The following is a 922,746-nucleotide window of genomic DNA, read 5'->3' on the forward strand; positions in this document are numbered from 1 at the left end:
AAGGAACTGTCCAGTATTTAGAAGATTGCGCGCGCGAAGCTGGGTTAGCGACGGCGTTTGTTTATGTCGAAGATATTGGTGCGACGGAAGATGGTCAGTTCGTGGATGCAGATGACAGAGCGATTCGTTGGATGTTCAAGCTTTATCCGTGGGAGTTTATGTTTGAAGAGGAATATGCGAAATACCTAGCGACCGCGAAAGTGAATTGGTTAGAACCCATGTGGAAGTCGATTCTATCCAACAAAGCACTTTTACCGTTATTGTGGGAGCGCTTTCCGAATCATCCTAATCTTTTACCTGCCTATTTTGCTAACGATTCAAAAGCGAACACTTTGAAAGACTATGTAATCAAACCACTATTCTCTCGAGAAGGCGCGAATATTGAGATCGTCAAAGGTGGGAAACGCATACTCAAAACAGCAGGGCCTTATGAATCTAAATTCAATATCGTCCAGCAGTATCGTCCGTTACCCAAGTTTGGGCAAAGCCATACATTAATTGGCAGCTGGTTAGTCAACGATAGAGCCGCTGGGATTTCGATTCGGGAAGACACTAGCTTAGTCACGCAAGATATGGCGCGATATATTCCACATGTGATTTTAACATGATCAAAAAAGCTCTCCATCCAGAGAGCTTTTGTCTATTCTGCGGTTCAATCTTGATGGTCGACAGCGTTGTGTCTTATTGTTCTTCAGCTAATGCAACACCACGCTGAGTAAGACCACATAGCATCACTGGCATGGCATTGAAGATCTCTTCAAACTGTTCTAAGCCTTCCATGCCTTGTTCTGCCAACGTTTCAATGGTCGTTTCTGGATCGTAAAGCATCGTAAGAGAAAGCAAAACACCGCCGAGCAGAGCATTATCTTCGCTGTCCTCTGGCATTAGCGTTTCCCAGTCATCACGAGCAAGTTGCCAACCTTGTAATACACCTTCACAGAAATCACGGGTCTGGCTTGTTACAATATCTTGTTCATCTAACGCGCATCCTTCAGGCCACTGCCAAGATCCTTCTAGAAGAGCAGGACGAGTTTGGTTCCACATTTGTACAATCTCATCAATGTATTGCTCTAATTGCTCACCGTCAGTAAATGGCGCTGTTTCTTCACCACCCCATAAGAATGGCAACCACTCTTGAGGCATTAATACGTTTGGCGCAGCAGCCATCGCTGTTACAAAGCCTTGAGTTTTTGCTAGGTTTAGTAGTTTACCGTCAAGTTCTGGGAGAGAAAGGATGTCTTGTAGTTTCAAAATAGAATACCATTTGTTAATGGGCTGGTTGATTGCGCTCATCTTACCAATCAATTTGTGATAAATCGATATTAGGGAATGATTCACAGACATCTATGGAAATTCGCTCATCACTTAGAAAAAAAGCATTCTCGCCCTGACACTGTACCTGTGTTTCTTTATCGCAACGATTGGTTCTGTTGCCTATTTGGTTGTCGAGCCTCCGGTTAGGCAAAAGCTAGAGCAAAACCTAGAGTTACGCACCCAACTCCTTGCTCTAGAGATTAAAGAGCCTCTCCTTAGCTCTACCGGTGTATTGAGTAGCCTTGCAGGACTCGCCCAGGGGACTGAAAATATTCAATCTCTCAACACGACAATTCCGCATATTCTCCAATTGAGTGATGAGATGCTCGTCAGTGGTGGCGTATGGCCTAAACCAGAACTCAAAGCTGAACAATGGCGATATAAAAGCCTATTCTTCAACAAAAACAGTGATGGCGGTATTGACCAAATTCACTCCTACAATAATCCTGAATCTGGCGGCTATGATAATGAACCATGGTATAAGGCAGCTGCTGACGCGCCAGTTGGTTCTGTGAGTTGGTCTACGGTTTATATCGACACTTTTACTCAGGTTCAGATGATTACGGCGTCTTCCCCATATTATCAAAACGGTCAATTCGCTGGCGTTGTAACGGTAGACTTATCACTTGATGCACTTTTTCAGTTTATTCGAGAGCACACGAACCTGCATTCTTTAGGTGTGGTGGTTCGCGATGCTGACTCGAACGTGATTATTGAGCACAACTTCCAACTAACAGACGAAATTTATGTCAGTGAGCTTGATTTTGGAGAGTTCGATTGGCGCATGGAAGTTGTCAACGCGAAAGCTAAAGTAGCCGATCAAGTGTTTGAACAAGTCATGAGTGTTGAGGGAGGATCATTCCATTCTTACTCTTGTGTGTACTGGTCGGGTATTACTTGCTGAATCGTTACATTGTCGAACCGATTGTCCGTATTGCCGCTAAGATTGATGACTCGAAAACTGGCGGGATCATAGACATTGATTACGATAGCGAAGATGAAATTGGACAGCTCATCGAGAAGTTCAATGAAAAAACCATCTATCTAGAGCAAGAGAGAATAAAAGCCCAGGCTTCGACGAACGCTAAAACGGCATTTTTAGCCACATTATCCCATGAGATTCGTACGCCAATGAACGGTGTATTAGGAACTGCTCAGATATTGTTAAAAACGCCACTCACCGATGATCAACGTAAGCACCTGAGAACACTTTATGACTCAGGTGATCATATGATGACGTTACTTAATGAGATTTTAGATTACTCAAAAATTGAGCAAGGACATGTTGAATTCGAAAATACGCCTTTCCCAATTGAGTCGATCATCGGCAGCATAAAAAGTGTTTATCAAACACTATGTGCAGAAAAAGGCCTTCGCTTTAGAGTCGTGTCTCATTTACCAACAGGGCGCTGGTACAACAATGACAAAGCCCGTCTGCGCCAAGTATTGTTTAACCTACTAAACAACGCTGTCAAGTTCACCGACCGAGGCATCGTAGAGGTAGAGCTGACAGAGAAATCGAGCAAGGCAGGTACCAAGCTTATTCTCGCGGTGAAAGATACGGGTATCGGTATTTCTCAAGAAGCGCAAAAACGCATTTTCCGTCCTTTTGAACAAGCGGAGTCCTCGACGACTAGGCGGTTTGGTGGTACAGGGCTTGGTTTGGCGATAGTAAAAGAAATTGCCGAGCATATGGGAGGGCATGTGATTGTACAGAGTCAAGAGAATGTCGGGACAACCTTTACCGTCGAGATCGCGCTTACGCCTTGTGAGCCTGGGAAAGTGGAAGCAGTCAATACACATAAGCTGAATTGCAAAGGTTTGAAAGCGCTCATTGTCGAAGACAACCGAACAAATGCGATCATTATGGAAACTTTCCTAAGAGCCAAAGGCTTTGAGTGCACAAGTGTTGAAAATGGTCAGCTTGCCGTCGATGAGGTGGCCGTTCAGTCATTTGATTTGATATTAATGGACAATCATATGCCTGTTCTTGATGGTGTTGGGGCGATATCAGCCATTCGAGCGATGAGTTCGCCTGTAAAGTCGGTACTGATCTTTGGCTGCACAGCGGATGTATTCAAAGAAACACAAGAGCGCATGATAAATGTAGGAGCCGACCACATAATTGCGAAACCAATTGTGGAGTCTGAATTAAATGATGCGTTGTATCTCCATGCAGCACGTTTATACCAATACCAGTCGGACTTTGGTGATAATACAACGGATATCCTTGATGCGGAAAAGTGGCTACTAAACTTCTATGTTGCTCTAGATAATGGTCATCTCAACGAAGCGCTAGAGGCTATTTCAGCGATTATTGCTCAAGTCACCCCTGATGCTAATAAAGACGTTTCTTTAGTTGCCGAGCGAATAAGGCGTAACTTAAAGCGTCAGCAGTCTCCAAACCAAGATGATATCGATACATTAACGCTCTTGCTCGCATCATCATAGCTTAATCCATATAGCGCGATTCAACGCAATCATGAATTGTCTTTACTCTTCATACCTAACCTTAGCTGAATCGTCTGTTTTTTCCTTACTTTCAATGAGCTTAGCGCTGCTGTTGGATTCTGTCATAAGAGAAACGGTGCGGCTCTCAGTTGCGCTCACATCGGGAATACTCTGAATTTTTACAACTCAGTAGCATAAGTTATTAGAATGATCGTTTATTCCCCGAACTTTATCCTAACCCTCCATCCAAACAATCACTTATCCCACTTTTTGTGTAAGTTAAATCCGTATTTTTCTACCATTTTTACGTCATTTTAAGCGTGTTTAGTTGTTAGTGGTGAAAAAAACTACTTTCATTTTAAAAAATGGTTATAAATTTACAACTTGATTTCAAATACAGTGCCATGCGCTGCTTTTTATGTGATTTAATTGTCTTATTAACTGGTCATGTATTTGTTTGATGGTTGATAGTTTTATTTTGTTTATTATTGGTAGTATTTAATTTTAGGAGCTGGTTAATGAAGTCTCGTGGACCATTTTGTATTCGTCACGCCGCAGCGGATACCTTTGCTATGGTTGTTTTTTGCTTTATCACAGGGATGATTGTCGAGATTTTGATTTCAGGGATGACGTTTGAGCAATCTTTAGCATCACGTACACTATCTATTCCAGTGAATATTGCTATTGCTTGGCCGTATGGCGTTTTTCGTGATTGGGTACTACGTCAGGGTAACAAGGTATCGCCGTCTTCATTTATGAAAAACGTATCTGATCTGGTCGCTTATGTGCTTTTTCAGTCTCCAGTTTATGCGGGAATTTTATTCGCAGTTGGTGCGTCTACAGACCAAATAGTGACCGCGGTGACAAGTAACGCCATTATTTCTTGCGGTATGGGTGTGTTGTATGGGTACTTCTTGGACATGTGCCGCCGTTGGTTCCGTGTTCCCGGTTATTCTCAAGGCATCTAAATGCCCCAGTTTTGCTCAATTTAGTTACTTAGTGAGCAATCGAGTGGAAAAGGGCGCTTTTTTTTATGTTTAGCCTTGACCATCAGGCACATAATCATTAAATTAGCGCCTCGTTAGCCAATGATGCTAACCAAAAATTGATTCGGTGAGTTGTCCGAGTGGCTGAAGGAGCACGCCTGGAAAGTGTGTATACGGCAACGTATCGAGAGTTCGAATCTCTCACTCACCGCCACATTCTATAAGCCCTTGTAGTGTAAGAACTTCTTATAATACAGGGGTTTGGTGTTTTAATGTAAGCTGCCTACTGGTACAAAGAGTAGGTACAATGTCGAACATCATGGCAAGTCCTTATAAGCATCCCCAAACTGGTGTTTACTACTTTAGAATGGCTGTCCCCAAAAAGCTGGTTCCTATAATCGGTAAGACAGTCTTCAAGAAATCTCTTCAAACGAAAAACCTTTCTGAAGCAAAGCAGCGCTTTCCTCAGCATCTTGATGATGCGCTCAAGCAAATCGACTTCGCTAATTTAAAGCTATCTAATTCATCTGATATTGAGCTTAATGTCCGTGATTGCGCGATCATTGCCGAGCGTTGGTATCTGCGTGTCAAAGATGAGGTTGATGGTAATGGTAACTATGATTGCTATCTTCGATATGAATGGTATGGCGTTGAGGGCGATAAGCGTCTCCACGTATTCGGCTTGTCTGACACATTTGAGTTTAGTGGTCTAGATGCGTCAAAAGCTACTGAAGAAGAATACCAAGAGCTTTTGGAAGGCTTGATGCGTATTTCGGTGATTGCGAACGCTTGTTTCGGTTTATTCCGAACACCTTAACCAGCACTTTTTCTCTTTCCCTATTTTTACTCTAAGTGTTCGGATTGCGCCAGTTTTCTCATTGATTCTCCTCCCAGTTCTATTCGATGACTATTGTGAACTAGACGATCCATTAGAGCGTCAGCGACAGTGGCGTTGCCGATCATGTTGTACCATTCTTTTACTGGTAACTGGCTGATGACGATTGTGCTGCTGTTTTGGTAACGATCTTCAAGTACTTCTAACAAGTGACCAGCATGCTCTTGAGTCAGTTTTTCCATCCCCCAGTCGTCGAGGAGTAGTAAGCCTTTCTTAGCCAGCGACTGAAGTTGTTTTTGATAACTACCATCCAGACGACCTGCGGTCAGGTCATCGAGCAAGCGAGTTAATCGGTAGTATCTGACCGTTTGCTGTTGGTCGCAGGCGCTGGTTGCCAGTGCGCAACCAAGATACGTTTTACCTGCGCCTGTTGGGCCTGTGATCAAGATGTTCTGGTGCTTGTGCAGATAGCCACCCGTTAGCAGTTCGCTCATCTGCTTGCGGTTGAGGTTTCGTCCCTCCTTGTAAATAAGTTGGCTCGGCTGAGCATCCACTCTCAGCTTGGCTTGTCGTTTCAGGCGTTGGATTTTGGTTTGATTGCGATTCAAGATTTCACTTTCCAGAAGTAGGCTTAACCTCTCCTCGAAGTCCAGCTCTGCGTAGGTGGTCAGTTGCTCTTGTTGCTGCTCTAACGCTTTCGCCGCATGACTTAAGCGCAGGGTTTTGAGTTGGTCATTCAGTGCGTTCATATCCTTTCTCCTAGTGATAACAGTTCGGGCCACGAACATTGCTGTGAACAAGGTTCGGCGTATTCGCTTTATCTTTACTCAGGTGCCCCTCACGATTGTTCTTGAGTAGATTGTTGACGAAGGTGTAATTGGGTTTTGTCAGCATCAATGCATCTTTACAGGCTTGTTCTAGGCGCGACTCGCCATAGGTTTTACTCAGATTGAGCAGCCCAAGACAGGAACGATAGGCCTGCTCTGGATGAGGTTTGGCGTTCAGCATCTTATTGACGACTTCTCGGGTGGCTGGGCCGATATTGGCTCCCCAGTTGAGCAAGCGTCCAGGCGACCACTTTTGATGTTGATGGTTACTCGGCATGTGCTCTGGTTGAGTGCTGTTTCCACGTTCCCTTTGGCTGCGTGGATGTTGAGCGATCAAGTTACCTTGGTGGTAGATCTGCACCAGACGGTTGGAGGCTTCCAGCTCGACATGGTGGCCAACCAGTTGATGGGGAACCGAGTAGTAGTGACGGCGATATTCGATGTGATAATCAGGCCCAACTTTGGCTCGCTTGGTTTCGGTATAGAGATATCGCTGTTTAGGAAGGGGCTTTAACGCGGGTTTATCGAGTTTGTCGAACAGTGCTTTGCGGCTCGCACCATACTGCTTCATCTCACGTTCGTTTAAGTCATTCATAAGCTCACGGATGGCGAGGTTCAGCTCTTTAAAGGTATGGAAGGTTTGATGGCGAAGTCGCATCATGATCCAACGTTCCACTAGGAGGACGGCATTTTCTGCTTTGGCTTTGTCTTTCGGTTTGTAGGGGCGAGCTGGCATCACGGCAGTTTGATAATGATTTGCCAGTTTTTGATAGCTTTCATTAAGCCTCGGTTCATAACGGTTAGGTTTGCTGACCGCGCTGCGTAGATTATCGGGAACCAAGAGATGGGGGACGCCACCGAAGTGCTCGAAGGCATTGGCATGCGCCTCTAACCAGTAAGACTTCCCTTGGCTGGGGAAGGCTTCCACATAGGTGTAGTTGGACGCGCCTAAGCTTGCTACGAACACTTCTGCTTCGCGCACTTCACCTGTATCAGGGTTGACCACTTGAAGCCGAGGCCCACAGTAATCGATAAACAGCTTATCACCTGCAACATGGAGCTGACGCATACTGCGCTTTTGGGTTTTGAACCAACGAGTGAAGTGCTCGCAGAACTGAGTGTAAGCGTAAGCTTGCTCTTGATATTGCTCATGGTACTCCTGCCACAATAACATCTTTGTCATGCCTTTACGTTTGAGTTCGACAGCGTACTGAGCGAAGTCTGGCATAACCTTGTCTCGACTGGCTTGCTTCGAATGATATAGGGCTTTGGTAAGGTCCGTATCACTGCAACCTTCTGGGAGAGGCCAGCCTATCTGACTTTGCTTAAAGCGAGCGACAAGCTCTGAGACTGTTGCAAGGCTGACATTGAGACAACTAGCAATACTACGGTAGGACAACCCACACTCGTACTTAAGGCGTAATATCTCTTTGATTTTGTTCATTGGAGTTCTCTTTTTAGCCATTGTCGCTTCCTTACGTTCTTGTTTAAGAAGTAAAGAATAGCGAGCTATTGATTTAAAAGAGAAAAAGGAAGGATTTCGGGCATTCCGAACGCGGTTTTCGCTATTCCGAACGCTGATTTCGGAGTTCGCTTAAAAGTGTTCGGATAATCGCGGAATGTACGTTCGGATTAAACCGAAATAGGTGTTCGGGTCATACCGAAATGGCTGTTCGGAATGCTCCGAAATACGCAGCTTGAAAGATTTCATTGAAGAACAGCTAAAGATAGAAGGTTTAGTTGTATGTGAGACAAGCGCTTCATATAGACGTTTGGTTTACGCTTTTTACGATTACGCCCGTCGAGTTGAGTCTCTCTGTTTGGCTCGTCACAAGCGAGACTTTGGGTATGAGCCAGTGGCCACTCCAATCGCTAGTGAGCCCCTTTCAGTGTCTAAGCCTGATAAGATACCGTCTAGGGTTTTGAAACCATCTCAGAACTCCATTTCGAGCCTATTGAAGCGTTACCTTGAGTCTGCATCTATTAATGGCAAAGCTTCTCAATCCTTGGCAGAGGTTGAGTCTCAGATAGAGCGTCTTATAGAGATAATAGGGGATCTAGACGTTGCTGATGTAACGAGAGGTCATATCTCAAAATACAAAGATACCCTGTTACAATTACCTAAGTCTAAAGCTAAAGAGATTAGAAACAAATCAGTACCTGAGCAGCTTGAGCTTGTTAAGACAAAGGGGCTCGAAACAATAGCTCCTTCAACCGTTAAGACTATTCTCAGAAAGACTTCTCCTGTATTTGGCTATGCTGTTGAGCTTGGTCTGATAGACGTCAACCCATACAAAGGTGTAACACTTCCTAAAGTGCAGAATAAGTCAGCGGTTGCCGAAGCTAAAGGCTTTAGCCCTAGTGAGATCAACCAGTTATTTCAGTTTGATATATTCACTGACGCTACTGCTAATAAGCCTTATGGCATGGCTTGTTATTGGGTACCACTTCTATGCAGGTATACGGGCTCTCGGATTGAAGAAATGGTTCAACTTAGAAGGTCAGATATACAACAGTCAGACGAAGGTATTCATTTTATTTATGTTCGTGAGGGTGAAGAGCAGAACGTAAAAAACGTTAAGTCAGTTCGACAAGTACCGATTCATGATCATCTCATTGATTTGGGCTTTTTGGATTATGTGGCGTCCTGTGGAGAGTTTCTATTCCCTGAGCACAAGCCAAACAAACACGGTAAAAGGTCTGGTGCTATTGGTAAGTGGTGGAGTAAACAGGTCAAGACGTTAGGCATAACCAAGCAGCCATCACACTCGTTTAGGCACTCTTTGAGAACAGCTTTGCGTGGCCTAGGAGTGGTTGATTCTGTTAGTGATGCTATCACTGGTCACGCTCCGGCTAATATCGGAGCAGCATACGGTACGGTTGATATTAAGGCTAAGAAGAAAGCAATAGACTGTTTGCCTAGGTTGGCTGTCCCACGTCTTTGGTAGTTTTTCGTTAATGTCTTTACACTGTTGTGTACACCTAAAGTCTCCCCACTGTACACACGTGTACACTTTGGTTTGAATTGGCCCGTAGGCCTTGTGGTATAAGGCTTACGAGCTCACAATGTCATTTCTAAAAGTCGTAGTTTTCGGTTACGTTAGGGGCTTTATTTCCACTGTTTTGATCTTGAATACTCCCTTCGATACTCCCAGCTTGTTCCAGCCACTTACTCCGTTGAGATATCGAGATACCTAATTGAGATCCCCTAGTGACCTTTCTTAAACCTTCCCTGAAGATATCCTCTCCAAAGAACTCAACGAGGCGGCTGATGCTATTTGAGACGTCTTTAATTTGCTTTTGCTCCCACTGCTCATCATCTTTGTCAGATATATCATCCTTGCCCTTAAAAGCATCTGAGAGACGTCTAATCTTCGGGAACCCCTTAGAGTCCCAGCAGCTTTGGGGTAGGTAATAACGTGACTCCAAGCCAAACTTGAGGTCTTCAACAAAGCTCTCTAGGTCGTTCATCTCGATGTCAGTCCCTAATGCTTCTTTACAAGCTTTTAAGCCGTTAGCAATGTGTGCAGCCTGACCACGACTACATCCAACAATCTCACATACTTGAGAGACGCTTAGGTCAAACTCTCGGTTAACAATTAGCTTGCGAAACTTAGCTTGCATTGCTTCATCTTTAGTAACTCCAACCCCATGTGCTTGGTTGACATCTTGGGCTGCTGAGAATGCTTCAGCATAAGTACGATTTTCTATGATCAACGAGTTAATCATCAATTCAGCATCGGGGTTTTCTTCAAGGTACTTCAGACAAGCTCCAGTGCGGTGAAAACCATCCACTACGTAATACTTATCATCAACCACAAAAACAGTGATAGGCTGCCTTATAGGCTGTCCATTACGAAGGTCTTCAAGAATCTCCTTGCTTTGGCTCTCTTGCTTAATCTCTTGCGCTGAACGTACTCGTTTGTCTTTTATGAGTTCAACGTCACGGGCTTGCATCGCGGGATCGAGTATGAGAGTTCGAGGGTCTAAATACGCAAATCTGCTATCTGCCATGAATTGATTCATAGTGTGTTATGTACCTGTAGGTCTATGACTGATTATTAATGTTTCTCTTTTTGGTTTGATTGGAACCCTAGAAGGGGGAGGGTTCGGGGTAATGCGAATCCATCACGATTGCACTGCCCAGTTATTTTTACACAATATGTGCGCTTGGTTTTTTGATTTTTGCTTACTTGAGGTTTGTTGATAGAGCTCTTTGTACCGTTGAAAGAGAGACTCCTACTTGAGCTGCTATTTTCCTTAAAGACATTCCTTGTGAGCGTAGCTCAGCGATACGCTGGTGGTTAGTTGTGTTAGTTGGTCTACCTTTATATTTCCCTGCTGCTTTAGCTTTCTCAATGCCTTCCTGACGTCTTTCCTGAATCATTGCTAACTCGAATTGAGCTACAGCTCCTAGCATGTTCAGCATGAGCTCAGACATATGATCGCTTCCACCAGCATTAAAGCTTAGGTTTTCCTTGTGGAATCTCACGCTAACACCTTGGTTAGTCCAGTCGTTTATTAGCTGCTTTAAATCAACCAAATTACGCGCTAGGCGGTCGATGCTATGAACGTGGATTGTATCTCCTTCTCGAACGTAGTCTTTAAGAGCTTCTAATGCTGGTCGTTTAGTTGAGCCACCACTGCATTTATCTGTAAAGCTCTTATCAAAGGGGATACCAGAATCTGTAAGTTGACGGTCTGTATTTTGGTCTGTGGTCGAAACACGTAGATAAGCTATGTGTGCCATTAGGTGTACCCGTTTAACTCTAAGATGTTAGAAATCTTATTGTGGTCACAATTTTAATTCAACCCTAATGGGTACTGTTTGATCAAGGTTTGACCGTAGTCGTTTGGGTATACCTAATGGGTACATATTTCATGATTTTGGGTCAAAGAGATATAACCTACATCGTTGAGAGCAAGTCATCTATTTGAGTCTACAAACCATTTTGTAGATGAGAACGAACAACTTTTGTAATATCCCATACCGAAGCATCAAAGCCTTTCTGTAGAATTGATACCTGATCTTTACTATTGGTCTCAGCCCATTTAATTGTATCTTCAGGATACGGATCAACGACTAAAATAGGGGAGTTACTTTTAGTTAGTGAACCCCAGATATGCTCGTCATGAGGGATATATTTGATTCCAACAAGAACTATAAGTCTGGATGAGTCTACCAAATCAGCGTACTTGTTTTGGATACTCTTGATTAGTCCTTGATTGACCACAATTCTTTTGTCTTTGTTGTACATCGAGAGTACAGGACTAACGTCTCCATGCTTTGGATTGTTGCACCAGTTTTTTATTTCATTGTGCGTTTGAACTGCCTCAGTCTTTAGCCCTTCAACGTATGCCCCTACTCCTGTCATAATATTACCACTCATCTGCAATCCATCTAGTTGGGGTAAGAAGTTTGAAGAGCCATGTGGTTTGAGTAGATTTACCCCATTTCCTTCACAATTATAGTCAACTTGAAATCCTCTAGACCAAAGAGCTTGTTCAATCAATAAGTCATAGTTGAGGGTTACTATGTTGATATCATTGATGTTGCTTTTTAGCTTATTAAATAATCTCACATAGGCATTTTCATCTGTTATTGAAAATGAAGATAGATAGCAAGCTAGCTCTTTTTGAATTGGATTTATTATTCGGTTGTCGTCAGGCACTTTTGCCATTCCCGCTTCAAACCCTTCGTCTATAAAGACTTTCTGTGTTGTTTTATCTAATCTAGAGAAAGCTCCGTCTAATTTTACTAGGTCATTAAACAGGTAGTTTCCAAGAGGTGGGTTGTTGGGGGTACAGCGTCCAGAGCCGTAGCTTGCTCCCGCCCCAAAAATAAATGTAATCATGTTAAAGAATCCTTCATATTGACCAGGTTAAGCTTAATGTTTTGCCTGCATGGTGAGGTGCATAGTTTTAATCTATATGAAACATAAGTCTTAAGGAAGGCATGAAAGAAGCGTAGTACAAAAATCTGGTACAAAATAGGAAACTAGCTTATATTTAACTTGTTGATTTTTAATGTTTTAAACATGGTAGCTTGCAATCGAGAGTTCGAATCTCTCACTCACCGCCACATTTGAGCCCTAGCAGAAATGCTGGGGCTTTTTCGTATTACGCGACAAGTTCAATCCCAGAGCTGTATATCGTATTGATTTTCAATTACTCATTGAGTCGGCAAGCCCTTCAAAAAGCCTCCTTTTTTATTCATCTTTTGTTACACATTTTCCGTACAGGTAGTGCGTTTTTATTCGCATGTTGTGATGAGCGTTCCTTATTAAATTTTCCATAAAATCAATTAATTGTTGAAATTAGAACGCTTGTCAAAAAGTCATCAGATATCATGTTTAATAGAGTCTTTTACCTAATGGGATACTCTATTTGTTTGATATAATTTCTGGCAGTTTGTATACCATAATTAAAGAGAGTCTATTCATGTTCCAGAACTTAACGATCAAGCAGAAGATAGTGATTCCGCTGTCACTGATTATTGGATTGTTTATTGTGAGCTCTGTATTAAACGTTATGACAAGTTGGAAACAATCTGAGTTGAGTGAAACACTTAACGAACAGATAGTGCCGAACTTATTAACGATTGAGGATGCTTACCGCGATCTTTACCAAGCTACATCTGCAATCCAAGGTGTTGCTCTTTCTGATACTCAAACCGATATTGACCACCACATCGGTGAATACAAAGACAACGCATACAAAGCGCTGCCACGTATGGAGAAAATGATTGAGCTATCGCAAGCTGGCGTGATGTCTTCTTCACACGGTAATGAAGTGAGAAAGCTTGTCTCCCTAGGTGAAAAATGGTTGGCGAGTTATGAAGCGATGTTGCGTTTACCTCAATCACAATGGCTTGGTTACTACAACGAACACAAACACACCTTTGAAAATCAGTTTATCGAGGTAAGAGCGCAACTTAATGTTGTGAAAGATGCGATAGAAGAAAAACAAAGCCTATTGAAAGATGAAATCTCAGCAGCCGCAACAAGAGCTCAGGTAATTCTTGAAGCGGGCATTGTGATTGTTATTCTGGCCGCTATTGCGATGGCGTTTTTGTTGTTGCAAACCGTCGTGAAGCCTATCAACGATATCAAAAATGCGATGACAGAAATTGCTTCTGGTGAAGGTGATTTAAGCCAGCGAATCGACGTGAAAACACAAGACGAAATTGGCAATTTAGCGAACGCGTTTAATCAGTTTGTGTCTAAAATCCAAGCGACAGTTTCTCAAGTAATTGAAAGTTCGAATACCTTGCGTAATGAGATGGAAAATCTTAGCTCGTTGACCACGACCATCGCGAACTCGACCGTTTCACAGCAAAAAGACAGCGAGGCGGTAGCAGCGGCAGTGCATGAGATGCAAGTCACCAGCAGAAATGTCAGCGATAGCGCCAACGAAGCTGCGGTTGCAAGCCAGACTGCGAATGATGAACTTACCAATACCAATGTTATTTTGGATCAAACCGTTAGCTCAATTCGTAGCCTCGCAAGTGAAATCGAAAGTGCAAGCCACGTCATTAACACATTGGATCATGATGTGAGTAACATTGCTTCTGTATTGGATGTCATTCGTGGTATCGCAGAGCAAACGAACTTATTGGCGCTTAACGCAGCGATTGAAGCGGCTCGTGCAGGAGAGCAAGGGCGAGGCTTTGCTGTTGTAGCAGATGAGGTTCGCTCGTTAGCCAGTCGCACACAACAGAGTACGGGTGAAATCCAAACCATGATTGAAAAGCTACAATCTGGTGCGGGACAAGCCGTAGAAGTGATGCGTGGTAGCCAAAATAGCAGTGATGAAACAATTCAATCGGCAGGGAGAGCGAGTCAATCCCTTTCTGAAATCTTAAACGCGATTTCACGTATGAACGAGATGAACACACACATTGCAGCGGCTGCAAGCCAGCAAAGTACGGTAAGTGACGAAGTAAATAGCAACGTACAAGGCATTGCAGATAGCAGTACATCTATTGTGGAAATCGTAAACCAAGCGCAAGCATCTTTAGCCATGTTATCAGAGCAAACCCAGCGCTTAGATCATCAGGTTAGTCAGTTCAAAGTATAAGCTGAGAACTGCAGTCTCACTGACGAAATAACCCGCTTCTGAGCGGGTTATTTTTTAGATAAGGGTCGAACCTGACTTGTGAAGGCTCGACTATATTTACATCCCTCTTTTACTTAACTTTGTATACCAGAGGTGCAAATAATCCTAGACAGCGGTGACAAACTCTGTACAGCGTGATGATGCTTTTATCATCACTTTTGCTGCTTTTTAACCATTGCAATTGCTCACAGGAAAGTGTGATTTCCAACCCAAAATCTTCAAATTTGAGAACTTCATTACACCTTTACCATAAACGTTTTTCGTAAGCGTATAGAACTGTAAATTTTGTTGTATGTACAACACTGGGTAATTATCATCCTAATTAATTTGTTCTGGATATACATCCGTTAGTCATCATTAAGTCATTCTAGAAGTTTTTAGCAAGGAATCTTGAAGGCTTGTAGGTAAAAGAGAGAAAAATTCATGAGACGTAAAACCACGCTATCTCTGCTGATTGCGTCGAGCCTTTTTGTGGTTGGATGTCAACCTAGCGAAGAAGGATCGAGCCAAGGTAGTGGTCCTGCGCCCGCAACCGAAGTTGAAGTGTTAACGGTGGAACCAACTCGCCAAGCGTTAACTGTCGAGTTGCCAGGTCGTAGCCGTGCATTCAAAGAAGCGGAAGTTCGTCCGCAAGTTACAGGCATTATTTCAGAGCGAAATTTTGTTGAAGGGGGCCTTGTTGAACAAGGACAGTCCCTATATCAAATTGATGATTCATCATTTCAAGCGGATTTGCTGAGCGCTGAAGCGGAATTAATCCGAGCTCAAGCAGCGGCAGAATCGACCCATGCCACAGTGAAGCGTTACAGAACCTTGATCACCAAAAAGTCCATCAGCCAACAAGATTTGGATGAAGCAGAAGCAGCATACAAGGAAGCGCAAGCACAGGTCCTAGTCGCAAAAGCTAAGATCAATACGGCAAAAATCAATTTAGATTACACGCAAGTGAAAGCTCCGATTAGCGGTGTGATCGGTAAATCGAGTGTGACGGCGGGTGCGTTGGTTACGGCTAACCAAGCAGCCAAATTAGCGACCATTCAGCAGCTTGATCCTATCAACGTTGATATTGTGCAATCATCCGCGCAACTGCTGCGTTTAAAAGCGGCTCTTTCCCAAGGTCATATGCAAGAAGATGACTCTGCGCAAGTTACATTGATGCTTGAAGATGGCAGCACGTACGAACATAAAGGCACGATGAAATTTACCGAGGTCAATGTGAACGAAAGTACGGGTAGCGTGACGCTTCGTGCTGAATTCCCAAACCCTGACGGTTTGTTACTACCAGGAATGTTTGTTCGTGCGACGGTCATTACTGGTGTTGACCCTGACGCGATTCTGATACCACAAAATACCGTTTCTCGCGATGCGACAGGCAAAGCGACAGTGATGATGGTGAATGGTGAGAACAAAGTGGAAGCGAGACCAGTGAAGACAGCCGAAGCGATCAATAATCAATGGCGTATTATTGATGGTTTAAACGCGGGCGATAAAGTCATTACTGCTGGGTTACAAAAGGTAGGTCCAGGCAGCCCAGTAACTATCCAAAACGGTGAACAGGAGTAATCATGGCACGATTTTTTATCGATCGTCCGGTATTTGCTTGGGTTCTCGCAATTCTAACGATGTTGGCGGGGGTAATGTCATTATTCAATTTACCCGTCTCGCAATACCCAACGATTTCACCGACAACGATCACCATCAGTGCTCGTTATCCAGGTGCATCAGCGAAAACCGTTGAAGACTCGGTAACGCAGGTTATCGAGCAAAATATGACGGGATTAGATTATCTTCGCTACCTATCATCGAGCAGTGATGCATTCGGTAATGCGACAATTACCCTGACGTTTGATAGCGAAGCTGATCCTGATATCGCGCAAGTACAGGTGCAGAACAAGCTGCAATTGGCATTGACATCATTGCCGATGGAAGTACAAAACCAAGGTATCGTCGTGAATAAATCCAATACGGCGTTTCTCATGGTGGTGGCAGTTTATTCTGAAGATCCTGACTTTACAGAAAACGATATCGGTGACTTTGTTGTAACGAATATTCAAGACCCGATAAGTCGTGTAACTGGCGTAGGACAAGTGCAGGCGTTTGGTGCGCAGTATGCGATGCGAGTTTGGCTGGATCCATTTAAGCTTACGCAGTTCAACTTGACCGCAATCGATGTAGCAAATGCTATCAGTGAACAGAACGCGCAAGTTTCTTCAGGTCAACTTGGTGCAGCACCTGCGCAGGAAGGCCAGCTGTTGAATGCAACGATTTCGTCTGCAAGTCGTTTGAGCAGTGTGGAAGAGTTCCAAGACATCATTCTTAAGTCTGACGCCAGCGGTTCGAATGTTTATTTGAAAGATGTGGCTCGTGTTGAACGTGGTGCAGAAAGTTATGATATTCGAGGCCAATATAATGGCTTCCCAGCATCGGGTTTAGGTATTTCATTAGGTACTGGTGCAAATGCGCTTGAGACAGCCAATGCGGTGAAAGAGCGTTTAGAACAACTGAGTGCAACGTTCCCAGAAGGGTTGCAGATTGCTTACCCATTTGAAACGACGCCATTCGTCAAAGCCTCGATTCAAGAGGTGGTTAAAACGCTGTTAGAAGCCATTCTGCTTGTGTTCTTAATCATGTACCTGTTCTTGCAGAACTTCCGTGCGACGATCATTCCAACGATCGCAGTGCCTGTCGTATTGCTCGGAACCTTCGCTATTTTGTACGCGACTGGATTTAGCGTAAACACGTTAACCATGTTCGCGATGGTTCTGGCTATCGGTTTGCTGGTGGATGACGCCATCGTTGTGGTGGAAAACGTCGAGCGTGTGATGCATGAAGATGGTTTAGAGCCCAAAGAAGCGACCAAAAAATCGATGGGGCAGATCACTGGTGCCCTGATTGGTGTGGGGTTGACGCTTTCAGCGGTATTCGTCCCTATGGCGTTTATGTCTGGTTCTACAGGGGTTATTTACCGTCAGTTCTCGATAACCATTGTGGCGGCGATGACACTTTCAGTTTTGGTAGCGATAATTCTGACTCCAGCATTATGTGCAACATTACTGAAAAAAGGCGATGCTGAGCTTCTAGAAAAGAAAGGCTTCTTTGGCTGGTTTAACCGCAAGTTTGATGCGATGACAGCTGGCTATGAAACCGGCGTTGCTAAACTCCTCAAGCGCACAGGTCGTATGTTGGTTGTATTCTTGGCAATGAGTGCAGGTGCGGGCTGGCTGTTTATGAACCTTCCGACGTCATTCTTGCCGGATGAAGACCAAGGCACGGTATTCTCAATGGCCATTTTGCCGCCTAACTCAACGCAAGAGCAGACGGAAAAAACACTTGAGAAAATGCGCGACTTTTACCTTGTGGATGAGAAAGACAACGTGAAATCCGTCTTCTCCGTTGCGGGCTTTAGTTTTGCAGGCCAAGGCCAAAACATGGGGATGGCATTTATCGGTCTGAAAGATTGGTCAGAGCGTGAAGCGCCGGGTGCTGATGCAGCTTCCATTACTGGTCGAGCGATGGGGTACTTCTCAAGCATCAAAGAAGCACTGGTGTTTGCATTTGCACCTCCTGCGATTCAAGAATTGGGTAACTCGACAGGCTTTGATTTCTATCTTCAAGATTCGTTGAACAAAGGTCACGACGCATTAGTCGCTGCGCAAGGTCAACTGCTTGGCATGGCTGCACAAAACCCGAAACTTGTCGGTGTTCGTCCGAACGGTCAAGCAGATGCGCCAATGTACAAAGTGAACATTGACCACGTTAAACTGCGTGCTCTGGATGTTAGCATTAATGACGTCAACCAAATCCTGTCAGCGGCATGGGGCGGAGCGTACATTAACGACTATATTGATCGCGGTCGAGTGAAAAAAGTCATGATGCAAAGTGATGCGGAATACCGTATGCAGCCAAAAGACTTCGATTCGTGGTACGTGCGTAACTCAAAAGGTGAGATGGTGCCTTTCTCTGCCTTTGCGAGCGGAGAGTGGACGTATGGTTCACCTCTTTTGCAGCGTTTTGATGGTTTGCCAGCGATGAATATCCAAGGCGGCGCAGCTCCTGGCGTCAGTACTGGTGAAGCCATGGCAGAAATTGAAGCAATGGTAGAAAAGCTACCAGAAGGCTTCACGGTGAACTGGAATGGTATTTCGTATGAAGAGCGCCTTTCCGGAAACCAAGCGCCAATGTTATATGCGCTGTCTATCCTCGTCGTATTCTTAGTTCTCGCCGCTTTGTATGAAAGTTGGTCAGTACCTTTCGCCGTGGTGTTAGTTGTGCCTCTTGGTGTGCTTGGTGCTGTGCTCGCGGTAATGACGCGAAGTATGGACAACGATGTATTCTTCCAGGTGAGCTTATTAACGACGGTCGGCTTGGCAACTAAAAACGCCATTCTGATTGTTGAGTTTGCGAAAGATTACTACGAGAAAGGCGCTGGCCTTATCGAAGCAACCCTGCATGCCGTTCGTGTTCGTCTGCGCCCAATTATTATGACATCGCTTGCCTTTGGTCTAGGTGTAGTACCGCTTGCTATCAGCTCTGGCGTGGGCTCAGCAGGTCAAAATGCGGTAGGTACTGGTGTACTTGGTGGCATGATCAGTGCGACGCTCTTAGGTATATTCTTTGTGCCAATCTTCTTTGTGGTGGTTGAGCGATTGTTTGATCGACGTGCGAGAAAAGAATCGGAGGCAGAGTTGTCTGAGACTAATCCTAAACCTGCTCAGCAAAGCGAGTAAGACTTGGTTGCTGTAACTGAGTTATACTGGTGATAATAAACACGATAAAAGGGCGCTTCGGCGCTCTTTATTTTATGTTTTCACTTGGTGGCTACCGTCTTTGACGCAAACTTGAAGGGGGGCGTTTTGCCTTATGCAGAATCTGTTTATTCCTTCCGACCGAATGAAAGCCTAAAGAAGAACAAACGACGATGAAAGATCAGAAAATCTCCCCAATTTCCGTTTTGGATCAAAGCCCTATGTTTGTCTGCGGTGTGATGCAGCGAATGTACCGCAATCGTGCTCAAGCCGAGCTCTCTCGGCAAAATTTGATGACACTAGAAATGGCAAGTGCACTGGCCGCTTTGGAAGAGTTTCAACCCATGAGTCAGCAAGCGTTGGCTGACGCGGTTCGAACTGAGCGAAGTGTAGCAAAGCGAATGGTGGATAATTTGGAAAAGCGAGGGTTTGTTCAAGTTTCTAAAAGTAAATCGAATCAGCGTCTCAAAATGCTCAGCATGACAAAAGAGGGGGCAAACGCTTTAAAGCAAGTGCATCAAATCATGACGAATTTACAGAAAGAATTTTTTGCTTGTTTGTCTGAATCAGAAGCGAGTGAGTTTTTTCGTTTGGTAAGAAAGCTTACTTTTGCAAATCACGACCAGTAGCTTATCTTAATGCTATCTAGCGCGCCTTTACTGTATTGGTGAGCAATTATATTAAGTCGTAAAACTTAAGAAATAGAATGCCCAAAGTACACGTGACGGTAGAAAGTACCGTAGTGAGTGCGATGATATTTGCGGCTAATATGGCATTGCCTCCCATCGAACGTGCCATGACATAACTGGCTGCTGCCACTGGGGAAGCGTTCATAAAGAAAAGAATACCTAACTCAATTCCTCGAAAACCTACTAAGTAAGCACCAATAGTGATCATTACGGGTGCCACGATGAGCTTGTAACTGCTTGCAAACCAAGATGGACCTTTCTCTTTTCTCATCAAGCTAAAATCGAGTGAGCCGCCCGTACACAACAGCGCTAAAGGTAATGTCATTTTGGACAAGTAGTCCCCTGCATCAATAACAACATTCGGCACTGGAATAGAGAGCAAATAGAAAGCCATCCCTAGGACGATTGAGATTATCAGTGGATTCCTCGTCAGTGTTCGGCCCATCATTTTTGCGGCTTGTGGGACAGAAGTTGCGCCTTTGGGAGATAAGCAAATTACCGCTTGGACGTTGTAAATAAACGTGGTGACCGCGACATAAAGCGCTGCTAACGCCACACCTTGAGAACCATACGCATTGGCAACGTAAGCGATGCCAATAATACCTGTGTTTGCTCGAAACCCACCCTGGATAAGAACACCTTGGTCAGGCGATGCTTTGAACAGAAGCTTGACCGAAAGGTAGGTGAAAATGAAAAACGAAATGCTAGCGATGACGCCGAAATTGACAAAGCCACTCGCCGCGGAAAAATCGTGTTCTGAAGCCACAATACTGACAAATAACATCGCAGGTAGCGTAACTTGAAACACCAGTTTGGAGCCTACTTCGATAAAATTATCGTTGATCAGCCCTATGCGTTTGAACATCACGCCAAGTATTAACATTAAGCAGATAGGGCCGGTTATCGACAAAGAGAATTGCAACTGATGTAGAACAGCTTCCATGTAAGTACCCGCAGCAAAAGAAAAATATTCCTGCTGTCTATTAAGCCATAAACTCTGGGAGACAGGACAGAAAAGTGATGAAATTTTCCTCTTTTGTTGTTTCCAGAACCATTTGCATTCCAAGTTATGGACGAGGTCCCAGTTTAACAAAGCTGTACTGGTTCTATGCGCGATATGTTGGTTTACTACTTATCGTGATGCATCCACATGCGTATTAAATAAAAGGGTTGGTCATTGTGGTTATGGATAGGAGTTCATCGATGAAAAGGAAACACAACAAAACCGTACTTTGTGCATTTGTCTCAGGTTCGGTGTTTGGTGCAGCTTTAGTCATTGCGATGTCTTTACCAATGTAATCGTTTCTGTAGGCTCTTTGAATACTTACGCTAATTCAATACAAAAACAGATTGAGTTCAGCTTGATGTACTGTTAGTTTGAAAACATGAAAATACACGTTAGCCCTTCATCAACAACCTTATTTTGGTGGCGCTCTAAATAGAGCGGCACGGAATACTCACATTCTTAAGCTGCTGGATGGTAGCTAAGAGTGTTTGATCTTTTTATCTCCAGTAGCGATCTATTAAATACTTGGAGATAAATATGAACACCATTCAAAGTACACCACAGCGTGAAATTATCCTGACCGGCGATCGAGCGACAGGTCCGTTACACCTCGGGCACTATGTCGGTTCATTGCAACAACGAGTCAAATTGCAAACGGAGCATGAGCAAACGATCTTAGTCGCAGATATGCAAGGTTTGACGGATAACGCGCATAACCCATCAAAGGTATCCTCTAATATTCTCAATGTCGTTGCAGATTATTTGGCTGTTGGTATCAACCCCGCTCAAACTACGATCACGTTGCAGTCTCAAATACCAGCGTTAGCAGAGTTAACTATGTATTACAGCAATCTTGTCTCTATTGCGCGTTTAGAGCGTAATCCCACGGTTAAAAATGAGATACAGAGTAAAGGCTTTGAACGCTCTATTCCTGCTGGCTTTTTAACGTATCCAATTTCTCAAGCTGCCGATATTACGGGGTTCCACGCGACGTTGGTTCCGGTAGGTGATGACCAACTGCCGATGTTGGAGCAAACTAATGAAATCGTAAGAAAAATAAACCACCTGGGTGGAAAAGAGGTTCTTAGAGAATGCCGTCCATTACTTAGTGATGCACCTCGTTTGCCGAGTACTGATGGCAAAAATAAGATGTCTAAAAGCATGGGGAATGCAATCAACCTAGGGGCGTCTGAAAAAGAGATTTCTGCGGCGGTGAAATCTATGTATACCGACCCCAATCACCTGAAAATTGAGGACCCTGGCCAAGTCGAAGGGAATATTGTATTTACCTACCTCGATGCTTTTCATCCTGATAAAAACTATGTCGAACAGCTAAAAGACCATTATCGACGAGGTGGGTTAGGTGATGGTTTGACCAAGAAAGTGTTAGAAGAATGCCTACAAGAGATGCTTCGCCCTATTCGAGAAAAGCGCGCTATGTATTTGAATGATAAAGCACAACTGATTGATATTTTAAAACATGGTAGTGAGCGTTCTCGCGAGAAAACCGAAAAAGTGCTATTTGATGTGAAAGATGTATTTGGTTTAAATTTGTTCTGAATTAAAAGTAGAGAGTTGAACATAAGGCACGACGGCTGAACATAAGGCACGACGGCTGAACATAAGGCACGACGGCTGGTTAGCAACGTGCCTTTTTAAGTTCCCAGTCAGTCAAAGCGCATTGTTAAGAAGAAAAAATTCACGACGAAAATCCGCGACTTCTTGTTGGTAATAGCTTTGCCATTCCGGTTCTGACAAATTCGAATGGCTTGTGGCTCTCTCTTTTCTGAGCCTGGACTCAAGTTGTTGCAATGCTTGTTGGTAACCTCTGACTTGCTCTTTTTGCTCGGCAATTTGTTGTTCACGAGCGTGAATCTCTTCGCTTTCGTCCTTCGTTAAGTAAGTTTTTTGCAGCTCTGCGATGATAGTTTGGCGATCTGGAAATCTCATACTATTAGGAATCAGGGTGACCGCACGCTCATATTTTTCCCGGTCGCTTGTTAGCCCGATAGCATCTGCATGTTCTTGCCAGTCAATAGTGAGTTGCTCGAAAGCTCGCAAAAAGTTATCTGGGCTTTGAGTGTCCAGCTTTTGGGCTTCTAAGTTGAAATCGTACAGCGCGAACTCATCCGCGAAAATAACATCAGCCAACTCGCCCCAAATGCCTCTTGCCTCGGCTTTAAGTTGTGCAATACGTGAGGCTAGTGGTTGTTGCTCATCAAACAACAAATTACCCACACTTTCTTGCCATTGACTGTTGAGTTGATGGTAGCTCGCCAAAAGTTGAAATCGTGCTGAAGATAAATAAGGCTCGAGCAAGGCTAACTGTTCCTCACAGTCGCGGTTCGACATGCACTCATGCCAAAATGACTCAAGCTCTGCGACGAGTTCTCTCCCTTTGAGCAGAGTTAGTCTCTCAGTCGTTATTTGAGTCGCAGAAGGGAGCTCTGCGGTCTGTGGTGAAGCATCTGCACTGGGAGCGATATTGCTTGTTTTTAGTGAGGTACTGGGGACGTTCTTATTTTTTGTCTTTGGAGCAGAAGCCGACACGGCCGCTTCTTGCTGCCCATCTTGACTGAAAGTTAAAAACATCATGCCCGCCATAATGGCGGACATGATTATCAACGCGATTTTCTTCATGGCTTGATTGTTGCGCTAACTGGGAAATGGTCAGAAAGATTGTAGTGTTTCCATAAACTCTCTGCGGTTGTGCGCGGCACGTCTACACGGTTGTCATTGAATGATTTCACCCCGTATTCACTACTCACCATAACATAGTCAAGGTATTCCACGTTTTCGCCACCTGATAACGCTTCACCTGCGAAGTTATTGATGCGGGGATCAAAGGTTGACTCCGTGTATCCAGAATACTGAGGCTCTATGGCGCTTAAGTTAGCGATCATTTGTTGGTAGTCACCAGGGAACTTTCTTTTGTTTACGTTAAAGTCGCCGCTATATACCACAGTTTCGTTTGAAGGAATGTTGAGAGATTTAGCGAGTGCGCGGATTTGTTTGAACTGGCGCTGACGATACTCGCGAGCGGTGTCTGTATCGAAAGATGCGGTATGGGTAGCAAACACATGGTAAGCCTGACCACCTTTAATAATTTCCGCATAATTCACGCCTTTGTCGGCAAAGCAGTCTGTGCCAGAGCAGTCGGGGAAGACATATTGCGCTTCATTCACGATAGGATAGCGACTGACAATGATCACCCCACCATCATGAATATTAACGCCTTCTTTATCTAACATTTTAGTTTGGTACGGATATTCCTTAGCTAACTCACGTAGGAATGCTTCACGACCGCTTGCAAACACTTCTTGCAGCGCTAATACATCATAACCTTTGACGTATTGAGGAATCAGTTCGTAACGATCACCGATGTGCGATGCAATAGCCGTAAGAGCCCAGATGTTGTAAGTCATCAACTTAAGGTTTTGTTCTTCGTTATCGACAGATTCATTTACTTTGCTTGGCGTGATCGTGTAATAAAGATCGTCGTATCGAGCGGTACTGTCTGACTTAAATGCCAGTTCGGTTTCTCGGATGCCAAAAGCGTTAGTGTTGACACGATGAATATCACGATCATCTTTAAGAGATAAATCGACATCGGCCGCCGATAAGCCATATTCAATGGTTGAATTATACCAATGACCTTCCATGACCTGATTGAGTGTTATGCTTTCACCTTTAGGGCTAGAAACCACAGTTTCAAAACGGTAAGTTTGGTTGGATTTCACGCCTTCCCAACGATTGAAGCTCAATACAGGTTTGGTTTCCCACGGACCAAGTACTTGTACATGTTGCTGCCACTCTTCTCCATATTGAAGTAAATCACTGCCTTCGTGCTTTACTTGAATAGTTAAAGACTGATCAGAGTTATTGGTTAGATAAACATCTGTATCTGCAATGCTTGGCAATGCCACCAAGCCACTTAATAAAAGACCCCACTGCGATAATTTCATCTTATTTTTCCATCATTTGAACTAGAGCAATCATTCTTGTTTATAAATATTACTTGCACGTTAAATATGGATGACATCGAAGCCAGTACTAAAAATTGTTATCAGAATGTGATCTTTATTCAATGGTGAGGAGTCGGGGTAGAGAGTTAATGGTTGCTTAAGCGGTTGTAAATAATAGCGATGGTTAACGAATCGTACTCACTGCAATCAAGTTGTCATCTTCGCTCTATAAGTTGTGCGGCGTCATTCATCCAGCCACATGGCTAGAACTTAAATTGATAGATGGAGCACCATGGCTAGAGCAGTAAATCCAATCGATGAAACCATCATTAAATTACTACAAGACCAAGGTTTGATTAGAAGCGAAGCAGAAGCTCGTTTAAAGAAAGAGGTATACCGCTTACAGCCTAATGAGATTGAAAAAGTCAAAAATTATGCCCAGCACTTTGGCATCAACGCTAAAGAAAAACTCATCGATGAGATCTTAGAGTTGCGCCGGGAAGCGCTCATAAAAAAATGTAGACACAATACGGAGCATGCGAGCCTATCTCTAAAATAGCACGTGATAAAAATATCAATTACTGGTCAAGATTTGATCTTTCAGGCCGATGTATATAAGAGCGCTCAATGATATCGAGCGCAAAAAACAGTGTGTTTTAGAGGTTAAGCTTTCACTTAAGTGAGAGGTTTGGAAAGGCTGTAGGGAGAAAGTGCATGCGTATTAAAGACTTAAGTGTCGTAAAGAAAATATCGGTTAGTTATTTAACCGTTTTTGCCGTGTTTGGTTTAGTGTCAGTAATGTTGGTACAAGGTTTGTTAACACTGAATAAAGACATCTCAGTGCTAACGGATAAAAGCTTACCTTCTGTTGCGATTTTGAAAGGTATCCAAGTTGATATTACTAAAGTGCGCAAAGATGAGTTCTCTTTATTGCCAAACGCAAATCATCCCAAAATTGGTGAGTGGTTAAAAGGCCTCGACCAATGGCGTTCTGATGTGCAGGCTGGTATTGCAGAATACGAAAAGCTCGACCTTAATCAGCGTGAAACGCAGTCTTTTAACGTTTTTAAAGAAACCTGGAATCAATACATCAAAGAAACGAAGACTTACAACGCACTGCTAAGTCAAGGTGATGCTGAAAGTGCAAATGATGTGATTTTATCGAGTTTCGATACCTACTCAAAAGCGTTGAGTAGCTTGGATGATACCCTCGCGTTGAACGATGAGTTGGTGAATTTGATTGGCGAAGAAGTACAAAATGAAGCGGCGTTTACACAATACAGCGCTGCTGTTGGTGCGCTTGTCGTCGCATTGGTCATGGTAATGTCTGCCATGTTGCTTTCTCGAGTCATTTGCGGGCCTGTTGATCGAGCATTGGAATTCGCTTCTAAAATCGCCAAGGGTCAATTGAATAATCAAATCGACGAAAGTGAATTGAGCAAAGACGAGTTAGGAACGTTGCTCAAAGAGCTTGTCGGTATGCAAACAAACTTACATTCGCTGGTTTCTGAGATTAATGACTCAACGATTCAGCTAACGGCAGCAGTAGAGGAAGTGAGTGCTATTTCTTCTCAGACTGCTTCTGGTATGCAAAATCAACAAATTGAACTTAGCTCGGTGGCTTCTGCGATGACAGAAATGCAAGCTGCTGTAAGTGAAGTGGCACAAAATACCGAAGTTGGCGCGACCTCCGCTTACTCGGCAACGGAAGTGGCAAAGCAAGGAACGGCGACGTTACAACAAACTATCGCAGTAATTGAGCGTGTATCACATACGATCCAAGAGTCAGATGAACTGGCACGTGAGCTTGAATCTAGCTCAAACAATATCAATGTGGTCGTAGATGTGATCCGCGGGATTGCGGAGCAAACAAACTTGTTAGCACTGAACGCCGCAATTGAAGCCGCTCGGGCTGGTGAACAAGGACGTGGGTTTGCTGTTGTGGCAGATGAGGTTCGTTCTCTGGCGCAACGCACTCAAGACTCCACTTCACAAATTGTGGAAATTGTTAATCAACTACAAGAGAGCAGCAGCAAAATAGGGCATTCAAGCCGTGATTGTCAGGAGGGGATTTCTCAGTGTGTTGAGCAAGTCAATGACGCTGATAGCCAGATAAAAGAAATTGAACATTCTGTCGATAACATAGCGCAAATGAGCACACAAATTGCAACGGCGTGCAGCGAGCAGAATTCTGTATCCGAAGAACTGAATCGAAGTGTGGAGCATATTAATAGTGCTTCAACAGAGATGGCTGAGGGAGCTTCGCAAACGGCTGTGGCTTGCCAGCAGATCAGTAGCCTAGCGCACAACTTGAAAACTCGAATGGGTTCTTTCCAGCTCTAGTTGTTGTGTTTCAGCTTTATTCCTAACCTCATTGCTACAAAAAATAAGCCGGACGAAATGTCCGGCTTATTTATTCTCTGTCTATATAAATAAGTTCAGAGCATGCTCAATCTTGGGAGAATATGCTCGCTAGGCTGGAATACCACTATGGAACTTAAAATCTGTATCTGGCGTAGAAATTAAATCCGCCTCAACTCGGCCAAAATAGGCTATGCGTTCGCTGATGTCTTTGCCCGCGATTTGCTCTGCCAATACTAGATAATCTTGATAGTGGCGTGCTTCTGAGCGCAGTAAAGAAACGTAGAATTTTGCGATATCGTCATCCATATGTGGTGCTAGTTTGGCAAAACGCTCACAAGATCGGGCTTCGATGTACGCACCAATGATGAGCTTATCGATCAGCGTTTCCGGTTCATGAGTCTTCATATGCGAAATGAGCCCTTTAGCATAGCGACTTGCTGGAATATTTTTATACTCAATTCCACGACTTTCCATGATCTCTAAAACTTGATAAAAGTGGTGTAACTCCTCTTTAATCAAAAGCACCATTTTATCGATCAAATCTTGGCTGTACGGTGAGTTGGACTTAGCCATGATCGCTTTGGAAATATTGCTCTTACCTTTTAAAGTTTCTAGTGAGCCTACATTGCGATAAGCAAAATCTTCATAGGGTTTAAACCAGTCAAGCAGAGCATGTGAACTGGATTGGTCAACGGCATACTTACGAATTAAAAACATCGCAGATTGGCCAGCTTTTAGCTCACACAGTAGGTGGTCTAATAAAATGGTTTGAAGGTTTTCTGGTTTTTTTGCTTCCTCTACCCATTCATCAGGTGTGCTGCATTGCAGAAATTGGTTAATGGGAGCAAGAAGATCTTGATAGGCGTCTAGATTCATCATTTTAGTTTTAGTACTTCACATTCTAATTGGGCATATCCGCTATCTTACGGATAGAAAAAAGGCTGCGATTGCAGCCTTTATTGACCTTAAGTGAATGTTACCACTTTTTCTTCTCGCCGAAGAGTGCTTCCATGTCATTGTCGCGCTCTTTATCGGCGATCTGCTGCATTTCGGCATCACTTTTATCTTGGCGTTTTTTATCTAGGTCGCCCAGCATGTCTTCAAGCTTCTGTTTCGCTTGAATAGAGTAGGGATCGCTCTTTGTACTCAATGCATCGATACCTTTGCGTAGCAGTTGAAGTGCTGTGCCAGGTTGACCTCGAGCAATAGAGTCGTTTGCTCTTTTGATGACGTTTTCGATGTTGATACGAATCTGCATCGTTTCTAAACGCGCATTTTCAGCGACATAAGTCTGGGTGTCGATACGGCCTTTATTGTGTTCGTTACGGATAGTATCGCGAAGGCGCTTCACCAACTTAAGCATGACGATGGCTTGTTTATCACTGCTAGGCATTTTGAACGTGGTACTCTCGCCAGTGGGACCATTCTCTTTCAGTTGCTCAATCTGTTGCTTCATGTTTTCGATACGTTGAGCAAGCTGCTTATTCTTCGGGTCAAGCTCATGCATGCTTTCTAGCGCGTCAAGAATACGATTGTTTAGACATAGCAACAGCTCCTTGCTAAAAGGGATATGGTGCGCATGACCAATCAACTCTTCAGTGCCATCAATCAAGGCAACATAGCGTGCGGACTCCTGTCTTTTCGCAGTCTCTACCTTGACCTTATACTGCAACATAATGTTATAGCCTAGGATCAACACCAGTAGGATGGCTACCAAAGCGATTATTAAACCAATATTCATATCTTTGCGTCTGCTTTACTTTTCTACGGCTAGCGTTAAAGAATACATGAATCTTATCTTACTCGGCACCCTATTTGTTTGATTATTTTGTCTCTCCCACGTTTTAGCTACTGATAGAAGTCACATCATAGAAATTCAGTCATTTATTGGCTCAACTTTGTGCATATTGTTTCTATGTTGAGGATTATCAGTATGTGATTGAGGTATAAGTTAGAAATTACTGTTCATTTCGATTTGAACGCGTTATAACTAATTATTATATCGCTCGTCCGAGTGGCCAATAAATTCTCTCATGAACAAGTAAGGGATTACGATGAAACTGCAGCAGCTGAAGTATATTGTTGAGGTTGTAAACCATAATCTGAATGTATCCGCGACGGCAGAAAGCTTGTATACCTCTCAGCCAGGTATCAGTAAGCAGGTTCGGTTGCTGGAAGATGAGTTAGGCATTCAGATTTTTGAACGTAGCGGTAAGCACTTAACACAGGTGACACCTGCTGGTGAAGAAATTGTACGTATCTCTCAAGAAATTCTCGCTCGTGTAGAAAGTATCAAAGCTGTAGCAGGGGAGCACACCCACCCAGAAATGGGGACGCTGAATATCACCACGACACATACGCAAGCGCGTTATGCTTTGCCGGATGTCATCAAAGGTTTCACTTCTCGCTACCCAAAAGTGTCATTACACATGCATCAAGGTACGCCGTCACAAATGTCTGAGGCAATTGCTAAAGGTACGGCGAACTTTGCGATTGCGACAGAAGCGCTTCACTTATATCAAGATGCCATCATGCTGCCTTGTTATCACTGGAACCGTTCAATTGTCGTCCCCAAAGATCATCCATTAGCGAAGAAAGATAAAGTAACGATCAGCGACCTTGCCGCTTATCCATTGGTCACTTATGTGTTTGGTTTTACGGGCCGTTCAGAGTTAGATACCGCATTTAATCGTGAAGGTTTAACCCCGAGAGTGGTGTTCACTGCAACTGATGCGGACGTTATTAAAACGTATGTTCGCATGGGTATTGGTGTTGGTGTGATTGCGAGCATGGCTGTGGATGAAGAGCAGGATAGTGATTTAGTCGCAATAGATGCGAGCCATTTATTCGGGGCTAGTACGACAAGTATTGGCTTCCGTCGCGGCACATTCCTGCGCTCATACATGTTCGATTTTATGGAACGCTTTGCTCCTCATTTAACTCGCCCAGTGGTAGAGCAGGCGATTTCGTTGAAATCTAATGCAGAAATCGAAGAGATGTTTAAAGACATCGAGCTCCCGGTGAGATAACACTTCATTGATGTTTCGATTCCCTCTACAATGCGTTCGTTGTAGGGGGAGTTATGAAAACGCAATTTCAATTTATTAATGACTGCTTATTGGAAAACGAATCGCTATGGCGGTTTGAACCATTTAAAAGTAGCATTCACACCTCATTACCTTGGCAAGAGCAACACCCTCAGTTGTGCCAGTGGTTAGTGTCTCTTTCTCCCTCTCAAATCGAAGAGTATAAAGCGGAACCTGAACTCGCCTTAAAAGCGATAAGCGCGTTCGTGCCTCAACTCGAACAACTCGCTTATCACACGCGTTTAGAGTCTTTAACCTTAAATGGTTTGGCACTCGCTCGTGGTTTAGACAACGGCATTCCCGGACGTAAGCTGGAGCAAATCAGCTCGATGGGTGAAGCTGCAATTCAACAACACTGTGGCGAAGAATGGTTAGAGTGGTGTTCAGGGAAAGGTTATTTAGGACGAATCCTGGCAACACAAACCGATCAGCCTGTGACCAGTTTCGAATATCAACAAGCACTGTGTGATTCAGGGCAACAAGCTGCGAATGAACACCATTGGAAAATGACGTTTATTCAAGGTGACGCGTTTGATAGCAAAGCAAAAGCGGTATTCAAGCCAACGCAACACGCGGTGGCACTGCATGCGTGTGGTGACCTCCATGTTCGTCTAATGCAGTACGGCAGTGAGAATGGGATTGCTGCGATGACCATCTCACCTTGTTGTTATCACTTGATTCAGTCGGAACAATACCAGCCGATGTCGAAACCGGGGAGGGTTTCTTCTCTCTCATTGTCTAAGCAAGAACTGCGTATCCCGTTACAGCAAACGGTGACAGGGGGAGCGTGTACGTCGCCATCGTCAGCAGGAAATGGTGTTTCGTCTTGGCTTCGATTTGATTACTCGACGAGCGTTAGGCATGGCAGAATATCAACCTGTCCCCAGTATTCGTAAGTCGCAATTAAGTGAAGGCTTTGAATCTTTGTGTCGCTGGGCGGCGGAGCAGAAAGGTATCGTTCTTTCTCAAGAAATCGATTTCGATCATTTTGAAAAGTTAAGCGAACAACGCTTCTGGCAAATGGAGAGAATGAGCTTAGTGCAACTGGTTTTTCAACGTCCATTGGAGATCTGGCTCGCATTGGACAAAGCACTTTATCTTGAAGAACGTGGTTATCGTGTTAGATTGTCAGAGTTTTGCCCTAAATCAGTTACACCTAGAAATATTTTAATTTGCGCATATAAGAATTAGTTATTTTTTATAGCTAAACGCTCTATATGAAAAAGCCCACTTATGCGTGGGCTTTTGTAAACAAAACGTGACAAATTGTGTTTTATTTTGTCATTAATTGAACATAGCGATAGCTTGAGTTGGTTCAACGTATTCCAAGTCAAAGCTTTCTGCTACTTCTTTACATGTTACTTTCCCGTGAATAACATTTAGACCTTCAAGGAAGCCTTTGTCTTCTAGAAGTGCCTCACGGTAGCCTTTGTTTGCGAGTTTCACAATGTAAGGGAGTGTTGCATTGTTCAATGCGAAAGTTGAAGTACGTGCAACCGCACCAGGCATATTTGCTACGCAGTAGTGAACCACTTCATCAACGATGTAAGTTGGATCTGCGTGGGTTGTTGCGTGAGATGTCTCGAAACAGCCACCTTGGTCAATAGCCACGTCAACCACTGCCGCACCAGGTTTCATCTTAGCAATGTGCTCTTTTGTTACCAGCTTAGGCGCTGCTGCACCAGGAATTAGAACGGCACCGATAACAAGGTCAGCTTCTAGAACATGCTTCTCGATAGCGTCTTCAGTAGAATAAACCACTTTAGCGCGACCTTGGAATTCTTCGTCAAGCTTACGAAGTGTATCTACGTTACGGTCTAGAATGGTTACGTCAGCGCGAAGACCAACAGCCATACGAGCTGCGTTTGCACCAACAACACCACCACCAACGATGACGACTTTCGCTGGCTCAACACCAGGTACGCCACCTAGTAGCAGACCACGACCGCCGTGTGATTTTTCCAATGTTTGCGCGCCAGCTTGGATAGACATCCGACCTGCCACTTCTGACATTGGTGCTAACAGTGGCAAACGACCCATATTATCTGTTACAGTCTCATAGGCTATACAGACAGCTTTGCTCTTGATTAGCTCATCAGTTTGTGGAAAATCTGGTGCTAGGTGTAAATAAGTAAATAAAATTTGCCCTTCGCGGAGCATTGCTCTCTCTACTGCTTGGGGTTCTTTTACTTTTACAATCATGTCTGCTTGCGCGAATACGTCTGCAGCATGAGGGAGAATGGATGCGCCGACAGCGATGTAATCATCGTCTGAAAAACCAATGCCGGCACCTGCATTGGTCTCAACTAAAACTTGGTGACCATGTGAGATGAGTTCTCTCACGCTTGCTGGGATCATACCAACACGATATTCGTGGTTCTTGATTTCCTTAGGTACGCCAATGATCATCCTGTATCCTCTTTCTATAATGGTTGTATTAACTGTTTGTAGGGTGTTATTGTCGAATTAATAACTAGTATAGTTATAGATTTGTAAAATTTGGCACCAAATATTAAAAAGTTGTAGTATATTTTTTTGCAAGGAAGTAATGAGGTGGAATAAAAAATGGCAGACAACTATAAAAAGCCGTCCAAGGAACTAGACCGTATCGACCGCAACATTCTTAATGAACTGCAGAAAGACGGTCGTATTTCAAACGTTGAGCTTTCAAAACGTGTGGGACTTTCTCCAACGCCATGTTTGGAGCGTGTACGTCGCTTAGAGCGTCAGGGTTACATCACAGGATACACTGCATTATTGAATCCGCAGTTCCTGGATGCGTCACTATTAGTATTCGTTGAGATTACATTAAACCGTGGTGCGCCGGATGTATTTGAGCAGTTTAACTCAGCTGTTCAAAAGCTAGACGACATACAAGAGTGTCATCTTGTATCAGGTGACTTTGACTATCTTCTTAAAACCCGTGTATCAGATATGGGTGCTTACCGCCGACTATTGGGCGATACGTTACTACGTCTACCTGGCGTAAATGACACTCGCACATACGTTGTAATGGAAGAAGTGAAACAATCTAACCAGCTTGTGATCAAAACTCGTTAATTTCTTGCAAAGAAAGCGGTATATGCTTCCGCTTTCGCCAGAGAGTAATTGGGTTTTTCTCTTTGATATGGTTAAATCAATTTACCGAGCGGCTTGATGCCGCTCGGAATGTTTTGCAATTTCCTATTTCATTTCCATATTCAAGTTGATTTATGTTCAAAGAGAACGCAAAGAAAGTCGAAACCATTATCAAAACCAGTGAAGAGCCCCAGTCTTCACGCTTAAATGGCTTCCAACGCTTAAAAGAGTGCTGCTTTATCGTTGGCGTTCTTAGCTCGGTATTGCTTGCGGTTGCACTATTTACCTTCAGTCCGGCCGATCCTTCTTGGTCCCAAACCGCATGGGGAGGGGAGATCGACAATGCTGGTGGCCTTTTCGGCGCTTGGCTTGCGGACACACTATTCTTCACATTTGGCTCTCTCGCTTATCCAATCCCTTTCTTGCTAGCTGCGGCTGCATGGGTGATTTGCCGTAAACGAGGAGAAGATGAGCCAATTGATTTCATGTTATGGGGTACGAGGTTACTCGGCCTTGTCGTCCTTATAATGACTAGCTGTGGTCTAGCCGATATTAATTTTGATGATATTTGGTATTTCTCGTCCGGTGGTGTCGTCGGAGATGTGTTGTCTAGCCTAGCTTTACCTACATTGAATGTACTTGGCACGACATTGGTACTGCTGTTCTTATGGGGAGCGGGTTTTACTCTCTTTACTGGCATCTCATGGCTTAACATCGTTGAGTGGCTTGGAGATCGTGCATTAGCGCTAATTGCGGCGCTTGCAAATAAGATAAGAGGCTCTGAGCAAGAAGTTTTAGAACCTCAGCTAGATGAGTTCGTGGAAGATAAAGTCTCTACGCCTAGACATAACGTAGACCATGACATTGATGATGAGCCGCTTCCTCATTTAACGGCGTTCGATGTCGATGAGCCGAAAGAATCGGCGCCTGCACATGAGTATCCTATTTATATGCCGCAAGCTAAACCTGAGAAGCCAGCGGAACAAATGATGGTGGAACCAACGCCACCACAACGCAAGGCTACGGTTAATGCTGCGCCAGTTTATGCTCAACCTGAGCACCAAACGCAACCTGTCCATGCGGTGAATACTGATAACGTTGACCCGCTTCTGGAGCGTACCAAGCAGCTGAATGTCACGATAGAAGAGCTTGAAGCTGCAGCGCAACAAGCAGATGACTGGGGAACTGAAGAACAGGTAGCCCCATCATTTGCAGATACTTACTCTTCCTATGTAGAGCAACATACAGCTACAGAAGAACCGATCAGTGTTGAACCAGATTATGCGGAGTATGAACAATTTGAAGCAGAACAAGTACAGCAGCCAAGTCTTGAGCATCCTGTGCATGAAGAGCCTGTAATTGATTCCGCTGCGCTAGATAGCATCACGGAGCAAACAGAATCGAGTCAACACATTGAACCTACGATCTCTGATTTTGACGTGTTAGACGATGAAGACGAAGTGGAGTCACAGTCTGTACAACAAGTACAGCCAGCTCCAACAACACCTCATCAGCAAGTGGCAACACCTTCAACAACATTTGAACCTGCACTTCAAAAAGCGGAGGTTGAAGAGGTTCAAGACGGCGACGAAGATGTAGCGGCATTCCAAGACATGGTTTCTAGTGCGCAAGCCAAAGTAGCCGCGACACAGAACCCATTTTTGGTACAGAAAGAAGAAAACTTGCCTGTTCCAGAAGAGCCACTTCCAACGCTCGAGTTGCTTTACCATCCAGAAAAACGCGAAAACTTTATCGACCGAGATGCTCTAGAGCAGGTCGCTCGATTGGTTGAGAGCAAGCTAGCGGACTACAAAATCAAAGCCGACGTGGTGGGGATTTATCCTGGTCCAGTGATCACTCGCTTCGAGCTTGATTTGGCACCGGGGGTAAAAGTAAGCCGTATTTCCGGTCTTTCAACTGACTTAGCGCGTGCCTTGTCTGCGATGGCGGTACGTGTTGTAGAAGTTATCCCTGGCAAGCCTTACATTGGTTTGGAACTGCCAAACATGAGTCGTCAGACGGTCTATTTATCTGATGTAATCAGTAGTCCTCAGTTTGAGCAAGCAACGTCACCAACAACGGTTGTGTTAGGTCAAGACATTGCGGGCGAAGCTGTTGTGGCCGATCTTGCGAAGATGCCTCACGTGCTAGTAGCAGGTACAACTGGTTCTGGTAAGTCGGTGGGTGTGAACGTGATGATTTTGAGCATGCTATATAAAGCAGGTCCAGAAGATGTGCGCTTCATCATGATTGACCCGAAAATGCTAGAGCTTTCTATTTACGAAGGTATCCCTCATCTTCTTTCTGAAGTTGTGACTGATATGAAAGACGCATCAAACGCTCTACGTTGGTGTGTGGGTGAGATGGAACGTCGTTATAAGTTGATGTCGGCATTGGGCGTTCGTAATGTGAAAGGCTTTAACGAGAAGTTGAAGATGGCAGCAGAAGCAGGCCACCCAATTCATGACCCATTCTGGCAAGAAGGCGACAGTATGGATACGGAACCGCCATTGCTAGAAAAACTGCCGTATATCGTTGTTGTTGTCGATGAATTTGCTGACCTGATGATGGTGGTGGGTAAGAAGGTAGAAGAACTGATTGCACGCTTGGCACAAAAGGCGCGTGCGGCAGGTATTCATCTAATTCTTGCGACTCAACGTCCATCGGTGGATGTTATCACGGGTCTGATTAAAGCGAATATTCCAACTCGTGTTGCGTTTACGGTATCGACTAAAACGGACTCTCGTACAATCCTAGATCAAGGCGGTGCAGAATCACTGCTTGGTATGGGTGATATGTTGTACTTACCACCAGGCTCAAGCCATACGACTCGTGTTCATGGTGCGTTTGCATCAGATGACGATGTTCATGCTGTTGTAAACAACTGGAAAGCGCGTGGTAAACCGAACTACATTGAAGAGATCATCAGTGGAGATCAAAGTCCAGAAAGCTTATTGCCAGGCGAGCAAATGGAAGCGGATGAAGATGTAGACCCACTCTTCGATCAAGTCGTTGAGCACGTGGTTCAATCACGTCGAGGTTCGGTTTCCGGTGTTCAGCGCCGATTTAAGATCGGTTACAACCGTGCCGCCCGTATTGTTGAGCAACTCGAAGCACAAGGTATCGTGAGTGCACCGGGTCACAACGGTAACCGCGAAGTTTTGGCTCCTGCGCCACCAAAAGATTAATGAACTTGTGTTACTCACCTCAGTCCAACAGAGGTGAGTAACTTTAGGTCTTTGACCCTCTGATAGGTATCTGAATGAAAAAACGATTTTCAGCGAAATTTTTCTCAGCGCTAGTTTTAAGCGTTTCTTTCTTCTCAGCTGCGAATGCAGCATCTCCCAAAGATGAACTCAATAAACGTCTCGCAATGAACGAAGGTTTCAGTGCCGATTTCTCCCAGCAAGTGATCAGCCCTGAAGGTGAAACGGTAATGGAAGGTGAGGGCACGGTTGAAATCGCTCGTCCAAGTTTGTTCCGTTGGAGTACGACTTTCCCTGATGAAAACCTTTTAGTATCTGACGGTAAGACGTTGTGGTATTACAGCCCATTCATTGAACAAGTAAGCATTTACTGGCAAGAGCAAGCGACCGAGCAAACACCATTTGTGCTGTTAACTCGCAATAGAGCAAGCGATTGGGATAACTATAAGATTTCTCAGAAAGGTAATGAGTTTACGCTCATTCCAACGGCAATTGACTCTACTCAAGGCCAATTCCAGATTAATATTGATGCAAAAGGCGTAGTGAAAGGCTTTAACGTCATTGAGCAAGATGGTCAGAAAGGGCTGTTTACTTTTAGTAATGTTAAGCTTGGTAAACCAAAGGTAGACAGATTTACATTCACAATTCCAGATGGCGTGGAAGTGGATGACCAAAGGAATTAATTGTTAGTGAGTAATTACACGTTAGATTTCTCAGGGGACGAAGATTTTCGTCCCCTTGCTGCTCGTATGAGACCACAAACTATCGAACAGTATATTGGACAGCGGCATATTTTAGGTCCGGGTAAACCCCTACGCCGAGCGCTAGAGGCCGGACACATTCACTCGATGATTTTGTGGGGACCACCTGGCACAGGTAAAACGACATTAGCGGAAGTGGCAGCAAACTATGCCAGCGCCGAAGTTGAGCGTGTATCTGCGGTGACGTCTGGCGTTAAAGAGATCCGGGCTGCGATCGACAAAGCGCGTGAAAACAAAATGGCAGGTCGCCGCACTATCTTATTTGTGGATGAGGTGCATCGCTTTAACAAATCGCAGCAAGATGCGTTTTTACCGCATATTGAAGACGGTACGGTTACGTTTATTGGTGCGACCACAGAGAACCCTTCGTTTGAGTTAAACAACGCATTACTCTCGCGTGCTCGCGTTTACAAGTTGACTTCTCTTGACCAGAGCGAAATATCGCTGGCGCTTGATCAAGCGATTAACGACAAAGAGCGCGGTTTGGGTAATACACCAGCAAATTTCGCCGACAACGTTCTAGATCGCTTAGCAGAGCTAGTGAACGGTGATGCTCGCATGTCTCTTAACTACCTTGAGCTGCTATACGATATGGCAGAAGACAATGCGCAAGGTGAAAAAGAAATCACGCTTAAGTTGCTTGCGGAAGTGGCAGGAGAAAAGGTCTCTCGCTTTGATAACAAAGGTGATATCTGGTACGACTTAATCTCTGCGGTTCACAAATCCATTCGTGGTTCAAATCCAGACGCCGCTTTGTATTGGGCTGCACGTATGATCGCTGCAGGTTGTGATCCGCTCTACATCGCTCGCCGATTACTTGCGATAGCATCGGAAGATGTCGGCAATGCGGACCCTAGAGCCATGCAAGTTGCACTCTCCGCGTGGGACTGTTTTACACGCGTTGGTCCAGCAGAAGGTGAACGCGCGATTGCGCAGGCGATCGTTTACTTAGCGTGCGCGCCAAAAAGTAATGCGGTGTACGTGGCATGGAAACAAGCGCTCACAGATGCTCATAACTTACCTGAATATGAAGTGCCTCATCACCTTCGAAATGCACCTACCAGTTTGATGAAAGACATGGGTTATGGAGCAGAGTATCGTTATGCTCATGATGAGCCGGGTGCCTATGCAGCCGGTGAGCAATATTTGCCACCAGAAATGGCGGATCGTAAGTATTATCAGCCAACAAATCGCGGTCTAGAAACCAAAATCGGCGAAAAGTTAGATTACTTGGCTAAATTAGACGCAAATAGCCAACAAAAGCGCTATGAAAAGTAGGCGTTTTTGGATACATTTGTTCAGTAAATTTTTTTAACGCGTACGCTTGGAAAGTGCGCGTGATTTCACAACAAAAAGCATAGGATTAACAATGCTGGATTCTAAATTACTTCGTACAGAGCTGGATGAAACAGCTGCTAAACTGGCGCGTCGTGGCTTTAAGCTAGACGTAGAGACTATTCGTAAACTTGAAGAACAACGTAAGTCCATTCAAGTAGAAGTAGAAAATTTACAATCCACGCGTAACTCCATCTCCAAGCAAATCGGCCAAAAAATGGCAGCAGGCGACAAAGAAGGCGCAGAAGAGATCAAGAAACAAATCGGTACTCTAGGTAGCGATCTTGATGCGAAGAAAGTTGAACTTGAGCAAGTAATGGCTCAACTAGACGAATTCACGCTTTCTGTACCAAACATCCCTGCTGATGAAGTGCCAGATGGTAAAGATGAAAACGACAACGTCGAAATCTCTCGTTGGGGTGAGCCTAAGACTTACGACTTCGAACTAAAAGACCATGTTGACCTAGGTGAAATGGGTGGCGGTCTAGACTTCGCAAGTGCAGTTAAGATCACTGGCGCACGTTTCATCGTGATGAAAGGCCAATTTGCTCGTCTACACCGTGCAATCGCTCAGTTCATGCTAGATCTTCACACAGAAGAACATGGCTACACTGAAATGTACGTACCTTACCTAGTAAACTCTGACAGCCTATTCGGTACTGGCCAGCTTCCTAAGTTCGGTAAAGACCTTTTCCACACAGAGCCTCTAGCGGAAAAAGTAAACGACGAAGAGCCACGTAAACTGTCTCTAATCCCTACTGCAGAAGTACCTGTAACAAACCTAGTTCGTGACACGATTTCTGACGAAGCGGATCTACCAATCAAGATGACAGCTCACACGCCGTGTTTCCGTTCAGAAGCGGGTTCATACGGTCGTGATACTCGTGGTTTGATTCGTATGCACCAGTTCGACAAAGTTGAGCTAGTACAAATCACGAAGCCAGAAGATTCAATGAATGCGCTAGAAGAGCTAACAGGTCACGCTGAGAAAGTTCTACAACTTCTAGAGCTTCCTTACCGTAAAGTGGTTCTTTGTACAGGTGACATGGGCTTCGGCGCTCGTAAAACTTACGACCTAGAAGTTTGGGTTCCTGCTCAAGAAACTTACCGTGAAATCTCTTCATGTTCTAACATGTGGGACTTCCAAGCTCGTCGTATGCAAGCGCGTTTCCGTCGTAAAGGCGAGAAGAAACCTGAGCTTGTACACACGCTAAACGGTTCTGGTCTAGCAGTTGGTCGTACCATGGTTGCTATCCTAGAAAACAACCAAGAAGCAGACGGTCGCATTGCAATCCCTGCAGTACTTCAGAAGTACATGGGCGGCGCAACGCACATCGGTTAATGCATTAGCCACTAGAACACCAAAACCCAGCCATAGTGCTGGGTTTTTTGTTATTTGCGTCGAGTGAAAATACGTTGTTATGTAATTAGCACACGCAATAGTGAAGAGCTCGCCCAGAATCTAGCAGTACGAGACAAATGATATTTTTCTAAACGGTTTTTCACGTGACAAGCTAATAGCATCATTTGCCCTTGTTGTTAAACGTTATGCCAGTAAATCATCTTTCATTGCTTGTTATTTTTGCGCTTACTTTGCTCGTTAGTAAGAGTGTTATCGCAAGTGAACTTATTCAGCCTCAATACTTAGATAGTGAGCGAACCGATCGCTTTTTCGCGCGCGAAATAGCGCAACCTTCCAAAGAAAATATGCAACTTCGTAACTCACTCGATTGGGGCTATGAACTTGAATTGAAACGTGCATCTGATGAAGAAAAACTAGTATCTAATTGCCAAGACTTAGCTACGGCATACTCTACAGGCTTTACTGCGGCAAAAGCCTATGAATACGGCGCGTTTAAAGCATATTTAACTCAGTGCCAAACATGGAGTGAGATGGCAAAGTTAGCTGCCTCTAAGCGCTCATTTATATCAGACTTTAAGTTAGACGATACCTTTCCTAATTTCGCTCCAAGTGCACTTGCTTTTGTTATTTCTGACGAAAGTGCAGAGAAAGCAAAGACACTATCAACGTGGGATGAAGCAGACCATATCCAAAGAACTCAGGTCATCAGTGAAGTCAGAGCAGAGTATTACGATTCGACTGATGGCTTTCAGGTTATTACCGTTACCGCAAAAGGTGATTACAACGCTGACGGCATCGAGGATATCGTTATTGAGAAAGAGAATAGTGTACTCAGTGGCTCGTATTCATCTTCACACGGATATGTATTAACCCGTATGTCTGAACAAGCGCTATTTACAGTGTTGGCTGAATGGTAATGAAACGATTGGCGGTCACTTTGGGTTTAAGTGTTGCGATGATGAGCACGTTTGCTGTTGCTAACACCTCGCCCAGAAAAGTCTTTGAATGCTCAGTGAACCAAACTATGAACTTTAGTATTTTTATAGAGCAAGGCAAAGGTGGGATTATCTTTGATGAGTCCATTGAGAATCAAAGCTCTGTTTTACAGCGGATAAAACCTCAAGATTATCGTGTTGAACATTATCATCGAGCGTTGGTAGATGAGAAGTCACTGGCATTTAGTATTGGTGAGCGCGTTATATTGGTCAGTGAGTACTTTAGCGAGGAGTTTGATGAAGTAGAGAAGGTACTCAGTGTTACTTTGAGAGAGCCTGAGCAAACGCAGTATTTTGAATGCGAGGAAGGGAGTATGAGTAACCTTGCATTGCTTTTTCATGAGAGTGCCGAATAATCGATTACAGAATAATTATTACCAAAACGTAATAGTGTTTTCGAATTTACCCTAATTATCTTGTTATTTGTAATCGATATAATCATCCACCTTACCACGGTAAGTAGATTTTCTCATTCAAGTAACGAGGAGGGCTTATGGCCGTAGGGTGGGCAAGTGACGATAGCGTTAGCCAACAAATTCAAAATACCATCGACGACGAGATTTCCCGTGTTCGTGGCAATATTAAACGGGGCGAAAGTGCTCACTATTGTGATGAATGTGGAGACGAGATACCTGAAGCGCGTCGAGTTGCAATGAAAGGCGTTCGTTTGTGTATCGAATGTCAGTCAACTATCGAATTGTTCTCTCAACGCCAAGTATTATTTAATCGACGAGCGAGTAAAGACAGTCAACTTCGATAGCTTTACTGCTCTAATAAATAAAGAGACGGTTTGAGTCTCATACTCAAACCGTTTTCATGTTGAATTGAACTATGAAGCGAAGCAGTCTTTGCGTTGTAACGCAGCATCAATCGCATTCACTAACTTTTCAATATCTTCCGGCTTGCTGATGAACGGCGGCATCATATAAATCAGTTTTCCAAATGGACGAATCCAAACACCGTGCTCAACAAAGAGAGCCTGGATGGTTTCCATATTCACAGGGCGATGCGTCTCCACTACGCCAATAGCACCCAACCAACGGGTGTTTTTCACCAAGTCGTATTCTTCAAGTTTTGGTAGTAACTCAGAAAACAGCGTTTCAATTTGTTGGGTTTGTTGCTTCCAATCACCTTGCTCGATCAATTCCAAACTTGCAGTAGCTACAGCACAAGCGAGTGGATTCCCCATAAAGGTTGGACCGTGCATAAAACAACCAGCATCACCACCACAAACAGTGTCTGCTACGTGTTTGCTCGCGAGGGTCGCAGAGAGGGTCATGTAGCCGCCAGTGAGTGCTTTCCCGACACACAAAATGTCTGGTTGAATATCTGCATGTTCGCAGGCAAACAATTTGCCTGTGCGTCCAAAACCGGTAGCGATCTCATCTGCAATCAATAACAAACCGTATTTGTCGCAAAGTCTACGCACGCCTTTGAGAAATTCTGGATGGTAGATGCGCATGCCACCTGCGCCTTGAACGATAGGCTCTAGGATCACCGCAGCGAGTTCTTGATGATGTGTTTCAATCTTGTGCTCAAAGTCAGCAAGATCTTCAGATTTCCACTCATCCCAAAAGCCACAAGTTGGCGACTCCGCAAAGATATGCTCAGGCAGAAAGCCTTTGTAGAGAGAGTGCATGGAGTTATCAGGATCGGTTACCGACATGGCCGCAAAGGTGTCACCGTGATAACCGTGTCGTAAAGTAAGAAACTTCGGTCGGCGTTCACCTTTTGCATGCCAATATTGCAGTGCCATTTTTAAGCTGACTTCTACGGCAACGGAGCCTGAATCGGCAAGGAATACATGTTCAAGATTACTTGGCGCTAGGGAAGCAACTTCTTACACAAACTGATTGCTGGCTGGTGGGTAATCCCGCCAAACATCACGTGAGAGACTTGATCGATTTGCTGGTGAGCCGCTTGATTTAAGTGCGGATGGTTATAGCCGTGGATCGTCGACCACCAAGAAGACATGCCATCGACAAGCTCAGTACCGTCTTCCAGTTTAATGTGAACACCATTTGCCGATGCCACTGGGTAGCAGGTCAGAGGTGTCAATGTCGAAGTGTAAGGATGCCAGATATGTTGGCGGTCGAAGGCGAGATCCATGTGCGATTCCAATAATAGTTGAGATTGAAAAGTAAACAGATGTAAACTTTGTTCTTTTGTGTTGTGTTGACAGTTTATCGAGACTCAGTAGACTGTCAACACAACAACAAAAGTGACTAAAGGAATACACGTGGAAGTTCGTCATAACTGGACGCATGCTGAAGTGCGCGATCTCATGGAAAAACCATTCATGGATCTCCTATTCGAAGCGCAACTTGTACATCGTCAATATCAACAAACCAACCATGTTCAAGTAAGCACGCTTCTGTCGATTAAGACAGGTGCTTGTCCAGAAGATTGTAAGTACTGTCCTCAGAGTGCTCGTTACACCACAGACATCGAGAAAGAGCGTCTGATGGAAGTAGAACGCGTACTCGATGCTGCGCAAAAAGCCAAAAATGCTGGTTCTACTCGATTCTGTATGGGTGCAGCATGGAAAAACCCGAAAGAGCGTGACATGCCGCATTTGACCGACATGATCAAAGGCGTGAAGGGCATGGGTTTAGAAACGTGTATGACATTAGGCATGCTGACGCCAGATCAAGCAAAGCAATTGGCAACTGCTGGTCTGGATTACTACAACCACAACCTAGATACCTCACCTGAGTTTTACGGCAACATCATTACCACACGTACTTACCAAGACCGTTTAGACACTTTGTCTCACGTTCGTGATGCTGGCATGAAGATCTGTTCCGGTGGCATCATCGGCATGGGTGAAAGTGCTAACGACCGAGCAGGTTTGTTGGTTGAACTGGCTAATTTGCCAGTACATCCTGAAAGTGTGCCAATCAACATGCTGGTTAAGGTGAAGGGTACACCATTGGAAGAAGTGGACGACGTTGAGCCGTTCGACTTTATTCGTCTGATTGCAATAGCACGAATTATGATGCCCCAATCCGCAGTCCGTTTATCGGCTGGTCGTGAAAACATGAACGAACAAATGCAAGCGCTGTGTTTTATGGCGGGTGCAAACTCCGTCTTCTATGGTTGCAAACTTCTGACCACGCCAAACCCTTCTGAAGACAAAGACATGATGCTGTTCGACAAGCTCGGCATTAACAGCCAAGAGGTGTCTCAAAAACCTGATGAAATCGAAGAAAACGAGTTGCTGGATCGCGTCGTAGAGCGCGTTGCTGCTCGTCCGACAAAAGACGACCTTTTCTACGATGCCAGCGTTTAAATCTCGTATCGAGTCCGCCCTTGCCGATCGTAAAGCGCAGGGGCTGAATCGTTCGATGAATGTGGTGTTTTCCGGCAACCAATCGATTTTGGAATACGAAGGCAGACGCTACATCAACTTCTCAAGTAATGATTATTTAGGCTTGGCCAATGACCAAGCGCTCGTTCGTGCTTGGCAGCAAGGCTTGAGTGTATACGGCAGTGGCAGTGGTGCATCTCCAATGGTCACAGGTTTTAGTGCCGCGCACAGCAATTTAGAAGCGGCACTAACAGAATGGCTGAGTTACGAAAGGGCAGTCCTGTTTGGCTCTGGATTCAGTGCTAACCAAGCTTTGTTATTCACCTTGCTAGAAAAATCAGACGTACTCATCCAAGACCGTTTGAACCATGCCTCTTTGATGGAAGCGGGGGCGCTGTCACCCGCTAAGATGAAGCGCTTCAAGCACAATGACATCGAACACCTGAAGTCGCTGATTAATAGCGAAGACAACCATCTAGTTGTGACTGAAGGGGTATTCAGCATGGACGGTGATTGTGCCCCACTTGCTGATATAGCTGAAGTCGTTAGCAGTCATGATGCTTGGTTCGCCGTCGATGATGCACACGGTATCGGCGTTCTTGGCCAATCTGGTGGTGGTTCTTGCGAGTTGGCAGCGGTTAAACCCGAGATACTGATCGTGACTTTCGGCAAAGCGTTTGGTATGTCTGGCGCGGCTATTTTATGTGACCACTCAACGGGAGACTTTTTGACTCAGTTTGCTCGTCACCATGTGTATTCCACGGCGATGCCTCCGGCACAAGCCTACGCGCTAACGCATGCGGTTTCTATGGTTCAAGAACAGTCTTGGCGACGTGAAAAGCTTTCAGAGCTTAGTGAAGTGTATCGAGATAGTCTCAGCGATCTGGAGGGCTTTGTTGAGACTCAGACTTCGATCAAGCCGTTTGTGATTGGTGAATCTGAACTGGCTTTGCAGGTTGCGAGTGCTTGTCGCCAAAACGGTATTTGGGTTACCGCTATTCGCCCTCCAACAGTACTGAAAGGGACGTCTCGTCTTCGAATCACACTCACTGCTAATCACACTAACGAACAAGTTAAAACGCTTTCAATGGCATTGAAGCAAGCATTAGGAACACAGTAATGGATAATGCAGAGCAAATGAAGTTGGATTGCTTACTGCCTAATAAACAAGCGATCGCTGCTTCCTTTAGTAAAGCAGCTAACACGTACGACAAACATGCCGCTTTCCAGCGTGATGTCGGCCATCGCTTACTAGACAAACTTCCGAATGACTTAACTCATCAACGTGTTTTGGATTTAGGATGTGGTACGGGCTATTTTTCTCAACTTCTTCAAGAGCGTGGCGCTGAAGTGTTTTGTGTGGACATCTCTCAAGAGATGTTAAGCAAAGCTATGGTGCGCTGTGGCCATGAACGAATGAATTATGTGCTAGCCGACGCAGAAAACTTGCCTTTCGACGATACAAGCTTCGACTACGTATTCTCTAGCTTGGCTTTGCAATGGTGTGCCGATTTAAGTTATCCCCTGAGAGAAGTTCGTCGTGTACTAAAAGCTAATGGGAAGGCGGCTTTTTCTACCCTAGCTGAAGGGTCACTGTGCGAGTTGCGAGCATCATGGAAAAAAATTGATGCATATCAACACGTCAATAACTTTCTATCGCTCAATCAGGTAAAAATTGCGTTAGCGCAATCTCGATGTGACAACCATCAACTAGACTTGACCACCATCACAGTTTGGTACGACTCAGCATTTTCAGTTATGCGCGACCTCAAAGGTATAGGTGCAAATCACGTAAGCGGGCGCTCACATGGTTTAACCAGTCGAGAGACTTTGTTGCAAGTTGAGCATGAGTACCAAGCGTTTAAAAATGATCAAGGTCTTCTACCTGCAAGTTATCAGGTTTGTTTTGGAGTAATACATCTATGATTGATGCTTTTTTTATTGCTGGTACGGATACTGATGTAGGAAAAACGGTAGCGTCTAAAGCCATTTTGCAAGCGTTGGCAGCAAAAGGACTAAACACTATTGGTTATAAACCATTGGCAGCAGGGAGTGATAAGACTGAAGCTGGATGGCGTAACTCTGACGCCTTACATTTGCAAGCGGCCGCGACACTTGATGTCGCTTATGATGATGTGAATCCATACGCTTTAGAATTGCCAGCTTCTCCTCACATCGCGGCAAAACATGAACATGTCGAAATAAAATACGAACTCCTCAGTGAAAAGCTGGCTCAACACAAGCAGCAAGCTGATGTCGTTCTCGTTGAGGGCGCTGGTGGTTGGCGTGTGCCTGTGTCAGATACCGACTGTTTATCTACTTGGGTACAAGCAGAGCAGTTACCCGTGGTCTTGGTGGTTGGTATTAAATTAGGTTGTTTGAGCCATGCTTTACTCACGGCTGAGAGTATTAAAGCGGATGGCTTGAATCTTGTTGGTTGGGTGGCAAACCGAGTTAACCCTGGCACCGAGCACTATGCTGATATTATCGAGATGCTTGAAGCGCGTATCGGTGCGCCTAAGCTTGGCGAAATCCCATACATTCCAAGTGCTAAGCGCAAAGAGCTAGGCAAGTACATTAATGTCGAGCCTTTGCTAAATACTGACTGATTGTGTTTAAAATACTAAAAACCAAAGGGCTGCGTAATGCAGCCCTTTTTTATTGGTGTAATCTATAACATCAGATTACTTATCTTGGCTAAGCCCCATCAATGCTTGCTGTGTTTCTGCAACACGCTGAGACATATGATGATCGGTTGAAATACCAAGTTGTTGCTTCGCCTCATCCTCTGAGATGCCTAGATGACAACGTAGTAAATCAATAGCCATTTGATAGTCGTTAGTTTCTACCATGGTTTTTCCCTCAATACATGGAAGTTTTGAGCTCACCTAATGCACCTTTTCATGTACTTAGAGTGGCTCTGTTTTGTTCATCTCACTTGAATCTAGCATGTCCATGTCGCCGCACAATAAGACCAAAGTCTATAGCGGGGCTAACATACTGTTTTTGGTCTAGTAAAATATTTCTAGCTAAGTTGCCTAGAGGTGATAGATTTAACATCAAGGTCATCCATTGATAGATGAGGTGCGATTCAAAGTACTTTTCATTACGGAAAGGAATGAATATGAATGGAGGTAATGGCTTTTATCAGCACGTGCCTAGAAATCGCTTGAACATAATCTTTCAGTCTCGAAAACAAATGTTGCAATTTATTGCTTAACCTTGTTTTTATCGCGGATAGACTATATCTATAACGCACGGAGCATGAAACTTAGCGGAATTGGCTTTTACAGCGATTACCACCTGTTCCTTATAACAATCCGTTTTAAAAAAACGATAAGCTTCCTCGGAGAAAAGTAATGAAGCGAATTATGTTATTCCTAGCAACTAACCTAGCTGTCGTGCTAGTGCTTAGTGTTGTTCTGAATATTGTTTACGCTACCACTGGAATGCAACCTGGCAGTCTTTCTGGTTTGCTAGTTATGGCCGCCATATTTGGTTTTGGTGGTGCACTGATTTCGTTGATGATGTCAAAGGGCATGGCACTGCGCTCGGTTGGCGGTATGGTCATTGAAAGTCCGCGTAACGAAACTGAGCATTGGTTAGTCGAAACTGTGGGTCGTCAAGCTCAGCAAGCGGGTATTGGTATGCCAACGGTGGCTATTTATGACTCACCAGATATCAATGCATTCGCGACGGGTGCAAAGCGAGATGACTCTCTTGTCGCGGTTTCCACTGGCCTTTTACACAATATGACCCGTGATGAAGCAGAAGCGGTACTGGCCCACGAAGTGAGCCATATTGCAAATGGTGACATGGTCACGATGACATTGATGCAAGGCGTTGTGAACACGTTTGTTATCTTCCTATCCCGTTTTATCGCCAATATTGTGGCATCGAACGATGATGAAGAAGGTCAAGGTACAAACATGATGGTTTACTTCGGTGTATCTATGGTGCTTGAGCTAGTGTTTGGTTTCTTAGCAAGCTTTATTACCATGTGGTACAGCCGTCATCGCGAATTCCATGCTGACGCAGGTGCTGCTCACTTAGTTGGTAAAGAGAAAATGATCGCAGCATTGGAACGTTTGAAGATGAGTCACGAATCTCAACTTGATGGCACAATGATGGCGTTCGGTATCAATGGCAAGCAGTCATTGACTGAGCTACTGATGAGCCACCCTCCGCTAGATAAACGTATTGCAGCGTTACGTAGTCAGCAATACTAGTTGTAAAAAACTGACAGCGCACACGAAAGTAATCGTTAATTTCCTGAAAAGGCTTGGTTTTGACCAAGCCTTTTTTTGATCGATTGATCGCTTGCGAGATTCATCACGTATCTACCTACAGAAACAAAGTTATACAAAATAATTTTTGTACAACTTTTAAAGAATGAACTATCTTGTACATATAATAATTTTGTACAACTTGATGGGCATGTAGGAGTAAACACATGGACATACAGTCTGTTGGCAATATCTATCAAAAGCTGAATAAAGCGAACTTACATCTGCTTAAAGACGTATATCACCAAGATGTCGTCTTTGAAGATGCTGCTCATCGTTTAGAGGGGTGGCCTGCACTTTCAGATTACTTCACATCATTATATGCCAACGTCATAAGCTGTGACTTTGTTATCCACGAACATCAACAAGTCGGAGATACGGGCTTCCTAACGTGGACCATGGATCTTCAGCATCCCAAACTTCAAAAAGGTGCACCTATTCTCGTTAATGGTGTGTCGCATCTTAAATTCAGCGAAGGCCAAGTTATTTATCACCGAGATTACTTTGATCTCGGAGAAATGCTTTACGAAAACTTACCTTTACTTGGCTCAGTCGTAAAAACCATCAAGCAGAGGTTAGGACAATGAACAATACTATCTTAATCACTGGCGCTACCTCCGGAATAGGGAAGCAACTGGCTTTAGATTACGCGAACTCTGATTGGAGCGTTATTGCTTGTGGGCGAAACAAAGACGTTCTTGCTGAATTGGGGGCTGCTTCTTCTAATATCCATACATTGCAGTTTGACGTGACAAACCATGAACAAACTCAGCAGGCGCTGTCCAGTTTGCCTTTCACGCCGAGTACCTGGGTTTTTAATGCAGGGGATTGTGAGTATATGGACAACGGTGTGGTTGACGCGAAACTCATGGCGCGTGTGATGAATGTAAACGTCGTTGGTGGTGCCAACTGCGTAGAAGGTTGCCAACCACACTTAGATAAAGGGCATCGCATCGTTATCGTGGGTTCTATTGCTTCAGAAGTCGCGTTACCAAGGGCTGAAGCCTACGGCGCTTCTAAGGCCGCTGTGAGCTACTTTGCTCGCACATTAGCTGTTGATTTGAAGAAGAAGGGCATTCAAGTGGTGACCGTGTTCCCGGGCTTTGTGGAAACCCCGTTAACTGACAAAAATGACTTCGAAATGCCGATGATTATTTCTACGCGGCAAGCCTCCAACTCTATCAGAAAACAGTTGGCTGCCAACAAGACTCACATCTATTTCCCCGCGAGGTTTACCAGTATTTTACGTTTTATCTCGTTACTTCCATACAGTTGGCAAGCTCGCCTAACTGCTAAACTCGTGTCATAAGAAGGAATAAAAATGAAAACAGCAGGAAGAAAGAAGATAGCGATTGTGGGGACCGGAATTTCTGGCCTTACGTGTGGTTACTATCTACATAAAGAGCACGATGTCACCGTATTTGAAGCTAACGATTACATTGGCGGGCACACCGCGACGGTGGATGTAAAACTCGATGGTAAAGAATATGCGATTGATACGGGCTTTATCGTTTACAACGATCGCACTTATCCTAATTTCATCAAAATGATGAACGAGATTGGTGTCGAAGGATTGCCAACCCAGATGAGCTTCAGCGTAAGGAACGACGGCAATGGCTTGGAATATAACGGTCACACCGTGTCGACATTATTTGCTCAAAAGCGCAATTGGGTAAATCCTAAGTTCTATCGTTTTATCTTCGAGATCCTTCGTTTCAACAAACTTGCCAAAAGCGTCGCTAGCAAACAATCGAGTCATTCTCAGACGCTAGGTGAGTTTCTTGATGAGCACAACTTCAGTACTTTCTTTTCAGATAACTACATTTTGCCGATGGGCGCTGCAATTTGGTCTTCGACTTTAGCGGACATGCGCGCATTTCCGCTGATGTTTTTCCTTCGCTTTTTCTTAAATCACGGATTGCTTGATGTCACTAACAGGCCGCAATGGTATGTAATTAAAGGTGGCTCTCGTGAGTACATTCCACCTTTGACTCAAGGTTTTATCGATAAAATTCGACTCAATAGTCCGGTAGTAAAAGTGCTCCGTAGTGAGAATGGTGTGGGTTTAAAAGTTAACGGTGAAATGCACTGGTTTGATGATGTCATCTTTGCTTGTCACAGTGATCAAGCGATGAACATGTTAGGTGACATTAGCCCAGTCGAGCAAGAGGTGCTGGGTAATATGGCTTATCAAGCGAATGAAGTGGTGCTTCACACTGATACGAGTTTACTTCCAAAGCGTAAAGCGGCGTGGGCTTCGTGGAACTACCTACTGGAGGGCAGTGAAGACGAACAGCAACGTCTCCCTTCGCTTACTTACAACATGAATATTCTCCAACATGTTCAATCTGAGCACACATTCTGTGTCACGCTAAATAGCACTGAGCAGATCGAACCGAGCAAAGTATTACGGACGTTTACCTATCACCATCCAGTGTTCTCCACCGACTCTATCGCTGCACAGCAACGTAAAGAAGAGGTGCAAGGGCTGAACAATACTTGGTTCTGCGGCGCTTATTGGTACAACGGTTTCCATGAGGATGGCGTTCGCAGCGCATTGGACGTAGTGAAAGGGCTTGAAGAGAAATATCGCGTTCAAACTGCTGTCAACTTAGAAAAAGGTGCAGCGTGATATGGATAGCCAAATGAACAGCCAGTTGTTTGTTGGCAACGTTCGACATCGCAGGTTCACGCCGATAAAACATGAATTGAACTACTCATTGTTTATGCCAGCTATTGACGTCGATGAGCTAAAAAAACTAGAGGAAAAAGTTTGGGGGTTTGGCTCTCGTTGGTGGCATTGGGCACGCTTTAAACGCAGTGACTATGTTGGTGAGGGCTGTTTAAAGGTGGCCGTACACGACAAAATTGAAGAGTTAACAGGCGTTCGTTGTACCGGCAAAGTCATCGCTGTTTGTCATTTGCGCTATTTAGGACTTTATTTTAGTCCGGTGAATTTCTACTACGTTTATAACAAAGAAGGGGAATGGAAATACCTCTTAGCTGAAGTCAGCAATACACCTTGGAACGAGCGTCATTACTACGCAGTCGCTGCTGAGCAAAACGATGAAAACTTTGGATGGGAACAAGAGAAAGCCTTTCATGTTTCTCCGTTTAATCCAATTGACCAACAGTATCATTGGAAGATTAAACCACTGACGGACAAGTTAAGGATTCATCTTGAATGCCACAAAAGCGAAAAGCACTTTGATGCGACGATGACAATGAAAGCTCAAGTGTTTTCGAGCAAAAGCCTATTGAAGTGTTTGATCGTTACGCCAATACAGACGGTAAAAGTAATGGTTGGTATTTATTGGCACGCATTAAAACTTTGGGTGAAAGGCGCGCCTTTTTATTCTCATCCTAAATATTCAACACACGACGAAATAGAAGCCGACACTAAAAAAACAGACAAAAAAAATAAAAAGCACAAGGAGAATTCTGCATGTTAAATACCAGTTCTATGACATTGCCGCGCAAATTGACGACAACACAAAAGGCGGCTCGCGGAGTTATTTTTCAATGTCTGCAAAAAATGGAAATCGGCTGCTTAACTGTTATTGAAAGCTTTAAGACGGAAACGAAAGAAAGAAGCGAGCGCTTTAATGCGCCCAACGGTGAATACAGCGGTCAGCCTGTTGTGGCGACGATTGAGGTAAAGCATCCTGGCTTTTACTCGCGAATCTTGCAAGGTGGCAGCATTGCGGCGGGTGAGGCTTATATGGATGGTTGGTGGGACAGCCCGGATCTAACCTCGTTAATGAAACTTATGGCTCTCAATATGCGAGCGCTAGATAAACTTGAAGAGAAAGGAAGTTGGCTGACTAAAATACTGTACAAGTTCAGTCATTGGACCAACCGCAATTCTCAAGAGAACTCTCGTAAAAACATTCATGCGCATTACGACTTGGGCAACAATTTGTACGAGTCATTTTTAGACGACAACATGCTGTACTCATCGGCATTATATGTGCAAGACAACGATACTTTGGAACAAGCGCAAATCAACAAAATGGATCGTTTGTGCCAGCAACTTGAGCTTCAACCATCCGATCGAGTGATTGAGATCGGTACAGGGTGGGGGGCTATGGCCATTTACATGGCAGAGCAATATGGTTGTCATGTAACGACAACGACGATTTCTGAAGAGCAGCATGCTTACGCTGAACAAAAAATTAGAGAGCGAAATTTGGGCGACAAGATCACTCTATTAAAACAAGACTATCGAGACCTTTCGGGTCACTACGATAAGTTAGTCTCGATAGAAATGATCGAAGCGGTTGGAAAACAATTTTTGCCTTCCTACATCAAGCAATGCCAATCATTACTCAAGCCGGGTGGTTTAATGGCAATTCAAGCCATCACTATCGCTGACCAGCGTTATGATTACTACAGTAACAACGTTGACTTTATCCAGAAATACATCTTTCCAGGTGGGTTCTTACCTTCGGTTACATCTTTAACTCAAGCTGCGACCAAATACAGTGACTTGGTGGTGAGAGACTTATTTGATATTGGTCTGGACTATGCGAAAACCTTGAGCGAGTGGCACTCTAGATTTAATCAAGCTGAAGATCACGTACGCTCTCTCGGTTATGACGACCGCTTTGTCCGCATGTGGCGCTACTACCTTAGTTATTGTGAAGGTGGGTTTTTAGCTCGAAGTATCAGTGCCGTTCACATGACATTCCAGCGACCTTAAACCGTTATGAAGTTGCTGATTGCCTCTACATGGTTCCAGCTCTGTTGGTTCTCTGCAGTGCTTGGGACCTATCAATGGCAGTGGCTAACACTGATCTTAACATTTATTACTCTTGTCTATTGTTGGAGGACGGACGCTTCTGCCTTGAAGCACATCGCGAGTATCGTTTTGGCGGGTGTAGTGCTCGATACGCTCAATCAACAGTTTTCTGTTTTTGTCTTTCCAACACAATGGTTACCCATTTGGTTGTTGTGCCTTTGGGTTCTGTTCTCTTGGTATGCCTATCAGCTCAAGCCTGTTTTGTACCGTTTCCCAAAAATCTACGTATCAATTGTAGGTGGCGTTGGAGGAACCGTCAGTTACTACGCCGGTTACAAGCTCCAAGTCGTTGAATATGGATTTAATACCAGCGTTACGTTGGTCATTCTATTTGCTGAATGGTTTGCCATGACGCTTTTGATACTCAAGGTATACGGATATGAAAAGCTTGAAGAGAGATTTAACCCAGAGGCTGATTAAGGTAGTTGCTTCTCTAGTAGTTATGGGCTCCTTTGCTCTACAAGCTCAGCCAGTTGGAAACAGTGAAAACGCAGATAAGATGTCGAGTTGGAAGGGGTGGAAAACCGTCGGTGAGGCACAACTCACATGGTTCATCTTCGATATATATCAGTCTCGACTAAGAGCACCTGATGGAAAGTTTATTGTAAATGGCGATGTATCACCACACCCTCTGGCATTGGAAATTAACTATCAAAGAGACATCAGCAAGCAGCAGTTGCTTGATGTAACTGATGAGCAATGGGCAAAACTTGGTTTTACTGAATCATATCGAAAAAGTTGGATCAGTGAGCTAAACCGTATGTTCCCTGATATAAAAAAAGGGGATGAGCTTACTTACTTAACCGATGGTAAAACTGGTCAGCTTCTTTACCGACAAGCTGGCATTGCACAAATCAAGACAGTCGGCTTCGTTCAAGATGAGCGAATGAACGATGCGTTTTTGTCTATATGGTTGTCACCTAATACAGAGTTCCCAAAACTTCGAAAACAATTAATAGGGCAGGTTAGATAGTGCTTAAACGAATTTTAAAATCAGTCGCCTTGGCTGCTGCAGCCTTACTTTCAGCATGCTCAGCAGATATCGATAATTATCAATCATCTACACCGACTTTTGATTTATTCGGCTATTTTGAAGGCGAAACAAAGGCGTGGGGGATGGTCCAAGACTACACTGAACAACAAACTCGTCGTTTTGAAGTCGACATCGTGGGTACTGTGGAAGGTAACACGTTGACGCTGGTGGAAGACTTTGTGTTTGATGATGGAGAGGTTGACCAGCGAATTTGGGTTATTACCAAATTAGAAGATGGACGCTATGAAGGTAAAGCAGAGGATATTATTGGTGTAGCAACAGGGGCAGAGCAAGGCAATGCGTTGCAGTGGCGGTATGACTTTGAGTTGCAAATGGATGACTCAACAGTAACGGTCGCTTTTGATGATTGGCTTTATCGTCAGGACGAGAAGCATGTTTTCAACCTCACCAAAATTAAAAAGTTTGGTATAGAGGTCGGGACAATAACCTTATTCTTCCAAAAACAGCCATAATAGTTGAGGGGTTTACCCTCTTGCATTACTACCAAATAACCAAAATTATTTCTTCCTAACTAAAAAGGTTGACGCTTTCACGTCAACCTTTTCAATTGCAGATAATCAAGGTGTGATTACAGCTTATCTGTCAGGTCAACCGCTTGACCAATGTAGTTCGCTGGCGTCATCTCTTTCAGACGTGCTTTCTCGTGTTCTGGAAGCTCAAGACCGTCGATGAAGTTGCGCATTGCTTCGCCGTCTACACGCTTACCACGAGTTAGCTCTTTTAGCTTCTCGTATGGCTTCTCGATGCCGTAACGACGCATAACTGTTTGTACTGGCTCTGCTAGTACTTCCCAGTTCTTATCTAGTTCAGCAAGAAGCGCTTCACGGTTTACTTCTAGCTTGCTGATGCCTTTAAGCGTTGAAGTGTACGCGATAATAGCGTAGCCAACACCAACACCAAGGTTACGTAGAACCGTTGAGTCAGTTAGGTCACGTTGCCAACGAGAGATAGGCAGTTTTTGTGCTAGGTGGCCGAATACTGCGTTCGCAAGACCTAGGTTACCTTCTGAGTTTTCAAAGTCGATTGGGTTAACTTTGTGCGGCATTGTTGAAGAACCGATCTCACCAGCAATGGTTTTTTGCTTGAAGTGGCCTAATGCAATGTAACCCCAAACGTCACGATCGAAGTCAATCAGGATAGTGTTGAAACGAGCGATAGCGTCGAACAGCTCAGCGATGTAATCATGCGGCTCGATTTGTGTTGTGTAAGGGTTCCAAGTTACGCCTAGAGACTCTGTAATGAATTCTTCAGAGAACTTGTGCCAATCTAGCTCTGGGTAAGCAGAAAGGTGTGCGTTGTAGTTACCTACTGCACCGTTGATTTTCGCTAGGATCTCAACGTTTTCGATTTGCTTGAATTGACGCTCCATACGGTACGCCACGTTTGCCATTTCTTTACCCATTGTAGATGGAGAAGCAGGCTGGCCGTGTGTACGAGATAGAAGAGGAATGTCGCGGTATTCAACTGCGAGTGCTTTGATAGCGTCAATTAGGTTACGGATTTCTGGAAGAATCACTTGCTCACGTGCTTCTTTTAGCATTAACGCATGAGAGGTGTTATTGATGTCCTCAGAAGTACATGCAAAGTGGAAGAACTCATTAACAGCGTGCAGTTCAGGAACGTCTGCTACTTTCTCTTTTAAGAAGTACTCAACCGCTTTAACGTCGTGGTTAGTTGTACGCTCGATTTCTTTAATACGGCGTGCATCTTCTTCAGAGAAGTTAGCAGCAAGGTCGTCTAGGAATTGGTTAGCTTCTGCGCTGAATGCTGGCACTTCTGCAATTTCAGCAGTAGCCGCTAGCTTCTGTAGCCAACGAATTTCTACGATAGTACGGTATTTTAGTAGACCGTACTCGCTGAAAATTTCGCGTAACGCAATCGTCTTACTTCCGTAACGGCCGTCTACTGGTGAAACAGCAGTCAATGCTGACAGTTCCATGATGTTCTCCTGAATTGGGTTTCTAAATTTCGTGAGCGTTATACCAATAACTGTGGCAATTGTCACGAATATTGCGCAAACGTTTGCGCGGGATTTGTTTTATTCGAAAAAAGTAGCTCGCGATAAACGCGAGCTAGCAGAGTATTCTACATTCTGGCTAACAGGATTTGAGCCTGTTCGACCATTTTCTTTCGGCCAAAAATTAGATGACGACGTTTACCGCCTACTTGGCGCCACAGAACAGCACTACGAATGCCAGATAGCAGTAGAGCACGGACTTTGTGTTGGCTGGCCGTTTGTTGCAGTACAGAAGGCGTGCCTGTTACTTGAATGCGTGGTCCAATAGGGCTAACAACATCCAAGTAGATGCTCGCTAAATTGCTGATCATTTGATCATCTAGCAGTTCAAAATGCTCTGACTGGCGCTTGACCATCTGGATACGGTCACCAAGCTGGGACATGGCATCGTTGCGAGCACTTAACTTACGTTCTAGCGCCATCAAGCTAATGATGTAACGAGTGATCTCACTGCCTGATGGGGTGCTATCAATCCCTTTAACCAGACACTCCAGACCGAGCTTTAGATCGGCTTCGCGACCGAATACGCCAACGGTGTTAGCAGGGTTTGTGCTCAAAATAGCGTTGATTGATGTTTCAAAAGCATCTTGATCACAATGCCCGTTTCTCGCAACTTGTTGAACCAAAGCGACAGCTTGGCAAATACCAGCGAAAGCGATAGTACGGTCATAAAGTGTATTCGCCACGTAACGACTCCTAAGCTTGAGAATATTTAATGCGTTGCTCGATGATGCCGCCACCTAGACATACGTCATCTTTATAAAACACTGCTGATTGACCAGGCGTCACTGCAATTTGTGGTTCATCAAAGATCACTTTAATGTTTTCATCATCGATCGGGATGATTGTACAAGGAATATCTTCCTGACGGTAACGAGTTTTCACTGTGCACTTCATAACATCGCGAATTGGCTCACGATCTACCCAGTGAAGTTGTGACGCAAGTAGACCTTCTGATTTTAGCATCGGGTGGTCTTTACCTTGGACTGCGATTAGCACGTTACGCTCTAGGTCTTTTTCACCGACAAACCACGGCTCTTCGTTACCACCGCCGCCTTTACGGCCACCGATGTGTAGACCTTTACGCTGACCTAGTGTGTGGTACATCAAACCTTGGTGTTGACCGATCACTTCGCCTTCTGGCGTTTCGATATTACCAGGCTGAGCAGGAAGGTAACGACCTAGAAAGTCGGTAAATTTACGCTCACCGATGAAACAAATACCTGTCGAGTCTTTCTTCTTCGCTGTTACTAAACCTTGCTCTTCCGCAATACGGCGTACTTCAGGTTTCTCTAAATCACCAACAGGGAAGAGACTACGGCCAATTTGTTCGTGGCTTAGTGTATAAAGAAAGTAGCTCTGGTCTTTGTTGCCATCTAGGCCACGCAACATCGCTGGTTTCTCACCGTTATCCGGGAAAGAGCGACGTACGTAGTGACCCATTGCAATGTAGTCAGCATCAAGCACTTCATCAGCGAATTCTAGGAACGCTTTGAACTTGATTTCTTTGTTACAAAGAATGTCAGGGTTCGGTGTACGACCTGCTTTGTATTCAGCAAGGAAGTACTCAAATACGTTATCCCAGTATTCGGCAGCAAAGTTGATGGTGTGTAGATGAATGCCTAGCTTGTCACATACTGCCTGAGCATCAGCAAGATCTTCTGCTGCTGTACAATATTCTTCGTTGTCATCTTCTTCCCAGTTCTTCATGAACAGGCCTTCTACTTGGTAGCCTTGTTGCTTGAGAAGATACGCAGAAACAGATGAATCAACGCCGCCGGACATACCGACGATGACTTTCTTTTGGCTGTTATCAGACATTACTAAACACCACTTAAATAAACGGGATGCAGATTCTATCAGAATCCACAGACCGGTGACAGATCCGAGATCGAAATCACAATTCGTTTCGCTGCATTTTTCTTCAACAGAAATTCGAACGGGCAATTTCGCAAGTATAGAAGAGGTATATATGGCATAGTTGGCAAAAATCCAAGAGGAAAGTCCAAATGACCGAAGAAAACCAGTTTATGCAAGAAGCCGAGTTGATTGAAATTGTTGAAAACCAACTTGAGGACGGCAATCCATTAAAAGTTAAAGAGACGCTAATGCGCTTAATGATGACAGGGACACCTAGAGAAGAAGCGGTTGCAATGATGGCATGTGCCATGTCGATTGAAATTTTCGATGTGATGAAAAATGAAGGTGAGTTCAACCTAAAGCGTTACTGCGAGCACCTTGAGCAACTGCCAGATCTAAGTTTTATGGAAGGTGAATAAGGAGTCTAGAAGAAAAAAGTGGCTAGCAAACGTTTGCTATAATTGCTTTTATTGCCGCTTTATTATTAGCGGTATAGAATCCGTTCTCCTTTTCATCCCCTTACTCAGACTGACAATATGAAATTTCCTGGACAACGCAAATCGAAGCACTATTTTCCTGTTCATGCTCGTGACCCGCTGGTGAGCCAAGCACAAGAAAGCAAGAAGATGACGCGCACTCACATCATTGGTATTGACCAAACTTTGGTTGATATTGAAGCTAAAGTTACAACGGATGTGATTGAAAAGTACGGTCTGAGTAAAGGTCACTCTTTGGTTATTGATGACGAAAGAGCAGAAGAGTTGTACCAGCAACTTAAAGAAGAGAACTTAATTACCAATGAGTATGCGGGTGGCACAATTGGTAACACGCTACACAACTACTCTGTGCTAGCAGATGATCGCTCTACGCTGCTTGGAGTGATGAGTCAGGATATCAAAATTGGTAGTTATGGCTACCGTTACCTTTGTAATACATCAAGCCGCATGGACTTGAACTATCTACAAGGTGTTGATGGCGCTATCGGTCGTTGTTTCGCTCTTATTACAGAAGATGGTGAACGTACTTTTGCGATCAGTGAAGGGCAAATGAACCAACTGCATCCTGATAGCATTCCAGAAAAAATCTTTAAAAATGCATCGGCGCTTGTACTAACGTCATATTTAGTACGTTGTAAAGAAGGCGACCCAATGCCTGAAGCAACAATGAAAGCGATTGAGTACGCGAAAAAGAATGATGTACCTGTTGTTCTGACTCTTGGGACGAAGTTCGTTATTCAAGATGACCCGAAATATTGGCAAGAATTCATTCGAGATAACGTTTCAGTCGTTGCGATGAATGAAGATGAAGCAGAAGCTCTGACGGGTGAGTCAGACCCACTTGCTGCATCTGATAAAACACTGGAGTGGGCAGATCTAGTATTGTGCACCGCGGGGCCTGTAGGCCTATTTATGGCAGGTTATACGGAAGATAGCGCGAAGCGCGAAACTTCTTTGCCATTACTTCCGGGGTCAATCGCTGAATTTAATCGCTATGAATTTAGTCGTCCGGCGAAAAAAGATACATGTGAAACACCAATAAAAGTGTACTCACATATCTCGCCATATATGGGTGGTCCAGAAAAAATCAAGAATACCAATGGTGCAGGTGATGCTGCGTTATCTGCTGTTCTTCATGATATGGCGGCAAACAAATACCATAAAGAAAATGTGCCTAATTCAAGCAAGCACAGTAACGAATATTTAACTTACTCTTCTTTTTCTCAAGTATGTAAATACGCAAACCGTGCGAGCTACGAAGTTCTCGTGCAACATTCTCCACGTTTGTCACGTGGGCTTCCTGAGCGAGAAGATAGCCTAGAAGAAGCATACTGGGAACGTTAATACACAGTAGTTTAATTAACCATTCTATAACTAAAGTAAAAGGCGCATTAAAAAATGCGCCTTTTTTATTTGTAATGAACCAAATAAAAAAGGCTCCCATTGGGAGCCTTTTAAAAATAGCGCGGATTTAGATCAGGAAATCATCCAGAGATTTACCTGCATCAAGTTGCTCTTGAATTGCAGAAGGTGTACGACCTTGGCCTGTCCAAGTCTTCTCATTACCGTTTGAGTCTGTGTATTTGTATTTAGCTGGACGAGGTGCACGCTTCGCTTTGCCTTTCGTCTTAGTTTCGCCAGATAGCGCAGTAATAAGCGCTTCTACGTCAATACCGTCTTGAGCAATTTTCTCTGCGATCTCTGCTAGCTTAGCTTCTTGCTCAGCTTGTGCTGCACGTTCTGCTTCTTCTGCTTCACGACGCTCTTCTACGACAGTAGTTAGTTTATCTAGAGCTTCTTCCAATTGTTCTAGAGTCAGCTCACGAGAAAATGCACGAAGGCTACGGATATTTAGAAGGGTTTTAGTCAGCTCTGACATAACGATTCCTATTAAAAGGTTAATGTGTTGGGCACTTTTTATCGTTACGATTAAATAATGCCAATCTATAAATAAACAAAGAGTCCTTATATTTAACTTTATCTTTTCCTTATGTGCAAATACTAAATCAAGATTTTGTTTAAATTTAGCTATTTTTTTAAAGCAATAAATATTATTACACTCGAAATAAATCTTATTAGATGAGAATTGAAATCAACACTCGTTATTGTATAGAGATAGAGCCAGCTTGGTTTTTATAAAAAAAGTTGAGTTATTACTTAAAAATATGAAGCGTCCATCTTTGATGGAGTGTCATATATCCTTAATTTATTGATACAAGATAAACCATGATATTTTTAAGGTAGTAATAATGTTTCATAAATAACAAAATTGATGTGATTTCAGTTGCACAAAACTAACTTGAAGTAGACAAGGTTTATAAATTATCTCAGTCATTATTTATTTGTTTAATTTAGTTTGATGTGTTGCATTGACTCTCATCATAAGTACAATGGCTGCTACCTGATGCAATATTGCAGACAATTTGTTGTTAATTTGTACAGTTAGTGGTTAATTGTTTGTTGTTGCCGTAGAGGCGCGGTCTCGAAGAGTAGCTATTATTGGGGTGATGCCAATGAATAATAGTGGAAGGCGAAGATTGCCGAAGTAAGTAACTCATCAAAGTTACTTGCTGGGGTTGTATCTGAAAGGAACAACACTGCCATAGTATATATTCACATTAAACTATGGAGCGCTACTGTAGGGTTGGGTGGAGTGTTCGCTTCCCTGTCGCTAAGTTCAACATGAGCACGTATCGTATGCTACGTGACTTGTCTGCAGTAGATCTCTAGCCAAACTTTGGTTTTTGAAGATCATGAATTTAATAGATTTTTCTAGTTCTCCTGTTTCATTATTGCCACCTATTGTCGCTTTGACTTTGGCGATTCTGACTCGACGTGTATTAGTTTCCTTAGGTGTAGGTATCGTGCTGGGTGCGGTTCTACTTAATAGCTGGTCTATCGGTGATACCGTTAGTTACGTGAGTTCTCAAGTTTCTTCTGTCTTTATTGAAGATGGCGGAATTAACACTTGGAACATGAGCATTGTTGGTTTCCTAATCTTATTAGGTATGACAACTGCATTATTAACGCTATCTGGTGGTACTCGTGCATTTGCCGAATGGGCACAATCTCGAGTGAAGAGTAAACGCGGCTCCAAACTTCTTGCTGCCTTTTTAGGCGTATTCATTTTTGTCGACGATTACTTTAACAGTCTTGCTGTTGGTGCCATTTCTCGTCCAGTAACCGACCGTTTTTATGTGTCTCGCGCGAAGCTTGCGTACATTCTAGACTCAACTGCTGCACCAATGTGTGTGATCATGCCTGCTTCTAGCTGGGGTGCTTACATTATTACGATTATCGGCGGTATCTTAGTCTCACATGGGATCACTGAGTATTCGGCTCTTGGCGCGTACGTTCGTCTTATTCCAATGAACTTCTACGCAGTTTTTGCACTGCTTATGGTGTTTGCTGTGGCGTGGTTTGGCCTCGATATCGGTAAGATGCGTGAGCATGAAATCTCTGCATCTCAAGGCCGCGGCTTTGATAAAGACAAAGAAAACGACTCGCAAGAAGCGCATGATCTAAACGAAGAGCTAGATATCCGTGAAAGCGAAAAGGGTAAAGTGTCAGACTTGGTACTTCCTATCGTGACGCTGATTATTGCGACTATCGCTTCTATGCTTTACACGGGTGGCCAAGCATTGGCTGCTGACGGCAAAGAGTTTGCGCTTCTAGGTGCGTTTGAAAATACAGATGTAGGCACATCACTAATCTACGGTAGCTTGCTTGGCTTAGCTGTCGCATTATTTACTGTTGTGAAGCAAGGTCTTCCAATGGGTGAAATTGCACGCACACTATGGATTGGTGCTAAGTCTATGTTTGGCGCGATTCTAATCCTAGTATTTGCCTGGACTATCGGTTCGGTTATCGGTGATATGAAGACGGGTTCTTACCTTTCTACAATGGCTCAGGGCAATATCAATCCACATTGGCTACCGGTTATCCTATTCTTGTTGTCTGGTCTAATGGCATTTTCAACAGGTACTTCTTGGGGTACGTTCGGCATTATGCTTCCAATCGCGGGTGATATGGCTGGTGCAACCGATCTTGCGCTAATGCTCCCAATGCTAAGTGCAGTTTTAGCCGGTGCCGTTTTTGGTGACCATTGTTCACCTATCTCCGATACCACTATTCTGTCGTCGACTGGTGCACGTTGTAATCATATTGATCACGTATCGACCCAGTTGCCTTATGCATTGTCCGTGGCGCTAGTTTCCTGTGTTGGCTTCATTACTTTGGGGATGACTGCGTCAATTGCATTCTCATTCATTGCTGCATCAATCACATTTATTATTGTATGTGGAGCACTTTCTTGGTTGTCGAAGTCTAAAATGGCATCGTGCCAAAATGTCTAGTACAGCTCAGTATTTTTAATTTAATAAAGAGGAAGCTCCGCTAAATTTAGCGGAGCTTTTTTTTAACGCGATTTAGGTGAGGGGGCAATCGCGTTTTTGGGGATAATCGTTTCGTGTTAAAAGCGAGCTATTTGTGTTCTGAGCACTCCTTTCTGTGCTGTGATAGAAAATCTATCAACCGACTTCTTCTTAGCTCTAAGCAAAGACTATGCCTAGTTTAAGCTGTTGATTTTAAAGGCGGTAATGTCAAGAGATTTATGATGAGGGGCTAAGTAAATGATATATGATGAGTTGTCTGTTACACAGTGTCACGTTACACCTGTACAGCAACTAAACATTTAAGTTGTATTTCTTTATTAGACGATAAAGCGTTGTTCTTGAAATACCAAGATGACGTGCAGCCGCACTCATATTGTGCTTATTTTCTTCGATAGCTTGCAGTAGGTAGTCAAGATCAATTTGGTCCACTGAAGGGAGTAATTGCCTTTCATTATTATCAAGGCCCAAGTCAGCGACGAGAAGCGTGTGATCTTCACACATGACAATCGCTCGTTGAATTACATTTCGCAGTTCTCTTACGTTACCTGGCCAACGATGCTTGAGGAGCTTGGCTTTCACTTTATCCGACATTTTTTGTACCTGACCATGAGACAAATCTGTCAAGAAGTGTTCTGATAACATAAGGATATCTTTCCCACGCTTTCTCAGTGGAGGAATAGTTAATGGCAAGATATTAAGCCGATAGAATAAATCTTCACGGAATCCACCTTGTACAACCTCATTTTTCAAATCCACGTGGCTCGCAGCAATGACTCTACAGTCGACGTCAATGAATTTATCAGCGCCGACTTTATGGATTTGCTTACTCTCTAAAAAGTGCAGAAGGTGGATTTGTAGATCCGGCGGCATATCACCAATCTCATCTAGGAATAGGGTACCTTTATGCGCTTTTTGAATAAAACCGATACGATCTGAAATCGCTCCTGTAAATGCTCCTTTTTCGTGACCGAAAAGTTCGGACGCAATAAGACCACTTGGAATTGCGCCGCAGTTAACTTCAACAAAAGGTGCCGAGTGTCTGTTCGACAACTGATGAATAAGACGAGCACAGAGACCTTTGCCCACCCCTGTTTCACCCTGAATGAGTACTTCAGCATCACATTGAGCGTACTTTTGGATTGCCGTGCGAAGTTCTTGGATACATGCACTATTGCCGATTAATGGGTATAGTGTTGTATCGCTGAAATCCACAGCTTGTTTGTTACTACCGTTACGCAGTTTCATGGTTAATCACTATTTTTTGCCCCACTCAAATAATAGTTTTGAATGAGTCGTCTCAAACGTGAGTGGATGTCTCTTTATTGAGAATGATGTCAATTACTAAGGGCGGTGAGATCTAAATAGTTGTTTTGATGAAAATTCATACTATTCTTCTTTTTCTTTAAGAATAGGGTTGAATAGAAACCTAATTTCTACCCTGATACTCAACTGAAATTAAATTTAAATCCTTTAAAATCAAGTGATTATAAAAAACATCTAGAAAATGTTAAATTCAGTATTGAAAAATATAGAATCCTTGGTTAGTGTGGTTACTAACGAAGCAACTCAATAGAGCCTTAAATAAGTATGCGTAATTTTGTAATGAACATTCATCACCATCATCACCCAATCTAGTCTTTCGGGCGATGTACGCATACCCGGGAGGCAGGAAACTCCCGGAGGTGAAATCAAAGTAAAAGTAGATTTTAAACCCTCGGGAGACTCCAATCTCTCGAGGGTTTTTTAGTTTTATTAATTCAAAAATTACTTAGATATCAAAATCTTGCACAGGGAAAAAGCAATGCAAACACAACGCTTAAGAATCGCAATTCAGAAAAAAGGTCGCCTTAGCAAAGAGAGCCAAGCTCTGCTAAAACAGTGCGGCGTAAAATTTAATGTAATGGGTGAGCGTTTAGTGGTTCACTCGGAGAACATGCCAATTGATTTGCTTTTGGTTCGTGACGATGACATCCCTGGCTTGATCATGGATGGTGTTGTTGACTTAGGTTTCATTGGTGAAAATGAATTGGAAGAAGTTCGTCTAGATCGTAAAGCTCTGGGTGAACCATGTGAGTTTGTACAACTTCGTCGACTTGACTTTGGCGGTTGTCGCTTGTCTATCGCTATCGACAAGGATGAAGAGTACAACGGTCCACAAGACTTAGCCGGTAAGCGTATTGCCACAACTTACCCTCAACTCCTAAAAGCTTACATGGATGAAGCAGGCGTTCCATTCTCCACATGTATGCTAACTGGCTCTGTAGAAGTTGCACCTCGCGCAGGTCTAGCTGACGCTATTGCTGATTTGGTATCGACTGGCGCAACGTTAGAAGCGAATGGCTTAAAAGAAGCGGAAGTGATCTTTAAATCTAAAGCGACGCTGATTCAACGTATCGGTGAGTTTGATGCAGACAAAACAGCACTGATTGAAAAACTACTGACTCGCATGCAAGGCGTACAACAAGCGAAAGAGTCTAAGTACATCATGCTTCACGCACCAGCTGAAAAGCTCGATCAAATCAAAGCACTACTTCCTGGTGCTGAGGATCCTACGGTTCTTCCTCTTTCTGCAGATAAGCAGAAAATGGCTGTTCACTTAGTGAGTTCTGAAAACCTGTTCTGGGAAACCATGGAACAGCTAAAAGAGTTAGGCGCTAGCTCAATCCTAGTGCTACCAATTGAAAAAATGATGGAGTAAACATCATGAGAACAGTCGTTTGGCAATCTTTAAGTGAAGAGCAGCAAGATTCGATCTTAGAACGTCCTGCTATTGCAGAAAGTGCAAATATCACTGCAGCAGTGTCTGAGGTTATCGCTAAAGTTCGAAATGAAGGCGACTCTGCTCTCAACGAGCTGACAGAAAAGTTTGATCGCGTTAAACCTGAGTCCATTCGTGTTTCTTCTCAGGAAATTAAAGCCGCTTCAGAGCGCTTGTCTGAATCAATGAAAAACGCATTAGAGCAAGCTTATGCCAATATTTCTAAATTCCACAAAGCGCAAAAGCCACAGCCAATTAAAGTCGAAACTCAACCGGGTGTGCTTTGTGAACAGGTAACACGTCCAATTCAAAAAGTGGGTTTGTACATTCCTGGTGGTAGCGCGCCATTGCCATCGACGGTTTTGATGCTTGGCGTGCCTGCGAAAATTGCTGGCTGTCGTAAAGTTGTGCTTTGCTCTCCGCCTCCAATCGCTGACGAGATCCTTTACGTAGCAAAATTGTGTGGCATTGATGAAGTGTACAACGTCGGTGGTGGTCAAGCTGTTGCTGCAATGGCATATGGTACAGAGACCGTATCAAAAGTTGATAAGATTTTTGGCCCGGGTAACGCTTACGTGACGGAAGCAAAGCGTCAGGTGAGCAATGATTTCCGTGGCGCAGCGATTGATATGCCAGCGGGTCCTTCGGAAGTTCTTGTGATTGCGGATGAAACAGCGGACCCAGATTTTATTGCGGCGGACCTTCTAAGTCAGGCAGAGCATGGACCTGACTCTCAAGTTGTACTTGTGACGCCATCAGCCATTATTGCAGATCAGGTGACAGATGCCGTTCGTCGTCAATTGAAAGAGTTGTCTCGTTCAGAGATTGCAGAAAAAGCGCTCGCATCGAGTTTAATCATTATTGCTGAATCGATCACCCAAGCGATCTCTATTTCTAATTATTATGGCCCTGAGCACTTAATTGTTCAGACTAAGAACCCACGCGAGCTTCTGCCTCTATTAGACAACGCAGGTTCGATCTTCCTTGGGGATTGGTCGCCTGAATCTGCAGGTGATTACGCATCGGGCACTAACCACGTTCTTCCTACTTACGGTTACACACGGACATATTCAAGCTTAGGTTTGGCTGATTTTTCTAAACGAATGACGGTTCAAGAGCTTTCAGCTGACGGTCTTAAAAATCTTGCGCCAACGGTTGTCACCATGGCTGAAGCAGAAGGTCTGGACGCCCACAAACGTGCTGTTACTATCCGTGTAGAAAAATTAGCAAGTAAGTAAGAATAAGAGAGTAAAGAGATGGAAAAGCTAGCGCGTAAACAAGTCCAACAACTAACACCTTATCTTTCGGCTCGCCGAATTGGTGGTACAGGTGACGTATGGCTGAACGCCAACGAATCGCCATTCAACAATGAATACAAAACAGACTTTGCTCGTCTTAATCGTTACAGCGAATGCCAGCCGAAAGAACTGATTTCTGCTTACGCCGCGTATGCTGGAGTGAAGCCAGAACAAACGCTGACTTCTCGCGGTGCAGATGAAGGTATTGAGTTATTGATTCGTGCTTTCTGTGAACCGGGTGAAGACGCGATTTTATACTGCCCACCGACTTACGGTATGTACGCCATCAGTGCAGAAACCATCGGTGTAGAGCGCAAAACGGTGCCGCTAACGTCAGATTGGCAACTAGACCTCGCAGGTATCGAAGCGAGCCTGGATAACGTGAAACTGGTTTTCGTATGCTCGCCAAACAACCCAACGGGTAACTTAGTTAAGCGTGACGATATTGTCTCTCTGCTTGAGATGACAAAAGACCGCGCAATCGTGGTCATGGACGAAGCGTACATCGATTTTTGTCCAGAAGCGTCAACAGTAGATTTACTGGCAGAATATCCAAATCTAGCGATTCTGCGTACTCTGTCGAAAGCATTCGCGCTTGCAGGTCTGCGTTGTGGATTTACGCTTGCGAACGAAGAGCTGATTAATGTACTTCTTAAAGTTATCGCACCTTACCCAGTACCGGTGCCAGTTGCAGAAATTGCTACTCAAGCGCTCTCAGAAGCAGGATTAGCGCGAGCGAAGTTCCAAGTTCTCGACTTGAACGCAAACCGAGCTTACTTACAAGTTGGTTTGTCGATGATTCCGGGTCTGGAGGTTTTTGAAGGGTGGGGTAACTACTTATTGGTGAAATTCCCAGATGGCGATGCTCTTTTCAAAGCAGCTTGGGATACGGGCATTATCCTGCGTAACTCGCCAATTGAGAACTGCGTGCGTATCAGTGTTGGTAACCGCGACGAGTGTGAAAAAACACTGGGTTTCATTAGAAACTACTATTCATAAATAGAATCTCAACGTTCTCGGTTTATGCCGAGAACGAAACAAGATTAGTAATAAGGAAGTTCGAGTGAGCAAGCAACAAAAAATCCTATTTATCGACCGAGATGGCACGCTGATTGTTGAGCCACCGATTGATTTCCAAGTTGACCGCTTGGATAAGTTAAAACTAGAGCCATTTGTTATCCCAAGCCTGTTGTCGTTGCAGGATGCTGGATACCGTCTAGTGATGGTCACTAACCAAGATGGTTTGGGTACTGACAGCTACCCACAAGCTGATTTTGATGCACCGCACAACATGATGATGGAGATCTTCGAGTCTCAAGGTGTGAAGTTCGATGACGTGTTGATTTGTCCTCACTTTGAAGAAGATAACTGCTCTTGCCGTAAGCCTAAGCTAGGCATGGTGAAAGAGTACCTTCAAGGTGGCAAAGTTGATTTCCAAAACTCTGTCGTGATTGGCGATCGTCAAACCGATCTTCAACTTGCAGAAAACATGGCAATTCGTGGTATTCAATACAACCCAGAAACCATGGGTTGGAAACAGATCCTGAAAGATCTGACGGTGAAAGCTCGTGTTGCTGAAGTTATTCGTACCACGAAAGAAACGGACATCAAAGTTGCGGTTAATCTTGATGAGCAAGGCGGTAACGATATCTCAACGGGTCTTGGTTTCTTCGACCACATGTTGGATCAAATTGCGACGCACGGTGGATTCCAGATGGTGTGCAAAGTAGAAGGTGATCTACACATTGATGATCACCACACGGTCGAAGATACCGCTCTTGCGTTGGGTCAAGCATTGAAAGAAGCACTGGGTGACAAACGTGGTATTGGTCGCTTTGGCTTTAGCCTGCCAATGGATGAGTGCTTGGCACAATGTGCACTAGATCTATCTGGTCGTCCTTACCTTAAGTTCGACGCGCAGTTTAGTCGTGAGCAAGTGGGGGACCTTTCAACAGAGATGGTGGTTCACTTCTTCCGTTCTTTAACTGACACACTAGCGTGTACACTGCACCTTTCTTCTGCGGGCAACAATGATCACCACATTATTGAGAGCCTATTTAAAGCGTTTGGTCGCACTCTGCGCCAAGCAATCAAAGTAGAAGGCACTGAGCTACCAAGTAGTAAAGGCGTACTTTAAGGCTAACCTTAGCAAGGAGAAAAACAGTGACAGAACAGAAAGTTGTCATTATCGATACTGGCTGTGCCAACGTCTCTTCGGTGAAGTTTGCTATTGAACGCCTAGGTTATGACGTAACGATTTCAAAAGATCCACAAGTTGTATTGGCGGCTGACAAGCTATTTCTACCGGGCGTGGGAACCGCCAGTGAAGCGATGAAGAACCTAGAAGAGCGAGACCTTATCAGCTTGGTAAAACAGGTAGAAAAGCCACTGCTAGGTATCTGTTTAGGCATGCAATTGCTTGGCAAAGTGTCTCAAGAAAAAGGCCAGAAAGCAGACGAGTTAGTTGAGTGTCTTGGACTTTGTGATGGCGAAGTGAAGCTGCTTCAAACCGGCGATTTGCCACTGCCGCACATGGGGTGGAATACCGTTTCTGCAAAAGCAGGCAATCCGTTATTCAAAGGTATTGAAGAGGGTGAGTACTTCTATTTTGTGCACAGCTTTGCGATGCCAGTTGGAGACTACACCATTGCTGAATGTGATTACGGAAATCCATTCACTGCTGCGGTTCAAAGCGGCAACTACTACGGTGTGCAGTTCCACCCTGAGCGTTCTTCAAAAGCGGGCGCGAAGCTTATTCAAAACTTCTTAGAATTATAAAAGGGATTTAGTGTGATTATTCCAGCTCTTGATTTAATTGAAGGACAGGTGGTTCGCCTTTATCAAGGTGATTACGGCCAAGTAACCGAGTACAAAGTCGACCCAGCAGAGCAGTTCAACTTGTACCACCAAGCCGGTGCTAACTGGCTGCACTTGGTGGATTTAACTGGCGCGAAAGACACGACAGCACGCCAGCTTGCTTTGATTGCAAAGCTACTAGCAAGCACGCCAGCGAACATCCAAATCGGTGGTGGTGTGCGTACAGAGCAAGACGTGATTGATCTGTTAGAAGCTGGTGCTCAGCGTGTTGTCGTTGGCTCTACAGCAGTAAAACAGCCAGAGCTTGTGAAAGGTTGGATGGAAAAATACGGCGCAGAGAAAATCGTTCTCGCGCTAGACATCAACATCGACCAAGACGGCACGCGTAAAGTGGCGATCTCTGGTTGGCAAGAAGATTCAGGCGTGACTATCGAAGCTCTAATCAACGATTACCTGACGGTAGGTCTACAACACGTGCTTTGCACGGACATTTCTCGTGACGGTACGTTAGTAGGTTCAAACGTTGAGCTTTACGTCGACCTATGTAAACAGTACCCACAAGTGCAGTTCCAATCTTCAGGTGGCATCGGCTCATTAGCGGATATCGAAGCGCTAAAAGGCAGCGGTGTGGCTGGCGTGATTGTCGGTCGTGCACTATTAGATGGTAAGTTCACAGCAGAGGAGGCATTTGCATGCTGGCAAAGCGAATAATTCCATGTCTTGATGTTCGTGATGGACAAGTGGTGAAGGGCGTCCAGTTCCGTAACCACGAGATCATTGGCGACATCGTTCCTCTGGCGCAGCGTTATGCAGAAGAAGGCGCTGACGAGCTTGTGTTCTACGATATTACTGCTTCAAGTGATGGTCGTGTCGTCGATAAAAGTTGGGTCGCTCGCGTTGCTGAAGTGATTGATATTCCTTTCTGTGTGGCTGGTGGAATTAAATCAGCAGAAGACGCAGCGCGCATTCTTGAGTTTGGTGCAGATAAGGTGTCTATCAACTCACCTGCATTGGCGAACCCGCAACTGATTACTGACCTTGCTGATAAGTTTGGTGTGCAATGTATCGTCGTTGGTATCGATTCATACTACGACAAAGAGACAGGTAAGTATCAGGTTTACCAGTTTACTGGCGATGAAGAACGCACCAAAGCAACCCAATGGGAAACGCGTGATTGGGTGCAAGAAGTACAAAAACGCGGCGCTGGTGAAATCGTACTGAACATGATGAACCAAGACGGTGTGCGTAACGGCTACGATATTGAACAACTTAATATGGTGCGTGAAGTGTGTAACGTGCCATTGATTGCATCGGGTGGTGCAGGTGCTATGGAGCACTTTGCGGAAGCATACCAAAAAGCAAATGTGGATGGCGCGCTTGCCGCGTCGGTATTCCACAAACAAGTCATCAATATCGGTGAATTAAAGCTGTATTTGAAACAACAAGGCATTGAGGTACGACTATGAGTGTGAAAGCCGCCGAAGTAAGTTCGCTAGCTGAGCGAATCAACTGGGAAAAGGTGGATGGTCTGGTACCTGCCATCGTACAAGACTTCCAATCAAGCCAAGTGCTGATGATGGGTTACATGAACCAAGATGCGTTGGCAAAAACGGGCGAAACAGGTCAAGTGACGTTTTTCTCTCGTACCAAGCAGCGTCTTTGGACGAAGGGGAGACCTCCGGCAACGTATTGCAACTAGTGAACATGCAGCTAGATTGCGACAACGATACGCTACTGGTAAAAGTGAATCCCATTGGTCCTACGTGCCACTTGGGTAGCACAACTTGCTGGGATGTGGACCCTCAAGAGGAGTCACAAATGGTGTGGCTTCATCAACTTGAGCAGCTATTGGCTGCCCGCAAGAGTGCCGACCCAGATTCCTCTTATACTGCCAGTCTTTATGCCCGTGGCACCAAGCGTATTTCGCAAAAAGTGGGCGAAGAAGGCGTTGAAGTCGCGCTTGCGGCGACGTCGGGCGATAAGGCGGAGTTAGTGTGTGAATCAGCAGACTTGATTTACCACTTAATGGTATTGCTTCAAGACCAAGGCTTATCGATGAATGACGTAGTGAACAAGTTGAAAGAACGTCATAAGTAAACTTGCTTATAGATAAGTGAAAGCCCCTATGCTCTCGAGTCTAGGGGCTTTTTTTAATTTAGTGTTCTTGATTCGGGGGTAAAAACCGGCAACAGTGCTGGTGGCGATTAGATTCTGAATCACGCTCGTCCCTCGCTGTTCAGAATGACGGTATATTTTCTAATGGTATTTGAAGTCGCGTTATCTATTTCAAACGAAAGTACATATTCACGTTATTCCGACGAGCTTAGGTGAGATCATAAATCTCATTAAAGCGAGCTCAATAAGCTAAGCGTGGATGCCTTTACCCACAACACTTCTTAAACTTCTTACCGCTTCCGCAGATACACGGATCGTTACGACCTAGCTTTAGGCTACTAACTGGCTGGCTCAATCGTGGATCCTGTTCTGGTTCTTCTTCTGGCTCTTCTTCAGGAAATGTGCCGTCAATGTAGTACCAAAGCCCATTTTCTTTTACGAAGCGAGAAAGTTCTGTCATACAGTAGCGTTTGCCGTCTTCATCAAAATAAGCGCTAAACTCGACAAAGCCTTCATTGTCATTACTGCCAGCTTCTGTTTTTAATACTTCAAGTTTGCACCAATCGCTGTCGATAGATTGGGCAATGCCTTCTCGTTGTTCTTCTGCATTACAGCTTGGGTGGTACGTGTTCACCACGTAATCTACTAGACCTAACACATGCGCACTGTAACGAGAGCGCATTAACTGCTCCGGAGTGGTAACGTCAGCATGGTTATTGTGGGCAATTTCACAACACTGTTGGTAGGTGCGGTTAGAGCCGCAAGGACAAGAAGAAGCCATAAAATGAAATCTCGATTAATTAAGCGGTAAAAACAAACAACCTCACATAAGTGAGGCTGCAGTATTCTTTGGGGCATTATAGCGATTTAGGGCGTTTGAGACAGCAGTTCTTGAGCCCACTCGGTAGATTGATTAAAAGCGTCTGCTAATTGAGGCTCGGTTAATTTAAGAACGGTGCAATACCGCTCAGCTAATTCCCAGTCTGCTTGTTCGTAGGCGATCGTCATTGAAAGTAAGTGGCCAAGTACGCCTTTTCGACTGGTTAATGCGAGTTTTATATCTTCGTCAACGGGGATATCTTCAATGACATCCGAGAGCGGTTGATCGAGCAAAGATCCGAGTAAAGAAAACATGCCTGTCAAAAAAGCCTGCCCAGGGTCATACCTAGTGTTCATTTGACTAAGTAACAGTTCACACATTCTTGCACGCTGAATCGCCAAGGAGTAAAGAGAATCTGGTTTATCTTCTTGAACGGACGCAATGGCAACTAAGGAAATAAAGCGTCGTAGTCGCTCTTCACCCAGATAAATAAGCGCTTGTCTGAACGACTTAATCTTGGTCGTTAATGTATAGCCTGAATTAACGTAAGTAAGCAGCTTGTATGATAGCGTCACATCAATCGAAAACAGACGTTCCACTTCATTGAAATCGATAGGCTTATCAGCAATCTCTTTACACAGCTGGATGACTGTCAGAAATGCGGGATTCAAACGTTTTTTCTGGATCATCTCAGGCTTGCTGAAAAAATATCCCTGAAAGTAGTTAAAACCTGCTTCTAAAGCTTGCTCAAATTCTTCATAGGTCTCAACTTTTTCAGCAAGAAAGTCGATTTTAAATGGGCTTAATGCCTGAATAAAAATAGCGGCTTTCTTGATCGGTACGAGTCGAATGTCAAACTTGATCATGGAAACATATGGAAGAAAACGTTTCCAAGCCTTCGTCGGCACAAAATCATCTAAAGCAATTTTGTATCCGCACTCATGCAGGTGCTTGATGGCTTCTAGCAGCTCCTCTGTCGGTTCACAATCTTCAAGGACTTCAATGACGAGAGACTCTTTGGGAAACAGAGTTGGGACCAGATTCACCAAGCTTTGATGCGGAAAGTTAACAAAGCCAAGTTTGTTCCCTAATGTGTTGTAATGCGTCGACAAAAAATGATCGGATAGCAGTCGACTAGTAGCCAGCTCTGGTTCTACTTCAGGGAAGGTATTTTTAGGACCGTCTCGAAAGAGAAGTTCGTAACCTATGGTTCGTTTTTCTCTATCCAGAATCGGTTGGCGAGCTACGTAAGAATACTTCAATTAGGTACTTCGTTCTGTTTAACTTAGTATTATGATAATAGCGATTTTTTACAAAATATCTACGACTTGAGCGTGAATCTTCTACACGCTCTACATGCTTAACGCAAATTCTGTTTGAATGGTCTCGTTTGTAGGTCAAAGCCATCAGAATTTACTTGTAAAACTGAGCCTTGCGTATACCAATCCCCTAAAACTATCCGGGTCTTTTTAACGCCATCGACGTCAAAAAAATGTGTATTCGGGCGATGAGTGTGACCATGAATCATTAAGTTGACGCAATTCTGAGACATCACTTTCTCGACTTCATTTTGATTGACGTCCATGATGTCCAAAGGCTTGCTCATTTTATCATCACGAATATCGGATTGAACTTTTGAGACAATTTTCTTCTTAATAAACCAAGGAATGTGATTAAACAGCCATTGCAACCAAGGTTGATGAACAGTCTTACGGAATTTTTGATAATCAATGTCGTCAGTACACAGGGTGTCACCGTGGAGAATAACCGCTTTAGTACCATAAAGGTCTATGAGGCTAACTTCTTCCAGTAATGTAATGCCTGTCTCTTTACAGAAGCGTTTTCCCAATAGGAAGTCGCGATTGCCCTGAATGAAATAAACAGGAACGCCAGTCTTTGTTAGTTGCTGGAACTCTGTACGGATTTGATTGGCAAAAGGAGTTTTGTCATCGTCTCCAACCCAAAACTCGAACAGATCGCCTAATACATAAAGTGCATCGGCTTTCGTTGCTTCTGTTCGCATGAACGTCACAAAACATTCCGTAATATCCGGACGCGATGGGGTGAGGTGAAGATCGGAAATAAATAATGTTGTCATAGAAATAAGGGGAAGCGATGCCTCCCCATTAACTTATCTCTTAGAAATAATTCTTACGAATTATTCTTCAATTGTTGTACCAGTGATTACTACGTCCTCTAGAGGTACGTCTTGGTGCATGCCGTAAGAACCAGTGCTAACGCCTTTGATCTTATTTACGATGTCCATGCCTTCTACAACTTCACCGAATACACAGTAACCCCAACCATCTAGGCTTTCGCTACGGAAATCTAGGAATGTGTTGTTGTTTACGTTGATAAAGAACTGAGAGCTTGCTGAATGCGGCTCCATAGTACGCGCCATAGCAAGTGTACCCACTTTGTTGCTTAGGCCGTTGTTTGCTTCGTTCTTGATAGGTGCACGTGATGCTTTTTCACGTAGACCAGGTTCCATGCCACCACCTTGGATCATGAAACCGTCAATAACACGGTGGAAAAGAGTGTTGTCGTAAAAGCCATCGCGGCAGTACTGAAGGAAGTTTGCGCTAGTCTCTGGCGCTTTCTCTTCGTTTAGTTGAATCTTGATGTCACCAAAATTAGTGTGAAGGGTGATCATGCTACTTTCCTTTACTGTGTTGTGTTGAGCCCGAGATTCTAGCCTAAGTTCTAGTGCATTAAAAACTCAGGAAGAGGAAATTCTTCGTTTTGTGCTTGAAGTTTAGCCGATTATCGTTTTATCGGTTAATTGCTATTACCTAACCAGGTCGGAGTTGATATACTCGACCTTCTTTTATTCATTCACAATCATAGATAGAGATCATGTTAAAGATATATAACACACTCACAAGACAGAAAGAGGAATTCAAACCAATTACAGCTGGCAAAGTCGGCATGTATGTCTGTGGAGTTACCATCTACGATCTCTGTCACATCGGTCACGGTCGCACTTTTGTCTCCTTTGACGTGGTATCACGTTACCTTCGTTACCTAGGTTACGATCTAACGTTTGTACGCAACATCACAGACATCGATGATAAGATCATTAAACGTGCGGCTGAAAATGGCGAGTCTTGTGACTCATTGACCGAGCGCTTGATCGGTGAAATGCACGCAGACTTCGACGCATTAAACATGAAGCGCCCAGATATTGAGCCTCGTGCAACCCAGTTTATTCCAGAAATCATCGAACTTGTTCAAAAACTGATTGAACGTGGTTTTGCTTACGTTGCGGATAATGGCGATGTAATGTTTGAGGTTCGCAAGTTTGACGAATACGGCAAACTGTCTAAACAAGATTTGGATCAGCTGCAAGCGGGCGCGCGCGTTGATGTCGAAACAGCCAAACGCAGCCCACTAGACTTCGTTCTTTGGAAGATGTCTAAACCAGGTGAACCTACGTGGGAATCACCATGGGGCCCTGGTCGTCCAGGCTGGCACATTGAATGTTCTGCTATGAACTCTTCAATCCTAGGTGATCACTTTGATATTCACGGTGGCGGCTCTGATCTTCAGTTCCCACACCACGAAAACGAAATCGCGCAATCATGCTGTGCACACGACACTAAGTACGTAAATACTTGGATGCACAGTGGCATGGTGATGGTAGATCGCGAGAAGATGTCTAAGTCTCTAGGCAACTTCTTTACTATCCGTGACGTACTTGGTCACTACGATGCAGAAACGGTTCGTTACTTCCTTATGTCTGGTCACTACCGTAGCCAGTTAAACTACAGCGAAGAGAACCTAAACCAAGCACGCGCTTCGCTTGAGCGTCTATACACTTCTCTACGTGGTTTGGATCTAAATGCTGCTCCTGCTGGTGGTGAAGAGTATGTATCTCGCTTTACAGCAGCGATGAACGATGACTTCAATACGCCAGAAGCGTACTCAGTTCTGTTCGACATGGCGCGCGAAGTTAACCGTCTGAAAACAGAAAACCTAGAGAAAGCGAGCGAGCTAGGTGCGCTAATGCGTGAACTAGCAGATGTGATCGGTATTCTTCACCAAGATCCAGAAGCCTTCCTAAAAGGTGATGCAGGTAACGATGATGAAGTGGCTGAAATCGAAGCTCTTATCAAGCTGCGTAACGACTCTCGCGCTGCGAAAGATTGGGCGAATGCAGATATGGCTCGTGACAAACTGACCGAAATGGGCATTGTCCTAGAAGATGGTCCAGAGGGCACAACGTGGCGTCGTAAATAATTGAATTTTCAATTTTAAAGGGCTGATAATTCAGCCCTTTTATTTTCCATTTCCATAAATTAAAACTTTAACTTTAGGTAATGCTCTGTGGCTCAGATGTATTTCTATTACTCAGCAATGAATGCGGGTAAATCAACAACGCTTCTTCAATCCTCTTTCAACTATCAAGAACGCGGCATGACGCCAGTTATTTTTACGGCTGCACTAGATGATCGCTTTGGTGTTGGTAAAGTGAGCTCTCGTATTGGTCTTCAATCTGATGCACATTTGTTTCGTCAGGATACCAATTTATATCAAGAGATCGCAGCTCTGAATGAGGTTGAGAAACGTCACTGTATTCTTGTTGATGAGTGTCAGTTCTTGTCGAAAGAGCAGGTTTACCAACTTACTGAAGTTGTTGATAAACTGCATATTCCAGTATTGTGTTACGGCCTTCGCACCGATTTTCTAGGCGAACTTTTTGAAGGCAGTAAGTACCTGTTATCTTGGGCAGACAAGTTGGTTGAGCTCAAAACGATCTGCCACTGCGGTCGCAAAGCGAATATGGTTATTCGTACCGATGAACATGGCGTGGCGATTAAAGAGGGCGATCAAGTTGCGATCGGCGGTAACGACAAATATGTCTCCGTGTGCCGTCAGCATTACAAAGAAGCACTCGGTAAATAATCCGTATTAATACAGAAAAGCCACCGTAATCGGTGGCTTTTTGTTGTCTGCTAGAAAGGGCTTAGACTAAGTCAAAACCAAATCTCTCTAGCAAAAACTGATAAGATGATTCTACCTGCGGAGGGATGCTTTGCTCGGTTTGAAATCCTTTCTCTGGATAGCTTTTTACACGAGAGAAATCTTCCATTAGTGCTTCTAGCACCATCATTAATGGCATGTCTTCATTAATATACTCAAAAAACGGATGAGCCGTAGAGCTTACTTGGAGCTGGGAGTAGGGTGACTGCCACTGTTTTTCAAATGTCGCTATAGCTCTGCGTTCCATAAATGGTTTTTGCACCAGAATAAACGATGAGCAATGTTTTCCTTCCTCTTTCAATCGCTGCTCAGTAAAGCGAACGTTTTCTCCACTGTTGGTGGATTCAGTTTCGAGCAAAATTGCTTCACTGGGCACACCTGACATCTTGGCAATCTCGGCAAAAGTTTCCGCTTCGCTTTTTTCAAACAGTCCATCGGTAAAACGACCTTCTCCTCCTGAAAATACAATCAAAGGCGCTAACTTTTGGTGGTACAGATTTGCTGCATGTTCTGCTACACGCACATCGTTACTGCACATCACAAACAAACAGTCTGCGGGTTTCAGCTCATGTTTGAGTTGCATGTAATCCCAAAGTGTTTCTATGTGTCGATAGAGTTTCATAGCGCGTCCAAAGTTGAGTTGAAATGAAATTGATAGCCAAGTGAGAGTAGTTTGTCTGCGAGAATGCGCTTATCTGTTTGTTCTGTGACTGGTGGAAGAGGTATCTCACTTTCGCTCTTATTTATAGCGGCTTGGTAGAACTCCGCCTTGCTGACGGTATGCGGTGTGGTCACGTTAATGACTTGGTTACTTAAATTATCTAAAGCAAATTTGACCGCCGATACCGCATCGTCTTGATGAAGCATATTAGCAGGCGCTTTACGACTGACTTGTTTTAGTCTCATTGCAAAGCGAGAAGGGTGCCTGTCTGGCCCAATTAGCCCGCTACAACGCATAATGACGAAGCTAATATTAGAGTCGATAACATGCTGCTCGGCTTGCAGCATAATACGTGCATTGTCAGAGAAATAAGGGCTGTCGGCTGCTAAAGAGAGTGACGCATCTGCTTCTTCCATATCAGAAGCTAGGTTGGGATACACCGTTGTAGAGCTAATCATAACGAGCTTTTCAACGTTGTTTTGCTTTGCTGCGTTTGCGAGCATTTGCCATTGTTGGGCGTATTCTTGTCCGCGTCCTTTGCGAAAACCAGGGGGAAAAGCACCGACAACGTGAGTAATTTGATGTTGCTTAAGCAACTCATCTAGCCGTTTCGCCGCGTTAAGTTGATTAAAATCGAATAATGCGGAGTGAGTTAATGAAGCGGGTAACTCGTTTAACCGAGCTTGGTTACGACGGGTAACGACAACGTGGTGTCCGTCTTTCATCAAAGTTTCTGCTAGCGGAGTTCCGAGCCAGCCTGCACCTACGATCAATGTATTTGCCATTTGGGTCTTCCTACTTACTTACTTATTTATGTCTGCTCGAATAGATTGAGCAGCTCTGCTTTGGCTTGTTGATGGAGGGGATCTGAATGCCATTTCTGATGTTGAATAAGGTCAACATTGACTTGCCAAGCCAGCTTTGTGAAATCATCCCCAACTCTTTTCAGTGTGTTCGGTGAATACGCGACTAAATGCTCCGGAAGAAAGCACCAACCAAACCCTTTATTCGCTAATTCCAACAAAATATAGTAGTTATCAGCGTACCAGATATCCGGGCTGAATGCTTGATTGAGACCACATGGCTCTGCGTTTTTGGAGCGTATGACCAGTTGACGATGTTGTTTGAGTTGATCAATGTGAGTGACGCGTTGCTGTGCCAGAGCGTGTGTTGAAGAGACATAGACATCGAACGCAATGTTACCAAGATTAGTGAAATCGATATGTCTCGGCATTTGTAAGTCACTCAAAATAATCCCAGTAGTGGCGCGCTCCGATTTGACCAATTCAATAATATCCGGACTTGAAGCAGTCAAGCATTCAACTTGCAAATGTGGAAAGCGTTGCTCTAAATTTTTTAGCACGTCGGGCAAGCGAGTCAGAGGAATCCCTTCATCAATGGCTAAAACCAATTTATTAGTTGGTGTTGAAAAAAGCTGTGATGCTCTGTTGTTTAATCGGTCTAGTTGGCTGATTGCCGCTTGTGCATAAGGTATGAGCGCGAGGCCACTCTCGGTTAATTTCGGATATCGACCAGAGCGATCAAATAGATCAACACCACAGTCGACTTCCATATTTATGATGTGTTGGCTGACTACGGATTGAGCTCGCCCCAGTTTTCTTGCCGCGCCTGAAAACGATCCGGTTTCTGATGTAGCAATGAAAGCTTGCAGTTGTTCGATGGTAAACATATCGCTTTTGCCGATGGTATCTAACTTTTTGTTATCTGAATAATAGATAAAATTCTAAGCATTGAGTAGAACTATTTGGACAGAGAAATATGACTCGTAACGAACGAATTTTTCATGCAGTACTTTTTGAGTTAATCGCACTCGCGATCATTGTGCCAGCGGCTTCATTGATCACCGGAAAGGGATCGAGTGATCTCGCGTTAGTTGGGATTGGGTTGAGCATGTATACCGTTGTGTGGAATTACATCTACAACTTGTACTTTGATAAGTGGTTTGGCAGCAATCGAACTGAGCGAAGTTTAGCAATGCGTTTTGGGCATACAATTGGATTCGAGGGAGGGTTGATCTTTATCTCTATACCCGTCATTGCTTGGTTCTTAGAAATTACGCTTCTCCAAGCTCTGGTGTTGGAAGCTGGCTTCCTAGTGTTCTTCCTATTTTATGCCACAGGCTTTAATTGGTTGTATGACAAGGTGCAGCCATTTAGCAAAATGAAAAAACGATTAGCACCGCAGGTTTCGGCAGGAACAAAATGCAGGGACCAATAAAAAAACGCCACCGAATTCGGTGGCGTTTTTGTTCAAATTACACAGAAAGGACTCTTAAAATCTTATCCGCATGCTCTGCGACTTCAATACCTTCATCTGTTAAATAACCACCATCAGGCTGTGTACAAAGTTGCTTCTCGTATAGACGAGCAACGGCTGCCTGCATTTCTTCTGACGCGTCTGTATGAACTTTAATACCAGTTGCAGCACTACTTAGGTCGAACTGAAGAAGTAGGTTCAATTCGGCGATATGTTCAGCTGAATATTTCATAAATGATTCCTTTACGCTTTTTTTACCAAGCTAGTCTGAAAAGAAGAGTTGAGCAACATTAAACGATAAGAAGTGTTAAGTATGGCGCTATCAGGCTGATATAACGCAGGATCTTTGTTCGAAAGACAGAATACTTGTTAAGTATCAATGATAGTTACGATTGCGAATGATAGTTGACCTTTATCGGTTGATCTCTCGATAACAACATTTTTAGTAAACATGTCAAATAGCGCTTGAAAAAGTAGGGAAATGGAGCGATTATCCGCGCCTCTTTAATTGTTTCTAAATGTTACACCACAATGAACTTCAATCAGTTTGACTCACTATTACCGCCTCAGGCTGCGGAACGCGCGGCTGAAGTGGGGGTAGGTAAAGCAACTAAAGCACCGATCAAATCTTTTTTATTGGCAATTTCTGCCGGACTTCATATTGGTATTGCGTTCATCTTTTACACCACGGTGACAACAGGTGCAGGCGACCTTCCATGGGGTATTACCAGGCTAATCGGTGGCCTAGCCTTCAGCCTTGGTTTGATTCTTGTTGTCGTTACAGGTGGTGAGCTTTTCACTAGCTCAGTATTAACATTGGTAGCGCGAGCGAGTGGAAAGATCTCGTGGCAAGCGCTAATCAAAAACTGGTTTGTAGTTTATTTCGGCAACATGGTTGGCGCTCTTTTGTTGGTAGCATGCATGTTGGTCACCAAGCAGTATATGTTTGATCACGGCCAAGTTGGCCTCAACGCGATGGCGATCTCTCAACACAAATTGCACCATGGTTTCTTTGCTGCTGTTGCGCTTGGCATCATGTGTAACGTGCTGGTGTGTATTGCTGTTTGGATGACGTTTAGTGGACGTACATTAACTGACAAAATAGCGGTCATGATTCTGCCAGTAGCTATGTTCGTGTCGGCAGGTTTCGAGCACTGTATTGCGAACATGTTCCAAGTCCCCATGGCGATTGGAATCAAATATTTTGCACCGGAAGCATTTTGGCAAATGACAGGGGCGGATATTGCAAACTATGCGGACTTAAACATGATGGGGTTCATCGTAAATAACCTTATCCCTGTAACGATAGGGAACATCATTGGTGGCGGTGTATTCGTTGGTATGTGGTATTGGATGATTTATCTACGTGATGAAGACAAGCATTTACGATAAATCTAAAAGAATAAAAGAAAGGCGAGCCAAATGGTTCGCCTTTCTTTTATTCATGTCGATAAGTTTCACACAAATCGAGTGAGTTAAATCAGCTCTTCATTGATGCCAAAATCGGTTGGGAGCCAATGAGAAGTCACTTCCTTTGGTTCTTGAACGAGCCAGTCCAGAGGTGCATCGGATAGGAGTTCATCGTAATTTTCTTTGATCATTAAGACATCCATGTACGTCTCTCCAAGTTTGTGGTCACTATCTTTACTCTAAAATTAGAATATGTCAGGCAAGTGATCAAAGCATGACGATTAGATTGATCACTTATGTTACTATGTTTCTGGTTGCGTATGGGTTTAGGGTGTTTATCCACATTTTCTGTGGATAACCTGTCTCAAAGGCCGTGCGTATCTAAACTTGCAAAGAAAATTTCATAAAATTAGAGGCTTATACTCGAGATAATTCTGTCTGACTTTTCTCCAGAAAGCGTCTTGATGAATGTTTAAAGAATGGATGAGTTATTCAGTTAAAAGTGCGTTTGACTTGATAATACAAGCCCTTCCACTGGCTTTGTTCACACGCTTAAACTATCTATGAGTTTTGGTAGGTTCTGGTTGTTGGATTTTTATTTTGATCCGGCCTTCTTTCGTTTGTACCCAGCTCAGTGTCATCTCCAGCGTAATAGCGACGGAGGTACTCAACATGACGAAAATAGCCAGCATAATCACCAACTGATATTTAATTGCAACCATCGGGCTTGCGCCACCTAGAATTTGACCAGTCATCATGCCTGGCAAGGTAACCAGCCCTGTAGTGGCCATAGAGGCTAAAGTTGGAGCAAGTGACTTTCTAAGGGCCTCTTGAATGAAGGGGAATGATGCATAACGAGGAGAGGCACCAAGTGAGATAGCAGCCTCGTATTCTGATTGTCTCTGTTCAAAAGCCGTAAATAAATTCTGCAGTGCGATGATGTTACTACTTAAGCTGTTACCCAATAGCATGCCCGCAAGTGGGATCATGTACTGGGCGTTGTAAATAGGGGATGGCTGTACTAGGCCTGCGGTAATCGCTATAAGAAGTGGAATTAGGCCACAGGTTAAGCCTGTAAGAAGAGGAAGCATAAGTGGCTTTTTAGGCAGGCGAGCTTTTCCTGCAATTGAGCTTGCACCAATCAGTAACATGATGGCAAGCCAAAGTATATTGACCAGTAAGCTGTTTAATTGAAAAAGATACTCTAAATACACGCCAATCAATATGAGCTGAAGTGTCATACGAATAACACTGATGATCGTGTCTTTCGCAATCCCTAATTTGTAGCGGGCATTAATAAAGAAGGGAACCAACAAAATCAGACCAAACAATGCCAGTTTGGTCCAACTTATATCCACCACGCTATCCATAATCGCTCCTCGAAAATCCGCGAATAATTGTAACTAAGCTCCTCCTTTATATGAACATCAATGTGCATTTTTTGATGTTCTCAACGTAAACCTTTACCGCTATTCTCGTCATTATTTTGCATCATTTTATTCACAACTGATTATCTTTTGACGGGTTTTTAAGCCAATTTATGACCCGTTAATTACTATCCAAATGTAACTTATGTTTGGTAAATGTTGTTGTTTTAACAATTGGTTAAAAGACTTATTTTGTCACATCTGTTCATGTTTTTTAATAAATAACATCAATCAATCACATCTCTGGATGAGCTCAAAAAAGTGTTGAATTACAAGGCCTGAGAGCTCTTATTTGATTGAACCTTACTATTAGTATGGTCTAACATTTTCCATTAGAGATTGTAAAAAACTTAAGCTTGGTTACGCGGGCTTTTCAATAACACTAGATACAAAATAGGCAAATGTATGAGTGATGTTAATAAAATTGAGAGTGGTGAAAAACGCTCCCTGGAGTGGAAGTCGTTCCTCTTCATTGCAGTTGTTCTCTTCCCAATTCTGAGTGTGGCTTTTGTCGGCGGTTACGGGTTCATCGTTTGGATGTTGCAAGTGTTCTTCTTTGGACCTCCAGGCGCGCACGGCATGTAAGCCTGTGAGCTCATAACCACACTTTTGAAAAGATTTTAAGAGAGCAAATAATGAAATCATTAATCATTAAACTGTGGCGTACCATGACGCGCCCAGCTGTACATATCAGCCTAGGTGTGCTGACTATGGGCGGCTTCATTGCTGGTGTTATCTTTTGGGGTGGCTTTAACACCGCTCTAGAAGCAACCAACACAGAAGAATTCTGTATTAGTTGTCACACAATGCGTGACAACGTGTACGTTGAGCTGCAAGAAACGGTTCACTGGAAAAACCATTCAGGCGTTCGTGCTACTTGCCCTGACTGTCACGTTCCTCATAACTGGACAGACAAAATTGCTCGTAAAATGCAGGCATCTAAAGAGGTATTTGCACAGGTATTTGGCAACTACGACGAACCGGGTGTGTTCGAAGAGCGTCGTATCGAACTTGCGAAACACGAATGGGATCGTTTCTCGGCAAACAAATCTTTAGAGTGTAAGAACTGCCACAACTACGAATCGATGGATTTCGAGCAAATGTCCCCAACCGCTCGTATCCAAATGAAGCAAGCAGCAGAGAAAGATCAAAGCTGTGTTGACTGTCATAAAGGTATCGCGCATAACCTGCCAGCAGGTATGGACAGCATCGGCGGTATCGTGGGTGACCTAGAAGGTATGACTTCAAATACAGATTACTCAGTAGGTCAGCAACTAGTGAGTGTTCGTCACCTACCTATTTACTTTGATGCGCAAGGCACTAAAGAAGCCGGTCTTCTTAACCCAGCATCGACCGTTAAAGTTCTTGAAGACAAAGGCGAGTTTGTTGAAATCGAAATCGATGGCTGGCGTAAAGCGAAAGGCTTTGGTCGCGTAATTCAAGAAGACTTCGGTAAGAACATTGCGACTGCGTCTCTGATGAAAGAAGCAGCGACAGACAGCAACATTGTGACGACTGGTGAGAAAAAAGTGGATGAGCTAACGGGTCTTCCATGGGAAAAAGTGGCAGCGAAAGTATGGCTTAAGAAAGAGTCTATGCTGAACGACATCAATCCTGTTTGGGAAAAATCTCGTGAAGCGTACAAGACCAATTGTTCTGTATGTCACACTCAACCTGCGGAAGCGCACTTCGACGCGAACACCTGGCCAGGTATGTTCGACGGTATGTTGGCGTTCGTTAACCTAGATACAGACAGTGAAGCCCTGATCTTGAAGTATCTACAGAAACACTCTTCAGATTATGCTGAAGGTCACCACTAATAAGCGTCGGATTGGAGTAATTTAAATGGCTATTACACGAAGAAGTTTTCTTAAAGGTGTAGCAACCACAAGTGCAGCGTCAGTTATTGGTCCTAGCTTATTGGCGTCAGCCTCTGCCAATGCTGTTGAGACGACAGGTACTTGGAAAGTAACAGGTTCTCACTGGGCGCGTTCCGCGCCCACATCTACGCGGGTAAAGTTCAAGAGATCAAACCGCTAGAGCTAGACAAAAACCCAACTGAAATGCTAAACGGCATCAAGGGCATTATTTACAGCCCTTCACGTGTGCGTTACCCAATGGTTCGTCTAGATTGGTTGAAGAAACACAAATATAGCGCGGATACTCGCGGTAACAACCGTTTCATCCGCGTGACTTGGGATGAAGCGCTAGATTTGTTCTACCGTGAACTAGAACGTATTCAAAAAGACTACGGTCCATGGGCGCTACACGCAGGTCAAACGGGTTGGAACCAAACAGGTTCATTCAACAACTGTACCGCGCACATGCAACGTGCAGTGGGTATGCACGGCAACTTCATCACGAAAGTAGGTGACTACTCGACGGGTGCAGGTCAAACCATCATGCCTTACGTACTTGGTTCAACCGAAGTTTACGCACAAGGTACGTCTTGGTCTGAAATCCTAGAGAACTCTGACAACATCGTTCTTTGGGCTAACGACCCAGTGAAAAACCTTCAAGTAGGTTGGAACTGTGAAACGCATGAGTCGTTCAAGTACCTAGCACAACTAAAAGAAAAAGTAGCGAAAGGTGAGATCAACGTTCTATCTGTAGATCCAGTGAAGAACAAGACTCAGCGCTACTTAGAGAACGATCACTTGTACATTAACCCGCTGACAGACGTAGCGTTCATGCTTGCTGTGGCGCACGTGCTGTACAACGAAGACTTGTACGATAAGAAGTTCATTGATACATACTGTCTAGGCTTTGAAGAGTTTATTCAATACGTTCAAGGTAAGACAAAAGACAAAGTAGAGAAAACACCAGAGTGGGCTGCGGCTATCTGTGGCGTGAAAGCGGACAAGATTCGCGAATTCGCGCGTATGCTAGTAAGTGGTCGTACACAGATCCTGATGGGTTGGTGTATCCAGCGTCAAGAGCACGGTGAGCAACCATACTGGGCGGCGGCTGTGGTTGCTGCAATGGTTGGTCAAATCGGTCTACCTGGCGGTGGTATCTCTTACGGTCACCATTACTCAAGTATCGGTGTACCTTCAACTGGTTTCGCGGGCCCTGGTGGTTTCCCTCGTAACCTTGACCAAGGTATGAAGCCGAAGTGGGACAACAACGACTTTAACGGTTACAGCCGTACTATCCCAGTTGCACGTTGGATCGACTGTCTGCTAGAACCAGGCAAAGAGATCAACTACAACGGCGGTAAAGTGAAACTGCCAGACTTCAAGATGATGGTGATCTCGGGTTGTAACCCATGGCACCACCATCAAGATCGTAACCGCATGAAGAAAGCGTTCCGCAAACTTCAAACGGTTGTAACGATCGAGTTTGCTTGGACTGCAACATGTCGTTTCTCGGATATCGTTCTACCTGCGTGTACGCAATGGGAACGTAACGACATCGACGTATACGGTTCATACTCGAACAAAGGTCTGATTGCAATGCATCGTCTCGTCGATCCATTGTTCCAATCTAAGCCTGACTTCCAAATCATGAGTGAACTAACTCAGCGTTTTGGTCGCCGCGAAGAATACACTCGTGGTATGAGCGAGATGGAATGGATCGAAAGCCTTTACAACGATTGTAAGAAAGCGAACGAAGGTAAGTTTGAAATGCCAGAATTCAATGAGTTCTGGGAGAAGAGCGTACTAGACTTCGGTGAAGGTAAACCTTGGGTTCGTCATGCGGACTTCCGTAAAGACCCTGAGCTTAACCCACTAGGTACGCCGTCTGGTTTCATCGAGATCACGTCTCGTAAGATCGGCCGTTACGGCTACGAACACTGTCAAGAACACCCAATGTGGTTCGAAAAATCAGAGCGTTCACACGGTGGCCCTGGTTCAGATAAATACCCATTCTGGTTGCAGTCTTGTCACCCAGACAAGCGTCTGCACTCTCAAATGTGTGAATCTGAAGAGTTCCGTGCAACTTACGCGGTGCAAGGTCGTGAGCCTGTTTACATCAACCCAGCGGATGCGAAAGCGAAAGGCATCAAAGACGGTGACTTAGTGCGCGTATTCAACGGTCGTGGTCAGCTATTAGCTGGTGCTGTTCTTACTGACAGCTACCCACGTGGCGTTATTCGTATCGAAGAAGGTGCATGGTACGGTCCTCTAAACGAGAAAGAGGGCGCAATCTGTACTTACGGTGACCCTAACACGCTAACGCAAGACATTGGCTCTTCTGAACTTGCGCAGGCGACTTCTGCGAACACATGTATCGTAGACTTCGAGAAGTTCACCGGCAAAGTACCGCCAGTGACTTCATTCGGTGGTCCAATCGAAGTTGCTTAATTAATGCAATTCACATCAATCGAAATACCAGCCTTCGGGCTGGTATTTTTTTAACCAAAATTTCAGTGAGCGTTATCTCAATAATAAATTTGTGATGCTAAACGACAGTAGGATTCGTGACGTCGATAACGAATTGGGTGGGACAAGCAGGGGATAATGAACCAAGCTAAACAATAATAATTAAGTGAGTAGACTCTTTATGGCTCAGAGCATTCAATTGGCAAATCACATTGAGATCACTGTGAATAACAACGACCTCCAAGTTGAAGTTGAGGGTAATCAATTACATTTTTCTTTTGCTGGGCTTCACAATAAAACGTTTACCGACCGTGAAGTGTTGTTCGAGATGCCGTTTTTATACGAGCACGAGGCCAACGTGATTGGTGATGGCTTCCAAATGCTAGCGCAAACAGCGGGAACGGTTAGCCATCCCGTTGAGATTGGTCGCTGTCCAGACAACAACCCTTCTTATCGAATCTATCCCAAAGATGCCCCTAAGCGTTACTACAACTATTTAGTGGTGGAAGGCTCGGCTGGCTATACCTTGTTTGGCTTTACTTCATGTCACCGTTTTGCGGGCTATTTTGATGTTGTCCTGCGTGATGGACATTGGGTTTTATCGGCCGCGATTGATGGTGAGTTTACTCAAGTGGCGGATTGGGAAAGTAATCAACTTGAATCCGTGGCGGTACTCTGTGGCCAATCTCTGTCTGAGCTTTATCAAATCTATGGCGAGATGATTGCAGAGCATCATCCTGTTCGCCAAGGTGTGACACAAGATGCGCCTGTCGGTTGGTGTTCGTGGTATGCCTACTACGCAGACGTGACAGAGCAAAACATCATGCAGAACGTTGATTGCATGCAAGATAAGCTTGAAGACCTAGAGTGGGTACTTCTGGATGATGGCTATCAAGCCTTTATGGGCGATTGGTTAATCCCATCGGATAAGTTTTCTGGTGGTGTGAAAGAGCTCATTCATAGTATCCGTGCAAAAGGCAAAAAGCCGGCGATTTGGATGGCCCCTTTATTGCTCAACCTGAGTCGGAGATCTTCAAACAACACCCAGAGTGGTTTGTTCGTCACAAAGATGGAAGCTTACTTAAAGCAGAAGATGTCACATACGGTGGTTGGCGCTGCACGCCTTGGTACATACTTGATACCTCAAATCCAGAAGTGCAAGACCATCTGACGAATGTGGTCTCTGTCATGAGACAAGAGTGGGGCGTTGAATTGTTCAAGCTAGACGCGAACTATTGGGGCACCTTGAAAGGTGTGCGTAAACAATCTGGTATTACAGGCGTTGAGGCGTATCGCTTAGGAATGGAAGCGATTGCTAAAGGCGCTGGTGATGCGTGGCTTTTAGGTTGCAACGCGCCAATGTGGCCATCTCTAGGGCTTGTGGATGCAATGCGTGTTTCTGATGACGTAGAACGCCATAGTCGTCGTTTCGAGCAGATAGCCAAAGAAACCTTTTACCGTAGTTGGCAGCATCGAAAACTGTGGCAAATTGATCCGGATTGCGCGACATTCACGTCATTAGCTAATCAAGCTGCATCCAGAGAAGAGTATGAATTTCATCGCACGGTGTTATTGGCGTGTGGTGGTTTGCTGCTGTCTGGCGATCCGCTCCCTGAGATTACGCCATTTGCAAAGAAGACATTGGCTAAGCTCATGCTACGTCAACAACGTAACCAAGAGTCAGCAAAGTTCACGGCTTTGAGTTTAAATCATGCGTTTTTAAAGCTAACGACGAAGAATGACCTTCATTGCTTGTTTAACTATGCCAGCTACGGGGCGATGGAATTTACGCTGACGTCTGATCAACCGATGGATTGGTATGATTACTGGACAGGAGAAAAGCTAAACCAAGAACCTTGTCAGTTATTAATGGTGAGCGTGGATAAAGGGTTAAATGCGAAAGCGATCGTCACGGCATAACGTGCAGCAAATCGTTCGATTATAAAAACAAGAAAGGGGCCTACTGTGGCTCCTTTCTTATTTTGACGTCCTGAGCGTTAGAACTCGAATAAAAAGTAATACCCGTATCCAACAATAAACGCAGGAATGGACGAATAAATAGTCGCGACCAAAGCAGCTTTCGGTGCCATTGCAATGGCGGGGAATAGGGCGTCACCATCGTTAGAAATCGCATTGGCCAGTTGCGCAGAAAGTGGAGCTGCACCAGAGATGTACAGGCTGGTGACTAAAATTTGCGGTCCGCAACCAGGTAGCATACCAATGGCTAAGCCAGCTAATGGCATCCATATCCCCCAATGAGAAAAGGTTTCTACGAGGTCGATTCCAGAAAAATAGGTCGTCAGTTCAAACGCCAGAAACGCCACGATCACCCAAGCACTGACGAAGTTTGTGTCTTGAGCCGCTTTTTGAATTGGGTGCGAGTCCACAATTTTTTCATCTTCAGAGACCGTTGACTGATAATCGCCGAGCTCTTTTGTCATCGCCCACAACGACATTGTGATCACCGCGAAGATAGCGCCCAGCCATTCAATGGTATTGGCCTGCAAAGACAACAGCTGATTAATATCGATTTGGAAAGACATTAACACAGCGACGACACTAGCAGGCACAATAAGCCATTTCCAAAATGCGCCTTGTAGATTGATTGCACGTTGTTCAAGAGGCGTGTGTCGGTCTGTCTGGTGTTGGCAACAAGCATGTGTTTGAGGTGCTTCTTTTGGCTCTGGACGCAGAAAGTTATCAGCATGAAAAGCATTAACGACCAGCCCTGAAAGAGTACCCACGATTATGCCTAATCCAACCACGCCTAATCCAACACTTGGTTTGGCGGCAAGAAGTAAAAAGGCAGCGTCACCCATTGTTGAAGTAAGTACCGCGACAATCGCACCAAATCCCACTCGGCCACTAATAAATTGCGTTGTCACAACAATAGCGCCACCACAGCCAGGCAAAGCACCCAATAAAGAAGCAAAGAAAACCTGATGATTACGCGAGCGATGGTAGAGCTCGGTAATTCGATTGGTTTTCGACATAAAGTTTGAAAGATAATGATAAATAGCCAATGTGGCAGCAACATAGCATGACACCGCCCAGAATGAGTCGGATAGCGTCTGTACGGCAACGTCACGTGTATTTTCATTGCCTAGCAAAATGAGCATGACGATAGGGATCAACAATCGCTTATAAGCTAAACGAAACTGAGTAGGCTGAAACAACTGTTGTGCAGAGTGTAAAAATTGGGTCGCGTTCATCGTTTACTCAAATGCAAATAGGAATAATTATCATTATATGTAAATGAGATTTATTCGCAATAGCATTGTGAACTTTTCTTCGTGTCAAACTCTCTGAAATCAGGTAAAGTATCGGCCTTTGTGAGCAAACACGCCCTAATTAACTGTATTAGGCGGCGTATAAAATTGACTTGAATAGGAAGAAACATGATTCTAGTTGTAGGTCATAAGAACCCAGACAGTGACAGTATTTGTAGTGCACTCGTTGCAACTGAACTTCTAAAAGCGCGTGGCGTTGAAGCTATGCCAATTCGCCAAGGCGAAATCAACCGTGAAACTCAGCACATCCTAGAAGTTGCTGGCGCTGAAGTTCCTGAGCTTCGCACATCAGTTGCGGGTGAGACCGTTTGGCTAGTAGATTACTCAGATCTAGCACAAGCACCAGACGATATCGCAGAAGCTGAAATTGCGGGTATTGTTGACCACCACCGCCTAGGTGACGTGATGACAGTAAACCCAATGGAAGCATGGATCTGGCCTGTTGGTTGTACCAACACTGTTCTATTCAACATGTTCAAGATTGAAGGTCACGCGATTACTCCACAAATCGCTAAGCTAATGATGTCAGCAATTCTATCTGACACAGTAGGCTTCGCTTCTCCAACTTGTACACAAAAAGACAAAGATGCCGTTGCTGAGCTAGCGATAATCGCAGACGTACAAGATGTTGACGCATTCACTAAAGATCTTCTAATTGCTAAGACAAACATCGAAGGTCTATCTGCGGCTGAGCTTGTTGAGAAAGACCTTAAAGGTTACCCATTCAACGGTCGTGACGTAGTGGTTGGTCAGGTTGAACTTGCAACTCTTGAGCAAGTTGACGGTATGATCGAAGCACTAGAAGCAGACCTAGAATCTCGTTGTGAGAAAGATAACCTAGCGTTCGCTGCCGTAATGCTAACAGACATCACGACTGCTCAAACTCGTCTTCTATATAAAGGTGAGTGGGCTGAGAAGCTTGTTAAGCACGAAAAAGACGGCATGCTAATGATGGAAAACACGCTAAGCCGTAAGAAGCAAGGTTGGCCTTGGCTTCAAACTGAGCTAGCTTAATTTTCTAGCATATACTTTAAATGCCCGCCTAGCTGCGGGCATTTTTCTATGGGAAATAGGAGACGAATATGTCTGAGCAACTGACCCAAGAGCAGATGGATACCATCAATCGTTACAACGAAGAGCAACGTTTAAAGTACTGCGTAAAAGAGATTGTGGCGAATCGTAAAGTTTGGATTCTGAAAGATGAACATGGCTGTGTCATGTTAAATACAGAAGATGATGATTGTGTACCAGTATGGCCAAACGAAGAGTTTGCTTTGCAATGGGCGAATGGTGATTGGGAAGATTGCGAGCCAGAAGCGATCTCTCTAAACAAGTGGCACAGTCGTTGGACCTCTGGTCTAGAGGATGACGAGCTATCGATTGTTGTATTCCCAAATCAAAATGAAGAAGGGGTCGTATTGTTTCCTGACGAGTTTGATTTTGAACTGCGCAAACAAGCGAGCCGCCGCTAATTTTTTGATTCGTGTCCATTTAATAAAGAAGCCTGCTTTAACGCAGGCTTCTTTACATTTGAACGATGACATCTTTGATAGGCTATTTTGTTTGGTGGCTTGGCGCCTTATAGAAGTGGCTTTCGACTAGGCGTTGAGTAATAGGATGCTCGGGATGAGTCAATACCTGGTTGGTTTCGCCAAACTCGACCACTTCACCTTCATGCATCACCATCACTTTGTCAGTAATGTGCTTAACAATGCCAATGTGTTGAGATACATACACAAATGACAATCCCATCTCTTCTTGCAACTCGAGGAATAAGTTAATGATCTGTGAGCGCATTGCCATATCCAAACCGTTTAACGCCTCGTCAGCGACAATGATGGAAGGTTGAAGAATAAGCGCACGAGCTAAACACACACGCTGTTTTTGACCTGCCGCTAGCATTTGTGGGTAAAAATAGGCGTGTTCAGGCAACAATCCGACGCGGAGTAGGGTGTTCTTCACACGCTGCATGCGTGCATCTGGCGGCATGTTGGTATTTCGCTTTAATGGGCCTTCCAAAATACGGCCAATCTGGATACGCGGGTTGAGCGATGTGTTTGGATCTTGGAAAATCATGCGAATGAGCTTACAGCGTGTTGCGTAATCTTTGTGCTCCAAACGTTCGCCATTCACACGGATCTCTCCGGAGCTTGGCTCTACAACGCCTGCAAGCATACGGGCAAGAGTGGATTTTCCTGAACCGTTTTGGCCAATAAAACCGATAGTTTGCCCCGGCTCTAACGTAAAGCTCACCGGTTTGACAGCCTCATTAACCTGACGTTTGAATAGTCGGGAGCGCGTAACAAACTGCTTCGATAAATTATCGACTTCAAGTAACGCACTCATGACTTTTTCTCCGTGTTCAATGGAAAGTGGCAGTTAAATTTATGATTCTTAATTCGTCTGGTGTGTGGAATTTCAACACATTGTTTCTGCGCATACGGACAACGTGGACCGAGTCGACAACCGATTGGCAGATGCTGCAATGGCGGAATCGAGCCCGGTAGGGATTGGAGTTTTTGCTTGTGTGGTACCCAATCATTAAAGTCTGGCATCGCTTTAAGCAAGGCATCTGTATACGGGTGCTTGGGTGCTGCAATGATTTTACTGGTATCGGCAGACTCTACCGACTGACCACAATACATTACCGTAATGCGGCCCGCCCATTGTGTGATGGTTGCTAAGTCGTGACCGATAAGCAGAATAGTCGTGTTATTGAGCTGGTTCATACGGCTCAATAAACGCAATATTTGCGACTGGGTAATCGGGTCCAAGTCGTTCGTTGGTTCATCTGCGATTAGCAACTTTGGTTTGGTCGCTATCGCCATGGCAATCATGACTTTTTGGCACTCACCATCAGTCAGTTCATAAGGGTAGCTACCCATTAAACGCTTGTGATCTTTAATGCCTACTTTATGCAGAAGCGCGATGGCTTGTTTTTTACGCCATTTAAATCGCTCCCACCATTTCCCTTCAAACGCGCGAGATGGGATGGACTCGATCAATTGACGTCCCACTTCTTCTGAAGGATCAAGACAGGTTGATGGCTCTTGGAAGATCATCGCAATATCACGGGCAATGACACGTCGACGCTCTTTTGGCGTAAGCTGAAGCAAGTCAATATTGCCAAGGCGCATACGGTCCGCGGTAATGCGCCAGTTATCTTTACTTACCCCAACAATCGCTTTTGCAACCAAGCTTTTCCCTGAACCAGACTCACCTACAAGACCACGAATTTCGCCTTCATTCAAAGTTAGGCTCATTCGGTCCACGGCTTTGACCAACCCTTGAGGGGTTTCGATCTCAATAGTCAAATGTCGAATATCTAACAACGGCATTATTCGATCCCCGCATTAAGCGCTTGACGTACACCTTCACCTACTAAGTTTAGGGTAATAACGGTAAACATGATGGTTAGGCCGGGTAGGGTTACGGTCCAAGGTGCAATATAAATCAACTCGACAGAGTCACCTAATATCGCTCCCCACTCAGTACTTGGTGCTTGTGCGCCTAAGCCAAGAAAACCCAGCGCAGTAATATCTAAAATCGCAGCAGAGAGCGCGAGTGTGATTTCAGCAGCAATGACCGTCAATATGTTGGGAAGAATTGAACTCCACAACAAGTAGAAATCGTTCGCGCCATCAAGACGTGCCGCCATAATGTAGTCTTTTTCAACTTCGGTGTGGACTGCGATATAAACGGAGCGAATAAAACGCGGAATCAAAGCCAAGCAGATCGCGAGTAAAATGTTGAACCCACCAAAACCTAGAAATGCCACAAAAATGATCGCTAATAACAACGAGGGAATCGACATTACAGTATCGAGCAAGTGATTGAGGGTACTCGACAGTAAGCCTTTCGTCATACCTGCTAATACGCCAATCAAACAACCTACGACCGCGGCAATCGCAGTGATGGCAACGGCTGCACCAAATGTAAGTTGAGAGCCCATGATCAAGCGTGACAGAATGTCTCGGCCTAAGTCATCGGTTCCCAAAAAGTAATCAACCGTTCCAGCTGGGGCCCATGATGGCGGCACAAGCAATTCGCCTGACTGTGCTTGGGCATCAAACGGCGCAAGCAGTGGCGCAAAAATGGTAATTAGGACGATAAATACCAAGCACCATAGGCCAAACATGGCTAGCCCGTTGGCGCGGTAACTTCGCCAAAATCGCTCAAACTGAGTTGGAATGCGCTCTTCCTGATAAACGTTATTTGTTAGCATACCATTCCTTTCGAACTAGAGGGTTAATCATCGCGCCAATCAAATCAGAGAGAATATTAGCGGTGAGAACCAAAGTCGCAAGTACCATCACGCCAGCTTGGATTGATGCATAATCTTGGTTTGCCAATGCATCTAACAACCAACGACCAATACCCGGCCAGTTAAAAATAGATTCAGTGATGATAGCCAAGGTAATCATACTGGAAAGCTGAACACCGACTTTGGGGATGATAGGCGGTATCGCATTACGCAAGACATGTTGAGTTACGATCTCGCGGTTAGAGAGACCTTTGATTCTCGCTGCACGAATGTAGTTTTGGCTCATCACTTCCGCCACCGAAGAACGCATTAGTCCGACAACCTGCGTGGTTGGAGCCAAAGCGAGCACCAAACATGGCAGCACCATATGCTCAATGACGCTTTGCAGTGCGTGAGCGCGGTATTCACCTTTCGCCATGAATGCATCGATAATGGCAAATCCGGTTACATGATCAATTTCGTAAAGCAGGTCATACCGTCCTGCCACGGGAAAGAGTTGGTATTCCAATGAAAAAACCATGATAAGTAACAAAGCCACCCAAAAAATTGGAGCGGAATAACCAGACATCGACATGAATGAAATGCTGGTGTCGAGCCATTTACCTTGCTTCATCCCAGCCACGGTTCCAAGCGGAATGCCGATCAAAAGGGACACCAAAAAGGCAAAAAAGCACAGTTCCAAAGTGGCAGGGAATACGACGGCGAGCTCGTCATAAATCGCGTTGCCGTTTTTACTTATGCCAAAATCAAGCTGAGAAAGGTTGATTAAGTAAGTTTGCCAACCAGACCAAAAATCAACGTTTGCCCAGTGCGAGAGAGGGTCAAGGCGCAGCAGAGAAAAGCCCACTAACGTGAGGATCATCAAAGTGATGAAAAATAGGTTAAAGCGTCGAACGGTATACCAAAACATCAGTGAATTCTCTCAACTCTATCAAACGGTTGGGCATTGAAAGGGCTTGATTTGAAGCCTGTCAGTGATTTGTCGTGAACACGGAATTGCACACCATGTGCCAGAGGAATTACCGGGAATTCTTGATTTAAAATGTTCTGCGCTTGGCGATATAGGTTCAGACGGTAACGCGGTTCTTGAGTTTCCAATGCCAAATCGAGTAAGAAATCGAAATCATCGTTACACCACATCGATACGTTGAGGCCAACGCGATCAGACTCACAAGATAATAACGGGCGGAAAAAGTTGTCAGGGTCCCCGGTATCACCAATCCAACCAGTTAAAAGTAAATCGATGTCGTTGATGTTCTCTAAATCCACACGTTCGAATCTATCATCGGTTAGCAACGTTAACTCAACCCCAATATCGGCAAAATTCGCTTGGATTAGCTCCGCGGTCTTGCGAGGACTTGGGTTAAAGGCGCGTGGTTCAAGTGGTACCCACATGGTCAGCTCTAGACCGTCTTCATAGCCAGCATCACGGAGTAGTGCTAATGCATAGTTACGGTCATAACGAATTTTTACGCTGTCCTTTTGATAGGCCCATGAATTAGGCGGTAGCAATGTATAAGCTTGCGAGCCAGTTCCGTAGTAAACCGAATCTAAAATGTTCTGACGGTTAATCGCTAAGTTAAGTGCTTGGCGGACGCGAGCATCACTAAGTGCGGTGGTTTCAGTGTTGATCGCAATAAAGGAAACGTTGTTGGCTGGCGTAGCAGTTAGCTCAAGATTGTCATTTTCTTGAATAATGGGTATTTGGCTTGAAATAGGCGAAGAGAGCACATCACACTCGTTTCTTAAAAGTTTCGCCAAGGTACCAGTGCCTCGATGAGAGATATCGAACACCACTTGTTCCATTTTCGCGGGTGACTTCCAGTAGTTAGAGTGACGTTCCAAACGAATCAAGTCGTTCACTTGGTATTCTTTTAGCTGATATGGGCCGGTACCGATAGGAAGTTGGTCGATTTCTTCTTTATGATCTTTTGCTGCCAGTTGCTGTCCGTACTCCGCAGACAATATGACAGCATGGCTGGTGGCAATATTTGCCAAGAAGGAAAAATTTGGCTGAGATAAGGTAAACCTTACCGTATGCTCGTCAATCGCAGTCACGTTTTGCAGCAGGTTTTGAAAATCTAACCCTGCAAACCATGGATAAAAACCACCACCTACTTGGTGAAAAGGATGGTCTACATCAATGATTCGCTTGAAGCTAAATACCACATCCTTTGCATTCAATGGGCGAGTGGGAGTGAACCAGGACGTGGTTTGGAATTGAACATTACGTTTAAGCTTAAACGTGTATTCCGTTCCTGACTCATTCACAGACCAACTTTCAGCGATATTTGCTACTGGCTGATGTGATTTAGGATCGAGCGTGAGCAGCGTATCGTACAACTGCGGGCTCAGTGCCTCTGCGGTAATACCGCTATCAATAAGCTGAGGGTTAAACGTGGTTGGCTTACCTTGTCCGCAAAACACAAAGCCAGCTTTGCGAATGTCATTGTGGTCAATTTCATCACCACAAGCGGTCAGTAGGCTAATCCCAATAAGGCTCAGCGATAATCTTATAAAAGCATTCATAATATGAAATGTTCATTGGATCTTGCTTGTTTCATTTGATCTTACTCTTTCAGAGCTAACAAGCGAAAATGATCTCGCTAATTTATCACCTTTGTGAACTCGCTCCAAACATAAAATCCATACACTGTAAGGTGTTATGCTTGAAAGACATACAAATTAGAGCGCTGTCACTCGCTCGCTAACCGATCAAGCACCTTCGACCTAGCTAGCTTTGCCCGACTAAACCATATTTTCTAACCATCCCTCGTAATTGGTGGTAGCTCAAACCAAGTAGCTCGGCTGCTTGTCGTTGATTAAACTTGGCTTCTTCCAATGCGCGATTGAGTAAGTGGATGTCTTGCTCTTCTTGCCACTGTTTATAGTCTAGAGGGAATTGAACTGCGCTGCTTGGTGCTTCCTCTTCTTGCTGCTGTTCGGCTTGCTCGGCATTATGACCAAGCGTGTTATTCCAAACTGTTTCAAAAGGATTGAAAATCAGTTCATCAATTGGATCGGCATTGAGACCATGTTGGTAAATAGCACGTTCAATCACGTTTTTTAGTTCACGGACATTACCTGGCCATTCATATTCAAGAAGCGAATGCTGTGCTTTTGAGGTAAAACCGACAAAATATTCGAGCTGAAGTTCACGGCACATCTTCATCGCGTAGTGCTCTGCTAAAGACAGGATGTCTTCTTTTCGTTCACGAAGAGGAGGCAGCATGATGACGTCAAACGCTAAACGATCGAGTAAGTCGGCACGGAAATCACCTTGTTCCGCCAATTTTGGTAAGTCCGCATTGGTTGCACAAACAAGTCGAACATCCGCATTGAGAGCGGTATGACCGCCAACTCGTTCATATTCACCATATTCGATGACACGCAACAGCTTTTCTTGAACTAAAAGGGGCGCGGTGGCTAGTTCGTCAAGAAACAAAGTGCCGCCTTCGGCGCGTTCGAAACGTCCTTTATGCTTGCCCTTAGAGCCTGTAAAGGAGCCGGACTCATGACCAAATAGCTCTGAATCTATTAGTCCTTCGCTTAAGGTCGCACAGTTGAGTGATAGTAGTGGCTTATCCCAACGTCTTGATAAATAATGCAAACGCTGAGCGATGAGCTCTTTACCCGTTCCTCGTTCACCAATAATGAGGACTGGACGCTCAATAGGCGCAAGTTGTGATACTTTATCTAGTACGGCGAGAAAAGCAGGTGATTCACCAATCAGGTTTTGCTTCATAAAGTCCTTCTTATTTAACAGCCGAGCCATGATTTACATATGGAGTTGGTGAATTTCACCAACAGTTGGTGAAAAACATCATAGCATAATAGTGCACAACGACAACAAAATGCATAAGTTTCTGATTTTAAATGTAATTTTAAGTTGGCATGCTACTTGTAATGTATTCAGGGAGACACAAGGTCAATCACCACCTTGTCGAGTTTTAATAGGAAAAAAGAGGAGTTCCGTTATGGGTATTTTTTCTCGATTTGCAGATATCGTTAACTCAAACATCAGTGCATTGCTGGACAAGGCGGAAGATCCTGAAAAAATGATCCGTCTTATCATTCAAGAAATGGAAGACACACTTGTTGAAGTGCGTACTAACTCGGCTAAAGCGATTGCAGACAAAAAAGAGTTGGCTCGTAAAGTTGAAACGTTAGAAGAGCAAATTGGCGAATGGAGCCAAAAAGCGAGCCTAGCGTTGGTAAAACAGCGTGAAGATTTGGCTCGTGCAGCGTTAATTGAAAAGCAAAAGCTTGAGCAAGTGATTAAAGGTCTTCACACTGAACAGACGTTAGTAGAAGAAACGATCGACAAGCTTACAGGCGAGATCGGTAAGTTAGAAAGTAAAATTGCAGAAACGCGTGCAAAACAGCAAGCACTAGCAATTCGTAACCAAACAGCCTCTAACCGTCGTGATGTGCAAAAACACCTGCACACTAGCCGTACTAATGAAGCGATGGCGAAGTTTGAGCAGTACTCGCGTAAAGTGGATGAAATGGAAGCGGAAGCAGATTTGTACGCACAAACTGGTAATGCAAAATCGCTAGAGCAAGAGTTTGCAGAGCTTCAAGCTCAAGACGAAATCGAAAAAGAGTTGGCAAAACTGAAAGAACAGATGTCATCACAAGATAAATAAGAGAGGAGCCATTTATGTCGACATTTTTATTTGCAGGACCAGCAATTGTCTTTCTGATCTTTGTCGCTCCTCTATGGCTCTTCTTACACTATCGCAGTAAACGCAAAACGGATAGTGCTCTGTCGAGCCAGGATCTGGAGCGTCTTCAAGTACTATCTGAAAAAGCGGAAGCGATGCAGTCCCGAGTTGATACATTGGAGCGCATCTTGGATGCTGAGTCACCAACATGGAGACGCAAGTATGACTAATCGAGAGCTGTATCGTGACCCAGTAAATGGCAAAATCTCCGGTGTTTGTGCCGGAATTGCCAACTACTTTGGTGCAGAAGTTTGGTTGATTCGTATTGTAGTGATTTCTGCAGCGCTGTTGGGTGGTACGTTTTTGGTGCTGTTAGCATACGTCGCGATGGCGTTTATGTTAGAAAAGCAACCAGTGACGTATTCTGAAAATATCCGAGCGCAACAAGAGCACACACTTAAAAGTAAGCCTTGGCAGAAAGGACAAAGTCCGGACCAATTGCTCAGTGTGTTGGAACGCGATTTTGACCGTCTTGATGGCAAAATCCGTAACATGGAAGCGTATGTTACGTCTGATACATATAGGGTGAATCGGGAGTTCAGTAAGCTCTAAACACTCCGCATCCAAAGAAGATTTAAACGAAGCAGGTGCAAAGCCTGCTTTTTTGTCACAAATTACTAATTTTAAAGCACTATTAATCTTTTCAACTCTGGAAGTTCGCCCAGAATTCATCTACTTTAAAAATAATCCCTTAATTTTTTATGGATGAATGTAATGAGAAGATTGCTCATTCCTGTCGCCATCTCGGCTGTGTTGTCGGGGTGTGGTAAAGAACTTCCCCCTGTTCCAGAACCTGAATCCCGCCCCGCAAAGCTATTTACAGTATCTGTTGGCAATGCCCAATTTGAACGACACTTTCCTGCCACGACGGAAGCTGGTGATAAAGCGGTACTGACGTTTCGAGTTCCTGGACTTCTTCAAACGATTGAGGTGAATGAAGGTCAAGTCGTCAGCAAAGGCGATGTATTGGCTTCATTAAACCCTGATGAATATGCTCTGCTTGAACAGCAAGCTCGGGCAAATTTCGCGCTCGCAGACGTGCAGTACAAGCGATACCAAAAGTTACGCAAAGACCAAGTGGTGTCCGAACAAGATTTTGATGAGGCAAAAGCGAATCACAATTCAGCCAAAGCTCAGTGGAATCAAGCAAAGGCAAATTTAAGGTATACCAAACTTGTCGCGCCATATGATGGTACGATTTCATATATTCCAGCAGAAAACCATGAGTATGTTGCCGCAAAAGAAGGCGTGATGAATATTCAATCTAACCAACTTCTTAAGGTGATATTCCAAGTCCCTGACTATCTGCTAAATCGTTACACCCAGGGTAGCGATGTCTCTGCCAGAATGGTCTTTGACGCTTTCCCCGAGCAGTCATTTGACTTGACCTTTCAAGAAATCGATACAGAAGCAGATCCTAAAACCGGTAGTTACAAAGTCACTATGGTTATGGAGCGACCAGCAGAAATAGGCCTTTTACCGGGCATGTCTGGTAATGCTTACCTCCTATCTAAAAATGCTGGTGCAACAAAAATTCCTAATTCCGCGCTGCTAGAAGAGAACGGCAAAACATACGTTTGGCGTGTCGATGAGCAAGGTATTGTGTCCAAAGCCGCAATTAAGATGAATGACAAAAATCAAGTGTTAGCTGGGCTTAACGATGGCGACCAAATCATTATCTCGGGTGTCAGTGTAATTGAACCCGGAATTAAGGTAAGAGCGTGGATTAAGGAAAGAGGGTTGTAATATGAAAGGAATCATCTCTCTAGCGACTTTACTTGCAACGCTTTTTCTCGTTGGCTGTGGGGATAAGGCGCCAGAAAAAGAGCTCGAAACGCCACGAGTTAGGGTTACGTCATTAGCGGGAAACAAGGTGGATGACAACTTGTACTTCCCAGCGGTTGCGAATGCAGCGGATCGCTCTCATTTGAGCTTCAGAGTGGCAGGAGAAGTCAGCCGCATCATGGTAAAAGAGGGCGATAAAGTCACGAAGGGTGATGTTATCGCAACGTTGGACCCTACGGACTATGAGTTGGATGTAGATAATGCGAGTGCGCGTTTTTCTGTTGTTGACAGTCAGTATCGCCGTTCACGTCCTTTGGTTGATAAAGGCCTATTAGCTAAGTCTCAGTTTGATGAAATTGCAGCACAACGACAAATCGCTCTGGCTGAGCTTAAGTTAGCGAAACTCCGTTTATCATTTACTACCTTAAAAGCGCCTGTGGATGGGATCATTTCTCGAGTTAATATCGAGCAATTCGAAAATGTCCAAGTCGGACAGCATATCGTCAATATTCATAGTTTGGAGCGAGTAGAGGTGCTGATTCAACTTCCAGACCGGCTCTATGTGAACCAACCGCCAACGGAAGAAAGACTTACCGCGATAAAAGCATTGGTGCGCGTCCCTAGTGGTAACGAGTACAACGCGACCGTGAAAGAATTTACGACTGAGCCAGACCCAACCACAGGCACGTTTACCGTCACATTATCGCTTCCTATGCCGGAAGAAGAATACATCCTAGATGGGATGGCAGTTGAGGTGACCTCCAAAGATAAGAACGTTGGCTTGGATCTCAATTTAGGAATTAATGTTCCTATTGAAGCCATTTTCAATGCGGACGGTGACGAGCTGGGGCGGGAAAACAAATTTGTTTGGGTACTGAATGATGACAATACGGTATCGCGCAGACAGGTTCGAGCAGGTAAAGCATCTAAAACATCCATTCAAATCCTTGATGGTCTCATGCTGAAAGACAAAGTTGTGATTGCCGGTGTTTCTCGGTTAAGGGATGGCATGAAAGTGGAAGTGATACAGGAAATGGCTACGCAGGAGGCCGGTCTATGAGCGATCTTAATAAATCAGTGCCTCAAAGTGATGATGATGTGACCGGTATTGCTGCGTACTTCATCCGAAATCGTGTCATCAGCTGGATGGTCGCACTGATCTTTTTGATTGGTGGTATCGCTGCATTCTTTGGGTTAGGGCGTCTTGAAGACCCTGCTTTTACCATCAAAGATGCCATGGTGGTGACCTCTTATCCTGGTGCGACGCCGCAACAAGTCGAAGAAGAAGTGACTTATCCGATCGAAAAAGCGATTCAGCAGCTTACTTATGTTGATGAAGTGAATTCGATTTCTAGCCGAGGATTATCGCAAATCACAGTCACGATGAAGAACAATTATGGCCCTGATGATCTGCCACAAATCTGGGATGAGTTACGCCGTAAAGTGAATGACCTTAAAGGGACGTTGCCTCCGGGTGTGAATGAACCTCAAGTGATCGATGATTTTGGTGATGTTTACGGGATTTTGTTAGCGGTGACTGGCGACGGTTATAGCTACAAAGAGCTACTGGATTACGTTGATTACTTACGCCGAGAGCTCGAACTGGTTGATGGCGTGAGTAAAGTTTCGGTATCCGGGCAACAGCAAGAGCAAGTTTTCATCGAAGTATCGATGAAAAAGCTGAGCAGTATAGGACTTTCCCCCGATACGGTCTTTAATCTTCTCTCGACGCAAAACGTGGTTTCTGACGCAGGGGCGATCAGAATTGGTGACGAGTACATCAGAATTCAGCCGACTGGCGAATTCCAGAGTGTGGATGAGCTAGGCGATTTGTTGATTACTGAGTCGGGAGCTCAGGGGCTCATCTTCTTGAAAGATGTAGCGGAAATAAAACGTGGTTATGTAGAAGTCCCGAATAATATTATTAATTTTAACGGCAGCCTCGCACTAAACGTGGGTGTTTCTTTTGCTGAAGGCGTCAATGTCGTTGAAGTCGGAAAAGCGTTTGATCATCGCCTTGCAGAGCTAAAGTACCAACAACCTGTCGGTATCGAAATCTCGGAAATTTACAGTCAGCCTAAAGAGGTGGATAAATCGGTTAGCGGTTTTGTTGTCAGCTTGGCTCAAGCCGTCGGTATCGTCATTATCGTACTTCTGTTCTTTATGGGGCTACGTTCAGGTCTGCTTATCGGTTTGATTTTACTGCTGACGGTGTTGGGTACGTTCATTTTCATGAAGTATCTCGCGATAGATTTGCAGCGGATTTCATTAGGTGCCTTGGTTATCGCGTTAGGTATGTTGGTGGATAATGCGATTGTCGTGGTTGAAGGGATTTTGATTGGTACTCAAAAAGGACGAACTCGACTCCAAGCGGCGACTGATATCGTTACCCAAACCAAGTGGCCATTACTTGGGGCAACTGTGATCGCGGTAACTGCATTTGCGCCTATTGGGCTGTCTGAGGATTCGACGGGTGAATACTGTGGCACTTTGTTTACGGTTCTGCTGATCTCATTGATGTTGAGTTGGTTTACCGCTATCTCGTTGACACCGTTCTTCGCTGACATCTTCTTTAAAGGCCAGAAGATTAAACAAGGTGAAGGGGAAGAAAATGATCCATATAACGGGGTTATTTTCGTTATTTATAAAAAATTTCTCCAGTTCTGTATGCGCCGTGCTTGGTTTACCGTTGTGGTGCTGATTGCGGGATTAGCGGCAAGTGTTTATGGGTTCACCTTTGTGAAGCAAGCGTTTTTCCCATCGTCGACAACGCCTATTTTTCAGTTAGATGTATGGATGCCGGAAGGAACTGATATTCGCGCCACCAACACAACGCTTAAAGAGCTAGAACGTTGGTTAACCAAGCAAGAGCATGTTGACCATATCACGACGACCGCGGGTAAAGGCTTACAGCGCTTCATGTTAACGTACGCGCCCGAGAAAAGTTATGCGGCTTATGGTGAGATAACCACTCGTATGGAAAATTACGAAGCGTTGAAACCATTAATGGCGAAGTTTCGAGAGTATTTAAAAGCCAACTACCCAGAAATCAATTACAAGCTCAAACAGATTGAGTTAGGTCCAGGTGGTGGTGCAAAAATTGAAGCGCGCATTATTGGCTCTGATCCAACCGTCCTTCGTACGATAGCCGCTCAGGTCAAGGACATCATGTACGCCGATCCTCAGGCAACAAATATCAGGCATGATTGGCGTGAACGAACCCAAGTTCTTGAACCTCAGTTTAACGAGAGTCAGGCACGTCGCTATGGCATTACCAAATCGGACGTCGATGACTTCTTGTCCATGTCATTCTCTGGAATGACAATAGGCCTCTACCGAGACGGCACGACGCTCATGCCTATCGTGGCTCGTTTACCTGAAGATGAACGCATTGATATTCGTAACATTGAAGGCATGAAAATATGGAGTCCAGCACAGAGTGAGTTTATCCCACTTCAACAAGTCACAATGGGTTACGACATGCGTTGGGAGGATCCTATCATCGTACGTAAGAACCGTAAGCGTATGCTCACTGTGATGGCAGACCCTGATCTTCTAGGTGAAGAAACCGCATCGACGTTGCAAAAACGTTTACAGCCCCAAATCGAAGCGATTCAAATGCCTCCTGGCTATTCACTAGAGTGGGGTGGTGAATACGAATCTTCAGGTGATGCTCAAGAATCGCTGTTTACTACCATGCCAATGGGGTACTTGTTCATGTTCTTGATCACTGTATTCCTATTTAACTCTATCAAAGAGCCACTCATTGTTTGGCTTACCGTGCCGCTGGCGTTAATTGGTGTCACCACCGGTTTGTTGGCACTCAACACGCCGTTTGGTTTTATGGCATTGCTCGGCTTCTTAAGCTTATCGGGAATGGTGCTCAAAAATGGCATCGTATTACTGGACCAAATTGAAATAGAAATGAAATCGGGTAAAGAGGCTTATGATGCGGTCGTTGATGCTGCGGTAAGCCGTGTTCGTCCTGTGTGTATGGCTGCAATCACGACGATCCTTGGTATGATCCCACTATTACCAGATATTTTCTTCAAACCAATGGCGGTTACGATTATGTTTGGTTTGGGCTTTGCGACAGTCCTGACACTGATTGTCGTGCCAGTGTTGTATCGTTTATTCCATAAAGTGGCAGTACCGAAACAGGCTTAGTGCTACTGATATAACGATGAAAAGTATCGCGCCTCTAGCTCATCAGTTAGAGGCGCTTTTTAAGGAAGAATAATGACAGAACAAAAAACGTGTGCGTGGGCGATGAATCACCCATTGGAGCGCGAATATCATGATTCCGAATGGGGCGTGCCAGTATATGACGACCAAACCCTGTTTGAATTTATTACGTTGGAAGGTGCGCAAGCTGGGCTTAGTTGGATTACCATTCTTAAAAAGCGCGAAGGATATAGAGAAGCGTTCGAGAACTACGACCTAGATGCGTTGGAACAAAGAAATGAAGAACGTGCTGAATACATCGTGGAAAACTTCGATGTTGTAAGGCATCGCGGAAAGATTAACTCGGTTTTCAGTAATGCCAAAGCGGCCAAAGCGTTAATTGCTGAATACGGAAGTTTATCAGACGCGTTGTGGCAGTTCGTGGACGGCGAACCAATCATTAATCAATGGCAACATATGAGTGACGTGCCAGCTTCGACAGAGCAATCCAAAGCCATGAGTAAATTCCTTAAAAAGAAAGGCTTCAAGTTTGTCGGTGAAACCATCTGTTATGCTTTCATGCAAGCCGTTGGCATGGTGGATGACCATATCGTTGGATGTCCTAAAAAGCAGAATAAGTAACGTTTGGCTTGTTCTGTTTATATCGTTAATTCTGGCTATCATGGATACGTTCCAAAGCTTCGATTCGACGCCATTGAGCTGCATCGAAGCTTTGTTTTCTTAAAGCAATGATTTCTGCCTGTTTTTCATCTTGCCCTAGAGAATCCCTATTCAGAATATCTTGACGCTGTTTTAAGTAAGTGGCGAGTTGAGTCTCAAATGATGCTCTTTGCTCATCAAGCTTTTGCAGCCTTTGCGCTCCAGCGTCTCCCACCAGTGCAACACGGGCGATGTACTTATCTTGTGAATCAAGCTGAGAAGCTTGCTCGAGTTGCTCCGCTAATGCGTTATTGCGTTCACTTTCTCGGATATAATCTGGTTGTTCTGATAGCGCTTGATTGAGAAGGTGTGTTTGACTCTCGATATCCGATGCCTGTTTTTTAATCGTCAGCTTTTCCAATGCAAGTTGGCGAAGTCGGTTTTCTTCGTCAAACAATTGAGCTATCTGGACCTCGCTAAAGTATTGAAGCTGTAAGTTCAGTATTGCTTCATTCAGCATGGTTAACTGTTCAAGCGTTAGGTGGTTGTGCTCAAAAGGCTCTAATGCAGAGAGTGCTTGCTTGTAGGAAAGGTAGGTCTGAAAAAGTTGAGCATCAATATTCAGTGTTTGCTTTGCTAAAGTGTCATCATTGACTTCCGCTTTGATCGTATCGAGATCTTCTTCGCCCAGCCGGCTAAGAGAATATTCGAAGAAGTCTTTTGGGGAAGAGACATCCGCGGCTATATCTTGCTGAGATGGCGAATGGTTAGAGGCTATCTCTTGTTGTTTGTCGCTTTGCAACAGAGAAAGCGCTCCCACGCCAAATATCGAGAGCAGGATAAAAGTGGTGAGAGCGACTTTCTTCATTGTGATGACCTCTTATAAACCTTGAAGTTTGAGACGATTTGCATGTTGGCGATAAAGCGTGACTGGATCGGTTTCAAAAAGATGATGAATACCGAGTAGGCCGTTAATTTCATCCAAATGGTTCATTTGATAATCATCACGTATGACTTTGCCTAAATGTGTGCTGCACGCACCAACTAATCCATCATTTGGCCCATCAAAGGCTAAGCCAAGTACCATCATGGCAGCGTCAGTCGGATCGAAAACGTTTGTAAAAGTGGATGATCCGGTCCATGAGTAGTAATAAACGCCATTTGAAGCTAGCAAGTCGCCATTACCACATTCGCTAGTAGGCACTCCCTCTGGGTAGTGCTGGTTAAACGCTAATGATCCTTCCGTGGTCAAGGCTGCTAATGAGGCCAAAGGGTCTTGGTCGAGATCAGAACCGCCTGATAGAAGATTAATAAGAGTGGTTAAGCCTTGCGCCAGTTTTACCGCGAGCTGCTCGCTACCAGAACCCTCAGATACGGTGCCACGAACTAAATCTGCCACTTTAGACCCTTTATTAACGCCACCGATACTCGTAACTGATGCGACTAGGTCAGGACGGACAGAGGCGACGTAGCGCGTTGTTGGACCACCATGACTGTGACCGATGAGATTGACTTTCTCTGCGCCTGTTGCAGCAAGTAAGGTTTCTACTTGAGCAAGCAGCTGCTCCCCTCGAACTTCGCTGCTGTTGGTCGCGGATACCTGCGCTACATAAACTTTAGCGCCGTCTTTCGTTAAGGAATGTGGTATTCCGAAAAAGTAATCTACGCCTGCGAGGGTATCAAAACCAAATAATCCATGAACCAGAACAATCGGATACTTGGTTTGGGTATAACCCGTTGCGGCGTGTACGGTGGTTATTGGGACGGTAATTAAGGTAAAAAGCATTAGCGCTATGAATTTGAGTTTCAAAACTATCTCCTTGTGGTATGACCTCTTATGAATGATAAAAAGTAGGAGAGAAACTCTAAATTTGGAAAGTCTATTTGTGGCACATTATTTCATTCTGTGACTGCTCAATTGAAAAACAACACAAATGATTAACATTAACGAATAGCTGGTGAGAATGTTAGATAATTTTAATTAAGTCAGCGAGTTATAAAAACGCCCCGCGAAGCAGGGCGATTCAATTACTATTTTAGAGAGACTTCTTTTTCTAAAATTAACGCGTTATAGCGTGCAAAACCAGCCTCTAGATCGGCGATCAAGTCATCCACGTCTTCTAAGCCAATATGAATTCGAACTAAAGTGCCCTCAAAGTGTGGGTGCGCTACGGTTCTCAAGCTGTTAAAGCTCTTTGGTTCGTTAGCAAGAATGAGGCTTTCATACCCGCCCCAAGAATAACCCATACTGAAGTGTTTCATACCGTCAAGCAGAGCAGTCGTCGCTTTTGGATAAGACGTTTTGAGAACAAATGAAAACAAGCCGTTTCCACCAGTGAAGTCACGTTTGAAAAACTCATGGCCAGGGCACGATTCCAATGCTGGGTGGCGGACATGATCAACTTCCGGACGAGAAGCTAGCCACTTCGCGACTTTCAAGCTACTTTCTGCGTGTTGTCTTAGGCGAACATCCAGCGTGCGAATACCACGAAGGCCTAGGTATGCGTCGTCAGGAGAAACGCACTGACCCATCAAGTAGCTTTGTTCGCGCAGTTGGGGCCAGTATTTTTCGGAAGCTACGGCTGTACCTAACATTACATCAGAGTGACCAACTATGTATTTGGTGGCGGCTTGAATGGAAATATCGACACCATGTTCAAATGGTGAGAAGTTCACGCCAGCTCCCCATGTGTTATCAAGCATCACAATAATATCGTGCTCGTGAGCAATGCGCGCCAATGTTGGTACATCCTGCACCTCCATTGTGACTGACCCCGGAGATTCTAGGAAAAGGACTTTGGTATTTGGTTGAATCAAATCACGAATACCTTCGCCGATCATCGGATCATAATAGGTAGTTTCGATGCCCATTTTCTTCATGATGGTATTACAAAAATCACGAGTTGGTTCGTAACAAGTGTCCACCATCAGAATGTGATCGCCAGTTTCGACGAAAGAGAGAATCGCATTTGAAATTGCTGCCGTGCCACAAGGGTAGAGAGCACAACCTGATCCACCTTCAATCTCAACCATTGCATCTTGAAAAGCGAAGTGCGTGTTGGTGCCACGGCGACCATAAAATAATGTTTTATTGGTGCGGTTCATGGTGGCTTGGTTCTTCTCTGCAACCGTGTTGAATACCACGGTTGAAGCGCGTTGAACGGGTGGGTTTACAACACCGTTTGTCCACTTTTTATCGCGGCCAGCGGTAATGAGCTTGGTTTTTTTGCCCTCTGACATAAAAGTTCCCTGTCTTAAATATTACGATTTTGATTATTTAAAACATGGACGACATAACGTTTGCAAGGGAAAAGTCAACTATCACCCAATAATAGCCGAGATTATCGAGTGAAGGCGTCAAAGCTGAAAGGTTGAGTTGTAGTCTTAGAGTGTATCGCTAAGGTGGAAAACGTAAGTAGAACAAACCTCCAGCAAGATGTTTGAAGCGCTGGAGGTTTTTTAGTCGGTGTATTTGAGGTATTAGAGGAGTGGATTGAAGAGATAGAACACTCGCTCTAAGAATCGAGAAAATAGGCTTCTTTTCTCCCATTCTTCCAATACAACAGTGTGAGATTGCTTAATATAGCTATCTTGTAACCAAGACATTTGCTTGGTGAACTCTTCGTCATCAACAGCGAGGGTCACTTCGAAGTTCAGCCACAAGCTGCGCATATCCATGTTTACGGTGCCAACTAAACAGAATTGGTCGTCAATTACGACAGATTTTGTATGCAGCAAACCACCATAAAACTCATAAATCTTGACCCCTGCACACAAAAGCTCACTATAAAACGCGCGTGACGCCCATTGCACCATCATCGAGTCATTTTTATGTGGAATAATGAGTTCAACATCAATGCCTCGTTGTGCTGTCATCTTTAACGTTTCAAGTAAGTCTGCATTGGGCACGAAATATGGCGTTGTAATTCGTACCGAGCGATTGGCTTGGTTGATTGCCAATGTTAATACTTGATAGATCAGATATTCCGGCATACCAGGGCCAGAAGGCACAACCTGAATAGGGTGTTGGAATTCACTCTCATCGATCTTGCATTCAGGTAGTCTCGGTAAATGACGTTCGCCAGTTTCGACTTCCCAATCCCAACAGTGGATAGCACTCAATACGTTTACCGTTGGTCCCGTAATGCGAACCATGATGTCCACCCAATGCCCGACGCCACTGTTTTGTTTGAAGTAAGCCGGGTCAACCAAGTTCATTGAACCTGTATAAGCAATTTCATCATCAATTACGATGATCTTGCGATGCTGGCGAAGATCAAGACGACGTAAGAAAATACGCCACATCTTCACTTCTAGCGCTTGAATAACTTCAATTCCAGCATCCTGCATCATTCGATACCAAGGACTTCTGAAAAAACGTGGACTACCTGCTGAATCGAGCAATAGTTTGACATCTACGCCGCGTTTAGCCGCTTGGATAAGTGCAGAAGCGATAGAGTCAGCCAAACCACCTGGATGCCAAATGTAGAATACCATTCGAATACTGCTCTGCGCGTTTTCGATGTCTTCAATAATGGAATGCAAAATCTCATTAGGTGACTGTTGCAGCGACAATGTATTACCGCTCAATGCGGGAAGACCAAGGCGGTTGTTACAAAGTTCATCAATTCGGTAGATGTGCCTTCCCATCGTTTCTGGGTTGTGCGCGTTACAGTCGTTCAACTGACTGAACCACTTCTCGAATGGTGTAAACATCTCTTTCGCACGTTCGGCCCGTTTTCTGCCTAAGTTCAGTTCACCGAAGAGGAAATAACACGCGACACCCAGAACGGGAAGGATATAAATGATCATTAGCCAAGCTAAAGACACGCTCACTGCACGGCGCTTTAAAACGACACGAATGGTCACACCTGCGACCAGTAACCAATATAGCCCGATGCCAGCTAAAGTAAGAAAGTGATAAAACTTGTCCATATACGCTCAGAGTAATATGCCCTTCTAGGATATTAAGCATAAAAGTGGGTTGGGGGAATAGATTTCCCATTTAGACGTGGGATTGACCTTATATGAGGAACGAATTTCATAACAGCTGATTCTGTTATTTTAATGTGAAAAATAAGGCCATTCTTTAACTTTTGAACAAAAAAGCAGCATTTAACCTGCGTAACTCGACACTTGTGCGATAAATGTACTTTTTTGGGGTTCCAATTTTAAAGGGGAGCTGCTTTACTTTCTAGACATAGTGCGTCGAACGCTTATTTTATAAGTGTACAATAATTTTTACATAAACTTTTTAGACGCCTATCTCTATGCATACACAACAAACTAATTTTGGAGAAAAAGCGTGGCTACAACTAATACAGCAGCACCACGTGATACGTGGGGTCTAAACTAGGCTTCGTAATGGCAGCAGCGGGTTCCGCTGTCGGTTTAGGCAATATATGGAAATTCCCTTACACAGCGGGTGAGAGTGGCGGCGGTGCATTCGTTGCTATCTACCTTATCTTTGTTATTTTTATCGGCTTTAGCGTGATGCTGACAGAGTTCGCTATTGGTCGTAAGACAGGTCTTTCTGCCGTAGGTGCATTCAAAACAACTGACCGACGCTGGACGTTCACTGGCGTTATGGGAGTCTTCAGTGGTCTTTTGATCATGGGCTTCTACCCAGTGGTTGGTGGTTGGGCATTGGCCTACATCTTTAAAGTGGGCGGTGGTCTACTCAGCGCGCCAGAAGCAATTGGCGACAGCTTTGGCGGTTTCATCTCAGATCCGATTCAACCTTTAATGTGGATGGGTGTTTACCTGTTCCTTAACGTCATGATTGTGATGAAAGGGATTTCGGGTGGTATTGAGAAAGCCGGTAAGGTTCTGATGCCGCTTCTGTTCTTAATCCTAATCGTTGTTTCTGTTAAAGGCTTGATGCTGCCAGGTGCAATGGCTGGCCTTGAGTTCTTATTCATGCCGGACTTTTCTAAAGTCGACAGCAACGTGGTTCTTGCTGCACTAGGGCAGGCGTTCTTCTCACTTAGCTTAGGTATGGGTTGTATGATGACGTACGGTTCTTACCTGAAGAAGAAAGAGAACCTAGTTCAAACAACCGGCATGGTTACAGCGATGGATACTGGTGTCGCGATTCTTGCTGGTGTTGCTATGTTCCCAGCTATGTTTGCCTTTGGCATGGAGCCTGCGGCAGGCCCTGGTCTTGTATTCGTTGTCGTTCCTCAACTATTTGCTGAAATGGGCGGTGTGATTGGGTTGCTATTCGCGTTGCTATTTTTCATCGGCTTGACGGTGGCGGCATTAACTTCTTCAGTATCACTATTGGAAGTTGTCGTGTCTTACCTAATCGATGAGAAAGGCATGAAGCGCTCTAACGCTGTTCTGTCTGCAAGTGCAGTTATGGCGGCATTATGTATTTTTGCGTCACTATCGTTAGGTGGAATGGGACCAACGCTGTTTGGTACAGGTGCCTTTGATATCTTCGACTTGCTAACGGACAAAATCTTCTTAGCGGTTGGTGGTATGTTGGTTTGTATCTTTGCAGGATGGCGCCTAAGCCGTGCTGAGCTAGAAAAAGAGATCACTAATGACGGCGAAGTATCTTTCCCGCTATTTGGATTGTGGTACAACTTAGTTAAATACCTGATTCCTGTTGCGATTGCTATTGTTGCCTTCATGGGGATTAAGTCTGGCTTTGACAGTGGCAAAGGTGAAATCATGCTGCTGGGTATCGCAATCATTGGTCTTGCTGGTATTTTCTCTAGAAAGCTCTAGCTCAGGCCTTGGGGCAAGCCTCGATAGCTTTGTCCGATAACTTATGTATACTGCTGGCTCCAAACGTGGAGCCAGTTTTTTATGTTCGATATTCTACATACCCATCCCGATTTTCTGATCATCAATAAGCATCCCAACGTCTCTGTTCATAAAGACGATGGCGACACAATGCTGCTGCAAGAAGTGGCTAAGCAGAGTGGTGATGAGCAGCTCTATCTTATCCATCGCTTGGATAAAATGACATCGGGTATTCTGCTCCTCGGACGCAACGCCAAAGCGGCCAGTGCGTTATCGCAAGCCTTCGCTGACCGCCAAGTGGAAAAGTTCTATCTGGCGATTGGCTCTAAAAAGCCGAAAAAGAAACAAGGTTTGGTCGTTGGTGATATGGAGCGTTCGCGCCGTTCATCATGGAAGTTGGTCAACAGCAAAAATAACCCAGCCGTCACCCAGTTTTTCTCTCTTGCGGCAGAGCCCGGAGAGCGCCTATTTTTATGTAAGCCACACACTGGTAAAACGCATCAAATCCGCGTGGCATTAAAATCGGTTGGCTCAGGTATTGTTGGTGACCCGATTTACAATGCAGGCAATGAGGCTGATCGCGGTTATCTGCATGCATTTTCACTTTGCTTCCAATACCGAGATGAGCAATATCGCTTTGTTTGCGACCCACGAGAACACAAAATGCTTGGTAAAAAATGGCACAGTGAGACCGTCTCTCAGGGTTTGGATACTTGGCTTTCCCCTTGGGAACTTAACTGGCCTACGATCAAATAACCGTCACAAAGAAAACTAATAAGAGAACTCGATGCAAGCATCACAACTTCCGCTGTTCTTTCAGCATCTAGAAACCGAGCTCGCGCAAGCTCCTAACGAAATTCGTCGACTGTTTCATGGTCGTGGCCGTCGTTTTGAGGGCCTAGAGCAAATCACCTGTGATTGGTTACAAGGTCAGTTGATTATCAACTTGTTTAAAGAAGTCGACGACGCGTTTCTCGCTGAGCTGAAAAGCGGCCTCAATGTGTTGGCACAATCACAACTGTGGGCAGACAAGCAAGGTCGCACTATGGTTCTTCAGCACCGTTATGCCGATGGTGCGCCTTCAGAAGTGCTTGTCGGTGAATTAGACGCTCGCCCTGTCGTTGAAGAAAGCGGTTTGAAATACCAATTGGATATTGGCCGCAACCAAAACTTCGGTCTGTTTTTGGACATGCGCTACGGTCGTGATTGGGTACGGGAAAATGCGAAGCATAAAAACGTGCTTAACTTGTTTGCTTACACGTGTGGCTTTTCTGTCGCTGCCATTGCGGGGGGCGCAGATAAAGTGGTTAACGTCGACATGGCAAAAGCGTCGCTGTCTAAAGGTCGTGAGAACCACAAGCTAAATGGTCATAACATCAACCAGGTAAGCTTTATGGGGCACGATATCTTTAAATCGTGGGGTAAGATTAAAAAATCTGGTCAGTATGACTTGATTATCATCGATCCGCCTTCATTCCAGAAAGGCAGCTTTGCGCTGACGAAAGATTACAAAAAGATTCTACGTCGACTGCCGGATTTGTTGGCAGACGGCGGTCAAGTGGTGGCATGTGTGAACTCGCCATCTGTGACAAGCGACTTCTTGATTGAAAGCATGAAAGAAGAAGCGCCAGAGTTGACATACCGTGAGCGTCTGGATAACCCACCAGAGTTTATGGACGTAGACAGCGAAGCTGCATTGAAAGTGTTGTTATTCAGCTAAAAACTCTCTGTCGCAATAGAAGAAAAATTAAACAAAAAGCGCCGCGAAACATCTAAACAGACGTATCGCGGCGCTTTTTTGTATTTGGAAAACTAACCAAGCTGCACTTCAAGATCCGCTTCGATGGTTGATGAGCAGGCGAGCACATAGCCTTGTTCAATTTCTTCTGGCGTTAGTGTTTCTAGGCTGGTGGAAGAGACGTTGCCTTGACGAACCTTGCATTTGCACGAGCCACAAATGCCGCTACGACAAGCGACGATTAATGGTAAACCTGCGCCTTCAAGCACATCGGCCAGTACCTGACCTTTTTGCGCATCGATGGTTTGAGCAAAGTCAGGAACAGAAACACGAACAACTTCATCGGAGACCGATGTTTCTGCGCCAGTCGCAGGCGTAAAACTCTCTTGGTAGAAGTTCGTCATGTCAAAACCAAGGTCATTCAAATAGCCGTGAACATCTTGCATGAACTGACTTGGACCACACAGGTAAACGGTGCGTTGCTTGAAATCAGGAACAAGCTCTTTAAGCCAGTTGGCATTCAAACGACCTTGTGGGTGTGACGTTCCTTCGCGGTTTTTAAGCAACAGCTTTAAATGGAAGTTGGGATACACAGCGTCGAACGTTTCTAGCTGATCGTAGTAAATCGTCTCTTCTGGGCTGCGTGCGATATGAAGAAATGCGATGTCCACATCGTTGTCGTTTTCATCTTGATTACTCAGCCAGTGCTTTGCCATCGAAAATACGGGCGTGACGCCGCAACCTGCACTGATAAGCAAGGCTTTTGTTTCGCCATCACGTAAAACGGGTGGATGGTCAATGCAGTTAAATTCGCCCGCTGGTGGTAATGCTTGAACGGTATCACCAAGCAGCAGCGAGTCAACGATGTAGTTCGATACTTTACCGCCAGATACTCGTTTGATGGTGAGTTGAAGGTGATCGTCTTCATTGATCGAGCTGATTGAATAGGCACGAAACTCCATTTTTCCATCAATTTCGACGCCCAAGTTAATAAACTGGCCAGGCTTAAACTGAAACAGAAGTGATTCGGTTAGTTCGGCCAATTTGATGCTGACTGTGTCGTGTGTTTCGAAGTATTTGTCGATGCAACGGAGCGTGACGGGTTGGTTACCTTGCCATTCAAAAAACATAACAATCTCTTTGGTTGTGGCTATTTTTAGTTCGAAATAGAGAGCGCCTCCACGTAAGGAGGCGCGTAACAAGCAGGTTTATTAAGCTGCTAGGATGGCTTTTAGATCATCCTGAACATTGCCAATACTGCGCATATCGAACTTCTCTTGGATGATGGCGATTAGGTTTGGCGTTAGGAATGCCGGTGCAGTAGGGCCTGTGTAAATGCCTTTCACGCCCAATGCAAATAGCGTTAGCAAGATAACGATCGCTTTTTGCTCGAACCAAGAAAGCACAAGCGTGAGTGGTAGCTCATTGATGTCACAGTCAAACTCTTTCGCCAGTGCAAGTGCAAGCTGGATTGCTGAGTAAGCATCGTTACATTGGCCCACATCCAATAGGCGAGGGATGCCGTTGATATCGCCGAACGTATTCTTGTTGAAGCGGAACTTACCACACGCCAAGGTCAGGATTAGCGTGTCTTCTGGCGCTTCAGCCGTAAAATCGGTGTAGTAACTGCGTTCCGCTTTATCACCATCACAACCGCCGACTAGGAAGAAGTGTTTGATGTTGCCTTGCTTCACTTGGTCGATAACCGCAGGGGCGGCGTTCATCAGTGCATTGCGACCAAAACCAACCGTGATGTGGTGTTCGATTTCATCGTGTTGGAAACCGTCTTGCGCTAGCGCACATTCAATCACTTGGCTAAAGTCATTGCCTTCGATGTGAGCCACTCCAGGCCAGCCAACAATACTGCGGGTGAATAGACGGTCTGCGTATTGACCCACATTTGGATTCAACAAACAGTTTGACGTCATTACGATTGCACCAGGGAAGTTGGCGAATTCTTTCTGCTGGTTTTGCCATGCGCTGCCGTAGTTACCGACAAGATGAGAGTATTTCTTCAGCTCAGGGTAGCCGTGTGCAGGCAGCATTTCACCGTTGGTGTAAACGTTAATGCCTTTGCCTTCAGTCTGTTGCAGGATTTTTTCTAGGTCGTGCAAATCATGGCCAGAAACAAGAATACACTTGCCTTTTACTGGCTTGACGTTCACCGTAGTTGGTTCTGGATGACCGAAGGTCGTTGTTTCACCTTGGTCGAGCATTTCCATCACTTTATAGTTCATCAGGCCAATGCGCATTGAGCAATCAAGTAGTTCACCGAGATCTTCAGGATCAGTACCTAACCACGCCATGATTTCATGGTATTCGGCATAGATATCGTTGTTGGTTTGCTCAAGAACACGTGCGTGCTCCATGTACGCGGCTGCACCTTTAAGTCCGTATAGGCAAAGTAGGCGTAGGCCAATAACATCTTCATGCAGTTGGTCTTTACCACGGTTAACCGCGACTTGAGGAGCAAATGCCAGGATTGCTTCTGCACTGTTTGGCAGCTCAAAGTGAGCAACCGCAGGAATGTCAGCGACTTCGGTATCGGCAAGCGTTGCTGCCGACATCACTTGCTCTTTTAGCAATGCTTTATACGTTGCAGCTTGAGAAGTTAACTCCAGGGTACGTTCAGGGTCGAAGTTAACGTTCGTCAATGTAGAGAAAAATGCCTTGGGTGCCCATTGGTTGATTTCATCGTTAATGATATTGAATTCAAGTGCTTTTGATGCCCAAAAAGAAACCCCTTGCAGTGTGTAAACCAACACGTCTTGTAGGTCTGATACTTCAGAAGTTTTGCCACACATGCCTTGTGCAAAAGAACAACCTTTAACAGCAGGGGTTTGAATTGTCTGTTCACATTGAATACAGAACATATTGGGTTCTCCAGTGATTGTTTTAATAGTCGTGATGTTGACCACTAGAGAGCAGAATGCGTGCCAATTGTTATCTTATTGATTTATATTTAATTTTATCGTTTTTAGATGAGTGGTTGATGTAATTAAGACAACGCAGTTGATGTCTTAATTACATCGACTTCTTGTGGTTAGTTATTTATTGATCCCGAGCTTTTTACCCATCCGATATAAGTTCCCGCGATCCATTTGTAAAAACTCCGCTGCTTTTGCCCAAACGCCACCAGTTTGGCTCAAAGCATGTTCAATTAAATCACGCTGATAGCTTTCTATTAGCTCTCGCATTGGTTGGCTTTCTTTAGGCAGATAATGCGATGTGTTTTTTACATCATCGATAGCCAATGAGGTGTCGAAATGGTTAAGCATGATCGTGCTTGCGCCTTGTTGAATGGCGTGTAAAGCCGCGCGAGTTAAAGTGTGTTCGAGCTCGCGCACGTTTCCGTACCAAGGTAAAGGCTCCAGTTGAGTCAACACCTTAGGATGAACGTGCAGATTGGGTGCATTGAATTGTTGGCGTACTTTTTCCAACAAATATCCTGCTAAAACAGGAATATCACCGTCACGGGCACGCAGTGGGGGACTTGGATTGGGAACACGTTCAAACGGTGGAAAAGGTCTGCTCGAAACGTGCCAGCTTCGACCTCTTTTTCTAATTGTCGATTGGTCGCGGCGATGATGCGCACATTGACCATCAAATGCTGATCGCTACCTACTCGTTGTAGCTCGCCTTGCTGAATTACGCGCAGCAATTTTGCCTGTAAAATCAAAGGCAGTTCGCCCACTTCATCGAGGAAGATAGTTCCGCCGTCTGCCAGTTCAAACTTACCGGCGCGGTGGCTATTGGCTCCAGTGAATGCGCCTTTGACATGACCAAACAGTTCACTCTCTGCCAACCCTTCAGGCAGGGCTGCACAGTTTACGTAGATCATCGGCTTATCGCTACGATGAGATTGCGCGTGCACCGAGTGCGCGACCAGTTCTTTACCAGTACCGGTCTCTCCTGTGATAAGTACCGCGTAATCCGATTGAGCAACGGTCGCAATGTTGTTTCGTAACTGGTTGATCTGCTGGCTCAAGCCTACCATTTCGCCATGTTGGGAACGGGCTTGTTGGATAAGGGTTTGAGTGACGCTTTTCTGCTTTTGGTTTTGTGCTTTGAGCGCTTTTAATTGAGCAATGTTACGCAATGTCGCAGCGGTCAAAGCCGCCAAGGTTTCGATAGCGACAGGGTCAATGTCATCAAACGCGCCCACCGTTAGGGCATCCATCGTTAGTGCGCCAACAAGTTGGCCTTCCACATACAAGCTAAAGCCCATGCAATCGTGTACATCAATGCACTGGTCTTCGGTTAATAGTGTGCCGTCAAAAGGATCAGGCAGTGAACAATCGGCATCGAAACGCACCGGTTCACGGCTATGAATAATGGCATCTAAGCGTGGATGTGCTTTGGGGAAATAGCGACGACCTAAGACCGAGCTGGATAAGCCTTTTACCGCGACAGGAGTCAGAAACCCATCCTCATCGAAGATAAACAGGCAGCTCGCATCACATGGGAATACTTGCGCGACCCCATCAATGAGGTTTTGATATTGCTGCTCGTGAGAGCGATTAGAGCTGAGGTTTAGCGCGATATTAAGGAGTACGTGGTCAACAGTCGGTGTCATAACAAGCCCAAAGTTATCTGGAATGGGCTCATGCTAGCAATTTGATGTCATTTGAACATCGAAAGGTGTGGGAGATTGATGTTCCATTGACGACGATCAAACTTGATACAAATAGAATCGCGCAAGCCGATGAGTAAGCAACGTACGCTTGCGCGGATTAAGCTCTTTGAACCAAAACAGCAGACCAATGGAAAGGAGTAACCGTGTTCAAATTAGCGAGGAACAACCCTTGCTTCATTGCCAGACATGTTGATTTGAACGGCTTGGCCTGGCTGAAAAATCATGTTTGGGTTTGCTTCTTGAACGACAGAGATTATTTTTCCATCCTCTAAGCGAATAGTAAGATTCACACCATTTCGTTTCGCGGTTGCTTCAGCGGCTTTACTGCCGGCATAACCACCCAGCAGACCCCCACCAATGGCTGCGATATCCGAGCCAGAGCCGCCCCCGACTTTTGAGCCTAATATACCACCCACGGCGGCACCAGCGATTGTGCCTATGGCGTTGGATTGGGTAGAGGCATCAATGGTTACTGGTTCAACTTTTTCTATCGTTCCGTAGTAAACCTGCTGAACTTTGCGCGTGTCTGAAGAGCCGTATGCATCTCCGTACGGGTTAGGTGAGGTACAGCCGCTAAGCATAACAATACAAGACATGATGAGCAGCATACCTAGCTTGACGTATTTTTTCATATAGCCTCCGAATGATTTCTCTCCATCCAAAGAGTATATACCCCAATTTAATGTGTGCTTTAGTGTTTTATAAAACAGTGACTTAGCGGCTGTTCTCTCAAGAAAACGTGAACTTCTAAGTGGTTTAATGGCCTTTAAGCGTATGAAACCCAGAGTAAATACGTGTGAATGTGGTAAACCAACATGCTGCACCAAAGATATAAGCAATGACGGCAAAGTGTTGCGGTAGCAAACAAAATAGCACCAAACAACCAATGGTTTCAGTGCCTTCGGTTAAGCCGCTCATGTAGTAGAGAGATTTGTGTTTATATACCGGATTATCGATGCCTTGTTTTCCTGCCATGATGGCAAAAGCCAAAAAGCTACTCCCAGTGCCGACGAAGGAAAAAATCAAAAATGCCCCTGCAATGGCATTTTGTTCTGGGGTTGCCAACACAAAACCAAAAGGAATCAAGGAATAGAACAGAAAATCCAAGCTGATATCGAGAAAGCCTCCGGCATCGGTAATGCCTTGAATCCTCGCCAGTGCGCCGTCTAATCCATCACAGATTCTGTTCAGCAAAATAAACAGCAACGCCAACAAGTACTGTTCGGCGATCAAAGCCGGTAGGGCAAAGCAGCCAAGCACAAAGCCAAATACTGTCGTTTGATTTGCGGTGATGCCACATTTGTTGAGGTATGTCGCACTGAGTGCCAGCGGTTTGCGGATGAGCTTTATACTCAGGCTATCAAGCATGGTTTGTCTCCCATGGCCAGTTTAGGCAGCGGCTGCCATCAGGAATATCATCCTCATCGTGCGTTACCATCAAAGTAGGGATGTTCGCTTGCTGTAATTGTTCGACTACCCAATTGCGAAATTGTACACGCAGGTCTTTATCCAACTTGCTATAGGGTTCATCAAGTAGCGCAACTTTCGGCTTTGCCAGCAGCATACGAGTCAATGAGATACGGGCGCGTTGTCCTCCGGAGATTTGATCTGGGAAGGATTCGGCAAGTTTGGTCAATGCAATGTTCTTCAGTGCTTGCATGGCGTGTGCTTTACGCTCCTCACCTTTGATTGAGTTTGGTAGCGCGAATGCAAGATTCTCCCACACCGTTAAGTGAGGGAAGAGCAAATCTTCTTGGAACAGAATACCAACCTGACGCTTATGTGCAGGGAGGGCATCCAACTGTTCGTTATCAAGCGTAATGGAGCCAGAGTATTTGAACTCGGCGGAGAGGTGTCCAGCAATGGCATCCAACAAAGTGGATTTACCACAACCGCTTGGTCCCATCAGAGTAACAATTTCACCTTTCTCTACAGTCATGTTGAACGCTGAGAAAAGCGTGTCGCCATTGGTTTTACGGATGGCGAGGTTTTCGAGACAAAGACTCATTCAGTAGTAAACCTTTTATAGACAAGCGGCGATACTTCACGTGTAAGCGGCTTAGTAGTATCGCAAAAGAGAAGAACAAGAATGGCAGCAGAGCTTGCCAAATGGCGTAAATCGCGGTGACACGTCGGTCAAAACCACTGGATAGCGCAACGGCTTCGGTTGTGATGGTGCTAATGCGCCCAGCACCTAGCACCAGTGTCGGTAGGTATTGCGCCAGACTTACGCTAATACCGACCGCCCATGCGAATGCAATCGCAGGTAGGAGGATTGGCAGTTTCACTTTTAACCAAGCTTGCATCGGTGATTTACCCAAGCTGAGTGCGACGCGAGTTAAGCCGTTATCGAAGCTGCGCCACGGCCCGTCTAGCGAGAGGTAAATAAATGGGAATGAGAAGAACACATGCGCCCAGCATACCCAAAAGAAATACGCGTTACTGTTTAAGTACAGCGTCACTACTTGCATACCGAATAGCACGGATAGCTGAGGAATCAGCATTGGGATGGCGATGATGTAACCGGGCACCTGCCAGCGATAACGAAGGCGATACTCATGTGCGATCAAGGCAAGAGCTAGAGCGACGGTCGCGCTGATAACGGCAATCAGCATGCTCTGTTCCAGCGTGCCAAGAATGCTGTGCCATTCGTATTCCCAAAAACGCAGGCTATAGCGGCTCGGTAGTAAATCTGGAAAGCGCCAGCGTTGAGCAAAGCTCCATACCACCATGAGTGGAATCATTAGAAGTGCGAGTAGCGCAATCAGTGAAAACAGGGTCTTACCGGGTAAACGAAACCCGTTTCGACCAGAGTACTGCCAGCGTTTGAAGCCTTTGGTGATACACCATTCTATCAAGCGTGCAAATCCAATCAAAAGGCTAGCGATCGCAAACAACACTACCGCGCCTGCGGCAGCTCTTGGTAGTATCGATAAATCAGGGTCGTTAAACCACTGCCACACTAAAACCGCAAACGTTGGTGGGTTGGTAGGGCCAATAATCAATGCAACATCGACAACCGACAAGCTGTAAGCCAATACCGCCAGCATTGGAAAGCGCAGTTTTGCTATCCACTGTGGGAACACGCATTTCCACCACGCTTGCGCCGAACTGTAGCCCATCGAATGACTGACTTTTTCAATCTTATCGACTTTCAATTGCTGAAGAATTGGAATACTCATCAACAATAAAAACGGCACTTCTTTAATCGCAAGCATGATGATCAAACCGAGTGCATGCGGATCTTTAATCAGCAATGCTAAGTCATTCACCGTTTGCGCATTGGGATCGTAACCAAACAGTTGGTTGAGAACCCTAACGCCCATACCAGTTGGGGCAAACAAGAACGCAAAGCCAATCGCAAACGCTACGTGCGGCATGGCAAGAAGTGGCGAGAGGCTTACTTCAATTTTTCGCCAAAACTTGCTGCCCCACGATGCTTGCAAAATCGCAAATGTGATCAAGCAAGCCAAGTAGCTACTGAAAATGGCAGAGTAGAAAGTAAGCCCGATGGATGTCCAAACACCCTCCCAATCAAAAACAGCGTTAAAGCCATCTAAAGAAAAGTGGTGCAAGCCGATAGGAGGCACATAACCGAGCGCAGAGACCACCACTCCGAGTAGTCCCGGAATGGTAGGCAAAATACAAACTGCGATAATGACTAAATATAGCGCTCTTAACATGGGCTCTTATTAATTTCCGTAGCGTTTCAACCATTCTTTTTCTAAGGCAGATTGCCAGCTTGGATGCGGCTCAGCGATAGATTTGAATTGTTGAGTATTTTTAGCCGAACCGGTTAGGTATTGGCTGCTTAGCACTGAAGGATCGCCCCAGATGTTAAGGTTACCTTTGCGAGATTGTGCTTCAGGGCTCAATAAAAAGTTTATCGCAACTTGCGCACCGGCACTGGCATTTGCGTTCCAAGGAATCGCTAAGAAGTGAATGTTTGAGAGTGCACCTGCGTCCATCGCATACGCTTTGGTGCTTTCTGCAAGATTACCGCTCGACTGCGCAGAGAAAACCGCGTTCGGGTTAAAGGTAATTGCCAGGTCAGTCTGACCATCATCCAGTAGTTGAAGGGTTTCTGCTGTACCGCCTGGAAACTGTTTACCACCGCGCCAAGCGACTTTATGGAACTCATCTAGGTAAGCCCATAGCGGTTGAGTAACTTGTTCAAACGTGTCATCGGTAACTGGTTGTTGCAGAGCAGGGGCGTTGTTAGACAGTTCAATGAGTAATGCTTTAATAAAGCTTGTGCCATGAAACTCTGGTGGGCGAGGGTAAGTTAGGCGATTTGGAAACGCCTTTGCGTAACTCAGCATTTCAGCAAATGATCGAGGAGGGTTATGCAGGGTTTGCTCATCATGGATAAACACTAATTGCCCCGCACCCCAAGGTGCTTCCAAACCTTCAGTCGGCTCTGAAAAATCCACATCAATTGGCAATGATTTATCGACGTATTGCCAGCTTGGCAAACCTTCAACAAAAGGACCAAACAGCAATTGGTTATCCTTCATTGATTTGAAGTTTTCGCCATTGATCCAAACCATATCAACACTGCCACCGCTGTTTTTACCTGCGGCTTTTTCTGCGATAAGTCGAGTGGTGGTCTCAGAAATATCGGTGACTTTAACGTGGTTTAGCGTCACGTTATAACGCGATTTTAGCTCTCTACTCGCCCACTGGATGTAGCGATTAATTTCTTGGCTTCCGCCCCAAGCATGAAAGTAGACGGATTGTCCGTCGGCTTGTTGTTCGATTTTTTGCCATTCACTAGCAACCGATGAGTTGGCAAAAGAAGATGTCGCGAAAGTGGTGGCTAAAATGCCAACGGTACTGAGTAGCTTTTTCATATCTATTCCGTGTTATGTCTTTTTATTCTCGTTTCCGGCGTTATTGACGTCTAAACAAGTCGCTCCGCTTTGTTACAAGGATAGTAATCCATCTCTCTCTATTATCAATGCCAATCCCAAACGGAATCACTCATTGATTCAAAGAATTATTCTCAATGTGAAGCAAAACGAAGAAAGGACAATTCTGGTGTCGTTTTAGGTATACAAGAGCGGACCGCTTGTTTGACGATATTCTTTCAAGTAATTGAAAATTATTGTCCTCAAGCAACTTCGATATGTTGATTTGGAAGACTGAACCCGCGTCGTAGACGTGGCGTTGAGGGCGTAAAGAGGGAAAGAGGTTGTCGTTGTAAACGATTTTGCTAACCGAAACGTGCGAAACAGACATCCTGCCTGCTTTGATATGGATTAGGAGGCATAAAAAAAGCAGCCATTTTATGGCTGCTCTTAGAATATGAAATGGGACTTAGTTTACCCAATCACGCAACTGAAACGTTAGTTCGTGATCGTCATTTTTAAGCATTAGCCCTTCTTTGGTTAGCGTTATATCACTCCATTCAGTAAGAGTTTCAGACATTGCTTGCTCAATTTTCATTTGGTCATCCATACACATCTTCATGGTCATTCCCATTTTTTCGATGCGTAGTTGATTGTTTTTTAGTTCAGCTTGACCAAAGAAGTTGTTACACCCCGCGTTACCATTTGCAGTCAGATTTTCTCCGATTTCTAAGCGAGGCGCTTGCTGACGTTCTTTTAATTCGATGTTTTTACCATCAATCTGAACCAGCTCCCAATTATGGTGCTGTAAATCTTGAGCCGTAATTTCTTTCACATTGTCACCGTTGCTAGCACATGCAGTCATAAGAACAGGAAGAGAGATTGCTGTAACTAACGTTTTTAGGCTAAGCTTCATTTTATAGACTCCGTTTTTAGAAAACGTGGTAAGTATAGGTAATAAAACACTGTTTTTGTCAGCATAAGGTAATAGTTTCGTATTACTGTGACAGAGTCCAGTTTATATACTCAAACGGCTTCAAGGTGCAAGATGTATAGCACTGTTGGGAGCGTATATTGAAGTCGTTATAATATCATTACAGCACAGCGAGCAAAAAACGGTTAGAGCATGGAGCAACTAGAGTTTTTTACCGTCCCAAACCCTTGCGTTGGTATTTGTAGTGTGGACGAAAAAGGGTATTGCAAAGGATGTATGCGTAAAAGAGAAGAGCGATTTAACTGGCTCACTTATACGCCTGCTCAACAGTTGCATGTAATTAAGCTATGCCGTCAGCGCTATAGAAGAAAGGTATTGGCAGGGAAGGGGAAGGCAGAAGAGTCTCAAGAAGAATTATCACCACAGCAAAATCTCTTTTAAATTTCGAATTATCCCGGCTCGGCAATAATCAATGATGAGCCGGGACTGTATTAGCTCTTACTATGCGGTGCGTGTAAGGCAAACTCGTTAAATTAGCGCTACTTCATTGACCAACGGTCACTGACCCATCCCCCAGCATGTTCGTCAAAGTGGCTTCCTGAAAATCGATGATTGAATTCAACATCTAATTTACTTGTCGGGCGTTCATCCATCAGCTGATGAATGTATCTCGCCATAGGATCCGTGCAAGCTTCGCGCTCTCTACGGGTAACCACTTCTTTGATCATTTGAAGTCTGTAGCTATTGCTGGCTCGTTTCATTTTTGACCTCCTGAACTCGATGGCAGCAGTTTGAACATATTGACGTCCAGATCGCTGCTCATTGGTGAACGCTTGGCGGCGAATCACCTTCGTTTTAGGTCAAAAAGACAAATTGTTTGAGAGCAGTGTTTGTAACGCCATTCACATCTTTCCTAGAATCATCCACTAAGCTACGAAACTTCATAGCGAAAAGTCAGTTGATGAATCTGTATTTTCGAAAGACCTTATCAAACATAGAAGCCCAGCACATGGGCGTCAACAACACAAATGAATAATTTTTGAACACTTTATGAAGGGCGATAATTTTCAGCACTTTAACGAAAATAAAAAAACCGAAGCGTCACGCTTCGGTTTTTAGGGAGGCTCTGACGGAACAACTTCTAAAAGCTCTTCACGTCAGAGTGTAAGGTGTTTTTAGCTATTAGTTGCTGGGCAACCTTTCACAGCTTGACCGTTACTGAAGTACTTGATGTTTTCTAAGTTCTTGTTGTAGCTATCCGCAGAGATCTGTGGGTTATTTACGAAGAACTCACGTAAAACGTATGCATCGGTTAGCTGGGTAGATTGAACATCGATGATTGGATAGTTATCGCCACCAGCAGCACTGAAGCTGATTACAGAGAATGTGTACGTTGCGTCTAGATCGAAGCCTTTATCGTTAATGTCGGTAATGGTTACTGAGCCAGCATCACAATCTACATCTAAAGTGATGTTATCTAGTTGAGCGTAAGCACCAGAGCCTGCAGATTTCGTTGCTACGACATCAAGGTACTCTTTTACTTCTTGACCAGTCATTGTCGCTTTAGTCACGAAGTTACCGAACGGCTGGACTGTAAGTACGTCACGGTAAGTGATGTCACCATCTTGGATTGAATCACGCACACCGCCAGAGTTCATCACACCAAAGTCAGCATCTACCGTTTTGTAAGTACGGTATGCCTCGCCTAGTAGGTGACCTAGATTAGTTTGCTGAGAGCGAACTACGTTACGATCACCTTCTAACTTACCCGTCGTATTAGAAATCTTCTCATCTAATAACTCTTGACCTTGCTGTTGGTATGGCAGTAGTAACGCTTTTACCGTCGCATCTTGTTGAATGCGTTCACCGATCACTTCATCGTTGTCGTCCAAAAGGTTTACAGGAATCAGTGCGTAATTCGCTAAGTGAAGCTTGCCGTCGTAATATTCGAAGTCCGCACGACCCACATATTTACCCCACTCATGCGCTTGCATAATCCAAGTGCCTTTTTGTTGGTCTGGCGCGCAATCATCACCAGGTTTGAAATCAGCATACTCATTGGTACCTGGCTCCATACACACTGGGTTTTGTGAGTGACCACCGATGATAGCGTCTAGTTGTCCCTCTTCAAGAGAGCGAGCGAGCTTCACGTCCCCTGGTGCTTCACTACCATTATTACCATCTTGGTAGTGACCCATGTGCGTCGTTGCAAATACTAGATCTACTTTTTCGTTTTCTTCGATTTCCTTAAGTACTTTTTTGATTTCAACTTGAGGGTCTTCGAAGTGGATGTTTGATACGTTGTCTGGATTGACTAGCTTCGCCGTGTCCTGGGTGGTTAGACCAATTACAGCGATCTTAAGGCCGTTGATAGTAAATACTTTGTAAGGGTCGAAGTAACGCTCATTGGTATCTTTCTTATAGATATTCGCAGCCAGCATAGGGAAGTCAGCTAGCTCAGCTTGCATATCGAGAATATCTAGTGAGTTATCAAACTCGTGGTTACCGACAGCCATTGCATCGTAACCAAGTAGGTTCATCCCTACGAAGTCTGGAACCGCATCTTGCATGTCTGATTCTGGTACGCCGGTATTAATATCACCGCCAGACAGCAGAATGGTTTCACCGCCTTTTGCTTCGACTTCTGCGCGAATAGATTCGATTAAAGTGTGACGCGCAGCCATGCCATATTCGCCGTCGCTGTTATGCCAAAAGCGACCGTGGTTATCGTTAGTGTGGAGAACGGTGAACTTAGTACAAGAATCTGCAGTCTCGCAGGTTACTGGAGAATTATCGCTGTCTGAGCCGCATCCTGCTAGCGCAGCGCCCACTGCCATTACCAAAAGAGATTTGGAAAACTTCATAAGGGATCCTTTCTTTGTGATTTTGTTATTGTTACGGCGTGAAATATACGGAATTAATGTGAAACTTTAGTGATCTATCTCTTATTTATACTTCTATCGGAGAAATGAATTAATAAGCCTGCAAACTACGTCTCCAATTAAACAGAAATAGTTTTTAGTATATTGAAATTAGAGGGAGGGGGTTATTTTGTGAAGTGGCCAATTGAATGAATGTGGTTTGTGTGAATCAATGCGCATTTTTGCGAAGTATAGCGCTGATTTTGGTGATTATTTTGCCAAGTTCATGTTTTTCTTAGCAGCTATGACACAAATCGTTATAAATTTTCGCTCTGATGATGAGGGAAATGTTTTGTATATAAAATGATCACTGTAAAACCCAAACTCGTTTGATCTTGGCTTACTCTGTTTAATACAACCAGAAAGGGTATTTCTCTCTGTACTATAATTGCGACCGTTTAGAAATCTTATGCCTTAGATATCGTTTATTTATTCTTATTCGATACCTTACCGTGTTTATCTCGCTTTCGATACCCGGATGTTAAAACAAATAGATTCAATCTAATGAGCGAAAGTGAAACGTAAATAACGAGGCGTTTTCTTCGGATATTACGATGTGCACTATCATTGAATTAATGAAAATGAAATGGAGTAATGTAAAGCGTTGCATCTGTGGCTGCTCGCTTTGAGCTTCGATTTAAAGAGTAGGGTTGAAAGAATTTGTAAGTGGTGAATTTTAAGAAAGGATAGTAATGAGATACACAGTAAGGAACGCAGTCAGAGAGGAAGCAACTCAAATCGCCAAGATACATGTTGATTCGTGGCAGGTAGCATACAAAGGGTTAATGCCACAGAGCTACATCGATCAGTTTACGATTGAGCGCCGAGAAAGGATGTGGACGCGAGTCATGACTGAGCAACTGGCCCAATTGATCGTCGTTGAGAGACAAGGGGAAATCGTCGGCTTTTTAAGTTACGAACTACCTAACCACACCTGTGAAGATAAAACGGCGTGGGTAACATGTTGCTATGTCTCTCCTTTGCATTATGGGCAAGGTGCAGGGAGTGCATTGTTAGATGAACTAGAAACGCGTCTACTCTCTACGCCCGTTATGCAGATAAGCCTGAAAGCACTGGATACCAATAAACAGGGGCTTAACTTTTACAAGAAGTGTGGTTTTGTACGTACTGGAGAGGAAGAGACGGAAATCATAGACCGTATGACGCTGACGGATCTCACTTTAGTGAAGTACATTGCCCGTTCGTAAATCAATTGTTATATGCCACATATAGTAAAACCCCGGAGGTGGTAAGACTCCGGGGTTTTGAAATTTTTTAGATGTCTCGGTTGGTAAGTCCGATTATCTTTAATGCAAAAGGTTTGGATTTAATCCGATTAATTCCTTGGTAGGGAATTAGATACGGATGAAGTCCATGTGTTCAACTTTTGGCTTGAACGCGTGACGTTGAACGTCTTGTGGCTTAACTTTAACTTCTTTGCCATCGATAACTAGAACTAGGCCTTCGTAGAATTCAGGCTTGTCCATTTGGTTTACGATGTCGTCGTGGTTAAGAACGATAGCTACTGCTGCTTCTTCACCGCCGTATACAACTGCAGGGAATTTGCCAGCGTGACGTAGGCGGCGGCTCGCACCTTTACCTAGTTCAGTACGTACTACTGCTTCGAATTTCATAGTATTTACTCTCAAATTAGTAAAAATCAAATGTTCACAATCAACAATGCGACCTTGTTGTTCGTGGTAAAGCTTGAAACAGGAACTGTTCAAGCGAGCGCGGATACTATCATTCCACTTATAAATGGGCAACCCAAATCGTATCCAAATCAACAAAAAGGTATGATTTGGCTAGGTGTAAGGCTATCCCTTTTAACGCCTTGCTTGGATTTTGTTCACATCGGCTTCATTTTCATCGGTTTACTAATCATGGTCCGAAGAACAAAGTTTATGCGTTATATGCTTTATGTTCGGCTGAGATGCAAGACTAAAGATGCTTTTAAGCCACCTAAAGCGCTCGCTTCCAGTGTTAATTGACCTCGGTAACTGTGTGCCATTTCACTGACTATATTTAGACCAAGACCTGACCCAGGGGTTGCTTCATCCAATCTAACACCTCTCTTGATTACTTGACTCAGTTTCTCTTTAGGGATACCTGGTCCGTCATCTTCAATGATGATGTGTATATTGTCTTTATCCTGAGAGGAGTGCACACGAATCATGTTGTTGGCCCACTTATAGGCATTTTCAAGCAAGTTACCCAGCATTTCGTCGAGATCGGTCTGCTCTACCGCTACATTCAGCTCTGAATCAAGTTCATTAATTAAGGAGATATCTCGGCTCGCATACACTTTATCAAACGCCATTGAGATAGCATCCACACGCTCTGCTGGGTTCGATTTCACTGATAAAATATTCATAGACCCCGCCATGCGGGCACGGCCCAGATGGTAATCGATATGATCTTGTATTTGATTGATCGGAGTACGCAGGCGGGATTGCGTATCAGGTTCTAACGTCTGCACTTCATTTTTTAGGACAGAAAGTGGGGTTTTTAGCGCGTGTGAAAGATTGCCTGCATGATTCCTAGCTCGTTCTAACAATTCCTGATAATGGAAAAGCAGAGCGTTGAGGTCGAAGATAAGAGGAGAAATCTCTTTCGGATAGGTTTCTTCTAGACTCTTTTTGTTACCAGACTTCAGCTCGGCCAACTCTTTTTGTAACTTTGTAAGTGGACTCAATGACCATGCAATTTGCAGCAAAATGACGGCAAGAACCCCTGCGAATAATAAGCCTAAAATAAGCCAGAGTTGCCCGATTAGCGTTTGCAGGGTGCTTTTGATAGGCTCTTCGTCAATACCAATAATGATATGGATAGGCCCATCGTAATCTGGTAAGTACAGAGCTTTTTCTATGGTAATCAGCCTTTCGCCTCTCGCGCCGTAAGCATCGTTATCCAGACCTTTGTATTCGATTTTTTTGTCCCACAAAGAACGAGAACGCTCGAGACTCGTCTCAGTGGAGGCACTCCAATATAAACCACTGTAAGGTCGGTTAAATCGAGGATCTGAGAGCAGAGCAGCGAGTGAGAGGTGCCCAGTCTCATCGACTTCTAACTGAGCGGCGATTTCATCCATAAAAATGCTCAGCTGTGAGCGAGTGTCGTCAACCATATAGTTGTACACTTGGGTCGGTATCGTCACACCAGCTGCGAGGATCATTGCCGTCAACCAAACGATCGCCGCTAAAACGAGGCGACTTTTGATACTCAGTCGTTTTATTGCGTTCAACGGTAGCCTGTTCTTATTCGGCATTTAATTGGTATCCCAACCCTCGGACAGTTTTGATGATCTTTGGCGCGATTTTTTTGCGAATTCGGCCGATAAAAACTTCGATTGTGTTGGAGTCACGATCAAAGTCTTGTTTGTAAATGTGCTCGACGAGTTCGGTGCGAGAAATTACTTTTTCTGGGTTATGCATAAAGTAAGCGACCACTTTATACTCCAGTGCCGTTAAGCTTACTGCTTGCCCTTGCCACATTACTTTAGAAGTGCGCGTATCTAAGCTCAAGTCGCCAATTTGCATCACAGGAGAGGCGTTACCTGATGCTCTTCGTAGTTGTGCGCGAATACGAGCGATAAGCTCAACCATTTCAAACGGCTTAGTTAGGTAATCGTCTGCACCTGCGTTTAGACCTTCAACTCTCTGCGTTAGGGTATCGCGAGCACTCAGGATAACGACAGGGGTATTGATGTTTTCATCACGAATGCCTTTTAGCACGGTGAGGCCATCCAATTTCGGCAGTCCTAGATCAAGAACAATAGCGTCCCATTCTTCCGATGTCGCGCGATACAGAGCGTCTATGCCATCTTGAGATAATTCTGGTACCCAGCCGGTACTTTCTAATGTTTCGATGATTTGCTCGCCTAAACGAGGGTCATCTTCAACGACAAGTATTTTCATATTGGTGATTCTTATTATGTTTGGAGTGTTATCGACGTAAGCTACGCATTGAGTCGGGATTACGCATTAGACCAGTTTAGTTGTTTTGTGGCTTTAACGCTTTGTTAAAGCTGCGACCTTTGATCTCAAGCATTTCCAGCGTGGCGGCGTCATACTCAACTTTCAGGACGCTATTGTTGTACAGGATTTTCAATTCATACACCCAAGCATCATCATCTTCTTCAAGCTCGACCTTGATGATGCGGCCGTATAGGTCGTTTTCTACTGCGGCGTAAAGGTCCGAAAATGGTCGTATATATCCTTGTTGAACCGCGCGATAGACCTCATCTTGATCTTCATCGAATTCAATACGTGTTCCAGGCTTTTCGACATCTTGCACGATGGCGTGACCATTTTGTGATGCATAGTAGTCGTCATGCTTGGCGAAACTTGGTGCACACATCAATGTCGTGATAAGGCCGAAAAGTAACGCAGAATGTTGAGAAGTCGTTGCTTTATACATAGTCAAACCTTTTCTAGAACGTTAGCCGCAGTATATCGGATATAGATGAACAGAGAGTGAATCATCGAGTTCAGTTTTACTAAATGTTGCAGAGGTTATTTCAACTCGTCTTCAAAAATTTTGTCTCGCAATTTCCAAAAGCGACCGGATTTCCTTGCAATAACAAACTGAGGCAAACGGAAACGATGTTGATTGGCAACAACACGTGTCGGTGAAGCCTCTTCAAAAGGGCGATGCTTGTCTGCCAAGTGAGGGCGCACAAATTGGTCTTTAAACGTTTGTTTTTGTTTTTTGGTACTCAATGACCAAAACTCATGAACTAACGCATTGCCTTCGCCTTGGTATGGTTCGCCAGAATATGTCACCTTGAGTTGAGATTTACCATCACTGGACTTGAATACTGACAGGTCCATTTCTGTGCATTCAAATATCAATGCATCTTTCAGATTAAGGGCTTCTTTTAATTTTTTATCTGGATCAACAAGCGTTGCGTCACACTCATGACAAATGCGCGCAGCAATATCGTTGTCGGCACCACATTCACCACAGTATTTGGCACGAAAACGGTAGCCACAGTGTTCACGCTCGCCTGTGTCTTCATCTTCAAAGTAACCCTGGCAACGTCTGCCAAAGTGTTCAACCAAGAAACCGTTACTATCCAATTTCCCCCAGAAGTTGTTATTGAATCCGCAAGCCGGGCAGGGAATCGTGATAATTTCACTGTCAGAGTCTGGTTTGGGATCACCGACTTCAGGTTGGTATAAATCGTAGCTGTTGCCTGCGTAATCAAGCACTAAACATTCTGATTTTCCGTCTGATAAGCGTAATCCTCGCCCTACAATCTGCTGGTATAGACTGACTGACTCTGTTGGTCGCAAAATCGCGATTAAATCGACATGCGGCGCATCAAACCCGGTAGTCAGTACCGAAACATTGACCAAATATTTTATTTGACGATTCTTGAACGCTTGGATGATCGCGTCGCGTTCCGGCGTAGGTGTATCACCAATGACGATTTCAGTTTCGCCTTCTGGCAGTAAACTGCGGATCTCTTGTGCGTGTCGGACAGTCGCGGCGAAGATCATGACACCTTGACGTTCTCTCGCATATTGCATGATTTGCTCAACAATTTGCGGAGTGGCGCGCTTGGCTTTATCGATCACCATGTCCATTTCTGCTTCTTTGTAGCGTCCGGTGTTTGCGGGTTTCAGTTGCGAGAAGTCGTAAGACAAAACGGGCGCGTCCATCATGCGGGCTGGAGTGAGGAAGTTTTCGTCGAGCAAGTAACGGATCGGCAGTTCGAAAATACAATCGCGGAAGAATCGAGGCTCTTCGGTGCGTACTTGACCTCGGGTGTGATACTGATAAATCCAGCCCATTCCTAAACGATAGGGCGTTGCAGTTAGTCCCAGAACCTTAATGCCTGGGTTCAGTTCTCGTAAGTGAGTAATAACTTTTTGGTAGCTGCTGTTTTTGTCATCCGGCACACGATGGCACTCATCAATAACGAGCAGAGAAAACTGGTTTTTGAACGAATCTAAGTTACGTACGACCGATTGAACCGAAGCAAACACGACTTGCTGGTCAGTTTCTTTTCGCCCCAATCCTGCTGAGAAGATGGAACCTTTTAAACCATAACCTTCATACTTCGCGTGGTTTTGCTCGACCAGCTCTTTTACGTGGGCAAGGACTAACACTCGTCCTTTCGCAAGGCGAGCAAGCTCTGCGATCACCAAGCTTTTTCCGGCACCAGTAGGCAGCACGATCACTGCTGGTGTCGAGTGTTTACGAAAGTAGTGAATGACTGCTTTAACCGAGTCGGCTTGATAAGGGCGAAGTGTGTACATGAAAATATGTGAAATTGCTCAACTATTCGAACGAGGAACGCTATAATACCTGACTTTTATACCCAAGTGACCTTTAAACCGAGATTTGGAGGTTACTTGGGTATAATTCAATGAGGTATTCATGCGTTTAGATAAATATTTGTGTGACGCTCTGGGTGCAACACGCAAACAGGCAACAAAGATCATCAAAAGTGGTGACATCACCGTTGACGGTGAGGTTCAAAAAAGTGGTGCATTTAAAGTACCTGAAGGTGCGGAAGTAATGTGGGAAGACCGTGTTATTGGTGCTCCTGGCCCTCGTTACATTATGTTGTACAAGCCTGCTGACTTTGTTTGTTCACATGAAGATGGCTACAACCAAACTGCATTCGCATTGCTCGATGAGCCTAAAATTGAAAACCTTCACTTTGCGGGCCGATTAGACGTCGACACAACCGGTTTGGTGTTGATTACGGATGATGGTAAGTGGTCTCACCGCATTACCTCACCGAAGCATAAGTGTGAGAAAACGTACCGTGTTTGGCTTGTCGATGCGATTCAGCCTGATTACGCGGAAAAGCTCGAACAAGGCATCATTTTGCGCAATGAATCAGAAGCAACATTACCTGCTCGTTTGGAGATCGTGAACGAGGCAGAGAATGAAGTATTGTTAACTATTGTGGAAGGTAAGTATCACCAAGTGAAACGCATGTTTGCGGCGTTAGGAAATAAAGTTGAGTACTTACATCGTGAGCGTATTGGTTCGATTGAACTCGATGAGGCACTAGAACCTGGTGATTATCGCTACCTCACGCAGGAAGAAATTGATTCTATTTGGAATTAATTATCGGTATGGGAAATTCTTTAGTTCCCAATTGGAACTAGTTTTTTGGTAGGAATTGGCTCAAAATTAATTTTCCTACCAAAATTAGTGCCTAGACAATTCCGGTGTGCTTACTCATCTGAGTGATATGCCTTTGCATTTAGCTGAGCCATGCATACTCTTATTGCAAAGCATTCGGCTGTGGTGAATAAATGGTGGAATCAATTCCATCATTTTTACTGCATTGTGTTTATTTCCCATAAACACACTTCGCTTTCACACGCTTTTCTATGTCGAGTTCGTCAAGGTCACACCTTGGTACATATTTGCCCTTATGATTCTCGAACGTTGATAGAACAGGCCTTTGGCTTCTAGATATCAGCGATATGAGAACCGTCCGTTACGTTCACTTTGCTCTGAAAGTATTGACGAAAGGGCTCCAACAAGAGGTAAAAGAATGACAGAAAAAGCTCAAAGTGCTCCGCAATCCCAAATCAGTTTTCTATTGTTTCTTGTATTGGGAGCGATTGGTGCTTTGACGCCTTTGGCGATCGACATGTATTTGCCTGCAATGCCAACCATCGCGAAAGATTTGGGTGTTGCGCCTGGCGCGGTTCAGATTACGTTGACGGCTTATACGGCAGGTTTTGCGATTGGCCAGTTAATTCATGGGCCGCTTGCCGATAGTTTTGGCCGTAGACCTGTACTGATTTTGGGTGTGCTTTTCTTTGGATTAGCGGCGGTAGTGAGTGCGACCACAAACGGCATCGATGCATTGACTTATGTGCGAACAGCGCAAGGTTTTGCTGGCGCGGCAGCGGCTGTCATTATCCAAGCCGTCGTGCGTGACATGTTTGACCGTGAAGACTTTGCTCGTGCAATGTCTTTCGTCACCTTAGTGATCACCATGGCACCCTTGGTCGCGCCTATGATCGGTGGTCACTTAGCTATCTGGTTTGGTTGGCGTTCGATCTTTTGGGTGTTAGCCATTTTCGCTGTGGTGGTAATTCTACTGGTACTTTGGAAAATTCCAGAGACGCTGAAACCAGAAAATCGTCAGCCGCTTCGTTTTCGCACTACGATGAGAAACTACGCCAGATTATGCTCCAACCCTGAAGCGATAGGTTTGATGCTTTCTGGAGCGTTTTCATTTTCCGGAATGTTTGCATTTCTGACCGCGGGTTCGTTTGTTTATATTGATTTATATGGTGTTCGACCAGACCACTTTGGTTATTTATTTGGTTTGAACATTGTGGCGATGATCATCATGACCAGTATTAATGGTCGCTTGGTGAAGAAAGTTGGCTCTCATGCCATGCTTCGTTTTGGGTTGTTCGTGCAACTTTTGGCGGGGATTGGTTTATTCGTAAGTTGGTTAATGGACTTCGGATTATGGGGCATCGTACCTTTTGTTGTGCTGTTTATCGGTACATTGTCGACGATAGGTAGTAACGCGATGGCGCTGCTTTTAAGCGGCTACCCATCAATGGCGGGTACAGCATCGTCTCTGGCGGGGACGTTAAGATTCGGTATCGGCTCATTGGTTGGTGCGCTGGTGGCATCACTACCCGGTAATGTTGCTTGGCCGATGATCATTGTAATGTTTGCTTGTTCTGTGCTTTCAGCACTGTTTTATTGGACTTTAGGAAGAAAGGCGTAATGTCGAATTACACCAAAGAAATTCAAAACTTAGTTAACTCAGCACTTGAAGAGTTAGATCAAGAGCATCGCTCAGGTAAGTTAGCCAATGCCCCTGTTGCGAATAACCATTATTTAGTGCGCTGGGTTACCAAAGCACTTAAATCTCAGCGTTTCGGTCGAGCCGTAGGCGATGACTTAACACGTTGGCAAAAAGCGGGTCGTTCAAAGGGTAATGACGCTGGTTTGTTGTTTATCTTCAAGCGTATTTCCGCTTTTTACGCTCAGTTTTTTCCTGAAGGTGAAGAGTCCAAAGTAATAAAAGACTCCGATATTGAATCATTTCTTGATTTGATGGAGCAAGCTGGCTGGGAAGTATCAACGTCTGAGCAACTTGTTGGTTGTGGCAAAATCCAAATCTTCACGGAAGGTCAAAACTCTTTGGCGCTATGTGCAGATCAATGCGAAAGCTGCTTCGACGGCGAGCTGCTCGTCAAACCAATGAGCTGGTTTGTACGTGGCAACCATGCTGAGTTTGTTGAGAAAGCAGCGCAAGCGGGCTTTATGGTGCATAAAGTGACGGACTACAAATCGATGGTGAAATACCACGGCGAGTACCTTATCTTTCCTGCAAACGAAGGTAACCAATTGGCTGAGATTCCGTTGAGCTTCCAAGCTTAATCAACTTATCACAGCAGTAGAATTGAAATACGAAAGCATCAGGCGTTTGAAACGTCTGATGCTTTTTTTGTTACGTCACTCTGTGTTTAAAAGCGATATTTCCAATAGACGCCGCCATATAAACCTTCATAGCTTTGCAAAACGTCGCCTATCGTTTCGGTTTCGTTATTAAACAAGTAATCCTCTTCTGAGTAGTCTTCATAACGGAGGTTAAGCTGCACGTTTTGATTTTCAGATACTTCATAGTCAGCGATGACTTCAAATCGGTACGAGTTCGCCTCGTTATCAGGATATTGGTAGCCACCAGATGTGGTTGACGATTTTCCATCAGCTTGGCTGTAGCTGTAATCAAACGAGATAGAAAGTTTGTCGTCTAGTAGCTGCTCTTTACTCACACCAAAGCCAATGGTTGTGATGTCATCTTTGAGTTTGGTGGTGTAGCGGTTCCAACCGACAACGTCAGAGTTTGCTTGTTGTTGCTCGGAGCGGATGATCTGTTGATTGTAAAAAACATGCCCGTTTAGTCCGTCGAGTAAATTGAAGTTGACGCTGATATCGTAGCCGTAATCTTCTCCTTCGCTTAAACCTATATCGGGTTTAGCATAGTCGTCGTTTCCGTACCAAAGCTCAGCAAGTAACTGGACATCGCTTGTTACGTCATAGCTGCCGTCGCCACGGAGCTCAATCCTCTCTTTGTCGGCTAAATAGTATTGGCGCAAATTAGGCGAGTCGCTGCTGTCGTCCTGCCAATCAGAGCCATCGCGAAAAGAGTAGGAGACTTTACCACCTAATTGCCACGGTCTATTTGGTCGGTACTGGGCCCCAACAAAAACGCGTTGTTCATCGGTACGTTTCCTATCAGCATAACTTCGCTCATCTTGTCTAAAATGGTAACCCGTATTCACTTTTACATCAGAAGTAACACGATACTTGAGTGTTGCTTCCAGTTTGGTTTTGGTGTGGTCGTATTTTTCTCTCGTCGATCCGATGATGGTGTTTCTATCGGAGTTATCGTCTTTATCTGAATAGTCCGCAGAAATGGCGAAAGCAGTGTCTCGCGAAAGTTTGTTGTGGTAATCCGCGCTCATTTGCCAAGTGTTGGTTTCGCCATGGAATGTATTGGAGTTAACAGGGGACTGTGGAAACGGATTTAACCCGCCTTCAGAAGACGTCTGTGACCAAAGTAAGCGGCCACTGAACGTTTGTTGATTCAACCGATAACTCCCCGTGACAGCGAGCTGGTGAAAGTCGTTGTCAGGCTCATACGCGAGGTGGTTAGCGTAAGGATTCGTAGTGCTGCCGTAATAAAGTGCGGACTTGTCATTTCTAAAAAACGAGCCGCGATACGCAATATCCACCAGCCACAAATCTTCCATGTAGCTTACTCCTACTTGAGTATTTAAGGTTTCATGGTCGACGTTTTTGGGTATGGATCCCGGCGCGTTGGCGTAACCCGGAATGGTCGATGAATAAAGCGAAGTTGTGCCTTCTTTACGTTCGTGCTTCATGGATGCATATGGCTTCCATGGCGTATGTGGTGTGTACTTGAGTTCTAACTTAAACGTCTCTCGCGTCACTGAGTTTTCATATTTCGATAGGTCACCACTGACGAGTGCATCCTCTCTTGGATGATACGCACTGAGTGAGGACTGATTCCAGAAATACGGCGTTTCACTATAACTGCCGAGGACACTTAATCCGTCGTACTGGCCCATTTCCCACTGCAGTAAGAAGCGTTGCAAACCAAGATCTTCGACGACGATTCGATTGTAGAACCCATCGTCTTCATATTGTTCGATATCGGCGTTTAGGCTCGCGTTAAAGTGTTTGTTGTCAGAGTTTGTACCGTAAACGGGTGGATTCCAATTATAGAATCGCGAGGAACCATTGTTGTTAAGGTAACCGACGCCAGCGCTGACTTCTCCACTCCACGTGCCGTCGCTGCTGCATTCACTGCACTGCCAGCGGCTAGTGTCGGCTGGTTGAGAATGTTGTAACGAATAATCGTTGGCGTGCGCTTGCACAGCAAAAGCAAGGGAAATAGCGATGCACAGTTGAGATAGTTTCATGCCTCCCTCCTAATAACTTAATGTTTGACCACGTGGGTGGTTAGAGCCATGCACTTGATTGTGGCAGTTCAAACAACTTCCGCCGCGCACTCTCAAGTCGTTTTCAGGAATGGCTACGTTTGCATGTGGCACACGGTGACATTCCTGACATAGCATTGGCAGCCGTTTATTGAGCAGGGCTTTGTTCACTGAACCATGAGGTGTGTGGCAGGATGTACAATCTTCAGTTACAGGCTCATGCTCCCATAAGAATGGGCCGCGTTTTTCTGCATGACACTCGTAACAAGCGTTATTGACGGTTGACCAGTTCAGGCTTGCTTCATTTAATGCCTTATGTGGATTGTGGCAGCTAGAACAAGTCATGACGCCGTCAATGATAGGATGACGACTGCGTTTGTGGATATCCGATTTGGTGCGGGAGTGGCAATCGGTGCATTTGTCTGCTTGCATTTCGGCAACCATCATCGGATCGTTTTTTTGATGCAGTTGGTGACAGCTTGCACAAGACAGACCTTCAAAAGCGTGTTCACTGCTATGCCAAGTCGAGCGTTTCGCATCTTGGTGGCAAGATAAACACACGCTGTTTTGCTTTTCGGCCGGAACAGGGGAGTTTGGCCTAAAGGTGATCATCGGCTCACGAACTTGTCCTTTTCGCGGATTGCGCGCGTGATTGTTTGCTGGGCCATGGCATGCTTCACATTGTTTATCATTCATTGGCCCATGCAAGTTCGCTGACTTGCCGTGGATGTTGTCGAAAATACCGGTTGCAGGTTTGTCTGAGGTATCGTCATGGCAACGAAGGCAGCCATCTGCTCCACGGCGTGAGTATTTCCCCTCAGAAAATTTGGTGTCCAATATAGTTTCAATTTCTTCTTGAGTTAACGTCGCCGCTTTGGGTTCTGGCTCGGCGACATCTTCCGAACTGACGGTGAAGATGACGCCTAACCCAAGTATCCCAGTTACCAACCACCGCAGAAACATTGCTTTCATAGCTCTTCCTTTTCTTATCCTTAATTGTCAAAGCATTGTGTTCAATGACGAATTCAACGGTAGTCGTATACCTTGTGAACCTTATCTACCCCTTGTGACTGACCAATGGCATGGCAAGTTGCACATTGTTCGGAGCCCGTTGCTTGTGCTGCTGTGTCTGCTCCAAATACCGCGCCGTGATTTAGCATATGGTTCAGAGGCGCATCTCCTGCCACGGTATCCGGGTCAGCATTAGCTAAAGATGACTCTAGGTGACACGCGCCACAGGCGACTAATGCAGGACTAAAGTACCTACCACTCGCCAGAGAAGGGCGCGTATTTTGTTGGCTAGGTAAGTTGTATTGAGCATTGGTATGGCAGGCCTCACAGTTGTTGGCTGCGCCAGGGAAAGGCGCTTCACCGCTATGAGCGGAGCCAAAGTCGTGGAATGAGTGCACGTGGTACTTTAGATCAGCCGCCATTCCAGGATAAAACGCAGAACGTTCAGAGTTATGGCAATTTTTACATTGTTGGAAGTCGGTGGCGGCATGTGGATGCTCACCCAGCTTATGGATAGTCAGCTCTTTGTGACAATCGTTACACGATGAAATGTCCGCGCCCACTGGCAGTTTGTGTTGCTTGTTGATACCAGACACATCAAACGAGCCGGATGCGTTATTGGCGGCAATGACGAAAGGTGATTTGATAAGATCGATGCCTTCAAACGTGACGCATTCGGCGAGCTCGCCATCTCTACGGTTAGCGCAAAGTGGCATGTCGGCGATGTTAACCGTCAACGTAGAGTTGGAGATTGGTTTAATCGCAGCGTCAGTGAAGTCTTTATGACACAAGAATAAGCCTTCACCTTGAGCCTCACAGCCGTCACCAAGTGCGCCATCATCGGCGACGTTGAGACTGTTGTTTGCAACCATCGGACCTTGGCCGTTATCCCAGTTCAGCAACAAATTGAGGTGCCCATGTTCATTAATGAAAGGGGTCAGTTCGTTGATGGAGCCAATACCTGAGCCCGCTTTCGACACTCTTAGTTCAACCTCAAACTGGTCATCAATAAATCGCGCGCTTTCAACGTTGATTTCAAGCGAATCACGTGCCTTTGCAAGATTCTCTAAACGCATTACGTGAACAGTTTTAGCACTTCGGCTCGCGTCTTGGCCGATGATTGGATCGCCATTGTCATCTCGGTCATAAGGTCGGTGACAGCCCGAGCAGGAGTTTTGTGGCTCGCCGTTTCTTACCCAAGCCGTACCGACTTGGTTATCATGCGCGCCTCTGTCTCGGTACAAGTGACAGGTCTCACAGGCAACTTGGCTCGGGTGTTCAAACCAATTGTTGGCGTCTGATGCTTTCGCGACATCGGTTGAATGGCAGGTTGTACAGTTGCGGGAATCTTGCGGGAAAGGGGTGCCTTCAATGACTAAACCATTGATGTCGGTAACGAGCACGTCATTCTCGTCGACAGGCTGTTTGTAAGTGTCGGTGTTATTTCTGTCGCTACCTAATTTGAAAACATTACCGTGGTATTGATGAACAACGGCAGCGAGAGGGCGTCTGGATGGCGCAGCGCTAGGGTTACTGTCATTGTGGCAAGCGGTACAAACGGCAATGTTGTTATCAATTGAGCGATAACCCGGTCCATGATGAAGCGGTTCGCCCATATGGCAGTTTTCGCAGGTGCCTTTTTCTATTACATTGCGAGAGACAACCGCATCTGAACTTTCTTGCGGCACCCATTCAAACACGTAGGTAAAACCGTTGCCTTGCTCGCCATACGCCATGACGATTCGGTGGAGTTTATCCGCATCCCAAGCGATAAAACCATTGTTGCTAGAAGAGTCGGCAGTATAAGGATCGTACACTTTCAAAACGTCAGGAATGGCAAACGTGTAGCGATACCCCTCGTCTGTTTTTACTAGTGTTCCATCCCAAACACTCTCCATGCTGGCACGGTTATTTGCGGTATTACTTGAGTGATGGAAACTCTTCCAATAAGTGTTGCCATGGCGCCCATTGAAGGCAAAGGCTGGATCGCTCGAGTTTTGTGTATCGACACGAGAAGGCATTGCTTTAAGAAGTGCGATGCGAAAATCTTTCGTTTCGTCTAGCTCATGAGGTCTGCCACTGCCGTCTTTAACGGTAAAATCGACCACCAGTTTGGTTTCTCCGGTTTCTTGAGTGACCAATGATGGCTTGGAAACACTGATCTCGAAATCACCAACTGCAGGTGGCGGTGTATTCTGATCGTTTTTGCTGTCTGGACCACATCCGGTGAGCAGTAAAATAAAAAATATTAATGTCGCGTTCGACTTTAAACCGTTCATAGTCCCTCTCGATTCGTCCTAAAGTAAGTGGGAATGCGTTGGAATGGTTAAATATCTCAATAAACAATTGATTGAAATATTAATTTTATATTCAAGCCAAAAGCAAAATATCCATATTTACATCGCTTGAATAAATCGAAATACATGGCTTGTAAGAGTATAGACGCAATATGAAATATTATAAAAATAAACCGCTTTTTCTATGTGTGAATTTTTGATTTTAAATTATTATGCTTTTAAATCAATTGTTTGTATTGAAGTTTGTTGTTCTTGAAGAGGTCGGTGCAGAAAAAGTAAGGGTATTGAACTACGCTACTTTAAATGGTTGACGGCTTAATATTTTTATCTTGGATATCGTTGGTTTTAAGTCGCGTTTATAAAATGATTTTCTTATCGTTTATTCGCTGTCTGGTTTTGATTAACAAAGATAATTACTACGGAGTCAGTCTAATATGCACCAACTAATTAAATTATCTCTAAAATTTTCCTCGGTGTTAGCCATTAGCTCAGTTTTGGCCTCCCACAGTTTAGCGTCACCAAGTGAGCTAATTTCACAACATGAATGTGAAGCTTGTCATGGGCCAAACGGTGTTAGCTCAGACACGAATATTCCTACCATCGCAGGGATTCCCGAATTCAATTTTTTTGACCAGATGCTACGTTACCTAGAAGGTAGGCCTGCAAATTCTGTTAGTCACGCTTACGGAGACACGAGCAAAAAAGGCGACATGGTGTCGATAGTTAAATCTTTATCTGAGGCGCAGATTGAAGAGTTAGCAAAACATTATGCTGGGCTCGAGTTTGTGCCAGCTAAGCAGTCTTTTGATCAAGCGTTAGCGATGAAAGGTAAGGCTATCCACGCGAAAAGTTGCGAGAACTGTCATTCGGATGGTGGCAGTAACGCTCTGGATGAAGCTTCGATTTTAGCTGGTCAGCAGAAGGGCTATCTCGCCACTACGTTGCAACAGTTTAAGCAAGGCAAACGCTCCGTTGATAAAAAAATGGACGAAGCATTCAAAGGGCTTAGTGCCGATGATTTAAATGCGCTCGTTGAATACTATGCGAGTTATCGCTAGCGCTGTTTTGGGATGAACCCCGATGAGTTTATGGCGTAAACCAAACAGGAAGTGGATGCTCGGCATACCAATTGGTGGCTTGTTGGCGTTTATCCTTGGTGGGTTGGCAGTTAGTGTTTTTCACTTTGGTATGGATTACACCAATCGCAACGAGTTTTGTTATAGCTGCCACATTGGGATGGATGCGATAGTTGAGGAGTATCAAGCATCCCCACACTTCAAAAATGCTCAGGGTGTGGTTGCCGCTACGTGCAGTGATTGCCATGTCCCTAGGGAGTTTTTTGCCAAAATAGCATTGAAAATCGGCGCTACAGCAGATATCTATCACAAACTGACTGGTGATATTACACTTGAGAATTTCGAGGCAGAACATCGTCCGAGATTAGCAGCTGAAGTTACAAAGCAGTTTATCGAGAATAAATCAAAACAGTGTCGATATTGCCATTCCGTTGACAAGATGGATTTCGAAGCGCAAGGACGAACCGTTGCGCGTCGACATCAAATGATGGAAAGTCGAGAGCAATCGTGCATTGATTGCCATGCGGGGATTGCTCATCACCTACCTATTTCTCTAGATTCTCCAGAGACTGTCCCACCTGAGGAGTAATACTGATACTTTCGGCTTCTTTCGCGATGGCTTTGACCATGCCTTTGAATATGAATAGATGGGCTGGCATCATGGCAAACCAGTAAAGCAGCCCGAGAAACCCCTGTGGGTGCCACCAAGCGGTGATATCCAGTTCTCGTTCATCACCATGGTCTTTGATGGTAATTTCTAAACGTCCAAGCCCTGGGCCTTTCATCCCAAAAAACAGTGAGAGGAACTGATTTTCTTCGCAGCGAATCACTTTCCAAGAGTCAATAAAATCGCCGACTTTGAGCTCCGGCCCCGGAGGAGAAACGCGAATCGGTTTCCCGCCACCAAAAAAGATGTCGAGCCATTCACGTGTGCGCCACAAAATGTTGGCAAAGTAATAGCCTTTTTCGCGACTCCCGATTTTTTGAGCCACTTTCCATAATGCCGCAGCGGAGGCTTGAGTTTTTATGCTCGCACCGGCTTGTTTTGGGTAGTAGCCATACCCCGGTTGCCATCGACGAAGTGCCGCTGGCTCAAAGCCCCAAACATTACTGCGCACAAACGTGCCTTCATCTTGAATGGTATCGGATACCGCTTGCTCGTAGTTGATCAGCGTTTGCGGAAATCGTGCTTCAATCGCTTTGGAATCGGCAATGTAGTCATGCTCTAACCCCGCGAGTAATGCTTTGCCGATGTTTGCAGGTACAGAGGTGACCAAGCCGAGCCAGTACGATGCCATTTTTGGGGTAAGCAACGGTGTCGACCACAGCCGATAAGGCTTGTTGGTGATTCGGCAAATGACTTTAAACTGCTCACGGTAGCTGAGTGTATTTGGCCCACCAACTTCATAAATTTGGTTTTCTTCTGGGGGTGATGCTTCGGCCAGCTGCAATAAATAGTGATTGAGGTTGGGTAGGGCAATAGGGTTGGCTTTTGAGTCGACCCATTTAGGCGCGATCAAAATAGGTAAGTTGTAGACAAAATCTCGCATGATCTCGAAAGCCGCGGAGCCGGGGCCAATGATGACGCCAGCACGCAATTCAGTTACTGGAACACCGGATTGTCGAATGATCTTTCCAGTGGCTTTACGAGCGGCTAAATGACGCGAGTTTCCGGTTTGCGGTTGGATGGCACTTAAATAAATGACATGTTTGACACGGCTTTGCTCCAATGCGTATTTAAAGTTCAAAGCAAGGTTTAGCTCGTACTCAACAAAGTCATCGCCTTGTGCCATTCCGTGCACTAGGAAAAATACCAAGTCAAAATCGTTCACCACAGCGAGCGTGGCTTCTGCGTCAGCTAGGTCCAGATACCGCAACGTTAAATTAGGATGGGGCCGAGTCCTTGACTCCAAATAATCGATATGTCGCGCCGCAGCCGTGACGGCGTAACCTTTGTCTAAAAGTAACGGAAGAAGTTGAGAACCAATGTAACCCGAGGCGCCTAGCACCAACACTTTTTTCATTATCTGTCCTTTTAATCGTTGGTGGAATAAACACCACAGAGTATAATCATGAGACACTTTCCCCATTCTATCAATAAGTTGTCGTTGGAGCGCTTGTGACTTTTCTCTCTCAACTCTCAATACATGCAGATAAAGCATTCTTACGTCGCTTATTCGCGATCGCGCTACCAATTACACTGCAAAGCATGATGTTTTCTAGCCGAAGCCTCGTTGATGTGCTTATGCTCGGCCAACTTGGTGAAGCTGAAATAGCCGCTGTTGGGGTAGCGGCGCGCGCGACGTTTGTTACTACCATCATGTTAGTTGGGGTGACGACGGGTGGTGCATTACTGACCGCACAATATTGGGGGGCAGGCGATAAAGTCGGGGTACGTCGCAGTACCGCTTTAACATGGATGATAGCCATGGTGTTTGCCGCCATTGCCGTTGCTTTGTTTGTTATTTTCCCACAGCCAGTTATGAAACTGACTACAGACTCACAAGAAGTGATTGAGTTAGGAGCCAGCTATCTAATTATTTCATCCGTTAGCATGTTTGCTGTTGCGTGTGTCGCTAGTATGTCGGTGGGCTTGAGAGCGATGCACCAACCGGGGCTGAGCACATTTTTTAGTGGCATAGGCATTCTGTCTAATGTTTTCCTCAACTGGGTGTTAATTTTTGGTCACTTAGGTTTTCCTGCTTTAGGGATTACAGGGGCAGCCATTGCAACGGTTATCAGTGGCGCTATCGAAGTCGGTTGTCTATTTGGCTATTTATGGCTGAAGAAACACATAATTGCATTTGGTTGGGATGATATACGCGCAGGTTTGGTTTTAGACAAAATAACGCGTTTCTTGAGCCTTTCCTTACCGACCACATTTAACTTTTTGGCATGGGCTGGTGGATTGTTCGCTTACCATGCCATCATGGGGCAAGCGGGTGTGCAAGGTTTGGCAGCGTTGTCGGTGATGACGCCCGTTGAGTCAATCGCTCTCGCTATGATGATTGGCCTATCGAATGCAGCTGCGGTTTTAGTGGGTAACCAACTCGGCGCGAAAAACTTTGAACCTGTGTATTACCAAGCTTGGGCTACGGTCATTTTGAATGTGTTTATCGCATTTGTGGTCGCTGTTGTATTGATAGTGTCCAATCAATGGATCCTTAATGCGTTTAGTGCACTGACAGCGGATACTCGCCAGTTAGCTGAACAGTTTATGGTGATTCTTGCTTTAGGTGTCGTACTACGCTCGGTGCCGATGATGGTCATTGTTGGGGTATTACGTGCAGGTGGTGACGTTAAGTTTTGTTTGTATCAAGACATTCTTGCGCAGTGGGTGATCGGGATTCCACTCGCGGCATTTGCAGCGATTCAGCTCGGTTGGGACCCACAGTGGGTTTACTTACTCTTTTTGACCGAGGAAGTTGTGAAGTGGACGATTTGTCTGCCAAGAATGGTGAGCCGAAAATGGATGAAAAACCTTATCGGTCAATAGAGGTAAACAGAGCTTTCTGCAGCTGCAAAAATCTGCTCAATACGTCAACAAAATTAGGAACAGAAAGTGAATCGAGTTGCATTTGTACTCTCATAGTGTGATCAAGCATTCAAAATACTTTCTACTAACAGGATTTTAGTGTAGATTCTGATCCCAATTTTTAAATACCATCCGAGCGGCATAATCAATGTTAAAACTGTCAGACCTATGTAAAGGCTATGTAGACGGGGGAGAATTTCACCCTGTATTACAAGGGGCAGAATTAACATTACAGCAAGGTGACCAAGTCGCTCTGATGGGAGAAAGTGGTTCGGGTAAAAGTACTTTGCTGAACTTAATTGCCGGACTGGATACTGCAGACTCTGGTGAAGTTCAGTTTCCAAATTTTGCCATGCATGATGCGCCAGAGCATTTGAGAACCCTTTATCGCCGCAACAATATTGGTAATATCTTCCAACAGTTCAACCTGCTTCCTACGCTCAATATTGCCGACAATATTCGTTTTTGTCGTCAGTTAAAAGGTTTGCCAGAAGATAAAGAGTTGTGGCGTCAAATTCTTTCTGCTCTGGATTTAATGCCTCTGCTAGGCCGTTACCCGGAAGAAGCATCTGGTGGTCAGCAACAACGTGCTGCTATTGCTCGCGCACTCTATATGGAACCTAAAATCCTACTCGCTGATGAGCCTACTGGTAGCCTAGACGAGCGAAACGCAGAAGCGGTAATGCGCTTATTGACGAGTCTCGCTCGCCAACTGGAGTGTACTTTGCTGTTAGTGACGCACAGTGAAAAAGTGGCGGCCCATATGGAAGGTAAGATTCGACTTCAAGGAGGGCAACTACATGTTATGGCCCGTAGTTAAGGCACTACTCGGCCATTACCGTCGTTACCCACTACAAATTATTCTTGTCTGGCTAGGGTTAACCTTAGGCGTGTCCCTTCTTGTTGGTGTTACTTCTATCAATCAGCATGCAAAACAAAGTTATGCGACAGGAGAAAAGCTTTTCTCCAATCCTTTGCCATACCGAATCCGAACTAAACACTCTGCCAATAAAATCCCTCAAGGTTTCTATATCCAGTTGCGTCGAGCTGGGTTTAACCAATGTGCGCCGTTTGACGTGCTGCATCTAGATGCTAAAACCGATATGAGCTTGATGTTGGTGGGGATTGATCCTGTCGCGATGATTCCATTGCAGCAAGGCAAATCTTTGGGTGAGATGCCCGTTCTATCATTAATGAAACCTCCTTATCCCATTCTAGTCAGTCAAGATTTGGCCGCTTACATGAGTTGGCAGGATGGGGACTTTATTGAGATGAATGACGGAAGTCGTCTCGGACCGATTCAAGTCGATAAAAACAAAATGCTCTCTGGGACTCGGCTGGTTACCGACATCTCATTACTGCGTATGCTCAAGCGGAGCTCAGGTTTGTCTGCGATTTCTTGTGGTGAAATGCCAGAGGAAAAGCTAATAGCACTGAAAAATATGCTACCTAATGGCATGACGCTCGTTAGGAATACGCGCACGGAGCTTGAGTCGTTAACTAATGCATTCCACATGAACCTCACCGCGATGGGGATGCTGTCATTTTTGGTCGGGTTGTTTATTTTTTATCAAGCGATGTCTTTGTCATTTATTCAGCGACAACGTTTGGTGGGTATTTTGAGACAGACGGGGGTCAACGGAACGCAGTTGGCTCAAGCATTGTTGTTAGAGTTGTCGTTGCTCGTCTTTATTGCGTGGGCGTGTGGTAACTTTTTTGGTTTGATCTTGGCAAATGAACTGATCCCTGCAGTCTCATCGAGCCTGAGCGATTTGTACGATGCCAACGTAGGCTTAACAATAGGATGGTCTTGGCAGTCCAGCTTATATAGTCTGATCATGGCAGCGATGGGCGCATTAATATCGTGTTTGTGGCCATTGATTCGTTTGTTGAAGTCACAGCCAATTCGTCTATCTTCTCGACTGTCATTAATGCGATTTGCAGGGCGTGAGTTCTCTTGGCAGGCTCTTGCTGCGTGTGCGTTTTGTGTCGCGGCAATCGCAGTGTATCAAGCACCGAAAACACAAGAAACTGGCTTTGCCATTATTGCGCTGATGTTGGTTAGTGTGGCCTTGTTCATGCCATTTATTATGTGGCATATGTTCCAGAGCTTTTCTTACACCATGCGTTGGGTACGTGTTCGTTGGTTTTTTGCCGATGCGGCTGCGAGCATGAGTTATCGCGGTGTGGCAACAATGGCGTTTATGTTGGCACTGGCGGCAAATATCGGCGTAGAAACGATGGTAGGCAGTTTTAGGGATACAACCGATAAATGGCTGAGCCAGCGATTAGCAGCGGATATTTATATCTACCCGACAAATAACTCAGCAGCTCGGATGAGTGCGTGGCTGCAAAACCAACCAGAAGTCAACTCGGTTTGGTGGCGTTGGGAAAAAGATATGCCAACCGAACATGGTGCCTTGCAAGTGGTGAGTACAGGCTCTTCTGAAGGTGAGCTAGATGCACTGACGGTAAAGCTAGGTGTCCCGAATTACTGGTATCAACTGCACGCGACCAAGAGCTTGATGGTGAGTGAATCGATGGCCTTGAAGTTGGATATTCGCCCAGGAGACTTCATTAACTTGCAGGAACCACTGGGTGGAGACTGGCAAGTCGTTGGTGTTTATTACGATTATGGAAACCCGTATAACCAGGTGATGATGTCGCACCGGAATTGGCTGTATGCATTTGCAGGGACGGGCAATGTTGGCCTTGGTGTAGTGTTAAAAGATAGCGTTAATGGGGAGGGGCTGAAAAATCGCTTAGAAAATGTATTCCGCCTCCCGCAAGACCGTGTGTTTGATAATGGTAATATTTATAGTCAGGCAATGAGGGTATTTGATCATACCTTCGCTATTGCAGGAACCTTGGGCAACATCACACTGATTATTGCTGTGTTTGGTTTATTCTTCGCGACATTGGCGGGCGAGTTGTCGCGGCAGCGGCACTTCTCTTTGCTGAGATGTATGGGTGTATCCGGAAAGGAACTTGTCGCATTGGGTGGTTTACAGTTGTTTGTCTTCGGGGCCATTTCCGCGATTATTGCGGTGCCACTGGGCCTGGCACTTGCACACTTGATCGTTGATATTATCATTAAGCAATCATTCGGCTGGTCTCTGGAGCTTCAAACGATCCCTTGGGAATACGCTCAAACTATTGCTTGGGCGATGCTTGCCATCATGATTGCTGGCGCATTGCCAGTTATTAGAATGATTAAGAGTACGCCAATGAAGTCATTAAGGGACGCGTTGTAATGAAAAAAGTGGGCTCTAAAAAACGCTTGTTAGTTTCAACGATCATTGTTATTACGTTTGCCTTTTTGACTGGGGCTGCTTTTTACTCAACTTTTTGGTTGGAAGCGACAGCGACACAAGAAAGCGAGCTTAATTCTATTCTAACGCGTGAAAATCAAACGATTTTCGAACCTGTATTACCTGACGAGCATGTCTCTTTACCGTCAGACTTTCGTTTTCATCCTGAGTACCAACATGAATGGTGGCACTACTTTGCGAAACTGAAAGATGAACAAGGGAAAATATACAATGTTCAATGGAGTTACTTCAGGGTCGCGACAGACGAGCGAGAAACCAGCGGATGGCAAAACCCTCAACTGTACATTTCACATGTTGTCGTTAGCCATGGTTCGCACGTCTGGAAAGAGCAACGTGTAGCGAGAGGCGGGATAGGCCAAGCTGGCATGACTAATCGTCCTTTCAGGTTATGGATTGATAATTGGACGTGGCGTTCACTTGGTGCAACGCCTTTCCCTGGTAACTTGAATGTGACTACCGATACGTTTGGTTTAGATCTCAATACTATGACAAATGGCCCCTTTGTAGTGAATGGAGACAAAGGTTTTCAGGTTAAACACGCGTTGCAATCTGTTGCCTCTTTCAGTTTTAGTGCGCCATTTTTAAAGGTGAAAGGGAGTTTGAACATTAATGGCAAACGCTTCTCTGTTGCTGGCTCTGCTTGGGCTCAGAAAGAGTGGGGCAGTGGCTTAATTGGTGAAGGGCAACAGGGTTGGGATTGGTTTGTATTCAATTTAGATGATGGTCGAGCACTGACTGTCAGCCGCTATCGCCACCATGGACAAACACCGCACGTGTTTGGCACCTTGTCCACACGCTCAGGTAAAGTCATCAATCTCTCAGATGATGATATCAGTATTAAACCAATGCAAGTGACCAGTTTATCAAATGGAAGAAGGCTGCCTTTGCAGTGGATTATTGATATTCCAAAGCATCAAATTAACTTGACCACTCGTATTATCAAATCAGATATGTGGCTTCCTTTTGTTATACCGTATTGGGAAGGTCCTACCTTAGCTTCTGGCTCCAACGAGGCTTGGGGCTTTATGCAGCTCACCGGTTATTAAATTCTGATAAAAACCACCCCAATGGGTGGTTTTTTAGTGGATGAAACTTCCTGAATTTTTCTCAAAAGTATGGGGTTATCATGACAGTACATGCCATGTTATGCTGATTTTCTCATAATCTTGATAAACATTTGGCGCGATAACAACAAGTACGCGCTGTGATCAAAATTGAGTGTTATGTTGGAAAATACGATGTATAGTAAACTTCATATCGGAAAAATCGAAGTTTATACTCTGAAGAAGCGATTATTCTAAAGTTTTCGACCGCTATACACTCTTATCATTCTTTGTTAATCGTTTATTAAGATAATAAATATAAGGACGAAACCATGAACGATGTCATTCGTGACTTTTTCAAAATGGAATCAGCTGGTGGTATTCTTCTCGTGATTGCAGCGGCAATTGCGATGACCATTGCTAACTCACCGCTGGGCGAAACTTATCAATCTGTACTGCATACTTATGTATTTGGTATGTCAGTTTCTCACTGGATTAATGACGGCCTAATGGCTGTTTTCTTCTTACTCATTGGCCTTGAAGTTAAGCGAGAGCTACTTGAAGGTGCGTTAAAATCAAAAGAAACCGCAATTTTCCCTGCGATTGCAGCGGTTGGCGGTATGTTAGCTCCTGCTCTTATTTACGTAGCCTTTAATGCCAACGATCCTGAGGCGATTTCTGGTTGGGCAATTCCAGCGGCGACAGATATCGCTTTTGCTTTAGGTATCATGGCGTTATTAGGTAAGCGTGTACCAGTAAGTCTAAAAGTGTTCTTGCTGGCGCTTGCTATCATAGATGATTTAGGTGTGGTTGTTATTATCGCGCTATTTTACACCGGTGACCTGTCGACCATGGCGTTGCTTGTTGGCTTCATCATGACTGGTGTCCTATTCATGTTGAATGCGAAGGAAGTAACAAAACTTACGCCATACATGATCGTCGGTGCGATCTTATGGTTCGCGGTGCTTAAATCTGGTGTTCACGCAACATTGGCAGGTGTAGTGATTGGTTTTGCTATCCCACTAAAGGGAAAGCAGGGCGAACATTCTCCACTTAAACATATGGAGCACGCGCTTCACCCATACGTGGCATTTGGTATTCTGCCTCTATTCGCATTTGCCAATGCGGGGATTTCGTTAGAAGGCGTATCGATGTCAGGTCTAACTTCAATGCTGCCACTCGGTATTGCTTTGGGTCTACTGGTTGGTAAGCCTCTAGGTATCTTTACCTTTAGCTGGGCAGCGGTAAAAATGGGCGTTGCTAAGTTACCTGAAGGGGTTAACTTCAAGCATATCTTTGCGGTATCTGTGTTGTGTGGTATTGGCTTTACAATGTCTATCTTCATTTCCTCTTTAGCGTTCGGAAATGTAAGTCCTGAATTTGATACCTATGCTCGACTAGGCATCTTAATGGGTTCGACGACAGCAGCATTACTTGGCTATGCCTTACTGCACTTTTCTTTGCCTAAGAAAGCGCAAGCGTAAGATAAAAATGCGCTATTTTGTAAAGCCTCCCAATCGGGAGGCTTTTTTATACCCATAGTTCAGTACATCAGCGACTTAATAGCGACACTTTCGTATTGAGCGGATGTCTAGACCATGGAGATGAACGGAATCATCGAAAAAGGTAGGTTGGTAGATCTGCGGGCGAAAAAAGCCCAGCCGAAAATTTGACTGGGCGGATACAAACATAGGAGTTAATAAGAAAAAAGCAGCAACGTAACAATTAGATGGAAACAAGTTTGACGGCCAGTGAAACTTAAAATGCCCTAGTTGTTACATTTATTCAGACCGAGCCTTTTCCAAACAGTTCCATTTTTTTCAAAAAAAATTCGATTTAATTCTTTCTGCCCGCTTGTATCGTAAAGAAGTAAGAGAAGAGGCGAACAGCGTAACCAACTTAATGGCGGTTTGAAACTCGATAGCCCTCTTTTCTATAGTAGCTATAAACTTAAATTGCATTTCAAACCCGCACCTCCTGCTCCGACCGCCTAACGACATTGCTAGCGTTTCAAATACGATGGTTTGCGAAACTTGGTCATTTTCTTCAGGCGAGCATCATTTGCTTATTAGACTTAAATTCAAAAGATTAGATCACACCTTCTAAGTTCTGGTCAGACCAATTGGTGAAAGTGTGATGTTAATCATTTGTTAATCTAAAGTTTCAGGAGTATATTTTCAAACAGTTGTTTAATACGAGTGATTAAAATGGCCCCGAGAACATCAACAAAAGAAAAAATACTCGATGTCGCAGAAGGACTCTTTGCTGAACATGGTTTTAATGATACTTCGCTAAGAACGATAACAGGTAAAGCGAACGTCAACTTAGCATCGGTAAATTATCACTTTGGCGATAAAAAAACGCTAGTTAGAGCGGTTTTAGATAGATACCTAGAAGCGCTCATGCCGAGCATTAAAACCTCACTAATTGAGTTAAATACGCGTGATAGCTACGACATGGACGACGTCTTTGAGTCATTGCGTTTACCTTTGCGTACATTAAATGATGTGCGCCCCAATGGTACTGCATTATTCATGTTGTTAATTGGCCGTGGTTACACAGACGTACAAGGTCATCTGCGTTGGTTCATCACCACTCGATATGAAGAGGTACTTAACCTCTTCACCTTCTCGATAATGAAGGCAAACCCGGAACTATGTGAGGAGCAGCTGTTTTGGCGACTGCACTTCACGCTAGGTACCTGCGTATTTACGATGGCTTCAAGCCAGGCTCTTTCGGAGCTTGCTGAAAGTAAATTTGAAAAGGAAGTCGATGTGAAATCTGTCGTCGATTTACTGATTCCTTATTTGTCAGCAGGAATGTCAGCGAAGCAGTTGGCACAAGACAAATAAGAAAGTTAAACCAATAATAAAATTATGCCCAGAGCGGTTACGTGAACAAAAGGATCTGAACTATGAGCTCTCTACGAAGAAAATGGATTAGTGACCCAGCTTTTAAAGTGTTCAAAAAAGTATTGCCACCTCTCTCTAGCACCGAGAAAGAGGCGATGGAAGCGGGTAGTGTGTGGTGGGATGCCGAACTATTTTCAGGCAAGCCTAACTTCACTACATTGCACCATTATCCAACGCCGACACTGACAGCAGAAGAGCAGTCATTTATGGATAATGAGCTTGAAACCCTGCTAGAAATGCTTGATGACCAGAAGATTGTCAAAGAAGACAGGGATTTACCGCCTGAAGTATGGGAGTACTTACGTAAAGAGCGATTTTTCTCACTGATCATTTCAAAAGCGTATGGTGGTCGTGAATTTTCCGCTTTAGCGAACTCAACCATTGTTTCTCGTATTGCGACTCGTAGCATCAGCACCGCTGTATCGGTAATGGTACCGAACTCTCTTGGTCCAGGTGAGCTTTTATCGCACTATGGCACACAAGAGCAAAAAGATTACTGGTTGCCTCGTCTTGCTGATGGTACCGACATTCCTTGTTTTGCATTAACAGGGCCCGAAGCGGGATCTGACGCCGGTGGTATACCAGATCAAGGCGTAGTTTGTTATGGCACTCACGAAGGCAAAGAAGTGCTTGGCGTGCGAGTTAGCTGGAATAAACGCTACATCACACTTGCGCCAGTGGCGACAGTGCTCGGATTAGCATTTAAGCTACAGGATCCAGAAGGGCTACTTGGTGATAAGAAAGAGGTTGGAATCACATGTGCGCTGATCCCCGCTGACCATGAAGGTGTCGAGATAGGTGAGCGCCATGATCCTCTGGGTTCTGCATTTATGAATGGTCCGACTCGTGGTGAAGATGTCTTCATCCCTATGGACTGGTTGATCGGTGGCGCTGATTACGCAGGTAAAGGTTGGCGTATGCTGGTTGAGTGTCTTTCTGCTGGTCGTGGTATCTCTCTCCCAGCGCTTGGCACAGCGATTGGTCATCTTACTACACGTACAACCGGTGCTTATGCTTACGTGCGTAAACAGTTTGGTATGTCGATCGGTAAGTTTGAAGGTGTCGCAGAAGCAATGGGGCGCATTGGTGGTCTTACTTACCTACTAGAAGCGACACGTACGCTGACGACGACTTCTCTCGATATGAAAGAAAAACCTGGGATTGTAACCGCGATTGCCAAGTACCACATGACGGAAATTGCGCGTACTATTCTAAATGATTCGTTTGATATTCATGCAGGTCGTGCGATTCAAGATGGCCCAATGAACTATCTTGCTAAACACTATCTCGGTATCCCAGTTGCGATCACTGTGGAAGGCGCGAATATTCTGACTCGTAACCTGATGATATTTGGTCAAGGTGCGACTCGTTGTCACCCATATGTACTGAAAGAAATGGAAGCCGCGGCGAATCCAGATTCTGAACAAGGGGCGAAAGAATTTGACAACTTGCTCTTTAAACACATCAAACATGCGGTAGGCAATACATTTGGTGCATTTGGCGCGGCGCTAACTGGTTCTCGGTTTGTAAAAGCGCACACGAGTGGCCCAACACAGCAGTACTATAAAGAAATCATAAGATTAAGCCGAGCGCTTGCCGTTAGTGCTGACTTCGCGATGTTAACACTAGGCGGTGATTTGAAGCGTAAAGAAATGATTTCCGCACGTCTGGGTGATGGCTTAAGCTATCTATATATGGCGTCTGCCGCACTGAAAAAGTATGAAGATGAAGGACGTCAACAAGGCGATCTAGATTTTGTCCACTACGCCGTTCAACACTGCTTGTATAACGCATCTAAGTCATTAAATGAGGCTTATACCAACTTCCCTGTGAAATACGTTGGCGGTGTGCTGAAAGGGTTATTGTTCCCACTTGGTAATCATTTTAATAAGCCAAGCGATGAACTGTGTGTGAATCTGGCGGAAGCGATGATGACGCCAGGAACACAACGCGATCGACTCACGCATCTTTGCTACATCGGAAAATCCGACGACGACAGCGTAGGCTTAATGGAGAAAGCCTTCCTCGCAATGTACGAAATCAAACCTTTAGAGCGTAAGCTTATGAAGGCGGCGAAGGATGGGAAAGTGGCTCGTAAAGGTCTTTTACACGACCGTTTGCAGCAAGCATTTGAAGCTGGCGTGTTAACTGAGCAAGAAATTGACCAAATCATGGCGGCAGACAAATTGCGTTACAAGGCGATTCAAGTTGACCACTTTAGTCATGACTTTTCTGAAGTGCGAACTGATTGCCCAAAAAAGTCGCATTTGAACCCGGCGGCATAGTAAACCGTTAATACTAAGAAAAGCACCTCAATGAGGTGCTTTTTTGTGTTCTTGCAGAGTGGATGTTGGGATAGTGCTCCAACCACTTGCCTTTTCAGAGCATTTTTACAGAAATTAGATGCGAAATCCCGACGAAACTTTTATCCTAACAAGGTTTTTTAAAGGAAGTTGAATATGATCATCAAACCTAGAATTCGTGGATTTATCTGTACTACAACGCACCCTGTTGGTTGTGAAGCTAACGTAAAAGAACAAATTGCGTACACTAAAGCGCAAGGCCCAATCAAAAACGCACCTAAGCGCGTTCTTGTTGTCGGTGCATCAAGTGGCTACGGTCTATCTTCTCGTATCGCTGCGGCATTTGGTGGCGGTGCATCAACTATCGGTGTTTTCTTCGAAAAAGAAGGCACTGAGAAGAAACCAGGTACGGCAGGTTTCTACAATGCAGCTGCTTTTGAAAAGCTAGCGCGTGAAGAAGGCCTGTACGCAAAAAGCCTAAACGGCGACGCTTTCTCAAATGAAGCGAAACAGAAAACTATCGAACTGATCAAAGAAGATTTAGGTCAGATCGATATGGTGGTTTACTCACTGGCTTCCCCAGTACGTAAAATGCCAGAAACTGGCGAGTTAGTTCGTTCAGCGCTTAAGCCTATCGGTGAAACTTACACATCAACTGCCGTTGATACCAACAAAGATGTGATCATCGAAGCAAGTGTTGAGCCTGCAACAGAAGAAGAAATCAAAGACACAGTAACCGTTATGGGCGGTGAAGACTGGGAACTTTGGATCAATGCACTGTCTGATGCTGGTGTTCTTGCTGAAGGCTGTAAGACAGTCGCGTACAGCTACATTGGTACTGAGCTAACTTGGCCAATCTACTGGGATGGCGCACTAGGTAAAGCGAAAATGGACCTAGATCGTGCGGCGAAAGCGCTAAACGACAAGTTAACAGCGACAGGCGGCAGTGCAAATGTTGCTGTACTTAAATCTGTTGTAACTCAGGCAAGTTCCGCAATTCCTGTTATGCCACTGTACATTGCAATGGTATTCAAGAAAATGCGCGAAGAAGGCGTACACGAAGGCTGTATGGAACAAATCTACCGTATGTTCAGCCAACGTCTGTACAAAGAAGATGGTAGCGCAGCAGAAGTGGATGAGATGAATCGTCTACGCCTGGATGACTGGGAACTTCGTGACGACATTCAGCAGCACTGTCGTGAGCTATGGCCTCAAATTACGACTGAGAACCTAAAAGAACTGACTGACTACGTAGAGTACAAAGAAGAGTTCTTGAAACTATTTGGTTTCGGTGTTGAAGGCGTAGATTACGAAGCGGATGTAAATCCAGCGGTTGAAGCTGATTTTATCCAAATCTAATCGAATGACTGATTAGACAACCGATATACAAAAGGCGCTCATTGAGCGCCTTTTTTGCTTTCATCAGTCAAAGTTATTAACTTAATATTATCAGGATCGTACCGGCTAACGTCATCAGAATATTAGCAATCGCATAGGTACCCGCATAGCCAAGAGCAGGGATGGTGGATTTAGCGTAGTCGTTGACGACATCCATAGCTGGGGCACAAGTTCGGGCACCAATAATGGCACCGAAGAGCAGGGCACGGTTCATCTTGAGTATGTGTGCGCCCACTAAATAGGCCAGTACTACAGGCACAACACTAACAATGAATGCTAAACCAATCACCTTTGGACCAACTTGGGTCAAGTGCTCGAACATCTTTCCGCCTGCACTTAGACCTATTCCCACCATAAAGAACATCAAACCCAAATCTTTGACCATATTCAGCGCCCCCTGCGGGACATAGCCGAAAGTAGGGTGATTTGCTCGTAAGAAACCAAGTGTAATACCAGATAACAAAAGACCTACCGCGTTACCCAAGCTGAACGAAACCTGGCCGAATGTCATCGTGATGAGGCCAAACAGAATACCCAAAATAAAGAAGCTGCAAAAAGCGAGTAAATCGGCCATTTGACTGTGGATCGAGATGAAACCGATTTTTTCCGCGAGTCCATGTACTCGGCTTTTCTCGCCGCTTACCTGAAGGACGTCACCTTTAGCGAGAACAATGTCTAAATCCATCGGCATTTCTATTTGCGCACGTACCACGCGGTTTAAGAAACAGCCAAACTCAGATAAGTTTAAATCAGATAAACGCTTGCCTGCGATAGCGTCACTTTTTACGACAATTTCTTCTTCAACGATGCGCAAATCAAGCAAGTTACGATCAAATACTTCTTTACCGTTGCGGAAGCTAGGATCCAAGCGAGCGTGGCTATCAGGGAAGCCAACCAGTGCAATTTCATCACCTTCTTGCAAAATAGCATCACCATCTGGATGGGCGAGAATACCGTTACGGCGGATTCGCTCAATGTAACAGCCAGTTTGACGATAAATGCCTAGTTCACGCAAGTTCTTGCCGTCAGTCCAGTCAATCAATTCTGGACCGACTCGGTAAGCACGAATAATCGGTAAGTACACTTTTCTTTGGCTTGAATTTCCAAGGCCACGTTCTTGAGCAATTTGCTGCGCAGAATCAGACAGATTCTGCTTCTGTAGTTTTGGCAACAGCTTCGCGAACATGATCATGCTTATTAGGCCGACCAGATAAGCCATCGCGTAACCCACGGATAGATTTTCTAATACCAAAGAAAAATCCATATTGCGCGGTATAGTCGCAAGGCCAGAGTTAAGAGCATCTTGAGCACCAACCAGTACTGGTGTTGCTGTCAACGCGCCGGCCATCATACCGGCTGACAAGCCAAAGTCGAGGCCGAAATAGTGGCTCAAGCCATACGTTAAGCTGACTGCGGACACGAGAACGGTCATACTTAAGATAAAGTAATGCTTACCATCTCTGAAGAATATGCCAAAAAAGTTTGGTCCAGCTTCAATGCCAACGCAATAAATAAACAGCATAAAGCCAATGGTTAATGCTTCTGCATTGAATGAGAAGCCAAGGTGACCCATTACCAACGAGGTAATTAGAACGCCTATGGAGTTGCCTAGTTGTAATTTGCCAAATCGGATTTTTCCGATGGCAAGGCCAATGGCTAATACGACGAAGATTAGAAGGATAGGGTTTTGCTCAAGAAGGTATACGACGTCTATGTTCACTGTGTGGCTCGGTAAAGTTTGTGCCAAAAAGATTTAGAATTGCGAATTGTAACTAAATATAGCAAAAAGATAAGTGAATTTTTTTAGGTTTTACCATTAGTTGACGTAAGGTAATAACCAACTGAAAAATAATAAAAAAGCCGCATGAAGCGGCTTTCTTAAAAACTGTCTTTATTACTCGTCAAATAGACCTAGGTGCTCTTTCGCGTATGCTTCGAACTCGTCGCAGCCACCGATGTGCTCTTGGTCGATAAAGATTTGAGGAACAGTTTCAACTGGTTTACCAACTGTTTTCTCAAGATCTGCTTTAGAAATACCTTCAGCATGGATATCAACGTAACGGTAGTTGAAGTCGTCACGCTTTGCTTTTAGCGTTTCTGCGTGTTCTTTTGCACGAACACAGAAAGGACATGCAGGGCGACCAAAGATAACAACGAACATAATCTTATTTCTCCTAAATCTATTCTTTTTTGAAAGCGTACAAAACATAGCGGCTGAGTGCGCTCTCTTTTGTTGCAGTAACTATGCCCGATCCAGATACGGAAATAAAGCGACAATTACCTCTTGGTTCTATAGGTGAAATCTATCGAATAAAAACTAAACGCGCTCCCTTATTCTATGGCTCTAAAGTATGTGAAGTGACGCATAAAAAACATACATTTTAAGGGGTTAATGATAGCAAGGTGGAATTGGTCAATTTTTTTTATTCAAAAACATAGCAATCTAATCTGGCTATACGCAAATGACTTCAACTCTTCCATAAGTGTTAAATCAGAGGGCAAGAGGTTATTTGGGTATATTATTTTGGGAGGATGTGTATGTTTCAGTTTATGACTGCAACAAGGATTATATTTGGTGAAGGTGCACTTCAGTCTTCATTATCCGTTATCAACCAATTTGGCTACAGTGTTTTGCTGGTAACCGGGAAGGATACCCAACGAGCCACGCCCATCATTAACTACCTTAAAGCTCAAAATATGCGTTACCAACACGTAGCAATCAATGGCGAACCTTATATCACAATGGTAGAAGAGACCGCGGTACTGGGTAGAAAATTCCAGCCTGATATGGTGATTGCTATTGGCGGTGGCAGTGTCATCGATATGGGTAAAGCTCTAGCCGCTATTATTCCTAATCAAGGCAATGTTTACGACTACGTCGAGGTGGTAGGAAGAAACGTACCATTAAAGGCAAAACCTCTTCATTTTATTGCAATCCCTACGACAGCAAGCACGGGTTCAGAGGTGACTCGAAATGCGGTGTTGAAGTCTGGACAAGATAAAGTGAAAGTGAGTCTTCGAAGCCCAGATATGCTGGCAGACGTTGCCATTGTGGATCCGACGCTCACTTATGGAACCGATCAATACACATCCGGGCGTGGCGCGATGGATGCGTTCACTCATTTGATGGAAGCGTATGTGTGTGGTGAGCCAAACCCTCTTACAGATATGGTGTGCGAAGAGGGACTTCGTCGTTTAAGCCGTTCAGTGATTGCTGCTTGTAAGCAAGATAATCATAAGGCTCGGTCGGATTTATCGTTCGCTGCGTTGCTCGGTGGCATGGCCATTACTAATGCCAAATTAGGTGCTGCGCATGGGCTTGCGTCGGCGTTAGGAGGTAAGTTAGATGCTCCCCACAGCGTGATCACGGCGCGTCTTGCACCGCACGTGATGCAGGAAAATATTAACGCCGCGAAGCTCGCTGGCAGGAATGATGTGATAAGTCGTTATCGTAAACTTGCCCAATTGGTTACCGATCGTGCGAACGCGAATGAGCACGATGGGGTTCTTTGGGTAAATATGGTGTTAGATAAGTTAGCGTTGCCGTTACTTGGCCAATTCGGAGTATGCCAAACTTCTTTTGAACAAGTGGCGAACGATGCGCTTAAGTCGATGGCGATCAAAGGCAACCCGTTACCCCTTAATCAGGAACGTTTGATATACATATTGCAGCAAGTCTGTGATTGCAGTGGAGAGTGTGTGGCAGAGAGCACACAACACGTGAGCTCTGTAGAAGTGCTTGAATCAAGAACGGACTTATCGAGTGTGAACGACTTGGGTTGAGGTATTGATCTAAAGCACATTAAAAAAGGGGGAGCGTTGAGCTCCCCTTTATTAAATCTTTCACTAAACAGCAGGACTTAGTACTGACTTAGTTTGTCATAGCGACTGTCTTTCAACGCATCTTTTACTCGTTTTAGGTTCTCACGGAAACCTGTACCACGGCGGAGTGTGAAGCCAGTTGCCAGTACATCAATCACCGTCATCTGTACAACTCGACTCGCCATTGGCATATAAACGTCGGTATCTTCAGGAATATCAAGCGTAATAGCGAGTGAACTTGCCTTTTCTAGCGGTGAGTCCTTTGCTGTAATCGCAATGACCGTCGCGCCGTTTTCACGAGCAAGGTTTGCTATTTCGACCTGACTCTTCGTTCGACCTGTGTGAGAAATAAGAACCACAACATCATTATCACTGCAGTTAATACAACTCATGCGCTGCATGACAATGTCTTCAAAACAAGTAATTGGAATGTTAAAGCGAATAAACTTGTTTTGTGCGTCTCGGGCTACAGAAGATGATGCACCAAGGCCAAAGAATGAAATGCGCTTCGCTTGCGTTAGCAAATCGACCGCACGGTTCACTTGCATTGGATCTAGGCTGTTTTTCGCGACATCTAAACACGCCATGGTCGATTCGAAAATCTTATGGGTGTACGCGTCTGGGCCATCGTCTTCTTCCACGTTACGGTTAACGTAAGGGGTACCGTTGGCTAGGCTCTGTGCCAAGTGAAGCTTAAAATCTGGAAAGCCCTTGGTGTCCAGACGACGACAGAAGCGGTTTACAGTGGGCTCACTAACATCAGCCATTTTAGCCAACGTTGCAATGCTTGAATGAATTGCAGTTTGTGGAGACGCCATAATTACTTCCGCAACTTTGCGCTCTGACTTACTGAAATTCTCCAGGTTTTTTTGAATTTTTTCTAATGTATTCATAGTGTTCACGAGGGTATAGAGAACAACTCGCTGGCTCTGTTAACGAAAGGAAACACGAAGATTCCAGAGTAGAGTGGGGCGTTAACGAAAACAACCAGCGCCATAGAATCAGTATAAACCTGATCTTCAATCAGTCTAAACCAATAACGGATACTATTTAGTGAGAATTTGACAGGCCTCAAACAAAATGTTGTAAAAACTACAGAATTGGATGTGTAATCGATGTTTTGTTGCGCCAGTCGCACGAGAATGATGTTTGAGTTACATCAAAACGAAAAAAAATTTCAAATTGATGTAACTCTTTCGGGCCATTAAGACGATTGGATATTAGTGACCACCTGCTGAATTCTTTCCATCAAATTTGGTGCTTGCTTGGCGATTTCACGCTGTTCATCAAGCACCGAACTCAAAATCTCTTTGGTCGTCAGCGGATTTGCCAAAACCACTCGGAACACAATCGTGTTCATGCGCTGCCATTGGTCTGGGTTCAGTCTTGTACGTGAAACAAACGATTTGCCCGTTTCACGCTGACGCTTTTGAATAAACTGTGTTAATTCATTAATCAGTTCATTCAGTTGTTCTTTTTGTGAACCTTCCGCTTTTGCTAATGCCTCACGGATGAATGGCGGCAAGTAGCGGTATGTGAGGAGACAAAGCTCTGGTTCAGAAACCAATTCGAAATCATCTTGCTGCTTGATTAAATCTGCAAAGTAGCGAGCTTTTTCAATGCTTTGGTCTATCAGCAGCTCATAGCCAGGGCGGCTGATGATGTGCATTGCGGCATAGACCAACATTGCCATGCCTGAACGAGAGCCTTCTAATGTATGACTGCCTAGGTCTTTTGAGCCTTTACGCAAGATATATTGAGCGTGATGCTCTATGGATTTCATTGCGTCAGGGTCTTTGAACAGAACCATACCAGCGCCCATCGGGATGTAGAGTTGCTTGTGCGCATCAATGGTTACTGAGTCTGCCATTTCCACACCGTTAAGAAGGTGACGGTGGTGATTAGACATAAGTGTTGCGCCACCCCATGCGGCATCCACATGGAAATGACAACCGTGAGCTTGGCAGACTTCTGCGATTTCAGGTAGCGGGTCGACATTACCTGTCTCTGTTGTACCAGCTACACCAATAACAGCAATAGGCTTGATGTTTTGTTTCTCTAGTTCAACAATTTTCGCTTTAAGGTCGTCGACAATAATACGGTTGTTGGCATCCGTTTTAACCGCAACCAAGCCTTCTTGACCTAAACCTAGTACATCGGCTGCTTTCTTAAGGGAGTAGTGACCACGCTCAGACACCAATACCGCTAAGCCATCGTAGCCATAATGCTTCATGGCTTTAAATAGGCCTTCTTTCTCAACGCCTTTAAATGAACTATTGGCTCTTAACGCCTTGTTACGTGCTACCCAAAGTGCAGTGATATTGGCAATGGTACCGCCGGAGCAAAATGCGCCCAATGAGTGGTTTGCGCTATGCATCCACTGATCGTAAAACGTATCGCTCTGACCATAGATCAAGCGATGTAGCATGCCCAAAACTTGACGTTCAAGCGGGGTAAAGGCTTTAGAAGTCTCTATCTTTACCAGGTTTTGGTTTAAGGCGATCATGATCTTTGACAGTGGCATCAAGAAATAAGGCAGCGCCGATGTCATATGACCAATGAAGCTTGGTGAAGAAGTGTGAACGGAGTGCGACACCAAAGTGTCGAGTAAGTGTTCTGTATGATCTGACACGAACTCTGGCTGCTCAGGAATCTGAGCAGAAGAAAAGTCTTTTTCGATTTCGCGTAAAGGCTTTTCTTCTGCCACGATGTGTTCACGAAGAAATTGATTTAGATTTCGCGAGAGGCTCTCGTCAATTTTGGTTAACGTTGAGTCAGGACCTTCTGGGACAGTGAAGATCTTTAGCAAGCTCTCAAAGCTAACGTCAGCGGTTTTTTGTTCCTTAACCATAGCAAAGAATCTTTGTAGTTATTGTGGTAATGCGAGCGGCACAATCTAAACTAAAACGGGCGCAAAGTCCCGTTTTAATTGTTGAAACCCATGTTGCTGAAATGAAAATTTTAGGTGAGGGCTACAATCTTCGCATTAAAAAATCGTTGATTTTAATGTGTTAAAAACACTCGGCGTTTTCGAGCATCCTCAACGATTAATTAATCACACTTCTGCTTTTCAATCTTCTCTATTGACTGATTGTACTTATTAAGCGCGGTATCAATTTGTTGTGGATGGCTAAGCAGGTCGGCGAATGCTGAACGAAGCTCGTAGTTTTTTGGGTGGTTAGTCGATTGACGGTCACTAAACGTTTGTTTTGCGACTTCACCTAGCTTATCACTTCGGCTTGCTAGCTGCTTAACGTCGTGTTGTTCTAATTTTAGCCATGCTTCGATTGGCTGTTCTGTTGCAACACGGCTAGGATCGTTCTCTAGAAAGTAGTGAACTGCTTCACGGTTTAATTCAAAGTGATGTTTACGGCCGTCCAAGAACCACTGGCTAACTTCTTTTAGATCTGGATACTGGGTAACCGTCAAATTAACAAGATCTTGATACCACTGTAGTGAGGCATCAACATAGCCGTCGTATTTGCTGGCAAGACATTGTTGATCTGCGGCAAACGTAAAAGTTGAGCTTGTAGCGAGGAGCGCTGCAACGACAAAGCGTTTCATTCTTCTTCCTTCTGGTTGTTATCCCTTTATTAACGCAAGGCACATAAGTTGATGTTTCACCCTTCTTTCTCTTTAGTCGTGATAAATCATTGGGCTAATTGACAAAAAGAAAGCGGATTATTGCCAAAATCTTGATCACTTTGACGTTAACTGGGTATTTGAATTTTTGCCGTATTGTAATGGATGTTAAAGCGAAAACCTGAGATCTAGCTAGCAAGTGATACAAAGAAAAGCATCATAACTGGTACCAGTAAACTCAAAATAAACCCACTAACGATGGCGACTGGGACACAACGCACACCACCTGTAGTCTGAATAACAGGTAGGGTAAAGTCCATTGCTGTTGCACCTGCATAACCAATTGCTGTGCACGGATAGCTGCGAATAAAGAGAGGAATGGCTACCAGCGCGACCAGCTCTCTCATCAATTCGATCAGGAAAGATGCTCCCCCAAACACGGGGCCAAAAGCGTCTCCCATCAAAATTCCTGCGAGTGAATACCAGCCAAAGCCTGAAGCCATCGCGAGGGCTTGATAGAGAGGAAGGTCCAAAAGTATCGCTGCAATAACGCCACCAAGCATACATGTTGCGATCACAACTGCCGCAATGGCCATACCCTGTTTATTTAATAAAATTTGGCGAAGAGTAAGACCACTATTGCGAAGCTGAATACCAATAAAAAATAGGAGCAGGAAGAGTATCCATTCGCTCGCTGTATCCACCCAACTTAAATCGATGGGTAACAGCAGACCAACTACTAGCCCGCCACCAACGACAACAATCAGCTTTACTGACTCTAAAGCCATCGAGGATAGTGGCAGCTTCTTTTGATTCTGATTGGTCTGGAGAGGAATAATCCTATCGATAATAGGCAGCGCTAACAGGTTACAGGTACTTAAACATAAAAAGAAAGTACTCGCATAGAGGAGAATACTCTGTAAGTTGCTACTTAAGTTATCGAGCGCTGCTAGGCTAAGTCCCATCAACGACAAAATGACGTAAATAAGGTAGGACGTTGATTGATTGATCTTCTCCAGTAACGAGGCTCGAGATATAGGAATTAGATACCCCACAACAAGTGGAGCGAAAATAAATAGCATCCCTGAGAACATAAAGCTCTATGATTCCTTTTTTGAGATAATACCAACACACATAAATCAAATTATTTATCGGTTGAAATTAGAGAGATATTTCACCAAATACCAAACGCTGCTCAGCCTTGAGCGAATCGTTTATCGCGAATTAGGTGTGAGAAAACGATAAATTACAAGCCGCTAGCACTTAGCACTGCACGTATTTGGTCATTGAAGTCAGTATCACTCATATTGCTGAGTTCATACAAGACCTCTGCACCTGTTAAGTTGAATTCAACTTCGTGTTCATCAATGCGTTCATCATGATTGCGGAACATCAATAGGTGATGCGCGATTCTTGCAATGTCTAAATAACTCACTTCCGGTCGCGTTTGCTCGTACTTCTCGTTTGAGGAGACCTCTCTAAAGTCATTGTCAAATCCCCAGCGCTCGAGCACCAGTTTGCTTGTTGCTGAACAACGAGTTTGGAAGATTTGCAACGCAATTTCAGGATCTAGGTAATTGCCTCTATCTAAGTACAGGTGGTACTCGTTAATTAGACAAAACAAACCGATATCGGCTAGCAGACCAACCAGCAATGCCTTTTCTTGCTCCAAGTGCCCATAAGTACCTGGCTCGTGTTTACGAAACGATTGAACCAATATCACCATGACGGCACCGAGTTCTCGGGATACCGCTGCACTTTTCACCAAGATGGCATTACATTCTTTGGTTAAATTTACTGAATGTTTAAGTTGTTCAATCGCTTGTGCGGTAACAATATCACGCACGCGCAGTATACCAAGGCGAGATACCGCGGTAGTTAAGTCGTTGCAGGTAATGTTTCTGCGATTGAAAATTACAGAGTTTGCTACTCGCAGAACGACCGCCGCCAAGCCGGGATCTTCTAACAAACAGTTAGCAACATCTGAAATAGTGGTGTGTTCTTCGACACATAACTGCTGAATTTTAAGCACGACATCAGGAATAGGGGGTAATGAAATCTTACCCGTTGAGATGGACTGTTCTACCAGCTGAGCAAACTCGGATTCCAGTGCGTTTATAAGCTTATCTTTATTATTTGGCAGCCAAAAAAATGATAAATGTTCCATTGTGACGCTGTACTTGAGATCTTTCGTACAGTGTACCCTTACAGCGTATTCTTTATCAATTAAATGCGTATCACGTGCTCGTAATTGCCAGCGAGATCATAATGATGGCGTGTTTTGGGCATGCCGTGCGTCAAAAAAATATCACCACATGAATAATAAGTGTGAAACTAATCACGTATGCAGAATATATACTTTTTTATATGTGACCTATGTCCTAACTTATTTTTCAACGTTAAGTATGATTAAGCAAGTTGGTGAGCACAACTCACAAAAATATCGCCAACAAATCGACATTTATAATTCGCTATAAGCTGCTGTTTATCTGGTGACATCGCTAATCGGGGTAATTTATTCAGATTAAAGAGGTCAATGGACATGACAGACCAAGCTTTTTTAAATATGTACGCAACTTTAGTGAGTATCAAAAACGTTCTATGTTCGGTGGTATCGGTTTATTCACCGATGACGCTATGTTTGCGCTTGTTAGCAATGATTGCTGCTACTTACGTGGTGGTAATGGATTGGACGAAGTATTTACTCAACTGAATTGCGAAAAATATAAGCACGTCAAAAAACAGACGACGGCAACCGTAAATTATTATGACGTAACAGATTTATTTGAATCCGGATATGCAGGGCTCGATGAACTGGTACAAAAATCAATTGAATACTCAATTAAGGAACGAAAATATCAAAAGTCTTCTGCCAGTAGACGTTTGAGAGATCTGCCAAATATGCAGTTAACTCTTGAGCGAATGGTCAAGAAAGCAGGTGTTGATGACGTAGAAACCTTTTTAGAACTTGGACCTGTAAAAGTCTTCAACAAAGTTAAAGTGGCTTATGGCAATGACGTTGATGTTAAGTTGCTTTGGAAATTCGCTGGTGCAACTGACGGTGTTCATTGGAAACTGATTCAAGAGCCGCGTAAAAAGCAGTTATTGGCGCTGTGTGAGTAAGCAAGCTAAACGCACGATGATTGACTCGTTTTGATGGAGTTAGCGGGTCGTAAAGGCAAGTGTTGAAAGCGGAAAAAGGACATTGAAGTTTTTGACCACTTCATTGAGTTAGTCATTAGATTAGACAAAAAAACCGAGGCATGGGCCTCGGTTTTTGTTTTTTAATTTGCTCTTTTCTTAAAGCACAAATCTTAAAACTTAAAACGCGTGGTGAACATTACCTGATCACCATAAAAGTCGTTGATACGCGCTTCAGCACCTAGAGAGAAAAGCTCAGTTGAGTGGAAACGAGCGTATGCTGCACCGGTCCAGTCGTCATCGTTATCAATAGATACGTAGCCGACTTTGCCGCCTACTTCTAATTGAGGACCTAACCATTGACGAACACCTAAGTTCAGTTCCATACCTACGTCAGTGCTGCTATCGCTTGAAGGTTGTACAACGCGCATTAGCATTTCACCTGTAAGGTCAGCCCAGTTGTTTAGTGGCGAATGAAAGCCAAAACCAGCGGCTGAGTCAAAATCACTTTCAAACTCAGAGTCGATACGAGCAATAACATGTGCGTTAGGGTGAATTGATTTGCTGAATCCAGCACCAAATGTCACAGGACTTGCGCCAATACGTGCTTCGAAATAGTCGTAGCTAAAGTTGCTCATAGTTGCTGGCGCATTGCGGTCGTTTGCGGCTAGGGCATGGCTTGATGCCACTAGTAAGGCAGCGGCTAATAGTGTTTTACGCATAACTAACGATAAACCTTGTTCATTATTTCCATGGATTCAAGTAACCACTTGAACCGTAATCTGATTTGTCCGACATCATAATAAAAAGGAAGGTCCACGACCAACAAAAATGTGTCGATGTTTTGTCAATTAACTTAATAGTTAGTTGGTTTAAGCAAAAACTACGCCATATACATAACGTCTAAGAGCATCAATCGGATAAATAGTGATGCTTTTCCATACTCGCGCTATTGCGCGAAATAACGTGGATCAGCTGGCTTTGGTGACATTCAAGCTAGAGCCACGCATATTACTCGCCGAAGCTTGCTCTGCGTTCAGCCATGGCATTGAGGATCGCCTCAGAATCAAGGACTTGAGTCCAAGATAATAAGTTATCATCATTTGCAATCATAAAAGCAGTAAGCTGAGACACGATTGCTTTTCTCAACTCTTCACCTCTCCATGGTTTGGCTATGTAATAGTCCAGACTTGCGTTATTGACGGCCTCAACGGTGTCTTCTAAGCCGGCTTGTCCTGTAAGTAAGACTTTGCGGGCCGCTTTTGTGTCACCATTTTGACTGAGTTCGATTAAGAAGCTAATCCCAGTTTGCTCCGGCATAATGTGGTCGCATAAAATGAGCGCAAGCTGAACTTCCTCTTCCGCCATCTCCTCGATCACTTGCCTTGCTTCAGTGACTGATTCCGCTCCCTCGACAATAAAATGTTCCTCAAAGGGAGCGAGATCCTGGAGTACGCTATCCAAGACTTCTCGTTCGTCATCGACACATAAAATTAAATACTTGGTCATATTTCATCTCCTTTTTCGATGACTGGTAACCAGACTGTCATTCGTGTGAACTTGTCGAGTTCTGATTCGACGTCAATCCATCCCTTATGTGCTGTCACGATTTGCTGGCAGATGGACAGCCCAATGCCTAAACCAAAGTTGCCTTCTTTTTTCGTCGTGAAGTTGAGCTCGAAAATGGCTTCTCTTTGCGATTCAGGAATGCCACACCCATTATCTTCAAACGAGATAACGGCGTAATGTGTATGATCTTTTTCTGTAAGACGTGTTTGTATTTTTAAAACGCCTTTTTCCGGAAATGCATCAATGGCGTTAGAGACCAAATTCGTCCATACCTGTTGGAGTGCGATTGGTTGACAAAGGATAGGAGGTAAATCCGCATAATCAGTGGAAACCTGATGTATTTTTAGTTTGTTTTCGAAGATCACCAAGGTATCTTCAATACCTTCATGAATATCAGCATAGTGCTGGGTCTCATCATCTGAGCGTGCGTAACCTTTAAGGCTTTTCACCATATCTGCAATTCGCGCAGCACAGACGTTAATCGAGCGAAGAGTGGAACCTGCTTTGTGGTATTGCTCAAGAGTATCGAGAACATGAGAAGACACTTGCTGTTTTTTCGTTAGTTGAGTGAGTAACTCGTGATCTGACTCTAGCCCAAGGTTCACCACTTTCTTAGCCAGTGTTCGGTCTGGAAGGGCATGATTAAGTGCTTTAACGCGTGATCTGAGCTCTGCGGTTGAAGCGGGTTTTGCGGTTTGAGCTTTGCTCAGTAACTCAATGCCTTTGATTTGTATATCGGAACTGGGTACTTCGTTAAGTAATCGTGCAAGCGTATGCGTTAAATTCTCTACGCCCCTCAATATCGCTGCTATCGGATTATTTAGTTCATGCGCCACGCCCGCAACCAACTGGCCGAGCATCGCCATTTTTTCTCTTTCAATGAGTTGCTGGTGGGCAGACTCCAGCGATTCGAGCGTTTTTTGAAGTTGCAGCTTTGTGTTGATGCTTCTTTGTAATCGGCGGTTGAAGTGGCGTAAAAGCAAGTTTGTAAAAAGAGGCAGCAAGTTTGAGTCGCTTTGCATCACTTTATTGAATACGTTGCGATCGAGTTTGATGACCTCTGTCTTTGTCAGCGTTAGGGCTGTCGAGAAAGAACATTCCCCAGTAACAAACGACATGCCTCCGACAATATTACCTTTGTTATGGCGTACAACCTCTCGCTGCATGCCTTGTTCATCGCGCTTGTACAGAGCCACTTCACCATCGGTAATAAACCACAAAAAGCTATTTGGCTCGCCTTCCACGGTTAATAAGTGTTCAGGTGAGTATGTACGGCACGCTCTTGTTTCGTCGTTATCTTTGAAAAACTGCTGGAGAGCGGAGATCACTTGCTCGGCTAACTCGGCATCAGACATCGAGTGGTAGTCGTGTAAAAAGCCCGCTTGATAATGGCTCATCTGATTATTGATGTGCGCTCGCAACAAGCTGTGATGATCCAATATCTGACTGTAACTTAGCAGGTCTTCTTTACCGTTTCGCAATATAAATTGGGTCAGCTCTTTTTGCACTGTGTTAAATAAGACGTGATCTGGCAAAGGTTTAGTGAGGCAGTGGTCGAGCCTGCCCTCATTAACGGCAGTGAGAATTGCCTCTATATCAGACGAGCAGCTAATAAGAATTTTTCTTGCTTGCTCGGTATGCGGCATCCGGTCTAAACCAATAAGAAAATCCACGCCATTAAAATGAGCGTGATGGCTCGCTATGACTAAAGCAACAGTCTGTTCTCTTTCTTCCAGATACTCTAAAGCGCTTTGAGCCTCTTCTATCGATTCGACAGAAAAAATATCAAACTTACTTGAGAAGGCAGACAGCTCCAATCGAAACTGTTCAGCACTGATTGGGTTGTTGTCGAGACACAACACAGCATAACGATTCACAGATGTTTTAGCTCCGGTTAAAACTTCGCCACGCAAACTTTAACAATAAAAGGACATGATGAGTGGGAGCCAAGTATGATTCCTGATTAATGGACTAGAATAAGCATCAATAGTCTGATTTGTCTCAATGTTTTCTCCGCAGGTGGTTTGGGGTAGACTGACCGAAAATACCTAATAAGTGACGTTATGCAAAATCTTAAAAAAATCGGCGCCATTGGTGGTGCTATCTCATTAGCGCTGTGTTGGCCATTGGCTGTCGGACAAATTGGTCAGTCCATCATTGAAGATGGTATTACCAATATGAATGATGAAATGATTAAAGGCGAAGTGGTCGAGTATCAGCGTGGCTATTTGTCTTCAGTCGTGCTGACTCGTTATTCAGTTGTTGACCCTGAGCTTAAAACGCAGCTAGAGCGTGATGGTATGCCAACGACGTTTGACGTAACCAGTGATGTTAGCCACGGTCTAACAAGCCTAACAGCAGATTCAAAATTGGTGGACAATGACTTTTTGCCTCTCACGATGCATAGTCAGACTCAACTAAATGGCAATACGGCATTCACCCTTGACCTAGACAGTTGGCATTATCGTAACGAAGCGCAAGGTGTTTCTGTTTCTACAAGCCCTGCAAAAGTGACAGGGGATGTGACGGTATTGGGTGATCTCAATTACCAAGTTTCTGTTCCTTCTGTTCAAGTGGATTTTGAAAACGGTGAAGAGCTTCATCTGAATGCATTGACAGGTCAGGGTAAAGGTAAGCAAGCAAAAGGCTATTGGCTGGGTGAGCAATCTTTTTCTCTAGAGAAGCTGGATGTGGTTGATTCGAACTTAACGCCTGTCTTTTTGATTGAGAATGCGAGTTACCGTGGCAACACTACGATGAATGAGTCTGGTGATAAGCTGAACAGTCAGCTGAACCTAGATGCTAAGAAACTGCGTTTAACTGATGGTACGGATGTCGATAACTTTAAGTTGGATTTCTCAATTGCAGATGTGGATAGCCAGTCATTTGACCAAATTATGTCTATCTATCAAAGCTCTCCAATGTTAGACGAGCAGGAAATTGCGAGCTTATTGCCGCATGTTGACACGCTGTTTAGCAAAGGTTTTGATTTATCCGTGAATGAGCTTTCACTTGCGTTTGGTGACGGTAAGTTCCATAACGAGTGGCAATTATCCATTCCTGAAGGTACTGACCACATTACTCAAGACCCAATGAAGTTGATGACGGCGACTACTGGTGAGCTCAGTACTTACTTCTCTGACGAATTAGTGACGCACTACCCATTTATTCAAGAAGGAATCGATGAGCTGCTCATCATGGAGTTGATCGAGAAAGTCGAGGGCGGTTATCAACTCAAAGCAGAAATCGGTGACGGTAAATTGAAGTTCGAAAATGGACATGAGTTCCCATTAGTGGCGCTACTTATGCCCGCCTTGATGCAACAACAGTAGCCAAGTATTGTTGCGGAATTAATCCAATTTAACGCTTAGTCTTTAAAAAGAGGTCGTAAGACCTCTTTTCTTGTTTTTATCGCTGCGAAAACGTGATATTAATTTCGTAATATTTACATAGCAGGAGCAATGAGCATCATGGAACAAAATACGGACAACGTATTTAACTTCAGTGCAGGGCCAGCAGGTCTGCCTAAAGCAGTTATGCAGCAAGCACAACAGGAACTAATCGATTGGCAAGGCCTTGGTACTTCGGTCATGGAAATCAGCCATCGAAGCAAAGAGTTCATCAAAGTTGCAGAAGAAGCCGAGCAGGATTTACGTGATCTTCTGAATATTCCGGACAACTATAAAGTGCTGTTCTGCCAAGGTGGTGCTCGTGCTCAGTTTGCTGCTGTTCCTCTAAACTTACTTGGTGATGCCGAGACGGCAACTTACATCGACGGCGGTTATTGGGCTGAAAGTGCGGTAGCTGAAGCGAAGAAATACTGCGAGCCAGACGTATTTGATGCAAAAACAGAAATCGACGGAAAAGTAGCCGTTCTACCTGCAAACGAATGGAAAATTGCTCCAGAAGCGGCTTACGTGCATTTCTGTCCAAATGAAACCATTGACGGTATCGAGATTAACGATCTTCCTGTCACCGACAAACCAATCGTTGCTGACATGTCTTCGACGATTCTTTCTCGTGAGATTGATGTATCGAAATACGGTGTGATTTATGCGGGCGCTCAGAAAAACATTGGTCCTTCAGGCATCGCTATCGCTATCGTGCGCGATGACTTGTTAGGTATGGCGAAGCAGGTACTGCCAAGTATCTTGGATTACACTGTTCTGGCTGAGAAAGAATCAATGTTCAACACGCCACCAACCTTTGCATGGTACCTGTCTGGTCTTGTTTTCAAATGGTTGAAGGCGCAGGGTGGGGTAAAAGCGATCGAGCAAGTGAACCGCGCTAAAGCCGCACTACTGTATGATTACATCGATCAGTCTGATTTCTACCGTAATGGCGTGCACTCAGCAAACCGTTCTTTGATGAATGTGCCATTCCAGCTTGCGAAACCTGAACTGGATGCAACCTTCCTTGAACTAGCCGATGCCAAAGGGCTGAAATCACTAAAAGGGCACCGAGCCGTTGGTGGTATGCGAGCTTCCATTTATAACGCCATGCCGCTAGAAGGTGTACAAGCGTTAATCGATTTTATGCAAGAGTTTGAGAAAAACTACGCATAAAATCAAATTCACTGTTATTCATGAAAGCGTCGCAATTGCGGCGCTTTTGTTTATCTCAACTCACATCACTCCAGGAAGGTAAAATGACCAAGGCGAATATTGAAGCGCTGATCAAGCAGTTCCCACTCTTGGCGCCACTTATCGATCTTAAGGAGGTTTGCTGGTTTAACCCAAACATAACCTCTTTAGCAGAAGGTTTGCCCTATGTGGGGCTAGATGAGAAAGATATTCAAGCTGCGAGTGAACGGCTAGCACGATTTGCGCCTTATTTGATGAAAGCGTTTCCCGAAACGGAAGCTTCGCATGGCATCATTGAGTCTTCTGTGGTGGATGTTCCCAAGATGAAAGTGCGTTTGGAGCAGCAATACGACACGCCAATATTGGGTCGTTTAATGCTCAAAAAAGACAGTCATCTGCCAATTTCTGGTTCTATCAAAGCGAGAGGTGGCATTTATGAAGTGCTCACCCATGCCGAAAAGTTGGCGTTTGAAGCTGGCTTACTCTGCGAAACCGATGATTACAGCAAATTGTTCAGCAATGAGTTTCGGCAGTTTTTTAAGCAGTACAGTATTGCTGTTGGGTCAACGGGTAACCTCGGTATGTCCATTGGCATCATGAGTGCAAAGCTTGGTTTTTCAGTCTCGGTTCACATGTCTTCTGATGCGCGGGAGTGGAAGAAAAATAAGCTCCGATCACATGGCGTCAAAGTGGTGGAGTACCAGCAAGACTATGGTGTTGCTGTTGAGCAAGGTCGTAAAGAAGCTGAGCAAGATCCTAACTGCTTCTTTATTGATGATGAAAACTCGCAGACGTTGTTTCTAGGTTACTCTGTTGCGGGTGAGCGTCTTAAGCAGCAGTTTGATGACTTGGGAGTCGTGGTTGATGAGCATCATCCGCTCTTTGTTTATCTACCCTGTGGTGTTGGCGGTGGGCCTGGTGGTGTGGCATTTGGTTTGAAAGTCGCGTTTGGTGAGCATGTTCATTGTATTTTCGCAGAGCCAACGCACTCTCCGTGCATGTTGTTGGGCGTACATACCGGCTTGCATGACGAGATTGCGGTACAAGATTTGGGTATCGACAACATGACCGCTGCTGATGGATTGGCAGTAGGGCGTGCGTCGGGCTTTGTCGGTAGAGCGATGGAAAGGCTAATTGATGGCTTTTACACCATTGATGATGCTCGTATGTATCACCACTTGGGTGAGTTAAGTGAACTAGAAGGCATTAATCTAGAGCCTTCTGCATTAGCCGGTATGGTTGGGGTAGTGCACGTCTCGAATAATCATGCTTATCAGTCTCGAATGCAATTTGACGAAGAAAAACTCAGAAACGCAACGCATCTTGTTTGGGCAACAGGTGGAGGGATGGTTCCGGAAGATGAAATGGCGGCTTATCTCAAAAAATCAGGTCGGTAAATCAGCCTTTTATACGTACTTAACTAGCCAATTAACAATACAGGAATAACAAAAGGGCTCATCGTTTGATGAGCCCTTCTCGTCACTGAAAATCGAATTATAGAGACTGTAATAGCTGGTAGTAACGCCCTTTTTGAGCGAGTAGCGTTGGATGATCGCCTTGTTCGATGATCTCACCTTGTTCCATCAAACAGATGCTATCCATGCTTTCTAGCTCTATTAGTCGGTGTGTAATGAATATCACTGTCTTATTAGCAAAGTGCTCATTGAAAAGCGCCATCACTTTCTGTTCCGTACGCTTATCGAGACCTTCAGTTGGTTCATCCAAGAGTAGGATTGGCGCATCACGTAGCAATGCGCGAGCGATACCGATTCGGCGTTTCTCTCCACCAGATAACTGACGACCACCGTCGCCTAACCAAGCATCTAGCCCTGGAGCCTCAAGAAGGCCACCAAGTTCGACTTTTTGAAGAATCTCAGACAGTCGCTCATCACTTGCTTCTGGAGCGGCCATAAGTAAGTTGTCACGCAGTGTTCCATTCAGTACATCAACGCGTTGACTGACCACTGTCATTGCTTCTCGCAGGTCAGACTCGCTCCAATCTTGCAGTTTTGTACCACCGATTCGAACTTCACCTTGGTTAACATCCCAGTAGCGACAAAGAAGCTGAATGAGTGTTGATTTACCTGAACCTGTTTGACCTACAATGGCTGTTTTAGTGCCCAACGGTAGTGAGAGTGACAAGTCTTTCAGCACCTTTTGCTGACCGTCAGGGTAAGTGAAGTCAATGTTGTCGAATTCAATGTCTAACGTTGTGCCTTTATGTTTCGATTGCTCAGGGAAGACAACGTCAGGTTCAGCCAAAATTACTTCATTTAAACGACGAGCAGAAGTCAACGTTTGCCCCAGGTACTGGAACGCGCCCGCAATAGGCATCAAAATTTCAAAACTTGCCATCGTTGCAAATGCAAACAACGCAATCCAAGGATCAGGAGCATGACCTCCTACGCCGTCTGCAGCAAACCAAAGCATCACAACCAGTGTAAGACCGTTCACAAGCATAAGCAGGCCTGAAGCCATGCCCGTTAAATTCGCGTTCACAAACTGATTAGACAGCAGCTGCTTTTGCTTCTCTAGAATGAGATTGCGATAACGCTCTTCTGCTCCAAAGATACTCAGTTCGCTGTAGCCTTGAAGCCAGTCCAGAGTCGCCACTCGCAATTGCGCTTTATGATGAGTGAGATTCTCGCCATTACTTTTACCAAGTTTATAGAACAACACTGGCCATACAAACAACATGACGGTAAGAATCGAGCCAAGCAGCAGCGCGAGATGCCAATCAAAGAACGCCAGGACAGCCGTTAAACTCAATATGCCAAAAATGCCAATCACGATAGGGCTGATAAGTCGAAGATAAACGTGATCCATCGCGTCAACGTCCGCCACTAGGCGGTTGAGCAGATCAGCATCACGCATCGTAGAGACACGACCCGGAATCAGTGGTGCAAGTTTCTTAAAGAAGAAGATACGTAGATCGGTAAGTAACTTGAACGTCGCATTGTGGCTGACGACACGTTCTCCCCATCGACCTGCGGTTCGAGCCATTGCAGCGCCGCGTACCCCGGCACCTGGTAACATGTAGTTGAAGGTCTCACGAGCAACCGTCAAGCCTGCCACCGCTGCGGCTGAAATAAACCAACCCGATAGCGTTAATAAGCCAATAGATGCAGCTAAGGTCAGAAATGCCAATAGCATACCTAGAGAAAGACCAAACCAATGTTTCTTATAGAGTTTTAGATAAGGGAGTAAATCACGCATCTAAGTTCCCCTTGTCTGTTTCACGTTGTGCGAGGTTCGCTTCCAACATGTCTTTAAATAAGCCATCTTCTGTCGACAGTGTGTCGTAATCACCACGTTGAACAATCTGGCCGTCCTGCATAACAAGAATTTGCGATACGCTTTGTAAAGGTGCCAACTGGTGAGTAATCATCAAATTCGTTGTGGCATGTGCGTACTTGTTAATGCCTTCCATGACGAGTTTTTCACTACGAGCATCTAAGCTTGCGGTCGGTTCATCTAATAACCAAAAACGACCATTTTGTAGCATAGCGCGAGCTAACGCTAAACGCTGGGCTTGGCCGACAGATAAACCACCAGAGCGGTCAGATATCGGGTAATCCAACCCATGCATTTCGACAAATTCAGCAGCATGAGAGTCATTCAAAACAGAATGAACGTCTGCATCTTGAATGTTGTGTTTGCCTAACGTGACGTTATCTCGAATGCTGCCATGTAATAGCATTGGGTTTTGACCAATCCAGCTTACGGCCTCTCGCCATGTGGCTAGATCCAGTTGTGACAATTCACAACCATTAATCTTCAAGCTACCTTGATAAGGCATGAAACCGAGGATGGTGTTTACCAAGCTTGTTTTACCTGCGCCACTTGGTCCAACTAAAGCCGTACTTTTGTTGGCTTCAAGAGAGAAGGATAGGGGACCTGCGAGCTGCTTACCTTCCGGACTAAAAATAGTTAACTCGTCCGCTTCAATATGGATAGGGCTGTTTTTATCTAACGCTTGGGTACCATCTTTGATTTGATCGACTTCCAAATCCAGAAACTCGACAATACTTTCTGCTGCGCCAACCGCTTGCTGTTTAGCATGGTAGAACGTGCCCAAATCACGTAATGGCTGATAAAACTCTGGCGCAAGAATCAGAATGAACAAGCCAGCAAACAGCGTAACACCTGTGCCGTAGTAGCCGAAATCGAGCTCTCCGATATAACTAAAGCCAAAGTAGACGGCGGTAATTGCGATAGAAATGGAAGTGAAAAACTCTAAAACCGCAGAAGATAGAAACGCGATCTTCAGAACGTCCATGGTACGAGTACGAAAGACTTCCGAAGCACCCTTCAGAGTTTCAGTTTCAGATTTTGTTCTATCGAATAAGCGAATTGTCGTCATTGCTTGCAAGCGGTCATAAAAGTGACCGGACAAACGCTGCATCGCTTTAAAGTTTTTACGGTTTGCTTCTGCGGCTTTCATCCCAACCAGTGCCATGAAAATAGGCACTAGTGGTGCTGTGACGAGGAAGATCAAGCCTGCCGCCCAGTTTACTGGGAATACGACAACCAAAATAATGAAAGGCACTAATACCGATAATGACATCTGAGGCAAGTAGCGAGAGAAGAAATCTTGCATATCTTCTACCTGCTCTAAGATGAGCGTCGCCCAGCTGCCGGCAGGTTTGCCTTTGATGTAAGCGGGCCCAAGTTTATGAACTTTATCTAAAATGAGTTGGCGAATATAAACTCGAATTTGCTCACCGCAACGGTAACCGGCAAGCTCTCGACCCCAGGTACAAGCAGCTCGACCGATAACCGTGCCACCAAGCCCAACAAAATGCCAAATGAGGTCGGCTTTGTCGACTTGGTCAATGATTAACTGGTGCAGAATGGAGGCGAGCAGGGCTGCTTGAGCCAATAAAAACACGCTTGAAAGTACGCCTAGGCCTATCGCAATCATAAGCCAGCGCTTGGCTAACTTACTTTGTTGCTTAAGCCACTTATTCAAGCTGCTTTGCTTTTTCTTATCCATCGTGAAGGCTTAATGATAATTGTTTTAATGAGGCGGTAGTATACAAAAGAAAACCCAGCGGGAATACCGCTGGGCTTTAAGGATATGACACAAATGTGAAAAGTTATTTGTCACCAAGTGAGTCTAAGAAACGCTCAGCATCTAATGCCGCCATACAACCTGTACCTGCAGATGTGATAGCTTGACGGTAGTTATGGTCCATAACGTCGCCTGCTGCAAATACACCTTCAATGCTAGTTTGTGTCGCGTTGCCTTCTAGGCCAGACTTAACGATGATGTAGCCATCTTTCATGTCTACTTGGCCTTCAAAGATTTGTGTGTTTGGCTGGTGGCCGATCGCAATAAACGCACCCATCACTTCAAGGTCTTCAGTCGCACCTGTGTTGACGTCTTTAATACGAACGCCAGTTACGCCCATGTCGTCGCCAAGTACTTCATCGAGAGTTCGATCGGTATGAAGAACGATATTACCGCTTTCAACTTTATCCATCAGACGTTTCACAAGGATCTTCTCTGCACGGAATGAATCGCGGCGGTGGATCAGGTGAACTTCTGACGCAATGTTAGATAGGTAAAGTGCTTCCTCAACAGCAGTGTTACCACCGCCCACAACTGCAACTTTCTGATTACGGTAGAAGAAACCGTCACAGGTTGCACAAGCAGAAACGCCGCGACCTTTAAATGCTTCTTCAGACTCAAGGCCAAGGTATTTTGCTGATGCACCCGTAGAAATAATCAATGCGTCACATGTGTACTCGCCAGAATCGCCTTTTAAACGAAATGGGCGTTGTGATAGTTCTACTTCGTTGATGTGATCAAACACGATCTCAGTTTCGAAACGCTCGGCGTGCTCTTTCATGCGATCCATCAATGCAGGACCTGTCAGACCTTCAGCGTCGCCGGGCCAGTTTTCAACTTCAGTAGTGGTGGTTAGCTGACCACCTTGTTGCATTCCCGTCACAAGCACAGGGTTTAGGTTGGCACGCGCTGCGTAGACGGCAGCTGTGTATCCTGCTGGACCAGAACCAAGAATTAATAGTTTACAATGTTTTACGTCGCTCATTATGGCTCCAAAAAGGGCTGAACATTTCCCTCGATTGTATGGAAATTCTTAGTGCTTTAAAAGCATAAACAACGATTGTGATCGAATAATTGGTTATAGATTAGAACCCACTAAAGATTGATAAAGAACGTTGACTTCTAGCATAAAATTCTATTCGTAGTAGAGAAGTCTAGTTTCAAATATCGCCAAAGCGCAAAACTGAAACATGGTTCTGTATTTTTGCTTTGGATTGGTTTGTTGTGTTGTTTTTGTTGTTTTGTTGAAGCTATCAACGTTAAAAGCTGGCAATTACAGAATATTTGCGTAACCTAGTGTGTAAATTAAATGTTAATTAATGTGCCTCATTAAAGGAGACAATGATGTTACATTCACGTGAGAATACTCTGCATTTAACACAGCTCAGCATGGCAGCAATTGAGCAGCTTTCCCCATCGTTTGAAGAACTGCCTCGTACCGAGCATGCAGATGGTCAGTATCGACTAAGACGTTATTCTGTGGTTGGTTTTGATAACGGCAAAGTCATTGACTTAAACAAAAACAGCTTTGTTCAATCGTCTGATATCAACCGATTCCAAGGTGATGTTGTAAGACAATTTGAGCCGATTGAGAAGGATATTCTCACCAGTGATGGTTTCCGAGAAATGTGCGAATTGTTTGTCAATGCGAATCATTTGCCTAACGGCCAGGAAATAGAAATTCACCAAATCCGAATCACAGCGCTAGAAGAAGAAACTCAAGTGGCACCTGAAGGTGTGCACCAAGACGGTTTTGATCACATTGCAATGGTTGGCGTAGGACGTCATAACATCATTGGTGGTGACATCATGCTGTACAGCAGTCATAACCAAGCCCCATTTTTCCGTAAGGTGTTAGAAACGGGTGAGGTTGCAATATTGGCAGACAGTAAACTGTGGCACAATGCGTGCCCAATCCGTTCTGTCATTGATGATGAAGCGGGTCATATGGATGTGTTTGTACTCACGGCTACGGATAAGCGCAATGAACTTCAATCTTAATCTGATCAGAGAGCAGTTTCCGGCGCTCGCTCAATACCATAACGACAAACCTGTGACGTTTTTTGATGGTCCAGGCGGGTCACAGGTACCTCAATCAGTGCTAGACAGCATGGTGGGATATTTAGGTCGTTTCAACGCCAACTTAGGCGGGCATTATTTTTCTAGCCAAAAGACGGTTGACGTGATGCAAAATGCACGCGAGTCAGCGCAAGCTCTGCTAAACGCGCCGTCATCTGGCAATATCGTCTTCGGCGCGAACATGACATCGTTAACCTTTCAGCTTAGTCGTGCGATTAGCCGAGATTGGCAAGAGGGAGATGAGATCATTGTTTCTGCTTTGGACCACTATTCGAATGTGTCCAGCTGGCAACAAGCGGCAGAAGATCAAGGCGTTACGGTTCATCAGGTTCGTATCAACGAAGATGATTGTACGTTGGACTTGGAGCATTTAAGCAGTCTTCTTTCTGATAAAACGCGCCTTGTAGCGGTGACCTATGCATCGAATACGACTGGTTCTATCGTGGATGTGCAGCGAGTAGTAAGCATGGCGCACAACGTCGGGGCACAAGTTTATGTGGATGCCGTTCATTACGCGCCGCATCACTTGGTTGATGTTCAAGCGTTGGGTTGTGACTTTTTAGCGTGCTCTGCTTACAAGTTTTTCGGCCCGCACGTTGGTATTGCTTACATTGCCGATCAGTGGCTGCACAGTATTCGTCCGTACAAAGTCGAGCCTGCAACCAATATTGGCCCAGGCCGATTTGAAACGGGGACGCAAAGTTTTGAAGGTCTTGCTGGTGTCGTTGCTGCGGTTGAGTATCTGGCTCAATTTGGTGAAGCCGGTTTACCTCTTCGTCAACGATTGGAGCAAAGTTACCAATTGTATGAACAACATGAGCAACGCTTGAGTGAGCGTTTCTTACAGCGTCTGAGTGCACTAGATGGTGTCAATCTATTTGGCATTGCGAAAGAAGATAGCCAACTCCGCACACCAACTTTTGCGCTAACATTCGACCTATATTCTCCAGAATTCATCGCGAAAACGCTGGGTGAACACAACATCTGTGTTTGGAACGGCCACTTTTATGCGCTGGGTTTAGTTCGTCAACTTGGTCTAGAAGAGTCGGGTGGTGTAGTACGAATTGGTTGCATGCATTACAACACAATAGAAGAAGTCGATATGTTGTTCGATGTACTAGAAAACATCCTTGATGCGTAACTGATCATATCTTCCTGATAGAAAAACAAAAGCTCGAGTCAAACTCGAGCTTTTTCGTTTTTATTTCAATAAACCAGCTACATACGAAACTAGGCGCTTACTTCCACTTCATAGGAAGTGAATTTTCTTACGTTGATCACGCCAGTGTCAAAAATGAGGTATTGACCTTTGATGCCTTGCAAAGTGCCAGTAACAACCGGGTTTTTATCGAAATTATGCGAGGTGATCTTAGTTGGGTGCTGTTGCACCGGATAGCTAAGGTCGGTAATGCTTTCGCTTAATATTTCAATTGCATCTTCACCGAATTGCTGTTTTATCTCAGCAATCTTGTCTTCGACTAAAGGTAATAGCTCAGCAAAACGATCTTGCAGTGCCATTGGTTCACCATCGCCTTTCAGCAGTGTGCGCCAATTGGTTTTATCTGCGATGTGTTTCGCCAGTTCAACTTCAATTAATCCGGAGATATGTCGAGTTTTTACCTTAAAAATTGGCAAACCCTGAGTCGCACCTTGATCAATCCAACGAGTTGGGATTTGCGTATGACGAGTGATACCAACTTTTAAGCTGGATGTATTGGATAGGTAGACAAAGTGATCCACCATGCAGTTCTCTTCGCCCCATTGTGGCTCGCGACAAGTCCCTTGGTCGTAGTGGCAAGTCTCTGGCTTCATGATGCACATATCGCAGCTTGCTAGCTTTTTCATACAGACAAAACAATGGCCTTGCGAATAACTCTTTTTCGTTTTCTTACCACATGAGCAACAAAAAATATTGCCCGTGTGAGTTAGTGTGAGCGTTTTACCCAGAAACGGCGATAGATCAATTTCTTCCTCACCAACAGGTAGACGGTAACTAACAGCACCGTCCAGAGATGCACGCATTTTATTTAGCGTACCAGTTGCAATTAATGACATGACATTACTCATTATTGTGTTTTTGCACAGTATATCCGAAGTGGTGATGAGATGCAGGGTTGACAGGCACATTAAAGCGAAATGTATCGCTCTGAAATGTTATGCACTGGCCTTCATGGGTTAGGAAATACGGCTGTGAAATGCTTCGCAAATAACAAGTGAACCGCATTTTTGAGAGATTTAAAAACGTGATAACGGTTCAAAACACGTTACCATGTATCGAAAGTAAGAACGAAGACTAAAAGTAATTTTGTTTCTTGATAAATGACTTTGTTTGAAGTTCGAAAAATCATTGAGTACATTGTGTTGTATATAAGCTGAGCAGGTCACTCGCCCATGAAGTGGATCCATAAATTTATCTTTGCCCTCTCTATTTGCACTATTAGTTTGGTTGCGCTTTATAGTGTTCTTGGCGATACACGAAAGCTGACCATTACACCAGAACATTTCAATATCTATGCGACTAAAGACGCCAGCGAAGGTGGCTTGAGTGAGGCTGATATTATTTACGATAAGCAAAGCCTAGTTCTCAGCTGTGACTTAAAGCAAAGCTCGTATGCTTGGCCTTATTGCGGAATCTCTGTTTATACCGATTCCACAACGCCAACACAGGGGATTGACCTTTCCAATTACCATACGATTCGATTGAAAGTGAGATATGAAGAGGCGGGGGTGGGGCCCAATCCGAGCCATGATTTGCGTTTATATCTGCGCAACTATAACCCTGAGTATTCCAAACCAGACGACGAGTACACGATTAAATACAATGGCATGCAGTTTTCTCCGTCCGGTTCAAACGACATCATCGAAATTCCGATTAAAAATTTACAGGTGATGACGTGGTGGTTAGTAGACAACAAAGTCGCGATTGAACACTCTGCACCTGAATTTTCAAACATCACACGTATTGATATCGCGACCGGATCTGGTGCGGCACTTGGTGAGCACAAAATTGTGATTGATAAAATTGAGTTTGAAGGCGCTTACCTTGCACAAGAAACGTTACTGTATGCGCTCTTACTCTCTTGGATGGCGCTTGGACTGGCATTTTCGCTGCACGAATTACGAAAAAATCGAGTCGCTTATGAAAAAGCGAAAAAACGTCATCGTCATTTAGAGAAGGTGAATGGTACGTTGCGAGCTCAAAACTATGAGTTTGCAGAGTTGGCGCATCGCGATGCGTTGACGGGAGCGATGAACCGTCACGCAGTGCAGCACTGGCTTGAGCAGCAATCACGGCAAGTTCGCTGGGGGCATAGTACATTCAGTATCCTTTATATGGATTTGGATAAATTTAAGAAGGTGAATGACAAATTTGGGCACCAAATGGGGGATGACATATTGCGCGAATTTGTCATGGTGGTGGCAAGTTCCATCTACCCAGATGACCGACTTGTTCGTTGGGGGGAGAAGAATTTGTTGTATTTTGCCCTGACACCAATATTGATCAAGCTGTGAAGAAGTCGGAAATGATTCGCAAAAATGTGGAGAGTCATTTGTGGGTACACGGTGAATCATTAACATGCAGCATTGGCGTCGCCCAAATGCAAAATGAACGCGTCTCAGAAACCATGGCGAGAGCAGATGAAGTGCTCTATCAAGCGAAGCGCAATGGTCGTAACCGGGTCGAGGTTCATTATGGTTTGCTTGCCTGCGAAAAGAAGCAAGCCTAACGATTCGTCACTCAAAGGAATAAAAAAAGGTGGCCAACTGGCCACCAAGAGGAAACTGCTGAACACCACTTAGGGGGAAGTTTAGGTCATCGATATGATTACCGTGAGCAGCAGTGTAGTGCTAATCGAACTTGCTATTTTTTACCAGAACAACCAAGCGAAAAGCGTTAGTGCAGCAATACAGGCAATGTTTAAGACGAAGCCAATTCGCATCATTTCTTTTTGCTTGATATGACCCGTACCGAACACAATCGCATTTGGAGGCGTCGCAACTGGTAACATAAATGCACAAGAAGCGGCGACGGCAATCAATGCAGAGAGAATGACCGGAGACATGCCTAAAGCCTCTGCGATGGTTGCAAATACAGGGACCAGTAGTGCAGCACTAGCGGTGTTACTTGCAAACTCAGTCAAGAAGACAACAAAAGCAACTACAGCAAGAATCGTCAGAAGGATACCAGCTTGCTCAAGGAAGCCCGACAAGCTATGAGCCAAAAATACGCTTGTACCGGTTGCTTTTAGGACGTTACTCAAACAGATGCCACCACCAAATAGGATTAACACACCCCAGTCGGTTGTTTTCTCAATATCTTTCCACTCTACAGCGCGAGAAGCCCCAAGCAGAAGGATCGCACCTATTGCGACAAGGGTATCGAACTTAGCGAAGCCACCTAGCATAGCGTTAATAGGCTTACTGAAAATCCACAACGTGACCGTCAGTAAGAAAATCGCCAGCGTAATCATTTTGCCGTTTGTCCACTCGACTGGTTGATGGTCAAGGTCAAACTTGTGGCTAAGGTCAGGCTTAGTCATGGTGTACAAAACGAGAATAGCGATTGGCATTAGTACTAATGAGATAGGCACACCGAGCTTCATCCACTCAGTAAAACTTAGGCCGACTTCAGCTGCTGCAATGGCGTTTGGTGGGCTACCAACCAGCGTTGCAATACCACCAATCGAAGCGCTGTAAGCGATGCCGAGCAGAACAAACAAAAAGGTATTGTGATTTTTCTTCGCGTCTAGCTTTGTCATCACACCCAGTACAAGGGGCAGCATCATAGCGGCAGTGGCGGTGTTTGAAATCCACATCGACAGGCCAGCACTAACACCAAATAGCATGAATACAGCGACAGACATTTTGCCTCGTGCGAGTAACAGCACTTTATCAGCAATAGCTTGGTCTAACTTCTGTTTATGCAAAGCCGCAGCAAGTGCAAAACCACCTAAGAATAGAAAGATGATGGAGTTGGAGAAGTTGTTCAGCGCGGTCTGAGTGTTAAACACGCCTAAAAATACCGCAAGTAATGGTATAAGCAGCGCGGTTATGCTGACGTGAATCGCTTCGGTTAGCCAAAGAATAGCAACAAAAACTAAGATGCTTAGGCCGGTTACTACTTGTGGCTCAAAGGGTAGGGTATTAAACAAGATAATGAACAATACGATATTCGCGTTCAAAATCATGCTGTTGCGAGTGAAGAACCAGTTCTTCAATGTCACAGCGAGTGCGGTCATGGGTAGTGCTCCTTTTGCATTGCCTTTTGTCGGTTTTTTTATGGCAAAGTAACTGACTTGTAGTTATTTATTGATTAAATGTTACTTGGAATGCAAAAAAGAGTTTTGCCTGAATCGTAGAGCAAATTAGAAAATGTGATGTTGAGAATTGGAAATGGGTAGAAAACTACCCATTTGTTTTATAGAAATGTTATTAACCTTGTGAGCTGCGTTGTTACTCTATTCGACGGGAACTTGCAGAGGCTCATTAGAGATTTTTTCAGGCTCTTTTACTGCAACGATAGGCTCTTGAGGACCAAGAAACTTGGGCTGCGTATTAATAATGTAGAGGTCTAAAAAGGCTTTCACACGGGCGAGCAACTCTCGAATACGCATTGATGTTTTTTGTTTGTTTGTCGTAGGTCCTGCTACCGCAAGACACTGCGCATCAATGTTGTAAGCATCGGCAATAAACAGCGCTCGCTCACAATGAAAGCGCTGAGTCACAATCAGAAAGCGCTCCGAAGCAAAAATCTTTTTCGCCCTCACAATCGAATCTAGAGTACGAAAGCCAGCATAATCAAGGTGAATCACTTCCTCAGGCACGCCGGCTTTAAGTAAGTCGCGTTTCATCGTCCACGGTTCGTTGTAGGAGCGATGGGCGTTATCGCCACTCAATAAAAACTGTTTTACTTTGCCTTGGTTGTAAAGCTCAATCGCCGCATTAATGCGATGAGTGTAGTAAGTGTTGAGGATCTTACCGATGTATTTACTGGTACCGAGAACCACAGCAACCTCATGTTGAGGTATTTGTTCGTATTCAGTGAAAATGCTTTCTTTGGCTTGTAAAACCACCCACCGGTCGATGGCAATAACAGAAACAAGCAGACTAAGTACAGAGATCGACAAAATCAAAGCAAGTCGCTTCCAGGAAAATTTCAGCTTCCACTTTGATCTTATGCGAGAAAACAACAAAACGTTTTATATCCTTAACTAAAAATGTAGTTCTCATCATATCTGATAGAAACAAAAAGAGAGAAGCCCATTTATGCCAAAATCTGGTTAGGATGATAAAAAATTAAAAGCCCCTACATGGTAGGGGCTAATTATTAAACGAAATGTCTCAAGCTTAAAACGCAGTGCGTTTGTAGCGACGGTAAACCGGCTGCCAGAACGATTGCTCAATCGCTACGTTTAATGCTTCATCAGTAATTTCTAATGCCACACCTTGTTCGATTGCCTTCTTACCAACAGCAAACGCGATTTTTTTCGATACCGAGTGAATCTCTTCCAACGGTGGAAGTAGTGCACCACGACCGTTGATCGCTAGAGGAGAGCATGTTGCGAGCGCACGGCTCGATTCCATTAGCATTTCGTCGGTGACACGTTTTGCGTTTACAGCAAGTACACCAAGGCCAATGCCTGGGAAGATGTAGCTGTTGTTACATTGTGCAATCGGGTAAGTGCGACCTTCATGAACCACAGGCTCAAATGGGCTACCTGTTGCAACCAGTGCTTCACCATTTGTCCAGCGAATGATGTCGTTAGGTGTTGCTTCTACGCGGCTTGTTGGGTTCGATAGTGGGAAGACAATCGGACGCTTACAGTGTTTATGCATTTCTTCGATGACTTCTTGGCTAAATAGGCCAGGAGCACCAGAAACACCAATCAGTACCGTTGGTTTGGCGTTACGCATAACGTCGAGGAGTGAGAAGCCATTTCCTTCATTTTCCCACTCTTTCGTATTGGTATGTTTCTGCACCAAGCGTTGCTGGAAATCAAGAAGGTTAGGCATACCTTCTTGTAACAGACCCCAACGGTCAACCATGTAAACTTGTGAGCGAGCTTGCTCGTCAGAAATCCCTTCCGATACCATTTGTGCGATGATCGCTTCTGCGATACCGCAACCAGCAGAGCCAGCGCCCAAGAAGGTGATACGCTGTTTAGACAGCTGAGTACCTGCTGCTTTACAGGCTGCAAGTAGAGAGCCAACAGTAACGGCCGCCGTGCCTTGAATATCATCATTGAAGCAGCACACGCGATCTTTGTAACGCTCAAGAAGAGGCATCGCATTTTTCTGAGCAAAGTCTTCGAACTGGATCAAGGCATCAGGCCAACGGCGCTGTACTGCTTGAATAAACTCTTCTACAAATGCATCGTATTCTGCACCCGTAATACGAGGGTGACGCCAACCCATGTACATCGGATCAGCTAAACGTTGCGGGTTATTGGTACCCACATCAAGCACGATTGGTAGCGTGTAAGCAGGGCTGATACCACCACACGCGGTATAAAGTGACAGTTTACCAATAGGAATACCCATGCCGCCGATACCTTGGTCACCCAAGCCAAGGATACGTTCGCCATCTGTCACAACAATCACTTTAACGTTGTGGTTTGCTGCATTATTCAGCAAATCGTCAATACGGTCACGGTTCGGGTATGAAATGAACAGGCCACGACCACGACGGTAAATGTTAGAGAAGTTTTCACATGCTGCGCCGACAGTTGGCGTGTAGATGATAGGCATCATCTCAGAAATGTGGTTTTGCACTAGGCGGTAATACAGTGTTTCGTTGGTGTCTTGGATATTACGCAGATAAATGTGCTTATCCATATCGCTTTCGAAACTCTTGTATTGCTGGTAGGCACGTTCCACCTGCTCTTGGATGGTTTCGGTAGACTCTGGAAGCAAGCCTTCTAAGTTGAATGAACTACGTTCTTCAGCAGAGAATGCACTGCCTTTGTTCAAAAGAGGGGTTGCTAAAAGAGCCGGACCCGCATATGGAATATATAGTGGGCGTTTATCGTTGTTCATTGGGTGCCTTATGTAGGGTTGAAGGATGCGCACCAAATTTTAACGGGTTCACCATTTAGTTGTAAACATGCGTTGATGCACATCAATGTAATGTCGCAAAAAAACTCAGATACCGCCGAAAATATCGGCAATATTGGTTGTTTAGAGATACCTAAAGCAGGATTTTTTACTTGGGTATAATGTTCTGCATCATCAAATCAAATCCAATTTCTATGTTTCAACTACCTATCGACAGCCTGCAAGCTGAGTTTGACCAACATGTGAACCAAAACCATCTCGTGGTGGAAGCCGAAACCGGGTCAGGTAAATCTACCCGTTTGCCTATGTGGGCGGCAAAACACGGACGCGTGCTGGTTATTGAACCACGTCGAATTGCTTGTACATCGTTGGCTGAATATCTTGCGGAGCAATCTGGTGAGCCAATAGGTCGCAAAATTGGTTACGCGATCAAGCTTCATGCCTACTTTGATGAAAAAACCGAAGTTGTATTTGTGACTCCGGGAGTCGCACTGCGTTGGTTTGCGGAAAACAAGCTAGCAGGCTTCGATATCGTGATAGTGGACGAATTTCACGAGCGACGCTGGGATATTGATCTATTAACCGCAATTTTGAAGCAAGAAAATCAACATCGGTTGATCGTCACTTCCGCTACGCTGGAGGGCGAAAAGCTAGCGCGTTACCTGAATGCGAAGCGTCTGCGATCTGAAGGGCGTTGCTTTCCAGTCACGGTGACACATCGTTCTTTAGACAGCCGTTATTTACCGAATAAGAAGGGATGTGAACAAGAGGTTGTCAGAGCGGTAAAAGAGGCACTGAAAGATGAAGATGGCGATATTCTTGTTTTTCTCCCAGGACGTAAAGAGATCACCCAATGTGCGCAGATGCTACAAAGTTGCGGCGATGTCATGGTGGTCAAACTTCATGCCTCGGTTAGTGATGAAGAACGGCACTGCGCGTTAACTACGCAAAAACAACGAAAAGTCGTATTGGCAACCAATGTTGCGGAAACCTCCTTAACGATACCTAACATCCGAGTTGTCATTGATAGCGGCTTAGAGCGCCGAACCATTCAACGTAACGGTCGCACAGCGTTAACGCTGACCCACATTTCTAAGGCCAGCGCCGCGCAGCGAATGGGGCGGGCGGGCCGTGTTGCTGAAGGAGCTTGTATTCGTCTATATGGTGAACACGCGCCTTTAGAATTAGTGACGCCTCCAGAATTGCACAGAGAAGAGCTCGTCGAGCCCATGCTGGCAGCGGCTTGTTGTGGGTACCGTCTCTCAACACTCGATTTTCTCGACTCAATTCCCCCAAAGTCGCTAGAGGCATCTCATTTAACCTTGTTGTCCATGGAAGCGATTGATGAAGGCGGCAATGTCACGAAGCACGGGAGAAAAGTATACCCACTACCTATTGATGCACTGTTTGCCGATCTCGTTACCAGAATTCAAGCGAAGACAGAGAAGGAAGCAATGATTGACTTGGCAGCAGCATTATCTGTGCCTGCTCAGCTCTATCAGCGACAAAGTGGTGAAGTCGCTGAGCTTCTATCTCAAGAGGAGCCATACGGATGTGATGCCTCTTTGCTTATCCGTTTGGTCCGGGGGAGCGACTTCCGGGCATTGTCATTGATGCCAGCGCACTCGAAGAGGCACAAGGTTTAGCAAAACAAATGCGAGAAGTATTTGAATTACCGGAACTTGACGTTGCCTCTCGATATAAACGTGAAGCGCTCTTTTTCTCCATCGCCTCATTACACCCTGAGCTTGTGTTTGTCCGACGAGCTCGTCGAAGAGATGCTCTAGGAAATGGCGTAGTCGAGATGCTGGTTGGGCGTAACAGCCGCTTTCCTGATAAAGAAGAAGCGGCCATCGTGCTAGATAGCCATAGCGTGCCAGGACGAGGCGTTAAGCAAACACTGAACCTCGCATCGGTTATGATGCCTATCCCGCTGACGTTGTTACGCGAACTTGAATTTGGGGAGTGGCGACAAGGTGAGACGAATTATGAAGAAGAGACGCCAAGAGCAACAATGCATTTGGTCTACGCCGGGCGAACAGTCTGTTCTGAACACCAAGCGTTACAAGGTGATGTTGCTGTTCAGTCTATTGTCGAAATGATAGAAGACGAGACACTGTTACCAGGTTTTGCTTCTCAAAGAAAACAACAAATCCAACACTGGAAACTCTACAACGCATTGGGCCTTAATGTCGAAGGAGAAGAGGTTAACGACTTGGCCTCCTTGACATTTTCTAGCTGGTTAAAGGATCAGTTGGAAATATTAGGCGTTGAAAATGTCGATGATATGGCGTTGTTTGAACCGGAAGACTTAACATTTAACGGTGTTCCGGAATGGGAATACGACGATTTCACGGAGCAGTACCCTTTAGAACTTTCGCTGCCAGAACTCCAACTGGATGTTGAGTATTACGCGTCTCGCAAGCTGGTACAGGTCGTTTATAGAGAAGGAAACCGTAAGGGGGACCCGAAGCGTTGGGAGCTGCCACGCTGGGCTGGTTGGAAGATACAGTATAAAAAGGCCAGTCGAGTGATTGATGTGAAGTAGGTAGGCGGATGACGTTGTGACAAGAATTGATATTTTTTTGGTGAATCTATAATAATTTCATATTGATAGCGTTATTTACGTGTTGTTTTTAGTTTCTTAATTGAAATATTAATCAATTGAATGCTTATATATGGCGAAGCTGTACATCAGTTGTTACAAAGCTGGTTTTAATATTTCCTTTTGCATGTAAATTAGTGCATAAAAGACGAATGTTTTATATCCCATTGCTATATCAAAACAGTTGAACGATATTTGGTATATCTCATTTTCGAGTGTCGGGGGCATAGAATGGATCAACAAGGAAAGACGTGCATTGAATTCGACTACACTAGCTTTTTAGGGGCGACAGGTAGTAAAAAATGGACCTTCTTAGAGGCATTTGCCACCATCGCGCCTATTTTCGGTTTGATGTGGAAACAGAACATTGCGGAATTGAGCAAGCCTGAAGATCGGTTGTGGGATGCCGCATTAAAATCGATGTCTTCTCGTAAAAGTGATGAATCCAATTTGGTCCGCTTAACCCAGTTAGCTAAACATGAAGGGATCAATGAATTGCGAGTCGTTATGCCATATTCGCTCGATGTTCAGCAAATCGAGTACATAGAATCTCGCAGTCAGTTGAAAGTGGACACGTCAGAACAAGATGTTCTTAACATCAAGTTTTAGGCTGAGTATTTCCACTTCATCGATGTACTACTTAACAATAGTGCAATGAAAAGCGACCTCAAAGTAGGTCGCTTTTTTATTTTGAGGTTTTTGTCACAGGTCTTGGAAGTGTGATGAATATAGAGTATTTGCACTTAAATTAACAAAAATGTAACGTTTGGAAATGCAATTGTCATAACTAGCTTCTAACTTTGTGTTTTTAGGACAAATTACCGACTAAGTGGTTGGTACTGTAAGTTCGAATTAACGTCCCTCATTGGCACACAAGGATGATTGAGTCACCACGTCATTTGGGCATAAAAACAAACACAATAAGAAAGGAAGTCAATATGTCTTTGTCTCGTCGAGACTTTATGAAAGCTGCCTCTTCAACGGCTATTGTTACCGGGCTGGTGGGCTGTGGTAGCGATGCTAGTGAGTCTGTTGCGGTTACCTTTGAGCACGGAGTGGCGAGTGGAGATCCTACTCAAACACAAGTAATCATTTGGACTCGTGTTACAACCTCAGCGAGCTACGCAGATGTAAGCTGGCAAGTTTCATCTAATGAAAATTTTACTGATATCGTACAAAGTGGCACTTTTGCCACGGACACGAGCCGAGATTTCACGGTAAAAGTCGATGTTCAAAATCTCAACGCAAATTCTCGTTACTACTATCGATTCATGGTTGGTGATGTAACTAGCGAAGTCGGGCAAACTCAAACATTACCAGAAGATGGTGTAGAAAAGGCATCCATGGCGGTTGTTTCTTGTGCAAACTATCCTGCTGGCTATTTCCATGTGTATCGAGAGATTTTAAATCAACATGAGCAAGACCCGTTTGATGTGGTGCTTCATCTCGGTGATTACATTTATGAGTATGGTGCTGGTGGCTACGCTAGTGAAGATGCTGAGGCACTAGGGCGAGAGCCAAGCAAAGGCACTGAATGTATTACCTTAGATGATTACCGAAAACGGTATGCGCAATATCGCCAAGATGCTGATCTGCAAGCGTTACATGCGAGCCTACCAATGATTGCTGTCTGGGATGATCATGAGCTTGCAAATGATACTTGGAAAAATGGTGCGGAAAACCATCAAGAAGAGGAAGGCAGTTTTAATGATCGTCGTGCAGCTGCGGCTGCCGCGTGGACAGAATGGTTGCCCGTTCGTGAAAACACTTTCTCAAACATGCTGATTTACCGTCAGTTTTCGTTTGGAAGTTTAGTCAATTTGATGATGCTCGACACGCGACTTGTGGGGCGTGATAAACCGTTGGATTACTTCTCGCTCAGCTCTCCAACGATGGAAGCGATTGGCGGTTTAGTTGCTCAGTCGCGCAGCGAAGACCGAGAGCTGTTAGGCGCTGACCAACTCGCTTGGCTGATGGATGCGTTCAGTACGCACGACGCAACTTGGAATGTGCTAGGGCAACAAGTGTTAATGTCTCGTATGGAGTTGCCAAGTTCGGTTATGGCCGCGATGTTTCAATTGTTTACTGCCACTGAAGAACAAAAAACAGAGGCGTTATTAGCAGTAAACTCTGCGATTACGGGTTACCTCTCTGACCCAAGTTCAGATACCATTGCTTTGCCATATAACCTAGATGCATGGGATGGTTACTACGTTGAGCGAGAGAAAGTTTATCAACTGGCCAAAGCCAACAGTGGTAACTTTGTCTGCTTGGCAGGAGATACGCACAACGCATGGGCAAGTGAGCTTAAAGACGTATCTAAGCATCCTATCGGGATAGAGTTTGCAACTAGCTCGGTGAGTTCCCCTGGGCTAGAGGCCTACCTAGCGTTAGATCCTGTTGCGATCGCTCAAATGGAATACACGTTGCCGCACTTAGTGTCAGAATTACAGTGGGCAGATATCAAACAGCGTGGCTTTATGCGCATTACTTTTACACCCGACAAGGCAGAGTCGACCTGGTATTTCGTATCAACGATTAAAGACAAAACATATCACGTGACGACTAAGTCAGCCTCTACAACAGATGGCGCTACGTTAAATATCGGCTAAGGTGAGCCTAATACGAAAAAAGTCCGCAGGCTAGTGCGGACTTTTATTGGAAAGCGTTTAGCTAATCTAGCGACAGTGCTAGTCAATCAATCCGTATTCTTTGCTCAGTACTTCGATGATTTCCGCTTTCGGATTCTCACTCAAATGAATCGGCTTGCCTGTAATCTTCTCGGCAATACCAATGTAGGTGCTCGAAATCGCCATCAAAGATTCGACGGGTAAAGCATTATCACGAGCGAGTGCTTCGCGCTCTGGCATACGTTCTTTGTTTAGCAAGATATCTGGGTCAGGGAAGTGGTTAAGTAGGAACTGGCGGAAACCTTCTTTTGAGTTCTCTACGATGTGACCTGCTTGGTACTCTTTAGCATCCCATATACGAGACGAGTCTGGTGTACCCACTTCATCCATGTAAATCAGCTTTTCATTGCCAGCGGCATCATGAACATAACCAAATTCGAATTTGGTATCGACAAAGATTTGGTCGATTTCTTCTAACGCTTGGCTGATAACGTTAAAGCCTTCTTTCAGCAGTTTTTCGTAGAGTGCGATATCGTCGGCACTTGAGAAGTTAAATGCTTCGTAATTGTCTACGATGTTTTGACGAGTAATATTCACGTCGTCCGCTTCTGGCACACCGGGAATGCCTTTTAGAATGCCTTTTGTTGATGGGGTCATGAGCAACTCTGGCAGTGCTTTGTCTTTTTCTAACCCTTCAGGAAGTTGGATTCCACAAAACTCGCGCTCGCCATTTGCGTAAGCGCGCCACATCGAACCCGTGATGTATTTGCGGCAGATGGCTTCTATTTTTACCGGTTTGGCTTTTTGTACAATCCAAACAAAAGGGTGAGGAATGTCTAGAATATGGCTATCTGCTAAGCCATTTTCTTTGAACAGTTTGAACCAGTGATTAGAAATCGCATTAAGCGCAGCCCCTTTACCTGGGACACCATTAAGACCACCTTCAGCATGCCAAATACAATCGAATGCAGAGATTCGGTCGCTAATTACCATGATAGCCAAAGGCGCATCTGGAGCGACATCGTATCCTTTTTCTTTGATCAGTCGGGCACTGTCTTCTTCAGTTAACCAGTAAACTGAACGAACTTTTCCGCTATGAACGGGTTTATGGGTGCGAATTGGCAGGTCGTCATTGACGGCAAGTACTTGATTAGCAAGGCTCATTGCGACATTCCTATCATCTTAATCAAACGTCAGAAAGAGAAGATATTCAGCAAAATGTGGGCGCTGAATAAATCGAATGTGGGCATCATACCAGAACTATTTTAACTCGCCAGAGAAAAAGCAAACGTTTGCCTGTTTTCTTTAATACAAAAAAAACCTCCTTAAAAAGGAGGCGAGATGCAGGATGGATAACGTCGAACTTATTAGTGGTACTTATTAACTCTGCCTTCGACGAAAAAGACTTCACACTGATAGCGCTGCGCCATGTCGCGCAACATAGATTGATTCATAAGTGCAATTTTATTTGATGCAACAACAGCACTGGCATTGCCTGATCGGATGGCTTTGATCACGATCTCGACTTCTGAAAGCTGTTGAGAAGGCTTCATTTGAATCACGTTTCTACAGCAAATATTAGAAGCAGTGAGTTGTTCAAAGTCTGGGCGAGGGCAGTCTGCTGTAAACAAAATCCATTGTTTCTGCTGCGATAAAACAGCCAGCTTAGATAGAAGCTGATCCGAAACGGCCATGGGCTGAGTTGCTTGTGCCAATACGTTGTAACGAGAGTATGTATGAGATTGACTTTGTAACTGCATCTTACTGTTCCTTTATACATGCTGTATGTATATACAGTAGTTTGTTTTGGCGACCTGATCAACCCGTTTTTCAAAAGTTATTTGCGGTTTTTCGAGAAGGAAATAAAAGGGTTTTATTTTAAATTGTTGAATTTATTTGGTTATTTTATATTTCTGATATGTCTAACATCAATTTAAAAATGTGAGATGAGTAGAAAATTGGACGAGATACATACAGGGGTTTACTACTGTATATACAGGTGTTGTTTCATGGACAGTGGTTTGTATACAGTAAGAGAGGGCTGATAACCGATGCGACGTGCTATGTAGGATAGGAGGGAATACGAGATAGAGATTGGAAATAGGGCTTGGCCGATCAAAAAAGCGCCTTAAAAGGCGCCTTTGAAAATCAGTTCCGTTGATTCCGTCTTGCTTAGCTCGCTCGTTGCAAGCGTTCGCGCATTTGCAATTCGCCTTGGTTAAATAGGCGCACGTCGATTTTCGCCATGTCGTAACAAGCTTTACATGAGTAATGGTGCTTGCCATCTAAATAATCGTGACGAGTTACAAGACTAGGTTTTTTACACCAATCACAGGTGCCTTCTTCAGTGAACATTGATTTTCTCCCCACCTAGATTAATTTGAGTCGTTAGGTGTTATTTTGCGCCGGGCATTATGGCATAAAAGCGAGACTTAAGTTAAATGTCTGTTAATTTGTTTGAGAGGGAGATCGATTGCGGCGCTTGATTATATGGGTCTAAAAGCATGCTAGCCAAAGTGTCTCGACCTGTTTTTACTGTTTTGTAACATTTTGTGAGACAAGCTTAAAGGCATGATTGAGTCGCTTCATTTCTTCTTCACTGCCTCTTGTGTCCGGATGATAAAGCTTTGATAGCTGTCTATAGCGTAGCTTTATTGCTTGTAAATCAGGGATGTGTTGTGGTGTGTAGCCAAACATGGCGCATGCGACGCTTAGCTTATGGTTCTCTGCCTGGGTTTTGGATTTCTTAAATTCTTTGAATACTTTCTCTAGCTGGCGTTTCAGTTGCTTGTTCGTAAACTCTAGCTCTTTAACTTTTGCCGCCATTCGCTGATTTTGGCTTTCCTCTTTGGCTTCACGCGCTTTTCTATTCTGCTTATGTTTCTTGATTACGAAGAAGCTTAAGCCGCTGATGATGAGTATCGCCGCTAGCCAGATCAGCCATAAAAACTGCGAGTATTCTACCTTGGGGTTTGCAACTGTGCTTTTCTCTTCTTGTGTTTGTTCAGCCTTTTTATCGAGCGACTTTATTTGCGAGACTTGTTTAGCTCGCAGTTGGTTGAAGCGCTGCTCTAACAGTTGATTATATGCTTGTTCTGCTGCTGGATTATGCTGAGAAGCCATTTGATACAAGGCTTCAGTCAATTGAGAAGTTGTGACCTTATCTTGATTGCGCTGAATAAAGTTAGCGAGAAGAAAGCCCCGATCGGTTGGGTCATTGAGTGCGATAGAGGTTAGCCAATATAACGCTTGTGTTTCATTTTTTTCGCCATTTATCCCTTTAGCAAAGTCGTTCGCGAGCTGTTTTTGCGCAGGGAGGTAACCTTGGTTGGCGGATTGCTCTAGCCAGTAGCGTGTTTCTGTTGAGGCTTCAGCTTTGTTTGATGCCAATAATTGTTGTGCGTACTCGTATTGTTCTATGGGGTCATTTGGAGCTTGAGAGGCAAGCGAGTAACCAGAAAAGCAGAGGCTAAATAAGCAGAGTAGGGCAGACGTTTTGACAGACATTGATATGTCAGGCCTAACGATTATGGTTAGGCCTGCTCCGGTAATTTTTTATTATTACCGCTATGGTGCAACCAAATTACTTCAGTGGCAAGATCTGGATTTCAACACGACGGTTGCACGCACGACCTTCAGAAGTTTGGTTTGAGCAAATTGGGTTACGTTCGCCGTAGCCACGTGCAATTGCACGACCAGGTGCAACGTTTTGAGATACTAGGAATTGACGTACGGACTCTGCACGACGCTCAGACAACGTTTGGTTGTATGACTCACTGCCCGTGCTATCAGTGTAACCGTCGATAACAAGGCTGGTATCTGGGTATTCAACCAAGATGCGAGCAACACCGCGTAGCGTATTATGAATGCTAGCATCAAGCTGGTAAGAGCTTGAAGAGAAGCCGATACCATTTTCCATACGCAGTAAAAGCTGGTTCTCACCAACACGCTGAACTTGTACACCAGAGTTTAGCAAAGCGCGACGCAATTCTGCTTCTTGTTGGTCAAAGTAGTAACCAACGCCAGCGCCAGTCGCTCCGCCTGCGGCCGCACCAATGAGTGCATGCTGACGACGTTCTTTAGCGTCATCGCCCGTTGCTAGACCGATTGCTGCACCAGCGATAGCACCAATAAGCGCGCCTTGCGTGGTTGAGTTAGTTTCGTATTCACCCGTTGTTGCATTTTGGCGTTGAGTGGCTTGACAGCCAGTAAGAGCTAGCACTAGAGCTAGTGCAATAGGCATCTTTTTCAAGGGAAAATCTCCGTATAAAACTGAGGCGAAACCATGCCTCATAATGGGATGCGAATTATGAATAAGTAAGCATTGATATTTGTTATGAGAAAGTAAGATTGATAAGAGTTTCTGTAAGAAAATTCTTATCGTTACTATCACAACTTTAAAAAGTAGGTCCCAATCACATTGGAATATTGGGACCTACGTTAATCAATTGCTGTTCTGGTTATTTCGATGGATTGCCCAACATTTTACGCGCTTGCTCGCCGCCAACACCACGGTTAACGGAGACTCTTCTACCTTTCTTTAAGCCCACTTCGTAGTCTTCGGTTAGGTTTTTCATCGCTTCTTTCAGTTGCTTCTTGAAGGTTTCGCGGTCAATGTTTTGGAATTCTTTATCAATATAATCATTGATTTTGTTGGCCGACTCTTCGTCTGGGGAAATGACTGGAAGTTTCTCTATCGCGCCCTCTACCCAACCAGATACAAATGAGTTCACGCGGCGAGTCACCTCTTGAGAAGAGGTGCCCGTACCTGCGAAGCTGTTTCGGAATTGTCCGGTACTTTCGTTCATCTCGCGATAAATAATATCGAAAGCAAATGCAGCAAAAATCGCGCGATCTGCTTCACCGATAAACTCGACACGTTTGAGCCCTTTGTGATTCAACAACACCGCTTCAACACCGAATTTAGTGTTAATGCCGCGAATCACTCGCAATATGGTAGAACTGATATTCGCTGGTAGTAGGTGGGAAGATTGTGTTTTCCCCATTCTGATAAACTCAATATCGTCTTTATCCAGACCATATTTGAGCATGAGGCGATGTGCCATTTTGATAGCATTGGCAGCCTCATTAACATTAGCGGAATTGCCCAGTTCTAAGCACTTGGCGATTTTTTTCAGAGCTTTTTGTTTATCCATCGACAACCAGTAACGAAAGCAGAAAATTTATGAAGTCAGACATATTACCTTTTTTGACATAAAAACGAAATACAAGGTGGGAGTGAAGGTGGTTTATGGACATAAAAAGAAGCCCCGCGGAAGGCGAGGCTAGGCGTTTTAGTTCGTCATAATCAGTATGAAGTCGTACTTGTGTCTAAGAAGCCATTCTTCATTAAGATTAGTTGGAATTACAACCCGAGCTGGTTGAGTAAATCATCGGCGTCATCGTTCGAACTCGACGATTTAGATTCTTTCTCAGCCATATTTTTACGTGTTGCTTCTAAAATATCGTCTGGATTTTCGTCTTCTGCGATTTCAAACTCTTCTAGTTGGATGAACTCAGTTTTGTCCATTGCCAACTCTAGGTAGAAAATGTTGTTATTTTCGGTGGAGAACGTCACTCGGCGAGCTTGAGGGCGGTCAAGGTTGGTATCCACTTGTAAGATGACTTGCTTATTCAGCGCCATCATTTTTGGCTGGTTTTGTGTGATGTTCGTTTGCAGCTCTTTACGAATTTTATTGGTGAAATCTCCAACCAGTTGGTTCATTAGTTCACCCAGAACATCTCCCACCTCGTCAGAAGTATGAGATATTGCCAGTTCTTCTTCTGGCATACCCATATTACGCATGTAGTTGGTGTAGATCTCTAATGCGGCTTTTGCCGTAAAATTAATTACGACTAGCCCGGTAAACCCGCCATCAAACAGAACAAAACAGCCAAAATCTGGCTTGAGGCTAGTCTTGTGGATTTTTTGCACCATTGCAGAGTAATTTACTTGAGAAGATGTCGCCGAAGTTAGGACGCCAGAAACAGACTGGCAAAGTTTGAGAAGGATATCTTCAGTGGTCACAATTTTATTTTTTTTCATTCTGAAAACTCATCTAGAAACGCGATTCGTTCCCCAATGTAAGGCATCAAGCGTGAAAAAATAAAGCATAAGTTTAATTATTGTATCGAGATTCTGATTTGCTCGTCTTTTTAAATGTTGTAAAGTGACGAAATTCAAAGAATATTACTTCACTTACTCTTTTGTGGTGTTTTGTTTCGCTGAACGCCAACTTGTATGAGAAGTGAGCAAATAATTACATAACCCGCAGCTGATCGGATTCAGCGTCGTAGGGGCAGGAAGCAAATGTTACCAAGATTACACTCGCAAACTGATGTCGATCCTCTTGTTCTTAGTTTTCTGAAAGAGCTTGAGCACGCCGGATTCACTGGTGATATCGAAAGCCAATATTCAAGCCGACTAGCGGTTGCCACTGACAACAGTGTTTACCAGCAACTTCCTCAGTCTGTCGTTCATCCCAAAACGACAGAAGATGTTTCTCTCCTCGGGAAACTGAGCAATAAAGAAAAGTACGAACGAATTACCTTTTCACCTCGTGGTGGCGGCACAGGGACCAATGGTCAGTCGCTAACCAAAGGTATTGTGGTGGATATGTCTCGCCACATGAACAAAGTGCTTGAGATTAATGAGAAAGAAGGCTGGGTTCGTGTACAAACTGGTGTAGTGAAAGACCAGTTAAATGATGCGGTTCGCCCTTACGGTTACTTCTTCTCTCCAGACTTATCTACCAGTAACCGTGCAACGATTGGCGGTATGGTCAACACTGATGCTTCTGGTCAAGGTTCTCTGAAATACGGAAAAACATCCGATCATGTATTGTCGCTACAAGCGGTGTTTGCTGATGGTTCAATTTTAGAGTCGGACTTGTCTCATGGTTACCCCAAAGAGGGCGAGTTTGCTGCCAAGGCGCTACGAGTAACGGAATCCGTATGTCGTGAAAAACGCCAGCAGATCGTAGATAAATTCCCTCCTCTTAACCGCTTTTTAACGGGCTACGATTTAAAAAATGCCTTGAATGAAGACGGTGACCGTTTCGACATCACACGAGTGCTGTGTGGCGCGGAAGGTTCATTGGCATTTATTACTGAAGCGAAGCTAAACCTGACGCCAATTCCGAAAGCACGTACTTTGGTTAACGTTAAATACAACAGTTTTGACTCTGCGCTGCGTAATGCACCGTTTATGGTCGAAGCGAAAGCGCTATCTGTAGAAACCGTTGACTCGAAAGTACTTAATCTCGCGAAGCAAGATATCGTCTGGCACACCGTGAGTGATTTGCTTACCGATGTTCCAAACAAAGAGATGCTTGGCATCAATATGGTGGAATACGCAGGTCAGGACGAAGAGGAAGTCGCTGCTCAGGTTGCAGCGTTGACCGTCAAGCTCGATACCATGTTGGAAACAGAAGAAGCGGGCATCATCGGCTACCAGGTTTGTAACGATGTAGCGAGCATTGGACGTATTTACAACATGCGTAAAAAAGCGGTGGGTTTGTTAGGCGCAGCAAAAGGTCGTGCTAAACCGGTCGCATTCGCTGAAGATACCTGTGTGCCACCAGAAAACCTGGCAGACTTCATTGTAGAGTTTCGAGAGCTGTTAGACAGCAAGTCTCTGAATTACGGCATGTTTGGTCACGTCGATGCCGGGGTGCTTCACGTACGTCCTGCGTTGGATTTGTGTGACCCGCACCAAGAAGCATTGATGCACGAAGTTTCTGATGAAGTGGTTAAGCTGGTGGCGAAATACGGCGGTTTGATGTGGGGTGAACACGGCAAAGGTTTCCGTTCAGAATATGGCCCTGAGTTTTTCGGTGATGAGTTGTTTACTGAGCTGAGACGTGTGAAGGCGGCATTCGATCCACACAACAAAATGAACCCGGGCAAAATCTGTACGCCGCTTGATAGTGATGCAGAGTTAGTAAAAGTCACTGATACAAAACGTGGTTACTATGACCGTCAGATTGACGTTCAAGTACGTGACAGCTTTAAGCAAGCGATGGAATGTAACGGGAACGGTTTGTGTTTTAACTACGATACCAGCTCGCCAATGTGTCCATCGATGAAAGTAACAGCTGATCGTCGTCATTCACCCAAAGGTCGTGCGGGTTTGGTTCGCGAGTGGCTGCGTCAGCTTACTGAGCAAGGTATTGATATTCTTGACTTAGAAAAGCAAACGCTAGAAAACAAAACATCAATCAAAACCATGATTGACCGTGTACGTCATTCTATCAATCGTCGTCACGAATACGATTTCTCCCACGAAGTGTATGAAGCGATGAATGGTTGTTTAGCGTGTAAAGCGTGTGCGAGCCAGTGTCCGATTAAAGTCGACGTTCCGAGTTTCCGCTCACGCTTTTTAAACATTTATCACTCTCGTTACCAACGTCCAGCAAAAGATTATCTGGTTGCGAACATAGAGACTATGCTGCCGATGATGGCGAAAGCGCCAGGTGTCGTAAACGGTGTTTTGAAGCAGTCGTGGGTCAAGAGCTTAACGGCTTCAACAGTTGGGTATGTCGATGCGCCGTTGTTATCAGTACCTACATTGAAACAACGAGTAGAGTCGCTGACAACGCCTTATGATCTGCAAGCGCTCAGCGGTTTGTCTTCGTCTGAAAAGAGCAAGCATGTTTTAATTGTTCAAGACCCATTCACTAGCTACTACGACGCCGATGTCGTAGAAGACTTCGTTAAATTATTGAAAAAGCTGGGCATGCATCCGGTGCTTCTGCCATTTCAGCCGAATGGTAAAGCACAACACATTAAAGGCTTTCTACGTCAGTTTAAGGATACAGCCGCCGATACAGCGAAGTTCTTGGCGATGGTAGCGGATCTGGATATTCCTTTAGTTGGTGTCGATCCTGCGTTGGTGCTGTGTTATCGAGATGAATACGCTGAAGTACTTGGCAGTAAGCGAGGTGATTTCGATGTACTAACGGCCCACGAATGGCTTTACCCAAGACTAGAAGCGTTTGAAAGCGGAGAGCATAAGGCGCAGGAACCTTGGTATCTGTTTGCGCACTGTACTGAAAAAACCAAAATGCCGAATGCGGAAAAAGAGTGGGGCGCTATTTTTGCTCACTTTGGTGCAGTTTTAAATACGGTTCCTGTTGGTTGTTGTGGTATGGCGGGTACGTTTGGTCACGAGGTCGATAAGTTGTCGATGTCGAAAGACATTTACAATTTAAGCTGGAAGCCAAGCTTAGATAAGTTAGATAACGAGAGATGTTTGATTACTGGCTACTCTTGCCGCAGCCAAGTGAAACGCTTTGAAGGAACAAAGCCCAAACATCCCGTTCAGGCGCTGTTAACTTTGATATAATCACATCAAATTAAGCCCAGTTTTACTGGGCTTTTTTAGAAGTCACATACAACAATTTCAAAGGATATGAATCTTGAGAAAACTTGAACTCAAAGTCCCACCTGTTGCGGTGTTTTTGTTGGTCATACTACTCATGTATGGACTGACAGTTCTGGTGCCGAGCCTGAATATTAGCGTGCCCTTTGTCGAGGTTGTGGTTGGCGGACTAACTTTGCTCTCTGGTTATATGGGCATTGCTGGTGTGTATGAATTCCATAAAGTAAAAACGACGGTTAACCCTGTAAAGCCTGACACGGCCTCTTCCGTGGTGAGAACTGGCGTATTTGCTTTTTCGCGCAACCCGATGTATATGGCGCTACTGCTTCTAATCATTGCAATTGGTTTGTGGTGGCAGCATTTGAGTGTGGTGCTTTGTGGCGTCGTATTTGTCAGTTATATGAATCGATTTCAAATCAAGCCAGAGGAACGTGTTCTAGAGCGATTGTTTGGTGAAGAGTATGTGGATTACAAAAACCACGTCCGCCGCTGGATCTAAGCATTGCGTTTAGTTTTATTTGGATGAGACATAAAAAGAAAGCCCAACGATCGACGTTGGGCTTTCTTTTAGTAAACACGTTTTTTGAGCGCTTCTGATAGGGCAGTCGATTAGGCTGCCTTAACGAACTTTGCTAGGAATGCATCCTTACGTTCATTGAAACGGCGTACAAGATCGTCAACCGCTTCTTGGTCATATGGCTTCAAGCCGCTTGCAACCATGCGCTTGATGCCTTTGCCAACGACTTCACCGTCTTCTTTGAACGCAAAGTTTAAGGTGACTACCCCACGTTTGCCTTCCACGTCGAACGTTGCGCCAGTGAAATCCACTTCAGGATGCGTAAGGTCTAAGCGTGAAAATTCAACTTCCATGCTTTCATAAATAACCAATGGACGTTGGCAGTTGATCATCATTTGCTTCTCTTCCATAAGAGGAACCATGATGTGAGGGAAGTTCATGCCAGAGAATTGCACGTAATTTGTTACGACATGCTCAATAAATGCGGGATCGTGGTTAGTCTCACCTTCACGGGACATGTGTAAGTATTCTTTACCGGCCTCGTCAACAACGGCGCTTTCTTTTTCACACTTATTTTCAATATGAAGTGCTACACCATCGTTTACCATGCCAGAGAAGTTAAAACGCATCTTTTGGCTGACGCCTTCTTTACTAAGAAGCACTGCGAAAAGTAAGTCCCCAGGGACACAAAAGCGTTTGTTGTCTTCATCGTGGATTGGGTTGTAGTCACCTGCGACACGTTTTGCAAAGTGGCTTGCTTGTTCGCGAGTGAACTGAAACTGGTGATTAGTGTTTGAAAAATAAGGTGTTAGAAACATAATTTTTACGTAGTAACCAAAACTGTGTGGGATTATATGCGAATATCTGCGTAGCAATGGTCCATCCAGTGAAAACTTCACCGTATCCTAACAATAAGACACTATTTCGGCGGATAAATCGTTAAAAACGCATACTTTAGCAACGCTTTTATTTGTGAAAGCAATAAACAGCGACTTTATTACGTCGGCTATTTTTAAAAGTATAGCAATAACAATATGCAAGTGTTCATAAAGATCGCTGGGAATACGTTTAATGAGGAGATAAAAAAGCTCCACGCTAAACGTGGAGCCTTCAAATTATCATCCGGTTTTTAGATTAAGTGCTGGTAATGCTGGATTACTGAACACTTGGTAACAGGCTCTCTGGCATGAGCGTGTTGTGGATAGCCAGCTTAAGCAGAGTATTGGCCTGTTCAATGTCCGGCGCAAAGTAGCGATCTTTATCGTAGAACGATACTTTTTCACGCAACATTTGTTTGGCAATCTCGATACGCTCAGAAGACTTGTTTGGTGCTCTAAAGTCTAGGCCTTGTGCTGCTGAGAGGTATTCGACCGCCAGAATGCCGCGAGTGTTTTCTCCCATTTCTTTCAATCTGCGAGCCGCGAAGGTTGCCATTGAAACGTGATCTTCTTGGTTTGCTGATGTTGGCAAGCTGTCTACTGACGCTGGGTGAGCGAGCGTTTTGTTTTCGCTTGCTAGCGCAGCAGAGGTGACTTGGGCAATCATGAAACCAGAGTTCACACCGCCATTATCAACTAAGAACGGTGGTAATTTTGATAATGCGCTATCGATAAGCAATGCCATACGACGTTCAGACAGGCTGCCTATCTCAGCAATCGCCAGTGCTAGGTTGTCAGCTGCCATTGCAACAGGCTCAGCGTGGAAGTTACCGCCAGAGATGATGTCGTCATCTTCAGCAAACACCAACGGGTTATCTGATACGGAGTTTGCTTCTACTTGCAATACTTCTGCAGCGTTGCGGATTTGCTGCAAACACGCCCCCATTACTTGAGGCTGACAGCGCAACGAATACGGGTCTTGCACTTTTTCACAGTTAGTATGCGAATCACCAATGTCACTTGATGTATCCAATAGATGACGGTAGGCCAGTGCTGCGTCCATTTGGCTGCGATGACCACGTACACGGTGAATGCGTGGATCGAATGGACGTCGGCTGCCGAGAGCGGCTTCGACAGACATTGCGCCACATACTGTAGCCGAAGCGAAAAGATCTTCCGCGATAAACAGACCTTCTAATGCGAACGCTGTTGATGCCTGGGTACCATTTAGCAGCGCTAAGCCTTCTTTCGGTGCCAGAGTTATGGGTTCTAGACCTGCGATTTTTAACGCTTCTTGCCCAGAAATGATGTTACCGTTGTGACGAGCTTGTCCTTCACCTAGTAATACTGTGCTCATATGGGCCAGAGGAGCTAAGTCACCTGATGCGCCAACAGAGCCCTTTTTAGGTACGCAAGGGTAAACTTGTGCATTAACTAGATCGGTCAGCATATTAATGACTTTTAGGCGAATACCAGAAAAACCACGAGACAGACTATTGATTTTTAATACCATCATCAGACGAACCGTTTCATCTGACATAAACTCACCGATACCTGCCGCATGAGAAAGAACGATACTGCGTTGCAGTGTTTCTAAATCTTCTGGTGCTATTCGTGTGTTAGCCAATAGTCCAAAACCAGTGTTAATTCCGTAAACCGTTCGATCTTCCGCGATGACTCGGTCTACGACCTGTGTGCTTTCTTCAATGGCCGGAATGGCTTCAGGATCCAAAGTAAGGTTGACTGGTGAACGGCTCACTTGGCGTAGTTCGTTTAAGCTAATATGACCTGGCTTTAGCGTTAAATTTAACATCTCTTTCATCCTTACTTGAGCTTCTTCAGTTCTTCGTTGAGCATTGGCAAATCTAGCCCTTGCTCTGCTGCACATTGTTTAGCAATATCGTATCCCGCATCAGCATGACGCATCACGCCTGTTGCTGGGTCGTTATGCAGCACGCGGGCAATACGTTTTGAGGCATCTTCACTGCCGTCACAGCAGATAACCATACCTGAGTGTTGCGAGAAGCCCATACCTACGCCACCACCGTGGTGCAGTGAAACCCAAGTTGCGCCGCCCGCCGTATTGAGTAGTGCGTTTAATAGTGGCCAGTCTGATACGGCGTCAGAACCGTCCATCATGCCTTCTGTTTCTCGGTTCGGGCTTGCTACGGAGCCAGAGTCTAAGTGGTCACGACCTATGACAACAGGCGCCTTAAGTTCGCCATTTTTCACCATTTCATTGAATGCTTGACCAAGACGCTCACGATCTTTCAGGCCAACCCAGCAAATACGTGCAGGTAAACCTTGGAACTGAATGCGCTCGCGCGCCATATCTAGCCAGTTATGTAAGTGCGGATTATCTGGAATTAGCTCTTTTACTTTTTGGTCGGTTTTATAGATGTCCTCAGGATCGCCAGAGAGAGCAGCCCAACGGAAAGGACCAATACCTTCGCAGAACAATGGACGAATGTAGGCTGGAACGAAGCCAGGGAAATCAAATGCGTTTTCTACGCCTTCTTCCAAGGCCATCTGGCGGATGTTGTTACCGTAGTCGAGTGTTGCGGCGCCGCGATTTTGTAGTTCTAGCATGGCTTGAACTTGCACTGCCATGGATTTTTTGGCTGCTTTAACAACCATTGCTTCATCTTGCAAACGCATTTCTGCAGCGTGAGACATGCTCCAGCCTTGTGGTAAGTAGCCATTGAGCGGGTCGTGTGCAGATGTTTGGTCTGTTACTACATCAGGCGTGATATTACGTTCTACCAACTCAGAGAAAACGTCTGCTGCATTACCTAGTAGACCAACCGATACTGGTGTGTCCGATTCTTTGATGATAGCAAGCGCCTCATCCAAAGATGTCGCTTTCTTATCGACATAGCCTGTACGTAAGCGGTAATCGATACGTGATTCATCACACTCTACTGCAATCATGGAGAAGCCCGCCATTGTACCAGCTAGAGGCTGAGCACCACCCATACCACCAAGACCGCCAGTTAGAATCCATCGGCCTTTTGCTTCGCCGTCAAAGTGCTTTTTCGTAACAGACACGAATGTTTCGTATGTGCCTTGGACGATGCCTTGTGAGCCAATGTATATCCAGCTGCCAGCGGTCATTTGGCCGTACATCATCAAGCCTTGTTTATCGAGCTCGTTGAAGTGTTCCCAGTTTGCCCAATGAGGAACGAGGTTTGAGTTTGCGATAAGCACGCGTGGGGCGTTTTTATGGGTAGGGAAAACACCAACAGGCTTGCCTGATTGAACTAAAAGCGTTTGGTCATCTTCGAGTCTTTCAAGTACTTCAACAATCTTGTCGTAACATTCCCAGTTTCGTGCCGCACGGCCAATGCCGCCATATACAACCAGCGAATGTGGATGTTCTGCAACATCAGGATCGAGGTTGTTCATCAGCATACGAAGAGGGGCTTCGGTTAGCCAAGATTTTGCGCGCAGTTTATCTCCGTGAGGTGCACGAATTGTTCTGCTTGTATCAAGTCGTGGATCTTGTCCCTGGCGCTGTGTCATTTCAGACTCCTTTAGTTTCTCGTGATGACCAAGTACTTGCTTGGTCGTAATAATAAGTGGCATCTAGGATGCGTTATGGTTTGTGTTGCTTTTCCGCCATCGCGTTGGCGATATCCCAACACAAACGGGCAGCTAAGCGTGCAGTTTGACTATCGACGTCATAATTAGGGTTGTATTCGGCGATACCAGCCAGCATGAGCTTATTTTTGTAATGAAGAATTCGATCTAAAAAGGGGGCAATAGTGTCGTAACTAACTCCCCGAGCTGCTGGTGCGCTGACCCCAGGTGCGGTTGCCGCAGGAAATACATCCAGATCAATGGTCAAATAGAGGTAGTCACAGTCGTCAATAAAATGTTGAAGCTGGGTTAAGTGATAACTGTGGTTTAGGTAGCAAAGCTGATTGTCTTCTACATACCAAACATTTAACGCATCTGCTTTTTCAAACAGCGCTTTAGTGTTGCTACTGCGGCTTACGCCAATGCAAGCGTAATGAAAGTCCCAATCATTGCGTTGGCAAAAATGATGAATTTGGTTGAAGGGGGTGCCAGAGCTTGGTTTGATGTCGGCGATGCTGCTCTCGAATGCGCGTAAATCGAAATGCGCATCGAAATTTATGATACCGATTTTAGGCTTCTTCTCTGGATAGTGCGCTTTAAAATACTCCGCTAAGCCGGAAAACGAGGCCCACGCAATCTCATGCCCGCCACCTAACACGATGACAGGCGTATGAGGTAGTGCGCTTGAAATGGTTGCCGCACATAGAGATTGGCTCTCTTCCAGTAAGTCGTCTTCGCACACCACGGTGCCTAAGTCATATAGTGGGACGTCTTGGTGCCATGCTAAATTAGCGAGTGCTCGTCGGATTAGATCTGGCGCTTTTTTCGCACCAATGCGTCCTTTGTTTCTGGCTACGCCAGCGTCGGTAGCAAAACCCAGTAATGAGACGCCATGCGCAACTGCCCCTAACTCATCTGCTTTCTGGCGTTGAACCACGTGATGAATTCGCTGACCAAGTTTGCCGTCCTCGGCATCATGACGGCCTTGCCAATGAAATAGGGGAGAGTGTAAGTCGAATTGAGACATATTATTGGCCTCCGTGTGAAATGTATTCACCATTTACTATACGACCTACCAGACGTTTTGCTCCGACTTGATAGCTTAAATCAGCAGGGCTTTCGATATCCCAGATAGAGAAGTCCGCATCAAACCCTACTTTGATGGTGCCACGTGAGTTTTGATAACCCAGAGCTTTGGCTGCATGTTGCGTTACACCACGCAGTGCTTCTTGCGGTGTAAGGCGAAATAGTGTGCACGCCATATTCAGCATGAGTGTGAGATCAGAAAACGGTGATGTACCTGGGTTGACGTCCGTAGCAATTGCCATCGGCACGTTATGCTCTCTCAACAACTCAATCGGTGGTAACTGAGTTTCTCTTAGAAAATAAAAAGCGCCAGGCAATAGAGTGGCGACAGTGTTTGAGCGAGCAAGTGCTTTAACACCTTGCTCATCTAAAAACTCGATGTGATCCGCTGACAGACCGTTGTATTGCGCAGTGAGGGCTGTACCACCGAGATTCGAAAGTTGCTCTGTATGCCCTTTAACCTTTAAGCCGTGGCGTTTTGCAGCTACAAACACTTTTTCTGTTTGTTCAAGATTGAAACCAATCGATTCACAAAAAACATCGACACTCGTGGCTAATTCTTCCTTTGCGACAACAGGGATTATGTCCTGACAAATGTGCTCAATATAGTCATCTGCACGGCCTTGGAACTCAGGCGGAATGGCGTGAGCGGCAAGAAGTGTAGTGGTGATTTTAACTTTGCGCTCTTGTTCAAGCATTTTGGCTGCACGGAGCATTTTTACTTCGTCATTCAGTGTCAATCCGTAGCCTGATTTCACTTCGACAGAAGTGACGCCGCTCGCGAGTAGCCCGTCTAAACGTGGCAACGCTAACTCAACTAATTGCGCTTCGGTTGCTGAACGCGTCGCATGCACCGTTGAAAGTATCCCACCGCCTTGTTTGGAAATTTCTTGATATGGCACGCCGTTTAAGCGCATTTCAAATTCGTTGGCACGATTGCCCGCATAAATAAGATGAGTGTGGCAGTCGATCAAACCTGGCAGAACTAACTTGCCTTGAAGGTCGATACTCTGAGCGTAATGTTGGGTAGACAGCAGAGACTCGGTTTGCGGTTCGTCTTCACCAATTGCACAGGTGCTGATCGCAACGATTTTTCCAGATTGAATGCCAATACGAGCAGGAGAAGTTGGCAGATAACCGCGCTCTCCCGACTGCATGGTGACCAGACGTGCGTTTTCAATCAGCAAATCCATTTTTGTGTCCCTGTGTTTATTTGTATTATTAAATGTATATACAAATAAATAGAGCAAAATAAGGACACTGACAAGATTGATGTTGCTAAAATGTGATCAAAACGTAGATCTAGAGGACCGATCTTGTCATTAAATGAGCACTTTTGAGCTCAGCTTATATTTGTTACCAGGGTGATAAAGTAGGGCGGTACTGACTAACTTATCTTGGCTCCACGTTCTGCGATTCAAGAGAAGGCAAGGCTCATTGGCTTGCATTTTTAAGTCTTGCTTAATACGGCCGTCAGGCACAATTGCCTCTACAGTATGTTCAATAGCGTTGAGTGGGCAATTATCTGACAGGTATTGATTCGGAGTGATTTGTGTGAAGTCTTGATTTAAATAACTCGGGGCATATTGGCTGTTCACCCAGCGGAGTTCTAATTGAATAGGCGTTTGGTCTTCATAGTGAATGATTTCACTGTAAAACACCGTTGTGCCAAGCATGACGCCGAGTTTTGTCGCAATGCTGTCATCTGCTTTTATGGCAACTTGTTTGAGCACTTTACTGCTATATTGTCGCCCTCGGTCGCTGACTTCTTCGGCAATGTTTCGAATGTCTAACAGAGGAGATTCTGACTTTTCACCAGGATCACACACAAACGTACCTAAGCGTGGGCGACGTTGTAATCGGCCCTCATTAACTAAGTCCCGAATTGCTTTGTTCACTGTCATTCTACTGACACCAAATTGCTCGGTAAGCTCAATCTCTGTGGCGATACGATGACCGACTATCCACTCTCCAGCATCAATTTTATCGAGGATAAATTGTTTGATTTGAATGTAGAGTGGTGCAGACATAATGGTTCCCTTTTATTTGACTATACAAATACTGCTTAATTTAGGTACAAATTGCAAACATTTCTCGACGAACGCCCCCACTTAGTGAAAGAACAATCCTATTGTGGGGCTGAATGACTCTTGCTGCTGAGTATTATTTGGATTGATGATGGAATTCGAACATTTTCTTGTGGTCTATTGCTTGCAGAGTATAAAACAATTGTGTAAACAAACGATTATGAGAAGAAAAGTCGCTAAAAAGGAAAAACATGTTTAAAAAATTGAAAGCATCACTGGGGATCGGTTCTGCAAAAGTAGATACGATTTTAGACGAAATGAGCGTGTTTCAAGGAGCGACGCTGAAAGGGCATGTTCATATCAAAGGCGGAGACGTCGAACAACAAATTGATGCTATTACTATTAAGTTGAACACAGAGATGAAAGTCGAAGTGGATGATAGCGTAAGTTACCAAACGTTCACTATTGATCAGCTGAAGGCGGTAGACCCCTTTGTGATTCAACCTAATGAAGAGAAGCAGATTCCGTTTGAGCTAAAACTGCATGATGAAACGCCAATTACTGCGGTTAGCGCACTTAAGAATCAATGCCATGTTTGGGTTGAAACGACGTTAGATATTGATTTTGCGATTGACCCGCGTGACCGTGACTATATTGAAGTGAAACCACTACCAGTAGCATCTCGCGTTATTCAAGCGATCGAGCAAGCTGGTTTCACTATGGTTAAAGCCGATGTTGAAAAAGGCTTTTTGCGCGGTGGCTCGTTTGCTTCTCGCTCTGGAATTTATCAAGAGCTAGAGTTCCGAAATAACGGCTTTATCTCATCAAAAGAAATTGAGCTTTCTTTTATTCTGGAAGGGCAGGTCATGCATTGTTTGGCGGAGATTGACCGTTCGCTCAGCTTGGTTGGTGACCAATATCGCTCGTTTACGTTGCCGATCAATGCAACTGATGCTCAAGTCGCTGCCGCGGTTGCACCAACGCTAAATCTATAGTTCTCATCAACTTGATGAGAATATGTACCGATATCCTATTGTGAAAGCGATATCGGTACTGTTATCCATGTTTCGTGCGTTCTCTACGGCTAAAAACTCAAGCGCGGAGTTTTCCATTAGATATCGATAGCCTAATACCAGTTCATTAGAGGCATCAGCAAACTCTGCGGGTCCCTCTGTTGAGCCTTGATACCAATGGTATTCGAACATCAGGTGGTGGTTCTCTTCCAACGCATAACGGTACCCAGCTGCAACGGCAATCGTACTATGCCGATAGGGTAGATCCAGCAAGGCGCGATCATCTGAGCGAAAAGTCATGCCAACCATCGAGTAAAATGCATGGGCGTCACTCAAATAACTGTAATTTATTTGGAAGCCTTGCTCGAAATTACTGCCTTGAAAAGTCCCGTGAGCAACATCATTAAAATATAAGCTGCCACCAATAGATAGGCCGTGATGTTCATTCTGAAACACTTGATATTGCAAATAAGTAGATAAGTTGTTGGCAAGCGTTTGTCCTTCGAAATCATCTTCTAGCACATCATATTGCGGCATTGAAATGTAAAAACGATCTCTGTCTACTTTGTCTCGGCCATTCTGTCCGATACCGAAAAGGTTATGGAAGCTTTTAGTCAGTCCATCTAAATGGTTATCAGCGGCAAAAACCCACCGATAATTGAGTTCCCATTGCCAACTGCTATTGATTTGCCACTTGCTGCCAATTTCGATTTGGTTGTGGTAATAATCCAGTGCGTATTCATCAGTATGAGCCCAAACACTGGCCACGGTTCCTGAGCCATAGGTTTCGACAAAATCAGAGGGAAGGCTATGCCCTGAGCGCAGTATATTGGTATGGCTAACCACTTGCATCGGAGATTGTGCGTAAGAACGTAGCGGCCCATACAGGTCATTTGATGCCATGGCTGGTACACAGCATATCGAAGTGCTTAGAAGCCCCATAAAGCGAGATTTGAAATAGATCATGATGAACACCTACATGCAAACTACTCAATAAAACAACTATATACCTAAATTGCACTTTGAGGTGGAACTAGGTGTGCTGGGTCTTGTGTTAGTTAATAGGTATTAGGAACTATTATACCAGTTGTGTATTCAAGTTCTATTGGGAGGGGGAACTCCGTTTACAAATGATGTGAGCCCTTAAGAATAATCATCAGATTGTCGTGACGGGGCCTGAGGTTAAGTTCTTATGATAAAACAAAATCGCGCTTTGCAATCTAAATGTGAGCTAGGTACAATCCCATTTTCGATAACGGTCCGGTATTCGTGTTACCGAGAGGCCTTTATTGATTCTCAACTATTTTCAACAAATAGCTTCTAATTTGAATAACATGTGTTGCTTGGTGTGCAACACCACTGTAAAGGACATAGCATGCCTATTATTACTCTTCCTGACGGCAGTCAGCGTCAATTTGACAACCCAGTTTCTACTATGGAAGTTGCGCAATCGATCGGTCCTGGTCTTGCAAAAGCAACGATCGCTGGTCGTGTAAACGGTAACCGCGTTGATGCGTGTGACCTAATTGAAGAAGACGCAAGCCTTGAAATCATCACCGTAAAAGATGAAGTAGACGGTTTAGAAATCGTTCGTCACTCTTGTGCTCACCTTCTTGGTCACGCTCTTAAGCAGCTTTACCCACAAGCTAAAATGGCGATTGGTCCAACCATCGACAACGGCTTCTACTACGATATCGACCTAGATGAGTCTCTAACGCAAGAAGATCTTGAAAAGATTGAAAAGCGTATGAAAGAGCTAGCGAAAACCAAGTACGAAGTTGTTAAGAAAAAAGTAAGCTGGCAGGAAGCGCGTGATACGTTTGAATCACGTGGCGAACCATACAAAGTGGAAATCCTAGACGAAAACGTATCTCGTGATGATCGTCCAGGCCTTTACCACCATGAAGAATACATCGACATGTGTCGTGGTCCTCACGTTCCTAACATGAGCTTCTGTCAACACTTCACTCTATTGAATGTGGCAGGTGCTTACTGGCGTGGTAACAGCGACAATAAAATGCTTCAACGTATCTACGGTACGGCTTTCCACGATAAGAAAGCACTGAAAGCGCATCTAACTCGCCTAGAAGAAGCGGCGAAGCGTGACCACCGTAAGATTGGTAAGCAACTAGACCTATTCCACATGCAGCAAGAAGCACCGGGTATGGTGTTCTGGCATCACAATGGTTGGTCTATCTTCCGTGATCTAGAAGTATTCATCCGCGCTAAGCTAGATGAGTACGGTTACCAAGAAGTAAAAGGTCCGCTAATGATGGACCGTGTTCTTTGGGAACGCTCTGGCCACTGGGATAAATACGCTGATGCAATGTTCACAACTTCTTCTGAGAACCGTGAATATGCGATTAAGCCAATGAACTGTCCAGGTCACGTACAGATCTTCAACCAAGGTCTAAAATCGTACCGTGATCTACCATTACGTATGGCAGAGTTCGGCTCATGTCACCGTAACGAACCATCTGGTGCACTACACGGCATTATGCGTGTACGTGGCTTTACTCAGGATGATGCTCACATTTTCTGTACTGAGAGCCAAATCCAAGAAGAAGTAACAAACTGCATCAAGATGGTGTACGATACGTACCAAACATTTGGTTTTGACAACATCGTAGTGAAACTGTCTACTCGTCCAGAGAAACGTGTAGGTTCAGATGAAATCTGGGATCAATCTGAAGAAGCATTGAAGCAGTCTCTTGAATCGATGGATATCCCATACGAAATTCAAGAAGGTGAGGGTGCGTTCTACGGTCCTAAGATTGAATTCACACTATACGATTGTCTAGACCGCGCTTGGCAGTGTGGTACTGTCCAGCTAGACTTCAACCTACCAGGTCGCCTAGGCGCTACTTATGTAGGTGAAAATAACGAACGTCTTGTACCGGTAATGATTCACCGTGCGATTCTAGGTTCACTAGAGCGCTTCATTGGTATCCTTATCGAAGAATATGCTGGTTTCTTCCCAACTTGGTTGGCGCCAGAACAAGCAGTTCTTATGAACATTACTGATAAACAGTCAGGTTATGTTCAAGAAATAGTACAAAAACTACAAAAAAGTGGAATTAGAGCTAAAGCGGACTTGAGAAATGAGAAGATTGGCTTTAAAATCCGCGAACATACTTTGAAGCGTGTACCGTATATGCTTGTTGTTGGTGACCAAGAAATGGAAGCTGGCGAAATTGCAGTACGTACTCGTAAAGGTAAAGATCTTGGTAAATTTAAAGTGGATGATTTTATTGCATACATCCAAGACGAGATCTCTAGCCGTAAGCTCAATCTGGAGGAATAAGCTATTAAAGGCGGAAGACGTGGCCAACAGCCGGTAAAACAAAACCCGCACCGTATCAACGGTGAAATTCGTGGTATTCGTGAAGTTCGACTAACAGGCGCTGACGGTGAATCAGTTGGTGTTGTATCGATTCAAGAAGCCATTGCAGCTGCTGAAGAAGCTGGTATGGATCTCGTTGAGATCAGTCCTAACGCCGAGCCACCTGTTTGTCGTGTGATGGACTATGGTAAGTTCCTCTTCGAGAAGAGCAAAACTGCTAAAGAGCAGAAGAAGAAGCAAAAGCAGGTCCAGATCAAGGAAGTAAAATTCCGTCCTGGAACTGATATTGGAGACTATCAGGTAAAACTACGCAACCTGACGCGTTTCCTTGAAGAAGGCAACAAAGTGAAGGTAACAATTCGCTTCCGTGGCCGAGAGATGGCACACCAAGACATCGGTGTTGACGTTCTAAATCGTCTTAAGGAAGATACTGCAGAACTTGCTGTAGTTGAATCTTTCCCTAAGAAGATTGAAGGTCGCCAGATGATCATGGTGCTAGCCCCTAAAAAGAAGTAATTAACGGCTCATCAAGTAATTAAAACCTAGTCGCTTTCCTTTCGATAAAGGCATAACGGCTGGGTTTTGTTCGCCCTAATTACGTTGTTTATTAAACCTACTCAATGCGGAGTTATTCATCATGCCTAAGATGAAAACCAACAAAGGTGCTGCTAAGCGTTTTAAGAAAACTGCTGGTGGTATTAAGTACAAGCACGCTACAAAACGTCACATCCTGACTAAGCGTACTACTAAGAACAAGCGTCAACTACGTCCGAATGCAATCCTTCCAAAATGTGAAGTGGCTGCAGTAATCCGTATGTTGCCATACGCTTAATTCTTTTTAGTTATCAATCGTTTAGTTTAGGAGAAGCATAATGCCTCGCGTAAAACGTGGTGTACAAGCTCGTGCACGTCATAAGAAAGTTCTAAAACAAGCTAAAGGTTACTACGGTGCGCGTTCACGTGTTTACCGCGTAGCTTTCCAAGCAGTTACTAAAGCTGGTCAATACGCTTACCGTGACCGTCGCGCTAAGAAACGTCAATTCCGTCAACTATGGATTGCACGTATCAATGCGGCATCTCGTCAAAATGGTCTATCTTACAGCCGTTTCATCAACGGTCTTAAGAAAGCATCTATCGAGATCGACCGTAAGATCCTTGCGGACATCGCAGTATTCGACAAAGCTGCATTTGCAGTTCTAGTTGAAAAAGCGAAAGCTGCTCTTTAATTAGCAGTTTAGGATTAAGAGAAGGAGAGCATTAGCTCTCCTTTTTTATTGCTAAAATATATACCCAAATGACTTTTAGCTTGGCTATTTAGAGTATTGTTTATCAGTCTTCTCAACTTATTGGTTAGCATCTTATGTTAGTTATAAGGTAGCTTGGGTATAAATTTTTACGTTTATAAGGGATTAAAAATGATCTACACAACGACCGAAAGCATTCCAGGCAAGCAGATCTCTGAAATCAGAGGGGTTGTAACTGGTAATGTTGTTCAATCAAAGCATATTGGCCGTGACCTCATGGCGGGTATCAAAAGCATTGTTGGCGGCGAAATTCGCGGTTACACGGAAATGATGACCGACGCGCGTGATATAGCTATACAGCGCATGGTAGCAGACGCTGAATCTAAAGGTGCAGATGCGATTGTAGGGATTCGATTTACCACGAGCTCAATCGTAGATGGTTCTTCGGAAATTTTGGCATTTGGTACTGCGGTGAAACTTGCGGACTAATATACGAGGAAAAGCGTTGCTAGGGATGGTGAATTTTTATTCATTTGTCGTTTTTTCTTTTTAGGTTAATTATTCTAGATTTTCGCAGAGCGAATAGGCTTATATTCTTAACTTTACGTTACTATTAAAATTAATCCTAATAATTTAGAGTAATTGCTTCACTTTTGTTTTGTGTATCATTTTATATTCATAATGAAATTGAATTCATATTTAATTTTCCATTTATCGTGTGAATTTTGATTTCGATATATTAATTCATGTTTTTCTTATAAAAATATGAACTTATACCTTGCCAAGCGGTTCTAAATTGTTACAAATACTATACAGCTGTAACATTGCCAAAAGGAATTGTAGATGAGAGATCTGACTCCCGAATACTTGCTAGCCGCATTACGCCAAGCGATTAAAACAAAAGGGCTAACATATCGAGAGCTATCTGAGAAAATGGGCATGCCGCTGTCCACTTTTAAGAGACACTTAACAAGCACAAATCTCGCTTTGGATAAACTGCTTGAATATTGTAGAGCTGTTGATTGCACGTTAGATGAACTACAAAAGCTTGCGAATCAATTACAAGGCGAAGACGAGGATTACTTTAGCCGTACGCAAGATGAAGTCTTTTTTCAATTTCCCCATCTTTACGATTTTTATCGTGAATTGAGAATGCTGCGAGGCAAAGATGGATATTCCATTTTAAAGAAAAAGTATGATTTGTCTGAGCAGAGCATGTCTGATTACCTAAAAGCTTTGGAGTTATTGGATCTTGTTTACGTTGATGAAGATAAAAATATAACGTTGCACGGGCCGTTATATTACAGCTATGCAGAAAACTCCAAGCTCAATGATAAATATACGGAAATCATAAAAGAACAGACAACAACCCACGATAAATGCGTTCGTGTGGCTTTGGCACGCATGAAAATTACCGAAGAGCAGCTTTTGCAATTGGAAGATCAAGTCGCAAAAACGGTTATCGATTTTCATTCCCAAAATGTTGTGGCAGAGAACTTCAACGTCTCTGATTTTACTAATATTGTTCTACTTGCAGGGCCACATCAACCAGTCACATTCTCTGATGGAATTATCGAGACAGAAGGGCGATTTATTGACGATATTCGTTATGCCATCGCATCTGCAGGTGATAAACCAAGCCTCTCGATTTAGAAATTCAGTCTTTTACTTAAAGAGAATCGCTTTTCTCATTATGTTATTGAGTTTTGCAGCTCTAATATTGAAAGGAAGCAGTAAAAGAAAAGCCCAAGACAGAGCACACTTTGTAAATAGAGCATCTATCAGTTACTGTTTTGAATCCAAACTTTAAGTGTTTTGGGCTTTTTTGAATAACATCATTTCAATATCACTCGTTGTCCAATTTTTAAGGTTCTGATTTTTGGGGTTATGTCCCCGCACTCCACTCTAGCCTTTCCTTACAATCAAATCATTCTCGCTGAACCAAGCATCTTGATGTTACTTGGTTATATATAATTAAAGCTTATTTTTCGGTTGGCTATAAATTCATACTTGCAATGTTTGTTTTTTGATCTATTATGACGAAGTGTCATTTGTGACGGTTCGTCAAATTTAGTGGCGTTCCTGTATTCAAGAATCGTGTTACAATTATTGGGAGTGTGTTGGTATACGGATCAAAGGATTATGTTTAACTTTCGCTGTAAAAAAGATAGCAAGCAAGACGGATGTCGTACGTCTTCAGGGCTAACTAAAAAACAACAGGCGATTGCTGATCGTGAAATAGAGCTTATTCAATTGGCTAAGTCTCTGGTTCAAGAGCAAGGCTTTGCCAACTTAACGATGGACAAGCTCACAGCGGCAAGCCCTTACTCGAAGGGAACGATCTACAATCATTTTTGCAGCAAAGAAGATGTGATTCTTGCGCTTTGTATTCACTCGCTGAGAAGCGAGGCAATATTTTTCGAACGTACCGCTAAGTTCAATGGCAATACCAGAGAAAAAATCATTGCTATGCATGTAGGTTATCGTATTTACGCTCGTATGGAGCCTGTACTATCAACCTGTGCGATTGTTGCAAAGACGCCTTGGGTCCTAGAGAAAGCTTCGCCTAAGCGTGTGAATGAATTGAACAACTTAGAAGAACAAGTAATAGATGGTGCTGATGCGTTGGTGAATAATGCGGTGGAATGTGGAGACCTTAAGTTCTCTCCCGCAATTGGTTCTGATGCCATCGTATTTGCTAACTGGTCTATTGCCTTCGGTTCAAACGCTCTAGCGCAAAATGCATCGAACAGTCGATGTATTCAGCGAATTCAAGATCCATTCTCAGTACTGCATAACGCGAATATGTTACTTGATGGTTTAGGGTGGTCACCTTTATCGACAGAGTGGGATTACCGTAAAACGTGGCGTCGAGTGGAACAGGAATTGTTCAGCGAAGAGCTTGCTTATTTAGAGTCTGTGAATCGCTAATCGTTATAGAGGCCATCTAATATTTTAGTTGGCTTTTTTATTACACCATTGTGACGAATCGTCAAAAAATTAGAAATTGGTACTCAAGTTACCGATCTCGAGAAGTATAGGAAGTTACTCAAAAACTAACTTATATAACCAAATAAATTCGATCTGATTTTTATATGTTGAAGTTATCTGGTTATCACAGCATTCGCTGTTTTTTTTAGTTTTTAAATTTGACGAAACGTCACAAAAGGAGAGTGTGATGCCACATCACAACGTTCAACAACAAGCCCGAATTGGCTGGGTCAAGCTACCAACGAATTACAGTGTGTTGGTTGTGCTTGCTACCGTTTTATTGATTGTTATAGCAACTATTGGAGGAAAAAATCTTTACTTTAGAGGGGATTACGACATCTTTTTTGATGGAACAAATGAGCAGTTACTTGCGTTTGATGAAATTCAGACTACCTTTGCAAAATCTGACAGTCTTGCTTTGGTCATAGCGCCAAAAAATGGCACTGTTTTTACTCCGAACACCTTATCTCTTATTCAGCAGATCACTGACGAGGCGTGGCAAGTCCCATACTCCACCCGTGTTGATTCCCTTGCTAACTACCAGCATACCGAAGCGTTTGAAGATGATCTTCTTGTCGAAGATTTACTGTATAGCGAATATGAATTGACGCCTCAGCGAATCGAGAAAGTCAAAAGTATTGCGTTGAGTGAGCCGGTTTTGAAAAGTTCACTGATTTCCGAAAAAGGGGATGTCACGGTCGTGAATATTACGGTCCAACTCCCTGAGGTCGATAAAACCGCTGAAGTACAAGAAGTGGTTGCCTACATAAACGGAATGATTGAGCGTTATCAGCAAGTGTACCCGGATACTGATTTCCACAAAGCCGGTATTATTGCAATGAACTACGCGTTTATGACCGCAGCTCAAGATGACAGCGCGACGCTAGTGCCGACCATGCTACTAGTGATATTGGTTTTCCTGACTCTCATGTTGCGCTCATTGCTTAGCGTCATCGCGACACTCATCGTTATTATCGGCTCAGTTATGGTGACAATGGGCTTATCAGGATGGGCTGGTATGTTCTTAAGCACGGCGACAGTTAATGTGCCTACCTTGGTGATGACGCTTGCCGTCGCCGACTGTGTACACATCATAGCGACGATGCGTCAGTCAATGCAAAACGGCTTTAGTAAAGCCCATTCTATTGAACGAAGTATTGCGCTCAATTTCATGCCCATCCTGATTACCTCCATTACCACCGCGATCGGCTTTTTAATGATGAATATGTCGGATTCTCCAATCCTGAGAGATTTCGGCAACCTATCAGCCCTTGGCGTCATGATTGCTTGTTTCCTTTCCATCACATTACTTCCGGCGTTACTTCATATCCTTCCTGTTAGGGTGAAGTCAGACACTGCTGATGAAAGAAAGCACTTTATGGATCACTTAGGGGATTTCGTGGTGTCAAAGCGACATGCGTTATTGCCGTTGTCGGTGCTTGTCATTGTCGCGAGTGCGAGTTTGATTCCGCTGAACAAAGTCAACGATGAATCCGTCGAATATTTTGGTCATAGCAATGAATTTCGTCGAGCGGCTGATTTTATGGAAGAGCGAATCAGTGGCATGGCGAACATCAGTATCGCGATAAAAACTAACGAATCGCAAGGTATTGCGGATCCTAATTTTCTCAATACCGTGGGTAAATTTACTGACTGGCTAAGGTTGCAGCCAGAAACGGACCATGTTGCGACCTTGAGCGATGTTTATAAGCGTCTAAACAAGAACATGCATGGAGATGATCAGGCTTATTACTCGCTCCCTCAAGACAGAGAATTAGCGGCTCAATATCTGCTGCTTTATGAAATGTCACTACCGTATGGCTTAGATTTGAACAACCAAATCAATGTTGATAAGTCGTCAATCAAGATGGTTCTCACTGTGGAGAACTTGGGCAGCGTCGAGCTTGTTGATTTGGAAAATCGTATTTACCAATGGTTTAACGAAAACGCGCCTCAGTATGATGTTGTTGCTTCTAGTCCATCACTGATGTTTGCGCATATTGGCGAAACGAATATGGCTAGCATGCTGTCAACCTTGCCTATCACTCTGGTCTTAATTTCGGCATTACTGATCTTTGCCTTACGCTCGTTCAAGCTCGGTTTAATCAGCCTGGTCCCGAATATCGCCCCTGCGCTTATTGGTTTTGGTATTTGGGCGCTGGTTTCTGGTGAAATTAATTTGGGGTTGTCTGTTGTTGTGACGTTGACGCTTGGCGTTGTGGTTGATGATGCCGTTCATTTTCTCTCTAAATACCAACACGCTCGTAAAGATGGCCATAGCGCGGAACAAGCGGTTCGTTACGCTTTTCGCACCGTGGGGCGCGCGCTTTGGATTACGACTGTCGTGCTTGTTGCTGGTTTCTCCGTTCTGGCGATGTCGAGCTTCCGCTTAAATGCCGATATGGGGCAGTTGAGTGCCATTGTTATCTTCATTGCTCTTGTTGTGGATTTCATCTTTCTACCGACTCTACTGATGTTGTTTGACAAAGGCGTCTACGACGAGGTGGACCGCCGAAACAAGCTTAAATCAACTGACTCTCAAACCACGGCTGTTATTCAGTCATAACGAATCAAAGGATTGAACATGAATTTACTAAAAAATGCCTTAAAAGTATCTGCACTTTCTGTCTCGCTTTTTATGAGTCATGCGGTGTTAGCGGATGAAGCGAAAGGATTAGAAATTGCTCAAGAGCGCAAAGCCCGTGATGAAGGGTGGGGGGATTCTGTTGCTACTATGAAAATGATTCTGCGGAACGCACAAGGAGAAAGCAGCACACGTTTAATACGCCTTCAATCACTCGAAGTTGAGGACGATGGTGACAAAGGACTCACAATATTTGATGAACCAAGAGATGTGAAAGGCACCGCGTTTCTCAACCACTCTCATACAGTGGGTGCCGATGACCAGTGGCTTTACCTTCCAGCACTGAAGCGTGTGAAACGTATTTCCTCGCGTAACAAATCAGGCCCTTTTATGGGCAGTGAATTTGCGTATGAGGATCTCAGTTCTTTTGAGATCGAAAAATATCGTTTCAATTATTTAAAAGATGACACCATAAATGGGCAAGATGTTTTCGTTATAGAGCAAATCCCGACCGACAAAAATTCAGGTTATACCAAGCAAACGGTGTGGTTAGATAAAGCGCATTACCGCCCACTGAAAGTTGAGTTTTACGATCGCAAAGGGTCGTTGTTAAAAACGCTTTCTTTCTCAGATTACAAGCAGTACCTCAACCAATATTGGCGAGCGCACACCATGGCGATGACAAATCATCAAACAGGAAAAAGCACTGAGCTAACAACAAGTGAAATGCGCTTTAACACTGGGCTCGAAGACAATGATTTTCATAAGAATGTGTTAAAGCGAGTGAGGTAGTGGAGGAGAAATGAACCGATCAAATGTTGGGTTGTTGCTTAGCGCAGCAACCTCTTTTTACTCGATGCCTCTTGCCGCCGTTGAGCTTGCTGGACAAGTCAATATTGAGCATCGTCAGTTTTTTGAAACTGGCTCTCAGGGCCAGAGCAAAGCGCAAACGTCATTGGTTTTGCAGCCAGAATTTTACTGGGAGATGCAAAATGGTGATGCGAGCTTTACCCTCACACCTTTCTATCGTTTGGATAGTCTAGACGATGAGCGAAGTCACGGAGACATAAGAGAGGCGCTTTATCTGACGTACTGGGATGATTATGAGCTTCGAGTTGGGATTAGTAAGGTTTTTTGGGGAGTGACGGAATCCGCCCATTTGGTTGATGTAGTAAACCAGACAGACGCCATTGAAGCCGTCGATGGTGAAGATAAGCTCGGTCAGCCGATGTTGCATTTTACCTCATTCAAAGATTGGGGCACCGTCCATGCAATGTTATTACCTTACTTTAGGGAGCGAACGTTTGCGGGTACTGACGGGCGCTTGCGAACCGAACCTGTTGTCTCAGATGATGCTATCTACGAATCAAGCAGAGAAGAAAAGCAGGTAGATGTGGCTTTTCGATATTCGAAAATGCTTGGCGATTGGGACGTAGGCCTGAGCTATTTATATGGAACAAACCGGGATCCTTACTTTCGTTTTGAGTACGGGGAATTAAAGCCTTACTACGCTCTGATGAGTCATATCGGTCTCGATGTACAAGGAATCGTTGGCGATTGGTTATGGAAACTGGAAAGTGTTTATCGAGATAGTGCTGATAATCATGTCGGTCTTGTGACGGGTTTTGAGTATACCTTCGTCGGTGCATTTGACACGGTTTGGGATGTGGGGGTTATTGGTGAGTACCTCTATGACAGTCGTGGGAATAACGCACAAACTATCGGTCAAAATGATGTGTTTGCAGGCATTCGTTGGGCGCTCAACGACGAGGACGGAACGGAATTATTGACGGGAATCACAAAGGATTTAGATAACGCCGATGTTTACAATGCCAAGTTAGAAGCCTCGAGCCGAATATCGAATAACTTTAAGTGGCAAATTGATGCTTGGTTGTTCAAAAATGAAACGCCAAACGATTTGCTCTATTTCGCCCGAGATGACGATTTTATCGAGCTATCTATTCAATACTATTTCTAAAACAAAAGGGCACAACTTAACGTCAGATTAATGAAAGATGACATTTTTGACGTTTTTGTGCTCTTTTTATTCAATAACCTCTTCTTTTCGTAATTCAATTTGGCATTGGTGCCCGGTTTGGCTACTATGTACAGCTATCAAAAAACCAATCACTCCCTTATGGACACTACCAACAGGTAGATGAGGAAACGATGCAACATCTAGAAGAGATCATTGCTAGCGCGAGCACTGCAATTGAAGCTGCCGAATCGCTAGTCGCACTTGATGAAGTGCGTGTTCAGTATCTGGGTAAAAAAGGTGAGCTAACTGCTCAACTTCAAAGCCTAGGTAAACTACCACCAGAAGAACGCCGTGAAGCTGGTCAAGAAATCAACAAAGCGAAAGGCGTCGTTCAGCAAGCTATCGCAGCTCGTAAAGACGCACTACAACGTGCAGAGCTTGAAGCGAAACTAGCAGCAGAAACAATCGACGTAACACTACCAGGTCGTCGTATTGAGAACGGTGGTTTACACCCAGTAACTCGTACTGTAGAGCGTATTGAGAAGTTCTTTGGCGAACTTGGTTTCAACACCGAAGCTGGCCCAGAGATCGAAGATGCATTCCACAACTTTGATGCGCTAAATATTGCCGCTGATCACCCAGCGCGTACTGACCACGATACTTTCTTCTTCAATCCAGATTTGATGCTTCGTACTCATACGTCAGGCGTACAGATCCGTACGATGGAAAATGGTAAACCACCATTCCGTTTCATCGCTCCGGGCCGTGTATACCGTAACGACTACGACCAAACTCATACCCCAATGTTCCACCAAGTGGAAGGTATGCTGGTTGATGAGAACGTAAACTTCGCACAGTTGAAAGGCATCCTGCACGATTTCCTATGTAACTTCTTCGAAGAAGAAGTAGAAGTACGTTTCCGTCCATCTTACTTCCCATTCACTGAACCTTCAGCTGAAGTAGACGTGAAAGGCAGAAACGGTAAATGGTTAGAAGTACTAGGCTGCGGTATGGTTCACCCGAACGTACTACGTAGTGTAGGCATCGATCCTGAAAAATACTCTGGTTTCGCATTCGGTATGGGTGTTGAGCGTCTAACGATGCTTCGTTACGGCGTGAACGATCTACGTGCGTTCTTCGAAAACGATCTTCGTTTCCTAAAACAGTTCAAGTAATCCAGAGGGTTCATCAACATGAAATTCAGCGAATCATGGCTTCGTGAGTGGGTAAACCCAGCGGTTACTACTGACGAACTCACTCATCAAATTACAATGGCCGGCCTAGAGGTAGACGACGTTCTTCCTGTAGCGGGTTCTTTCACTGGCGTTAAAGTGGGTCACGTTGTTGAATGTGGTCAACACCCAGACGCAGACAAACTTCGCGTTACTAAAGTTGACGTGGGTGAAGAAGAGCTTCTAGACATCGTTTGTGGTGCACCTAACTGTCGCCAAGGTCTGAAAGTAGCGGTAGCAACAGTTGGTGCTGTTCTTCCAGGCGATTTCAAAATCAAAAAAGCGAAACTACGTGGCCAGCCATCTCACGGCATGCTTTGTTCGTTCACTGAACTAGGCATTGATGTTGAGTCAGACGGCATCATGGAACTAGCAGAAGACGCAGTAATCGGTACTGATTTCCGTGAATTCCTAGGTCTAGATGACGTAACGGTAGACGTAGATCTAACAGCAAACCGCGCTGACTGTTTCAGCATTCGTGGTCTAGCTCGTGAAGTTGGCGTACTAAACCGTGCTGACGTGACTGAGCCATCAGTAGAAGCAGTTGCCCCTTCAATCGACGATAAAGTGTCTATTGAAGTGAAAGCTCCTGCTGCGTGTCCTCGTTACCTAGGTCGTGTTGTTAAGAACGTAAACGTTCAAGCTGAAACGCCACTATGGATGCAAGAGAAACTGCGTCGTTGTGGTATTCGCTCTATCGACCCTGTTGTAGACATCACTAACTACGTGCTTCTAGAGCAAGGTCAACCAATGCACGCATTCGATCTAGCGAAGATCGAAGGTGGCATCGTAGTTCGTATGGCTGAGCAAGGTGAGAAGCTAACACTTCTTGACGGCAGCGAAGCAGAACTAAACGCAGATACATTAGTTGTTGCTGACCACAACAAAGCACTTGCAATCGCAGGTATCTTTGGTGGTGAAGAGTCTGGTGTAACAACTGAGACTAAAGACGTTCTACTAGAGTGTGCATTCTTTGCACCTGACCACATCCGTGGTCGCGCTCGTAGCTACGGTCTTCACACTGATTCTTCAATGCGTTTCGAGCGTGGTGTGGATTACGCACTGCAAGTGAGCGCAATGGAGCGTGCAACTCAGCTTCTTGTTGAAATTTGTGGCGGTGAAGTAGCACCTGTTGTTGCAGTAGAGTCTGAAGCAGACCTACCTAAGCCAAACAAAGTTGCTCTACGTCGTACGAAGCTAGACAACCTACTAGGTCACCACATTGCTGATGCTGACGTAGTAGAAATCCTAGAGCGCCTAGGTTTGACTGTTGAAGCTTCAGAAGAAGGTTGGGTGGCAGTAGCGCCAACATGGCGTTTCGATATCGCTATCGAGCAAGACCTGATTGAAGAAGTTGGCCGTATCTACGGTTACGACAACATTCCTAACCAACACCCAGCTGCAGCACTTAAGATGCACAACCACGTTGAAGCGGATCTTCCACTGAAACGCGTTCGTGATCTTCTTGTTGACCGTGGTTACCACGAAGCAATTACATACAGCTTCGTTGAGCCTGAGCAACAAAAGCTAGTTGTACCTGGTGTTGAGCCTCTAGTGCTTCCAAACCCAATTTCAGCAGACATGTCAGCAATGCGTCTTGGTCTTATCCAAGGGCTGCTGAACACGGTTGTTCACAACCAGAAACGTCAACAGCCACGTGTTCGTCTATTCGAATACGGCCTACGTTTCATCCCATGTGAATCTGCAGAAAACGGCATGCGCCAAGAGCCTATGCTTGCAGGTGTTATTGCTGGTACTCGTGGTGAAGAGCACTGGGATATCGAAACTAACACCGTTGATTTCTTCGACCTTAAGGGCGATCTAGAAGCGATTCTAGAGCTATCTGCGAACGAAAAAGCGTACTCTTTCGCTGCACTGTCACCTGAAAGCAAAAAAGCTAACCCAGCACTTCACCCAGGTCAATCTGCGGCAATCATCGTAGATGGTAAAGAAGTGGGTGTGATCGGTACCGTTCACCCTGAGCTTGAGCGTAAGTTCGGTCTAAACGGTCGTACTATCGTATTCGAAATCGAATGGTCTGCAATCAACAGTAAAGTGATTCCAGAAGCGGTTCAGCTTTCTAAATTCCCATCAAACCGTCGTGACATCGCAGTAGTTGTGGACGAAGCGGTAGCATCTGGTGACATCGTTAATGCTTGTTTAGAGCAAGGTGGCGAGTTCCTTAAAGATGCGAAACTGTTCGACGTGTACGTAGGTAAAGGCGTTGAAGACGGTAAGAAGAGCTTAGCAATCGCTCTGACTCTACAATCAGTTGAGCGTACGCTTGAAGATGCAGACATCGCAGGTGCGGTAGACGCTATCGTGGCTCACGTTTCTGAGAAGTTTGGTGCTGCTCTACGTGACTAATCTCGCGTAACGTATCGTCTTAAGAAATGAAAACCCTGCCAGTTTGGCAGGGTTTTTTATTTTTAGGATTACCTTATCGTTGTTCAAGTTCCATACTGCTGGCATCACCCCTCATTACTTTAAAATACTAGACCAAACTAGGGATAACCCTTACCCGATATTAGGAACGTATTGTTTTTCAGCTAATACACGCTAACGCTAGCTTATTGGCGGCTAGGCAGCGAGTGAGAGGGTATAGCTAAGCAGAAGTGGCAGCGTAAGAATACTGAAAAAGTTGCCAAATAGTACCATTGACGCCACTTTCATGGGCTCTATATTCAGCCTTTCCGCAAATAGGTAATTCATGACGGCTGGTGGCAGCATTGTGAAGAGTACCATCATTTGCAATTGCATCGTTGGAAGGGGAATTAACCAATAAATAAGTGCGAATGCAACCGCCCCAGTTGCAAGCGACTGCACGGTACACAATACACCAACCTTTAAACCGTCCACTCTTAAATGACACATTTGCGCCCCCAGGGATAAAAGCATCACGGGTACTGCCGCTTGCCCAAGTAGAGCAGTCGCTTCGTATAAAGGTGCCCATGCCCCCACATTTGACACGTTGAGAAACAGAGCCAACGACGCAGCTAAAAAGATTGGCATCTTGACTATTTGCTTAAAAGGGTTGCCATGACTAAGTAGCATTACACCTAAACTAATGTGCAAGCATGCTGATACGACAAATAGCAGTACTGCTGAGGATAGCGCAATTTCTCCAAACGTATAGGTAAACAAAGGAATAGCAAGGTTTCCGCTATTGCGAAACATATGTGGTGGTGCCCAGGTTTTAAACGACAGTGACGTCAATCGACATACTGGGATCATGAGTAGTGCAGGAACCAAAACCGCGACAATTGCTGCAAAAAGGAGTGGTCCCTGATTCGAGTCTAACGGCATGCTAACGAGCGAAGAAAACACCAGCGCAGGTGTGAAAACCTCAATGTTAATGCGGTTGATTGGACGAAAGTCAGGCTTGATGTAACGACCTACCAAATAGCCGACGCCGACAAGAGCAAAGACAGGGAAAAGAATATTTATGATTTGATTAATCATGGTCGCCTAGATGAAGTGTAAGGAGCTAATGTGGAGATACACGAAGAACCACATTATCAACCTTTATATATTGCGTCATCGCTGAACAGTGAGAAGCGTGGGTTTAATCAAGCTTTCTAAGCACAGTTACAAAGCCAGGTGGTCATACCATTTAGTTCAATTGTTACGTATAGAGTTACATACAAATCACTGAATTTACGACAAGTTCTATGTCAAGTGTCTGTTAAATAACCAATCTCTGATATTTTTATTAAATAGTGATTAATGTTGATATTTAAACTACTTTTAGTTTTATCAGCTGGATATTTTTCCTATTAAAGAGAAAACAAAAACAAAAATATCAAAATGTTGGCGTTTAACAATAATTTACATAGTGCTATTCCTTTTGTTCGCCAAGAAAAAAGTTGGCGAAAATCATAAGCTTGTCATACACTTCCTGATGTAACCCCGATATGTTGTTGAATTGGTAGGGTAAAACTGCTCTGGCGCTACACTAACGTAGCATTGTTTAACATAGCTTTGAGGAAAGTTTTATGGCGCTCACAAAAGCCGAACTGGCAGAAAACCTGTTTGATAAATTAGGATTTAGTAAGCGGGACGCCAAGGAAACGGTGGAAGTGTTCTTTGAAGAGATTCGTAAGGCACTGGAAAGTGGCGAACAGGTAAAACTGTCAGGTTTTGGTAACTTTGATCTTCGTGACAAGAATGAACGACCTGGTCGTAACCCGAAAACCGGTGAAGATATTCCAATTACTGCTCGACGTGTAGTGACTTTTCGCCCGGGTCAGAAGTTAAAAGCTCGTGTAGAAAACCTGAAGAAAGTACAGTAAGCCGAATAAATGGATCACGCTAAGGCGTGGTCTTTTTTTGCGTAAAACTTGTGTCGCATATAAACGAAAACCACCGCAATGCGGTGGTTTTTCTGTTTTTGAGTATATCTTAATGATATGGATTACGCTGCTTCTAGGTGCGTTGTTAAGTATGGTTGCCATGCTTGTTGGTACAAGTTTTTAGACTGTGCACGCATGTTGCGAATAGAAGCGAGTTCTAGTTCGCTTAGTTCGCGTTTCTCCATCATCGCTTGGCGTTCTAGTTTCTGGATTTTTTCGTATAGGTCGTGTTCAGGACCGCTTTTCACATCTGCGATGGCTTTTAAGTGCAGTTGAACTTCGGCAACTAGATTTGTCTTTGGTAAACGAACGAGTAAGTTCAAGTCTCTATAGCCTGAAGGACCAGGTTTTTTGAAGCGATTTTTTACTTTAACAATTGTTGTTTCACGCTCTAAGGTTTCATAAATGGAGACTAAGCTCGCGACGTCTTCAGCAACAATCGTGGCACGGGCTAGGTCAGTAATGCGTTCGACTTTTCCATCTAACTCCAAAGCTATTTTTTCTTCTGCTCGTTGTTTGGACTTTACGCCTGCGAAGTATGGCTGAGCATCATTAAGAAGTGCGGTACTTTTACAGATAGTTTCAAGCTCAAATTGTGCTTGGTGAGCTTTGCTGTAAAGAATGTCGAAGTCAGTGTATGGCTGAATTGGAGTTGCGTCGATTGACTGAATACCATACAAGCCGCTAAGGCTATGTTTAAAGAGTTTCGAACAAACTTCGTTTTGACTTGTTGAACGATTTTGATCGCCACTCGGCGCTGGGGTAATTGGAAGTGCGGCAAATGCCGGTGCACGGCTAAGTACCAAAAGCATCAATGCTGTAGTACGAAGAAATAAGCTCATTCACTCTCCTTAACTTGCTTGTACTTAGAAAATAGGGAACATAAAGGTCGCTAAGTTCGGCAAATCAGGTACTAACTTATTAATGGGGTCATTACGAAAGATTCCAAGGTTTCAGTTTTGTCTTGAAGTGGAATCGTGCGTTAGATCACCATTTCTCTTTTCTTTATTCTGTTTATCAGATAAAGGCGTGGTTCCTATAAGAACGTTTACATCCTATCACCGCTGTATTAACCAAAGATGAACGGCATAGACAAATTGAAAAAAATCGTTAGTCTTACTTCTCAAAATGAAAATCAGCCGACAAGTAGAAAGTAAAATGAGAGACCAAGAGTTTTGGCATAATAAATGGGCCAGTAATCAAATCGGATTTCACTTGGAAGATGTAAACCCGCTATTACCTGCATATTGGCAACACACAAACCCAAAGCGTGAAGACAAAGTGTTAGTGCCTTTGTGTGGAAAGTCAGAAGACTTGATTTGGTTGGCGATGAAGCATGATTCAGTTGAAGGTGTTGAGCTGAGCCATATCGCTGTTCGTGCCTTTTTTGCTGAACATTTTTATACGCCAACCGTGACGCCTGTTAATGGTATGCACGAGCTTTATCAATTTGATGAGCTCTCTATTTATACTGGGGACTTTTTCACTGCACCAGTATCTCAAGCCGATATCATTTATGATCGCGCCGCGTTGGTTGCTTTACCGCAAGATATGCGAGAGGAGTATGTAGAGCGTCTCAAGCAACTTTTGAATCCAGGCGGTCGTATTTTGCTTGTTACACTCAACTATCCTCAAGAAGAGATGGCAGGGCCTCCATTTAGCGTGCCAGTCGAAGAGATTGAGCAGTTATTTTCAGGTTACAAAGTTACCTGTTTGAACGTAGATGAAGCTGATGAAAACCATCCTAAAATTGCGAAAAAAGGCTTAAGTCGCTTCTCTGAAGAAGTGTACCTAATCGAGAGTGAATAGGTTTTTTTGGTTTGTAAAACGAAATAGCGCAGCAATTTGAGCTGCGCTATTTTTGTATAAGTGGTTCGTATTTAATAAGTGATATTAACTTTTGAAGCACTTTCAACAGCATCTTGAACGGCTTCTTCGGTGGTTTTTCGTCGCGTAAGGACAACACCTAAACGACGGCGACCATCGATTTCTGGCTTGCCGAATAGACGAACTTGCGTTTGAGGTTGAGCTAAGGCTTTGGTTAGGTTGTCAAAGCGAATGTTTGTGGAAGTCCCTTGACCAAGAATAACGGCCGACGCAGATGGACCATATTGTACGATATTATTAATCGGCATTCCGGTAAATGCACGTACGTGGAGAGCAAACTCTGACATTTCCTGAGAAATCATAGTGACCATGCCTGTATCGTGTGGGCGAGGAGAGACCTCATTGAAAATGACCTTATCGCCTTTAACAAATAACTCTACACCAAAGATGCCGTAGCCACCGAGTGCGTTGACTACTTTCTCAGCCGTGTATTCAGCTGCTTTTACTGCGTTTTCTGACATAGCTTGCGGTTGCCATGATTCGCGGTAGTCGCCATCTTCCTGACGATGGCCAATTGGAGCACAGAAATGCACACCGTCAACGGCTCTTACAGTCAATAAAGTGATTTCGTAATCGAAGTCGATAAAACCCTCCACGATCACGCGACCTGCCCCCGTACGTCCGCCTTCCTGTGCGTAATCCCATGCCTTTGCAACGTCGTCTTCGGTCTTGATGACACTTTGCCCTTTACCTGAAGAGCTCATAACTGGCTTTACTACGCACGGGATGCCTACATGCTCAACCGCGGCTTTGAAGTCTTCAAAAGTATCTGCAAAACGATAAGGTGATGTCGTCAGTTCTAGTTCTTCTGCAGCCAAACGTCGGATACCTTCACGATTCATTGTTAGCTTGGCTGCCTTAGCGGTTGGAACAACATTCAGCCCTTTTTCTTCAAGCTCTACCAGTTTGTCGGTTGCGATAGCTTCGATTTCAGGTACGACGTAAGTAGGTTGTTCCTTCGTAATAACTTCTTCTAAGGCGCTTCCATCTAACATATCGATGACGTAACTACGGTGAGCAACTTGCATCGCTGGAGCATTAGCATAGCGATCACAAGCAATCACTTCTAAACCAAGTCTCTGACATTCAATTGCGACTTCTTTACCGAGTTCGCCAGAGCCTAAAAGTAATACACGGGTAGCATTTGCGCTGGTTGCAGTGCCAAACATAGTGTTCCCTTACAAAAATAGAGTGGTGAGACAGAAATTGCAGGAGATCATACTGAAGTTTCATGACAAAGCAAACGTTTGCTTTTGGTTTTTAGGCAATAAAAAAGCTCTACATGCCGTAGAGCTTTTTATACTGAAATTGTCGCTTATACGTTGACAAAACTAAGTGGAATATCTGGATTCAACGCTTCTAACGTTGATTGCGTATCAGCCAAATGACTGATCTTGCCTTCTGAGTTTTCTACCAGAGCAGCGGCTTTGATATTGTCAAAAGTTTCACCCGCAAGTAGTACTTGGATCAGCGCAACTTGTAATGGCGGCAAGCTAGGGTTAAACGCCGCATTTTCCGCATAAGCACCTTGGAATACACGGCCGCTAGCCATTTCTAATGCTAAGCCACTCAAGTTGTTGGTATATGGTGAGTGGCTCATGTTCATCGCTTCAACAGCGCTTTGAATTAGAGTGTCTTCATCATCGCATGAGAACTGATGCTTTACTTCTGCCATTAAGCCGGATTCGATACCGAGATCGTTTGGTCCAAAGGCTTCAGGTAGGTATTCATGCAGCGACTTTTCTTCGCGTTCTGGGAGCTGAATTTTAAGCTCGTTTGCGGTAGATAACTCGTTCATGAACTGACGGCAGTGACCACATGGGCTGAAGTTAATAGTGATATCTTTAATACCACGTTCACCTTTCATCCAAGCGTGGCTAATTGCAGACTGCTCAGCGTGAACTGTTTGACCTAACTGAACACCAAAGAATTCCATGTTGGCACCGAAGTAAAGGCGACCTGAGAGACCACGAACGATAGCACCGACATAAAATTCAGAAAGAGGAGCATAGGAATATGCTGCGGCAAAAGGAAGTAGAGCAACACGAAGCTCTTTATCTGATAGACCGGTAGCTGAAAGCAACTGCTCAAACTGTTGAACTGAAAGCGTAGCATCAAAATCATCAGCTTGGATGATAGGAGCAAGTTGTTTGGAAAGTGCTTCTGGAGCGCCTGCTAGCGCCTGTTCAATGCGACTTTTCATGTTGAATCCTTGTTATTGCATGGACAGTTATTCTATGTGAAGGATAGAAATGTTCCGTGCGTTAGATCACGATAAATAATGCAATTGATAATTCTGTTACATAATTAGAGTGAGCTCACACATGTATTCGATTGCACTGACGTGAAGCGTTATCTCCGTCTCACAATTAACCATATCAGTATATATTCATATGACCAAGACGCTGGGATATGTTAATTACGATGCCTACATGTCCACACAACGTTATTCCTAGATATCTAAGCAACGTTGAGTCAGTAATATTGCACTGAATGTTGAAGTTATTAGTGTGTATCTCGTCAGAGTGCCTTAACGATCTTACTAGAACGGGTTGTATGGATAATAAGTACTCCAATCGGGTAAGGTGAGACCCAGACTTTAGCTGCAACTAAAGTTCTTCTATCTGGTAGTTCGATTGAACGATGGCTCCTCAATTGAGAGACCGGTAACAAGTACGAACGCCAGATAGAACTCCAAGCACCACACTCGAATAGTCTTCTGGGTCTCGAGCCCGCATTTGCAAGCAAGAGTTAGCTTATTATGAATACAAACACACTTCAAAACATTAATGTCGGCGTTGATACTGGTAAGTCACAATTAGACATCTACATCCGACCACTCGATATTTACTTCACTGTCCCGAACACCGAAAAAGGCATCAGCGATGCCATAAAAACCATTAAGAAACACAAACCTCAACGTGTCGTCATCGAAGCTACAGGTCGATTAGAAATGCCTTTTATACTCGCCTGTGACAAAGCCAAATTACCTTATGTTATTGCCAACCCACTACGTATTAAAAGGTTTGCTGGTGCCATTGGTCAACGAGCTAAGAACGACCGTTTAGATGCCGCTCTCATCGCACATTATGCCGAACGTGTTCAGCCAGAACTGACCAAACTAAAAAGCGAAAACATACGCCTTATGAGTGACTTAGTCACAAGGCGTAACCAGCTACTCACCATGCAAACCATGGAAAGAAACCGACTACAAATATTACCTAAGAATATCTCGTCTACGATTACCCCTATCCTTACCGCCCTGAAAAATCAGATTGAAAAAGTAGAAGCAAAGATAGCGAAACTGATTGAGAGTTGTCCTGAGTATCAAGCCAAAAATACTATTCTCCAAAGCATGCCTGGTGTTGGTAAAGTCCTTGCTGCCTCCCTAATTAGTAATGTACCCGAGCTGGGCTTTATCACTAACAAACAAGCTTCTTCTCTCATTGGTGTCGCACCAATAACAAGAGAAAGTGGCCGCTTTAAAGGTAAGCGGCTGATACAAGGAGGGCGGTCTCAAGTTAGGACCGTTATGTATATGGCGATGATGTCGGCTATCCAATGCAACCCTGTTTTCAAAGCAACTTATGAACGACTACTTACGGCAGGAAAACCGAAAAAAGTTGCCATTGTTGCCTGCATGAGAAAGATGGTTGTTATCTTAAATTCAATGCTAAGAGATGGTGTTATGTGGGATACAGATAGCCTCAAAAATTAACTATTGACGCCATAGTCTCTTGTTAGATGAGGTAATACAGAATTTTGGAAGGGATAAGGAAGAAACGGGAAGGCCACGGCCTGCCGGAAGGAGGGCAGACCGAGAGCGCTTAACTATTGATATAGCCAGACAGCCAAAGCAAAAAAGCTTGGAGCCAAAATAGAAGTGATGATGCCGCATAAAACCAATGCGAGTGATGAGAACGCGGCATCAATGGGCTGTTTCTCTGCACATGTCGCGGTGCCTAAGGCATGAGACACGGTACCCATTGTTAGGCCACGTGCAATAGGGTGTTTAATTCCAATTAAGTTGTAAATTGGGTACGCCAAAATCGCGCCCAATAAACCAACAATCAGAACCAAGATCGCCGCAACGGCAGCTTCACCACCGAGGTGACTCGAAATTTCCATTGCTATTGGCGTAGTGACGGATTTACCCACTAGACTTGCGATTAAACTGATATCTGCTTTGAAAGCGACTGCGATCAAGGTGGTTGTCATCATCGACATCACACTGCCTACTGTGCAAGCAAAAGTGATGATTCGCCAGTTTGCTTTAATCTGTGGTAGTTGTTCATATAGCGGGTAAGCCAGAGCAACTACGGCTGGTTGAAGTAAAAAACTGATCCCTTCGTTATCCGCATAATACGTTTCAAACGGTACATTTAAGTAAGTAAGCAAAGGAATGAGCACTGCAATACTGATCAGCAAAGGATTTGCTAGAGGATTATTCACTTTGATTGCGATTTGGCGCGCGACAAGAAAAACCGCAATGGTAACAACTAACCACATATCAGTGCTTCTCCTTTAGCAAGTAGTCCAGCAGCCAAGCGAGGCTGACTAGTACAATGAGTGAGCCTCCAACTGCGCTAGCAATGATAGGGAGGGCATTAGCGAGTAGCATATCGAAATGTTGCATTAATCCCACGCTAATAGGAACGAACAACAAAATCATGTAGCGGATAAATAGCGTGGCGCCCGGTTTGACCCAATCGACCTTTACAAGCCCAAGAGTCATGGAGAAAAACAGTACGAGCATACCGATGACACTTCCTGGGACGGAAACGCCAGTGAACTTTTGAATGGTAATTCCGATGCCAAGTGCCCCCATGATGAGGAAGATTGAAATGAGCAGTTGGATCAGTTGTAAGAATCGTTCTTTAATCATTTTGACAGTATATAAACAACAAGCACACCATAAGGTGCGCTTGTATTAGGAGGAGTTAAGAAGCTAAGCTCTCTACATAACGGTACACGGATTTTAATATCGCAATCTTCTTTTCGTCACTTTCATGTTCGTGAACTAAGTTTTCTAAATTCAGCATGTACTCTTCAATTTGGCTTTCAAACACTTCTCGACAGTGTAATGCCCAGCGTCTCTGTTCTTGCTCGTCTAATGTGCCTGGGAAGTTACGCGCACGATAGCGGAACAATAGAGGTTTAATGCGCTTGTCATCAAATTCAATGTCCAATGCGGCAAGATTGTTCGGGTCGGTTTCTCGAATGATATCCATGGCTGCGCGATCGGCCGGAGAGAAGAATCCGTCGTAAAGTTGCGTATCGACGTCATCACTTTTATCGAATTTACGCTCGACTGAAAAGAGGCTAATCAGCTTTTCTCTAATTTCAGGATGTTGGCGCAACAAAGCGAGATTAGCGAGACATTGCTGGCGATCAATGCCAATAGACTCCGCATTTTCAGCCGTTAACGTTTTTGCAGGGGCGAGAATAGGGCATTTGTTTAAATGAACTAACTTAACAGGCACTGGTAGCAATTCACCAAGATCTTCTCGCTTAGTGTAGAGTCTTTCGTGTAGCTCTTCTGCGGATAGCTCTAGAATAGGCTGAGGGTCTTTCGCTAAATCGATAGTGATAACGGCGTTATTATTGGTTGGGTGCCAAGCAACAGGCACAATCCAGCTAGTGTACTGGCATTCGCGCCCTAGCATGCCTGAAACGTGCATCAACGGCGTCATGTTGACGATGTCGACTAATTCATTGAGCTTGCGCTTTTGGCGCATAGAAAAGAAGTAGTCAAACAATTTTGGTTGCGCTGCTTTGACTTTTTTCGCCATTTCGATAGTCGCAATCACGTCTGCCATCGCATCGTGCGCGTTACTATGTTCTATGCCGTTAGCAACAGACAAGTGCTCTAATTTAAAACTAGTGAAGCCATCTTCGTTTTCTGGCCACTCTACGCCTTCTGGGCGAAGGGCATGGCACGCGCGTAATACATCGAGTAAATCCCAACGCGAGTTACCGTTTTGCCAACTCCATGCGTATGGATCGATAAAGTTGCGATAACAAGTATAACGTGTCACTTCGTCATCAAAGCGAATGCTGTTGTAGCCTAAACTGGTGGTATTTGGTTTCGCGAGTTCAGCGTGAATCTTAGCGATAAACTCAGGCTCAGAAAGGCCTTCTTGAACCGTTTTTTGCGGAGTAATACCAGTAATAAGTGCAGCTTCAGGAGACGGAAGATAATCAGCCGGTGGTTGACAGTACATGACTAAAGGCTCGCCGATGATATTAAAGTTTTCATCTGTACGAACACCAGCAAACTGGCTTGGGCGATCTTTCGCGGGGTTGGTTCCCCATGTCTCATAATCAAAGAAGAAAAAAGTGGGCTGATTATCTTGGTGCATTCTGCTTACCGTTTACAAAACCGATGACAGTATTAGACCATTCAACGCTTTGACTAGCAACGAAAGATGCAAGTTGAATTTTTGAAAATGAAAAAACCGATGGCGAACCATCGGCTTGATATTTTACGTTTTATCGCTTTGGAAGGAATGTGAGTTCTATGCTCGTGTTTCTTCCAATGTTGCTTCACTTTCTGGTGACTTCAGCACTCGGCTAGCAATCGTACCCGCAGTCATTGATCCTGAAACGTTCAGTGCGGTACGTGCCATGTCAATCAATGGTTCAATAGAGATAAGTAGCGCCGCGATGGTGACAGGTAAGCCCATTGCAGGGAGAACAATCAATGCTGCAAACGTTGCACCTCCGCCGACTCCAGCAATACCAAATGAGCTGATAGTGATAATCGCAATCAATGACAGGATAAAGTGCAGATCCAGTGGGTTGATGCCCATTGTCGGAGCTACCATCACTGCCAGCATTGCAGGATAGATACCTGCACATCCGTTTTGGCCGATAGTGGCACCAAACGATGCTGATAGGTTTGCAATCGCGGGTGGAACGTTAAGCTTGGTGATTTGCGCTTCTACGTTTAGTGGGATCGTTGCTGCTGAGCTACGAGATGTAAACGCGAAGGTCAGTACAGGCCAGATTTTCTTAAAGTATTCCGCAGGGCTAACGCCGACAAAAGAGACTAATACGCCGTGAACAACAAACATCAGTGCGATAGCAACATAAGACGCCACAATAAAGCCAAGTAGGTTTAGGATGTCGCCTGCGCTTGATGTCGCTACCACTTTTGCCATCAGTGCTGCGATGCCGTATGGCGTTAACGCCATGATCATCTTCACTAATCGCATAACGATTGATTGAGCTGCTTCTACGAAAGTACGAATCGGTGATTCTAACTCTACTTTTTCCATCATCACTTTACGAGCGGCGATACCGGTTAATACACCGAAGATAACGACAGCGATAATTGAGGTCGAGCGAGCACCTGTTAGATCAGCAAATGGGTTGGTTGGAATGAAGCTAACTAGCATTTGAGGAATAGTCAGGTCACTTACTGTACCAGCACGGCTTTCTAAAACGGCGATACGAGCGGTTTCACGCGCACCTTCAGTTAAACCTTCTGCTGACAGGCCAAATGTTGTTGTCACCAAGATACCGATGAGTGCAGCAATTGCAGTCGTTACTAGAAGAACAGAGATGGTCAGGCCAGAAATTTTACCTAATGATCCACCTTTCTCTAATTTAACAACTGCAGAGATCATCGACACTAACACCAGTGGCATGATGACCATTTTCAGTAGACCAACGTAGCCACTGCCTACAATACCGACCCATTCAAGTGTTTGAGCAATCGCACTGTTGCCTTCACCGTGAATGAGTTGCAAAGCAAGACCAAAAAGAGAACCAGTAACAAGACCGATTAAAACGAGACGAGAGAGTGTGTGTTTCTTTTGTTGTTGGTTAAATAGAAAGAACAATATGCCAACAAAGACGGCTAGAGAGGCTATCACTGCAAAATTCATAATCTGACCTTATCAACCTGCCGAAATGGCGGTTGTTTTTTATACGGGGTTTTATACGGATTTGTTTATGGAGCGTAAGATAACGCTCGCGATATAACTTTAAAAATGACAAACGGGTATTAGCTAGATCTAAAATGAATATAAAAACGAGATCTAAGTCGCGTGAGAGTGTGAATTAGCACGTTAAATGTACAAAATGGTTATTCGTAGTGATGCAGTAAGTCACGCATTTCTTGCCTTTGTAAATAAACCACCGAGTCTTCTTGATAACTGAAAAGTTGATAAATCATCGCTTTGGCGACATCTTCTGCTCGAATAGGTAAAAAGTTGGACAATTTGCCAAGCATAAGTGGGCGAATTACCTTAAACAGAGTTTGTACTAACTTCTCGTCCATTCTTGGGTTTTGACGTTGACCAACAAGCGGGCCTGGGCGAACAAATACGATTTCCTCAAAATCCATAGCTTCGATTCGTTGTTCCATTTGTCCTTTACAAGCTAAGTAATGGGATGGCGATTTACTATTTGCACCGAGGCTAGAAACAACCGCAAGGCGTTTGACTCCGATCGTTTTCATCTGTTGGGCGACTTTACACACCAGATCAACATCTACTCTACGTAAATTATCCTTACTGCCTGCTTGCTTAAGGGTTGTGCCTAAACAGATAAAGCCGATGGTCGGTGTTGGTTGGTTATCATCCCATTGGTGGATAGAAAGGTCGGCATCAATGAGAGGAACAAGCTTATTGTCCGCATCTAGGACGCCATCGAGTGGGCGGCGAGAAAGATAATATAAGGTCCCAACACCTGATTGATTTATGAGGTTTGTAATGACTTTTGAACCGACTAAGCCAGTCGCCCCAGCGATGATGGCGCAGGTGTTGTTATCCATGTCCTTTCTCCTATATGGGAATATAGCCTAAGCTATTGTAGCGGATTTCAAGGAGTTACTTATAATCGAATGCTCGAAAGGTGAGACGCTCTGCGAACTCAGTATACTTTCCTGACAGAAAACTGATTAGCGCTGCCCCAAGTGGATGCAAGGGTATACAATAGTGGACGCTCAAAACTGGGGTTGAGCAAGATTTCTTAATCAATGGAACACTTCTCACCCAGACAACATCAAAGGAACGTAAAAAATGGATGACTCTTTTGCAGCGGAGATACAAGCGCGCATAGATAACAAAACCAAACCTGTTGGTTCTTTAGGCTTATTGGAAAAGGTGGCACTACAGCTAGCTATTATTCAAAGTCAGGATAAACCTCAGCCAGTTGATTCCATCGCTATCTGTAAACCGAGCATGCTGGTATTTGCTGGAGATCACGGCGTTGCAGAGGAGGGCGTAAGTATTGCGCCAAGCGAAGTCACTCAGCAAATGGTGGCTAACTTTCTCGCCGGCGGCGCAGCCATCAACTGCTTTTGCGACATCAATGGCATCCAACTCAAAGTAATAGATTGCGGCATGTTGGCACCTATTGATGTGCTGGTTCCAGAATTTAAGTTTCATCCAAACTTGGTTGAACAACGGTTGGGTAACGGTACGGCTAATTTCTCTAAACAATCAGCGATGTCCCCAGAACAAGTGGCGCTAGGTTTAGAGTATGGTGCGAAGATTGCTGAGCAAACCATTTTGTCTGGCTCAAATCTATTGATGTTCGGTGAGATGGGCATTGGTAACACCAGTTCGGCTTCCGCACTGTTATCGGCGCTGAGTTCATTAGATATTGACTATTGTGTTGGTGTCGGTACAGGAATCAATCAACAGCAGTTGAGTCGTAAATATAAACTAGTGGCACAGGGCGTGAACCGATGTCGAGGTCTTGATACTAAAGCGATTCTCGCACAGGTTGGAGGCTTTGAAATCGTACAAATGGTAGGTGCTTTTTTAGAAGCCAAGCGGCTTAAAACTCCAGTTTTAGTGGATGGGTTTATCGTATCGGTTGCTGCGTATATAGCAACGTTGCTAGACGAAGAAGCACGCGAATACATGTTGTTTGCCCACCGCTCCGAAGAAAATGGACATAAGTTTGTATTAGAGTACCTAAAAGCAGAACCTCTACTCGATCTTGGTTTACGATTAGGGGAGGGAACCGGAGCCGCTCTTGCCTTACCCTTGTTAAAAGCTGCTGCCCAGTTTTACAACAAGATGGCGAGCTTTGAGAGTGCAGGAGTTACAGTATAGTGTCAGTCCCTGATAATTCTGAGAACGTCACGCCGTCATCGTTAAGATACCAGTGGGAGTTGTTTCTATTAGCTATCAGTTTTTTTAGTCGCTTACCCGTACCCCAAGCGTTGCCATACAGTGAAGAACGCATGAATCAGGCCGGACGTTATTTCGCGTTAGTTGGTCTCGTACTTGGAGCGCTTTGTGCTCTGGTATTTTCGCTCACCTCAATTCTTTTCCCAGAATCGGTTGCCATAGTATTAACAATGGTGTTTAGCTTATTGTTAACAGGGGCATTTCACGAAGACGGCTTGACTGATATGGCGGATGGCATTGGCGGTGGCATGACTGTCGAGCGACGCCTCTCTATTATGAAGGACAGCCGCATTGGCACTTATGGTGCAGCCACTCTCATTATGGCGTTATTGGCTAAGTATGTTTTTTGGAGTGAACTGGCTAACTTGCCGCAGTTTTGGTTGGTCATTGTCGTCGCTTATACCGCAAGCCGAGCACTAGCCGCGACGCTTATTTATGACATGCCTTATGTTAGTGACAGTGATACGTCGAAAAGTAAACCGCTGGCAAATAGCCAGTCTTCTTTAAAAGTCTCCATTTTGTTGTTTACTGGTGGCATAACATTGCTTGTGCTTGGTATCACGCAGGCGATCTTTATATCGCTTGTTCTCGTGGTATTTCGTTTGATGTTCAAACGTTGGTTAACCAAGCGAATTGGCGGCTTTACGGGGGATTGTCTTGGCGCAGCGCAGCAGCTATCGGAACTGCTTATTTATCTCACTATGATTGGGTTTTATCACATCTTATGAAGCAATTGATACTCGGTGGCGCGCGCTCTGGGAAGTCGCATTTGGCGGAAAAAACAGCCAAGCAATTATCGACCACTTCTCAACACTCATTACATTATGTTGCAACCGCGCTGCCATTTGACCAAGAAATGCGAGAGCGAATAGCGCATCATCAAAAGCAACGAGGGGGCGAGTGGCAAGAGCATGAATGCCCCCTTCATTTATCTGAGTTACTGACAAGTTTCGCTACCACCGATGTTGTATTGGTCGATTGTTTAACCTTGTGGCTCAATAATTGGATATTTGAGTTAGGTGATGAATGTTCCAATGAGAAGCTAGAAGCAGAAATTGAAAAGCTTATACAGGTGGTACGTGGCTCAGATGCGACGTTAATATTCGTCTCTAACGAGGTTGGAATGGGTATTGTGCCTTTGGGGGCGGTTAGTCGTTACTTTGTGGATAATGCAGGACGGATGAATCAAAAACTAGCCAGTGTTTGCCATCGTGTTACCTTTGTTGCTGCTGGTTTGCCGTTGGTTCTTAAAGAGTAGGATGGAACAAAATGAAAACACTCAATATCTATCTTGTGCGTCATGGAAAAGTAGATGCTCCACTAGGACTCCATGGCCAAACGGATGTAAAAGTTACGCCTGCTGACCAAGAAAGCATTGCTCGGGCTTGGATCGAGAGTGGACGAAGTGTGGGTGGAGTGATTTGTTCTCCGCTTTCACGTTGTCAAGAACTGGCAAACATCATTGCTGAACAGCAATTATTACCAGTAATGACGGATGAATCTTTACAAGAAATGGCGTTTGGTGATTTTGATGGTGTGCCTTTTGATATGCTCACTGAGCAGTGGAAAAAGCTAGATGCTTTTTGGCAATCGCCAGCACAACACACGTTGCCGAATGCTGAGAGCTTAAGCACATTTTCTGAGCGCATATGTCGCGTGTGGTCTCAAATCATCAACGATATCAATGACAATCTACTTATCGTCACGCATGGTGGCGTCATTCGTATGATTCTTGCTCATGTATTGGAGTTAGATTGGCGTAACCCCAAGTGGTATTCGACGTTGTCGATAGGAAACGCTTCTGTCACGCATATAACAATGACCATCGATGAGCAAATTTACGCCTCGGTGCGTTCGATTGGCGTACCTCTTTTAACTCGTTAATTTATAAATATTAAAATGCCCAGAACGATATTGCTTACGGGCATAGTCACGGAGGATGTCAGTGGAAGCCCATCTGCTAGGTGCAGGAAGCGAAAATTGACTCAGTTACATAAAAAGGAAATATAGAAATGACCACGCCGAGTTGGGATTTGTCCATCGTTTATAACGACCTTTCTGACCCACGAATTCAAGACGATATTGCTCTTGTTGAACAATGTATTGATCTTTTGAATAAACAATCAGCAGATTGTGGCAACGTAGAGATCATGCAAAATGCGATTTTGACCAATGAAGCCGCGAGTCGTTTAGCGGGCACAGTTGCAAATTTTGCGAGTTGTTATGCTTCTGTTGATGCAACAAACGCCGAAGCGAAATCGTTACTTGGTAAAATGACCCGCATCTTTTCGGAGCTTTCTCAAGCGTTTAGTCCCTTTGATTTGACACTAACGCATGCCGACGAAGAGTTTATCTTGCGCGTGTTAGATCATGAGAATCCTGATATCAGTGGGCAAGCATTTTCTATCTTGAATTCTAGAAAGTTGGCGGATACTCGTCTTAGCAACGCAGAAGAACAGTTACTGGCTGCGATGAGTGTGGATGGCAAATCGGCTTGGGGTAACCTATACGATAACCTGACTGGCTCATTGAAAGTGAAGCTTAAGTATGCAGATGGTAAGAGTGAAGAGCTTGGGTTTTCTCAAGCGGCAAGCATTCTTTATGGGTCTGAATTTGAGCGCCAAGAAGCTGCGTGGCGAGGCATACAAGATGCAATGCAAACGCACCAAGAATCATTCGCTGCAATTTTGAATGCGTTGGCAGGATGGCGTTTAACTGAAAACAAAAAGCGTTCGACGAAGCGTGAAGTTCACTTCCTAGAGCCGAGTTTGCATGGTAGCCGAATCCAAGCTGAAACTTTAAATGCGATGATGACAGTAGCCAAAGACAGTCGAGCTATTGGTCAGAAAGCGGGTTTATTGATGGCGAAAGTACATGGTCTGGATGAGATGAAACCTTGGAATCATCTGGCGGCTATGCCTGCTTTGAGCGGTGAAGCGAAGGTCTACGACTTTGATGAAGCGATTGATGTTATTTGTGAAGCATTTGAAACAGTAAACCCTGAGATGTCGGAGTTTGTCCGTTTGATGGTACAAAACGGATGGATTGATGCCGCGCCAAATGCCAGCAAGCGCCTCGGCGCATACTGCACCAAACTGCCAGCAACGCGAACACCCCTTGTGTTTATGACTTGGAGTGGCAGTCGCTCAGACCTTATGACTCTTGCACATGAACTTGGCCATGCGTTTCATAACTGGGTTATTCGTGATTTGCCACTTTGCCAAACTTACTATCCAATGACGTTAGCAGAAACCGCCTCTATTTTTGCAGAAAACATCGTTCGTGATCATTTGATTTCGAAAGCGGAGAGCGTCGATGAAAAACTAGAGATGTTGTGGGAAGAGTTGTCATCTGCGCTAGCTTTAATGATCAACATTCCGGTTCGCTATGAGTTTGAGAAATCGTTCTATGAACGCCGCCAGGATGGAGAGTTAACCGCAGATGAATTCTGTGAGTTGATGTCTGAAACTTGGAAACAATGGTATGGCGACGTAATGAGCGAGCCGGATCCGTACTTCTGGGCAAGCAAGCTGCACTTTTCTATCGATAGTGTGAGTTTTTATAACTACCCATACCTGTTTGGTTTCTTATTCAGCAAGGGTATTTATGCACAGCGAGAAACCAAAGGCGAAGCGTTTTACACCGATTACATCAATTTGCTGCGCGATACCGGCTGCATGATGGCGGAAGATGTTGTCGAAAAGCATCTATCGATGGATTTAACTCAACCAACGTTTTGGCAGCAGAGCGTTGAGCTAGTGCGTGAAAAAGTCGATGAGTTTGAGCGTTTGCTCGCACAGCGCGGCTAAGTTTTTCGCAGTGTTGATGCATAATCTGCTTTATAGCTACAAAAATTTGATCAAATCATAATGATCTTAATCAGGGCTGTGGTAAAGTTCACAGCCCTAACACTTTGTAATTGTTCAAAAATTAAACGCCTCAATGCTTGATTTGAGTGCCTGGCGCGAAAAGGTATCGGATTTTCGAGGGAAATAGTGATTTCTACTCATAAGTGAGATCGCAGCAACAAAAATCCTTTGTACAATTTATTAACATACCCGCCGTGCTATTAAGGAGTAACGCATGACGAAGTCTCTCTTTCGCCAATCGTTTTTAACTGACACGTTAGATGTTCATATCGATGTTGCACCAGCGGAGCAGGTGCTTTCTAACGGTGTAAAACTTAAACTCTATCAGCGTGGTGTACTAGAAGTGATCCCTGAGAACTATACTCAGGATACGAAGAACGTCATCATCTCTTGTGGGGTTCACGGAGATGAAACGGCACCGATGGAGCTGGTGGATTCCATTATTCAAGACATAGAATCTGGGTTCCAGACGGTCGATACCCGTTGTCTATTCATTATCGCTCATCCAGAATCCACTCTGGCGCACACGCGATTCCTTGAAGAAAACCTCAACCGTCTTTTTGACGAAAAAGAACACAAGCAGACAAAAGAGCTTGTCATCGCTGATACACTAAAGTTGCTCGTTCGCGATTTCTATCAGGATACCGACCCGACAACACGCTGGCATCTTGATTTACACTGCGCGATTAGAGGTTCGAAGCACTATACGTTTGCAGTAAGTCCTAAGACTCGTCATCCTGTGCGAAGCAAGGCATTAATCGATTTCTTGGACAGTGCACACATTGAAGCTGTGCTCTTATCAAACTCACCATCGAGTACGTTTAGCTGGTACAGTGCCGAGAACTTTGGTGCGCAAGCTCTCACAATGGAGCTTGGTCGTGTGGCTCGTATTGGTGAAAATGACCTCGATAAATTGACTGCGTTTGATTTGTCTTTACGTAATTTGATTGCGGAAACGAAGCCAGAACACCTACCAAAACCATGCATTAAATATCGCGTAAGTCGCACAATCGTTCGCCTGAACGAAGACTTTGACTTTATGTTCGACGACAATGTTGAAAACTTCACTTCATTTGTTCACGGCGAAGTGTTTGGTCATGATGGCGACAAACCATTAATGGCGAAGAACGAAAACGAAGCGATTGTCTTCCCGAACCGCCATGTCGCAATAGGTCAACGTGCAGCTCTGATGGTTTGTGAAGTGAAAACCCGTTTTGAAGAGGGCGAGTTGGTTTACGATTAATCCAACATTGCTTTGAGAAGTTAATTGCAATTTACCGAGGCTTAACTGTAAGGTTAAGCCTCGTTTGTTTTTATCGGCCGCTATGGATTTTCAACAACTTATCCTGAACAAGGAACGACGCTGGCAACGTAACCTGATGGTTATGTCGATCGTGCTCGCTGTACTCTCTGCCATCCACTTGATGGTCGGAGAAATTTTCCTTTCTCCTTTTCAATCTTTATCTGCATTTGAACATAAGCTACTGGTGGACTTGCGTTTACCGAGGTTGGTGTCTGCGGCAATTATTGGTGCTGCGTTAGCGGTATCTGGCGCGACGTTACAAGTGTTGCTTGGGAACGTTTTGGCTGAACCCGGCGTGCTTGGTATATCTGGTGGTGCAAGCTTAGCAATGGTCTTAATCATGTTCGCGTCACCTGTTCTTCCCACCCCGATTGTTTTTATGTTGGCAGCGATTGCAGGCTCGATGGTATTCACGTTTGTTTTGGTGGCGATAGCAAGGGCAATGCATCTGACGACGGCTCGATTGCTTTTGGTTGGTGTCGCATTGGGTATTTTATCGAGCGCGATTGTGACGTGGGCATTTTACTTCAGTGATGATCTTAGCCTACGCCAACTTATGTATTGGTTAATGGGCAGCATTGGTGGTGCAAGTTGGTATCAACATACCGTTACCTTGGTGATGCTGCCGGTGCTTATCTGGTTGTGTTGCAAAGGCAAGTCGCTTGATAAATTGATGCTTGGTGAGATTCATGCGACCCAATTGGGAGTCGATGTACATCAAATGCGTTGGAAACTGATCCTCGCCATTTCTGTCTTGGTGGGGAGTTCAGTCGCTTTGGGTGGCATCATCAGCTTTGTTGGCTTGGTGGTACCGCATTTGTTGCGTTTGGCTTTTGGTACAGAAAACCGTTATTTATTGCCACTTTCTGCAATATCTGGCGCTGCGTTACTTGTATTTGCGGATATCGGCGCAAGGCTGTTATTGGACTCCGCTGAGCTACCTTTAGGTGTCATGACAACATCGATTGGCGCACCTATTTTCATCTGGATGCTGGTGAAGAGTCATGATGCACGTTAAACATATGTCGGTTGGTAGTCGATTATTGCCCCTTTCTTTTGAATGCAAAGCTGGCGAAATCGTACATGTTGTTGGGCCTAATGGTTCCGGTAAGAGCACTTTATTGGCTGCTATTTCTGGTACGTTAAGCCACCGAGACGGTATGAGTGGTGAAGTGTACGTTGGCGACAAAAACTTGCTTACTTTACCGTTGTCAGAGCAAGCTCATGTTCGAGGTTATTTGTGTCAGCAATCACGTCCAGCATTTAATGTCGATGTTTTTCAGTATCTCGCCCTATCTCTGCCAAGTGGTGCTGAGATTGCGGATATCAAAGTGCGTGATGCCGTCAATATGGTGGTGGAGCTGGTACAGCTGCAAGATAAGCTTCATCGCAGTATTCAAACATTATCCGGCGGTGAGTGGCAACGTGTCCGATTAGCAGGTGTATGTTTGCAGGTGTGGCGTACCATTAATCCTTTTTCGCAGTTTTTAATTTTGGATGAGCCAGCAGCACCATTAGATATTGCGCAAGAGGGTCTGCTCTATCAATTGATTAACGCTATGGCGGCGCAGGGAATTGGAGTATTGGTTGCTAATCACGATCTCAACCGCACATTAAAGCACGCAGATAAAGTATTGCTGCTTAACAACGGTGTGCTGCACTCATCAGGGAATTCCGATACTGTGCTAACGGAAGAAGCCCTCGGGGAAGTATTCAATACTCAAGTCAAAAAGGTCATCGTAGATGAGCAACCTTATTTAATCTTTGATTAGTATTTAAGAGACAATAAAAAACGACCTACTTGAGGTCGTTTTTTTAATCGAGATAGCCAAACTCAACGCTTACTGAGTTAGCGGTTTTAGATCTGCTGGGCGGTAGTAAACTGATTTGAGTACTTTGCCTTTACGAATGGTTTTACCTTCCGATACGAAATCTTCGGCGCATTTTGCGATGATGTATTCACCTTTCTGTACCGCCATCAACTTGATGCCTTGTTCCGCGTAGAATGCCTCTGTTTCTGAGTACTCTTGCTCGTTACGGCATACTTTGCTCATGTTGCTTGAATGTACTTCATCCCAGCAAGGAATAAATTCGATACCACGGTTTACCGCAACGTTTAATAGAAGATCAATTAAGTAGCTGATCGCCAGGTTGTCTTCTACTTTGCTGTGGCCAAGATGAACGAGACGGCCCATTAATACATACACGCTGTCTACGATGGCATCTGCTTGCTCAGTTTTACAATCTGCTTCTGCTAGCTCTGTTAGCTCTTCGATCGCCAAAGAGGTGTGTAGTGTATCTGCTTGTGCATCAAGGCTTGCAGCGTCTGCGACTGGTAAGTCGAACGTACTACGGAACTCGGTGATATCACGGTATAAGTGATCAAAAATCTCTTGGGTTAGCTTTGACAGTTGCATTCTAATTTCCATTGAATCGATTGAAGCGGCAATGATACCAAACCGCACTTTGAACCCCAAGGGCATTGAATCCAACTGGTGATAAATCTGCCTTTGGGTAATGGTAGTGCTTAACGAAATAGGTAAGGAAACAGCTTTTTACGTTCTTCCTCTGAAAGGGCGGAAACACGAGCGATGTTCGTATCGGGAATGGATTCAGGATCAGGATAGTGTTTTAGTACCTTTTCCATACTCTCTTCGCGAATCAAATGGAAGATTGGGTAAGGAGAACGATTGGTCAGGTTTTCGTCGTCTTCAGGTCTTGCGCCGCCAAAACAGTAATCAGGATGGAAAGTCGCCACTTGGAAAATGCCTTCCCAGTTTTGTTGCTTAATTAATCCTTCAACCCAATCGATACAAAAGTTGTAGTCCCAGAAATCTTGTAGCATGTTGGGAACCACAACCAACGTGGTCTCAAGTTGTTCGGGTTCTGTGTTACTCAGCTCAATCAGCTGCAATAAAATATCTTCAAGAAGCGCTTCTTCTTGAGTCGCTTCACTAACAAAGATTTTGATTTGTTTATTACGTTGCGGTTTGGCAGCAAACGGACAAAGGTTGAGTCCGATTACCACATCGTTGAGCCATTGATCGACCTGTTGAGTGATCGCTTCGATATCTGTGTTTTGTGTTGAACGCGTTGACATACGACTTTCTGGTTTTTATTAAAGTAGCGCAAGCATAGCAGAGTTGGTTATCCAAGTAACCAGAGAGGTATTACGCAAATGAGCGTACCTTAGCTACTCTTTAAACTCGCAGCGTCAGGTGTTTGGTCAGTATGCTTTCTTTCGGCAATGTGTTTCAAATACGCAATCGCAGCAAACATCGCTAGGTAGACGGCGCTTCCCCCCATAAGAACACTCGACCAACCTCCATGCTGCCAACAATAAAGAAGCAAGAATCCTCCTAAGCTACCGCCTACGTAGTAGTGTACTAAGTAGAGCGCTGTCGCGGTGGCTTTGGCGCGAGTGGCATTCTGACCGACCCAACCGTAGGCGAGGGTATGAGTAAAGAAGGCACCAAAACTTATCAGCAACAACCCAACTAGCATTGCAGTCAGGCTTTCAACCGCAGCAATCCACATTCCCGTCATGCTCACTATCGCGCCTAAGAACATACCGAGGATTGAGGAATAACGTTTACTCCAGTGGCCTGCACAACGAGAGGAGAAAGTCCCTCCCAAGTAACAAATAAAGATCAGTGAGGCCAACCCGACGGGTACATTGTGAGGTTCACTCACCAGACGGAAACCCATTACGGAATAAAGGTTGACGAACAAAGCAAAGTTGAGTCCTCCTATCAGCATCGCGAACCACACGCGTTGGTTTTTAAAATGACCAATAAGCGCACGATTTTGATGGCGCAAACTGCTTGATGACGGGGTGAAGTTGCGCTGTGTTGGCAATAAATAGTGAACACCAATGACACCAAGAAGAGTGAACACCATCATAACTTCAATGGCGACATCAACACTGAAATTGTCCGCCAATAAGCCGCCGCTAATACGCCCTGCAATACCGCCTAATGAGTTAGCCGCAATGTACGTTCCAATTGCCATCGAGAAAGCGTGCTTGTCGAGCTCTTCTGCCATGTAAGCCACGGCGACCGCAGCAAAAGCCGCGAGCGCGACCCCGATCAGTGCTCGACATACCACCAAAAACAGGAATGAGTCACCAAACAGCATCAAAGCGGAAAGGGTAGGAATCGAAAACAGGCCGACCATCATAACTGGCTTTCGTCCCACTGATTCTGATAACACAGCCATTGGGACGAGGCTAAAAGAGAGAGCCAGTGTTGAGGCCGCAAATAGCCAGTTCACTTGTGTTTCTGAGATCGTGAAAATTTGGGCAAAAGTGGGCAGCATTGGCTGTAGTAGGTATAAATTTGAAAAAACCAAGAAGGAACCAAGCGCTAGCGAGAGCGTAATGCGTTTGTATTCCGGTGTGCCAAAACTGACCATGAATCCTGCCTAATGTGAGCAAATGGAGAGACTGTGATCAATCTATCAGTTCGTTGTAAATTAAAAAAATATATTAAAAATATGGACACCATATATTTTTGATCTAATGGAATCGAAACAACTTAAACATTTTCTGGCGGTCGCTGAACATGGAAACATTACCCATGCGGCGAAAGCCCTGCATATTGCCCAGCCCGCTTTAAGCATTTCTATCAAAAAGTTTGAGCAGTCTTTGGGCGTTACCCTATTTCGCCGTGATGATAAAAAAATCAGCTTAACGAAAGAGGGCGAAACGCTACTTGTACATGCCAAGCGGGTGATTCAACAGTTGCACGACGCGCAGCTCGCGATTGATGAGTTGAAAGGTTTAGCGAAAGGCGAAGTACGACTCGGGACGCCATCAATGATGGGCAGTTATTTCTTTCCACGAATTGTGATGGCGTTTAAGAGCCAGTTCCCGGAGTTAAAATTGACCTTGGTCGAAGCTGGGACTCAATCGATTCGTCGTATGCTGCTCAATGGTCAACTCGATATCGGTGTGATCAGTTGTGATAACGTGCCTGATGACCTAGAAACTGACCATTTGTTTACTAGCCAAATGGTCGCAGTTGTTTCACCTGAGCATGAGTTAGCCCAGCGAGAATCTCTTACTTTTGATGAGTTCTTTGAACACGATTTGGTTATGTTTCAGCATGGCTATTTTCACCGTGAATTTTTGGATCAGGTGAGTGAGGAGCATGGGTTTACCATGAAGTCATCATTCGAAACCAACTTACTGCCTTTGATTTTGAGTATTGTGAAACAAGAGTTTGCGATTACCGCGTTACTGGAATTGGTGACCCAACATGAGTCAGGCGTTGTTGGCGTGCCGTTTGAACCACCAGTGACGCTGGATCTGGCACTTGCTTGGCGCAAGCAGGGGTATTTATCAATAGCAGATCGAACGTTTATCGACTTTATCAAGCGCTACGTTTAAACGCAGCGCAGATTCATTGTTCGAGCACTAGTCGCCTTTGTACATCTTCTCGAAGTTCTTTGGGTTCCAGCCAATCATTACCCGATCACCAATTTTTAAAACTGGCACTGAACGAGCACCAAGCGCATCAAGTTCTTTGCGACCGCGTTGCATCTTAGCATTGCACAAACGATAGTTAATATTTTTCGAATCCAGATAACGTTGAGCATCTTTGCAGTGAGGGCATTTGTCTTTGACGTAAAGGACGACACGTTTCATTGAGTTTCTCTCCATTATCATTGGGAGGCGAAGTTTAACGGCCTTTCACCATAAATGAAAGGCGAAAGCTAAGGTGAAACTGTCCTTTATCTCAGGTATATTGAGCGCCTTTATTTTGTCATAACAGACGTTAATTCTATGCATCCGTCACTTCGATACATTCAAGGCTACCCACAAAACATCGTAGAGCAGGTGAGCTCATTGATAGCGAGTGGCAAGTTTGTTCCTTGGTTCGAAAAGCGTTATCCCGATAGGCACCAAATCAAAAGCGAAAGGGCGCTCTATGAGTACGCCATGGCAATCAAAAACTGCTACATGAAGAAAGCCGCGCCAATCAGTAAAGTTGTCTACGATAAGAAAATTCACGCGGTAAACAACGCGCTTGGTTTGCACAGTGTTATCAGTAGAAACCATGGCGGTAAGCTGAAGTCGAAAAACGAGATTCGCATTGCCAATGTATTTAAGGATGCGCCCGAGCCACTATTAAGAATGCTGGTGGTACATGAGTTGGCGCATACTCGTGAGAAAAGCCACGACAAGGCGTTCTATCAGCTATGTTGCTACATGGAGCCTGAGTATCACCAACTCGAATTTGATGCTCGTTTGTTTATGATTTACCTCGATTTAAAAGCGAATTTGAATGAAGAACAATAATCACAACGCGAAGCAAGCAAAGCCAAAGACTTCAAAGGCGGCTCAGAATAAAGACGCGAATAAAGCCAAGCCGAAGCGTGTTAAAGACAAAGTTGCGCGCAAATCCCCGCAGCCTGCAGGAAAGAGCGAAGTCGAGTTCATAAAAATAGCGAAGAATGGTTTACATGAGCGTAATGTTCATCGAGGTCGTTACGATTTTAAAAAACTCGTGGAAAGTGAACCACAGTTAAAGCCATTCGTTATCAAAAATCCGAAAGGGAAGACTCCATAAACTTCTCTGATCCTAACGCTGTTAAAATGCTCAATAAAGCATTGCTTGCTGCGTATTATGGTATCGAGTTCTGGGACATTCCCGACACCTACCTTTGCCCACCGATTCCGGGCCGCGCTGATTACATTCACCGAGTGGCAGAACTACTTGATGGTGAAGCAAAAGGTCAGTACGCGCACCAAAAAGTGAAAGCGTTGGACATTGGCGTGGGAGCAAACTGTATTTATCCGATTGTTGGTGTAACAAAATACGGTTGGCACTATACGGGCAGCGATGTCGATCCAAAATCCATCCAATCGGCTCAAACGATCGTAGAGCACAATCGTGTTTTGACGGGAAAAATTGCACTGGTACAGCAACACAATGATGCCAATATTTATCGAGGTATCATTCAACCGAATGATCGTTATGATGTGACGACATGTAATCCGCCATTCCATCGTTCGGCGGAAGATGCCGCTATGGGCAGCCAGCGTAAAATCGATAATCTAAAAGCAAACCAGCGTAAGAAAGGGCTAAAACCTCAAACCGCACAAGTAAAGACAAGTAAGCCTGCGTTGAATTTTGGCGGTCAAAACGCTGAATTGTGGTGTGAAGGTGGAGAAGCGGCGTTTATCCGAAAAATGGCGAATGAAAGCCAAGCTTTTGCCGCGCAGGTCTTGTGGTTTACAACACTTATATCCAAAAAAGACAACGTTCGCCCGATGCGCAAGCAGCTTGAAAAATTGGGTGTGAAAGCCATTCGTGTGGTTGAAATGAGCCAAGGACAGAAAGTGAGCCGTTTTGTAGCTTGGTCATACATGGATAAACAACAGCGTAAAGCATGGATTGAATTAAAGTAACGTTGACCGTTTCACACTGAACAATAAAGTAGGAAGCCCGCTGATATCAGCGGGCTTCTATTTTGGGAGATCTAAAACTTAATGATGGGCTCACAATCTAGTGAACTGAGAGAGACAAAAGTATCTGTTTTGGCATAGTACAAGCCACAGGTTTCACCTCTTATCTGCAACGTATATTGGTCTGGAAGATCCGTATAGCTGCCATCCAACAGTTGATTGTTGTTCCCTTTTACTCGTCCTTTTTCAATCAACAAATGCGGTGAGGATTCAAATACGTTATTTGCGATTCTAGGCGCTGGTGTCCCTTGGATTTCTGCAATCGCGTTTTGAATCTCTATGACTGTTTCCGGAGAGTTCTTTTTACTCAATGCTTCAACGGGTTCTTGTGACATAGCTTGGCATCCTATCAAAGAAATCGAAGTGCCTAGGAAAAGCGCAACCCGAATTAGCATTCGTAAAAAGTTAGTTGATCTCAACATGAATTGCCTCTGTTCGTAGCGGAGAGCGAAGATCGCTTAACTCCGGAGATGAAATATTACGCGGCATGGCGTTGAAACTAGAAGAGGAGACCGGCGGACAGGTTCCAGTTTCCATGTAGTTTAGTGCCGCAGAAAGCATACCTTCAGACGGATCGCCTAATGGTTTTGTTAGGTCGTCATTGACCCAGCAACCTTCCACTCTATTGTTTAAGCCTAGCTCGGTATTGATTTGGCTCTTTGGAGTAGGAATAAAACCATCAGAGAAGTCGCCAAATTTTTTCTCGTTCGCTGACTTGAACTGAATAGTGTAGTACATAGTGCCGCAGTTTTGTTCTGCTGAGAACCCATACGGTTTACCTGTGGTTGTTGAGCCTATTTGGATAACCTCCACATCAATGCCGCGCAAAGCGTTGATCAACAGTTCACTTGAGGAAGCCGTGCCTCCTGAAGTCAGCACATATACGCGCTTTTTGTTCAGTGTCGGCAGCACTTGGTCCGAATACTTTTGTGCTGCCCAGTCTATTGCTAGATTCGTAAAGCGATAGATGTTATCCCCATCTTTAATGGTACGCATCACTTTGTCGTTGTGAATCAACTCACTGAAGACTCGGTTCTGACCAGCACCGCTTAGCATGTAGCCTACTTGCGAGGACTGAAGGACTAAGCCACCGCCGTTGTAACGTAAATCAACGACGATCTCGTCAACATTCTCTGCCGAGAGCGTACTGAACGCCTCAATAAGTGGGGCTTGAGCGCTTGGTTCAAATGAGTTGTATTGTAGATAGCCGATCTGCATACCATTGTGTGCGATCACTTTGGCATTTTTAACTGGAGAAGTCATGACATCAGAGGCGGTAAGCGTCACGGTTTTCTTTAGGCCGTCAACACTCTCAAATGTGAAGGTGTAATCTTGATTGATGTCAGGGTTAAACAGCGTTCTATTAATAAAATCAATGTCGGACTGACTACCGGTGTTAACCACATCAATATTATTGATTTTTAGAAGCTTATCACCACGAGCAATGCCGCTTCTATCCGCTGGAGAGGCTTCTTCAGTATAGGAGATACGAACGTCTCTAGGTTGTACGCCGCGTAGGAATGCCCAGTTAAAACCAAACCCAGCGACTAAACCAGATTGCGATGACTTCATATCATCTTCATAAGGGACGGTAAAGTGGAAGCGATCTTTCGGTTTACCAGTCGTGGTAGTAGCAGAGGTGACCAATGTGTTGAAGTAATCCGTCACGGTTTTGTAGTTTGCTGGATTATTATCAGGAACTTCGTCATACCAAAGGTAAGTTTCGTTAGTAAAAGCTCTTAAAAAGAGTTTTTCGTGTAAAGCAGAACCTAATTCATCTGGATAGGCGGCATAATTGTTATATGGGTCTCGACCCACTCGTGGGGTTTCACATTGGTTGACAAACGAGCTTGATGGTTGGCTAAAATCACCGGCTTTCCATGTTGGTCCGGTTGCGCTGCTAGTTGACGGAGTAGATGAACCATCACCGCCGCCACCGCCACAACCTTGTAATAATGCGAGAGTGACTGCCGTTGCTAAAGAATACTTAAATTTCACTTTTCTATGTCCTTATAAATAATAGAATTATAATTATCTGTTTTGCTTTTTTATTAGCTAGATGAATGTATTAATTTAATTTGTTCGTCTGCAAATTTATAGTTAAATAGTGTGAGGTAAATAACGTAAAAAAGTTGTCTTTTATACTTAAGCTAAATTAGTCATTACTTAAGTTTTCTGTCTATTTCAAAATAGCTAACAAGACCATTAGTAAGTGTGAAATTAAGACAAGCTCTTAGTTGACGAAGCGATGATCGCTAAATAAAAAATCAGAATTAGATTCAGGAAACGCTTTGAATCAATAGTTTGGTAGGGATATATGATGTTATCTGGGATTTGTTTGATTTATTTATCTGATGCTTTAACTTAATTTAGTGAGTTGAGCGACGTGCTTTAATAAGCTTCCGTCAATGTTGGGTAAATCATCAGCGAAAAATATCTGAGCGCCGGGAGTGCAGCGCATCAATATATTTGTTAGTTCACCTTCATTGTTGGAAGTGTTAACTGCGTTAAGTTTCGCTAATTTATTACAAAGCTCGTCCTCTATTTGCACTTTCTGCTCTTCGGTGAGCCTAATGCGGCCAATACATACGCCTGGGTTGATATCATGAGAAAGCGACTCTTGTTGAAATCGCTCTTTGAATAAGGTGTCTAATGCCGTACCTTCTTCCATAATAAATCGACGACCAGAACGGTAAAACAAGCCGTCTCCGAAGTTTTCGACATATCCTAGAATTTCCGCGATACGCAAATAGAATCGTAAGCTTGTATCAGAAAGTCCGTAAGTATGGGCTATCTCTTGCGGTTTAATATCACGAGAAGTCAGCATATAAATAAAATCAAGTAAATAAGGATGCTCAACGAAAAGGGCGCTCTCTTCATCTGTTAGCATTTGCTCGTTTTGGTGCTGAAGCTCGTTGGCTAAGGTTGCGAGTTCGATGAGATCGGTATTCAGGTAGTTCAGATAAATAAGTACTTTATCCAAACCTAAAGCCGGATTATGTAGGTGGCGTTTTATACTAGATAAAGGGATGCCACTTTTCTCTGACAAGGAATTATAGCAAAGCCCTTCTTCTTTAATCTTTTGTCGTAGCGCTGCGAGTAAAAACTTTGGTCCAACATTCATCCTTGAATATCACCTTATTCGTTATTCCGTTTACTGGCTGATATTTTGCCTTTCAAGCAGCAGGTTTCGAATCGCAGTGCCTGCTTCTAGAATGTGTTTTTTCAGCAGATACTTGGCGCCTTCTATATCGCGATTTTGGCACATTTCAAACAAGCTTAAGTGCTCTTCTTCTGCCTTTTTAATGCCTGTTGTGAACAATAGCTGCATACGTATGTATCGGTCACACTTTGTGTTCAGGCTGTAAATGACGTCCATAGTTTCAGGCATGTTGGCTGGCGCATATAGGGCTTTATGGAATTCGTAGTTGTAGTTGCTCCATTCTTCTACTTCGTCGCCACTGTTCACTACTGACTCGAAACGTTCGCGAACTTCGCGCGCGCGTTCCAGGTCAGCGTCTGTCATATTTTGAATCGCACGCTCTAAAATGTGGCATTCCACGACAGCGCGCAGTTCAAATAGCTCATTGATTTTCTCTGGAGATAGCTCAGTGACCGTCGCACCTTTGTGAGGTTCAAAGCTAACGAGTCCTTGTGCTTCCAATTGAACTAACGCTTCACGCACAGGAATTCGGCTAACATTAAACTCTTTTGCTAACGCATCTTGACGTAAAGGTTGACCAGTTTTTAACTCGCCCTTCAAGATCTGAGTTCGAATTGCTTCCTCAACGAGCTGAGTACGCGTTTTAAAAACAGGTTTCTGTGACATTGAAGTCTCCCGTGAAATTAATATTGTATCCAATCCATTTTACCTTAGTAGTTTATTGTTTTTCTGACACAAACCAACTAGGAAAGAAGGTTTTGAGAAGTAGAGTGAAATAAAAGGCATCAGTTGATGCCTTTTTGAGCCATTTGGTGATCTTATTGGGAGACTCTGCCATCTATGGCGCGTTGAATACCCAGTGGGTTCGACGCTTTTAATGAATCCGGCAATAAAGATTCTGGCAAAGCTTGATAAGCGACGGGACGCAACCAACGATGAATAGCCTCTGCCCCGACAGATGTTGAGGCAGAATTGGTTGAAGCCGGATATGGTCCACCATGAACCATAGCGTAACCAACCTCGACGCCAGTTGGCCAACCGTTGAATACAAGGCGTCCGGCGATTTCTTCCAAACTTGGAAGCAGTTGCTTCGCTTGTTCTTCGTCTTCAGCGGTGGCGTGAAGGGTTGCGGTGAGGGAACCTGCCAGCGAATCACTCAGTTTCAACATGTCATCGAAATCTTCACAGATTACGATCAACGATTGAGGACCGAATATTTCTTCTTCCCATTGCGGGTTTTTACGCCAGTTTTTACTGTCCGTCACGAACAGTGCTGGTGCGACATTGGTCACTTCTGCTTGTTCAGAACGAGTTACGTTAATGCCTGTTTCGGAAGTTCGCTTATCCACTTCGGATTCATACGTTTCTCGGATTCCTTGCGTTAGCAAAGTGGCAGTTGACTGTTGTCGAATTAACCCTTGAGCGGTTTCGATAAAGGCTTGCGTTTCTGGGCTATTCAAGACAAATACAACGCCTGGTTTTGTACAAAATTGTCCACAGCCCAAGGTCATAGAAGCCACAAACTCTTCAGCCAATGAGGCGTTCTCTCGTATGGCTGAAGGGAGAATAAATGTTGGGTTAATCGCCCCTAGTTCGCCATAGAATGGGATTGGCTCTGGTCTTTGCTGAGCTAGATTAAACAGTGCACGGCCACCGCCGACGGAGCCTGTAAACCCAACCCCTTTAATTTTTGGATGGGTAACGAGTGCTTGGCCAAGTGCGCGCTTGTTACCTTGCAATAGCGTGAAGATGGCTTGCGGTAAGCACTCTTTCTCAAGTGCAGCCTCAATACACTCAGCAGCAAGTTGACTGGTGCCAGGGTGGGCGGTATGGCCTTTTACAATCACAGGACAGCCAGCTGCCAGTGCCGAAGCCGTATCACCACCTGCAGTAGAAAATGCGAGCGGAAAATTAGACGCACCAAACACGGCGACAGGGCCAATTGCGATTTGCTGACGACGAATATCTGGTTTCGGCAGTGGTTGACGGTCTGGGTTTGGCGTATCGAAAATTGCTTGATGGTGATTACCCGATCTCACAACCTCGGCAAATAGTCTTAATTGGCTCGCTGTACGTCCTATTTCACCGCTTAAACGTGCTTCGGGAAGGGCAGTTTCCAAATGAGCACGAGCAACGATTTCTTCACTCTTCACTTCCAATTCAGAGGCGATAGAGCAAAGTAAGCTCGCTCGCTTTGCATTGCTTAGTTGGCGAAACTCACGCGCAACGCTTTGGGCGGCTGAGGCGGCTTGATTAACTTCTTGCTCTCCATGTACCGGAAACGCTATAGGTAGAGGCTCACCAGTAAAGGCGTTGACTGCGTAAAAAGTGGTTGGTTCTTGTGGGTTCATCATTCTTCCTTACTATCCTTATTACTTCACTTCAAATCCGTACGCATATGGGTCTTCATCGTCTACCCATATCGTGTTGTGACCGTATACTTGTGCCCATCCTTCAATGCTTGGCAAAATAGCGGCTTTGCCATTCACTTCGGTGATGCCTTCTATGCGTCCTTGAAATAGGCTGCCGATGATACTTTCGTGAACAAAGTCTTCCCCTTGAATGAGTTTGCCTCTTGCATGCCATTGCGCCATACGTGCACTTGTTCCCGTACCACATGGCGATCGATCCAACGCTTTGTCGCTGTAAAACACAGCATTTCGAGCGGTGGCGTTTTCTTGAGTGGGCTCTCCGGTCCATAGCACGTGAGAAACACCGCATACTGTTGGATCTTCTGGATGTACGCACTCAACCGCTCGAGATACCGCTTCGCGAACTTTTGGTGAAAGCATCAAAATTTCATCTGGAGAGTAGTGTTCAAGTCCGGCGTAGTTTTCTTGAGGGTCGACGATTACGTAATAGTTTCCGCCATAAGCAACATCGACAGTGAGCTCACCTAAGCCCTCTATGTCCACGGTTACGTCTTGGTGGGCAAGGTAAGCTGGTACGTTAAATATCTTCACCGACGTGACCTTGTCACCTTTTGTTTGGTAGTGCACTTCGATTTGTCCTGCTGGGACATCAAGTATCAAACGGCCTTCTTTTTTGGGAGTGATAAGGCGATTCTCGATAGCGGTGGTGACGGTTCCAATGGTGCCGTGGCCACACATTGGTAAACAGCCACTGGTTTCAATAAACAGAATTGAAGCGTCTGCGTTATCGCTGCAAGGAGGCAAAACAACGGACCCCGACATCATTGAGTGTCCGCGAGGCTCAAACATGAGTGCCTGACGAATCCAATCATAATGCTCAAGAAAGTATTGGCGCTTTTCGCTCATGGTATTGCCTTCGAGTGGAGGCACACCGCCTGCGACCAGCCTAACTGGGTTGCCGCAGGTGTGGGCATCAATACAGAAAAAAGTTCCTTGTCTCATTTTTCGCTCCTTGCTGAAAAAATGGTTGAATTAAACAATAGTGATGTTAACGTAATGTAAAATATATTGTATACAATCTACGTTTTCAAGTGTGACTCGGAGCATATTTATGTTGGTCAAGGATGAAACTAAAAAGGAAAGGATCGCTGTGATAGGTGCGGGGATTATTGGCTTATCAATTGGATTGAAATTGCAGCAGCAAGGTTATCAAGTCACGATTTTTGATCCCAATGGCGTGGGGAATGGATGCTCTAAAGGAAATGCAGGTCATATCGCGACTGAGCAAATCTTCCCTCTTGCAACGCCAGCACTGCTTCCACAATTACCTAAAATGCTGCTAGAACCCAAAAGTCCGGTTTCGATCCGTTGGCAAGATATTCCAAACACAATCGGGTGGATGATTCGTTTTCTATTACAAGCAAAGCCATCAGCCGCGAAGCGGGCAAAAAACGCGATTAAGAGTCTTAACGAGCGGTCAGTGGCAAGTTGGCGTGACGTGCTTGATTCAATCGGAAAAGCACATCTAATAAAAATGAATGGTTCATTGCTCACTTTTGAAAACGAGAAACTGTTTCAGAATTATCAAAGCACGCTTAACTCACTGGTTAAAAACGGTGTGACGTATCAAGTTTGGACACAAGAGGAGATTCGAGAGCGGATACCTGATCTCAGCAATAAGGTTTGTGTCGGAGTCTTTTTTCCCGATACAGGTCATACGCTAGACCCTTATCAGCTCTGTGTTGAGCTAAGTGAAGCTTTTGAAGTTCTTGGCGGTAAGGTTTTACAAAAAGGTGTATCTGCGTTGGCGAAAAATGGTGATGTGTTGGTTGAGTCTCAAACACATTCATTTGACCGAATCATTGTTGCCGCTGGTGTACATTCTAAGCCTTTGATACGGCAACTAACCGGAGTCAAAGTGCCTATTCAAGCCGAGCGCGGTTATCACCTAATGGTGGATGACAAGCGTGATGCATTGCCATTTCCTATTAGCTCTGCCGATAGAAAATTCATCATGACTCCTATGGCAGGTGGGTTACGCTTGGCAGGCACTGTTGAGTATGCCGATGTAGAGTCACCACCCAATATGAAACGTTCAGAAATGCTTTTTCAGTTAGGTGATGAGATGTTTGAATCGGGGTTACATCCACTCAAGCAAGGAGAAAAGTGGATGGGTAATCGGCCTTCAACAGTCGACTCGTTACCGGTTATTGATAGCATTTGGGATGGAAATGTATTACTGGCATTTGGCCACCAACACCTTGGATTAACTCAAGCGGCGATTACGGCAGATCTCCTTTTAGAGCTTATCGAAGGAAAGCCGACATCGATTGATCTTTCACCCTTTTCACTACAGCGATTTGCCTGAAAAATTTAATATTAAATATTGTATAAAATATATTAAATGCTAGTGTTAACTTAATTTTAACAAAACTGGTATCCAACAGCCGTACTCGGATGCCTCCAGAAAAACAACCAAAAGGAGTAAAACATGTCACGAATGACCAAAGCACCATTGGCGCTGTTGATTTCAGGAATGCTGTTGGGGACCTCTGCTTATGCTGAAGACAAATTGACGGTCGTGTCTTGGGGTGGTGCATTCACCAAGAGCCAAGTGGAGGCATATCACAAGCCTTTCATTAAAAAAACAGGTGTCGAGATCGTATCCGAGGATTTCAGCGGCGGATTAGCCGAAATTAAAGCGCAGGTGGAAGCGAACAACGTGCGCTGGGATTTGGTTTCTCTCGACAAGCCGGACATTGTTCGTGGTTGTGCAGAAGGGCTATTAGAACCAGTGAGCCCAAGTATTTTGCCTCCGGGCGCAGATGGAACACCAGCGCAAGAGGATTTCATTGATGGTGCGATTCACGAGTGCGCAATCAATACCATCGTGGTGTCCACAGTATTAGCGGTGAACGAAGACGCGTTTAAAGGTAAGGTTTTGCCAAGCAAGTTGACCGATCTTTTTGATCTAAAAACTTTTCCAGGTCGACGTGCATTGCAAAAACAACCTCAGGGCAATCTTGAGTGGGCACTATTGGCTGATGGTGTAAAACCAGAAGAGGTCTACAGCCTGCTCGAAACCGAAGCCGGGCGTGAGCGTGCGTTTGCTAAGTTGGATACGATCAAATCAGAAGTGCTGTGGTGGACAACAGGTGCCCAGCCACCTCAAATGCTTGCTGACAAAGAAGTGGTGATCGCCTCGGCGTTTAACGGCCGAATTCACAATGCCCGTAAAGATGAAGGTCAACCATTTCGGATTATATGGGACCGTCAAATGGGTTACATGAATGGATGGGCGATACCTAAAGGGAGTGAGAACACAAAGCTTGCATTGGACTTCATCGCTTTTTCTTCAGGAACAAAACCATTAGCTGATCAAGCTAAGTACGTTGCTTATGGGCCTACGCGTAAGTCGTCTTCGGCGGAGGTGAACCCAGACATTTTAGCGAACCTTCCTACCGCACCTCAAAACTTCCAAACCGCCTTCCTGATTAACGATGAATGGTGGTCAGACTACGCGGATGAACTAAATGAAGAGTTCAATACCTGGCTGCTTAACTAGGCGTTAATTTATATATGGGGCCGAGTTTTCATCCATAAGCGAGGTTCCATACTTTTCCTCAACTGTATTTATGTTTTCGGAGAAATGATGAAAGTCATCGAAGCACAGCAAGTCGCGCAATGTTTAACAATGGAGTCTCTTATTGAAACGATGCGTGAAATGTACTCGCGGCCAGCGACAATACCTCAACGCCGAGTCATGCCCTTAGAAGAGGGAGAATACGAGGCGTTTGCGCTACTTCCAGCTTGGAACCAGGAGTTGATTGCGGTGAAAGCCTTTACGTATTTCCCGCATAACCCTGAGCAAGGCAAAGATACGCTTGCATCTAAGCTACTTGTTTTCAAACGAAATGATGGTGAGCCGATCGCACTCGTAGACGGTAAAGTTTTAACGTTTTGGCGCACCGCCGCAGCTTCTGCACTGGCAGCGGACTATTTAGCGCGTCCCGATGCTGATCGTCTGTTGATCTGCGGAACGGGCAATCTTGCGCCTTATTTTGCGTGGGCATACGCTGCGGTTCGCCCACTTAAGCAGGTTTACATTTGGGGGCGCAACTCAGACAAAGCCGAGGCGACGGTAGATGCCATTGTGTCATCTTCAGAGTATCAGTCGCTTCCTGATGAGCGTCGGTTTCGCGTTTCAGTTGTAGAAAATGTGGACCACGTTATCAAACACGTTGACATCATCAGCTGTATTACCGCATCAGCAGAGCCTTTGTTTGATGGCGCAGACGTGCAGCCGGGCACCCATATTGATTTGGTCGGTAATCATGACTTGGACAAGCGCGAATGCGACTCTAAAGCAGTGCAACGAGCGCAGGTGTATGTCGATAGCCGCATTAATGTATTAGCCGAAGCGGGCGAACTTCTCATTCCAATTCAAGAGGGCGTGTTCACGTCAGACGATATCAAAGGGGAATTACCGCAGCTTTGCGCTCGACAAATCTCAGGACGTCAAAACGATGAGGTCATTACTTTATACAAATCAGTTGGCAGTGCTTTGGCTGATTTGGCCGCTGTAAAGGCGGTGTTGTTAGAAAATGGCATAGATAGCCATGCCTGAGCATTTTTGCTCGTTTATTTAAATTGCATACAATATACATATAAGGAAAGTAGTTCATGAAAATTGATTGGAAAGGTGTTTATCCGGCGGTCAGTACGCAATTTCGTCAAGATCAGTCAATCGACTTAGACGCAACGCAAACTGTTATAGATAACCAAATTAAAGATGGTGTGAATGGCATTATCTGCTTGGGTACCGTCGGTGAGAACTGCGCGTTGTACCCGGAGGAGAAACGCCAGGTCTTGCAAGCGGCAAAAGAAGTCGTAAATGGCCGTGTGCCTTTGATTGTTGGTACAGCAGAGTCTATTACTACAGCAGCTGTTGATTACATGCAGGATGCGTACAAAATTGGTATCGATGGTTGTATGGTGATGCCTGCCATGGTTTACCGCACGTCTGAGAGCGAAACGTTCGAATATTACCGCACGCTAGCAGAAGCAACGCCAGAAATGCCAATCATGATTTACAACAACCCGGTTGCTTATGGTGTCGATGTAAACCTCGATATCATGGCGAAACTGGCTGAGTTTGAAAGCGTTGTAGCTATCAAAGAGTCGACCACTGATACTCGTCGTATCACCGAGCTTTACAATAAATTTGATGACCGCTTTACCGTGTTCAGTGGTGTTGATGACATTGCTCTTGAATCATTGATGCTAGGTGCGACCGGCTGGATTTCTGGTTTAACCAACGCATTTCCAGAAGAGTCCGTCGCGATTTATAAACTGGCAAGCCAAGGTCGTTATGCTGAAGCGTTAGAAATCTACCGTTGGTTCTTACCGCTACTGCGTTTAGACACCATTCCTACGCTGGTTCAGTGCATTAAACTGGCCGAGCAAGTCTGCGGACGTGGATCTGAACAAGTTCGTGCGCCACGCCAACTTTTACAAGGTGAAGAGCGTCAACAAGTCATTCAAATGGTTGAACATGCGTTAGAAACCCGCTTAGACCTATCCAAATACAATCTGTAGTTGTGCTGTTTAGTAGAGCGTTAACTGACGCTCTACTCATTCGTAATATTCAAAAAATGAGAAGAGGGAAGTCATGAGCACGGAAAACAAGGACTATGTCAGCTTTCAACACGTTAAGAAAACCTACGATGGCACGAATTTGGTGGTGAAAGACTTCAACTTAGATATTGCTCCTGGAGAGTTTGTTACTATGTTGGGGCCGTCAGGATCGGGCAAGACCACTTGCTTGATGATGCTAGCGGGCTTTGAAACTGCGACCGGTGGAGACATTTATATTGATGGCGTTCCTGTTAATCATCTCGCGCCGCACAAGCGCGATATCGGTATGGTGTTTCAAAACTATGCGTTGTTTCCACATATGACCATTGCTGAGAATCTTGCGTTTCCTTTAAAGGTGCGAAAACTCGATAGCGACACGATTCAAAGCAAAGTTCAGAGTGTATTAGGAATGGTCGAGCTTGAGCATGTTGCGACTCGATACCCAAAGCAGTTATCAGGCGGTCAACAACAACGTGTTGCGCTAGCGCGAGCATTAGTGTTTGAGCCTAAACTCGTGTTGATGGATGAACCGCTTGGCGCATTAGATAAGCAGTTGCGTGAGCAAATGCAGATGGAAATTAAACATTTGCATGAAAAGCTTGGCATCACCATTTTGTATGTGACGCACGATCAAGACGAAGCTCTCACTATGTCCGACCGTATTGCGGTTTTTAATCATGGCGAAGTGCAACAACTCGCGACACCAACCGAGCTTTATGAATCTCCGAGTAATACGTTTGTTGCGCAGTTTATTGGAGAAAACAACCAACTCTCAGGTTTAGTCAATGAGTGGAACGGAAAGTATTGCCAAGTGCTCGTTGGGAAAGAGTTATTTACTGCGAAACCTGTCAGAGTCTCTGAGCAAGGGCAGAGGACAACACTTTCCATTCGACCAGAAAAGATTGTTATTCAACCAGAGAAAGCGTCTTGTGAGAACCAAGTCTCGGGCGTCCTACGAGAATTGATTTATCACGGTGATCATTATCGTCTGGTCGTCGAAGTAGAGAGCGTTGGTCACTTCATCGTTAAAGTACCTAACGATAATCGTAAACACTTGCAGTTAACGCCTGGCTCAATTTGTCGTATTGGTTGGCAAAGTGAGGATTGCCATGCTCTTGATGGGACACAAACTCAAAGTAGCGAGGTAGCAGCATGAGTCGAGAGCTAACCGCATTAGATTCTGTATTGGAAATCGAACGTCAAGTTCATCAACAAGAAACCAATCTGAAAGCGCAGTTGCAAAAGGCAGAGCGCCGAAAAAAGCTTCGCTCCATTATGCTCACAACGCCATTGGTGTGTTTTATTCTGCTTACGTTTGCTTTTCCTATCCTCGACATGCTTTATCGAAGCGTGGATAACCGAGAAATATCCCAGTCACTACCACAAACTATTCAAGCCTTAGAAAGTTGGGATTATCAAGGTCAGCCTCATCAAGAAGTCATTGAGGCATTCTCTGTTGAAGTACTTGCGCTTTATCAAAGCAAAGAGCTACCGAAAATAGCCAGCCGAATGAATATTGAAGTGTCTGGTATGCGCAGCTTATTGATGAAAACAGGTAGAAAGTTGTCTCGTTTGGCGTCGCTGCCGAGCTCGGTGACACAGCTGGCTAAGCTGGATAAGCGATGGGCTAATCCTAAATATTGGGCGGCGTTTAAGAATCTTAGTGGCGCATTAACATTCAGTCATTATCTTGCTGCTCTAGACTGGCAAGTGAATGAGTTTGGAGACATTGAGCCCCAACCAGAAAAACGCCAAATATACGTCGACCTTTTCTTTAAAACTTTTTGGATGTCTATTTCAATCACCTTAATTTGTTTGGTGATGGCCTACCCCGTTGCTTACCTGCTTGCCAATTTACCTGATAAGCGCGCGAACTTACTTTTAATCATTGTGCTGCTGCCATTTTGGACGTCATTATTAGTCAGAACCACGTCTTGGATTGTTCTGCTGCAAAACCAAGGGGTCATTAATGATCTCCTTATTTGGTCGGGTTTTACTTCCGAGCGAATTCAGATGATTCACAATACCTTCGGAACGGTGGTGTCTATGGTTCACATTCTGTTGCCGTTTATGATCCTGCCTCTGTATAGCGTAATGAAAGGAATTAGCCCAACTTATTTCCGTGCCGCTCGTTCTCTAGGCGCGACGCCTTTCATTGCGTTCATCAAAGTTTATATGCCGCTTACGTTACCGGGGATAGGGGCGGGGGCCTTGCTCACTTTCATTCTTTCTATTGGTTTCTACATTACGCCCGCTTTGGTTGGTGGAAGAAGCGGACAGATGATATCCAATATGATTGCCTATCATATGCAGACATCACTGAACTGGGGGATGGCTGGCGCATTGGGTGGACTGCTTTTGTTCGTTGTACTGGTTCTGTTTTATATGTTCAACCGTGTGGTTGGCATTAACAACCTTAAGGTAGGGGGATAACCATGGCATTACCAAACTATGCATCAAAAGTAGAGCGAGTCGCTTACGCAGGTTACTTAGTTTTTTGTGGGTTGGTGCTGTTCTTTTTAATCGCTCCAATTCTGACCATCATCCCGTTATCGTTTAATGCAACGCCTTACTTTACTTTTACCGAGGGGATGCTAAACCTTGATTCGGCAGCGTATTCTACTCGCTGGTATCAAGAAATGTTTACTAGTGATCAGTGGCTGTTGGCGCTGAAAAACAGCACGTTCATTGCTTTTATGGCGACACTCGTTGCAACAGGGCTAGGAACTCTGGCGGCGTTGGGTTTAGCCAGTAGTAATTTGCCTTTTCGCAATACCATTATGGCGCTGTTGATCTCACCTATGATCGTACCAGTCATTATCTCTGCTGCTGCGATGTACTTTTTCTACACACGCCTTGGCTTATCACAAACTTATCTAGGCATCATTTTGGCACACGCCGCGTTAGGTACGCCTTTTGTTGTCATTACCGTTACTGCGACCTTAAGCGGCTTTGATCATAGCCTGGTAAAAGCGGCGGCTAGCTTAGGAGCAAACCCTGTTTATACTTTCAGACACATTACCTTTCCGCTGATTCGTCCGGGGATGATTTCTGGCGGCTTGTTTGCCTTTGGCACCTCGTTCGACGAGGTTGTGGTGGCGTTATTCCTGACTGGGGCAGAACAAAAAACCGTTCCGAGGCAGATGTGGTCAGGAATTCGAGAGCAAATTAGTCCGACCATATTGGCGGTCGCTACGTTGTTGATTTTTATGTCGGTGTGTTTGCTCGTGACATTAGAAGTTTTACGTAGACGTAATGTACGCATTCGGGGCATTCAAGAATAACCAGACTTTTTCTTTGTTGGTCACTATGCACTTTTATTTAGGGGCACCTCAATTTTTGACCAAGTGCGCCTTATTGTAGGCGCTTTTCTTTTGTGTTTGTCGTCAGCGATGACTGACATATCACTCTTGTAGTTTAATGCCAGCTTGCTCGAAACGTGCCAAAGGCGACTTGTTCGATTGCTGATACCAACTAGCTGGCATGTTTGATTTAAGTTGCGCTTTTTCTTCCTTGCTAATCACAACATAGTGCAAAAACGTATTAAGTGTGGTTACCATCACGTCAAACGTCATTTCTCCATCTTTGCTGATGGTTTTCAATAACCCAACGACGGTTTCCTCAGAGACTAACGGTTCAACCACCGCCTTTTTTCGCTCTTTTATTGATGTTGAAGCGGGCAGGTTTGCACGTGCCGTCTCCCAGCAAACTTTGTTGGTTTTACTGACAAGGTTGTGCTTGTAGCAGTAGTAACTGAATAAAAAGCGTGGCAGATTTTGCCAGCGTTCGGTTTGGACTTCTAACCAAAGGTGTTGTAGCTCAATATCAGCGTCGGTCATAGGAGTTGTTTAGCAAAAAGAAAAGAAACCATTTTATCGCTTTTGTGAGGAGCAATAAAAGATATTTGAATGGAAAGATAAACAACTAGTTGATCAATATTACTAAAGCAAATCGATTTCTGGCAAGCTCGTGCAACGGCAACTCGAGTACCAAAAACTGATACCGCCACATCCAGTTGTTAACAAAATGTTTCTTCTTGTCTTGCGAGTAGATTATATGGAGATGCTCTTGCAGTAATAAGGGCAGTGGCGATGCAAAAGACGTAATGCATCTAAGGAAAACTCAATATAGAAGAAATTAGATGGAACTGAAGACTTTGAGTGTCGCGATTGCGACAACATTAACCAGCACTGGCGTATTTGCGTTAAGCGAGCCAGTTTCTCAAGTTACAGAGCAACATGCACATTCGGCTCATACACACGGTGTTGAATCCAATCGAGTTGAATACCAACCAACCGCAACTCTCCCTATTCAGCCCTCCAAGGCAACTCGAGTACAGTCACTTGAAAGCCTTGATGAGTCGAGCACTGCTTGTGATTTGGAGGCATTGGTTACCGAAAGCAGTAACCAATTGATCAGCGAAATTTTAAGTCAGGGCGCGACGTGCGTGAACCAGTTATTCTCTGCTGAAAGTCGGGTTCAGGAGTCGGTATTTAGCTCCGATCATATGTACAACATCGCTAAGCACACTACGACGTTGGCGAAGGGGTATACGGGTGGCGGGAGCGATAAATTAGAAACGCTGTTCTTATACTTACGTGCGGGTTATTACGCCGAGTTTTACAATGACAACATCTCATTTATTGAATGGGTCACCCCAGCGGTGAAAGAATCAGTGGATGCATTTGTTAACAACGCAAACTTCTACGAGAACAGCGACCGTCACGGCAAAGTGCTTAGTGAGGTCATCATCACTATGGATAGTGCGGGCTTGCAGCACGCGTACTTACCGCAAGTGACCCAGTGGCTTACACGTTGGAATGATCAATACGCCCAGCACTGGTATATGCGCAATGCAGTTAACGGTGTTTTCACTATTTTGTTTGGTGGGCAGTGGAACGAGCAATTTGTGCAAATAATTGGTAACCAAACAGACCTTGCCAAAGCTTTAGGCGATTTTGCTCTAAGGGCGTCATCAATCGGTGCTGAAGATGAGTTTATGGCCGCGAATGCGGGGCGAGAGCTCGGGCGTCTGACCAAGTATACGGGTAACGCGAGTTCTGTTGTGAAGAGTCAGCTGAGTCGAATCTTTGAACAGTATGAAATGTATGGTCGGGGTGACGCGGTTTGGCTTGCGGCGGCGGACACCGCCTCATATTACGCAGATTGTAGTGAGTTCGGAATTTGTAATTTCGAAACTGCGCTAAAAGGCTTGGTGCTATCGCAAACTTATACTTGTAGCCCGACAATCCGAATTTTGTCTCAGAATATGACGCAAGAGCAACACGCGGCCGCATGTTCTAAAATGGGCTACGAAGAGGGTTACTTTCATCAGTCATTAGAAACTGGTGAACAGCCAGTAAAAGATGACTACAACACTCAGCTCCAAGTCAATATCTTCGATTCAAGCACTGATTATGGTAAGTACGCAGGGCCAATTTTCGATATTAGTACTGACAATGGCGGTATGTACTTGGAGGGCGACCCTTCCCAGCCGGGGAATATTCCCAACTTTATTGCTTATGAAGCCTCTTATGCGAACGCGGATCACTTTGTCTGGAACCTAGAGCACGAATACGTGCATTACTTAGATGGTCGATTTGATCTCTATGGAGGGTTTAGTCATCCAACTGAAAAAATAGTGTGGTGGAGTGAAGGCATTGCAGAGTATGTCGCTCAAGAAAATGACAACCAAGCAGCACTTGAGACGATTTTAGACGGCTCGACGTATACCTTAAGCGAGATTTTCGAGACTACTTATGATGGGTTTGATGTTGATCGAATTTATCGTTGGGGGTACTTAGCTGTACGTTTTATGTTTGAAAATCATAAAGATGACGTAAACCAAATGCTGGTGGAAACACGCCAAGGGAATTGGAGCAATTACAAAGCAACGATCACCCAATGGGCGAATTTATATCAAAGTGAGTTTGAGCAGTGGCAGCAAGCCCTTGTCTCAAATGGTGCACCTAATGCAGTCATAACCGCAAACAACAAGGGGAAAGTCGGTGAAAGCATTACATTTAGCAGTGAAAACAGTACAGACCCAAACGGGAAGATCGTCAGCGTCTTATGGGACTTCGGTGATGGCTCGACAAGTACACAAACCAAGCCGACGCACCAATATGGGGGTGAAGGGGAGTATTCGGTCAGCCTAAGTGTGACAGACAGTGAAGGCTTGACGGCAACCGCCACTCATACTGTTGTTATCTCAGCGTTGGGCGGTAATGACACATTGCCACAAGACTGCGCGGTGCAAAGTAAAGTAAGCGGTGGGCGCTTAACAGCAGGAGAGCCAGTTTGCTTGGCAAATCAACAAACCATTTGGCTAAGCGTGCCAGCGGTGAATGAGAGCTCAAACCTGGCGATAACGACGGGGAATGGTACGGGCAACCTAAAGCTTGAATACAGTAACTCTGGTTGGCCGGATGATACTAATCTTCACGGATGGTCAGATAATATTGGTAATGGAGAGTGTATTACGTTGTCAAATCAGAGTAACTACTGGGGCTACGTTAAAGTCTCTGGTGACTTTGAGAATGCTGCCATCGTCGTTGATTTTGATGTTCAGAAGTGTCGTCAGTAGGGCAGTTTAACTACGTCATTTAAACTAAGTGGAGCGCCTCGCTAACATCGCGGGGCGTTTTTGTTTTTACGCCGTTATCTCTATAAAAAAACCAGCCCGAAGGCTGGCAAACAAGGAGTTTGAGATGAAAATGAAAACGTTATAAAACTGGCTTATATCCTATTTCTCAATAAGTTGGGTTGTGCTTTGCAGCCAGTTTTTATCTTGCGCATCAAGAAAAGGGCTAAGCGCCTGATAGACACGTGAATGGTAATGATTGAGCCAGTCTAGCTCTGCTTGATCTAGCATTGATAAATCAAGGGCGTTGGTCGCAATTGGAGCAAGAGTGATGGTCTCAAAACCGTAGAACGTGCCGAACTCATTTTGTTCTACTTCTACAACTTTAAGAATGTTCTCTATTCTTACCCCGTACTCACCTTCGCGATAAACGCCTGGTTCATTAGTAATGACCATACCTGGTTTTAGCTCAACCTCGCGGTGGCTTTGCGAGAAATTTTGTGGGCCTTCGTGAACATTCAAGCAAATGCCCACGCCGTGTCCAGTACCGCACTTGTAATCAATACCATGTTGCCATAAGACGCCACGCGCCATGATATCAAGATTGGCACCCGTAGAGCCTTTCATGAATCGAGTCTGAGTCAGTCGGATGACCGCTTTGAGCACCAAGGTATAATCTTTGCGCTGCTTAATGGTCGGTGACCCGAAGTGGAAAGTACGGGTGATGTCTGTTGTCCCGCCAAGGTATTGACCACCAGAATCGACGAGAAAGAAGTTGCTTTCATTGACTACTGCATTGCTTTCTTCATCGGCGGCATAATGCATTTTTGCCCCGTGAGCTGCGAAGCCTGCAATAGTGCGGAAACTGTCACTTACATAATGTCGGGTTTGGCGGCGATAGTGATTCAGTTGTGCCTCAGCAGATAATTCTGTAACGAGTCCGCTTGGAACTTGCTCTTCTAGCCAGTTCATAAACCTTACGATTGCCACACCATCGTCTGTTAATGTCTGTTCTAGGCTAGTTAGCTCGGTCGCATTTTTTATGGCCTTCATTGCCGTTACAGGGCAAACCATTGGCTTTAGATTCACATTCCGTTCAATCGAACTCACCAATAAGCTATCTGTGTGGGTCGGGCTAAAAGCGAGCGATAATCCCTCACATTGCTGATTCAAATACTGACTTACGTAGTTGTAATGGCGAATGTGTACACTTTGCTCGGTCAACGACTTTTCAACGTCTTGAGGCAGTTTGGCTTTATCAATAAACAGTGTCGCAAGTGATTGCTCTACGATTAGATAGGCTTCAGAAACTGGGCAGTAATTCGTATCACCACCTCGAATATTCATTGTCCACATGACATCATCTAGCGTTGACACTAATAAGCTATCTACTTGGTTCTCGGTTAACCAAGAACGGATTCTCGCTAACTTATTTTCTGTGTCAACGCCAGCAAAAGCGGTGGGGTGCTCGAATACGGGAGCACTTGGGCGAGGTGGTCGTTCAAGCCAAATCGGTGTGAGTAAATCCAGGTCGAGAATGATCTTAATGCTTTTCGTTTCAAAGGCTTGTTTGAGGCCTTGATAAAAAGCGTAACTGATGGCGCGCCCGTCAACCGCGACAATACTGTTTTCTGGGAGCGTGGTAGCCAGCCATTTGGCAATTGTCGGCGTTTCTGGTTGTTTGGCTTTAAACAGTTCAAGTCCTGTGCCGTGTAACTGTTCTTCAGCTTGAATATAGTAACGACCATCAGTCCACAGGCCACCACCTTGTTGGGTAATGACGACATCGCCTGCTGAGCCGGTAAAACCTGAAATCCAGCTTCGCGCTAACCAATGATCCGCTGAGTATTCGCTGTTATGCGGGTCATTGTTGGTCACGATATATGCAGACACGTTGTGAAAAGACATTGCCTCACGCAATAATGTAAGGCGTTGGTTTACTGAGTTAGTATTGTTCATTAAATGGTTCCTAAAGTCATATTTGAGCAATAGATATGATGCTGATCCGAGCCTGTTTTTATTGGGTTCTGTTGCCCGCATACTTCTGTGGCTTCTGGACATCGAGTACGAAAAACGCAACCGCTCGGTGGATTAAGTGGAGACGGGAGATCACCGGGCAATAGTTGTATTTCACGGTCACGTGCTAATTGCGGATTAGCTATCGGGACGGCGGATAACAGTGCTTTGGTGTAGGGGTGTTGAGCATCATCAAATACTTTATCGTAACGTCCTACTTCCATAGGTTTACCAAGATACATCACCATAACGCGGTCGCTGATGTGGCGCACCACGCTTAAGTCGTGCGCAATCATTACCAGTGTTAACCCCATTTCTTGTTTAAGATCATCTAGAAGATTGATGACCTGAGCTTGTATGGAGACATCTAGCGCACTAACGGGTTCATCACACACGACCAAATCTGGATTGAGAATTAACGCTCTAGCAATGCCCACACGCTGGCATTGACCTCCGGAAAATTCATGTGGATAGCGGTTTCGCTGGCTCGCCAAGAGACCCACTTTATCCATCATAGCGATGACACGCTTTTCTACCTCTGCCCGTTTAAGTTGCGGCTCGTGGGTGAGCAGTGGTTCGGCGATGCATTCTGAGATGGTTAACCTCGGATTCAAACAAGCGGATGGGTCTTGAAACACCATCTGAAATTCTCTGCGTCGAGAGGAAAGCTCTTTTTTACTAAACCCGAGCATGTCTTGACCTTTCCAAGTCAACTCGCCATGTGTAGGTTCAATTAAGCGAAGTAAGGCGCGTGCAAGCGTTGATTTTCCGCAGCCTGATTCCCCCACAATGCCAAGTGTTTCGCCTCGATAAACATCTAAGTCGATACCATTGACCGCTTTCACGATTTTACGTCGACTTGGAATAAGGTGACGCGACACAGGAAAGTGGACGTTTAAATCACGAGCAGACATGAGGACTTCTTTTTCATTCATAACGCCTCCTTAAGCTTTTATTTGAATAGGAGTGATAACACTGGGTGCTTTAACGTGACAGGCAATGGACTGGCTCGTGTTTAATGGGGAAAACCGTGGGGCTTCGTATTGGCAACGCGTCTCTCGATGCTCGCACCGCTCTCTAAACGGACACCCTTGATGGTTAATCAACGCACTTGGTGGGTTACCTGGGATGGTTGGTAAACGCGGCATGTCTTCAGTGATGGAAGGGATCGCCTTTAGCAAGCCTTGAGTGTAGGGGTGCGCAGGTTGAGCGAACAATGTCGAGGTATCTGATTGCTCCATTTTCTGACCACCATACATGACCAATACGCGATCACACATCTCGGCGACGACGCCCATATCGTGAGTGATCAGTAAAATTGCGGTGTTGAACTCTTGTTGTAAGTCTCGTAATAGCGTCAAAATTTGAGCCTGAACGGTCACATCCAGCGCGGTAGTTGGTTCGTCTGCAATTAACAACTCGGGCTTACACAACAATGCCATCGCTATCATGATTCGCTGACGCATTCCGCCAGATAATTCGTGAGGGTATTGATTCATCCGAGTCTCGGGAGAGGGAATACGCACCGCATCCAACATGTGAATCGATTCAATTTTTGCTTGTTTTCGGGTCATTCCTTTATGAATCATGAGAACTTCACAAAGCTGTTTGCCAATTTTCATAAATGGGTTGAGTGACGTCATCGGATCTTGAAAGATCATTCCGATTTTCTCTGCACGGATGCGGTTGAGCTGCTTTTTCGACATCGCGAGTAAATCATCATCGTGGAACATCGCGCTGCCAGACACAGCGCCGTTATCCGCGGTTAACCCCATTAACGCGAAGACAGACTGGCTTTTTCCCGAACCTGACTCTCCAACAATCCCAAGAGTTTCGCCTGCTTTAATCGAGTAGGAGAGATTACTGACCGCTTGCACTTGCCCATCTGGCGTATCGAAGCGCACGTTCATGTTTTCAATAGATAGCATGGGTTTGTCCTTATCGGTCTTTCGGGTCAAGAGCATCACGCAAGCCATCGCCGATGAAGTTAAAACAAAAGAGGGTGGCAACTAAAAACAGAGAGGGAAAAAGCAGCATCCACAATGCAACGTCAATCGTTTTTGCGCCTTCGGAGATTAGGATTCCCCAGCTTGTATCTGGTGGTTGAACACCAAGCCCTAAGAAGCTTAAAAACGATTCGAACATAATGAATCCAGGCACCATTAAGGAGGAATAAACCATCACGATCCCAAGCACATTAGGCAGAACGTGGCGTCGGACAATTGTCAATTTAGAAACCCCAATAGAGTGCGCGGCTTCGATGAACTCTCGCTTTTTGAGACCGAAGGTGACACCACGTACAACACGAGCAATGCCCAACCAAGATACCATTCCGATCACGATAAAAATCAGATAGATGTTATTGCCAAAAAGGGTAACGAACAGGATAACCATAAACATAAATGGCACCGAATCGAGCACCTCAATAATGCGCATCATTACGCTGTCGACAACGCCGCCAAGATAGCCGGAAATACTTCCCCAAATCGTACCAATAACAACGGCCACTAAGGCGCCAACAAAACCTACCAAAATAGAGAGCCTGCCGCCTTGCATCGTGCGAGCAAAGACATCTTGCCCGAGATCATCGGTACCAAAGTAATGGCCACTGCTCAGTGAAGGTTTCCCTAGCTCGTATGGATCAATGAGCACTTCCCAGTCAATTTCATCATGGCCAAAAGCGGCAAGAGAGGGGCCGAAGGTGATGCATAAGGTAATGAACGCCAAAACATACACTGATGTCATCGCGGCTCTGTTTTTACGAAATCGAGTCCATGCATCCTGCCAAAGACTGCGACCTTCGACGGCTTCAATATTGTCGACGACTTGATCTTGAAGAGCTTGTGTATCCAGTTTTTTGATCGTTAACATGCCGGACTCCTAAACGCGTATACGAGGGTCGATAATCGTATATAGCAAGTCGACCACAAGGTTAAAGAAGATAGTGAGTGAAGCGACAATCAGAGTAATGCCCATTACTAGGCCGTAGTCGCGGTTGAGAGCCCCAGATACAAAGTGTTGTCCCATGCCACCTGTACCAAAGAAAATGTCGATAATCACCGAGCCTGTCACAACAGACACAAACGCAGGGCCGAGCATCGCAACGACGGGAATCAGGGATGGTCGCAAAGCGTGATGGAATAAAATGTAGGTTGTGGACAAACCTTTGGCTTTTGCCGTTCGAATGTATGGTTGGTTGAGCGTTTCAATCATTGCGCCACGCATGACGCGTGCAATACTCGCAATGGAGCCAATCGCCAGGCTGAGCACGGGAAGAACAAGAAAAGCCAGCTTTCCTCCTTCCCAACCACCAGCAGGGAACCAGCCGAGCTGAATAGCGAAGATCATGACTAAAACTGGAGCAAGCACGAAAGCCGGAACCACAACTCCAGTCATCGAAAGTGTCATCAGGCCGTAATCTAGACGGCTATTTCGGTTCAATGCCGCAATGGTGCCAAGCAACATGCCAAGTGGAACGGAAATACAAAAGGAGAGTACGCCTAATACTGCTGAAACTGGCCATGATTGTGCGACGAGCTGTGTAACACTGAAGTCTTGATAAACGAAGCTCGGACCGAGATCTCCTTGTATGAAATTACCAATGTAAATCCAAAACTGAGTAAGGAAGGGCTGGTCCAAATGGAATTTTGCTTCGATATTCGCACGTACCACCTCTGGCATAGGCCGTTCCATATCAAATGGCCCCCCTGGTGCAATGTGCATCAGCCAAAATGATACGAGTGCGATGAATAGAAGCGTGGGGATAGCGATAGCTAATCGCTTAACAATGTACCAAATCATGATCCATCATCCTTTGGTCATCCGAAATCACTTCGAACGGTTATGAATAAAAAATGGTCTGAGCTCAGGTTGCCTTCTCCACCGAGAGATATGAGGAACGGCAAGTAAACATTGAACTTGCCGACTCAGACCGAAAACATGCTTTTAGTGGGCTTTTACATAGACATTCTTGCGGTAGTACGACGACTCAGGGTTTGTCAGTTCGTAGCCGCCCACGTAAGGCTTGATGAGGTATTGATCGTTACCCGGACGATAAATAGGAATAATGGCCATGTCTTCAATCAGCATGCTTTCTGCTTGTAGATACAGTTCTGATGGGTTGCTCATGGTCTTTGAGCGAGCCATTAACTCGTCGTATTGCGGGTTGTTATAACGAGAATCGTTGTACTCGCCACTAGAAACGAAGATATCCAACCATGTAGAGGCTTCATTGTAGTCGGCCGTCCAGCCGCCGCGAGTAATGTCGGTCGGCTCTTTAAGTGCGTAGAACACTTTCGGTTCTAGCTGTTTTATCGTGACTTGCGCACCCAATCGGCTTTTCCACATGCCTGCCATGGTGGTTGCCATTTTTACGTCCATCGAGAAAGTTGGTACGGTAAACGTTAACTTAAGCGGATTGCTTTTATCGTATCCAGCTTCTGACAGTAATTGCTGCGCTTTTTCGATACGTTTATGGCGGTTCCAAGTTGCGAACTCAGGAGTGTGAGATTGAAAACCATCTGTTTGAGGTGGCACAAGGGTATACATTGGAACCCCACCGTTTCTCAAGATAGCACTCGTTAACAGTTGACGGTCAATGGCATATGAGAGGGCTTTACGGACCCGCACGTCTTTTGTTGGCCCTTGTTGAGTGTTGAGGTAATAGAATGTGGAACCAAGAGAGGCACTGGTGCTTGCCACTTCTTGTGGGCGTTGTTGAATTAACTTTTTCTTCTGAGCGGCAGGAATGGAAACTGCTTGGTCTATCTCACCGGCTAGGTAGCGGTTTAGCACTACGTTTGCATCACCAATTGGTAGCCAGGTGACTTTTTCCAGCACTACATTGCTTGCGTCCCAGTAATGTGGGTTTTTAACCATCACCATTTTTTCGTTAACTTTCCATTCAGAGACAGTAAACGCCCCATTTGTAACGATATGTTCTGGCTGGGTCCAACGGTTGCCATGTTTTTCAACGGTCGCTTTGTGAACGGGGGCAAGCACTGGATGACTTAATAGTTTCGTAAAGAAGGGAATCGGCTCTTCGAGTGTTACCTGGAATGTTTTTTCATCCAGCGCCTTCACGCCCAAGGACTCGGGTTCGGCTTCGCCCTTCATAATCGCTTGCGAGTTTTCGATATTTGGAATGGCCGCAAACCAAGCGTATGGTGAAGCAGTGCTTGGATTCAGTAAGCGTTGCCAGCTGTAGACAAAATCTTGCGCAGTGACCGTTTCGCCATTGGACCATTTTGCATCACGTAAGTGGAAGGTATAAACCGTATTGTTGTCATTGACTGACCAAGACTCAGCAACACCAGGAATGGTTTTACCTTGCTTATCTTGAATGACCAGACCTTCAAACAGGTCTCGACCGAGATTAAAAGCGGGCTCTGCGGCTTGCTTGGCTGGGTCAATAGAAGTAACTTCAGCCCCATTGTTTAGCGTAATTTCTTGTGTCTCATCGAGGGTCACACCTGCGGGATACGGCGCGGCATAGCTTGATGTTGCCAGTATTGGACTCATCATCGACGCTAACAAAAGCAACTTAGGTAATTTCATCCTTGTCTCACTCTTTTCATCCTGAAAGGTGCTAGAAATGTATATTGTATAAATTGTCCACACAATCGAGTTTTAACAATGTTGTAACAGGGTGCCAAATGTTGGGCTATTTGGTCTCAAAAAGTGAGCTGGGGGATTGATATGGAGCCGGCACTAAGTCCGCATTACGGGGTAGGCTTTGTTTCGCGCAAATAAAAAATCCCCTTCAAGCGCGCGCTAAAAGGGGAGGGTAGTTCGTCTGTTCTTCAAAAGGTACGACGTTAACTGACTAGGAAATGTTTTACGAACTCAGTGATTTTGACCATATCACTTACCGCGATAAACTCTTCTGTCGTGTGTACTTTTGCCATGCCAGTTGAAAGATTGACCGTTGTGAGACCTTTCTTGTTAAAGTTGTTAGCATCGCTACCGCCGCCAGTGCCTTTTGTGAAAGCCTCAATTCCCAACTCTGCAAACGCCGCTTTTATAGCGCTAACGTGTGAGTGGTTTTCTTCAATAACAAATGCATCGTAGGCTCGGCTAGATTCAATGTCGACTTCTGCACCGTGTTTTTCACAGACAGACTCTAATGTTGAGATCATATGATTGACCTGAGCATCTAGTTTATTGCCATTCAGGGAGCGTGCTTCTGCCACGATTTTTAATTCAGGCATGACAATGTTTGTGGCCTGACCGCCATTCACTACACCGATGTTGGCTGTCGTTTCTTCGTCGATGCGAAGCAGCTTCATTTGGTTGATGGCATTTGCCGCCACCATGATCGCACTGATGCCTTCTTCTGGCGCAAGCCCTGCATGTGCTGGTCGACCTTTGATTGTTGCCACGATTTTTTGCTGGCCTGGGGCTGCGGTCACAATAGTGCCAATAGGACCACCCGTATCTAACACGATTGCTTCCGTTGAAGTGACGTGTGACATATCGAAGTATTGTGAACCGAATAAACCGCCTTCTTCATACACGGTGAAAGCAAGCTCTAACGTTTTGTGCTCAAGGTTTTCCGCTTGAATACAACGAACGGCTTCCATGATGGCAGCAATACCAGATTTATCATCGCCACCAAGAATCGTATTGCCTTCTGAACGGATAACGCCGTCTTCGATGATTGGCTCAATGCCAATACCTGGAGTGACCGTATCCATATGACAGCTCATTAGGATAGAGCCGTCTTTTTTGCCGTCTAAACGGGCGTACACGTTAAAACCGTTAGAAATATGCTCAGGCACTGGAAGCTTGTGCACGGTAAAGCCTAGCTCGCCTAGCTGTTCTGCCAGTGTTTCTGCAATTTGTTTTTCGTTTTTTGATTCGCTGTCGATACGTACTAGTTGGCAAAAGTGTTCAACTAGGCGTTCTTGATTGATGTGTGTCATTAGATGTCTCTTTTTCTGATCGAGCGTGAAGCACTGTGGCTAGGGCTCGATAGGGAACAGAGCACCACTTATGGCACAGTTACTTTTGAATAAAACTGAGGTGAATCAATAAAGGAGTATCCATGACACGATTCTGACCGATGAGCCTTTCGAACTGTATGAAGCGTCACGAAACATTACTTTTGATGTTTTGCAGGATCAAATGAATAAATCGGATAGAGATAGGGTGCAATAGACTTTCCATCCCCTTTTACTTTTTGAGCTACGTTGCCAAGATAAAATGCCAAAGTAACAACTTGTTTACATTTTGTGTGTTGGCGTAAAGCCGAAAATATCAATCTAATATATTGAAAATAAGCAGTTTGTTTGATGTTTACGAAAGTGGGTTCGATGTGCCTACTGTGTGTAACATATATTTTACAATTGTGCGTAAAAATCGCCAAGGTAAAGATTTCTCCCCACGTATTCCAATTTCTCAAGACCTGCGCCAAGTTAGAAAAATAAGTCCAAACAAAAGCTACTGAGACAAGGAGAAAGTCATGGTTGATGCATATAACCCACTAGGAACAGACGGATTTGAGTTTGTTGAATATACCGCTGCTGACAACAAAGGCATTCAACAGCTTAAAGATCTGTTTATATCGTTAGGTTTTGCGGAAATTGCAAAGCATCGCTCAAAAGAAGCGTGGTTATATCGACAAGGTGACATTAGCTTTATTGTGAATGCGCAGCCGCATAGCCAAGCTGAGGGATTCGCCAAAGTCCACGGTCCGTCGGTTTGTGGCATGGCATTTCGAGTGAAAGACGCGACCGTTGCTCTGGCGCATGCGTTAGAGAATGGCGGTAAAGAATATAAAACGGAAATTGGGCCGATGGAGCTTAGCATTCCTGCTATTTATGGCATCGGTGAAAGCTTGCTTTATTTTGTCGATCGTTATGGAAAGCAGAGCATCTATGATGTCGATTTTCGTTTTTATGATGATGCTGATGAGCGTTTATCAAAAGCGAATGTTGGTCTTTACGAAATCGACCACTTAACGCACAACGTTAAGCAAGGCAACATGGATGTCTGGTCTGGTTTCTATGAGCGCATTGGTAACTTCCGCGAAATTCGTTATTTCGATATCGAAGGTAAGCTGACTGGTCTTGTCAGCCGCGCGATGACCGCACCTTGCGGCAAAATCCGAATTCCTATCAATGAGTCGTCAGATGATAAATCACAGATTGAAGAGTTTATCCGTGAATACAATGGCGAAGGCATTCAACATATCGCATTGACCACAGACGACATCTACGAAACGGTCAAAACATTGCGTGAGCGAGGCATGGACTTTATGCCAACGCCAGATACTTATTACGAGAAAGTCGATCAGCGTGTTGAAGGCCACGGTGAAGATGTAAGCAAGCTTCGTGATTTGCAGATTCTTATTGATGGTGCGCCAACGAAAGATGGCATCTTGCTACAAATCTTTACTCAAACCGTTATCGGCCCTGTGTTCTTCGAAATCATCCAACGTAAAGGCAATGAAGGCTTTGGCGAGGGTAACTTCAAAGCGTTGTTTGAATCGATAGAAGAAGACCAAATTCGCCGAGGAGTATTGAGCGATGCATAAATGGATCACATTCCCGCATCGGGAGGGAGTGTGCTCTAAACAAGCGCATGCTGACTTCCCGGAAGAGGCAATTTATGAACGTGAGGCAGGTCGAAGTGGCTTCTTCGGCCCCGCAACACATTTTCATCATCAACATGCCCCAACGGGATGGTCTGAGTGGGAGGGCGAGCTACGTCCACGAGCGTTCGATTTTAATTTAGTCGAGAAAGCCAGCCATATTACCCCTTGGGCAGTCCCGCATCTATTACACAACGCGAATTGTAAAGTTCGTGTTTGGCGTATGGATGAAAAAATGGACTTCTTGGTGAGAAATGCGGATGGCGACGAACTGCTATTCATCCACCAAGGTACGGCAGATCTGTATTGTGATTATGGTCATTTGAAAGTGAGCGAAGGGGATTATGTCATGATCCCACGCTCGACGAGCTGGCGTTTAGAGCCAAGCGAGCCGATGTTCATTTTGATGATCGAAAACACCGATGCGGCCTATACATTGCCCGAAAAAGGCATGGTTGGAAACCACGCGGTGTTTGATCCAGCGGTTTTGGAAACGCCGTCGATCAACGATCAGTTCCGTGATCAATATTCTGAGAATCAAACACAGGTTCAGGTGAAACGCCACGATAAAGTCAGTGTTATCACTTACCCATTCAACCCGTTGGATGCGATTGGCTGGCATGGTGATTTGGCGGTAGTAAAAGTGAACTGGCGTGATATTCGTCCACTTATGTCACATCGTTACCACTTACCGCCTTCTGCACATACTACGTTTGTAGGAGCAGGATTTGTGGTGTGCACCTTTGTTCCTCGTCCGATTGAAAGTGATCCCGGAGCGCTCAAAGTACCGTTCTACCACAACAATGACGATTATGACGAAGTCTTGTTCTACCATGCAGGTGACTTCTTTAGTCGTGACAACATTGAAGCGGGTATGGTGACATTCCATCCAGCAGGGTTTACACATGGCCCTCATCCGAAAGCATTCAAAGCAGGGCGAGAGCACAAGAAGACTTTTACCGACGAAGTAGCGGTCATGATCGATACGCGTCACGCACTTCAGTTTTCGGATGAGCTGGAAAAAGTAGAAAACAAAGAATACGTCTATAGCTGGCAAGAGAAGTAAGAGGCAAGGATGAAATTAGCAACCAAGAAAAATGGCACTCGTGACGGTTTGTTGATGGTCGTGAGCAAAGACTTAACGCGCTGCGTACCTGCGACAGAAATTTTCCACCCCATGAACTTAGCACCGACGATGCAGGTGGCACTTGATAACTGGGATACGCTAGCACCGCAACTGGAAGAGCTATACGTTGCACTGAACAATGGCACGGTTGCAGGGTATGAAGAGTTTGAAGCGCACTACTGTGAGTCGCCGCTTCCTCGCGCTTATCAGTGGGCTGATGGCAGTGCTTACGTAAACCACGTTGAGTTGGTTCGAAAAGCTCGCGGCGCTGAAATGCCTGAAAGTTTTTGGACGGATCCGTTGATGTACCAAGGAGGCTCTGATGCCTTTATTGGTCCTTGTGACAACATCGAGTTTGCCAGCGATGAATGGGGCATTGATTTCGAAGGTGAAGTTGCTGTGGTAACTGGTGACGTACCAATGGGCGCGAGTGTTGCAGAGGCTCAGGAGTCGATTCGTTTGATCATGCTGGTGAATGATGTCTCACTGCGTGGCCTAATTCCCGCAGAATTAGCTAAAGGGTTTGGTTTTTTCCAATCTAAACCTTCTTCTGCGTTTTCTCCTGTGGCAGTAACACCTGACGAACTAGGCGATGCGTGGTACGAAAACAAAGTGCATTTACCATTGGTCTCGACATACAACCACAAGCCGTTTGGTCGCCCAAATGCGGGTATCGATATGACGTTTGATTTTGCAGACTTAATTGTTCATGCGACTAAAACGCGCCCGCTATCTGCTGGGGCGATTATTGGTTCTGGCACGGTATCTAATAAGCAAGGCACCGAACATGGCACTTCGATTGAGGAGGGTGGCGTTGGCTATTCATGTATCGCGGAAGTTCGTATGATTGAAACCATTCGTGATGGTAAACCGTCGACTAACTTCATGTCGTTTGGCGACTCAATCAAACTGGAAATGTTCGATGCGGATGGCAACAACATCTTTGGCTCGATTGACCAACAAGTTAGCCAATATCTCAAGCATTAAGAGCGCCAGTTGGGAGACGATATGAGCGATAGCATGGTTTTGTACGGATACTGGCGATCATCGGCGGCGTATCGTGTGCGTGTTTGTTTGAATCTTAAAGAGTTATCGTATGATTCAAAATCGGTACACTTGGTGCGCAATGGTGGCGAACAACACAGTGACGAGTACCATGAATTAAACGCTTCTGAACTGATTCCTGTACTGGTGGATGGGGAGGTTCAGTTAACCCAGTCACTGGTCATCATTCAATACTTAGAAGAACACTATCCGGATGTCACTGTGATCCCCGAGCAAACGCCACTTCGATATCAAGCACTGGCTTTGGCTCAGGATATTGCAATGGAGATTCATCCTCTGAATAACTTAAGAGTTCTACAGTATTTAGAGGGGGAGTTAGCTTGCGAGCCAGAGCGCAAAGTCGCTTGGATTCATCACTGGATCCACAAAGGTTTTGCAGCATTAGAAGAGAAACTTCAGAAGCATCGTAAACTAAATGGTGATTGTAAGTTTAGCCTGACAAGCTCGCCATCTATTGTCGATATTTGTCTGGTACCACAATTTTATAACGCACAACGCTTTGGTGTAGATACTTCTCTTTACCCAACCATTAACGCTGTTGTGCAAGCATGCAATCAACTGCCTGCATTTATTGATGCGATGCCAGAGAATCAGCCAGACGCTAATAGTTGATTCTTAGCATCATAATGTATTAACAAAATTTAAACGAGCCAATCCAAGTGTGTGATTGGCTCGTTTTTATTGGGGAGCAAAATTTTCTGTTTCTCGCTATCGTCGTGGCGCCTCAAAATTGCGAGGTTTTGTTGCTCTGCATAGCATTTCCATTTACGCTTTGAGCAACGAGTTGTTTTGGATGCACTTTATTTATGACCAACATTTTTATCATTGTTGTTCTTCTGGTTTTATTCTTCTTTGTTATTCAAAAGTACGTGATTAAGCACGACGACACGCGTGATTATCCTTATCGCTCGAAAGGACCGTTACTCAGGGGGCAAGAGAGCGCATTCTATAATGCGTTGAGGGCAGCGGTAGGTGAACATGCGGTGGTATTCGCGAAAGTAAACATGTCCAGTTTGGTTACGCCAAAAGAAATCAAAAATAAGAAGCAGTTTTTTGTCGCGAACAATCGCATATCTCGAAGTTATTTTGATTACGTTATTTGTGATCCTAGGACGCTAGAGCCGCGTGTGATCGTTGAATTGGATAGCGGGCAAGAGTTAAGTAAGGGCAAGGTAGAAAGACAAAAGTTACTGATTCATGTTTGTAAGACAGCAAACCTACCTTTAATCGGCGCTTCGATAAAGCACAGTTATCAAGTTGGGCGATTACGTCGTTTGCTTGCGGCACATATAGATTTGATTGAGCCTGATAAAGAAGTGCGCTTTTGCAAAAAATGCGGCAGTCCGATGATCATTAAAACAGCAAGCCAAGGTGAATTCAAAGGTCGACGCTTCTTTACTTGCAGCCGCCAACCAAATTGTACTTACACCGAGAATTACAATGTGGTGTTTGAGTCGGACGACTAAAGACGACAGTTGAACAGCAAAACGGATGAGGCTTTGATTCGAGATGATCAAAGCCTTTTTTGTATCAGTCCCCAAGGCAAGACCTATACTTTGAAAAAGAGTGCAGAATAGGGAAGCCATATGCGATACGGATGGATTTTGTCAGCGTTGTTCATCGCATCTAATGTTAGTGCGATACCTAATTTGAAACCACTGGAGTGTGAGTTAACGGAGACACCCCAAGATCATTTCTTGTTTTACCGAGAACAAATGGTTTACCACAGTGAGCAGTTTGTCATATTTCAAAACTTCAAAGGCAGGGTGAGCACTCAAGTGGATGTCAAAACAGGAGAGTTGATCCGTACAACCTATATCGGCGAACCATTTAAACCTAAATATCAGATTTTGTTCGGCACTTGCCCTAAGGTATCGCAAACCTTACAGATTTGGATGCTCAGTGAAGTGCCTTACGACAATTAAGTGAGATAATAAAAGTTATATAGATCACACTTTTAAACCCTGCAGGCTCAGTCCTTGTCGATAAAATCATCTGAAAACGCGTGTTGAGTTTACATTTTCGCCAAACGGTTCAAAGTTGGTAAATTTGTGCTTGCACCGTCGTTCGCTTATAGCTAATATCCTCGTCGTTCCAGAGAAATGCGTCCGTAGCTCAGCTGGTTAGAGTATCGCCTTGACATGGCGGGGGTCGGTGGTTCGAGTCCACTCGGACGCACCATTCTGAATTGAATGGTTAGGAACACAAAATTTGGGTCCGTAGCTCAGTTGGTTAGAGTACTACCTTGACATGGTAGGGGTCGGCGATTCGAGTTCGCCCGGACCCACCAAATTTTAGAAAAAGCCCACCAAACGGTGGGCTTTTTTGTATCCATAATTTGTTGATACTCAGATTTAAACACCTTACTTTTCCTTTGCACACTTTCTACAAATACTCCGCATTGCCATCAGTGTAAATTTGAGTGGTTTTACAAGAATTTAACACGTTCATCTAAACATTCATTGGAGCCCATTTCGAATTCGCGGCAAATCCAAGGCCTATTTTCATAAATCGTACACATTAATGTGTCTCTATCTAAAGCTGCACACCAACCATCATTCAGCCGCATCATGGTTTCGCCTCCATACTGGTCACGTGCAATAAACTCTTCAGGTACGCCAGTATCTGAAATAATCATAACCTCGAGACGGCAACAACAAGCCTTACAGTTAGAGCAAGATACATCAGAGGGCAGGGGAGAGGGAGTCTTAGTTGGTATAATCATGAATAACTACAATTTGGTCAATTGTGCATGGTACCGTAAATCTAGCACGAATGAACTTTATTTCTGAAATAGAACACCCTATGAATGATAAACCTAGTGAACGCATTTTATGCGTTCACTTGCGCGCCTTTCCGAGTAAGTCGGTAGAACTGACAGTGATTCACACCAATTAACCTTATAGTCAGTATAAATTTGAACGCGATTTTTTGTTATACACGTACTTTACACAAGATCTGCTTCTGTAAAGTTTGTTTTAAATGTGAAAGCAAATGGCGTATCTCCGTTTTCGCGCAAATGCTGAAGGCGTAACAAGGCTTCTTGTGGTGTTGGTATATAACCGTCTTCTACCCACCACAGAACATAGCTATCCTCCGCTAAACGATGAAACCATTCGCTTTTTCGGCGCATGAAATCTCTATGACCGGTACGAAACATAAAGTTTTTAAGTGAGTCAGTACTTTCCCAAATAGACATGTTTACAATCATGTTCGGGTCATCAAATAATTTAATGCTTGTTGCATCGCCGGAGTCGTCTTTTAGACGCCAGATAAAGCCTTCACTTTCTTCAGCTATACCATTAATTAAGTCCAAATTGTCTACGAACTCTTTAATTTCTGGTGCACCCAAAGGGTATTTAGCAAGCGCAATATTTAATTGAGCTAATTTCATTTCATGACCCTCCCTGGTCGATAAGCCTGTAATGCTGGTAAAAAGCTCTAAGTAGCTTTTCCTATTTTATCATGCAGTGTGTTGCTAGTGCCTTCAAAGGTCAATTAGAAAGTTAGTGACTGTGGCGAGTCATTGGATGGCAAAAAAGTCGTTTTATACATTGGTTATGTTGAGCATAAGCCCCTCTTTTCTCGCGATTATCGTCGGTAAGTCTCACTCAAGAGAGTTGCTATCTTGGATATGCAGCAGTACTCTCATTTTCTGTGGCAAGCCTTGCGCTTCTATACTTCTTATTGAGATTCGATCCTCACTTTTTGGTGTGTGAACGTGAGATAGTGTTCATGTCACTCTTTAATTTAAGTTGTTTGGCTGAACGTTAGGAGGAGCTTTGATTACAAAGATAACAAGAAATGCCATTTTGCTTGGCCTAGTTCCCATTGCAGTTTTTGTTGTGGCTTTTAATTCAATAGCCAATTTTTACATCAGCTATATCAAAGAGACTAAAATAGACACCTATGTCGATTATTTACACCAACGATCCATGTATTTGGATGAGGCGATTGTAAAGCAGGTTGCGCAGTTAGATTTCACGTGCAGTAATAGTGATGTTAGAACATTACGCGATCCACGTTTTTATAACCATTACATCCGTTTTATTGCGATGGAAACGAGTGACGGTAAAACATGCTCCACGATTGGTCGTGAAGTATCTCATTTATCCAATGCGCAACGATTTCAGCTTGGCGAAAACTTTTTTGCATCACTTATTTTACCGGAACACCAAGATCAAGTTGAGTGGATGGTCATTTATGAAAATGAACATGTTGAAGTTGTCTGGGTTCTCGATAATAGTTGGGTTAAAGAAGTGATAAAAACGCCTTGTGAAGACTGTTTGTTCGTCGAGTTTATATATGATGAGCCTGTATTTGGAGATTTAACAATAAGTCGAGGAAAACCAGCCATTGCAGCAGAAGAAGCGGCAGTTTCAAAGGAGTTATTCTTCTCGGCTGATTCTCAAGCCAATATGCTCATCAAAATACACAGTGGCGAGAGACTGAAGAGCTATGCTCAGGAAAGAGTCTTTCTATGGGGAGGCCTAGTCAGTGTGCTTATGGGGCTGGCTTTTGCGTTTGTATATGTGTCCAGTAAGAGCTTGAGAAAGTCTATCAAAGGCTTGATCCAGAATGGGATTAATAATGCGGAATTTGTCCCTTATTACCAAGCGATTGTCGATAGCCGTGATGGTGCGACAGTGGGGTATGAAGCACTGATTCGGTGGTCTCGTCGTGAGGGTATGGTGTCGCCAAACATGTTCATTGGCGCTGCAGAAGAAAGTGGTCTGATTGTCCCAATGACGAATCAGCTTATTCGTAAAATCATACAAGATCTTAGTGTATTACCTGAGCATGTGTGGGTCAGCATCAATATTGTTTCTTCCCATTTAGAGTCAGGTGAACTCACTAAGTTACTGTCAGAACTGAATTGGCCATGTCCGAAGAGAGTGCATTTTGAGTTGACCGAGCGAATTCCTGTAAAAGATACAGAGGCAGCGAAAAAAGAGATTTTGTATCTGGCGAATAAAGGCTACAAGTTCAAAATCGACGATTTTGGGACTGGGTATGGCGGCTTTTCTTATTTGCAAGATCTGGGTATCCGATGCTTAAAAGTGGATAAGATGTTCATCGACCCAATAGGCTCTGATGACCAAAAATTGAAAGTGTTAGATTCTATTGTCTCGGCAGCAAAGAAAGCGGAATGTGAGATGATTGCAGAAGGTGTAGAGAGCGAGGCTCAAGTCGCGTATTTGGCTCAGCATTCTATTTACCTTATTCAAGGGTATGTCTACGCTAAACCAGAGCCTATTAACAACCTTGTGATGACTTAAAGCAAGGCATAATGGGGCGTATTCATTATTAAAGGTGTCTTTCGGCACCTTTTTTATTGCTGAACCTTTTTGGGTTCACTGTTCCATAAAAAACCTGTTGAAGTCTTAGAATTCAAACAGAGTTTACAGAGAATATGAACGCCCGATTTTAGCATCGGGCGTTAGGATTTTACTTAGGAAGAAAGGGCGGCTTTTTTAGTTTTTAATGAAGCGATCAATTGAGGGAGCAATGACATAACAATCATCCCTAGCATCAAGCTGTATTGGAGAGGGGTGAAAGTCTCACCTAATAGCAGCAAACCTGACACAATGCCCGCAACGGGGTTGGCAATGCCACCAAAAGTAAAGTCAACGACCGACATACGCTGCAATAGCCAAACATACATGCCGTAGCCTAATGCAGTGTTCAGAATGATCACCCACAGCAGCCCAAGGGTGTTCGTCATTGATAAGTTTTGAATGGCTGTAACGTATGGCTCTGGATTGTTTATTGCTAGCACGCTTGTTGCGACAGACATAATCACACCACCCAAAATGAGCTGCCATGTTAATACTGTCCACCAATGCATTTTCGTTCCTAGTGATTTCGTTACGCTACTGCCTACCACAATACACATGATGGCGGAGATCATCGCCAGCAAACCCATAGGGTTGAGCGAAATAGAACTAGGATCAAATAAGAACCAAGCCAAAGCAATCAAAGTCGCTCCACTTATTGCCTGTATTGCGCTTGGCTGGCGCTTATAGACTACCCAGCCAAACAGCATCGCAAAAACGGGCACTGATACCATACCTACACCTGAGATCGCAGAAGGAAGCGTCAACGCCATGACAAAAATGAGACCAAAGAAGCAAGCGATGTTGATAGTTCCTAAAACAAGCAGCACTTTCCATTCACTCTTTTTCGGGAAAGATGGCTTTATTGCGAGCAACAAAAGACCCGCAGGCAATGCTCTTAGCGCACCAAGTAAAACGGGAGGCCAGTCCGGAAGCGTAAACTGAGTAACAGCATAAGTTGTCCCCCAAAAAAAGCCGGGATCATTGCAAGCAAAATATTCATGTTAAATATCTTTACGTTGAGATAATTAATTGTAAAGATATCGGTAAGGTTACTTTTTGTAAAGTATCTTTATGTTAAAATAAAAATTAAATGACGTTTGGAGAGAAACCATGGACGCAATTGATAGAGTGGTAGAGCAGTGGGCTAAGGAGAAACCAGAGCTCGACACTGAACCGATGGCAATTATGGGTCGGCTAATGCGAATTGCTAAGCACATGGAGTGTCGGGTCGCTGACCTACATAAGAAGTACGATCTTAAGATGGGTGAATTTGATGTGTTGGCGACACTTCGCCGAGCAGGTTCACCATACTGCCTTACTCCCTCGGCGCTAATTGATTCGATGATGCTCACTTCGGGCGCGATGACGAACCGATTAGATAAACTCGAGAAGAAAGGCTTTATTACCAGAACACACAGTAAAGAAGATAGACGCAGTGTCACCGTTGAGTTAACCGAAAAGGGCTTAACCTTAATTGACAAGTTGATCTTAGAGCATGTGGACGTTCAGCAATCGCTGCTACATGGTTTAGAAGGCAATGAGAAAGCGCAGGTTAACCAGGCGTTAAGGCTACTATTGCCTTTGTTTGAGTAAAAGATACAGGAAGGGTGGGACGGAATGAGAAGCAAAGAGTTAGAAGGTTATTTAAGTACCTTTATGTGTGCAGAGAGTGATTTCCCATTTGGTCCAGAAGCGCTTGTATACAAAATCAAAGGTAAAATGTTTGCGATTATTGCAGAGAGAAACGGTCGGGAGTATGTCAGCGTAAAAGTAAAACCAGAAGATGGAGAAGTCTTAACATCGCAGTTTACGGACATCACTCCTGGTTATCACCTAAATAAGCGTCACTGGGTAACGGTTTATTTTAATGGTGATGTGGAAGATGGATTGATTCAGGATTTATGTGAACGCTCTTATACTCTCGTCGTTGCCAAACTACCAAAAGTGCAACGAGCATTGCTTGGTCAGTAATAGCTATTACTGAAAAATTCGCACCTTTTCCATCCTCAAGCTATATAAGAATAAGTAGGCGGAAAAGTAGGAATGATATGCGAGCATTATCTGAATGGCTAAAAGAATATGGGGAGAGCCATCAAAACCCCATCAACCAAAAGATTCACACAATCGCAGTTCCGGGTATTTACCTATCTGTGGTCGGTCTAATTTGGTCAATTCCTCAAATCTCCATCTTGGGTTTCGAGTTTAACTGGGTCTGGATTGCTGTCATACCGGTATGGGTTTTCTATTTTCGTTTGTCTCTCAGCGTCTTTATGATGATGTTAGGGTATACATTAGCGTGCATCGGCCTGATATGGTCTTTGGAGGTATTGGCGCTGCCCGTACTGCATATTTCGATGCTCCTATTCGGTGTCCTGTGGATCTTGCAGTTCATTGGTCACAAAATAGAAGGGAAGAAACCGTCTTTTTTCGAAGATTTGCAGTTTCTTCTTATTGGTCCAATTTGGGTGTTCCGAAAACATTAACTCACTCCGTAATTAACAAGCTGATATCTCTCTGTATTGCACGATCATGCTAGCGTCCATAAGGTCGTAAAATGCGCAGCATGATGTGCCGCTTTCTCATTGCCATGACAAGCATTCGCTTCTGATTCACACTATCATTAGAGTGCAGCTAAAGCCGTTACTTTGCCTGAATGTTTGTGGCTAGTGACATTGTCACTTGGGGGGGATGAATGTACGACCGACAACATAAATACGCCTATTGGCGAGAAGAGCGTAAAAAAGGCAAATGGCATTACATCATGAAGTCTTTTTTTATGATTTGTTGCGCACTATTGCTTGGTAAAGTCATTGGTTTATTCATTTTTGGTGAGCTGCACTCCTTGAGTGATATTTTGGAGCAACTGCCCGCGGATCTTTTGATCATGATGCTAGTGGGCTTCCCGGTTAGTGTTATCGGCTGGTATCACGAGGAGTCGAAGTTTTTCCGAGCGTTACGACGTAAAGAAAAGCGCTTGAAAATGAATCGAGATAAACAAAGCTAACTCTGCATCCTCTGCATCGATCTTTGTGTTATTTAATCGTCTGATTCACATATTTCTTTCAAGTTATTCGGTATTTTGCGTTAGGCCTCGCAAGCATGTCATTAAACTTATTGTAAAAAACGACATCATGCATTCTGTTAACCAATCTTGACAGGAACTCGTATTGCGAGGTGTTCCAGCAGCCTGAAGCTACTGGGCAAATAGAACGGAGGATATTATGGATAGTGAATCAATGCTTCATAGTCAGCAAATATATTTTTGTAATGATGAAGCGTTAGTCGAGCAGCAAACACAGTGTTTAGAAGTTCTTTACGATTACAACCAAACTCGGCCTTCTGAATCTGAAAAGCGTACAGAAATATTACGACGTTTGCTCGGCGCTGTTGGTGACAACTGCTATTTTGAACCGCCGCTTCGGGCGAATTGGGGGAGGCATACATACGTTGGTGATAATGTGTATGCAAACTTTAACTTAACCCTAGTCGATGATACGTATATCTACATTGGCAATAGTGTCATGATTGGGCCCAATGTGACACTAGCAACGGCAGGCCATCCGGTTGAACCGGAGCTCAGAAGAGAAGTTGCGCAATTCAATATCCCTATTCATATTGGTGCTAATGTATGGATCGGTGCTAACTCAGTGGTATTGCCTGGCGTCAAGATTGGAGAAAACAGCGTAATTGGTGCTGGTAGCGTGGTAACGAAAGATATACCAAGTAATGTTGTTGCGGTAGGGAACCCGTGTCGTGTATTGCGAGAGATAGGCGAACATGACAAAGAATTCTATTACGAAGAGCGTCAAATCACGCACAACATGTATCAACGATAACAAAGGTAAATGCCCATGGTTTATACGGTGTCAGTATAGAAAAGTTAAAAAACGAAATTTAACATCAGGGTGTAAAGATTGGCGCTGTTATCTTCTGGTATCGATGAAAACGCGCCAGTATCGTTATTGTGGGCGTTAAACTTTTGCCATTCAGCATTCAGTGACACGTTATAATCTAGGTCGTATCTCACCCCAAACAGATAGCTGTCCCCATTCTTTGTATCACTGCTATTAAACTGCTGACCGTAAACTATGTAGGGGGTCAATTTATTCACGTTGTAACTCGTTGTTGCGTACCAAGAGGAGGAAATGTTGCTGGTTTGTCCTTCCGCCATTATCACAACGTTATCAAGCTCATACCTTACTCCTAGAGAAAACTGGTCAATCGTATTGCCTTTTTCTTTTAGGACCAAACGGTCAATTAACATGGTTCCCCCTTCAGGTGTGGATTGCTTGGTGTTGGAGAGAACCGTAGTTTGGTCATAGTCGCCATGTAGATAAGATAAGTTTAAACGGTAGGCATTTCCGCTGAGTGTTAAGTTTATTCCGGCTGTGTTGTCTGATTCGATCTTCAGTTCAGTGTCTTCGTTGAGGGTGACATCACTGCTGTCTTTAAACCCTATAAACGGCATTGCAGTAAGCATGATTTGCTCATTGAGGTCGTGATTCCAGCGAATGGATAAACCATTGTAAGCGGTGATGCCTAATATGCTGTCATACACTTCATTTGGTGGTCGAGCTTGGGTAAAAGCGTGACCGACATAATTATACTCAGACATCAAAAACAGCGGCAGCCTCAATCGTCCCCCACGTATCTCTATATTTTTATAGGTATAAGCTAAATATGCCCACTCTAATTGGGGCGAGCTCCAATGATCTTGCGGACGCTTGACTATCTGTGCGGATGCTCGAAATGCCTTGTAAAAGTAATCAAGCTGCAGGCCGAAGGTTGTGTCACAATCGTAGCAGGCTTCATCATGAATAAAGCGGTTGACGAGAACCGTTGTAGAGTTATCGGACTTAGACCAAGATGTCGAACCAAAGCCACTCAAAGACAGGTGATCTGATAACTCAATGGTGGCTAAGCTCGGAAAGGCGACAACACTCAGTGATAACATGGTCAAATATTTTTTCATATTAATCCTCCGAGCTCACCACACACAAAATACGAGCATTTCCAGGCACGCTCGACGCAGGGGCATAACCAATCCGATTGGGCTTTTCTTGCATCCACGTGATCAGCGCATCAATGCTAGAGTTTGCAATCACTTTGGGTGGCCTCGCTTTGCCTGAAAAAGACAAGCTCGCCCAGTGCGCGTTCATTTGCGCCAAGTTTTTATTGAGAAGGTAGCGATAGAACTCCGCTCTCTCCGCTGATGTCGCTGGCCAGTCAGATAGCTCAATTCTCTGCCCTTGTAAGAGTTGCGTTTTTCCTCTGTACAACTTTCGCGCTTTATTGATGGTTAGGGGCGAGAACTCACTATTAAACGAGAAAACGGCGTAGCTCTCTGCAGCAAGTACTTGACTATCTATGGGTAGAAGGAAAACAACAATGAATAGGTAGCGTTTTATGCAGCGCAAAAGAAAACAGAGGAGAGAAATGTCGCCGCTCATCATCGCTACCTATATCGCATTTTCAATCTGGTACAACAGCTTTTCTCTACGAACAGGCTTGGGTACATAAGCGTCCATGCCTGAATCGAAGCAGCGTTGAATGTCATCATCCACAACACTTGCCGTTAGCGCGATGATGGGAGTCTTAGGAAGACCTTTACTTGCTTCGTAGGCGCGTATTTGTCGCGAGGCTTCGAACCCATCCATGATCGGCATCATGCAGTCCATCAAAATGATGTCGAACCCACCATCTTTTTGGAACATTTCGACCGCAACCTGTCCGTTTTCGGCCACTTCAAATTGATAACCAGCTTTGGATAACAGCAGCGAAGCGACTTTTTGATTTACTCTGTTATCTTCGACGAGCAAAATCCGTTCTGAGCGAATAGGCGTCACGGTCGCTTCTGATTGTTCAGCATGCGAGGTTTTTTCAGGAGTGTGAGTGGTGTTTGTTGCCAGTCGCTTTTCATCAGAAGCAATATTGGAAATGCGTAGTCCAATGGCTTTATCTAATTTCTCTTTCAACAAACCCGCTTTAAAAGGTTTGGGCACATAATCATCCATTCCAACATCAAAACACTTTTGAATGTCATCATCGACTACACTTGCTGTTAGCGCGATAATTGGGATTCTGATCGTCCGTTTTTCTTTGACTTCAATTTGACGGATCATTTTGGTTGCTTCAAACCCATCCATCACCGGCATCATGCAATCCATTAAGATTAAGCAGTATTGATTCTGTTGAAACATATCTACGGCTTCTTCTCCGTTTACGGCGATATCAAAGTCGAAGCCCGCTTTTGTGACGTGTAATCCAGCGATTTTTTGATTGACGGTGTTGTCGTCGACCACCAAGATTTTTGGGAAAGTCTTAGCATTGGGTGTGGTCGTGTTCTCTTTGTTTACTTGAGGGAAGTTTGCAGCACAAGTTTCAAGTGCTTTTACTAAGCGCTGTCCTAAGAGGGGTTGAGTGACCAATGCACTAATGCTGTTACCAAAATCACGTTGGGCGCTATGAAGGTGTTTAATAAGACAAACTCGAACATTTTGCATGCAAAGTCTTTTCATTTCACCTAGATGTTTGGCTGTGGTATTTGGAGAAGTTTCTACGTTGATAACAATGATGCGCTCGTTATCAATCCACGTTGGCAGAGCATCCAGTGTATTTACTGATTGCTGAACATTGATGTGGAAAAAGCTCAACTCGTCACGCAGCTTTTGCTCCAAAGTAGGGTTGTTGCAAACTATCCATATATCGTTGTGATTAAGGGAGTGATAGCCATTGAACTCTTGAGTCACAATTGGAGCCGTAAGTTCGAAGAAAAATCGGCTACCTTTGCCTTTCTCGGATTCAAGCTGAATCTCACCGCCCATCAACTCTACCAGCTGCGTGCTAATTGCAAGCCCGAGCCCTGTCCCTCCAAACTGTCGGGTGGTGGAGTTATCTTCTTGGGCGAAAGGAGCAAATATCTTCTTTTGTTGCTGCTCATCAATACCGATCCCTGAGTCTTTGACTGAAAACTCGATACTCGCTTCACCATTTTTGATTTCTCTAGTGATGACAGAGAGTTCAACGCAGCCTTGTTCGGTGAACTTTACGGCATTGGACATGAAGTTCATGATAATTTGGCGTATACGGTGATCATCCAACATAACGTGATAGGGCGTATTGCGGCTGATGCTGACTTGAACATCGATGCCTTTTTCTTTCGCTTTCGGGGAAATAATAGAAGCAATATCGTAGATGGATTCACGAACACAGGTTGAATGAGGGCTGATAAGCAACATACCAGATTCAATTTTAGAGAAGTCCAGAACGTCATTTATTAAGCTCAACAGTAATTGCGAGGAGGTTTCTATCGTGTCAACATAATCACGCTGTGTCGCCGTTAGCGGCGTGTCTGACAAAACTTCTGAAATGCCAATAACGCCGTTTAAAGGGGTTCGAATCTCATGAGACATATTCGCCAGAAAGCTACTTTTGGCTTTGCTTGCCTCGATGGCATCATCTTTCGCCTTTTCAGCATCTTCTTTGGCTTGGGTTAACTTTTGTCTTGACTGCTCACGTTCATAACTCAGTTTTTTTACCTCTTTAGCAAACTTACTGAGCTCATCTTTCCCTTTGGTCAACTCTGTCAGTGGTGAGTTTTCATTGTTGTCCTCTTCGTAAGTGTCTCGACTTAGGAATTCGAGGACTAAATTCAAGTTGCCAGTGACTTTGCGCACTAACCTCAGTGTCAAACTCACAACCAGCAATGTCACGAGGCTCATTAGCGCAATGAAGCCAATGCGGTGCTGTGTTGTTTCACTGATCGTCTTGGATATATCCTTAATAAGTTGCTGTTCCATCTGGTCATCAACGTTACGTAATAAACTTAAGCGTTTATAAAGCGCAGATAACCCGTCATCTATTTGAGTGGGTGTCAATACTCTAAGGTTTGATGGCTGCAACAAATTGGCTCGAAATGCTTGGCTTTTAGCAAAGACATTATCGGTAAAGGTTTCGATGAGGAGGTTGACTTGCTGCTTATTCGCATTAAGTGTGACAAAGCGTTCGAACAGCAGTTGTTGGTTCTGGATTAATGATTGGATACTAGCTTGGATAGCTGGATCGTAAATCTGCCCCTGCTCTGTAGATTCCACCAAGTATTTGCTGAGTCTATGCTCTTCTGTTGACCAAAACATTAACCACTCAAGCTGCATCAATGAGGAGAGGTGAGTGTTGGTTTCATAACTTACATGGCTGAAATAGACTCTATCCAAACTCAAAAGAATCTCTTTGAATGTGTCGGCACGCCACTCAGCAGCATCTAACTTATCTTCTGTATTATTGGATGAGAGCATTGACAGTGTTGCTTCTTCGAAATTCGTGAGCTGATTTAATATATCGGCATTGTCACCAAAAACAGGTGAAGCTGTATCTTGTAAAGTTTGAACGAGTTGGCGGGTTTCTTGAGCGTTATTCACGACCTTTGGATCGCTCGTCAAATAATACAGTGAGGAAACACGATCTATATATTGGGAGAAGAGTTGTGCTTTTTGAAGTTCTTGAGCTTGGATAGAGAGGTTTTGTACATGTTTGCCCGCCAGAAGCAATAACAATAAGATTGGTAGTAGGACCAATCCAAAAAGTTTCTGCTTTACAGACAGGTTGTTCCAAGCAAATATCCCGACCACACGCGTTTCCATATCCAAAGAGTTGATATGAAAAGTGTAGTGTACCTATCTCAAATGTTAGATTTTAAGAGGAAATTCATACTTGTGAGATGGCGAAGTGTGACCGATATTGCAGAACGAATCCCCTTTAATTCAATGAACGCGATAAATTATTCAGTTAAGCGTAATTGCTGGCGGTTGAATCATCTATTGTTTGACGTTGTTGCTCAAACTCTATGATTTCTTCTGCCGGCACTGGTCTACCCAAGAAAAAGCCTTGAACAACGTCGCAGTGAAGTGATTCCATCCTTGTTAGTTGGGTCTGGGTTTCTATGCCCTCAGCTACCACTCTCATTCTTAGGTTATGAGCCATGGATATAATCGCACGGACTAATGAATCATCTTGTTCATTGTTTTGGATTTGAGCGATAAATGAACGGTCAATTTTAAGCCCATCAAACGACATTTGTTGTAGGTAGGCGAGGGCTGAGTACCCAGTTCCAAAATCATCTAGCCACACTTCTACGCCGTTAGCTTGTAATTTTCTGAGCACGTACTGCGCTTTCTCAATATCATCAATAAACAGAGACTCTGTCACTTCAACATGAATGGTTTGAGGGGGGACTTGATATTGTTGTAAATATTTCGAAAAGAGCTGACTCAAATCTTGGCGGTAGATCTGCCTAGGAGACAAATTTAATGCGATATGAAAATCAGCAGTGAAATGACCCGCCCATTGTGCTCGCTGGCTAATTGCTGTCTCGATGAGGTATTCACCAAGCTCTAAAATTAAGTCACTTTGTTCTGCAATCGGGATAAATAATTCTGGGCTGATATAACCCTTCTCTGGGTGATTCCACCTAACCAATGCTTCGACACCAATCAACTGGTAGGTGTTGAGGTCGAACTGGGGTTGATACCAAAGCTCGAACTGAGATAAATCACGTATTGAGCGGCGCAGTTCCTTTTCTATGTATAAGCGCTGCTTCACGGTCTCATCAAACGCGGAATCGTATATTGTCATGATATCTTTGCCGCGTCGTTTAGATTCTTGCGCCGCCAGTGAGGAGAGTTGTAAAAGAGACTCTGCGTTTGAGCCAAATTCCGGATACACCGCTACTCCAAGGCTTGCCGTAATTTGAATATCGTTCTCTTCCAAATTAAAAGGAGAAAGCAATTGGCGATGAATATCGTCCGCTTTTTCTCTAGCGTGGAGGCTGTCTTTGCATGGAAAGACCAGCACAAATTCGTCAGCGCCGACTCGGCTTACGATGGTTGAAAGACGGTAAAGAGGCTGGAAGTAACTCGGCAAACGACCTTGAAGTTCTGAGGCGAGATGACCTAGCAATTTATCTCCGATGCTATGCCCGTAGTTATCGTTAATATGTTTAAAGTCATCCAGATCAATAAAAACAACCGCGAGTGAGGGTGATTTGCGGTTCGTTATTTGCTTTTGGATATCAATGAGCAACTTTTCTCGGTTAGGCAGGGAGGTAAGAATGTCGTGATACGCCATGAACTCTACCCGGCTTGTGTATCTGTTCACTTTGTTCGACATTTTGTTATACGCCGAAATAAGATCACCCACTTCATCTTTACTTTTTATATCAGTGATTGGCAGTGCTTGAGTATTTGACTCTGTAAATTGTTCTTTAAGTTGTTTGAGTGGTTTTATTAATGAGCGACCTAAAGCATACGCGATGGCACTTCCGAGCAGAACGGATATCGCACTGATCGTGAGCAGCAAGTTAAACATCTTTTGCTTATCGTTTGAGGTAAGCGCTTGTACTTGAGCAATGTTTTGTTCTTTCTCTTCTAATAGATGTGCTAGGTTGAGTTCAAGATACACCGCGCCCAGTGTGATATTCGATTGCTGAATCGGTGCCGCAATTTCTAATTGATGTTTAGAAAAAGAAATGAGAATTCTAGACTCTTCTATTGCTTTTAAAATAAAGCGAGAACGGTAATGAGGCTGGGCAAACATACTCAGCTGAGTCGTACCGTCGTGAAAGATTAGCCCTTCATTATCAACAACGTGTATCTTCGAGACATCTGGTTGGCTTAATGTCGCTTTAATTTGCTCGTACGCTTGGCTGATATTATCCGTATAGAGTGGGTCAAAAAGTTGTTTTGATAATAACTCTGCGTAAACCAATCCTTTTTGCTTGACGTAAGACTCTGTTTTTTCTTGTGAGTTCTCGGTGATTTGGCGGGTTAAGTTATTTGAGTACGTATCGTAACCATGCATATATAGTGCGAGGTTTATCACTACGACAAACAGGACAACAAAAATGGTCGAGCAAATGTATTTAGTTTCGAGTGAGAGTTTGTGGAACATCAATCCACCTTCGGTAACAAGTGAATAGATGTTCGAACGGTATTTAAGGACGCGGACATTTCTGGCGTTAGAGCGGTGATCTTTTTCGTGTTTTGGAACTGTTTAAGTGCTAAAGCACCTTGCTGAGATGCCTCCATACCGAGCAATATTGACGTGATTTTATGTTGCTGATCTTGGCTTAAGGTCGGAGAGGCGAGAATTAAGTCTCTAGGTATTTCTACCGAGCGAGCGAAAATCGTTAGTTTGTCTTTCATGCTTTCTGGAAGATCTTTAGGGTTGCTCCAATTGAAATTGCTGAACGCTCCTGCTGCGACTCTCTGCTTATACACCCATACTGAAAGGTTGATTTCATTCGATTGAGCCAAGTGCTCGTCAAGGAATAAATATCCAATACTGTCTTTGGCTGGTTTGTCATCGGAGGAGGGGAGGTATTCTAATTTCTCCCCTTGATTAAGCAGTGTAATAGCGGGTAAGTAATAGCTGCTGGTGGATGTACGCTTTTCAAAAACAAGTGTTTTTCCGCGCAGGTCAGAAATCGACTCGATACCACTCTCTTTGTGGGTAAAGAATACCGTATGATATTTTTGTAAACCTTTTTTCCAGCGTATGGCAATGGCTTGGCTGCCAGACTCTGCCTCGAGGGTCATTGCATTGAAGGGGGTGGCTGTTGCAATTTGAACGGTGCCATTTTCAAGTGCCACCGCGAGCTGGCGATAATTTTTAAATACTTTTACAGCACCCTTGGTGTATCCGTATTCAGCCAAACCATTGGTCACGTACTGCGTGAAAGGCGTCGACTTTTTGATTTTGCTTTGAGCTTTATTGGAAACAATGCCAAACGTGAATGTTTTTTCAATATTTTCTTGTGCACTGACGACAAAAGGCGAACTCAGCAAAGTGAGTGATAACAGAGTGCAGGCAGGTTTCATCCGGCTTCAACTTCCTTCTGGTGCATGTCAGTAATATTTAGCATTTATCAATGCGCCCCAAATCAATAGTAGAAACAGTATGATGTACAAATTTCGTTTTACTAGCGCACTTTTATAACGTGACTTGGTCACTTATTCCGTTCAAATAGTACCGAATTTGAAGTTTATGTACAGGATGAATGTTTCACCGTGGGTTTTAATTCACTGGATTCTTAGTCAAGTTCAGTAGTGTCTGTGAGCGAGTACACCTTCTTTATCATGATGTCGTGTTAAGAAAACCTCTCCAATTGCTTTTGATATTTTTTCTCGAGTGCTTCATTACCTGCTGCACGTTCAAGTTGAATCATGAGCTGTAAAGAGGGTTTCTTAACGCCATACATTTGATTAAATCTCATTAATCGAATTCTGGCTTCAGTGTAATTGCCGCTATCAATTTCTAGCTTGGCTAGCTGCAAAATAGATTTTGGCCTATGAGGGTCATGATCAATAGCTCGGGCGAAGTAGTATTTCGCTTTGTCTTTATCTTGTGACTTCAACGCGCAAAATGCGGCGTTTTCATAACTGGCCGGAATGAGATAGTAATAAGGTTGCTCAATGGCTCGATTAAACATTTGATCGGCTTTCTCGAAGTCACCCCGCTTGCAAAGAAAGGTGCCGTAGTTATTGAGCACGTTACCGTTTTTGGTGTGTTGGCGTAGAGAGCGTTTATACATTTGCTCGGCTTTAGCATCTTCACCAACCGTTTCATAGTAGTGAGCCATCGATAACTGAGCACGATAGTATTGAGGTGCGTGGGTTAAGGCTTGTTGCAAGTTATCATGCGCGCGAATCATATTGCCGCCTTCTAAATAACCTAGGCCAAGTGCGATACGTGATTCTGCCATTGCTACAGGATCGGCTTTAACGACAGGGCTACCATCTTCTTTCACCGTCACGCAGCCCACAAGTGCAAACTGAGAGATTAATAGTAGTGCACCGAGCTTTGTTGTTTTCATTCTTTGTCCCTACATCCCTGAATCTCCCAGCATGATATGAATTACGTAGCAAAAGCCTATTGAGGAAAAAACACTATGCGATCAGGTTTGCAAACTGGTATGAAAAAGCCGCCATATGGCGGCTTGGTTCACATATTATATTTAGGCATCATAAGCGCTTTGTTTGCGTGCTTTGAGGTTAATCGTCTTTAGTAAAAGCGTCTTCACTGAAGTGATCAAGATCATAAGGTGTTTGCTGGTAAACGCAGTAGTTCAGCCAGTTTAAAAAGAGGAGATGTCCATGACTTCTCCAACTGGCAATTGGTGGATTATCAGGATTGTTGTTTGGATAGTAGTTGACGGGAATGGCTGGTTCCATACCTTCGCTTAAATCGCGGATATATTCGTTATGTAAGGTATGCGAATCGTATTCAGGATGCCCAGTAACAAACACATTTCTCTTGTCTTTTGTTGTAGCTAAATAAACACCTGCAACATCCGATGTGGCTAGGATGTCTAAGTCGGTATGTTCTTCTAAAAAGTGAGGTGAAAAGTCGGCATAGCGTGAATGAGGCGCTAAAAATGTGTCATCAAACCCACGTAACATAGGATGGAATTGATGATGAATCTGGTGATGGTACACGCCTGAAAGTTTCTCTTTACGCGTTTTTTTAGGTAGATCGTAGAGCAACTTCAGTCCTGCTTGTGCTGCCCAGCAGACATAAAGAGTCGATGTCACATGATCTTTTGCCCATTCCATGATGGTTTTTAGGTGGTCCCAATAAATGACATCTTCAAATTGAACCAAACCTAGTGGGGCACCAGTAATGATCATGCCATCGAAATTTTTATCTCTCACCATTTCAAATTGACGATAAAAAGTATCCAAATGTTCGGTTGGCGTATTTTTGCTTGGGCGGTTATCAATGCGTAACAACTCGACATTGACTTGTAATGGGCTGTTTGAGAGTAGACGCAAAAACTGAGTTTCAGTTTCTATTTTTTTGGGCATCAGATTCAGGATCAGCACTCGTAAAGGACGTATTTCCTGACTCGCAGCACGCGTTTCACTCATTACGAAGATGTTCTCTGTCCTTAGCACATCGGTAGCTGGTAGTTGATCTGGAATTCTAATTGGCACGACTTTCTCTCCCTAAGTATAGTCAATCTAGACGTCTATACTTCTAAAGCTAACTTAATTAAGTTTAGATGTCGATACGAAATATGACTTTTCAATCTACTCTTTACATTATGGTAAACCGAGCTCGAAGCTGTCACACAATTGTGACTAGAGCGGAGTTTCTGATGAGATATGTTTGAAACGCTGTTCGTACTATTTGCTGGTAATTATGTGATCACGTTAATATGCGAAAGTGACTTCGTTGTAAGGAAGTCTCAGATTAATGAGCCATACTAAAAACAATCAGCTCACCAATATGCATTAAAGTGTGTATTTGGAAACATCGTCAGTGGAGGACATTATGTTCGGTATTTTTAAAAGAAAGACAAAAATTCAGAGCATCGCTCAAGAGGTTCCTAGCGTACTATTGCGCTTGTTTGGCGATAAAGATACTTATACGCCGAAAGAAATTGATCAAGCCCTTCAAGATCTTGGTCATGATAAGAGCAAGGATCTAAGTCATTATCAGTATGCCTATGGAATGTTTGCCAATGAAGCTTCTTACGAGCAGCTAGGGCTGACGGATGAGTTAGGTAATTATGGTCACTTTCAACGAGAAGTGGGCAAGATGCTGCTCAATACACCAGAGCCAATTGATATGCACATCTACTTTGAAATTGCTCGGCAGCACCAAAAAGCAGGCCTGTCGCTTACTCATCAAGAAGTGAGTGAAAGCGATGGCGTGTAAATTTCTCTATACCCAAGTGATCACGCTGTGAAGCCTGCATTTTGAAGCTGCTTGAGTAAGAGGTATTCCATCGAGAGATGAGTTGGGTATAATGCGCGACCTAATTATCCGGACGTGTTGTCGGTTACATTTCTGTTGAGCGTTAATGCCTTATGTTCAAAATGCTTGTATCTATGCCGCCAATGTTGGCGCTGTCGATCGCGATTGTATGTGAAGTGATTGCCACTTCCTATATTCCCAAAACAGAGCAATTTACGAAAATGATGCCGAGCACAGTCGTTCTGATTGGTTACGGCATTGCTTTCTTCTTGCTTTCCGTCACGGTAAAAACGATGCCTGTTGGGGTTGTTTACGCCATATGGAGTGGAGCGGGTATTGTTTTAGTTGCGACGGTTGGCTACTTTGTTTATGGACAGCGGCTAGATTTGCCGGCGCTTGTTGGTATTGGGTTTATCCTCACTGGTGTGATGATCGTGAATCTGTTATCCAAGACCGTAGGACACGGATAACCAACACTACTTGTGATGCCAAATAAAAAGCCGTAGCGAGAAATTGCTGCGGCTTTTTAATGTCAATCCAATAGTTAACTTACTAGTACCTCAAGCATTTTGCTTTGTTGACGATGTTTTCGATTGCGATACATCACGGCGGCGAACGCTGGGAGGCTAAATGTGATAAATCCTAATATCAGTGCATATGCCCCAGTTTTTGCGCTAATTCCTGCTGGTACGTCAAAAGATACAACAATCGTCACCAAGCAACTCATCAAGCCTAATCCTGCCACTAAACACATTCCTATTTTTCCGCCCGCAATTCGAAATGGGCGCTCAATATCTGCGTGTTTGTAGCGTGAGACCAAAAAGCTAACAAAAATACAGATGTACATCACCATATAGAGCTGAGTCATCAGGATATTCAATAACCACATGCCTTGATTGACGTTAGGAACAAAAATGAAAACCAAAGAGAGCACGCTAACAATCGTGCCTTGCAAGAGCAACAATGAGACGGGGGCTTGGTTGCGGTTTTCTTTGGCGAGCGACATCGGCATGAAACTATCTTTTGCGGCAACATGCAGACTTTTAGTTGGGGCGATTATCCAGTTATTCAGGCTTGCAAGCGTGCCAAAAACAATAGCAAGGGCAATGACAGGCAGCAGGAATGAGAGGTGCAGATCATCAAAAAAAGCTTTGAAGGCAAGTATCACTCCTTCACTCAAACTAGAATGGTCACTTGAGACGACCGAAGAAATAGACAGTGAGCACGCTGTCAGAGAAACCAAGATTAAGATTGTGGAGATCAGCAGAGCTTTGGGATAGGCTTTTTGCGGATTTTCGACTTCGCTTGCATAAGAGGTCGTGATTTCAAGGCCTGTCAGTGAAAGAACTACCGCAGTAAAACCCGCTCCGATCCCATCTTGAGAAAGGTCCGGCAACCAGTCAGATACGTGGCGAAGCGAGATATGAGACTCACCAGAGTGGGTATACGCCCAGTACCCGCCTAATCCGATAATCAATAGAATCGGAAATATCAAACCTAGGGTGCCGAATACATTTGTAATCAGGGAAGAGAGGCGCAAGCCAAAGATATTAACTAAAGTTAACGCCCAAAAAATTACATTAATCATCAACAACATAAACATGTTGTTTTGCGCCAGATCTGGGAAAAAAGGGTAGGCTCCCGTTGCAACAATGAATGAAATTAAAGGTGGATAGTAAACAATATTTTCAGCGTATTGATACCACACGGTGGCAAAGCCAAAGTTTGGCCCTAGTGTTTCTTTGCCCCAAAGATATACACCACCTTGCTCTGGATAAGTGGTACTTAGCTCAGCACACACTAGCGCTGTAGGGACAAAAAAACAGAGTCCAGCAAGTAAGAAGAAAGAAATGGCATGGCTACCAAACAAAGCCGCCCCAGGAATGTTCCTTATGCTGTCGACCGAAGTTACGGTGATCATGATGATAGAGAAAACACTCAATTTAACGGCGGATTTAACGATATTGCTCATTCGATACCTTTAATGGATGAGCGCACAGCTTCTAGGTTGTAAAAGTAGCGTGCTACAAGTAAGACTCGCGTATTGTAGATTCCTCATAAATAGTGGGTATATAGCGAAAAACGGTATGTATTTATCCGAAAATGAGCTGAAAACAACGCGCTTTATTTCCATGGGATATAAACGAGTGATATGTCGGATAAATAAACACTTATAGCGATAAATTAGAACCTTTAGGTAAAGGTTTGACTTTCCCCTAAGGTCAAGGAGTACATTAATGCCATATCGAAATGAAACGATGGATAAACACAATGGGATGCTGTAACCAAGCGCCAAAAGGTGGCACCGGAAAGTTGTCTTACTTGTTCAGGGTAATGATTATCATGTTTATTGTTATTTTCATGATAGCTGCATTATGGGGTTAAAAAAACACCATTATCTAGCGCATTGAAAACACAAAGTTATGTTTGTCCAAACTTTATGAAAGTGCGGTAGATTAATCACTCCAATCGATGTTAACGTGGTGATTCATCTTTGCTGCTTTTTCATCCCCCTACATATTTCTGCAAAGTTCTTATTGTGTAGTGTGTCGAAGAACCATAGAATCCGCGCGCTTTAATTTATGTTATTAGCGCTATCAATGATAAAAGTGCAGTCCATTATCATTGTTTTTATCACTTATAGATGGGCACATCTGACAATACTCACATGAATAAATACCAAAAGCCTGAATTCAAGGCTGAATTTCTTTTGCCTCGTTACTGGGGAACCTTAATTATCATCAGCGTAATGTACTTACTCAGTCTCCTTCCTTTCAAAGTTCAGTTAGCATTAGGACGTGGCATTGGCCGTTTAGCTATGCGAATCATGAAAAAACGTCAAGTTACGATTAGGCGCAATCTTGAGCTTTGCTTTCCTCAGATGGAAGAATGCCAACGCGAAGCAATTTTAAAAGACAATATCGACAATACAGGTATTGCGCTATTTGAGACGGCGATGGCATGGTTTTGGTCTGATAAACGGGTAAACAAACACGTTACGATAAAAGGAATGGAGCACCTCGAGGCTTTAGAAAAATCAGGCAAAGGGGCATTAATGTTGGCCGTACACTCGATGAACTTAGAGTTAGGTGCTCGTGCTTTTGGCATTAAAAAGTCTGGAACTGGTGTTTATCGCCCAAACAACAATCCGTGTTTTGATTACTTTCAATACAAGGGGCGTTCTCGCTCTAATCGTACGCTTATTGATCGCAAGAACGTTAAAGCCATGCTTGAAGCGCTTAGAACGGGTGAGCGGGTCTGGTATGCACCGGATCATGATTATGGAAACCGACGCTCAACGTTTGCGCCATTATTTGCCGTTAAAAATGCTTGCACGACGACAGGTACAAGTCTGCTGGTTGATTCGACTGATTGTGCCATCGTGCCTTTTACGATGGTAAGAGGAAAGGACGGACACTATACCTTGACGATTAGTGCGCCAGTCGACGGTTTCCCGAAAGAAGATCCTCAAGGTGCGGCAGTTTTCGTGAATAAGATAGTTGAAAAGTCAATCATGGCAAGTCCGAGCCAATATATGTGGCTTCACCGTCGGTTTAAAACCAGACCTGAAGGCGAGGATTGTTTGTACAAGCCAAGGCTTATCCCTAGCTTGGCATAGTATAGAAAGAGCCTAAAAAAGCCCAAGGAACATACGAACCTTGGGCTTTTACGTTCTATTCTTTTTCTATTTACAGGTAGCGGCCTTTTAGGTGCGCTTGGAAGTGCTTAGCATTTAGTGTTTCACCCGTTGCTTCTCTTACGAGATCATCTGTTGTTAATAAGCAGCCTTTACTCCAGATGTTCTTCGACAGCCAATCGAATATCGGCGTCAGATCGCCAGAGCGAATAACCGCGTCCACATCTACTGTTTGCTTCATTGCGGCCATGAATTGGGCTGCGTACATCGCACCGAGAGTGTAAGACGGGAAATATCCAAAACTTCCATCTGTCTAATGTATAGTGATAACTTGCATTTTATGGTATGGTGTAACAATGAGAAAAGTATACAGTTATATGCGCTTTAGCCGCCCAGAGCAGGCTAAAGGCACATCAATCGAACGCCAGTCGAATTTCGCTGAGCAATACGCCATTGAGCATGGCTTAGAGCTAGATAAAAGCTTAACCATGATGGACAAAGGGCTTAGTGCGTTTCATGGTGTGCATAAGACTAAAGGCGCGTTTGGTCAATTCTTAGCAGCAGTAACGGCAGGCAAAGTTCCTAGTGGCTCAGTGCTGGTGGTAGAGTCATTAGATCGTTTAAGTCGTGAAGACCCGTTGATTGCTCAAGCTGCGCTCACCGATTTAATATTGTCTGGTATCACAGTCGTTACAGCCGCAGATAATCAAGTTTATTCTCGGGAAGAGATTCAACAAAACCCATTCAAGTTAATCATGTCCCTCGTTGTGATGATTAGGGCAAATGAAGAATCTGAAACTAAACAGCGTCGTTCTAATGCTTTCTTAAAGAGTGCGTTGAATCAATATCAAGCAAATGGAAAGATTCGACGACTCGGTTCTGATCCTAGTTGGCTTGATTTCAACAAAGACAATGACACGTATTCGTTTAATGAACGGGTAGAAGTGATTCGTCGAATTCTTAATTTGTATAATCAAGGTATTGGTTCTTTAAAGATAGCTAGACAACTGACAGAAGAAAACATACCAACGCTATCAGGTAAACGAAGTGCATGGGGACAAACAACAGTTGCCAACATCGTTAAGTCTCATGCTCTATATGGAATGAAGCGAATTAACGTTCAAGGTGTTGAGTATGACCTTGAAGACTTCTACCCAGCGTTGATTACAACATCAAAGTGGTTAGCGTTACAACAACATAGAACTAAACGAAGTAAATCAATGCATGGTCGAGGTGAAGTTGTTCACTTGATTACTGGTCATGGCAAGGGGTTTACGACTTGTGGCTATTGCGGTGGTGGGTTAGGTGCTCAAACTCAGAAGCAATATAAACGCTCGGGTGAATATAGTAGAACCGTTACACGATTGCATTGCTTAACACATAAAGAAACGAGTTCATGTTGTTCGTCTGTGTTTCTTGAACCAATAGAAAGCGCGGTATTGTTTGCAGCTTGTATCGGTGTTGAACCTCAATCCTTAGTTCCTACAGTTAACAATGTTAACTACTCTGCTTTAATCGACGAAGTAGAGAACAAAGTTAAACATATTGTCGAGCAGGTTACAGCAGGTGCACCTTGGGATTTGTTCAAAGATGCTCACGACAAACTGAAGTTGGAAAAACAAAAGCTGATTAAAGAACGCGATTCACAGAAGCCAGATGTTAATCAAAGTGACGTTCAGAAATGGGTGAACAAGCTGGTGGAATTGGCTGATAAAGCACGAGCGAATGATAAAGAAGCTAGATTGAAATGTAGAACGTTAATCAACAGCATTTGTAAGAGTATCGTGATTAAGTTACGGGGTCATGATTTAAAATCAGAGCCAGTGGTTACGATTACGTTTGTCACTGATGAGCAGTTTGAATTTAAAGTCGGCAAGAATGGAGCAGTACAGTTTGTTGATAATGGTATGGCAGTCAACAGAAGACTAAAACCGCTACTGGCTTAGTATGTTCATTGATGATTTGAGAGGGAAGCGAAAAGCTTCCCTTTTTAGTTTTGAATAGGGCTACTCAAACAGCGAATTGGCATCGGTGCCTAACACGACACACAAATCCCTGATCATCTCGTCAGTCACACGAATCATGCCGCTTTCAATTTTGGCAAGCTTGCTACGTGTCATATCGATACCGTGTAAGCTACATTCACGCTCAAGATCTGCTTGAGACCATCCCTTGGACAAACGGCAGTCGCGCACTCTTAGACCGATAATATTCTTCTTTTCCGTGACTTGGCTCATGGTTCTATTGGTCGAGGTGTAAATGGAAATAGCTTCTCATGTAAATTTGTTATTTCTGCACCTATATGGGTGCAGAGGGCTTTTATTTTGAGGATGTTATGAGCAAAAAAGTAAAACTAGGCGTAGTCAGTGTGCTATCGGTGGCTGTATTAGCTGGCTGTCAGTCAACAGGTAATCAAACACAGCAAGTAGAAAAATTGAAGGTTGCTACTAAAACGGAGGCAGTTGAGTTATTCAAGGCAGAGACATATGAATATCTTTCAGTCGAGATTGATGAGCCAATACAGTTTGAAGTGCCACTTGATGACACTGTAGATTGTGGTTTATTTGATTCAAAGACTAAAGGAAAGAAAGGAACATTCAATATCACCAAAGTCGAATCAATTGCTAAAAATCATGGGCGTTATGGTAATGAAATAGTTGGTTATGTAAGTAGTGATGAACTAGACGTAACGGAATGCCGTCCATATGTCGTAACATATCATTTGACTACGCCTAAAGTCAGAGCAACGAAAACGTTTTCCGATACAGTCTTACCGAAGTTAGTTGAATTGACACGCGAACAAATCGAGTTAAAACACAAAGCCGAAGAGGCAGTTAAGAAAGCATCTGTTGAGAAGGAAAAACAAGATCAATTAGCGAACTGGCATAAAAAAGAATTAAGTGACACTGCTTTTGCTATCGGTGGTATTGAAGTGTGTATGGAAAAAGGTACGTACTTTCTACCAACAGATCGACGAGCTAAAAAAGTAATCGATGATTGGAAGTCGTATGCTAGAAATGACATATATTCGAAAGTCGATGGAAAACATTATTGGGATAAATCAGTTTATCAACAACGTCGACAAGCTGCATTAGCCTTGCTTAGAAATAGTTGGGAAAACGATTATCTAAGCTTTTCTAATATGTGCGCTAGTTTACGTAATGTTGTTGATTCAGAGACGAACAAATAACAATCTTAATTGAACAACTTTGAAGGGAGCAGATTGCTCCCTTTTGCGTATCTCGTTAACCCATAAATAAAACAATAAACGGTTAAAAATAACGGGATAACGGAACAATGGCATTATTCAACTCACAAACAGCATCCGAAGCTGGTCGAAAGTCGAAACGCACATCGGCAAAGAAACTAATCATCGATTCAAAACTTGACGAAGAAGAACTAACTAAGAACGCTTTGAATGGTGATTACGGTGCGGTCACTCAAAGGCAAGTGCTTTTGATGTTGATTCAACATCACCTTAGACACAAAGACAGATTGTTAAAACAGGCGGTCGATGAGCAAGATCTGATATCAGCTGCGTATTTAAAAACGTTGGCGCGGCATGAACTCGAAGCAATTATGGAGTCACACAATGCTTAAGCCAGTTAAGAAAGTACAGCAAGACTATGAGTTAAATCATTGTGAGCTAACACATACACAGCTATTACGAGAAGTTGGCTCTTTAGATGAATATCGCCGTGACCAGTTAAAAGACCAAGAATATCAAGAAGCGGCAGCTCAACGACTCAACGCCATTCGAGAAAAGATGAAACAACATGAGCAAACGCGTTTGGCTTCGCAAGAACAAGCGTTGCTTGAGCAATCAGAGCGTGAACGTAAACGAAGAGAGGTACTTGAACAACTAGGAGGTGGAAATGAATAAGATACTAGCAGGGCTGTTGGTTATTATCATGCCGTTGGCGATCTCGAACATTTCATTTTCCAACAACTATGGTCAGTTGAACTCGACTCTTGATACCTTGGCGACACAACAAAAAGTGGTGTTGGAGAGAACAGATATCATTCTTGATGACATTGATCTTGTAAAGGCAACGACGAAACACAATGGCGAGCGAATTGAATCACTTGAAAGACTGCTTGCCGATTGAAACTAGCCTCGTAGAGATACGGGGCTTTTTTGTATTCATTGGACTACTGTCTAAGAACACATTCGAATGAATACGGTAACTGTATTCATTACGGTTGCTTTTTCCATTGAATACAGCCTAATGTAGTCTCATCTAGAGTTAAATGAATACAGCGAGTGAAATATGAGCAAGGTTGGCTATGTTCGGGTATCTACGGTGCAGCAGAATACAGTGCGACAACTTGATGGTGTTGAATTGGACAAAGTGTTTACCGATAAATGCAGTGGCTCAACAACTGATAGGGTAGAGCTACAGAGATTGAAAGATTACGTACGGGAAGGTGACACAGTTGTGGTTCATGACATCTCACGTCTTGCTCGTGACATGAAAGACCTATTAGGTCTGATTGAGTTCTTCAATTCTAAGTTGGTAGCTGTTCAGTTTATCAAAGAGAATATGCTTTTCAGTGCCGATAAAAGCAACCCGATGAATGAGTTATTGCTGAATTTGCTCGGTTCTGTGTATCAGTTTGAACGGCAAATGCTACTTGAACGTCAGGCTGAAGGCATAGCGAAAGCTAAAGCGGCAGGGAAGTACAAAGGGCGCACTGCAACAGTAGACAAGCAAGCTATCATTGATTGTCTTGAAAACGGTCTATCTATTCGTAAGACCGCACAGCAGCTAGGTATTGGAGTTTCTACAGTTCAGAGAGCGAAAGCCAAATTAATGCAATAATATCAACCTAATTTCATATAAATGAAATTGTTTTTAACTCTAAGCTACTGAAAAATAGTAATAAAAAATATTTTTCAATTTATTTTGTTTAGAACTCAAGATTTGCAGGTTAAGGTATATACACGTCACAAGGAAGTGCAAAAACGTATATTAAACAATGACTTAAAATGAGAGTTCTACAATGTATATTAAACAAGCACAGTCACTCGACGATATGCTTCTTTCTGATTCAAATAAGAAACAGCTACAGATTATCGCCAAAATGAAAGGCTTCTTTCTGATTCACAGTAATAGCACAGGATCAGGCAAGTCGCTTGCAGCAAAAATAGTCGCTGATTCGATTTCTGATTCAGCATTATTTATCGACGCTTCATGCGCACAGTCAGCTAAGCAGATCGACAATTTAGATAGAAAATTAGCGATGAATGATCTATCGAATTGCTCGCCAGTCGTCGTCATTGACGAAATTGATAAACTGAGCTCGCAAAAACTGCAAGCAATATCATCAGCTTATAATAAGTTCTCAACGCGTACTAATTGCGTAGTCATCATGACAGCAAACGCTATCGATAAAATTCCCGCTAACTTACTGTCTCGAGTAAACGGCATAGATTTTAATCAGTCAGATAACGAAGAATTAGTAATTGCTAAAGTAGCAGGGATTGTTGATAAAGAAATCGAAGATAAGCAATTAAATAGCAAGTTTATGCAAATTATTCGCATGATTCTCAGTGCCTCGAACGGTGATATTCGCAAAGTCTTTGCATACACAGAGAAGTATCTTCTCACTCGTGAGATTGACAAAAATCCGCTTATTTCTTCAGGCTATTAAGGTGATGCTACATGAATGTTGTTAAATTAGATGATTTTATTGAACAGTCAGAGCTACAAAGTATTGCAGAATGCACTGATAGTCTTCAGCTTGTTGAGAAATATTTCGAGCAATCTGATATCAAATGGGGCTTCTGCCGCTTCACGAAAGATAAGATGACACTTACGCCGAGTGAGCTTAATGCCGACTTTTTTCTGTGGATGCAGCGTAAAAAAGTCGATGAATCGTTTCACAAGCTTCGATATGTTAAAGCTGCGTTAACGCAGTATGACGTGAATATGTACGATGAGCTGATTGATCAGCTTCGAGAACGTTTGAAATATGATGAAACGCTCGCTGATGAGTTTGTGAAGCTGAAAAAATATGCACAATTCAGTGATGATGACATACTAATTTTCAAGTCTTGGGTTTGGAATGTTAAACGTACAATTAACAAATTAGAGAAAGAGCAAGTGCCGATGCCACTTTTGTTCGCTGTTGAGCAGCGCTTCGGTAAGAGCACGTTCAATCAAAAACTGTATGAGCCAATCGCTGAGTTAGCGTTGAGACGTGATGTTTCTAGTATCAAAGACACATTCGGCAACGGCTTGTGGCGAAAGCTGCTTGTCGTTGATTTTGATGAGATTTCTTCGATCAATACGTCAATGATCGCTAAATTCAAAGAATGGTGTTACGCAGATAAGGTCGCTATGCGAAATCCGAACACATCGACGATATTGCAATTTGAGAAAGTAACAAATGCGATAGCATCAAGTAACGTAGATGTTAGCGATATTTTAAAAGACTCAACGGGCTCGCGTCGTATTTGGCAAGTTAACTTGAAAAAGCCGCTTTTCGACGCATTAGAGCACGTAGATTTTGAAAAACTGTGGCGATGCGTCGATGAAAACGCCGAATGTCCACTGTACGTAGACAATCATATTGAGCGAATTACACAAATTCAGTACGAAACTCAGCGTTGTCGTTCATCGGTTGAAATCTGGCTAGATGAATTTCGTGAAACTAATGTTACAGAAGAGCATAAAGCGATAGATCTATTCAGGTTGTACGACTCATGGCGCAAAGTTCACAAAGAGAAAAGCTTGTCGAACACTGAATTCGGCAAACAAGTTGTGCAGCTCGGGATTGAACGACGACGCAAAAATTCAGGCAATTATTACTTTTTTGATGTGTAAAAAGTGATTTGGCAACTATGCATACTATACACGCTCTACACGTTTACGTGTAGGCGGTGTATAGAGTGTATGGTTACGCAGCTATTTTATCTGAAAATTGCGCTCTCATTTCTGAGGCAAATGCTTGTAGCCTAAATCGAGCACTCATTGGCAATTCTATTTGTGCATAGCCACATATATCTTTGATGGTTGCAAGGGCACAACCATTTTGTATCGCATAGTTAAACGCCTCAGCAATATTGGCAGAACAAGGGTTAGATCTTAGTGCTTCAATAGGGTGGACTTGCTCAACCTTATTCTCTTCACAGAGTCCTGAGTGATTTGTAACTGAATTATTAGTCGATAAAGTTGAATTGTTTGCTATGTCAGCTTGTTGTTCAGGCATGGGAATGTTGATTGTTTGTTGCTGCATTTCACATTCAATATCCCACTCGTCTAACTCATACTCACAGCCGATGAAATCGTAATCTTCTACCGTAACTCGCCCGAAAGCTTCCCCTTGAATATCAGCATCATACGTTGCAAAAAATGAGTATTGAATTTTACCAATTGAAACCGCATACAAGTAAGGTTTGCCGTTTTTCATGATGAGTAACCCTGCACTTTGTTCTGCATTCTTTCGTATTTTTGGATATCGGATGCCGCAAGTATAGAAATCGGGCTTTTTAGTTCTTTTATGACCTGATGCGCTAATTACTGGCTCACGATTTTGCTCAATAAGAGAATCAAAAAAGCGGCGTGTTTCTGCGTAAAATTCTCGATGTTGCTTTTGTGCTCTTTCTGCTCGTGACATGCCGCGATAATCCGGTGCTTTAGTATTGAAGTTCAGCCAGAGAGTTGATTTTTCTGAGATACATTCGCGATCAAGTGATAGTGCTTGAATTTTCACCGTTAAATCGGATGACGTATTACAGTTGGCATTTCGGTTGTCATAAAGGCAATGGGTGAAGCCCGATACGTGATCTTCCGAAAGGTTGACGGTGCGGATGAAGTGATGAGTTGTTTTTGAATTGGAGAATTCAATATATGGGATAGATGTTTCCATGAGTTATTCCTATGTCAAAGTTATATATTTCAGCTCGCCAAAGCTGAAGAGCGCAAAGAGGTGCACTGTTGGCGCAGTGCAAAAACCTGACAAGGAAGTAGTACGTTGAAAACATACGCACCTCTTTGCGCTCTCACATATATTTATATTTCTGGAATAAAGGGATATGGTGAAAGTTGTAGAAACAGGCAACTTTTTTTTCACCTACGTCGTACTTGTTAGTAGCAAGGAAATGAACGTAAAGAACACAAAGAATGTACTGAAAGCAATGAAGTTGATGAATGTATAGAAAGTAATGAAGTCAATGAAACTAATGAAAATAACGACAAAAATTGTCGGTATCGGAGCTTCAACGCTTCGCTTCCATGGAGTTGATGGTACTTGTAGTTCTTTGGATGAGTCTCAACTGGTAGATTAAGAGACTGCTACGCAGTCACCGTCTTGCGATAGCACTACGTGCTACCGGACAGCTTAGCTTTTGATTACTTGTTGGTTATCTTTGACTTGTATAGCGCAAGCTAGATGCTCTTCAGTGCGATTCTAGACGGTTTCAACTGGCTAGTAGCACGGCTTGGGTCGAATTAGTCTTTAACGTCGTTTAGAATCGATTCTAGACGTTAAACCGCTTTCGACATGGATTTACCTTGCATAAATACGATTGAATTCGTTAATTCATTCAATCGTAATATCTCTCGTTTTGTTAAGCAGCCTTGCGGCTGCTTTTTTTGGGTTTGAATTTTTAGTGCCGTTAAATACAACAACAAACGAACAAGAGGTAACAATATGCTTTGTCCAAGCTTACTAACAAGTCAAAATATCGATCCCGAAATTAGTATTTCTAATCAACAAATCGACCGTTCTTATTTGGTGGAATGTATCTGGGATCAAATCTACGCAACCGATCGAAAAAGAAAGAGTGGTTTAACTGATAACGATTGCCGCTACTTTGACCGACTACTGACGGCTATCTCCGAATGGAGTCAAGAAGAATTACTAGAACTTGCAGATGCAACGCCTAGCGAGTTCAGAAAAGAAATGCGAGGGTGGTAAGCATGCTTATTGAATCAATCAAAGCCGCAACACATGAACCGGAAATTCGCTTTAAAACCGAGACAACAGAAGCGCGTAAGAAAGTTGTTGATTCGGCTATAGCTGAAGTGAAGAAGCTAGCACAGCTACACAACCGTTGAAAACTATACATAGGAACTGTCAGTATTCGAAATATAGATAAATATCAAATTTATCATGGTTTTATGGGGGTGTATCTAAAGGCTTCTTGACATTTAACTGAATTGCATATCACTATGCGCTAGGAGGTATATAATGGATAGAGTAGCAGTTGTTTTTATACACGGTTTGAGAGGGAACACAGATACTGCGTATTTCGGTGATTGCGAACGCTTGTTTCGGTTTATTCCGAACACCTTAACCAGCACTTTTTCTCTTTCCCTATTTTTACTCTAAGTGTTCGGATTGCGCCAGTTTTCTCATTGATTCTCCTCCCAGTTCTATTCGATGACTATTGTGAACTAGACGATCCATTAGAGCGTCAGCGACAGTGGCGTTGCCGATCATGTTGTACCATTCTTTTACTGGTAACTGGCTGATGACGATTGTGCTGCTGTTTTGGTAACGATCTTCAAGTACTTCTAACAAGTGACCAGCATGCTCTTGAGTCAGTTTTTCCATCCCCCAGTCGTCGAGGAGTAGTAAGCCTTTCTTAGCCAGCGACTGAAGTTGTTTTTGATAACTACCATCCAGACGACCTGCGGTCAGGTCATCGAGCAAGCGAGTTAATCGGTAGTATCTGACCGTTTGCTGTTGGTCGCAGGCGCTGGTTGCCAGTGCGCAACCAAGATACGTTTTACCTGCGCCTGTTGGGCCTGTGATCAAGATGTTCTGGTGCTTGTGCAGATAGCCACCCGTTAGCAGTTCGCTCATCTGCTTGCGGTTGAGGTTTCGTCCCTCCTTGTAAATAAGTTGGCTCGGCTGAGCATCCACTCTCAGCTTGGCTTGTCGTTTCAGGCGTTGGATTTTGGTTTGATTGCGATTCAAGATTTCACTTTCCAGAAGTAGGCTTAACCTCTCCTCGAAGTCCAGCTCTGCGTAGGTGGTCAGTTGCTCTTGTTGCTGCTCTAACGCTTTCGCCGCATGACTTAAGCGCAGGGTTTTGAGTTGGTCATTCAGTGCGTTCATATCCTTTCTCCTAGTGATAACAGTTCGGGCCACGAACATTGCTGTGAACAAGGTTCGGCGTATTCGCTTTATCTTTACTCAGGTGCCCCTCACGATTGTTCTTGAGTAGATTGTTGACGAAGGTGTAATTGGGTTTTGTCAGCATCAATGCATCTTTACAGGCTTGTTCTAGGCGCGACTCGCCATAGGTTTTACTCAGATTGAGCAGCCCAAGACAGGAACGATAGGCCTGCTCTGGATGAGGTTTGGCGTTCAGCATCTTATTGACGACTTCTCGGGTGGCTGGGCCGATATTGGCTCCCCAGTTGAGCAAGCGTCCAGGCGACCACTTTTGATGTTGATGGTTACTCGGCATGTGCTCTGGTTGAGTGCTGTTTCCACGTTCCCTTTGGCTGCGTGGATGTTGAGCGATCAAGTTACCTTGGTGGTAGATCTGCACCAGACGGTTGGAGGCTTCCAGCTCGACATGGTGGCCAACCAGTTGATGGGGAACCGAGTAGTAGTGACGGCGATATTCGATGTGATAATCAGGCCCAACTTTGGCTCGCTTGGTTTCGGTATAGAGATATCGCTGTTTAGGAAGGGGCTTTAACGCGGGTTTATCGAGTTTGTCGAACAGTGCTTTGCGGCTCGCACCATACTGCTTCATCTCACGTTCGTTTAAGTCATTCATAAGCTCACGGATGGCGAGGTTCAGCTCTTTAAAGGTATGGAAGGTTTGATGGCGAAGTCGCATCATGATCCAACGTTCCACTAGGAGGACGGCATTTTCTGCTTTGGCTTTGTCTTTCGGTTTGTAGGGGCGAGCTGGCATCACGGCAGTTTGATAATGATTTGCCAGTTTTTGATAGCTTTCATTAAGCCTCGGTTCATAACGGTTAGGTTTGCTGACCGCGCTGCGTAGATTATCGGGAACCAAGAGATGGGGGACGCCACCGAAGTGCTCGAAGGCATTGGCATGCGCCTCTAACCAGTAAGACTTCCCTTGGCTGGGGAAGGCTTCCACATAGGTGTAGTTGGACGCGCCTAAGCTTGCTACGAACACTTCTGCTTCGCGCACTTCACCTGTATCAGGGTTGACCACTTGAAGCCGAGGCCCACAGTAATCGATAAACAGCTTATCACCTGCAACATGGAGCTGACGCATACTGCGCTTTTGGGTTTTGAACCAACGAGTGAAGTGCTCGCAGAACTGAGTGTAAGCGTAAGCTTGCTCTTGATATTGCTCATGGTACTCCTGCCACAATAACATCTTTGTCATGCCTTTACGTTTGAGTTCGACAGCGTACTGAGCGAAGTCTGGCATAACCTTGTCTCGACTGGCTTGCTTCGAATGATATAGGGCTTTGGTAAGGTCCGTATCACTGCAACCTTCTGGGAGAGGCCAGCCTATCTGACTTTGCTTAAAGCGAGCGACAAGCTCTGAGACTGTTGCAAGGCTGACATTGAGACAACTAGCAATACTACGGTAGGACAACCCACACTCGTACTTAAGGCGTAATATCTCTTTGATTTTGTTCATTGGAGTTCTCTTTTTAGCCATTGTCGCTTCCTTACGTTCTTGTTTAAGAAGTAAAGAATAGCGAGCTATTGATTTAAAAGAGAAAAAGGAAGGATTTCGGGCATTCCGAACGCGGTTTTCGCTATTCCGAACGCTGATTTCGGAGTTCGCTTAAAAGTGTTCGGATAATCGCGGAATGTACGTTCGGATTAAACCGAAATAGGTGTTCGGGTCATACCGAAATGGCTGTTCGGAATGCTCCGAAATACGCAGATACTTGGGTGAATGATGATGGTAAGTCATTACAAGAGCTTTTGCGCGAAGATGATGCTGTAATTGCTGAGTACTGTGATTTTTTTGAGTACAACTACTTCAGTAAGATTACTGAATTCATGAATGGCTTCGTATCTAAGCATTCATTTGGCTTGTTAAGTAAGCTACCAATTTTTGGGTCTCTAGAAATACTGTCAAAGAGTAAAAAAGTACGTAAAAATAAAACGATAGGTCAGTTGGCTAGTGGTCTGGAATCGGAATTGAGAGCTAGGTTTGATGATCATCGAGAGATTATCCTAATAGGCCATAGCATGGGAGGGTTAGTTGCAAAAAGTTTGATACTGTCTCAACTCAAGAGTGGGACAGTGGACAATATCAAATCATATATTTCCCTTGCTACCCCCCACCATGGTTCCCTACAGGCCTTGTTTCTTTCATTTAGCAAAAATAAGCATATTACTGAACTCCAACCCCTTAATGAGCAAACAATGAACCTTGAGAAGGAATGGAGTAAAAACAAAAGTTATTTACCCAAGTCGAGGTACTTAGTTTCTTTAGATGATGAAGTGGTCTTGCCGCATTGTGCTGTTCCAAACAGTGCTGATGAAGCAGATGTATTTAAAGTCAACGATGAAGATCATACCAGCATATGTAAACCAGCTAGTAAAAATAGCACATCATTTATCTTAATAAGAGATTTTGTCAAAGAGAGACTATCTGGGATTGTGATCGAAAAGGATTTTAAAGATAGCAAAATAGACAAGCTTAAAAGTTATGAAAAAGAATTGTTTGTAATAAAATTAATTATTGCTGATGTTAATGCTAGCTTGATTAAATCGTCGAAAGAATCATATTTTAAAGCTGAGATAGCTTGTCGATTAAATAAGAGAAGTGTTGACAGATTAAACGAATTGTATGACAAGATAAAGTTCATATATCAGAATGAATTCTATCTTTATGATGAAAATAAAATAGATAGTTCTGAGTTGGTTTATAAAGTACATAGCGAAATAAAAGACAAAGACTCTACAATTTTAGAGTCTGCTATTGAAAGCGTATCTTTCTTAGAGAAGATAGGCATGCTTCATCAATTAGCTAACATGGTCGATCAAGAAGTTGTTTGGTGCAATAAGGACATTTCAGAGGCTCATAATGGAGTTTGATGATGCTAATCATATGCCATATTTAGACGTATTGAGTGAACCTACAGTAAATATGACAAGGATCTATTTAATTGTAAGAGAGTTGCAATCAAATAGAAATGGTCGCTTAGTACTGACGATGGAAAAGCTCTGTTTTTTTAATGCAGCTATAGTGAGCGAAAGTATAGTAGAGAGCATACTACTTAAATATAACAAATCTATAGATACTAGTTTTAAGAATATAGATGAAGGTTTTTCCTATAAAAATAGAGACAGTATAAGAGAATCAATACAGGGTCAATTGGTTAAAGACTATGTTATACAGCTCTGTAATCTAGGTATTCTTAAGTTTAATATAGATGAAAACTATAGCTTACTGTCTGTTGAAAATTATATTGATATAAATGAATGCGACTCTCTTATTCTTGCGTGGAAAGAAAATATAAAACGATTGAAATTTTGCGTTAGCAAGTCTGAAAAAGAGTTGTTTTCATCTTTAGTTGAGGCTTCGTATGAATAATTCACCTAGTTTGATTGTAAGAAAATTGACTGTCCTAGGGACTAGAAAAAATTACGAGATAGAGTTTGATTCTGGTATTAATATAATATGGGGTGACCTTGATTGCGGTAAAAGTAGTATATTGAGCTTGATTTCATATTGCTTAGGGGCATCAAGCCTTGATAGTTATGATGAACTTGAAGAAAGTGCAAGGTCTGCAAGGCTTACTGTCGAAATAAATGATGATACATATATATTTGAACGCGAGCTATTTAACAGTAAACAATATATTAAGGGGTATCGAGGGGTTGTAAATCCAGATATTGCTCCAATAATATTGTCTCCTGATTTAAATGGTGATGCGCCAGATGGTTATATATCTTTCTTTATAATGGATCTATTAGGATTACCTATTACTAAAGTTAAAATCTCACCAAGTAAAACTGATTCAACGATGCATAGAGTTGGTTTTAAAGATTTACTGAAGTTTTTATATCTTAAGCAAAAAGATATAGCATCAGATTCATTGCTTAACATGAATGAAAGGTATAGATATGTTAAGCATAAAGAGATAATGAAGTTTTTGTTTAACATTCATAATCAAAATATCTCTGAGATCGAAGCTGCAATAGCAAAGCAACAAGAAAAACTAAATGAGAAAAAACGGGAATATAATGAAATAACTAAGTTTTTGAATAGGGTTAACTTCGACTTTTCTATCGACTTTGAAAAAAAGAAGAAGAAAATAATGACGCTGTAAAAATGCTAGATAGTCAAGTGTCTTTATTAAAAGAAGACTATAAAAAAGCGTCTGGTATGACAAAAGAAATTGAGTGTAGACTTCAGAAATACAGTAATTTAATTGAGGAATCTCAGAGAAAAAACAAAGATTACAATACAGATTTGGCTAGTTATCTAAAGTTAAGGAATTCGTACCTTGAAGAACGTCGATCTATCTCAACGTCAATAAAGGTTGAATCTACCTTTCATTCTATTCATTCTACAGAAATTAAGTGTCCTCTATGCAATATCCCCCAAAATAGAGAAGTAGAAAAATCAAGAATACCAGTTAGTATTTTAAGCTCAGAGAAAAAATCGCTAGATAGGAAAATTAGGAGCTTAAATTCTCTAATAGATGAAGTTAGAGAAAATATCGATTCTAACGCTAAAAAAATAGAACAAGCACGACATGGAATTGAAGAAATACAATATTCATTTGATACTAAATATGCAAAAGAAGTTTCAGAAATTGTAGAGTCAATATCTCTCCTTGAGAAGCAGAAAGTTGATTTACTATCAAATAAAAAAATTCTTGCTAGAGATAGGTCTATAGTCAATAGGCTAGATATTATCTCTGTAGAAATGAATAATATTGAAAAGGTAATGAGAAGATTAAATGTTGACCTAATCAATGCTAAGGAAAATTCAGAAGACAGCGAGACGGTTGTTGGTAGACTAAGTCAAGAATTTAATATGTACATGTCTAATAGCTTGTTAAATAATGTTGAGTCATCAATGGTCGATGATAGACTGGATTATTTAGTTAGGAATAAGTTTTTTACTGAACTTACATCTGGTGGAGTTAGAACAATAACTTCTTTAGGTATCTATTTATCAAAGTTATTATATTCATTGAAAAATAATTCAAACTTTCCAACCTTTATGATGATAGATACCCCGGGGAATAATATTGGTCGCTATCGTAGTCAAGATGTGAGTAATGATGATGTGTCATCAGATCAAAAGGTTTATGAAAGAGTATATGAACAACTATTATCTATTGCTGAATATGCCAATAAAGAAGGTAGAAACTATCAAATTATTGTTGTTGATAATGATTTAGCAGTAACTGCTCGCGAGCGAAAAGATATATTTCATGTATCAAAAAGGTTCAGCAAGAGTAAGCCTGAATTTGATTATGGTTTGATTAATGATTATTTAGATTAGTATAAGATAAGATAAGATAAGATAAGATAAGACTTTTCATTCGTATGATAAAATTAATTTTCCGCACGGATAATCTACACCTGATCTAATGTAAAAAGCGAGCTGATAGCTCGCTTATAGTAGTTTCAACGCCATTTCAATGGCTTGGCGTTCTTTCTCTAGTTCTAGAACTTTCTTCTTTCGTTTACTTACTGCTGACTTCAACATGGTGTTATCGTCCAGCTCTAGAAGAATATCAGCCATTGCATTGTGGCGGCGGATGTCGACTTTAATATCAAGTCGTTCCAGTTCTAATCGTTCTTTATTGTTCATCATCTTCCCCATCTAAAATAGTGTTAATCACGCTTTCAATTTGTTCAAACGAGCCGTTCACGCGTGCTTTACGTAAAGCAATCAAGTCTGACAATTTCGCGTTTGAATTAGCAAGAATCGAACTGGCGTCGGCAAGTTCTAAGTCTTCTAAGAAGTTTTGAATATCCATTTCACCAGATGCTTGGATGCGGTCTAACTCGAATAGCGCATTAAACACAGCAAGTTGTTTAGTAATGGCAGAACCAAGCACTGATTTAATCGAGCAGTCACGTGCCAATTGACCAATAGTTGTTGCTGAACAACTAGCGGATTTTGTTCTCATTAACTGCTTGTCATAATCAAGTACTTGTTGTGGTGTACGACAATGAATAACCATCCATCTTAATTCAGCTAGTGCGTCTGTTTGACCAGTACTCAAATACTGACTACTTGCAATCGAGTCATCAATAGCGCGGTTAAATTGTCGAAAGCTCTGCAATTCAACTGGTTTAACAGTGATTCCCGATGTTGTGATAGTCTGTTCTTCCGCTTCTTCTAAGCGTTCTAGTTTCAATTCAGCAGCATATAAAGCGGCTTCGAGTTCTTTAATTCGTTGTTGTTCTTTAGATACTTTCATCTTTACACTATTAAGTTACGTTGATTGATTCTAAGCCATTCACGGAAAGCGTGACTATCTGTTTTAACTACTGGTTTAGGCATACTAGAGTAGTGTCGACACTCGCGCATAAACTGGTCAAAGTGCTTTCCATGAAGCAAGTACTTGATATCGTCGTGTAGTTTGTCCATTGAACCTTTAGTACCTAGTCGTGGTTCAACTGTTGCAAAGTATTCAATTGATTTGTCTTTCAATGCGGCTTCAAATTCTGCTTGATATGTCATAACAGCGTTAGGTGACTGTTGTTCAAGTCTCGCTAATCGACTAACAACGCTGTAAAGAAAACCACTGTCCAACGCTGAAGCTGCTTTTTTTAATTCTTGGAAGTACATGCTTAAATCCCGTTTTTAATGATTATTGTCTTTGCTTTCGCTAGCCAGTAGTTGGCAGCTAATAGATCTTCTCGTTGTGACACCGTAATGTCTTTACGTTCTAGTTGACGTTGAACCCAGTTCTTAAACTGAGAGTTAGTAAACGTCATTTGCTCGCGGTCTAACGTCGTTCTACCAACAGCGAACTTAAGATCGTCGCTTGCTTTGTCGTAGGCGTAGAGTACTTGAGACTGTTCTTTGTTTTTCTTGAGTTGTTCATACTTGGCTTGTCTTTGAACTTGCTCTAGTTCATTTGAATGAGCAGATAAGAGTATTTCAAGATCTTCTTCGTCTAACCAAGTATTCAGTCCACCAGCAACACGACAAGAAGCTTGGAACGCTTCTGGTGCTTGATATTGAATGGCATCAAGAACAGCACTAGCAAGCCAACGATTTGAAGTGTCACGTTGAACGTGGTTGAGATTAATCTGCATATCCAAGTACTCCTAAACGTGCTTTAAATCGATTAACGTATTTGGTCACGGTGTTTCGTGAACAGCCGTTCTCACGAGCTAGAGTGCCTATCGATTTGATACCGAGACAAGACAATATTGCCAGTTCGGCACTGGCTATCTCATCAAACCGTTCTGGTCTGCCGCCTTTCTTCATGTTATTGCCTCATTTGTAAATTTTAGAATTGCTGCCTTTCGCACCAACTAGCACAGCAAACTAGCAGGAATTGAACTGGTGCAATGAGAAGATGCATTTCTCATTTCATACAAGTATTTATACGAGTTTTTGAACAGGTTTTTGAGCACAAAAAAGCCCACGACGTGAGGGCTTAGAAGGGATTAAAGTTTGGCTTTGATCATTGGTTGTAGCTGTTTGTTTGCTGCTTCTTTGTTGTCTATTGCTAGAAATGCCGCCGCTTTTGAAGTGTGGTCACAGAGTCTTTCGATTTCTTCTAAGTTTCGAATGGCTTTATCGTACTTTAGGTCAATTTTTCCGCTACGAGTTAGTTTGCCGCCTTTAGTACTTGAACGTAGATAATCATCAACAACTCTTAGAAATTGATTCGCCAGTTGTCGTGTTTCAATAGAAAGTGTCTTTAATCGCTTGGCGTTAACTGGCTCTGGGTTGTCGATGGCCTCAATAGCTAGTCTTTGTTGTTCTTCAAACGACGCAACAAGACTAGAGGTGTAGTTATCAATCTGGCGACCCAATTTAACCGCCTCGCTCGGTTCAAAAAGACTAGATAGAGTACGGTCGAGCAGTTGTTTAAGCTTCCTGTTGACTACCTTTCCTGTTTTCTTCGTGCTCTTTCTCAACCATTTACGAGCGGAGTCTAATGCACGCGATTCCGCTAGGTATTCGTTGAATGTTAATGTGTTTGCTGTTGGTTTCATAGTTTCTCCCGTTTCGAGATATTTATGTAACTCAGTCAACCCAAAATGAGACGCTATAGACAATTTGTTGCGCAAAAAAATTAAAGTATTTGCTTTAACTAGGCTCGTGTGGAATTTATTGGTTATTTGTTCTGAGGAGTTAAGATGGAACAGTTACACAGAAGGATTGCTCATGCGCTATATCTAGATGGCTGGCAATATGAAGGTGGTTCAAGAGCAACTTTATTGAAAGATGCTGAAAGAATTCAACCGCTTGAATATACGAAGGAAATGAAAGGTGCTTTGTTCTGCCCGATGTGTTTCACTAACTTAAATCGAGTACCACATGACAGAGAGCACAACGTAGCTAATATGGAAGCTCACTTCAGGCATCTTCCTACATACAGTGGTGTGCCATGTATGTTGCGTTCGCAACGCGCTGAGGGTAAAAAGTACTCATCTGTAGAAGTTGTTAAGCAAGCTATTGATAACGAAGAGCTTGTTATTGTGAATGGTTTTTTAAAAGATAAGCCTGAACAACGTATTCCCGCTAATGCTCGTCCTTTCGACGAATATCAAGTAGAAGATGTTGAAGGTCCAGAAGCAGAAGTGCCACTTGGTCAACATGCAGGTGAAAGCTTTAAAGTGCCAAGCAAGATTACGACTTTAAGAGGGATTTGCTACAACTTTGACAAAAACTATTATCGCTACTACTTCATTCCAGGGTATCAACATGCCATTGCTTTAACTTCTTTATTGAATGACGTACGAGACGTTGAAGAAGAAGATGATAAGCCAAAGTTGTATTTCGGTAAGGTCAAGTCTTCTACACATCATGGCAACCCACCTAGAGACAATAACATACGAATGACATATCTTGAGAAGTCACCAAAAGTCATTGATTTTTGCATCAAAACACCTCACTGGCTTCAAAATGAACATGGTATTGGTGATGACTCGAAAGACCGATATGTTTTGCTTTATGGTAAAGTTGAAGAGAATGGAATTGGCTTATGCTTTAACGACTTAGGGTGGGGGAGTTGGCTTTAGTACCTGAAAAGTATAATTACTTGTTAGATAATCTTTATGACAATAGAGATTGAGTTAAAGCATACTTCAAATGAAGGCTGTCAATGAGTATTGACAGCCTCGCTCAGTTTAAAGATAACGACTGCGTAAGTGTTCTTTAAAGTAGTTGGCGTTCAGTGTCTCACCAGTTGCTTGTTCTACTAGCTCGTCGGTAGTTAATAAGCTGCCCTTGCTCCAGATCTTCTCTGACAACCAATTAAAGATCGGTGACAAGTCACCTGAGCGTATAGCGCCGTCCACATCTACCGTTTTCTTCATAGCTGCCATGAACTGAGCCGCGTACATTGCACCTAGTGTATAACTCGGGAAGTAACCGAATGCACCTTGAGTCCAGTGAATGTCTTGTAAGCATCCATCTCTGTAGTTATGCACTGTACATTTGCTCTCCGTCCAATGAATGTCCTGCATACAACCGTTTTTGAAATTTCCTTCCGTTGAGAGTCCCAAATACGCTTTCATTTTTTCGTTCCAGAGCTCTGGTACGTCTGTATGCTTGATGGCACCGTTAATAAGATCACGTTCAATTTCGTATCGAAGAATAACGTGGGCAGGGTATGTTAATTCGTCCGCATCTACGCGAATAAAGCCTTTCTCTACTCGAGTGTAGATTTTGGCTAGATTGTCTTTTTCAAATTCATCCCCAGAAAAATGCTTGGAAGCCATGTGAGCAAGGTGGTCGATAAATGCGTTGTTTCGTCCTATTTGCATTTCAAAGAAGAGCGACTGTGACTCATGAATTCCCATAGAGCGGGCTTGACCAGCTGGTGTTCCTGCCAAATCTTTTGGTAGCCCTTGCTCGTATCTGGCATGGCCAGTTTCGTGGACGATCCCCATCAATGATTGGACAAACTCGCTTTCATCATAACGTGTTGTAATACGCACATCTGTTGGCACACCGCCACAAAATGGGTGGACACTTTCATCAAGCCGGCCGTGTTCAAAATCGAATTGAAGTAGCTTCATGACTTCCAGTCCCAGCGCTTTTTGTTTTTCCGCAGGGTAGTACGCAGTTGGCAATAAGATGTTGTCTGATTGCTGTTTTTCAAGCGCTTCGTCTATCAAGGAAGGTAGCCACGTTTTTACGTCAGCAAAAAGCGTGTCTAACGATGCAGACGTTGTGCCTGGTTCATAAATATCAAGCATGGCATCGTAAGGCGTTGTGCCGTTTGCTTCGGCTCTAATTTGCGCTTCTTCTTGCGATAGTTTGACGACTTCTGCCCAGTTCTTTTCAAAGCCAGACCAGTCATTTTCTCCGCGTTGCGTACGCCATGCATGTTCACATTTGGAGCCAGCAAGAGATTGAGCTTGAACTAATGATTCTGGTAGCAAGTTAGCTTGTTGCCATTCACGTTTCATTTCTCGTAGGATGGACTTTTCACTTGCAGATAGCGTCTCTTCTTCTGCCTGAGCGAAAAGCTCGCCCAAGTGTGGCTGAGTCATCAATGAGTGGATGTGTACATCAAGTTCTGCCATAGCATTGGAGCGCGCTTCAGCGCCACCAGATGGCATGACCGCTGCTTGGTCCCAACCTATGATGGCAGAGAGGTGCTCAAAGTTTGCCACTTTTTTGGAATGTTCAATGAGTTTTGTAAATGCTTTCATGTGACTACTCTTATTCTTTTGTTCTTTCCCTAAACACCCGATAACGGGTCCTTTACGTCGAGTTGCACGAAACAACCTGCGTTAATTTACTAATAATTAACAATTAATCTTCACTCATTGTCCATAAATTCACTCAGTTGTATAGCTCTCTTAAAAAGAAGCTTGCGAATCTCGTGGATTGACGGTATTGATGACGGATTAACAATTAATTATCACGATAATATGGATATCTTGAATTTTGAGGCATTTATTATTGCCATCACTATTTTAACGCTAACGCCGGGTTTAGATACGGCCCTTGTTATCCGTAATACCAGTCGCGCGGGTTTAAAAGACGGATGTACAACCAGTTTAGGGATTTGCTTTGGCTTATTTGTGCATGCTTTCTTTTCAGCGGTTGGTATTTCGGCCATTCTGGCGCAATCTGCAGAGTTGTTCCAAATCGTAAAAATGATTGGTGCAGCTTATCTTATTTGGCTTGGTCTGAGCAGTTTAAAAGCCCTGATGTCGTCGAAGAATGGTTTGTCAGTGACTGAGCAGGTTCATGAAGTGTTTAATGGCAAACGCTCTTTTAGAGAGGGCTTTCTTTCTAACGTCTTGAACCCAAAAACGGCAGTTTTCTACTTGGCGTTCTTGCCACAGTTTGTGAATCCAGAAGGTTCTCCTTTGCTTCAATCAATGATGATGGCATCCGTGCACTTTATTATTGCGATGGTTTGGCAGTGTGGTTTGGCTGGCGCACTTAACTCAGCTAAGAGCCTGTTAAAGAATGCAAGCTTTATGAAGTGGATGGAAGGGGCGACGGGCGCTGTCTTAGTCGCACTTGGCGTAAAGTTATTGATTGAAAAGCCCGTGTAATGCGCAATATTTACCACATTTTGATATTACTCGTTGTGTTTATTACTGGCGTGGTTGGTGCCATTGTTTGGCAGACATGGCCACAGGTACAGTTTGCGCAACGTGGCATGACCTGGTCTTGGCACTGGGGCTATTTCGAGCCATTTTCCAATGGAATACAACAGACGCGAACTCAAGACACGAAACAGCTATTACTTCGACGTGTGTATATGAATGACGGTATTGTCGTTTTTGTCTCGACAACAATGGACAATAAATTTGAAGTTGATGTTGTAAAAGAGCAAAGCTGCGAACCTAAAACGACAACTTGGGCTTCAGTATCCGTCAACCATCAACGCATGAGACATGTGCCGATGGTTTGTGATGCACTGGGGCAGAGCTACTTTTATCGCTACATCGGGAAGCATCTTGAATCGATTGAAGTTGGGGTTGGAGATTCGTTCGTAACAGAGGCGTTTTCAGACTGGCCGCTATCAGAGCTGAAGTCGGATCAATTCAAGCAAAAAAATGCGAAGTTTTTTCAAGAACGTGGAGAAAAGGTTGAGCATCAATGGTTGAGAGATTAACCGCTTAACTTAAGATAAAATAAAGCCCGCTGAATACCAGCGGGCTTTATGTTTTTACCATTTCCAATTTACTTTACTTTCAGCGATTGACGGTTCATTACTGAACACTTGTCATGTCACTAAGCTTTTACTGCTTCAATTTCATCAGATTGCGATGCTGAGCTAAAGAACAGCTTGGTTTCTGCCAGTACGACGTGACGCAGTGCGATCAAACCGATTAGGTTAGGAATCGCCATCAGACCATTTACGATATCGGCGAGTAGCCAAATCATGTCTAGATGGAGGAACGCGCCTGATGCCACCAAACCAACGAAAATCAGCTTATAAGGAAGCACCGCTTTTGTACCAAAGAGGAACACAACGCAACGCTCACCGTAGTAGTTCCATCCAAGAATGGTTGTGAATGCAAAAAACATCAAACCAATTGACACCAGCATTGGGCCAAATGTATCCGCATTCAAACCTACCGCAAAGGCATGAGTCGTCATTGCTGCACCAGAAAAGTCGCTTTGCCATGCGCCAGTAAGGATCAACGCTAGGCCCGTCATGGTACAAATAATGATGGTATCAAAGAAGGTACCTGTCATTGAAATCAGGCCTTGTTTCACACAAGAGTCTGTTTTCGCTGCCGCTGCTGCCATAGGCGCGCTACCCAAACCAGATTCGTTTGAGAATACGCCACGAGCTATACCTGATTGGATTGCCAGCATGATACTTGCACCTAAGAAACCGCCAGTCGCTGCTGTTGATGTAAATGCTGAGACCAACACTAATTCAACGGCGTTGACCAATTGGTCTGCATTTATGATGATCACGCTTAGACATGCCAACACATAAAATACAGCCATAGTAGGAACCACTTTTCCTGCAACGTTAGCAATGGATTTGATGCCACCCAAAGTCACGAAAGCAACCAAAAGAGTCAGTACAAAGGCAGAGAGCTCACGGTCAACACCGAGAGATATCTCACTTGCATCCAGAATCGCGTTTACTTGTGGAAACGTACCAATACCAAAACAAGCAACACCCAAAGCAAACACTGCAAACATGATCGCGAGGGCTTTTGAGCCAACACCGTATTGCAGATAGTACATCGGACCACCAATCATTTGGCCTTTATCATCGACTCTTCGGTATTTAACCGCTAACAAACATTCGGCGTATTTAGTCGCCATTCCGAAAAGGGCGGCGAGCCACATCCAGAATAGGGCACCTGGTCCACCAAGTTTGATCGCGGTGGCAACACCAACAATGTTACCAGTACCAATCGTTGCTGAGAGCGCAGTACAAAGTGCTGCAAAGCTAGAAACGTCACCTTGTTTATCAGATGACTTATCTTTACTGAATACCATCGCTAGCGCTGCTGGGAGATGTTTAAACTGGATCAAGCCGAGGCTAAAAGTGAAGTAAACACCGGTACCCACTAGCAAAATAAGCAGTGGTGGACCCCAGACAAAATTATCGATGGTTTGTAGTAAAGATTGTAGGTCGTTCATGATTTCCCCTTAATAAAACAACTAATAAGGAGAAGAGGGAAAGGACGAGATCAACGATCTCTAAAAGAACTAAGCTATTGGTTGTAGGCGGGAAGGCCAAGCAAAATAGTTAGGTTGTAACTTTCCACTCCTCTGTCCTTTTGCCTGAGAGTTTCACCTTGCGTGAGTGCAAGACTTGCTCCTTCGGCGACCGATTTAACGGTTCTCTCCAGAGGTTCCTCCAACTACAGTCCCCGCTACCTAGGTAGCACCTGAAATAGTTAATTCTTCGGCGAGTTATGCTAATCAAATGTTAAAATTTGATTAATAACCACTCTCCTGCAGTCTTCATCGGAACAATTACTCAATCAAATGAGTAAAGGTTAGTTAATGATGCTGGTCATCATTAACGTGTGAACTCTATCATGTTTTTGGTCCATTTCAACACCCTATGTCAATTTATTTTCAACGAAATAATCCCACTTATTTTCACGAAGCTATGTTTACCCAAGTTTTTTGTGTGAGTAACTGCAAAAAACAAAACTTATTGGGCTAGGGAATAGAACCAAGAACACACTTCAGAACGATAAATGTGTTTCGATTATTACGGCATAAGTTATTCAATTGAGAACACAAATTTGATTAAAATCGAAGCACTTATTTTAAAATCTACGCTAAGTTGACCTTATGGGGCGTATAAATGAGTTACAATAAATCTTTGTGAAACCGTCTATGGACCTAGGCAGTTTTTCATAAGTGGACAAGGAGGCGGTATGACCAGATTATTAGCCATTGCGGTGTTGATTGCAGTAGCATTTGTGCTGTTTCGTTATCGAACCAATGAAAAAGTCCAAAAAGCGACCGTTATAACATTAATTGGCGCCTTTCTGATTTATACAGCATCGATTATGTTTGCGGAATTGATCCGCTAGCAAAGTAAAAGAGTCCTTGGAGTAGTATACGGTGAGTTCTCAGAACAAGATGGAAGAACAAGACGACGTTGTTGTCATTGAAGAGCGTGACAAACGTACTCATATCTATATCGCGATTGCTGCGGTATTAGGCTTGGCATTTGGTGGCCTTGTTGGTTCGATTGTCACTGCGAACAAGTGGGAATCGACTTATCATGTGCTAGAAGAAAAATACCAAGCGTTGACGCAAGATAAAACGCAGTTGGTGTCTCAAGTAAAAGTGCGCGAAGAAGCGCTCGACCAAGAAATACAAGATAAAGTCACTGAACTGCTCGCAGCGAAAGATGAAGCGCACGAGAAAGCGCTTAAGAAGTTACAAAAGCAATTGACTGAGGTCGAGAAAGTTAACCTGTCGCTAGAGTCTCAATTGAAACAACAGGCAGATAAGATCAATACGACAAAATCAGAAAATGAGAAGCTGAGTCGTCAAGCGGATATGCAAGCGACTATCTTTGAACGATCGCGCGAGGTGTTTCAAAAAGAGCTGAAAATTTCGCAAGAATTGGAGTCTCTAGAGAAAGAAAGGGCGAAACTATTGCCTAAGATCGAGAAACTCAAAAAAGAGTGTGATGTGTTTTTGGAAGGTAAATCTTGGGACGTGAAATCGGACGCGTGTGATAAACACGATGAAGCCAATTCACGACTAAGTCAGGTCGATCAAATGATTGAAGTTTATAAAATGGATCTCAAGCAAATCAAAGCAATAACTGAAGATATCGGCCTCTAGATCTTTTATACCTGATTTTGGAAAGTAAAAGGAGCTCTTTAAGAGCTCCTTTTTCGTTGCTAGCTTTAAACTCGGGAGCTAGCGTTTATTCTTAGATACGCGAGGCGTAATAGCCTGAAGCAAGCAGCAATTCTCGCTCATGTTTAATCAGTTGGGCGCGATCTTCAATCAGTTCATTGAGAGCTAGTGAGGGCTTGCCTGCTAAAGCCTTGAACGACTCAAAAGATTCCGCGGTGTCGATTTTATCAATCATCTGACTGATGACATTACGAGCCTCACACGGGTTACTCGTAGTGGTAAAGTATTCCACTTGCTTTGCTGCCGATTTCATCTCTGTCAACAGCTCAAGTGGGCTGCTTTCTTTTGCTACCGCCATGTAGTTATCCAGCACGCGCTTTGCATAAAGCAGTTCTTTGAGGGGGATATCTCTTCCACTCTCGATTAGAGATTCGCTAAGGATCATACTTGAGCTCATGGGCATTCCTTCTTATATACTACGCAGCTTTTGATGTTTCCTTGAGTCTAATTTATTGAAGTCACATTGGGAATGGGTAAAAAGCATTTTTAACGCATTTTTATTCACTAATAAAAACGCGAATGCGATGTTTATCTGGATCGGTAGCCACAAAATTTAAGCCATACACCGAAGTCATTGGTGGTTGAGCAAACTCAACGCCCATGTTTTTCCAACTATTGTAAACGTGCTCTAACGTATGGCGGTTGCGCACTGCAAATGATAACTCGGTGCCACCACCTTTGATGTCGCTGGAAGGGGAAAGAACATCACTTTGCTTGAGTGTCAGTTTTAAGCCATTTGCGAGTGGCATAGAAGCAAATGTTGGAGACAAAAACGTGACCTCATAATCAAACAGTTTCGAGTAAAAAGCTTGGCTTACGTGGATGTCCTCAACATAGAGGACGAATGAATTGATAGTTAGCATGGTCTGTTTCTCAATTTACTAGAAGTATGAGGTTGAATCTAACGGAAGGGTAAGACAGGCTTTGTCAGTAGACCAAGTTAAAGTACCTTGTTTGAAATAGTGAGAAGTATCACTTTCAATTTTATTGGCTCAGGATCGAGCATATGAACATATCGTTTGCTTTGTATTTGATTCCATTTATCTTCTCGACATTTCCTTGTCAAAAGCAATCCCGTTCATATGTGTAAAACGATTAGTTCACTGTTAATTATTATTTTTTGTGTTACATGTTCATTAAGTATTTCAGCAAAAAATATAGAAAAGAAAGAAAGTCAAATTTTAACTATCAATGAAATCAATAATAAAGAAAAAATTCGTGATCTTACAGAAATAGAAAGAGTGAGCCTTTCAACTATCTATCTTCTTTACAAAAATGGAGTGATAACGGAGAGTGAAGCAAACCAAGAGTTTGGACACTTTCTCGAAAATGAAGACAGAAAAAATGCCTTATTGAAACTCGCTCACATTTATGACGCTCAAAAAGAACTGAAGCAAGCCGAAGAAAGCAGTGACTGGGTGAAACTATTTAACTTAGTTAACTTGATGAAACTATGTGGAGTGTTGCTTCTTATCGCTGCTGTTGCTTATTTTATCGCTCAAACCTACGAACTTCTTCAAGATATCGGTAGGGTATTTTGGCGACTTATTTGCACATTACCCGCGATTTGTTACCAGATTCTATTTGTTATCATTGGCTTAACCCTAGCCTTAGTTCCAATGATTATCAGTATCTCAGAAGCGCAATATGTTGTCATTTTTGGTGTGTTGCTCGCTTATGTCGCACTAGTATGGTGGACTATTCATTACGAAGAGCAGTCAGAAATTCTCCTAGAAAAACTCTCCTTGGGTTTACCAATTGGTATGGTTTGGTCTTTTTATCATGCTATTTACTTTGGCTTTTTTGCCATCCGCGAAGAGATCGCATTTTTACAGCTAGTGACATTTTCATGGGTTGTTCTTGGTATTGCAGTGGGAATTTTTAGGTTATTTAACTTTGAGGACAAACCTTACAAAGGAACAAAGTGTTTTTCTTTAGCGTTATCATCGACCATTGTTACTTGCATAATACTATTCTTAAACCAGAGTTCAGATTGGATTACGGCATATTACAAATTTACTTATTATGGGTTAGTGCCATTGCTGTTGTTGTCCTTTTCTATTTCGGGTTTTTATCTACAAAAACCAAGTTGGGTTAAAAAATTTTCAAATATTATGATGTTTTCACTCCTATTTATTAGCGCACCTTTACCAAGTTTTGGTCTGGATAATTTGTACGCTATGATTAATAGTGGTGTATTTGCCTATGGTTTTATCACGATAACAACGATGGTATTTCGGGTCAGTTTTCTGTTTGGCTTGATATCAACAAGCCTCGTTGTTTACGTGTTGGCCTTAGTCATCGAACACAATCCTGAAAAGTTCATTCTCTACATATGAACTATGATTTTCTAGATACAAAGTGTGCGTTCCTCCATGTACTCTAAGAGTGAAGAGTCTTACAGAATAAAGAAAAGGAGCCAGTTGGCTCCCTTTTAACTGAATCAGCGGATATTAGTTGGTACGTTTCGAAGCGTACCAGTTGTTTTGATACGCCTTAGATGCAAATAAGGCGTTTGCTTTTGCGCGTTCAATAACGGATTCATCGACTTCTAGCGGTTTCATGGTTTGGCTTTCAAAGTCGTACGCCAGGGTCGATACTTTTTCACCAGGAGAAAGCACAACTAGGTTGTCACGCGTTAAATAACCAAAGTTTTTGTCGTATTGCATCATTGCGCGTTCATCTTCGCGAGCCAGTGGTTTCGTTAAGTCACGACCAATCATCGGCGTTTTGGCGTCTACGCCAATAAGAGACAACAGCGTAGGCGGCATATCTATGTTGTTTGCGATACGGTCATCTTTACGTGGTTGAATGTCTTTACCAATGATCAATGCAGGAATGTGGAAGTGTTTAACTGGAACCAAGTTAGCGCCAGACACGCGGGCATCGTGGTCTGCAATGACAATGAAAATAGTATCATCCCAGTAGGATGAGTTTTTCGCTTTGTCAAAGAACGTACCCAAAGCGTAATCTGAATATTTTACCGCGTTATTACGCGTCATGTGTTCGGAATCGTATGGCTCAATTTTACCTTTCGGATACTCATAAGGGCTGTGATTGCTTGACGTAAAAACTAAGCTGAAAAAAGGTTTGTCGATTTTTGAAAGACGTTCAAACTCTTCGTCTGCTTTGTTGTATAAGTCTTCATCACTGACCCCCCAAGAGCCAACAAAGCTTGGGTTATTGTAATTATCTTCTTCGACGATTTGATCAAAACCATTACCGTAGAAGAAGGTTTTCATGTTATCGAAGTTTGCTTCACCGCCATAAATAAATTGCGTGTGATAGCCTTGTGCTTTGAGTAAGTCTGCGATGGTAAAGAAGCCTGTTTGGCTTTTGCTTAGTTTCACCACTGCGCGAGAAGGGGATGGTGGAAAACCCGTGGTTACAGCTTCGATACCACGAACAGAACGAGTACCCGTTGCGTACATTTGCGTGAACTGCCAACCTTCAGCCATGAGTTCATCTAGGTTTGGCGTAAGAGGCAGACCACCCAAAGAACCCACAAATTGCGCTCCTAAGCTCTCTTGTAGCAAGATCACTAAGTTCTTACGTTTACCATGGTAGGTCGCAGGGTTACTGTTCATGGTTGGAAGCAATGTTGGATCAAAGTCGGACTTTTTTGACGAAGCGCGAACGAGATCCAACATCTTTTGATTATCCATCTTGCCGTAGAACTGCTCTGCGCTTTTTTCTGACTTCATGCTGTTGACAGCAAACAGCAGTGAGTAAGATGAGTTTAGTGCTAAGTCGTTAAGCAGTGGATCGTTAGAAAACGCCACCATGGCTGGGTTTAGTGGGCGGTGGCCTAAAGACGAGCGTGCGCCTGCAACACCAAGAAGCACAACAAAAATGGCTAATAGTGGGCGCCACTTCCAGTTGATCTGCTGTGCATTGTCGGTCAGTTTTTTGCTCCACTTCCAACCCAAAACTAGAGTTAATGCCGTGCCTAACGCGCCAATAAACAGCTCTAGCTTATAGCCAGTCCAAAGCATGCCCATGACCTCTTTCGGATAGATAAGGTATTCCACAAACAGACGGTTTGGGCGTAGGTCATATTCTTGAATGAATGGTGCCGTTGCCAGTTCCATGTACACGAGAATCCAAAGCCCTACAACCATCCATATGCGCAATATCCATTTCCAGCATTGCCCAATCTTGCCGTTTAATGGCATTAGGGCTGAAAGTAGTGCAGGGAGGATGAATAGCCAGCACAGTGTTGCAATGTCTACGCGTAAGCCTTGGCCTAGGATATAAATTAAGTCGTTGAAAGAGTCAATTCGATCAAGTTGCCAAAAGGCGAGCAAAACGCGTGAGATAGACAAAAATATAAGTGAAAACAAAGAAAAAGCAGCAATTGGCTGCAAAGGCCCCCACACAGAGCCCTTAGATAAGTTTTTCATATTTATTCGAATAGTTTAATTGTTATGTTGTGTTGTTTTTAACAAAGCAAGCGTGAAATAAACGTGAATTATAATGTGGGTTTATGGTCGAGTAGTGTAAGTGTTGGTATGTCTATGTAAGTGTGGAATGAAGCTCATGTTGGGCTGGAACATAAATTAAACAGGTTATGGTCTGTATCGCTTTTGTTAGCACTTTGGGAAAGTGACGACAAACGTATTCCTACTATTTTCTCTGGGAATGAGCTCCAGTGTTGCACGGTGTAGTGCTGTAATGTCTTTGCAAATTGACATCCCTAAACCCGCCCCGTCGCCATGTTCGGAATGACCCCGATAAAACTGTTCGAAGATTCTTTCACGAGTTTCTTTCGGGATTTTTGGACCAGTATCGGAAATTAAGACTTTGATTGTATTATTGTTCTCTGTGACGCTGACTTTTATGTCACTGTGCTCGCCGGAGTAACGAATCGCATTATCGACGAGGTTACGAAATAACACCTCTAACAACATTCGATCACCGGATATAGCGATGTTGGAAGATGATAAACTGATGTCTTGCTTATGCTTCAATGCTAACGGTGCCAAATCAGCAACAACGGTTTGCAACAAAGGGGTTAGCTCAACGGTGTCGAATACACGTTCTGATAAGCTATCTACTTTAGCTAAAGTCAGTAGCTGATGGATAAGGCGGTCAGTGCGTTCAATGCCTTGCAGAATGTTGTGTAAATCTCCTCTCAGTTGCTCCGGATCATTACTTTCAAGTGCATTTTCTACGTTAAGACGAAGGATTGTTAGTGGGGTTTTTAGTTCATGCGCTGCAGCACGTGTAAAGCGTTTCTCTCTTTGCCAGGCTAACTCTAGTTCAGAGAGGAGAGAGTTGAGCGAATCGACAAGTGGTGCGAGTTCAACGGTGTTGTCTTTTACATGAATGTGATCTAATCGGTGTACGTTTCTTTGTGTGATGGCGGAGCGCAGGTCGTTAATCGGTCGGAAATGTTTATCGATCAGCCAAAACAGCAAAAGCAACAAAGTTGGTAGTATCAGCAATTGTTCTATTGATGTGGATAGGGCAATTTCGTGGATGATCTCTTTACGTATCTTGTATTTTTCTGCAACCACGACGTATTCATTATCATGTTTTGTTTGTGGCAGTGAAATCTGAAATGTACGCCATCGTGTACCGTCTTTTACAATATCAGCGTAGCCGTTATTACCAAAGGACGTAGAGAGTGCGTGCAAGGTTTGATCAGAGCTCCAGAGCAGTGTGTTGTCTCGATAGAATTGAAAAACCAAGTTTTGTTCATAAGGGTGGCCGAATGTTGTGACATTGTCATCGTCAGACTTTGACATTGACTCAATGTTTTCCATCCACTCATTAAATAATTCTCGATGGTTAGCGAGAGTCCTCTCTTCCGTTGAAATTGAGAGCGTCAGCAACATTAATTTTGCGGATTGTCCAAGCCTAGCGTCATAAACTTCTTCGACTTCGTGCTTCGCAGATTGGAAGCTGAAATAAAGTGAGATGAGTAAGAGAACACTTACCAACACGCCTACTGATAGAGTTAACTGACGTTTGATCGAGTACGATTTCTTATCTTTCAAGAATGTACCCCACACCGCGAATATTTTTAATGACCACTTTGGGCGCTTTTTTACGCAAATTGTGAATATGAACTTCGATAGCGTTGTCGCTTGAACCTTCATCCCAGCCGTGCAGTGATTGTTGCAATTGCTCCTTACTTTGCACGCGTCCGGCGTTCGTCATCAAGCTGGTGAGGATTTTAAATTCATTGCGTGTGAGTTTAAGCGGCGCGTCATCGTAGCGAATGCTTTGTTCCGATAAGGATAAAGACAACTGTCCAACTTGAATGATTTCTTCTGCACTACCGGATTGACGGCGAATCAAGACACGTAAGCGAGCGAGCAACTCTTCGAGTGCAAACGGTTTTCCGAGGTAATCATCTGCGCCGCCATCAAGGCCTTGAACGCGATCTCGAATGTCGTCTCGGGCGGTAAGTATCATCACGGGGAGCTTAAATCCGCCTTTGCGAATCTTACGCAGAATTTCCAATCCATCGATATCGGGGAGAGTGAGATCCAAAATTACGGCAGTGAACGCTTCTGTTTTGAGTGCGCTAGTCACGCCAGACCCTTTTTCCACCCAATCCACGGTGTACCCATGGCGACTTAATGAAGTCACCATGGATTGACCGAGTAGTTTGTCATCTTCTACGAGTAATAAGCGCATGGTTTATTTCAATCTCCCAAGAGTCGCTTCAATTTCCAGCTTTCGACCTTTATCAGCTAAAGGTCGGTCAGGGCGAGGTGACGCCTGAATTGCGCGAGTCAAATACACTTTCGCTTCCTTGTCTCGACCTTCTTCTGCAAGGAAGTCTCCATAAAAATAGTTCGGATCGATGCCTTTTGGATTGATCTCTAACGCTTTTTTCAACATTTCTTCGGCTTTATCGTCATCACCAAAGCCAATTGGCCACCCCGGAACTTTGTAATACAGAGAACCCAAACTGGTGTATGCAGAGCCATCAAGCGTTTGCGGTGACGTTGCAATTACCCCTTCGAGTAAAGATTTGGCTTCTTTGGCGAGTGATAGTGCACCCAAGCCACCTTGAGCACCAGCCAGCGATGCTTTATTGATTGCCAGCCAAACAGTGAGTTCGGGATTGCCGGGCTCTCTGTCGAGATAAATACTGGTTTTGGCAATCGCGCGATGGAAGCATTGTTCCTTTTCGTCACCGTCAGGCGTGCTGTACTGACATTCCGCCCATTTCTTTTGAACCTGTTGCAGTGGAGCATTACCTGCCAACGCAGCGGTCGAAGCTAACGTTGAACAAATCGTCAAAGCGCAAAGTAGTTGTTTGGTATTCATCGTCCATGTCCTCTTCAGTGACTGACTCGGTTTACGTACTGGTGAATGGTTTCTTGTTGCTTACGAATCGCAGAAGAAACCGTGCTTGGAAGCAGCTGATTGATGCGTGCAAAAAGCTTCTCTGGCCAACCAATCCATTTCGCGGAAATTTCTTTTTCCAACATGGTGACAACGTGATCGGCAACAACTTGCGGCGAGTCCGTTTTGTTACCTAGCTGTCGATTCATTTCATTGACGGCATCGCTATTGAGTGAGGTTTCTGTCGCTCTTGGTGCCAAATACAGCGCACGGATTCCGGTTGCGAACAGTTCTCTGTCGAGCGATTCGGTAAAACGGTGCAACCCCGCTTTTGCCGCGCAATAGGAGGTATAGCCAGGGTAGCCAATTGAGCCGAATGTGGAACCAATATTGAGAATTACCCCAGGCTGTTTTAACCACGTCAACGCCGATTGGCACAGCAGCATCGGCGCAACGAGATTGAGTTGGATATCGTCTGCAATCTGCGTTGGTCGTTTGTGGCTTAACAACGAGAAATCGTTGCTGCCCGCATTGTTAATTAGTGCGTCCACTTTTTGATGTTGGCGCGCTCGAGCTTTAATCGCAGTTAATCCTTCTGATGAGGTGATGTCTGCAACGACTAGGTTATGGCGCTCTGGATTCGACAGTTCACGCTGTAGTGTTTGCAAGCTCTCTTCGTTTCGCCCAACAAGAATGAGGCTGGCACCGCGTTTTGCTAACTCTTGCGCGATGGCTTGCCCAATTCCGCCTGTTGCGCCTGTCAAGAGAATGGTGCTGTTGTTAATGATCATGCTTCACCTCACGCCGCTTGTTGGGTTGAGAAAGAAGGCAAAGAACGCAGCATTTGTCCGTACAATGCGAACACCATTTTTGCGGAGTCGATGATGACTTGTTGATCTTCCACTTTGGTGATTTTGTTCATCAGTGATTCAAAAAATTGCAGATGATCTTGGTCTAACACGCTGTGTGAAACTAGGTAAGTCATTGCCGAAGGCGGTAGGCTTAGCGTTGACTGGATTTTTTCAGCCATTTGGCCACCAATGCCGACGCTGGTGCCTTCTAATACCCACACCATGCCAAACAGCGCGAGTGGGTTGTGGCGGTCAATGTTGTGGTAAAGGTAGGAAACCATCAGTTCAATCGGTGCTCCTACTTGACCTACATCTTTGTTGTTGCGCACTGCTTCGGCATCGCCGCCGCACGCTTTGATGTCATTTAAAATCCATTCTTGATGGCCTTTCTCTTCCTCGATGTACTCGGCAATGGCATCTCGTACCCATTCGTATGCGCCAGGTAGTCGGCCTCCACACGCCATCAGCAAGGGAACAGTGTGCTTAACGTGATGGTAAGCTTGGGTTAGAAAGGCGATATACATATCTTTGGAAATGTTGCCTTGTTGAACGTCTGCGATGACTGGCGCAGTTAACATTGCTTGTTGAGCAGCGGTAGTGCTTTGTTTGAGTTGTTCGAAAAATAAAGTCATAACCTTCTCCTTAAGAAGCCGTTAACTAAGATGCAGTTTGGAAAGACGTAATGTGTTGCTGGAAGGGCAAATCGATGCGTTGGATCTTTTGCGCTTGCAGCGTTAATTCAGGCGTTGTGCTTGCTAATAACTGAGCCACATCATGTTCGATTTGATTTCGTTTGAGCTTGCCGTTATCCGTGTACCAACCAGAGATGGCTCGTGGGTTGTCCAGCAGCAATAAGGTTCGGATTTGAGCGTAATCGGGTAGGGTTTGGTTTAATGTATGAACCTTTGCTTCGACGTCTTCGCTATTGGCAATGACAGCGCATAATGTTTGTTGGCTATCGCCCGTAACGATTAGTGGCGTCATCGGCAAAAACGCCAACGCTTCTGATTCAATCCACTCCGGTGAGATATTTCTGCCATACGCGGTGACGATAAGGTTTTTCTTGCGCCCCGAGAGAGTGACAAAACCTTGTGCGTCAATTTGGGCTAAGTCGCCAGTCGCTAACCATTCTTGAGTAAACGGTTCATTCAAATAACCAAGAGCAACGTTGTCTTTGACGAGCAGTTCACCATCTTCCGCGATACGAATCTGAGCGTGGGAAGCGGTTTGCCACACGTTCCTGCTTTAAATGTGGCTGGTGTATTCAAACAAACGACGGAGCCACATTCAGACAAGCCATAACCTTCAAACGCAGGGATGTTCAGCGCATGCGCGGTGTTAATCAGTTGCGACGACACTCTTGCGCCGCCAACGGCGACAAATTTTAGAGAATCCACAAGAGAGGGCTGCTGTTTCGCGATGTGAATGAGCGCAAGCAATAAAGCTGGTGTTAGCACTAAGCTTTCTGGTTTGATGGTCACTAATGCTTGTGCAAACAAACGCGGTTCGAATTGGCTTGAACCGAGTAGGCCGGTTTGCTCTCCGGGTAAAATATATGACGTCACGCCCAACATGAGTGGTACATAAACACCGGTTATGTTTTCGAGAAGCGTCGATAACGGAAGCAGCACTAAGTGCGAGTGCGCCGCGCTGTTTACTGCACCGGCGAGCGACTTCGCCACCAAACACAAATGATCATTGCTTAAATACACGCCTTTAGGCTGACCAGTCGAGCCAGACGTAAATGTGATTTTTCCGGTTCCTGGTAGATAAGCTACCTGTGTATCTTCATCTCCCAACTGGTTACGACGCAGCAAAGGCAAATTTGCAATGGAAAACGGATGGTCTTGCTGGTTAAAGCTTTGCTTAGGATGAGAAGCCAACCATGCTTGCCAATCGCCAACTAAAGCATCGACGCCTGATTGCTCTAACGTATGTTCAACTTGTGCATCAGAGAAAAAAGTCGGAATAGGTACGACGACTATGTCTGCCGCCATCGCCGCCAAATCAACAATGGCCCAATCGATGCTGTTTTCTGCGCGTAGCGCGAGTGCTTTGATGTTCTGTGCAATAAGCTCGGCGGCAACGAGTTCGATCTTGTTTAACAATTCAGAGTAAGTCAGTTCAACGGTTTGATTCGCTTCGTAGCCGACAAGTGCTACTCGGTCTGGTGTCGTTTTTGCCCATTTTGTAATGGCATCGAGGAGAATATTCATACGTCACCTATATTCTGGCGTGGTGTTTAACCAAGTTGTTCTGGTTGTGTTTGCGGTTTCTTTCTTGGACTAATCGAAGACGCTCTAGTCCTTTTTGCAAATTGCCTGCTAACACACGCGGTTGATGTTCGTAGTACGCCCCCCAAGTGGACTCGGCATCGGGGACTTTGTTTTGATCTGCCTGCGCGATGATATGAGGCTCCAATCCTAAGCGCGCTATCATGGCGTGAAGTGGGTCTGTCGCGGTGAAGATGCACCATTCAAAACCGAGGTTGACCAGCATTTCTGCGATGAGGTAGAAGTGCAGAGATGACATGCCCTTAGCGAAAGATGCCAAGTGACCAAACTCCACTAAGTTCGAACGTTTTACGTCGCAGCTAAATACGTTAGAAACCAGCTTTTGGGCGTCGTCTTCTAAATACTGTTCAAGGAACAAAGGTTCATCTTCGGCGATGCGAAAGCCGCATACGGAAATAATTTGACCGCCGTCAATGAGGGTTAAATACGCCGGCATAAACTGTTTGAGCTCGGCAAAGAATGCATCTTGATAACGCTGAGAAACATGCTCGATAACTTGGCTCCAAAGCGGATGCATTGGATAGATGATGTCTAAAGTAAAGCCATCTGCAGAAATTTGTGCATGGTGTTTCATGAGCGCTTCCTTTGTTTGATTGGTTATCAACAAAATAAAACGCGAAACTTAAGAAACTCTTAAGGAATGAAATTAAGTAGAAACTTTAAGAAAATACTTAGGAGCAGGGCTCAATATTGTTGTAACCCTTTTTACTACGGTGAATAAAATTAGAGCCAACCGATGTGATCGGTTGGCTCTACAGTTAGGTGTCACGTATTTTAATGGTCGTGTCGGTTACATGGCTGCTTTTTTAGCTTCGTCTACCCATGCGTCGAACTTCTTCTGGTTCGCTTTGATCCAGCCATTTACATGAGACTCGATGTCTGCTGAGCTGTTCTTACCTTGGCTCATCATCATATTCTGCGCACTAACATCATTGATGTTTAGCTTGATGATTTCAAACAGCTTCGCTGCTGCTGGGTTCTTTTCAGTAAACTCTTTGTTCGCAACGATGCGCATAGAGTTCATCTCAAAGCCGTAGTTCTTACCGTTCTCTAGTGTTGTGTCGATGTCCTTACGCTCACCAGGAAGTGAAGAGAATGGCACTTCTAACCAAACAACATCTTTACCCGGAACTAAGACGCCACTTACCCAGTAAGGTGTCCAAGTGTAGTAAAGAATCGGATCGCCTTTTTTGTAACGAGAAATCGTGTCAGCGATAATCGCAGCGTAGTTACCTTGGTTGTGCGTTACTGTGTCACGAAGCTTGAATGCATCCAACTGATGCTCAACGACCATTTCACAACCCCAACCTGGGTTACAACCTGTTAAGTCCGCTTTACCGTCACCGTTGGCATCGAAAAGCTTGGCCAGTTTTGGATCTTTTAATTGACCAATATTTGTGATGCCATATTTTTCAGCGGTTTTTTTATCGATCAAGTAACCTTGAGCAGCACCACTTACATATTGACCTTTGCGGAAAAACTTATCATCACCGCCAGACATCGTGTACTTATCGGCGTGAAGAGGGAACCAACCTACAGCTAAGAAAGTGGCGTCGCCTTTAGCAATAGAGGTATAGCCTACGTTGTAATCGACTTCTTTAGTCGGTTTTACATCGTAACCAAGCTCTTCAAGTGCACGGTTTACGATCAATGTTTGAAACGTTTCCTCTGCAACGGTTGATTGAACTGGCTGAACAGTCACACCTTCACCCGGTAGTTCGCTTGCCACACCATAAGTTGAAAATGCGATAGTACTTAGAGCTCCAACAGAGAGCGCTTTCTTCCATGAATTATTCATTGATGTTTCTCCTAAGTTTTAGATCGTCTTGGTTCGTCTTTGTTTTCAGTTTTAATAGGTATGAAACAGGACCTGTGTGATACCAGCGAAGCTTGGTGTTACCCGCATTAACCCCTAATACTTGGGTAATACGGTCTAATAAAATGGCAAGAATTACGATGCCTAAGCCACCGACGGCAGCAAGACCCATATCAAGTCGGCCGATACCACGAAGTACCATTTGGCCCAAGCCGCCAACCGCAATCATTGAAGCGATCACGACCATAGAAAGTGAAAGCATCAAGGTTTGGTTTACCCCTGCCATAATCGTTGGTAACGCCAATGGTAATTGGATGCGGTAAAGCATCTGTTTTTTGTTTGCCCCGAAAGAGTGGCCCGCTTCGATCAGCTCTTCAGGTACTTGCTGAATCCCTAAAATAGTCAGGCGCACAACGGGAGGCAGTGCGAAAATGATGGTTACTACAACGCCAGGAACGTTACCAATACCGAATAGCATAACGATTGGCACTAGATAAACGAACGCGGGGGTCGTTTGCATTGCATCGAGTATTGGTCTAACAAATTTGGCTGCGGTTTGGCTTCTCGCCAACCATATCCCCATCGGTAGCCCGATAAGCAAACAGAAGAAGACGGCGGTTAAAACCAGTGCGAGCGTTGTCATCGCCTGTGACCAAGCACCAATTAGGCCGATAAAAACAAGGGATACAAGCGTTGAAAAACCGAGTTTTACATTGGAAAACTGCCACGCCAGCAAAAATAAAATGAGCACCATGATGGGCGCAGGTGTGGACACCAAAGCAGTTTCAAACGAGGTAAGAATAAAGTCGATTGGAACTCGAATTGCTTGGAAAACAGGGCGACCATGTTCCACCAACCAGTTCAATCCCGATTCTACCCAGCTATCAAGTGGTAGAACCGCATCTTGGAATGGGTTCATAATGTCGAATGGCGCTTGCTCTACAGTTTCTGAGCTTAACCAGTCATTACTTGGGGCAGCGTCAGCACCTACACCTTGTGACCAAGGATCATCTTGTGCAGGAGCGGTATTCGACCAGGGATCATTGTTAGTTTGCTCTGAAGACATCGTGTTAATCCTTATCTAGTGTTTGTAGAAGACGTGATTTAGTCACGACACCAAAGTAAGTACCTTGCTCATCAACGACAGGTACGGCATAAGGAACGCCTGCAACTAGCCCCAAAATGTCATTGATTGACTGCTCTGGCTGAAGAGTGACTTCATCCGTCAATTGAGCACTGGCTAGAGAGCGGTTTTCTTTGTGAGCCAAACGTAGTGAGTCAAGAGACACGATGCCGGAATATCGGCTAGATTTATCGACGACAATGCCGTAATCACGGTCATGATCCATCAGAATCTGCATCGCTGAGCCTGGGCCATCATTTTCCGATTTCTTAAAGACGGCGGCTGGCTTCTTGCGAGCGATATCTTTTGCTGTCAAGACACTTGCGATGTTTACGCCGCGGAAAAACGCTTCGACATAATCATTTGCTGGGCTGTGCAATATTTCATCAGGTGTGCCAACCTGAACAACCTCACCGTTTTGCATGATGGCGATACGATCACCAATACGCATTGCTTCGTCCAAATCATGAGAGATGAAGACAATTGTGCGTTTGTCATCGTTTTGTAGACGAATAAGCTCATCCTGCATCTCAGAACGGATTAATGGGTCTAAAGCGGAAAACGCCTCGTCCATTAATAGAATGTCTGGGTCACAAGCCAATGCCCTTGCTAGACCCACGCGCTGTTTCATACCACCGGATAACTCGTCAGGGAAAGATTCTGCATAAGGGTCTAAGCCAACTCTTTCCAAGGCGGAAAGGGCACTTTTCTGACGTTCATTAACATCAATGCCAGCAAGTTCTAAACCGAATGCAGCGTTTTCGATCACCGTCATGTGAGGCATAAGTGCGAAACTTTGAAACACCATTGAGATATTGTTGCGACGAACTTCTCGAAGTTCGTCTTCAGAGATATGGGCAATATCTTTCCCTTTTAGATAAACACTGCCTTTCGTTGGCTCAATGAGTCGGTTTAGGAGTCGAACGAGAGTAGATTTTCCCGAACCAGAAAGCCCCATGATTACGAAAATTTCACCTTCGTTAATGGTGAGAGATACATCGTTTACGCCGACTGTTAAACCTGTCTGTTCAAAAATACCGTCCTTATCGATACCTTTTTCGATAAGCGAGAAGGCTCTTTCTGGGTCTTCTCCAAACACTTTATACAGTCCCTTAACTTCCAGTATGGGATCCATGTTATCTGTCCTTTTTTGTGTGTTTATAACTGTTTAACGATTTGTACTCTAATTAATTTTAGTTCAACTTTCAACGAATGGGGTTCGGTTAACTGAGTTTTATGTGCATACAATGAACAATTAAGTAGGTGTGGCTAAATGGTATTTTTATTAATTAAAATAGATACTTACGGTTGGTCTTGTCTTTGCGTAACTTTTCCATGACATTGGTTTGAATTTATTTTGAAGTTTTTAGTACATTTCAACTCAGCCCACCTGCATAGCTATAAGGAGAAATAGATTAGAGGTCTATATTTAAAAACGTTAGAGCTCTAATTTTTGATTGGAGTTTTATTCTGCGAACTGGGTTAGGTGTTGTTATTCTTAGATTTATTCATTGATTGATTTCAATCTTGGTGATATTTATCGCTGTAGTTTAGGCAACGTATGGAATAAAAGATGGAAGCCGAACAGTTAGAAGTGCTCAACTTCATTAGTCAGTACCCACCTTTCGATGATCTACCCGAAGAGCAGTTAAAAAAGATCGCTCTAAATGCCGAGGTTGCATACTTTCGGCAAGGCACAGAGATACTCAATTTTGGAGACACGATCCGCGACTTATATATGGTGAGAAGCGGCGCTGTGGAGATCTACCGACGTAAAGGCGAACTCTATAACAGGATTGACGCTGGTGGACTGTTTGGACAGATGGGGTTGTTAATGAACAACCGTGTGCGTATGCCTGCCAAAGCGATAGAAGACACCTTGGTTTACTGTATTCCGGAGGATATTTTCAACGAGCTTTGTGACGAGTTTGAAAACTTTGCTGACTACATGGAACTGGAAGACAGCGCGCGTTTGCGAAGCGCAATATCCAGCCGCTCAGAAAGCAATGACTTTACCACTGCCAAGGCACGTAAGATCTTAGCGAGAGATCCGGTAACGTTGGAGGCGACGGCATCGATTCAAGAAGCCGCGATACTGATGGCGGAGGAAAATGTCACTTCTTTGCTTATTGTTCGCCCAGCAGAAGAACTCACAGAAGAAGATGATGAACAACTACTTGGAATATTGACTGATCGCGATCTATGCATTCGCGTATTGGCTCAGGGCATTGATACCAATATTCCAGTGAGTGAGGTCATGAGTTATGACGTGGTGTCTCTGGATTACAACGCTTATGTCTTTGAAGCCATGTTAACCATGTTGCGCTACAACGTGCACCATCTCCCAATTTTAAAAGATAAAAAGCCGATAGGAATTATTGGCATGACGGATATTGTCCGTTATGAATCTCAAAACAGCTTGCTGCTAGTTAGCTCTATCTTCCAACAAACCAGCGTTGAAGATCTCAAGCAAGTTTCTGAACAAGTGAAAGACTGTTTTGTGCGAATGGTGAATGAAGATGCCAACGCTCATATGATTGGTCGAGCCATGTCGGTCATTGGTAGTAGCTTTAAACAGCGTTTGGCTGAATTAGCAGAGCAAGAGCTTGGCCCTGCGCCAATTCCGTATTGTTTGGTCGCTATGGGATCGATGGCCAGGGATGAGCAGTTAATTGTAACGGACCAAGACAACGCCCTTATTCTCGACAACAGTTATGATGTTGAGATGCACGGGGAGTACTTTGAAAAGTTTGCCAAATTTGTTTGTGATGGTTTAGCAGCATGCGGCTATGCTTACTGTACTGGCGACATTATGGCAACCAATCCAGAGTGGCGAAAAACCCGAGCGGAGTGGGAGGAGTGCTTTGGCAACTGGATAGATAACCCAACTCCTGAAAGGTTGTTAAACAGTAATATCTTTTTTGATTTATTAGGTGTTCATGGGCGAGTGAAGTGGGCGGAACAATTAAGCAGCTTTATTGTTAGGCGCGCGAAAAGAAACAACCGCTTCCTTGCATGTATGGCTTACAACGCGATACGTCGTACACCGCCATTGGGCTTCTTCAAAGATTTTGTTATGGAGAAAGATGGTCGTCACCGCAATTCTATTAACTTGAAAAGAAGAGGTACTGCGCCATTGGCAGATTTGATTCGAGTACATTCATTGGCAATTGGTTCCCGTTCGCAAAACTCGTTTGACCGTTTAGACGATATCAATGATGCGGGCATTTTACCTAAAGGTCGAGGAATGGACTTGAGGGATGCAATGGAATTGATCTACATGGTTCGAATTCGTCATCAAGCACTCGATATCGAAAATGGAGATGAACCAGATAACAACATTGAGCCAGAGAACATGTCAGAGTTTGAGCGCCGAAACTTAAAAGCTGCTTTCCAAATCCTTAGTAATGCACAGAACTTCATCAAGTTCCGATACCAGAGAAGTAGCAAATAATGTGGTTCTCAAAAAATGCAGCAAAAGATCAGCCGTTGTTGGATACGTCTCGGACGCCAGAGTGGTCAACGTTATTCAAACAGCTCGCGAAAGAAGCAAGAGACGAGAGGCTCAAACGTTATTACTCGACACCGATGGTTAATGGGGAAACACCAATTGAGGAAGTGCCATTTGTCTCGGTAGATTTTGAAACGACAGGTTTGAATGCGGAAGAGGATGCAATTCTCACGATTGGACTTGTGCCGTTTACCATTGATCGTGTTCAATGTAGTGGCTCTGCGCATTGGGTTGTTAACCCTAATCGTGAGTTAAACGAAGAGTCAGTTGTGATTCATGGCATCACTGATTCTGAAGTCAAAAACGCGCCCCAACTAACCCACATTTTAGGGGAAATATTGGATGCGCTGTCAGGCAAAGTTGTGCTTGTTCATTATAAAAATATCGAAAGGCAGTTTTTTAATAACGCGTTGCTAAATAGCATTGGGGAGGGGATACAGTTTCCCGTTGTCGATACGCTAGACATTGAACACGCGATACAGCGCCGTGAATGCAGTGGCCTATTCAATAAGTTAAAAGGTAAGAAGCCAGGCTCTGTCAGGCTGGGGCATGCTCGTGAAAGGTATCGCCTTCCTGCTTATCAACCTCATCATGCTTTGACCGATGCGCTGGCAACTGCTGAACTGTTTCAAGCACAGTTGCAATATCATTTTAATCGAAGCATGCCAATCTCTTCGATTTGGCAATAAGCGTTGTTTATGATGAAGACAATAAAATGCAATGAAAGGTAGGGGGCTTTGCGATTATGATGGCGGACTGAGTAACCGCTTATAAGAACTATGTTTTTTGAACATGTGCTTGGTAGTGATGGGAGGTTTCATCACTCAAACTCCGACGAAAGTAATTTAAATTTGGTCACGTATTTTTAAGGAGATTATCCGTGAGCACCGATAATAACGGTGGCATTCAACGCCCCGATGGAAAGGTAAACGCGATAGACACTGACTATCAAATTGGTCAGGATAACGTCGCGTTAAAAGTAGGCCCGTTTGGCCTTGATATTCATAACCGTGTTTTTGCAATTTCTGGTTTAGCAATCATCCTATTTGTTGTAGTAACACTATTATTTCGAGAACAGGTAGAGCCGTTTTTCGCAGATCTAAGAGCGGGTTTGTTACACCATTTGGATTGGTTCTTTCTCGCATCTGGTAATATTTTTGTCATTGTCTGTGTTGGTTTGATTTTTACACCGCTAGGTCGGGTACGAATCGGCGGTACAGAAGCGACGCCAGATTATTCCTATGCGGGTTGGCTGGCAATGCTCTTTGCAGCAGGTATGGGTATCGGTCTGGTGTTCTTTGGTGTATCAGAACCTATGTCTCATTTTAGTTCTGCTATTGGTGGCGTGAACGTTGAGAACGGTGTTCGTACTGACTGGGCCCCTCTAGGTGGTGCAGAAGGCGATGCAAGTGCTGCATCTGCACTAGGCATGGCGGCGACGATTTACCACTGGGCGCTTCATCCGTGGTCAATCTATGCGCTATTGGCTCTTGGTTTGGCGATTTTCTCGTTTAACAAAGGCTTACCACTTACCATGCGATCCATTTTTTACCCACTGTTTGGTGAGCGTGTATGGGGTTGGACTGGTCACATTATCGACATTCTTGCCGTTGTCGCGACAGTTTTTGGTCTGGCAACGTCTCTAGGTTACGGTGCGTCTCAAGCCGCAACGGGTTTGAACTTCCTGTTTGATGTTCCAATGACGAATACTACGCAGGTACTATTGATTATTGGCATCACCGCACTCGCTTTAATCTCAGTTGTTGCGGGACTAGACAAAGGCGTGAAAATCTTATCTGAGATCAACATGGGTCTCGCTGCGCTTTTACTGCTTTTTGTTATTGTTGTCGGCCCGACGATCGCGATTTTAACGGGCTTCTTCGAAAATATAGTGTCATATGTGGCTAATATTCCAGCCCTATCAATGCCATTTGGACGAGAAGACGTAAACTATTCTCAAGGTTGGACAGCATTCTACTGGGCTTGGTGGATTTCTTGGTCACCATTTGTAGGTATGTTCATTGCGCGTGTATCTCGTGGTCGTTCAGTTCGTGAGTTCATTATTTGCGTTATCCTTATCCCTTCTTCTGTTTGTGTGTTATGGATGACCGCTTTTGGTGGTAACGCTATAAGCCAATACGTGAGCGATGGTTATGAAGCCGTGTTCAACTCGGAATTACCGTTAAAACTATTTGCCATGTTAGATGTGATGCCTCTAGCTGAAATTACATCTTTCGTCGGTATTATTTTGGTGGTGGTATTCTTCATTACCTCTTCAGACTCTGGCTCACTGGTTATTGATACTATTGCTGCGGGCGGTAAGGTCGATGCGCCAACGCCTCAACGCGTGTTCTGGTGTACGTTTGAAGGCTTAGTTGCGATTGCATTGATGCTTGGTGGTGGCCTAGCGGCAGCTCAAGCAATGGCCGTGACCACAGGCCTACCATTTACGATTGTTCTGCTTGTTGCAACGGTTTCTCTAGTAAAAGGCTTGATGGATGAACCTCGTCCAAAAGCGGTTTCTAAGAAGAAATCGAAATAACCAACATCAGCAGTTAAATAGTTGAATAAAGCGGCATGCGAAAGCATGCCGTTTTTTTTGATTTTTGAATTTTTGCTGAGAAATGAAGACCATGGAGGACTGTTTTTTCTGTTCGTTTTTTATACTTATTCTTTAAGTGATTTTTTAATAAATTAGACCTCGAACTATTTTAAGATTTGGTTAAATGGTGTATTTTTGTGATGTTTGTCACAAAAATATCGATAAAAAGGCGGATTATTTGATTTTTAGTCGCGAGAGATGCCCATAATAAAAAGGAAATTTAATTAGACCTCAAAGGATATGTATTTCCACATGATCACATCAGCACCTTGGGTTCTTTATCCAGAGATTGGAGAAGACTCAAGTAAAAAATGGATTTTTCGTGAGCCTAAAATCTCTGATGGTGACGACATTTACAGCTTAATTGCAGACTGTCCTCCATTGGACATGAACTCATCTTATTGCAATTTCCTACAGTCTACGCATTTCAGCAAAACCAGTATTTTGGTTGAGCAAAAAGGCGAAATCGCAGGTTTCATTTCCGGTTATCAGAAACCAGACGAGCAAGACGTTTTATTTGTCTGGCAAGTTGCAGTCTCACCTCGCTTTAGAGGTCACGGTTTAGCATTCCGCATGTTGAAAGAACTTCTCACCCGAGAGGAATTGGGCGGTGTTAAATCGGTAGAAACTACCATCACGGAAGATAATAAAGCCTCTTGGGCATTGTTCAAAAAGTTAGATGCGATGAACGGCAACTCTGGCCAAGTAAGCACATTTTTGGATGAAGAAGCCCACTTTAAAGGCAAACACGATACAGAATATTTGTATCGCATTCCTCTCAAATAATCCTCAAACAATAGGAATTAAAAACGGTCTCATCATGGATATTTTCAAAAAGCAGGAATCCAACGTACGCTCATATTCAAACAATTTCCCAGTCGTTTTTCGTAAAGCGAAAGGCTGCTGGCTGGAAACAGAACAAGGTGAACGATACTTAGACTTCCTTGCTGGAGCGGGATCTCTAAATTACGGCCATAACAACCCAGTACTTAAGCAAGCACTGCTTGAGTACATTGAGATGGACGGTATTACTCACGGTTTGGATATGCACTCAGAAGCGAAAGCATCGTTTCTTGAAGCGTTGGATACTTACATCCTTAAACCAAGAAACTTGGACTACAAAGTCCAGTTTACTGGCCCAACTGGTACTAACGCCGTTGAGGCAGCACTTAAGTTAGCGAAAAAAGTAAAAGGTCGCGACAGCGTCGTTGCATTTACCAACGGTTTCCACGGTTGTACAGCTGGCGCACTGGCTGCAACGGGTAACCAGCATCACAGACAAGGTAACGGTTCTAGCTTAAGTAACGTCACTCGTATTCCATTTGAAGGTTACGCTGGCGTTGATGGTCTAGCATTGTTCGAAACCATGCTAAACGACAACTCTGCAGGTATGGATAAACCAGCCGCTGTACTTCTTGAAACTGTGCAGGGCGAGGGTGGTTTAAATGCTGCTTCAAACGAGTGGTTACAACGTTTGAGCAAAATCTGTAAAGCCAACGACATTCTTGTGATTGTCGATGACATTCAGGCTGGCTGTGGACGTACAGGTACTTTCTTTAGCTTTGAGCCGTCAGGTATTCAACCAGATATCGTGACGCTATCGAAATCGATCGGTGGTTACGGTTTGCCAATGGCCGTCGTTCTACTTAAACCAGAGCTAGACCAGTGGAAGCCAGGTGAGCATAACGGCACGTTCCGTGGCAACAACCATGCATTTATTACCGCGGCGAAAGCATTAGAAATTTATTGGGCAAATGATGACTTTGAAACACACATCAAGCAGTGTTCAGACAAAGTAAGTGCTGTTATTGATCGCTGCGTTCGTCGCTTCCCACAAATGTTTGTGCAGAAAAAAGGTCGCGGCATGATGGTTGGTATTGAGTGTATCAACGGTGATATGGCATCTGAAATCGCGAAAAACTGTTTCGAAAACGGAATGGTAATTGAGACAGCTGGCCCTGACGACGAAGTCGTTAAGTTCTTCTGCCCACTTACGATTAGCGAGTCAGAACTAGACCAAGGACTAAGCATCTTTGAAAGTGCAGTGGAAACCATTGCTGCGAAACATTTCAAACAAGCATCTTAATAAGGATTATTAATTATGATCGTCAGAACACTCGATGAGTGTCGCAACAGTGAGCGACGTGTGGTTTCAGATAACTGGGAAAGTGTCCGTATGTTGTTGAAAGATGACAACATGGGTTTTTCTTTCCACATCACTACGATTTATGAAGGTACTGAAACACACATTCACTATCAAAATCACCTAGAATCGGTTTTTTGTATGAGCGGTGAAGGTGAAATTGAAGTCGTTGGTGGAGAAACTTATCCGATTAAACCGGGTACGTTATACATCCTTGATAAACACGATGAGCACTACTTGAGAGCTTATAAGAATAAAGAAATGGTAATGGCGTGCGTATTCAACCCACCAATTACCGGCGCTGAAGTGCACGATGAAAACGGTGTTTATCCTCTCGTTGACTAAAAGATAGAGGTGGGGTGCTTGTCACCCCACGATCAACTATCTCTTCTTTTTTCTTTTAAAGTTACCAATCAAAAAAGGCTTATCATGACATTTACCGTAGAAAAAATCGGCGGTACATCAATGACAGCATTTGATGCTGTTCTCGACAACATTATTCTTCGTCCTAAATCGCCATACAATCGTATCTTTGTCGTCTCTGCATACGGCGGTATGACCGACGCGCTACTCGAATGTAAAAAAACCAGTAAGCCAGGTGTTTATCAGCTTATCGCGAAACGTGATGACAAATGGGAAGAAGCGTTAGCATACGTTGAAAGCCGTATGCTGCTCACAAATGAAAATATTTTCGCGGACCCAATGAATCGTATCCGTGCAGATAAATTCATTCGCTCACGTATTGCTGAAGCGAAAAATTGTATTGCGAACATTTTAGAAACTTGTCAGTACGGTCAGTTTTCGCTACGTCAGTATTTGCCTCAAATTCGAGAGTTTCTGTCGTCTATTGGTGAGGCGCACAGTGCTTACAACACGGCACTGAAACTAAAAAATATGGGTATTAACGCTAAGTTCGTTGACCTGTCCGGTTGGGACAATCAAGCGCCAAGAAGCCTTGATGAATCGATCAGTGATGCGTTTGCTGATATCGATGTGTCAAAAGAACTGCCAATCGTTACAGGTTATGCTTACTGTAAGGAAGGCCTAATGCACACTTATGACCGAGGTTATAGTGAGATGACATTTAGCCGAATTGCAGCGATAACAAAAGCGGATTTAGCGGTAATTCACAAAGAATATCACTTGAGCTCTGCAGACCCGCGTGTTGTTGGTCCTGAAAAAGTTTTGCCAATTGGTAGTACAAACTATGATGTAGCAGACCAACTTGCTAACCTTGGCATGGAAGCGATTCACCCAAATGCAGCCGCAGGTTTACGTGAGAGTGGTATTGAGCTACAGATTAAAAATACATTTGAACCTGAACACGAAGGCACTTTGATCTCTTCAAGTTACCGCCCAGAAGAAGACAAAGTCGAAATTATCGCAGGTAAAGAAAAGGTGTTCGCACTGCATTTGTTTGACCAAGCGATGGTGGGAAAAGCCGATAACGTTAGCTACGAATTAATGGAAATTATCTCTGATGCTCGCGTAAGTTTAGTTGGTAAAGAGATGAACGCGAACTCTATTACTTACTATCTAGGTGGCAGTACTGATAGCTTGAACAAAGTATTGTATAAAGCTGAAAAACGCTATCCGAATGCGTCGATTAAAGGCCGTATGGTCGCGCTGATTTCAGCCATCGGTTCTCAAATTGACACTAACAAGACACTAGCGAAAGGTGTACTTTCTTTGATGAACAATGGCGTAACGCCAGTTGCACTTCACTCATCAATGAGAAATGTAAACGTTCAGTTCGTAGTGGGTGATAAAGAATATCAGCGTGCGATTTGTGCGTTGCATGATGAGTTCTTTCAGAGCAATAGTTTAACTAAATCGGTTAATGTGGCTTAGTTTATTTTTTGTCTAGCCATGAAGGGGGGCTTCCCTCTTCATGGCTAGTTGCCACTAAAAAAGAGCAAGAAAGTGATAGGTTTGCAATAAATCCATTCTGCGGCTCTAGAAGGTCTTTCGACTATTAGGGACATGCTTTGATGATGGTGATTGTAGATTCCCCAAGAACCAGTACCTTTCCATATATTGGTTAGACAAAGCGTTTAAATGTTGCCTACTGAATGCCATTAGTTTCAATTAGATAGAGCAAATCTTAAATATTCGGCCTTGCAGTTTCATGGGTGGATGGTGGTAAGTGGGGTAAAGTGATTCGTGGTTGCTCACCTGTTAGAGAACGTAAGAATTCAGTGATTTTGGTGGACTATTCTTTCGTTAGCTTTTGACCAAGTTGCAGATCGGCTAGCATTTCTACCGCCTCCTGAAGATTACAAACTGAGCCATCATGGAAGTACGGGTAGGTGAATTCTACGTTACGTAAGGATGGGACTTTGAATACGAACTAATGGCTTTGCGGTCAACATTTGGGGTGTCTGTGGCAAATGGCTTCACCAACCCTATTTTTTGATACATTTTTCCACTAGCTAATGGTCTGCGATGACAAGCGGTTTAAACAGTTGATAGCCTTCAACCTGTGCTTTGGTGAGCGCACCGTGTGTTCTCTTTCAACCATAAATCAAATGGCGCGTTTGGCGTACAAATGCCGCGATAGCATCGGTTACGTTATCAATGGTTATGTTGTCGCTTCCATGGATTTGCTGAAACCACTCGCGATATTGAGGGATAGATTGAAGAGTTTCGACCAGCAAGCCGCAGGCCCTATGGCGGATCTTTTGCTCGTCCATTCCAAAACTGCACGAAATTCAAATCTGAATTAAACACCGTAGGTGAGTTAATCGGGCCAATGGTTCATTGGGAACCAATTGAGCTTGATAAGTTATCAACACTACCTTTCGCGATGTTATGGCAAGAGTCACAAGAAATGATGTTCGACGTCGACAGCCAAGGCTCAAACCATAGCGTTTTACCCAATTCAATATTTTTACAGTCGATCTCAGTAATGGGTTCGATGACCTTGATGGGTTCACTGGATTGACGCTTAGCATGGGCACCGAAAGACAATATAGATAAAACACTCACTGAGATAAGACTTTTCATAATAACTTCCTTTAACGCGATTTTCGACTTTCACTAGAGCGTCGTACTTCTTATGAAAACGCTGATAAAACAGCTATTGGTACGCTCGAACATTACGGTATAGGAAAGGTATTATTCGATAAACTGCAAAAAACGATGTTAATAAAGGTGGTTGATTTTTGCACGTTAAGCTGGTGCGGGCTTTTGTGATTATTGGTTATAAATCTGCTGCAAACTTGTTACGGGCGCTTAGAGTTATTTATCGGCTGAATCCTTGATTAAAGTTAATTTCAATCTGAGATTGTGAGGTGCTCAAATACAAAAAAGGGGCGATACTTCGCCCCTCAGATCGTCCATCAGGTTTTTGATTTGTGACTATTGCGTATTTCGGAGCATTCCGAACAGCCATTTCGGTATGACCCGAACACCTATTTCGGTTTAATCCGAACGTACATTCCGCGATTATCCGAACACTTTTAAGCGAACTCCGAAATCAGCGTTCGGAATAGCGAAAACCGCGTTCGGAATGCCCGAAATCCTTCCTTTTTCTCTTTTAAATCAATAGCTCGCTATTCTTTACTTCTTAAACAAGAACGTAAGGAAGCGACAATGGCTAAAAAGAGAACTCCAATGAACAAAATCAAAGAGATATTACGCCTTAAGTACGAGTGTGGGTTGTCCTACCGTAGTATTGCTAGTTGTCTCAATGTCAGCCTTGCAACAGTCTCAGAGCTTGTCGCTCGCTTTAAGCAAAGTCAGATAGGCTGGCCTCTCCCAGAAGGTTGCAGTGATACGGACCTTACCAAAGCCCTATATCATTCGAAGCAAGCCAGTCGAGACAAGGTTATGCCAGACTTCGCTCAGTACGCTGTCGAACTCAAACGTAAAGGCATGACAAAGATGTTATTGTGGCAGGAGTACCATGAGCAATATCAAGAGCAAGCTTACGCTTACACTCAGTTCTGCGAGCACTTCACTCGTTGGTTCAAAACCCAAAAGCGCAGTATGCGTCAGCTCCATGTTGCAGGTGATAAGCTGTTTATCGATTACTGTGGGCCTCGGCTTCAAGTGGTCAACCCTGATACAGGTGAAGTGCGCGAAGCAGAAGTGTTCGTAGCAAGCTTAGGCGCGTCCAACTACACCTATGTGGAAGCCTTCCCCAGCCAAGGGAAGTCTTACTGGTTAGAGGCGCATGCCAATGCCTTCGAGCACTTCGGTGGCGTCCCCCATCTCTTGGTTCCCGATAATCTACGCAGCGCGGTCAGCAAACCTAACCGTTATGAACCGAGGCTTAATGAAAGCTATCAAAAACTGGCAAATCATTATCAAACTGCCGTGATGCCAGCTCGCCCCTACAAACCGAAAGACAAAGCCAAAGCAGAAAATGCCGTCCTCCTAGTGGAACGTTGGATCATGATGCGACTTCGCCATCAAACCTTCCATACCTTTAAAGAGCTGAACCTCGCCATCCGTGAGCTTATGAATGACTTAAACGAACGTGAGATGAAGCAGTATGGTGCGAGCCGCAAAGCACTGTTCGACAAACTCGATAAACCCGCGTTAAAGCCCCTTCCTAAACAGCGATATCTCTATACCGAAACCAAGCGAGCCAAAGTTGGGCCTGATTATCACATCGAATATCGCCGTCACTACTACTCGGTTCCCCATCAACTGGTTGGCCACCATGTCGAGCTGGAAGCCTCCAACCGTCTGGTGCAGATCTACCACCAAGGTAACTTGATCGCTCAACATCCACGCAGCCAAAGGGAACGTGGAAACAGCACTCAACCAGAGCACATGCCGAGTAACCATCAACATCAAAAGTGGTCGCCTGGACGCTTGCTCAACTGGGGAGCCAATATCGGCCCAGCCACCCGAGAAGTCGTCAATAAGATGCTGAACGCCAAACCTCATCCAGAGCAGGCCTATCGTTCCTGTCTTGGGCTGCTCAATCTGAGTAAAACCTATGGCGAGTCGCGCCTAGAACAAGCCTGTAAAGATGCATTGATGCTGACAAAACCCAATTACACCTTCGTCAACAATCTACTCAAGAACAATCGTGAGGGGCACCTGAGTAAAGATAAAGCGAATACGCCGAACCTTGTTCACAGCAATGTTCGTGGCCCGAACTGTTATCACTAGGAGAAAGGATATGAACGCACTGAATGACCAACTCAAAACCCTGCGCTTAAGTCATGCGGCGAAAGCGTTAGAGCAGCAACAAGAGCAACTGACCACCTACGCAGAGCTGGACTTCGAGGAGAGGTTAAGCCTACTTCTGGAAAGTGAAATCTTGAATCGCAATCAAACCAAAATCCAACGCCTGAAACGACAAGCCAAGCTGAGAGTGGATGCTCAGCCGAGCCAACTTATTTACAAGGAGGGACGAAACCTCAACCGCAAGCAGATGAGCGAACTGCTAACGGGTGGCTATCTGCACAAGCACCAGAACATCTTGATCACAGGCCCAACAGGCGCAGGTAAAACGTATCTTGGTTGCGCACTGGCAACCAGCGCCTGCGACCAACAGCAAACGGTCAGATACTACCGATTAACTCGCTTGCTCGATGACCTGACCGCAGGTCGTCTGGATGGTAGTTATCAAAAACAACTTCAGTCGCTGGCTAAGAAAGGCTTACTACTCCTCGACGACTGGGGGATGGAAAAACTGACTCAAGAGCATGCTGGTCACTTGTTAGAAGTACTTGAAGATCGTTACCAAAACAGCAGCACAATCGTCATCAGCCAGTTACCAGTAAAAGAATGGTACAACATGATCGGCAACGCCACTGTCGCTGACGCTCTAATGGATCGTCTAGTTCACAATAGTCATCGAATAGAACTGGGAGGAGAATCAATGAGAAAACTGGCGCAATCCGAACACTTAGAGTAAAAATAGGGAAAGAGAAAAAGTGCTGGTTAAGGTGTTCGGAATAAACCGAAACAAGCGTTCGCAATCACCGAAATACGCAACTATCTCTTTGAGCTGTAGAGAGAAATCAACTTAGACTTTCTGTTACAACTGGCTTGTTATTGCGCTTAGCAATCCAGTACGCAACGCTACCCCAAAGCACGGTGAGTGCCCAAAGTGCCGTCCAATGTGGAGCGACTTGTTGCCAGGTTGCCCCCATTTGGTTTAGCGCTAAGAAAGCTTTGATCGCCCATGTACTTGGACTTAAATCTGCAATCCATAGTAGGGGAGCAGGAATGGCTTCAATCGGCCAAATAAAACCCGCCAAGAAAATGAGCGGCATAGAGCTCACTAAGACGACTAAGGTGACAAGTTCACGCCGAGGTAATAAGTAGCCTAGCCAGAAGCCTAGTCCGCAACAACCTAAAAAGAACGGGAACAACATGGTCAGTAGTTCGCCCGCGTTGGCGATATGGTTTACGCTTAAACGTTCAAAGCTAAAACCAAAATAATAGGCGCCGAGTAAATAATAAATTGCCACAAATACTAACGTTCTCACAAGCAGCAGCGATCCCGTTGATACTTGTGACCAATAACCACGACCATGACGCTGTGTTCCCGTTTGTAATCCAACCGCCATGATCAACGTTTGTTGTAAAATCAGAACAAATACTGCCGGCACTACGTATTCGATGTAACCCATGGTTGGGTTGAACGTCGGTTTCATATTAAGCTTAATAGCAGAGTAATTATGGCTAGCCATACTCATGGGCACACCATCTATCACCATTTTACTGACTTTCACTTGGGCCCCTAATGTACCTCCAGCTTGGGCCAATCCTTCTACCACGGTTCCGTACACGAGAAAATACGAGGCGTCCGCAGCGTAGGCCAGAGTCGGGCTTTTACCTAGCATTAGGTCTTTGTAAAAGTGTTCTGGTATGACTAAAAAACCGGTGATCTCTCGTTGTAAAAATGCTTGTTTTGCATCGGCAATCGTATGAAGTCGAGTAACTACGTTGACTTGTGGAGTGGCATCAACCATACGCTCCAGCTTTAAACTCGTCTGACTACCATCTAAATTAACAATCGCGATTGGTTGTTCACGAGGCGTTTGTTGTGCATAAGGCAAAGGGTATAAAAACGAGTAAAATACGACACCACCAAACACGGTCAACGTAACGACTGGATTGGTTAGAACGGCCTTAAGTTCCGCTTTAATCAGTTGCCACAATGTCATACCGCCTCCTTCGCTTGGCGTGTTGATGAAGCTGCTCGATGTTTACCCATCAAGGCTGCGGTAACGAGCAGGGGCACTACGTAGCCAATCATAGGCCATAGCGAGCTTAAAGATTGTGCGGCCGATGCTCCATAGCTTGCTTGACTCACTTGAACTTCAATGTAATGGGTAATCGGCAATAATGAACGCCATGCATAAGCGAGCGTGTTCATGTCAGAAACTGGGAATGTAATTCCCATGAACGCGAAGCTTGGAGCCGTAAACGCGCCAGCAAAACTCATCGCACGTGCAGGATCCATCGACAAGAAGAAGAACAACGCCCCCATAATGATACAGGCGATAACCGTCGCCAATTGTGCTAATAGCATAACCAAAAAACTGCCTTCCATTGGCCAATCAAGCACGGAATAAAACCAATACAAGAACAACGCACCTTGCGCCATAAAGACCGGAATGTACTGACTTAATAGGGAAGTTAGCTTGGCGTATGGCTTTTTGCCCAAAAATGCAAAGCCATTCTTTCCACCATAAATGCGAAAGTGCGCGGTAAGAATCAAAATAGTGCTTACTACAATACATATTTGCCAAATGGCTGGCACGATAGCCGTTACCAAAAATTGTGCGTAGTTATTGTTACGGTTAAATAATGCGGTTATTTGTGTCGACACGGGTACAGCCTGTCCAGCCGCCGCTAACGTTGTGGTGTTACCTTTAGCCAAGTTGCTCATTACTTCAACCTGAGCATCGAAATAGCCTTGTGCTTGCGCAACGGCAGAGTTGATCAATTTCGCTACCAAAATGTACTGACTGTTGTAAAAGACAGAGAGTTGAGGTTGGCGGTGCTGGAGAATATCTTGATCGAACTTAGATGGGATGACCGCGTAAGCGTAGATATCGCCTTCAATCATCGCATTTTTTGCTTCGCTTGCACTGGTGTAGTGATAATTAACAGCCAGACTCGACGACGCATCCAAAGATTGAATGAGCTTTCGAGAAAGTTGGGAATGTTGTAGATCAACCACACCGATTGGCAGATCCCGGGCAATGCCCGCAGAGAACACTCCCCAAATCATCATTGCGAGCAAAATCGGTATCCAAGTAAGGCACGAAAGCAACCACTTATCTCGTCGTAAGATATGCCGCTGTGAAATCTTAATCGTCATAGCATTAACCTAGTGGTTGTGATTAAAGTTCAACGACAACACTCATTCCCATACGCAGTTCAGGTTCGGGTTGAGCTGGACGAGCTTCTACTTCAAAGGTACGAAGATCAAAACCTTGAGAAGCATCGGTTGCTCTCCACGTTGCAAAGTCACCCATAACCGCAACATGCGTTACTTTGAACTCAACATTTTTATTTAAGGCAGGCAAATAGGCATCAAAGGTTGCTCCTTTTTTAAAGTGTTGAAGGTAATCTTCACGCACATTAAGTGTCGCCCAGGCATCTTCTGTATCTATCACAGTAACAACCGGGAAGCCCTGAGGTGCTAATTCACCACTTTGAAGTAGAACTTGAGAGACTTCGCCGTCAAACCAGCTGTAGATCTGAGTATCTTTCGCATACGCTTCTACTTCGGCTACGGCACCTGATGCCATGCGCGCTTTTTCCGCCGCTGCCACTTTGGTTTCACTTCTCGCGCCTTCTTTTGCCATTTCGTACATTTGAAACGCGGCACTTTCGGTGTATTTCGCTGCTTGCCATTGCGTTAAAGCTTCATCGCGCTTTTGTTCTGCAACCACGCCATCGTTATAAAGGTTATTCACACGATTGTAGGTTTTTTCCATTAAATTCGCAGCGGCTTTGGCTTTCATCCACTGATCTTTTGCTGCTTGGATTTGTTGCTCACGTGCGCCTTTCTCAGCTTCTTGAGCTAAGGCGTCCGCCGCTTTTTCACCTGCTTTTGCTTGTTCTAACTTCGCTTCAATTTCAGGACTATGAAGGGTAAAAATAAGCTGGCCTTTCTCTACATCGTCGCCTTTACGGACCATGACCTCATCAATACGCCCTGGAACTTTTGAGGAAATGCTGTATTGCTGGGCTTCAATTAATCCCTGTAAGCGGATCGGTTCAGGTTGATAGGCTTGGTAAAATTGATAGCCAACCCAAGAGACAACACCCAAAGCACAAAGTGAGAGTAAAACGGGTTTTAGTGATTTAGCTGCCATGATTTATTTCACCTCTTTGGATGTTGAAGCAGGGGTATAAGCGGTATTTTGATATTGTTCGAAGCTGTTCATTTCACTGCTCAATGCGAGTAGCTTGGTTAAAGATATTAAATAGCGGAAACGTGCCGCTGAACGTTGTGTTTCTATACTCGCGACATAAAGCTGCGCATCCACAACATCCAGAGAAGACGACAGCCCCTGAGTAAATGCTTTTTCACGCAAGCGCAGGTTTTCGTTAGCGAGTTCAATGCTAGATTCGAGCCCTTGTACTTCATCAATGGCTTGCTGAGCCTCCAAGTATGTCTTTTGGACTAGCAGCGATAAATCTTGTTTGGCTTGGGACTTTAAGGAATCGACCTGCGAGACGACGCTTTGAGCTGCTTTGACTTTTTCGCTTCGCCCTGTTGATTCAATCAGTGGAATGCTCACACCGACACCAACTAACCAATCAGGCTTCATTTGGCTTGCGAGAGAGTCGTCTTCATACAAGCTGTAGTCTCCGTAAAGGTAAACTTCAGGATAGTATTTCCCTTTTTCTGCTTTGATTAAGCTAGAGGCTTGTTTGTGTTTAGCGCTCAGAAGGTCTAACCCCGGATAGGTAAGCAACGTTTGATCGACAAAAGCGGTTAGAGGGGGAAGACTGTCGTTGATAAACAAAGATTCCGCGGGCTCTACGGCGTCATCTTGTGCAAGTAATTTACCTAATGCTGCTTGAGCGATACTCAAATCGCTGGCGGCTTTACGTGTTTCTACAGATGCTTTATCTAGAGAAGCCTCGGCTTGCAGGCGCTCAACGTGTGCGATTTGTCCTTGCTCTTCAAGCTTAATGGCAAAATCTCTATGCTTTTTTAGTCCAGCTTCAACCGCTTGCCGCGTTGCGAGTACTTCCTTTGCCAGCACGACAGAAAAGTAGTACTTCGACAAATCTTCAAAGCGCGCTTGTTGTTCCATTAGAAGCTGGCTTTTAGCCTCATCTGTTTTGCCTTCTGCTGCTGATTGAGCAGCAGAAATACGACCACCAGTAAAAATTGGCCAAATGGCACGAATAGACGAAGAGAAAATATCGCGCTCGGTTATGGTCGAAGTAGTATTAGCTAAGGCACCAAAAATAGGTTGAAAAGCAGGAGGTACGTTAATGTGTGCTCCTGTGCTGTCTAGGATCTGTTTTCCTGACAGCGTGATATCGGTATCTAAACGCGTGTAATTCGCGCCAATGGTAACCTGAGGTAAGTTGAGATTGCTGGTGGCACTCTCTTGGTATTGGTAATTCTCGACGTTTGAGCGTTGAGCTTTAAGAGAATAGTTGTTTTCTAGCAATAGCTGCCATGCGGTATCAAAAGTGATCGGTGCCGCATGACAGGCAAGGGAAATCGAGCTGCTAAGTAAGCCCAGTATCCAAAACTTTCCTGTTTTTTTCATAATGGCTGCTTTGTCGTAGAGTATAAGCTCTAATATAAAGGATTCGTAACTTGGTGTTAAGTAGGAGGGGAAATTGGATAGTAGTACGCGCCCAGTTATGTTTGTGCTGGGCGCGGGAGATGTTACAAGTTTACTTCGTATATGGACAGTGAAACTCTGCTCTCCACTCAAGCTGACGAGAACCTCGCATCGTATTCAATAGATCTTTTCCACTCATTTGAGGGAACGATAACAGGACCTTGAGATCAGAAGTACCGCCTCCGTTTTTTTCATAAGCCCTGACGTGTGTAAACGTTGAATACATATTCTCTGACAGCATGGCCTTATTCAGGCATATTCCAAAGGTATCGCGTTCCATGTTTGGTGTTCCTTCTAACTATAAATGCACCTCTGTTTATAGTTTTCCAGTTTTCAGATGGTGTCTAAGTGTTTGTCATATAGTCAGTATTTGTGTTTTGTTTTATTTTTTCCAAATCACTGACATCAATGTTGAGCTTTTAATAGACTTCCAGCTTCACTGCTTTCTAACCGAAACTCTCAATGGTTTCGTTGATTAAAAATTATACGTTGGAAAGTCTAAAAACGCCTCAAAAACCGCTAAAATCGATGTGATCACGATCATGTTTCAAAGGGCAATTTATGTATGGAATTGAGTATCAGAGAGGAATGCTAAATTTGGTGAATGGTTGTAATTTTATGTTTCAGCTCGCCGATTAATTAACCGTAAACTCTGCGGTTTGCTTGTCTTCCTCACAGATTTATCACCGCAACAAAGCCATGCTGTTAACTGAGTGTTAACGTAATCGCTTGGGAGTGAGTCATAAGGATGTATCAATGAGTTGGAAAACGATCAGCTTTCGTAAGCGAATGCTCATTATTATGACGCTGTCGGGGTTGATAGAGCTTCTATTGCTTGTCGCTGCAGGATTCACTTATCTCAAAATCAATCAAGAGCAAGAAATGGGAGAGAAAGCACTGGGTGTTGCCCGTTTTTTAGCAGACTCCGCCGTTGTTCGCGAAATGGTCACAACCCAAAATCCTCAGCCATACCAACTTCGTTTCCGAGAATTAACCGAAGCCATTGGTGCTGCATTCATCGTTATTGGCGACCATAAGGGAGTGCGCTTAATTCACCCCGTTGATGAGCGGTTGGGTAAACCAATGAGAGGTGGCGACAATCGTCGAGCGCTAGAGCAGGGGTTGTCTTATGTCTCGACAGCTCAGGGGTCGTTAGGTTATTCAGTTCGTGGTAAAGCCGCGATTTTTGACGAGCAAGGGAACATCATTGGTGTGGTTTCGGTTGGCTATTTGCTTGACCGGCTGCAAGACCGCATCGAGCCATTTTTGGCCTTTTTGATTTTAATGGTCATCGTAGTTGTTGTCGCTAATGCCATTGTATCCAATTATGCGTCGAGAAAGTTTCAGCGCGCCATTTTGGGGTTCGAGCCTGAAGAGATAGGGCGGTTGTACGGCGAATTAGAAGTGACGATGAGTACCATTAAAGAAGGCGTGTTAAGTATTGATGCCCAAGGGATACTTCGCTCGATCAATCGTAGTGCCTGTCAGATTCTCGGTATTGATAGAGAGGCAGCTCTTAATAAACCGTTGACTGAGACGTTACGCGATAGTGATTTATATACGGTGCTAGAAACCGGACAGGAAGATCATGATATTGAGATATTCCTTAATCATAAACGTCTGATCGCAAACCGTTCGCCAATTTATGTGGATGGAAAAATAGTGGGGGCAGTATCAAGTTTCCGTTTAAGGGATGAAATCAATGACCTAACCGAGCAGTTATCACAAACCAAAGAATATGCAGATTTATTACGTTCGCAAACCCATGAGCATCGAAATAAGCTAAACACCATTAGCGGGTTAGTTCAGATAGGTGAGCTGGATGCCGTACAAAAGTTAATTGGGCAAGAAACCGCACACTATCAAGCGATGATCGAATTTTTAAGAGACACCGTTAAAGACCCGTTAATTGCAGGTATGTTGCTTGGAAAAACTGAACGTGCTCGCGAGTTAGGCTTACAGCTGGTGGTTGAAGAAGGCAGCCGTTTGGAGCCTCTGCCTGAGTGGCTAAATTCGGAAGACCTTGTCACCATTCTGGGCAACTTAATTGATAACGCTTTTGATGCAACGTTAACCTCGATTCGTGATGAATCGAATGTCGCATCGGAGCGCAGAAATATCGATGTGTCAGTGAGCGATTACGGAAATGAAGTGATACTTGAGGTGATAGATCAAGGCTGTGGTTTACCAAGCGATATAGAGCCGCAGGCGCTATTTAAAAAGGGGTGTCGACGAAATCTCGTCAAAATCGGGGGTAGGATTGCATCTTGTCAACCAGTTGGCTACTCGATATCACGGCCATGTTGAGATGATGCCCAACACAAATTATGGAACAAGAATAACGGTGTATTTACCCAAGGAAGAACAATTATGAGTATGGCGACTCGCGTAATGATCATTGAAGATGATCTGGCTATTGCTGAGCTGCACCACAAATACTTAAGCCAATTGGCAGGTTTGGAAGTGGTCGGCATTGCGACCACGAGAATGGAAGCGGAAATGCAACTCGATATTCTTAAGCCAGACCTCTTGTTGATGGATGTATACCTTCCTGATGGAACAGGGCTTGAGATACTCAATACATTACGTGCGAACAACCAAACTTGTGATGCCATTTTGATTACCGCGGCAAGGGATGTCGATACGCTACAACAGGCAATGAGAGGGGGAGTTGTTGATTACCTACTCAAACCAGTGATGTTTCCACGCTTAGATGCCGCACTGAAAAAGTATGTGTCCCAACGTCAACAACTAGACATCGCAGAGAGTTTGGATCAGAACCTCGTTGATAAAATGCTGCAGTCTCACGTCAATCAAGACAACTTGCCGAACCGATTACCGAAAGGGATTGATGGTGTAACCTTGGATAAGATCAGAGAGTTGTTCCCAAATGGTAGTGTGCTGACCGCTGATGAGGCAGGCGAAAAGATTGGTGCGAGCCGAACAACGGCAAGGCGCTATTTGGAGTATCTGATCAGCACTGGTGAACTAGAGGCTGATTTAAACTATGGGTCGGTAGGTAGGCCGGAAAGGTGCTATAAGAAAGTGATACGGTAACGTAGATTTTGATGCTAAATACGAAATGAAAGCGATGGCTTGTTTTAAACAAACCATCGCTTTTTCGCGCTGAGGAGTTAGAAATTATATTCTAATTTCGCTTCAATAGAGCGCTCAGCGCCAAACCAACAGTTATTTTTGTCGTAACAAGAATAGTATTCTTTATCGAATAGATTGCTTGCAGAAAGGGTGACGCTAGCCCCTTTCATTGATTCAGATACTGTTGAAAAATCGTAACTTGCTGCCAAATCAAACAAGGTGTAGTCAGGCACTTTTTCGCTGTTTTGAGCATCAATTTGTGCTTTTCCGACATAGCGAACGCCAGCACTGGTACGAAGGCCTGAAAGATTTCCTTCAAAGAAGTAGTTGGCCCATAAAGAGGCCGTTTGCTCAGGCACCCAAACCGGTGTTTTACCTTCTTGGTTGTAATAACTGTCTTCGGTAATCTCCATATCGATATACGTGTAGCCTAGAGTGAAATCAGCTTGTATTGTGGCTTGCCACTTTGCCTCTAGTTCAACACCCTGTGATACCACTTCGCCCGCTTGATAGTTCGGTGCATAAGGATTATTCGGGTCGGTCAAGATCGCGTTTTTCTTCGTAATATGGAAGAACGCTAAATTACCTGAAATGTCACCAGACAATGGCGCGTACTTAAAACCGAGTTCCCACTGATGCCCGGTTGATGGTTCAAACGCTTTGCCTGTGGCATCTGCACCCGCAATCGGCTCGAAACTCTCGGAGTAAGTAAGGTATGGGGATAGGCCGAAGTCTAGTTCATACAAACCGCCGACTCGGAAAGATACGTTAGTGTCGTCTAACTCTTCCTTGCTGTTAGATATTGTTCCTAAGTAATCGCTCACGGCGTCTGTATTTGAATCGTATTTATCCCAGCGAAGACCCGCAATCATTACAAGTTGGTCATAACGAACTTGATCTTGCAAATAAACGCCAATCTGCTTCGTTTTGATATCTAAGTTTTGTTTGTATTGGAAATTCAGTGCATTACGATCAATGCTGTTGTGGTCAGGATTAAAAATGTCCTGAGTTAGCGAATACCCAAGCGTGTCTTTGTATTTTACATCTGAATCTAGATACTGATAATCAAGTCCGAACAATAAGTTATGTTCAAAATTTCCTGTTTTAACGTAGCCAGATAGTTGGTTGTCAATCACAAAGGATTTGGACTTTTCATCGGTTAAATAAGCATTTCGACCAACGGTAAGGTTATCCGCTTCAAGTGCACCGTTATATGTGTTTTCCTGATAGGCATCGGCGGTCATGTAGCGGGCATTCTGTAGAAATTGCCAATTGTTGTTAAAGTCGTGTTGGACTTTGTAACCCATCATCAGAACTTCGCGTTCGTAAGTGTTCCAGTCCTCATCCCCCAAATAAGTGCTTGGTGACATCGAGCCAAGTGGGTTGTCAATCACTGAGCCAGACGCTGGCACGGTCGTGTAGATACCTGCTGATGGATCATTTTGATAGTAAACATTCACGTTGACTAAGGTGCTTTCTGTCGCTTGCCAATTGAAAGATGGAGCGAGGACATAACGTTCGTCTTCAGACGTATCGGCTTGACCATCTCGCTGTTTTGCGAGGCCGATAATACGGTAATCAACATTAGAATCACCAATTTGTCCTGTGGTGTCGAACGTCAGTTCTTTTAGGCTGTTAGTCCCAGTACTAATCGAGACAGAGTGCGAAGGTGTTGACTGAGGCGCCTTGGCGATAATATTGACCATGCCTCCTGGTGGAATATTGCCGTAAAGAACAGACGTTGGCCCTTTAAAAACCTCGATTTGTTCAAGGGCAACGGAATCGACCTGAGGTTGAAGGTTCCAGCCGTTGTACAGCAAAGGAAGACCATCATAAAAGTTGGTGTAGTTAATAAAACCACGAATATTGAATAGGTCAAGTCGGGAAACGGCACCGCCACGCAGCTCTGTATTTACGCCAGGCGCGTAACGCAATGCTTCGCTCACCGAGTTTACGCCGCGCAGGTCCATGTCATCTTTAGTGATTACCGTGATCGCTTGCGGCGTTTCTTCCGGTTCTAAAACGGTTTTAGTTGCGGTGTTTCGGTATGTTTCGCCAAGTACTGTGATAGTTTCGTGCTGAGAAGTGCTCTCAGTGGCACTGGCGTGACCAGCAATAAGCGCGGATACCACGACTGCAACCGCAGAACGATGAAATCGATTCGGACTTTCCATATTTATTAATTCCACTACTTTTTATTTGTTGATAATGATTGTTGTTTGCATTCTATAGCGAAAGAAATAGGAAAAGTTAACAATTTGGTGCAAAGCCAGAGCCTAAGTGCTTAGGCTTCTATCTAATAGGCGTGGCTTCGTTCGGTTTGACAGGTATCCAGTAATGCATTTGGGCATTCTCGCTCTCAACATCATAGTCTTCTGGATAAACTTCTAACTCGTAGCCATCAATACCGTGATAATTGGAATAGGGGAGCCAGTGCAAAATGAACCACTCAAGCGTCGCCGCTAGATTTGATGCTTTACCTATGTGCGTAATCACTGCGTAGGTTTGCTCAGGAACAACCAGAAGATCTGGTTCTTGCGTAGAGCCTTTGGATATTGAAGTTCTTGACGCTGAGTTGTACTCATAACCTGCCCAATACTCGAGTTGCTGGTTGCTTGAATACGCTTTTGTTACGTCAATCACACCAAGATAGTTTCTTTCCAGATGAGTATGGTTTTCAGATGAGTAGAGCTGTGACCACAGAAAGGGTACTTTGGATTGGAAGTTGGGCGTTGCGGAAAACAATCCATAAATAGGTTCATGATAACCAGCAAGCACAAAAGCAGGTTTTGTTTCTATTCGAACTTCGATAAAGCACTTATGTCTATTTTCGTCTTCTGGTGTATCGCGCAATGTTAAAGGTAGCCTCAAGCCCGTTAGTTGCTGAGCTTTACGATAATCCCGAGGACTCTTTGAAAACATATTTTTGAACGCTCGACTGAATGCATGTTCAGAAGCAAACCCCATTTCTATCGCAATATCTAACGAGCGATCTGATGTATGGATTAAGCGTTCAGCTGCAAGGCTTAGTTTAAGCTCTCTAATATAGTGAGCGACGGATACGCCAGTGTGTTGCTGGAAAACGCGTTGCAGTTGCCAACGTGACCAGCAGCTTGCTTTCGAGATTTCATCCACACTAAGTGCGATATCTAGATTGTTGTGAATGTAATCAAGCACAGAGTGTATTCGGTTTATCGGGTGCAGATTCTTTGTGCTTGGTTTCATGACATTCTACTTTCGCATTAATAGTATCCTCATTATCTTTAATTGAGTATCATTATCAATAGAGTGAGAGGATAAAATTCAGGCCACATAGATCACAATAAAATTGTAATGGATTGCAAGGATGGATAAGGATTGTCCATATTAGAGTTTTTGCTTAATTTTTGTCTTACGTTAGTGCAACTTTTTTTATCCATAAAATACAAATATTTATGATGTTTTGTGCAACTTATTTAAACGTTTGCACTGGCAAGTGTTGATGTAAATCAAATAGTCGTAGACAATACTGCACCGTGTCGGACTCTCCTCCAGCGAGTACAGTGTGTACTTTTGAGACATAAGTGACCTAAATGACCTTAATACGTCGTGTTTCCAAAAGATTTGGGAGTGCTACTTCTTGAGGTTCTTTGGGCCTATAGACTTTACCTATCAACGTAATAGGTAAGACCAATTTTCTATTTTGAGGTGCCATTGATAGGGTTGGCTCATCCTTTAGCCGTATCCGGGCACACAATAAGTACCTCGTTTTTAAGGGAAAGATGATGGTAATACCAGAAAACAGCAGCATCGTTATTTTTGGTGCTTCAGGTGACCTTACATACCGTAAGCTCATTCCTGCTTTATACCACCTCTATGCGAACAAGCAGCTTCCAGAAAATTTTGCCATTCTGGGTGTAAGTCGCACTGAATACAGTGATGAGTCTTACCGCGCGAAGCTGAAAAAATCGCTTCAGGAAATGGAAAAGACTGAGCCAGAAACGCTTGATGCATTTATTAACCATCTGCACTACCAAGCTATCAATACTTCTGACACACAAGATTACAGTAAGCTATCTTCTCGTTTAGACCAACTTGCTGACGAATATCGTTTCGATCAGCGCAATACGCTTTTCTACTTAGCAACCCCACCAAGTTTATACAGTGTGATTCCTGCAAGTCTTGCAGCACACGGCCTAAACAAAGAAGAAGATGGTTGGAAACGCCTGATTATTGAGAAACCATTCGGTTATGACCTTGAATCAGCGCGTATTCTGGATAAAGAAATTCACGAGCACTTCCAAGAGCATCAAATCTACCGAATTGACCATTACTTAGGTAAAGAGACGGTACAAAACCTTCTTGTACTTCGTTTCTCAAACGCGATGTTTGAGCCGCTTTGGAACCGTAACTTCATTGATTATGTTGAAATCACGGGAGCAGAATTCCTCGGCGTAGAGGAGCGTGGTGGTTACTACGACAACTCGGGTGCCGTGCGCGATATGTTCCAAAACCACCTGCTACAAGTATTGGCGATGGTGGGTATGGAGCCACCTGCACAGATCAATGCAGATTCGATGCGTGATGAAGTCGTTAAAGTACTCCAGTGTCTAAAACCTTTGGACGAAAACGCTCTGCGTAACGATCTAGTATTAGGTCAATACACCGCTTCTGAAGTTCGTGGACAAAGTCTACGTGGCTACCGTGAAGAGCCGGGGGTTGCAGACGACTCACGTACCGAAACTTATATCGGTTTGAAAGCATACATTAACAACTGGCGTTGGAATGGCGTGCCATTCTACGTGCGTACTGGTAAGCGTCTTCCAACACGCGTGACTGAAGTGGTTATCCACTTTAAACAAACACCGCACCCAGTGTTTGGTCAAAACGCACCAGAAAACAAGCTGATCATTCGCATTCAGCCAGACGAAGGCATTCAAATGAGCTTTGGCTTGAAAGAGCCAGGCGCAGGTTTTGAAGCGAAAGAAGTGAAAATGAACTTCCATTACGCTGACCTACAAGAAACGCAAATGCTAACTGCGTATGAGCGTCTTCTACTTGATGCTTTGAATGGTGATGCTACGCTATTTGCACGTAGTGATGCGGTGGAAGCGTGTTGGCAGTACGTACAGCCAATTTTAGATTTTAAACAAGATCCACAATCCCTCTTCGGGTACGCATGCGGCACATGGGGTCCTAAAGAGTCAGACGACCTGCTACAGCGTGATGGTCGCGCTTGGCGCTTCCCATGTAAAAACTTAACAGATACGGATTACTGTGAACTATGATCAACCATAAGATCTACCAAACAGCAGAGCAGGTAGTTGAAAGCCTAGCTAACGACATGAAAGCGTTCAGCGAAATGGGCCGACCTGTTCACATCTCTCTTTCTGGCGGCAGCACTCCTAAAATGCTGTTCAAACTGTTGGCTTCAGAGGCTTACGCAACCTCTATTCAGTGGCAAAATCTCCACTTCTGGTGGGGTGACGAACGTTGTGTCGCACCTGACGATGCGGAAAGCAACTACGGAGAAGCGAACGCGCTACTGTTTAGCCAAGTAAACATTCCAACAGAAAACATCCACCGTATACGCGGTGAAGATGACCCTAAAGTGGAAGCGGAACGCTTTGCGAAAGAGATGTCAGAGGTGATTCCGACTGAAAACGGAACCCCTGTGTTTGACTGGATCTTATTAGGTGTTGGTGCAGATGGTCACACAGCTTCTCTGTTCCCTGGTCAAACGAATTATGATGATGCGAACCTATCTCTTGTGGCGTCTCATCCTGAGTCGGGCCAGCTTCGTGTGTCAAAAACGGCACGCGTTTTAGAAGCAGCAAAACGCATCAGTTACTTAGTGCTTGGTGCAGGAAAAGCGGACATCGTTGAAGAGATCAACAGTTCACCTGCACACGCACTGCCATACCCAGCGGCTAAGATTCAAGCGAAATCTGGTCTGACGGAATGGTATTTAGATTTGGACGCAGCAGCAAAAATTGCTTAAACGCTGCTCGTCAATGAAACAAAATTGGAGAGAAACAATGAAAGGTGATATCGGTGTAATTGGCCTAGCGGTAATGGGTCAAAACCTTATCCTAAACATGAACGATCACGGCTTCAAAGTGGTCGCTCACAACCGTACTGCTGCTAAAGTAGACGAGTTCCTGGAAGGTCCAGCGAAAGGCACGAACATCATCGGTGCATACTCTCTAGAAGAACTAGTAGAGAAGCTAGAAACACCACGTAAAGTGATGCTAATGGTTCGCGCAGGTGACGTTGTAGACAAGTTCATCGAAGCGCTAGTACCTCTGCTAGACAAAGGCGACATCATTATTGACGGTGGTAACACTAACTACCCAGATACAAACCGTCGTGTTGCTGCACTACGTGAAAAAGGTATCCACTTCATCGGTACTGGTGTATCTGGTGGTGAAGAAGGTGCGCGCTTCGGTCCATCTATCATGCCTGGCGGCGCTCCAGAAGCTTGGGAAGCGGTTAAGCCTATCTTCCAAGGTATTTCTGCGAAAACTGATGCAGGCGAGCCTTGTTGTGATTGGGTTGGTAACGATGGTGCGGGCCACTTCGTTAAGATGGTTCACAACGGCATCGAATACGGCGACATGCAGCTGATCACAGAAGCTTACCAGTTCATGAAAGACGGTCTTGGTATGTCTGCAGACGAGATGCAAGCGGTATTCGCTGAGTGGAACAACACTGAGCTAAACAGCTACCTTGTTGAAATTACGGCTGACATCCTTGGCTACAAAGATGAAGACGGTGAGCCTCTAGTTGAGAAAATCCTAGACACTGCTGGCCAAAAAGGTACAGGTAAATGGACGGGTATCAACGCTCTAGACCTAGGTATTCCTCTAACGCTAATCTCTGAGTCTGTATTCTCTCGCTGTCTATCTGCACTGAAAGATCAACGTGTTGAAGCTGAGAAACTGTTCGGCAAGACAATCACACCAGTTGAAGGTGATAAGCAAGAGTGGGTTGACGCACTACGTCAAGCGCTTCTAGCGTCTAAGATCATCTCTTACGCTCAAGGCTTCATGCTAATGCGCGAAGCGTCGAACGAAAATGGCTGGGATCTAAACTACGGTAACGTTGCTCTTATGTGGCGTGGTGGTTGTATCATCCGTTCTGCGTTCCTAGGCAACATCCGTGATGCATACGAAGCGAATCCAGAACTAGCATTCCTAGGCTCTGATGATTACTTCAAAGGTATTCTACAAAACAGCCTAGTAGCATGGCGTAAAGTGGCAGCTAAGTCTCTAGAAGCAGGCATCCCAATGCCATGTACGACTTCTGCACTAACGTTCTTAGACGGTTACACAACAGCTCGTCTACCTGCGAACCTACTGCAAGCTCAACGTGACTACTTCGGTGCTCACACTTACGAGCGTATCGACCGTGAGCGTGGTGAATTCTTCCACACGAACTGGACTGGTACAGGCGGCGACACAGCGTCTACAACTTACGACGTGTAATCGTTTTAAGTAAATCGACTAAGTATAAAAGGATGCCTAAGCATCCTTTTTTGTGTCTGGCTTTATGAAACTCAAAGAGCGCTAGGCGCTCTTTTCAGTGGTCGTTTTCTTGTTTTGATAAAACCTGTCTTTGAGGTAGAGAATTGCGCTGACCACAAGAGCCACTACAGAAACAGTAAATAGGGCATACATGCTAAGAATCCATGCGAATGTAGCCGTCAAAAACGCAATGAAGGAAAACATTCTGCTGAAAGACATCACATGGCCAAGTTTGCTACTTTTCATAAACGCCTCCCAAAGCTGAGTGGGGATAGACAAGTGTGGTCATATACCACACTTTGATTGTCTGTTCTTTTTGGGCGTTTCACACAAAAAAGCGGCTAAAGATTTCTCAAAAAAGGTGAAATATTGAACTGGTAGACAAATCCATAAACGGATTTACAAATATATGAATGCATTTGTCTATCACTTCAAAGTTTTTGCTGTGCAGATTAAGGCCTTTTAACGCTATTATTGCAGCCTTCGAGTTTACTAGGCGTAATTTCAAGTCAATAATTCCGGGAAGCTCATCCTCATTATCAGTCACGATGAAAATCACTTTTCTTTGCTTAACAATACTTTATTGAATATGTGTAATTGCATCAGTTTTGAGAATGAAACTAAGGTTGCAAGAAAGGCGAAAAAGAGTGCTAGGTAAGCCTTTGAACTACGCCTATAATTAGCGCCCACATGGAGGATGTTTAATAAATGAACATCCTCTATTTTTTGAAACCAGCAACAAGGATCCAGTAAAACGTATTTTCTGGTGTTGTTTACGTTGACCAAGAAGGTAATTAACACAACAAATTGAGGTTCTAAGATGATTCTTAACAAGTACTTTGTTTTCATTCCGGCAGAATTGGATCAGGAAATACACAAGGACAACCAAGTGATCTCTGAGAAGGAAACTCAACGTCAGGCATTAGTAAAACAGGCTCAACAACAAGGCGGCCTGTAAGCTAGGTTTCAAATAGAAAGAGCACCGCAAAGGTGCTCTTTTTGTATCTGAGGTTATGGATTAACCCAATATGCCGAGGCTTTTCAGCTTTCTATAAATTGTATTTCGACTGACGCCAAGCATACGAGATGTTTTGCTGATGTTCCCCTGATTGGCTTGATATGTTTTGAGCAGTTTGTCTTCGACGGTTGCACGCAGTTCTAACGTGGGTTCGGCAGCGGTTGTTACGTCTTGAGCTTGGCTGAGCTTCTTACTCAGGTGAGTCGGTACGTGAGCGAGCTCCAACGTTTCTTCACCTTGCGCCATTAACGCGGATACTTTGATTAAGCTATCGAGTTCTCGCAAGTTTCCTGGCCAAGAGTAAGAAAGCAGAAGAGAAAGTAGGTGAGGGCAAAGCTGTTGCTCCGATTCGGCGTGACGTCGATGAATGTTCTCAATCAGTTGCTGCCTATCATCACGCTCTTCAAAGCGAGGCAATTCGATGATCAAACCATTGAGGCGATAGTATAAGTCTTGACGGAACAATCCTTCGCTAACCAAGTTCTCGAGATCTTTATGCGTGGCCGCGATGATTTGCGTATCGACTTGAACACTTTGGTTTGAACCAACGGGAAGCACGGTTTTATCTTGCAATACATGCAGCAAGCGGCTTTGAGCTTCCAAGGGTAAATCTGCGATTTCATCCAGAAACAAAATCCCCTTGTGCGCTTGGCGAATTTTTCCCTGATAGCCTTTGCTGTTTGCGCCCGTAAATGCGCCAGCCACGTAGCCAAACAATTCAGACTCAACCAAGTCTTTCGGTAGTGCGCCACAGTTAACGGAAACCAGAGGCCCAGTCTTTCTCTGGCTGTTTTTGTGCAGTGCTTTCACAAACTCATTTTTACCAACCCCAGTCTCTCCGAGAATCAGTAAACTGATGTCTTTATCGATAACGCGATTGGCTTGTTGCCAGCAATGTTCGACAGTAGAATCGCCGTAATGCAGATCATTGGAAGCGGTAACGGAACGAGACTTCACTTTTTTGTCGGTCAACGGCTTTGTTTTGAACACGAAAGGATGGTCGGCACTTTGGATAGAAAGAATGTCGTCGAGCGATTGCCCGATGACGTTTTGTTGCGCGAGGAGCTGAGAAGCAACTTGGTTGTGCGCAAGAATCTGTCCATCTTCATTAGCGATGATAATGCCTTGCCATCCACTGTTTAGTAAGCCTTTTTCACACGCCAAATCCACACGAATATGCCCTTGTGGAATCAAGTTAAGCAATTGATTTTCAACTTGCTGAACCATGTTCTGTACCAGCACTTGCGTTGAGAAATCATGTTTCTTTTGTTCGCTGGTGATATCTAGCACACCAATCAAATGACCAAGATGATCGAAAATAGGATTGGCCGAGCAGCTAATAAAACGATGATGTTGGATGAAGTGTTGATCGCCGATGACTGAGACCGGTTTTGCTTCAACTATCGCAGTCCCAATCGCGTTGGTGCCTTTGATCTTTTCTTGCCAGCACGCACCAGAGCTTAGCGCAATTTCGGTCAACTTCTCGCGGAACTTAGGTTGTCCCCAACTGCCGATGATGACGCCGTCGGCATCCGTCAGAATTAAGCGGCTGTCACTATGAGCAAAAAGCTGATTAAACAGCGGGAGAGCAAACTGGGTGACGGTTTCCAATAAGAAGTTGAGTTGGTGACGCCTATCTTGAAGTGTCGCTGGTGTCACTCGAATATCTTCAGGGCGTCGACGCTGTTTTAAACCCGCCTGTTCACTTCGGATCCATGAAGTTGAAAGCCAATTGTTATCGCTAATGTGTTGAAGTTCCATGACTGTACCATTTTGTCACAGTGAGGGTGTGCCATTTTGGAACACTTGAACATTGGTGTTCACACCATACATCCGCTCAAACATCGCTCACTTGGTTTGTTATCGCTTGGTAATCATAGTTTTACATTTAATTAACAACAAGTGTGGTGTAGTTGGCGTGTGACTTGCGTAATGCTCTTTGTGAACAGTGCGATACGACACTGCAATAACACATTGAACGAGAAACAAAAGGAAGAGTTATGATCTATGCACAGCCAGGTAGTGAAAATGCCATTGTTAACTTTAAATCGCATTACGATAACTTTATCGGTGGGGAATGGGTAAAACCAACGGATGGTGAGTATTTTGACAATATCTCACCAATCAACGGACAAGCGTATTGTAAAGTTGCTCGTTCTGGCGAGGCGGATATCAACTTAGCATTGGATGCGGCACACAACATCAGAACTAAATGGGCAAAAACCAGTGTGACTGAACGCTCGAACATCTTGCTGAAAATTGCTGATCGTATTGAGCAGCATGTAGAAGAGTTGGCAGTTGCCGAAACTTGGGAAAACGGCAAACCAGTTCGCGAAACCTTGGCGGCAGATTTACCTTTAGTGGTAGATCATTTCCGTTACTTTGCTGGCTGTATTCGCGCACAAGAAGGCAGTGCGGCGGAGCTGGATGAGCACACAGCAAGCTACCACTTCCCGGAGCCGATTGGCGTAGTTGGTCAAATCATCCCTTGGAACTTCCCTATGTTGATGGCGGCTTGGAAACTGGCACCGGCACTTGCGGCAGGTTGTTGCGTGGTATTGAAGCCAGCAGAACAAACGCCAACGTCGATTCTGGTTCTTATGGAAAAGATCGGTGATCTACTGCCACCGGGCGTCATCAACGTTGTTAATGGTTTTGGTTCAGAAGCAGGCCAAGCGCTTGCAACCAGCAACCGCATTGCGAAACTCGCATTTACGGGCTCAACACAAGTTGGCAATCACATTCTAAAATGTGCGGCGGACAACTTGATCCCTTCGACTGTTGAGTTGGGTGGTAAATCTCCAAACATCTACTTCTCAGATGTTTTCGATTACGAAGATGAGTACCTCGACAAGTGTATCGAAGGTACGCTACTTGGCTTCTTCAACCAAGGCGAAGTTTGTACCTGTCCATCTCGCGTATTAGTTCATGAAGCGATTTACGATAAGTTTGTAGAGAAATTGACGGAACGTGCGCAGTTAATCAAGCAAGGTAACCCGCTCGATACCGATACTCAAGTTGGTGCTCAGGCTTCTCAAGAACAGTTTGATAAGATTTTAAGTTACCTCGAAATCGGCCGTGAAGAAGGCGCAAAAGTGGTCTTTGGTGGTGGCGTATCTGAACAGCCAGAGTCAATCAATCAGGGTTACTACATTCAGCCAACGATGTTGGAAGGCCACAATAAGATGCGTATTTTCCAAGAAGAGATCTTTGGCCCAGTGATTGCTATCACTAAGTTTAAAGATGAAGCGGAAGCATTAGAAATCGCGAACGACACCGAATATGGCTTAGGCGCAGGCGTTTGGACGCGTGATGCGAACGTCGCATATCGTATGGGCCGTAATATCGAAGCTGGTCGAATCTGGATTAACTGTTACCACGCTTACCCTGCACACGCTGCGTTCGGTGGCTATAAAAAGTCGGGTATCGGCCGCGAAACACATAAGATGATGCTGGATCACTACCAAAATACGAAAAACCTATTGATTAGCTACAGTGTTGATCCACTAGGCTTCTTCTAAATGAAGTAGTTAACAAAGAAAAAGCAGTACTAACCAAAACCCCGAGCCTTCGGGGTTTTTTATTGCATGGGCTTGCGGGTGGGAGGGTGTATATACGTGAAATTTATATTTTGAACCCATCTATATTGCGTGCTCAGGAACGTTGAATTACGGTCACTTTTCGTTCAAGTAGTTTTTCGACCGCGGTGTTTTGCTTTTCAAGACTAAACTGCTGATCAAAATCCAAGACGCGATTACAAGACTCAAGACTCGCAAACTGGTTTAAACACTCGCTAAGTTCTCTTTTAGAGCTCATTCGAGCCAAACTGCTTTCTGATGAAGAGAGTAGGGTCACTTTGCGGCCATGAAACGTTCCTTGTGGCAGAGCATCACTTTGCTGTGCTTGCTTTACTTCATGAACCGGTAAGTTAGTGTATTTAGATTGGATGTCGTTGGACATAGAGACACCTAAACTCTTAAGTCTAAAGTTTGTGGCATCGGAGCTACCTCAGCAGTGGCGACATGAGCAGACAATAACGACTCCCACGACTCACTTTGCGTCAACAATTCCGCCAAAGCAGTTTCAAAATACTCATAATCCAGTCGCTTAATGTTAATGAGTCGGTTTAAACAGAGTACATGTCGATGATTATCTAAACTAAAGAATAATTGATGCTCAGGCCAGTGATAATTAAAGGCTAGGAAAGAACGATAGAGATCGGAATTAACGATTTGAAGACCAACAATCTCAGCTTCGAGCTGGAGGGTTGTCGATTCAGGATGAAAGATGATATGCACTCTTAGATTATCATCAAACGCTAAGCTTACTTCATTTTCCGTTAGATGCAGTGCAGGCAAGCCTATTTGATGAGCAAACTTTAGCAAAATCTCATCGATAGTTTGGCGTGCTGACATAGGAATAGTCCCTTTTGAAATTTTATCAAGGAAAATATTAGATGTATCTCTTCGTGTTTATCAATATTGGTCGGTTGTTATTATATTTTGGTTTTTAATTTCGGTGAGCTAAATAGAACAGCGATAACAAATGTGCTCTGATGCATATTGTGGTTGTTCTTAGATATTTAAATATCTTTGTTCTCTAATATACCCACCTAATTGAAAGTGTATTAGGGCGCAGTCACTATGAGTTAAATTAAATCTAATGTTAAATCTGTGTTGTTGAAGAATGCGATTTATTGTCCGCTTGTAGTATAAATATAAGTTGATCTTTTATATTTTTACATAAAGAATTGTGTGAAATTAAAATGAACTAAGTCTATAAAATAAGTTTATGGTGTCATAATGAACAATTCTATGTGGGCTGGTTTTGTCGGACTATTCCTACTAAGTGGGTGTAGTCAATCTGTGCCGATTGTAAGGGAAGGTAGCTTTGACACAAAGAGTCAGGCGACACTCTATGGTTGGGTTTCTGTCGATGGATACTTTCCACCTTCGATTACGTCTCTTGATGTGGAGATATGTAAAGTAATTGAAAATCAGTGCTTTAAGTCTGCATTTCAGCACTACCAAGGCGTTCAATTACCCGTACAGTATTCATTTTTAATTGCACCGATTCAAGCTGGTGACGGAAACATGAAGATAATTGGAAAGCTATACTCGAATGGGGAACTTGTAGCGGAAAAAGAAAAGAACTATTTATTTTCAGTGGAGGGAAAACAGGAAAACTTGATACTCGTGCCAAAAAATTAACCAGATGAAAAGTAATCGGTTACATTTAATTAGACCTTACTAAATTATTAAAAATAAAGATTTGCTCTTTCCTGTTGTGAAAGTTTTGTTGTTTTTTACAAACATTAATCACATGGTTTAAGTCATCGGGTCAGTTGTTTTTTAGACTTATACTTGTTGCAAAAATAGCATTCTTTATGATTATATCTCGCTCCTTGAACACGTTGGCTTGGCGTTTTAGGCTATAAAACATACAATTTTAAGATTTTGGAAATTTCAGTTTGTTCGATAAACGATACCATAATCTATTTAATTTTATTCTAATGTATAACAAAAATCCTAAACTTTAATAACGAAATGATATTTAAGTTTTGGCTAATAATAAACGCTATCTGATAAAAATAATAAAGACGGACAGCAGAGTTTACTAAGATAAACTTTTACCTTTAGGTAAGGGTAATGCTTAGGATATTCGCTAATTATTCGGGGGGTATGGTAAGTGATATGAACTTCTATGCTCTTTTCTTTGCTTCTTTAATTGATATAGCAGTACTTAGAAATAACAACAATCAAAGTATTGCTTTGAAAGTTTCTCAACACTCGTACTGAGAAACTCAAAATAATGAAGGGTAGAAAATGGATGTGTCAGGCCAACTAAACACAGAAAAGGTCGGCTCGAGCTCGCGAAAAATTCGTAGTTTTTCCCGCTATGAAAAATCTGACGAAGTATTTCACTCAGACCAATCTCACATTGTTGTCGTTCACAATGGTCAGCTTCGAGTTCAAACAGGTGATTGCACAATCGATGTTGCGGCAGAAAACGGGGTGTTTCTATCCCAAGGGGATTACTTATTCGAGTACTCGCCCTTAGACGGGGCATACAAAGCGTCGATTATAACCTACGACAACGAACTCGTTAGCCAGTTATTACAAAAGCACAGTGATCTTTTGATGATGCTGCCCAAGGTAGATAAAGTTTGTTCTGGCTTGTTTACTTTTGGTTTGAACATACTCGTAGAGCAAGTGCTTTCCAGCATGCAGACGCTTGAGCAACAGGCGTATCCAGATGCGATCATGTGCCTAAAATATGAAGAGTTACTCATTCTTTTGCTGCACGGCAAAGGGGGCGAATCACTCTATGTGTTGCTGTCACAACAAACTAACCGAACATCGGAACGGTTACGTCGATTTATGGAACAACACTATCTCAAAGAGTGGAAGTTGACTGACTATGCGCAAGAGTTTGGTGCTAGCTTAACGACTTTTAAAGAGCTATTTAATGAGCACTATGGCATTTCACCAAGAGCTTGGATCAGTGAGCGCCGATTGTTGCACGCTCATAAACTCCTGTTGACGAGCAAGATGAGCATCGTGGATGTGGCGATGGAGGCTGGGTTTTCTAGTCAGTCTTACTTTACGCAGAGTTACCGCCGTCGTTTTGGAACGACGCCAAGCCGTGTACGTTCGGGAGACGATCAAGTAGCTATCGCGAAATGAAATGACTTGGGACTAAAATTTTCTGACTAATTTTGAAAGTCACTCATCAGCGTAAATTCTATTATGCGTCATGTAACAACGAACGATTAAAAATTATTACACCTCTTTCTTTCTGGATCGTTCGAGAGGGGTGCGGAGACGAACATAAATGAAAAAGCAGCATTGGCGACGCCGTTCGCTTTTTCCAGACAGCATTGTGACACAACGGAAAGTGACTGTTTTGCAGAGAGGAGCTCGATATGAAAGTGCTTCTAGATCAACGCAGGATTTCAATGTTGTGCACGTCAATCACCGACAATTGTTGAGTGAAGGCGTCATTAATTATGAACAGTTATCTTTACTTCAGCGCTTGTTGGATAGAAGCGTCGTCGATAGCCTGTGCGCAAGCCAGTTGGTGAAAACGTATCAAAAGCTCGGTGCGTCGCTTGACCGATTCGCCATGCGTTTATTTTTGGAAATTGGGTCGCAGCTCAGTGATAGCCGCACACTCGTGACCTTTGAACAAAGACTGGAATACATCAACGCGCGTCTTGGTTTTCGCTTCAATTTAGCGGTGCCAAAAACGTTGATGCTTTGTTTTCATTTATCGCTAAACGAGTGGATTAACCGTCAAGTTGATCAAAGCGCTTTGCATGCCTCCATTAAAGTGGAACAGCTTATCAATCAGCTCGATATTCAAAAGGAATATTGGTCGAAACTATCGGGAGAGGACACCAGTGCGGTGTTTGTACAACAGCAACTCGATTTAATTGAGCGCCAACAACACCGGTTGAAAGATCAACTCGGGACGTTGAGTGAACAACAGATGCAAGTGATTGAATGTCATCGTTCGTTAATTGAGAAGTGGCAACCGTCCCTAGACGAGCTTAAAGGGTTCGCAGAGTACACTTCTACGACTGCTCAGTTTATCTCTGAGTGGAAAAAGTGGTGTTCGGAAGTTCGACTTGAGGCTCCTGAGCTGAACGAAGTCTGGGATGCATGCGATGTGGTTTACAACGACCAAAATGCGGTTGCGAAAGTATGGCAGTGGTTCAAGAGCATGCAAATTGTTGGCGACATCGATCACTACTATTTTGACTCTCAAAGCGGCCAGTGCGGCCAGGCTTGCAATCACCTCAGCCAGATTTAAATAGGGCGTTAAATGTTAGATAAGATGATGAAGTCTTTAGCGGAAACGCTAAAGGTAGGGGATTTTATTGCCTCAGAAAATGGCTCTTACAACATCGAGGTTGATCAGTCGTCACTGAGCATCAAACAACACGCATCATGGTTTCTATGGGAAGCGGCTTTACCCTTCCAGTTTAAAGAGCATCTAGATTATCAACAAGAACAAGCGTTACAACGTTGCATGCAGCTCTCATTAAAAACCATCCGTGAAGATGGCTGCGTACTAACAGCGAATGATGATCAGCAGCTGATTTTGCAAAGCAAAGTGAGGATCGAGGACTGTTCGATTGAGCTGTTCTCTTCTTTGCTTTCTAAGCACGTTAATCTATGTGAGCGTTATATGGCATTATTGGAGCAAGAGCGCGTGAACCACACGATTAATCATAATGTGTGGTTGCCATGATGCGAAAAGTCTTTCCGAACATCAGACGTGCTGCCACAAAGATACTGTTGTGTGCTGTGAGCTTTGCTCCGTTGGGGTTCGCACAAGCAACAGACTTACACTGGCCCGAACAACCATTCCGATACTATGCAGATAACGACTCATTAAAAGAGTTGTTGAATAACTTTGGCGCAAACTATCGCGTTTCGGTTTCTGTGAGTGACAAAGTTAATGATCGAGTGAGTGGACGTTTTACTCCTGATGACCCGGCTGAGTTCCTCGGCTACTTATCGCAAGTCTATAACTTGATGTGGTATTTCGATGGTGCCGTCTTACATGTCTATAAGGCGACAGAAACGCGCTCACGTTTACTCCAATTAGAATTATTGACCGCCAGAGAGCTACGAAGCACGTTAATTTCCACTGGAGTGTGGGATTCGCGCTATGGGTGGAGAGCCGCTGAAAGTAAAGGGTTGGTTTATCTTGCAGGTCCTCCACGTTATGTCGACTTAGTTGTACAAACGGCCGAAGCATTAGAAACGCGCCTGCTGCAGAAATCGAATTCAACCGACGAGTTATTCGTTGAAATAATTCCTTTGAAGTACGCTTCTGCAACGGATAGAGAAATTGCATATCGAGACCAGACCATTACGGTTCCGGGTATCGCATCGGTTTTAAAGCGAGTCGTGTCTGGTGTTCAAACTCAAGTGACGAGTGCGTCGAACAAAGAAGTTACCAGTTTAGATAAGCCTGTAAAAAGCAATAAAACCGCCTCAGTTCATGGCGGAGCAACGGTTGAAGCAGAGCCGGGCCTTAATGCGATTATTGTTCGTGATACTCAAGCGCGATTACCGCTCTATCGCAAACTGGTCGCTCAATTGGACCAACCGCAATCAAGAATTGAAGTTGCATTATCGATTGTCGACATCAGTGCCAACGATTTAAGTCAGTTAGGCGTGGATTGGCGAGCGGGAGTGTCTGTCGGAAATAATCGAATTGTTGATATCAAAACAACAGGGGATGTGAGTTCGGGTGATGTGACTCTCGGCAGCGGACAAAATTTTAAGTCTTTGCTTGATTCAACCAATCTGAATTACCTGTTGGCTCAAATCCGATTATTGGAATCTCAAGGCAGTGCTCAAGTGGTTTCAAGACCAACACTGCTAACCCAAGAAAATGTCGAAGCGGTACTGAACAACAGCAGCACGTTTTACGTCAAGCTGGTTGGTAAAGAGACCGCAGCACTGGAAGAGGTCACGTATGGCACGTTACTGAGAATTGTCCCGCGTATCGTTGGTGACAGGTTTGCAGCCCGACCAGAAATCAATCTGAGCCTTCATCTCGAAGACGGGGCAAAGATTACCGATGGTGGTGTCGACGACCTTCCTTCCGTTCGTAAAACTGAAATCAGTACCTTGGCGACGGTGAAGCAAGGACAGAGCTTGCTCATCGGTGGTGTGTACCGAGATGAAGTGAGTCATCAGTTACGTAAAGTACCACTGTTGGGAGACATCCCATATTTAGGTGCGTTGTTTAGAAGTAATACCAACACTAAACGCCGCACGGTGCGCATGTTTATTCTAGAACCGCGAATCGTTGTGGATGGTATTGGCGATAGTGTGTTGATTGGTAATGAGTACGATCTGCGACCAAGCATTGGCAAGCTCAACAACATTTCCAACAACAGTGCTGAATTTAAATCGGTCGTCGAAGTGTATAGCTGCACATCAAAGACTCAAGCAGAGCGCTATCAGCAAGACTTATTGTCACAGCAACAGTCGTCTCAATTGACGCAGTGCCAATTGCCGACAGGGCAAAAGGGTTGGCGTGTAAAAGTATTGGAATGCGATGACTCACAAAGTGAGTGTGTGCGTCCATCAGAGGAGCCTTAACCGCGATGCAGCAATGGAAAATTCGTATTTTATCAGGCGTGCATTCCGGAGTTGAAGTCACCTTACCTGAGGGCGCTCTTGTGCTTGGCAGTGACGACTTTATCGCAGATCTCGTGCTGTCTGATGCTGGGGTCGAAGCTAACCATTTCACGTTGGTTTGCCAGCAAGACTCGGTCATTTTACGAGGCTGCAAAGAGGCAAATATTAACGGTGAAAACATCTCTGTTGAAGATGATGGGATCGAGTTGTCACGCCATGCCGTTGTCTCTGTAGGCGTTGTGAAGTTCGCACTGGGGTACGCAGAAGATGCGTTAATCGTGAGTAACGTCAGCGACGAATCTAGCGAACAGGATACACCTGTTGTTGCTGTACAACGCTCTAGCTGGAAAAAAACAACGCTCATCGCCTTGCTTTGTAGTTTTGTCCCGAGTGTCATTTTTGCTGGTATGTGGTACAGCCAAGCTAACGGAAACAATAATGAGACTGTCACAGAAGCAGAACCCATTGTTTTGGTGCGCAACATCTTAGGCGAGCTCAAACTTAGCGACGTTCGTGTGGAATGGAATGCCGCCGCACGCCAAGCGGTTTTGGAAGGCTATGTTGAAGATCGAACTCAGAAACTCGATCTGCTTGGTCGAATTGATGTATTAGGTATCAATTACAAAAGTGACTTAAGAACGATGGAAGAAATCCGTCGCGGGGTTCGATTTATTTTGCGAAACCTCGGCTATCACCAGGTGAAAGTCGAAAATGGGGATGAGACGGGCACACTGTTACTGACGGGTTATATCGATGATGCAAGCCGCTGGAACCAAGTTGAGCAAATTTTAGAGCGAGACGTACCGGGCCTCGTAGCGTGGAAGGTTGAACTGCAAAGAGCGGGTGCCTATATGGATACGCTAAAAGCCTTATTGACGGATGCGGAGCTACTGAAAAAAGTCCAGTTGGTTACCAGCGGTGATCGCATCGAAGTACGCGGGGAACTTGATGATATCGAAACGACTCGATTTTACGGTGTGACTCGAGACTTCCGAGAACAATATGGTGAAAAACCGTATTTAGTTTTGAAATCCATACCTAAGGTGAGTAAAGGCACCAACATCGATTTCCCGTTTCGTAGCGTTAACTTTGGTCAGGTTCCATATGTGATTCTGACCGATAACGTTCGTTACATGGTTGGTGCAAGAACGCCTCAAGGCTACCGCATATCCAGTGTTACGCCTGCTGGCATTGAGCTGGTCAAAGGCGGGCGGGTGATAACAATAGAACTCGGATACGAGGGCGAGACGAACAATGACAAATCTTGAACAAATTTTAAATAACGACAAAAACGGTGCGGAAGTGCACAAGATTAAGAGCAAGCTCTTAGAAGCACAAGCGGTGGTGAAACGTCAGTTGGATTTAGGGTGCTCACCACAGCAGTACCAATTGCTACTCAAACAGTATGAAGCTTACACCGCCGCACATGCGGTCGTTGAATCATACGAAGCGAACTAAAAAATACGAGGAAGTCTTATGTCATTTTACGATGCTAGTAGCAGTGTAAACCTTGATGATGTTAAAACTAAGTTAGAAAAACAAGCGAAAGATGCCAACACAGAGGTGACGACTGCCATCAAGAACCTAGAAACAAACGCCGATGATCCATCTAAGCTGGCTGAACTTCAGCACGCGATCAACAAATGGTCTGTTGTTTACAACATCAATGCGACCACTACTCGTGCGATTAAAGATGTGATGCAGTCGATTCTCCAGAAGGTATAAAGCATGGAACGAGAAATGCGCCAATTGCTGGCTGAAATCGCGCTGATGGCAACCGGTATGCATCGTCATCAAGAAGCTAACACGATTGCGGACGGCCTTGAAGCAAGCTCTGGTTCTGAAGAGACCGTGGTGATGATTCGTACAATGAGCCTTATGAATAAAGGCTTGTACGAAGAGGCTCATCAATTGCTCGAACCACTTTGCAACGCCTATCCAGATCTGATCAGTTTAGCGGCCCTTGCTTCCGCCAAAGCTGGTTTCTTGAGCAAAGCGGAAAGTTGGGTAGAACTCGCATCACAGGGAAGCGAAGAAAGCCAAGCATTTGCTGCAAGCTTTTCTCAGGACATTAGGAACCTTGGATGATCGTTGATTCAAGTAATCTAACTCTTCAGCCTCAACCTCTGCGCCAATCGGAGTCGCGCCATTATGAGCGGAGCGATGAAGATAAGATGAATGTGCTCATGGAGCGTAATGCCAAGCAAGCGGAAGCCTCACACGCCTCTCCAAAAGAGACGTTAGAGAAAACAGAAGCGAAACTGGCGGACATCAAAGCGTGGTATGAATCACTAAAAGACGCAGATGTTGTCAGTAAACAAAGCGTCTTATCATCGTTGAATGAAGCGTTCTCCGATCCTCAAGTTAAACGAGAGGCAATGTGGTACGCCTTTTATGAGGCGAAGAGTGCAAAGGGCACCGAACACCCGCAAGCCGATTTATTAAAGGTGTTGAAGCAGGAGTTGCTAGGGGATTTTTCGGGCCAGCTTATTGCCGAGCCACCTGTCGATAAAGCAGCACTTAAAGAAATGTTGGCGCAGCATTTTCCACTTGGTGCCCAGAAAGAACAAGCCTTGTGGCACTGCTGGGCTGAGTTGAAGTCGTTACCTGATATGGCATCAACACTGGACATGGTTCGTGATGAGCTTAGCTTCATGATTCAAAAAAATGCGATGGTGAAAAACATCGTGACTCATAGTCACAAGTTAGATTTGTCTTAGGAGTACATATGATAAACACGCAGTACACCGAGGTGATGCAAACCAACATTGATAAGTTGCAGGATGCACAAGTCGAGGACGGTTTAAGTGAACGTTTCGAGCAAGCCATGTCGGTTCCCGAGGCGAATAATGGCTTGGAGGGCGGTTTGCTCGAAAACATCAGCGAGTTAAAAAATACTATCGATAACGCGAAAAGTAACCTGCAAGACAACATGAAGATGGTGGGTGATGATCCGGCCCAATTACTGCAAATGCAGTGGGCACTGACGCGCATTACTTTTCAAGAAGAGCTGATCGCAAAAACCGTGGGTAAAACCACACAAAACGTAGAAACCTTATTGAAGGCACAATAGTGATGATGAATAAAATGAGAGCGGTTTTCATCATGCTCACGTTGTTTCTGGTGGGTTGTCAGACCGAGCTGTACACCAACGTAACTCAGAAAGAGGGGAATGAGATGTTGTCGATCTTATTATCCGAAGGTGTCGTTGCAACAAAAGAACCTGACAAAGACAACACCGTCAAGTTAATGGTAGACAGTTCTCAAATCGCCTTCGCTGTAGACGCGCTGAAGCGAAAAGGGTATCCAAGAGAGCAGTTTTCTACATTGAAAGAGGTGTTTCCTAAAGACGATTTGATCTCGTCGCCATTAGCAGAACGAGCACGTTTGGTGTATGCGAAATCTCAAGAACTTTCTTCAACCTTATCTCAAATTGATGGCGTGCTGGTGGCACGTGTTCATGTTGTTTTGGAAGATCAAGATCTACGTCCAGGAGAGCGTCCAACGCCTGCATCTGCCTCTGTGTTTATTAAACATGCGGCGGATATTGCGCTTGACTCGTATGTTCCGCAGATCAAATTATTGGTGAACAACAGTATTGAGGGGTTGAATTACGATCGAATCAGCGTAGTGATGGTACCCTCATCAGAGGTACGAGTTGCTACTCAAAACAATCAATTTAAAAGCATTTTGTCGGTTCAGGTCACCAAAGAGACGGCGAATAATTTTGTCGCCATCCTGGTGTTCTTGGTAGCTGCGCTTATCGGTTCAAATATCGCTACTTTTACTTGGTGCCGCAGGAACACAAAGCGTGGTTAAACCAGAAACACCACTCGCGCAGGTACAACATCAATTTAACTACGCGCCTTGCCAATACATCCATAAAAGTTGGATAGAACAGAAACAGCCTTGGTTACTAAATATTGAAGGTTGGAGAGATAACCCCATGTTTAACCAATGGTGCATAAATGAGTGGGCGTTATCTCCCGTTCCAGAGACGGCTTTTAACAAACCTTGCCATAGCTTGGCGTTGCTCCCAGCGGATGCGTTGAATCAACTCGTATTGATGGTGGGCGGAGCTTTACATTGTGTGGCAATGCGAGGCGTTGTTTTAAAACATCCGAAACAGGTTCTGAACAACGTCTTTGGATTGGAAGGCGCTCGGTTCTTGATTCAAAACGGGCCGATGTTGTTATCCAGTTGGCCGCAAGGTTGGCAACATCCGTTGCCAGAATCATTGGATGAGCGGTCTTTTGAAGCAAAAATGCAAGCGCTTGGGTACTCCTGGATAAGGTTTGTTTTAGTTAACTCGCCAGAAGACATTGTTCTGCGTTGGCAATTCAAACTAGAACAGCAGCTCAGCGAGAGTACGGAAATGGCTAGCTGGTTGGCAAAAGATCAGCGAGATCTGGCGTATCGACTCACAAAAAAAATCGCAAAACAGGTTATTCCCCAATGGTTTCATTTGTTGAAATAAAAACAGACAACTTGCAGCTGGCACCTGGCTTAAAGGTGCTGAAAGCGAAAGATTATGCCAGTTATCTTGATTCGCAACACTTAGTTGAAGCCGCGAACTCCAAAGCTGAAAGCATCATTGCTAATGCCCAACAAGCCTACGAAACTGAAAAACAACGTGGTTATCAAGATGGTCTCGTACAAGCCAAGATTGAAAATGCGCAAACGATGGTTGAAACCCTAGCGCGTTGTAATGATTACTATCAGCAAGTCGAAGAAAAAATGACAGGCGTGGTGTTAGAAGCGGTACGTAAGATCATCGATACCTTTGATGATGTCGATACCACGGTGAGCGTCGTGCGAGAAGCGTTGCAATTGGTGAGCAACCAAAAGCAGGTCATTTTACATGTTCACCCAGAGCAGGTTGTTGAGGTGAGGGAAAAGGTGGCTGGTGTATTAAGTGATTTCCCTGAAGTCGGTTACGTTGACGTGGTAGCAGATGCGCGCTTGAAAAATGGAGGCTGCATTTTGGAAACAGAAGTTGGGATCATCGACGCCAGTATTGATGGACAGTTGCATGCATTAAAGCAAGCGATGGTGAAGCAGCTCAGTGAGCGTAAAATTACGATTCATGAATAAATCTTAAAAACTCAGCACTTGCTGAGTTTTTTCATTTTAATGCCTTTAAACAAAAAAATCCGACCATTTCTAAAATATTCACTGCCATAAATCCTTAAGAATACACCTAAGAAAGCTGCTTAGTTGATAAGTGTTGCAACCAAGCAGCGCCTCTAGAACAACAAAAATAGGATTATTTAGTCGAATGGCTAATGGATTTATAACTTCTTTACTGACAGATTTTGCCAGCCGCTGCCAACTGGAGTCGCTGGTTTTTGATGAGGATGATTGTTGTCATCTACTCATTGACCAAAACACAGCAATCACAATTCGCGCACAAGAAGATCGCCTGACACTTATTGGGCTGATTTCAGGCGATAAGCCGAGTGATGATGTTTTGCATCAACATATGAAAGATGCCTTAACGCAAGGCTCTCCAGCGGTATTCTGGGAGGCAGAAACGGGATACATCGGTTTCATACACCTGCACCAGCAACTGTTAACTGCTTCTTTTCTTGATGAATCATTAGCGAATTTCATCGAATGGTTAAAAAGTGCGAACACGCAAAAAGTAACCAATAAAACAACCGAAGTCCCGGTAACGAGTACTAATCATTTTTCCACATTAAGGGTTTAAAACATGATCAGTTTTGGAAGTGTTAGCGCATTGCAGGCTGCCATGCCGCAAGCTCGCAACGAGATACTAAACGAAGGCAAGCTGAGTATTGGTGGCAAAGAATACCAAATCAACGCAGCGACCCAAGAATTTACTCGTACCAATCCTACTAATGGTGCGGTAGCGCGATTTTTTGAAGCGACAGGAAAATTGTTTCGCGAAGGCAGCTCACAATCGGTTGCGAAAGCCCTTACAAAAGCCGTATTTGATAATGAGCAAGGCCAAGCTCAGCGTTTACGAGCTGCTTCTTCTGTTGAGCATGGACAAATGTTCTTCAAAGATGGAAACATAAAAACCGCATCAGATGTATTAAATGCATTCGCAAAATTGGATAGCAAAACGGTCCAATCGCACTCTGCTGAGCTAAACCAGTTAGCGGAGCGAGCAATGACAGAATCAATGCTAGAAACCAATTCTGGTAAAAACCTCACATCACTGATTGGAGAAAGTGCAGCGAAGTCGCTTGCTGGACGTGTAGTAAAAGATTACGGCGGTGGTGTATCTGCAGCGCAGAAAAACCCGGCAGGTAGCATCAATCAAATGCAAGCGGTGTTTGATATGGAGGTGATGCATCTTAAATCGGCGCAACGTCATATCGAAGGTCTAGCAAGCACCGATCTAAGCCAAGGTGTATACGCTGAAGGACTGGCAGAGGACGCGTTTAACAAAAGTGGCGTCACCGATAATGTCGAACGAGCTACGGCGTGGATCATTAATGCTTCTAACTCTAAAGGAAACGATGCCGAAAACATTACGTCTTTACTTAAAGAGTACGCATCTAATGGTAAAGACTTATTGAATATGGACAACTTAAAAGAGCTACACGCTCGCTTGGTACCTGATGTTGAACGTGACTACAGAGGGCCAAATATTTCGGGTGGTACTCTGCCTTCAAGTATTGGTGGTGAGGGGATGCTAAAGCAGCACATTGAAGGATTTTTGAAAGAAAACCCAGTGGCGGATAAAGATCTGGGTAAACACTTGTTTGCAGGAGTCATTGGGTATCACGGGTTTACTGATGGAAACGGTCGCATGGGACGCATGCTATACGCGATAGCAGAACTTCGTAACGACTCATTCAATCCTTTGGCTATGAACGCAGAGAACAGCCTTCACGGCATCAAGTAATTTTTCTCTTCTATTCCAATTTTAGAGCGGCGATTGCCGCTCTTTTCTTATTTCTTTATCCAACTTATTCTTCATTTTTCTACCTCGCTAAAACGGCTAATAGCAATAAAATTGAGACGTTTAAATAAAGCTCTTGTGTCTATCACGCCATAAAATCGCTCTTATCCTTATGAGCTTATTTAAATAAGCCGTTATACCCAAGTCGTCTCGCTGCATCAGATATTTCGAGGCTACTTAGGTATATTAAATTAGACAGGACACAACATGGATACAGGAAAGATTAAAATGCTTCTCTCTGAACTAGGAGAAGTGCTGAAACTTGAACGCGTGACAGCGTATGACGATCAAATGTGGTCACTGCATTTTGCTGAAAATAACAGTGTCGATGTTCTGCTTGTGGAGGAAAAAGGCGAGTTGTTGATTTCTAAAAACCTGCACATAGAACAAGAGGATATTACGTTAGATAAACTTCAAGTTTTACTTGAATACAACTTCTTATATCGAGAAACCGGCGGTGTGCAGTTTTGCGTTAATCCAACCACTAAAGATGTGGTTCTTCAGGTTGCCATCGCGGCCGAGAGTGAACTCACCAATATTGCTAACTTAATGATTCAACTGAATGAGCTAGTGGATACTTGGGCTCAGCTATTTCAGAACAATACGGTTGTAGATTTTAGCCAAACAGACGTACACGCATTTATTCAGGTTTAAGGCATCAAACATGGTCAATATTAATACATCACACATGCATTCGTTGAGTCAGTTAACGTCCCATTTGGCGACACAAAATCAAGCTGACGATAAAGAGGTTCGAGCGCATAATGGCAAAGATATTTTTGTTAAAGAAGGGGCGCCTAAAAACAAAAGCGTCAGCGCGCGTATTAGCCACCAGAATAAAGCGAAAGACATTGTGGTGAATCTGCTCACGAAGCAGGGCATTCCTAAAGACGTTGCGAAGCTGATGCTACAAAATGTGTTGAACGGTGAAAACAAGTTAACGCTCGGTAGTCTGAAAAATCTTGAGAGATTGTCGTCTGGTCCTAGCTCACATTGGCCAGCCGCACAAACGGCCTCTTCTTCTAAAGCGAATAAAACCTCATCGAGTGTAGCGCTGATCAACGAACATAAAACTAACCTTCAAAAGCTTGGTGATTTTGCCTGTACAGACTTAAATACATTTGGTGTAAAAGGTTCGCAGTTTTATGAAACCAAAGGAAAGCCTAGATTAGAAGCGCTTCACGCGAATCAAGCGCGAATCATGCAAGATCAACGAGCGACTATGTCCGCAAACGGAGTTCAAGCTGCAGCACAAAGAGGAACCGCACCGCAATTAAGCACTCTACAGAACATTGCTAAGGCAGTACAAAACGCGAAAGCCGGCTGCTGTACTACATTTGCCTTTGCTGCCGCTGCGGAGATGATTCAAGGCATGTCAGGCACACCTGAAGGTGAACCTAAAGTCGAAGTGGTTGCGTTTAAAAAGGGTCATTCAGGTACACACCTTTATGTACTGGTTGGTCGACAAGAGGGGAGTGATATCAAAGATCCATCAACATGGAGTAAGGATGTGAAAATTGTTGATCCTTGGGCAACATCCGCATTCGGTGCACCAATGTTTGGAGATGCGCAACGACCACCTGTTTCGAATATGTTCCCGCCAACAGAAGTCATTTTTGATAGTCATAAACTGGGTTAGTCGCTCTGCAAAAGAAGTGAGCAAACACATAATACTAATCTTCTAACCTTTATTGAAAGAGCAGCCCTGAGCTGCTCTTTTTTATTACTCTGGCAACTCATTTTTAGAGCGAGATTTCTGCGGAAAACCTCACAATGAAGACGAGAAAGTGACAAAAATAAAGCCATTACCGACATCGTTCAATCTGCAATCGTTGTTCAATAGAGTTATTGAAACAAAAGGAAAAAGTTATGAACACGATTCAACAACTGCTCTTGGAGTTTTGCCAACTCAATGAGTTACCCGAACTGAATTTTGAAGACAATGAACGTTGTCAGCTACTGGTCGACGACCGCTACATGCTGTATTTCATCGCGACAGATACGGATGACTTAATGTTGTCCGTGACGTTCGGAGGATTAGAAAAGTCGGGCGAACAAAGACTAAAAGGTTTAGAGCTTCTTGCTCATGCTAATTATCAGGGCATCGGTAGTGGCAGCCTTGCACTTGCTTTAGCCCCAAATGGTCGACAGCTTGTCTTAGCGGGACGTAAACCAGTTGAGCACCTAAACACGACGAATCTTACTGCTTGGTTTCATGAGGTTATTGAACAGACTGAATTGTGGCAAGCGCGTTTTGCAATGTTGGATCAAGCGATTCCAACCACCCCTAATCATGAACAAGCTCATGTTCAATCACTTCGTGTGTAGGAGAGAAAAATGGTCAATACAACGCAAAAAATCAGCCAAAGCCCAGTACCTGATCTAGAACAGTTTCGTGCAGTCGCTGCGCAAAAAGATGACCGAGTGATCAGTAAAAGAGGTGAAGTAAAAGAACCTTCAACGTTCCACAAAGGTCACAAGTTTGCTTCTATCCACGAAGGCGTGTTGAGAAGCAAATACACTAAGTTTTTCCAAGAAAACATCAAAACTCACCTTGATTTGAAACAGGCGCTACTTAAACAAGAAAAGCCTGAGGTTGCCTTGCTAGCTTACTCATTAGTTAGCCCTTCTGGTTATCGCGGTGAGCCGCTTACTGAGCGCAAAATCTTAGAAGTTGTCAGCTTGTTGGATGAAGTCAAGGTGAGCAGCGATACGTACCAGCAGCTTAAAAATACGTTTGACGCGATCAGCAAAGATCCGCGTATGCAGGTGAGTTTAGAGGCTCAGTACCCGGGGAAAATGGATGGTTTTGGTGCCGAACTGTTACAGATGGGCAAAGAAAAACTGAAAGGTTCTGGCGTTAATGCAGTCATCAACCTAGCTTTGCCTGGCGTAGGGCTATTAATTTCAACAGGACGTGAGCTGCACAAAGCGGCAGTCAATGGCGATGCTGAAGCTTACCACCATCAGCTGGAGCAAATTTCGCAGCTTCCAGGGCGAGACCAACGTCTCTCTATGCCGATGCAACAAACATTAGCACAAGGTCATGCAATGTTATCAGCTGAAGGCGCAGTTGGGGCGACATTGGGCATGGCGACAGGGAGTTTGGGTACTTTTGGTGTGAGCTCCGTAGCGACAGCGGGTGTTACGCCGATAGCAAAAGAAGCCATTGGTTCGGCTGCCACGACTGGCATTATCAGTGGTGGTGGTTTTGTTGCGAACCAAGCTGGAGCATACGGACTAAATACAGAAGTCAAAGAGCAACTTATGCAAGGTGAGATGTCAGGTGTTTTACCTAGACTTGAAGTTTCCAATGCAAAAGGAGACTTTACCTTCAGCATGCAAGATCCAGCTTCTGTACGCGCATTGATGGCGTACCTTGGTCCTAAAGAGAACACGGCGATGACATCACCTCAAGCGCCTAAAGAAGCACAAGAGATGGAAGCTGCTCGCTTAACGTTGAAAAAGATGTTGGGCTCAGAGCCAAGTGAACACTTAGTCCCTGACGTTGATTCTATCTTGAAGCTAAGTCCAGAAGATGCGCCAAGTAAAACTGAGGCAACTGCTCATAGTGCGTTTAAAAAGCTATTGGGCGAAGATTGGGATTGGCTCATGCCTGCAGTTCGAGCGATCGATAAAGGTGAGGCGAGTCAAATCAATGAAAAGCTGACTTACAAACTGCCACTTGATGCCGAAAATGGACGAGTATACCTTGATAAATGCCCAAACCTGAGTGACGCTCAGTTGGATGCATTAGATAAACTGGGCTCACCAAGTCAATTGCGACTGATGTACTTAGCGGAAGGTTGGGTTTAATTGAAAGTAAGGGAGCAGATTCTCCCTTACCGTATATGGTGTTTTGCCGGATGTTTATCTAGGCGTTAAATCGACCTACTGATTTCGCTTAAAAAAGCGCTCGGCATTAGCAAATAGAGATTCACAGTGCTTTTTCTGCTTGTCGTAGTCAGCCGAACCTTCTGGCATTGCGTCTAATACTTCTTTTGCGCTGTGGTATTCTTTTACCATCAACTCAAATTTGTCTTCATAATTGCTTTTTTTATTCTTTTTTTGAAAGCTATCTCGTTTTTTTCTCATTTTTATTCCTCTAGAGCGTGTTTATTAAAGGTTAATCTAATTAACCTCTACTTTTATAGGAATAACGAAGTCAAAATGGTTTAAATTAAGTCTAAATATTCCATTGTCATCGCGCTGATTAATATATTTCACCACTAATGACTATTCCTAAATAGTGATGATATATACACGAAGTGGCTATGCAGCGTTATGTCTTATTTTGACGCTTAATGATTGTTTTTATAAGGTTAAATTCCTTATAAATCTATCGATGTAAAGACAGCGCGTTGTGATAACCATGCTAAGAGAGCTAACTCTCGTTCGTATTTAAATCAAAACTGAGGCTATTTAATGGAAGATAAAGAATAAGTTGCTACAGGAGTTGAGTAACGAAATGACTCGAAAGAAAACTAAGAAGAGACTCGAACTAAATATTTCATCAATAGCTCACGGTTAGGAGCTGAGCTCACTATACACCGATTATAAGAAATAGATAGGACTTTCTATTTTTCTTCAGACAAAACCGCCCATGAAGGAAGCTTGCGCGTTGCAAAGCAATACCTAAAGATACAAAGGCATGGGTACATGCCTTTGTATTTGTGCCTAGCACACTTGGCGCTATGGTAGGTATGCGCCGCCACATACTGGATTGTATGTGCCCGTGATATGTCCGCTTTTTTCACTTGCCAAGTAGCTCACGGTGTTTGCTACGTCTTCAGGTGTGGCAATTTTCTGCGTTGGTGTGAACATTCGAACGGTTTCTTTAAACTCTTCAGGAGCACCTTTTGTTGCGTCTGTTTCTACAAGGCCCGGAGCAACGACATTAGACGTAATCCCGAAAGGACCAAGTTCTTGAGCGAGGTATTTACTAAAGCTATCAAGTGCACCTTTTGCACTACCATGAGCAATAAAGCTTGGTGCAGGAGCTTCTGATAAGGTGCTAGAGATAAAAATTAAGCGACCAAACTGGCTGGCTTTCATGTTTTCTACCGCCAATTTTGCCGTTTGATATGCAGCGTGCATTTCGTCATTTAGCTTTTGTGAAAACTCTTCCCACGACTGCTCAGTGAAAGGTTTTGCGGTAAAGCTCATGTTTGCGTTTGAGACAAGAACATCAACGCCACCATGTTCATTTGCTATGCTGTCGAACATCCCTTGTATTTGTGCGTCATCACGAACGTCAGCTTTTAAAGTGTACGCCTCACCACCGGCGTTTTGAATTTCCTGAGCTAACGCTTCCGCGACCGCAGCACTATTTACGTAGTTGATAAAAACTCGGTAACCATCTGCAGCGAGTGCTTTTGCTGTTGCTGCACCAATTCCGCGAGCGCCACCTGTAATTAAAGCATTGCGTTTTGTCATCGTATTTCTCCAAGGTTGAGCCTGACTGTTAAACCAGCTTCTGTCGCAACGTACGCTGATAAGTTAAATTTGTCCGTTAAGCTTGCGTAAGTTCGCTACCACGCTAGAAAGTTGCTGTTTGCTGTTATCTAGGTCGGCATCAGCAAGGTTCTGTTGGGCTTCTTGCAGTACTAGCGAAGCGATATTTGCACATGTATCAACGGTGTCTAAAGATTTTTCTGTTAGCACGACTAACTTACTTCGACTATCCGTTGGCGAAGGTTTCCTCTCTGTCCAACCGCGCTTTTCAAGCCCATCAATTGATCGACTGACGCTCGATTTTTCTAAGTACAACAGTTCACAAATCTGACTTTGAGAAAGGGCACCGTTGTTTCGTAACAGCAACACGACACCCCATTGTTCTGCTGTCATATCAATACCAGCATCTTTGAAACGGGTGGTGAGTAATCGGTTAAACAGACGACTAGCAAGCCCCGTAAGGTGACCGAGAGACTGATGATGGTTGTATTGGGACATGGAAAATTTCACCAAATAACATGAACGAACAATATGGTTGTATACACAACTATATTGGGTGATGTCAAATTCGTTTGAAGAAAATGCTACTAGCTTGTGCTTATCGTTGGGTTGATGTGTCAGATTGAGATGCTAATGAAAATTGGTGAGGTAGCTTCGAAAACTTTGGCCAGTCAAGTTGTTTGCGATTGATGCGCCGAGTTGGGGAGCAGGCTTCAATAAAGGTAGGGGAGTTGCAGTCCTCTCTTTATTTATTCAGTTTAAATGTGTTTTTTATTTACATTACAAATGGTTAGATTTTCATTCTTTTCATTCGAAACACTTTTCTCAAGAAGTTCATGATAAATCAATGAGATTGATCTTTTTAATTGGCAATGATCAAATGTATCTTTACTAAAACTGTACGGTACAGTACGGTTTGTGAAAATCATAAAATGGGTTTCAAACATGAAGAAGAAAGTTATCGCCTTGTCGCTTGTTGTTGGTTCGTTATTTGCTGCTGGCTGTGCCTTATACCAGCCGAATACTGTAATGACGGATAACGCATATGTTCATTCAGACGTTACGGCCATTTCACCTGAGGTTGGGGGGCAAGTAAGCGAAATCTTTGTCAAAGATAACCAGTGGGTAAGAGAAGGAACTCCTTTGTTTGTCATTGATGATGAAGACTTTATTGCCAACCAAGAAATTGCTCGAGCAGCACTAGATGTTGCGAAATCTGAGCTTACTGCAAATCAAATCAAAACGGATATGCAGTTAATGAAAATTGAGCAGGCGAAGCAAGGTATTCGCCGCGCGAGTGCAAATGCCGAACACCAAGCGGCGGAGTTTCAACGTCTTTCTCGTTTGGTACAAAAGCAATCTGTGAGCAAAAATCAGTTTGAAGCACAAAAAACGCGATCTATTGAAGCAAGCAGTAATCTTGAAACCGCTAAATTGGGCTTAGCTGCTGAGCAAAAACAGCTCGACACATTGATGACTGAGAAGTTGCAACTGACAGCACAGCGTAAAAAAGCAGAAGCAAACTTACGACTAGCTAATATTTCACTGGAAAGAACCACGGTGCGTGCACCATTCGATGGCTATGTGGCAGATAGACAAGTGCAAGTCGGCAAGTTTGTACAACCAGGAATGGGGCTCATCGTGATGGTGCCAGATTATGTTTGGATAGAGGCAAACTTTAAAGAAACACAACTTGAGAACGTTGTGCCTGGGCAAGAGGTTGAAGTAGTATTGGATATGTTTCCAAACCATCCATTGCATGGCCGTGTTTCTTCGATAACCCCGGCGACTGGTGCACAGTTTAGTTTATTGCCACCTCAAAATGCGACAGGCAATTTCGTAAAAGTAGTACAACGTGTACCAGTACGTATTGAGCTAGAGATCCCTCAAGAGTTGAGTCAACGAGTCTATCCGGGGTTGTCTGCAGAAGTAACGATCGAGACCGCGGCACAAGGTTAACTGCAATGGAAAAACGTTCACCGCTGCTGATTTTGACGCTTTTTGCGATTGCTGCTTTTGGTATTAACTCCGTGATGTTTACCGAGTTATCGTATGAGATGGCGGCAACGTCAGGCTTATCTGTCGATGAAGTTGCTCTGGTTAAAGTCGGCTTTATGATTACCCAGGTATTAGGTTTTATATTCACACCAATATTGGTGCGTAGATTGGGTACGTTAATTCTCTTACATGCCATTTTATTGGTAGGTCTAGCGAGCAATCTTGTACTTTACTGGGGCGGACAGCAAGAACTGGTGTTCACTCTGACTTGGCTCTCGAGTGGCTTTTTTATGAGCATGTTAATGGTGGTATTAAACCTTTACTTGCTCCACTTCTTTGAACAGCGTTGGCTACCTGCCATTATCGCTTTAACGCTAGTATTCTCAACCTTGCTACCGATCGGCGCTTACCCTTGGGTAGTGGCCAATATTGTCGAAATCTTTGATTGGTCACTGTTGTGTGTCGTGTCGGCTTGGCTGTACTTCTCTGCCTTGGTAATTGCATGCATCTACAATCCTAAGTCGATTCAAATCGAGGCCGAAGCCAAATCTGGCTGTTGGTTTTATTTAGTTTTTGCCCTGACAATAAGCCTCGTTGTATTTCTATTGATGAGAGGCAGTTATTACAACTGGTTTGACTCGGAATGGTTTGTTAAAGCCTCTTCGATAGCCGCGGCTCTGACTTTATTAGTGGTGTATTACTTTGTGAAAACCAGTCCTTTAAATACAGCATCAATACAGCTGCATAGTAAGTTGAAAACTAATGTTTTTATGTACAACGCTTTTTTGGCAGGTTTTGCTGTTATGGCGAGCAATGTGTTGTTTACTAGCTTTTTGAAAATGGCGTTGCAGTACAACAACCTTAATGCTGGATATGCCCAATTGCCGGCATTTTATGCCATGCTAGGTGGTATGCTAGTCAGTGTGCTGGTGTATTACTTCCGCCGTCCATTAGCGGATGCAGTCGTCCCGTTTGGTGTGGTGATGATTATACTTTCGGTACATAAATTTAGTCAGTTACCTAGCTTCGCTGGTACGGAATCTTTGCCCGTTCCGATGATGTTGCGAGGGCTTGGTGTCGGCTTATTGAATGTGTCTGTGACCATTGCAGTATTGATGTACTTCCAGGTCGGGCAGCGTTTAGAAGGCATCGCCAATTTCTACCTCTTTCGTACCATTGGCGGTGTGATCGCTGGTGCCGTGTTCTCACGGGTAATGCAAAGCCATAGTGCACAAGCTGCTGGAGAGATTGGCCGAACGCTAGATGATGTGAATCATGCTTTTGGTGCTTATAAAAATGCGTTGAGCAGTACGATTCTGACTCATGGACACTTGCCAAATTCGGCATTAGGAATGAGCCAAATTAGTTCTGTTGTCAAAGAGCAGGCGACCACTCTCGCACTAAGTAATTCATTATTGATGTTTATTATCTCTGTCTTTGCTCTCGCGCCAATCTTAATAATCGGTAAAAAACTGGCGGCGAAGCGAGAGATTCACTAAGCCATAGAAACAAGAAGGGAGCGATGATGCTCCCTTTTATATTCAGTGAGTTTATCTTTGGTATAGATTTAGGAAGGCGGTGACCGCTTTTTTCGTATGTGCATCTAACTCTTCATCTGTCGGAAAATCGAAGCCAATTAGTGCCATGTTCTGGTAATCAAGTTTAATTAATGCAAGTAGTTGCTCACAAGCGAGGTCGGCATTTTCAACATCGAGTTGTGAGCTGACAGTTTCACTCTTTAAAAAGTCGATGAGGTATTGATGAATGCGATGCGGCCCTGTCTGCCAGAATTGATTTGGTACGGAATCATGTTTGTTGAAGTCAGCCGAAACGATCCGATAAAGTGATAGCATAGGATTGGAGCATACACCTTTTAGGTACTTCTTGGCGAAGTCATTCAATGTTTCTTGTAAAGGCTCCGATTGCTTGTCGGCAAGCTGGAAGACGGACTCTAAGCTGGTTTTGGTATTGTATGCTAAAACTTCAACAAATAACCCTTCTTTGTTCGAAAAATAGCGATATAACGTCTGCTTTGAGCCTCCACAAATCGCGACGATTTGATCGAGTGATGTGTCTTTGTAACCTTGCTTTATAAAAAGGTCAGTGGCAACTTTGATGATTCGAGTTCGCTTCTTTTCGGTAGATATGCGCATAAATAAATCAACCTAAGCAAAAATCCACCTTGGTTGTGGCTGGCGTGGTTTCTTACCGAGCTCTAGGTGGTTTAGAGATGAAAGTAAAACTGTCCAGTACAGTACCACTATTGACGTTAGTAAACACGACTTTTCATGAACCAAGTGCTTCATTGAGACAAGCAAAAGTAGGCGAATTCGATATGCTGAAACCTATAGCGAAGGATGACACATTTAAAAATATCATTACGTATAGAAAGTGATAACCGTTCTTCGTAGGATAGCTTTTACTCTCGAAATCGTGTTAGTTCAGCGTCTTATCGGACTCCAATGATGCCAACCAACGAAGCACTTCGGCGGTTGCTTCAATAAGATCACTTGGGATGTACTGGTCGACGTTGCCGTCCGCGTATAGTGCGCGAGCAAGAGGGACTTTTTGCATCACAGGCACACCTTCCTCTTTGGCGATTGCGATCATACGTTTGGCTACCGCATCGGTTTCCATCAAGGTAATGACGGGCAGGGGCGTTTCGCCTTTTTTGTAGTACAGACCAACCGCGATATGCGTTGGGTTTGTAACTAATACATTGGAGCGTTTAACGTTTTCACGTTGATTGGAGGCCTGTAGCTCTTGGTGCAACTGACGACGTTTACTTTTGATTTCAGGGCTGCCTTCCATCTCTTTGTATTCGCGTTTCACTTCGTCCTTGCTCATTTTGAGTTTCTTCGTGTGGTCAAACTTTTGGTACGCAAAATCAGCTGCAGCGATGACGATGAAACCTACCGAAGAGATAATCATTAATTGTTTAATCATGACACCAGTAATGGTCGGGACACATTCTAGCCCGCAAGTTGGAATTTGCATCAAAGCGTTGATGTTACCGCGTAAGGTCACCCAGATAATGCAGGAAAGAAGAGAGACTTTAAGGATCGACTTGATAAACTCAATCACACTCTTAAGCGAAAAAATGCGTTTGGCACCTTCGACGGGATTGATCTTTTTGATGTCGGGTTTAACGGATTCACCACTAAATAGGAAGCCGAACTGCCCCATATTGGAAAAGATGGCGACGAGTGCAGCAACCAGAATAATCGGGGCGAGTAGATAGGCAATTTCTTTTGCGATGGCAATAGCGACATCGACTAGCGCATCTTGGAAGCCCTGATAAGCAAGCTTACTTGGTAGGAGAATAAGCGCTGAGATGTGCGACATGTAATAATCGGCGAACGCAAACAGTACAATTATGAGCGCCAAAATTAATGCAGACGATACGATTTCTTGGCTTTTGGCTACCTGACCTTTCTGCCTGGCATCGCGTAACTTTTTTGCGGTGGGTTGCTCTGTTTTTTCTGCACTCATAAAGAATCCTAAGCGTTATTGCCAAATGGTATTGAGTTGTTCTGCGAATCTGGTAATGCCGTAAAACTGTACTTCAAAGTGATCCATCATTAACCCGAGATACACGATCAGTAAAACACTCGCGATGGCACTTTTTATTGGCATGGCAAGGAAAAAAACATTCAATTGCGGTGCAAAACGACTTATAAGAGCCAGACCAAACTCAGCAAGAAACATTGCCAACACTAATGGGGCAGACATCAGCACACCAAGCCACATGAGTTGTTCAAACTGTGCGTAGAAGAAGCTTACCCATGCATCGCTAACGGTTGGGAAAAAGTCCACGATCGGCCAAGATGTGTAGCTTTTGAATAACGCATAGATAAAAGTGACAAAGCCCCCGCCAGAGAAGAACAGGGTAATCAACGTTTGGGTCAGCAACACTGCGGTTGGCGTCGATTGCGAGCCTAGCGTTGGGTTAAACATACTTGCCATGGCAGCACCACGTTGGTTGTCGACCAGAAAGCCAGCCGCTTCTATTGCCCAAAAGGGGATAGCAGCAACAAACCCGATCAATAGCCCAATTAATACCTCCTTACCCAAAATCACTATCAGCCAAATACCGTCGGTTTCTGCGGGCAAGCTTTGCTGATTAATCATCGGAAATATAAACAGTGCGAGTGAGCAAAGCACACCATTTCTCACCATGGTGCCGCCTAGCATTTGCTTGCTCAAAATAGGCAAAAAGATGAAGCATGCCATTAACCGAGGTAACGTCAGGCTATACAAAAATAAAGCCTGGTGTAAGTCGTGATAACTCATCGTATTTGAGGGATTTTATCCATGGCAAGCGAGGCGAAGGCGTGGAGCTCTGCCCCTAGCCACTGCGTTGTGACGAACAGCGTAATAATGACCGCGATAAGCTTGACCACAAAGCCTAACGTTTGTTCTTGGACCTGAGTTAACGCCTGAATAAGCGACACCAATGTACCAACCAACGCTGCGACTAAAATCGGCGGTAACGACAAGTACAAAACTAGGGTTAATGCTTGAGTCGTGAAATGAATGATTTCAGCAGAATGCATACTTTCTCCGTGATTAACCGTAACTCAGTACTAAGCCGTGAGTGAGTTTCGTCCAGCCGTCAAGCAAGACAAAAAGCAACAATTTGAAAGGGAGAGATATGGTCATTGGCGATACCATCATCATGCCCATGGCGAGCAAGATATTAGAAACAATTAAGTCGATAGCGATGAACGGCAAGTACAATAGAAAGCCAATCTCAAAAGCACGGGTAAGCTCACTGACCGTAAACGCTGGCAGCAACAGCAACAAGCTATCTGACTCTAAACGGTCCACGTACTTTTGAGGCCATAATGTGCGCGCAGCATCGGTAAAGAATATGGCTTCGGTTTCCCGAATATGTTTTTTCAAAAACTCTCGATAAGGCTGTAAACCGCTTTCAATGAGGCCTTCCACACTTGCAGAATCTTCAAGAGAAATATCATGCTGCTTCACGTAGTCATAGGTTTCAAACCCGACGGGAGCCATGATGAAAATAGACAAAATGATCGCCAATCCGTACAGCGCCATGTTCGGTGGAATTTGCTGTACACCGAGAGCGTTACGCAGCAGTGAGAATACAACGGCGAGTTTTACAAACGACGTCGCCATCATCGCGATAAATGGGATCAGTGCCAGCAGTGCTAAGCTGACAATGAGATTGAGCTCGTCAGGTAACTGGATCATGCTGGCTCCTGCGTGCCACCAAACAGTTCCAGTACGCGCACACCTAAATGCTCATTAACATTAACCAGTTCACACTCACCGACGATTTTGCCGTTGGCACGCAATGTTACCGGCTTAGATACAGGTTGGTTTAGCTCGAATACGTACCCAGGCTGAAGCTGGTTAAGCTGTTCTAGAGTGATGGTTTGATGGCCGATATCAAACGTGAGTTCTACGGGCAGTTGCTGGTGGTCGGTTAACATTTCTGAAGTGTTTAGGTCATTCATATTGGTTTCTTTTTCAATAATGTGAAGAATTTGGTCATCCAGTTGGCAGCGCCAGAGATTCTGGTTAGATACTTGAAAAATGGCTTGTTGTTGGGCGATATAACAATCGTCAAAAAAGATCACATCTCCCAGTTCGAGCGAATTAAATTCGCTTAACATTAAATGGGTCTTTCCAAGGCTTAACCACACAGGTAAAGCGAGATGTCGCGCCTGAAGAGAAGCGCTGTTTGGTAGTGCATCCAACAGCACGTTTGCTCCTTCGCTAACCCACAAACAAAGAGAGCCGTTAGGTTTATTGAGGGTTAACATCAAGGTATGCTCTTGAACTTGGCTCGACTCTAACGGTTGTAACTGGCTAAGAATGGGCAACTGACCAAATAGTGCTTTGAATGCCTCACTATGCGGTTCAATCTGAGAACTCAAAAGTGCTAACTGGAGCGAGTTGGGCAGTGACTCGAATGCAGTGGCATTCAGAGTAGACTCAAGCCATTTCTGGAGTTGCGCACGACAAAAATCCACTTGGATCGTTTGCCCTCCAATCAACGTGGTTAAACGGAATCCTTCAAATGAAGGGATTTGAGAAACAGTAATCGATACGCTCTGACCATCAGCCCCTTGGAAATGGCATTGCTTTGCACAAAGTTGATTACTGAGCGCAATACTGTCTGAATCGACTTTGGGTATCGTTAACGGCGTCATAGGTCATTCTCCGCTTGCCATTCTTCATACACGCTACGTTTCTGGCGTGAGTGTTGTTGTTCATGTTGTTGTTGATCGAGCTGTTGAGTTTGTTCGCTGATCGCTAGACGAAGTGGCTGCTCACCGCCAAATCGGTTTAGGCGTTCAGCAAGATCTTGTCTAGCTTGCTGGCTAATAATGGAAAGGGCATGCTCTTGTCGAATCGTCACGCTATAACCTTGTGCGTCCAACTTGATGTGGATTTCGCCACCTTTTAATTGTCCTTCACTCAGAAACAGCCGAACCTCTTTGTTGTCGGATGCGGTTGGCAGCGAAACATAGATTTTGTCCACTAATTGTTGGAGTAACGTGTTTACTTCTCGAGCAGGGGCCGGCTGAGCCTGTGAAGCGACACTCTTTAAAATGACATCGCCTTGTGTTGCCGCGCTCGCAAGGTGTTGAGGATCTGCTTTTTCGTCATCCGCTTTAACGGCCACTAGTGCGATTTTCGTCTCGATTTTCTCAAGCGATTTAGTTTCAGAACGACCATCGGTTTTGTCTGACAGCTTGCCAGTGTCTTGTAGCCGCTGCGTTGCACGTTTATTGTGTGTCGTTTCGGTTTGTTTCGTCGTGAAGTTAGCATTGTTAATTGCATCTTGAGCGAGCTCTTTCTCTGTCGCACTTTGGGGAGCAAGCCAAATTCAAGCGTAGAGAGACAATCCGGCGAGGTACGTTTATCCATCGGCGTCGGTTTATCATTTTTCAAATAAGTTTGAGCTTGAAAGTGAGGATCAACACGCTTGGTAGAAGGAAAGCTTAGAACTGAGTCGCCCTCGTGTTTTCCATCATGTTTAAGCAATTTATTGTTTTCGCAAATGATTTCTTCTCTATTTGCTGCGTCGTCTTGTGGTTTCTCTACGTCTCTCTTGGTGACGACGTCACTTTTGCCTTTTGATGTGGCGGTATTTCTATAAGTGCTGGCTTCTTGGTTAGAAAGTTTCGGTTGTTTGTCTAGGCTTTGAGATGCTTCATGTCTTAACGGAAGGCTCTCGTCTCTGCTCTGAGTGTCTTTTTTGCTCGCAACGGTAGATTCTTCTTCCTTGCTAGGTTTCTCCGTCATTGCACGCTCGAACTGTGATTGAAGCTCAACCTCTCGTTCCTGGGGCTTTTTTTCTGGCGTTGATTTGTACAGCGTATTCGGTGTTTCTTCTGTTGGAGTAATGCGCATAATGAACCTTTAGATAATATCGACAGTGCGAAACTCTTCTTGTTCGAGTTCTTCTTGGTATTGTCTTTCTCGCGACTGTTCCGCGAGTTCTTGTTGTTGCAACTGAACGAATTTTTCTTTGGTTTTATGGGCTTGCCGTGCCTCTTTTTGTTTTTCTTTAAGTACCGAGCGTTCGTGCTCAAGCGCTTTTTTTACTTCGGCAACGCGCTGTTTAAGCTCGGCTTCTCGCTCTCTCAACAACGCGATTTCTTGTCTCAATGTTTCCAACTCTTTGAGAACGAGTGTTTGTTGCTTTGCTTTGGCAAAACGTCGTTCTTCTTCTTCCTGACGCCAAACGTGATAGTCCTCGACGGAACGTTCGGCCTTTTGAACCTGTGCTGCCGAATTTGATACTCGGTATTCTTGGCGCTTAACGGCTTTATCCGCACGTTCAGCTCGAATTTGTTTGATTTCTAATAACCGTTCGATCATTGGTTCGCCATCCCTTTTAGTTGAGCGATAGCACCATCAAGATCACTTGGCTCATGCGTTCCTTGACGTAAAAAGGCGCGTATATCATCACTTTGTGCAATCGCCATATCTGCTCGGCTATCTGCCCCATGCTGGTACTCGCCAATTTTTATCAGTAGCTCAACTTCTTCGTACTTGGCTAACATTTCGCGAAGGTGAGCAGCAGACGCCTGATGATCAGGTTCAACGATTTGATTCATCACGCGGCTTGCTGATCGGAGTACATCAATGGCGGGATAATGGTTCATTGCCGCAAGTTTGCGCGAGAGAATGATGTGCCCATCTAAAATGGAGCGAGTTTCATCGGCGACAGGTTCTGTCATGTCGTCGCCTTCAACCAACACGGTGTACAGCGCTGTAATTGACCCTTTGTCAGATTGGCCGGCTCGTTCCATCAGCTTTGGCAAAGCGGCAAAAACGGAAGGCGGATAGCCACGTCGTGTTGGTGGCTCGCCTGCGGCTAGTCCAATTTCTCTCTGTGCGCGGGCGAAACGCGTTACAGAATCCATCAGCAGTAACACGCGTTTACCTTGGTCACGAAAATATTCAGCAATAGAAGTGGCAACAAAAGCGGCTTTGGCACGTTCCATGGCCGGGCGATCGGATGTCGCGACCACTAAAACCGATTTGGCCATTCCTTCTTCGCCCAAGTCATGCTCAATAAACTCTCGTACTTCGCGTCCGCGTTCACCAATCAAGGCGAGAACGGTCACGTCGACGTCTGCGGATCGAATCAGTTTTGCGAGGAGGGTACTTTTACCACCGCCCGCCGCTGCAAAAATGCCCATGCGCTGACCTTCACCACAGGTCAGTAGTCCATCAATGGATCGAACCCCAAGAGAGATTGGCTTTTTAATCAGTTTACGTTGCATTGGTGGCGGTGCATCGCGATAAACCGGATACCAAGCACTTGGTTCCTGACTTTGCGTACCATCGAAAGGACGCCCAAGCCCGTCAAGCGTTGTACCTAATAGGTGATCGCCAACGCCGACCTCATGCATTTTTCCCATTGGGCTAACTTCTGTATTTGAGGAAATCCCAAACATATTTCCTAACGGTGTGAGCAGAGCGTGATGCTGTTGAAAGCCAACGACTTCCGCTAATAAAGACAGAGTTTGATCAGGATTACGCAACTCACACAGCTCACCAACACGAACGCCGGGGACAACGGCGTTGATGATGGTGCCGGTTACTTGCGTAACGCGCCCGCGAATTTGGATCAGACGAGTTTGCCTGATCGCAGATTGTTGGATATCAGTGATGTATGAGAAATCGTTCAAGGTAAAAATATGCGCAATGATTGATGTTGGGAGGATAGAAAGGATGAGGGGGTATTTATAGTGAATATCAGTCGGGAGTTTTTAGAAAACTGAAAACGCACTAAAAAAACACGTCTGATTTTGACAGCTTCGAGAAAGCGCACTTCCTATAATTCGCCTGTATTGTACGGAAGGAGTGCAAGTGAATGAGTATTATCAACAATCATATCGCAACAAACTCAAAGTTTGATGCGTCTATCCAAAACGGGTTGGAATCGTCTCGTACCGACGCTTCACGAAAAGGCAATTACCGCGGTGAAACGGTCCGTGTTCACAATGCCACACAATCACTTTTTGATGCGATGGAAGAGCTCACTTCACTCGGTTCCGAAAAAGCAGAAAAAGATTTGACCAAGCGTAAAGTAAAAGACAGTGGCGTTCGAGTTAATGAAGCGCACGAACTCGTTTCTGACTATCTGCGAAAAGTCCCTGATCTTGAAAAGAACCAAAAGATCAAAGATCTGGCTGCAAAAATGGCGGGAGGAAATATCTCGACCATCGCTCAATTGCAAGCTTATTTGAATGGATTTTCAGAGGAGAAAAGCCATCAATACCTTGCGTTAAAAGCCGTTAAAAAGTTTTTGAGTGCGAGCCCAGAAAGTAAACATCTACTAGCGCTGATTGACCAAGCGATTCTGAGAATCGAGCAAAACCCAGATTCTTGGGCTCAAATTGATACGGAAATTCGCGTCTCAAACTTTGCTGATGAGTACAGCCAAGAGCAAGAGTTTAGCTCATTACATCAGCTGCGCGGTTTCTATCGCGATACCGTTCATAGCTATCAAGGGCTCGGCGCTGCTTATCAAGACGTAGTGGCGCGCTTTGGTGAACAGGAGGTATCGACCGCTGTTGACTTTATGCTGCAAGGCATGAGTGCAGATCTTAGTGTTCAAGGCAGCAGTATCGACTCGGTTAAGTTGCAGTGGTTGATGTCCGATATGCAAAAACTCAAAACTCTAAATACGTTGCAAGATCGCGTGAGTCAGTTGTTCCAAATGTTTAAACCGGAAAGGACGAGTTATGGCTTATCAAGTTTCTAATTTGATGGCTGATGTTATTGCGTTGGTAGAGCAGCGATGGGTAAGCAGTGATGAGATTTGGAAAGTCGCCAACGCAATGGAATTGACGGCGGTACAACAAAAAATCGATTTTTTTCGAGAGTTCCACAAGTTAGTTCGCGCGATCCCTATTGATGTATTCGCCGATGAAGAACAACGACAGAATTTAATACAAGCGGTACAAAAGGCGCTAGACGAAGCCATTGATATAGAAGAAGAGGAAGCGTGGGAAGATGAGTTGGATTGATGCATCCGTCAATGAATTTTGCCGAGGAATGGGGCTCGATGCCGTCGATTTCTCATCAGCTGGACGGGTGCAGCTGGATTTTGAGCAAAGCGGTACACTACATATTGAGCGACACGGGGAGCAGCTATTCTTGATGTTGTCTCAAGCGTTATCTTGGCATCAAACCAGTGACATCATTCAAAGCGCACTCAGTTTGTGTCATGCCGATCAAGGCTGGCCTTTCGAAATTAAAACTGGTTTGTTAGATGAGCAAACTTTGGTTTTTTCCGCGCGGTTAAACGGAGAAGAGGTCACGCTTCCGACTTTAGAACAAGCGTTTACGCTTTTGGTTCGTCTACATAACGATGTGGCAACCTCATGACTCGAGTAAGCACTTTAAACGTAGGCATAGAAGCCTTCACGCATGTTACTCATAGTGAGGTTAAGGCCGATTTCCCTGAACGGTTTCAATTACTTCCTGATGGGCAGGCGGTCGCTACGCATTTAGAGAAGCTCTATGACCTCAGGCCTTCAGACCAATACCTAATCGCGTTAACCAAGCCAAAATTGTTGCACTCAGAATTGTTGCGTCCAGAAAAGTACCGCCAACAGTTCGATGAAACGTTGGCTCAGTTGCAAGTTCTTGCACAGGATTCAGGCTCCGCTTCTTTTATCAAAGCATCCGAAACCCTACAAAGTACGCAACTTGATCAGCGTTACCTCACTATGGCGCTCAATCTCCTTATCCAGGTCTAACCAACATGTTGAGATCCAAAGACATTGAACTGTTGCTTGTTCACGCTGCACTACAAGTTCAATACCAAAAGCCAGAGCATGCTATCTCTATTCTCGATGCGGTTTTAGAGATAGACCCGCAACACAAAGAGGCGATGCAAACGCTCGCAGTGGCGTGTTTACAAAGTGGTCGATATGCTCGTGCTGTTGAGGTATGTGAGCACTTATTAAAATCCGACCTTAAACCTGATTCGGCAGGACTCTGGTTTTGCTTAAGCCAAGCTCGTTGGAAACAAAATGACGTCGATGGGGCACGCCAAGCGCACCGACGCTATCTGCAATCTTTAAATAGTGAATCACATGAATAAGTTGATCGATATTTTAAACAAGGTAGGGCAACGTAAAGACATTATGCTTGCTGTGATGTTGCTCGCGATCGTCTTTATGATGATATTGCCACTGCCTACCGCGCTGGTGGATGTGCTGATTGGCACCAACATGAGTATTGCGGTGGTGCTGCTTATGTTAGCGATTTACATCACTACGCCGCTTGAGTTCTCTGCGTTTCCCGCGGTGCTACTGATCACGACATTGTTTCGTTTGTCTTTATCCATCACGACAACCCGTTTGATCTTGCTGCAAGGCGATGCTGGTCAAATCGTTTATACCTTCGGTAACTTCGTTGTGGGCGGTAACTTAGTGGTCGGTATTGTTGTTTTCCTGATCATTACTATTGTCCAGTTTATGGTGATCACCAAAGGCTCGGAGAGGGTTGCAGAAGTTAGTGCGCGATTCTCACTTGATGCGATGCCTGGTAAGCAGATGAGTATTGACGGTGACATGCGCGCTGGGGTGATTGACGTACACGAAGCACGGCACCGACGATCACTGATTGAGAAAGAAAGCCAAATGTATGGCTCGATGGATGGCGCGATGAAGTTCGTTAAAGGCGACTCCATTGCGGGTCTGGTCATCATTGTGGTCAACATCTTAGGTGGCGTTACTATCGGGGTAACGCAAAAAGGCATGAGTGCTTCTGAAGCGCTTGAGCTGTTTGCTATTTTGACCGTTGGCGATGGTTTGGTATCGCAAATTCCGGCGCTGTTTATCGCGATTACGGCCGGTATTATCGTGACGCGTGTTTCTCATGAAGATTCTTCTGATCTCGGCTCGGACATTGGTGGTCAGGTTATTGCTCAGCCGCGTGCACTCCTCATTGGCGGTGTGCTTTTGGTGCTCTTCGCACTGATTCCTGGTTTTCCAAAAATTACTTTTCTGGTCTTGGCCACAGTGGTTGGTGGTGGTGGTTTCTTCCTTTTCTATCAACAGAAAAAACAGGCTGAATCAGATAGTACCGACTTATCAAGCTTTGTTTCGCAAGGGGCGGGTTCACCAGCAGCGAAGCCAAGCAAACCAACCCCATCTAGAAACAGTAAAGGAAAATTAGGTGAGCAAGAAGAGTTCGCTATGACGGTCCCACTCTTGATCGATCTTGACGCGAGCCTTCAGGAAAGCTTGGAAGCGGTCGCATTGAATGAAGAGCTAGCAAGGGTTAGGCGCGCACTATATCTCGACCTCGGCGTGCCTTTCCCGGGTATCCACCTGCGTTTTAACGAGGGGATGCAAAATGGCGAATATTTAATTCAGTTACAAGAAGTTCCGGTTGCACGAGGACGAATTGTAAAAGACCAACTCTTGGTGACAGAAGGGAATGAGCAGATTGACTTATTAGGCGTGCCTTATGAGCAAGATGAAGATTTTCTACCCGGTATTTCTAGCATTTGGGTGGCACAAAGTTACGAGCAAAAACTCACGACTAGCCATGTCGGCTTTCTCACACCCGACAGAATTTTAACGTACCACTTGTCTCATGTTCTCAAGGAGTACGCACAAGACTTTATTGGTATTCAGGAGACGCGTTATCTATTGGAGCAGATGGAAGGCAGTTATTCGGAGCTTGTTAAAGAGGCTCAACGCATTGTCCCGTTACAAAAAATGACGGAAATCTTGCAACGCTTGGTTTCTGAAGACATTTCCATCCGAAACCTTCGCGTGATCTTGGAATCCATGGTTGAGTGGGGCCAAAAAGAGAAAGATGTTGTACAGCTGACGGAGTACATTCGTTCCAGCTTAAAACGTTACATTTGCTACAAATACGCGAGTGGACAAAACATGTTGCCCGCTTACTTATTGGATCAAAGTCTCGAAGACACAATACGCAGCGGTATTCGTCAAACCTCTGCAGGAAGTTATTTAGCGTTAGACCCGTCTGTAACTCAACAATTTGTGAGTGATGTGAAACAGACCATCGGTGATTTAAGCCGCATGCCGAATAAGCCTGTGTTAGTTGTGTCTATGGATGTACGCCGATATGTGCGAAAGCTTATTGAATCGGAATACTACGATCTGCCCGTTTTGTCATTTCAAGAATTAACTCAGCAAATCAATATTCAGCCACTTGGAAGGGTGGGGATGTAATGAAAACAAAACTAATGCTCTCGCTTGCGCAAGCGGGGATCGAAGTGACGCCATACTTTTGGCAAAAAAGTGAAATTCAACTTGGTTATCGAATTGAAGTTGAGGGCTTAGAGCTCGTTTTTCGGGTGGAGGACGGTGAAATCATCATCGTTCTTCTGAAACGCGTTCGTCCAAAATTGGGGTTGAGTAACCCCTTTGCCGGCTTATTTCTCTTGGCTGAACATGCCATTCAACTTTATCCCTCCGATTGGGTCATTCGCGGCAACGTCGATGTGTTACGTGGTAGCAACATGAGCAGCCAGCGATTGGCACAGTTCTATCTAAAAGCATGCGGTGCAAGCCATGATGAGCTAGAAGACTGGTACTGTTTACGCCTAGCAGATTATAGACCTTTGAAAAAGTTGAAAAAGTAAAAACTCACGACTGTTACTGACAGCACCGATGAGATGACCCGCTTTAAGATAGGAATCAAGATGAAGCAACCGTTTACCGATGCGATTGAGAACGCTGAGCTTGCCATTAGAAAAGCTGAAGACAGAACCGATATTTTTAACGAGCTATTGGAAGGCTTAGGTGTTGGTCCTGTTGCGGGTGATGTTTTACTTGGCGGCATAAAAGCGCCAGTAGATACCATGAAACGTGCAGAGCAAGAGCTAATAGACGAAGTCCAGCGCCGCCGGCAACAACAAAATCAGCTACAAGGTACGTCAGGTAAACGCAGAAAGCGTCCCACAGTGATGCGCGGCATGATGATTTAGAGGTTTGGAAATGACGAATATGAAAACGACTGGCTCTACGACAGGAGCAACAGACACAGCTGCGAGTAGTGCACCATTACCCACTTTCCAACAAAACTTGATAGAGGCATTTACCCCTGTACTGGGTGAAGCAGAGACTCAGCAACTTGCCTCTCTAATCTCTTCATTGCCAACTATGTCGGGACAAACGGAATCACAAAGCATCGCGCTTTATGTTGATACACTTGAAAACCTAAAAGCGAAAAATAACGCGTTTGCTGGTATATCATTGACCGACACCGCATCTGTTTGGATAAAGTCGCTACAAAGTGCTAACTCAGATGGCGAATTAACCGCAGCCGAGTTAAATGTTCAAACAAACCAAGCGTTATCAAGTCAGTTTCAGGCTTGGCTTAGCAAGTCACTGACAGAAAACGTAGATAGCTCGTTATCTACTGAGTTTGTTAGTCAATTTAATTTGGGCACTCAGAGTAACCAAGCGGAGCAGATCGCCAACCTTTCCGAGACAGGTCTGACTAATGCCACCAAAGAAATTTCTCTTTTTGTTGCAGAGCTTGCTAATCAAATGGGCTCCCGTGAAGTGAGAGATGCTTCTATTTCTTTTCTTCGCAATGCCTTTAGTAGCTTAGGTTCCGTGAATCTCGCGCAACTTAAGAGCTCGGATTTCCTGTTGACTAAAGAGAGTTTCGCTCTTCAAGTCTCAGCTCAATTAAAAAGTAGTTTTCAAGGCATCGGTATTACTTTAAGCACCGATGACGCAAGTGCGCTAGCTAATCGAATCACTTGGACTCCTGGTATTTCTAAACAGCAGCTTAAAGAAGCGTTAGATGAAATGGCCGCTCAAGTGAAAGGCCAATATAGCGCAGCTTATGGTGAGGCGAGTGGAACGAACAATCTAAAAGCAGCACTTAATACTGTCATTGGTGGAACTGAGCCTTTGACACTTTCTAGTCTGTTCGCCAACTTCGCGGTGAGTTTAACAAATATAGAAATCGACGACTTTTACCAGGACAGCGCGATAGCCGATGTCCAAAAGACACAAATAACGGCAGCTCAAGTTAATTTGATCAAAGAAAACACCGAACGAGATATCCGATTACAGTTTGAAAAAATAGTAAAAGGTGAATCTACCGGGGCTTCATTTACTGAGCGATACGAGACATTGCGCAAGAACTTAGGGGCATTGAAAGAGCGTCTACTCAATATCACCGACAAAGAGAAAGCGGATCACGAGGTGAGAGCAGAGCACTCTCTAACGGCTCGTGATTTGCTGGCTGTCGTTGAGTCTAGCATTGGCGACCGCTTTGATGAGCAAGTGCTGTTTGCACTAAATGAGCGTCGTGTTAACCGTTTAGAGAAACGTAATGACCAGAAAGAGGCATTAGAGGATCTCACAATACAGCTTAAAGTTTTTGGTGTTGTGCAATCAAAAATTCACTCTACGCAAAGTGTTGATGGGGTTTATAAACCGGGATATCCAGAAAGTAACTTCAAAGCGAGTGACTTTAACTACAGCAATCAAACGGATTTCGAAGCTTCACCTGAGTACAAGTATTTGACGGATAATAAGATAACAAACCATCGAGACTTCCTTCAAAAACAAGGTATTACTATCGGTGATGGTGCGTCGTACCAAGACGAAGAAAAGTCGAAAAAACTATCTAACTTTTCCAGTTCGGTCAGTGACAAATCCAAATTACTCAACGACGAAGTTCAAATCAAAACGACAGAGCTAAATGATACAAGCTCCCAATACAACTCGACCGTTGAAGCAATGAACAAGTTTGTTCAGAAGTACCACAGTATTTTACAAGAAATCCTACGAGCCATTTAAGGATAACCAACCATGACTAAAACAAACGCGACCGATCCATCCCAAATGCAAGCAGAAGAGCTGCTGTCTTTTCTGGAAGAGGGAGGCACGCTAAAAATGTTGCACGATGTGTCTCAGGACACCATCGAACATATTTATGCCGTAGGTTACAACTTTTTCCAATCGGGAAAGATTGAGCAAGCAGCGAAAGTATTTCAATTACTCAGCATGCTTGATCATTATCAGGCGCGATTTTTCATTGGCCTTGGCGCGGCTCGTCAGGAGTTGGGTGAGTATCTGCAGGCAATAGATGCCTACAGCTACGCAGCGCTAGTGGACGTAAATGATCCACGTCCACCTTTTCACTCTGCTGAATGTCACCTGAAACTGGAACAACTGACAGAAGCAGAGAGTGGGTTTTACAGCGCGAAGGAGATGTCTGCCGGAAAATCACAATATGCAGATTTGCATGAGCGTGCAGGCATCATGTTAGAAGCGGTGAGAAATAAAAAGGAGTAATTAGACTATGAGTTCTATTGCACTTGACCGCATCCAGACACAGGTTTATAGCCCTGAATCTGGCCAAGCCACGTTAGATAACGTGCAGAAAACGGCGTCTACAGCGACGCCTTCTGTGACGGTAGAAAACGTGAAGAGTAAAGATGCAGATGTACTGAACACCGGAAAAGTAAAAGTTCAGTTAGATGCACCTAACGCAGCTGTTAGCGACAAAGTGAATGATTTGACGCTAAAAGCCATGGCACAGCTGCAAAAGATCGTCGATACCATTGCAAAATCTCTCCATGCAGTTGCAGATCAAACAGGTTCGATTGCAGTCAAAATCATCGCAGGTTCTGCTGATGATTTTGAAGTAGAGCTTGCTGCTATCACGGATAAACTGAAAAGTGCTCAAAACGAGCTGAAAATTCAGGAAGTGAAGGTCGCAAAAGCTAAGCACGAAAAAGAGATGGTGGAAAACCAAGACAAAATCAAAGAATCGGAAGCCGCTGCAAAAGAAGCCCAAAAATCAGGCTTAGCAGCGAAGATCTTTGGTTGGATCAGTGCGGTGGTTTCTATTGTTGTTGGTGCCGTAATGGTGGCAACGGGTGTTGGTGCAGCAGCTGGTGCTCTTATGATCGCTGGTGGCGTCATGGGAGCAGTGAGCATGGCGCTGCAAGAGCCAGCCGTTCAAGATGCGCTAAAAGAAGCGGGCGTAAATGTCGATGTGCTAAACAAAGTCGTAATGGCATTAGAAATCGCAGTCGCGGTTATCGGAGCTGTTGTGACGTTTGGTGGTGCAGCAGCTGGCGGTATCGCGAAACTTGCAGCAAAAGGTGCTGGCAAGATAGCTCAAAAGGTCACAGAAATCGCTACGAAAGCCGCTGCAAACATGGCGAAAGTGGCGGATATGGGCACAAAAGCTGCGACAACAACAGCGAAAGCGATTCGTTACGGAGCAGAAACCGTCGATCTTGCCGTCAATGTGGGTAAAGGCGCAACGGACAGTGTCCATGCTGCTAACAATGCTCAAGTGACAGAGATTCAGGCAGATATCACGGACCTTCGCGCCAAAATGACCTTAAGCCAGGCCGTCATCGACAAGCTTAAAGAAGAAATTGGCAAGTTGATGAAAGATTTCCAAGAGCTGATGAGCGTCATCATGCAAATGATCCAAGCGAAAAGTGAAACCATGCAAACGGTGTTAAGCCGTCCTGCAACGGTATAAGGAGTTTATTATGCTAGATAAAGTAGGCGGAACGGGACGCGGCGAACTGTATGGTTTAGGCGACACTATTAAAACAACCAAAGCAGAAAAAACACCAGAAACAAAGCTTGAAGCGGGCTCTATTAAAAGCCATAGTGAATCAGGTGTTTCTGGTGCTGCACGCTACCAGTTAGAGGCTCCTAAAGCACCAGCAGTGAGCAATCAAGCTCAAGTTGTTGCAAACTTAATGAACGCTCTTGCACCGACGGTCAGTTCGCTAATGAGCACAACAATGAAAGCGCTTAACGGTGAAGAGGTGATCAAGTCACCATCAGATGCGGTATCACAATCGTTGACGCTACTAACATTGTTGTATCAAGTATCAAAGCTGAGCCGTGAGCAGCAAGTGCTACAACGTGAAATTGCTGTTGAAGCAAACGTCGCGAGTTTAGAAAGCCAAGCGGCAGAACTAAACAACTCGGCAAGTGCGATGATCGCGATGGCAGTCGTTTCGGGTGTATTAGCGGGTGCTACTGCAATTATTGGTGCCCTTGGTTCTTTCAAAGCAGGGAAAGAAATCAAGAATGAAATGGCGAGCAATAATGTACTGAAAACGCAAAAAGTTGGCTTCGATCAAGCAGAAGAGTTATTGAATAACAATAGCTTGTCTAAAACTCAGCAAGATCAGGTTAAGCGTGCGCACTCACTAGCGAAAGACAATATCGCAGACACGACAGCGCAGCTGACAAGTGGTGGCCGTAAGTTCGATAAGTTGATGAGCTCAAACCAAGCGAAGAACGCTATTCTTCAAGCTTTGGGCCAGATGGCAAACTCAGCATCGAATGTAGAGCAAACCAAAGCGCAAGCGCGCAGCAAAGATGATGAAGTACAAGCGACTCGCGCACAAGCAGCCAAACAGAAAGCCGATGAAAACATTGGTTTCCAAGAAGGTCTGTTGAAAGAGCTACGTGAATTGTTCCGTTCTATCTCAGATAGTCAGAACCAAGCGTGGCGAGCGTCAGTCCCAACGGTGTAACCGTCCATCTCATTAACTACAAAGCGTTGTTTATACAACGCTTTTTTTGTTTCAGTTATCTAAGCTAACAACTAGATATTGATACTTACTGAGGAATTGGTTTGTAACACAATATAACGTAGTTAAACATTTACTCTATCCCGCTTCCTTAGTAATCATCAATGATCTGATCATCATGCTAAAAGAGATTTATCTTGCATAGAAGTTGTTGTTTTTGTTGAACTCAGCTCAAAGTTATCACTCCATAGTGGCTTTGTTGCATAAAATTGAGTTAGAGTGTCATTATTACTCACAAAAAGTGTTTTTTGTAGTGGGAGTACTTAAAAGGAAAATATGGCGGTTCGACTGGTGAGTATTTGGGAACAGAATTATATAAAACTCAACTTAATAAGTAGTCGAAGATGGAAGATATCAGTTTAGCATCAGATTTAGTTATTTATCTGACTACGGTTGGAATTTTAGGTATATTCACTTGGGTTTTGTTTGTTATTTATTTGAAATCCAACTGGTTGAAGTATCTTGAAGATACTCTTGATAATGGAGTCCGATACTACACTCTGAATATATTCTTATCAGGTCAAGGTGTCCTACAATATGGCACTGTCTTTCTGAGCAAGTTTCATGCGAAACGGTATAAAATGCTAGAGAAGAGAGATAAAGTTCCAAAGCATATTAAACGATTATTTGCTCTCTCTTTCGTCTTGTTTATTTCAAGTGCCTCATGTCTTTTGTCTGGAGTTATAATTCATCATATTTATATAGAATAAAGGTTGTTTAACAAGATTATTGTAATTGACCTGATTGTTTCTATTTAATATATAACATCGAATGGATATGTCTGTCTAAAAATTTAATAAATTAAAAACTTTAAAAAGATTTAATTTTCTATGCGATATGGGTTGCGCTTATATAGAGTCTTGTACGATGGCAGAGTATGCTGATAAAAGTGGTGATTAGCTAAGCTAATCTGCAAGGATGAGAACTCAAACGTTATCAAATTGTTAACGGTTGCTATACTTAAACGGTCATCAACACAGGTAAAAAGGATGTTCAATGTTTAAGTTTAAGCAAATCGCACTTGCTGCTTCTTTAGCGGCACTCACAACAGGCTTTTCTGCGTCTGCGGAAGAAACGTTTGTCACGATTGGTACTGGTGGCGTAACCGGGGTTTATTATCCGACTGGTGGAGCAATTTGTCGCTTGGTTAACAAATCGCGAGAAGATCACGGTATCCGTTGTTCGGTAGAAAGTACTGGGGGATCGATTTATAACATCAACACTATTCGTGCTGGTGAATTGGATCTCGGTATCGCTCAATCAGACTGGCAGTATCATGCTTACAAAGGAACCAGTAAGTTTAAGGAAAGCGGGCCTTTTAAAGAACTACGCGCCGTATTCTCCGTTCATCCAGAACCGTTCACTGTCGTTGCACGTAAAGACGCGAACATCAAAACTTTTGATGATTTGAAAGGTAAGCGCGTCAACATTGGTAACCCTGGCTCAGGTCAACGAGGTACCATGGAAGTGTTAATGAGCCAGTATGGCTGGAGTAACGATGACTTTAAGCTTGTGTCTGAGTTAAAAGCAGCAGAGCAATCAAAAGCACTTTGTGATAACAAAATTGATGCGATGATTTATACCGTTGGTCACCCAAGTGGAGCGATTAAAGAAGCCACTACGTCGTGTGATAGTAATATCGTAACGGTAGCTGGACCTAATGTAGAAAAATTGGTTGCAGACAATAGCTTCTATCGTGTCGCAAATGTACCGGGTGGTATGTATCGTGGCACAGATAGTGATGTTCAAACCTTTGGTGTGGGCGCGACGTTCGTTTCTTCTACTGCGGTACCAGAAGATGTGGTTTATAACGTGGTTAAAGCGGTATTTGAAAACTTCGATGATTTCCGCCGTCTCCACCCAGCGTTTGCAAACTTGAAGAAAGAGGAAATGGTAAAAGACGGTTTATCTGCGCCTCTTCACCCAGGAGCGCTCAAATACTACAAAGAAGTAGGGCTGATTAAGTAAGCGTTACTTTCTCTTATTATTGATGTAAAACGCCATCTTTCTCGATCAATGCCACTCGTTTAACCGCGAGTGGCATATTTCTATTTCTCGTCATCCTGTACAGCGACGAAGGAGCGTGATACAGGATCTTCTATCCGAGCACTTTGTGATCAAAATTGTTTCATTAGCCGCTTAGTGTAGTGTTATTAGATTCCTAGTCACGCCAAGGCTCGCTGGAATGACACAAAAACATCGTTAAGCGATCAGCATTAATCTTTCGCGATGGCGTTTTTTGTTGGGGTGTTATCTACTTGTGCAAGCTTTGTTTAAGCATAAACATCAATGAAAAAGTAGATAGTGATCAGAATAGAAGAAAGAGCAACAAACCCTTTAACATGATTGGGATTAAGTTGACGAGATACACGAGCTGCAAGATAACCACCCACCAACGTACCGACCAAAACAACGCTACCTGTGCGCCAGTCAATGGAACCATTCGCAACAAAAATCACGATAGCAATGAGTGAAACACACGTAGATACCAGCAATTTCAAACCGTTCATTAAATTAATGTCTTGGTGACCCGCTACTACCAGATAACTCAGAACAATAACCCCTAAACCTGCGTTGAAAAAACCACCGTAAGCAGAGACACCAACAAGTAATAGACCCAAAGCGATTGCTCCGAGTATTCCTGCGTGTTTGTGCTCTTTCGCGACAGTTTTGATAAGCATTGTTAAACGAGAACCAGTCAAGAAAAGCACGGTGGCAAACAAGAGTAGCCAAGGAATGGCTTCCAAAAATAGCGATTCTGGTGTGTTGAGCAGCAGATATGCTCCGACAGCGCCACCTACTAAACTGAATGAGACTGTGAACAACAGTTCTTGCTTGTTCTTCATGATCTCTTCTCTGAAGCCAACGGCTCCGCTAATGTACCCTGCACATGAAGCATAAGTATTTGTTGCGTTGGCCATAATTGGAGGCACACCAACCGCCAATAGGGCCGGAAAAGTAATAAAGCTTCCGCCTCCCGCAATGGAGTTAATGATCCCACCAACTACGCCGGCAACGAATAAAAGCGCTAGTTCTAAAAGCATAAACAATCCTTGTTATGTTCTTTTTCATTGTTAGAGCTTTAGATGGCCCATCCCACATGCTCTAGTGTTCTGATATGAAGTTTACTTTACCCGCTCTAAAACAAAATTGTTCAGTTCTGTGACGTTTTTGATGACATGAACGGTTTTACTTTGAGAGTACCCTTCGAGACGAGACATGAAGTCATCATTCCAGAATGCAGGGCATTGCTGAAGAACTTTGTAGCTTTGTAATGTCCCTTTAAATACCGAACTGCCATCAGGCCACCCTTCGGGTTTAATAAATAGTCCTTTAAGGAGACGTTTCGTCACAAACCAATAGCTTACGGAGTATGGTAGATCAATATAAACGAGAGTATCGGCTGCATCTAAACGAGCATTAAAGGAGCTGATAGGCCCCAGACCATCTATAACCCAACGATCTGAGTGAAGTATATTGCTATGTGCCTCATCAAAAACGTTACGCTCAACGGGCTCACCGTTTGGTTTATAGACTATGGAATCTAATTGATGAAGAGGGAGATCGGTAGCAGACGCGATTGCTTTACTTATCGTCGATTTTCCGCTGCCGGGCTTACCAAAAACCGCTACTTTTTGCATGTGACCGCCTCCAAGAGAGTATTTCCCATACGGTAGAGACAGAAAACCCACCGCTATGGGTGGGTTCGATAAATACTGAGCGCATCAAAAATCCCACCATTCCTATGGAATGATGATAATTCGTTGGTTAAGTTGCGCTAAGTGTGTGTTCATGCAACTACTCTTATATATAGGCGATGACTTGTCAATATTATTTTGCTTAATAAGTGAACGATTTGATAGGAGAAAGAAAAGCCATCGCGATGGATGGCTTTATCTAGGTTGTAAGAGACAGTTATTACTGCTCAACGCTCACTGGTTGTGCTTTAAACTTTTGAATCAGCTTTACGATTAGTGGACTTGCCAGTACCAATACGGCCAAAACAGTAAAGGTAAGGGTAATAGGGCGCTCCCATAGGAAACTCAATTCGCCGTCTGAAATCATTAATGCGCGGCGTAAGTTCTCTTCCATTAATCCCCCAAGGATGAAACCTAGCAATAAAGGCGCAAGTGGGAAGTTAGCGAGTCGAAGTGCAATGGCAGCCATAGCGACAATCAGCATCACGAACACATCCATAGTATTAAAGGAGACCAAATAAACTCCGGTGATTGAGAAGAATAAAATCATCGGCAGAAGTACCGTTCTAGGAACCGCCAAAAGCTTTGAGATGTACGGAATCAACGGTAAGTTCAGGATCACGAGTACGATGTTGCCGAAGTACATGGAAATGATCACTGACCAGAACACATCTGGATGCTCAACAAACAGGCGAGGGCCCGGCTGAATACCGTAAGCGATCAGCGCGCCGAGCATTATTGCTGTTGTACCAGAACCTGGAATGCCAAGCGTTAGCAGTGGAACAAATGAACCACTAGACGCTGCGTTGTTCGCTGATTCTGGCGCGACTAAACCACGGATACTGCCTTTACCGAACTCTTCCTTTTTCTCTTTAGGTGCGAGGTTGCGCTCCATACCATAGCTTAAAAAAGCAGCAATGGTTGCTCCTGCGCCAGGAAGAACGCCAGTGAAGAAACCTAATATTGAAGAGCGAATTGAAACAGGCGCGACGTCTTTGATTTCTTCCTTCGTCACTTTCATTGAGCCAATGTTACTCAGCTTTTCCTGTTCTTCATCGCTGGTGTCTTTTGATGGTTTAAGAATGCCCATCAGCGTCTCACCCAGTGCGAATGTCGCCATTGCAAGCAACAAGAAGCTAAAGCCATCCATTAAATCCGTTAAACCGAAGGTAAAGCGTTCAACGCCTACGCCTTTATCGATTCCAACTGTAGATAGCATCAAACCAAGAATGGTCATCATCCACGCTTTGATTACCTGACCTTTCCCAGCAAAAGCTGCGACTGCTGATAACCCAAGTAGCATCAACGCAAAATAGTCCGACGATTGGAAGCTAAGTGAAACGCTAGCCAATGCTGGTGCTGCGACAAGCAACATAATGGCAGATAGCGTACCGCCAGTGAAAGACGAATAAGCTGCCAAAGCTAATGCTTTACCTGCTTGGCCTTTTTGAGCCATCGGGTAGCCGTCGAATGCTGTCACCACGGTTGAAGAACAACCCGGCGCGTTAATTAAAATCGACGATGTAGAACCACCAAATACCGCACCGTAATAAACACCCGCCATCAAAATAAGGCCAGAAGAGGGCTCTAGGCCATAAGTAATTGGGATCATCAAAGCAATGGCTGAGATCGGCCCAAGCCCAGGTAACATGCCGATAAATGTACCGACGAAACAACCAACGATCACCATCATGATGTTCATTGGCATTACTGCAGTGGATAAACCTTGTAGAATTCCATCTAACATAATTCAGTCCTTTCTTTGACTACCAGATGGTGAAAATCAAACCCGGTTCGAGATAGATGTCCAAACCTTGAGTGAGTAATAAATAGAACGCGATCACGAATGGAAACGACGCGCCGAACAGAACGGGTTTACGTCTTTCCCCCAGCAGATAAAAGCCAGCCAATAAAAAGAAGCCAGTAGCTATAACAAAGCCTAGGTAAGTCAGGCCTACGCCGTAAAGCGCCATCAAAACCAAGAAAGCGATCAGTAACTTCCAATTAAAGTTCAGCACCGCGCCACTTTGTTTATCTGGTTGTCCTGTTACCAGCAATAACAAAGAAAGGCCTGCACCAACGTAAGTCAGGATGGTTGGCAAAGTACGTGCGGTGAACGGTTCGTATTCATCACCAGGGAACAATGGAATTTGCGAGGTTTGATAACCGTAGCAAAGACAGAAGAGTAGAAAGATCATTGCGCCGACACGGTCACGACAGAGCAAATATTCTTTGGTGAAAAAGTTGGTTGAACGAGACATATTCAACTCCTAACAAAAATAAAAAAGACCGCATATGGACGTTAATGAATAAACTAAACCATTAACAATTAAGCATTTCGCTGCTAGTCGAGCTGCTTTGGGTATATAAACAAAGGAGTGTGCATGCCGATTGTCGACAATATCCATATACGGTGAAACTTAGAGTGCAAATACAGTTGGGGAAATACCAACCCCACGTTATTGGGTGAGGTTGGAATCTGAGGGACCCAGTTCGACTGTTACTTTAGGAAGCCTAACTCGCGCATTAAGTCACCCATTTGCTGCTCTTGCTCTTCAAGGAACGCGAAGAACGCTTTGTCCGCCTTGTAGTTGTCTATCCAACCATTGCGGTCACGGACGACTTGCCATTCGTCAGTGTTGTACATTTTGGTAAATGCTGCATTCCATTCATCCAGCTTTTCTTGGCTAGTACCTGGTGCAGCAAAGAATCCACGCCAGTTAGCGAAGACAGTTTCGTTACCATATTCTGTTAGCGTAGGGATGTTTGGTGCAGCTTCTAGGCGTTTTGGTGCAGTTACCGCTAGCACTTTGACTTGACCAGATTTAGATATCTCCAGTACTTCACCTAGGCCCGTAGAGAGCAGTTGAGTTTCGCCTGAAAGAAGGGCTGCCATGGCTTTACCACCCGCATCGTAAGCGATGTAGCGCACTTTACGCGCATCAAATCCTTCGCCTTTAAATGCGGCGGCAACGACGAGGTGGTCCATCGAGCCACGAGCAGAGCCACCCGCAATTTTCACTTCGCGAGGGTTAGATTCAAATGCTTTTACTACGTCTTCCCAAGAATTGTATGGCGAATCAACAGAGGCTACGATGGCGCCGTAATCCGCAATGGTGGCTGCAACGGGAGTGAGATCTCTAAAGGATTGAGGGAAAATACCTGTTAGAGAGCGAACGACGATCGGTGTTGAATTCACCATCAGCGTATCTTCTTGGCGATCTGCCGTTTCAATCAAGTGCGCAATGGCTTTACCGCCGCCGCCACCAGAAAGGTTTTGGAAAGATACCGTCTCAACGATGTCTGATTTAAGTAGCACATCACCTGTACCTCGTGCGGTCATGTCCCAGCCGCCACCGGCACCTCCAGGGATCAAGAAATGCATTTTTTCTACATCAGCAGCAAAAGCGTTAAATGAAAATGAAGCTGCGATGATCGATGCGGCGAGCGTTGGTTTGATTACCTTTAACATGTTCACGTTCCTTATGTTGGTGACTCTATTTTTTGATGAGTCTTATTTTTGTTTCAGCCTTTAACTCGAACTGGATGCTGATGTATCAAAGGTTAATCAAGTGTTAAATCGATGTCTTTAAAACGTCGATAAAGAGAATATTGAGCATAACGGGTATTTTGTTCATAAAGTTCACGCTGAAAAATTGGTTGCACATCACGCGTGCGTGCTAACAATTGCGTCATAATGGAATGACATCAAACGAATAAGGAAACAGAGAATGAAAGGGACATGTTTGTGCGGCGCTATTGAAGTGACCGCAGATGCTAAGAATGAAGTGAGTCTATGCCACTGCTCGATGTGTCGAAAATGGTCGAGTGGAGCACTCCATGCTGTGCATTGTGGTCCTAACGTAACGTTTAAGGGGCCGAGCCAAAGCGTTATCAATCGTCTGACTGGGCGGTGAGAGGTTTTTGTGGCGAATGCGGCACAAACCTTTTCTATCATTTGTTACCGACAGGCGAGTACATTCTCTCCGCTGGTTTGTTCGACAATCCAGATTTCAAACTCACATTAGAGATCTTTACCGATGAAAAGCCCGCGTATTATGACCTCAATCCCACCTCACAAAAGATGACATCGCAGCAAGTTTTTGAGCAATTTTTATCTAAAGAATAACTTTTTGTATCCTTAATTGTTCGACAGCTTAATTGTTTTTCTTTTATATCATGATGTTAAGAGGTGTTTAGTTGTCGACAATTTGCTTTTTCCTTCGCAATTACCCCTCAATTTAGCTCGTAATAGATGATTTTCATCGATTTAAATTACGACCTTAGTCTAAATTGTCGACAATTTACTTGATTGTCGACACTTTGATCGACTACTTTATATTCAGGTTAAGAAATTGTAGACATTTTGATGTCGGTAACGTGAGTATCTGAGTATGAACTCTGAGTTGAAAACTCGTTATAAAGTACTGGGTTCTGAGAAAGAACACACCAAGTCAGAAACACTGACAGAAACACTGATTGAAGTCATTGTGAATGGCGATGTTAAGCCTGGTCATAAAATCTCGGAGCCTGAACTGGCGAAGAAATATCAAGTCAGCCGTGGCCCTTTGCGTGAAGCATTAATGCGTTTAGAGGGGCTAGGGCTCATTGAGCGTATTCCTCATGTCGGGGCTAGAGTGACCACTTTTTCTCCAGAAAAGCTGATAGAACTCTATGCGGTTCGCGAAGCGCTAGAAGGTATGGCGGCAAGGTTAGCAGCGCGACATATTACGCAAGAAGAGCTCTTGAGCTTGGAAATGCTATTGTCGACACATTCTAAGCACATCGATCAAGTGGAGGGAGCCTCTTACTTCCATCAGCATGGAGATTTTGATTTTCACTATCGCATCATCCAAGCAAGCCGAAATAACAAGCTGATTTCTCTGCTGTGCGACGAGCTTTACCACTTGTTACGCATGTACCGCTATCAGTCACCGCGCGCGCAATCTCGTCCAAATGAAGCGCTGACTGAACACAAATTCATTCTGGAAGCCATTCGCAATCGCGATGAAGAGCTTGCAGAAATGCTGATGAGAAGACACATCTCAGGAAGTCGAAAGCTCATCCAATCGCAAATTATACATACAGAAAGTTTAGACAAAGACTAGAAGGAATTCGTCATGAGCTTAACACCGGGAGCGAAGTTCAGACTCGCCATTGAACAAAACAATCCGCTGCAAATTGTCGGCACCATTAACCCTTACTGCGCCATGATGGCGAAAAACTTGGGGCATCAAGCGATTTATTTGTCTGGCGGCGGTATTGCAAACGCGTCATACGGATTGCCGGATCTCGGTATTACAACATTGAACGACGTACTGGTCGATGTTGACCGCATCACTAACGCGTGTGATTTACCGCTATTGGTCGACATCGACACCGGTTTTGGAGGCGCATTTAATATTGCTCGCACGATCAAAGCAATGGAAAAGGCGGGTGCTGCTGCGGTTCATATGGAAGACCAAGTCGCACAGAAACGTTGTGGGCACCGTCCGAACAAAGCAATTGTGAGCCAGCAAGAGATGGTTGATCGCGTAAAAGCAGCGGTTGACGCACGCAATGATGAAAGCTTCGTGATTATGGCTCGTACAGACGCGCTAGCTGTTGAAGGCATGGACAGTGCAATTGAGCGTGCGATTGCGTGTGTGGAAGCTGGCGCAGACATGATCTTCCCAGAAGCGATGACCAAGCTGGATCAGTACCTTCAGTTCTCAAACGCACTTGAGCAAGCAACTGGAAAGCACGTTCCTATTCTGGCGAACATTACCGAGTTCGGCGCAACGCCACTGTATGGCTGCGACGAGCTTGCAAAAGCGAAAGTCGATATGGTGCTTTACCCGTTAAGTGCGTTCCGAGCCATGAACAAAGCCGCTGAAACGGTTTACAAGCATTTGCTAGAAGCGGGCAATCAGGAAGCTTTGGTTGATTCAATGCAAACACGCAAAGAGTTGTATCAGCACCTGAACTACCACGATTACGAAGACAAACTTGACCAGCTATTCTCTGAAGGAAAATAGCGGGAAAAGAAAAGATAGACGGAAGCCCAAGAAAAGATAATCGGAATTTATCTAATTTAATAACGTGAAATTCGTCTGGCTAAAAAACGCTCCAAAGAGGGCAAAGCCAGACAGAAAAGGAGTTCAAACAATGTCTCAAACTGCAGAAAAGAAAGCAGAGTTAGGTGGTGCAGGCCTACGCGGTCAAAGCGCTGGAAGCACAGCTTTATGTACTGTCGGAAAAACGGGGACCGGTCTGACTTATCGCGGTTACGATATTACTGACCTTGCCAATAATGCTCAATTTGAAGAAGTTGCACATCTTCTGTTACGCGGTCACTTACCAACTCAGAAAGAACTGGATGCGTACAAGACACATCTCTTAAACCTTCGCGGCTTACCAACTGAGCTTAAGCAAGCGTTAGAGCTTATTCCTGCTACTGCTCATCCAATGGATGTGATGCGCACTGGTTGTTCTGTGTTAGGAAACCTAGAGCAAGAAATGAGCTTCGATGAGCAATTACATTCGACGGAACGTATGCTAGCGCTTTTCCCAGCTATCATCTGTTACTGGTATCGTTTTAGTCACGATGGCGTTCGTATCGATACAGAAGATCAAACCGAAGACTGCATCGGCGGTTACTTCTTGCGATTGCTTACAGATAAAGAGCCATCAGCGCTACACAAGCAAGTGATGCACTGTTCCTTAATCCTTTACGCTGAGCATGAATTCAACGCATCAACTTTTGCAGCGCGTGTTTGTGCATCAACGTTGTCAGACATTCATTCTTGTATCACGGCAGCAATCGGTACGCTTCGCGGCCCACTTCATGGCGGCGCAAACGAAGCAGCGATGGAAATGATTGAAGATTGGCAAACGCCAGACGAGGCGGAAGCGAACATCATGAAAATGCTGGCCAACAAAGACAAGATCATGGGCTTTGGCCATGCCATCTATCGCGAAAGTGATCCTCGTAACGCGTTGATTAAGCGCTGGTCTAAAGAGCTGTCACAGCAAGTCGGTGATACACATCTATATGCTGTTTCTGAGCGTGTGGAATCAGTGATGAAGCGAGAGAAAGGTCTGTTCTGTAATGCGGACTTCTTCCATGCATCGGCTTACCACTTCATGGACATTCCAACCAAGCTGTTCACACCCATTTTTGTGATGAGTCGTTTAACGGGCTGGGCGGCACACGTTTATGAGCAACGTGCCAATAACCGCATCATTCGCCCAAGTGCTGATTACACGGGCCCAGACCATCAAGAATGGGTACCTATCGAGAATCGCTAGCGCGAAGGTCAATTAGGACACATACGCTTTGATTGACCACCTCCTTCCTTTGTACCTCTCTCTGACAGAGGAAGGAGCTCCTCTCATCACGATGTTTCTGGAGCAATGGAAAAACGTTGATGAAGGCAAGATGTACAGACTGAATGGAAGCAAACCATGAACACAAATATTAATACCCAATATCGTAAGCCGCTTCCGGGAACTCAACTGGATTACTTTGATGCACGCGAAGCCGTCAATGCCATTTCTCCTGGAGCCTATGAAAAACTCCCTTATACCTCCCGCGTGCTAGCCGAGCAACTGGTCCGTCGCTGTGAACCGAACACATTGACGGATAGCCTAAAACAGTTAATTGAACGTAAACGTGATCTTGATTTTCCTTGGTATCCAGCACGCGTTGTTTGTCATGACATTCTTGGTCAGACCGCTCTAGTCGATTTAGCGGGTCTGCGCGATGCCATTTCGGATCAGGGCGGCGACCCTGCAAAAGTGAACCCTGTGGTTGAGACTCAGCTGATCGTCGACCACTCTTTAGCGGTTGAGCATGCGGGCTTTGACCCTGACGCCTTCGACAAAAACCGCGCGATTGAAGAGCGCCGTAATGAAGACCGATTCCACTTTATCGAGTGGTGTAAAACAGCGTTTGAGAACGTAAGCGTGATTCCTGCGGGTAACGGCATCATGCACCAAATCAACTTGGAGAAAATGTCTCCTGTGGTGCAAGCGAAGCAGGGTATTGCCTACCCAGATACCTGTGTGGGTACGGACAGTCACACGCCGCACGTTGATGCATTGGGCGTTATCGCGATCGGTGTTGGTGGTCTGGAAGCTGAAACCGTAATGCTTGGCCGACCATCAATGATGCGTCTACCTGATATTGTTGGTGTAAAACTAACGGGTAAACGTCAACCAGGCATTACCGCAACGGATATTGTCCTCGCGATTACCGAGTTCTTACGTAATGAGCGTGTTGTTTCTTCATATCTTGAATTCTTTGGTGAAGGTGCACGCGATCTAACGATCGGAGACCGCGCAACCATTTCCAACATGACACCAGAATACGGCGCGACAGCTGGCATGTTTTATATTGATGAGCAGACCATCAATTACTTAAAACTAACTGGTCGAGATGAAGAGCAAGTTGCTCTAGTAGAAAAATACGCAAAACAAACTGGTCTTTGGGCAGACGATCTTGATACAGCGGTTTACGAGCGTGTACTGGAATTCGATTTATCATCAGTAAGTCGTAATATGGCCGGCCCGTCAAACCCTCACCGCCGTTTACCAACATCTGAGTTGGCGCAGCGTGGCATTTCTGGTGCGTGGGAAGAGAAAGAAGGCGAACTGCCAGATGGCGCAGTGATCATCGCTGCTATCACATCGTGTACTAATACCAGTAACCCAAGAAACGTCGTCGCTGCTGGCCTTGTCGCGAAGAAAGCCAATGAGCTCGGCCTTGTACGTAAACCTTGGGTGAAATCGTCTTTTGCTCCGGGTTCTAAGGTAGCGCGTCTTTACCTGGAAGAAGCGGGCTTATTACCAGAGTTAGAAAAGCTTGGCTTTGGTATCGTCGGTTACGCATGTACCACTTGTAACGGCATGAGTGGCGCGTTGGATCCAAAAATCCAGCAAGAGATCATTGATCGCGATTTATATGCGACAGCCGTTCTGTCTGGTAACCGCAACTTCGATGGCCGAATCCATCCTTACGCAAAACAAGCTTTCCTTGCATCACCACCATTGGTTGTCGCTTATGCGCTAGCGGGTACGATTCGTTTCGATATCGAACGCGATGCTCTGGGTACCGACCAAAACGGTAAACCTATTTACTTAAATGATTTGTGGCCAAGCGATGAAGAGATCGATGCAGTTGTCGGTACTCATGTTAAACCTGAGCAGTTTAAGCAAGTTTACATTCAGATGTTTAAGCTGGATGACGCAGAGAAAAGCTCTAGTCCGCTTTACGACTGGCGTCCGATGAGTACCTACATTCGCCGTCCACCTTACTGGGAAGGTGCGCTGGCGGGTGAAAGAACACTGTCTGGCATGCGTCCATTAGCGATTCTGGGCGACAACATCACGACTGACCACCTGTCACCATCCAACGCGATCATGGCGAGCAGTGCTGCGGGTGAATACTTAGCGAAAATGGGCGTTCCGGAAGAGGACTTCAACTCTTATGCGACTCACCGTGGCGATCACTTAACGGCGCAACGTGCGACCTTTGCTAACCCGAAACTATTTAACGAAATGGTGAAAGAGAACGGTGAAGTGGTTCAGGGTTCTCTGGCGCGAATCGAACCAGAAGGCCAGGTTGTACGCATGTGGGAAGCGATTGAAACCTACATGAATCGTAAACAGCCACTGATCGTGGTGGCTGGTGCGGATTACGGTCAAGGCTCATCTCGTGACTGGGCAGCAAAAGGTGTTCGATTGGCAGGCGTAGAAGCCATTGTTGCTGAAGGCTTTGAGCGTATTCACCGTACTAACTTGGTTGGCATGGGTGTACTACCACTGCAATTTAAGCCAGGCGTTAACCGCAATACGCTAGAGCTGGATGGTACTGAACTTTACGACGTAGTTGGCGAGATTAAACCGGGTGCGGATCTGGCCTTGGTTATCACGCGTAGCAACGGCGATAAAGTTGACGTTCCTGTTACCTGCCGCCTAGACACCGCTGACGAAGTTCACGTGTACAACGCAGGTGGTGTTTTGCAGCGTTTCGCGCAAGATTTCTTGGCGCAATAAGGAGTGGGTATGGAAAGCAAAACTCCGAATCAAATGAGCCAAATCAAAGTGCCGGCGACGTACATGCGTGGCGGCACGAGTAAAGGTGTCTTTTTCAACCTAGAGGATTTGCCTCAAGAAGCGCAAGTGGCTGGAGCCGCGCGTGACAAGCTGTTGTTGCGTGTTATCGGCAGCCCAGATCCGTACGCAAAGCAAATTGATGGCATGGGTGGTGCGACGTCAAGCACCAGTAAAACAGTAATTGTTTCTCGCAGTAGCCGAGCCGATCACGATGTTGACTACTTGTTTGGACAAGTGTCGATCGACAAACCATTCGTCGATTGGAGTGGTAACTGCGGCAACTTGTCTGCGGCAGTTGGTCCCTTCGCCATTCATGCTGGGCTGATTCCACAAGATCGCATTCCAGAAAATGGCATTGTGACGGTGCGTGTTTGGCAGGTGAACATCAGCAAAACCATCTTGATTCACGTTCCAATTGTTAATGGTTTCGTCCAAGAAACCGGCGAGTTTGAGCTTGATGGCGTGACGTTTCCAGCCGCTGAGATTCAAGTCGATTTCGTTGACCCTTCTGATGGCGAAGGCAGCATGTTCCCAACAGGCAACTTAGTCGATGATTTAGTGGTACCGGACGTAGGTACGTTTAACGCCACCTTTATAAATGCGGGCATTCCAACCATTTTTATTGATGCTGAATCGATTGGTTATCAGGGCACTGAGCTACAAGACGATATCAACAACGATGATGCCGCATTGGCGATGTTCGAATCTATCCGTGCATATGGCGCGTTAAAAATGGGCCTGATTTCTGATTTAGAAGAAGCTCAAACACGCCAGCACACACCGAAAATTGCGTTTGTTTCTAAACCGAAAAGTTACCTGTCTTCAAGTGGCAAAGCGGTCAATGATACAGACATAGATGTGTTGGTTCGTGCGTTGTCGATGGGCAAACTTCACCATGCAATGATGGGAACAGCAGCTGTTGCTATCGCTTCAGCGGCGTGTGTACCGGGTACGTTGGTTAACTTGGCTGCTGGTGGCGGTGAAAAAGAGTCAGTGACTTTTGGCCACCCCTCAGGAACGTTAAAAGTTGGAGCACAAGCGAAGCAAACTGAGCAGGGCTGGGTGGTGCAAAAAGCCATCATGAGCCGAAGTGCGAGAATACTAATGGAGGGATTTGTGCGTGTACCCTCTGATGTCTTTGAGTGAAAAGAACGGTCTTTGAATAGAACGAGAGCAATGTCAGGACATACTGGAGGAAGCAATATGTCTTCATACGAAAAAGAATATTTATGGGCGAAAAACGAACCGGAGAGTTTTTGGCGCGCTCAAGCGGAGAATATCGATTGGTTCGAATCTCCTAAAACTATCTTGAAATCTGATGAAAACGGCATAGAACGTTGGTTTCCAGATGGTGTAATGAATACGTGCTGGTTAGCATTGGATTACCATTGCGAGCAAGGACGCGGTGATAATACGGCACTCATTTATGACTCGCCAGTAACCGGCAATAAAACAACGTATACCTATAGTGACCTGCGTGACCAAGTGGCAAAAATTGCCGGCATGCTGTCTGCCCAAGGCGTTGAAAAAGGCGACCGAGTCGTTATTTACATGCCGATGATTCCAGAAGCCGCAATGGCGATGCTAGCCTGTGCGCGTTTGGGGGCGATTCACTCCGTTGTATTCGGTGGTTTTGCACCTAATGAACTTGCTGTACGAATTGAAGATGCAGAGCCGAAAGTCATCATGACGGCGTCGTGTGGGATTGAGATCAACAAAGTTATTCCATATAAGCCAATGGTAGACAAGGCCATTATGGACAGCCGATGGAAGCCAGAGAAAGTATTTGTATTCCAGCGCCCTGAGTGCGAAGCCGATCTAAACCAAGAAAGAGATCTGGATTGGCAGCAAGAGTACAACCAAGCGTTGCCACACGGTTGTGTTCCGGTGTTAGCAACCGATCCACTCTACATTCTTTATACTTCGGGTACGACAGGTAAGCCAAAAGGCGTCGTGCGTGATAACGGCGGCCATGCCGTCGCGATGAAGTACTCCATGAGCGCAATCTACAACATTCCTCAAGATGGCGTATTTTGGGCGGCATCTGATGTTGGCTGGGTAGTAGGGCACTCTTACATTGTTTACGCGCCACTGATTCACGGTTGCACAACAATCTTATTCGAAGGCAAGCCCGTCCGAACACCGGATCCTGGTGCATTCTGGCGAGTGTGTGACGAATACAAAGTAGATGCGTTGTTCTCTGCCCCGACAGCGTTCCGTGCGATCAAGAAAGAAGACCCAGAAGGTGAGTTTTTAAAACAGTATGATCTCTCTAAATTGAAAACCATCTTTATGGCCGGAGAACGCCTTGATCCTCCAACACTGGAATGGGTTCAGAGCAAAGCAGACAAACCCGTTATTGACCACTGGTGGCAAACGGAAACGGGTTGGGCTATCGCGGGCAACCCAACAGGTGTTGAAATGATGCCAGTTAAAGCGGGTTCTTCGACGAAGCCAATTCCGGGTTATCAGGTCGAGATTCTGAATGAACTTGGAGAGTCGGTCGGGCCTAACCAACAAGGTTTTGTCGCAATAAAACGTCCGTTGCCACCGAGTTGTCTGCCAACGGTTTGGCGTAACCATGACCGTTTTGAAACCGGTTACCTCAGCCAATTCCCTGGCTACTATGTGTCAGGTGATGGTGGCTATTTGGATGAAGACGGTTACTTGTTCATTATGGGACGTATTGATGACGTGATTAATGTCGCGGGGCATCGTTTATCGACAGGCGAAATGGAAGAAATTGTCGGTGGTCACCCAGCGATTGCGGAATGTGCAGTCGTGGGTATTCACGATGAACTGAAAGGTCAGCTTCCACTTGGCTTTGTGGTATTGAAAGATGGCGTCAAAGTGAACGAACTGGATTTAGAAGGCGAATTAGTTGGAAAAGTGCGCAGTGAGATTGGTGCGGTAGCCTGCTTTAAGCATGCACTGGTTGTGGATCGCTTACCGAAAACACGTTCGGGTAAAATTCTGCGCCGAACCATACGTCAAATAGCCGATGGTGAAAAATACACCGTTCCGTCAACGATTGATGACCCAAGTAGTTTGAACGAAATTGAACGAGTGTTAAGACGCTAATTAAAACTCAATTCTAACTAACCCCTGATCCTCGAACTCTGTAGGTTGGTTCTGCCTCTGTACGCTTATTAAGTGCAGGGGCTTTTTTGTTTGTAGAGCGCGTAAACGTCTCGTGCAGGCAATTTTGTGACTTGCCAATACGGCATTTTCCTCACAAACTACAGCCATTCAATTTTTAGTGACCCTTTGTATGACCACGTTTGTAATTAAATCTGCGTGTTTTAGCGACCTTGAGTCGCTCAACGACCTTATGTTTGAGCTGCATGATGAGCATCATCTTCAATCCCCTGAGCTGTTCAAAACTGCAGAGGAGATAGAGCAAGAAAAAAGTATTGCTCGATACATTGATGATCCTGAATGCCTTGTTTATGTAGCAAAACAAGGAGATGAAATTATTGGTTTTATCTCTGGTCATTTCTGTGAACTTGTTTCTACCGTCAGTCAGCCGGTTATGATGGGAAGTGTGGATGAGCTCTATGTGTTACCTGAGTTTCGGAAACAAGGCACGGCTCAGGCATTGATTAACAAAATTGAGTCAACGTTCTCTGATTACGGTGCAAAACAGATGTTTGTTGAAGTATGGCACTTTAACCAGGGTGCAATCTCTTTGTATGAAAAACAAGGGTTTGCACACCATATTCACTATCTAAGAAAGCCGTTGAGCTAATGACCATGCTTAATTTTAATATTGTGATACACATTCTAGCGAATTGAAATCATTCAGTTCGTCAATAGACTTTTCTCTATAAGTTGCTCGCAATGTTAGTAAATTAATATGCGCCCACATTGGTATTGGCGTTTTTGTCTGCTTGTTTATTAGTAGCACGAGGATCGTGCTTACAAAAACAAGAGGACAATATTTTGAAACTAACAAAATCGTTACTTGCGTTGGCTGTTTTGCCAATGTTCGCAAGTGCTGATGATTTGTCACAGACACAAAATCACACTATACAACCCCAGATCGTAGGCGGCATCACTGCTGATCCTAGTGAGTGGAGATTCTACACCCAAATTGTTAGCCGTTATGGTAACCGATCATATTGTGGTGCCAGCTATATTGGGAATGGCTATGTCCTGACTGCGGCCCACTGTGTCGAGGGTGATTCACCGAATCAGATTGCGGTTAAAATCGGTGGCGTCGTTTACAATGGCACTGACGGTGTTCGATCTAACGTGAGTGAAATCCACATGCACCCGGCATATCGCCGAGCAACGCTTTCTCATGATCTCGCAGTATTAAAGTTGGACTCTGTACCTCAAGGTGTTGCTGCGGTTGAAATTGCCGATGGCAGTCTAACGCAATACGCCAGCATCGGAGATTGGCTTACAGTCGCAGGTTTAGGGAGAACCTCTGAAGGAGGAAGCTCTCCATCTCGATTGCAAGAGGTTGACGTTCCGCTCGTGTCGGACACGACTTGTCGTCAAGCCGGTGGTAATTACACAACCGTTGGAGAGGTGTCTTTCTGCGCGGGAATTCCTCAAGGTGGGATAGATTCCTGTCAGGGAGATAGCGGTGGCCCAATCGTTATTAATCGTGGTGGCGTAATTACTCAACTTGGTGTGGTCAGTTGGGGGATAGGTTGTGCTCGTCCGGGTATGTATGGTGTTTATAGCGATATCGCCGCCATGCGTAATTTTGTTAATGGTGTCATTGGCACGACTACACCTCCGAAAGAGAATGTTTCTGTTGGGTATACCACCGAACAGACATTGGCATCATTTAATGTTGGCGAGTTGCAGCAACATAGTTTTGTTATCAAAAATTCAGGTAACACGACGTTCACTGTAGAAAACGTTCGCGCGTTTGCTTCTGGCGTTGCTGATGCTGCCGTTATTGCAAATGATCAGTGTTCTCAGGCGACGTTAGCAATGAATGCAAGTTGTCGTGTCGATGTCGAATTTGGATCAGCTCAGGCGGGAGAAGCAAGAGTTGCTTTGAACTTCAACATTGATAAGACCAGCACACAATATCAGGCGCTAGTGTCGGCTCAAGCGAAAACAGTGACAACGCCTCCAACAGATCACTGCGCAGCAGAATGGCGAGCGAGTACGGTGTATCTCAAAGGAGATAACGTTACTTGGAATGGCAAAGTGTGGCAGGCGCAGTGGTGGACTCAAGGCGATAACCCCGCAGACTCTGGACCTTGGGGTGTTTGGCAAGAAGTTCGCGACGCACATTGCAAGTCTAACTAACCATCAAGCATTCAAAAGCTGATTCGTTGGTGACTTGAGGTAGAATTCATTCTTGGTTTCAACGAACAGCGCATAGTTATCATAAGCAGGGTTTATTGTTTTCGAATAATAAGCCCTTTTTTATTGTTCCAACTTTGAGAACCCATAAAATGTGTATGACTTTATCCTGACGCTACCTTCATATAACTGGCAGAATTGCGATCAACATTTCATGTTTTGTCTGATTTTTGTCAGGTTTGCATTAAATTACTCTCCAATGAGCTTCAAGATCATGCTTTATTCGATCAACGTTGTTTGGCATAACTCGTTACTTAATTTTTATCGAAAAAGATAAGATTAACTGCCATTATTCATTGGTTATCATAATGTTTACTTAAGGTCATATTTTGTGTTGAGACAGCTGTTATTACTCATCCTTTGTTTTATTTTGTTACCTGTTTCACCAATCTCTACGGCTAAAGCTGCCGCGAGCGAAGTAAAAGGGGCACTCTGCGTTGTTCGTGCTGACGACAAGTTAGTGCTAGTTCATGAAATATTGACGGATAAGATTTCTCTACCTGGTGGGACAATTATTGATGGAGAATCCCCAAAGTTGCTGCGCAAAGAGAAACGTGGGAAGAAACGGGTTTAGTGGTCACTGTTGGGGAGGAACTTGGCAGAACTGACACCGCGGTTTATTACGATTGCATATCAGATTCTGAGATTATTGCTTTTTCGATGAACAATTCCTTAGGTGGGAATGAGTTACCTATTTGGTTTGCTCCTCACTACGGAGTAGAAATCGCATCTGCAATGTTACTTGGACCATCCGAGCTGCCATCATTTTTGTACCGCTATCCCGCTCAATGGCCACAAGCCATTCAGTTTTTTGAACAAGCTACTCAGCAGTCCGCATCTTATGTGACTCAGCTGATCGAATCCGCGCCTTCATTTCGTCAGATTGAATTGAGGTGGATGAAAGACTTACAAAGCTGGGTAGGGGCTTTATCAGACACGAGTTTCGAGGTAGCGAATCAGATCTCAAATCTTGTTATAGAACTGACAGAACCTACGATACTGCTTTTTCTATTTCCGTTAGTAATGATGCGTTTTGGCAGTCGATTTGTATTCCGACTCTTTTTCGCTATTAGCGCGACGTCCCTGATGGTACTTGTAGCTCAACAGGGCTTTGCGCTTCCTCGCCCGCATGTCTATATACCAATGATGGAGTTAACACACAGCTTTGGATTTAGTTTTCCAAGTTTGCCTATTGCCGTTTGGTTTTGTGTTTTAACCTTTTTATTTCAGAGAACGCATTATTTCGGTTTGAATGGTACGACCGCTGTCATGATGCTCATCACGCTTACTATTATGTTATGTAAGTTTTTCCTTGGTAGCGCCTTTTTCTTAGATATGTTGTTTGGTGCGCTGTTAGGAAGCTTGGTGGCCTGGCATGTTCTGCGATTGGAAGCAAATCAAGACGTGAATGTTGATCAAGTGCTGAGCTCAAAAGGAGTCTGGTTCATTATGACTGCGGTAACGGCGGTCATCTCTGTTATCTGGCCATTACCTGTGTTTGGTCGTTGGTTGGCTATTTTAATTACGGCATCAGCATTGGTTATGACGTTTAGAGAGTCAAAAGTGCATTTGGATTCTCGTCAGATGATTTTTGTAACGCTTGCGTTGGTATTCGTTGAGCAACTTTATTTATACTCAAGCTCTGTTGTCTCGTTTAGTGGTTTGTGGTCATTGGTATTGTCGACGTTGCATTATCCATTGTTGATGTTGCTGTTTATCTTGCTTGCAAGAAAGCTGATTCATGAAAAACAACAGAGAGAAACAGTGCTAGATTGATGGTTGTATGCTTTCTTTCTCAGGCATACGAGTAAAAAAAGCCTTGCTTTACAGCAAGGCTTTTTTGTACGTTGAGTAGCTCAACAATGTGGCTTTGCGTATCTCTGACGCCATTGCGGCGGAGGAATTAAGCGTTAAGGACGAATTTTTCAATCGCTTTAGCTACACCGTGTTCATCATTACTTGCCGTAATGTAATCAGCGATTTGTTTGGTCTCTTCCATTGCATTTGCCATCGCGATACCAAGGCCAGCGTACTTCAGCATGTGGTGGTCATTTTCAGCATCACCCATACAGATCACTTCTTCCGGTTGAATACCTAGATACTCAGCAATTGCAGCAACACCAATACCTTTGTTGCTCGCTGGGTTAAGAAATTCCAGGAAGAACGGAGCGCTTTGAACCACCGTAAACTCTTCACGCATTTCAGACGGCAGCGCAGCGATGACCTCAGTTAACTTACTTGGCTCGGCAACCATCATTGCTTTGATGATTGGATGATCATCTTCTAGCGATTCAAAATTAATCTCTGTTACATTTAAGCCATTAATGTTGGCTTCGATGTCAGTGTATGGGTTTTTCTCATTGGTGATCAAGCCATGTACTTGGCTGAATGCGTGCACATAAGCGCCTAATTCTTTCGCTTTACGAGCGACTAATTTTGCTGCCTTACCATCAATGATTTGCTGGTGGATGATTTCACTTGTTCCTACGTTCTTAACCATAGAGCCATTGTAGAAAAGGACAAAATCTTTATCGGAATGGATATTCAGTTCGTCGAGCTTGCCTTGCATTCCTTCTAATGGGCGACCAGAAGCGAGAACGACAGTAACGCCTGCTTCTCGAGCCTTTGCGATCGCTTGTTTGTTTTCTTCAGAGATTGCTTTATCACTATTAAGCAGTGTGCCATCCATATCTAATGCGATCAGTTTATACATCATTTCTTACCTTAAAGTTTTTGGGAACTGTAAGTGAATAAGGTTTGGTATAACGCTAACCAGAAACCTACGCTCACCGCGACTATGAAACTACAAAATGGTCTATTTTAACAATTAATTTTTGGTTTAAATTGACCTAGACACGTGTGTCCATTAAGGTCTTCGCCTCGAAGTATTATGAGTTGAGTGAGTTCTACGTTGTATAAGCTAAATGAGATGTTTGAAACCATCCAAGGGGAAGGGGTTTTCACTGGAGTACCTGCTGTTTTTGTTCGCCTTCAAGAGTGTCCGGTTGGTTGCTCATGGTGCGATACCAAACAAACGTGGTATGCAGATGAGAATGACCAACGTCAAATTGGTGATATTTTGGTGAAGACGGAAGATTCTCCGACATGGTGCGTAGCATCTGCCGAGAACATCGTAGAGCAATATCAACTGCAAGGCTTTAATGCTAAACATATCGTGATTACTGGTGGTGAGCCTTGTATTTATGATCTACGCCCTTTAACAAAGGCGTTTGAAGATATGGGTTGCCAATGCCAAATCGAAACCAGTGGCACATCAGAAGTCATCACGTCAGAAAATACATGGGTGACCGTGTCACCAAAAGTGGCGATGAAGGGTAAACTGCCAGTTCTCAATAGCGCGTTAGAGCGTGCGAATGAGATTAAGCACCCAGTTGGTACGCAAAAAGACATCGACCACCTTGATGAGCTATTGGCAAATGCGAATGTCGCGGTTGAGACTGTCATTGCATTGCAGCCTATTAGCCAAAAGCCTCGTGCAACGCAATTGTGTATTGAAACGTGCATTGCTCGCAATTGGCGCTTGTCTGTTCAAACTCATAAATACCTAAGTATTGCTTAAGAGCGGAGAGAGAAATGAAAAAAGCCGTTGTTGTTTTTAGTGGTGGTCAGGATTCCACGACTTGTCTGGTTCAAGCACTTAAAGAGTTTGATGAAGTTCATGCCATTACTTTTGATTATGGTCAGCGCCACAAGTTAGAGATAGAAGTGGCACAAAAGATCGCAAAGGATCTTGGTGTCAAAGCGCATAAAGTGATGGATGTTGGCCTTTTAAACGAACTTGCGATTAGCTCTCTCACGCGCGATGACATCCCTGTCTCACACGAATTGCAAGAAAACGGCCTACCAAACTCTTTTGTTCCTGGCCGTAACATTCTATTTTTAACGCTCGCAGGAATCTACGCCTACCAAATTGGGGCTGAAACCGTAATTACTGGCGTGTGTGAAACTGACTTTAGTGGTTATCCAGATTGTCGTGACGATTTTGTGCAAGCAATGAACACGGCTTTGGTGCAAGGGATGGACCGTAACCTGACGATCAAAACACCGTTAATGTGGCTAAATAAAGCAGAAACGTGGGCGTTAGCTGATCAATATGACGCGTTGCAACTGGTTCGTGAAAATACGTTGACCTGCTACAACGGGGTCATTGGTGATGGTTGCGGTGATTGCCCATCGTGCGATTTGCGCAAAGCTGGCTTAGATGATTACCTAAACAATAAAGAGACCGTAATGCAGTCTCTTGTGAACAAGCAGGCTGCTGACGTTTAGTCGTGCCTTGCTTTACTGGCTAACATAGTCAGAACCTAGGCTAATTGGCTCATCGTATGCGTCTATAATGATGTTTTTTCCCTGCTTTTTAGCCTGGTATAAAGCTTGGTCTAGTATCGAATAAAGTTCATCAAAGTTGGTAAGCGGCATTGATGTTGATAGATAGGCCAAGCTAGCAGTTACACTCAGATCACTATTATTTACCGTGCGTACGCGCTTCTCTGAAATCGTTTTGTGTAGGCTTTGCACCCGGAAAGGAACGTCAATTTCATCGACGTTTTTCAATAATAAGATAAACTCTTCTCCACCCAAACGGCCGATATACTCTCCCTTATTGAGCTTAGCTTTAAGCACTTGGCAAACTTGCTGTAACACCAAGTCGCCAGTCGGATGACCGTATTGATCATTTATCGTCTTAAAGTCATCAAGGTCGATTAATGCTAAAACATAGCGGAAGTCTTCGTCCGCTTTGGAGGTTTGACCTTTGATGGTCTCTATAATTGCCGCTCTATTCAACGCACATGTTAGACTATCTATTTTGGCTTTTTGTCGTGTTTGTCGCTGAAGTATCAATGCCAGAATGAGCAAGACCAACAAACAGGAAACCACAAAATTATAAGTGCGCTTTTGATCGGTAAGCTTCTCAAATTGATGCTGATTTAAGCTTTTTTCATTATTCAACCGAGCGACTTGAAGATCATATTCGTACTCTTTCTTTGTGAGGTCTAATGCCTCTAATGCTTTAATATTGCTAGCGTCTCGGTTGGCCAATTCAATGTTTGAATAGGCTTCGTGGTGCTCTAATGCCAGTTTATAATCACCTTGGGCTTGGTACGCTTTGGAAAGGAGTAATTGAGCTTGTGCCTGTAATAATGGCCTAGAGTTATTGATCGCTAGTGTTAATGCGACTTTGCCATGTGCAATCGATTTTTCAGTAGCATGGTTTTTCAAATACGCGAACCCAGCAGCTAAATGTCCTTCCGTTTCGAGGTGCGTATTTTCATACGTTTCAGCAATGTCTAAAGCTTTTCTAATGTAATCTACTGCGGTATCCAGTTGCCCACTTTCGGCTAAAACCGCAGACAGCCCTAAGTAGCTTAACCCTTGACCATATGGGTATTGGAGCTGGTTGAGTATTGTTAATGCATTTTGATAATGATTGATGGCTTTATCGAATTCTTTGGATTTCTTATACATTGCCCCAAGGCTATGTTCGACCTGGGCGACTTTGAGTGGTGTCCCTTCATCTTGACGAGCGAGTAGGGCTTGGATGAGATATTGTTCTGATTGTTCAAACTGCCCAAGCTCTGCTAGCAAATTTCCGACGTCATTGTAAATGCCAGAAGGATCGCTTTGAGCAGACATGTTGGCCAGCAGCTTTCGATAAAGGCTCAGCGCTTTTTCATAGTCACCACGATAGTTATAGTTATTCGCTACCACACGTAACGCGAGATCAATAGGGAAGTTTTCTTGGTGTTGTTGACTTAGATGGCTTTCTAACGACGAGCAATAAAAGTTTGCTTTGTGATAACGACCTTGTTGATTCAACGTATAACAGAGCTGATAGTTCATCAAAGCTTTGCCTTCAGAATCTGAAGTCTGCTTCATTTTTTGTCGCAATGAAGAAAAGCTATTTACTGAGGCGTCATAACTACCATGCTTACGTTCATTTAAGGCAAGAATGTACTCTGACTCTAACTGAGCAAAGTTATTGTTGAGAACTTGGCTGCTTCCATAGTACGGCTGCTTTATGTTCGACATATATTCATAAATCAGCCCGCTGACGTAGAGTTTTTCGCTGTGCGATTTCGCGGTGTGGTATCGATCTTGAAGCATGCTTAATGCTGAGTCAGGATTACTTCTCAATGTGGTTTGATAAACGGCGTGCCACTGCGTGATATTTTGTTCTGGCTCAATATCTTGAGTGTCACTAGCATATACCGGGGCGAGTAAGAGTGACGCAAGCAAAGGATAGAGCGTGCGCATATTTAAACGTGCCTTATGTTCTTTTGTTGCTTTGGAATTGGAGAATCATAGCGCTATTAATTGATTAGCGTTGTGATTGAGTTGGGTGTACGAAGAAAAAGAATAGGAAAACTATGCACTTGGTCGATATATCAAAAAAAGAGCATCAAAAGAAAGACCCCAACATAAAGTTGAGGTCTAGGAGTCGTTATGCAATGTAAAGCTTTGCTAGATCTTGAGGCTCCATTTCTTTGCCTTCTAGCTGATCGTTCCAGTTAGTACCAACAAGAACACCATCTTCTGCAAGAGTTAAAAGCCAATCTTCAACAAAGATATCTAGTGGGATTTCTAGTACAGTGAAGTCAGCCCATTCTTCAACATTGTGCGCTTCTGCATCTTCTTTCGAAGACCAGAAAGGCATGACTTCACTGTTTTCGAATTCAGTTGAATCGCAAGATAGCCAACCTTCTTCATTGCGTAAACCCCAAACCAGTTGGTTTTCTTTTGTTTCTGCAACAAAAAGGTCAAGGTTTGCTTGGATATCTGATGTAAGTTTGCTCATTTCAAAACTCTCGTTGTTATGACGCCGCTAGGGTAACACTAAAGTGCCGATTCCTAAAGCATAATACGGTTATTGAAATGAGTAAAAATAAAGGAGCCGAAGCTCCTTTTCTTATGTCGTTCTAGGTTTATTAATGCTTGTTTGAACAAACATTAATACAGATATTTTTACCTTTCAGGGAGGGTAGTGAATATTGTCCACTCTTTTTTAATCTCGCCTTTATAACCAACGACAGAAGCAGTTACTCGGCGGTTTAAAGCGTGGCTGACTTCATCGGTACCTTGTTGCGCTAGGTGAGTATCACCAAAGCCAACAATACGAACTCTGCTCGGTTCGATGTTGTAGCTCAATAGCGCCTCACGGACATTGCGTGCTCGTCTCTCTGATAGATCTTGGTTGTGCTGAGAGCCACCAACTTTACTCGCGTAGCCGTGCAGTTCGATCGACGTAGTAGGGTATTCTTTTAAAAAATCGGACAGTTCACGTACTTGTCTTCTGAACACGGGATTGATTTCATCAGAATCATTGGCAAAAAGTATTCTCACTTGCATGTTATCTGATGCTTTAATGTATTCGCCGCAACCGTCATTGTCGACTTCTGAGCCTTCCGGTGTTCCAGGGCACATATCTCGAGCGTTGATGACGCCATCGTTATCTTCATCTTGAAGGTCAGCGATTTGCTCTGCACTTGGTACAGGTCGATAGTCATACTCGTCTTCAGCAACAACCTGTTGAGTAACGGCGAGAAGGCTTAATGCAAATAGAATTTTCATTGGTTTCATGATCAGTACTCCACCTTTTCATTCCATTCCGTAGGCACATCGACTCGCAAGGCATTTAACAATTGGCCGGTCGCATTCATTACACGGTATTTCGCGTATTGCTCTGAATATCGAGCATCCAAGTAGTTTTTTCTCGCTTCAAATAACTCGTTTTCAGTATTTAACAAATCCAAAAGGGTCCGTTTACCGATGCGATACTGTTTCTCGTAGGCGATAACAGTTTCAGATGCCGAATCTACGTGATCCGCCAGAAACTCTTTTTGCTGAAGTGTTAAATCTAACGCGCTCCATGATAGACGAAGCCCTTCTTCAACGCTGCGGTATGCGCGTTCTCGTAGATCTTTGGCTTTGTTTAGTTGATAGGCAAAGTTTTCAGCATTGGCGACATCACTACCACCATTAAAGAGGTTGTAACGCATACGCAGCATCGCTGTCGTTTCATCACTGCTTCCTTCGATACCGCTTACATCATCACGCCACGTTTGAGCCGCTTCTACAGATATCGTTGGATAGTAAGTTCCCTTAGATTGCTTATATTGGAACTTAGCTGAGTCTACATCTGCCATCGAAATTTTGATTACTGGATGCGATTCAAATGCCAAGTCAATTGCTTCATCTATGGTGTAGGGAATAAAGTTCTGGTCCGCTCGCGGAAAAATCAATCCTTGTGGGGACTGTCCGACAAGGCGTGTAAACGTGGTGTGGCTGTCATATAAGTTGTTCTGAGCCGCCACCAAGTTACCGTGAGCTTTTGCTAAACGAGCTTCTACTTGAGTTAGGTCAGCAGTAGACCCAAGTCCTGAGTTAACTCGCTTTTTAATATCTTCGTAGATCTTCTTATGAACCTTCAAGTTGCTTTCTGAAAGTGTAAGAATTTCATAAGCTTTTACTGAATCTAAGTAAACCTTTGCCACTTCGAGTGCCGTGTCTTGAGCATCAGCGAGCAGTTGATAACGAACTGATTCTGCGTCAGCTGCTGTTCGATCCATATCGTTAAGTGTCGCAGAACCGTCCCATATCAACTGGGTTAGTGTCACGGTGGCTTCTTTTCTTGTCAGATCCGTTGAATCTCGCCCTGCTTCTGCTGGGTTAATGCCTTCATAACCGATACCGGCGTCTAAATCTACGGATGGGAGGTAAGCACCGCCAGATGCTTCATTCACATACTGCTTGCTAACGAATTCATTGAACGCACTTTTGATGTCAGGATTGGTTTTTAATGTGTTTTCAACCGCTTGCTCTAGTGTTTGCCCAAAAGCATGACTAGCTGCGAACACACCAATGCAAAAGGCGTTGGCACGAGTCCACTTCACTGTGATTCTCCTAGATAATAATAAAATTTCTCGAGGTGAGAGGGCTTATAAGTGGGATACCTATAAGGGCGTCAATAATTTAGCGCACAATAACATTAATACACGATGAAGTAACCTGTTGATTCATTGTTCATTTGTTTCATTCTTGATAAATCAGTTCATTTGGTGGGTCTAAATTTTGAATAAGGATCCCGATTTTAAAGTGAAATTGATGTTTAACAAGAGTTGAGTGGCTTTTATTAAAACAAGATAAATATGCGCCTAGATTCCTATTGATGTATGACACATAATTACTTAATTGAGCATCAAATTGCTGTTATTGCACTATATAATCAGGCAATATATAGCAAATTAGTATTGTTAGTCAAAAACTTGACAGTTATTTAGGGTTAAGATTTATATGGATCGTACAGCGTTAGTGTCACTCGGTAATCAAGTCGTCGTAATAGGTTTAGATGGGGAGCTGAGAGTCCTAACAGAAGGACAACAGCCCCTACCAGGTGAAGTGGTAGTGGCAACGACAGATGCTGCACCTCTAAATTTGAACATTCAACTAACTGAAGAGCAAGGCTCAAAAGATATTTCTGATGATGTGGCACGAATTATTGGTGCTATTGAGCAAGGTCAAGACCCTTCTATAGTTGATGAAGAACTCGCGCCAGCTGCGGGTGAAAACAGTGGTTCAAGTTTACAAAATAGTGCCACGATTGCACGGGATGGCACTGAAGTACTGGCCTCAACAAATTTTGAAACTATTGGCTTGGAATCCCTCGGTTTATCTGAAACACAAGCGTTGACCTTAAATGACTTTTTCGCAACAAATATAGAAACCAGTGGAGATGGCTCAAATAAACCACTTACTAATTCTCCAGTGACATTAAGCGCTATCGAAGAAGATAGCGATCCCATCACGATAACTACCGAAGAATTACTATCGAATGTCGATATTGACGATACTGATACTCTTATCGTTACAAACGTCACTATTGAGAGTGGGAATGGCACTTTAATTGATAACAACGATGGATCTTGGACTTATATCCCAGAAGCTGATGATGATACTGAAGTGTCATTCTCCTATGACATCATTGATGACGATGGGGGGTTATTAATGGCACTGCTAATTTAGATATTAAGCCTGTTAATGACGCGCCAATAGCGACTAACGATGCGATTCAAACTGACGAAGATTCCCAGGTTGTAATTGATGTGCTCGCTAACGACAGTGACATTGAAGGTGACGATTTATCCATTACTTCTGCTTCTGTATCAGAAAATCAAGGTATCGTTGAGATTGTCGATGGTAAGCTTGTTTTCACTCCGGCTGAAAACTTCAATGGTAATGCAACTATTAGCTACACCATCTCAGATGGTGAGCTAGAGGATGAAGCTCAAGTCTCGGTAACAGTAAACTCAGTTAACGATGCGCCTATTGCCCTTAATGACGCAACAATTACAGAGGAAGATACCTCAGTAACGATTGATGTTCTGCCAAACGACACTGACATCGATGGCGATGCGTTAAGCATCGAATCGGCGTCTGTGCTGAGTGACCAAGGTCAAGTCGAGATTATTGACGGCAAGCTTGTATTTACGCCAACTGAGAACTTCAATGGCGACGCTGAGATCACTTACACCGTCACCGATGGTTCGCTGACTGACCAAGCGACGGTCACCGTCACCGTGAATGCGGTGAACGATACGCCTGTGGTTGAGAGTAGCATTGCAGACCAAACCTTGACGGAAGATTTCACGCCATACACGATCGATCTGAATACGGCCTTCAGGGATGTGGATAACGTTGATGGCGAGCTGAGCTTCAGCGTTTCTGGCAACAGCAACATTCAAGTGGCGATCGTCAATGGCATTGCTACGTTCACTCCAACCGCGGACTGGAACGGCTCAGAAATCCTAACGTTTACTGCCACTGATCCAAGTGGTGAAAGCGTCAGCCAAATGGTGAACTTCACGGTTGCGCCTGTGGCGGATATCGTGGCAGACAAAGCGACGGTTGTGGAAGACACGGCGACCATCATCAAGGTCTTAGGTAACGACACGTTCGAAGGCGACGACAAAGTGGTGTCGCTTGATACCAATAACGGTCCAGCTAACGGCACGGTCTCGGCCAATCCTGATGGCAGCGTAACTTACACGCCAAACGACAACTACCACGGTACAGACAGTTTCACCTACATCGTTACGTCAGGTGGGGTATCGGAATCCACCACGGTGAATGTCGATGTGACGCCAGTGAACGATGCGCCAGTGGCGACCAATGACAATGCCGTTACTGACGAAGATACACCAGTGACGATTGATGTCCTGCCAAACGACACCGATGTGGATGGCGACAAGCTGAGTATTGAATCAGCCTCTGTACCTAAAGAGCAGGGTACGGTTGAAGTGGTGAATGGCAAGCTGGTGTTCACTCCGGCAGAAAACTTCAATGGTGATGCTGAGATCACTTACACCATCACCGACGGTGTGCTGACTGACCAAGCGAAGGTGACCGTTACCGTTAACCCAGTGAACGATGCGCCAACCATCAAGGTTGATGCCGTGGATAGCATCACAGAAGACGCAGTGAGCACTGATACGGTAGTCGCAACCTTAACGGTTCGTGATACTGATACGCCAGAAGACCAATTAACCGTTTCTTTAGAGAACAACTCAAACGGCTACTTCGTGTTGGTTGGCAATGAAGTCAAGCTAACTCAAGCGGGTGTTGACGCGGTTAACAACGATGAACTCAACCTTAAAGACCTGACTATCAGCGCGTCAGTGTCGGATGGTGTTAATCCAACGGCTAGCGACAGTGATAGCTTGGTTGTGAATCGTGTTAACGATGCGCCAACAGTTGATAATGCCATTACAGATCAAGTGTTATCGGAAGATTTCGCGACCTACACGATCGACTTGAATGAAGCATTCAAAGATACTGATTCCTCGCTAAACTTCTCAGTGTCTGGCAACAGCAACGTGTTGGTTTCGATTGAAAATGGCATCGCGACCATCTCACCAACCGCAGACTGGAACGGCTCAGAAATCCTAACGTTTACTGCTACCGATCCAAACGGCGAGAGCATCAGTCAAACGGTGAACTTCACGGTAGCGCCTGTGGCGGACATCGTGGCAGACAAAGCGACGGTTGTGGAAGACACGCCAACCATCATTAACGTCTTAGGTAACGACACGTTTGACGGCGACGATAAAGTAGTGTCGCTTGATACCAATAAAGGCCCAGCTAACGGCACGGTCTCGGTCAATCCTGATGGCACCGTGACCTACATACCAGATGATAACTACGTCGGCAAAGATACGTTCACTTATGTCGTGACATCAGGCGGTGTGTCTGAATCCACTACCGTTGAAGTCAATGTGACGCCGGTCAACGACGCGCCAATGGCAAAGGATGACACGGCGATTACTGACGAAGACACACCAGTGACGATTGATGTCCTGCCAAACGACAATGATGTGGATGGCGATAAGCTGAGTATTGAATCAGCCTCTGTACCTAAAGAGCAGGGTACGGTTGAAGTGGTGAGTGGAAAACTGGTCTTCACTCCGGCAGAAAACTTCAATGGCGACGCTGAAATCACTTATACCGTTACTGATGGTTCTCTAGCTGACCAAGCGACTGTAAAAGTTACGGTGAATGCCGTGAACGACACGCCTGTAGTTGAAAGTAGCATCGCAGACCAAACCTTGGCGGAAGATTTCACGCCATACACCATCGATCTAAATACCGCTTTCAGCGATGTGGATGGCGATCTGACCTTCAGCGTCTCTGGTAATAGTAATGTAAATGTCTCAATAGAGAACGGTATTGCGACCATCAGCCCAACCGCGGACTGGAACGGCTCAGAAGAGTTAATGTTCACAGCCATCGACCCAAGCGGCGAGAGTGCTAGCCAAACGGTGAACTTCACGGTTGCACCTGTGGCGGATATTGAATCTGACCGCGCGACAGTCGTGGAAGACACACCAACTATCATCAAAGTCTTAGGTAACGACACGTTCGAAGGCGACGATAAAGTGGTGTCGCTCGATACCAATAACGGCCCAGCCAACGGCACGGTCTCGGTCAACCCTGACGGCAGCGTAACCTACACGCCAAACGACAACTACCACGGTACAGACAGCTTCACCTACATCGTTACATCGGGCGGGGTATCGGAGTCCACCACAGTGAACGTCGATGTGACGCCAGTCAACGATACGCCAGTGGCGACCAATGACAATGCCGTTACTGACGAAGATACACCAGTGACGATTGATGTCCTGCCAAACGACACCGATGTGGATGGCGACAAGCTGAGTATTGAATCAGCCGCTGTACCTAAAGAGCAGGGTACGGTTGAAGTGGTGAATGGCAAACTCGTCTTCACACCGGAAGAAAACTTCAATGGCGACGCTGAAATTACCTACATCGTAACGGATGGTCAATTGACCGACGAAGCGAAAGTAACTGTAACAGTAAATCCAGTGAACGATGCGCCAACCATCAAGGTCGATGCCGTAGAAAGTATCACTGAAGACGCGGTGAGTACCGATACGGTAGTGGCAACGTTGGACATCGCTGATACCGATACGCCAGAAGACCAATTAACCGTTTCTTTAGAAAACAACTCAAACGGCTACTTTGTGTTGGTTGGCAATGAAGTCAAGCTGACTCAAGCAGGCGTCGATGCAGTTAACAACGACGAACTTAACCTTAAAAACCTGACTATCAGCGCGTCAGTATCGGATGGTGTTAATCCAACGGCTAACGACAATGATAGTTTGATTGTGAATCGTGTAAACGATGCGCCGACTGTTGATAATGTCATCTCAGATCAAGTGCTATCGGAAGACTTCGCGACCTACACGATTGATTTAAACAACGCATTTAAAGACAGTGACTCCACACTTAACTTCTCAGTGTCCGGTAACAGCAACGTGTTGGTTTCGATTGAAAATGGCATCGCGACCATCTCACCAACTGCAGACTGGAACGGCTCTGAAGCGTTGACCTTTACTGCCACCGATCCAAGCGGTGAAAGCGTCAGCCAAGTGGTGAACTTCACAGTAGCGCCTGTGGCGGACATTGAGGCTGATAAAGCGATGGTTGTGGAAGACACGCCAACCATCATCAAGGTCTTAGATAACGATACGTTTGAAGGCGACGATAAAGTGGTGTCGCTGGATACCAATAACGGTCCAGCTAACGGCACGGTCTCGGTCAACCCGGATGGCAGCGTAACCTACACGCCAAACGACAACTACCACGGTACAGACAGTTTCACCTACATCGTCACATCTGGGGGCGTCAGTGAGTCCACCACGGTGAACGTCGATGTGACACCGGTCAACGATGCGCCTGTGGCGAAAGATGACATCGCTACGACACAAGAAGACACCGCAGTTACTATTGATGTTCTGACAAACGACAATGATGTGGATGGCGATAAGCTGAGTATTGAATCAGCCTCTGTACCTAAAGAGCAGGGTACGGTTGAAGTGGTGAATGGCAAACTTGTTTTCACTCCGGCCGAGAACTTCAATGGCGACGCTGAAATCACCTACATCGTTACGGACGGTGAATTGACCGACGAAGCGAAGGTGACCGTTACAGTAAATGCGGTGAACGACACGCCTGCGGTTGAAAGCAACCTCGCAGACCAAACCTTGGCAGAAGACTTTACGCCATACACCATCGATCTAAATACCGCCTTCAGCGATGTGGATAACGTGGATGGCGAGTTAACGTTTAGCGTCTCTGGTAATAGCAATGTCAATGTCTCAATAGAGAACGGCATCGCGACCATTTCACCAACGGCAGACTGGAACGGTTCAGAAACCCTAACGTTTACTGCTACCGATCCAAGCGGCGAAAGCGTTAGCCAAACGGTGAACTTCACAGTATCGCCTGTGGCGGACATCGTGGCAGACAAAGCGACGGTTGTGGAAGACACGCCGACCATCATCAAGGTCTTAGGTAACGACACGTTCGAAGGCGACAACAAAGTGGTGTCGCTGGATACCAACAATGGCCCAGCCAACGGCACGGTCTCGGTCAACCCTGATGGCAGCGTGACTTACACGCCAAACGACAACTACCACGGTACAGACAGCTTCACCTACTTCGTCACCTCCGGTGGCGTAAGTGAGTCCACCACGGTGAACGTCGATGTGACACCGGTCAATGATGCGCCTGTGGCAAAAGATGACACGGCGGTTACTGACGAAGACACGCCAGTGACGATTGATGTCCTGCCAAACGACACCGATGTGGATGGCCATGAGCTGTCTATTCAATCGGCGTCTGTGCCGAGTGTTCAAGGTACAGTCGAAATTATTGATGGCAAACTGGTGTTCACACCGGCAGAAAACTTCAATGGCGACGCTGAAATCACCTACATCGTTACGGACGGTGAATTGACCGACGAAGCGAAGGTGACCGTTACAGTAAATCCAGTAAACGATGCACCAACTATCAAAGTTGATGCCGTAGAAAGCATCACTGAAGATGCAGTGAACACGGATACGGTAGTGGCGACGTTGGAAGTCGCTGATTCTGATACGCCAGAAGACCAATTGACCATTTCTTTAGAAAACAACTCAAACGGTTACTTTGTGTTAGTTGGCGATGAAGTCAAGCTGACTCAAGCGGGTGTTGACGCGGTTAACAACGATGAACTCAACCTTAAAGACCTGACTATAAGCGCGTCAGTATCGGATGGTGTTAATCCAACGGCTAACGACAGTGATAGTTTGGTTGTGAATCGTGTTAACGATGCGCCAACAGTTGATAATGCCATTACAGATCAAGTGTTATCGGAAGATTTCGATGCATACACGATCGACTTGAATGAAGTATTTAAAGATTCCGATTCCTCGCTAGAATTCTCCGTCTCTGGCAATAACAACATCCAAGTCTCTATTGTGAATGGCGTTGCTACCATTACTCCGACTGCGGATTGGAATGGCAAAGAGGCAATTACGTTCACAGCTAAAGACTCAAGTGGCGAGAGCGTCAGTCAAACGGTGAACTTCACGGTAGCGCCTGTGGCAGACATCGTGGCAGACAAAACGACGGTTGTTGAAGACACGCCAACTATCATCAAGGTCTTAGGTAACGACACGTTCGAAGGCGACGATAAAGTGGTGTCGCTTGATACCAGTAAAGGCCCAGCTAACGGCACGGTCTCGGTCAACCCTGATGGTAGCGTAACCTACACGCCAAACGACAACTACCACGGGGTAGACAGTTTCACCTATATCGTCACCTCCGGTGGTGTCAGTGAATCCACCATTGTTAAAGTTGATGTCACGCCAGTAAACGACAAACCTGACAGTGAAGACTTTAAGCATGTGGCCGATGATCAGCTTACGCACGTTGTGTTTGATACCGATACGAAGCCTCTGGGTAGCGGTGACTCTCAAGATCATATCGCGGATGTTGAAGACGACTTAAAAGGCAACGATCTACATGTCCGAATTACTGAACTGCCAACCTCAGGTACGTTGTTCTTTAAAGATAGTGATGGTGAGTTGCACGAAATTAAAGAAGTAAGCGATACGCTTTATGACAAAGACAGCCTTTACTACGAAGCTGATAATGTTGGCTTCTTATTAGGTATCAAAGATCGTCCTAATACGCCTAATAGCTCGGAATCTACAACAGATTTCAATAACTGGGGATTAAGTGAGGATGGTGGTTCATCACATTCCCGTACTGAGCATTTAGCAAATGGAGCTTCTATCACCATTTCTTCTGATAGCGGTGAGCTTGCGCAGTACAACCGCCAGGTGTCACACATCGGCAATGGTATCGCTGACAATGATGGGCAGGGTATTGAGAAAGGTGAAACGATTACGATCGATTTGTCTAATAACCCTGTGGGCAGCGTAAACCTTGGACTAGATGGACTAGGTGGATTGTTTGATTACGGTGATGACAACGCAGCGCTTATTACGGTTACATACTTAGATTCAAATAATGTCCAACAGACTCAAACGTTCGAGTTTTTGAAGCCTGAAGGCAACTTCATGCTATTCCAAGAAACAAGCGTTGGTTATGGGAAAGATCTAGCTCTTCCTGAAGGTTCGGTCATTACTCAGTTAGATTTTTCTACGAAAAATGAAGGTAACTGGGAGTTACGTTATGTAGAAGGTGTTCCTGCAGAGGACAGCTTTGGATATGTGGCCGTCGACTCTGAAAGTGGCGTTAGCGATCCATCTACAGTCAATATCGTTAATGAAATGCTAGATGGTAATGTTGCTGAAAATGGGCCAAGTCTGTCTGTGGTCGGTGATAGCGTGACTGAGGGTGACAATGTCACGTTTTCGGTTGTTCTAGATGAAGTCACCAGTACTGCTGTTAAGTACCAAGTTGATATGCTTGCTCAAGGTTCTTCAGTTGATAAGAATGACTTAAATCTATCAAATGCAACCTACACAAATGGTGTTGTTTTCTTAGGTGGTTACTTGATTGTTCCTGCAGGTATAAGTAGCTTCGAAATATCGATTCCGACTATTGATGACTTGGTTGTGGAAAGCAGCGAAACGATCGTTCTTGAGCTCGGCGGTGAAACGGGGACGGCAACAGTTCTTGATAATGATAGTTCAGAACTTAGCGTAGTAGATGCCGGCGATGTCATTGAAGGAACTGACGCAATATTTACCGTTTTACTCTCTAACCCTGTTCAAGAGGCCGTTGTCGTCAATCTGAAGTCAACAACAAATGATAGCTATACTGCGGAAGATGTTGATCTAGGCACTATGGTAGTGACCTATGTGGATACTCATGGTCAAACTCAAACATTAGATATAGCGCCTAATGGAGACGTTACTATACCTCCAGGTGTCGCTGAAATTAAAGTCGCAGTCTCGACCAAACTAGATAATGTCCATGAAGGTGATGAGAGCTTTGGTCTGACGGTTACGGAAATCGGTAGTGTCACCAGTAATGGTATTGCAACTGGTAACGCAAATATTGTGGATTCTGATCCTGCACCTTTAGTTAGTATTAGTGCCGATCAAAACAGCGTAAATGAAGGTGAAACGGCAGGCTTTACGCTGACACTTGATAAAGTTGCAGATGAGAGCGTTACGGTTCATGTCGAATATAGTGGCGTGGCCCAAGATGGAAAAGATTTTGTTGGCGTTCTTAGTGTTGAAGTTCCTGCGGGTCAATCTTCAGCTGCTCTTGACTTACTGACGCTCACCGATGGTATTTATGAGGGCGCAGAATCTTTCACAGTAACCATTAAAGAGGTGGATGGCGCTGATGCGAGCATTGCTTCAAATAACAGCGCAAGTGTTGTGATCGTTGATGCCCAAAGTGCACCGAAAGTGACTATTAGCTCAGATCAATCCTCAGTTGATGAAGGTAGTGATGCAAAATTTATCGTCAACATTGACCAAAAAGCAGATGAAGATGTACTGGTAACATTCACAATCGGCGGGAATGTTGATGACAAAGATTATATTGCTCCAAGTACGTACACAGTCACGATTCCAGCGGGTAAAACGTCGGCGCCGATTGATATAAAAACTCTCGATGATGGTATTTACGAAGATCTTGAAAACCTAACTGTGACTCTAATTGGTACGGTTGGTGCAGATTCGACGCTTGCAAGTGACTCGAATGAAGCAACAGTCTCTATTATAGATGCTCAGCATACTCCAGAGTTTATTTCTGGCGGCGATAGTGCTGGTGACAAACCAAATGATGATGTTTACGACTTCGGGTCAGTTAACGAAAACACGGTGAGTGGGTCCGTTATTGGTACGGTCGTTGCTGAAGATCACGATAATGACGTGCTTGTATACCGCTTTGCAGATGGCTCGACCACTAATGGTATTTTTGATATCGACCCGACAAGCGGAGAGATTTCATTGAACAAGACAATCGATGATATTGACTTGGGCGATTATACGCTTCAGGTTGAGGTTATCGATGGAACTGGCGGGATTGATACTGCCGAGGTCAATGTTTCTCTGGTAAATGTGAATGATGCACCTGAATCTTCGCCTTCCGCGGTTGAGATGAGTGAAGATACCCAAGTGATGCTTGATTGGTCATCATTCGGTATTAGCGATGTGGACTCTAACGTATCAGAGCTCTCCGTCCAAATCACAACGCTTCCTAGCGATGGGTCATTAGAGTATAAAGATTCGCAAGGCGATTGGCAGTCTGTCCAAATCGATCAAGTGCTTGATAAATCGCTCTTTGATGAAAACAGTGTTCGTTTTGTACCTGAATTAAATGAGTCTGGCAGTGACAGTTTCGGCGGAAATCAAGTCGGAGATCAGGAGTCTAGTTACGCTCAAATTGGCTTTAAACCAACAGATGGACAGAGTACCGGTCAAGAGTCAACACTGACAATAGACGTAAACCCTATCGCTGATAAACCGAACTTAATCGCAGTGACGCACGAGAACTCATTACCCCAACAAGAGTTTAACGTTACAACATGGAGCAATGTTCAAGTTGGCTCTAGTAATGGCATGGGGGTCAACGGCGAGACTCTAATTGCAGCGATCAACGCTCTTGATGCAGCAGATGGAACTCAATTGAGTTGGTCAAATGTGGAAGATTTAGGGACTCATGCAACCTTGGCAAATGAGGCCGTTCTAGTCACATCTCTTGTTTATCTCGAAGCTGGATCGAGTTACGACTTTGTTGGCCAAGCAGATGATAGCCTTGCTATCAAGTTGGGTGGTACGTTACTTGATCAAGCTCGTTGGGGTAGCGACAGTGGTGATATTAAGGGTGCTAGCTTTACACCTTCGGTATCTGGCTTTTATCCAATTGAAATTTATCACCATAACCAAAGTGGTCCGGGTAACTTTAATGTGGATGTATCCATTAATGGACAAGCACCTGTCAATCTGAGCAACAGCAGTCTTTACGTAGTTAGTGATGAAAGTGCACTAGAAGCAACTGATATCAGAACGTCTGAACTACAAGAAGTTAATGGTGTTGCGTTTTACGAAACATATCAGCTGAACGAAGGGTTACAAGATACAGCGATACCGCTCTCTGAAATTAAAACAAGCTTAAATGATAAAGATGGCTCTGAATCACTTAAAGTCACGCTAACTGGCTTACCTGTAGGTGCGATCCTTTCAGATGGAAACAGTTCTATTACTGTAGCAACCATTGATGAAGAACTGGACGTGACAAGTTGGGCATTAGATACACTTACTGTGACTCCACCAGCTGGCTCCCATGATGACTTCACAATCAATTTGACGGCAACGAGTACAGAACGCGCGAATGGTGATTCAGCAGAGTCTAACTTAGCGATCAATGTTGTAGTACATGAGAACTTACCGACGGAAACGGAAAGTGATATTGGGAAGACCAACGAAGATAATTCGCTACAGGGTAACGTATTGCGTAATGACTCTGATGACGACAACCTTCTGATGGTTGATCACATTACTATTAATGGCACTGACTATGCGGTAGGTGAAAACGTATCTTTGACTAGTGGCACTTTATTAGTAAACCAAGATGGTAGTTACGTATTTGAACCTACCGAGCACTGGTCAGGTGATGTTCCATTAATTAATTACACCACAAATACTGGCGCAACAAATACGCTTGATATCAACGTTGTCGCAGTTGCAGATGCCCCTGCGATCACGATTAATGTTGGAGAGTTAGTAAAGAGAGATGCTGTTGATCCTAATCACAACTTAGCCGCTTCTGCGATAGATAAAACGCCTACAGAGAATGAACTCGTCGCTGCTGATCTTGGTTTGGATGATGTCGTACAAAAAAATCACTCATACGCCGGAGTGATGCTAGGAGACAACAACGACAGAAGTGATACCGATAGCTTATTCGTTGGGACTGATTACAATGACACCTTCTACGGTGGCGGCGGTGATGACGTATTTATTGGCGGTGGTAATAACGACTCTTTCTATGGTGATGATGCGTCCACTATTACAGATTATGATGGCCAAGATACGGTTTACTTAACTGGAAACTTCAGTGACTACAAAATGACCTTCAAAGACGATCATGGAGGTCAAGTTCCATATTGGATTTTGCTAGATAATCGTTCTATCGATTCGGTAAACGACCACACAGGTAGTGATGATCGTGGTGATCACTTATATGAAATTGAACGAATTGTTTTTGCAGACAAAGTCGTTGAATTGAAGCCCGACGGCACCTATGAAGTGCTTCAAGAGCGTTGGATTCCCGTTGATATTAACGTTGATTTGGTTGATGTCGATGGAAGTGAAAGCTTGGCGCAAACTGTTTTTGTGGAAGGTTTGCCGGATGGTGTAGAGCTGTATATCGATGGACATGCCGTTAATCAGGACGCAAACGGTAATTATCTTGTCACCCTGGATGCTAACGGTAAGGTCTCTTTAGATATCAGAGTACCGTTTGATTATGAAGGTAGTCTAGAGTTCCCACTAAGCGTTACCGCGACGTCGGTTGAAGAAGCAAATAATGATGCCGCTTCAACAACAGAGTCTGTTGCGCTTACAGCTCGTGACTATGTTCTAGAGTCGGGTTCACATGGGAACGATCAGATAACGGGCAGTGACGATCACGATATTATTGTTGGCGATGTCCAAGGATTGGAGATTATTGCGGGTCAGGACTACAACATCGCCTTTGTTTTGGATACTTCAGGGAGCATGGGTAACTGGGTAGGAACTGCGAAGCAAGAAGTGCTAGATGTGTTTGATGAACTGTTAAGCGCTGCAAATCAGGGTGAGAAGCCTGGAACAGTGAATATTCACCTCAGTGAGTTTGCTTCAAGTGCGTCAGCAGTTATTTCCGTTGACTTGAGTTCTCCAACAGCAAGAGATGAGTTTGTAAAAGAACTGAATAGTGCTATAGGTGATGAGGGTGACGGCGGCACAAACTATGAGGCGGGTTTACAGTCAGCTGTTGAATGGTTTAGCAGTCAACCTAACCCTGATGGCCAAAATATCACGTACTTTGTTACTGATGGTCAACCAAATAGAGCAACGCATCTCTATCATTTAGCGCCGAATGAATTCTCGAAAGTGATTTTGGATGTCGATGATTCTGGCAAGCTTGTCACCCTGCAAGATATAGTTAGTAACAGTAGTTATTCATACGGACAGACGGTTACCTACAAAGGTGACGTCGTTATAGATAGTTACGGTCAAGTATATTCACCGCTAACAGGCAGAACCCTTGGTGATATCGACAGATATAATGGCTCTATCCGTTACTACGATGAAGGTGGCAGCTCAACACAAGCTCAACATATGTATCAAGTGTTAGCAGCATTGTCTTCAGTAGAGTCGATAGGTCTTGGTAGTGGTGTTGATGAACAAACACTTAAGCAGTATGACACTGATGGTGTGGTAGAGTCAGATATCGATGTTACTAAACTTGCTGAAACGATATTGGGTCAAGATGTGCCCCTAAAACAAGGCTCAGACACTATTCAGGGTGGAGAAGGTGACGATATCTTGCTGGGTGATTTAATTGAATTTGGCGGTAATGAGCAAGGTTTGAGTGCGATTCAATCACATGTGGCACAGCAAACGGGTCAAGATGTTTCTACCATTGATGGTGAAGACATCCATGAATACGTTAAAAATAACTTTGAAGAATTCAACCAATCTCACCAAGGTGATAAGTCGGATAACTTATCTGGTGGTGCTGGCAACGATTTACTGTTTGGTCAGGGTGGTAACGACATACTCGTTGGCGGTGAAGGTGATGACATTCTGATTGGTGGTTTAGGTAATGATATCTTAACGGGAGATGAGGGCTCTGACATCTTTAAGTGGAGTGAAGTGACCAACGAGGTTGATACGGTTACTGATTTCAACAAAGATGAGGATACTTTAGACTTCTCCGATCTGTTTGATGACTTATCAAAAGATGAAGTTGGTGAGCTTCTTACTGATCTTCAGTCCGGTGATCATACTGGTGATGTCGGAGAGTATCACGTAGAAGTGGCACCAGATGGCGGCTCGGAAGCGAACTTGAGTATTACGAAAGGTGGCTCGACATTGGACATCCATTTTGATGGTGCAAGTGTCGATGATGTGACTCAAAGTCTGATTGCAAGTTTAGAAGCGCAATACAAAGACATGTAGCATGTCTAGCCACAGGTGAAATTGAAAATCAAAAAAGGTCTAGCATTTTGCTAGACCTTTTACTTTTAAACTCAGTTCATTGCGATGTTAGCTCTTAGGAAGTGTCGTGAAAACGGTCCACTCTTTCTTCACCTCACCTTTGTGGCCAATCACCGTTGCAGTGACTCGACGGTTCAACGCATGACTCACTTGGTCGGTGCCTTGTGTTGCAAGTACCGTGTCTCCATAGCCGACAATGGTGACTCTATCTCCACTAATACCATTCATCATGAGTTCTTTTCTAACGTTCTGAGCGCGGCGTTTAGATAAGTCAAGATTGTGTTCTGCAGTACCAGTACGACTGGCATAGCCCTGAATCTCTATCGATGTATTTGGATACTCCTTCAAGAAGTCGGATAGTTCTCGAATTTGCTCCGTAAAGATAGGATTGATCACATCGGAATCATTCGCGAACAGAACTCGAATTTGCATTTCTTGCGAGGAGTCGACATACGAACCGCAGCCATCGTTATCAATCTCGGCACCTAAAGGAGTACCCGGACATAAATCGCGCTCATTAATGACTCCATCAGAATCATCATCAAGATGATCTGCCCACTGATCGGCAATTGGCGTATCAATATAATCATATTCATCGCCCTTATCGGATGAACTGCATGCCGAAATCATCAATGAGAGTGCAATAAGAGTTATGTATTTCATAATTAATACTCCACTTCTTCTAGCCATTCTTTAGGCATTTCAACCCTTAATGCACTCAACAGTTGACCTGTTGCGTTCATCACTCGATATTTGGCGTACTGCTCTGCGTATTTAGAATCTAAGTAGTCTTTACGTGCCTCAAAGAGTTCGTTTTCAGTATTCAATAGATCAAGCAGCGTTCGCTTACCAATGCGATATTGTTTTTCATACGCAATAACGGTTTCAGATGCCGAGTCTACATGATCTGACAGGAACTCTTTTTGCTGTAGGGTCAAATCCAGTGCGCTCCATGAAAGCCTTAAGCCTTCTTCAACATTGCGATAAGCACCTTCACGTAAGTCTTTCGCTTTATTTAACTGATAGGCGAAGTTTTCTGAGTTTGCAGCGTCACTGCCGCCATTAAATAGGTTGTAGCGTAGACGTAGCATGGCAAGTGTCTCATCACTGCGGCCTTTTAAGCCATCAGCGTCGTCACGCCATGTTTGTGAAGCTTCAATGGAAATGGTTGGGTAATTAACACCTTTAGATTGTTTGTATTGAAACTTAGCAGAGTCTACGTCTGCGAGCGCGACTTGAATGACAGGGTGTAGTTCAAATGCCAAACCTACCGCTTCATCAATGGTGTATGGAATGAAATTCTGATCCGCTCTTGGAAAGATCAACCCTTGCGGGGTTTGACCCACTAAACGAGTGAACATAGTGTGAGAGTCGTACAAATTATTTTGAGCAGCTGCCAAATTACCGTGCGCTTTTGCCAAACGTGCTTCTACCTGTGTTAAGTCAGCGGTAGAGCCGATACCTGAATTGACTCGTTTTTTAATGTCTTCGTAAATATCTTTGTGAACCGCCAAGTTATTTTCAGAAAGCTTGAGTATTTCGTAAGCTTTTACTGCGTCTAAATACACTTTGGTGACTTCAAGTGCTTTATCTGATGCATCGGCCAAAAGTTGAAATCTAACTGACTCTGCATCGGCTGCGGTACGATCGATATCATTTAAGGTTGCACTGCCATCCCATATGAGCTGAGTTAGTGTTACCGAAGCTTCCTTTCGAGTGTAATCTGTATCCCCACGTCCCACCTCGTCAGAAGGGTCTAATCCCTCGTAACCAATGCCCGCATCTAAATCAATAGAAGGTAAGTAGGCGCCCGAAGAGGCTTCATTTACGTATTTTCGACTGGTGAACTCGTTAAATGCGCTCTTAATGTCAGGATTGTTTTTTAACGTCAATGCCACGGCTTGCTCTAAAGTTTGACCGAAAACGGGTAAAGACACTATTAAACTACAGCAGCAAGCAATATTTAGTCGGTTCCATTTCACGGTATTTCTCCTAAAAATTCGTGTTGCTTTTTGCTATTTCATCTCATAACTGAGACGAAACATCATAAATAACAGTGCTTGAGTAAGGGATTTATCAACCTACTGTTAAAACAAAGCTTTTGTTTCAAAAACCCAAGATTTCGCCTTTTAAAACCTTAGCACATATGTCGAATGTTGCTTAGCAACATAGCAAGTTTAGCTCGGAGAAAAGCTTGAATTCTTAATATCATAGCGTTTCACGGCCTGTGTCACTCTGCGCTTTTTTGTAACTCTGCCCCTAGAGTTATCAAACGTCCTACAAGCTACACATACAACGAAAATATGATGATTTTGACTAAACTATAGACGTAAATGTAGAGGTGACAAACTTTTGACTTGGTTTGAAGTGGGGCGAGGTAGATATGGATCGAGTAACTTTGAGCTCATTGATGGGCAACATCGTGGTTATCGGGCTGGATGGGGAAATTAGGACCCTAGAAGAGGGGCAACTACCTCAACCAGGAGAGTTAATAATTGATGAGGTATCAGATACTTCTGAGCTTGTGATCGAGCAGGTGACACCACAAGGAAGTTCGATAAACGTAACTGATGATATCACCGCGTTAATTGAAGCAATTGCTAGTGGGGAAGACCCGACTGAGCTGGGTGAAGAGTTTGATTCTGCTGCAGGTGAAGGAAACGGGTCTAGCCCACAAAATACGGGGGCTATAGATCGCACAGGTGCTGAATTACTCGCCAGTACCAATTTTGAGACAGTGGGAACTGACGGAACAGGATTTTCAAGTACTCAGGTAGAGACGCTACTCGATATTTTCCAAATACAACCACCAGAACCAACAGCAATATCAGTTCCTGCAACAGTAATTGTTCAAGAGATTTCTAGCCCAACTGTCAATGAGGGCGATCTGGTTTCCTTCGACGTCACACTTAACCAACCAACAGAAGACAATATCAATATCACTTTTTCTCTGTTCGATCAGACTGCGACTGGTGGATCTACTGACGAGAGCGGAAGTGACTACGTCAACGAGAGTGTTCTCATAACATTTTCCGATGACACAACAGAAGAAATCTCAGTCGATGACAACGGTATTTTTACTGTGTCGGTCCCGTTAGGTGAAAATGGTTTTACGGTTTCTCTCGACTCTATAAATGACTCTATATTCGAAGGTCCAGAAACATTTACGCTTTCTGGCAACACAGAAGAACAAAGTACACCTGCAACTGGGATTGCAACCATTGTTGATGATGGTAGTGGGCCTGGCTTAAGTCCTGATGATGATCGTCCAACGGTAACGATGAGCGATGCAGGGACGATTAATGAAGGTGAGTTAGTCAGCTTTAAAGTGTCTTTATCGAATCCATCAGCTACAGATGTTGAGGTCGAACTAAGTCTCAACCTAGGTGATACAGAAGCCGGCGACTTAGGCACATTGGAATACAACACGGGAAGTGGTTGGGTCACGGTGCCAAACGATGGTGTGGTGACGGTGCCTGGCGGGCAGACTGAGTTTGATGTACGCATTGCTTCTATTAATGACGCGGTGTTCGAAGGTCCAGAAGATTTCAGTGTTACGGTAACGGGCATTGGTGCGGTACAAGGCAGTGATACGGGCACGGCAACGATTGTGGATGACAGCAGTGGCCCAGGTCCCGCTCCAGACGATGACCGTCCGAGTGTGGCTATTACCGACGCTGGCACCATTAATGAGGGTGAGACTGCGAACTTCAAAGTCACCTTATCGAATGCCTCAGAGTCTACTGTTCAAGTTGAACTTGGCCTCAACTTAGGCGATACCGAAGCGGGTGACTTAGGCACCTTAGAATACAACACGGGCTCCGGTTGGGTTACGGTGCCAAACGACGGTGTGGTGACGGTGCCTGCCGGGCAAACTGAGTTTGATGTGCGCATTGCTTCTATTGACGATGCGGTGTTCGAAGGTCCAGAAGATTTCAGCGTGACGGTGACGGGCATTGGGGCGGTGCAAGGCAGCGATACGGGCACGGCAACGATTGTGGATGACGGCACTGGTCCAGGACCTGATCCAGACGATGACCGTCCGAATGTAACCATTACCGATGCTGGCATTATTAATGAAGGTGAAACAGCTAACTTCAAAGTTACGTTATCGAATGCGTCTGAAGCCGAAACGCAGGTGGAGTTGGGTCTTAATCTCGGCGATACCGAAGTTGGAGATTTGGGCACCCTAGAATACAACACGGGAAGTGGTTGGGTTGCAGTGCCAAATGATGGCGTGGTGACGGTGCCAGCTGGGCAAACCGAATTTGATGTGCGCATTGCTTCTATTGATGACGCCGTTTATGAAGGCCCAGAGGATTTCAGTGTTACGGTGACGGGCATTGGGGCGGTGCAAGGCAGCGATACGGGTACGGCGACGATTATGGATGACAGCAGTGGCCCAGGACCTGATCCCGATGATGACCGCCCAAGTGTGACTATTACGGATGCTGGCACCATTAATGAAGGTGAAACAGCTAACTTCAAAGTTACGTTATCGAATGCGTCTGAAGCGGAAACGCAAGTAGAGTTGGGTCTTAATCTCGGCGACACCGAAGCCGGTGACTTAGGTATCTTAGAATACAACACGGGAAGTGGTTGGGTAACAGTGCCAAACGATGGAGTGGTAACGGTGCCAGCCGGACAGACCGAGTTTGATGTGCGCATTGCTTCTATTGATGACGCCGTTTATGAAGGCCCAGAGGATTTCAGCGTTACGGTGACGGGCATTGGGGCGGTGCAAGGCAGCGATACAGGTACGGCGACGATTGTGGATGACGGCAGTGGCCCTGGCCCTGATCCTGATGATGACCGTCCGAGTGTTACTATTACCGACGCTGGCACCATTAATGAAGGTGATACGGCGAACTTTAAAGTCACGTTATCGAATGCCTCAGAGTCTAGTGTTCAAGTTGAACTCGGCCTCAACTTAGGCGATACCGAAGCGGGTGACTTAGGCACCTTGGAATACAACACGGGAAGTGGCTGGGTCACAGTACCAAACGATGGTGTGGTGACGGTGCCTGCCGGGCAAACTCAGTTTGATGTGCGCATTGCTTCTATTGATGACGCCGTTTATGAAGGCCCAGAGGATTTCAGCGTTACGGTGACGGGCATTGGGGCGGTGCAAGGCAGCGATACAGGTACGGCGACGATTGTGGATGACGGCAGTGGCCCTGGCCCTGATCCTGATGATGACCGTCCGAGTGTTACTATTACCGACGCTGGCACCATTAATGAAGGTGATACGGCGAACTTTAAAGTCACGTTATCGAATGCCTCAGAGTCTAGTGTTCAAGTTGAACTCGGCCTCAACTTAGGCGATACCGAAGCGGGTGACTTAGGCACCTTGGAATACAACACGGGAAGTGGCTGGGTCACAGTACCAAACGATGGTGTGGTGACGGTGCCTGCCGGGCAAACTCAGTTTGATGTGCGCATTGCTTCCATTGATGACGCCGTTTATGAAGGTCCTGAAGATTTCAGTGTTACGGTAACGGGCATTGGTGCGGTACAAGGCAGTGATACGGGCACGGCAACGATTGTGGATGACAGCAGTGGCCCAGGTCCCGCTCCAGACGATGACCGTCCGAGTGTGGCTATTACCGACGCTGGCACCATTAATGAGGGTGAAACAGCTAACTTCAAAGTGACGCTGTCGAACGCGTCTGAAGCGGAAACGCAAGTGGAGTTGGGTCTTAATCTCGGCGATACCGAAGCCGGTGACTTAGGTACCTTAGAATACAACACGGGAAGTGGCTGGGTCACAGTACCAAACGATGGCGTGGTGACGGTGCCTGGCGGGCAGACTGAGTTTGATGTACGCATTGCTTCTATTGATGACGCGGTGTTCGAAGGTCCAGAAGATTTCAGTGTTACGGTAACGGGCATTGGTGCGGTACAAGGCAGTGATACGGGCACGGCAACGATTGTGGATGACAGCAGTGGCCCAGGTCCCGCTCCAGACGATGACCGTCCGAGTGTGGCTATTACCGACGCTGGCACCATTAATGAGGGTGAAACAGCTAACTTCAAAGTGACGCTGTCGAACGCGTCTGAAGCGGAAACGCAAGTGGAGTTGGGTCTTAATCTCGGCGATACCGAAGCCGGTGACTTAGGTACCTTAGAATACAACACGGGAAGTGGCTGGGTCACAGTACCAAACGATGGCGTGGTGACGGTGCCTGGCGGGCAGACTGAGTTTGATGTACGCATTGCTTCTATTGATGACGCGGTGTTCGAAGGTCCAGAAGATTTCAGTGTTACGGTAACGGGCATTGGTGCGGTGCAAGGCAGCGATACGGGCACGGCAACGATTGTGGATGACGGCACTGGTCCAGGACCTGATCCAGACGATGACCGTCCGAATGTAACCATTACCGATGTTGGCATTATTAATGAAGGTGAAACAGCTAACTTCAAAGTTACGTTATCGAATGCGTCTGAAGCCGAAACGCAGGTGGAGTTGGGTCTTAATCTCGGCGATACCGAAGTTGGAGATTTGGGCACCCTAGAATACAACACGGGAAGTGGCTGGGTCACAGTGCCAAATGATGGCGTGGTGACGGTGCCAGCTGGGCAAACCGAATTTGATGTGCGCATTGCTTCTATTGATGACGCCGTTTATGAAGGCCCAGAGGATTTCAGCGTTACGGTAACGGGCATTGGCGCAGTACAAGGCAGTGATACGGGGACGGCAACGATTGTGGATGACGGCACTGGCCCAGGACCCGATCCAGATGATGACCGTCCAAATGTCTACATCGTTGAAGATAGCGTGGGTGTTAACGAAGGTACCGATGCTGTGTATACCGTTAGATTATCGGCGGCGGCCGATATCGATGTGACCGTCAGGTTGAACACCTCAACCGACGGCAGCAACACGGCGGAAGCGGACGATATAGGTAGTTTTGTGGTGACCCTTGCTGATGGTGTGACAGTGGTGAATGCCAACAGTGACGGTACGTATACCATTCCCGCCGGTGAGAACGAGCTGAAAGTCACTGTGCCAACCACAGATGATGGCGTCTACGAAGGGGATGAAACCTTCACTGTGGCGGTACAAGGTGACACGGGCGTCCTAGGCAGTGACAGTGCGCTGGGCATTATTTACGACGGTGGTAACGGCCCTGGTCCTGACCCGGATGATGATCGCCCGACCGTATCTATCTCAGATGCGGGTATCGTAGATGAGGGTGATATCGCGACGTTTATCGTGTCATTGAGTAATGCTTCGGAAGGTACAGTCCAGGTGCAGTTGACCTTAAACCCAGACGAAACAGAAGTGGATGATCTTGGCTCGCTAGAATATAACACCGGAGCAGGTTGGGTTGCTGTGCCTGTCGATGGCATCGTAACAGTGCCAGCAATGCTTACCGAATTTGATGTGCGCATTGCGACCATTGATGATGAAGTTTATGAAGGTCTGGAAGACTTCAGCGTGACCGTGACGGGTTTGGGCGCAGTTCAGGGCACCGATACTGGTTTGGCGACCATTGTGGATGATGGCACTAAAACGGACGACGATCGACCAACTGTGTCTATCTCGGACGCGGGTACCATTGATGAAGGTAGTTTCGCTACATTTACCGTGTCATTGAGTAATGCCTCAGAGGCAGCGCTCCAGGTTCAGTTAACGCTGAATCTGGATGAAACAGAAGTCGGTGACCTTGGCACTCTAGAGTACAACACCGGTTCAGGTTGGGTAAGTGTACCTGTAAGCGGCATTGTGACGGTGCCGGCAGGTATGACGGAATTTGATCTACGCATCGAATCAATTGATGACGGTGTGTACGAAGGCCCTGAAGATTTCAGCGTTACAGTAACTGGCTTGGGAGCAGTGCAAGGCAGCGATACTGGTCTGGCGACCATCGTGGATAACTCACCACCTACAGCCCGTGATTTCATCATTTCGCTCGATGTTCAAAATGGTATTTTCCCGGTTCAGGATGTTGAATTTGATGGAATAACGACGTCTGGGGAACAGCGTGTTGAAGATCTCGAAGATGACGCAGTTACTGCAAATGATGATGATATTTTAATTCAGGTCGTTAGCCTTCCTGAACACGGTGAACTGTATTATGTGGATGGAAATGGACAGGAAGTCATTATAGACGAAACCACACAGTTCCCTGAAAACACAGAGGTTAAGTATCGTCTGACTGAAGATTTCTTTGAGGAGCAGAGCTTTGACTCAGCCGACCTTCTTGAAGAACAAGGGAAAGATATCTTGGTGGGATCCTACACTCCTCCTAATTCGAACTTAACGTTCACTGGAGGCCAGATCATCACCATTGGCAACAGCATCATCTTTGATTCCGACGCTCAGATTTCAGTCGATTTTGCGAATCAACAAGTCGGGTTGGTTGTCGTTTCGCCAAATGAAACGGGTCAGGGTGATGAAATCAGTACTGGTGAATATATTACGTTAGAACTGGATGAGGATTTATCAGCTAACGAAGCGAAACTGAACTTAGCCAGTCTGAATGACCGCTTCAACAGTGGTGGTGCATGGTTAACGGCATACATCTTCCTAAATGGTGCACTTGTTGATGTTCAGCAGTTTTACTCAACGGATATTACTTATACCAGCAACCACGAAGGTTCTATTACCGTTGCGTTAGCAAATGGCAGCTTTGATGAAATTCGACTTACTCCAGAAACCGATAGCGCGAGTGATAAAGCGGGCTTTACCTTGGTGGGAACTGAAATCACCAGTTTTACTGACGTGAACGATGACTTTACCTACCAAGCTATTGACACTGATGGTGCGGTAAGTAACGAAGCTACGGTAGCGGTTGATTTCGAGAACGTCACGGTAGACGCTGTCACGGCGCTTGGTTATCAAACCATGGCCTTAAATTCGGATCTGAATCTGGTTATGGGGACAGATGGCGATGATATTCTGGTTGGTACTGAAGGCAATGACCTGATCATCGGTGGTTTAGGTAATGATATCTTGACTGGCGGTGAAGGTGATGACGTATTCAAATGGACAGAAATGCAATCCGCAACTGATACCGTGACAGATTTCAGTGACGGGGATCAGCTTGATTTTACCGATGTATTTGACGATATGAGTGGTACGGATATCTCCGCCTTGCTTGATGATCTTGGTTCGGGTGACTATCGCGGCAGTGTGGATGACATTTCCGTTGAAGTGACTGAAAGTGGAGGTAACTCGACGTTGACCATCAACAAAGATGGACAACAGCTAGAGGTTAACTTTGATGGTGCCTCTGCAGCCGATATTGCCAATAGTCTGATTTCTAATCTCGATCAATTACGAGAATAGATGGCCAAAGATAAAAAACGGAGCGTTTTTTCGCTCCGTTTTTTTATTTAATAATACGGTAAACTAACACTGTGATTACAGAACTTTACATGCAAAACCTTTCAGGTAGAAACCTTCCGGGTATGCTGTATCGGTTGGGTGGTCAGCAGCTTGTTCAAAGCGCTCCACAAACTTTACTTGGCGGTTAGCATCTAAGGCTGCGTCAGCAATGATTTTCTGGAACAAAACTTGATCCATTAAGCCAGAGCACGAATAGGTCAGTAGCGTACCGCCAGGTTTTAGGATTTGCATTGCTAGCATGTTGATGTCTTTGTAACCACGACATGCGCCGTTTAGTTGGGCTTTACTGTCTGCAAACTTAGGTGGATCCATGATAACCACATCGAACTGAGTTCCTTGGTCACGATACTCACGAAGTAGTTTAAACACGTCTGCGTTTAGGAACACGGCACGCTTCTTCGAGATATCAAATTCATTCAGTTCTGCGTTGAACTTCGCAGTGTCTAGAGCAGGTTGTGATACGTCAGCGTTTATCACACGCTTTGCATCACCTTTCAGAGCGTAAAGTCCGAAGCCACCTGTGTAAGAGAAGCAGTTAAGAACTTCCTTGCCTTTCACATATTTCATCGCTTGCTGGCGACTATCACGTTGATCTAGGTAGAAACCTGTTTTATGACCGCCAACGATATCTACACTAATCTTTACGCCATTTTCTTCGATGACGACCGATTTAGGTGGCTCTTCGCCGTGCAAGACGCCCGTGGTTTCTTTCAAACCCTCTTTCTTACGTACCGCGACGTCAGAACGCTCGTACACATTACAATCAGGGAAGCACTCAACTAGAGCATCAACAATGGCCTGTTTATTGTGTTCTGCGCCAGCACTGAGAAGTTGACACACAAAGAAGTTTTGGTAACGGTCAATCGTAACGCCTGGCATGCCATCAGACTCTGCCGCGATAAGGCGGTAACCCGTAAGGCCATCATGTTCGATAATGTCTTCACGAAGAAGTTGTGCGTCTTTTAATCGTTTTACGAAAAACGCGGTGTCGATTTCTTCTTTATCAAAACTCCAAATACGAGCACGAATTTGTGAAGCTGGCGAATATGCCGCTTTAGCTAGCCATTTACCGTCGTGAGTGAATACATCAACCGTTTCGCCAAGAGCGGGTTCGCCCTCAACTTTGTTGATGCCTCGAGAGAAGATCCAAGGGTGCTTGCGCTTGACCGATTTCTCACGACCTTTTACCAAATAGATAGCAGCTGTCATTTCATTAGCTCTTGTTGAATTTTGAAAGGGGCGTATTGTCCGGGATGTGAATGGTAAAAGCAATATCCCTCGGCAATCCAGTACATTGTAGTGACTTTTAAATACAAAAAAAGGTCACTAAAGTAACCCTTTTATTTGAACTGGTCGTAACAGATTACGTTGCTACGCTTTAAGTCCAGTAAGGAGCGACTCCATGGTGTCGCTTTGCTTACGCAGTTGATCCACGTTTTGTGAAGTCGTGCTGATCATATTGCACACGTTATCTGCTTGAACTCGAATCTCTTCAACGCTTGAGGCGATATTGTCCGCGACTACACCTTGTTCTTCAGCCGCTGTTGCAATTTGAATGCTACTGTCGGATATAGTTTGATTTTTATCTGCCAAAGAGCCGATTTCGTGATTCACTTCCGTCATGAGGTTTTGTCCCTCATTTGCATTGTTGACAGTCACTTCCATCAGTTTAGTAAGTGATTGACTGTTACGCTGTAATGATTCGATCATCGTTTGGATTTCAACCGTCGCTTGCTGAGTGCGTCCCGCAAGAGCGCGAACCTCATCCGCAACGACCGCAAATCCACGACCTTGCTCACCAGCACGTGCTGCTTCAATGGCTGCGTTCAATGCAAGTAGGTTAGTTTGCTCGGAAATCCCATTAATGGTTGTCACGACTTCATCAATTTGTGCGGCATTGGCATCTAACTCCGCTACTGCTTGAGACGCAGATTGAATCTCATTAGAGAGGTTCGAAATCGAGTGAAGCGTATTCTCTACTTTTACTTGTCCAGACTGAGCCACGCTGCGCGCATCATCGGTTTGCGCGCTTGAATCGTGAGCTAATGTCGCGACTTCTCGAATCGTTGATGCCATCTGTTCCGTTGCACTCGCAAGAGAGTTGAGGTGCTCTTGTTGCGTCGCAGAAATATCTGAACTGTGATGAATTGATTGATTCAGGTCTGAGCTAATTTGTTGCATTAACGCCACAGACTCTTGAATCGACAGCACCATTTGTTGCTCTCGTTCTGCAACTTTGTCTATCGTAATAGCAATTTCACTAAACTCGTCGCGAACTGGGAAGAAGTTCATTCTCGCGGTTAGGTCACCATCCGCTAGGGTGTTTAATGCTTTATTCATCGTGAACATTGCGCCGCCGATAAACGTCATGATGTAGTAAACGCCAAGCGCGAGAATAAACAAGCTCACACAGATGATGCTCACTTGAGTCGTTGATAGGGCAGTCCATAGAGAAAGTTCATGGTTTGCAACCAAGCTGTACGCACCATTTAGAACAGACACGGATTGCGGACCAGAGCCAAGAGAAACGGTTTCTGAACCAGCTATGAGGTTTGCTACTTGCGATTGAGAAAGGTTGCCTGCCTCTATCAGACCTTTCATAAGCATGAGCTCTTCTTGGTACATACTTGAGATCAACGTATTAGCCGCGCTATTAAGGACGAGAGTGAGAATGACTAAAGCAAGAAGAGGGAGAACGAAGAGCAAATAGAACTTTTCTTGAATCTTTAAGTGAATGAGATACTTATCAATCCAGCGGAATGGAATTTCTTTCATAATTATAATAACCGTGCAAAAACCCACTATCCTTAGTGGGGTGAATAGACGAAAAGAATATATCACTCAGTAAAAAGAAGCGGTACAAAGATGAACGTAAAGTGTGAGAGATTTATAGTAAAAGGTCACGTTCAAGGCGTCGGCTTTCGTTACCATACTTCCCATCAAGGATTGAAACTGGGTTTGACGGGTTACGCGAAGAACCTAAACGATGGTGATGTTGAAGTGATGGCGTGTGGAACAGACGCACAAATAGCTGCGTTTTCCGAGTGGTTGAAAGAAGGCCCGCGAACGGCAACAGTAGAGAGTGTGATACAGGAGTCTGCGTCATATAAGCCGTTGCGCGGTTTTAAGATTTTGTAAATTCTACAAGCATTTAGCTGGCTTTGGTAGGCCGGCTAATTTAGTCGCTTGTTTGGCTGGCCCCTTTTTAAACAGCTTGAATAGATACTTACTGTTACCTTTTTCTGGGCCGTGCGCTTTTTCCATTGCTTTGACAAGCATACGCACAGCAGGGGAAGTATTAAACTCTTCATAAAAATCTCGCACAAAGTGCACAACTTCCAAATGAGCATCCGTAAGCTCGATGTCTTCTTCTTTTGCTAAAAGCTCAATCATACCTTCTTCCCATTGAGTATGATCCAGTAAGTAGCCTTGAGCATCAGTTTCAATTTCTTTGCCGTTGTAAACGAACATAACGTTTTATCCGTTAAGTGAACATGGATGTTTATAGATTAGCGACAGGTGAGGATGTTCTCAACAAAAGAATCTCGAAGTAGTGCCGAGCGAAGCAAAAGCGTACAAAATGGTGAGTGCTTTTTGACTGAGCCAGGTGCTTTGATATAAATGTTCTTTTATTCAAATAAATAGGAAACTATTCAGTTTGTTAGAAATTTTTCGGGTTGAGTACCAATAAAATTGCATGGATATCCAGGCTTATTCATTTTTGTTTTGGTTTTTTCTTGGCTACTTGTCTGAATATGGAATTTTATCGGTGAATGAATAGCTTACGACGTTGTGTTTGCTCTTATAGACCGATATTCTCTTGGTTGATAAGCAACCTACATTCTGGTTGTAAACAATAATGATGACAAGGAGTTAGTCATGTCGAAACAACGTTACATTGAAATAAATGACAACGTAAAATCCATTTGGTCTATTGAGCGTATTTGGGAGCTCGCGGAGTCCCTACCTGTAGAAGAAATTGCTATTGATGATATCAAAGGCCCTAATGAAGTGACCTGGTTTAGTGATGATGGACCACAGCCAACCTGTCGTGAGATCGCGAAGCATTGCCAACGCATCAACAATGCCGATTTGTCGTATCCCGTAATTTTAACCAATGATTACCGTGTTTTTGATGGTATGCACCGAATTGCTAAGCAAATCATGTTGGGTGAAGATACGATTAAAGTGAGACGTTTTAGAGAAAACCCTGAGGCTGATGAAGTTATCGATTTAGCAGTCGAACAGGCGTAATGTACTTAATCACTGACAAAGAAAAAGCCCGAAGGAAAATACCTTCGGGCTTTTTAAATTCATCTTGTGTTGAACGATTAATCGTCGTTCATAATACCTAGAATGCTTAGTAGGCTGATGAAGATGTTGTAAATTGATACATACAAAGTCACTGTCGCAGAGATGTAGTTTGTTTCACCGCCACGAATAATGCTTTGTGTTGTCATCAGGATCGCCATCGTAGAGAAAATGATAAACAAGCTGCTCAACGCCAAGTGTAAAATGGTTGATTGAATAAAGAAGCTTGCAATCATACCCACAACAAGCACAACAAACAGCGATAGCATCAAGCCGCCCATCATAGATAGGTCACGTTTTGTTGTTAGTGCATAAGCTGATGCCGCCATGAAAGATAGCGCCGTACCACCTAGAGCGGTTAATACGATATCGCCCATCCCAGCACCGATGTACATGTTTAAGATTGGACCAATAGTGTAGCCTAAGAAACCAGTGAATAAGAACGTAAACACAAGGCCAAGGCTGTTGTTACGGTTTTTCTCTGTTAAGAATAACAGGCCGTAGAAACCAACCAACATTAGGATGATTCCTGGATGTGGCAGGTTAAATGCCATTGCTACGCCAGCAACGACTGCCGACCATAAAAGCGTCATTGAAAGTAGTGCGTAAGTATTACGCAATACTTTGTTTGTTTGTAGAGCACTTTCTTGTGTTGAAGTGCGGGTAAACATTGGACTGTTCATAATCTTCCTCGATAAGAGACTTTCTTTTAAGTACATTTATGGGATTGAAAGTTCAAAAAATCAAGCCCTAACCATGCGTAACTTAGATAAAATAATAATAGAAATAAGATGTTATGTATTTGACAACTTGTAACACAATATTACTGCAGAGCAAAGTCATAGCAATTGTCACACAGAATTTTGAATTTAGTAACAAAAAGCACTGACTTCATTGAAATCAGTGCTTTTATTATGCCAGTTGCAAAAGATCTTAGTGATGTAAGATTTGCGCTAGGAAATTTTGAGTTCGATCTGATTGAGGGTTTTCAAAGAAATCAACGGGGTTGTTCTCTTCGATGATCTCTCCTGCGTCCATAAATATCACACGATCGGCAACCTCTTTCGCAAACCCCATTTCATGTGTCACACAGAGCATGGTCATGCCTTCCTCGGCGAGCTCGACCATTACATCCAACACTTCGCGAACCATCTCCGGATCAAGCGCTGATGTTGGTTCATCAAAAAGCATAACTTTAGGGTTCATACACAATGAACGGGCAATCGCCACGCGTTGTTGCTGACCACCAGACAACTGGCCAGGATATTTCTCTGCTTGGTCCGGAATTTTAACGCGTTCCAGATATTTCATCGCGACCGCTTCTGCCTCATCTTTAGGCATCTTCTTCACCCAAATAGGCGCGAGCGTACAGTTTTCCAGTACAGTTAAATGAGGGAAGAGATTAAAGTGCTGAAAGCACATGCCCACTTCACGGCGCACAGCTTCAATATTTTTTAAATCTTCAGTTAACTCCGTACCGGAAACATAGATGCTACCAGCTTGGTGCTCTTCGAGGCGGTTAATACAGCGAATCATCGTTGATTTTCCTGACCCTGATGGGCCACAGATTACGATTTTTTCCCCGCGCTTAACATCGAGGTTAATATTTTTTAGTACGTGAAACTCACCATACCATTTATTCATGTCCTTCAATTGGATCATATAGTCTTGTTGTTGCGTCATAATACGTCCTTGAGCTTGATGAGTTATCGTTTGTGACCGGTATGAAGTTTGTTTTCAAGCCATATCGAATAACGCGACATGCCAAAACAAAATACCCAAAACACTAACGCGACAAATACATAACTTTCAGTAGCAAAGCCTAGCCAGTCAGGGTCGGTGTTTGCTGCTTGTCCTATACCTAGTACGTCAAACATACCAATGATAAGAACCAAACTGGTGTCTTTAAACAATCCGATAAACGTGTTCACGATAGAAGGGATCGTAATCTTCAGCGCCTGTGGCAAGATAATAAGCCCTGTTTTTTTCCAGTAACTTAACCCAAGTGCGTCGGCAGCCTCATATTGGCCTTTTGGAATCGCTTGTAAGCCACCCCGTACTACTTCGGCCATGTAAGCCGAGGCAAACATCACTACACCAATAAGAGCGCGAATAAGTTTGTCTGTCTCGGACCCTTCGGACATAAACAAAGGCAGCATAACGGAAGCCATGAACAGAACGGTAATCAGTGGCACACCACGCCAAACTTCAATATAGACGGTACAAATACTGCGAATGATGGGCATTTCCGAACGTCTACCGAGCGCGAGTACCACACCAATAGGTAATGAAACGACAATACCAACTAGCGCAATGATGAGCGTAACGAGTAATCCGCCCCATTTGTGTGTATCGACCACTTCTAGCCCAAATATCCCACCATATAACAGCCCAGCGATAATGAATGGGTAGATGTTTACGAAGAAAAGCCAAATCCAAATCCGTTTCGGTGTCTTTTCATACGCTAGCAACACAGTAAATATAGCCAATGTGATATAGAAAAGGCGAGGGCGCCACAGTTCAGACTCAGGATAGAAACCGTACATGAACTGCTCCCAGCGCACGCTGATAAATACCCAGCAAGCACCTTCTCGGCTGCAGTCGTCACGCGTCGAACCAATCCAGTCTGCGTTGATAAACGCCCAATCAACGATATGCCAAATTGCACTAAAGACAAGATAAGCAAGAATTACGGTAACAATGGAATTGACAGGTCCATTAAATAGGTTTTTCCGCATCCAACCAACAAAGCCGACGGTATTGGCTGGTGGTGGGAGATCCGGTTGAAATTGATGAGTACTCATATTATCTCTCCACCAGTGCGACTTTACGGTTATACAAGTTCATTAATGCAGACGTAATCAGACTTAAGGTTAAGTACACGCCCATCGTCATCGCAATGATCTCAATCGCTTGCCCAGTTTGGTTCAGGGTAGTACCAGCAAAGACAGAGACAAGGTCTGGGTAACCAATCGCCATCGCTAACGATGAGTTTTTGGTGAGGTTGAGATATTGACTGGTTAAAGGTGGAATAATAATTCGTAACGCTTGCGGAATGACAACAAGCTTTAAAGTTTTCGCGCGTGGTAAGCCCAGCGACATCGCCGCTTCCGTTTGACCATGGCTAACCGCATTAATACCAGAACGTACAATTTCGGCAATGAAGGAGGCGGTATAAACGCTCAGTGCCAAAAGTAGTGCAGCAAGTTCAGGAATAATGCTAATACCACCTTGGAAGTTAAACCCTTTCAGTTCAGGATAATTTAGTGAAATTGGCATACCAGCAAGGAAGTAGACAATCAGCGGAAGGCCAACGACTAAGCCTAAAGCTATTCTTCCCATTGGCGTTTGTTGTCCAGTTAGGCGTTGCTTGTTATTCGCCCATACATTGATCAGCAAGCTGGCGATCACCCCGAAGATTAATGCAGCAATAACAAAGCCACTGCCTGGCTCCATTTCTGGTGCTGGAAAATATAAACCACGAACATTCAAGAAGATGGCTTCGCCAAGGCTCAAGCTTTGACGAGGTGAGGGTAATGCTTGAAGAACAGCGAAATACCAGAAAAATATTTGTAGAAGAAGTGGGATATTTCGGAACGTTTCGATATAAACAGCAGCCAAGCGACTTACTAACCAGTTAGAAGAAAGGCGAGCGACCCCCATTGTAAAACCAATCACGGTAGCCAGAATAATACCTAATACGGAGACCAGCGCTGTATTAAGAAGGCCAATAATAAACGTTCTGCCGTAAGAGTACGTTTCATCGTATTCAATTAGCGTCAGCCCGATACCAAACCCGGCTTCTTGATTTAAAAACCGAAACCCGTAGCGATCCCACGAGCATCTAAGTTGTTCAGTGCGTTATTTATAATCGTGTAAAAGAAAAATACCAGTGCAGCTATGGCAATGATCTGGAAAATAGCAGAACGAAAGGCGGGATTATAAATCAAGCTCTTGCTTCCGCTCGGTTTGGACATCGTACTTGGCGATGCATCTTTTGTCGGTTTCATACAGCGATAACCTCAAACCTTAGTTATAGATATCTGCCTGTATAAATAGTCACGTCCTTGCTGGTCGAAGCATGTTTTCACCAGAGCTAAACGGCGATATTCGAGTTGAAATAGCCTATCTAAGCGAATACTTCTTGCCATTCAATGAGCGGTCCTTACTCATACAGATGGATAAAATCAAGAAAAAGGGCGGCATGAACCGCCCTGATTAACTCGTTCTATCGGATTGGTGGCGCGTACATAAAGCCGCCTGCATTCCATAGCGCATTAACGCCACGAGAAATTTCTAACGGCGAACCAGTACCGACTGTGCGTTCGAAGCTTTCACCATAGTTACCGACTTGCTTGATAACTTGGTAGCCCCAATCATCACGAATACCCAAACCTTTGCCTTTCGGACCGTCAACACCAAGAATACGTTTGATGTTTGGATCTTTCGATTTCAGCATTTCATCCGCATTTTTCGAACTAATACCATACTCTTCGGCGTTAATCATTGCTGATAATGTCCACTTCGCAATGTTGAACCATTGGTCATCACCTTGACGAACGACGGGACCTAGTGGTTCTTTGGAAATGATTTCCGGAAGAACGGCTGCAGAAGAGGGATCTTTCAGGTTTAGACGCAATGCATAAAGACCAGATTGGTCAGTCGTTAACACATCACAACGTCCTGCATCGAAACCTTTTGACGTTTGGGCTGCCGTATCAAATACGACCGGCTTGTATGACATACCGCTGTTACGGAAGTAGTCAGCAAGGTTCAGCTCAGTTGTTGTACCGGACTGTACGCAAACTGATGCACCATCAAGCTCTTTTGCGCTTGAGATGCCAAGATCTTTCTTCACCATGAAGCCTTGACCATCGTAGTAGTTTACCCCTACGAAGTTGAGGCCAAGTGCAGTATCACGATGCAGTGTCCAGGTGGTGTTACGAGAAAGCACATCAATCTCACCTGATTGAAGCGCAGTGAAACGTTCTTTCGCGGTTAGGGGTACATATTTAACTTTCGTTTTATCCCCAAGAACGGCTGCAGCCAGTGCTTGGCAATATTCTACGTCGATACCTTCCCATTCACCTTTTGAGTTAGGGTTAGAGAAACCAGGTAGACCGGTACTTACGCCACAAGTAAGAAAACCTTGTTTTGTGACTTTGTCCAGAGTAGTGTCTGCTGCTTGAGCTGATGTTGCTATCATCGCAGTAGAAGCCGCTACGACGGAAGCAAGAACTGTGAGTTTATTTGCCATTTGTATCCTTCCTGTATGATCCATGTTTAATCAGGAGTGACCTGAAATAACGTGTCCAATTCGTTAGAGTTATCGTCCTACGTGATTGATTTTCGAAGAAACGGTATTCGATAGATCAACCAGTTATAAGCGTAGGAAAGGATCTGTTAATTCTCAAATATATAATTTAAATGAAGTTTTGAGAGAACTTACAAAGCGCCTTGAGATTTAGAATGACGAAATGTTAATTGTTTGTAAATAGTGCAAATCATGGACAATTTGGTGCATCAGAACAATCAATAGAAGAGTGAACAATACAAGAGAATAAAAAGTTGTTATTAAAACTGTCATTAGGTGAGCTTGGTGAAGTTCAGTAAAAATTCGAACAAAAATTATTTGTGATACCGAAACAGGGTGATGAGCTTGCCCCATTTTTGGTAGCATGGTCTGCAACAGCTAATTAGAGTAATCATGGATTGAAATGCGATATTTTCCTCTGTTCTTAGATTTAATCAATAAACCCGTTCTTGTCGTGGGCGGCGGTGAAGTGGCAAGCAGAAAGGTGGAAGCTTTGCTAAAAGCAGGGGCGGATGTCACTATCGTTTCTCCAACGTTGGTCGATTTTCTCTCTAAGCTTGCTGCAGAGCATCAAGTGCGTTGGATACAACGTTTCTATTCAAGTGACATTGTCACTAAAAACTTTGTTCAAGTGTGGGCCACGACAGATAATCCTGAGCTAAATCACCAAGTGTATAAAGATGCGAAAGAATTAGGCATCCTAGTGAACGTTGTTGATGATAAGCCTTATTGTGATTTCATTACGCCCTCTATGATCAATCGTGGCCGCATACAAATTGCTATTTCTAGTGGCGGCGCCTCACCAGTTTTAATTCGAAACATCCGTGAAAAGCTTGAATCGATACTGCCACAAAACATGGGGTTGATGGCGGACTTTGCTAACTCAAAGCGTAATTCGATTAAAGAAGCACTACCTAGTGTCGATTTACGTCGTAAGTTTTGGGAGCAATTCTTCTCGAATCCTGAGGTTGAAAACGCGCGAGATAATAGAGAGTTAGAAACGATTTACCAAGCGACCATGGCAACACCTTTGGATGAAAAGGGAAGTTGTACTTGGATACAGGTAGGGAAAGACGTTGAGATGTTGCCAATTAAGGCCGTGCGCTACATGCAACAAGCCGAGCTAGCACTTTACTCAACTCGATGCGAAGCGAACGTGTTAGAGCTAATACGAAGAGATGCAGAGCGAGAAGCTTTCTCCAGCGCAGCTGAACTCTCTGATATGTTGACCAAGGCTAAATCTGAAAAGCTTCGAGTTTGCGTGTTTATCCCTAAAGGGACGAGCGAGTTCTTATTGCTGCAAGGGCAGGACTTGGTGATATAACCACGTTAAAAAGTGGGCACTTGGCTTGCTCGATTAAAAGGCCAACAAAAACGCCAGCGAACTATGCGCTGGCGTTTTTTAAACTAAGTTACTTCTCAGACTGATTAATCGCGGAAGTTGTTAAACTGGAATGGTATGCCCATCTCTGCTTCACGAATCGCTGCCATTGTCGCTTGCAGGTCATCACGTTTCTTACCAGTAACACGTACTTTGTCGCCTTGAATAGAGGCTTGTACTTTTAACTTTGCGTCTTTGATAAGTTTCACTACTTTTTTGGCTGTTGGTGTATCGATACCTTGGCGGAAAAGCAGAGTTTGGTGCCAGTTCTTACCAGTTACGTCTGGATCCTGTGCATCCATTGCATTTGCATCAATATTACGTTTTGCCAAGTGGCCACGTAAAATATCGCGCATTTGCTTAAGTTGGAAGTCACCTTCCGCAGACATTTTTACGTTTTCTTCTACTAGCTCAAAGCTCGCATTAACGTTGCGGAAATCGAAACGAGTAGACAATTCACGGTTAGCGTTATCAACGGCGTTACGTAGTTCAACCGTATCGATTTCAGAAACAATATCAAACGATGGCATGAAGATTCCTTGATTATTTTGTTATAGGGACTTTCGGGATTTAACGGCGTTTGCCAGCATATCTAGCATTGTAGCAGTATCTTCCCAGCCTAGGCATGGGTCTGTAATAGATTGACCATACGTTAGGTTGTTGATGTCAGTCATTGGCTGATTGCCTTCAAGAATAAAGCTTTCAGCCATGATACCCGCAATACGAGTACTGCCTGACTTAATTTGGTTACAAATGTCTTGAGCAACGTCGATTTGTTTTCTGTGCTGCTTCTGACAGTTTGCGTGGCTGAAATCCACAACCAAACGTTGTGGCAAGCCAAACTCGGCTAGAGCATCACACGCTTGTTTTACTGACGCTTCATCAAAGTTAGGGCCTTTCTCTCCGCCGCGTAAAATAATATGACCATATGGGTTACCACTTGTACGGTAAACCGTCATGCGGCCATTCTTATCTGGAGAGTAGAAGTAATGCGAGGCTTTCGATGCGCGAATTGCATCAATTGCAATTTTTACGTTGCCATTTGTGCCATTTTTGAAACCAACTGGGCAAGACAGCGCCGATGCCATTTCACGGTGAATTTGCGATTCTGTTGTACGGGCACCGATCGCGCCCCACGTGATCAAATCCGCGATGTATTGACCCGTAATCATATCAAGAAACTCAGTAGCAGTCGCAAGACCAAGCTTGTTGATATCCAGTAGTAGTTTACGTGCTTTATGGAGACCAGCTTCAAGCGCGTAAGAGCCATCTAGATTAGGGTCGGTAATTAAACCTTTCCAACCAACTACTGTACGAGGCTTTTCAAAGTAAGTACGCATCACGATAAACAGTTCGTCTTTGTACTTGTCTTGGATTTCACTCAGGCGAGTGGCGTAATCAATGGCAGCTTCAGTGTCGTGAACAGAACACGGACCTACAATCGCAAGAAGGCGATCGTCTTCACCCGATAAAATGTTTTCAATCTGACGACGAGATTGAGCGATACGGTCTGCAACGTCATCCGTAATAGGATGTACACTACCTAGCTCTGCTGGGGTAGGCATTGGACCCAAAGGTTGGGTTCTCAATTCATCTGTTTTTATAGGCATGTTATAGCTTTATTCTCTATTGCGAAGGGGTAAAGATAACGGAATTACAGGCAGGAATAAACCGTTTCACGGGAATCTTCGCCAGGAAATACCGAATTGTATACAAAGGTGTAGGTATTCATTTAAATGACTTATGTATAAATGACAAAACTTGCTCATTAAATCAATATATATACATTTGAATTTATAACCATTTCATCTATCTCACCGTTAGGTAATCAAGATAACTGCGGCAAACCTCATGTTTATCTGTGTGACAATGTCACTAAGTTGGTGGGTAAATAACTCGTGAGATCGAGCTTTTGTTAACATTTCTTTGACATCTATTTCTTTCGTTGATTAACTGGTCTGACTAGATTGGTAAGGAGACCAAAATGTTATCAGCTGTACGTCGTGCAAATTTGTATCTAAATCTATTCGGCTTTTCTAAAGTGCCTCTGATTTGGCTTTGTCATCCTAAGATCATTGCGATAGATAGCGAGCACGTTGAGGTTCGAATTCCTTTGCGAAGAAGAACAAAGAACCATTTGAATAGCATGTATTTCGGCGCTTTAGCTGTTGGGGCGGATGTAGCTGGTGGTTTTCTTGCTATGAGCAAGGCGCAAGAAAAAGGAGAAGCGATCTCTTTAGCATTTAAAGGCGTCAAAGCCGAGTTTTTAAAACGTCCGGAAGCGGATGTACACTTTGTGTGTAACGATGGTCATGTCATTGATGAGATGCTCGATCATACGTTGGCTACGGGTGAACGAGTGAATCGCGATGTAAAAATCGTCGCATTGTGTCCTAGCTTACATGGTGACGAACCTATGGCTGAATTCTCGTTGACTCTTTCGATAAAAAAAGCAGCCCAACAAGGAAAAGAGGCTGCTTAGTGGTTTGCTGTTTTAAAGAATATCGCTTTAATTGAGTTCAATCTGCTCAATCGAGACGATTTTGGAGCGGTTTAAGACCACTTTCCAACGGTAATAAACAGGCTCATCGGTGTGGTTGTCCTCTTTGACAATCACATTGAGCAAATGACGTTTCTCTACCGACTCTTTGGTCACTTGCCCTTCATTTAAACGGTAAACTCGGTTTGAGCTTTTATCCATCAAGCGGATGATCGGGCGCAAACTGATGTTCAGTGTTTCTCTTGTTTGCTCATAACCACTCAAGAATAGAGAGGTCGCCATTTCGGTTTTCTCGTGATAATGAAGTATCTGCTCTTCGCGCTGCACGACGCGCTTCTTACGTATTCTTTGAATCTTATCTGGCAAGCTACTTAACGTACGATAATCGAGCCACTCTAATTTTCTGCCGACCACTTTTTTCGTTGTTGGATCAACATACTTCTTACGCCACTTTGGCTTGCCTTTACGGATCCATCGCCACATCGCATCGCGCAAATCATCTTTAAAGATTTCTCGTAGAGCATAAATAAATGACATCGCGATAATGAAGGACGCGGAAATTTCCCCAAGGTAATCGCGAGCGAGAATCACGGTTGAGGTCACGACAACCATCACCAAGCCAGTAGCAATACCTTTGATAGCACGCTTGATGTTGTTACCCATTGATATGGTTTCTTCACGAAGCACGATAGGGTGTTCAATCAAGCGTCTTAGCAAGCGCATTTTGTTAGATAGGCGAGTCACGTCTTCAACGACTCTTGGAGAGTTGTACTTGTTGAGTTTTCGATGGGCCTGCTCTTTTTCACAGAGCGTGATCAAGCGTTTCTTAATCGTGCCATAATCGCCTTCACGCGGGAGATGAGCCACTAGAGATAAAAACTTTTGCTCGGTATACCAAGACAGATAGTTATCGATGTTAACGTAGTACCGTTTTAAGTTCTCTTCATAAGGAATAGAACGTCGCAAGCGCTTTAAGATCTCAAGCGTGAGCTCGATAACTTCGTCAACTTCATCTTCCGTTACGGAGTTGTTCTGATGCTTGTTTAAACTTGCCACCGCTTTGTCTAGCGCGATAACGTATTGGTAAGCGAACAAGCTCAAACTTACTCGGTATTGCTGATTCGACAGGCGTCCACGCTTGGCAAGTCGACTGTGTACTAGCGGTAGAAGGATTTCAGTACTGTAATAAGAGCGTTGCTGTGTGATTGAAGTGTAATAAAATTCGGATTCACTGATGATATCGGCGTTTAAACCAAGCTCACCAGGTATAAAAAAGTAAATATCTAGGTCGACACTTTTGCTCTTTGCGAGTGCATGACTGATTTTTAATGTTATTGAGTCTTGTTTATCGACGGTGACCAAAGAAAGCTCCTGACTTTGTTAAAGCATTCTTAACTTATGCGTACTGTTGAGCAGGTAAGCATAAAAGTGCTAAAAGAGTGACTGGGGCATATAGCTGAACGACAACAGCATAACAGAGCACTATGCTTTTCTCTCTGATTTTCTTGTTAGTTTAGGTATAATTCCACGTAAATTTAAAAAGAGACAAAATCAATGATTAAAATTGGTCAAATTAACAGCTTAGAAGTCATTAAAAAGGCTGATTTTGGCGTATTTCTGGATGGTGATGATTACGGTTCTGTTCTACTGCCTAATAAGTATGTACCAGAGGGTACTGAAATTGGTGATCATGTAGACGTATTTTTGTACTTCGATTCAGAAAGCCAGCTTGCTGCGACCATTGAAAGACCTATTGCCCAAGTGGGTGAATGGGGCTTAATGAAGATTGAGGGCGTCAACGCGACAGGTGCTTTTGTAAATTGGGGCATCAAAGAGAAGGATTTACTTATTCCTTTTAGTGAGCAACGCACTCGCTTCTCTGCGGGACAAACTATTCTTGTCTATGTTTATACTGACAAAGCGTCAGGCCGCATTGTTGGTACGACTAAGTTCAACAAATGGTTAGACAAAACTCCGGCGAATTATGAAGTTAACGAACAAGTTGATTTGATTATCGCAGAGCGCAGTCAACTTGGCTACAAAGCGATTGTTAACGGAAAGCATTGGGGCATGATTTTCCCATCAGATGTGTTTGGTAAGCTTTACATCGGTAAGAAACTGAAAGGCTTTATTAAGCAAATTCGTGAAGATGGCAAAATCGATCTCGCGCTACAAAAAGTCGGCGTGGCAAAAATGGACGATCTTTCTAGCAAGATTCTTGATCTGTTAGAGAAGAAAGGCGGCTTTTTACCTTTGAACGATAAGTCTTCTCCTGAAGCGATTTTTGACGCTTTCCGTACAAGTAAAGGTACTTACAAAAAGACCATTGGTGGATTGTACAAGCAGGGCAAGATTGTTATCGAGAAAGACGGCATTCGTCTGGCGTAGCCCAAACTCACGTATAGCGGATCGGCAGCCAAAAAAACGGCCCAAACTTTTCCTTTTTTTGGGCCTAGGGAAACGGCTCCGCAGAGCCTGCGCTAAACTTTTTCCAACAATAATTTTGTTGGTGAACATAGAGAGAAATGCCATATCAAAGCATTACTTTGATACAACTAGTTTAGTACAGCGTATCCGGATCGCTAGCGAGCCCAGTTGCTTTCATACTTACGAATTAAAAAGCCATCGCAAATACGATGGCTTTTCATTTATTTATGATTTGCTACTTCTTTAAAATAAGTTCTTATCTCGTACTAATTCGCGAGGAAGACCATTCTTTATTCTGTTGCTTACCCATTTCCCAAGGCCAATGACTGCGCCTTGATAGGTGACAAGCACTTCGCCTTTACCTGTTTTCATTCCCTCAGGAATCGTTTGTGGGCGAACATCACGTCCCATGTACCATTCGCGCGCTTCTTCAATACTGAGTTCAATGGCGTTTGCCTCAGAGCCTGTCGCTAATGCCGTTGCCACCTGATGCTGCCAACGGTAGCCATTTTTATGGGCTTCCGCGATCTTGATACCCATACGGGAGAAGCGTAATTCGCCGATCATTGGCTCTAAAGAATTAGGGAACAACCAGACATCTTTATCGCGAAGCCATACAGAACTGTCATTCGGAAGTTCAATACCTAACGCACTTTGCAGCTTTTGGGCAATTTCAACCGATTCTTTTTTCGATGCTTTGGTAAACGGGAACTTGCCCATGCGCTTTTTGACCTTTGGTGGTTCAACAGCTGCCAGTTTACGAATTCTTGCGACAAAGAATCCTTCGCAGTCGTAGACCTGTGGAAAGATATGCAAAAAACCTTCTTCAGTTAGAGCAGCATTTGCGTTTTCAAACAAGGTCTCAAGGCTTTCAAACTCAACGGCATCACCAAAGGTTTCTTTCAAGTGATGACAAACTTGTTGGTTTTCTTCGGTACTGAGTGTGCACGTTGAGTAAACCATCACACCACCGGGCTTTAGTGCATGGAAGGCGCTTTCAATAAGATCTTTCTGTGTGTCAGCGATGTCGAGCACGGAAGCTTGCGTCCAGTTTTTCATTGCATCTTCGTCTTTGCGAACGGTGCCTTCGCCGGAGCAGGGCGCGTCGAGCAGAACCGCATCAAATTGTTCTGGTAGCCAACCACCAAAAACGCGCCCATCGAAGTTACTTAGTGCGGCGTTACGTACACCACAACGTTCCACGTTGGCATGCAGCACTTTTACACGACTTGCGGCGTATTCATTGGCCACGAGAACGCCTTCATTGTTCATTAAAGCCGCGATTTGAGTGGTCTTTGATCCTGGTGCAGCTGCTGTATCTAACACGGCATCGTACGATTCGTCATTCATAAACAGCGCAGATACTGGCATCATTGAACTGGCTTCTTGAATGTAGAATAAGCCTGACATGTGCTCTGCAGTGTTGCCTAATGGTACAACTGACTCGTCCGCTTCAATCCAAAACCCTGTGTCACACCAAGGCACAGGAGAAAGCTTCCAGCCTTTTGCGTCTGCACGTTCTAGAAACGCTTCAACACTGATCTTCAACGTATTAACACGAATACTTTTGCGCAGTGGCTTTTGGCACGATGCGATAAAGTCTTCCATGTTGAGGTGAGCAGGAAGGATAGTTTGGATTTTTTCCAGAAACGCGTCTGGGATGTAAACATTAGGATGCAATGTGGGATCTCGTTTGCAGAATTTGTGGCAAATAATATACGAAAGCGAAGCAGAAACGAATAGTGACAAGGGCCGAGCAATAAAAAAGAGCAGCGATTGCTGCTCTTTTAAGGTAATCAAACTTCAATTGTATGTGAACTGAGCTTTATTCTACGGCTTAGGAATCGCAGTACGCCATTGAGTCCAGCCTTCTTCAGCTTGTGGATACAAAAAGAAAGATTGCCCACTTTTTGCCGCTGGTGGAATAGCCGATTGCTCTGGCGTTGAAAACGCAATTCCTCCGCGAACTAAACTATCAAATGTGCCCGCTTTGATGTTCGCGCCGGTAAGCCCGATAGAGACATCTACTCCTGAAACATTCCAAAACACACTGTTTTGACGAACGAGGTAAGCATATTCAGGCTGTATCTTGATGGTCGTGACGACGCGATCGGCAAATTCTCCTAGGCTCACGTCGGTTACTTGGCCGACTTCCATCTGGCGGTAAAGAATAGGCGTTCCGACTTGTACTGAGCCTCGTTGTTCACTTTGTAAAGTAAACATCATGCCCTGAACACGTTCTGAACCGTTTTCCAACTGAAAATCAAATTTAGCTTTACCTTTACCTGGCTCAACACTGATGGATTTCGACACCAATGCGCCAAGGTTTTTCACGCCCCCTAAGCCAATCTCTGGCTCAGTTAGCCAAAAATGTGAGCCTTCAACCGCAATGTTTTCTACGTATTCAGGTAGGATTCTTGCGGTAATTTCAACCATATTGCGACGAAAATTCGGTACAACCAGTGTGACTTCACCAACTTTGACGCCTTGATACTCTATCGGCATTCCTTTGGCAATTTCTTGTGAGCCGTCTGTTTCTATCGCAATAACGCGTCCAAATTTGCGTGCGGTTTTTTGATCTGTATATAACTTCCAGTTGTCTCCAATTTTGTTTTCAACGCCAGGAACAGAGTCAAAAGCGATGCCACCTTCGATTAATGATTTTAAAGGGTGAGCTTTCACACTCACGCCAGATAACGATGCATCTATCTCGATCCCTGAACGGTTCCAAAAGACGGTTTGCGGCGTTACGAGGTAAGCAAAACGGTTTTCAATGGTTGCTTTAATTAACACACCGCCATCAACCAATTGGAAATCGGAGACGTTACCAACAGGAAGATTACGATAGAGCAGAGGGCTGCCTTTGGAAATCGGCGGCAATTCAGAAGCAAACAGTGTGAGTGCTCTAGAGCCACTTTGGTTGTACTGTGCTAGTTCTGCCAATGATTCGTTTTGGAACAGTTGATACTCTTTTTGAATATCTTGCTTGCCTTCGCTTACAAAGCTAATGGACCCAGTTAACAACTGTTTTGCCGGAGGAACGGTAACGCTGAGGCCCGATTCCGTTAATTCTGCAGAGGCACTTCCGGTTACATAAAAACGGTTGTTTGATTTGATCAGGTGTTTGTATTCATGATCAATCAATACATCCATAAATACTTCATGTTGCGATTTTTTACCTTCTTCAACTAAGCCTACGTTGATAATTGAACCGACAACGATGCCTTTGTAAAGCACGTTGGCACCGCTATCTAGGCCAAACGAGTTGTCAGACACTAAACGAATAGCGATGGACTTTTCTTGCTGTTGGTTAAAAACGTTTTTACGAATGGCAGTAAAGCGGCGAGAGCGATCACCGGCACCTGGCACAATGGTTACGAAGTTTCCTCTCACGAGATTGGCAATGTTTTCAACACCAGAGAGGGACACTTTTGCTTCTTCTAAGACGAATCGGGTACCTGTCGTCAGCATGTCACTGAAAGCTGGTTGAATTGCCGCTGACGCTAATATCACTTCTCGCCCTTCGGATAGGTTTAAGTCTGTAACTTGGCCAATCTCGATTCCGCGATACATAATGGGTGCGCCTTCGCCACTGATTTTACTGTCATCAGGGAGGACGATTTTAACAGCGATACCTCGACCTGCAGTTTTCAAATCTTTATACAGACGGAATTCAGTATTCTCTTCTACAGGCTCACCGTCATCCGGAGAATCGACGGCGATCGCGCCTCCGAGTAGAGCACTCATGCTTTCTAGCCTTACATCGACGCCTTCAAAACCGATGCTGGCACCGATTCCACTTACGTTCCAGAACCGACTGCGGTTGTTAATGATATGTCGGTATTGATCCTGGATGTTGGCTTGAATCGTGATAGATTTTGCGTCTTCATCCAGCTGGTAGCTGTAGACTTCACCGATTGGAATTTTCTTATAAACAATTTGAGAACCAATCGACACACCACCTAAATCGCGGCTTTTGAGTTTAATGTTCAAACCTTGTGAAACGCGCAAATCTGTTGGTGCAGAGTCTAACGCATGGAACGTTGTTTCAAACTCTTGACCATCTCCAGGTTGAATCGAGATGTAATTACCCGACACGAGCGCATCGAGCCCAGAAACTCCTGTTAGGCTTGCTGTTGGTTTTACCAGCCAAAAGCGAGTTTTATCGTTCAGCAATTTTGCCGCTTCAGGGTAGATATCGGCATCAACATAAATACTGCCGAGATCTTCAGTGAGGTTAATGTCTCTCACCATACCGACTTCTAGCCCTTGGTAACGGATAGTGGTTCGCCCGGCGACCAAGCCAGCAGCGTCAGAAAAATAGATTTGCACCCGTTGTCCTGCATCGTGTATCGACTTCACCACAAGCCAGCCAGCTAAGACCATGGTCAAAATTGGCAAAAGCCAAAGAGGAGATATGCCTTTACTCCGCTTTACATCTGGTACGTATGATGTTTGAGAACTGTTCTGATCACTCATTCATTGACTCTTTTTCTGATTGTGTTGGGCCTGTTTGGTCCCAGATTAGTCTTGGATCAATACTTTCCGCTGCAAGCATGGTCAATACCACGACAACACCAAAGGCCACGGCGCCATATCCTGGTGTGAAATCAAGTATCTGACCACGATCGACTAAGGTCATCATGATAGAAATAACAAACAAGTCCATCACAGACCATTTACCGATCCATTTAACAACAAAGTAAACCATCATTCGTTGTCTCTTAAACACCGAACGTTTGAATTGAATGCAAAGCATGATGTAGGCAAGGCCAAGTATTTTTACAACTGGCACAACAATACTGGCCACAAAAATGATCACTGCGATGCCATACATACCGCTTTTTACCAACCCAGCTACGCCTGAGAAAATGGTATCTTCCAAACGTTTGCCATTGGTCAGCAAGATGGAAATAGGAATCAAGTTGGCTGGGAAAATCGCTATCGTTGCCGCAATGAGGTAAGCCCATGTCTTCTGAATGGAGTTGGGCTTGCGATGATATAACTCGTGGTGACAACGCCGACAATGGTCACCTTCAGGTTGAGACAGGTGGCACTCATGGCAATGCACGTCTTTGTGTTCAAAGGAATAAAGACGTTCTGGCTTCCAGGCTTCCCAGTAACGACGCACACTGATTCGAGAAACTAACAAAACGGTAAATATCTGCAAAAGAACCAGACCAATTAACCCTGGGCCTACAAAAATGTCGGAATAATCTTGGAGTTTGAAGCAGGAAATGGCGATGCTAACTAAGAACACATCCAGCATTACCCAATGTTTCAAATGTTGAATTAGCCACAGTGAAACACGAAGTCCTCTAAACCACCGTTGATGCAGCGAGATATGTGCCGTAACCACTGAAACACAAACCGTCAGCGGCGCTAGAGAGCTACAAAATAGAATAAGCAGTGAAAGAAGAACAAAGCCTTCTTCCATCAATGTGATCATCCCTGAAGGTAGGGTTGCCGGAATCATCACACCAAAAAGTCGGATACTAATAAAGTTAAAAAAGTGTGATGGAATAAATAGCAGGATACAGGTTATCGCGACGGCTAAATTACCTGAGAGGCTAGGGCTACCGCCTCGATACAACTGTGTGCCACAACGAGGACAGTGTGCATTTTTTCCATTGGGTAAGTCGACGATATCGACAGGCAATTCGCAACCTTGGCACAAGCGCACATTATTTGGCTGCATGGCGTGCTTAGACAGAGAGGTCATAACGACCTCTCGAACTTGAACGATTTAAGCGTGGGACTGTATGCCCCCATATAAGGTTTGATATAAGCCTTCTTGCTCAACTAACTCACCATGAGTACCTGTTTGCGTCACTTTTCCATCTTCAAGCACGTAGATCAAATCGGCTTGTTTTACGGCTGATAGACGGTGCGCAACGATTAATGTTGTTCTACCACGTAAGAATTCAGTCAATGCTTTGTGCAATGCCGCTTCAGTAGCGGTATCAAGCGCAGACGTGGCTTCATCTAAAATAACAAATTGAGGATCACTCAGCACCATTCTTGCGATGGCAAGGCGTTGTCGTTGACCACCTGACAAACGAATGCCGTTACGGCCAACTTGAGTATCCAAACCGTGGTTCAGTTGAGAAATAACATCTTGCAGCTGAGCAACTTCGAGTGCTCGCCAAAGTGACATTTCGTCAAAACTCCCACCGAGCGTTAGATTATGCCTCAAGGTGTCGTTAAATAGTATAGGTTGCTGTAATACCACGGCAATTTTGTCGCGAATTACTTCAAAACCAATATCTTCTGTTAATTCATCATTAAAGCGAATGCTACCGGAGTTTTGACGATAAACCCCAATAAGTAGTTGTATTAAGGTCGACTTACCGCCTCCGCTCGCACCAACTAGCGCCACTTTCTTTCCTGCCGGTATATGTAAAGAAAGGTTATCTAGAACTTTGTTTTCATTATTATAAGAGAAGTCTACGTTTTCTACTTTAACATCGACTTCTCTGTCTTCTTTGAAAGGATTTACCTTAGGTACCGGTCTTTGTTCTTCTTCTAATACTAATAAGTCGTTGATGCGTTTTAACGCAGCTTTCGCGCTGTACCAAGAAAACTGAATGCCGAGCAGCTCTTGAACAGGAGACAACATAAACCATAGGTAACCAAAAACAGCAAAGATTTGACCAATAGTGAGGTCACTAAACATGACCATCAGCATGGCGACAGCTCTGAATAACTCAAAACCGATTAAGAAGAGTAGGAAAGAGACGCGACCTGCCGCCTCTGATTGCCACGCATACTTGTCTGCATCCACACGAACTTGGTTCGCACTGTCTTTGAGTTGCTGGAGAAATTCTCGCTCTTTATTGGCTGCGCGCAGTTGGTAAATGCCATCTAATGTTTCAACTAAACGATTTTGGAAAATTTCAAAAGAATGATTTTCCTTCCGTTTCAGATGTTTAACCATACTTCCTAGTTTACGTGAGAAGTAAATGACAATAGGGTTAACTAGCAGAATAAATAGACCAAGTCGCCAGTCGAGCCAAAGCAGAACGATGGCAGTACCAATGACCGTTAAAAAACTGATAACGAATTTTGCTAACGTAGAACCAATAAATTTATCAATGGTCTCAATGTCAGTGATAAGGTGAGCGTTGATGCCTCCGCTGCCTTTGGTTTCGTATTGGCGGATGCTGATACGACCAAGCTTGTCGATCATTTTACTGCGCATCTCAAACGTGATCGTTTTAGAAACAAGTGTAAATTGTCGGCTTTGAAGGATATTTAACCCCTGACTTGCAGCTCGCATCAGGACGACCAAGAAAAGGGTGAAAAATATATAACCCGTCGGAGTGTGCCACGCTTCAGGGAGAATGGCATTCATAGCAGCTAAGCCTTTTGCTGGTTGGTCCAATAAAACCTCATCAACCATCAACGGCATGAGAAGGGGGATTGGAACACTAATCAAGGTTGCAAGCACCGCTATCAAGTTCGCTATTATCAGCTTGGACTTGTGCTTTTTTACTTGTGTTATCAACCAAGAACGGCTAATAGTGTCATTTTTCAGAAGCATTGTAATTGAGAATAAGTCCTATTATAAAGTAGGGCTGCATTTTAGCGCCATACACTGAGAATGGAAGCTTTTATAGTAAGTAGGAAGTTAATATGAACATAGAACAATACCATAGACTAACCAAACAAGCCGTTGCTCTAATTGAGTCTGAGCCAGACTTTATTGCTAACCTAGCAAACTTGAGCTCACTGCTTTTCATGGAATTGGACGATCTTAACTGGGCTGGCTTTTACCTAGCAAAAGGTGAAGAGCTCGTTCTTGGTCCGTTCCAAGGAAAACCAGCTTGTGTCCGCATTCCTATGGGTCGCGGTGTCTGTGGTACTGCTGCAAAAACTAACACCATACAAAGAGTATACGACGTTCATGAATTTGAGGGACATATAGCGTGCGATGCAGCGAGCAATTCAGAAATTGTGATTCCATTTTCTATTAATGGAAAGGTGGTTGGTGTCCTTGATATTGACAGCCCAAGTATTGGTCGATTCAATGAAACAGACGAAGAAGGTCTCACTCATTTCATGGCTGAAGTAGAAAAGCTGCTTAATTCACACGCGAACGACGCATAAATTAGCCTTCGAGTGTGGTTTTTCCTTGGCATGTCACTATAATACGAGAATATTTTTCTTAATGCTCGCGGAAATCCGCTCAAATCAGGACCCCTCATGACTGAAAAGTTAAAAAACAGCAAAGAAGTTATTGCATATATTGCTGAATGTTTCCCTAAGTGCTTTACTTTAGAAGGTGAAGCAAAACCTCTGAAAATTGGTATTTTTCAAGATCTTGCGGAACGTCTAAGTGAAGACGAAAAAGTAAGCAAAACACAGCTTCGTGCAGCGTTAAGACAGTACACTTCATCATGGCGTTACCTACATGGTGTAAAACCAGGTGCAGTACGTGTAGACCTAGACGGCAACCCTTGTGGTGAGCTAGAAGAAGAGCACGTTGAACACGCGAAAGCGACACTTGCAGAAAGCAAGGCAAAAGTTCAAGCTCGTCGTAAAGAACAAGCACAAAAAGCTCGTGAAGAGGGTAAGGCGAAAGCGAAACCAGCGGCTAAAAAGCCTCAACAGCCTCGTCGTACTAACAAACCAAAAGTACAAAAAACAACTAAGCCTGTAGAAACGCGTGCTCTAAATGCTGACGAAATCACAGTAGGTAACGCAGTTAACGTGAACATGGGCAAAGGAAACATGGCAGCGACCATTGTTGAGATCAATAAGGATGATGTACGTGTTCAACTTGCTAACGGCCTACAAATGGTTGTGAAAGCGGAGCACTTGCGCGCATAAAGGAGATACTCCTACGCATGAATTGCCGTTCAAAAGTGACACTGATTGCTGCTAGCTTATGGCTAGCAGCATCAGCTCAGGCTCTCGAAGCCAAACTACATAAAGATGACTTGCCGGTTCTCGCTCCTGAAGTTCAGCACGAAACAGCTAGCAAACGAGTCACCTCTCGATTTACCCGCTCTCATTATAAGCATTTCAGCCTCAATGATGATTTCTCCAAAGCGATCTTTGAACGCTATGTAGAATTGCTTGATTATAATAGAAATATTTTTACTCAAGCGGACATCGACTCTTTTAAAGACTGGTCAATTGAGCTTGATGATCAGCTAAAAGCTGGTAACAACCAAATTGCTTTTGATGTTTATAACCTCTCAATGCAAAAGCGTTTCGAGCGCTTTGCTTATGCGTTAACGCTACTCGACGAAGAGATCAAGTTTGATACTGATGACGAGATAGAGTTAGACCGTTCTGAAGCTGCATGGCCAAAAGACGAAGTGGAGCTCAACGAGTTATGGCGTAAGCGCGTGAAATATGACGCGTTAAATCTGAAACTGACTGGCAAAGAATGGCCAGAGATTAAAGAAGTTTTAGAGAAGCGTTATAACAACGCGATGAAGCGGATCACACAGACTAATAACGAAGATGCATTCCAGTTATATATGAATGCCTTCGCCCGACAAGTCGACCCTCATACTAGCTACCTTTCTCCACGTAATGCTGAGCAATTCCAATCGGAAATGAACCTATCTCTGGAAGGCATTGGTGCTGTTTTACAAATGACTGACGATTACACAGTAATTCGTTCACTTGTTGTTGGTGGCCCTGCGTCGAAGAGCAAGCAGCTTGGCGAAGGGGATCGAATCATCGGTGTTGGACAAGACGGTGAAGAGATTGTCGACGTGATCGGTTGGCGTCTGGATGATGTAGTTCAATTAATCAAAGGCCCAAAAGGCACAAAGGTTAATCTACAGATCTTGCCAGAAGGTAACGATGCGAAGAGTTACATTGTCACAATTGTTCGTGACAAAGTTCGCCTAGAAGATCGCGCAGTTAAGTCGGAGATCATCGAAAAAGATGGTAAGAAGATTGGTATTTTAGAAGTGCCAAGTTTCTACGTCGGTTTGTCGAAAGATACCGATAAACTGCTTGCTGAGTTAAAAACCAAAAACGTTGACGGCGTAATCGTTGATCTACGTAACAACGGTGGTGGTGCATTAACGGAAGCGACAGCATTAACAGGATTATTCATTAAAGAAGGTCCTGTTGTTCAAGTTCGTGACAGCTATGGTCGTATTAAGGTGAACGCCGATACTGACGGAAAAGTGAGCTACGATGGTCCACTGACGGTGTTGATTAACCGCTACAGTGCTTCGGCGTCTGAAATTTTCGCCGCAGCGATGCAAGATTATAATCGTGCCATTATTTTAGGTGAAAATTCTTTCGGCAAAGGTACGGTTCAACAGCATCGTTCACTGAATCATATCTACGATCTTTTCGATAAAGAGCTAGGCTACGTTCAGTACACGATTCAGAAGTTCTACCGTATTGACGGTGGAAGTACGCAAAATCGTGGTGTTGCACCCGATATTTCGTACCCAACACCAATTGAAGCTTCTGAAACGGGTGAAAGTGTAGAAGACAATGCACTACCTTGGGATCAGATTGATAAAGCAAAATATCAAACCTTCCCAAGCAACGAAGCACTAGTTGAAAAACTCACCGCTCTTCATAACAAGCGTATTTCTGATGAGATGGAATTCCGTTTCATCAATGAAGACATAGAGAAGTATCGTAAAGAAAAAGACGATAATATGTTGTCTTTGAACGAGAAAGTTCGTAAGGCTGAATCGGATAAAGCGGAAGCACTTCGTTTGCAACGCATCAATGAGCGTCAAGCTGCTTTAGGTAAGGAAGCATTCAAAACATTGGATGATATACCTAAAGATTATGAAGCGCCTGATGTTTATTTAGATGAGTCTGTCGCGATTATGGTTGATCTGCTCAAGCAGAAAAATCAGTCATAATAACTGGCAATTCAAAGTAAAAAGAGTGAGTCTTTCAGGCTCACTCTTTTTTTATGTCTTTTCATCTTTGTTTGTATTGAGTATCAAGTAAGATATTCGCTTATTTTTTCCCAATAATTTACGTGATCTACATCTAAAATTTCGCGAAAGTGAGGACTACTGCCTAAGCTAAAAGAAAACGATAAGGATGCCGATATGAAATGGTTCTTTATTTTACTTAGCTTTTGCTGCTTTAGTGTGTTTAGCGGAGAAAACACCAGAGAAGATGAATTAAGTCACTTTGACACGCCGTTTCTCATCGGAGACTGGTATTTAATGAACCCAAACCCCGAAGAGTCGGCTGAAAATTTTCGTGCGATAAAACTGTCACTGGGTTCCGACTACAGCTTTTCTATTGATATTCAAAAGAAAGATTATTCTGTCGATCATTGGGAAGGATTGTATAACGCCAATGAAGACACCATCGTTCTTGGCTTAAACACAGATGAGCCTCAAATTTATGCCTATCGCAATAATCACAATACGCTTGATCTTAATGGTGTGACTTTTACTAAAGGGTTGTCTAACTCGCTAGCGGGCATATGGTCTAGCTCTTATGTATCCGGAGATGGCCTTGTGGCAAACAACATCAACCATATGGATCTGATACTTCAACCTGACTTCGTGTTTATGTTTCGGGTATCCAACGAAGAAGGGGATGAGTCAATCAAGCAAGGTGTTTTCTACACAGAAGATGAATATTTAGTCTTGCTCTATGAAAATGGCGAGCACGGGACCACCTATAAGCTCAACAAAAATGAATTAACGATTGAAGATTCAAATGGCGATATGTACGCGGTACTTAATCGGGTAACGCCTTGATAGCTTATCTTGTTACGACAAATTACGCGAGCATACGGTAAATTGTCAATGTTGTTTAAATGTTAATCAAAAAACGGAGCTAGAGCACTAAAAGCTCCGTTTTTTGATGGAAAGACTTGTATTCTGATACCACAACCCCTACAAATAGCTTATATAGTGATACCAGAACTGCATTTTTGATCATGCAGTCTGGTATTTTTGTTGTTCGACATACAAGGATTTATGCTCATGTCCCAAGCTCCCAGGCCAAATATCGTAAAGATTATCAAGAGCCATCTCACGCGATTACCGATATCGATCTTACGTTTGATCTTTATGACAATGACACCATCGTTACGGCGATATCAAAGGTTGCTCAAAAAGGCGATACAACAACGCTAGAACTCGATGGCGAGGGGCTTGAGCTGCGCGCTGTAAAAGTAAACGGTGAGGATTGGGCTCATCACGAAGTGAAAGAATCATCGCTTGTACTGACCGATCTTCCATCCGAGTTTGAACTTGAAATCGTCACCAAAATTGATCCTGAAGCGAATACAGCACTCGAAGGTTTGTACAAATCAGGCGGCGCATTTTGTACTCAGTGTGAGGCCGAGGGCTTCCGTCGTATTACTTATTACTTAGATCGTCCTGATGTTCTGGCAAAATACACGACAAAAGTGATCGCAGATAAATCCGCTTATCCATATTTGCTGAGCAATGGTAACCGAATTGCAGAAGGCGATGCAGAGAACGGTCGTCATTGGGTTCAATGGCAGGACCCGCATCCAAAGCCAGCTTACTTGTTTGCTCTTGTCGCAGGGGACTTTGACGTACTGCGTGACAAATACATAACGATGTCAGGTCGCAGTGTTGATTTAGAAATCTTTGTTGATAAAGGTAACTTAGATCGTGCAGGCCATGCGATGACATCGCTGATCAACTCGATGAAGTGGGATGAAGAACGCTTTGGCCTTGAATACGATCTGGATATTTACATGATCGTTGCCGTTGATTTCTTCAATATGGGCGCAATGGAAAACAAAGGCCTAAACATCTTTAACTCAAAGTATGTTCTGGCGAATGACCAAACGGCGACGGATCGTGACTACTTAGGTATCGAAGCTGTAATCGGTCATGAGTACTTCCACAACTGGACTGGCAACCGTGTCACTTGTCGTGACTGGTTCCAATTAAGTCTAAAAGAAGGCTTAACCGTGTTCCGTGACCAAGAATTCTCTTCTGACTTAGGCTCTCGCGCAGATAACCGTATCGATAACGTACGTATCATCCGTGGCCCTCAGTTTGCAGAAGATGCAAGTCCAATGTCACATCCAATTCGTCCTGACAAAGTCATTGAGATGAACAACTTCTACACGCTAACAGTGTATGAAAAGGGCAGCGAAGTTATTCGCATGTACCATACACTCCTTGGCGAAGAGGGCTTCCAAAAAGGGATGAAACTTTACTTTGAACGTCACGATGGTACTGCTGCCACATGTGAAGACTTTGTTTCTGCAATGGAAGATGCCACCGGTGTCGATTTAAAACAATTCCGTCTATGGTACAGCCAGTCTGGTACACCGACGCTGCGCGTAAATAGCGAATACAATGCCAATGCAAAAACTTACGCACTAACGGTAGAGCAATTTACGGAGCCAACGCAAGACCAGGCTGAGAAGCAAGCGCTGCACATTCCGTTTGATATCGAGCTGTACGATTCGAAAGGTCGAGTTATCCCGTTGCTGATTAACGGTGAATCTGTTCACAACGTGCTAGATATTAAACAAGATAAGCAAACGTTCGTATTCGAGAATGTCGAAGAACAACCAGTGCCATCTTTGTTGCGTGAATTTTCGGCGCCAGTAAAACTAGAATACGACTACAGTGATGATGAATTAGTCTTCTTGATGAAACACGCGACGAATGACTTTGCTCGTTGGGATGCAAGCCAAATGCTATTGGCTAAGTACATTCGTCAGAACGTGAAAAACGTTCAAGCCGGACAAGAAGTATCGCTTTCTGAAGGCGTGATAGATGCGTTCCGTGGTGTGCTATTGGATGAGACGCTTGAGCCAGCTTTCATTGCTCAAGTTTTCTCTTTGCCTTCAATTAATGAGATTACTGGCTGGTACCAGCAAATTGACATCGATGCCGTAGACAAAGTTCTAAACAGCATTACAGTGTCACTTTCCCAAGAGTTAGAATATGAGCTAAGTGCAACTTATCATACACTGAAGCAAACAGAGTACACGATCGATCATGCTGCGATTGGCAAGCGTGCATTACGTAACCGTTGTCTGCAATACCTAGCACATACGGAAAAAGGTAATGATTTAGTGAAAGCACAATACGCATCTGCAAATAACATGACAGATACGATTGCAGCGATGAGTGCGGCAAATAGTGCACAGCTTGAGTGTCGTGAAGTTCTTATGGCAGATTATAGCGATAAATGGAAGCACGATGGTTTGGTTATGGACAAGTGGTTTGCACTTCAAGGTAGCAATCCTGCAGAGGATGCACTTGAAAAAGTGAAAGCCACCATGAACCACGAAGCATTTAGCTTGAAAAATCCGAACCGTACGCGCAGTTTGATTGGCTCGTTCTTAAGTGCTAACCCTGTGCGTTTCCATGATAAATCCGGTGCAGGTTACCAATTTGCAGGAGAAATCCTTCGCCAACTTAATGATTCGAACCCACAAGTCGCATCTAGAATGATTGATCCTTTGCTTAAGTTCCGTAAATACGATGAAGGTCGCCAAGCTTTGATCAAAGCAGAACTTGAAAAGCTCAAAGCAATGGATAATCTTGCTAAAGACTTATTCGAAAAAGTGACTAAAGCACTAGACGAATAGTAAACAACACAATAGGGTGGTCATTAAGGCCACCTTATTGTTTATGTCACTTAGTTTTTACTTCATGAACTATTACTACTTCAACCTCAACATTTCATATCAAACGTTTTTATCCCATTATTCTGGCGCGGCAAGTGTTGTTCAAGTCGTCACACATAACGGTTTACGTTTGCAGTTACCCGCCGCACGATTCAGACCATTTCTTAGTCAATTAGGCATTAAAGGCCAGTTTAGACTAACAACTGACCAAAATAATAAGTTTCTTAAGTTAGAAACTCTGTGATGTATTGTATTTGCAGAGAGTTAAATAGGAATCTTAGTCACAGAATCGGACATTTCACCTCTTACCACCACGATTAGTTGTTAAACATTTGTAATTATGCTTTTACAATGGGCACATGCATTACCTATGCTTAGTTTCTAAGGTAACAACCTAGCTACTAAGTCCCCCTACAAAACAACAATTCTAATGTGGAGTGTGAATATGACCGCGCGTGAAAATGTAGTGCCGGTTCTGCTTGAAAAAGTTTACCAACTGATTCAAGACAAACTCGAGCTTTCTCACCAAACGCTTGTAACTAAACTTGCTCAACACTTATTCAGTAACATTGCTGATGATGACCTGATTCAGCGAAACGAATCCGATCTTTATGGTGCTGTCGTCAGCCTTTGGCACCATATCAATGAAAAAAAACCAGAAGAGATTTCGGTACGAGTATTTAACCCGACCGTAAGTCGTCAAGGCTGGCAATCCACACACACAATCGTAGAAATTGTTGTTCCAGATAGTCCATTCTTAGTGGACTCAGTCAAAATGGCTTTAGCGCGTTTGGACCTTGTTTGCCACCTAATGTTAAACAACCCAACACAGATACAGCGTGATAAAAAAGGCCAAGTTACCGACGTAAACGGTGAGGGTGGTGTTCTTCAATCACTGTTCCATATCGAGGTAGACCGCCTTACTAGTAAAGAAGAGATGCAAGCGCTTAAAGAAGAGCTGTTAAAAATTCTATCTGACACTCGTTTAGTCGTTGATGACTGGAAGCAAATGGTTGATAAGCTTAAGCTTGTGACTGATGAACTTGAGAAAAATAAAGATCGTGTTTCTATCCAAACGGATCGTATGGACGAAACGATCGCATTTCTTCGTTGGCTAGAAGATCATAACTTTACCTTTATGGGTTACAAAGATTATGACTTAGAAGAAGTCAATGGTGATACCGAGCTTGTTCCTGCTAAAGAGAAAGGACTTGGTCTATTTGCTGATGACAAGCGTGTACGTAGCGTCAAGCTATCTGAGCTTTCAGACTCTGCGCGGTTAGAAGCGAAAAAGCCATACGCTCTGATTATCACAAAAGGTAACAAAGCATCTCGTATTCACCGTCCAGCTTATACTGATTACATCGGTATTAAGAAGTTTGATGAAAACGGTAAAGTAATAGGCGAGCATCGCTTTACTGGTCTATATACCTCTGCCGTGTATAACCAAGCGGTACAAAGCATCCCTCTGATCCGTGAAAAAGTGGACCGTATCCTTGAAGCGAGCGGATACCGTCACGGATCGTATTCATACAAAGCATTGCACAATATCTTAGAAAACTACCCACGCGATGAACTACTCCAAGCAAATGAAGAAGAGTTGCTTGAGGTGGGTATGGGTGTTGTACAAATGCAAGATCGTGACCTACTGCGTTTGTTTGTTCGTAAGGACCCATTTGGTCGTTTCTTTAGCTGCATGGTTTATGTCACTAAAGATCGTTACAACACAGAGTTACGTCGTCAAACTCAACGCATTCTTAAGCAGTACTTTGGTTGCGAGCAAGAGGTTGAATTTACAACGTTCTTCTCAGAAAGCCCACTAGCGAGAACACATTACATTGTTCGTGTAGACAATAACAACATTGACGTAGACGTGAAAAAGATCGAGCAAAACCTAATGGAAGTTTCTACCTCTTGGGATGACAGACTAAAAGAATCCATCATTGCTAACTTTGGTGAAAGCAAAGGCCTTCCTCTTTCAAAAGAATACATGAGTGCGTTCCCTCGCTCATACAAAGAGGACATGATGCCAGGTTCTGCGGTTGCAGATATTGAACGCTTAGAAGCGTTAAGTGATGATAATAAACTTGGCATGTTGTTCTACCGACCTCAAGAAGAGGGGGCGGATTCAAAAGCTGTTCGTTTGAAGCTATACCATCGCGATGAGCCAATCCATCTTTCTGACGTAATGCCAATGCTTGAAAACCTTGGCTTGCGAGTGATCGGTGAATCACCGTATGAGATCGAGAAAAACAACGGACAGACATTCTGGATCCTTGATTTCTCTATGCTGCATAAGAGCGAGAAAACAGTTGATCTTCGTGAGGCTCGTGATCGTTTCCAACAAGCATTTGCCGCAATTTGGGCAGGCAACCTTGAAAGTGATGGTTTTAACCGATTGGTACTAGGTGCGTCGCTATCTGGGCGTGAGATTTCCATTCTTCGTGCTTATGCTCGATACATGCGCCAAGTCGGTTTCCCATTCAGTCAACAATACATCGAAGACACGCTAAGCCACTACCCAGACTTAGCAACAGGTCTAGTCAAGCTGTTCACCAAGCGATTCGATCCGAAACACAAAGGCAGTGAAAAAGGCCAAAACGATCTGATTAAAAAGCTAACAGAGCAGTTGGATCGTGTAGAGAGCTTGGATGATGATCGTATTATTCGTCGTTACATCGACATGATCATGGCGACACTTCGTACTAACTACTATCAATTAGACGAAAGCAAGCAACCTAAGCCTTGGTTATCTTTGAAAATGAAACCGAGCGATATTCCAGAGATTCCGCAGCCTGTACCCGCGTTCGAGATCTTTGTGTACGCACCAGATATTGAGGGTGTTCACCTTCGTGGCGGAAAAGTGGCTCGTGGTGGTTTACGTTGGTCAGACCGTCAAGAAGATTTCCGTACAGAGATTCTTGGTCTCGTAAAAGCTCAGCAAGTTAAGAACACCGTTATCGTACCTGTGGGTGCAAAAGGCGGCTTTGTTTGTAAACGCCAGCCATCTCTCACAACCCGTGATGAGATTTTTGCTGAAGGCCAACGTTGTTACAAACGATTTATTCGTGCGCTACTTGATGTATCAGATAACATCATTGAAGGTGAAGTCATGCCACCACAAAACGTTGTGCGCCATGACGAAGATGACCCATACCTAGTAGTGGCTGCAGATAAAGGCACAGCAACATTCTCAGATCTAGCGAACTCTGTTTCTGCAGAGTACGACTTCTGGTTAGGTGACGCATTTGCTTCAGGTGGTTCAAATGGTTACGACCACAAAGCGATGGGTATCACTGCAAAAGGTGGTTGGGAATCTGTTAAGCGTCACTTCCGTGAAATGGGCATCAACTGCCAGACCACTGACTTTACCGCAATCGGTGTAGGTGATATGGCAGGTGACGTGTTCGGTAACGGTATGCTGTTATCGAAGCATATTCGATTGCAAGCTGCCTTTAACCACATGCACATCTTTATTGATCCAAATCCAGATTCAGCCACCAGCTGGGAAGAACGTAACCGCTTGTTTAATCTGCCAAGATCAAGCTGGGAAGATTACAATAAAGATTTGATCTCTCAAGGTGGTGGTATCTTCTCTCGTCGATCAAAATCGATCCAACTAACGCCAGAAATTCAGAAAATGTTAGGGACTAAGAAAGCATCTTTAGCGCCTAACGATCTGATTAAGATGATCTTGAAAATGAAAGTCGATCTGCTTTGGAATGGTGGTATCGGCACTTACGTTAAAGCATCGACAGAAACTCATACGGATGTTGGTGACCGTGCTAACGACATGCTGCGCATTGACGGCCGTGACTTAAGAGCAAAAGTGGTTGGCGAAGGCGGTAACTTGGGTATGACTCAGCTTGGTCGTATTGAATACGCACTGACTGGCGGCCGAGTGAACACAGACTTCGTTGATAACGTGGGTGGCGTTGACTGTTCGGATAATGAAGTCAACATCAAGATCTTCCTTAATGGACTGGTTTCAAATGGCGATCTTACGGTTAAGCAACGCAACCAAATTCTAGAGTCTATGGAAGACGAAGTGGGTGAAATTGTCTTAGATGATGCTTACCGTCAATCTGAGTCGATCTCCGTTACTGAACAGCAAGGTGTTGGCATTGTTAAGGAACAAATTCGATTCATCCATACCATGGAAAAAGCAGGGTACTTGGATCGTGCTCTCGAATACATCCCTGATGATGAAACGCTAATCGAGCGTGAAAAACAGGGACTAGGTCTGACTCGCCCTGAGCTATCAGTGTTAGTTGCCTACGGTAAAATGGTACTTAAACAGCAACTTGTTACGGATGAAATCGCGAATGATGAATTCCATGCGAAACAGCTTGTTGAATATTTCCCAAGTGCGTTACGACGTAACTATAAAGATCAAATGGTTAATCACCCACTGCGAGCTGAAATTATCGCTACAGCATTGGCTAACCAGATGGTTAATGAAATGGGCTGTAATTTCGTCACTCGTTTGCAAGAAGAAACCGGTGCAAGTGTTGTCGATGTTGCTAACGCATACAGTGCGGCTCGTGAAATTTTCGATCTAGAAGCAATTCTTAAGCAGACTCGTGAACTCGATAATATCGCCACAGCTCAAGCTCAGTACGAAATCATGTTTTATGTTCGTCGAGCACTACGTCGAATTGCACGTTGGTTGCTTCGCAACCGCAGTGGTAAATGCACAGTTGGTGAGCTGATTGCTATCTACAAGCAAGATGTCAATGTTATCACTGAAACCTTAGACACTATGCTGGTTGAGTCTGAAGTAGAAGAACACAATGAACTTGCTCAAGGGTGGATTGAGAAAGGGGTAGAAGAGAAACTTGCACATCAAGTCGCTCGTTTATCCAGCCTACAATCTGCACTGGATATCTCATCAGTGGCGAGTGAAACAGGTAAAACGGTTGAGCAAGCATCGAAGCTCTACTTTAACTTGGGTGACCGTTTGTCGTTACACTGGTTCTTGAAGCAAATTAACAGCCAAGCCGTTGATAATAACTGGCAGGCACTAGCAAGAGCTGCATTCCGAGAAGATCTGGACTGGCAACAACGTCAACTTACGGCTCAGGTATTAAATTGCGGCTGTGCAACGGAAGAGCTAGACGTGATGAAAGCGTTAGAAGATTGGATGGAAACTAACGAGCAATCACTGCACCGTTGGGAAAGCATCTTGAATGAGTTCAAAGTTGGCTCTGTCCACGAATTTGCTAAGTTTTCTGTAGCACTTCGAGAATTAGTACTCTTGAATCTCAACTGTTCGTCGAAAGAGTAGATGAGTTAGTCAAATTGTAAGTAAAAGCCTCGTTATTTAGCGAGGCTTTTTTGTTGCTCATCGTTTCTATTATAGCGCTGATTGTGTTACAGCGTAACGGTGTGGGGAAGTTAAAATAGGCTGAAATCGATTGCTTTAGGGTGGTTAGTTATAAATTTTATTGTTGAAATCTTACTCTAATTGTTTGTTTTATATTTGAAAATATTAGAAAGATATAGGTTTTTACTTAATACATTCATTTTCATTGAATTACGATGAAAAACAGTAAATAATATTGTCCCGTTTATACGGGGCTTTTTTCTTTCGGAGGCACAATGCTTTACCGTCTAGCCAGAACTGGCTTTTTCCAACTCGATGCCGAGAAGGCACACGATCTTGCAATCAAGAACTTCCAACGCTTTAACGGCACACCACTTGATCTCTTCTACCGCCAACAATTACCAACTCGTCCAGTTGAGTGTATGGGACTAACATTCCGTAACCCAGTAGGTCTTGCGGCTGGCTTAGATAAAAACGGTGAATGCATTGAAGCATTTGATGCCATGGGCTTTGGCTTTGTCGAAGTTGGCACAGTAACACCTCGTCCGCAACCAGGGAATGATAAACCACGCTTATTTCGCTTAGTCGAAGCTGAAGGGATCATCAATCGCATGGGCTTTAACAACCTAGGCGTTGATAATTTGGTCGAGAATGTAAAGCAAGCAAAATTCAACTGTGTTCTCGGAATTAATATTGGTAAAAACAAAGACACACCAATTGAGAAAGGGGCAGAGGACTACCTGATTTGTATGGAGAAAGTGTATGAGTACGCAGACTACATTGCGGTTAATATCTCATCACCAAACACTCCGGGTCTTCGTTCACTTCAATATGGTGAAGCGCTTGATGAACTACTTTCTGAATTAAAAGCGAAACAAGCGGAACTTTCAGAGAAATACAACAAATACGTCCCGCTAGCATTAAAAATTGCGCCTGATTTGAGTGACGAAGAAATCTGCCAAATCTGCGATTCTTTATTGAAAAACAATATAGATGGTGTGATCGCGACTAACACAACTCTGGATCGCACGATCGTAGAAGGAATGAAACACGCCAATGAGGCAGGTGGTTTAAGTGGTCGCCCTGTGCAATCACGCTCTACGGAAGTCGTACGTAAGCTTCATGAAGAGCTAGGAGACAAACTTCCAATTATCGGTGCTGGTGGTGTGGATTCCTATGTTGCAGCCAAAGAAAAGCTGATGGCAGGCGCTAAACTTGTTCAAGTCTACACCGGCTTTATTTACCACGGCCCAGGCCTAGTACGTGATATTGTTAAGAACCTTTAACATACACATCAAAAACCACTGAAAAATCAGTAGCTATTACATAAAAAAGAGGACTTTGTTTCCTCTTTTTTTATCCGTTCGTTTGTAAAATTTAAAAATCACGAGTAGGTAATTAAGCGTCTTACCTCTTTACCACTGATTTAACTAGTCAAGAGAGAACGGAATAATGCTTAAACCCAGCGACAAATGGAATTGGTATTTTGACGAGCAAAAAGCTTGCTTAATGCTGGATCTGGGGAGGAAATGATTTTCCAAACCAATTTATCCCGAAAATTGTTGGTTAACTGTGCCTTCTCAAACAATGAATTTACCGTTGATGACGCCAGTGCATTCCAAACGTTTAATGAACGTATTCGATGCCTCGACATCAGCGAATACCGCCAAGCTGAGTTAACACTGTATTGTGTTGCAGCAAAGCGCTTTCATAAACCTGTACAGCCTAAAAGCTGGTTCTTTGACGCACAGTCCTCAGGTTACGAGCCTGAAGAAGGGGACATGGTCTTTCTAACAAACCAATATTCTGATGGCATGTTCATCGTGTTAGAACCAGGCGAGACGTCGAGCTTATGTGCTTATGTTAACCAAGAAGCGTTTGTGCTTGATGGCAATAAGGCGCTTCAGTTTGGGCAGCCGATTAAAGTAATGCATGACCGCATGGCTTGTGCAAATCACCTCTTTGCAATAACCCCTATGGCAATGGTGGGGTAAACCTGTTTAATTTTTTCTTTATTTCGTTCCTTTGTTTGCATTAGTCGACCTCGTTAGGTCGATTTTTTTGTCCTTTCCTTTGATACTAGAGCCCCATCAGCCATGAAACGGTATGTTTTCTATGCATGCAAACATGAAGCTGGTCACTTTTATTTTACTTATTTCAATCTGATGACTCCCTTAACTAGGCAACCTAGCGCTTAAAATGACCCCATTTATTCCCCTATAAGGCAAAAATGTAAGTAACTTACATCAATAACTATGTCCTGGTATATACCAAAATCAATGTAAATAAGTATTCACTTCTTTCCAAGGTAACAAAATTTCGTTCGTGAATAAAAAACACTCAAATTAAAGATGTTGAAAGTTTCAGATCATTTTGTTGGTGATGATTTGAACTAACAGGTGGGGAAATTCCTTTAAAAACGAGGCATTGATCGTAAAGTCAGGTATAATTGAAGCCATTTTTTATCAGCGAAAGAACACTATGAATCAATATCTCGCGGTAACTTCAAATGGCATGGAAAATTTGCTTGTTGAAGAACTGACTAAACTAGGCATTGAAAATGCGAAACCAGTACAGGCAGGCGTAAAATTTAAAGCGACAAACGAACAGGTTTATCGCTGTTGTTTGTGGAGCCGTTTAGCGTCTCGATTTGTACGTGTTTTATCTGAGTTCACGTGTAACAACGACATGGACTTGTATTTATCTACATCTGCTATTAACTGGGTTAACCAATTTCATAGCTCTAAACGTTTTGTTGTGGACTTTAACGGCACAAACCGTGAGATCAGAAATAGCCAGTACGGTGCGATGAAAGTCAAAGATGGCATCGTAGATTGCTTTGAAAATAAAGGTTTGCCGCGTCCCAACATCAGTAAAGAACGCCCAGATGTTCGTATCCACGTTCGTTTGCATAAAGATAAAGCGTTGCTTGGGATCGATATGGTAGGCAGTGGTTTGCATCAACGTGGCTACCGACCAGAGTCGGGTCGTGCCCCGTTACGTGAAACGCTTGCTTCTGCGATTATCATGCGTTGTGGCTGGGATGGGCATCAACCATTACTCGATCCAATGTGCGGTTCTGGTACTTTGCTTATTGAAGCTGCGATGATGGCTGCCAACATGGCTCCTGGCGTTAAGCGAAAGCAATGGGGTTTCGAAGTGTTGGAAGACTTTGAACCAGAGACTTGGGCAGAGATTAAATCAGAGGCTAATGTTCAAGCTAGACGAGGTGTCAAGAAAGTTGACGCTAAGTTTTTTGGCTTCGATAACGACCCTAAAGTATTAAAAGTTGCTCAAGAAAACGCGCGCAGAGCAGGCGTTGAAGAATTGATTGAGTTTGCGCAAGGTGATGCTGCAACTATTACTCGTCCTGCAGGATTCGAACACGGTGTTATCGTTTCAAACCCACCTTACGGTGAACGTCTAGGAACTGAGCCGGGGCTAATTGCGCTCTACACCGCATTTGGTGGACAGCTAAAATCTGAGTTTGGTGGATGTAAAGCCTCTATCTTCTCGAGTTCAGACGAGCTTCTGAGCTGTCTTCGTATGCGAGCTGATAAACAGTTTAAATTGAATAATGGTGCGTTACCTTGTCACCAAAAGAACTACAGTATTGCAGAGCGCAGTGCTGATGAAGTGAAGGGGGCTGATACTAATGTTCAAATCGCACCAGACTTTTCAAATCGTTTAAAGAAAAACATTGGCAAGATTGGCAAGTGGGCTCGTAAAGAGAAGCTTGATTGCTACCGAATCTATGACGCTGACCTTCCTGAATACAATGTGGCGATAGATGTATACGGCGATCAAATCGTAATTCAAGAGTATGCTGCGCCAAAAAACATTCCAGAAGAAAAAGCAAAACGTCGCCTAACGGATATTATTCGTGCAACGATTCAGGTAACAGGTGTAGAGGCGAACAAAGTTGTACTTAAAGTTCGTGAAAAGCAGAAGGGTCGCAGCCAATACCAAAAATTAGGTCAGGTATCAGAGACGCTTGAAGTAAACGAGTACGGTGTGAAGCTGATCGTAAACCTTCATGACTATCTAGACACTGGCTTGTTCTTGGATCATAAGATCACTCGTCGTCGCTTAGGTGAAATGGCGCAAGGTAAAGATTTCTTAAACTTGTTTGCATATACTGGGAGTGCGACGGTTCACGCAGCGGTTGGTGGCGCTCGTTCCACAACGACTATTGATATGTCAAATACCTACTTGAACTGGGCGAAAGACAATATGCAGCTTAACGGCTGTGTAGGACGTCAGCATCGCTATGAACAAGCAGACTGTTTGCAATGGCTAGAAAACGCGAAAGGTGAGTACGACTTGATCTTTATTGATCCACCTACGTTCTCTAACTCTAAGCGTATGGAAACATCATTCGACGTACAACGTGACCACATTAAACTGATGAAGAATCTTAAACGTTTACTAAGAAGTGAAGGCACTATCGTATTCTCGAATAACAAGCGCCACTTCAAGATGGATGAAGAGTCGCTGGCCGAACTTGGTTTGAAGGCTCAGAATATTTCTTCTCAAACGTTACCATTAGATTTTGCGCGTAATAAACAGATTCATAACTGTTGGCTAATAACGCACGCGTAGTATAAACAAAAGGATTAATACGTGCTGATATTGTATAGCACGGAGGGATGCCATCTTTGTGAGATGGCATTTGCTCTAGTAGACCAAATTGGTTTGGCCGAGCAAACAGATATCATTGATATTGCGTTCGATGATGCACTGTTTTCTCGTTACGGCGTCACAATACCCGTATTAAAGTATCAAGATTCTGAGTTGAACTGGCCGTTTGACTTAGAACAACTCACACATTGGTTGGATAATAATGGCATTACTTACCATTCATAACGCACAACTTGCATTTGGTGACCACCCATTACTGGACAAAGCGGAGTTCGCTCTTCAAGAAAACGAACGCGTATGTTTAGTGGGTCGCAACGGAGCAGGTAAGTCCACGTTAATGAAAGTGCTTGCCGGCGACATTTTGTTGGACGACGGCAAGATTCAAATCACTCAAGACGTCGTTGTTTCTCGACTTGAACAAGATCCACCGCGTAATCAAGAGGGTACGGTTTACGAATACGTATCTGGCGGTTTGGCTGAAATCGGCGAACAACTGAAGATCTATCACGATCTTCTCGATCTTGTTGCTCAAGACCCGAGTGAGAAAAACATCAACCGTTTAGCCAAGGTTCAAGAGCAGCTTGACCATTCTAATGCTTGGCGTTTTGATGACCGTGTTAAGAACGTACTTGGTGCTTTAAAACTAAGTCCAGAAACTAAACTGACCGATTTATCCGGTGGTTGGCAACGTAAAGCCGCTTTAGCTCGCGCGCTGGTTTGTGACCCTGATGTATTACTTCTTGATGAGCCAACAAACCATCTTGATGTAACAACTATCGAATGGTTAGAGAACTTCTTAAAAGACTTCAAAGGCTCGATCATCTTTATTTCTCACGACCGTGCGTTCATCAAATCAATGGCAACACGCATTGTTGATTTAGATCGCGGGCAATTGGCTTCTTTCCCTGGTGATTACGACAACTACCTAGAAGAAAAAGAAGAGATGCTCCGCGTTGAAGAAATGCAGAATGCTGAATTCGACAAAAAGCTTGCTCAAGAGGAAGTTTGGATTCGGCAGGGCATTAAAGCACGCCGAACTCGAAATGAAGGTCGTGTACGCGCATTGAAGAAACTTCGTGAAGAGCGTCGCGATCGCCGGGATGTCCAAGGCAAAGTTAACCTTAATATCGATGATGCTTCACGTTCAGGGAAAATTGTATTTGAAGCAGAAAACATATCTTTTGCTTACGAAGGCAAGACAATCGTCGACAACTTTAGCTTTAACATTATGCGCGGTGACCGTATTGCACTTATCGGACCAAATGGCTGCGGTAAGAGTACGGTACTTAAATTGCTATTAGGGCAATTGGAAGCGCAGTCTGGTCGTTTACACTGCGGAACAAAATTAGAAGTCGCGTACTTTGATCAGTACCGAGAGATTTTGGATCCAGAAAAGACAGTGATCGATAACTTAGCGGATGGGAAACAAGAAGTAATGGTTGGGGGACGTCAGCGTCATGCGCTGAGTTATCTTCAAGACTTCTTATTTGCACCTAAGCGCGCAAGAACCCCGGTTAAGGCGCTCTCTGGTGGTGAGAAAAACCGATTACTGCTAGCTCGTATCTTGTTGAAACCAAACAATTTACTTATTCTTGATGAACCAACCAACGATTTGGATATCGAAACGTTGGAACTTTTAGAAGAAATGCTTGCCAACTATCAGGGCACATTGCTTTTAGTTAGCCACGACCGAGAGTTTGTTGATAATACCGTTACCACAAGCTGGATCTTCGAAGGGAACGGAGTGATTGAAGAGTTTGTTGGTGGTTATCACGATGCAAGACAACAGCGTGAACAGGTATTGGCGGTTCGTCAAGCGGTTGAAAAGCCAGCGAAAAGAGAAAAAGTGGTTGAGGAAACTCCCAAAACAACTCAACCTAAGAACAACTCGAAGAAGTTATCGTATAAGCTGCAAAGAGAATTAGAAGCTCTACCAGCTAAACTAGAACAATTAGAGTCGGATATCGAGGGCCTTCAGGAGCAAGTGAACGATCCAGAGTTCTTTGCTAAACCTGTAGAGCAAACTCAGCCGGTATTGGAACAGCTTGCTGCGCTAGAGCAGGAGTTGGAAAACGCATTCGAGAGATGGGAAGAACTCGAAGCAATGCAACAGGATAGTTAAGAATTCAATGAATTGTAGTAATAAATTCAAATTGACCGCCATTGCGATGATGGTTGGTACCACAATGAACGCACAGGCGGCATTGTATCAAGTGGTTGAGGTTTCACCTCAGGATCATGGTTCAAACGGTGACTACCAAACGGCTTACGGCGTTGCAATTCAGCAAGGTGATGCGGGTACAGATCCTTCAACAGGTTCCCCTTTCGCTTTGGGCTGTTTTGATGCAGCAGCAAACTGTACACCAGACCAATTTAAGCTTGCGATGGAAACTCGCACAACACCGATTTCAGCGACACAAGCCGTGGATGGGAACAGCTATCGTGAGGAAATTCCATTTGGATTGGACGCGGGCTTTTATTACATCCAAGAACTCAAAGATTTTGAACGTTACTGTTATAACCAGCTTCGCTATTCTACTTGTGACTCTTGGGCTTCTGTAAACTGGACCCCATGGAACAAAGAGCGTAGTAAAGACTTTACTTCTAATGCGTTAGCATTTGTAGAAGGCGATTCTGCTGCTTATAAAAATGAATATAACAATGTTATCAATCAGCTTACCGAAGATGGTGCCGCTGTCGGTAATCAAAGTAAAGTCAGCAGTGAAAACCAGTCGACACTGGAAACAAGAAATACAGTCGTAGCACCTATTGAACCAAATTTTGTTACAGGTGATAACGACGCAAGCGTTGTGCAAAGCCACGCTTGGAAAACCGATGGCACTTTTACCGTTGGTAGTGTATCTCGAACGGCAAGCAATACCAATGGCGCTCACCACACATCGAAAGCAGCTATTTGGGATCAAAGTGGAACCGTCAGTGAGTTGGCTTGGCCAAGTGGCACATCTAAAGATGGAGAAAGACTGGCTCAAGGAAGCATGCGTGACCTTGTCACAGATGGAACAACGGTTTACGGCGTGGGTTACAACACATACAGTGATGATAACTATCTGAATGCTACTGTTTTTGTCGGAACACTAGAGGCAGAAGGTAGCGTTGAAAACGCAACTTGGAAAAACAAAGTTGTTGTAGGAGCTAGACAGCGTGAAGGTGATGATACGGTTCATACAAACTCACGATTAACCGATGTTAACTCAAATTTTGTTGCTATTGGTGAAGCAAAACGTTCCGGCGGATATCTAATGCCAACGGGCTCTGCTCCAAATCGTCTCTTTATCGTAAATGATGTTCGTAAGGATTCTATTAACGCTTTTTACCCTAGTACCGGAATTTTCTTCAGCGGTGCGGGCGGTAAGATGGGCGGGATCAACTCTTACAATGAAATTGTCGGACAACTTGATGCGGAAACGACGCGTGAAGACGATGGTAAGCCACGTCGTAAGCGCGGTTTTATCTACCCATATAGTGTAGGTGGTGAGACTAGTGAACGTGCTTCAACACTATTTAATGGAAAAGCTTGGTTCCTAGATAGTTTGACTAATGGCGGTGACTACTCTGAACAAAACAACCAGTTCCGTATTCTTGACGCAACCGATATCAACGATGCAGGTGTGATTTCTGGTACCGCGATGAAATGTGCTGGCGGTTACAGTACAACAGCAAACAATGCGACATGTAGTTCTGATGAACAAATCGTAGCCGTAAAATTGGTGCCTATTGCAGGTGCGACTGAGAAGGACATTGTGTCTCGAAGCGTTGACTCAACGACAACAGAGCGTCAAGGTGCAGGCCTTGGTTGGTTAGCTTTGACCATGCTTGGATTGTTTGGGTTCCGTAGAAAATAGTCAAAAATCGTCAGTAATTTTTAAATCAAGCAGAGGCTCACACATTTGAGCCTCTGCTTTTTTTATGCCTTGAGAAATCACTCAACTTGATCGATTCTTATAAGTGGAGTCATAAAAACTCCATCAAAGTTTCACAATAACAGCTGTACGTTAGTAAATGGACCTGTATGAGGAATTAACTATGAAGAGACAAAAGCGTGATCGCCTAGAACGAGCTCAATCTCAAGGCTATAAAGCTGGGTTGAATGGAAGGTCTCAAGAGGCTTGCCCATATCAACAAGTTGATGCTCGGTCGTATTGGTTAGGTGGTTGGCGTGATGCCAGAGATGAAAGACAATCTGGTCTCTACAAATAAACTCTCCACATACAAAAAGAAGGATTCGAAAGGGCTCTACGGAGCCTTTTCTACATTTATAGACTAGGCAAACAAAAAGGCCCCTAAATAGGAGCCTTTATAAATCGATTAAAGTCGTGATTAGAAGTTTGAAGTGTCTTGGAACAAACCAACTTTCAAATCTTTCGCAACGTAGATTTCTTTGCCATCTACGCATACACGACCGTCAGCCAAACCCATTACCAGTTTACGGTTTACGACGCGTTTCATGTGGATTTCGTAGGTTACTTTTTTCGCCGTCGGTAGGATTTGGCCTGTAAACTTCACTTCACCAACACCTAGAGCGCGACCTTTACCTTTACCGCCAACCCAGCCAAGGAAGAAGCCAACAAGTTGCCACATCGCGTCAAGGCCAAGGCAGCCAGGCATTACTGGATCACCAGGGAAGTGGCAATCAAAGAACCACAAATCTGGAGTAATATCCAATTCTGCCAAGATCAAACCTTTACCAAAATCGCCCTCTGTCTCAGACATTTTAGTAATACGATCCATCATTAGCATGTTTGGCGCAGGAAGCTGAGGGTAACCAGGCCCAAACAGTTCCCCTTGGCTAGAAGCAAGTAGATCGTCACGGTTATAAGAATCACGTTTGTTTTGCATTATCAATTACTCCAATTTTTGATAGCTGCATCTTAGTGAACACGTGTACGCTAAACAACTCCGATCAGTACTAGACAAACCAGTTTTTGATGCGCTGCACAATTCCTTCTGGATGCTCATGTCTTTCAAAGTTTTCAATACGTTCCGCTATTTTGCCAATAATGCTCTCGTCTTCGCCTCTAAAAGGTTTATTCATAACAATCGGAATAGCTTCATCTACCGTAGAGACGGACCAAATATGGAACTCACCATTTTTAATGCTTTCTATTACATCTTTATGTAATGCAAGGTGTTTAAGGTTTGATTTCGGCATGACAACGCCTTGATTTCCCGTAAAACCCTGATGTTTACAAACCTGATAAAAACCTTCAATTTTCTCGTTCAAGCCACCGACTGCTTGCACTCGACCAAACTGATCGACGGCTCCTGTAACCGCAACTTGTTGATTAATTGGAGATTCAGATAACGCACTCACCAAACAACAAAGTTCTGCGAGAGATGCGCTGTCACCGTCAACTTCACTATAAGACTGTTCAAATACAATCGAGGCAGAGTAAGGCAGAGGTTCATCCAGTTTTAGAGCAGAGCTTAAGAAAGCTTGCATAATCATCATGCCTTTCGCATGTAGATTGCCGCCAAGTTCAGCTTTGCGCTCAACATCGGAAACATCGCCATCACCAAAGTGAATTACACACGATATTCTAGCAGGCTCACCATAGCTGACAGGGTGTCCAGCCATATCGATGACGGTTAGGCCATTGATTTGACCAACTTGCTTCCCAGTAGTCTCAATGATGACTTGGCCATCTAAAATATCGTACACGGCACGCTGAGGAAGATAGGATTCGCGGTAATACTTGTCGTCAATCGCTTTATCTAATGACTCGTAATCTAATGTTTGGCCATCACTGAACTGGCTGGCAAGTGTTAGAAGTTGAGAATGCCACATTACACCTAACGGCAAATAATGTTGATCTTCAGTAAATCTCATACCAGCTAGCAATAGTCTTCTAAAGCCACATTCCGTTAAGTGAGGCAGCTGATATTGAGAACATATCCAGTTCACCAAACCAAAGTAATCTGTCAAATTCTGCTCTGACAAATGAATATCTTCTTCAACTTCGGTATACATGGCAAAGCCTGAACAAAAGTCCTCGTCGATATATTCTAGCTCTGCTAACTGACTTCTTTCCCCAGTTACAATCAGTTTTACATCATAAGCTTTAGATGGCGGTACTGAAGTAGGTAAGCGAGTAGGGCTTAGGTTCAGTGGTTCGATAAGGTTTTGTTGAATTGCAGACTTTATATTCGGCCAAAGTCCCGGGTTAGCCAGAATGAGATTAGCAGGTACAATCAAATAACCGTCGTCAGCTTGTGAAATCAAGCCTGGTTGGAAGGCAATATCACCACTTACATCAACACTGTAACGGTCAAATAAACGTTTGGCATCAAGTGATTCCGACAAAACAATCGCAGCGTTAGAATGACTCTGAAGAGCTTTACTGATGAAATCTCTATAGACAGAATTATCGACGCAGTTAATGAGTAGCACGCGTGTCAATCCCGACATTTTGGAAAAGCGAGATATCGTTGCCGACATCCTCGGTTGAAGATCAGTAAAAGACTTCTTTGGTAACGAAGGTGCAGACTTTAAAAGTGCTTCGTACTGCTCAAGTGAAGGTGTTACGTCTTGCCAATTAAGTTGGTTCATTAAAATTCATCGTAATTCAATCTTGCCGACATTATAACGAAATGGACTATAACACCCTAGCACCAATTTGGTTCGCTCACGGCATTCAACACTCAATGAACAATACTTAGACAAATGAGTGATCAACATCGATACTTCTAAGAGTTTTATTTGCCCAAGTAAATTATCTGGGTTACGCTGTCACTAGGTTATGTTTATGGGTCGGAATAAATGAAATATCAGCAGCTTGAGAATCTAGAGTGTGGGTGGAAATGGAAGTATCTCATCAAGAAATGGAAAGATGGTGAAGCGATTACCCGACATATTGATACAAGTGAAGCAGATGCCGCGGTTGCAGAGCTAAAACGCCTTGAACATGAGCCTACACTTGTCTTGGCTTGGATAGAAAACCACATGTCAGAAGAGTTAGACAATAAACTCAAGCAGGCTATCCGAGCGAAACGGAAACGCCACTTTAATGCAGAGCAAGTCCATACAAAGAAAAAATCCATTGATTTAGATTACCGAGTTTGGGAAAAGCTTTCTAGTAGAGCAAACGAGCTCGGTTGTACATTATCTGACGCAATTGAATATCTACTTTCTGAAGCATCGAGAAGTGAGAAAGCGAGTCAAAAAGTTACCTCAATCAAAGAGGATTTGAGTAAATTGCTATCTAGCTAGGATAGGGAGTGCCAAATGTTATATGTAATCTTAATTGCTGCCATCGTGATCTTTTGGTTGATCGCAGTTGATAGACCAGTGCTAAAAGTAAAGTTTGATAACGGCCATATCAGTAACGTAAAAGGGCATCTACCACCTTCTTTCAAACATAACTTACAAGATATTAGTGAACATAATCCGTTTAGTGGTGAAATGAAGGTATATAGCCAACGAACCGGCATGCGCTTGAGCTTCTCCAAGGACGTTCCCAAAAAAATCCAACAGCGGATTCGCAACGTTTTTCCGCATCAAGGTTTCAAAGCGAGCAAAGGCAAGAAGCGAGCTTAATTACATATCAGTTACTTAATCGTGTTAAATGGGACGCAATATAGCGTCCCATTTTCGTATCTATAGAAAAATTATTTATCATTGATTAATCAATAAGATAAACGGGCTTAAATTATGCGATACGTTGTAACTTTAATGTTCTTACTCTTCGTAAGCACTCCAGCTTTGTCTGACGACTCGGAAACGAACCCATTGGCTAAAAAGATTAAAACTAAGATTCAAAGGAAAGCGGACAATAAATTTGATGGCTACCAAGGTTATTGCGATGTCATGATAGAGATGGAACACAAAGGTAAAAAAGCAGTAATAAAAAGAGTAACCAGTAGTGGTGACAAAAAAGTTTGTCGGTATGTGAAATCCAACTTGAGGAAAGGAAAACGCTATCGTTATAAATATCCAGAAAAGTATATTCGGCTTCATATAGCCACAGGTTCGTGATTGCAATGTTGATTAGAAGCATTGGGCAGCAAGAGCGCAAAGCTTTCAGACTCGATGAACTAGATGAAAATGAAGTGGCTCTCGTGTAATTGGTTGGGAATGCAGGCTAGGTGAGATAAACCAATCAACTCTCAATGGATAAAAGCAATATGGGAAGGAATTGCAAAAAAGTATAACGGACTTGGATTATCAAGCATTTCAATGGTTTGTGCCGGATTGGCTTTAGTGATTGCAAGTCCACAGGAACCACTACTGCAGTGCGCATTATATCTGCTTATGTTGAATGCGATTGCATATGCTAGTCCTATAAAATGTCTCTCTTTTGAGGGACTATTCAATGAAGTATCACGAAATGACTAAAAACTATATTTTTCGTGAATTTGAATGTGGTTTATCCGTCGAACAAGCTGCTGAACTTTGTTTAAAAACTGTGAGAACGGTCAAAGAATGGGATAAGGGGAAAACCATTCCTCCTGAGTGTAAACGACTGATGAGAATGACAAAGGGAAGGGAGCTAAGCCCATCAGAGCAATGGGAACATTTTAAAATGCACTATGACAAGCTTGAGCTTCCAACAGGGCAGCTAGTAACGGCTCAGCAGGTTTTGACAGGAATAGCTTTGTTAGAGATTGGGGCATTAACTGATTTAGAAGCTGCGGGTCAAGTGCTGAAATATGCAAGAGCACTTAGAGACATGATGTAAAAAAGGCTCCTTACGGAGCCTCTTTGTCTAGTTTGATCCTAACAGGTGGTATTGTAATAGGATGAATATTGAGTCGAGCACAAGATGATTGAATGAACTCTCTCCAGTAAGGCCAGACATGGTAAGAGACGTGTTGTTTTGCAAACGCTCTCAGTTGATCCTGAGTCAACTGCACAGCTGACTTATAGTCAGCCGAAAAAGTCGCCTTAAATTCAATATAGGGAATTACATCTTCATTCTCAATTTCTTGCTTTTTCAGCGCTTTCCTATCTTCGTTTGAAATAAATCTAATACCACTAGAAAATATAAAGCGAATAAATTGCATATCTGGCTCATTGTCATCCTCAAGAGTTTGGATTCTAGTTACACCATTATATGCTTGGCCGTTTAATCCGAAATCTTCAGGTAAGAGTTCCGGATCAAAATCATCATATGTTGAGACAAGCATATCTCTTAGGGTTACAGTTTCTATAACTAAAGAGGAAACAGCAGCCTTTAAGTCTTCAGTCATAGCCTAAGCGACCTCTACATCACAATAGTTTTGCCATGACAAAACTTCTGGTTGAAACAAGTTATCAACAACATGAATTTTCTTAATATGTTGTGATGCGCTTGGTCTTTCAATGATGAACTCAAAGTAATTGTTTTCATCTTCTTCTACTTTATCTTCAACGGGTAGATTTACTTCGGGCTTGAACCCTAAAGCAAAGCATATATCTGAGAATGACCCTAAGGTCATGTTTCTAGACCCACTTAGAACCTGAGAAACATAAGATTTAGATTTACCTAGTCTTCGAGATAGTTCTGTTTTACTGATCCCTTTATCTTCCATGATTACTAGCAAATCTTCGGTTACGTTGTAAACGAGCTCATCTCTTGCGAATGCACGCTCTTCTGCATCGCTGTAATGGGTGTCCTTTGAATAAAACATGCTTCTAGCATTCATCACCATGCACCTCAACTCTTGTCCAATTGTTATGGACTATTTGTGTATCTTTATCGCGTAATTTTTGAAAGTCTTTACTTATATAATGACTAATATAGTACGTACTCGGCCTATTACTGGATTGCCAACAGTAACCACGGATAGGGATTTTTTTAAGCGCATAAAATTTTTTTCCTCCGCTAGCATTTGGTAACGCAGCCTCTGCAGCAAAGTTTTGTGAAGACATCCTTTCTCCACGTGCTAAACGCTCAATTTGCAAAATAAGTTGACGAGTCAATGACCTTCGTTTTCCAGATTGGACCTTGGTCAACGATTGTTCATAAGTTTTGATCGCCCCTTTACAATGCACGACTCTATTTTTCGTGCCAATGTATTCAGAAGTTAGTAGTGATTTTGACACGGAACCTTCCAGCGTTAAGTTTACATATATGTAAACTCTCAATGATTATATGATAGTCAAACAGATTTACAAGAGAGTGTTTGTAATATTTACGTCAGTGCTCACAACTTGAATCTATAAGTGCATTGACCTTATTTTTCAGGATTATAACAAACACATCTCATATATAAAGTTCTCTATGTACTAAAGCTGATCTAGTTCTAATTGGATGTTTCTGATTTTGGACAGCGCACATGTCTAGTAAGGAGGAGGAATTTACCCCCGTAATACAGATTCGGGGGTTTGACCTCCCGCCGCACGTCGCGCAATCGTCCTAGCCCGTCCTCACTTGCTCCGCGCGTCCGTCGGAGAGAACCCAGAAAAGAAGAATAAGCATTGCTCGACACTCGCAAAGCTTTGACGTTGTGAGTATGCAGCGTTCCAGTAGGTTAACGCGCCTTTGGCGTGGATAGTCTCTGCAAGGCTGGTCTAGCAGGAAGGAGGGCGGCAGCATCCAAGTGGCTTTGGGCTGCTAACCGCGCCGATTAAGTGATGAGGCTAGGTTTTGCTAAGGTGGGCGGCTTGGTGCCTCGTCGTCGCTCCGCAACTCCTTATCCCTGCGGGGCTGGCACTGTGCCTTTAATTGAAGTAGTCGACCAGTTTGCCTAGGAGGTATCTGGCAAGGTCATACACGATCACCACAATGACTGCATTCACTATCGAGAGATGATCAAACAGCTCGATGATTTCAACCAGCTGCCCATGCGTTACGTATTCATTCATCAGGTTTCGTCTCCACTAAACAAACCGCCAACAGGTTTGAGTTCAATATCTTGCTCTTGCCGTTGCGCATATTGCTCATACGGCGAACACGTGACATAGAAATTGGATGCGCCGCGAGACAGCTGAACGAGGCAATCGTCCAGATATTCCATCTTGACGCCCAACTTATTTAGGAATCCGTCATCGAGGTAAGTCACACCGCGCGGTGTGACAACCTCAAAATGCACGTTGACGTGTATCGAGGTGGCTTTGTGCCAACGTTCCACCGCAGAGACATAGATACTCTCTGAATTCGCCAGTGGGAACCAAGCAGGAACAGTGCCTACGTCATGATAAGACTCATTCCCGCAACCAGCACCCGTACAGCCAGAACCACTAGAATCCATGACAGAACCAGGCGAACCACTTTGACCAGGACGTGCTTGACCTTGCGAAGTCGAAACGCCACCTTGCTGCGAAGTTTGATGAAGCTGCGTTCCTTCCGCAGTTGTCGTCTCAGAATCAGAAACCATACCAATAAGCGCATAAACTAAGTACCCAAATGAAAGCACGACCAGTGCCATAGCTGCTAAGAATTTCGGGTTAAGAAAGATGTTCTTTCCAAGCCCCGACTTGGTGATTTGCCCCGTGACAGTCGAGGCGTAGAGTAGGTGGACATCAAGCGGCACCTTGAGGTTATAAACCACATCGTCTTTGCTTGGTTTGGTGACCGTTCGAGTTGGGTCATGCTCCAAGATGCGTGGTTTACGGTTGGAAAAGAAGATCCCATCTTTCCCCTTATGTTGCTTGGCCAACTCCGCGACACCTTTTAACTCTTTCGGGATTTGAGCAAAGTCAGGCGTGAGCAACACAATGTCCCAGTTGTAGTGCCGGTGCTCCATAAAGGCGTTGTTAAAGTTCTCTGGATAGATGATGCGTCCTTGCTCATCAAAGCGTGTGCGTTGGCAATCGTCTATCTCGCCATTGTCCAAACTGGATGTATCAATCGTTAGCCAACGAGAGTGAAACAGCTCAGAGAATCCTTCCGGTAAGTGAGGCTCAAAGTCAGTGAAAGGGCGCTTGTGTATGTTCGCCATTTTGAAACCTGCATTGACCGAGAAGATTTGCTGACACTCATCAATGAGGATGAACGCCCCAATGGGTGCCCAACAGAAGAAGTATTTCCAAAGTTCGAAGCCTTCAGGGTTGCGAGAGCTAATGCGAATGAGCCGAGCCGTATCAGGAAACTTTTCACCAAGGCGTTGTTCAATCACTTCAAGTGGCTGCATGCCATGAATGTTCGTAATGCAAATTCGACCTTCACGCAGTGCAGGCAGTAAGTCAAACCACACGGCGCAAGCCGATTTGTAAGAGCCACCGTGACCGTATCGAAATGAAGTAGCCATTCAATCACCAGTTAAAAAAACGCATAACTAAAGACGTAGCGAACGCATCAAAGATGACACGTAGCCCAGAGGTGACGCCGTATTCGGTCAAGATATAACGGACGTCAGAGGGAAGCGCATTAAAGCGGTCTTCGACAAGCGTATAGACGCCATATTCTTCGAGCAGCAGCTGCGCAATCTTGAGTGCGATTTGTATCGAGGCAATCTTGATATCGAGCCATACCGAGATAAGCCACATCGCGCCGTATTCAAACGCGTTCTTTATCCATTCAATCGCCACATCAAAGAAGTCGAGAAAGGTTTGCCCAATGTTGGCAATAAACTCTAATGCTGAGTAGATGTATTCCATGTTATTTACTCCGATTACCAAACAGAACCCAAAGGGCGATTAAGGCACAAATGAACAGCACGACAGGGCGCACATAACCCGATACCGCATCAAAACGCTGTAGTCCTGATTCAACGGTTGCGCCTTTGATATTGAAAGACTTGTCGCTTAATGTGCCGTTGTTGAAGTTGGTGCCGATAGTGATTAAGCCTTTGATGTCGTCCACATAGCCTTGGATGGATTCGGCTTTTTCATCTATCGTGGTTTGCAGGTTGGCAAAGTCTTCTGCTGTGAAGATTTCGCCAGTGATAGCGGTGCCCGTAGGTGTACCAAACTCTGAGCCAGTCAGTAGACCCTCAATCGCATTTAAGCTGCTATCGAGTTCGCCCACGGAATCACCAAGCCCTTTTAAATCGTCACGAATACCAATAGTGGCGTTGGTATTGTTGTTCACCGCCGTAGTGATATCGCCGTTGGCCTGTTGGATGAGTGCCTTGGTGTTGTTATAAATCTTGTTGTCATTGATTTGCTGCTCTTGAATGGCTTGGGTGTTATCGACCAAAGAGCCTTTCACACCAATGACCGCATTGGTGATGTCAGCGTGTGACTGGTTGATATCGACGTTAAGATCATGAATGCCTTTGTTCACATCCACGTTAAGCCCTTTAATGGCAGAAAGGACTGCCGTGTCTGTCGATTCATCCGTGTCAGGGTCTTCTACATCCGGTTTATCATCAACGACACCGGGATTAACCGTGTTGGTTGAATCATCGGGTAGGACACTTGGGTCTTCAATCTCGCCTGTTGGGTCATCAGGGTCATGGGTTGGGTCTTCCGGTTCATCGGGTGGAATGATGGGTTCATCTGGCCCATTCACGCCCCAGAAAAGTGTGCCACCTTCACACTGACGTCCAGTGTAAGCAAAGCGCAGAGAGCATTGAGAGTCGGGCGTGTACTGTCCATCAGGAACGCCAGTACAAATAATGGTGGATTCGTTTTTGGTCATTTCGCATCGAGTGGCACCGTAGTCACCGTAACACGCGCCCGTCACCAGTTCGCCGTAGACCGCAGGGTGCCAATGCAATTTCACCGTATCGCCAATGGACTGTTTGAACTGGCAAGCGTCCATACAGGTGCCATCGGGATTCGCCCCATAGTCACATTTAGGCTCGCAGGCTATCGTTGAGCTATTAAATCGCTCGCCAGATGGACATCTCGCTTTCTCATATATAACGTAGGTCTCGTAGTAGCCTTTATTGTTATAACAATTTGAAGCATATCGGTTGTAACCTAAATCAGTATCGTAAAGCACAACAGAACAATCACGCACACCACCGTAAAGGTTTTCACCGTAATTCTCATACAAGCATGCATGGACAGAAGAGGGATTATTCCAAGCTCTTTTCTCATAGCATCCCATCATTCCCGAACTTGCATACATTTCTAAAGCACTAGAGTGACAGGCTAAAAATAAGAGAGAAAAAAATAAGGTAACGAAAAGTGAGACTAATATTCATCGCAACAAACCAATAAAAAAGGGAGCCGAAGCCCCCTTTATCTATTGATTAGTGAGTATTGATGCCACTCACAAAGCCGTGGAGGAATGCCCCCGCAAAGGCAACACCTAGAACGATAGCGAGAACATCTCCAAGTAAATTACCCGATAAAGGAGGCATAGAGGTGAGCCGTTAGCGACGTAAGAAGCCAACAACCATGGTCACACCAAAGCCCAGTGCAGCCATACCAATCAGACCCGCCACAACCAGTGATACGTTAGCTTGACCACCGGATACCGCAGAGTTGATTGCGCCCGTGATATCGACTTCAGCGAACGCCGGAGAGACAGACGCGGCCATCAGTGCAGCGCCAGCTGCGGTCTTTTTGTTTACTACTGCGTGTTTTACGTTAGTTACAACAAGTTCTAGTTTTTTCATAAGATTTACCTTTTACTCATAAGGCGAACAACACGACCCACCCAGTGACCAACGACCATGTTGATCAAGAGCACGCCACTGACATACAGGAACAAGTCACCGTTGAATAGGACTGGTTCCTTATATTCTTGGTAGTCCACCGCCGAAATCAGCACGTATTCTTGGCAATCCGCAACAGGCGTTTTTGTTGCTTTCAAATTGCCATACTGGTTAACGACGGTGACGCATACAGACATTTTTTAGCCTTGAACGGGTTTCATTGAAGCCTCGAAGTGCTTCTTAATTTCTTGGTCGACTGGAATAAGCTCAGTCACGATAGCGCCTGCCAATGGGTCTTCTGGGTTAATCTCCAAGCGCAATTGGTATTCACGGCGAGGAACGAGAGCACCAGTGCGCTCAAGAAGTAGGGCATATTCATGGTCAATCATCAAAGGCTGATCCCATTGGGGATTCACATCACCGGATTCACCGATAGTGCGGCGTTTGAATTTCTCTGAGTTGATTTCACGTAGAGGACGCGACACGTTCAGTTGAGCACTGTCGCCACGTGCTGAGTTCCAAGTGATATCCATGCCAAGTACAAAAACGGATTTAGCCATTTGTTAAGTCTCCAATATGTGAGTCACCAACTTGCCGTAGGTATCGGGGAAGGTGAATTTCGTTCCATCACGGACAAGGGAACCGACGACGGTTTCAATGTCGCCCTCATGGAACTCGATAAGTGAATTAAGGATTTTCCCGTACTGACGACGCATCCAATGCGCAGAGGCCAACAGGTCTAACGCCGCGCGTTTGGTCGGGACAGGTTTGGTATTGAATTTCTTTGCAGTAGAAATTGACGCAGCAAAATCATTGAGCGCGGCATACGCGCCAGCTGGATTCAGCAACACATCAACATTCCATTTTTTAAGCTCGACTTCAGAGCGATACCAGACAAGACCCGTGTTTGCGAGTTTCTGCTCAAGAGCCTTGTTGTAGATACGCCAGTAAATGCGCGAGGTACGCGAACCAATCGAGTATTGCTCTTTGGTGTAAATCGGTTTGCCATCTTTGCCGATACTGGCAATGGTCATATCTTCATGAAGCACAGGACCACGACCACGTTCAGCGGTGCGGAAACAGTCGTCACGCCACGCCTTGTAAGCGTATTCGCAATCAAAAATGCCGTCGTAATCGTCATAGGCCAAGTCAACACGCGCCAGAGTTTGCACACCAAGGACATTGGTCAGCCAGTCATGTAGCGACCACGCAGGACGACGGGCAAATACATGCTTGCATCCCGTTCCGTTGATTTGGAAGTGCACCGTGTCATTGTTACCGCCGATACCAACGAAGCCGCAGAAGTCCTCACCATCTGGCGAAGTCAGTTTCATGGATTCGGTGTAGAACTGGAAACCCAAACCGCGAGGTGCTGACAGCGACAAACCAAGCACTTGGTTGGTGAAGATACGCAAGCAATCTTCCAAGTAGTTGCGGTAACAGATATCAAAGGCTTTGTTGTACGCTTCAATTTCTTCAGACGTCTTAGCGACCGTCGGATTAAACACAGGTGGAGCAGGGAACTTAGGTGCACGACAGTGACGTTGTAACAGTCCAGATTTGGCAAAGCCTTTGTATTCCTCATGCTTGTGCAATCGACGAACCGCATCATGACAATGACGTAAGTCTTTCACAGCAAACGTAAAACACAGGTAATCAATATGAACGCTTTGCTCATCGAAACTTTTAAGGATGTTAGTTGCGGTAGTCATCGAACACCCCCAAATTGATACGTTGTTCAACAGTCGTGTTGGTGATGGATACCAACTCATAAGAAGTGAACTGAGAGGAAGCCCAAGACTCAAGATGAGACATGGATTTAAGCAAATCCCATTCGTCGCAACCTTTGACCAACACAGACACTGTGTAGTCAGGTAGCAAGTCGTAATAGATGATTTGAGCTTGAGATTCCATTAAAACCAATCCAGTTTTGAAGTTAGTAACCAAATTTGGTTATTAGCGTAATCACCAAAATTGGTTAGCGCAAGACACCAAAAATGGTGATTGATAAGCTAAACTGACGGAAACGGAGGAAGCGGTATGTATCAGAACAAACTATTAGATGCCTACAAAAAGGCTCAAAGTTACGTACAAGACAAACAAATTGCAGCGGATATGAATGTACCGCCGCAGAGAATCAGTGATTTCCGCAAAGGAAAGCGTTATATGACTGATACACAAGCAATTTTTCTTGCAGAGCAATCAGGTTTAGACCCTGAGATTGCATTGTTGGGTTGTCACGCTGATCGCAATGATAATCCGCAGATAAAAGCAGTATGGGAAGGAATTGCAAAAAAGTTTAATGGGCTTGGATTGTCAGGAATCTCAATGGCTTGCACTGGATTAGCCTTAGTGATTTCAAGTCCACAGGAACCACTATTACAGTGCGCATTATATGTGTTATGTTAAATTAGGGGCACTCGTACGCCAAATGTTGCCAATGAGCACTCCTATTCCCCTGTGGATTTGAAATTTAAGGTCTCCATCATAACCATTAAACATAATGGCTTTTTACCATAAAATACTTAATATAGATCTTAATAATCTATCGATTGTTAAGATCTATATTAATGCTTTTTCTACTTACAGAAATGGCTGTATAGCTTCAAAGATATCTTGTCTTCGAACTGGTTTGGAAATGAATCCATCCATACCTGCGTCAAGGCATTTATCTCTATCACTTTCTAGCGCATGAGCGGTTAATGCGATGATTGGAGTCTTGAAGCCTTTATCTCGGAGAAGCCTTGTTGCAGTAATCCCATCCATCACTGGCATCGAGACATCCATAAGAATCAGGTCGATTAAATCCTCATTTTCCTCTAAGAACGTTAATGCTTCTGCTCCATGACTTGCGATATGAACATTATGACCAAGCTTATTTAAAATAAGCTTTATTACAAACTGATTCGACTCGGTATCTTCGACTACGAGAAGATCCATCGCTTTTATTGGTTGGTTGTTTTCTATTTTAACTGGACGATTTTGATTGCACCGAGTTAAAACGGGAATCTTAATAGTAAATGTTGAGCCGACATGCTCGTCACTTTTAACGATAATCTTGCCGCGCATCATTTCAACTAAATGCTTGGTTATTGCTAGCCCTAGTCCTGTACCACCAAAGCGTCTCGTGATGGAACGATCACCTTGATGAAATGCCGTAAATAGATGTTCTTGCTTGGCTTTAGATATACCAATTCCGGTGTCTGATATTGAAATTACAAGCTCGGAGTCTTGCTCAGATACTGAAACTTTTACTTCTCCTTCATCAGTAAACTTTATTGCATTCCCAATAAGATTAAACAGGATTTGAGATAATCGCGTAGAGTCAATCCAAAACTGTTTGTCGGTAGTTACCATGCAATTGAGTTTAAATTGAAGGCTCTTCTTCTTAGCTATTTGTTTTTGTTGAGAAATAACAAAAGTGACAGTGTCTCTTAAATTAACCCACTGCTCATTGAGTTGAAAGCGACCTGATTCAATTTTTGAGAGGTCAAGGATGTCGCTGATAATCGCGAGAAGCAACTCCGCTGAGCATTCCATTTGGCTCAGGGCATCGATTTGCTCTTCTGATAAGGTGGATTGTTTCAGAATATCGAGCATTCCAAGGACGGAATTTAGAGGGGTTCTAATTTCATGACTCATCATCGCTAAGAATTCTGACTTTGAGCGATTTGCAAGCTCTGCTTCTTCTCTTGCTTTAGCAAGCTGAGTTGTCCGCACTTCAACAATACGCTGTAACTTCTCTTTGGTCTCAATATCGATGACAGCCCTCTCAATTAAAGGCCGAAAGCGTCTTAAGGTTTCCTTATTTTCTATGCTAAAGTGCCCTTTCTTAGCACCAATAAGTAAGATGACCGTTTGTGTTACTTCTGAACGTATGCCCGTTAGGACTACCGAGTTTACATGGCTTTTTATAAAACTGTTCAGGTTAATAAACTCCGCAAGCCTATCTGGTTCGAACAGCAGAATACATTCGCCATTCAGCGCTCTCTCAGATGCGTTACCGTGTAACCAAGATATGTTATCAAATACACTATTTGTCGATATCAACGTTTTGAAGGGGTACCTCTCATCATCACGAGTTAGAACGATAAAATCATCAAAGTTGATGTACTTCTTAAGGACATTATTTAATCCCGTAAATATCTCGTGCCGGTTTTTTGCTTCACTCATCGCGGATATCGCTGAAAGAATAGCTTTATTCTCATCGGCGAGCAGTCGTTCTCTTTGCCTAGCCTGTTTTAGTTCGACTAACGCTTCTTGCAGCGCTTCCTGTTGGTATATGTCTAAGTATTTATCTTTCATAAGGTTTATGGAATATCGCTGATGAAATCATCAGGTTTCCATGTCCATTCTCACCACCAATAAATCTACCTTGCTCACCAAAAGTAAAAGGGCAAATAAAAGGTAACTGTTCTAGTTCTTGGTTAATTTGTTCACAAACGCTATTCATGTCTTGCATTAAGTGCAACATAGGACCTGCGCAAAAGATGTTTATCACCCCAATTTTTCGAGATTCTTCTAATTTTTGATTAAAGGCTGCATTTACAACTTTAGCAGCGCGTGCAACGAGGTGTTCTCTGCTTCCTTTCATTAAAGTGAGTTCATCACCCTCTTCTATTCGTGTAAATAGCTCAATTCCTCCATCTCGCGTCTCACGAATTGGATGGGACAATTTGTAATATGGACGCTCATAGAGGTGGCCAGCGACACGCCCTAGTGGATAAGCGCTCGAGTTTGTAAATAGCAGGTTGTTTTTGCCTACTTGGTTATCTTGATGGTTTGTCCACTTTCTATAAACATTGAGGGCTGGTTCGTCATCAATTTCTAGTAAGCACCTATCGTTAGTTTTGGTTGCAACCCCTTTAATATTGGTTGGAGTGTGCCCAGCACTAAAAGCAATATCTACAGGTTGTGAGGAGTAAAACAATGTCAGACTTAAACCTGCAGTTTGAGATCCTTGGGCGGTAATAACAGACCATTTTCCCGCGATATGATTATCAGCGGCTGAACCACCAATAATTGGGATCAGCGTACCAAACCTTTCATCTATAGATGCAATGATTGATTCCTCTTGCCCTGGAGTTGCATGAAGCAGTATTAAGTTTGGCACTTCTCCTACACGGTTAGCGTTCTCAAGAGCCATATCTAAGGCTCTAGTTACACTGTCACCTGAGTCATAGTTAGACATACCAGTTCCATAAGCATGAGGGCCTGAATCATAAATTGCGAGCGCCGCAATCACTGGGCCCGTATGAAACCCCCGGTCTGTCATTACTGCTTGGCATGAACTAGCTCCATGAAAAGGCACTCCAGGAAAATGTTCAAGAAAAGCTTCTCGAATTAACTCGAAGTCGTACTCTTCCGTGTAGTAGCACATCACGTAAGACAAGTTCTGTTGTGTCAGTTCGGACCTAAGCGTTTCTATCGCTGAGTCTTCATCTTTAATATGAGTAAAAACTGATTGGCAATGCATACGATTTTATAATTGGGTATCACTCTGCTGTTATACCATTCCAACCAATTTTCTCTAGGTAAGAAGGTGAAAATTTCATTAAGAAGTTGCGATTATCTCGTGACAGATCGTATTTATAATTGAACTACAACAATGTTTTCGCCTTTTTTAAAGGTGATTTTTTTTGATTCAGGCATTGTGTCCCATTCTATTTTCTTATGCTCTCGATCGAGATTGATAAATTCGCCAGATTGATTTGGATCAATTTTTAGAGTGCTACTTTTTATCGTTTCGAGCGAAATTCCCGTTGAGTCACGATTAATTGTGATTATTTCACCTTCAATTGTTACATCGCATCGTTCTTTTTGTGAACAGTCAATGCTAGTAACGCTCTCGTGTGTAAAGGTACGCCAGAAAAATGCGCCTATTAACACACTGAGCATGATTAAGATTTGTGCAAGTCGCGCCTTTGTTAACTTTTGTGCAGGCATAATTACTAATATCCTTGTTACAAACTTCAAACTTTTTAAATAAAAAATGATTTCAGGGGGCCAGTAAGGTTACTACCCTGTCATTGAATTGTTAATTCAAGTATAGTGTCACGCTGAAAATGCCACTTTTTATTAAAGTCAGCAATGGAAATAAGGTGATGATAACACTTGAATTCTAGAGTTTACTTGGGTGGTGTTACGACGCAAGTCGTGTTGGAAGTAAAAGTGTAGTTAATTAGAAATTGGAAGCATGCAAATGAGCCAAGTAAAGCAGCTTGAACAAAACTACAACTATACAGTCGTTCGCCAATTTACCCTTGTGACCATTTTATGGGGCATAGTTGGTATGGCTGTTGGTGTTTTGATTGCCGCTCAATTAGTTTGGCCACAGCTAAACTTTGATACGCCGTGGTTGACGTACAGTCGCTTACGTCCACTGCATACTAATGCGGTAATTTTTGCGTTTGGTACAAGTGCTCTGTTCGCAACGTCTTATTATGTTGTACAGCGCACATGTCAAACACGTCTTTTTGGTGGCCCACTCGTTGCCTTCACCTTTTGGGGTTGGCAAGCAATCATCCTGGCAGCAGCCATTACTTTGCCTCTCGGTTTAACATCGGGTAAAGAGTATGCTGAGCTAGAATGGCCTATTGATATCGCAATTGCGCTAGTATGGGTATCATATGCGGTGGTGTTCTTCGGCACACTGGTGAAGCGAAACACGTCACATATTTATGTGGCAAACTGGTTCTTCGGTGCCTTTATTATCACAGTAGCAGTACTTCACATCGTGAACAGCATGGCTATTCCTGTGTCACTTGGTAAATCTTACTCGATTTACTCAGGTGCAGTGGATGCGATGGTTCAGTGGTGGTATGGACACAATGCGGTAGGTTTCCTACTCACCGCTGGTTTCCTAGGCATGATGTACTACTTCGTTCCTAAACAAGCTGAACGTCCTGTTTATTCTTACCGTCTATCTATCGTTCACTTCTGGGCGCTTATTTCTCTATATATTTGGGCAGGCCCTCACCACCTTCACTATACAGCGCTACCTGACTGGACTCAGTCTCTAGGTATGGTGATGTCGCTGGTTCTATTTGCTCCTTCTTGGGGTGGTATGATCAACGGTATTATGACGTTATCTGGTGCATGGCATAAGCTTCGTTATGACCCTATCCTACGTTTCCTAATCGTTTCTTTGTCATTCTACGGTATGTCTACCTTTGAAGGTCCAATGATGTCGATTAAGACAGTTAACGCACTTTCTCACTACACAGACTGGACCATTGGTCACGTTCACTCTGGTGCGTTAGGTTGGGTTGCGATGGTTTCTATCGGCTCTGTATATCACTTAGTACCTCGCCTATTTGGCCAAGAGCGTATGTACTCGGTCGGTCTAGTGAATGTGCATTTCTGGCTAGCGACAATCGGTACCGTTCTTTACATCGTTGCGATGTGGATCTCTGGTGTAATGCAAGGTCTGATGTGGCGCGCGGTTAACTCTGACGGTACGCTAACCTACAGCTTTGTTGAGTCTGTAGAAGCGTCTTACCCGTTCTACTTTGTACGTTTCCTAGGTGGATTTATCTTCCTATCTGGTATGTTCCTAATGGCATACAACACGTACAAAACGGTAAGTGCACCAAAAGAAAGCCTAAAAGCTATCCCACATCCGGCATAAGGAGATTTAAGAATGAGTAATAATTCTAATAATCGCCACGAAATCTTAGAACGTAATGTCGGTTTGTTGGCTATTTTTATCGTGTTTGCTATCAGCTGGGGTGCTCTTGTAGAGATCACTCCTCTGATTTTCCAAAAGCAAACGACTGAACCTGTAGAGAATCTACGTGCTTACACTCCTCTGGAGATGGAAGGTCGTGACATCTACATCCGTGAAGGTTGTAACGTTTGTCACAGCCAGATGGTTCGTCCTTTCCGCTCAGAGACTGAACGTTACGGTCACTACTCTGTTGCTGGTGAGAGTGTTTGGGAACACCCATTCCTTTGGGGCTCTAAGCGTACAGGTCCGGATTTAGCTCGTGTTGGTGGTCGTTATTCTGATGAATGGCACCGCGTTCACCTACTAGATCCTCGAGAGCTTGTGCCTGAGTCAAACATGCCAGGTTTCCCGTGGTTAGCTGAAAACGTTTTAGACGGTAAGCTAACTCAGAAGAAACTTGAGCTATTTCGTGATCAGTTCGGTGTTCCATACACTGATGAAGAGATCGCGAATTCGGCTAAAGAAGTAGAAGGTAAAACAGAGATGGATGCAATCATCGCTTACCTTCAGTCTCTTGGTCATGCAATGAAGTAAGGGGATCATATGGATTTCGGTACAATTCATAGTATTTATACCGTTGTACTCTTCGCTAGTTTTATCGGCATCGTATGGTGGGCATTTAGTAAAAAGCGTAAAGCACGCTTTGAAGAAGATGCCAACTTGGTGTTTGCTGACGAAGAACAAACGACCCCAAATAACCAAGGAGTGAAGAAGTAATGACTACATTCTGGAGTCTCTGGATTATCGTGATTACTGTCGGTACGCTGGTAGGCTGTGCGATTCTCCTAACTTGGTGCGCTAAAGATAAAATGGGCGTCGAGGAAGGGGAAGACATGGGCCACGAGTACGATGGTATTCGCGAGCTAAACAACCCTCTACCAAAGTGGTGGACTTATCTGTTTGTAAGCACATTTGTGTTCGCAGCAGTTTACCTTGCCCTATTCCCAGGTCTAGGTAGCTTCAAGGGCTTTTTAAACTGGCAGAGTTCGGCTCAAACCGTTCGCTCACTAGAAGAGTCAAAAGAAGCCATCGCTGCAGCACAAGAGAACAAGCAACTAAACCAATATGCAAAAGAACTGGATGATGCCGACGCTTACTTCGGCGAAGCATTCCGTAAACTCGCGCACAATGATAGTGGTTTGCGCCCAATACCTGAAATTGCGCAAGATCCTGAAGCATTGAAAGTTGGCCAACGTTTGTTTTTGCAAAACTGTTCTCAATGTCACGGTTCTGATGCTCGTGGTCAGAAAGGTTTTCCTAACCTAACTGATGATGCATGGCTATACGGCGGTGAACCAGCTGCAATCGTAACAACCATCATGCATGGCCGTATTGGTCAAATGCCAGCATGGAAAGATGCGCTTGGTGAGCAAGGTGTGCAAGAAGTTGTAAGCTACACACTTAGCCTATCTGGTCGTAAAGTGAATGCTCGTGAAGCAGCGGCAGGTAAAGCACGTTTCGTCGTGTGTGCAGCTTGTCACGGTACTGATGGTAAGGGTAACCCTGCAGTCGGTGCACCTGATCTTACAGACCAAGATTGGCTATTTGGCGACTCTCGTGCAGCTGTAACCGAAACCGTAATGAACGGCCGCTCAGGTGTAATGCCCGCGTGGAAAGACATTTTGGGTGAAGATAAAGTTCAGCTCGTTGCCTCTTATGTCTGGAGCTTAAGTAACTCAGAGAGTAAGTAACTGAGATATTAAGTAACATAGCAATAACAGCCCCTTTCATAGGGGCTGTCTTTCCTTTAAATTTAACGCCTTACATTTTTTCATTTAGCTGTTGAGAACTTTTTTATGGTAAAGCCTTGGTATAAACAATTTTGGCCGTGGTTCCTAATCATCCTTCCTCTTACTGTCGTAGTCTGGACTGTGATTACTGTGGTCGTTTTCTCGAACAACTCTGTTTCTTTAGTCGCCGAGGATTACTATAAAAAAGGCAAAGGCATTAACATCGACATTAGTAAAATGAATGTCGCTCGTGACCTAGATCTTAACGCTGAGATTTCCTCTAAAAATAACAATGTTGTGATTGTTTTCGCTAAAGGGAAGCTATCTCATTACCCTGCTCTAACGGCCACTTTCACTCATCGTACTCTTCCTGACCGTGACTTTACAAAGCTCGTTACGGCGGATGCATCTGGTAATTACCGCCTAACGGCAGAAGAATCTATTCAAGGTCCTTGGTTTGTCGAACTACAACCACATGACCAACAATGGATGATCCAAGGTAAAGTTGAATTTCCTGCCTCGTCAACACCGTTAATGAAGTAAGCATATGTGTGAATCCTGTTATCACTGTGGTGAAGATGTACCAGCCAACACGGATTTTAAAGTTGATATACTCGGTGAATCCCGAAAGATGTGTTGTCCTGGCTGCGAGACGGTTGCTCAAACCATCGTAGACAGCGGCTTAGTATCCTACTATCAATATAGAACTGCGCCTGCGGAAAAAGCAGATTTAGTACCAGAGCAACTCCAAGCTTTAATTCATTATGATAATGAAGATGTACAATCAGAATTTGTGCGAAATCGTGAAAATGTCTCTGAAGTAACTCTTTCTTTAGAAGGCGTTTCATGTGCAGCTTGTGCGTGGTTAATCGAAAAGCAAGTCTCTAATACGGCCGGGTTAGTGTCTATCCGCGTGAATACAACCACTAACCGCGCATTACTAGCCTGGGATAAGACTCAGGTGCGATTAAGTGAGCTCCTATCTGTCATTCATAAATTGGGTTATAAAGCCGCACCATTTGAAGCTGATAAGCAAGAAGCCTCTTATCATCGAATGATGAAGCAATACTTATACAGATTAGGTATTGCTGGTTTAGCTACCATGCAAGTTATGATGCTAGCCGTCGCATTGTATCTAGAAGTTTTTGGTGACCTAGAACCGGAGTTTAAAAATTACTTTCGTTGGGTAAGTCTGATCTTTGCTACGCCAGTCCTACTCTACTCTGCTCTTCCGTTTTACTTAAATGCGTGGCGAAGCATCAAAGGCCGAACCCTCGGTATGGATGTGCCTGTCTCGATTGCACTTATTTTTGCCTATGTAGCCAGCTTAATAGCAACCGTTACAGAACAGGGCGAAGTCTTCTTCGAATCGATTTCAATGTTCACTTTCTTCCTATTGGTTGGACGATTTTTAGAGATGCGAGCGCGTCGCAAAGCCGCAGCGGCGAGTGGTAACCTATTAAAGTTGATCCCAGCGATCGCCACGACGCTGGATGGCGAGCAAATACCAGTGAAAACTCTAAAAGTTGGTGATCGTATTCGCGTCCTTCCTGGTGAACATATCCCAGCTGACGGCAAAGTTATTTCGGGTCGTATTCATATTGATGAATCCATGCTAACGGGTGAATCCGTACATGTTGTGAAACGAGAAGGCGATGCGGTTTATGCAGGGACACTAAACGGTGATGAGTCATTTGAGCTAGAGGTCATGAGTTCCAAAGCCGACTCAATGATTTCCAATATCGTGCGTTTACAAGATGAAGCTCAACACTCCAAACCTAAAATCGCAGAAATTGCAGACGTTGTTGCTCGTTACTTTGTTGGAGCAATTCTTATTATTTCTGCTGGTACTTGGTTTTACTGGCATCAAACAAAACCAGATGATGCGTTTTGGATCATGCTATCCGTATTGGTAGCCACCTGTCCATGTGCCCTATCTCTTGCGACTCCAACTGCTCTAACTTGTGCTACCTCTCGTATGGGAAACTTTGGCATTTTGCTTCGTAAAGGTCATGTGTTCGAGACGCTATGTAAGATCAACCACTTAGTTGTAGATAAAACAGGTACTCTGACGAAAGGCGATATTGAGATCTGTGATACAAAAGTGTTGAGTGATCTTCCAAAAGAAGATTGTCTCTCTCTAGCCGCAGCATTAGAAGCTCATGCAAACCATCCTATCGCTCGCTCTTTTGCAAGTTACGCCAATGACGACTTTGTTGTGTATGAAGTGCAAAACGTGATTGGTTCAGGGATTGAGGGGATCTGGAATGGCAAAATCGTTAAGATAGGCAGTGCGGTTTTTGTTCAAGGCAAGGAAAGCGATGAAAGCCATGCGGTCTATCTTTCAGTTGATGGCGAGCATGTCGCTAGCTTTTACTACCGCGACCCTATCCGAAAAGAAAGCAAAGCCTTTGTTCAACGTTTTGCTGACGCAGGAATTAAGACAACGCTGCTAACAGGTGACTCTCTCTCAAACGCTCGACCTGTAGCGAATGAAATTGGTATCGATCACGTCGTTGCGTCAGCAAAACCAGAAGACAAACTCGCGTATCTTAAGAGTCTTGATGAAGACAGTATCACTATGATGGTTGGCGATGGCATAAACGACGCGCCTACTCTAGCAGGAGCGCATTTGTCCGTGGCTATGGGCGGTGGTACTGACGTTGCTAAGGCATCAGCCGACATGACGCTTCTTGGGGATAATCTCGAAAAGCTACTAGAGGCACGTTTGCTTGCACTGCGTACAAGAAAGATTATTCGAGAAAACTTGGCTTGGTCTTTGGGTTACAACCTGTTAATTTTGCCTTTAGCTGTCGCTGGTTTAGTGGCTCCCTACATTGCAGTAGTTGGCATGTCTGCAAGCTCAATTATCGTTGTATCTAACTCTTTGCGCCTGCTCAAAGAGAAATAAGTAGAGAAAGCAAACATGGAAAGTCTTTATATATTGATTCCCATCGCTATCGTTCTCGTTTGTGTTGCTGTTGCCGTTTTTCTTTGGGCAGTAAGAAGTGATCAGTTTGAAGATCTAGAACGACAAGGACATAACATTCTTCTTGATGAAGAAGACAAATCTAATAGTGATAAAAAATAGCAACCTTTATGACTCCTGACTTTATTGGTGCTTTGATGATCGGCCTCGTCGGGGCCGGTCATTGCATGGGAATGTGTGGTGGTATCGCGTCTCTGCTTACCATGGGCTCTTCTACAAGTAAAAGCTCACCCCTTATTCCACTTTTCTACAACTTAGGGCGACTGAGCAGCTATGCCGTAATCGGTGCATTAGTAGGCGGAGCAGTATCAGGTTTATCTGAGCTAAGTGGATTAACGCATTCTCTTGCTTGGTTAAGGCTGATTGCCGCACTGTTCATGATTCTGGTTGCGCTTTATATTGCTAGATGGTGGCAAGGTTTACTGTTAATAGAAAAGTTAGGACAGCACATTTGGCGCTTTATCTCACCTGCAGGTAAGCGTTTGTTGCCATTAAAGCACCCTCTTCATGCTTTACCATTTGGCTTCATTTGGGGCTGGTTACCATGCGGCTTGGTTTATTCTGCGCTAACTTGGTCGGCGGTTTCAGGCAGCGCAATAAACGGTGGTCTTATTATGCTCGCGTTTGGCCTCGGAACACTTCCGGCAATGCTGATTATTGGATATGGTGCCAACCATTTTCAGAAATTACAAAAATCGTTAATATTTAGAAATATTTCAGCATTAATCCTTATTGGATATGGTTCGTACACTGCTGTAGGAGCTTTAGAGTTACTCGGTTTCATATAACGTTAAACTCTATTGAGGTGACATTTTTGCTACCCTTTAGGATTAAGCGATGCTAAAATATTGATGTATATCAAATAGTGAAAGGTTGTTATGATTTCTGAAAAACCTGCAACAAAGCGTATCCAATCAGGCGGTTGCGCCATTCATTGCCAAGATTGTAGCATTAGTCAGCTGTGTATCCCGTTCACTCTGAATGAGGCAGAACTTGATCAGCTTGACCAAATCATCGAACGTAAGAAGCCTATCCAAAAAGGACAAGAGCTTTTTAAGGCTGGTGACGAGCTAAAATCTCTGTACGCTATCCGCTCTGGTACCATCAAGAGCTATACGATCACAGAGCAAGGTGATGAGCAAATCACAGCGTTTCACTTGGCCGGAGACCTAGTTGGTTTCGATGCCATTACAGGTGACTCCACCCTAGCTTTGCTCAAGCGCTTGAAACGTCGATGGTATGTGAAATCCCATACGAAATTTTAGACGACCTATCAGGTAAAATGCCTAAGCTTCGCCAGCAAATTATGCGTTTGATGAGTAACGAAATTAAAGGTGATCAGGAAATGATTTTGCTTCTTTCTAAAAAGAATGCAGAAGAACGTCTAGCGGCTTTCCTATACAACCTATCAACTCGTTTTTCTCAACGTGGCTTCAGCCCTAGAGAGTTTCGTTTAACGATGACTCGTGGTGATATTGGTAACTATCTTGGTCTTACAGTGGAAACAATCAGTCGCTTGTTGGGTCGTTTCCAGAAATCCGAGATCCTAAGTGTAAAAGGTAAATATATCACTATCTTAGACCACGATGCATTGATGGAACTTGCTGGTGTAACTAAAGAATAATACACCCCAATTATTGATGTAGCTCGAAAATGAGCTACATCATATTTCTCATAAATTCCTTTCGAAAGTCCTCAAAAAGTTACCCAAACTAAGCTACAGTAAAAATGTACGGTAAGTACTCCAAAATACTGATTTAATTTATATTCAGTATCTGGTTTTGCAATAGAAGTGGGCTTAGTTATGAGTATATACAGTAAGATCCTTGTTGTAGCTGACATCAATAATGATGAGCAGCCCGCACTTGCAAGAGCTGTTCAATTAGCTCAAAAAAGTGTATCTAGAAGCCGAATCACTTTCTTTTTATCCATTTACGATTTCTCTTATGACATGACGTCAATGCTATCAGTGGATGAAAGAGACGCTATGCGTCGAGGTGTTATCCATCAACGTGAGCAGTGGATGCGTAAAATTGCTCAACCTTATCTAAACGATGGCTTCGACTTTGATGTATGTGTCGTCTGGCACAACCGTCCTTACGAAGCAATTATCGCTGAGGTCTATGCAGGCAGCCATGACCTAGTCATTAAAGGCACACGTAAGCACGACGTGTTAGAATCTGTAATTTTCACTCCGACCGATTGGCACTTGCTACGTAAATGCCCTATCCCAGTACTTCTGATTAAAAATGCAGATTGGCCAGAACAAGCAAGCATTCTTGCCTCGGTGCACGTAGGCTCTGAAAATCCAACTCATATTGATCTCAACGATGCTATGGTCGAGCGACTAAAAGAAGTCACCACTCGACTGGATGCCAAACCATACCTTGTCAATGCGTATCCTGTTACACCGGCGAACATTACCATTGAACTTCCTGAGTTTGATCCAACGACTTATACCGATGCCGTTCGAGGTCATCACTTAACTGCGATGAAAGCATTACGCCAAAAACACGGCCTTGATGAAGAGCAAACGATTGTTGAGCAAGGCTTACCTGAAGATGTCATTCCAGCAGCAGCAGAGCGCTTGAATGCTGCAATGGTTATTTTAGGCACCACAGGGCGAACCGGGCTTTCTGCTGTCTTTATTGGTAATACAGCTGAGCACGTGATCGATAAAATAAATTGCGATGTATTGGCTCTAAAACCAAAAGGCTACATTAGTCCTCTTGATCCAAACACAGCAACCTAATCTCTCTTTATGAGCGCTTTCAAACAGACGCTAATAGATCCCCCTAATAAAGGGGGATTTTTGTTTGGGGACAGTGAAAGCGTTGAATACAAAAAAGGAGGTCTAATTGACCTCCTTTTTACGAGTTAGATGTTCGTAACATCGATGAACATTGATTCATCAATATTCGTCGAAGAAACGACAGCCTCATTAAATTCATACTCTTCGCGGTTACCTTCACGATCTAGCGGTAAGTTAACAAAGTCGAACAATTCGCGGTCTGCTAGTTGGCTTGGGCTTACGTTTTGAATTGATTTAAAAATCGCTTCCACACGCCCTGGCGTCTTCTTATCCCATTCAATCAACATTGCTTTTATAGATTGACGCTGAAGGTTCTCTTGAGAACCACAAAGGTTACACGGAATAATTGGGAAATCCTTGTGTTCAGCGTATTTGATCAGATCTTTTTCACGACAGTAAGTCAATGGACGAATGACCACGTTACGACCATCATCAGAGCGCAGCTTTGGTGGCATCGCTTTAAGGCGAGAGCCGTGGAACATATTCAAGAACATTGTTTCGACGATGTCATCCATGTGATGACCTAGCGCAAGCTTAGTTGCACCAATCTTCTCTGCAAATGAATACAACGTACCACGTCGTAGGCGTGAACACAGACCACAAGTGGTTTTGCCTTCTGGCACCTTCTCTTTTACGACTGAATACGTGTCCTTATCTACGATGTAGTAAGGAATATTCAGTGTTTCGAAATACTCAGGCAGAATATGCTCAGGGAAGCCCGGTTGTTTTTGGTCTAAGTTTACCGCAACCACTTCAAATTTGATTGGCGCAGCTTTCTGAAGATTCAACAGGATATCAAGCATCGCGAATGAATCTTTACCACCGCTAATACATGCCATCACAACATCGCCTTCTTCAATCATGTTGTAATCAGTAATGGCATTTCCAACATGTCTTCTCAGGCGTTTCTGAAGCTTGTTGAATTCTAGGGTTTCTTTTCTTGTATCTATTTGGTTCATTGCGGGCTCTCACATCGCCGATAAATCGACTAGGACTTCCTAACATGGGTTTCTTTGGGGCGTGGATTATACGAGCTTTTTACGCAGGATTAAATGCTTGTCTTATTGAGTCTTTAAGAAAAGAGTGTGAAAGATACTTTAGTTACGGTCACAAATGAAAAAAGAGCCGCAATTGCAGCCCTTTCTAAACTCTCAGTGTTCACTTCTTTGCGTTAGGCAGATAAGGTAGCACTCGCATCGTCGGTTCTGGTAGTGTCATTGTGCCACCTTGCCCTATTTCACTTAGTGCGACTTGTATCTTGCCATTGACAATTGGCTTTTCGGTTCCGTTTGAGAAAATCACTTTATCATTCAGTTGATTTGCAAACTCCATCGTCACACCTTGAACTTCAGGTGTAAACCAACCCGCAAACATACCGCCTAAATCTTCCAGCATCGTCTGCATTTGAGGTAGAAGAGGCTTAAGTTGCTCGTAAGAAACGTTACCCTGTAATGGTTCTTTGGCCATCACGACAAGTGAGTAATCGCAGCGAGTATCTTTTGGAGTATCGACAAAAACCAACGGATTCGCTGACTTTAAGTTTTTATCGACTGGCAGAGGCAACTCTTGTGAAGCAGGGATAACAAACTCTTCATAGTGCTCTTCTTTTTCCATCCAAGCTTTTTCTATTGTACAAATTTGCTTAGTTTTCGCATCCACAAAGAAGACACCAACTTTCACGTCGTCATGCCCTTCTTTATTGTTGTTTTTGAGTTGGGTGTATAACTTCGAGTACGTGAACATGTACTCTTGAGCTTGGGTTATTGGCGATACAAGAATTAGCGCCGCACTTCCCAATAGACTTAGGCTTAACTTTTTCATTTTATCCGTTATTTTATTGTGTCCAGTAGGCGTTATTATGACGAATCATAGCGCGAAGATCGTGTACATAAGCAATGCCACGTTCAGAATATGCTAGCAATCCATGAGTTAACTCTGACGCCGTTGCGACCGATAACAGGTGTTTGTTCTTTTCGGCTAGAGAAGCTCTGATTTCACGCAGTTCAGCATACGCTGGGTTTCGATTAACATTCATAAAGTAGCCATGAACCGACTGCTGTACAGAATCGAATTTTTCAACTTCATGAGCTTTGCCTGCGCCACGTTGCGCAGGAACAATTCCACAACCCTTTTTATAACACCATTGGCCGAACAAGTTGTTCGCTTGAGTGGCAAAACGAGAAGTGCCCCACGCAGATTCATTTGCTGCTTGAGTTAGAACCAGCGCTTCTGGTAAGACATTCACTCGCACAAGCATTTCACCCAACCACGCGTGATCGACTTTGTTGTCGCTCAAAGGCAAAGAATACAGAGCCGCTAGTCGCTGAGCGTACTCTTCTTGCTCTTGAGTGATTTGTCCCACCTTTAAAGAAGTAAGAAACGCTCGTTCATGACGAATTCGTTGATTCTCAAGTGCTATTTTAGGCCTTAAGAAATCAAAAAACGCCGCTTTTTTCTCTTTGGTGTCTTTTATTGCGTTGAAGTCAGGGATATCACCAATGTGTGGCAAATGAGACAAATCGACATGCTTAATTGTCCCGGACAGCACATCAGGATTCTCAACATATTTAAACTGTTGCTCGTAGTGTAAATACGGTCCAATGGAAATGAAAGTGGCGGCTATACAGGTAGCCGCCACTCGTAAACTTATTGATTTTAAAGAATTAGGCATCAAACACCTGTGAGTTACCATCGTGATCATTGTCGTTTTTCTGTGTTGCAACGATCTTGAGCTTAATTCCAAACATTTCGCGGTAGAGTATGCCTTTCAAATGGAAGAAGAATGGCAACACAAAAATCAAGCCAATACCGTAGAACATCGCTGCGACAATAAACATCAACATCACGCCTAAGTAAAGCCCTGCGACGACAAAAATCTTCTTGTTAATAGCGCGAAGTGATAACAATAGCGCCTGCATTGGTGGCACTCTTTTTTCACAAATCAACAAGATAGAGTGACTAAACGCTAAAGAAAGATACAGGGACAGTAGAGGGAAGATCATACCAACTACGCCTTGCAGCATTAGGCTCATCAGCGTTGCTAGGATCACGGGAATAGTAAACTGCAGCCCTTTACCTACATGGCGCAATTTAGTCTTTAAGCCCGCGATATGGCTCATGGCCATCAAGCTGATCCCTGCATAAATTGGGGCGCTGATCACCTCATAACTAAAGTTCGCGACATAAATAGAAGACACAATATCGTTAGTGAATGATTCTGGATTCTCAAATGCATCAAGAATAACGGTCAGATCACCCAACTGCAGTTGTAATGCGATATAGAAAATACCTAACTGGACAAAAAGCAATACAATAATAGCAGGAGAAAAGGATAAAAAGTGCTGGATGGTTGCTCGCCAAGCTTCATTGAAAACAGCCCCAGCTTTAAGCTCGTAGTTGCCAGACAAAGCTCGCTCTACACTCCCCCAAGATTGAAATCTTTCTCAAAATCGTCGTTCATAGTTTATCCAAGATTAACTTGTAAAATTTTCACTGGAATTCCAGTCAATTAATGTGGCCATTATTATAAAGAAATCTTTCCACATCTAACATCACAACTCACGTACTATCCTTGCAATCTCAACTGTATGGTTGATAATTAACCACTCACAAGGTTATGAAATTGAAAACAATTATTGTACAGAGCTTAGTGCTATCAAACTGTGTTTAAATGCCAATTAATCTTATAAAAACAGTATGGTAAGGAATGATGACTTTTGCCTGCAAAATTTTTTCTGTTTCAAGATAAGAAAATGCTTTAATTTCACAATTTTGGTGATTATGATGCGCGCCTCAAAAGTGAATGGCTAGTGTCACATCAGCTGGGATTATCCCAGCTTGAACGTGGGGGAAATACAGACGTTGAACGCAAAACCGCAAGCAGGAAAGCCAGTTATTCGTTTATCTGGTATTAGTAAAAGTTTCGATGGTAAGGAAATCATCGGTAATTTAAATCTGGATGTTAATCATGGTGAGTTTCTGACGATTCTTGGGCCTTCTGGTTGTGGTAAAACGACAGTTTTACGAATGATCGCTGGTTTTGAAGCGGCGGATAACGGTCAAATCATTTTGGATGACCAAGATGTAACACAGGTTCCTGCTGAGCAGAGACACGTCAACACGGTATTTCAAAGTTACGCACTGTTTCCACACATGACCGTATATGAGAATGTCGCTTTTGGTCTTCGTATGCAAAAAACGCCTGCAGCAGAGATTGAACCAAGAGTAATGGAAGCATTACGTATGGTTCGTCTAGAAAAAATGGCACAGCGTAAACCGCACCAACTTTCTGGTGGCCAGCAACAGCGTATCGCAATTGCTCGTGCAGTTGTTAATAAACCAAAAGTACTTCTGCTCGATGAATCGCTATCGGCGCTGGACTACAAGTTGCGTAAACAAATGCAGATCGAGTTGAAGCAGCTTCAGCGTCAACTTGGTATTACCTTTATCTTTGTAACACACGACCAGGAAGAAGCCCTATCGATGTCAGACCGCATTATCGTGATGCGTGATGGCGTTATCGAACAAGATGGCTCTCCGCGTGAGATTTACGAAGAGCCTAAGAACCTGTTTGTTGCTCGCTTTATTGGTGAGATCAACGTATTCAATGCAACCATGCTAGAGCGCATCGATGACAAACGCATCCGCGCAGAAATTGAAGGTGTTGAATCCGTCGTTTACTACGATAAGGAAGCACAGAAAGGCGAAAAACTACAAGTACTACTTCGCCCTGAAGACTTACGTATCGAAGAAATCAAAGAGTCTGAAGAAAAAGGCATTGTTGGTCACGTAACTGAGCGTACTTATAAAGGTATGACGTTAGATTCTGTTATCCAATTGGATTCAGGTATGCGTGTAATGGTAAGCGAATTCTTTAACGAAGATGATCCTGATGTGGACCACTCACTTGGCCAGAAAGTCGCTATCACTTGGGTTGAGAGCTGGGAGGTAGTACTCAATGATAAGCAAGAAGATTAATCTTCAGAACGCGATCATTGCCTTAATCGTAGGCTGGCTAACACTGTTTGTGTTGGTACCAAACGTGATGATTATTGGTACCAGTTTCTTAACGCGTGATGAAGCAAACTTAATCGAAATGACATTCACTTTCGACAACTACTTGCGTCTGCTGGACCCACTGTATGCGAAAGTGCTGATGCACTCGTTCTACATGGCAATTGTGGCAACGTTGTTGTGTTTAGTCATTGGATACCCGTTTGCTTATATCGTAGCGAAAATGCCTGAAAAATGGCGTCCGTTTATGCTGTTTTTGGTGATCGTACCGTTTTGGACGAACTCTTTGATTCGAACTTACGGACTGAAGATTGTTCTCGGTACACAGGGCATTTTGAACAAGTCGCTGATGGCAATGGAAATCATCGACAAGCCGTTGCGTATTATGTATACCGAAACGGCTGTAATGATTGGTCTTGTATACATCCTACTTCCTTTCATGATTCTGCCGCTTTACTCGGCAATCGAGAAGTTGGACAACACTTACATCGAGGCAGCAAAAGACCTCGGTGCGAACAAGCTCCAAACCATTACTAAAGTAATTCTACCTCTGACAATGCCTGGCATTATCGGTGGCTGTTTGTTGGTTCTACTGCCTGCGCTGGGTATGTTCTACATCTCAGATCTTCTAGGCGGTGCGAAGAACCTACTGATTGGTAACGTAATTAAGAGCCAAGTATTGAACGCTCGTGATTGGCCATTTGGTGCTGCGACCAGTATCGCCCTCACCTTCGCAATGGCGGTAATGCTTTACGCTTACTACCGAGCAGGCAAATTATTGAATAAGAAAGTGGAGCTAGACTAATGGGACGCACAGTTAGATTTAGCTTTATGGCGTTGGTTTATGCATTTTTGTATCTGCCAATCGTTGTACTAATCGTAAACTCATTTAACGCCAATAAATTTGGTATGAAATGGGGTGGTTTCACCACGAAATGGTATGAAACCCTAGTCAACAACGACAGCCTAATGCAGGCTGCATGGCACTCATTGAACGTGGCGGTATTTTCTGCAACAGCGGCTACTATTATTGGTAGCTTAACTGCTGTTGCCCTGTTCCGTTACTCGTTCAAAGGCAAAGGTGCTGTAAACGGCATGCTGTTTGTCGTAATGATGTCTCCAGATATTGTCATGGCGATTTCATTACTTGCTCTGTTCCTAGTATTAGGCGCACAGCTGGGCTTCTTTACTCTATTGATTGCCCACATCACCTTCTGTTTGCCATTTGTGGTGGTAACCGTATACAGCCGCTTAAATGGCTTCGATGTGAAGATGTTGGAAGCAGCAAAAGATCTTGGCGCAAGTGAATGGGTTATCTTAAAGCAGATCATCCTTCCTCTTGCAAAACCAGCAGTTGCGGCAGGCTGGCTGCTTAGCTTTACCCTGTCTCTGGACGACGTAATTATCAGTTCGTTCGTAACAGGTCCAACGTATGAAATCCTACCATTGAAAATTTACTCGATGGTTAAGGTGGGTATTTCACCGGAAGTGAATGCTCTTGCAACGGTCATGTTGGTGGTTTCTTTAATTCTTGTCGTAATTTCTCAGTTGCTCGCAAGAGAAAAAGTAAAGTAAAATCCACATCCGTTAACATCACGAAACAGAATGGTTACATGCCATTCTGTTTTTCTATCTACCGTCCAAAATGATTTGGACAACGTTTGGTTTGGAGCTAACGTCAATGAAAAAATGGGCTACTCTATTAGCTGGTAGTGCATGTGCGCTTTCTCTGTTCTCAGGTTCAGCGGCAGCGGACGATAAAGAATTGGTATTTATGAACTGGGGGCCTTACATCAACAGTAATATCCTAGAGCAATTTACCAAAGAAACTGGTATCAAAGTGATCTACTCGACTTACGAGTCGAACGAAACTTTGTACGCAAAGCTAAAAACTCATAATCAAGGTTATGATCTAGTGGTACCTTCAACGTACTTTGTAGCAAAAATGCGCGATGAAGGTATGCTACAAAAGATCGATAAGACTAAGCTGAAAAACTTCGGCAACCTAGATAAGAACTATCTAGACAAGCCTTACGATCCAAATAACGACTACTCTATTCCACACGTTGTTGCGATTACAGGTCTAGCGGTTAACGCAGACATGTACGATCCAAACGACTTCCAAAGCTGGGCAGATCTATGGAAGCCTGATCTTGAAGGTCAAGTAATGCTGATGGACGACACTCGTGAAGTCTTCCATATCGCTCTGCGTAAACTTGGCTATTCAGGTAACTCAAAAGACCCTAAACAAATCGATGAAGCGTACGCTGAGCTACAAAAGTTGATGCCAAACGTTCTAGTTTTCAACTCTGACAACCCAGGCGCACCTTACATGTCTGGTGAAGTGGGCGTTGGTATGCTTTGGAACGGCAGCGCTGCAGCTGCTCAAAATGAAGGCCTAAATCTTAAACTCGTATTTCCTAAAGAAGGCGGTATCGGTTGGGTTGATAACTTCGCTATCTCTTCCGGTGCGAAGAACGTAGAAGCAGCTCACAAGATGATCGACTTCCTACTACGTCCAGAAATCGCAGAGCAAATCTCTCGTGATACTGGTTACTTAACAGCGGTAGAGGAATCGAACGCTAAGTTTAAAGATGTTGCACCGCTATTTCCTTCTCAAGAAGATCTTGATCGAGTGGAATGGCAAGATGCGGTTGGTGATCTAACCGTTAAGTACGAAGATTACTTCTTAAAGCTGAAAGCGGGACAGTAATCGAGCTTGTGTAACAAGTCATCGACTAAAAGAAAATAGGCAGTAATACGCTGCCTATTTTTGTAATTGACTGATATAATTATGCGTTGCTAGGTTTATCTGGCTCGATGTCTAGTTTTATCTTCTCACAAAGCGGAGATACAGCCCTCGAGCTAAATAAACAGATTTGTGCTTACTGCGATTTGGATCAACTTGATAACTCCAGCTAGTATTGACTTGTCCAATCGCGAAACAAAACGGAAAACAAATGAAAAGTAAATTCTACGCAAGCGCTCTATGTGCAGCGACGCTCATCGCTACCCCTGCAATGGCTGCTGATCAAGAACTGTATTTCTACAACTGGTCGGAATACATTCCAAACGAAGTTCTTGAAGACTTTACAAAAGAAACTGGAATCAAAGTTATTTACTCTACATATGAATCTAACGAGAGTATGTACGCAAAACTTAAAACCCAAGGTTCTGGTTACGACTTGGTAGTACCGTCTACCTATTTCGTCTCTAAAATGCGTAAAGAAAGCATGCTGCAACAGATCGACAAAGAGAAATTGTCTCATTTTGCCGATCTTGATACTAACTTCCTTAACAAGCCGTTCGATCCGAACAACAACTACTCTATCCCTTACATTTGGGGTGCGACAGGTATTGGTATCAATGCTGACATGCTAGACAAATCATCTGTTACTAAGTGGGATGATTTTTGGGATAGCAAGTGGGAAGGTCAACTAATGTTGATGGATGATTCTCGCGAAGTATTCCACATTGCATTGACTAAGCTTGGTTACTCACCAAACACGACTAACCCAGAAGAAATCAAAGCCGCTTACGAAGAACTGAAAAAGCTAATGCCAAACGTATTAGTATTTAACTCAGACTTTCCTGCAAACCCTTACCTAGCGGGTGAAGTTTCACTTGGTATGCTTTGGAATGGTTCTGCTTACATGGCTCGTCAAGAAGGCGCGAACATCGACATCATCTGGCCAGAAAAAGGAACGATCTTCTGGATGGACAGCCTGGCAATTCCAGCTGGCGCGAAGAACGTTGATGCGGCTCATAAGATGATTGACTTCTTACTGCGCCCAGAAAACGCAGCTAAGATCGCACTAGAGATTGGTTACCCTACTCCAGTGAAAACGGCACACGAACTGCTACCGAAAGAATTTGCTAACGATCCAAGCATCTTCCCACCACAAGAAGTGATGGACAGCGGTACTTGGCAAGATGAAGTTGGCGAAGCGAGCGTAATGTACGATGAGTACTTCCAAAAGCTAAAAGTGAACAACTAATTCGTTAGTTTTAAAGATATGAAAAAGCGGCTCATGAGCCGCTTTTTTTGTTCTTAATGACAAGACAAAAGCTCTCCTCTGTGAGAATTATTACGCTCTTTCTTTTCCTTCTAGAGCCAGTATCTCGTCAACTAATTTTGGAACCTCGACGCTTGCTTTTCCGTAGCGTTTTTCCTCAAATTCACTTTCTACCGCACTAGGCTCGAGGTTAATTTCGATGGTGTGCGCGCCATGCATTTTTGCATCATGAACAAAACCCGCTGCGGGATATACGACGCCAGAAGTTCCGATAGAAATAAATAAATCTGCCTCTTCTAAAGCCGCGTAGATATCCCCCATTCGCAGTGGCATTTCACCAAACCAAACAATATGTGGTCGCATTTGTGAAGGGATCTGACAGCAGTGACAAAGCTCACCAGTCTTAATGTCCTCACTATGTTCTATAACTTGGTTTGATTCACTGCATCTCGCTTTTAAAAGCTCACCGTGCATATGAATGACGTTATGGCTGCCGCCTCTTTCGTGAAGGTTGTCTATATTTTGAGTGATGACCGTCACTTTACCTTCTAACTCAGCCTCTAGACGACCCAATGCTTCATGCGCGGCATTAGGCTGTATAGCATTGTCTTGAAGTTTCTTGCGGCGTTGGTTGTAAAAGTCTTGAACAAGGTCCGGATCGCGAGCAAACCCTTCAGGTGTTGCTACATCTTCAATACGGTGATTCTCCCAAAGGCCATCTTGCGCACGAAATGTTTGAATACCAGATTCGGCCGAGATACCCGCACCAGTAAGTACTACAATATTTCTATAAGGGAAATTCATAACTCATCCTTGCTGTTTTTTCATTAGCTTAACACTGAAAGAATAGCAACAGTAGTAATATGGATTAGACCATGGTCGTAATGGTCAGTATTAGAATTACAATTTAAGAGGAACAGCAATGAGACAAGTATCTCTAGCGCTTATATTACTTACGACTTTAGCAGGTTGCCAACTAACCAATGTTGAAGGCGAAGTGGACGACGTAAAAGTAAGAGTCAGCACCAATGACGATAACCATCGTGGTAATGGAGATTTCTGTCCCCCTGGCCAAGCAAAAAAAGGCAATTGCTAAAAGAGCGGCTTTACGCCGCTCCCATATTGACCTCAATCCTCGTTGGTAGAAGATATTTTATGAATGGCTAGGTCAGCGCCATTGAATTCGTCTTCTTCCGAAAGCCTTAGTCCCATACTGGCATTGATCGCGCCGTAGACTGCAAGCGCTCCAATCACTGCGATAGAAATGCCCAAAAGCGTTCCTAGAAGCTGAACGAGAAAGCTCACGCCACCTAGCCCACCTAACGCGCTTTGACCAAAGATCCCTGCTGCAATCCCACCCCAAGCACCACATAAACCGTGTAAAGGCCAGACACCTAGCACATCATCAATCTTGGTTTTGTTTTGTAGGTAGGTAAAAAGATAAACAAATAGAACGCCAGCAATCGCACCTGTCACTAAAGCACCGATAGGATGCATTAAGTCTGAGCCCGCACATACAGCAACCAAGCCAGCGAGTGGGCCGTTATGAATAAAGCCGGGGTCATTCTTACCAGCCAACAATGACGCGACAATGCCTCCGACCATTGCCATCAATGAGTTTATAGCCACCAAGCCACTTATGCCTGACACGGTTTGAGCTGACATGACGTTGAAGCCAAACCACCCCACACATAAGATCCAAGCTCCCAAAGCCAAAAACGGAATATTCGAAGGTGCAAAGTTGGTATGCTTTCCTGCTCGAACTCTGCCTTTTCTCATGCCCAAAAACACAACGGCAACCAACGCTATCCAGCCGCCAACACCATGTACAACGACTGAACCTGCGAAGTCGTGAAAGCCATAACCAAAGGTATTTTCAAACCAAGCTTGAACACCAAAGTTTCCGTTCCAGATCATTCCCTCAAATAGTGGGTACACAATACCGACAGTGAAAAATGTTGCGATTAGAATCGGATAAAAACGAGCTCGCTCTGCGATACCACCTGAAACAATAGCAGGAATCGCTGCAGCGAAGGTCAGCAAGAAAAAGAACTTCACCAACTCGTAACCATTGCCTTGAGATAACGTCTCTGCATCAGCAAAGAAGGTGCCGCCATAAGCGACCCAGTATCCAATGAAAAAATACGCAATGGCGGAAATACCGAAATCGGCCAAGATTTTAACTAAAGCATTAACTTGGTTCTTTTGACGCACGGTTCCTACTTCAAGAAAAGCAAAACCAGCATGCATCAAAAAAACCATGATTGCGCCAAGTAGTAAGAAAAGTGTGTCGGAACTTTGCGTGAGAGTTTGTACAGCGCCGTGTACCTGATTGGCAGTTACACTCATTATGATTGTCTCCGTTGATCTGTAGCGCACTTATCCTGTGCATCAAAGTTAGGCTCATCACCAATTTGGTGAACTTAATTTATAGAGCGTCTAACAGAGCAATTCTCATTCCATAATTTACATTTCTAACACTTACACTTTAATTTATTGTTTTGTATGAACTTTAATAAAATTAGGCATTCTTGAAATGGTGCTTAACACGCTAATAAATGCACCAATGTGGTTTTAATGCACCAACATAATGCGCACCATATAGCTCAACAAGCAGCAAACTCCCCACCATAAACATAAAAGCCACCTCATGAGAGGTGGCTTATATACTGAATTGCTAACTAAAGGAGTTTATCGAGTGATCTTCCCTGCTTTTACTTCTTCTAGCCAACGCCCCTCGACGAGATAAGGAGGAAGCCAACCAGTTTCAACAGATAAACGGTTACCTTTGTCGTACCATATTAACTTCTACTAAGCGTGCCTATTGTGCTCTTTAATCATTTCTGCGATTTCCTTGCGTCCCCACTCATAAGCAAACGCTATAGCGTCCATGTCTTTCATAGAGTTACCAGTATATTTAACCGTTGTATCTATACCAGCTTTTAGTAATAACTCCACAATATTTTTATGACCTGCATGGATCGCAGCAAACAATGGGTTGCGGTCTGGTTCAGATATATCCATCACTGCACTTCTTTCTAGAAAATAGATAAGTAAGTCTAAATTACCTTCATATGCAGCTGTATTTAAGGGAGTTACACCTGAAGGCCCCCCTTGATATTTACATCAATACCTAGATTCACCAGAAGCTCTACAATTTTATCTTGCCCTTGCTCCGTTGCAATATGCAACCAAGAACCCAGAGGCGTAATTAGATGAAGTAATTTGTCATCTCCTGAGAGAATTTTTTCAACCTCACTCACGTCACCGGATCTAATCGCGGCCATTACATCTTTTGCGCTGTATTCACAGGCCATCTTTATCTCCTCAGCTGCGGTTTTAACCAGTAATTTTAAAGCATTAACTATATCACCGCGTTTACCCAACATTTATCTGTCACTTTAAGAATATCAACAACCTGCCGCAACGCATAAATATCATACTGACCTTCAATCCGATTTGGAGCCCACACTAAGTTCTCGTGGTCAAATATTGGATCAATGCCATATTTCCTCAAAAGAATTTGGCCCTCAGTAACGAGAGCTTGTTGCTCAGCCCCAAGCCCTTCTTAAAGAGTATGTGGATCCGGCATGTCTTTAGGACGAGGCCCCACGACAGACCTTAAATATGCTCCAAAATCAAAGGTTTCATCAGAGTTCTTCGTCTCCAATAACAATCCTTGTAAAATTCGCAAACTGTCACTTTGCTCCAAAGATGTTTTCGTCCTTGATTTTCTGCGATAGCGTGTGCGTTAACAAAATCCTCTATCTTGAAGACATAATGGACTTAGGCCTACTATCCTCTGAACAATTGATATAGCGATAAAAATAATTTTGTTCTTCTCGCAATCAATATGGTTTAAATCGTGCACATATCGAATATGATTTTTAACTTTGGGTTGCAGATAATGCCACCAATGATAGGTCGTTCAACAAACAACAACCTCCCCACCTTAAACGTAAAAGCCACCTCAAGATAGAGATGGCTTATATGCTGAATTGCTAACTAAAGGAGTTTATCGAGAGATCTTCCCGGCTTTTACATCTCCTAACCAACGTCCTTCGACGAGATAGGGAGGAAGCCAACCAGTTTCAATAGATAAACGGTTGCCTTTGTCGTACGACATACATGCCATGCCAAGCAGAGGGAAATTAATGAACGTGCGGATCCCTATTCTATCTGGTCCTAATTCTCTAAGATGATATTTCTCTTGGAACTGTAGGTTTTTAACGAGCACTTCCTCAAAATCATAACCAATGTCGGTGGTAAGCGCTGCGAAGGTTTCTAGGATCCCCATCGCAATTTCCAACGCCCAATTATCCCCTTGAGCTACCGCTGCGTCCATTGCTGCAACCAGCTTATCAGGATAATCTGATGTGCAGTTATGGAACGACTGAATGACATCTACTAACATGTAAGACAGCTCACCCGCTTTGGTAGAGCTCTGTCTCATCAAAGAAATCGAAAAGTTCGCTAACACATCCATGCTAGCTTTGTCACGAACGATGACAGAGGTAAAATACGCATCTAGCCACATTGAGGGGCAAATGAAGCCTGTTTTTAAAATACCTTCGCCTTTCCATGTCACTTCTGGATAATCAGGTAATTTAATGCTTTGAGGCTCGCTTGGTTTGATGGCCAGTTGATGGTAAAAAGCACGCATCAATGATGATTCATATAGACATAGCGTGCCGATTCTCTCATCATCGTCTAATGGAGGTAACCATGTATACAGACGGAGCTGATAAGAAATACCATCGCTCAAGTAAACCAAGTTTTCTCTTTTTATAGATATGCGCCTTTTCCTTTTGTCTAAATTCTCTTTTATTTCTTCTCGATAAGCTTCTATTTCAAAATCACTTAGTTCAACATGAGCTACTCGTTCAACCTTTTTTACCTTTGAGTTATCAACCACTTCTGAACTCTCCTATATCTATATCAAACTCTTTTGCTTTGAACTTGGAAACCTTACCGCTAGAGGATATTTCTGCTTGTGTATGTAAAATTTCAGTTGGTGCCTCGTAAATCATATCAAAGTCGCCTGGCTTCGAAATTGAGACTCTTTGTAACAACAAATCAAAGGCTGAGCATATATTCCAAAAATGCCTCAAATGTTGTCCATGATTGGGCTTCTTTACCAAACAATTCATCTATGAAAAGGGCTACTTGCCCCGATCTTTCTGATTCATTTGAAAATAAAAAGTAGTAGCCACCTCCGGCATAGCGCTCTAATACGCAACCGCTTTGTGGTATTTTCTCAAAATCACTCGGTATCTCATCCTCGCGAAGTTCAAGAGTGCGCTCAACTGCAAGATAGTCCTCATCTTCAGAGTATCCATAAATCGTATGACCAAACCACTCAACGTAACCATATTTTCTTAGAAAAACTTTATATGGCTCCGGAAAGGATAATCCTAGCTGATTTTCCATTTCATGAATTGATACGTCATTCAACTCTCCAAAGCACTCAAACCCTTCTTTTTCGGTGAATTGATCGAGCATTACGTCTAAGTTTCTCATATTTAAAACTCTATTTTTGATATATGTTTTTGCCTTCATCGTACCAGTGCAATCGCTTATTGTACTTCTGATGAGGCTTGGAATTCATTACCCTGAAGTTATTGAACGAGTTATCCCCTCTCCGAAATAAAAGAGGTCTTATGGTGAATGATTAAATCCGTCGAGAAGTCTTCCTGATTTAATCATTTTGAACAATTGCTTTGAAGTAAAACGCTTCGCTGCCCCTTTTGTAATCGCGTAACAACGAACCCCTCACCATAAACTTATAAGCCACCTCGTAAGAGATGGCTAAAAAATACCCAAGGAGCTCTAAAAAGGACGCCATTCACTTTCTGACTTAAATACCACTCCTGAAAAATCTTTGTTCTCGATTAATTCAGCCAGTTTTTCATCGACACATAATAACCACTCGATAGCATCCAGTTGAAATATAGTTTTCTGCATTTCAATATCTTTCTTAAGGACAACTCGATCAATTGAATCAACCTCTCCATCAAACTCACTAAATATTGAATGATTTCTATCCAGTAAATCGCAAATCGCAAGAACATTTAAAAAATAGTATTCACCAAAACTTTTACCTTGGTAATTAACCTCAATCGGTAGGAATTCAACTTCACTCGTTTGTGTGTGCTTAGAAATTAAATCAGATAACCGTCGACTCACGATTAATAAAGGACCACTAAGAAAACTATCCGCAGGCTTGTCATCTGATATGACATCAATAGTAACTTTTGGCCATTTGTCTCCTAGGGCAACGCCTCCCGACAGATTCAATCCTATTAATACACTAGACTGCGTTACTTTGCCTTGAGTAAGATCGGAATCTCTATCTACCTTGTTGGTCCAAATTTTAAGTGTCATTACTACTTCCTACTTTTCCATTGCGGATCATCCAATTGCGATCGAGCTTCATTCTTTTCCAGAGCATTCCTAATGTTACTTTCTGTTTTTCCAATTTCATCTACAAAAATCATATCATCGATCAAACCACGACCATACTTAGTTTACAACGCTCTCATTTCTCGTCGAACTAAAGCATCTGAGAACCTTGGTGCCTTGCACTTAGATGTCTACCCACGTGTAAGGGAAGGCCTATTTCGACAGATGTTTTAATATTAGTTGGAAGTGCAATCCCATTTGCACCTCTGTTAATGTTGTAATCAAGTTCGGTAGCTCTATGCATGACCGGATATTCCTGAGCAATATTGATACTAATTTGGTGATTTCCAGCATGGTTTTCAGGTAACCCGCCAACTATTTCGTTATTTAACTTGAGCCCATAACCTCTGCTTAAAGAACCGCCATAATAATTCGCAACACTCCCCCTTTGAGTTTTATTTAAGGGGATGATTTGGACAATTTCCTCTATACCTACAACATATTGAACTTTGCGTTTACTACCATCTGAATGATTGATATAACGATGATGCGTATTTCGGTGATTGCGAACGCTTGTTTCGGTTTATTCCGAACACCTTAACCAGCACTTTTTCTCTTTCCCTATTTTTACTCTAAGTGTTCGGATTGCGCCAGTTTTCTCATTGATTCTCCTCCCAGTTCTATTCGATGACTATTGTGAACTAGACGATCCATTAGAGCGTCAGCGACAGTGGCGTTGCCGATCATGTTGTACCATTCTTTTACTGGTAACTGGCTGATGACGATTGTGCTGCTGTTTTGGTAACGATCTTCAAGTACTTCTAACAAGTGACCAGCATGCTCTTGAGTCAGTTTTTCCATCCCCCAGTCGTCGAGGAGTAGTAAGCCTTTCTTAGCCAGCGACTGAAGTTGTTTTTGATAACTACCATCCAGACGACCTGCGGTCAGGTCATCGAGCAAGCGAGTTAATCGGTAGTATCTGACCGTTTGCTGTTGGTCGCAGGCGCTGGTTGCCAGTGCGCAACCAAGATACGTTTTACCTGCGCCTGTTGGGCCTGTGATCAAGATGTTCTGGTGCTTGTGCAGATAGCCACCCGTTAGCAGTTCGCTCATCTGCTTGCGGTTGAGGTTTCGTCCCTCCTTGTAAATAAGTTGGCTCGGCTGAGCATCCACTCTCAGCTTGGCTTGTCGTTTCAGGCGTTGGATTTTGGTTTGATTGCGATTCAAGATTTCACTTTCCAGAAGTAGGCTTAACCTCTCCTCGAAGTCCAGCTCTGCGTAGGTGGTCAGTTGCTCTTGTTGCTGCTCTAACGCTTTCGCCGCATGACTTAAGCGCAGGGTTTTGAGTTGGTCATTCAGTGCGTTCATATCCTTTCTCCTAGTGATAACAGTTCGGGCCACGAACATTGCTGTGAACAAGGTTCGGCGTATTCGCTTTATCTTTACTCAGGTGCCCCTCACGATTGTTCTTGAGTAGATTGTTGACGAAGGTGTAATTGGGTTTTGTCAGCATCAATGCATCTTTACAGGCTTGTTCTAGGCGCGACTCGCCATAGGTTTTACTCAGATTGAGCAGCCCAAGACAGGAACGATAGGCCTGCTCTGGATGAGGTTTGGCGTTCAGCATCTTATTGACGACTTCTCGGGTGGCTGGGCCGATATTGGCTCCCCAGTTGAGCAAGCGTCCAGGCGACCACTTTTGATGTTGATGGTTACTCGGCATGTGCTCTGGTTGAGTGCTGTTTCCACGTTCCCTTTGGCTGCGTGGATGTTGAGCGATCAAGTTACCTTGGTGGTAGATCTGCACCAGACGGTTGGAGGCTTCCAGCTCGACATGGTGGCCAACCAGTTGATGGGGAACCGAGTAGTAGTGACGGCGATATTCGATGTGATAATCAGGCCCAACTTTGGCTCGCTTGGTTTCGGTATAGAGATATCGCTGTTTAGGAAGGGGCTTTAACGCGGGTTTATCGAGTTTGTCGAACAGTGCTTTGCGGCTCGCACCATACTGCTTCATCTCACGTTCGTTTAAGTCATTCATAAGCTCACGGATGGCGAGGTTCAGCTCTTTAAAGGTATGGAAGGTTTGATGGCGAAGTCGCATCATGATCCAACGTTCCACTAGGAGGACGGCATTTTCTGCTTTGGCTTTGTCTTTCGGTTTGTAGGGGCGAGCTGGCATCACGGCAGTTTGATAATGATTTGCCAGTTTTTGATAGCTTTCATTAAGCCTCGGTTCATAACGGTTAGGTTTGCTGACCGCGCTGCGTAGATTATCGGGAACCAAGAGATGGGGGACGCCACCGAAGTGCTCGAAGGCATTGGCATGCGCCTCTAACCAGTAAGACTTCCCTTGGCTGGGGAAGGCTTCCACATAGGTGTAGTTGGACGCGCCTAAGCTTGCTACGAACACTTCTGCTTCGCGCACTTCACCTGTATCAGGGTTGACCACTTGAAGCCGAGGCCCACAGTAATCGATAAACAGCTTATCACCTGCAACATGGAGCTGACGCATACTGCGCTTTTGGGTTTTGAACCAACGAGTGAAGTGCTCGCAGAACTGAGTGTAAGCGTAAGCTTGCTCTTGATATTGCTCATGGTACTCCTGCCACAATAACATCTTTGTCATGCCTTTACGTTTGAGTTCGACAGCGTACTGAGCGAAGTCTGGCATAACCTTGTCTCGACTGGCTTGCTTCGAATGATATAGGGCTTTGGTAAGGTCCGTATCACTGCAACCTTCTGGGAGAGGCCAGCCTATCTGACTTTGCTTAAAGCGAGCGACAAGCTCTGAGACTGTTGCAAGGCTGACATTGAGACAACTAGCAATACTACGGTAGGACAACCCACACTCGTACTTAAGGCGTAATATCTCTTTGATTTTGTTCATTGGAGTTCTCTTTTTAGCCATTGTCGCTTCCTTACGTTCTTGTTTAAGAAGTAAAGAATAGCGAGCTATTGATTTAAAAGAGAAAAAGGAAGGATTTCGGGCATTCCGAACGCGGTTTTCGCTATTCCGAACGCTGATTTCGGAGTTCGCTTAAAAGTGTTCGGATAATCGCGGAATGTACGTTCGGATTAAACCGAAATAGGTGTTCGGGTCATACCGAAATGGCTGTTCGGAATGCTCCGAAATACGCACGATGAAAGGTAACTTCGTTCTTCTCGCAATCAATATGGTCTAAATCGTATTCATATCGAATATAATTTTTAACTTTGGGTTTTCTGATAATGCCACGAATGATGGCTCGTTCAGCAAACAACAAACTCCCCACCATAAAACATAAAGCCATCTCAAGAGAAAGATGGCTTATAGACTGAATTGCTAACTAAAGGGTGTTATCGAGTGATCTTCCCTGCTTTTACATCTTCTAACCAATGTCCTTCGACGAGATAAGGAGGAAGCCAACTGGTTTCAATAGATAGACGGTTGCCTTTGTCATACCACATACATGCCATACCAAGCAGAGGGAAAGATATGAAGGTTTCTATAGAAATTAAGCCCTCTGGCTTATCGAGCCTCATTTGGTATTGCTCTTGGAACTGTAGGTTCTTAATGAGTACTTCTTCAAAGTCATAACCGATGTCAGTTGTCAGGGCCGCAAAAGTTTCCAAAATACCCATGGCGATTTCTAATGCCCAATCATCACCCTGAGAAACTGCCGCGTCCATCGCGGCCACCAGTTTATCAGGGTAGTCCGACGTGCGGTTATGGAACGACTGAATGACATCTACTAGCATATAAGACAGCTCACCCGCTTTGGTAGAGCTCTGTCTCATCAAAGAAATCGGAAAGTTCGCCAATACATCCATGCTAGGTTTATCACGCACAATCACCGAAGTAAAATAAGCATCAAGCCACATTGAAGGACAAATAAAGCCTGTTTTAAAAATACCTTCACCATCCCATGTCACTTCTGGATAGCCGAGTATCTGGATACTTAATTCTTCATTGGGATTCATAGCAAGTTGATGATAACAGGCTCCCATTAAAGAAGTTTCGTAAAGACGTAATGTACAAATTTGTTCGTCTTCATGCGTAGTTTGAAACCAGGTATACCAGCGAACCTGGTCGATGGCAAAATCACCAAGACTAACCAAGTTTTCTCGCCTGACCTTAAGACCTTCTTTTCTGTTATCTAAAACCCGGTTTATAAAATTTTTTTACTCACAATGGCTTGTGTGTCAAGTTCAGGATTTGCTTTGCGCTCTACAATCTTGATCGATTCTTTACTTTGCATTTTGACTTAATCCTTTTGAATCAATTTTAAACTCTACTACTTCTACTACTACGTCTGAGGGCTTCAAGCTATTCGAGTAAAAGGGCTTAGGTATCTTTAAAAAGGACACATAATGCCAAGTGTAACGCAACAAAACGTCAGAAATGATGACCTAGCTCCCTTTGAATCTTAGCGAATTATATTTCCGGCTTTTACATCCTCTAACCAACACCCTTCGACGAGATAGGGAGGAAGCCAACCAGTTTCGACAGATAAACGGTTGCCTTTGTCGTACCACATACTAGCCATGCCAAGCAGAGGGAAATTAATGAACGTGCGGATGCCTATCCTATCTGGTCCTAATTCTCTAAGATGATATTTCTCTTGAAACTGTAGGTTTTTAACGAGCACTTCCTCAAAATCATAACCAATGTCAGTAGTGAGCGCTGCGAAGGTTTCTAGGATCCCCATCGCAATTTCCAACGCCCAGTTATTCCCTTGAGCTACCGCTGTGTCCATTGCTGCGACGAGTTTATCAGGATAGTCCGATGTGCGATTATGAAACGATTGGATGACATCTACTAACATGTAAGACAGCTCACCCGCTTTAGTAGAGCTCTGTCTCATCAAAGAAATCGGAAAGTTCGCCAATGCGTCTAAACTTGGCCTGTCACGCACAACTGTCGATATAAAATACATATCAATCCATCTATTAGGATTTATGCACCCCGTTTTTAAAATACCTTCACCATCCCACTTTACTTCAGGATAGTCGAGAATCTTGATAGTTAATTCTTCATTGGGATTCATAGCAAGTTGATGATAACAGGCTCCCATTAAAGAAGTTTCATAAAGGCGTAATGTACAAATTTGTTCGTCTTCATGAGAGGCTTGAAACCAGGTATACCAGCGAACCTGGTCAATGGCAAAATCACCAAGACTAACCAAGTTTTCTCGCCTGACTTTAAGGCCTTCTTTTCTTTTATCTAATATTTTATTGATAAATTCTTTCTCAGAAGAAACCCCACTTTGACTCAACTCAGGGGTTGCTTTGCGTTCTACAACTTTACTTTGCATTTTAAATTAGCCCTTTAGAATTAATTTTAAACTCTGCCACTTTTAGTTTTACATCCGATGCATCCCCGTTCTCTTGAATGCTTGCTTGAGTATGTATATATCGAATAGGTATGCCGGATAAAGCTGCATCTTGGATTTGTCTTGCTGTTATTTTTCAGTCGTCCCTTCCTTTTTTCAGACATTAGGTTGGTGATTTCTGCAGTGTATTCCGTTGTCCCTTGCTGATATGCCATATTTCCAATTTTTCTGCTACCCAGCGGGCTGCTACCCCCTTTAGCCTCAACAATGATAATTTCACCTGGTGGTGGCTCTTCCACCTCGTAGACCATATCAAAGTCGCCCGGCTTCGAAATTGAGGTTCCAATATCTTTGGGATAAAGCAGCTTAGCATTAGGACGTTTACTCCGGACAAAGTCATCCGCGGCCAACTCACCTATCTTTGCAGACTGTTGGTTAATATTACCAATTTGAGCGTTTTATCCCTCTTCGCCATATCGAGCGTCCATTGCCTCTTGACGCTCTTTCAAGCATTCATCAATTTTTGCTTTGTTTTTTTCTGTTAGCTCATAATCACTCGTATTGAGTTCAGAGTTTTCTTTATACTCTGCTTTATTCAACACAAGATCTTCAGTGAAGATCGTGCAACCTTCTTCCCCGCCAACTTTCTCTGAGTCAAAAACATGCGCATTGACAAATTCCTCAATCCCAACAACATACTGCACTTCGTGTCTACTGCCATCTGAGTGATTAATATGACGATAAAAAGTAATCTCGTTTCTCTCGCAATCAATATGGTCTAAATCGTATTCATATCGGATATGATTTTTACCTTTTGGGAACGTTATTTGCGCCTGATACTCTGCCAGCATTTGCTGTAAGCATTTTAACCCTTCTTCACAGAGGAAACCTGTTGGGTCAATCCACTAGATGGGGTTGATTGAATATCGGTAAACATATAAGCCACCTCGTGAAAGGTGGCTTATATACTGAATTTCTAACTAAATGATAATTTATCGAGTGATCTTCCCTGCTTTTACTTCTTCTAGCCAACGCCCCTCGACGAGATAAGGAGGAAGCCAACCGGTTTCAATAGATAAACGGTTGCCTTTGTCGTACCACATACAAGCCATGCCAAGCAGAGGGAAATTAATGAAAGTGCGGATGCCTATCCTATCTGGTCCTAATTCTCGAAGATGATATTTCTCTTGGAACTGTAGGTTTTTGACTAGCACTTCCTCAAAGTCATAGCCAATGTTAGTAGTTAGCGCAGCGAAGGTTTCTAGGATCCCCATCGCAATTTCCAACGCCCAGTTATCTCCTTGAGCTACCGCTGCGTCCATTGCTGCAACCAGCTTATCAGGATAGTCCGATGTGCGGTTGTGGAATGACTGAATGACGTCTACTAGCATATAAGACAGCTCACCCGCTTTGGTAGAGCTCTGTCTCATCAAAGAAATCGGAAAGTTCGCCAATATGTCCATACTAGGTTTATCACGCACAATCACCGAAGTAAAATAAGCATCCAACCATCGATTAGGGTGTAAACATCCAGTTTTCAAAATACCTTCGCCTTTCCATGTCACTTCTGGATAATCAGGTAATTTAACGCTTTGAGGTTCGCTTGGTTTAATGGCAAGTTGATGGTAAAAAGCACGCATCAATGACGCCTCATAAAGGCAAAGTGTTCCGATTTGTTCAGTTTCTATTGAAGATGGAAAGCAAGTATACCACCTCACTTGTTCTGAAACGCCGTCGCTAAGAGCGACTAAGTTCTCTCTACGGATTACAATTAGCTCTTTGCGCTCGTCTAAATCCTCATTGATATACATTTGGTAGTCAGCGACATCATTTAGTGTCAGATGAGGTTCCGCCTTTCTCTCTACGTGATTTTTCTTATTTTTTTCAGGCATTTATTTCACTCCTAATCCTACGTTAAATTCTTTTACATTAACTGAAGAAACATCTCCAGCATCAGAAATAGCGGTTTGAGTATGAATATATCTAACGGGAATTTTCTTTCTCAATGCTTTATTTATACTTCTGGCCGCTTTCCATTCGGTTGTATCTTTGTCCTTTTGAGCCATTAAATCAGTAATTGCAGTTGCATATTCAGTTGTCCCTTGCTGATATGCCATATTTCCGAGCTTACGGCTGCCTAGCGGGCTGCTACCCCCTTTGGCCTCAACAATGATAATTTCACCTGGTGGCGGCTCTTCCACCTCGTAAACCATATCAAAATCGCCCGGCTTCGAAATTGAGGTTCCAATATCTTTGGGATGAAGCAGCTTAGCATTAGGACGTTTACTCCGGACAAAGTCATCCGCGGCTAACTCACCAATTTTTGCAGACTGTTGGTTAATATTGCCAATTTGAGCGTTATATCCCTCTTCGCCAGTTCGGGCGTCCATTGCCTCTTGACGCTCTTTCAAGCATTCATCAATTTTTGCTTTGTTTTTTTCTGTTAGCTCATAATCACTCATATTGAGTTCTGAGTTTTCTTTATACTCTGCTTTATTCAGCACAAGATCTTCAGTGAAGATCGTGCAACCTTTCTCCCCACCAACTTTCTCAGAGTCAAAAACATGCGCATTGACAAACTCCTCAATCCCAACAACATATTGCACTTCGTGTCTGGTGCCATCTGAATGATTAATATGACGATAAAAAGTAATCTCGTTTCTCTCGCAATCGATATGGTCTAAATCGTATTCATATCGGATATGATTTTTACCTTTTGGGGAACGTTATTTGCGCCTGATACTCTGCCAGCATTTTCTGTAAGCATTTTAACCCTTCTTCACAGAGGAAACCTGTTGGGTCAATCCACTAGATGGGGTTGATTGAATATCGGTAAACATATAAGCCACCTCGTGAAAGGTGGCTTATATGCTGAATTTCTAACTAAATGATAATTTATCGAGTGATCTTCCCTGCTTTTACTTCTTCTAGCCAACGCCCCTCGACGAGATAAGGAGGAAGCCAACCGGTTTCAATAGATAAACGGTTGCCTTTGTCGTACCACATACAAGCCATGCCAAGCAGAGGGAAAGAGATGAAGGTTTCGATTGAAATCAATTTTTTAGGAGCATCCAAGCGCATTTGATATTGCTCCTGGAACTGCAGGTTCTTAATGAGTACCTCTTCAAAGTCATAACCAATATCAGTTGTCAGGGCGGCAAAGGTTTCTAAAATGCCCATGGCGATTTCTAATGCCCAGTCATCACCCTGAGCAATTGCAGCGTCCATTGCTGCAACTAGCTTATCAGGGTAATCCGATGTGCGGTTGTGGAATGACTGAATTACATCCACTAACATGTAAGAAAGCTCACCTGCCTTAGTGGCGCTTTGCTTCATTAGAGAAATCGGAAAGTTCGCCAACAGGTCCATACTGGGTTTGTCACGCACAATCACCGAAGTGAAATAAGCATCAAGCCATCGGTTAGGGTGTAAACACCCCGTTTTTAAAATACCTTCACCTTTCCAGGTTACTTCCGGGTATCCAGGTAATTGAATACTTTGAGGCTCGTCAGGTCTCATGGCGAGCTGATGATAAAAGGCACGCATTAATGATGCTTCATACAGACATAGTGTACCGGTTTGTTCGTTTTCGATTGAATGTGGAAGCCATGTATACCACCTCACCTGCTCAAACGCTTCATCGCTTAAAGCAACTAAGTTCTCTCTGCGAACATTGATTACGTCTTTACGCATATCAAGGTCTCGATTAATATCAGAGCTGTAACCTTGGACTAACTCTGGGGTCAGTTTCGGATTAGCATTTCGCTCAATTCTAACTTTCCTAGACATTTATAACTCCCCTAAATCTATTTTAAATTCTTTGCCTTTAACCTTTGAAACCTGTCCCGCGTCATAGATTGCCGTTTGAGTATGAATGTACCTAATAGGTCGCCCTCTCTTTAACGCTAGTTTTATTTCCGTTGCCGCTTCCCACTCTGTTGTACCTCGCTCATTCTTAGACATCTCACCAATAATTGCTGCTGCATATTCAGTTGTCCCTTGCTGATATGCCATATTTCCAATTTTACGGCTGCCCAGCGGGCTGCTGCCTCCCTTAGCCTCGACGATGATTATTTCTCCGGGATCGGGCTTCTCTACAAGGTACACCATATCGAAATCGCCCGGCTTCGAAATTGATGTTCCAATATCTTTGGGATGAAGCAACTTAGCATTAGGGCGTTTACTCCGGACAAAGTCATCCGCGGCCAACTCACCAATTTTTGCAGATTGTTGGTTAATATTGCCGATTTGAGCGTTATATCCCTCTTCGCCAGCTCGAGCGTCCATAGCCTTTTGACGCTCTTTCAAACATTCATCAATTTTTGCTTTGTTTCTTTCTGTTAGCTCATAACCACTCGTATTGAGTTCAGAGTTTTCTTTATACTTTGCTTTGTTCAGCACAAGATCTTCAGTGAAGATCGTGCAACCTTCTTCCCCACCAACTTTCTCTGAGTCAAAAACATGCGCATTTACAAATTCCTCAATCCCAACAACATACTGCACTTCGTGTCTGCTGCCATCTGAATGATTGATATGACGATAAAAAGTAATCTCGTTTCTCTCACAATCAATATGGTCTAAATCGTATTCATATCGAATATGATTTTTACCTTTGGGTTTGCGGATTTTGACTTGCGAGCGAACACCATCTTCTCCGACGGATGACTCTTTTGCTGCTTCTAAAATCTGATCGCAAACCTCTTGGGGGACATCGCTTTGCGCCTGATACTCAGTCAGCATTTGCTGTAAGCGTTTTAGCCCTTCTTCACAAAGGAAACCTGTTGGGTCAATCCACTGGATAGGATTGACTGCATATTGGTAATGGTTAATGCCACCAGCAATAGATATCGGGTCTTGTTGGATAAAACGTCCTAGCTTAGGGTCGTAATACCGAGCGAGGTTGTAATGTAAGTTGGTTTCTCGATCGAAGTACTGCCCTTGAAAACGCAATGGATTTGCTACATTTTCAATATGTACATGAGCAAAACCGTGAGCATCGTAACTTGCACTCCATACAACATTCCCTTCGCAATCGATTAGTCGCTCTGGTTTACCAACTTGATCGCACTGGTACCAATAAATAACGTCATTTTCTAGCAGTGCCACTGGCGTGTAGGTTTCAGGTTGATATAGGTACCAGCGGAAAGCACCTGAAGAGCGTTCACCAATTAAACGTTCACCTTCCCACAAGAACTCTGTAACGCCTTTTTGTGTAATTTTCTTCGTTCTGCGCCCTAGAGCATCATATTCATATTGACTGATGACATCGTCGGTGTGAACTTCAATGAGCTGATTTAACGCATCAAACACTCGAGTCTGAACTTGTCCTTGCCCCTCACGTTTTGTCTGGTTTCCTTGCGCGTCATATTTGAACCGGACACGATCGTGTACTTCAATACGATCAGCGAATACCTCTGAAGTTGGCAAAGTAGGATTGCCAAAACTATCGTATTCAAACTTAGTCACTTCTCCGGAAGCATTGACTCGTTTCAGTTGCCCTAAGGCATCGTACTGATAATGCGTTGCTCCTACCGTATTATCAATGATTGATGAAATGCGGTTTTGTGCGTTGTAAACGTACTTTTTCTCTCTATCTGGCCAATGTTGTTCAACCAAACGACCAACACCATCATAAATGATGCGCTCATTAAAATGTGCCGTTTTAATTTGGGAAACTCGTCCCATTTCATCGTAATGAAATTTGATTTGAGGTAAATCTAGGTTTCCAAATCGAATCGCTGAAAAACGCCCATATCGATCATAAGAGAAGTTCAGCTCCGTATTATCTGGCAGTACCTGAGATACGCGTTGGCCAACTCTGTTAAACTCCTGCGCTATCTCAAACTGACCTTGAATGCGCTTTGTTAAATGCCCGAATGAAGAGTATTGGTATTGCAATGTTTGATGGCGATTGGATGCGAAAGTAAGTCGCCCACCAAGCGTATAATTGAAGTGGTTCTCTACAATACTGCGACCATTTCCTGCTTTGACGTGCTTGAGATAACCCGCAGCGTCATAGCGGTACAGCACGGTCCTATCGGCGACTTGCTTACGATGGATCCGCCCCATATCGTCATAATTAAATTGGCTTTGTAGATTATCAAACCCAACAGTTCCTGATAGCTGGCCTTCATCGTCATACAGGAATTCGAATTCTAAGCCGTCACTCCGAACTAATTTAGTCAGGTTACGTTGTTGATTGTATTCATAAGAAATATGGCTGCCATCGGGGAAGATGACTGCTTCTTGTTGCGCGAGTGCTCCCCACTGATACGAGGTAATGCCTGCTGGCGTTCGAATCTGAGCAACACGGCTGTGCTCATCGTAAGAATATTCTTCGCTATAACCGACTTTGTCTTCGTCGTTAAAATAACGAACTGATGTACGCCTGCCAAATTGATCATAAGCGAGTTGAGCAATACACCCATCGGGATAAGCGACGCCATTCACCAGATCTTCTTCGTTGTAGCTGTAACGAAGTAATGTACCGTCTATTTCATTCGCGATAAGTCTTTGTTGTTCATCCCACCACCACTGACTTTTCTTACCATCTTCAGACTCTTTTTTGACGACTTGACCGTGTTTATCGTAATCATATTCCGTGACACAGCCGAACTGATCGGTATCCCAAACTCTTTGACCGAGGCTATTGTAGTAAGCCTTCTCGATATCCCCGTCAGGTGAAACCGTTTTAACTAACTTACCTAAGCCGTCATAACCATATTGAATTTCTTTGCCAGAGGAATGAAGCTTAGAAACTAATTGACCATGCTGATTATATTGATAATTGACCGTTGACTGATCAGGATAGATAGCTTGTGCTTTTCGTCCTAATTCATCATATTGCCATCGCCAAGTTTTACCTGTGGGGCTTATTTTCTCGAGTATGTTACCCTGCTCGTCATGCAAGAAAGACCATTGATGATCTAACGAGTCAGAATAAGAAGAATGATTTCCCTGATAATGGAAGCGATAGTCATAAATTCCTGCGTCCCCAACGTTCCTGATGCATTTCGCGTTAGCACCTTCGCCATCCCATTCAAAATAATGAGTAAAGCCAGTTGGTCGTACACGCTTAACAATTAAATGACCGCTATATTGATATTGTTCCTTTAAGCCCAAATGATTAGTTGCACTGACCAAATCATCGTGCTCATCATAGGTATAAGTTGTCAGAACTTTTTGGGACTTTGCATTAAGCAGTTCTACAAGGCGTCCTTGCTTATCATATTGACATTCAAGAACCGGACGCTTGTTATATGCGATCTCGATCAATCGATGGTTTCGAGAATACTGCAATTGAAACGTTGAAAACGTGCCATTTCTAACTTGTTTAACAAGCCAACGATCATCTTTTTGCTCAAACCGATATTGATGCCCACTAGCGAGCGTTACAATCCGAGTTGTTGAGCTCAGGAAATAACAGCTCGCACCAGCGTATATTTGATAACTTGTTGCTCCAATATCTACTGGCTCAAATTCTGTGATATCGGCCTTATCGTCAACAAACTCCCAAGCGATAACATTATCTTTCTCGTCCGTCTTTTCGCGTAATTCAAACTGAAATGCATGTCGCCAACCAAAGCCCATTCCATGATTTACATCCGACTGCGAAGAGCGATAAGTACGCTGCCAAGTAGTGCCTTGTTGCAGCTCGATATCATAGAGTTCGAGAATTTCTTCACCCGTAACAAGTGATACAGGGTCACCGGCTTTCTCATGTTTTTCGCTACTTTGTTGCTGAGGCTTGGCGGATGCGGCACTTCTTCCACTCTTTTTATTCGACTTCCCCTTTCCCTTCGACGGCTTTGTATTGACGGTACTACGAGTCGGTGGAGGCGTAACCGCAGAGGAGAGTGCGTAGTTTTCTCCAGTTGGCAAAATTCGAGCGACATGCAAGTCACCGTTCACCAAAGCATTGGCAAACGTTGAATTATAGTGTTGGGAAGTAAGCTCACCGTCAGGTATGTTTGGCTTGAATTGACCAATCGCATAGAACAAGTCCTCGACAGAGCGAAGGTCAAGCTCACCAAGGCTCTCAAGAAACTCTATTGCCTCTTGTATGGTCACGAATGTTTTAGGTTCGCCGCTAGTAAGTAACTGACCTGAGAAGTGATAGCTTTCGCCAAAGCGATTCGTGATAGGAATGACGAATTGAGGGATCATAGCCGTAACGTGTTTGTCCTTTTCTTACCTTGCCGCATCATTTAATGCTCGTTTCGCTCTTTTTATTTGTGAGAGCAAGATGCCTTAATCAAACATCCTCCGATAGAGATTCCTCTGTATGCGTAGACTGAATGTATTGATGGCAATTTTCACGTATGCAACTCTTTGAATTTCTGAGCGCAGCGTACTTTAACGGGACGATGAATCCTGAGTAAATGAACAATAGCGTGAGTGAGACTAATGTCTCATCGCGACGCGATTTTTTTACATGTTTCTTACTTAACTATGATTTTCTGCCCAGTTACGTAAATTCACTCAATAAGTTGCATCAAGTATCACCCCTGCGACTCAGCGCTTCATATTTGAGACGTGACAGCAACAAAAAAACCGCCTTAACAGGCGGTTTTGCTTAAAGAGTGCTGATTAAAGGTTTGGACCTGTCGATGGTCTGTGTGGTTGGTTATTGCGCAGTTGCTGCATCCCTTGAAACATTCGCATAAACCACACCAAGATGGCTAATGCAGCAAACACCATCCCTACCCAAGGAATAAAGTAAGCGATGGTTTCAAGCAAAGTACTATGCAACCAATAATCACTCACGCCAACGAGTACACCATTAGAAGTCGCGACGGTGACGATCAACACAACAAAAAACGTCAGGTAGAGAAAGAAGGTACGAATTAAACCGTAGTAATGAGAAATCACTACGTCGCTGTCTTCTCCCTTATCTAATCGGTAACCAGCATAGATAATTGCGATAACGCCTGAGATCAGAAACGTAAACGGGGTCAGACAGCTCAGGATGTACGCAACCCAAATCCCATTATGAGGTTTGTTCATTCGCTTTCGCTCCTTTTGCTTCCGTTTGTGCCGTATCTGTTTCGCCCATCGCTTCTTTGGATTTCACTTCTTCATACCAAAGATCGTGATGCTCTTTCGCCCATGTTTCATCAACTTCACCTGTCACCATGCCTTCTAGCGCACCTTCCATACCGAATAGACCAATATAGATGTGGAAGATAAAGCCACAGATTAGAATCAGTGCCGAAATCGCGTGAACTAAGTTAGAAAGCTCCATGTCACGGCGAGTTTGGCCAAAGATAGGAAAATCTAGAACTAAGCCACTCACTGCCGCGATAGCACCAAAGAAGATCAATAACCAATAGATTGCCTTCTCGCCACCGTTTGAGAAACCAGCTGACGGGTGTGTGCCTTTGTGTTTACCAACCATACCGCCCATTTTCATGAACCAACGAACATCAGTCATGTTTGGAATCGACTTGCGCCACCATTTAAAGAGCACGAGCATCAGCAAAATGAAGAACAATGGTCCCATGTAATTGTGGTACTGCTTCGCCAACATGACGATAAAGCCCCAGAACTCAGTAGGAACGTACGGTTTTAAGAAGTGCTTACCGTAAACCAGCATCAAACCACTGAATGCCAACGTTAAGAATGTAAACGCCATACTCCAGTGAAGCGCGCGGTCTAAACGAGACCAACGTTTCATCTTTCTGCCAGTACGCGGCTTGCTAAGCATTAAAGGGCCAACAAGTACGTAAGCCATGATTACCATTGCAATACTGCCGAAAATCGCGACAGCACCAGCTGGAGACATCCATTTCTCTTTTAGAATGTACCAAGTCTCACCAGGTTTACTGATCAATACGCCATGTTCTGGCGATTGAGACGTGGTGTAGCCTTCTTGCCCCTCTCTGACCTCGCGCCAATAGTCTGCCCCGGCGAGTTGCGTGATCTCCTGTTGAATAACTTTAGAAGATTGTTCCTCTGCTGAAGCAGGCATTGCGAAAGTCAGCAGCAATGCCGTCATCATTGACAGCATTGCTAGAGACGCACGTTTAAGCGTGTTTAACATGTGCCTCTCCTTACTTAGCTTTTCGTCGCATCGTAAGAAAGATCGTTTCCGTCTGTCCAACCTGCGTTTTTCGCGCCGCGTTCTACCACACGTTGACGGAAAATGTCAGAGACTTTCTCTGCGTCACCCGCAAGCAGCGCTTTTGTTGAACAAAGCGATGCACACATTGGTAACTTGCCTTCTGCGATACGGTTCGCACCGTATTTTTGGCGCTCTTCCTCAGAGCCAGGCTCTGTTTCTGGGCCGCCCGCACAGAAAGTACATTTATCCATTTTGCCACGTTCACCAAACGCTTCTTGTTTAGGGAACTGAGGTGCGCCAAACGGACAAGCAAACAAACAGTAACCACAACCGATACACAGATCTTTATTGTGAAGTACGATACCGTCTTCGGTATGTTCGAAACAATCAGCTGGACAAACTGCCATACAAGGCGCATCGGTACAGTGCATACAAGCAACAGAGATGGAGTTTTCACCGGCTTCACCATCGTTTAGTGTTACCACGCGGCGACGTTGAATGCCCCATTCAAGCGCATCGTCGTTTTCGTTCTTACATGCAGTAACACAGCCGTTACACTCGATACAGCGCTTGGTGTCACATAGAAATTTCATTCGTGCCATTGTCAGACTCCTTACGCTTTACGAATGTTACATAGGGTTACTTTGGTTTCCTGCATCAAGGTAACCGGGTCGTAACCGTAAGTGGTTGCCGTGTTGGCCGATTCGCCAACAACGTAAGGCTGTGTACCTTCTGGGTATTTAGGACGTAGGTCTTCACCTTCGAACTTACCGCCAAAGTGGAACGGAATGAACGCCAAGCCAGGTTTCACACGGCGTGTTACCATCGCTTTCACCTTGATTCGTCCCTTCTCTGCACCTTCAACCCAAACATCATCACCATCTCTGAAACCAAGGTCGTTCGCGTCTTTCGGATTCACTTCAACAAACATTTCTTGTTGAAGCTCGGCAAGCCATGGGTTTGAACGCGTCTCTTCACCACCACCTTCGTATTCAACCAGACGGCCCGAAGTCAGAACGATTGGGTACTCGCCCGATTTGTCTTGCTCTTGAATGGATTTATACAACGTAGGAACACGGAAGATGGCATCTTTGTCGTCCCAAGTTGGGTAATCCGTTACAAGGTCACGGCGCGGTGTGTATAGTGGTTCACGATGCAGTGGTACGCGGTCTGGGAACGTCCAAACAATCGCACGCGCTTTCGCGTTACCAAATGGAATACAACCATGCTTGATCGCGACACGCTGAATACCGCCAGAAAGGTCAGTCTTCCAGTTTTTACCCTCTGCTGCCGCTTTCTCTTCAGCGGTTAGATCGTCCCACCAACCTAGTTGTTTCAATAACTTGTCAGTGAACTCTGGGTAACCATCTTTGATTTCACAGCCTTTCGAGTAGCTGTCTTCTGCAAGAAGGCTCTTGCCTTCGAATTCCACACCAAAGCGCGTACGGAAGTTACCGCCGCCTTCTGCAACCGTCTTAGACGTATCGTACAGAATGTGTGTACCTGGGTGTTTCATTTCCGGTGTACCCCAACATGGCCAAGGTAGACCGTAGGTTTCACCGTTTACAGGGCCACCTTCCGCTTCCAATGTGGTTTTGTGGAACGTATGCCAGTTTTGTTGGTGCGCTTTCAAACGCTCTGGGCTTTGGCCTGTGTAACCAATCGTCCACATGCCTTTGTTGAATTCACGCGTTAGGTCTTCAATCACCGGCTGGTTGTTTTCAACACGGATGTTTTTGAACAGAAGATCGGAATAGCCCAGTTTCTTCGAAAGCAGGTACATGATTTCATGGTCAGGTTTTGATTCGAACAAAGGTTCAATCACCTGATCACGCCATTGCAGAGAGCGGTTAGAAGCGGTAACACTGCCGTATGTTTCAAACTGCGTTGTTGCAGGAAGCAGGTAAACGCCGTCGGTACGGTCGTTCATTACCGCAGCAACAGTTGGGTATGGGTCCACAATCACCATCATGTCCAACTTCTGCATCGCTTTTTTCATCTCAACACCACGTGTTTGAGAGTTCACTGCGTGACCCCAGTAGAACATTGCACGGATGTTTTCGCGTTGACGAATGTTGTCTTTGTTTTCCAGTACGCCATCCACCCAACGAGATACAGGAATACCTGCACTGTTCATTGGTTTTTGACCACCGTAAGCGTTGTCATCGAAACGACCTTTGATCCATTCGTAATCGATTTCCCACACTTTTGACCAATGACGCCAAGCACCTTCAGAAAGGCCGTAGTAGCCCGGTAGCGTGTCAGAAAGTACGCCAAGGTCGGTTGCGCCTTGTACGTTATCGTGACCACGGAAGATGTTTGCGCCGCCGCCTGATTTACCAATGTTACCAAGTGCTAGCTCAAGCACACAGTAAGCACGTGTGTTGTTGTTACCGGTAGTATGCTGAGTACCACCCATACACCAAACGATACAGCCTGGGCGATTTTCAGAAAGCAGTTTTGCTGTTTGGTAAACGTCTTCTTCGCTTACGCCTGTTACACGCTCAACTTCTGCTGGCGTCCACTTCGCTACTTCAGCACGGATTTCATCCATACCGAATACACGTTGACGGATGAACTCTTTATCTTCCCATTGGTTTTCGAAGATGTGCCACAACACACCCCAAATGAATGCTACATCAGAACCAGGACGAAGTGATACATAGTGATCCGATTTTGCTGCCGTACGTGTACGACGAGGATCCGCTACGACGATCTTACAGTTGTTCTTCTCTTTCGCGATCAGAATGTGCTGCATCGCTACTGGGTGTGCTTCAGCTGGGTTTGAACCAATGAACAGCATTGACTTACAGTTGTGCATGTCATTGAAAGAGTTGGTCATCGCACCGTAACCCCAAGTGTTCGCTACACCCGCCACGGTTGTTGAGTGACAAATACGCGCTTGGTGGTCAACGTTGTTAGTGCCCCAAAGTGATGCCATTTTGCGGAACAAGTACGCTTGTTCGTTGCTGTGCTTTGCGCTTCCTAAGAAGTAAACCGAATCAGGGCCAGACTCTTTGCGGATGTCCATCACTTTGTTACCGATTTCTTCTATCGCTTGATCCCAAGAAAGCTTTTTCCACTTACCGTTTTCAAGCTTCATTGGGTATTTTAGACGACGCTCACCGTGACCATGTTCACGCAGTGCTGCGCCTTTTGCACAGTGACCACCGGCGTTAAATGGGTGGTCGAATGCAGGCTCTTGACCCGTCCAAACACCATTTTGAACTTCTGCGTAAATACCACAACCCACTGAACAGTGAGAACAGATAGTACGTTTCACTTCTGTTTTCGCTTCTGGATCGACGGATTTTGCTTGCGCTTTTTTCATCATTCCCGGTGCGAATAGACTAGCACCAACCACTGCGCCACCAGCGGCAAGCGAAGTGTTTTTCATGAATGCACGACGAGATACGCCAAGCTGGTTCGTTTCTTTGCTCACACTGTCGGAGCGTTTGACAAGTTTCATCCGTTATCTCCTAAAGTGTGTCGTAGTAATCGCGAATGTGTTGAGTTTCACGATACCCTTTCTTCTTCACGTCTTTTTCAGAAGGCTCAACCGTTTCTGAAGCAACGGCCACTTTCGTGGTTCCCGCAACAACAGCACCAGCAACGGCAGCGGTTGTGAAGCCTTTTAGGAGATCCCTACGGCTTGTGTTTATTTCTTTATTATCTTTCATCATTGCTTCCTTACCTTACGGTAGATCTTTGGAGACTCATGCCTCTCTATCGATATGACCAAGTACTGCTCGATTACTCGTAATCAGTGACGTTTTTCACATCAATTTTTAATTTGCTCTTACTGCTTTTGGTGTTCACGCTAAAGCGCACTTGCTCTAACGTTAAAAACGCATCGCAAAGCTGTGCAGCTGGCTTGTAGAAGTTCACGCTTTCTGCGTTCTCTAGTTGGCGCGTAAAAGATTGGAACCAAGGGGCGATGTGTTTGTTAAACACCGCTTGTTGAAGTTCTTCCTCTTCACCCGTCAGCATTGCCATCACTTCGCACAGTGCAGAAATATGGTCTTCAGGCTCTTTCACGTTCTCTTCTCGTTCGATGCCCAAAAGATCCAAATCGCGACGAATTTCCGCTAACGGTTTTTCCATCATCGAGCCAGTGCGATGCCAAGATCCGAATGGCACGACTTCACCACGGCCAATGCCAATAAACAGATCTTGATATTCTTCTTCTAACGCTTCTCGCTGCGCTTCGTTCGCGGCTTGTTGCAGTGCGAGCCAAGCTTTTTGCATCGCGCTCTCAGACGGTTCAATTTCTAGCGATTTCAGGAACGCCAGCATTTCATCACTTGGCGCACTACGAAAAAGTGCGGATAGAACGAGATAAATGTCTGTTCTCAGTGTTTGTTCTTGTTGTGTATCCACTGCGAGCTCCTAGTATTTCAATTGATTCATTGGATCTGCAGCCATCGATTCAAACATGTCGATCACACGACAGTCTTCACACATGGCGATGCGATTAATGGCAGCTTCATCAGAGAAGTGAGAATGACCACGAAGCTTGTTTTGCAGCATGTCGATCATTGATTGCGGTGCAAAAGGCTTGTGACAGCGAATGCACTCGGCTGCCTTTTCTTCATGAATCACAACCGCTTTCTGGCGTTCTTCTTTCACCCAGTTCATACGAGGAGTAAGCGTCAGCACTTTCTCTGGACACGCTTTCTCGCACAGCCCACATTGAATGCAGTCTTGCTCGACGAATTTAAGCGACGGAGATTGGCCGTCCGTATGCAATGCACGTGTTGGACACACCGCCACACAGCTCATGCACAACGTACAATCTTTGCTTTCACAAGAAACCGTGCCGTAAGGTGCATTCGCTGGCAGTTCAACAATGTTCTCAACTGGAATACGCGATGCTGACAACGCATCCAACGCCGTAAATAGACGCTGACGTTTGTTACCTTGCAAATCACCTAATGCCAAATCAAAAGACTCGGTACAAAGTGTCGGAGCACCTTCACGTAGTGATTCTAGATACAGAATGTCGATGGTTTCTTTGGCGATACCAAGTTGGTCGAGCAGTTCTTGAGCAATACCTACTTCGCTATTAAGTACACGAATAATGGTTTGAGGCATAAAACGCGAAGCCGCAAACAGCACCTGAGTGGCACCGTTCACAAGCGCGGCGAACCAAGTATCAATACCAACCGAAGGCAGTTCTTCCACCACAATTGGAATCACGTTATCTGGCAGTGCTTTTAGTGCCATCACGTTGTAGTTCTCGTGGCGAGAACTACAAATCAATACGATAGGATCTAAACCACCCGCTTGCTCATAGTTGGCTAGCGTACGTTCAATAAACTTTTGCGTATCTTCGGGGTTTGGCAATGCGTAATGAATAGCTTCTGTCGGACACGCTGTAGCACAAGTACCCACGCCTTGACATAGGTATGGATTGATCTCGATGCGATGGCCCGTTTTGTCGCTGCCTTCACTCGATAGCGCCCCTGCCGGACAAGCATCCACACAACGTTCGCAACCTTTTACGCCACGAGAGCTATGTGCACATAGATCGGTATCTAAACGGAAGAATTTCGGTTTATCGAATGTCCCCATCAAGGTTGGAATTTCTTCCAACGCCTCAGCCAGTTTCGGATAGCCACGACCAACTGGGTAGTAGCCCGGTACTGGTACTTCTTCCGACATGCAGCTGTTTAGGCAAAGATCGAGTACGATATCGAAACAATCGCTATTGATCGCGACCTTGGCAAGATTGTTGGTCGAACCATGATTTTCAATCAGAACTTCAAACGTACCTAAGAACCCTGAAACCTGAACCGAATTGGCGTAGTAAAGCTCGGGATTTGTTCCCTTTTCGCCATCGGTAGAAAGCAGTGTTAGGCTGTTCATTTGCGACAATTGCGCTGCCGCACTTTCGATGATTGCCGTTGGACCCACAATCAAAGTATTACCGCCGCTTTCATAGCTTACGGTTGGTGGAATAAGATTGGTCAACTCTACGGTATTTTCGAAAGCATACAGCCTCGCTTTACCGTTATTGGAAGTTGCTTGTTCTAATAGTTGTTTCAGCATTGCTCAATTCCATTTATGAACATGGATAGTCTTTTCCATCTCTTAGTGTAGTTAGCGCCGGAGATTCTGCTGATTAACTTATCAATGAGCATTCTTATTCCGCCATCTATAGGCGATGAATACTACGCAGTGCGTCCGTGCTAACTTCAACCAGATTGGTATTGAGCAACAAACAGCAAAGTTCATGCCAACAAAATATCAATTAACATTCAACCACTTAGATATTTTACCGACAAATAGTAGGGATAAAAAAACCGGTTGAGACATTTTGTCCCAGCCGGTTCATTGAGTGTTTAGTCAAAATGTACCTATTCTTTGTGTGGTATATTTTGTCTCACCTCGTTAGGCGGTGAATCCTCAGCAAAAGTATCACTTCCACCAGACACTGTATTTATATACAGTTCACTTTCATCTTGGGTAATTTCGGCACTTTTTTCGGCGTTTGGTTCTGCATCTTCAACCACCTCAGATGCGATATCGTCAGCATTAAGTTCAGCTCCTTGCGCCGTTTCAGCGTCAGGTTCTTCTTCCACTTTTTCTTTAACCCAATCACGCAGCGTCTCTGCGACGTCTTTAGAAAGTGACTTTAAGTTACTGTAATCATCATCGTAATCGTCTAGGCCATCACGCACGTTAAATTCTTCGGACAAGAACATTTTGCGCAGCGCGGCTTTCTTAACACTTTCTGAAGCTTCAGAAACCAGCAGTTGCGCCACAGACATTTCTTCGGGCTTTTCAGTCTCTACACTCGCGGTAATATCTGGAGCCAGACTAATCTCATTGACGTTCAAAGCGTCTGAGCTTTCGTCAGCGTTTGAAAGCGCTGTGACACTATCTTCGGATTGCTCCGTCTCTGCTATCGGCGTGATCTCTTCATCATGTTGGGAAGATTCTTCTAATTTACGTTTCGACCAACGGCTTAAAAAACTAGTTGCCATTTGCTCTGCCCGCTCCTTTGCGTTTCTTACGTCTTACTTCTAACAACTCACCGTGGCGACCGATGAAGGCTTCCATCCAAGCCTGAACGGCTAACGGCATATCGTTGGATAGTACAAGGTTGTCGCCATCCATATATTGCGCCGCGACAGATTGTGAAGCCGTTAGTAGCTGTATCGCTGGTTTTTCACCAGACTCGACGTTATCCATCACTAAAAAAAGTTTAGGTTGCTGAGAGCTTAAGTTAAAGCGGTAGTCTGTACGCTCGTCTTTGTGCAATTGCAACAGACAAACATCTGGAGTCTCTTCCGTCGGATTTAGCGCAAATCCCGTCAACTGCCATTGGGTTGTTACCCAAATCCCTGTACTGATCTCATGCTCAACAAGCTCTACGCCAATTGGCCATGCGTCTTCGGTCTTCTCGTAATTGTTCTCGAAATCTTTCTTATCCGACATAACTCACCCAGTTTTTCTATTTTGGTCTGAAAGCAATCAGGACACTTTGACCTTACTTTCGACCATTTTATTGACTTATAGGCAATAAACGAGCCACACTGATAAAGCTTAGCCTATTCATGTCCTCTGGCTATAAGTACCAAACTAGCCGAAACTCAAATGTACTGATGTGTCATTACTGCGAACTCGCAGTTTTAATGCATTGTTGACATAAAACCTCGCAATTTTTGTGGGAACCGCTATTTTGGAACGAGATTTGCTTTGCTAACCACTTAGCAAGCTAAATGCGTAGCAACCTAACGCTCTTAATCACTAGGACACGACTGTGCTGAAACCAAATATTATTAAAACCAGTGAAAATCCCCTGCAAACCATTGAAGTCGACGTGTACGACGAGTACGGCGAAAAACTGACAAAGCAAATCGCATGCGAGCGTCCTCTTACGGTCATGCTGAACTGGAAAGAAGTGGTCACGCTCATGACGCTAGGTTCGCGTCCAGAAGCGTTAGTACTAGGTTATTTGAAAAACCAAAGCTTCCTGTCCGATCCAGCAGCGATTGAATCCGTCATTATTGACTGGGAAACGCATTCCGCAGCGGTAATTACTAAAGAAAATACCGAACATTTAGAAGGCGCTCTGAAAAAGAAAACCGTCACATCTGGCTGTGGTCAAGGCACCATGTATGGCAACGTGATGAAGCAGCTTGAGAACTATCAAGTGCCTCAAGTTCCGCTTAAACAATCAGAAATCTATTCCGCATTGGAAGCGTTGACTCATTACAACGACACCTACAAAAAAGCAGGTGCGGTGCATGGCTGTGCGGTTTGCAAAGGCAATGAGGTATTGTCATTTGTGGAAGATGTCGGTCGCCACAATGCTGTGGATACGCTTGCAGGTGAGATGTGGCTCAAAGAAGAAACAGGTGAAGATAAAATTTTCTACACAACTGGTCGCCTTACTTCAGAGATGGTGATTAAAGTGGCCCAAATGGGCATTCCTGTTCTGCTTTCTCGCTCTGGTGTAACTCAAATGGGGTTAGATCTAGCGAAGCAATTTGGCATTACGACCATTGCGCGAGCAAAAGGTTTACGCTTCCAAGTATTTACCGGAGCCGACAAGATTGAGTTTGATGTGAAAGGCGAAAGTGCATCTCGTTAACGAGAAAATAATACAAAACCGTCGATTCGTGTAAACTTATAACAATTGGGATAAGTAAATCATCACGTTATGAAGGCTTAATTAAACGATATAAGTCAGAAATAGCAACATGTGTTGTAGCAATACAACGCTTGCTTTAATTGATGCTAACTACAGCTCATTCACAAAGGATGTGAACTATGGACAATGACCAACTGTGGAATTTTTTGCTCACGCCCAGTGGCATCATGCTCTCAATGATCATTACATTTGGTGTCGTCGGCATATATGCGTATATAACCGGTCAGTTTAAGGATTAAGACCAATTAAAAAAGCCTCGCTAAATAGCGAGGCTTTTGCTTTTTAAACGCTTTGCGAGTAATTACGCGTCAACGCCACGAGATTTTAGGAACTCAGAATACGTGCCTTTGAAGTCCGTGATCTTGCCATCGCGGATTTCGATAATACGCGTTGCTAGCGAGTCTACGAATACACGGTCGTGAGATACGAAGAACAACGTGCCTTTGTATTGCTCAAGCGCGGTGTTCAAAGATTCAATCGATTCCATGTCCATGTGGTTGGTTGGTTCGTCCATTAGCAGCATGTTTGGCTTGTGCATCATCAGCTTACCAAGCAACATACGACCTTGCTCACCACCAGATAGTACTTTTACTGACTTCTTAATGTCGTCTTGACCAAACAGCATACGACCAAGGAAACCACGAACGACTTGCTCGTCATCACCTTCTTGACGCCATTGACCCATCCAATCCGTTAGGTTCATGTCTTCTGCAAAGTCATGCGCGTGGTCTTGCGCGTAGTAACCGATGTTTGAGTTTTCAGACCATTTGTACTCACCCGCACGCGGTTCAAGCACACCAGCAAGCGTGTTTAGAAGTGTTGTTTTACCCACACCGTTCTCACCGATGATCGCAACGCGCTCACCCACTTCAAAAATTGCATTGAAGTCTGAGAACAAGTCCTCTTCGAAACCTTGGCTTAGGTTTTCAACAATCAGAGCGTTACGGAACAGCTCTTTCGACTGTTCGAAACGAATGAATGGGTTTTGACGGCTAGACGCTTTAACTTCATCCAGTTTGATCTTGTCGATTTGCTTCGCACGAGATGTCGCTTGTTTTGCTTTCGATGCGTTTGCTGAGAAACGTGCAACGAACGTTTGTAGCTCAGCAATTTGTGCTTTCTTCTTCGCGTTGTCGTTTAATAGACGTTCACGAGCTTGAGAAGCTGCTGTCATGTACTCATCATAGTTACCTGGGTAAATGCGCAGTTCACCGTAATCCAAGTCCGCCATGTGCGTACATACTGAGTTTAGGAAGTGGCGGTCGTGCGAGATGATGATCATGGTGCAGTTACGCGCATTTAGCGTGTCTTCCAACCAACGGATCGTATCCATGTCCAAGTTGTTGGTAGGTTCGTCAAGCAGCATAACGTCTGGGTCTGCGAATAGAACTTGCGCTAGAAGCACACGAAGTTTCCAGCCCGGCGCCACTTCACTCATTAGGCCGAAGTGCTGCTCCATTGGAATACCCACCGCAAGAAGAAGCTCGCCCGCTTTGGCTTCTGCCATGTAGCCGTCCATTTCCGCAAACTGAACTTCTAGGTCAGCCACTTTCATGCCGTCTTCTTCACTCATTTCAGCAAGTGAGTAGATACGGTCACGCTCTTTCTTCACTTCCCATAGCTCTTTATGACCCATGATAACGGTATCGATTACCGTAAATTCTTCGTAAGCGAACTGGTCCTGGTTTAGTTTTGCAACGCGCTCGTTTGGATCGTAACTCACGTTACCGCTGGTTTGCTCAAGCTCGCCGCTGAGGATCTTCATAAAGGTTGATTTACCACAACCGTTAGCTCCAATTAAGCCGTAGCGATTACCTTCGCCGAACTTAACTGAAATGTTTTCGAATAGCGGCTTAGCGCCGAATTGTTGAGTAATATTCGCTGTGGAGATCAAAACCTTTACCTTAGCAATTGGGGTGTATTTAGAAAAACCGGGCAACGGTACTTGTTCATGCTACATACTGCAAGTGTTGTTTTTATTAATTCATCGCTAGTGAAACCATCGCAGTGCTTCTTCAAAGCAAAAAGCTCAAGCACAAATGCGTCATTGAATACAAAAAAGAGCCAGTATTATAACTGGCTCTTTCTTCCGCAATGCTTACAACAAGTGACTAAGCGATATTCGTCACCTCTAGGATCAGCTCGGCTTTTTTAGGTAAATAAATACTGAATTTACTGCCCTTTCCCCATTCCGACTCGGCTTTTAGCTCACCACCCGTTTGGCTGAGGATACTTTGAGAGACCGACAGCCCTAACCCTGTGCCTTCTCGCTTCGTCGTGTAAAATGGTGAGAAGATTCGATTCAAGTTTTCTGGCTTAATACCGCAGCCCTCGTCAATAACATGAATCGCGGCTCCTTTCACTTCTCCCTCTTCAATCCAGTCTTCACTGACTACTGTTAAAGTGCCTTTGCCGTTCATTGCGTGAATGGCGTTCATTTGCAGGTTAACTAAGATTTGTAGCAAATGATGGCGGTTTATCTCAACTGACGTATGTGCTTGTAGATCAGTCACAAACTCGACGTCGCGTTTCTTGGTCCCCGTTTTAACCAAGGTGATGCTTTCATCAATGATAGGATTGACATGTTGCCAAGTGATTTCATCTTGAACACCGCCCTGGCGACTGTATTGCAATAAACTGCGCGTGATATTGCGAATACGATCGATTTGCGCGTGAATAGCATCAATCTCTTCTTGTACTCGACTTGCATCGTCACCCAACTCAAAGTGGATCAACTCCACGTTGCCAAGGATCACGGCGGTTGGGTTATTAATTTCGTGAGCAATCCCCGCGGTGAGTTCTCCCAGTGCTGCCAGTTTTTCATGAACAACGAGTTTGTCGCGAGTTTGGTTGAGCAGTTGAATATGCAGCTCTAAATCTTGGGTTTTTTCTCTAAGGCTTGCTGTGCGCTCTTGAACTTTGCATTCAAGTTGTGCTGCGGAGTTCTTCAGTTCAATTTTGCGCTCTTCTAGCGCGTCTAACATATCATCAAACTGTCTGGCTAACTGCGCAAGTTCATGATCTGCATCTAAGCCCAATGGACCAATCCGTTTTTCTTTTCCTTGTTGGACCTGCTTAACTACTTTATGAATGCGTTCGATCGGCCGAAACAGATCATAAGAACCGCGATATACCATCACGCCGGAAACCAGCAATAACATAACCGTAATCAAGCTAATTTCTGCAATGTTGGTCATGTAGGCTTTAACGAATGGCCACATTAGGTAACCGGTATAAAGCATACCAATAACATTGTCGTATTGGTCTTTGATCGGTTGATACGCCGTAATATACCAAGCGTCATACACATAGGCTCGGTCAACCCACTGCTCACCTTTTGAAAGTACTTGGTTATACACTTCTGCGCTCACGCGAGTGCCTATGGCGCGCCCTAGCCTATGCTCGCTGTCTAGAGGAACGTTGGTGCTTACACGCAAATCATCAAGAAATACGGTCAATGTGCCAACCGGACGAAGGCGATCATTATCGCTGAGATAGATTAAGTCGCGAATTTGATCTACCAATACAGTACTGTTATTGAGAAGCAAACCACCATCAAGAAAGCCGATCAAATCATTCGCTTGGCTATACACAGGAATCACGGTTCGACTGACTAACCCACGCGCTTCCATGCCACCATCAGCAAGAATAGACACTTCCGCTCGTTTAGCGAGTTCAGGATCGAGGCGTTCGAGTTCTTCTTTATTGAGTACATCAAAAAACGATTCTCGCTTAGTGAGATCCATAAAGCGGAATTTGTTTTCCATCGAGTTGACGCGTTGGAAAGAGAGAAAATCTAAAGCATATCTTTTCTTCTGCTCAGTGACCCACTTTTGCAGCTCATCTTGCGGTATCCCTTGATTGATGCGAATACGAAAATCGTATGAGTCAGCAAACGCACGTACGTAATTCGATTGCTTTTGCTGTAACAACGTTACGCTGTTATTCGCAACACCAAGACGCTCAGAAACATCAAGCAGTGCATTTTGCCACGTATAATGGATGGACCAATAAATGGTAATCCCGATCAGGGCTATCAAAGTCAGAAAGATAGGTGCAGAGGTTAAAAATAATAAGCGATAACGCACCATGGTTTTAAAACGGTGCGTCCATTTCGACAATCCTTTGTGCTGCGGGCCGTTAGTCGGCATATTCCTCATCCTCAGAATCCCATTCTTTATACTTACGTTCTAAGGTCTTACGCGCAACGCCTAAGTCACGAGCAGCGGCTGACTTGTTGCCTTCGTGCAAATTAACGACCTGTTTTATATGCGCTTTTTCGACTTCTTTCAGAGTCCAGTTGTTTGGATACCCCTCACCGGTGAACTCTCTACCTTCTTTAAATGTCGGTAGTTCAGCAGAGTGAGAAACAGTAATCGACACATTAGGCAATGAGTGTCCACCATTTAGCTCCCGCCAATAATGCGCAGGCGGTTTGCCAAGCAAAATGCATCGCTCAATCAAGTTTTTCAGCTCACGAATGTTTCCCGGCCAATCGTACTCACTCATGGCTTCCATGTCCTCGTGCGCCCATTTTGGCGCAGGCATACCGAGCTCGCGCGTCAGCATATTACTGAAAAATGGCACGAGCTCAAACAAATCGGTTTTGCGCTCACGCAGAGGACACACTTCGATTTTGAGCACATTCAAACGGTAATACAGGTCACTGCGGAAGTTGCCTTGGTTGACCTCTTCTTGCAGGTTTCGGTTGGTGGCAGCAACGATACGGACATCAATGCTGATTTCTTTTTCTGAACCAACAGGACGGATAGTACGTTGCTCCAAAACGCGTAACAGCGACGCTTGCATTGCAAGTGGCATTTCCCCAATTTCATCGAGGAACAAGGTGCCGCCATTTGCTACGCGGAACAAACCTTCACGAGATTTTTTAGCACCGGTAAACGCGCCCGATGTATGACCAAATAACTCACTTTCAAGTAGCTCTGGCGCAATTGCTCCACAGTTGATAGGCACAAATGGGCCCGTTCGCCCACTCGCCTGGTGAATACCTCGCGCAACCAGCTCTTTACCCGTACCCGACTCACCTTCCACCAAAACAGAAGCTCGCGATGGTGCAAACTGGTTAATCAGCTGCTTAAGCTGACGCGTTTTTTCTGAACCACCGATGATCTCGGAAGTATTGTGACGCTGGTAATCACGCTTCATTGCGTACTGCATGCGCTCGTTCAAACGGCGATCCATACAGCGGCTGACCGCTTTTAGCATCTGCTCAAGGTTGAAGGGCTTGAGGATAAAGTCGGAAGCTCCGAGCTGCAGCGCTCGAATGGCAATTTCTAGATCCGCATAACCCGTCATGAAAATCACATCGGCGCGTTTTTCATCATCTTCAAACGCTTCTTCCCACTCAATCCCAGAACGCCCCGGCAGATTAATATCCAGCAAAATCAAATCATAATGGCGAGAATTACGCAGTTGCTCTGCTTCTTCGATGCTGCCAACAGTGTCGACATGTGAGAAAAGCTTCCCCAATGCCTTTTTCAAAATGGCTTGCATGCCCAATTCATCATCAACGACCAGTACGGAAAAGGCGTTATATTGTTGGTTTGTACTAATATGGGATTGAGTAGACATATTTACCCCGGATGGCTTCGGATGGGACAGAGTGTACCAAGTTTAAACAGAGATACCCTACAAAAAGTGCGACATTTTGTACCAACGCAAACTTTTGTGCAAATAACCCCATGATTTAGTGCATAAATCGAGCACTTTTCGCTTGTAAAAGGTTGGCATCTTGTTTGCTATAAGGTGGCTACAGGGCGTATTCAAGTGATCTCAGGATGTTGGTGTTTGTTATTCCAACACCCTAAGACAACTTGCACTTTGAACTAATCGCTCTCGCCCAAGAGGCCTCTCCCAATACATCGGGAGAAAAGCCACAGAATCATTGGAAAGGAACACATAAAAATGAAAAAAATTGCGCTAACTCTGGCTGCGACGTCAATCACGCTTGTAAGTTACTCTGCGTTTTCCGCTCAAGATGGCGAGCACGTTCGCCTAGCAACCACTACCAGTACTTACCATTCAGGGTTACTTGATTACCTGCTTCCACAATTTGAGAAAGACACGGGCTACAAAGTCGATGTTATCGCTGCGGGTACTGGCAAGGCCTTAAAAATGGGCGAAAACGGTGACGTAGATTTGGTGATGACACACGCACCAAAAGCCGAAGGCACATTCGTTGAGAAAGGCTACGGCGTTCTACCTCGTAAACTGATGTATAACGACTTTGTAATTGTTGGCCCAAAAGCTGACCCAGCAAAAATCAAAAATGACGAAGGCGTGTTAGATGTATTCAAAGAGATCGCAAACAAAAACGCAACGTTCATCTCTCGCGGCGATGATTCTGGTACGCACAAAAAAGAAATGGGCTTCTGGGCTCAAACTAAAATCGAACCAAACTTTGGCGGTTACCGCAGCGTAGGTCAAGGTATGGGCCCAACTCTGAACATGGCGTCTGAAATGCAAGGCTACACCATGACAGACCGCGGCACATGGTTGGCTTATCAAAACAAATTGGATCTAAAAATTCTGTTCCAAGGCGATGAAAAACTGTTTAACCCGTACCAAGTTATTCTTGTTAACCCTGAACGTTACCCAACGATCAACTACCAAGGTGCGAAGGCATTCAGTGATTGGTTGGTGAACCCTCGCGGACAGGAACTTATCAATGGTTTCCGCCTAAACGGTAAACAACTGTTTGTTGCGAATGCTGAAAGCAAATAACGCAATATGAATCTTGCTGATACAACACTGGAAGCGCTTCGCTTATTGGTGAATTTTGATGCAGACCTATGGGAGATCGTTGCGGTCTCCTTTAGTGTTTCTATCACGGCAATATCTTTAGTGGTATTGCCGGCTATTTTGATGTCCTTTGTACTGGCGTATACCGACTTTCGCGGTAAATGGTTTTTGTTGTCGATCGTGAATACGCTGCAAGCAGTCCCTACCGTCGTGATTGGCCTGTTGCTGTACATGTTGCTGTCGCGCGCTGGCCCTTGGGGAGACTGGCAAATGCTGTTCACTCAGAAGGCGATGATTTTCGGCCAAATGGTGATCTGTTTCCCTGTTTTGGTATCGATGATGCATGGTGCATTGCAATCTAGCGACCGTCGCGCTGTGGAAACTGCCATCACGCTAGGCGTCTCCATTCCGCGCGTGGCAGCTACGATGATTTGGGAAACCCGCTTTCCTCTACTCGCAGCTATCATTGCAGGGTTCTCACGTATCGTAACCGAGGTGGGCTGCTCAATGATGGTGGGCGGAAACATTATGGGCGTGACGCGAAATATTCCCACTGCTATCGCAATGGAAAGCAGCAAAGGTGCTTTTGCGCAAGGAGTTGCATTAGGAATTGTATTACTATCTTTAGCGTTGGCACTAAACTTCTTCTTATCAAGCATGAGAGGCAAAGGCTACCTCAGAACATAGAACATGAAGCAAACAAAAGACTCACCATTAACCCCATGTAGAGGCGCATTATGACTATAAAAATCACCGCCGAACAGTTATCCATGCGCTTTAAAGAGCGTGTGCTTTTCCACATCCCTGAGTTAGCCATCGGCCCAAATGATGCCATTTATCTCAAGGGGGACAATGGTGTGGGCAAAACTACCCTACTCAAAATCCTTGCCGGCTTGCTCAAACCTTCTACTGGCGATGTTGTTGCGCCAAAAGATACGTGGCTGAAAAGACTGACGCGTCGCAATGGTCGTGTCGATGTGATTTATCTCCATCAATCTCCTTACCTTTTTGACGGCACTGTATATGAGAACGTAGTTTATGGAGTGAAATATCAACAAGACACACCAAAAGATAAGCGAGCTCAAGTTATTCACGCGCTGCGCATGGTAGGTTTAGAAACCTTAGCGGACGAACATATTTCCGTGTTGTCCGGCGGTGAAAAACAGCGCGTTGCCATGGCAAGGGCTTGGATCTTAAAACCGTCGATTTTATTGATGGATGAGCCAAGTGCGTCTTTAGACCAAGAATCCATTGAACGATTGGTGGTGATGGCGAAAGATCTTTTGGATCGTGGTTCCAGTATTGTGGTGACAAGCCATCAAACCAACGCACTGACCGACTTATGTAAAAAACAGTGGTGGATTAAAGACAAGACTTTGATAGAGTCTCCTCTGTTGTATGTCATACCAAAAGAAACATCCCAAGAGAATGCATATGCTTCAACCAACACAAACTAGTTGGGTCATTTTGGCTGGTGGCCAAGCCAGCCGTATGGGTGGAAAAGATAAAGGTCTGATTGAATTAAATCAGAAGCCACTCATCGAACACGTTATTGAACGTTTATCTCCACAAACACCACGCATTTTAATTAATGCCAACCGAAACCAAGATGCGTACAGCAAATTTGGTTTCGTATTTAGTGATCAATTCAAAGATTTCCCTGGACCTATGGGCGGTATTCACGCGGGTTTGATGCATGCTGAAACTGACTGGGTTGGATTTGTACCTTGCGATAGCCCACAAATTAACACCGACCTTGTCGAGCGTTTCTGCCAAGCCGCCAAAGAAGACAGTGATATTTTGGTCGCTCATGATGGTGACCATCAGCAACCTGTTTTTACGCTCTACCACAAGCGCGTACTGCCAAAACTCACCGCATTTTTAGAACGTGGCGACCGAAAAATCATTCTGCTCTACAAAGAGTGCAACACCAGTTACGTTGACTTTAGCGACTCACCAAACTGTTTCGTCAACTTGAACACTCCGGAAGAACTGGCGCAATTTGGACAATTAGAATCATGAAACACACGCTAAATATTCCTATTCTTGGTTTTGCAGCTTATTCAGGCACAGGCAAAACCACGCTACTTGAAGCGCTATTGCCAAAGCTGACTGAAACAGGTTTACGCATTGGCATGCTAAAACATGCTCATCACAACTTCGATGTCGATAACCCAGGTAAAGACAGCTACCGTTTACGCAAAGCTGGCGCGTCTCAAATGCTGATTGCTTCTCGCAACCGTTTTGCGTTAATGACAGAAACGCCAGAGGCCGAGGCAGAGTTTGAATACCTCTTAACACGTTTTGATGAAGACAAGCTTGATGTGGTTTTAGTTGAAGGCTGTAAAAACATCGTGTTTCCTAAAATTGAATTGCATCGTGAAGAAATCGGCAAGCCTTGGCTTTATCCAAACGATGAAAACATCATTGCTATCGCTTCCGACAGTGCGGAGTTAGATTCTGAGCTCCCTCAAATGAACATCAATGATTTGGATGCCATCGCTCAATTTGTTCTTCAATACGTTCAAGATGCAAAAGCACCAAAATCTAAAGAGAAAGAGACCGCATGTTGCGACACACTTTCTCCTGCTTTCCTTTCTGTGGTTCAAGGCCAAGAAAAAATCCTTTCTTTGGTGAACACGGTTTCGGAAATAGAAGCATGCAAGATTGAAAACGCCTATGGCCGTGTTCTCGCGGAACATATCGTTTCACCAGTAAACGTGCCGCAGTACACCAACTCTGCGATGGACGGTTATGCCATCCGCAGTGATGATGTTGACCGCGATAGCTACCAAGTGATTGCTGAAGTGATGGCGGGCCATGCTTACGATCAGCCTCTGGAAGTTGGTCAAGCGGTGAAGATCATGACCGGCGCACCGACACCACTTAACGGCGACACAGTGGTCATGCGTGAGCAAGCCTCTCAAGAAGGTGACAAGGTCACCTTTAACGGTGCGAATATCAAAGCAGGCCAAAACGTTCGTCAAGCAGGTGAAGATCTCGTTATCGGCAGTGACGTCTTTACCGCAGGCACTCGCCTAGCCTCTCCAGAAATGGGCATGATCGCTTCGCTTGGTTTTGGTGAAGCGAATGTGTTCCGCAAATTGAAAGTTGCCGTGTTCTCCACCGGTGACGAAGTACAAGCGCCGGGAACAGAGCAAAAAGCGAATTCTATCTACGATTCCAACCGTTTTACCATCATGGGCATGCTTGAAAAGCTCGGCTGCGAGATCTTGGATTTCGGTATTCTGGAAGACAACGAACAGTTAATGATTGAAGCGTTGGAAAACGCATCGGCGCAAGCGGACGTGGTTATGACTTCTGGTGGCGTATCCGTTGGTGATGCGGATTACATCAAACTTGCCTTGGATAAACTTGGTCAAATCGATTTTTGGCGAATCAACATGCGTCCGGGACGTCCACTCGCGTTTGGTCAAATCAACAACAAGCCGTTCTTTGGTCTGCCGGGCAACCCTGTTGCCGTGATGGTCTCTTTCATTAATTTTGTTGAGCCTGCACTGCGTAAGATGCAAGGCGAACAAGGCTGGAAGCCTCTGAAAGTGAATGCCATCGCAACTGAGAATCTTCGCTCTCGACAAGGTCGTACCGAGTTTAGTCGAGGAATCTATGAACTGGATGACACTGGCCGTTTAACCGTTCGTACAACAGGCAAGCAAGGCTCTGGTATTTTGCGCTCAATGAGTGAAGCAAACTGTTTAATCGAAATCTCCCCAGCTATTGATACAGTAAAAGCGGGAGAAAGCGTGACAATTATCCCACTTCAAGGCAGAATCTAGCCCAAACTAGAAATTCAAAGGTCAGCGAGTCTGGCCTTTTTGTTTAATACAGAAACCTTTTCAGAGAGACAGCTATGGCTCGCACCATTCTTTACACTTACAAAGACCAAGACAAAGAACTGACGTTCTCATACCAGCAGCACCGCAACATTCAAGAAGCGGTTGCAGAAGCAGAAGGTATCGATATCACTGAGTTCCTAAAGATGGAGCAACAAATCGAAGCAGTGTCTGACACTAAAGCGGTGCGCAACTACCGCGATAACTACTTCAGAAAATTAGGCTTTAGCAAAATTACCCTAGCTCAAAAAGAAAACCTAGGCGTAGGCAAAAAGAACAAATAAGCTTAGCTGTAAACAGAAAACTCGCGATTCGTCGCGAGTTTTTTTATGCATGCTATTTTTGTTCGTGCTCTATACCCAAGCATATAGAAGTTACTTGGGTATATGAATTATTTCTATATATAAGTAAAAAGCCCCGTTTTTACCTTGATGGTCTAAACGGGGCGTAGATTTCTTCTTACTTTATATCGAGTAAGGTTTCAGTCACTACTTGATGTTTAGGAACGCAGCACCGCGTACACCGCCTGAATCACCGTGTTTTGCTTTGATGATCTTAGGACACTTAGCCACAGACAATAAGTGTTTAGGGATGCGTTTTGGCATCTCTTCATAAATCAATTCGAAGTTTGAAAGACCACCACCCAGCACAACAACATGTGGGTCAGTCGCTGTAAAGATGTTTGCAAAACAGATAGCCAGCAACTCCATAAAACGCTCAACGTGCTCGACGGCTTTCGCCTCACCTTCTGCGTGCGCTTTAATGATGTCGATCGCTTTCTTCTCTTCACCGTAGTAATGGGCGTAGAGCAGCTCGAAGCCTCGACCAGAAAGGTAACTGTCTAAACAACCTTTCTTGTCACAACCACAGCCCAACAGAGGTGCGTTTTCGCCTAAGTGGAACCAAGCATCGATAGGTAAACGAGTATGGCCCACCTCACCTGCTACGTGGTTACGGCCAGAGAAAACTTTACCATCGTAGATAAAACCGCCACCAAAGCCAGTACCTAGGATCAAACCAAGTACAGAAGGCTCATCTTGAAGCTCTTCGTCCCATGCTTCTGATAGCGCAAAACAGTTCGCATCGTTTTCAATCTTGACGCTGCGACCGATTTTCGCTTCAAGGTCCGCGCGCAGTGGTTTGCCTTTCGCCGCAGGAACGTTAACCGTTAATACCGTTGCATCATCGGCGTCTTCCATACCTGGCAGGCCAAGACCAATGGTGCCTTCGCAACCAAACTCTGCATCGTATTTGTTAACCAATTCCGCAATGGTATCAACCAGCAGCTCGTAGTTGTCTGTTGGTGTAGGTACACGTTCCGTCGCTACACGCTCAAGCTTCTCGTTAAATGCACCAAATTCAATTTTAGTGCCACCGACATCAAAGCCGTAATACATGTATTTCTCTCCTAAAAAATGCTTAAACGACTCCAAAAATGGCTGGAGTCAAAAGTATAAACTAGTGGCATTATCCATATCTGTACGCCTGCAAACCGTGACCGAATGCAGATTTATCCCCTCACCGCAGCCAGTTGAACAACATGCCATCAACAAAAGTTCATTCCTTAGAGTCAGCTCTCGGTTTTCACCCACTCTTTGAAACGTTTTAAATGCGGTCGGTTGGGATCGTTTTTGACTCGGGTCTTGGTCAACATGTAGGTTTCTCTAAAGGCTTCAAACCACAACTGCAGGCATTCCGATGCTTTATTCTCACCGGCTTGTTTCAAAACTAACGTCGCGACTTCGGCGGTTGAAAGATGCTGCTCATTCTCAGAACGGCGCATGATGTATTCAGACAGAGATTCTGGCTCGATAGAAAGCACAGGCAAAGATTTAAGAAAATCAGAACGACGGAATATCTTTCGTGCCTCACGCCAGCTACCATCGATAAAGATTAGCAACCATTTTTTGTTCTGAGCCTCTTCGTTTACTAATCGCGCAGGCTCCAGATCTTCAATTAAACGAGACGGGTCATCCACATAGTCTGCAGGAAATACAATCACTGGTTGGTAGTTGTCATCCTGTAGTAGCTCCAGCATCTCCTCAGACGGTTCTGTTCGGTTCCATTGATACACGTAAGTCTCTTGAATCGTATCAGCAATTAGACGACCGGTATTACTTGGCTTAAATACTTCGTTTTCAGAAACAATCAACATACATGCAATATTAGCCTTGATGTTTGGCTGAAGATCGCACAAACAGTGTTGCTCAGAAACCTGGCAATATTGGCAACGAACCACTTTACATCCACGCGCGTTGAAAGGCTTGGTTGAGATAGATTGTCGGTACTGATATAAACGGTGGAAAGCGTGAATTCTCATGGTAAGTAATGCCAAGTAAAAAGTAGAGCGCGATTCTACTGACATTATGGTTTCGCCTCAAGATAAGCCCTTCAACGCACCTGACTGTTTGTTGAAATAATTTCACCCTTACCTCGGTCATAGATAAAGTAATAAATAAGGAAATGACAGTGACAGAAACGACGTTTCAAGATCCCTCGTGGATAAGATTAGGCTTTTTTCTCGGCGTATTATTACTTTGTGCCCTTTGGGAAAACAAACTGCCGAGAAAAACACTTACCGCTTCACGTGGGTTTCGCTGGGTCAATAACTTATCACTGGTTGCTGTGAATAGCTTGATTGTTGCGTTAGTCATGCCTATCGCCGCCTTTCAAGCTGCAATTATCGCTCAGGAGCAACAATGGGGACTATTTAATTTGCTCTCCCTGCCCGCTTGGTTAAACGTGCTTCTAGCGGTTATTCTGCTTGATTTCGTCATTTACGTTCAGCATGTGGTCTTTCACTATGTAAAGCCACTTTGGAAGCTTCATCGAATGCACCATGCCGATCTCGACATTGATGTCACTACTGGCGCACGTTTTCATCCCATCGAAATCATCATCTCGATGGGTGTCAAAATTGCCACTGTATTTATCTTAGGCGTTTCTCCTATCGCTATCGTGGTATTCGAAATAGTGCTCAATGCCAGTGCGATGTTTAATCACAGTAATGCAAAACTGGCTTTATCAGCGGATCAGAAACTGCGAAACGTCATAGTGACGCCAGACATGCATCGCGTTCATCATTCCGTGATAGCAAAAGAAACCAACTCGAATTTCGGTTTCTTCCTTTCTGTTTGGGATCGACTTTTTGGGACATATCGAGCTCAGCCTGAGCTTGGCCATGATGATGTCGTAATTGGTATACCGGAAATTAGGAATGAAGCAGAACAACGATTAGACAAGCTGTTAACGCAACCTTTTCGCTATAACCGAAGAAGACGCAACAGTTGAAGAAAAGTTTTTGTGGATGAAGTGCGTAAACAAAGCGAATAGACTAAACCTAAACACCAACCAGTTAAACACCACTTCATCCTTACGATGCTAGCTAATGGATTCACTCTCCGTTAGTTGACGTTTTTTGTTTAACTGAGTAATACCAACAAATAAACCAGCCACACCAAGCACCGTGCACACCAAAGCATTAGTATTCATTGCTTGTTGTGCTTCTATTGAGCTGTATAGAAAAGCCAGACTGAAGAAAGTGGTACCAAAGCTTAAACCTGTCAGTACGCTGAAACCAGCGAAACTGGCCAAGTCTTTAAAGTCGTTCATAACGAATCCCTGTTTACTATCCTTAATTGAGTGATGAAAAGTGAAAGTTAACGAAATATCTGGCGTGATTGTCGATGTTTACGCGCGTTCCATAACCAGATAGATACGCCGAATGAAAAACCTAAAAAGAGTGTTTTCATTTGAAGTGCGGCATTGTTGTCCAATATTTCTAATGCATAGTGAGCGTGCGAGCTAAAAATAACATTGGTCGTCAGAATCAATAGCATAAGTACTAATCCGGAACGACGGTGCTTCACCAACAGATACACCGCTAGTAAGTCTAACAGCCCCAATGCGCTCCAATAAATATTCAACCAGCGTGGCGCAAAATCATAAGGCAAAAAACCGTTAGCAATGTTGTCATAAAGATGAACCACACCGCCAACTGTCATAAAAAGGCATAAGAGAAACACGACGAATTTATCCATTATCGTTTCCTTATCTGAATGAATGCGCAAAGCATATAGAAGTCAGTTAAACATTTGTAATCTCATAGCCATTTTTGAGATCGATAGTGCCTTTAAACAGTACGTGAGGCGTGCGAAAGAAATTTATTCGCTCCTGATAGAAGCATAGTGTTAGCTTTGGCATTTCGCTCAAATCCGCTAGTTTTCCCTCGAGATTAGGTGAGAAAGGTTGTCGGACTCGCGATGATAAAGATATGTCACACTCAACACTCCTTCGCGATCTCAGACACAAAAACAAATTTTTTCGACGGCGGAAAGATACAATCTTCCGAACATCTAAAGCCTCGTAGCCAGAATCCGTCGTCGAGATCCCGTAGATACAAACCACGTGGATAAGCTTTGTCATTCGAAAGCGGGGAAGACACCACAGTAAGGTACTCTCCCTTCGCCAAGTCAATTTCTTGTAAACGGAGGTATGGCGCAACAACTAAAGGGCAAGGTGATAGATTTTGTGTCGACGCCGCTTCAATCATTTCTCCAAGGGTCGCGCCAAAATAAAGTCCGAAGTCAGACGGTGTTTTTATCGTTAAACAGAACGATTGAATCTCATCTGAGCACTCGACTTTGTCATCATCGAATAGTTGTTGGGCGAAGGGATTCACTTGAACACCCATTTGACTCAGGCGCTTTAACAAATTCGTCTTTGTTAAACCTCCAACTCGCAACTTCACTTACACCACTCCTTGGTCTATCAGTTTTCGAACTTTTTCCAGTGCGTTCTGAAAAACGGTATGCGCTTGTGAGGAAATATCGCTCCCTATATCGTGCCAAAAGAACGCAAAATCATGTCCGCCATCGTCTTGCGTATGAAACGTCCATGAATCCGCTAGATCAGCACACTCGCACAAAACAAAGTGCCATACTTGATTTTGAAAACCACTGTCCCAGGAGCATAAATACCGAGCGGAGATAACGTGCGTAATTCCAGATTCTTCAGCGAGCTCCCGCTTTGCAGCCGTGATGTAACTTTCATCAAACGTCTCAACAGTGCCCTTGACGAGCTGAATACCCGCCAACGGATGTTTAAAAAGTAAGAACTCTTGATTTTGCTTACGCAGAACGACGGGACAAACTTTATCGATCACAAAACCACTCCTCGTTGTTTAACCAGAAAGCTTTGGCTTGTTCTGGATATAAAGGAATCGCATGAAGTTGCATTATCCATTCCTTTGAGTTCGGACAACATTCTAGCTATCTTGTTTCACCGAGATAGCATTAACACCACGTAGTGATAACTCAGCCCTTAAGAAATGAGCAAGATGCGATATAACTCACTTTTGCGATTTGAATAGCAATGAGAGGATGAGTAGAAGCAACAAAAAAGCAGAACCGAAGTTCTGCTTTTAGAAGATGAAAACATGTCACTTATGCGGACTGATGTAGCTCGTATTTATGCAACATCGCTTGTTGATGCCCTGCAATTTCTGCCACTTGTTCAGAGCTCTCTACCATGGATTCAAGTTGTAACTTTGTACGCTCTCCAAGCTCGGAAATATTATTGATGGATTGAGACACGTCCGCCGTCGCACGTTCTTGTTCTTCTGTAGCAACTGAGATTTGCTCAACACGTTCTTGAATGTGTTTAACCGCAAGGTTGATATCCGAGAATGTTGATTTCACTTCATTGCTGGACTGCAGCGCATGGGCCATTTCTTCTCTTGAATCACTTACCGCTTGGCGAGAACGCTCTGCTGCGGTAATAAGCTCACTCATCATTGCTCGGATGTTCGTTGTTTGTTGAGAAGTATCACTTGCTAGTTTGCGGACTTCATCCGCGACAACTGCAAACCCACGCCCTTGTTCACCAGCTCGAGCGGCTTCTATTGCTGCGTTGAGAGCAAGCAAGTTTGTGTTGTCAGCAATACCACTGATCATATCGACCATTTCACGAATCTGCTTAACACGCTGGTTTAGCTCTAACATAGATTGCTCATTCATGTCCAAAGAGCTTTCAAGTGATTCCAAACGTTCACGGTTTTGTTCCACAACTTGAACGCCTTTTTCAGTGTGCTTGGTAGCAAGCATCGAGTCCTGTGACGAGGCATTTGTCACTGTTGCTATTTCACGAATGGAGGCTTCAAGTTGCGTAATGGTCGTGATCATGCTCGCCAACGCTTCATTTTGTGTCGTCAACCCATCGCTCGTTTGTTCAGCTGCACTGTGGCTTACTTCGGCCGTCTGATAAAGCGTCTCACAGTTACGTGTAACTGTTTGGATAGAGTTGTTTGTTGAATCAATCACTTGGTTTAGTTTTCGTGCCACTTCTTTTAGCTCATAAGGACCAACCTCTTGTGCATTGTCACGGAAGTCATGCTCGGTAAGTGCTGAAAGACGCGTTAGTACATTCCTTAACCCTCGGTTTGTCCATGACTTCAGACTGAACCAAGTGATCAGAATAATGAAAGAAATCACACACGCTGCAAAAACGATCATAACACTCACTGACTGAATAGTGTCATTGACCACACTCTCTTTATCCGCAATCAACTCACCAGCAGCTTGTGATATTTGATCAAGCAACCGCATGGTTTCATCCGCAAGAATCGAAGCCTGTTTAAACTCTGAACGTTGCAGTTCCCCTTGTTCTAGTTTGGCGAGGATCAAACGCAGCACGCCCTTTTCACTAAAGCCTTGCTTCACCATCTCGTACGGTGCCGTTAGGCTTGCGTATTCGCTTACTTCTGGATGTAAAGACTGGAAATCTTCATAGGCGAGATTAATACCTGCAATACGGTTACGCATTTCTCGGTATTCTTTTTCGGCTTTGCTCAGCTCAGAATGCATCATCATTACTAAGAACGTGCTTTCCATTGAGCTCGCTGAGGCAATAAATCGGTTGGCGGCATCACTCGATTCAGGATTTTCGGCACTAAGAAACGAGCTAATTCGATTCATTTCCGGGCCGATAGAGCTGAGTCCATAGCGGAACCCGCCAACTCCTGCATCAATATCCATTTGAATTTTTATCACTGAAGATTGCTTCAGTAAAATGGACTGCGTGATGTTATGTAAACGCGCTAAATTTGTATCTAACTCCTCAGAGAGTTGCTCAGCAACACCAGAAGCTTCTCCAACCAAACTTTTACTTTGAGTCGCAAGTGAATCGATTTGCTCTTTTATTAGAGGCAACTCTTTTGGCTCAGTAATTTGCATACCATGGTTGAGTAGCTTAACCATCTCCAATACATTCATGGTTAACTTTGCGTTCGCCATCGCGATTGGTAACGCTTTTTGCGACAAGTCTTCAAATTGCTCTCCTACCTGTTCCATTCCTTTGAAACTTGAGACAGAAAGGGCTATAACAAGAGCTATGATAGTTAAAAATGTTGCACTAACAGCCTGAATCAGTGAAAGTGATGTGCGTGAGCGTTTTCGCTTTGCCATAATCAATTTTTATTCTTTCTTAAGGTTGAATCGGTTTTGCAGTGATTCCGTCACATTTGTGAGACAAAACCGTGATTTGCAGCCCATACTATGGATTGGTTATGACACTAATATTTCAGTTGTGAGTCGTAGAGATGACAGGTGGTGATTTGCGTCGAGTATATTTTCCTTTGATAATCAGTGTGCTACTAAGCGCCTGCTCTTCTGGGCCTGAACCTAGCGAGCAAGTGCAAGTGACAACACCTACAAATCAGTTATTGGACAATAACCCTGACTTGTTCCAGTTTTATACAGAATGGCATGGCACACCTTATCGCTTAGGCGGCACACAAAAATCTGGTATTGATTGCTCGGCATTTGTGCAAAAAGCCTTTGTCGAGGCTTATCAGCTATCGTTACCCAGGACAACGAGACAACAATCGAAACAAGGTGTGGAATTAAATTGGACGGACGCCAAACAAGGAGATTTGGTGTTTTTTAAGACAAGACGGACGACCTATCATGTAGGGATTTACTTGGGTAACAAGCAGTTCATGCATGCGTCAACGTCTAAAGGTGTGATCATTTCAAGAATCGACAACCCATACTGGGCATCTAAGTTTTGGCAAGTAAGAAGAGTTACAATGTAACTCTTCTTACTTTTAGAATTGGAGATGACTGGTATCAAACAATATCAATCGTAAGTAGCAACGGCAGTATCGAATAGGTTTTTAACCAAAGCGATGTATTCATCAAGGAACGTGATCTGTTCATTAGTCGCTTTTTTATGCCATACACCAGCCAATATCTCACCAAGATCTTCAACAACCGCATCCGCTTCTTTTAGTAATTTGAAGCGTACGCTTGAGTGAAGCTCTGGGTTTTGCTCAAAGATCGCCATGATGTTTGAAGCCACCATATCGGTGACGACATCTTCGATGCTTTCGGATCCAGTGTCGCCAATTTCAGTCGTGAAAATATCTAGATTTAGCGACAAGTGCTCGATAAGAGCGAGATATCCATCGGTTTCTAAAACCACTGTTTTTCTCCGTTTATTGCAAGCCTTCGAAGCTGAAAGCGGAATAGTTTCAATAGTAAGACATGCCGAGAAAATTTCATTAACTTATTTCATATTAACAAACATTCACGAACCAACTGGATGTTTTTCAAACAATTGCGCTTTGCCTCACTGCGTTCGGATACAGGGTTTCTTCAAACCTTTTTGTATTTCAGTCATTTTCATGCAAACAAGTTTGGTTACGACCGTTTTCTTTTGCACGATACAACGCAGCATCGGCACTCTTTAACCATTGAGTGTGAGTTTCAAAATAAGGTTTATACTCGCAAACACCAATACTTATCGTGTAATTAATCAAAAAATCTTCCACTTTCACGATCTCTTGCTCAATTCTTTTACGTAAACGCTCCGCGAAATAGCAAGCTTGTTCTTGATTCGTATGAGGAAGCAATACCGTAAACTCTTCTCCGCCAAAACGACCGCACACATCACTGCTTCTTGCTGTCTTTCTTAATAACGAAGAAGTACGACGAATGACTTCATCTCCCGTCGGATGACCATAGGTATCATTCACTTTTTTAAAGTGGTCGATATCAAATATTACTAATGAGCATGGTCCGTCGATAACTTTTAGGTGAGCAAACTCTTCTTTCAGCGATTGCTCCCAATAAGCGCGATTAAATAAACCTGTTAAACCATCTTTGCGACTGATTTCAGACAAATGTTGATTTGTTTCTTTCAAATGAATGCGATTTCTTGCCGTTTCAGAGACATCATTCACTTGAATAGCAATGTGGCTGACCTCTCCTGAGAGCCCGATTAACGGGGTGATTACGATGTCTTGATACATGAAATCACTGCTGTTTGAAACCGGAGAAAAATTGTTGAATTTAAAAAGGTACGGTCGGTTTTCCCAGCTAGAGAAGGAACGAGTTTCCAGATCGGCGGCGGTTTTTATCTTGGTTTCTAGCCAAGTTTTTGGCAGCTCTTCAAAATGATCAAATAAACATTGGCCAAGGATTTCTTGTGACAGAACGCCACTGTATGACTGCATAAAACTGTTCCACACACAGACCTTATACTCTTGATCCAACACGATAAGCCCTGAATCCATCGTATCGAGAATTTGTGTGACCCAATGAAAGTCTGCTATGTCCAGCGTAATATCGGACATTAGATTAGCTCCATGATTTCATAAATAATTTCTACGGATGGTTTATCAATTAAAAACAATACCTCACACTCAAAATCGAGCGCTTCTGCCATGTAAGTGTATTCGATAGTAAACAGCTCACCTAATTCACCCTGCTCTTCACAATAAGGCGTTAACGTATCCACAATGCCTGGCTGACGAAGTGAGAATTGCTTGTCGAGCTGATCCCCTAACGATGTGAGAAATGACGAAACCAGTAAGTTCGAGATATTCAAAATGATTTCATTATGAGGTGTAAACTCAAGCAGATAGCCTAACTTCTCGCCAATTTGATTGATGTCTCTACCACGTAAACACACCAGAGCTTCACCATGAATACCGCCACCAACAAACCTCTGCGCAACCGCGACGGAGCCATCACGCCCAACAACGTCGACAAGCGTCATATGAAGTTCGCCATAGGATAACGGACCAACATGTGGAACAGGAAGTTGGATGAACTCGTGTAAGTGGTCTGCCATAATCGCAGCCCCTTTACCAAGGGCAATGTTTGCAATCTCGCGGAATTTGGCTAATGAGGAGAACTCCTCGCAAATCTGGCTTTTAGGATCAATCGAATGACTAGGCTTGAACGCATAGTGCAGCCCCAATTGTTCATAGAGCGGTATCACCTGCTCTTCTGTCAGAGGCTTAGCGATAAAAGCTTGAGCACCTAGCTCTATGCAGCGCTGTTTTGCCTCTTGTTGAACATCTCCAGAAATAATGACGATTTTAGTCTGGTAGTGACTAACAGGTAATGACTCGAGGACTTCAAAACCGTCCATGATCGGCATCGTTAAATCGAGAAACAAAATATCGATATTTTGCTCCGCAAGAATATTTAGCGCCTCATACCCATCTTGAGCTTCGATCAGGTGCAATGATGTATCTTGTACGATGGAGCGCGCAATGAGCTTTCTTGCAACCGCTGAGTCATCACATATCAGTATTTTCATGTCACCAATGGAACTAACGTCAAAAAAATAATAATACCTGTTGTATACGTTCATCTCCATATGCTATGCCGACAAATCAGAGGCTTATAAGCGATTTGATTCACATTTATACAAATTGACTACACTGAGAGGAAGGTTTCTTTACGAAGTATGCTCAACGTAGCGCCAACACCTTGCTTTTTATCCTAAACTGTTGGTGGTCAAATAGATTCGCGAGGTTTTGTATGTGGCAAGCAATATCGCAACAGCTTTCTGATACTTTATTATTCGAGTACCAGATCACGGAAAAAGTAAGACTGTCTGGTGGGGATATCAGTGAAAGCTACATGATCAATGACGGCGAACAGCGCTATTTCGTGAAAATTAACGATCGCGAGTTTTTGTCTAAGTTTGAAGTTGAGGCAGAAAGTCTGCATCTTTTGCGTGAGACATCCACCCTATTTGTTCCAGAGGTTGTGTTGGTTGGTAAAACCAAAAATGCCTCATTCCTAATTCTTAACTACCTTCCAACAAAGCCATTAGAAGATGGCCCAAACAGCTTTAAATTAGGACAGCAATTAGCTCACCTTCATCAATGGGGCGAGCAAAAGGAATTTGGTTTTGATACGGATAACTATCTCGGGTCCACTCTACAACCCAATAAGTGGCACAAGAAGTGGTGTGTCTTCTTTGCTGAACAACGCATAGGATGGCAATTACAGCTCCTTAAAGAAAAAGGCGTCACTTTAGTTGATATCGACGACTTTATAGATGTCGTAAAACAACTGCTAGCAAACCATGCTCCAGAGCCCTCCTTGCTGCATGGCGATTTATGGAACGGGAATGCGGCTCTCACGGCATGTGGCCCTATCTGTTACGATCCCGCCTGCTACTGGGGTGACAGGGAGTGTGATATTGCGATGACTGAGCTGTTTGGTGGATTTCAGCCGGAATTTTATCAAGGTTATGAATCTGTTATGCCACTTTCTGCTGGTTATCAAGAGCGTAAAGATATCTATAACCTTTACCATGTTCTCAACCATTGCAATTTATTTGGCGGCCATTATTTGGAGCAGGCTCAACAAGTTATTAATAAAATTATTTCTTATTAATTTGGAAGCCACTGCATATTTCAAGATGTAAAACCTCGAGGCACATCACTACAGAAAATGACCCTAAGCTCAAGGTTGAGTTTGGGGTCAAGTTTTATACTTATTTCGACTCAATTAGCAACAACTCCACCTAATATCAAAGGAGACTTAACTTTGGATTGTGCCTATTTTCCTTGTAGGCAAAGTAAGTGAAGGGCTGTACTTCCTTAAAGAATAGAGTGTTTAAAAGCCCTGCGATATTAGGAGTTGTTGTATGAAAAATTATACCGAAAGGCATGTCAAATGCCCCCATTGTGGACATTCAATCGGCATTACACTAGATGCAAGTAATGGTGACCAAGAGTTTTATGATGATTGCCCAGCTTGTTGCCATGCCATTCACTTAAATATGCGAGTAGATGAGCTGCAAGATAAAGTCGAACTGTTTATCGATGACAATTACGAATAACAACTCGAGCATGTAAGCGTTGGAAACACAAAGTCACTTGAATTAAAAAGGAGCGCTTGGCTCCTTTTTATCATTCTAAAGCTGTTTTGCTGCGAGAACTCGCTCAACAGTATCAACTATGGCTTGAGTCTGAGGGTCAAACTCAATATTAACGCGGTCCCCTACTTGTCTTACTCCAAAGAGTGTTCGTTGCAAGGTTTCTGGAATTAGGTGTACTGAAAAACGACACGCTTCAACCTCACCAATCGTCAAAGAACAACCATCCAAGCCGATATAACCTTTCGCTAATACATATTTCATTGATTCTTGCGGCAGTTGGAACCAAATCGTGCGGTTATTAGGCTCATCGATGATCTCGACAATATCAGCCATCAAACTAATATGGCCAGACATGCTGTGTCCGCCAATTTCATCACCAAACTTGGCAGCTCGCTCAATGTTTACGCTGTCACCTTCAACTAGCTCGCCTAAGTTGGTGAGAGCCAATGTCGCTTGCATTAAATCAAAGCTGATAAGGTTGCCATTAATATTGGTCACGGTCAGGCAGCAGCCATTGTGAGCGACAGATGCCCCTATTTCTAACCCTTTACAAAGCTCTTCGCTTAACTCGACAACATGCGTTTGAAAGCGTTCTTTTTTATCAATTTTAACGACCTTCGCCGTACCCTGAACTATTCCTGTAAACATTCTTTTTACCTATTGATTTCATACAAGCTGCAATCGATGACAGAGCCTGAAGCACAGCACTGTGTATCGAGATAAAACCTGTAGATTATAGAGCAACGACCTATTGAAAAATGGAGCCTTGTTCTCATACATGCTTCTAACATTAACATGATTTATTACAGCTCTCAGTATTAGCGTATCCTGAGCTTAGCTAGCATTAAGTTAGTGTTATCCACTATTCGCAACCTAACTATGGAATATAAACATACAATTGTTTATCATTTGCGCGGAGTTTCTCCGAGGCATTTTTTCACCTTATCGTGACTAAAATCAACCATCAGATCAGTTCACCACATCTTTTGTCCTCGAGCGCTCTCATTCTTTCAACTTATTGTTCCGCTCTGGAGTATTTTTCGTGCATCGCTATAAAGAAGAAGCATCAAGTCTCATCAAATTGGCGACCCCGGTATTGATCGCATCTGTTGCTCAAACTGGTATGGGGTTTGTTGATACCGTTATGGCCGGAGGCGTTAGTGCCACCGACATGGCTGCGGTTTCTGTCGCTTCAAGTATTTGGCTTCCATCCATTTTATTTGGTGTGGGTTTGTTAATGGCGTTAGTCCCTGTTGTCGCACAGTTAAATGGCTCTGGTCGTCGAGTAAAAATCCCGTTTGAAATTCAACAAGGCGTCGTTTTGGCATTGTTGATCAGTGTGCCGATTATTGCAGTGCTGCTTCAAACCCAATTTATTCTCGGATTTATGGATGTTGAAACGCTGATGGCAGAAAAAACAGTGGGGTACATTCATGCTGTTATCTTAGCAGTCCCTGCCTTCTTGCTTTTTCAAACGCTTAGAAGCTTTACGGATGGTATGTCATTGACGAAACCAGCAATGGTCATTGGCTTTATCGGTTTACTGCTCAACATTCCCCTAAACTGGATTTTCGTGTATGGCAAGTTTGGAGCACCTGAATTAGGCGGTATTGGCTGTGGTGTCGCAACCACGATTGTTTACTGGGTCATGTTTGCCCTACTATTGCTTTATGTAATGACATCAGATCGACTTAAAAGCATCAACTTATTTGGTGAATGGCATCGACCACAATGGAAAGCGCAAGTTCGTCTGTTCAGGCTCGGCTTTCCTGTTGCAGCAGCGCTGTTTTTTGAAGTGACACTATTTGCTGTCGTTGCACTATTGGTCTCACCACTAGGACCAATCATCGTTGCTGCGCATCAGGTTGCGATTAACTTCTCGTCGCTAGTATTTATGCTTCCAATGAGTATCGGTGCGGCAGTGAGTATTCGTGTCGGACACCGACTTGGCGAAGAAAACGTTGATGGCGCTCGCGTTGCTTCACGAGTGGGCATCATGGTTGGTCTAGGTCTATCTGTTCTTACAGCGATATTAACCGTATTGTCTCGTGAATGGATCGCCGAACTTTACACTAGCAACCCAGAGGTCATCACTCTAGCGATGCAACTGCTCGTATTTGCTGCTGTTTATCAATGTACGGACGCAGTTCAGGTAATCGCGGCAGGTGCACTACGTGGCTATAAAGATATGCGAGCCATCTTCAACCGTACTTTTATCGCCTACTGGATTCTTGGTTTACCAATGGGTTACGTCCTTGGCCGCACAGACTGGATCGTCGAGCCGATGGGAGCGCAAGGTTTCTGGCTAGGCTTTATCATCGGCCTTTCTTCTGCCGCACTTATGTTAGGGGTAAGAATGCGCTGGATGCACCGCCAAGAACCAGAGGTGCAATTGAACTTTTCAGTTCAGTGATCATAAGAAAAAGCCAGCACACGCTGGCTTTTTTGATCGAATAATAACGCTGTTGAGTATACTTATAACAAGCTTGTGAGCCAGTTTAGCCTGCTCTCAAGGTGACAAATACGAAGTTATAAAAAGGATATTTGTGCGGTCTATTTTATTGTTCTTAGTCTTGTTTCTTAACGGTTGCGATAACTGGTTCAACCCAGAGAACGCCATGTTTGACAAGTATCACCAACGTGTCGCCAATGTGTTGGACGCTCCTAATCTTCCAATCGAATCGCAACCTACTGTGACCATACCTGCAAAACGTGACTTATTCGAGCCACTTCCAAGGCTATCGATTGGTTTACTAGAAAGCTACCAATTACGCCAGTGTGGATTATTCAATCTACTTGCCGAGAAAAACTCGCAACTTGGTAAGGTGCAGGATGCATTTCATGATTTTGATTACCAAACTTCACTGTTACGAGTCATGAATCGATGTCTATCCGAATTTCAGCTCAGCGATGAAGAACGTACCACATTAACAAAGCTTTATTCGACTAAGTGGCAGCATTTAGGTACTCATCTTGACAACTTGCTACTCGCGAGTGATGCAATGCAAAAGCAGCTAACGGCGTCGGATTGGCTATCTCAAGAAACACCAAATGATGTTGCACGTATTAACGACGTCTATCGCCTTTTCAGTGAAATGTACGGCTTACCTCATCGCGCCATTTCACGTCTGCCCGATATTGAGATTGTGCAGTATCAAGAAGAGCTAGAGAAATCTCGTTTAATCGGACGACTTTACTATTCGATGATAAACGCTTCTCACTGGCTCAAAGCTACGACTCAGTTACTTGAACAACATCAGAATAATGTTTTGTGCGGGCCAAACCGAGACGTGACCCAGTTCCGCTACCTAAGAAATGTCTTCCAATCTATTTACGTTGAAGAAGTGCAACCTTACTTAGCCTATTTAGACAGTACCTATCAGCAACTTCATGATGGTGCCACCTTGATAGAAAAGCGTATGCAACTTCATGGTCATCAATATGGCATAAAAGAAGCACACAAAACCTTTAGACAAGAAACCCTAAACCACGTTCAGTTTTGGCAGGGTCTCTTCAAGCGGTGCGGTGTAACCGTTGGCAACGAGTAAGTGCAGAGCGTTCTATTCCTTCAGCCTCTCACGCAAGAATCGGGCAAAACGTGGCTTACCGTTATGAGTAAAACCGTTGTACCTGAACGTGATGGTTGAACCTATTTTCGGAGGCTGACGACGCACTTCATCGGTAAACCCACTACCAATGTAAAACTCTGTACCATCTGGTAAGCGAACTAACATCGCCCCCATCATACCCAATAAACGCCCCGTGCCTGGCTTATAGCCCACGACTAGCGCTTCATCATCCGCGTATCGTTTCAGTTTAAGTAAATCACTACCACGTCCAGCTTGATAACGGCTTGATACCTTACGTAGCATCACCCCTTCACCATCGGATATTGAAATCTTATCCAATTGCGCAAACAGGTGAGCTTCATTTTGGATCGCTCGGTGTTCGACATATTTGATATGAGCTTGGTCTACTTCGAGCACTAAGTCTTTGATGTTGTAATAACGCTTCCGGTAATCACCAGCAGAATACGGCATATCAAAGATCATAAAATCAATGTTTCGCCAAGCTGACTCCACAGGCGTTTTATCCAAAACCGTTTGTTGTACGAGATGAAAATTGCCTCGTCCCGCCCATAGCTCACCATCTAACGGATAGTCAGGTAGTGAATCTATAAACCAATCTGGAGCGTAGATTCGGTTACCATTTCTCGTCACGAGATGTTGTCCTGTCCAATAGGCGCGAATGCCGTCGAGTTTTTCGCTATACCAATATTCAGATACATCGATACCATCTTGATAGCTTTGAGCAAGAGAAACTGGAGGCGTGAGAGAAGTATCAGCTTGAAGCTGTGAAGACGCTGTCATAACAGCCAGCGCGATTAATGTCATTTTTAATGGCATAAGAAGACCTTGTACAAAAAAGCGCCTTTATTGAACCGTAACTCCTCTCGATGACCTATTTGTTACTAGTCATTCTTCGACTCAGAACAATCAACTTAAGTAATGATTTGCAAGGACAATCATAAACTTTAGACAGATTTTGCATTTAATATTTACACATTGTTCACAATAAGATGGGTGAGTCTCAAATCAAGTCGCAATCTAATCTCGATGAGACTCTTGCTTTAGCACTCGATACTAATTCGACCTCTCTCCTGAACAAGCCGTTTGTCTATGCGTTTTTGATTCTCAAATTGAGAACCTATTCCTTCTCAATTTGAATGACACCACCAAAAAATCATAACTATCTGATTTTATACGCATTTAAATCTGGCACGTTACCTGCTCTATATTCAAGTAGAGAAAACAAACGGAGATAGAGTCATGGAATTACGCAAACTAGAAATTAATCAAGACAAATTAGCCATTGAGTTTTTTGGTGACTTAGACGCAAGTGGCTGTCGACAAGCACAACATCACATTGATGAAGTAATTCACGACAATCATCACAAAGAAGTCGAAATTAACCTACAGCACGTCCAATTTCTTGATTCTTCAGGGATTGGTGCCATTGTTTACTTATATAAGCGTCTAGTTGAACGTGAAAGAAGCATGAGTATTGAAAACGTATCAGGCCAACCTTTAGAAATCATGAGCTTGCTTCGTATTAACCATGCTATTCCCGTTAACTCAAAAGGACACTAAAAATACCGGTTTAAACGGAGGTTGGCATGGTAAATCTTATACGACGATATGTAGTAAGCGGTCTTGTTGTCGGCATGTTTGGTTGTTCGTCGTTTGACTACCCAGACCACGGAAAAGGTGGCTTGGCGGAAAACTATCAAGATATCTCAATTGAAAATTATCAGTTTTCCCCAGTCATGCCCGATGAACCGTTAGGTCCAGAGCATGGGTTGAGGTTTGATTGGCAACTCACCAAGCTACACCTAGACGCGTTGATTCAAGAAGGCGCACGCTGGTGCTTTCCTGCAGCAGTCGTGCAAGCGCTTGAGAAGCAAAACAGAATCGCACGTGAGTTAGAGGGCGGACTTCTACTCGATGCTGCTAACGACCTGGTGATTCAGCGTCGACGTTTAAACCAACTTGAACAGCAACTCGACTATGTATTAAGCCAAACCACTTGTACGCCACCCGATGATATTGAAGCATTGCGTAGCGATTTGAACGTCGTCGCTGAAATTTATGCACTCCTCAATATTGATAATCAATTTGCTGTCGATTCAGCAGAAATTAATCCAAAGTACATGGGACATTTGGCAGAAGCTGCCTACATTTTACGTGACCACCCTAACCTAACTCTTGTGGTGACTGGGCATGCCGATGTCACTGGCTCACCAGATTACAACCAGAAACTCGCTCAAGCGCGTGCAGAACAAGTGAAGCGTTACCTGACTGTATTTGGCATCACTTCAGAACGCGTAACCACCAAATCTGTGGGAGATAGCCTGCCGCTTTATGAAGGTGAAACACCTGCCGTGCGTTTAACCAATCGCCGCGTAAGCATCGAGGTTATTAGCACTAATTCAGATAGCGATACCTCAGTAAATCGCAATCTATCTGCAGGAGGTACGCTATGAACACGATGAAACCATTTATCACCTTAGTTCTTTTGTGCTTGGTTGCTTGGGTACCTACTTCGTCAGCAGATGAAAACAATACTGTTAAGGTCGGCGATTTAATTCAGATTAACCTACCTGGAGAAGCGTCTTTAAATAAAGGGTTTCAAGTCGATCGCCGTGGGCGCATTAACTTACCGGAAGTCGGCCCTGTATTTGTTGCTGGATATAATGAGCAACAACTCCAAGACGTGATTATCGAAACGCTAAAAACCGTGTATCGTGACGTAAACAACGCTCGAGTCTTTATCAAACAACAACAGTTATTAGTGTCAGTCCAAGGCTACGTGGTCAAACCCGGGGAATATACCTTACCTTCAGGTTCCAACATTCAAATGTTTGTATACGAAGCTGGCGGCCTTCGCGCAGGTGCTCAGCTCGATAAAATGATCGTTAAACGCGGCGACAAAAACATCGAGTTTGACTACAAACGTTTCCTTGATACTGGTGATAATAGCCAGCTCCCGAAATTGGAATCGCTGGACGTACTGTTTGTTCCAGCATCTCCACTCGTTGGGAATATTGAGCAAGAATTTGATGCAGCAAAACTCGCGAACTCAGGCGATAGCGCAGACTCCGCTCGTGCCATCAAAGTCTTTGGTGAAGTTAATGCTCCCGGCTCATTCTCTTACAAACCGAACACCACGCTCGTTGATGTCGTGATGAGAGCTGGCGGCGTAACACGATATGCCAGTGTTGAGCAAATTCGCGTGATCACAAATAACAACCCAACCATGTTTAATCTAAAAAAGTATCTGGATACGGGTGATCAAAGCTTACTACCAGAAATCCTACCGGGTGCCACCATCTTTGTTCCAAAACAGGAAGAAGAAATCAAAGCGGGCGCAAATGTGGTTTATGTCATGGGTGAAGTTGCCCACCCTGGCGCGTATGAAGGAAAGCAAGACGCTAGCTTCATGGATATTCTCGCCAATGCAGGCGGGCCTACTCGCTATGCAGAATCTCGCCAAATTCGTGTCATAAAAGCCGATGGTAAGGTCATCAAATTCGACCTAACCGCGCATACCGAGGGGCTGTCTTCGGTTAGACCACCGAATGTCGGACCTGGAGACGCGATTTTCGTCCCTGAGAAAACCGATTTCAACGAGAAGTCATGGCTAAAAGTGGCGCCAAGTCGAGCGGTCGCTGTGATGGGAGAAGTCGTGCGCCCGGGACGTATTGAATGGTCAGACGAAATGGATTTAATTGATCTGCTTGCCCATGTCGGCGGCCCAACACGTAGAGCTGACACCACCAAAATTGAAGTCGCCAATAATGGTCAAATGACACAGTTCGATTTAGATCAATACATTTTAGATGGCTCACCAACATCGAATCTGCCCCGAGTTTCTGCTGGCACGGTAGTAAGAGTCCATGCATTACCTGACGATCCATCAGACAACAAATCGCAATGGGTAAGCCAGAGCTCTGATGCCTCGATATATGTTTTCGGTCAAATCAATGCCCCAGGCCGCTATCGCTTTACCGAAGAGATGCACTTTCTGGATATTTTATCTGCCGCCGATGGACCAACAATGGATGCCGATATTCACAATATTCGTGTGACGCACCGTGGCCTAGGCTATGCCAAAGTGAGTAAATTGAATTTGTCGATGTACTTTGAAACGGGCGATGAGTCTATTCTGCCCCACGTTCGTCCCGGCGATACCATTTACATTCCGGAAAAAAACAAAAACTGGTTGGATCGCTCCAAAGAATCCACCGTGCGCGTATTAGGTGAAGTAAGAGACCCAGGGCGCTATGTATTTAATGACAACATGACGGTACTTGACCTGCTGGCCGAAGCAGGAGGCCCGACTAACAATGCGTATCTTGAAAAAATCAGTGTGGTCAACATGTCTTGCTGTCAGGGCCAAGCTCGAACATTTGATTTGGTGAACTTTAGCAAAACCGCCAACATTTATGATTTACCAGTCATCCGTGCAGGCGACACTATTTACATTCCACATAAAGACGAAAGCTTTGCTGAAAAAGCGAGAGCCGGATTAAGAGATATTCTACAAATCACCACAACCATCGTGTTAATAGGAGCGTTGTAATGACTATTCCTGCCACTCACGCTGAGATTGAGCAAATTTATCTTCAGAGTGAACAGAAAGGCCACAAAACGATTTGTGTTGTGGGTTGTAAGTCTGAAGACGGCGTCACTTCCGTTGCTTCATCTCTAGCAGAGCGTCTGGTTTTAGCTGGACACAATACTTTGTATGTGGATCTTAACCTGTTCAAGCCCGCGTATCGCACCATTCACGAGTTTGATGATGCCGAAAAAGTTGGACACCTGATCACAAGAGAAAATACGCATCAAACCTTAGTCGGTCTCCCTGCTCCATCTCTCGCCAGCACTCAATTGGCGTACCGAGACCCGACGATGCTGAAGCGCAATATTGCAGAGTGGTTAACGCAGTACGAGCGCGTCGTGATAGACACATCTCCACTTCTGAGTGTCAACCGAAGCAATATTGCCCCTCAAGTGATTGCGGGCGTATGTGATGCCACCTTATTAGTCGCACATTATGGCTCTACGACGGCAACCCAACTCGAACAAGCCAAAAAACTACTTGATGCTAGCGATGCGAATTTGATTGGTTCCGTGCTGAACATGAAGCATACACCAAGCCTGAAAGATGAATTGATCCGCCAAGTTTCCAAGCTACGCTTTTTACCCAAAAAGTGGAAAGAAAAGATATCTCAACAAATTAAGAAAAGTGAACTATTTATGTTATAGGGAGCGCCAATATGACTGCAAATAACACACCGACTATCGAACAAGAATTGGTGGATGAACACATTCTCCAGCAAATGATCAAAGATACGTGCGCCGAAATCATCCCTACGCTGATTGAACATTATATTGAAGAGTCACGAGAGCGCATGGAGAAAATAGAGCAAGCATTAAGCGTGAAAGACCTCCAAACATTAGAGTTCGAAGTTCATACACTCGGCAGCTCTGCCCTTGCTTTAGGTAACCGAACGCTTTCCAGACAAGCAAGAATGATTGAGAAATATTGTGTGGAAGGGAAAACACTAGAAGCATTGGCTCTCTGTGAGTCTCTTTCCCAGCTGGCAATTGAATCGTTTGACGCGCTAGAAAAGCGAAAAGATCAGGGGTTCGAGTAACCGTTTCAATAATAAATTATCTTATGAATCATCGCACTTATTAAAGTGCGATGCCGATATCATCTAAGACATTTACAATTTAACTTAATCAATTAAAAAGTATGGATTTTTCGCAAATTTCCCACCTTGTGCTAATACTTAGATAACGCTTTTCTCAAATTGAGAATATTCAGTACTAGAGAGCACTAAGTCATATAACTCGCTCATCACGCCAAATACAAATAATAGTGCTGACAAAAATCATAAAAGTGAAACGAACTACGTTGGGATAGGACTATGAGACCAAGGGTGTTACTGGTAGAAGACTCTACTTCACTAGCCATACTTTATAAGCAGTATGTCAAAGACGAACCTTATGACATTTTTCATGTCGAAACAGGTCGCGAAGCAATTCAATTTATTGAAAGAAGCAAACCTCAACTCATCATTCTCGATTTGAAACTGCCCGATATGTCTGGTGAAGACGTATTGGATTGGATAAACCAAAATGACATTCCTACCTCCGTTATTATTGCTACAGCGCATGGCAGCGTAGACTTAGCCGTTAACCTAATTCAAAAAGGTGCGGAAGATTTCTTAGAAAAACCTATTAACGCTGATCGCCTAAAAACTTCTGTTGCATTACACCTCAAACGCGCCAAATTGGAAGATTTAGTAGAAAATATTCAGTCCAAGTTTGATCGCCATAACTATCACGGATTTATCGGTTCAAGTCTCCCAATGCAGGCGGTATATAAAACTATTGATGCCGTTGCTCCAACATCTGCCAGTGTCTTTATTGTGGGTGAAAGCGGCACAGGTAAAGAAGTCTGTGCTGAAGCCGTGCACCGTCAGAGCGACCGTAAAGACAAACCTTTTATTGCTATAAACTGCGGGGCTATCCCACGAGATTTAATGGAAAGTGAGATTTTTGGCCATGTTAAAGGCGCATTTACCGGGGCCACAACAGACCGAAAAGGTGCTGCGACGCTGGCTCACGGTGGTACGCTTTTTCTCGATGAACTGTGTGAAATGGAACTTGAGATGCAAAAGAAGTTGCTCCGTTTTCTTCAAACAGGAACCTACACACCGCTTGGTGGCACTCGAGAGATGAAGGTGGATGTTCGAATCATTTGTGCCACCAACCGAGATCCATTAACAGAAGTGGAAGAAGGTCGTTTTCGTGAAGATTTGTATTACCGCGTACACGTAATACCTATCGATATGCCCCCTCTGCGCGAGCGAGGAAGTGACATTGTCACGCTAGCCAAGCACTTTTTGACCACTTATGCCAAACAGGACAAAAAGAAATTCTCAACAATCGACAGCGAAGCTCAACATATCATCAAGCATTACGAATGGCCGGGTAATGTAAGGCAATTACAAAACATCATACGTAACATTGTGGTGCTTAATAATGACGAAAAAGTCACGGTGAATCACCTACCCGCTCAACTGACTAGAAAGTCTAAAACGGTGAGAACATCCACTCCCGCACATGTAACTCAAGAGCCAGCACCCCCTCCAACAATAACATCCCGACCAGTGTATGTTGAGGAACAATCGGCCCCCGCTAGAGAACCGTCAATACCGACACCGGAACCTAACATACAATCATCAGCGGCTGCCTCGCCGTACTTTAACTCTGATGGAACCATTCGCCCTATGTGGCAAGTGGAGCGTGAGGCGATTCAAAACGCAATCGCATACTGTGATGGCAACGTTCTCAATGCCGCCGTAATGCTGGAGCTAAGCCCATCTACGGTTTACCGAAAAAAACAAGCGTGGGAAGCGGATGAAATTAATCTCGAACAATCTTGAGAAACCTGACGTTGGTGAAATTTGGATTTTTCTTGATAGCCGCCTGTTTGGCGGTATCGAAAGTCACGTCATAGAGCTTGCTCGTGGATTAATGACATTTGGGCACAAAGCACGTGTTGTCTTAACGACTGAGTACTCGCCACCAGCACAGATTGTAGAAAAAGCAGAAGAATCTACCATCCCTGTGAGTTACTTGAACCATTTGTCTGGTGAGCCACATAAGGCATTAAAGATCAAACACCTAACAAACGCAGTCGCCAATCACCAACCATCGGTCATTCACTCTCACGGTTACAAAGCGTCAATCTTAGCGCGCTGTGCCAAGCTACTCACGCGCACATTTCCTCGCTTGATTTCAACTTATCATGCAGGTGAATCATCCTCGGGCAAAATGTGGCTCTATGATTGGCTTGATAGAAGTTCAGGCTACCTCTCTAACCACTGCTTTTCCGTCAGCCCAAGCATTCAGCGCAAAGTCATTTTCCCTTCGGAACTGCTGAATAACTTTGTTTCGATTCCCGATTGTAATCTCAACTATCAAGAAATCGCCTTCGTCGGCCGATTGAGCCAAGAAAAAGGTGCCGACCAATTTATCGAAGTGGCTAAGCTCTGCCCAACACTGCAGTTTAGTGTTTACGGTGATGGACCCGAAAGAGAATCACTCGCCCACATTGCCCCTTCAAATGTGATATTTTTCGGTCATCAAACTGAAATGGAGACCGTTTGGAAAAACATTAGTGTGCTGGTAATTTCTTCTCGCTATGAAGGCCTGCCTATGGCGGCGCTTGAAGCAATGGCTAGAGGAATAGTAGTGATGAGCCTACGCGTGGGTCGCTTGCCCGATATTATCCAAACTGGCGAAAATGGCTTTATTGTCGATGACGTCCCATCTCTCGCTCAATGCCTTAAACATTGGATGTCTCTTGATGAAGTGCAGCAATCTCACATTCGTCAAAACGCTCGGCAGACCATTATTGATGATTTCTCGGCGCAAAACGTTATTCCTGTATTGCTACGAAAATATCAAATTGAAACGGAGCAATAAGCCATATTGGTTCTCAATATGAGAATATTGCTTACCCCCTTAAGGCCAAGCACAAATATCTAATAATATTCAAACACATAAACTAATGGCATATTTTGGCATCTCTGTTGCAACTCAGCTGTTAACACAAGTTAATGATGAGACAGAGGTGACTTATGACTACTCCAAAACGCATTCTATATGTTCATTATGGTGATAACTGGATTCGCGGCAGTGAAGTGGTACTTCTGGATCTCATCTCAGGGATTGACCGTGATAAGTTTGAGCCATTCGTGTGGTCAAACTGCCAGCCACTAATCGATAAGTGTCAATCGCTCGGAATTGAAGCGGAACATTCTGTTTTCAATCTCGTTGGTGGCTGGAGTGCACCTCGCTGGGATATTAGCGGATGGAACAGCCTTATCAAACAGGGCTCAGCACTGATCGAAAAACACAATATCGACTTGGTACACGTTAATAGCGGTGGTCCTTGTCAATGGATGTGTTTGGCTGCACGTATGAATCACATCCCACTTGTCACCCAACTTCATTGTCACTATACATTGCGAGATCGCTTCTCTCTTGGGCTACACCTCTCCCCAAAATTGATTTGCGTTAGTAAAGATGTCGGTCGTGAAATTATTCAGGACGGTTACCCAGAAGACCAACTTTATGTTGTGCACAACGGTGTATCGCTTCTGGACTCTGATACGCCCATTGATATCAAGGCTCACCTCGGAATACCTCCACAAGCGTTTACCTTTCTCTCGGTAGGTTCATTGATTAAAAGAAAAGGATTCGACCGCCTTATTCGCGCTATGCGCATGCACAATTACCATCACGATAATCCTCATCTTGTTATCGTTGGCGATGGCGAGGAAAGAGAAACATTGCAACAACTTGCTTCGGATCTTGGTATCCAAGACAGAGTCCACTTTGTCGGGGAAAAAAGCAATGCAGGTGCATGGATGTCTGGGAATGCAGACGCTTTTATTAGCGGCGCCTATGAAGAGGCCTTTGGTCTCGTGCTCGGGGAAGCGGCTTTAGCTCAACTGCCTATCGTGGCTCCTAAAACGGGAGGCATTCCTGAGTTGTTCGAGCATAATCACTCTGCACTACTGTACCAGAATCGCGGAATGGCAAGCTTATTAAACGCGATCCAACAAGTCATGCAAGATGCAGCGCTAAGAAACAAGCTAGCTGAAAACGCCTATCTTCATGCTAGCCAAAACCTCACGACTGCAGCATCCATAAGCGCCATTGAACGTATTTATGAAGGTGAGCTTGAGAACAACAGTATTACACCAATGCCAATGACTCACTGCATGAAGCCTCTTTCACGCTGGTTGAGCATCAATTGAGGAGGACAGTCATGAAACGTGTATTAATGTTCGACGCCATCCCAATGCAAGGTGGTTCTAAAATTGCGAATGCAGAGCTCCTCAAACAGTGCGATAAACTGAACGTAATTGGTTATCTGCTGACCACGAATCCAGAGCATTGGGAGTCACTACTTAGCGATACGCCTCGTGTGCAGATTATCAAAATCAAACCATCACCACTGAGCTCCACTCATGGCCTCACTTACTGGTTAATGAACGCGTATTACTTTATCCAACTGATTTTTGCGTGCATGAAACTACCAAAGATAGATAGCTTTTTAGGTCTATCTTGCCCAAGTAATGATATGCCTTTGTACTTACTAAGATTAATCAGCAAAAAGCCTGTGGTACAAATGGTTCATGGTCCAATTGGTCGTTCAAGATCTTCCGGCTACTGCTTGGTAAAAGCATCCGCAATTTATTACTTGGCAAACACCCGAGAATCGATGCTAGAGGCCTTACAGGTTTACCTCAAAACCGAGAAGCCAGCCACTGAACGCTATTGGTGTGGTTTGAATGCTTCTACGTTTGTTAACGGACTATCGAGAGACCGCTGGCCAAAACAAGCAAATCCGATTTCAAACCGCGTCTTCTGGGCAGCTAGCTTACTAAAATGGAAGAACATCGATCTTTTTCTTGATGCTTTAACACTTGATAAGACAAAAGAGATCAAATCTACCGTGTGTTACATCAAACCAAATGTGACAGGTGTGGAATATTCAACACCAGATTTCACCACAAAAGGTGTTGAATGGCATGAATGCCCAGATAACCTCGGTGACCTACGCTCTCAGTGTGGTGTGTTTGTTTCCACCAGTGTTAACGAACCTTTTGGGTTATCCATTTTAGAAGCTCTCGCAGCCGGCATGTGCATCGTCATCCCACATGATGATAGCTACTGGGATCGCGTATTGACGCATGGCCGCAATTGCATCAAGTACACACCAAACAATGTGGCGTCGTTACATAACGCAATTCGCCTTTTGAATGAGTCTCCATGGATGAAAGTGACAATGGGTATCGAAGCACTCAACGTTTCTCAACTTTATACGGCCGAACGTTGTTATCTGCCAATCGCTCAGCATCTTGCAGCAGAATCCGCACCGAATGGCGATTGTAAACTCAAAACACCGCGATACATCAAAGGATATGACCATGTCTAAAGCAATGACCAATATGTCGCTGTTCGCTATCGCGTTAGTGATAAACAAAAGCATCAGCTTAATCATGCTGCCTGTATTGCCCCACTTTCTCTCACCAGAACAAATGGGCAAGCTTGAACTGCTTACCACCTTTGGCGTTGTCACAACCTTATTCGTCAGTTTCGCTTTGCATGAAGCGCTGTATCGATTCGTAGGGGTTGAAAAGGATCAAAATACGCGCACAAGCCTTCTAAACCAGCTGTACTCACTTGCTTTGTTCATCGCTGGCATCGTGGCTTTATGCCTACTCGCTATCATTATGCTCGCGCCTATTCCTGCACCTTTTACGCGAGTCGAGTTTGCTATTGTTATGTTTGCTATCGTTCTAGAAGGCAGTATCGCAATCGGCACAGCTTGGTTGAGAACACAGGACGACAAAGCAAGAACCCTACTTAACGTCATGGTGACTACCACTGTTTTTCAGGTCATTTTCATCATCACGGCGCTGTCTGTTCACCCACATGTTATTTCTGTTTTATGGGGTGGCTTGTTGGCTGCTATTACTCAGTTTGTCTGGCTGCACATCATTAACCGCTACAGCATGACTCTGCCAAGTATGACAGTGGCGAAACAATACCTAAATTACTGTCTGCCAATGATGATGGCTGGATTGGTTGCGTTTTGTCTCAATGGCGCTGAACGCTGGTTCATAGGCGCGAACGCCTCACTTGCGACCTTAGGAATTTACGCGATAGCCGTAAAATTTGCGGTTGGCATGTGTATTTTAGTTCAGCCATTTGGCATGTGGTGGATGCCACGTCGATTTAATTACCTAGAAGGTCGTAAGAGTACAGAAGCTGTGCGCATCACTCATCTAGGCATGATTTACATTACAGGTTTAAGTGTTGCAGTCGGCACATTAGCAATGGTGATGATCACTTACCTGTTACCAGAAACCTATCATGAGACGGTACTGTTCAGCTTGTTCTTACTGCCTATCGCTATGCTAAAAGAGTGGAGCGAGCTCATTAATATTTCCATTTTGTACAAGCGTCGTACTCGCTGGTTACTGGGTATTAATGTCGTCTCAGCATGCGTTGCAATTGCTTTGCTGTTTGGCCTATCGTCCCTGGGTATCTATGGAGTTTTCATTGCGCTTTATTACGCTCAACTGTGTAAGCTTGGCCTTACTTATGTGGTAGGCCAACAATGCATGCCGTTGCCTTTTCACCTAAGTCTGATGGTTTTATTGCAGATTATCTCCGGTGTGGCACTGTTCCTGCTTCACTCTTCACAATCAATAGGCATCGCCATCGCAATTTGCATTTTGACATGCACTTTGCTGGCAGGGATAGCCACTCGCTATATGAGTAAAGAGACGCTAAATGCGCTCACTCGATACATGGTGAAATGGCGTGGACAGGTGAAGAGATACTCGTTATGACTGAAACCAAGGTGAGAAGAAAACAGTCCATCGCAGCGCTGACGATTACCGTCTGTATCGGCCTGCTTTGGATTGTTATGCCTCACCCTATTTTGATCGTCGCACTATGTTTCGCCCCGCTGGCTTTACTGTTCGTTCTCAACCAAACGTTTTGGCTTGTCACGCTGTTCGTTATTTTTTCATTCTTCCGCATTCATGAAGCGTTTCCCGTTATCTATAACTTTAAGATCCCATTGCTACTATCATTGGGGGCACTGGCCGCACTTGCTTTCCACCTTTTGATAAGTCGCCAGCTTGCGGCTTTTTGGCACCCTTCATTAAAATGGTTGTGCATATTTTGGGGGCTGGTGATCATCGGCATCGTCTTCGCCTCCAGTCGTGACATTGCCATTACAGTTTTCAAAAATACCTATTGGAAAATCATCATTATGACATTGGCGATCACCTGGCTTATTACCAAGCCTGCTCAGTTAGCACAAATGTCGAAAGCGATAATTTTCGCCGGATTGTTGATTGGTTTAGTCGCATTACAAAACGCAGCGAATGGCATTGATTTAGTGGAAGGGACGCGCGTATCGATTGGACGCTCCATAGGTTCAGTGCTCGGCGATCCGAACGACTTGGCGCTGGTATTAATGTTTCCCCTCGCCTTTACCGTTAGTCAGTTGATGGAGAAACGTTCACCTAAGCATCTCCGACTCTTCGCACTTGTTACCTGTTTGGTATTGTTTTTTGCGATTATTGAGACACAAAGCCGCGGGGGCTTGTTAGGCTCTCTATCGGTATTTGCGTACTTTGCCTTTAAGCATATCAAAAGCAAAACGTTAGTCTTAGTACTAGGCGCCGTCGCAGCCATCGTACTCTACGCATTTGCTGGTATCTCAGGGAGAGAATCGGGTGGCGCAGCCGAGGATGGTATAGATGCCTCTGCGATGGGACGACTTTACGCGTGGGAAGCCGCATTTAAAATGGCTCTCCACCATCCGTTAACTGGGGTTGGGCTTGATAATTTCTACTTCAATTACTATTTCTATAGCCCTCACTGGGACGGTATCAATCACGCCGTACACAGTACTTGGTTTGGCGTATTAGCAGAAACGGGGTTTGTTGGACTCGCCGTGTTCATTACATTGATTGTGTCATTGATTCGAACCTCTTTGCATTCTATTTCACTACTGACGCCAACATCGGATTACACCCTATCTGTTGGAGCAAATGCAGTCTTAAGTGGGCTGATCGGGACCATCGTATCAGGCACCTTCCTCACTCAAGGTTTCACTTGGCCAATATACATTCTGGCGGCATTAACGGTAGTCGTTAGTCGAATCGTTCAAAGTGATTGTCAAAATGAGAAACCCTAATTTCAAATACCAACAGAAAGCCCAATCACCTGTTTTATAACAAATAAATCCTTGGCACGTATTGTGATTACTCTCTTGATTAGTAATCAAATAACAAAGACTCAAGGAGAGCCACATGACAGACATCGTAGTATTTGGAGAAGATTTTGGCGGGTTACCCTCCTCCACTCAACACATTGTCAAACGACTAGCAACGAGCCACCGCATCCTTTGGGTTAACTCAATCGGTCTTCGTCAACCGAGGCTAACCACGAAAGACATGCAACGTGCGTTAAACAAGCTCACTCGTGTATTTAATAACGCTGGATCGCATAAGCCAACGTTAGAGTCTGCAATAAACCCAAATATTCACACCATTAACCTACTCACTATTCCTGCTCCAAGCTCTGCGCTGGTAAGAAAAGTAGCGGCTAAGATGATGAAATACCAGCTCAATAAACAGTTACACGCTCTTGGTTTTGATAAGCCTATATTTTGGACATCGCTCCCGACGGCAGCAGATGTTTGTGCGGAAATGAATTCACGTGGGCTAATTTACTATTGTGGCGATGACTTTAGCGCTTTAGCTGGTGTTGACCACGACACGGTTGCCAAGCATGAACGTACACTGGTTAAAGCGGCTGATGTGATTTTTACAGCAAGTGACAAACTCGCCACTCAATTTACATCTGGTAAAACCGTCACTTTGCCTCACGGTGTCGACTTTAGTCTGTTTTCTGAGCCAGCACCTAAGGCTGAAGATTTTCCTAATAATGGTCGCAAAGTGCTGGGCTTTTATGGCAGTTTGTCTGAATGGTTAGACTACGACTTAATTGCCCAAGTCGCAGACCAAGCGCCTGACTGGGATCTCGTGTTCATCGGCCCCAACGAGTTCAGTGATAATCCGCTTCCACAAAGAAGCAACATATACTACCTGGGCCCGAGAGCGCATCACACTCTGCCACGTTACTCCCAACACTGGGATGCCAGTTGGTTGCCCTTTGTTGATAACGCTCAAATCAAGGCATGTAATCCGCTTAAACTTCTTGAGTACTTGGCAACAGGAACCCCTGTTATCAGCACACCCTTTCCCGCATTAATGCCCTACAAACATATGCTCCATGTGGTTCAAGATGTCGAAGACGTGCGTGCCAGTCTCGATCACCTCCTACCACCACCGACAGATTCAAAGTCATTTGTTCAACAGCAAAGCTGGGAAGCAAGAGCCAACCAAGTTGATAAATTAGTGAGGGCGCTATGAACGATTTAAGAGAAAACCTCAGTGTACTGTTACATGGTGCTTGGAGACGTCGCTACATGATCGTTATTCCTATGCTTGTATTGCCTGTGCTGGGTTTCATCGTAAGTAAACTGGTTCCGACGACTTATGTCGCTCATACAAGTATGCTTATCCAAGAGACAGCGAAAATGAACCCATTCCTTCAAGATCTTGCCGTCTCAACCATGCTGAAAGATCGATTGAGCGCACTCAGTACCTTGCTAAAAAGCCGACATGTTTTGTACTCAGTTGCCAAAGAACAAGCGCTGATTAGTGACGAAATGAGTGCCAAAGAGCAAGAGTTCATCATCAAAGATCTCGCGTCGCGTTTGTCTGTTCAGCAGCTTGGTAAGGACTTCATTCAAATCCAACTACGAAGTGGCAAACCGAATGGCATGGAGTCGATGTTACTCTCCGTCAGCGAACATTTTGTCGAACAGCTTTTAGCTCCTGAACGATCTTCAATTAAAGATTCAAGTCACTTTTTAACCATCCATATTAATAAACGCAGAGAAGAGTTGGATAAAGCAGAGCAAGCGTTCGCGGAATACAAGAATACTTACTCTCACGCGACGCCTGAAATGCAAGCACAAAGCCTGACTCGTCTGGCAAGCCTTAAACAAACCTTGGCAGAAAAAGAAGCGGAGCTTGCTGGTGTTACCCGAAGCCTAGGTAGTTTGGACCAACAACTTTCTAAAACCAACCCGGTTATCGGTAAGCTTGAAGAACAAATCATAGACATTCGTAGTGAGCTCACTTTGCTTCGCGCCAAGTACACTGAGGCGCATAGCATGGTTCAAGGCAAGCTACGAGAGTTAAACCGCTTGGAGCAAGAGCGCTCAGTACTATTGAACTCTAAACAACCGGAATTAAACAGCGCCCAACTTTGGGATATCGCAAGCAATACCACCGTAAACAGTCTTGGAGAAGCTCAGCCTCTTCTGGTCTCTCAGCTTCACCAACTGCAAATTATGCGCGGACGCTTTGAAGCCCTCACAGAAGAAACAAATAGCTTACGAACAATGATTCAAGAGTTAGAAAGTAATGCGCATCGATTTGGTAGCACAGCAACAGAAATCAACCGCCTAGCTCGTGATGTAGCGGTAAAAAGAGAAATGTATGATGACCTTGTAGAGCGTTATGAAATGGCTCAATTAACTGGTTCACTTGGCGTATTTGAAGAGAATAAACGCGTGAAAATCATTGATGAACCTTTCACACCAACCATTCCGTCTAACTTACCTAGTTTTGTGTTTGTCATTTTAGGGTTTATCGGTGGCGCGGGTTTGGGCATTGGATTAGCGACGATACTTGAGTTAGCCGATAACTCTATCCGCTCTAAAAGAGCATTAGAAAAGCACCTTGGCGTTCCTGTGATCACCACTCTACCTAAAGTGGTATACGGAAGCTAACAGCCGTTAACACTCCATTACAAGCACTCGTTCAGAGAGTGCTTTTCTTTTTGTGCTTATTCTAACTCCGTGTAAGGTTTCCACTAATATGAATCTCAAATTGAGAATAAACATAGCCCTTCATATGCGTTTACATTAACCCCATGTTTTTAAACACTTAATTTATTGGCACGCAGTCTGCAATTCCTAAATAAACAAAGAACTCAACGAGGGTTTGAGAATGGAATTCAGACAAAAACAAAATAGCAGTCAACGCAATAAAAAAGTGATATTACACGTCGTGCAGCACTTAGCTCCTGGCGGTTTGGAAACGCTCGTATTAGAGATGCTTCGTTTTGCGCAACCGAATCATTCCGTGTTTGTCGTAAGTTTAGAGGGAAGCAAAGCGCAAACACTGCAATGCTGGTCAAAACTCTCGGCCTACCAAGGCCAACTGCACTTTCTCAATAAGAAACCTGGATTCAGCGGGACAACCATCAGTACGCTGACTTCCATGCTCAAAGGACTTAAGCCTGATGTGGTCCACACTCACCATATCGGTCCACTCTTATATGGTGGGATTGCGGCACGCTTAGCGCAGGTGCCAGTAATTATCCATACTGAGCACGACGCCTGGCATCTGAATAACAGAAAGTCAGCTCGACTGCAGTCCCTACTGCTAAAAATGATTCGTCCACATGTGGTTGCCGATGCGAACTTTGTTGCCGAACAAATCCAGACAAAACTGAATTACCGCAAAGTCTGCACCATTCACAATGGAATCGATTGCCAGAAATTTCAAAGCGGTAATCAAGCAACCAAGAGAAACTTGTTTGGGCTTCCAGCCAACAAAACCGTGATTGGAGTGGCTGGACGTTTAGAAGCAGTTAAAGGCCATAAAGTGCTTATCGAAGCCTTCTCTCATCTTACGCCAAACACACATCTAGCCATTGCTGGAGATGGTTCTCAGAGAGCTCAATTGGAAGCACAAGCTAGAACGTTAAAACTTGAGGATCGCGTTACCTTTTTAGGCTTGGTCGACGATATGCCCAGCTTTTACCAAAGCCTCGATTTATTTTGTTTACCGTCGCTTCAAGAGGGTTTCCCCCTCTCAACACTAGAAGCTCAAGCATGTGACATTCCTTGTGTCGCAACCGATGTTGGTGGCGTGAAAGAGACGCTCTGCCCGATTAACAGCACATTGGTTGAAGCCAACCGAGTGTTCTCTTTGGCGGAAGCTTTGTCGCTGCAATTGAAATCAACCCATGGTTCTCCTCGAACTTTTATTCTCAAACATTTTGATATCAGAGACATGGTGAGTCGCTACTCACGCTTGGCCAAGGAGGCTAGCTATGAATGATTTACTTTGGATTACAGGTTTTGGTTTATCCGCATTTTTGATTGTCTATCATCATGTTGGTTATCCATTGCTACTTAAATGGCTTCCTTTAAAACAGCAAAAAACCACAGCACCATTTGTAGAGCGAGCTTACAAAGCCTCTCAAACAGACAGTCAGTTACCATCTATTACTGTCATCGTGCCCGCCTACAATGAAGAACAATGGATAGCAGAAAAGATCCGCAACCTTGCGAGCTTAGATTACCCAAGAGATAAATTGAAAGTGGTGATCGCCTGTGATGGCTGCACAGATAACACAGCCGAGATTGCTCAAGCGACGATTCAAGAAGCAATCTGCTCCGATACACTGTTCATCATTAATGACCACCAAGTCAATCGCGGTAAAGTTGCCCTACTCAACGAAGAAATGCGTCATGTTAGCTCGGACATTACCGCACTGAGTGATACATCGGCATTGATTTCTTGCGATTCTCTGTTACTAGCTAGTCAGCATTATCAAAATGAGAAGGTTGGAGTGGTTAACGCGACATATCAAATAATGAGTACCGATAACCAAGGTGAAGCAGCGTACTGGCAATACCAGTCTCGAGTGAAGCACCAAGAATCCTTGCTGGGTTCAACGATTGGTTCTCACGGTGCGTTTTATACATTCAGAACCCACCTATTTGAACCACTTGAAGTCAGCACCATCAATGACGATTTTATTCTCCCTATGAGAATCGTTTTGCGAGGCTATAACGCTATCTACGAACCTAACATGCTAGCTCTTGAACTCGAACAAAGCTCAGACGACGCAGACTTCAAGCGACGCCTAAGAATTTCAGCGGGTAACATGCAGCAGCTCATGCAATTAAAGAAATTACTGCTACCTCGCTATCGTGGCACTGCCTTTGCATTTCTATCGGGAAAGGTTCTGCGCTTAGCAACACCCTATTTGATGATTGTTTGCTTGGTTTGTTCACTGCTACTGGCACACAACCCGCTGTTTCAAATAATGCTGCTCGCTCAAGCCTGTGTTTATGGTATCGCACTTGTCACTTACTTGGTGCCTGCACTTAACACAGTCAAGCCTTTTAAACTGATTAGCTACATCGTCATTGGCCATCTCGCCAATTTCATCGGCGGTATGAAGTATTTGCTAGGAATGGAAAATGGACGTTGGAAACGCGTCAACCAATAAGGAAAGCATCATGAAAAACTCACGCTACGATTCAAATGTATGCCACGCGAAAAGAACGTTTGATCTACTGGTTGCAATGTTTATTTTGCTCGTCACTGCACCACTATTCCCATTTATCGCGCTAGCTATAAAAATCACATCAAAAGGCCCAGTGATCTATCGTCAACTGCGTGTTGGGCGCTGTACACCCGAAAAAATGGATCTTTTTCAAATCATGAAGTTTCGCACCATGTATATTGATGCGGAGCAACGCTCCGGTGCAGTTTGGGCAACCGAGAATGATCCTCGAATCACGCCAGTAGGACGTTTTTTACGTAAGACGCGTTTAGATGAGTTACCACAGCTGTTTAATGTGTTGAGAGGTGAAATGTCCATGATCGGGCCACGTCCAGAGCGCCCTGCTTTCTACCAAAAGTTGGAAGATGAAATCCCTTATTTTGTAGAACGCACATATGGCGTATTACCAGGAATTACAGGCCTAGCGCAAGTTAACCAAGGCTACGATGCTTGTATTGAAGATGTACGACGTAAAGTTGGGTTTGATCACAGTTACGCACTAAGCTTAGGTTCGTTCTACTCTTGGATTTCAATGGACCTTTCAATCATGAGCAAAACATTCGTTGTGATGATTGACGGACGAGGTCAGTAAACCCCTGGTTCTGGTAACGGTCACTCTTGCCACTGGCGTCGCATCTTTTCGATGGTCGCTGGTGGCACATCATGAATGCTTTGATACGCTCCGCGACACACCTTAACTTCCACCTCAATGCGCTTCTTCACGCAGTAGTCCAAGTAACGCTTCATCTCCCAGTGCCGAACAAACGTATTACTCACAATCACGACTTTCCCTTTGTTCAACCACTCTCGAGTTTGCTGAAAACACCATTCGTGCGCTTGGGGTAATTCAGTTGGGTTAAAGTGATAATCACCTTCATCATTTTCAAAATACATGTCAGCTTCAAAATGCTTAGCACCAAGCTCTATCGCCAGTTGCTTTGCTAAGGTTGTTTTACCTGAACCTGGAAGTCCACGAATAAGAATGAGTTTCGCCAGTGACATAATGCTGTTAAATGAGGTGGGAATAAGCCCAAACTGTAACGGAATTATTGAAAAAGAAAAGTAGAAATAAAAAATGCCGAACGCATTAGGCTCGGCATTTAAATTCAATAGTGGATAGTGCTTATTTGTAAGCTGACAGTTCGGTTCTTAACCCTTTAACCAAGCTTACACACATCAACAACAGAACAAAGGTAAACGGTAATCCCGTTGCAACCACACCGGACTGCAATGCTTGCAAGGCTTCTTTGCCACCAACCCAAAGCATAACGGCTGCAATTGCACCTTCAATACAAGCCCAGAAAATACGCTGTGGAATTGGTGCATCAATCTTACCACCCGCAGTGATACTATCGATAACCAGTGAGCCAGAGTCTGATGATGTAATAAAGAACACCAGAATCAGCACGATAGAAAGCATTGAAATCACTGAGCTATACGGTAGCGCATCGTAAACATGGAACAGAGTCAGTGAAATATCAGTTAGACCATTTGCACCTAGCTCACCGACTTTATTCACCACTTGGTCAAGCGCGATACCACCGAATACAGACATCCAAATCAAGGTAACGACAGTAGGAATAACGATCACTGCGAACAGGAATTCTCGAACCGTACGACCTTTAGACACACGCGCGATAAACATACCAACAAACGGTGACCAAGATACCCACCAAGCCCAGTAGAATACCGTCCAGCCGTGCATCCAAGTTTCATCTTCACGACCGTGAGGGTTGCTCAACGGGATAATATTTTCAATGTAAGCCATTGTTGTGTCGCGTAGCGACCCCCACGCCGTATCAAACGTGATAAAGGTAATGAAAATAAGCAGGGCAAACGCAACCACCATATTGACGTTACTCAGTAGTTTAACACCACCATCAATACCACGAATTACTGATAGCACCGCGATAAAGGTAACAAAGGTGATCACAATCATTTGTGTACCAATGCCGCCTTCTAGACCAAAGACATGGTTAATACCACTGGTCGCCTGCTGAGCACCGAGACCCAGCGAGGTTGCAAGACCAAACAGCGTGGATAAAACGGCAAGAATGTCGATAACATGTCCTAACCAACCCCATGCTCGGTCACCAAAAATTGGATAAAACGCCGCGCGCAATGAAAGCGGTAAACCTTTGTTAAAAGCAAAAAACGCAAGTGCTAGTGCAACGAGTGCGTAAATACTCCAACCATGCACACCCCAGTGGAACATGGTGGCACCCATCGCGAGAGATTTCGCTTCTTCTGTGTATGGCACTGCGTTCAGTGGCATTCCCCACCAATCAGTGAAGTACGCGGTCGGCTCCGCCACACTCCAGAACAGAAGGCCAATACCCATACCAGCAGCAAAGAGCATCGACAACCAAGAAACGGTTGAGTGATCCGGCGTTGCTTCTTTGCCACCTAAGCGGATTTTACCCAGCGGAGAAAAAAGAAGAGCAACAGCGAATAATAAGAAGAAGTTTGTCGACCACATAAAGAACGCATCAAACTGTTCGATAATTCCGTTTTTCAGACCGTTTAATACATCACGAGCAGTGGTTGGCTCAACAAGAAGAAGTGAAATTAGACAGAAAACAACGAGACCCGCACTGATGCCAAAAACGGGGTTATGTATGTCGAATCCCCACTTTTGAACGTTGTCCTGTCCAACCTGATAGTCTGTTGTGTCGATACTATATTTTTTAAATGCATTATCCATAAATACAAATTTAACGTGAATTTGAAACGCCCCTCAGGTGAGAAGAACTCCAATACCGCCCTCCATTAATTTGAACTCTAAAGTTTTAAAGCGGGGCGAAGTTTAGCAGTAATCACATATTTTTGCAAAAAATCGCCATTTATTGCATTTTTGGCTCAGTTAAAGGCAGATGAGAACAAAGTAATATCAACACAAAAATTATGAGGTCTAACGATTGATTCTATCGTAATTTGATCGTTCGAAAAGGACTGGAAATACTTGCGCTCTGTGGCTTTATCATTGATGGACGCGTAAATTGAGATAAGTAACACTGACTTGGTTTCAAAGCTAGCGATGAAACCAAGTCAGTAAAGTTTTCATATAGACTGAGTATTATAGGAAATGGAAGGTAATATTCCCCGTCACACTGCTCACGGTGTCACTATCGCTGTCAATATCCACGCCAAACGCTTGATAGCTTGCCCCAATAGAAACATTATCGAGCAAGAAGTATTCGGCACCGACACCATACATGTAGGAGACACCATCATCTTTATCTAAATTTCTCAGTCCGCCGTCATAATCAATATTGAATGCATTGATGCCACCTTTGGCATAGACATGAAGCGGCCCAAAGTCGATGCTTGGTTTCGCTGCTAAATAGAATGAATCAAAATCAGCACTACCCCTGCTGCCACTCAGTGATAAATCCACTTTGCCGTGATTAAAGTAACCTGCTTCAATGCCAATGAATGGCAAAATACCAGTACCTACATGAATACCGTAGGTTGTATCGTTTTCGCTATCGATATCAGATTGACCGATTTGACCGCCAGCGTAAATCCATGAGTCAGCCATTGCTGATGTTGAGCACAACGTTAGAGCTAATAACGAGAGTGTTTTTTTCATACTATCCCTTCCTGAGCGATTCCTAAGCGAAACATTACGCAAATATGCGCATTTAATCGCCACTATATATTGGAAAGCATGAGCATTTTAAGATCCAAAAGTGAATAATTTATGTTCAACTTTTGTTTTGTGACTTCCAGACAAAAAAACACCGACATAAAGTCGGTGTTTTTCATATGGGTGTTAGAAAGCTAGACGCTTATAGGAAATGCAGTGTTGCATTAACAGAGAACGTGCCGATATCGTCTTTACCCGCCGTGTAGTTCATGTAGCTAGCACCAACAGACATCGGACCAAAAATGAAGTACTCAGCACCTACACCGTACATTAGATCCAAATCGTCATCGTCTTTGCCACCTTTCACTTCTTTGTCCCACTGGTGGAAGCCACCTTTTGCATACACATGCAGTGGACCAAAGTCGATGCTTGGCTTAAGTGCTGCATAGTAAGACGTTAGCTTAGTGTCTTGACCATTTACGTTAAATTCACCGTGTTGCGTTACACCAGCTTCAATACCAATGATAGGTAGAATACCTGTACCAACGTGAACAGAGTATGATGTATCCGTCTCACCTTTGTAGTCAGACTGACCTACTGTTGCACCACCGTAAATCCAAGAATCTGCCATTGCCGCAGAAGATGCGCCAAGTAGCGCCACTGCTAATAGAGTTTTTTTCATCATCTACCTTTACTCTTTATTATTCCCACGTCTGCATAACTCAGTCGTTGGTACTACAAATAAAGGGAGGCGAACCATTGCCTCCCAGAACTAAAAAATAACGCTTATTGAGTTACTAGCAATTAGTGTACCAGTAACCTCATACGCGATAATTGCAAATCTGACGCTATTTTACTGGTTGATTAGCAAGCATCAATCGCGTTTTTGACTCGTTTATCAGAAACAGGATAAGGAGTGCCTAATTGTTGAGCAAAGTAACTCACGCGAAGCTCTTCAATCATCCAACGCACTTCTTTTACGTTTTCAGGAATGGCCACGCCTTTCGGGATCTTGTTCAGCAACTCTTTATAGTCTTGAGTCACAGATTCAATCTTCAGCATGTGTAAACGATCTTTGTTTGGATCGATTGGCAACTTCTCCATACGACGCTCTATCGCACGCATGTAGCGAAGAATATCCGGCAAGCGTTTCCAGCCACATTCCGTCGCAAAACCTTTGAAGATCAAGCCTTCAATTTGTGCTTTGATATCCGACAGAGCAAACGCCATTGTGAAGTCGATTTTGCCTTTTAGCTTCTTATTGATGCTGAACGCCGTTGTCAGAATAGTCTCAACCTGTTTCGCGATCTCTACGACGGTATCACCCAGTTCAGCACGAACGTGTTCTTTCAACGCTTCGAACTTCTCTGGCTCCCAAACTAAGCCACCCTGCTCTTCAATAAGCTTATCGACACCACAGGCGATACAGTCATCAATCAGATCAAGCACTTTGCCGTAAGGGTTAAAATACAAACCCAACTTCGATTTGTTCGGTAAGTTAGCGTGCAAATATTTAATTGGAGACGGCACATTCAACAAAATCAAACGACGCTGACCAGCACGCATTGCCGTTATCTGCTCGTACTCCGTTTCGTAGAGTTTGATTTCAACGCTGTCTTTGCTATCAACAAGTGCAGGATACGCTTTTACATCGTAGCCACCACGTTTTTGTTGATACACTTTCGGCAATTCACCGAAGCTCCACGTATGCAGACCTTGCTGTTCAATATCGTCATCTGCCACTTTGGAAAGCGTTTCTTGAACTTTGTCTTTCAAGCTCTCTTTCAATTCGTGAATATCTTTATGTTCCTTCAGTTTGCGATTTCGATGATCAACCGCTCGGAACGTGACTTTCAAGTGTTCAGGCACCTGTTCCAAGTTCCAGTCTTCACGCAACACTTCTACACCCGTCATGCGGCGCAGTTCTTTTTCTAGCGAGTCTAGCAGCGGCGCTTCCATTGGTGTTACGCGTGCTAAGAATGCATCGGCATAGTTCGGCGCAGGTACAAAGTTCTTACGAATCGTCTTCGGCAGCGATTTAATCAAACTAACAATAAGCTCATGACGCAGACCAGGGATCTGCCAGTCAAAGCCCGCTGGCTCAACTTGGTTTAAAATCGGCAACGGCAAATGCACTGTGACACCGTCACTATCATCGCCCGGTTCAAATTGGTAACTCAACTTGAGCTTCAAACCATTTTGATGCCAGAAGTTCGGGTAATCCAAATCGGTCACATGGCTAGCATCACCCTTGAACAGCATCTCTTTTTCAAAGTTCAGCAGTTCAGGATCTTCTTTCGATGCTTTTTCCACCACGTATCGAAATGTTTACCAGACACTACTTCGGTACCAACACGTTGGTCATAGAAATCAAACAGCTCATCATCATCCACCAAGATATCACGACGACGAGATTTGTGTTCAAGCTCTTCCACTTCTTGCAGAAGCTTACGGTTTTGTTTAAAGAACGCGTGTTTGGTTTCCCACTCGCCTTCCACCAGCGCACTACGAATAAAGATTTCGCGGCTAACGGTCGGATCGATACTGCCGTAGTTCACCAAACGTTTCGGTACGATTGGCACGCCGTAAAGCATGACTTTTTCGTGCGCCATCACCGCCGCGCGTTTCTTCGACCAATGCGGTTCGCTGTAACTGCGCTTGATAAGGTGTTTGGCTAATGGCTCAATCCACTCCGGCTGAATCTTGGCAATGATACGGCCCCAAAGTTTCGAGGTTTCCACCAACTCGGCTGACATTATCCACTTAGGTTGTTTCTTAAATAGACCCGATGCAGGGAAGATATGGAAACGAGCATTGCGCGCGCCTTGATATTCATTCTTTTCTTGGTCTTTCATACCGATGTGCGACAGCAAACCAACCAAGATCGCACTGTGTACACCATGGTAAGAAGCAGGCTCATCGTTAAGTTTGAATTCCATTTCACGCATCGACTGATGAATTTGGAAGTAAACGTCTTGCCACTCGCGAACGCGCAAGTAGTTCAAATAATCTTGCTTACACTGCTTGCGGAACTGGTTGCTAGACAACGCTTTTTGCTGCTTTTGGATATATTCCCACAAATTCACAAACGTCAGGAAGTCCGACTCTTCATGGAAGAAACGACGGTGCTTATCATCTGATGATTGTTGTTTGTCTGAAGGACGTTCGCGTGGATCTTGAATCGACAAGGCCGCTGCAATGATCATCACTTCTTTAAGCGCACCATATTTTGGCGCTTCCAAAACCATACGCGCCAAGCGTGGGTCGATTGGCAAACGAGCTAATTGGCGACCGATGGAAGTCAGGCGTTTTTTCGGGTCTTTTACCTCAGAATTAATCGCGCCAAGCTCTTCCAGCAAACGAACACCATCTTGGATGTTACGTTTGTCCGGCGCTTCCACAAATGGGAAGGCTTGAATGTCGCCCAAGCCAAGTGCGGTCATCTGTAAGATAACCGATGCTAGGTTGGTACGCAGGATCTCGGGATCGGTAAACTCTGGGCGCGACTCAAAATCTTCCTCTGAGTACAGACGGATACAGATACCCTCTTCCACACGACCACAACGACCTTTACGTTGGTTCGCACTCGCCTGAGAAACCGGCTCAATTGGAAGACGCTGAACCTTAGTTCGGTAACTGTAGCGGCTAATGCGCGCCGTGCCCGGGTCGATAACATACTTGATGCCCGGAACGGTTAGCGAGGTTTCTGCCACGTTGGTTGCCAGTACAATTCGGCGACCAGCATGAGGTTGGAAAATCTTGTTCTGCTCGCCCGCCGACAAACGCGCGTAAAGCGGCACAATTTCGGTGCTCTTCAGATTGCGTTTAGACAGTGCATCTGCGGTATCACGAATTTCACGCTCACCGTTCATGAAGATCAGGATGTCACCTAAACCTTCATCGCACAATTCGTCGACCGCTTCGAAGATGCCTTCAAGTTGGTCACGATCATTGTCGTCATCACCGCTTAGTGGGCGGTAACGGGTTTCTACTGGGTAAGTACGACCTGACACTTCAATAATTGGTGCATTGTTGAAGTGTTTTGAGAAGCGCTCTGGGTCAATGGTTGCCGACGTGATGATCACTTTCAAATCAGGACGACGTGGTAGCAACTCTTTCAAGTAACCCAAGATGAAATCGATGTTAAGGCTGCGCTCGTGCGCTTCATCGATAATAATGGTGTCGTATTGATTCAAGAAACGGTCATGCTGAATTTCAGCCAGCAAGATACCGTCCGTCATCAATTTGATTTGGGTATTTTCAGAGATCTGATCGTTGAATCGAACCTTGTAACCAACAAACTCACCCAGTTTGGTTTCCATCTCTTCGGCAATACGGTTCGCAACCGAACGCGCCGCAAGACGACGAGGCTGAGTATGACCAATCAGGCCGAACTTACCGCGACCAAGCTCAGCGCAGATTTTTGGCAACTGAGTGGTTTTACCAGAACCGGTTTCACCCGCGACGATAACCACTTGGTTTTCTTCAATCGCTTTAGCGATGTCGTCACGCTTTTGGCTGACGGGCAGAATTTCTGGGTATTCAATCGTTGGTTTGTAGTTGCTGCGTTGTTCCGCAACCATCATCGATTTAGCAATGTCGAGTGCAATTTCATCAAACACAGCATTACGTGCTGCATCTTTCTTAATTTTGCTCGCACCAGAAATGCGTTTACTTAAATGGAAGCGGTCACGCATCATGCACTGGCTTAACGCTTTGCGTAGAGACGCCGCGCTATTCACTTGAGCCTGAGGTGCTTTATCTTGTTTCGCTGTCGCCTTTTGCACACCATTTGACGGTGTCGCTTGCTCTTCAGCGGGATTCTTTTTTGGGGGCTGTGACGAAGTCAAAGCGTTTCCTATTCTTTTCATTACAAAAACTGCGCGGATTGTATCACACAAGATCTGCAACAAGATAACCGAAACCACATTCAAATTTTTCGAACATGTTCAGCGAATCCCTATACTTTTTAACCAACGTGCCTCGCTTATAATGGCTCCCATAGTCAAAAGCACTTATTTAAGGAATAACCATTATGTCTCGTGTACTAGCTCTAAAATCAAGCATCCTTGGCGATTACTCTCAATCAAACAAACTGGTTGAAGACTTCATCAAAAATGTAGACCAAGACAAGCTAACTGTTCGTGATTTGGCTGCAAACCCATTACCAGTTTTGGACTTCGCCGTTGCCACTGCACTTCGCGCAACGGAAGATCTTTCACAAGAACAACAAGCGGTTGTCGAACTGTCGGATACCCTTATTGAAGAAGTAAAAGCCGCAGACACTTTGGTTATTGCCGCACCAATGTATAACTTTACAATTCCAACTCAGCTTAAAAACTGGATTGATTTGATTGCTCGTGCTGGCGTGACATTCAAATACACTGAAAACGGCGTTCAAGGCCTGATCGAAGGTAAGAAAGCGATTGTCATCACGACTCGCGGTGGTATCCATAAAGATTCACCAACTGACAACGTCACACCATACCTGCGTACCGTGCTAGGTTTCGTTGGTATAACTGATGTGGAATTTGTTTATGCGGAAGCGCTAAATATGGGTGAAGATTTCGCTGCGAAAGGCATTTCTGAAGCGCAGAGCCAACTTGCAGCGATAGCGTAAATTGGCCTAAGTTCAAGAACAAGTAGAATACAAATAACAAGGGATTGGTTCGCGCCAATCCCTTGTCGATCAAAATACCCTAATCGTGTTTAGAAGTTATCTTATTTCTCCCAGAGCGATTCACTTTCTCTAAGTTGTGTAGCGCTTCGTGATAGAGCTTTTCCAAAGACTGCTCGGCTTCGTTTATCATATTCTCAATCATCGCATCAAACGCGACATCACTCGGAATTTCGAGATCGTCTCCAACGTCAACCTCAAGAGAATTGACGTACAACACTAACCATTCGTCACCCTCTAAATGTCCTTCCCCGTGGACGACAAAAAAGCGCTTGGCAAATTCATCGTTGGTACAGTTTATCGCCTCAATTTGAATATTGAATGAGGAGTCGATACTCATGGTGCTCATGCCATCCGATTCATCAGATGCATCACAAACAGCCTTAACTTTGGCACGATACACGAAGGTTCGCGTTGAAAGCAGCATTGTATTATTCATCATTACTCATAATGGGCGATAAAGAAGTCAGTTGCAAATCCGACCTATATGCATCTTACGATACTCTAAAACTCGAACTGGAAGTAAATGGTATTGTAGTTGCTCCCGCCTTTAATGCGCCCAAACTGGGACGCACTTTCGAAAATTGCTGAGCGGTGATGCAATGAATAACCCACCCACATATTTTCCCAGTTTTTTTGGTTGAATAAGTCACCTATATTTACATCAAACGAGAAGTCTAAGTAGTTCAGTAGCTTACTTGGTGTATAACCCTTGTCTTCCATTTCGGTTCCTTCGATGTAGGGAATGTTGTCGACGTATGACATACCTTCCGCAACACCAAATCGCCAAGTCGTTGGCCAATTAACGGTATAATAAGCCTTAATCGCCATCACGTATTCTGTGCTCGCGGACTGAACACTGGACGACCAGTGATGAACCAAACCTGGCGTTAAATAAATATCAAGAGGAAAGCCAAACAACTCGTCCGTTAGCGGGTGCCCATAAAACAATGAAGTAAGTTGATTGTCGTATGGGTCTTTTTCTCTCTCAAAGCTAAATATTTCACCAATATTTGAAGGCGTCGCCCAACCATGCGCGATACGTAGGTATGGTTTATTGCTCAGTGCTGATTTCGGAGCTTTGCCTTTATCGTTGAAAAAGCCAAAACCGACAAACACTTCACCTTGATATCGGTCTTCTACAAGCTGGCTGTTGTAGGCATTATCATCTAAGCGAGTGACACTCGTTTCCCCCAATAAGTACAAGTTGGAAGTCACATGATAACGCGCTTTGATGCCGATGTTGGCGTCAAGTCCTGCTCCAATTCTTTCCCCAGTAACATCTTTAAACGCATAATATTCACTGTTGAAGTCGGCGTCTTTGTATCGAATCGTGATAGATGGCTCTAACTCCCAATCACCAAACGCATAATTAGCGGCAAGGCGATAATTAGAGTGAAACTGGAGTTCATCGTCCGTCATTAATTCTAACTCTGCGCGCCAGTTGTCGTTAATGCTATCACGAACTTGACCACCAAAGTCGACTCTGTCCCCTTCATTGGCATTTTGTAGCGACATGGGAATATCAACAAATCTCAATCGCATGATCGCACTCGCGCGCCAGTCAGAATCACTCTCGTCATACAGAAAAACGCCGCCTTCAATGCCATTGATATACAAATGCTCGTTTTCAAAGAACATCATTGGTACAAATGTACTCACCGTCGAGTCATTATCGGCGGTATAAAACGGGATCGATGCGGTGCGATACATCGCTGCAATTCCCCACGTTTGCTCTTCTACACCATACGCAGAAGAAGTCATCGCAGCTAAAGGCAAAGTGAGTGTTGTTAGAATTAATCTCTTCATGAGTTCGAAAAATGTTGGTTGAGAAGCAGGCAAACATCAATGATTTGCCATTTAAAGCTTATGTTCTTCTGATGATAGCCGTTACAATGACAAATGTTGTCATCCTCGTGACAGTTTGAGTCCCAAGATTATATTAATATTGCACGACTAGATGAGCTTATTTGTGAATATTTTTACTATCGTAACAAGCTCTTAAAACTCTAGCTTAGTTCTAAATCAAACATAATGAAGTAAAAAGTGAAAGCATCAGAACTCATCTCTACCTTGAATCATTTACCCGCAGACACGGACCCAGACATTGTGATGGGAGAAGCATGGCTGCCTGAAAGGTTGATAGGGACTCAACTTGAGGGTGACATGTTATTTTTGCACTTTGATAATGCTCCAGAAGATGGTCAGGGAGACGAAGAGGGACGCGGCTTCGTCGAGCACGAAATAGATCTAATCAGAACGCGGCTTCAGCAAATTTTGGATGAAGACAGTGATAACGCGTCAAAAGCCGATGCTATCCTAGGTTTATTCCTTATGGGACATGAACTTAGCAGTTCCCAAGTTATCGAAATATTAGAAGAAGAAGCTGACACATAAGGAGCCGTTTTGCCAGCATTGATGAATACGACTGAAACATCTTCACTTCCTCTTATCGTTGCAGGTCCGATTTTGCGCAAAGTGACCGCAACTGAAATCAATATTTGGCTAGTCACCACCCAACGCTTGGAGGGTATGGTGCAAATTACGGATGAAAACGCCTCCGTCCTTCATCAAGCCCCCTTAAGTGAGCAAAAAGAACAGCTTCAAATCGGTCTCAATGCGTGGTGCTGTTTGTTGCAATTAAAGGCCGAGTTTCCGACCCATCAAACGTTACGCTATCAAATACAAACGCAACACGGCTCAGTAACGGAACTGCTTCCTCATCTGACTTATGAACGAGATAACTGTCCAAATTTGGGCGTTGAGTTCCTAATCAGCGAAAAAGCAGATTATGTCCTGCATGGCTCGTGCCGGAATCCCCACCACTTCAGTAAAGATACATTGGTCGCTGCGGATCATAAAATCGCATCTCAAACCATCGAAGAAAGACCAGATATGCTCATCATGAGTGGTGACCAAATCTACGCAGACCATGTTGCAGGCCCTACTCTGGACGCCATCGAACAAGTCATTGCCCTACTCGGTTTACCGGGCGAAGAATTCGAGCAAGCGCCGATAAAAAATACCAATGCCCTCTACCAGCACTCAGCTTGTTATTATGGTCGGGACAAATTGTTGCCTCATTATGTGAATGATGGCAGTTTACTGAGTACGTTTTTCCCGCACAGAGGGACGCCAATATTCAGCGCCAAAGAGTGTGAAAACCATCTAATAAGCTTTGCCGAATGCTTTGCAATGTACTTATTGGTTTGGTCTCCGACCTTATGGAAGCTCATTCGGACAGATCGCTTATTAGAAAATGAGTTTACTGTCGGCGGAGCAACTCTCGAACCTAAATGGCAGCAGCAATGGCGCGAAGAAAAAGCTCAAATAGATAAATTCGTCTCAGGTCTAGATAAGGTTCAACGCTTACTTGCTCACATTCCAACCTACATGATCTTTGATGATCACGATGTCACCGACGATTGGAACCTTACCATAGGCTGGGAACAAGCCGCGTACAGCAACGCCTTTGCGAAACGTATTATCGGGAACAGCCTGATTGCCTACTGGCTCTGCCAAGGGTGGGAAACGCGCCAGAAAAATTCAATGATGAGTTTATGAGTATCGCTCAACGCTTTTTCAACGGGCGTTCCTCACAAACTCAAGATGCATTTATTCAATATTTGTATCGCTTTGAGAATTGGCATTACACCATTCCGACGACGCCAAAAGTTGTCGTGCTAGATACGCGAACCAGACGCTGGCGTTCTGAGTCGAAAATGAACAAGCCCTCTGGGTTAATGGACTGGGAAGCAATGATTGAGTTCCACCAAGAACTTGTTCATCAAGACAAAGTTATCATTGTTTCTGCCGCGCCGATGTTCGGAGTGAAATTTATCGAAGCACTCCAGCGAGTAGTAACGATGCTTGGTAAACCATTAATGGTCGATGCTGAAAACTGGATGGCGCACCCAGGAAGTGCGAATACGCTTATTAGTATTTTTACACATACTAAGACGCCGACCAATTTCGTTATTCTCTCTGGCGACGTGCACTACTCTTTTGCATACGACATTAAACTTCGCTACCGAAAAAATAGTCCGAATATCTATCAAATCACCTGTAGCGGGATTAAAAATCAGTTCCCAACCCAATTGCTCAATATTTGTGATGGTCTAGATAGGCTTCTATATAGCCCTCGTTCGCCTTTAAACTGGTTTACAAAACGTAAGCGTCTAAAGATCTACAAACGCGCACCAAGTACGCACAATTTTTATCGCTTAGTTAACCACAGCGCCATTGGTGAGCTGCGTCTTGATGACGAAGGAAAGCCGAGCCAAATTAGCATTCTAACGAGCGATGGTGAAGAGGTACATTTTCCACCAACTCGTGCCGAAGGCTAACTCTCGCTCCCAAAATGACTTGCCCTTTATTGAAGGCAAATCATTTTGACTGAACTTAAAAGTACGAGGGATTTGGGTAGATGAGCAAAGCTCTTGACTGTCAACGGCGTGCTAAATTTGATACCACACCTTGAGATCTACCGTATTTATAACCATGTTAACCAAATAAACAATAGCTCGGTGTTCAATATGTTTAACTCTCTTACCTCATTATTTAAACAGCTCATTGAAGGCTCTGATTTAAGTCAAACCAACACACTCTCTCCGAATATGGCTATCGCGTGCTTGCTCTGTGAAGTATCTAGCGCAGACCATAACGTCGATGATAAAGAGCAAGAAACAAAGCGTTCATTATTGATGAAGCTTCTGTCATTAAATGAAGAAGAATCAAATGCTTTGTTAGAGCAAGCGCAACAGAAAATAAAAGACTCCGCGTCTCTGTACGATTTTACTTCTCAACTGAGAGAACTGACTCAAGAAACGCGCTACAACTTAATCAAAAGTATGTGGGAAGTGGCTTATGCCGATGGCGAAATTGATCCACTAGAAGATGCTGTGATCCGCAAAACAGCAGAACTACTCTACGTTGATCACAGTGAGTTCATTCGAGCAAAGTTGCAATCTCAGTAAGGCAACAAGGTAAACATGTAAGTCGCGCAAGCTATTTCAAGTCTACCGTGAAATGATGGCGAAGATTGAGTTCTATAGCCAAAAAAAGCGCATTACGCGCGTTTTTTTCGATAAGCCAACGACATTGTTATTAAAATACTGGTCAAGATATGAATGTGTTTGACGAGCTCTACACTAAACAGATTCCATGACAAAACAACAATGGTTGAATGACGATTTGATTACAAGTTTGCCTATCTATAGCGGACTATTAAAGCATAGTCAGAGCAAGCTTCGCTAAATTGTACGCATCCACATAACCAGAATGTTGGCGCCCTTCCCAATCAATGCCTTTTGCTTCTTGAGCTGCTCGGTGACCAATACGCTTATCCTTAAGACGATTTTGAATGCGATAAAGCGTCGCTAAGTTGATGAACTCCGTAAATGGCGCTTCAATACCTTTTTGCTTACACTCTTCAAGCAGGATGAGGTCATCTCGGCCCCATGATGCATAAATCTTGTTTCGACCACCAAAGTTCTTAACCATGGATTTAAGCACTTCTTCTAATGGGCGTCCTTGTTTTTCAATTTTACGCGGCGTAATACCTGTTAGCTCGGCACAAAACAGCGAAACTTCATCATATTCAGGTTTTACGTAGTATTGAGCTCGCTTGACTATCTCGCCTCTAGACAAATCTATTTCAGCCAACCCAACTTCGATAATTTCACCCGTGCTGCCGACGCCATTTTCGTTCCAGCAACACATTTCTAAATCGAAGCATACAATACGGTTATGGTTCATAGTTTGTCTTGATTCCTAACATAAAATTTTAAAGCGTGGGATTCTACCGTAACACGGTGTAAAACTCGAATTTGCACGCCCATTTAATCGCCAATCGACACATTATTACGACCGTTTTTTTTACTCAAATAAAGTTGATTATCCATTTTGTGATACAAGCTTTCAGGATCTTCATCTTTATGGACAGCCGCGCCGATACTTAACGTGCAAATGATTGAAGCATCGCCATAGTCAAAAGCCGTACTTGCCACGATGCTCCGCAACTTTTCCAGATAAGCTTCCAGTGCTTCTTTATCAATGACTTTAGAAATAATACAGAACTCATCACCACCAGCACGATAAAATCGGTCTCCAGGCTTTAGATTCGCACTAACTAGCTTAGTCACATGCTGCAATGCTTCATCTCCCCCTAAATGACCGTGCTTGTCATTGATAACTTTGAAGTGGTCGATATCAAAACCAACCAACGCGAAGCTAACACCTTTGTTTATCTGGCTAAGCAAATGATCGTTAAACGCTCGGCGATTGAGTAACTGAGTTAGAGGGTCACGCTCAGCCATCCTTTTTAATTCGACGGTTTTAAGCTCTAACATGACCGCCAAGCGCTCTTTTTCTCGTGACTGCAAATTCACAATCCAACTAATCAAAAAGGCGATTACCAACCCGGCTAATGTCGTGCCCGCTAAAATAGAACGCTCCCAAGCAGAGACGGCATCAGAAAGTTTAAAATCAATCCGCCACTCACGATTAGGCAGTTGAATGGTACGGCTTATAACCGTTCCTCGAATGTTGTCCCAGTTTGAACTTTGGAAGAGAACGGGGTCATCTGCTGCGTCAAAGCCTAAATCTTCTACGCGCACCGACATATCTAGCTCAGTCGCGGTTTTCGTGATCAAATCCTCAAAGTAAACTGTACTTCGAATCACCCCTGTCACTACACCTAATAAATGTTGGTTCTCGAAGTCAAACACTGGATGGAACACTAGCAGCCCAGTTTTAGGAATGGACTTGTCATACCCATCTTGCAGTAAGCGAACTTTATCCGAGACATTCGCTCGCCCATTTGTGGATATATCATCCAAGATGAGATCGAAGCGTTTACGTGAAAAATAGAAACCTAGTAGAGAAAGGTTTTCTGGTGTTCTTGGATAAATATCCGATGCGATAAAAATTGGCTCTTTGTGTTCAAAAATGTATCCGTAGGTTTTAGGGCCATCTTTAGGAACGGTAAACGGTTGGAAATCAGGAAATGTTTGACGGGTCTTTAAAATATGCTCATCAAGGTCTTCGAATTCGACCTTTTGCATCCATTGAAGTCCAATTAGACTTCGCGAGCTATTGATTACTTGTTCCGCATACATTGGGAACGAAGACCAATAGGTGCGTTCAATCGAATGAAAAAGTTTGCACCTGCACCAATGAACTTTAAATCATTTTCGACGTTCGCTTTCAGTGATTCTGCTTGTCGGTCAGCTAAAGTATCAAACGTCGTCTGCGTATACCGTTGCTGCATCGTATAAGCAGCACCGACCACACCAGCAGTGACACACAACGTCGCTGCAAAAGCTAGAATAGAGTCTGAATGTCGTTTGATAACGCTCTTGTGAGCGGTGCTTTGTGTCATATCGTAATTTTGATACTTCCGTAAGTTAAACTTCGGGATCTATTGAAATACTGCGTTAGCAACGCACAAACATCAAGCAACAACCTATGCTGGGCAGTCCGATCGTCGATTTTTCACGCTGTTCGTACGGTATAGTCACGAATTATTACAGCCTTAAGCCTTGAATATGCTACCATCCGTCATCATTTTAATGTCTAAACTTGGTGCAAGATCGCAAAGACGATCGTTTTAGTGAACACATATGAGCCAATACTGAGCACCAATAATCAATAGAAAGAGAAAAAACGTCATGAACATTGATTTGAACCTAATTCCTCAAACGTTCGATATGCTTCACGCTGGCCTAACCGCATCGAGCGTTTTGCTTCTTTTAGTCGCGGTCTCTCGCAAATCAAAAGTGGTTGAGAAAGTCGTAGAAAAACCGGTCGAGAAAATCGTCGAAGTTGAGAAGCCAGTTGAAAAGATCGTCGAAGTAGAAAAAGTCGTTGAAGTTGAGAAGGTCGTAGAAAAAGTCGTTGAAGTTGAATCGAAACTCGCAACAGCTTCTACTGATTCTGCAATGCAGCTACTTTCTATCATGCAGCAAGAAGCTCGTCTGATCGACTTCCTACAAGAAGACCTAACGTCATTCTCTGATGAAGAAGTCGGCGCAGCAGCTCGCGTAATTCATACTGGTGGCCAGAAAGTATTGAACGATTACGTAACACTTGCGCACGTTCGCAACGAAGAAGAAGAAACTCGTATTACGGTTGAAGAAGGCTTCAACCCACAAGAAATCCGCCTTACTGGCAACGTGACAGGCAGCGCGCCATTCCAAGGCACGTTAGTGCACAAAGGCTGGAAGGCAACATCGATGAACCTTCCTAAGCTGGCTGAAAACTACGATGCATCTGTGATTGCTCCAGCCGAGGTTGAGCTGTAATGGAACACATGAACCAAGAAAATCATTCTCAAGAAACGAATAACCAAGCGTTTGCTCAAGAACAACAGACGCCTAAATTCAGCGTCGGTATCGACTTAGGTACCACACACTGCGTGATGTCTTTTGTTGATACGCACGACGAAGATGCTCGAGTTGAAGTAATGCCTATCCCACAGCTGACTGCGCCGGGTACGGTAGAGACTCGTAGCCAACTTGGCTCTTTCCTTTATCAACCACACGAACACGAAATGAACCCGCAATCACGTGTTCTTCCGTGGTCAAGTGAGCCAAAAGCTTTAGTTGGTGCAATTGCACGTAACCTAGGTTCAAAAACACCAATTCGTCTTGTTGCAAGTGCGAAATCTTGGCTTTGCCACGGTGGTGTAAACCGTCGTGACGCATTTCTACCAGCGGGTAGCCCAGAAGAAGTGGAAAAAGTATCCCCTCTTCGCGCAACCGAGCTATACCTTGAGCACTTAAAAGATGCTTGGAATCACGCAAACCCAAAGCACAACCTTGCCGATCAAGACGTGACTATTACGGTTCCTGCTTCTTTCGACCCTGCTGCTCGTGACCTAACTGCAGAAGCAGCACGCAACGTTGGTTTTGTGCACCTAACGCTTCTAGAAGAGCCACAAGCTGCACTTTACAACTGGATTGATAACAGCAACGACAAATGGCGCGACGAAGTTGAAGTTGGCGACATCGTGCTTGTGGTCGATATCGGTGGTGGTACAACTGACCTTTCTTTGGTTGAAGTAACTGAAGACGACGGCAACCTAACTTTGAACCGCATCGCGGTAGGTGAACACATCCTACTTGGCGGTGACAACATGGACCTTGCACTTGCGTACCGCTTGAAGATGAAGCTAGCGCAAGAAGGCAAAGAGCTACAACCATGGCAAGTTCAGGCAATGACGCACGCATGTCGTGACGCGAAAGAAGCGCTATTGAACGACAGCGAACTTCAGTCAGTGCCAATCGTAGTACCAAGCCGTGGTTCTAAACTGCTTGGCGCAACGCTGAAAACAGAACTGACTCAAGAAGAAGTACAACAAACATTGGTTGACGGCTTCTTCCCTCAAGTTGCGATTACGGACCACCCTGTTCAACGTAACCGTGGTGCACTAACGCAAATGGGTCTGCCTTACGCACAAGATGCAGGCATCACTCGTCACATTGCTGCATTCTTGTCTAAGCAAGCTAATGCCCTTTCTGCTTCAGGAAATGGCGCAGAAGCAGCAGCTCAAGATTTCAATCCATTCGCTAACATGCCTGGTATGCCAGGTGCGGATGCAGCCCAATCAGCTGACTTCATCAAGCCAACCGCAATCCTATTCAACGGTGGTGTGCTGAAATCAAAACTTCTAGCCACTCGTCTAGAAGACACGATCAACGAATGGCTAATTGAAGCAGACGCAGAAATGGCGAAACGCCTAACAGGTGTGGATCTAGACCTTGCAGTTGCTAGCGGTGCGGCTTACTACGGCTCTGTGCGTCGTGGTCAAGGCGTTCGTATCCGCGGCGGTATTGCTTCGGCGTACTACGTGGGTATCGAAAGTGCGATGCCTGCGATTCCGGGCATGGCGCCTCCAATGGAAGCACTGTGTGTAGCACCATTTGGTATAGAAGAAGGCTCAAGCGTTGACGTACCAAGCCAAGAGTTTGGTTTGATCATCGGCCAGCCAGTTAACTTCCAATTCTTCGGCTCAACCGTTCGTCGTGACGACCTAGCAGGTACTCACCTTGACTACTGGGCACCAGAAGAGCTTGAAGAGCTACCAGAAATCCAAGTAACGCTGCCTGTATCTGAAGGTCGTCGTGAAGGTGAAGTGGTTCCAGTTACCCTAGCTTCTCGCGTAACAGAGCTTGGTACGCTTTACTTAGAAGCCATTGCCGCTGATAACGGGCAAAAATGGCATGTTGAGTTCGATGTGCGCGAAGACGCGAAAAGTGACTCAAACGAAGAACAATAATTAGAAGTCAAACGGCATCCAATCGGGTGCCGTTTTTAAATACACGAAGGTTTGGTTTTGTATGGCATCTCCTCGTTTCCTTGTTGGTATTGACCTCGGCACCACAAACACTGTGGTGGCCTACTGTGAAATCACCGACAACCTTGAACAATCCGAAGTATCCCTATTTGACATCGACCAACTGATTGGTCCGGGCGAAGTCGTTCGTAAACCACTTCTGCCCTCTTTCCGCTATCATCCAGCTGTAGGTCAAATCTCCCCTTCTGACCTCACTCTTCCTTGGGACAACGAACCTGTTGCTGGCGACATTAACAATGTCATCGTTGGTGAATGGGCTCGTGAATTAGGCGCGAAGGTGGAAGGACGTCAGGTATCCAGTGCAAAAAGCTGGCTATCGCACCAAGCGGTAGATCGTAGCTCAGACATTCTCCCTTGGGCTAGCGCGCAAGACGTAGATAAAGTCTCGCCCGTCATTGCCAGCGCAAGCTACCTCAACCACATTCGTCAAGCATGGAACTACCGTCATCCTAGCAACAAGCTAGAAGACCAAGATGTGGTTGTGACCGTTCCAGCATCGTTCGATGAAACCGCTCGTAAGCTCACGCTTGAAGCCGCTGAGTTGGCAGCTTTAAAGAAAATCGTCCTGCTCGAAGAGCCACAAGCCGTATGTTACGACTGGTACGCACGCCATCAGAAAACCGCAGCTGATGAGCTCAAAGAGTTACCGCTGATTCTTGTGTGCGATGTGGGCGGTGGTACCACCGACTTGAGCTTGATTGAAGCAAGTTTCTCTTCTCAAGATGAGCTAGCCCTTGATCGTATTGGCGTTGGCGAACACTTGATGCTGGGTGGTGATAACCTCGACTTAGCATTAGCACACCTTGCAGAGAGCCGCTTCAATCAAAGTAAGAAACTCACTGCAGCAAGCCTGACTAAGCTGATTCAGCAAACGCGTAAAGCGAAAGAGAACCTGCTTTCAGCGAGCGCACCTGACGAAGTGAAGATCACCATGTTAGGTAGCGGCTCTAAGCTACTTGGGGGCACAAAGAGTATTGCTCTAAGCAAACAAGAAGTGCACCAAATCGCATTAGATGGCTTCTTCCCGCTTTCTGATTTCAGTGACGTACCAGACAAACGTCGTAGCGCGGTTGTCGAGTTTGGCCTTCCATACGTTGCTGACCCAGCGGTGAGCAAGCACGTTGCCGAGTTCTTAACTCAGCACCAGCAAGTCGCTCGTGCCGCTCTTGGCATTGAAGACGATAAACAAAACGCGATTCCAGTTGGCGTGTTGTTGAACGGAGGCGTGTTTAACAGTGATCTGGTGACTGAACGTGTCACCGCCCTACTTTCTGACTGGCGCGGCGCACCAGTTACGGTATTAGATAACCCACATCCAGATTGGTCTGTTGCATTAGGTGCTGTAGCATTTGGTAAAGCACGTCGTGGCGCACAACTGAAAATTGGTGGTGGTGCAGCGCGTTCTTACTTCTTGCATCTTCAAGAAAAGAACAAAATGGGCAAAGCGCTCTGTTTGCTTGCAAAAGGTACAGAAGAAGGTCACGAGATCCGTTTAAGCGGTCGTCGTTTCTCGCTCACTCTTGGAGAGCCAGTCCGCTTTAACCTGCTGACTTCTACCCACGATACCTTAACCAATAACACCGCCATCCAAAATGGCGTGATGGTTGATGTTGACCCAGACTTGTTTGCTCCACTACCGCCTTATATCACCACCCTTGAAGGTGAAGGTGCCGAACTGCAAGCCAACCAGAAAGAACGTGTCGAAGTACAACTGGCGTGTCAGTTGACTGAAGTCGGCACACTTAAGATGGAATGTGTCAGCGCAGAAGACGACAACAAACGTTGGGAGCTGGAATTCGAAGTCCGTAACAAGCAAACCGACGACAGTGAACAAGTTAAGCTTCACCCTAAACTGAACGAATGTAAGGAGCTGATCGCTCGCCTATACAGCGGTAACAAAAAAAGCGCAGAAGGCAAAGAGATCAAAACCTTAGCCAAAAATCTTGAGAAGAAGCTCGGCAAACGTGACGAGTGGGATTTCACTACCCTACGTCAACTGTTTGATACCTTTGCACAAGGTCGTAAACGTCGCCGTCGTTCTGAACAGCACGAGAAAAACTGGCTTCGTTTGGCGGGCTTTGCACTGCGTCCGGGCTTTGGCGATCCAACAGACTCTTGGCGTATTGAGCAAGTTTGGGGACTGTATCAACAAAATATTCAGTTCAAAAACCATCAAGGCTGGACAGACTGGTGGGTATTCTGGCGACGTATCGCGGGCGGTCTAAGCCAAGAACAACAAGAAACCATTTTGGCAGACATCGCAAAATACCTACACCCTGGCGCGATGAAAAACCCACAGTCAGCTAAAGCGGCACAAGACATGGGTTATGAATCCATGGTTCGATTGGCGGCGTCGCTTGAACACCTAGAAGTCGAAGACAAAGTTCTATTGGCAACGTGGTTCTTGAGCAAAGCCATCAACCAAAACCAGTTTGAACAAGCGCACTGGTGGGCATTGGGACGCTTGGCATCGCGAACGCCACTTTATGGCAGCCAGCACAACGTCATTCCTCGTGAACAAGCGGAACAGTGGCTACCTAAATTACTGGAACAAAACTGGCAGAAAGAACCAATGATCGCTTTCGCAGCCGTAATGATTTGTCGTAAGACGGGCGACCGACTATTCGATATCTCTGACGACTACCGAGAGCAGGTCTTGGTTAAGTTGAAGCAAAGCAAGGTGCCTGAATCTTGGGTATCACTGGTTGAAGAAGTGAAAGAGCTCTCAGAAAGTGAGTCAAAACGTGTCTTCGGTGATGCTTTACCAAGCGGTTTAACGCTGGTTCATCATTAAATCCACTCTACACAAGAACACGAGTTAGACGTACAAAGCCCTTCCGACGAAGGGCTTTGTTGTATCGCATTCTTTTGGTTTTGGTCGTGTACAACGCGCTAATTCATTTCTGTCGTAATTACTACATCACGCGTTTCGTTATCCATATCACTAATACCGACCACCGACACTTCTCTGTCCGATAGAGTCTCAATTAAGCTGTCTTCTAATCCGCCATCAGCCAGCCAAGTATAAAATTTATCCGCGATACGCTCCGAACCTTCCCCGACAAACGTTAATGTGACCTTCTTCATTTGTGACACTCCATCAATTTACGATTCAGCCACTTAAGCGTAGTATGTTTCGCAAATATCGACATAAACTAGGACTAACTTCTTTTATGAGTATCGAAAAATTTGACGCGATTTATCAACGTGCTGCTGAGCGAAAAGGCGGAGAAGATCAGCTTGAAGCGCTATTGTCTCACCCATTAAGTAAAGAGGAATTAGCAGCGATTCCCGATGACCGTTGGCTCGCCGCTTTTTCGATGAAGGTGTTCCAAAGTGGGATTTCGTGGAGCGTGGTTCGCAATAAGTGGCCGAACTTCGAAGAAGTGTTCTTCGGATTTAAGATTGAGCCGCTATTGATGCTGTCTGACGAACAATGGGAAACCAAAGCAACGGACAAACGCATTATTCGCCACCTCACAAAAGTCATGTCGATTCCGGCCAACGCTCGCATGATCCATGAAGCAAGAATCGAATATGGCTCGTTCAGTAACATGATTGCTGAATGGCCTCGGGAAAAGATCACGGATCTATGGGGCTACTTGAAGAAGCATGGTAGTCGTCTGGGTGGAAATACAGGCCCTTACACTTTACGCCAAATGGGCGTGGACACTTTTATTCTGTCTAACGATGTCGAAGCTTATTTACGCAACTGCAAGATCATTGAAGGCGGCAAAGACACGAAAAAGTCCTTGGACTCTGCTAATAAAGCCTTTATTCAGTGGCAGCAAGAAAGTGGAAGAAGCTTGACCGAAATCAGTCAAATTATCGCGTTTAGTACTGGTGACAACCGAATTTAAACAAGCACTTTGTAGCTCTGGGGGCGAAATTCCGGCCCCCTATAACGCATGATATTTGCACGAATCACTCTACTTTAGCTCTTACTGATATTACTACTTTCTCGATTCCTCCAAAAAATCCCTCCTTAAAGTGGCAAAATCCCCCTTCAAATCACAAAAAGTTATCATATCGACAAATTATTTTTCTTGTTCAATATTTTTATTTATCAAATATTTAATTACAAGTGCCCAGTTTTTAGGCACTAAATATTGATGACGCTCAATTGCATTGCGCTGACAAACTGACTAGGATACACGCCCTTCCTGAGTGAACTATCAGAAACTTGATCGAGGAATTTATTCAAATTTCTCAACACTTCGTGAGCACTCACAACAATTGCACTCACTTTATAGATTTAAGGATCAACAGATCCGTTAATACAAATTCGACAGCGCAATAGAGTGCTGACTAGAACAACCATGACGCGATGTCACATGAGTGACTATTTTCGTGGTTTTGTGCTGGAAGTTATTTATTACATCAAGGCTGGTTAAAAGGATGAGCCCCTTGAACGCATTTACTGGAGGACAAGAAATGCCAAAAGGTCTAATGCTGACTGACTTAGCCATCGCTGGCTTACTATTAATTGCAGCAAAAGTAATTCGTGTGCATATGCCTTTACTACAACGCATGTACATTCCATCTGCTGTATTGGCTGGGTTATTTGGTCTTATTTTTGGCCCAGCTCTGCTTAACGTATTACCTTGGACAGATACCTTTACCGCAAACGCAAGCCTCTTAACTGCTGCACTTTTTTCTGCGTTGGGTTTAGCAACAGATGTCCCGTCACCAAAAGTGGTTGCTCAACGAGCAGGCTCATTGTGGGCGTTTAACCAAATTGCATCCGTGTCGCAATGGCTGTTTGCAGCAATGTTTGGTTTAGTACTTACCACCTTCTTTTGGCCTGAGATTAATCCTGGGTTTGGCGTAACCATGTCCGCTGGATTCATGGGCGGACATGGTTCAGCATCTGTAGTCGGTGAAATCTTCACGGGACTTGGTTGGGAAGATGGCTTCACGCTCGGTTTAACGTTCGCCACAGTTGGGATCTTTATTTCAATCTCTGTGGGCATGTTAATGCTTCAGTTTGCGTTGAAAATGGGCTGGATTCGTAGCTTTACGACATTCGACAGCATGGACGAACACGAACGCAAAGGCTTAGTGAAACCTGACGATCAAGAACCTGTGATGAAAGATACGATGTCATCATTGTCAGTCGATTCTTTCGCGATTCACGCGGCGCTGGTTGTAGTGGTAACGGCTTTCTCTTATGTAGCAGCCAACTACTTATCTTCTTTCCACGATAAGGTACAAATTCCGACTTTCGTTACTGGCTTTCTGGGCGGTATGTTAGTTCGAATCATCGCTAAGCAAACCAAGGCATCTCATTACCTATGCGACGGCGCATTCAAACACGCAGCGGGTATTAGTACGGATTACCTGATCATCTTTGGTATTTCAGCGATTAAGATCACGGTTCTAGCGCAGTATTTAATGCCAATGGTAGTGCTCGCAATTGGTGGTATCGCGTTCACGCTATGGCTTATCTTTTGGGTTGCACCTCGCATCATGGGAGATGACTGGTTTGAGAAAGGCATTTTCTCTTGGGGATGGTTAACAGGTACAGTCGCTATGGGTATCGCGTTATTACGCATTGTCGACCCCAAAATGCGCAGTAAAGTGTTAGACGACTATGCTATCGCTTATGTTCCAGGCTCAATTACGGACATTTTCATCATCTCGCTTATGCCAATCGCAATGTATAACGGCATGCACTGGCAAGCGTTAGGTGTTGGTCTAACCTATATCGCCGTTGTCTTATTTATTTGGCGATTTGTGTTTAAGCACAGCGGTCAAGCCGTCGCAAACTAGTCTTAATTGCTCATTTCGGGAGGTATTTTATCCTCCCGAATTTAACTCTCTTCTCTTATTCGATAGCCGCCTCCCAACAGCATGCAAAAATAAGCAACTTGTTTTATATTTAAGATCTGCAAGCTTGGTCACCCCTTCCCATCCTTTTTTAATACTTGACCTACGCATTTTTATATCAAAATAGCCGCCAAACTATTCATGACTCATGGAGAAAAAGCAGTGCATCGCTCTCAAGGATTTACCCTCATTGAACTCATTGTGTGCATCATTATCCTTGGTGTCGTTAGTGTTATTGCCCTTCCTAAATTTCTTGGTCTGCAAAAAGATGCCCGAGTGGCAGTACTATATGGCGCGAGGGAAGCGCTCATGACTGCAAACAACTTTGTGTACACTAAAGCCGTTATTCAATCTCAAGAGACGATAGATGGCGGCAAACAATATAACATTGATCTAGATAATGACGGCAATAACGACCTAATTGGTTACTTTGGATTTATTAAGAATGTCATTCCCGCAAAAGAGCTGGCAGGTTTCGACCCTCAACTCACTATCAATACTTGGTACGGGGTAGACAGCCCAGACGAACCCTATTTCCTTATCGGCTTTGCAAACAAACCTGTTGGTCCTGACCATATGTGTTATGTCGAAGTTTACTACCCAGAAACTCCAGGTGGCCAAGTTAGCTACAAAATACAAACTGACGACTGCTAGTTCCCCTAGTGAGTGAAAGTAACAGTTGCACTTTTAGTGCTTTCATCGCTTTTAGCAGAATACTGGCCCCAAAACCTATTATTAACAACTATTTCACATAATGTTGTTTCATAGTTAGCTTGCAGCGAGAAAACAAGTAATTCGCGACCGCACACGCCCGTAATCGAAACAATCTATCGTTTTTCCGACCGCCAATAATTTGTGCTTGTAAACTCATCATTTCGCTCAATAATAGTTCTATAACAAATTCAATAATTTAAAGCGGGAGGCGTGATGAGAATATTCTGGCAGTTACGTTGGTATTTCCAACAAAAGTGGAAGCATTATGTCGGTTCGATTTTGCTTTTCGCTGTGATATCAACTCTACAACTTGTTCCTCCTAAAGCGGTCGGAATCATCGTTGATGGGGTCGTAGATAACACGTTAGATACAAATACGCTGATTCTGTGGCTCTTGGGACTCACTGCACTGATCTTTGCCATTTATGGATGCCGTATCTTATGGCGAATTTGGCTTTTCGGCGCAAGCTGGGAACTCGGAACCATTCTACGTAATCGTCTCTATAGGCACTTATCGACACAACCACCCCGATTTTTCGAACGTTATAAGACCGGTGATCTGATGGCGCGTGGTACTAATGATGTACGTAACATCGTAATGACAGCCGGCGAAGGGGTTTTAACGGCAGCCGATTCCTTGATCACGGGTATTGCAGTTTTAATCATCATGGTAACGCAAGTTAGCTGGAAGCTCACTGTTATGGCACTTCTTCCAATGCCGTTTCTTGCAATCATCATCTTTTTTATCGTCCGTATACTGCATCAACGTTTCCGCATTGCTCAGGAAGCCTTTTCTACCATGTCAGACATGACGCAAGAGTCACTTAACGGCGTGCGAATGTTGCGAGCTTTTGGGTTAGAGAATCAAGAACAACAGCGTTTTGAAGATGTAGTCGATGATACTGGTCAGAAAAATATCGCCGTCGCTAGAGTCGACGCGAGATTTGATCCAGCTATCCAACTCACCATCGGCCTCTCTTTCCTTCTCAGTGTCGCTGCTGGTGCTTACCTTGTCGATAAGGGAGAGATCACGCTTGGTGATCTAACAGCCTTTACGATGTATTTAGGGTTGATGATATGGCCTATGCTGGCCTTCGCTTTCTTATTTAATATTTTAGAGCGAGGCTCCGCAGCATGGAATCGCCTACAAGAGATCTTTGATGAAACACCAGAGATTGTCAGTGGTAATAAACCATTAGAAGATAAACCACTGCCATTAAAAATTGATATCGATGCTTTCCACTGGTCCAGTGATTTACCACCAGCTTTGGCCGAAATAAAAATCGAGCTCAAGCCCGGTAAAATGTTGGGAGTAGCTGGCCCTGTCGGAAGCGGAAAATCAACCCTGCTAACGCTGCTTTTGCGTCAGCACGACCTAACAAGAGACTATGGCGTCAATAGTTAATTTTTGAGGCTATCTGTATCCCACATAACACCATCTCTTAGCATTGAATTTAAGATAACAACCATCTTTCTCATGCAGGCAACAATGGCAACTTTTTTCGGTTTTCCTGCCGTAAGTAGTCGTTCATAAGTTGCTTTGAAAACAGGGTTGCATTGGATAGCCGACATCATCGCCATATACATAACGGTCCTAACTTGAGACCGCCCTCCTTGTATCAGCCGCTTACCTTTAAAGCGGCCACTTTCTCTTGTTATTGGTGCGACACCAATGAGAGAAGAAGCTTGTTTGTTAGTGATAAAGCCCAGCTCGGGTACATTACTAATTAGGGAGGCAGCAAGGACTTTACCAACACCAGGCATGCTTTGGAGAATAGTATTTTTGGCTTGATACTCAGGACAACTCTCAATCAGTTTCGCTATCTTTGCTTCTACTTTTTCAATCTGATTTTTCAGGGCGGTAAGGATAGGGGTAATCGTAGACGAGATATTCTTAGGTAATATTTGTAGTCGGTTTCTTTCCATGGTTTGCATGGTGAGTAGCTGGTTACGCCTTGTGACTAAGTCACTCATAAGGCGTATGTTTTCGCTTTTTAGTTTGGTCAGTTCTGGCTGAACACGTTCGGCATAATGTGCGATGAGAGCGGCATCTAAACGGTCGTTCTTAGCTCGTTGACCAATGGCACCAGCAAACCTTTTAATACGTAGTGGGTTGGCAATAACATAAGGTAATTTGGCTTTGTCACAGGCGAGTATAAAAGGCATTTCTAATCGACCTGTAGCTTCGATGACGACACGTTGAGGTTTGTGTTTCTTAATGGTTTTTATGGCATCGCTGATGCCTTTTTCGGTGTTCGGGACAGTGAAGTAAATATCGAGTGGTCGGATGTAGATGTCTAATTGTGACTTACCAGTATCAACGCCGACATTAATGTTTTGAAGTGTGTTTGTATTCATAATAAGCTAACTCTTGCTTGCAAATGCGGGCTCGAGACCCAGAAGACTATTCGAGTGTGGTGCTTGGAGTTCTATCTGGCGTTCGTACTTGTTACCGGTCTCTCAATTGAGGAGCCATCGTTCAATCGAACTACCAGATAGAAGAACTTTAGTTGCAGCTAAAGTCTGGGTCTCACCTTACCCGATTGGAGTACTTATTATCCATACAAACGGTTCAATTACATTCGGGGATGTTGAGATTAAAGATGCCCTACTTCCTCAGTGGCGCAACCGCTTTGCCGTGGTTAATCAAAGCCCGTTTCTATTTTCAAAATCTATCTTTGACAATATTGCCTTAGGCAACCCTAATGCGGGAAAGGAAGAAGTCTACAGAGCAGCAAAGTTAGCCTGTATTCATGATGATATAGAGAAGTTTCCTGAAGGCTATCAAACTGAAGTTGGCGAGAAAGGCATTACTCTCTCTGGAGGACAAAAACAACGAATTGCGATAGCACGCGCTATGTTACTAAATGCACAAGCCTTGGTATTGGATGATGCGCTTTCGGCTGTTGATGGCCGAACCGAACATCAAATCCTTAAGAATTTGGAAACACACTATCGTGATCAAGCCCTAATCGTTATTGCACACCGCCTCACCGCATTGGAAGCAGCAGACGAGATCATTGTCTTGAATCACGGCCACATTACTGAACGTGGGCAACATAGCGCTTTATTAGCGCATCAGGGATGGTACGCCGAAATGTTCGAGTACCAAAAACTAGAACAGGCGATGGAGGAATAATGAATGAACCAGACCAGTACGTTTAAACGGTTAATGTCTTACCCATTATCTCAACCAAAGCCAATGATTAAAGGACTCGCCTTGCTGTTTATTGCAGCGTTAGCCAGCGCCGGCGGCCCTTGGTTAATTCAATATTTCATTGATGAGCACATCGCTAAAGGTGACTATTCACAAAATATTCTGATTTCGCTAGCAGTAGGTTATATCGCTCTTCAGATCGTATCGGCAACATTCCAGTATTTTCAGTCATTGCAATTTAGCATTGTCGCGGCTAACACGATCAAAGCGATTCGTAAGCAAGTATTTTCTGGCGTGATTAAGCAGCCGTTATCTGCGTTTGATTACACTCCTGCTGGAAAATTGGTATCGCGAATCACCAACGATACGGAATCTCTACAGCAATTTTATGAGCTCTTGATCGCGACCGTGGTGAAAAACGTGGTCATGATTGTGGTGATGCTTGGCGTTATGTTTTTTATGAGCTGGAAACTCACACTTGTTGTGCTTGTATTGCTACCGATCGTCATCGGCTTTATGTACTTGTTTAAGCAGCTAAGTACAGAAAGCTACCGAAAGATGCGTGACCTATTGACTGATATAAATGCGAATCTGAGTGAATCCATTCAAGGTATGAGTGTCATTCAATTAATGCAACAAGAAGAGCGTTTTAATAAACAGTTCAACGAGCTAACCGCAGAGCATTTGGTGGCATCTAAACGAGTGATTCGGCTAAACGGCTATCTGCTAAGACCATTGATGGACTTGCTCGCTGGCCTCGCGTTACTTTGCTTGGTTGCGATCTTTGGCTTTAACGGTATTGAGTTGATTGGTGTGGGGGTACTGTATGCGTTTATCAGTTATCTTGCGCGCGTTACTGAGCCATTAATTGAAATGACTCAGCAGCTTGCTCTACTTCAGCAAGCGTTAGTATCAAGCGAACGTGTGTTTGAATTGATTGATGCGAAAGAACAAACTTATGGGGACGACCATCAGCCATTAAGGTCAGGTGCTATCGAACTTAAAGACCTCACATTTAGCTACGATGGTAAACAGGACGTCCTAAAAGACATTTCGTTGAAGGCCAACCACCAAGACTTTATCGCACTTGTCGGGCATACAGGAAGCGGTAAAAGCACATTAGCGTCACTATTGATGGGCTTTTATCCAACGCAATGTGGTGAACTGCTCATCGATGGTCGTCCACTTAAAACACTAGAGAAAGACGTCCTTCGTAAAGATGTGGCAATGGTTCAGCAAGATCCGCACATTCTCCCTGCTTCAGTCAGAGAAAACATCTCTCTTAGTCGAGCGGTTGACGATACTCAAATATGGGATGCGTTAGACAAGGTAGGTTTGGCAGAGCAAATTCACCGTTATCCTAATGGGCTAGACACGCAGTTAGGTCAAGGTGAAACCAATCTATCTGCTGGACAAAAACAGCTCTTAGCGTTAGCACGTGTGCTTGTGGTAAAACCTAAAATATTGATATTAGATGAAGCAACGGCCAATATTGACTCAGGAACAGAAGCTTTAATACAAAAGAGCTTGGCAGTACTCAGACAAGACATGACACTAGTCGTTATCGCTCATCGACTTTCAACTATTTTGGATGCGGACCAAATAATTGTTCTTCATCATGGGGAGTTAGTAGAGAAAGGCACACACAAAGCACTGTTGAAACAAAATGGTCGTTATGCCCAAATGTATCAGTTACAGCAAGCAAACCGACATTTACAGCAGATTGAAGAAGAAACCAAGCAACTCGAAGAAGCGGTGTGATTTTTATACCCATGCCTTCTTTTTATTTGGTAGGCATGGGCATAATCGGCCCAACTTCAAAAGTTAGCCTGATTAGCTTCCAATTTCTTCATAATGTGAACTAATTTTCTATTTCTTACCTATTATTGACATAACCCCTCGCTATATCACGCAAGGTCGTTGTAAAATCGTACGGTACTTCAGTCTGGCACCCTTTGCACTAGACTGTTTTCACTTTCTAATAATGCATATTAATCTCATGACACAAGTCCATGGACAAAGATAAGTTTACTAACATCTATCGCTTGCCTGGTTCGATTCAAATTCGTATCGGTAAATGGCAAAAAACGTTCCGCGGTACCTCTGATTTGATTTTACATCAGGCGCTAATGGAGCGTAATAAGCAGTTTAAGAAGCCAGACTTTTTACCTAAAGGCTGGTGCGTCACTCCTATTGACGAAAAAGATATTACTGTCACGCACCACGGTAAATATATCCAAACCGTCATGCGCACAATGTTGGACAGAAAGGTCTCGTACAAGCGATTATTCCTATCTCGAATGAGTGCGGAAGAAGGTGAAAAAGTGCTCCACAATTACAAACTGGAGTGGGTAAGAAAACATAACCAGATCGCCAAAAAGTACAATCAAATTAAGAAGAAACAGTACATGAACTTTGCAAGAGAAGAAGAGGAAACCCTCTACCCTTCGATTCCAAAGGGTGAGTTTGACAAAACGTTATGGAACAAGCTCGTCGTATCATCGTTTGGTCCGCAGAAAAAGTACAAAAACCCACATTTTGTCCGCAAAGCCGATTTCTAAATAAACACCCCTACACTAGGGGTGTTTATTTATCCGTTAAATCACCAATCGTAAGTTAAACTTGCAATAACATTTTGTCGATCACCATACCAACAAAAACCATCACATGTCGCTATGTACTCTTTATCAGTGATATTTTTAGCTGCGACTTGTAGCTTGTAATCTCCAATACGATAGCTGACCGTCGCATCCATTAAGAAATAACTTGGTACTTTTAGTCTCTCTTCATTATCTCCGTATGACTCACCTGTATAGCGCGCACCTAAGCCAACCGAAAAGCCATCAAGAGGTCCATCAAAGAAACGATAATGTGCCCAAGCTGATGATACGGTATTCGCGACTTGAGAAGGTGTTTTGCCAACCCATGTCTTATTGACGTCTTCTTTTATCTCTGCATCAACATAGGCTATGTTTCCGATTAATGTTAAAGAAGGTGTCACATTGGCTACAGCTTCAAACTCAACGCCGTTATTTTCTATTTTTCCTATTTGCGTCAATTCACTCAAGTAGATACGAGCCAAGTTTTCTTTTGTTGCCCGATACGTTGCGATATTGAAATAGCCATCGAATGAATCCGGTTGGTATTTTACACCGATTTCAATTTGATCACCGCTTTCCGGTTTCGCTGGCTTACCATTGCTATCTTCTTGAATTATTGGATCAAAGTACTGAGAGTAACTAAAGTATGGTGTGAAGCCAGAATCAGAAATATAAGCCGTTCCCACGCTAAACGTCCACTCTCCATTATCGACTTTCGTGCGAGCACCCGTGGTAACATTATGTACTTCGTTACTTGTATCGTCGTAACGAGCACCCAATAACATTGTCCATTTATCGTTGATCAGCATATGATCTTGAAAGTAGACGCCAAGCTGCTGATTATCGATTTTCGTTCTTTGCTTATCGGTTTCGCTCAATGGTTGTAGCGTATTCGGATCGAGTAACATTATGTTATCCGAATAAGTAGGATTAAATACATTAAACCTAGGGTCAGGCAAAGCTCCCATTGGTGTGTTTAATAATGCATTACCATCAGCAACGATAGGGTCATTGGCAAAATCTTTACCATCGATACTGATCATTTGAAAATCTATGCCCAACATCAAGTTATGCTCAACGCTTCCCCAATTTACTTGGTGCATCAAACGATTATCGATATTAAAAGCATCAGATGACCCATCTTCTGTTGAAGCGCCCCGAAGTATGGTTTTGCGTTCATTTGATGGGTCCAAAGCCGGCCCCAACGCAGGCACATCAGCCGAGTAAACGTACGAATACATTTGTCTTAGCTTAACATCCATTTCGCTGTAACGAGCTGCTTGAACAAATGAAGTGGTATCATTAAACGCATGAGAAAACTCATAGCCTAAAGACACCTGCTCACGCTCAAAGGTCTCCCAGTTAGGGTTACCTATCGCTAAACTATCACTGATCTTTCCATTTTTGTTTGGCGTTAACGTTCCTTCAACTGGCAAAAATTGCAGATAAGGATCTGAGTCGTCTTTTTGATAGCTCGTTAGAAAGGTAATTCCAGACATCTCATTAAATTTGTACGTCATTGATGGAGAGAGAAGAATGCGCTCTGCTTCTACCCCACTAATTCTCGTCCCATTTTTTCTCGCTAACCCTTGAAAGCGGAAAGCTAACTGCTCACTCACCTCAGAGTTTACGTCAAGAGAAAGTTGTTTACGGTCTTCAGAACCGTACTCCAAAGATACAAGCCCTGAGCCTCCATCAAATTGAGGTCGCTTACTGACGACATTGATAACCCCACCAGGAGGGTTTTGCCCATAAAGAACAGACGCTGCACCACGTAACACTTCAACCCTTTCTAACGCAAACGGATCTATTTGCCAACTATAGAAACCAGAAGAATATAAACGGGTACCATCTTGATACAGCCCGCTGTTCGCCTGTTTAAAACCACGAATAATAAACCAATCTTGCTTGTTATCTTCGCCGAAATAATTAGTTTGAATACTTGGTGTGTACTGTAGCGCGTCAGAAATGCTAATAGAGGCACGATCATCCATTTGTTCTCGCGTAACAACAGATACCGCTCTTGGGGTTTCATTGATGGCAATATCAGTTTTCGTCGCTGCCCGACTCTTCGCTCCAAGATAACTAAAATCAGGACCAACTGCACTGTCTTGCTGCTGTCCAATCACAACTATATTTTCATCTTCCTGAGCCAAGACATTTGGCGTTGATAACGCTAATACAACCGCCATTGACGTTGGTGTCAGCATAAACTGCCGAGTCATATTATTCTCCTTTTTTGTCGGCAGCCAAACCAACCCTTCATGACTTCAGCGATCGCTGAAAGAAAAGCGAGTTACGGCATCGCCAGTTGTTTCCATAAAAGACAAACCAGAGGTTTTGCATAAAGCACTCGCATAGGTTGCGAATGCCACTGCGAGTGCTTGTTTGTATAATTACTTTCTTGGTTGAGGCGTAGCTCGTATCTACAAACGACGTAATCCCCACATCAGATACAAACCGCCAATGAGAGACGCCATAAGCCCTGTTGGTACTTCTTGCGGGTAAAGAACTTGTCGTCCCAACCAATCGGCCAACAACATCACGCCGGAACCCAATATCGCGGCGCATAACATGTGTTGTGACGCTTTGTTAAAGCCAAATAAGCGAGCTAAATGCGGAGCCAGTAACCCAACAAAGCTAATAGGACCAACAACCAATGTCGCACTGACCGTGAGACAAGCAACTAAAAGCAGCAGTATCGAGCGTGAACGATCAACGCGAATCCCAAGTGCTTTAGAGGAAGCGGCGCCAACAGGAAGAATATCTAGCCATCTTACGCAGAGAAAACTCAACCCTATAAAAACAAGCGCAGATAAAGACAATGGGAGTAACGTTTCAACCGAAACATAGTAGGTAGACCCAGACAACCAAGCCAATGCTTGATAACTTCTTGGGTCACCAGTGGCTAGAATAAAGCTCTGTATTGCATTCATCAGTGCGGTAATAGCAATACCAGTCAACAAAATGCGCTCCGGCTGAAAACCTGATTTACGGTTTAGCAGCACAATGACCAATACCGTCGCTAATGCACCTACAAGCCCGCCTAAAGAAAGAGTGAAAATTGACGAACCTAACCCAGTAAACATCGCGATGATCAATCCCATCGCTGTCCCTGAACTGATGCCGATCACTTCTGGACTGGCCATTGGGTTTCCACTTAGGCGTTGAATCATGGTGCCAGCAATCGCTAACATTGCCCCCGCAATTGCTGCTGCAAATAATCTAGGTGCGCGCCATTCCAAAAAAATCCAATTTTGGCTAGCAAACAAGTTTGTCCACCCTTCATTTTGCACAGCAACCGTGGCAAAAAGAACAACGGAAATTAATGTGCCGATCAACGCCAATGAGATCGCTTTAGGGTTTAGCTTGTAAACATGTTGACGATGTCGAGTTAACACCGTTTGAGTATGGCCCTGCGTCTTTTGTGATAAGCGAGGTAACAACCATAACAGTAGCGGAGCGCCCAATGCAGCCGTTGCTGCTCCCGTTGGTATAAAACTCGCCATTAGCCCCGGCAGTTGCTGAATAACCAAATCGGTTAAAGTCAATAACATGGCACCAATCAGCATCGATACCCAAAGCTTATGCTGGATTTTATTGATACCTATCAATCGAGTAATCGCTGGCGCTGCTAACCCGATGAAACCGATGATTCCTACTGCAGAAACGACCCAAGAAGTGATTAGTACCGCAAGCCCAAGACTGACAAAGCGCAGTTTGGCTAGCGAGACACCTAAACTCTTGGCACCTTGCTCGGAGAGTTCTAACAGACTTAACGGCTTTGCAAACACAAATGCGATAACCGTAGCAAGTGCGATTCGAGGAGCAAGATACGAGAAATCACCCCATCCGCTCTGAACAAGCGAGCCCGCTCCCCATATCATTAATCCATTCAGCTTTTCGGTATTCATCATCAGAATAACCGTACTTAATGATGCAAAGTACAGGTTTATCACTAACCCAGAAACGACGACAACCGTTGGAGATAACGCTCGTCGCCATGACAACAGCATCACCAACCCCATCGATATCACACCGCCGATGAGAGCAACCAAATTAGGTGCTATATCCAACATCCAAGGGGCAAATAGCGTAGCTAACATCAAAGCAAAACTTGAACCGCTCGCCACACCTAATGTTGTTGGCGAAGCAAGAGGATTGCGCAGAACTTGTTGCATTAATACCCCAGCAACCGCTAATCCGGCGCCAGAAATAATCGTGGTGAAGACTCGAGGCCACCAGCTAAAGTGAAGTAAGACGGAATCGATAGATTGAAAGTTAGGTTTCCATAAACTGCTAAGAGCCAGTGAGAATGAACTTGCTTGATACAATTGGAAAGCACCAATAGAAAAGGTAAATGCCGAAAGTAACACCACAAGGCTTAAAGGCATGGCTTTCATTGTTCTAACTCCTCGATCTTACTCGCCGTAACTAACTCCGCGAACCGAAGCGCTGAAGGCATAGAACCAAAACTCCAAACAGGTGCGACTTGCATGACTTTCTCACCAGACTGTTGAACAACGTATTGCCAAAACGGATCTTGAGAGAGCTGCTTTTCGCCACCGTGAGGCAATGGCTCAACGATAACAATTTGGGCTCTTATACCTGCTAACTTATCGATGCCGACTAAGCTGAAGCCCCAGCTATTTGTCTCTTCGTTCCACGCATTACTCAGCCCAATCTTTTCGATAGCCTGAGAGTAAAGACTATTCTGACCAAAAACACGAACGTGCTTCGTATCCATAAACTGAATCATTAAAAGCGGCGGCTGGTCTTTGTTTATGCGCTGTTTTAATAAAGAGAAACGTTCTTCATATTTTTGTATAAGTGCCTCAGCTTCCGCTTCTCTTCCTAGCTCTTCACCAAACCTCCGAGTGAAACGAGTAAGTACCGACCAATCTGTAATCCCGCTTTCATATAAGTCAATCGTGGTAACGGGGGCGATATCGACTAAGCGATGCTTCATTGAGGAGAAGTACGGGGCAATAAAAATACGGTCAGGTCTGAGCTCGTAAATACGCTCTATATTGGGTTGAGTTCTTAACCCTACATCCTTAGTTTGAGGTGGTAACGGTGGCGATTTTACCCAAGCATCGTAATCTTGCCCTTGAGCGACGCCTACGGGCACGACCCCTAACGCCAACATCGTTTCAGTTTGTGTCCAATCAACCGACATCACCCGAGGTGACGCCTCAGCTACTGCTTGAAAGGAACTGACCAAAAGCGCACTAAGTGAGAGAGCGAAAGAGAAATGCTTAAGTCGAGTGTTTGTACTGCTCATTATTCAACCTCTAGCTTGGCATCGCCACCGGATAACCCGCAGGGTGGTCAGAGATCTTCATCTCTATCCCGTATATGTCCCTCAGCTTAGGTTCAGTAAACACCTGTTCAACATTGCCTTGTGCAATCAAATCACCTTGATGTAATGCAACGATATGATCGCAAAAGCGCGCCGCTAAGTTGATGTCGTGCAATACGATAATAACGCCCAAACCCAACTCTTTACTGAGTTTAGAGATGAGCTTCAACATATCGACTTGATGGCTAATATCTAACGCAGACAAAGGCTCATCAAGAAGCAAATACTCGGTTTTTTGCGCTAATAGCATGGCTAGCCACACTCGCTGGCGCTCCCTCCAGATAGCGTATCAACTAAGCGATCTGCGTATTTTAGTGTTCCTGTCATCGCCATTGATTCTTCAACAATGTCATGATCTTTCTTGCTCAAACGACCAAGTAAACCATGCCATGGGTAACGACCAAATCCGACTAAATCGCGACCTAAAATACTGTCGGTCACCGGAAGATGCTGAGGCAAGTAGGCAATGTGTTGGGCGAATTTTTTCGCTGAGAGATCGTTAATGCTCGTTCCATGCAGAACCACGTCACCAGCAGTGTATGGCTGTTGCTGTGCCAGCAACTTTAACAATGTAGATTTTCCTGAACCATTGTGTCCAACAAGAGCGTATGTTTTTCCGGGTTCAAATGTCACATCAAACGCTTTTAGCAATGACTTGCCTTCAATCTCAAACTGGAGTGCTTTAGCTTCCAACATCCCTACTTCACCTAATAGCCATTCACAAATGAAAGCTAATCAACCGCTTTCATTCGTTCATCACGTTTGCCGTTCTTATTCAACAGAACGATTAATAAGGGAGGTTTTATATAACAACAAAGATACAAATGCAAACCGTTGTCATTATCATTACATCAACAAGATCATTGAGAGAATTACTAAGCGTTAATGATTATTCGTTGCGGATGACTTCATTAGCGGATTGTCGGCAGGTCAACGAGAGCAGCGGTCTACCACTGCCCTCGCATAAATTTGAATGAATACTGCGGCGCATGAAGAAATGAGAAATGCCGCAGTGAATAAATTAATGACGAGCGTCAGCGCCAAACTCTACTTCTTTATAGATATCGGCCAGCGACTTTTTACCTTGTTTGTCTTTGGCTGAACGCTTTTTCTTCGTTTGATAATGGTATTCTTGCTCCTGAAGTGCTTGTTCGTGCTCTTTTGCTGACTCAACAAACTCAGGATTTGCAAGTGCTTGTTGGCGTAAGCGGTTTACTCTTTCAAGGGTTTCCCACAACATACTTCACCTCCAAACTTATTGCTGTATATAAAAACAGTATTGTTTAAATATTCCTCCTCGTCAACATTTCAACTTCGTTACTGCTCTTCACATTAACCCCAAGCCTGTATAGTGCTCCGGATATTTGTGGATGATTTGCTTTATATAACCTTGATGCTCTCGCAGAGCATTAACACATTCTCGAGATAACCATCCCTGATATACCCATTTTTCAAGTTCTAACAATGCGTATGGGATGGACCACGCTTGTCTGTACGGATGGTGCGTCGTCATAAAATCAAAGGCATTCGCGACAGCCGTAATTTGCGCGGCTATTGGTATATCGCCACTGGTTAAACCATACGGATAACCAGTACCATTTAAGTTTTCGTATTGATAAGTAACCATCTGCAAAAACAAAGTCACACTCGGGTGAACCGGATTTCCGATACGAGCCACTATGTCATCGGCCGAGTCGATGCAACGCTCAATATGTTGAATCAATATCGCCTCTTGTTCTTGAGTATAATTTGTTCGGCGACTAGCAATTTCAACTGGCAGCTGAATATCACTGAGCGCATGGAATTGAGCAAAAATACCAATATCTTCGACCATTTCATCATTCAGGTGATAACGATCCGCTAACTGCGTTGCGATGACTTGGCTGTAGTACTTCATTCGTTTGGTATGCGCGTAAAACTCAGGGGAGTAGCCTGGCATCATACATTGCATTCGGTTCGCCAACGTTTCTATCGCGCTAACGACGTGGTCTTCTGATTCAACCGCAAATTGAATCATTTCGAAATAAGGTTTGAGACTATTCAACGCTTCTAAGCTAAACGCATTGGGCTGAGTGGAATTTAAAAACACAAAGCCTGTAAATGCTTTATTGTCGTAACAAGGAATCGCAACCGACGACTGGTATCCGTGTTTGAGTAAGGTTTGAACCCGAGGACAGTGATTAATATAGTGAAGGTCTTCGACGATCCGAGGAATCGCGTTTTTGGAGGCAATATTGAGGTGGTGGAGTTTACGGAATGCTGACTCATGGTGGGCTAAACACCAAGTGTCGAACTCACTTTCTGCAAATGATTTGAGCACATCTTGGTCTGGGTGATATTTAGCAAATGACACCCTATCAATACACGGCAAGTGCGCCTGCATCCTGCCCTTTAGCGTTTGCAGTTGCTCATTAAGCGGTTTTGCAAACGGGTAAAAACTCCGGTGCGCCATACTTCACCTCCACACCCAAGCAGAGAAACAAGAGAAGCTCATTGTGTTGTAAATTCAATGGTATTTTGAGCGGTTTTCTCCACTTAAATTATCGATATACCACAACTTAAGTGTACGAAATAAAAGCACATTTCTACCAATTCTTTCACCGAATATCTTACGGTAATTTGATCCAGATTAAAAAAGCCAACGAGCGAAACTCGTTGGCTTAACAATACTGATTGATTACGATGAATTCAGTAACTAGAGGTTATTCAGAGAACGTTCTAAACAACTAGCCCAGAGCAGGAAGCACACCCAGCGTAATTAACAGCTGAGCTAATACGATACCTGTGCCAGCGATACCCGTTATCACTAATGCGCCTTGGCCACCAGCAACTCGGTACTCCCCGTAAAATCATCCGATTTACGAACCTTGATCACCATAACCAGAGGCAAAAAGATGGCTAAAATCGCTAATGCAATCGCTGCATAACCCAAAGCCATAATAAAGCCTTGAGGGTAAAAAAGTGCGAAGCCCAGCGGTGGGGTGAACGTCACGAGTGCCGCAACCAAGCGATTAGGCTTATCGTTGCTCCCTTTGATGGTGTCACCCAAAAACTCGAATAGACCTAAACTCACACCAAGAAATGACGTTAACAGTGCCAAATCAGCAAATACACCGACAATGTTGCCTAAGTTTGATTGGTGCACCGTCTGCGATAGTTGACCAATAAGGGCGCTCAACCCGCCGTTTTCAATAAGCGTACTTTGGCTAACCACACCCAATGTCACGATCTGCCAAAAGATGTAAATCACGAGCGGGATCGTCGAGCCAATAATAACGGCTTTGCGCAAAGAAGAAGTATCGCCATCTAAGTAATTCACAATTGCCGGAATACTTCCGTGGAAACCAAACGAAGTAAAGATAACAGGAATCGCCGCTACAATAAGACCTTGCTCAATCGGCATACTCAATAAGTAAGATTCCGTAACGTTTGGAGCAAGAAAAGAAAGCACAGCAACCATCGCAACAAGTTTCATCGCGAACAACACGCGGTTAACTTTATCGACCGTACCTGTACCAACTGTCACAACTAAAGTCACAATCAAGGTAAAGATTATCGTTGATGTAGGCCCTGAAATATCAAGGTCAAACCATTGTGCAAGGCGGTCTCCGAACTGAGCACCACCGCCAGCGATGTACGCTGCACACAATGAGTAGAACAGAAACAACATCGCAAAACTTGCCACCCACTTGCCTTTTGGGCCCAGGATCTGTTTCGCTAAAGTATGAAGAGTTGCACTACTTTCTGCATGCTGATGAAGCTCTAGCATGAGTAAGGCAGTGAAAGCCATCAGAGCCCATAAACTGAGCATGATGATGATTGAAGTTGAAAAACCAATGCCGGCAGAGGCAAGTGGAAGGGCTAGCATGCCAGCACCTATTGTAGTTCCCGCGATAATTAGAGTACTACCGAATACTTTAGAACGACTCATTGTATATTTATCTTTACACTTTATTAGGAATTATCGGTATTAAATCGGGTAACGGCGTACCGAAACCAATACCATATTTGTAATGCTGTCGATATTGTAGGATCTTCAGCAGAAGATCAAGCAAAATGTAAGGATAAAAAACCACAAGTGTAAATAAAAACTTACACACCACTAATATCCAACAATAGCTGAGTACATTCTTCCCTGCTCATGAACTTAGGGACAGGGTAATTCCAGTGCGCCTCTTTCAGAATTAAATCTACAAGCGCATCAGCATCTTCGCGCTGAATGAGTGCACTTGTCTGCTTAATATCAATGCTTGCAAACAAAGACTCCACATGCGTCAAAAAGTGTTGAGCACTCGCCTCACCTGACTGCCCTTCGGCCGTCAACGCATCGAGTTTTCTTAGTTGAGGCTCTATCTCTGATAATGAAAAGCGCAGCACAGGTAATAAGGCTAGTCCGTTTGCCATGCCATGAGGTATTCCATATTTCGCACCGAATGTGTGAGCAAACGCATGAACATAACCCAAACTCGCTTTCGTAAATGCTAAACCTGCGTAATAGGATGCCATGGCCATTTTATGTCGAGCTTCAACATCATCCCCTTGTGCTACGACCCGAGGAAGATGCTTAAAAATTAACTTAATGGCGGCAACAGAGTAAGCCCTAGTTTCTTGAGTAGCATTTCTCGACACATACGCCTCAATAGCGTGAGTTAATGCATCAACGCCAGTATCAGCCGTGATCTTAGGAGGTAAACCAATCATTAAGTTCGCATCTAAAGCTGCCATTAGTGGCACCAACTTTGGATCCATCAAAGGGGTTTTAATGTGTGAAGAGGGATCTGACACGACCGCGGCGATGGTGACCTCACTTCCAGTTCCTGCGGTCGTTGGAATAGCAAAAAGTGGCGCTGGCATTCGCCATACTTTCAATAGTCCAGCTAACTTTTTTATTGACCGTTTATTGGTAACTTTCGCAGCAATGACCTTTGCACAGTCCATTGCAGAGCCGCCACCCAAAGCTAATATGCCCTCACAATGAAAACGATGGTAAGCCTCTAGACCGCTTTCTACCTGATCATAGGTAGGATCGGGCTGTACTTTCGAGAAAACATCTAACTGCAAATCGAGCTGTGCTGCCGCTTCGAGCACCTTATCGACAATACCGACTTGGACTAACCCTTCATCGGTAACTAATAAGACGCGTTTAAATCCCAGTTCGGTCATCGATTCTAATAGCTCATTCATCGAACCGGGGCCGGAAAACAAGGTTGGTCTCGGCATAGGAAGGATAAGAGCTGCTATTTTTAGCCCTGCGGTGTAAGTCCGATATAAGCGATGCTTCAACATACGAAATCCTTTTCATTTAGAGCTATCATTCTAGCTACTTTTATCACCTATGCTTACTTTGCAATCACACATTTTTTAATTAAGTCATTTCATCAACACATAAATGCTGCTGAGGGAGCAAAACCGTTATCTTGATCTCCACACACCACATGAGCTGTAGAGAAAATTATTTTTTATGATTTTCCATTAGCGTTACCTTAATAACTCACCCCCTTCGGCTTTGCCGATCATAAAGTGGTTATTGAAGGTGCCTTATCATTCATACAAACTCAAAAATATGGATTCTGCTTAATCACATAACTGTACGGTATATCAGTAATCTAATCCGAACATCACTTATAAAAATACAAATAAGAATGCGTTACATCATGATTTATTGTCGTTTTCAAATAAGTCAATAAAAGCAACAATAATCTTTCAAAACTAATACTTAGTTCAAATAACTGACTCTTAATCATGAGCTTCAGGTGATATTGTTATGCAACTAGGATTATTATCCGCCCCATAATTAAAACTACGTCTAAACGCCCACCTTTTTGGGGTCTATTCGCTGTCGTACCCAATTTTCCTATCACCTTCTGATTTGGGTTTCGCGTGGGCTAATTAGCAATGTCGGTATAAACCATGAATCATTCTTGCCATTCCCATACGGACACGGGCTTTGAAGTCGATCTAAAACAAGCACTTATCTGGGTTGCTCGAGCACTCGATTATGTCGGTGTTGACGATACTCACCACAGCCATCGTGTCGCTTATATCGCTTACCAATGTGCTCGCGTCATGGGTTGGGAGCCAGAAAAAGCGGAGTTTTGTTACTTCGCAGGTATGATCCACGACTGTGGAGTCTCCGAAACACAAGAACATAAAATGTTACTTGGAGAGCTGGTGCCACAAGACGTGAAAACACACTGCTTAAGAGGGTACCGAAGCCTCAAGCAGTGTCGTTTGTTGCGCCAATTTGCGACACCAGTTCTTTACCACCATACACATTGGAGCGAACTAAAAGAGCTCGATTTACCGCCTTTTGAAAAAGAGGTGGCCGCCCTGCTCTACTTATCGGACCGACTTGATTTTATGCGCTCAAAATACGTCATGAACTGCCACTGTGACATTGTCACGCTTCATGAAGAATTGATTGCTGAGTGCATCATGGCAAACGTTGGAACCTTGTTTAATCCAAGCATGGCCGAAGCAATGGTTAAACTCGTCATGACCGACGCGTTTTGGTTCGCGATGGAGTCGGAAAATATTGAAACCATAGGCCTAAATTTTAAAAGCATTGATTGGCTTCAAAAACAATTAACCATCCAAGATATGAACAGTTTGGGAATGTTTATCGCTCAAATTGTTGATGCAAAGAGCCCATTCACTTATCAACATTCACAAAAAGTGGCGGAATTATCTCGGTATCTCGCGATTAAGCTTGGGCTAAACGAGCACGATCAAGAAATGTTATATATTGCAGGGCTGGTGCATGATATTGGAAAGTTAAAAACACCAGATGAAATCCTTCACAAAGAAGGCTCTCTAAACAAACAAGAGTACACACGCATTAAACGCCATACCATTGATACTCAGCTCGCATTGCACAAGGTCTTTCCTAACGCGAAAATAGCGGAATGGGCTTCCAATCATCATGAACGTTTAGACGGGTCGGGCTATCCCTATCACAAAACAGGCGACGAGCTCGATGTTCCATCGCGTATCATTGCTGTCGCGGATGTCTTCCAAGCCCTGTCTCAAGATCGCCCCTATCGAGGACGAATGACTCAAACACAGATCGCCGACATTATGGGTGAGCAAATAGCCAAAGAGGAGCTTTGCTCTGACGTTTATGCGGTATTAGAACGACACATGACAGAGTGTTACGAACTCTCAACCGACGTTTAATCAAAAACAGGGGCGAACACACGCCCCCCTTTTTTAGGATGATAAGACTAGGCAGACAAATAGCTACCTAGCAATATCAAGTAAATTATCTCGCACACCATTGATTCTGAACCAACCAGCGATACTAAAACGCTCGGCATTGGTTGGTAACACCTCATGTGGGAACTGCTCTGATAAGAATACGAACAAACGCCCTGAGCGTGGGGGAATGGTTGCAATTTTATTGTCATTCAAATCGTATACTACTAATTCACCCGCGTCTTCTTCCGTCCAGGATTCGTTCATATAAAAAACGGTCGTCAATCGACGGTTTTCGTTACCTTTGAAACAATCTAAATGTTTTTGGTAGAAGTCTCCTTTCTCGTACTTGGCAAAATGAGCTTCGTACTCAAAAAGTCCAAGAAACAAGTGACGGTTCACTTCTTGGCGGATCTCTTCCATTTTATCCAAGTAAGAAGTAACAGCATGCCCCATATTTGGCGATAACCATTGAATCTTGTCACTACGAATGGATTCAATACGAGTCACATCATCGTTACGACCAATACGTGCTTTTTTCCAATTGCTTGGAATGCAATCTCGCAGTTGAGCCACCTCTTGTTCAGAAAGAAAATCATCCCAGATGTAGTAGCCATTGGTTGCTAACGCATCGATCATTTTATTCATTATTTTCGTTCACTCGTGTTAGTTGGGCGCTCTATATAAAAAATCTGCGACACAACAACAAATGCGATTTTTTATCGAGACGACAACGAAGCAAAACGAGAATTAAAATAGACGATACAAGATACAAGATACAAGATACAAAAATGCCGCTCATGTGAGCGGCAATGTCGTTTATTATTGACGAGCTTCTAATCTCGTTGCTCGAATTCGCAACGGACGAAGACGCTTAATGCTAGGACGCTGTTTGTTTTTTAGCTGGATATGACAAAGTTCCAGAATCAAACCAAATGCCATCGCAAAGTACACATAACCTTTATTGATATGAATTGCGAAGCCTTCTGCCATCAATAAGCCACCCAATAAAACGAGGAACAGCAATGCCAACGTTTTAAAGCCGGGATAGCGCGTCACCAGATTATTGATTTTTTCAGCAGTCATTACCATCACGATTGCAGACGAGACAATCGCCGCGACCATAAGTGGGACATCACTTGTCAAACCGACGGCGGTTATCACCGAGTCCATTGAGAATACCGCATCCACAGCAACAATCTGCAGCAGCACTACCGCTAATCCAGTACGAGCATGAGTCGAGTGGCCAGATTCATTGTGATTTAACCAGCTCCACAACTCTTTCAGGCTTTTTGCCAATAAGAATGCACCACCCGCGATCATGATCACGTCTCTTCCGGTAAACGCTTGGTTTACGATAGAAAACAGTGGTTGAGTCAACTGCATAATCCAAGAGATAGAAAAAACCAATGCAATACGAGCAATAACGGCAAGGCCGATGCCAAGGTTTCTTGCCAGTTTACGTTGGTGCTGTGGCAATCTTTCACATAGGACGGAGATAAAAACTACGTTATCAACGCCTAAGACAACTTCAAGCGCAAACAAAGTGGCAAAAATCACCCAAGCCTCTGGTTGCATGAAAAGTTCTAACATGAGTACGCCTCCAGTGATGGGAAGACATACGGTGAAGGGTTCTGTCGACTAAAGGGGTCGTCCATTAATTATTTATACCTCTGTTACTTAAGAATCTTGAGTAAATCACCAAACAATTAACAACACAATGGCTATTTTTAATAGGTAATGACGGCTTTTCATTCGTACACAAACTATTCAGCCCTCGCACTATAAAGATAAATAAAATAGAAATTCTAAAATTGAGGAAAGGGAAACGCCAAAGATCTAACAAATCCAAGAGAATTCTTTAATCTTACAAAGCTCAAATTATTTTTAAGCAATACGTTAAATACATTGAGCTCAAAGCGAAAGATGCTCATTTACGAGATAAACAATAGTAAAAATTTGTTTCATCCTGATATACTGCCAAAAATCATAAGAAACCATGCTATTTATGGACTACATTGCTCTTTCACGCATTAGCCTAAAACACCTCACTGTATTGCATATGTTGTTAACCACTCACAGTGTTACGCTTGCCGCAGAGCGCCTGTGTGTGACACCTTCGAGCGTCAGTAAAACACTTGGGCAATTACGTGAAACGCTGAAAGATGACCTTTTCTATCGCGATGGTACTCGCTTGGTACCAACGGCATTTGCGCTGCACATTGGCCCCTCGATCCATGGCATACTCTCTAGCATGAATGGATTATTACATCAGGGCTCATTTAATCCAGCTTACTATCAGGGCAGTTTCTCATTAGCTATGCGTGAAAGTTCGTTTGAGCTTTTTGCCCCAGTTCTACAGCATTTATCTCAGCAACTCGGTAATCACGCACATTTGAATGTGCATGCAAAAGAGGAAATGAGTTTCGATGCGTTGGTAAGAGGCCAAGTGGACTTTTTGCTGCTTCCACACGATCTTAGTCAGCCGCCCACGCAAAACAAAGACTTGGTATGGCAAACCATTCTGAAAGACGAAATGGTTTGTTTAATGGGACCATCAAATCCACTCTCTAAACAGCCTTTGTCTATTGAAAGCTACCTCTGTGCAAGACACATTGGGATTCATGATAAAGATCTCTCACAACCTTATTTCGAGCAGAACCTCACACAAAGGCACTCGAAGCGAAATATGGCTATGCGTGTAGCGGATTTTGGTTCAGCTGCGGTGATGTGTCAGCACTCAGATTACTTGTTCACCTGTTCCAAGCTTTGGGCAAGGGCGGCCATGCAAGCAAAAGGCTTGGTTGAACAATCCCTTCCATTCGATTATGGACAAGTAGCCTACAGCCTCGTTTGGAACAAAGCGAGCTTGAACGATCCGGCTTTAAAATGGCTACAAAAACAATTGCTCGATGCCTGTGCCATGCTAGACGCGTGCGATGCGTGAGTAAGATAACGAATCAAAACTGCATTACGTGAGTACAGTCGGCACTGCGATGGAGTTACTCACGTAACGTAAAAGTTCTGATTTTAAGCGTTCGATATCATGGCGCGAGCAGACATCCCAAGTTAGCGCCTCCCCCATGACTCCGTGATGTTGAAATGCATTTAAACGGATAAGCACCGATTCAGGCAAAGTACTCAAATAGCGCCCAATCGCTACGATTTCTATATCTAAATCACTTTTCCCTGGAATATGCAGTAACCGAACTTCATACAATTTTTCATGCTTTGCAAGATACTGAAGCGTTTTGAATACACGATGATTATCACGCCCAGTTAGCCATTGGTGCGTCTCTGTCTGCCACGATTTCAAATCGATCATCGCACCGTCCAGAAAAGGAAGCACACGCTGCCAACCTGTCACTGATAAAGAGCCATTGCTGTCGATGAAACAAGAAAGGTGCTGTAACTCAGGATCTTGCTTCATCCCTTTAAACAGCTCAATAATGAAAGGAAGTTGTAAGGTAGATTCCCCACCGGATACTGTAACACCACTGATGAAAAAGCGATGCTTGCGTATCAAATCGAGCATTGTTACCACAGAGTAGTCAGTAATTTTTGGATTAGATTGGTTCTGACATATCTCTATACAATGATCGCAGTGGGTGCACTCCTCTTTAAGCCAAACAACGTTGTTGTTTTCGTCGAACTTCAGTGCGTCTGCCGGGCACTCACTCACACAATCACCACAATGATTACAATGGTTTATTGTATGAGGGTTATGACAGTTCAAACACTGATAGTTACAACCCTGTAGAAAGATGACTAGACGATTTCCTGGCCCATCAACACAAGAGAAAGGAAGGATACGAGTGACTTTTGCCAAAAGGCTTCCACTTCGTCTAGACATCTTGTTCTTTCCTAAACCGACCTTTACGCCTGCGTGTAGGTCGGTGTCATTTCATGACTCACCACACGTGGTGAGCGTTCTAAAATCCCAGTATTTTTTGCCGCCTCTGCTCCCAGAAACGTCGTATTGGTTCTCGAACCTTCTTCATTATATTTTGCGATATCAGAAAGTTTGACCATGTATCCCGTAACGCGAATCAAATCATTTGAGGCCACATTCGCGGTAAACTCACGATAGCCAGCATTTAATGCCCCTTTGCAAAAATTGAACATCGCTTCTGGGTTTGATTTCACCGTTTCATCAATCGTCAAAATATCGCTGATACCTGCACGATAATACTGGTGATGCTCAGCTGTTGCTTGTACATAAGTGACAGGGTCTGGCTCCGTGCCATAAGGAAGGCGCACACCTGGCGTAACGCCAAGATCTAAGCTAATACCGCCTTGAGCATGTAAGAGCGCTTTGCCATCCAAACCATATTTCACTGGGGTTGACTCCACTAGTTTCGCCAGTGTGGCTGAAACATCATGAGCAAAAGCATTCGCACGTTTATCTTTTCCGTACTGCCCCGTTTGGCCTTCTTTTTCGAACAGAAGGTTCACCGCTTCTGCCATACCATAAATGCCATACATTGGTGCGAAACGGGACTCTTCAATCAACCCTTCTTGCGTCAAAAATCCTTGAAAGAAATTGGACTTTTCATGCAAGTGCGTACTTCTAGCGTCCATCAACTCAACCATTAATTGATGGTATAGAGGTAAAACACTGTTTAAGAAGTCGTTACAATCCGATGCTCGTTCTGCGACTTCTTTTAGGTTCATGCGCACCAGCGTGTTTGAACCACCAGCCAGTGGCAGCGAATTGTAGCAACTTACAATACCAAAACGTGAACCGCTGTAGGCTTTCGAGTGCACAGGGTAATTGGCAATATGAGGCTTGCTACACTCGCAAATATTCTGCGTCGCTTGACGAAGTAAATCATCAGGCGTGACCGACTCGTCGTACATGAAAGTAAGATTTGGCGCAATCTGCTTGAGCTCGGCGTCCACCTTTAAAATAGTGCGACAAATAATGTTGTCTGTCGGTCCGACATTCACGTGCATAAACGCATCTGGCAATGTGCGATCCAACATGATCCAAAAATGTTTTAACTTTTTGTAAATTTGATTCTCTGTCAGGTCGCCTATGTAAGGCAATAAGACATCATCCAACTGACCTAAATACACCGGAATATTCGTTACCGATGGAACATGATGGTAAATGATGGTGAGCATATTCAGCGCATCATCGAAATCGGCAGCTGGAAGCAACTCTAGATACTCAGAGCCTTGCGATAGGAACTTAGCGTAATCAGGCAGCACATAGCGTGGTTTGAAAGGTGCATGGCCTTCAAACATATCACAGATGATTCCTTCATCCATTGCTTGTCTTAGCGATGGGGAAATCGACATGTAAGGAATACATGCTTCCGCCTCCAAGGCCAAAAAGTTCGACTTTTGTTTTGGAGAAAGACGAACATCAGTCGCAATGTCTAGAAAACGTTGTTGTAGTTCAGAAAGGCTTTTCATCTGAGATGTCCCTGAAAAAGTAACCACAAACCCACAAGCTAAAACATGGATTCTACCCCTAAAGAGTAACGTGATTTTACTCCGGCTTACCTGTTGCCACTAATGAAAATAAACAAAACGTCTATTTCCATAATGGAAATAAGCTAACGCTAAATTAGGTTATTGCAACTTACGCTATTGAAATAACCCAACCATGCACCGAACACGTGCTTTCTCATCGATTTGCCGTCGACAACATGACGCCCGCGCTAATAAATACTCCGCCAGTCAGGCGATTGAACAACTTGGCTCTTCCAGCGACAAACAGCCAGTTTGAAGCTTTTACACCTAATAATGCATAAAATGTTAGCCAACTTAGCTCAAACACCACAAATGTAGATGCAAAAATCGCGTATTGAGCCAACAAAGGCGCAGAGGGATCAATGAACTGAGGAAACAAAGCGGTAAAAAAGACAATCGCTTTCGGGTTACTAGCGCCAACAATAAAACCACTGGTGAACGCGCTGAGCGCATTCGAGGAGCTTTGGACGGCTGCCGTTTTGTCAAAATCCGTTTGAGAAGAGCGCAGCGCTTGAATGCCTAACCAGATTAAATAAGCGGCACCACACCATTTGATGATATTGAAGACCAGCTCAGATGAGGCAATCACAACCCCTAACCCGGTAAAAGAAAGCGTTAGTAGAATAGTGATCGCTGATAAGCTGCCTAGCGCAGTCATGAGGGCAATACGAAACCCACTACTCACACCTTTACTTAAACACAGCAATGAGCTTGGCCCAGGCGATGCAGTAAGCACCAAAACGGCCAGAGTGTAAAAAATCCATGTATCAATTTGCATTGGCATCCCTTCCCGCAAAAAGTAGAGGGTTATATCTCAATCTTTATTGAGATATTCCTAGCTCAGTTTCCATCCATGAAACTCGATTCTTTAATAACCACCTAGTCGCTACATAATTTAGAAACCATTAATAGATAGTTATGCAATCAAAATACGCTCTGCATGCAAGGTTGTAAAGCATGTTTATTTTTCTTAATCATAAAAAGGCTTGGGATCGATTTCTAACGATGACGGAGCGACTGCTCTTTCTATTTTGTGTAGGCTATTTTTCAAATCGACCATCGCCACATCGATATAACGCTGATATTTGCGTGAGTAAAAACACTTCACTTCTGGCTTTAAAGCTTGAGAGTCATTTGAGGACCAAACAATACCAACACGCCCATCACTCAACTCAACAATAGAGCCCACTGGGTACATCCCAACGCAATTAATGAACTTGTAGACTAGGTCTGCATCTAAATGAAATGGCGTTAAACTCAACAAGATTTTAAACGCTTCTGCTGAGCTCATGCCTTTTTTGTAGCAGCGATCGGCCGTCAATGCATCGTAAATATCAACAATACAACTCATGCGGCCGTGAATCGGAATCTCATCGCCTTTCAAGCCTCTAGGGTAGCCATTACCATCTAACTTCTCATGATGCATCAAACAGACATCGCGACTCACATCACTAAGGCCCTTTACATGGAGAATAATCTCACCAGCGAACACTTGATGTAGCTTCATGTGTTCAAACTCTTCAGGTGTTAGCTTTGCTGGTTTATGCAAAATCTTGTCATCAACTTTAATTTTACCTACATCATGAATGATGCCACCAATAGCGAGCTGCTTTAATGTCTGCTTATCTAACCCCAAGTACTTACCAAATGATACTAAAAGGCAAGCCACATTGACGGAGTGTTCCAACAAGTAGGAGTCTTTTTTTCGGAGTGCAGAAACACATTGCAACGCATCTGAGTCGATAAAAACGCTTTCAATGACATCATCGGCCCAAGCTTCTACCTCATCAACTTCAATGATTTTGCCTTCAAAAGTTTGATTCAATAGTTTCTGCGCCAGATCTTTTGCTTCCGCAATTAGCTTTTTGGCTCGTTTATGTTGAACATCTCTCGAGCGATAAGCGCGTTGAACCTTCGAAAAGTCAGAGGACTTGGGCTCTCGCTCCTCTTCTACGGCAACAATGGATTCATCCACAGGCTTAAAGACACACTTCTGAGAAGATAATGTTTGATCTACCCAAACATACTTCACGCCGCTCGCGGTAAGCTTCTTAATGCCCTCTGGGCTAGATATCCGCCCTGCATTGGCTAAATTTACGCGCTTGTTGTGCTCTATCGCGGTAACAAACATACCAACGCCGACATCAGCGAGCGCAATTTTGATTGAATTTTTTGGATCGTACTGCATAAAAAGAAAGCTTACTCGATATTAACGGCAGTATTATAAGAGATTTGATTAATTGGCGTGATAATAAATTAGAATTGATTACTATTAATGAGCATCCTGTCAATTAATAACCCATCGCGATCACTAAGCCCTTTTTGTTAATATGGTCTTTAGCCTAGCAAACATACAGATATGACACTCAAGAACAGAACCTCTAACCGACACGTCTTAAAATAACTTGAGGATAATTATTCATAAATATTTATAGATTGCGGACAGCATCAATAACTGTATTTTATAAATGATTTTTACTGTTGACTATTTTTTATAAATGTCGATGATTAGCCGCCTAATCTTAGTATGTTATTAACCTAGTAGCGCATAAAATGATAGCCAAACAATTTGAACTGATACTTTTGTGATTGTAATGTACGCCAACAGATCAACTCTATGTTATCAAACCCCCACACTCATCTCTGATGCTAACACGCTCGAGGAGGAAATATCTTGACCACCATATTTGACCAACAAGCCTCAGATAGTGACCGAGAGTTCCTGAAAATCGTTGAAGAACGATTCATTCATATCTTCGACGTATTTAACGAGGGCCTCTTTTACATGGATGAGTTTGGTACCATGGTATTTTACAACAAAGGCTTCTATGAACAGCTCGGTATTAACGCTGGCCGAATCAGTTTAGAGCAGTGGTTAGAACTTGTTCATCCTCTTGATCGAGAAAGGCTGTCCACAAGGGTCGATGCGCACATCACGACCAACAATACGAGGGTTACAACCACTTACCGAGTTCGTAAACCCAATGGACAATACGTCTGGATAGAAGGCGTAGCCATGACCAAAGAAACAGAACATGGCCATTACATGGTTGGCAGCCATCGCGATATTTCTGAGCGTAAGCTGATGGAAAGTTACATCCATCAAGTTGCATTTCATGACAACGCGTCAGGCATGGCTAACCGCGCCCATCTCTTGCTGGATATCGAGGACAGTGTACGTACCACCGATTCTTGCGCGTCTATTTGTTATATTCAGATCGAAGACATCAAATCTTACTTGAATCAATATGGCAGTGAACTGGTCGATGGGTTAGTAGAGAAGTTGCTACAAACTCTCAGTCACTTGCCCTCTCCAAACAGCTCGGTGTATCGCGTGCATGATGATGACTTTGCGATTTTGATTCACGATGAGTGCTCAATAGAAGCGCTACAGAGTTACGCTGAAAGTTTAAAACAAACCTACCATGAAGCGGTGATTGAAGAAGGCCAATACCTAGGTAGCAACATTAGCATTGGTTTGTATCCTTGTATTGACCCTAGTCACTCCGCAGAGGAAATTTTACGTAAAGCGGCAAGAACTTGTCAGTACGCGAGCGAACAAAATAGAGACCGCGTCGCGGTCTACAGTGAGAAGACGCAGCATGCCGTTGATCGCTACTTCTTTATTGAGCAAGGTCTTAAAAGTGCGCTAGAAAAACAGACATTAAGTGTTAAGTTCCAGCCAATTATTGACGCCAAAAGCTCAAAAGTGGTGAGCTTCGAATCACTAGTGCGCTGGCGTAGCAAAGAGTTTGGCGAAATTTATCCCGACGAGTTTATCCCTGTAGCAGAGAACAAAGGATTGATCGTCGAACTGGGATATCAAGTATTTGCCAAAGCGTGTGAATTCATCAAAAACTACCGTGAACGTTACCAAAACCAAGTTCGTGTTAACGTGAACGTTTCTGTACTTCAGTTGATGAACAGCGAATTCCCTACGCGAATTAAAGCCATGGCGGATGAAGCAGGCGTTGACCCCGAGTCCATTGTTTTGGAACTGACAGAAACGTTTATTTTGGATAATAACCAGACGGCTATTGCCCCCTAAGCACGCTCAGGGAGTTAGGTTTTGCACTCTCGCTCGATGACTTTGGCTCTGGTTACAGTTCATTAAATAGCTTCTTCGACTTGCCGATGACACAAATCAAAATTGATAAGTCGATGGCATGGAAGACACTGACCAATCGCTCTTCTCAAGAGTATTTGAAGTTTCTTATCACTATGTGTCAGGAAAATAATATTGAAGTGGTGATAGAAGGCATCGAAGACGCAAAAATGTGTGACTTCTTTTCCGAGATGGGCGTCGATTATTTGCAAGGTTATTGGTTCTCTAAACCACTCTCTGTTGCCAGTGCCAGTCGCTATTCATTGAGCTAAACCGTTCTTCGGCGAAATAATCCCAGAATTAACGCTATTCCGCACGGCCACGTTAAGCATGCTGAACTACTCACAGTAAATTTCAGACACTAACTGGCCGTGACGAAAACAACCTTAGAGAGCCTTGATTAACGTAGGCGCTCAAAAACAACACTCTGATCTAAGTGTTCGTGATATTGAGTGTAATCTAAGCCCATATCAAAGATATATTGAGTCACCAAGTTTCTAACGCACTCAATCAATTGGCTCGCTTGCCATGGCTTCTCAAAGTAGCGATCAATACCTGCGGAGTTAATCGCATTAATGGTATCCGTGTGTGTCGCCTGCCCCGTCAGAAGCACTTTACGTGTGCGAACAAAACGACTGTCTTTTGATACCTCTGTCAGTAGTTCCACTCCTGTTTTACCTGGCATGACATGATCGGAAATTATTAATGCGATCATCTCGCCTTCTGCATCAAGCTCATCCATCAGTTCTAGAACCTCACCTGCGGATTCGCAGTCTTCGATATTCAACCACTGATGTAACGGCTCTAAATCTTGTAGAACCGCGCTTAATACCTCTCGTTGGTCATCAACGCAAATTACATTAAGCTTCTCCATGTTCACCCTCTACTGGTAACTTGATTCTAAAAATTGTTTTTTCACTGTCGCTCTTTACCACAATAGAGCCGTTATATCCGGCGATAATGCGTTTCACAATCGACAGCCCTAATCCTAAACCAAACGATAACCCACCCTTTTTAGTGGTGAAGTTTGGCCGGAAAATTTTTCTGCGTGTCGCTTCATCGATTTCTGGTCCGTTGTTAGCAATCGTGACCAAAATTTTCCCCTTACTCTCTCGAGTATGTATTTCGATCCCCGGATCTTCGGTTTGACCAAGTGCATCACACGCATTCTTTAAAATATTGACCCAAACTTGGACGAGTTCGGTTTGAGAGCCAACAAAGTCCGGCAACTCCGCTGGGCTAAAACGTACGCTCACGCGTCTTAAGTCACTTTGCAATAGGGCCAGCGCTCGATTGATTGAGTCATTAATATTAAACGCTTCATCCAAGTCGATATCCGTACGCCCCAATTGTTTCACTGAACGTACAATGCCAACAGTATGTTTAGAGGCAATACGCAAATCATGAAGGTCTCGCCCCATTTGCCAGAAACGTATCGCTTCTTCGGGTCTTTTTAACCAATGCTCCGACAGGAAATTATTTGGAACGGCACGTGCGAGATCACGCGCGAGATCCTTAGGTAAGCCGTAATATTTTTCGAAGTGACGCCCCCGCTTTCTCGCTTCGCTGGAAGAGACTTTCTGTCCTTGCATCAAACCAAAATCAAAAAACTGACTCGCTTCCGGATGAACCTCTTCAAGCAATTCCATGATGACCGACTCGAGTCGCTCAGATTTACTGCTTACCACACCAATAGCATTGTTCAACTCATGAGCAATACCCGCGGCAAGCTGTCCTAACGTTGTCATTTGCTCTGCGGTATGCAGCTTTTGTAACGCTTTTTCTTTAGCCAAGGCCTCTTGCATTGCACGCCGTTGACGCCGAGATAACTCGTTCACCATCACTGGCATAAATTGTGTCGTCAATGGTCCGTATGTCGCCTCTTCCACCGCGGGCGTATCACGCTGTATCCAAGCCAGTTCAACATCGGTTTGAGCAATAACTGTCGAAGAGGCCGTCCATGTACCAGAAAAGAAACTATGTACGCCAATAAACGCACCTTGAGACGCAGAAAATACCTGAATTGGCTTCTTATCATCTTCCGCATAATAGCCAGCCAACTCTCCTGAAAGCACGTAGTACAACCGATCGTTGTAGCCAGCTTGCTCAATAAGCACCGATCCGGATAGGACCGTTAATCGGCGTTCAAGATGGTTAAAATAGCGTTGTACTAACGCATCTAGTTTCGTTTCGTACATGGGTTACCCAATATGCCCAACTGTATGTAAAATCCAAACCATAACAAAACTAAGTAATACACCAATCACGCCCAGCACTGCACCGATACGAGCCATTTGGCTGCTTTCGACATGCCCAGTAGCATGAGCTAACGCGTTTGGTGGCGTACTGATTGGTAACGACATACCGAGTGAAGCGGCAAATGTCACGACTAAGATCAGCGTCACTTCTCCACCCAATGGCGTTAACGAAGTCATCGAGGTACCTAGCGCAGCCATAATCGGCATAAGTAAGTTTGCAGTAGCCGTATGCGACATGAAGTTTGCCATTAACAAGCACAAGAAAGCCGCACCAAACAAGACCACATATGGCGAGAACTGATCAAACGGAATACTGTGTACCACCAGCTTCGCAAGCCCTGTTTTATCCAGAGCAAGACCCAGAGCGATACCACCTGACACCAACCAAAGCACGTCCCAAGAAATTTTCTTCAAATCTTCCTTGTTGATAATGCCCGTCAATGAGAATACCGCGACCGGAACTAATGCCACTGTGTAAGAGTTCATCCCATGTGCTGACCCCATCAACCAGAGAATAATCGTACCTGCGAAGGTGACATAGACAATCATCGCTTTTGGTGTTTTCAAAAACTTGCTCTTAATATTCAGATCAATGGTGGTTTGCTCGGCTTTATACAAAAAGCCAATCAGAAACCACGCTAGCGCCATCATCACAATGACGAATGGCACGCCAAAGACCATCCATTCACCAAACGTAATTAAGTTATCACCAACCAAATATTTCAGCGCGATAGCATTCGGGGGCGTGCCGATTGGTGTACCAATACCACCAATGTTGGCGGCAACAGGAATACACAAGGCAAACGCAATTCGACCGGGATCTTTAGGTCCAAATACCGCAATAACAGGGGTTAGAATCGACAACATCATCGCTGTTGTTGCGGTGTTTGACATAAACATGGAAAAGACAGCGGTGATCAACATCAAACCCAACATAACGAACTTTGGGTTTTGCCCAAATGGTTTTAGCAACACGCGCGCTAAGTTGACATCCAGCCTGTACTTTGTCGCCGCCATAGCTAAGAAGAACCCGCCGAGGAACAGCATAATAATCGGGCTAGCGAAAGTCGCCATTATCTCGTTATATTGCAACAGCTCACCAAAATGTGGCTGCCCTTCTTGCAAGCGAAAAAGTACGATGCTTTTATTCGAAACAAGCAATAGTTCGAGCACAATGATAACGACCGAAGTGGCGTAGATTGGAATGGGTTCAAACACCCAACAGAGTGCAGCAAGCAAGAAGATTGCGATCACTCTCTGCTGGACGATAGTAATGCCGTCAAATGGGAATGCAGAGAGGGGCATTAACCAAATAAGCAATGGTATCAATGTTGGAATAATGTATTTGAGATAAAGGCGCATAGTACTACTTCTCTTCCTGAGATGGTTAGCCAGACACGATTGGCGTTTGGAACGCCATTACCCACCGCAATACCGAAGCTTTTAGGCTCTGACTAAGCCTTCAGAGACGAAAAATGCAGTAATGGCTTGTTCCAGAGAAGATTATGCACACTGTTTTCAAACAAAACTTTGGTGCGAGATCAATGAACTTGTTTTCACATTGGAAAACATTTTATATCTGTGTTCAAGCTCACTAAATGCTCACGATTTCAATGAAATATACTTTTCCATCATAAAGTTAGTTAAGGTTTCTCCCCTAACTTCAGCACGTTGCTGAACCTTAACTGTGAACCCCATTTTCTCGTAGAAAGGCCGGGCAGTGATACTCACTTCAGAGTACAGTCGCTCTATCCCCTTTACTTTCGCCTGTGAAAATAGAAAAGACATCAAATCACGACCAATACCTTGGCCTTGATATTCATGGTGACAAAAGAAATGGTCAATCAAGCCGTCACTTTGCAAATCACAATAGCCAACGACCTGCCCTTCTATTTCCGCAATATAGGGTTGAATAGCATCCATTGTGCGTTGCCATGAATTGAGATCAAAATCTGATGGGGCCCAAGCTGAAACTTGTGATTCGGTATAATCGCGACGATTAATGACTCGTACAGTGTGGTAAAAAAGTGTCCACAATATTGGAGCATCCTCTGTGCGATAGCGACGTATTGAGAGCATCGGTTCAACCATTCCTATTCGATAAATACCAAGTATTAACGCAAAGTAATACTGGTGAATTCATCATTTTCAATACCAACCACTAAAGGCTTTTCAAGCTGATCGCTGTTCATCAATACGGTGGTATTTAGCTCTCGACTTGATCTGCGTATTTTGCTTTTTCTGATGATATGTATATTCACAATGTAATCGGAATATTCCTTCGTGACTCCTCCAGAAAACTCCACATGTTCACTTTCATTATCTTGAACCACATGAAATTTTCGATTTGCTTGAATATCAGCGCTGAGTGAAGAGTCACCATAGTTCAGTACAACGGACGTTGGTTCACTATCTTGATTGGCAAAACAGCCAAATGCGAACGTGCATAATGCAAGTATACTTTTTGATTTAAACATTGGTTATTCAATTTCTAGTTATTTTTCTGCCATTTGCATTACCAAACAGCACTCCTTCCGTAATCGCCCATTGTGCCACAGGTGTACGCAAGTCTCTAAATACAGTAAAAAGGATGTACGATAAAATTCCGCTAAAAATGGGGAAATCACAATACACCTGAGGATAAACCAGCCTATTTAATCGCCACCAACAACACCCAAACAATTGTTTTTATTGAATTTAAAAGTAATAAACAATGTAAGCAATATACGTACAAGATCTTACTTTTTCATACGCAACTAAGCGAGTTAATAGAGAAAGACAATATTTTCTATGCCACATGTTACAAATCTACTCATCTCATTATCACGTATGATCCGATATTGTGGCACTAGCCTTCCCTTCTTTTTAACGAAGGGAAGTTTTAACAATAAGGCTTGCATCTATTTTATAGCTAAAATCAATAAAGCATTTCCAACATCAGTTGGTCTAGGAGCGATCAATGAAAAACTCTCTCAGTTTTACTCATCTATTAAAAGTTGGCTTGATATCAATCGCAGCTTTGATGGGTGGATGCACTCAAGGAGATTGGCGTACCGCAAGCAGAGAACCTGCCGGTATCGCGCCTGACCCTTCCAATGTGAAACATGCCGTAATTGAGTTTTATGCCGCAGATGCATTTGGTTGGCGAGGCTGGTTTGCGGTGCACACTTGGTTTGCGATAAAGCCTGAAAATGCGAACGAATATACCGTGTATGAAGTGGTCGGGTGGCGCGTGAATCGTGGACAACCCGCTCTGTATCAATACCAAACGGGCACACCAGATCGCTACTGGTATGGTGCGAAGCCAGAAAAAATACTCTCAATACAAGGTGAAAAAGCCGATAAACTTATCCCCAAAATACAAAGCGTTATCAACCAATACCCTTGGGCTGAAGAATACACGTTGTTTCCAGGACCAAATAGCAATACATTCCCGGCTTGGGTGGGCAAGCAAATTCCGGAGTTAGAACTCGACTTGCCATTTAGAGCAATTGGTAGCGGCTACGCCAACGAGTAAAACAAAAGCTTGGTAACTGGCGCGTTTTACGTTCAGCGCATAGCACTATACCTATTGTGCGTCTTCACCTAACTCGGTTCTGTTTCTTCCGTTGCGCTTTGCTTTATACAGAGCGTTGTCAGCGTCTTTCATTACCGCTTCAATTGGCATATCGTTGCCTTTCCAGTGAGAAACTCCAAGTGATACCGTTACCTTACCAACGACCAGGAAATCGTGTTTTTCTACGTTATGCCTAATCCGCTCTGCGACATCAACCGCGTGATGAACATCCGTCGCTTCAAGGAACATCATGAACTCTTCCCCACCGGAACGGCAAAGATGATCATTCGCTCGGGCTTGCTCTTTCATCAACTGAGCGAATTCTTTGAGTAGATTGTCACCCACATCATGACCATAGTTATCATTGACGCTCTTAAAGTGATCAATATCCAAAGCTAAAATAGAAAAAGCGGTGTTTTCCTGCTTAAACAAGCCTAGAACTTTGTCTAAGCCGCGTCGATTTAACAACCCAGTCATCGCGTCTGTTAGCGTATCCAATTGCAGCTTATCAATGGTTTTTGAAACGATACCAAACGCTTTGAGAAAACTGAGCTTCAAATGTGAAGCCTCAAAATACCAAGACTTAACCAGCTTCAAATCATCGATGGATGAGGAGTGCTCTTCTACTCCTCGAACAGCGCCAGCCAATTGCCATAATGGTCTTGAAATAAGTAGAGAGAAGAACCAGATCAACAGCAGAGTTAATAAACCAATTGGAATCGATTTGAAAAATACACTCCACATCTGCTCATCTAGCACCATTAACGTCATTGATTTCGGGCGCTGAGCGACAATTCCCCACCCTGATGATTCAACTGGTGCATACCCTGCTAGCATTTCAACACCGCGAGAGTTCACAATTTCTTTGTTACCACGCTGACCCATTGTCACGGCGTTAATTGCCATATTATCGTTGATCACTTCACCAACCCGCGATTTATCTGGGTGGTAGATCAGCGTATTGCTTTCGTCCACAACGTAAAGGAAAGAGCCATCTTTGTAAGCATGCTGGCTAAGTAATTCCGCAAGAATATTGTCCTTCTCTAAATAAATAGTACCGCCGATATAGCCTAAATATTCATTGGACTGAGAAAATATAGGGTATGAGATCGTTAACAGATAATTACCTGCGGGTGAGATGAATGGCTCAGTGACAACGGGCGCTTGAGCATTTAAAGATTGACGTTTTCTTTCACCAACAAGCTTTACACCTTTAACCTGAAGTGTCTCTGGTGATACAGAAATAATGACGCCTTTCGCATTAACGACAACCACAGAGTTGAATGATTTGGTTTGCTTTCTCAGCCTCTCCGCCTCTTCGTCAAGAAACTGAGCATCGTGCATCTTATCTTTTAGCAAGTTCGCACTGTATTTTAACTGCGACATTGAGCTTTCTATGAAAGAGTCCGTCATTTCTGACATTTTTTGCGCATAAACGCGGTTGGACTCTAACGTGTTATTGATGATGAGATCTCGTTGCACTCGATAGATCGAATAAAACGCATTGATCAAAGTGACAAGCACGCTGAAAACACACAGGATTACAATAAGGTTTCTAAGATTAAGTTTTTCTTTTCTTCTAAAGGACATTTGCCAACTGCCAGCTTCGATGGCTTTTTGTATGAATGAGCGTATAGGTTATATGAAATTGATTTAATTTTCAGGTAGGAAGTTGGGAGCAGTGTTAAATATTTTCTCACATAATAGAACGCAAAATGAGCTAATAAGAGAATTCAGTGACACAAAATAAATGCCGTGCCACTGTAATATCGCACAACTTTAAGCAAGCTCTGTGCTCGTCATTACCATTGTCTTTAATACATCGACAACAAGCTGATGATCATCTAACTGCGGTAAACCCGATACCGTCACAACCCCAATTAAACCAGAACCCATGATTCGAATTGGGAACGCGCCACCATGAGCACAATACTCACGCGCATCGAGATGTGGCTGATTTTCAAAATCACGCTGCTTTTGCTTATTGTATAGCGAGAGGTAGTAAGAGCTGCGACCATATCTCAATACTGAGTTTCGCTTTCTACGAACCCAATCCAAATGGTCAGCGCACGTTCCTGTCATCGCGTATTGAAATAGCGTTTGTCCAAAACCGTAGACCTCAATAGCCACAGCCGCGTCACAGGCTTCCGCCGCTTCTTTTAGAGCCAAACCAATAGACCACGCTACTTGGTGGTTAAACTCTTTCAATTGAAGCTCATGCTCTTGTTGAGCGACTAGCTCAAGCGTTAAGCTCATGATTTCACCTGAATCGTTTTACCCGTTTTACTGCTTTCCAATGCCATCTCAATCAGAGCAATATTCTGTACTGCTTGAACGGCAGGAACCGGGTTATCAGTCCCCAAACGAATGGCATCTGCCACACCAACAAAATAAGCTTGATACGCACCTCTCTCCGTTTTGATGGTTTGCGCACCGTCTTCGTCGTAGCGGACACCGTATAACGCCTCGTCCTCTTCTGACCAAGCATCGTTCTCCGGTAATCGACCTTCTTTTAAGTAACCTTCTTGAGGATCTAATCCGTATTTTTCATATTTAGCCTCAGTACCCAATACTTTATAACGCAGGTTTGGTTCTGGGCTGTATAAGTTTGAATGTAAATGCACAATATGGTCTGGGTAATGAAGCACTAAGTTGTAGTAATCAATCGTCGTCGCGCCCGGACGCATCATTCGACACTGTGCGTCTATCGCATCTGGCAAACCAAATAACACCAAGGCCTGATCGAGAAGATGGGGAGCAAGATCGAATAAAATACCACCGCCATCTTGAGCCTGCTCTCGCCAGCGTTGACGAACTTCAGGACGGTAGCGATCAAAGTGCGACTCAAACAGCCTCACATCACCTAACTTACCTTGTTCGATAAGCGATTTAACGGTGAGAAAGTCGCCGTCCCAACGCCTATTATGAAAAATGCTCAGAACCAATCCTTTTTCTTCTGCTAAGGCGATCAACTCATTCCCATCTTCTATGCGCGTTACAAACGGCTTTTCGACAATGACATGTTTCCCATTGTTCAACGCGCGCTTTGCGAGCTCGTAGTGCACGTCATTTGGCGCAGTGATGATCACAAGCTCAGCGTCACTGTCATCGAGTAAAGTATTGGCATCAGCAAACCACTGAGCATCTGGCCAATCATTTTGGACCGCTTCCTGTTGACGAGAACTTATTGCGCTCAACGTCAAGTTTGGCAGTGCTTTAATGAAGGGTAAGTGGAAAGTTTTTGCTGAATATCCGTAACCAATCACGGCGGTCTTTACGGGATCGTGAGCCATACTAAGATTCCTTATTTCGGTGAAACAACAATACATTCAATATCATTGTGGTCGAGAAGTTGTTGAAAATCTGATTGAGGAGCATGATCGGTAATAACGATGTCGATCTTTGACAAATCACATACATGGTGAAAATTGTCGCTTCCAATTTTGCGGGATTCACAAACGACAATGACTTGTTGAGCTTGCTCTATCATGGTTTGTTTCATGGTTGCTTCTAGCTCATTATTTGTCGTCAACCCTCGGGATGACAACGCGCACACACCAATAAACGCCTTATTCACATGATATTGCTTCATTTGCTGTTCTGCTTGTGCACCCAAGATCGCTCTGGCGTAGGGGTCAAAGTGTCCACCTAAGAAATGGACGTCCATTGATTCACTTTTTTCAGCAGCGATTAGTACGTCAATACTGTTGGTGACCACGTTGAGCTTATCTTCTTCACAGCGTGCTTTTTCTACGTAAAGTGGGAGCAGAGATAAGATAGTGCTGGTATCAATAACAAGGTGGTCACGCTCATCCAAAAGCTTAGCGGCCGCTTGAGCGAGGCGATGCTTAGTGTCACTAATTGGTCGATTAGAGTACGCCTCTGTAGAGGAAGATATCGGGGCAAGCATGACGCCACCTCGGATTCTTTGTAATCCCGGTAGTTGGCTCAACTTGACTAAGTCTCGACGCGCTGAATCTCGAGAGATGCCAAAATACTCGCAAACTTCCGATAACGTTATTTTGTTTTGTAGCTCTAGCTTGGCTCTGAGCTCTATCAATCGCTCTTCTTGCGTCATTGCTTAAATTCACTTAAGTGGTTTTAAGCAATAATGCCACACAGCAATCAAATAACCAATACGGACGCACGCAATATTTGCTTATGCTAATACCAGACAGAATTGTTAAGTTGAGGAGATGAAGAGCGTTTTGCTCATCACCCCATATCACAAAATGTTTGGTGTAATGTTTACGTTGGCTGGGTCGCTACTTTTTCATCGCTTCTTTAAAAACTTGATTCCAATCTTGTTTCATATCGACAAACAGCCAACCTTGCTCTTCACCCACTTTAAATGATTTGTCTAATTTCCCCACGTGAGAGTCTTTATCATACGCCCATTCACGCTTGTCATCCGTGTGATGGATAACCGCTGAAAATCGTGGGCCAGACCCCGCTTTAGTCCACTCTAACATTTGTAAGTCACCGTCAGAATTACCAAATGCCATCACCGGGCGCTTACCAATGAAGTTCTGAATCGTGACAGGCTTCACCGCTTTATCATTCACAAAATCAATTTCTGGCAAGCGTTGAATCGTTGGCTTTCCATCAACGACCTGATACTCCGCTTTTAATGTCGTCCCAACGATATTTTGCGTTGGGATCCCGTATACTTCTGGTGCCCAAACACGCATGAAATCAATGCCACCTCCAGAAATTATATAGGTCTGGTAGTCATTTGCTCTCAAATAGTCGAGTAACTCAAGCATCGGTTGATAAACCATTTCAGTGTATGGCTTTCCCGTAGTAGGATGCACGGCCGTTTTCATCCACTCCTTCACTTCTTGATGGAACTGATCAGTCGACATTCCGGAGTGAGTCGCCATAACAAGCTTCATCACACCTTGAAGGCCTTGCTTGCCAACCCCTCCAAGTCACCTTTTATTGCCGAAGCAAAAGGTTCTGTTGTTTTCCAATCAGGATGCTCAGAGGCCATCTCTTTCACTTTATCGATCGCAAAAAACAGCTGTAGATAAACGGGTTTTTCTGCCCACAGCGTCCCGTCATTATCAAACGTAGCGATCCTTTGGCTTTCAGGAATATAAGCGTCCGAGCCTTGAGTCGTCGTTTTAGTAACAAACGCCATAATAGCTTGCTTCGCGCCGGTGTTGTTCCATGACGGCAGAGGATCTTGCACATCAGCAGCAATGCTATAGCTAGACAGAGCAAAACTTGTCGCAAGGACAATCACCTTTAACTTTATAGCCATTTTAATTCCTTATATTGAGGTACGGGATGCAAATCCAAATGAAAGTATAGTTCACGATTAACAAGCGCAATTCAGAGCAACATATGCAACGACACCAGAAAGTGACCTTGTAACTAGAAACACGCTTTAATTAAAGAAGCTTACTGATAAAGTGTTGAGTTAGCTGGCGTCAACCTGCTCTGAAGTACTTTGACGTCCCTTTTTCTGATTAAGCTCATCAATCACGTAATCCGGAGCCACTTTCTTAAGTTCCGCTAAACACTGTTCAGACTTGGGGTTATCGTACCGAATGTAGATATCACACACTGCATAAAGCTGCTCCGGCGCGCCAGAGATCAAATAAGCTTTTTCAAAAGCGTGCACAGACTTTTTAAGATCTAACTCTTCTTGCAGAACACCATTTAAGTACCAAAAATAACTGTTGTTCTTTGCCATGTTAGCGGCCTTTTCAATTTCGCTAGCGGCATCATGCTTCTCACCAAGTCTTACTAGCGCCAATGACTTCGAGTAATGCAAAGCAGCGTTATCAGGAAAAAGTGTGATTGCTTCATCAAGTACTTGGATAGCTTGTCGATCTTTTTGTTGCGCTCGAAAATTGTCCGCATAGCTTAACCAGACTTGCGGGTTACTTGGCATCAGCTTGGTTAGCTCTGGATAAATCAATGCCGCTTTGTCCCACTCTCGATGCCAACGATATACATCGGCAAGGAGTAATCTAGAAACGTTGTCAGTTTTCTGCGACAAGTAGGATGTTAAATCAGTCACCGCGCCTTCAAGTAACTGTTGCTGCTCCGAACTTAAACTGGCGTAATCTCGAACCAAGTTTATCGCTGCGGTAATTCGAACCATTGCATCGTCATCACTTAGCAACGGGGAAACCAGACGCCAGCGATGCTCTATCATATAGGGTTGAGCTCCTACAATTGCCGCTTCACGAATTCCAGCATCTGCATCTTTCAAACCACGAGCGACGGCAACCAAAGCGTTTTGGCTGGGGTAGTTGGCCAGTTCACGTAAAGCATCAATACGCTTTTCTGAAGACAACTTCTTGTTTTGTGCATCATAAGACAATTTTTCGACTTGCTGTGCTAGCGTCATTGGTTCCTCTTGAGATGCTATCTCAACGGGTGAAACTCTATCTGAATTGAGCAGAGGTTTATCTTGAGCCCAAGCGCCTTGGCTTAACGCTACACTCATCGTGAAAGTTAAAAGTGACTTCGTAAAACGCGTTATCTTTTGCATTGATGAGACCTTACTTTTATAAAACTGGACCAGTTGAATCTTAGAACTTGGTGTCAAAAACAGGTCGATTAGACGCTTTCAGGTGTAAAACCTTATCGCTGTATTTACCGTGTACCACAGGGTTGCCCATCGCTCGTAAAATGTACGCCATTGATTTGTCGACATGCGCAAAAAACTTCTTCCAACCTGCACATAGATAGTTAAGGCCAGGCTCACCTTTTCTGGTGCGAATAAAGCGGTTTTTAGGGCATTCTCCAAAACATGCAAACTGATAATCGCAATGAACACACTGCTGAGGCAGTGTACGACTTTTAGCAAACCCGAATTTCTGCTGGTCAGGGCTATAAGCGAGAGTATCGAGTTTTTCGCGGTGAATATTTCCGACCTTGTATTCCGGGTAAACATAGTGGTCACACGCAAAGACATCACCGTTTGGTTCCATTGCTAAACCTTTGCCACAGATTTCACCTAGCGTGCATAGTGGGTTTTTGCTTCCCATCCATGTTTCCAAACTTGCTTCAAAATACTGTACAAAAACGTTACCAATATCATGCACGACCCACTCATTGAATATCGCGATAAGGAAGTTACCCCATGCTTCATCCGCCACACAAAATGGCTCGACAACCGAATCCTTGTGGCCGGGAATCAGACGTTTATCACCTTGCATTAGTTGATCATTGGGCTTCCAAGTTTGTGGCGCTGTTGTTCTGAAAGTTTTCTGCTCAACAATCGGAATAAACTGCATTTGAGGGGAACGTACTTCATCTCGTAAGAAGCGATACACTTCCAATGGGTTTCGGCTGGTCAAGTTGTTCACACACGTGAGCGTTGCAAACTTCACTTCATGCTTATGTAATAGCTCAACGGCGTTCATCACTTGTTTAAATGTGCCTCTTCCCGCTCGATTTGTTCGGTAAGCGTTGTGCATCATCTCAGGGCCATCGATGCTTAAACCGACAAGAAAGTGGTTCGCTTTTAGAAACTCGCACCACTCATCATTAAGAAGCGTGCCATTAGTCTGAAGATCATTAGAGATCGTAATACCATGAGGGCGGTATTGATCTTGTAGTTCAACAATTCTTTTGAAGTAATCCAACCCCAGCATGGTCGGCTCTCCACCTTGCCAAGAGAAGATAATTTCAGGTGTGTTCTGCCCTTCTATGTATTGGCGGATATAGCTCTCTAAGGTTTCGTCATCCATTATTGGCGAGCACCCTTGCTTATATTCCAACAAATCTTGTTTGCTTAAGTAATAACAATAAGTGCAATCGATGTTGCAGGCAGCACCAATGGGCTTTGCCATCACATGTAAACGCTTAGATGCTTTTCCGTTGAACTGCGGCCCTTGAGTTATGTGCATTCATCACCTTCTTAGTTGCTAACCTATCCCCAATGATGTCAAACCTAATCATCGAGTTAATCGCCTAGGGTGATGATAATGTTCAATTATTCTCGGCGCTTGTTATAGTGTGTATAACCGTTTGTTATGGTTTTTCTTGCTAGACTTTTTGACCAAAGTCGTTGACGGAGTCGCCGAATGAAGCATCCCAAAAGTAAGATTATTTCCTTTGTCTCAGCCATATCGGTCACGCTGATAATTAATGGGTGTGCAACAACCCCACCAAACTCTCTCGCTCAGAAAATCGATCAAGATATGGTTCTTGTCGAAGGTGGGCAGTTTACGATGGGCGCAGATAATCCATCAGCCAAAAAGTCAGAGGGCCCAGCTCGCACTGTTAACGTTGATGGATTCTATTTGTCAAAATTCGAGGTAACTCAATCGCTCTTTGAAGCTATCACTGGCTCCTCTCTGAGCTACTTTCGAGATCCAAATACACCCGTCAATAATATTAGTTGGCAACAAGCCAATTATTTCATTAAGAAATTGAATGAAAAAACGGGAGAGCATTACCGTCTACCAACAGAAGCAGAATGGGAGTTTGCCGCTAAAGGCGGAATTTTAAGTAAAGACTTCACTTTTTCTGGATCAAACAATATTGACGAGGTGGCTTGGTATGCGAATAACTCGCACAATAAGGCTCATAAGGTAGGTCAAAAGCAACCAAACGAGCTCGGGTTGTACGATATGACAGGTAACGTAGGCGAGTTTGTTATTGATGCTTTTGACGAAGGTTATTACAAAACAGCGCCCAGTGATAATCCGGTAAACGCAAAAGAGGAAAAAGAAAGCCTTGCACACAAGTCTGTACGTGGCGGCAGCTTTGCTTATGACGCAGACGAATCTGAAAACTATCGCCGCGATTTTGCCAGCCAATCCGTCATTATGTCTGACATGGGCCTTAGACTAGCGAAAGACGTAGACTAAACTAAGTAGAGAAAGTGGCGCGATAAAGGCTCCACTTTTTACTATTGGTGTTTAATCTCTACAGATTCGCAATAGATGCTTTCAGCTGATCAATAGCCTGCTTAGGAGCATAATTACTCAGCTCTTTTAGACACCTATCGAAAGCAAAAGCGACAGCGCCTTTTTTATAATTTCTCGCTAGAACTTCGCATTGAGCATATAAATGTTGAGGGTTCCCACCAACTTTAAACGCAGTCTGCAATGCCTTACTGGCTTCCAGAACTTCACTTTTTTCTAAAGCTAGACCATAAACATACCAGTAGTGAGCGTTAGTCTTTCCTAGTTCTGCGGCATGTTTAAGTAGAGCTTTGGCCTCATCTTCCTTGCCTTGGCGTAACAAAGAAAGACCGGCACTGTAAGGTAATGAGCTGGATTTAGGCTGAGCTTTCATCCCTTGTTGTAACACCGAGAGCGCAGCTTTTTCTTTCCCGAGGCGTCTATACAGGTCCGATAAATTCACGTAACTATTTTCGAAATAAGGCTCGATACTTATCGCTTCTTGGTATAACGCAATTGCCTTATCGATTTCGCCTAAGCTGCGGTATACATTTGCCAAATTGGTTCTGCCGAAACCACGATCGGCGTTAAACTTTTGAATGTCCATGTACTCTACAAGCGGTGGTTGAATCCTATCTTTTTGTAACGGCGTCATTTGCGCATAGCTGGTCACTAATACCGAAGCCGTCTCCGCCCTAACTGAAAGTACGGGATCATCCAGCAGTGGTTCTAAAATTCGCCATCGATCATGAAACTCATAACCAGACGAGCCAGCGACTGCGCCGAGCCGAATCATTTCATTCTCATTTTTAACGGCCCTTGCGAGCGAAACAGTCGTATTTTGGTCAGTATTGCCGCCCATTCGCTCTAATGCAGAAGCTCGTATGATGTCTTTTAATGATGAATCCTGAGCAGAGTAAGCCAGAGCATTCGCCGCCCCTTTGTGCCCAATTGCATCGGCATAAAATGCGACAGCAAAGTGTTGTTGATTGCGGTATTGAGAGTGAGGAAACCATTCGGCTATCTGCGCATCCGCCCACTGGTTATTCTTATCCTCATGACAAGACGTACATACATTGGGCGTATCGATGTGTTTGCTCAAGTCAGGTCTCAGGTACGTGCCAACTGTGGTCTCTACGAGGATCGACTTGCATATAAGTCGTTTCTGGCATGTGACAAGTCGTACATTGTGACGCTTTAGATCCCGCTTCATGGAAGGTGTGGTTTTCTGGGGTATATTCTGACGCAATATGACATTGTGAACATACCGCCTCTTCTGGGATGTTTAGCTTTGCCGAATGAGGATCGTGGCAATTGGTGCATGTTACGCCTTTTTCAGCCATTTCAGACTGAAGAAATGAACCGTAAACATAGTCTTCATCGTAAATTTGGCCATCGTGGTAGTAGAGTTCTGGAGTGATCAGGCTTAACCGGTATTTATCGAAAAATGAGCCTTGAATGTGATTACCTGTCTCATTCAACTGCGTTCGACGACTGTGACATTGTGCGCACGTCTGAACTTGGTTTGTTTCTGCGATTGCTTTTGGTTGTAACGTTCTGTGGCCCTTCTCAAATACCCAATCGGTTACCGCTTTAGATAAATTTCGGTCAAAACCATAGTGACTATCTGTATCGAAAGAGCCTCCTGTAGATGCGGACTTTTTCGCCAACTCGATGTGTCCACTTGCAGGGCCATGACACGCTTCACAACCAACATTGATCTCGGACCAAGACGTGTTGTAGGTATTTTTGATTGCGTCATAGTTCTTCTTTACATTGGTCGAATGACAGTCTGCACACATGAAATTCCAATTTTGCCCAGTGTTAGTCCAGTAAAACTCATCTGTCGTTGTTGTCTCTGGATAGAGGTGAAACCAGCGCTGACCACCTTCCGATTTCGTCCTTGAATCCCATGCAAAAGGAATGAGCTGTACACGACCGTCTTCAAACTCCACCATATATTGCTGTAACGGCTTCCAGCCAAATGTGTAGCTAATTTTATAATCATGCCATTGACCATCAGGGCCTTGAATATTGACCCAATACTCCTCGCCTTGTCTAAAAAAACGGTTGGGTTGCCCATCATGCGTCACTGTGCGGTTATCAAAATTACCTTGAACAGATTCTGAGTTTGCATGTTTCATTGCCATATCGTGATGAGAGCCCTTCCAAGCCTCCACCTCTTGTTGGTGACATTCCGCGCACGTTTGCGTGCCAACATATTCCAACCCAAGCTTCGTGGTATTTTGGGGACTCTCTATCACTGATGCCTGGGATAAAAACGAACCACTCACCATGACGATGCCCAGAAATAGACACCGAAACCGACCTGCCCACTGACTCATAACTATCCTTAGTATTTAGATGGTGCAACTTGAATCAATATAGTCGCTAACCCCTTGGTTATACAAATAATTAGAAGTGAAAGGCCGTCAAAATGAGTGCTCCATTCTTTGTCCCCCGATTAGGGAGTATCTCGGTGTTTTTGCTGAAACCTTATTCGTCTCACCAGCAACCTGCTCTGGTGTTCATTAGTGACCCATCTCTATTTTTAAAACCTCCCAAAATCATCAGAATGACAAGTATTTTTATTTAGAAACAAATAGTTAAACACCCTCAATAACTTATAGTTATAAAGAGTATAAGAGGATTTTTCTATACACATCATTAACTTATGCAGCACCTAAGCACAAGGTTTACTTGTGCTTCTCGTTACTCTCAACCACCTGGAGTTTTTTATGGCAAACCAATTGAGAAAAATCGCAGTAGGCGTCGGGCTGTTAGCAACGTCCAGCGCAGCGATGGCGGCAGACAAACCCAACATACTTGCAATTTTCGGTGACGATGTCGGTTACTGGAACATCAGCGCATATAACCAAGGTATGATGCGTTACAAAACCCCTAACATCGATCGTATCGCGAACGAAGGTGCTTTGTTTACAGACCATTACGGCCAACAATCTTGTACTGCGGGTCGAGCAGCATTCATTACTGGCGAAGAACCATTTCGTACTGGCTTGCTGACGATTGGTATGCCGGGTTCCGACCATGGGATTCCAGATTGGGCACCAACTATTGCTGACTTACTAAAAGACCAAGGTTATATGACAGCTCAGTTCGGTAAAAACCACTTGGGCGATCAAGATAAGCACCTACCTACCAATCATGGTTTTGATGAATTCTTTGGTAACTTGTACCACCTTAATGCAGAAGAAGAGCCCGAAACCTACTACTACCCTAAAGACCCAGAGTTCCGTAAAAACTATGGTCCTCGTGGTGTAATTAAATCTTATGCCGACGGTAAGATTGAAGATACTGGCCCAATGACGCGTAAACGCATGGAACACGCGGACGAAGAGTTCCTCGAAAGCACTTTATCGTTTATGGAGAAAGCTGTTAAAGCAGATAAGCCTTTCTTCATCTGGCATAACTCTACGCGCATGCACGTGTGGACCCGATTACAAGAAAAGTACCGAGGTAAATCCGGTGTTAGCATTTACGCTGATGGCATGTTAGAGCATGACGATCAAGTCGGCGTATTGCTCGACAAACTCGATGAGTTAGGCGTTGCTGACAACACCATCGTTATTTATACAACAGATAACGGCGCAGAGACCATGACTTGGCCTGATGGGGGCGCAACCCCATTCCACGGTGAGAAAGGCACGACTTGGGAAGGCGGTATGCGTGTGCCTCAACTTGTGCGTTGGCCTGGTGTCATTAAGCCAGGAACGAAAATCAACGAAATGATGGCTCATCAAGACTGGTTGCCAACATTGTTAGCGGCAGCTAGCGTTCCTGACGTGAAAGAAAAGCTTGCTGAAGGTTACAAAGCAAATGGTAAAGACTGGCGTGTCCATATAGACGGCTACAACTTCATGCCATACTTCGAGGGAAAAGAAGAGAAAGGACCACGTGAGTCTCTGCTCTACTTCACCTCAAATGGTGAACTAAACGCAGTACGCTGGAATGACTGGAAACTTCACTTTGCAACTCTGGAAGGAAACCTAAGCGACGCCGTGCGCTCTGTACCAAACTGGCCTAAGATCATTCACTTACGCGCAGACCCATTTGAAAAAGGTCCTAGCGAGTCACAAATGTATCTACGTTGGATGGCAGACAACATGTGGTTGTTTGTACCAATTCAAGACGTTGTTGGCGACTTCTTTAAAACGTTACCTGAATACCCAATGCAACGCGGTACAACTATGAACCCTGCTTCTTTAAATTACGACTCTTTGCAGATGCAAGAAAAGATGCAGCAGTTAGAAATGCTTAAACAGGAAGTGAATAAAGTTAAGTAATCTAATTAATCACTCTAGATTGCGTTACTGAGCCAGCAGAGCTCTGCTGGCTTATATTTGCTGAAGTAAGAACTATTCGTTCAGTTTACTATCGCAAAGAACAAGCATCCTGCCGTAGAGTCCTTTCTTACGAAACCACCTTTATCAAAGACCTGAGCACTTACCACCAGCTTCATCTTAAGTTCATTTAGACTCATTACTTTCATATTTCAAATAGTTCGTAATCCCTATAGAAATCCTTTTCTCTAGGTGGAATAACCAAATAACCCTATGCGCTCGATAACAAATAGTTGATTTTTTGGAAGCATTGTATGTGTCACATGTTGTAACATTGTTTACCTAACGTATTGTAACAAGAGAGAATTGGATGTCTAAAGCGGAATCATCTTCCAGAAAGTTAAGCTTTATTATTATTGGCCTCGTTTTTGTGGTTTGGCTATATAGCTTGTGGGCTGATCGAGTAACACCAATCACTGGCACCGCTCGGATTCATTCTTATCTTGTCCGTATTACTCCAGAGGTTTCGGGGAACCTAACTGAAATCCATGTTCGCAATAATCAAGTCGTCAATGCTGGTGATGTGCTCTTCGAAATTGATCCAAGAGACTATCAAATTAATCTGCGTTCAGCCGAAGCAAACTTAGCCATTGCTGGCCAAAACATTGGAGCCAACACCGCGGCTGTTGAAGTGGCACAAGCTAAGGTCATTGAATCACTCGCAGCTCGTGACAACGCAAGAGAACAAGCAGCTCGCGTAACCGAGCTCGCCGCAAAAGGGGTATTGAGTAAATCTGAGCTAGACAACGCCATCGAAGCTAAAGCACGAGCTCAAGCCACATTAGAGGCAGCAGAAGCGTCCTTAGCTCAAGCCAAGCATAATCTTGGCCCCGAAGGGCAAGATAATCCCCAGATTCTCGCAGCTATAGCAAATCTAGAAAAAGCACAACTCGACTTACAACGAACGAAAGTGATTGCTCCATCAAAGGGGATCGTTTCTAACTTACAACTTACTGTTGGGCAAAAAGCGACGACTGGCTCACCTCTTGTCACTTTCATTGATCCGAGAGGCGTGTGGGTATCAGCGCTTGTTCGCGAAAACTCACTCGAGCATGTTCGTGCGGGACAAAAAACAAAGATTGTGTTGGATGCTTTACCTGGCAGAGTGTTTGAAGGGCGAGTAGAAAGCATTGGTTGGGGTACTGGTGGCAGTAACGACATCGATCCGACAACTGGCTTTTTGGTTGCAGACAATAATGCCTTAAACGCACAGCGCTATCCTGTAAATATAGTTTTTGAAGGCGGAGATATTCCCGAAAACGTACTATAAGGACTTCCTCCCGATGTCAATGGGTGCTCTGAACGCAATCACAATGAAGATTAAGATGCAGTACTATAAGCGGTCATACTGGAATATTCTGTTCCGGACCAAAATGAAAGACGCTCGCAAGAACCTCATACGCTAATCGGATATTTAACATCCTAACGTTTTCTCAGGCACCTCTTGCGGGGTCTTAACCCTTATCATATTTGCGTTGTCATCATTGGTGGTAAGAGATTTATTTAGGTTGAATAACAATTTTCGAATGATTCACCATAGTGAAGTATTGCCCAACAGTGTCGTGCATTTTTTGCAGCTAAAGCAATAGCGGCTCGCCAGTAACCACGGCGATCTTTGACATCACAGACCCACTTACTGAGCGGATCGTCTTTTCGTCCGGCGCTAGCCATCATTGAACGCGCCCCCTGCACAAGCAGACTACGAATATAGTTGTCACCAGCTTTAGTAATTCGCCCTAATTTTGGTTTCCCTCCGCTGCTGTATTGAGAAGGCGTTAAACCCAACCAGGCCGCCAATTGACGGCCATTACGAAACTCTTTTCCGTCAGAGATCGCTGATACTAGAGCACTGGCTGTCATAGGTCCAACCCCTTTAGTTGCATCAATAGTCGGCATCGTTCATCTTGCTCTGCCGTCTCTTTAATCAGTCGGTCGAACTTTAAAAGCCTGCGCTCAATGTTGTCTATATGAAGAAATAATTCATCCATGCAAGTTGCGGCTAAGGTTGGAAGGTGAACCTTCATGCTCTCGAACTCGTTACGCAATCGCTCCGGTGATAAAGGAGCAATCACACCAAACTCAGCGAGCAAACCACGAATGCGGTTGCATACTGCCGTCCTTTCTTCATTTAGGCCCTGCCTAGCTCGGTGCAAACATTGAATCGATTGCTGCTCTTCTGACTTGATGCTAACAAATCGCATATGAGGACGTTGAACTGCTTCACAGATAGCTTGAGCATCAGCAGCATCATTTTTCCCTGCTTTGCCAGACAGTCGATAAGGAGAGACAAACTTAGGAGCGATGAGGCGAACTTCGTGGCCGACATTTTTGAATAATCGGGCCCAAAAATGAGCGCTGCTACATGCTTCCATTCCAATCAGACACGGTGGCATATTGGCTACCGTTTCTAACAGCTTGGCCCGACTTACTTTGGGTTTGCATAAAATGGTATTGCCTTTGTGGTCAACACCATGCAATGCGAACACATTTTTTGCTAGGTCGATACCTAATACAGTCACAGCCATGTTGTTATCTCCGTATGAAATGGTGAATTTATCATCTCAGAACTAACGGCTGAGTGATAGGGAGGAAGTCCATTCCATACGTTATGGTTCGAAAGCAACGGTCGCCTTTTTAACTGAGCAAAGCACCTTTGGAGAGTGGCTGGCCTCTTTCTGGATGAGAGTGTTGAGTATCTGGACTTATGTTTCATAGTTCAGCAAACCCAATCATTAGATTGGTTTTCACTCCGATTCTTTTACTGTTTTACTTACAGTATTCAGGTGCACCTACTCCCTTTATCGCGCCAATATTCGTTGTGATTTTTCTAACACTGATGCCATCTAAACCCCCGTTCAACATGATGTTGAAATTGCTGGTAATACTCTCACTTCTCAGCTTTGGCATCGTAACTTTAGCAGGAGCGCTCATGAGCTCTCCTAGTGGCTTCTTACTGTTTACTTGGTCACTTCTCTGTTGGAGTTATTACCGAAGTCATCGCGATCCCAAAGACATCGTTTCGACACTCACTTTGATTGTTGTATTGATTATCGTGGTCACAAGCCAACAAATGGGGTTGTCGCTTGAGGGGTTGCCATGGGTCTTATTTAATAGTTTCATTGTTGCGTTGGTTGCCACATATATTAGCTTTTGGCTATTCCCTGGGGACGAAAAAGATATACAACCAGACCAAACCACTCTTGATGGTGCAGACGAACATATCGGGCTTATCGTCTTTAAAGCAACCGCATTGTGTGTTGTTTTGTACGCGCTAATATCATCTGGAAGCTCTCAAACGCTATTAATCGCAATAACATTTGGCAGCATGATTAAGCACCCAGTTAATCAAGACAGTCATTCCTTTGGGCGGTATCGAATTATCACTACAAGCCTAGGGATCTTGTTTACTATTCCATGCATGCTTGCAGTAGCCACAGGTGCACCTACTTACGTTGTACTTGGCGTTACCATTGCGTATTTCGGAGCATTCCGAACAGCCATTTCGGTATGACCCGAACACCTATTTCGGTTTAATCCGAACGTACATTCCGCGATTATCCGAACACTTTTAAGCGAACTCCGAAATCAGCGTTCGGAATAGCGAAAACCGCGTTCGGAATGCCCGAAATCCTTCCTTTTTCTCTTTTAAATCAATAGCTCGCTATTCTTTACTTCTTAAACAAGAACGTAAGGAAGCGACAATGGCTAAAAAGAGAACTCCAATGAACAAAATCAAAGAGATATTACGCCTTAAGTACGAGTGTGGGTTGTCCTACCGTAGTATTGCTAGTTGTCTCAATGTCAGCCTTGCAACAGTCTCAGAGCTTGTCGCTCGCTTTAAGCAAAGTCAGATAGGCTGGCCTCTCCCAGAAGGTTGCAGTGATACGGACCTTACCAAAGCCCTATATCATTCGAAGCAAGCCAGTCGAGACAAGGTTATGCCAGACTTCGCTCAGTACGCTGTCGAACTCAAACGTAAAGGCATGACAAAGATGTTATTGTGGCAGGAGTACCATGAGCAATATCAAGAGCAAGCTTACGCTTACACTCAGTTCTGCGAGCACTTCACTCGTTGGTTCAAAACCCAAAAGCGCAGTATGCGTCAGCTCCATGTTGCAGGTGATAAGCTGTTTATCGATTACTGTGGGCCTCGGCTTCAAGTGGTCAACCCTGATACAGGTGAAGTGCGCGAAGCAGAAGTGTTCGTAGCAAGCTTAGGCGCGTCCAACTACACCTATGTGGAAGCCTTCCCCAGCCAAGGGAAGTCTTACTGGTTAGAGGCGCATGCCAATGCCTTCGAGCACTTCGGTGGCGTCCCCCATCTCTTGGTTCCCGATAATCTACGCAGCGCGGTCAGCAAACCTAACCGTTATGAACCGAGGCTTAATGAAAGCTATCAAAAACTGGCAAATCATTATCAAACTGCCGTGATGCCAGCTCGCCCCTACAAACCGAAAGACAAAGCCAAAGCAGAAAATGCCGTCCTCCTAGTGGAACGTTGGATCATGATGCGACTTCGCCATCAAACCTTCCATACCTTTAAAGAGCTGAACCTCGCCATCCGTGAGCTTATGAATGACTTAAACGAACGTGAGATGAAGCAGTATGGTGCGAGCCGCAAAGCACTGTTCGACAAACTCGATAAACCCGCGTTAAAGCCCCTTCCTAAACAGCGATATCTCTATACCGAAACCAAGCGAGCCAAAGTTGGGCCTGATTATCACATCGAATATCGCCGTCACTACTACTCGGTTCCCCATCAACTGGTTGGCCACCATGTCGAGCTGGAAGCCTCCAACCGTCTGGTGCAGATCTACCACCAAGGTAACTTGATCGCTCAACATCCACGCAGCCAAAGGGAACGTGGAAACAGCACTCAACCAGAGCACATGCCGAGTAACCATCAACATCAAAAGTGGTCGCCTGGACGCTTGCTCAACTGGGGAGCCAATATCGGCCCAGCCACCCGAGAAGTCGTCAATAAGATGCTGAACGCCAAACCTCATCCAGAGCAGGCCTATCGTTCCTGTCTTGGGCTGCTCAATCTGAGTAAAACCTATGGCGAGTCGCGCCTAGAACAAGCCTGTAAAGATGCATTGATGCTGACAAAACCCAATTACACCTTCGTCAACAATCTACTCAAGAACAATCGTGAGGGGCACCTGAGTAAAGATAAAGCGAATACGCCGAACCTTGTTCACAGCAATGTTCGTGGCCCGAACTGTTATCACTAGGAGAAAGGATATGAACGCACTGAATGACCAACTCAAAACCCTGCGCTTAAGTCATGCGGCGAAAGCGTTAGAGCAGCAACAAGAGCAACTGACCACCTACGCAGAGCTGGACTTCGAGGAGAGGTTAAGCCTACTTCTGGAAAGTGAAATCTTGAATCGCAATCAAACCAAAATCCAACGCCTGAAACGACAAGCCAAGCTGAGAGTGGATGCTCAGCCGAGCCAACTTATTTACAAGGAGGGACGAAACCTCAACCGCAAGCAGATGAGCGAACTGCTAACGGGTGGCTATCTGCACAAGCACCAGAACATCTTGATCACAGGCCCAACAGGCGCAGGTAAAACGTATCTTGGTTGCGCACTGGCAACCAGCGCCTGCGACCAACAGCAAACGGTCAGATACTACCGATTAACTCGCTTGCTCGATGACCTGACCGCAGGTCGTCTGGATGGTAGTTATCAAAAACAACTTCAGTCGCTGGCTAAGAAAGGCTTACTACTCCTCGACGACTGGGGGATGGAAAAACTGACTCAAGAGCATGCTGGTCACTTGTTAGAAGTACTTGAAGATCGTTACCAAAACAGCAGCACAATCGTCATCAGCCAGTTACCAGTAAAAGAATGGTACAACATGATCGGCAACGCCACTGTCGCTGACGCTCTAATGGATCGTCTAGTTCACAATAGTCATCGAATAGAACTGGGAGGAGAATCAATGAGAAAACTGGCGCAATCCGAACACTTAGAGTAAAAATAGGGAAAGAGAAAAAGTGCTGGTTAAGGTGTTCGGAATAAACCGAAACAAGCGTTCGCAATCACCGAAATACGCATTACCATCTTTTGTGGCCTGCAACTAGCGTGTTTTGCAATACGTCGACAGACACACTTAACCATCTATCAATTGCTTTTTACTAACTTCACTGTGCTGACTTACCAGATTATTAACAATACGGGCATCGAATCATTTTCTGCTCAAATGACTCGATTCGTCTCTATTTCTATCGCTATAGTTCTAGGGGTACTGGTTCTCAATTTATTTAGATCAGAGCAAGAGGTGAAATAACTGCAGCCTCTCTTTCTTAAACTAAAGCGGCTGAGCGATATGAGCTTTCTCATTGAACGAAGCTTGAATAAGTAAAAAAGCATCGATTTTATAATCACATACAGAAGATTACTCCCTCCCAATAAACATTAACGTCCAATCAGAAGAGAAGAATTTTTCAAGTAAAAAACAAGACTCGAATTGAGTCTTGTTTATAAATGTGGTCTGGATGAATACGGTTATGGCGTCGCTTTAAAATCGCGGATTAGCTTCTCCCGATACGCCGTAACAACCCTCATGATAGAGTCTTTTACATCCCCAATTTGCTTAGAGGGTTGACACCAAAGGCCAAAACCAAACTTAACGCCTTCTAGTAATTCACAGACTTCAACGGGCTCTATATCATTATTAGAAAATTCCGAATGAGCCAGCGTTCTAGGAAGAACCGCCCACCCTAGCCCTGCTTCAACCATTTTTACAACAAGAGCCAACTGATCGACTTCTTCATGATTCGAACTGACGATAACTTTTTCACCCATTCCTTCTTCAATGAAAGATCGCAACACAAATTGCTTGCTATTCCTCAACGCAGTTAACACTCGGTCGGGTGCCATAGAAGCCAGTTCACCACCTTTCTGGACAAAGGGAACAAATTCAAAGTGACCTAAAAACGTCGAGTCTAGACTGTGTATTGCACGGCTATCATGCACATTGACAATACCGAACTGGTACTTACCAGTCGCTAAACCTTCTTTGATCTCGTTACGGTTACGAACAAAAAAGTTAACTCGCATCATCGGAAAATCTGCCGCTAATTGAACACGAAGTAACACCAGTAAACGATGTGGGATGGCACTAGAATAGGCAATGCTGACACTCTCTAAGCCACCATGAGCAAGGCTCAATGCGACTTTGTCGAACGTACGGGCTTGTTCAATTGTTTGCTTTGCATAGTGGTAAAGAAGGCGAGCATCTTCAGTGGGTTCTACGGAACGGCCAACCCGATTAAACAAGCTCACAGCAAGTAAATCTTCTAAATTCGTAATAACCTGCCCGATGGTTGTTCTGTGCTTATTCAATTTTACAGCAGCCTTGCTAAACGAAAGCTCCTCGTAAACAGCAACGAATGCCAATAGTTGTTCAAGACTAAAATTCATAGGTTTTCTTATATCTTAGGGCTACATGACTAAACTATCACAAGTTATTGAGAATGCTAGCTCGGAAGAGCGACGGTTGACCCGAGGCTTTTATCTTCATCATTAGATACGTAGTTATTCCGCACGTAAATGCGAAAACTTATCGCACTCACACTCCCCTTAAAGCACGTTCGACATTAGATGTAACTCATTACGAACTCTCTAAAAAATACATTGATGGATTTGATCCTACAAAAGCGATTATTACATTTGTAGGATTTCTCTTATCTTTGCATTCATCAAATAAATAGAGAAAAGCACCATGAACTCAATGCCACATGAGCTTGTGTGGGGTGAAGTTTACTTCCCACCCTTGCTGCTGGTTATTGCATTGGCTTACATGCTCACCATTTTGGTTGGAACCGTTGCGACAAAATTAGGGGTACACAAATACGTTGCGTTTCCAGCACTTGCAGAGCTGAGCCTAATTGTGATTTTTACTGGCGTTATTGGTCGATTCATAACCATCTTTTGAGGCAAATTCCGTGATAAAACGTTATCTAATCACATTTTTATTACTGTGTTCCGCTGGCACTGTGATTTTCAGTTACTACCAATCATACTCAAACAATCCTTGGACTAGAGATGGTCATGTCAGCGCGTACATTGTGTCTATAACGCCCCGTGTAACCGGGCAAGTCATCAAGGTGTATGTTGAAGACAACTCCCAAGTTAATGCGGGCGACTTACTGTTTGAGATTGACCCAAGCATTTATAAAGCGTCTTACCACAAAGCCCAGGCGGCTCAAAAGCAAGCCATTGCGTTGTTAGCGAAAGCCAAAAATGAAGAACAACGTGCACTGGAACTAGAAAAGCGTACACCTGGCGCGGTATCGGTGCTGACGTTGAACAATTTGAACAACGCCGTAGAGACAGCAATCGCAAACGTGGAGCTGGCGAAAGCAAACGTCGAAGAAGCAAAACTGAACCTTGATTACACCAAGGTGTACGCTCCAACAAATGGTTACATCACCAATTTTAATCTGCGCACCGGCTCCCAAGTTGTCGCAAACTCACCAGTTGTAGCATTAATTGATGAAGACAGCTTTTGGAGCGAAGGCTATTTCAAAGAAACGGATTTAGTTGGTGTTGATCCACAAGATAAAGCATACGTAACCTTAATGATGCACGACGAAATGGTGCTAGAAGGCAAAATCAAGAGCATTGGTTACGGCATCGCGAAGCAAGACGGTAGTACAGGTAACGACCTTCTGCCTAATGTGAACCCTAACTTTCAGTGGATACGCTTAGCTCAACGCATTCCAATTAAAGTGAAATTAGACAACTTACCAAAAGATTTTCAACTACGCGTCGGTATGACGGCATCCATCAAAATCATCAAACAATAAATGCGGTGAAATGTATGTTTAATGCCTCAACCAAAGAAGCAATAAAAGCTGCACTGTCTATCGTTATCGCAATCTGCCTCGCCTTATGGTTTCAATGGGAGAAACCCTATTGGGCAGCGATCGCCGTCGCGGTAATGGCATTAAATGAAAGCTTCGCTCACTCGATAAACAAAGGTCATAATCGCCTAGTGGGAACCCTACTGGGCATTGGCTATGCCTTTTTCCTAATCACAGCATTTTCTCAAGATCGCTTTTTGTTCCTGACTTTTTTTACCCTATTTTTAGGTGTATGCATTTTCATGTCGAGCGACGAAAAGTACGGTGATGTGTTCTCCATAGGCTTTGCTGTGTGCTCTATCATCGCTTGTATGGGAGGGTTTGATAGTCAAGTGACGTTCCATTTCGCAGTACTTCGAATGCAGGAAACTATCCTTGGCATCATTACCTTCTCCGTTGTTTATCGTTTGGTTTGGCCAGTGAATACTGAAGAGAATTTCATTCAACGCTTTGAGAACAGCCGTGAGGTGTTGCTTAAAGCTATGGACAAACCAAATGACATTGATATTGATGCGCTTGAAACCAACACAGCAAACATTGAGAAGATGTGCCAACTACTGGGATTACCGCTCACGGGCAGTTACCACCTCAAAGAACATCGAAAACTGTGGCATCAGCGCCTCGAAGAGATGAAACGTATTCAAGAACGATTACTTGAACAAGTGGAAAAGCCTCACTGTGATGATATTGACTGGAAACCTGTGGCTCAAAACCTGACGCTATTTGATATCGCTCAGCCAACCACGCATCTAATTGGCCGTACCTTATTGACTGAACAAGTGAACCAAAAACATCTTGGCATCGTGAACACCGGACTTTCATACAGCACTTGAAAGAAGACCGCAGAAAGGTTTTACAAGGAATATCGATGTTTATCACCTCGTTATTGGTTTGGATTTATCTCCCTGTACCAGGTGGGTTTATCTTCCCTATGTTGGCCGGTGTCTTTTCATCAATAGTACCTACAATGCCTCCTAGCGTTGTTAAAGATGCCTTCTTTGGCGTTTTGGGAACAGGTTCAGTGATACTGCTGCAATACATCTTCTTGATGCCAATGATGACTGAGCTATGGCAACTAGGGTTATTTTATTTCATCAATATTATTTTGATTTGGGAGGTATTTTCTACACCACAGCTGATGATCCATAGAGTCTTAGGCGTCAATTTATTGGTGGTATTAACCTCAGGCGCACTTAACTTGACCCCGGAGTATCGTATCGAAACACCTTTACTCATGCTGGTAAACATCATGCTCATTTTGATGATCGCCAAGTTATTTAATGACCTGTTTCATCCCCGCGTAACCGCTTAAACAAGCAATTAAACTTAATAAGGAAATGCTTTGAACAATGGGTTAGATCAAATTACGTAATGGCAAATAACACTGCCCGAAAAGGTAAAAATTAAAGACCAAACCAACACACTTTGAACAGGAAACATATGAAATATCAGCAGTGGGAATACTTTAATATCACGAAGTGAGAATAATATTTGAGGTTGAAGATCCCAACATGTAGCTAAAGATGCGCCTCTTTTGAGCCGAGGATGCTTGATCAAATACTCAGCATAGGATGAATAAACAGTCCACAACCCTAACAGCCCAAATAACTCGATGATAGAAATAACTTCCAGACTAAATGGCAATAGTGAAGGCCCACCAATGAGCAAGATAATTGCGAAGATCCACATCTTATTTTTCATTACACATCCTTGTTGCTGATTTACGCTTATGTATTACCAATAACAACACCAAGTAAAAGCTGTTGGCCATAAAAACGCAACCCAACGTTGAATTGCTCATTTCAAGCGTTGAGGTTTTCTCTTATACAAATATTTCCACCCACTAGCGCTCACTGAATGCCACTTTACTCGCTAGACTGATAAGTAGAATACCTGAAACACCTTCAAGAGTTCTTGAATAACGCTGAGAGTGTGGACGACTAAATACCCAATTACCCACAGATGCGTACAAAACGTTACATGTCGTCGCAAGTACGCTGAACAGCAAGCCAAGTAGTAATAATTGCATTGATGTTGAGCTTGCAGACGTATCAATAAATTGAGGCAGAAACGAGAGAAAGAATAGCGCTACTTTTGGATTCAAGACGCTGACGATAACCCCCTGAACAAACACATTTTTATTATTATCAACATTTTTGTTTTCAACGATTTTACTTTCTCCACGCCACATGGACAGTAACGACTGAACACCTAAATAAACTAGGTAAGCGGCTCCTAACCATTTAACAACGCTAAAAGCCAAAGCTGAACTCAGAATTATTGCTGACAAACCTAAACATGCTGCTAGTGTATGAAAAAAGTAACCAACACCAAGCCCCAAAGCCGCTTTCAGCCCAGCAGATAACTTACCTTTCATTGTATTGGAAACAATATAAATTACATCAGGTCCAGGAATCATGTTGATAGCGAGACAAGCGACAACAAATAGTAATAGTGAATTTGAATCCATTCTTTTCTCCAGGTTAACGTCTTGCGGGATAACATTTCATCGAACTACAAGTAATGCAACGTCTAGGTTTCCGTTAGTTGTCAAGGCGTTGACCGTAGTTCATTAACGTGCCTGCCATCGCAGGCCCGGGGCTAGCTATAGCTGATACGACAATCAGTGAATAATTTATTCCTTCCATTTTTACTCTAAGCCTCCACATGAAGTTTTATCAACCCTTATCGCGGAATACTCTATTGAATGTACATCAGAAGCGTAATCCTGATTAAAGCACCAAGTGTCACGAATCAAGCTGGGGATTCTCTGATATTTTACTGCTCCAAAATAACATCAAATCCACCATAAATGAGACGCTTTCCATCAAAGGGCATTGGGTTATTCTCAGGACTCATTCGAGGATCACCCATGATCCGCTGCCACCCTGAGTCTCGCACTTCTTTTGAAGGCCAGACTACCCATGAAAACACAACGGTTTCGTTGCTTTCAGCTTTAACTGCCATGGGAAATGATGTGATCTCACCGTCTGGTACTTCGCTTCCCCACGTATCAATAACCTTTAAGGCCCCAAACTCCCTAAACATTTCTGCTGCTATTTTTGCGTGTGCGATATACTTTTCTTTATTCGCTGTCGGTACTGCAGCGACAAACCCATCAATGTATGACATAAGTAAACTCCTTTCATTGGAGTTATAACCATAGCTCAATAAAAAGTATGCACATGATGCCAAATCATAGAAGCAGGTACGTAATACAGCTTGAGAGCTACATTCCTAGCTTGGACTTTATATGCATATTTGAAAGGTATGTGTTTGGATCTAGCTTAGTTAGCGTATTTATAATTTCCAAAACGCTCGAATACTCAATACGTTCCTCTTCTGCATGCCCGATCCCACCTATTGTAAAGTGAGTAAAGCGGTAATCACGATAAACGTTTTGAAGCTGGCTAGAAATATCTTTGAGTAATCTTTTACTGAGGCTGAATGCAGGGTACTCACTATTTTCTGAAAGCTCTGCTGTAGATCCAATAGATACAATATTGCATTTATCGTTAAGTGAACCTAAAGCGTTAAGTTCATTGACTAAATTAAGATACCCAATCGGGCCAACATTCATAAACTCAATCAGTTCGTTTGTTGTCAATTTTGAAGACTCTCCCCACATCGACGCCAAATAAACTATGATGTCAAACTTTACACCTTTGAAGCACGTGTAATCTGGTTTTTTCTCCGGACTAACATCAATACGAACAGAAGCTACTCCATCCTCAACTAGCTTTGATCTCAGAAATAGTATAAGTTTCTGTACCCTGTAAGTTCGTAGCCAAGAACCTTCCTAGACCCTTACTACCTCCAACAATTAAAATCTGCATAACCCTGTTCCTTGGTTAAGATTGTCTTTCATATTGTCCGCCAAACTGTTCATTAGGCATCACTTTAACGTTTCTATTGCCCTACTTAGTTCTATCTTCAATTTCATCGAATGGTTCAACTGAAATACGCTCTGCAATTTCACTCATCTTCTTCATTTTTTCTGGGTTACTAGTTCCCCAAAACCGCTCCCAGTCTTCGCGTGTTCGCCACTTCGCAATAGTTAAAACCTTTTGGTACCTTATAAGAATGGAGCATAAAATAAACCTTGAGCAAAAAATACTTAAGGGTTGAGGCTCGGGTTTAAAAAATTTATTATTTACGCGCTTACACTATACACCATGATATCTACCAGCTTAAACTCAGTAACCTCCTCACAAAACTCTGGGTCGCCCCAAAGCTCACTGAGATTGTAGTTTAGGTGGACGTGGGCCAAAGTATCTAAGCAGGTTGTAAGAAAACGCTTTCACCTAACCTATGCACTGAAAACGCTAAGCGTTGGGAATCGCTCTTAAATGCTTTGTTGGCTTAACATAGGCTTAGGATTACTTTTTACTTTCTAAGCTTTTTAGCCTTGATCTGTACGCAGAATGAAAACCAACGAAGAAGAATGCATTCGTAGCCACTAGAGCCAGTCCAGCAATCTCGGGCAAATTGTAGCCAGTTATCATTGAAAGAATATAGTACTGAGCACATGCAGCCATAACACACACAGATAATGGACGAAGAAAAGTAACGCTCGGCGATAACTTTTCTTCAGATAACCTATATAGCATCAATAATACATGTGAAAAATGAACCGTCGATAATAATAATATTATTATTAGCATTAAAACTAGCATCACAAATCTTCCGCTTGAAGTAGACATCTGCGAAGAAATTCCTTCTACGCACCTTTTGCATTTAAAAGAGACTGTTTGTTATAACTCTGATTTTGCCTTTGAGTATAGCTTATGCACGACTTCCAAATTAGAGAAATCTATACAATAAGCTATCTCTATCACGCAACCATTCTTGGACTTCGGACTCCTAATATTTGGTTGCAATACGAGAAGAAAGAGCAAAATTTTTGAACAATTGCTCATCACTTTGGAAGACTAAAGGGCTTGCGCTGAGCCCAAAACTAAAAACAGCAACAGAAATAACGCTGACTAGTTTTCATAGGTTCGTCCCCCTTTGCTTCTAAGAAATCATGATTCAGCTGACAAAAAAGTTATAACACTCGCTAGAGTGGTGAGTAACACTAGCACACAACTTAATTCGACCACAGTAAACACAAAAGCAGAAGAAACCCAAAAACGCTAAGTATTGCGAATCACTCTTAAATGCTTTGTTATGTGAGTTCTAATTTACTGTATTTAAAGCTAATGTAGATTAAACTCCGTTCAGTAACTATTATGAGGCGCAGACTATGGAAAGTTTTCACAGCGATTACAGAAAAGAGTTATGACTTAGGGCAAGGCGCATGACTACTGTACGATTTGTCGAGAGCACGGAAAACTGACCAGAGAAAATATTGTACCTCAAGGTTGCGGTAATGTTGAAGACAAAATAATCGTTAAAGTTACCAGAGTACCTAGGAACTTCTGAGAAACCCAAAGGAACCCCTCTCAAGGCGGTATTCACTTTAGAACTGTTTGTGGAAAATGTAATAGCCTACTTGGAAGCAAATACGGCGGAGAGCTAATTGATTTCCGCAACTACATTGCTGAGCATCTTAGCAACCTAACTTTTGAGTATTCATTTAATAGAACGACCTACCGTCCGCATAAAACCTTAAAGTTAGCCAAAGCTTTCGTTGATCATTTGTTGGCAGCCACTAGCGTATTCAGACAGGCCACACGATCCTCTGTACACTGAGTTAGCCGAGTTTTTACTTAATGAAGCAGCCCCACTACCTGAAGATGTTGATATTTATTATTGGCTGTATCCATACAAACCGATAAAGATGCTTCGCTCTATTAGATCAATGAACATTCACAACCTGAGCTTTCGAGTTGCAGGAGATATATTAAAATTCTATCCGATAGCTTTTGGTATCTTTCGACTCTAAACCAACCTCAGACTATGGTTCAACAAAACTCAATTTCAGCTCAATTGATCGATGATGCTGTTGGTGTTGAAGTATCATATATAAATGCATAAGTGCGCTTAGACTAGATTTCTCAGAAAAACCTGGAGAAAATGAGGTACTACTAATGAATAATGAAATTTGCACCGTGGCTATTTAGCTGCAATAGTACATAACGCCGCGTTAAGGGGTGAGCAACGCTATCACCAAGCCTAAGCCATTGCACCGTAAACACAAAACCCAACCTTGAACTGAAATACCAAGCGTTGGGAATTACTCTTAAATGCTTTGTTAGCTGACTGCTAGCACTAGCTCAATCTCTCACTCTTATGACTTCCAACCTTTCAATGAGTGCGTCAGCCATCGACTTCAATTTATCTGGCTTTTTTCTAGAGTAAGATTTCATTGTTGCTAATACATCAACTCTTAGCTTTTCTAACTGATTGCTCTCATCACCTGTATGGTCTGTGAACACCATCCCTTCTAACTCATTTAATCATTTGTTAAAGGACTCAGGGTTTTCAGATAGTAAAAGTAAAGTATTCTGGGGCTCAATTTTTAACGCAACCAGCAATAAGGGCAAACTTCTCCAGAAATAGCTCCGTCTCTACGCTTCCAAATTTCTACCAAAGAAAAAAGTGCAGGAACCATTTCCAAAGCTTCTTTTTTCAAGGTTTGATTCTATAGATTGGTAGTTTTCTATCATCCAGTTATGTAAGAGACTCACCTCTTGGTTTTTTGCATACATTGGCAGTGAGAAAAAAACAGACATCATAAGAATTATTATATTCCTTATCATTGTTGCAGCTCCAACTGGTTAGATATATTTATGGTGATTTTTTATAGTTCGCAATTTCAGAAATATTTCTTTCAAAGCCAATTTGCTACTACCTACATAGTAATGTGATTTGGCTACTTTCCCCCATGTTTTACCAGGCATCAAACAGCCGAGAGTGTCTTGATGATAATTTCCGGCATGGATTAGAATGAATGACCTACCCGGAACATTTTGTAGTTCATATACATTAGGATACCTAGGTGAACTATAAGACAATAATTTGTATGTGCCTGCTTTGATTCTTTTGTCAGAGCCCTCCGTCATAGATTCTGGTCCTGCGGACTCAAGCACAAACCAACTTTTACTTACTCCTTCGATAGTCAACTTACCTAAAGTTGTCTCTCGCATTTGCTTTGTACAGTTTAGATTTAATTTAGCTTCATCTAACTTTTTCATTGTTCTGTACCTTACTATCACATCAATGAAATTAACAGAACAGTGTTATTACAACAGGTGTGTTTCATTATTAATGGAGGAATCGCTAACTTACATGAAATTGAGTGTTACGTTTTTTACACCAACTTTAGTGTAGACAGATAACACCCGCTTAAGTGGTGAGCAACGTTACCACAGCACTCAACCATTACACCGTAAACACTAAAACCAACGCATAGTAAAAATGCCACGCGTGCCGAACCACTATTGAACAATTTGTTATGTTTATTATCACCCGCCAGTACATTACCGTAAATGAGCCGAACCATTTTGCGGGCCACAAATTTAGCTTTTACCTGCTGCAAAAAAAGCAGAAAACCCCATAAATACAAAGGATATGAAGAGTGAAAACATAGAATATCGAATGACAGTAAACAACCAAGAACTACTTTTAGGATACTTCGAGATATTTTCGCTACTTCTTACGTAATTAAAGAGAAGCACACTAGCCCCCTGTGTCAGGCTAGTTGTCACTGTTAAAAAATAACCAATTAAAGGGGCGGTGACAGAGGAAATATGTCTCGTTACTCACAAGAAAGAAAAGAAGCTGTATTGAAAAAGTTGTTACCCCCGCACTCTCGCTCTGTAGCCGAAGTAGCAAAAGAAGAAGGCATCAGTGATGCGACGCTGTATTATTGGCGCAAACAACTTCGAGAATCAGGAGCCGTTGTGCCAAACAGTCATATTCCTTCAGAGCATTGGTCCGCGCAAACTAAGTTAGCCATTGTCGCTGCGACGTTTTCTATGACAGAAAATGAATTAAGCCAGTACTGCCGTGAAAACGGGTTGTACCCAGAAGAAGTCCAGCAGTGGCGCAGCGAATGTATGCAGGGGTTCATGTCATCGAAGGAGCGTGAAGCCGAGGCAAAGAAACAAGCTAAAGCCGATAAGCATGAAATCAAAGAATTAAAAAAAGAGCTTCGCTTTAAAGAGAAAGCATTAGCGGAAACGGCAGCCTTGTTGGTGCTAAGAAAAAAGCTGAGGGCCTTTTACGGGGAAGAGCCAGAGGACGACTAACCTCAACCGAAGAAAGGCAAAATATCGTTACGCTTATCCATGAGGCATGTCAGAGCGGCAGTCGCTTAGAGCGTGCGTGCAATGAAGCTGAGATAGATTTACGGACTTACCGTCGCTGGTATCAGCGCGGAAAGATACAAGCTGATGAGCGACCAACGTCGATAAGACCTGAGCCTGTTAATAAGCTCTCAGAGCAAGAGCGGCAAGATATTATTGATATTAGTAATGCGCCCGAGTATGCCAGTTTGCCGCCAAGCCAAATAGTGCCAACACTGCTGGATAAAGGTCGGTATATTGCCTCTGAAGCCAGCTTTTATCGCGTATTAAAAGCGGCAGGACAACTTAACCGTAGAGGCCGTCAACGTAGCCGTAAAAAATCATCAACACCAACAAGCTACACAGCGACAGGTCCAAATCAGGTATTTACTTGGGATATTACGTATCTACCTTCAGGTGTTCGTGGACAACATTATTACCTTTACCTCATTGAAGACATCTACAGTCGAAAAGTTGTTGGGTATGATGTCTATGACCGAGAGTGCGGAGAGATGGCATCTCAACTACTTCAGCGCACGCTGATGCGAGAGCAATGCTTCAATCAAGCATTGGTGCTGCACTCAGATAATGGTGCGCCAATGAAGTCGTTGACGTTCAAGGCAAAAATGGAGGAGCTTGGCATTACTTCATCTTACAGTCGTCCTCGAGTGAGCGACGACAATCCGTATGTAGAGTCACTGTTCCGAACGCTTAAATATGTTCCGAGCTGGCCATCAAAAGGGTTCGAAAGCCTTGAACGAAGCCGTTCTTGGGTAGAAAGCTTCGTAATCTGGTACAACACGGAGCATAAACATAGTCGGCTGAATTACGTGACACCTTCAGAGCGACATAGTGGAAAGGATACAGAGATTTTAAAGAAAAGAGCTAAGGTGTTGATGGCACATCGCCAAGCAAAACCAGAACGTTGGTCAGGTAAAATACGCAACTGCGAACCAATCGGAGAAGTTCACCTGAACCCAGAAAAAGAAGCTGCTTGATAATTAATCAAGTAGTGACAACTAGCTTGAAAAACGCCGCTAGGAAAAGAAACAAACAAACGTAGATCGTTTTATATCTACTCGGGTCTAGTATTTCCATCTGTAACCCGAGGAAAATACTACTCCCAAGGAGCATTATCATTGAAGATATGAGCACTAGAAAAGCCGCAAATGCTAGCAACTAATACACATCCATGAACTCTCCTTTTCCACAATAATCATTTAAATATTAACTATAGTTTTCTATACTCGACTAAGAAACATAACGCCGCGGTTAGGGGTGAGCAACGCAATACAAAAGCTTCCGTATACCACCTTAAACACTAAAACAAACGCATTGTAAAAATGCCACGCGTTGCGAATCACTCTTAAACAGTTTGTTATAACTCTGATTTTGCCTTAGTCAATAGCTTATGAACGTCTTCTGAGTTCGCGAAGTCTAAACAATATGCCAATTCTATTGCACTACCACTTTTTGATTTATAAGAGTCAATATTCTTATTGCTCAATAATTCACTGAGCTCAAAAAATGCATCTAAAGGCAAATTAGAAAACTCTCTGTAGCCTTGCATTGCCTTTACCGCATCTTTGGCCACATCGGAGCCCTTGTAATAAGTCGCAATACAAGAAGAAAGCGCATATTTTTTAAATAACTGCTCATCACTTTGAGTGCTCAATGGACTTGCGCTTAATCCCACGCTAAAAGTTGCAACAAATATAGTGCTGACTAATCTTCTAGTTTCCATAAGTACGCCTTCTTTGCTTGTGGGAAGTAACAACTATCCGTACACCTTGAGCCAGTCCAAATACTTGCATGCCCTGATGCATCTAGTCAAGTATCCACATCAACGACCAATATACCTTTGTAGTCAGCCAACTTATTCGCGTTAGGATTTTCAATTACAACCTCAGGTTCACCAAACTTTTGATGCAAGAAGCTGATCAAATCCCTGACTCTGTAGATATACCAATTTCCCTGTCCACCAGATACAGTTTTATTTTTAATGTAAGGAACCTTAAAACCAGCATAATTAAGTGCATATGACATCCGAATTACACATGCATTTTCAAAACGGCCCTGCTCTGGTGTTAGCACATTGATATTGTGATTCACTTTACCACCAATTATTGTACCAACGTCCGATACATCTCGGTTAACCTTTGCAAAAGCCACTTTCATTTTTAGTAAGCTAGGACGTGCTGCCACTTAAAAACCTCCCCATCAATTGTTTGAACGAAAAGGTCTCACAAAATAAGCAACCATACTAACAACAAGTTAATTGTTCTTGAGGCTCTTCAAGATCAAAGGTGTAACAATAAAACTGACAAAAGAGTTATACCGCCTTGTTAAGGTGTGAGGTACGCAATACCGAAGCCTCCGCATAACACCTTAATCACTAAAAACAACGCATAGTAGAAATGCCACGCGTTGCGAATCCCTCTTGAACAGTTTGTATGGATAATAAGTACTCCAATCGGGTAAGGTGAGACCCAGACTTTAGCTGCAACTAAAGTTCTTCTATCTGGTAGTTCGATTGAACGATGGCTCCTCAATTGAGAGACCGGTAACAAGTACGAACGCCAGATAGAACTCCAAGCACCACACTCGAATAGTCTTCTGGGTCTCGAGCCCGCATTTGCAAGCAAGAGTTAGCTTATTATGAATACAAACACACTTCAAAACATTAATGTCGGCGTTGATACTGGTAAGTCACAATTAGACATCTACATCCGACCACTCGATATTTACTTCACTGTCCCGAACACCGAAAAAGGCATCAGCGATGCCATAAAAACCATTAAGAAACACAAACCTCAACGTGTCGTCATCGAAGCTACAGGTCGATTAGAAATGCCTTTTATACTCGCCTGTGACAAAGCCAAATTACCTTATGTTATTGCCAACCCACTACGTATTAAAAGGTTTGCTGGTGCCATTGGTCAACGAGCTAAGAACGACCGTTTAGATGCCGCTCTCATCGCACATTATGCCGAACGTGTTCAGCCAGAACTGACCAAACTAAAAAGCGAAAACATACGCCTTATGAGTGACTTAGTCACAAGGCGTAACCAGCTACTCACCATGCAAACCATGGAAAGAAACCGACTACAAATATTACCTAAGAATATCTCGTCTACGATTACCCCTATCCTTACCGCCCTGAAAAATCAGATTGAAAAAGTAGAAGCAAAGATAGCGAAACTGATTGAGAGTTGTCCTGAGTATCAAGCCAAAAATACTATTCTCCAAAGCATGCCTGGTGTTGGTAAAGTCCTTGCTGCCTCCCTAATTAGTAATGTACCCGAGCTGGGCTTTATCACTAACAAACAAGCTTCTTCTCTCATTGGTGTCGCACCAATAACAAGAGAAAGTGGCCGCTTTAAAGGTAAGCGGCTGATACAAGGAGGGCGGTCTCAAGTTAGGACCGTTATGTATATGGCGATGATGTCGGCTATCCAATGCAACCCTGTTTTCAAAGCAACTTATGAACGACTACTTACGGCAGGAAAACCGAAAAAAGTTGCCATTGTTGCCTGCATGAGAAAGATGGTTGTTATCTTAAATTCAATGCTAAGAGATGGTGTTATGTGGGATACAGATAGCCTCAAAAATTAACTATTGACGCCATAGTCTCTTGTTATACGCATGGACGTTTAAGCCAAAATTCTACGACAAGCCCTACTTTGAAACCATGATCTTTATGTGCTTTGATGCATTTAAGTCAGGCTTAGACTTACAGCGACTTGCCACTGAAACCACTTGGAACAGACCGCGCCGCAGAAAACGGACTAGCAACACCAAAAGTACTTTTGGAAAGACAATTTCACAATGAGGTCTTTCCACAAACTCACTGGAACCACGTGAACTCACCACGCCAGAGAAAGCGCACTTTCAGCAAGTAAATCGGCTTTTAGAAAGGCAAAATCACAGAGCTGAATTTCAGCCAAAAGCTCAGCCTGGGCTGACCCAAAACAATCATCACCAAAGAAGAAAACCATCGATAAACGGCAGGCCAACACTGAGCCAGGAACTAAGGAAAATTAAGATTGAAACCGGGATTTCTGGACACCCAAACACCAAAACTCAGCGCTGAAAACTGCAATTTTTGACCTGAATTTTTAGGCTTTCTTCATATAGCGTATAACGCCCAATTAAGGTGTGAAGCACGCGACCACAACACTTAATTTAACCACCGAAAACATTGAACTTGACCCACACTAAAAATGCCAAGCGTGCTGAATCACTCTTAAATTGTTTGTTATGTATATTTTTGTGTATGCTTTCGGATAAACCGCCTAAAATCTGCGGTAGAACCAAAATAGTTAGGGTAAGCTTTTTGGAGACTTTTAGCATTTTTAGCTGACAGGAGTACACAAACTAGTACATCAGGATCTTTTTCACATTTATTCAGTTCCTTCAATGCGTTAGGAGTCTGATCGAGTTTAAATGTCTCCACTCCAACTTCAAGCTTGAAAGTATTTTTGCCAGTAAATTTAGCAGAAGATAGAGAATTCGAGTGCAAAGTTACTAAGCACATACCGATATTTTTTGGTGATTTAAGCTCTTTTAGCCCACGAGTAGTTGCTTGTATACCCAGTGAAAAGTTTGATAGTTTTCTCTTAACGTCCAACGTCACTTCAAGTTCATGAAGCCTTTTTTCCAAAATCTCGACTTCTGTATTATCCAATACACATGCTTTTTCATCATGCGCTACTAGCTTGCCTGCAATTGCAAAAAACTCTCGCCAAATAGGGTGGCCTCCCATGCTCGTTTTGAGCTCAATCTGTTCAAGTGTATCAATTATTTCAAGACTTGTAGCCCAAGCATGTTGCAACTGAGTTCTTAGTTGCACTTCAACTTTTGTTTTCTTCCAGCTATGGTTATCTTCTGCGTCATCAAAACAACTATAGACGAGATGGATACCACCATATCCACTTTCCTTTGGAGTTAAATAGTCGGAAGTATGAATAATTTTATGAACTGAGCGGCTTTTTACCAATAATGCCTGAAGCTCTTTAAGTTGTTTCAGATTTTTGACTATCGCTCTACAACCACCGATGTCTTGCATACGTGTAAATTTTATAGCGTTATCACTTTTTCCATCTAATGACGGGCGTTCCAACTTGTTGATGATGGTAGGTAAGCGTTTCAACCGGCGCGCAACAAGTATTTCATCCGAGACTCTGTTAGACGTTCTAACCAAATGATTTTTCATTAACATTAGAGGGTAAGCATGAAGCTCTCGATAATTTTGGATTTTGTTTATTGCATCTTCCCTTGCTGCTCCTTCACACCCATGGCGAATATCTCTAGCAGCCTTGTCTATTGATTTTTTTGAATAACGAAGGGTTACCTTCTGATTTTCATATGCTTGACTTGCCATATACCTCTCCAAATATACATAACGCCCAATTAAGGTGTGAAGCACGCGACCACGGCACTTCATTTGACCACCGTAAACACTGAGTCAAACCCAAACCAAAAATGCCAAGCGGGCTGAATCACTCTTAAATTGTTTGTTAGTTGCCTGTCCAATTTACTGATTTTAGGACAGTTTAGACTTTGCGAACACAAAATCCACGTACTTTGATGCCGTTAAGTCAGGCGTAGTCTCAAAGCGGCTAGTCACTGAAACCACTTGGAACATACAACGTCGCAGAAAACGGACTAACAACACCAAAAATCTCTTTTGGAAAGACAATCTCACAATGCGGACTTTCAACAAAATCGCTGAAACCACGTGAACTCACCACGCCAGAGAAAGCGCCTTTTCAGCAAGTAAATATGCTTTTGAAACGGGAAACTCACCGAGCAGTTTTTCAGCGAAAAATGGCCGTCCTTCTAACCTAAAATCTGCAACACCAAAGAACAAATCAACGGTGCAGTAATGCCAAATTTGGATCTTAGCTGAAATATCCAACACTGGATTTTGCAAAAAACTCATTTAACTCTGCGCTTTTACCGCTAGATTTTGGAATTTAACTGCGTTTTTCCTCATGGCAACTAACGCTTTCTATACGGCAATTTGCCTCCTTTCTGGCAAGCTACCGCCCTCTTTCTGATCAAAAGCGCTATAAATCGTAGCACCTATATGCATGAAACAAATAGAAAAACAGTATGAATATGTGTGGTCGCACGCGCAATTAGACGGCGCAATGCACGCTAATTACAAAAGAGCTGATAGATTGAAGGGTCTGTATAAATAAACAGGTCAATTTTATCATGAAAAGTCAGTTTTTACTTAGTGTAAAAGAGCACATGCTTACTCGTCATTATGCGAATAAAACCATCGAAAGTTATCTATTTTGGATAAAACGCTTTATCACTTTCCACCAGCTTGCACACCCTTCGACACTAGCAGAAGATGATGTCGTTCAGTTCCTGAGTTACTTAGCGGTAAAAGAAAAAGTTGCGGTAAAAACGCAAGCTTTGGCACTGAACTCAATATCATTTTTATATCGTGATTATTTCAAAACTCCACTATCACTTGATATGAGATTTCAGAAATCTCTGACCGAAAAGAAACTTCCCGTTGTGTTAACTAGGGAGGAGATCCGACGATTCGTTCAACATATCGACCCGAGGTATAAACTCCATATTCAGTTGCTCTATGGCTCCGGGCTTCGAGTTATGGAATGTTTACGCTTAAGAGTTCAAGACATCGATTATGATTATGGTGCAGTTCGCGTTTGGCAAGGAAAAGGAGGTAAAAATCGTACAGTCACATTAGCCAAAGAACTGCATGAACCACTCAAAGCTCAAGTTAATTTAGCAAGAAACTATTACTTTAAAGATAGGCACATGCCTGGTTATGCGGGCGTATACATCTCTGAAGGTTTACGACGTAAATACCCAAAAGCGGAGCTAGATTTTAACTGGCACTTTTTGTTTCCATCAACAAAGTTAAGCGCAGATCGAGACACTGGTGAATTGAGAAGGCATCATATCAATGAAAGTGCAATACAAAGAGCAGTAAAGCGCGCGGCAAGCGACGCAAGCATTGAGAAAACTGTAACTTGCCATACACTAAGACACAGTTTTGCCACGCATTTATTAGAATCTGGCGCAGACATTAGAACTGTACAGGAACAATTAGGGCATACTGATGTAAAAACCACCCAGATTTATACTCACGTTATCGAGCGCGGGGCTGGCGGCGTGTTGAGTCCATTATCCAGCCTTTAGAAAAACAAAGCCACCTCGAAAAGGTGGCTTTGCTGTATAACTCGCTATTGACGAACACCGAGTTTCACATTGCCTTTTGAATCAAACCAAAGCGCTTGTGAACGGCGACGTCCAATCAATATTGGACCATCATCATAAAAGAGAAAGTTCTTCCAATGCTTTTTAAAAATCGACCATTTAGTTTCGATGACATTGTACTTCTCGTAGCAAAAGTAAACGGTCACATCGTCTTGCCAATCGATATGTGCTTCTACTTCCGCTGGCATATCCGGATCATCTAACTCCCACGCAGCCATCCAATCAACGACTTCCGACCAATTCGCCTCATTCATTGGCCAATCTTGGGAGCTAAGTCGATCCATATCAGGGCTTTGAGCACTAATATTTTCTTTCCAAAATTGTGCTGAACGAGCTTGGCTCATCGGCTTAATAAAAGCCAAATCTTCTTCTGGCACAGGCATCGACTGATGCGTAAAAATCCATTTTCTTTGGTATTCATCCAAAGGCAAATAAGACATTCAGTCTCCTTTATTACGATTTCAGCCAACCTTTCTCTGTGGCTTCTTCTATCAACTCTTTCGCTTTGCCCCATAAGGTAACAGAGCCAAATTCAATTCGTTTATTAATGGTAAGTGCTTGTTCACGAGAAACGCCATGCTCCTTCCAACTCTGACCATTATTATGGTAGTTCAAGAGCATTGGAATTAACCGATCGAGTGCTTTTGCATACTTAGCATCATCGGTCTGCGCGGCTTCAAATTCATGCCAAAGCGCCAATAACTCTTGCTCCTGATCGCTGGGTAACATACCAAACAAGCGTTCTGCCGCTCTAATTTCTTTTTCTACTTGCTCTTGAGACGCGGCAGTATCATAAACAAAGGTATCCCCCGCGTCGATCTCTACTACGTCATGTATCAATAACATTTTCATCACTCGGCAAACATCTACTGGTGCATTCGCATGCTCTTCCATCAATATTGCCATCAGTGTGACATGCCAACTATGCTCACCACTATTTTCGAGACGCCCTTCAGCACTTTTAACTCGGGTTCGGCGCAAAATACTTTTGAGTTTATCGAGCTCGATTACAAGTGCTAATTGCTTTTCCAATCGCTCCATACTATCGCCCTTCTGGTTGCCAATTCGGATTAATAAGTGACGTTAGAACGTGGTCTTGCCATTCACCATTAATCAAAAGGTAATCTTTTGCATACCCTTCTCGGTTGAACCCTACATGCTCTAGCACAGCTTCACTACGTTTGTTGTGAGGCATGTAGCCGGCTTGAATACGATGTAACTTCTGCACGTTAAACATGTAGTCGCAAGCCATGGTTAATCCACGACGCATATAACCATGCCCTTGCGCTTTTTCAGCGAGAGAGTATCCGACGTTACAAGAATAAAAAGGGAAAAGACTCAAATTACTAAAGGATATCGTACCTAGCATTTCACCCGAAGAGGCTCTGACCAAGAGGCAATAATACCCCAACCCCATTCGATGCAGCTCATTGAGCTTGATAAGCTTTTGCAACCAACCGTTCACTGAGAAAAAGCCTCTTCACGTTTCGGCTCAAACGGTTTCAGGTATTCTCGATTCGCTTGAAAATACTCGGCAATCATATCTGCGTCACCGATTTCAGCGGTACGCAGAAGCAAGTCACCGTCCAACTTATGAACGGCGATAGATGAGCTGTTATCTTCCATTACAAATGATTAATTCCGTCTTTTCGTTCAATTCGATTAATTCTTGCGGATACCGTAATCACGCAGTTTATTAGCGATTGAGGTATGCGATACATTTAAGCGCTTAGCAAGCTTGCGGCTTGATGGGAATGACTGATACAAACGCTCCAGAACCTGAGATTCATAGTCACGCATGATCTCATCCAATGAACCGTCGATGTTAAGCGTCGCACTACCAGCGCCGACTGATTGAGGCTGAGGTAAATTGAAGTGCTCCGCGTTTAGTATACCACCATCCATTTCAGTGAGTGCTCGAAGAACCATGTTATCCAGCTGGCGCATGTTTCCTGGCCACTGATAATTTGCAAGGGCATCAACTAGGCCATCATCAAACTCTGGCTTATCAATACCAAGCTGTTGAGCATGTTTCGCCACAAACAACTCAAGCAATGGTGCAACGTCGTTTGAGCGCTTACGTAACGGAGGAATGCTGAGCGTAAGTACGTTGAGACGATAATACAAATCTTCACGGAACATTCCTGCCTCAGAAAGTTCGGCAAGGTTATGTTTTGTTGAAGCGATGATACGAACATCGACATGCATCTCATCTTCTGCACCGACACGACGGAAATTACCATCCTGTAGAAAACGTAACAGCTTGATTTGAAGGTGCGAACTCATTTCACCGATTTCATCAAGAAATACCGTCCCGCCATTTGCTTGCTCAAAGATGCCTTTGTGACCTTGTTCATGATTAAATGAACCCGGCGCGTGACCAAAAAGTTCGGTTTCTGCTACATCGTCAGGCATCGAAGCACAACTCAAAACTAAGAATGGCTTACTCGCACGGCTAGAACGGCTGTGGCAAGCTTTAGCAAGCATTTCTTTACCGGTCCCCGTTTCGCCTTCAATCAACAGTGGCTGGTCAAGCACAGACAGCTTCTTAGCTTGATTCATTAGCGCTTTATGGCGGTTCGATATTCCAACAAAGTGCTCAAAACCCAGGGGATTATGCAGTGGCAGCGCTTCTTCAATTCTGGCAACTTGCTGACTAGAGCGAATCGTCATTAGAGTACTCGCTAGAGTCGAGTTTTGCGCTTCGTCTCGGATATAAACTGGCATCAACTCAAGAACATAGTCCAAGCCATCAATCACAAGGTTTTCCCGCGTTCTGCCATTCACACCTTCAGACCAGCGAGAAAAACGAACACTTGGCAGCAAAGCTCCGATCTGCGTACCAATTACTTCTTGCTTGTGAAGACCAAGCAGTGAAAGTGCAGACATGTTTGCCATGTCTACGGCACCTTTAAGGTCGATGGCAAAAACCGGATCGGGCAAGTTATCAACTAGCGAGAGCAACTCCGTATTGTGGCGCTCCATCGGCATAAACTGGATTTTACGTACGTCTTTCACCCCCGGAATACGGCGGATTTCAGCCATCAGCTCACTAAACGTATCAAAATCAATATCTGGGCAATTCAAATAGATAATACCGCTAATATCGATTTCGATACCACGCAAGTCGATGCTTTTAGACGCTAAAATATCGAGCAGTTCTCGGGTCAAACCGAGTCGATCTTCACATAAGACTTCAAGACGCACTGAAAATATCCCAATTCACGACTGTCAGGAAAAGTTGACAGTAGTTTCTATCATGCTTGGAATGGCGTCAAGCAATCCTATCCATCAAAGTTGATATTCGTTACGGTTTCATCGTAATTGATGCAACTTTCGCCGCCACAGCCTTGCGTATGGTGCCCAATTTAACCTGACGGTCAGGATACCATGGTAGTGGACGCAATAAGGTCATCGCTTTCAAGCCCAAACGTGCCGTTAGAATACCAACACCTAGCCCCTGCCCCGCACGAGCAGAGACTTTGCCAGCAAGGTCCATCGACATCAAGTCCATACTGGCATCAATAGCCAGCTCACTGGCACCAGCCGCCGCCATATTGACAAATACCGCTTTTAGTAGCTTGATGCGAGAGGCGTAACCTAGCTCTACCCCATATACTTTGGAGAGGTTGTCGATCATTTTGAAATTTCGCCACGCCACCAGCAACATATCAGCGGCAGCCAGAGGGCTCACAGCGACCAGGGCCGCACACTCGGTTGCGTGCTGCGATACGATTTTCGTTGCCAATTTGTCTTGTTGGCTCACGACCATCGAGTCATACATATCAAGGATTTCAGCATCACTATGAGCAGGGTTAATGCTGTTCTGCCAACGATCAAAGCCCGGGTTCTCTGCCATCACACCACTTTGCTCTGCCACATTTTCGCAAAAGGCTTTCCCTTTCCCCACACTCTCACTACTAACAAGCGCTTCTGCTTCTTCTTGAACACTAAAATGATTTCGTAGCTTGCGCAGTTTCCAAAGCTCTTTACCCATCGCCCCTAAACCAAGCGAAGCGATCGCAGCAATAAACCCCGTCCAGCTTAAAGCCAGCCAATCAGAAGTTTGAATTGCGGTTATAACCGAGTCCACCGCTTGCCAGCCAACCAAACCAGCAAAGGTGGCAAATGCGCCAGTCGCAAGCCATTTTCTGCCCGGTTTTGGACGAATGACATGCTCGAGTTGCAATTCCTGTTCGGTCTCCTGGCGCTCTTCTTTAACTTCAACAGGTACGAATGTTTCTTTTTCGCCGAATGTTTGCTGCGCCGTTAACTCCGGTTGATTCGATTGCTGCTCTTTTTCCATTGCCTTTTCAGAGAAAACTTGTTTTTGCTTCAACTCACTCATTTCAATTTATCTCCAATCAGGTAATCCAGTGCTTTGTCTAAGCGTATGTGCTTCACTGGCTCATCATTCGGTGAGGGCATTGGACGGAATGACGTAAAATCAAATCCGTTGTTTTGCCAATAAGCCGCATTTGGTAGCTTTTTCGGCACTTCTCCCGGAAACATCGTCATCGGCTCACCATCCAACGTCGTACCCTGTAACGCCGGAATCGTCTTATCTCCAGAAGAAATAAATCCCGTCGTGGTTGATTGGATAGAAGCGATACTCATGCAGCTCATCTCGATATTCTCGTAGGCTGCGGTTTGCCACGCTGGATGCACCATTTGTTGTAGCAAAGATACTAAATTGGGATGCTGATCGGGCGTTATGTGATCCGCTTTTGTGGCAGCAAACAGCACTTTGTCGATTTTTGGTGAGAATAAACGGCGCAAAAAGCTACTACGACCGTAACGAAAGCTATGCATGATCTGCTCTAGCGCTTGGCGCATGTCGTAAAAAGCTTCATCGCCGGCATTGAGAGGCTGCAAGCAATCCACAAGTACAATCTGGCGATCGAAGGTCGCAAAATGATGCTTATAAAACGCTTTCACTACTTTCTGTTGGTACTCCTGAAAACGCGCTTCGAGCATCGCTAAGTTGCTGCCCTTAAGCGCCTTGCTTTCCGAATCAGCACGACACGGGAAAAACTGTAGCACTGGCGCGCCTCCGAGCTCACCAGGTAATACGAAGCGGCCAGGCTGTACCCAATGAAGACCTGCGTCTTTACAGGCATGAAGGTACTCGGTGTATGTATGCGCAACTTTCTCGAGTAGTTTCTCGTTCACTCCAGCAGAAAGATCCACCTTTTCTAATTCAGACAGCCAAGCTTTGGCTAAATCGCCACGCTGGCCTTTAAGTGCATCAAACTGAGTTTGCGACCACGTCGCAAAGTCCATGTCCAATAACGGCAGGTCGAGCAGCCACTCTCCTGGATAGTCGATAATATCAACATTTAAAATTGCGGTTTTACTCAACAGCTTTTTCGTGGTTTTATTTGGTTTGTACTTGAGCGCTAAGCGAATCTCACTCACATCCCGTGTTGGTACTGGCCATTGAGGTGGGGTCGCATGGATCTGGCTCATCGCTTCGTCGTAAGCAAAACGTGGCACCATCATATTCGCTTGAGGTTCACGCTTCGCTCCAATAAGACGCTTATCTCTGGCTGCAGTCAAAAGAGGCAAATTATCATGGGTAGCGGTATGGAGAAGCTGATTCACTAATGACGTGATGAATGCCGTCTTACCTGCACGAGAAAGTCCGGTGACGGCAATTCGAACATTGGAATCCATACCTCTGTTGATAAAGTCATTGACTTCTTTCTTTATTCTTTTCATTGCGCTTCTTTATCTTACTCCGCTCTAAAACAACGTTATCAGCCACTTCGGGTATTAATCTATGAATACTTACCTTTCAATACTGAACTCTATGAGTCTAACTTTATATACCTTAATAAAAGATGAACAAAACATTCGCTTAAAGCAGGATGAAAAAAGAAAAGCCTCTGAGTGGTTCAGAGGCTTACTTAATCAACACTAAAGCATTAGTGACCCTATTTATGCTGATTACTGTGTTGAACAGAAACCTGCTTTCTTTGAGTCTAGTCGTCTTCGATTAATTTATAGATAACAAATAGAGCGATTTCTAAAATCAGCCACAATACACACGTGATGGTCACGTACTTCTCATCAAAGATGCTGATGCCGTGAAGGATCAAGTCGTAGCCAACAAAGCCACCTACCACTACAGCAAGGATAATTTGTAGAATCTGAATAAAACGAGGCATGCCGTCTCCTAATTATTGTTCGCATAACGTTTGATTGCTATGCCCTGAGGTTTATATCTACATTATATAGACAAAAAGTGCAGTTTTCGCTGCACTTTTGTCAAATGTTTGCTAGGTAAATCAGCACCTTGTCACATTCTCTCTACTGAGACAATGTAAGGTTACCGTTTGCCTTACGCTTCCATCTCTTGGATTTTCACTTTCCAAGTGTCAGGACCGATTTGGTGCGCGTTAGCGCCATTTGAGTCTACAGCCACTGTTACTGGCATATCTTCAACTTCAAATTCGTAAATCGCTTCCATACCTAAATCTTCAAATGCGACAACGCGAGCTTTCTTGATCGCTTTCGCTACAAGGTACGCCGCGCCACCAACAGCCATTAGGTAAACCGCTTTGTGATTCTTGATAGATTCAACCGTTGCAGGACCACGCTCAGCTTTACCGATCATGCCCATGATGCCTGTTTTTTCTAGCATCATATCGGTGAATTTATCCATACGCGTTGATGTTGTTGGACCAGCAGGACCAACGACTTCATCACCAACTGCATCGACAGGACCTACGTAGTAAATGAACTTACCGTTTAGATCTACACCTTCTGGTAGACCTTCGCCATTATCTAGCATGCCTTGAATACGTTTATGCGCTGCATCACGGCCAGTAAGAATTTTACCTGATAGAAGAACGGTTTCGCCTGTCTTCCACTCTTGTACTTCTTCTTTAGTAATCGTGTCTAAGTTTACGCGACGCGTGTTTTCTCCCGCTTCCCAAGTAATGTCTGGCCAATCTTCTAGTTTAGGTGGCGTGAGCTCTGCTGGGCCGCTGCCATCAAGCGTGAAGTGTACGTGACGAGTCGCCGCACAGTTCGGGATCAAACAAACAGGCTTAGAAGCCGCGTGCGTTGGCGCAGTTTTGATCTTAACGTCGACAACAGTTGTCAAACCACCAAGGCCTTGCGCGCCGATACCAAGTTTGTTCACGCGATTGAAGATATCAAGACGAAGCTCTTCTTCTGCGTTTTGCGGGCCACGGTCAATAAGCTCTTGAATATCGATGTGTTCCATTAGAGATTCTTTTGCCAATACCGCTGCTTTTTCAGCCGTACCGCCAATACCAATACCAAGCATGCCGGGAGGACACCAGCCCGCGCCCATTGTTGGTAGCGTTTTCTCTACCCACTCTGCAATATCGTCAGATGGGTTTAGCATCACCATCTTAGTTTTGTTTTCACTACCGCCGCCCTTCGCTGCGATCTGAATTTCAACTTTATCGCCCGGAACCATGTTGATGTGTACGACAGCAGGCGTGTTGTCTTTGGTATTAATACGTTTACCGGCAGGATCCATAAGTACTGACGCACGCAACGGGTTGTCTGGGTTCGTATACGCTTGTCGAACACCTTCATCTACCATCTGCTGAACCGTCATGTCGGTTGAGTCCCATTGCACGCCCATACCGATGTTGACGAAACACGTCACGATACCAGTATCCTGACAAATTGGTCGGTGACCTTCTGCTGACATTCGGGAGTTAATTAGGATCTGAGCAATCGCGTCTTTAGCGGCTTGGCTCTCTTCGCGGTGGTAGGCTTTTTCAAGAGCTTGAACAAAGTCTAGCGGGTGGTAGTAAGAAATATACTGTAGCGCATCAGCGACACTGCTGATTACATCCTGCTTGCGTATTACCGTCATTACATGCCTCGTTATAGTTATGCTTCCATTATTGGCTTGGCTTCAATCGTGTTTGTTGAGCTTATTGCTCTTTTGAGCTTCGTTTTTTATAAACAATTGTCGAACGGCTGATATCGACACACGAAACGCTGAAGTCGCCTACTTGTAAACCATCTCAAAACCCTATGGATAGAGGGAGTTTGGCTATACAGAGGAATATGATACTCTTGCTGCCCATGACATGCCATGCAGTGAACGATCTCTTTGTCACAAATTACACAAATGAACAACATGGACAATCAATTCATTGATTTTAAAGCGCTGGAATACGCACCAGAGTTTGCTCTTCACCTCTTTTCTCGCATTCAACACCAGCCTTGGGCGATGTTGCTGCGTTCTGCATCAGAAACACATATAGATAGCCGCTTCGATGTGTTGGTCGCCAACCCGATTGCGACGTTAGAAACCACTGCCGAAATTACGCAAGTAAAAACGCCATCGAATGCCTATTCAACTCAAGATGACCCATTCGAGCTGCTTCATCAGTTGCAAGAAGAGTGGCTTCCTCACGTTGAGTTAAATAAAGAATTGGATTTTCCTTTTGTCGGCGGAGCGCTCGGTTACTTCAGTTACGATTTAGGTCGACGCGTAGAAACGATGCCAGAACTGGCCGAAAAGGATCTCAACACGCCTGATATGGCGGTAGGTCTTTATGAATGGGCCGTCGTTGTTGACCACAAGCTTAAAAAAGCCTGCCTAGTCGGTCAGAATATCGAGCAAGCTTGGCAATGGTTAAACGAGCAAAAAGCAGAACAAACCGTTGACTTCGTTTTGTCTGGTGATTGGCAGTCAAACATGACGAAAGAGAGCTACGCTACTCGCTTTGGCAAGGTGCAAGAATACTTGCTGAGCGGTGACTGCTATCAGATCAATTTGGCGCAACGTTTTAACGCACCGTATCAAGGCTGTGAGTGGCAAGCGTATCTAAAATTAGAGTCCGCCAACCAAGCGCCATTTTCCGCTTTTATCCGTATGCCAGAGTCTTCGATTTTGAGTATCTCTCCAGAGCGCTTTCTAGAACTCAAAGATCGCGTCATTGAAACGAAACCAATCAAAGGTACTCGCCCACGCAGCGAAGACCCAAAGCAAGATAACGCTAGTGCCCATGACTTGCAGACAGCGGAAAAAGATCAGGCAGAAAACCTGATGATTGTCGATTTGCTGCGTAATGACATTGGTCGAGTTGCATCACCGGGTAGCGTTCACGTGCCCAAGCTGTTTGATATTGAAAGCTTCCCCGCAGTGCATCATTTGGTGAGCACCATTCGTGCGAATTTGGACGAGCAATATTCTCCTGCAGATTTGCTACGAGCGTGCTTCCCGGGCGGTTCAATTACCGGCGCACCTAAAGTTCGCGCAATGCAGATCATTGAAGAGTTGGAGCCACATCGACGTAGCGCGTATTGCGGCAGTATTGGCTACATTTCTCGCCATGGTCGTATGGATACCAGCATCACCATCCGCACTCTCGTAGCGGAGAATCACAAACTGTACGCTTGGGCTGGCGGCGGCGTCGTTGCAGATAGCGATTGCGCTTCTGAATATCAAGAAACGTTGGATAAGCTCTCAAAGATTTTGCCAGCGCTGCAATCGTAGGTTTCGTCAAATGGCAACGGTCTATGAATCCTGCTAACGAAAACAAGCAAAAACGCCTCCAGTACGGATAATGCCGCTCGTTTAACAGCGAGTGGGCATATTTCTGTATCTCGTCATCCTGTACAGCGATGAAGGAGCGTGATGTAGGCTTTTCTATCCGAGCACTTTATGGTCAAATTTGTTTCATTAGCCGCTCAGCATGCGCTATTAGATTCCTAGTCTCGCCAAGGCTCGCTGGAATGACACAAGAAACATCGTTAAGCGATCGGCATTATCCAGTGTGGAGCGTTTTTTGTGTGTTTTATTTACAGGTACTTTGGCTTTTAGCCGCTGGCTAACAAGAATCCGTTTTTTAAGAGGCAACGGCTACTGCTCAAGCCACTTACACATGATCTGTTCAATATCGGTTGCGGTGTACGGCTTAGTGAGGATGTCGTCCATGCCTGAATCAATACACTTTTGACGCTCTTCGATAGTAGTGCCAGCGGTTAATGCGATAATAGGAAGAGTAAAGCCACGCTCTCTCAGATACACCGTCGCCTCATAACCATCCATTTCTGGCATTCGGCAATCCATAAATATTAGTTCGTAATCTTTGTTTTTCACCGCTTCTAAAGCTTCTTTCCCATTGGCTTTTAAATCAGGTGTAATGTCGAGTTTTTTCAGCATTTGAGTAACTATCACTTGGTTCATTCTGATGTCATCAACCACCAATATTGAGCGTCCTGCCAAATCACTTCGCTCTATGGTAGCTAATTCCCCCTCTGCTGCGCCTGGGGCTTGCCCCTCCTTTAGAGGAATAGAGACTTTAAAGGTGGTACCTTTGCGTTCTTCACTTTCAAAGCTAATCTCGCCCTGCATCAAATCCACTAGATTTTTACAAATCGCAAGGCCCAAACCTGAGCCTTCAAAACTTCGCTTCGCCGAGCGATCTACTTGCGCAAATGGGTCAAATAATGAGGGCTGCGCTTCTATCGGGATGCCAATACCCGTGTCTTCAACCTCAAAATGCGCAATACCGTTTATCCACTCCACTCGCAGCACCACCCCACCCAAATGAGTAAACTTAATAGCATTTCCCACCAAGTTGACCAAGATCTGTGTAATTCGCTCTAAGTCACCAACTAAAAACTCGGGAATACCGAGCTTTTTATCGATGGAGAAATGAATTCGCTTTTCTGCTGCTTTAGCTGAAAATACGCCCATGATGGCTTTTTCAAGCTCTTCCCAAGCAAAGACCTTATCGATGATTTCCATCATACCGGCATTCATCTTGCTGAAGTCGAGAAGATCGTTAATGATGACCCTCAACAAGTCTCCCGATTGAGTCAGGTTGTTTAGGTAATGACGTTGCTCTTCACCTAACTGTGTTCGACTTAGTAGTTCAGCACTACCTAACACGCCATTAAGAGGTGTTCGCAACTCGTGGTTAATCATGGCGACAAACTCTTTCGTCGCTTTTTCCGATTCCTCTGCCCGCTTTCGCAGCTCCACTTCTCGCTCTAAACTCAAATGCCGGCCAATGACCCCATGAACCAAATCCGATACCAGCTCCATCTGTTTGGAAATAAACGACTGATCGATTTGGTCCAACTGAACAGAGAAGATCAACTCCCCTACTGTTTGCTTGTCAATGATGATAGGCAAATGCAAGTTCTCCCCTTGCCAATTGGGGACAGTCTTAATCGTATTCTCATGGCGAAGCTGTAAATGACCAAAATGATGTCGGCGCAAAGAAGAAAGTTTTGTGGAATCAAGATGTAAGTAAGCCGCAGAAATGATTGAGTTCGAAGTGAGCTGCTCAATAAAACTGGCAATCATGGCTTCATCAAACGTGCTCGACAAAAAAGTTCGACCAAACTTAATCAGCGTCGCGTCAACTTTCTCTTCGAACTCAAACTTGCGTAAATCCTTTTTTGATTTCAACTCAAGCTTTTTCAAAGCAACACTTAGCTGTTGAGTAGATTCATAAAGTTCGAAGCTCTTCTGCTCCAATAACCGCTCAGCTGCTTTTCTTGATTCGATTTCTCGTTTGAGTTTCCTTTCTAGCGAGGAACTTCCTGTCATATCGTTCTTATTGTGCCTCTAACCAAAAGCGGACCTGGCTACCATCTTCTGACTGGTTTTGGTGTTTTATATGAATAACTTCACCAAAGTGCGCTGCGCAGCCTTTTATTAGACCTAAACATACGTGAGACATGCACCGCGCACTTCGATAATCAAACACCATGTTTGATTGAGTCTCGCTGATAAAATCAAACTGAGGAGGACTAGCATCTGGGTAGAGCTTTTTGACCTCGACATGAATAAAATCTTCAACATGGCGAACAAATTGAAATGTCGTTTCACACTGCTGCAAACTCGCGTGACTAGGAATCGAACGAAGTAAATTCAAAAAAACGCACTCTCCAAATACTTCTTGCAGTTGTTCAGGTGGAATGCCAGATACTTTACTGAGATTCACAATCAATTTAACCAAGTCTTTATGATCGTAACTACCAACCGCCGTATAAATCCCTTCGTCATTAGAAAGGTCAAGCACTTGGTCTAACACATCGAGACCAAACTTCTCTTCCACTAACTCCATGAACTCGGTGAAAATAATCCCTTTCATTAGTCAATACTTGCCCTATAGTGACGTCTTAAAATAAAGAATGGTTTATAACCTTATAAGTTTCAAATTATTATACCCAAGCAGAGTGAGACACACGACACAAAGCAGGGAAAGAACCAATGGACGTGCTTTGGTATTGCCGCACTAATACTTTAATACCGTACCAACGGCGATAGCACCACGCCTCTTGCGGCCATTGAGTATAATAAATAATGGTTAGGCACAATAAATAAGGATTTGGTTTGGTTATCGACAAAACTCAATTACTGCAAAACTTTCAATTTCGGCTTCCAACGGGTTACCACAAAGAGTCCCTCGCGCGACTGAAATGGATGAAAGGAAAATCACTGCGAGACGCAGCGGTCTTAATTGGTTTTGTAGAACGCCCGGAGGGGCTACAGGTCATTTTGACAAAGCGAGCTGCGCACTTGCGTCATCATCCGGGACAAATCAGTTTCCCCGGCGGTAAGTTTGAGCAGGAAGATCATCATCTAATCAATACGGCATTAAGAGAAACCAAAGAAGAGATCGGCATAGAAGATGAACATATTCATGTATTTGGCCAGCTTCCAACATTGCCAACGATTAGTCAGTTTAATGTGACACCGTTTTTGGCCTTTATTTCTCCTGAGTATAAAACGCATATTGACCCAAATGAGGTGGAGTCTGTTTTTGAAGTTCCTGCTAACCACATTCTGAATCCGAAAAAGTTGTACAGCACCAAGTTTGACCTAAAAAACAGCAGTCATCGTGTATTTGCTATCCCATATAGACAGCATTTCATCTGGGGCATGACCGCACAAATCATCGAATCAATGCAAAAACATATCATTTCACATTAAAAACTTCTGATATCGGTATTTTTATGGCTGCGATCATCATGCGCATCAATATTAATAAAACGTTGCTTCATAAACATTCATTCACATTAGATTAATTTGCCGTTTTCACCGCAAACGCTTGCGGTGAAATAAATTTATACAAACAGCCCTATCGATAAGTTTTTCTAATTTTACTCATTAGCAGAAATCACGAGTAGCACATCATTTTCGTGATAAAAAGCAGGTTTTTGACATATCATTCAATAAGCGTAAGCAATAAATGATTTAGATCTAATTTTCCTAGTGTAAAATCTTGCAAAATTACTCCCGACTTATTTCCTGTTCCCAAAATGAGTAACTAAAAAATGAATACAACTACTTCTGCGGTTTCTACCGCACAATCGTCTAGTAAGTTTTCTTACAAAGACTTTACCTGGTGTCTGTCCCTTTTTGGTACGGCAGTAGGTGCCGGTGTACTATTCCTTCCTATTAAAGCAGGTGCAGGTGGCTTTTGGCCATTAGTAATCCTAGCCCTAATCGCAGCACCAATGACTTGGTTCGCACACAAATCTTTAGCTCGCTTCGTTCTTTCTGCGAAAAACCCAGAAGCGGACATCACTGACACAGTAGAAGAGCACTTTGGTAAGACTGGCGCAAACCTTATTACGTTCGCTTACTTCTTCGCTATCTACCCAATCGTACTTATCTACGGTGTTGGTATCACAAACACGGTTGACTCTTTCCTAGTTAACCAAATGGGTATGGAATCTATTCCTCGCTGGCTACTTTCCGGTGCACTTATCGCTGCAATGACAGCGGGCGTAGTGTTCGGTAAAGAGCTTATGCTGAAAGCAACTTCAGCGATGGTTTACCCTCTAGTGTTCATCCTACTAGCGCTGTCTGTGTACCTAATTCCTGGTTGGAACACTTCAATGATGGAAGTATCACCTGACTGGGGTGCAATGCCAGCTATCGTATGGCTAGCAATCCCTGTTATCGTGTTCTCTTTCAACCACAGCCCAATCATTTCTCAGTTCTCTAAAGAACAACGTCGTGTATACGGTGATGACGCAGTTAAGAAAACTGACGCTATCACTGGTGGCGCAGCGATGATGCTAATGGGCTTTGTAATGTTCTTCGTTTTCTCTGTTGTACTTTCTCTGTCTCCAGAGCAACTAGCAACAGCACAAGAGCAAAACATCTCTGTTCTTTCTTACCTAGCAAACGTTCATGAGTCTCCACTGATCTCTTACTTAGGTCCACTGGTTGCTTTCGCGGCTATCACTTCTAGCTACTTCGGCCACTTCCTAGGTGCGCATGAAGGTCTAGTTGGTCTAGTGAAATCTCGTTCAAAATCGCCAGTAAGCAAGATCGAGAAGATGTCTCTTATCTTCATCGTAATCACAACTTGGATCGTTGCTATCGTTAACCCAAGCATCCTAGGTATGATTGAAACAATGGGCGCACCGATGATTGCGGCAATCCTATTCTTGATGCCTATCTTCGCAATGCAAAAAGTTCCAGCGATGGCTAAGTACAAAACTTCAGCACCTGTGCAAATTTTCACAGCAATCTGTGGTCTTGCTGCCATTAGTTCTGTAATCTACGGCGCTCTTTAATCATCCCTGCCCTAGCACGGTATGATTAATCCAAAAATATAACGATAAAATTAAGCCTCCCAACTCCCCTTGGGAGGCTTTCTTCTGAGGTAATCGATATGATTAGTGTTTTTGATATCTATAAAATCGGTGTTGGACCTTCAAGCTCACACACTGTAGGCCCAATGAAAGCGGGTAAAGAGTTTATTGATGATCTTCGCGCAATGGGAAAACTGCGCGACATCACTAAAATCACCGTTGACGTTTATGGATCACTATCACTGACAGGGAAAGGTCACCACACAGATATTGCTATCATCATGGGTCTTGCAGGCAACACTCCTGAGAAAGTTGATATCGATTCTATCCCGGGCTTTATCGCTCGCGTAGAAGAAACTGAACGCCTTCCTGTTGGCATGCACTGTCACACAGTATCGTTCCCACGTGAAGGTGGAATGAACTTCCACAAAACAAACCTTGAGTTACACGAAAACGGCATGCAAATCCACGCTTGGATTGATGACGAAAAAGCGTACTCAAAAACTTACTACTCTATCGGCGGTGGTTTCATCGTTGATGAAGAAAACTTCGGTAAAGAAGTTGAGAATCCAGTAAAAGTTCCTTACCCGTTTACAACGGCAGAAGAGCTTGTAAAGCAATGTCATGAAAGCGGCCTGTCTATCAGTGCGCTAACCATGAAAAATGAACATGCGCTTCATTCTGACGAAGAAACTCGTACTTACTTCGCAAACATCTGGCGCACAATGCGCGAATGTATGGATCGCGGTATGAACGAAGAAGGCATTCTGCCTGGTCCACTACGCGTGCCTCGTCGTGCAGCAGCACTTCGTCAGCAACTGCTTACTTCTGAAAAAACAACGAACGATCCAATGTCTGTTGTTGACTGGGTAAACATGTTTGCTTTTGCAGTAAACGAAGAGAACGCAGCAGGTGGTCGTGTTGTAACTGCGCCGACTAACGGTGCATGCGGCATCATCCCTGCGGTACTGGCTTACTATGACAAGTTTATTCAAACCGTAACTGAGAAAGACTACATCCGTTACTTCGCAGCTTCTGGTGCAATTGGCGGCCTTTACAAGCGTAACGCGTCTATCTCTGGTGCAGAAGTTGGCTGTCAGGGCGAAGTTGGCGTGGCATGTTCTATGGCAGCAGCTGGCCTTGCTGAGCTTATGGGTGGTAGCCCAGAGCAAGTATGTATGGCGGCTGAAATTGCGATGGAGCACAACCTAGGTCTAACTTGCGACCCGGTTGCAGGTCAGGTTCAGGTTCCATGTATCGAGCGTAATGGTATTGCAGCTGTAAAAGCAATCAACTCAACTCGTATGGCACTGCGTCGTTCTTCTGCTCCTACTGTTTCTCTAGATAAAGTTATCGAAACAATGCTAGAGACAGGTAAAGACATGAACGCGAAATACCGTGAGACTTCTCAAGGCGGCCTAGCAGTAAAAGTTATCTGTTAATAAGCCTTGCTGAATATCGACGAAACCCGAGCCACTGCTCGGGTTTTTTATACTTCATTAACCATGAATAATGAGTTGTCACACCCAGCATAAAAAAACCTAAAACCTTGAATATATCCAAATATTATGGATATCCCCGTAAAAAATCACATCCCTCTCCTAGCTTTATTGATAACGTAGCCAAAAATTAAACTTGGAGCACACCAACACATGATTAGGTTTGAAATTGGAAACCAAATCTGCGTTTGCTTGTCCGAAAACGAAATATCTTTAGAGCTCAATCAATCACTCCACCACTCCATTCCTGTCAACCCAAATGAGTACGCCATTCTGTCAACCATCGCCAAATACGGCAGCTTAAATACGCCAATTAGCCAGCGATTGATAGAAAGCAAAATCACTCAACAATACAAAATGACACTGCCTGAAAATGGCTTTAAAAACGCGGTGGCCGCTCTAAGAAAGAAATTTCGCAAGCTCACGGAAGAACACGTAACCACAAAAAAAATATTATCGAAAATATTCACCGGACCGGATACTTCATCCCTTTTACTATGCAAAACAACCATCAGAATGGCATCGACCATCAACACAAGATCAATACACAACAAACAGCCTTGGCAAAGCCCTTCGTATTTGTCTGCGTAATAAAAAGATCTATTCAGATACGCTGTGGGTCGTGTTGCTCACAGCGATCATTTTCTTTGCCATCTGTTACTACGCGATAAACAGCATTGTGAAACATAATTATCTGGATAACGCCTTCGAAATTGCAGAGAACCTTTCCCAAAAGAGCTGCTTTGCTGATGAAAGAGAATTGAAGTCGCTCTTTGATAATGTAAAGCTGGTCGAATCGAGCATGATGCTGGACCGTTTCAATATCCGGTGTTTAGTCACCCCCGAAACCGTTGTCCCTGTCAGCAAAAAAGCATTTGAAGAGTGGAGTAATAATAGCAATTATACGACCCAATCATTTGACTTGAATAACGCGACCGTTTTGGTTCGTGTCAAAAACATTAACTTATCCGACAACGTTGAAAATCATATTTCGCGTTTTTTTCTTTCCGGCATGAAGCTATCAACCAATACAGGGACCTCTTTAGAAATTGGTAACACCAATGAACGCTTTTTCAACTATCACGTGAAGAACAGCGGCTATAAAGAGGTGTATTACATCTCTGGACCGTTTCAAAGCATCATTTTATTAAGCTTGCTGTTTCTCATAATACTGCGTCATCGCTCCCTACAAGCCTTTATGGCTTATTTGTGTGCAATTCGACAATTTAAAATCAAACTGGAGCCGATTTATGACACTTCAGCGCAAAAGATTGTGCATTACGAAGCGCTCTCGCGGTTTAAGGTAAAAAATACGCAACGGTTTATTGAGACACTGATCCGAAATGGGCTGCTCCTTACTCATACCTTACTGGTGATAGAGTCCATCTATACTAAGCACAAAGCGTTGCCTATTCCTATCAGCATCAATATTTGTCCTTCTTTGCTGCGAGGACGCAACTTTTCAATCCTACACAGAGAACTATCTAACCGAGATTGTCGTTTACTGACGATTGAAATCACGGAAAATGCATCGATGTACTATACCTCCGAGATTTATGGCAATGTCGCGAAACTAAAAGCACTGGATTGTAAAATCAGTATCGATGACTTTGGCACTGGCAACAACAACGTGTCGCTCATCAGTAAAATCAATCCAGATTATTTGAAAATAGATCGGGAGTTTGTGATTGGTTTAAAGTCGGACGATAAGAAAGTGGAAACGTTGCGTCAGTTAATCGCCATGGGAAATACGTATCGGTGTACCGTCATTGTTGAAGGCGTAGAAACCGCCGATAGCGCTCACTTACTCACAACATTAGGTGCTTATATTCACCAAGGTTATTATTATCCTCTGCATTTCTAGCTTTTCTTAACCTCGTGAGTTACTTAAACTAGAGGGAATACTCTATTAAAGTTCGTGGCGGCATGAGGATATGCCGCCAATTTGTGGTTGAACGATGATTGCTATTAAACCCACCAAACTGAAAGATTTTTCGAGTTTGATGCAATTGGATGTGCAGGAAGAGCAGAAAGGATTTTCTACGCCGTTTGAAGTGGCTTATCAAAAACGCAATAAGTCTGAAGCGTTCTTTACGATTTATTCTGACGATCTATTAGTTGGCTATCTTGTTATCGATAAAGGCTTCTCCCAACATGCGCCCTTTGCCAAAAGGCACGAACTGGGGCTCAAGTACTTGATGGTTGATCGACGTTTCCAACGCCAAGGGGTTGGGAGTGAAGCGTTACGCAAACTGTTCGTTTACGCGTATACCATTGACCCTGAAAGCACCTATCTTTGCGTCACTGTGCCACAGAGTCAGCAATACGCTATCAGTTTTCTTGATGCGTGTGGATTCATCAATACAGAGAAAACAACGTTTGGTGAGAACGAAAAAGAGTGGATTTTACGTCATCCACTGAGCTAGCAAGAAAAGTATAAAAAATAGGGAATATCCAGATACAACAAAGGCAAGCTCATGGCTTGCCTTTGTCTTCAATGCTCAATAAAAAGTGACTTATTCACCTTTGTAAATACAACCGGCTGTGCACGTTTCTTTGATTTCAACTTTGCTTAGCAACGGTAAACTTGGCTTAAGCTGTTGCCAAATCCATTTTGCTAGCACCTCGCTCGTCGGATTCTCCAAACCTTCAATGTCGTTCAGGTAATAATGGTCTAAACGATTGTAAATTGGTTTGAATGCCGCTTTGATTTCAGCGAAATCCACTACCCAACCAGTATGCGGGTCTACCTCACCTTCTACATAAAGACGAACTAAGAAAGAGTGTCCATGCAAACGACCACACTTATGGCCTTCAGGTACATGTGGCAAGTGATGTGCCGCTTCGAACATAAACTCTTTGTACAATTCTGTTTTCATCTTGATTCTCAGGCTTTAAAAAGACACGCAATACTAAGGAATTCACTGCCAACAGACAAGTGCTACTCAATACAAGCGTAGCAAAACGCCGTTTGTTCTCAGCGAAAATAATTAAACCTTTGTCCTGATCGTCGTATTTCTGTCATGCGCCAAACATTTGATTACACAGCACTCACATCACAATTACATATCCCCAACATGAGTGGGGTCACAATCATTCATTTCGTTGTTCGCAGTGCGCATTTGTGCACATTAAGATTGTGCAGTTCGTTCCAATTACACTTATAAATTTATGCGCTCAACTATCACTTTTAAGCTCTTGCTCGCGTTAATTGCCGTCTTCAGCTGTGTTCTGGCTGCCTCTACGGCTTATCAATACCATCAACAAAAAACCTTAATCAATGATGTTCTCAGTGAACAGCTTCATGATAAGGCTAGTAATTACTTCGATAGCCTAAACATGATGATGCTAACAGGCACCATGTCGCAAAAAGAAACTTTGCGAAAAAAAGCACTCGCTCAAGAAGGGATTGAAGAAGTTCGCGTGTTGCGGGCCGATACCGTAATCAAGCTTTACGGACCAGGACAAGTAAACCAACAACCGGTCGATGATATTGACCAACGAGCTTTAAATGGCGAACTGGTCATTGAGCCAATTTCAGCCGATTGGGGGAACGGACTGGTTGTCGCGCTACCAATGAAATCAAGCGAAAATTATCGTGGCACCAACTGCGTTTCTTGCCATGTAGCACCAGAAGGCGAAGTATTGGGCGCAATTCGTTTGGAATACAACATGAACCACGTCAATTCAATGATCAATAAACAGGCAATGTTTGCGATGGGAATAATGGCCGTTATCGCGTTTGTTGGTTTTATTATAACGATGAGTTTGATTCGTAAGATCATTGTTCGCCCAATACAAAAAACGTCGCAATTCATGGCGAATGTGAGCCATAGTAAAGATCTATCTCAACGACTTGTTCATCACCAAAAAGATGAGGTAGGCCAACTTTCTACCGCGATTAATTCGTTTATGGATACGGTATCCGAGAGTTTAGAGCGTGTACAAGACACCTCCCACTCTCTTGCCAATTCAGCCAGTCAGTTAACGGATGTTGCACAATCAACAGACAAAGCGGCCAATAATCAACAATTGGAAACCAGTGACGTACAAAGCAACATTACCGACATGTTGCAGCAACAAACCGCCGTTGAAGACTCGACCAATAACGCTACAGCTCTAGTCAACCACACCGTTGATGTTGCTACTCACAGCGCAAGCCAAGCACACAGCGTGAGCGAAGACATCAAACACTTGGTGAGCAATATTGACGGCGTACGGGAAAAAATCAGTTCGTTAAACCAAAGAACCGAAGAAGTATCATCAATTCTTGGGGTCATTAAAGGCATTGCAGAACAAACCAACCTGCTCGCGTTGAATGCTGCAATTGAAGCCGCCCGAGCCGGAGAGCAAGGACGCGGTTTTGCCGTCGTCGCGGAGGAAGTGCGTAACCTAGCTTCTCGGACCGCCGAAGCCACAGGCAACATTGAGCATATCATTTCTCAATTCCAGCAAGGGAGTGAAGAGTCCTTAGCCTCTGTGGATACTGTCTGCCAGTTTGCTCACCAACGTTCCGTCGATGTCGAGACACTTTCAGTCACGATGCATAACGTTGTCGATGAAATGCATCAAGTTCTGAAACATGCGGAAAACATTCAAAGCCAGACGCAAACCACATCCGACGTCAGTCAGCGTATTCAATCCAAAATTGATGTGATCACACTGCATGCTGACGACACATCGCAATCAGCATCGCACACGCGTGATATTAGTGTTGATTTAGAGCATCTATCCGAACGTCTAGAGCAATTACTTAACCAATTCACACTTTCAGAGCATCAAAGAGTGAATAAATAGAGAGATTCTCCCCATCAAAATGAATATAAAGGTTGATGCGAGCGAATTGACAGGTAATATGTCTCGTTGAATCTGTAAAATGCTACCCAACTCAGCACTTAGCTTGTTTTTTGAACAAAAATGTTATTAGACAAGTACTTTAATAAGTGTTGGGTTGAATTTTTACCTCAATGGAGAATATTGAAAACATGACTTACGCGCCTGTATCAGACGTATTGAAAGGTCAGCTAGCAGTAGACAGCGAAGTGACTGTTCGTGGCTGGATCCGTTCACGTCGTGATTCCAAAGCTGGAATCTCTTTCCTTGCCATATATGACGGCTCTTGTTTCGACCCGATTCAGGCCGTGGTCCCAAATAATCTTAATAATTACGAAGACGAAGTACTAAAGCTAACGACTGGCTGCTCTGTTGAAGTAACTGGTAAGATTGTTGAATCTCCTGCAAAGGGCCAAGACTTCGAACTTGCTGCCACTGGCGTTAAAGTGGTTGGTTGGGTTGAAGACGCAGAAACTTACCCGATGGCAAAAACTCGTCACTCTATTGAGTACCTACGTGAAGTAGCGCACCTACGTCCGCGCACAAACGTAATCGGTGCGGTAGCACGTGTACGTAACTGCCTATCTCAAGCGATCCACCGCTTCTACCACGAGCAAGGTTACTTCTGGGTATCTGCGCCGTTGATCACTGCCTCAGATGCTGAAGGCGCTGGTGAAATGTTCCGCGTTTCTACGCTAGACATGGAAAACCTACCTCGTACAGACGCTGGCAAAGTAGACTACAACGAAGACTTCTTCGGTAAAGAAACTTTCCTTACGGTATCTGGTCAGCTAAACGCGGAAGCTTACGCTTGTGCACTAAGTAAGGTTTACACTTTCGGCCCTACTTTCCGTGCTGAAAACTCAAACACAAGCCGCCACCTAGCAGAGTTCTGGATGGTTGAGCCTGAAGTTGCGTTTGCAGAACTGGACGACGTTGCGAAACTGGCTGAAGACATGCTTAAGTACGTATTCAAAGCAGTACTTGAAGAGCGTCGCGACGACCTTGAGTTCTTTGCTCAGCGCATCGACAAAGAAGCCGTTAGCCGTCTAGAGAACTTTGTTTCTTCTGACTTCGCACAAGTTGACTACACTGACGCGATCCAAATCCTGTTGGATTCTGGCCGTGAGTTCGAATTCCCAGTTGAGTGGGGTATCGATATGTCATCTGAGCACGAGCGTTTCCTAGCGGAAGAGCACTTCAAAGCGCCGGTAATCGTTAAGAACTACCCGAAAGACATCAAAGCATTCTACATGCGTATGAACGATGATGGTAAGACGGTAGCGGCAATGGACGTTCTAGCACCTGGCATCGGTGAAATCATCGGTGGTTCTCAGCGTGAAGAGCGTCTAGACGTACTGGATGCACGTATGCGCGAAATGGGTATCGACCCTGAGCACATGAGCTGGTATCGCGACTTGCGTCGTTACGGCACAGTGCCACACGCAGGCTTTGGTCTAGGCTTTGAGCGTCTAGTATCTTACGTAACAGGCATGGGCAACGTTCGTGACGTGATCCCATTCCCACGTACGCCTCGCTCTGCGAACTTCTAATCACTTTTTAGTGAGACAGAATTAGAAAAGACCTCCCTAGTGGAGGTCTTTTATTTTGTGCTCAACCGTCAATACCATCTGCTAAGTAACTCAAGCTTGAGTTAGTCTTCTTCCTTATCTCTGTCCGCTTTTTCAGCGTACTTTACGCCCACAATACATAAGCCAAACATTACGAAAGGGATCACGGCCGCGGTGTACTCTGTCCATGCCATATGAGAGAAAGATTTCGCCAAAATGAGATGCGCAAATACCAGTAAAAACGCACTAAAAATAGCAACGGCGATTAACCTTAACTCATGCTTAACCAACTGCTTTTTCATCTTAAATCCTGCTTAATCATCCAAGGTCTTTCGACCTGAATAATGATTGAAGCACAATTTGCAAAAATGGCGCTGATACAGTTGGAGCAAAAAAACACTAAGCAGTTTAATGAGTTTCAATTCTGAGTAATTCGCGAAGCAAATCACCTAACCTTTTGATAGCACGTTCTAAACTCGTTTCTAAAGGAAGCGATGTATTCAGTCTTAAATAGTTTTCGTATTGATCACTTATCGAAAAGAGTTTGCCATAAGCGACAGTAACCTGCTCAGACAATAGTGCTTGATATACCGCTTTACTTGATATTCCATCTGGCAATTTCAGCCAAAGAAAGTAACCACCATCAGGACGTTGATAGGTAACCTCTTTAGGTATGTGCTTTGCGAGTAAATCCACGAAGTCAGCTTGACGGTGTTGCAGTGTCTTACGCAGCTTTCTCAGGTGGTTGTCGTAACTGTCGTTTTGTAAGTAATGTGCAACCCCCTGCTGAATAGGGGCACTCCCAGACAATGTCGATATTAACTGGAGCTTTTGAATAGTCTCGTTAAAACGCTTATTCACCACCCAACCCAAGCGATATCCAGGGCATAAACTCTTAGAAAAAGAACCACAATGAAGGACACGCTCTTGCTCATCAAAGGTCTTTAATGAGTTCGGCCTTTTGTCAGAAAAATACAGCTCAGAGTACACATCGTCTTCGATGAGATACACATCATATCGATTGGCTAACTCAACAATGTATCGTTTGTGTTCATCAGACAAAGAAGCCCCGGTTGGATTATGAAAGTTCGTCATTAACCAACAAGCCCGAACATCTTCATTGGCAAAAGCTGCTTCGATTTGTTCAAGCGAATGCCCACTATCATCATCGACACTGATTTCAATAGCCTTGAGACCTAACCGTTCTACCGCTTGAAGTGCGCCATAAAACGTTGGGGATTCGACAACGACAGTATCACCTGGTCGGGTGACCGCTTGCAAACTCAAGTTCAATGCTTCTAGCGCACCGGAAGTAATAACCACATCATCATGGGTTAGTGATATCCCATGATGAATATACCTCTGAGCGACGAGTCGCCTTAACGACTCAGCACCAGGAGGTAGGTTGTCTAGCAACTTATCCGGCCCCATTTTTCGTCCCGAGCTGGCCAAATTACGGTTAAGCGACTCCAAAGGAAACAAACACGGATCCGGAAACGCCGAGCCTAAATGAACAACATCCGATGTTGCTTGGTGCTTCAAAAACGAATACAGCTCATCATTCAACTTGGTGCATGGTGTATTGTTGCTTTTAATTCCATTCGTATTCGTGAGACGTTCAAGATCGGCAGTCACATAGTAACCAGATTGAGGCTTTGCTATCACCCAACCTTGCGCCTCTAGCAATTGATAGGCTTGTAATACCGTACCTGCACTTACGGAATGATTGCGGCTGGTGACGCGTATTGAAGGCAGCTTCTCCCCTGCTCTCCAAGTATCTTGCTGAATTTGTGCCTTAAACAATTCGGCCAATTGACGGTATCGATTCATGTATCCCTCATTTCACTTGCAGCCGCACCATAGCATACTTCGCGCCAGCATTCTGATATGGCAGTAGTCAATTTAGCAACGTAATTTATCAAGCTTGTTAATAGCAATTTCGACGACGAAGTGAGAATTTATGTTCCATACTTTTACTGATACGTCCGAGTGGTCTTAGATCTTTGCCTTGTCCGAAAAGCAAGGCATTCCACAGAGCTGAGAGTGTAAAGTCCACTTAGACATCTATCTTTTAAGTCGGGAGGAAGCGATGAAAGTATTTACAATGGACGATCTCTCTTATCGCGGGAAACATAAAGGTGTACATAGCTGGGACCATCCTGGCGGCACAACCCCTTATTACTGGCATCCTGATTGGTTGCATATCGCTGAAGATGCTTTGGGTGAACACAAAAAGGCTGACCTTGAAGTCCCTGACGGAGAAGCAGCGACAGAAGAGCATGCAAAAGCGGCGATTCTCAAACACTTGAATGACGAGTAGCTTAGGCTCTATCACCGTTCAAGAATAGCGGAATCCATCGTCGTATGCTTTAAACGCAAATAAAGCCAAAACCTGCCAAATAATAAATTCTTCTGAATGAGAAGTACGCATCGTCTGTAGCTATCGAATGACAAAATAAGTCGATAGTTATCACATTAATTTTCATTACATCTGTTACATTTAGATAGTAATGGTGATGCACACCTCAACTCATGGATTATGAGAGAAAACAATAATGGCGAAATACAACGAAGAAGACATTAAATACAAAGGTGAATCCAACGGCGTACATTCTTGGAGTTCACCTTCCGGCCAACCTTATTATTGGCACCCAGATTGGCTACACGTAGCGGAAGATGCGACGGGCACACACCCGAAACAAAAGCTTGACGTCGAAAAAGCGGAAGTCCCAACAGAGAAGCACGCGTTAAAAGCAATCTTAAAGCATATGAACGACTGGGCGACTGAGAAGCTTTCTTCTAACCCAGACATCGAAACCAATGCGGTTGAGTCTGAAATCGATCTGAAGAAATAACATCAGCCGACATCTATACTTCTTACAAGCAAACGCTCCACCTTTAGTGGGGCGTTTTTGTCTCAACTAGTAACCGCCACTCCACGTAAATCACTAATGCAAAGCACTGAAGTCAAACGATTGGTACGTGAACAAAACTTCATCAACCATGGTATAAACCCCCTTCAAACTCTGTGCCTACCAAACGTTTTCATGGCAAAAACTTTAGTTATGTTAGAATTCTGTTTCAAATCGCAACTTTTTTAGGTTTTCTTTTCAGTAACGGTTGTAACCAATATTGCTGAAAGGTATAAATGTTAGCACACCCCTTCGATTAACATGGATGAAGATTATGTTTGAAAAAGTAGTTGCCGCTCCGGCTGACCCTATTCTTGGCCTTACTGAAGAGTTTAAAAAAGATACTCGCGCAGACAAAATTAACCTTGGCGTAGGTATTTACAAAAACGAGCAAGGCGAAACTCCCGTTCTTGCAACAGTAAAGAAAGCTGAAGCAGCGCTTGTTGAAACTGAAAAAACCAAGTCTTACCTAACTATCGAAGGCACAGCAGAGTACGGCATTGCAGTACAAAAACTGCTTTTCGGCTCTGATGCAGAAATTGTAAACGAAAAACGCGCTAAAACAGCTCAAGCTCCAGGTGGTACTGGTGCATTACGTGTTGCTGGTGAGTTCATTAAACGCCAACTTGGCGATGTAAAAATCTGGATCAGCAACCCTACTTGGGCAAACCACAACGGCGTATTTACTGCTGCTGGTATCGAAACGGCACAATACAGCTACTACAACGCTGAAACAAAAGACAAAGACTTCGATGCAATGCTAAACGATCTGCAATCTGCGTCTGAAGGTGACATCGTGCTTCTACACGGCTGCTGCCACAACCCTACTGGTATCGATCCAACTGCTGAAGAATGGGAAACATTGGCGAAACTAGTCGCAGAGAAGAAATTGCTTCCTCTATTTGACTTCGCATACCAAGGCTTTGCTAAAGGCGTGGAAGAGGATGCAGCGGGTCTTCGTACTTTTGCTAAGTACAACAAAGAAATCCTAGTCGCGAGCTCGTTCTCGAAAAACTTTGGCCTATACAACGAACGCGTTGGTGCCTTCACGTTAGTAGCGGAATCAGAAAAAGTCGCAACAACCGCATTTTCGCAAGTTAAAGCCATTATTCGCTCTATCTACTCTAACCCACCTGCGCACGGCAGCGCGGTCGTGACTCACATTCTTGGCAACGCCGAAATGCGTGCGGAATGGGAAGCTGAAGTAGCAGAAATGCGTGACCGTATCCAAGAGATGCGTGAACTATTTGTAGCGACACTAAAATCAGAAGGTGTGGACGCAGACTTTAGCTTCATCGAACGTCAAAATGGTATGTTCTCTTTCTCTGGCCTATCTAAAGAGCAAGTAAACCGTCTGAAAGAAGAGTTCGGTATTTACATCGTCGGTTCAGGCCGAATCAGTGTTGCTGGTATGACGAAGTCAAATATGGGCCCTCTATGTAAAGGCATTGCAGCGGTTTTATAATCGATAGTCGCATACTTTATTAAAAGGAAAGGTCAGCATAAGCTGACCTTTTTGTTTTTATTTATTGCCAATAAATGAACCAGTCCGCTAGTAGACAAACTTCAAACTCAGTCCCACTTCATTGACATAATCAGAGCTCTCACCGCTGTAATCGGTATCTCTAAACTGATAAAAAAGACCAGTACCAATAACATCATGCCATTGGTAGTTAAAACCTATCTTAAAATGGTTCTCATCGACGATATCACTGCGGTTAACTTCCACCTCGGCCGTCGCAATAAGTTTTTCACTGAATAAGTAATTCACCCCAACGGTGACAGCTTGAAGCAATTCGCTATCTGAAGACAACGTATTATCCGTTTTGTCGTCCGTCGCTTTCGCTTTGATTGCACCTATTCCATATTTACCGTAGATATCGAATTGATCCGTAATCCCATAACGATAACCACCACCAAACAACAAACGGTCAATGCGAAGAGTAAAGTCGTCCGGATGGAAAAACTGCGCCGAGTAATCGACATTAAACAACCAGTTCTCAGTAAATAAGTAATTACCACCGAGCCCAATTGTGGTCGCGTTCGAATTATCTAACCACTCTTCATTTGTGGTTCCGGCACCCACATCCAGGTGAATGTGTTCATACCCAAATTTTTCTGCTTGGTCCATGACCGCCGCGCTAGTTACTGCTGGCAAAGCAGCTAAAGACGCAAGCAATAAACTTCTCACCATTCGACTTCCTTTCATGAGAATTATTTAAACACCGCCCCCAAATCACCTTGAGTGGCTTAGTTCAACAAAAATAACTTAGTTTACAGACGCAGTAACGATTTGAAATCTGCTATGCCTCTAAATCAAGCATTGGTCCAAATATATCGACCACGTCCGCTCACCTTTTAAGTGACTATATAGTAGTAGAAATGCCGATTCCTTATCGTGCGATATGTCAGAATCTTATGACTGAGCACGAAAATCAAGGTTCAGATAAGACTCTGTTTTAAAACTAAGTTAAGATTACTTTATTATTTGCGAACTAAAAGGCACCTTCGATGGATGCAGAACTTCTCGAGATTTATAACTTTCTCGCCAAGTACCCCCCGTTCAATGAACTCCCTGAAGAAACACTAAACAAGGTGACAGAGAGTGTCGAGATCTCGTACTACCGAGAAGATACCCCAATTATCCATTTTGGAGACTATATCCAAGATCTCTACGTGGTGCGAAGCGGGGTCGTAGAAGTTTATCGACGTAAAGGAGAGCTTTATAACCGTCTTGATGAAGGTGACCTCTTTGGTCAAATGGGAATGCTAACCAACAACAAAGTACGCTTTCCAGTAAAAGCCATTGAAGATACTCTGCTCTATTGTATTCCTGGTGACGTTTTCCAAGAGATATACGACAACTTTGATTCCTTTGCAGACTTTGTCGAAGTGGAAAATAGTGCTCGTTTACGCCAAGCCATTTCAGAAAACAAAGATGCCAATGACCTGACGACATCGAAAGTGAAAACCTTGCTGACTGGCGATGCTCATACGATTGATCGTGGTCAAACAATCCAGCAAGCCGCGCAGCAGATGGCGAATGACAACGTATCTGCTCTACTTATCGTCGATCCAGATTTCGTTCGTGACGAAGATGACCCACAGTCTCCGGTACTTGGTATTATTACTGACCGTGACTTGTGTACCCGTGTGTTGGCCGAAGGCTTGTCTCCACAGGACGATGTATCAAGTGTGATGACCACTGAAGTCATGTCTCTTGATCACAATGCCTACATCTATGAAGCAATGTTAACCATGCTGCGTTACAACGTGCACCATCTGCCTGTGGTTAAAAACCAATTGCCTATTGGTATTATCGAAACAACCGACATTGTTCGTTATGAATCACAAAACTCGCTCTTATTGGTGAGCAGCATTTTCCAACAACAGACCATCGAAGATTTGGCAGTTGTTGCTGAAGAAGTAAAAAGCAGCTTTGTACGCCTAGTCAACGAAGATGCCAACTCACACATGGTGGGCAGTGCGATGTCCGTGATTGGTCGAAGCTTCAAACAGCGTCTGTTAGAAATGGCTGAAGAAGAGCTTGGCCCACCACCAATTCCTTATTGTTTCCTTGCACTTGGCTCAATGGGACGTGATGAGCAACTGTTGGTGACTGACCAAGATAACGCCATCATTCTAGATGAGACCTACCAAGAAGAGAAACATGGTAAGTACTTCGAAGCTTTAGCGAAATACGTCAGTGATGGATTAGATGCCTGTGGCTACAAGTATTGTACGGGCGATATTATGGCAACCAACCCATTATGGCGCATGACTCGTTCAGAGTGGGAAGAGTGCTTCGCTGACTGGATTGATAACCCGAATCCGAAAGCGCTACTCAACGCGTCCATCTTTTTCGATTTGGATGGCGTTTACGGTCGCTTAAAATGGGCAGAACAATTAACCAGCTTTATTGTTCGTCGTGCGCGTAAAAACAATCGCTTCTTAGCCTGTCTGGCTCGCAACGCACTTAACCGAACGCCGCCACTTGGCTTCTTTAAAGACTTTGTGATGGAGAAAGATGGCAGACACAACAACTCCATCAACCTCAAACGTCGCGGTACGGCTCCTCTGGTCGACTTAATTCGCGTTCACTCTCTGGCGGTTGGCTCACGTGCACAGAACTCGTTTGAGCGTCTCGACGACATCATTGATGCTGGCATTTTGCCAAAAGGTCGTGCACAAGACTTAAAAGACGCACTAGAGTTTATTTCCATGGTGCGTATTCGTCACCAAGCGACGGACGTGGAATTAGGCATTGACCCAGATAACAATATCGAACCAGAAAATCTCTCTGAATTTGAACGTCGTAACCTAAAAGATGCTTTCCAAATCCTAAGCAATGGTCAGAACTTCCTTAAGTTCCGCTACCAAGCGAATAAGAGCTTTAAGTGAGGTTGAACATGATCAAAAAGCTCTTTCAGAAGCCAACCATTCAGTGGCCAACGAAATTTGAACAAAAGTTGGAGATGGCTAAAGATGAGAATTTAATTGCGTTTTATAGCAATAAACCACCGGCACCAGAGACCCCCTGTCTGAGGTGGAGTTCGTCGCGCTAGATTTCGAAACGACGGGGTTGAACCCCGAGAAACATGACATCATTACCATTGGTTTAGTGCCGTTTAACTTGAAGCGGATTTTTTTGCGCAATTCACGTCATTGGAAAGTTCGCCCGCAGCGAGCACTCGATGAAGACTCGGTAATCATACATGGTATTACTCACAGTGAATTGATCGATGCACCTGACTTGGGCGACATCTTAAGCGAGCTACTACCATGCTTAAGCGGAAAAATCATTGTTGTGCATTATCGTCGTATCGAGAGAGAATTTCTGGATAAAGCACTCAAAAGCCGATTAGGGGAAGGAATTGAGTTTCCAGTGATAGATACGCTGCATCTTGAAGAAACCATTCAACAGAAACGCTCTGGCTCACTCTGGGAGCGTTTAAAAGGGAAAAAGCCAGAATCGGTTCGGCTAGCGCAATCTCGACGCCGTTATGGTCTGCCAGACTATACCCCTCACCATGCATTAACCGATGCAATTGCTACGGCAGAACTGCTACAAGCGCAAATCGCCCATCATTATAGCGAAGAGCAACCGATTAGTGAGTTCTGGCTATAACGTCTTGCTAGCTTAATAAGCGATCAAAAAAGGAGCCAAATGGCTCCTTTTTATTTAGGTCGGTATCCGATTACAGCTTAAAGCGTTGAATCTCTTGCTCTAATTCGTGTGAAAGCTCAGATAGGTGGGCAGCTTGTTCTGCTGCTTGATGAGCTTCTACCGACAGCTCGTTAGAAACGTCACGAATGCCTTCAGTATTACGCGTGATCTCGGTTGTTACCGATGCTTGCTCTTCTGCCGCCGATGCAATCTGCGTTGCCATGTCACTGATGCGCTCAACAGCAGTATGGATTTGCGTCAAGCTCGCTGCAGCCGCGTTTGCATCATCAACACTGGTGTCAGCCAGACGACGGCTATCACCCATGATGCCAACCGCTTTCGCTGTTGTGCCCTGTAACATCTCGATAGTTTCTTGAATCTCTTGCGTTGAAGCATGAGTGCGTTGGCTCAATACGCGAACTTCATCCGCAACCACAGCAAAGCCACGGCCTTGTTCACCTGCACGTGCTGCTTCAATTGCCGCGTTAAGTGCAAGTAGGTTTGTTTGCTCAGCAATACCTTGAATCGTTGATAGAATCGTATTGATGCTATTTCCGTGTGCTTCTAGCTCTTGAATCACATCAGTGGCGACTTGAACTTCTTGCGCCAAGTTCTGGATAGAACCTTGCGTCTGAGTCACTTGGCTAGAACCGTGTGAACAAGCTTGAACCGCTTCCTCTGAGTTACTTGCCGTGCTATCTGCATTACCTGCAATTTCTTGTGTCGCTGCTGCCATTTCGTTCACAGCCGTCGCCACCATGTTGATCTCATCTTGCTGGTAAGAGATACGCTGACTGCGCTCTTCAGCTTGCTGTGCCGTCGTGCGTGCTTGCTCTGAAAGCGCAGATGATACGTGGCTAAGCTTGGTCACCATCGTGTGCATGTTGCCAACAAAGCGGTTGAAGTTTTCAGCCAGTTTACCTACTTCATCATCACTGCGTGGTTCTAGTCGTTGCGTTAAGTCACCTTCACCAGATGCAATTTCCTCAAGTGCATTTGATACGCGGCTCAAGTCACGGAACAAGAAACCAACCAACCAAGATACCGCAAGAATAACCACAATGGTGATCATCACTGCAGTGATCAATAGGTCACGTAGCAATACCGCATGCCCTGCTTCTTCCGTTGCGCGATCCATTTCAATCGCGAACATCCAATGCGTGCCAGGTACTTTATTAAAGTAGTAAAGCTTCTCTTTGCCTTTGATTACCGTATCTTCGATACGACCTTCATCTGCAGCGCGCTCGATTGCATCTTCTGAAAAGTCTTTTAGAACACTGGTGATAGGCTTAAGCGTTAAGCTTTTATCTGGATGCGCTAGGAACGTACCTTCGTTCATATCGATTAACATCGCATGCGCATTTTCACCTGCATCTAGGTTAATCACGTCGCTGATAAGCTGATCGATCAGTACATCTGCACCAACAACACCAACAAACTGACCATTTTTCATTACTGGCTCAGCAATGGTTACAAGCAGCGCGTTAGTGATTGCATCTTGATATGCAGCTGTGATGATCTGCTTACCTGCGGCGTTAGCATCTTTGTACCAAGGACGAGTACGAGGGTCGTAATCAGCACGGTTACGCTCAGGGTGAGAGCGATACATATCACCGTTTGGTGTACCAAGGAAGATGTCATCAAAGCCACCAGCCTTGCGAGCTTGTTGTAGGAAAGGGACAACGTCTTGCTCTGTCGAGTAGTCGTTGAATGCAGTAGCAATATCTTTACGGATATTGACCCAATCAGAAATTCCTTCTGACGCAGTAGTACTTAGACTTTGCGCACGTGAATAGACACCTGAACGAGTCTGATCAAATAATTGACCAGCCGACAACCAAGTAAGTGCTGTTGCCATCACAACAACAGCAGAAAGGCTTGCGCCAATAAGCTTTTGTTTTAATGATAATTTCATATTTATAGTTTTTGAGTTGGGAGAACAGTTAAGGTGTGTGAATATTACACACTTTTTCACGACTATTCACTAATTTTTAAAAAACAAAATAGCACATTAACTCTTTGTAAAATATGAACTTTCATGTGTCATTTTTTTGTCTCACCGTCATAAAAACCGCACAAAAAAAGCCAGCAAAATGCTGGCCTTTTGATTACTTGTTACTCAGACAGATTTATAAAATGCCTGAGTTATTGACGTTCTGTTCTCATACCCATCAATAAGCTCACACACATTGCAAGAAGAATGAAGGTAAACGGTAGTGCTGTAGAAATTGCACCTGCCTGAAGCGCTTGAACCGCTTCTGAGCCACCAATCCACAGTAGAGCAACCGCAATTGCACCTTCCATAAATGCCCAGAAAACACGTTGAAGTACAGGAGCGTCGACTTTACCGCCCGCTGTGATGCTGTCGATAACAAGTGAACCAGAGTCAGAAGACGTGATAAAGAACACAAGTACCAACACAACAGCAATGATTGAAAGCATGCTACCAAATGGAAGAACATCGAACATTTGGAACATAGCAAGTGAAACGTCAGTCAAACCATTCGTGCCCAACTCACCTACTTTATCAACAACTTGCTCGATCGCTAGACCACCAAATACTGACATCCAAACAACCGTAACAGCGGTTGGAACCAGTAGAACGGCTGTAATGAATTCACGAACGGTACGACCGCGAGAAACACGCGCAATGAACATACCTACGAATGGTGACCATGAAATCCACCAAGCCCAGTAGAATACTGTCCAGCCTTGGAACCATGCTTCATCTGTACGACCAAACGGGTTACTTAGCGGAATAATATTCTCTACGTATGCCATAAGTGTGGTTGGAATCGAGCCTAAACTCGCCGCCCAACCGATAAGACCAACAAGAATCAGTAGCAAGAACGCCACAACCATGTTGATGTTACTAATGACTTTAACGCCACCATCAATACCACGTACCACTGAAACAACAGCAAGCAAAGTTACAACGGTAATGACGACGATTTGTAGGCCCAGGCCTGGCTCAACACCAAATACGTGATGAATACCACTTGCCGCTTGTTGTGCACCTAAGCCCAGTGACGTTGCAAGACCAAACAAGGTCGCAAGAACGGCCAAGATATCCACGATATGACCAGCCCAACCCCACGCGCGATCACCCAGAAGCGGGTAGAAGATCGAGCGCATAGAAAGCGGTAAACCTTTGTTGTAGGCAAAGAATGCTAAAGAAAGTGCTACAACACCGTAAATTGCCCATGGGTGAAGACCCCAGTGGAACATCGTCGCACCCAGTGCCAATCTCGCTGCTTCTGGTGTATTTGCTTCAACACCGAGTGGCGTTTCATACCAACCAGTGAAGTAAGCGACAGGTTCTGCGACACTCCAGAACATTAAACCGATACCCATACCAGCCGCAAATAGCATTGCAAGCCATGACATGAACGAGTAATCGGCAACAGCGTCTTTACCACCTAAGCGGATTTTACCCATTGGCGAAACGATAAGTGCCAAACAGAAAATAACGAAAATATTACCTGCAATAATGAACAACCAATCGAATGAACCAATGATCTTCCATTTCAGCCCATCAAGTGCCGTCTTTGCGGTATGTGCATCTAGAACTAATGCAGCGACAAGAAACAGCGCAATTAAACCTGCACTAATACCAAAAACTGGGTTATGAACATCAAAACCCCATTTTTGAACGTTGTCTTGACCTACCGTATAGTCGGTACTATCGATACTGTACTTATCTATACCCTTTGTCATCGTTCCTCTCTATTTTTGTACTGTTTTTACGTACCAAACAAAAAAATCTTTCGAACACGATACGTTTTACATTCCGTGAAGGCGCAAGATCCTATCATTTGACACGTTTTTGTCTATCTTTTTGCTATGAAAAAATCCAATAACTTACTTTTCACTCAGCAATTTCCGCCTTTAAAAGGATAAACCACTAGCGCAATATTTAGACCACAAACATTTATTGCTATAATAATTTTAGGTCTTCTTATTTTGTCTACACGACGCGACAAAATGAAATTGGAGACACTACTTAAAATTGTAGTGGTAATTTTTGATTCCACCCCTTTAAATAAGGGCGCATTTAAGTTAGTGTCGCCTCGATAAATGTTCCCTACAGACTGGATGAATAAATTGGAAAAGTACGAAGAAGTATTGGTCTCGATTCGTCAGATCATCCGCGCTATTGATTTACATTCTAAAAAGCTGAGCAAAGAGTCTGGATTGACCGCTCCACAGTTGATTTTGATGCGTGCTATCAATGAGTTAGATAACGTAACGATTAAACAGTTGTCTAGCCACACTAACATGAGCCAAGCGACCGCAACGACCATTCTAGATAGACTAGAACGAGGCCAGTTTGTTGAGCGTCAGCGCAGTGTTCAAGACAAACGTAAAGTGCATGCTGTACTTACCAGCAAAGGCCAAGAAGCCCTAAAGCAAGCACCAACGCCATTGCAGGAACACTTCATTAATCGATTCCAAAAATTGGAAGAATGGGAGCAGTCTTTGCTGCTATCTTCCGTTCAACGCATCTCAACAATGATGAATGCAGAGGATATCGATGTCGCTCCAATGCTCGAGCTTGGCAGCATTACAAAAGTCGATTAATTTCGCTCTCACGTGCTCGCTTTTTGCGGGCACTACTCTCCTACTCCGTTAACCCTGTTTCAAACGCATATTTCGCTAGCTCCGCCGTCGAATGTAAATCCAACTTGTGCTTAATGTTGTGGCGATGCGTCTCTACCGTTCGGTAGCTAATGTTAAGTAGTGTGGCGATTTTCTTACTGCTGTTTCCTTGAGCGACTAATTTAAGCACCGCTTCTTCCCTGCGGCTAAGTGGATTCGTTTTTTGAGTGGCTGGCACCACCTCTTGGGTAAAAAGCGTTTGTGTGACAGACTCACAGAAATACGTTGAACCTTGATTCACCGTTTTTATTGCTTGCACCATTTTCTCGGCCGAAATTTCCTTGAGCATGTACCCTACTGCGCCAGCTTGCATGACCTTCATGATGTATTCACGGTTATCGTGCATGGTCAGCATAAGTATTTTGCTTTCTGGTCGCTCTTCTTTAATTACCCCAGTCGCTTCAATACCGTTCATTATCGGCATGCTAATGTCCATCAAGATGACATCAGGCTGAAGGTGCTTTGCGACTTCAATCGCTTCCAGCCCATTGCTTGCTGTACCGACCACTTCAATATCAGGCTCTAACTCCAAGCGAGCCATGAAGCCATCTAAGACCACTTGATGATCATCAACAATCACCACACTAATCGGTTTATCCATAAACTAATTCATCCAAATTAAGCAGCACGGTAATCTCTGTTCCTAAACCAAGCTCACTCATCAGTTCAAACTCACCACCAATGAACTCTACACGCTCTTGCATGTTCCTTAACCCAATCCCTTGTTGGTGCACTGCTTGGTTAACCACAAAGCCAACACCGTCGTCACGTATGAGTAATTGCAGCATATTGCCCATTTTTTGCAAAGTAACCGTCACTTTTTTCGCTCTTGCGTGTTTTTCGATGTTGTTCAAAGACTCTTGAGCAACACGATACAAGGTCGTCGCGACTTCCGACGTCAGTTTGTACTGCTGAGTATCAAAATTACTTTCTATATCAATCCCAGAGTGAGAGTGAAAGTCTTGCAGTAAAGTGGTCAGTGCCGCCTCTAAGCCGATATCATCAAGGGCGCTAGGACGGAGCTGATGAGAAATATGCCTTACTTCATTTATCGCGGTGACCAATGAGCGTTGCGATTTGTCTAAGTGGGATTTGAGTTTTTCGTCTTCCAGTCTATGACTCATTAAATCCAAATGACATTTACTAGAAACTAACAACTGGTTGATTCCATCATGCAACTCTCTCGCTAGATGCTTTTTCTCATCCTCTTGAAACATGACGGTTTTATGTGCCAACTCTTTAAGGTTTTTATCGGCAAGACGGTGTTCATGCAAATTGATCGCTAAAGTGAGAACGATAATTACAGCAACGGTCACCGCTAAGATCACGACGACCGAGAAAAAAGTCGTTTCGATATTTTTGTTCACCGCAGCACGCATATTGGCAACTTCTTGACTGACGTCCTCAATATAGAGCCCTGTCCCTATCATCCATTCCCACTTATCGAGCCATGCGGCGTAGCTAAGCTTTGGGACTACTTCACCCGTAGATGGCTTTTGCCACAGGTACTGATGAAATCCGCCACCTGATTGAGCTTGATACAACAAAGCTTCGATTAGACGATCGCCATTCTCGTCTTCAAGATAGAGTAAGTTCTCTCCGACTAGCTCTGGAAGAACAGGATGTACAAGGTTGGTACCGTATTTATCGTAAGCGAAAAAGTAGCCGTCTGCTCCGTAGCTTAAACGGTTTAAAATCGCTTTCACGCGTGTTTTAGCAACGCCCTCTTCTAAGGTTGGATCGTTGTAAATATAAGAAATGGAGTCAAAGGCGACGTCGACCGTGTCTTTGAGCGCCGCCTCTTTTGATTGGATCAGGTTTTGATGAAAGATCTCTACCTCCCTTTTGCCAAGAGTCTTGGTTTGATAGATAGAAATCCAACTGATACTCGCTGACACCAATACCACGGGTATCAATGTCAGCAGAATTAACTTTGCTTTGAGAGGCATCCCTTTCCTCCATGAAACGCTGCTTTACAGCTCACTATCTTAGCAGCACAAATAACTCTACTTCGTCCGCCTAGACATAAATAGCAGCTTAACAACTTGTCTCAAAAGGTAAAAACTCTCAGTTCACAAAATCTCTTTTATTATCGAGTGATCAACTCATGCCATAAAAGCCAGGGAAGAACAGCAAAGAAGCCAACACGACAATTTGAATCGCGATAAACGGCATCACACCTTTGTAAATATCTCGCGTAGTGACACCTGCTGGTGCGACGCCTTTTAGATAGAACAAACTAAAGCCAAATGGCGGTGTGAGGAATGATGTCTGTAAGTTCATTGCGATAAGAATCGCAAACCACGTCATATTAATGCCCATCAACTCAGCGACCGGCGCAATAATTGGCACAATGATAAAGCAGATTTCAACGAAGTCGATAAAGAAGCCTAAAATCAGAATCACCACCATGGTAATGATGAGGAAGCCCCACTTTTCTCCAGGCAATTCTAACATCCACTCTTCGACTAGATAATCACCGCCAGTGTAGGTAAATGCCATTGAGAAGGCGGTTGCCCCTAGTAAAATAGCAAAGACCATTGCGGTTACTTTAACGGTTTCTTTCGATGCATCATAAATCATCGACCAACTAAACTGCTTATACAGTAACGACAGGACTATCGCACCAGCGCCGCCCAGAGCCGCTGACTCTGTTGGCGTTGCAATCCCTGCAAAGATGGAGCCCAATACCACAATGATCAGTGCTAGTGGCGGTAAAACGGCTTTCAGCGCGGTGAACACTTCTTGCTTTCGACTGATCGACTCATCGCGCTCTATCGCCTGTGCGGCTTGAGGATTCAACTTCGCGTAAATAAGAATGTAGATAACATAGGCGCCGACGAGCGTGATACCGGGCCTGATTGCAGCTTGGAATAAGTCCCCGACCGGAACACCGAGTACATCCCCTAACAAGATCAACACGATAGAAGGCGGGATAATTTGTCCCAAGGTACCAGACGCACAAATAGTCCCGCACGCCAAGCCTTTGTCGTAATTGTATTTAAGCATCACAGGCAGTGAGATCAGCCCCATCGCAACAACCGATGCGCCGACTACGCCCGTTGACGCGGCAAGTAATGCACCAACTAATACTGTCGAAATAGCAATACCACCACGGACGCCGCCAAACAGACGTCCCATCGACTCAAGCAGTTGCTCTGCAAGCTTCGTCTTCTGAAGTACTAGTCCCATGAAGACAAACAATGGTACGGCCATTAGCACCGTATTTTCCATAATGGATTGAATACGATATGGCATGAAAGCAAACATCTCGATGCCTTCAGCCCAAACACCAAAAATCAGTGCAATACCGCCAAAAGTAAAGGCAACGGGGAATCCCAATAAAAGCGCAAAGAGCGCGACAAAAAACATCACTATACCGATCATAATGACTTCCTTTTACGACTTACCGTTATTACCGGCATAGATAAGATGAGGATTAACAATCTTGTTGATCGAATGCAGCAGCAGTCCAATGCCACTGACTGCCATAAAGAAAAATGACAGCGGAATCATCGCCTTGATGATCCAACGATATGGCAATCCGCCTGGGTCACCAGACGTCTCGCCTAGCGCGTAACTTTCTTTGGCGAAATCGACACCAAACCAAGCCACCAGTAGGCAAAAAGGGAATAAGAAAAATAGCGTGCCTATGATGTCGATGATGGATTGTGCTTTGTAAGATAAGCGTTCATAAAAAATGTCGACGCGAACATGGCCACCAGACTTAATCGCGTAAGGCACACCAAGCAGAAATACGGCGGAGAATAGATGCCATTCCATTTCTTGGAATGCAATGGATACATCGTTGAATACATATCGCATCACAACGTCGTAAACCACATTCACCAACAATAAAATAAACAGGATGCTGGACAACCATCCGAGAAAATCGCTAAAGCGGTTAAATAATCGCTCAATATAAATAAGACTTCTCATTCCGAACTCCGTGGAACGTTTGGATACGCTCCGCTATGGTGCGGAGCATTCATTATGAAGTTTTCTTGGGCTTCGTTCGCAGGCTAAACCTCTCGGCGTCGCCTGCGTCATAACGTTATTGTTGAGCTTGACTGTTTAAGTAAGCTCGGTGTGAAATGTCTGACCAAGGTCGAACTTGATTCATGTAGTTCGCTTGCGACTCTTGAATCTCTTTCGCCAAAGCATCTTTTTCTGCGTGCTCTTTCAACAAACGATCGTTTGCTTCTCGCAACGCAGCTACTACTTCAGGCGGGAAGTCTTTGACTTCAACATTTGGGTATTCAGATTTGATAGATGCCCAGTTTTTGCCACTTTCGTGTTTCGATTGCGTGTACATATCGTAAGCGGCGGTTTTCATTGCTACTTGTAAAATCGCTTTTAGATCATCAGGTAGACGGTTCCAAGTACGCTTATTAACAAGGAACTGAAGCTCAGTTGCTGGCTCATGCCAACCTGTGTAGTAGTATGGCGCGATTTTGTGGAAGCCCATGCGCAAGTCCAATGATGGACCAACCCACTCCAAGGCATCAATTGTGCGACGCTCTAGAGAGGTATATAGTTCACCAGGGGCGATATTCGTTGGTTTTGCACCTAGCTCTGCCAAGATCTCACCAGCAAAACCTGGGATACGCATTTTCAAACCCTGCAAATCCTCGACGGACTTGATCTCTTTCTGGAACCACCCGCCCATCTGAGTATCGGTATTACCGCCAGGGAAAGACATCAAATTATGTGGAGAGTACACCTTCTCCATCAGCTCCATACCACCGCCGTAGTAAAACCACGCATACTGCTCAGTTGGTAACATACCGAAAGGCATAGAAGTGAAGTAAAGTGTGTTTGGAACCTTGCCCTTCCAGTAGTAAGACGCCGAGTGGCCCATGTCGTATTGGCCAGACTTAACCATATCAAACACCCCAAAAGGCGCTTTGTGCTTGTTTGCGGAATCAATACGGATTTGCAGACGCCCGTTGGACATCTCCTCTGCCATTTTTGCCATGTTTTTTGTCGCATCACCAAAAATCGGGAAGTTAGGTCCCCAAGTTTCAGCAAGCTTTAAACGATAGACTTTTTCAGCAGCATTTGCAGAAGTCACAACGAATGTCATCGCGGCAACGACAGCGGTTGTTTTGAGCACTCGTTTTAAAGATTTTTGGATTAGACTCATCGTTCACGTCCTTTATCACCAAGGTTATTGTTGTCATCCATTTCATTAGGATTGGCTGTATTCGGTATAAAAGATGTAACAATGTTGTCGAATGCGAAATGGGCATGAACACGGAAGCGAGTAATTCATCAATAAGACATTAGCCTTAGGTATTACGTATAACTACGTAGGACAGCTGTTATACAACAAGTTTAACCATCATAAAATTAATGAGTTACTTTTCCCTTAACGATGTAAAAAGAAAAATGATACGTACGTACTTCTCTGCCAAAAAATTTACATAGTATTTAAGAAAATGTGACAAAGCACTTATTGGCAGCGTTAAAATCAATACCTAATGGATTACTTTCAATACGAAGATAAAAAAATACCCCGGCATTGGCCGAGGTATTCAATCTAGAACGGTAGCGGTAATTAAACTGCTTTGTAGATAACTTTGTTACCTGCTAACTGCTCTTTTTGAACTAGGTTTTCTTCAAGAAGCTTCTTCAGTGCGCCAGTAGCCCATGATGCCGCTTTAGTATCTTCTTGACCTGCAGCTAGACCAATGCCTTTAGGGTTAATACCTTCAGCATTTGCTACAACGATGTCTAATACTTGTTGTTGCTTAGGAGTAAGGGCAACATCAACTGTTTTCACTGCAGCTACTTTTTTCTCAGCTACTACTTTCTCCGCAACAGCTTTTTCAGCAACAGAAGGTGCTACTGCTTTTTCGGCAACAGGCTTCACTGCTTTAGGTGCTGCAGCTAAGTTTGCTACTGTCGCTTTAATGCGTTTTTGCAGTTTCATCTGCACTTTACGCTTATGAGCAAGTCTCATTGAATATTTCTCCAGTTCACTGCATCTCAGCAGGGATGAAAATTTGAAGCGCGTTTTATACCAAAATTCACAAGCAATTTGTAGGTTTTAGCGGCGAAACGCGATGAAAAATGCGCTCAAAGCATAGAACGTCTACTATTTAATCAGATATTTTATGAACGGATTTATTGAATACTGGGTATAAAAACAGAGGTTTCTTTTATTTCAAATGCAAGTCAATGCACATTTAGTCATCCACGCATTTTTGATCAAGTATTCGATGAGGTTATAAGCATGGAAACGCTGCACCTAACAAATTCACATTTCAAACCCGACTCCCCTATCAACAGAATACTTTTGTTGCTCGTTGCACTGATAACCCTGTTTTTGGTTGTCATTTCGCCGGGATGGAAGCAAGCCATGTTGTCGGTCATTTTGATGTCTGCAATTGTTGGTTTCGCCATCTTGATGATCAAAAAAAGCCAAGTCACTTTTACGCTGACAGCTTCTCACTTCCAACAACATCTTTTTAAAGGCGGATGGGTCGTCCGATGGCGAAATATTGAGTCAATAGGGATTTGTAGCTACCAGCAGGAAGGGTGGCATCAGCCGCTACCTTGGATTGGTATTCGTCTAAAACACTACTCACCTTATTTGGATTCGATCTGCCCTCGTATAGCGACAGAAATTCTCCTTAGCCAACGCGCACTACTTTATTTAGGTGCTAAGCAGAATCAGTGTGAAGAAAAGTTTGAAGATATGGTGCTTGATCCTAAGCCATACATAAACAGCAATGGGATTGAGTATAAAGGCTTACTGGCGATGCTCGCCAACCGTATGAAATATCAAAGAGGATTTTACGGCTACGATCTGTTTATATCAGCCAGTGACCTAGATCGTGAAGCAGAGGATTTTGTGGGACTGACTCGGCGATACTTAGCTGCCGCCGGGCCAGAATAATGCTGACTACACGCGCTTTTAGTAAAGCGGCATCTCGTCAGCAACGAACGGGTTAGTTTTACGTTCGTGACCGAAAGTCGATTGAGGGCCGTGACCAGGGACAAACGTGACATCATTGCCTAAAGGCCACAATTTCTCTTTGATAGAGCTAATCAAGGTATTGAAATCACCTTGTGGGAAGTCAGTTCGGCCAATGCTACCGTTAAACAATACGTCGCCCACAAACGCCAATCGCGCTTCTTCACTATAAAGAACAACGTGACCAGGGGTGTGACCTGGTGTGTGGAATACCTTTAATACTTGATTACCAAACGTGACAGTGTCACCCTCATTTAACCATTGATGCGGTTCAAAGGCTTCAGTCAATGGGAAACCAAACATTTGGCTTTGCCCTTCTAGACCTTGTAGCCAAAAATTATCCGCTTTATGAGGACCAATGATCTCAGTACCACCAAGCATTGCAGCCAGCGGCTCTGTTCCGCCAACATGATCTAGGTGACCATGAGTTAGCACCAAGTTGACGATCTCGATGCCAAGCTCTTTAATGAGCATAGCAAGTTGCTTTTCGTCACCGCCTGGGTCAATAACGATGCCTTTCATCGTTTCATCACACCACACGATAGAACAGTTTTGAGAAAAAGATGTCACTGGGACAACTTGGTATTTCAGAGCCATAGAAAACCTATTACCAAACAAATTTGCGTTAAAACTGGCGCAACTATGACACTAACCCCATGCGACTTCAAGGCTTGCTATTGACTTACCAAGAACGCACAGCACCTGTGTCGATATGGACAAAGTTACTACTTGGATAATACCCAACACCACCAGCTTTCAAGCTAATTGCTGCATCGCGTACAGTAGACAATTTCACTCCATCAAGACGGAAGTCTATGGCCTTACCTTCCATATGAAGACTTTTCTTTGCCACTCCGCTAGCCCCTTTGCGCAGGGACGCATTGGTCAAAGGCGAACGGTAACCAGAAATTACAATGACTTCTGCATCTGTACCGATCAGCTTTTGAATCTGGCTGATTTGATCGAACAAGCGTCGATCCATAGGATGAACTTCGTTTCGACGGTGATCACGACAAAACTCATTCAGCTTTTTTAGTTCATCATCAAGATAGCGTCTACCATCGAAATAGCATGTTTCGAGGAGCTCTCCAGTATTAAGGTTGTTCATCGCCAACTCACGTGGCTCGTCAGGGAATGAAGCCCATGAAATCGATGGCAAGGCAGATGCCAATACTACGCCACCAGCGGTCATTTTAAGGAAATCTCGGCGGGAAAAATTACGACTTACCATTTCAAAAAACAATGCTCAACAACTAAACAAGTCGCGGACATTACCCAAACACCTTTGTCACGTCAATTGCATAAATCGCTCCACCCTAATTTTAAGATGTGGTGATTGACGCTTAATTATTGAGCAAACAGAAGATTCTTAGTTTTGTAAATTTTACTTAAAGATTTCAACTACGGTGATCGTATTTATAGATATCATCTCGGTAGTAAAGTGTTCCCTCTTCTAGCCATGCGGTTTGATAAATAATGTGCACTTGGATGCGTTCTCCTAAAGGGACCGACGTGTTAGAGCGACGCGTACTTTCCCGTTTTTTCGCTAGGCGTTCTTCTAATCCCTGAGTTTTGAATAAGAGCTCCGCCAGTTGGTCGGCATGTTCAACGCGGACACACCCGGAACTGAATGCGCGTCTATCTCGTTCGAACAAGTTTTTACTTGGCGTATCATGCAAATAGATAGCTTGGGGGTTTGGCATATTAAACTTATACAATCCCAATGCATTGTGTAAGCCCGATGCCTGCCGCATACGATAAGGAAATGTTCTCGGATTCACCGTCGCCCAATTGATGGTTGTAGGGTCAATAATTTCGTTTGACGTCCAAGACCGGATGATTTGAATGTTATGGTTAATCAAATACATCGGATTACGTTTCACTTTAGGAATGATGTCTTTCACCATTATGGTCCATGGCACATTCCATGTGGGGTTGAGAATGACGGAGTCAAGAGTCCCCGACATGATTGGTGTTTTTCTTGAGGCTCTGCCAACCACAACTTTAGACTCGAACAACGGTTGACCATCGTGCCAATACGTTACTTCGTATCCAGGTACATTTACAAAGACAACATTATCTCTGTCTTTGGACCAAATCCTTGAACGTTCTGAGTTCAGCGCCAATAGATGCAATCGTTCTTGAGGAGAAAAGTTGATCCATCGAATGGTATTCGGGCCAATCACCCCATCCTCTTTCAAGCCATGAATACGCTGAAACTCTTTCACCGCTAACTCTAATTCTTCATCATACTGTTGGGTCGTGATATCTAAATACGATACATCCACACCAACCACTTCCATACGCTCAATCAGAAGCGGTTTATTTTCTAATTGGTCACCGACACGGGCAAGGCCCGTTTGTTCATAGATTGGATATTGATACTGAGCGTGCTCGGATAAAGAGGAGTAAGCGGAATAAAAAGCTTCGTCCGTTTGTAAAGGAGAGCGAAGGCTTGCTAAGAATTGACTAAGTTTGCCTACCGTAATTTCGTTACTCAGTACGGACAAAGTATCGATGCTAGGGGCAGGTAAAATCACGTGGGCTTTGTTAGCAAATAACCAATTGATACCTTCTTCAGGGAGCTGCTCGAGATAGCTGAGATACATCAAGAGTGAATCTGTCATTACCAAATCAAAGTCGAGGTTATCTCCCTGCCATCGAACTTGGTTTATACGATGGAGTTGATTCTCGAATTCGTCCGTGACGCCAGCAAGAGCAACCAGGTTTACTTGAAAAAGAAACTGCTCAATATCGCTTTCATTTTCCCAGTTCAAACGGTAATTAGTACTTTGATAAAGCTGGTCAATCACCTCTGGATAATGGATCATTTTTTCGACAGACAGCTTTTGTACCGCTCCCTCTTGCTCTGTTTGTGCAGAAGCTTCGAGAGAAACGACGGTAGAAAAGCTGAAAAACGGCACCATAAGTGCCGTCATGATTAAAACCCTAGCAAACACTGAAACGATCCTTGCGCTACTTGCCATAATGAAAAGTATGGCAAATATCTCACAGCTTGCAGGTTTAAAATTAAGAATCTGATGTTGAAATTAACATCAAGTTTCTTTATCTATTTGGGTTCAAACAATCTTTGACCAATGGTTATCCCATTGAACACCACTAAAAGAAGCGCTTTTATGTGTCGTTGGCCTTTGCTCAACCACTTTGCCAGCACCAGAGCTGACTCGGAACTCATCGCCATAGACCACAACACCAGAGGCGTCTGGTAACGCACTTAGTTCTACCAATTTTCCTGTAGATTTAGACCATATCCCATAACAACTGCCTGGAGGAGAAGTCGCAAGGATCCATTCATCCGTCGCCGCGATACTCGCGACATAGTGATTAAACCTCGCCCACTCTTCGGGTTCCGCATGCAAAGATTGCATCTCACCACCACGAGTGTGCATCGCAAGTAAAGCTGGGTATTCATCCGGCTCTCCACGATATTGCTGACCACACAGTACCGTCTCTGCACCATCATGCGCTAAATGACGGATGCTCAACTTATGATCTGGTAAAGAGACTTGATCCAACAGCTCACCTTCTTGTGAAAGGTAACTCAGGCTTGGTCTCATGCTATCAAGATTGAGCGGTTCACGCCCGTTGGTGTGTACGCCACCGACGCCAATCGCTAATGCGCCATCAGGCATCATGATCACTTCATGAGGACCTAGACCAAAACCCGTTAACTCATCGATTTTTTGATATTGCTTCTGCACATCATAAACACCGATGATCCCACGGCTTGTGCCCCTTTCTCCTTCTGTCGCAAATAGCAACGTGCCGTCACGGGAGTAAACACCATGACCATAGAAATGGCGATCCGGTTTTGCTAGCTGCAGCTTGATCATCTGCTCAGAGCGATAATCAAACACCATGAAGAAAGTTCCTGGTCGACGACCAAAGACCACAGCGTGACCTTGTGGGTTGGTCGCCACACCATGACCACGCTCAGGAATCGGCAACGAAGATAGCGGCATACCATGCTCATCGGCCACTACCGCTGCGTATTTATCTCGGCCGATGATTGAGCAGCCAATCAACGCTGGTTGACGTGAACGTGTTGAAGCACAACCAAATGGCATCATAGGTGCGGCCGCACCAAAGAGTGCGGCTTTCAATAAGGTTCGGCGCGTTTGATCAGTCCCCATCGGTTGCATTAAATCCTATAACTACGCCAATCTCGATCGCCACTTCTTCGTGAATCAGGTACTTCAATTGCTCTAGCTTATTGTACTGAGCAAGCACCATGCGATAGCCTTCTTTTGTTTGTAGTGCAGCAAACAAGCTCTTATCTTCTGGCCAAGTTTCTAACGCCATTTCAAACTGATGAACGACACGGTCTGCGAGATCTGCATGGCCTTGCTCTCTAAGTAGCGCATCTAGACCGTTTCCGTTAGCAAAGTACAACGCTTCCATCCCTTGAAGGCTGGCTTTTAGGTTTGAAAGCGAGGTTTCTGAACGCCACGATTCTGAGAAATACGGGCGAGGCTTACCAATCTTCGCTAACGGTCGGCTCAACTTCTTCATGCTGTATTCAAGCTGATTCGAAAGCAGTGAAATGTACTCAGATTCCCATTCCGTCATCTCTAGCGATTTCCAAGGGTTTTCTGCCCAAGAATCCGCGATGATCTGCGCTTTGTTATCGAGGTTTTCTGCAACAGCAATGCCTGTCGCACAGGTATTGCTGTTGCTAGATAAGGTCGACGCTTTATCGTAAAGCAGCCATTCTAGTGCACCTAGGCCTTGCACAGTAACACTTTGCGTGGAGATCTTTTCCGCACTCCAAACTTGGTCAGATTTCGTCAGCACAGACATTTTTCGGCCAGTGGTGTTCTTTTTATCTGGCCAAAACTGGACATTCCAACTTTGCTCCAACGCCGTAGCAGGGCCACGCTCTTGACCTTGTAATGCCATCCACGCCAGCATAGTTTGGTGCCATTGCTGTTTTACTTGCGCATCATCTTTCGTCTCTGATGTGCAGTAATCCGCGAAGCTTTGTTCAAGTTCTGTGGTTTGCGCTAAAAACGTCTGCGCAGATTGAAACTCAACTTCGTAGACCGCTTGAGAAATATGACTTGTACTCTCAGGCTTGGCAGAGCTCGAACCGATGGTCGATTGGCAACCAACCAAACTTAACGTTGCGGCAATCGCACTCACTAACAGTGTTTTTTTCATGGTTGCTTCCTTATAGAGAATTCAGAAACGCAATCAATGCGTCACGTTCTTTTTTATTCAGTGCTAAGACGTTTTGTTTCGCCGTTTCCGCTTCACCGCCGTGCCACAATACCGCTTCCATCAGATTACGGGCGCGGCCATCATGCAAGAAGTAAGTATGCCCGTTTACTTCTTCGGTATAACCAATGCCCCATAGGGGTGCCGTTCGCCATTCACGACCGTTTGCTAAGTACTCAGGACGGTTATCGGCTAAACCTTCACCCATGTCATGCAGAAGCATGTCTGTATATGGATGGATAAGCTGCTCAGAAAGCGCTGGTAACTCTGGTCGCTTCGCCGTTTTGACACTGGTCTTATGGCAGCTTTCACAGCCAGATGCAGCAAAGATTTTCTGACCGAGTTTCACGCTAGGATCGTTCACATTTCGGCGAATAGGTACGGCTAAGTGCTGGCTGTAAAACTCAACGAAGTCGAGAATATTTTCACTCACTTCTGGTTTGCCGCCATTTGGCATGTCGTCACAAATACTTTGTTTCGAGGTACAGTTTTCATTGGGGAATAAATGGCTCGTCAGACCCACATCACCATTGAATGCTGCTGCATTTTGCTGCATTAACGTCGGCTGTCCGGCTTTCCAGCCAAAACGACCAATTGAGAAGTCGCCCTTCTCAATCTCCCAAACCTTGTTTACTTTGCCTGAGATGCCATCTTTGTTGGCATCTTGTTCATCAACCCAAGCCAGTAGCGTTTCGTCAGGAATACTCTCTAACAAACCAAGGCCGATCATTGGCGGTGCCACGCGTGCTGAAAATTCCGTATCAGGGTGCATATCGCCGTAACCTAGATCGGTAATATTCAAATGAGGTTTTCTTAGTGTCACCGTCGTACCGTCTTTAAACTTCACTGGCACATCGGTGTACGTGATTTCGATTTTTCCTTCTGGCGTTTGATCTTGCAGGGCAAAGTCTTGGAGCTGGCCGCCATAAGTCGGCTCAGGTATAACGCCGTCTCTGATGTACGCTGTTTTTTGTTCTGACGTCATCGCAGGGATGCTCAAACGCAATAACATGGACACCGCATGCAAATCATTTTGCTCTGGAGGATGACCACGACCATCTTTGATGTGGCAGTTTTGACAACCATTTGTATTGAAAAGAGGTCCCAAACCATCTCTGGCATCGGTAGACGCTGGCGCTTGTACCCAAGGGTTGCGGAAAAAACTATTGCCCACGCTAAAATCAAGACGTTTACTCATAGGAAGGTTCGCGGCAGGAAGAGAATACGCGTTGGCGCCTTCTTTTTTGACGCTCGTTTGTCCACCAGATTTCACATCATACGCGATAGCAGTAGAAGAAAAGATCACGGCCAAGGCCGAAATTAAGTAAGGCTTCATATCATTGCTCTAAAACACAACAAGAGGGGTGGGATAACAGCGAGTTAAAACGGTAAAGGGCTCAAACGAGCCCTTTCAATTATTTTTTGTACTTTGATTAAAACTCGTGGTCTGCAGTATCAGGGCTTAGACTATCAATGCCAATGATACCCGCAGCACGTTCAATTGAACCGGTTTGAGCAACCAATGACATGATGGTGTCATTCACTAACGTGTTGCCTTGTGCATTACCCGCTGCAATTAACTGGTCGAAGTGTTGGTTGTTCTTCTCCGCAGACGTAACCAATTTACCAACTTGATTACGCGTAACATCAAACTGCTTCTGGATCTCTTTAGCTGCTTGTTTGTCTTTTTGAGCCACTAGGTCAGCAATACTCGGACCAGAAAGCAATGTGCCGTCTTCACGCTTGTAAAGACCTGTGTAAACGTTATAGATGCCCTGCTCGTTGTAGTAATGAGAGTTGTGCGTATTGTCTGAGAAACAATCGTGCTCATCTTCTGTCGAGTTTGCTTCCAACGCCACCTTCATGCGCTCACCAGCAAGCTCACCTAAAGACAATGACCCCATACCGAACAACATTTTACGTAGGCCATTATCCGCAGAATCATTAAGAAGCGTTTCACGGTAGTTGCCTTTCACTTCCGCAGACCACTGTTTTTCCATCCACTCAAGATCTTGAACCAGTAGATCGGCTGCCGCTTTTAAGTACTCACCACGACGGTCACAGTGACCATTCGTACACTCAGGACCGACAACGAAGTCTGTGTAAGCGCGCTGACCTGCGCCTGCGTTTGTGCCGTTTAGGTCTTGACCCCAAAGTAAGAATTCAATCGCGTGGTAACCTGACGCAACGTTTGCCTCAGAACCACCTACTTCGTTGAGATCCGCTAGCAATTCTGGAGTAATTTTTGCAACGTCTAGTTTAGAAGCACCAATCTGTAAACTGGTGTTTGCGATGATGTTTGCAGCAGCGCCTTCGTTACCGAGTTCATATTGGTAATCTGTCGCGACGTAGTCAATTAGGCCTTCATCAAGTGGCCAGGCATTTAACTGCCCTTCCCAGTCATCAACAATCGCGTTACCAAAACGGAATACTTCAGATTGTTGGTACGGAACGCGAGAGTCTAGCCACGCTTGTTTTACTTCTTCAAGCTTATCCGCTGATGGCGATTTTAGAAATTCGTCGATTTTTACGTCGAGCGTTTTCGCCGTTGTCACTGAGTCAGCAAAGACTGCATGTGCAACGTCTGCATAATGTTCAACGACTTGTTGTTTCGTTACTTGGGCAGCAACGGTAGAACCACTGGCAATGAGGAGTGATGCAGCAATAGATTGGACTAAAACTGTTTTTGCATTCATCTGAAGCATCCTTGTTGAGCAATTTATTTGTTTTATTAGTAGTGCTAATTATTCTTATTTGCACTATTAGTCACGAGATAATACAAATTTACAATTTATTTTCAACTCTAGATACAAAAAAAGCCTCATCATTGTGAGGCTTTTAACATGCAAAACTGATAATTTAATAAATAAAATCAGAATTTTAGATTGTGCTTACCATGAGAAACTTTTGCTTTTAGGTAGCTTTCATTACCATCTTTAATATGTGCAGAGGTATTGACAACCTCAACAATCTCGATGCCGTATTCTGCTAATTCACGGATTTTCTTAGGGTTGTTGGTCACAAGGCGAATTTTACTTACACCTAATGCTTCGAGCATTTGCGCTGCTTCAGTGAAATCACGAAGGTCATCGTCAAAGCCCAAATGGTTGTTTGCTTCATAGGTGTTCATACCTTGGCTTTGCAAACGGTACGCATCAATCTTGTTGTATAGACCAATACCACGACCTTCCTGACGTAGGTACAAAATAATACCGCCAGATTCGCCCATGCGTTGAATGGTTTCTTCTAATTGCTCGCCGCAATCACAACGGGATGAGTGAAAAACATCACCAGTAAGACATTCTGAATGCATACGCACCAAAGGCGTTTCTTGCGTTTGATCCGCTTGCCTAAAGATAACTGCCACATGCTCTTTATCTGTCTTCAGGCCACGAAAAGACAGGATTTCAGCATCGATATTACTTTTAGCCCCGACTTTAAAATCTACTCTGGCACGTACTTCCGCCATATCTATACTCACTCGATTTATTGCTTGATGCGCTTGATGCGTTTTCGTTATTGCATTCATGGGATTCACTCATTGCTCTTCAACTATGGGGATTGATACCGCATTTTTCAATATAGAGATCACAATTGAGAGCAGTTATCCCCTAAAGACAGCCAAAGAGAACAACTCCCCGCGCTGACGAATTGTTATAGTATAACAATTTTGAAAAACTACAATAAAAAACCCCAGACAAATTTTGTCTGGGGTTGATAATGAGTTGCATGTAGGGGTGATGATTTAATGTGTTTGGCTACGTTTCCAAACAGTAAGCTCTATCCATACCGCTTCGAGTTCTTGAATTTCTTCTTCGGTTAATACGGCAAGAGACGATGTAACTTGAGGCAGTTTCGAGGTTTGCAATGCACGAATCTGCGAATAAAAGTCTTTTTTTAACTGTAATATAACTGAATCCACTGCGTGCACCTACTTAGTTCTTTTATTACTTCTCCAGCTCAAATCGTTGATTTTCTTTATACTGGAATCTTCATAAATTCGGAAAAATGATAACATTCTGTTTGTTATCTGCACGATTTATTTCCCATAGTGGAATAGTGGTCACATTATTGACGCTTTATCATTTTGATCGAAAATAGGATAAAAAAGATCAAAAGTAATAGAGGAAAGATCCACAACGCCGCTGTCGAATAATTAAATGGTGGCTGATACAAAACGATATTCCCATATCTCTGAACCAAATAATCTTTTACCTCTTGATCCGTGCTTCCTTCGTTTACCATCGAGTACACTTTCAATCTTAAATCTTTAGCGGCTTGTGCATTAGATTCAACAAGGTTTTGGTTTTGACATTGCGGGCATCGTAAAGCCTTAGCTAATGCAATTGCTCTTTGTTGCAGTTCAACGGAATGAAATTCAAACAGATCAACATGCTGCGTAATTTGCTCTGCTTTGACCCAAGAAGAACACAAAGAAAACAAAACAATAATGAAGTAAGCATATTTAAAGTGAGACATTAAAATACCCCGAAAATAACGAGTTCCATTTTTCTATTGTTAACTTACCTCTATATTTGATCAAAACATTGCCATTTTGATCAATTAAGTAAGTTTCTGGCGTTCCTATTACACCAAGTTCAACCGCCAGTTGCCCATTAGGATCGGATATAACTTCGGTATATGGATTGTGTGAAGAGCTCAAATAGCGTTTAGCCGCGCTCTCTTTATCTCGATAGTTAAGACCAACGATGGGCACACCTTGTCGAGCTAGTTTGAGCAAATCATCATGTTCTTGTTTACAAACCCCACACCAAGACGCCCAAACATTCAATAGCACATAGCCTTGATTTTCTAGTACTGCATCGGTGATTCGATTGCCTGAAATGAGTGAGTAAGCGGTAAAATCCGGGATAGATAACATACGATTTTGTTGTATTTCTACGTTTGGTCTATCGGATAATGCCATTGTCGCGGTGACAAAAAAATCGCAACTAGCAATATGAGAACGATCAGTTTAAGCGTATTTTTCGATCTCATTACCTTTTTCCCCTTAGATTCATCATACTCCCCAAAGCACTTATTACGATTAAAGCGCCACCAAACCATATCCACCAGATACCCGCCCGATATTGCACTTTAATTGCGTAGGCGCTGTTGTCGAGCTTGTCACCCAAAGTGATGTAGTAGTCTCCATGCCACAGTGATCGAATAGCGGGCTCGGTCATATTCATCACGCGTACAGGGTAATGCCGTTTCTCGGGTTGAAAGTTCAGCGCCTTACCGCTCTCCAAATAAAGATCAACACTCCCCTGTTCTGCGGTGTAGTTCGGCCCAACTAACCATTCAATACCATGATAATCAACGGTGATACCCGCTTTTTGATACGAGCTACCTGGCTCTACCCGTAAGTTGTATTCATACGAATAGTCACTATTAAATACTGCCCCGCTTGCACCCAACGCAAAGCCAACATGAGCAAGAAACATAGGCATTAATTTGCTCTTGTTTTCTGCACAAAACAGCAATAGCACATGAGAAACCACTACCCACGTCGCTAATACCAGAGTAATCAAAGTCGTTATATGAAGCTCTTTAGTAGCAAAAACGAAAATAGCACTAACCGCAATAACATGAATACCGACAAACCAAATGGTTTTAACGGCATGAGGACTGGCTCCTTTCGTCCACTTCAACACGGGCATAAAGGCGAGAAAGGTCATAGCAAGTAATGTAAGGGGGAAAACGAGGCTGTTAAAGTAAGGTGCCCCAACGGATATATTACCCAGGCCAAGCAGTTGATAAAGCATTGGGTAAAAGGTACCGAGGAAAACAATCGCCATACAAACAACGAGAAGTCCAATAGCGATGTATACCATGTAGGCACGACTTATTAACGAATCGAGCGTAAAACGAGGAATATGTAGCCCTCGCATAATGAGCATACCAAAGGTGACAACCACCAAAACACTGAGAACAGCAAGAAGTACTACACCTTTGGTTGGATCAACCGCAAACGCGTGTACTGAGGTTAATACACCTGATCTCACCACAAATGTGCCGAGAATACTCAAACTGAACGTCGCAAAAGCCAATGCGTAGGTGCTCCAAATTGCTCCTTTATTACGCTTCGACAACACACCGCTATGCAGTAGTGCGGTACCCATTAACCAAGGCAGCAAAGACGCGTTTTCTACCGGGTCCCAAAACCACCACCCGCCCCAACCTAATTCATTGTATGCCCACCAAGAACCAATCAAAATTCCAATTGTTAGCGTACCCCAAGCAAAGAAAGCGGCACTACGGGCAACACCATACCATTCATTTATAGGTCGTTTCGCTAATAACGCAGCTAAGGCGAACGCCAGTATCGCGGCATAACCAACGTAGCCCAAATATAACAGCGGTGGATGAATAATAAGCCCGATATCTTGCAACATCGGATTGAGATCTCGTCCCTCCAACGCTAGTGTCTGAGCATACTCAAAAGGATTGGACGTGGTGAGGGTAAACCAAGCGAAAATAGCAATAAGTAAGTTCATGATACCCAAGCAATCGCCTGTATATTGAGTGCAAACTGGCGACTTGATAGCAATAAAAGACGCCCATAAGCTCAACGTAACGACCCAAAACAACATAGACCCTTGATGGCCGCCCCAAGCAGCTGCAATCTTAAACGCGATAGGTAACTGGCTGTTCGAGTGTGTAACCACATACTCAAGCGCAAAATTATCCTGAATAAAACAGACTATCAAAAGCGCCAAACAAACTAAGGAGGCTAAGCTGATAATATGAGACGTTGCGGTTTGGTGTGGCAACACTCCCTTCTTCCGCAGCGTAAAGCAAACCCAATGCAGCAGCGTCGCACATGTCGATGCGACAGCCACCAATATCAACAAAAAGAAACCGAGCTCAGCCTCCATTTTGCCTCCTTACACGATGGTCATTTGACCAGCATAGAGAATGAAAGTACGCAGCATGAGTACGCCAACCAAACTCAACGTTGTGACCGCAAAAACGTAACTTCCCCTATGACGAACTTCAGAAGGCGTCAACCAATTAAGAGTCAAAGGCGTTATCATGCCGATGAGCACCACCCCAACCCAGAACCACTGAGCCCAGAATCCACTCGAAATGGCATTCCATGCCGCGGCTTCATTTTGCCCGCCACTAAAGATAAGCCCAGTAAAGAATGTTACTAAGACAAACAGCTCAAACAATACCACTGGGCGTTCAAATCCGTGCACCCAAGACACACTAGGGCTGCTGGTCGACTCTTTAAACACCAAGATGCCGAACATCAAACATGCTGCTGCGCCAGATGACAAACTAGAGAACAGGAATAAGATTGGCAGTACTGGATTGTTTAGCATTGGGTAAGTCTTCAATGCAGACAATAAAAAGCCGGTGTATGCCGCAAGCACGATGGCTAAGAAGCCCAAGAATAATTCAATTGCGTTGTTGGCTTTCCCCGCCTTAATCAAAATGCCATCAGCAAAATCCAGCAGTTTGCTTGGTAACTTCCCTTCACAGAAGCTGATGATTTGATGGCGGAAGATAACGCCGATCCAAACAAATAGCACTAGCATGTACACTTGGAACAAGATCACGCCCATCGACATCACGGAAGTCGGGTTGTAATAAATCATGATCTTCCAAAACTCAAGCGGTTTAGTTAAGTGGAAAATCAAAATCACTAAGCCAGAAATAATGCCAAATGGCGCGAGCCAAGCCATTGCTTTTATAATGCCATTGTTTGCGGGATCACCTTCAATCACTTTGCGTTTTAAATAGATAGAAATCATCACCGCACCTGCTGACATCCCAGCGAGGAATAAGTAAATCGCAATAATCCAATCCCAGACTAACGAGTCAAAGTGGAATGCACTTTCGAAGCCGTTCATGATGACACCTCCCCTTTGCTATGCGGAATTTTGTACAGTTTAGGCTGCGTACCTAAATGCGATTTATCGCGATAGACAACATGGCTTTCAATGGCTTTGCTCACCTCACTAGTTGGGTCATTCAAATCACCAAAAATGAGAGCTTTTGTTGGGCAAGATTCCACGCAAGCTGGCTGCTTACCTTGCGCTAGGTTGGTATCACGGCAGAAGTTACATTTATCCGCAGAGTGATCGACTGGATTAAAGAAACGCACTTGGTAAGGGCAAGCGGCAAGGCAATAACCACATCCGACACATTTCTCTTTGTGCACATCCACGATGCCTGTCGCTTCATCTTTGTATGCAGCACCTGTTGGACAAACGTACACACATGGTGGGTTGTCACAGTGCTGACAGGATTCGCGAGTAAACTGGTATTCCACATCTGGGAATTCGCCAATCGGTTCACTGCGATGAATTTTAAGTCGGGTCACGCCTTCGGGGACTTTATTTACTTCGCGACAAGCATCAGTACAGGCGGTACAGCCAATACAGGCATTTTCGTCATGAACCATACCCATGCGTTTCGCTTGTTCACTGTTGCTGGCATAAAGAGAGGAGCTAACAACGGAAGTGCCTGCAACGCCTGTAGTTAAAATCAACGCGCCGCTGCCGGCTAAAAAGTTTCTTCTCGAACATTTCATGCTATCTCTCCTCTTCTTTGGCAAGTTCAGGTTCGACGGCAAATTCAGAGTGACAATCCACACACTGCTTGATCAGTTGTTTTCTGTCGTACGGCAACGCTTTGGTTTTCGCTGCGTGTACATCGTGGCAATTTGAACAAGTGAGGTTTTTGGCGTGCACATCGTGCGTCCAATGCTTTTCTCTTAACTTAAGTGGCGCGTGACAATCCACACACTGGCTATTAGCTTTGAGAATCAAGCTTGGGTCAAGGGACACTTTGTCGTGCACCGCTTTCGATTGCGCAGCAGAAAACTTAATCACATCGGGTGCACCTTCACGGTGATCAGGGCCGATGTTGCTGTGACAGTTAGTGCAATTGAGCTGCTTACCTTGACTTAATAACGCTTGCGAATCATGCGATAGATTCAGAGTATCTTTAGCATCCTTATGACATTGAAGACATTTATAGTCTCGGTCACGGATCAACTCGACTTGATGACGCTCAGCTTGAGCACCTTCAACTGGCTCTGAAGAAGTCGCATGGGCGGCGGTGAAAAAACCATAGATGGCAAAGATGAAGAGAAATTTCAGCATTGTCTCTATGGTCAATTTTATATTGCCCATATTTTTCTTTCCTTAGCTCGATAATAATTGATAACTCTTATCAACTATTATTTGAGCAACAATTAATTTCCTCTGAAGATATTTTTACACCTTCAAATGACATCAATTCTTATTTTGGAAAGCCACAACGCTAAACCTGTATTTATAATACCTCTATAATTCCTAAGAGGTAGAATCACATGTTCAAAAAGCGACCTTAATCACCTTATTTTTAGAATGGTTATACCCATAACACGCTGTGATTAAAGGGGATTACAACATACCACTTTAGGGGTATATAAACTTAAACATGATTAAGATCACTAGCATAAATTGATCTAAAACAAGGCCAATTTCGGTCACTATTTCATCTATTCAATTCACTATTAATATTAACGATAGATCTCCGATTCTTATTTGGAATAGCTCCTCACAACGCTGCTAATAAAAACGAATATGGAGATAACACCGTGAGCATAAAACACTGGATGAGCGCACCTATCGCGGTTGCGACCTTATTCGCCAGCCAATTATTTTTGGTTGGTGCTCCTTTGGCGGCAGAGGATACTGGTCTCATAGAGCCTCGCAATGATACCTTTGAACAAAACCATCCTGACCAATATCACTCTTGGAAAGCCACATCGGAAAGCGAGCATATTGAAGATGCCTTAAGTGAAGACCCAAACATGGTGATCTTGTGGGCTGGTTATGGTTTTGCTAAAGACTACAACAAAGCGCGCGGTCACTTTTACGCGCTTGATGATGTGAGGCAAACCCTCAGAACTGGCGCACCAGCAGACGAAAACTCCGGGCCAATGCCGATGGCTTGTTGGAGTTGTAAAAGCCCAGATGTCGCCCGCGTAATTGAAGAGCGCGGTGAAGACGGCTATTTTGAAGGTAAATGGGCGCGCTTGGGCTCAGAAATCGTCAACCCTATCGGTTGTTCCGACTGTCACAATACGGGTTCTGAAGCCTTCAAGAAGGGCGAACCCGCACTGGCACTGACTCGCCCATACGTCGAGCGTGCTTTTGACACCATCGGCAAAAATTTTGACCAACAATCTCGCTTAGATAAACAAGCGTCAGTCTGCGCTCAATGTCATGTCGAGTACTACTTCACAGGTCCGACTAAAGCAGTCAAATTCCCATGGGACATGGGGACCAACGTCGCTGATATGGAGAAATACTACGACGCGTTGAACTTTAAAGATTGGACTCACGCCGTTTCTAAAGCACCAATGCTCAAGGCACAACACCCAGGTTTCGAAACTTGGAGAGCGGGTATTCATGGCAAAAACAAAGTGGTGTGTGTGGACTGTCACATGCCTAAAGTAACCAAAGAAGACGGTACGGTATACACCGACCACAAAGTAGGTAACCCGTTTGATCGTTTTGAAGACACCTGTGCGCAATGCCATACTCAAACCAAAGAGCAGCTACAAGGCATTGTTTCGACTCGCAAAGCGCAAGTACTAAACATGAAGCTAACCGCCGAGAAGCAAATTGTGGCAGCGCACTTTGAAGCTGGTGCAGCATGGGAAGCAGGGGCAACAGAAGAAGAGATGCAACCTATCCTACAAGATATTCGCCATGCACAATGGCGTTGGGACTACGCGATTGCTTCTCACGGTGTTCACATGCATTCTCCTGAGGTAGCACTTGAAGTACTCGGTACCGCAGTTGATCGCGCTGCTGACGCTCGTACTAAGTTAGTTCGTTTACTGGCAACAAAAGGTATTACTGACCCAGTTCAAATTCCAGATATCTCGACCAAAGCAAAAGCGCAACAAGTACTAGGTATGGATATGGAAAAGATGAACGCAGATAAGAAGCACTTCTTAGAAACGGTGGCACCAGAATGGGATAAAGCAGCTGCTGAGCGCGAAGCAACGTACTGATCAGTATCGATTACACTAGGTTAAATGGATAAAACGAAGGGCGCACGTTGCGCCCTTTTTGTTTGATAGAAGGCAGAGGAAAACAGATTAGCGACGAGGAAATCTCGGCCTAGGCTGAATATGTGGACGTGTTTTAGGCATCTGCACATTTGGGCGTGTAACTGGGCGCTGGATCTTCGTTTCCGGCAATGCTTTTCTTTGTTGAAGCTTTTCTGCCACGGCTTTGTCTTGTAAAGCCGTAGGCTCGGGGCGGTTCTCCCACTTGGTTTGAATCTCCTGCTTTTGCTCGTCAGGCAGCGATTGCCAATGATCGTCAAGCTGTCGCTTCATGTTATCGATATTGGCGGACATATCATCGTCTTTCCAATCTTCGACTTTGTCTTTGATGGATTGCTGTTGCTCTTCATCCAAGCCATTCCACCACTCTTCTAGTTTCTCTTTGTATTCATCGTCGTTGTCGCAACAACCCGGATAGTAATAAATCCAGTAATCGTCATGATCGTACCACCAAGGGTCGTAATAACCGGAAGAGTAATAAACCGTAGATGAGGTGCCAGAATGTTCGGAAGAGCTACAACCCACTAACACGGAGCCGCACAGCACCACAAATATTCCGAACGCTTTATTCTTCATTCGTCCCCCACCTTTCTTCTATTACTTATTAGAGTCTACGCCTACAACAGCTCTTTCGCTTTATTGATCGAGTTAATAATTTGTACTCGATCTAAGCTTGGATCGTTCGAGTCGAGTAATAGCACCCAAGTATCAATGGCTTCCTGAAAGCGGAATGACAGAAAATGATCATTGGCAATCAACGACAAAGCCGCTTCATTATGCGGTTCTATCTGCAAAGCTTGTTCTAGAAGCAAACTGACTTCTTGCGTCATTGATTGCTGGTGAATGTAGTATAAGGTCGTTGCTTTCGCAGCAAGTTGCGTGGCACCGACTGGCTCAGTTAGTTGGATGGCGTAATCAAAACAAATCAGTGCGCCATCCAGTTCTCCCTCTAGCAGGTAGCCCTGCCCTAACTGAAACCACAATTCGGCATTGTTTGGGTCTTCACGTAATTGGTCTTGAATTTCCTGCATGATATCGCGAGCAGTCATCATTCGAGAGACTTCAGCTTGAATAGGTTGTGGAGGAGATTGACGCAACAATAAGAAGCTAGCGCTGGTTAACACTAGTACCAAAGCACAAAAACCGAACCATTGTGCCGCTCTTACTCTTGAAGCGCTGAGCGATAATACGACGACGAATAATCCCATCAAAGTGATGGCAATGAAAAACCAAACAGACATAACGCGCTCCCTAGACAAACTGAGTATTAGTGTACTGGTTTAATGCTTGTATTGCGTTGATACAGGTACAAAAAAGCCGAGCAACTGAGGCTCGGCTTTTTACATTAGAATAGTAACGAAAGATTACTCTTCGTTACCTTCCTCTGCATCATCAGCGGCTGGCGCTTCTGGAGTATCTTGCTGCGTATTTTCGTCTGTTGACTCTAACGCTTCTGCTTCTTCACCAGCAGGCAGCTCTTCGTCATCAACTTCTTCAATACGTTGCAAACCAACAACAGATTCGTCTTCCGCAGTACGGATAAGCGTTACACCTTGCGTGTTACGACCAACCTGGCTAACTTCACCCACACGAGTACGTACTAGTGTACCAGCGTCGGTGATCATCATCATTTCATCACCTTCAACAACCTGGATAGCACCAACTACCGGGCCGTTTCGCTCAGAAACTTTGATAGAAACGACACCTTGAGTGCCTCGACCTTTTGTCGGGTACTCGCTCAACGCTGTACGTTTACCATAACCGTTTTCTGTAACCGTTAGGATGTCGCCTTCGTGCGAAGGAACGATAAGTGATACAACTTGGTCATTTTCAGCCAGTTTCATACCACGAACACCAGAGGCGGTACGACCCATAGGACGAACACCTTTAAACTTGATCTCTGGCTGACCATTCTCATCAAGAACTGGCTTACCATTTTCGTCAAGTACTGGAATTTCTTCTGCTTCTTTAAAGCGAACCACTTTACCCGCTTTAGAGAACAGCATGATTTCGTTTTCGCCGTTAGTGATATCCACACCGATTAACGAATCGTCTTCACGTAGGTTTACCGCAATCAGACCATTTGAACGAACATTTGCAAACTGGTTCAACGGCGTTTTCTTAACCGTACCGTCACCTGTTGCCATGAAGATGAATTTGTCTTCAGAGAATTCATCAACACGCAGAATCGCGGTAATGCGCTCACCTTCTTCTAGTGGAAGGATGTTCACAATTGGCTTACCACGAGCAGTGCGGCTCGCTAGAGGCAATTGGTAAACTTTCAGACGGTATGTTTTACCGCGAGTAGAGAAACACAAGATGTTATCGTGGGTATTCGCCACTAGAAGACGCTCAATGTGGTCTTCATCTTTCATCTTGGTCGCACTCTTACCTTTACCACCACGGCGCTGTGACTCGTAGTCGCTCAGTACTTGGTACTTAACGTAACCACCATGCGATAGAGTAACCACAACGTCTTCACGCGCGATCAGCTCTTCCATGTCGATATCATGGCTCGCAGCTGTGATTTCTGTACGACGAGCGTCACCAAAGCCGTCGCGAACGGCTTCAAGTTCTTCGCGGATCACTTCCATCAAACGCTCAGTGCTTGCAAGGATATGCATGAGTTCAGCGATTTCTTCTAGAAGTGTTTTGTATTCGCCAAGAATCTTCTCGTGTTCTAGACCTGTTAGTTTATGTAAACGTAGATCTAGAATTGCTTGTGCTTGTTGCTCAGTCAGGAAGTACTGACCATCGCGGATACCAGGCTCTGGCCATTCAGGGCGTGCTGCATCAGTACCTGCACGCTCTAACATTGCTGAAACGTTGCCTAAATCCCAACCACGAGCGATAAGGCCAGCTTTTGCTTCAGCCGGTGTTGGCGCCTTACGGATAAGCTCAATGATTTCATCAATGTTGGCAAGCGCTAGCGCTAAACCTTCAAGGATGTGGGCACGTTCACGCGCTTTACGTAGTTCGAAAATAGTACGACGAGTCACAACTTCACGACGGTGATCAACGAAGCACTTCAACATATCTTTCAGGTTGAATAGCTGTGGTTGGCCATTGTTTAGGGCCACCATGTTGATACCGAAAGTGGTTTGCAACTGAGTCTGAGCGTATAGGTTGTTTAGAACCACTTCGCCCACAGCGTCGCGCTTACATTCAATAACAATACGCATACCGTCTTTATCTGACTCGTCGCGCAGTGCACTGATGCCTTCAACTTTCTTATCTTTAACTAACTCAGCGATCTTTTCGATCAAGCGAGCTTTGTTTACCTGGTATGGGATCTCAGTGACGATGATGGTTTCTTTACCATTCTTCTCCACTTCGATGTCCGCTTTCGAGCGCATGTAGATTTTGCCGCGACCTGTTTTGTACGCGTCTACAATGCCTTTACGACCGCTGATCAGCGCCGCCGTTGGGAAATCAGGACCAGGAATGTAATCCATTAGTTCATCAATAGTGATTTCTTCATTATTGATGTATGCAAGACAGCCATCGATCACTTCGCCAAGGTTATGAGGCGGAATGTTGGTTGCCATACCTACTGCGATACCAGAAGCACCGTTAACCAATAGGTTTGGAATTTTAGTTGGAAGAACCGCTGGGATCTGCTCAGTACCGTCGTAGTTTGGTACGTAGTCTACGGTTTCTTTGTCTAGGTCAGCCAATAGTTCATGGGCAATTTTTGCCATTCGAACTTCGGTGTAACGCATTGCCGCAGCAGAGTCGCCATCGATCGAGCCAAAGTTACCTTGACCATCGACCAGCATGTAACGAAGCGAGAACGGCTGAGCCATACGTACGATTGTGTCGTACACAGCACTATCACCGTGTGGGTGATATTTACCGATTACGTCGCCGACAACACGGGCTGATTTTTTATATGGTTTGTTCCAATCGTTGCCTAGTACGTTCATCGCGAATAAAACGCGGCGGTGTACTGGTTTTAGGCCATCACGCACATCTGGAAGAGCACGACCCACGATGACTGACATCGCATAGTCTAGATATGAACCTCTAAGCTCATCTTCAATGTTTACGGGCGTGATCTCTTTAGCTAAATCGCTCATAGAGCCATTATCCCTCTATTATCTGATCGTAATTACGATACGTGTAAGGTGCAAAAATATAACACACAATTCATCACTTCGGCATCACTTTCCCTCTCCTTTTATCAGGTTGTGAGCTTGGTTATGAATCAAATGTCGAGAATTTGCACACTCATCCCATATCTTTCTGATTAGTGGTTATATTTCGGTCAATATTGAGAAAAATCGGACTTTTTACGCGGAAAAGCGAGGTAAATTCCTTTAACCACACAACGCGAAAATGCAGGTTTTAGAGTATTGTCACTGGCACTAGTTCAAGGATGAACCAAAAACAATAGCTAGCGCTTTCAAAATTACAGGAACCTGTCGCGTTTGCCGCGCCAGTGAACTCTGTCATTGTCCCTTCACTAAGCACATCGAGGTTGTTTGGGGATAAAACGTTGGAGTATACTGGCGCCCTCTAAAGGACTCAGATTGAATGCAATAAAACCAATTATGACTAAAGCACAAAACGTCGACCCAAGTGAAATTAAGAAATTCGAGGACATGGCTTCTCGATGGTGGGATTTAGAAGGCGAGTTTAAGCCGCTTCACCAAATTAACCCACTTCGTTTGAACTATGTACTTGAAAAAGCAAATGGCTTGTTTGGCAAGCGCGCACTTGATGTCGGCTGTGGTGGTGGCATTCTTGCTGAAAGCATGGCGAAAGAAGGCGCTATTGTGACTGGACTTGATATGGGCAAAGAACCTTTAGAAGTCGCGCGACTACATGCATTAGAAACAGGTACTCAACTGACCTACATTCAGAGCACAATAGAAGACCACGCTATAGAAAACGCAGGGACTTACGATGTCGTGACTTGTATGGAGATGCTTGAACACGTTCCAGATCCTCTCTCCGTTATCCGCTCTTGTGCTGCGCTAGTAAAACCTGGTGGTCACGTGTTTTTCTCAACCTTGAACCGAAACATCAAGTCATACTTGTTTGCTATTGTCGGTGCAGAGAAGCTTCTTAAGATTGTTCCTGAGGGGACTCACGAGCACGAGAAGTTTATCAAGCCTGCCGAAATGATGAAGATGATAGACCAAACAGACCTGACGGAAATGGGCATTACGGGGCTTCATTACAACCCTCTAAATGACAGCTACAAACTCGGTCGTAATGTAGATGTAAACTACATCGTTCATACTAAAAAATACTGAACGCTATTAAGTTAAAAAATGTGTTTTGTGATTGACATTTTTTGTAGAAAATGAATCGAAAGCGGTAGCACAAAGTTGCCGCTTTTTTTGTCTTTTTATGCCTAAAATTCGTGCTCTAGATTCCATTTTAACCAACCTATTTTTCGTAGATAAAAACGGCCAAAGATCAAGGAAAATATTTTTGCATGCGGTTATTTCTAAACCGATCTCAAAACCGTGCTTTTAACCATTCAAGTCTGCCCTTTCCTCATCGGTTAGTGTTCACTTACTGATTTTTTTCATTTTGTCAGTTATCCACAAGTCATCCCCGATCTGTACCTTGATAAATCAGTGTAATAGCACTATCTTGTAACCCGCAAACAAATGAACCCCTATATGTTGTGTTTAAGCGACAATATATAGATAGACTTTGATCACAAAGCCGCCGCAAGCTTTACTCATATTGCACATAAACAAACAAAAATACGGCTTTTATCAGTTTTCTTAGGGAAATAAAGCAGAATGAACCAACAACTTACCGTCACCAAGCGTGATGGCCGTAAAGAAAGTATCGATCTGGATAAAATCCACCGCGTTATCACTTGGGCTGCAGAAGGTCTAGATAATGTTTCGGTTTCTCAAGTAGAACTTCGCGCTCACATCCAGTTTTACGACGGCATCACAACGACAGATATTCACGAGACAATCATCAAGTCTGCGGCAGACCTGATCTCTGAAGAGACTCCGGATTACCAATACCTAGCTGCTCGCCTAGCGGTATTCCATCTGCGTAAAAAAGCGTATGGCCAATACGAGCCACCAACGCTTTATGATCACGTGTCTCGCCTCGTCGATATGGGTAAGTACGATCAACATATTCTAGAAGACTACACAAAAGCAGAACTCGACGAACTTGATGCGTACATCGACCATAAACGCGACCTAAACTTCTCATACGCGGCAGTTAAGCAGCTAGAGGGCAAGTACTTCGTACAAAACCGTGTAACGGGCCAAATTTACGAAAGTGCTCAGTTCTTATATATCCTTGTAGCAGCGTGCCTATTTGCGAAATATCCAAAAGCAACGCGTCTTGATTACATCAAGCGTTTCTACGATGCGACATCGACATTTAAGATTTCTCTACCTACGCCAATTATGTCTGGCGTGCGTACCCCTACTCGCCAGTTCAGCTCATGTGTTCTGATTGAGTGTGGCGACAGTCTTGATTCTATCAACGCAACAGCAAGCTCGATTGTTCGTTACGTATCTCAGCGCGCTGGTATTGGTATCAACGCTGGTCGTATCCGTGCATTAGGTTCAGAGATTCGCGGTGGTGAAGCATTCCACACTGGCTGTATCCCGTTCTACAAATACTTCCAAACCGCAGTAAAATGTTGTTCGCAAGGTGGTGTTCGTGGTGGCGCAGCGACTGTATTCTACCCAATGTGGCACGGCGAAGCTCGCTCTCTAATGGTGCTTAAAAACAACCGTGGTGTTGAAGAGAACCGTGTTCGTCACATGGACTACGGTGTACAGCTGAACAAACTGATGTACCAACGTTTGGTTGAGGGTGGCAACATCACACTATTCTCACCTTCAGACGTACCGGGTCTATACGACGCATTCTTCGAAAACCAAGAAGAGTTTGAGCGTCTATACGTGAAGTACGAGAACGATCCTTCAATCAAGAAAGAAACGGTTAAAGCGATTGAAATGTTCACTCTGCTAATGCAAGAGCGTGCATCAACAGGTCGTATCTACATTCAGAACGTGGACCACTGTAATACTCACAGCCCATTCGACTCTGAAGTAGCGCCAGTTCGTCAATCGAACCTATGTCTAGAAATCGCACTGCCAACGAAGCCATTAACTAACGTTGAAGATGACTCGGGCGAGATCGCACTATGTACGCTTTCTGCCTTCAACCTTGGTGCTATCAAGTCTCTAGATGATTTCGAAGAGCTATCTGATCTTGTTGTTCGTGCGCTAGATGCACTGCTTGATTATCAAGATTACCCCCTACCAGCGGCATACAAATCGACGATGAACCGTCGTACGCTAGGTGTTGGTGTGATCAACTTCGCTTACTACTTAGCGAAGCATGGCGTGAAATACTCTGACGGTAGCGCAAATGGCCTGACTCACCGTACGTTCGAAGCAATGCAGTACTACCTACTAAAAGCATCGGTAGAACTGGCAAAAGAGCAAGGCAAGTGTCCTTCATTCGACGAAACGAACTACGCGAAAGGCTTACTGCCGATTGATACGTACAAGAAAGATATCGACCTAATTTGTGACGAAGCGCTGCACTACGACTGGGACAGCCTACGTAAAGAAATTATGGAGCACGGCCTACGTAACTCAACACTGACTGCGCTAATGCCTTCTGAGACCTCTTCTCAGATTTCAAACGCAACTAACGGTATTGAGCCACCACGTGGTTATGTTTCAGTAAAAGCTTCGAAAGACGGTATTCTGAAGCAAGTTGTACCTGAGTTCACTGAACTTAAAGACAACTATGAACTGCTTTGGAACATCGGTTCGAACGACGGTTACCTACATCTTGTGGGTATTATGCAGAAGTTTGTTGACCAAGCTATCTCTGCTAATACTAACTACGATCCGTCACGCTACGAGACTGGCAAGGTACCAATGAAGAAACTACTTCAAGACCTGCTAACAGCGTACAAGTTTGGTGTGAAAACGCTTTACTACCATAACACTCGTGATGGCGCAAAAGATGAACAGAAAGACGCTGTTCAACCACAAGATGACGATTGTGCTGGCGGCGGTTGTAAGATTTAATCTACCCGCACCCAACACTCCGTAAAGACAGACTATCGATAACCTCCCCTTATGGGGAGGTTTAAAAGGAATTGAGGCATTATGGCTTACAGTACTTTTAACCAAAAAAAGAATGACCAGTTGAAGGAACCAATGTTCCTAGGTCAATCAGTAAACGTTGCACGCTACGACCAACAAAAGTTTGAGATTTTCGAAAAGCTTATCGAGAAACAACTTTCTTTCTTCTGGCGTCCAGAAGAAGTAGACGTATCTAGCGACCGTATCGATTACAACAAACTGCCAGATCACGAGAAGCACATCTTCATCTCTAACTTGAAGTATCAAACGCTTCTAGACTCTATCCAAGGTCGTAGCCCTAACGTGGCACTGCTACCGCTTGTGTCTCTGCCGGAACTAGAGACTTGGATTGAGACTTGGTCTTTCTCTGAAACGATTCACTCTCGTTCTTACACGCACATTATTCGTAACATCGTGAACGACCCTGCTGTGGTATTTGATGATATCGTTGAGAACGAGCACATCCTGAAGCGTGCAAAAGACATCGCGCACTACTACGACGATTTGATTCAAGCGACGAATGATTACCATCGCTACGGTGAAGGTGAGCATGTCCTTAACGGTGAAACAGTTAAGGTTAGTCTGTACGACCTTAAGAAGAAACTGTACATCTGTCTGATGTCTGTGAACGCTCTAGAAGCGATTCGTTTTTACGTAAGTTTCGCATGTTCTTTCGCTTTCGCAGAACGCGAACTAATGGAAGGTAACGCGAAAATCATCAAACTGATTGCACGTGATGAAGCACTTCACCTGAACGGTACGCAACACATGATCAACCTGCTACGTAACGGTCAGGATGATTTCACTTTCATGCAAATCGCAGAAGAAGCAAAACAAGACTGTTTTGACCTATTCAAAGAAGCGGCTGAGCAAGAAAAAGAGTGGGCAGAGTATCTATTCAAAGATGGCTCTATGATCGGTCTAAACAAAGACATCCTAAGCCAATATGTTGAATACATCACCAACATCCGTATGCAAGCAGTAGGTCTACCTGCAGCTTATCCAGAAGCAACAACCAACCCAATCCCGTGGATTAACGCTTGGTTGTCTTCAGATAACGTTCAAGTTGCACCTCAAGAAGCGGAAATTTCTTCTTACCTTGTGGGTCAAATTGACAATGAAGTTCGCGCAGACGACTTCGAAGGATTCGAGCTGTAATGGCAACACTCAAAATCAACAAACTCATCAGTATTGAATCCAACCCTTCCAATACAATTTTGGAAACAATGGAGCAAGCTGGCTTATTACCAGAATACAACTGTCGTGATGGGCACTGTGGCGCTTGTCGCTGCAAGTTGGAATCTGGTGAAGTGGAGTATGTTGGTTTTGCCATGGCTTACACGCAAAGTGATGAGATATTACCTTGTATCTGTAAAGCAAAATCGGATTTGTCACTCAGTGGCGTTAACTATGCGATGAAAGAAAAGCAGCGCGCATAACGTGACTCGACGGTATAAAACGCAAAAGCCAAGGTGATTACCTTGGCTTTTTTGTATCTACGTGTTTTATCTCTCAGGCTGTTATAGGTCTCTGGTTATAAAGCACTACCTGGGAGATGCATCTCTTTAACTTTCTCTAAAAATGCATAATGTGCAAACATCGGTTTACGTTCTAGGTAACGACGCAACAAGTCTAGTGCTGCCGTGCTGATCACTTTAACTTGATCATTGCGCTGATACTTTTTCGAGAGTTTATATAACGCTCCCCACTCGCCTGACGGTGTCGATAAAGCGACGGAAAAAACACCCTCTTCAATATCGCCAGTGACGAGTGATAAATCCGTCCCACACTTCTCTCGCGTCGCTCCTGCCAGAGCAAAGGTTTCCGCTAATGGGTCTCCGCTGTTGCTCATCGCTTGAGTCTGGCTTGGTAGTACCCAACCATGTCCAAGTTGCCTTTCAGCGTTTTCATCACTATTTAACCAATAAGTTAAGTATCCCCCGCTGCTTTTTTCGGAGATAGACACCGTTAGTCCTTTATCGACCAACAACTGGCCGACATTTTCAACCATAGGTAAATCAATACTAACGGTATTGCTTTCAAGATGCTTATTGATCATCTGTACCAACTTCAAACGCTGTTCAAGCTGGTCAGAAGGGCCAAAGAGTTTCACTTCAATAAAAGGCAAGTAAGAGCGATAACCAAGCTCATACCCTTGAGGAAGTTTTAGCTGATCAAGCTTGTCCGAGATGCCGGATTCGGAAAGGCCAAACGTATAGATTCGACTACAACATGAACCTTGCACCTCTGGAAAAGCTCTTCTCAGATCAGGCAAAATTTGCGTCTCTGCCATAAGCTTAAATTCACTTGGCACACCCGGCGTAAAATAAAAAATGGCATCATTAATCAGCATCTTGAAACCACAGGCCGTGCCTATCGGGTTATCCAAAATCTCAGCCGTTTCTGGTAGCATGGCTTGTTTTAAGTTACTGTCTGGCATTGGGATGCCACGTCGAGCATACAAACTTTCTAGATGCTGCAACCACTCTTTGAAAAGCACGAGTTTACACTCAGCAGCTCTCGCTGCGGCGGCCGCACTCATATCATCGGTCGTTGGCCCTAAACCACCATTCACGATCACCACGTCATTGTTGAAGCTCAACATTAAAAACTCTTCAACCAAGCTCGACAGGCTATCACCAACCGTTGAGCGCTTTGTTAAGCCAAATCCATGTTGATAAAACAGGCTAGATAACCATGCCGCATTAGTATCAACAATATCACCGTGGAGCACTTCCTCACCGGTACTAAGCATTGCTATTTTCACAACTGACTCCTGAACATAAGCACGATCCTATTATTCGTTATAGTGCTTATTTTTCTTTTTATTTGGACGAATCTCGACGAGATATATTGGGACTAAATAAGGATCAAGTATTTAAATGGTTGATGTTTTGAGGGATAATTGCGAGCCCAATCATCACACCATCAACTCGGAGACCTTTGTGTCAAAATCATCCATGTTCAAGAAAACTCTAACTGGCCTTTGCTTGACTTCGTCAGCGCTTGCGCACGCAAGTCAGTACGATATGACCAGTCATACGGAGTTTTCTTACACACCTGATTGCTTGTCAGGTTACTGCGAAACGACGACTCTGTACACCTTCGAGTCTCAAAATCGCGGTCTTATGTTTGAACAGAATAATGATGATTCATTAAATCTTGATGCAGGGCTTCAGCCTAAACATCTCATAATCCCTCAAGATAAAGACTGGGATTACCTCATGGGTCAAACATACACCATTCTTGGCCTGAGTATCGCAACCGTTGGTATGATGACTTTCCTTCCAGAAAGTATCACTAAGTGGGACGAAGAAGACCGAGACATGAGTAAGCTGGGTCAAAAATGGAAAGATAATGTCTCTGACGGGCCTGTTTGGGATCGTGATGAACATGTCCTCAACTACATCATGCACCCTTATTTTGGCGGCGTTTACTACACAGCCGCACGCCACGCTGGCTATAACGAGTTTCAGTCATTCTTGTACTCCGCAACCATGTCAACGTTCTTTTGGGAGTACGGAGTAGAGGCATTTGCAGAAGTGCCATCTTGGCAGGATATTTTTATCACACCATTCTTTGGTGCTGTGGTTGGCGAAATGATGCTCACTGCTGAGCAAGATATTGTAGCAAACGGCGGCGAAGTCATGGGCTCTGAAACCGTCGGTGATGTATCACTCTTCTTCCTAAACCCTGTTGGGCATATCCATTATTGGGTAACCGATGCGTGGGGCGGTAGTGCAGAGCTACAATTTAATTCATCACCTTGGTTTGGTAATCAAGACGTCGCAAAATTCGCAATGGACGCAGGCGCCAACTACGACAGCCAATTTTACGGTGTCGAACTAAAAGTAACATTTTAGCCTTGACTTGAGTTGAGTTGATACTCAGTAGAAAAGCAGCCTTATGATGGCTGCTTTTTTGTGCCCTAAACATCGTTTTAATTATTTGCTTCACGAATTAGTGTCAAAAATTGACTTTCATCAAACATAACCCTCTCCTAGCACCTACACTAAATAAAAGGATTTATTCCAATAACTTAAGTAGCACGTTTATTCGTACTGCGTCCAAACCTTATTCCAGGAGGGGACATTATGAACACCGTATTTATTGTTAATTTTGTCGGACAAGCGTCACCCGCAACTATCAAAGAACTCGCAGCAATTACTCATGAAAATGGCGGTAAATGGCTGATAAGCAAAGTAAACTTTATTGAAGATCAAGTTGCAGGTGTCATCAAAGTAGAGCTTCCAAGAGAAAATGCCGACATCGTTAAAGAGGCGTTCTCTTCATGTCAAACTCTTGTGGTTAGGTTCGTTGACTCGGATCCTCACTCGCATCGTGAAGACACTATCTTTCAGCTTCGCTTAGATGCCAACGATAGAGCAGGTATTGTGAATGAAATTACTCACGTTCTCGATAATCAAGGCATTTCAATTCTAGATATGGATTGCCAACGCGTATTCATTGCAGGCGGCGGTGGGGTAAGCTCCAGCTTATTCAGCGCAAAAATGGCGATTAAACTGCCTAGCGAGCTAGAGATTGAGGACGTGGCTAATGAGTTAGAATCTCTGAGTGAAGACACTCGTGTAATTGTAGAAAGCTAACTGCATACCTTTAACGCTTCCCCAATAAAAAAGAGCAGCAATTCAGCTGCTCTTTGTCGTTCTAATACTCGATACGTTTTATTTCACTGACCACTGAGACAGTGAACGTTTGAAATCAGAGTAGTCAAATTCATTCAGTTTTTGAATGTCACCATTCGAGCGTTCACAGTAAACCGAAGGCATACGTAGACCGTTAAACCAGTTCAGTTTCACCATGGTGTAACCTGCACTATCTAGAATGTGCAGACGCTGTCCGATCTCGAGAGGCTGTTCGAAGTTCGCCACGCAAAACTGGTCACCAGCTAAACAAGAGCACGATCCAATCACGTATTCATGTTCACCGTTTTCAGATGCTTCAAGAATGGACGCTGGCTCGTTGTAGATAAGCGTATCCAAACGGTGAGCTTCTGTTGCTGAATCGACAATCGCCGTCTTCTTCACGTTCTCCACAATATCAACCACTGTTACAACAAGATCGGTTGTCTTAGTGATGATCGCTTCACCCGGCTCTAGATACATTTGTACGCCGTGTTTCTCTGAGAATGCTTTAAGCGCTAAACCCAACTTCTCGATGTCGTACCCCGGCCATGTGAAGAAAACGCCGCCACCCATGCTTACCCAGTCCAGCTTATCTAGGTACTCGCCAAACTGCTCTGAAATAGCATCGAGTAAGCCGATAAACGCATCCACGTCTTTGTTCTCACAGTTCATGTGGAACATTACGCCATCAATACCATCAAAAATTTCCGGTTTGATGTGATCAGCCTGAACACCAAGACGAGAGAATTGACGAGCTGGGTTTGCTAAGTCTTGCCCTGCGTAGCTCACACCTGGGTTTAGTCGCAAGCCAATCGATGCTTTACCTTCGACAATATGACGATAAGCCGCTAGCTGTGACTGAGAGTTAAAGATCATCTTGTCACAGATGTCCGCCACGTCGCGAACGTCATCTTCGCTGTAACCCACACTGTATGCGTGTGTCTCACCACCGAACGTTTCGTAGCCAAGCTTCACTTCAAACGGGCCAGAACTTGTTGTTCCGTCTAGGTAAGGCTTGATGATGTCGAATACACCCCATGTTGAGAAGCACTTCAGTGCTAATACAAGCTTCACACCAGAGATGTCTTTTAGCTGTTTTGCTTTCTCTAGGTTCTCAATCAGCTTGTCTTCATTGATCATGAAGTATGGCGTTTTTAGTTCGTTTTGTTGCATTTTGATACCTTACGTCCCTTCGCCTTAGCAAAGGCACTATAAAATCGAACAAAGCCGACGCAAGTGCATCGGCTTAAACGTACAAATAAGAGTCGCTAAATTCTTACTTCAATTTATGGATAACAGGTTGTCCTGGCTCCAGTTCTTGAACATGCCAATCTAGACCAATCGATGGCATGGTTTCTAGGAATGGGTCTGGATCTAGCTGCTCCATGTTGAACACGCCTTTGTCTGCCCACTTACCACGGAAAAACTGTAAAGCCGCGGTGATCGCAGGTACGCCAGTGGTGTATGAGATAGCTTGGTGTTCAACATCTTCGTATGCAACTTCGTGATCTGCGTTGTTGTAGATAAATACGCTGCGATCTTTACCGTCTTTCTTACCTTGTACCCAAGTACCGATACACGTTAAGCCTGTATAACCTGGTGCGAGAGATGTTGGGTCCGGCAGTAGCGCTTTCAATACGTGTAGAGGTTGGACTACCGTGCCGTCGTGCAGCGTCAGTGGGTCTGGGCTGAGTAGACCAATATCGCGCATTACGTTGAAATAGTTCAGGTAACGGTCACCGAACCCCATCCAAAACTCAATGCGTTTCGCCGGGATGAACTCTTGCATAGATCGAACTTCGTCGTGCGCCATTGAGTACACTTTATGTGAACCACAGTTCGGGAATTCAAACTCAAGCATGCGTGAGTGACAAGGTACTTGTTTCCACTCGCCGTTTTCCCAGTAGAAGGAATCACCTTGAATCTCAAGCATGTTCGTTTCTGGGTCAAAGTTAGTTGCGAACTTCTTACCGTGGTCACCTGCGTTTACATCCATTACGTCGATAGTATCGATTTCATCGAACAGATGTTTCACCGCGTATGCAGCAAACACCGATACTACGCCCGGATCGAAACCGGCACCAAGAATACCTGTGATACCCGCCTCTTCAAACTTCTCACGGTAGCCCCACTGCCAATCGTAAGCTTGAGGTACTTGTTGGCCTTCAGAGCACAAATCAACCGCAACAGATGTATCAAGGTATGACACTTTAGCTTGGTAACATGCTTCCATAATAGACATGTTCACCCAAGGAGGACCCGCGTTGATCACTAAGTCAGGCTGCACTTCTTTAATTAAAGCAACTAAAGAATCTACGTCGTCCGCGTTTACCGCACGAGCTTCTAGTTTCTTAGTTGAATCTTTCAGATTGTTTTTCTTCTGAATCGATTCGATGATTTTCTCACACTTACCTACGGTACGTGATGCGATTGTGATATCACCCAGAACGTCGTTGTTTTGTGCTGCTTTATGTGCAACTACCCAGCCAACGCCGCCTGCACCAATCTGTAGAATTGCCATAGTTTTCCGTTACCTTTGTTAAACTAGCTCTGCCGCTAGCGTATTGATTTTTGAGAGCAAAGATTCAAAGTCCGCCGTCGTCAGACACGGGTTCAAAATCGTAAATTTAAGCGCGGTTTTATCGTCGACAATGGTTTCACCCAATACCGCGATACCGCGTGTTAACGCTTCTAAGCGCAACGTTTTGTTCAGTTCGTCAAGATCCGCTGATTCATGTGTCGCGCGGAACAGAACCGTAGATAGCGATGGTTCAGCCAACAACTCAAAGTGTTTGTTATCTCGAATCATGTCCGCAACTTCAAGCGTCTGATCAAGTAAATGATCGTACATATCACCTAGGGCTTTTGGCCCCACGCTTTGCATCGTCATAAACACTTTGAGCGCATCAAAACGCTTAGTTGTAGCAATAGACTTATCCACCAAGTTCGGTAGTTCGTCGTGTTCGCGGTTCAAGTAGTCTGCGTGATGAAGCAGGAATTTAAAGTTAGACTTGTCATTCACCAACAGCGCGCCACAACTGATGGTTTGGTAAAACAACTTGTGGAAGTCTACGCTGATGGAGTGTGCACGCTCACAACCTTTCAGACGGGCTTTTTGGCTACTTAGAATCAGAGCTCCACCGTATGCACCGTCGACGTGCATCCACATGTCATGTTTCGCTGCCATATCGGCGATAAAGTCTAGGTCATCAATAGCACCGTGATCCGTTGTGCCCGCTGTGCCGACAATTGCAAATGGGATCAAACCTTCTGCTTTTGCCTGATTTAGAACTTCGTCTAACTTAGTGACATCCATCGTTCCATCGGCATTAGCATCGACGGTCATAACCGCTTTTTCACCCAACCCCATCCAAGACGCTGATTTTTGAACCGTGAAGTGGGATTTTTTCGAACATACAATACGCAGCTTGTCTGCGTATTCAGGAAGGCCAAGCTTTTGAATTGAGTGCGCACTGAGTTTGTCAGCAATCCAATCACGCGCAAGCATCAAACCCATTTGATTACTTTGCGTGCCGCCGCTCGTGAAGATACCGTCCGCTTTTTCACCTAACTCGTATTTATCGCATAGCCAGTTCACAACTTTCTGTTCAACATAAGTCGCTGATGAAGCTTGATCCCATGAGTCCATTGATTGGTTCAAAGCCGCAATCATTGCCTCTGCGGCAATAGCAGGCATCAACGGTGGAGTATGAAGGTGAGCGATACAATCTGGATGTTGAGTAAAAATCGCGTTTTTCGCGACCAACTCGGCTGCATCATCAATAACCGTTTTGAGAGGCGCATTTTTATTGTCAAGATCAACAGCATGGATCGCTGCTTCCAATGCTTTTGGATCCATACCTGAGTATGGTGCAGCAACCTGTTCAAACACTGATTTCATTGCTGTCGTAGTGTGATTCATCACCGAAGCAAACTCATTGCTGCCCAACTCTCCAGTGTGGATGAAATGCTTCTTCCATTCATCTTGTGGCTGAGTTTCGATGTGACTACCGCCTGCTGCTAAAATCGCGTCTTCAAATACACGTAAAGCAAAGTCGATTTGCTCAAACGAGATGATAAGAGGAGGAAGGAAGCGAATTACTGCACCTTCACGTCCGCCTTTCTCAACGATCAAGCCACGCTCAAGTGCTGCGCGTTGAATGGAAAGAGTGAGTTCACTATCCGCTTGAGGTTCGCCAAATTTATTGAGCTCACCGTTTGGATTTTTAATCTCCACACCAAGCATCAAGCCTTTGCCACGTACTTCTGCGATACAGTTCACGCGCTTTTGAATGCTTTCAAGACCATAGTGCAAATACTGGCCCGCAATATTGGCATGCTCAACCAGATTGTCACGCTGGATGATTTCTAATGCTTTCGCACCAGAGACCATGGCTAACTGATTGCCACGAAACGTACCTGTGTGTTCGCCCGGCTTCCAAGTATCATGCTGCTTGTTGATAACCAATAGCGACATTGGTAAGCCACCGCCAATAGCTTTTGATAAACACAGGATATCTGGAACAATTCCCGACTCTTCAAATGCGAAATTGTAGCCAGTTTTACCAACACCACACTGGATCTCATCGAAGATCAGTAAGATACCGTGTTCATCACAAATACGACGTAACTCTCGCAGCCAGAATGCTGGCGCAGGAACAACACCACCCTCACCTTGCACTGGCTCAACGATGATCGCAGCAGGCTTCATAATGCCCGATTCATCATCGTTTAAAAGACGATCGATATAACGAATGCTTGCTTTCGCACCTTCATCACCGCCAAGCCCAAATGGACAACGCAGATTGTATGGGAAAGGCATAAAGTGCACATCTGACATTAAACCAGTTCGACGCGCTTTCGTACCTAGGTTGCCCATCATGCCCATTGTGCCGTTAGTCATACCATGATATGCGCCACGAAAAGCAAACATGGTGTTGCGACCAGTAGTCTGCTTCGCGAGTTTGATCGCGGCTTCAACTGCATCGGCTCCAGACGGACCACAAAATTGGATAACGCTGTTCTCACTTAACTCTTGAGGAAGAAAAGATTTAACAGATTGAATAAACGTCGTTTTTGCTGATGTTGCAATATCTAGCGTCTGATATGGCAGACCCGAATCTAATTGCTCTTTCAGAGCTTGGTTTATTTCAGGATGGTTATACCCCAAAGCTAGAGTGCCCGCCCCCGCAAGGCAGTCTAAAAAGATCTGTCCACGTGTATCTTCAACCAAGCAACCAAAAGCTTGTTTGATTGCGATTGGCAAGCGACGTGGATAAGAACGCACTTCAGATTCATGCTCAGCCTGATCAATCAATACTTGATCTGGCGTTAAGTCATACGTTCCCTCAACGATAGGAACCTGAGACGAAAAAATGTTTGCGATATTGCTATCGACTTCAAAGGCAGTGCTCATACTACATAATCCCTTGAATTATAATAATTCTATATCCTGTATTAATAATCATTGGAATGAAGTTACAGGAGGTGTGTATACCCCTCCGCATTTGTCAGTGCAAAATGACAAATACAGATCATCTGTCACGATATTCGTGACTTTATATGTAAAAGGGATTAATCAAGGTTCCGTAATGCACCCGTTTTGTAAAACAGGACATTTCGGCAGTATGAAGCTGATTAGTGTGTGTTTATTCAAAGGTTTCAATGTTGGGTTTCCCATTAATATGCCGCTTTTACAGCATTAGTATCCCGTCTATCGACAAAAGGCTTTGCCGATACCTACCCTACGCAGTGTCACAATCAGCTTGAATGGTCACTACGCGTATCCCCCAGAGATCAAACGTTGTTAATTACGCTCCGAGATTGCGCGCGAATTTATCACAAAATAAAATCTTCTGGCAACGATTTTTCATATTAGTAACAGTGACGCAAATCACAACAAAGTTCCCCCTAGTGATATTTGTACATTCATACTCATCTACAACGCTTTTCTTCTTTTCTCAAATACCTGTTAATTAAACAAATATCCTTACAATATCAGCGCCATGAACCAAAACGGTTTATGAACATACCACTCTTTAATCGTAGAACATTATTTTCAGTATCCAAGGCATTTAACAGAGCTAGTATTTACGTTACTGCTCAGCCTAAATCGATGAGTCTTTATTCACAGAACTTTGATTGACTAAACTTAAACTAGTCGGATAGGTATGGCCATGAAGTGACGTTGCTATGGCTAAAATTAACAAGGAGTTAAGTTAGTAAGCTGAAGGAGCTCAGTGCTTAAAGAAATACATCGCGAAGAAGAAATTTAAGATTTTAAGAAACACAAAAAAGGCCCAGCATTTTTTATGCTGGGCCTTAAACCTGGAGCGACACACGAGGTTCGAACTCGTGACCTCAACCTTGGCAAGGTTGCGCTCTACCAACTGAGCTAGTGTCGCATTTAATATGAGATGGTGCCCCGGGCCGGACTTGAACCGGCACAACGCGAACGTCGAGGGATTTTAAATCCCTTGTGTCTACCAATTCCACCACCAGGGCACACAAATATTCTTTGTGATGCCTTTACAGAAAAGTAAAACACCATCTGATACCGCTAACGCCATATCAATAAAATTTGGAGCGACACACGAGGTTCGAACTCGTGACCTCAACCTTGGCAAGGTTGCGCTCTACCAACTGAGCTAGTGTCGCATTTATTCTCGAAAGCTATTCACTCTCAAAAGAATAATGGAGGCGCCTCCCGGAGTCGAACCGAGGTCCACGGATTTGCAATCCGCTGCATAGCCACTCTGCCAAGGCGCCTAATCTGTGAATAAAGCTAAGCTTTTTTTCACCACCCTACTGAGCTGTGCTCTCTTGGGTACGGGATGCATTCTACGGATTCGAGCGATCGAGTCAATACTATTTTTATTTTTTTAAATCGTTTGACTAGAATTTGTGCGAAAGACTGTAGATTGCTTAGTTTTAATACTAAAAATCGCTTAAATACACTTGTTTATCATAAAACTTTGGCTACGCCTTACACTGATGGCCGTGCGTTACGTGTATTGAAGCGTTAATAATCAGGAGGCTCGCTTCTCTGAGACTCTCCAAGGGCGAAAACAAGACTTAGATCACATATGGAACTCTATCGAAGCAAAAGCCCCAGATACAAATTTCAAGCATGACTGTTAGCAAGCATTGAAAAACGTGAGAAGCAAAGAAATGCTGTAGATTATCTTAGATACAAAAAAGCAGGCTATTAAGCCTGCTTTCTAATATCAGAATTTAATGATGCTCTTCATTCAACAGATCGTCTTTCGCAGCTGCTAAATATTGAATCATTGACCAGTACGTCAAGAAAGTTGCCACATACAAGGCTGCAAAGCCTAGCCAAACCATCCATTCATCGTAACGCCATATCAACACCCATAAGGCGAACATTTGCGAAACAGTTTTTACTTTGCCAACCCAAGATACCGCAACACTGGCTCGCTTACCGATTTCAGCCATCCATTCTCGCAATGCTGAGATAATGATTTCTCGCGCGATCATCGTTACCGCAGGAATGGTCACCCAAATTGAATGGTAATGTTCCGTGATTAAAATCAATGCCGTTGCCACTAGCACTTTATCAGCAACAGGATCAATAAACGCACCAAAACGAGAAGTTTGGCCAAGTTTACGGGCCAACATACCGTCAAGCCAGTCAGTAAAACCCGCTACCCAAAACACCATTGCTGCTGCAAACGGTGCCCATGAATAAGGTAGATAAAAGACAACCACAAAAACAGGGATTAGGAACAGTCTAAGAAGAGACAGAATGTTCGGGATATTCAAACGCATTTTATTATTCTCTTACACATTGCGGCTTAATGTTGCGCGATTTTCCTTATTGTTTCAATGCTTGGAAAATAATTTCTGCTAAAGAGTGACTTATTCCCGGTACTTTGGCGATTTCTTCGACACTTGCACGTTTAAGTTCTTGTAACCCACCCATGTACTTGAGTAACGCCTGACGTCGTTTAGGGCCAATTCCCTCAATCCCTTCAAGTGCACTAGTACGTCTGGTTTTACCTCGCTTAGCACGATGCCCCGCTATAGCATGGTTATGGCTTTCATCACGAATATGTTGAATAAGGTGCAGCGCTGGATCATCGCTTGGTAAATGAAACTCGTCCCCATCGACTGTAATCAGCGTTTCTAAACCTGGTTTGCGAGTAACGCCTTTTGCAATACCAATCATGATGGGACGCTTTGGCCAATCTCCCCAATATTGCGAAATGATGTCATGCGCACGATTTAACTGGCCTTTACCACCATCGATAAAGATGATGTCGGGAATTTTCTCTACGTCCAATTGCTTCGAATAACGGCGCTCCAACGCTTGTCCCATTGCAGCGTAATCGTCACCACCAGTAATCCCAGTGATGTTATAGCGACGATACTCCTGCTTAACGGGGCCTTCATTGTTGAACACCACACACGATGCAATCGTACTTTCCCCCATGGTATGGGAGATATCAAAACACTCCATTCGAGCAATAGACTCCAACTTCAATGTTTCGCGAAGCGCATGAAAACGCTGATTAATCGTCATCTTGTGATTGATTTTGGTGGTAATCGCCGTTAGTGCATTCGTGTTCGAAAGCTTGAGATACCTTGCTCGAGAGCCAGTTGGCGAGGTATGGAAATGAACCTTACGACCTGCCACTTCACTTAACGCTTTCTGTATTGGCGCAATATCTTCTGCCAACTCTTGATTCAAAATAATACGAGAAGGAATCGTGCGCGCTTCGTTATGGCTCAAATAGTATTGAGTCAGAAAACTATCGAACACTTCCTGCTGGCTTGTATTTTGTGGGATTTTCGGAAAATGGCTACGGCTACCAAGCACTTTACCTTGGCGTATCATTAGGATATGAATACACGCAATACCATTCTCCTGAGCAAACCCTAGTACATCCATATCATCCATGCTGTCTTCTGAGACATACTGCTGCTCTTGAACACGTCTAATCGCTTGGATTTGATCGCGAAATTTAGCGGCATCTTCAAAGCGCAGTTGCTGACTGGCAACTTCCATTTTCTCGATCAGTTGTTTGAGTACTTGCTGGTCTTTGCCTTGCAAAAACATGCGCACAAAGCCAACCAGCTCTGCGTATTCTTCATCAGAAATGATGGTATCAACGCATGGCCCTGCACAACGGCCAATTTGGTACATCAAACATGGGCGCGTTCGGTTGGAATAGACGGTGTCTTCACACTGACGCACAGGAAATATCTTTTGCAGCAAATGCAATGTTTCTCTTACTGCACCAGAATCTGGGTAGGGGCCAAAATATTCACCTTTGCGCTTCTTGGCGCCACGGTGGATAGAAAGCCGTGGGTGCTTATGACCGCTAATAAAGATATAAGGGTAAGACTTATCATCTCGCAGCAAAACATTGTATTTCGGTAAATACTGCTTGATGTAGTTATGCTCTAAGATGAGCGCTTCTGTCTCAGTGTGAGTCACTGTGACGTCAATTTTGGCGATATTACTGACAAGCGCGCGAGTTTTCTCACTGTCTACTTTTTTCGAAAGTAGCTTGAAAGGCGCTTTTTTAGGTCTTTGGCTTTACCTACATAGATGACAACAGCTTCGGCGTTGTACATTCTGTAAACGCCGGGCTGATGAGTTACTGTCTTGAGAAAGGAAGCCGAATCGAAGGGAGGATTCACGCTAAAGGGTCTCGGTGTCCAGCATTCCGTGGCGAATCGCTAAGTGAGTTAACTCAACGTCACCATTAATGTCCAATTTACTAAAGAGTCGGTAGCGATAGCTGTTGACTGTCTTTGGACTTAAATTAAGTTGCTCAGAAATATCCGTTACCTTTTGGCCTTTGGTGATCATAAGCATGATCTGCAATTCACGTTCGGATAAGTCTTTAAAAGGGTTCTCAGAGGCTGGAGAAAATTGACTCAATGCCATCTGCTGCGCAATCTCTGGTGAGATGTAACGCTGCCCACTATTAACTACACGAATCGCATTCACCATTTCATCAGGGCCAGCACCTTTGGTTAAATAACCAGACGCACCTGCCTGCATCACCTTGGTTGGAAACGGGTTTTCTGTATGAACGGTAAGTACGATGATTTTCACATCAGGATTCACGCGAAGAATTTTTTTAGTGGCTTCCAAGCCACCAATTCCTGGCATGTTCATGTCCATTAAAACGACGTCAGCATGATTACTGCGACACCATTTTACTGCATCTTCACCGCTGTCAGCTTCTCCTGCTACGTTCATTCCACGGACGTCTTCAATAATACGTCGTATCCCTGTGCGAACCAGCTCGTGATCATCTACAAGGAAAACATTTATCAAACTTGTATCTCCACACTTTGTATTGGTTCTGCACCCACATAACCATTATTTGTTAAATGTGGATATCAGTATGACTGCCTATATACTAACGTAATCGACAAAAAATTGCTTTCTATGAATATGTGCTGAAACGCAAACTTTAGCAAGAACTTATTCATAAACCACTCTATTATTTTAGAGCGTGATGAGCAGAACCGAAATCTAAGAAAAGACAATTAACAACATTAAGTACAATAAATCAAGTAACTAGGTTTCATATTGCCCAGAGAAACACGCTATAACTTAAAGTGACACTGTCCCTCTTGCACCAGAGGTTAACTTGTAATCACTAATTCCAGCAAAAATTTGAACCGTTTTCTTTACTGGTTATTTTTACAGTTCTTAATGTTAAACTAGCGTTCTTCAAGTTTTCTAAGGTTTCTCACATTTGAATATCCAACAAGGCTTTCTGCTTACTCGACAGGCGCGAGACATCAAAGGTCAAACTCAAATCGAGCTGTGGCTTTCGACAGAAGCAGGTCCTACTCAGTTACTTATTAATGGTGAGAAGCCAGTATTTTTCATCGCTCAGAAACACTCAGAGCAAGCAAAAACACTCGCGCGAGAAAAAAACATACCCGTCGACATCCGCTTTTTGGATCTCAAAACGTTTGAACATACGCCTCTTTCTGCATGCTATACCAACGTAACCAGAGACGCTCTCACACTTAAAGACACGTTCGCTCAAAAAGATATCACCACTTACGAAAGCGATATTCGCCTCGCCGATCGCTACCTCATGGAGCGTTTTATTAAAGGTAGTATTGAGTTTACAGGCAATGTGACTCGTACCAATGGCTACCAACGCGTCCAGAACGCAAAATGCCGTACGGGGCAATATGAGCCGAAGTTAAACGTTGTCTCGTTAGATCTAGAATGCTCTGAGAAAGGCATTCTTTACTCCATCGGATTAGACAGCGTCATGGATTCCCGCGTTATCATGATCGGAGAACCAGAACCTTCGGAGACACCGATACAATGGGTTAAGGATGAAAAAGCGCTTCTAGAAGCACTCATCGTTTGGTTTAAACAATTCGACCCCGATGTCATTGTCGGTTGGAGTGTCATTGATTTTGACTTTCGTCTGCTACACAAACGAGCAGAATGGCACAACATGAAGCTAATGCTTGGTAGAGCAGACCAAGCCAGCTTTTTCAGAAGTTCATCTCAAAGCCAACAAGGGTTTATTTCCATTCCCGGGCGAGTTGTAATGGACGGTATCGATACGTTAAAAACGGCGACTTATCACTTTCGGTCTTGGTCATTAGAGTCTGTATCTCAAGAACTCTTGGGGGAAGGGAAAGAAATCCACAACGTTCATGACCGCATGGATGAGATCAATCGTATGTACCGCTCCGACAAACCATCGCTGGCTAAATATAATTTACAAGACTGCGTGTTAGTGAATAAGATTTTCAATCACACTCACCTGCTCGACTTTGCAATTGAACGCTCTCGCCTCACTGGTGTAGAACTGGATCGTGTAGGCGGTTCGGTTGCAGCATTCACAAACCTATACATGCCTCAGATACACCGAGCAGGCTACGTTGCCCCAAACCTACACCCTGAAAATTGGATTGCGAGCCCCGGCGGTTACGTGATGGACTCCATCCCTAACCTATATGATTCCGTTTTAGTATTGGACTTTAAGAGTCTATATCCATCGATTATTCGCTCTTTCTTGATTGATCCTATGGGTTTGGTTGAGGGGTTATTACTCGATATTGGAAAAGAAGATAATCAGGCTGTTCCTGGCTTTCGCGGTGGACAGTTCCATCGTACGAAACACTTTTTACCAGAAATGATTGAAAAGCTTTGGGCAGCACGTGATGTTGCAAAGAAGAACAATGAAAAAGCTTTTTCTCAGGCAATCAAAATCATCATGAACTCGTTTTATGGCGTACTGGGGTCATCGGGATGTCGTTTCTTTGATACTCGGTTAGCTTCTAGTATTACCATGCGCGGACATGAAATCATGAAGCAAACTAAGGTGCTGATTGAGGAGCAAGGCTATCAAGTGATTTACGGCGATACGGATTCCACATTCGTGTCGTTGAATCGACCATACAGTCAAGTAGAAGCTGACGCTGTTGGAAATCAATTAGTTGATTACATCAACTCTTGGTGGCAAGAACACCTGCGTTCTGAGTACAACCTAACATCTATGTTGGAAATCGAGTATGAAACCCATTATCGCAGATTCCTTATGCCAACGATTCGTGGCGCAGAAACTGGCTCGAAAAAGCGCTATGCGGGTTTAATCGGTGAAGGAGAGCAAGAACGGATTGTATTTAAAGGGTTAGAAAGTGCCCGTACTGATTGGACCTCGTTAGCACAGAAATTTCAAAATACACTCTATAGCATGATTTTCCATGGTGAAGATCCAAGCGACTATGTCCGAGAGATGGTTGAGAAAACTAACAACGGTGAATTTGATGAACAGTTGGTGTATCAAAAACGACTGCGCAGAAAACTGCATGAGTATCAGAAGAACGTCCCGCCACAAGTGCGTGCAGCTCGTTTAGCGGATGAGATAAATGCCAAGCTTGGACGCCCATTACAGTATCAAAACAAAGGACGAATTGAATACATTATAACCGTGAACGGTCCTGAACCTTATGAGTACCTCAATAGCCCGATTGATTATCAACATTACATTGATAAACAACTCAAACCCGTTGCAGATGCGATTCTCCCTTTCATTGGGACGGATTTTGACAGGCTTTCAGCACCACAAATGGGGTTGTTTTAACCGATACGAAACTCTGTTTTCTGGTACTGTTTGACTAACCAATCACCAAACGCATCAATTAGCCCGATAACAGAACGCTTGGGAATACCCCGGCCAGAAAGTAAAATTTCTAGCCGCTCGATCTCAAGCTGCTTTTCAGGATGATAAGTTAAGAATACCTTGCCACATTGTATAGGGTCATCAAACCAACGTTTATCTCGATACATCACCAAAGAGTATGACGCTCTTAGTAACTTTTTAGCAATCACGCGCTGGGCGGCCACCTGCTCTTCTATCGTCTTCGCTTGTACGATTTTTTTGCGATACACCGTAATCCAATCTTCCACATCCATATTCCAGTGCTTAGCAATTTCCCAACTTGGAACGTAATCACCAAAACAGTCTGCCAGATCATCACCATAGACGCAGACACAGCAATGCTTAAGCATAAAGCCCCAAGTGAAAATACTATCTAAATTAGCTACTTCGCTCACTAAGGCTGTACGGACCGATACACCATTAACTTGAGGGTAACTCTGCTGCGCACGCCACTTAATTGTGTTGAGCAAAGTCGCGCGATTGTGCTCAAAAGACGATTTAGTAACGACAACCAGGTCTAAGTTCGACCTCCCAGCGACCGCTGTTTTGCGAGCGACGCTACCATACACATAAACGCTGTGTAAGTTTTGCCCCAGTCCACCTTTGAGACAAGCGGTGACTTCTCTAATTAAAGGCGCAAACTCTGGTTGAAATGGTTGTTTAGGATCGATAACAGGCAGAGACATGACTTAAAACGTGATCTCAGATGGTTCAAGAAGTTGAGCTATATGTTCTCTTAGCCGACTCACTGAATCAAGTCCATTCAGGTGTTTAGTCATGGGAGTAACAACAAATTTCTGCAATGAATTTTAATGCTAGGCGGCTAACTTAGCGCTATAATCACCGAGTTTTGCTTAATAAGTATGAATAGGAATATACAATGCCAAAGGCAAGTGAAATCAAAAAAGGCTTCGCAATCGAGTCTAATGGTAAAACTCTTCTAGTTAAAGACATCGAAGTAACGACTCCTGGCGGTCGTGGCGGCGCTAAAATCTACAAAATGCGTTGTACAGATCTAAACACGGGCGCACGTGTAGATGAGCGTTACAAGTCTGATGACGTTGTTGAAACGGTAGAAATGAACAAACGTGCAGTTGTGTACTCATACGCTGACGGCGATGAGCACATCTTCATGGATAACGAAGACTACTCACAATACACATTCAAGCACAATGAAGTTGAAGACGACATGCTGTTCATCAACGAAGATACACAAGGTATCCACATTATCCTTGTTAACGGTGCTGCTGTGGGTATTGAACTACCATCTTCTGTTGAGCTAGTGATTGAAGAAACTGACCCGTCAATCAAAGGTGCTTCTGCATCTGCTCGTACTAAACCAGCACGCTTCGCTTCAGGTCTTGTCATCCAGGTTCCTGAGTACATTGCAACTGGTGACCGTGTTATCATTAACACAGCTGAACGTAAATACATGAGCCGAGCATAAGCATGTCTGATTTGATTTCTTACGACGACGTCATCGACGCAGCGTACGACATTTTCCTTGAAATGGCTCCAGATAATCTAGAGCCTGCTGACGTGATTCTGTTTACTGCGCAATTTGAAGATCGTGGTGCCGCAGAACTTGTTGAAACTGGTGATGACTGGGTTGAACATGTTGGCTTCGAGATCGACAAAGAAGTATATGCAGAGGTTCGTATCGGCCTAGTAAATGAGGAAAATGACGTTCTTGATGACGTATTTGCTCGTATGCTAATCAGCCGAGACCCTGAACATAAGTTCTGCCATATGCTTTGGAAACGCGATTAACGTTTCTTCATCATGATAAAAAATACCAGCCTAGCGCTGGTATTTTTTTATCTGCTGTTTTTGTTTAGCTGCGATATTTGTTTATCCAAACACCCTTCTCTATATCGGCTTTAGATCCTTTCGCTATGTAACAGATAAGAAAAAGGCTTGCCAAGTTGGCAAGCCTTTCTGATGTTTTGCTATCGATTAACGATGCTTGTTACGTGCACCTTGATCACCAGCGGTCTTCTTCGGCTTACGACGAGAAGGGTTGTTGCTGCGACCTTTTGGCGTGTTAACACGCTCTTCATGGCGCTTAACTGCGCGACGAATTTTTTGGCTGCGTGCACGCTCACGTTTGCGTGACGTGTTGTCTTTGTTCAGATCAAGCATGGTTTCTTTCTCTGGACGAAGCTCTACAAGCTCACGCAAGTAGTTTACTTCTTTCAGGTCAAGCTCCATCCAACCGCCACGAGGCAGTTTCTTGTCTAAGAAGATGTCGCCGTAACGAACACGTTTCAGACGACTAACGGTACACTCTTGCGATTCCCATAGTCGACGAACTTCGCGGTTACGACCTTCGTTGATAACAACGTAAAACGTGTGGTTCATGCCTTCACCACCCGCGTAAACAACATCTTCAAAGCGAGCTAAACCGTCTTCCAGTTCAACACCTTTTACTAGATTACGAACTTTCTGTTCAGTTACTTCACCGAACACACGTACTAGGTATTCACGTTCAACTTGGCGGCTTGGGTGCATTAAGCGGTTCGCCAGTTCACCATCCGTTGTGAAAAGCAGAAGACCAGAAGTGTTCGCATCCAGACGACCAACTGAAATCCAACGAGAGCCACGAATTTTTGGCAGACGATCAAAAACAGTACGACGACCTTCTGGATCGTGACGAGTACACAGTTCACCCTCGGGTTTGTAGTACGCAAGTACACGACAAATCACTTCTTCTTGAATCTTTGCAGAGACAATGTGACCATCGATACGAACTACGCTGCTCTCGTCTTCAAGTCTTTCACCAAGCTTAGCGACTACACCGTTCACGCTAACGCGACCAGATTTAATTAACGATTCAATCTCACGACGAGAACCGTGACCAGCACGTGCTAATACTTTTTGTAACTTTTCGCTCATTTATCTACCTATGTGTCGTCTTCACAGACGTCTAGACCAGGATTGGTCTGTATTTTGCTAATTACCCATTTCAGTGGGATTTTTCGGTCCGACATTATACGTAACTTTCTCAGTTAATGTAAGCTAAATCGGCGCCATTCTCCACACCCAAAATTCACTTTAGAACGTCGAAAATATTTACTCTATTCTGCAACTTTTTTCCTACTTAATACTGATATTCCCCAGCGAGAATCCCACTAATATCGGTCTTCCCGAGCCACTTTAACCATGCAGTACCTGATAAAATTGTCAGGGTTACAACAATAACCACTTGGGGTGTGTTTACTGTTCGTATTGCTAGAAAGCAACGAAGAATAAGCCGTCCCTGTTTGCTGCTAAGTAATACCAATCATCGTGGATAAATGAGCACTCATAGCAAGAAAGAAGCATCGGTAAGTCACTATTTACTATTAAAAATGACACTAACGTTATCGTGTATTTTAACTAGCTAGATTAGCTCTGCATTTTCGGCGATTGGCATAAATCAGACAAAAAGGAATAGAACAATGTCTATGCTAAATCTAGACCTAAATTGGATTTTTGGGACATCTCAAGATGACGATATGACCGGTACAAAAGGGTCTGAAACAACCGATATTTTCTTCGGCTTCTGTGGTGATGATAAGTTCGTAGGATACGGAGGCAATGATGTTGTCTTCGGGGGCTGGGGAGACGATACCTTGCTCGGTGGCCGAGGGAACGACTTTGTTTCTGGCGGCTTTGGCAACGACTTCCTATCGGGCGGATTAGGAAATGACAAGCTCTTTGGTGGTTGTGGCGATGATACAATTTTTGATTACTCAGGCAACAACTACTTGAGTGGGGGTTGGGGTAACGACACGCTCGTCGTTGGCGATGGTGAATCAGTACTGAGCGGCGGCTGTGGAGACGACACTTTCGTGCTTACAAACCGCCTGGCTATTGGTGTACCTGATCAGCCAGTATCTTCCAACAATATTGATGTCAAAGCCGACATTGTCGATTTTAATATTTTCCATGACAAACTTGTCTTTGATATGGGCCGAGACACTGATAACGATGGCATTCGAGATACGTTCTTGGATTCAGCGGATGATCTGACTTTATCTTACAATGAGTGTGGCTGGGCAGTATTCTCAAGTGATGAATACAATGTTGAAGTGACACTAAACGGTGTGAGCTCTGCATACATCAACTATGCTGAACAAAATGGTATCGACATTTTCGATTTCGCTTAATCTCAAACAGTTAAGTTCAATGAGATATTCGATATGACAACTAAAATAGGAGGCGCGATGCCTCCTATTTTGTTTGACGGTGGTGTACGCCTATTAGTCGAATTATTCGAATGGTGCCGGGTCACCTGATCCCAAACGCACCACAACAGGTTCACCTTCGCTAAAGTCAATGACGGTCGTAGGTTGTTCACCTAAGTAACCGCCATTAAGAATCACATCAACCGCATGTTCTAGTTTATCGCGAATATCTTCCGGATCAGACTCTGTTACGTCACTGCCAGGTAGGATCAACGACGTAGACATCATCGGTTCACCTAATGCTTCCAACAAATCCAAGGCAATTTGATTGTCTGGAACACGGATACCGATGGTCTTACGTTTTGCATTCATCAAACGACGCGGCACTTCTTTTGTGCCTTTGAAGATGAAGGTGTAAGGACCTGGTGTGTTATTTTTCAGCAGTCGGAATGCAGAGTTATCCACTCGCGCATAGAGAGAAAGTTCCGACAAATCACGACACAGTAATGTAAAGTTATGCTTATCATCCAAACGACGGATCTGACAGATTCGTTCCAGTGCCTGTTTGTTCTCCAACTGACAGCCAAGTGCATACCCTGAATCGGTAGGGTACACCACAACGCCGCCGTTACGAATGATTGCTACTGCTTGATTAATCAAGCGAGCCTGTGGGTTTTCTGGGTGAACGTAAAAAAACTGGCTCATTGTAATTCCTCATTATCGAGCCTCTCGGCTCTATATTCTTATGTGGAGCTTGAATGCCGCCTTGTTGTGCTTTATCAAGTGACTTCAAGATTCAAAGTGTTGTTCAGTTGCAACGACAAGGAAAGCCACATTAATACCCAATATACACTTTCCAGTTATTTGATACTGAAACCCACGCTTTGAGGTTACTTTGATATATCCAACGAAGGATCAATACCCCAATCTTTCCAAACTGGTTCGACGCCTGCGGGCAACCAAAGGTTCCTTCCTAGCTCCATCCAAGGGGATGGGTAGTGAAAATCACTGCCTTGAGACGCTAATAGTTTGTATTGTATAGCATAATCAGCCAAGTTGCGCCTTTCTTGTTGCGCTTGCTGTGGCTGTGCAACTTCCATCGCATCGCCGTTTGCTTCTACAAACGCTGCTAGAAGACGCTTAATCCACTTCGCTGTCAACTTATATCTTCCAGGATGCGCTAATACCGCCAAACCACCAGCAGCATGGATAGCATCAACCGCATCTTTCATCGAGCACCAATTCGGTGGTACATAACCTGGGTTATTACGCGTTAGGTATTTTTTAAACACCATTTGCATGGTTTTTGCGTAACCATTATCCACCAACCATTTCGCGAAGTGCGCTCTCGTAATAGGCGCATCACCGGCGATCTGCCTTACTTCTTCGAGCACACCTTCCCGAGTTGCTTTTTGTAGTCGCTCTGCAATCAACTCTGACCTTGTTATGCGGTGCTGCTTCTGCTGCTCGATGAGGGCGGATAATTGTTCATTTTCCGGATCGATATTCAAGCCGACAATATGAATGTCTTTGTTTTGCCAGACAGTCGATATCTCAATGCCGTTGATGATTTTGATCGGCAAGTTATTGTCTTGAACGTGTTGCTTGGCTAACGCCAAGCCGTCAACCGTATCGTGATCAGTGATCGCCAAAACCTCGATATCAAAACTCAGCGCCCTTTCCACTAAATCTTTAGGCTCTAACCGACCGTCCGATGCAGTGGTGTGACTATGTAAATCAATTCTCATATTTTTATCGTTTTAATGCTGTTTTGGGGTTGACTTTTTACTCTCGCACTAGTTAACTAGTACACAAATACAAAGTACGTAATTTAAGGTTCACCATGTTACAAGAATTTAACCAAAACCAAAAAGCGAAAGTTGCGGTTTGTCTTAATAAGGCAAACTCATCAGATCTTGCTTGGTGGCGCACTTGGACTAGTTCTTGGTGGGCAAACGTATACTTCTAGTTTATAGAACCAAACGTTGTAAAGCCCGCTACTTAAGCGGGCTTTTTTGTTTTGTTGCTCATTTCACATTCAACTGCCTAAACATTAATCGAATATGGCTAACTCTAGATTGGGAGAACGTTTGCTTTATGCGACTATGTACGGCAGGAAGATTTAGACAGCTACAAGGAGGTCTTGTGAATAAGGCCATAGAAATCAAGAAACTTGGATGCCTAGAAGTATTAAAGACTTCGGTTCCTTACACTCAAGACCCAACACGTTTGTTCCATACCATTTGTGAGAACAAAAGAGATAGCTTGCTTCTCGAATCCGCTGAAATTGATTCGAAACAGAATCTAAAATCACTTTTAATCGTCGATTCAGCGGTGCGCATCGTTTGTTACGGCCACACTGTAAACATGCAGGCGTTAACCAACAACGGTAAAAACCTACTGTCTCACCTAAACCAGAACATCCGTGGTGACGTTGAGAGTAAGTTCGATGGCGAAACGCTGACTTTGGAGTTTAGCCAGCCATGCGACACGTTAGATGAAGACTCTCGACTACGTGAAGCTTCTTCTTTTGACGCTCTACGTTTAGTGCAACACAGCTTCGATATTTCACAGCAAGACAAACACGCGATTTTCCTTGGCGGTCTGTTTGCCTACGACTTAGTCGCAAACTTCGAGCCGCTTGGTAATGCAGAAGCAACCAATCAATGTCCAGATTACGTTTTCTACGTAGCGGAAACACTACTTGTTGTCGACCATCAAACGGAATCTTGCCAGCTTCAAGCTACATTGTTTGTGGATGATTCAGAAAAACTAGCGCTAGAGACTCGCATTGCAGAAATCTGTGCACAATGCGCAGCGCCAAAACTGCTGCCAAATGCAGAGCAAATAACAGATGTAACGGTAGAGCCTAGCGTGTCTGATGCAGACTTCTGCCAAACTGTTCGCGACTTAAAAGAGTTCGTAGTGAAAGGCGATGTGTTCCAAGTTGTACCATCTCGCCGATTCACTCTACCTTGCCCTTCTCCACTCGCGGCTTACAAAGAACTGAAACAAAGTAACCCAAGCCCTTACATGTTCTACATGCAAGATGAGCTGTTCACTTTGTTTGGAGCATCACCAGAAAGCGCGCTTAAGTACGAAACCGACACCAACCAAATTGAAATCTACCCAATTGCAGGCACACGTCGCCGTGGTAAACGCCCGAATGGAGAGATCGATTTCGACCTAGATAGCCGCATCGAACTTGAACTGCGCACCGACATGAAAGAAAACGCAGAACACATGATGTTGGTTGACTTAGCACGTAACGACGTCGCTCGTATTGCTCAAGCTGGCACTCGCCACGTAGCAGACCTACTAAAAGTCGACCGCTACAGCCACGTAATGCACTTAGTATCTCGTGTGGTTGGTCAACTGCGTGAAGACCTAGACGCCCTGCACGCATACCAAGCTTGTATGAACATGGGCACGCTCACTGGCGCACCAAAGATTCGTGCAATGCAGTTGATTCGCGATGTAGAAGGCGCACGACGCGGCAGCTACGGCGGTGCTGTGGGTTACCTTACCGGCGAAGGTACACTCGACACATGTATCGTAATTCGCTCAGCTTACGTTGAGAACGGCATTGCTCAAGTTCAAGCTGGTGCAGGCGTTGTGTTCGACTCTGATCCACAAGCGGAAGCAGACGAAACGCGCGGCAAAGCACAAGCGGTAATCTCTGCTATCCAAGCAGCGCATAAGTCACAATAAGGAATAGGGTTCAGAGATGGCTAATATCATTTTTATCGACAACTTTGACTCGTTCACCTACAACCTTGTGGATCAATTCCGCTCGCTAGGTCACTCAGTCAAGATTTACCGAAACAACATTCCAGCAAAAACCATTGAACAAGCAGTGAATGAGCTTGAGAACCCTGTGGTACTGCTATCGCCAGGTCCTGGTGCGCCGTCTGAAGCAGGCTCAATGCCAGAGCTAATTCAATTGCTGAAAGGCAAAGTTCCTATGATTGGTATTTGTCTTGGTCACCAAGCAATTGTTGAAGCTTACGGCGGTACCGTTGCTGGTGCAGGCGAAATCATTCACGGTAAGGTGTCTATGGTGGAGCACCAAAACCATGCGATTTACCAAAACCTACCATCACCACTTGCAATTGCACGTTACCACTCGTTAGTTGCAACCAAGGTTCCTGAGAGCCTAACCATCACAGCAGAAGTGGATGATTTGGTCATGTCTGTTGTACATGAAGAAGATAAAGTTTGCGGGTTCCAGTTCCACCCGGAATCTATTATGACGACCTACGGAGCGACACTGTTGGCCAATGCCATTGAATGGGCACTCGAAGCACAAACTTCAGTGAATTCCCTCACTGCTTAAAAAAGCGCTTGGCACATAAGAAATTTAGGAGAGGAAATATGGAAGCAATCATCAACCCTATTATTACCAAGTTGTACGAGCAAGAGTCACTGACTCAGGAAGAGAGCCAACAACTGTTCGACATCATCATCCGTGGTGAACTCGATCCGATTTTGATGGCATCAGCGCTGACTGCACTAAAAATCAAAGGCGAAACGCCAGATGAAATTGCGGGCGCGGCGAAAGCACTGCTGGCAAACGCAAACCCATTCCCTCGCCCAGATTACGATTTCGCAGATATCGTAGGTACTGGTGGTGACGGTCACAACACCATCAACATTTCAACCACTGCGGCGTTTGTTGCAGCAGCATGTGGTCTAAAAGTAGCGAAACATGGTAACCGCAGCGTTTCAAGCAAATCTGGTTCTTCTGACCTTCTTGATTCATTTGGTATCAACCTAGCCATGAGCGCAGAAGATACGCGCAAAGCGGTAGACGACCTCGGTGTTGCTTTCCTATTTGCACCTCAATACCACGGTGGTGTGCGCCATGCGATGCCAGTGCGTCAAACCATGAAAACACGCACCATCTTTAACATTCTTGGCCCACTGATTAACCCTGCTCGTCCTAATATCGAATTGATGGGCGTTTACAGTGAAGAACTGGTTCGTCCTATCGCAGAAACCATGCTACAAATGGGTATGAAGCGCGCCGCTGTAGTACACGGCAGTGGCTTGGATGAAGTAGCGATTCACGGTGAAACAACCGTTGCCGAAATCAAAGACGGTAAGATCACAGAATACAAACTAACGCCTGCAGACTTCGGTCTAGAAGCACACCCACTAGAAGCGATCAAAGGTGGCGATCCTGAAGAAAACAAAGCGATCATTACCAATATTCTGACAGGTAAAGGTACAGACGCACAATTGGGCGCAGTGGCAGTGAACGTAGCTCTGCTAATGCGTCTATTCGGCCACGAAGATTTAAAAGCCAACACGCAACAAGCGATTGAGGCAATGAATTCAGGCAAGGCGTACCAATTGGTACAACGACTTGCCGCACACGCTTAAGGAATTGAAGAAGATGACTGACTTCAACACTCAGCAAGCTGACAACCTGTCTGAACACGTTTCTAAGAAAGAAGCAGAAATGGCAGAAGTACTGGCGAAAATTGTCCGCGACAAATATCAGTGGGTAGCAGACCGTAAGGTGTCTCAACCGCTAAGCACATTTCGGTCTGATTTGCAGCCATCGGACCGCAGCTTCTACGAGGCTCTGAGTGGCGAAAAGACGGCATTCATCACCGAATGTAAGAAGGCATCTCCTTCTAAAGGTTTGATTCGTGATCACTTCGACTTGGATTACATTGCAACGGTTTACAACAACCATGCCGATGCCATTTCAGTCCTAACAGACGAAAAGTACTTCCAAGGTAACTTTGACTTTCTTCCTCAAGTGCGTGGTCAAGTCAAACAACCGGTTCTGTGCAAAGACTTCATGGTAGATACCTACCAAGTTTACCTAGCGCGTCATTACAGCGCTGATGCCGTGCTACTGATGCTTTCAGTCCTGAATGACGAAGAGTACAAAGCGCTAGAAGAAGCGGCACACAGTTTAAACATGGGTATTCTGACCGAAGTAAGCAACGAAGAAGAGCTTCATCGTGCCGTTAAGCTAGGCGCACGCGTTATCGGCATCAATAACCGTAACCTTCGCGACCTAAGTACTGATTTGAATCGTACTAAAGAACTGGCACCAACAATTCGTGAACTGGCTCCTAACGCAACAGTAATCTCAGAATCTGGCATTTATACACATCAACAAGTTCGTGATTTAGCGGAATACGCAGACGGCTTCTTGATTGGTAGTTCGCTGATGGCGGAAGACAACCTAGAGCTTGCAGTACGCAAAGTCACGTTGGGTGAAAACAAAGTCTGTGGCTTAACGCATCCAGATGACGCAGCAAAAGCATATCAAGCTGGTGCGGTATTTGGTGGCCTGATTTTTGTCGAGAAGTCGAAGCGTGCAGTTGACCTTGAAAGTGCTCGCTTAACCATGAGCGGTGCTCCACTTAACTACGTAGGCGTTTTCCAAAATCACGATATCGATTTTGTTGCTTCTGTCGTGACCTCTTTGGGTTTAAAAGCGGTGCAACTGCACGGTCAAGAAGACCAAGCTTACGTAAACCAACTCAAAGCCGAACTGCCAGCAGCGGTAGAAATTTGGAAAGCTTACGGCGTGACTGATGCGAAGCCAGAACTACTTGCAGACCACATTGACCGCCATCTATTAGATGCTCAAGTTGGCACCCAAACTGGCGGAACTGGTCAAGTGTTCGACTGGTCACTGATCGGTGACCCAAGTCAAATTATGCTAGCAGGCGGACTGTCGCCAGAAAATGCTCAACAAGCGGCGACACTAGGTTGCTTGGGGTTAGATTTAAACTCTGGTGTAGAAAGTGCACCAGGCAAAAAAGATTCACAGAAGTTGCTTGCGGCATTCACCGCCATTCGCAACTACTAAAGCTGGATATCAGCTAAAAAATTTAAAGCTATTCGTAGCGAAAAATACGAGAAGGAATATAACGATGGCAAAACTGAATGCCTACTTTGGCGAATACGGCGGTCAGTACGTTCCGCAAATTCTAGTTCCAGCACTGGAGCAACTAGAGCAAGCGTTTATCGACGCGCAAGAAGATCCAGAATTCCGCAGCGAATTCATGACACTTCTTCAAGAGTATGCGGGCCGTCCAACGGCTTTGACTCTAACTCGTAACCTAACTAAAGGTACGAAAACCAAACTGTACCTAAAACGTGAAGACCTGCTTCACGGTGGTGCCCACAAGACTAACCAAGTGTTGGGTCAAGCGCTACTTGCGAAACGCATGGGCAAAAACGAAATCATCGCTGAAACTGGCGCAGGTCAACACGGTGTTGCAACCGCACTAGCGTGTGCACTGCTTGGTCTTAAGTGTCGCGTTTACATGGGGACAAAAGACGTTGAGCGTCAAAGCCCGAACGTATTCCGTATGAAACTAATGGGTGCAGAAGTCATTCCTGTCCACTCGGGTTCAGCAACGCTTAAAGACGCATGTAACGAAGCGCTGCGCGACTGGTCTGCAACTTATGAAGATGCGCACTACCTACTAGGTACAGCGGCAGGCCCTCACCCATTCCCAACCATCGTGCGTGACTTCCAACGCATGATTGGTGAAGAAACGAAGAATCAGATTTTGGCACGTGAAGGTCGTCTTCCTGACGCCGTTATCGCGTGTGTGGGCGGTGGTTCAAACGCGATTGGTATGTTTGCTGACTTCATCGAAGAAGAAAGCGTTCGCCTAATTGGTGTTGAGCCAGCAGGTAAAGGTATCGATACCGACCAACACGGCGCACCGCTTAAACATGGTAAAACGGGTATCTTCTTTGGTATGAAAGCGCCATTGATGCAAGATCCAAACGGCCAAGTAGAAGAGTCTTACTCGGTATCCGCTGGCCTTGATTTCCCTTCAGTAGGTCCACAGCACGCACACCTAAACGCAATTGGCCGTGCAGAATACGACAACGTAACTGACGACGAAGCGCTCGAGGCATTCCAAGAACTGGCTCGCAGCGAAGGGATCATCCCAGCTCTAGAGTCTTCTCACGCTCTAGCTCATGCATTGCGCATGGCTCGTGAGAATCCTGAGAAAGAACAACTATTGGTCGTAAACCTATCTGGTCGTGGTGACAAAGACATCTTCACCGTACACGCCATCCTAGAAGAAAAAGGAGTGATTTAATGAGCCGTTATGAGAAGATGTTTGCGCGTCTAAACGAAAAAAACCAAGGCGCATTTGTACCGTTCGTAACGGTTTGCGATCCAGACGCAGAACAATCTTACAAGATCATGGAAACCCTCGTTGAGTCTGGCGCAGACGCCCTTGAACTTGGTATTCCATTTTCAGATCCGCTTGCAGATGGCCCAACCATCCAAGGCGCTAACATTCGTGCGCTAGATTCAGGCGCTACACCAGATATCTGCTTCGAACAAATTGGTAAGATCCGAGCTAAATACCCAGATCTGCCTATTGGCCTTCTGATGTACGCGAACCTTGTTTACTCTCGTGGTATCGAGAACTTCTATGAGCGTTGTGCAAAAGCAGGCATCGATTCTGTTTTGATTGCAGACGTACCAACCAATGAAAGTGCAGAGTTTGTTGCAGCAGCAGAGAAGTTTGGTATTCACCCAATCTTCATCGCACCACCTACAGCCAGTGACGAAACACTGAAGCAAGTATCAGAACTGGGTGGTGGCTACACTTACTTGCTTTCTCGTGCTGGCGTGACAGGTGCAGAAACCAAAGCAAATATGCCAGTTGGTCACATGTTAGATAGATTAAACCAGTTCGATGCACCACCAGCGCTGCTTGGCTTCGGTATTTCTGAACCAGCACAGGTGAAACAAGCAATAGAGTCTGGCGCAGCAGGGGCCATCTCCGGCTCAGCTGTGGTGAAAATCATTGAAGCGAATGTCGAGCAGCCACAAATTATGCTCGATAAACTTGGTGATTTTGTGTCAGCGATGAAAGCTGCCACTCAGAAATAATTTCCATTTGATGTAACGCTATAGCGCCCGCTTAACATTCTGTTTAGCGGGCGTTTTCTTGTATGGCGTTTATACCATATCATTTTTTATTCAACGCCCGCACTTTCCAAACCAATCTAAAGCAGAGCAATCAAAGAGTGATAAACTTTGCCACTTAACCAGCACAAATAATAGCTAGAGCAGGATGCAGTAAGGTTGCACATGGAAGAAGTCAAAGCATTATTAGCCAAATGTCCTGTATTATCAGGGCTGCCCGAGAAAGGACTTAGTGAAGCAGCACAAATAGCTAAAGTTCGCTGTTTCGACGAAAAAGCACTGATTTGCAATAAAGGGGAACCTCAATCTTCTCTTATGGTCATTGCACAGGGTGCCGTACGAATTAATTCGATGAGTTCAAAAGGCAAAGAAGTCACATTAATGATTTTCGAGGCAGGAGGCTGGTTTGGAGACAATGTTTTTTCTCCCGGCATGCCCCGTATTTTTGGCGCAACCGCGCATTCGGGCGTGACCTTACTGGAACTACCTGGTGATAAATTTCGCAAATTACTCGCCAAATATCCTCAAAGTTACCCTACGATTCTCGACTTACTTAGCCGCCGCTTATGGTCTGCCATTTCTGTTATCGAAGATGATGCGATTAGAGGAATCGAAGAGCGGATTGCAAGAAGGTTGCTGTTGCTTGCTGAATACCAACACAACCAAGCTATCAATACTCAGCCGTGTGTCGTGAGAGTGACTAGAGAGCATATCGCCAACATGATGGGGCTAACTCGTCAAAGTGTTCATAAAGTACTAAAAAACTTAGAGAGTATTGGGATGCTAGAACTGAAATATGGTTCAGTGACCATTACCAATCCAAAACGCTTAGAAGCACACATAAAACAACTCGAACAATAGAGTAAACAGATAGTTCATATGTACACGCTAGCGAGAGATTGCCATCTTCTGTTCCTTAGTAACCAGGCGCACAACACCACTCGCTCTAGGCAAGTGGCGCTGTGACCCGAAGTTCATTGAATTGACTAAGCCACATTCAATTCAGATTTCAATTCACGCTTTAAAATCTTTCCTGTTGCACTCATCGGGAGATGCTCACGAATTTCAACATAACGAGGATATTTAAAAGAGGCTAACTGCTCTTTGCCCCACTTTTGTAATGTTTCCGCGTCAATGTACTCTCCCGGTTTAAGCACAACGTAAGCCTTTATCTCTTCGCCATACTCTTCATTTGGAACCCCTATCACCGCTACCATTGAGATTGCAGGATGAGTCATAAACACTTCTTCAATTTCTCTAGGGTAAACGTTAAATCCACCTCGAATGATCAGATCTTTCATTCTATCGACGATAAATAGATTACCTGAACTGTCAAAACGGCCAACATCACCAGTATGGAACCAGCCATTTTGTAGCGCGGATTCAGTGACTTCCGGGCGGTCAAGGTATCCCTTCATAACATTATGCCCACGCACAACAATCTCACCTTCTTCACCGATCGGTAGCACATTGCCTTCAATGTCGACAACTTTTACTTCAACGCCTTGAATCGCTTGACCTACCGATCCTGGTATACGTTCCTGATCTAAATGATTAAAACATGCAATAGGACTTGTTTCTGATAACCCGTATCCTTCAAGAATTGGGACATTAAATAGTTCCTCAAAGGATCTAAAGATTTCGGTTGGCAACGGGGCTCCACCGCTGATAGCAACACGTAGTGAGGATGTATCAAATTGGTGCTGGACATGAAGCAAGCCGATATACATCGTTGGCACTCCAGCAAACAACGTCACTTTGTGTTTTTCCATCAGCTCAAGAACATGTTTAGGCTCAAACCTAGGCACTAACACCAAGGTTGCCCCGCCCAAAACACTGGCATTTAAGTGGACGGTTTGACCAAAGGTATGAAATAAAGGCAAAGTTACTAAGTGAATATCATCGGCCTGGCTGCCCATAATGTTTTGTGCCACCAGAGCATTCATTATGATGTTCTGCTTCGTCAGTTCAGCTCCTTTTGGTAAGCCTGTCGTCCCTGATGTATACAAAATAACACAAGTATCATCCGCATTACGCGGTACATAATCTGACAATGGTTCTGCATCCGCTATAAACGCATTGAGAGTTGGCACACCATTCCATTCGTTTTCACTTTGAGATTGAGTCATCACGACCATATTTTCACATATATCAGCCTGCTCAAACGCTTTAACCCCCTCTTTTGCCATTGGCAGTTCTGCTGTCCCTTCAAAACAGAAGTAAAACTTCGCTTTTGAATCTTCTAAGTGATACTTAATTTCTCGCGCTTTCAAAAGCACATTTAATGGGACAGCAACCGCGCCAGCTTTTTGTATCGCATAATAAACAAACGCGAAAAAAGGAATGTTTGGGCATGAGAGCGCAATACGATCGCCCGGAACGACCCCTTTGTTGATTAAAGATGCCGCGATCTTTCCGGTAATCGCATCAAACTGCGCATAAGTTATCTCGACATCACCACATATCAACGCCGTCTTATCTGGTTTACTCGCAGCATTTCTTTGTAATGCAGCAGCAAGATTCATCATAATCGCTTCACCTCTTACTTGTTGATTTTCGTTTTATCGGCTCGGGAGCATTAGCAGAGAGAGCACTCCCCTACACTAAAATGTTGGCACTTAATATTTGTCTCGCCCATTTCTGATTAACATTATGTTTACAATGCAATCAAAACTAAGAATGTAAAACAATTAACATTTCACAAAGCTAATTGGTAAAAGTGTGAGCTTGAAAGAACTTAATTGTTATAAATATCAATCCAAGTCACGCAAGACGCAGACTACGCTCGCAAACACAAAACTCATCTCAGTTAACAAAAAATAAACAAGAAAAAGAAATAAACAAAAACAATCACACAGCTAATAGGCATAACAAAAATCAATAGCAAACGTTTGCTATTGAACAAAACTTTATCGTTCGTCAATAAAATATCGATTAATCCATCAATAATACCTTGCTGCATATTGCCAATTGTAAACGATAAGTGTAAAAAGCAAGGCGAGATAATTATCCATAAAACCATTTATGGTTAGTGGGTAATTTTAGGATTTTACATTTTATTAGCACAGAGGTTATGGAAGTGTTAAAAGAAAAGAATTTGCTAAACAACATTGGCGTACAAGTCGTAATCGCCATGATCGTGGGCACAGCCGTTGGTGCCATGATGGGTCATGATGCGACAGTGTTCGCTCCTTTAGGTGCTATCTTTATCAACTTAATCAAAATGTTGGTTATTCCTTTGGTCGCTGTAGCCTTGATTTCTGGCGCCGCTGGTCTTGGGAACAGCCAGTCAGCAGGCAAAGTTGGCATCGTCACTCTAGGTTATTTCGGTTTAACATCCGCCCTAGCCGTTGCGCTTGCACTATTTATGGGTGAAGTATTCCAACCAGGCATGGGGATCGACGTCTCTGGCGTTGAAGGCATGTTCTCAGCAGAATACGCTTCAAAAGGTGAACTACCTACTTTCTGGGCAACCATCACTGGTATGATCCCAACCAACGTTTTCCAATCACTAAATGAAGCAAACATCCTACAGATCCTCGTTTTCTGTATGTTCTTTGGTATTGCAATTTCTAAGCAAGCAAAAGAGCGTCGTGAGCCAATCATTAATGGTGTTAACTGCATCGTTGACGCAATGGTTTGGATGATCAACAAAGTGATGATCATTGCCCCTATCGGCGTGTTCGGTCTAATGGCAGAAGCAGTCGGTACATTCGGTTTTGGCGCACTAATGGTGGTATTCAAACTGTTCGTTGTTTACGTTGCCGCAATCCTAATCTTCGGTTTCGTTGTTTACCCAGCAATGGTGCATATTTTCACCAAGACATCAGCGAAGAAGTTCCTGTCTTCAATGAAAAAGCCACAAGCTGTTGCGCTTTCAACGGCCTCTTCTATGGCAACACTGCCTGTCACAATGGACACCTGTGAAAAAGAACTGGGCGTAAAAAATTCAACCGCGTCATTTGTTCTGCCTCTAGGCGCAACGATCAACATGTCAGGTAATGCGATTTACTATGGCTTGGTTGCTATCTTCTTTGCTCAACTGTTCAATATCGACCTAGGTATGGGCGCTTACATTGCAATTATCGTAACGTCTACATTGGGTGCGGTTGGCCAAGCGGGTGTTCCTGGTCCTTCTTTCCTAGTGGTTGCCGTACTTCTTGCCGCTGGCATTCCAATTGAAGGTCTACCACTGCTATTCGCTCTTGACCGTATTTTCGATATGATTCGTACAGCACTAAACATCACTGGTGATGCAGCATGTGCAGTTATCGTTGATGCGCTAATAGAAGAGGAAGCGGCAGAAGCTGAGCTTAAAAAGCAAGAAGCTTAGTCCTTTCTCGAATGAACTAAAAACCGCTCACTATGAGCGGTTTTTTTGTCTTTTCTTGCATTACGTAACTATATAAATAGAAACCAATAGCATAAATTTATCAAAATGATATAAACCATTACAAAATATAAAAAACGTCAGAACTAGGTTATATCATGAGTCTTAAGCTGTCTTTGGAGCCCCTCGCCAGTACAGATTTGCCGATCGAATCAAAACAACAGGCGCTGGTTGACACGGTTCTTCTTACTCTTACACCGCAAGAAAGGTCTTCTCTTTTTCAACAAGTTGCTTTGTATAGAATAAAGCTTCTTAAGTCCCTCTTTCCTAAATACGCATCTAAGAGTCTGTCCGTACTGTTTGAATTAATGGATTATCGAGATTTAGTACAGCAGTATCCAACGCCTTTCTCCGAAGAGGCGCTCTTAATTGAACAAATTGCCGCAGATTGTTACCCGCATTGGATGGTTTTCTGGTGTGAATGTGAGATTGCTGCGATCAAGCAAAAGCACCCTTTAAATGAAGCGACAAGACCAACTCAGCTCTCGTTTGACGACCGCGACTATTCAAGCATATTGATCGAAGATATTGCCGAATGCGACCTAAAGGTAACACTGCCAAATCACGCTGCATTAATGCCGATTTCCGAAGCAATCACACTGAGCAGTCTTGAGCTCTTCGTCCAAACTGAACAATGGTTTGAGATATTGCCTCTATTATCACTCTCGCAGAAAGGTCAACACTTTGTGCTATTGTTCAAGCCGTCATCTACACCAATCATGGTCTCCTCCGCTTTGGTGCAAAACTGGCACCAAAGAAATACCTGGCTCAGCTATTCATCACCATTTAGTAGTGAGCAATGGCAGTTTTGCCTTCCTGATTATGGCTACATTACTCTTAATCAATTAGGCCTTTTTGGAGGTAACGATCTAACTCGCCAACGGACTCTTATTGAATTTGATGCGCAGTTCCAATCTCACTTGAAAAACACTGAAGCGGTTTGCGAAGTGCTGCGTCTGACAGTGGGTGGCAACATCCAACAAAAACTGTACTTTTTGTATTTGGCACAAAAAGCATTGATGAGTGAGCTATATAAAGCAGGCTATAAGCTCAGCTTTACCATTATTGAACAAATATTTATGTTAAATTTCTATCAATCTATTGATTTAGAGGCCTACTTTCACTCAGGATACCGCGACATTAACGGTGACGGTACCAAGACATACCGCGGTTTCTGGAATTTAGGTATGATGGTTGAAGCATTTCAAGACATACAGTTTCGCGACTACAAACACCGCGTACGAACAAAAAGAATTGATGAAAAGGTGAATGAACATGCTTGATATTCATCTTCACGGCCTTTTTATCCAAAAGCAATGACGCTATACGCCACTGTACTGGTGGTGTTCGCTTGGTTGTTATATTACTGCTATCGCCTAAAACAGAAGAGTGAAACGATTTTAGGCTCGCATCATGCGCCGTACATTGCTTATTCTAGTTGCATCATCGTTTGGATCAGCAGCAACGCATACTTCCATACCGACTTATTGCCGGAGTTGGGCTCCGCTGGCGGTATTTTTATGGCTAAGTTGGCGAACTTGGCGTCATTCTTTGCCTTTGCATTCGCGTTCTATTTTTCTTGCCAGCTAGCGGCTGATATCAAAAAAACTGCGGTCAAAGCCTGGCAAAAAATCGTCTTTGTGGCACTAGCAACGTACTCGCTTTACATCAACTTAGTACCAAACCTTACTGTCGAAAATGTCACCATTAGCGGTCCAAGCCAGTTCGTGATCGAGTTTGGTCCCCATACCTCATATTTCTTTATTAGTTTGCTGACATTTGTTGTATTAACACTGCTGAACTTGATTACCATGCGAGCGAACAGCAGCAAACTCACGCTGGCAAAAAGTAACTATATGATAGCCGGCATTTTGGTCTTCATGTTATCAACTGCAGTGATACACCTTGGAATGACTTACTTCCTTGGTGACTTTTCCTTAACCTGGTTACCACCAGCACTTTCAATTAGTGAAATGTTGTTTGTAGGCTATGCCCTGCTTACTTCTCGCTTTTATAGCGCTAAATACCTCACATACTTAACCGTTAGCGCGCTGTTTGTCTGTGCCATTTTCGTCCTCCCGCTGGGCGCAATATTTATTCCTATCTCGGAAGATAACCAATGGCTTGTAGCGGTGCCTTTATGCGCACTCATCGGTATCACTTGGCACTTGCTTTACAAACGCGTCAGTCGTTTCGCGTCCTATTTTATTTATGGGAAACGACATACACCCGTTCAACAAATTCTTGGATTAGAAGAAGAATTTAAACGCTCAATAGATGATGCAATGCGCCAGTTAGCAGCGTTACTGAATATACCAAATAATAAATTGCAGCTCGTCACCAGCAGTTACACCGAAACGTTTTATGAAGATTATCTACCGTCAAGCAAGTCTGTTCTCGTGCTTGATGAACTGTCTGAAGAAATTGATTATGCCTCCTCGTCTAAAGGCTCAATGCGCAAGCTCTACGAACGTATGCGATCCAGCAATACGGCGCTCGTAATGCCTCTTTTTGGTCGTGGAAAGTCCGTTACGCACTTACTGATTTCTTCACACAAAATGGATAATAAATTGTTTTCTAATGAAGAAATTTCAGCATTGCAAACCTTATTAGTTCGCATCCAGAGCACCATCGAGGCCGATAGAAAAGTACGCCAAAGCCGTGCGCTCGCTAACTCTATTGCGCATGAAATGCGTAACCCTCTCGCTCAAGTGCAATTACGATTTGAAGCTTTAAAACAGCATATCGAATCAAACGCTTCACTTGAGACGTTAAAGAGTGAGATTGATAAAGGAGAAGCAGCGATTCAGCGTGGTCGCCAACTTATCGACATTATTTTACGAGAAGTCAGCGACAGCTCACCTGAGCACGAACCCTTAACTATTACTTCTATACATAAAGCTGTCGATCAAGCGGTCAGCCGTTATGGCTTTGAAAACGATCAAATAATTGAAAGGATCAATCTGCCCCAAGAGCACGATTTTGTCGCGAAGTTAAACGAAACTCTGTTTAATTTTGTCATTTTCAATTTGATTCGCAATGCTATCTACTATTTTGATTCTTATCCCGATAGTCAAATTGAGATTCGTAGCCAAACGGGGGCCTACGAAAACATTCTGGTCTTCCGAGATAGTGGCCCTGGCATAGATAGCAGTATCTTACACAAGATATTTGACGACTTCTTCTCGTATCAAAAAAGTGGCGGCAGCGGCCTTGGCTTGGGCTACTGTCAACGCGTTATGCGCTCTTTTGGCGGACGAATTGAGTGCCAGTCTGAATTAGGCGAATTTACTGAGTTCTACTTGTATTTCCCGGTCGTCCCAAACGCACCCAAACCAGAGACGTTGAGGACACCGGACTTCAATGGCTGGAAAGTAAATGCACCACATTCTGAACCTCGCACAGACCAACACGTACAAGTAAGTAACGATGCACCAACAGTGCTCATTGTTGATGACAAAGAGGTGCAGCGTACTTTGGTTCAAATGTACTTAAAAAGGCTGGGAGTCAACAGCTTACAAGCAAATAATGGCGCTTCTGCGGTGGAGCTATTTCAGTCGCACAAGATTGATTTGGTGCTTATGGATGTACAGATGCCAGTGATGAATGGATTTGACGCAAGCCAACGAATTAAGCAAATTGCGCCTTCCGTTCCTATCATCGCACTATCTGGAGAGTCTGGAGCTAAAGAGCTGGAGCTCATTGCGAAACTCATGGATGACAGACTTGAAAAGCCAACCACGTTAAATGCGCTCCAAACCGTCATCAAGCGCTGGTTGCAACATGAGAGTTTTGCTACTTCCAACACTTTCTAATTTGCGAAGATAAAACTGGCACTAGATGTGCATTACTGAAGTAAATCGAATTATCCAGAGGGTCAAGCAAGCTGCAAATGGTTAGCGGATGAGCTTGATAAGGAGATCGCCATGTTACTTCATCGACACACATACTACGGCTTGATTCATCATGGAATCAAAGCGCTACTACTCGATCGCTTAGGCCACTATACAGAAGAAGAATACCATCAGTATCTGAGCCTAATGACCGGCAAATCCACTTGCTTTACGATGTCTCTCGAAGAGCTTGAAGCAACCGTTGATAATCTGTTACGTGAAGGCTATTTAGAAGATGTCAAAACGCTTATTTCTCAATATCAACGTGTTGCTTAAATCTTAAATTCTATCAACTCAATTGCCGCTCTATCGCGGCAATTTTTATGCCTTCGATTTACTACTTCATCTTTGCGAAATGTTGCTTGTTGTATCATTCAGTCAGGGGATTACTTCTCTTACCTCTAACCTTGACGGTATTCACATCTTGTCAGATTCCGTTAGACTGTCTTCAATTCACTAATTAGGTAGATTTTGCCACCATGAAGCAAATCCTAGATTTTATCCCACTCATCGTCTTCTTCGCTTTGTACAAGATGTACGACATCTACGCAGCAACAGGAGCGCTGATCGTTGCAACGGCAATTCAGCTTGTCGTCACCTATGCTCTGTATAAAAAAGTCGAGAAAATGCAGCTAATTACGTTCGTTATCGTGACGATATTTGGCAGCATGACCCTTTTCTTCCACGACGACAATTTCATAAAATGGAAAGTCACCATCATTTATGTGATTCTAGCTATCGGTTTAGCAGCGAGTCACGCAATGGGGAAATCGGCCATTAAAGGCATGTTGGGCAAAGAAATTTCACTACCTGATGCTATTTGGGCGAAGATCAACTGGGCTTGGGTCGGCTTCTTCTCATTCTTTGCTGGTCTGAACATTTATATCGCTTACGAGCTACCACTGGATGTTTGGGTCAACTTCAAAGTATTCGGAATGTTGATTGCGACATTTGCCTACATGATTGCGACTGGCTTCTACATTTACAAACACATGCCAAAAGAACAAAAAAATAACTCATCCGATGTATCGACTGATGATTAAAAACTCAGTTTTGCTATAATCCGCGCACTTTGCAGCGACCTTCGGGTCGCTGTTTTGCTCCATGTATCACTAAACCGATCAAACGGCATACCGGATTCAGACCATTCTTGCTGCTGTAAACCAACTTTCTCTGGTCCGGTGTCTTCGGTTTTTTAAGGACCTTTGGTTCTAGGTATTTACTATGTTGGCGCTTAGTTTGAGCGCCTTTAAGATTTAGGATGTCACAATGAGTCAAGAAATTAGCTCTCCGAGAGGTCAACTGCTGCTTCGTACCCTTGCAATGCCTGCCGATACTAATGCCAATGGCGATATTTTTGGTGGTTGGATTATGTCTCAGCTCGACCTAGCAGGTGCGATTCTGGCCAAAGAGATCTCTTCTGGTCGCGTTGTTACCGTTTCAGTGTCAAGCATTACCTTCAAGAAGCCTGTAGGTGTTGGCGATGTCGTTTGCTGCTATGGCGAATGCACTAAGATTGGTCGCACCTCAATGAGTGTCGATCTGGAAGTATGGGTCAAGCCGGTAAAAGCACACGGTGTCGGCGAGCGCTTCATGGTTTGTGATGCGACTTTCAACTACGTAGCCATTGACAGTGAAGGCAAACCACGCCCGGTTCAGAATTAGTCAACCTACAGCGCTAACTGTTAGAAAGGATCTCACATTTTCTGTTGTTCACTTGTGAGAGACACAAAAAAGGCGTTAAATTAACACTTTACCCTACCAATTAAGGAACTATGCTATGTGGTATGTCATCTTTTCTCAGGACGTCGAGAACTCGCTGGAAAAACGCATGAGCGTTCGCCCGCAACACTTGGAGCGCTTACAAAAGCTTCAAGACGAAGGTCGCCTTCTTACTGCTGGCCCTATGCCTGCGATAGACTCTGACAACCCAGGAGAAGCTGGATTTACGGGCTCGACTGTCATCGCTGAGTTCGCCTCTCTAGAAGACGCTAAAGCGTGGGCAGAGGCCGATCCTTACGTAGCGGCTGGTGTTTACGATAATGTAATCGTGAAACCGTTCAAAAAAGTGTTTTAATTTATGAAAAAATTACTGTGTCTTTTCTTGGCATTTGGTGCGTTAGCGGGCTGTTCATCTACCGATGATAATCAACGCCAGCTTGAGCTATTGGCATCAAACCGAGCGGGAGTCTTGTCCGCAGGTCTCCCTTTGGAATACGGTCCACTGCAGATAATGCGTGTCTCATCCAACAAAAATGTTGTTGAAATGATGATGATTTATAACGATGACGCACTCGGTGCAAAGCCGTTAAATCAAGTACTGAATACCAGTATCTACACCTATTGCAATAACCCGGAAGTTCGTAAGCAAATTGATATGGGCTTAATGTACCGTATTAAAGTGCGTAACTCTCGCGGTCAGTTGATGGCAGATGAGTTGGTTTCCGCGCAAACTTGTACTCAAATGAAATAGTCACAGTGAGTACGTTGTTTTCGATACGAGCAATTCATCCGCTATTGCGGGATAGTATAACGACGAAAATGAACGGCTAAGAATAGAAAAACGGAGACAACGGTCTCCGTTTTTATTTGCTAAAAAGGTGCCTTACGCCAGCTCAGCACGAAGTTTCTTCGCCGCTGACACGAGGTTCGCCAATGCCGCTTCTGTCTCTGCCCAGTTACGTGTTTTCAGACCACAGTCTGGGTTCACCCACAAACGTTGTACCGGAATCTTTTCTGCCGCTTTCTTGATTAAGCCTTCAATCCACTCTTCCGTCGGAATATTTGGTGAGTGAATGTCATAAACACCTGGACCGATTTCGTTCGGATAATTGAACTCTTCAAACGCTTTAAGCAGTTCCATATTTGAGCGTGACGTTTCAATGGTAATCACATCCGCATCGAGCGCTGCAACAGAATCGATGATTTCATTGAACTCGCTGTAACACATGTGAGTGTGAATCTGAGTTTCTGGTTTTGCACTCGCTGCTGAGATCTTAAATGCATCCACCGCCCATTCTAAATACGCTTTGTGATCGCGCTTTTTCAACGGCAGACCTTCACGAATCGCAGGCTCATCGATTTGAATGATATTGATGCCTGCATCTTGCAGATCAGAAACCTCATCACGCAGTGCCAGTGCCAGTTGCTGGGCGATTTCTTGACGAGTAATGTCTTCACGCGGGAATGTCCAACATAAAATCGTTACCGGGCCCGTCAGCATACCTTTCATCTGCTTGCTGGTTAGCGATTGTGCGTACGTCGACCATTCCACCGTAATCGGCTTTTCACGCTCAATGTCGGCAACCATAATGGCTGGTTTCACACAGCGAGAGCCATAACTCTGTACCCAACCAAATTTCGTCGTTTGGAAGCCCGCCAAGTTCTCCGCGAAGTATTCTACCATGTCGTTACGCTCAGCTTCACCGTGAACAAGCACATCTAGGTCAAGGGCTTCTTGGCGTTTTACGGCATCCTCAATATGTCCTTTTAGTGCTTGGATATAGTCGGACTCAGATAACTGGCCAGTGCGATAAGCGCTGCGCTGAACACGAATTTCACCCGTTTGAGGGAAAGAACCGATTGTCGTAGTTGGCAACAGAGGCAAGCCCAATACTTCAGCTTGATGCGCAGCACGCTCCGCGTAAGGTGCGCTGCGCTCGGCAAGTGACGCAGTAATACTGTTTAAACGAGCTTGAACTTGTGGCTTATTCACATGCGTTGCCGTTTTACGTGCTTTGATTGGCTGGCTGTAGGTATCACAAGCGAGAATCGCATCTTGATCACCATCGAGTGCGCGGCCAAGCAAGGCGACTTCTGTTACTTTTTGTTTTGCGAACGCAAACCAGCTTTTCACTTCCTCACTGAGTTCTGTTTCCAGTTCCAGATCAACCGGGCTATGTAGCAAAGAGCATGAGCTCGCAACCCAAAGGTTGTCGCCCAGTTTTTCTTTTACTGGCTGTAGGCGTTCAAGTTGCGCACTCAAATCCGAGCGCCACACGTTACGACCGTTGACCACGCCAGCAGACAGCACCCACCCCTCCAGTAGTTTGGCAACCACGTCGTCAAGCTGCTGGGGCGCGGCAGATAAATCGATATGTAAACCATCCACTGGTAGCTTTACAATTTTGTCTAGCGTATCGCTTATAGAGTCAAAGTACGTCGTTAGCAGCACTTTTACATCGCTTCGAATCACTTGGTACGCTAGCTTGAACGCATCAGCCCACTGGCTTTCAAGCTCTAGTGACAAAATTGGCTCATCAATCTGAACCCACTCAACACCTTGACTCGCGAGCTTTGCCAAAATAGCTTGGTAAGCCGTAAGCAATCGAGGAAGTAGCGTCAGGCGATCGAACCCTTCTTCTACCTCTTTACCTAAGTAAAGATAACTGACTGGGCCAAGCAAAACTGGCTTCACTTTATGCCCAGCTTGGGTTGCTTCGTTGACTTCTTCAAACAGTTGAGGCCAGCTCACTTCAAATGTATCGTCCTTGCTAAATTCAGGTACGATGTAGTGGTAGTTTGTGTTGAACCATTTAGTCATATCCGATGCTGCAGCGCCCGCACAGCCGCAACCCGCTTGAGATTGACCGCGACCCACTTTGAATAGCGTATCCAAATCAGGGAAACCGTCTGCGTGACGTTTTGGCACGTGACCCAGTAACAACGTGGTCGTCAGTACATGATCGTACCAAGCGAAATCGCCAGCGATGGTAAAACTCAAGCCAGCATCTGTTTGTGTTTGCCAGTTTTTAGCGCGCAGATCTGCCCCAACCTTTTTAAGCTCTGCTTGATCAATTTCTCCGCGCCAGTATTTTTCCTGAGCGAATTTTAATTCTCGTTTTTCACCGATGCGTGGATAACCTAGTACGTGCGTTGTTGTAGCCATGTCCCTATTCCTTTTTCAATCTTGTTCAATTTGTTTAAGTCAGAGCATCTTTCGTCATGAAAGATGTCTGGATGGCTAAACTATCACTCTCATCTGCGGTTTGAACAACGTCCATTTATTCAACTTGTTTATTAAAAAAATTCATCATGAGGCGACATGATTCGCAAATAAACACAACAAACAGACGTCTAGACGTTTACATATCCATTTTTTGTCGTTAAGTTATTTATACGATTGCTATTCTGTTCATAGCGAGCAACAAAGGATGAAAGGAATTCATGATAGAGCTAAAACATTTGCGGACACTCACTTCGCTTCGAGACACCGGCTCTCTAACCGCGACCGCGACCGCGTTGCATCTCACTCAATCGGCCTTGTCTCACCAGATCAAAGATTTAGAGGCACGGATTGGGGGACAATTATTCCTTAGAAAAACTCGTCCGGTAAAGTTCACTTCAGAGGGAGAAATCCTATTGCGTCTTGCAGAAGATATTCTTCCCAAACTCGCAAGAGCAGAAAATGATTTGGCAAGCTTGAAAGAAGACGTCAATGGTCGGTTGCATATGGCGATTGAATGTCACTCATGTTTCCAATGGCTCATGCCTGCTCTTAGGGAATATCAACTTGCCTGGCCTAGCGTAACACTGGATTTTTCATCAGGTTTTGGCTTTGAACCACTTCCTGCACTGTTAGCTGGCGAGTTGGATCTCGTTATCACGTCAGATATTCAACCTCGTTCTGAAGTGCATTATGAACCTTTATTCGACTTTGAAATGCGCTTAATTACCGCGACCAACCACCCATTGGCGGAAAAAGAAGTTATTGATCCGCAAGATCTCGCAGATCAAACCATGCTCTCTTATCCGGTTCAAAAACAAAGGCTAGACGTCGTAAAACACTTCTTGCAGCCAGCGGGGGTAGAACCAGCCAAATGGAAGCAAGCCGACAATACTCTGATGTTAGTGCAAATGGTTTCCGCAGGTTTAGGGGTTGCAGCACTGCCAAATTGGGCGATTTCTGAATTTTCTCGCCAAGGCCTTATTACCAGTAAACCTTTTGGCCAAGGCTTATGGCGTCGCTTATTTGCTGCAACGCGTCACTCAGAGAAAGATAAACGTTACTTACAAGCCTTTTTCGCAACCGCAAGGCTACAATGTAAAAGCCACCTTGACGGAATCAAGATGGCTTAGGGATATGGATTAAGAAGGTTTAGCGTTGATATGCTTTAAATTGGTTGGTCAATGGATCGTACTGATAACCAAGCATATCAAGCTTGCCTACTACGGACTCTACATCCATTTCATACACCGATACTAACTCGTCAAAACTGTCGCACTCTAAACGTAGCTTTTCATTGACGATACCTAGCAAAATAATGCTGTCCAAATTACCTACATTGCTTAAATCCATCGCGACTCTCCTCTTCGACAAGGTATATAAACAAGCGTAGACGTAATCACGTGAATTTAAAGTGAGCGCGATCCAAAACGTGAGTGCCTTATACTCAAGCAACCTAGAAAGGACTTGAGTACAAGCAGTATTGATCTGTTTCTCGACTCGAGATTAAGCCGCCAGAGAGAATAAACCTTGTAGGCTCGTCATTGACGCGAGCGCGAGCAACAGGGCGACGCTCAGTTGAACCTTTTCTGGTTTTTTATGTGTGAAGATATGCCAGCACCAAACAATGATTGAAGAAACTAGCATGGCTAAAGATAATAAAATTGGTTGTGTTGCGGCACTCAATGTCGCTTCATTTAACTGGTAAGAAGCAAATAGCGTTGCGATCACCAGCAGCATTCCAGACACAATGCCCATAACTGGCAAAATGCGGTGAAATGCCTGTAATCTGCTACGAGCGATAGTCAGAAGCAATTGAGAAAATGACGCCCCAAGGAAAAATATCATTATTGCCATCGCAATAGACGCAGGCCAACTTGGCTGTTCAAATGCTTGAATACTTACATACGCAAAAGCCAAACCATTCGCTAAATGCATCGCCCAAAGAGGGCCTTTTTCACGCGTTTTCTTGGTTTGAACCTGAGAGTAGAAATAGAAAATAGCGAACACGATCATAAATGCTTCAATACGAAGAGAAGCAACCGCAAGCCACAATAACGCCACTGCTGGCAACATTTTATGAAGACGGCCTCTCTGACCCGGACAAATATCGCCCTTGATGAGAAGCAAAGTCAGTAGCGCTTGCGCGCCAAATAGCATCGGAGGAAAAGTAACCAGCAATTGTTGAATCATGTTAAATGCACGCTCAAAAGTCATTTTGGGGTGCGATAATAGCAAATCACCTATCGTCAAACCACCGAAAGTCTATCCCCAAATGTACTAGAACAGCGAGACTTTTTATTCAACAAGAAGCGAGATACTTCAACGCATCTTCTTGAGTTAACACGCCTCTGTATTCTTCTTTTTCATCACATAAAACCCACGGGAAGCGAATGCCTGTTTTGATTAGCTCTCGAATAGCAGCAACAGATAAGTGCGCATTGACGAGCACAAACTCCGTGCTCATTATCTGGTTCACCGGACGTTTCCAAATCCAATTTTCTCGCTCAGTCTCTAATTCGGTCCCCATGGAAGGCGTTAGGTGTAAGTTAACTTGCTCTTTGGTAACTAAACCAACACAGCGCTTTTCGTTAATGACAACCAGCGGCGAACTTGGACTTAAATTCATATATTCCACCGCCAACGATAATGGCTCCCCGGGATCAAGGTGCCTGACCTCTTCATGGCTCAGTGATTGCAATACATCATCTTGTTTTGGTTTAACAGCAACACCCGAAAACAAATGTTCGTAACTTTCCGCTTTCTCCATCAAATCGACAGGCCGAGCACGAGAGAACAAAAAGCCTTGCATGTAATCCACACCTATTTCAGCCAATGTTTGAAGCTCCTGTTCTGACTCCACGCCCTCGGCAACCACTTTTACATTCATTTGCTGAGCAAGATCAGTGACCATTTTGACAATATTATAACTGGTATTGCCATGCTGAATGTTCTTAACGAATTTTCGGTCGATTTTCAGTAAATCAAACTGCCCTTTCTCTAGGTAAGAAAAAGAAGAATACCCTGTACCGAAGTCATCAATCGCAATTTTAATGCCCTCTTTGCGCACTTGCTCTAGCGCTTGCGTATGCTCTTCGTCTTGCTCAAAATACGCTGTTTCCGTCAGCTCAATCGTGACTCGTTTAGGATCGACACCACTGGCTTTAATTAGGTCATGCGAACGCTGAAGAACCTGGAGCGAATCCAATTTAGTATTCAGTGAGCGATTGATGGTTAACCCTATTTCCTCGCCATATATGTCTTGCAAGCGCGGAAAGTGTTTGAGCGCGGCTTGACAAACCTCATCATCCAGAGCCGCAATCAACTCTAAATCTTCAATAACAGTAATCATCTCTTGAGTGCTATAGGCATCACTTTCATGATAAAAGCGGGCTAAGGCCTCGAACTTAACGACTTTACCAGTTCGGCTGTCAATTATTGGTTGAAAATGAACATCCACCAGCCCACTGTCGATTTGCGCTTCCAAAAACGCCTCTAAATGCTGGCGTTTGACTAACTCAGAATGAAGCTCACTATTATAAAAATTAAAATAGCCACCTTCTCCAGAAAGTGAGGACAACATCGCCTGGGCTGCATGCGCTAACGCTTGCTTTGGCCTGTTTGTATCATAGCCGAGGATTGACACACCCGTTTGTCCCTCGACGATAGTGGTATGCATTTTTGTTCCCATTTCATTCCTAAGCTCAGTGAAGAACCCTTTCATCGCAATTTGAATCAAACGTAAAGGACTTAGCCATTGACAGTGAGGAGTTTGTAAACAGACAACAAACACATCCCTAGAAAGTTGACCCGCTATACTGGTGTAGCGGCTTCGCATAATAAAATCGGCGAAGCCTAGTTGCTGTTCAAGTAAGCATTTTTCAGAAAAATTTGGTCTGAGAGTCATGACGATATTGAGTTCTTTACTCCCACTTTCGTTCGCCAAATTAGCTAATTGCAGTTCGAACTCTTCTCTAGAAGGCAAAAAAGCTGACCAATCATGTTGTTGTTCACAGCGATTTTTCATCCACAACAAGGAAGCCGAAATGTCAGTAGAGAAGCCGAGATAAAGAATCCGTCCAGAATGAAACGTTAGCCGATAGATACAAAGATGATGTGCCTGATTACTACCATTTGCAGTTCTACTCAATAAATTACCGCTCCAGTATCCTTCATCATCAATATGTTGCCAGAGTTGGTCGTAAAACGCCTGACTATGGTGAGATGTGCTAAAGATATAGGTTTTAAGTCCAACCAAATCACGGTTTTGATAACCCATTTGCAATTCAAAGGCACGGTTACAACCTAAGATTCGGGTGTCTTCGTCCGCGACTAAAACCCCTACATTCGGTAAATCAAAAATCGTTTCGAGAATTTTCGCTAACTCTTCGCAGCCAGTGATCGTCAATTGCGGGATGATAGAGCCTTGAACAATACGCTCATTGAGCTTTTCAAAGCTAATTGTGACATGTATTAGGCGAGCTTCATTAAGCATCATGCAACAAGAAAAACGACCTTGCCCACCTAGGAGCTCCACTTCTAAAATTCGTTGCCTTAGTGTTTCCTGTTGCCCCATCAGCATATGCTCAAACAAATCATCTAAACAGGTGACAGGCGTATTTAACCCAAAAGCATTTGCCATTCCTTGCTGGTCGCATTCGAACTCGCGAGTATCAATCTTGTAAGACCATTCAATCACTGGAGTCGGATTGGATGTCGGTTGCACTTTTTCATGTGCTATTGTTGTTGAGTCACTCATTCCCTAGCCCCCTTTTTAATTAGCCTCATGCTCAAGGTTCGTAGTCAACGTGCCTTATTCCATTTGGGACCTGCTGATCCTCTTGTAAAATAGATTCTGGCAACGTAAGCCAATCGACTTAGAACCTTTTCAGAGCTTGTTCGGCTTTTTGCATTTTCCTATGCATTAATTTGATTATAGGCGTTGTTTTTAATAAGCACATCATTGCTTATTGGTTGTATTAACATTGCGACATTTTTCACGACTCGACCTATAACCATGAGGCTTTCAAGGTGATATTAGACATAAAATCGCCGATATAGCCTTGATATTTTTGCAAACCAAATAAAACTCGATGAACTAAGCTTGAATAGATGAGTTTGGTATAGATACCTGATCCTCAAATCGCTATAATTCGCGCTCCCTGGAACAGAGAGCAAAATATGACCAATAACATCACTCCTATTCATGTGTACAAAAAATACTGGGCAGAGTGTTTTGGTACGGCACCTTTCTTGCCGACCAGTCGCAAAGAAATGGACGCCCTAGGATGGGATAGCTGTGACATTATCATCGTAACCGGTGATGCTTACGTGGATCACCCAAGCTTTGGTATGGCTATCATTGGCCGTCTGCTAGAAGCACAAGGTTTCCGTGTCGGTATCATTGCTCAACCAGAATGGCAAAACAAAGATGCATTCATGCAGCTTGGTAAGCCAAATCTGTTCTTCGGGATCACTGCGGGTAACATGGACTCCATGATCAACCGTTACACCGCGGATAAAAAACTTCGTCACGATGACGCGTACACCCCCAATAACGAAGGTGGCAAACGCCCAGACCGCGCGACTTTGGTTTACTCTCAACGTTGTCGTGAAGCTTACAAAGAAGTACCTATTGTTTTAGGTGGTATCGAAGCCAGCCTACGCCGTGTTGCACACTACGATTACTGGTCAGATAAAGTTCGCCGTTCGGTACTATTTGATGCAAAAGCAGACATCCTACTTTTCGGTAACGCAGAACGCGCACTTGTAGAAGTAGCGCATCGCATCGCAAATGGCGAAGACATCAGCACCATGACCAATATTCGTGGTACCGCCGTGAACTTGCCAGCCGCGCCAGAAGGCTACACGGTTATCGATTCTTCTCGCATTGAAAAACCTCGTAAAGAAGCGTTCGTACCAAAGAACCCATACGAAGTAGAAACTCAGTGTGAAACTAAAAAAGATGAGCCAGTTGCAAAACCAATCACGATTCGCCCATCACGCCACGATGCTGCAACAACTGCGGTTCGCTTACCTTCGTTTGAAAAGCTAAGAAACGATCGCATTCTTTATGCTCATGCAAGTCGTGTATTGCATTTAGAAACGAACCCGTACTCAGGTCGAGCGTTACTTCAAAGCCATGGTGATCGTGAACTTTGGGTAAACCAAGCCCCAATCCCATTGACGACCGAAGAGATGGATTTTGTGTTTGGCTTGCCTTACGCGCGTGTTCCTCATCCTATGTACGGCAAAGCGAAAATTCCAGCGTATGACATGATCAAAACGTCTGTGAACATCATGCGTGGTTGTTTTGGTGGCTGTTCTTTCTGTTCGATTACCGAGCACGAAGGCCGAATCATTCAAAACCGCTCGAAAGAGTCAATCATTAACGAAATTGAAGAAATTCGCGACAAAGTTCCGGGCTTTACCGGCACAATTTCCGATCTTGGTGGCCCGACTGCAAACATGTACCGCCTAGGTTGTAAAGATCCAAAAGCAGAAGCGAACTGTCGTCGTCCTTCTTGTGTATTCCCGGGCATCTGTAACAAGTTAAATACAGACCATAAACACACCATCGATCTATACCGCGAAGCGCGTAAAGTTGAAGGCGTGAAGAAAGTGATGGTCGCATCTGGCGTACGTTACGACCTTGCGATTGAATCACCAGAATACGTGAAAGAGCTCGTAACTCATCACGTAGGTGGTTACTTGAAGATTGCACCGGAACATACAGAGAAAGGCCCTCTTGATCTGATGATGAAACCTGGCATGGGCACGTATGATCGCTTTAAAGAGATGTTCGAGAAGTACAGCGCAGAAGCGGGTAAGAAGCAGTACTTAATCCCTTACTTTATCTCTGCGCACCCAGGCACAGAAGACGAAGACATGCTGAACCTTGCTCTGTGGCTGAAGAAAAACAACTTCGAGTGTGACCAAGTACAAAACTTCTACCCATCACCGATGTGTAACGCAACGTCGATGTACTACTCAGAGACAAACCCTCTGAAACGAGTGAAGTATAAAAAACGTGAAGATGTACCTGTAGCAAAAGGTGAACGTCAACGTCGCCTACATAAAGCGCTGTTGCGTTACCACGATCCAGCAAACTGGCCAATGATTCGCGAAGCCCTAATCAGTATGGGTAAAAAACATTTGATTGGTGACAAACAAGGCTGTCTCGTTCCTGCGGAAGACATTGAAGCACAAACACCTGCACAACGTCGTAAATCTGGTCGTCACGGGGCAAACCGCTTTGCAACCAAACATACCAAAAACCAACCAGGCTTCGGTGGTCATTTGAACAAACGCTCTGAAGGCGGTTCAAAAGATGGTAAACCATCTGGCAACCGTAACGGTTCTGGCAAAGCACAAGGTGGTCAACGCCCTGCAAGCAACGGCCAACGTCCTAGCGGCAACGGTGCAAACCGCCCGGCAGGCAGCAAGCCGCAAGGTCAAGGTCGCCCACAAGGACAAGGCAAACCAGCTGGTCAACGTAAACCAAAGCGTCGTTAATTCTTTAGCACTTAAATACTAGAAAGGGCTCCAGAGGTAACTCTGGAGCCCTTTTGTTTTGTGAGAAATAAACGTTTTAAGTTGGGTTAAACTCTCTCACTTACTTGATTAAGACAACTTGAACTTACTCAACTCACTGTGAAGATCACTGGCTTTTACTGTCAGTTCGTTACTGATCGCTACCGAAGATGACATAGTATCCATCACTTCCATCGCCGTATCATTAATCACAACCACATTACGGTTGATCTCTTCTGACACCGAGCTTTGCTCTTCTGCCGCTGAAGCGATCTGATTATTCATATCATTAATCACTTCAATAGCTTGGTTGATTTCGGCCAACGCCAACTGCGCTGCTTGTGTTTCTTCTTTAGTATCCACCGCTTGCTTCTGGCTTTGCTCCATTAACAGGACGATTGATTGCGTTTCTTGCTCCAAACGAGCCAACATTGCACGAATTTCTTCTGTCGAGCCTTGTGTGCGCGTTGCAAGGTTGCGGACTTCATCGGCTACCACAGCAAAACCACGACCCGCTTCACCAGCACGCGCAGCTTCAATCGCAGCGTTCAGAGCCAACAAGTTGGTTTGATCGGCAATGCCACCAATCTCACTCAGAATCCCCTGAATCGCCGTGCTTGAAGCCACCAAATTCTGCGTCTGGTGCTGTGCATCATTCACTTGCGAAGCGAGGTTATCCACCGCGCTTGCAGCATTGTCCATACGCGACATGCCATTCGCACTATTGCTTTGAACTTGGCTTGCCGCCGCTGCTGCTTGTACCGCAGAATTTGCCACTTCTTGTGCGGTTGCACTCATCTCATTAATCGCCGTTGCTAGCGAGTTGACTTCGTTCACTTGAACGTTCAGTTGATCTCTCGAAGCTGCCGCGCGAGCTTGACCTTCACTTGCACTTTTATCGACTTGATCCGCCGTCGCCATTACGGTTAAAAGCATTTCCTGAATGCGAGCGAGGAAGGTATTAAACCAGTGCGCCAGTTGGGCGGTTTCGTCCTTACCTTTCACCTCAATGCGGTAAGTTAGGTCGCCCTCGCCTTGTGCTGCGTCTTTAAAACGCTCCACTAAGTTAGTTAATACTTTGCCCAACGAGGTCGCGATCACCGTCATCGCAACAATACCAATCAGAGCCGCAATAATCCCTGCCCACACTCCCTTTTCAAGAGCTTCTGCACTTTGTTCTTCACTCCATCGCTCGTAGTCATCCACGTTCTTTTTAAGGAAGCTACTGGGAACCGACACCATAACGATCCAAGGCGCATCGCTGGTGTCAATTGCAGTAATCGCATACTCATCCCCGCCAAACGTCACAAGGCCTGCGCCTTTTTGTTTCGCAATGGATTGAATACGAGCCCATTGAGACGCCAACTCATGAGAAACTTTCTTGCCCACTTGATCCGCTTGGCTGCTGTTCGCCAGTGTGATGCCTTTCCACGAAGAAATCAGAATACGGCCTTGTCCATCAAACAAGTCGCTCGCGTAATCTTCACTTTGGCTTTGTAACTCGTTCAATGACAAATCAAAACCGAGAGAGCCGATGATCTCGCCACGTAACTTGATTGGTTGGCTGATGGTCGTGATCAGTTCTTGTTTGCCGCGAACCGGATACATGTACGGTTCCATCACGAACGTTTTGCCCGTTTCGAAAGGCATCAAGTGCCAATCGTCTTTACGCTCACCGTTGTTGTTTAATTCAGTATTGCTAAAGCTATCCATCGCCACAACATCAAAACTGTTGTGCGAATTTGGCGAAAAGAATGGCGCTAAGTAGCCTTCGCTATTAAAGCCAAGGTTTTTGTCTTGAATCGTTGGCTCAACCCACGATGGCTTTTCCCACACCATGTAACCGGCAAACACAGCTTTGTTCTGAGCTTCTAGCGACGCAATAAACTGTTTAACAATAATGTCTGGCGTTGCGGCCGTCTCTGCGCTTAATTTGATAATTGAACGCGCTTGCTTTAGGTTCGCCAACACTGGTTCTAACTGGTTGGAAATATTCAGCCCTTGCTGAATCGCCGTATTGCTCAGGTCGGTCGTGGTGGCTTCGGTCAGTTGAGATTTTACTTTTGTAGTGATTTGCTCATTCACTTGCGTGAACGCATTGGTTGTCATACCCATTGCAATCAATAGAGTGAAGGCCATTGCCCCACCCGCACTGACAGCAATTCGAGTGCGTATACTGTTAAACATGATAGCCTCACAAATTGATTTTTATCTGGCATTAAGCATTGGAAGGATCATGGATTTTAAACAAGTAAAGTTAATGGAAGGCTTTCATTTATGAACAGAGCAAGAACAGAAAATGTAGTTTTATTAATAAAAATAAAATAATGCAGATTTTCGCTTATACATGAAGCCATTGATTTAATTGAATTATCTCAAAAAGGAGAATCTAAGCGTTTGTATTTAAAAGCAATAGCCATAATAAAAAAAGGGACTTAAGAGAAGTAAGAACTTTTTCTATGAGTGAGTCAGTAAAAATCAGTAATTACTAACAATGTGCTCAAGGTCACATAAATAATTTAGTATCTTCATGTTTTATATAGAGTTAACAGAATCAAATAATCTACCCCATTTATACATCAAGAGAAATTGATAGATATGAACAAAAGATCGTAGATTTACTTGGATAATAAGACGGTATTCAAGCTAGACATTGAAAACCGACACAAAGGTGAGAAAATCATCGTCGACAACTTTTTCACACCTATAGTGAATAATGTTCGTTAAGATCAACATTCGAATTTATCGAGATTGGATAAGAATAAATGAAGCGTGTACTTTTGGTAGAAGATAATCGTGAAATAGCGGGAATGTTGTTTGATTATTTTGAGTGTGCTGGCATGCAGCTGGATTATGCCGACAACGGTGAGCTAGGCTTAAAACTGGCGATGGATAATGCGTTTGACATCATTTTGCTCGACCTCATGCTGCCGCGCATGGATGGCCTAACACTGTGCAACAAGCTACGCGATGCAGGTAATAACACTCCGGTGTTGATGCTGACAGCACTTGATAGCCGAGACGACATGCTCAAAGGCTTCCAACACGGCGCCGACGACTACCTCACCAAACCGTTTGATCTCGATATTCTTGAAGCACGCATGACTGCATTGATTAAACGATACCGCGGTACGGTTGCATCAACCAAACTCCAGTATGGCGAAGTGTCTATCGATCAAAAAACGCATCAAGCCTACCGTCAAGATAAGCTTTTGGCATTGAATCCAACCACGTACACGATTCTAGAAATGCTGGTCAAAAATGCCCCCGAAGTTGTGACGCGTGAAGAAATCGCATTCCGCCTATGGCAAGAAAATGAGCCAAATAACGATGTGTTGCGTAGCCATATTTATCAATTGCGTGGGCAGCTCGACAAACCATTCAAAGAGCACGTTTTGAAAACCATTCCAAAAGTCGGCTTCCGATTGGAGCCCGGGGCATGATTCGCCGCTTATTTAACAATACACAAAGCTTAACCGGACGCCTTGAACTCTTCTTCCTTCTAGTGTCGGTTGTGATTGGCTTGCTATGCTTCGCATTGGTTAGCGGAGCGCTATTATGGTCGGAAGATCGCGTCGGTGAACGACGCATTATGATCGATAAAAAAGAGGCGATTGAGCACTTTCGAAACCATCCTGATAGCGGAATCATCAAACTCGATTTACTAACAACGGCATACAACAACATCAATCTCGTTCCTGAGCTCTATCAACCCTTTATTCAAAATAAAAAATATTTTCTCGCTGAAGTTGCTGACGAACCAGACACTCGCATGATTTACATGAGCACCTACACGCAAGATGGAGAGGAGCATCCTATTATTCTGATCTCTCTGATTGATGAGATAGAAATTACATCTAACGAGTTTATGTTTGTTCTCGTTATGGTGCTGGCGGTTGTCATCGGGTTACTTTTGATTTTTGGCAGCCTATTATCGAGACTTTCTCTGCGTCTCATTGAACCTGTTAGTGCCCTAAAAACACAGCTGGACCGCCATCAAGGTGACACTACACAAAAATTTGTTGTCCCTGAAGGCTCTGCAAATGAATTCCAAACGCTCGCAAATCAGCTTAATGAATATCGACATCAAATCAATCAAGTGATTAAACGTGAACAAGCTTTTGCACGATATGCCAGTCATGAACTGAGAACTCCGCTCACAGTGATGAAAGGTTCAAGCAGCTTGCTAGCAAGAAGCCCAAGTACGTCATTTCAAGAACGTCAGATTGGCCGTATTCAAGATGCCACTTTGCAGATGTCGACCATGGTTGATGCTTTGTTGGGTTTGGTTCGATATGAACGCAACACCGACGACAGCCCCGTTCGAACCATCTCAGAGCAAGAGCTCCACAACATCGTGGCTCTTAGCCAAGCGCAAGCCGATGAAAAATCGCTGGAATTTAATGTACAAATATTGGGGCATCCGCAAACCAAAGCGACTACTGCAGTGCTTAACATTACGTTGAGTAACTTAATTCGCAACGGCATTGCAGCCACGTCAGCGGGAACGATTCATATCACCATGACCGATACCACACTGTCGGTGAGAGATGAAGGCGAAGGCTTCTCTTCCGTGCCAGATGCCGAAGGCCATGGTTTGGGGCTCATGATTGTGGACGACTTATGCCGACGCTATGGCTGGCAATTCACTATTGATACACATCCTGAGGGGGGTGTGAGGCAGTGATTGACCTTTCGTCAGAGCATCATGAGGCTTGCTCAGAGTAACTTCCTCAGCACTAGATTCAATCAAGAGGTATCTCATTTGCTCAGTATCAAAACGGGCAGTTCGATACCTCTTTCTGATTCGATTGAATGAAATCTTATGCCGCAAGCCCAACTAGTCGTTCGAATGCTTGCGATGCCGATTCCGACGCTTCACACACAGAAAACACATCTTCGATAAAGTACTTCAACGCTCTGGATTCAATGGCTCTGATTGCAGCTTGCTGCTCGTCCGATAAATAGCCGTAAATGCTCGCCGCGCCAAAGTCACCGAAGATCATCTCCCCTTGCTCGTTCACCAACGTATTGTGCGCATACAAATCACCATGACACACCTTGTTGTCGTGTAGGTGATTGAATACGTCCACCATCTGCTCAACAATAGAATTCACTTGCTCGACTGTCAGCGTAAACCCTTGTGGGAACGTATCTCGGGTGCAGGTTTCCAACGTTGGTGGCAAACCTAAGTTGTAGTAACTGTTTGGAATCAGCTCCATCACCAAAGCAAGCTCTTTACCGTCATTCACTTGCGCGATGGATTTTACTAAGTTGTTGTGATGCCCAGCTTGCAAACACGCTTCAAGTTCATCATGAGGGTAACCGTCACTGGTGACCTCGCCCTTGAACACTTTTACCGCAACTTCACTCGGGAAGTTGTATTGAGCGTCAGTCCAGTTAGCATGAGAAATCACGCCACTTGCCCCTTGGCCGAGAACATGATTAAGCGAGTAACTGTTTGAGGTCACTTTCGGCACACTGTCTAGCGAAGATGGGTGTTTGCAGAATGGATTACCTGCAAAAGCAAACCATGCCAATTTAGGTAGCTTCATCAGCACATCCGGAAAGTGCTCTAGCTGATTCGCAGAAAGACGAATCAGTTCCAAATTAACTAAGTTTTCCATGCTACTTGGCAGTCGTTTGATGCGATTCCCCGCCAGCGCAAGCTTTCTTAAGCGCGGTCTTTCACCCAGACTGTTTGGTAGCGTTTCAATCTCGTTGTCAGTCAGGATCAGCCAACGTAACTGACTTGGTAGTGAGGCTTCACTCACCACTTTGATCTTGTTGGTTTTAAATCCAACCATCTCAAGGTTTGGCAGCTTGCCCAATACCTCAGGTAAATGGGTGAACTGATTATTGGAAGCAAAAATGATTTTTAGTTTGGTCAACTGTTCCAGCTCTTGTGGCAAATCTGACAGTGCGTTGCTGGATAAATCTAACACTTCAAGCGAGTCTGCAAGCTCTAAAATTTCCATAGGGAACTCAGTTAGCCCTTCCGCCAACTTCAGTTGTTTAATTCCTACTAATTGTCCTTTTTTTAATTGTTCTAGAGTCTGCAAAACCAAGCCTTCTGATTGAATGGAAATAGGCGGCGTAGTGTACGTTGCTTGAGGTAGAAAGGCGAGTCATGGGATGGAATACCATGGAATCAAAGCAACCAAAGGATAGAAGTGAAACCATTGCAATGGTATTACAGCAGCAGTGAGCACGAGTAAAAACATCAGGAACAACCGAAATGGTTGTACTGAAACACAGACTTTTTATCTGGGTTTAATGGCGTTACACTACGCGCCCTTTTTAAATGACAAAGGTGACACGGTTTATTCCGTCAGCATCGACATGAAACTCTCAGAAAGTCCTATCACCCAACATAGCTTTAATGGGCGCAAATTTTTCCTTAAACGTGACGACATGCTCCACTCCCACTTTTCTGGGAACAAAGCACGTAAGTTTATGACGTTAATGGAAGAGCAAAATCCCGACATCACCACGTTAATAAGCTTTGGCTCCGCTCAATCCAATGCCATGTACTCGCTAGCGGCTCTCGCCCAGATTAAAGGTTGGGCATTTGAGTTTTATGTTCATCACATTCCATCTTGGCTAAAAAGCTCCCCCATCGGAAACTATCGCGGCGCTCTCGATTTGGGTATGAAAATCACCGCCATGCAAGACATCGGTAGCGAACTCCACCCTAGTGAATACATCCACCAGGTACGAAGATTAGATGAGTCGACATTGCTTATTCCAGAGGGTGGACGTTCCCACCTCGCTGAAGCTGGCATCAAACAGTTAGCACGAGAAATTCTTGATTGGACGCGATTGAGAGGTAAAGAGCAGTTTACCGTCGCCCTGCCATCAGGCACCGGCACGACGGCTTTATATCTTCATAAACATTTAAGCCCACACGGCATAGAAGTGCTAACTTGCCCTTGCGCAGGCGATGCAGATTACTTAGCTGAGCAGTTCTACCAGCTCGGTGAAAACAGCCACCCAACCATTTTAACCGTGCGCAACAAACACCATTTTGGTCGCTTGTACGAAGAAGATTACATCACATGGAAAGCACTCTTTGAACAAACCGACCTCGAATTTGACCTGTTATACGACCCGTATATGTGGCAATGCCTCACCCCTTGGTTGGAAGAGAACACAGATAAAACAGTGATTTATATTCACCAAGGCGGGTTACTTGGCAACGAGTCAATGTTGCCAAGATATCAACGAGAATTTGAATAGCGTGTTCAAATAAAGTTGTTGCTGATTACAGTGATTCCACTATTTGATGAGCGCCAGAATTTCTTTGAATTCAGGTGCTCGGCAATCTTCGACCATTTCATACAAACACATTTCTAGCCCAGTGAGCACCACACCGTTAGCGGTTAGCTTCGCAAGAGCGAGCGCTTTATTGGCAGCGGTTCGGGAAGATACACAATCCGTGACTAATTCAACGCGATAACCGGACTGACGCAGAGAAACCGCGGTTTGATAGACGCAAATGTGGGATTCAATACCGCAAACCAACCAGGTATCAACTTTCGCGTTCTCCACCGCGACCTTAAACGTCGACTCTTTACAGCCATCAAACGTGTACTTGGTAATAGGTAAATGCGTGCTTTCAAGCACTTCACGAATCGGCTCCGCGGTTGGGCCCAACCTTTCTGGATTCTGTTCTAGCCACAGAATAGGCAAATCTAGTGCTTTGGCACCCTTTACCAGTTTCGTGATATTTTCAATCAGTGCGTCGCTTTCATGCATTAATGTAGCGAGTTTGCCCTGAACATCCACCACAATCAGGCCCGTGTTTCCTTTCGATAACATTTCCATCTCCTATCTTGTGCGACCACAAATCATACTCAACAAGTTGAGTAACAGTTAATGTATCAGAACCCTTTCATGTTAGAGCAATAAAACCTAGAAAGATGACCTTCGCTCACACATTTGCCCTTAGGTAAGGGTGGTTTGAACTGACTATTTAAATTTCTCTCGAATTAGTTCAATCAAGGCTTTGACTTTATTGGGCAGAAATAAGGCCGAGGGATAAATCAGAGTAAGATGCTGCTTCGGATGCGCGAATTGAGGCAGCACCTCGACCAACAAACCATCTCTCAGTGCAGGCTTGGAATGAATTTGAGGAATAAACGCGATGCCGTTTCCTGCTATCGCCATCGAGCGCAGCAAGTTGAGGTCATCCGAACGCAACGCCACATGCAAATCTGAATCGAGCAAATCGGCATTGTAACGATTAGTTAAAAGGCGATGCTGCTTAAGATCTTCCACCGTTTTTACTGGCGGATGCGATTCTAGATAGGCTTTTGACGCAACAAAGTGACTACGATAAGGCAAAAGACTGAACTGCACATAGCTGTCATCGGTGACTTTGACCACGCTCGGAAGAAGCTGTAAATCAAACGATTGACGCTTGAGATCGACACTCTCTTGATGGTTTTCAATCTCGACCGAAATCTCCGGATACCGCGTTGTGTACTCGGTGATGATCGCGTTAAACGCGGCAGAGCTCATCAATGCGGAAGGAATGGCTAAACGCACCTTGCCCGTCAGCTCTTGTTGATATTCGTGCATGGCATTTAAACCTTGCTGAATATGGTCAATAGGCTGCCCCACCAACTCAAACAAGCGTTTCCCGTGCTCCGTCAACTCAATGCTGCGTGTTGTGCGGATCAAAAGCTGTACCCCGAGCGATTTCTCTAATTCTTGCAGGCGACGACTCACTTTTGAGCGTTGTAGTTGATTCGCCTCTGCCGCTGCACTTATACCGCCGTGAACCACCGTCTGAGTGAATAGGTAAATATCATCAAAACTAACGTTCATTGTCCTATTTTTAGGTCATTTATGTTCGTATTATCATTCTACTGAATTGTGAGTGACTTCTCTATAATCCGCTATCCAATATGTTTAACGGAACTTGTAATGACGGCTGACCAAAAATTCAAACACTGGATGCGAACTTTGATTGTCCTGTTCATCGTACTATTTTTGTACATTATCATTGCTGACCGCCACGCCCCCTTAACGACCGAAGGACGAGTGCAAGGATACGTTGTCCAAGTCGCGCCCGAGGTATCTGGTAAAGTGACCGACGTTCTCATCGAGAATAACCAGTCCGTCCAAAAAGGCGATGTGTTGTTTACGATTGATGATCGTAAATACAAGATAGCGCTTGAACAGGCGGAGCTGTCTCTGCAATCCGCTTATGAAAAAGAAGCAACGCTGTATTCTCAACGCGAAGCCGCTCTTGCCAATATTGCCCGCGCACAAGCGACATTTGATAATGCGCACCGCGAATACAACCGCTTACTGACGTTATCGAAGCAAAAAGTCATCTCTCAATCGACACTCGATAATGCCTTTGCCCAAAATCAGGTATCACGTGCAGCGCTTAAAGCGGAACGACAAAACTTAAAAGTCATTGAGGCGCAATTAGGCGATCAAAAAGGTCAAAGCACCGCCGTTCGAATTGCCAAAAACGGCATCGAAAAGGCGCAACTTGATTTGGCAAATACCGCGGTACTCGCTCCCAGTGATGGTGTCGTGACCAACCTGCAACTAGAAGTTGGCACGATGGCAAACACCAACATGCCATTGCTGACATTTGTACCAACAGGATCACTCTGGGTAGCCGCTGATTTTCGTGAAAAGTCCGTCGCGAACGTAGACAAGACTTTCCACGCCTTGGTCACATTTGATGCCAACCCAGGTTCGGTGTACGACTTTGATTTAGCTAGCCGCGATTACGGTGTAGCAGCCGCACAACAAACGCCTAATGGCGCACTAACCAAAGTGGAAGTGAACAACCGCTGGGTACGTGATGCGCAGCGTACACGAGTGAACCTAACCAGCAGCGAAGAGTTACCACCAGCACTGTTTGTCGGCTCTCGCGCTACCATTGTTTTGTACCCAGACAACAGCATTTTCTGGCAGTTGATGGCGCAAGCACAGATTCACCTCGCAAGCTGGTTCCACTTAATTTACTAGGCGGCGACAATGAAAACCTTACGAATTTGGTTCGGCTGCTCTTTAGGGCTCGCGCTAAGCATGATCTTCGGTTGGTCTTACGGATTTTTTGCCATCATGATGCCGCTGTTTATATTGGGCAGAATGGACAACTTTAATATTTCGGCTTTATTGATCGTGTTTTTCTCTGCGGTGTGGACAACCATACAAGCCACATTTTTGCTGGAATACTTGCAGTTTCATCCAACATTAATGATCGTTGCCGTCGGAATCATGATGCTGTTCAAGTGCATTGCAATGATGAACCAGAAAACCTATTTGTTTGGTTACATGGGGCTGTTGGTGGGTTCAATTGTGTTGAATTTTGCCAGCTATAACTTCATGGATATTGAAGAGTTCAACGTCAACATGTGGGTGATGGCGTTCAGCAATATTTTTGTTTGCGCATTCGCGTATTGGTTGTTCCCGGAGCCAAAATCCCCCGCCGAGCACATTGAGATTTCGACCCCAGTGAAAAGCGATATTGACTACATCAGCCAAGTTGCCATGGGTTGGGTAGTGGCGATGGCGGCGTTTATCGTATTCCAAGTTGCGGACTTATATGACTCGTTATCCGCACAAGCTTCCATTTTGATCATCTTAACCCCAATGACTTTAGCGGGCTCGCTCGCCATGGCAAAAATTCGCATCATCGGCACCGCACTAGGCTGCATCGCGGGGATGGCTGTTCAGCTTATATTAGGCAGTTGGTATGGGCATGGGCTACTCTTTTGGCTCGCCTTTACCATTGCTATGGGGCCATTCTGCTTATGGCTCACCAAGGGGCAAATTAAAGCGGCTATCGCGTTTTCTGCCATGTCTGCCCTATCGGTTCCGCTGACGACCTCATTGGTGCCAGAACAAAAAGACGCGTTCTTTTCGATCTTGTACCGTTTCAGCTCGATTTTCGTCGCGGTTCTGCTCACCACGATGGTGATGTGGGTGGTGCATCACTGGATTCGTGTGATGTTGCTAAAGCATCCAGAGATGAGGAACGTGGAGTTGAATTAAGCCTTGGCCGAGGCTGAAAACGGAAAACAAACTATGCCGCTCACTTTACTGCGAGCGGCATTTTTATTTAGAACGGTCATCCTGAACAGCGAGGGACGAGCGTGATTCAGGATCTACCCACCGAGTGCTGTGAAGTTCTAAGATTATCGCCATTTCCTAGCGAGCTGTAATCAGATTCCTAGTCTCGTTTAAACTCACTGGAATGACCCTAACTTTAGTTTATGGTGTCGAGCCCAAGTCTTAATATCAACCCACCAACTCTTTACGAATGATCTCCGCTCCCGCACTTAGCGCATTGAGCTTAGCGGTTGATACTTCACGAGACAAAGGTGCCATACCGCAGTTGGTACATGGGTAAAGCTTGTCGGCATCAACGTACTTCAATGCCTCTCGCAGTGTGTTCGCCACTTCTTCTGGCGTTTCAATTTCGTTGGTTGCAACGTCAATCGCACCAACCATCACTTTCTTACCGCGAATCAACTCAAGCAACTCAATAGGCACTCGTGAGTTATGACATTCGAGCGAGATAATATCGATATTAGACTGCTGCAATTTCGGAAATACTTCTTCGTATTGTCGCCATTCAGTGCCTAGCGTTTGCTTCCAATCCGTGTTCGCTTTGATGCCGTAGCCATAGCAGATATGCACCGCCGTTTCACATTTCAGCCCTTCAATCGCACGCTCTAAACATGCAATGCCCCACTCGTTCACATCATCGAAAAACACATTGAACGCAGGCTCATCAAACTGAATGATGTCGACACCTGCCGCTTCAAGCTCTTTCGCTTCTTGATTGAGGATCTTCGCAAATTCCCAAGCCAGCTTTTCACGGCTACCGTAATGATCATCATAAAGCGTATCGATCATCGTCATAGGGCCTGGCAGCGCCCACTTGATTGGTTGCTTAGTTTGCTGACGCAAGAACTTTGCATCTTCAACAAACACGGGCTTTGTGCGGCTTACTGGGCCAACCACAGTCGGAACACTTGCTTCATAACGGTTGCGAATGGTCACCGTTTTACGGTTTTCAAAATCTACACCGCTTAAATGCTCAATAAAGGTCGTCACAAAATGTTGGCGAGTTTGCTCGCCATCACTGACGATATCAACGCCTGCCAGTTCTTGTTCTTGCAAAGCGACACGTAGCGCATCGCGTTTGCCATCAATCAGTTCTTCACCTTGCAGTTTCCACGGTGACCAAAGTTTTTCTGGTTCGGCCAGCCAAGAAGGTTTCGGCAAGCTGCCAGCCGTTGAAGTCGGTAATAGTGTTTTCATCGTCATTCCTTTCTAGATTCTCGTTGTCGATTACGCGTAGTTTGCAGACCATTGTTCAAGCACAGATTGATAAGGTTTGATGAAATGCTCCTCGGCAAATTTCCCTTGTTCAATCGCCAGTTGGCTGCGCTCTTCTCGGTCGTAAACGATTTGAGTTAGCGAGTGGTCTAGGTTTTTTAGGTTTGGCTGGTAGCAATTACCGGCAACCGCGTTGGCATTGTAAATCTCAGGTCTGTAAATCTTCTGGAATGTCTCCATCGTGCTGATCGTGCTGATAAGCTCTAGGTTTGAGTAGTCGTTCAGCAAGTCACCGAAGAAATAGAATGCCAATGGTGCGACACTGTTTGGTGGCATAAAGTAGCGCACCTGTAAGCCCATCTTTTTGAAGTACTGCTCCGTCAACGAAGATTCGTTCGGCTGATATTCAAAGCCCAAAACAGGATGTTGATTTTCGGTGCGTCGGTATACTTTGTTGTCCGATACGCTCAGACAAATCACAGGCAGCTTTTTGAAATGCTGTTTGTAAGACTCAGAATTAACGAAAGCTTTGAACAGTTTGCCATGCAAATCACCAAAGTTCGCTGGGATGCTGAACTGTGGCTGGTTTTTGTTGTGGTCCAACAGCAAAACGCTAAAGTCGTAATCACGCACGTATGAAGAGAAGTTGTTACCCACAATGCCTTCGATGCGCTCGTTAGTGTTGTGGTCAACAATGTTAGTTTTGAGCACTTCAATCGTTGGGAAGGCTTCTCCACTGCCTTGGATACCCATATCAACAGAGATGATTTCAAGCTCAACAGAGTAGCGGTCACCTTGCGCGTTATCCCAATATGCCAAGGCATTAAAACGATTGTCGATCATTCGGAGTGCATTGCGCAGATTCTCTCGGCGGTAGTTTCCTCGAGCCAGATTAGCAAAGTTGGTAGTGATTCGCGTGTTGTCTGATGGTTGGTAATTCTCATCAAAGCGAATGCTTTTGATAGCAAATGTGAAATCGTTATTCATCGTGAGTTGGTATCCTATTTCCTTAGATAAAGCAGACTTTTCCTAACTCTGTGCATGGGGATATTTTTGTTTTTTGGTTTTCCCAATCGTTAGGTTGCGCAGCGTTCACGACGAACAGTTCGTACTAAAAACGGTGGTCGCAGTGCCTAACACCAGAGCAGTCCGTTTTTTATACTTGCTTCACGAGTTGAATAATATTGGTATTGTTTCACATTGAACATGAAAGAAATTCATAGTGGGAGTTCCGACCCTGAGGGAACTATCGTAGATACTGTTATTCATTGACACCAATACACGTAACTTGGCGAGCATAGTGCCAATATGTGTAATTAAGAAACTGATGACTCGTGAGGGATAAGCTGTATGTGAACCAGTTTTAAACTTGGAAAACGCATTATATAAACAAGATGCTAACTGGAATATAGGACAGCGTAGCTTAAATAGTACTTTTCACATTCAATCATTTATTCAAGCATTCGTTTAATCAGAAGTACCTTACATTTAATATTTTCGGAAAAATCATTATTTAATTATCTTATTTCTTTCTTTTCCTATATTTACCATCTCAAACGTAAAGTTTCATTTTTCTGTTGTAAAAGCACATATAACCTCATACACGAATATGACAACTTCATTGACAAGCTTTGTCACCCAACTATTACATGAAGCTCGAAATAACCAATAATAAAACAAACATAACCTACTGTTTTAATTTAAATTAAACTCAGGAAGCCGTAATGACCACATAACGACACTTTACTTAGTTTGGCATAACATAAACCTCAACAATAACATGGTTAATACTTATAAACCTCACTTCTATCAATAAGGAATTTTAAACATAACATTAGAAGATAAAAATTAAGTAATAACTTAAAAAGGTAAAACTTAATAACCAAATTCTTATTTATTATAGTTGAGTAATGAATTTAAAAACTATGAGACATTAATCCCACGAATCTATACTTTTCCTTTTTTTATTAAAAAACAAGATGCAATATTTCACCGCTCAATTATTGAGCACCAATTAATAACCAGTCCATAATTATAAAACACCCATAGAGTTATTGTTAAAAACCAATAATAACCTTTATGGGCTGACTAATAGGAAACAACAATGGAAAAACAGCATCTTTCCGCGAGTATTATCGCGCTCGCATTACTTGGTTCTCTAGCTCCAGCACATGCTGAAGATACATTAAAAGCTTACACTTCGACCTTGCTACAGCTCGATGATAGCGATGCACGCTCGAAGAAAATCCGCTTAATTTACTCCTTAGAAAATGTCTGGAATCAATCTTTGCTGCCGAATGGAGCTAAGGAAGCCAAGTTGCTTCTAAACGGAGGTTCTGGTTTCGACATGACTAATGTGCCGAATAAAGAGCAGATCTATGGTTTTGCCACCGGTGGAGACTACCGTTACACAATCCCAACCGCCTTTAAACTGGCACTGAGTTATTTAAATGGTGCCCCTTTACGTCATATGAGCCATGCTCCAGAAAATACTATTGCAACAGCATCCGTAAGTGAGTCTCTGGACTTTAATCTTGGCTTCAGTGCTTCTGACTCTCCAAATATTAGCGGTGGTATCTCCTGGAGCAACCGCGTAACTTACGATCAACCAGAATTTCAGACGGTGGCTGATTTTGATCAGACCAATGAGAGCATTAATTGGCTTATCGAAAACCAGACTATCCGCCACAATACTCCACCTAAAGACTGGTTATTGTACCGTTGGACCAGCTGTGACATGGGCAACCTAATTGACTATAGCGAATTACCTGTCGTGATGCGCTCTGACTTTAAACCGCAAGTCGGTGTTGTATATCGAAAAAATGATATTCAAGATGGCCTAGATACGTCAGAAGTCAAGCTGGTTGCAGGTTGGCGAAAAACCAATTACTACTTTGGTCGTGACTGGTGTAGCTGGTATACCACCCCAGAAAATACCTGGAAGAAAAATCGTGATAGCAGTCAATGGACAGAGACTAGCCGAGCCGTAACTATCTCTTGGAATGACGCGCTCTACCACTAACTTATTAGCCTGCGGCCACGGAGTGAATAAGTGGCCGCCGTATTTACTAATGAAATAAACGGTAAGACATGACAAGTAATAAAAAACTCTTGACTGGATCGGCGCTAGCACTTGGTGCAGTACTCGCCATATTTCTAATTAATTCAAATAACAAGAATTCCCAGAGCGATTCTGTTGCAAGCTTTGACGAGCAAATCAAGACAGAGAAAACTGAGACAATGAATGTAACGCCTCCTGAGAGCACTCCTGTTCAAGAGGTGGTTACCGTTCCAACACCACAGAATGACAATGACGCTACTTCCGACTTCATTACAGCTACACCTTGGATATCTGCCCCATTAAATGAACTGAGCAATGAACTGTACGATTTTATTGAAGCTGAACAGGTAAGTTACATCAGTACGACCGACTATCCATTCGACGAGCAAAAGCAAGAACAATTGCGAACATTAGCTAAGCAAGGGGTTCCTATCTTGTTTGACAACACGGAATCATCCTATTTGGATAGCTACGGTGTCAGCGAAACCAAAGTCGTATCAGAGTATTTTGGTACGGCGTCTGAAGGTGATGTCATCATCGCTACCGGAGTACAGAATGCAGATGGCAGCATTCATTATCTAGTTTTGCCTTTGAAGAACAAAGATCTCAACGATAACAGTAAATTGATTGAGGACACTAAGCTCGCAATCACTCTACTTAAAGAACAAAAGCATGACTTGATAAAAGAGAGACAAAGCGAACATCGCGAATAAAAATAAAGGAAGATAGCGTCTCCTATTCCATGGCTATCTTCCTTAAAATAACTCCAGTCTCAATCAAGAAAAATTCATTTATCTTCCCTCCGGATCCCTATCCGAAATCACCTTGCCATCTTTGATAGTGATGATGCGCTTGGTGCGTTCTGCGAGGGCGTTATCGTGCGTCACGATGATCAACGTTCTACCTTCGGCATGGAGTTGGTTGAACAAGGCTTCAATCTCCGCGCCGGACTTTGAATCCAATGCACCCGTTGGTTCATCCGCTAAGATGATTTGCGGATCGTTGACCAAGGCTCTTGCAATCGCAACTCTCTGCTTTTGACCACCAGAAAGCTGGTTTGGTTTATGGTCTAAACGATCCCCTAGCCCGACTTGCTTTAGCAATTTAGCGGCGCGCTGGCGACGTTCTTTGGCTTTGATGCCAGAGTAAACCAACGGCAGTGCCACGTTATCAAGCGCCGTCGCGTATTCCAATAAGTTAAAGCTTTGGAAGACAAATCCGATCTTTTGGTTACGAATGCCAGCCAGGTCATTCGCACTTAAACTTGCGACGTTTTGGCCGCCAAGTTGGTACTCGCCATCGGTGGGCTTATCTAAACAGCCGAGCATGTTCATCAACGTTGATTTACCCGAACCGGACGGGCCAAGAATGGAAAGAAACTCGCCTTGATTAATGGTTAAGTCAACGCCGTCTAACGCGCGAACTTCCGCCTCCCCACTAGAGTAGTATTTACAGATGTTGGTCAGCTCAACAAGCGGCTTGTTCGACATGTTCTCTCTAGAGTTATTGTTGTTATTCACTTTGTAGCGCCTCCAACGGACTGACTTTTGCGGCTCGGTTTGCAGGTAACCATGCAGATGCCACACCAATGATCACTAAGGTGAGGATGACAATCGCGACAACGACCCACGACAACTCAGGGACAGGTTTACCCAATTGTTCATAAAAGGTACTGCCCTCTAAAGGAATGGAACTGATGGCAGACACCAGCGCGTACGTCACGGCTAACCCAAGCGCGCCCCCCATCATCATTGTCAATAAAGACTGCACTAAATAGTGCATGCGAATTGCTGTTGGGGTTGCACCGACTGCCATGCGCACACCGATATCACGCGTAGATCGCTTTACGGTGGCATACATCACATTGGCAATGCCAACGCCAGCAACAGCTAACGTAACGAAGCCGATAATGCCAAGAAAACTCTGCAAACCTATCAGAAATTGCTGCATACTCTTTTGCTTAAGGAACATATCATCGACTTGGACGATCTGCTCATCGCTGACACTTGCCCCGTGTTTACGGGCAATCACTTGCCTGATCGTCTTTGCTAAGGCTTCTCGGTCCACATCCGCTTGTGGTTGCACATTGATGCCACCAATTTCACCGTTGACATGAAATCGCTTCCACGTCGCTAACGGCACAAAGCTGGAATAGTTGATAAGATCCCCCAGTTCTATTTGAGCGCTGTTTTTCTCCAATACGCCCACAACGGTGAACTCCTCATTGCCGATTTTTACCTTTTTCCCCACAGGGTTGACTTGCAATGTGACTGTCGCAAACCAACTAAAGTCCTCATTCGGGTTGAATAAGTCGGCTGCCAGTTCATAACCCAGTACAACGACTTTGCGCGTCTCTTTTTGATCGAGTGGATTTAACCATCGTCCCCCCACCATCGGCACCAAATTGGTCATGGATTGAAACTCGCTCGTGACAGCTAACGGCTCTTGCCACGAGCTTCTGTCACCAACGGTGATACGCTCTTTCCACTTCGCAGTTGGCGCAACACTTTTTACATCGGGTAACGCTCGAACGATCTCTGAATCGTCCATTTTTAATGTCAGAAATTTACCTTGGTGAAAAGCACCATGGTCGACGGTAGCCATCCCTCCGGTCAAATAGATCAAGTTGCCGTTACCATTTTGTGCGGTTTTCAATACGCCCTGACGAATACCCTCACCTACCGCCAACATAGCAGCAATACAGAGGGTCGCCCACGCTACAGCCAGAATGGTCAAACCCAATCTCAGCTTTTCTGCGGCCATTTCTTGGAAAATTTGTCTCATCGGTAACAACATGACTAAGCCCTCGCACTCAAAGCAATGACTGGCGTGAGACGCGATGCTCGCCTTGCTGGGAAATACGACGCCATCAATGCCAAGATAAGCGTCACAAGTAAAGACCAAGCAATGGAATCTGGCGTGATCACAGGTAAACCAATCCATTCCGGTAATGCCATGCTGCTTAAGACAGATACCACTGCATACGAAAACATCAGACCTAATGCCGTGCCCACGGCTACCAAAATAAGCCCTTCAAGAATAAACTGACTGAGTATGGATTTTTGAGTAGCCCCGATCGCCAAACGCACACCGATTTCACGCGTGCGCTCCGTGACAGATAAAAACATGATGTTGGCAACGCCAAGCGCACCGACCGCCATGGTCATCGCGCCGCTCGCTCCGAGAAAAATCTGAATGCCACGCAAAATTCCACTGATGACCGCCGCACCTTCACTAAAATCGGGTAATTCGACCGCATCTTTATCACTTGGGTCAAAATGAAACTGCTTGGCGAAAAAGTTCACGATATTTTGTCGAAATGACGATGCATCCATCCCTTCTCTCGGCTTCATCAATATCATCCAAGGTTTCGCATCCCACAAATCGCGGTACGTTGTTTGAGGAATGAAAACAGTGCGGCTATCGCCAAATGAAATGCCAGTGTTCTCACCGACGGTGACACCAATCACCAAAAACGGAATGCCGTTGACTTTGAGCCTATCCCCGATTTGAATTCCGCCCATTTGCGCAATTTGATCGCCTAACACCGCAACGCGAGTGTGGTTGTCCATATCACTTGGTGACAGGTTTCTCGAACCGGATTGCAGCTTGCGTTGCATTAAAGGAAAGTAAGACGTATCAATACCGCTGACCGTACTCGATAAGTTCTGTCCTTTGAGATTGGTGATATTCGCATCCCATTTGGCGTAAACGCTCGACGCCTGTTGCACGAAGCCTGACTGTTTGATCATGTCGACTTTTTCTTGTGGAATATCAATTTGTCGTCTTGAAGGTAACCCTTGCCACGGTTTACTGGTGCTCGACGGAAACACCACTTGCACATTGTTGATCATAAAGGAAAACGACTGGGTCTGATGGCGATAAAAGCCTTCGCCAAGTGCGATTAGCACCACCACAGAGATCACGCCCCAAGCAATCGCGATAATGGCTAGCACGCTCTTCATGCGGTGCGCCATCAACGTTTGCCAGGTTTGTTGCAATAGGCTGCTCATGAATGAAAAGCCCGAGAGATCAACGCCATGGTATCGTCATCGAGCTTCCCTGCGGTTTGCAGTAAGCCGATTCTCTTACGCCAGTAGCTGTAAAAGTTGGTTTGCAGACTATTTTTCGCCTCAAACAAGCTGTTGTGTGCACTGATAACTTCCGACACTTCAAGCAGGCCAGCGTCGTAAAGTTTCTCTTTGCTTTGCAACACTCTGGCGCGCGACTCAACCAGCTCGTTCGCTATCAAAACTTGATTCCAGTTGATATCGACCTGCGTAAACTGCTGAATAACTCGTTTCTGAATATCAATTTCCACTCTACGCATATCTTGCTTGGCATTTAAAATATTCAACGATGCTTCGTCCACTTTCGCTCGCACTGCACCATTGAGGTCAATCGGCAAACTCAAACTAATCCCAGCGTTAAACTCGCCGTTTGAACGATTGTCACCATCGCTGTAGCCCACACTGCCTTTGACGGTTGGGTAGTATCCTCCTTTAGCTGAATCTTTCGCGAACTCGCTCGCTTTCACCATCTGCGCCGCTACCAACAGCTCTGGACTACTGTCTTTCGCCAGCTTTAGCCATTGCTCCTGAGAGTCCACCAGCATCGGCGGCTGAATCAAAGAATCCGTTCGAATTTGGTCGACACTCTCCGGCATTTGATTGATTAACGCCGCAAGCTCTGCTTTTTTCACTTCGAGATCGGCTTTTGCATTGAGGATACTTGCTTGCTCAGAGACTTGATTCGCTCGCATCTCTTCAACATCAACCGACTTCACTTTGCCTGCTCGATAGCGTTTCTCGATGATGTTGAGAAGTTCCTTCCCCTCCTCCAGCTTGGACTGCGCCAATTTGAGGTCGCCCAGTGCGCTTGCCACATCTAGGTAAGCGGTGAGCAACTTCTGCGCAAGCTCGTTATGTGATTGAGATAGCTCTAACTGTGCTTTGAGATAATTGACATTCGCTTGATCCAGTTCCGACCACAAACTGCTATCCCAAATAGTTTGAGATAAGGTAGCGCCGTAACTGTTGGAATGGCTTGAGGACTCATTCCAATCCGCTGACGCACTGGCACTTAAACCCGGCAATAACGCACTGCGGCTACTCTGTACGCCAACCTCGCCAAGCTGGACGCCGATTTTCGCTTTTTCGTAATTAGGATCGTTCTGCTTTGCTTGTTGCCAAGCTTGTTCAATAGAAATTGCGTAGGTCGGCAAACTGAGCGTGGCAGCCAACAATGCAAAGGCGATTGTTGATCGTTGCAGCTTAACCATGCGCCGCTCCCATCATGCTGTTGTCGATAACCTCTTCATCAAGCTCCACGCCATCAAGCACTTCGACATTGATGCCATCTGACAGACCGAGTTTCACCAGTTGTTTATGAAACCCTTGTTCTGAGCTGTCAGGGATCAGAACATTCGGTGCGTCACCATCAAATTGCAGAGCGCGCTCCGGTAGAGTGAGCACGTTTTCAGACTTCTTCAGAATGATTTGAGCCGTCGATGAAAAACCAGAACGAAGCAACACATCTTGTGGGATCTTGAGTTCTCCCACTTCAACCTCAAAACCGTTATCAAAACTTTTTGCCGAAGCATTGCCCTCTGGTGAGTTAAGGTTCTCAGATTGAATCGCCACTTTGGTTAGCACACCAGAAATCGCCACATCAGGATAAGGCGCAACCGTCAACATAACGGGCATTCCCGGAGACAACTGCGCAGCATCATGCTCACTGACGCTACCTTTAAAAATCAGACTGTTCATGTCGGCCAATGACATCATTTCAGTCGCTGCTTGGCTTGATTGAGTCGAGATGATCGGCTCTCCGACCTCTACTTTCTGGTTGAGTACCGTGCCATCAATTGGCGCGTAGATCGTCGACGTTAAACGTGCATCGCCGATAGACGCCTCACCACTGCGGATGAGTTCGAGATTCTGGCGCTTTTGCAATACGTCCGCTTGCGCAGATTTGACTGCCGAGCGCGCACTTACGTATTCGTCGTAGTTACTTGGAATAATGTCCTGCTTGACCAAGCTTTCTAAGTTGGACAGTTTTTGTTTGACGGATTCCAGATCGGCTTCGCTACGCATGAGTTCTGCCGATGCATCCGTTAATGCTTGGGGGTTGGGTTTGGACGCACTTTGATCAGCGGCTGGCCTTGCTTCACCTTTTCACCAACTTTCGCGTAAATTTCACCGACAATACCGTCGATTTGTGACTTGATAGACACGGAGTGTGCAGGGACAATTTTACCAACAGCCACCGCTTGTTTTTCAATCGTGCCTTTTTCCACAATCAATGTAGGCAGCAATTCTGGTTGAGCAGCAGATTGGAGATAGAAATACGTACCACCGCCGAGCAGCGCGATGCTCACAGCGGAGACAAGCCAACGTTTCGTCATTATTTATTCCAACAATTATTGGGTAGTCTAATGACTACTCCTAAAACACAAAGTTGAAGGAATAATATCCTGCTTTAATAGCGGTTTGGTTGTCACAGTTGGTATGGTTTTGTCAGTCGTCTCTGACAATCAAAGACTAAAAAATCTCGAGGAGTCATTCAGCAAAGACGCAGTCTACGATGGCGACTAACATGCTCTGTAACCGCTCGTTTCAACCGCCACCCATTTCATTCTGAACAATGTGCAAAATGGCGCAGTTCTGTATCCTCCAATCGCATATCCATACAGTCTTGCGCCTCACGTCCTAAAGCAGGAAAAACCGCATGCGCTTTTAAAATGCCTTGGCTGATAAAACCACATTTCTCCAACACACGAATACTTGCGTGGTTGCCAATATGCGGGGTAGTGCGAATGCGCGTTATACCCAAGCTTTGCAGGTAAACAACGCCAAGTTTGCAGGCTTGGGTTGCATAGCCTTTTCCCTGATAGCGAGCAGAAATACCAAAATGGATTTCACTGCTGTCTTGCTCAGGTATCAGCACCAGACAGCCTATAGGAGTTTGAGAAGTAAGTTCTTCAATGGTGAAGACTAATAGATTGGGAGACTTTTGATCATATTGAGCACGCCATCTTTCGATAGCTTCAAGGGTTTGATTAACATTTTGGTGGGCTTGGCGATTGAGGAAGCGGCATGCTTGCTCATCGCCTAAATAGTTTTCAAACAGAAGAGCTGCGTCTGTTGTTTTGAGGTATCTGATTGCCACTTGTTGAGATTCAACTCTCATCATGATTTAGCTCTGATAAACATTCGGTTTCCAGATCTGCATGAAGTTTTCTACTGGAGCAATAGGAGTGAACCCAAACTGTTCGTACAACCCATGAGCATCGCGGGTTGCAAGCATCATACGGCGTAAGCCTTGTAGTTCTGGATGAGCAACAATTTCTGAGATCAACCACTTACTGATGCCTTTACCACGGTGTGCCTCCACTACAAACACATCGGCAAGATACGCAAACGTGGTGAGATCGGTAATTAACCGAGCAAAAGCGACGAGTTGATTTTCGTCATCCAAAACCGCGAAACAGAACGAATAGCGCAATGACTTCTCAAGGCGCTCTCTTGGAATGCCCTTTCCCCAATAACTGTTTGAAATGAACTCGTAGATAACGTCTAAATCCATGTCATCTAACAACGTAGTAATTCGAAATCCTTGCATTGTATCCCTCAACATTGGTTTATATTTTCTCAGCCACACAGACAAACGAGTTGGAATTCGCCTCAAATGCTTGCGCTGACCAAGATTGGTACTTCTCTATAATTCTGAATCCCGCTTGTTCAAGGAAAATCTCTATGTCTTCCAGCGGACGATATTTTAAATCAATGCTGGAATGCTCAATCGTTCCACCTTCAAAATGGCGCTCTTTCTTCAAATACATGATGGATGTTTGCAAGTCATACTCGGCCTTCATACCTAAATAATTCACTTCACCATAAGTCGGAGAAACATAGGTTTGCCACAGTGCCATCTCATTATCCAGTTCTAGATTCTCTGGCGTTGGTAACCGCGTATCAAAGACAAATCGCCCACCTTTTTCGAGGTGTCTTGATATTGAGCTCAGTGCACCTGCTAGCATCTCATCACTTAAAAAGGCTTGGAATGCATTCCCTGTCATTATGGCTAGGTCAAACTTCTTACCTAACGAAAACTGAGTTGCGTCGAGATGAAGAAAACGCAAGTTACTCCTGCTTTTGGCTTTGTCCTTTGCGTGTTTGAGCATCCCTTCAGAAATATCAATGCCAATGGCTTCGTTGAGTTGCTCAGAGACTGGAATCGTGACAATGCCGGAACCACAACAGACATCCAGTACACTTAGAGCATTGGTTTCTTCGATTAACCTTGTGATGAAAGCAATGTCGTGATGGTAATGCTGCTCGTATTGGGCATCGTATTCAATGCCCGAACCGAACTCGGTTAAATCTTGTGTTTTCAAAAACAGTCCTTGTTTATTACTTATTTCAGCGGTGTGACTTTTTCAGCTCTAGCATCACGTATCGACACACATAACCAACACCAGATACATAACCAATCACATTTTCTAGGGAAACCACTTGCAACCCCGCCTGCTTACAGAATTGTTCAACTTCACTTTCGGTATATGCCGTATGCTCCACCGATCTACTATAAGTATTTCGGGGCAAACCTTGTCCATCCGGATCGTGGTATTGAAACATCCATCATTTCATCCTTGATAACCAGAACGATGCTCGAATGTAACACGCAATACGCACCTAGGCACTTATTAAATAGCTAATTTTCTATGAAACGTAACCGACTGGTTATTCAGCGCTAACCAGTAGAAATAGATGAAATTTTGAAAAGTACTAGCCCGTGATTACGATGGAATTTTTAAGTGCATAAAGAAAAAATATGTCCTGATAATCTGCTTCGATTATTCAGCGAATCTTATTTCCATCATTCTATTCGCTGTATATAAAAACAATATTTAAATTAACATAACAAACCTATCGCTTATTATTTTCCATTTAAATAATGATTCTTATTTTTAATATCATTCTATAATTAAAGTGCTCAAATTCTCATGTTGTATTAACTTGAGGTTTAATTTATGAAACTAACTCCTTATTTAACTGCTGTTGTTTCGGTCAGCTGCGCTTTTGGCGCATTCGCAGCCGATGATTCAAAAGCACTTTTAGAAGATGCACTGAGTGCTGCACCACCGACTATTCGCGATAAAGTAACAGTGATGGACTGGAACAATAATGTTCTGCAAGAAGGTTCTAGCCAATACACTTGCTTCCCAACGCCTCCTCAATTGGAAGGCACAGCGCCAATGTGTATGGATGGTCCTTGGATGGAATGGGCAGACGCTTGGATGAACAAAAAACCTTTCCAAGCCAAAGCATTAGGTATTTCTTACATGTTAGCGGGTGATGGCGGTGCCAGTAACACCGACCCATTTGCAGAAGGGATGACGGACGATAATCAATGGATTGTGGAAGGACCACACTTGATGATTATTACCCCAGACCAAGCGTTGCTCGACTCTCTACCAACCGACCCAAGTTATGGTGGCCCATACGTAATGTGGAAAGGCACGCCATACGCACACATTATGATTCCCGTTGGAGCGAGAAAATAAAAAGAAAAAATCCGATATTCAGTATTTTGAATATCGGATTTTTATTTCGTTATCGAGCCAACCAAATTCTCGCCAATATTCCTATCGGCGTTGTGATGCCTGTCGTAATAGAGGTCACTTCACCATTTCTTAAAATATAAATGGTTGGAGTCACGCTAATTTTCCATTCACGCATAATATCGCTTGAAGGATCGTTTATGTTTTCAAAACGATATTCTTTTGCCTGCATAAACTGCGCCACACGCTCATTCGGCCCCGATGAGCCAGAAACGCCAACTACGGCATAGTAATCACTCAGCCAGCTCACGCTTGGGCTTACAAATTTACAAGCGGGACACCAAGTCGCCCAAAAATAAATAACGACAGGTTGTTCATGACTTTGCGCGATTGCATCGAAGTATTCACCATCGCTCAGTACGGAGCTCAATGGTGGTGCCTCCTGTTTAGGAATATCTTTAGTTCGATACCAATCCATCGCGATGGAAATGGCGGTGACAATGAGCACCATCTGTAAGATTTGAACGAGCCAATATCGGAATGTTCTACGCTGCTTTGTCGAACTCATTGAATGGCTCCCCACTCGCTTGTTTCACCGCGCTTAAAACAACATCATCAGTCAGAATCACAGGTAACGGGATACCTTTTGGCACCGCTGGGCCATAGACGATGTTAAACGGCACACCGTAACGCCCATGATCTCGTAAAAAGTCCGTTACCGAGCCGTCCGGATGTGTCCAATCTCCTTTTAACGTCGCCACATTAGGGCTTTGCAGCAATGAGTAGACAGGATCTTGCCAGATCACTCCGATCTTGTTCGCTTTACACGTGACACACCAATCCGCAGTGACATCCACAAACACCACTCGCCCATTATTGACGTGATCTTCAATCGCCGAGTTAGAAAGCTTCTGCCATGCTAAGTCCTCAGGAAGCGGTGTCGCCCATTGATTTGCGGTGACACTGCCAAGTAGCAGCCCACCAGCGATTAAGATAAGCGATGCAGAGCCGGATACCACGAGTGCTTTATCACCATACACACGCTTAATTCTTGCCATCATGACGACAAAAGCAACCACAGCGATGAGTGCAATCCATAACATCGGAACATGATTTGCCATTAATGAAAGCAGCCAAACGCTGGTTGCCAACATCATTATTCCAAACACGATCTTAACGACATTCATCCATGGACCGGGCTTAGGTAGTTTCAGCGCGACACTTGGAAACACAGCGACTAAGATCCAAGGCAGTGCCATGCCCAATGCTAATGCTGTAAAGGTAGCAAATAACGTTAATACGTCCGCGCCCAAGGCAAAAGCAACGGCGGTGCCTAAAAACGGTGCGGAGCAAGGTGTCGCAAGCAAAGTAGCGAACATACCTTGAACGTAGTGACCCACTAGAGAGTTATCACCTTTCGATGCGAGCCATGTATTAGTACCCGATGACAGACGGATTTCAAATAACCCCAACATATTGGCGCCGAACAAAGCAGTGACTAGTACCATCAATCCTAGGAACCAAGGGCTTTGGAACTGCACGCCCCAACCGATCGCATTACCCGTAAGCTTCAACACCAAAATGAATCCAGCTATCAGCCAGAACGAAGTGAGAATCCCCAGAGAAGAAGCGATAAACTGGGTACGAATTTGACGGCGCTCTACACCATGCGCAGCCACAATACTGCTGAGCTTCATCCCCAATACAGGCAGCACACACGGCATGATGTTCAAAATCAAACCGCCTAACAGTGCAAATAAGAAAATACTCGCTAAAGAGGTAGTTGGCAGTGACGATGTAACCGCTCCTGCTTGTGCTTGTGTTACCTCTTCGACCAGCAAGTTATCATCTTTGATAGAAACATATAACGATTGTTCATTAAGCTCTACCTCACCCAGCCAGGTATCAACCGAGTAATTTGCTGTGACGATATCACCTTCTTGCTGAAGTCCATCCAACTTGAAGCTGTAGTCACGAATCGCATCACCAACACCATCCACCAACACTTGAGGATTTTGCCAACCTTGCGTGTTCTTTAGTTTGATTTGTAATTTGGATTGAGTCGCATCCCAATTTGTTTGCGTGACCTCAACAAAAGGCGAAGATTGAGGAACATTGCTCACCGCTTGGGCGTAACTGAACATCACGTCTTCGTCCACTTTCAGCTCAGAGGGTAAGAACGTCAATTGAATTTGGTAGTCCGTCAGCACACAAATCGTAGTACAGGAAGAAAGCGTGAGCACTGCATCAATCGTGACGGGTTTCGACATATCGTCGATATGCAGCGTCATTGGGAACAAAGTGTCGCCTTTGTAACCGAGAGTCTCAATGCCCAATAACTCGAACTTTTGCGGATATGGCCATTGCCAATCAACCTTGCTTAGGTTTTGCGAGTTTTGCCAATCTATCGATGGCGCGACACCACCCTCGCCCGGCGATCGCCAGTAAGTTTTCCAGTCTCCGGTTAACTTGACATCCAAATAACCTGTAAGTGTTTTGGCTTGCGGATCTTGTTGACCCGTTAGTACAAAGCGCGTTTGCACTGGAGGATGTTGCGGGTTGGTCATCCAACCGGTATCGGTAGCTTGTGCTGAAATATTCAGAGAGAACAAACTCAAAGCCAGCGTCATAAAGAACATAGACGCGAACTGAGTCAGTTTGGTAATTTGATTCATAGTAATTCCTAATAATAAAAACAAATGTGCTAAATCGCTGACGTTATTGGTCAGAAAGCACGTTTTTATTCTTGGAATACACAGAAAGTCAGATGGACTCGATACTTACGACCTATCGGCTCCGTCCAATGTTGTGCGCGAATATAAGTGCAGCACATCCAAATAGCCGATGCTAAAAGACCGACAAACAGAACAACAATAAACGCATCGAGTTGATGTTGAGAAAATTGAATTAACTTTTCAGACAATTCGCATTTGCTGGTTTCGTTAGCATCAATCGACTTGACGCTCGAACCCTCATCAGTAAGTGAAACAGCAGGCGATACCGTCTCGTACTTCATAGAGCATGACGATGCAAAACCTGAATTTTGCATCAGACACACGACAACCACCCAGCCAATAATCGCTAGTAGCCATTTCACCCGTTTATGTGGCGTGTGATGTCGTTTAGTCAATAAACTCATAAGAATTCAGATAAAGTAGGAACGAAGAAGATAATACGCGAGTCGTCATAAAGCTCAAGTTGTATCCACAAAATAGCATTAAGAAGCTTCACTCACTAAGCTCTAATCTAGCTTGCCATAAATATATGCCAACTCTGCGACGGTTTTCGCTGAGAACTTTTTCAATAGGTTGGCGCGGTGTACTTCAACCGTGCGCATTGCAATGCAAAGCTCATCAGCAATTCGAATGTTCCGCTTGCCTGCAATGATCAAACGTAAAATGTCTTTTTCTCGGGGAGTGAGCGATTCATACGCCGATTTTGCCGCCGCCATATCAAGGTTTGCAGCCGACTGCACTTGCCCCTGCAAAATGGCTTGTGCCAACTCATCTCCTTTGACTGGCTTTTGGAAAAAATTGACCGCGCCAGCTTGTAATGCATCGACCGCCATCGGGACATCACCATGTCCGGTCAGGTAAATAACGGCCAAGGGACTGTTGGCTTGATTTAAAATTTGATGGACTTGCTGACCACGAAGATTTGGCATTCGACTATCAAGAATGATACACCCCGCTTGCTGAACGTCCACCTCATCGAGGAAAGACTGCCCATCAGCAAAAGTGGTGACGTTGAAGTCATGTTCTTCCAACATAAAAGCGAGCGAGTCACGCACCGATTCATCATCGTCGACTACAAAAACAGGTAACTGCTTTTCACCGCTGCTCATTGAATGCTCCTATGCCTAGTTCAGATTAGTTTTGATATGGAAACACGAGCTCAACCAAACAGCCATGTGGCGCTGTCGAGCTGATGAGAAACTCGCCACCATGCATTTCCATTACATCACGACAAATGGCTAACCCCAGCCCGAGCCCCTCTTCTTTGCTACTCACAAACGCTTGAGTTGGATTCTCTTGCTGCAACCCTGTGCCGTTGTCCAATACTCGAATGGAAAGTTGATTGACTTGGTAGTCACTATGCAGGGCAATTTTACCTTGATAACCTGACGAGTGATATTTCTCTTGGAACAAAGTACACGCATCAATCGCGTTACTGATCACATTAACTAAAACCTGTTGAACGCCCACAGCGTCGACAAGTACCGGACGGACGTTCCCTTCTATACTGGTCACAATCGAAATATTTTGCTTCTGCATTCGAAAATGGAGCAACTCAATCGTGTCATCAATAAGAACTTGAAGATCGCACGGCGCTTTGTCAACACTACGCTTGCGGATCAACGTTCTTAAGCGCTGAATAATTGCATCGGCTCGTTCAACTTGCCCCTGTATTTTCTCAAGCACTGGGACAATATCTTCATGAGGGCGCTTTTTGGCCAAGCGAAGTAAACCGCCTTCACTGTAATTGCGAATGGCCGCCAATGGCTGATTGAGTTCATGGGCAAGACTAGTGCCGATTTCTCCGACAATCGCGACTCTTTGTGAGTGTTCTAACTGTTCGCTTTTCTCTTTTAATCGTAACGATGTCTGCTCCAACGCTTGCTTACTCTTGCTAAATCGATACTCAAGCCAAAAGTGGTACGCGTTCAACACAATCACAAACATGAACAGCGCCCATGCCCATTCTTGATGACTACGCAGCCAGCGTAGAGCCTCACTCCACCAAGGTTGTTGCAACGGATGGAGGTCTAGCGCCTGATAAAGTTTGTCGATGCTCAGCAAGCTGACGGGTGACGTCCAACCTGACGCGCCTGCCGCAATAACCGCAGGGTGTTCAGGTGGCATCGCTAACAATACTTGCGCAATCTGTTTGGCGATCTGAGCTGAGCCGCGCTCTGTTTTGGCAAATGACCAGTTAGGATAAAGCGGTGTGGAAACCGCGCATAACGAGCGCTCGTTCGGCTGTTGATTTAAAACTCGGTAATTACCCGGTTGTAAAAGCCCTTCACTTAACATCTGTTCCAATAAACAAGCAGGAACGACGGCCGCTTCCACATTGCCATCACGTAATTGATACAGGTTGGCATCAATAGGAAAACCAAGATAGCGGACATCGGAAAAGAAATCGTTTGGATTAAGCCCCATTTTGACTATTTGATAGCGCATCGTTAGATAACCACCAAAGGCTTTTTCTGATACAGCCGCAACGGGAAGCCCTGAGACATCTTGCAATGTTTGATAACTTGAATTGGCTCGAACCACCAGCGCCGAACCAATGCCGTAGTTCGAATTTTGCGGCGCTCGGCTGGTTAGCGTTGCCATCCACGATAGCGCGTATTGCCTGCCCAATCGCACTGCCTGACCGGGGTTAGTTAAGATGAAGTCCATGGTCTGAAACTTCACCGCTTGGCCCATTTCATCCAAGTTAAGGGGATGAAGAACAAAATGCACATCGGAAATTTGCTGATTGAGCCAATCAATGGTCGGTTGCCATCTCTGCTCAGCATAAAGATGACCACGTATCGCTAACACACCCACTTCGACTTTCTGCTTGGCCTCTGGCTGCACTGCGTTTTGCTCTTGCAGATCTGCTTGTTCAGAAACAGCGCCCTGAGCCAAAGATGCAAAGGCAACTAAGCAAAGAATCCAAAACTGAAGCAACCGTGGCATTTTGTTCATGATGAGTCGAATCGTTCCTTCGAAAATAATGAAGCAAGAATAACAGCTACCTTCCCTAAACCACATTTGTTTTAGATCAAGTTTGATCTGGGTATGTGGAAATCCACAATATAAGCCTCGCGGTGCATTTCTCACAATGGAATCAGTCAATTCAAATACAACAAAAAAGCAGGTGAGTTATGGATTCCACCAAACGTCGCTTTCTCAGCGCGGTCACAGCTGGAGCCGCGTTAATTCCAGTCGCGGGTATTGGCACGGCAACCGCGGGAAACATTATTCGCAATAACCAGTCCGCCGATCGAAAAGGACAAGTGGGGAAACGTTATGCCATGGTGGTGGATTCACGAAAGTGCGTCGGATGCCAGGCTTGCACCGTCGGTTGCAGCATTGAAAACCAAGCGCCTATCGGCCAGTTCCGGACCACCGTAAAGCAATACGAAGTCACACTGGATGACGGTTCGAAAGCCACGCGAGAAGCAAAGGCCTTTATGCTGCCTCGCCTTTGTAACCACTGCGAAAACCCACCTTGCGTGGCTGTGTGTCCGGTTCAAGCGACCTTTCAGCGCGAAGATGGCATCGTCATGGTAGATAACAGTCGCTGCGTCGCCTGCGCGTATTGCGTACAAGCTTGCCCTTACGATGCTCGTTTTATCAATGAGGACACCCTCACCGCAGATAAGTGCACCTTCTGTGCTCACCGTCTAGAGCAAGGCCTATTACCTGCCTGCGTGGAGACCTGTGTTGGCGGTGCGCGTGTGATTGGTGATTTAAATGATCCATCAAGTGAAGTCCGCCGCTTAATTGCGAAGCACCAAGACGACATCAAAGTGCTAAAACCCAATGAAGAGACCAAGCCACACGTGTTTTACATCGGCATGGATGAACGCTTCACCAGCCATATCGACGGGCAGCCAGCTATTTATGACCCACAAGGAGAGCACGCATGAACATCACCGAAGTGTTAGTCCAACCTCAAGCGATGGCTTGGCTCCCGTGGGCGGTACAGTATTTCTTCTACATCGGTTCGGCTTATGCTGCCGCTATTTTATTCCTAATCGCCCTATTATTTGAAAAACACACCAGCCACAGACTGCGCGCTGCGCTTGTGCTGACGCTGGCCATCGGCGCCATCGTGGGGCCATTAGCGTTAACTGGTGATTTACACCAACCGGGACGCGCATGGCATTTTTACGCGCACATCACGCCGTGGTCATGGATGTCTTTAGGGTCGCTTTTCTTGCCTGTTTTCTCAGGTTTAGCGGTAGTGACTGCATGGCTGTATCTCCGCCAGGATCTGTTCAACTTACGTAATCAGCCAGGGAAAGTACTGCCTCTAATTTCAAAGCTGTCACTGGGTGAATGGGTGCTCTCTCGTAGAGCCATGCTTATGGTATCTGCCATCACTGTGCTATCAGGCATAACCATTGCAGTCTACACAGGCGCTGAAATTGCGGTCGTAAAATCACGCTCGTTATGGCACCAACCAGCATCACCGATTCTTTGGTTTGTTACTGCTTTTATGGGCGCGGTTGGCTTCTCTCTGCTGATTTGGCTCTTGCTGCCTAGTCAGTCAAAGACGCTAACATCTGGCGATACTAATTTACTAAAAAAACCGGTGGTTACCAGCGGTGTATTAACGCTGATACTGCTACCGATTTGGGCATCTAACAATTCCGCATTTTCACTCTATTCCAGCGAGCAATGGATACAAAATATAGCTCTGCTCACTTTGGTTATTTTAGGCAGCATCATCTTCGCGAACATGACGATGAGAGACGACAAATCGTCAACAACTTCTCGTATACATCGTGTCATGGGCTCGTTGTGCCTGTCGTTGATCACGTTGGCAAGCGCATGGCTGATCCGCTGGTTCACCATCATGGAAGTGCAAACCATCGCCAAGTTCGATGCAGGGCTGTATCCATACCAACTCACTATGGATGGAAATGGCTGGATAGGCATTATCGGCATGCTCGGATTATGGCTTGCACTGGCATTACTCGCTTCAGAGTTAATCCAGCCAAAGCGAAACTCCGAAGTGACACCAACATCACTCACCTTAACTGAACGCTAATCAAAGAGGATTTCATCATGGATAACAAACGCCGTCAGTTTTTGAAATCAGGCATTGCAGTGGGTGGGCTTGGCGCATTCGCTGCAGGTTACGCCACCACCACCAAACACATGGTCGAGGGTGCGATCGAAGGCACAGCAGGAGAAAAAACGCGTGATATTCACCACGGTAACTCGCTTGAACCAGAGTACACGGTCAACAACAAAGGCAACTTAATCCCGAATCCAAATCAGCGCGTCGCTCCATCCATGTGCTTTGGCTGTTGGTCACTGTGCGGGTTGCGTGTGCGCATTGATAACCGTAACGATGAGATTTTGCGTATCACTGGCAACCCATATCACCCATTGTCTCATCAGCAACACATTCCATTCGAAACACCAGTCAAAGATGCTTATTTAAGTTTGGCAGGAGAAGCGGGCCTTGAAGGTCGCTCCACCGCCTGCGCACGTGGAAACGGGATGCTAGAAATTCGCAACAGTCCGTACCGCATCACTCAACCGCTGAAACGAGTTGGCAAACGCGGCGAAGGAAAATGGATTCCGATCAGCTACGAGCAATTGATAGAAGAAGTCGTTGAAGGTGGTGATTTATTTGGTGAAGGCCATGTTGATGGCTTGCGCGACATTCGCGATTTAACAACGCCCGTTGATCCTGAAAACCCAGAATATGGCCCGAAAGCCAACCAACTGTTAATGACCAACGCCGGTAACGAAGGCCGAGACGACATCTTCAAGCGCTTCGCGTTCAACAGCTATGGTACGCGAAACTTTGGGCATCATGGCTCTTACTGCGGCTACGCATTTCGTGCTGGCAGCGGCGCATTTATGAATGATTTGGATAAATTTGCCCATTTAAAACCAGACTTCGATAATGCCGAATACATCATCTTTATTGGTATGTCGCCTGCTCAAGCTGGCAACCCTTTTAAGCGTCAGGCGCGTCAACTCGCCAATGCGCGAACAGAAGGTAGCTTGGAATACACCATCATCACGCCAAGTTTGCCTGCGGGTTCATCGAGCTTGGCGGCAGGTGACAATAACCGCTGGGTACCAATCAAACCGGGCACCGATTCTGCCCTCGTGCTTGGCATGATCCAATGGATTATCGAAAACCAACGCTACAACAAAACCTTCTTAGCGCAGCCGGGGGCAAACGCGCTGAAGCGAGCCGGCACCGCGCACTGGTGTAATGCTACGCATCTCGTGATAAGCGATGAGCAGCACCCGAGAAACGGCACGTTTTTACGCGCGTCGGATTTGAATCTGCCATTCGAAGGCGAAGCGTTGTCTGACTCCGATCCGTACGTCATCGTGGATGATCAAAGCGGCGAATTTGGTGTTCATACCCAGACAGGGGAAGCGGCACTGTTTGTCGATAAAACGGTTTCGCTTGCATCAGGCGAAGTGCGAGTAAAATCTTCCCTGCAAAGACTCAAAGAAGAGGCGTTTAAATACAGCCTTGAGTTCTACAGCCAACAATGTGAAATTCCTGTCGAACAAATTGTTGAACTAGCAAAGCGCTTCACCAGTTACGGAACAAAAGCGGTAGTCGATACCCACGGTGGCAACATGCACACCAATGGGTTCTATAACTCGTTTACCATCATGATGCTCAATGCGTTGATTGGAAACATCAACATGAAAGGCGGAGCGATGGCGAAAGCGGGTGGCTACCCAACTTCCGCTGCGGGTCCTCGTTACGACTTCACCAAATTTGCTGGCAAAGTCGGCCCGAAAGGCGTCTTTCTGTCGCGCAGTAAATTCCCCTACCACAAAACCAGCGAATACAAACATCGCGTTGAGGCAGGTGAATCCCCTTACCCAACTCGCGCCCCTTGGTATCCGTTTGCCGCGCCACTGCTGACAGAGCACCTATCTGCGGCTATTGATGGGTATCCATACCGCGTTAAAGCGTGGATCAACCACATGGCGAACCCGATGTATGGTGTACCCGGTTTGAAAACACTGCTGGAAGACAAGCTTAAAGATCCAAAGCAGCTCGGTTTGATTGTGTCTGTTGATGCATTCATTAACGAAACCACCGCGTTGTCGGATTACATTGTGCCGGACACCGTTACTTACGAAAGCTGGGGCATGGCAACGCCTTGGCACGATGTTCCGGTGAAAACCGTCACCGCTCGTTGGCCGATAGTGGAAGCTCGAACAGAGAAAACCGCCGACGATCGCTCGATTTGCTTAGAGAACTTTCTGATTGATGTTGCTAAGAAAATGCAGCTGGGCGGTTTTGGTGACAATGCAATTCAAGATGCACAAGGCAACTGGCACGCTCTCCATCGCGCCGAAGATTTCTATTTGCGAGCTGCGGCAAACTTGGCTTATGTGAAAGGTGGCGTGCCTGAAGTTTCGGCAGAAGACATTGCGTGGTCAGGCTTAGAGCGTTTAATGCCTGCGATGCAAAGCACGCTAACAGCGGATGAGATGAAACGAGTGGCGTTTATTTTTGCTCGCGGTGGACGCTTTGAAAATGCCAGCGAAGCGTATCAAGGCGAGCAGATGAAACATAAATGGACACGACCAGTCGCAATCTGGAACGAGCGCGTCGGCAGCGCGCGAAACACCATGACCGGTGATTTCTACACCGGTTGCCCAACATGGCATCCACAAAAGCTGGCCGATGGCACACCAATGGAAGAACAGTTCCCAAGCTCAGAATGGCCATTCAGCCTGACGAACTTTAAATCCAACATTCACAGTGCGGTATCCAACCTATCGCCAAGGTTGAACTCGATCAAAGGCGTAAACCCTGTGTACATCCATCCAATCGATGCCGAGCGCGCAGGCATTAAAACGGGTGATGAGTTTGTTATCGAAACTCCATCTGCAAGCACCAAAGCACTTGCGATGATAGTCAGCGGGATTCGCCCTGGCACACTCGGATTTGAACATGGGTTTGGTCATACCGAGCTAGGACAACGATCGCACTGGATCGGCGATAAACAACAACCCGTAAAAACGCGCAGCCAAGATGGCGTCAACATTAACGACATTGGCTTAATTGACCCTACTCGAGAAGGCAAAGGCGTGTTGTTGGATTGGGTAGTGGGCGCGGCGGCACGTCAGTCCCTGCCGGCCAAAATCCGCAAAGCGTAACGCTGCAAGTTAAAATGCCTCTACCTTATAAGAGCTGCCATTTAGCAGCTCTTCACATCCTCTAAATATGTGGAAATCCACAATACCTTTCCTTATTGACAAGGCCGACAATATCGTCCCAGTGACTACCAAGTAGCACTTGGAGATATTAATAACAATTAAAGTGAGTCAGCATGTCAAAGATTCTTCCAGTGGTGACAGCCTATTTGCTAGCCACCACTATGGGCGCAAGCGCCTCGTCTATTCCGGAAAAAGCCAGCGTGTGTAGTGGTTGTCACGGCCAAGATGGCATGGGACAGCCAAATATCGCCCCGATGATCGCTGGTTTAAACGCGAATTATCTCAACACTCAAATCGAACTATTCCTTAGTGGTGAACGCCAAAACGTAGTCATGCAAGGCATGGCGAAAGAGCTTAGCAATCCTGCCGTTCGTAAAGAAGTCATGGATTACTTTGCTAACCTCCCGAGCTACGAGTTCACTAACCCAGAGCAACGCGGCGACCAAGCCGACATTCGTAACCCGTATCGTAAATTAATCTTCCAAGGTGATTGGGATAGAAATATTCCAGCTTGCGCGACTTGTCATGGAGCCAGCGGAATGGGCGTCGACAAATTCCCTCGCCTCGCAAGCCAACATGCTGATTACTTAAAAACGCAATTAATGGCATGGAAAAACGGCACTCGCAGTGGTGACCCGCTCAATATGATGGGGACCATCGCAAAAAATCTCACTGACAAAGAGATTGAAAACCTTTCCTACTACTTTGCCTCATTACGTTATTAGGAGCTGTCATGAAACGTTTCTATTCTTTGTTCGCATTGCCTCTCATCTCTGCTGCTACTTTGGCCAACGAGCCACTGCCGGATCGTCAAACTGAACTGCCCGCGGTGAAAAAAGAGAATCACGGTGAATATTTGCAGCCTCGCGATCTCAGCACCATTCCAAATACCGAATTTGGTGAGCAAGTAAAACGTGGTTATTCCCTATTTGTTAACTCGCAACAAATGCGCGGAAAATACGTTGGCAACGAACAAAACTGTGTGAATTGCCATATGGAAGCAGGACGAAAAGCCAACGCTGCACCTCTATGGGCGGCATACATGGCCTACCCGGCTTATCGTAAGAAAAACGATCGCGTAAACAGCTATGCTGACCGTATCCAGGGTTGTTTCGAATATTCCATGAACGGTAAAGCGCCCGCTTACGATTCGCCAGAAATTGTTGCTCTTAGTGCTTACGCCTACTGGTTGGCGATGGGCGGCTTGCTCGACAAACATGGTATGACGGATGAACCAATTCCGGAGCTAGACGCTAAAGCGTTGCAAGTTGGTGGAAAAGCAAAAGACTTCCCGTTACCCGAGGCCATCGCACAAGCATTACCAATTGAAGAGCGAGGTAATCTCTCTGGACGTGGCTATCCAAAAATCGCCGCCCCTGAGCAAGAACCATCACCAGAGCGAGGGGCATTAGTCTACGAAAAGAACTGCGAAACTTGCCATCGCGCCGACGGTTCAGGCATAAAAGGCACCGACGGCCATTCATACATTCCACCACTTTGGGGCGAATATGCGTATAACTGGGGTGCAGGTATGCACCGTATTAACACCGCGGCCTATTTTATTTACGAAAACATGCCGCTTGGGAAAAGTGTCCAGTTAAGCAAACAAGAAGCGTGGGATGTCGCGGCATACGTCAATAGCCACGAGCGTCCACAAGATCCACGATTTAAAGGCAACGTGGCCGCAAACGCAGAGAGATATCACCAACATCAAGGCTATTACGGAAAAACAATTAGTGGTAAGCAAGTCGGCTCGAATGCTTTCAAGAGCGGTACCGTCGAGTAAAAGACAACCATTCATCTTAAATACCAGTGCTCCCACCTCCCTGCTCAGGCTCTCTGGGCAGGGTTGTTTTACTCTCCTGAAGCAATCACTGCCCCCCTCCAAACCAGCAACGTTAAGTAGTTTTCGGCTTCCAACATACCAATCTTCGCAGTAAAATAATGCGCCAAACGCGACTTTGTTTATATCTTAGAGCTTCCATATACTATGATGCCAAAAGTAAGAAACTCGTAAACTCCTGAATCAAAACAAGCGTGTCTAATGAAAAAAGAGTATTCTTAGGACAAATGAATCCAAAACCTACCCGATGAGTATTCAACCTAATTCCCGTCAGTTAATTTCATGCGAAGAATGCGGCCTTGTTGTTCGTATTCCCGATATCGATCAAGGGCAAAAAGCTCAATGTCCTCGATGCGCACATTCTCTGACAAAAGTGAATGCTAAGCCCTATCAAAGCGTGATCGCCATTTCATCGGCATGTTTGATCATGTTGGTGTTAAGTATCTCTTTTCCTTTTATGTCGTTCAGTGTGCAAGGGCTATCGCAAGAAATCACCTTATTGCATGCAGCCAAAATGCTGGCTGAATTTCAAAATGTACTTTTAGGTGTGTTGCTTCTCGCAACGGTCGTCGTATTGCCTGCTATCTATGTCGGTCTCATTCTCTTTCTTCATCTCGAAGCATTAAAAGCGCGTAAACATACGCCATCCAAAAAACAGCAACGAATGGCGAAAGTTTTATGTCGCCTTCTGTTTCGAGTCGAACCCTGGCTGATGGTCGATGTATTCTTGATTGGCGTATTAGTCAGCTTAATTAAAATCGCTTCTCTGGCAGACATTGGAATGGGGACCTCATTCTGGGCGTTCTGCGTTTATACCGTACTGGTAGTCAAATGTATTTCTATGGTTGACAAAAGCTGGCTCTGGGGACACTTCATTCCAGCCATCGTGCTGCCCGATGTAAATGAGGGCGATACGCACCATAACCACAACCATATTGGTTGCCATACGTGTCACCAACTCAACCCAATTGAAGCGAAAAAGCACCAATACTGCATTCGTTGTAAAAGCCCTATTCATAAATACAACCCAGCAGATAATTTACAAAAAGCTTGGGCGCTTTTGTTTGCGTCAGTCATTTTCTATATCCCCGCGAATCTTTATCCAATGATGTATACCGTAAGCCTTGGACATTCAGAAGGCTCGACTATCATGGAAGGGGTAATACTGCTTTGGCATTTAGGTTCTTACCCTATTGCGATGGTAATTTTCTTTGCTAGCGTATTCATTCCAATGGCGAAAATGCTGGCACTCGCGTGGCTGTATTACAATGCGCAAAAAGCGCGATATCTTCCTCCTGAAGAAAGTATTTCACGCTTAAAGATATACCGCTTAACTGAGTTTATTGGTCGTTGGTCTATGATCGATATCTTTGTCGTTGCCATCTTAGTTGCACTGGTTCAGTTGCAAAACTTGATGGCGATTTATCCAGGCCCTGCTGCGCTCTCTTTCGCGGCAGTGGTCATTTTCACTATGCTTTCTGCAATGATATTTGACTCACGTTTGTTGTGGCAGTTGCCACAAAACGAAGTGCAGGAGCCGATTTCTGACAACTTAAACGAGAAAGCCAAATATGAGTGATGAGAACAACGTAACCGCTCAAATAAAACCGCAAAAGCAGATTTCTGCGATCTGGATTGTACCGATCCTTGCGCTAGCCATGGGAGCGTGGATGCTGTTCCAATACATCAACAGTACAGGCCCACAAATTACTCTCCAACTGCCAACCGCAGATGGGATTGAGGTTGGTAAAACCGAGATCCGAGCATTGAATGTTAAAGTCGGTCTTATTACCGAAGTAACCCTCAGTGAAAACTACGATCACATCATCGCTAAGGCACAAATGAACAAAGATGCTGAACGCATGCTGCGTGACGATACCATGTTCTGGGTGGTGAAGCCTCGTATTGGCCGTGATGGTGTTTCAGGTTTAGAGACCTTGCTGTCTGGCGCTTATATCCAACTTCAGCCGGGTAAATCTAAAGTAGAAAAGGAGCACTTTACGGTATTAGATGTGCCACCAGTCGCTTCTCCTGATGCAGAAGGCCTACGTCTTGTATTAACACACCGCGAAGCTGGCAAACTAGGTGTTGGTGACCCGGTTATTTATAAAGGCTTTACTGTTGGTCGTGTAGAGAAAACCAGCTTTGATGTTGATACTCGCAAAGCGCTGTATCAACTCTTTATTTTCAAACCTTATGACAGCTTAGTGCGCACTCGTACTAAGTTTTGGCTGAATTCTGGTGTTGATTTACAGCTCAATGCCGAAGGGTTTGAAGTTAAGTTTGGCTCGCTAGAGAGCATGCTAACGGGTGGCGTTACCTTCGATACCGTTCCAGGTCTTGAGTCCGGCGAACTACTCACAGAAGACATGGTTAACTTCCGCTTGTACGATGATATTAAGCAGCTGAGAGAAGGCATGTACGATGACTACATTGAGTTCGTCATGTTATTTGATGAATCGGTACGTGGCTTAAAAGCGAATGCGCCTGTTGAGTACCGCGGTCTTCGTATCGGTACCGTGACGAGAGTACCGATGCGTTTACCAACACCAGAAGAAAACTTCTCTGCGAAAAAAATTCCAGTTTTGGTGCGCGTTGAGCTCGGTCGAGTGTACGGAGATTTAGAATCCCAATCTTTATCAATGTTCAAAGAAAAGTTGAAGGAAGAGTTTGCTCGCGGTCTCCGTGGCACCTTAAAGACTGGTAACTTGTTAACTGGCGCGCTTTATATTGATGCAGACTTTTATCCTAATGATGATCAGTACGTTCCAAGTGAATATGAAGGTTTAGATGTATTTCCAACCATGCGTGGTGGTTTTGCCCAAGTCCAGCGCCAAGTCAATGACTTCCTAAATAAGATTAATAGCTTACCAATGGAAGAAACGCTTAACTCTCTCAATTCAACGTTAAAAACGTCGGAAAAGACGTTGGCGTCAGCAGAACGTGTCGCGGACAGTATTGATAAACTTTTAAATCAAAAAGAGACTCAAGAGATCCCAACAGATATTCGCCAAAGCTTGCAGCAGTTGCAAAAAACACTCGATGGTTATGGACCAAACTCAACCATGTACAATGAAATGGAAGCCACGCTCAAAGAACTAGAAAGCGTGATGACAGAGTTTAAACCCGTACTTAAACAGCTAAACGAAAAGCCAAACTCTCTCGTGTTTGGAGAAGATGAAATCAGTGACCCAATCCCAGTTAAAGGCCAAAACTAATGAAACGAGTATTCTTTTTGTCTATCGCGCTATTTGTCGGTCTAACGGGTTGCAGTAGTGCTCCAGAAACTAAAGGGGCTTTGTACCTTCTACCTAAGGCGGAACCAGTGACGCTGAGCTCTTCTGATATCTCACAGCGCCCTACTTTAGTTGTTCGTCCAGTAAAACTGGCAAGTTATTTAAACGACAGTGGTATCGTTTACCGAACCTCTGAGACTCAAGTTATCCAGGCAAGAAACAATCAATGGGCGCATAGTATTTCCGAGCAAATCACTCAGAGAGTCGTCACAGAACTACGCCACAAACAGACTCATTACTGGCCGACTGAAATGAACAACCTGTTGGTTCAAAATGGGGAAGCCAAACTACAGCTTACGTTAAATAAATTTAATGGTAGCTACAAAGGCAATATCGAAATTGAGGGGGAATGGTTACTCATCAATGCTGAAGGTAAGGTAGAAAACAGTGCACCAATACAAATCTCTCAGCCTCTACAGGACGAAGGCTATGGAGCACTTGTCGACGCACTGTCCGTCGGGTTGGAAGAACTGACTTCGGACATTGCCAAAAAAATCTAAGATCGATGTTAATTACAGGGAAGCAAGTTGCTTCCCTTTTTGTGCTGCGAGAAGTTTTTCGATCGAAATAGATGTAGATAATCAAGCGAGACAAATTGATCTTAGTCAGACTGCAATCCGTTCTTTGGTGCTACTCTACGGCAAAATATAAAGCCCCATCCTATGGCCTTATGTAGAGGTCTTGTTGATAAGGTTCTTGAGTAGCAATGTCGATTAACATTTCCGATTTAACCACCGCCCTAAATAAGGTGGAGCATATTCATAAAGTTCAACTTGAAAATGTGCATCAGTTCTTTAAAGCAAACGAAGCTTTCTCGGTAAAAACGTTCAGCCAACTTATATCTAGTGACTCACTTGATGAGCGATTTAAAACCATCGACAAGGCCTTCTCTTTGCTTGGTGATGTGAAAACCTACCTTTTAGAAGCGTCTTACTTAGGGCGTGTTGATCTTTCGTGAGTGTTTTTTGAACAGCATGGTAAAGAGTTATAATTTGCTTCGCCAAAAGTAAAACTATAACCAATACCATGCCAAGAACAATGCTAACTGATATTCGCTGGGAACTGCTACTCCAAGTTATGAAAAGTACAGGTCGTATTTACGATAAAACTGAACATCGAATGACATTTGAAGGAATACTTTATCGAATGAGAACAGGTGTTCCTTGGCGAGATCTCCCCTCTGAGTTCGGAGAGTGGAGTAGCGTTTACAGACGATTTAATCTTTGGTCAAAGAAAGGGGTTTTAGATAAACTTTTCAAAAGCTTATCTAGTATGGCTGATTTTGAATGGGTCTTTCTTGATGGCTCTATAGTTCGAGCGCATCAGCATAGTACAGGTGCAGCGACTGAAAGCTCAGAGCAAATAGGAAAAAGTCGCGGGGGCAACTCAACCAAAATTCACTTAGCCGTGGATAGTGGCGGCCTGCCGATTTGCTTTGATTTATCAGAAGGACAACGCCACGATATAGTACATGCCGAAAGCTTAGTTGAGCAACTCGATGAAGTTAATACCATCGTTTGTGATAAAGGATATGACAGCGAACCTTTCCGTACTTTTGTTAAGGAACGTGGCGGAGAAACGGTAATTGCTAAACGCAATTACGGACAAGATATAGACAAAGACAGCATGGATTGGTGTCTATATAAGTATCGTCACTTGGTCGAAAATGCCTTTGGGAGAATTAAGCATTATCGAGCTATTTCAAGTAGATATGACAAGCTAGAAAGGAATTATGCCAGCATGTTATCGCTGGCATTCATGTTAATGTGGCTACCGATGTATTGTTGATCACGAAATGTACAGCAAAGATCAACACGCCCTAGTTAAGTAAAAATAAAAAAGCCCCTGTAACTTAATTACCGGGGCTTTCATTTTATCGCCGCTAAGTTGTGGAGTTACAACTTGTAGCGATCATCAATGACCGTTGTCTCTGGGAAGGTTTTACCCTCGTCCATCGCTTCCTCAGTCTCTTCTTTTACTTTGCTATCGATCCAGAAATTACCAATATCCATTGGATGAAGCACCCATTCTGTCGCTTTTGTCATGCCATCTTTAGGAATTTTAACCCAGCGCCAATGTGCAACTCGAGAATAAGGCACCATGTATCCAGGAACGATGATATTCGCTTTGCTGACATAGTTTTGGATTTGATGCGATAAATCGTAACGCTTCTCCTGATCAAACTCAGAGTCATAAGCTTCAATCAACTGGTCCAGCTCAGGGCTGCTGTAGTTGGTGTGAGCATTCGTTTGTGGTCGATTCGCATTATCCGAGTGTAGATATTCCCAATACGCAGGAATCTCACCAGAACCCATATTCAAGAACGCTAACTGATGCTTTTTCTCAAGAATGTATTTAAACGCAGATGAACCATCAACCAAGTTTAACGTGAACTCAAGACCAGCAAGTTTCGCTTGCTCTTTCAAGTACGCAATACGCGGTGTCCAAGAGTTGTATCCATAGGTGATAGCAAAGCTCAAGCGTTGGCCCTTGTCGTTGACACGAATACCATCTGCGCCAACTTTGTCAAAGCCCGCTTTTTCGAAATGTTTAACCGCCGCATCGGCATCAAACTTAGGCGGTGTATTGTTAGGATCATCGTATTCGCCATGACCAAAGCCGAGTCCATGCGGCTTGCGTGAATAATCCCCACGCATGATATTTTCAATCATGCCGTCATAGTCAGTGGCTGCCATAACGCCTTTGCGCACTTCTAGGTTATCCAACATCGGCATCGCTGTGTTCATCCAAAGGCCACCAGCGCCTTGTGGTGCTTCGTTAAAGCCCCAGTACTTTTGGATATAGCCTTTTTTGTACACATCACTATCGGTTTTGTCATGCCAAAAGCTTGGTAGCACCATCTCAAAGTAATCTAAGTTACCTTTTTCAAAGTGCTTCATGGCAATATCAGGATCGCGAATCACCTTAATGCGGACTTTTTCTACGTTGTAGCGGTTTTTATAGTAGCGGTTGTTATACCCCCACCAATCTTCGCCCACGTGTTTGAATGTCACGCTCTTACCTTTCTTCACTTTATCAATGTAGTAAGGCGCCGCAGTTGGCTCAGATTTAAAGTTGAACTTTCTGACGAAGTTATCAGGCATGCCATCGTTATTTGCGTCCTTTTCTCCTTCAAAGAAGTGTTCCGGACGAGGCTGAAAACCATTACTCGGCATGTTAATCATAACCATGAGCGAGTCATGACTTTGAGCTACAGCAAGATTGACTTTGATCGTGTAGTCGTCAATTTTTTCAACACCAACAACGCTGTTCGTGAAGAAGTCGTTGTACCACGGGTCGATAATGTCTTTTGACGTGTAGTACTTCATCATAAAGACGTAATCATCTGCCGTAATTTTTTCACCATCTGACCACTCGGCCGTTTCATCAAGCTTAAAGAATACGGTTTTGTTGTCCTCTCCAAATGCCCATGACTTAGCAAGTTGGGGGATCCATTTACCAGTGTTTGGATGACGCTGAGCAAGCTTTGGTGAACCATCCATTAAATATTGGCGCAAACCGGAGTTCGCATCTGGACCAACACTTCGTAATGTCTGAGGAAAGCTCTGAATGTAAGTACGATAAGTACCACCTCGTACCGCTTCTTCAGAGGCGAACAGAGGTTCATTGTTATTTGAAATCCATTCTATATCAGCAGGTAGCTCTGCCGCACTCAGTTGAAAACTGGCAGCGGTCAGTGTTGCAAGTACTGAAAATGGCAGTTTTTTAGTCATGTTTCTTCCTTGTTGTGTTTGCGATTAAGGTCGTAGCAAGGAAGACGGAGTGTGAAAGCTGCAAATAGAAAATACGCAGATAGGAAATAATAGGAGCGTAATATGAAGTGACTTCCTGCCAGCTTCTATATTAATTTCAAAGAGTTTCACTAGGTCATCCTAGACCTTACAACGCAGTGAATGCATCCTCGCCATAGTATTCTTTAGGCTTTTGTAACGCAAGTCATCAATAATACATGGTCGCATTTTCTATGCATCACAGTGAGTTATGTTACAAAAGTGTGATCGATACAGTACCAAGCCCTACTTTTCTCATAATAAACCGTAGATGCGTATTTCGGAGCATTCCGAACAGCCATTTCGGTATGACCCGAACACCTATTTCGGTTTAATCCGAACGTACATTCCGCGATTATCCGAACACTTTTAAGCGAACTCCGAAATCAGCGTTCGGAATAGCGAAAACCGCGTTCGGAATGCCCGAAATCCTTCCTTTTTCTCTTTTAAATCAATAGCTCGCTATTCTTTACTTCTTAAACAAGAACGTAAGGAAGCGACAATGGCTAAAAAGAGAACTCCAATGAACAAAATCAAAGAGATATTACGCCTTAAGTACGAGTGTGGGTTGTCCTACCGTAGTATTGCTAGTTGTCTCAATGTCAGCCTTGCAACAGTCTCAGAGCTTGTCGCTCGCTTTAAGCAAAGTCAGATAGGCTGGCCTCTCCCAGAAGGTTGCAGTGATACGGACCTTACCAAAGCCCTATATCATTCGAAGCAAGCCAGTCGAGACAAGGTTATGCCAGACTTCGCTCAGTACGCTGTCGAACTCAAACGTAAAGGCATGACAAAGATGTTATTGTGGCAGGAGTACCATGAGCAATATCAAGAGCAAGCTTACGCTTACACTCAGTTCTGCGAGCACTTCACTCGTTGGTTCAAAACCCAAAAGCGCAGTATGCGTCAGCTCCATGTTGCAGGTGATAAGCTGTTTATCGATTACTGTGGGCCTCGGCTTCAAGTGGTCAACCCTGATACAGGTGAAGTGCGCGAAGCAGAAGTGTTCGTAGCAAGCTTAGGCGCGTCCAACTACACCTATGTGGAAGCCTTCCCCAGCCAAGGGAAGTCTTACTGGTTAGAGGCGCATGCCAATGCCTTCGAGCACTTCGGTGGCGTCCCCCATCTCTTGGTTCCCGATAATCTACGCAGCGCGGTCAGCAAACCTAACCGTTATGAACCGAGGCTTAATGAAAGCTATCAAAAACTGGCAAATCATTATCAAACTGCCGTGATGCCAGCTCGCCCCTACAAACCGAAAGACAAAGCCAAAGCAGAAAATGCCGTCCTCCTAGTGGAACGTTGGATCATGATGCGACTTCGCCATCAAACCTTCCATACCTTTAAAGAGCTGAACCTCGCCATCCGTGAGCTTATGAATGACTTAAACGAACGTGAGATGAAGCAGTATGGTGCGAGCCGCAAAGCACTGTTCGACAAACTCGATAAACCCGCGTTAAAGCCCCTTCCTAAACAGCGATATCTCTATACCGAAACCAAGCGAGCCAAAGTTGGGCCTGATTATCACATCGAATATCGCCGTCACTACTACTCGGTTCCCCATCAACTGGTTGGCCACCATGTCGAGCTGGAAGCCTCCAACCGTCTGGTGCAGATCTACCACCAAGGTAACTTGATCGCTCAACATCCACGCAGCCAAAGGGAACGTGGAAACAGCACTCAACCAGAGCACATGCCGAGTAACCATCAACATCAAAAGTGGTCGCCTGGACGCTTGCTCAACTGGGGAGCCAATATCGGCCCAGCCACCCGAGAAGTCGTCAATAAGATGCTGAACGCCAAACCTCATCCAGAGCAGGCCTATCGTTCCTGTCTTGGGCTGCTCAATCTGAGTAAAACCTATGGCGAGTCGCGCCTAGAACAAGCCTGTAAAGATGCATTGATGCTGACAAAACCCAATTACACCTTCGTCAACAATCTACTCAAGAACAATCGTGAGGGGCACCTGAGTAAAGATAAAGCGAATACGCCGAACCTTGTTCACAGCAATGTTCGTGGCCCGAACTGTTATCACTAGGAGAAAGGATATGAACGCACTGAATGACCAACTCAAAACCCTGCGCTTAAGTCATGCGGCGAAAGCGTTAGAGCAGCAACAAGAGCAACTGACCACCTACGCAGAGCTGGACTTCGAGGAGAGGTTAAGCCTACTTCTGGAAAGTGAAATCTTGAATCGCAATCAAACCAAAATCCAACGCCTGAAACGACAAGCCAAGCTGAGAGTGGATGCTCAGCCGAGCCAACTTATTTACAAGGAGGGACGAAACCTCAACCGCAAGCAGATGAGCGAACTGCTAACGGGTGGCTATCTGCACAAGCACCAGAACATCTTGATCACAGGCCCAACAGGCGCAGGTAAAACGTATCTTGGTTGCGCACTGGCAACCAGCGCCTGCGACCAACAGCAAACGGTCAGATACTACCGATTAACTCGCTTGCTCGATGACCTGACCGCAGGTCGTCTGGATGGTAGTTATCAAAAACAACTTCAGTCGCTGGCTAAGAAAGGCTTACTACTCCTCGACGACTGGGGGATGGAAAAACTGACTCAAGAGCATGCTGGTCACTTGTTAGAAGTACTTGAAGATCGTTACCAAAACAGCAGCACAATCGTCATCAGCCAGTTACCAGTAAAAGAATGGTACAACATGATCGGCAACGCCACTGTCGCTGACGCTCTAATGGATCGTCTAGTTCACAATAGTCATCGAATAGAACTGGGAGGAGAATCAATGAGAAAACTGGCGCAATCCGAACACTTAGAGTAAAAATAGGGAAAGAGAAAAAGTGCTGGTTAAGGTGTTCGGAATAAACCGAAACAAGCGTTCGCAATCACCGAAATACGCAGTAGAACCTTTATCCGAATAAGCTCCCCCCTACACCAATTAAAGCAAGCAAGTAAGCGAGCAGATATAACTGGTTAAAATGAGCAGTTACTTACTACGGTTGGTATTTTTATTAGATACAAAAAAGGTGAGGCATCACAGCCTCACCTTTCTTTATACAATACAAGACTGTGCTTACATACTAGACAAGCTATCATTGATCGATTTCAACACTGCAGCAGGATCCACAGCTTGAGTAATTGGACGCCCAATAACAAGATAGTCAGAGCCTGACTGAATAGCCTCTACTGGTGTCATGATACGGCGCTGGTCACCTTGCTCAGAGCCAGCAGGTCGGATTCCTGGTGTAACTAACTTAAAGTCTTGACCAAGTTCGCTCTTAAGCAATGAAGACTCTTGAGCTGAACATACGACACCATCTAAACCAGCGTTTTTGGTCAATGTCGCCAGACGAATAACTTGATCCTGAGGCGCAATGTTCAAACCAATACCCGATAAATCACTTTGTTCCATACTGGTTAGTACCGTTACTCCAATCAGAAGTGGGCGATCTTTACCGTATGGCTCAAGAATTTCACGTGATGCCGTCATCATGCGCTCACCACCGCTCGCATGCACATTCACCATCCAAACCCCTAATTCCGCGGCTGCGCGGACCGCCTTAGAACACGTATTTGGAATATCGTGAAATTTCAAATCCAAGAAGACTGAGAAACCACGTTTGTGGAGTTCACGTACGAAATCAGGACCAAATAGCGTAAACATTTCCTTGCCAACTTTTAGGCGACATGACGCAGGATCAATTCTATCTACAAACGCAAGTGCGTCTGCTTGGTTATCATAATCCAGTGCGACAATAACTTTTTGGTCGATCATTTCATCTCCTAACTATTTTGGTTCTTATTAAATAAAAAGTTAAAAAAATGCAGCGGACAGAAACTCTGTCAGCTGCATTAAAATTATTCACCATCCAATCCGCGGATTGGCTTGATCGTCCCCCACCCTTTACAGGACGGGCAGTGCCAATAAAGGGAATGAGTAGAAAACCCACACTTCCGGCATCGGTAGTGTGGTTTCACTTTTAACTGTTCACCCACCATCGCTTGTAGCGTCGATAGACTGTCCTTCGCGCGACCGTCTTCTGCTTCAGCAATGTGGTAGTCAATTAATCGATAAAAGCCCTTCATGGTTGGATTTTTCAGCAGCTGTTTGGTCAGCAGCTCTTGTGCAGCCCCGACGTTCTCGTGGTGAGCAACCAACTGAGCCAACATTAACTCGGCTGATACGCCTGCTTTCTTATCAATACAAGCTCGCAGAAATTCTACAAGTTCATCTTCCTGGCCCAAATGATGGTAGCACTCTGCAATGGTTGGTAAGACATCGCTGATAAAGTCTTTGTCTTGCTCAAGCACACCCGTCAGGTATTTTATCGTGTGTTTATAATCTTCAGACTCTAGATAAATTCGTCCCAAAGCAATACTCGCTCGAACACACTTTGGGTCTTCTGCTAGGGCTTTTTTAAAGTGCTGTATTGCCTTATTAGTATTACCATCGGCTTGGTCGAGCATGGCAATTTCACACCAAAAATGAGCAATATTCGCACGCATTCTGGAGCGTTTATTACCCAACTTAGCCAATTGATTGGCGTAATAAATTGCTTTTTCCCATTCACGTGTTTGTTGGTAAATGGTTACCAATTGCTGAAGGGCCGCTTCTTTGTAATCTGGCTCTTCGACTAACTGTTCGAAGATTTTCTCTGCACGATCGAGAAAACCAGAGACCATGTAATCTTTCGCCAACTGTTGAAGTGCGAGATTCTTTTGATCCAGTGTTAAGCCAGAGCGAGAAATGAGATTTTGGTGAATTCGGATTGCACGGTCGACTTCGCCACGAGACCGGAATAGGTTACCCAACGCAAGGTGAGTATCGATGGTCTCGTTATCAACTTGGAGCAATTCAATAAAGTGATCGACAGCCTTATCTGATTGGTCAGAGAGCAGCAGATTAAGACCCGTCATATACTGACGAGAGATTTGATGAGATTGCTTCTGCTTGTCTTGCTGAGCGCTGCGATGCCCCATATACCAGCCATACGCAGCAGCTATAGGCAACAACAAGAAGAGTAGTTCAAGCATTAAAGTTAAGCCTTATCCTTATGCCTGTTTTTCGATGGCTGGCTTATCAGCAGGTTTGTTTGCATCTGTAGGTTCGTACTTTTTCAGTTTTTTCTTTAAACGACGAACTTGTAGCTGAGTTTTCAGCTGGATACTACCAAAGATAACCCACGCTAAAGCAAAGCCAACCACAAATACCACACCTAATAGTGTAGATAAGTGGAACTCTCCTTTGGCTAGAAGATAGTTAAAAGTCACGAGCTCTTGGTTTTGGGAACCTAACGCCAATGCAATTAAAAAGAGAGCTAAAACAGCAACGATTTTTATAATTTTCATTTACATCACCCTTCTAGGAGTAAGTCGGTAAGATTATGCAGGAAAATGCTTCTTCAGACTACGTATATTAGCAATAATCTATACCCAAGTAACCTCAAGATGCTTAGTTTGTAGACACGCCTAGAAGTTAAAGTTACTTGGGTGTAGAAAGCTGCAAAGAAAACAGCCAGAATCAACAGCTCGCTTCGTAAACTGCTTGGATACATTACAAAAAAGCGGCATACACAAACGTATGCCGCTTTTTTCAAACTAATAAGAGTGCGTTAGCCAATATTTACACGCTCACGAAGCTCTTTACCAGGTTTGAAATGTGGAACGTATTTACCTTCCAATTCCACTTTATCGCCCGTTTTAGGGTTACGACCTACGCGAGGCTCGCGGTAATGAAGAGAAAAACTACCAAAGCCGCGGATCTCGATACGGTCACCGCTCTCTAGCGTAGAGGCCATGTGCTCTAAAATATCTTTTACAGCATCCTCTACCTCTTTCGCTGATAAGTGTGTTTGCTCAGCGCAGAGTCTTTCAATCAGTTCAGACTTAGTCATAGTTGCCCTCTTTGAGTATCTTTATCACTTATTATAGTAAGTAATACTAATTCCAACAAACACTTGCTGACAATTCTAGACAAATTTTATGCAAAATGCGCAATGAAGAAATGCCTTTTATTAAGATAGTTTACCGTCATTAGTATTACTACTTAAATATGCTCAAATATAAAAAAGGAGCCTTGCGGCTCCTTTTTTGCTTAAGCGAGTATATTATTCGCCTTTAGCAGCTTTGAAAGCGTCAGCCATTGCGTTACCGAATGCATTGTCATCTTGCTTGTTGATAGATGCCATTGCTTCTTGCTCGTCAGCTTCGTCTTTAGCTTTGATAGATAGGTTGATTACGCGGTTCTTACGGTCTACACCTGTGAACTTAGCTTCAACAACATCACCAGCGCTTAGGATTAGAGAAGCATCTTCTACGCGATCGCGAGATACTTCAGAAGCACGGATGTAACCTTCAACGCCTTCTGCGATTTCAACAGTAGCGCCTTTAGCGTCAACAGCAGTTACAGTAGCGTTAACTAGAACACCTTTCTTGTTGTCAGCAACGTAAGCATTGAATGGGTCGTTTTCCATTTGCTTGATGCCTAGAGAGATGCGCTCACGCTCAGCGTCTACTGCTAGAACAACTGCAGAGATCTCGTCGCCTTTCTTGTACTCACGTACAGCTTCTTCGCCAGCAACATTCCAAGAAATGTCAGATAGGTGAACTAGACCGTCGATGCCGCCTTCTAGACCGATGAAGATACCGAAGTCAGTGATAGACTTGATCTTACCAGTAACTTTGTCGCCTTTAGCTTGTGCTTCAGCGAATGACTGCCATGGGTTAGCTTTACACTGTTTCAGACCTAGAGAGATACGACGACGTTCTTCGTCGATTTCAAGAACCATAACCTCAACTTCGTCGCCAACATTAACAACTTTAGAAGGGTGGATGTTCTTGTTAGTCCAATCCATTTCTGAAACGTGAACTAGACCTTCAACGCCTTCTTCGATTTCAACGAAGCAGCCGTAGTCAGTTAGGTTAGTTACGCGACCAGTTAGTTTGTGACCTTCTGGGTAACGCTTAGCGATTGCTACCCATGGATCTTCGCCTAGTTGCTTAAGACCTAGTGATACGCGAGTACGCTCACGGTCGAACTTAAGAACTTTAACTTGGATCTCGTCACCAACATTAACGATTTCAGATGGGTGCTTAACGCGCTTCCAAGCCATATCAGTGATATGTAGAAGACCGTCAACGCCACCTAGGTCAACGAACGCACCGTAGTCAGTAAGGTTCTTAACGATACCTTTAACTTCAGAACCTTCTTGTAGAGTTTCTAGAAGCTCGTCACGCTCAACGCTGTTTTCAGATTCGATAACAGCACGACGTGAAACAACTACGTTGTTACGTTTTTGGTCAAGTTTGATAACTTTGAACTCTAGCTCTTTGTTTTCTAGGTGAGCAGTGTCGCGGATTGGACGTACGTCTACTAGAGAGCCAGGAAGGAAAGCACGGATACCGTTTAGTTCAACAGTGAAACCGCCTTTAACTTTACCGTTGATGATACCAACAACAGTTTCAGCTTCTTCGTAAGCTTTCTCAAGTACGATCCAAGCTTCGTGACGCTTAGCTTTCTCACGAGAAAGTTGAGTTTCACCGAAACCATCTTCAACAGCGTCTAGAGCTACGTCTACTTCAGCGCCAACTTCAACTTCAAGTTCGCCAGCAGCGTTCTTGAACTGTTCAGCAGGGATAGCAGATTCAGACTTAAGACCAGCGTCAACAAGAACGAAACCGTTCTCGATAGCTACTACAGTACCTTTAACGATGCTGCCTTGTTGGAATTCTGTTTCGTTTAGAAACTCTTCAAAGAGTTGAGCAAAAGATTCAGTCATTTAGTTAATCTTCAATAAATTAAACGTCCACGGGTATCCTACCGCATGGGGTTATTAAATTCGCCAGTCATCATCCTTGCGACCAACGCTCTTAGTCTAGCCGAGTATCATTACTCAGCTAGCTTCGATTCGATATATTGTAGTGCCTTTTCTACTACTTCGTCGATAGTCATCGACGTAGAATCTAGCACAAGCGCATCCTCAGCAGGGCGTAGTGGCGCCACTGGGCGGTTACGATCTCGGTCGTCACGCTCTTGGATCTCGCTTAAAAGGTCAGCAAATTTAACATCTAACCCTTTCTCTTGCAACTGTTTAAGGCGTCGATTTGCACGCTCTTCTGCGCTCGCATCAAGGAAGATTTTCGCTTGTGCACTTGGGAATACAATTGTGCCCATATCACGACCATCAGCCACTAGGCCCGGAGCGGCCTCAAATGCACGCTGACGACGTAATAATGCTTCACGAACACGTGGCAGAGCCGCAACTTTAGATGCTGCCATACCCGTTTCTTCTTTGCGAAGCTCCCCTGACACATCTTCGCCTTCTAGAACGACCTTAACTAAGTCACCCTCTGCGATAAATTGAACGTCTAGGTGTGTTGCCAGTGGGACAAGTGCGTCTTCTGACTCTGTGTCGACACCGTGGTGAATCGCAGCGAGTGCAAGTACACGATAAATTGCGCCAGAATCTAAGAGTTGGAAACCCAACTTTTTCGCCAGCAACATACATAAAGTGCCTTTACCTGCACCACTAGGTCCATCTACGGTTACAACCGGAGTTTGAGAGGACATGTTCTTCTCCACCTATAGTTTCTTTTCAGCAATTTGCTCGGTTTTCGAGGCGCGCATTATACGGGTAATCGCCCTTTGGAGCGAGGAAAAATGTCGTGTAAAGCATTACACCTAATGCGCAATTGGATTCATCAATAAACATAAGGTTCAACAAAAACGGCGAGAGCTTCCACCCTCGCCGTTTCAAATGTCATGATCTTAGGTTCGATTAAACAATCGGTTTTTGACCACGCTCAGCTAACTTTAAGATCACACTGTCAGCAACTTTGCCCGCGACACCTGCTAGCTTGTCTGCCAGTTTTTTCTTCTGCACATAATGCACAGAAAGTACGGTTTTATCTTTGCATGCCGCAACAACGATATCATCAGATGTACTAATATCATCCACCAAACCAAGCTCTTTCGCTTGTGTACCGAACCAGTGCTCACCTGTAGCTACTTTGTCTAGGTCCAAACTAGGACGACGCTCGCGAATAAAGTCTTTAAACAAGACATGTGTTTCTTCAAGCTCTTGCTTAAACTTATCGCGCGCTTTATCGGTATTCTCACCAAACATCGTTAGCGTGCGTTTATATTCACCCGCGGTTAGTTGTTCGTACTCAATGTCATGTTTCTTCAACAGTTTGTTGAAGTTAGGAATTTGTGCGATAACGCCAATAGAACCCACAATTGCAAATGGTGCAGAAACAATCTTATCTGCTACACATGCCATCATGTAACCGCCACTTGCCGCAACTTTGTCAACAGAGATAGTCAGAGGAAGACCCGCAGCTTTGATTCGGTCCAGTTGAGAAGAGGCAAGGCCGTAGCCATGAACCATACCACCGCCAGATTCTAAACGAAGTAATACTTCATCACCTTCACGTGCGACAGCCAAAATAGCAGTGATCTCTTCACGTAGAGACGCGACTTCTTTTGCATCTATGCTACCGTTAAAATCAAGAACAAATAGGTGTGGTTCACGCTTGCTATCTAATGAACCGTCTTTGCTCGCTTGTTTGATTTCTTTCTCGCGAGATTTGTTCTTCTCTTTTTCTTCTTTTTTGACGGCTTTATCTCGAGCCTTGATGAAAGCATCGTCATGTAAATGATGTTCTAACTGCTCAACAGATTGTTTGTGTTGCTCTGAAAGGTTGGTAATCTCTAACTCCCCTTTCGCCGCACCCGATTTGCCACCAGACGATTTTGCAATAATGAGCAGAACAATTATCGCAGCAACCACCGTGATAATTTTGGCCAGAAACAGACCATAATCTAATAAAAATTCCAACGAGAGCTCCTTTATCTCATTTCAGATGACGTTAGTATGTTACGCAGAAACATCAGCGAGAAGGCAGCGCGGTTTGTAACCACTTGTTCTGATTGATAGCATACCTAACGAAAGTTCTGGAATTGGTATAACACATGAATTGGTGTATTGTAACCATCTTGTCACGATTACCAAGATTTTCCATTGAGAAACAGGCGTTTTTTAGCGTCAATTAACTATCATGGACCCTCTTACAATAATAAGGATTTATCGCCGTGAACTACTCCGTTTCAGCTGATGCTCTAAAAGGTAAAGTCATTCTTGTTACTGGCGCTGGTAATGGCATCGGCCGTCAAGCCGCGCTTTCTTATGCCGAGCACGGTGCAACTGTTATTCTCTTGGGTAGAAATGTGCAAAACCTTGAATCTATCTATGATGAGATTGAAGCCGCTGGCTACCCACAAGCTGCTATCATTCCTCTGGATCTCAAGGGCGCAACTAAGCAAAATTACATTGATATGGCAGAGACAATCGAAGGACAGTTTGGTCGTTTGGATGGCCTATTACACAACGCAGGTGTCTTGAGTTCGCTGTGTCCATTTGATCAAATCAAAGAGGAAGATTTCGACGATATCATGCAGATCAACGTGAAAGCAGAAGTGTTAATGACTCAAGCACTACTGCCTGTGATGCGTAAATCAGAAGCTGGGCGTATTATCTTTACCTCTTCGACCGTCGGCCACTCTGGTCGCGCTTTCTGGGGGCCATACGCTATCTCTAAATTTGCCGTAGAAGGCATGATGCAAGTTTTGGCTGACGAGCTGAGTGATACGCCGATCCGTGTTAACGCAATTAACCCTGGTGCAACTCGTACTCGCATGCGTGAAAAAGCATACCCGGGTGAAGATGCAAATACTCTCAAAACGCCATTGGATCTCATGCCGCTATATTTGCACTTAATGGATCCAGCGGTTACCGATGTGAATGGTCAGTGCATCGACGCTCAACCGAAGCGTAAATAACGAATTCAGGTTACCTCACATAATCGATTGAAAAGGCAGCAAACGCTGCCTTTTTTCATTTCTCTCTTCATAAAAATCTTGCGACTTTCTGCCATAGAAATATACTGTACATATATACAGGTATTTATTATGCACGATATTATTCAGCACTTAAAAAGCCAGCACCTTGTTTGGCAAGCAAATTTAACGAAAACAGATCCTCAGCAGTTGCGGACTAGTTCCGGGTTTTCTGAATTAGATGATTTGCTCGGCGGAGGCTTTCCACCTCATGGCGTAGTGGAGATGGAATCTATTGGTAGTATTGGTGAATTGCGTTTGCTCGCTCCTTATTTAAAAGCCACCCAGACCAATGGTGTGACTGCATTTATTCAACCTCCCGCGTTAGTGAATTCTCTGTTCTTACACTACATCGGTTTGGATATAAACCAAGTGTGGGTCGTTAATCCAGCTCATCCCAAAGATGCTCTTTGGGCTGCAGAGCAATGTCTGAAAAGTGGGGTATGCCGTAATGTTTTGTTATGGCAAGAAGAGCTTGAAATACATCAAGTGAAACGCTTACAGGTAGCGAGTGAACAAGGTACTTGCCCTCTTTTTATGCTTAAAACAGAGACTATCAACCGCTTGTCTTTGCCTGTGTCACTCAGTTTAAAACTGAAAGGTGACGAGCAAGGGATTAATGTTGAAGTACTAAAAAGGAAAGGAGGCTGGAATAGAGGTAGTGTTAGTATCGGCTTCCAACACCATTACCCGCAACTGGTGAAACCATCATCTAAAACTCTGCACTCGACTGTGGTCAATTTCCCACTGGCGAACCAAGGTTAGTGATATGGCTTTGTGGATTTACTTGCACTTCCCTCGCCTACAGCTAGACGCACTCTTTGGTGATAACCAAGATCAACCCGTGGTGATTGTCGAAAGCCAACGTTGCCAGATTATTCAATACAACGAGATTGCCGAACAACAAGGCATTAAGCCTGGTATGGGCTTAGGCAGTGCTGCGTCCTTGTGTCGAGATTTACAAGTGCATCCTTATCATCCACAAACCGAATTAAATAAATTACAAGAGGTAGCTCAGTGGTTGTATTTGATCACATCTGACGTTGTGTTGATGCCAAACAAAGGTATTTTGCTACGTGCCACACCGATGCTCACCCTATATGAAGGGTTGGACAATTACTGGAATAAAGTCAGTGCTCACTTAACTAAACTGCAGTTAAGCTTTCAATTTGGTTGTGGTTTTTCACCTCTGTCAGCCAAGTTAATGGCATTGGCAGGAGCAAATGTTCTTAGTGACGACAAATCTCTTATCGAACAAATGTTATTCCCATTACCTCTGCCTCTAACCGATTTATCGAGCTCTATGGTTGAAAAGCTGCACCGCGTAGGCGTTACTTCCTTAAAAGGGTTACTTGAACTGCCGTTGCAAGACATCGCTCGACGCTTTGATATCGATTTGGTGAACTACGTTGGTCGACTGACTGGGCAGTTTAAGCATCCTGTCGACTTTTATCACCCGACCGAATCCTTCCAAGTTTATTTAGAACTGCTGTTTGAGTTCGAAAACGTTCAGTGGATTGAAAAGCCGCTGGCCAAGTTACTTCGTCAACTCGAAACCTTTCTTAAATTAAGAGATAAGGTCGCTTTTGAGCTGTGTTTAACACTCCACCAGCGTGAGAAACAAGAGCAACACCTTCAACTCACTTCTGCGCAAGGTGATTACCTATGTCAGCGTTGGCAGCAGTTAGCGAGTTTAAGCTTAGAGTCACTCTCGCTCAATGGCCCAGTCACAGGGCTAACGTTAAAAGTCGTCCGTCAAGGTGAGCCTCTTAGTGCATCACGCGATCTCTTTGCTGGGCAAAAAGGGAACATGAATGCTTTAGAACTGCTCTCTTTACTGCAAGCTAAATTGGGGAAAAGTGCTGTGTTAAAACCCAACATCGCTTGTGATCCTAGACCAGAAAAGGCCAGTCAATATCGCCCTGCTGATGCTCCAGATGAAAAGGAGCACGCCATACCATCCATACTACGCCCCGCAATGCAATTGCCCACTCCCATTGCATTGCAAGAGCAAGTCTCTTTGGTCCACGGACCTGAGCGAATCGTTTCTGGATGGTGGGATGGTGATGAGATCATGCGTGATTACTACATTGCACACACCAAGCAAGGCCGCTGGTTATGGATATTTCGCGATCAGCACAAGCACTGGTTTCTTCATGGCTATTTTTGTTAAATCGACAGTTATTTTTGTTGGATCATTATGAGTTACGCGGAACTATTTTGTCAGTCTAACTTCTCTTTTTTGACTGGGGCTTCTCATGCAGAAGAACTGGTACTCCAAGCTGCTTTCTATCGCTATCAAGCTCTAGCCATAACTGATGAATGTTCGGTCGCGGGCGTTGTCAAAGCCCATGCGACCATCGAACAACATAAACTCGATATCAAACAAATCGTTGGAAGTATGTTTTGGTTAAATGATGAATGCCAAATCGTACTGCTTTGCCCTTGTCGCAAGGCTTATGCCGAGTTGTGTCGTATCATCACAAACGCAAGAAGACGAAGTGAAAAAGGCAACTATCAACTGTTCGAATGGGATTTGATGTCGATTCGACATTGCTTGGTATTGTGGCTGCCCACACATCAAGAGAGTGACCACTATTGGGGACGCTGGCTCAATCAACACCACGCTAATCGTTTGTGGGTAGCGATTCAGCGCCATTTGAGTAACAACGATACTGAGTACATTGCGCACTGCGAGCAGTTAGCACATGAATTTCAATTACCTATAACTGCCTGCGGAGGCGTTCTCATGCATGATGTTGAACGCTTGCCATTACAGCATGTACTTACCGCTATAAAGCATGGGTGTAGCGTCGATAAACTCGGTTTTGATCGTATTTCGAATACAGAACGAGCGCTTCGTCCTTTTAAAAAACTGGTTCGGATTTACAAACCAGAATGGCTGGAAGAAAGTACTTACATCGCCGATTTATGCGAGTTTAAGCTCTCCGATTTAAAATACGAATATCCTACCGAGCTGATCCCAGATGGTTATACACCCGACTCTTACTTACGTATGTTAGTCGAGCGTGGTAAAAAGCTGCGTTTTCCTGAAGGCGTGCCAGCAGAAGTCAATCAAACCATCGAGAATGAACTTGCGCTTATTCAAGAGCTGAAATACCACTACTACTTCCTTACCATCCATGACATCGTAATGTTCGCGAAACAACAAGGCATTCTTTACCAAGGTCGAGGTTCCGCCGCAAACTCTGTGGTGTGCTATTGCCTGGAAATTACCGCCGTCGACCCTCGACAAATCGCAGTCTTATTCGAACGATTTATCAGTAAAGAACGTAAGGAACCGCCGGATATTGATGTGGACTTTGAACACGAGCGCCGTGAAGAGGTTATCCAATATATTTACAAAAAATATGGCCGTGAGCGTGCAGCACTTGCTGCAACAGTGATCAGCTATCGCTTTAAAAGTGCCGTGCGTGAAGTCGGTAAAGCGCTAGGGATTGAAGAGACCCAATTAGATTTTTTCATTAAGAACGTTAATCGCCGAGATCGCAGCCAAGGCTGGCAAGCTCAAATTATTGAACTTGGCTTACAACCAGAATCTCTCAAAGGGCAGCAGTTTATCCAATTGGTCAACGAGATAATTGGCTTCCCACGCCACTTATCTCAGCACGTGGGTGGTTTTGTAATTTCATCTGGCCCTTTATATGAGTTAGTACCTGTTGAAAATGCCTCGATGGAAGATCGCACTATCATTCAATGGGACAAAGACGATTTAGAAAGCTTGAAGCTATTAAAAGTCGATGTGCTCGCACTCGGCATGTTAAACGCCATCAGAAAGTGCTTTCAACTGGTCGAGAAACACCACCAGCGCTCCCTCTCTATTTCCGAGATCACTCGCCGACAAGATGATCCACACGTGTACCGCATGATTCAAAAGGCCGACACGATAGGCGTATTCCAAATTGAATCTCGTGCACAAATGAGCATGCTCCCTCGCTTAAAGCCCGCTTGTTATTACGATTTAGTGATTCAAATTGCGATTGTTCGTCCAGGCCCTATTCAGGGTGATATGGTGCATCCTTTTTTAAAACGGCGTGATCACAAAGAGCCTGTCAGTTATCCATCGGAAGAAGTAAAAAGCGTTCTTGAGCGGACTATGGGCGTCCCAATTTTCCAAGAGCAAGTAATCAAGTTAGCCATGGTAGCAGCTGGGTTTAGCGGCGGCGAGGCCGATCAACTCCGTCGAGCAATGGCATCATGGAAAAAGAATGGCGATCTGGCTAAATTCAGGCCAAAACTGATCAATGGTATGCAAGAGAGAGGTTATGACTTAGCGTTTGCTGAGCGCATTTTCGATCAGATTTGCGGCTTTGGTGAGTATGGCTTCCCTGAAAGCCATTCAGCGTCTTTCGCAGTGCTGGCATATTGTTCTGCATGGTTAAAATATTATTACCCAGCAGAATTTTACACTGCACTGTTGAACAGCCAACCAATGGGGTTTTATAGCCCATCGCAATTAGTACAAGATGCCCGCCGACATGGCGTCGAAGTATTGCCGGTGTGTGTCAATCACTCAAAATATCAGCATCATCTCGTCTCACGTCCGAATGGCAGGCTGGGCGTGCAACTTGGTTTTCGCTTGGTGAAAGGCTTTAACGCAGAAAGTGCGCAAAGGCTTATTGAGCGCAAACCACTTAATGGTTACCGCTCGATTCAAGAAGTAAAGCAGATATTAAGAAGCCGAAGTGACATTGAATTACTGGCTTCAGCCAATGCATTTCAGATCCTATCGGGGAATCGTTATAACGCACGCTGGGCAGCAATGGATTCCTTATCTGACCTACCATTGTTTCACAAGGTCGAAGAACCCGGTGTTAGCTACCAAACTCAGCCCTCTGAATATGAAAATTTAATTGAGGATTACGCGAGCACAGGACTATCTCTTAGCCGCCACCCGATTAAATTATTAGAAGAAACGGGCAAACTCCCTCATTTTACCCGCATGAGGCAATTGGCAGAGAAACCGCATAGGTCATTGGTCACAGTGGTAGGCGTGGTAACGGGAAGACAATCTCCAGGCACCGCCGCTGGCGTGACATTTTTTACGTTAGAAGATGACACTGGCAACATTAATGTGGTCGTTTGGCAAGCGACAGCACGAGCCCAAAAGCAAGCGTATTTAGGCGCTAAAGTATTAATGGTGAAAGGCATTCTTGAAAGAGAGGGAGAAGTCACGCACGTTATTGCTGGCAAGTTGATTGATTGCACGCACTATTTGAATAATTTACAAAGTAAATCTCGCGACTTTCATTAGTACAGAGATATTAATAAGCGAGGCATTAAAAATCAGAGGGAGAGATGCTCCCCCTCTGATTTCACTATATCTAATCATGCACTTTTAGAAAGCATCTGGCGTAACCGGTCTTGAGCAACTTCAACCAACAGATCTGGTTGGAATTTAGAGATAAAACGATCACAACCTACTTTTTGTACCATGGCTTCATTAAAGCTGCCGCTCAGAGAGGTGTTCAACGTAATAAACAACTTAGACATACGTGGATCTTGGCGCACTTCATGAGTCAGTTTATAACCGTCCATTTCAGGCATTTCAGCATCCGTAATCATCATCAACAGCTCTTTTTCTACGTCTTTCCCTTCATCACACCAGCGTTTTAAAACTGTTAGCGCTTCTAGTCCGTCACGGCACTCGATGATATTCATACCCAATTGAGAAAGCGTATCGCGAACTTGATTACGAGCTGTAGATGAATCATCCACAATCAGAACATTACGCCCGACCATTGCTTGGGCAAGTTCTTGATCCAGAATGTCCGCTGAAATCGTGACATCGTAATGCACGATCTCTGCTAAAACTTTTTCTACGTCAATAATTTCGACAATTTGAGAGGCATCCCCCTCTTTGATTTGCGTGATCGCCGTGAGGTAATTCGAGCGACCAGACGTAGAAGGAGGCGGCTGAATTTCAGTCCATGCCGTATTAATAATGTTTTTAACCGGACCGACTAAGAAGCCCTGCACCGTACGGTTGTACTCTGTCACGATCAAATTTTCTTCTTCCGCTTCACCACGCAAAGCTGGGAAACCTATTGCGCCACGCAAATCAATCACTGGCACCGCTTCACCTCGTAAAGAAGCGACCCCACGAATGTTGTAGTGTGAGCCAGGAAGCTTGGTTAACGGTGGCAGCTTGATGACCTCTTTCACTTTGAACACATTAATCGCAAACAATTGGCGACTATTTAAAGTGAACAGCAGAAGCTCTAGTCGGTTTTCACCAACCAAGTTCGTACGCTGGTCAACCGTATTTAACACTCCGGACATACTACTACCTAAATTATGGATAATTCTTATTTTTACTCGAAATCAATACAGACACATCAAGGTTCTAAACCCAAATAACCTTAAGATATTTGTTTTTCGAGCATGGCTTGAAAGTACAACGGTTTCAGCGCATTACTTCCCTTCTATTTGTATCAGACACAAAGTCACTCTACACATTGAAAGCCATTTGGGTTTATTTACTTGAGCTTTTTAGGAAATTACATGAATGGCGCAGATATAGCAATGCAGCACAACTCAAATTCACCTTCTAGTAATAGGCGATCAAAAAGGGTGAGCTGTTAAGCCTCACCCTAAATCATCTAAAAATGTATAGGCTCGACACCTAAGCACTTCATCATGTTTGAAGCAATTAGCCTTCCACAACCTTCATCAATAACTGACCATCGTACAACGCTTGCTTGATCAACGCGGCACCAGGCATTGTTGCTTGCTTATGGAAACGAGATTCCACCAGCTCAAGATCTTGGTGATAAACCGGTAAACTCTGCTCTTCGATACAGCGACGCACCGCAGGATAAAGTACATCTTTTGCTTGGTTAATCACACCACCGATCAAGATCTTCTCAGGGTTAAATAAGTTGATCACAATAGCAATTGCGGAACCTAAATAGCGTCCAAGCTTTTCAATCACATCAACTGCCAACGGATCACCGTTCGCTGCCGCTTCACAAATGCTCTCAATACTCATTTCTTCTTGTTCAGCAAGAATAGAGTCTTCGCCATCAGCAATTCGTCTTACGACTTCTTCACGAATGGCTTGAGAACTGGCAACGGTTTCCAAACAACCAATGTTGCCACAATGACAACGTTTTCCATTTGGATCGATTTGAATATGCCCAAGCTCACCAATGTTGCCGTGACGACCTTGCAAAACGCGCCCATCCAGAATGATGCCGGCACCTAAACCATGGTGAATAGAGATAAGGACGGAGTTGTCATTGTCTTGAGAATGGCCGAAAAGCTTTTCTGCTAATGCCCAAGCTCGCGTGTCATTGGCAATGAAAACTGGCAAGCCCGTTGCTTTGTATATCTCTGGTCCAAGAGCAAGATTTTCGACATTGTAATGAGGCATTTGTAGCACGACACCTTGCTCTGAATTCACAAGGCCAGGCAGCGTAATTGCAATACTGGTAACACGGTCAAGTTGATCCGCGTAAGTTTGGAAGAATTCATCAATTTCGTAGAGCAGACGCTCAAGCACATCGTCTTGGTCACGTTCGTGTATCTCGATTTTAGTATCGATCAACACATCGCCACCTAGCTCATGCAGAGCAATAGTTAAATAACCTCGCCCCAAACGCATTGACAGAAATTGCCACCCTTCGTTGTTGACCTGCAAACCGACGGCAGGTCGACCACGACTCGTCGCTTCTTGTACTGTGGTTTCATGAATCAAGTGCGCTTCAATTAATTCTCGAGTGATTTTGGTGATACTGGCAGGAGCAAGCTCACTCTGCTTGGACAAATCAATTCGAGAAATAGGACCTTTTAGGTCAATTAGTTTATATACACGACCAGCATTGACCTGTTTGATATGATCAATATGGCCCGGTTGAGCCATGTACATCTTGCACTCCGAAATTCTATAACGAGACAATTTTTTTACTTTGCGAACTAATTGTGAAGTGAATTAATAAATCCCCGTGACAAGCATCACGTATAAACCTGTTTGTTTGTGTATTCAATCAAATAACGAAGAATCTACTCCTGTTAAATTGTTTGAAAAATAACTTATTTTTATTCACTAAATTATGAAGCAACTCCTGTTACAACAGCGCATTCTCTCCAATAGAGGCTGAAGCCTATGGAATATCTGTCTGTTTTACCGGGATTACTCTTAATGTAAACATTCTGTGCATATACTTATACTCAAGCAGCTTTAAGGTGTGGGCTCAGCAACGAGGCAGACCTTGAGAGCGATTGAGGAAAGTAAGGATAGAGTTCAAGTTACCTTTACACATACATTCATCGGAGAATCTATGACTTCCAAACTAAGACGAACAAAAATTGTCACCACGCTTGGTCCTTCAACGGATAAGGACAATGTACTTGAGGAGATCATCAAAGCCGGTGCAAACGTTGTCCGTATGAATTTCTCACATGGAACCAGTGAAGACCACATTCAACGCGCCAAAAAAGTCCGTACCATTGCGGCAAAGCTTGGGCGTCAGGTTGCAATTCTTGGTGACTTGCAAGGCCCTAAAATCCGCGTATCGACCTTTAAAGACGGCCAAGTCATGTTAAATGTGGGCGATAAATTCACATTAGACAGTGATTTACCAAAAGGTGAAGGCAACCAAGAGTCCGTAGGGCTAGATTATAAAGAACTGCCGCAAGATGTGTCACCAAACGACATTCTGTTACTCGATGATGGACGCGTTCAACTGCAAGTCACCAGCGTCGAAGGCAATAAAGTTCATACCCGTGTGATTGTTGGTGGCCCACTATCTAATAATAAAGGGATCAACAAAAAAGGCGGCGGACTGTCAGCCGATGCGCTCACAGAGAAAGATAAAGCCGACATTCTTACCGCCGCAGAAATTCAAGTGGACTACCTTGCTATTTCGTTCCCACGTAACGGCGAAGACATGCATTACGCTCGACGTCTAGCCAGAGATGCAGGCCTTGAAGCCATGTTGGTGGCTAAAGTCGAACGAGCAGAAACCGTCGCGACCAATGAGTCTATTGACGATATTATTCTCGCATCCGATGTGGTGATGGTTGCGCGTGGCGATCTGGGTGTAGAAATCGGCGATCCTGAACTTATTGGCGTCCAGAAAAAGCTGATTCGCCGAGCACGCAGCTTAAACCGCATCGTAATTACTGCGACACAAATGATGGAGTCCATGATTACTAGCCCGATGCCGACGCGTGCTGAAGTGATGGACGTGGCCAATGCGGTTCTAGACGGCACTGACGCCGTGATGCTGTCTGGAGAGACCGCGGCAGGTAAATACCCTGTAGAAACGGTCAAATCCATGGCCGAGGTATGTGTGGGCGCAGAAAAGATGTCTGAGGCAAGCCTATCCACTTATCGCTTAGATCGCACCTTCGAAACCGCTGAAGAAACCATCGCAATGGCAACCATGTACTCTGCGAATCACATGGAAGGAATTAAAGCGATGATCTCGTTAACAGAGTCCGGCAGGACTGCGTTGATGATGTCTCGCTTAAGCTCTGGCTTACCAATATTTGCCTTATCACGTAATGAATCAACGCTCAATCGAGCTGCACTATACCGAGGCGTGACACCGGTATATTTCGAGTCAAAAAGTGATGCAGGTTTACCGACAGCTCAAGCTGCGATTGCCAACCTTAAAGAACAAGGGTTCTTGCACAAGGGTGATTTAGTCATGATCACTCAAGGCGATGTAATGGATGTCGTTGGTTCAACCAACTGCATGAGAATTCTGCAAGCATAACCTTTATACCTAACCCTATTAACCACAGAGATTAGGTACGCACACGAATGAGGCTCCGAAAACGGAGCCTCATTTATTTACACTTCACTTTGTATTTAGCTTATGTCGTTAATACAAAAGGTTATGCACTCTCTCTGCCATCAATTTCAATATTCAGTTGGTTATAGAGTTGAACCAGATTAAACCCCGCCTGAAGTCCGAGTTGATAATCATGCTCTAGTGATTCTTGGTCACTTAACAAAGAAGAAGAACGAAGCCCCTCTTTAGGCGCGATTTGTAAAATGAAAGTATCGTCAGGTGGAGCAGATATAAAGGCCTGAGTGAGCTCAAATGTTTGATAGTGAATCATCAGCATGTCGGCTAAACCTGAGTCAAAATTCTCACCGATTAAATGGCTTAAACGATACAAATTATCAGCACCGAACAACCAACGGCCTCCATTCAATAGCATTTTTCCGGCAAGCTTCGACTGATGGGCGGCATTAATTTTTTGTTGGAAGAACGAAGCCCAATCCAACTTCCATCGATTCACTTTTTGCTGCCATGATTGCTGCACCGAATTGATAGACTCTCGATACCACTCGACAGGTACATCCCCTACTTCACTTTGCGCTCTCGCTTCAATCTCCGAGAACGGTTCTGTTCGGATGACAATAATGTTGCGAGCATTCTGACGCCACGCTTCTTGAACAGGGATAGAAGCCGACACACCACCATCAACAAACTTATTGCCATTAACGTCGACAGGTCCGTGGTACAACTTAGGAATCGCGCATGTTGCTAACATGGTGTTAAACCACGTGTCACCCAAGATTGGTAAATATTGATCCGATAGCGTCTCTACATTTGTTACCGCGGCAAACGCACCTCGTCCTCCTAGTGCACTGCGGCCTAAATCAAGATCAAGCTTGTAAGGGAAATCTTGAATCCGCTCTAACGCCCACTCTAAACCCAAGTACTGCTGCTTTCGAATATAACGAAACAGATTAAAAAATTCAGGAGACGTTGTCAGCTCGGTAATAAAAGCTTTGCCCATACCGTGTTGACGACATAAGTAAGAGCATAAATTGAGTGCCCCAGCAGAGGTACCGTAGAATTCATCGAAAGGATCAAAGTTGGAAAGTAAAAATGCGTCTAATACGCCAGCGGTAAAAATCCCTCTCTGCCCTCCACCTTGCGTGACTAAAGCAGTTTTTCCATGCCTGAAATGCTCATAAACTTTAACATCAAGCTCAGTATGGCTTTCTGTGATTATACCGCTGTTACGTATCATAGGCTCACGCCATTTTGTTAAAACACTTGGTAAAAGTAGTTATCTTAAGCCGTTGTAATCGCAATGATGCCAAACGACAAAAGTACTGCAAAAACAGTCACCACGATGATTAATGCGGATTTTAGATCGTGTTCCATAAACACCTCCTTAATATGTAACAAATTAATAACACCAGTGTGAAATATGTTCAAGATTTGCTTAATTTAGTCGCGCAATTTTGACTAACCCATCACAATTAGCTTAGTCATAATAAGGAGATAGGACATGAACCAAAAACTCAGCTGGCTGGTAGGAAGCATACTGCTCAGCACCGCGGTAAGTGCACAAGCCAATATTATCGTTACTCCATTCATAGGCTATACAGGTGGCGGTCAAGTAGAAGACGAAGGTGGCAATACATACGACCTCGATCCCGCAGTGAACTACGCACTTTCAATCGAGACGCCTTTTGAGAAAGGAAGAATTGGATTATTTTACTCCAACCAATCAACAGAACTTGAAAAGTTATCAAATTCGGCAGATATCCATTACCTGCAATTTCAAAGCAGCATGTACTACCCTGTTGCAGAAAACTGGCAAACCTATATTGGTGTTGGCTTGGGAGCCTCTTACACCGATGTTGATTGGGTAGACAAAAAATACGGATTTTCGGCGAGCGCTTTTGCAGGGCTGGAATATGAGTTTTCAAAGAACTTTGCGTTGACAGCCCAATTAAGATGGTTGGGAACGGTCGTTGATAACGATACCTCTGGAGCCTGCACCCTACCTAATGACGGCTCAAACTGCATCATTAAGTTCGATACCGATTGGATGAACCAATTCCAATCAAATATTGGTTTTAGTTTCCGTTTCTAATTTTTTGTACACTTCACTTCGTAGGACTCGCCACAAAGAGTGCTGGGCGAGTCCTACACAAAGCAGATAGAAAATATCATCTAAACATCATCGCTTAGAAAAGTAACGAAGCATTCTCTAGCGGGGTGCGCAAAAGATAGCCGTACGCCCTAGTTCATCAAAATAGTTTTAAACACCAAGTCGATCATTGGATTCTAGTCATTTGTTCCATACAACCAACCAATCCCCCACACAAAACCATAATCAAACTCAAATTTAACAAGATTAAAACCAGACAACGCACCTGAGTTAACATTTAGATTCTATTGCGCTAAGTATTATTAGAAGTTAGTCTGATTAGTGAAAACAGATAAATATTTCAATTTTATCAAACACACATCAAAACTTTAAGATTAATAATCTACTTTCTCTCACAGTAACCAGAATATAGCTCTATAAAATTATAATAAGCTAGAATTAAGGATAGAAAAGCTGATGGATAACAGCGGTCCTTTCTTCCAACGGTTTGCGCAAATATTACTGTGTTACGGAGAGAGCTTCATTCCTCAGGGAGTCGTATAGGAGTCAAATATGAAGCGAGAACAATGGGGATCCCGAGCGGGATTCATCTTAGCAGCAGTCGGGTCTGCTATCGGTTTGGGAAACATTTGGCGTTTTCCATACATGGCCTATGAAAACGGTGGCGGCGCATTTTTTATTCCTTACATTTTCGCCATGATCACGGCCGGTATTCCATTTATGATCCTTGAGTTCAGTATGGGACAAAAGTACCGAGGCTCAGCACCAAAAACGCTAGCGAAAATTCATTCTAAATTTGAATGGCTTGGCTGGTTCCAAGTTGGTGTTGCAGCAGTTATCGCCGTTTACTATGTTGCAGTTATCGGTTGGTCAATTTCTTACTTTGGGTTGTCGTTCACTCAAGGTTGGGGAACCGATACAAACGCATTTTTCTTTAGCGAGTACCTAAAGTTAGGTGACAACTCACCAACAGACTTAGGCAGTATTCAATGGAAGATAGCCTTATCTATGGTGATTGCTTGGGCCATTACTTATACCGCCATTGCCAAAGGCGTGAAATCAGGGATTGAGCGCGCATCTAAAATCATGATGCCAATACTATTCTTGATGGTGATTTTTTTAATCGGACGTATGGTTTTCTTGCCAGGAGCTTTGGATGGCGTTAACTACATGTTTGAACCCGATTTCAGCAAAATTTGGGATGTGAAAGTATGGGCAGCTGCGTACGGTCAGATCTTCTTTACCCTAAGCATCGGCTTCGCGATCATGCTGGCTTACTCTAGTTATCTGCCAGAAAAATCAGACATCACGAATAACGCGTTTATGACCGTGTTGATCAACTGTGGCTTCTCCATCCTAGCTGGTATTATGATCTTCTCTGTCTTGGGTTACATGGCTCAAGAACAAGGTAAACCGCTAACAGAAGTGGTATCTGCAGGCGTTGGCCTTGCTTTTGTTACTTTACCTGCGGCAATTAACTTATTACCCGCACCATATATTCTTGGTCCTCTGTTCTTCTTTGCACTGGTGGTTGCTGGTCTAAGTTCGCACATTTCTATCATGGAAGCCGTAACATCCGCCATCATCGATAAGCTAAAGTGGAGCCGAAAAAAGCTGCAAACGTTGTAATTGGAACTGGTTTTGTGGTTTCTATGGCTTTCGCAACAAATGGCGGTCTATTGCTGCTAGACCTAGTAGACCACTTTGCAAACAACGTTGGCATTATGGTAGGCGGCTTGGTTGAGATTGTATTGATGGCGTGGCTATTGAAACGCGTGCCTGAAGTACGTAATTACGTAAATGAGCGCTCTGATTTCTCTATTGGTCAATGGTTTGAGATCTGTTTACGCTTCGTAACACCGATTATGCTCGCCATTATCTTAGCGACTAAGCTTTATGCTTTATTTACTGAAGGCTACGGTGGTTATGATCTAACTGTAGGCTGGGCACTTATCGCCGCACTATTTATCTTTGGTCTAGTGATTAACGCAGTGAATCGCAAGGAGACAGCGAAATGACAATCAGCGCAATTATTATGATGGTTATTGGTTTAGGTATCACTTGGGGCGGCGCTGCCGTTTGTATCAAGCGAGCCATGGATAAACAATAGCAGTATTGCATTCCAAACAAAAAAACGCCGGTATTTACCGGCGTTTTTTTATGTTTCTTTTATTCTAGAAACTGTATTTGATGCCAACGGCACCACCAAGTTGTAAGTCAGCACCTTTGTAAAGATCTAGCTCTGGGTGTATTTGACCATAAAGATCCCAGCCGCGTGATAAATCCCAGTTCACACCGAGAGGCACACGCACGCCAAACTCATCATCCCACTCATACCAACCACCAACGCCAACATACCAGGTCACAGGCATGTTTTGATCGAATGTTCCACGTTTAGCGATGTAATCAAACGCCATACCATCGTTACCGATAATGCCGCGATACTTATTATCTAACTCAACAACAACACTCAACTGTTGATCGACAGCCATACCAACAGACAAGTTCGTTGGCTCATTTGCCGCAATTGCGGTACTAGAAACTAGTCCTGCTAATAAAATTAATTTGCTCTTCATACACGTTATCAATTATTAAAAAAACATCATGCGCTATTCAAACATAGTGGTGTTTCAATATGTCAACGATGAGTAAGCGCGATGTATGAAAAGACTGGCAAAAGTAAAGATGAGTTTAGGATCACACTCAGAAAGCACTTTTAGCAATGAATGAGAGAGGAACTAAAAAAGGAGGCCGAAGCCTCCTTTTATTCATTGTTATGAATGACGGTGATTAGCCGTGGTTACGGATCCACTCATCCATTTCAGTTTTTAGGTTGTCAGACTTAGTACCGAAGATAGCCTGTACACCACCTGCAACAACTACAACACCAGCAGCGCCAAGTTGTTTCAGTTTGTCTTGGTCTACAGCTGCTGTATCTGCAACCGCGACACGTAGGCGAGTGATACATGCGTCTAGACCAGTAATGTTAGCTTTACCACCGAACGCTGCAACCAGTTCACCACCCATGTCAGAGCCAGAAGTTGCTGCCGCACTTTCTGTTTCATCTTCACGACCAGGAGTTTTTAGGTCAAGTGCTGTGATTACGCCACGGAACACTACGTAGTAAATCACTGCGTATACTAGACCAACAGCAATCATTAGACCCATCTTCTGAGCGTTACCAGATAGAACTAGGAAGTCGATCAGACCGTGAGAGAAAGAAGTACCGTGTACAAAGCCTAGAGTGTTAGAAACAATGTATGCAGAACCAGCTAGTAGAGCGTGGATACCGTATAGTAGTGGAGCAACGAATAGGAACGAGAATTCGATAGGCTCAGTAATACCAGTTAGGAATGAAGTCAGTGCAGCTGACGCCATGATACCCATTACTTTTGCGCGGTTTTCTGGTTTAGCACAGTGAGCAATTGCGATTGCTGCAGCTGGTAGACCAAACATCTTGAACATGTAACCACCCGCTAGCTGACCGAAGCCATTACCAGCAGCACGAGATGCTTCATCAGCAACTAGGTAACAAGTTAGTACGCCGTTTTGAGCTTCACCAGCAGCGTTAACACAAGAACCAGCTTCGAAGAAGAACGGTACGTTCCATACGTGGTGTAGGCCGAATGGGATTAGAGAACGCTCTACAACACCGTAGATACCGAATGCTAGTTGTGGGTTTTGGTGCGCAGCCCAATCAGAGAATGCAGAGATTGCACCGCCAATTGGTGGCCAAATTACAGAAAGGATAACACCAAGGATGATCGCTGCAAAACCAGTGATGATAGGCACTGCACGCTTACCAGCGAAGAAGCCAAGATACTCTGGAAGTTGAATTTTGAAGAAACGGTTGAATGCCCAAGCAGCCACACCACCGACAAGGATACCACCTAGTACACCTGTATCGATTTTCTCAACACCCATAACACCCGCCATTACACCTAGCGTTGCCGTCATGATGCCGTAACCAACGATTGCTGCAAGACCAGCAACACCGTCGTTATTAGTGAAGCCTAGAGCTACACCTACTGCAAATAGAAGTGCCATTTGGCCGAATACTGAGCCACCAGCTTGTTCCATAAGATTAGAAACGATCTCTGGAATAAAGCTTAGCTGGGCAGCACCCACACCTAATAAAATACCTGCAACTGGTAAAACTGATACTGGAAGCATCAGCGCCTTACCAACTTTTTGCAGGTTAGCAAAAAGGTTCTTAAACATGTTTATGCTCCTGATAAATTTATAAGTATTATTTGGGCACTAACGGCACACCCCCGTAGCCTAAAGGTTAGCACCCAATGAAAATGTAACCACAACTGCATTATATTTTCCGGCTCTAAATATATATTGATGACCCTCAAACTTTCCACACAGTTACGAAATTTAGTTTCAAAACAAGTCTTGGATCACACCCAAAAACAGCTGATGAAAAGGTTTGCATTGCAGTTATATTACTGTTTTATAAAGAGTTTATTATTTATATAATTAATTTTAAGGCGTAAATAAAATACGCTCCAATGTTATTTTTAGTAACAAAATTACATTTGTGATTTTTGAATGTTATTAAATCAACATTTTTAGTAAACATTAAACTCATGAGTATATCTGTTGTTTTTATCAACAAAAAAGGAGCATACGCTCCTTTTTTATACTCTTATTGATTTTTCATCGCAAAAAAAGATTTCGGAAATTTTCGGTGGTTTTTTGTGCCACTTCAGAAAGAGAGCACGATTTGAGTTGCGCAATATAAGAAGCCACCTCGACAACATAAGCAGGTTGATTCTCTTTACCTCGGTGAGGGACTGGAGCCAAGTAAGGAGAATCTGTCTCAATGAGAAGCTTCTCTAGAGGTAGAGTCTTCACCACTTCTTTCAACTCTGTAGCTTGACGGAAAGTGACAATCCCCGAGATAGAAATATAAAACCCCAGCTCAAGTGCAGCTTCAGCAAATGGAAGATCTTCTGTAAAACAGTGGATAACACCACCACATTTCTCCGCCCCACCCTTACGCAAAATATCTAGAGTATCCGCACGTGCGTTTCTGGTATGGATAATTAAAGGTTTGTTAAGCTCCACCGCAAGATCAACGTGTTGCTCAAAACGCTCTTTCTGTAACGCTGCCGTTTCTGGCTTATAATGATAATCCAAGCCTGTTTCACCAATGGCAACGACTTTTTCATTCGATGCGTGGTGACGTAGCACGTCCATCGAAAAGTCGCTTTCAACATCAAGTGGGTGTACACCACACGAAGCATAAACATTCTCATAAGGCTCAATCATTTCCATCATTTTAGGGAAAGAATCCAGCGTAACTCCCACAGAAAGCAGCTCGGTTACCTTTGCTTGTTTAGCTTTGTTAATAACGTCTTCCACATTGATGTGGAGATCGTCGTAATTCAATTTGTCTAAATGACAATGAGAATCTACGAACATAATGCCTCTCGTGATTCAATTAACCAGTTCATTGATAGTAGCTCAAGGTTTAGACCAGGAAAGGCTTGCACCTGAGCTTTGAGGTCCATCAGCGCCTTCGCTGATGAGTACAAACCGTTGTAGTTGTTCGGTTGAAACTTTATAGCGCCAGGAAGCATTTGTGCTTCTGATACACCAAACTGCGCTTTCTGAGCGTCTGTCAGTAAATACCACGCCCAGTCTAGTGATTGCTCCGAGTGTTTAGCCATTAAAGAAGCACACTCAGAAATGTCTGAGGTAGAAGAAGACATCGCCTTAATAAAAGTGCGCTCAAAAGCCAAGTAAGCATCGAGATCGCCATTATTTAACGCATCCAATGTTTTTATCGGAGAGCCCATATTCAGTTTTAAGGCGTAAGCAGGAACTTGCTGCGCCCCTTGTTCGCGCATCCATTGCATCGCTTGTTCCGTTGACGGCGGCGCAACAACCCAGTGTTGGCAACGGCTACGAATCGTTGGAAGCAGGCGCTCCTGATTGTGGGTAACGAGCAAAAACAAGCACTTTGCCCCAGGCTCTTCTAGCGTTTTTAACAATGCATTCGATGCCGATTCATTCATAGCGTCCGCTGGCTCTATAACAAATAGGCGATAACCATTAAGCTGTGATGATTCCTGCGCAAGACGGTTACAAGCTCGAACTTGGTCCACCGTTATCGCTCTTCCTTCTTTTTCTGGTTTGATCCAGTGTAAATCTGGGTGGTTGTGTGATTGATTTAATTGACAGCTATGACAAAAACCGCACGCTTCACTGGCGTAATTTTGGCAAAGAAGTGCTTGGCTAAAAAACTCGATAAGTTTTTCGATGCCTAAGCCTTGCTCGCTTTGCAATAAAAGCGCACCTGGTATTCTGTCCGACTCTAGCCCTACTTTGAGGTTATCCCATACTGGTTGCAACCATGGATAATCATTTAACATGAGTCACCTAAATTTAAGTTTCACTTATTATTGACGGGCTAACCACTCGTTAAGAGCGTCCCGAATATCACGCGACACGTCTTCGATCACCTGCTCAGCGTTAATGATAATGATAGAAGGATCAGCATGAGCAATCTCCAAATAACGCTCTCGTGTACGTTCAAAGAAGCTGATATCCATCTTCTCGATACGATCGAGCTCACCACGCCCACGCGCACGCTCAAGCCCAACGCGAGGGTCGATATCCATATAGAGAGTGAAAGCAGGTTTAAAATCACCAAGCGTTGTGTCTCGAAGGTTTTTCATTAGCGACGCGTCAATTTGACGACCACCACCTTGATAAGCCTGCGACGACATATCGTGGCGGTCACCCACCACCCACTGACCGCTCGCCAAAGCTGGTTTGATCACGTTCTCAACCAACTGGACACGCGCAGCATATAGAAGAAGCAACTCCGTCATGTCTTTAAGTTCTTCGCCTTCATGCTCTTCTTTCACCAGAGCGCGCATCTTTTCTGCTAGCGGCGTGCCTCCTGGCTCACGAGTATTTACGATATTTTCAATACCTGCCGCTTTTAGCGTATCTAAAACGGTTTTAATCGCAGTGCTTTTACCCGCGCCTTCTAGGCCTTCAACGACAATAAAGTTTGCTTTCATCATTTGTTCTTTCTTAGTTCTCTTAAATAGGCTCGAACAGCACGATTGTGCTCTGCAAGGGATTTCGAAAATACGTGTCCGCCCTTTCCACTTGCTACGAAATATAAATAGTGGCTGCTTTCTGGATTCAAAGCCGCTTCAATAGAGGCTTCACCTGCCATCGCGATTGGGGTTGGAGGTAAGCCATTGATGGTATAGGTGTTATATGGTGTCGGCGTGCGCAAATCTTTCTTACGAATATTTCCGTCGTAAGCATCACCCATACCATAAATAACCGTCGGATCCGTTTGTAAACGCATGCGTTTGTTCAATCGGTTGATAAACACAGAAGCGACGCGCTCACGCTCAGAGTCAATGGCCGTCTCTTTCTCGATGATAGACGCCAGAATCAAGGCTTCATATTTGTCTTGCAATGGCAGCTTTTCTTGACGAGCTTCCCAGCTAGCATCCAGTATTTTATTGAGTTTTCGATGCGCTCGTTTTAATAACTGGCTTTCACTTGCACCCGCCGTGTAATGGTAGGTTTCTGCTAAAAACAGTCCTTCAAGCTTTTCTCGCTCAATACCCAACTTTGCTGCCATGTCTTTTTCTGATAGATCGGTTAAGTCATGCTCTAAATAAGGAGCACTTTTCAATTGCTCTACCCACTCAGAAAAGCGGCTGCCTTCAACAAAAGTGATCGCAAACTGGTATTCTTTTCCGGTGTTCAGGTGCTCCAATGCTTGCAAAAGCGACATACCAGGCTCTAGTTGATAAGTGCCCGCTCGTACTTGCAACAGTTCTGGATATAAGTGAGGTATTAAACGGATGTACTCCGACGTTTCAATTACCTCATCTTCAACTAAGGCGCGCATGACATGA

Annotated in this window: 766 protein-coding genes, 7 tRNA genes, 51 pseudogenes, 2 riboswitches and 2 other annotated features (2 of these 828 running past the window's edge); of the genes and pseudogenes, 408 read left to right on the top strand and 416 right to left on the bottom strand. The window is 44.3% G+C overall.

The features are described from left to right. On the top strand, positions 1-608 hold the 3' portion of the coding sequence (locus tag P4S59_RS05680) for a glutathionylspermidine synthase family protein (RefSeq protein ID WP_337168075.1). It extends 559 nt beyond the left edge of the window; 608 of the gene's 1,167 nt are visible here — the last part of the coding sequence; its start codon lies off the left edge, out of view; it ends in the stop codon at positions 606-608. A 73-nt stretch (positions 609-681) separates the two neighbouring features. On the opposite strand, the gene P4S59_RS05685 is transcribed toward P4S59_RS05680, so the two are convergent. After that, a complete protein-coding gene (locus P4S59_RS05685; RefSeq protein ID WP_005390772.1) occupies positions 682-1,293 on the bottom strand; it encodes a YecA/YgfB family protein in 612 nt (203 codons plus the stop codon). A gap of 53 nt (positions 1,294-1,346) precedes the next feature. Here P4S59_RS05685 and P4S59_RS05690 point away from each other — a divergent pair. The 4 genes and pseudogenes from P4S59_RS05690 to P4S59_RS05705 all read left to right on the top strand — a co-directional run bounded on the left by P4S59_RS05690 (position 1,347) and on the right by P4S59_RS05705 (position 5,568). Then, a pseudogene (locus P4S59_RS05690) lies at positions 1,347-3,765 on the top strand (ATP-binding protein). A gap of 518 nt (positions 3,766-4,283) precedes the next feature. Continuing rightward, positions 4,284-4,733 carry an L-alanine exporter AlaE gene (locus P4S59_RS05695; protein ID WP_047008566.1) on the top strand — a complete coding sequence of 150 codons (450 nt, stop codon included), beginning with the start codon at positions 4,284-4,286 and terminating at the stop codon, positions 4,731-4,733. A gap of 144 nt (positions 4,734-4,877) precedes the next feature. Further along, a tRNA-Ser gene (locus P4S59_RS05700) sits at positions 4,878-4,965 on the top strand. Between the two features lie 93 nt (positions 4,966-5,058). Continuing rightward, a complete protein-coding gene (locus P4S59_RS05705; protein WP_337168076.1) occupies positions 5,059-5,568 on the top strand; it encodes a DUF6538 domain-containing protein in 510 nt (169 codons plus the stop codon). Positions 5,569-5,594: 26 nt separating this feature from the next. Here the strand turns inward: P4S59_RS05705 and istB (P4S59_RS05710) are convergent, their stop codons facing one another. Beyond that, a complete protein-coding gene (istB, locus tag P4S59_RS05710) occupies positions 5,595-6,335 on the bottom strand; it encodes an IS21-like element ISVch3 family helper ATPase IstB (protein WP_238131037.1) in 741 nt (246 codons plus the stop codon). Between the two features lie 10 nt (positions 6,336-6,345). After that, positions 6,346-7,878, bottom strand: a complete 1,533-nt coding sequence (gene istA, locus P4S59_RS05715) for an IS21 family transposase (protein WP_337167981.1) — start codon at positions 7,876-7,878, stop codon at positions 6,346-6,348. A 232-nt stretch (positions 7,879-8,110) separates the two neighbouring features. Between istA (P4S59_RS05715) and P4S59_RS05720 the strand changes: the two genes are divergently transcribed. Beyond that, positions 8,111-9,361, top strand: a complete 1,251-nt coding sequence (locus P4S59_RS05720; RefSeq protein WP_337168077.1) for a site-specific integrase — start codon at positions 8,111-8,113, stop codon at positions 9,359-9,361. A 127-nt stretch (positions 9,362-9,488) separates the two neighbouring features. Here P4S59_RS05720 and P4S59_RS05725 read toward each other — a convergent pair whose 3' ends face one another. From P4S59_RS05725 to P4S59_RS05735, 3 genes are all read right to left on the bottom strand, one after another. Further along, positions 9,489-10,427: a hypothetical protein gene (locus tag P4S59_RS05725; protein WP_258479911.1), complete on the bottom strand. Its 939-nt coding sequence runs from the start codon at positions 10,425-10,427 to the stop codon at positions 9,489-9,491. A 175-nt stretch (positions 10,428-10,602) separates the two neighbouring features. Beyond that, the gene (locus P4S59_RS05730; RefSeq protein ID WP_182016333.1) at positions 10,603-11,163 is read right to left on the bottom strand and encodes a recombinase family protein; all 561 of its coding nucleotides are present in this window, start codon (positions 11,161-11,163) and stop codon (positions 10,603-10,605) included. A gap of 190 nt (positions 11,164-11,353) precedes the next feature. After that, the gene (locus tag P4S59_RS05735; protein ID WP_140261418.1) at positions 11,354-12,268 is read right to left on the bottom strand and encodes a hypothetical protein; all 915 of its coding nucleotides are present in this window, start codon (positions 12,266-12,268) and stop codon (positions 11,354-11,356) included. A gap of 586 nt (positions 12,269-12,854) precedes the next feature. Between P4S59_RS05735 and P4S59_RS05740 the strand changes: the two genes are divergently transcribed. The 4 genes from P4S59_RS05740 to P4S59_RS05755 all read left to right on the top strand — a co-directional run bounded on the left by P4S59_RS05740 (position 12,855) and on the right by P4S59_RS05755 (position 19,905). Next, positions 12,855-14,492 carry a methyl-accepting chemotaxis protein gene (locus tag P4S59_RS05740; RefSeq protein WP_337168078.1) on the top strand — a complete coding sequence of 546 codons (1,638 nt, stop codon included), beginning with the start codon at positions 12,855-12,857 and terminating at the stop codon, positions 14,490-14,492. A 462-nt stretch (positions 14,493-14,954) separates the two neighbouring features. Then, a complete protein-coding gene (locus tag P4S59_RS05745) occupies positions 14,955-16,094 on the top strand; it encodes an efflux RND transporter periplasmic adaptor subunit (protein ID WP_053807186.1) in 1,140 nt (379 codons plus the stop codon). A gap of 2 nt (positions 16,095-16,096) precedes the next feature. Next, positions 16,097-19,258, top strand: coding sequence for an efflux RND transporter permease subunit (locus P4S59_RS05750; protein ID WP_337168079.1), 3,162 nt, complete (start codon positions 16,097-16,099; stop codon positions 19,256-19,258). Positions 19,259-19,449: 191 nt separating this feature from the next. Next, positions 19,450-19,905: a MarR family winged helix-turn-helix transcriptional regulator gene (locus P4S59_RS05755; protein ID WP_012841967.1), complete on the top strand. Its 456-nt coding sequence runs from the start codon at positions 19,450-19,452 to the stop codon at positions 19,903-19,905. Between the two features lie 46 nt (positions 19,906-19,951). On the opposite strand, the gene P4S59_RS05760 is transcribed toward P4S59_RS05755, so the two are convergent. Continuing rightward, positions 19,952-20,908 carry an AEC family transporter gene (locus P4S59_RS05760; protein ID WP_104969252.1) on the bottom strand — a complete coding sequence of 319 codons (957 nt, stop codon included), beginning with the start codon at positions 20,906-20,908 and terminating at the stop codon, positions 19,952-19,954. A gap of 600 nt (positions 20,909-21,508) precedes the next feature. Between P4S59_RS05760 and trpS the strand changes: the two genes are divergently transcribed. Next, the gene (gene trpS / locus P4S59_RS05765) at positions 21,509-22,531 is read left to right on the top strand and encodes a tryptophan--tRNA ligase (protein ID WP_337168080.1); all 1,023 of its coding nucleotides are present in this window, start codon (positions 21,509-21,511) and stop codon (positions 22,529-22,531) included. Between the two features lie 111 nt (positions 22,532-22,642). On the opposite strand, the gene P4S59_RS05770 is transcribed toward trpS, so the two are convergent. Together P4S59_RS05770 and P4S59_RS05775 are read right to left on the bottom strand one after the other, a co-directional pair. Further along, on the bottom strand, positions 22,643-23,611 hold the full coding sequence (locus tag P4S59_RS05770; RefSeq protein ID WP_337168081.1) for an ATP-dependent dsDNA exonuclease: 969 nt from the start codon (positions 23,609-23,611) through the stop codon (positions 22,643-22,645). Next, positions 23,608-24,936 (bottom strand): sphingomyelin phosphodiesterase, encoded by a 1,329-nt coding sequence (locus P4S59_RS05775; RefSeq protein ID WP_139060903.1) that lies wholly within the window; start codon positions 24,934-24,936, stop codon positions 23,608-23,610. Before P4S59_RS05775 ends, P4S59_RS05770 begins: the two co-directional genes overlap by 4 nt. 292 nt (positions 24,937-25,228) lie before the next feature. On the opposite strand from P4S59_RS05775, the gene P4S59_RS05780 reads away from it, so the two are divergent. Beyond that, positions 25,229-25,495, top strand: coding sequence for a hypothetical protein (locus P4S59_RS05780; RefSeq protein WP_012841963.1), 267 nt, complete (start codon positions 25,229-25,231; stop codon positions 25,493-25,495). Positions 25,496-25,650: 155 nt separating this feature from the next. Next, positions 25,651-27,279: a methyl-accepting chemotaxis protein gene (locus P4S59_RS05785; RefSeq protein WP_005390805.1), complete on the top strand. Its 1,629-nt coding sequence runs from the start codon at positions 25,651-25,653 to the stop codon at positions 27,277-27,279. Positions 27,280-27,408: 129 nt separating this feature from the next. Here P4S59_RS05785 and miaE read toward each other — a convergent pair whose 3' ends face one another. Then, positions 27,409-28,179, bottom strand: coding sequence for a tRNA isopentenyl-2-thiomethyl-A-37 hydroxylase MiaE (miaE, locus tag P4S59_RS05790; protein ID WP_104974277.1), 771 nt, complete (start codon positions 28,177-28,179; stop codon positions 27,409-27,411). A 97-nt stretch (positions 28,180-28,276) separates the two neighbouring features. Beyond that, positions 28,277-29,041, bottom strand: a complete 765-nt coding sequence (locus tag P4S59_RS05795; protein WP_006742886.1) for a hypothetical protein — start codon at positions 29,039-29,041, stop codon at positions 28,277-28,279. 313 nt (positions 29,042-29,354) lie between these two features. On the opposite strand from P4S59_RS05795, the gene cysB reads away from it, so the two are divergent. Both cysB and P4S59_RS05805 read left to right on the top strand, forming a co-directional pair. Then, positions 29,355-30,329 carry an HTH-type transcriptional regulator CysB gene (gene cysB / locus P4S59_RS05800; protein ID WP_006742885.1) on the top strand — a complete coding sequence of 325 codons (975 nt, stop codon included), beginning with the start codon at positions 29,355-29,357 and terminating at the stop codon, positions 30,327-30,329. A 53-nt stretch (positions 30,330-30,382) separates the two neighbouring features. Further along, a pseudogene (locus tag P4S59_RS05805) lies at positions 30,383-31,577 on the top strand (methyltransferase). 93 nt (positions 31,578-31,670) lie between these two features. Here P4S59_RS05805 and ald read toward each other — a convergent pair. Next, the gene (gene ald / locus P4S59_RS05810) at positions 31,671-32,795 is read right to left on the bottom strand and encodes an alanine dehydrogenase (RefSeq protein ID WP_005378241.1); all 1,125 of its coding nucleotides are present in this window, start codon (positions 32,793-32,795) and stop codon (positions 31,671-31,673) included. Between the two features lie 156 nt (positions 32,796-32,951). Here ald and lrp point away from each other — a divergent pair, with 156 nt between their 5' ends. The 8 genes from lrp (at position 32,952) to P4S59_RS05850 (ending at position 41,884) form a co-directional block, all read left to right on the top strand. Then, positions 32,952-33,446 carry a leucine-responsive transcriptional regulator Lrp gene (lrp, locus tag P4S59_RS05815; protein ID WP_005378234.1) on the top strand — a complete coding sequence of 165 codons (495 nt, stop codon included), beginning with the start codon at positions 32,952-32,954 and terminating at the stop codon, positions 33,444-33,446. A 152-nt stretch (positions 33,447-33,598) separates the two neighbouring features. Continuing rightward, the gene (locus P4S59_RS05820; protein WP_248381105.1) at positions 33,599-36,652 is read left to right on the top strand and encodes a DNA translocase FtsK 4TM domain-containing protein; all 3,054 of its coding nucleotides are present in this window, start codon (positions 33,599-33,601) and stop codon (positions 36,650-36,652) included. 74 nt (positions 36,653-36,726) lie between these two features. Beyond that, complete coding sequence (lolA, locus tag P4S59_RS05825; RefSeq protein WP_046874759.1) at positions 36,727-37,353, top strand: outer membrane lipoprotein chaperone LolA; 627 nt, start codon at positions 36,727-36,729, stop codon at positions 37,351-37,353. Continuing rightward, complete coding sequence (locus P4S59_RS05830) at positions 37,354-38,709, top strand: replication-associated recombination protein A (RefSeq protein ID WP_337168082.1); 1,356 nt, start codon at positions 37,354-37,356, stop codon at positions 38,707-38,709. Between the two features lie 91 nt (positions 38,710-38,800). Further along, positions 38,801-40,108 carry a serine--tRNA ligase gene (gene serS, locus P4S59_RS05835; protein ID WP_053807197.1) on the top strand — a complete coding sequence of 436 codons (1,308 nt, stop codon included), beginning with the start codon at positions 38,801-38,803 and terminating at the stop codon, positions 40,106-40,108. 206 nt (positions 40,109-40,314) lie between these two features. Beyond that, on the top strand, positions 40,315-41,046 hold the full coding sequence (locus P4S59_RS05840) for an ATPase (protein ID WP_182018983.1): 732 nt from the start codon (positions 40,315-40,317) through the stop codon (positions 41,044-41,046). Beyond that, entirely contained in the window at positions 41,040-41,480 is a 441-nt protein-coding gene (locus P4S59_RS05845) for a hypothetical protein (RefSeq protein ID WP_337168083.1), read from the top strand. Before P4S59_RS05840 ends, P4S59_RS05845 begins: the two co-directional genes overlap by 7 nt. Positions 41,481-41,617: 137 nt before the next feature. Then, entirely contained in the window at positions 41,618-41,884 is a 267-nt protein-coding gene (locus P4S59_RS05850; RefSeq protein ID WP_337168084.1) for a DksA/TraR family C4-type zinc finger protein, read from the top strand. Between the two features lie 69 nt (positions 41,885-41,953). On the opposite strand, the pseudogene bioA reads toward P4S59_RS05850, so the two are convergent. Continuing rightward, positions 41,954-43,233, bottom strand: a pseudogene (gene bioA / locus P4S59_RS05855) (adenosylmethionine--8-amino-7-oxononanoate transaminase). A 130-nt stretch (positions 43,234-43,363) separates the two neighbouring features. Between bioA and bioB the strand changes: the two are divergent. Genes bioB through bioD form a run of 4 tightly spaced genes read left to right on the top strand, consistent with a single transcriptional unit; the run spans position 43,364 to position 47,043 of the window. Then, positions 43,364-44,416: a biotin synthase BioB gene (gene bioB, locus P4S59_RS05860; protein ID WP_012841957.1), complete on the top strand. Its 1,053-nt coding sequence runs from the start codon at positions 43,364-43,366 to the stop codon at positions 44,414-44,416. After that, positions 44,403-45,554 carry an 8-amino-7-oxononanoate synthase gene (bioF, locus tag P4S59_RS05865; protein WP_337168085.1) on the top strand — a complete coding sequence of 384 codons (1,152 nt, stop codon included), beginning with the start codon at positions 44,403-44,405 and terminating at the stop codon, positions 45,552-45,554. The genes bioB and bioF overlap by 14 nt, the downstream gene beginning before the upstream one ends. Further along, the gene (bioC, locus tag P4S59_RS05870) at positions 45,554-46,360 is read left to right on the top strand and encodes a malonyl-ACP O-methyltransferase BioC (protein WP_134646897.1); all 807 of its coding nucleotides are present in this window, start codon (positions 45,554-45,556) and stop codon (positions 46,358-46,360) included. The genes bioF and bioC overlap by 1 nt, the downstream gene beginning before the upstream one ends. After that, positions 46,357-47,043, top strand: a complete 687-nt coding sequence (gene bioD, locus P4S59_RS05875; RefSeq protein WP_337168086.1) for a dethiobiotin synthase — start codon at positions 46,357-46,359, stop codon at positions 47,041-47,043. Before bioC ends, bioD begins: the two co-directional genes overlap by 4 nt. Before the next feature lie 75 nt (positions 47,044-47,118). Here the strand turns inward: bioD and P4S59_RS05880 are convergent, their stop codons facing one another. Beyond that, a complete protein-coding gene (locus tag P4S59_RS05880; RefSeq protein ID WP_162860661.1) occupies positions 47,119-47,322 on the bottom strand; it encodes a hypothetical protein in 204 nt (67 codons plus the stop codon). Between the two features lie 471 nt (positions 47,323-47,793). Here P4S59_RS05880 and htpX point away from each other — a divergent pair, with 471 nt between their 5' ends. From htpX to P4S59_RS05925, 9 genes are all read left to right on the top strand, one after another. Further along, the gene (gene htpX / locus P4S59_RS05885) at positions 47,794-48,663 is read left to right on the top strand and encodes a protease HtpX (protein WP_005390832.1); all 870 of its coding nucleotides are present in this window, start codon (positions 47,794-47,796) and stop codon (positions 48,661-48,663) included. Positions 48,664-48,887: 224 nt separating this feature from the next. Beyond that, a complete protein-coding gene (locus P4S59_RS05890) occupies positions 48,888-49,307 on the top strand; it encodes a nuclear transport factor 2 family protein (RefSeq protein ID WP_005390833.1) in 420 nt (139 codons plus the stop codon). Then, entirely contained in the window at positions 49,304-50,029 is a 726-nt protein-coding gene (locus P4S59_RS05895) for an SDR family oxidoreductase (protein WP_337168087.1), read from the top strand. Before P4S59_RS05890 ends, P4S59_RS05895 begins: the two co-directional genes overlap by 4 nt. Positions 50,030-50,041: 12 nt before the next feature. Further along, positions 50,042-51,352, top strand: a complete 1,311-nt coding sequence (locus P4S59_RS05900; protein WP_337168088.1) for an NAD(P)/FAD-dependent oxidoreductase — start codon at positions 50,042-50,044, stop codon at positions 51,350-51,352. A 1-nt stretch (position 51,353) separates the two neighbouring features. After that, positions 51,354-52,172, top strand: coding sequence for a DUF1365 domain-containing protein (locus P4S59_RS05905; protein ID WP_074191109.1), 819 nt, complete (start codon positions 51,354-51,356; stop codon positions 52,170-52,172). Further along, positions 52,166-53,422 (top strand): SAM-dependent methyltransferase, encoded by a 1,257-nt coding sequence (locus P4S59_RS05910; protein WP_054867767.1) that lies wholly within the window; start codon positions 52,166-52,168, stop codon positions 53,420-53,422. Before P4S59_RS05905 ends, P4S59_RS05910 begins: the two co-directional genes overlap by 7 nt. Before the next feature lie 6 nt (positions 53,423-53,428). Then, complete coding sequence (locus P4S59_RS05915) at positions 53,429-53,941, top strand: DUF2878 domain-containing protein (protein ID WP_046874769.1); 513 nt, start codon at positions 53,429-53,431, stop codon at positions 53,939-53,941. Further along, entirely contained in the window at positions 53,901-54,494 is a 594-nt protein-coding gene (locus P4S59_RS05920) for a chalcone isomerase family protein (RefSeq protein ID WP_041852974.1), read from the top strand. Before P4S59_RS05915 ends, P4S59_RS05920 begins: the two co-directional genes overlap by 41 nt. Next, a complete protein-coding gene (locus P4S59_RS05925; protein ID WP_373275597.1) occupies positions 54,494-55,027 on the top strand; it encodes a DUF3833 domain-containing protein in 534 nt (177 codons plus the stop codon). The genes P4S59_RS05920 and P4S59_RS05925 overlap by 1 nt, the downstream gene beginning before the upstream one ends. 116 nt (positions 55,028-55,143) lie before the next feature. Here the strand turns inward: P4S59_RS05925 and purB are convergent, their stop codons facing one another. The 3 genes from purB to mnmA form a co-directional block, all read right to left on the bottom strand. Beyond that, on the bottom strand, positions 55,144-56,514 hold the full coding sequence (gene purB, locus P4S59_RS05930; RefSeq protein ID WP_139060887.1) for an adenylosuccinate lyase: 1,371 nt from the start codon (positions 56,512-56,514) through the stop codon (positions 55,144-55,146). 146 nt (positions 56,515-56,660) lie between these two features. After that, positions 56,661-57,278, bottom strand: a complete 618-nt coding sequence (gene hflD / locus P4S59_RS05935; RefSeq protein ID WP_337168089.1) for a high frequency lysogenization protein HflD — start codon at positions 57,276-57,278, stop codon at positions 56,661-56,663. 10 nt (positions 57,279-57,288) lie between these two features. After that, positions 57,289-58,413: a tRNA 2-thiouridine(34) synthase MnmA gene (gene mnmA / locus P4S59_RS05940; protein WP_005390857.1), complete on the bottom strand. Its 1,125-nt coding sequence runs from the start codon at positions 58,411-58,413 to the stop codon at positions 57,289-57,291. 188 nt (positions 58,414-58,601) lie between these two features. On the opposite strand from mnmA, the gene P4S59_RS05945 reads away from it, so the two are divergent. Together P4S59_RS05945 and P4S59_RS05950 are read left to right on the top strand one after the other, a co-directional pair. After that, the gene (locus P4S59_RS05945) at positions 58,602-58,871 is read left to right on the top strand and encodes a hypothetical protein (RefSeq protein ID WP_005390859.1); all 270 of its coding nucleotides are present in this window, start codon (positions 58,602-58,604) and stop codon (positions 58,869-58,871) included. A 117-nt stretch (positions 58,872-58,988) separates the two neighbouring features. Then, the gene (locus tag P4S59_RS05950) at positions 58,989-60,293 is read left to right on the top strand and encodes an inosine/guanosine kinase (RefSeq protein ID WP_005390861.1); all 1,305 of its coding nucleotides are present in this window, start codon (positions 58,989-58,991) and stop codon (positions 60,291-60,293) included. Between the two features lie 127 nt (positions 60,294-60,420). On the opposite strand, the gene P4S59_RS05955 is transcribed toward P4S59_RS05950, so the two are convergent. After that, the gene (locus P4S59_RS05955; protein ID WP_005390863.1) at positions 60,421-60,828 is read right to left on the bottom strand and encodes an H-NS family histone-like protein; all 408 of its coding nucleotides are present in this window, start codon (positions 60,826-60,828) and stop codon (positions 60,421-60,423) included. Positions 60,829-61,410: 582 nt separating this feature from the next. After that, positions 61,411-61,593: riboswitch (Lysine riboswitch) on the top strand. A gap of 109 nt (positions 61,594-61,702) precedes the next feature. Here P4S59_RS05955 and tet(35) point away from each other — a divergent pair. Then, complete coding sequence (gene tet(35), locus P4S59_RS05960) at positions 61,703-63,304, top strand: tetracycline efflux Na+/H+ antiporter family transporter Tet(35) (protein WP_005390865.1); 1,602 nt, start codon at positions 61,703-61,705, stop codon at positions 63,302-63,304. A 330-nt stretch (positions 63,305-63,634) separates the two neighbouring features. Here the strand turns inward: tet(35) and P4S59_RS05965 are convergent, their stop codons facing one another. Beyond that, the gene (locus P4S59_RS05965; protein WP_005390867.1) at positions 63,635-64,588 is read right to left on the bottom strand and encodes a sigma-54 interaction domain-containing protein; all 954 of its coding nucleotides are present in this window, start codon (positions 64,586-64,588) and stop codon (positions 63,635-63,637) included. A 365-nt stretch (positions 64,589-64,953) separates the two neighbouring features. Next, positions 64,954-65,091: a sequence feature (His leader region), on the top strand. Between the two features lie 53 nt (positions 65,092-65,144). On the opposite strand from P4S59_RS05965, the gene hisG reads away from it, so the two are divergent. From hisG to hisIE, 8 genes and pseudogenes are all read left to right on the top strand, one after another. Beyond that, positions 65,145-66,041, top strand: a complete 897-nt coding sequence (hisG, locus tag P4S59_RS05970; protein ID WP_005390869.1) for an ATP phosphoribosyltransferase — start codon at positions 65,145-65,147, stop codon at positions 66,039-66,041. Positions 66,042-66,046: 5 nt separating this feature from the next. Then, positions 66,047-67,339, top strand: coding sequence for a histidinol dehydrogenase (gene hisD, locus P4S59_RS05975; protein WP_337168090.1), 1,293 nt, complete (start codon positions 66,047-66,049; stop codon positions 67,337-67,339). 18 nt (positions 67,340-67,357) lie between these two features. Beyond that, positions 67,358-68,398 carry a histidinol-phosphate transaminase gene (gene hisC, locus P4S59_RS05980; protein WP_104969274.1) on the top strand — a complete coding sequence of 347 codons (1,041 nt, stop codon included), beginning with the start codon at positions 67,358-67,360 and terminating at the stop codon, positions 68,396-68,398. 64 nt (positions 68,399-68,462) lie between these two features. Next, the gene (gene hisB, locus P4S59_RS05985; protein ID WP_005390875.1) at positions 68,463-69,536 is read left to right on the top strand and encodes a bifunctional histidinol-phosphatase/imidazoleglycerol-phosphate dehydratase HisB; all 1,074 of its coding nucleotides are present in this window, start codon (positions 68,463-68,465) and stop codon (positions 69,534-69,536) included. A gap of 26 nt (positions 69,537-69,562) precedes the next feature. Continuing rightward, positions 69,563-70,177 (top strand): imidazole glycerol phosphate synthase subunit HisH, encoded by a 615-nt coding sequence (gene hisH, locus P4S59_RS05990; RefSeq protein WP_047008596.1) that lies wholly within the window; start codon positions 69,563-69,565, stop codon positions 70,175-70,177. 12 nt (positions 70,178-70,189) lie between these two features. Next, entirely contained in the window at positions 70,190-70,927 is a 738-nt protein-coding gene (hisA, locus tag P4S59_RS05995) for a 1-(5-phosphoribosyl)-5-[(5-phosphoribosylamino)methylideneamino]imidazole-4-carboxamide isomerase (protein WP_054867302.1), read from the top strand. Further along, positions 70,909-71,682: an imidazole glycerol phosphate synthase subunit HisF gene (gene hisF, locus P4S59_RS06000; RefSeq protein WP_054867303.1), complete on the top strand. Its 774-nt coding sequence runs from the start codon at positions 70,909-70,911 to the stop codon at positions 71,680-71,682. The genes hisA and hisF overlap by 19 nt, the downstream gene beginning before the upstream one ends. Further along, positions 71,679-72,313 (top strand): annotated as a pseudogene (gene hisIE, locus P4S59_RS06005) (bifunctional phosphoribosyl-AMP cyclohydrolase/phosphoribosyl-ATP diphosphatase HisIE). The gene hisF and the pseudogene hisIE overlap by 4 nt, the downstream one beginning before the upstream one ends. Positions 72,314-72,596: 283 nt before the next feature. On the opposite strand, the gene P4S59_RS06010 reads toward hisIE, so the two are convergent. The 4 genes from P4S59_RS06010 to P4S59_RS06025 form a co-directional block, all read right to left on the bottom strand. Then, on the bottom strand, positions 72,597-73,112 hold the full coding sequence (locus P4S59_RS06010; RefSeq protein WP_237311841.1) for a YchJ family protein: 516 nt from the start codon (positions 73,110-73,112) through the stop codon (positions 72,597-72,599). Between the two features lie 86 nt (positions 73,113-73,198). Further along, positions 73,199-74,413 carry an EAL and HDOD domain-containing protein gene (locus P4S59_RS06015; RefSeq protein WP_005378158.1) on the bottom strand — a complete coding sequence of 405 codons (1,215 nt, stop codon included), beginning with the start codon at positions 74,411-74,413 and terminating at the stop codon, positions 73,199-73,201. A 98-nt stretch (positions 74,414-74,511) separates the two neighbouring features. Beyond that, a complete protein-coding gene (lpxH, locus tag P4S59_RS06020; RefSeq protein WP_337168091.1) occupies positions 74,512-75,249 on the bottom strand; it encodes a UDP-2,3-diacylglucosamine diphosphatase in 738 nt (245 codons plus the stop codon). A gap of 60 nt (positions 75,250-75,309) precedes the next feature. Beyond that, positions 75,310-75,804, bottom strand: a complete 495-nt coding sequence (locus tag P4S59_RS06025; protein WP_005390900.1) for a peptidylprolyl isomerase — start codon at positions 75,802-75,804, stop codon at positions 75,310-75,312. 203 nt (positions 75,805-76,007) lie between these two features. Here P4S59_RS06025 and cysS point away from each other — a divergent pair, with 203 nt between their 5' ends. Next, the gene (gene cysS, locus P4S59_RS06030; RefSeq protein WP_005390902.1) at positions 76,008-77,390 is read left to right on the top strand and encodes a cysteine--tRNA ligase; all 1,383 of its coding nucleotides are present in this window, start codon (positions 76,008-76,010) and stop codon (positions 77,388-77,390) included. An 87-nt stretch (positions 77,391-77,477) separates the two neighbouring features. Further along, entirely contained in the window at positions 77,478-78,056 is a 579-nt protein-coding gene (locus P4S59_RS06035) for a thymidine kinase (protein ID WP_005378154.1), read from the top strand. 61 nt (positions 78,057-78,117) lie between these two features. On the opposite strand, the gene P4S59_RS06040 is transcribed toward P4S59_RS06035, so the two are convergent. From P4S59_RS06040 to P4S59_RS06050, 3 genes are read right to left on the bottom strand one after another with little or no spacing between them, the layout of a single operon-like run. Continuing rightward, the gene (locus P4S59_RS06040) at positions 78,118-78,756 is read right to left on the bottom strand and encodes a YdcF family protein (RefSeq protein ID WP_337168092.1); all 639 of its coding nucleotides are present in this window, start codon (positions 78,754-78,756) and stop codon (positions 78,118-78,120) included. Beyond that, positions 78,753-79,580 carry an NAD-dependent epimerase/dehydratase family protein gene (locus P4S59_RS06045; protein WP_161445668.1) on the bottom strand — a complete coding sequence of 276 codons (828 nt, stop codon included), beginning with the start codon at positions 79,578-79,580 and terminating at the stop codon, positions 78,753-78,755. Before P4S59_RS06045 ends, P4S59_RS06040 begins: the two co-directional genes overlap by 4 nt. Positions 79,581-79,606: 26 nt before the next feature. Continuing rightward, on the bottom strand, positions 79,607-80,485 hold the full coding sequence (locus tag P4S59_RS06050; protein ID WP_005390908.1) for a LysR family transcriptional regulator: 879 nt from the start codon (positions 80,483-80,485) through the stop codon (positions 79,607-79,609). Positions 80,486-80,574: 89 nt separating this feature from the next. Here P4S59_RS06050 and P4S59_RS06055 point away from each other — a divergent pair, with 89 nt between their 5' ends. Beyond that, a complete protein-coding gene (locus tag P4S59_RS06055; protein ID WP_005390910.1) occupies positions 80,575-81,033 on the top strand; it encodes a PACE efflux transporter in 459 nt (152 codons plus the stop codon). A 37-nt stretch (positions 81,034-81,070) separates the two neighbouring features. Here P4S59_RS06055 and P4S59_RS06060 read toward each other — a convergent pair whose 3' ends face one another. Next, positions 81,071-81,304: a TIGR02647 family protein gene (locus P4S59_RS06060; protein ID WP_005378148.1), complete on the bottom strand. Its 234-nt coding sequence runs from the start codon at positions 81,302-81,304 to the stop codon at positions 81,071-81,073. A 299-nt stretch (positions 81,305-81,603) separates the two neighbouring features. Here P4S59_RS06060 and focA point away from each other — a divergent pair, with 299 nt between their 5' ends. Then, positions 81,604-82,464 (top strand): formate transporter FocA, encoded by an 861-nt coding sequence (gene focA / locus P4S59_RS06065; RefSeq protein WP_005393324.1) that lies wholly within the window; start codon positions 81,604-81,606, stop codon positions 82,462-82,464. 83 nt (positions 82,465-82,547) lie between these two features. On the opposite strand, the gene P4S59_RS06070 is transcribed toward focA, so the two are convergent. Then, a complete protein-coding gene (locus P4S59_RS06070; RefSeq protein WP_005378145.1) occupies positions 82,548-82,685 on the bottom strand; it encodes a hypothetical protein in 138 nt (45 codons plus the stop codon). Positions 82,686-83,039: 354 nt separating this feature from the next. Beyond that, complete coding sequence (locus tag P4S59_RS06075) at positions 83,040-83,852, bottom strand: ABC transporter permease (protein WP_065645351.1); 813 nt, start codon at positions 83,850-83,852, stop codon at positions 83,040-83,042. Positions 83,853-84,314: 462 nt separating this feature from the next. Here P4S59_RS06075 and torE point away from each other — a divergent pair, with 462 nt between their 5' ends. The 4 genes and pseudogenes from torE to P4S59_RS06095 all read left to right on the top strand — a co-directional run bounded on the left by torE (position 84,315) and on the right by P4S59_RS06095 (position 90,154). After that, entirely contained in the window at positions 84,315-84,494 is a 180-nt protein-coding gene (gene torE / locus P4S59_RS06080; RefSeq protein ID WP_005378141.1) for a trimethylamine N-oxide reductase system protein TorE, read from the top strand. Positions 84,495-84,544: 50 nt separating this feature from the next. Then, complete coding sequence (gene torC / locus P4S59_RS06085; protein WP_031780338.1) at positions 84,545-85,729, top strand: pentaheme c-type cytochrome TorC; 1,185 nt, start codon at positions 84,545-84,547, stop codon at positions 85,727-85,729. A gap of 25 nt (positions 85,730-85,754) precedes the next feature. Further along, positions 85,755-88,216: pseudogene (gene torA / locus P4S59_RS06090) on the top strand (trimethylamine-N-oxide reductase TorA). A 199-nt stretch (positions 88,217-88,415) separates the two neighbouring features. Beyond that, positions 88,416-90,154 (top strand): annotated as a pseudogene (locus tag P4S59_RS06095) (glycoside hydrolase family 36 protein). Between the two features lie 77 nt (positions 90,155-90,231). Here P4S59_RS06095 and P4S59_RS06100 read toward each other — a convergent pair. Next, positions 90,232-91,446 (bottom strand): putative manganese transporter, encoded by a 1,215-nt coding sequence (locus P4S59_RS06100; RefSeq protein WP_258586726.1) that lies wholly within the window; start codon positions 91,444-91,446, stop codon positions 90,232-90,234. A gap of 186 nt (positions 91,447-91,632) precedes the next feature. Between P4S59_RS06100 and P4S59_RS06105 the strand changes: the two genes are divergently transcribed. Both P4S59_RS06105 and P4S59_RS06110 read left to right on the top strand, forming a co-directional pair. After that, positions 91,633-92,538, top strand: a complete 906-nt coding sequence (locus tag P4S59_RS06105; protein ID WP_337168093.1) for a manganese-dependent inorganic pyrophosphatase — start codon at positions 91,633-91,635, stop codon at positions 92,536-92,538. A gap of 68 nt (positions 92,539-92,606) precedes the next feature. Then, positions 92,607-92,996, top strand: coding sequence for a DUF2750 domain-containing protein (locus P4S59_RS06110; protein ID WP_005378129.1), 390 nt, complete (start codon positions 92,607-92,609; stop codon positions 92,994-92,996). Positions 92,997-93,078: 82 nt separating this feature from the next. Here the strand turns inward: P4S59_RS06110 and P4S59_RS06115 are convergent, their stop codons facing one another. The 6 genes from P4S59_RS06115 to pspF form a co-directional block, all read right to left on the bottom strand. Further along, a complete protein-coding gene (locus P4S59_RS06115) occupies positions 93,079-93,870 on the bottom strand; it encodes a peptide ABC transporter ATP-binding protein (RefSeq protein WP_005393308.1) in 792 nt (263 codons plus the stop codon). Continuing rightward, complete coding sequence (locus P4S59_RS06120) at positions 93,867-94,862, bottom strand: peptide ABC transporter ATP-binding protein (RefSeq protein ID WP_005378126.1); 996 nt, start codon at positions 94,860-94,862, stop codon at positions 93,867-93,869. The genes P4S59_RS06115 and P4S59_RS06120 overlap by 4 nt, the downstream gene beginning before the upstream one ends. Then, a complete protein-coding gene (locus P4S59_RS06125) occupies positions 94,862-95,749 on the bottom strand; it encodes an ABC transporter permease subunit (RefSeq protein WP_005378123.1) in 888 nt (295 codons plus the stop codon). The genes P4S59_RS06120 and P4S59_RS06125 overlap by 1 nt, the downstream gene beginning before the upstream one ends. After that, positions 95,736-96,698 (bottom strand): ABC transporter permease, encoded by a 963-nt coding sequence (locus tag P4S59_RS06130; RefSeq protein ID WP_046874787.1) that lies wholly within the window; start codon positions 96,696-96,698, stop codon positions 95,736-95,738. Before P4S59_RS06130 ends, P4S59_RS06125 begins: the two co-directional genes overlap by 14 nt. After that, positions 96,698-98,317 (bottom strand): ABC transporter substrate-binding protein SapA, encoded by a 1,620-nt coding sequence (gene sapA / locus P4S59_RS06135; RefSeq protein WP_337168094.1) that lies wholly within the window; start codon positions 98,315-98,317, stop codon positions 96,698-96,700. The genes P4S59_RS06130 and sapA overlap by 1 nt, the downstream gene beginning before the upstream one ends. Positions 98,318-98,522: 205 nt before the next feature. Further along, positions 98,523-99,533: a phage shock protein operon transcriptional activator gene (gene pspF / locus P4S59_RS06140; protein ID WP_046874789.1), complete on the bottom strand. Its 1,011-nt coding sequence runs from the start codon at positions 99,531-99,533 to the stop codon at positions 98,523-98,525. 232 nt (positions 99,534-99,765) lie between these two features. Here pspF and pspA point away from each other — a divergent pair, with 232 nt between their 5' ends. The 7 genes from pspA to P4S59_RS06175 all read left to right on the top strand — a co-directional run bounded on the left by pspA (position 99,766) and on the right by P4S59_RS06175 (position 107,106). Next, on the top strand, positions 99,766-100,437 hold the full coding sequence (pspA, locus tag P4S59_RS06145; RefSeq protein ID WP_145532260.1) for a phage shock protein PspA: 672 nt from the start codon (positions 99,766-99,768) through the stop codon (positions 100,435-100,437). Positions 100,438-100,451: 14 nt separating this feature from the next. Then, positions 100,452-100,685 (top strand): envelope stress response membrane protein PspB, encoded by a 234-nt coding sequence (gene pspB, locus P4S59_RS06150; protein WP_046874790.1) that lies wholly within the window; start codon positions 100,452-100,454, stop codon positions 100,683-100,685. Then, a complete protein-coding gene (gene pspC, locus P4S59_RS06155; protein WP_012841944.1) occupies positions 100,678-101,067 on the top strand; it encodes an envelope stress response membrane protein PspC in 390 nt (129 codons plus the stop codon). Before pspB ends, pspC begins: the two co-directional genes overlap by 8 nt. A 162-nt stretch (positions 101,068-101,229) precedes the next feature. Beyond that, entirely contained in the window at positions 101,230-102,261 is a 1,032-nt protein-coding gene (locus tag P4S59_RS06160) for an efflux RND transporter periplasmic adaptor subunit (protein WP_301581541.1), read from the top strand. 1 nt (position 102,262) lies between these two features. After that, positions 102,263-103,360, top strand: a complete 1,098-nt coding sequence (locus P4S59_RS06165; protein WP_281189385.1) for an efflux RND transporter periplasmic adaptor subunit — start codon at positions 102,263-102,265, stop codon at positions 103,358-103,360. After that, entirely contained in the window at positions 103,357-106,467 is a 3,111-nt protein-coding gene (gene vmeI / locus P4S59_RS06170) for an efflux RND transporter permease subunit VmeI (RefSeq protein WP_337168095.1), read from the top strand. Before P4S59_RS06165 ends, vmeI begins: the two co-directional genes overlap by 4 nt. 72 nt (positions 106,468-106,539) lie before the next feature. Further along, complete coding sequence (locus P4S59_RS06175) at positions 106,540-107,106, top strand: DNA-3-methyladenine glycosylase I (protein ID WP_182033833.1); 567 nt, start codon at positions 106,540-106,542, stop codon at positions 107,104-107,106. Positions 107,107-107,131: 25 nt separating this feature from the next. Here P4S59_RS06175 and P4S59_RS06180 read toward each other — a convergent pair whose 3' ends face one another. From P4S59_RS06180 to cls, 4 genes are all read right to left on the bottom strand, one after another. Further along, the gene (locus P4S59_RS06180; protein ID WP_337168096.1) at positions 107,132-107,992 is read right to left on the bottom strand and encodes a lipase secretion chaperone; all 861 of its coding nucleotides are present in this window, start codon (positions 107,990-107,992) and stop codon (positions 107,132-107,134) included. A gap of 12 nt (positions 107,993-108,004) precedes the next feature. Next, a complete protein-coding gene (locus P4S59_RS06185) occupies positions 108,005-108,934 on the bottom strand; it encodes an esterase/lipase family protein (RefSeq protein ID WP_005393281.1) in 930 nt (309 codons plus the stop codon). Positions 108,935-109,155: 221 nt separating this feature from the next. Next, on the bottom strand, positions 109,156-110,364 hold the full coding sequence (locus tag P4S59_RS06190; RefSeq protein WP_085343097.1) for a cystathionine beta-lyase: 1,209 nt from the start codon (positions 110,362-110,364) through the stop codon (positions 109,156-109,158). Positions 110,365-110,604: 240 nt separating this feature from the next. Continuing rightward, the gene (gene cls, locus P4S59_RS06195; protein ID WP_337168097.1) at positions 110,605-112,059 is read right to left on the bottom strand and encodes a cardiolipin synthase; all 1,455 of its coding nucleotides are present in this window, start codon (positions 112,057-112,059) and stop codon (positions 110,605-110,607) included. A 370-nt stretch (positions 112,060-112,429) separates the two neighbouring features. On the opposite strand from cls, the pseudogene P4S59_RS06200 reads away from it, so the two are divergent. From P4S59_RS06200 to P4S59_RS06210, 3 genes and pseudogenes are all read left to right on the top strand, one after another. Next, positions 112,430-113,859, top strand: a pseudogene (locus P4S59_RS06200) (sodium-dependent transporter). An 81-nt stretch (positions 113,860-113,940) separates the two neighbouring features. Then, a complete protein-coding gene (locus tag P4S59_RS06205) occupies positions 113,941-114,633 on the top strand; it encodes a TIGR01621 family pseudouridine synthase (protein ID WP_104974250.1) in 693 nt (230 codons plus the stop codon). Between the two features lie 31 nt (positions 114,634-114,664). Then, complete coding sequence (locus tag P4S59_RS06210; RefSeq protein ID WP_337168098.1) at positions 114,665-115,597, top strand: class I SAM-dependent methyltransferase; 933 nt, start codon at positions 114,665-114,667, stop codon at positions 115,595-115,597. Between the two features lie 92 nt (positions 115,598-115,689). Here the strand turns inward: P4S59_RS06210 and P4S59_RS06215 are convergent, their stop codons facing one another. The 9 genes and pseudogenes from P4S59_RS06215 to P4S59_RS06255 form a co-directional block, all read right to left on the bottom strand. After that, complete coding sequence (locus P4S59_RS06215; protein WP_337168099.1) at positions 115,690-116,745, bottom strand: hybrid-cluster NAD(P)-dependent oxidoreductase; 1,056 nt, start codon at positions 116,743-116,745, stop codon at positions 115,690-115,692. 81 nt (positions 116,746-116,826) lie between these two features. Then, positions 116,827-118,488 (bottom strand): hydroxylamine reductase, encoded by a 1,662-nt coding sequence (gene hcp / locus P4S59_RS06220; RefSeq protein WP_337168100.1) that lies wholly within the window; start codon positions 118,486-118,488, stop codon positions 116,827-116,829. Positions 118,489-118,662: 174 nt separating this feature from the next. Then, a pseudogene (gene norR, locus P4S59_RS06225) lies at positions 118,663-120,191 on the bottom strand (nitric oxide reductase transcriptional regulator NorR). A gap of 212 nt (positions 120,192-120,403) precedes the next feature. Next, a complete protein-coding gene (locus tag P4S59_RS06230; RefSeq protein WP_005393265.1) occupies positions 120,404-120,883 on the bottom strand; it encodes a glycine zipper 2TM domain-containing protein in 480 nt (159 codons plus the stop codon). A gap of 124 nt (positions 120,884-121,007) precedes the next feature. Continuing rightward, on the bottom strand, positions 121,008-121,619 hold the full coding sequence (locus P4S59_RS06235; protein WP_337168101.1) for a CDP-alcohol phosphatidyltransferase family protein: 612 nt from the start codon (positions 121,617-121,619) through the stop codon (positions 121,008-121,010). Next, positions 121,612-122,259 (bottom strand): ATP-binding cassette domain-containing protein, encoded by a 648-nt coding sequence (locus P4S59_RS06240; RefSeq protein ID WP_337168102.1) that lies wholly within the window; start codon positions 122,257-122,259, stop codon positions 121,612-121,614. The genes P4S59_RS06235 and P4S59_RS06240 overlap by 8 nt, the downstream gene beginning before the upstream one ends. Then, a complete protein-coding gene (locus P4S59_RS06245; protein WP_337168103.1) occupies positions 122,225-123,934 on the bottom strand; it encodes an ABC transporter permease in 1,710 nt (569 codons plus the stop codon). The genes P4S59_RS06240 and P4S59_RS06245 overlap by 35 nt, the downstream gene beginning before the upstream one ends. Before the next feature lie 9 nt (positions 123,935-123,943). After that, positions 123,944-125,104: an ABC transporter substrate-binding protein gene (locus P4S59_RS06250; RefSeq protein WP_337168104.1), complete on the bottom strand. Its 1,161-nt coding sequence runs from the start codon at positions 125,102-125,104 to the stop codon at positions 123,944-123,946. A 466-nt stretch (positions 125,105-125,570) separates the two neighbouring features. After that, on the bottom strand, positions 125,571-126,017 hold the full coding sequence (locus P4S59_RS06255; protein WP_005393252.1) for an META domain-containing protein: 447 nt from the start codon (positions 126,015-126,017) through the stop codon (positions 125,571-125,573). Positions 126,018-126,227: 210 nt separating this feature from the next. On the opposite strand from P4S59_RS06255, the gene P4S59_RS06260 reads away from it, so the two are divergent. Continuing rightward, complete coding sequence (locus P4S59_RS06260) at positions 126,228-126,476, top strand: DUF1289 domain-containing protein (RefSeq protein ID WP_048626242.1); 249 nt, start codon at positions 126,228-126,230, stop codon at positions 126,474-126,476. A gap of 98 nt (positions 126,477-126,574) precedes the next feature. On the opposite strand, the gene P4S59_RS06265 is transcribed toward P4S59_RS06260, so the two are convergent. Both P4S59_RS06265 and ushA read right to left on the bottom strand, forming a co-directional pair. Next, the gene (locus P4S59_RS06265; protein WP_005393249.1) at positions 126,575-126,796 is read right to left on the bottom strand and encodes a hypothetical protein; all 222 of its coding nucleotides are present in this window, start codon (positions 126,794-126,796) and stop codon (positions 126,575-126,577) included. A gap of 414 nt (positions 126,797-127,210) precedes the next feature. Beyond that, the gene (gene ushA, locus P4S59_RS06270) at positions 127,211-128,899 is read right to left on the bottom strand and encodes a bifunctional UDP-sugar hydrolase/5'-nucleotidase UshA (protein ID WP_237311822.1); all 1,689 of its coding nucleotides are present in this window, start codon (positions 128,897-128,899) and stop codon (positions 127,211-127,213) included. A 749-nt stretch (positions 128,900-129,648) separates the two neighbouring features. Here ushA and P4S59_RS06275 point away from each other — a divergent pair. Beyond that, a complete protein-coding gene (locus tag P4S59_RS06275; RefSeq protein WP_139059487.1) occupies positions 129,649-130,164 on the top strand; it encodes a GNAT family N-acetyltransferase in 516 nt (171 codons plus the stop codon). Positions 130,165-130,311: 147 nt separating this feature from the next. Here P4S59_RS06275 and rplY read toward each other — a convergent pair whose 3' ends face one another. The 5 genes from rplY to P4S59_RS06300 form a co-directional block, all read right to left on the bottom strand. Then, positions 130,312-130,590 carry a 50S ribosomal protein L25 gene (gene rplY, locus P4S59_RS06280; RefSeq protein ID WP_005393245.1) on the bottom strand — a complete coding sequence of 93 codons (279 nt, stop codon included), beginning with the start codon at positions 130,588-130,590 and terminating at the stop codon, positions 130,312-130,314. Positions 130,591-130,874: 284 nt separating this feature from the next. After that, positions 130,875-132,224, bottom strand: coding sequence for an ATP-binding protein (locus tag P4S59_RS06285; protein ID WP_031780334.1), 1,350 nt, complete (start codon positions 132,222-132,224; stop codon positions 130,875-130,877). Then, entirely contained in the window at positions 132,214-132,873 is a 660-nt protein-coding gene (locus tag P4S59_RS06290) for a response regulator transcription factor (protein ID WP_005378073.1), read from the bottom strand. Before P4S59_RS06290 ends, P4S59_RS06285 begins: the two co-directional genes overlap by 11 nt. 76 nt (positions 132,874-132,949) lie before the next feature. Further along, positions 132,950-133,375: a PepSY domain-containing protein gene (locus tag P4S59_RS06295; protein ID WP_012841930.1), complete on the bottom strand. Its 426-nt coding sequence runs from the start codon at positions 133,373-133,375 to the stop codon at positions 132,950-132,952. 95 nt (positions 133,376-133,470) lie between these two features. Continuing rightward, positions 133,471-135,222, bottom strand: coding sequence for a DEAD/DEAH box helicase (locus P4S59_RS06300; RefSeq protein WP_167426701.1), 1,752 nt, complete (start codon positions 135,220-135,222; stop codon positions 133,471-133,473). 121 nt (positions 135,223-135,343) lie between these two features. Here P4S59_RS06300 and rsuA point away from each other — a divergent pair, with 121 nt between their 5' ends. The 3 genes from rsuA (at position 135,344) to P4S59_RS06315 (ending at position 138,343) form a co-directional block, all read left to right on the top strand. Further along, entirely contained in the window at positions 135,344-136,045 is a 702-nt protein-coding gene (rsuA, locus tag P4S59_RS06305) for a 16S rRNA pseudouridine(516) synthase RsuA (RefSeq protein ID WP_033905117.1), read from the top strand. Positions 136,046-136,481: 436 nt separating this feature from the next. After that, entirely contained in the window at positions 136,482-137,684 is a 1,203-nt protein-coding gene (locus P4S59_RS06310; RefSeq protein ID WP_005393240.1) for a Bcr/CflA family multidrug efflux MFS transporter, read from the top strand. Next, the gene (locus P4S59_RS06315) at positions 137,684-138,343 is read left to right on the top strand and encodes a DUF2913 family protein (protein ID WP_046874809.1); all 660 of its coding nucleotides are present in this window, start codon (positions 137,684-137,686) and stop codon (positions 138,341-138,343) included. Before P4S59_RS06310 ends, P4S59_RS06315 begins: the two co-directional genes overlap by 1 nt. A gap of 86 nt (positions 138,344-138,429) precedes the next feature. Here P4S59_RS06315 and P4S59_RS06320 read toward each other — a convergent pair whose 3' ends face one another. The 3 genes from P4S59_RS06320 to P4S59_RS06330 are packed head-to-tail and all read right to left on the bottom strand — an operon-like array spanning position 138,430 to position 143,720. Beyond that, entirely contained in the window at positions 138,430-140,412 is a 1,983-nt protein-coding gene (locus tag P4S59_RS06320; RefSeq protein ID WP_337168105.1) for an MtrB/PioB family decaheme-associated outer membrane protein, read from the bottom strand. Positions 140,413-140,421: 9 nt separating this feature from the next. Next, positions 140,422-141,402, bottom strand: a complete 981-nt coding sequence (locus P4S59_RS06325; protein ID WP_139059481.1) for a DmsE family decaheme c-type cytochrome — start codon at positions 141,400-141,402, stop codon at positions 140,422-140,424. Between the two features lie 53 nt (positions 141,403-141,455). Next, positions 141,456-143,720, bottom strand: coding sequence for an OmcA/MtrC family decaheme c-type cytochrome (locus tag P4S59_RS06330; protein ID WP_337168106.1), 2,265 nt, complete (start codon positions 143,718-143,720; stop codon positions 141,456-141,458). Positions 143,721-144,172: 452 nt separating this feature from the next. Between P4S59_RS06330 and P4S59_RS06335 the strand changes: the two genes are divergently transcribed. Together P4S59_RS06335 and P4S59_RS06340 are read left to right on the top strand one after the other, a co-directional pair. Further along, complete coding sequence (locus P4S59_RS06335; RefSeq protein ID WP_203342300.1) at positions 144,173-144,796, top strand: c-type cytochrome; 624 nt, start codon at positions 144,173-144,175, stop codon at positions 144,794-144,796. Between the two features lie 22 nt (positions 144,797-144,818). Next, positions 144,819-145,403: a NapC/NirT family cytochrome c gene (locus P4S59_RS06340; protein ID WP_337168107.1), complete on the top strand. Its 585-nt coding sequence runs from the start codon at positions 144,819-144,821 to the stop codon at positions 145,401-145,403. Here P4S59_RS06340 and P4S59_RS06345 read toward each other — a convergent pair. Next, positions 145,360-146,838 (bottom strand): DUF2867 domain-containing protein, encoded by a 1,479-nt coding sequence (locus tag P4S59_RS06345; RefSeq protein WP_337168108.1) that lies wholly within the window; start codon positions 146,836-146,838, stop codon positions 145,360-145,362. The two genes, P4S59_RS06340 and P4S59_RS06345, sit on opposite strands and share 44 nt — an antisense overlap. Positions 146,839-146,933: 95 nt before the next feature. Between P4S59_RS06345 and P4S59_RS06350 the strand changes: the two genes are divergently transcribed. From P4S59_RS06350 to fabV, 8 genes are all read left to right on the top strand, one after another. Continuing rightward, positions 146,934-148,310, top strand: coding sequence for an MATE family efflux transporter (locus tag P4S59_RS06350; RefSeq protein WP_005393232.1), 1,377 nt, complete (start codon positions 146,934-146,936; stop codon positions 148,308-148,310). Positions 148,311-148,497: 187 nt separating this feature from the next. Then, positions 148,498-149,169 (top strand): ABC transporter ATP-binding protein, encoded by a 672-nt coding sequence (locus P4S59_RS06355; protein WP_005393230.1) that lies wholly within the window; start codon positions 148,498-148,500, stop codon positions 149,167-149,169. Further along, positions 149,150-151,603: an ABC transporter permease gene (locus P4S59_RS06360; RefSeq protein ID WP_005393229.1), complete on the top strand. Its 2,454-nt coding sequence runs from the start codon at positions 149,150-149,152 to the stop codon at positions 151,601-151,603. Before P4S59_RS06355 ends, P4S59_RS06360 begins: the two co-directional genes overlap by 20 nt. Continuing rightward, positions 151,603-152,727, top strand: coding sequence for a lipocalin-like domain-containing protein (locus tag P4S59_RS06365; RefSeq protein WP_256964806.1), 1,125 nt, complete (start codon positions 151,603-151,605; stop codon positions 152,725-152,727). The genes P4S59_RS06360 and P4S59_RS06365 overlap by 1 nt, the downstream gene beginning before the upstream one ends. Before the next feature lie 329 nt (positions 152,728-153,056). Continuing rightward, positions 153,057-154,208, top strand: a complete 1,152-nt coding sequence (gene nhaA, locus P4S59_RS06370) for a Na+/H+ antiporter NhaA (protein WP_006742626.1) — start codon at positions 153,057-153,059, stop codon at positions 154,206-154,208. 723 nt (positions 154,209-154,931) lie between these two features. Next, positions 154,932-155,576 (top strand): TetR/AcrR family transcriptional regulator, encoded by a 645-nt coding sequence (locus P4S59_RS06375; RefSeq protein ID WP_005393225.1) that lies wholly within the window; start codon positions 154,932-154,934, stop codon positions 155,574-155,576. A gap of 62 nt (positions 155,577-155,638) precedes the next feature. Next, on the top strand, positions 155,639-157,921 hold the full coding sequence (locus tag P4S59_RS06380) for an acyl-CoA dehydrogenase (RefSeq protein ID WP_337168109.1): 2,283 nt from the start codon (positions 155,639-155,641) through the stop codon (positions 157,919-157,921). A 174-nt stretch (positions 157,922-158,095) separates the two neighbouring features. Next, a complete protein-coding gene (fabV, locus tag P4S59_RS06385) occupies positions 158,096-159,298 on the top strand; it encodes an enoyl-ACP reductase FabV (protein WP_145532240.1) in 1,203 nt (400 codons plus the stop codon). A 76-nt stretch (positions 159,299-159,374) separates the two neighbouring features. Here the strand turns inward: fabV and P4S59_RS06390 are convergent, their stop codons facing one another. Continuing rightward, positions 159,375-161,057, bottom strand: coding sequence for an aspartate:alanine antiporter (locus tag P4S59_RS06390; protein WP_006742623.1), 1,683 nt, complete (start codon positions 161,055-161,057; stop codon positions 159,375-159,377). A 174-nt stretch (positions 161,058-161,231) separates the two neighbouring features. After that, positions 161,232-161,498, bottom strand: coding sequence for a GrxA family glutaredoxin (locus P4S59_RS06395; protein ID WP_005378026.1), 267 nt, complete (start codon positions 161,496-161,498; stop codon positions 161,232-161,234). Between the two features lie 377 nt (positions 161,499-161,875). Between P4S59_RS06395 and P4S59_RS06400 the strand changes: the two genes are divergently transcribed. Next, positions 161,876-163,120: an iron-containing alcohol dehydrogenase gene (locus P4S59_RS06400; RefSeq protein ID WP_005393219.1), complete on the top strand. Its 1,245-nt coding sequence runs from the start codon at positions 161,876-161,878 to the stop codon at positions 163,118-163,120. A gap of 77 nt (positions 163,121-163,197) precedes the next feature. Here the strand turns inward: P4S59_RS06400 and P4S59_RS06405 are convergent, their stop codons facing one another. The 5 genes from P4S59_RS06405 to P4S59_RS06425 all read right to left on the bottom strand — a co-directional run bounded on the left by P4S59_RS06405 (position 163,198) and on the right by P4S59_RS06425 (position 168,908). After that, positions 163,198-164,052, bottom strand: a complete 855-nt coding sequence (locus tag P4S59_RS06405) for a MurR/RpiR family transcriptional regulator (protein WP_005378021.1) — start codon at positions 164,050-164,052, stop codon at positions 163,198-163,200. A 311-nt stretch (positions 164,053-164,363) separates the two neighbouring features. Then, positions 164,364-166,010 carry a pyridoxal-dependent aspartate 1-decarboxylase PanP gene (gene panP, locus P4S59_RS06410; RefSeq protein WP_337168110.1) on the bottom strand — a complete coding sequence of 549 codons (1,647 nt, stop codon included), beginning with the start codon at positions 166,008-166,010 and terminating at the stop codon, positions 164,364-164,366. Positions 166,011-166,210: 200 nt separating this feature from the next. Continuing rightward, positions 166,211-166,723, bottom strand: a complete 513-nt coding sequence (locus tag P4S59_RS06415) for a hypothetical protein (protein ID WP_074191148.1) — start codon at positions 166,721-166,723, stop codon at positions 166,211-166,213. A 206-nt stretch (positions 166,724-166,929) separates the two neighbouring features. Beyond that, on the bottom strand, positions 166,930-167,835 hold the full coding sequence (locus P4S59_RS06420) for a lysine exporter LysO family protein (protein WP_006742620.1): 906 nt from the start codon (positions 167,833-167,835) through the stop codon (positions 166,930-166,932). Positions 167,836-167,987: 152 nt separating this feature from the next. Beyond that, positions 167,988-168,908, bottom strand: a complete 921-nt coding sequence (locus P4S59_RS06425; RefSeq protein WP_048626253.1) for an HDOD domain-containing protein — start codon at positions 168,906-168,908, stop codon at positions 167,988-167,990. Between the two features lie 369 nt (positions 168,909-169,277). On the opposite strand from P4S59_RS06425, the pseudogene P4S59_RS06430 reads away from it, so the two are divergent. Continuing rightward, positions 169,278-169,864 (top strand): annotated as a pseudogene (locus P4S59_RS06430) (TfoX/Sxy family DNA transformation protein). A 191-nt stretch (positions 169,865-170,055) separates the two neighbouring features. Here P4S59_RS06430 and P4S59_RS06435 read toward each other — a convergent pair. The 3 genes from P4S59_RS06435 to P4S59_RS06445 all read right to left on the bottom strand — a co-directional run bounded on the left by P4S59_RS06435 (position 170,056) and on the right by P4S59_RS06445 (position 173,328). Further along, positions 170,056-170,604 (bottom strand): hypothetical protein, encoded by a 549-nt coding sequence (locus tag P4S59_RS06435; protein ID WP_005393208.1) that lies wholly within the window; start codon positions 170,602-170,604, stop codon positions 170,056-170,058. A 289-nt stretch (positions 170,605-170,893) separates the two neighbouring features. Beyond that, entirely contained in the window at positions 170,894-171,391 is a 498-nt protein-coding gene (locus P4S59_RS06440; protein ID WP_012841921.1) for a response regulator, read from the bottom strand. Then, positions 171,388-173,328 (bottom strand): ATP-binding protein, encoded by a 1,941-nt coding sequence (locus P4S59_RS06445; RefSeq protein WP_337168111.1) that lies wholly within the window; start codon positions 173,326-173,328, stop codon positions 171,388-171,390. Before P4S59_RS06445 ends, P4S59_RS06440 begins: the two co-directional genes overlap by 4 nt. A 186-nt stretch (positions 173,329-173,514) precedes the next feature. Between P4S59_RS06445 and P4S59_RS06450 the strand changes: the two genes are divergently transcribed. The 3 genes from P4S59_RS06450 (at position 173,515) to P4S59_RS06460 (ending at position 177,431) form a co-directional block, all read left to right on the top strand. Beyond that, positions 173,515-174,783 (top strand): DUF945 family protein, encoded by a 1,269-nt coding sequence (locus P4S59_RS06450; protein ID WP_006742618.1) that lies wholly within the window; start codon positions 173,515-173,517, stop codon positions 174,781-174,783. Between the two features lie 138 nt (positions 174,784-174,921). Next, positions 174,922-176,016 (top strand): 3-phosphoserine/phosphohydroxythreonine transaminase, encoded by a 1,095-nt coding sequence (gene serC / locus P4S59_RS06455; protein ID WP_317342934.1) that lies wholly within the window; start codon positions 174,922-174,924, stop codon positions 176,014-176,016. 83 nt (positions 176,017-176,099) lie between these two features. Next, positions 176,100-177,431: a D-serine ammonia-lyase gene (locus tag P4S59_RS06460; protein WP_256894912.1), complete on the top strand. Its 1,332-nt coding sequence runs from the start codon at positions 176,100-176,102 to the stop codon at positions 177,429-177,431. A 97-nt stretch (positions 177,432-177,528) separates the two neighbouring features. Here P4S59_RS06460 and cydC read toward each other — a convergent pair whose 3' ends face one another. The 3 genes from cydC to trxB form a co-directional block, all read right to left on the bottom strand. After that, positions 177,529-179,250, bottom strand: coding sequence for a heme ABC transporter ATP-binding protein/permease CydC (cydC, locus tag P4S59_RS06465; RefSeq protein ID WP_337168112.1), 1,722 nt, complete (start codon positions 179,248-179,250; stop codon positions 177,529-177,531). Continuing rightward, the gene (gene cydD, locus P4S59_RS06470; RefSeq protein WP_170902127.1) at positions 179,243-181,030 is read right to left on the bottom strand and encodes a heme ABC transporter permease/ATP-binding protein CydD; all 1,788 of its coding nucleotides are present in this window, start codon (positions 181,028-181,030) and stop codon (positions 179,243-179,245) included. The genes cydC and cydD overlap by 8 nt, the downstream gene beginning before the upstream one ends. 103 nt (positions 181,031-181,133) lie before the next feature. After that, positions 181,134-182,093, bottom strand: a complete 960-nt coding sequence (gene trxB, locus P4S59_RS06475) for a thioredoxin-disulfide reductase (RefSeq protein ID WP_005393195.1) — start codon at positions 182,091-182,093, stop codon at positions 181,134-181,136. 359 nt (positions 182,094-182,452) lie between these two features. Here trxB and P4S59_RS06480 point away from each other — a divergent pair, with 359 nt between their 5' ends. After that, complete coding sequence (locus P4S59_RS06480; protein ID WP_005393193.1) at positions 182,453-183,109, top strand: 2OG-Fe dioxygenase family protein; 657 nt, start codon at positions 182,453-182,455, stop codon at positions 183,107-183,109. Further along, the gene (locus P4S59_RS06485; protein ID WP_074191155.1) at positions 183,093-184,328 is read left to right on the top strand and encodes a cysteine desulfurase-like protein; all 1,236 of its coding nucleotides are present in this window, start codon (positions 183,093-183,095) and stop codon (positions 184,326-184,328) included. The genes P4S59_RS06480 and P4S59_RS06485 overlap by 17 nt, the downstream gene beginning before the upstream one ends. Before the next feature lie 89 nt (positions 184,329-184,417). Here the strand turns inward: P4S59_RS06485 and P4S59_RS06490 are convergent, their stop codons facing one another. Then, positions 184,418-185,242 (bottom strand): DUF2797 domain-containing protein, encoded by an 825-nt coding sequence (locus tag P4S59_RS06490; protein ID WP_005393189.1) that lies wholly within the window; start codon positions 185,240-185,242, stop codon positions 184,418-184,420. 336 nt (positions 185,243-185,578) lie between these two features. Between P4S59_RS06490 and P4S59_RS06495 the strand changes: the two are divergent. Further along, positions 185,579-186,915, top strand: a pseudogene (locus tag P4S59_RS06495) (GGDEF domain-containing protein). 141 nt (positions 186,916-187,056) lie between these two features. Here the strand turns inward: P4S59_RS06495 and P4S59_RS06500 are convergent. From P4S59_RS06500 to P4S59_RS06510, 3 genes are all read right to left on the bottom strand, one after another. Beyond that, entirely contained in the window at positions 187,057-188,427 is a 1,371-nt protein-coding gene (locus P4S59_RS06500) for an SLC13 family permease (RefSeq protein WP_005395853.1), read from the bottom strand. Positions 188,428-188,646: 219 nt separating this feature from the next. Then, on the bottom strand, positions 188,647-189,381 hold the full coding sequence (locus tag P4S59_RS06505) for a SanA/YdcF family protein (RefSeq protein WP_031780501.1): 735 nt from the start codon (positions 189,379-189,381) through the stop codon (positions 188,647-188,649). 154 nt (positions 189,382-189,535) lie between these two features. After that, a complete protein-coding gene (locus tag P4S59_RS06510) occupies positions 189,536-191,224 on the bottom strand; it encodes an NAD-dependent malic enzyme (RefSeq protein WP_005395857.1) in 1,689 nt (562 codons plus the stop codon). Positions 191,225-191,436: 212 nt separating this feature from the next. Here P4S59_RS06510 and P4S59_RS06515 point away from each other — a divergent pair. From P4S59_RS06515 to P4S59_RS06525, 3 genes and pseudogenes are all read left to right on the top strand, one after another. Beyond that, positions 191,437-193,790, top strand: a pseudogene (locus P4S59_RS06515) (helicase-related protein). 288 nt (positions 193,791-194,078) lie between these two features. Continuing rightward, on the top strand, positions 194,079-194,456 hold the full coding sequence (locus P4S59_RS06520; protein WP_005377965.1) for a hypothetical protein: 378 nt from the start codon (positions 194,079-194,081) through the stop codon (positions 194,454-194,456). Between the two features lie 329 nt (positions 194,457-194,785). After that, the gene (locus P4S59_RS06525; protein ID WP_337168113.1) at positions 194,786-196,459 is read left to right on the top strand and encodes an alkaline phosphatase D family protein; all 1,674 of its coding nucleotides are present in this window, start codon (positions 194,786-194,788) and stop codon (positions 196,457-196,459) included. A gap of 78 nt (positions 196,460-196,537) precedes the next feature. Here the strand turns inward: P4S59_RS06525 and P4S59_RS06530 are convergent, their stop codons facing one another. From P4S59_RS06530 to P4S59_RS06560, 7 genes are all read right to left on the bottom strand, one after another. Further along, positions 196,538-197,641: a phosphoribosylaminoimidazolesuccinocarboxamide synthase gene (locus P4S59_RS06530; RefSeq protein ID WP_006742604.1), complete on the bottom strand. Its 1,104-nt coding sequence runs from the start codon at positions 197,639-197,641 to the stop codon at positions 196,538-196,540. Between the two features lie 203 nt (positions 197,642-197,844). Continuing rightward, positions 197,845-198,237, bottom strand: a complete 393-nt coding sequence (locus P4S59_RS06535) for a SulA-like leucine-rich domain-containing protein (protein WP_048626264.1) — start codon at positions 198,235-198,237, stop codon at positions 197,845-197,847. A gap of 412 nt (positions 198,238-198,649) precedes the next feature. Then, positions 198,650-198,832 carry a hypothetical protein gene (locus P4S59_RS06540; RefSeq protein ID WP_005377960.1) on the bottom strand — a complete coding sequence of 61 codons (183 nt, stop codon included), beginning with the start codon at positions 198,830-198,832 and terminating at the stop codon, positions 198,650-198,652. 177 nt (positions 198,833-199,009) lie between these two features. After that, positions 199,010-199,984 carry a J domain-containing protein gene (locus P4S59_RS06545; protein WP_085343154.1) on the bottom strand — a complete coding sequence of 325 codons (975 nt, stop codon included), beginning with the start codon at positions 199,982-199,984 and terminating at the stop codon, positions 199,010-199,012. A 76-nt stretch (positions 199,985-200,060) separates the two neighbouring features. Beyond that, positions 200,061-200,720 (bottom strand): OmpA family protein, encoded by a 660-nt coding sequence (locus P4S59_RS06550; RefSeq protein ID WP_005377956.1) that lies wholly within the window; start codon positions 200,718-200,720, stop codon positions 200,061-200,063. Positions 200,721-200,937: 217 nt separating this feature from the next. After that, a complete protein-coding gene (locus P4S59_RS06555; RefSeq protein WP_005395879.1) occupies positions 200,938-201,633 on the bottom strand; it encodes a DUF2786 domain-containing protein in 696 nt (231 codons plus the stop codon). Between the two features lie 209 nt (positions 201,634-201,842). Then, the gene (locus P4S59_RS06560) at positions 201,843-202,523 is read right to left on the bottom strand and encodes a DUF3334 family protein (RefSeq protein WP_006742601.1); all 681 of its coding nucleotides are present in this window, start codon (positions 202,521-202,523) and stop codon (positions 201,843-201,845) included. Positions 202,524-202,787: 264 nt separating this feature from the next. On the opposite strand from P4S59_RS06560, the gene ydiJ reads away from it, so the two are divergent. Next, positions 202,788-205,823, top strand: coding sequence for a D-2-hydroxyglutarate dehydrogenase YdiJ (gene ydiJ / locus P4S59_RS06565; protein WP_337168114.1), 3,036 nt, complete (start codon positions 202,788-202,790; stop codon positions 205,821-205,823). A 73-nt stretch (positions 205,824-205,896) separates the two neighbouring features. Further along, complete coding sequence (locus tag P4S59_RS06570; protein ID WP_005395882.1) at positions 205,897-206,358, top strand: methyltransferase family protein; 462 nt, start codon at positions 205,897-205,899, stop codon at positions 206,356-206,358. Positions 206,359-206,468: 110 nt separating this feature from the next. On the opposite strand, the gene P4S59_RS06575 is transcribed toward P4S59_RS06570, so the two are convergent. The 6 genes from P4S59_RS06575 to hutC form a co-directional block, all read right to left on the bottom strand. Beyond that, complete coding sequence (locus tag P4S59_RS06575) at positions 206,469-207,194, bottom strand: DUF3581 domain-containing protein (protein ID WP_005395883.1); 726 nt, start codon at positions 207,192-207,194, stop codon at positions 206,469-206,471. A 337-nt stretch (positions 207,195-207,531) separates the two neighbouring features. After that, positions 207,532-209,067 carry a histidine ammonia-lyase gene (gene hutH / locus P4S59_RS06580; protein WP_012841910.1) on the bottom strand — a complete coding sequence of 512 codons (1,536 nt, stop codon included), beginning with the start codon at positions 209,065-209,067 and terminating at the stop codon, positions 207,532-207,534. Positions 209,068-209,078: 11 nt separating this feature from the next. Then, complete coding sequence (gene hutU / locus P4S59_RS06585; protein WP_337168115.1) at positions 209,079-210,776, bottom strand: urocanate hydratase; 1,698 nt, start codon at positions 210,774-210,776, stop codon at positions 209,079-209,081. A gap of 73 nt (positions 210,777-210,849) precedes the next feature. After that, complete coding sequence (gene hutG, locus P4S59_RS06590; protein WP_337168116.1) at positions 210,850-211,860, bottom strand: formimidoylglutamase; 1,011 nt, start codon at positions 211,858-211,860, stop codon at positions 210,850-210,852. A 1-nt stretch (position 211,861) separates the two neighbouring features. After that, complete coding sequence (hutI, locus tag P4S59_RS06595; protein ID WP_337168117.1) at positions 211,862-213,112, bottom strand: imidazolonepropionase; 1,251 nt, start codon at positions 213,110-213,112, stop codon at positions 211,862-211,864. A gap of 129 nt (positions 213,113-213,241) precedes the next feature. Beyond that, entirely contained in the window at positions 213,242-213,949 is a 708-nt protein-coding gene (hutC, locus tag P4S59_RS06600; protein WP_046874833.1) for a histidine utilization repressor, read from the bottom strand. Positions 213,950-214,197: 248 nt separating this feature from the next. On the opposite strand from hutC, the gene P4S59_RS06605 reads away from it, so the two are divergent. Continuing rightward, a complete protein-coding gene (locus P4S59_RS06605) occupies positions 214,198-214,941 on the top strand; it encodes a sporulation protein (RefSeq protein WP_337168118.1) in 744 nt (247 codons plus the stop codon). Positions 214,942-214,947: 6 nt separating this feature from the next. On the opposite strand, the gene P4S59_RS06610 is transcribed toward P4S59_RS06605, so the two are convergent. After that, positions 214,948-215,925: a DUF3187 family protein gene (locus P4S59_RS06610; protein ID WP_337168119.1), complete on the bottom strand. Its 978-nt coding sequence runs from the start codon at positions 215,923-215,925 to the stop codon at positions 214,948-214,950. 409 nt (positions 215,926-216,334) lie between these two features. Between P4S59_RS06610 and thrS the strand changes: the two genes are divergently transcribed. The 12 genes from thrS (at position 216,335) to pheT (ending at position 230,698) form a co-directional block, all read left to right on the top strand. Beyond that, positions 216,335-218,263, top strand: coding sequence for a threonine--tRNA ligase (gene thrS, locus P4S59_RS06615; RefSeq protein ID WP_005395892.1), 1,929 nt, complete (start codon positions 216,335-216,337; stop codon positions 218,261-218,263). 3 nt (positions 218,264-218,266) lie between these two features. Beyond that, positions 218,267-218,818: a translation initiation factor IF-3 gene (gene infC / locus P4S59_RS06620; RefSeq protein WP_074191168.1), complete on the top strand. Its 552-nt coding sequence runs from the start codon at positions 218,267-218,269 to the stop codon at positions 218,816-218,818. 121 nt (positions 218,819-218,939) lie between these two features. Further along, on the top strand, positions 218,940-219,134 hold the full coding sequence (gene rpmI, locus P4S59_RS06625) for a 50S ribosomal protein L35 (protein ID WP_005377932.1): 195 nt from the start codon (positions 218,940-218,942) through the stop codon (positions 219,132-219,134). A 40-nt stretch (positions 219,135-219,174) separates the two neighbouring features. Next, positions 219,175-219,528 (top strand): 50S ribosomal protein L20, encoded by a 354-nt coding sequence (gene rplT, locus P4S59_RS06630; RefSeq protein WP_004727974.1) that lies wholly within the window; start codon positions 219,175-219,177, stop codon positions 219,526-219,528. 189 nt (positions 219,529-219,717) lie between these two features. Further along, positions 219,718-220,035 carry a heavy metal-binding domain-containing protein gene (locus P4S59_RS06635; protein ID WP_005377919.1) on the top strand — a complete coding sequence of 106 codons (318 nt, stop codon included), beginning with the start codon at positions 219,718-219,720 and terminating at the stop codon, positions 220,033-220,035. 354 nt (positions 220,036-220,389) lie between these two features. Then, positions 220,390-221,199 carry a helix-turn-helix domain-containing protein gene (locus P4S59_RS06640; RefSeq protein ID WP_046874836.1) on the top strand — a complete coding sequence of 270 codons (810 nt, stop codon included), beginning with the start codon at positions 220,390-220,392 and terminating at the stop codon, positions 221,197-221,199. Between the two features lie 489 nt (positions 221,200-221,688). Beyond that, on the top strand, positions 221,689-222,477 hold the full coding sequence (locus P4S59_RS06645) for a TetR/AcrR family transcriptional regulator (RefSeq protein WP_005395898.1): 789 nt from the start codon (positions 221,689-221,691) through the stop codon (positions 222,475-222,477). A 247-nt stretch (positions 222,478-222,724) separates the two neighbouring features. Next, positions 222,725-225,103, top strand: a complete 2,379-nt coding sequence (locus P4S59_RS06650; RefSeq protein WP_104969329.1) for an efflux RND transporter permease subunit — start codon at positions 222,725-222,727, stop codon at positions 225,101-225,103. Between the two features lie 18 nt (positions 225,104-225,121). Next, positions 225,122-225,913 carry an outer membrane lipoprotein-sorting protein gene (locus P4S59_RS06655; RefSeq protein WP_337168120.1) on the top strand — a complete coding sequence of 264 codons (792 nt, stop codon included), beginning with the start codon at positions 225,122-225,124 and terminating at the stop codon, positions 225,911-225,913. A gap of 10 nt (positions 225,914-225,923) precedes the next feature. Then, complete coding sequence (locus tag P4S59_RS06660; protein WP_317342882.1) at positions 225,924-227,099, top strand: hypothetical protein; 1,176 nt, start codon at positions 225,924-225,926, stop codon at positions 227,097-227,099. A gap of 191 nt (positions 227,100-227,290) precedes the next feature. Continuing rightward, complete coding sequence (gene pheS / locus P4S59_RS06665; RefSeq protein WP_337168121.1) at positions 227,291-228,274, top strand: phenylalanine--tRNA ligase subunit alpha; 984 nt, start codon at positions 227,291-227,293, stop codon at positions 228,272-228,274. 18 nt (positions 228,275-228,292) lie between these two features. Continuing rightward, positions 228,293-230,698, top strand: a complete 2,406-nt coding sequence (gene pheT, locus P4S59_RS06670) for a phenylalanine--tRNA ligase subunit beta (protein WP_257897352.1) — start codon at positions 228,293-228,295, stop codon at positions 230,696-230,698. 213 nt (positions 230,699-230,911) lie between these two features. Here pheT and P4S59_RS06675 read toward each other — a convergent pair whose 3' ends face one another. Next, the gene (locus tag P4S59_RS06675) at positions 230,912-231,793 is read right to left on the bottom strand and encodes an AEC family transporter (RefSeq protein ID WP_047008656.1); all 882 of its coding nucleotides are present in this window, start codon (positions 231,791-231,793) and stop codon (positions 230,912-230,914) included. A gap of 533 nt (positions 231,794-232,326) precedes the next feature. Between P4S59_RS06675 and ihfA the strand changes: the two genes are divergently transcribed. Continuing rightward, positions 232,327-232,623 carry an integration host factor subunit alpha gene (ihfA, locus tag P4S59_RS06680; protein ID WP_005377899.1) on the top strand — a complete coding sequence of 99 codons (297 nt, stop codon included), beginning with the start codon at positions 232,327-232,329 and terminating at the stop codon, positions 232,621-232,623. A 122-nt stretch (positions 232,624-232,745) separates the two neighbouring features. Here ihfA and P4S59_RS06685 read toward each other — a convergent pair whose 3' ends face one another. Next, on the bottom strand, positions 232,746-233,525 hold the full coding sequence (locus P4S59_RS06685) for a hypothetical protein (RefSeq protein WP_005395912.1): 780 nt from the start codon (positions 233,523-233,525) through the stop codon (positions 232,746-232,748). A gap of 316 nt (positions 233,526-233,841) precedes the next feature. Between P4S59_RS06685 and P4S59_RS06690 the strand changes: the two genes are divergently transcribed. Further along, positions 233,842-234,492 carry a thiopurine S-methyltransferase gene (locus tag P4S59_RS06690; RefSeq protein WP_046874957.1) on the top strand — a complete coding sequence of 217 codons (651 nt, stop codon included), beginning with the start codon at positions 233,842-233,844 and terminating at the stop codon, positions 234,490-234,492. Positions 234,493-234,563: 71 nt separating this feature from the next. Here the strand turns inward: P4S59_RS06690 and purT are convergent, their stop codons facing one another. Continuing rightward, complete coding sequence (purT, locus tag P4S59_RS06695) at positions 234,564-235,739, bottom strand: formate-dependent phosphoribosylglycinamide formyltransferase (RefSeq protein WP_337168122.1); 1,176 nt, start codon at positions 235,737-235,739, stop codon at positions 234,564-234,566. Positions 235,740-235,885: 146 nt separating this feature from the next. Beyond that, positions 235,886-236,773 carry a cytidine deaminase gene (cdd, locus tag P4S59_RS06700; protein ID WP_005397788.1) on the bottom strand — a complete coding sequence of 296 codons (888 nt, stop codon included), beginning with the start codon at positions 236,771-236,773 and terminating at the stop codon, positions 235,886-235,888. A gap of 558 nt (positions 236,774-237,331) precedes the next feature. On the opposite strand from cdd, the gene P4S59_RS06705 reads away from it, so the two are divergent. Then, on the top strand, positions 237,332-238,288 hold the full coding sequence (locus tag P4S59_RS06705) for an IS110 family transposase (RefSeq protein WP_033906599.1): 957 nt from the start codon (positions 237,332-237,334) through the stop codon (positions 238,286-238,288). Positions 238,289-238,401: 113 nt separating this feature from the next. Here P4S59_RS06705 and P4S59_RS06710 read toward each other — a convergent pair whose 3' ends face one another. The 5 genes from P4S59_RS06710 to P4S59_RS06730 form a co-directional block, all read right to left on the bottom strand. Then, positions 238,402-239,079 carry an LrgB family protein gene (locus tag P4S59_RS06710; RefSeq protein WP_005377888.1) on the bottom strand — a complete coding sequence of 226 codons (678 nt, stop codon included), beginning with the start codon at positions 239,077-239,079 and terminating at the stop codon, positions 238,402-238,404. Between the two features lies 1 nt (position 239,080). Beyond that, entirely contained in the window at positions 239,081-239,455 is a 375-nt protein-coding gene (locus P4S59_RS06715) for a CidA/LrgA family protein (RefSeq protein WP_005397786.1), read from the bottom strand. Positions 239,456-239,510: 55 nt separating this feature from the next. After that, the gene (gene sbcB, locus P4S59_RS06720) at positions 239,511-240,932 is read right to left on the bottom strand and encodes an exodeoxyribonuclease I (RefSeq protein WP_005397785.1); all 1,422 of its coding nucleotides are present in this window, start codon (positions 240,930-240,932) and stop codon (positions 239,511-239,513) included. A 156-nt stretch (positions 240,933-241,088) separates the two neighbouring features. Next, positions 241,089-242,462 carry an L-cystine transporter gene (locus tag P4S59_RS06725; RefSeq protein WP_337168123.1) on the bottom strand — a complete coding sequence of 458 codons (1,374 nt, stop codon included), beginning with the start codon at positions 242,460-242,462 and terminating at the stop codon, positions 241,089-241,091. A gap of 200 nt (positions 242,463-242,662) precedes the next feature. Continuing rightward, on the bottom strand, positions 242,663-243,352 hold the full coding sequence (locus tag P4S59_RS06730) for an NAD(P)H-binding protein (protein WP_268845009.1): 690 nt from the start codon (positions 243,350-243,352) through the stop codon (positions 242,663-242,665). Positions 243,353-243,599: 247 nt separating this feature from the next. On the opposite strand from P4S59_RS06730, the gene cobT reads away from it, so the two are divergent. From cobT to btuD, 8 genes are all read left to right on the top strand, one after another. Then, positions 243,600-244,643 carry a nicotinate-nucleotide--dimethylbenzimidazole phosphoribosyltransferase gene (cobT, locus tag P4S59_RS06735; RefSeq protein WP_253651527.1) on the top strand — a complete coding sequence of 348 codons (1,044 nt, stop codon included), beginning with the start codon at positions 243,600-243,602 and terminating at the stop codon, positions 244,641-244,643. Next, positions 244,643-245,449 (top strand): adenosylcobinamide-GDP ribazoletransferase, encoded by an 807-nt coding sequence (locus P4S59_RS06740; protein ID WP_337168124.1) that lies wholly within the window; start codon positions 244,643-244,645, stop codon positions 245,447-245,449. The genes cobT and P4S59_RS06740 overlap by 1 nt, the downstream gene beginning before the upstream one ends. Continuing rightward, the gene (gene cobU / locus P4S59_RS06745) at positions 245,446-245,979 is read left to right on the top strand and encodes a bifunctional adenosylcobinamide kinase/adenosylcobinamide-phosphate guanylyltransferase (RefSeq protein ID WP_161443146.1); all 534 of its coding nucleotides are present in this window, start codon (positions 245,446-245,448) and stop codon (positions 245,977-245,979) included. The genes P4S59_RS06740 and cobU overlap by 4 nt, the downstream gene beginning before the upstream one ends. A gap of 11 nt (positions 245,980-245,990) precedes the next feature. Beyond that, positions 245,991-246,605, top strand: a complete 615-nt coding sequence (gene cobC / locus P4S59_RS06750; protein ID WP_258646611.1) for an alpha-ribazole phosphatase — start codon at positions 245,991-245,993, stop codon at positions 246,603-246,605. 128 nt (positions 246,606-246,733) lie between these two features. Next, on the top strand, positions 246,734-248,530 hold the full coding sequence (locus tag P4S59_RS06755; RefSeq protein WP_258646609.1) for a M3 family oligoendopeptidase: 1,797 nt from the start codon (positions 246,734-246,736) through the stop codon (positions 248,528-248,530). A gap of 274 nt (positions 248,531-248,804) precedes the next feature. Beyond that, on the top strand, positions 248,805-249,833 hold the full coding sequence (locus P4S59_RS06760) for a succinylglutamate desuccinylase (protein ID WP_006741645.1): 1,029 nt from the start codon (positions 248,805-248,807) through the stop codon (positions 249,831-249,833). An 82-nt stretch (positions 249,834-249,915) separates the two neighbouring features. Beyond that, the gene (gene btuC / locus P4S59_RS06765; protein ID WP_053807303.1) at positions 249,916-250,911 is read left to right on the top strand and encodes a vitamin B12 ABC transporter permease BtuC; all 996 of its coding nucleotides are present in this window, start codon (positions 249,916-249,918) and stop codon (positions 250,909-250,911) included. Beyond that, on the top strand, positions 250,898-251,665 hold the full coding sequence (gene btuD / locus P4S59_RS06770; RefSeq protein WP_337168125.1) for a vitamin B12 ABC transporter ATP-binding protein BtuD: 768 nt from the start codon (positions 250,898-250,900) through the stop codon (positions 251,663-251,665). The genes btuC and btuD overlap by 14 nt, the downstream gene beginning before the upstream one ends. 69 nt (positions 251,666-251,734) lie before the next feature. On the opposite strand, the gene P4S59_RS06775 is transcribed toward btuD, so the two are convergent. The 3 genes from P4S59_RS06775 to P4S59_RS06785 all read right to left on the bottom strand — a co-directional run bounded on the left by P4S59_RS06775 (position 251,735) and on the right by P4S59_RS06785 (position 254,306). Next, entirely contained in the window at positions 251,735-252,310 is a 576-nt protein-coding gene (locus tag P4S59_RS06775) for a nucleoside triphosphate pyrophosphohydrolase family protein (RefSeq protein ID WP_005397767.1), read from the bottom strand. A 110-nt stretch (positions 252,311-252,420) separates the two neighbouring features. After that, a complete protein-coding gene (locus P4S59_RS06780; protein ID WP_053807305.1) occupies positions 252,421-252,993 on the bottom strand; it encodes a DUF1415 domain-containing protein in 573 nt (190 codons plus the stop codon). A gap of 89 nt (positions 252,994-253,082) precedes the next feature. Next, on the bottom strand, positions 253,083-254,306 hold the full coding sequence (locus P4S59_RS06785) for an MFS transporter (protein ID WP_104969345.1): 1,224 nt from the start codon (positions 254,304-254,306) through the stop codon (positions 253,083-253,085). 106 nt (positions 254,307-254,412) lie between these two features. Between P4S59_RS06785 and P4S59_RS06790 the strand changes: the two genes are divergently transcribed. After that, positions 254,413-255,282: a LysR family transcriptional regulator gene (locus P4S59_RS06790; protein WP_054866061.1), complete on the top strand. Its 870-nt coding sequence runs from the start codon at positions 254,413-254,415 to the stop codon at positions 255,280-255,282. Between the two features lie 27 nt (positions 255,283-255,309). Here P4S59_RS06790 and P4S59_RS06795 read toward each other — a convergent pair whose 3' ends face one another. Beyond that, positions 255,310-255,540, bottom strand: coding sequence for a glutaredoxin family protein (locus tag P4S59_RS06795; RefSeq protein WP_005377871.1), 231 nt, complete (start codon positions 255,538-255,540; stop codon positions 255,310-255,312). Between the two features lie 138 nt (positions 255,541-255,678). On the opposite strand from P4S59_RS06795, the gene P4S59_RS06800 reads away from it, so the two are divergent. Next, positions 255,679-256,194 (top strand): YgjP-like metallopeptidase domain-containing protein, encoded by a 516-nt coding sequence (locus P4S59_RS06800; protein ID WP_104969347.1) that lies wholly within the window; start codon positions 255,679-255,681, stop codon positions 256,192-256,194. Continuing rightward, positions 256,181-257,307: pseudogene (gene rlmF / locus P4S59_RS06805) on the top strand (23S rRNA (adenine(1618)-N(6))-methyltransferase RlmF). Before P4S59_RS06800 ends, rlmF begins: the two are co-directional and overlap by 14 nt. Positions 257,308-257,378: 71 nt before the next feature. Here rlmF and P4S59_RS06810 read toward each other — a convergent pair. From P4S59_RS06810 to P4S59_RS06835, 6 genes are all read right to left on the bottom strand, one after another. After that, positions 257,379-257,699, bottom strand: a complete 321-nt coding sequence (locus tag P4S59_RS06810) for a hypothetical protein (RefSeq protein ID WP_005397755.1) — start codon at positions 257,697-257,699, stop codon at positions 257,379-257,381. A 70-nt stretch (positions 257,700-257,769) separates the two neighbouring features. After that, on the bottom strand, positions 257,770-259,362 hold the full coding sequence (locus P4S59_RS06815) for a S41 family peptidase (RefSeq protein WP_005397753.1): 1,593 nt from the start codon (positions 259,360-259,362) through the stop codon (positions 257,770-257,772). Between the two features lie 361 nt (positions 259,363-259,723). After that, the gene (locus tag P4S59_RS06820; protein ID WP_005393515.1) at positions 259,724-260,488 is read right to left on the bottom strand and encodes a hypothetical protein; all 765 of its coding nucleotides are present in this window, start codon (positions 260,486-260,488) and stop codon (positions 259,724-259,726) included. Between the two features lie 30 nt (positions 260,489-260,518). Beyond that, the gene (locus tag P4S59_RS06825; protein ID WP_005393513.1) at positions 260,519-261,193 is read right to left on the bottom strand and encodes a GntR family transcriptional regulator; all 675 of its coding nucleotides are present in this window, start codon (positions 261,191-261,193) and stop codon (positions 260,519-260,521) included. Positions 261,194-261,345: 152 nt separating this feature from the next. After that, positions 261,346-262,878 (bottom strand): aldehyde dehydrogenase (NADP(+)), encoded by a 1,533-nt coding sequence (locus P4S59_RS06830; RefSeq protein ID WP_337168126.1) that lies wholly within the window; start codon positions 262,876-262,878, stop codon positions 261,346-261,348. 21 nt (positions 262,879-262,899) lie between these two features. Then, positions 262,900-263,901 carry a 4-hydroxyproline epimerase gene (locus tag P4S59_RS06835; RefSeq protein WP_337168127.1) on the bottom strand — a complete coding sequence of 334 codons (1,002 nt, stop codon included), beginning with the start codon at positions 263,899-263,901 and terminating at the stop codon, positions 262,900-262,902. A gap of 109 nt (positions 263,902-264,010) precedes the next feature. Here P4S59_RS06835 and P4S59_RS06840 point away from each other — a divergent pair, with 109 nt between their 5' ends. The 7 genes from P4S59_RS06840 (at position 264,011) to P4S59_RS06870 (ending at position 271,820) form a co-directional block, all read left to right on the top strand. Beyond that, positions 264,011-265,267: an NAD(P)/FAD-dependent oxidoreductase gene (locus tag P4S59_RS06840; RefSeq protein ID WP_337168128.1), complete on the top strand. Its 1,257-nt coding sequence runs from the start codon at positions 264,011-264,013 to the stop codon at positions 265,265-265,267. 123 nt (positions 265,268-265,390) lie between these two features. Next, entirely contained in the window at positions 265,391-266,464 is a 1,074-nt protein-coding gene (locus P4S59_RS06845; protein WP_005393504.1) for a polyamine ABC transporter substrate-binding protein, read from the top strand. Between the two features lie 87 nt (positions 266,465-266,551). Continuing rightward, positions 266,552-267,526, top strand: coding sequence for an ornithine cyclodeaminase family protein (locus tag P4S59_RS06850; protein ID WP_337168638.1), 975 nt, complete (start codon positions 266,552-266,554; stop codon positions 267,524-267,526). 56 nt (positions 267,527-267,582) lie between these two features. Next, positions 267,583-268,497 (top strand): dihydrodipicolinate synthase family protein, encoded by a 915-nt coding sequence (locus P4S59_RS06855; RefSeq protein WP_337168129.1) that lies wholly within the window; start codon positions 267,583-267,585, stop codon positions 268,495-268,497. A gap of 73 nt (positions 268,498-268,570) precedes the next feature. Further along, positions 268,571-269,692: an ABC transporter ATP-binding protein gene (locus tag P4S59_RS06860; protein ID WP_337168130.1), complete on the top strand. Its 1,122-nt coding sequence runs from the start codon at positions 268,571-268,573 to the stop codon at positions 269,690-269,692. Further along, on the top strand, positions 269,689-270,969 hold the full coding sequence (locus P4S59_RS06865; protein ID WP_337168131.1) for an ABC transporter permease: 1,281 nt from the start codon (positions 269,689-269,691) through the stop codon (positions 270,967-270,969). Before P4S59_RS06860 ends, P4S59_RS06865 begins: the two co-directional genes overlap by 4 nt. Before the next feature lie 2 nt (positions 270,970-270,971). After that, a complete protein-coding gene (locus tag P4S59_RS06870) occupies positions 270,972-271,820 on the top strand; it encodes an ABC transporter permease (protein WP_074191226.1) in 849 nt (282 codons plus the stop codon). Positions 271,821-271,940: 120 nt separating this feature from the next. Here the strand turns inward: P4S59_RS06870 and P4S59_RS06875 are convergent, their stop codons facing one another. After that, on the bottom strand, positions 271,941-272,375 hold the full coding sequence (locus tag P4S59_RS06875) for a hypothetical protein (RefSeq protein ID WP_256949758.1): 435 nt from the start codon (positions 272,373-272,375) through the stop codon (positions 271,941-271,943). Between the two features lie 302 nt (positions 272,376-272,677). On the opposite strand from P4S59_RS06875, the gene P4S59_RS06880 reads away from it, so the two are divergent. Next, positions 272,678-275,122, top strand: coding sequence for a collagenase (locus P4S59_RS06880; protein WP_337168132.1), 2,445 nt, complete (start codon positions 272,678-272,680; stop codon positions 275,120-275,122). Between the two features lie 159 nt (positions 275,123-275,281). Here P4S59_RS06880 and P4S59_RS06885 read toward each other — a convergent pair whose 3' ends face one another. The 7 genes from P4S59_RS06885 to P4S59_RS06915 all read right to left on the bottom strand — a co-directional run bounded on the left by P4S59_RS06885 (position 275,282) and on the right by P4S59_RS06915 (position 284,058). Then, on the bottom strand, positions 275,282-277,078 hold the full coding sequence (locus P4S59_RS06885; RefSeq protein ID WP_337168133.1) for an aminopeptidase P family protein: 1,797 nt from the start codon (positions 277,076-277,078) through the stop codon (positions 275,282-275,284). Next, a complete protein-coding gene (locus P4S59_RS06890) occupies positions 277,078-278,070 on the bottom strand; it encodes an ABC transporter ATP-binding protein (protein WP_337168134.1) in 993 nt (330 codons plus the stop codon). The genes P4S59_RS06885 and P4S59_RS06890 overlap by 1 nt, the downstream gene beginning before the upstream one ends. A gap of 9 nt (positions 278,071-278,079) precedes the next feature. Continuing rightward, a complete protein-coding gene (locus tag P4S59_RS06895; RefSeq protein WP_337168135.1) occupies positions 278,080-279,063 on the bottom strand; it encodes an ABC transporter ATP-binding protein in 984 nt (327 codons plus the stop codon). A gap of 10 nt (positions 279,064-279,073) precedes the next feature. Further along, entirely contained in the window at positions 279,074-280,006 is a 933-nt protein-coding gene (locus P4S59_RS06900; protein ID WP_005377839.1) for an ABC transporter permease subunit, read from the bottom strand. Positions 280,007-280,015: 9 nt separating this feature from the next. Then, positions 280,016-280,936 carry an oligopeptide ABC transporter permease OppB gene (oppB, locus tag P4S59_RS06905; RefSeq protein WP_005377838.1) on the bottom strand — a complete coding sequence of 307 codons (921 nt, stop codon included), beginning with the start codon at positions 280,934-280,936 and terminating at the stop codon, positions 280,016-280,018. Positions 280,937-281,080: 144 nt separating this feature from the next. Further along, a complete protein-coding gene (locus tag P4S59_RS06910; RefSeq protein ID WP_337168136.1) occupies positions 281,081-282,691 on the bottom strand; it encodes a peptide ABC transporter substrate-binding protein in 1,611 nt (536 codons plus the stop codon). 260 nt (positions 282,692-282,951) lie between these two features. Continuing rightward, positions 282,952-284,058, bottom strand: a complete 1,107-nt coding sequence (locus P4S59_RS06915) for a M20/M25/M40 family metallo-hydrolase (protein ID WP_337168137.1) — start codon at positions 284,056-284,058, stop codon at positions 282,952-282,954. Positions 284,059-284,597: 539 nt separating this feature from the next. Between P4S59_RS06915 and hppD the strand changes: the two genes are divergently transcribed. From hppD to P4S59_RS06955, 8 genes are all read left to right on the top strand, one after another. After that, positions 284,598-285,671, top strand: a complete 1,074-nt coding sequence (gene hppD / locus P4S59_RS06920; RefSeq protein ID WP_005377835.1) for a 4-hydroxyphenylpyruvate dioxygenase — start codon at positions 284,598-284,600, stop codon at positions 285,669-285,671. Continuing rightward, positions 285,664-286,794: a homogentisate 1,2-dioxygenase gene (locus tag P4S59_RS06925; RefSeq protein ID WP_031780345.1), complete on the top strand. Its 1,131-nt coding sequence runs from the start codon at positions 285,664-285,666 to the stop codon at positions 286,792-286,794. Before hppD ends, P4S59_RS06925 begins: the two co-directional genes overlap by 8 nt. Before the next feature lie 9 nt (positions 286,795-286,803). Further along, on the top strand, positions 286,804-287,841 hold the full coding sequence (locus P4S59_RS06930) for a fumarylacetoacetate hydrolase family protein (RefSeq protein ID WP_065646799.1): 1,038 nt from the start codon (positions 286,804-286,806) through the stop codon (positions 287,839-287,841). A gap of 21 nt (positions 287,842-287,862) precedes the next feature. Beyond that, positions 287,863-288,531 (top strand): maleylacetoacetate isomerase, encoded by a 669-nt coding sequence (maiA, locus tag P4S59_RS06935; RefSeq protein ID WP_337168138.1) that lies wholly within the window; start codon positions 287,863-287,865, stop codon positions 288,529-288,531. Positions 288,532-288,725: 194 nt separating this feature from the next. Continuing rightward, positions 288,726-289,385 carry a DUF2726 domain-containing protein gene (locus tag P4S59_RS06940; RefSeq protein WP_337168139.1) on the top strand — a complete coding sequence of 220 codons (660 nt, stop codon included), beginning with the start codon at positions 288,726-288,728 and terminating at the stop codon, positions 289,383-289,385. A 120-nt stretch (positions 289,386-289,505) separates the two neighbouring features. Beyond that, the gene (locus P4S59_RS06945) at positions 289,506-289,844 is read left to right on the top strand and encodes a hypothetical protein (protein WP_005377830.1); all 339 of its coding nucleotides are present in this window, start codon (positions 289,506-289,508) and stop codon (positions 289,842-289,844) included. A gap of 179 nt (positions 289,845-290,023) precedes the next feature. Further along, a tRNA-Val gene (locus tag P4S59_RS06950) sits at positions 290,024-290,100 on the top strand. A gap of 32 nt (positions 290,101-290,132) precedes the next feature. Then, positions 290,133-290,209, top strand: a tRNA-Val gene (locus tag P4S59_RS06955). Between the two features lie 138 nt (positions 290,210-290,347). Here the strand turns inward: P4S59_RS06955 and P4S59_RS06960 are convergent. After that, the gene (locus tag P4S59_RS06960; protein ID WP_074191235.1) at positions 290,348-290,644 is read right to left on the bottom strand and encodes a YkgJ family cysteine cluster protein; all 297 of its coding nucleotides are present in this window, start codon (positions 290,642-290,644) and stop codon (positions 290,348-290,350) included. A gap of 222 nt (positions 290,645-290,866) precedes the next feature. Continuing rightward, positions 290,867-291,313 (bottom strand): DUF3291 domain-containing protein, encoded by a 447-nt coding sequence (locus tag P4S59_RS06965; RefSeq protein WP_337168140.1) that lies wholly within the window; start codon positions 291,311-291,313, stop codon positions 290,867-290,869. Between the two features lie 388 nt (positions 291,314-291,701). Between P4S59_RS06965 and P4S59_RS06970 the strand changes: the two genes are divergently transcribed. Then, positions 291,702-293,198: an EAL domain-containing protein gene (locus P4S59_RS06970; protein WP_337168141.1), complete on the top strand. Its 1,497-nt coding sequence runs from the start codon at positions 291,702-291,704 to the stop codon at positions 293,196-293,198. A gap of 173 nt (positions 293,199-293,371) precedes the next feature. Here P4S59_RS06970 and P4S59_RS06975 read toward each other — a convergent pair. Beyond that, positions 293,372-294,258, bottom strand: a pseudogene (locus P4S59_RS06975) (DMT family transporter). Positions 294,259-294,368: 110 nt separating this feature from the next. Here P4S59_RS06975 and P4S59_RS06980 point away from each other — a divergent pair. The 5 genes from P4S59_RS06980 (at position 294,369) to P4S59_RS07000 (ending at position 297,094) form a co-directional block, all read left to right on the top strand. Then, entirely contained in the window at positions 294,369-294,851 is a 483-nt protein-coding gene (locus tag P4S59_RS06980) for a MarR family winged helix-turn-helix transcriptional regulator (RefSeq protein ID WP_005393451.1), read from the top strand. 24 nt (positions 294,852-294,875) lie between these two features. Then, positions 294,876-295,229 carry an MmcQ/YjbR family DNA-binding protein gene (locus tag P4S59_RS06985; protein WP_337168142.1) on the top strand — a complete coding sequence of 118 codons (354 nt, stop codon included), beginning with the start codon at positions 294,876-294,878 and terminating at the stop codon, positions 295,227-295,229. A gap of 77 nt (positions 295,230-295,306) precedes the next feature. Then, on the top strand, positions 295,307-295,741 hold the full coding sequence (locus P4S59_RS06990) for an Mpo1 family 2-hydroxy fatty acid dioxygenase (protein WP_012841889.1): 435 nt from the start codon (positions 295,307-295,309) through the stop codon (positions 295,739-295,741). 209 nt (positions 295,742-295,950) lie between these two features. Further along, positions 295,951-296,262: a hypothetical protein gene (locus tag P4S59_RS06995; protein WP_256965800.1), complete on the top strand. Its 312-nt coding sequence runs from the start codon at positions 295,951-295,953 to the stop codon at positions 296,260-296,262. A gap of 217 nt (positions 296,263-296,479) precedes the next feature. After that, positions 296,480-297,094, top strand: a complete 615-nt coding sequence (locus P4S59_RS07000) for a sugar O-acetyltransferase (protein ID WP_256965802.1) — start codon at positions 296,480-296,482, stop codon at positions 297,092-297,094. 44 nt (positions 297,095-297,138) lie between these two features. Here the strand turns inward: P4S59_RS07000 and P4S59_RS07005 are convergent, their stop codons facing one another. The 7 genes from P4S59_RS07005 to metA all read right to left on the bottom strand — a co-directional run bounded on the left by P4S59_RS07005 (position 297,139) and on the right by metA (position 307,246). Continuing rightward, the gene (locus tag P4S59_RS07005; protein ID WP_145474106.1) at positions 297,139-298,230 is read right to left on the bottom strand and encodes an outer membrane protein; all 1,092 of its coding nucleotides are present in this window, start codon (positions 298,228-298,230) and stop codon (positions 297,139-297,141) included. Position 298,231: 1 nt separating this feature from the next. Next, positions 298,232-298,708, bottom strand: a complete 477-nt coding sequence (locus P4S59_RS07010) for a hypothetical protein (RefSeq protein WP_005393443.1) — start codon at positions 298,706-298,708, stop codon at positions 298,232-298,234. Between the two features lie 9 nt (positions 298,709-298,717). Next, a complete protein-coding gene (locus P4S59_RS07015) occupies positions 298,718-301,885 on the bottom strand; it encodes a response regulator (RefSeq protein WP_443089037.1) in 3,168 nt (1,055 codons plus the stop codon). Positions 301,886-302,042: 157 nt separating this feature from the next. Next, positions 302,043-304,202 carry an EAL domain-containing protein gene (locus P4S59_RS07020; RefSeq protein ID WP_337168144.1) on the bottom strand — a complete coding sequence of 720 codons (2,160 nt, stop codon included), beginning with the start codon at positions 304,200-304,202 and terminating at the stop codon, positions 302,043-302,045. Then, a complete protein-coding gene (locus P4S59_RS07025; protein WP_161444880.1) occupies positions 304,202-305,131 on the bottom strand; it encodes a phosphate/phosphite/phosphonate ABC transporter substrate-binding protein in 930 nt (309 codons plus the stop codon). The genes P4S59_RS07020 and P4S59_RS07025 overlap by 1 nt, the downstream gene beginning before the upstream one ends. 269 nt (positions 305,132-305,400) lie before the next feature. Further along, a complete protein-coding gene (gene pilW / locus P4S59_RS07030; RefSeq protein ID WP_053807335.1) occupies positions 305,401-306,126 on the bottom strand; it encodes a type IV pilus biogenesis/stability protein PilW in 726 nt (241 codons plus the stop codon). 178 nt (positions 306,127-306,304) lie between these two features. Beyond that, positions 306,305-307,246 carry a homoserine O-acetyltransferase MetA gene (gene metA / locus P4S59_RS07035; protein WP_006741610.1) on the bottom strand — a complete coding sequence of 314 codons (942 nt, stop codon included), beginning with the start codon at positions 307,244-307,246 and terminating at the stop codon, positions 306,305-306,307. Between the two features lie 340 nt (positions 307,247-307,586). Between metA and P4S59_RS07040 the strand changes: the two genes are divergently transcribed. Together P4S59_RS07040 and P4S59_RS07045 are read left to right on the top strand one after the other, a co-directional pair. Beyond that, positions 307,587-307,973, top strand: coding sequence for a hypothetical protein (locus P4S59_RS07040; protein ID WP_258657912.1), 387 nt, complete (start codon positions 307,587-307,589; stop codon positions 307,971-307,973). A gap of 173 nt (positions 307,974-308,146) precedes the next feature. Further along, positions 308,147-308,482 (top strand): DMT family transporter, encoded by a 336-nt coding sequence (locus tag P4S59_RS07045; protein WP_065646842.1) that lies wholly within the window; start codon positions 308,147-308,149, stop codon positions 308,480-308,482. Between the two features lie 74 nt (positions 308,483-308,556). Here P4S59_RS07045 and P4S59_RS07050 read toward each other — a convergent pair whose 3' ends face one another. Then, on the bottom strand, positions 308,557-309,984 hold the full coding sequence (locus tag P4S59_RS07050) for an APC family permease (RefSeq protein WP_337168145.1): 1,428 nt from the start codon (positions 309,982-309,984) through the stop codon (positions 308,557-308,559). Between the two features lie 696 nt (positions 309,985-310,680). On the opposite strand from P4S59_RS07050, the gene P4S59_RS07055 reads away from it, so the two are divergent. Then, positions 310,681-311,631, top strand: coding sequence for an LpxL/LpxP family Kdo(2)-lipid IV(A) lauroyl/palmitoleoyl acyltransferase (locus P4S59_RS07055; protein WP_031780342.1), 951 nt, complete (start codon positions 310,681-310,683; stop codon positions 311,629-311,631). Between the two features lie 70 nt (positions 311,632-311,701). Here the strand turns inward: P4S59_RS07055 and P4S59_RS07060 are convergent. Then, a pseudogene (locus P4S59_RS07060) lies at positions 311,702-311,962 on the bottom strand (carboxypeptidase M32); the annotation flags it as partial. Positions 311,963-312,005: 43 nt separating this feature from the next. Here P4S59_RS07060 and P4S59_RS07065 point away from each other — a divergent pair. Continuing rightward, entirely contained in the window at positions 312,006-313,595 is a 1,590-nt protein-coding gene (locus P4S59_RS07065; protein WP_078231512.1) for a recombinase family protein, read from the top strand. Between the two features lie 60 nt (positions 313,596-313,655). On the opposite strand, the gene P4S59_RS07070 is transcribed toward P4S59_RS07065, so the two are convergent. Beyond that, the gene (locus tag P4S59_RS07070; RefSeq protein ID WP_025818071.1) at positions 313,656-313,886 is read right to left on the bottom strand and encodes a helix-turn-helix domain-containing protein; all 231 of its coding nucleotides are present in this window, start codon (positions 313,884-313,886) and stop codon (positions 313,656-313,658) included. 98 nt (positions 313,887-313,984) lie between these two features. Here P4S59_RS07070 and P4S59_RS07075 point away from each other — a divergent pair, with 98 nt between their 5' ends. From P4S59_RS07075 to P4S59_RS07105, 7 genes are all read left to right on the top strand, one after another. Continuing rightward, entirely contained in the window at positions 313,985-314,839 is an 855-nt protein-coding gene (locus P4S59_RS07075; RefSeq protein WP_222766328.1) for a hypothetical protein, read from the top strand. Positions 314,840-314,946: 107 nt separating this feature from the next. Next, the gene (locus P4S59_RS07080) at positions 314,947-315,249 is read left to right on the top strand and encodes a hypothetical protein (protein WP_025818069.1); all 303 of its coding nucleotides are present in this window, start codon (positions 314,947-314,949) and stop codon (positions 315,247-315,249) included. Further along, a complete protein-coding gene (locus P4S59_RS07085; protein ID WP_025818068.1) occupies positions 315,242-315,532 on the top strand; it encodes a hypothetical protein in 291 nt (96 codons plus the stop codon). Before P4S59_RS07080 ends, P4S59_RS07085 begins: the two co-directional genes overlap by 8 nt. After that, positions 315,525-315,758 carry a hypothetical protein gene (locus P4S59_RS07090; protein WP_025818067.1) on the top strand — a complete coding sequence of 78 codons (234 nt, stop codon included), beginning with the start codon at positions 315,525-315,527 and terminating at the stop codon, positions 315,756-315,758. Before P4S59_RS07085 ends, P4S59_RS07090 begins: the two co-directional genes overlap by 8 nt. A 162-nt stretch (positions 315,759-315,920) precedes the next feature. Beyond that, positions 315,921-316,472 carry a recombinase family protein gene (locus P4S59_RS07095; RefSeq protein ID WP_025818066.1) on the top strand — a complete coding sequence of 184 codons (552 nt, stop codon included), beginning with the start codon at positions 315,921-315,923 and terminating at the stop codon, positions 316,470-316,472. A gap of 181 nt (positions 316,473-316,653) precedes the next feature. Beyond that, complete coding sequence (locus P4S59_RS07100) at positions 316,654-317,304, top strand: AAA family ATPase (protein ID WP_025818065.1); 651 nt, start codon at positions 316,654-316,656, stop codon at positions 317,302-317,304. A gap of 11 nt (positions 317,305-317,315) precedes the next feature. Continuing rightward, positions 317,316-318,479: a VapE domain-containing protein gene (locus P4S59_RS07105; RefSeq protein ID WP_025818064.1), complete on the top strand. Its 1,164-nt coding sequence runs from the start codon at positions 317,316-317,318 to the stop codon at positions 318,477-318,479. A gap of 73 nt (positions 318,480-318,552) precedes the next feature. Here P4S59_RS07105 and P4S59_RS07110 read toward each other — a convergent pair whose 3' ends face one another. Next, positions 318,553-319,524: a hypothetical protein gene (locus P4S59_RS07110; protein ID WP_222766327.1), complete on the bottom strand. Its 972-nt coding sequence runs from the start codon at positions 319,522-319,524 to the stop codon at positions 318,553-318,555. 783 nt (positions 319,525-320,307) lie between these two features. Here P4S59_RS07110 and P4S59_RS07115 point away from each other — a divergent pair. Both P4S59_RS07115 and P4S59_RS07120 read left to right on the top strand, forming a co-directional pair. Continuing rightward, positions 320,308-320,574, top strand: coding sequence for a hypothetical protein (locus P4S59_RS07115; RefSeq protein ID WP_025818062.1), 267 nt, complete (start codon positions 320,308-320,310; stop codon positions 320,572-320,574). 2 nt (positions 320,575-320,576) lie between these two features. After that, entirely contained in the window at positions 320,577-320,714 is a 138-nt protein-coding gene (locus P4S59_RS07120; RefSeq protein WP_158500878.1) for a hypothetical protein, read from the top strand. Between the two features lie 265 nt (positions 320,715-320,979). Here the strand turns inward: P4S59_RS07120 and istB (P4S59_RS07125) are convergent, their stop codons facing one another. Together istB (P4S59_RS07125) and istA (P4S59_RS07130) are read right to left on the bottom strand one after the other, a co-directional pair. Continuing rightward, positions 320,980-321,720, bottom strand: a complete 741-nt coding sequence (gene istB, locus P4S59_RS07125) for an IS21-like element ISVch3 family helper ATPase IstB (protein ID WP_238131037.1) — start codon at positions 321,718-321,720, stop codon at positions 320,980-320,982. Positions 321,721-321,730: 10 nt separating this feature from the next. Beyond that, positions 321,731-323,263, bottom strand: coding sequence for an IS21 family transposase (gene istA, locus P4S59_RS07130; RefSeq protein ID WP_337167981.1), 1,533 nt, complete (start codon positions 323,261-323,263; stop codon positions 321,731-321,733). Positions 323,264-323,463: 200 nt separating this feature from the next. On the opposite strand from istA (P4S59_RS07130), the gene P4S59_RS07135 reads away from it, so the two are divergent. Genes P4S59_RS07135 through P4S59_RS07150 form a run of 4 tightly spaced genes read left to right on the top strand, consistent with a single transcriptional unit; the run spans position 323,464 to position 327,082 of the window. Further along, positions 323,464-324,657 (top strand): ABC-three component system protein, encoded by a 1,194-nt coding sequence (locus P4S59_RS07135; protein WP_337168146.1) that lies wholly within the window; start codon positions 323,464-323,466, stop codon positions 324,655-324,657. Continuing rightward, positions 324,647-325,156: a hypothetical protein gene (locus tag P4S59_RS07140; RefSeq protein ID WP_222766326.1), complete on the top strand. Its 510-nt coding sequence runs from the start codon at positions 324,647-324,649 to the stop codon at positions 325,154-325,156. Before P4S59_RS07135 ends, P4S59_RS07140 begins: the two co-directional genes overlap by 11 nt. Further along, positions 325,149-325,895 (top strand): AAA family ATPase, encoded by a 747-nt coding sequence (locus P4S59_RS07145; RefSeq protein ID WP_337168147.1) that lies wholly within the window; start codon positions 325,149-325,151, stop codon positions 325,893-325,895. The genes P4S59_RS07140 and P4S59_RS07145 overlap by 8 nt, the downstream gene beginning before the upstream one ends. A 2-nt stretch (positions 325,896-325,897) precedes the next feature. Beyond that, the gene (locus P4S59_RS07150) at positions 325,898-327,082 is read left to right on the top strand and encodes a hypothetical protein (RefSeq protein ID WP_337168148.1); all 1,185 of its coding nucleotides are present in this window, start codon (positions 325,898-325,900) and stop codon (positions 327,080-327,082) included. 114 nt (positions 327,083-327,196) lie between these two features. On the opposite strand, the gene P4S59_RS07155 is transcribed toward P4S59_RS07150, so the two are convergent. The 6 genes from P4S59_RS07155 to P4S59_RS07180 form a co-directional block, all read right to left on the bottom strand. Continuing rightward, positions 327,197-327,397: a hypothetical protein gene (locus P4S59_RS07155; protein WP_139051854.1), complete on the bottom strand. Its 201-nt coding sequence runs from the start codon at positions 327,395-327,397 to the stop codon at positions 327,197-327,199. Next, positions 327,384-328,010: a hypothetical protein gene (locus P4S59_RS07160; protein ID WP_222766325.1), complete on the bottom strand. Its 627-nt coding sequence runs from the start codon at positions 328,008-328,010 to the stop codon at positions 327,384-327,386. The genes P4S59_RS07155 and P4S59_RS07160 overlap by 14 nt, the downstream gene beginning before the upstream one ends. Positions 328,011-328,012: 2 nt before the next feature. After that, positions 328,013-328,381, bottom strand: coding sequence for a hypothetical protein (locus tag P4S59_RS07165; RefSeq protein WP_053316698.1), 369 nt, complete (start codon positions 328,379-328,381; stop codon positions 328,013-328,015). Positions 328,382-328,383: 2 nt separating this feature from the next. Continuing rightward, positions 328,384-328,854 carry a hypothetical protein gene (locus P4S59_RS07170; protein ID WP_053316697.1) on the bottom strand — a complete coding sequence of 157 codons (471 nt, stop codon included), beginning with the start codon at positions 328,852-328,854 and terminating at the stop codon, positions 328,384-328,386. Continuing rightward, on the bottom strand, positions 328,844-329,029 hold the full coding sequence (locus tag P4S59_RS07175; RefSeq protein WP_053316696.1) for a hypothetical protein: 186 nt from the start codon (positions 329,027-329,029) through the stop codon (positions 328,844-328,846). Before P4S59_RS07175 ends, P4S59_RS07170 begins: the two co-directional genes overlap by 11 nt. A gap of 182 nt (positions 329,030-329,211) precedes the next feature. Beyond that, positions 329,212-329,766 (bottom strand): hypothetical protein, encoded by a 555-nt coding sequence (locus P4S59_RS07180; RefSeq protein ID WP_078231218.1) that lies wholly within the window; start codon positions 329,764-329,766, stop codon positions 329,212-329,214. Positions 329,767-329,910: 144 nt separating this feature from the next. Here P4S59_RS07180 and P4S59_RS07185 point away from each other — a divergent pair, with 144 nt between their 5' ends. Continuing rightward, positions 329,911-330,795, top strand: a complete 885-nt coding sequence (locus P4S59_RS07185) for a hypothetical protein (protein ID WP_337168149.1) — start codon at positions 329,911-329,913, stop codon at positions 330,793-330,795. A 108-nt stretch (positions 330,796-330,903) separates the two neighbouring features. On the opposite strand, the gene P4S59_RS07190 is transcribed toward P4S59_RS07185, so the two are convergent. Then, positions 330,904-332,436, bottom strand: coding sequence for a carboxypeptidase M32 (locus tag P4S59_RS07190; protein ID WP_337168150.1), 1,533 nt, complete (start codon positions 332,434-332,436; stop codon positions 330,904-330,906). A 222-nt stretch (positions 332,437-332,658) separates the two neighbouring features. On the opposite strand from P4S59_RS07190, the gene P4S59_RS07195 reads away from it, so the two are divergent. Both P4S59_RS07195 and P4S59_RS07200 read left to right on the top strand, forming a co-directional pair. Beyond that, positions 332,659-333,294, top strand: coding sequence for a LysE family translocator (locus tag P4S59_RS07195; protein WP_005393419.1), 636 nt, complete (start codon positions 332,659-332,661; stop codon positions 333,292-333,294). Beyond that, positions 333,294-333,860: a hypothetical protein gene (locus P4S59_RS07200; protein WP_046874890.1), complete on the top strand. Its 567-nt coding sequence runs from the start codon at positions 333,294-333,296 to the stop codon at positions 333,858-333,860. The genes P4S59_RS07195 and P4S59_RS07200 overlap by 1 nt, the downstream gene beginning before the upstream one ends. Before the next feature lie 119 nt (positions 333,861-333,979). On the opposite strand, the gene P4S59_RS07205 is transcribed toward P4S59_RS07200, so the two are convergent. Beyond that, positions 333,980-335,356: an alanine/glycine:cation symporter family protein gene (locus tag P4S59_RS07205; RefSeq protein ID WP_337168151.1), complete on the bottom strand. Its 1,377-nt coding sequence runs from the start codon at positions 335,354-335,356 to the stop codon at positions 333,980-333,982. A 122-nt stretch (positions 335,357-335,478) separates the two neighbouring features. Next, positions 335,479-335,578: riboswitch (glycine riboswitch) on the bottom strand. 530 nt (positions 335,579-336,108) lie between these two features. Between P4S59_RS07205 and P4S59_RS07210 the strand changes: the two genes are divergently transcribed. Together P4S59_RS07210 and P4S59_RS07215 are read left to right on the top strand one after the other, a co-directional pair. After that, positions 336,109-336,267 carry a hypothetical protein gene (locus P4S59_RS07210; protein ID WP_005377784.1) on the top strand — a complete coding sequence of 53 codons (159 nt, stop codon included), beginning with the start codon at positions 336,109-336,111 and terminating at the stop codon, positions 336,265-336,267. Between the two features lie 31 nt (positions 336,268-336,298). After that, positions 336,299-337,033 (top strand): hypothetical protein, encoded by a 735-nt coding sequence (locus tag P4S59_RS07215; protein WP_046874891.1) that lies wholly within the window; start codon positions 336,299-336,301, stop codon positions 337,031-337,033. Positions 337,034-337,124: 91 nt separating this feature from the next. Here P4S59_RS07215 and P4S59_RS07220 read toward each other — a convergent pair whose 3' ends face one another. Then, a complete protein-coding gene (locus P4S59_RS07220) occupies positions 337,125-337,508 on the bottom strand; it encodes a hypothetical protein (RefSeq protein ID WP_337168152.1) in 384 nt (127 codons plus the stop codon). Between the two features lie 100 nt (positions 337,509-337,608). After that, positions 337,609-337,974 (bottom strand): VOC family protein, encoded by a 366-nt coding sequence (locus tag P4S59_RS07225; protein ID WP_053807339.1) that lies wholly within the window; start codon positions 337,972-337,974, stop codon positions 337,609-337,611. Between the two features lie 219 nt (positions 337,975-338,193). Between P4S59_RS07225 and P4S59_RS07230 the strand changes: the two genes are divergently transcribed. Then, positions 338,194-339,450 carry an MFS transporter permease gene (locus P4S59_RS07230; RefSeq protein WP_337168153.1) on the top strand — a complete coding sequence of 419 codons (1,257 nt, stop codon included), beginning with the start codon at positions 338,194-338,196 and terminating at the stop codon, positions 339,448-339,450. A 114-nt stretch (positions 339,451-339,564) separates the two neighbouring features. Here the strand turns inward: P4S59_RS07230 and P4S59_RS07235 are convergent, their stop codons facing one another. The 11 genes and pseudogenes from P4S59_RS07235 to proV all read right to left on the bottom strand — a co-directional run bounded on the left by P4S59_RS07235 (position 339,565) and on the right by proV (position 351,635). Continuing rightward, positions 339,565-341,514 carry an LTA synthase family protein gene (locus P4S59_RS07235; RefSeq protein ID WP_337168154.1) on the bottom strand — a complete coding sequence of 650 codons (1,950 nt, stop codon included), beginning with the start codon at positions 341,512-341,514 and terminating at the stop codon, positions 339,565-339,567. Positions 341,515-341,700: 186 nt separating this feature from the next. Next, the gene (locus P4S59_RS07240; protein ID WP_337168155.1) at positions 341,701-343,113 is read right to left on the bottom strand and encodes a sensor histidine kinase; all 1,413 of its coding nucleotides are present in this window, start codon (positions 343,111-343,113) and stop codon (positions 341,701-341,703) included. Further along, positions 343,103-343,759 (bottom strand): response regulator, encoded by a 657-nt coding sequence (locus P4S59_RS07245; RefSeq protein WP_337168156.1) that lies wholly within the window; start codon positions 343,757-343,759, stop codon positions 343,103-343,105. Before P4S59_RS07245 ends, P4S59_RS07240 begins: the two co-directional genes overlap by 11 nt. Before the next feature lie 3 nt (positions 343,760-343,762). Further along, positions 343,763-344,398 (bottom strand): tetratricopeptide repeat protein, encoded by a 636-nt coding sequence (locus tag P4S59_RS07250; protein WP_114322392.1) that lies wholly within the window; start codon positions 344,396-344,398, stop codon positions 343,763-343,765. Positions 344,399-344,412: 14 nt separating this feature from the next. After that, positions 344,413-345,207: an SDR family oxidoreductase gene (locus P4S59_RS07255; RefSeq protein ID WP_337168157.1), complete on the bottom strand. Its 795-nt coding sequence runs from the start codon at positions 345,205-345,207 to the stop codon at positions 344,413-344,415. A gap of 8 nt (positions 345,208-345,215) precedes the next feature. After that, positions 345,216-345,899 carry a TenA family transcriptional regulator gene (locus P4S59_RS07260; RefSeq protein ID WP_337168158.1) on the bottom strand — a complete coding sequence of 228 codons (684 nt, stop codon included), beginning with the start codon at positions 345,897-345,899 and terminating at the stop codon, positions 345,216-345,218. 25 nt (positions 345,900-345,924) lie between these two features. Further along, a pseudogene (locus P4S59_RS07265) lies at positions 345,925-347,483 on the bottom strand (AMP-binding protein). Positions 347,484-347,490: 7 nt separating this feature from the next. Beyond that, a complete protein-coding gene (locus tag P4S59_RS07270; protein ID WP_337168159.1) occupies positions 347,491-348,135 on the bottom strand; it encodes a thermostable hemolysin in 645 nt (214 codons plus the stop codon). Positions 348,136-348,351: 216 nt separating this feature from the next. Continuing rightward, the gene (proX, locus tag P4S59_RS07275; RefSeq protein ID WP_005393392.1) at positions 348,352-349,359 is read right to left on the bottom strand and encodes a glycine betaine/L-proline ABC transporter substrate-binding protein ProX; all 1,008 of its coding nucleotides are present in this window, start codon (positions 349,357-349,359) and stop codon (positions 348,352-348,354) included. Then, positions 349,352-350,443 carry a glycine betaine/L-proline ABC transporter permease ProW gene (gene proW, locus P4S59_RS07280; protein WP_005393390.1) on the bottom strand — a complete coding sequence of 364 codons (1,092 nt, stop codon included), beginning with the start codon at positions 350,441-350,443 and terminating at the stop codon, positions 349,352-349,354. The genes proX and proW overlap by 8 nt, the downstream gene beginning before the upstream one ends. A 4-nt stretch (positions 350,444-350,447) precedes the next feature. Continuing rightward, positions 350,448-351,635 carry a glycine betaine/L-proline ABC transporter ATP-binding protein ProV gene (proV, locus tag P4S59_RS07285; RefSeq protein WP_005393388.1) on the bottom strand — a complete coding sequence of 396 codons (1,188 nt, stop codon included), beginning with the start codon at positions 351,633-351,635 and terminating at the stop codon, positions 350,448-350,450. Between the two features lie 438 nt (positions 351,636-352,073). On the opposite strand from proV, the gene P4S59_RS07290 reads away from it, so the two are divergent. The 7 genes from P4S59_RS07290 to P4S59_RS07320 all read left to right on the top strand — a co-directional run bounded on the left by P4S59_RS07290 (position 352,074) and on the right by P4S59_RS07320 (position 360,607). After that, positions 352,074-353,954, top strand: coding sequence for a DUF294 nucleotidyltransferase-like domain-containing protein (locus tag P4S59_RS07290; RefSeq protein ID WP_006741594.1), 1,881 nt, complete (start codon positions 352,074-352,076; stop codon positions 353,952-353,954). Beyond that, positions 353,954-354,700, top strand: a complete 747-nt coding sequence (locus P4S59_RS07295) for a 3'-5' exonuclease (RefSeq protein ID WP_005393383.1) — start codon at positions 353,954-353,956, stop codon at positions 354,698-354,700. The genes P4S59_RS07290 and P4S59_RS07295 overlap by 1 nt, the downstream gene beginning before the upstream one ends. Before the next feature lie 191 nt (positions 354,701-354,891). Next, positions 354,892-356,553: a BCCT family transporter gene (locus P4S59_RS07300; protein ID WP_337168160.1), complete on the top strand. Its 1,662-nt coding sequence runs from the start codon at positions 354,892-354,894 to the stop codon at positions 356,551-356,553. A gap of 312 nt (positions 356,554-356,865) precedes the next feature. After that, on the top strand, positions 356,866-357,399 hold the full coding sequence (gene ectA / locus P4S59_RS07305; RefSeq protein ID WP_005393379.1) for a diaminobutyrate acetyltransferase: 534 nt from the start codon (positions 356,866-356,868) through the stop codon (positions 357,397-357,399). Between the two features lie 34 nt (positions 357,400-357,433). Continuing rightward, positions 357,434-358,699, top strand: coding sequence for a diaminobutyrate--2-oxoglutarate transaminase (gene ectB / locus P4S59_RS07310; protein WP_005393371.1), 1,266 nt, complete (start codon positions 357,434-357,436; stop codon positions 358,697-358,699). Between the two features lie 15 nt (positions 358,700-358,714). After that, positions 358,715-359,101: an ectoine synthase gene (locus tag P4S59_RS07315; protein WP_005393369.1), complete on the top strand. Its 387-nt coding sequence runs from the start codon at positions 358,715-358,717 to the stop codon at positions 359,099-359,101. An 84-nt stretch (positions 359,102-359,185) separates the two neighbouring features. Then, on the top strand, positions 359,186-360,607 hold the full coding sequence (locus P4S59_RS07320; protein ID WP_005393366.1) for an aspartate kinase: 1,422 nt from the start codon (positions 359,186-359,188) through the stop codon (positions 360,605-360,607). Positions 360,608-360,860: 253 nt separating this feature from the next. Here the strand turns inward: P4S59_RS07320 and P4S59_RS07325 are convergent. Continuing rightward, positions 360,861-361,762: pseudogene (locus tag P4S59_RS07325) on the bottom strand (cytochrome-c peroxidase). 588 nt (positions 361,763-362,350) lie between these two features. Between P4S59_RS07325 and istA (P4S59_RS07330) the strand changes: the two are divergent. Together istA (P4S59_RS07330) and istB (P4S59_RS07335) are read left to right on the top strand one after the other, a co-directional pair. Further along, entirely contained in the window at positions 362,351-363,883 is a 1,533-nt protein-coding gene (istA, locus tag P4S59_RS07330; protein WP_337167981.1) for an IS21 family transposase, read from the top strand. Between the two features lie 10 nt (positions 363,884-363,893). Then, positions 363,894-364,634 (top strand): IS21-like element ISVch3 family helper ATPase IstB, encoded by a 741-nt coding sequence (gene istB, locus P4S59_RS07335; protein ID WP_238131037.1) that lies wholly within the window; start codon positions 363,894-363,896, stop codon positions 364,632-364,634. 106 nt (positions 364,635-364,740) lie between these two features. Here the strand turns inward: istB (P4S59_RS07335) and P4S59_RS07340 are convergent, their stop codons facing one another. From P4S59_RS07340 to P4S59_RS07360, 5 genes are all read right to left on the bottom strand, one after another. Then, entirely contained in the window at positions 364,741-365,892 is a 1,152-nt protein-coding gene (locus tag P4S59_RS07340) for an ABC transporter permease (RefSeq protein WP_258685033.1), read from the bottom strand. Then, a complete protein-coding gene (locus tag P4S59_RS07345; protein ID WP_337168161.1) occupies positions 365,889-367,055 on the bottom strand; it encodes an ABC transporter permease in 1,167 nt (388 codons plus the stop codon). Before P4S59_RS07345 ends, P4S59_RS07340 begins: the two co-directional genes overlap by 4 nt. Before the next feature lie 22 nt (positions 367,056-367,077). Then, positions 367,078-368,058 carry an HlyD family secretion protein gene (locus tag P4S59_RS07350; RefSeq protein WP_054867010.1) on the bottom strand — a complete coding sequence of 327 codons (981 nt, stop codon included), beginning with the start codon at positions 368,056-368,058 and terminating at the stop codon, positions 367,078-367,080. Positions 368,059-368,061: 3 nt separating this feature from the next. Further along, entirely contained in the window at positions 368,062-369,477 is a 1,416-nt protein-coding gene (locus P4S59_RS07355; RefSeq protein ID WP_337168162.1) for a TolC family protein, read from the bottom strand. A 130-nt stretch (positions 369,478-369,607) separates the two neighbouring features. Next, positions 369,608-369,835 carry a hypothetical protein gene (locus tag P4S59_RS07360; protein WP_005377125.1) on the bottom strand — a complete coding sequence of 76 codons (228 nt, stop codon included), beginning with the start codon at positions 369,833-369,835 and terminating at the stop codon, positions 369,608-369,610. A 476-nt stretch (positions 369,836-370,311) separates the two neighbouring features. On the opposite strand from P4S59_RS07360, the pseudogene P4S59_RS07365 reads away from it, so the two are divergent. Beyond that, a pseudogene (locus P4S59_RS07365) lies at positions 370,312-371,929 on the top strand (ATP-binding protein). Then, a complete protein-coding gene (locus tag P4S59_RS07370; protein WP_337168163.1) occupies positions 371,926-372,612 on the top strand; it encodes a response regulator in 687 nt (228 codons plus the stop codon). Before P4S59_RS07365 ends, P4S59_RS07370 begins: the two are co-directional and overlap by 4 nt. Positions 372,613-372,689: 77 nt before the next feature. Here the strand turns inward: P4S59_RS07370 and P4S59_RS07375 are convergent, their stop codons facing one another. Then, a complete protein-coding gene (locus P4S59_RS07375) occupies positions 372,690-374,825 on the bottom strand; it encodes a TonB-dependent siderophore receptor (protein ID WP_337168164.1) in 2,136 nt (711 codons plus the stop codon). Between the two features lie 118 nt (positions 374,826-374,943). Then, positions 374,944-375,876 (bottom strand): AraC family transcriptional regulator, encoded by a 933-nt coding sequence (locus tag P4S59_RS07380; protein WP_337168165.1) that lies wholly within the window; start codon positions 375,874-375,876, stop codon positions 374,944-374,946. Positions 375,877-376,415: 539 nt separating this feature from the next. Here P4S59_RS07380 and zwf point away from each other — a divergent pair. From zwf to gnd, 3 genes are read left to right on the top strand one after another with little or no spacing between them, the layout of a single operon-like run. Beyond that, complete coding sequence (gene zwf / locus P4S59_RS07385; RefSeq protein ID WP_005397367.1) at positions 376,416-377,918, top strand: glucose-6-phosphate dehydrogenase; 1,503 nt, start codon at positions 376,416-376,418, stop codon at positions 377,916-377,918. Next, positions 377,915-378,631, top strand: coding sequence for a 6-phosphogluconolactonase (pgl, locus tag P4S59_RS07390; protein WP_005397368.1), 717 nt, complete (start codon positions 377,915-377,917; stop codon positions 378,629-378,631). Before zwf ends, pgl begins: the two co-directional genes overlap by 4 nt. Positions 378,632-378,668: 37 nt before the next feature. Continuing rightward, entirely contained in the window at positions 378,669-380,117 is a 1,449-nt protein-coding gene (gene gnd / locus P4S59_RS07395; RefSeq protein ID WP_114322279.1) for a decarboxylating NADP(+)-dependent phosphogluconate dehydrogenase, read from the top strand. A gap of 81 nt (positions 380,118-380,198) precedes the next feature. On the opposite strand, the gene P4S59_RS07400 is transcribed toward gnd, so the two are convergent. Beyond that, positions 380,199-380,402: a hypothetical protein gene (locus P4S59_RS07400; RefSeq protein WP_005397371.1), complete on the bottom strand. Its 204-nt coding sequence runs from the start codon at positions 380,400-380,402 to the stop codon at positions 380,199-380,201. Between the two features lie 574 nt (positions 380,403-380,976). On the opposite strand from P4S59_RS07400, the gene P4S59_RS07405 reads away from it, so the two are divergent. Continuing rightward, positions 380,977-381,114 (top strand): hypothetical protein, encoded by a 138-nt coding sequence (locus P4S59_RS07405; protein ID WP_012841759.1) that lies wholly within the window; start codon positions 380,977-380,979, stop codon positions 381,112-381,114. Positions 381,115-381,174: 60 nt separating this feature from the next. On the opposite strand, the gene P4S59_RS07410 is transcribed toward P4S59_RS07405, so the two are convergent. After that, positions 381,175-382,935 (bottom strand): sigma-54-dependent Fis family transcriptional regulator, encoded by a 1,761-nt coding sequence (locus P4S59_RS07410; protein WP_337168166.1) that lies wholly within the window; start codon positions 382,933-382,935, stop codon positions 381,175-381,177. A 239-nt stretch (positions 382,936-383,174) separates the two neighbouring features. On the opposite strand from P4S59_RS07410, the gene exaC reads away from it, so the two are divergent. After that, complete coding sequence (gene exaC / locus P4S59_RS07415; protein ID WP_337168167.1) at positions 383,175-384,695, top strand: acetaldehyde dehydrogenase ExaC; 1,521 nt, start codon at positions 383,175-383,177, stop codon at positions 384,693-384,695. Positions 384,696-384,828: 133 nt separating this feature from the next. Here the strand turns inward: exaC and exsE2 are convergent, their stop codons facing one another. Beyond that, positions 384,829-385,134: a T3SS regulon translocated regulator ExsE2 gene (exsE2, locus tag P4S59_RS07420; protein ID WP_005397379.1), complete on the bottom strand. Its 306-nt coding sequence runs from the start codon at positions 385,132-385,134 to the stop codon at positions 384,829-384,831. An 8-nt stretch (positions 385,135-385,142) separates the two neighbouring features. Then, positions 385,143-385,589, bottom strand: coding sequence for a type III secretion system regulatory chaperone ExsC (exsC, locus tag P4S59_RS07425; RefSeq protein ID WP_005397386.1), 447 nt, complete (start codon positions 385,587-385,589; stop codon positions 385,143-385,145). 387 nt (positions 385,590-385,976) lie between these two features. On the opposite strand from exsC, the gene P4S59_RS07430 reads away from it, so the two are divergent. The 20 genes from P4S59_RS07430 to P4S59_RS07525 all read left to right on the top strand — a co-directional run bounded on the left by P4S59_RS07430 (position 385,977) and on the right by P4S59_RS07525 (position 402,090). Then, positions 385,977-386,384 (top strand): YscW family type III secretion system pilotin, encoded by a 408-nt coding sequence (locus tag P4S59_RS07430; protein WP_337168168.1) that lies wholly within the window; start codon positions 385,977-385,979, stop codon positions 386,382-386,384. Between the two features lie 615 nt (positions 386,385-386,999). Next, positions 387,000-387,860 carry a helix-turn-helix transcriptional regulator gene (locus P4S59_RS07435; protein ID WP_337168169.1) on the top strand — a complete coding sequence of 287 codons (861 nt, stop codon included), beginning with the start codon at positions 387,000-387,002 and terminating at the stop codon, positions 387,858-387,860. A gap of 148 nt (positions 387,861-388,008) precedes the next feature. Further along, positions 388,009-388,989, top strand: coding sequence for a T3SS regulon anti-activator ExsD domain-containing protein (locus P4S59_RS07440; RefSeq protein WP_337168170.1), 981 nt, complete (start codon positions 388,009-388,011; stop codon positions 388,987-388,989). A 12-nt stretch (positions 388,990-389,001) separates the two neighbouring features. After that, positions 389,002-389,430 carry a YscB family type III secretion system chaperone gene (locus P4S59_RS07445; RefSeq protein WP_337168171.1) on the top strand — a complete coding sequence of 143 codons (429 nt, stop codon included), beginning with the start codon at positions 389,002-389,004 and terminating at the stop codon, positions 389,428-389,430. After that, positions 389,427-391,301, top strand: a complete 1,875-nt coding sequence (gene sctC, locus P4S59_RS07450; RefSeq protein ID WP_443089038.1) for a type III secretion system outer membrane ring subunit SctC — start codon at positions 389,427-389,429, stop codon at positions 391,299-391,301. The genes P4S59_RS07445 and sctC overlap by 4 nt, the downstream gene beginning before the upstream one ends. A 5-nt stretch (positions 391,302-391,306) precedes the next feature. Next, complete coding sequence (sctD, locus tag P4S59_RS07455) at positions 391,307-392,608, top strand: type III secretion system inner membrane ring subunit SctD (RefSeq protein WP_012841765.1); 1,302 nt, start codon at positions 391,307-391,309, stop codon at positions 392,606-392,608. Beyond that, complete coding sequence (locus tag P4S59_RS07460) at positions 392,595-392,798, top strand: EscE/YscE/SsaE family type III secretion system needle protein co-chaperone (protein ID WP_012841766.1); 204 nt, start codon at positions 392,595-392,597, stop codon at positions 392,796-392,798. The genes sctD and P4S59_RS07460 overlap by 14 nt, the downstream gene beginning before the upstream one ends. A gap of 18 nt (positions 392,799-392,816) precedes the next feature. Next, positions 392,817-393,065, top strand: a complete 249-nt coding sequence (sctF, locus tag P4S59_RS07465) for a type III secretion system needle filament subunit SctF (RefSeq protein WP_337168173.1) — start codon at positions 392,817-392,819, stop codon at positions 393,063-393,065. Between the two features lie 3 nt (positions 393,066-393,068). Further along, on the top strand, positions 393,069-393,428 hold the full coding sequence (locus tag P4S59_RS07470) for a YscG family type III secretion system chaperone (protein ID WP_203347183.1): 360 nt from the start codon (positions 393,069-393,071) through the stop codon (positions 393,426-393,428). Beyond that, positions 393,425-394,060: a YopR family T3SS polymerization control protein gene (locus P4S59_RS07475; RefSeq protein WP_005395152.1), complete on the top strand. Its 636-nt coding sequence runs from the start codon at positions 393,425-393,427 to the stop codon at positions 394,058-394,060. Before P4S59_RS07470 ends, P4S59_RS07475 begins: the two co-directional genes overlap by 4 nt. A gap of 8 nt (positions 394,061-394,068) precedes the next feature. Next, the gene (vscI, locus tag P4S59_RS07480) at positions 394,069-394,413 is read left to right on the top strand and encodes a SctI family type III secretion system inner rod subunit VscI (protein WP_005377202.1); all 345 of its coding nucleotides are present in this window, start codon (positions 394,069-394,071) and stop codon (positions 394,411-394,413) included. Then, positions 394,413-395,159, top strand: a complete 747-nt coding sequence (gene sctJ / locus P4S59_RS07485) for a type III secretion system inner membrane ring lipoprotein SctJ (protein ID WP_086015689.1) — start codon at positions 394,413-394,415, stop codon at positions 395,157-395,159. The genes vscI and sctJ overlap by 1 nt, the downstream gene beginning before the upstream one ends. After that, entirely contained in the window at positions 395,152-395,817 is a 666-nt protein-coding gene (gene vscK, locus P4S59_RS07490; RefSeq protein ID WP_104974060.1) for a SctK family type III secretion system sorting platform protein VscK, read from the top strand. The genes sctJ and vscK overlap by 8 nt, the downstream gene beginning before the upstream one ends. Next, a complete protein-coding gene (locus P4S59_RS07495) occupies positions 395,796-396,434 on the top strand; it encodes an HrpE/YscL family type III secretion apparatus protein (RefSeq protein WP_337168174.1) in 639 nt (212 codons plus the stop codon). Before vscK ends, P4S59_RS07495 begins: the two co-directional genes overlap by 22 nt. A gap of 184 nt (positions 396,435-396,618) precedes the next feature. Next, positions 396,619-397,050: a CesT family type III secretion system chaperone gene (locus tag P4S59_RS07500; protein ID WP_337168175.1), complete on the top strand. Its 432-nt coding sequence runs from the start codon at positions 396,619-396,621 to the stop codon at positions 397,048-397,050. 3 nt (positions 397,051-397,053) lie between these two features. Further along, positions 397,054-398,217: a VopS family T3SS effector adenosine monophosphate-protein transferase gene (locus P4S59_RS07505; protein WP_337168176.1), complete on the top strand. Its 1,164-nt coding sequence runs from the start codon at positions 397,054-397,056 to the stop codon at positions 398,215-398,217. A gap of 264 nt (positions 398,218-398,481) precedes the next feature. Beyond that, complete coding sequence (locus tag P4S59_RS07510) at positions 398,482-398,928, top strand: type III secretion system chaperone (protein WP_337168177.1); 447 nt, start codon at positions 398,482-398,484, stop codon at positions 398,926-398,928. 10 nt (positions 398,929-398,938) lie between these two features. Beyond that, entirely contained in the window at positions 398,939-399,913 is a 975-nt protein-coding gene (vopR, locus tag P4S59_RS07515) for a type III secretion system effector VopR (RefSeq protein ID WP_005395139.1), read from the top strand. A gap of 230 nt (positions 399,914-400,143) precedes the next feature. Then, on the top strand, positions 400,144-400,602 hold the full coding sequence (locus tag P4S59_RS07520; protein ID WP_005395137.1) for a CesT family type III secretion system chaperone: 459 nt from the start codon (positions 400,144-400,146) through the stop codon (positions 400,600-400,602). A gap of 9 nt (positions 400,603-400,611) precedes the next feature. Then, positions 400,612-402,090, top strand: a complete 1,479-nt coding sequence (locus tag P4S59_RS07525; RefSeq protein WP_104971775.1) for a cation transporter — start codon at positions 400,612-400,614, stop codon at positions 402,088-402,090. Positions 402,091-402,165: 75 nt separating this feature from the next. Here P4S59_RS07525 and P4S59_RS07530 read toward each other — a convergent pair whose 3' ends face one another. The 3 genes from P4S59_RS07530 to P4S59_RS07540 form a co-directional block, all read right to left on the bottom strand. Continuing rightward, positions 402,166-402,369, bottom strand: a complete 204-nt coding sequence (locus P4S59_RS07530) for a hypothetical protein (RefSeq protein WP_005395134.1) — start codon at positions 402,367-402,369, stop codon at positions 402,166-402,168. Between the two features lie 597 nt (positions 402,370-402,966). Further along, a complete protein-coding gene (locus tag P4S59_RS07535; protein ID WP_337168178.1) occupies positions 402,967-403,710 on the bottom strand; it encodes an SDR family NAD(P)-dependent oxidoreductase in 744 nt (247 codons plus the stop codon). A 63-nt stretch (positions 403,711-403,773) separates the two neighbouring features. Continuing rightward, entirely contained in the window at positions 403,774-404,226 is a 453-nt protein-coding gene (locus P4S59_RS07540) for a MarR family winged helix-turn-helix transcriptional regulator (RefSeq protein WP_005395130.1), read from the bottom strand. Between the two features lie 447 nt (positions 404,227-404,673). Between P4S59_RS07540 and P4S59_RS07545 the strand changes: the two genes are divergently transcribed. Beyond that, positions 404,674-405,687 (top strand): HlyD family secretion protein, encoded by a 1,014-nt coding sequence (locus tag P4S59_RS07545; RefSeq protein ID WP_104974067.1) that lies wholly within the window; start codon positions 404,674-404,676, stop codon positions 405,685-405,687. Between the two features lie 5 nt (positions 405,688-405,692). Beyond that, positions 405,693-407,225: an MFS transporter gene (locus P4S59_RS07550; RefSeq protein WP_337168179.1), complete on the top strand. Its 1,533-nt coding sequence runs from the start codon at positions 405,693-405,695 to the stop codon at positions 407,223-407,225. Positions 407,226-407,276: 51 nt separating this feature from the next. Here P4S59_RS07550 and P4S59_RS07555 read toward each other — a convergent pair whose 3' ends face one another. From P4S59_RS07555 to vscN, 10 genes are all read right to left on the bottom strand, one after another. Beyond that, the gene (locus P4S59_RS07555; RefSeq protein ID WP_047009923.1) at positions 407,277-407,879 is read right to left on the bottom strand and encodes a TetR/AcrR family transcriptional regulator; all 603 of its coding nucleotides are present in this window, start codon (positions 407,877-407,879) and stop codon (positions 407,277-407,279) included. Between the two features lie 283 nt (positions 407,880-408,162). Beyond that, positions 408,163-409,218, bottom strand: a complete 1,056-nt coding sequence (vscU, locus tag P4S59_RS07560; RefSeq protein ID WP_048626449.1) for a SctU family type III secretion system export apparatus subunit VscU — start codon at positions 409,216-409,218, stop codon at positions 408,163-408,165. A gap of 15 nt (positions 409,219-409,233) precedes the next feature. Beyond that, the gene (sctT, locus tag P4S59_RS07565; protein ID WP_031780447.1) at positions 409,234-410,019 is read right to left on the bottom strand and encodes a type III secretion system export apparatus subunit SctT; all 786 of its coding nucleotides are present in this window, start codon (positions 410,017-410,019) and stop codon (positions 409,234-409,236) included. Further along, a complete protein-coding gene (gene vscS / locus P4S59_RS07570; RefSeq protein ID WP_005377227.1) occupies positions 410,016-410,282 on the bottom strand; it encodes a SctS family type III secretion system export apparatus subunit VscS in 267 nt (88 codons plus the stop codon). The genes sctT and vscS overlap by 4 nt, the downstream gene beginning before the upstream one ends. Positions 410,283-410,295: 13 nt before the next feature. Next, positions 410,296-410,946, bottom strand: a complete 651-nt coding sequence (vscR, locus tag P4S59_RS07575) for a SctR family type III secretion system export apparatus subunit VscR (protein WP_005377232.1) — start codon at positions 410,944-410,946, stop codon at positions 410,296-410,298. Further along, a complete protein-coding gene (gene sctQ / locus P4S59_RS07580; protein ID WP_005395122.1) occupies positions 410,943-411,911 on the bottom strand; it encodes a type III secretion system cytoplasmic ring protein SctQ in 969 nt (322 codons plus the stop codon). The genes vscR and sctQ overlap by 4 nt, the downstream gene beginning before the upstream one ends. Continuing rightward, positions 411,908-412,387: a type III secretion system needle length determinant gene (locus P4S59_RS24395; RefSeq protein WP_443089039.1), complete on the bottom strand. Its 480-nt coding sequence runs from the start codon at positions 412,385-412,387 to the stop codon at positions 411,908-411,910. The genes sctQ and P4S59_RS24395 overlap by 4 nt, the downstream gene beginning before the upstream one ends. Beyond that, complete coding sequence (locus P4S59_RS24400) at positions 412,387-413,118, bottom strand: hypothetical protein (protein WP_443089040.1); 732 nt, start codon at positions 413,116-413,118, stop codon at positions 412,387-412,389. The genes P4S59_RS24395 and P4S59_RS24400 overlap by 1 nt, the downstream gene beginning before the upstream one ends. A 9-nt stretch (positions 413,119-413,127) precedes the next feature. Further along, positions 413,128-413,589: a type III secretion protein gene (locus P4S59_RS07590; RefSeq protein WP_337168180.1), complete on the bottom strand. Its 462-nt coding sequence runs from the start codon at positions 413,587-413,589 to the stop codon at positions 413,128-413,130. Further along, positions 413,586-414,908: a SctN family type III secretion system ATPase VscN gene (gene vscN / locus P4S59_RS07595; protein WP_337168181.1), complete on the bottom strand. Its 1,323-nt coding sequence runs from the start codon at positions 414,906-414,908 to the stop codon at positions 413,586-413,588. Before vscN ends, P4S59_RS07590 begins: the two co-directional genes overlap by 4 nt. A gap of 185 nt (positions 414,909-415,093) precedes the next feature. Here vscN and sctW point away from each other — a divergent pair, with 185 nt between their 5' ends. The 14 genes from sctW to P4S59_RS07665 all read left to right on the top strand — a co-directional run bounded on the left by sctW (position 415,094) and on the right by P4S59_RS07665 (position 426,781). Next, complete coding sequence (gene sctW, locus P4S59_RS07600) at positions 415,094-415,987, top strand: type III secretion system gatekeeper subunit SctW (RefSeq protein WP_337168182.1); 894 nt, start codon at positions 415,094-415,096, stop codon at positions 415,985-415,987. After that, positions 415,968-416,252 carry a TyeA family type III secretion system gatekeeper subunit gene (locus P4S59_RS07605; RefSeq protein WP_012841775.1) on the top strand — a complete coding sequence of 95 codons (285 nt, stop codon included), beginning with the start codon at positions 415,968-415,970 and terminating at the stop codon, positions 416,250-416,252. The genes sctW and P4S59_RS07605 overlap by 20 nt, the downstream gene beginning before the upstream one ends. Then, entirely contained in the window at positions 416,239-416,613 is a 375-nt protein-coding gene (sycN, locus tag P4S59_RS07610; protein ID WP_012841776.1) for a type III secretion chaperone SycN, read from the top strand. Before P4S59_RS07605 ends, sycN begins: the two co-directional genes overlap by 14 nt. Beyond that, positions 416,610-416,987 carry a type III secretion system protein VscX gene (gene vscX / locus P4S59_RS07615; RefSeq protein WP_005377246.1) on the top strand — a complete coding sequence of 126 codons (378 nt, stop codon included), beginning with the start codon at positions 416,610-416,612 and terminating at the stop codon, positions 416,985-416,987. Before sycN ends, vscX begins: the two co-directional genes overlap by 4 nt. A gap of 5 nt (positions 416,988-416,992) precedes the next feature. Then, on the top strand, positions 416,993-417,334 hold the full coding sequence (vscY, locus tag P4S59_RS07620) for a type III secretion system chaperone VscY (protein WP_005395110.1): 342 nt from the start codon (positions 416,993-416,995) through the stop codon (positions 417,332-417,334). Further along, a complete protein-coding gene (gene vcrD / locus P4S59_RS07625) occupies positions 417,318-419,444 on the top strand; it encodes a SctV family type III secretion system export apparatus subunit VcrD (RefSeq protein WP_337168183.1) in 2,127 nt (708 codons plus the stop codon). The genes vscY and vcrD overlap by 17 nt, the downstream gene beginning before the upstream one ends. After that, the gene (locus P4S59_RS07630; RefSeq protein WP_256955507.1) at positions 419,444-419,857 is read left to right on the top strand and encodes an LcrR family type III secretion system chaperone; all 414 of its coding nucleotides are present in this window, start codon (positions 419,444-419,446) and stop codon (positions 419,855-419,857) included. Before vcrD ends, P4S59_RS07630 begins: the two co-directional genes overlap by 1 nt. 60 nt (positions 419,858-419,917) lie before the next feature. Further along, positions 419,918-420,202, top strand: coding sequence for an LcrG family type III secretion system chaperone (locus P4S59_RS07635; RefSeq protein WP_005395092.1), 285 nt, complete (start codon positions 419,918-419,920; stop codon positions 420,200-420,202). A 10-nt stretch (positions 420,203-420,212) separates the two neighbouring features. Beyond that, positions 420,213-422,036 (top strand): virulence-associated V antigen, encoded by a 1,824-nt coding sequence (locus tag P4S59_RS07640; protein WP_337168184.1) that lies wholly within the window; start codon positions 420,213-420,215, stop codon positions 422,034-422,036. 12 nt (positions 422,037-422,048) lie between these two features. After that, positions 422,049-422,534 carry a SycD/LcrH family type III secretion system chaperone VcrH gene (gene vcrH / locus P4S59_RS07645; RefSeq protein ID WP_005377258.1) on the top strand — a complete coding sequence of 162 codons (486 nt, stop codon included), beginning with the start codon at positions 422,049-422,051 and terminating at the stop codon, positions 422,532-422,534. Between the two features lie 7 nt (positions 422,535-422,541). Further along, positions 422,542-423,741 carry a type III secretion system translocon subunit VopB gene (gene vopB, locus P4S59_RS07650; protein ID WP_337168185.1) on the top strand — a complete coding sequence of 400 codons (1,200 nt, stop codon included), beginning with the start codon at positions 422,542-422,544 and terminating at the stop codon, positions 423,739-423,741. 10 nt (positions 423,742-423,751) lie between these two features. Then, a complete protein-coding gene (gene vopD, locus P4S59_RS07655; protein WP_337168186.1) occupies positions 423,752-424,756 on the top strand; it encodes a type III secretion system translocon subunit VopD in 1,005 nt (334 codons plus the stop codon). Positions 424,757-425,157: 401 nt separating this feature from the next. Beyond that, complete coding sequence (locus P4S59_RS07660) at positions 425,158-425,523, top strand: hypothetical protein (RefSeq protein WP_301612307.1); 366 nt, start codon at positions 425,158-425,160, stop codon at positions 425,521-425,523. 286 nt (positions 425,524-425,809) lie between these two features. Beyond that, complete coding sequence (locus tag P4S59_RS07665; protein WP_006741544.1) at positions 425,810-426,781, top strand: TAXI family TRAP transporter solute-binding subunit; 972 nt, start codon at positions 425,810-425,812, stop codon at positions 426,779-426,781. A gap of 305 nt (positions 426,782-427,086) precedes the next feature. Here the strand turns inward: P4S59_RS07665 and P4S59_RS07670 are convergent, their stop codons facing one another. The 5 genes from P4S59_RS07670 to P4S59_RS07690 all read right to left on the bottom strand — a co-directional run bounded on the left by P4S59_RS07670 (position 427,087) and on the right by P4S59_RS07690 (position 431,983). Next, on the bottom strand, positions 427,087-427,857 hold the full coding sequence (locus P4S59_RS07670) for a sulfite exporter TauE/SafE family protein (RefSeq protein ID WP_005395076.1): 771 nt from the start codon (positions 427,855-427,857) through the stop codon (positions 427,087-427,089). An 81-nt stretch (positions 427,858-427,938) separates the two neighbouring features. Next, entirely contained in the window at positions 427,939-428,454 is a 516-nt protein-coding gene (locus tag P4S59_RS07675) for an adenylate kinase (protein ID WP_337168187.1), read from the bottom strand. Between the two features lie 277 nt (positions 428,455-428,731). Continuing rightward, positions 428,732-430,258: a tripartite tricarboxylate transporter permease gene (locus P4S59_RS07680; RefSeq protein WP_048626439.1), complete on the bottom strand. Its 1,527-nt coding sequence runs from the start codon at positions 430,256-430,258 to the stop codon at positions 428,732-428,734. 19 nt (positions 430,259-430,277) lie between these two features. Beyond that, positions 430,278-430,772, bottom strand: coding sequence for a tripartite tricarboxylate transporter TctB family protein (locus P4S59_RS07685; protein ID WP_012841781.1), 495 nt, complete (start codon positions 430,770-430,772; stop codon positions 430,278-430,280). A 239-nt stretch (positions 430,773-431,011) separates the two neighbouring features. Then, positions 431,012-431,983, bottom strand: coding sequence for a tripartite tricarboxylate transporter substrate binding protein (locus tag P4S59_RS07690; RefSeq protein ID WP_337168188.1), 972 nt, complete (start codon positions 431,981-431,983; stop codon positions 431,012-431,014). A 259-nt stretch (positions 431,984-432,242) separates the two neighbouring features. On the opposite strand from P4S59_RS07690, the pseudogene P4S59_RS07695 reads away from it, so the two are divergent. The 10 genes and pseudogenes from P4S59_RS07695 to P4S59_RS07740 all read left to right on the top strand — a co-directional run bounded on the left by P4S59_RS07695 (position 432,243) and on the right by P4S59_RS07740 (position 445,716). After that, positions 432,243-432,640, top strand: a pseudogene (locus P4S59_RS07695) (GFA family protein). A gap of 265 nt (positions 432,641-432,905) precedes the next feature. Further along, the gene (locus P4S59_RS07700; protein ID WP_337168189.1) at positions 432,906-433,619 is read left to right on the top strand and encodes a GntR family transcriptional regulator; all 714 of its coding nucleotides are present in this window, start codon (positions 432,906-432,908) and stop codon (positions 433,617-433,619) included. Between the two features lie 12 nt (positions 433,620-433,631). Beyond that, on the top strand, positions 433,632-434,528 hold the full coding sequence (prpB, locus tag P4S59_RS07705; protein WP_337168190.1) for a methylisocitrate lyase: 897 nt from the start codon (positions 433,632-433,634) through the stop codon (positions 434,526-434,528). A 130-nt stretch (positions 434,529-434,658) separates the two neighbouring features. Next, positions 434,659-435,801, top strand: coding sequence for a bifunctional 2-methylcitrate synthase/citrate synthase (prpC, locus tag P4S59_RS07710; protein ID WP_012841784.1), 1,143 nt, complete (start codon positions 434,659-434,661; stop codon positions 435,799-435,801). Positions 435,802-435,957: 156 nt separating this feature from the next. Then, complete coding sequence (acnD, locus tag P4S59_RS07715) at positions 435,958-438,549, top strand: Fe/S-dependent 2-methylisocitrate dehydratase AcnD (RefSeq protein WP_337168191.1); 2,592 nt, start codon at positions 435,958-435,960, stop codon at positions 438,547-438,549. Positions 438,550-438,558: 9 nt separating this feature from the next. Then, complete coding sequence (prpF, locus tag P4S59_RS07720; protein WP_257889362.1) at positions 438,559-439,755, top strand: 2-methylaconitate cis-trans isomerase PrpF; 1,197 nt, start codon at positions 438,559-438,561, stop codon at positions 439,753-439,755. Positions 439,756-439,812: 57 nt separating this feature from the next. Further along, positions 439,813-441,690, top strand: coding sequence for a propionyl-CoA synthetase (locus tag P4S59_RS07725; RefSeq protein WP_337168192.1), 1,878 nt, complete (start codon positions 439,813-439,815; stop codon positions 441,688-441,690). A 190-nt stretch (positions 441,691-441,880) separates the two neighbouring features. Beyond that, the gene (locus tag P4S59_RS07730) at positions 441,881-442,357 is read left to right on the top strand and encodes a GNAT family N-acetyltransferase (RefSeq protein ID WP_046874942.1); all 477 of its coding nucleotides are present in this window, start codon (positions 441,881-441,883) and stop codon (positions 442,355-442,357) included. Between the two features lie 194 nt (positions 442,358-442,551). Continuing rightward, positions 442,552-443,883, top strand: coding sequence for a trypsin-like serine protease (locus P4S59_RS07735; protein ID WP_337168193.1), 1,332 nt, complete (start codon positions 442,552-442,554; stop codon positions 443,881-443,883). A gap of 388 nt (positions 443,884-444,271) precedes the next feature. After that, a pseudogene (locus P4S59_RS07740) lies at positions 444,272-445,716 on the top strand (bifunctional NUDIX hydrolase/phosphatase PAP2 family protein). A gap of 127 nt (positions 445,717-445,843) precedes the next feature. Here the strand turns inward: P4S59_RS07740 and P4S59_RS07745 are convergent. Further along, positions 445,844-446,653 carry a Cof-type HAD-IIB family hydrolase gene (locus P4S59_RS07745; protein ID WP_337168639.1) on the bottom strand — a complete coding sequence of 270 codons (810 nt, stop codon included), beginning with the start codon at positions 446,651-446,653 and terminating at the stop codon, positions 445,844-445,846. A 216-nt stretch (positions 446,654-446,869) separates the two neighbouring features. Between P4S59_RS07745 and queE the strand changes: the two genes are divergently transcribed. Continuing rightward, the gene (gene queE / locus P4S59_RS07750) at positions 446,870-447,520 is read left to right on the top strand and encodes a 7-carboxy-7-deazaguanine synthase QueE (protein ID WP_041852955.1); all 651 of its coding nucleotides are present in this window, start codon (positions 446,870-446,872) and stop codon (positions 447,518-447,520) included. 14 nt (positions 447,521-447,534) lie between these two features. Next, positions 447,535-448,230: a 7-cyano-7-deazaguanine synthase QueC gene (queC, locus tag P4S59_RS07755; protein WP_337168194.1), complete on the top strand. Its 696-nt coding sequence runs from the start codon at positions 447,535-447,537 to the stop codon at positions 448,228-448,230. Between the two features lie 12 nt (positions 448,231-448,242). On the opposite strand, the gene P4S59_RS07760 is transcribed toward queC, so the two are convergent. The 4 genes from P4S59_RS07760 to P4S59_RS07775 all read right to left on the bottom strand — a co-directional run bounded on the left by P4S59_RS07760 (position 448,243) and on the right by P4S59_RS07775 (position 452,852). Further along, positions 448,243-450,216 carry a tetratricopeptide repeat-containing diguanylate cyclase gene (locus P4S59_RS07760; RefSeq protein WP_268853757.1) on the bottom strand — a complete coding sequence of 658 codons (1,974 nt, stop codon included), beginning with the start codon at positions 450,214-450,216 and terminating at the stop codon, positions 448,243-448,245. Positions 450,217-450,403: 187 nt separating this feature from the next. Beyond that, the gene (locus tag P4S59_RS07765) at positions 450,404-450,757 is read right to left on the bottom strand and encodes a DUF2750 domain-containing protein (RefSeq protein ID WP_005395049.1); all 354 of its coding nucleotides are present in this window, start codon (positions 450,755-450,757) and stop codon (positions 450,404-450,406) included. Between the two features lie 167 nt (positions 450,758-450,924). Next, the gene (locus P4S59_RS07770) at positions 450,925-451,539 is read right to left on the bottom strand and encodes an OmpA family protein (protein WP_046874949.1); all 615 of its coding nucleotides are present in this window, start codon (positions 451,537-451,539) and stop codon (positions 450,925-450,927) included. A gap of 2 nt (positions 451,540-451,541) precedes the next feature. Continuing rightward, positions 451,542-452,852: a TolC family outer membrane protein gene (locus tag P4S59_RS07775; protein ID WP_337168195.1), complete on the bottom strand. Its 1,311-nt coding sequence runs from the start codon at positions 452,850-452,852 to the stop codon at positions 451,542-451,544. Positions 452,853-453,363: 511 nt separating this feature from the next. On the opposite strand from P4S59_RS07775, the pseudogene P4S59_RS24405 reads away from it, so the two are divergent. Both P4S59_RS24405 and P4S59_RS24410 read left to right on the top strand, forming a co-directional pair. After that, positions 453,364-461,459 (top strand): annotated as a pseudogene (locus tag P4S59_RS24405) (tandem-95 repeat protein); the annotation flags it as partial. Between the two features lie 390 nt (positions 461,460-461,849). Further along, positions 461,850-466,955: pseudogene (locus tag P4S59_RS24410) on the top strand (VWA domain-containing protein); the annotation flags it as partial. An 87-nt stretch (positions 466,956-467,042) separates the two neighbouring features. Here the strand turns inward: P4S59_RS24410 and P4S59_RS07790 are convergent. Both P4S59_RS07790 and P4S59_RS07795 read right to left on the bottom strand, forming a co-directional pair. Further along, positions 467,043-467,684: an OmpA family protein gene (locus P4S59_RS07790; protein ID WP_375223118.1), complete on the bottom strand. Its 642-nt coding sequence runs from the start codon at positions 467,682-467,684 to the stop codon at positions 467,043-467,045. Then, a complete protein-coding gene (locus tag P4S59_RS07795) occupies positions 467,660-468,976 on the bottom strand; it encodes a TolC family outer membrane protein (RefSeq protein WP_048626423.1) in 1,317 nt (438 codons plus the stop codon). Before P4S59_RS07795 ends, P4S59_RS07790 begins: the two co-directional genes overlap by 25 nt. A gap of 401 nt (positions 468,977-469,377) precedes the next feature. Here P4S59_RS07795 and P4S59_RS07800 point away from each other — a divergent pair, with 401 nt between their 5' ends. Beyond that, positions 469,378-476,289: a Calx-beta domain-containing protein gene (locus tag P4S59_RS07800; RefSeq protein WP_337168198.1), complete on the top strand. Its 6,912-nt coding sequence runs from the start codon at positions 469,378-469,380 to the stop codon at positions 476,287-476,289. A 75-nt stretch (positions 476,290-476,364) separates the two neighbouring features. Here the strand turns inward: P4S59_RS07800 and P4S59_RS07805 are convergent, their stop codons facing one another. Next, complete coding sequence (locus tag P4S59_RS07805) at positions 476,365-477,558, bottom strand: class I SAM-dependent methyltransferase (RefSeq protein WP_337168199.1); 1,194 nt, start codon at positions 477,556-477,558, stop codon at positions 476,365-476,367. Between the two features lie 162 nt (positions 477,559-477,720). After that, on the bottom strand, positions 477,721-479,124 hold the full coding sequence (locus P4S59_RS07810; protein ID WP_046876204.1) for a methyl-accepting chemotaxis protein: 1,404 nt from the start codon (positions 479,122-479,124) through the stop codon (positions 477,721-477,723). Between the two features lie 90 nt (positions 479,125-479,214). Here P4S59_RS07810 and yccX point away from each other — a divergent pair, with 90 nt between their 5' ends. After that, on the top strand, positions 479,215-479,487 hold the full coding sequence (gene yccX / locus P4S59_RS07815; protein WP_005396574.1) for an acylphosphatase: 273 nt from the start codon (positions 479,215-479,217) through the stop codon (positions 479,485-479,487). Positions 479,488-479,490: 3 nt separating this feature from the next. On the opposite strand, the gene P4S59_RS07820 is transcribed toward yccX, so the two are convergent. After that, positions 479,491-479,820 carry a TusE/DsrC/DsvC family sulfur relay protein gene (locus tag P4S59_RS07820; protein WP_005377396.1) on the bottom strand — a complete coding sequence of 110 codons (330 nt, stop codon included), beginning with the start codon at positions 479,818-479,820 and terminating at the stop codon, positions 479,491-479,493. Between the two features lie 408 nt (positions 479,821-480,228). Here P4S59_RS07820 and P4S59_RS07825 point away from each other — a divergent pair, with 408 nt between their 5' ends. Beyond that, positions 480,229-480,603, top strand: a complete 375-nt coding sequence (locus P4S59_RS07825) for a chromosome partitioning protein ParB (protein ID WP_203347209.1) — start codon at positions 480,229-480,231, stop codon at positions 480,601-480,603. A 77-nt stretch (positions 480,604-480,680) separates the two neighbouring features. Here P4S59_RS07825 and P4S59_RS07830 read toward each other — a convergent pair whose 3' ends face one another. From P4S59_RS07830 to P4S59_RS07845, 4 genes and pseudogenes are all read right to left on the bottom strand, one after another. Beyond that, the gene (locus tag P4S59_RS07830; RefSeq protein ID WP_005396571.1) at positions 480,681-481,343 is read right to left on the bottom strand and encodes a Bax inhibitor-1/YccA family protein; all 663 of its coding nucleotides are present in this window, start codon (positions 481,341-481,343) and stop codon (positions 480,681-480,683) included. A gap of 250 nt (positions 481,344-481,593) precedes the next feature. Continuing rightward, positions 481,594-482,343 carry an amino acid ABC transporter ATP-binding protein gene (locus P4S59_RS07835; RefSeq protein ID WP_005377400.1) on the bottom strand — a complete coding sequence of 250 codons (750 nt, stop codon included), beginning with the start codon at positions 482,341-482,343 and terminating at the stop codon, positions 481,594-481,596. Positions 482,344-482,366: 23 nt separating this feature from the next. After that, positions 482,367-483,464 (bottom strand): amino acid ABC transporter permease, encoded by a 1,098-nt coding sequence (locus tag P4S59_RS07840; protein WP_012841798.1) that lies wholly within the window; start codon positions 483,462-483,464, stop codon positions 482,367-482,369. Position 483,465: 1 nt separating this feature from the next. After that, a pseudogene (locus P4S59_RS07845) lies at positions 483,466-484,670 on the bottom strand (amino acid ABC transporter permease). A 71-nt stretch (positions 484,671-484,741) separates the two neighbouring features. Between P4S59_RS07845 and P4S59_RS07850 the strand changes: the two are divergent. Beyond that, positions 484,742-484,882 carry a hypothetical protein gene (locus tag P4S59_RS07850; RefSeq protein WP_005396568.1) on the top strand — a complete coding sequence of 47 codons (141 nt, stop codon included), beginning with the start codon at positions 484,742-484,744 and terminating at the stop codon, positions 484,880-484,882. Between the two features lie 6 nt (positions 484,883-484,888). On the opposite strand, the gene P4S59_RS07855 is transcribed toward P4S59_RS07850, so the two are convergent. Then, positions 484,889-485,917 (bottom strand): amino acid ABC transporter substrate-binding protein, encoded by a 1,029-nt coding sequence (locus tag P4S59_RS07855; protein ID WP_337168200.1) that lies wholly within the window; start codon positions 485,915-485,917, stop codon positions 484,889-484,891. A 460-nt stretch (positions 485,918-486,377) separates the two neighbouring features. On the opposite strand from P4S59_RS07855, the gene P4S59_RS07860 reads away from it, so the two are divergent. Beyond that, positions 486,378-487,298 (top strand): precorrin-2 dehydrogenase/sirohydrochlorin ferrochelatase family protein, encoded by a 921-nt coding sequence (locus P4S59_RS07860; protein ID WP_065646462.1) that lies wholly within the window; start codon positions 486,378-486,380, stop codon positions 487,296-487,298. Positions 487,299-487,402: 104 nt separating this feature from the next. Here the strand turns inward: P4S59_RS07860 and P4S59_RS07865 are convergent, their stop codons facing one another. Beyond that, a complete protein-coding gene (locus P4S59_RS07865; RefSeq protein WP_005377415.1) occupies positions 487,403-487,885 on the bottom strand; it encodes a YajQ family cyclic di-GMP-binding protein in 483 nt (160 codons plus the stop codon). 21 nt (positions 487,886-487,906) lie between these two features. Further along, positions 487,907-488,965 (bottom strand): 3-deoxy-7-phosphoheptulonate synthase, encoded by a 1,059-nt coding sequence (locus tag P4S59_RS07870; RefSeq protein ID WP_006743262.1) that lies wholly within the window; start codon positions 488,963-488,965, stop codon positions 487,907-487,909. Between the two features lie 374 nt (positions 488,966-489,339). Between P4S59_RS07870 and P4S59_RS07875 the strand changes: the two genes are divergently transcribed. Continuing rightward, positions 489,340-489,837 (top strand): DUF4442 domain-containing protein, encoded by a 498-nt coding sequence (locus tag P4S59_RS07875; protein WP_046876210.1) that lies wholly within the window; start codon positions 489,340-489,342, stop codon positions 489,835-489,837. Between the two features lie 27 nt (positions 489,838-489,864). Here P4S59_RS07875 and P4S59_RS07880 read toward each other — a convergent pair whose 3' ends face one another. After that, positions 489,865-491,217 (bottom strand): hypothetical protein, encoded by a 1,353-nt coding sequence (locus P4S59_RS07880; protein WP_006743263.1) that lies wholly within the window; start codon positions 491,215-491,217, stop codon positions 489,865-489,867. Between the two features lie 192 nt (positions 491,218-491,409). On the opposite strand from P4S59_RS07880, the gene P4S59_RS07885 reads away from it, so the two are divergent. Next, complete coding sequence (locus P4S59_RS07885) at positions 491,410-492,243, top strand: CvfB family protein (RefSeq protein ID WP_005396561.1); 834 nt, start codon at positions 491,410-491,412, stop codon at positions 492,241-492,243. A gap of 282 nt (positions 492,244-492,525) precedes the next feature. On the opposite strand, the gene rsmF is transcribed toward P4S59_RS07885, so the two are convergent. The 4 genes from rsmF to P4S59_RS07905 all read right to left on the bottom strand — a co-directional run bounded on the left by rsmF (position 492,526) and on the right by P4S59_RS07905 (position 499,825). Then, positions 492,526-493,962: a 16S rRNA (cytosine(1407)-C(5))-methyltransferase RsmF gene (gene rsmF, locus P4S59_RS07890; protein ID WP_337168201.1), complete on the bottom strand. Its 1,437-nt coding sequence runs from the start codon at positions 493,960-493,962 to the stop codon at positions 492,526-492,528. A 150-nt stretch (positions 493,963-494,112) separates the two neighbouring features. Then, positions 494,113-496,761 carry a PqiB family protein gene (locus P4S59_RS07895; RefSeq protein ID WP_337168202.1) on the bottom strand — a complete coding sequence of 883 codons (2,649 nt, stop codon included), beginning with the start codon at positions 496,759-496,761 and terminating at the stop codon, positions 494,113-494,115. Beyond that, entirely contained in the window at positions 496,754-498,004 is a 1,251-nt protein-coding gene (locus tag P4S59_RS07900; protein ID WP_006743266.1) for a paraquat-inducible protein A, read from the bottom strand. The genes P4S59_RS07895 and P4S59_RS07900 overlap by 8 nt, the downstream gene beginning before the upstream one ends. Positions 498,005-498,028: 24 nt before the next feature. Next, on the bottom strand, positions 498,029-499,825 hold the full coding sequence (locus P4S59_RS07905; protein ID WP_225461689.1) for an ABC transporter ATP-binding protein: 1,797 nt from the start codon (positions 499,823-499,825) through the stop codon (positions 498,029-498,031). 92 nt (positions 499,826-499,917) lie between these two features. On the opposite strand from P4S59_RS07905, the gene P4S59_RS07910 reads away from it, so the two are divergent. From P4S59_RS07910 to rmf, 14 genes and pseudogenes are all read left to right on the top strand, one after another. Then, positions 499,918-500,391 (top strand): GAF domain-containing protein, encoded by a 474-nt coding sequence (locus P4S59_RS07910; RefSeq protein ID WP_046876215.1) that lies wholly within the window; start codon positions 499,918-499,920, stop codon positions 500,389-500,391. Between the two features lie 96 nt (positions 500,392-500,487). Then, positions 500,488-501,114 (top strand): RNA chaperone ProQ, encoded by a 627-nt coding sequence (proQ, locus tag P4S59_RS07915; RefSeq protein WP_046876216.1) that lies wholly within the window; start codon positions 500,488-500,490, stop codon positions 501,112-501,114. A 17-nt stretch (positions 501,115-501,131) separates the two neighbouring features. Beyond that, positions 501,132-503,138, top strand: coding sequence for a carboxy terminal-processing peptidase (gene prc / locus P4S59_RS07920; protein WP_225461688.1), 2,007 nt, complete (start codon positions 501,132-501,134; stop codon positions 503,136-503,138). Positions 503,139-503,333: 195 nt separating this feature from the next. After that, on the top strand, positions 503,334-503,999 hold the full coding sequence (locus P4S59_RS07925) for a hypothetical protein (protein WP_005396553.1): 666 nt from the start codon (positions 503,334-503,336) through the stop codon (positions 503,997-503,999). Positions 504,000-504,181: 182 nt separating this feature from the next. Beyond that, positions 504,182-506,833: an aminopeptidase N gene (gene pepN / locus P4S59_RS07930; RefSeq protein WP_337168203.1), complete on the top strand. Its 2,652-nt coding sequence runs from the start codon at positions 504,182-504,184 to the stop codon at positions 506,831-506,833. A 64-nt stretch (positions 506,834-506,897) separates the two neighbouring features. Further along, positions 506,898-507,116, top strand: a complete 219-nt coding sequence (locus P4S59_RS07935) for a DUF2835 domain-containing protein (protein WP_046876238.1) — start codon at positions 506,898-506,900, stop codon at positions 507,114-507,116. A gap of 201 nt (positions 507,117-507,317) precedes the next feature. Beyond that, on the top strand, positions 507,318-512,159 hold the full coding sequence (locus P4S59_RS07940; protein WP_337168204.1) for an NAD-glutamate dehydrogenase: 4,842 nt from the start codon (positions 507,318-507,320) through the stop codon (positions 512,157-512,159). A gap of 314 nt (positions 512,160-512,473) precedes the next feature. Then, positions 512,474-513,484 (top strand): quinone-dependent dihydroorotate dehydrogenase, encoded by a 1,011-nt coding sequence (gene pyrD / locus P4S59_RS07945; RefSeq protein ID WP_337168205.1) that lies wholly within the window; start codon positions 512,474-512,476, stop codon positions 513,482-513,484. Positions 513,485-513,650: 166 nt separating this feature from the next. Next, positions 513,651-514,192: pseudogene (locus tag P4S59_RS07950) on the top strand (cell division protein ZapC). A gap of 487 nt (positions 514,193-514,679) precedes the next feature. After that, positions 514,680-516,800 carry a bifunctional 23S rRNA (guanine(2069)-N(7))-methyltransferase RlmK/23S rRNA (guanine(2445)-N(2))-methyltransferase RlmL gene (gene rlmKL, locus P4S59_RS07955; protein ID WP_337168206.1) on the top strand — a complete coding sequence of 707 codons (2,121 nt, stop codon included), beginning with the start codon at positions 514,680-514,682 and terminating at the stop codon, positions 516,798-516,800. Positions 516,801-516,821: 21 nt separating this feature from the next. After that, the gene (locus P4S59_RS07960; RefSeq protein WP_074190119.1) at positions 516,822-517,064 is read left to right on the top strand and encodes a glutaredoxin family protein; all 243 of its coding nucleotides are present in this window, start codon (positions 516,822-516,824) and stop codon (positions 517,062-517,064) included. Further along, on the top strand, positions 517,042-518,961 hold the full coding sequence (locus P4S59_RS07965; RefSeq protein WP_104974095.1) for an ABC transporter ATP-binding protein: 1,920 nt from the start codon (positions 517,042-517,044) through the stop codon (positions 518,959-518,961). The genes P4S59_RS07960 and P4S59_RS07965 overlap by 23 nt, the downstream gene beginning before the upstream one ends. 7 nt (positions 518,962-518,968) lie before the next feature. Beyond that, positions 518,969-520,702, top strand: a complete 1,734-nt coding sequence (locus P4S59_RS07970) for a DUF3466 family protein (RefSeq protein ID WP_065646475.1) — start codon at positions 518,969-518,971, stop codon at positions 520,700-520,702. Between the two features lie 181 nt (positions 520,703-520,883). Then, the gene (gene rmf, locus P4S59_RS07975) at positions 520,884-521,057 is read left to right on the top strand and encodes a ribosome modulation factor (protein ID WP_005377453.1); all 174 of its coding nucleotides are present in this window, start codon (positions 520,884-520,886) and stop codon (positions 521,055-521,057) included. A gap of 120 nt (positions 521,058-521,177) precedes the next feature. Here rmf and fabA read toward each other — a convergent pair whose 3' ends face one another. Continuing rightward, positions 521,178-521,696 carry a bifunctional 3-hydroxydecanoyl-ACP dehydratase/trans-2-decenoyl-ACP isomerase gene (gene fabA / locus P4S59_RS07980; protein ID WP_005396499.1) on the bottom strand — a complete coding sequence of 173 codons (519 nt, stop codon included), beginning with the start codon at positions 521,694-521,696 and terminating at the stop codon, positions 521,178-521,180. A gap of 70 nt (positions 521,697-521,766) precedes the next feature. Further along, positions 521,767-523,407 (bottom strand): Lon protease family protein, encoded by a 1,641-nt coding sequence (locus tag P4S59_RS07985; RefSeq protein WP_337168207.1) that lies wholly within the window; start codon positions 523,405-523,407, stop codon positions 521,767-521,769. A gap of 210 nt (positions 523,408-523,617) precedes the next feature. Here P4S59_RS07985 and matP point away from each other — a divergent pair, with 210 nt between their 5' ends. The 5 genes and pseudogenes from matP (at position 523,618) to P4S59_RS08010 (ending at position 525,535) form a co-directional block, all read left to right on the top strand. Beyond that, positions 523,618-524,067, top strand: coding sequence for a macrodomain Ter protein MatP (gene matP, locus P4S59_RS07990; protein WP_005396497.1), 450 nt, complete (start codon positions 523,618-523,620; stop codon positions 524,065-524,067). A gap of 15 nt (positions 524,068-524,082) precedes the next feature. Next, positions 524,083-524,394 (top strand): DUF3634 family protein, encoded by a 312-nt coding sequence (locus tag P4S59_RS07995; RefSeq protein ID WP_005396496.1) that lies wholly within the window; start codon positions 524,083-524,085, stop codon positions 524,392-524,394. A gap of 114 nt (positions 524,395-524,508) precedes the next feature. After that, positions 524,509-524,832 (top strand): hypothetical protein, encoded by a 324-nt coding sequence (locus tag P4S59_RS08000; RefSeq protein WP_031780560.1) that lies wholly within the window; start codon positions 524,509-524,511, stop codon positions 524,830-524,832. Positions 524,833-524,970: 138 nt separating this feature from the next. Beyond that, a pseudogene (locus P4S59_RS08005) lies at positions 524,971-525,192 on the top strand (DUF3693 domain-containing protein); the annotation flags it as partial. Beyond that, positions 525,170-525,535 carry a regulator gene (locus tag P4S59_RS08010; RefSeq protein WP_337168208.1) on the top strand — a complete coding sequence of 122 codons (366 nt, stop codon included), beginning with the start codon at positions 525,170-525,172 and terminating at the stop codon, positions 525,533-525,535. The pseudogene P4S59_RS08005 and the gene P4S59_RS08010, both read left to right, overlap by 23 nt. 10 nt (positions 525,536-525,545) lie before the next feature. Here the strand turns inward: P4S59_RS08010 and P4S59_RS08015 are convergent, their stop codons facing one another. The 12 genes from P4S59_RS08015 to P4S59_RS08070 all read right to left on the bottom strand — a co-directional run bounded on the left by P4S59_RS08015 (position 525,546) and on the right by P4S59_RS08070 (position 533,243). Beyond that, positions 525,546-526,046 (bottom strand): hypothetical protein, encoded by a 501-nt coding sequence (locus P4S59_RS08015; protein WP_337168209.1) that lies wholly within the window; start codon positions 526,044-526,046, stop codon positions 525,546-525,548. Positions 526,047-526,049: 3 nt separating this feature from the next. Continuing rightward, on the bottom strand, positions 526,050-526,481 hold the full coding sequence (locus P4S59_RS08020; RefSeq protein ID WP_337168210.1) for a helix-turn-helix transcriptional regulator: 432 nt from the start codon (positions 526,479-526,481) through the stop codon (positions 526,050-526,052). After that, a complete protein-coding gene (locus P4S59_RS08025; protein WP_258674087.1) occupies positions 526,471-526,881 on the bottom strand; it encodes a hypothetical protein in 411 nt (136 codons plus the stop codon). The genes P4S59_RS08020 and P4S59_RS08025 overlap by 11 nt, the downstream gene beginning before the upstream one ends. 618 nt (positions 526,882-527,499) lie before the next feature. After that, complete coding sequence (locus P4S59_RS08030; protein ID WP_005494995.1) at positions 527,500-527,643, bottom strand: hypothetical protein; 144 nt, start codon at positions 527,641-527,643, stop codon at positions 527,500-527,502. After that, positions 527,643-529,028, bottom strand: a complete 1,386-nt coding sequence (locus P4S59_RS08035) for a zonular occludens toxin domain-containing protein (RefSeq protein ID WP_337168211.1) — start codon at positions 529,026-529,028, stop codon at positions 527,643-527,645. Before P4S59_RS08035 ends, P4S59_RS08030 begins: the two co-directional genes overlap by 1 nt. Positions 529,029-529,032: 4 nt before the next feature. Beyond that, positions 529,033-529,377, bottom strand: coding sequence for a DUF2523 family protein (locus P4S59_RS08040; protein ID WP_005477634.1), 345 nt, complete (start codon positions 529,375-529,377; stop codon positions 529,033-529,035). Position 529,378: 1 nt separating this feature from the next. Beyond that, positions 529,379-530,779 carry a hypothetical protein gene (locus tag P4S59_RS08045; RefSeq protein WP_337168212.1) on the bottom strand — a complete coding sequence of 467 codons (1,401 nt, stop codon included), beginning with the start codon at positions 530,777-530,779 and terminating at the stop codon, positions 529,379-529,381. Between the two features lie 265 nt (positions 530,780-531,044). Then, positions 531,045-531,290 (bottom strand): hypothetical protein, encoded by a 246-nt coding sequence (locus tag P4S59_RS08050; RefSeq protein ID WP_005477614.1) that lies wholly within the window; start codon positions 531,288-531,290, stop codon positions 531,045-531,047. 5 nt (positions 531,291-531,295) lie between these two features. After that, positions 531,296-531,526 carry a hypothetical protein gene (locus P4S59_RS08055; protein WP_005477619.1) on the bottom strand — a complete coding sequence of 77 codons (231 nt, stop codon included), beginning with the start codon at positions 531,524-531,526 and terminating at the stop codon, positions 531,296-531,298. Between the two features lie 3 nt (positions 531,527-531,529). Further along, the gene (locus P4S59_RS08060) at positions 531,530-531,889 is read right to left on the bottom strand and encodes a DUF1293 family protein (protein WP_005477647.1); all 360 of its coding nucleotides are present in this window, start codon (positions 531,887-531,889) and stop codon (positions 531,530-531,532) included. Positions 531,890-531,892: 3 nt separating this feature from the next. Beyond that, positions 531,893-533,041 carry a replication initiation factor domain-containing protein gene (locus tag P4S59_RS08065; RefSeq protein WP_229601808.1) on the bottom strand — a complete coding sequence of 383 codons (1,149 nt, stop codon included), beginning with the start codon at positions 533,039-533,041 and terminating at the stop codon, positions 531,893-531,895. Further along, on the bottom strand, positions 533,025-533,243 hold the full coding sequence (locus P4S59_RS08070) for a hypothetical protein (protein WP_046875305.1): 219 nt from the start codon (positions 533,241-533,243) through the stop codon (positions 533,025-533,027). Before P4S59_RS08070 ends, P4S59_RS08065 begins: the two co-directional genes overlap by 17 nt. 126 nt (positions 533,244-533,369) lie before the next feature. Between P4S59_RS08070 and P4S59_RS08075 the strand changes: the two genes are divergently transcribed. Next, positions 533,370-533,738 (top strand): DUF3693 domain-containing protein, encoded by a 369-nt coding sequence (locus P4S59_RS08075; protein ID WP_046875304.1) that lies wholly within the window; start codon positions 533,370-533,372, stop codon positions 533,736-533,738. Between the two features lie 174 nt (positions 533,739-533,912). Here P4S59_RS08075 and P4S59_RS08080 read toward each other — a convergent pair whose 3' ends face one another. From P4S59_RS08080 to P4S59_RS08090, 3 genes are all read right to left on the bottom strand, one after another. Further along, positions 533,913-535,634 carry an ATP-binding protein gene (locus P4S59_RS08080; RefSeq protein WP_048626397.1) on the bottom strand — a complete coding sequence of 574 codons (1,722 nt, stop codon included), beginning with the start codon at positions 535,632-535,634 and terminating at the stop codon, positions 533,913-533,915. After that, the gene (locus P4S59_RS08085) at positions 535,624-536,805 is read right to left on the bottom strand and encodes an FIST signal transduction protein (protein WP_337168213.1); all 1,182 of its coding nucleotides are present in this window, start codon (positions 536,803-536,805) and stop codon (positions 535,624-535,626) included. Before P4S59_RS08085 ends, P4S59_RS08080 begins: the two co-directional genes overlap by 11 nt. 113 nt (positions 536,806-536,918) lie before the next feature. Further along, positions 536,919-537,275, bottom strand: coding sequence for a hypothetical protein (locus P4S59_RS08090; RefSeq protein WP_041852960.1), 357 nt, complete (start codon positions 537,273-537,275; stop codon positions 536,919-536,921). A 256-nt stretch (positions 537,276-537,531) separates the two neighbouring features. On the opposite strand from P4S59_RS08090, the gene ccoN reads away from it, so the two are divergent. From ccoN to uspE, 10 genes and pseudogenes are all read left to right on the top strand, one after another. Beyond that, positions 537,532-538,959: a cytochrome-c oxidase, cbb3-type subunit I gene (gene ccoN, locus P4S59_RS08095; RefSeq protein WP_005396488.1), complete on the top strand. Its 1,428-nt coding sequence runs from the start codon at positions 537,532-537,534 to the stop codon at positions 538,957-538,959. A gap of 12 nt (positions 538,960-538,971) precedes the next feature. Next, entirely contained in the window at positions 538,972-539,592 is a 621-nt protein-coding gene (gene ccoO / locus P4S59_RS08100; RefSeq protein WP_005377475.1) for a cytochrome-c oxidase, cbb3-type subunit II, read from the top strand. A gap of 9 nt (positions 539,593-539,601) precedes the next feature. After that, on the top strand, positions 539,602-539,775 hold the full coding sequence (locus tag P4S59_RS08105; RefSeq protein WP_005396487.1) for a cbb3-type cytochrome oxidase subunit 3: 174 nt from the start codon (positions 539,602-539,604) through the stop codon (positions 539,773-539,775). Then, positions 539,775-540,749: a cytochrome-c oxidase, cbb3-type subunit III gene (gene ccoP / locus P4S59_RS08110; protein ID WP_005377487.1), complete on the top strand. Its 975-nt coding sequence runs from the start codon at positions 539,775-539,777 to the stop codon at positions 540,747-540,749. The genes P4S59_RS08105 and ccoP overlap by 1 nt, the downstream gene beginning before the upstream one ends. 105 nt (positions 540,750-540,854) lie before the next feature. Further along, positions 540,855-541,331 (top strand): FixH family protein, encoded by a 477-nt coding sequence (locus tag P4S59_RS08115; RefSeq protein WP_337168214.1) that lies wholly within the window; start codon positions 540,855-540,857, stop codon positions 541,329-541,331. 4 nt (positions 541,332-541,335) lie between these two features. Then, the gene (locus tag P4S59_RS08120; protein ID WP_006742591.1) at positions 541,336-543,699 is read left to right on the top strand and encodes a heavy metal translocating P-type ATPase; all 2,364 of its coding nucleotides are present in this window, start codon (positions 541,336-541,338) and stop codon (positions 543,697-543,699) included. Positions 543,700-543,714: 15 nt separating this feature from the next. Beyond that, positions 543,715-543,879 carry a cbb3-type cytochrome oxidase assembly protein CcoS gene (gene ccoS / locus P4S59_RS08125; RefSeq protein WP_012841826.1) on the top strand — a complete coding sequence of 55 codons (165 nt, stop codon included), beginning with the start codon at positions 543,715-543,717 and terminating at the stop codon, positions 543,877-543,879. A gap of 8 nt (positions 543,880-543,887) precedes the next feature. Continuing rightward, positions 543,888-544,565 (top strand): sulfite exporter TauE/SafE family protein, encoded by a 678-nt coding sequence (locus P4S59_RS08130; protein WP_253643944.1) that lies wholly within the window; start codon positions 543,888-543,890, stop codon positions 544,563-544,565. Positions 544,566-544,655: 90 nt separating this feature from the next. Further along, positions 544,656-545,401, top strand: a pseudogene (locus P4S59_RS08135) (FNR family transcription factor). 180 nt (positions 545,402-545,581) lie between these two features. Beyond that, entirely contained in the window at positions 545,582-546,529 is a 948-nt protein-coding gene (uspE, locus tag P4S59_RS08140) for a universal stress protein UspE (RefSeq protein WP_053807422.1), read from the top strand. Positions 546,530-546,654: 125 nt separating this feature from the next. Here uspE and ttcA read toward each other — a convergent pair whose 3' ends face one another. The 4 genes and pseudogenes from ttcA to P4S59_RS08160 all read right to left on the bottom strand — a co-directional run bounded on the left by ttcA (position 546,655) and on the right by P4S59_RS08160 (position 550,049). Further along, a complete protein-coding gene (ttcA, locus tag P4S59_RS08145; RefSeq protein ID WP_005377502.1) occupies positions 546,655-547,548 on the bottom strand; it encodes a tRNA 2-thiocytidine(32) synthetase TtcA in 894 nt (297 codons plus the stop codon). Positions 547,549-547,747: 199 nt separating this feature from the next. After that, positions 547,748-548,410: a DUF2987 domain-containing protein gene (locus tag P4S59_RS08150; protein ID WP_074190133.1), complete on the bottom strand. Its 663-nt coding sequence runs from the start codon at positions 548,408-548,410 to the stop codon at positions 547,748-547,750. A gap of 13 nt (positions 548,411-548,423) precedes the next feature. Next, positions 548,424-549,260 (bottom strand): glucosaminidase domain-containing protein, encoded by an 837-nt coding sequence (locus P4S59_RS08155; RefSeq protein WP_337168215.1) that lies wholly within the window; start codon positions 549,258-549,260, stop codon positions 548,424-548,426. Beyond that, positions 549,253-550,049, bottom strand: a pseudogene (locus tag P4S59_RS08160) (hypothetical protein). The gene P4S59_RS08155 and the pseudogene P4S59_RS08160 overlap by 8 nt, the downstream one beginning before the upstream one ends. Before the next feature lie 401 nt (positions 550,050-550,450). Between P4S59_RS08160 and potA the strand changes: the two are divergent. The 5 genes from potA (at position 550,451) to P4S59_RS08185 (ending at position 555,600) form a co-directional block, all read left to right on the top strand. Next, entirely contained in the window at positions 550,451-551,566 is a 1,116-nt protein-coding gene (potA, locus tag P4S59_RS08165) for a spermidine/putrescine ABC transporter ATP-binding protein PotA (RefSeq protein ID WP_337168216.1), read from the top strand. Further along, a complete protein-coding gene (gene potB, locus P4S59_RS08170; protein ID WP_012841831.1) occupies positions 551,547-552,407 on the top strand; it encodes a spermidine/putrescine ABC transporter permease PotB in 861 nt (286 codons plus the stop codon). The genes potA and potB overlap by 20 nt, the downstream gene beginning before the upstream one ends. Beyond that, complete coding sequence (potC, locus tag P4S59_RS08175) at positions 552,407-553,177, top strand: spermidine/putrescine ABC transporter permease PotC (protein ID WP_005396472.1); 771 nt, start codon at positions 552,407-552,409, stop codon at positions 553,175-553,177. Before potB ends, potC begins: the two co-directional genes overlap by 1 nt. Before the next feature lie 106 nt (positions 553,178-553,283). Beyond that, the gene (locus P4S59_RS08180; RefSeq protein WP_031780553.1) at positions 553,284-554,315 is read left to right on the top strand and encodes an extracellular solute-binding protein; all 1,032 of its coding nucleotides are present in this window, start codon (positions 553,284-553,286) and stop codon (positions 554,313-554,315) included. A gap of 247 nt (positions 554,316-554,562) precedes the next feature. Beyond that, positions 554,563-555,600 (top strand): extracellular solute-binding protein, encoded by a 1,038-nt coding sequence (locus tag P4S59_RS08185; protein WP_005396470.1) that lies wholly within the window; start codon positions 554,563-554,565, stop codon positions 555,598-555,600. 90 nt (positions 555,601-555,690) lie between these two features. Here P4S59_RS08185 and cobB read toward each other — a convergent pair whose 3' ends face one another. Further along, positions 555,691-556,422 carry a Sir2 family NAD+-dependent deacetylase gene (gene cobB / locus P4S59_RS08190; protein ID WP_053807417.1) on the bottom strand — a complete coding sequence of 244 codons (732 nt, stop codon included), beginning with the start codon at positions 556,420-556,422 and terminating at the stop codon, positions 555,691-555,693. A gap of 118 nt (positions 556,423-556,540) precedes the next feature. Between cobB and P4S59_RS08195 the strand changes: the two genes are divergently transcribed. Next, entirely contained in the window at positions 556,541-556,714 is a 174-nt protein-coding gene (locus P4S59_RS08195; RefSeq protein ID WP_012841833.1) for a hypothetical protein, read from the top strand. 32 nt (positions 556,715-556,746) lie between these two features. Here P4S59_RS08195 and P4S59_RS08200 read toward each other — a convergent pair whose 3' ends face one another. The 25 genes and pseudogenes from P4S59_RS08200 to P4S59_RS08320 all read right to left on the bottom strand — a co-directional run bounded on the left by P4S59_RS08200 (position 556,747) and on the right by P4S59_RS08320 (position 584,841). Then, positions 556,747-557,967 (bottom strand): ammonium transporter, encoded by a 1,221-nt coding sequence (locus P4S59_RS08200; RefSeq protein ID WP_337168217.1) that lies wholly within the window; start codon positions 557,965-557,967, stop codon positions 556,747-556,749. A 342-nt stretch (positions 557,968-558,309) separates the two neighbouring features. Next, positions 558,310-558,420: pseudogene (locus tag P4S59_RS24415) on the bottom strand (immunity 49 family protein); the annotation flags it as partial. 9 nt (positions 558,421-558,429) lie between these two features. After that, positions 558,430-558,669: an ankyrin repeat domain-containing protein gene (locus P4S59_RS08205; RefSeq protein ID WP_337168641.1), complete on the bottom strand. Its 240-nt coding sequence runs from the start codon at positions 558,667-558,669 to the stop codon at positions 558,430-558,432. A 44-nt stretch (positions 558,670-558,713) separates the two neighbouring features. Further along, positions 558,714-559,007, bottom strand: coding sequence for a hypothetical protein (locus tag P4S59_RS08210; RefSeq protein ID WP_337168218.1), 294 nt, complete (start codon positions 559,005-559,007; stop codon positions 558,714-558,716). 626 nt (positions 559,008-559,633) lie between these two features. After that, positions 559,634-560,533, bottom strand: coding sequence for an immunity 49 family protein (locus P4S59_RS08215; protein ID WP_443089041.1), 900 nt, complete (start codon positions 560,531-560,533; stop codon positions 559,634-559,636). 161 nt (positions 560,534-560,694) lie between these two features. After that, the gene (locus tag P4S59_RS08220; protein ID WP_046875291.1) at positions 560,695-561,138 is read right to left on the bottom strand and encodes an SMI1/KNR4 family protein; all 444 of its coding nucleotides are present in this window, start codon (positions 561,136-561,138) and stop codon (positions 560,695-560,697) included. A 309-nt stretch (positions 561,139-561,447) separates the two neighbouring features. Continuing rightward, entirely contained in the window at positions 561,448-562,002 is a 555-nt protein-coding gene (locus tag P4S59_RS08225; protein WP_337168219.1) for an imm11 family protein, read from the bottom strand. 645 nt (positions 562,003-562,647) lie between these two features. Then, positions 562,648-563,388 (bottom strand): IS21-like element ISVch3 family helper ATPase IstB, encoded by a 741-nt coding sequence (gene istB, locus P4S59_RS08235; RefSeq protein ID WP_238131037.1) that lies wholly within the window; start codon positions 563,386-563,388, stop codon positions 562,648-562,650. Between the two features lie 10 nt (positions 563,389-563,398). Then, positions 563,399-564,931: an IS21 family transposase gene (gene istA / locus P4S59_RS08240; RefSeq protein WP_337167981.1), complete on the bottom strand. Its 1,533-nt coding sequence runs from the start codon at positions 564,929-564,931 to the stop codon at positions 563,399-563,401. Between the two features lie 428 nt (positions 564,932-565,359). Continuing rightward, positions 565,360-566,261: pseudogene (locus P4S59_RS08245) on the bottom strand (immunity 49 family protein). A gap of 168 nt (positions 566,262-566,429) precedes the next feature. Next, positions 566,430-567,317 (bottom strand): immunity 49 family protein, encoded by an 888-nt coding sequence (locus P4S59_RS08250; RefSeq protein WP_337168220.1) that lies wholly within the window; start codon positions 567,315-567,317, stop codon positions 566,430-566,432. A 1-nt stretch (position 567,318) separates the two neighbouring features. Further along, positions 567,319-568,282, bottom strand: a pseudogene (locus P4S59_RS08255) (RHS repeat-associated core domain-containing protein); the annotation flags it as partial. 45 nt (positions 568,283-568,327) lie between these two features. Next, on the bottom strand, positions 568,328-569,227 hold the full coding sequence (locus P4S59_RS08260; RefSeq protein WP_337168221.1) for an immunity 49 family protein: 900 nt from the start codon (positions 569,225-569,227) through the stop codon (positions 568,328-568,330). After that, a pseudogene (locus P4S59_RS08265) lies at positions 569,228-570,185 on the bottom strand (RHS repeat-associated core domain-containing protein); the annotation flags it as partial. Positions 570,186-570,230: 45 nt separating this feature from the next. Beyond that, complete coding sequence (locus tag P4S59_RS08270) at positions 570,231-571,124, bottom strand: immunity 49 family protein (protein ID WP_337168222.1); 894 nt, start codon at positions 571,122-571,124, stop codon at positions 570,231-570,233. Further along, entirely contained in the window at positions 571,125-575,501 is a 4,377-nt protein-coding gene (locus P4S59_RS08275) for an RHS repeat-associated core domain-containing protein (RefSeq protein WP_337168223.1), read from the bottom strand. A gap of 423 nt (positions 575,502-575,924) precedes the next feature. Further along, the gene (locus P4S59_RS08280; protein ID WP_012841836.1) at positions 575,925-576,341 is read right to left on the bottom strand and encodes a membrane protein; all 417 of its coding nucleotides are present in this window, start codon (positions 576,339-576,341) and stop codon (positions 575,925-575,927) included. Further along, complete coding sequence (locus P4S59_RS08285) at positions 576,325-577,377, bottom strand: formate dehydrogenase subunit gamma (protein ID WP_047008778.1); 1,053 nt, start codon at positions 577,375-577,377, stop codon at positions 576,325-576,327. The genes P4S59_RS08280 and P4S59_RS08285 overlap by 17 nt, the downstream gene beginning before the upstream one ends. 14 nt (positions 577,378-577,391) lie before the next feature. Then, on the bottom strand, positions 577,392-578,000 hold the full coding sequence (gene fdh3B / locus P4S59_RS08290; RefSeq protein WP_005377536.1) for a formate dehydrogenase FDH3 subunit beta: 609 nt from the start codon (positions 577,998-578,000) through the stop codon (positions 577,392-577,394). Positions 578,001-578,011: 11 nt separating this feature from the next. After that, positions 578,012-580,867, bottom strand: coding sequence for a formate dehydrogenase subunit alpha (locus tag P4S59_RS08295; RefSeq protein ID WP_104974107.1), 2,856 nt, complete (start codon positions 580,865-580,867; stop codon positions 578,012-578,014). 10 nt (positions 580,868-580,877) lie between these two features. Further along, complete coding sequence (locus P4S59_RS08300; protein ID WP_005396171.1) at positions 580,878-581,078, bottom strand: twin-arginine translocation signal domain-containing protein; 201 nt, start codon at positions 581,076-581,078, stop codon at positions 580,878-580,880. Between the two features lie 73 nt (positions 581,079-581,151). Beyond that, positions 581,152-581,778, bottom strand: a complete 627-nt coding sequence (locus P4S59_RS08305; protein WP_005495048.1) for a TorD/DmsD family molecular chaperone — start codon at positions 581,776-581,778, stop codon at positions 581,152-581,154. A 9-nt stretch (positions 581,779-581,787) separates the two neighbouring features. Next, positions 581,788-583,449, bottom strand: coding sequence for a 4Fe-4S dicluster domain-containing protein (locus P4S59_RS08310; protein ID WP_337168224.1), 1,662 nt, complete (start codon positions 583,447-583,449; stop codon positions 581,788-581,790). 308 nt (positions 583,450-583,757) lie between these two features. Then, positions 583,758-584,387 (bottom strand): DUF3306 domain-containing protein, encoded by a 630-nt coding sequence (locus tag P4S59_RS08315; RefSeq protein WP_337168225.1) that lies wholly within the window; start codon positions 584,385-584,387, stop codon positions 583,758-583,760. After that, positions 584,377-584,841 (bottom strand): DUF3305 domain-containing protein, encoded by a 465-nt coding sequence (locus P4S59_RS08320; RefSeq protein WP_005396177.1) that lies wholly within the window; start codon positions 584,839-584,841, stop codon positions 584,377-584,379. The genes P4S59_RS08315 and P4S59_RS08320 overlap by 11 nt, the downstream gene beginning before the upstream one ends. Before the next feature lie 325 nt (positions 584,842-585,166). Here P4S59_RS08320 and P4S59_RS08325 point away from each other — a divergent pair, with 325 nt between their 5' ends. Then, positions 585,167-586,000: a formate dehydrogenase accessory sulfurtransferase FdhD gene (locus tag P4S59_RS08325; RefSeq protein ID WP_005396179.1), complete on the top strand. Its 834-nt coding sequence runs from the start codon at positions 585,167-585,169 to the stop codon at positions 585,998-586,000. 361 nt (positions 586,001-586,361) lie between these two features. Here P4S59_RS08325 and P4S59_RS08330 read toward each other — a convergent pair whose 3' ends face one another. The 3 genes from P4S59_RS08330 to P4S59_RS08340 form a co-directional block, all read right to left on the bottom strand. Continuing rightward, positions 586,362-587,954 (bottom strand): ABC-F family ATPase, encoded by a 1,593-nt coding sequence (locus tag P4S59_RS08330; protein WP_012841837.1) that lies wholly within the window; start codon positions 587,952-587,954, stop codon positions 586,362-586,364. A gap of 217 nt (positions 587,955-588,171) precedes the next feature. Next, positions 588,172-590,211, bottom strand: coding sequence for a sensor histidine kinase (locus P4S59_RS08335; protein WP_337168226.1), 2,040 nt, complete (start codon positions 590,209-590,211; stop codon positions 588,172-588,174). Further along, a complete protein-coding gene (locus P4S59_RS08340) occupies positions 590,201-591,652 on the bottom strand; it encodes a sigma-54-dependent transcriptional regulator (RefSeq protein ID WP_337168227.1) in 1,452 nt (483 codons plus the stop codon). Before P4S59_RS08340 ends, P4S59_RS08335 begins: the two co-directional genes overlap by 11 nt. Positions 591,653-591,985: 333 nt before the next feature. On the opposite strand from P4S59_RS08340, the gene P4S59_RS08345 reads away from it, so the two are divergent. From P4S59_RS08345 to P4S59_RS08370, 6 genes are all read left to right on the top strand, one after another. Next, the gene (locus P4S59_RS08345; RefSeq protein WP_337168228.1) at positions 591,986-592,804 is read left to right on the top strand and encodes a substrate-binding domain-containing protein; all 819 of its coding nucleotides are present in this window, start codon (positions 591,986-591,988) and stop codon (positions 592,802-592,804) included. A gap of 6 nt (positions 592,805-592,810) precedes the next feature. Continuing rightward, positions 592,811-593,509 carry an ABC transporter permease gene (locus tag P4S59_RS08350; protein WP_005396188.1) on the top strand — a complete coding sequence of 233 codons (699 nt, stop codon included), beginning with the start codon at positions 592,811-592,813 and terminating at the stop codon, positions 593,507-593,509. A 50-nt stretch (positions 593,510-593,559) separates the two neighbouring features. Next, the gene (locus P4S59_RS08355) at positions 593,560-594,279 is read left to right on the top strand and encodes an energy-coupling factor ABC transporter ATP-binding protein (protein WP_005396189.1); all 720 of its coding nucleotides are present in this window, start codon (positions 593,560-593,562) and stop codon (positions 594,277-594,279) included. Beyond that, positions 594,257-594,844 carry a molybdenum cofactor guanylyltransferase MobA gene (mobA, locus tag P4S59_RS08360; protein ID WP_025534433.1) on the top strand — a complete coding sequence of 196 codons (588 nt, stop codon included), beginning with the start codon at positions 594,257-594,259 and terminating at the stop codon, positions 594,842-594,844. Before P4S59_RS08355 ends, mobA begins: the two co-directional genes overlap by 23 nt. Next, complete coding sequence (locus P4S59_RS08365; protein ID WP_337168229.1) at positions 594,841-596,619, top strand: bifunctional molybdopterin-guanine dinucleotide biosynthesis adaptor protein MobB/molybdopterin molybdotransferase MoeA; 1,779 nt, start codon at positions 594,841-594,843, stop codon at positions 596,617-596,619. Before mobA ends, P4S59_RS08365 begins: the two co-directional genes overlap by 4 nt. 74 nt (positions 596,620-596,693) lie before the next feature. Next, complete coding sequence (locus P4S59_RS08370) at positions 596,694-596,960, top strand: DUF2960 domain-containing protein (RefSeq protein WP_005377584.1); 267 nt, start codon at positions 596,694-596,696, stop codon at positions 596,958-596,960. A gap of 204 nt (positions 596,961-597,164) precedes the next feature. Here the strand turns inward: P4S59_RS08370 and nagK are convergent, their stop codons facing one another. After that, on the bottom strand, positions 597,165-598,073 hold the full coding sequence (gene nagK / locus P4S59_RS08375; protein ID WP_006742573.1) for an N-acetylglucosamine kinase: 909 nt from the start codon (positions 598,071-598,073) through the stop codon (positions 597,165-597,167). A gap of 173 nt (positions 598,074-598,246) precedes the next feature. Next, on the bottom strand, positions 598,247-598,996 hold the full coding sequence (locus P4S59_RS08380) for a tRNA-uridine aminocarboxypropyltransferase (protein WP_041853036.1): 750 nt from the start codon (positions 598,994-598,996) through the stop codon (positions 598,247-598,249). Positions 598,997-599,145: 149 nt separating this feature from the next. Here P4S59_RS08380 and P4S59_RS08385 point away from each other — a divergent pair, with 149 nt between their 5' ends. Next, positions 599,146-599,967, top strand: coding sequence for a sterol desaturase family protein (locus tag P4S59_RS08385; RefSeq protein ID WP_012841839.1), 822 nt, complete (start codon positions 599,146-599,148; stop codon positions 599,965-599,967). 90 nt (positions 599,968-600,057) lie between these two features. On the opposite strand, the gene P4S59_RS08390 is transcribed toward P4S59_RS08385, so the two are convergent. The 5 genes from P4S59_RS08390 to P4S59_RS08410 all read right to left on the bottom strand — a co-directional run bounded on the left by P4S59_RS08390 (position 600,058) and on the right by P4S59_RS08410 (position 604,139). Beyond that, positions 600,058-600,288, bottom strand: a complete 231-nt coding sequence (locus P4S59_RS08390) for a hypothetical protein (protein WP_048626379.1) — start codon at positions 600,286-600,288, stop codon at positions 600,058-600,060. A gap of 47 nt (positions 600,289-600,335) precedes the next feature. Continuing rightward, entirely contained in the window at positions 600,336-600,716 is a 381-nt protein-coding gene (locus P4S59_RS08395) for a hypothetical protein (RefSeq protein WP_054867073.1), read from the bottom strand. A 242-nt stretch (positions 600,717-600,958) separates the two neighbouring features. Further along, a complete protein-coding gene (locus P4S59_RS08400) occupies positions 600,959-601,426 on the bottom strand; it encodes a hypothetical protein (RefSeq protein ID WP_268979857.1) in 468 nt (155 codons plus the stop codon). Further along, the gene (locus P4S59_RS08405) at positions 601,427-601,840 is read right to left on the bottom strand and encodes an NUDIX hydrolase (RefSeq protein WP_243327265.1); all 414 of its coding nucleotides are present in this window, start codon (positions 601,838-601,840) and stop codon (positions 601,427-601,429) included. A gap of 280 nt (positions 601,841-602,120) precedes the next feature. Further along, positions 602,121-604,139, bottom strand: a complete 2,019-nt coding sequence (locus P4S59_RS08410; RefSeq protein WP_337168230.1) for a methyl-accepting chemotaxis protein — start codon at positions 604,137-604,139, stop codon at positions 602,121-602,123. 134 nt (positions 604,140-604,273) lie between these two features. Here P4S59_RS08410 and P4S59_RS08415 point away from each other — a divergent pair, with 134 nt between their 5' ends. Further along, positions 604,274-604,768 (top strand): NlpC/P60 family protein, encoded by a 495-nt coding sequence (locus P4S59_RS08415; RefSeq protein ID WP_005396208.1) that lies wholly within the window; start codon positions 604,274-604,276, stop codon positions 604,766-604,768. 44 nt (positions 604,769-604,812) lie between these two features. On the opposite strand, the gene P4S59_RS08420 is transcribed toward P4S59_RS08415, so the two are convergent. From P4S59_RS08420 to P4S59_RS08430, 3 genes are all read right to left on the bottom strand, one after another. Further along, entirely contained in the window at positions 604,813-605,157 is a 345-nt protein-coding gene (locus tag P4S59_RS08420) for a DUF3802 family protein (protein ID WP_005396212.1), read from the bottom strand. Positions 605,158-605,347: 190 nt separating this feature from the next. Then, the gene (locus tag P4S59_RS08425) at positions 605,348-606,310 is read right to left on the bottom strand and encodes a GGDEF domain-containing protein (protein WP_005396213.1); all 963 of its coding nucleotides are present in this window, start codon (positions 606,308-606,310) and stop codon (positions 605,348-605,350) included. Next, positions 606,310-607,284 carry a response regulator gene (locus tag P4S59_RS08430; RefSeq protein ID WP_005396215.1) on the bottom strand — a complete coding sequence of 325 codons (975 nt, stop codon included), beginning with the start codon at positions 607,282-607,284 and terminating at the stop codon, positions 606,310-606,312. The genes P4S59_RS08425 and P4S59_RS08430 overlap by 1 nt, the downstream gene beginning before the upstream one ends. Positions 607,285-607,508: 224 nt before the next feature. On the opposite strand from P4S59_RS08430, the gene P4S59_RS08435 reads away from it, so the two are divergent. Continuing rightward, positions 607,509-608,375, top strand: a complete 867-nt coding sequence (locus tag P4S59_RS08435; RefSeq protein WP_005396217.1) for a fructosamine kinase family protein — start codon at positions 607,509-607,511, stop codon at positions 608,373-608,375. A gap of 253 nt (positions 608,376-608,628) precedes the next feature. Next, positions 608,629-608,823: a CPXCG motif-containing cysteine-rich protein gene (locus tag P4S59_RS08440; protein WP_005396219.1), complete on the top strand. Its 195-nt coding sequence runs from the start codon at positions 608,629-608,631 to the stop codon at positions 608,821-608,823. 75 nt (positions 608,824-608,898) lie between these two features. Here the strand turns inward: P4S59_RS08440 and P4S59_RS08445 are convergent, their stop codons facing one another. After that, positions 608,899-609,510: a riboflavin synthase subunit alpha gene (locus tag P4S59_RS08445; protein ID WP_337168231.1), complete on the bottom strand. Its 612-nt coding sequence runs from the start codon at positions 609,508-609,510 to the stop codon at positions 608,899-608,901. Positions 609,511-609,904: 394 nt separating this feature from the next. On the opposite strand from P4S59_RS08445, the gene P4S59_RS08450 reads away from it, so the two are divergent. Both P4S59_RS08450 and P4S59_RS08455 read left to right on the top strand, forming a co-directional pair. Next, on the top strand, positions 609,905-611,275 hold the full coding sequence (locus tag P4S59_RS08450; RefSeq protein WP_065646737.1) for an MATE family efflux transporter: 1,371 nt from the start codon (positions 609,905-609,907) through the stop codon (positions 611,273-611,275). Between the two features lie 133 nt (positions 611,276-611,408). Beyond that, positions 611,409-612,410, top strand: coding sequence for a DUF3080 domain-containing protein (locus P4S59_RS08455; protein ID WP_337168232.1), 1,002 nt, complete (start codon positions 611,409-611,411; stop codon positions 612,408-612,410). Between the two features lie 12 nt (positions 612,411-612,422). Here P4S59_RS08455 and P4S59_RS08460 read toward each other — a convergent pair whose 3' ends face one another. Further along, positions 612,423-613,268: a DNA ligase gene (locus tag P4S59_RS08460; protein ID WP_006742936.1), complete on the bottom strand. Its 846-nt coding sequence runs from the start codon at positions 613,266-613,268 to the stop codon at positions 612,423-612,425. Between the two features lie 423 nt (positions 613,269-613,691). On the opposite strand from P4S59_RS08460, the gene P4S59_RS08465 reads away from it, so the two are divergent. From P4S59_RS08465 to P4S59_RS08540, 16 genes are all read left to right on the top strand, one after another. Beyond that, positions 613,692-614,012, top strand: a complete 321-nt coding sequence (locus tag P4S59_RS08465; protein ID WP_005394270.1) for an STAS domain-containing protein — start codon at positions 613,692-613,694, stop codon at positions 614,010-614,012. Positions 614,013-614,038: 26 nt separating this feature from the next. Continuing rightward, positions 614,039-614,905 carry an OmpA family protein gene (locus P4S59_RS08470; RefSeq protein WP_253658494.1) on the top strand — a complete coding sequence of 289 codons (867 nt, stop codon included), beginning with the start codon at positions 614,039-614,041 and terminating at the stop codon, positions 614,903-614,905. Next, on the top strand, positions 614,902-617,004 hold the full coding sequence (locus P4S59_RS08475; protein ID WP_114322354.1) for an SLBB domain-containing protein: 2,103 nt from the start codon (positions 614,902-614,904) through the stop codon (positions 617,002-617,004). The genes P4S59_RS08470 and P4S59_RS08475 overlap by 4 nt, the downstream gene beginning before the upstream one ends. After that, positions 617,004-617,690 (top strand): AAA family ATPase, encoded by a 687-nt coding sequence (locus P4S59_RS08480; RefSeq protein WP_053807396.1) that lies wholly within the window; start codon positions 617,004-617,006, stop codon positions 617,688-617,690. The genes P4S59_RS08475 and P4S59_RS08480 overlap by 1 nt, the downstream gene beginning before the upstream one ends. An 11-nt stretch (positions 617,691-617,701) precedes the next feature. Then, positions 617,702-618,082: an Hpt domain-containing protein gene (locus P4S59_RS08485; RefSeq protein ID WP_337168233.1), complete on the top strand. Its 381-nt coding sequence runs from the start codon at positions 617,702-617,704 to the stop codon at positions 618,080-618,082. 276 nt (positions 618,083-618,358) lie between these two features. Next, positions 618,359-619,882, top strand: a complete 1,524-nt coding sequence (locus P4S59_RS08490) for a sigma-54-dependent transcriptional regulator (RefSeq protein ID WP_161445568.1) — start codon at positions 618,359-618,361, stop codon at positions 619,880-619,882. Continuing rightward, entirely contained in the window at positions 619,857-620,927 is a 1,071-nt protein-coding gene (locus tag P4S59_RS08495; protein ID WP_337168234.1) for a glycosyltransferase family 4 protein, read from the top strand. The genes P4S59_RS08490 and P4S59_RS08495 overlap by 26 nt, the downstream gene beginning before the upstream one ends. A gap of 155 nt (positions 620,928-621,082) precedes the next feature. Next, a complete protein-coding gene (locus P4S59_RS08500; protein WP_104974125.1) occupies positions 621,083-622,267 on the top strand; it encodes a glycosyltransferase in 1,185 nt (394 codons plus the stop codon). Between the two features lie 11 nt (positions 622,268-622,278). Continuing rightward, positions 622,279-623,451 (top strand): glycosyltransferase family 4 protein, encoded by a 1,173-nt coding sequence (locus tag P4S59_RS08505; protein ID WP_337168235.1) that lies wholly within the window; start codon positions 622,279-622,281, stop codon positions 623,449-623,451. Next, positions 623,444-624,874 (top strand): lipopolysaccharide biosynthesis protein, encoded by a 1,431-nt coding sequence (locus P4S59_RS08510; protein WP_337168236.1) that lies wholly within the window; start codon positions 623,444-623,446, stop codon positions 624,872-624,874. The genes P4S59_RS08505 and P4S59_RS08510 overlap by 8 nt, the downstream gene beginning before the upstream one ends. After that, entirely contained in the window at positions 624,871-626,235 is a 1,365-nt protein-coding gene (locus tag P4S59_RS08515) for an O-antigen ligase family protein (protein WP_337168237.1), read from the top strand. The genes P4S59_RS08510 and P4S59_RS08515 overlap by 4 nt, the downstream gene beginning before the upstream one ends. 115 nt (positions 626,236-626,350) lie before the next feature. After that, positions 626,351-627,475 carry a glycosyltransferase gene (locus P4S59_RS08520; RefSeq protein ID WP_337168238.1) on the top strand — a complete coding sequence of 375 codons (1,125 nt, stop codon included), beginning with the start codon at positions 626,351-626,353 and terminating at the stop codon, positions 627,473-627,475. After that, the gene (locus P4S59_RS08525; protein ID WP_006742947.1) at positions 627,472-628,905 is read left to right on the top strand and encodes a GumC family protein; all 1,434 of its coding nucleotides are present in this window, start codon (positions 627,472-627,474) and stop codon (positions 628,903-628,905) included. Before P4S59_RS08520 ends, P4S59_RS08525 begins: the two co-directional genes overlap by 4 nt. Before the next feature lie 220 nt (positions 628,906-629,125). Then, complete coding sequence (locus P4S59_RS08530; RefSeq protein WP_253658502.1) at positions 629,126-630,244, top strand: glycosyltransferase; 1,119 nt, start codon at positions 629,126-629,128, stop codon at positions 630,242-630,244. Next, a complete protein-coding gene (locus tag P4S59_RS08535; RefSeq protein ID WP_006742949.1) occupies positions 630,237-631,424 on the top strand; it encodes a glycosyltransferase family 2 protein in 1,188 nt (395 codons plus the stop codon). The genes P4S59_RS08530 and P4S59_RS08535 overlap by 8 nt, the downstream gene beginning before the upstream one ends. A gap of 10 nt (positions 631,425-631,434) precedes the next feature. Then, positions 631,435-632,073, top strand: coding sequence for a sugar transferase (locus tag P4S59_RS08540; RefSeq protein WP_337168239.1), 639 nt, complete (start codon positions 631,435-631,437; stop codon positions 632,071-632,073). Positions 632,074-632,093: 20 nt separating this feature from the next. Here the strand turns inward: P4S59_RS08540 and P4S59_RS08545 are convergent, their stop codons facing one another. The 5 genes and pseudogenes from P4S59_RS08545 to hrpA all read right to left on the bottom strand — a co-directional run bounded on the left by P4S59_RS08545 (position 632,094) and on the right by hrpA (position 639,770). After that, positions 632,094-632,483, bottom strand: coding sequence for an ATP-binding protein (locus P4S59_RS08545; RefSeq protein ID WP_046875242.1), 390 nt, complete (start codon positions 632,481-632,483; stop codon positions 632,094-632,096). Positions 632,484-632,604: 121 nt separating this feature from the next. Further along, positions 632,605-634,185 (bottom strand): BCCT family transporter, encoded by a 1,581-nt coding sequence (locus P4S59_RS08550; protein WP_005394224.1) that lies wholly within the window; start codon positions 634,183-634,185, stop codon positions 632,605-632,607. A gap of 372 nt (positions 634,186-634,557) precedes the next feature. Then, positions 634,558-635,073, bottom strand: coding sequence for a porin family protein (locus P4S59_RS08555; RefSeq protein ID WP_253652164.1), 516 nt, complete (start codon positions 635,071-635,073; stop codon positions 634,558-634,560). Positions 635,074-635,272: 199 nt separating this feature from the next. Beyond that, entirely contained in the window at positions 635,273-635,752 is a 480-nt protein-coding gene (locus tag P4S59_RS08560; RefSeq protein WP_005394221.1) for an outer membrane beta-barrel protein, read from the bottom strand. Between the two features lie 182 nt (positions 635,753-635,934). Then, positions 635,935-639,770: pseudogene (gene hrpA / locus P4S59_RS08565) on the bottom strand (ATP-dependent RNA helicase HrpA). A gap of 335 nt (positions 639,771-640,105) precedes the next feature. On the opposite strand from hrpA, the gene P4S59_RS08570 reads away from it, so the two are divergent. Further along, complete coding sequence (locus tag P4S59_RS08570) at positions 640,106-640,690, top strand: FMN-dependent NADH-azoreductase (RefSeq protein ID WP_046875241.1); 585 nt, start codon at positions 640,106-640,108, stop codon at positions 640,688-640,690. Between the two features lie 79 nt (positions 640,691-640,769). On the opposite strand, the gene P4S59_RS08575 is transcribed toward P4S59_RS08570, so the two are convergent. Both P4S59_RS08575 and P4S59_RS08580 read right to left on the bottom strand, forming a co-directional pair. Next, entirely contained in the window at positions 640,770-641,189 is a 420-nt protein-coding gene (locus P4S59_RS08575; protein ID WP_226977493.1) for a hypothetical protein, read from the bottom strand. 62 nt (positions 641,190-641,251) lie between these two features. Beyond that, positions 641,252-642,556 carry a MipA/OmpV family protein gene (locus P4S59_RS08580; RefSeq protein ID WP_337168240.1) on the bottom strand — a complete coding sequence of 435 codons (1,305 nt, stop codon included), beginning with the start codon at positions 642,554-642,556 and terminating at the stop codon, positions 641,252-641,254. 237 nt (positions 642,557-642,793) lie between these two features. On the opposite strand from P4S59_RS08580, the gene P4S59_RS08585 reads away from it, so the two are divergent. The 3 genes and pseudogenes from P4S59_RS08585 to P4S59_RS08595 all read left to right on the top strand — a co-directional run bounded on the left by P4S59_RS08585 (position 642,794) and on the right by P4S59_RS08595 (position 645,723). After that, a complete protein-coding gene (locus P4S59_RS08585; RefSeq protein WP_337168241.1) occupies positions 642,794-643,144 on the top strand; it encodes a hypothetical protein in 351 nt (116 codons plus the stop codon). A 9-nt stretch (positions 643,145-643,153) separates the two neighbouring features. Next, positions 643,154-645,093: pseudogene (locus tag P4S59_RS08590) on the top strand (alkaline phosphatase D family protein). A 189-nt stretch (positions 645,094-645,282) separates the two neighbouring features. Further along, on the top strand, positions 645,283-645,723 hold the full coding sequence (locus P4S59_RS08595; RefSeq protein ID WP_225461652.1) for a tellurite resistance TerB family protein: 441 nt from the start codon (positions 645,283-645,285) through the stop codon (positions 645,721-645,723). Positions 645,724-645,973: 250 nt separating this feature from the next. Here P4S59_RS08595 and P4S59_RS08600 read toward each other — a convergent pair whose 3' ends face one another. Continuing rightward, entirely contained in the window at positions 645,974-646,504 is a 531-nt protein-coding gene (locus P4S59_RS08600; protein ID WP_337168242.1) for a 3'-5' exonuclease, read from the bottom strand. 83 nt (positions 646,505-646,587) lie between these two features. After that, positions 646,588-648,128: pseudogene (locus P4S59_RS08605) on the bottom strand (sensor domain-containing diguanylate cyclase). Between the two features lie 289 nt (positions 648,129-648,417). Here P4S59_RS08605 and P4S59_RS08610 point away from each other — a divergent pair. The 3 genes from P4S59_RS08610 to P4S59_RS08620 all read left to right on the top strand — a co-directional run bounded on the left by P4S59_RS08610 (position 648,418) and on the right by P4S59_RS08620 (position 653,898). Then, positions 648,418-649,050: a DUF2760 domain-containing protein gene (locus tag P4S59_RS08610; RefSeq protein ID WP_046875236.1), complete on the top strand. Its 633-nt coding sequence runs from the start codon at positions 648,418-648,420 to the stop codon at positions 649,048-649,050. Further along, the gene (locus P4S59_RS08615; RefSeq protein ID WP_337168243.1) at positions 649,050-651,026 is read left to right on the top strand and encodes an Hsp70 family protein; all 1,977 of its coding nucleotides are present in this window, start codon (positions 649,050-649,052) and stop codon (positions 651,024-651,026) included. Before P4S59_RS08610 ends, P4S59_RS08615 begins: the two co-directional genes overlap by 1 nt. A 61-nt stretch (positions 651,027-651,087) precedes the next feature. Continuing rightward, entirely contained in the window at positions 651,088-653,898 is a 2,811-nt protein-coding gene (locus P4S59_RS08620) for an Hsp70 family protein (protein ID WP_337168244.1), read from the top strand. A gap of 98 nt (positions 653,899-653,996) precedes the next feature. Here the strand turns inward: P4S59_RS08620 and P4S59_RS08625 are convergent, their stop codons facing one another. Further along, entirely contained in the window at positions 653,997-654,191 is a 195-nt protein-coding gene (locus tag P4S59_RS08625; RefSeq protein WP_005394200.1) for a hypothetical protein, read from the bottom strand. Positions 654,192-654,277: 86 nt separating this feature from the next. Here P4S59_RS08625 and P4S59_RS08630 point away from each other — a divergent pair, with 86 nt between their 5' ends. The 4 genes and pseudogenes from P4S59_RS08630 to P4S59_RS08645 form a co-directional block, all read left to right on the top strand. After that, positions 654,278-654,964 (top strand): DNA-3-methyladenine glycosylase I, encoded by a 687-nt coding sequence (locus tag P4S59_RS08630; RefSeq protein ID WP_012841859.1) that lies wholly within the window; start codon positions 654,278-654,280, stop codon positions 654,962-654,964. A gap of 574 nt (positions 654,965-655,538) precedes the next feature. Further along, a complete protein-coding gene (locus P4S59_RS08635; protein ID WP_337168643.1) occupies positions 655,539-656,876 on the top strand; it encodes a sodium/glutamate symporter in 1,338 nt (445 codons plus the stop codon). Between the two features lie 198 nt (positions 656,877-657,074). Then, positions 657,075-657,587, top strand: a complete 513-nt coding sequence (locus tag P4S59_RS08640) for a prepilin-type N-terminal cleavage/methylation domain-containing protein (RefSeq protein WP_054867094.1) — start codon at positions 657,075-657,077, stop codon at positions 657,585-657,587. Between the two features lie 273 nt (positions 657,588-657,860). After that, positions 657,861-659,024 (top strand): annotated as a pseudogene (locus tag P4S59_RS08645) (ABC transporter transmembrane domain-containing protein); the annotation flags it as partial. A gap of 23 nt (positions 659,025-659,047) precedes the next feature. Here P4S59_RS08645 and P4S59_RS08650 read toward each other — a convergent pair. Continuing rightward, positions 659,048-660,004, bottom strand: a complete 957-nt coding sequence (locus P4S59_RS08650; RefSeq protein ID WP_033906599.1) for an IS110 family transposase — start codon at positions 660,002-660,004, stop codon at positions 659,048-659,050. A gap of 208 nt (positions 660,005-660,212) precedes the next feature. Between P4S59_RS08650 and P4S59_RS08655 the strand changes: the two are divergent. From P4S59_RS08655 to P4S59_RS08665, 3 genes and pseudogenes are all read left to right on the top strand, one after another. Then, positions 660,213-660,785 (top strand): annotated as a pseudogene (locus P4S59_RS08655) (ATP-binding cassette domain-containing protein); the annotation flags it as partial. A 3-nt stretch (positions 660,786-660,788) separates the two neighbouring features. Further along, on the top strand, positions 660,789-662,564 hold the full coding sequence (locus tag P4S59_RS08660; RefSeq protein WP_337168245.1) for an ABC transporter transmembrane domain-containing protein: 1,776 nt from the start codon (positions 660,789-660,791) through the stop codon (positions 662,562-662,564). 251 nt (positions 662,565-662,815) lie between these two features. Further along, positions 662,816-663,364, top strand: a complete 549-nt coding sequence (locus P4S59_RS08665; protein WP_012841863.1) for an MSHA operon transcriptional regulator — start codon at positions 662,816-662,818, stop codon at positions 663,362-663,364. Positions 663,365-663,405: 41 nt separating this feature from the next. On the opposite strand, the gene P4S59_RS08670 is transcribed toward P4S59_RS08665, so the two are convergent. The 8 genes and pseudogenes from P4S59_RS08670 to P4S59_RS08705 all read right to left on the bottom strand — a co-directional run bounded on the left by P4S59_RS08670 (position 663,406) and on the right by P4S59_RS08705 (position 674,051). Next, complete coding sequence (locus P4S59_RS08670) at positions 663,406-665,628, bottom strand: TonB-dependent siderophore receptor (RefSeq protein WP_337168246.1); 2,223 nt, start codon at positions 665,626-665,628, stop codon at positions 663,406-663,408. A 201-nt stretch (positions 665,629-665,829) separates the two neighbouring features. Next, positions 665,830-667,806 carry a Fe(3+)-hydroxamate ABC transporter permease FhuB gene (gene fhuB / locus P4S59_RS08675; RefSeq protein WP_337168247.1) on the bottom strand — a complete coding sequence of 659 codons (1,977 nt, stop codon included), beginning with the start codon at positions 667,804-667,806 and terminating at the stop codon, positions 665,830-665,832. Continuing rightward, positions 667,803-668,687, bottom strand: coding sequence for an ABC transporter substrate-binding protein (locus P4S59_RS08680; RefSeq protein WP_268979877.1), 885 nt, complete (start codon positions 668,685-668,687; stop codon positions 667,803-667,805). Before P4S59_RS08680 ends, fhuB begins: the two co-directional genes overlap by 4 nt. A gap of 10 nt (positions 668,688-668,697) precedes the next feature. Further along, positions 668,698-669,461: pseudogene (locus P4S59_RS08685) on the bottom strand (ABC transporter ATP-binding protein). Positions 669,462-669,786: 325 nt separating this feature from the next. Further along, entirely contained in the window at positions 669,787-670,005 is a 219-nt protein-coding gene (locus P4S59_RS08690) for a hypothetical protein (protein WP_005377723.1), read from the bottom strand. An 87-nt stretch (positions 670,006-670,092) separates the two neighbouring features. After that, positions 670,093-671,217 carry an HD-GYP domain-containing protein gene (locus P4S59_RS08695; protein ID WP_237308830.1) on the bottom strand — a complete coding sequence of 375 codons (1,125 nt, stop codon included), beginning with the start codon at positions 671,215-671,217 and terminating at the stop codon, positions 670,093-670,095. Positions 671,218-671,491: 274 nt separating this feature from the next. Continuing rightward, positions 671,492-672,696 (bottom strand): annotated as a pseudogene (locus tag P4S59_RS08700) (aromatic amino acid transport family protein). Positions 672,697-672,857: 161 nt separating this feature from the next. Then, entirely contained in the window at positions 672,858-674,051 is a 1,194-nt protein-coding gene (locus tag P4S59_RS08705) for an iron-containing alcohol dehydrogenase (RefSeq protein WP_170902058.1), read from the bottom strand. Between the two features lie 624 nt (positions 674,052-674,675). Between P4S59_RS08705 and P4S59_RS08710 the strand changes: the two genes are divergently transcribed. After that, positions 674,676-675,941 (top strand): HD domain-containing phosphohydrolase, encoded by a 1,266-nt coding sequence (locus P4S59_RS08710; protein ID WP_167426617.1) that lies wholly within the window; start codon positions 674,676-674,678, stop codon positions 675,939-675,941. A gap of 63 nt (positions 675,942-676,004) precedes the next feature. On the opposite strand, the gene P4S59_RS08715 is transcribed toward P4S59_RS08710, so the two are convergent. Together P4S59_RS08715 and P4S59_RS08720 are read right to left on the bottom strand one after the other, a co-directional pair. Next, positions 676,005-676,607 carry a 2OG-Fe(II) oxygenase gene (locus tag P4S59_RS08715; protein ID WP_047008737.1) on the bottom strand — a complete coding sequence of 201 codons (603 nt, stop codon included), beginning with the start codon at positions 676,605-676,607 and terminating at the stop codon, positions 676,005-676,007. Between the two features lie 174 nt (positions 676,608-676,781). Further along, complete coding sequence (locus tag P4S59_RS08720; RefSeq protein ID WP_301570479.1) at positions 676,782-677,552, bottom strand: TerC family protein; 771 nt, start codon at positions 677,550-677,552, stop codon at positions 676,782-676,784. A gap of 415 nt (positions 677,553-677,967) precedes the next feature. Here P4S59_RS08720 and P4S59_RS08725 point away from each other — a divergent pair, with 415 nt between their 5' ends. Further along, positions 677,968-678,906, top strand: coding sequence for a LysR family transcriptional regulator (locus tag P4S59_RS08725; RefSeq protein ID WP_253652148.1), 939 nt, complete (start codon positions 677,968-677,970; stop codon positions 678,904-678,906). A gap of 24 nt (positions 678,907-678,930) precedes the next feature. Here the strand turns inward: P4S59_RS08725 and P4S59_RS08730 are convergent, their stop codons facing one another. The 4 genes from P4S59_RS08730 to P4S59_RS08745 form a co-directional block, all read right to left on the bottom strand. Then, positions 678,931-679,812 carry a YjjW family glycine radical enzyme activase gene (locus P4S59_RS08730; protein ID WP_145474058.1) on the bottom strand — a complete coding sequence of 294 codons (882 nt, stop codon included), beginning with the start codon at positions 679,810-679,812 and terminating at the stop codon, positions 678,931-678,933. Between the two features lie 23 nt (positions 679,813-679,835). Beyond that, positions 679,836-681,380, bottom strand: coding sequence for a YjjI family glycine radical enzyme (locus P4S59_RS08735; RefSeq protein WP_337168248.1), 1,545 nt, complete (start codon positions 681,378-681,380; stop codon positions 679,836-679,838). Between the two features lie 214 nt (positions 681,381-681,594). Further along, positions 681,595-682,218: a LysE family translocator gene (locus P4S59_RS08740; RefSeq protein WP_337168249.1), complete on the bottom strand. Its 624-nt coding sequence runs from the start codon at positions 682,216-682,218 to the stop codon at positions 681,595-681,597. Positions 682,219-682,410: 192 nt separating this feature from the next. Further along, on the bottom strand, positions 682,411-683,628 hold the full coding sequence (locus tag P4S59_RS08745) for an HD-GYP domain-containing protein (protein WP_005394162.1): 1,218 nt from the start codon (positions 683,626-683,628) through the stop codon (positions 682,411-682,413). 486 nt (positions 683,629-684,114) lie between these two features. On the opposite strand from P4S59_RS08745, the pseudogene P4S59_RS08750 reads away from it, so the two are divergent. Then, a pseudogene (locus P4S59_RS08750) lies at positions 684,115-685,817 on the top strand (putative bifunctional diguanylate cyclase/phosphodiesterase). A gap of 128 nt (positions 685,818-685,945) precedes the next feature. On the opposite strand, the gene P4S59_RS08755 reads toward P4S59_RS08750, so the two are convergent. The 5 genes from P4S59_RS08755 to P4S59_RS08775 form a co-directional block, all read right to left on the bottom strand. Beyond that, positions 685,946-686,419: a response regulator gene (locus tag P4S59_RS08755; protein ID WP_012841869.1), complete on the bottom strand. Its 474-nt coding sequence runs from the start codon at positions 686,417-686,419 to the stop codon at positions 685,946-685,948. Continuing rightward, the gene (locus P4S59_RS08760) at positions 686,406-687,743 is read right to left on the bottom strand and encodes a sensor histidine kinase (RefSeq protein WP_005394159.1); all 1,338 of its coding nucleotides are present in this window, start codon (positions 687,741-687,743) and stop codon (positions 686,406-686,408) included. Before P4S59_RS08760 ends, P4S59_RS08755 begins: the two co-directional genes overlap by 14 nt. Before the next feature lie 3 nt (positions 687,744-687,746). After that, positions 687,747-689,165, bottom strand: a complete 1,419-nt coding sequence (locus P4S59_RS08765; protein ID WP_337168250.1) for an SLC13 family permease — start codon at positions 689,163-689,165, stop codon at positions 687,747-687,749. 240 nt (positions 689,166-689,405) lie between these two features. After that, on the bottom strand, positions 689,406-689,882 hold the full coding sequence (locus tag P4S59_RS08770) for a GNAT family N-acetyltransferase (RefSeq protein WP_046875215.1): 477 nt from the start codon (positions 689,880-689,882) through the stop codon (positions 689,406-689,408). A gap of 35 nt (positions 689,883-689,917) precedes the next feature. Further along, the gene (locus P4S59_RS08775; protein ID WP_046875214.1) at positions 689,918-690,280 is read right to left on the bottom strand and encodes a hypothetical protein; all 363 of its coding nucleotides are present in this window, start codon (positions 690,278-690,280) and stop codon (positions 689,918-689,920) included. A 482-nt stretch (positions 690,281-690,762) separates the two neighbouring features. Between P4S59_RS08775 and P4S59_RS08780 the strand changes: the two genes are divergently transcribed. Beyond that, the gene (locus P4S59_RS08780; protein WP_012841873.1) at positions 690,763-691,320 is read left to right on the top strand and encodes a DUF3750 domain-containing protein; all 558 of its coding nucleotides are present in this window, start codon (positions 690,763-690,765) and stop codon (positions 691,318-691,320) included. Positions 691,321-691,371: 51 nt separating this feature from the next. On the opposite strand, the gene P4S59_RS08785 is transcribed toward P4S59_RS08780, so the two are convergent. The 7 genes and pseudogenes from P4S59_RS08785 to P4S59_RS08820 form a co-directional block, all read right to left on the bottom strand. After that, a complete protein-coding gene (locus tag P4S59_RS08785) occupies positions 691,372-692,949 on the bottom strand; it encodes a sensor domain-containing diguanylate cyclase (protein ID WP_047008725.1) in 1,578 nt (525 codons plus the stop codon). Between the two features lie 189 nt (positions 692,950-693,138). After that, positions 693,139-693,615: a heme-degrading domain-containing protein gene (locus P4S59_RS08790; protein ID WP_005393342.1), complete on the bottom strand. Its 477-nt coding sequence runs from the start codon at positions 693,613-693,615 to the stop codon at positions 693,139-693,141. Next, complete coding sequence (locus P4S59_RS08795) at positions 693,612-694,652, bottom strand: oxidoreductase (RefSeq protein ID WP_337168251.1); 1,041 nt, start codon at positions 694,650-694,652, stop codon at positions 693,612-693,614. Before P4S59_RS08795 ends, P4S59_RS08790 begins: the two co-directional genes overlap by 4 nt. Positions 694,653-694,663: 11 nt before the next feature. After that, positions 694,664-695,437, bottom strand: a complete 774-nt coding sequence (locus tag P4S59_RS08800; protein ID WP_074191408.1) for a DeoR/GlpR family DNA-binding transcription regulator — start codon at positions 695,435-695,437, stop codon at positions 694,664-694,666. 187 nt (positions 695,438-695,624) lie between these two features. Beyond that, positions 695,625-696,625: pseudogene (locus P4S59_RS24420) on the bottom strand (HAD family hydrolase). A 159-nt stretch (positions 696,626-696,784) separates the two neighbouring features. Further along, positions 696,785-697,867, bottom strand: a complete 1,083-nt coding sequence (locus P4S59_RS08815; RefSeq protein ID WP_337168253.1) for a tetratricopeptide repeat protein — start codon at positions 697,865-697,867, stop codon at positions 696,785-696,787. A gap of 40 nt (positions 697,868-697,907) precedes the next feature. Beyond that, complete coding sequence (locus P4S59_RS08820; protein WP_337168254.1) at positions 697,908-699,230, bottom strand: anaerobic sulfatase maturase; 1,323 nt, start codon at positions 699,228-699,230, stop codon at positions 697,908-697,910. Between the two features lie 177 nt (positions 699,231-699,407). On the opposite strand from P4S59_RS08820, the gene P4S59_RS08825 reads away from it, so the two are divergent. Continuing rightward, positions 699,408-700,196, top strand: a complete 789-nt coding sequence (locus P4S59_RS08825; RefSeq protein WP_337168255.1) for a formylglycine-generating enzyme family protein — start codon at positions 699,408-699,410, stop codon at positions 700,194-700,196. Positions 700,197-700,254: 58 nt separating this feature from the next. On the opposite strand, the pseudogene P4S59_RS08830 reads toward P4S59_RS08825, so the two are convergent. Then, positions 700,255-702,577: pseudogene (locus P4S59_RS08830) on the bottom strand (multiheme c-type cytochrome). Between the two features lie 393 nt (positions 702,578-702,970). Here P4S59_RS08830 and P4S59_RS08835 point away from each other — a divergent pair. Further along, on the top strand, positions 702,971-704,536 hold the full coding sequence (locus tag P4S59_RS08835; protein ID WP_337168256.1) for an arylsulfatase: 1,566 nt from the start codon (positions 702,971-702,973) through the stop codon (positions 704,534-704,536). Positions 704,537-704,903: 367 nt separating this feature from the next. Next, positions 704,904-705,863 (top strand): HlyD family secretion protein, encoded by a 960-nt coding sequence (locus P4S59_RS08840; RefSeq protein ID WP_337168257.1) that lies wholly within the window; start codon positions 704,904-704,906, stop codon positions 705,861-705,863. A 233-nt stretch (positions 705,864-706,096) separates the two neighbouring features. On the opposite strand, the pseudogene P4S59_RS08845 reads toward P4S59_RS08840, so the two are convergent. Beyond that, positions 706,097-707,118, bottom strand: a pseudogene (locus tag P4S59_RS08845) (IS110 family transposase). Positions 707,119-707,191: 73 nt separating this feature from the next. Here P4S59_RS08845 and P4S59_RS08850 point away from each other — a divergent pair. From P4S59_RS08850 to istB (P4S59_RS08865), 4 genes and pseudogenes are all read left to right on the top strand, one after another. Further along, a pseudogene (locus P4S59_RS08850) lies at positions 707,192-707,308 on the top strand (HlyD family secretion protein); the annotation flags it as partial. After that, a complete protein-coding gene (locus tag P4S59_RS08855; RefSeq protein WP_337168258.1) occupies positions 707,298-708,104 on the top strand; it encodes a DUF2955 domain-containing protein in 807 nt (268 codons plus the stop codon). The pseudogene P4S59_RS08850 and the gene P4S59_RS08855, both read left to right, overlap by 11 nt. 190 nt (positions 708,105-708,294) lie before the next feature. Beyond that, entirely contained in the window at positions 708,295-709,827 is a 1,533-nt protein-coding gene (gene istA / locus P4S59_RS08860; protein WP_337167981.1) for an IS21 family transposase, read from the top strand. Positions 709,828-709,837: 10 nt separating this feature from the next. Further along, the gene (istB, locus tag P4S59_RS08865; RefSeq protein ID WP_238131037.1) at positions 709,838-710,578 is read left to right on the top strand and encodes an IS21-like element ISVch3 family helper ATPase IstB; all 741 of its coding nucleotides are present in this window, start codon (positions 709,838-709,840) and stop codon (positions 710,576-710,578) included. Positions 710,579-711,108: 530 nt separating this feature from the next. Here istB (P4S59_RS08865) and P4S59_RS08870 read toward each other — a convergent pair. Continuing rightward, entirely contained in the window at positions 711,109-712,026 is a 918-nt protein-coding gene (locus P4S59_RS08870) for a LysR family transcriptional regulator (protein WP_104974041.1), read from the bottom strand. A 301-nt stretch (positions 712,027-712,327) separates the two neighbouring features. Here P4S59_RS08870 and P4S59_RS08875 point away from each other — a divergent pair, with 301 nt between their 5' ends. From P4S59_RS08875 to P4S59_RS08885, 3 genes and pseudogenes are all read left to right on the top strand, one after another. Continuing rightward, complete coding sequence (locus P4S59_RS08875) at positions 712,328-712,540, top strand: DUF1656 domain-containing protein (RefSeq protein ID WP_048626481.1); 213 nt, start codon at positions 712,328-712,330, stop codon at positions 712,538-712,540. A 10-nt stretch (positions 712,541-712,550) separates the two neighbouring features. Next, complete coding sequence (locus P4S59_RS08880) at positions 712,551-713,414, top strand: HlyD family secretion protein (protein ID WP_337168259.1); 864 nt, start codon at positions 712,551-712,553, stop codon at positions 713,412-713,414. A 14-nt stretch (positions 713,415-713,428) separates the two neighbouring features. Beyond that, positions 713,429-714,783 (top strand): annotated as a pseudogene (locus tag P4S59_RS08885) (FUSC family protein). A 47-nt stretch (positions 714,784-714,830) separates the two neighbouring features. Here P4S59_RS08885 and P4S59_RS08890 read toward each other — a convergent pair. From P4S59_RS08890 to P4S59_RS08910, 5 genes are all read right to left on the bottom strand, one after another. Continuing rightward, positions 714,831-715,172, bottom strand: coding sequence for a hypothetical protein (locus P4S59_RS08890; RefSeq protein WP_074191397.1), 342 nt, complete (start codon positions 715,170-715,172; stop codon positions 714,831-714,833). Between the two features lie 142 nt (positions 715,173-715,314). Then, a complete protein-coding gene (locus tag P4S59_RS08895) occupies positions 715,315-715,941 on the bottom strand; it encodes a LysE family translocator (RefSeq protein ID WP_337168260.1) in 627 nt (208 codons plus the stop codon). 308 nt (positions 715,942-716,249) lie between these two features. Then, on the bottom strand, positions 716,250-716,603 hold the full coding sequence (locus P4S59_RS08900) for a DUF1428 domain-containing protein (protein ID WP_256951783.1): 354 nt from the start codon (positions 716,601-716,603) through the stop codon (positions 716,250-716,252). A gap of 97 nt (positions 716,604-716,700) precedes the next feature. Then, entirely contained in the window at positions 716,701-717,078 is a 378-nt protein-coding gene (locus P4S59_RS08905) for a hypothetical protein (RefSeq protein ID WP_242446605.1), read from the bottom strand. Between the two features lie 3,115 nt (positions 717,079-720,193). Beyond that, on the bottom strand, positions 720,194-720,610 hold the full coding sequence (locus P4S59_RS08910; RefSeq protein ID WP_256895171.1) for a DUF5675 family protein: 417 nt from the start codon (positions 720,608-720,610) through the stop codon (positions 720,194-720,196). A 555-nt stretch (positions 720,611-721,165) separates the two neighbouring features. On the opposite strand from P4S59_RS08910, the gene P4S59_RS08920 reads away from it, so the two are divergent. After that, a protein-coding gene (locus P4S59_RS08920) for an IS3 family transposase (protein ID WP_411913204.1) occupies positions 721,166-722,700 on the top strand; the annotation gives its coding sequence in 2 pieces (ribosomal slippage) (positions 721,166-721,619 and positions 721,619-722,700; 1,536 coding nt in all). A 380-nt stretch (positions 722,701-723,080) separates the two neighbouring features. Here P4S59_RS08920 and P4S59_RS08925 read toward each other — a convergent pair. Beyond that, positions 723,081-723,446: a T6SS amidase immunity protein Tai4 family protein gene (locus P4S59_RS08925; protein ID WP_124009215.1), complete on the bottom strand. Its 366-nt coding sequence runs from the start codon at positions 723,444-723,446 to the stop codon at positions 723,081-723,083. Positions 723,447-723,532: 86 nt separating this feature from the next. Continuing rightward, on the bottom strand, positions 723,533-723,907 hold the full coding sequence (locus P4S59_RS08930; RefSeq protein WP_337168261.1) for a T6SS effector amidase Tae4 family protein: 375 nt from the start codon (positions 723,905-723,907) through the stop codon (positions 723,533-723,535). Positions 723,908-724,360: 453 nt separating this feature from the next. Here P4S59_RS08930 and P4S59_RS08935 point away from each other — a divergent pair, with 453 nt between their 5' ends. Then, complete coding sequence (locus tag P4S59_RS08935; RefSeq protein WP_033906599.1) at positions 724,361-725,317, top strand: IS110 family transposase; 957 nt, start codon at positions 724,361-724,363, stop codon at positions 725,315-725,317. A gap of 643 nt (positions 725,318-725,960) precedes the next feature. On the opposite strand, the gene P4S59_RS08940 is transcribed toward P4S59_RS08935, so the two are convergent. Beyond that, a complete protein-coding gene (locus P4S59_RS08940; RefSeq protein ID WP_318304762.1) occupies positions 725,961-727,085 on the bottom strand; it encodes a RelA/SpoT domain-containing protein in 1,125 nt (374 codons plus the stop codon). Between the two features lie 363 nt (positions 727,086-727,448). After that, positions 727,449-727,646 (bottom strand): hypothetical protein, encoded by a 198-nt coding sequence (locus tag P4S59_RS08945; protein ID WP_337168262.1) that lies wholly within the window; start codon positions 727,644-727,646, stop codon positions 727,449-727,451. A gap of 278 nt (positions 727,647-727,924) precedes the next feature. Between P4S59_RS08945 and P4S59_RS08950 the strand changes: the two genes are divergently transcribed. Next, positions 727,925-728,887, top strand: a complete 963-nt coding sequence (locus P4S59_RS08950) for an integron integrase (RefSeq protein ID WP_258632826.1) — start codon at positions 727,925-727,927, stop codon at positions 728,885-728,887. 44 nt (positions 728,888-728,931) lie between these two features. On the opposite strand, the gene P4S59_RS08955 is transcribed toward P4S59_RS08950, so the two are convergent. The 8 genes and pseudogenes from P4S59_RS08955 to P4S59_RS08990 all read right to left on the bottom strand — a co-directional run bounded on the left by P4S59_RS08955 (position 728,932) and on the right by P4S59_RS08990 (position 736,826). After that, positions 728,932-729,405 carry a DUF2947 domain-containing protein gene (locus P4S59_RS08955; protein ID WP_012841656.1) on the bottom strand — a complete coding sequence of 158 codons (474 nt, stop codon included), beginning with the start codon at positions 729,403-729,405 and terminating at the stop codon, positions 728,932-728,934. 13 nt (positions 729,406-729,418) lie between these two features. Then, positions 729,419-730,006 carry an HD domain-containing protein gene (locus tag P4S59_RS08960; protein ID WP_337168263.1) on the bottom strand — a complete coding sequence of 196 codons (588 nt, stop codon included), beginning with the start codon at positions 730,004-730,006 and terminating at the stop codon, positions 729,419-729,421. A gap of 1 nt (position 730,007) precedes the next feature. Next, positions 730,008-730,591, bottom strand: a pseudogene (gene rimJ / locus P4S59_RS08965) (ribosomal protein S5-alanine N-acetyltransferase). A gap of 36 nt (positions 730,592-730,627) precedes the next feature. Further along, complete coding sequence (gene tyrR, locus P4S59_RS08970; RefSeq protein WP_005396927.1) at positions 730,628-732,172, bottom strand: transcriptional regulator TyrR; 1,545 nt, start codon at positions 732,170-732,172, stop codon at positions 730,628-730,630. Between the two features lie 100 nt (positions 732,173-732,272). After that, entirely contained in the window at positions 732,273-733,313 is a 1,041-nt protein-coding gene (locus P4S59_RS08975) for a YcjF family protein (protein ID WP_337168264.1), read from the bottom strand. Further along, positions 733,310-734,686: a YcjX family protein gene (locus P4S59_RS08980; RefSeq protein ID WP_301567489.1), complete on the bottom strand. Its 1,377-nt coding sequence runs from the start codon at positions 734,684-734,686 to the stop codon at positions 733,310-733,312. Before P4S59_RS08980 ends, P4S59_RS08975 begins: the two co-directional genes overlap by 4 nt. Before the next feature lie 263 nt (positions 734,687-734,949). Then, entirely contained in the window at positions 734,950-735,135 is a 186-nt protein-coding gene (locus P4S59_RS08985; protein ID WP_012841654.1) for a hypothetical protein, read from the bottom strand. Positions 735,136-735,308: 173 nt separating this feature from the next. After that, complete coding sequence (locus P4S59_RS08990) at positions 735,309-736,826, bottom strand: fumarate hydratase (RefSeq protein WP_337168265.1); 1,518 nt, start codon at positions 736,824-736,826, stop codon at positions 735,309-735,311. Positions 736,827-737,096: 270 nt separating this feature from the next. Between P4S59_RS08990 and pabB the strand changes: the two genes are divergently transcribed. Then, a complete protein-coding gene (gene pabB, locus P4S59_RS08995; protein WP_337168266.1) occupies positions 737,097-738,461 on the top strand; it encodes an aminodeoxychorismate synthase component I in 1,365 nt (454 codons plus the stop codon). 366 nt (positions 738,462-738,827) lie between these two features. Here the strand turns inward: pabB and P4S59_RS09000 are convergent, their stop codons facing one another. Both P4S59_RS09000 and P4S59_RS09005 read right to left on the bottom strand, forming a co-directional pair. Next, positions 738,828-740,528 (bottom strand): ATP-binding protein, encoded by a 1,701-nt coding sequence (locus tag P4S59_RS09000; RefSeq protein WP_337168267.1) that lies wholly within the window; start codon positions 740,526-740,528, stop codon positions 738,828-738,830. A 7-nt stretch (positions 740,529-740,535) separates the two neighbouring features. Next, positions 740,536-741,075 carry a heme NO-binding domain-containing protein gene (locus tag P4S59_RS09005; protein WP_199804000.1) on the bottom strand — a complete coding sequence of 180 codons (540 nt, stop codon included), beginning with the start codon at positions 741,073-741,075 and terminating at the stop codon, positions 740,536-740,538. A 242-nt stretch (positions 741,076-741,317) separates the two neighbouring features. Between P4S59_RS09005 and P4S59_RS09010 the strand changes: the two genes are divergently transcribed. The 5 genes and pseudogenes from P4S59_RS09010 (at position 741,318) to P4S59_RS09030 (ending at position 747,458) form a co-directional block, all read left to right on the top strand. After that, on the top strand, positions 741,318-741,917 hold the full coding sequence (locus tag P4S59_RS09010; protein WP_005396902.1) for a CoA pyrophosphatase: 600 nt from the start codon (positions 741,318-741,320) through the stop codon (positions 741,915-741,917). A 344-nt stretch (positions 741,918-742,261) separates the two neighbouring features. Then, the gene (locus P4S59_RS09015) at positions 742,262-743,515 is read left to right on the top strand and encodes an aromatic amino acid transport family protein (RefSeq protein WP_005396901.1); all 1,254 of its coding nucleotides are present in this window, start codon (positions 742,262-742,264) and stop codon (positions 743,513-743,515) included. Between the two features lie 98 nt (positions 743,516-743,613). Further along, complete coding sequence (locus P4S59_RS09020) at positions 743,614-744,975, top strand: L-serine ammonia-lyase (protein WP_005396900.1); 1,362 nt, start codon at positions 743,614-743,616, stop codon at positions 744,973-744,975. A 210-nt stretch (positions 744,976-745,185) separates the two neighbouring features. Continuing rightward, a pseudogene (gene tpdA / locus P4S59_RS09025) lies at positions 745,186-746,896 on the top strand (cyclic di-GMP phosphodiesterase TpdA). A gap of 94 nt (positions 746,897-746,990) precedes the next feature. Then, entirely contained in the window at positions 746,991-747,458 is a 468-nt protein-coding gene (locus P4S59_RS09030) for a GNAT family N-acetyltransferase (RefSeq protein ID WP_257896790.1), read from the top strand. A gap of 90 nt (positions 747,459-747,548) precedes the next feature. Here P4S59_RS09030 and queD read toward each other — a convergent pair whose 3' ends face one another. Further along, a complete protein-coding gene (gene queD, locus P4S59_RS09035; RefSeq protein ID WP_005376896.1) occupies positions 747,549-747,911 on the bottom strand; it encodes a 6-carboxytetrahydropterin synthase QueD in 363 nt (120 codons plus the stop codon). A gap of 292 nt (positions 747,912-748,203) precedes the next feature. Between queD and P4S59_RS09040 the strand changes: the two genes are divergently transcribed. Together P4S59_RS09040 and asnS are read left to right on the top strand one after the other, a co-directional pair. Next, positions 748,204-749,829, top strand: coding sequence for a methyl-accepting chemotaxis protein (locus P4S59_RS09040; RefSeq protein ID WP_337168268.1), 1,626 nt, complete (start codon positions 748,204-748,206; stop codon positions 749,827-749,829). Positions 749,830-750,017: 188 nt separating this feature from the next. Then, positions 750,018-751,418: an asparagine--tRNA ligase gene (gene asnS, locus P4S59_RS09045; RefSeq protein ID WP_046876186.1), complete on the top strand. Its 1,401-nt coding sequence runs from the start codon at positions 750,018-750,020 to the stop codon at positions 751,416-751,418. 101 nt (positions 751,419-751,519) lie between these two features. Here the strand turns inward: asnS and P4S59_RS09050 are convergent, their stop codons facing one another. Beyond that, positions 751,520-751,738 carry a hypothetical protein gene (locus P4S59_RS09050; protein ID WP_012841649.1) on the bottom strand — a complete coding sequence of 73 codons (219 nt, stop codon included), beginning with the start codon at positions 751,736-751,738 and terminating at the stop codon, positions 751,520-751,522. 106 nt (positions 751,739-751,844) lie between these two features. Beyond that, positions 751,845-753,266: an aminotransferase-like domain-containing protein gene (locus P4S59_RS09055; protein ID WP_337168269.1), complete on the bottom strand. Its 1,422-nt coding sequence runs from the start codon at positions 753,264-753,266 to the stop codon at positions 751,845-751,847. 259 nt (positions 753,267-753,525) lie between these two features. On the opposite strand from P4S59_RS09055, the gene P4S59_RS09060 reads away from it, so the two are divergent. From P4S59_RS09060 to P4S59_RS09070, 3 genes are all read left to right on the top strand, one after another. After that, on the top strand, positions 753,526-753,756 hold the full coding sequence (locus tag P4S59_RS09060; protein ID WP_005396877.1) for a hypothetical protein: 231 nt from the start codon (positions 753,526-753,528) through the stop codon (positions 753,754-753,756). A gap of 235 nt (positions 753,757-753,991) precedes the next feature. Further along, on the top strand, positions 753,992-754,291 hold the full coding sequence (locus tag P4S59_RS09065) for a hypothetical protein (RefSeq protein ID WP_074191498.1): 300 nt from the start codon (positions 753,992-753,994) through the stop codon (positions 754,289-754,291). Between the two features lie 331 nt (positions 754,292-754,622). Next, positions 754,623-755,813, top strand: a complete 1,191-nt coding sequence (locus P4S59_RS09070; RefSeq protein WP_337168270.1) for an amino acid aminotransferase — start codon at positions 754,623-754,625, stop codon at positions 755,811-755,813. An 87-nt stretch (positions 755,814-755,900) separates the two neighbouring features. Here the strand turns inward: P4S59_RS09070 and P4S59_RS09075 are convergent, their stop codons facing one another. After that, on the bottom strand, positions 755,901-756,542 hold the full coding sequence (locus P4S59_RS09075) for an outer membrane beta-barrel protein (RefSeq protein ID WP_337168271.1): 642 nt from the start codon (positions 756,540-756,542) through the stop codon (positions 755,901-755,903). 317 nt (positions 756,543-756,859) lie between these two features. Between P4S59_RS09075 and P4S59_RS09080 the strand changes: the two genes are divergently transcribed. Both P4S59_RS09080 and P4S59_RS09085 read left to right on the top strand, forming a co-directional pair. Beyond that, entirely contained in the window at positions 756,860-758,749 is a 1,890-nt protein-coding gene (locus tag P4S59_RS09080) for a DUF294 nucleotidyltransferase-like domain-containing protein (RefSeq protein ID WP_005396868.1), read from the top strand. An 8-nt stretch (positions 758,750-758,757) separates the two neighbouring features. Continuing rightward, positions 758,758-759,476: pseudogene (locus P4S59_RS09085) on the top strand (3'-5' exonuclease). Positions 759,477-759,546: 70 nt separating this feature from the next. Here the strand turns inward: P4S59_RS09085 and P4S59_RS09090 are convergent. Together P4S59_RS09090 and P4S59_RS09095 are read right to left on the bottom strand one after the other, a co-directional pair. Next, entirely contained in the window at positions 759,547-761,430 is a 1,884-nt protein-coding gene (locus tag P4S59_RS09090) for a methyl-accepting chemotaxis protein (protein WP_114323220.1), read from the bottom strand. A gap of 230 nt (positions 761,431-761,660) precedes the next feature. After that, positions 761,661-763,232 (bottom strand): BCCT family transporter, encoded by a 1,572-nt coding sequence (locus P4S59_RS09095; protein ID WP_005394723.1) that lies wholly within the window; start codon positions 763,230-763,232, stop codon positions 761,661-761,663. Between the two features lie 387 nt (positions 763,233-763,619). Between P4S59_RS09095 and P4S59_RS09100 the strand changes: the two genes are divergently transcribed. Then, the gene (locus P4S59_RS09100) at positions 763,620-764,096 is read left to right on the top strand and encodes a MarR family winged helix-turn-helix transcriptional regulator (RefSeq protein WP_031780419.1); all 477 of its coding nucleotides are present in this window, start codon (positions 763,620-763,622) and stop codon (positions 764,094-764,096) included. Positions 764,097-764,136: 40 nt separating this feature from the next. Here P4S59_RS09100 and P4S59_RS09105 read toward each other — a convergent pair whose 3' ends face one another. From P4S59_RS09105 to P4S59_RS09130, 6 genes are all read right to left on the bottom strand, one after another. Beyond that, positions 764,137-764,775 carry a response regulator gene (locus tag P4S59_RS09105; protein ID WP_005394727.1) on the bottom strand — a complete coding sequence of 213 codons (639 nt, stop codon included), beginning with the start codon at positions 764,773-764,775 and terminating at the stop codon, positions 764,137-764,139. Further along, positions 764,768-766,123 (bottom strand): cache domain-containing protein, encoded by a 1,356-nt coding sequence (locus P4S59_RS09110; RefSeq protein ID WP_012841643.1) that lies wholly within the window; start codon positions 766,121-766,123, stop codon positions 764,768-764,770. The genes P4S59_RS09105 and P4S59_RS09110 overlap by 8 nt, the downstream gene beginning before the upstream one ends. Positions 766,124-766,274: 151 nt before the next feature. After that, entirely contained in the window at positions 766,275-767,561 is a 1,287-nt protein-coding gene (locus P4S59_RS09115; RefSeq protein WP_337168272.1) for a TRAP transporter large permease, read from the bottom strand. A 12-nt stretch (positions 767,562-767,573) separates the two neighbouring features. After that, a complete protein-coding gene (locus tag P4S59_RS09120; RefSeq protein ID WP_047009966.1) occupies positions 767,574-768,113 on the bottom strand; it encodes a TRAP transporter small permease subunit in 540 nt (179 codons plus the stop codon). Positions 768,114-768,228: 115 nt separating this feature from the next. Further along, the gene (locus P4S59_RS09125) at positions 768,229-769,320 is read right to left on the bottom strand and encodes a TRAP transporter substrate-binding protein (RefSeq protein WP_005394734.1); all 1,092 of its coding nucleotides are present in this window, start codon (positions 769,318-769,320) and stop codon (positions 768,229-768,231) included. A gap of 414 nt (positions 769,321-769,734) precedes the next feature. After that, positions 769,735-770,139: a hypothetical protein gene (locus tag P4S59_RS09130; protein WP_005394736.1), complete on the bottom strand. Its 405-nt coding sequence runs from the start codon at positions 770,137-770,139 to the stop codon at positions 769,735-769,737. 273 nt (positions 770,140-770,412) lie between these two features. On the opposite strand from P4S59_RS09130, the gene P4S59_RS09135 reads away from it, so the two are divergent. Continuing rightward, a complete protein-coding gene (locus tag P4S59_RS09135) occupies positions 770,413-771,078 on the top strand; it encodes a DUF2982 domain-containing protein (protein ID WP_337168273.1) in 666 nt (221 codons plus the stop codon). Between the two features lie 18 nt (positions 771,079-771,096). Here the strand turns inward: P4S59_RS09135 and P4S59_RS09140 are convergent, their stop codons facing one another. The 15 genes from P4S59_RS09140 to nrfB form a co-directional block, all read right to left on the bottom strand. Next, on the bottom strand, positions 771,097-771,753 hold the full coding sequence (locus tag P4S59_RS09140) for an MBL fold metallo-hydrolase (protein WP_048625699.1): 657 nt from the start codon (positions 771,751-771,753) through the stop codon (positions 771,097-771,099). An 85-nt stretch (positions 771,754-771,838) separates the two neighbouring features. After that, on the bottom strand, positions 771,839-772,387 hold the full coding sequence (locus tag P4S59_RS09145) for a DUF882 domain-containing protein (protein ID WP_048625700.1): 549 nt from the start codon (positions 772,385-772,387) through the stop codon (positions 771,839-771,841). Positions 772,388-772,553: 166 nt separating this feature from the next. Next, positions 772,554-774,095 carry a L,D-transpeptidase family protein gene (locus P4S59_RS09150; protein ID WP_065646586.1) on the bottom strand — a complete coding sequence of 514 codons (1,542 nt, stop codon included), beginning with the start codon at positions 774,093-774,095 and terminating at the stop codon, positions 772,554-772,556. 141 nt (positions 774,096-774,236) lie between these two features. Continuing rightward, entirely contained in the window at positions 774,237-775,319 is a 1,083-nt protein-coding gene (locus P4S59_RS09155) for a DUF1513 domain-containing protein (protein WP_337168274.1), read from the bottom strand. Further along, entirely contained in the window at positions 775,300-776,337 is a 1,038-nt protein-coding gene (locus tag P4S59_RS09160; RefSeq protein WP_337168275.1) for an imelysin family protein, read from the bottom strand. The genes P4S59_RS09155 and P4S59_RS09160 overlap by 20 nt, the downstream gene beginning before the upstream one ends. 10 nt (positions 776,338-776,347) lie before the next feature. Further along, positions 776,348-777,730 (bottom strand): di-heme oxidoreductase family protein, encoded by a 1,383-nt coding sequence (locus tag P4S59_RS09165; RefSeq protein ID WP_337168276.1) that lies wholly within the window; start codon positions 777,728-777,730, stop codon positions 776,348-776,350. Positions 777,731-777,827: 97 nt separating this feature from the next. After that, the gene (locus P4S59_RS09170) at positions 777,828-779,090 is read right to left on the bottom strand and encodes an imelysin family protein (protein ID WP_005394757.1); all 1,263 of its coding nucleotides are present in this window, start codon (positions 779,088-779,090) and stop codon (positions 777,828-777,830) included. Between the two features lie 176 nt (positions 779,091-779,266). After that, a complete protein-coding gene (locus tag P4S59_RS09175) occupies positions 779,267-779,923 on the bottom strand; it encodes a GTP cyclohydrolase II (protein ID WP_005394759.1) in 657 nt (218 codons plus the stop codon). A 216-nt stretch (positions 779,924-780,139) separates the two neighbouring features. Beyond that, complete coding sequence (locus P4S59_RS09180) at positions 780,140-780,316, bottom strand: hypothetical protein (protein WP_005394761.1); 177 nt, start codon at positions 780,314-780,316, stop codon at positions 780,140-780,142. A 146-nt stretch (positions 780,317-780,462) separates the two neighbouring features. Then, positions 780,463-780,873, bottom strand: a complete 411-nt coding sequence (gene nrfF, locus P4S59_RS09185; protein ID WP_053808915.1) for a heme lyase NrfEFG subunit NrfF — start codon at positions 780,871-780,873, stop codon at positions 780,463-780,465. Further along, on the bottom strand, positions 780,860-781,321 hold the full coding sequence (locus P4S59_RS09190; protein ID WP_337168277.1) for a DsbE family thiol:disulfide interchange protein: 462 nt from the start codon (positions 781,319-781,321) through the stop codon (positions 780,860-780,862). The genes nrfF and P4S59_RS09190 overlap by 14 nt, the downstream gene beginning before the upstream one ends. Before the next feature lie 70 nt (positions 781,322-781,391). Continuing rightward, positions 781,392-783,275, bottom strand: coding sequence for a heme lyase CcmF/NrfE family subunit (locus P4S59_RS09195; protein WP_337168278.1), 1,884 nt, complete (start codon positions 783,273-783,275; stop codon positions 781,392-781,394). 9 nt (positions 783,276-783,284) lie between these two features. Beyond that, on the bottom strand, positions 783,285-784,256 hold the full coding sequence (gene nrfD, locus P4S59_RS09200) for a cytochrome c nitrite reductase subunit NrfD (protein WP_104971902.1): 972 nt from the start codon (positions 784,254-784,256) through the stop codon (positions 783,285-783,287). After that, entirely contained in the window at positions 784,253-784,939 is a 687-nt protein-coding gene (gene nrfC / locus P4S59_RS09205; protein WP_017636123.1) for a cytochrome c nitrite reductase Fe-S protein, read from the bottom strand. The genes nrfD (P4S59_RS09200) and nrfC overlap by 4 nt, the downstream gene beginning before the upstream one ends. Position 784,940: 1 nt before the next feature. Then, a complete protein-coding gene (nrfB, locus tag P4S59_RS09210) occupies positions 784,941-785,543 on the bottom strand; it encodes a cytochrome c nitrite reductase pentaheme subunit (protein ID WP_337168279.1) in 603 nt (200 codons plus the stop codon). 467 nt (positions 785,544-786,010) lie between these two features. On the opposite strand from nrfB, the gene nrfA reads away from it, so the two are divergent. Beyond that, positions 786,011-787,420: an ammonia-forming nitrite reductase cytochrome c552 subunit gene (gene nrfA / locus P4S59_RS09215; RefSeq protein ID WP_425597873.1), complete on the top strand. Its 1,410-nt coding sequence runs from the start codon at positions 786,011-786,013 to the stop codon at positions 787,418-787,420. 87 nt (positions 787,421-787,507) lie between these two features. Here nrfA and P4S59_RS09220 read toward each other — a convergent pair whose 3' ends face one another. The 3 genes from P4S59_RS09220 to gyrA form a co-directional block, all read right to left on the bottom strand. Next, positions 787,508-788,053, bottom strand: a complete 546-nt coding sequence (locus P4S59_RS09220; RefSeq protein ID WP_282174813.1) for a hypothetical protein — start codon at positions 788,051-788,053, stop codon at positions 787,508-787,510. 41 nt (positions 788,054-788,094) lie between these two features. Beyond that, positions 788,095-788,718 (bottom strand): TPR domain-containing protein, encoded by a 624-nt coding sequence (locus P4S59_RS09225; protein ID WP_006743142.1) that lies wholly within the window; start codon positions 788,716-788,718, stop codon positions 788,095-788,097. A 123-nt stretch (positions 788,719-788,841) separates the two neighbouring features. Then, complete coding sequence (gene gyrA / locus P4S59_RS09230; protein ID WP_337168280.1) at positions 788,842-791,556, bottom strand: DNA topoisomerase (ATP-hydrolyzing) subunit A; 2,715 nt, start codon at positions 791,554-791,556, stop codon at positions 788,842-788,844. 474 nt (positions 791,557-792,030) lie between these two features. On the opposite strand from gyrA, the gene ubiG reads away from it, so the two are divergent. From ubiG to yfaE, 4 genes are all read left to right on the top strand, one after another. Then, positions 792,031-792,738: a bifunctional 2-polyprenyl-6-hydroxyphenol methylase/3-demethylubiquinol 3-O-methyltransferase UbiG gene (ubiG, locus tag P4S59_RS09235; protein ID WP_031780424.1), complete on the top strand. Its 708-nt coding sequence runs from the start codon at positions 792,031-792,033 to the stop codon at positions 792,736-792,738. Between the two features lie 501 nt (positions 792,739-793,239). Next, on the top strand, positions 793,240-795,522 hold the full coding sequence (nrdA, locus tag P4S59_RS09240; protein ID WP_005394788.1) for a class 1a ribonucleoside-diphosphate reductase subunit alpha: 2,283 nt from the start codon (positions 793,240-793,242) through the stop codon (positions 795,520-795,522). An 81-nt stretch (positions 795,523-795,603) separates the two neighbouring features. Further along, on the top strand, positions 795,604-796,737 hold the full coding sequence (nrdB, locus tag P4S59_RS09245; RefSeq protein ID WP_005376818.1) for a class Ia ribonucleoside-diphosphate reductase subunit beta: 1,134 nt from the start codon (positions 795,604-795,606) through the stop codon (positions 796,735-796,737). Beyond that, positions 796,737-797,018, top strand: a complete 282-nt coding sequence (yfaE, locus tag P4S59_RS09250; RefSeq protein ID WP_005376817.1) for a class I ribonucleotide reductase maintenance protein YfaE — start codon at positions 796,737-796,739, stop codon at positions 797,016-797,018. The genes nrdB and yfaE overlap by 1 nt, the downstream gene beginning before the upstream one ends. A gap of 95 nt (positions 797,019-797,113) precedes the next feature. Here yfaE and P4S59_RS09255 read toward each other — a convergent pair whose 3' ends face one another. Next, entirely contained in the window at positions 797,114-798,346 is a 1,233-nt protein-coding gene (locus P4S59_RS09255) for a CinA family nicotinamide mononucleotide deamidase-related protein (protein ID WP_301576908.1), read from the bottom strand. 193 nt (positions 798,347-798,539) lie between these two features. Here P4S59_RS09255 and P4S59_RS09260 point away from each other — a divergent pair, with 193 nt between their 5' ends. Together P4S59_RS09260 and P4S59_RS09265 are read left to right on the top strand one after the other, a co-directional pair. Beyond that, complete coding sequence (locus P4S59_RS09260; protein ID WP_031780425.1) at positions 798,540-799,442, top strand: DUF3943 domain-containing protein; 903 nt, start codon at positions 798,540-798,542, stop codon at positions 799,440-799,442. Positions 799,443-799,673: 231 nt separating this feature from the next. Further along, positions 799,674-800,186, top strand: coding sequence for a glycine cleavage system protein R (locus P4S59_RS09265; RefSeq protein ID WP_005394795.1), 513 nt, complete (start codon positions 799,674-799,676; stop codon positions 800,184-800,186). Between the two features lie 78 nt (positions 800,187-800,264). Here the strand turns inward: P4S59_RS09265 and nspC are convergent, their stop codons facing one another. The 10 genes and pseudogenes from nspC to uvrY form a co-directional block, all read right to left on the bottom strand. Further along, positions 800,265-801,398 carry a carboxynorspermidine decarboxylase gene (gene nspC / locus P4S59_RS09270; protein WP_005394797.1) on the bottom strand — a complete coding sequence of 378 codons (1,134 nt, stop codon included), beginning with the start codon at positions 801,396-801,398 and terminating at the stop codon, positions 800,265-800,267. 103 nt (positions 801,399-801,501) lie between these two features. Continuing rightward, the gene (locus P4S59_RS09275; RefSeq protein WP_005394799.1) at positions 801,502-802,746 is read right to left on the bottom strand and encodes a carboxynorspermidine synthase; all 1,245 of its coding nucleotides are present in this window, start codon (positions 802,744-802,746) and stop codon (positions 801,502-801,504) included. An 18-nt stretch (positions 802,747-802,764) separates the two neighbouring features. Then, positions 802,765-805,641, bottom strand: a complete 2,877-nt coding sequence (locus P4S59_RS09280) for a pyridoxal phosphate-dependent class III aminotransferase (RefSeq protein ID WP_170902992.1) — start codon at positions 805,639-805,641, stop codon at positions 802,765-802,767. 912 nt (positions 805,642-806,553) lie between these two features. Beyond that, a tRNA-Gly gene (locus P4S59_RS09285) sits at positions 806,554-806,629 on the bottom strand. A 13-nt stretch (positions 806,630-806,642) separates the two neighbouring features. After that, a tRNA-Leu gene (locus tag P4S59_RS09290) sits at positions 806,643-806,729 on the bottom strand. Positions 806,730-806,806: 77 nt separating this feature from the next. Then, positions 806,807-806,882: transfer RNA gene (locus tag P4S59_RS09295), tRNA-Gly, on the bottom strand. A gap of 37 nt (positions 806,883-806,919) precedes the next feature. Beyond that, positions 806,920-806,993 (bottom strand) — tRNA-Cys (locus P4S59_RS09300). Between the two features lie 465 nt (positions 806,994-807,458). Next, complete coding sequence (pgsA, locus tag P4S59_RS09305) at positions 807,459-808,016, bottom strand: CDP-diacylglycerol--glycerol-3-phosphate 3-phosphatidyltransferase (protein WP_005394805.1); 558 nt, start codon at positions 808,014-808,016, stop codon at positions 807,459-807,461. Positions 808,017-808,062: 46 nt separating this feature from the next. Next, positions 808,063-809,894, bottom strand: a pseudogene (gene uvrC / locus P4S59_RS09310) (excinuclease ABC subunit UvrC). 1 nt (position 809,895) lies between these two features. Beyond that, positions 809,896-810,540 carry a UvrY/SirA/GacA family response regulator transcription factor gene (gene uvrY, locus P4S59_RS09315; protein ID WP_005386783.1) on the bottom strand — a complete coding sequence of 215 codons (645 nt, stop codon included), beginning with the start codon at positions 810,538-810,540 and terminating at the stop codon, positions 809,896-809,898. A gap of 427 nt (positions 810,541-810,967) precedes the next feature. Here uvrY and P4S59_RS09320 point away from each other — a divergent pair, with 427 nt between their 5' ends. Continuing rightward, positions 810,968-813,331, top strand: a complete 2,364-nt coding sequence (locus P4S59_RS09320; RefSeq protein ID WP_337168281.1) for a DNA polymerase II — start codon at positions 810,968-810,970, stop codon at positions 813,329-813,331. Here the strand turns inward: P4S59_RS09320 and P4S59_RS09325 are convergent. After that, positions 813,328-814,095: a nucleotidyltransferase gene (locus tag P4S59_RS09325; protein WP_053808900.1), complete on the bottom strand. Its 768-nt coding sequence runs from the start codon at positions 814,093-814,095 to the stop codon at positions 813,328-813,330. The two genes, P4S59_RS09320 and P4S59_RS09325, sit on opposite strands and share 4 nt — an antisense overlap. 194 nt (positions 814,096-814,289) lie before the next feature. Here P4S59_RS09325 and efpL point away from each other — a divergent pair, with 194 nt between their 5' ends. After that, entirely contained in the window at positions 814,290-814,856 is a 567-nt protein-coding gene (gene efpL / locus P4S59_RS09330) for an elongation factor P-like protein EfpL (RefSeq protein ID WP_005376801.1), read from the top strand. Between the two features lie 2 nt (positions 814,857-814,858). Beyond that, positions 814,859-815,179: an HI1450 family dsDNA-mimic protein gene (locus P4S59_RS09335; protein WP_005376800.1), complete on the top strand. Its 321-nt coding sequence runs from the start codon at positions 814,859-814,861 to the stop codon at positions 815,177-815,179. A gap of 186 nt (positions 815,180-815,365) precedes the next feature. On the opposite strand, the gene rluB is transcribed toward P4S59_RS09335, so the two are convergent. Next, entirely contained in the window at positions 815,366-816,304 is a 939-nt protein-coding gene (gene rluB, locus P4S59_RS09340; RefSeq protein ID WP_005376798.1) for a 23S rRNA pseudouridine(2605) synthase RluB, read from the bottom strand. A gap of 545 nt (positions 816,305-816,849) precedes the next feature. On the opposite strand from rluB, the gene P4S59_RS09345 reads away from it, so the two are divergent. Continuing rightward, on the top strand, positions 816,850-817,560 hold the full coding sequence (locus P4S59_RS09345; RefSeq protein WP_337168282.1) for a calcium-binding protein: 711 nt from the start codon (positions 816,850-816,852) through the stop codon (positions 817,558-817,560). 102 nt (positions 817,561-817,662) lie between these two features. Here the strand turns inward: P4S59_RS09345 and P4S59_RS09350 are convergent, their stop codons facing one another. Both P4S59_RS09350 and rnm read right to left on the bottom strand, forming a co-directional pair. Beyond that, positions 817,663-818,283, bottom strand: coding sequence for an L-threonylcarbamoyladenylate synthase (locus tag P4S59_RS09350; protein ID WP_005376791.1), 621 nt, complete (start codon positions 818,281-818,283; stop codon positions 817,663-817,665). A gap of 185 nt (positions 818,284-818,468) precedes the next feature. Then, complete coding sequence (rnm, locus tag P4S59_RS09355; RefSeq protein WP_337168283.1) at positions 818,469-819,326, bottom strand: RNase RNM; 858 nt, start codon at positions 819,324-819,326, stop codon at positions 818,469-818,471. 95 nt (positions 819,327-819,421) lie between these two features. Between rnm and P4S59_RS09360 the strand changes: the two genes are divergently transcribed. From P4S59_RS09360 to P4S59_RS09395, 8 genes are all read left to right on the top strand, one after another. After that, on the top strand, positions 819,422-819,547 hold the full coding sequence (locus tag P4S59_RS09360; RefSeq protein WP_005376787.1) for a trp operon leader peptide: 126 nt from the start codon (positions 819,422-819,424) through the stop codon (positions 819,545-819,547). Continuing rightward, positions 819,494-819,597, top strand: a sequence feature (Trp leader region). It overlaps the preceding gene by 54 nt. A gap of 126 nt (positions 819,598-819,723) precedes the next feature. Beyond that, positions 819,724-821,289 (top strand): anthranilate synthase component 1, encoded by a 1,566-nt coding sequence (locus P4S59_RS09365; protein WP_337168284.1) that lies wholly within the window; start codon positions 819,724-819,726, stop codon positions 821,287-821,289. Positions 821,290-821,305: 16 nt separating this feature from the next. Next, complete coding sequence (locus P4S59_RS09370) at positions 821,306-821,914, top strand: aminodeoxychorismate/anthranilate synthase component II (protein ID WP_337168285.1); 609 nt, start codon at positions 821,306-821,308, stop codon at positions 821,912-821,914. A 38-nt stretch (positions 821,915-821,952) separates the two neighbouring features. Then, entirely contained in the window at positions 821,953-822,963 is a 1,011-nt protein-coding gene (gene trpD, locus P4S59_RS09375; RefSeq protein WP_337168286.1) for an anthranilate phosphoribosyltransferase, read from the top strand. A gap of 13 nt (positions 822,964-822,976) precedes the next feature. Then, positions 822,977-824,416 carry a bifunctional indole-3-glycerol-phosphate synthase TrpC/phosphoribosylanthranilate isomerase TrpF gene (trpCF, locus tag P4S59_RS09380; RefSeq protein WP_337168287.1) on the top strand — a complete coding sequence of 480 codons (1,440 nt, stop codon included), beginning with the start codon at positions 822,977-822,979 and terminating at the stop codon, positions 824,414-824,416. Positions 824,417-824,480: 64 nt separating this feature from the next. Further along, a complete protein-coding gene (gene trpB, locus P4S59_RS09385; RefSeq protein ID WP_337168288.1) occupies positions 824,481-825,671 on the top strand; it encodes a tryptophan synthase subunit beta in 1,191 nt (396 codons plus the stop codon). Further along, positions 825,671-826,477 carry a tryptophan synthase subunit alpha gene (gene trpA, locus P4S59_RS09390; RefSeq protein WP_337168289.1) on the top strand — a complete coding sequence of 269 codons (807 nt, stop codon included), beginning with the start codon at positions 825,671-825,673 and terminating at the stop codon, positions 826,475-826,477. The genes trpB and trpA overlap by 1 nt, the downstream gene beginning before the upstream one ends. A 201-nt stretch (positions 826,478-826,678) precedes the next feature. Further along, the gene (locus P4S59_RS09395) at positions 826,679-827,374 is read left to right on the top strand and encodes a Crp/Fnr family transcriptional regulator (RefSeq protein WP_337168290.1); all 696 of its coding nucleotides are present in this window, start codon (positions 826,679-826,681) and stop codon (positions 827,372-827,374) included. Positions 827,375-827,499: 125 nt separating this feature from the next. On the opposite strand, the gene P4S59_RS09400 is transcribed toward P4S59_RS09395, so the two are convergent. Further along, the gene (locus P4S59_RS09400) at positions 827,500-829,041 is read right to left on the bottom strand and encodes a long-chain-fatty-acid--CoA ligase (RefSeq protein ID WP_337168291.1); all 1,542 of its coding nucleotides are present in this window, start codon (positions 829,039-829,041) and stop codon (positions 827,500-827,502) included. 545 nt (positions 829,042-829,586) lie between these two features. On the opposite strand from P4S59_RS09400, the gene P4S59_RS09405 reads away from it, so the two are divergent. The 8 genes from P4S59_RS09405 to gspS2 all read left to right on the top strand — a co-directional run bounded on the left by P4S59_RS09405 (position 829,587) and on the right by gspS2 (position 837,269). Beyond that, positions 829,587-830,846: a dicarboxylate/amino acid:cation symporter gene (locus P4S59_RS09405; protein ID WP_237308049.1), complete on the top strand. Its 1,260-nt coding sequence runs from the start codon at positions 829,587-829,589 to the stop codon at positions 830,844-830,846. 155 nt (positions 830,847-831,001) lie between these two features. Further along, complete coding sequence (locus P4S59_RS09410) at positions 831,002-832,186, top strand: acyl-homoserine-lactone synthase (RefSeq protein ID WP_337168292.1); 1,185 nt, start codon at positions 831,002-831,004, stop codon at positions 832,184-832,186. 33 nt (positions 832,187-832,219) lie between these two features. Beyond that, the gene (luxN, locus tag P4S59_RS09415; RefSeq protein WP_337168293.1) at positions 832,220-834,718 is read left to right on the top strand and encodes a quorum-sensing autoinducer 1 sensor kinase/phosphatase LuxN; all 2,499 of its coding nucleotides are present in this window, start codon (positions 832,220-832,222) and stop codon (positions 834,716-834,718) included. Between the two features lie 111 nt (positions 834,719-834,829). Next, positions 834,830-835,072: a hypothetical protein gene (locus P4S59_RS09420; protein WP_005392851.1), complete on the top strand. Its 243-nt coding sequence runs from the start codon at positions 834,830-834,832 to the stop codon at positions 835,070-835,072. A 203-nt stretch (positions 835,073-835,275) separates the two neighbouring features. Further along, entirely contained in the window at positions 835,276-835,839 is a 564-nt protein-coding gene (locus tag P4S59_RS09425) for a septation protein A (RefSeq protein WP_005392849.1), read from the top strand. 226 nt (positions 835,840-836,065) lie between these two features. Further along, complete coding sequence (gene yciA / locus P4S59_RS09430) at positions 836,066-836,461, top strand: acyl-CoA thioester hydrolase YciA (RefSeq protein ID WP_005392848.1); 396 nt, start codon at positions 836,066-836,068, stop codon at positions 836,459-836,461. A gap of 115 nt (positions 836,462-836,576) precedes the next feature. Then, on the top strand, positions 836,577-836,873 hold the full coding sequence (locus P4S59_RS09435) for a YciI family protein (protein WP_005392847.1): 297 nt from the start codon (positions 836,577-836,579) through the stop codon (positions 836,871-836,873). 3 nt (positions 836,874-836,876) lie between these two features. Beyond that, positions 836,877-837,269: a GspS/AspS pilotin family protein gene (gene gspS2, locus P4S59_RS09440; protein ID WP_048625727.1), complete on the top strand. Its 393-nt coding sequence runs from the start codon at positions 836,877-836,879 to the stop codon at positions 837,267-837,269. A 132-nt stretch (positions 837,270-837,401) separates the two neighbouring features. On the opposite strand, the gene metE is transcribed toward gspS2, so the two are convergent. Beyond that, the gene (gene metE / locus P4S59_RS09445; RefSeq protein ID WP_337168294.1) at positions 837,402-839,684 is read right to left on the bottom strand and encodes a 5-methyltetrahydropteroyltriglutamate--homocysteine S-methyltransferase; all 2,283 of its coding nucleotides are present in this window, start codon (positions 839,682-839,684) and stop codon (positions 837,402-837,404) included. Positions 839,685-839,962: 278 nt separating this feature from the next. Between metE and metR the strand changes: the two genes are divergently transcribed. After that, positions 839,963-840,874 carry an HTH-type transcriptional regulator MetR gene (gene metR, locus P4S59_RS09450; protein WP_005392844.1) on the top strand — a complete coding sequence of 304 codons (912 nt, stop codon included), beginning with the start codon at positions 839,963-839,965 and terminating at the stop codon, positions 840,872-840,874. Positions 840,875-840,893: 19 nt separating this feature from the next. Here metR and P4S59_RS09455 read toward each other — a convergent pair whose 3' ends face one another. The 3 genes from P4S59_RS09455 to P4S59_RS09465 form a co-directional block, all read right to left on the bottom strand. Further along, entirely contained in the window at positions 840,894-841,094 is a 201-nt protein-coding gene (locus tag P4S59_RS09455; RefSeq protein ID WP_005392843.1) for a DUF4250 domain-containing protein, read from the bottom strand. Positions 841,095-841,247: 153 nt separating this feature from the next. Beyond that, the gene (locus P4S59_RS09460; protein ID WP_182033148.1) at positions 841,248-841,958 is read right to left on the bottom strand and encodes a hypothetical protein; all 711 of its coding nucleotides are present in this window, start codon (positions 841,956-841,958) and stop codon (positions 841,248-841,250) included. Between the two features lie 85 nt (positions 841,959-842,043). Then, positions 842,044-844,500: an EAL domain-containing protein gene (locus tag P4S59_RS09465; RefSeq protein ID WP_114323247.1), complete on the bottom strand. Its 2,457-nt coding sequence runs from the start codon at positions 844,498-844,500 to the stop codon at positions 842,044-842,046. 422 nt (positions 844,501-844,922) lie between these two features. On the opposite strand from P4S59_RS09465, the gene P4S59_RS09470 reads away from it, so the two are divergent. Beyond that, complete coding sequence (locus tag P4S59_RS09470; RefSeq protein WP_337168295.1) at positions 844,923-847,256, top strand: YgiQ family radical SAM protein; 2,334 nt, start codon at positions 844,923-844,925, stop codon at positions 847,254-847,256. 108 nt (positions 847,257-847,364) lie between these two features. Here P4S59_RS09470 and P4S59_RS09475 read toward each other — a convergent pair whose 3' ends face one another. Then, the gene (locus P4S59_RS09475) at positions 847,365-849,461 is read right to left on the bottom strand and encodes a methyl-accepting chemotaxis protein (protein ID WP_337168296.1); all 2,097 of its coding nucleotides are present in this window, start codon (positions 849,459-849,461) and stop codon (positions 847,365-847,367) included. A 578-nt stretch (positions 849,462-850,039) separates the two neighbouring features. Here P4S59_RS09475 and P4S59_RS09480 point away from each other — a divergent pair. Continuing rightward, positions 850,040-850,717 (top strand): response regulator transcription factor, encoded by a 678-nt coding sequence (locus P4S59_RS09480; protein ID WP_176320004.1) that lies wholly within the window; start codon positions 850,040-850,042, stop codon positions 850,715-850,717. Further along, positions 850,714-852,002 (top strand): annotated as a pseudogene (locus tag P4S59_RS09485) (sensor histidine kinase). Before P4S59_RS09480 ends, P4S59_RS09485 begins: the two are co-directional and overlap by 4 nt. Positions 852,003-852,097: 95 nt before the next feature. Here P4S59_RS09485 and P4S59_RS09490 read toward each other — a convergent pair. Further along, positions 852,098-853,336: a leucine-rich repeat-containing protein kinase family protein gene (locus P4S59_RS09490; protein ID WP_337168297.1), complete on the bottom strand. Its 1,239-nt coding sequence runs from the start codon at positions 853,334-853,336 to the stop codon at positions 852,098-852,100. 280 nt (positions 853,337-853,616) lie between these two features. Here P4S59_RS09490 and P4S59_RS09495 point away from each other — a divergent pair, with 280 nt between their 5' ends. Then, positions 853,617-854,513: a 1-aminocyclopropane-1-carboxylate deaminase/D-cysteine desulfhydrase gene (locus P4S59_RS09495; RefSeq protein ID WP_301615742.1), complete on the top strand. Its 897-nt coding sequence runs from the start codon at positions 853,617-853,619 to the stop codon at positions 854,511-854,513. A 39-nt stretch (positions 854,514-854,552) separates the two neighbouring features. Here the strand turns inward: P4S59_RS09495 and P4S59_RS09500 are convergent, their stop codons facing one another. Both P4S59_RS09500 and P4S59_RS09505 read right to left on the bottom strand, forming a co-directional pair. Beyond that, positions 854,553-855,095 carry a hydrolase gene (locus tag P4S59_RS09500; RefSeq protein WP_337168298.1) on the bottom strand — a complete coding sequence of 181 codons (543 nt, stop codon included), beginning with the start codon at positions 855,093-855,095 and terminating at the stop codon, positions 854,553-854,555. A 150-nt stretch (positions 855,096-855,245) separates the two neighbouring features. Beyond that, the gene (locus tag P4S59_RS09505) at positions 855,246-856,106 is read right to left on the bottom strand and encodes a LysR family transcriptional regulator (protein WP_005376746.1); all 861 of its coding nucleotides are present in this window, start codon (positions 856,104-856,106) and stop codon (positions 855,246-855,248) included. 99 nt (positions 856,107-856,205) lie between these two features. Here P4S59_RS09505 and P4S59_RS09510 point away from each other — a divergent pair, with 99 nt between their 5' ends. After that, positions 856,206-857,270, top strand: a complete 1,065-nt coding sequence (locus P4S59_RS09510; RefSeq protein ID WP_337168299.1) for an HlyD family secretion protein — start codon at positions 856,206-856,208, stop codon at positions 857,268-857,270. Positions 857,271-857,279: 9 nt separating this feature from the next. After that, complete coding sequence (locus P4S59_RS09515) at positions 857,280-858,299, top strand: DUF2955 domain-containing protein (RefSeq protein WP_337168300.1); 1,020 nt, start codon at positions 857,280-857,282, stop codon at positions 858,297-858,299. Between the two features lie 246 nt (positions 858,300-858,545). On the opposite strand, the gene P4S59_RS09520 is transcribed toward P4S59_RS09515, so the two are convergent. Beyond that, positions 858,546-859,574: a methionine synthase gene (locus tag P4S59_RS09520; RefSeq protein ID WP_031780992.1), complete on the bottom strand. Its 1,029-nt coding sequence runs from the start codon at positions 859,572-859,574 to the stop codon at positions 858,546-858,548. A gap of 30 nt (positions 859,575-859,604) precedes the next feature. Next, positions 859,605-860,579, bottom strand: coding sequence for a DUF1852 domain-containing protein (locus P4S59_RS09525; protein WP_104971928.1), 975 nt, complete (start codon positions 860,577-860,579; stop codon positions 859,605-859,607). Positions 860,580-861,696: 1,117 nt separating this feature from the next. Here P4S59_RS09525 and P4S59_RS09530 point away from each other — a divergent pair. Both P4S59_RS09530 and P4S59_RS09535 read left to right on the top strand, forming a co-directional pair. After that, the gene (locus tag P4S59_RS09530) at positions 861,697-862,614 is read left to right on the top strand and encodes a leukocidin family pore-forming toxin (RefSeq protein ID WP_053809756.1); all 918 of its coding nucleotides are present in this window, start codon (positions 861,697-861,699) and stop codon (positions 862,612-862,614) included. A 68-nt stretch (positions 862,615-862,682) separates the two neighbouring features. Beyond that, a complete protein-coding gene (locus P4S59_RS09535; RefSeq protein ID WP_225462082.1) occupies positions 862,683-863,366 on the top strand; it encodes a topoisomerase I in 684 nt (227 codons plus the stop codon). Between the two features lie 78 nt (positions 863,367-863,444). Here P4S59_RS09535 and P4S59_RS09540 read toward each other — a convergent pair whose 3' ends face one another. The 9 genes and pseudogenes from P4S59_RS09540 to P4S59_RS09580 all read right to left on the bottom strand — a co-directional run. Further along, positions 863,445-864,143, bottom strand: a complete 699-nt coding sequence (locus tag P4S59_RS09540) for an ABC transporter ATP-binding protein (protein ID WP_337168645.1) — start codon at positions 864,141-864,143, stop codon at positions 863,445-863,447. 22 nt (positions 864,144-864,165) lie between these two features. Next, positions 864,166-865,449, bottom strand: a complete 1,284-nt coding sequence (locus P4S59_RS09545; protein WP_104971930.1) for an ABC transporter permease — start codon at positions 865,447-865,449, stop codon at positions 864,166-864,168. A gap of 2 nt (positions 865,450-865,451) precedes the next feature. Beyond that, entirely contained in the window at positions 865,452-866,666 is a 1,215-nt protein-coding gene (locus P4S59_RS09550; protein WP_337168301.1) for an ABC transporter permease, read from the bottom strand. Next, positions 866,663-867,934 (bottom strand): TolC family protein, encoded by a 1,272-nt coding sequence (locus P4S59_RS09555; protein ID WP_337168302.1) that lies wholly within the window; start codon positions 867,932-867,934, stop codon positions 866,663-866,665. The genes P4S59_RS09550 and P4S59_RS09555 overlap by 4 nt, the downstream gene beginning before the upstream one ends. Next, a pseudogene (locus P4S59_RS09560) lies at positions 867,927-869,059 on the bottom strand (efflux RND transporter periplasmic adaptor subunit). Before P4S59_RS09560 ends, P4S59_RS09555 begins: the two are co-directional and overlap by 8 nt. Before the next feature lie 227 nt (positions 869,060-869,286). Continuing rightward, positions 869,287-869,847 carry a GNAT family N-acetyltransferase gene (locus tag P4S59_RS09565; RefSeq protein WP_337168303.1) on the bottom strand — a complete coding sequence of 187 codons (561 nt, stop codon included), beginning with the start codon at positions 869,845-869,847 and terminating at the stop codon, positions 869,287-869,289. Positions 869,848-869,850: 3 nt separating this feature from the next. Beyond that, on the bottom strand, positions 869,851-870,276 hold the full coding sequence (locus tag P4S59_RS09570) for a GNAT family N-acetyltransferase (RefSeq protein ID WP_337168304.1): 426 nt from the start codon (positions 870,274-870,276) through the stop codon (positions 869,851-869,853). Between the two features lie 19 nt (positions 870,277-870,295). Next, positions 870,296-871,051: a class I SAM-dependent methyltransferase gene (locus P4S59_RS09575; protein WP_337168305.1), complete on the bottom strand. Its 756-nt coding sequence runs from the start codon at positions 871,049-871,051 to the stop codon at positions 870,296-870,298. A gap of 25 nt (positions 871,052-871,076) precedes the next feature. Beyond that, positions 871,077-871,289: pseudogene (locus P4S59_RS09580) on the bottom strand (class I SAM-dependent DNA methyltransferase); the annotation flags it as partial. 398 nt (positions 871,290-871,687) lie between these two features. Between P4S59_RS09580 and P4S59_RS09585 the strand changes: the two are divergent. Then, positions 871,688-872,221, top strand: coding sequence for a hypothetical protein (locus tag P4S59_RS09585; protein ID WP_012841605.1), 534 nt, complete (start codon positions 871,688-871,690; stop codon positions 872,219-872,221). Between the two features lie 49 nt (positions 872,222-872,270). Here P4S59_RS09585 and P4S59_RS09590 read toward each other — a convergent pair whose 3' ends face one another. From P4S59_RS09590 to P4S59_RS09610, 5 genes are all read right to left on the bottom strand, one after another. After that, complete coding sequence (locus tag P4S59_RS09590) at positions 872,271-872,786, bottom strand: protein disulfide oxidoreductase (RefSeq protein WP_337168306.1); 516 nt, start codon at positions 872,784-872,786, stop codon at positions 872,271-872,273. Next, on the bottom strand, positions 872,764-874,893 hold the full coding sequence (locus tag P4S59_RS09595) for a protein-disulfide reductase DsbD family protein (RefSeq protein ID WP_337168307.1): 2,130 nt from the start codon (positions 874,891-874,893) through the stop codon (positions 872,764-872,766). Before P4S59_RS09595 ends, P4S59_RS09590 begins: the two co-directional genes overlap by 23 nt. 65 nt (positions 874,894-874,958) lie before the next feature. Beyond that, on the bottom strand, positions 874,959-875,357 hold the full coding sequence (locus P4S59_RS09600; RefSeq protein ID WP_258676389.1) for a hypothetical protein: 399 nt from the start codon (positions 875,355-875,357) through the stop codon (positions 874,959-874,961). A gap of 102 nt (positions 875,358-875,459) precedes the next feature. After that, on the bottom strand, positions 875,460-876,062 hold the full coding sequence (locus P4S59_RS09605; protein WP_047010025.1) for a response regulator transcription factor: 603 nt from the start codon (positions 876,060-876,062) through the stop codon (positions 875,460-875,462). A 25-nt stretch (positions 876,063-876,087) separates the two neighbouring features. Then, positions 876,088-877,914, bottom strand: a complete 1,827-nt coding sequence (locus P4S59_RS09610) for a sensor histidine kinase (protein WP_337168308.1) — start codon at positions 877,912-877,914, stop codon at positions 876,088-876,090. 179 nt (positions 877,915-878,093) lie between these two features. On the opposite strand from P4S59_RS09610, the gene dsrO reads away from it, so the two are divergent. The 10 genes from dsrO to P4S59_RS09660 all read left to right on the top strand — a co-directional run bounded on the left by dsrO (position 878,094) and on the right by P4S59_RS09660 (position 890,085). After that, complete coding sequence (gene dsrO / locus P4S59_RS09615; RefSeq protein ID WP_337168309.1) at positions 878,094-878,861, top strand: sulfate reduction electron transfer complex DsrMKJOP subunit DsrO; 768 nt, start codon at positions 878,094-878,096, stop codon at positions 878,859-878,861. Further along, a complete protein-coding gene (gene nrfD, locus P4S59_RS09620) occupies positions 878,858-879,988 on the top strand; it encodes an NrfD/PsrC family molybdoenzyme membrane anchor subunit (RefSeq protein WP_337168310.1) in 1,131 nt (376 codons plus the stop codon). The genes dsrO and nrfD (P4S59_RS09620) overlap by 4 nt, the downstream gene beginning before the upstream one ends. Positions 879,989-880,005: 17 nt before the next feature. Then, a complete protein-coding gene (locus tag P4S59_RS09625; protein ID WP_337168311.1) occupies positions 880,006-883,098 on the top strand; it encodes a tetrathionate reductase subunit A in 3,093 nt (1,030 codons plus the stop codon). A 221-nt stretch (positions 883,099-883,319) separates the two neighbouring features. Further along, the gene (locus P4S59_RS09630) at positions 883,320-883,883 is read left to right on the top strand and encodes a c-type cytochrome (RefSeq protein WP_443089044.1); all 564 of its coding nucleotides are present in this window, start codon (positions 883,320-883,322) and stop codon (positions 883,881-883,883) included. Between the two features lie 8 nt (positions 883,884-883,891). Further along, positions 883,892-884,944 (top strand): c-type cytochrome, encoded by a 1,053-nt coding sequence (locus tag P4S59_RS09635; RefSeq protein ID WP_301574765.1) that lies wholly within the window; start codon positions 883,892-883,894, stop codon positions 884,942-884,944. Positions 884,945-885,248: 304 nt separating this feature from the next. Next, positions 885,249-886,580, top strand: coding sequence for a paraquat-inducible protein A (locus P4S59_RS09640; RefSeq protein WP_006742665.1), 1,332 nt, complete (start codon positions 885,249-885,251; stop codon positions 886,578-886,580). Continuing rightward, the gene (pqiB, locus tag P4S59_RS09645; RefSeq protein ID WP_337168313.1) at positions 886,573-888,219 is read left to right on the top strand and encodes an intermembrane transport protein PqiB; all 1,647 of its coding nucleotides are present in this window, start codon (positions 886,573-886,575) and stop codon (positions 888,217-888,219) included. Before P4S59_RS09640 ends, pqiB begins: the two co-directional genes overlap by 8 nt. Then, on the top strand, positions 888,219-888,797 hold the full coding sequence (locus tag P4S59_RS09650; RefSeq protein ID WP_337168314.1) for a PqiC family protein: 579 nt from the start codon (positions 888,219-888,221) through the stop codon (positions 888,795-888,797). The genes pqiB and P4S59_RS09650 overlap by 1 nt, the downstream gene beginning before the upstream one ends. A 206-nt stretch (positions 888,798-889,003) precedes the next feature. After that, positions 889,004-889,255, top strand: coding sequence for a hypothetical protein (locus tag P4S59_RS09655; protein ID WP_337168315.1), 252 nt, complete (start codon positions 889,004-889,006; stop codon positions 889,253-889,255). A gap of 68 nt (positions 889,256-889,323) precedes the next feature. Next, positions 889,324-890,085, top strand: coding sequence for an IS5 family transposase (locus tag P4S59_RS09660; protein ID WP_110176700.1), 762 nt, complete (start codon positions 889,324-889,326; stop codon positions 890,083-890,085). A gap of 107 nt (positions 890,086-890,192) precedes the next feature. Here the strand turns inward: P4S59_RS09660 and P4S59_RS09665 are convergent, their stop codons facing one another. Then, a complete protein-coding gene (locus P4S59_RS09665; RefSeq protein WP_114323270.1) occupies positions 890,193-892,031 on the bottom strand; it encodes an extracellular solute-binding protein in 1,839 nt (612 codons plus the stop codon). 559 nt (positions 892,032-892,590) lie between these two features. Here P4S59_RS09665 and istA (P4S59_RS09670) point away from each other — a divergent pair. Next, entirely contained in the window at positions 892,591-894,123 is a 1,533-nt protein-coding gene (gene istA / locus P4S59_RS09670; RefSeq protein WP_337167981.1) for an IS21 family transposase, read from the top strand. 10 nt (positions 894,124-894,133) lie between these two features. Then, complete coding sequence (gene istB / locus P4S59_RS09675; RefSeq protein ID WP_238131037.1) at positions 894,134-894,874, top strand: IS21-like element ISVch3 family helper ATPase IstB; 741 nt, start codon at positions 894,134-894,136, stop codon at positions 894,872-894,874. 252 nt (positions 894,875-895,126) lie between these two features. Here the strand turns inward: istB (P4S59_RS09675) and pyrF are convergent, their stop codons facing one another. From pyrF to sohB, 7 genes are all read right to left on the bottom strand, one after another. After that, positions 895,127-895,828, bottom strand: a complete 702-nt coding sequence (pyrF, locus tag P4S59_RS09680) for an orotidine-5'-phosphate decarboxylase (RefSeq protein ID WP_337168316.1) — start codon at positions 895,826-895,828, stop codon at positions 895,127-895,129. 83 nt (positions 895,829-895,911) lie between these two features. Then, on the bottom strand, positions 895,912-897,087 hold the full coding sequence (lapB, locus tag P4S59_RS09685; protein WP_005376665.1) for a lipopolysaccharide assembly protein LapB: 1,176 nt from the start codon (positions 897,085-897,087) through the stop codon (positions 895,912-895,914). Between the two features lie 18 nt (positions 897,088-897,105). After that, a complete protein-coding gene (locus tag P4S59_RS09690) occupies positions 897,106-897,402 on the bottom strand; it encodes a LapA family protein (RefSeq protein ID WP_005397112.1) in 297 nt (98 codons plus the stop codon). Between the two features lie 263 nt (positions 897,403-897,665). Beyond that, positions 897,666-897,947 carry an integration host factor subunit beta gene (gene ihfB / locus P4S59_RS09695; RefSeq protein ID WP_005385816.1) on the bottom strand — a complete coding sequence of 94 codons (282 nt, stop codon included), beginning with the start codon at positions 897,945-897,947 and terminating at the stop codon, positions 897,666-897,668. A gap of 213 nt (positions 897,948-898,160) precedes the next feature. Further along, complete coding sequence (rpsA, locus tag P4S59_RS09700; protein WP_005385817.1) at positions 898,161-899,831, bottom strand: 30S ribosomal protein S1; 1,671 nt, start codon at positions 899,829-899,831, stop codon at positions 898,161-898,163. A gap of 110 nt (positions 899,832-899,941) precedes the next feature. Beyond that, a complete protein-coding gene (gene cmk / locus P4S59_RS09705) occupies positions 899,942-900,622 on the bottom strand; it encodes a (d)CMP kinase (RefSeq protein ID WP_005397113.1) in 681 nt (226 codons plus the stop codon). Positions 900,623-900,830: 208 nt separating this feature from the next. Beyond that, positions 900,831-901,892: a protease SohB gene (gene sohB / locus P4S59_RS09710; RefSeq protein ID WP_337168317.1), complete on the bottom strand. Its 1,062-nt coding sequence runs from the start codon at positions 901,890-901,892 to the stop codon at positions 900,831-900,833. Positions 901,893-902,146: 254 nt separating this feature from the next. Between sohB and P4S59_RS09715 the strand changes: the two genes are divergently transcribed. From P4S59_RS09715 to P4S59_RS09730, 4 genes are all read left to right on the top strand, one after another. After that, the gene (locus tag P4S59_RS09715) at positions 902,147-902,893 is read left to right on the top strand and encodes a YciK family oxidoreductase (protein WP_006743161.1); all 747 of its coding nucleotides are present in this window, start codon (positions 902,147-902,149) and stop codon (positions 902,891-902,893) included. A gap of 129 nt (positions 902,894-903,022) precedes the next feature. Further along, positions 903,023-903,715: a translesion DNA synthesis-associated protein ImuA gene (gene imuA, locus P4S59_RS09720; protein ID WP_337168318.1), complete on the top strand. Its 693-nt coding sequence runs from the start codon at positions 903,023-903,025 to the stop codon at positions 903,713-903,715. Positions 903,716-903,719: 4 nt separating this feature from the next. Then, positions 903,720-905,123, top strand: coding sequence for a Y-family DNA polymerase (locus P4S59_RS09725; protein ID WP_337168319.1), 1,404 nt, complete (start codon positions 903,720-903,722; stop codon positions 905,121-905,123). 27 nt (positions 905,124-905,150) lie between these two features. Further along, a complete protein-coding gene (locus P4S59_RS09730; protein WP_182033171.1) occupies positions 905,151-908,225 on the top strand; it encodes an error-prone DNA polymerase in 3,075 nt (1,024 codons plus the stop codon). Between the two features lie 74 nt (positions 908,226-908,299). Here the strand turns inward: P4S59_RS09730 and P4S59_RS09735 are convergent, their stop codons facing one another. Together P4S59_RS09735 and mlc are read right to left on the bottom strand one after the other, a co-directional pair. Further along, positions 908,300-909,253 (bottom strand): chemotaxis protein CheV, encoded by a 954-nt coding sequence (locus P4S59_RS09735; protein WP_005398212.1) that lies wholly within the window; start codon positions 909,251-909,253, stop codon positions 908,300-908,302. Between the two features lie 370 nt (positions 909,254-909,623). Beyond that, complete coding sequence (gene mlc, locus P4S59_RS09740) at positions 909,624-910,841, bottom strand: sugar metabolism global transcriptional regulator Mlc (RefSeq protein WP_337168320.1); 1,218 nt, start codon at positions 910,839-910,841, stop codon at positions 909,624-909,626. Positions 910,842-911,253: 412 nt separating this feature from the next. On the opposite strand from mlc, the gene pyk reads away from it, so the two are divergent. Next, complete coding sequence (gene pyk, locus P4S59_RS09745) at positions 911,254-912,696, top strand: pyruvate kinase (protein ID WP_337168321.1); 1,443 nt, start codon at positions 911,254-911,256, stop codon at positions 912,694-912,696. Between the two features lie 121 nt (positions 912,697-912,817). Here pyk and P4S59_RS09750 read toward each other — a convergent pair whose 3' ends face one another. Both P4S59_RS09750 and cydH read right to left on the bottom strand, forming a co-directional pair. Continuing rightward, positions 912,818-913,969 carry a patatin-like phospholipase family protein gene (locus P4S59_RS09750; protein ID WP_337168322.1) on the bottom strand — a complete coding sequence of 384 codons (1,152 nt, stop codon included), beginning with the start codon at positions 913,967-913,969 and terminating at the stop codon, positions 912,818-912,820. A gap of 44 nt (positions 913,970-914,013) precedes the next feature. Further along, positions 914,014-914,106 (bottom strand): cytochrome bd-I oxidase subunit CydH, encoded by a 93-nt coding sequence (gene cydH, locus P4S59_RS09755; RefSeq protein WP_005372970.1) that lies wholly within the window; start codon positions 914,104-914,106, stop codon positions 914,014-914,016. A 127-nt stretch (positions 914,107-914,233) separates the two neighbouring features. Here cydH and P4S59_RS09760 point away from each other — a divergent pair, with 127 nt between their 5' ends. The 3 genes and pseudogenes from P4S59_RS09760 to P4S59_RS09770 all read left to right on the top strand — a co-directional run bounded on the left by P4S59_RS09760 (position 914,234) and on the right by P4S59_RS09770 (position 916,952). Next, positions 914,234-914,824 carry an outer membrane beta-barrel protein gene (locus P4S59_RS09760; RefSeq protein ID WP_047010036.1) on the top strand — a complete coding sequence of 197 codons (591 nt, stop codon included), beginning with the start codon at positions 914,234-914,236 and terminating at the stop codon, positions 914,822-914,824. A 570-nt stretch (positions 914,825-915,394) separates the two neighbouring features. Further along, positions 915,395-916,860, top strand: a pseudogene (locus tag P4S59_RS09765) (sodium-dependent transporter). Next, the gene (locus P4S59_RS09770; protein WP_005372963.1) at positions 916,857-916,952 is read left to right on the top strand and encodes a MetS family NSS transporter small subunit; all 96 of its coding nucleotides are present in this window, start codon (positions 916,857-916,859) and stop codon (positions 916,950-916,952) included. Before P4S59_RS09765 ends, P4S59_RS09770 begins: the two are co-directional and overlap by 4 nt. Positions 916,953-917,016: 64 nt before the next feature. On the opposite strand, the gene P4S59_RS09775 is transcribed toward P4S59_RS09770, so the two are convergent. The 6 genes from P4S59_RS09775 to mltG all read right to left on the bottom strand — a co-directional run. After that, positions 917,017-917,418: a hypothetical protein gene (locus tag P4S59_RS09775; protein WP_012841593.1), complete on the bottom strand. Its 402-nt coding sequence runs from the start codon at positions 917,416-917,418 to the stop codon at positions 917,017-917,019. 214 nt (positions 917,419-917,632) lie between these two features. Continuing rightward, positions 917,633-919,063: a PTS glucose transporter subunit IIBC gene (ptsG, locus tag P4S59_RS09780; protein ID WP_337168323.1), complete on the bottom strand. Its 1,431-nt coding sequence runs from the start codon at positions 919,061-919,063 to the stop codon at positions 917,633-917,635. Between the two features lie 444 nt (positions 919,064-919,507). Next, positions 919,508-920,275 (bottom strand): TatD family hydrolase, encoded by a 768-nt coding sequence (locus tag P4S59_RS09785; protein WP_005396993.1) that lies wholly within the window; start codon positions 920,273-920,275, stop codon positions 919,508-919,510. Next, the gene (locus P4S59_RS09790) at positions 920,266-921,228 is read right to left on the bottom strand and encodes a DNA polymerase III subunit delta' (protein ID WP_337168324.1); all 963 of its coding nucleotides are present in this window, start codon (positions 921,226-921,228) and stop codon (positions 920,266-920,268) included. Before P4S59_RS09790 ends, P4S59_RS09785 begins: the two co-directional genes overlap by 10 nt. Before the next feature lie 27 nt (positions 921,229-921,255). Further along, complete coding sequence (tmk, locus tag P4S59_RS09795) at positions 921,256-921,888, bottom strand: dTMP kinase (RefSeq protein ID WP_337168325.1); 633 nt, start codon at positions 921,886-921,888, stop codon at positions 921,256-921,258. Beyond that, a protein-coding gene (mltG, locus tag P4S59_RS09800) for an endolytic transglycosylase MltG (RefSeq protein ID WP_337168326.1) crosses the window boundary here: on the bottom strand, positions 921,885-922,746 show its 3' portion. The gene runs 155 nt beyond the window's last position; the window shows 862 of its 1,017 coding nt (coding positions 156-1,017); its start codon lies beyond the right edge, outside the window; it ends in the stop codon at positions 921,885-921,887. Before mltG ends, tmk begins: the two co-directional genes overlap by 4 nt.

This window comes from Vibrio sp. M60_M70 (assembly GCF_037162085.1).
Classification (GTDB): domain Bacteria; phylum Pseudomonadota; class Gammaproteobacteria; order Enterobacterales; family Vibrionaceae; genus Vibrio; species Vibrio diabolicus.

Bases quoted from the DNA above. Each gene is read 5' to 3' on its own strand.
- P4S59_RS05685 (WP_005390772.1), bottom strand. From the start codon at position 1,293: ATGAGCGCAATCAACCAGCCCATTAACAAATGGTATTCTATTTTGAAA.
- P4S59_RS05695 (WP_047008566.1), top strand. From the start codon at position 4,284: ATGAAGTCTCGTGGACCATTTTGTATTCGTCACGCCGCAGCGGATACC.
- P4S59_RS05705 (WP_337168076.1), top strand. From the start codon at position 5,059: ATGTCGAACATCATGGCAAGTCCTTATAAGCATCCCCAAACTGGTGTT.
- istB (WP_238131037.1), bottom strand. From the start codon at position 6,335: ATGAACGCACTGAATGACCAACTCAAAACCCTGCGCTTAAGTCATGCG.
- istA (WP_337167981.1), bottom strand. From the start codon at position 7,878: ATGGCTAAAAAGAGAACTCCAATGAACAAAATCAAAGAGATATTACGC.
- P4S59_RS05725 (WP_258479911.1), bottom strand. From the start codon at position 10,427: ATGGCAGATAGCAGATTTGCGTATTTAGACCCTCGAACTCTCATACTC.
- P4S59_RS05730 (WP_182016333.1), bottom strand. From the start codon at position 11,163: ATGGCACACATAGCTTATCTACGTGTTTCGACCACAGACCAAAATACA.
- P4S59_RS05735 (WP_140261418.1), bottom strand. From the start codon at position 12,268: ATGATTACATTTATTTTTGGGGCGGGAGCAAGCTACGGCTCTGGACGC.
- P4S59_RS05740 (WP_337168078.1), top strand. From the start codon at position 12,855: ATGTTCCAGAACTTAACGATCAAGCAGAAGATAGTGATTCCGCTGTCA.
- P4S59_RS05745 (WP_053807186.1), top strand. From the start codon at position 14,955: ATGAGACGTAAAACCACGCTATCTCTGCTGATTGCGTCGAGCCTTTTT.
- P4S59_RS05750 (WP_337168079.1), top strand. From the start codon at position 16,097: ATGGCACGATTTTTTATCGATCGTCCGGTATTTGCTTGGGTTCTCGCA.
- P4S59_RS05755 (WP_012841967.1), top strand. From the start codon at position 19,450: ATGAAAGATCAGAAAATCTCCCCAATTTCCGTTTTGGATCAAAGCCCT.
- P4S59_RS05760 (WP_104969252.1), bottom strand. From the start codon at position 20,908: ATGGAAGCTGTTCTACATCAGTTGCAATTCTCTTTGTCGATAACCGGC.
- trpS (WP_337168080.1), top strand. From the start codon at position 21,509: ATGAACACCATTCAAAGTACACCACAGCGTGAAATTATCCTGACCGGC.
- P4S59_RS05770 (WP_337168081.1), bottom strand. From the start codon at position 23,611: ATGAAGAAAATCGCGTTGATAATCATGTCCGCCATTATGGCGGGCATG.
- P4S59_RS05775 (WP_139060903.1), bottom strand. From the start codon at position 24,936: ATGAAATTATCGCAGTGGGGTCTTTTATTAAGTGGCTTGGTGGCATTG.
- P4S59_RS05780 (WP_012841963.1), top strand. From the start codon at position 25,229: ATGGCTAGAGCAGTAAATCCAATCGATGAAACCATCATTAAATTACTA.
- P4S59_RS05785 (WP_005390805.1), top strand. From the start codon at position 25,651: ATGCGTATTAAAGACTTAAGTGTCGTAAAGAAAATATCGGTTAGTTAT.
- miaE (WP_104974277.1), bottom strand. From the start codon at position 28,179: ATGATGAATCTAGACGCCTATCAAGATCTTCTTGCTCCCATTAACCAA.
- P4S59_RS05795 (WP_006742886.1), bottom strand. From the start codon at position 29,041: ATGAATATTGGTTTAATAATCGCTTTGGTAGCCATCCTACTGGTGTTG.
- cysB (WP_006742885.1), top strand. From the start codon at position 29,355: ATGAAACTGCAGCAGCTGAAGTATATTGTTGAGGTTGTAAACCATAAT.
- ald (WP_005378241.1), bottom strand. From the start codon at position 32,795: ATGATCATTGGCGTACCTAAGGAAATCAAGAACCACGAATATCGTGTT.
- lrp (WP_005378234.1), top strand. From the start codon at position 32,952: ATGGCAGACAACTATAAAAAGCCGTCCAAGGAACTAGACCGTATCGAC.
- P4S59_RS05820 (WP_248381105.1), top strand. From the start codon at position 33,599: ATGTTCAAAGAGAACGCAAAGAAAGTCGAAACCATTATCAAAACCAGT.
- lolA (WP_046874759.1), top strand. From the start codon at position 36,727: ATGAAAAAACGATTTTCAGCGAAATTTTTCTCAGCGCTAGTTTTAAGC.
- serS (WP_053807197.1), top strand. From the start codon at position 38,801: ATGCTGGATTCTAAATTACTTCGTACAGAGCTGGATGAAACAGCTGCT.
- P4S59_RS05840 (WP_182018983.1), top strand. From the start codon at position 40,315: ATGCCAGTAAATCATCTTTCATTGCTTGTTATTTTTGCGCTTACTTTG.
- P4S59_RS05845 (WP_337168083.1), top strand. From the start codon at position 41,040: ATGGTAATGAAACGATTGGCGGTCACTTTGGGTTTAAGTGTTGCGATG.
- P4S59_RS05850 (WP_337168084.1), top strand. From the start codon at position 41,618: ATGGCCGTAGGGTGGGCAAGTGACGATAGCGTTAGCCAACAAATTCAA.
- bioF (WP_337168085.1), top strand. From the start codon at position 44,403: ATGCCAGCGTTTAAATCTCGTATCGAGTCCGCCCTTGCCGATCGTAAA.
- bioC (WP_134646897.1), top strand. From the start codon at position 45,554: ATGGATAATGCAGAGCAAATGAAGTTGGATTGCTTACTGCCTAATAAA.
- bioD (WP_337168086.1), top strand. From the start codon at position 46,357: ATGATTGATGCTTTTTTTATTGCTGGTACGGATACTGATGTAGGAAAA.
- htpX (WP_005390832.1), top strand. From the start codon at position 47,794: ATGAAGCGAATTATGTTATTCCTAGCAACTAACCTAGCTGTCGTGCTA.
- P4S59_RS05890 (WP_005390833.1), top strand. From the start codon at position 48,888: ATGGACATACAGTCTGTTGGCAATATCTATCAAAAGCTGAATAAAGCG.
- P4S59_RS05895 (WP_337168087.1), top strand. From the start codon at position 49,304: ATGAACAATACTATCTTAATCACTGGCGCTACCTCCGGAATAGGGAAG.
- P4S59_RS05900 (WP_337168088.1), top strand. From the start codon at position 50,042: ATGAAAACAGCAGGAAGAAAGAAGATAGCGATTGTGGGGACCGGAATT.
- P4S59_RS05905 (WP_074191109.1), top strand. From the start codon at position 51,354: ATGGATAGCCAAATGAACAGCCAGTTGTTTGTTGGCAACGTTCGACAT.
- P4S59_RS05910 (WP_054867767.1), top strand. From the start codon at position 52,166: ATGTTAAATACCAGTTCTATGACATTGCCGCGCAAATTGACGACAACA.
- P4S59_RS05915 (WP_046874769.1), top strand. From the start codon at position 53,429: ATGAAGTTGCTGATTGCCTCTACATGGTTCCAGCTCTGTTGGTTCTCT.
- P4S59_RS05920 (WP_041852974.1), top strand. From the start codon at position 53,901: ATGAAAAGCTTGAAGAGAGATTTAACCCAGAGGCTGATTAAGGTAGTT.
- purB (WP_139060887.1), bottom strand. From the start codon at position 56,514: ATGGAACTGTCAGCATTGACTGCTGTTTCACCAGTAGACGGCCGTTAC.
- mnmA (WP_005390857.1), bottom strand. From the start codon at position 58,413: ATGTCTGATAACAGCCAAAAGAAAGTCATCGTCGGTATGTCCGGCGGC.
- P4S59_RS05945 (WP_005390859.1), top strand. From the start codon at position 58,602: ATGACCGAAGAAAACCAGTTTATGCAAGAAGCCGAGTTGATTGAAATT.
- P4S59_RS05950 (WP_005390861.1), top strand. From the start codon at position 58,989: ATGAAATTTCCTGGACAACGCAAATCGAAGCACTATTTTCCTGTTCAT.
- P4S59_RS05955 (WP_005390863.1), bottom strand. From the start codon at position 60,828: ATGTCAGAGCTGACTAAAACCCTTCTAAATATCCGTAGCCTTCGTGCA.
- P4S59_RS05965 (WP_005390867.1), bottom strand. From the start codon at position 64,588: ATGAAACTGCGTAACGGTAGTAACAAACAAGCTGTGGATTTCAGCGAT.
- hisG (WP_005390869.1), top strand. From the start codon at position 65,145: ATGCAAACACAACGCTTAAGAATCGCAATTCAGAAAAAAGGTCGCCTT.
- hisD (WP_337168090.1), top strand. From the start codon at position 66,047: ATGAGAACAGTCGTTTGGCAATCTTTAAGTGAAGAGCAGCAAGATTCG.
- hisC (WP_104969274.1), top strand. From the start codon at position 67,358: ATGGAAAAGCTAGCGCGTAAACAAGTCCAACAACTAACACCTTATCTT.
- hisF (WP_054867303.1), top strand. From the start codon at position 70,909: ATGCTGGCAAAGCGAATAATTCCATGTCTTGATGTTCGTGATGGACAA.
- P4S59_RS06010 (WP_237311841.1), bottom strand. From the start codon at position 73,112: ATGGCTTCTTCTTGTCCTTGCGGCTCTAACCGCACCTACCAACAGTGT.
- lpxH (WP_337168091.1), bottom strand. From the start codon at position 75,249: ATGACAACATTATTTATTTCCGATCTTCACCTCACCCCATCGCGTCCG.
- P4S59_RS06025 (WP_005390900.1), bottom strand. From the start codon at position 75,804: ATGATCACCCTTCACACTAATTTTGGTGACATCAAGATTCAACTAAAC.
- cysS (WP_005390902.1), top strand. From the start codon at position 76,008: ATGTTAAAGATATATAACACACTCACAAGACAGAAAGAGGAATTCAAA.
- P4S59_RS06040 (WP_337168092.1), bottom strand. From the start codon at position 78,756: ATGAAACTCTATCGACACATAGAAACACTTTGGGATTACATGCAACTC.
- P4S59_RS06045 (WP_161445668.1), bottom strand. From the start codon at position 79,580: ATGGCAAATACATTGATCGTAGGTGCAGGCTGGCTCGGAACTCCGCTA.
- P4S59_RS06050 (WP_005390908.1), bottom strand. From the start codon at position 80,485: ATGTTTACCATCGAACAACTGCAAGCTTTCATTGCTACATCAGAAACC.
- P4S59_RS06055 (WP_005390910.1), top strand. From the start codon at position 80,575: ATGACTCGTAACGAACGAATTTTTCATGCAGTACTTTTTGAGTTAATC.
- P4S59_RS06060 (WP_005378148.1), bottom strand. From the start codon at position 81,304: ATGAAATATTCAGCTGAACATATCGCCGAATTGAACCTACTTCTTCAG.
- focA (WP_005393324.1), top strand. From the start codon at position 81,604: ATGAACTTCAATCAGTTTGACTCACTATTACCGCCTCAGGCTGCGGAA.
- P4S59_RS06070 (WP_005378145.1), bottom strand. From the start codon at position 82,685: ATGGATGTCTTAATGATCAAAGAAAATTACGATGAACTCCTATCCGAT.
- P4S59_RS06075 (WP_065645351.1), bottom strand. From the start codon at position 83,852: ATGGATAGCGTGGTGGATATAAGTTGGACCAAACTGGCATTGTTTGGT.
- torE (WP_005378141.1), top strand. From the start codon at position 84,315: ATGAGTGATGTTAATAAAATTGAGAGTGGTGAAAAACGCTCCCTGGAG.
- torC (WP_031780338.1), top strand. From the start codon at position 84,545: ATGAAATCATTAATCATTAAACTGTGGCGTACCATGACGCGCCCAGCT.
- P4S59_RS06100 (WP_258586726.1), bottom strand. From the start codon at position 91,446: ATGAACGCGACCCAATTTTTACACTCTGCACAACAGTTGTTTCAGCCT.
- P4S59_RS06105 (WP_337168093.1), top strand. From the start codon at position 91,633: ATGATTCTAGTTGTAGGTCATAAGAACCCAGACAGTGACAGTATTTGT.
- P4S59_RS06110 (WP_005378129.1), top strand. From the start codon at position 92,607: ATGTCTGAGCAACTGACCCAAGAGCAGATGGATACCATCAATCGTTAC.
- P4S59_RS06115 (WP_005393308.1), bottom strand. From the start codon at position 93,870: ATGAGTGCGTTACTTGAAGTCGATAATTTATCGAAGCAGTTTGTTACG.
- P4S59_RS06120 (WP_005378126.1), bottom strand. From the start codon at position 94,862: ATGCCGTTGTTAGATATTCGACATTTGACTATTGAGATCGAAACCCCT.
- P4S59_RS06125 (WP_005378123.1), bottom strand. From the start codon at position 95,749: ATGCTAACAAATAACGTTTATCAGGAAGAGCGCATTCCAACTCAGTTT.
- P4S59_RS06130 (WP_046874787.1), bottom strand. From the start codon at position 96,698: ATGTTTTGGTATACCGTTCGACGCTTTAACCTATTTTTCATCACTTTG.
- sapA (WP_337168094.1), bottom strand. From the start codon at position 98,317: ATGAATGCTTTTATAAGATTATCGCTGAGCCTTATTGGGATTAGCCTA.
- pspF (WP_046874789.1), bottom strand. From the start codon at position 99,533: ATGAAGCAAAACCTGATTGGTGAATCACCTGCTTTTCTCGCCGTACTA.
- pspA (WP_145532260.1), top strand. From the start codon at position 99,766: ATGGGTATTTTTTCTCGATTTGCAGATATCGTTAACTCAAACATCAGT.
- pspB (WP_046874790.1), top strand. From the start codon at position 100,452: ATGTCGACATTTTTATTTGCAGGACCAGCAATTGTCTTTCTGATCTTT.
- pspC (WP_012841944.1), top strand. From the start codon at position 100,678: ATGACTAATCGAGAGCTGTATCGTGACCCAGTAAATGGCAAAATCTCC.
- P4S59_RS06160 (WP_301581541.1), top strand. From the start codon at position 101,230: ATGAGAAGATTGCTCATTCCTGTCGCCATCTCGGCTGTGTTGTCGGGG.
- P4S59_RS06165 (WP_281189385.1), top strand. From the start codon at position 102,263: ATGAAAGGAATCATCTCTCTAGCGACTTTACTTGCAACGCTTTTTCTC.
- vmeI (WP_337168095.1), top strand. From the start codon at position 103,357: ATGAGCGATCTTAATAAATCAGTGCCTCAAAGTGATGATGATGTGACC.
- P4S59_RS06175 (WP_182033833.1), top strand. From the start codon at position 106,540: ATGACAGAACAAAAAACGTGTGCGTGGGCGATGAATCACCCATTGGAG.
- P4S59_RS06180 (WP_337168096.1), bottom strand. From the start codon at position 107,992: ATGAAGAAAGTCGCTCTCACCACTTTTATCCTGCTCTCGATATTTGGC.
- P4S59_RS06190 (WP_085343097.1), bottom strand. From the start codon at position 110,364: ATGTCAGAGGGCAAAAAAACCAAGCTCATTACCGCTGGCCGCGATAAA.
- cls (WP_337168097.1), bottom strand. From the start codon at position 112,059: ATGGACAAGTTTTATCACTTTCTTACTTTAGCTGGCATCGGGCTATAT.
- P4S59_RS06205 (WP_104974250.1), top strand. From the start codon at position 113,941: ATGTTCGATATTCTACATACCCATCCCGATTTTCTGATCATCAATAAG.
- P4S59_RS06210 (WP_337168098.1), top strand. From the start codon at position 114,665: ATGCAAGCATCACAACTTCCGCTGTTCTTTCAGCATCTAGAAACCGAG.
- P4S59_RS06215 (WP_337168099.1), bottom strand. From the start codon at position 116,745: ATGTTTTTTGAATGGCAAGGTAACCAACCCGTCACGCTCCGTTGCATC.
- hcp (WP_337168100.1), bottom strand. From the start codon at position 118,488: ATGTTCTGTATTCAATGTGAACAGACAATTCAAACCCCTGCTGTTAAA.
- P4S59_RS06230 (WP_005393265.1), bottom strand. From the start codon at position 120,883: ATGAAAAAATACGTCAAGCTAGGTATGCTGCTCATCATGTCTTGTATT.
- P4S59_RS06235 (WP_337168101.1), bottom strand. From the start codon at position 121,619: ATGCTTGATAGCCTGAGTATAAAGCTCATCCGCAAACCGCTGGCACTC.
- P4S59_RS06240 (WP_337168102.1), bottom strand. From the start codon at position 122,259: ATGAGTCTTTGTCTCGAAAACCTCGCCATCCGTAAAACCAATGGCGAC.
- P4S59_RS06245 (WP_337168103.1), bottom strand. From the start codon at position 123,934: ATGTTAAGAGCGCTATATTTAGTCATTATCGCAGTTTGTATTTTGCCT.
- P4S59_RS06250 (WP_337168104.1), bottom strand. From the start codon at position 125,104: ATGAAAAAGCTACTCAGTACCGTTGGCATTTTAGCCACCACTTTCGCG.
- P4S59_RS06255 (WP_005393252.1), bottom strand. From the start codon at position 126,017: ATGAAGCTTAGCCTAAAAACGTTAGTTACAGCAATCTCTCTTCCTGTT.
- P4S59_RS06260 (WP_048626242.1), top strand. From the start codon at position 126,228: ATGGAGCAACTAGAGTTTTTTACCGTCCCAAACCCTTGCGTTGGTATT.
- P4S59_RS06265 (WP_005393249.1), bottom strand. From the start codon at position 126,796: ATGAAACGAGCCAGCAATAGCTACAGACTTCAAATGATCAAAGAAGTG.
- ushA (WP_237311822.1), bottom strand. From the start codon at position 128,899: ATGAAGTTTTCCAAATCTCTTTTGGTAATGGCAGTGGGCGCTGCGCTA.
- P4S59_RS06275 (WP_139059487.1), top strand. From the start codon at position 129,649: ATGAGATACACAGTAAGGAACGCAGTCAGAGAGGAAGCAACTCAAATC.
- rplY (WP_005393245.1), bottom strand. From the start codon at position 130,590: ATGAAATTCGAAGCAGTAGTACGTACTGAACTAGGTAAAGGTGCGAGC.
- P4S59_RS06285 (WP_031780334.1), bottom strand. From the start codon at position 132,224: ATGCCGAATAAGAACAGGCTACCGTTGAACGCAATAAAACGACTGAGT.
- P4S59_RS06290 (WP_005378073.1), bottom strand. From the start codon at position 132,873: ATGAAAATACTTGTCGTTGAAGATGACCCTCGTTTAGGCGAGCAAATC.
- P4S59_RS06295 (WP_012841930.1), bottom strand. From the start codon at position 133,375: ATGTATAAAGCAACGACTTCTCAACATTCTGCGTTACTTTTCGGCCTT.
- P4S59_RS06300 (WP_167426701.1), bottom strand. From the start codon at position 135,222: ATGTACACACTTCGCCCTTATCAAGCCGACTCGGTTAAAGCAGTCATT.
- rsuA (WP_033905117.1), top strand. From the start codon at position 135,344: ATGCGTTTAGATAAATATTTGTGTGACGCTCTGGGTGCAACACGCAAA.
- P4S59_RS06310 (WP_005393240.1), top strand. From the start codon at position 136,482: ATGACAGAAAAAGCTCAAAGTGCTCCGCAATCCCAAATCAGTTTTCTA.
- P4S59_RS06315 (WP_046874809.1), top strand. From the start codon at position 137,684: ATGTCGAATTACACCAAAGAAATTCAAAACTTAGTTAACTCAGCACTT.
- P4S59_RS06320 (WP_337168105.1), bottom strand. From the start codon at position 140,412: ATGAAACTATCTCAACTGTGCATCGCTATTTCCCTTGCTTTTGCTGTG.
- P4S59_RS06325 (WP_139059481.1), bottom strand. From the start codon at position 141,402: ATGAAAGCAATGTTTCTGCGGTGGTTGGTAACTGGGATACTTGGGTTA.
- P4S59_RS06330 (WP_337168106.1), bottom strand. From the start codon at position 143,720: ATGAACGGTTTAAAGTCGAACGCGACATTAATATTTTTTATTTTACTG.
- P4S59_RS06335 (WP_203342300.1), top strand. From the start codon at position 144,173: ATGCACCAACTAATTAAATTATCTCTAAAATTTTCCTCGGTGTTAGCC.
- P4S59_RS06340 (WP_337168107.1), top strand. From the start codon at position 144,819: ATGAGTTTATGGCGTAAACCAAACAGGAAGTGGATGCTCGGCATACCA.
- P4S59_RS06345 (WP_337168108.1), bottom strand. From the start codon at position 146,838: ATGAAAAAAGTGTTGGTGCTAGGCGCCTCGGGTTACATTGGTTCTCAA.
- P4S59_RS06355 (WP_005393230.1), top strand. From the start codon at position 148,498: ATGTTAAAACTGTCAGACCTATGTAAAGGCTATGTAGACGGGGGAGAA.
- P4S59_RS06360 (WP_005393229.1), top strand. From the start codon at position 149,150: ATGTTATGGCCCGTAGTTAAGGCACTACTCGGCCATTACCGTCGTTAC.
- P4S59_RS06365 (WP_256964806.1), top strand. From the start codon at position 151,603: ATGAAAAAAGTGGGCTCTAAAAAACGCTTGTTAGTTTCAACGATCATT.
- nhaA (WP_006742626.1), top strand. From the start codon at position 153,057: ATGAACGATGTCATTCGTGACTTTTTCAAAATGGAATCAGCTGGTGGT.
- P4S59_RS06375 (WP_005393225.1), top strand. From the start codon at position 154,932: ATGGCCCCGAGAACATCAACAAAAGAAAAAATACTCGATGTCGCAGAA.
- P4S59_RS06380 (WP_337168109.1), top strand. From the start codon at position 155,639: ATGAGCTCTCTACGAAGAAAATGGATTAGTGACCCAGCTTTTAAAGTG.
- fabV (WP_145532240.1), top strand. From the start codon at position 158,096: ATGATCATCAAACCTAGAATTCGTGGATTTATCTGTACTACAACGCAC.
- P4S59_RS06395 (WP_005378026.1), bottom strand. From the start codon at position 161,498: ATGTTCGTTGTTATCTTTGGTCGCCCTGCATGTCCTTTCTGTGTTCGT.
- P4S59_RS06400 (WP_005393219.1), top strand. From the start codon at position 161,876: ATGTTTCAGTTTATGACTGCAACAAGGATTATATTTGGTGAAGGTGCA.
- P4S59_RS06405 (WP_005378021.1), bottom strand. From the start codon at position 164,052: ATGAATACATTAGAAAAAATTCAAAAAAACCTGGAGAATTTCAGTAAG.
- panP (WP_337168110.1), bottom strand. From the start codon at position 166,010: ATGGTTAAGGAACAAAAAACCGCTGACGTTAGCTTTGAGAGCTTGCTA.
- P4S59_RS06415 (WP_074191148.1), bottom strand. From the start codon at position 166,723: ATGAAACGCTTTGTCGTTGCAGCGCTCCTCGCTACAAGCTCAACTTTT.
- P4S59_RS06420 (WP_006742620.1), bottom strand. From the start codon at position 167,835: ATGTTCTCAGGGATGCTATTTATTTTCGCTCCACTTGTTGTGGGGTAT.
- P4S59_RS06425 (WP_048626253.1), bottom strand. From the start codon at position 168,908: ATGGAACATTTATCATTTTTTTGGCTGCCAAATAATAAAGATAAGCTT.
- P4S59_RS06435 (WP_005393208.1), bottom strand. From the start codon at position 170,604: ATGCGTAAAACACTATTAGCCGCTGCCTTACTAGTGGCATCAAGCCAT.
- P4S59_RS06440 (WP_012841921.1), bottom strand. From the start codon at position 171,391: ATGACCAAGTATTTAATTTTATGTGTCGATGACGAACGAGAAGTCTTG.
- P4S59_RS06450 (WP_006742618.1), top strand. From the start codon at position 173,515: ATGCAAAATCTTAAAAAAATCGGCGCCATTGGTGGTGCTATCTCATTA.
- serC (WP_317342934.1), top strand. From the start codon at position 174,922: ATGGAACAAAATACGGACAACGTATTTAACTTCAGTGCAGGGCCAGCA.
- P4S59_RS06460 (WP_256894912.1), top strand. From the start codon at position 176,100: ATGACCAAGGCGAATATTGAAGCGCTGATCAAGCAGTTCCCACTCTTG.
- cydC (WP_337168112.1), bottom strand. From the start codon at position 179,250: ATGCGTGATTTACTCCCTTATCTAAAACTCTATAAGAAACATTGGTTT.
- cydD (WP_170902127.1), bottom strand. From the start codon at position 181,030: ATGGATAAGAAAAAGCAAAGCAGCTTGAATAAGTGGCTTAAGCAACAA.
- trxB (WP_005393195.1), bottom strand. From the start codon at position 182,093: ATGAGCGACGTAAAACATTGTAAACTATTAATTCTTGGTTCTGGTCCA.
- P4S59_RS06480 (WP_005393193.1), top strand. From the start codon at position 182,453: ATGTTACATTCACGTGAGAATACTCTGCATTTAACACAGCTCAGCATG.
- P4S59_RS06485 (WP_074191155.1), top strand. From the start codon at position 183,093: ATGAACTTCAATCTTAATCTGATCAGAGAGCAGTTTCCGGCGCTCGCT.
- P4S59_RS06490 (WP_005393189.1), bottom strand. From the start codon at position 185,242: ATGTCATTAATTGCAACTGGTACGCTAAATAAAATGCGTGCATCTCTG.
- P4S59_RS06500 (WP_005395853.1), bottom strand. From the start codon at position 188,427: ATGACCGCACTCGCTGTGACATTGAAGAACTGGTTCTTCACTCGCAAC.
- P4S59_RS06510 (WP_005395857.1), bottom strand. From the start codon at position 191,224: ATGAACAACGATAAACGCCCACTATATATTCCATATGCGGGTCCGGCT.
- P4S59_RS06520 (WP_005377965.1), top strand. From the start codon at position 194,079: ATGGATCAACAAGGAAAGACGTGCATTGAATTCGACTACACTAGCTTT.
- P4S59_RS06525 (WP_337168113.1), top strand. From the start codon at position 194,786: ATGTCTTTGTCTCGTCGAGACTTTATGAAAGCTGCCTCTTCAACGGCT.
- P4S59_RS06530 (WP_006742604.1), bottom strand. From the start codon at position 197,641: ATGAGCCTTGCTAATCAAGTACTTGCCGTCAATGACGACCTGCCAATT.
- P4S59_RS06535 (WP_048626264.1), bottom strand. From the start codon at position 198,237: ATGCAGTTACAAAGTCAATCTCATACATACTCTCGTTACAACGTATTG.
- P4S59_RS06540 (WP_005377960.1), bottom strand. From the start codon at position 198,832: ATGTTCACTGAAGAAGGCACCTGTGATTGGTGTAAAAAACCTAGTCTT.
- P4S59_RS06545 (WP_085343154.1), bottom strand. From the start codon at position 199,984: ATGTCTGTCAAAACGTCTGCCCTACTCTGCTTATTTAGCCTCTGCTTT.
- P4S59_RS06550 (WP_005377956.1), bottom strand. From the start codon at position 200,720: ATGCCTATTGCACTAGCTCTAGTGCTAGCTCTTACTGGCTGTCAAGCC.
- P4S59_RS06555 (WP_005395879.1), bottom strand. From the start codon at position 201,633: ATGGATAAACAAAAAGCTCTGAAAAAAATCGCCAAGTGCTTAGAACTG.
- P4S59_RS06560 (WP_006742601.1), bottom strand. From the start codon at position 202,523: ATGAAAAAAAATAAAATTGTGACCACTGAAGATATCCTTCTCAAACTT.
- ydiJ (WP_337168114.1), top strand. From the start codon at position 202,788: ATGTTACCAAGATTACACTCGCAAACTGATGTCGATCCTCTTGTTCTT.
- P4S59_RS06575 (WP_005395883.1), bottom strand. From the start codon at position 207,194: ATGTTTCTAACACCTTATTTTTCAAACACTAATCACCAGTTTCAGTTC.
- hutH (WP_012841910.1), bottom strand. From the start codon at position 209,067: ATGTTAAATTTAACGCTAAAGCCAGGTCATATTAGCTTAAACGAACTA.
- hutU (WP_337168115.1), bottom strand. From the start codon at position 210,776: ATGACACAGCGCCAGGGACAAGATCCACGACTTGATACAAGCAGAACA.
- hutG (WP_337168116.1), bottom strand. From the start codon at position 211,860: ATGTCTCAATTCGACTTACACTCTCCCCTATTTCATTGGCAAGGCCGT.
- hutI (WP_337168117.1), bottom strand. From the start codon at position 213,112: ATGGATTTGCTGATTGAAAACGCACGTCTGGTCACCATGCAGTCGGGA.
- hutC (WP_046874833.1), bottom strand. From the start codon at position 213,949: ATGTCTGCACCACTCTACATTCAAATCAAACAATTTATCCTCGATAAA.
- P4S59_RS06605 (WP_337168118.1), top strand. From the start codon at position 214,198: ATGTTTAAAAAATTGAAAGCATCACTGGGGATCGGTTCTGCAAAAGTA.
- P4S59_RS06610 (WP_337168119.1), bottom strand. From the start codon at position 215,925: ATGATCTATTTCAAATCTCGCTTTATGGGGCTTCTAAGCACTTCGATA.
- thrS (WP_005395892.1), top strand. From the start codon at position 216,335: ATGCCTATTATTACTCTTCCTGACGGCAGTCAGCGTCAATTTGACAAC.
- rpmI (WP_005377932.1), top strand. From the start codon at position 218,940: ATGCCTAAGATGAAAACCAACAAAGGTGCTGCTAAGCGTTTTAAGAAA.
- rplT (WP_004727974.1), top strand. From the start codon at position 219,175: ATGCCTCGCGTAAAACGTGGTGTACAAGCTCGTGCACGTCATAAGAAA.
- P4S59_RS06635 (WP_005377919.1), top strand. From the start codon at position 219,718: ATGATCTACACAACGACCGAAAGCATTCCAGGCAAGCAGATCTCTGAA.
- P4S59_RS06640 (WP_046874836.1), top strand. From the start codon at position 220,390: ATGAGAGATCTGACTCCCGAATACTTGCTAGCCGCATTACGCCAAGCG.
- P4S59_RS06645 (WP_005395898.1), top strand. From the start codon at position 221,689: ATGTTTAACTTTCGCTGTAAAAAAGATAGCAAGCAAGACGGATGTCGT.
- P4S59_RS06650 (WP_104969329.1), top strand. From the start codon at position 222,725: ATGCCACATCACAACGTTCAACAACAAGCCCGAATTGGCTGGGTCAAG.
- P4S59_RS06655 (WP_337168120.1), top strand. From the start codon at position 225,122: ATGAATTTACTAAAAAATGCCTTAAAAGTATCTGCACTTTCTGTCTCG.
- P4S59_RS06660 (WP_317342882.1), top strand. From the start codon at position 225,924: ATGAACCGATCAAATGTTGGGTTGTTGCTTAGCGCAGCAACCTCTTTT.
- pheS (WP_337168121.1), top strand. From the start codon at position 227,291: ATGCAACATCTAGAAGAGATCATTGCTAGCGCGAGCACTGCAATTGAA.
- pheT (WP_257897352.1), top strand. From the start codon at position 228,293: ATGAAATTCAGCGAATCATGGCTTCGTGAGTGGGTAAACCCAGCGGTT.
- P4S59_RS06675 (WP_047008656.1), bottom strand. From the start codon at position 231,793: ATGATTAATCAAATCATAAATATTCTTTTCCCTGTCTTTGCTCTTGTC.
- ihfA (WP_005377899.1), top strand. From the start codon at position 232,327: ATGGCGCTCACAAAAGCCGAACTGGCAGAAAACCTGTTTGATAAATTA.
- P4S59_RS06685 (WP_005395912.1), bottom strand. From the start codon at position 233,525: ATGAGCTTATTTCTTCGTACTACAGCATTGATGCTTTTGGTACTTAGC.
- P4S59_RS06690 (WP_046874957.1), top strand. From the start codon at position 233,842: ATGAGAGACCAAGAGTTTTGGCATAATAAATGGGCCAGTAATCAAATC.
- purT (WP_337168122.1), bottom strand. From the start codon at position 235,739: ATGTTTGGCACTGCAACCAGCGCAAATGCTACCCGTGTATTACTTTTA.
- cdd (WP_005397788.1), bottom strand. From the start codon at position 236,773: ATGAAAAGTCGCATTGAACAGGCGCTAGCAGGCGCTCCAGAAGCACTT.
- P4S59_RS06705 (WP_033906599.1), top strand. From the start codon at position 237,332: ATGAATACAAACACACTTCAAAACATTAATGTCGGCGTTGATACTGGT.
- P4S59_RS06710 (WP_005377888.1), bottom strand. From the start codon at position 239,079: ATGTGGTTAGTTGTTACCATTGCGGTTTTTCTTGTCGCGCGCCAAATC.
- P4S59_RS06715 (WP_005397786.1), bottom strand. From the start codon at position 239,455: ATGATTAAAGAACGATTCTTACAACTGATCCAACTGCTCATTTCAATC.
- sbcB (WP_005397785.1), bottom strand. From the start codon at position 240,932: ATGCACCAAGATAATCAGCCCACTTTTTTCTTCTTTGATTATGAGACA.
- P4S59_RS06725 (WP_337168123.1), bottom strand. From the start codon at position 242,462: ATGAATTTTGCAGTGATAGCCTCTCTAGCCGTCTTTGTTGGCATATTG.
- P4S59_RS06730 (WP_268845009.1), bottom strand. From the start codon at position 243,352: ATGGATAACAACACCTGCGCCATCATCGCTGGGGCGACTGGCTTAGTC.
- cobT (WP_253651527.1), top strand. From the start codon at position 243,600: ATGGATGACTCTTTTGCAGCGGAGATACAAGCGCGCATAGATAACAAA.
- cobU (WP_161443146.1), top strand. From the start codon at position 245,446: ATGAAGCAATTGATACTCGGTGGCGCGCGCTCTGGGAAGTCGCATTTG.
- cobC (WP_258646611.1), top strand. From the start codon at position 245,991: ATGAAAACACTCAATATCTATCTTGTGCGTCATGGAAAAGTAGATGCT.
- P4S59_RS06755 (WP_258646609.1), top strand. From the start codon at position 246,734: ATGACCACGCCGAGTTGGGATTTGTCCATCGTTTATAACGACCTTTCT.
- P4S59_RS06760 (WP_006741645.1), top strand. From the start codon at position 248,805: ATGACGAAGTCTCTCTTTCGCCAATCGTTTTTAACTGACACGTTAGAT.
- btuC (WP_053807303.1), top strand. From the start codon at position 249,916: ATGGATTTTCAACAACTTATCCTGAACAAGGAACGACGCTGGCAACGT.
- btuD (WP_337168125.1), top strand. From the start codon at position 250,898: ATGATGCACGTTAAACATATGTCGGTTGGTAGTCGATTATTGCCCCTT.
- P4S59_RS06775 (WP_005397767.1), bottom strand. From the start codon at position 252,310: ATGCAACTGTCAAAGCTAACCCAAGAGATTTTTGATCACTTATACCGT.
- P4S59_RS06780 (WP_053807305.1), bottom strand. From the start codon at position 252,993: ATGTCAACGCGTTCAACACAAAACACAGATATCGAAGCGATCACTCAA.
- P4S59_RS06785 (WP_104969345.1), bottom strand. From the start codon at position 254,306: ATGGTCAGTTTTGGCACACCGGAATACAAACGCATTACGCTCTCGCTA.
- P4S59_RS06790 (WP_054866061.1), top strand. From the start codon at position 254,413: ATGGAATCGAAACAACTTAAACATTTTCTGGCGGTCGCTGAACATGGA.
- P4S59_RS06795 (WP_005377871.1), bottom strand. From the start codon at position 255,540: ATGAAACGTGTCGTCCTTTACGTCAAAGACAAATGCCCTCACTGCAAA.
- P4S59_RS06800 (WP_104969347.1), top strand. From the start codon at position 255,679: ATGCATCCGTCACTTCGATACATTCAAGGCTACCCACAAAACATCGTA.
- P4S59_RS06810 (WP_005397755.1), bottom strand. From the start codon at position 257,699: ATGTCACAAGAACCCGTTGAAGCATTGAGTAAAAAGAACTCTCCGGAA.
- P4S59_RS06820 (WP_005393515.1), bottom strand. From the start codon at position 260,488: ATGAATGTTGGACCAAAGTTTTTACTCGCAGCGCTACGACAAAAGATT.
- P4S59_RS06825 (WP_005393513.1), bottom strand. From the start codon at position 261,193: ATGTCACAGAAACCTGTTTTTAAAACGCGTACTCAGCTCGTTGAGGAA.
- P4S59_RS06830 (WP_337168126.1), bottom strand. From the start codon at position 262,878: ATGAACCCACAAGAACCAACCACTTTTTACGCAGTCAACGCCTTTACT.
- P4S59_RS06835 (WP_337168127.1), bottom strand. From the start codon at position 263,901: ATGAGACAAGGAACTTTTTTCTGTATTGATGCCCACACCTGCGGCAAC.
- P4S59_RS06840 (WP_337168128.1), top strand. From the start codon at position 264,011: ATGTTGGTCAAGGATGAAACTAAAAAGGAAAGGATCGCTGTGATAGGT.
- P4S59_RS06845 (WP_005393504.1), top strand. From the start codon at position 265,391: ATGTCACGAATGACCAAAGCACCATTGGCGCTGTTGATTTCAGGAATG.
- P4S59_RS06850 (WP_337168638.1), top strand. From the start codon at position 266,552: ATGAAAGTCATCGAAGCACAGCAAGTCGCGCAATGTTTAACAATGGAG.
- P4S59_RS06855 (WP_337168129.1), top strand. From the start codon at position 267,583: ATGAAAATTGATTGGAAAGGTGTTTATCCGGCGGTCAGTACGCAATTT.
- P4S59_RS06860 (WP_337168130.1), top strand. From the start codon at position 268,571: ATGAGCACGGAAAACAAGGACTATGTCAGCTTTCAACACGTTAAGAAA.
- P4S59_RS06865 (WP_337168131.1), top strand. From the start codon at position 269,689: ATGAGTCGAGAGCTAACCGCATTAGATTCTGTATTGGAAATCGAACGT.
- P4S59_RS06870 (WP_074191226.1), top strand. From the start codon at position 270,972: ATGGCATTACCAAACTATGCATCAAAAGTAGAGCGAGTCGCTTACGCA.
- P4S59_RS06875 (WP_256949758.1), bottom strand. From the start codon at position 272,375: ATGACCGACGCTGATATTGAGCTACAACACCTTTGGTTAGAAGTCCAA.
- P4S59_RS06880 (WP_337168132.1), top strand. From the start codon at position 272,678: ATGGAACTGAAGACTTTGAGTGTCGCGATTGCGACAACATTAACCAGC.
- P4S59_RS06885 (WP_337168133.1), bottom strand. From the start codon at position 277,078: ATGAACAATACTAACTCAGTAAACCAACGCCTTACATTATTGCGTGAG.
- P4S59_RS06890 (WP_337168134.1), bottom strand. From the start codon at position 278,070: ATGAATGAAAAAGAAGTCCTCATGTCTGCTCGTGATTTAAACGTCCAC.
- P4S59_RS06895 (WP_337168135.1), bottom strand. From the start codon at position 279,063: ATGCTATCTATTGAAAACATGAACGTGCGCTTCGATACGCCAGATGGG.
- P4S59_RS06900 (WP_005377839.1), bottom strand. From the start codon at position 280,006: ATGTTAACGATCAAAAAACTGGATACACAAGCTCTTCAAGATCAAGTC.
- oppB (WP_005377838.1), bottom strand. From the start codon at position 280,936: ATGATTTGGTACATTGTTAAGCGATTAGCTATCGCTATCCCCACGCTT.
- P4S59_RS06910 (WP_337168136.1), bottom strand. From the start codon at position 282,691: ATGAAATTACCTAAGTTGCTTTTGTTAGCGTCGATGATGAGTCCAATA.
- P4S59_RS06915 (WP_337168137.1), bottom strand. From the start codon at position 284,058: ATGACACACATCAATCAAGAACGCCTAGTTGAACACTTTTGCCAACTA.
- hppD (WP_005377835.1), top strand. From the start codon at position 284,598: ATGGTTGATGCATATAACCCACTAGGAACAGACGGATTTGAGTTTGTT.
- P4S59_RS06925 (WP_031780345.1), top strand. From the start codon at position 285,664: ATGCATAAATGGATCACATTCCCGCATCGGGAGGGAGTGTGCTCTAAA.
- P4S59_RS06930 (WP_065646799.1), top strand. From the start codon at position 286,804: ATGAAATTAGCAACCAAGAAAAATGGCACTCGTGACGGTTTGTTGATG.
- maiA (WP_337168138.1), top strand. From the start codon at position 287,863: ATGAGCGATAGCATGGTTTTGTACGGATACTGGCGATCATCGGCGGCG.
- P4S59_RS06940 (WP_337168139.1), top strand. From the start codon at position 288,726: ATGACCAACATTTTTATCATTGTTGTTCTTCTGGTTTTATTCTTCTTT.
- P4S59_RS06945 (WP_005377830.1), top strand. From the start codon at position 289,506: ATGCGATACGGATGGATTTTGTCAGCGTTGTTCATCGCATCTAATGTT.
- P4S59_RS06960 (WP_074191235.1), bottom strand. From the start codon at position 290,644: ATGATTATACCAACTAAGACTCCCTCTCCCCTGCCCTCTGATGTATCT.
- P4S59_RS06965 (WP_337168140.1), bottom strand. From the start codon at position 291,313: ATGAAATTAGCTCAATTAAATATTGCGCTTGCTAAATACCCTTTGGGT.
- P4S59_RS06980 (WP_005393451.1), top strand. From the start codon at position 294,369: ATGGACGCAATTGATAGAGTGGTAGAGCAGTGGGCTAAGGAGAAACCA.
- P4S59_RS06985 (WP_337168142.1), top strand. From the start codon at position 294,876: ATGAGAAGCAAAGAGTTAGAAGGTTATTTAAGTACCTTTATGTGTGCA.
- P4S59_RS06990 (WP_012841889.1), top strand. From the start codon at position 295,307: ATGCGAGCATTATCTGAATGGCTAAAAGAATATGGGGAGAGCCATCAA.
- P4S59_RS06995 (WP_256965800.1), top strand. From the start codon at position 295,951: ATGTACGACCGACAACATAAATACGCCTATTGGCGAGAAGAGCGTAAA.
- P4S59_RS07000 (WP_256965802.1), top strand. From the start codon at position 296,480: ATGGATAGTGAATCAATGCTTCATAGTCAGCAAATATATTTTTGTAAT.
- P4S59_RS07005 (WP_145474106.1), bottom strand. From the start codon at position 298,230: ATGAAAAAATATTTGACCATGTTATCACTGAGTGTTGTCGCCTTTCCG.
- P4S59_RS07010 (WP_005393443.1), bottom strand. From the start codon at position 298,708: ATGAGCGGCGACATTTCTCTCCTCTGTTTTCTTTTGCGCTGCATAAAA.
- P4S59_RS07020 (WP_337168144.1), bottom strand. From the start codon at position 304,202: ATGTTCCACAAACTCTCACTCGAAACTAAATACATTTGCTCGACCATT.
- P4S59_RS07025 (WP_161444880.1), bottom strand. From the start codon at position 305,131: ATGAAACCTGCCTGCACTCTGTTATCACTCACTTTGCTGAGTTCGCCT.
- pilW (WP_053807335.1), bottom strand. From the start codon at position 306,126: ATGAAAACAACAAAGCTCGGTGCACTACTATTAATCTCTCAGTTTGCA.
- P4S59_RS07040 (WP_258657912.1), top strand. From the start codon at position 307,587: ATGTTCGGTATTTTTAAAAGAAAGACAAAAATTCAGAGCATCGCTCAA.
- P4S59_RS07045 (WP_065646842.1), top strand. From the start codon at position 308,147: ATGCCGCCAATGTTGGCGCTGTCGATCGCGATTGTATGTGAAGTGATT.
- P4S59_RS07050 (WP_337168145.1), bottom strand. From the start codon at position 309,984: ATGAGCAATATCGTTAAATCCGCCGTTAAATTGAGTGTTTTCTCTATC.
- P4S59_RS07055 (WP_031780342.1), top strand. From the start codon at position 310,681: ATGAATAAATACCAAAAGCCTGAATTCAAGGCTGAATTTCTTTTGCCT.
- P4S59_RS07065 (WP_078231512.1), top strand. From the start codon at position 312,006: ATGAGAAAAGTATACAGTTATATGCGCTTTAGCCGCCCAGAGCAGGCT.
- P4S59_RS07070 (WP_025818071.1), bottom strand. From the start codon at position 313,886: ATGAGCCAAGTCACGGAAAAGAAGAATATTATCGGTCTAAGAGTGCGC.
- P4S59_RS07075 (WP_222766328.1), top strand. From the start codon at position 313,985: ATGAGCAAAAAAGTAAAACTAGGCGTAGTCAGTGTGCTATCGGTGGCT.
- P4S59_RS07080 (WP_025818069.1), top strand. From the start codon at position 314,947: ATGGCATTATTCAACTCACAAACAGCATCCGAAGCTGGTCGAAAGTCG.
- P4S59_RS07085 (WP_025818068.1), top strand. From the start codon at position 315,242: ATGCTTAAGCCAGTTAAGAAAGTACAGCAAGACTATGAGTTAAATCAT.
- P4S59_RS07090 (WP_025818067.1), top strand. From the start codon at position 315,525: ATGAATAAGATACTAGCAGGGCTGTTGGTTATTATCATGCCGTTGGCG.
- P4S59_RS07095 (WP_025818066.1), top strand. From the start codon at position 315,921: ATGAGCAAGGTTGGCTATGTTCGGGTATCTACGGTGCAGCAGAATACA.
- P4S59_RS07100 (WP_025818065.1), top strand. From the start codon at position 316,654: ATGTATATTAAACAAGCACAGTCACTCGACGATATGCTTCTTTCTGAT.
- P4S59_RS07105 (WP_025818064.1), top strand. From the start codon at position 317,316: ATGAATGTTGTTAAATTAGATGATTTTATTGAACAGTCAGAGCTACAA.
- P4S59_RS07110 (WP_222766327.1), bottom strand. From the start codon at position 319,524: ATGGAAACATCTATCCCATATATTGAATTCTCCAATTCAAAAACAACT.
- P4S59_RS07115 (WP_025818062.1), top strand. From the start codon at position 320,308: ATGCTTTGTCCAAGCTTACTAACAAGTCAAAATATCGATCCCGAAATT.
- P4S59_RS07120 (WP_158500878.1), top strand. From the start codon at position 320,577: ATGCTTATTGAATCAATCAAAGCCGCAACACATGAACCGGAAATTCGC.
- istB (WP_238131037.1), bottom strand. From the start codon at position 321,720: ATGAACGCACTGAATGACCAACTCAAAACCCTGCGCTTAAGTCATGCG.
- istA (WP_337167981.1), bottom strand. From the start codon at position 323,263: ATGGCTAAAAAGAGAACTCCAATGAACAAAATCAAAGAGATATTACGC.
- P4S59_RS07135 (WP_337168146.1), top strand. From the start codon at position 323,464: ATGGCTGTTCGGAATGCTCCGAAATACGCAGATACTTGGGTGAATGAT.
- P4S59_RS07140 (WP_222766326.1), top strand. From the start codon at position 324,647: ATGGAGTTTGATGATGCTAATCATATGCCATATTTAGACGTATTGAGT.
- P4S59_RS07145 (WP_337168147.1), top strand. From the start codon at position 325,149: ATGAATAATTCACCTAGTTTGATTGTAAGAAAATTGACTGTCCTAGGG.
- P4S59_RS07150 (WP_337168148.1), top strand. From the start codon at position 325,898: ATGCTAGATAGTCAAGTGTCTTTATTAAAAGAAGACTATAAAAAAGCG.
- P4S59_RS07155 (WP_139051854.1), bottom strand. From the start codon at position 327,397: ATGATGAACAATAAAGAACGATTAGAACTGGAACGACTTGATATTAAA.
- P4S59_RS07160 (WP_222766325.1), bottom strand. From the start codon at position 328,010: ATGAAAGTATCTAAAGAACAACAACGAATTAAAGAACTCGAAGCCGCT.
- P4S59_RS07165 (WP_053316698.1), bottom strand. From the start codon at position 328,381: ATGTACTTCCAAGAATTAAAAAAAGCAGCTTCAGCGTTGGACAGTGGT.
- P4S59_RS07170 (WP_053316697.1), bottom strand. From the start codon at position 328,854: ATGCAGATTAATCTCAACCACGTTCAACGTGACACTTCAAATCGTTGG.
- P4S59_RS07175 (WP_053316696.1), bottom strand. From the start codon at position 329,029: ATGAAGAAAGGCGGCAGACCAGAACGGTTTGATGAGATAGCCAGTGCC.
- P4S59_RS07180 (WP_078231218.1), bottom strand. From the start codon at position 329,766: ATGAAACCAACAGCAAACACATTAACATTCAACGAATACCTAGCGGAA.
- P4S59_RS07185 (WP_337168149.1), top strand. From the start codon at position 329,911: ATGGAACAGTTACACAGAAGGATTGCTCATGCGCTATATCTAGATGGC.
- P4S59_RS07190 (WP_337168150.1), bottom strand. From the start codon at position 332,436: ATGAAAGCATTTACAAAACTCATTGAACATTCCAAAAAAGTGGCAAAC.
- P4S59_RS07195 (WP_005393419.1), top strand. From the start codon at position 332,659: ATGGATATCTTGAATTTTGAGGCATTTATTATTGCCATCACTATTTTA.
- P4S59_RS07200 (WP_046874890.1), top strand. From the start codon at position 333,294: ATGCGCAATATTTACCACATTTTGATATTACTCGTTGTGTTTATTACT.
- P4S59_RS07205 (WP_337168151.1), bottom strand. From the start codon at position 335,356: ATGAACGACCTACAATCTTTACTACAAACCATCGATAATTTTGTCTGG.
- P4S59_RS07210 (WP_005377784.1), top strand. From the start codon at position 336,109: ATGACCAGATTATTAGCCATTGCGGTGTTGATTGCAGTAGCATTTGTG.
- P4S59_RS07220 (WP_337168152.1), bottom strand. From the start codon at position 337,508: ATGAGCTCAAGTATGATCCTTAGCGAATCTCTAATCGAGAGTGGAAGA.
- P4S59_RS07225 (WP_053807339.1), bottom strand. From the start codon at position 337,974: ATGCTAACTATCAATTCATTCGTCCTCTATGTTGAGGACATCCACGTA.
- P4S59_RS07230 (WP_337168153.1), top strand. From the start codon at position 338,194: ATGTGTAAAACGATTAGTTCACTGTTAATTATTATTTTTTGTGTTACA.
- P4S59_RS07235 (WP_337168154.1), bottom strand. From the start codon at position 341,514: ATGAAAAACTTATCTAAGGGCTCTGTGTGGGGGCCTTTGCAGCCAATT.
- P4S59_RS07245 (WP_337168156.1), bottom strand. From the start codon at position 343,759: ATGCGCTTATTACTCGTAGAAGATGACAAACTACTCGGTCAATCCATG.
- P4S59_RS07250 (WP_114322392.1), bottom strand. From the start codon at position 344,398: ATGAATACCAAACAACTACTTTGCGCTTTGACGATTTGTTCAACGTTA.
- P4S59_RS07255 (WP_337168157.1), bottom strand. From the start codon at position 345,207: ATGATCATTAACAACAGCACCATTCTCTTGACAGGCGCAACAGGCGGA.
- P4S59_RS07260 (WP_337168158.1), bottom strand. From the start codon at position 345,899: ATGACTTTATTTTTCGAACAACTCAAACAAAGCACTACCGCTGCTCAA.
- P4S59_RS07270 (WP_337168159.1), bottom strand. From the start codon at position 348,135: ATGAAACACCATGCACAAATTTCTGCAGATGGCTTTACTTTAGACATC.
- proX (WP_005393392.1), bottom strand. From the start codon at position 349,359: ATGAATAATTCATGGAAGAAAGCGCTCTCTGTTGGAGCTCTAAGTACT.
- proW (WP_005393390.1), bottom strand. From the start codon at position 350,443: ATGTCTTCAGAGCAAACTAACAATGATCCCTGGTCGAATACCGCTCCT.
- proV (WP_005393388.1), bottom strand. From the start codon at position 351,635: ATGGATCCCATACTGGAAGTTAAGGGACTGTATAAAGTGTTTGGAGAA.
- P4S59_RS07290 (WP_006741594.1), top strand. From the start codon at position 352,074: ATGGAAGCCGAACAGTTAGAAGTGCTCAACTTCATTAGTCAGTACCCA.
- P4S59_RS07295 (WP_005393383.1), top strand. From the start codon at position 353,954: ATGTGGTTCTCAAAAAATGCAGCAAAAGATCAGCCGTTGTTGGATACG.
- ectA (WP_005393379.1), top strand. From the start codon at position 356,866: ATGATCACATCAGCACCTTGGGTTCTTTATCCAGAGATTGGAGAAGAC.
- ectB (WP_005393371.1), top strand. From the start codon at position 357,434: ATGGATATTTTCAAAAAGCAGGAATCCAACGTACGCTCATATTCAAAC.
- P4S59_RS07315 (WP_005393369.1), top strand. From the start codon at position 358,715: ATGATCGTCAGAACACTCGATGAGTGTCGCAACAGTGAGCGACGTGTG.
- P4S59_RS07320 (WP_005393366.1), top strand. From the start codon at position 359,186: ATGACATTTACCGTAGAAAAAATCGGCGGTACATCAATGACAGCATTT.
- istA (WP_337167981.1), top strand. From the start codon at position 362,351: ATGGCTAAAAAGAGAACTCCAATGAACAAAATCAAAGAGATATTACGC.
- istB (WP_238131037.1), top strand. From the start codon at position 363,894: ATGAACGCACTGAATGACCAACTCAAAACCCTGCGCTTAAGTCATGCG.
- P4S59_RS07340 (WP_258685033.1), bottom strand. From the start codon at position 365,892: ATGACATTGTGGCAACTGATTAAAGCGGAACTTAAGGCCGTTCTAACC.
- P4S59_RS07345 (WP_337168161.1), bottom strand. From the start codon at position 367,055: ATGACGATTAAGATTTCACAGCGGCATATCTTACGACGAGATAAGTGG.
- P4S59_RS07350 (WP_054867010.1), bottom strand. From the start codon at position 368,058: ATGGCAGCTAAATCACTAAAACCCGTTTTACTCTCACTTTGTGCTTTG.
- P4S59_RS07355 (WP_337168162.1), bottom strand. From the start codon at position 369,477: ATGAAAAAAACAGGAAAGTTTTGGATACTGGGCTTACTTAGCAGCTCG.
- P4S59_RS07360 (WP_005377125.1), bottom strand. From the start codon at position 369,835: ATGGAACGCGATACCTTTGGAATATGCCTGAATAAGGCCATGCTGTCA.
- P4S59_RS07370 (WP_337168163.1), top strand. From the start codon at position 371,926: ATGAGTATGGCGACTCGCGTAATGATCATTGAAGATGATCTGGCTATT.
- P4S59_RS07375 (WP_337168164.1), bottom strand. From the start codon at position 374,825: ATGGAAAGTCCGAATCGATTTCATCGTTCTGCGGTTGCAGTCGTGGTA.
- P4S59_RS07380 (WP_337168165.1), bottom strand. From the start codon at position 375,876: ATGAAACCAAGCACAAAGAATCTGCACCCGATAAACCGAATACACTCT.
- zwf (WP_005397367.1), top strand. From the start codon at position 376,416: ATGGTAATACCAGAAAACAGCAGCATCGTTATTTTTGGTGCTTCAGGT.
- pgl (WP_005397368.1), top strand. From the start codon at position 377,915: ATGATCAACCATAAGATCTACCAAACAGCAGAGCAGGTAGTTGAAAGC.
- gnd (WP_114322279.1), top strand. From the start codon at position 378,669: ATGAAAGGTGATATCGGTGTAATTGGCCTAGCGGTAATGGGTCAAAAC.
- P4S59_RS07400 (WP_005397371.1), bottom strand. From the start codon at position 380,402: ATGAAAAGTAGCAAACTTGGCCATGTGATGTCTTTCAGCAGAATGTTT.
- P4S59_RS07405 (WP_012841759.1), top strand. From the start codon at position 380,977: ATGATTCTTAACAAGTACTTTGTTTTCATTCCGGCAGAATTGGATCAG.
- P4S59_RS07410 (WP_337168166.1), bottom strand. From the start codon at position 382,935: ATGGAACTTCAACACATTAGCGATAACAATTGGCTTTCAACTTCATGG.
- exaC (WP_337168167.1), top strand. From the start codon at position 383,175: ATGATCTATGCACAGCCAGGTAGTGAAAATGCCATTGTTAACTTTAAA.
- exsE2 (WP_005397379.1), bottom strand. From the start codon at position 385,134: ATGTCCAACGACATCCAATCTAAATACACTAACTTACCGGTTCATGAA.
- exsC (WP_005397386.1), bottom strand. From the start codon at position 385,589: ATGTCAGCACGCCAAACTATCGATGAGATTTTGCTAAAGTTTGCTCAT.
- P4S59_RS07430 (WP_337168168.1), top strand. From the start codon at position 385,977: ATGAACAATTCTATGTGGGCTGGTTTTGTCGGACTATTCCTACTAAGT.
- P4S59_RS07435 (WP_337168169.1), top strand. From the start codon at position 387,000: ATGGATGTGTCAGGCCAACTAAACACAGAAAAGGTCGGCTCGAGCTCG.
- P4S59_RS07440 (WP_337168170.1), top strand. From the start codon at position 388,009: ATGAAAAAGCAGCATTGGCGACGCCGTTCGCTTTTTCCAGACAGCATT.
- P4S59_RS07445 (WP_337168171.1), top strand. From the start codon at position 389,002: ATGTTAGATAAGATGATGAAGTCTTTAGCGGAAACGCTAAAGGTAGGG.
- sctC (WP_443089038.1), top strand. From the start codon at position 389,427: ATGATGCGAAAAGTCTTTCCGAACATCAGACGTGCTGCCACAAAGATA.
- sctD (WP_012841765.1), top strand. From the start codon at position 391,307: ATGCAGCAATGGAAAATTCGTATTTTATCAGGCGTGCATTCCGGAGTT.
- P4S59_RS07460 (WP_012841766.1), top strand. From the start codon at position 392,595: ATGACAAATCTTGAACAAATTTTAAATAACGACAAAAACGGTGCGGAA.
- sctF (WP_337168173.1), top strand. From the start codon at position 392,817: ATGTCATTTTACGATGCTAGTAGCAGTGTAAACCTTGATGATGTTAAA.
- P4S59_RS07470 (WP_203347183.1), top strand. From the start codon at position 393,069: ATGGAACGAGAAATGCGCCAATTGCTGGCTGAAATCGCGCTGATGGCA.
- P4S59_RS07475 (WP_005395152.1), top strand. From the start codon at position 393,425: ATGATCGTTGATTCAAGTAATCTAACTCTTCAGCCTCAACCTCTGCGC.
- vscI (WP_005377202.1), top strand. From the start codon at position 394,069: ATGATAAACACGCAGTACACCGAGGTGATGCAAACCAACATTGATAAG.
- P4S59_RS07495 (WP_337168174.1), top strand. From the start codon at position 395,796: ATGGTTTCATTTGTTGAAATAAAAACAGACAACTTGCAGCTGGCACCT.
- P4S59_RS07500 (WP_337168175.1), top strand. From the start codon at position 396,619: ATGGCTAATGGATTTATAACTTCTTTACTGACAGATTTTGCCAGCCGC.
- P4S59_RS07505 (WP_337168176.1), top strand. From the start codon at position 397,054: ATGATCAGTTTTGGAAGTGTTAGCGCATTGCAGGCTGCCATGCCGCAA.
- P4S59_RS07510 (WP_337168177.1), top strand. From the start codon at position 398,482: ATGGATACAGGAAAGATTAAAATGCTTCTCTCTGAACTAGGAGAAGTG.
- vopR (WP_005395139.1), top strand. From the start codon at position 398,939: ATGGTCAATATTAATACATCACACATGCATTCGTTGAGTCAGTTAACG.
- P4S59_RS07520 (WP_005395137.1), top strand. From the start codon at position 400,144: ATGAACACGATTCAACAACTGCTCTTGGAGTTTTGCCAACTCAATGAG.
- P4S59_RS07525 (WP_104971775.1), top strand. From the start codon at position 400,612: ATGGTCAATACAACGCAAAAAATCAGCCAAAGCCCAGTACCTGATCTA.
- P4S59_RS07530 (WP_005395134.1), bottom strand. From the start codon at position 402,369: ATGAGAAAAAAACGAGATAGCTTTCAAAAAAAGAATAAAAAAAGCAAT.
- P4S59_RS07535 (WP_337168178.1), bottom strand. From the start codon at position 403,710: ATGACAAAACGCAATGCTTTAATTACAGGTGGCGCTCGCGGAATTGGT.
- P4S59_RS07540 (WP_005395130.1), bottom strand. From the start codon at position 404,226: ATGTCCCAATACAACCATCATCAGTCTCTCGGTCACCTTACGGGGCTT.
- P4S59_RS07545 (WP_104974067.1), top strand. From the start codon at position 404,674: ATGAAGAAGAAAGTTATCGCCTTGTCGCTTGTTGTTGGTTCGTTATTT.
- P4S59_RS07550 (WP_337168179.1), top strand. From the start codon at position 405,693: ATGGAAAAACGTTCACCGCTGCTGATTTTGACGCTTTTTGCGATTGCT.
- P4S59_RS07555 (WP_047009923.1), bottom strand. From the start codon at position 407,879: ATGCGCATATCTACCGAAAAGAAGCGAACTCGAATCATCAAAGTTGCC.
- vscU (WP_048626449.1), bottom strand. From the start codon at position 409,218: ATGAGTGCAGAAAAAACAGAGCAACCCACCGCAAAAAAGTTACGCGAT.
- sctT (WP_031780447.1), bottom strand. From the start codon at position 410,019: ATGAGTTATCACGACTTACACCAGGCTTTATTTTTGTATAGCCTGACG.
- vscS (WP_005377227.1), bottom strand. From the start codon at position 410,282: ATGCATTCTGCTGAAATCATTCATTTCACGACTCAAGCATTAACCCTA.
- vscR (WP_005377232.1), bottom strand. From the start codon at position 410,946: ATGATCCAGTTACCTGACGAGCTCAATCTCATTGTCAGCTTAGCACTG.
- sctQ (WP_005395122.1), bottom strand. From the start codon at position 411,911: ATGACGCCGTTAACGATACCCAAAGTCGATTCAGACAGTATTGCGCTC.
- P4S59_RS24400 (WP_443089040.1), bottom strand. From the start codon at position 413,118: ATGCGCATTACTCCAACAGAAGAAACACCGAATACGCTGTACAAATCA.
- P4S59_RS07590 (WP_337168180.1), bottom strand. From the start codon at position 413,589: ATGATCGAACGGTTATTAGAAATCAAACAAATTCGAGCTGAACGTGCG.
- sctW (WP_337168182.1), top strand. From the start codon at position 415,094: ATGAGTATTATCAACAATCATATCGCAACAAACTCAAAGTTTGATGCG.
- P4S59_RS07605 (WP_012841775.1), top strand. From the start codon at position 415,968: ATGGCTTATCAAGTTTCTAATTTGATGGCTGATGTTATTGCGTTGGTA.
- sycN (WP_012841776.1), top strand. From the start codon at position 416,239: ATGAGTTGGATTGATGCATCCGTCAATGAATTTTGCCGAGGAATGGGG.
- vscX (WP_005377246.1), top strand. From the start codon at position 416,610: ATGACTCGAGTAAGCACTTTAAACGTAGGCATAGAAGCCTTCACGCAT.
- vscY (WP_005395110.1), top strand. From the start codon at position 416,993: ATGTTGAGATCCAAAGACATTGAACTGTTGCTTGTTCACGCTGCACTA.
- P4S59_RS07630 (WP_256955507.1), top strand. From the start codon at position 419,444: ATGAAAACAAAACTAATGCTCTCGCTTGCGCAAGCGGGGATCGAAGTG.
- P4S59_RS07635 (WP_005395092.1), top strand. From the start codon at position 419,918: ATGAAGCAACCGTTTACCGATGCGATTGAGAACGCTGAGCTTGCCATT.
- P4S59_RS07640 (WP_337168184.1), top strand. From the start codon at position 420,213: ATGACGAATATGAAAACGACTGGCTCTACGACAGGAGCAACAGACACA.
- vcrH (WP_005377258.1), top strand. From the start codon at position 422,049: ATGACTAAAACAAACGCGACCGATCCATCCCAAATGCAAGCAGAAGAG.
- vopB (WP_337168185.1), top strand. From the start codon at position 422,542: ATGAGTTCTATTGCACTTGACCGCATCCAGACACAGGTTTATAGCCCT.
- vopD (WP_337168186.1), top strand. From the start codon at position 423,752: ATGCTAGATAAAGTAGGCGGAACGGGACGCGGCGAACTGTATGGTTTA.
- P4S59_RS07660 (WP_301612307.1), top strand. From the start codon at position 425,158: ATGGAAGATATCAGTTTAGCATCAGATTTAGTTATTTATCTGACTACG.
- P4S59_RS07665 (WP_006741544.1), top strand. From the start codon at position 425,810: ATGTTTAAGTTTAAGCAAATCGCACTTGCTGCTTCTTTAGCGGCACTC.
- P4S59_RS07670 (WP_005395076.1), bottom strand. From the start codon at position 427,857: ATGCTTTTAGAACTAGCGCTTTTATTCGTTGCCGGCGTAGTTGGTGGG.
- P4S59_RS07675 (WP_337168187.1), bottom strand. From the start codon at position 428,454: ATGCAAAAAGTAGCGGTTTTTGGTAAGCCCGGCAGCGGAAAATCGACG.
- P4S59_RS07680 (WP_048626439.1), bottom strand. From the start codon at position 430,258: ATGTTAGATGGAATTCTACAAGGTTTATCCACTGCAGTAATGCCAATG.
- P4S59_RS07685 (WP_012841781.1), bottom strand. From the start codon at position 430,772: ATGTCTCGTTCAACCAACTTTTTCACCAAAGAATATTTGCTCTGTCGT.
- P4S59_RS07690 (WP_337168188.1), bottom strand. From the start codon at position 431,983: ATGTTAAAGGTAATCAAACCAACGCTCGCCGCATCGATCATCGCAGCT.
- P4S59_RS07700 (WP_337168189.1), top strand. From the start codon at position 432,906: ATGAACTCTGAGTTGAAAACTCGTTATAAAGTACTGGGTTCTGAGAAA.
- prpB (WP_337168190.1), top strand. From the start codon at position 433,632: ATGAGCTTAACACCGGGAGCGAAGTTCAGACTCGCCATTGAACAAAAC.
- prpC (WP_012841784.1), top strand. From the start codon at position 434,659: ATGTCTCAAACTGCAGAAAAGAAAGCAGAGTTAGGTGGTGCAGGCCTA.
- acnD (WP_337168191.1), top strand. From the start codon at position 435,958: ATGAACACAAATATTAATACCCAATATCGTAAGCCGCTTCCGGGAACT.
- prpF (WP_257889362.1), top strand. From the start codon at position 438,559: ATGGAAAGCAAAACTCCGAATCAAATGAGCCAAATCAAAGTGCCGGCG.
- P4S59_RS07725 (WP_337168192.1), top strand. From the start codon at position 439,813: ATGTCTTCATACGAAAAAGAATATTTATGGGCGAAAAACGAACCGGAG.
- P4S59_RS07730 (WP_046874942.1), top strand. From the start codon at position 441,881: ATGACCACGTTTGTAATTAAATCTGCGTGTTTTAGCGACCTTGAGTCG.
- P4S59_RS07745 (WP_337168639.1), bottom strand. From the start codon at position 446,653: ATGTATAAACTGATCGCATTAGATATGGATGGCACACTGCTTAATAGT.
- queE (WP_041852955.1), top strand. From the start codon at position 446,870: ATGTTTGAAACCATCCAAGGGGAAGGGGTTTTCACTGGAGTACCTGCT.
- queC (WP_337168194.1), top strand. From the start codon at position 447,535: ATGAAAAAAGCCGTTGTTGTTTTTAGTGGTGGTCAGGATTCCACGACT.
- P4S59_RS07760 (WP_268853757.1), bottom strand. From the start codon at position 450,216: ATGCGCACGCTCTATCCTTTGCTTGCGTCACTCTTACTCGCCCCGGTA.
- P4S59_RS07765 (WP_005395049.1), bottom strand. From the start codon at position 450,757: ATGAGCAAACTTACATCAGATATCCAAGCAAACCTTGACCTTTTTGTT.
- P4S59_RS07770 (WP_046874949.1), bottom strand. From the start codon at position 451,539: ATGAAACCAATGAAAATTCTATTTGCATTAAGCCTTCTCGCCGTTACT.
- P4S59_RS07790 (WP_375223118.1), bottom strand. From the start codon at position 467,684: ATGGCTAGAAGAAGTGGAGTATTAATTATGAAATACATAACTCTTATT.
- P4S59_RS07800 (WP_337168198.1), top strand. From the start codon at position 469,378: ATGGATCGAGTAACTTTGAGCTCATTGATGGGCAACATCGTGGTTATC.
- P4S59_RS07805 (WP_337168199.1), bottom strand. From the start codon at position 477,558: ATGACAGCTGCTATCTATTTGGTAAAAGGTCGTGAGAAATCGGTCAAG.
- P4S59_RS07810 (WP_046876204.1), bottom strand. From the start codon at position 479,124: ATGAAAGAAATTCCATTCCGCTGGATTGATAAGTATCTCATTCACTTA.
- yccX (WP_005396574.1), top strand. From the start codon at position 479,215: ATGAACGTAAAGTGTGAGAGATTTATAGTAAAAGGTCACGTTCAAGGC.
- P4S59_RS07820 (WP_005377396.1), bottom strand. From the start codon at position 479,820: ATGTTCGTTTACAACGGCAAAGAAATTGAAACTGATGCTCAAGGCTAC.
- P4S59_RS07825 (WP_203347209.1), top strand. From the start codon at position 480,229: ATGTCGAAACAACGTTACATTGAAATAAATGACAACGTAAAATCCATT.
- P4S59_RS07830 (WP_005396571.1), bottom strand. From the start codon at position 481,343: ATGAACAGTCCAATGTTTACCCGCACTTCAACACAAGAAAGTGCTCTA.
- P4S59_RS07835 (WP_005377400.1), bottom strand. From the start codon at position 482,343: ATGACGCAACAACAAGACTATATGATCCAATTGAAGGACATGAATAAA.
- P4S59_RS07840 (WP_012841798.1), bottom strand. From the start codon at position 483,464: ATGAGTACTCATCAATTTCAACCGGATCTCCCACCACCAGCCAATACC.
- P4S59_RS07850 (WP_005396568.1), top strand. From the start codon at position 484,742: ATGTTTTCACCAGAGCTAAACGGCGATATTCGAGTTGAAATAGCCTAT.
- P4S59_RS07855 (WP_337168200.1), bottom strand. From the start codon at position 485,917: ATGGCAAATAAACTCACAGTTCTTGCTTCCGTCGTAGCGGCTTCTACT.
- P4S59_RS07860 (WP_065646462.1), top strand. From the start codon at position 486,378: ATGCGATATTTTCCTCTGTTCTTAGATTTAATCAATAAACCCGTTCTT.
- P4S59_RS07865 (WP_005377415.1), bottom strand. From the start codon at position 487,885: ATGCCATCGTTTGATATTGTTTCTGAAATCGATACGGTTGAACTACGT.
- P4S59_RS07870 (WP_006743262.1), bottom strand. From the start codon at position 488,965: ATGCCTATAAAAACAGATGAATTGAGAACCCAACCTTTGGGTCCAATG.
- P4S59_RS07875 (WP_046876210.1), top strand. From the start codon at position 489,340: ATGTTATCAGCTGTACGTCGTGCAAATTTGTATCTAAATCTATTCGGC.
- P4S59_RS07885 (WP_005396561.1), top strand. From the start codon at position 491,410: ATGATTAAAATTGGTCAAATTAACAGCTTAGAAGTCATTAAAAAGGCT.
- P4S59_RS07895 (WP_337168202.1), bottom strand. From the start codon at position 496,761: ATGAGTGATCAGAACAGTTCTCAAACATCATACGTACCAGATGTAAAG.
- P4S59_RS07900 (WP_006743266.1), bottom strand. From the start codon at position 498,004: ATGACCTCTCTGTCTAAGCACGCCATGCAGCCAAATAATGTGCGCTTG.
- P4S59_RS07905 (WP_225461689.1), bottom strand. From the start codon at position 499,825: ATGCTTCTGAAAAATGACACTATTAGCCGTTCTTGGTTGATAACACAA.
- P4S59_RS07910 (WP_046876215.1), top strand. From the start codon at position 499,918: ATGAACATAGAACAATACCATAGACTAACCAAACAAGCCGTTGCTCTA.
- proQ (WP_046876216.1), top strand. From the start codon at position 500,488: ATGACTGAAAAGTTAAAAAACAGCAAAGAAGTTATTGCATATATTGCT.
- prc (WP_225461688.1), top strand. From the start codon at position 501,132: ATGAATTGCCGTTCAAAAGTGACACTGATTGCTGCTAGCTTATGGCTA.
- P4S59_RS07925 (WP_005396553.1), top strand. From the start codon at position 503,334: ATGAAATGGTTCTTTATTTTACTTAGCTTTTGCTGCTTTAGTGTGTTT.
- pepN (WP_337168203.1), top strand. From the start codon at position 504,182: ATGCAGTCTGGTATTTTTGTTGTTCGACATACAAGGATTTATGCTCAT.
- P4S59_RS07935 (WP_046876238.1), top strand. From the start codon at position 506,898: ATGAACTATTACTACTTCAACCTCAACATTTCATATCAAACGTTTTTA.
- P4S59_RS07940 (WP_337168204.1), top strand. From the start codon at position 507,318: ATGACCGCGCGTGAAAATGTAGTGCCGGTTCTGCTTGAAAAAGTTTAC.
- pyrD (WP_337168205.1), top strand. From the start codon at position 512,474: ATGCTTTACCGTCTAGCCAGAACTGGCTTTTTCCAACTCGATGCCGAG.
- rlmKL (WP_337168206.1), top strand. From the start codon at position 514,680: ATGAATCAATATCTCGCGGTAACTTCAAATGGCATGGAAAATTTGCTT.
- P4S59_RS07965 (WP_104974095.1), top strand. From the start codon at position 517,042: ATGGCATTACTTACCATTCATAACGCACAACTTGCATTTGGTGACCAC.
- P4S59_RS07970 (WP_065646475.1), top strand. From the start codon at position 518,969: ATGAATTGTAGTAATAAATTCAAATTGACCGCCATTGCGATGATGGTT.
- rmf (WP_005377453.1), top strand. From the start codon at position 520,884: ATGAAGAGACAAAAGCGTGATCGCCTAGAACGAGCTCAATCTCAAGGC.
- fabA (WP_005396499.1), bottom strand. From the start codon at position 521,696: ATGCAAAACAAACGTGATTCTTATAACCGTGACGATCTACTTGCTTCT.
- P4S59_RS07985 (WP_337168207.1), bottom strand. From the start codon at position 523,407: ATGAACCAACTTAATTGGCAAGACGTAACACCTTCACTTGAGCAGTAC.
- matP (WP_005396497.1), top strand. From the start codon at position 523,618: ATGAAATATCAGCAGCTTGAGAATCTAGAGTGTGGGTGGAAATGGAAG.
- P4S59_RS07995 (WP_005396496.1), top strand. From the start codon at position 524,083: ATGTTATATGTAATCTTAATTGCTGCCATCGTGATCTTTTGGTTGATC.
- P4S59_RS08000 (WP_031780560.1), top strand. From the start codon at position 524,509: ATGCGATACGTTGTAACTTTAATGTTCTTACTCTTCGTAAGCACTCCA.
- P4S59_RS08010 (WP_337168208.1), top strand. From the start codon at position 525,170: ATGAAGTATCACGAAATGACTAAAAACTATATTTTTCGTGAATTTGAA.
- P4S59_RS08015 (WP_337168209.1), bottom strand. From the start codon at position 526,046: ATGACTGAAGACTTAAAGGCTGCTGTTTCCTCTTTAGTTATAGAAACT.
- P4S59_RS08020 (WP_337168210.1), bottom strand. From the start codon at position 526,481: ATGAATGCTAGAAGCATGTTTTATTCAAAGGACACCCATTACAGCGAT.
- P4S59_RS08030 (WP_005494995.1), bottom strand. From the start codon at position 527,643: ATGAATGAATACGTAACGCATGGGCAGCTGGTTGAAATCATCGAGCTG.
- P4S59_RS08035 (WP_337168211.1), bottom strand. From the start codon at position 529,028: ATGGCTACTTCATTTCGATACGGTCACGGTGGCTCTTACAAATCGGCT.
- P4S59_RS08040 (WP_005477634.1), bottom strand. From the start codon at position 529,377: ATGGAATACATCTACTCAGCATTAGAGTTTATTGCCAACATTGGGCAA.
- P4S59_RS08045 (WP_337168212.1), bottom strand. From the start codon at position 530,779: ATGATGGGATGCTATGAGAAAAGAGCTTGGAATAATCCCTCTTCTGTC.
- P4S59_RS08050 (WP_005477614.1), bottom strand. From the start codon at position 531,290: ATGAAAAAACTAGAACTTGTTGTAACTAACGTAAAACACGCAGTAGTA.
- P4S59_RS08055 (WP_005477619.1), bottom strand. From the start codon at position 531,526: ATGTCTGTATGCGTCACCGTCGTTAACCAGTATGGCAATTTGAAAGCA.
- P4S59_RS08060 (WP_005477647.1), bottom strand. From the start codon at position 531,889: ATGGCTAAATCCGTTTTTGTACTTGGCATGGATATCACTTGGAACTCA.
- P4S59_RS08065 (WP_229601808.1), bottom strand. From the start codon at position 533,041: ATGACTACCGCAACTAACATCCTTAAAAGTTTCGATGAGCAAAGCGTT.
- P4S59_RS08070 (WP_046875305.1), bottom strand. From the start codon at position 533,243: ATGGAATCTCAAGCTCAAATCATCTATTACGACTTGCTACCTGACTAC.
- P4S59_RS08075 (WP_046875304.1), top strand. From the start codon at position 533,370: ATGTATCAGAACAAACTATTAGATGCCTACAAAAAGGCTCAAAGTTAC.
- P4S59_RS08080 (WP_048626397.1), bottom strand. From the start codon at position 535,634: ATGAAAGATAAATACTTAGACATATACCAACAGGAAGCGCTGCAAGAA.
- P4S59_RS08085 (WP_337168213.1), bottom strand. From the start codon at position 536,805: ATGCATTGCCAATCAGTTTTTACTCATATTAAAGATGAAGACTCAGCG.
- P4S59_RS08090 (WP_041852960.1), bottom strand. From the start codon at position 537,275: ATGCCTGCACAAAAGTTAACAAAGGCGCGACTTGCACAAATCTTAATC.
- ccoN (WP_005396488.1), top strand. From the start codon at position 537,532: ATGAGCCAAGTAAAGCAGCTTGAACAAAACTACAACTATACAGTCGTT.
- ccoO (WP_005377475.1), top strand. From the start codon at position 538,972: ATGAGTAATAATTCTAATAATCGCCACGAAATCTTAGAACGTAATGTC.
- P4S59_RS08105 (WP_005396487.1), top strand. From the start codon at position 539,602: ATGGATTTCGGTACAATTCATAGTATTTATACCGTTGTACTCTTCGCT.
- ccoP (WP_005377487.1), top strand. From the start codon at position 539,775: ATGACTACATTCTGGAGTCTCTGGATTATCGTGATTACTGTCGGTACG.
- P4S59_RS08115 (WP_337168214.1), top strand. From the start codon at position 540,855: ATGGTAAAGCCTTGGTATAAACAATTTTGGCCGTGGTTCCTAATCATC.
- P4S59_RS08120 (WP_006742591.1), top strand. From the start codon at position 541,336: ATGTGTGAATCCTGTTATCACTGTGGTGAAGATGTACCAGCCAACACG.
- ccoS (WP_012841826.1), top strand. From the start codon at position 543,715: ATGGAAAGTCTTTATATATTGATTCCCATCGCTATCGTTCTCGTTTGT.
- P4S59_RS08130 (WP_253643944.1), top strand. From the start codon at position 543,888: ATGACTCCTGACTTTATTGGTGCTTTGATGATCGGCCTCGTCGGGGCC.
- uspE (WP_053807422.1), top strand. From the start codon at position 545,582: ATGAGTATATACAGTAAGATCCTTGTTGTAGCTGACATCAATAATGAT.
- ttcA (WP_005377502.1), bottom strand. From the start codon at position 547,548: ATGAACCAAATAGATACAAGAAAAGAAACCCTAGAATTCAACAAGCTT.
- P4S59_RS08150 (WP_074190133.1), bottom strand. From the start codon at position 548,410: ATGAAAAAGTTAAGCCTAAGTCTATTGGGAAGTGCGGCGCTAATTCTT.
- P4S59_RS08155 (WP_337168215.1), bottom strand. From the start codon at position 549,260: ATGCCTAATTCTTTAAAATCAATAAGTTTACGAGTGGCGGCTACCTGT.
- potB (WP_012841831.1), top strand. From the start codon at position 551,547: ATGATAAGCAAGAAGATTAATCTTCAGAACGCGATCATTGCCTTAATC.
- potC (WP_005396472.1), top strand. From the start codon at position 552,407: ATGGGACGCACAGTTAGATTTAGCTTTATGGCGTTGGTTTATGCATTT.
- P4S59_RS08180 (WP_031780553.1), top strand. From the start codon at position 553,284: ATGAAAAAATGGGCTACTCTATTAGCTGGTAGTGCATGTGCGCTTTCT.
- P4S59_RS08185 (WP_005396470.1), top strand. From the start codon at position 554,563: ATGAAAAGTAAATTCTACGCAAGCGCTCTATGTGCAGCGACGCTCATC.
- cobB (WP_053807417.1), bottom strand. From the start codon at position 556,422: ATGAATTTCCCTTATAGAAATATTGTAGTACTTACTGGTGCGGGTATC.
- P4S59_RS08195 (WP_012841833.1), top strand. From the start codon at position 556,541: ATGAGACAAGTATCTCTAGCGCTTATATTACTTACGACTTTAGCAGGT.
- P4S59_RS08200 (WP_337168217.1), bottom strand. From the start codon at position 557,967: ATGAGTGTAACTGCCAATCAGGTACACGGCGCTGTACAAACTCTCACG.
- P4S59_RS08210 (WP_337168218.1), bottom strand. From the start codon at position 559,007: ATGTTGGGTAAACGCGGTGATATAGTTAATGCTTTAAAATTACTGGTT.
- P4S59_RS08220 (WP_046875291.1), bottom strand. From the start codon at position 561,138: ATGAGAAACTTAGACGTAATGCTCGATCAATTCACCGAAAAAGAAGGG.
- P4S59_RS08225 (WP_337168219.1), bottom strand. From the start codon at position 562,002: ATGACACTTAAAATTTGGACCAACAAGGTAGATAGAGATTCCGATCTT.
- istB (WP_238131037.1), bottom strand. From the start codon at position 563,388: ATGAACGCACTGAATGACCAACTCAAAACCCTGCGCTTAAGTCATGCG.
- istA (WP_337167981.1), bottom strand. From the start codon at position 564,931: ATGGCTAAAAAGAGAACTCCAATGAACAAAATCAAAGAGATATTACGC.
- P4S59_RS08250 (WP_337168220.1), bottom strand. From the start codon at position 567,317: ATGCAAAGTAAAGTTGTAGAACGCAAAGCAACCCCTGAGTTGAGTCAA.
- P4S59_RS08260 (WP_337168221.1), bottom strand. From the start codon at position 569,227: ATGCCTGAAAAAAATAAGAAAAATCACGTAGAGAGAAAGGCGGAACCT.
- P4S59_RS08270 (WP_337168222.1), bottom strand. From the start codon at position 571,124: ATGTCTAGGAAAGTTAGAATTGAGCGAAATGCTAATCCGAAACTGACC.
- P4S59_RS08275 (WP_337168223.1), bottom strand. From the start codon at position 575,501: ATGATCCCTCAATTCGTCATTCCTATCACGAATCGCTTTGGCGAAAGC.
- P4S59_RS08280 (WP_012841836.1), bottom strand. From the start codon at position 576,341: ATGAACAAACCTCATAATGGGATTTGGGTTGCGTACATCCTGAGCTGT.
- P4S59_RS08285 (WP_047008778.1), bottom strand. From the start codon at position 577,377: ATGTTAAACACGCTTAAACGTGCGTCTCTAGCAATGCTGTCAATGATG.
- fdh3B (WP_005377536.1), bottom strand. From the start codon at position 578,000: ATGGCACGAATGAAATTTCTATGTGACACCAAGCGCTGTATCGAGTGT.
- P4S59_RS08295 (WP_104974107.1), bottom strand. From the start codon at position 580,867: ATGAAACTTGTCAAACGCTCCGACAGTGTGAGCAAAGAAACGAACCAG.
- P4S59_RS08300 (WP_005396171.1), bottom strand. From the start codon at position 581,078: ATGAAAGATAATAAAGAAATAAACACAAGCCGTAGGGATCTCCTAAAA.
- P4S59_RS08310 (WP_337168224.1), bottom strand. From the start codon at position 583,449: ATGCTGAAACAACTATTAGAACAAGCAACTTCCAATAACGGTAAAGCG.
- P4S59_RS08315 (WP_337168225.1), bottom strand. From the start codon at position 584,387: ATGGCAACTAGTTTTTTAAGCCGTTGGTCGAAACGTAAATTAGAAGAA.
- P4S59_RS08320 (WP_005396177.1), bottom strand. From the start codon at position 584,841: ATGTCGGATAAGAAAGATTTCGAGAACAATTACGAGAAGACCGAAGAC.
- P4S59_RS08335 (WP_337168226.1), bottom strand. From the start codon at position 590,211: ATGCCGACTAACGGCCCGCAGCACAAAGGATTGTCGAAATGGACGCAC.
- P4S59_RS08340 (WP_337168227.1), bottom strand. From the start codon at position 591,652: ATGTCTACTCAATCCCATATTAGTACAAACCAACAATATAACGCCTTT.
- P4S59_RS08345 (WP_337168228.1), top strand. From the start codon at position 591,986: ATGAAAAAAATTGCGCTAACTCTGGCTGCGACGTCAATCACGCTTGTA.
- P4S59_RS08350 (WP_005396188.1), top strand. From the start codon at position 592,811: ATGAATCTTGCTGATACAACACTGGAAGCGCTTCGCTTATTGGTGAAT.
- P4S59_RS08355 (WP_005396189.1), top strand. From the start codon at position 593,560: ATGACTATAAAAATCACCGCCGAACAGTTATCCATGCGCTTTAAAGAG.
- mobA (WP_025534433.1), top strand. From the start codon at position 594,257: ATGCTTCAACCAACACAAACTAGTTGGGTCATTTTGGCTGGTGGCCAA.
- P4S59_RS08365 (WP_337168229.1), top strand. From the start codon at position 594,841: ATGAAACACACGCTAAATATTCCTATTCTTGGTTTTGCAGCTTATTCA.
- P4S59_RS08370 (WP_005377584.1), top strand. From the start codon at position 596,694: ATGGCTCGCACCATTCTTTACACTTACAAAGACCAAGACAAAGAACTG.
- nagK (WP_006742573.1), bottom strand. From the start codon at position 598,073: ATGTATTACGGCTTTGATGTCGGTGGCACTAAAATTGAATTTGGTGCA.
- P4S59_RS08380 (WP_041853036.1), bottom strand. From the start codon at position 598,996: ATGAGAATTCACGCTTTCCACCGTTTATATCAGTACCGACAATCTATC.
- P4S59_RS08390 (WP_048626379.1), bottom strand. From the start codon at position 600,288: ATGAACGACTTTAAAGACTTGGCCAGTTTCGCTGGTTTCAGCGTACTG.
- P4S59_RS08395 (WP_054867073.1), bottom strand. From the start codon at position 600,716: ATGGATAAATTCGTCGTGTTTCTCTTATGCCTTTTTATGACAGTTGGC.
- P4S59_RS08410 (WP_337168230.1), bottom strand. From the start codon at position 604,139: ATGGCAAAGCGAAAACGCTCACGCACATCACTTTCACTGATTCAGGCT.
- P4S59_RS08415 (WP_005396208.1), top strand. From the start codon at position 604,274: ATGACAGGTGGTGATTTGCGTCGAGTATATTTTCCTTTGATAATCAGT.
- P4S59_RS08425 (WP_005396213.1), bottom strand. From the start codon at position 606,310: ATGTCCGATATTACGCTGGACATAGCAGACTTTCATTGGGTCACACAA.
- P4S59_RS08430 (WP_005396215.1), bottom strand. From the start codon at position 607,284: ATGAAAATACTGATATGTGATGACTCAGCGGTTGCAAGAAAGCTCATT.
- P4S59_RS08435 (WP_005396217.1), top strand. From the start codon at position 607,509: ATGTGGCAAGCAATATCGCAACAGCTTTCTGATACTTTATTATTCGAG.
- P4S59_RS08440 (WP_005396219.1), top strand. From the start codon at position 608,629: ATGAAAAATTATACCGAAAGGCATGTCAAATGCCCCCATTGTGGACAT.
- P4S59_RS08445 (WP_337168231.1), bottom strand. From the start codon at position 609,510: ATGTTTACAGGAATAGTTCAGGGTACGGCGAAGGTCGTTAAAATTGAT.
- P4S59_RS08460 (WP_006742936.1), bottom strand. From the start codon at position 613,268: ATGCCATTAAAAATGACATTAATCGCGCTGGCTGTTATGACAGCGTCT.
- P4S59_RS08465 (WP_005394270.1), top strand. From the start codon at position 613,692: ATGGAATTACGCAAACTAGAAATTAATCAAGACAAATTAGCCATTGAG.
- P4S59_RS08470 (WP_253658494.1), top strand. From the start codon at position 614,039: ATGGTAAATCTTATACGACGATATGTAGTAAGCGGTCTTGTTGTCGGC.
- P4S59_RS08475 (WP_114322354.1), top strand. From the start codon at position 614,902: ATGAACACGATGAAACCATTTATCACCTTAGTTCTTTTGTGCTTGGTT.
- P4S59_RS08480 (WP_053807396.1), top strand. From the start codon at position 617,004: ATGACTATTCCTGCCACTCACGCTGAGATTGAGCAAATTTATCTTCAG.
- P4S59_RS08485 (WP_337168233.1), top strand. From the start codon at position 617,702: ATGACTGCAAATAACACACCGACTATCGAACAAGAATTGGTGGATGAA.
- P4S59_RS08490 (WP_161445568.1), top strand. From the start codon at position 618,359: ATGAGACCAAGGGTGTTACTGGTAGAAGACTCTACTTCACTAGCCATA.
- P4S59_RS08495 (WP_337168234.1), top strand. From the start codon at position 619,857: ATGAAATTAATCTCGAACAATCTTGAGAAACCTGACGTTGGTGAAATT.
- P4S59_RS08500 (WP_104974125.1), top strand. From the start codon at position 621,083: ATGACTACTCCAAAACGCATTCTATATGTTCATTATGGTGATAACTGG.
- P4S59_RS08505 (WP_337168235.1), top strand. From the start codon at position 622,279: ATGAAACGTGTATTAATGTTCGACGCCATCCCAATGCAAGGTGGTTCT.
- P4S59_RS08510 (WP_337168236.1), top strand. From the start codon at position 623,444: ATGTCTAAAGCAATGACCAATATGTCGCTGTTCGCTATCGCGTTAGTG.
- P4S59_RS08515 (WP_337168237.1), top strand. From the start codon at position 624,871: ATGACTGAAACCAAGGTGAGAAGAAAACAGTCCATCGCAGCGCTGACG.
- P4S59_RS08520 (WP_337168238.1), top strand. From the start codon at position 626,351: ATGACAGACATCGTAGTATTTGGAGAAGATTTTGGCGGGTTACCCTCC.
- P4S59_RS08525 (WP_006742947.1), top strand. From the start codon at position 627,472: ATGAACGATTTAAGAGAAAACCTCAGTGTACTGTTACATGGTGCTTGG.
- P4S59_RS08530 (WP_253658502.1), top strand. From the start codon at position 629,126: ATGGAATTCAGACAAAAACAAAATAGCAGTCAACGCAATAAAAAAGTG.
- P4S59_RS08535 (WP_006742949.1), top strand. From the start codon at position 630,237: ATGAATGATTTACTTTGGATTACAGGTTTTGGTTTATCCGCATTTTTG.
- P4S59_RS08540 (WP_337168239.1), top strand. From the start codon at position 631,435: ATGAAAAACTCACGCTACGATTCAAATGTATGCCACGCGAAAAGAACG.
- P4S59_RS08545 (WP_046875242.1), bottom strand. From the start codon at position 632,483: ATGTCACTGGCGAAACTCATTCTTATTCGTGGACTTCCAGGTTCAGGT.
- P4S59_RS08550 (WP_005394224.1), bottom strand. From the start codon at position 634,185: ATGGATAATGCATTTAAAAAATATAGTATCGACACAACAGACTATCAG.
- P4S59_RS08555 (WP_253652164.1), bottom strand. From the start codon at position 635,073: ATGAAAAAAACACTCTCGTTATTAGCTCTAACGTTGTGCTCAACATCA.
- P4S59_RS08560 (WP_005394221.1), bottom strand. From the start codon at position 635,752: ATGAAAAAAACTCTATTAGCAGTGGCGCTACTTGGCGCATCTTCTGCG.
- P4S59_RS08570 (WP_046875241.1), top strand. From the start codon at position 640,106: ATGTCTCGTGTACTAGCTCTAAAATCAAGCATCCTTGGCGATTACTCT.
- P4S59_RS08575 (WP_226977493.1), bottom strand. From the start codon at position 641,189: ATGATGAATAATACAATGCTGCTTTCAACGCGAACCTTCGTGTATCGT.
- P4S59_RS08580 (WP_337168240.1), bottom strand. From the start codon at position 642,556: ATGAAGAGATTAATTCTAACAACACTCACTTTGCCTTTAGCTGCGATG.
- P4S59_RS08595 (WP_225461652.1), top strand. From the start codon at position 645,283: ATGTTTAACTCTCTTACCTCATTATTTAAACAGCTCATTGAAGGCTCT.
- P4S59_RS08600 (WP_337168242.1), bottom strand. From the start codon at position 646,504: ATGAACCATAACCGTATTGTATGCTTCGATTTAGAAATGTGTTGCTGG.
- P4S59_RS08610 (WP_046875236.1), top strand. From the start codon at position 648,418: ATGAACATTGATTTGAACCTAATTCCTCAAACGTTCGATATGCTTCAC.
- P4S59_RS08615 (WP_337168243.1), top strand. From the start codon at position 649,050: ATGGAACACATGAACCAAGAAAATCATTCTCAAGAAACGAATAACCAA.
- P4S59_RS08620 (WP_337168244.1), top strand. From the start codon at position 651,088: ATGGCATCTCCTCGTTTCCTTGTTGGTATTGACCTCGGCACCACAAAC.
- P4S59_RS08625 (WP_005394200.1), bottom strand. From the start codon at position 654,191: ATGAAGAAGGTCACATTAACGTTTGTCGGGGAAGGTTCGGAGCGTATC.
- P4S59_RS08630 (WP_012841859.1), top strand. From the start codon at position 654,278: ATGAGTATCGAAAAATTTGACGCGATTTATCAACGTGCTGCTGAGCGA.
- P4S59_RS08635 (WP_337168643.1), top strand. From the start codon at position 655,539: ATGCCAAAAGGTCTAATGCTGACTGACTTAGCCATCGCTGGCTTACTA.
- P4S59_RS08640 (WP_054867094.1), top strand. From the start codon at position 657,075: ATGACTCATGGAGAAAAAGCAGTGCATCGCTCTCAAGGATTTACCCTC.
- P4S59_RS08650 (WP_033906599.1), bottom strand. From the start codon at position 660,004: ATGAATACAAACACACTTCAAAACATTAATGTCGGCGTTGATACTGGT.
- P4S59_RS08660 (WP_337168245.1), top strand. From the start codon at position 660,789: ATGAACCAGACCAGTACGTTTAAACGGTTAATGTCTTACCCATTATCT.
- P4S59_RS08665 (WP_012841863.1), top strand. From the start codon at position 662,816: ATGGACAAAGATAAGTTTACTAACATCTATCGCTTGCCTGGTTCGATT.
- P4S59_RS08670 (WP_337168246.1), bottom strand. From the start codon at position 665,628: ATGACTCGGCAGTTTATGCTGACACCAACGTCAATGGCGGTTGTATTA.
- fhuB (WP_337168247.1), bottom strand. From the start codon at position 667,806: ATGAAAGCCATGCCTTTAAGCCTTGTGGTGTTACTTTCGGCATTTACC.
- P4S59_RS08680 (WP_268979877.1), bottom strand. From the start codon at position 668,687: ATGAGCAGTACAAACACTCGACTTAAGCATTTCTCTTTCGCTCTCTCA.
- P4S59_RS08690 (WP_005377723.1), bottom strand. From the start codon at position 670,005: ATGTTGTGGGAAACCCTTGAAAGAGTAAACCGCTTACGCCAACAAGCA.
- P4S59_RS08695 (WP_237308830.1), bottom strand. From the start codon at position 671,217: ATGGCGCACCGGAGTTTTTACCCGTTTGCAAAACCGCTTAATGAGCAA.
- P4S59_RS08705 (WP_170902058.1), bottom strand. From the start codon at position 674,051: ATGTTGAAGCATCGCTTATATCGGACTTACACCGCAGGGCTAAAAATA.
- P4S59_RS08710 (WP_167426617.1), top strand. From the start codon at position 674,676: ATGAATCATTCTTGCCATTCCCATACGGACACGGGCTTTGAAGTCGAT.
- P4S59_RS08715 (WP_047008737.1), bottom strand. From the start codon at position 676,607: ATGAATAAAATGATCGATGCGTTAGCAACCAATGGCTACTACATCTGG.
- P4S59_RS08720 (WP_301570479.1), bottom strand. From the start codon at position 677,552: ATGTTAGAACTTTTCATGCAACCAGAGGCTTGGGTGATTTTTGCCACT.
- P4S59_RS08725 (WP_253652148.1), top strand. From the start codon at position 677,968: ATGGACTACATTGCTCTTTCACGCATTAGCCTAAAACACCTCACTGTA.
- P4S59_RS08730 (WP_145474058.1), bottom strand. From the start codon at position 679,812: ATGTCTAGACGAAGTGGAAGCCTTTTGGCAAAAGTCACTCGTATCCTT.
- P4S59_RS08735 (WP_337168248.1), bottom strand. From the start codon at position 681,380: ATGAAAAGCCTTTCTGAACTACAACAACGTTTTCTAGACATTGCGACT.
- P4S59_RS08740 (WP_337168249.1), bottom strand. From the start codon at position 682,218: ATGCAAATTGATACATGGATTTTTTACACTCTGGCCGTTTTGGTGCTT.
- P4S59_RS08745 (WP_005394162.1), bottom strand. From the start codon at position 683,628: ATGCAGTACGATCCAAAAAATTCAATCAAAATTGCGCTCGCTGATGTC.
- P4S59_RS08755 (WP_012841869.1), bottom strand. From the start codon at position 686,419: ATGGAGAAGCTTAATGTAATTTGCGTTGATGACCAACGAGAGGTATTA.
- P4S59_RS08760 (WP_005394159.1), bottom strand. From the start codon at position 687,743: ATGTACGAAACGAAACTAGATGCGTTAGTACAACGCTATTTTAACCAT.
- P4S59_RS08765 (WP_337168250.1), bottom strand. From the start codon at position 689,165: ATGCGCCTTTATCTCAAATACATTATTCCAACATTGATACCATTGCTT.
- P4S59_RS08770 (WP_046875215.1), bottom strand. From the start codon at position 689,882: ATGCTCTCAATACGTCGCTATCGCACAGAGGATGCTCCAATATTGTGG.
- P4S59_RS08775 (WP_046875214.1), bottom strand. From the start codon at position 690,280: ATGTTTAAATCAAAAAGTATACTTGCATTATGCACGTTCGCATTTGGC.
- P4S59_RS08780 (WP_012841873.1), top strand. From the start codon at position 690,763: ATGAAAAACTCTCTCAGTTTTACTCATCTATTAAAAGTTGGCTTGATA.
- P4S59_RS08785 (WP_047008725.1), bottom strand. From the start codon at position 692,949: ATGTCCTTTAGAAGAAAAGAAAAACTTAATCTTAGAAACCTTATTGTA.
- P4S59_RS08790 (WP_005393342.1), bottom strand. From the start codon at position 693,615: ATGAGCTTAACGCTTGAGCTAGTCGCTCAACAAGAGCATGAGCTTCAA.
- P4S59_RS08795 (WP_337168251.1), bottom strand. From the start codon at position 694,652: ATGGCTCACGATCCCGTAAAGACCGCCGTGATTGGTTACGGATATTCA.
- P4S59_RS08800 (WP_074191408.1), bottom strand. From the start codon at position 695,437: ATGACGCAAGAAGAGCGATTGATAGAGCTCAGAGCCAAGCTAGAGCTA.
- P4S59_RS08815 (WP_337168253.1), bottom strand. From the start codon at position 697,867: ATGCAAAAGATAACGCGTTTTACGAAGTCACTTTTAACTTTCACGATG.
- P4S59_RS08820 (WP_337168254.1), bottom strand. From the start codon at position 699,230: ATGCACATAACTCAAGGGCCGCAGTTCAACGGAAAAGCATCTAAGCGT.
- P4S59_RS08825 (WP_337168255.1), top strand. From the start codon at position 699,408: ATGAAGCATCCCAAAAGTAAGATTATTTCCTTTGTCTCAGCCATATCG.
- P4S59_RS08835 (WP_337168256.1), top strand. From the start codon at position 702,971: ATGGCAAACCAATTGAGAAAAATCGCAGTAGGCGTCGGGCTGTTAGCA.
- P4S59_RS08840 (WP_337168257.1), top strand. From the start codon at position 704,904: ATGTCTAAAGCGGAATCATCTTCCAGAAAGTTAAGCTTTATTATTATT.
- P4S59_RS08855 (WP_337168258.1), top strand. From the start codon at position 707,298: ATGTTTCATAGTTCAGCAAACCCAATCATTAGATTGGTTTTCACTCCG.
- istA (WP_337167981.1), top strand. From the start codon at position 708,295: ATGGCTAAAAAGAGAACTCCAATGAACAAAATCAAAGAGATATTACGC.
- istB (WP_238131037.1), top strand. From the start codon at position 709,838: ATGAACGCACTGAATGACCAACTCAAAACCCTGCGCTTAAGTCATGCG.
- P4S59_RS08870 (WP_104974041.1), bottom strand. From the start codon at position 712,026: ATGAATTTTAGTCTTGAACAACTATTGGCATTCGTTGCTGTTTACGAG.
- P4S59_RS08875 (WP_048626481.1), top strand. From the start codon at position 712,328: ATGAACTCAATGCCACATGAGCTTGTGTGGGGTGAAGTTTACTTCCCA.
- P4S59_RS08890 (WP_074191397.1), bottom strand. From the start codon at position 715,172: ATGAAAAATAAGATGTGGATCTTCGCAATTATCTTGCTCATTGGTGGG.
- P4S59_RS08895 (WP_337168260.1), bottom strand. From the start codon at position 715,941: ATGGATTCAAATTCACTATTACTATTTGTTGTCGCTTGTCTCGCTATC.
- P4S59_RS08900 (WP_256951783.1), bottom strand. From the start codon at position 716,603: ATGTCATACATTGATGGGTTTGTCGCTGCAGTACCGACAGCGAATAAA.
- P4S59_RS08910 (WP_256895171.1), bottom strand. From the start codon at position 720,610: ATGAAAAAGTTAGATGAAGCTAAATTAAATCTAAACTGTACAAAGCAA.
- P4S59_RS08925 (WP_124009215.1), bottom strand. From the start codon at position 723,446: ATGGAAACTAGAAGATTAGTCAGCACTATATTTGTTGCAACTTTTAGC.
- P4S59_RS08935 (WP_033906599.1), top strand. From the start codon at position 724,361: ATGAATACAAACACACTTCAAAACATTAATGTCGGCGTTGATACTGGT.
- P4S59_RS08940 (WP_318304762.1), bottom strand. From the start codon at position 727,085: ATGGCAAGTCAAGCATATGAAAATCAGAAGGTAACCCTTCGTTATTCA.
- P4S59_RS08945 (WP_337168262.1), bottom strand. From the start codon at position 727,646: ATGAGTTTTTTGCAAAATCCAGTGTTGGATATTTCAGCTAAGATCCAA.
- P4S59_RS08950 (WP_258632826.1), top strand. From the start codon at position 727,925: ATGAAAAGTCAGTTTTTACTTAGTGTAAAAGAGCACATGCTTACTCGT.
- P4S59_RS08955 (WP_012841656.1), bottom strand. From the start codon at position 729,405: ATGTCTTATTTGCCTTTGGATGAATACCAAAGAAAATGGATTTTTACG.
- P4S59_RS08960 (WP_337168263.1), bottom strand. From the start codon at position 730,006: ATGGAGCGATTGGAAAAGCAATTAGCACTTGTAATCGAGCTCGATAAA.
- P4S59_RS08975 (WP_337168264.1), bottom strand. From the start codon at position 733,313: ATGAGTGAGTTGAAGCAAAAACAAGTTTTCTCTGAAAAGGCAATGGAA.
- P4S59_RS08980 (WP_301567489.1), bottom strand. From the start codon at position 734,686: ATGAAAAGAATAAAGAAAGAAGTCAATGACTTTATCAACAGAGGTATG.
- P4S59_RS08985 (WP_012841654.1), bottom strand. From the start codon at position 735,135: ATGCCTCGTTTTATTCAGATTCTACAAATTATCCTTGCTGTAGTGGTA.
- P4S59_RS08990 (WP_337168265.1), bottom strand. From the start codon at position 736,826: ATGACGGTAATACGCAAGCAGGATGTAATCAGCAGTGTCGCTGATGCG.
- pabB (WP_337168266.1), top strand. From the start codon at position 737,097: ATGGACAATCAATTCATTGATTTTAAAGCGCTGGAATACGCACCAGAG.
- P4S59_RS09000 (WP_337168267.1), bottom strand. From the start codon at position 740,528: ATGACAGGAAGTTCCTCGCTAGAAAGGAAACTCAAACGAGAAATCGAA.
- P4S59_RS09005 (WP_199804000.1), bottom strand. From the start codon at position 741,075: ATGAAAGGGATTATTTTCACCGAGTTCATGGAGTTAGTGGAAGAGAAG.
- P4S59_RS09015 (WP_005396901.1), top strand. From the start codon at position 742,262: ATGAATACAACTACTTCTGCGGTTTCTACCGCACAATCGTCTAGTAAG.
- P4S59_RS09020 (WP_005396900.1), top strand. From the start codon at position 743,614: ATGATTAGTGTTTTTGATATCTATAAAATCGGTGTTGGACCTTCAAGC.
- P4S59_RS09030 (WP_257896790.1), top strand. From the start codon at position 746,991: ATGATTGCTATTAAACCCACCAAACTGAAAGATTTTTCGAGTTTGATG.
- queD (WP_005376896.1), bottom strand. From the start codon at position 747,911: ATGAAAACAGAATTGTACAAAGAGTTTATGTTCGAAGCGGCACATCAC.
- P4S59_RS09040 (WP_337168268.1), top strand. From the start codon at position 748,204: ATGCGCTCAACTATCACTTTTAAGCTCTTGCTCGCGTTAATTGCCGTC.
- asnS (WP_046876186.1), top strand. From the start codon at position 750,018: ATGACTTACGCGCCTGTATCAGACGTATTGAAAGGTCAGCTAGCAGTA.
- P4S59_RS09050 (WP_012841649.1), bottom strand. From the start codon at position 751,738: ATGAAAAAGCAGTTGGTTAAGCATGAGTTAAGGTTAATCGCCGTTGCT.
- P4S59_RS09055 (WP_337168269.1), bottom strand. From the start codon at position 753,266: ATGAATCGATACCGTCAATTGGCCGAATTGTTTAAGGCACAAATTCAG.
- P4S59_RS09060 (WP_005396877.1), top strand. From the start codon at position 753,526: ATGAAAGTATTTACAATGGACGATCTCTCTTATCGCGGGAAACATAAA.
- P4S59_RS09065 (WP_074191498.1), top strand. From the start codon at position 753,992: ATGGCGAAATACAACGAAGAAGACATTAAATACAAAGGTGAATCCAAC.
- P4S59_RS09070 (WP_337168270.1), top strand. From the start codon at position 754,623: ATGTTTGAAAAAGTAGTTGCCGCTCCGGCTGACCCTATTCTTGGCCTT.
- P4S59_RS09075 (WP_337168271.1), bottom strand. From the start codon at position 756,542: ATGGTGAGAAGTTTATTGCTTGCGTCTTTAGCTGCTTTGCCAGCAGTA.
- P4S59_RS09080 (WP_005396868.1), top strand. From the start codon at position 756,860: ATGGATGCAGAACTTCTCGAGATTTATAACTTTCTCGCCAAGTACCCC.
- P4S59_RS09090 (WP_114323220.1), bottom strand. From the start codon at position 761,430: ATGAAATTATCATTAAAACAAAAGCTTATTGGCGCAAGCCTTTCTGCT.
- P4S59_RS09095 (WP_005394723.1), bottom strand. From the start codon at position 763,232: ATGACAAAGGGTATAGATAAGTACAGTATCGATAGTACCGACTATACG.
- P4S59_RS09105 (WP_005394727.1), bottom strand. From the start codon at position 764,775: ATGGATAAACCGATTAGTGTGGTGATTGTTGATGATCATCAAGTGGTC.
- P4S59_RS09110 (WP_012841643.1), bottom strand. From the start codon at position 766,123: ATGCCTCTCAAAGCAAAGTTAATTCTGCTGACATTGATACCCGTGGTA.
- P4S59_RS09115 (WP_337168272.1), bottom strand. From the start codon at position 767,561: ATGATCGGTATAGTGATGTTTTTTGTCGCGCTCTTTGCGCTTTTATTG.
- P4S59_RS09120 (WP_047009966.1), bottom strand. From the start codon at position 768,113: ATGAGAAGTCTTATTTATATTGAGCGATTATTTAACCGCTTTAGCGAT.
- P4S59_RS09125 (WP_005394734.1), bottom strand. From the start codon at position 769,320: ATGAGTCTAATCCAAAAATCTTTAAAACGAGTGCTCAAAACAACCGCT.
- P4S59_RS09130 (WP_005394736.1), bottom strand. From the start codon at position 770,139: ATGAGACTTGCTCATAAGCGTAAAGTGCAGATGAAACTGCAAAAACGC.
- P4S59_RS09135 (WP_337168273.1), top strand. From the start codon at position 770,413: ATGGAAACGCTGCACCTAACAAATTCACATTTCAAACCCGACTCCCCT.
- P4S59_RS09140 (WP_048625699.1), bottom strand. From the start codon at position 771,753: ATGGCTCTGAAATACCAAGTTGTCCCAGTGACATCTTTTTCTCAAAAC.
- P4S59_RS09145 (WP_048625700.1), bottom strand. From the start codon at position 772,387: ATGGTAAGTCGTAATTTTTCCCGCCGAGATTTCCTTAAAATGACCGCT.
- P4S59_RS09150 (WP_065646586.1), bottom strand. From the start codon at position 774,095: ATGACGGCACTTATGGTGCCGTTTTTCAGCTTTTCTACCGTCGTTTCT.
- P4S59_RS09155 (WP_337168274.1), bottom strand. From the start codon at position 775,319: ATGCAACCGATGGGGACTGATCAAACGCGCCGAACCTTATTGAAAGCC.
- P4S59_RS09160 (WP_337168275.1), bottom strand. From the start codon at position 776,337: ATGAAAAAAACACTGTTAGTGAGTGCGATTGCCGCAACGTTAAGTTTG.
- P4S59_RS09165 (WP_337168276.1), bottom strand. From the start codon at position 777,730: ATGAAGCCTTACTTAATTTCGGCCTTGGCCGTGATCTTTTCTTCTACT.
- P4S59_RS09170 (WP_005394757.1), bottom strand. From the start codon at position 779,090: ATGAATGCAAAAACAGTTTTAGTCCAATCTATTGCTGCATCACTCCTC.
- P4S59_RS09175 (WP_005394759.1), bottom strand. From the start codon at position 779,923: ATGAATGCAATAACGAAAACGCATCAAGCGCATCAAGCAATAAATCGA.
- nrfF (WP_053808915.1), bottom strand. From the start codon at position 780,873: ATGTCTCACTTTAAATATGCTTACTTCATTATTGTTTTGTTTTCTTTG.
- P4S59_RS09190 (WP_337168277.1), bottom strand. From the start codon at position 781,321: ATGGCATTATCCGATAGACCAAACGTAGAAATACAACAAAATCGTATG.
- P4S59_RS09195 (WP_337168278.1), bottom strand. From the start codon at position 783,275: ATGGAGGCTGAGCTCGGTTTCTTTTTGTTGATATTGGTGGCTGTCGCA.
- nrfD (WP_104971902.1), bottom strand. From the start codon at position 784,256: ATGAACGGCTTCGAAAGTGCATTCCACTTTGACTCGTTAGTCTGGGAT.
- nrfC (WP_017636123.1), bottom strand. From the start codon at position 784,939: ATGAAATGTTCGAGAAGAAACTTTTTAGCCGGCAGCGGCGCGTTGATT.
- nrfB (WP_337168279.1), bottom strand. From the start codon at position 785,543: ATGGGCAATATAAAATTGACCATAGAGACAATGCTGAAATTTCTCTTC.
- nrfA (WP_425597873.1), top strand. From the start codon at position 786,011: ATGAGCGCACCTATCGCGGTTGCGACCTTATTCGCCAGCCAATTATTT.
- P4S59_RS09220 (WP_282174813.1), bottom strand. From the start codon at position 788,053: ATGAAGAATAAAGCGTTCGGAATATTTGTGGTGCTGTGCGGCTCCGTG.
- P4S59_RS09225 (WP_006743142.1), bottom strand. From the start codon at position 788,718: ATGTCTGTTTGGTTTTTCATTGCCATCACTTTGATGGGATTATTCGTC.
- gyrA (WP_337168280.1), bottom strand. From the start codon at position 791,556: ATGAGCGATTTAGCTAAAGAGATCACGCCCGTAAACATTGAAGATGAG.
- ubiG (WP_031780424.1), top strand. From the start codon at position 792,031: ATGACTAAAGCACAAAACGTCGACCCAAGTGAAATTAAGAAATTCGAG.
- nrdA (WP_005394788.1), top strand. From the start codon at position 793,240: ATGAACCAACAACTTACCGTCACCAAGCGTGATGGCCGTAAAGAAAGT.
- nrdB (WP_005376818.1), top strand. From the start codon at position 795,604: ATGGCTTACAGTACTTTTAACCAAAAAAAGAATGACCAGTTGAAGGAA.
- yfaE (WP_005376817.1), top strand. From the start codon at position 796,737: ATGGCAACACTCAAAATCAACAAACTCATCAGTATTGAATCCAACCCT.
- P4S59_RS09260 (WP_031780425.1), top strand. From the start codon at position 798,540: ATGTTCAAGAAAACTCTAACTGGCCTTTGCTTGACTTCGTCAGCGCTT.
- P4S59_RS09265 (WP_005394795.1), top strand. From the start codon at position 799,674: ATGAACACCGTATTTATTGTTAATTTTGTCGGACAAGCGTCACCCGCA.
- nspC (WP_005394797.1), bottom strand. From the start codon at position 801,398: ATGCAACAAAACGAACTAAAAACGCCATACTTCATGATCAATGAAGAC.
- P4S59_RS09275 (WP_005394799.1), bottom strand. From the start codon at position 802,746: ATGGCAATTCTACAGATTGGTGCAGGCGGCGTTGGCTGGGTAGTTGCA.
- P4S59_RS09280 (WP_170902992.1), bottom strand. From the start codon at position 805,641: ATGAGCACTGCCTTTGAAGTCGATAGCAATATCGCAAACATTTTTTCG.
- pgsA (WP_005394805.1), bottom strand. From the start codon at position 808,016: ATGCGTTTGAATATCCCGAACATTCTGTCTCTTCTTAGACTGTTCCTA.
- P4S59_RS09325 (WP_053808900.1), bottom strand. From the start codon at position 814,095: ATGTCTCTGCCTGTTATCGATCCTAAACAACCATTTCAACCAGAGTTT.
- efpL (WP_005376801.1), top strand. From the start codon at position 814,290: ATGCCAAAGGCAAGTGAAATCAAAAAAGGCTTCGCAATCGAGTCTAAT.
- P4S59_RS09335 (WP_005376800.1), top strand. From the start codon at position 814,859: ATGTCTGATTTGATTTCTTACGACGACGTCATCGACGCAGCGTACGAC.
- rluB (WP_005376798.1), bottom strand. From the start codon at position 816,304: ATGAGCGAAAAGTTACAAAAAGTATTAGCACGTGCTGGTCACGGTTCT.
- P4S59_RS09345 (WP_337168282.1), top strand. From the start codon at position 816,850: ATGTCTATGCTAAATCTAGACCTAAATTGGATTTTTGGGACATCTCAA.
- P4S59_RS09350 (WP_005376791.1), bottom strand. From the start codon at position 818,283: ATGAGCCAGTTTTTTTACGTTCACCCAGAAAACCCACAGGCTCGCTTG.
- rnm (WP_337168283.1), bottom strand. From the start codon at position 819,326: ATGAGAATTGATTTACATAGTCACACCACTGCATCGGACGGTCGGTTA.
- P4S59_RS09360 (WP_005376787.1), top strand. From the start codon at position 819,422: ATGTTACAAGAATTTAACCAAAACCAAAAAGCGAAAGTTGCGGTTTGT.
- P4S59_RS09370 (WP_337168285.1), top strand. From the start codon at position 821,306: ATGGCTAATATCATTTTTATCGACAACTTTGACTCGTTCACCTACAAC.
- trpD (WP_337168286.1), top strand. From the start codon at position 821,953: ATGGAAGCAATCATCAACCCTATTATTACCAAGTTGTACGAGCAAGAG.
- trpCF (WP_337168287.1), top strand. From the start codon at position 822,977: ATGACTGACTTCAACACTCAGCAAGCTGACAACCTGTCTGAACACGTT.
- trpB (WP_337168288.1), top strand. From the start codon at position 824,481: ATGGCAAAACTGAATGCCTACTTTGGCGAATACGGCGGTCAGTACGTT.
- trpA (WP_337168289.1), top strand. From the start codon at position 825,671: ATGAGCCGTTATGAGAAGATGTTTGCGCGTCTAAACGAAAAAAACCAA.
- P4S59_RS09395 (WP_337168290.1), top strand. From the start codon at position 826,679: ATGGAAGAAGTCAAAGCATTATTAGCCAAATGTCCTGTATTATCAGGG.
- P4S59_RS09400 (WP_337168291.1), bottom strand. From the start codon at position 829,041: ATGATGAATCTTGCTGCTGCATTACAAAGAAATGCTGCGAGTAAACCA.
- P4S59_RS09405 (WP_237308049.1), top strand. From the start codon at position 829,587: ATGGAAGTGTTAAAAGAAAAGAATTTGCTAAACAACATTGGCGTACAA.
- P4S59_RS09410 (WP_337168292.1), top strand. From the start codon at position 831,002: ATGAGTCTTAAGCTGTCTTTGGAGCCCCTCGCCAGTACAGATTTGCCG.
- luxN (WP_337168293.1), top strand. From the start codon at position 832,220: ATGACGCTATACGCCACTGTACTGGTGGTGTTCGCTTGGTTGTTATAT.
- P4S59_RS09420 (WP_005392851.1), top strand. From the start codon at position 834,830: ATGTTACTTCATCGACACACATACTACGGCTTGATTCATCATGGAATC.
- P4S59_RS09425 (WP_005392849.1), top strand. From the start codon at position 835,276: ATGAAGCAAATCCTAGATTTTATCCCACTCATCGTCTTCTTCGCTTTG.
- yciA (WP_005392848.1), top strand. From the start codon at position 836,066: ATGAGTCAAGAAATTAGCTCTCCGAGAGGTCAACTGCTGCTTCGTACC.
- P4S59_RS09435 (WP_005392847.1), top strand. From the start codon at position 836,577: ATGTGGTATGTCATCTTTTCTCAGGACGTCGAGAACTCGCTGGAAAAA.
- gspS2 (WP_048625727.1), top strand. From the start codon at position 836,877: ATGAAAAAATTACTGTGTCTTTTCTTGGCATTTGGTGCGTTAGCGGGC.
- metE (WP_337168294.1), bottom strand. From the start codon at position 839,684: ATGGCTACAACAACGCACGTACTAGGTTATCCACGCATCGGTGAAAAA.
- metR (WP_005392844.1), top strand. From the start codon at position 839,963: ATGATAGAGCTAAAACATTTGCGGACACTCACTTCGCTTCGAGACACC.
- P4S59_RS09455 (WP_005392843.1), bottom strand. From the start codon at position 841,094: ATGGATTTAAGCAATGTAGGTAATTTGGACAGCATTATTTTGCTAGGT.
- P4S59_RS09460 (WP_182033148.1), bottom strand. From the start codon at position 841,958: ATGACTTTTGAGCGTGCATTTAACATGATTCAACAATTGCTGGTTACT.
- P4S59_RS09465 (WP_114323247.1), bottom strand. From the start codon at position 844,500: ATGAGTGACTCAACAACAATAGCACATGAAAAAGTGCAACCGACATCC.
- P4S59_RS09470 (WP_337168295.1), top strand. From the start codon at position 844,923: ATGACCAATAACATCACTCCTATTCATGTGTACAAAAAATACTGGGCA.
- P4S59_RS09475 (WP_337168296.1), bottom strand. From the start codon at position 849,461: ATGTTTAACAGTATACGCACTCGAATTGCTGTCAGTGCGGGTGGGGCA.
- P4S59_RS09480 (WP_176320004.1), top strand. From the start codon at position 850,040: ATGAAGCGTGTACTTTTGGTAGAAGATAATCGTGAAATAGCGGGAATG.
- P4S59_RS09495 (WP_301615742.1), top strand. From the start codon at position 853,617: ATGAAACTCTCAGAAAGTCCTATCACCCAACATAGCTTTAATGGGCGC.
- P4S59_RS09500 (WP_337168298.1), bottom strand. From the start codon at position 855,095: ATGTTATCGAAAGGAAACACGGGCCTGATTGTGGTGGATGTTCAGGGC.
- P4S59_RS09505 (WP_005376746.1), bottom strand. From the start codon at position 856,106: ATGAACGTTAGTTTTGATGATATTTACCTATTCACTCAGACGGTGGTT.
- P4S59_RS09510 (WP_337168299.1), top strand. From the start codon at position 856,206: ATGACGGCTGACCAAAAATTCAAACACTGGATGCGAACTTTGATTGTC.
- P4S59_RS09515 (WP_337168300.1), top strand. From the start codon at position 857,280: ATGAAAACCTTACGAATTTGGTTCGGCTGCTCTTTAGGGCTCGCGCTA.
- P4S59_RS09520 (WP_031780992.1), bottom strand. From the start codon at position 859,574: ATGAAAACACTATTACCGACTTCAACGGCTGGCAGCTTGCCGAAACCT.
- P4S59_RS09525 (WP_104971928.1), bottom strand. From the start codon at position 860,579: ATGAATAACGATTTCACATTTGCTATCAAAAGCATTCGCTTTGATGAG.
- P4S59_RS09530 (WP_053809756.1), top strand. From the start codon at position 861,697: ATGGAAAAACAGCATCTTTCCGCGAGTATTATCGCGCTCGCATTACTT.
- P4S59_RS09535 (WP_225462082.1), top strand. From the start codon at position 862,683: ATGACAAGTAATAAAAAACTCTTGACTGGATCGGCGCTAGCACTTGGT.
- P4S59_RS09540 (WP_337168645.1), bottom strand. From the start codon at position 864,143: ATGTCGAACAAGCCGCTTGTTGAGCTGACCAACATCTGTAAATACTAC.
- P4S59_RS09545 (WP_104971930.1), bottom strand. From the start codon at position 865,449: ATGTTGTTACCGATGAGACAAATTTTCCAAGAAATGGCCGCAGAAAAG.
- P4S59_RS09550 (WP_337168301.1), bottom strand. From the start codon at position 866,666: ATGAGCAGCCTATTGCAACAAACCTGGCAAACGTTGATGGCGCACCGC.
- P4S59_RS09555 (WP_337168302.1), bottom strand. From the start codon at position 867,934: ATGGTTAAGCTGCAACGATCAACAATCGCCTTTGCATTGTTGGCTGCC.
- P4S59_RS09565 (WP_337168303.1), bottom strand. From the start codon at position 869,847: ATGATGAGAGTTGAATCTCAACAAGTGGCAATCAGATACCTCAAAACA.
- P4S59_RS09570 (WP_337168304.1), bottom strand. From the start codon at position 870,276: ATGCAAGGATTTCGAATTACTACGTTGTTAGATGACATGGATTTAGAC.
- P4S59_RS09585 (WP_012841605.1), top strand. From the start codon at position 871,688: ATGAAACTAACTCCTTATTTAACTGCTGTTGTTTCGGTCAGCTGCGCT.
- P4S59_RS09590 (WP_337168306.1), bottom strand. From the start codon at position 872,786: ATGAGTTCGACAAAGCAGCGTAGAACATTCCGATATTGGCTCGTTCAA.
- P4S59_RS09595 (WP_337168307.1), bottom strand. From the start codon at position 874,893: ATGAATCAAATTACCAAACTGACTCAGTTCGCGTCTATGTTCTTTATG.
- P4S59_RS09600 (WP_258676389.1), bottom strand. From the start codon at position 875,357: ATGAGTTTATTGACTAAACGACATCACACGCCACATAAACGGGTGAAA.
- P4S59_RS09605 (WP_047010025.1), bottom strand. From the start codon at position 876,062: ATGAGCAGCGGTGAAAAGCAGTTACCTGTTTTTGTAGTCGACGATGAT.
- P4S59_RS09610 (WP_337168308.1), bottom strand. From the start codon at position 877,914: ATGAACAAAATGCCACGGTTGCTTCAGTTTTGGATTCTTTGCTTAGTT.
- dsrO (WP_337168309.1), top strand. From the start codon at position 878,094: ATGGATTCCACCAAACGTCGCTTTCTCAGCGCGGTCACAGCTGGAGCC.
- nrfD (WP_337168310.1), top strand. From the start codon at position 878,858: ATGAACATCACCGAAGTGTTAGTCCAACCTCAAGCGATGGCTTGGCTC.
- P4S59_RS09625 (WP_337168311.1), top strand. From the start codon at position 880,006: ATGGATAACAAACGCCGTCAGTTTTTGAAATCAGGCATTGCAGTGGGT.
- P4S59_RS09630 (WP_443089044.1), top strand. From the start codon at position 883,320: ATGGGCGCAAGCGCCTCGTCTATTCCGGAAAAAGCCAGCGTGTGTAGT.
- P4S59_RS09635 (WP_301574765.1), top strand. From the start codon at position 883,892: ATGAAACGTTTCTATTCTTTGTTCGCATTGCCTCTCATCTCTGCTGCT.
- P4S59_RS09640 (WP_006742665.1), top strand. From the start codon at position 885,249: ATGAGTATTCAACCTAATTCCCGTCAGTTAATTTCATGCGAAGAATGC.
- pqiB (WP_337168313.1), top strand. From the start codon at position 886,573: ATGAGTGATGAGAACAACGTAACCGCTCAAATAAAACCGCAAAAGCAG.
- P4S59_RS09650 (WP_337168314.1), top strand. From the start codon at position 888,219: ATGAAACGAGTATTCTTTTTGTCTATCGCGCTATTTGTCGGTCTAACG.
- P4S59_RS09655 (WP_337168315.1), top strand. From the start codon at position 889,004: ATGTCGATTAACATTTCCGATTTAACCACCGCCCTAAATAAGGTGGAG.
- P4S59_RS09660 (WP_110176700.1), top strand. From the start codon at position 889,324: ATGCCAAGAACAATGCTAACTGATATTCGCTGGGAACTGCTACTCCAA.
- P4S59_RS09665 (WP_114323270.1), bottom strand. From the start codon at position 892,031: ATGACTAAAAAACTGCCATTTTCAGTACTTGCAACACTGACCGCTGCC.
- istA (WP_337167981.1), top strand. From the start codon at position 892,591: ATGGCTAAAAAGAGAACTCCAATGAACAAAATCAAAGAGATATTACGC.
- istB (WP_238131037.1), top strand. From the start codon at position 894,134: ATGAACGCACTGAATGACCAACTCAAAACCCTGCGCTTAAGTCATGCG.
- pyrF (WP_337168316.1), bottom strand. From the start codon at position 895,828: ATGATCGACCAAAAAGTTATTGTCGCACTGGATTATGATAACCAAGCA.
- lapB (WP_005376665.1), bottom strand. From the start codon at position 897,087: ATGCTTGAACTACTCTTCTTGTTGTTGCCTATAGCTGCTGCGTATGGC.
- P4S59_RS09690 (WP_005397112.1), bottom strand. From the start codon at position 897,402: ATGAAAATTATAAAAATCGTTGCTGTTTTAGCTCTCTTTTTAATTGCA.
- ihfB (WP_005385816.1), bottom strand. From the start codon at position 897,947: ATGACTAAGTCTGAACTGATTGAAAGACTCTGCGCTGAGCAAACACAC.
- rpsA (WP_005385817.1), bottom strand. From the start codon at position 899,831: ATGACTGAATCTTTTGCTCAACTCTTTGAAGAGTTTCTAAACGAAACA.
- cmk (WP_005397113.1), bottom strand. From the start codon at position 900,622: ATGTCCTCTCAAACTCCGGTTGTAACCGTAGATGGACCTAGTGGTGCA.
- imuA (WP_337168318.1), top strand. From the start codon at position 903,023: ATGCACGATATTATTCAGCACTTAAAAAGCCAGCACCTTGTTTGGCAA.
- P4S59_RS09725 (WP_337168319.1), top strand. From the start codon at position 903,720: ATGGCTTTGTGGATTTACTTGCACTTCCCTCGCCTACAGCTAGACGCA.
- P4S59_RS09730 (WP_182033171.1), top strand. From the start codon at position 905,151: ATGAGTTACGCGGAACTATTTTGTCAGTCTAACTTCTCTTTTTTGACT.
- P4S59_RS09735 (WP_005398212.1), bottom strand. From the start codon at position 909,253: ATGTCCGGAGTGTTAAATACGGTTGACCAGCGTACGAACTTGGTTGGT.
- mlc (WP_337168320.1), bottom strand. From the start codon at position 910,841: ATGTACATGGCTCAACCGGGCCATATTGATCATATCAAACAGGTCAAT.
- pyk (WP_337168321.1), top strand. From the start codon at position 911,254: ATGACTTCCAAACTAAGACGAACAAAAATTGTCACCACGCTTGGTCCT.
- P4S59_RS09750 (WP_337168322.1), bottom strand. From the start codon at position 913,969: ATGATACGTAACAGCGGTATAATCACAGAAAGCCATACTGAGCTTGAT.
- cydH (WP_005372970.1), bottom strand. From the start codon at position 914,106: ATGGAACACGATCTAAAATCCGCATTAATCATCGTGGTGACTGTTTTT.
- P4S59_RS09760 (WP_047010036.1), top strand. From the start codon at position 914,234: ATGAACCAAAAACTCAGCTGGCTGGTAGGAAGCATACTGCTCAGCACC.
- P4S59_RS09770 (WP_005372963.1), top strand. From the start codon at position 916,857: ATGACAATCAGCGCAATTATTATGATGGTTATTGGTTTAGGTATCACT.
- P4S59_RS09775 (WP_012841593.1), bottom strand. From the start codon at position 917,418: ATGAAGAGCAAATTAATTTTATTAGCAGGACTAGTTTCTAGTACCGCA.
- ptsG (WP_337168323.1), bottom strand. From the start codon at position 919,063: ATGTTTAAGAACCTTTTTGCTAACCTGCAAAAAGTTGGTAAGGCGCTG.
- P4S59_RS09785 (WP_005396993.1), bottom strand. From the start codon at position 920,275: ATGTTCGTAGATTCTCATTGTCATTTAGACAAATTGAATTACGACGAT.
- P4S59_RS09790 (WP_337168324.1), bottom strand. From the start codon at position 921,228: ATGTTAAATGATTATCCATGGTTGCAACCAGTATGGGATAACCTCAAA.
- tmk (WP_337168325.1), bottom strand. From the start codon at position 921,888: ATGATGAAAGCAAACTTTATTGTCGTTGAAGGCCTAGAAGGCGCGGGT.